Source organism: Hymenobacter sp. YIM 151858-1 (assembly GCF_025979705.1).
Classification (GTDB): domain Bacteria; phylum Bacteroidota; class Bacteroidia; order Cytophagales; family Hymenobacteraceae; genus Solirubrum.
Genome location: NZ_CP110136.1, coordinates 3,591,864 through 4,362,723, shown reverse-complemented (window position 1 = coordinate 4,362,723; position 770,860 = coordinate 3,591,864). Strand labels below are relative to the sequence as shown.

At 61.0% G+C, this 770,860-nt stretch carries 683 protein-coding genes, 7 tRNA genes, 2 pseudogenes and 3 riboswitches (1 of these 695 running past the window's edge); of the genes and pseudogenes, 309 read left to right on the top strand and 383 right to left on the bottom strand.

The features are described 5' to 3' along the window. Positions 1-131 precede the first annotated feature (131 nt). On the bottom strand, positions 132-1,067 hold the full coding sequence (locus OIS50_RS19375; RefSeq protein ID WP_264692288.1) for a bifunctional metallophosphatase/5'-nucleotidase: 936 nt from the start codon (positions 1,065-1,067) through the stop codon (positions 132-134). A gap of 113 nt (positions 1,068-1,180) precedes the next feature. Next, on the bottom strand, positions 1,181-1,942 hold the full coding sequence (locus OIS50_RS19370) for a 5'-nucleotidase C-terminal domain-containing protein (protein WP_264692287.1): 762 nt from the start codon (positions 1,940-1,942) through the stop codon (positions 1,181-1,183). Positions 1,943-2,143: 201 nt separating this feature from the next. On the opposite strand from OIS50_RS19370, the gene OIS50_RS19365 reads away from it, so the two are divergent. The 4 genes from OIS50_RS19365 (at position 2,144) to OIS50_RS19350 (ending at position 7,603) form a co-directional block, all read left to right on the top strand. Further along, entirely contained in the window at positions 2,144-3,958 is a 1,815-nt protein-coding gene (locus OIS50_RS19365) for a methylmalonyl-CoA mutase family protein (protein WP_264692286.1), read from the top strand. Positions 3,959-3,993: 35 nt separating this feature from the next. Next, the gene (locus OIS50_RS19360; protein ID WP_264692285.1) at positions 3,994-4,383 is read left to right on the top strand and encodes a four helix bundle protein; all 390 of its coding nucleotides are present in this window, start codon (positions 3,994-3,996) and stop codon (positions 4,381-4,383) included. 119 nt (positions 4,384-4,502) lie between these two features. Then, entirely contained in the window at positions 4,503-6,623 is a 2,121-nt protein-coding gene (scpA, locus tag OIS50_RS19355) for a methylmalonyl-CoA mutase (protein ID WP_264692284.1), read from the top strand. Positions 6,624-6,667: 44 nt separating this feature from the next. Then, complete coding sequence (locus OIS50_RS19350; protein WP_264692283.1) at positions 6,668-7,603, top strand: restriction endonuclease; 936 nt, start codon at positions 6,668-6,670, stop codon at positions 7,601-7,603. A gap of 117 nt (positions 7,604-7,720) precedes the next feature. On the opposite strand, the gene OIS50_RS19345 is transcribed toward OIS50_RS19350, so the two are convergent. Continuing rightward, a complete protein-coding gene (locus OIS50_RS19345; RefSeq protein ID WP_264692282.1) occupies positions 7,721-8,521 on the bottom strand; it encodes an MBL fold metallo-hydrolase in 801 nt (266 codons plus the stop codon). A gap of 141 nt (positions 8,522-8,662) precedes the next feature. On the opposite strand from OIS50_RS19345, the gene OIS50_RS19340 reads away from it, so the two are divergent. The 3 genes from OIS50_RS19340 to OIS50_RS19330 all read left to right on the top strand — a co-directional run bounded on the left by OIS50_RS19340 (position 8,663) and on the right by OIS50_RS19330 (position 10,200). Beyond that, positions 8,663-9,001, top strand: coding sequence for a winged helix-turn-helix transcriptional regulator (locus OIS50_RS19340; RefSeq protein WP_264692281.1), 339 nt, complete (start codon positions 8,663-8,665; stop codon positions 8,999-9,001). A gap of 79 nt (positions 9,002-9,080) precedes the next feature. After that, the gene (locus OIS50_RS19335; RefSeq protein WP_264692280.1) at positions 9,081-9,527 is read left to right on the top strand and encodes a hypothetical protein; all 447 of its coding nucleotides are present in this window, start codon (positions 9,081-9,083) and stop codon (positions 9,525-9,527) included. 277 nt (positions 9,528-9,804) lie between these two features. Beyond that, a complete protein-coding gene (locus OIS50_RS19330) occupies positions 9,805-10,200 on the top strand; it encodes a YybH family protein (RefSeq protein WP_264692279.1) in 396 nt (131 codons plus the stop codon). A gap of 4 nt (positions 10,201-10,204) precedes the next feature. Here the strand turns inward: OIS50_RS19330 and OIS50_RS19325 are convergent, their stop codons facing one another. The 7 genes from OIS50_RS19325 to OIS50_RS19295 form a co-directional block, all read right to left on the bottom strand. Then, on the bottom strand, positions 10,205-10,627 hold the full coding sequence (locus OIS50_RS19325) for a hypothetical protein (RefSeq protein ID WP_264692278.1): 423 nt from the start codon (positions 10,625-10,627) through the stop codon (positions 10,205-10,207). A 117-nt stretch (positions 10,628-10,744) separates the two neighbouring features. Continuing rightward, positions 10,745-11,335 carry a GDP-mannose pyrophosphatase NudK gene (gene nudK, locus OIS50_RS19320; protein ID WP_264692277.1) on the bottom strand — a complete coding sequence of 197 codons (591 nt, stop codon included), beginning with the start codon at positions 11,333-11,335 and terminating at the stop codon, positions 10,745-10,747. A 173-nt stretch (positions 11,336-11,508) separates the two neighbouring features. Beyond that, complete coding sequence (locus tag OIS50_RS19315; protein WP_264692276.1) at positions 11,509-12,036, bottom strand: hypothetical protein; 528 nt, start codon at positions 12,034-12,036, stop codon at positions 11,509-11,511. Continuing rightward, on the bottom strand, positions 12,033-12,560 hold the full coding sequence (locus OIS50_RS19310; protein ID WP_264692275.1) for a hypothetical protein: 528 nt from the start codon (positions 12,558-12,560) through the stop codon (positions 12,033-12,035). Before OIS50_RS19310 ends, OIS50_RS19315 begins: the two co-directional genes overlap by 4 nt. Positions 12,561-12,588: 28 nt before the next feature. Then, complete coding sequence (locus OIS50_RS19305; RefSeq protein ID WP_264692274.1) at positions 12,589-13,371, bottom strand: hypothetical protein; 783 nt, start codon at positions 13,369-13,371, stop codon at positions 12,589-12,591. A gap of 17 nt (positions 13,372-13,388) precedes the next feature. Next, positions 13,389-14,426, bottom strand: coding sequence for a prohibitin family protein (locus OIS50_RS19300; RefSeq protein WP_264692273.1), 1,038 nt, complete (start codon positions 14,424-14,426; stop codon positions 13,389-13,391). A gap of 717 nt (positions 14,427-15,143) precedes the next feature. Then, entirely contained in the window at positions 15,144-17,747 is a 2,604-nt protein-coding gene (locus OIS50_RS19295; protein WP_264692272.1) for a sensor histidine kinase, read from the bottom strand. Between the two features lie 579 nt (positions 17,748-18,326). Here OIS50_RS19295 and OIS50_RS19290 point away from each other — a divergent pair. Next, the gene (locus OIS50_RS19290; RefSeq protein WP_264692271.1) at positions 18,327-19,967 is read left to right on the top strand and encodes a T9SS type A sorting domain-containing protein; all 1,641 of its coding nucleotides are present in this window, start codon (positions 18,327-18,329) and stop codon (positions 19,965-19,967) included. 159 nt (positions 19,968-20,126) lie between these two features. Here OIS50_RS19290 and OIS50_RS19285 read toward each other — a convergent pair whose 3' ends face one another. From OIS50_RS19285 to OIS50_RS19270, 4 genes are all read right to left on the bottom strand, one after another. Further along, a complete protein-coding gene (locus OIS50_RS19285) occupies positions 20,127-20,612 on the bottom strand; it encodes an ankyrin repeat domain-containing protein (protein WP_264692270.1) in 486 nt (161 codons plus the stop codon). A gap of 215 nt (positions 20,613-20,827) precedes the next feature. Next, entirely contained in the window at positions 20,828-21,964 is a 1,137-nt protein-coding gene (locus tag OIS50_RS19280) for an SDR family oxidoreductase (protein WP_264692269.1), read from the bottom strand. Between the two features lie 143 nt (positions 21,965-22,107). Further along, the gene (locus OIS50_RS19275) at positions 22,108-23,079 is read right to left on the bottom strand and encodes an alpha/beta hydrolase (protein WP_264692268.1); all 972 of its coding nucleotides are present in this window, start codon (positions 23,077-23,079) and stop codon (positions 22,108-22,110) included. 9 nt (positions 23,080-23,088) lie between these two features. After that, on the bottom strand, positions 23,089-23,631 hold the full coding sequence (locus tag OIS50_RS19270) for a DUF4136 domain-containing protein (protein WP_264692267.1): 543 nt from the start codon (positions 23,629-23,631) through the stop codon (positions 23,089-23,091). A 198-nt stretch (positions 23,632-23,829) separates the two neighbouring features. Between OIS50_RS19270 and OIS50_RS19265 the strand changes: the two genes are divergently transcribed. Both OIS50_RS19265 and OIS50_RS19260 read left to right on the top strand, forming a co-directional pair. Further along, on the top strand, positions 23,830-24,150 hold the full coding sequence (locus OIS50_RS19265; RefSeq protein WP_264692266.1) for a hypothetical protein: 321 nt from the start codon (positions 23,830-23,832) through the stop codon (positions 24,148-24,150). A gap of 120 nt (positions 24,151-24,270) precedes the next feature. Next, positions 24,271-25,002 (top strand): L,D-transpeptidase family protein, encoded by a 732-nt coding sequence (locus OIS50_RS19260; RefSeq protein WP_264692265.1) that lies wholly within the window; start codon positions 24,271-24,273, stop codon positions 25,000-25,002. Positions 25,003-25,007: 5 nt separating this feature from the next. Here OIS50_RS19260 and OIS50_RS19255 read toward each other — a convergent pair whose 3' ends face one another. Next, a complete protein-coding gene (locus OIS50_RS19255) occupies positions 25,008-25,655 on the bottom strand; it encodes a CatB-related O-acetyltransferase (protein WP_264692264.1) in 648 nt (215 codons plus the stop codon). Between the two features lie 150 nt (positions 25,656-25,805). Between OIS50_RS19255 and OIS50_RS19250 the strand changes: the two genes are divergently transcribed. The 5 genes from OIS50_RS19250 (at position 25,806) to OIS50_RS19230 (ending at position 30,109) form a co-directional block, all read left to right on the top strand. Next, entirely contained in the window at positions 25,806-26,174 is a 369-nt protein-coding gene (locus tag OIS50_RS19250; RefSeq protein ID WP_264692263.1) for a cupin domain-containing protein, read from the top strand. A 36-nt stretch (positions 26,175-26,210) separates the two neighbouring features. Continuing rightward, complete coding sequence (locus OIS50_RS19245; protein WP_264692262.1) at positions 26,211-26,756, top strand: NUDIX hydrolase; 546 nt, start codon at positions 26,211-26,213, stop codon at positions 26,754-26,756. Between the two features lie 287 nt (positions 26,757-27,043). Next, a complete protein-coding gene (locus OIS50_RS19240) occupies positions 27,044-28,150 on the top strand; it encodes a WD40 repeat domain-containing protein (protein ID WP_264692261.1) in 1,107 nt (368 codons plus the stop codon). 159 nt (positions 28,151-28,309) lie between these two features. Continuing rightward, complete coding sequence (gene meaB / locus OIS50_RS19235; protein ID WP_264692260.1) at positions 28,310-29,287, top strand: methylmalonyl Co-A mutase-associated GTPase MeaB; 978 nt, start codon at positions 28,310-28,312, stop codon at positions 29,285-29,287. A gap of 66 nt (positions 29,288-29,353) precedes the next feature. Continuing rightward, on the top strand, positions 29,354-30,109 hold the full coding sequence (locus OIS50_RS19230; RefSeq protein ID WP_264692259.1) for a DUF6624 domain-containing protein: 756 nt from the start codon (positions 29,354-29,356) through the stop codon (positions 30,107-30,109). A 2-nt stretch (positions 30,110-30,111) separates the two neighbouring features. Here the strand turns inward: OIS50_RS19230 and OIS50_RS19225 are convergent, their stop codons facing one another. From OIS50_RS19225 to OIS50_RS19195, 7 genes are all read right to left on the bottom strand, one after another. Then, on the bottom strand, positions 30,112-30,516 hold the full coding sequence (locus OIS50_RS19225; protein WP_264692258.1) for a VOC family protein: 405 nt from the start codon (positions 30,514-30,516) through the stop codon (positions 30,112-30,114). Between the two features lie 15 nt (positions 30,517-30,531). Continuing rightward, positions 30,532-33,069 carry a DUF5916 domain-containing protein gene (locus tag OIS50_RS19220; RefSeq protein WP_264692257.1) on the bottom strand — a complete coding sequence of 846 codons (2,538 nt, stop codon included), beginning with the start codon at positions 33,067-33,069 and terminating at the stop codon, positions 30,532-30,534. 248 nt (positions 33,070-33,317) lie between these two features. Beyond that, positions 33,318-35,891, bottom strand: coding sequence for a M56 family metallopeptidase (locus OIS50_RS19215; RefSeq protein ID WP_264692256.1), 2,574 nt, complete (start codon positions 35,889-35,891; stop codon positions 33,318-33,320). Then, the gene (locus OIS50_RS19210; protein ID WP_264692255.1) at positions 35,878-36,291 is read right to left on the bottom strand and encodes a BlaI/MecI/CopY family transcriptional regulator; all 414 of its coding nucleotides are present in this window, start codon (positions 36,289-36,291) and stop codon (positions 35,878-35,880) included. Before OIS50_RS19210 ends, OIS50_RS19215 begins: the two co-directional genes overlap by 14 nt. 518 nt (positions 36,292-36,809) lie before the next feature. Further along, positions 36,810-37,181 carry a dihydroneopterin aldolase gene (gene folB, locus OIS50_RS19205; protein WP_059072414.1) on the bottom strand — a complete coding sequence of 124 codons (372 nt, stop codon included), beginning with the start codon at positions 37,179-37,181 and terminating at the stop codon, positions 36,810-36,812. Positions 37,182-37,395: 214 nt separating this feature from the next. Next, positions 37,396-38,397 (bottom strand): DivIVA domain-containing protein, encoded by a 1,002-nt coding sequence (locus OIS50_RS19200; RefSeq protein ID WP_264692254.1) that lies wholly within the window; start codon positions 38,395-38,397, stop codon positions 37,396-37,398. 95 nt (positions 38,398-38,492) lie between these two features. Continuing rightward, the gene (locus OIS50_RS19195; RefSeq protein WP_264692253.1) at positions 38,493-39,437 is read right to left on the bottom strand and encodes a WD40 repeat domain-containing protein; all 945 of its coding nucleotides are present in this window, start codon (positions 39,435-39,437) and stop codon (positions 38,493-38,495) included. Between the two features lie 122 nt (positions 39,438-39,559). Between OIS50_RS19195 and OIS50_RS19190 the strand changes: the two genes are divergently transcribed. Both OIS50_RS19190 and OIS50_RS19185 read left to right on the top strand, forming a co-directional pair. Then, positions 39,560-40,207 (top strand): 4'-phosphopantetheinyl transferase superfamily protein, encoded by a 648-nt coding sequence (locus tag OIS50_RS19190; RefSeq protein ID WP_264692252.1) that lies wholly within the window; start codon positions 39,560-39,562, stop codon positions 40,205-40,207. 26 nt (positions 40,208-40,233) lie between these two features. Then, entirely contained in the window at positions 40,234-40,842 is a 609-nt protein-coding gene (locus OIS50_RS19185; protein ID WP_264692251.1) for a redoxin domain-containing protein, read from the top strand. Positions 40,843-41,112: 270 nt separating this feature from the next. Here the strand turns inward: OIS50_RS19185 and OIS50_RS19180 are convergent, their stop codons facing one another. From OIS50_RS19180 to OIS50_RS19155, 6 genes are all read right to left on the bottom strand, one after another. Continuing rightward, a complete protein-coding gene (locus tag OIS50_RS19180; RefSeq protein ID WP_264692250.1) occupies positions 41,113-42,009 on the bottom strand; it encodes a transglutaminase-like domain-containing protein in 897 nt (298 codons plus the stop codon). A 239-nt stretch (positions 42,010-42,248) separates the two neighbouring features. Next, positions 42,249-43,538 carry an alpha/beta hydrolase-fold protein gene (locus OIS50_RS19175; RefSeq protein ID WP_264692249.1) on the bottom strand — a complete coding sequence of 430 codons (1,290 nt, stop codon included), beginning with the start codon at positions 43,536-43,538 and terminating at the stop codon, positions 42,249-42,251. 173 nt (positions 43,539-43,711) lie between these two features. Beyond that, complete coding sequence (locus tag OIS50_RS19170) at positions 43,712-44,113, bottom strand: FEKKY domain-containing protein (RefSeq protein WP_264692248.1); 402 nt, start codon at positions 44,111-44,113, stop codon at positions 43,712-43,714. 36 nt (positions 44,114-44,149) lie between these two features. After that, positions 44,150-45,778, bottom strand: a complete 1,629-nt coding sequence (locus OIS50_RS19165) for an acyl-CoA carboxylase subunit beta (RefSeq protein ID WP_264694426.1) — start codon at positions 45,776-45,778, stop codon at positions 44,150-44,152. A 178-nt stretch (positions 45,779-45,956) separates the two neighbouring features. Continuing rightward, positions 45,957-46,994 (bottom strand): MlaD family protein, encoded by a 1,038-nt coding sequence (locus tag OIS50_RS19160; RefSeq protein ID WP_264692247.1) that lies wholly within the window; start codon positions 46,992-46,994, stop codon positions 45,957-45,959. A gap of 75 nt (positions 46,995-47,069) precedes the next feature. Then, complete coding sequence (locus OIS50_RS19155; RefSeq protein ID WP_264694424.1) at positions 47,070-47,831, bottom strand: N-acetylmuramoyl-L-alanine amidase family protein; 762 nt, start codon at positions 47,829-47,831, stop codon at positions 47,070-47,072. Positions 47,832-48,061: 230 nt separating this feature from the next. Here OIS50_RS19155 and OIS50_RS19150 point away from each other — a divergent pair, with 230 nt between their 5' ends. The 8 genes from OIS50_RS19150 (at position 48,062) to rplS (ending at position 56,654) form a co-directional block, all read left to right on the top strand. Then, positions 48,062-50,761, top strand: a complete 2,700-nt coding sequence (locus OIS50_RS19150) for a putative LPS assembly protein LptD (RefSeq protein WP_264692246.1) — start codon at positions 48,062-48,064, stop codon at positions 50,759-50,761. A 138-nt stretch (positions 50,762-50,899) separates the two neighbouring features. Continuing rightward, positions 50,900-51,715, top strand: coding sequence for a 3-methyl-2-oxobutanoate hydroxymethyltransferase (gene panB / locus OIS50_RS19145; protein ID WP_264692245.1), 816 nt, complete (start codon positions 50,900-50,902; stop codon positions 51,713-51,715). Between the two features lie 268 nt (positions 51,716-51,983). Then, positions 51,984-52,697: an RluA family pseudouridine synthase gene (locus OIS50_RS19140; protein ID WP_264692244.1), complete on the top strand. Its 714-nt coding sequence runs from the start codon at positions 51,984-51,986 to the stop codon at positions 52,695-52,697. Between the two features lie 190 nt (positions 52,698-52,887). Beyond that, the gene (locus tag OIS50_RS19135; protein WP_264692243.1) at positions 52,888-53,649 is read left to right on the top strand and encodes an acyl-CoA desaturase; all 762 of its coding nucleotides are present in this window, start codon (positions 52,888-52,890) and stop codon (positions 53,647-53,649) included. A 488-nt stretch (positions 53,650-54,137) separates the two neighbouring features. Beyond that, positions 54,138-54,677 (top strand): 30S ribosomal protein S16, encoded by a 540-nt coding sequence (locus OIS50_RS19130; RefSeq protein ID WP_264692242.1) that lies wholly within the window; start codon positions 54,138-54,140, stop codon positions 54,675-54,677. 118 nt (positions 54,678-54,795) lie between these two features. After that, on the top strand, positions 54,796-55,377 hold the full coding sequence (gene rimM, locus OIS50_RS19125; RefSeq protein WP_264692241.1) for a ribosome maturation factor RimM: 582 nt from the start codon (positions 54,796-54,798) through the stop codon (positions 55,375-55,377). A 90-nt stretch (positions 55,378-55,467) separates the two neighbouring features. Then, on the top strand, positions 55,468-56,205 hold the full coding sequence (gene trmD, locus OIS50_RS19120; protein ID WP_264694422.1) for a tRNA (guanosine(37)-N1)-methyltransferase TrmD: 738 nt from the start codon (positions 55,468-55,470) through the stop codon (positions 56,203-56,205). 92 nt (positions 56,206-56,297) lie between these two features. Further along, positions 56,298-56,654: a 50S ribosomal protein L19 gene (gene rplS / locus OIS50_RS19115; protein WP_264692240.1), complete on the top strand. Its 357-nt coding sequence runs from the start codon at positions 56,298-56,300 to the stop codon at positions 56,652-56,654. Between the two features lie 77 nt (positions 56,655-56,731). On the opposite strand, the gene OIS50_RS19110 is transcribed toward rplS, so the two are convergent. Continuing rightward, positions 56,732-57,142, bottom strand: a complete 411-nt coding sequence (locus OIS50_RS19110) for a hypothetical protein (protein ID WP_264692239.1) — start codon at positions 57,140-57,142, stop codon at positions 56,732-56,734. A gap of 138 nt (positions 57,143-57,280) precedes the next feature. Between OIS50_RS19110 and OIS50_RS19105 the strand changes: the two genes are divergently transcribed. Together OIS50_RS19105 and OIS50_RS19100 are read left to right on the top strand one after the other, a co-directional pair. Further along, complete coding sequence (locus tag OIS50_RS19105; RefSeq protein WP_264692238.1) at positions 57,281-60,280, top strand: M1 family metallopeptidase; 3,000 nt, start codon at positions 57,281-57,283, stop codon at positions 60,278-60,280. 112 nt (positions 60,281-60,392) lie between these two features. Next, positions 60,393-60,884, top strand: coding sequence for an inorganic diphosphatase (locus OIS50_RS19100; protein WP_264692237.1), 492 nt, complete (start codon positions 60,393-60,395; stop codon positions 60,882-60,884). Between the two features lie 133 nt (positions 60,885-61,017). Here the strand turns inward: OIS50_RS19100 and OIS50_RS19095 are convergent, their stop codons facing one another. After that, entirely contained in the window at positions 61,018-61,722 is a 705-nt protein-coding gene (locus tag OIS50_RS19095) for a hypothetical protein (RefSeq protein WP_059072394.1), read from the bottom strand. A gap of 265 nt (positions 61,723-61,987) precedes the next feature. Between OIS50_RS19095 and OIS50_RS19090 the strand changes: the two genes are divergently transcribed. The 3 genes from OIS50_RS19090 to OIS50_RS19080 all read left to right on the top strand — a co-directional run bounded on the left by OIS50_RS19090 (position 61,988) and on the right by OIS50_RS19080 (position 64,118). Then, a complete protein-coding gene (locus OIS50_RS19090) occupies positions 61,988-62,395 on the top strand; it encodes a 6-pyruvoyl trahydropterin synthase family protein (RefSeq protein WP_264692236.1) in 408 nt (135 codons plus the stop codon). Further along, positions 62,388-63,053, top strand: coding sequence for a GTP cyclohydrolase I FolE (folE, locus tag OIS50_RS19085; RefSeq protein WP_264692235.1), 666 nt, complete (start codon positions 62,388-62,390; stop codon positions 63,051-63,053). Before OIS50_RS19090 ends, folE begins: the two co-directional genes overlap by 8 nt. A gap of 135 nt (positions 63,054-63,188) precedes the next feature. Then, positions 63,189-64,118, top strand: a complete 930-nt coding sequence (locus OIS50_RS19080; protein WP_264692234.1) for a TIGR01777 family oxidoreductase — start codon at positions 63,189-63,191, stop codon at positions 64,116-64,118. A gap of 131 nt (positions 64,119-64,249) precedes the next feature. On the opposite strand, the gene OIS50_RS19075 is transcribed toward OIS50_RS19080, so the two are convergent. The 4 genes from OIS50_RS19075 to OIS50_RS19060 all read right to left on the bottom strand — a co-directional run bounded on the left by OIS50_RS19075 (position 64,250) and on the right by OIS50_RS19060 (position 69,122). After that, on the bottom strand, positions 64,250-66,643 hold the full coding sequence (locus OIS50_RS19075) for a transglycosylase domain-containing protein (RefSeq protein ID WP_264692233.1): 2,394 nt from the start codon (positions 66,641-66,643) through the stop codon (positions 64,250-64,252). Positions 66,644-67,057: 414 nt separating this feature from the next. Further along, positions 67,058-67,825, bottom strand: a complete 768-nt coding sequence (locus OIS50_RS19070) for a ferritin-like domain-containing protein (protein ID WP_264692232.1) — start codon at positions 67,823-67,825, stop codon at positions 67,058-67,060. 254 nt (positions 67,826-68,079) lie between these two features. Next, positions 68,080-68,382, bottom strand: coding sequence for a winged helix-turn-helix domain-containing protein (locus tag OIS50_RS19065; protein WP_264692231.1), 303 nt, complete (start codon positions 68,380-68,382; stop codon positions 68,080-68,082). 89 nt (positions 68,383-68,471) lie between these two features. Beyond that, a complete protein-coding gene (locus OIS50_RS19060) occupies positions 68,472-69,122 on the bottom strand; it encodes a hypothetical protein (RefSeq protein ID WP_264692230.1) in 651 nt (216 codons plus the stop codon). A 169-nt stretch (positions 69,123-69,291) separates the two neighbouring features. On the opposite strand from OIS50_RS19060, the gene OIS50_RS19055 reads away from it, so the two are divergent. The 4 genes from OIS50_RS19055 to OIS50_RS19040 all read left to right on the top strand — a co-directional run bounded on the left by OIS50_RS19055 (position 69,292) and on the right by OIS50_RS19040 (position 72,297). Continuing rightward, positions 69,292-69,792, top strand: a complete 501-nt coding sequence (locus tag OIS50_RS19055) for a hypothetical protein (protein WP_264692229.1) — start codon at positions 69,292-69,294, stop codon at positions 69,790-69,792. After that, positions 69,789-70,607 (top strand): class I SAM-dependent methyltransferase, encoded by an 819-nt coding sequence (locus OIS50_RS19050; protein ID WP_264692228.1) that lies wholly within the window; start codon positions 69,789-69,791, stop codon positions 70,605-70,607. Before OIS50_RS19055 ends, OIS50_RS19050 begins: the two co-directional genes overlap by 4 nt. A gap of 123 nt (positions 70,608-70,730) precedes the next feature. After that, complete coding sequence (locus OIS50_RS19045; protein ID WP_264692227.1) at positions 70,731-71,618, top strand: UbiA family prenyltransferase; 888 nt, start codon at positions 70,731-70,733, stop codon at positions 71,616-71,618. A gap of 67 nt (positions 71,619-71,685) precedes the next feature. Further along, entirely contained in the window at positions 71,686-72,297 is a 612-nt protein-coding gene (locus OIS50_RS19040; protein ID WP_264692226.1) for a hypothetical protein, read from the top strand. 76 nt (positions 72,298-72,373) lie between these two features. On the opposite strand, the gene OIS50_RS19035 is transcribed toward OIS50_RS19040, so the two are convergent. Continuing rightward, entirely contained in the window at positions 72,374-73,036 is a 663-nt protein-coding gene (locus OIS50_RS19035) for a DsbA family protein (protein WP_264692225.1), read from the bottom strand. Between the two features lie 309 nt (positions 73,037-73,345). Between OIS50_RS19035 and OIS50_RS19030 the strand changes: the two genes are divergently transcribed. Continuing rightward, a complete protein-coding gene (locus OIS50_RS19030; RefSeq protein WP_264692224.1) occupies positions 73,346-74,569 on the top strand; it encodes a T9SS type A sorting domain-containing protein in 1,224 nt (407 codons plus the stop codon). A 77-nt stretch (positions 74,570-74,646) separates the two neighbouring features. Here the strand turns inward: OIS50_RS19030 and rho are convergent, their stop codons facing one another. Then, complete coding sequence (gene rho / locus OIS50_RS19025; RefSeq protein WP_264692223.1) at positions 74,647-76,779, bottom strand: transcription termination factor Rho; 2,133 nt, start codon at positions 76,777-76,779, stop codon at positions 74,647-74,649. A 427-nt stretch (positions 76,780-77,206) separates the two neighbouring features. Here rho and serS point away from each other — a divergent pair, with 427 nt between their 5' ends. Continuing rightward, positions 77,207-78,484, top strand: a complete 1,278-nt coding sequence (gene serS, locus OIS50_RS19020; protein WP_264692222.1) for a serine--tRNA ligase — start codon at positions 77,207-77,209, stop codon at positions 78,482-78,484. A gap of 84 nt (positions 78,485-78,568) precedes the next feature. Here serS and OIS50_RS19015 read toward each other — a convergent pair whose 3' ends face one another. The 5 genes and pseudogenes from OIS50_RS19015 to polX form a co-directional block, all read right to left on the bottom strand. After that, on the bottom strand, positions 78,569-79,093 hold the full coding sequence (locus OIS50_RS19015) for a GNAT family N-acetyltransferase (RefSeq protein WP_264692221.1): 525 nt from the start codon (positions 79,091-79,093) through the stop codon (positions 78,569-78,571). A 365-nt stretch (positions 79,094-79,458) separates the two neighbouring features. Continuing rightward, positions 79,459-80,239 (bottom strand): annotated as a pseudogene (locus tag OIS50_RS19010) (IS5 family transposase). 208 nt (positions 80,240-80,447) lie between these two features. Continuing rightward, on the bottom strand, positions 80,448-80,933 hold the full coding sequence (locus tag OIS50_RS19005; protein WP_264692219.1) for an OsmC family protein: 486 nt from the start codon (positions 80,931-80,933) through the stop codon (positions 80,448-80,450). Positions 80,934-81,072: 139 nt separating this feature from the next. Next, complete coding sequence (locus OIS50_RS19000) at positions 81,073-82,140, bottom strand: glycosyltransferase family 9 protein (protein ID WP_264692218.1); 1,068 nt, start codon at positions 82,138-82,140, stop codon at positions 81,073-81,075. A gap of 165 nt (positions 82,141-82,305) precedes the next feature. Then, positions 82,306-84,078: a DNA polymerase/3'-5' exonuclease PolX gene (gene polX / locus OIS50_RS18995; protein ID WP_264692217.1), complete on the bottom strand. Its 1,773-nt coding sequence runs from the start codon at positions 84,076-84,078 to the stop codon at positions 82,306-82,308. A 98-nt stretch (positions 84,079-84,176) separates the two neighbouring features. Here polX and OIS50_RS18990 point away from each other — a divergent pair, with 98 nt between their 5' ends. The 4 genes from OIS50_RS18990 to OIS50_RS18975 all read left to right on the top strand — a co-directional run bounded on the left by OIS50_RS18990 (position 84,177) and on the right by OIS50_RS18975 (position 87,325). Continuing rightward, a complete protein-coding gene (locus OIS50_RS18990; protein ID WP_264692216.1) occupies positions 84,177-84,572 on the top strand; it encodes a hypothetical protein in 396 nt (131 codons plus the stop codon). A 151-nt stretch (positions 84,573-84,723) separates the two neighbouring features. After that, entirely contained in the window at positions 84,724-85,131 is a 408-nt protein-coding gene (locus OIS50_RS18985; protein ID WP_264692215.1) for an EVE domain-containing protein, read from the top strand. Positions 85,132-85,213: 82 nt separating this feature from the next. Further along, positions 85,214-86,698, top strand: a complete 1,485-nt coding sequence (locus OIS50_RS18980; protein ID WP_264692214.1) for a hypothetical protein — start codon at positions 85,214-85,216, stop codon at positions 86,696-86,698. Between the two features lie 63 nt (positions 86,699-86,761). Then, complete coding sequence (locus OIS50_RS18975) at positions 86,762-87,325, top strand: DUF4252 domain-containing protein (protein ID WP_264692212.1); 564 nt, start codon at positions 86,762-86,764, stop codon at positions 87,323-87,325. Positions 87,326-87,825: 500 nt separating this feature from the next. Here OIS50_RS18975 and OIS50_RS20560 read toward each other — a convergent pair whose 3' ends face one another. After that, the gene (locus OIS50_RS20560; RefSeq protein ID WP_319805309.1) at positions 87,826-89,304 is read right to left on the bottom strand and encodes an OmpA family protein; all 1,479 of its coding nucleotides are present in this window, start codon (positions 89,302-89,304) and stop codon (positions 87,826-87,828) included. Between the two features lie 281 nt (positions 89,305-89,585). Continuing rightward, positions 89,586-90,878 (bottom strand): aminopeptidase P N-terminal domain-containing protein, encoded by a 1,293-nt coding sequence (locus OIS50_RS18955; protein WP_264694418.1) that lies wholly within the window; start codon positions 90,876-90,878, stop codon positions 89,586-89,588. 134 nt (positions 90,879-91,012) lie between these two features. On the opposite strand from OIS50_RS18955, the gene OIS50_RS18950 reads away from it, so the two are divergent. From OIS50_RS18950 to trxA, 10 genes are all read left to right on the top strand, one after another. After that, positions 91,013-91,483 (top strand): hypothetical protein, encoded by a 471-nt coding sequence (locus tag OIS50_RS18950; RefSeq protein ID WP_264692211.1) that lies wholly within the window; start codon positions 91,013-91,015, stop codon positions 91,481-91,483. A 152-nt stretch (positions 91,484-91,635) separates the two neighbouring features. After that, positions 91,636-92,682 (top strand): glycosyltransferase family 9 protein, encoded by a 1,047-nt coding sequence (locus tag OIS50_RS18945; RefSeq protein WP_264692209.1) that lies wholly within the window; start codon positions 91,636-91,638, stop codon positions 92,680-92,682. 163 nt (positions 92,683-92,845) lie between these two features. After that, on the top strand, positions 92,846-94,084 hold the full coding sequence (locus tag OIS50_RS18940) for a M16 family metallopeptidase (protein WP_264692208.1): 1,239 nt from the start codon (positions 92,846-92,848) through the stop codon (positions 94,082-94,084). Positions 94,085-94,231: 147 nt separating this feature from the next. Continuing rightward, positions 94,232-94,678 (top strand): YDG/SRA domain-containing protein, encoded by a 447-nt coding sequence (locus OIS50_RS18935; RefSeq protein ID WP_264692207.1) that lies wholly within the window; start codon positions 94,232-94,234, stop codon positions 94,676-94,678. A 186-nt stretch (positions 94,679-94,864) separates the two neighbouring features. Continuing rightward, positions 94,865-95,509 (top strand): O-methyltransferase, encoded by a 645-nt coding sequence (locus OIS50_RS18930; RefSeq protein ID WP_264692206.1) that lies wholly within the window; start codon positions 94,865-94,867, stop codon positions 95,507-95,509. 120 nt (positions 95,510-95,629) lie between these two features. After that, positions 95,630-98,623: a TonB-dependent receptor gene (locus tag OIS50_RS18925; protein WP_264692204.1), complete on the top strand. Its 2,994-nt coding sequence runs from the start codon at positions 95,630-95,632 to the stop codon at positions 98,621-98,623. A 203-nt stretch (positions 98,624-98,826) separates the two neighbouring features. Next, on the top strand, positions 98,827-101,121 hold the full coding sequence (locus OIS50_RS18920; RefSeq protein WP_264692203.1) for a LysM peptidoglycan-binding domain-containing protein: 2,295 nt from the start codon (positions 98,827-98,829) through the stop codon (positions 101,119-101,121). 130 nt (positions 101,122-101,251) lie between these two features. Then, on the top strand, positions 101,252-101,716 hold the full coding sequence (locus tag OIS50_RS18915; protein ID WP_264692202.1) for a hypothetical protein: 465 nt from the start codon (positions 101,252-101,254) through the stop codon (positions 101,714-101,716). 313 nt (positions 101,717-102,029) lie between these two features. Then, entirely contained in the window at positions 102,030-105,746 is a 3,717-nt protein-coding gene (dnaE, locus tag OIS50_RS18910; protein WP_264692201.1) for a DNA polymerase III subunit alpha, read from the top strand. Between the two features lie 131 nt (positions 105,747-105,877). After that, positions 105,878-106,207, top strand: coding sequence for a thioredoxin (gene trxA, locus OIS50_RS18905; protein WP_059072360.1), 330 nt, complete (start codon positions 105,878-105,880; stop codon positions 106,205-106,207). Between the two features lie 57 nt (positions 106,208-106,264). Here trxA and OIS50_RS18900 read toward each other — a convergent pair whose 3' ends face one another. From OIS50_RS18900 to OIS50_RS18885, 4 genes are all read right to left on the bottom strand, one after another. Next, on the bottom strand, positions 106,265-107,203 hold the full coding sequence (locus OIS50_RS18900) for an energy transducer TonB (protein ID WP_264692198.1): 939 nt from the start codon (positions 107,201-107,203) through the stop codon (positions 106,265-106,267). Between the two features lie 906 nt (positions 107,204-108,109). Next, the gene (locus tag OIS50_RS18895; RefSeq protein WP_264692197.1) at positions 108,110-108,574 is read right to left on the bottom strand and encodes an Lrp/AsnC ligand binding domain-containing protein; all 465 of its coding nucleotides are present in this window, start codon (positions 108,572-108,574) and stop codon (positions 108,110-108,112) included. A gap of 628 nt (positions 108,575-109,202) precedes the next feature. Beyond that, on the bottom strand, positions 109,203-110,354 hold the full coding sequence (locus OIS50_RS18890; RefSeq protein WP_264692196.1) for an isoaspartyl peptidase/L-asparaginase family protein: 1,152 nt from the start codon (positions 110,352-110,354) through the stop codon (positions 109,203-109,205). Positions 110,355-110,387: 33 nt separating this feature from the next. After that, positions 110,388-112,580 carry a protein-disulfide reductase DsbD family protein gene (locus tag OIS50_RS18885; protein WP_319805308.1) on the bottom strand — a complete coding sequence of 731 codons (2,193 nt, stop codon included), beginning with the start codon at positions 112,578-112,580 and terminating at the stop codon, positions 110,388-110,390. A gap of 209 nt (positions 112,581-112,789) precedes the next feature. Here OIS50_RS18885 and OIS50_RS18880 point away from each other — a divergent pair, with 209 nt between their 5' ends. Then, the gene (locus OIS50_RS18880) at positions 112,790-114,094 is read left to right on the top strand and encodes a hemolysin family protein (RefSeq protein WP_319805307.1); all 1,305 of its coding nucleotides are present in this window, start codon (positions 112,790-112,792) and stop codon (positions 114,092-114,094) included. Between the two features lie 69 nt (positions 114,095-114,163). On the opposite strand, the gene OIS50_RS18875 is transcribed toward OIS50_RS18880, so the two are convergent. Beyond that, positions 114,164-114,700 (bottom strand): gamma carbonic anhydrase family protein, encoded by a 537-nt coding sequence (locus OIS50_RS18875; RefSeq protein WP_264692193.1) that lies wholly within the window; start codon positions 114,698-114,700, stop codon positions 114,164-114,166. 85 nt (positions 114,701-114,785) lie between these two features. On the opposite strand from OIS50_RS18875, the gene OIS50_RS18870 reads away from it, so the two are divergent. After that, on the top strand, positions 114,786-115,283 hold the full coding sequence (locus OIS50_RS18870; RefSeq protein ID WP_264692192.1) for a hypothetical protein: 498 nt from the start codon (positions 114,786-114,788) through the stop codon (positions 115,281-115,283). On the opposite strand, the gene OIS50_RS18865 is transcribed toward OIS50_RS18870, so the two are convergent. The 8 genes from OIS50_RS18865 to OIS50_RS18830 form a co-directional block, all read right to left on the bottom strand. Next, positions 115,280-116,263, bottom strand: a complete 984-nt coding sequence (locus OIS50_RS18865) for a radical SAM protein (protein ID WP_264692191.1) — start codon at positions 116,261-116,263, stop codon at positions 115,280-115,282. The genes OIS50_RS18870 and OIS50_RS18865 overlap by 4 nt on opposite strands. A 198-nt stretch (positions 116,264-116,461) precedes the next feature. Then, positions 116,462-117,226 carry an endonuclease III domain-containing protein gene (locus tag OIS50_RS18860; RefSeq protein WP_264692189.1) on the bottom strand — a complete coding sequence of 255 codons (765 nt, stop codon included), beginning with the start codon at positions 117,224-117,226 and terminating at the stop codon, positions 116,462-116,464. A gap of 254 nt (positions 117,227-117,480) precedes the next feature. Beyond that, positions 117,481-118,938, bottom strand: coding sequence for an alkaline phosphatase D family protein (locus OIS50_RS18855; protein WP_264692188.1), 1,458 nt, complete (start codon positions 118,936-118,938; stop codon positions 117,481-117,483). 148 nt (positions 118,939-119,086) lie between these two features. Next, the gene (locus tag OIS50_RS18850) at positions 119,087-119,749 is read right to left on the bottom strand and encodes a YiaD family glycine zipper/OmpA-like lipoprotein (protein WP_264694416.1); all 663 of its coding nucleotides are present in this window, start codon (positions 119,747-119,749) and stop codon (positions 119,087-119,089) included. A 447-nt stretch (positions 119,750-120,196) separates the two neighbouring features. Then, positions 120,197-120,496 carry a glycine zipper domain-containing protein gene (locus OIS50_RS18845; RefSeq protein ID WP_264692187.1) on the bottom strand — a complete coding sequence of 100 codons (300 nt, stop codon included), beginning with the start codon at positions 120,494-120,496 and terminating at the stop codon, positions 120,197-120,199. A 195-nt stretch (positions 120,497-120,691) separates the two neighbouring features. After that, a complete protein-coding gene (locus OIS50_RS18840) occupies positions 120,692-121,414 on the bottom strand; it encodes a YiaD family glycine zipper/OmpA-like lipoprotein (protein WP_472850092.1) in 723 nt (240 codons plus the stop codon). 268 nt (positions 121,415-121,682) lie between these two features. Beyond that, the gene (gene accD, locus OIS50_RS18835) at positions 121,683-122,558 is read right to left on the bottom strand and encodes an acetyl-CoA carboxylase, carboxyltransferase subunit beta (RefSeq protein ID WP_264692185.1); all 876 of its coding nucleotides are present in this window, start codon (positions 122,556-122,558) and stop codon (positions 121,683-121,685) included. Positions 122,559-122,715: 157 nt separating this feature from the next. Then, positions 122,716-123,768 (bottom strand): class I fructose-bisphosphate aldolase, encoded by a 1,053-nt coding sequence (locus OIS50_RS18830; protein WP_264692184.1) that lies wholly within the window; start codon positions 123,766-123,768, stop codon positions 122,716-122,718. A 280-nt stretch (positions 123,769-124,048) separates the two neighbouring features. On the opposite strand from OIS50_RS18830, the gene OIS50_RS18825 reads away from it, so the two are divergent. Next, positions 124,049-125,059: an OmpA family protein gene (locus OIS50_RS18825; protein WP_264692183.1), complete on the top strand. Its 1,011-nt coding sequence runs from the start codon at positions 124,049-124,051 to the stop codon at positions 125,057-125,059. A gap of 335 nt (positions 125,060-125,394) precedes the next feature. Here OIS50_RS18825 and OIS50_RS18820 read toward each other — a convergent pair whose 3' ends face one another. The 3 genes from OIS50_RS18820 to OIS50_RS18810 all read right to left on the bottom strand — a co-directional run bounded on the left by OIS50_RS18820 (position 125,395) and on the right by OIS50_RS18810 (position 128,249). After that, the gene (locus OIS50_RS18820) at positions 125,395-125,562 is read right to left on the bottom strand and encodes a hypothetical protein (protein WP_264692182.1); all 168 of its coding nucleotides are present in this window, start codon (positions 125,560-125,562) and stop codon (positions 125,395-125,397) included. A gap of 35 nt (positions 125,563-125,597) precedes the next feature. Beyond that, positions 125,598-126,737: a cystathionine gamma-synthase gene (locus OIS50_RS18815; protein WP_264692180.1), complete on the bottom strand. Its 1,140-nt coding sequence runs from the start codon at positions 126,735-126,737 to the stop codon at positions 125,598-125,600. Between the two features lie 201 nt (positions 126,738-126,938). Beyond that, complete coding sequence (locus tag OIS50_RS18810) at positions 126,939-128,249, bottom strand: hypothetical protein (RefSeq protein ID WP_264692179.1); 1,311 nt, start codon at positions 128,247-128,249, stop codon at positions 126,939-126,941. 276 nt (positions 128,250-128,525) lie between these two features. On the opposite strand from OIS50_RS18810, the gene OIS50_RS18805 reads away from it, so the two are divergent. The 3 genes from OIS50_RS18805 to OIS50_RS18795 all read left to right on the top strand — a co-directional run bounded on the left by OIS50_RS18805 (position 128,526) and on the right by OIS50_RS18795 (position 130,969). After that, positions 128,526-129,239 (top strand): TVP38/TMEM64 family protein, encoded by a 714-nt coding sequence (locus tag OIS50_RS18805; protein ID WP_264692178.1) that lies wholly within the window; start codon positions 128,526-128,528, stop codon positions 129,237-129,239. 108 nt (positions 129,240-129,347) lie between these two features. Further along, positions 129,348-129,421, top strand: a tRNA-Arg gene (locus tag OIS50_RS18800). Between the two features lie 420 nt (positions 129,422-129,841). Next, positions 129,842-130,969, top strand: coding sequence for an acyltransferase family protein (locus OIS50_RS18795; protein ID WP_264692177.1), 1,128 nt, complete (start codon positions 129,842-129,844; stop codon positions 130,967-130,969). A 108-nt stretch (positions 130,970-131,077) separates the two neighbouring features. On the opposite strand, the gene OIS50_RS18790 is transcribed toward OIS50_RS18795, so the two are convergent. Then, positions 131,078-133,069 carry a tetratricopeptide repeat protein gene (locus OIS50_RS18790; protein WP_264692176.1) on the bottom strand — a complete coding sequence of 664 codons (1,992 nt, stop codon included), beginning with the start codon at positions 133,067-133,069 and terminating at the stop codon, positions 131,078-131,080. A gap of 275 nt (positions 133,070-133,344) precedes the next feature. Then, the gene (locus OIS50_RS18785; protein ID WP_264692175.1) at positions 133,345-133,542 is read right to left on the bottom strand and encodes a hypothetical protein; all 198 of its coding nucleotides are present in this window, start codon (positions 133,540-133,542) and stop codon (positions 133,345-133,347) included. A gap of 331 nt (positions 133,543-133,873) precedes the next feature. On the opposite strand from OIS50_RS18785, the gene OIS50_RS18780 reads away from it, so the two are divergent. From OIS50_RS18780 to OIS50_RS18765, 4 genes are all read left to right on the top strand, one after another. Beyond that, entirely contained in the window at positions 133,874-134,758 is an 885-nt protein-coding gene (locus OIS50_RS18780; RefSeq protein WP_264692174.1) for a hypothetical protein, read from the top strand. Positions 134,759-135,064: 306 nt separating this feature from the next. Continuing rightward, complete coding sequence (locus OIS50_RS18775; RefSeq protein WP_264692173.1) at positions 135,065-138,184, top strand: T9SS-dependent M36 family metallopeptidase; 3,120 nt, start codon at positions 135,065-135,067, stop codon at positions 138,182-138,184. 260 nt (positions 138,185-138,444) lie between these two features. Further along, positions 138,445-139,461, top strand: coding sequence for an NAD(P)/FAD-dependent oxidoreductase (locus tag OIS50_RS18770; RefSeq protein ID WP_264692172.1), 1,017 nt, complete (start codon positions 138,445-138,447; stop codon positions 139,459-139,461). A 162-nt stretch (positions 139,462-139,623) separates the two neighbouring features. Next, positions 139,624-139,962 (top strand): 2Fe-2S iron-sulfur cluster-binding protein, encoded by a 339-nt coding sequence (locus OIS50_RS18765; protein WP_264692171.1) that lies wholly within the window; start codon positions 139,624-139,626, stop codon positions 139,960-139,962. Between the two features lie 83 nt (positions 139,963-140,045). On the opposite strand, the gene OIS50_RS18760 is transcribed toward OIS50_RS18765, so the two are convergent. Both OIS50_RS18760 and OIS50_RS18755 read right to left on the bottom strand, forming a co-directional pair. Next, positions 140,046-140,597 carry a hypothetical protein gene (locus OIS50_RS18760; protein ID WP_264692170.1) on the bottom strand — a complete coding sequence of 184 codons (552 nt, stop codon included), beginning with the start codon at positions 140,595-140,597 and terminating at the stop codon, positions 140,046-140,048. A gap of 309 nt (positions 140,598-140,906) precedes the next feature. Further along, complete coding sequence (locus OIS50_RS18755) at positions 140,907-147,173, bottom strand: alpha-2-macroglobulin family protein (protein ID WP_264692169.1); 6,267 nt, start codon at positions 147,171-147,173, stop codon at positions 140,907-140,909. Positions 147,174-147,310: 137 nt separating this feature from the next. Here OIS50_RS18755 and OIS50_RS18750 point away from each other — a divergent pair, with 137 nt between their 5' ends. Continuing rightward, positions 147,311-148,114 carry an outer membrane beta-barrel protein gene (locus OIS50_RS18750; RefSeq protein ID WP_264692168.1) on the top strand — a complete coding sequence of 268 codons (804 nt, stop codon included), beginning with the start codon at positions 147,311-147,313 and terminating at the stop codon, positions 148,112-148,114. A 29-nt stretch (positions 148,115-148,143) separates the two neighbouring features. Here the strand turns inward: OIS50_RS18750 and OIS50_RS18745 are convergent, their stop codons facing one another. Then, on the bottom strand, positions 148,144-148,722 hold the full coding sequence (locus tag OIS50_RS18745; protein WP_264692167.1) for a DinB family protein: 579 nt from the start codon (positions 148,720-148,722) through the stop codon (positions 148,144-148,146). A gap of 369 nt (positions 148,723-149,091) precedes the next feature. Between OIS50_RS18745 and OIS50_RS18740 the strand changes: the two genes are divergently transcribed. After that, on the top strand, positions 149,092-149,460 hold the full coding sequence (locus OIS50_RS18740; protein ID WP_264692166.1) for a hypothetical protein: 369 nt from the start codon (positions 149,092-149,094) through the stop codon (positions 149,458-149,460). Here the strand turns inward: OIS50_RS18740 and OIS50_RS18735 are convergent. After that, positions 149,457-150,980, bottom strand: coding sequence for a hypothetical protein (locus OIS50_RS18735; RefSeq protein WP_264692165.1), 1,524 nt, complete (start codon positions 150,978-150,980; stop codon positions 149,457-149,459). The genes OIS50_RS18740 and OIS50_RS18735 overlap by 4 nt on opposite strands. 356 nt (positions 150,981-151,336) lie before the next feature. On the opposite strand from OIS50_RS18735, the gene OIS50_RS18730 reads away from it, so the two are divergent. The 4 genes from OIS50_RS18730 to OIS50_RS18715 all read left to right on the top strand — a co-directional run bounded on the left by OIS50_RS18730 (position 151,337) and on the right by OIS50_RS18715 (position 155,363). Next, a complete protein-coding gene (locus tag OIS50_RS18730; RefSeq protein WP_264692164.1) occupies positions 151,337-151,540 on the top strand; it encodes a hypothetical protein in 204 nt (67 codons plus the stop codon). 65 nt (positions 151,541-151,605) lie between these two features. Next, the gene (locus tag OIS50_RS18725; protein WP_264692163.1) at positions 151,606-153,351 is read left to right on the top strand and encodes an ABC transporter substrate-binding protein; all 1,746 of its coding nucleotides are present in this window, start codon (positions 151,606-151,608) and stop codon (positions 153,349-153,351) included. A 6-nt stretch (positions 153,352-153,357) separates the two neighbouring features. Next, the gene (locus tag OIS50_RS18720; RefSeq protein ID WP_264692162.1) at positions 153,358-154,380 is read left to right on the top strand and encodes an ABC transporter permease; all 1,023 of its coding nucleotides are present in this window, start codon (positions 153,358-153,360) and stop codon (positions 154,378-154,380) included. Next, complete coding sequence (locus OIS50_RS18715; protein ID WP_264692161.1) at positions 154,380-155,363, top strand: ABC transporter permease; 984 nt, start codon at positions 154,380-154,382, stop codon at positions 155,361-155,363. Before OIS50_RS18720 ends, OIS50_RS18715 begins: the two co-directional genes overlap by 1 nt. Before the next feature lie 577 nt (positions 155,364-155,940). On the opposite strand, the gene ftsH is transcribed toward OIS50_RS18715, so the two are convergent. Both ftsH and rsfS read right to left on the bottom strand, forming a co-directional pair. Next, the gene (gene ftsH, locus OIS50_RS18710) at positions 155,941-158,064 is read right to left on the bottom strand and encodes an ATP-dependent zinc metalloprotease FtsH (protein WP_264692160.1); all 2,124 of its coding nucleotides are present in this window, start codon (positions 158,062-158,064) and stop codon (positions 155,941-155,943) included. A 176-nt stretch (positions 158,065-158,240) separates the two neighbouring features. After that, positions 158,241-158,627 (bottom strand): ribosome silencing factor, encoded by a 387-nt coding sequence (rsfS, locus tag OIS50_RS18705; protein WP_264692159.1) that lies wholly within the window; start codon positions 158,625-158,627, stop codon positions 158,241-158,243. Between rsfS and OIS50_RS18700 the strand changes: the two genes are divergently transcribed. From OIS50_RS18700 to rlmB, 5 genes are all read left to right on the top strand, one after another. Continuing rightward, positions 158,628-159,458, top strand: coding sequence for a biotin--[acetyl-CoA-carboxylase] ligase (locus OIS50_RS18700; RefSeq protein ID WP_319805305.1), 831 nt, complete (start codon positions 158,628-158,630; stop codon positions 159,456-159,458). A 170-nt stretch (positions 159,459-159,628) separates the two neighbouring features. Next, on the top strand, positions 159,629-160,018 hold the full coding sequence (locus OIS50_RS18695; RefSeq protein ID WP_264692156.1) for a T9SS type A sorting domain-containing protein: 390 nt from the start codon (positions 159,629-159,631) through the stop codon (positions 160,016-160,018). A gap of 145 nt (positions 160,019-160,163) precedes the next feature. Next, positions 160,164-163,157 carry a protein O-mannosyl-transferase family gene (locus tag OIS50_RS18690; RefSeq protein ID WP_264692155.1) on the top strand — a complete coding sequence of 998 codons (2,994 nt, stop codon included), beginning with the start codon at positions 160,164-160,166 and terminating at the stop codon, positions 163,155-163,157. 121 nt (positions 163,158-163,278) lie between these two features. Then, the gene (locus tag OIS50_RS18685; protein WP_264692154.1) at positions 163,279-164,502 is read left to right on the top strand and encodes a GWxTD domain-containing protein; all 1,224 of its coding nucleotides are present in this window, start codon (positions 163,279-163,281) and stop codon (positions 164,500-164,502) included. Further along, a complete protein-coding gene (gene rlmB / locus OIS50_RS18680) occupies positions 164,499-165,299 on the top strand; it encodes a 23S rRNA (guanosine(2251)-2'-O)-methyltransferase RlmB (protein WP_264692153.1) in 801 nt (266 codons plus the stop codon). The genes OIS50_RS18685 and rlmB overlap by 4 nt, the downstream gene beginning before the upstream one ends. 94 nt (positions 165,300-165,393) lie before the next feature. Here rlmB and OIS50_RS18675 read toward each other — a convergent pair whose 3' ends face one another. Together OIS50_RS18675 and OIS50_RS18670 are read right to left on the bottom strand one after the other, a co-directional pair. Beyond that, entirely contained in the window at positions 165,394-166,488 is a 1,095-nt protein-coding gene (locus OIS50_RS18675; protein WP_264692152.1) for a mannose-1-phosphate guanylyltransferase, read from the bottom strand. A gap of 91 nt (positions 166,489-166,579) precedes the next feature. Continuing rightward, a complete protein-coding gene (locus tag OIS50_RS18670) occupies positions 166,580-167,560 on the bottom strand; it encodes a KpsF/GutQ family sugar-phosphate isomerase (protein ID WP_264692151.1) in 981 nt (326 codons plus the stop codon). A gap of 80 nt (positions 167,561-167,640) precedes the next feature. Here OIS50_RS18670 and recQ point away from each other — a divergent pair, with 80 nt between their 5' ends. Further along, a complete protein-coding gene (gene recQ, locus OIS50_RS18665; protein ID WP_413617015.1) occupies positions 167,641-169,872 on the top strand; it encodes a DNA helicase RecQ in 2,232 nt (743 codons plus the stop codon). 109 nt (positions 169,873-169,981) lie between these two features. Beyond that, on the top strand, positions 169,982-170,521 hold the full coding sequence (locus OIS50_RS18660; protein ID WP_264692149.1) for a dihydrofolate reductase family protein: 540 nt from the start codon (positions 169,982-169,984) through the stop codon (positions 170,519-170,521). A 59-nt stretch (positions 170,522-170,580) separates the two neighbouring features. Here the strand turns inward: OIS50_RS18660 and OIS50_RS18655 are convergent, their stop codons facing one another. Further along, entirely contained in the window at positions 170,581-170,997 is a 417-nt protein-coding gene (locus OIS50_RS18655) for a BrxA/BrxB family bacilliredoxin (protein ID WP_059072319.1), read from the bottom strand. A gap of 222 nt (positions 170,998-171,219) precedes the next feature. On the opposite strand from OIS50_RS18655, the gene OIS50_RS18650 reads away from it, so the two are divergent. The 3 genes from OIS50_RS18650 to OIS50_RS18640 all read left to right on the top strand — a co-directional run bounded on the left by OIS50_RS18650 (position 171,220) and on the right by OIS50_RS18640 (position 174,563). After that, positions 171,220-171,345 carry a hypothetical protein gene (locus tag OIS50_RS18650; RefSeq protein ID WP_264692148.1) on the top strand — a complete coding sequence of 42 codons (126 nt, stop codon included), beginning with the start codon at positions 171,220-171,222 and terminating at the stop codon, positions 171,343-171,345. Positions 171,346-171,419: 74 nt separating this feature from the next. Then, entirely contained in the window at positions 171,420-172,475 is a 1,056-nt protein-coding gene (locus tag OIS50_RS18645) for a tetratricopeptide repeat protein (protein ID WP_264692147.1), read from the top strand. Positions 172,476-172,499: 24 nt separating this feature from the next. Then, positions 172,500-174,563 (top strand): OmpA family protein, encoded by a 2,064-nt coding sequence (locus OIS50_RS18640; RefSeq protein WP_264692146.1) that lies wholly within the window; start codon positions 172,500-172,502, stop codon positions 174,561-174,563. A 69-nt stretch (positions 174,564-174,632) separates the two neighbouring features. Here OIS50_RS18640 and OIS50_RS18635 read toward each other — a convergent pair whose 3' ends face one another. Continuing rightward, positions 174,633-177,110 carry a beta strand repeat-containing protein gene (locus tag OIS50_RS18635; RefSeq protein WP_264692145.1) on the bottom strand — a complete coding sequence of 826 codons (2,478 nt, stop codon included), beginning with the start codon at positions 177,108-177,110 and terminating at the stop codon, positions 174,633-174,635. Between the two features lie 279 nt (positions 177,111-177,389). On the opposite strand from OIS50_RS18635, the gene OIS50_RS18630 reads away from it, so the two are divergent. The 4 genes from OIS50_RS18630 (at position 177,390) to OIS50_RS18615 (ending at position 180,748) form a co-directional block, all read left to right on the top strand. After that, positions 177,390-178,043 (top strand): LutC/YkgG family protein, encoded by a 654-nt coding sequence (locus OIS50_RS18630; RefSeq protein WP_264692144.1) that lies wholly within the window; start codon positions 177,390-177,392, stop codon positions 178,041-178,043. Beyond that, on the top strand, positions 178,024-178,809 hold the full coding sequence (locus tag OIS50_RS18625; protein ID WP_264692143.1) for a UDP-2,3-diacylglucosamine diphosphatase: 786 nt from the start codon (positions 178,024-178,026) through the stop codon (positions 178,807-178,809). The genes OIS50_RS18630 and OIS50_RS18625 overlap by 20 nt, the downstream gene beginning before the upstream one ends. Further along, the gene (locus OIS50_RS18620; protein WP_264692142.1) at positions 178,790-179,692 is read left to right on the top strand and encodes an NHL repeat-containing protein; all 903 of its coding nucleotides are present in this window, start codon (positions 178,790-178,792) and stop codon (positions 179,690-179,692) included. The genes OIS50_RS18625 and OIS50_RS18620 overlap by 20 nt, the downstream gene beginning before the upstream one ends. Before the next feature lie 87 nt (positions 179,693-179,779). Next, on the top strand, positions 179,780-180,748 hold the full coding sequence (locus OIS50_RS18615; RefSeq protein WP_264692141.1) for a ComEA family DNA-binding protein: 969 nt from the start codon (positions 179,780-179,782) through the stop codon (positions 180,746-180,748). An 8-nt stretch (positions 180,749-180,756) separates the two neighbouring features. On the opposite strand, the gene OIS50_RS18610 is transcribed toward OIS50_RS18615, so the two are convergent. Further along, positions 180,757-181,533 carry a phosphatase PAP2 family protein gene (locus tag OIS50_RS18610; RefSeq protein WP_264692140.1) on the bottom strand — a complete coding sequence of 259 codons (777 nt, stop codon included), beginning with the start codon at positions 181,531-181,533 and terminating at the stop codon, positions 180,757-180,759. Positions 181,534-181,691: 158 nt separating this feature from the next. Here OIS50_RS18610 and OIS50_RS18605 point away from each other — a divergent pair, with 158 nt between their 5' ends. Together OIS50_RS18605 and OIS50_RS18600 are read left to right on the top strand one after the other, a co-directional pair. Continuing rightward, entirely contained in the window at positions 181,692-182,561 is an 870-nt protein-coding gene (locus OIS50_RS18605) for a hypothetical protein (protein ID WP_264692139.1), read from the top strand. A 101-nt stretch (positions 182,562-182,662) separates the two neighbouring features. After that, positions 182,663-183,544 (top strand): SDR family oxidoreductase, encoded by an 882-nt coding sequence (locus OIS50_RS18600; protein WP_264692138.1) that lies wholly within the window; start codon positions 182,663-182,665, stop codon positions 183,542-183,544. 221 nt (positions 183,545-183,765) lie between these two features. Here OIS50_RS18600 and OIS50_RS18595 read toward each other — a convergent pair whose 3' ends face one another. The 3 genes from OIS50_RS18595 to OIS50_RS18585 all read right to left on the bottom strand — a co-directional run bounded on the left by OIS50_RS18595 (position 183,766) and on the right by OIS50_RS18585 (position 187,661). Continuing rightward, positions 183,766-185,493 carry a hypothetical protein gene (locus OIS50_RS18595; protein ID WP_264692137.1) on the bottom strand — a complete coding sequence of 576 codons (1,728 nt, stop codon included), beginning with the start codon at positions 185,491-185,493 and terminating at the stop codon, positions 183,766-183,768. A gap of 201 nt (positions 185,494-185,694) precedes the next feature. Next, positions 185,695-186,192, bottom strand: a complete 498-nt coding sequence (locus OIS50_RS18590) for a gliding motility lipoprotein GldH (RefSeq protein WP_264692136.1) — start codon at positions 186,190-186,192, stop codon at positions 185,695-185,697. A gap of 11 nt (positions 186,193-186,203) precedes the next feature. Next, positions 186,204-187,661, bottom strand: a complete 1,458-nt coding sequence (locus tag OIS50_RS18585; protein WP_264692135.1) for a PSP1 domain-containing protein — start codon at positions 187,659-187,661, stop codon at positions 186,204-186,206. Positions 187,662-188,241: 580 nt separating this feature from the next. On the opposite strand from OIS50_RS18585, the gene OIS50_RS18580 reads away from it, so the two are divergent. The 3 genes from OIS50_RS18580 (at position 188,242) to OIS50_RS18570 (ending at position 191,115) form a co-directional block, all read left to right on the top strand. Continuing rightward, entirely contained in the window at positions 188,242-189,048 is an 807-nt protein-coding gene (locus OIS50_RS18580; protein ID WP_264692134.1) for a M57 family metalloprotease, read from the top strand. Positions 189,049-189,302: 254 nt separating this feature from the next. Beyond that, positions 189,303-190,097, top strand: a complete 795-nt coding sequence (locus tag OIS50_RS18575) for a zinc-dependent metalloprotease (protein WP_264692133.1) — start codon at positions 189,303-189,305, stop codon at positions 190,095-190,097. 220 nt (positions 190,098-190,317) lie between these two features. Beyond that, positions 190,318-191,115: a zinc-dependent metalloprotease gene (locus OIS50_RS18570; protein ID WP_264692132.1), complete on the top strand. Its 798-nt coding sequence runs from the start codon at positions 190,318-190,320 to the stop codon at positions 191,113-191,115. A 75-nt stretch (positions 191,116-191,190) separates the two neighbouring features. Here OIS50_RS18570 and OIS50_RS18565 read toward each other — a convergent pair whose 3' ends face one another. The 10 genes from OIS50_RS18565 to OIS50_RS18520 form a co-directional block, all read right to left on the bottom strand. Beyond that, positions 191,191-193,746: a S8 family serine peptidase gene (locus tag OIS50_RS18565; protein WP_264692131.1), complete on the bottom strand. Its 2,556-nt coding sequence runs from the start codon at positions 193,744-193,746 to the stop codon at positions 191,191-191,193. A 508-nt stretch (positions 193,747-194,254) separates the two neighbouring features. Further along, positions 194,255-195,154, bottom strand: a complete 900-nt coding sequence (locus tag OIS50_RS18560; RefSeq protein ID WP_264692130.1) for an SDR family oxidoreductase — start codon at positions 195,152-195,154, stop codon at positions 194,255-194,257. A gap of 33 nt (positions 195,155-195,187) precedes the next feature. Further along, on the bottom strand, positions 195,188-195,871 hold the full coding sequence (locus tag OIS50_RS18555) for a peptidylprolyl isomerase (protein ID WP_264692129.1): 684 nt from the start codon (positions 195,869-195,871) through the stop codon (positions 195,188-195,190). A 37-nt stretch (positions 195,872-195,908) separates the two neighbouring features. Further along, positions 195,909-196,526 carry a GNAT family N-acetyltransferase gene (locus OIS50_RS18550; RefSeq protein WP_264692128.1) on the bottom strand — a complete coding sequence of 206 codons (618 nt, stop codon included), beginning with the start codon at positions 196,524-196,526 and terminating at the stop codon, positions 195,909-195,911. A gap of 123 nt (positions 196,527-196,649) precedes the next feature. Continuing rightward, a complete protein-coding gene (locus OIS50_RS18545) occupies positions 196,650-197,198 on the bottom strand; it encodes a hypothetical protein (protein WP_264692126.1) in 549 nt (182 codons plus the stop codon). Positions 197,199-197,218: 20 nt separating this feature from the next. Continuing rightward, positions 197,219-198,175: a hydroxymethylbilane synthase gene (gene hemC / locus OIS50_RS18540; RefSeq protein ID WP_264692125.1), complete on the bottom strand. Its 957-nt coding sequence runs from the start codon at positions 198,173-198,175 to the stop codon at positions 197,219-197,221. Positions 198,176-198,296: 121 nt separating this feature from the next. After that, entirely contained in the window at positions 198,297-199,439 is a 1,143-nt protein-coding gene (locus tag OIS50_RS18535; RefSeq protein WP_264692124.1) for a DNA polymerase III subunit, read from the bottom strand. A gap of 8 nt (positions 199,440-199,447) precedes the next feature. Further along, on the bottom strand, positions 199,448-199,738 hold the full coding sequence (locus OIS50_RS18530; protein ID WP_264692123.1) for a hypothetical protein: 291 nt from the start codon (positions 199,736-199,738) through the stop codon (positions 199,448-199,450). A 30-nt stretch (positions 199,739-199,768) separates the two neighbouring features. Further along, positions 199,769-201,019: a GlmU family protein gene (locus OIS50_RS18525; RefSeq protein WP_264692122.1), complete on the bottom strand. Its 1,251-nt coding sequence runs from the start codon at positions 201,017-201,019 to the stop codon at positions 199,769-199,771. 159 nt (positions 201,020-201,178) lie between these two features. Continuing rightward, a complete protein-coding gene (locus OIS50_RS18520; RefSeq protein ID WP_264692121.1) occupies positions 201,179-201,424 on the bottom strand; it encodes a type B 50S ribosomal protein L31 in 246 nt (81 codons plus the stop codon). Positions 201,425-201,629: 205 nt separating this feature from the next. On the opposite strand from OIS50_RS18520, the gene OIS50_RS18515 reads away from it, so the two are divergent. From OIS50_RS18515 to OIS50_RS18505, 3 genes are all read left to right on the top strand, one after another. Next, a complete protein-coding gene (locus OIS50_RS18515; RefSeq protein ID WP_264692120.1) occupies positions 201,630-201,950 on the top strand; it encodes a hypothetical protein in 321 nt (106 codons plus the stop codon). Between the two features lie 98 nt (positions 201,951-202,048). After that, positions 202,049-202,639, top strand: coding sequence for a non-canonical purine NTP diphosphatase (locus tag OIS50_RS18510; protein ID WP_264692119.1), 591 nt, complete (start codon positions 202,049-202,051; stop codon positions 202,637-202,639). Positions 202,640-202,750: 111 nt separating this feature from the next. Then, the gene (locus tag OIS50_RS18505; RefSeq protein ID WP_264692118.1) at positions 202,751-203,383 is read left to right on the top strand and encodes a uridine kinase family protein; all 633 of its coding nucleotides are present in this window, start codon (positions 202,751-202,753) and stop codon (positions 203,381-203,383) included. 80 nt (positions 203,384-203,463) lie between these two features. Here the strand turns inward: OIS50_RS18505 and OIS50_RS18500 are convergent, their stop codons facing one another. Continuing rightward, positions 203,464-205,041, bottom strand: a complete 1,578-nt coding sequence (locus tag OIS50_RS18500; RefSeq protein ID WP_264692117.1) for a BatD family protein — start codon at positions 205,039-205,041, stop codon at positions 203,464-203,466. Between the two features lie 260 nt (positions 205,042-205,301). Between OIS50_RS18500 and OIS50_RS18495 the strand changes: the two genes are divergently transcribed. From OIS50_RS18495 to OIS50_RS18465, 7 genes are all read left to right on the top strand, one after another. After that, positions 205,302-206,009, top strand: a complete 708-nt coding sequence (locus OIS50_RS18495; protein ID WP_264692116.1) for a ferritin-like domain-containing protein — start codon at positions 205,302-205,304, stop codon at positions 206,007-206,009. Between the two features lie 32 nt (positions 206,010-206,041). After that, positions 206,042-206,875 (top strand): ferritin-like domain-containing protein, encoded by an 834-nt coding sequence (locus tag OIS50_RS18490; protein ID WP_264692115.1) that lies wholly within the window; start codon positions 206,042-206,044, stop codon positions 206,873-206,875. 313 nt (positions 206,876-207,188) lie between these two features. Then, positions 207,189-207,953, top strand: a complete 765-nt coding sequence (locus OIS50_RS18485; protein ID WP_264692114.1) for a ferritin-like domain-containing protein — start codon at positions 207,189-207,191, stop codon at positions 207,951-207,953. A 41-nt stretch (positions 207,954-207,994) separates the two neighbouring features. Next, the gene (locus tag OIS50_RS18480) at positions 207,995-208,933 is read left to right on the top strand and encodes a ferritin-like domain-containing protein (RefSeq protein ID WP_264692113.1); all 939 of its coding nucleotides are present in this window, start codon (positions 207,995-207,997) and stop codon (positions 208,931-208,933) included. 201 nt (positions 208,934-209,134) lie between these two features. Further along, the gene (locus OIS50_RS18475; RefSeq protein WP_264692112.1) at positions 209,135-209,863 is read left to right on the top strand and encodes a ferritin-like domain-containing protein; all 729 of its coding nucleotides are present in this window, start codon (positions 209,135-209,137) and stop codon (positions 209,861-209,863) included. Between the two features lie 13 nt (positions 209,864-209,876). Then, entirely contained in the window at positions 209,877-210,764 is an 888-nt protein-coding gene (locus OIS50_RS18470; protein WP_264692111.1) for a ferritin-like domain-containing protein, read from the top strand. Between the two features lie 232 nt (positions 210,765-210,996). Further along, the gene (locus tag OIS50_RS18465) at positions 210,997-211,191 is read left to right on the top strand and encodes a hypothetical protein (RefSeq protein WP_119446095.1); all 195 of its coding nucleotides are present in this window, start codon (positions 210,997-210,999) and stop codon (positions 211,189-211,191) included. On the opposite strand, the gene queG is transcribed toward OIS50_RS18465, so the two are convergent. The 7 genes from queG to OIS50_RS18430 all read right to left on the bottom strand — a co-directional run bounded on the left by queG (position 211,183) and on the right by OIS50_RS18430 (position 216,475). Continuing rightward, positions 211,183-212,166, bottom strand: coding sequence for a tRNA epoxyqueuosine(34) reductase QueG (gene queG, locus OIS50_RS18460; RefSeq protein ID WP_264692110.1), 984 nt, complete (start codon positions 212,164-212,166; stop codon positions 211,183-211,185). The genes OIS50_RS18465 and queG overlap by 9 nt on opposite strands. 108 nt (positions 212,167-212,274) lie before the next feature. After that, a complete protein-coding gene (locus tag OIS50_RS18455; protein WP_264692109.1) occupies positions 212,275-212,475 on the bottom strand; it encodes a helix-turn-helix domain-containing protein in 201 nt (66 codons plus the stop codon). Positions 212,476-212,478: 3 nt separating this feature from the next. Next, complete coding sequence (locus tag OIS50_RS18450) at positions 212,479-213,006, bottom strand: DUF2975 domain-containing protein (protein ID WP_264692108.1); 528 nt, start codon at positions 213,004-213,006, stop codon at positions 212,479-212,481. 485 nt (positions 213,007-213,491) lie between these two features. Further along, positions 213,492-214,070 carry a DUF4256 domain-containing protein gene (locus tag OIS50_RS18445; protein ID WP_264692107.1) on the bottom strand — a complete coding sequence of 193 codons (579 nt, stop codon included), beginning with the start codon at positions 214,068-214,070 and terminating at the stop codon, positions 213,492-213,494. Positions 214,071-214,160: 90 nt separating this feature from the next. After that, positions 214,161-214,697 (bottom strand): YdeI/OmpD-associated family protein, encoded by a 537-nt coding sequence (locus OIS50_RS18440; RefSeq protein ID WP_264692106.1) that lies wholly within the window; start codon positions 214,695-214,697, stop codon positions 214,161-214,163. Positions 214,698-214,710: 13 nt separating this feature from the next. After that, positions 214,711-215,760, bottom strand: a complete 1,050-nt coding sequence (ruvB, locus tag OIS50_RS18435; RefSeq protein ID WP_264692104.1) for a Holliday junction branch migration DNA helicase RuvB — start codon at positions 215,758-215,760, stop codon at positions 214,711-214,713. Positions 215,761-216,043: 283 nt separating this feature from the next. Beyond that, positions 216,044-216,475, bottom strand: coding sequence for a hypothetical protein (locus OIS50_RS18430; protein ID WP_264692103.1), 432 nt, complete (start codon positions 216,473-216,475; stop codon positions 216,044-216,046). Positions 216,476-216,763: 288 nt separating this feature from the next. On the opposite strand from OIS50_RS18430, the gene OIS50_RS18425 reads away from it, so the two are divergent. After that, positions 216,764-217,915: an MFS transporter gene (locus tag OIS50_RS18425; protein WP_264692102.1), complete on the top strand. Its 1,152-nt coding sequence runs from the start codon at positions 216,764-216,766 to the stop codon at positions 217,913-217,915. Between the two features lie 79 nt (positions 217,916-217,994). Here the strand turns inward: OIS50_RS18425 and OIS50_RS18420 are convergent, their stop codons facing one another. Next, positions 217,995-218,336, bottom strand: coding sequence for an HIRAN domain-containing protein (locus OIS50_RS18420; RefSeq protein ID WP_264692101.1), 342 nt, complete (start codon positions 218,334-218,336; stop codon positions 217,995-217,997). Between the two features lie 140 nt (positions 218,337-218,476). Here OIS50_RS18420 and OIS50_RS18415 point away from each other — a divergent pair, with 140 nt between their 5' ends. Next, positions 218,477-218,938: a DUF4268 domain-containing protein gene (locus tag OIS50_RS18415; RefSeq protein ID WP_264692100.1), complete on the top strand. Its 462-nt coding sequence runs from the start codon at positions 218,477-218,479 to the stop codon at positions 218,936-218,938. A gap of 35 nt (positions 218,939-218,973) precedes the next feature. Here the strand turns inward: OIS50_RS18415 and OIS50_RS18410 are convergent, their stop codons facing one another. Further along, positions 218,974-219,642 carry a hypothetical protein gene (locus OIS50_RS18410; protein ID WP_264692099.1) on the bottom strand — a complete coding sequence of 223 codons (669 nt, stop codon included), beginning with the start codon at positions 219,640-219,642 and terminating at the stop codon, positions 218,974-218,976. A 65-nt stretch (positions 219,643-219,707) separates the two neighbouring features. After that, the gene (locus OIS50_RS18405; protein ID WP_264692098.1) at positions 219,708-220,940 is read right to left on the bottom strand and encodes an acyl-CoA dehydrogenase family protein; all 1,233 of its coding nucleotides are present in this window, start codon (positions 220,938-220,940) and stop codon (positions 219,708-219,710) included. A 229-nt stretch (positions 220,941-221,169) separates the two neighbouring features. On the opposite strand from OIS50_RS18405, the gene OIS50_RS18400 reads away from it, so the two are divergent. The 3 genes from OIS50_RS18400 (at position 221,170) to OIS50_RS18390 (ending at position 224,821) form a co-directional block, all read left to right on the top strand. Beyond that, the gene (locus OIS50_RS18400; RefSeq protein ID WP_264692096.1) at positions 221,170-222,906 is read left to right on the top strand and encodes an APC family permease; all 1,737 of its coding nucleotides are present in this window, start codon (positions 221,170-221,172) and stop codon (positions 222,904-222,906) included. A gap of 70 nt (positions 222,907-222,976) precedes the next feature. Then, positions 222,977-224,056: a chorismate synthase gene (gene aroC / locus OIS50_RS18395; RefSeq protein ID WP_264692095.1), complete on the top strand. Its 1,080-nt coding sequence runs from the start codon at positions 222,977-222,979 to the stop codon at positions 224,054-224,056. Between the two features lie 141 nt (positions 224,057-224,197). Beyond that, complete coding sequence (locus OIS50_RS18390; protein ID WP_264692094.1) at positions 224,198-224,821, top strand: NifU family protein; 624 nt, start codon at positions 224,198-224,200, stop codon at positions 224,819-224,821. A 560-nt stretch (positions 224,822-225,381) separates the two neighbouring features. Here the strand turns inward: OIS50_RS18390 and secDF are convergent. From secDF to OIS50_RS18375, 3 genes are all read right to left on the bottom strand, one after another. After that, positions 225,382-228,375, bottom strand: a complete 2,994-nt coding sequence (secDF, locus tag OIS50_RS18385; protein ID WP_264692093.1) for a protein translocase subunit SecDF — start codon at positions 228,373-228,375, stop codon at positions 225,382-225,384. A 189-nt stretch (positions 228,376-228,564) separates the two neighbouring features. Continuing rightward, the gene (locus OIS50_RS18380) at positions 228,565-228,909 is read right to left on the bottom strand and encodes a hypothetical protein (RefSeq protein ID WP_264692092.1); all 345 of its coding nucleotides are present in this window, start codon (positions 228,907-228,909) and stop codon (positions 228,565-228,567) included. 196 nt (positions 228,910-229,105) lie between these two features. Continuing rightward, positions 229,106-231,541 carry a TonB-dependent receptor gene (locus tag OIS50_RS18375; RefSeq protein ID WP_264692091.1) on the bottom strand — a complete coding sequence of 812 codons (2,436 nt, stop codon included), beginning with the start codon at positions 231,539-231,541 and terminating at the stop codon, positions 229,106-229,108. Between the two features lie 117 nt (positions 231,542-231,658). Next, a riboswitch (TPP riboswitch) is annotated at positions 231,659-231,760 on the bottom strand. Between the two features lie 336 nt (positions 231,761-232,096). On the opposite strand from OIS50_RS18375, the gene OIS50_RS18370 reads away from it, so the two are divergent. After that, the gene (locus OIS50_RS18370; protein ID WP_264692090.1) at positions 232,097-232,342 is read left to right on the top strand and encodes a hypothetical protein; all 246 of its coding nucleotides are present in this window, start codon (positions 232,097-232,099) and stop codon (positions 232,340-232,342) included. A gap of 5 nt (positions 232,343-232,347) precedes the next feature. On the opposite strand, the gene OIS50_RS18365 is transcribed toward OIS50_RS18370, so the two are convergent. From OIS50_RS18365 to pnuC, 4 genes are read right to left on the bottom strand one after another with little or no spacing between them, the layout of a single operon-like run. Continuing rightward, a complete protein-coding gene (locus OIS50_RS18365; protein ID WP_264692089.1) occupies positions 232,348-232,779 on the bottom strand; it encodes a GNAT family N-acetyltransferase in 432 nt (143 codons plus the stop codon). 1 nt (position 232,780) lies between these two features. Then, on the bottom strand, positions 232,781-233,662 hold the full coding sequence (locus OIS50_RS18360; RefSeq protein WP_264692088.1) for an aldose 1-epimerase family protein: 882 nt from the start codon (positions 233,660-233,662) through the stop codon (positions 232,781-232,783). Positions 233,663-233,672: 10 nt separating this feature from the next. Beyond that, positions 233,673-234,251, bottom strand: coding sequence for an ATP-binding protein (locus OIS50_RS18355; RefSeq protein ID WP_264692087.1), 579 nt, complete (start codon positions 234,249-234,251; stop codon positions 233,673-233,675). Next, complete coding sequence (gene pnuC, locus OIS50_RS18350; protein WP_264692086.1) at positions 234,251-234,886, bottom strand: nicotinamide riboside transporter PnuC; 636 nt, start codon at positions 234,884-234,886, stop codon at positions 234,251-234,253. Before pnuC ends, OIS50_RS18355 begins: the two co-directional genes overlap by 1 nt. Before the next feature lie 137 nt (positions 234,887-235,023). On the opposite strand from pnuC, the gene OIS50_RS18345 reads away from it, so the two are divergent. Together OIS50_RS18345 and hrpB are read left to right on the top strand one after the other, a co-directional pair. Further along, positions 235,024-235,350, top strand: coding sequence for a rhodanese-like domain-containing protein (locus tag OIS50_RS18345; protein WP_264692085.1), 327 nt, complete (start codon positions 235,024-235,026; stop codon positions 235,348-235,350). A 107-nt stretch (positions 235,351-235,457) separates the two neighbouring features. Next, positions 235,458-237,995, top strand: a complete 2,538-nt coding sequence (gene hrpB, locus OIS50_RS18340) for an ATP-dependent helicase HrpB (protein WP_264692084.1) — start codon at positions 235,458-235,460, stop codon at positions 237,993-237,995. Positions 237,996-238,010: 15 nt separating this feature from the next. Here hrpB and OIS50_RS18335 read toward each other — a convergent pair whose 3' ends face one another. Continuing rightward, positions 238,011-238,850, bottom strand: a complete 840-nt coding sequence (locus OIS50_RS18335; protein ID WP_264692083.1) for an FRG domain-containing protein — start codon at positions 238,848-238,850, stop codon at positions 238,011-238,013. Between the two features lie 230 nt (positions 238,851-239,080). Here OIS50_RS18335 and OIS50_RS18330 point away from each other — a divergent pair, with 230 nt between their 5' ends. The 9 genes from OIS50_RS18330 (at position 239,081) to OIS50_RS18290 (ending at position 250,307) form a co-directional block, all read left to right on the top strand. Beyond that, positions 239,081-239,896 (top strand): DUF2490 domain-containing protein, encoded by an 816-nt coding sequence (locus OIS50_RS18330; RefSeq protein ID WP_264692082.1) that lies wholly within the window; start codon positions 239,081-239,083, stop codon positions 239,894-239,896. Between the two features lie 95 nt (positions 239,897-239,991). Continuing rightward, a complete protein-coding gene (gene guaB / locus OIS50_RS18325; RefSeq protein WP_264692081.1) occupies positions 239,992-241,470 on the top strand; it encodes an IMP dehydrogenase in 1,479 nt (492 codons plus the stop codon). Between the two features lie 269 nt (positions 241,471-241,739). Next, on the top strand, positions 241,740-243,743 hold the full coding sequence (locus OIS50_RS18320) for a PP2C family protein-serine/threonine phosphatase (RefSeq protein ID WP_264692080.1): 2,004 nt from the start codon (positions 241,740-241,742) through the stop codon (positions 243,741-243,743). Between the two features lie 20 nt (positions 243,744-243,763). Beyond that, the gene (locus OIS50_RS18315; protein ID WP_264692079.1) at positions 243,764-244,093 is read left to right on the top strand and encodes an STAS domain-containing protein; all 330 of its coding nucleotides are present in this window, start codon (positions 243,764-243,766) and stop codon (positions 244,091-244,093) included. Positions 244,094-244,114: 21 nt separating this feature from the next. Beyond that, on the top strand, positions 244,115-244,525 hold the full coding sequence (locus OIS50_RS18310) for an ATP-binding protein (protein WP_264692078.1): 411 nt from the start codon (positions 244,115-244,117) through the stop codon (positions 244,523-244,525). Positions 244,526-244,635: 110 nt separating this feature from the next. Next, positions 244,636-247,002, top strand: coding sequence for a peptidylprolyl isomerase (locus tag OIS50_RS18305; protein WP_264692077.1), 2,367 nt, complete (start codon positions 244,636-244,638; stop codon positions 247,000-247,002). 260 nt (positions 247,003-247,262) lie between these two features. Further along, complete coding sequence (locus OIS50_RS18300; RefSeq protein ID WP_264692076.1) at positions 247,263-248,636, top strand: peptidylprolyl isomerase; 1,374 nt, start codon at positions 247,263-247,265, stop codon at positions 248,634-248,636. Between the two features lie 100 nt (positions 248,637-248,736). Further along, positions 248,737-249,702, top strand: a complete 966-nt coding sequence (locus OIS50_RS18295; protein WP_264692075.1) for an AAA family ATPase — start codon at positions 248,737-248,739, stop codon at positions 249,700-249,702. Between the two features lie 143 nt (positions 249,703-249,845). Next, positions 249,846-250,307 carry a hypothetical protein gene (locus OIS50_RS18290; protein ID WP_264692074.1) on the top strand — a complete coding sequence of 154 codons (462 nt, stop codon included), beginning with the start codon at positions 249,846-249,848 and terminating at the stop codon, positions 250,305-250,307. 275 nt (positions 250,308-250,582) lie between these two features. Here OIS50_RS18290 and OIS50_RS18285 read toward each other — a convergent pair whose 3' ends face one another. Then, positions 250,583-251,467, bottom strand: coding sequence for an SDR family NAD(P)-dependent oxidoreductase (locus OIS50_RS18285; RefSeq protein ID WP_319805304.1), 885 nt, complete (start codon positions 251,465-251,467; stop codon positions 250,583-250,585). A 186-nt stretch (positions 251,468-251,653) separates the two neighbouring features. Between OIS50_RS18285 and OIS50_RS18280 the strand changes: the two genes are divergently transcribed. After that, a complete protein-coding gene (locus tag OIS50_RS18280) occupies positions 251,654-252,220 on the top strand; it encodes a GNAT family N-acetyltransferase (RefSeq protein WP_264692073.1) in 567 nt (188 codons plus the stop codon). Between the two features lie 4 nt (positions 252,221-252,224). Here the strand turns inward: OIS50_RS18280 and OIS50_RS18275 are convergent, their stop codons facing one another. Beyond that, entirely contained in the window at positions 252,225-253,277 is a 1,053-nt protein-coding gene (locus OIS50_RS18275) for a hypothetical protein (protein ID WP_264692072.1), read from the bottom strand. Between the two features lie 370 nt (positions 253,278-253,647). On the opposite strand from OIS50_RS18275, the gene recA reads away from it, so the two are divergent. The 4 genes from recA to OIS50_RS18255 all read left to right on the top strand — a co-directional run bounded on the left by recA (position 253,648) and on the right by OIS50_RS18255 (position 257,996). Beyond that, on the top strand, positions 253,648-254,736 hold the full coding sequence (recA, locus tag OIS50_RS18270; RefSeq protein ID WP_264692071.1) for a recombinase RecA: 1,089 nt from the start codon (positions 253,648-253,650) through the stop codon (positions 254,734-254,736). A gap of 297 nt (positions 254,737-255,033) precedes the next feature. After that, positions 255,034-255,861, top strand: a complete 828-nt coding sequence (locus tag OIS50_RS18265) for a DUF3108 domain-containing protein (RefSeq protein ID WP_264692070.1) — start codon at positions 255,034-255,036, stop codon at positions 255,859-255,861. A 153-nt stretch (positions 255,862-256,014) separates the two neighbouring features. Then, positions 256,015-256,731, top strand: a complete 717-nt coding sequence (locus tag OIS50_RS18260; protein ID WP_264692069.1) for a response regulator transcription factor — start codon at positions 256,015-256,017, stop codon at positions 256,729-256,731. Positions 256,732-256,910: 179 nt separating this feature from the next. Further along, entirely contained in the window at positions 256,911-257,996 is a 1,086-nt protein-coding gene (locus tag OIS50_RS18255; protein ID WP_264692068.1) for a sensor histidine kinase, read from the top strand. A gap of 60 nt (positions 257,997-258,056) precedes the next feature. Here OIS50_RS18255 and OIS50_RS18250 read toward each other — a convergent pair whose 3' ends face one another. Beyond that, complete coding sequence (locus tag OIS50_RS18250) at positions 258,057-258,242, bottom strand: hypothetical protein (protein ID WP_264692067.1); 186 nt, start codon at positions 258,240-258,242, stop codon at positions 258,057-258,059. Between the two features lie 130 nt (positions 258,243-258,372). Here OIS50_RS18250 and OIS50_RS18245 point away from each other — a divergent pair, with 130 nt between their 5' ends. The 4 genes from OIS50_RS18245 to OIS50_RS18230 are packed head-to-tail and all read left to right on the top strand — an operon-like array spanning position 258,373 to position 261,728. Beyond that, positions 258,373-258,624 (top strand): hypothetical protein, encoded by a 252-nt coding sequence (locus tag OIS50_RS18245; protein ID WP_264692066.1) that lies wholly within the window; start codon positions 258,373-258,375, stop codon positions 258,622-258,624. A gap of 35 nt (positions 258,625-258,659) precedes the next feature. Beyond that, on the top strand, positions 258,660-259,403 hold the full coding sequence (locus OIS50_RS18240) for a hypothetical protein (RefSeq protein ID WP_264692065.1): 744 nt from the start codon (positions 258,660-258,662) through the stop codon (positions 259,401-259,403). A gap of 32 nt (positions 259,404-259,435) precedes the next feature. Further along, complete coding sequence (locus OIS50_RS18235) at positions 259,436-260,656, top strand: SHOCT domain-containing protein (RefSeq protein ID WP_264692064.1); 1,221 nt, start codon at positions 259,436-259,438, stop codon at positions 260,654-260,656. Between the two features lie 31 nt (positions 260,657-260,687). Beyond that, positions 260,688-261,728, top strand: a complete 1,041-nt coding sequence (locus OIS50_RS18230) for a DUF3089 domain-containing protein (protein WP_264692063.1) — start codon at positions 260,688-260,690, stop codon at positions 261,726-261,728. Between the two features lie 76 nt (positions 261,729-261,804). Here the strand turns inward: OIS50_RS18230 and tsf are convergent, their stop codons facing one another. The 7 genes from tsf to OIS50_RS18195 all read right to left on the bottom strand — a co-directional run bounded on the left by tsf (position 261,805) and on the right by OIS50_RS18195 (position 267,723). After that, the gene (tsf, locus tag OIS50_RS18225) at positions 261,805-262,641 is read right to left on the bottom strand and encodes a translation elongation factor Ts (RefSeq protein ID WP_264692061.1); all 837 of its coding nucleotides are present in this window, start codon (positions 262,639-262,641) and stop codon (positions 261,805-261,807) included. Positions 262,642-262,830: 189 nt separating this feature from the next. After that, the gene (gene rpsB / locus OIS50_RS18220; protein WP_059072241.1) at positions 262,831-263,595 is read right to left on the bottom strand and encodes a 30S ribosomal protein S2; all 765 of its coding nucleotides are present in this window, start codon (positions 263,593-263,595) and stop codon (positions 262,831-262,833) included. Between the two features lie 21 nt (positions 263,596-263,616). Continuing rightward, positions 263,617-264,003 (bottom strand): 30S ribosomal protein S9, encoded by a 387-nt coding sequence (gene rpsI / locus OIS50_RS18215; protein WP_059072240.1) that lies wholly within the window; start codon positions 264,001-264,003, stop codon positions 263,617-263,619. 59 nt (positions 264,004-264,062) lie between these two features. After that, the gene (gene rplM / locus OIS50_RS18210; RefSeq protein WP_264692060.1) at positions 264,063-264,515 is read right to left on the bottom strand and encodes a 50S ribosomal protein L13; all 453 of its coding nucleotides are present in this window, start codon (positions 264,513-264,515) and stop codon (positions 264,063-264,065) included. Positions 264,516-264,792: 277 nt separating this feature from the next. Then, entirely contained in the window at positions 264,793-265,506 is a 714-nt protein-coding gene (locus OIS50_RS18205) for an RluA family pseudouridine synthase (RefSeq protein ID WP_264694412.1), read from the bottom strand. A 188-nt stretch (positions 265,507-265,694) separates the two neighbouring features. After that, positions 265,695-266,726, bottom strand: coding sequence for a YeiH family protein (locus tag OIS50_RS18200; RefSeq protein ID WP_319805303.1), 1,032 nt, complete (start codon positions 266,724-266,726; stop codon positions 265,695-265,697). 79 nt (positions 266,727-266,805) lie between these two features. After that, positions 266,806-267,723, bottom strand: coding sequence for a LysR substrate-binding domain-containing protein (locus tag OIS50_RS18195; protein ID WP_264692059.1), 918 nt, complete (start codon positions 267,721-267,723; stop codon positions 266,806-266,808). Positions 267,724-267,960: 237 nt separating this feature from the next. On the opposite strand from OIS50_RS18195, the gene OIS50_RS18190 reads away from it, so the two are divergent. The 3 genes from OIS50_RS18190 (at position 267,961) to OIS50_RS18180 (ending at position 273,982) form a co-directional block, all read left to right on the top strand. Then, positions 267,961-270,453: a TonB-dependent receptor gene (locus tag OIS50_RS18190; RefSeq protein WP_264692058.1), complete on the top strand. Its 2,493-nt coding sequence runs from the start codon at positions 267,961-267,963 to the stop codon at positions 270,451-270,453. A 174-nt stretch (positions 270,454-270,627) separates the two neighbouring features. Continuing rightward, on the top strand, positions 270,628-272,682 hold the full coding sequence (locus tag OIS50_RS18185) for a S9 family peptidase (RefSeq protein ID WP_264692057.1): 2,055 nt from the start codon (positions 270,628-270,630) through the stop codon (positions 272,680-272,682). A 316-nt stretch (positions 272,683-272,998) separates the two neighbouring features. Continuing rightward, on the top strand, positions 272,999-273,982 hold the full coding sequence (locus tag OIS50_RS18180) for a hypothetical protein (RefSeq protein ID WP_264692056.1): 984 nt from the start codon (positions 272,999-273,001) through the stop codon (positions 273,980-273,982). A gap of 5 nt (positions 273,983-273,987) precedes the next feature. On the opposite strand, the gene OIS50_RS18175 is transcribed toward OIS50_RS18180, so the two are convergent. Next, positions 273,988-276,135, bottom strand: a complete 2,148-nt coding sequence (locus tag OIS50_RS18175) for an FUSC family membrane protein (protein WP_264692055.1) — start codon at positions 276,133-276,135, stop codon at positions 273,988-273,990. Between the two features lie 301 nt (positions 276,136-276,436). Between OIS50_RS18175 and OIS50_RS18170 the strand changes: the two genes are divergently transcribed. Both OIS50_RS18170 and OIS50_RS18165 read left to right on the top strand, forming a co-directional pair. Further along, a complete protein-coding gene (locus OIS50_RS18170) occupies positions 276,437-276,823 on the top strand; it encodes a DUF983 domain-containing protein (RefSeq protein WP_264692054.1) in 387 nt (128 codons plus the stop codon). 275 nt (positions 276,824-277,098) lie between these two features. Beyond that, positions 277,099-277,671, top strand: a complete 573-nt coding sequence (locus tag OIS50_RS18165) for a DUF3575 domain-containing protein (RefSeq protein WP_264692053.1) — start codon at positions 277,099-277,101, stop codon at positions 277,669-277,671. 80 nt (positions 277,672-277,751) lie between these two features. Here OIS50_RS18165 and OIS50_RS18160 read toward each other — a convergent pair whose 3' ends face one another. The 5 genes from OIS50_RS18160 to OIS50_RS18140 all read right to left on the bottom strand — a co-directional run bounded on the left by OIS50_RS18160 (position 277,752) and on the right by OIS50_RS18140 (position 284,308). After that, positions 277,752-278,120 carry an STAS domain-containing protein gene (locus OIS50_RS18160; protein ID WP_264692052.1) on the bottom strand — a complete coding sequence of 123 codons (369 nt, stop codon included), beginning with the start codon at positions 278,118-278,120 and terminating at the stop codon, positions 277,752-277,754. Positions 278,121-278,582: 462 nt separating this feature from the next. Continuing rightward, entirely contained in the window at positions 278,583-278,930 is a 348-nt protein-coding gene (locus OIS50_RS18155; protein ID WP_264692051.1) for a hypothetical protein, read from the bottom strand. Between the two features lie 64 nt (positions 278,931-278,994). Continuing rightward, positions 278,995-280,821 carry a MutS-related protein gene (locus OIS50_RS18150; protein ID WP_264692050.1) on the bottom strand — a complete coding sequence of 609 codons (1,827 nt, stop codon included), beginning with the start codon at positions 280,819-280,821 and terminating at the stop codon, positions 278,995-278,997. 379 nt (positions 280,822-281,200) lie between these two features. After that, positions 281,201-282,748, bottom strand: a complete 1,548-nt coding sequence (locus tag OIS50_RS18145) for an FAD-dependent oxidoreductase (protein ID WP_264692049.1) — start codon at positions 282,746-282,748, stop codon at positions 281,201-281,203. Between the two features lie 78 nt (positions 282,749-282,826). Beyond that, the gene (locus tag OIS50_RS18140) at positions 282,827-284,308 is read right to left on the bottom strand and encodes a response regulator (protein WP_264692047.1); all 1,482 of its coding nucleotides are present in this window, start codon (positions 284,306-284,308) and stop codon (positions 282,827-282,829) included. Positions 284,309-284,583: 275 nt separating this feature from the next. On the opposite strand from OIS50_RS18140, the gene OIS50_RS18135 reads away from it, so the two are divergent. Together OIS50_RS18135 and OIS50_RS18130 are read left to right on the top strand one after the other, a co-directional pair. Then, positions 284,584-284,934: a hypothetical protein gene (locus OIS50_RS18135; protein WP_264692046.1), complete on the top strand. Its 351-nt coding sequence runs from the start codon at positions 284,584-284,586 to the stop codon at positions 284,932-284,934. 184 nt (positions 284,935-285,118) lie between these two features. After that, positions 285,119-285,418, top strand: coding sequence for a KGG domain-containing protein (locus OIS50_RS18130; RefSeq protein ID WP_264692045.1), 300 nt, complete (start codon positions 285,119-285,121; stop codon positions 285,416-285,418). 92 nt (positions 285,419-285,510) lie between these two features. Here OIS50_RS18130 and OIS50_RS18125 read toward each other — a convergent pair whose 3' ends face one another. Then, positions 285,511-286,398, bottom strand: coding sequence for a cyanophycinase (locus tag OIS50_RS18125; protein ID WP_264692044.1), 888 nt, complete (start codon positions 286,396-286,398; stop codon positions 285,511-285,513). A gap of 494 nt (positions 286,399-286,892) precedes the next feature. Then, a complete protein-coding gene (locus OIS50_RS18120) occupies positions 286,893-287,333 on the bottom strand; it encodes a RidA family protein (protein ID WP_264692043.1) in 441 nt (146 codons plus the stop codon). Between the two features lie 103 nt (positions 287,334-287,436). Here OIS50_RS18120 and OIS50_RS18115 point away from each other — a divergent pair, with 103 nt between their 5' ends. Together OIS50_RS18115 and OIS50_RS18110 are read left to right on the top strand one after the other, a co-directional pair. After that, entirely contained in the window at positions 287,437-288,258 is an 822-nt protein-coding gene (locus tag OIS50_RS18115; RefSeq protein WP_264692042.1) for an energy transducer TonB, read from the top strand. 84 nt (positions 288,259-288,342) lie between these two features. Next, positions 288,343-289,884, top strand: a complete 1,542-nt coding sequence (locus OIS50_RS18110) for a DNA integrity scanning protein DisA nucleotide-binding domain protein (protein WP_264692040.1) — start codon at positions 288,343-288,345, stop codon at positions 289,882-289,884. Positions 289,885-290,078: 194 nt separating this feature from the next. Here OIS50_RS18110 and OIS50_RS18105 read toward each other — a convergent pair whose 3' ends face one another. Next, entirely contained in the window at positions 290,079-290,603 is a 525-nt protein-coding gene (locus OIS50_RS18105) for a DUF4442 domain-containing protein (protein ID WP_264692039.1), read from the bottom strand. Between the two features lie 153 nt (positions 290,604-290,756). On the opposite strand from OIS50_RS18105, the gene OIS50_RS18100 reads away from it, so the two are divergent. Further along, positions 290,757-291,407, top strand: a complete 651-nt coding sequence (locus OIS50_RS18100) for a hypothetical protein (protein ID WP_264692038.1) — start codon at positions 290,757-290,759, stop codon at positions 291,405-291,407. On the opposite strand, the gene OIS50_RS18095 is transcribed toward OIS50_RS18100, so the two are convergent. The 4 genes from OIS50_RS18095 to OIS50_RS18080 form a co-directional block, all read right to left on the bottom strand. Then, entirely contained in the window at positions 291,404-291,931 is a 528-nt protein-coding gene (locus OIS50_RS18095; protein WP_264692037.1) for a PPC domain-containing DNA-binding protein, read from the bottom strand. The two genes, OIS50_RS18100 and OIS50_RS18095, sit on opposite strands and share 4 nt — an antisense overlap. 120 nt (positions 291,932-292,051) lie before the next feature. Next, positions 292,052-293,293, bottom strand: a complete 1,242-nt coding sequence (locus OIS50_RS18090) for a DUF4097 family beta strand repeat-containing protein (protein WP_264692036.1) — start codon at positions 293,291-293,293, stop codon at positions 292,052-292,054. Between the two features lie 15 nt (positions 293,294-293,308). Then, positions 293,309-294,061, bottom strand: a complete 753-nt coding sequence (locus OIS50_RS18085; protein WP_264692035.1) for an anti-sigma factor — start codon at positions 294,059-294,061, stop codon at positions 293,309-293,311. Positions 294,062-294,153: 92 nt separating this feature from the next. Continuing rightward, positions 294,154-294,720 (bottom strand): RNA polymerase sigma factor, encoded by a 567-nt coding sequence (locus OIS50_RS18080; protein ID WP_264692034.1) that lies wholly within the window; start codon positions 294,718-294,720, stop codon positions 294,154-294,156. Between the two features lie 207 nt (positions 294,721-294,927). Between OIS50_RS18080 and OIS50_RS18075 the strand changes: the two genes are divergently transcribed. Both OIS50_RS18075 and OIS50_RS18070 read left to right on the top strand, forming a co-directional pair. After that, positions 294,928-295,476, top strand: coding sequence for a hypothetical protein (locus OIS50_RS18075; protein ID WP_264692033.1), 549 nt, complete (start codon positions 294,928-294,930; stop codon positions 295,474-295,476). 155 nt (positions 295,477-295,631) lie between these two features. Continuing rightward, entirely contained in the window at positions 295,632-296,192 is a 561-nt protein-coding gene (locus OIS50_RS18070; RefSeq protein WP_264692032.1) for a hypothetical protein, read from the top strand. Positions 296,193-296,303: 111 nt separating this feature from the next. Here the strand turns inward: OIS50_RS18070 and amaB are convergent, their stop codons facing one another. From amaB to OIS50_RS17985, 17 genes are all read right to left on the bottom strand, one after another. Then, entirely contained in the window at positions 296,304-297,902 is a 1,599-nt protein-coding gene (amaB, locus tag OIS50_RS18065) for an L-piperidine-6-carboxylate dehydrogenase (protein ID WP_264692031.1), read from the bottom strand. A 204-nt stretch (positions 297,903-298,106) separates the two neighbouring features. Next, positions 298,107-299,609 (bottom strand): Do family serine endopeptidase, encoded by a 1,503-nt coding sequence (locus OIS50_RS18060; protein ID WP_264692030.1) that lies wholly within the window; start codon positions 299,607-299,609, stop codon positions 298,107-298,109. A 202-nt stretch (positions 299,610-299,811) separates the two neighbouring features. Next, positions 299,812-300,246 (bottom strand): Hsp20/alpha crystallin family protein, encoded by a 435-nt coding sequence (locus tag OIS50_RS18055; RefSeq protein WP_264692029.1) that lies wholly within the window; start codon positions 300,244-300,246, stop codon positions 299,812-299,814. A 229-nt stretch (positions 300,247-300,475) separates the two neighbouring features. Further along, positions 300,476-301,258 (bottom strand): DUF2490 domain-containing protein, encoded by a 783-nt coding sequence (locus OIS50_RS18050; RefSeq protein WP_264692028.1) that lies wholly within the window; start codon positions 301,256-301,258, stop codon positions 300,476-300,478. Between the two features lie 36 nt (positions 301,259-301,294). Continuing rightward, positions 301,295-302,485 carry a M20 metallopeptidase family protein gene (locus OIS50_RS18045; RefSeq protein WP_264692027.1) on the bottom strand — a complete coding sequence of 397 codons (1,191 nt, stop codon included), beginning with the start codon at positions 302,483-302,485 and terminating at the stop codon, positions 301,295-301,297. A gap of 225 nt (positions 302,486-302,710) precedes the next feature. Then, on the bottom strand, positions 302,711-303,103 hold the full coding sequence (locus OIS50_RS18040; protein WP_264692025.1) for a hypothetical protein: 393 nt from the start codon (positions 303,101-303,103) through the stop codon (positions 302,711-302,713). Between the two features lie 2 nt (positions 303,104-303,105). Then, a complete protein-coding gene (locus OIS50_RS18035) occupies positions 303,106-303,678 on the bottom strand; it encodes a sporulation protein (RefSeq protein WP_264692024.1) in 573 nt (190 codons plus the stop codon). Continuing rightward, positions 303,659-304,360, bottom strand: a complete 702-nt coding sequence (gene deoC, locus OIS50_RS18030) for a deoxyribose-phosphate aldolase (protein WP_264692023.1) — start codon at positions 304,358-304,360, stop codon at positions 303,659-303,661. The genes OIS50_RS18035 and deoC overlap by 20 nt, the downstream gene beginning before the upstream one ends. 116 nt (positions 304,361-304,476) lie before the next feature. Next, positions 304,477-307,890: a preprotein translocase subunit SecA gene (gene secA / locus OIS50_RS18025; RefSeq protein ID WP_264692022.1), complete on the bottom strand. Its 3,414-nt coding sequence runs from the start codon at positions 307,888-307,890 to the stop codon at positions 304,477-304,479. Positions 307,891-308,086: 196 nt separating this feature from the next. Next, complete coding sequence (locus OIS50_RS18020; protein WP_264692021.1) at positions 308,087-309,028, bottom strand: SDR family oxidoreductase; 942 nt, start codon at positions 309,026-309,028, stop codon at positions 308,087-308,089. A 3-nt stretch (positions 309,029-309,031) separates the two neighbouring features. Beyond that, on the bottom strand, positions 309,032-310,324 hold the full coding sequence (locus tag OIS50_RS18015; RefSeq protein ID WP_264692020.1) for a family 1 glycosylhydrolase: 1,293 nt from the start codon (positions 310,322-310,324) through the stop codon (positions 309,032-309,034). A 75-nt stretch (positions 310,325-310,399) separates the two neighbouring features. Beyond that, the gene (gene glf, locus OIS50_RS18010; protein WP_264692019.1) at positions 310,400-311,596 is read right to left on the bottom strand and encodes a UDP-galactopyranose mutase; all 1,197 of its coding nucleotides are present in this window, start codon (positions 311,594-311,596) and stop codon (positions 310,400-310,402) included. A 79-nt stretch (positions 311,597-311,675) separates the two neighbouring features. Beyond that, on the bottom strand, positions 311,676-312,926 hold the full coding sequence (locus OIS50_RS18005; protein WP_264692018.1) for a glycosyltransferase family 1 protein: 1,251 nt from the start codon (positions 312,924-312,926) through the stop codon (positions 311,676-311,678). Between the two features lie 181 nt (positions 312,927-313,107). Then, the gene (locus tag OIS50_RS18000; RefSeq protein ID WP_264692017.1) at positions 313,108-313,632 is read right to left on the bottom strand and encodes a GNAT family N-acetyltransferase; all 525 of its coding nucleotides are present in this window, start codon (positions 313,630-313,632) and stop codon (positions 313,108-313,110) included. A 3-nt stretch (positions 313,633-313,635) separates the two neighbouring features. Further along, complete coding sequence (gene dapF, locus OIS50_RS17995; RefSeq protein ID WP_264692016.1) at positions 313,636-314,424, bottom strand: diaminopimelate epimerase; 789 nt, start codon at positions 314,422-314,424, stop codon at positions 313,636-313,638. Between the two features lie 18 nt (positions 314,425-314,442). Beyond that, on the bottom strand, positions 314,443-314,925 hold the full coding sequence (locus OIS50_RS17990) for a DinB family protein (protein ID WP_264692015.1): 483 nt from the start codon (positions 314,923-314,925) through the stop codon (positions 314,443-314,445). A gap of 45 nt (positions 314,926-314,970) precedes the next feature. Then, positions 314,971-315,342, bottom strand: a complete 372-nt coding sequence (locus OIS50_RS17985) for a hypothetical protein (RefSeq protein ID WP_264692014.1) — start codon at positions 315,340-315,342, stop codon at positions 314,971-314,973. Between the two features lie 119 nt (positions 315,343-315,461). On the opposite strand from OIS50_RS17985, the gene OIS50_RS17980 reads away from it, so the two are divergent. The 3 genes from OIS50_RS17980 to OIS50_RS17970 all read left to right on the top strand — a co-directional run bounded on the left by OIS50_RS17980 (position 315,462) and on the right by OIS50_RS17970 (position 318,579). Next, positions 315,462-316,355, top strand: a complete 894-nt coding sequence (locus OIS50_RS17980) for a class I SAM-dependent methyltransferase (protein WP_264692013.1) — start codon at positions 315,462-315,464, stop codon at positions 316,353-316,355. Positions 316,356-316,493: 138 nt separating this feature from the next. Then, positions 316,494-317,447 carry a Ppx/GppA phosphatase family protein gene (locus OIS50_RS17975; protein ID WP_264692012.1) on the top strand — a complete coding sequence of 318 codons (954 nt, stop codon included), beginning with the start codon at positions 316,494-316,496 and terminating at the stop codon, positions 317,445-317,447. Between the two features lie 70 nt (positions 317,448-317,517). Further along, positions 317,518-318,579 carry an Ldh family oxidoreductase gene (locus tag OIS50_RS17970; RefSeq protein ID WP_264692011.1) on the top strand — a complete coding sequence of 354 codons (1,062 nt, stop codon included), beginning with the start codon at positions 317,518-317,520 and terminating at the stop codon, positions 318,577-318,579. A gap of 114 nt (positions 318,580-318,693) precedes the next feature. Here OIS50_RS17970 and OIS50_RS17965 read toward each other — a convergent pair whose 3' ends face one another. Further along, entirely contained in the window at positions 318,694-319,533 is an 840-nt protein-coding gene (locus tag OIS50_RS17965) for a murein L,D-transpeptidase catalytic domain family protein (RefSeq protein WP_264692010.1), read from the bottom strand. Between the two features lie 266 nt (positions 319,534-319,799). Here OIS50_RS17965 and OIS50_RS17960 point away from each other — a divergent pair, with 266 nt between their 5' ends. From OIS50_RS17960 to OIS50_RS17950, 3 genes are all read left to right on the top strand, one after another. Next, complete coding sequence (locus tag OIS50_RS17960) at positions 319,800-322,166, top strand: alpha-amylase family glycosyl hydrolase (protein WP_264692009.1); 2,367 nt, start codon at positions 319,800-319,802, stop codon at positions 322,164-322,166. A gap of 314 nt (positions 322,167-322,480) precedes the next feature. Then, positions 322,481-324,319 carry a molecular chaperone DnaK gene (gene dnaK, locus OIS50_RS17955; RefSeq protein WP_264692008.1) on the top strand — a complete coding sequence of 613 codons (1,839 nt, stop codon included), beginning with the start codon at positions 322,481-322,483 and terminating at the stop codon, positions 324,317-324,319. Positions 324,320-324,403: 84 nt separating this feature from the next. Next, entirely contained in the window at positions 324,404-325,609 is a 1,206-nt protein-coding gene (locus tag OIS50_RS17950) for an anhydro-N-acetylmuramic acid kinase (protein ID WP_264692007.1), read from the top strand. Positions 325,610-325,634: 25 nt separating this feature from the next. Here the strand turns inward: OIS50_RS17950 and OIS50_RS17945 are convergent, their stop codons facing one another. The 53 genes and pseudogenes from OIS50_RS17945 to OIS50_RS17685 all read right to left on the bottom strand — a co-directional run bounded on the left by OIS50_RS17945 (position 325,635) and on the right by OIS50_RS17685 (position 367,645). Further along, on the bottom strand, positions 325,635-325,973 hold the full coding sequence (locus OIS50_RS17945) for a hypothetical protein (RefSeq protein ID WP_264692006.1): 339 nt from the start codon (positions 325,971-325,973) through the stop codon (positions 325,635-325,637). Positions 325,974-326,216: 243 nt separating this feature from the next. After that, positions 326,217-326,531 carry an FtsB family cell division protein gene (locus tag OIS50_RS17940; RefSeq protein ID WP_264692005.1) on the bottom strand — a complete coding sequence of 105 codons (315 nt, stop codon included), beginning with the start codon at positions 326,529-326,531 and terminating at the stop codon, positions 326,217-326,219. 162 nt (positions 326,532-326,693) lie between these two features. Next, positions 326,694-327,965: a phosphopyruvate hydratase gene (gene eno, locus OIS50_RS17935; RefSeq protein ID WP_264692004.1), complete on the bottom strand. Its 1,272-nt coding sequence runs from the start codon at positions 327,963-327,965 to the stop codon at positions 326,694-326,696. Positions 327,966-328,165: 200 nt separating this feature from the next. Next, positions 328,166-328,699 (bottom strand): 50S ribosomal protein L17, encoded by a 534-nt coding sequence (gene rplQ, locus OIS50_RS17930; protein ID WP_264692003.1) that lies wholly within the window; start codon positions 328,697-328,699, stop codon positions 328,166-328,168. Between the two features lie 103 nt (positions 328,700-328,802). After that, positions 328,803-329,792, bottom strand: coding sequence for a DNA-directed RNA polymerase subunit alpha (locus OIS50_RS17925; protein WP_264692002.1), 990 nt, complete (start codon positions 329,790-329,792; stop codon positions 328,803-328,805). A 99-nt stretch (positions 329,793-329,891) separates the two neighbouring features. Then, a complete protein-coding gene (gene rpsD / locus OIS50_RS17920; RefSeq protein ID WP_264692001.1) occupies positions 329,892-330,497 on the bottom strand; it encodes a 30S ribosomal protein S4 in 606 nt (201 codons plus the stop codon). 92 nt (positions 330,498-330,589) lie between these two features. Next, positions 330,590-330,982 (bottom strand): 30S ribosomal protein S11, encoded by a 393-nt coding sequence (rpsK, locus tag OIS50_RS17915; protein ID WP_119446002.1) that lies wholly within the window; start codon positions 330,980-330,982, stop codon positions 330,590-330,592. Between the two features lie 79 nt (positions 330,983-331,061). Then, complete coding sequence (gene rpsM, locus OIS50_RS17910; protein ID WP_264692000.1) at positions 331,062-331,439, bottom strand: 30S ribosomal protein S13; 378 nt, start codon at positions 331,437-331,439, stop codon at positions 331,062-331,064. A gap of 22 nt (positions 331,440-331,461) precedes the next feature. Beyond that, the gene (ykgO, locus tag OIS50_RS17905; protein ID WP_034256541.1) at positions 331,462-331,578 is read right to left on the bottom strand and encodes a type B 50S ribosomal protein L36; all 117 of its coding nucleotides are present in this window, start codon (positions 331,576-331,578) and stop codon (positions 331,462-331,464) included. A gap of 9 nt (positions 331,579-331,587) precedes the next feature. Then, complete coding sequence (infA, locus tag OIS50_RS17900; protein ID WP_059072189.1) at positions 331,588-331,806, bottom strand: translation initiation factor IF-1; 219 nt, start codon at positions 331,804-331,806, stop codon at positions 331,588-331,590. Beyond that, on the bottom strand, positions 331,784-332,590 hold the full coding sequence (gene map / locus OIS50_RS17895; protein WP_264691999.1) for a type I methionyl aminopeptidase: 807 nt from the start codon (positions 332,588-332,590) through the stop codon (positions 331,784-331,786). Before map ends, infA begins: the two co-directional genes overlap by 23 nt. Before the next feature lie 2 nt (positions 332,591-332,592). Beyond that, positions 332,593-333,909: a preprotein translocase subunit SecY gene (secY, locus tag OIS50_RS17890; RefSeq protein WP_264691998.1), complete on the bottom strand. Its 1,317-nt coding sequence runs from the start codon at positions 333,907-333,909 to the stop codon at positions 332,593-332,595. Positions 333,910-333,926: 17 nt separating this feature from the next. Beyond that, on the bottom strand, positions 333,927-334,373 hold the full coding sequence (gene rplO / locus OIS50_RS17885) for a 50S ribosomal protein L15 (protein WP_264691997.1): 447 nt from the start codon (positions 334,371-334,373) through the stop codon (positions 333,927-333,929). A 14-nt stretch (positions 334,374-334,387) separates the two neighbouring features. After that, a complete protein-coding gene (gene rpmD / locus OIS50_RS17880; RefSeq protein ID WP_119445997.1) occupies positions 334,388-334,567 on the bottom strand; it encodes a 50S ribosomal protein L30 in 180 nt (59 codons plus the stop codon). 6 nt (positions 334,568-334,573) lie between these two features. Continuing rightward, the gene (gene rpsE / locus OIS50_RS17875; RefSeq protein WP_264691996.1) at positions 334,574-335,092 is read right to left on the bottom strand and encodes a 30S ribosomal protein S5; all 519 of its coding nucleotides are present in this window, start codon (positions 335,090-335,092) and stop codon (positions 334,574-334,576) included. 6 nt (positions 335,093-335,098) lie between these two features. Continuing rightward, positions 335,099-335,446 carry a 50S ribosomal protein L18 gene (gene rplR / locus OIS50_RS17870; protein WP_119445995.1) on the bottom strand — a complete coding sequence of 116 codons (348 nt, stop codon included), beginning with the start codon at positions 335,444-335,446 and terminating at the stop codon, positions 335,099-335,101. A gap of 9 nt (positions 335,447-335,455) precedes the next feature. Beyond that, positions 335,456-336,010: a 50S ribosomal protein L6 gene (rplF, locus tag OIS50_RS17865; RefSeq protein ID WP_059072182.1), complete on the bottom strand. Its 555-nt coding sequence runs from the start codon at positions 336,008-336,010 to the stop codon at positions 335,456-335,458. A 29-nt stretch (positions 336,011-336,039) separates the two neighbouring features. Then, complete coding sequence (gene rpsH / locus OIS50_RS17860) at positions 336,040-336,438, bottom strand: 30S ribosomal protein S8 (RefSeq protein ID WP_264691994.1); 399 nt, start codon at positions 336,436-336,438, stop codon at positions 336,040-336,042. An 813-nt stretch (positions 336,439-337,251) separates the two neighbouring features. After that, on the bottom strand, positions 337,252-337,521 hold the full coding sequence (rpsN, locus tag OIS50_RS17855) for a 30S ribosomal protein S14 (protein WP_264691993.1): 270 nt from the start codon (positions 337,519-337,521) through the stop codon (positions 337,252-337,254). A gap of 8 nt (positions 337,522-337,529) precedes the next feature. Further along, positions 337,530-338,078, bottom strand: coding sequence for a 50S ribosomal protein L5 (gene rplE / locus OIS50_RS17850; RefSeq protein WP_264691992.1), 549 nt, complete (start codon positions 338,076-338,078; stop codon positions 337,530-337,532). A 32-nt stretch (positions 338,079-338,110) separates the two neighbouring features. Next, positions 338,111-338,359: pseudogene (rplX, locus tag OIS50_RS17845) on the bottom strand (50S ribosomal protein L24); the annotation flags it as partial. Positions 338,360-338,363: 4 nt separating this feature from the next. Then, a complete protein-coding gene (gene rplN / locus OIS50_RS17840) occupies positions 338,364-338,732 on the bottom strand; it encodes a 50S ribosomal protein L14 (RefSeq protein WP_264691990.1) in 369 nt (122 codons plus the stop codon). Between the two features lies 1 nt (position 338,733). Continuing rightward, positions 338,734-339,024 (bottom strand): 30S ribosomal protein S17, encoded by a 291-nt coding sequence (gene rpsQ / locus OIS50_RS17835; RefSeq protein WP_059072176.1) that lies wholly within the window; start codon positions 339,022-339,024, stop codon positions 338,734-338,736. A 16-nt stretch (positions 339,025-339,040) separates the two neighbouring features. Beyond that, a complete protein-coding gene (gene rpmC / locus OIS50_RS17830) occupies positions 339,041-339,241 on the bottom strand; it encodes a 50S ribosomal protein L29 (protein WP_059072175.1) in 201 nt (66 codons plus the stop codon). A 5-nt stretch (positions 339,242-339,246) separates the two neighbouring features. Next, complete coding sequence (gene rplP / locus OIS50_RS17825) at positions 339,247-339,669, bottom strand: 50S ribosomal protein L16 (RefSeq protein ID WP_059072174.1); 423 nt, start codon at positions 339,667-339,669, stop codon at positions 339,247-339,249. Positions 339,670-339,705: 36 nt separating this feature from the next. After that, positions 339,706-340,599, bottom strand: coding sequence for a 30S ribosomal protein S3 (gene rpsC / locus OIS50_RS17820; protein WP_264691989.1), 894 nt, complete (start codon positions 340,597-340,599; stop codon positions 339,706-339,708). Between the two features lie 5 nt (positions 340,600-340,604). Beyond that, entirely contained in the window at positions 340,605-341,102 is a 498-nt protein-coding gene (gene rplV, locus OIS50_RS17815; protein WP_264691988.1) for a 50S ribosomal protein L22, read from the bottom strand. Positions 341,103-341,105: 3 nt separating this feature from the next. After that, positions 341,106-341,384 (bottom strand): 30S ribosomal protein S19, encoded by a 279-nt coding sequence (gene rpsS, locus OIS50_RS17810; RefSeq protein ID WP_059072171.1) that lies wholly within the window; start codon positions 341,382-341,384, stop codon positions 341,106-341,108. After that, positions 341,384-342,211, bottom strand: coding sequence for a 50S ribosomal protein L2 (gene rplB / locus OIS50_RS17805; protein ID WP_264691986.1), 828 nt, complete (start codon positions 342,209-342,211; stop codon positions 341,384-341,386). The genes rpsS and rplB overlap by 1 nt, the downstream gene beginning before the upstream one ends. Before the next feature lie 51 nt (positions 342,212-342,262). Further along, a complete protein-coding gene (gene rplW / locus OIS50_RS17800) occupies positions 342,263-342,550 on the bottom strand; it encodes a 50S ribosomal protein L23 (protein WP_264691985.1) in 288 nt (95 codons plus the stop codon). Continuing rightward, a complete protein-coding gene (gene rplD / locus OIS50_RS17795) occupies positions 342,550-343,188 on the bottom strand; it encodes a 50S ribosomal protein L4 (protein ID WP_264691984.1) in 639 nt (212 codons plus the stop codon). The genes rplW and rplD overlap by 1 nt, the downstream gene beginning before the upstream one ends. 5 nt (positions 343,189-343,193) lie before the next feature. Beyond that, positions 343,194-343,814 (bottom strand): 50S ribosomal protein L3, encoded by a 621-nt coding sequence (gene rplC, locus OIS50_RS17790; RefSeq protein ID WP_264691983.1) that lies wholly within the window; start codon positions 343,812-343,814, stop codon positions 343,194-343,196. A 263-nt stretch (positions 343,815-344,077) separates the two neighbouring features. Next, complete coding sequence (locus tag OIS50_RS17785) at positions 344,078-345,382, bottom strand: O-antigen ligase family protein (RefSeq protein WP_264691982.1); 1,305 nt, start codon at positions 345,380-345,382, stop codon at positions 344,078-344,080. Positions 345,383-345,554: 172 nt separating this feature from the next. Continuing rightward, positions 345,555-345,860: a 30S ribosomal protein S10 gene (rpsJ, locus tag OIS50_RS17780; protein ID WP_059072165.1), complete on the bottom strand. Its 306-nt coding sequence runs from the start codon at positions 345,858-345,860 to the stop codon at positions 345,555-345,557. Positions 345,861-345,884: 24 nt separating this feature from the next. Beyond that, positions 345,885-348,020: an elongation factor G gene (fusA, locus tag OIS50_RS17775; protein WP_264691981.1), complete on the bottom strand. Its 2,136-nt coding sequence runs from the start codon at positions 348,018-348,020 to the stop codon at positions 345,885-345,887. Between the two features lie 98 nt (positions 348,021-348,118). Then, positions 348,119-348,586, bottom strand: coding sequence for a 30S ribosomal protein S7 (gene rpsG, locus OIS50_RS17770; protein ID WP_059072163.1), 468 nt, complete (start codon positions 348,584-348,586; stop codon positions 348,119-348,121). Between the two features lie 106 nt (positions 348,587-348,692). After that, positions 348,693-349,109: a 30S ribosomal protein S12 gene (rpsL, locus tag OIS50_RS17765; protein ID WP_059072162.1), complete on the bottom strand. Its 417-nt coding sequence runs from the start codon at positions 349,107-349,109 to the stop codon at positions 348,693-348,695. 561 nt (positions 349,110-349,670) lie between these two features. Then, complete coding sequence (locus OIS50_RS17760; protein WP_264691980.1) at positions 349,671-350,417, bottom strand: class I SAM-dependent methyltransferase; 747 nt, start codon at positions 350,415-350,417, stop codon at positions 349,671-349,673. Between the two features lie 71 nt (positions 350,418-350,488). Then, on the bottom strand, positions 350,489-350,818 hold the full coding sequence (locus OIS50_RS17755; protein WP_264691979.1) for a DUF3467 domain-containing protein: 330 nt from the start codon (positions 350,816-350,818) through the stop codon (positions 350,489-350,491). Positions 350,819-350,957: 139 nt separating this feature from the next. Continuing rightward, positions 350,958-355,301 (bottom strand): DNA-directed RNA polymerase subunit beta', encoded by a 4,344-nt coding sequence (gene rpoC, locus OIS50_RS17750; protein ID WP_264691978.1) that lies wholly within the window; start codon positions 355,299-355,301, stop codon positions 350,958-350,960. 395 nt (positions 355,302-355,696) lie between these two features. Next, on the bottom strand, positions 355,697-359,581 hold the full coding sequence (rpoB, locus tag OIS50_RS17745; protein WP_264691977.1) for a DNA-directed RNA polymerase subunit beta: 3,885 nt from the start codon (positions 359,579-359,581) through the stop codon (positions 355,697-355,699). Between the two features lie 345 nt (positions 359,582-359,926). Next, the gene (gene rplL, locus OIS50_RS17740; protein ID WP_264691975.1) at positions 359,927-360,307 is read right to left on the bottom strand and encodes a 50S ribosomal protein L7/L12; all 381 of its coding nucleotides are present in this window, start codon (positions 360,305-360,307) and stop codon (positions 359,927-359,929) included. A gap of 60 nt (positions 360,308-360,367) precedes the next feature. Further along, positions 360,368-360,922 carry a 50S ribosomal protein L10 gene (gene rplJ, locus OIS50_RS17735; RefSeq protein ID WP_264691974.1) on the bottom strand — a complete coding sequence of 185 codons (555 nt, stop codon included), beginning with the start codon at positions 360,920-360,922 and terminating at the stop codon, positions 360,368-360,370. 15 nt (positions 360,923-360,937) lie between these two features. Continuing rightward, a complete protein-coding gene (gene rplA / locus OIS50_RS17730) occupies positions 360,938-361,636 on the bottom strand; it encodes a 50S ribosomal protein L1 (RefSeq protein WP_264691973.1) in 699 nt (232 codons plus the stop codon). Between the two features lie 12 nt (positions 361,637-361,648). Then, positions 361,649-362,092, bottom strand: a complete 444-nt coding sequence (gene rplK, locus OIS50_RS17725) for a 50S ribosomal protein L11 (RefSeq protein WP_059072153.1) — start codon at positions 362,090-362,092, stop codon at positions 361,649-361,651. A gap of 114 nt (positions 362,093-362,206) precedes the next feature. Beyond that, positions 362,207-362,767 (bottom strand): transcription termination/antitermination protein NusG, encoded by a 561-nt coding sequence (gene nusG, locus OIS50_RS17720; protein WP_264691971.1) that lies wholly within the window; start codon positions 362,765-362,767, stop codon positions 362,207-362,209. A gap of 26 nt (positions 362,768-362,793) precedes the next feature. Then, positions 362,794-362,988 carry a preprotein translocase subunit SecE gene (secE, locus tag OIS50_RS17715; RefSeq protein ID WP_059072151.1) on the bottom strand — a complete coding sequence of 65 codons (195 nt, stop codon included), beginning with the start codon at positions 362,986-362,988 and terminating at the stop codon, positions 362,794-362,796. A 70-nt stretch (positions 362,989-363,058) separates the two neighbouring features. After that, positions 363,059-363,129, bottom strand: a tRNA-Trp gene (locus tag OIS50_RS17710). A 117-nt stretch (positions 363,130-363,246) separates the two neighbouring features. Beyond that, positions 363,247-364,434, bottom strand: a complete 1,188-nt coding sequence (gene tuf / locus OIS50_RS17705; protein WP_264691969.1) for an elongation factor Tu — start codon at positions 364,432-364,434, stop codon at positions 363,247-363,249. 163 nt (positions 364,435-364,597) lie between these two features. Continuing rightward, positions 364,598-364,669: transfer RNA gene (locus OIS50_RS17700), tRNA-Thr, on the bottom strand. Between the two features lie 35 nt (positions 364,670-364,704). After that, a tRNA-Gly gene (locus tag OIS50_RS17695) sits at positions 364,705-364,777 on the bottom strand. A 27-nt stretch (positions 364,778-364,804) separates the two neighbouring features. After that, positions 364,805-364,887, bottom strand: a tRNA-Tyr gene (locus OIS50_RS17690). Between the two features lie 178 nt (positions 364,888-365,065). Then, positions 365,066-367,645, bottom strand: coding sequence for a M1 family aminopeptidase (locus tag OIS50_RS17685; protein ID WP_264691968.1), 2,580 nt, complete (start codon positions 367,643-367,645; stop codon positions 365,066-365,068). A gap of 106 nt (positions 367,646-367,751) precedes the next feature. Between OIS50_RS17685 and OIS50_RS17680 the strand changes: the two genes are divergently transcribed. The 3 genes from OIS50_RS17680 (at position 367,752) to frr (ending at position 369,752) form a co-directional block, all read left to right on the top strand. Further along, entirely contained in the window at positions 367,752-368,252 is a 501-nt protein-coding gene (locus tag OIS50_RS17680; protein WP_264691967.1) for an acyl-CoA carboxylase biotin carboxyl carrier protein subunit, read from the top strand. A 69-nt stretch (positions 368,253-368,321) separates the two neighbouring features. Beyond that, positions 368,322-369,116, top strand: coding sequence for a UMP kinase (gene pyrH, locus OIS50_RS17675; RefSeq protein ID WP_264691966.1), 795 nt, complete (start codon positions 368,322-368,324; stop codon positions 369,114-369,116). A gap of 72 nt (positions 369,117-369,188) precedes the next feature. Beyond that, a complete protein-coding gene (gene frr, locus OIS50_RS17670; protein WP_264691965.1) occupies positions 369,189-369,752 on the top strand; it encodes a ribosome recycling factor in 564 nt (187 codons plus the stop codon). Between the two features lie 89 nt (positions 369,753-369,841). On the opposite strand, the gene nadD is transcribed toward frr, so the two are convergent. The 7 genes from nadD to OIS50_RS17635 all read right to left on the bottom strand — a co-directional run bounded on the left by nadD (position 369,842) and on the right by OIS50_RS17635 (position 375,171). After that, on the bottom strand, positions 369,842-370,423 hold the full coding sequence (gene nadD, locus OIS50_RS17665; protein WP_264691964.1) for a nicotinate (nicotinamide) nucleotide adenylyltransferase: 582 nt from the start codon (positions 370,421-370,423) through the stop codon (positions 369,842-369,844). Then, a complete protein-coding gene (gene gmk / locus OIS50_RS17660; RefSeq protein WP_119445967.1) occupies positions 370,423-371,007 on the bottom strand; it encodes a guanylate kinase in 585 nt (194 codons plus the stop codon). The genes nadD and gmk overlap by 1 nt, the downstream gene beginning before the upstream one ends. Before the next feature lie 9 nt (positions 371,008-371,016). Then, positions 371,017-371,307, bottom strand: a complete 291-nt coding sequence (locus OIS50_RS17655; protein WP_264691962.1) for a hypothetical protein — start codon at positions 371,305-371,307, stop codon at positions 371,017-371,019. A gap of 40 nt (positions 371,308-371,347) precedes the next feature. Next, positions 371,348-371,998: a sigma-70 family RNA polymerase sigma factor gene (locus OIS50_RS17650; RefSeq protein WP_264691960.1), complete on the bottom strand. Its 651-nt coding sequence runs from the start codon at positions 371,996-371,998 to the stop codon at positions 371,348-371,350. 65 nt (positions 371,999-372,063) lie between these two features. Continuing rightward, complete coding sequence (locus OIS50_RS17645) at positions 372,064-373,320, bottom strand: O-antigen ligase family protein (protein ID WP_264691958.1); 1,257 nt, start codon at positions 373,318-373,320, stop codon at positions 372,064-372,066. Positions 373,321-373,369: 49 nt separating this feature from the next. Further along, a complete protein-coding gene (locus OIS50_RS17640; protein WP_264691956.1) occupies positions 373,370-374,401 on the bottom strand; it encodes a glycosyltransferase family 9 protein in 1,032 nt (343 codons plus the stop codon). Continuing rightward, entirely contained in the window at positions 374,398-375,171 is a 774-nt protein-coding gene (locus OIS50_RS17635) for a glycosyltransferase family 2 protein (protein ID WP_264691955.1), read from the bottom strand. The genes OIS50_RS17640 and OIS50_RS17635 overlap by 4 nt, the downstream gene beginning before the upstream one ends. A 140-nt stretch (positions 375,172-375,311) precedes the next feature. Between OIS50_RS17635 and OIS50_RS17630 the strand changes: the two genes are divergently transcribed. Next, on the top strand, positions 375,312-376,523 hold the full coding sequence (locus OIS50_RS17630) for a hypothetical protein (protein WP_264691954.1): 1,212 nt from the start codon (positions 375,312-375,314) through the stop codon (positions 376,521-376,523). A gap of 53 nt (positions 376,524-376,576) precedes the next feature. On the opposite strand, the gene ahcY is transcribed toward OIS50_RS17630, so the two are convergent. Next, positions 376,577-377,887, bottom strand: a complete 1,311-nt coding sequence (ahcY, locus tag OIS50_RS17625; RefSeq protein ID WP_264691953.1) for an adenosylhomocysteinase — start codon at positions 377,885-377,887, stop codon at positions 376,577-376,579. Positions 377,888-378,194: 307 nt separating this feature from the next. On the opposite strand from ahcY, the gene OIS50_RS17620 reads away from it, so the two are divergent. Further along, positions 378,195-378,812, top strand: coding sequence for a hypothetical protein (locus tag OIS50_RS17620; protein WP_264691952.1), 618 nt, complete (start codon positions 378,195-378,197; stop codon positions 378,810-378,812). A 47-nt stretch (positions 378,813-378,859) separates the two neighbouring features. Then, entirely contained in the window at positions 378,860-380,062 is a 1,203-nt protein-coding gene (locus OIS50_RS17615) for a class I SAM-dependent methyltransferase (RefSeq protein ID WP_264691951.1), read from the top strand. 124 nt (positions 380,063-380,186) lie between these two features. Here OIS50_RS17615 and OIS50_RS17610 read toward each other — a convergent pair whose 3' ends face one another. After that, on the bottom strand, positions 380,187-380,786 hold the full coding sequence (locus OIS50_RS17610; protein WP_264691950.1) for a DNA-3-methyladenine glycosylase: 600 nt from the start codon (positions 380,784-380,786) through the stop codon (positions 380,187-380,189). Positions 380,787-380,891: 105 nt separating this feature from the next. Then, positions 380,892-381,112, top strand: a riboswitch (cobalamin riboswitch). 159 nt (positions 381,113-381,271) lie between these two features. Here OIS50_RS17610 and OIS50_RS17605 point away from each other — a divergent pair. After that, positions 381,272-383,230 (top strand): TonB-dependent receptor, encoded by a 1,959-nt coding sequence (locus tag OIS50_RS17605; protein ID WP_264691949.1) that lies wholly within the window; start codon positions 381,272-381,274, stop codon positions 383,228-383,230. A gap of 51 nt (positions 383,231-383,281) precedes the next feature. Beyond that, positions 383,282-384,361, top strand: a complete 1,080-nt coding sequence (locus tag OIS50_RS17600) for a YncE family protein (protein WP_264691948.1) — start codon at positions 383,282-383,284, stop codon at positions 384,359-384,361. A gap of 89 nt (positions 384,362-384,450) precedes the next feature. On the opposite strand, the gene OIS50_RS17595 is transcribed toward OIS50_RS17600, so the two are convergent. Next, a complete protein-coding gene (locus OIS50_RS17595) occupies positions 384,451-384,729 on the bottom strand; it encodes a hypothetical protein (RefSeq protein ID WP_264691947.1) in 279 nt (92 codons plus the stop codon). A gap of 207 nt (positions 384,730-384,936) precedes the next feature. Here OIS50_RS17595 and OIS50_RS17590 point away from each other — a divergent pair, with 207 nt between their 5' ends. From OIS50_RS17590 to OIS50_RS17580, 3 genes are all read left to right on the top strand, one after another. Continuing rightward, a complete protein-coding gene (locus OIS50_RS17590) occupies positions 384,937-385,296 on the top strand; it encodes a hypothetical protein (RefSeq protein ID WP_264691946.1) in 360 nt (119 codons plus the stop codon). After that, positions 385,293-385,856, top strand: coding sequence for a helix-turn-helix domain-containing protein (locus tag OIS50_RS17585; RefSeq protein ID WP_264691945.1), 564 nt, complete (start codon positions 385,293-385,295; stop codon positions 385,854-385,856). The genes OIS50_RS17590 and OIS50_RS17585 overlap by 4 nt, the downstream gene beginning before the upstream one ends. A 67-nt stretch (positions 385,857-385,923) precedes the next feature. Beyond that, on the top strand, positions 385,924-388,266 hold the full coding sequence (locus tag OIS50_RS17580; protein WP_264691944.1) for a B12-binding domain-containing radical SAM protein: 2,343 nt from the start codon (positions 385,924-385,926) through the stop codon (positions 388,264-388,266). 147 nt (positions 388,267-388,413) lie between these two features. Here OIS50_RS17580 and OIS50_RS17575 read toward each other — a convergent pair whose 3' ends face one another. The 3 genes from OIS50_RS17575 to OIS50_RS17565 form a co-directional block, all read right to left on the bottom strand. After that, the gene (locus OIS50_RS17575) at positions 388,414-389,802 is read right to left on the bottom strand and encodes an alpha/beta hydrolase (RefSeq protein WP_264691943.1); all 1,389 of its coding nucleotides are present in this window, start codon (positions 389,800-389,802) and stop codon (positions 388,414-388,416) included. Between the two features lie 101 nt (positions 389,803-389,903). Then, positions 389,904-390,440 carry a GNAT family N-acetyltransferase gene (locus OIS50_RS17570; protein WP_264691942.1) on the bottom strand — a complete coding sequence of 179 codons (537 nt, stop codon included), beginning with the start codon at positions 390,438-390,440 and terminating at the stop codon, positions 389,904-389,906. An 89-nt stretch (positions 390,441-390,529) separates the two neighbouring features. Then, on the bottom strand, positions 390,530-390,799 hold the full coding sequence (locus OIS50_RS17565) for a hypothetical protein (RefSeq protein ID WP_264691941.1): 270 nt from the start codon (positions 390,797-390,799) through the stop codon (positions 390,530-390,532). 88 nt (positions 390,800-390,887) lie between these two features. Between OIS50_RS17565 and OIS50_RS17560 the strand changes: the two genes are divergently transcribed. From OIS50_RS17560 to OIS50_RS17550, 3 genes are all read left to right on the top strand, one after another. Further along, positions 390,888-390,960: transfer RNA gene (locus OIS50_RS17560), tRNA-Gly, on the top strand. 234 nt (positions 390,961-391,194) lie between these two features. Continuing rightward, complete coding sequence (locus tag OIS50_RS17555; protein ID WP_264691940.1) at positions 391,195-391,968, top strand: PA2169 family four-helix-bundle protein; 774 nt, start codon at positions 391,195-391,197, stop codon at positions 391,966-391,968. A gap of 271 nt (positions 391,969-392,239) precedes the next feature. Beyond that, complete coding sequence (locus OIS50_RS17550) at positions 392,240-396,724, top strand: DUF7619 domain-containing protein (protein WP_264691939.1); 4,485 nt, start codon at positions 392,240-392,242, stop codon at positions 396,722-396,724. Positions 396,725-396,805: 81 nt separating this feature from the next. Here the strand turns inward: OIS50_RS17550 and OIS50_RS17545 are convergent, their stop codons facing one another. The 6 genes from OIS50_RS17545 to OIS50_RS17520 all read right to left on the bottom strand — a co-directional run bounded on the left by OIS50_RS17545 (position 396,806) and on the right by OIS50_RS17520 (position 402,809). Beyond that, on the bottom strand, positions 396,806-397,216 hold the full coding sequence (locus tag OIS50_RS17545; protein WP_264691938.1) for a hypothetical protein: 411 nt from the start codon (positions 397,214-397,216) through the stop codon (positions 396,806-396,808). A gap of 100 nt (positions 397,217-397,316) precedes the next feature. Continuing rightward, positions 397,317-397,829, bottom strand: a complete 513-nt coding sequence (locus tag OIS50_RS17540) for a hypothetical protein (RefSeq protein ID WP_264691937.1) — start codon at positions 397,827-397,829, stop codon at positions 397,317-397,319. Between the two features lie 69 nt (positions 397,830-397,898). Next, entirely contained in the window at positions 397,899-398,258 is a 360-nt protein-coding gene (locus OIS50_RS17535) for a hypothetical protein (protein WP_264691936.1), read from the bottom strand. 133 nt (positions 398,259-398,391) lie between these two features. Beyond that, positions 398,392-400,431: an excinuclease ABC subunit UvrB gene (gene uvrB, locus OIS50_RS17530; RefSeq protein WP_264691935.1), complete on the bottom strand. Its 2,040-nt coding sequence runs from the start codon at positions 400,429-400,431 to the stop codon at positions 398,392-398,394. A gap of 139 nt (positions 400,432-400,570) precedes the next feature. Next, positions 400,571-402,145 carry a hypothetical protein gene (locus OIS50_RS17525; protein WP_264691934.1) on the bottom strand — a complete coding sequence of 525 codons (1,575 nt, stop codon included), beginning with the start codon at positions 402,143-402,145 and terminating at the stop codon, positions 400,571-400,573. Then, complete coding sequence (locus OIS50_RS17520; RefSeq protein WP_264691933.1) at positions 402,126-402,809, bottom strand: RNA polymerase sigma factor; 684 nt, start codon at positions 402,807-402,809, stop codon at positions 402,126-402,128. Before OIS50_RS17520 ends, OIS50_RS17525 begins: the two co-directional genes overlap by 20 nt. Positions 402,810-403,133: 324 nt before the next feature. Here OIS50_RS17520 and wrbA point away from each other — a divergent pair, with 324 nt between their 5' ends. Continuing rightward, positions 403,134-403,748 (top strand): NAD(P)H:quinone oxidoreductase, encoded by a 615-nt coding sequence (gene wrbA, locus OIS50_RS17515; RefSeq protein WP_264691932.1) that lies wholly within the window; start codon positions 403,134-403,136, stop codon positions 403,746-403,748. Positions 403,749-403,837: 89 nt separating this feature from the next. Here the strand turns inward: wrbA and OIS50_RS17510 are convergent, their stop codons facing one another. Next, on the bottom strand, positions 403,838-404,611 hold the full coding sequence (locus tag OIS50_RS17510; protein WP_264691931.1) for a LytR/AlgR family response regulator transcription factor: 774 nt from the start codon (positions 404,609-404,611) through the stop codon (positions 403,838-403,840). Between the two features lie 43 nt (positions 404,612-404,654). After that, positions 404,655-405,809 carry a sensor histidine kinase gene (locus tag OIS50_RS17505; RefSeq protein ID WP_264691930.1) on the bottom strand — a complete coding sequence of 385 codons (1,155 nt, stop codon included), beginning with the start codon at positions 405,807-405,809 and terminating at the stop codon, positions 404,655-404,657. Positions 405,810-406,069: 260 nt separating this feature from the next. Here OIS50_RS17505 and OIS50_RS17500 point away from each other — a divergent pair, with 260 nt between their 5' ends. The 3 genes from OIS50_RS17500 to OIS50_RS17490 all read left to right on the top strand — a co-directional run bounded on the left by OIS50_RS17500 (position 406,070) and on the right by OIS50_RS17490 (position 410,797). Continuing rightward, positions 406,070-406,999: an ABC transporter ATP-binding protein gene (locus tag OIS50_RS17500; RefSeq protein ID WP_264691929.1), complete on the top strand. Its 930-nt coding sequence runs from the start codon at positions 406,070-406,072 to the stop codon at positions 406,997-406,999. Beyond that, the gene (locus tag OIS50_RS17495) at positions 406,996-407,826 is read left to right on the top strand and encodes an ABC transporter permease (protein ID WP_264691928.1); all 831 of its coding nucleotides are present in this window, start codon (positions 406,996-406,998) and stop codon (positions 407,824-407,826) included. Before OIS50_RS17500 ends, OIS50_RS17495 begins: the two co-directional genes overlap by 4 nt. Positions 407,827-408,166: 340 nt before the next feature. Further along, positions 408,167-410,797, top strand: coding sequence for a TonB-dependent receptor (locus OIS50_RS17490; protein WP_264691927.1), 2,631 nt, complete (start codon positions 408,167-408,169; stop codon positions 410,795-410,797). Between the two features lie 131 nt (positions 410,798-410,928). Here OIS50_RS17490 and OIS50_RS17485 read toward each other — a convergent pair whose 3' ends face one another. The 11 genes from OIS50_RS17485 to OIS50_RS17435 all read right to left on the bottom strand — a co-directional run bounded on the left by OIS50_RS17485 (position 410,929) and on the right by OIS50_RS17435 (position 423,448). Further along, complete coding sequence (locus tag OIS50_RS17485; protein WP_264691926.1) at positions 410,929-411,672, bottom strand: shikimate dehydrogenase family protein; 744 nt, start codon at positions 411,670-411,672, stop codon at positions 410,929-410,931. An 89-nt stretch (positions 411,673-411,761) separates the two neighbouring features. After that, the gene (locus OIS50_RS17480) at positions 411,762-412,412 is read right to left on the bottom strand and encodes a DedA family protein (protein WP_264691925.1); all 651 of its coding nucleotides are present in this window, start codon (positions 412,410-412,412) and stop codon (positions 411,762-411,764) included. Between the two features lie 82 nt (positions 412,413-412,494). Continuing rightward, on the bottom strand, positions 412,495-413,847 hold the full coding sequence (locus tag OIS50_RS17475) for a PQQ-dependent sugar dehydrogenase (RefSeq protein ID WP_264691924.1): 1,353 nt from the start codon (positions 413,845-413,847) through the stop codon (positions 412,495-412,497). Positions 413,848-413,925: 78 nt separating this feature from the next. Then, on the bottom strand, positions 413,926-414,849 hold the full coding sequence (locus tag OIS50_RS17470; RefSeq protein WP_264691923.1) for an alpha/beta hydrolase: 924 nt from the start codon (positions 414,847-414,849) through the stop codon (positions 413,926-413,928). A 67-nt stretch (positions 414,850-414,916) separates the two neighbouring features. Beyond that, entirely contained in the window at positions 414,917-415,471 is a 555-nt protein-coding gene (locus OIS50_RS17465) for a GNAT family N-acetyltransferase (protein WP_264691922.1), read from the bottom strand. 149 nt (positions 415,472-415,620) lie between these two features. Further along, positions 415,621-416,454, bottom strand: a complete 834-nt coding sequence (locus OIS50_RS17460) for a phosphosulfolactate synthase (protein WP_264691921.1) — start codon at positions 416,452-416,454, stop codon at positions 415,621-415,623. A gap of 133 nt (positions 416,455-416,587) precedes the next feature. Next, a complete protein-coding gene (locus OIS50_RS17455) occupies positions 416,588-417,985 on the bottom strand; it encodes a tetratricopeptide repeat protein (RefSeq protein ID WP_264691920.1) in 1,398 nt (465 codons plus the stop codon). An 87-nt stretch (positions 417,986-418,072) separates the two neighbouring features. Next, positions 418,073-419,086, bottom strand: a complete 1,014-nt coding sequence (locus OIS50_RS17450; RefSeq protein ID WP_264691919.1) for an NAD-dependent epimerase/dehydratase family protein — start codon at positions 419,084-419,086, stop codon at positions 418,073-418,075. Positions 419,087-419,123: 37 nt separating this feature from the next. Continuing rightward, on the bottom strand, positions 419,124-419,801 hold the full coding sequence (locus OIS50_RS17445; protein WP_264691918.1) for a tyrosine-protein phosphatase: 678 nt from the start codon (positions 419,799-419,801) through the stop codon (positions 419,124-419,126). A 95-nt stretch (positions 419,802-419,896) separates the two neighbouring features. After that, on the bottom strand, positions 419,897-422,335 hold the full coding sequence (locus OIS50_RS17440) for a polysaccharide biosynthesis tyrosine autokinase (RefSeq protein WP_264691916.1): 2,439 nt from the start codon (positions 422,333-422,335) through the stop codon (positions 419,897-419,899). 45 nt (positions 422,336-422,380) lie between these two features. Continuing rightward, positions 422,381-423,448: a polysaccharide biosynthesis/export family protein gene (locus OIS50_RS17435; protein ID WP_264691915.1), complete on the bottom strand. Its 1,068-nt coding sequence runs from the start codon at positions 423,446-423,448 to the stop codon at positions 422,381-422,383. A 98-nt stretch (positions 423,449-423,546) separates the two neighbouring features. On the opposite strand from OIS50_RS17435, the gene OIS50_RS17430 reads away from it, so the two are divergent. From OIS50_RS17430 to hpf, 4 genes are all read left to right on the top strand, one after another. After that, positions 423,547-424,686: an acyl-CoA dehydrogenase gene (locus OIS50_RS17430; protein ID WP_264691914.1), complete on the top strand. Its 1,140-nt coding sequence runs from the start codon at positions 423,547-423,549 to the stop codon at positions 424,684-424,686. An 86-nt stretch (positions 424,687-424,772) separates the two neighbouring features. Continuing rightward, on the top strand, positions 424,773-424,964 hold the full coding sequence (gene rpsU, locus OIS50_RS17425; protein ID WP_264691913.1) for a 30S ribosomal protein S21: 192 nt from the start codon (positions 424,773-424,775) through the stop codon (positions 424,962-424,964). A 162-nt stretch (positions 424,965-425,126) separates the two neighbouring features. Beyond that, on the top strand, positions 425,127-426,014 hold the full coding sequence (locus OIS50_RS17420) for a tyrosine-type recombinase/integrase (protein WP_264691912.1): 888 nt from the start codon (positions 425,127-425,129) through the stop codon (positions 426,012-426,014). Positions 426,015-426,048: 34 nt separating this feature from the next. Next, the gene (gene hpf, locus OIS50_RS17415; protein ID WP_264691911.1) at positions 426,049-426,348 is read left to right on the top strand and encodes a ribosome hibernation-promoting factor, HPF/YfiA family; all 300 of its coding nucleotides are present in this window, start codon (positions 426,049-426,051) and stop codon (positions 426,346-426,348) included. Between the two features lie 77 nt (positions 426,349-426,425). On the opposite strand, the gene metK is transcribed toward hpf, so the two are convergent. Next, positions 426,426-427,688: a methionine adenosyltransferase gene (metK, locus tag OIS50_RS17410; RefSeq protein WP_264691910.1), complete on the bottom strand. Its 1,263-nt coding sequence runs from the start codon at positions 427,686-427,688 to the stop codon at positions 426,426-426,428. Positions 427,689-427,927: 239 nt separating this feature from the next. On the opposite strand from metK, the gene OIS50_RS17405 reads away from it, so the two are divergent. Then, positions 427,928-428,758: a phosphatase PAP2 family protein gene (locus OIS50_RS17405; protein WP_264691909.1), complete on the top strand. Its 831-nt coding sequence runs from the start codon at positions 427,928-427,930 to the stop codon at positions 428,756-428,758. Positions 428,759-428,970: 212 nt separating this feature from the next. After that, positions 428,971-430,296: a hypothetical protein gene (locus tag OIS50_RS17400; RefSeq protein ID WP_264691908.1), complete on the top strand. Its 1,326-nt coding sequence runs from the start codon at positions 428,971-428,973 to the stop codon at positions 430,294-430,296. Positions 430,297-430,389: 93 nt separating this feature from the next. On the opposite strand, the gene OIS50_RS17395 is transcribed toward OIS50_RS17400, so the two are convergent. The 3 genes from OIS50_RS17395 to OIS50_RS17385 form a co-directional block, all read right to left on the bottom strand. Beyond that, positions 430,390-432,861, bottom strand: a complete 2,472-nt coding sequence (locus OIS50_RS17395) for a prolyl oligopeptidase family serine peptidase (protein ID WP_264691907.1) — start codon at positions 432,859-432,861, stop codon at positions 430,390-430,392. Between the two features lie 111 nt (positions 432,862-432,972). Beyond that, positions 432,973-433,656: an HD domain-containing protein gene (locus tag OIS50_RS17390; RefSeq protein ID WP_264691906.1), complete on the bottom strand. Its 684-nt coding sequence runs from the start codon at positions 433,654-433,656 to the stop codon at positions 432,973-432,975. A 6-nt stretch (positions 433,657-433,662) separates the two neighbouring features. Further along, the gene (locus OIS50_RS17385; protein WP_264691905.1) at positions 433,663-435,360 is read right to left on the bottom strand and encodes an amidase; all 1,698 of its coding nucleotides are present in this window, start codon (positions 435,358-435,360) and stop codon (positions 433,663-433,665) included. 126 nt (positions 435,361-435,486) lie between these two features. Here OIS50_RS17385 and OIS50_RS17380 point away from each other — a divergent pair, with 126 nt between their 5' ends. Both OIS50_RS17380 and OIS50_RS17375 read left to right on the top strand, forming a co-directional pair. Next, positions 435,487-436,905 carry a PQQ-dependent sugar dehydrogenase gene (locus OIS50_RS17380; RefSeq protein ID WP_264691904.1) on the top strand — a complete coding sequence of 473 codons (1,419 nt, stop codon included), beginning with the start codon at positions 435,487-435,489 and terminating at the stop codon, positions 436,903-436,905. 84 nt (positions 436,906-436,989) lie between these two features. Continuing rightward, a complete protein-coding gene (locus tag OIS50_RS17375) occupies positions 436,990-439,011 on the top strand; it encodes a gliding motility-associated C-terminal domain-containing protein (protein WP_264691903.1) in 2,022 nt (673 codons plus the stop codon). A gap of 57 nt (positions 439,012-439,068) precedes the next feature. Here the strand turns inward: OIS50_RS17375 and OIS50_RS17370 are convergent, their stop codons facing one another. Further along, positions 439,069-440,067, bottom strand: a complete 999-nt coding sequence (locus OIS50_RS17370) for a cation diffusion facilitator family transporter (RefSeq protein WP_264691902.1) — start codon at positions 440,065-440,067, stop codon at positions 439,069-439,071. A gap of 170 nt (positions 440,068-440,237) precedes the next feature. Between OIS50_RS17370 and OIS50_RS17365 the strand changes: the two genes are divergently transcribed. The 3 genes from OIS50_RS17365 to OIS50_RS17355 all read left to right on the top strand — a co-directional run bounded on the left by OIS50_RS17365 (position 440,238) and on the right by OIS50_RS17355 (position 445,046). After that, complete coding sequence (locus OIS50_RS17365) at positions 440,238-441,626, top strand: Nramp family divalent metal transporter (protein ID WP_264691901.1); 1,389 nt, start codon at positions 440,238-440,240, stop codon at positions 441,624-441,626. Between the two features lie 104 nt (positions 441,627-441,730). Beyond that, the gene (locus OIS50_RS17360) at positions 441,731-443,995 is read left to right on the top strand and encodes a TonB-dependent receptor (protein WP_264691900.1); all 2,265 of its coding nucleotides are present in this window, start codon (positions 441,731-441,733) and stop codon (positions 443,993-443,995) included. Between the two features lie 190 nt (positions 443,996-444,185). Further along, entirely contained in the window at positions 444,186-445,046 is an 861-nt protein-coding gene (locus OIS50_RS17355; protein ID WP_264691899.1) for a transporter, read from the top strand. An 88-nt stretch (positions 445,047-445,134) separates the two neighbouring features. Here the strand turns inward: OIS50_RS17355 and OIS50_RS17350 are convergent, their stop codons facing one another. Together OIS50_RS17350 and OIS50_RS17345 are read right to left on the bottom strand one after the other, a co-directional pair. Continuing rightward, complete coding sequence (locus OIS50_RS17350) at positions 445,135-445,539, bottom strand: SPW repeat domain-containing protein (RefSeq protein ID WP_264691898.1); 405 nt, start codon at positions 445,537-445,539, stop codon at positions 445,135-445,137. 527 nt (positions 445,540-446,066) lie between these two features. Continuing rightward, the gene (locus tag OIS50_RS17345) at positions 446,067-448,679 is read right to left on the bottom strand and encodes a lamin tail domain-containing protein (protein ID WP_264691897.1); all 2,613 of its coding nucleotides are present in this window, start codon (positions 448,677-448,679) and stop codon (positions 446,067-446,069) included. Between the two features lie 93 nt (positions 448,680-448,772). Between OIS50_RS17345 and OIS50_RS17340 the strand changes: the two genes are divergently transcribed. Both OIS50_RS17340 and OIS50_RS17335 read left to right on the top strand, forming a co-directional pair. Further along, complete coding sequence (locus OIS50_RS17340) at positions 448,773-449,768, top strand: aspartate-semialdehyde dehydrogenase (RefSeq protein WP_264691895.1); 996 nt, start codon at positions 448,773-448,775, stop codon at positions 449,766-449,768. Between the two features lie 67 nt (positions 449,769-449,835). Then, entirely contained in the window at positions 449,836-451,011 is a 1,176-nt protein-coding gene (locus OIS50_RS17335) for an energy transducer TonB (protein WP_264691894.1), read from the top strand. A gap of 318 nt (positions 451,012-451,329) precedes the next feature. On the opposite strand, the gene OIS50_RS17330 is transcribed toward OIS50_RS17335, so the two are convergent. The 3 genes from OIS50_RS17330 to OIS50_RS17320 all read right to left on the bottom strand — a co-directional run bounded on the left by OIS50_RS17330 (position 451,330) and on the right by OIS50_RS17320 (position 453,404). Then, a complete protein-coding gene (locus OIS50_RS17330) occupies positions 451,330-452,088 on the bottom strand; it encodes an alpha/beta fold hydrolase (protein ID WP_264691893.1) in 759 nt (252 codons plus the stop codon). Between the two features lie 255 nt (positions 452,089-452,343). After that, positions 452,344-452,640 carry a hypothetical protein gene (locus tag OIS50_RS17325; RefSeq protein ID WP_264691892.1) on the bottom strand — a complete coding sequence of 99 codons (297 nt, stop codon included), beginning with the start codon at positions 452,638-452,640 and terminating at the stop codon, positions 452,344-452,346. Beyond that, positions 452,640-453,404, bottom strand: coding sequence for an alpha/beta fold hydrolase (locus tag OIS50_RS17320; protein ID WP_264691891.1), 765 nt, complete (start codon positions 453,402-453,404; stop codon positions 452,640-452,642). The genes OIS50_RS17325 and OIS50_RS17320 overlap by 1 nt, the downstream gene beginning before the upstream one ends. A gap of 135 nt (positions 453,405-453,539) precedes the next feature. Here OIS50_RS17320 and OIS50_RS17315 point away from each other — a divergent pair, with 135 nt between their 5' ends. From OIS50_RS17315 to OIS50_RS17285, 7 genes are all read left to right on the top strand, one after another. Continuing rightward, positions 453,540-455,471, top strand: a complete 1,932-nt coding sequence (locus OIS50_RS17315) for a capsule assembly Wzi family protein (RefSeq protein WP_264691890.1) — start codon at positions 453,540-453,542, stop codon at positions 455,469-455,471. Between the two features lie 226 nt (positions 455,472-455,697). Beyond that, on the top strand, positions 455,698-457,545 hold the full coding sequence (locus OIS50_RS17310; RefSeq protein ID WP_264691889.1) for an ABC transporter ATP-binding protein: 1,848 nt from the start codon (positions 455,698-455,700) through the stop codon (positions 457,543-457,545). A gap of 424 nt (positions 457,546-457,969) precedes the next feature. After that, complete coding sequence (locus OIS50_RS17305; RefSeq protein WP_264691888.1) at positions 457,970-458,539, top strand: hypothetical protein; 570 nt, start codon at positions 457,970-457,972, stop codon at positions 458,537-458,539. A 9-nt stretch (positions 458,540-458,548) separates the two neighbouring features. Beyond that, entirely contained in the window at positions 458,549-459,154 is a 606-nt protein-coding gene (gene lpcA, locus OIS50_RS17300; RefSeq protein ID WP_264691887.1) for a D-sedoheptulose 7-phosphate isomerase, read from the top strand. Between the two features lie 75 nt (positions 459,155-459,229). Next, complete coding sequence (locus tag OIS50_RS17295) at positions 459,230-460,768, top strand: YifB family Mg chelatase-like AAA ATPase (RefSeq protein WP_264691886.1); 1,539 nt, start codon at positions 459,230-459,232, stop codon at positions 460,766-460,768. 130 nt (positions 460,769-460,898) lie between these two features. After that, positions 460,899-461,951, top strand: coding sequence for a quinone-dependent dihydroorotate dehydrogenase (locus tag OIS50_RS17290; RefSeq protein ID WP_264691885.1), 1,053 nt, complete (start codon positions 460,899-460,901; stop codon positions 461,949-461,951). A gap of 68 nt (positions 461,952-462,019) precedes the next feature. Then, a complete protein-coding gene (locus tag OIS50_RS17285; protein WP_264691884.1) occupies positions 462,020-462,142 on the top strand; it encodes a 30S ribosomal protein THX in 123 nt (40 codons plus the stop codon). A 75-nt stretch (positions 462,143-462,217) separates the two neighbouring features. Here the strand turns inward: OIS50_RS17285 and OIS50_RS17280 are convergent, their stop codons facing one another. Next, the gene (locus tag OIS50_RS17280; protein ID WP_264691883.1) at positions 462,218-463,324 is read right to left on the bottom strand and encodes an acyloxyacyl hydrolase; all 1,107 of its coding nucleotides are present in this window, start codon (positions 463,322-463,324) and stop codon (positions 462,218-462,220) included. Positions 463,325-463,573: 249 nt separating this feature from the next. On the opposite strand from OIS50_RS17280, the gene OIS50_RS17275 reads away from it, so the two are divergent. From OIS50_RS17275 to OIS50_RS17255, 5 genes are all read left to right on the top strand, one after another. Then, positions 463,574-464,323 carry a porin family protein gene (locus tag OIS50_RS17275; RefSeq protein ID WP_264691882.1) on the top strand — a complete coding sequence of 250 codons (750 nt, stop codon included), beginning with the start codon at positions 463,574-463,576 and terminating at the stop codon, positions 464,321-464,323. A 187-nt stretch (positions 464,324-464,510) separates the two neighbouring features. Beyond that, positions 464,511-465,218: a porin family protein gene (locus OIS50_RS17270; RefSeq protein WP_264691881.1), complete on the top strand. Its 708-nt coding sequence runs from the start codon at positions 464,511-464,513 to the stop codon at positions 465,216-465,218. A gap of 174 nt (positions 465,219-465,392) precedes the next feature. Continuing rightward, positions 465,393-466,052: a porin family protein gene (locus OIS50_RS17265; protein ID WP_264691880.1), complete on the top strand. Its 660-nt coding sequence runs from the start codon at positions 465,393-465,395 to the stop codon at positions 466,050-466,052. 98 nt (positions 466,053-466,150) lie between these two features. Next, complete coding sequence (locus OIS50_RS17260) at positions 466,151-466,810, top strand: porin family protein (protein WP_264691879.1); 660 nt, start codon at positions 466,151-466,153, stop codon at positions 466,808-466,810. Positions 466,811-466,932: 122 nt separating this feature from the next. Beyond that, complete coding sequence (locus OIS50_RS17255) at positions 466,933-467,667, top strand: porin family protein (protein WP_264691878.1); 735 nt, start codon at positions 466,933-466,935, stop codon at positions 467,665-467,667. A gap of 64 nt (positions 467,668-467,731) precedes the next feature. Here OIS50_RS17255 and OIS50_RS17250 read toward each other — a convergent pair whose 3' ends face one another. The 6 genes from OIS50_RS17250 to prmA all read right to left on the bottom strand — a co-directional run bounded on the left by OIS50_RS17250 (position 467,732) and on the right by prmA (position 479,437). Next, entirely contained in the window at positions 467,732-469,108 is a 1,377-nt protein-coding gene (locus OIS50_RS17250; protein ID WP_264691877.1) for a dipeptidase, read from the bottom strand. 175 nt (positions 469,109-469,283) lie between these two features. Continuing rightward, positions 469,284-470,081: a carbonic anhydrase gene (locus tag OIS50_RS17245; protein WP_264691876.1), complete on the bottom strand. Its 798-nt coding sequence runs from the start codon at positions 470,079-470,081 to the stop codon at positions 469,284-469,286. A gap of 155 nt (positions 470,082-470,236) precedes the next feature. Continuing rightward, positions 470,237-470,878, bottom strand: a complete 642-nt coding sequence (gene plsY / locus OIS50_RS17240; RefSeq protein ID WP_264691875.1) for a glycerol-3-phosphate 1-O-acyltransferase PlsY — start codon at positions 470,876-470,878, stop codon at positions 470,237-470,239. Between the two features lie 153 nt (positions 470,879-471,031). Then, the gene (locus OIS50_RS17235; protein WP_264691874.1) at positions 471,032-476,233 is read right to left on the bottom strand and encodes a hypothetical protein; all 5,202 of its coding nucleotides are present in this window, start codon (positions 476,231-476,233) and stop codon (positions 471,032-471,034) included. Positions 476,234-476,722: 489 nt separating this feature from the next. Continuing rightward, complete coding sequence (locus OIS50_RS17230; protein WP_264691873.1) at positions 476,723-478,312, bottom strand: SBBP repeat-containing protein; 1,590 nt, start codon at positions 478,310-478,312, stop codon at positions 476,723-476,725. Between the two features lie 282 nt (positions 478,313-478,594). After that, a complete protein-coding gene (prmA, locus tag OIS50_RS17225; RefSeq protein WP_264691872.1) occupies positions 478,595-479,437 on the bottom strand; it encodes a 50S ribosomal protein L11 methyltransferase in 843 nt (280 codons plus the stop codon). A gap of 181 nt (positions 479,438-479,618) precedes the next feature. Here prmA and OIS50_RS17220 point away from each other — a divergent pair, with 181 nt between their 5' ends. Continuing rightward, positions 479,619-480,323, top strand: a complete 705-nt coding sequence (locus OIS50_RS17220) for a hypothetical protein (protein ID WP_264691871.1) — start codon at positions 479,619-479,621, stop codon at positions 480,321-480,323. 26 nt (positions 480,324-480,349) lie between these two features. Further along, positions 480,350-480,664 carry an OmpA family protein gene (locus OIS50_RS17215; protein WP_264691870.1) on the top strand — a complete coding sequence of 105 codons (315 nt, stop codon included), beginning with the start codon at positions 480,350-480,352 and terminating at the stop codon, positions 480,662-480,664. Between the two features lie 83 nt (positions 480,665-480,747). Here OIS50_RS17215 and OIS50_RS17210 read toward each other — a convergent pair whose 3' ends face one another. From OIS50_RS17210 to uvrA (OIS50_RS17190), 5 genes are all read right to left on the bottom strand, one after another. Next, positions 480,748-481,128 (bottom strand): 7(1) septoil knot domain-containing protein, encoded by a 381-nt coding sequence (locus OIS50_RS17210; RefSeq protein WP_264691869.1) that lies wholly within the window; start codon positions 481,126-481,128, stop codon positions 480,748-480,750. A 191-nt stretch (positions 481,129-481,319) separates the two neighbouring features. Further along, positions 481,320-482,084: a triose-phosphate isomerase gene (gene tpiA / locus OIS50_RS17205; protein ID WP_264691868.1), complete on the bottom strand. Its 765-nt coding sequence runs from the start codon at positions 482,082-482,084 to the stop codon at positions 481,320-481,322. Positions 482,085-482,275: 191 nt separating this feature from the next. Continuing rightward, positions 482,276-483,088: a hypothetical protein gene (locus OIS50_RS17200; protein ID WP_264691867.1), complete on the bottom strand. Its 813-nt coding sequence runs from the start codon at positions 483,086-483,088 to the stop codon at positions 482,276-482,278. Between the two features lie 39 nt (positions 483,089-483,127). Then, positions 483,128-483,622 (bottom strand): hypothetical protein, encoded by a 495-nt coding sequence (locus OIS50_RS17195; protein WP_264691866.1) that lies wholly within the window; start codon positions 483,620-483,622, stop codon positions 483,128-483,130. 86 nt (positions 483,623-483,708) lie between these two features. Next, positions 483,709-486,588: an excinuclease ABC subunit UvrA gene (gene uvrA / locus OIS50_RS17190; RefSeq protein ID WP_264691865.1), complete on the bottom strand. Its 2,880-nt coding sequence runs from the start codon at positions 486,586-486,588 to the stop codon at positions 483,709-483,711. A gap of 198 nt (positions 486,589-486,786) precedes the next feature. On the opposite strand from uvrA (OIS50_RS17190), the gene OIS50_RS17185 reads away from it, so the two are divergent. From OIS50_RS17185 to OIS50_RS17175, 3 genes are all read left to right on the top strand, one after another. Continuing rightward, on the top strand, positions 486,787-487,242 hold the full coding sequence (locus OIS50_RS17185; protein ID WP_264691864.1) for a GNAT family N-acetyltransferase: 456 nt from the start codon (positions 486,787-486,789) through the stop codon (positions 487,240-487,242). Positions 487,243-487,419: 177 nt separating this feature from the next. Further along, positions 487,420-488,934, top strand: coding sequence for an alpha/beta hydrolase family protein (locus tag OIS50_RS17180; RefSeq protein WP_264691863.1), 1,515 nt, complete (start codon positions 487,420-487,422; stop codon positions 488,932-488,934). Between the two features lie 120 nt (positions 488,935-489,054). Continuing rightward, complete coding sequence (locus tag OIS50_RS17175) at positions 489,055-490,455, top strand: alpha/beta hydrolase family protein (protein ID WP_264691862.1); 1,401 nt, start codon at positions 489,055-489,057, stop codon at positions 490,453-490,455. Between the two features lie 12 nt (positions 490,456-490,467). On the opposite strand, the gene OIS50_RS17170 is transcribed toward OIS50_RS17175, so the two are convergent. The 7 genes from OIS50_RS17170 to OIS50_RS17140 all read right to left on the bottom strand — a co-directional run bounded on the left by OIS50_RS17170 (position 490,468) and on the right by OIS50_RS17140 (position 500,191). Beyond that, on the bottom strand, positions 490,468-492,405 hold the full coding sequence (locus OIS50_RS17170) for a FecR domain-containing protein (RefSeq protein ID WP_264691861.1): 1,938 nt from the start codon (positions 492,403-492,405) through the stop codon (positions 490,468-490,470). A 43-nt stretch (positions 492,406-492,448) separates the two neighbouring features. Then, positions 492,449-493,522, bottom strand: coding sequence for a FecR family protein (locus tag OIS50_RS17165; RefSeq protein WP_264691860.1), 1,074 nt, complete (start codon positions 493,520-493,522; stop codon positions 492,449-492,451). A gap of 191 nt (positions 493,523-493,713) precedes the next feature. Next, positions 493,714-494,544: a DUF4249 domain-containing protein gene (locus OIS50_RS17160; RefSeq protein ID WP_264691859.1), complete on the bottom strand. Its 831-nt coding sequence runs from the start codon at positions 494,542-494,544 to the stop codon at positions 493,714-493,716. A gap of 21 nt (positions 494,545-494,565) precedes the next feature. Further along, positions 494,566-496,956, bottom strand: coding sequence for a TonB-dependent receptor (locus OIS50_RS17155; protein ID WP_264691858.1), 2,391 nt, complete (start codon positions 496,954-496,956; stop codon positions 494,566-494,568). 189 nt (positions 496,957-497,145) lie between these two features. After that, positions 497,146-497,880 carry a head GIN domain-containing protein gene (locus OIS50_RS17150; RefSeq protein WP_264691857.1) on the bottom strand — a complete coding sequence of 245 codons (735 nt, stop codon included), beginning with the start codon at positions 497,878-497,880 and terminating at the stop codon, positions 497,146-497,148. A 97-nt stretch (positions 497,881-497,977) separates the two neighbouring features. Continuing rightward, positions 497,978-498,568 carry an RNA polymerase sigma-70 factor gene (locus OIS50_RS17145; RefSeq protein ID WP_264691856.1) on the bottom strand — a complete coding sequence of 197 codons (591 nt, stop codon included), beginning with the start codon at positions 498,566-498,568 and terminating at the stop codon, positions 497,978-497,980. A gap of 324 nt (positions 498,569-498,892) precedes the next feature. Next, a complete protein-coding gene (locus OIS50_RS17140; protein WP_264691855.1) occupies positions 498,893-500,191 on the bottom strand; it encodes an MFS transporter in 1,299 nt (432 codons plus the stop codon). Positions 500,192-500,526: 335 nt separating this feature from the next. On the opposite strand from OIS50_RS17140, the gene OIS50_RS17135 reads away from it, so the two are divergent. The 5 genes from OIS50_RS17135 to nth all read left to right on the top strand — a co-directional run bounded on the left by OIS50_RS17135 (position 500,527) and on the right by nth (position 503,302). Next, the gene (locus tag OIS50_RS17135) at positions 500,527-500,976 is read left to right on the top strand and encodes a hypothetical protein (protein WP_264691854.1); all 450 of its coding nucleotides are present in this window, start codon (positions 500,527-500,529) and stop codon (positions 500,974-500,976) included. Between the two features lie 58 nt (positions 500,977-501,034). Further along, a complete protein-coding gene (locus OIS50_RS17130) occupies positions 501,035-501,571 on the top strand; it encodes a DUF6799 domain-containing protein (protein ID WP_264691853.1) in 537 nt (178 codons plus the stop codon). A gap of 229 nt (positions 501,572-501,800) precedes the next feature. After that, positions 501,801-502,436, top strand: coding sequence for an RNA polymerase sigma factor (locus tag OIS50_RS17125; RefSeq protein ID WP_264691852.1), 636 nt, complete (start codon positions 501,801-501,803; stop codon positions 502,434-502,436). Continuing rightward, positions 502,375-502,605, top strand: a complete 231-nt coding sequence (locus OIS50_RS17120; RefSeq protein WP_264691851.1) for a hypothetical protein — start codon at positions 502,375-502,377, stop codon at positions 502,603-502,605. Before OIS50_RS17125 ends, OIS50_RS17120 begins: the two co-directional genes overlap by 62 nt. A 22-nt stretch (positions 502,606-502,627) precedes the next feature. Further along, positions 502,628-503,302 (top strand): endonuclease III, encoded by a 675-nt coding sequence (gene nth, locus OIS50_RS17115; RefSeq protein ID WP_264694408.1) that lies wholly within the window; start codon positions 502,628-502,630, stop codon positions 503,300-503,302. On the opposite strand, the gene OIS50_RS17110 is transcribed toward nth, so the two are convergent. Both OIS50_RS17110 and gldB read right to left on the bottom strand, forming a co-directional pair. Further along, on the bottom strand, positions 503,299-504,498 hold the full coding sequence (locus OIS50_RS17110; protein WP_264691850.1) for a glycosyltransferase family 4 protein: 1,200 nt from the start codon (positions 504,496-504,498) through the stop codon (positions 503,299-503,301). The two genes, nth and OIS50_RS17110, sit on opposite strands and share 4 nt — an antisense overlap. A gap of 110 nt (positions 504,499-504,608) precedes the next feature. Then, complete coding sequence (gene gldB, locus OIS50_RS17105) at positions 504,609-505,631, bottom strand: gliding motility lipoprotein GldB (protein ID WP_264691849.1); 1,023 nt, start codon at positions 505,629-505,631, stop codon at positions 504,609-504,611. Positions 505,632-505,743: 112 nt separating this feature from the next. Between gldB and OIS50_RS17100 the strand changes: the two genes are divergently transcribed. After that, positions 505,744-506,433, top strand: a complete 690-nt coding sequence (locus OIS50_RS17100) for a porin family protein (RefSeq protein ID WP_264691848.1) — start codon at positions 505,744-505,746, stop codon at positions 506,431-506,433. A 93-nt stretch (positions 506,434-506,526) separates the two neighbouring features. Here OIS50_RS17100 and OIS50_RS17095 read toward each other — a convergent pair whose 3' ends face one another. From OIS50_RS17095 to OIS50_RS17085, 3 genes are all read right to left on the bottom strand, one after another. Next, on the bottom strand, positions 506,527-508,134 hold the full coding sequence (locus OIS50_RS17095) for an Rne/Rng family ribonuclease (RefSeq protein WP_264691847.1): 1,608 nt from the start codon (positions 508,132-508,134) through the stop codon (positions 506,527-506,529). Between the two features lie 355 nt (positions 508,135-508,489). Further along, the gene (locus OIS50_RS17090; RefSeq protein WP_264691846.1) at positions 508,490-509,398 is read right to left on the bottom strand and encodes a tetratricopeptide repeat protein; all 909 of its coding nucleotides are present in this window, start codon (positions 509,396-509,398) and stop codon (positions 508,490-508,492) included. 96 nt (positions 509,399-509,494) lie between these two features. After that, a complete protein-coding gene (locus tag OIS50_RS17085) occupies positions 509,495-509,836 on the bottom strand; it encodes an HU family DNA-binding protein (RefSeq protein WP_262696974.1) in 342 nt (113 codons plus the stop codon). A gap of 146 nt (positions 509,837-509,982) precedes the next feature. Here OIS50_RS17085 and mutY point away from each other — a divergent pair, with 146 nt between their 5' ends. The 4 genes from mutY (at position 509,983) to recG (ending at position 514,570) form a co-directional block, all read left to right on the top strand. Beyond that, positions 509,983-511,083 carry an A/G-specific adenine glycosylase gene (gene mutY, locus OIS50_RS17080; RefSeq protein ID WP_264691845.1) on the top strand — a complete coding sequence of 367 codons (1,101 nt, stop codon included), beginning with the start codon at positions 509,983-509,985 and terminating at the stop codon, positions 511,081-511,083. Between the two features lie 89 nt (positions 511,084-511,172). After that, positions 511,173-511,616, top strand: a complete 444-nt coding sequence (locus OIS50_RS17075) for a single-stranded DNA-binding protein (RefSeq protein ID WP_264691844.1) — start codon at positions 511,173-511,175, stop codon at positions 511,614-511,616. A gap of 189 nt (positions 511,617-511,805) precedes the next feature. Then, positions 511,806-512,387 (top strand): gliding motility lipoprotein GldD, encoded by a 582-nt coding sequence (gene gldD / locus OIS50_RS17070; protein ID WP_264691843.1) that lies wholly within the window; start codon positions 511,806-511,808, stop codon positions 512,385-512,387. A gap of 86 nt (positions 512,388-512,473) precedes the next feature. After that, a complete protein-coding gene (gene recG / locus OIS50_RS17065) occupies positions 512,474-514,570 on the top strand; it encodes an ATP-dependent DNA helicase RecG (protein WP_264691842.1) in 2,097 nt (698 codons plus the stop codon). A 57-nt stretch (positions 514,571-514,627) separates the two neighbouring features. Here the strand turns inward: recG and OIS50_RS17060 are convergent, their stop codons facing one another. Beyond that, positions 514,628-514,840: a hypothetical protein gene (locus OIS50_RS17060; protein WP_264691841.1), complete on the bottom strand. Its 213-nt coding sequence runs from the start codon at positions 514,838-514,840 to the stop codon at positions 514,628-514,630. 356 nt (positions 514,841-515,196) lie between these two features. Between OIS50_RS17060 and OIS50_RS17055 the strand changes: the two genes are divergently transcribed. Together OIS50_RS17055 and OIS50_RS17050 are read left to right on the top strand one after the other, a co-directional pair. Further along, positions 515,197-516,648 (top strand): hypothetical protein, encoded by a 1,452-nt coding sequence (locus OIS50_RS17055; RefSeq protein WP_264691840.1) that lies wholly within the window; start codon positions 515,197-515,199, stop codon positions 516,646-516,648. Then, positions 516,649-516,984: a hypothetical protein gene (locus OIS50_RS17050; protein ID WP_264691839.1), complete on the top strand. Its 336-nt coding sequence runs from the start codon at positions 516,649-516,651 to the stop codon at positions 516,982-516,984. Between the two features lie 117 nt (positions 516,985-517,101). Here OIS50_RS17050 and OIS50_RS17045 read toward each other — a convergent pair whose 3' ends face one another. The 6 genes from OIS50_RS17045 to OIS50_RS17020 form a co-directional block, all read right to left on the bottom strand. Beyond that, complete coding sequence (locus OIS50_RS17045) at positions 517,102-518,889, bottom strand: acyl-CoA dehydrogenase family protein (RefSeq protein WP_264691838.1); 1,788 nt, start codon at positions 518,887-518,889, stop codon at positions 517,102-517,104. Between the two features lie 327 nt (positions 518,890-519,216). Next, the gene (locus OIS50_RS17040; RefSeq protein WP_264691837.1) at positions 519,217-520,395 is read right to left on the bottom strand and encodes a thiolase family protein; all 1,179 of its coding nucleotides are present in this window, start codon (positions 520,393-520,395) and stop codon (positions 519,217-519,219) included. Between the two features lie 182 nt (positions 520,396-520,577). Further along, positions 520,578-522,986, bottom strand: coding sequence for a 3-hydroxyacyl-CoA dehydrogenase/enoyl-CoA hydratase family protein (locus tag OIS50_RS17035; protein WP_264691836.1), 2,409 nt, complete (start codon positions 522,984-522,986; stop codon positions 520,578-520,580). A gap of 65 nt (positions 522,987-523,051) precedes the next feature. Next, positions 523,052-523,528, bottom strand: coding sequence for a MarR family winged helix-turn-helix transcriptional regulator (locus OIS50_RS17030; protein WP_264691835.1), 477 nt, complete (start codon positions 523,526-523,528; stop codon positions 523,052-523,054). A gap of 145 nt (positions 523,529-523,673) precedes the next feature. Next, the gene (locus tag OIS50_RS17025) at positions 523,674-524,510 is read right to left on the bottom strand and encodes a carboxypeptidase-like regulatory domain-containing protein (RefSeq protein ID WP_264691833.1); all 837 of its coding nucleotides are present in this window, start codon (positions 524,508-524,510) and stop codon (positions 523,674-523,676) included. A 122-nt stretch (positions 524,511-524,632) separates the two neighbouring features. Then, positions 524,633-526,414: an AMP-dependent synthetase/ligase gene (locus tag OIS50_RS17020; RefSeq protein WP_264691832.1), complete on the bottom strand. Its 1,782-nt coding sequence runs from the start codon at positions 526,412-526,414 to the stop codon at positions 524,633-524,635. A gap of 155 nt (positions 526,415-526,569) precedes the next feature. On the opposite strand from OIS50_RS17020, the gene OIS50_RS17015 reads away from it, so the two are divergent. The 4 genes from OIS50_RS17015 to OIS50_RS17000 all read left to right on the top strand — a co-directional run bounded on the left by OIS50_RS17015 (position 526,570) and on the right by OIS50_RS17000 (position 529,645). Further along, on the top strand, positions 526,570-527,712 hold the full coding sequence (locus OIS50_RS17015; protein ID WP_264691831.1) for a formimidoylglutamase: 1,143 nt from the start codon (positions 526,570-526,572) through the stop codon (positions 527,710-527,712). Between the two features lie 11 nt (positions 527,713-527,723). Continuing rightward, the gene (locus tag OIS50_RS17010; protein WP_264691830.1) at positions 527,724-528,020 is read left to right on the top strand and encodes a cytochrome b5 domain-containing protein; all 297 of its coding nucleotides are present in this window, start codon (positions 527,724-527,726) and stop codon (positions 528,018-528,020) included. Positions 528,021-528,107: 87 nt separating this feature from the next. After that, positions 528,108-528,914 (top strand): N-acetylmuramic acid 6-phosphate etherase, encoded by an 807-nt coding sequence (gene murQ, locus OIS50_RS17005; RefSeq protein WP_264691829.1) that lies wholly within the window; start codon positions 528,108-528,110, stop codon positions 528,912-528,914. Between the two features lie 161 nt (positions 528,915-529,075). Beyond that, positions 529,076-529,645: a hypothetical protein gene (locus tag OIS50_RS17000; protein WP_264691828.1), complete on the top strand. Its 570-nt coding sequence runs from the start codon at positions 529,076-529,078 to the stop codon at positions 529,643-529,645. A gap of 96 nt (positions 529,646-529,741) precedes the next feature. On the opposite strand, the gene OIS50_RS16995 is transcribed toward OIS50_RS17000, so the two are convergent. From OIS50_RS16995 to era, 3 genes are all read right to left on the bottom strand, one after another. Then, positions 529,742-529,999 carry a hypothetical protein gene (locus OIS50_RS16995; protein WP_264691827.1) on the bottom strand — a complete coding sequence of 86 codons (258 nt, stop codon included), beginning with the start codon at positions 529,997-529,999 and terminating at the stop codon, positions 529,742-529,744. 172 nt (positions 530,000-530,171) lie between these two features. Further along, entirely contained in the window at positions 530,172-531,494 is a 1,323-nt protein-coding gene (gene der, locus OIS50_RS16990; protein ID WP_264691826.1) for a ribosome biogenesis GTPase Der, read from the bottom strand. A 238-nt stretch (positions 531,495-531,732) separates the two neighbouring features. Then, positions 531,733-532,632, bottom strand: coding sequence for a GTPase Era (gene era / locus OIS50_RS16985; RefSeq protein ID WP_264691825.1), 900 nt, complete (start codon positions 532,630-532,632; stop codon positions 531,733-531,735). 552 nt (positions 532,633-533,184) lie between these two features. Here era and hemH point away from each other — a divergent pair. From hemH to OIS50_RS20555, 10 genes are all read left to right on the top strand, one after another. After that, positions 533,185-534,231, top strand: coding sequence for a ferrochelatase (gene hemH, locus OIS50_RS16980; protein ID WP_264691824.1), 1,047 nt, complete (start codon positions 533,185-533,187; stop codon positions 534,229-534,231). Positions 534,232-534,431: 200 nt separating this feature from the next. Beyond that, a riboswitch (SAM riboswitch) is annotated at positions 534,432-534,524 on the top strand. Between the two features lie 311 nt (positions 534,525-534,835). Continuing rightward, positions 534,836-535,615, top strand: a complete 780-nt coding sequence (locus tag OIS50_RS16975) for a phosphoadenylyl-sulfate reductase (RefSeq protein ID WP_264691823.1) — start codon at positions 534,836-534,838, stop codon at positions 535,613-535,615. Between the two features lie 193 nt (positions 535,616-535,808). Further along, a complete protein-coding gene (gene cysD, locus OIS50_RS16970; RefSeq protein ID WP_264691822.1) occupies positions 535,809-536,723 on the top strand; it encodes a sulfate adenylyltransferase subunit CysD in 915 nt (304 codons plus the stop codon). A gap of 101 nt (positions 536,724-536,824) precedes the next feature. Next, positions 536,825-538,063: a sulfate adenylyltransferase subunit 1 gene (locus OIS50_RS16965; RefSeq protein WP_264691821.1), complete on the top strand. Its 1,239-nt coding sequence runs from the start codon at positions 536,825-536,827 to the stop codon at positions 538,061-538,063. A gap of 190 nt (positions 538,064-538,253) precedes the next feature. Then, the gene (cobA, locus tag OIS50_RS16960; protein WP_264691820.1) at positions 538,254-539,042 is read left to right on the top strand and encodes a uroporphyrinogen-III C-methyltransferase; all 789 of its coding nucleotides are present in this window, start codon (positions 538,254-538,256) and stop codon (positions 539,040-539,042) included. Between the two features lie 165 nt (positions 539,043-539,207). After that, complete coding sequence (locus OIS50_RS16955) at positions 539,208-541,016, top strand: assimilatory sulfite reductase (NADPH) flavoprotein subunit (protein ID WP_264691819.1); 1,809 nt, start codon at positions 539,208-539,210, stop codon at positions 541,014-541,016. A gap of 93 nt (positions 541,017-541,109) precedes the next feature. Then, positions 541,110-543,977 (top strand): TonB-dependent receptor, encoded by a 2,868-nt coding sequence (locus OIS50_RS16950; RefSeq protein ID WP_264691818.1) that lies wholly within the window; start codon positions 541,110-541,112, stop codon positions 543,975-543,977. A gap of 181 nt (positions 543,978-544,158) precedes the next feature. Beyond that, complete coding sequence (locus OIS50_RS16945) at positions 544,159-544,971, top strand: DUF2490 domain-containing protein (protein WP_264691817.1); 813 nt, start codon at positions 544,159-544,161, stop codon at positions 544,969-544,971. A 4-nt stretch (positions 544,972-544,975) separates the two neighbouring features. After that, positions 544,976-546,679, top strand: coding sequence for an NADPH-dependent assimilatory sulfite reductase hemoprotein subunit (locus OIS50_RS16940; RefSeq protein ID WP_264691816.1), 1,704 nt, complete (start codon positions 544,976-544,978; stop codon positions 546,677-546,679). Between the two features lie 6 nt (positions 546,680-546,685). Continuing rightward, complete coding sequence (locus OIS50_RS20555) at positions 546,686-548,248, top strand: TSUP family transporter (protein ID WP_319805302.1); 1,563 nt, start codon at positions 546,686-546,688, stop codon at positions 548,246-548,248. A gap of 72 nt (positions 548,249-548,320) precedes the next feature. Here the strand turns inward: OIS50_RS20555 and OIS50_RS16925 are convergent, their stop codons facing one another. Beyond that, positions 548,321-548,860 carry a PRC-barrel domain-containing protein gene (locus tag OIS50_RS16925; RefSeq protein ID WP_264691815.1) on the bottom strand — a complete coding sequence of 180 codons (540 nt, stop codon included), beginning with the start codon at positions 548,858-548,860 and terminating at the stop codon, positions 548,321-548,323. Positions 548,861-548,904: 44 nt separating this feature from the next. Then, entirely contained in the window at positions 548,905-549,591 is a 687-nt protein-coding gene (locus OIS50_RS16920) for a hypothetical protein (protein WP_264691814.1), read from the bottom strand. A gap of 452 nt (positions 549,592-550,043) precedes the next feature. Here OIS50_RS16920 and OIS50_RS16915 point away from each other — a divergent pair, with 452 nt between their 5' ends. The 5 genes from OIS50_RS16915 to OIS50_RS16895 all read left to right on the top strand — a co-directional run bounded on the left by OIS50_RS16915 (position 550,044) and on the right by OIS50_RS16895 (position 555,043). Continuing rightward, a complete protein-coding gene (locus tag OIS50_RS16915) occupies positions 550,044-550,535 on the top strand; it encodes a helix-turn-helix transcriptional regulator (RefSeq protein WP_264691813.1) in 492 nt (163 codons plus the stop codon). A 340-nt stretch (positions 550,536-550,875) separates the two neighbouring features. Further along, entirely contained in the window at positions 550,876-551,082 is a 207-nt protein-coding gene (locus tag OIS50_RS16910) for a class IIb bacteriocin, lactobin A/cerein 7B family (RefSeq protein WP_264691812.1), read from the top strand. A 29-nt stretch (positions 551,083-551,111) separates the two neighbouring features. Continuing rightward, positions 551,112-551,306 carry a class IIb bacteriocin, lactobin A/cerein 7B family gene (locus OIS50_RS16905; protein ID WP_264691811.1) on the top strand — a complete coding sequence of 65 codons (195 nt, stop codon included), beginning with the start codon at positions 551,112-551,114 and terminating at the stop codon, positions 551,304-551,306. Positions 551,307-551,658: 352 nt separating this feature from the next. Then, positions 551,659-552,777, top strand: coding sequence for an HlyD family secretion protein (locus OIS50_RS16900; protein ID WP_264691810.1), 1,119 nt, complete (start codon positions 551,659-551,661; stop codon positions 552,775-552,777). Positions 552,778-552,859: 82 nt separating this feature from the next. After that, positions 552,860-555,043 carry a peptidase domain-containing ABC transporter gene (locus OIS50_RS16895; protein ID WP_264691809.1) on the top strand — a complete coding sequence of 728 codons (2,184 nt, stop codon included), beginning with the start codon at positions 552,860-552,862 and terminating at the stop codon, positions 555,041-555,043. Between the two features lie 94 nt (positions 555,044-555,137). On the opposite strand, the gene OIS50_RS16890 is transcribed toward OIS50_RS16895, so the two are convergent. Together OIS50_RS16890 and glmM are read right to left on the bottom strand one after the other, a co-directional pair. Beyond that, positions 555,138-556,301 (bottom strand): cysteine desulfurase family protein, encoded by a 1,164-nt coding sequence (locus OIS50_RS16890; RefSeq protein WP_264691808.1) that lies wholly within the window; start codon positions 556,299-556,301, stop codon positions 555,138-555,140. Between the two features lie 144 nt (positions 556,302-556,445). Beyond that, positions 556,446-557,840, bottom strand: coding sequence for a phosphoglucosamine mutase (gene glmM / locus OIS50_RS16885; protein ID WP_264691807.1), 1,395 nt, complete (start codon positions 557,838-557,840; stop codon positions 556,446-556,448). Positions 557,841-557,948: 108 nt separating this feature from the next. Here glmM and mazG point away from each other — a divergent pair, with 108 nt between their 5' ends. The 9 genes from mazG to OIS50_RS16840 all read left to right on the top strand — a co-directional run bounded on the left by mazG (position 557,949) and on the right by OIS50_RS16840 (position 566,092). Next, positions 557,949-558,782, top strand: coding sequence for a nucleoside triphosphate pyrophosphohydrolase (mazG, locus tag OIS50_RS16880; RefSeq protein ID WP_264691806.1), 834 nt, complete (start codon positions 557,949-557,951; stop codon positions 558,780-558,782). Positions 558,783-559,069: 287 nt separating this feature from the next. Then, entirely contained in the window at positions 559,070-559,936 is an 867-nt protein-coding gene (locus OIS50_RS16875; protein WP_413617045.1) for a MotA/TolQ/ExbB proton channel family protein, read from the top strand. Between the two features lie 56 nt (positions 559,937-559,992). Then, entirely contained in the window at positions 559,993-560,616 is a 624-nt protein-coding gene (locus OIS50_RS16870) for an ExbD/TolR family protein (RefSeq protein WP_264691804.1), read from the top strand. Between the two features lie 5 nt (positions 560,617-560,621). Beyond that, positions 560,622-561,149 (top strand): ExbD/TolR family protein, encoded by a 528-nt coding sequence (locus tag OIS50_RS16865; RefSeq protein ID WP_264691803.1) that lies wholly within the window; start codon positions 560,622-560,624, stop codon positions 561,147-561,149. After that, complete coding sequence (locus OIS50_RS16860; RefSeq protein WP_264691802.1) at positions 561,146-561,973, top strand: energy transducer TonB; 828 nt, start codon at positions 561,146-561,148, stop codon at positions 561,971-561,973. The genes OIS50_RS16865 and OIS50_RS16860 overlap by 4 nt, the downstream gene beginning before the upstream one ends. Before the next feature lie 223 nt (positions 561,974-562,196). Beyond that, positions 562,197-563,024: an energy transducer TonB gene (locus tag OIS50_RS16855; protein ID WP_264691801.1), complete on the top strand. Its 828-nt coding sequence runs from the start codon at positions 562,197-562,199 to the stop codon at positions 563,022-563,024. A 189-nt stretch (positions 563,025-563,213) separates the two neighbouring features. After that, entirely contained in the window at positions 563,214-563,471 is a 258-nt protein-coding gene (locus tag OIS50_RS16850) for a hypothetical protein (protein ID WP_264691800.1), read from the top strand. Next, positions 563,452-564,426 carry a PstS family phosphate ABC transporter substrate-binding protein gene (locus OIS50_RS16845; protein WP_264691799.1) on the top strand — a complete coding sequence of 325 codons (975 nt, stop codon included), beginning with the start codon at positions 563,452-563,454 and terminating at the stop codon, positions 564,424-564,426. The genes OIS50_RS16850 and OIS50_RS16845 overlap by 20 nt, the downstream gene beginning before the upstream one ends. Positions 564,427-564,481: 55 nt before the next feature. Beyond that, positions 564,482-566,092 carry a tetratricopeptide repeat protein gene (locus tag OIS50_RS16840; RefSeq protein WP_264691798.1) on the top strand — a complete coding sequence of 537 codons (1,611 nt, stop codon included), beginning with the start codon at positions 564,482-564,484 and terminating at the stop codon, positions 566,090-566,092. An 80-nt stretch (positions 566,093-566,172) separates the two neighbouring features. Here the strand turns inward: OIS50_RS16840 and OIS50_RS16835 are convergent, their stop codons facing one another. The 14 genes from OIS50_RS16835 to OIS50_RS16770 form a co-directional block, all read right to left on the bottom strand. Next, on the bottom strand, positions 566,173-567,237 hold the full coding sequence (locus tag OIS50_RS16835; RefSeq protein ID WP_264691797.1) for an RluA family pseudouridine synthase: 1,065 nt from the start codon (positions 567,235-567,237) through the stop codon (positions 566,173-566,175). An 84-nt stretch (positions 567,238-567,321) separates the two neighbouring features. Beyond that, positions 567,322-567,993 (bottom strand): OmpH/Skp family outer membrane protein, encoded by a 672-nt coding sequence (locus OIS50_RS16830; protein ID WP_264691796.1) that lies wholly within the window; start codon positions 567,991-567,993, stop codon positions 567,322-567,324. Positions 567,994-568,029: 36 nt separating this feature from the next. Then, positions 568,030-568,719, bottom strand: coding sequence for an OmpH/Skp family outer membrane protein (locus tag OIS50_RS16825; protein WP_264691795.1), 690 nt, complete (start codon positions 568,717-568,719; stop codon positions 568,030-568,032). A 36-nt stretch (positions 568,720-568,755) separates the two neighbouring features. After that, positions 568,756-571,293, bottom strand: a complete 2,538-nt coding sequence (bamA, locus tag OIS50_RS16820; protein ID WP_264691794.1) for an outer membrane protein assembly factor BamA — start codon at positions 571,291-571,293, stop codon at positions 568,756-568,758. A gap of 11 nt (positions 571,294-571,304) precedes the next feature. Then, on the bottom strand, positions 571,305-571,994 hold the full coding sequence (gene uppS / locus OIS50_RS16815) for a polyprenyl diphosphate synthase (RefSeq protein ID WP_413616977.1): 690 nt from the start codon (positions 571,992-571,994) through the stop codon (positions 571,305-571,307). A 130-nt stretch (positions 571,995-572,124) separates the two neighbouring features. Continuing rightward, entirely contained in the window at positions 572,125-572,862 is a 738-nt protein-coding gene (gene porG, locus OIS50_RS16810; protein ID WP_264691792.1) for a type IX secretion system protein PorG, read from the bottom strand. Positions 572,863-572,900: 38 nt separating this feature from the next. Next, positions 572,901-573,863 (bottom strand): DUF6089 family protein, encoded by a 963-nt coding sequence (locus OIS50_RS16805; protein WP_264691791.1) that lies wholly within the window; start codon positions 573,861-573,863, stop codon positions 572,901-572,903. Positions 573,864-573,922: 59 nt separating this feature from the next. Further along, a complete protein-coding gene (locus OIS50_RS16800; RefSeq protein ID WP_264691790.1) occupies positions 573,923-574,813 on the bottom strand; it encodes an NAD kinase in 891 nt (296 codons plus the stop codon). A gap of 27 nt (positions 574,814-574,840) precedes the next feature. Beyond that, positions 574,841-576,226 carry a POTRA domain-containing protein gene (locus tag OIS50_RS16795; RefSeq protein ID WP_264691789.1) on the bottom strand — a complete coding sequence of 462 codons (1,386 nt, stop codon included), beginning with the start codon at positions 576,224-576,226 and terminating at the stop codon, positions 574,841-574,843. 99 nt (positions 576,227-576,325) lie between these two features. Then, positions 576,326-577,006 carry a CBS domain-containing protein gene (locus tag OIS50_RS16790; RefSeq protein WP_264691788.1) on the bottom strand — a complete coding sequence of 227 codons (681 nt, stop codon included), beginning with the start codon at positions 577,004-577,006 and terminating at the stop codon, positions 576,326-576,328. A gap of 155 nt (positions 577,007-577,161) precedes the next feature. Beyond that, positions 577,162-577,944: an alpha/beta fold hydrolase gene (locus tag OIS50_RS16785; RefSeq protein ID WP_264691787.1), complete on the bottom strand. Its 783-nt coding sequence runs from the start codon at positions 577,942-577,944 to the stop codon at positions 577,162-577,164. Next, positions 577,928-578,569, bottom strand: a complete 642-nt coding sequence (locus OIS50_RS16780) for an anthranilate synthase component II (RefSeq protein WP_264691786.1) — start codon at positions 578,567-578,569, stop codon at positions 577,928-577,930. The genes OIS50_RS16785 and OIS50_RS16780 overlap by 17 nt, the downstream gene beginning before the upstream one ends. Positions 578,570-578,591: 22 nt before the next feature. Next, a complete protein-coding gene (locus tag OIS50_RS16775; protein ID WP_264691785.1) occupies positions 578,592-579,110 on the bottom strand; it encodes a CvpA family protein in 519 nt (172 codons plus the stop codon). A gap of 95 nt (positions 579,111-579,205) precedes the next feature. Then, entirely contained in the window at positions 579,206-579,667 is a 462-nt protein-coding gene (locus OIS50_RS16770; RefSeq protein WP_264691784.1) for a GatB/YqeY domain-containing protein, read from the bottom strand. Between the two features lie 245 nt (positions 579,668-579,912). Between OIS50_RS16770 and OIS50_RS16765 the strand changes: the two genes are divergently transcribed. The 7 genes from OIS50_RS16765 (at position 579,913) to OIS50_RS16735 (ending at position 587,039) form a co-directional block, all read left to right on the top strand. Then, positions 579,913-580,626: a pyridoxine 5'-phosphate synthase gene (locus OIS50_RS16765; RefSeq protein ID WP_264691783.1), complete on the top strand. Its 714-nt coding sequence runs from the start codon at positions 579,913-579,915 to the stop codon at positions 580,624-580,626. Positions 580,627-580,714: 88 nt separating this feature from the next. After that, complete coding sequence (gene mnmH / locus OIS50_RS16760; RefSeq protein ID WP_264691782.1) at positions 580,715-581,773, top strand: tRNA 2-selenouridine(34) synthase MnmH; 1,059 nt, start codon at positions 580,715-580,717, stop codon at positions 581,771-581,773. A gap of 47 nt (positions 581,774-581,820) precedes the next feature. Continuing rightward, positions 581,821-582,900 carry a selenide, water dikinase SelD gene (selD, locus tag OIS50_RS16755; RefSeq protein ID WP_264691781.1) on the top strand — a complete coding sequence of 360 codons (1,080 nt, stop codon included), beginning with the start codon at positions 581,821-581,823 and terminating at the stop codon, positions 582,898-582,900. After that, on the top strand, positions 582,900-583,484 hold the full coding sequence (locus tag OIS50_RS16750) for a PH domain-containing protein (protein ID WP_264691780.1): 585 nt from the start codon (positions 582,900-582,902) through the stop codon (positions 583,482-583,484). The genes selD and OIS50_RS16750 overlap by 1 nt, the downstream gene beginning before the upstream one ends. Before the next feature lie 192 nt (positions 583,485-583,676). Then, complete coding sequence (locus OIS50_RS16745) at positions 583,677-585,479, top strand: ATP-binding protein (protein WP_264691779.1); 1,803 nt, start codon at positions 583,677-583,679, stop codon at positions 585,477-585,479. 39 nt (positions 585,480-585,518) lie between these two features. Next, complete coding sequence (locus tag OIS50_RS16740) at positions 585,519-586,301, top strand: alpha/beta fold hydrolase (protein WP_264691778.1); 783 nt, start codon at positions 585,519-585,521, stop codon at positions 586,299-586,301. A 27-nt stretch (positions 586,302-586,328) separates the two neighbouring features. After that, entirely contained in the window at positions 586,329-587,039 is a 711-nt protein-coding gene (locus OIS50_RS16735) for an SAM-dependent methyltransferase (protein ID WP_264691777.1), read from the top strand. Positions 587,040-587,174: 135 nt separating this feature from the next. On the opposite strand, the gene feoB is transcribed toward OIS50_RS16735, so the two are convergent. Further along, entirely contained in the window at positions 587,175-589,355 is a 2,181-nt protein-coding gene (gene feoB, locus OIS50_RS16730) for a ferrous iron transport protein B (protein ID WP_264691776.1), read from the bottom strand. A gap of 11 nt (positions 589,356-589,366) precedes the next feature. Beyond that, positions 589,367-589,624 (bottom strand): FeoA family protein, encoded by a 258-nt coding sequence (locus tag OIS50_RS16725; protein ID WP_078063199.1) that lies wholly within the window; start codon positions 589,622-589,624, stop codon positions 589,367-589,369. 191 nt (positions 589,625-589,815) lie between these two features. Here OIS50_RS16725 and OIS50_RS16720 point away from each other — a divergent pair, with 191 nt between their 5' ends. Further along, a complete protein-coding gene (locus OIS50_RS16720; protein WP_264691775.1) occupies positions 589,816-590,715 on the top strand; it encodes a carboxypeptidase-like regulatory domain-containing protein in 900 nt (299 codons plus the stop codon). Positions 590,716-590,841: 126 nt separating this feature from the next. On the opposite strand, the gene OIS50_RS16715 is transcribed toward OIS50_RS16720, so the two are convergent. Together OIS50_RS16715 and OIS50_RS16710 are read right to left on the bottom strand one after the other, a co-directional pair. Then, positions 590,842-591,495, bottom strand: coding sequence for an OmpA family protein (locus OIS50_RS16715; protein WP_264691773.1), 654 nt, complete (start codon positions 591,493-591,495; stop codon positions 590,842-590,844). A 65-nt stretch (positions 591,496-591,560) separates the two neighbouring features. Next, entirely contained in the window at positions 591,561-594,059 is a 2,499-nt protein-coding gene (locus tag OIS50_RS16710; protein ID WP_264691772.1) for a bifunctional UDP-N-acetylmuramoyl-tripeptide:D-alanyl-D-alanine ligase/alanine racemase, read from the bottom strand. A gap of 159 nt (positions 594,060-594,218) precedes the next feature. Between OIS50_RS16710 and OIS50_RS16705 the strand changes: the two genes are divergently transcribed. Continuing rightward, entirely contained in the window at positions 594,219-595,157 is a 939-nt protein-coding gene (locus OIS50_RS16705) for an EamA family transporter (RefSeq protein WP_264691771.1), read from the top strand. Between the two features lie 10 nt (positions 595,158-595,167). Here OIS50_RS16705 and OIS50_RS16700 read toward each other — a convergent pair whose 3' ends face one another. Beyond that, positions 595,168-597,777 carry a DUF5686 and carboxypeptidase regulatory-like domain-containing protein gene (locus tag OIS50_RS16700; protein ID WP_264691770.1) on the bottom strand — a complete coding sequence of 870 codons (2,610 nt, stop codon included), beginning with the start codon at positions 597,775-597,777 and terminating at the stop codon, positions 595,168-595,170. Between the two features lie 135 nt (positions 597,778-597,912). After that, positions 597,913-598,788, bottom strand: coding sequence for a DMT family transporter (locus OIS50_RS16695; RefSeq protein WP_413616971.1), 876 nt, complete (start codon positions 598,786-598,788; stop codon positions 597,913-597,915). A gap of 369 nt (positions 598,789-599,157) precedes the next feature. On the opposite strand from OIS50_RS16695, the gene OIS50_RS16690 reads away from it, so the two are divergent. Beyond that, complete coding sequence (locus OIS50_RS16690; RefSeq protein ID WP_264691768.1) at positions 599,158-599,649, top strand: regulatory protein RecX; 492 nt, start codon at positions 599,158-599,160, stop codon at positions 599,647-599,649. Positions 599,650-599,770: 121 nt separating this feature from the next. Further along, on the top strand, positions 599,771-599,941 hold the full coding sequence (locus OIS50_RS16685; protein ID WP_264691767.1) for a hypothetical protein: 171 nt from the start codon (positions 599,771-599,773) through the stop codon (positions 599,939-599,941). Between the two features lie 92 nt (positions 599,942-600,033). Here OIS50_RS16685 and OIS50_RS16680 read toward each other — a convergent pair whose 3' ends face one another. The 7 genes from OIS50_RS16680 to OIS50_RS16650 form a co-directional block, all read right to left on the bottom strand. Next, entirely contained in the window at positions 600,034-600,564 is a 531-nt protein-coding gene (locus OIS50_RS16680; RefSeq protein WP_264691766.1) for a cupin domain-containing protein, read from the bottom strand. Positions 600,565-600,695: 131 nt separating this feature from the next. After that, positions 600,696-601,325 (bottom strand): DUF4230 domain-containing protein, encoded by a 630-nt coding sequence (locus tag OIS50_RS16675; RefSeq protein ID WP_264691765.1) that lies wholly within the window; start codon positions 601,323-601,325, stop codon positions 600,696-600,698. 32 nt (positions 601,326-601,357) lie between these two features. Continuing rightward, positions 601,358-602,290 (bottom strand): 1-aminocyclopropane-1-carboxylate deaminase/D-cysteine desulfhydrase, encoded by a 933-nt coding sequence (locus OIS50_RS16670; RefSeq protein WP_264691763.1) that lies wholly within the window; start codon positions 602,288-602,290, stop codon positions 601,358-601,360. 117 nt (positions 602,291-602,407) lie between these two features. Continuing rightward, positions 602,408-604,981: a YfhO family protein gene (locus OIS50_RS16665; protein WP_264691762.1), complete on the bottom strand. Its 2,574-nt coding sequence runs from the start codon at positions 604,979-604,981 to the stop codon at positions 602,408-602,410. A 139-nt stretch (positions 604,982-605,120) separates the two neighbouring features. Then, positions 605,121-605,414, bottom strand: a complete 294-nt coding sequence (locus OIS50_RS16660) for a DUF4834 family protein (RefSeq protein ID WP_264691761.1) — start codon at positions 605,412-605,414, stop codon at positions 605,121-605,123. Beyond that, a complete protein-coding gene (locus OIS50_RS16655) occupies positions 605,414-606,184 on the bottom strand; it encodes an FkbM family methyltransferase (RefSeq protein WP_264691760.1) in 771 nt (256 codons plus the stop codon). The genes OIS50_RS16660 and OIS50_RS16655 overlap by 1 nt, the downstream gene beginning before the upstream one ends. Before the next feature lie 93 nt (positions 606,185-606,277). Beyond that, on the bottom strand, positions 606,278-606,742 hold the full coding sequence (locus OIS50_RS16650; protein ID WP_264691759.1) for a hypothetical protein: 465 nt from the start codon (positions 606,740-606,742) through the stop codon (positions 606,278-606,280). Between the two features lie 168 nt (positions 606,743-606,910). On the opposite strand from OIS50_RS16650, the gene OIS50_RS16645 reads away from it, so the two are divergent. Beyond that, positions 606,911-606,986: transfer RNA gene (locus OIS50_RS16645), tRNA-Thr, on the top strand. Positions 606,987-607,057: 71 nt separating this feature from the next. Here OIS50_RS16645 and OIS50_RS16640 read toward each other — a convergent pair. Both OIS50_RS16640 and OIS50_RS16635 read right to left on the bottom strand, forming a co-directional pair. Then, complete coding sequence (locus tag OIS50_RS16640) at positions 607,058-607,327, bottom strand: hypothetical protein (protein ID WP_059071936.1); 270 nt, start codon at positions 607,325-607,327, stop codon at positions 607,058-607,060. A gap of 181 nt (positions 607,328-607,508) precedes the next feature. Beyond that, complete coding sequence (locus OIS50_RS16635; protein ID WP_264691758.1) at positions 607,509-607,916, bottom strand: hypothetical protein; 408 nt, start codon at positions 607,914-607,916, stop codon at positions 607,509-607,511. 299 nt (positions 607,917-608,215) lie between these two features. On the opposite strand from OIS50_RS16635, the gene OIS50_RS16630 reads away from it, so the two are divergent. Next, positions 608,216-608,815 carry a C40 family peptidase gene (locus OIS50_RS16630; RefSeq protein WP_264691757.1) on the top strand — a complete coding sequence of 200 codons (600 nt, stop codon included), beginning with the start codon at positions 608,216-608,218 and terminating at the stop codon, positions 608,813-608,815. 175 nt (positions 608,816-608,990) lie between these two features. Further along, entirely contained in the window at positions 608,991-609,773 is a 783-nt protein-coding gene (locus tag OIS50_RS16625; RefSeq protein ID WP_264691756.1) for a YkvA family protein, read from the top strand. Between the two features lie 93 nt (positions 609,774-609,866). Here the strand turns inward: OIS50_RS16625 and OIS50_RS16620 are convergent, their stop codons facing one another. From OIS50_RS16620 to OIS50_RS16595, 6 genes are all read right to left on the bottom strand, one after another. Continuing rightward, on the bottom strand, positions 609,867-610,139 hold the full coding sequence (locus OIS50_RS16620) for an acyl carrier protein (protein WP_264691755.1): 273 nt from the start codon (positions 610,137-610,139) through the stop codon (positions 609,867-609,869). A 121-nt stretch (positions 610,140-610,260) separates the two neighbouring features. Continuing rightward, a complete protein-coding gene (locus tag OIS50_RS16615) occupies positions 610,261-613,776 on the bottom strand; it encodes an efflux RND transporter permease subunit (RefSeq protein ID WP_264691754.1) in 3,516 nt (1,171 codons plus the stop codon). A 26-nt stretch (positions 613,777-613,802) separates the two neighbouring features. Further along, the gene (locus tag OIS50_RS16610) at positions 613,803-614,183 is read right to left on the bottom strand and encodes a four helix bundle protein (RefSeq protein WP_264691753.1); all 381 of its coding nucleotides are present in this window, start codon (positions 614,181-614,183) and stop codon (positions 613,803-613,805) included. Positions 614,184-614,217: 34 nt separating this feature from the next. Then, the gene (locus tag OIS50_RS16605) at positions 614,218-615,408 is read right to left on the bottom strand and encodes an efflux RND transporter periplasmic adaptor subunit (protein ID WP_264691752.1); all 1,191 of its coding nucleotides are present in this window, start codon (positions 615,406-615,408) and stop codon (positions 614,218-614,220) included. 51 nt (positions 615,409-615,459) lie between these two features. Further along, a complete protein-coding gene (locus OIS50_RS16600) occupies positions 615,460-616,980 on the bottom strand; it encodes a TolC family protein (protein ID WP_264691751.1) in 1,521 nt (506 codons plus the stop codon). A gap of 33 nt (positions 616,981-617,013) precedes the next feature. Next, the gene (locus OIS50_RS16595; RefSeq protein WP_264691750.1) at positions 617,014-617,649 is read right to left on the bottom strand and encodes a TetR/AcrR family transcriptional regulator; all 636 of its coding nucleotides are present in this window, start codon (positions 617,647-617,649) and stop codon (positions 617,014-617,016) included. Between the two features lie 226 nt (positions 617,650-617,875). Between OIS50_RS16595 and ispF the strand changes: the two genes are divergently transcribed. From ispF to OIS50_RS16570, 5 genes are all read left to right on the top strand, one after another. Beyond that, positions 617,876-618,355: a 2-C-methyl-D-erythritol 2,4-cyclodiphosphate synthase gene (gene ispF, locus OIS50_RS16590; RefSeq protein WP_264691749.1), complete on the top strand. Its 480-nt coding sequence runs from the start codon at positions 617,876-617,878 to the stop codon at positions 618,353-618,355. Positions 618,356-618,479: 124 nt separating this feature from the next. After that, a complete protein-coding gene (locus OIS50_RS16585) occupies positions 618,480-620,183 on the top strand; it encodes a M28 family peptidase (protein ID WP_264691748.1) in 1,704 nt (567 codons plus the stop codon). A gap of 209 nt (positions 620,184-620,392) precedes the next feature. Next, a complete protein-coding gene (locus tag OIS50_RS16580; protein WP_264691747.1) occupies positions 620,393-622,057 on the top strand; it encodes a M28 family peptidase in 1,665 nt (554 codons plus the stop codon). Between the two features lie 159 nt (positions 622,058-622,216). After that, positions 622,217-623,596: a LutB/LldF family L-lactate oxidation iron-sulfur protein gene (locus OIS50_RS16575; RefSeq protein ID WP_264691746.1), complete on the top strand. Its 1,380-nt coding sequence runs from the start codon at positions 622,217-622,219 to the stop codon at positions 623,594-623,596. 91 nt (positions 623,597-623,687) lie between these two features. Further along, positions 623,688-624,740 carry a hypothetical protein gene (locus tag OIS50_RS16570; protein ID WP_264691745.1) on the top strand — a complete coding sequence of 351 codons (1,053 nt, stop codon included), beginning with the start codon at positions 623,688-623,690 and terminating at the stop codon, positions 624,738-624,740. 320 nt (positions 624,741-625,060) lie between these two features. Here OIS50_RS16570 and sdaAA read toward each other — a convergent pair whose 3' ends face one another. Then, a complete protein-coding gene (gene sdaAA, locus OIS50_RS16565) occupies positions 625,061-625,966 on the bottom strand; it encodes an L-serine ammonia-lyase, iron-sulfur-dependent, subunit alpha (RefSeq protein WP_264691744.1) in 906 nt (301 codons plus the stop codon). 204 nt (positions 625,967-626,170) lie between these two features. On the opposite strand from sdaAA, the gene OIS50_RS16560 reads away from it, so the two are divergent. After that, on the top strand, positions 626,171-626,611 hold the full coding sequence (locus tag OIS50_RS16560) for a GNAT family N-acetyltransferase (protein ID WP_264691743.1): 441 nt from the start codon (positions 626,171-626,173) through the stop codon (positions 626,609-626,611). A 65-nt stretch (positions 626,612-626,676) separates the two neighbouring features. Here OIS50_RS16560 and msrB read toward each other — a convergent pair whose 3' ends face one another. Continuing rightward, a complete protein-coding gene (msrB, locus tag OIS50_RS16555) occupies positions 626,677-627,144 on the bottom strand; it encodes a peptide-methionine (R)-S-oxide reductase MsrB (RefSeq protein ID WP_264691742.1) in 468 nt (155 codons plus the stop codon). A gap of 124 nt (positions 627,145-627,268) precedes the next feature. Here msrB and OIS50_RS16550 point away from each other — a divergent pair, with 124 nt between their 5' ends. After that, positions 627,269-628,786 carry an NAD(P)H-hydrate dehydratase gene (locus tag OIS50_RS16550; protein WP_264691741.1) on the top strand — a complete coding sequence of 506 codons (1,518 nt, stop codon included), beginning with the start codon at positions 627,269-627,271 and terminating at the stop codon, positions 628,784-628,786. A 10-nt stretch (positions 628,787-628,796) separates the two neighbouring features. Here OIS50_RS16550 and OIS50_RS16545 read toward each other — a convergent pair whose 3' ends face one another. The 4 genes from OIS50_RS16545 to pafA all read right to left on the bottom strand — a co-directional run bounded on the left by OIS50_RS16545 (position 628,797) and on the right by pafA (position 633,023). After that, positions 628,797-629,717, bottom strand: coding sequence for a UbiA family prenyltransferase (locus OIS50_RS16545; protein WP_264691740.1), 921 nt, complete (start codon positions 629,715-629,717; stop codon positions 628,797-628,799). A 72-nt stretch (positions 629,718-629,789) separates the two neighbouring features. Further along, the gene (locus tag OIS50_RS16540; RefSeq protein ID WP_264691739.1) at positions 629,790-630,488 is read right to left on the bottom strand and encodes a DUF6766 family protein; all 699 of its coding nucleotides are present in this window, start codon (positions 630,486-630,488) and stop codon (positions 629,790-629,792) included. 134 nt (positions 630,489-630,622) lie between these two features. Next, positions 630,623-631,210 carry an inorganic diphosphatase gene (locus OIS50_RS16535; protein ID WP_264691738.1) on the bottom strand — a complete coding sequence of 196 codons (588 nt, stop codon included), beginning with the start codon at positions 631,208-631,210 and terminating at the stop codon, positions 630,623-630,625. 91 nt (positions 631,211-631,301) lie between these two features. Then, complete coding sequence (gene pafA / locus OIS50_RS16530) at positions 631,302-633,023, bottom strand: alkaline phosphatase PafA (RefSeq protein WP_264691737.1); 1,722 nt, start codon at positions 633,021-633,023, stop codon at positions 631,302-631,304. Between the two features lie 163 nt (positions 633,024-633,186). On the opposite strand from pafA, the gene OIS50_RS16525 reads away from it, so the two are divergent. Next, entirely contained in the window at positions 633,187-633,915 is a 729-nt protein-coding gene (locus OIS50_RS16525) for an HAD family hydrolase (protein ID WP_264691736.1), read from the top strand. Positions 633,916-634,011: 96 nt separating this feature from the next. On the opposite strand, the gene atpG is transcribed toward OIS50_RS16525, so the two are convergent. The 8 genes from atpG to OIS50_RS16485 form a co-directional block, all read right to left on the bottom strand. Further along, entirely contained in the window at positions 634,012-634,905 is an 894-nt protein-coding gene (atpG, locus tag OIS50_RS16520) for an ATP synthase F1 subunit gamma (protein ID WP_264691735.1), read from the bottom strand. 102 nt (positions 634,906-635,007) lie between these two features. Beyond that, positions 635,008-636,585, bottom strand: coding sequence for a F0F1 ATP synthase subunit alpha (gene atpA / locus OIS50_RS16515; RefSeq protein ID WP_059071917.1), 1,578 nt, complete (start codon positions 636,583-636,585; stop codon positions 635,008-635,010). Between the two features lie 9 nt (positions 636,586-636,594). Next, positions 636,595-637,152 carry an ATP synthase F1 subunit delta gene (atpH, locus tag OIS50_RS16510; protein WP_264691734.1) on the bottom strand — a complete coding sequence of 186 codons (558 nt, stop codon included), beginning with the start codon at positions 637,150-637,152 and terminating at the stop codon, positions 636,595-636,597. Between the two features lie 85 nt (positions 637,153-637,237). After that, entirely contained in the window at positions 637,238-637,732 is a 495-nt protein-coding gene (locus OIS50_RS16505) for a F0F1 ATP synthase subunit B (protein WP_264691733.1), read from the bottom strand. A gap of 154 nt (positions 637,733-637,886) precedes the next feature. After that, a complete protein-coding gene (gene atpE, locus OIS50_RS16500) occupies positions 637,887-638,147 on the bottom strand; it encodes an ATP synthase F0 subunit C (RefSeq protein WP_059071914.1) in 261 nt (86 codons plus the stop codon). Positions 638,148-638,210: 63 nt separating this feature from the next. Then, on the bottom strand, positions 638,211-639,287 hold the full coding sequence (gene atpB / locus OIS50_RS16495) for a F0F1 ATP synthase subunit A (RefSeq protein WP_264691732.1): 1,077 nt from the start codon (positions 639,285-639,287) through the stop codon (positions 638,211-638,213). Positions 639,288-639,316: 29 nt separating this feature from the next. Continuing rightward, positions 639,317-639,727: a hypothetical protein gene (locus OIS50_RS16490; RefSeq protein ID WP_264691731.1), complete on the bottom strand. Its 411-nt coding sequence runs from the start codon at positions 639,725-639,727 to the stop codon at positions 639,317-639,319. A gap of 57 nt (positions 639,728-639,784) precedes the next feature. After that, on the bottom strand, positions 639,785-640,024 hold the full coding sequence (locus OIS50_RS16485; protein ID WP_264691730.1) for an AtpZ/AtpI family protein: 240 nt from the start codon (positions 640,022-640,024) through the stop codon (positions 639,785-639,787). Between the two features lie 229 nt (positions 640,025-640,253). Here OIS50_RS16485 and porW point away from each other — a divergent pair, with 229 nt between their 5' ends. The 3 genes from porW (at position 640,254) to uvrC (ending at position 647,737) form a co-directional block, all read left to right on the top strand. Beyond that, positions 640,254-643,280 (top strand): type IX secretion system periplasmic lipoprotein PorW/SprE, encoded by a 3,027-nt coding sequence (gene porW, locus OIS50_RS16480; RefSeq protein WP_264691729.1) that lies wholly within the window; start codon positions 640,254-640,256, stop codon positions 643,278-643,280. A gap of 101 nt (positions 643,281-643,381) precedes the next feature. Continuing rightward, a complete protein-coding gene (locus tag OIS50_RS16475) occupies positions 643,382-645,721 on the top strand; it encodes a penicillin-binding protein 1A (protein WP_264691728.1) in 2,340 nt (779 codons plus the stop codon). Positions 645,722-645,913: 192 nt separating this feature from the next. Continuing rightward, entirely contained in the window at positions 645,914-647,737 is a 1,824-nt protein-coding gene (gene uvrC, locus OIS50_RS16470) for an excinuclease ABC subunit UvrC (protein ID WP_264691727.1), read from the top strand. Between the two features lie 110 nt (positions 647,738-647,847). Here the strand turns inward: uvrC and porN are convergent, their stop codons facing one another. The 10 genes from porN to lipB form a co-directional block, all read right to left on the bottom strand. After that, positions 647,848-648,831: a type IX secretion system ring subunit PorN/GldN gene (porN, locus tag OIS50_RS16465; RefSeq protein ID WP_264691726.1), complete on the bottom strand. Its 984-nt coding sequence runs from the start codon at positions 648,829-648,831 to the stop codon at positions 647,848-647,850. 46 nt (positions 648,832-648,877) lie between these two features. After that, positions 648,878-650,464 carry a type IX secretion system motor protein PorM/GldM gene (porM, locus tag OIS50_RS16460; protein ID WP_264691725.1) on the bottom strand — a complete coding sequence of 529 codons (1,587 nt, stop codon included), beginning with the start codon at positions 650,462-650,464 and terminating at the stop codon, positions 648,878-648,880. A gap of 66 nt (positions 650,465-650,530) precedes the next feature. Further along, entirely contained in the window at positions 650,531-651,301 is a 771-nt protein-coding gene (gene porL, locus OIS50_RS16455) for a type IX secretion system motor protein PorL/GldL (RefSeq protein ID WP_264691724.1), read from the bottom strand. Between the two features lie 89 nt (positions 651,302-651,390). Further along, positions 651,391-652,407 (bottom strand): T9SS ring complex lipoprotein PorK/GldK, encoded by a 1,017-nt coding sequence (gene porK, locus OIS50_RS16450; protein ID WP_264691723.1) that lies wholly within the window; start codon positions 652,405-652,407, stop codon positions 651,391-651,393. 234 nt (positions 652,408-652,641) lie between these two features. Beyond that, positions 652,642-653,652 (bottom strand): PorP/SprF family type IX secretion system membrane protein, encoded by a 1,011-nt coding sequence (locus OIS50_RS16445; protein WP_264691722.1) that lies wholly within the window; start codon positions 653,650-653,652, stop codon positions 652,642-652,644. Between the two features lie 164 nt (positions 653,653-653,816). After that, the gene (locus tag OIS50_RS16440; protein WP_264691721.1) at positions 653,817-654,647 is read right to left on the bottom strand and encodes a uroporphyrinogen-III synthase; all 831 of its coding nucleotides are present in this window, start codon (positions 654,645-654,647) and stop codon (positions 653,817-653,819) included. 70 nt (positions 654,648-654,717) lie between these two features. Continuing rightward, complete coding sequence (locus OIS50_RS16435; RefSeq protein ID WP_264691720.1) at positions 654,718-655,932, bottom strand: DUF4271 domain-containing protein; 1,215 nt, start codon at positions 655,930-655,932, stop codon at positions 654,718-654,720. Beyond that, entirely contained in the window at positions 655,886-656,953 is a 1,068-nt protein-coding gene (locus OIS50_RS16430; protein WP_264691719.1) for an MraY family glycosyltransferase, read from the bottom strand. Before OIS50_RS16430 ends, OIS50_RS16435 begins: the two co-directional genes overlap by 47 nt. Positions 656,954-657,001: 48 nt before the next feature. Further along, on the bottom strand, positions 657,002-657,418 hold the full coding sequence (locus OIS50_RS16425; RefSeq protein ID WP_264691718.1) for a hypothetical protein: 417 nt from the start codon (positions 657,416-657,418) through the stop codon (positions 657,002-657,004). After that, positions 657,415-658,224: a lipoyl(octanoyl) transferase LipB gene (gene lipB / locus OIS50_RS16420; protein WP_264691717.1), complete on the bottom strand. Its 810-nt coding sequence runs from the start codon at positions 658,222-658,224 to the stop codon at positions 657,415-657,417. Before lipB ends, OIS50_RS16425 begins: the two co-directional genes overlap by 4 nt. A 214-nt stretch (positions 658,225-658,438) precedes the next feature. On the opposite strand from lipB, the gene OIS50_RS16415 reads away from it, so the two are divergent. Then, a complete protein-coding gene (locus OIS50_RS16415; protein WP_264691716.1) occupies positions 658,439-658,792 on the top strand; it encodes a YraN family protein in 354 nt (117 codons plus the stop codon). Positions 658,793-658,809: 17 nt separating this feature from the next. On the opposite strand, the gene OIS50_RS16410 is transcribed toward OIS50_RS16415, so the two are convergent. The 3 genes from OIS50_RS16410 to OIS50_RS16400 form a co-directional block, all read right to left on the bottom strand. Then, the gene (locus tag OIS50_RS16410; RefSeq protein WP_264691715.1) at positions 658,810-659,802 is read right to left on the bottom strand and encodes a toxin-antitoxin system YwqK family antitoxin; all 993 of its coding nucleotides are present in this window, start codon (positions 659,800-659,802) and stop codon (positions 658,810-658,812) included. Between the two features lie 327 nt (positions 659,803-660,129). Then, positions 660,130-661,962 (bottom strand): molecular chaperone HtpG, encoded by a 1,833-nt coding sequence (gene htpG, locus OIS50_RS16405; protein WP_264691714.1) that lies wholly within the window; start codon positions 661,960-661,962, stop codon positions 660,130-660,132. A gap of 198 nt (positions 661,963-662,160) precedes the next feature. Further along, positions 662,161-662,613 carry a hypothetical protein gene (locus tag OIS50_RS16400; RefSeq protein WP_264691713.1) on the bottom strand — a complete coding sequence of 151 codons (453 nt, stop codon included), beginning with the start codon at positions 662,611-662,613 and terminating at the stop codon, positions 662,161-662,163. A gap of 408 nt (positions 662,614-663,021) precedes the next feature. Here OIS50_RS16400 and OIS50_RS16395 point away from each other — a divergent pair, with 408 nt between their 5' ends. The 11 genes from OIS50_RS16395 (at position 663,022) to OIS50_RS16345 (ending at position 675,492) form a co-directional block, all read left to right on the top strand. Then, on the top strand, positions 663,022-663,357 hold the full coding sequence (locus OIS50_RS16395; RefSeq protein WP_264691712.1) for a hypothetical protein: 336 nt from the start codon (positions 663,022-663,024) through the stop codon (positions 663,355-663,357). Positions 663,358-663,480: 123 nt separating this feature from the next. Then, a complete protein-coding gene (locus tag OIS50_RS16390; protein WP_264691711.1) occupies positions 663,481-665,883 on the top strand; it encodes a TonB-dependent receptor in 2,403 nt (800 codons plus the stop codon). A gap of 42 nt (positions 665,884-665,925) precedes the next feature. Then, entirely contained in the window at positions 665,926-666,480 is a 555-nt protein-coding gene (locus OIS50_RS16385) for a hypothetical protein (protein WP_264691710.1), read from the top strand. A gap of 370 nt (positions 666,481-666,850) precedes the next feature. Further along, on the top strand, positions 666,851-669,325 hold the full coding sequence (locus OIS50_RS16380; RefSeq protein ID WP_264691709.1) for a TonB-dependent receptor: 2,475 nt from the start codon (positions 666,851-666,853) through the stop codon (positions 669,323-669,325). Positions 669,326-669,391: 66 nt separating this feature from the next. Continuing rightward, positions 669,392-670,315 (top strand): cation diffusion facilitator family transporter, encoded by a 924-nt coding sequence (locus tag OIS50_RS16375; RefSeq protein ID WP_264691708.1) that lies wholly within the window; start codon positions 669,392-669,394, stop codon positions 670,313-670,315. A gap of 395 nt (positions 670,316-670,710) precedes the next feature. Further along, positions 670,711-671,988 (top strand): MFS transporter, encoded by a 1,278-nt coding sequence (locus OIS50_RS16370; RefSeq protein ID WP_264691707.1) that lies wholly within the window; start codon positions 670,711-670,713, stop codon positions 671,986-671,988. A 66-nt stretch (positions 671,989-672,054) separates the two neighbouring features. Continuing rightward, positions 672,055-672,336 carry a hypothetical protein gene (locus OIS50_RS16365; protein WP_264691706.1) on the top strand — a complete coding sequence of 94 codons (282 nt, stop codon included), beginning with the start codon at positions 672,055-672,057 and terminating at the stop codon, positions 672,334-672,336. A 33-nt stretch (positions 672,337-672,369) separates the two neighbouring features. After that, entirely contained in the window at positions 672,370-672,813 is a 444-nt protein-coding gene (locus OIS50_RS16360; protein WP_264691705.1) for a DUF6526 family protein, read from the top strand. 79 nt (positions 672,814-672,892) lie between these two features. Next, positions 672,893-673,195 (top strand): DUF4286 family protein, encoded by a 303-nt coding sequence (locus OIS50_RS16355; protein WP_264691704.1) that lies wholly within the window; start codon positions 672,893-672,895, stop codon positions 673,193-673,195. 157 nt (positions 673,196-673,352) lie between these two features. After that, a complete protein-coding gene (locus tag OIS50_RS16350; protein WP_264691703.1) occupies positions 673,353-674,606 on the top strand; it encodes a sterol desaturase family protein in 1,254 nt (417 codons plus the stop codon). A gap of 61 nt (positions 674,607-674,667) precedes the next feature. After that, entirely contained in the window at positions 674,668-675,492 is an 825-nt protein-coding gene (locus tag OIS50_RS16345; RefSeq protein ID WP_264691702.1) for a CPBP family intramembrane glutamic endopeptidase, read from the top strand. On the opposite strand, the gene OIS50_RS16340 is transcribed toward OIS50_RS16345, so the two are convergent. The 11 genes from OIS50_RS16340 to OIS50_RS16290 form a co-directional block, all read right to left on the bottom strand. Next, positions 675,447-675,968 carry a GNAT family N-acetyltransferase gene (locus tag OIS50_RS16340; protein WP_264691701.1) on the bottom strand — a complete coding sequence of 174 codons (522 nt, stop codon included), beginning with the start codon at positions 675,966-675,968 and terminating at the stop codon, positions 675,447-675,449. The two genes, OIS50_RS16345 and OIS50_RS16340, sit on opposite strands and share 46 nt — an antisense overlap. A gap of 94 nt (positions 675,969-676,062) precedes the next feature. After that, positions 676,063-676,290 (bottom strand): hypothetical protein, encoded by a 228-nt coding sequence (locus tag OIS50_RS16335; protein ID WP_264691700.1) that lies wholly within the window; start codon positions 676,288-676,290, stop codon positions 676,063-676,065. A gap of 260 nt (positions 676,291-676,550) precedes the next feature. Next, complete coding sequence (locus OIS50_RS16330; protein ID WP_264691699.1) at positions 676,551-678,770, bottom strand: prolyl oligopeptidase family serine peptidase; 2,220 nt, start codon at positions 678,768-678,770, stop codon at positions 676,551-676,553. Between the two features lie 192 nt (positions 678,771-678,962). Beyond that, complete coding sequence (locus OIS50_RS16325; protein ID WP_264691698.1) at positions 678,963-679,652, bottom strand: hypothetical protein; 690 nt, start codon at positions 679,650-679,652, stop codon at positions 678,963-678,965. Between the two features lie 223 nt (positions 679,653-679,875). Then, positions 679,876-681,333, bottom strand: coding sequence for a MotA/TolQ/ExbB proton channel family protein (locus OIS50_RS16320; RefSeq protein ID WP_264691697.1), 1,458 nt, complete (start codon positions 681,331-681,333; stop codon positions 679,876-679,878). Positions 681,334-681,518: 185 nt separating this feature from the next. Next, positions 681,519-683,054: a hypothetical protein gene (locus OIS50_RS16315; RefSeq protein WP_264691696.1), complete on the bottom strand. Its 1,536-nt coding sequence runs from the start codon at positions 683,052-683,054 to the stop codon at positions 681,519-681,521. A gap of 158 nt (positions 683,055-683,212) precedes the next feature. After that, positions 683,213-686,680 (bottom strand): acetate and sugar kinases/Hsc70/actin family protein, encoded by a 3,468-nt coding sequence (locus OIS50_RS16310; RefSeq protein WP_264691695.1) that lies wholly within the window; start codon positions 686,678-686,680, stop codon positions 683,213-683,215. 42 nt (positions 686,681-686,722) lie between these two features. Continuing rightward, on the bottom strand, positions 686,723-687,202 hold the full coding sequence (locus OIS50_RS16305) for a hypothetical protein (protein WP_264691694.1): 480 nt from the start codon (positions 687,200-687,202) through the stop codon (positions 686,723-686,725). Positions 687,203-687,313: 111 nt separating this feature from the next. Next, positions 687,314-688,753: an FtsZ/tubulin family protein gene (locus OIS50_RS16300; RefSeq protein ID WP_264691693.1), complete on the bottom strand. Its 1,440-nt coding sequence runs from the start codon at positions 688,751-688,753 to the stop codon at positions 687,314-687,316. Between the two features lie 93 nt (positions 688,754-688,846). Next, on the bottom strand, positions 688,847-689,239 hold the full coding sequence (locus OIS50_RS16295) for a hypothetical protein (protein WP_264691692.1): 393 nt from the start codon (positions 689,237-689,239) through the stop codon (positions 688,847-688,849). A 141-nt stretch (positions 689,240-689,380) separates the two neighbouring features. Then, a complete protein-coding gene (locus tag OIS50_RS16290) occupies positions 689,381-690,658 on the bottom strand; it encodes a hypothetical protein (protein ID WP_264691691.1) in 1,278 nt (425 codons plus the stop codon). Positions 690,659-691,015: 357 nt separating this feature from the next. Between OIS50_RS16290 and OIS50_RS16285 the strand changes: the two genes are divergently transcribed. Next, complete coding sequence (locus OIS50_RS16285) at positions 691,016-691,474, top strand: hypothetical protein (protein WP_264691690.1); 459 nt, start codon at positions 691,016-691,018, stop codon at positions 691,472-691,474. A gap of 20 nt (positions 691,475-691,494) precedes the next feature. On the opposite strand, the gene OIS50_RS16280 is transcribed toward OIS50_RS16285, so the two are convergent. Beyond that, entirely contained in the window at positions 691,495-692,508 is a 1,014-nt protein-coding gene (locus tag OIS50_RS16280; RefSeq protein WP_264691689.1) for a sugar phosphate nucleotidyltransferase, read from the bottom strand. 316 nt (positions 692,509-692,824) lie between these two features. On the opposite strand from OIS50_RS16280, the gene OIS50_RS16275 reads away from it, so the two are divergent. The 3 genes from OIS50_RS16275 to OIS50_RS16265 all read left to right on the top strand — a co-directional run bounded on the left by OIS50_RS16275 (position 692,825) and on the right by OIS50_RS16265 (position 694,767). Beyond that, on the top strand, positions 692,825-693,406 hold the full coding sequence (locus OIS50_RS16275) for a LemA family protein (RefSeq protein WP_264691688.1): 582 nt from the start codon (positions 692,825-692,827) through the stop codon (positions 693,404-693,406). A 90-nt stretch (positions 693,407-693,496) separates the two neighbouring features. After that, positions 693,497-693,955 (top strand): TPM domain-containing protein, encoded by a 459-nt coding sequence (locus OIS50_RS16270; RefSeq protein WP_264691687.1) that lies wholly within the window; start codon positions 693,497-693,499, stop codon positions 693,953-693,955. Beyond that, a complete protein-coding gene (locus OIS50_RS16265) occupies positions 693,952-694,767 on the top strand; it encodes a TPM domain-containing protein (protein WP_264691686.1) in 816 nt (271 codons plus the stop codon). The genes OIS50_RS16270 and OIS50_RS16265 overlap by 4 nt, the downstream gene beginning before the upstream one ends. Before the next feature lie 109 nt (positions 694,768-694,876). On the opposite strand, the gene OIS50_RS16260 is transcribed toward OIS50_RS16265, so the two are convergent. The 3 genes from OIS50_RS16260 to OIS50_RS16250 all read right to left on the bottom strand — a co-directional run bounded on the left by OIS50_RS16260 (position 694,877) and on the right by OIS50_RS16250 (position 698,825). Beyond that, positions 694,877-695,518, bottom strand: coding sequence for a DUF1684 domain-containing protein (locus tag OIS50_RS16260; RefSeq protein ID WP_264691685.1), 642 nt, complete (start codon positions 695,516-695,518; stop codon positions 694,877-694,879). A gap of 47 nt (positions 695,519-695,565) precedes the next feature. Next, positions 695,566-696,198, bottom strand: coding sequence for a 3'-5' exonuclease family protein (locus OIS50_RS16255; protein WP_264691684.1), 633 nt, complete (start codon positions 696,196-696,198; stop codon positions 695,566-695,568). A gap of 152 nt (positions 696,199-696,350) precedes the next feature. Beyond that, positions 696,351-698,825, bottom strand: a complete 2,475-nt coding sequence (locus OIS50_RS16250; RefSeq protein WP_264691683.1) for a T9SS type A sorting domain-containing protein — start codon at positions 698,823-698,825, stop codon at positions 696,351-696,353. Between the two features lie 99 nt (positions 698,826-698,924). On the opposite strand from OIS50_RS16250, the gene polA reads away from it, so the two are divergent. Then, positions 698,925-701,798, top strand: coding sequence for a DNA polymerase I (gene polA, locus OIS50_RS16245; protein WP_264691682.1), 2,874 nt, complete (start codon positions 698,925-698,927; stop codon positions 701,796-701,798). Positions 701,799-701,882: 84 nt separating this feature from the next. Here polA and OIS50_RS16240 read toward each other — a convergent pair whose 3' ends face one another. Further along, positions 701,883-702,344, bottom strand: a complete 462-nt coding sequence (locus OIS50_RS16240; protein ID WP_264691681.1) for a hypothetical protein — start codon at positions 702,342-702,344, stop codon at positions 701,883-701,885. Positions 702,345-702,501: 157 nt separating this feature from the next. Beyond that, complete coding sequence (locus OIS50_RS16235; protein WP_264691680.1) at positions 702,502-702,975, bottom strand: hypothetical protein; 474 nt, start codon at positions 702,973-702,975, stop codon at positions 702,502-702,504. Positions 702,976-703,139: 164 nt separating this feature from the next. On the opposite strand from OIS50_RS16235, the gene OIS50_RS16230 reads away from it, so the two are divergent. Continuing rightward, entirely contained in the window at positions 703,140-704,144 is a 1,005-nt protein-coding gene (locus tag OIS50_RS16230; RefSeq protein WP_264691679.1) for a YpdA family putative bacillithiol disulfide reductase, read from the top strand. Between the two features lie 73 nt (positions 704,145-704,217). Here the strand turns inward: OIS50_RS16230 and OIS50_RS16225 are convergent, their stop codons facing one another. From OIS50_RS16225 to OIS50_RS16210, 4 genes are all read right to left on the bottom strand, one after another. After that, entirely contained in the window at positions 704,218-704,706 is a 489-nt protein-coding gene (locus tag OIS50_RS16225; protein ID WP_264691678.1) for a lipocalin family protein, read from the bottom strand. A gap of 268 nt (positions 704,707-704,974) precedes the next feature. Then, a complete protein-coding gene (locus OIS50_RS16220; RefSeq protein ID WP_264691677.1) occupies positions 704,975-706,387 on the bottom strand; it encodes an SGNH/GDSL hydrolase family protein in 1,413 nt (470 codons plus the stop codon). Positions 706,388-706,411: 24 nt separating this feature from the next. Further along, positions 706,412-707,662 carry an OmpP1/FadL family transporter gene (locus tag OIS50_RS16215; protein ID WP_264691676.1) on the bottom strand — a complete coding sequence of 417 codons (1,251 nt, stop codon included), beginning with the start codon at positions 707,660-707,662 and terminating at the stop codon, positions 706,412-706,414. A 185-nt stretch (positions 707,663-707,847) separates the two neighbouring features. Beyond that, entirely contained in the window at positions 707,848-708,681 is an 834-nt protein-coding gene (locus OIS50_RS16210; protein ID WP_264691675.1) for a cyanophycinase, read from the bottom strand. 408 nt (positions 708,682-709,089) lie between these two features. Between OIS50_RS16210 and mgtE the strand changes: the two genes are divergently transcribed. Next, a complete protein-coding gene (gene mgtE / locus OIS50_RS16205; RefSeq protein ID WP_264691674.1) occupies positions 709,090-710,475 on the top strand; it encodes a magnesium transporter in 1,386 nt (461 codons plus the stop codon). Between the two features lie 8 nt (positions 710,476-710,483). Further along, the gene (locus tag OIS50_RS16200; RefSeq protein WP_264691673.1) at positions 710,484-711,206 is read left to right on the top strand and encodes a hypothetical protein; all 723 of its coding nucleotides are present in this window, start codon (positions 710,484-710,486) and stop codon (positions 711,204-711,206) included. Positions 711,207-711,212: 6 nt separating this feature from the next. On the opposite strand, the gene arfB is transcribed toward OIS50_RS16200, so the two are convergent. From arfB to OIS50_RS16185, 3 genes are all read right to left on the bottom strand, one after another. Further along, positions 711,213-711,593 carry an alternative ribosome rescue aminoacyl-tRNA hydrolase ArfB gene (arfB, locus tag OIS50_RS16195; RefSeq protein WP_413616962.1) on the bottom strand — a complete coding sequence of 127 codons (381 nt, stop codon included), beginning with the start codon at positions 711,591-711,593 and terminating at the stop codon, positions 711,213-711,215. Between the two features lie 182 nt (positions 711,594-711,775). Next, the gene (locus tag OIS50_RS16190; RefSeq protein ID WP_264691671.1) at positions 711,776-712,207 is read right to left on the bottom strand and encodes a hypothetical protein; all 432 of its coding nucleotides are present in this window, start codon (positions 712,205-712,207) and stop codon (positions 711,776-711,778) included. A 102-nt stretch (positions 712,208-712,309) separates the two neighbouring features. After that, positions 712,310-713,236, bottom strand: a complete 927-nt coding sequence (locus OIS50_RS16185) for an NmrA family NAD(P)-binding protein (RefSeq protein WP_264691670.1) — start codon at positions 713,234-713,236, stop codon at positions 712,310-712,312. Between the two features lie 170 nt (positions 713,237-713,406). On the opposite strand from OIS50_RS16185, the gene OIS50_RS16180 reads away from it, so the two are divergent. The 3 genes from OIS50_RS16180 (at position 713,407) to OIS50_RS16170 (ending at position 715,800) form a co-directional block, all read left to right on the top strand. Then, complete coding sequence (locus OIS50_RS16180; RefSeq protein WP_264691669.1) at positions 713,407-713,796, top strand: winged helix-turn-helix transcriptional regulator; 390 nt, start codon at positions 713,407-713,409, stop codon at positions 713,794-713,796. 150 nt (positions 713,797-713,946) lie between these two features. Continuing rightward, positions 713,947-714,654: a head GIN domain-containing protein gene (locus tag OIS50_RS16175; RefSeq protein ID WP_264691668.1), complete on the top strand. Its 708-nt coding sequence runs from the start codon at positions 713,947-713,949 to the stop codon at positions 714,652-714,654. Between the two features lie 123 nt (positions 714,655-714,777). Then, entirely contained in the window at positions 714,778-715,800 is a 1,023-nt protein-coding gene (locus tag OIS50_RS16170) for a DUF3667 domain-containing protein (protein ID WP_264691667.1), read from the top strand. Positions 715,801-715,812: 12 nt separating this feature from the next. Here OIS50_RS16170 and OIS50_RS16165 read toward each other — a convergent pair whose 3' ends face one another. The 3 genes from OIS50_RS16165 to OIS50_RS16155 form a co-directional block, all read right to left on the bottom strand. Next, complete coding sequence (locus OIS50_RS16165) at positions 715,813-716,397, bottom strand: hypothetical protein (protein WP_264691666.1); 585 nt, start codon at positions 716,395-716,397, stop codon at positions 715,813-715,815. 147 nt (positions 716,398-716,544) lie between these two features. Beyond that, complete coding sequence (locus OIS50_RS16160) at positions 716,545-716,994, bottom strand: hypothetical protein (RefSeq protein WP_264691665.1); 450 nt, start codon at positions 716,992-716,994, stop codon at positions 716,545-716,547. A gap of 69 nt (positions 716,995-717,063) precedes the next feature. Next, a complete protein-coding gene (locus tag OIS50_RS16155; protein ID WP_264691664.1) occupies positions 717,064-719,187 on the bottom strand; it encodes an IPT/TIG domain-containing protein in 2,124 nt (707 codons plus the stop codon). Positions 719,188-719,327: 140 nt separating this feature from the next. Here OIS50_RS16155 and OIS50_RS16150 point away from each other — a divergent pair, with 140 nt between their 5' ends. Further along, positions 719,328-719,966: a hypothetical protein gene (locus tag OIS50_RS16150; protein WP_264691663.1), complete on the top strand. Its 639-nt coding sequence runs from the start codon at positions 719,328-719,330 to the stop codon at positions 719,964-719,966. Positions 719,967-720,045: 79 nt separating this feature from the next. On the opposite strand, the gene OIS50_RS16145 is transcribed toward OIS50_RS16150, so the two are convergent. Then, positions 720,046-720,957 (bottom strand): DUF72 domain-containing protein, encoded by a 912-nt coding sequence (locus OIS50_RS16145; RefSeq protein ID WP_264691662.1) that lies wholly within the window; start codon positions 720,955-720,957, stop codon positions 720,046-720,048. A gap of 347 nt (positions 720,958-721,304) precedes the next feature. On the opposite strand from OIS50_RS16145, the gene OIS50_RS16140 reads away from it, so the two are divergent. The 4 genes from OIS50_RS16140 to OIS50_RS16125 all read left to right on the top strand — a co-directional run bounded on the left by OIS50_RS16140 (position 721,305) and on the right by OIS50_RS16125 (position 726,579). Beyond that, on the top strand, positions 721,305-722,057 hold the full coding sequence (locus OIS50_RS16140; RefSeq protein WP_264691661.1) for a septal ring lytic transglycosylase RlpA family protein: 753 nt from the start codon (positions 721,305-721,307) through the stop codon (positions 722,055-722,057). Between the two features lie 207 nt (positions 722,058-722,264). Further along, positions 722,265-724,706 (top strand): penicillin acylase family protein, encoded by a 2,442-nt coding sequence (locus OIS50_RS16135; RefSeq protein WP_264691660.1) that lies wholly within the window; start codon positions 722,265-722,267, stop codon positions 724,704-724,706. A gap of 19 nt (positions 724,707-724,725) precedes the next feature. Next, on the top strand, positions 724,726-725,100 hold the full coding sequence (locus tag OIS50_RS16130) for a hypothetical protein (RefSeq protein WP_264691659.1): 375 nt from the start codon (positions 724,726-724,728) through the stop codon (positions 725,098-725,100). Positions 725,101-725,349: 249 nt separating this feature from the next. Then, a complete protein-coding gene (locus OIS50_RS16125) occupies positions 725,350-726,579 on the top strand; it encodes a hypothetical protein (protein WP_264691658.1) in 1,230 nt (409 codons plus the stop codon). Positions 726,580-726,661: 82 nt separating this feature from the next. Here the strand turns inward: OIS50_RS16125 and OIS50_RS16120 are convergent, their stop codons facing one another. Continuing rightward, on the bottom strand, positions 726,662-726,802 hold the full coding sequence (locus tag OIS50_RS16120) for a hypothetical protein (RefSeq protein ID WP_264691657.1): 141 nt from the start codon (positions 726,800-726,802) through the stop codon (positions 726,662-726,664). Positions 726,803-726,817: 15 nt separating this feature from the next. On the opposite strand from OIS50_RS16120, the gene OIS50_RS16115 reads away from it, so the two are divergent. Further along, positions 726,818-727,435 carry a hypothetical protein gene (locus OIS50_RS16115; protein WP_264691656.1) on the top strand — a complete coding sequence of 206 codons (618 nt, stop codon included), beginning with the start codon at positions 726,818-726,820 and terminating at the stop codon, positions 727,433-727,435. A gap of 90 nt (positions 727,436-727,525) precedes the next feature. Here the strand turns inward: OIS50_RS16115 and OIS50_RS16110 are convergent, their stop codons facing one another. Next, positions 727,526-728,755 carry an alpha/beta hydrolase family protein gene (locus tag OIS50_RS16110; RefSeq protein WP_264691655.1) on the bottom strand — a complete coding sequence of 410 codons (1,230 nt, stop codon included), beginning with the start codon at positions 728,753-728,755 and terminating at the stop codon, positions 727,526-727,528. 237 nt (positions 728,756-728,992) lie between these two features. On the opposite strand from OIS50_RS16110, the gene OIS50_RS16105 reads away from it, so the two are divergent. From OIS50_RS16105 to OIS50_RS16095, 3 genes are all read left to right on the top strand, one after another. Next, positions 728,993-729,403: a BlaI/MecI/CopY family transcriptional regulator gene (locus tag OIS50_RS16105; RefSeq protein WP_264691654.1), complete on the top strand. Its 411-nt coding sequence runs from the start codon at positions 728,993-728,995 to the stop codon at positions 729,401-729,403. Beyond that, positions 729,384-730,703, top strand: a complete 1,320-nt coding sequence (locus tag OIS50_RS16100; RefSeq protein WP_264691653.1) for a M56 family metallopeptidase — start codon at positions 729,384-729,386, stop codon at positions 730,701-730,703. The genes OIS50_RS16105 and OIS50_RS16100 overlap by 20 nt, the downstream gene beginning before the upstream one ends. A gap of 187 nt (positions 730,704-730,890) precedes the next feature. Next, positions 730,891-731,886, top strand: a complete 996-nt coding sequence (locus OIS50_RS16095; RefSeq protein ID WP_264691652.1) for a hypothetical protein — start codon at positions 730,891-730,893, stop codon at positions 731,884-731,886. A gap of 106 nt (positions 731,887-731,992) precedes the next feature. Here the strand turns inward: OIS50_RS16095 and OIS50_RS16090 are convergent, their stop codons facing one another. From OIS50_RS16090 to OIS50_RS16080, 3 genes are all read right to left on the bottom strand, one after another. After that, positions 731,993-732,673: a carboxypeptidase-like regulatory domain-containing protein gene (locus tag OIS50_RS16090; protein WP_264691651.1), complete on the bottom strand. Its 681-nt coding sequence runs from the start codon at positions 732,671-732,673 to the stop codon at positions 731,993-731,995. 206 nt (positions 732,674-732,879) lie between these two features. Beyond that, the gene (locus tag OIS50_RS16085; RefSeq protein ID WP_264691650.1) at positions 732,880-733,260 is read right to left on the bottom strand and encodes a hypothetical protein; all 381 of its coding nucleotides are present in this window, start codon (positions 733,258-733,260) and stop codon (positions 732,880-732,882) included. A 32-nt stretch (positions 733,261-733,292) separates the two neighbouring features. After that, complete coding sequence (locus tag OIS50_RS16080) at positions 733,293-733,718, bottom strand: hypothetical protein (RefSeq protein WP_264691649.1); 426 nt, start codon at positions 733,716-733,718, stop codon at positions 733,293-733,295. A 188-nt stretch (positions 733,719-733,906) separates the two neighbouring features. Between OIS50_RS16080 and OIS50_RS16075 the strand changes: the two genes are divergently transcribed. The 8 genes from OIS50_RS16075 (at position 733,907) to OIS50_RS16040 (ending at position 744,111) form a co-directional block, all read left to right on the top strand. Continuing rightward, positions 733,907-734,590 carry a DUF3575 domain-containing protein gene (locus OIS50_RS16075; protein WP_264691648.1) on the top strand — a complete coding sequence of 228 codons (684 nt, stop codon included), beginning with the start codon at positions 733,907-733,909 and terminating at the stop codon, positions 734,588-734,590. A 163-nt stretch (positions 734,591-734,753) separates the two neighbouring features. Then, positions 734,754-734,939, top strand: a complete 186-nt coding sequence (locus OIS50_RS16070; RefSeq protein ID WP_264691647.1) for a hypothetical protein — start codon at positions 734,754-734,756, stop codon at positions 734,937-734,939. A 129-nt stretch (positions 734,940-735,068) separates the two neighbouring features. Next, a complete protein-coding gene (locus OIS50_RS16065; protein WP_264691646.1) occupies positions 735,069-736,409 on the top strand; it encodes an AAA family ATPase in 1,341 nt (446 codons plus the stop codon). A gap of 117 nt (positions 736,410-736,526) precedes the next feature. After that, positions 736,527-737,558 carry a 5-methylcytosine restriction system specificity protein McrC gene (locus OIS50_RS16060; RefSeq protein ID WP_264691645.1) on the top strand — a complete coding sequence of 344 codons (1,032 nt, stop codon included), beginning with the start codon at positions 736,527-736,529 and terminating at the stop codon, positions 737,556-737,558. A gap of 176 nt (positions 737,559-737,734) precedes the next feature. After that, the gene (locus OIS50_RS16055; RefSeq protein WP_264691644.1) at positions 737,735-739,381 is read left to right on the top strand and encodes a TldD/PmbA family protein; all 1,647 of its coding nucleotides are present in this window, start codon (positions 737,735-737,737) and stop codon (positions 739,379-739,381) included. A gap of 206 nt (positions 739,382-739,587) precedes the next feature. After that, on the top strand, positions 739,588-740,919 hold the full coding sequence (locus OIS50_RS16050) for a TldD/PmbA family protein (protein WP_264691643.1): 1,332 nt from the start codon (positions 739,588-739,590) through the stop codon (positions 740,917-740,919). A gap of 141 nt (positions 740,920-741,060) precedes the next feature. Then, on the top strand, positions 741,061-742,710 hold the full coding sequence (locus tag OIS50_RS16045; protein ID WP_264691642.1) for a TldD/PmbA family protein: 1,650 nt from the start codon (positions 741,061-741,063) through the stop codon (positions 742,708-742,710). A gap of 75 nt (positions 742,711-742,785) precedes the next feature. Continuing rightward, entirely contained in the window at positions 742,786-744,111 is a 1,326-nt protein-coding gene (locus OIS50_RS16040; protein ID WP_264691641.1) for a TldD/PmbA family protein, read from the top strand. Positions 744,112-744,177: 66 nt separating this feature from the next. On the opposite strand, the gene OIS50_RS16035 is transcribed toward OIS50_RS16040, so the two are convergent. Both OIS50_RS16035 and OIS50_RS16030 read right to left on the bottom strand, forming a co-directional pair. Beyond that, positions 744,178-744,810 carry a porin family protein gene (locus tag OIS50_RS16035; RefSeq protein ID WP_264691640.1) on the bottom strand — a complete coding sequence of 211 codons (633 nt, stop codon included), beginning with the start codon at positions 744,808-744,810 and terminating at the stop codon, positions 744,178-744,180. Positions 744,811-744,930: 120 nt separating this feature from the next. Next, positions 744,931-745,554 carry a porin family protein gene (locus OIS50_RS16030; RefSeq protein WP_264691639.1) on the bottom strand — a complete coding sequence of 208 codons (624 nt, stop codon included), beginning with the start codon at positions 745,552-745,554 and terminating at the stop codon, positions 744,931-744,933. 264 nt (positions 745,555-745,818) lie between these two features. Here OIS50_RS16030 and OIS50_RS16025 point away from each other — a divergent pair, with 264 nt between their 5' ends. After that, positions 745,819-746,442, top strand: coding sequence for a DUF4159 domain-containing protein (locus tag OIS50_RS16025; RefSeq protein WP_264691638.1), 624 nt, complete (start codon positions 745,819-745,821; stop codon positions 746,440-746,442). 24 nt (positions 746,443-746,466) lie between these two features. On the opposite strand, the gene OIS50_RS16020 is transcribed toward OIS50_RS16025, so the two are convergent. Further along, complete coding sequence (locus tag OIS50_RS16020) at positions 746,467-747,147, bottom strand: hypothetical protein (RefSeq protein ID WP_264691637.1); 681 nt, start codon at positions 747,145-747,147, stop codon at positions 746,467-746,469. Between the two features lie 150 nt (positions 747,148-747,297). Continuing rightward, positions 747,298-747,960: a hypothetical protein gene (locus OIS50_RS16015; RefSeq protein WP_264691636.1), complete on the bottom strand. Its 663-nt coding sequence runs from the start codon at positions 747,958-747,960 to the stop codon at positions 747,298-747,300. A gap of 188 nt (positions 747,961-748,148) precedes the next feature. On the opposite strand from OIS50_RS16015, the gene OIS50_RS16010 reads away from it, so the two are divergent. The 5 genes from OIS50_RS16010 to OIS50_RS15990 all read left to right on the top strand — a co-directional run bounded on the left by OIS50_RS16010 (position 748,149) and on the right by OIS50_RS15990 (position 755,657). After that, complete coding sequence (locus tag OIS50_RS16010) at positions 748,149-749,132, top strand: AAA family ATPase (protein ID WP_264691635.1); 984 nt, start codon at positions 748,149-748,151, stop codon at positions 749,130-749,132. A 16-nt stretch (positions 749,133-749,148) separates the two neighbouring features. Beyond that, on the top strand, positions 749,149-750,030 hold the full coding sequence (locus OIS50_RS16005; RefSeq protein WP_264691634.1) for a DUF58 domain-containing protein: 882 nt from the start codon (positions 749,149-749,151) through the stop codon (positions 750,028-750,030). A gap of 61 nt (positions 750,031-750,091) precedes the next feature. Beyond that, on the top strand, positions 750,092-751,642 hold the full coding sequence (locus OIS50_RS16000) for a BatA domain-containing protein (protein ID WP_264691633.1): 1,551 nt from the start codon (positions 750,092-750,094) through the stop codon (positions 751,640-751,642). Next, positions 751,639-753,861, top strand: coding sequence for a DUF4175 domain-containing protein (locus tag OIS50_RS15995; protein WP_264691632.1), 2,223 nt, complete (start codon positions 751,639-751,641; stop codon positions 753,859-753,861). Before OIS50_RS16000 ends, OIS50_RS15995 begins: the two co-directional genes overlap by 4 nt. A gap of 14 nt (positions 753,862-753,875) precedes the next feature. Further along, positions 753,876-755,657, top strand: coding sequence for a hypothetical protein (locus tag OIS50_RS15990; protein ID WP_264691631.1), 1,782 nt, complete (start codon positions 753,876-753,878; stop codon positions 755,655-755,657). Positions 755,658-755,673: 16 nt separating this feature from the next. On the opposite strand, the gene OIS50_RS15985 is transcribed toward OIS50_RS15990, so the two are convergent. Then, positions 755,674-755,880, bottom strand: coding sequence for a hypothetical protein (locus OIS50_RS15985; protein ID WP_264691630.1), 207 nt, complete (start codon positions 755,878-755,880; stop codon positions 755,674-755,676). Positions 755,881-756,048: 168 nt separating this feature from the next. Next, on the bottom strand, positions 756,049-756,327 hold the full coding sequence (locus OIS50_RS15980; RefSeq protein ID WP_264691629.1) for a hypothetical protein: 279 nt from the start codon (positions 756,325-756,327) through the stop codon (positions 756,049-756,051). Between the two features lie 139 nt (positions 756,328-756,466). Between OIS50_RS15980 and OIS50_RS15975 the strand changes: the two genes are divergently transcribed. The 4 genes from OIS50_RS15975 to OIS50_RS15960 all read left to right on the top strand — a co-directional run bounded on the left by OIS50_RS15975 (position 756,467) and on the right by OIS50_RS15960 (position 759,879). Next, a complete protein-coding gene (locus OIS50_RS15975) occupies positions 756,467-757,054 on the top strand; it encodes an RNA polymerase sigma factor (protein WP_264691628.1) in 588 nt (195 codons plus the stop codon). Between the two features lie 57 nt (positions 757,055-757,111). Continuing rightward, positions 757,112-758,257, top strand: a complete 1,146-nt coding sequence (locus OIS50_RS15970) for a S1 family peptidase (protein WP_264691627.1) — start codon at positions 757,112-757,114, stop codon at positions 758,255-758,257. Positions 758,258-758,413: 156 nt separating this feature from the next. After that, entirely contained in the window at positions 758,414-759,121 is a 708-nt protein-coding gene (locus OIS50_RS15965) for a TapB family protein (RefSeq protein ID WP_264691626.1), read from the top strand. 167 nt (positions 759,122-759,288) lie between these two features. Beyond that, complete coding sequence (locus OIS50_RS15960; RefSeq protein WP_264691625.1) at positions 759,289-759,879, top strand: hypothetical protein; 591 nt, start codon at positions 759,289-759,291, stop codon at positions 759,877-759,879. Positions 759,880-759,962: 83 nt separating this feature from the next. On the opposite strand, the gene OIS50_RS15955 is transcribed toward OIS50_RS15960, so the two are convergent. Then, complete coding sequence (locus OIS50_RS15955) at positions 759,963-760,808, bottom strand: hypothetical protein (RefSeq protein ID WP_264691624.1); 846 nt, start codon at positions 760,806-760,808, stop codon at positions 759,963-759,965. A gap of 195 nt (positions 760,809-761,003) precedes the next feature. Between OIS50_RS15955 and OIS50_RS15950 the strand changes: the two genes are divergently transcribed. Genes OIS50_RS15950 through OIS50_RS15940 form a run of 3 tightly spaced genes read left to right on the top strand, consistent with a single transcriptional unit; the run spans position 761,004 to position 762,613 of the window. Then, a complete protein-coding gene (locus OIS50_RS15950; RefSeq protein WP_264691623.1) occupies positions 761,004-761,576 on the top strand; it encodes a DUF4142 domain-containing protein in 573 nt (190 codons plus the stop codon). A 38-nt stretch (positions 761,577-761,614) separates the two neighbouring features. After that, a complete protein-coding gene (locus OIS50_RS15945; RefSeq protein ID WP_264691622.1) occupies positions 761,615-761,878 on the top strand; it encodes a hypothetical protein in 264 nt (87 codons plus the stop codon). A 39-nt stretch (positions 761,879-761,917) separates the two neighbouring features. Beyond that, entirely contained in the window at positions 761,918-762,613 is a 696-nt protein-coding gene (locus OIS50_RS15940; protein ID WP_264691621.1) for a DUF4142 domain-containing protein, read from the top strand. Between the two features lie 98 nt (positions 762,614-762,711). Here OIS50_RS15940 and OIS50_RS15935 read toward each other — a convergent pair whose 3' ends face one another. Together OIS50_RS15935 and uvrA (OIS50_RS15930) are read right to left on the bottom strand one after the other, a co-directional pair. Beyond that, the gene (locus OIS50_RS15935) at positions 762,712-763,146 is read right to left on the bottom strand and encodes a hypothetical protein (protein WP_264691620.1); all 435 of its coding nucleotides are present in this window, start codon (positions 763,144-763,146) and stop codon (positions 762,712-762,714) included. Between the two features lie 154 nt (positions 763,147-763,300). Beyond that, positions 763,301-766,315 (bottom strand): excinuclease ABC subunit UvrA, encoded by a 3,015-nt coding sequence (gene uvrA, locus OIS50_RS15930; protein WP_264691619.1) that lies wholly within the window; start codon positions 766,313-766,315, stop codon positions 763,301-763,303. 256 nt (positions 766,316-766,571) lie between these two features. On the opposite strand from uvrA (OIS50_RS15930), the gene OIS50_RS15925 reads away from it, so the two are divergent. From OIS50_RS15925 to OIS50_RS15915, 3 genes are all read left to right on the top strand, one after another. Continuing rightward, positions 766,572-767,102 (top strand): hypothetical protein, encoded by a 531-nt coding sequence (locus OIS50_RS15925; protein WP_264691618.1) that lies wholly within the window; start codon positions 766,572-766,574, stop codon positions 767,100-767,102. 103 nt (positions 767,103-767,205) lie between these two features. Then, positions 767,206-767,454 (top strand): hypothetical protein, encoded by a 249-nt coding sequence (locus tag OIS50_RS15920; RefSeq protein WP_264691617.1) that lies wholly within the window; start codon positions 767,206-767,208, stop codon positions 767,452-767,454. A 209-nt stretch (positions 767,455-767,663) separates the two neighbouring features. Then, entirely contained in the window at positions 767,664-767,966 is a 303-nt protein-coding gene (locus OIS50_RS15915) for a hypothetical protein (RefSeq protein WP_413616952.1), read from the top strand. Between the two features lie 55 nt (positions 767,967-768,021). On the opposite strand, the gene asnS is transcribed toward OIS50_RS15915, so the two are convergent. Continuing rightward, the gene (asnS, locus tag OIS50_RS15910) at positions 768,022-769,416 is read right to left on the bottom strand and encodes an asparagine--tRNA ligase (RefSeq protein WP_264694399.1); all 1,395 of its coding nucleotides are present in this window, start codon (positions 769,414-769,416) and stop codon (positions 768,022-768,024) included. Between the two features lie 280 nt (positions 769,417-769,696). Here asnS and rpoN point away from each other — a divergent pair, with 280 nt between their 5' ends. Then, on the top strand, positions 769,697-770,860 hold the 5' portion of the coding sequence (rpoN, locus tag OIS50_RS15905; protein ID WP_264691616.1) for an RNA polymerase factor sigma-54. The gene runs 414 nt beyond the window's last position; only the first 1,164 of its 1,578 coding nucleotides appear in the window; it begins with the start codon at positions 769,697-769,699; its stop codon lies beyond the right edge, outside the window.

Below are 770,860 nucleotides of genomic sequence, written 5' to 3'. Positions count from 1 at the left end.
CAGTTAGGCGGCGCAATCGTTGTGCGGAGAGGTGGAGACTAAGTAGACCGAGAACCGGGCGCGCAGGCCCGGTTTCGGCGAAAGGGAGACAAAATTGTGGAAAAATCGGGAGGCTGCCAAACGCTTTCGCGCTAACCAATAGCTGAAGCGTTGATACTCAGCGCTCCGGCCGCTGCCACGCCTGCTTTGCGCGTTTTGCGGTCGAACACGTAGTCGATGCGCCCGAGCTTGATGCCCGACCAGCCCACCTGGTTGATGAGCGTGCGGTGGCCTTGCCCGCCCTCCACCACGGTGGGGGTATCGAGGAAAGTATGCGTGTGGCCACCTAGGATCAGGTCGATGCCCGGCACGGCGGCGGCCAGCTTGTGGTCGTCGACTTTGGCGCTGTCGTACTTGTAGCCCAGGTGCGACAGGCAGATAATTAGGTCGCACTTTTCGGGGCCGCGCAGGTGCTGCACTTGCTCCCTGGCCACGGCAATCGGGTCGAGGTACTTGGTGTTGCCGATGTTTCGGTCGCCCACCAGCCCGGTCAGGTCAATGCCCACACCAAACACCCCGATGCGCACGCCCTGCTTCTCGAACACCTTGTAGGGCTGAAAGCGGCCCTTGAGGGGGGTTTGCGAAAAATCGTAGTTGGCGTTGATAAAGGGAAACTGCGCGTGGGGCAGTTGCTTCTCCAGGCCCTGCAAGCCGTTGTCGAAGTCGTGGTTACCTAGGGTAGCCGCGTCGTAGCCCATTTGGCTCATCAGCTTGTACTCCAGTTCGCCCCCGAAAAAGTTGAAATAAGGCGTGCCCTGCCAGATGTCGCCAGCATCGAGCAGCAGCACGTTGGGCTGCTCCTTGCGGATGTTGGCCACCAGCGCGGCGCGGCGGGCCATGCCGCCCTGGTCGGCCCACTGCGCGCTACCCACCGGAAACGGGTCGATGCGCGAGTGCATGTCGTTGGTGTGCAGCACGGTAAGGCGCACCTGGCCGCCGGCTTCGGCCGAGCTGATGAGGCCCGGGCCCAGCAGACCTAGGCCTGCCACGCCCCACGCCGAAGATTTGATAAAGTCGCGACGATTCATGTATTCAATGAGCAAGTATCAATGAGCAACCGGAGGAAGGCGTAGCCAATGAACAATGCTTCCTGAACGCCGAGCCGTGCCCCAGCGGGCCGCTCATTGTTCATTGATCATTGTTAATTGATGAGCTTCACCCGGCCTTCAACTTTGGCCTCTACGGGTTTGCCGGCTTTGGTGAGCTGGCGAATGTGGTCGTTGATGGCCGAGCGTACCAGCACGCCGGTGGTGCGGGGCTTAATCGGCTTGAAAAACGTAAGCTGGTCGCCGCCGCCGGCGAGGTAGTCGGAAATGGCAATGGTGTAGGTACGCGCGGCATCGAAGGGTTGGCCGCCGATGCGAATGTCGGTGGGCTTGCCATCGGCCGCCACGGCGTAGGTAGCGCCCGCCAGGGCCATTTTTACGCGGGCGGCGTAGTCGAACATCTGCTGCACCACGGGGCCGGGCGCATCCAGCACTACCAGCTCGTTTTCAAACGGCATCAGCTCGAACACCGAGCCCACGGTGATATTGCCGGCGGGCAGCTCGGCGCGCAGGCCGCCGTTGGTCATTACGCCTAGGTCGATGGGCTGGCCCAGAACCGTGGCAGCCCGCTCGCGCAGGATATCGGCCGTGAAGTTAGCCAGCGGCGACTCGCCGGGGTTCTTGCGGATGGCCGAGGGCGCGGTGCCAATTACCTCGTCCATCTGCTCTTTTACCTTTTGGCGGTACGGCGCCACCACGGCTTCTACCTTGGGGTCGGCGGGCTGGGCAGCCGTTACGGCAACGGCCGTGGTGCTCGGCAATTGGGCCTGGGGCTGATAAGCAGCGCGCTGGCAGGCCGGCAGGGCCACCACCGCGGCCAACAACAGCCCTAGGCTCCGATTCAGGAATGCAGTCATAACAGCAAAGGTACAATAAGCAAGCCACGGCTTGGGGCGCCACTCCAACGCCACGCTTCCGTATTAGGTGCGATGCCTGCGGCAGAAAGTGCAGGCACCGGGCGCTTACCCAATTGCCAGCCGCTTTTTTGCCACCAAACCCGGTATCTTTCCGCCGCTAAAGCTGGCCCGCGTTGCCCATTGCTAGTTTCCCCGCTTTTTATGTCCGATACGCCCCGTTCTGCGCCCGTTACATTCACTGAGTTCGATTCGCTTAGCACCGAAGCCTGGCAGGAGCGCATCCGGCGCGACCTGAAGGGCGCCGACCCGGCCAGCCTGCAGTGGCACACGCCCGAAGGCCTGGTTATCGAACCCTTTTACCACCGCGAGGCCCTGGCGGCCCTAGGTCAGCAGCTCACGCCGCAGGTGCGCCACACGCCCAACGCGGCGCCCAACGCCTGGCGCAACGTGCCTACCCTGCGCGTAGCGGCCACCGACGACGGCCACGCCGCCGTCGACTTTGCGGCCAAGGCCCTGCACAGCGGTGCCGACGGCATTCACTTCGACCTGGATGCGCCCGAGCGTTTCGACCTGGGGTACATGGCTGCCAACCTGCCGCTCAGCACCGCCTACCTAGGCTTTACGGTGTGCCGCCAGCCCGAGGAGTTTACCACGCGCCTGCTCGAGGCCACGGCCGGGGTGCAACTCCACGGCTTTTTGCGGTATGCGCCCGGGGCCTTGAGTCTGCCCGACGACTACGCCCTGCAAGTGCACGGCCTGCGCCGCTGCGTTCAGCTCACGCGGCACCTGCCCGACTTTTACACCCTGGCTCTCAACGGCAGCTTCTTCAACAACCGCGGCGCATCGGCCACGCAAGAGCTGGCTTGCATTTTGGGCCTGGCGGTGGCTTACCTCGAAAATTTCGTTGCGGCGGACCTCGACGTAGACGCGGCTACGGTGGCTTCGGCCATGCACGTGCACGTGAGCATCGGCCCGAGCTATTTTGTGGAAATAGCCAAGCTGCGCGCGCTACGCCGCCTGTGGGCCACACTGCTGCACGCCTACGGTTTGCCTACCGAGGTAGCCGCGGCCCTGCGCATTCATGCGGCTACGTCGTCGTGGACGCAGACCACCCTCGACCCCCACACCAACATGCTGCGCGTAACCACCGAGGCGATGAGCGCGGTGCTGGGCGGCGCCGACTCGGTTTCGGTAACGCCCTACGACAGCCTTTACGCCGCACCCAGCGAGTTTTCGGCGCGCATTGCCCGCAACGTGCCCATTATTCTGCGCGAAGAAGCCCACCTCGACCGCGTAGCCGACCCCGCAGCCGGCTCTTACTTTATCGAGACGCTTACCGACCAGCTGGCGCAGGAAGCGTGGGCCATGTTCCAGGAAACCGAAGCCAAGGGTGGGTTCCTGCAGAACCGGGGCCGCATTCTGGAGGATATCCGCAAGCTGGCCCTCGACAAATTCCACCGCATTGCCACCGGCGAGCAGGTGATTGTGGGCACCAACCGCTTCCAGAACCCCAACGAGCAGTTCGATTTCGACCCGAAAAAACTGCTCCGCAGCCGCCACTTCGATACCACCCGGGCAGCGTACCCCTCGGAGGTGCTGCGCCTGGCTACGGCCATGCACTTTGTGCGCAAAGAGCTGCAAAAGAAATCGGCCGCGGTGGTGCTGCTCGGGCCCGATACCATCCAGTTTGTGCACGATTTGTACACCAACCTGCTGCCGCCCGATGAGCGCCCCGCCTCCAACGATTTGCCGCCCATGGGCACGCTGTCGGTGCTGTTCTCCTCGCCCGATGCGGCTACGCTGATGTACGCCAACGAAGCGCAGTTCCGCGAGTTCGCGCAGTTCATCATGAAGCTCGACGAGGAAAACGCCCCCGAGCTGGAGCTGGAAGCGCCGCTGCTGCTTACCGCCGACCTGGCTACCATGCAGGACGCCGTGAAACACTTTGGCTTTAAGGAGTTTACCGTGCACGGCCACACCACCGAGGATGTGTTGGCGCGACTGCAAGGCAGATAGGTGACAAGTAACAGGTAACACGTGACAGGTGAGTTATGCGGCGTGATAAGCCCCATTATCGGCTAGAATGCTGGCGGCAGGCTTTTGACTTTGTGCCCGTAGCGTACGCGTTAGCCAACTCGTTTCCGACGGCTGAGAGGTATGAGCTGGCTTCGCAGCTCCGTCGTGCCGCCACTTCTGTTCCGCTGAACATCGCCGAAGGTGCTGGCCGCTATAGCTCGGCCGAGTTTAGCCGGTTTTTGCTTATCGCTCGCGGCTCGGTTACGGAACTGGACACCATTCTACTTCTGGCCGAACGCCTTGGCTACATCACGGCGCTCCAAGCCGACGATGCCATTGCCACGCTGGACCGCGTAACGGGGCTAATCAACGGGTTGCTGAAAACGTTGAAGCAAAAAGAACAAACGCAGCCGCCGACACCCTAGGATTGACCCCGCATCATTTGTGACCTGTTCCTCCTAACCTGCCAACCTCCCACCCAAAACCCGCCACGTGCCGCTTGCCACATGTTACCCGTGACTTGTCACGTGTTACCCAGAAACCCATGAAACCCGATTTCGCCCATATACCTTACAACGCAGCTCCGCTGCCTGCCAACCCGGCTTCCTCCAAAACCTCCGCTACCCCGGAAGGCATCGAGCTGAAGGCATTTTACACTGCCAACGACGTGGCCTCGCTCGACCACCTAGGGTTTGGCGCCGGCCAGGCGCCGTACCTGCGCGGGCCGTACAGCACCATGTACGTACAAAACCCCTGGACCATTCGGCAGTACGCGGGTTTCTCGACGGCCGAAGAATCCAACGCCTTTTACCGCCGCAACCTGGCCGGTGGGCAGAAGGGCCTTTCGGTGGCGTTTGACCTGGCTACGCACCGCGGCTACGACTCCGACCACCCGCGCGTGGTAGGCGACGTGGGCAAGGCTGGCGTGGCCATCGACTCGGTGGAGGACATGAAGGTGCTCTTCGACCAGATTCCCTTGGATCAGATGTCGGTGTCGATGACCATGAACGGGGCGGTGCTGCCGGTTATGGCCTTCTACATTGTAGCGGCCGAGGAGCAGGGCGTAGCGCCGGAGAAGCTGTCGGGCACCATTCAGAACGATATTCTGAAGGAGTTCATGGTGCGCAACACCTACATCTACCCGCCCGAGCCATCGATGCGCATCATTGCCGACATCTTCGCCTACACCTCGCAGAAGATGCCGCGCTTCAACTCGATCAGCATCTCGGGCTACCACATGCAGGAAGCCGGTGCCACCGCCGACCTGGAGCTGGCCTATACCCTGGCCGACGGCGTGGAATACGTGCGTGCGGGCTTGAAAGCGGGCATGACCATCGACCAGTTTGCGCCGCGCCTCTCCTTCTTCTGGGCTATCGGCATGAACCACTTCATGGAAATTGCCAAGATGCGCGCCGGTCGCTTGCTGTGGGCCAAGCTCATCAAGCAGTTTGGGGCCGAAAACCCGAAGTCGTTGGCCTTGCGCACGCACTGCCAAACCTCGGGCTACTCGCTCACCGAGCAGGACCCGTTCAACAACGTGACGCGCACTTGCGTGGAGGCCTTGGCCGCCGCCCTAGGTGGCACACAAAGCCTGCACACCAATGCCCTAGACGAGGCCATTGCCCTGCCCACCGATTTCTCGGCCCGCATTGCGCGCAACACCCAGCTGTACCTGCAGCACGAAACCGACATCACGAAGGTGGTTGACCCCTGGGGCGGTTCGTACTACGTAGAAACGCTCACGCACGAGCTGGCCGACAAAGCCTGGGCCCTCATTCAGGAGGTAGAAGCCCTAGGTGGCATGGCCAAGGCCATTGAAACGGGCCTGCCCAAGCTGCGCATCGAGGAGGCCGCCGCCCGCAAGCAGGCGCGCATCGACTCGGGCAAGGAGGTAATTGTGGGCGTGAACAAGTACCGCGTGGAGGAGAAAACCGATATCGAGATTCTCGACATCGACAACGCCGCCGTGCGCGACTCGCAGATTGCCCGCCTCAACCGCATCCGCACGGAACGCGATTCGCCCGCCGTGCAGCGCGCCCTCGAGGCCCTGACCGACGCCGCCCGCTCGGGCCAGCAAAACTTGCTGGAGTTGGCCGTGGAGGCCGCCCGCCTGCGCGCTACACTAGGTGAAATTTCCGACGCGCTGGAGAAGGTGTACGGCCGCCACCAAGCCACCATCCGCACCGTGTCGGGTGTGTACTCTGCCGAAATGGACTACGACCAGGAATTTGCCAAGGCCCGCCAGTTGGCCGACGAGTTCAGCCAGAAAGAAGGCCGCCGCCCCCGCATGATGGTGGCCAAAATGGGCCAGGACGGCCACGACCGTGGCGCCAAAGTCATTGCCACTTCCTTCGCCGACGTGGGCTTCGACGTGGACATTGCCCCCTTGTTCCAGACGCCCGATGAAGTAGCCCGCCAAGCCGCCGAAAACGACGTGCACGTGGTAGGTGTGTCGTCGTTGGCTGCTGGCCACAAAACCCTTATTCCGCAGCTCATCGCGGAGCTAGCCAAGCTCGGCCGCGAAGACATCCTTGTTATTGCCGGCGGGGTTATTCCCTCTCAGGACTACCAGTTCCTATATGATGCTGGCGTGACGGGCATTTATGGGCCTGGTACCGTCATTGCCGTGGCGGCACAGGAGATTTTAGGAAAGCTAGGGGAGTAGGTAAAAGCTTGGTTTTATTAACTAAACCTTCCATTAGAATTTAGATGCCTGTTCCGGATTTTCAATCGATTATGCTCCCTCTGATGAAATCTATTGCAGATGGTTCAGAGAAACCCATGAATACTATAAAAGAAGAATTAGCAACGATATTCAAATTAACAGAGCAGGACAGAAGTGAGTTACTACCTAGTGGTAAGCAGCCTGTATTTGACAATAGAATAGGTTGGTCAAAAACACATCTTAAAAAAGCGGGATTACTTGATGCTCCCAAGAAGGGATTCATCCGGATTACGCCTCTTGGCCTTAGTGCTCTGCAAAAAGCGAAGGATGTGATTAATATGAACTTTCTAAAGCAGTACCCAAGCTACATAGATTTTATCACAGGCAGCTCTACATCAACAGTAACAGGCAATAAGCACAAGAAAGTCAACGATGTAATTGACAATAATTCGGAATTAACCAAAACACCAGATGAAATATTAGAAGGCGCTTACCAGCAGCTGAGAAACTCACTTGTTCAAGATATTATCAGTAGGCTAAAAGCCGTTTCACCTTACTACTTCGAAAGAATTGTTGTTGATCTTTTGGTAAAAATGGGATATGGCGGTTCTTTCAAAGAGGCAGGAACAACGACAAAGAAGTCCGGTGATGATGGTATTGACGGAGTAATCAAAGAGGATAAATTAGGTCTAGATGTAATATATGTTCAAGCAAAACGCTGGAATAGTCCCGTAGGAAAACAAGAAATTCATGGCTTTGTAGGAGCTCTTGCAGGCCAGGGAGCAAAAAAAGGAGTATTTATAACTACAGATAAATTCACTAACGATGCCAAGAACTTTATACCTAAAAATGAAACAAAGATTGTACTGATCGACGGCGAACAACTAGCTCAATACATGATAGATTATAATGTAGGTGTATCAACAGTTAGCGTTTATGAGGTTAAGAAAGTTGACACTGATTTCTTTGAAGAAGATTAACAATGTCTATTGTGGGCTAGTAAATCCTTATTGATTTTAGGTGAAGCTGCGCCTCATTATAAAAACATATTCTTTACATGAAACCGGTCCGCTAATTCAGCGGGCCGGTTTTTTTTCTCACTTCAATAAATTAAGCTGTTCCTTCTGTTGATGAGAGGTTAGCGGCAGCCACTCGCCGTTCACCGGTACGTGAACCTGCGCGGTTAGGCCTTGTTGCTCTAGGTAAGCCTTGGTAGCGGCGCGGTCTTCGGTGCTGTGATTCACCGTTTCTAGGTGTACGGCGTACACGGTGGCTTGCGGGGCGTAGCGGGCTACTTGCGCCACTTCGGCAGCCGTCATCACGATTGGGTCGCCTTTTAGGAACTGGGCGCCGCCGGCGTTCAGCACGATGTAGTTGGGGTGGTACTGGTCGAGGGCCTGGGTTACTTCGTCGCACCAAATGGTGTCGCCGGCAATGTAGAGGCGCTGCTGCTCGGCCTCCAGCACAAAGCCCGATACGGTGCCCATCATCTGGCCTATTTCGCCGGTGCCGTGCTGGCCGCCCGTGCGGTAAATGCGGATGCCTTCCCAATCGAGCTGCGCCTCTACGGGCAATACTTGCGTGAAGCCTTGGCCGCGGAGGGTTTCGGTATCGGCGGGCTGGCACAGGATGGGCAGGTGCTTGGCGAGCAGCTGCTGGGCTACGCTGTCCCAATGGTCGCGGTGGGTGTGGGTGAGCAGCACGGCATCTACCGAGGCCAGCAGGTGGGGCAGCTCGTCGGCGGGGAATGGCAGATCGACCAGCGGAATGCGCACCTGGTTGGCCGACATGGGCACGGGCTCGTCGTGGCCGCGCGGGGCCAGCATCGGGTCGACGAGCAGGGTTTTGCCGGCTGCTTTTACCAGCAGCGTGGCGTGGCGAATGAGTTGAACTTGCATAAGGATGAGCAGGATGAGTACTACCTTGGCGGCGCGGCACTAGCGGCCAACACCCGACCTGGGCAAAGGTTGCGCCCCCTGCCCTACCGCCTCAAGAAGTTTACCTGCTGGTTACCCAGTTACCTTTTGGTTTCCCCGAGTATGCGCCATACCTACCGCGACGTTGAGCAGTGCGCCACCAAAGTGGCCCTCAACTTGATTTCGGGCAAATGGAAGCCGATTATCTTCTTCCACTTGTCGTCGGGGGCGATGCGCTTTACAGAGCTGTGGCGCGAGATTCCGCGGGTATCGAAGAAGGTGCTGCTGGAGCAGTTGCGCCAGCTCGAAAGCGCCGGGCTGGTGGAGCGCACCGTGCAGAATGGCTTTCCGCCGGAGGTTACTTATCAGCTTACGCACAAAGGCGCCGAGTTGGCTCCTATTCTGTATAAGCTCGATCAGTGGGCCATGCGGCACATCGAGGGCGTGGTGCAGATTTCCTGATGGCTGTGCTACCCGCAGTTAGTAGGGCATGCGGTAGCTTTGCAGCGCTTAGGCTCAGTAAGTACCCCATCCCCTCCCCATGCGCATCGACACCCTAGAACAGGAAGACTCCGACATCGATTGGTTTGCCGTGGATAGCGAGGGGCACGTGGTGCACGTGGCCTCGGGCGGCGGGGTGTTGCCCGAGTCGGTGGCGGCTTCGGAGGAAGATTTGCTGCAGCTGCACCAGTATTTTCTGACGCTGCCCGAAACCGAAGCCGCGGCTTCGGTGCAGCCCGAACCCAATGCCGCCCGGAGCGGGCGCAGCGCCGAGGGGTTTGTGCGCTACGCCCGCCGCGGCCTGTACTCCTTCGACAAAACCCAGCTGCACGAGCACCGCGACACCCGCTACCACCTGGTAGCGCGCCCGGCCCAGCCGCTGCGCCTCGCCGAGCTGCCCGGCCCCATAGCGGCCCTGCTGCTCCGCACCCAATTGCCCGTGGCGGTGCAGCAGCTTACGCGCCTCGATATTGCCGGAATAGCTTAGCCGGCTGCTTTTGGCAGCGGCCTCCATCAGCTGCCGGCTACTGCCCTGCCGCCGGGGCCGCCTGCTTCGCCATCGGCCCGATGTGCAAGTGGCTGATGCGCGGGTGCCACAAAAGCAGGCGAAGGCCCTAGGTGCCGGCCGCGCACAGAGCGCCGGCACCTAGCGTTTGGCGGGCCTTCATCAGAATGTATGCAGCGGGGTACGGAATATTGACGGAATACTATACCTTACTCCGAACAGGTAAGTATTTGTCGGTCATCACCTAACCTCATACCTTATGGATGCGCTGCCGGTAACGATTCTGGACGAAATACAACAGGCCAACCAGGCTTTTGAGCGCACCTTTGCGCGGGCCGATGCCGCTGGTTTGGCGCAGCTTTACTCGGAGGGCGGCACGGTGCTGCCCTCGGGCCACGAGCCGGTATCGGGCCACCAAAACATTGCCGCGTACTGGCAGGCCGCCATGCAAAGCGGTATTCGGGAGGCTACGCTGCACCCCGTGGAGGTAGAACAGCTCGACGACGAAACGGCCATCGAAATGGGCACCTACAAGTTGTTTGGCGAGGCGCACCAGCTCGTGGACCGCGGCAAGTACCTGGCCGTGTGGAAGCACGAAGGCAATGAGTGGAAGCTGCACCGCGACATCTGGAACAGCAGCCTGCCGGCGGCCTAGGCAATTACGCGAGCGGCCGCAGCCACTGGGCGGCCTCGGCCGCGTCGGCGCAGTAGCGGTAGGCCACAAATTTTTTCTGCGACTCCGACAGCACGTTTTGGCTTGATAAGCGGGCAAACACATCGAGCGGCAGAATAACGGCGGCGTAGCGGTACGGGCCTTCGCCCACGGCCCGGGGCAGCCAGTCGTGCATTACCCAGGCGGTTTCTTCGGGGGTAAAGGGCGTCATCAGCTGCTGATCGGCCAGCAGTTTGCTCCAGTTGCGCAGGCGCAGCAGGCGGTCGAGGTGGTTGAGAATGGCCTTGAAGTCCTCGAGCCGCCGGGGGCCTTTGTGCCAGGTAATCACGGCAAAACCCTCGGGGTGCTCGGTTACGCGTCCGGAAGCATTTTCGAAATAAACGCGCGAGGAAGCAAGGGTTTTAGGCATGCGGCAAGCGTAAGGTGAAGCGAGTGACCCGGCACTGCGGGTACCTCGGCAGTGCATCGCCTACGAAACCCGCCCGATAAAGTTGCCTCCCCTGCCGCTGGCTTAGGCCGGGCGCACCTAGGGCTGCACCAGCCCGTGCAGCTGGGCGTACTGCAGCAGCATTATCGTTTTGGCGTCTTTGATTTCGCCGATGCGCAGCAGGTGCAGGGCTTCGGCAAAGGGTAGCTCCAGCACCTCAATGTTTTCCTGCTCGTGCTGCACGCCGCCGCCGGCGTGCAGGCGGTGGTCGTCGGCGTACTCGGCCACGAAGAAGTACACGATTTCGGTAACCGAGCCCGGCGACATATACGCCTCGAACACCTTTTGCACGTGGTGCACGCGGTAGCCGGTTTCTTCCTCGGCCTCGCGGCGCACGCAGGCTTCGGGGTGGTCGTCGTCGAGCAGGCCGGCCGGGGCCTCAATGAGCATGCCGGTGGGGTTGCCGTTGAGGTAGGTAGGCAGCCTGAACTGCCGCGTAAGCACCACCGTGTGCCGCCCAGGGTGGTAGAGCAGGATTACGGCCCCGTTGCCGCGGTCGTACACCTCGCGGCTTTGGTGGCACCACGCGCCATCGGGCTGCTGCAGCGCAAAGGTGTACTTGTGCAGGGTGTACCAGTCGTCGGAGAGGAGCTCGGTTTGCTTGATGCGCACCTCGGGGTTGAATAGCATGGCTTGGGGCGTTGGTGGCGCAAAGCTACGGGAGGGCGCGCAAGCGAAGCGCCCGCAGCCCAAGGGGCCCTTCAGCAGCACCGCTTTAGCAACGGCTTTGGCCGGCAATGGCTGCCCCGGCCCGCGCCAGCCCCCCGGCCCTAGGTGCCGTGGGCTGGCCGGAGCGCGGGCACCTAGGGCCGGGGGCGGCGGCCGGCGGCGTACGGCGCAATGCTGTGCACCACCTCGGTAAGCAGGGCATCGTGGGTGGCGTAGGCCTCGGGGGTAGCGTAGATGTACACCAGCAGCACGTGGCCGCGGTGGTGGCCGGCCAGGGCATCGTAGCGCAGGTCGCGCCCGCCCATGCGCCCCGAGCCCGTGGTTTCGACGAACTCGATGCCGTTGTACTGGGTGCGGTAGCGCTTGTTGCCCTGCACCCCAAACTGGCGCAGCAGGCCATCGAGGGCTTCGTTGGGCGATTGGCGGCGGGCTCCGTCACGCAGTTTGGCCACCACCAGTAGTATCTGGCCCGAAGGGTCGACGTGGGTAACCACAGCGGCGCTGTCGTGGGCATCCATTTGCACGCGCCAGGAGTTGGGCACCTGATACTGCACGTGGTAATCGGGGTTGCGCACCCACTCCAGGGCCTCCGGAGTTGTTTGCGCAAAGGCCGCCGATACGCTCAGCAGCCAGCTCAGGCAGGTAATCAGCAGGGTGTTCATGGCAAAACGGGCATGGGTTGCGGCGACCACTCCGGCAGCAGCTGGCGCAACGGCGACTCGGACTGCGCCCAGGCGGTGGTGGCCAGGTATAAGTGCACAACGGCGGGCTCGGCGTTGGGCGGCTGGTACAGCATGCCCTCGTAGTGGGCGGTGCGGCCGCGGTAGCGCCCCCGTCCGCTCACGAGCGTGGTACCGGGCCCGGCAACCGACACCTGCGCCGCCCCCAGCGGCACCAGGCCGGCGTAGCGCAGCAGCCAGCGCACAGCGGGCTCGGGCTGGGGCCGCGGGCTAAGCCACTGGCCCGCTACCAGCAGCGCGGCTTGCTGCGGGTGGCGGTAGGCCACCAGCCGCGCCGTATCGGGCACCAGGTAGCACACCTCGGCCCACCCCATTGGCGCTTTAAACTTGAGCTGGTGGGCCCGCACGGGCACGGGGTCGGTGGTGGTGGTAGTGGCGTTGGCCGGCCGCGCCGCCGAGGCGGCGCTCAGAGCTGCCAGCAACAGCAGCAACAGTAAGGGTTTCATGGCACATGCGGCAAAAAGCGGTAAGGGGTTAATGGTCGTCGCCAAAAGGTTCGTCGTAGCCGAGCAGGTTCAGCTCGAACACGAAGCCGGGGCGGTTGCCGCTGCCGGGGTTGGGCAGCAGCGCGCCGCCACAAAGCTGCACGCGCCGGGTAGCCAAAAAATTGACACCCAGCACCGATACGGCCGCCGCGTGGCGGCCCGAAATGAAGTCGCCCATCAGGAGCAGGCGCCGGTGCACGGGCACCTCGAAGCCGGCCAGCACGCCCACGCGGTTGCCGGGGCCCACGCTGCCGCCGTCGGTGAGGTAGGGCCCGGCCACCAGTTTCCAGTGGCGGCGCGGCTCGTACACCCAGGTGTTGTAGCTGAAGTGCGTAAGCTGGCGCCGCGGCCGAAAGCGCACCGGGTTAAGGCCCACCTGCGTACCGAGGCTGGTTTTGAGGTGCTCGGTGAGAAAGAAAAACTTTTGCCCCGTAAGCTGCAGCAGGGGCTTGAGCGGGTAGCTCGGGTCGCGGCCGTCGCGCAGGGTTAGAGGCGCGCTACGCCGGGCCAGGTTAAACTTGATGTTCACCGCGTTCAGGCCGACCTCAAAACCGCCCCCCAGCCCGTACACAAAGTGATTTTTCGACTCGAAGGTGTGGAGGTCGTAGAGGTTGGTCTGGTGCTGAAAGAACACCTTGCCGCGCGGCGTCAGGTCGCCGGCCGGAATGTTGAACAGGTTTTGCTGGGCCTGCGCCCCCAGCACCGGGAGCAGCAGGCCCAACAGGCAGCCGATCAGCTTACGCACCAAGCTGCCCACCAAAACACGACGCATCGATACCCGCCCCACCACTACTGCACCAGCGTATTAACGATGGGCATTTCACCGCCCGAAATGATGGTTTTGGCATTCTGCGACTTCGATAGCTCCCGGAACGCCTCGATGCCTTTGTAGCGCAGCACCTCTTTTGTGAGGCCCTGGTTGATGAGCCGGTTGGTGGTGCGCACCGCCTCGGCCTCGATGCGCATGGCATCGGCCTGGCCCTGCGCCCGGATGATGGCGGCCTGCCGCTCGCCCTCGGCCCGCACAATGGCAATGCGCTGCTGGCCTTCGGCCTCAATCACCCGGCGCTCGGCGTCCTTGGTTTCGCGCTGCTTCAGAAACTCCATGCGTTGTGCATCCTGCTCGGCTTCCAGCTTGTCTTCGATGGCCTTGGCCAGGCCGCCGGGCAGCACAATGTTTTTCAGCAGCACGTTTTCAATCACAAAGCCGCGCTCCGTTAGCACCTGGCTCATTTGGTCGCGTATGGCCCGCTCGATGGTGGCTCGCTCGGCGCTGTGCATGTCCTTGGCAAAGTAGCGGGCGCACACATCGGCCGCCGCCGAGCGAAACACCGGCATAATCAGCACATCGGCGTACTGCAGGCCCACGTTTTCGAGCACCAGGGGCACCTGCTGGCCCTGCACGCGGTACAGAATGGAAATTTCGGAGCCCACCGTCAGGCCTTCCTTCGAGGGCAGGTTCGAGCGGATTTCGAGGTTCTGCGTGGTGGTGGGCACTTTAATGATGGTGCTGACGAAGGGGTTGAACACCTTGGGCCCGGCGTACACCACCTGCTGATCGATTTGGCCCAACCGGCGGCGTACCCCCACCTCGCCTTGCCGCACCACGGTGCAGCTGCTCAGCAGGGCCACCAGGGGCAACGCCAGCAACAAACGGCCCGCCAGAAAAGCCGGCCCGCCGGGCCGCCGCAGGCGCGTGCGCAGGCTCACGATGCGGCGTTTGAGCACGTGGTACCGGGTGGCTTGGGCGCTGCGGGGCAACAGCGGCTGCGCGGCTCCTAAACGTTGGCGCGTCAGCATCGAACGAAGCAACAACAGGAGTTTCATGGCTTTGGAAAAAGGTTGAAGTGAACGGATAAGCTGCGCGTACCGCCTCGCGCCGGGCGCCCGTTGGGTGCTTGCTGGGGTTGTGCCGTGGGTTACATCAGAGGGGTTAGGTTTATGGATGATAGCTTTACTATCATAAACGGTAGCAATACTACATTGTTTGCTCACGCTCAATAATTTTTTGCTTGCTGCTACCGCGCTTCTTCCCCTCCTGCCCGTGGGTGTTGCCCCTAGGTGCCGAGCACGGCCCGCCGTGCTACTGCACTGATATTCAACCCACAACAAATCCGCAACGAAAGCACATTCTTCCGCGCCTGTGCCAGGCGTGGGCTTGCGGCTCCTGCGCGGTTTTTGGGTTTACCCGACCTAGGAGTTGTGGGCAAGTGGTGGAATGGCTCGTGCCGCACTTGTTGATACGCAAGGCCGTGGTCGGTAGGCACCTTGCCTGGGCGCTGTTCCCTAGGTCGTAAACCTCAGGCCGAGCGTAGGCGACGCATCTGGCGTGCTGACGCCGGATACTAGCCGCTCCCCCTCTCCCTTTGGAGAGGGGGCCGGGGGGTGAGGTTCACCGACCAAGGCGCATCGTTCACACGTGAGAAGGTCCTTCGGCTGACGCCTCAGGATGACAGTTACTATCCGGCGAGATGTCTCGACAAGCTCGACATGACGTTGGGCACCAGCACCCGGGATGCCTCGACCATGGCTCAGAATAATGACCTAGGCCAGCGGAATGCGCACCTGGATGCGCGTGCCTTGCCGGGCCGAGGTGCTGATGTGGGTGATGCCGCCGAGCAAATCTACCCGGTCGCGGAGGGTTTTCAGGCCGATGCCGGTGGTGGGCTCGTCGGGCGCAAAGCCGCGGCCGTTGTCCTCAATCTGCATTACCACCCAGCCGGGGCGCGTGGCCACCTCCAGGGTGGCCTCGGTGGCGCCGGCGTGCTTTACGATGTTCTGGGCCAGCTCCTGCGCCAGGCGGTACAAGGCTACCTGCAGCGTCAGGGGCAGGTCGTCGTCGAGCAATACAAGGCATTGCATGTGCAGCAGGCCGGTGCTCAGGCTGCGGCAAATGTCCTGCAGGGCAGCCTCCAGGCCCAGCTCGGCCACGATGCGGGGCGTGAGCTCGTGCGAGATGCTGCGCGTAAGCCGGATGGCCTCGGCCAGCAGGCGGTCGGCCTCGCGGCGGGCGGCGGCTTGCCTGGGCGCATCGGCCAGGGCCTGCGGGCTGGGCAGCTGATCGAGCTGCAGCTTAGCGGCGTACAGCACCTGGCCCAGGCCGTTGTGCAGGCTTTCGGCAATGCGCTGGCGCTCTACCTCCTGCGCTTGCAGCACGGCCCCGCTGAGGTGCTGCAGGCGGGTGTTGGCCTGCTGTAGCGCCAGCTCAATTTCCTTGCGGCCGGTAATGTCGAGAAAGGTCATGATGAACCCGTCCCCGTTTTTCACGGCCGACACATCAAACCAACGGTTGCTGAAGTTTTCGCCCGTGTAGCAGCGCTCGGTGCGCAACGGCTCGCCGGTTTCCACCACGCGCACGTAGTCGTCGAAGAAAACCTGGCGCACGTTGGGGAAGAAATCGAGCAACCCGCGGTTGAGCAGCTCCGCCTCGGTGCGCTCGTTCAGCTTTTCGGCGGCCTGGTTTACGCCCCGGAAAATAAAATCGACGATGCGGCCCGTGGCGTCGCGGTGGGCTTCCATCAGGCAAATAGCCGCCGGCGAGCCATCGAGCATGCGCCGGATGGTGCTGCTGGCCCAGGTGAGCTGCCCGTGGGCCTGCTGCAGCGCCTGCTGAGCCAGCTTGGCCGCCGTAATGTTGCTGGTGAAGGAGATGATTTGCTGCGGCTGGCCCGAGGCACTGCGCCGGAACACCTTGCTGCGGATGCGCAACCACTGCCACTCGGTGTTGCCGAACTGGCTGCGCAGCTCCACCTCAATCATGTCGCCATCGGCCAGCAGGCGCCGCTGCTGCATGTACTCGTTGGCCTTGTCCTGGTCGGCCGGATGAATGAGCAGCCGCACGCGCTCGGCATCGGGCAGGGTGTGCAGCACCGGCAGGGCATGCTGCCCGTACCACGGCTCGGTATGGTTGACGTACACCACGCGGTTGGTGGCCGCGTCATGGATGGTAATCAGGTCGGGCGTCGATTTAGTTACCTCCTCGATAAAGGCTTTGCTTTCCTGCAATTCGCGCTCGGCCGCCCGCTGGGCGTCGATATCCTGCCCCGAGCCGATTACGTGGGTTACGCGGCCATCGGGGGCGCGCATGAAGGCCCGGTCGCGCAGCCGAAACCAGCGGTAGGCGCCATCGGCCACCCGAAAGCGCACGTCGATGATTTTCACTTCGTCGTCGGCCAGGTTGCGGCAGGCCTCAATGTGGGCCATGCGCCGGCCTAGGTCGTCGGGGTGCAGGGCATTGCGCAGCACCATGGCGCCGGCCGCCGTTACCTCCGATGGGTGGCTGCCCAACACAACCTCTACCCGCTCGTTGATGTAGGTAATGTGCGGCTCCGACAGCTCCAGCACATACAGCAGATCGGGGGTGCTGTTGGTGATTTTTTCGGTGAAGTAAACCTGCTCGCGCAGCTCGGTGATGTCGCGGGCAATGGCCAGCACGGTGTGCACGCGGCCGTTGCGCAGCTCGGGCACCATGCGCGTGAAGTAGTGCGCCACGCCCCCCTCGGGCGTGACAAACGAGTTGTAGTGCTCCTGCGGCACGCCCGTATCGAGCACGCGCTGCAATTTGGCTGCCCAGGGGCCGGCCACGGCCTCGGGCTGCCCCATTTCGTGGTTGGTTTTGTGGAGCAGCCAGGCCAGCGGGCGGCCGGTTTTTTGCTGATAAGCCCGGTTGCTGAACACCAGCCGCAGCTCTTCGTCCCAACGGGTAATGGCGTCGGGGGTGTTATCAACGAGGGCCTGGTATTGCTGCACCTGCTGCTGCTGCTCGGTTACATCCTGCCAGTACACCCACACGCCGCCGTTGGGTGCCGGCGCGCTGCTCATGCTGATGTAGCAATGCGTGGCCGGCAGCCAGAACACCGCGGGCTCGGGGGTGCCCGGCTGCCGCAGCGCCTGCTGCAAGGCTTGGTGCAGCGGCGCGGGCAAAGCCTCCGGAAAAGCCTGCCACGGCACGTTGCCCACCAGCACCTCGCGCGAGAGGCCCCAGAACGCTTCGGCCGCCCGGCTTACCAACACCAGCGTGCCATCGGCAGCCAGCTGCTGCACCCCCCACGGCATGGTGTCGAACATGGTATCGAACCCGGTAGCGACGTCCGCGCCGCGCTGCGCAGGCACGGGGTTGGTAGGGTGGGCAGAGGAAGCGGTAGGCATGGTACGATGGCGGCAAGGGCATACCCCCGAAGGCAGTGCTGGCAGCCACGGCCAAACACTCGGATACGCACTAGCTAAGGTAGGCCTACCGGCTGCCAAAACCTAGGACGCGTTTGTAGGCATGCCTACTAAGTTGGCTTGCCCAGCGCCGTGGGTTGTGGTTAATGGTTGACGCGGCCCAACGGGCTACAGCCGTCGGTAATTGGTGCACAAAAACCCGCTAGCAACAACCATTCAAACACCTCTATTTCAGTTGCTTAATTCCTATTTAGTGTAAATAAACCCCGCAACTATTACAGCTCCGGTATTATATATTTTCAATTTTAATTTGCATTAGACGCAACTGCCGTTAGCTTTAACATCTGAATTGTGTGACTAGCTGCGCTGTAAGCCTTGCTTCAGAAGTTAGTCGGCAGCGGGGCGCTAAAGGCCCGGGCTGTGTTGGTTGGCGTTGTGGTGTATTGAGTTGAAGATCGGGCAGCTGGTTTGGGCCCGTTTCCGTAAGCGTTTGGGGTGCGTAAGCCCCAGCAACACAGGCCCTGTGCGGCCATTCTCCTCACCCCCTATCCCTTTTTGTGTATGAAGCAGCTACTACTCGCTCTGTGCTTATTTCTGAGCATTTCGGCCCAGGCCCAACCCGGCGGCGCAACGTGGCAGTGGGCGCAGCCCGTTGCCGATATCAACGGCGTGATGGACGTAGCCACCGATGCCGCGGGCTTTGTGTATGTAACCGGCCGCGTGGCGGGCACGCTGCAGCTCGGCGGCACGCAGCTAACCTCGCCGGGCGGCGGCATAAGTGTGTACGTGGCCAAATGCCGGCCTTCGGGCGAGGTGGTGTGGGCTACGCAGCTGCCCAGCAGCGCCACTGCCCTAGGGTTCAGCGTGCAGGCCGATGTGCAGGGCAACACCTACGTGGCGGGCACCTTCAGTGGCACGCTGAGCTACGGCGGCAATCAGCAGATTACCTCGCAAACACCCGCAAGCGGGGAGGCGGGTTTTCTGTTGAAGTGCAACGCCGCGGGGCAAGTGCAATGGGTGCAGCAAATCAGTGCTTCGGGTACCGAGCTGTACGGCACTTGCTCGGCCTGGGCCGTGGCCCTCGACGTGATGGGCAACGCTTACCTCACGGGCCAGGCCAGCGGCAGCCAGGTGCACATCGGCGGCTTTGCGTTTGCCAACCGCGAGCGGCAAACCTACCTGGCCAGCTACACGCCCCAGGGCACTGTGCGCTGGGCGCAAATGTGGCAAAGCCTGCTAAGCTACGGCGGCAACCAGGGCCGCAGCCTGGCGGTAGATAATTATGGCAACTGCTACCTGAGCGGCAGCCAGTTTGGCGGCATGCAGCTAGCCGGGCAAAGCATTCCGGCCAACAGCAGCCACTCGTTGTTTCTGGCTAAGCTCGACGCCCGCCAGGGCCAGCTGCAATGGCTGCAGGCCCCGGCCGCCGATGGCGACGGCAAATCGTTGGCTACCGACCACCGCGGCAACGTGTACCTCGCCGGCTGGTTTTCGGGCTCGAGCACCTTTGGCAGCCATACCCTAACCAGCCGCGGCGCCACCGATGTGGCCGTGGTGCGCTACAACCGCGACGGCCGGGTGGCCTGGGCCACCGCCCTAGGTAGCGCCGCCGCCGACTACGACGGGGACCTGGCCGTGGACAAAATGACCGGCAAGGTGTTTTTGTCGGGCGTGATGAACCTTACCTCGCAGAGCACCAACCAGGCGTTTTTGGTGCAGCTGCAGCCCAACGGCGCCGCGCAGCCGCCCGTGCTGGTGGGCGGCCCGGGCACCAGCTCCAGCACGGCGCTTGCCCTCGACCGCGACAACACCGTGTTTACGGCGGGCGTGTTTACGGGCACGTGCCAGTTTGGCGGCAAGGCGCTCAGCAGCACCTTCACGAGCGGTTACCTGGCCAGCTACGGTACCCTCCGGGGCCGCAACCAGCTTGCCGAAACCAAAGCCACTCCCGCTGCCGAAACCAGCGTGTACCCCAACCCGGCGCGCGAGCAGTTTACGCTGCGCCTGCAGGGCTACGATGCCCAACCCGTGCGGGCGGTGCTGCTCAGCCAACTGGGCCGGCGCGTGGCCGAGCAAACGCTGCAGCCAGCCGGGCCCGTTGCCGAAACCACGTTCAGCACGGCCAACCTGCCCACGGGTGTGTACATCCTGCGCCTGGAGCATGGCCAGCGGGTAACCACGCGGGCGGTTACGGTGCAGTAAGGCCGCTGCCGGCTTTGGGCGCCGCAGGCCTGCCGGGCGCCTTGCCTACCCAACATACCTAGGGCAACCGCAAAGGGCCGCCAAACCACGGTTTGGCGGCCCTTTGCGCGCTATGGGCGCGGGTGCCGGCGGCTTGTGTACCGCCGGGCACCTAGGCGGTTACTCCTTCAGCAGCTGCAGGGCTTGCTCGTTGCCTTGCTGCACGGCCAGGTCGCGGGCCGAGAGGCCACGTACGTCGCGGATGCTGGTATCGGCGCCGGCCTCGAGCAGCACGGGCACGATGTTGTGCCGCCCGAACAAGGTGGCAAACATGAGGGCCGTGCCGCCGTTGCCGTTTTGCTGGTTCAGGTCGGCGCCGTGGGCAATCAGCAGACGGGCAATTTCGGGGTAGCCTTTAAAGGAAACGCCCATGAGGGCGGTATTGCCGCTTACGTCCTGCACGTTGGGGTTGGCGCCGGCCTCAAGCAAGGCTTGCGTGGCCTCGAGGTGGCCATCGTACGAGGCCACGATCAGCGGGGTAAAGCCCTTGCCGTTTTGCAGGTTGACATCGAGCCCGGTGGCCAGCAGCTCCCGAATCAGGGCTACGTCGCCCCGGCGGGCTGCGTCGATCAGGAGGTCTTCGGGTTGGGCAGAGGAAAAGGACATAGCGGCTGGTGTGGGTTAAACAAGATAGCAGCCCACCATACGGCACATACGCCAGAATGATGCCCGCCGACTGCATGCCCAGGGCAGCCGAGCTGAGGCAAGCCCGGCCGCCCTAGGCACCCCGCCACCGGCAGGGCCCGGCAGGCTGCCCGCAAGTATAAGGCAAACAACTTTTTACCACTGCGGTGCCGCCTCAGGCAAAAGCACTGGCCCGATCAGATGCCGGCGCCGGCCTGGTTGGTGGTGCCCACGGCACCCAGCCCCGGGCTTTGCGCCACCGGCACGGGCGGGCGGCTGGTGTAGTCGGGCGTTATGCCGGCATCGGGTGCAGCCGTGGTAGCAGCGCGCTTATTGCGCTTGCCGCCCAGCAGCGCCACCGCGGCGGCACTGGCCAGGGCCATCAGGGCGCCCGCGGCCCAGGGGTGCAGGGCGGCGCGGGTATACAGGCTGGTTTTCATGACGTAGCCGGGGTGGTCGCCGCGCACGGGGCCGCCGTGGCTGGCCTGGTGCAACGAGCCCTGCGGCTTGCGCGGCCGCTCGTTGCGCTGCTGCTGCTCCACCATCAGGGTTTCGCTGAGGCGGTCCATGGCGCGGGGCAGGTGCTTGTTGAGGGTGCTCATCAGCTTGCCGCCGCCGCCCACGTAAATGTCGCGCTCGGGGTGCGTGGCGGCGTGCAAAATGGCGGCGGCTACCTCCTCGGGCTCGTACACGGGCGGGGGCAGCTTGGGCTCCTTCTCCATGTAGTTGCGGGCGTGCTGCGGAAACGGCGTGTTGATGGCCGCGGGCTTAATCAGGGTAACCGAAACGGGGGCGCCCACTTCTTCCAGCTCCAGGCGCAAGGCGTCGGTAAACCCCTTGATGGCGTGCTTGCTGGCGCAGTACATGCCCTGCAGCGGAATGGCCACATCCGACGCCACGCTGCCCACGTTGATGAGCGCGCCGCCGTGCCGCCGCAGGTGCTTAATGGCCTCGAGCGAACCGTTGCTGACGCCCCAGAAATTGGTTTCGAAAAGGCGGCGGTGGTCGTAGTCGCTTACCTCGTCGAGGCGGCCCCAAATGGAGATGCCCGCGTCGTTTACCCACGTATCGAAGCCGCCGAAATGGTCGATGGCGCGGTCGGCGAGGCGGCGGATATCGGCGCGGCTGGCTACATCGGTTACCACCACCAGGGCCTGGCCGCCCTGGCTGGTAATTTCCTGCTCCACTTTGCGCAGCTCGTCTTCGCTGCGGGCGGCCAGCACTACGTTGGCGCCCTTGGCAGCGGCCTGCAAAGCCGTAACGCGGCCAATGCCCGAGCTGGCGCCGGTAATTACAATGGTTTGCTGATCGAGCGGTTTGAGCTTAACGGTCATCGGGAAGGATATTTTGACGTGGATACTCGCCCCACCGAGGTGGCCCGGCCCCGCCGGGCGGCGGGCACCTAGGGCCGCTGGGCCGATACCCTTCCCATACGCACCCTGCCCAATTGCGATGTAGCCGAGCTTGCCCGCGGCCCCTAGGCCGGCGGCAGCACCTGCTGCACCCACCCGAACATTTGGCGGTATACCTCGGCGCGCACGGCGGGCCGCGAAAGCACCAGATCGTGCATGCCGCCCTCGATGGCGCGCACCGTTACGCGCGGCCCCAGGCGCGGGGCCAGCGCCCCGATGTGCTGCACGTTCAGCACGCCATCGGCCCCGAAATACTCGTCGGAAAACGGGTGGTAGCGGCGCACCGTGCGGCCCGAGTGCAGCACCAGCACCGGCTGCTGCACGTGCAGGCCGCGGGCCACGCGCTTGTGCCCCTGCCGGATGGCGCGCAACCAGCCAAAATTGACGGGAAACACCTCAACGGGCTTCCAGCGGAGGTTGTAGTCCCACTCGCCGTGGTATTGCCGGTGCAGGCTTTGGCCATAGCCCCAGGGCAGCCGCGCCGGCAGGCCGAAGTTGGGCGCTACGGCCCCAAGCCGTGTAACCACGGGCAGGGCCACGCGGCGCAGCAACCAGGGCTGGTTCATTTCCAGAAACGGGCTGTTGAGCACCAGCGCCGCCACGGCCGTGCGCAGCGTACCGCCGTCGGCATACAAAGCCGCAATCAGCCCGCCGGTGGAGTGCGCGTTCAGCACAATGGTGCGGGCACCCTCGGCCTGCAGCCGACCTAGGGCGGCGTCGAGGTCGGCGAAGTACTCGCCCAGGTGGCGCACGTTGTTGGGGCGCTGGTGCGGCAGCAACGAGCGGCCGTACTTGCGCAAATCCAGGGCATAAAACCGAAAGCCGTGCTGCTGCCACTGCTCGGCCAGCTCGCGCTGAAAAAAGTAATCGGAGAAACCGTGCACGTAAAGCACGGCGCGCCCGGTGGCGGCCGGCGGCGGTGCCTGCGGCCGCACCAACGTGCAGCGCACCGGCCCCTCGTAGTCGGCGGGCTGCTCGATGGGCAGCTGCTCAAAGCCCTCAAGCACATCGGGCACGTAGGCGGAAGCGGTGGGCATGGCGGCTACCTAGGGCTGCTGGGGTTTCACGGGGTAGCGCTCGAACAGCTCGCCCATAGCGGCATCGATGCGCTTGCTGAGGGCTTCGGGGTTGTTGCTGAGCACGCCGGCCACGGCGCCCTCCCACACTTGCTCGTTGCGGGCGGCATCCACCAGCTCCACGGTGGCCGTGCCCTCGGTGTACTCGCGCACGGGCACCTCCTGGCTGCGCCACGCGTAGCGCCGCTGCCCCAGGTACACGGGCGCCTCCCGAACGGTGGTTTCGCGGGTTTGCACGCGCTGCCGGGTTACGATGCCAATGTTTACCCACACATCGGGCTGCTCGGCGCGCCGGTAGCCGCGGCGCTCCAGCTGCGCGGCAATGGCGCTTTTAAGCTCTTCTACACCGTTGAGCGGGCTTTGGAAAGCGGCCTCGTTGCGGGCCGATACATCCAGGAAATTGTAGGTGCGGTAGGCCGCAAAGTTGACGCCCGGCGCCTCGTTTACCGACTCGACGTTGGTGGCGGTGCAGGCAGTCAGGCTCAGCAACAAGGCAAACAACAGGGTTTTCATAGCGGGCAGGTAGTTGGGTGCGCACAAGCCCGCTTGGTGCTGCGCACACCGGGCAAGCCTAAGCCTCTACGCAGGCACGCCGCCCGCAGATGCCCGGCCCCTGCCGCCACCACCAAGCCAAGCTAGGTAACCTGGGCCCGTTTGGCCGCGCGGCAGTGGTTCTGCGTACAGCGCATTAGCCACCCGCTATCCACGTTTATGCAACACGACCAAGACTACCCAGCCGGCCCCGGCGGCACGTTCTCGACCAGCCCCACGGGCGTGTACACGCAAATCGAGCACGACGGCCAAACCATTACGGTGGTAAAGCTGCAGGATGCCGCCACGCCGCCCGAGCTGCACCAGGCGCTGGCGCAGGGCCTGGGGTTGGGCGCCAACGCCCCGTTGCTGGTGCTGCGTTCCGAAGGCCCCGCCGTGCTCGACCACGGCCAGGCCGAGGCGCTCTACAACCAGTACCTCTCTACCAAAACCGATGCGGTATCGGAGGTAACCTGGAAAACCCTGCCCGGCCTCAGGTAACCCCGCGCAAAAGCACGGCGGCAAGCAGCCAGGCATCAGGCTAGTTACATCCGGATATTTGAATACTAAGCGCAAGCGTGGTAACGTTGAGGTTCCGAATCTGCCTCTCCGCCCCTACCAATGCGCTTATTGCTGTGCCTGCTGCTCCTGCCGATACTCGGCTTAGGGCCTTCCGCCGTTCCTGCCTTTCGGGCCGAGCAAAACCGCTACCCGCGGGTGCGCACCGCCTACACCCACTGCTGGCCCCGGCTGCAGGCCGATTTGCAGCGCCGGCAGCTGCAACCCGAGCGGCTCGAGCTGTACCTGCGCGCCTTTAAGGTAGGCCGCCGCCTGGAGGTGTGGGCCCGCAACCAGGGCGAAGGCCGGTTTCAGCTGCTGCGGAGCTACTACCTGGCGGGCACCTCGGGCACCCTAGGCCCCAAGCGCCGCGCTGGCGATGGGCAGGTGCCCGAGGGCTTTTATTTGGTCGACCGTTTCAACCCCCAAAGCCTGTACCACCTCTCGCTGGGCCTCGATTACCCCAACCCCGCCGACCTCGCCCACGCGGCCCCCAACCCCGGCGGCGACATATTCATCCACGGCTCCGATGTTACCATCGGCTGCCTGCCCATAACGGATGCGCTGATGGAGGAGCTGTACGTGCTGGCCGTGGAGGCCCGGGCCGCCGGGCAAGCCGAGCTGCCGGTGCACATTTTCCCCTTCGAGCTTACCGACGAGGCTTTGCACACGCGTCGCGGCAGCCCGCACTACGCTTTTTGGCAAAGCCTGGCGCCGGCCTACCGCTACTTCGAGGCGCACCGCACGGTGCCCCAGGTAGCGGTAACCGAGCAGGGCAGCTACGTGCTGCGCTAGCCGGGCTACTCGGCGCGCTCCAGGGCAGCGAGGTCGCGCGAGCAAATGGCGGCCAGGTTGCGGGTTATTTTGGCGACGTCCCAGTTCCACCACGCTACTTGCTCCAAGCGGGCAATGGTGTCGGCATCGAAGCGCATGCGCACTACGGTGGCCGGGTTGCCCGCCACCACGGCGTAAGGCGGCACATCGCGCGCTACTACGGCCCGCGTGGCGATAATGGCCCCGTTGCCCACTTGCACGCCGGGCATCAGCAGGGCATCGTGGCCAATCCAAACGTCGTGGCCCACCACCAGGTCGCCTTTGCTCGGCCATTTATCGGGCCCGAATGCCTGCTCCCAGCCCTGCCCGAAAATCGGGAACGGATAGGCCGTGAACACATCGGTGCGGTGGTTGCCGCCGTTCATCACAAACTTCGCCCCGCTGGCTATCATGCAAAACCGGCCAATGCGCAGCTTGTCCTGGCTGAAGGGGAAGTGGTAAAGCACGTTTTCCAGGAAATGGTGCGGGTCCGCAAAGTCATCGTAGTACGTGTACTCGCCCACCTCAATGCGCGGGTCGTTGATGATATTTTTCAGAAACACCAGCCGCTGCTGGCCGGGCATCGGATAGATTGCGCCCGGATCGGGCCCGTGAGTTAACGAGGAAGCTTCCATGGCAGCAGGGCTGGGGGTAAGGCAAGCGGTTTGGGCCGTAAACTACAGCAAAACCTTACGCCCCGAAGCGTTGGTAGCCCTGCCCAACCCAAGTGCTCGGCGTGCCGGGCGTTGCTTACATCATCGTCGTACTCTACCGTTTGACACCGCATGACGCTGCAAAAAGTAAACCTGCAGGAGAAGTTTAACCTGTTTCAGGAGCAATGGCGCCCCAAAATCGTGGGCGAGCTGAATGGCCAACACGTGAAGCTGGCCAAGCTGCAGGGCCCCTTTGTGTGGCACCACCACGAGCACGAAGACGAGCTATTTCTGGTAGTGAAAGGCCGCTTGTGCATGGAGCTGCGCGGGCAAGAGCCCATTTGGCTGGAGCCGGGCGAGTTTTTGGTGGTGCCGCGCGGCGTGGAGCACCGCCCCGTAGCCGACGAGGAAGTGCACCTGCTGCTGTTTGAGCCCGCCGGCACCCTGAACACCGGCAACGTGCAGGGCGAGCGAACCGTCGAAAACCTGGAGCGTATTTAGCCCACGTGCCCTAGGTCGCTTAGCCACAAATACCGCATGAGCACCCCTGCCCCGTCGTCCGCTACCCTGCGCCCCGCCGCCGTACTCGTGCCCGTGTACCGCGACGCCAAAGGCGAGCTGCACCTGGTGCTGGTGCGCCGCAGCAACTACGGCGTACACGGCGGGCAGCTGGCTTTCCCCGGCGGCAAGCACGACCCCACCGACACGTCGCTGCTGCACACCGCCCTGCGCGAAACCGAGGAGGAAGTACACCTGCCCAGCTCGGCCATTCAGGTGCTTACCGAATTGCCCGTCATCAGCACCATCACCACGGGCTACCAGGTGGCGCCTTTTCTGGCCCGCATCACCCGCCCCGAGGTGTGGCGCTGGCTGGAGCGCGAGGTAGAAGAAGTGCTGGAAGTGCGCGTGACCGACCTTGCCGACCCCGCCAACCACGCCACCGAGCACTGGCAGCTGGAGGGTTGGCCCCGCCCCATGCCCATTTCGTTTATCCGCATCGGCGAGCATAAACTCTGGGGCCTGAGCTACCGCATCGTGCGGCCGCTGCTGCCCAGGTTGCTGGCGGGCGAGTGGGCGGTGTGAGGCCTCACCCCCCGGCCCCCTCTCCGGCGGAGAGGGAGAGCCAGACGTCAGCAACTATTGCGGGGCTGAGGGATTGTAGCGCTACAGTAGGGCGGCGGCGAAGGCGTGAGCCGCAGCCGCCGCAATCGTTGAACGGAATCGTTGCTGACGTCTGGGTCCCCCGCTCCGCGATGTCGCGCCTGGAGCAAGGCAGGGGCCGAGGGGGAGGCACCTGTTTGGCACGCTTTTGCGTTATTAGTCGGCCAAGCCCAACCGCTCACAATTCGGTTGGGCCGTGGCAAATGCACATGCGTTTTCGACTTTTCCCGCTCCTCCTGCTATTGCTCGGGCCCCTAGGTGCTCAGGCTCAGCAGCAATCCTCCATCTGGTACTTCGGCCAGGAGGCCGGCCTGGATTTCCGGCAGGGCGCGCCCACCCCCCTGCTCGATGGCAAATTGAGCACCTACGAGGGCTCGTCGGTGGCCACTACCTCGCGTGGGCAGCTGCTGTTCTACACCAACGGCGTCACCGTCTGGAACCGGCAGCACGAGCCCATGCTGAACGGCAAAAACCTGATGGGCAGCAAATCGAGCAGCCAAAGCGCGCTCATCGTGCCCGACCCCGGCAGCGGCAACGTGTTCTACATCTTCACTACCGGCGCCGAGGGCAGCTCCAACGGCATGCGCTACTCCGTGGTTGATATGACGGCCGAAGGCGGCCTCGGCGACGTGAAGCGCAGCAACATGCTGCTGATTTCGCCGGTGGCCGAAAAGCTGGCCGCCGTGCGCCACCGCAACGGCCGCGACATTTGGGTGGTGGGGCACCGCTGGAACTCCAATGCCTTTGTGAGCTACCTCGTCACGCCCGATGGCGTAGTTACCAAACCCAACCTCAGCAACGTAGGCGCCATGCACGCCGGCCCCGGCCGCAACGCCATTGGCTGCATGAAGTTCTCGCCCGATGGCCGCAAGCTGGCCGTAGCTATCTGGCGCGAGGCCAACCGCGTGGAGGTATTTGATTTCGACAACGCTACCGGCAAGGTGAGCAACCCCAAGTCGTACGGCCCCTTTGAGGAAGCTTACGGCGTGGAGTTTTCGCCGGATGGCAGCAAGCTTTACGCTACCAGCAATGGCAACGGTGGCGGCAACGCCCAGGTGTGGCAGGTAGATTTGGCCAGCGGCACCAAAACTGCTGTGGGTAACTCAGCCAACCGCAAAATTGGCTCGCTGCAGCTCGGCCCCGATGGCCGCATCTACGTGGCCCGCGAAGACAACCCGTACCTAGGGGTTGTCGAGAACCCCAACGCCATGGGCATGGCCAGCAAGTACGTCGACGATGGTATCAAGCTCGGCGGCCGCCGCGGTAAGCTGGGGCTGCCCAACTTCATCCAGATTTACTTTCAGCAGAAACCCTAACGCACCGGGCCGAGCGCACAACGCTCGGCCCGGTGCGTTTGTAGGCCCAACCTAGGCAGTACCTTGCCGTAGCCTACGAGTAAGTATTTTTAGCCGCCCAAAGCCGCTGCTCCGTGCCGCGGCTTTGGCTTTCCTGACCGCCTACTTAGCCCCTCCGCTTTGGCCCGACGCCTTACCGCCGAACAATACACCGAAGGCCTGCTTGCCGGCGACCGGCTCGTGCTCAGCCGCGCCATTACGCTCGTCGAAAGCACCCTGGCCTCCGACCACACGTTGGCGCAGCAGGTGCTTGGCGCCGTGCTGCCGCGCACGGGCCGCTCGGTGCGCATTGGCATTACGGGGGTGCCGGGCGTGGGCAAAAGCACCTTTATCGAGGCGCTGGGCATGTACGTGGTGGAGCAACTAGGCTTGCGCCTGGCCGTGCTGGCCATCGACCCCACCAGCCAACGCAGCGGCGGCAGCATTTTGGGCGATAAAACCCGCATGCAGCACCTTTCGGCGCACGCCAACGCCTACATCCGGCCTTCGCCGGCGGGCCGCTCCCTAGGTGGCGTGGCGCGGGCTACGCGCGAGGCCTTGCTACTGTGCGAAGCCGCCGGCTACGACGTCATCTTCGTCGAAACCGTGGGTGTGGGCCAAAGCGAAACGGCTGTGCACGGCATGGTCGATTTCTTTTTGCTGCTGATGCTGGCCGGTGCCGGCGACGAGCTGCAGGGCGTGAAGCGCGGCATCATGGAAATGGCCGATGCCGTGGTTATTACCAAAGCCGACTCGGGCAACGAGGTAGCTGCCAAGCGTGCCCGCCGCGAGTACCAGGGGGCGTTGCACCTCTTCCCGTTGGGTAGCTCGGGTTGGGCGCCGGTGGTGCGTACCTGCTCAGCGCTAACCGGCGAAGGCGTGCCCGGCGTGTGGGAAGAGCTGCAACGCTACCTCGAGCACGCGCGTGGCAACGGTTACTTTGAGCGCCGCCGGCAAGACCAAAACTTGCAGTGGCTGCACCACAGCATCCGCGAGGCCTTAGAAGAACGCTTTTATGCCCGCCCCTCCGTGCAGCAGCACCTAGGCGCAATTCGCGAGCAGGTAATGCGCGGCGAAAAATCGGCCTTTGCCGCTGCCGACGAGCTACTTGACTTGTAGCGTAAGTCTCCACGCTATGCCATCGTGCAAGGTTAGCTAAGTTTACTGCCCATCCCCCGCTAGCTTATGCCCCTCACGTATCGTTGCCTTGGCCTGCTCGGCTGCAGTTGGCTGCTGCTAAACACCGCCGCTGGCCAGAGCAAACTCAACCCTCAATTGAAACGCGAGCTGGATAGCCTAGCGGTAGCAGACCAACACTACCGCCGCATGCTGATGGGCGGCCCCAACGCCGAGCGCCAACTCGACTCGGTTGGCCGGGCAGCAGGTATTCCTCCGCAGGAAGTAGGTCCCTACATTGCCGGAAAGATGATTGCGCAAGATTCGGCCAACATTCGCCGCGTTGCCGAAATCATTGCCCGCTACGGCTACCCTGGCAAACGCTTGGTAGGCACCCCTACCAACGAAGTGGCCTTGCTCGTAATCCAACACTCATCGCGCCTGCCAAAGTACCTACCGTTGGTTAAACGCGCAGCCCAGAGAGGCGAGGTGCCGTTTTACCTATACGCCCGCATGCTCGACCGCTACCTGATGTGGCAGGGCCATGAGCAGCTCTACGGCACGCAAACCCTATCGGTGGGAGTAGTTGATGTCGATGGCAAACCGGCAACGGAGAGCTTCGTATGGCCTATACACGACGCGGCTAACGTGAATAAACGCCGTCGGCAAGCTGGTTTCAGCACCACCGTAGAAGCCAACGCGAAGAGCCTGGGCATCGAATACAAACCTGTACCGCTCGACAAAGCTCAGCGCTTATTGGAGCCTATGCTCGGCCGGCCAATCAACCCCACTAAACCGGCGGGCTCACGACCACCTAGGGGCTAAGGCTACTCGGCAGCGCGGGGCTCCAGCAAATCCCACTTGTGGCCGTAGTAGTCGCGGAATACGGCCACGATGCCGTAGGCTTCGGTGCGCGGCTCCTCCAAAAAGTGCACGCCCCGCTCGCGCATGGCGCGGTAGTCGCGCCAAAAGTCATCGGTGTACAAAAACAGGAATACGCGGCCGCCGCTCTGGTTGCCCACGGCCTGCTGCTGCTCGTCGCCTTCGGCTTTGGCCAGCAGCAGGCAGGTGCCCGGCTGGGCACCGGGCGGGGCCACCAGTACCCACCGCTTGCCGTTGCCTTGGTCGGTATCCTCAATCAGCTCGAAACCCAGGGCGCGGGTGTAAAACGCAATGGCTTCGTCGTAGTCGCGTACGAGCAAGGCAACGGCACCTAGGCGTTGGGCTTTCATCGGCAGGAGCAATAATTACCCGCGCTTGGGGCGCAGGGCCAGGTAATCGAGGAAGTACAACACCTTGATGGATATGGAGTTGTTGTGCGGGGTGTTGATGGTGTTGCTCAGGTTATCGAAGTACAGCGGAGTGGCTTGCTCGGCCTGCAGGAAAGTGCTGCCGGCGTTCTTCCACACCACGCTCACCTGCGAGCCGGGCGCAAACCACCACGAGTACACCGCATCGATGTTGAAGGCGTTGTAGGTGTTGTCGCGGTTGCGGCGGTAGTCCACCAGCTCCTCGTCGCCGCCGGGGCTCAGGCGCGCAAAGTCGCGGTAGCGCACGTTGCTGGTGTAGTGGCGCGTGCGCACCGTCAGCGACATGCGGTTGGTGAACGTGTAGGCCGTTTGCAGCACGTTCGACACCGTTACCACGTTGCGGCGGCCCAGGATTACCTGCCCCAGGAAGTCCTGATCGAGCGGTTCGCTGCTGCTCATCCCCCCGTTCACGTAGCCAATCTGGTTGTGGTTCAGGCTCCAGTTAACGCTGTAGCGGAAATTCAGCTGGTTGTTGACGCGGTAACGGGGCGAGAGGCCAAAACTAACATCCAACCGACGCGGGCGCGGCAGGCGGTCGTCTTCGGCATAGGGCACCAGGTTGGCGTTCAAATCCACCGCCAGCTTTTTGCGGTAGTCCGACGACACGTAGCCCCCCACCACTGCGTTGGCTGGCCGTCTCACGAAGTAGCGGCCCAGCGGGTACTGGCGCGGCTCGAAGTAGTCGCGCGTTACGGGGTACAGCTCGAAGTAAAAGCCCGTGCTGATGAAGTGCTTGGTGAAGGTGGTATTGGCGCCGCCATACACGTTTACGGCCTGGTAGCGGGTCGGCGAAAACAACAACCCGTAGTAGGTGCCCAGGTAAGTCGAGAGGTTATTAACCTTCCAGAAGGGCTTGAACTTGTTGTAGCGCAGCTGCAGCTCCTGCGAAATTTTGTTGTTGCCGAATAAAATGCCCAGGTCGTTGGGGTTGTAGCGGTCCGACTCGATGCCGTGGCTCAGATTCCAGGTGAACGCGCCGCTGATTTTGCCTACGCCCAGCGAGTATTTAAACCCGTCGCGGTCGTCGATTTGCTCGTCGGAGCCGAAGCGGTTGCCGCGGCGCCGCGAGTACACCACGCGGCCATCCACGGCGTACGAGTTGCTTTTGTTGGCGAAGCGGAACAGGCCGCCCGTCACGTTGGCGTCGTAGGTTTGGCCCCAACGCGTTACGTTGGTGTTGATGAGCGAGACGTAGGAGTTATTCTTCAGCGACTGATCCAGCACCGTAATGTTGTAGTTGCTGAAGGGCTGGGTTTTGACGGTGCGCTCCTGGCCGGTTTCCTCGTTGCGCACGGTGGCGTACACGTCGTTGCTCAGGGCGTTGAACACGCCGATGCCCAGGCCTTTGCGCGTGCGCCCCGACACCTTGGTGGCGTTGAGCAGGCGCGTCTCGGCCGGGTTGCGGATGATCTTTTCGTTCTCGCCCGCTTGTACCTGGTAGAAACCGATGGGCGTGGCGCCCACCCGGCGCGAGTAGAACAGGTTGCCCTTGTTAAACAGCTCGGTGCCCTCGGTGAAGAACTGCCGGTTTTCGGCGAACTGCACCTCAAAGGGCGAGAGGTTCAGCACCTGGTTGTCGCTCTGCACCTGCCCGAAGTCCGGCACCAAGGTGGCATCGAGCGTAAAGCTCTCGTTGATGCCCCACTTCACGTCGGCCCCGCCGTTGAAGGCCGTGGTGGTGCGCCGCTGCCCTTCCGCGTTCAGGGGGTTGTCATTCACGTAGCCCGACACGTAGGGCGTGAGCGAGAGGCGCAGGGGTGGCTTGATGTCGCGCAGGTCGTGCAGGGTGCCCCACTGGTTCACGAAGCCGTCTACTTCGGGCCGCAGCTCGTTCCAGAAAAACTTTTGGCGCGTTATCTGGCGCTGGCGCGCAAAGTTGAGGCCCCACACCGGCGCCACGCCGCCCGTGGCGGGCGCAAACCGAATGGCCGAGTACGGAATGCGCAGCTCGGCTACCCAATCGGTACCCCGGATGGCGGTGCGCGAGTCCCACACGGCGTTCCAGTTGCCGTCTTCGCCGTTGGCGGGCGAGTAGCGGGCATCGAGCTGCACCCCGCCCGAGGTTACGATAAAGCCGTAGCCGTTCTGCTTGTCGTGGTACGTGTCGAGAAACACCCCAAACCAGTCGGAGTTGTTGATGTCGTCGCGCTGGCTGAGCTCGCGCAAAATCGAGTCGGGCGAGATGTCGTGCATCACGGCCCCGATGTACAGGTGCTGGTTGTCGTAGAGCACGCGCACCTCGGTTTTGTGCTTTTCGGGGCGGCCGGGCGTGGGCTGGTTTTCCACGAAATCGGTGGCCACGGGGGCTTGCTGCCAGGCCGGTTCGTCGAGCTGGCCGTCGAGCTTCACGGGCTCGGCAATGCGCAGCGCCTGCAGCTGCTTGCCGGGCTTGGCTACGGGTGGCGCCGGTGCTTGCGCCCACGCCGAACGCATCCATAAGCCAAACAACAAAACCAGCAGCGTACGAGTGAGCATGGGCAACGAAGGCACAAAAATGAACGGTAAATGGCGGATTGGGCTAATAGATGCAGTTGCCCCCTACGCGGTTGCCTGTGGGGTATCACATATTTATGTGACAAAGGAAGCAGCCAATCTGCAGACCCGGGCCCCCCTAGGTGCGAACGGAAAAAATAAGCCGGCCGGGGCAGTTACCCCGGCCGGCTTTGGCTGCTTACCCGTGCCTGTGTGGCAGATAGTTGCGCAGCGGCTTGGGGCAGGGGCAATCAGTCTTCTTTCAGCACGATGTTGATATCGACTTTGCCGCCTTTGTCGCCGCCCAGCAGCTTGCGGTATTTGCTGGCCGTGGCGGCGGGTTGCTTTTTGCCGTTCACCACCATTTCGGTGTTGTTCAGGCGGAATTCATAGCTGCGGTCGGCGTCGCCGATGAGGCCATCCTTGCGCAGCTCTTCGCCCAGGTTCACGCCGTTTACCATGGCGCTGCGGCTTGGGCCGCGCGGGGCCCTAGGTGCCGCAGGCGGCAGCGGCGGCAGCGGATCCATCGAGCCAGCCCTGCCGCGGGGCGCCCTAGGTGCGCGCGGCGTGGGGGGCACGGGGGGCACCGGCGGCACCGGCGCGGCCGGAGGGGCCACCATGCCCTGGCCGGCATCACTGCCCGAAATCCAGATGTTGGAGTTGCCGCCGTTGCGGCTGATGGAAAGCGAGGTGGAGCCCGACATGGTGCGGCCGGTATGCTTGGCCCAGAGGTCCAGGAACTTGCGGCGCATGCTCTCGGGCTGCTCTTTGCCGTTTACCACCATGCGCGAGTTGTTCAGCAGCAGCTGGAAGGAGCTGGGGTCGCTGATGAGGCCTTCCTTGCTCAGCTCTTTAATGAACGCCTCCTCCCCTTCGCGGAACTTCCGCTCCCGTTCGCGGGCTTCGGCCTCACGCTCCCGGGCGCGGGCTTCCCGCTCGCGGGCGCGCTCCTCGTTTGCGCGGGCGCGTTCTTCGCTGTACCGCGCTCTTTCTTCGTTGTAGCGGGCGCGCTCCTCGTTATAGCGGCTGCGCACTTCGGCCTCGCGGGCGCGCTGCTCGGCATCACGCTCGCGCATTTCGTCGCGCTGCTCGCGGATGCGGTCCAGTTCCTCTTCAATCCGTTCGCGTTCTTCCTCGCTCAGCTCGCCGCTGGTGCGGGCCTTGGCCAGGGCGCGCTCGGCCGATACCAGCGCCTCGCGGGTAATCACGCGCACTTCGCCTTCGGAAGGCCCTGCCACCACGCCGGGGCCCACCTCCAGCCGGCGCAGCTGGCTGCGGAGCCGCTTCTCGTCGAGGCCGTTATCGAAGTGAAACTCGTAGGTGCCCGGCGTAAAGTGGCGCCCGGAGGCCGCAGCCGGCAGCTGAATTACGCGAACTTCCTCGTTGGGCTTCGCTGATTTTCCGCCGCGGCGGTCGGCCTCACCGGTTTCCACGCGTTGGCCGTTCACGTACAGCTCTTTCAGGCGGCCTTTCTTGTCTTTCTCGATAACCACGGTGCCGGGCTCGCCGCGGCGGCCGCGGGTAGCAAGGGTTCTATCCACCACCACTACGCGGGTGTCGCCGTTGCGCTTGTTTTTGCGCTTGCGCTTGTCGTCGTCATCGTCGGCGGCGGCAGCGCGGTTGGCAACCGGCACGGCAGCCAGCGCGGCGTCATCGGGGCACGCATCAACCGGGGGCAGCGCGGCCTCAACATCGGGGATAAAGGGCTTCAGAACGGTGGAGCGGAGCAGGCGCGGCGCTTCGGCAGCGAGGCGCGGGTTGGCCAAAGCGGCGGCAGCTGTAAACGACAGCAGCACCAAGCCGCCCATTACCACGCAGGCGGCCATAAATCCTTCGGAGAAAGTGGGCGCCGTGCGGCCTTGCACCAGGCGGCGCACCCGGCCCAGCAACGAGCCCTTGGGCCCCACGGCTGCCATCGTCAGGCGCGGGGCTACGGCACGTTCGAGGCCCAGCTCGGCCAGCGCAGCCAGGGCGCGGGCCAGCACCAGCGGGTTGCCGCAGAGCGAGGCGGCTACGTCGTCGCAGCAGTTTTCGCGCTCCGAGCGCAGCGTGGCCGTCAGGAACCACACCGCCGGGTGGTAGAACAACAGGATTTCGGCTACCGATTGCAACAGGTTTACGAGGTAGTCGCGCCGCACCACGTGGGCCAGCTCGTGGGCCAGAATGGCCTCGAGCTGCAGCGTCGATAAACCCGCCACGGCACCTAGGGGCAGCAGAATAACGGGGCGCAGGTGGCCAATAACCATGGGCACGCGCACCATCGACGACTCCATGAGGGCCACCGGGCGCTGCAGGCCGGCGCGCTCGGCCAGGTTGGCCAGGCGATTTTGCCAGGCCACACCCAGGGGCTGCGTGCCGTAGTGGCGCAGGCGCTGCACGTAGGCCAGGCCGCCGAGCATGCGCAGCGTCATCGTGAGCAGGCCCATAAACCACAGCGTTACCAGCAGCGGCAGGTGCTGCTCGGTGTAGCGCAGCACGGTTTTGAGGCTCAGGGGGCCATCGGGGGCCAGCAGCGCGGCGCCGTTGGCGTTGCTTTGGGCACCCACCGCATCCGATACCATCAGCACGGCCGTTACGGGGCCGTTGCTAGCGCCGGGCAGCGCCGTGAGGTAGTAGCGCACAAACGTAACGGCGGCCAGCAGCAGCACCAACCCCAGGGCGGCGGCCGTAGCGCCGTAGCGCACCTGCGGCGAGTGGCGGCGCAGCAGCAGCAGCAAGCCGGCCAGCGCAATGGCCACCACCGCCCCCTGCCACAACGAGTGCAGAATGGTGTAGCCTACCGCCCGCACCAACGCAGGCGTTAGCAAGTTCTCAAGCCAGTTCATCGGGGTCGGCGGTTGGGTTTTGGTTGTCGATGCTGTCGAGCAGGTTGCGGATCTGGTCGAGCTCCTCGCGGCTGGTTTGGCGGTTGCCCAGGGCCTGCTGCACCAGCTTCAGGGCCGAGCCCCCGAAGGCAGCATCCAGCAGGCGGTCGATGAGCATGCCTTGGGTTTCCTGCTCGCGCAGCGCGGCTCGGTACACGTGGGTGCGGCTCGAGTCGTCGCGGGTAACGATGCCTTTTTCGTGCATCAGCTGCAGCAGCTTCAGCGTGGTGGTGTAGCCCACGTCGCGGCGCTTGCTCAGCTCGTCGTTTACAAAGCGTACCGTGCTGGGGCCATGCTGCCACAGCACTTGCAAAATCTCCAGCTCCGATTCCGTCGGGCGCGGTATGTTCTTCTTGCTCATTGCTCAGGTGCGTCGTTACGAAACGTTTCGTAACAAACATATACGAAACACATCGTAGAAGTCAAGCAAATGCTACGAAATATTTCGTGCAGCCTGCTCACCGACACCAATTACCGCCGCTGGTTGCCTGGCTTGCAAGGCGTTGCCCAGGTATTTTCGGCAGAATGAAACGGCCTGCTTTCAGTGCAAAACGTGGTTGGTTGTAGGCTTGCTGAACACAACGGTGGCTGGCGCGGCGCCGAGTAGCGTGGGCTTGAGCCCGCGTTTGCGCGAACGATTGGTGCCGCACAGTTCTGCACTGACGATTTCGTTCTGGCAAACGCGGGCTGAAGCCCACGCTACACCGCGTTAGCTTTCTAGGTCCGAAAACAGAAATTACCATCCGTGGCCGCGGACTGCAACCGCAGGTCGGCGTAGCCAAAGTCCGCGCTACATGCTGCCCGCAAACGCACTTAAAGCAAAAAAGCCCGACTGGCCTAGGTGGTCAGTCGGGCAAAACGGATGCGGGCACCTAGGGCCTACAACGCCGGCGCGGGGCGCTTGCGCTTCAGCGTAACGCGGGCGCGCTGGCAGATGCCGCCCACCGGCGGGTTGAACTTGGAGACGCTCACCTCGACCCAGCGCACGTGGCCAAACTCGTGCAAAATGCGGTCGATGATGCGGTGCGCCAGGTGCTCGAGCAAGCGGGCCGGGGCCTGCATTTCTTCGGCCACCATACGGTAAAGCACTTCGTAGTTCACGGTTTCGGAAAGGTGGTCGGTGCTGCCGGCGCGGTACAGGTTGGTGCGCACGCGCAAATCCACGCCGTACTTGTTTCCGATCTTCTGTTCCTCGTCGTAGTAGCCGTGAAAGGCAAAAAACTCCAGTCCTTCGAGTGCAATATGGCCCATGGGTTCAGCTGTTTCAGTTAGTGAGTTGGCGAGTTAGTGAGTTAGTGCTCTTCCGGCTCCGAAGCGCCGCGGCACCTAGGGTTTGCGCATCGGCTGCAGCCAACCCGTGCGGCCCGTGTGCCGGCGCAAAGGAAACAAAAAAGCCTGCCCCCGGGGGCAGGCCAATCGTCCACAAAATCCGTGGAATCCGAAAAATCCGGTTGAATCCGTGGTCCTAGATTTCGTCGAAAAACGATTTCTCGCTTTCGGCTACGGCGGCTAAGCCCGGGTGCGTAGCCGGCGAGGGCTGCGTAATTTCGGGGCCGCCGGGGCCAATCGGCTGAATATCCGGAGCGGTGGGCTCGATGCGGGGGCCGTCGGGCGAGGGCACGCGCACCGGATCGGGCACGTGAATGCGCGACGGCTCGGAAATGCCGGGGTTTTCGCTCGGGCGCAACGGGTCGATTTCGGGCCCCGGTACCTGCGAAGGCTCGCCGGGCTGGTTTTGGCGGCCGGGCTGCGGGCCAATGGGCCGGCTGGTAGGTGCGCCGCCGTCGAAAGCGCTGCCACCCGTGGCGGGGGCAGCCGACGGAATGTAGGCGGCAGATGAAGCAGAAGAGGCGGACACGTACATGGCTGGTTCGGTTGTGGGCGAGGCGGGTTCCTCGCGCTTCACCTTTACGCTTGCCGCCTTCGAAAGGATGGCCGCCACCGCGCCGCGGGGCCGTTGCTTGGCCTCGTCTACTTTCTCCTGCACGTTGGTCGTCAGTTGCTGCAAGTCGCGCACCAGGGTGTCGTACACGCCTTCGAGGCGCTGGTGCTCCTGCCCTAGGTTGTTTACCTCGGCTTGCATGTCGGAGAGGGCGCGCTCGGCTTGCTTGTAGGCGTCTTCTACCACCGCGCGGGCTTTTTGCCGGGCCTCGGCCAGCACTTGCTCGGCCATGGTTTGGGCCTCGTAGAGCTTTTGGTCGGCCGATTTCTGGGCCTGCTCCACAATGTTGGTGCTGGTGTCTTCGGCGGTTTTAAGGGTACGGTAGAGCGAGGTTTCTACTTCGCGCATGCGCTGCACATCGTGCTGGGCTTGCTCCAGCTGGCGGCGCAGTTCGCGGTTTTCGTCGGTCATCCGCTCCCATTGCTGCGAAAGCGTGAGCAGGAAGCCTTCTACTTCGTCTTTATCAACACCCCGAAAGGCGCGCTCAAACGTTTTCTGGCGGATATCGAGAGCGGTTATTTTCATGCCAAGAAGCTAGGAGCCAGGAGGTAGAAGCTAGAATTTGCGGCGCCTGCTTTGCGCAAGGGCATCAGGATGACAAAGGCCCGGGCTCCTAACTCCTAGCTTCCATCTCCGAGCTCCTCTACCTGCCATACGGCCAGGCTGCGGTCGTCGCTACACGAAACTAACCGATTCTGCCGCCCCGACCAAAACAGCCGGTTTACCGAGGTGCCGTGCCCGGCGTGGCGCGCTTTGTCCACTACGCGCAGCAGGCGGCAGGTATCGGCATCCCACAGCTTAATGCTTTTATCCATGCTGCAGGTGGCCAGCATGCGGCCATCGGGGCTGAAGGTGAGGTGGTTGATGGCAAACAAATGCGCCACTACGGTGTGCACTTCGGCGTAGCCCTGGGTGGCATCGTACACGCGCAAATGCGCATCGCGGCCAGCCGCGTAGAGCCGGTTGTTGGTGGGGTGATAAGCCGCCGTAAACACCGAGTTGGTAGCCGCCTCCAGCGTGTGCTTCAGCTGCAGGGTATCGGCATCGAGGATGCGCAGGCGGTGGTCGGAGCTGCCTACGGCCAGTTCACCTAGGGTTTCGTGCAGGCTCAGGCAACGCAGGCTTTTGTCGGAGAGGCGCACGAGGCGCTCCACGCCGAAATCGGTGGTGCGCAGCACGGCCAGCGTGCCATCACCTAGGGCCACAAACAGCCGTTGCCGCTGGGCCGAGTAGGCAAAATCGAAGATGGGCGCGGGCGGCAGCGCCGTGGCGTGCAGCAGGGTTTTATCGGCCAGGCTGATTACCTGCACGCCCTGGTAATTGTGCCCTACCACCAGCAGCTGTCGGCTGGGCTCGTGGTGCAGCGCGTACACCGAGTTTTCCACCTTGGCCACGAGCTGGCCGTCGTGCTCGGGCTCGTCGATGCTCCAGCTGGCTACCATCCCATCGGCCCCCGACGAAAAGAACCGGGGCTCGGCGGCGTGCCCGGCCAGGGCGTACACGCAGTCGCGGTGGCCGGTAAGCTGGGCCAGTTTCTGCACTTGAGGACGCTGGGTGGTGTTCATGAGCAAGCGGGCTGCCACCTAGGGCAGCAATATTTGGCAGCGCGAAAGTACGGCCAAGCGCCCGCCTCCCCGTAATTGCTGCCGAATTCGCTTGCCTCGGTAAGCCCCTACTTCAACTGCTAGTGCCGCTTCATAGCCTCACCACCACCCCCGATGCTGCTTTGCTGGGCTTGTGGCGCCTTACGGAGCCCGCCGCAGACCTGCTCGCGCGCCTCCCCGGCGACTACGCCGCCTGGCTGCCCACCGGCCGCGACCCGGAGCGCCCGCGCCAGTGGCTGGCCGGCCGTGCCCTGGCCCACGAGCTGCTGCGCGAGCTTACCGACGCGCCCACTTTGGTGCGCACCGACGCCACCACCGGCCAGCCGCTGGTAACAGGCTTATCGGGCGCTGGCATATCGCTTTCGCATTCAGGCGAGTGGGTGGCGGCGCTGCTCGCGCCCCAGGGCCGAGTTGGCATAGATGTTGAACAAGTACGGCCCAAAGCCCGCCAGCTGGCTACCAAGTTTTTGAGCGAAGCCGAGCGCCTCGATGCCGGCCCCGACGAAACCAAGCACAGCCTGTACTGGAGCGCCAAAGAAACCCTTTACAAACTGCACAGCCGCCGCCGCCTTCTGTTCAAGGAGCACATACAGCTCGAGCCGTTTGCCTTGCAGGCGCAGGGCACCCTCACCGGGCACTTGCTCCCGCCGAACGAGGCACCCTCGCAACACTTGCTCCGCTACGAGCGCCTTACCGATGATTGCGTGCTGACGTGGTGCGTGGCTTTGTAATATCTTTCGACTTCTCCCCTCTTTGTATGTCGTTCCGACGCCTTTCCCTGCTTACCGCCGCCGTGCTGCTTACCGCGGCGGCTTTGGCTACCACGGCCCGCGCCCAAACAGCCCTGGTTACCGATTTTTCGCTCACAAAGGCCGACAATGCCACCGTTAGACTCAGCTCGTTGGCCAGCAGCAAAGCCGTGGTGGTGGTGTTCACCAACTCGGCTTGCCCGTTTTCGCGCCTGTACCAAAACCGCTTGGGGGCCCTGAGCAGCAGCTACGCCGGCCGGGGCGTGGAGTTCCTGTTCGTAACCGCCCCCATAAACATCGAGCAAACCGCCGAAACCCTCGACGCGGATAAGCTGAAGGTGAAAACCTCGGCCGGCGCCGATTTGCAGTACCTCACCGACGAAGGCCTGAAAACCGCGGCCCTGCTCGGCATCAGCAAAACGCCCGAGGCCGTGGTGCTGCAGCCCGCTACCGGCGGCTTTGTGGTGCGCTACCGCGGCGCCATCGACGATAATCCGCAGATGGAAGCCTACGTGAAGGACCGTTACCTCAAAAATGCCCTCGATGCCGTGCTGGCCGGCCAAAACGCCCCCATCGCCGAAAAGCGTGCTTCGGGCTGCCTGATCAAAAAGAACTAACCGGCACCTAGGGGGCGGCTGCTGGCAAGCAGTACATGAGGTATCCGGCCGCTTACTTAGCCCGTCATGCTTCATCTGGCGTCCGCTTGCCGAAGCATCTCTACCGTTTCGCCGAATAGTAGATTGCTATCAGTAGAGATGCTTCGGCGGGGCTCAGCATGACGTTTTCTACGCTTATTATCCACAGACCCCAGGGTTCCTAGGTCTGATTCACGAAAAAGCCCGCCCGGAGGTATCCGTGGCGGGCTTTTTCGTGCTGATACAAAGCATCTACTCCCCTTGCTCCGATTCGTCGTCGGCTTCTTCGCTGGGCGGGGCGGTGGGCGTGTCGTCGCCGGTGAGGATGGCGAGCAGCTTGTTTACCTCGTTGGCTTTGTGCGGCTCCTGCATCTTCTCGAAGCTCACGGCCAGGTTGCGCAGGGCGCGGCGCACAATATCGAGGTGCGAGCAAGGCTCGAAGAAGATTTCGTTGGGCGGCAGGTTGAGCTGCGCCACGTAGTGCTCGATATCGGTGCGCGTGAGGATCAGGCCGCGGTTGTAACAATTGATGTAGAAGGGCTGCTCGTCGTCTTGCTCGGGCCGGAACGTGAGAATGAATAGATTGGGCAGGTTTACGCCGTAGATGGGCAGCCCCAGGCGCTGCGCCACCAGCAGGTAAATCACGCAGAGCGTAAGCGGGTTGCCGCGGCGCGACTCCAGCACCAAATGCAGCATGGAGTTGGCCGGCGCATGAAAGTTTTGGGTGTTGGCCGCAAAGCGGTGCACCCGAAACAGCACGTGGTTGAGGGCCCGCGCCTGCTCAATGGCCGTCATTTCGGGCAGCAGCATCGTCCAGGTTTCGTAGCGCAGCTGCTCGATGGCGCGGTTCAGGGCCTGCAGGTCGGCATCGGGATACTGGTACGAGTTGATGAGCCACATGCCCTCCAGCAGGTTTTCGCCGCCCGAATCGCGCCACACGCGCAGGCGCTCCTGCAACCCCGAAAACTGCAAGTCGTGGATGAGCTCTTCGATGCGCGTTTGCTGCTGCGAATCGAGGCTTTCCTCCCAGGCTTCCTCCAGAAACGGTATCACGCTCTCCCCCAACTCGTGGATGCGCTCTTCGATCTGCGGCCGCAGTTCGGCATCGTCGAGCAACGAGATAAGGGCCTTAAGTTCTTTATTCGTCATCCAAATCGTGGCGCTAAACCGACCCTGGCCCGCCAAGCGCGGCGGTTTACGGTCGGTAAAGATAATGTAGAAATAGACGGCGAATCGGCCGAAAAGTTGGCTTAACCTGACAGTCAGCCACGCCTAGGTGGTTGCGGTTGGCTTATACCAAACACCGGCGTCGGCAACGGCGCCCCTCGCACCGGGTTAAGCGCATTGTGCCATAAAACACACTTGCGCACCTTGCAGCAGCCCTTTTGCTAACGCTTGCGCAGTTGGGCAACTTTTTGCCGCGTCTCAGGCTCATCGTAAATAGCCAAGGCCCGGCTGTAGTAATGCAGGGCTTTGCGCTTGTTTCCGCGCTCTTCATAAAAGGTGGCCAGCCCACTGTTGGCGTTAAAGCTTTGTGGGTAATGGGCGGCGTTGAACAAAAAGAAGGCTTCGGCCTTGGCCCAGAGTTGCTTCTGCTTGCAGGCCCAAGCGTACCAGTTGATGGTTTCTTCGGGCGGCAACACGGCGTATCCGTACTGCTCCGACACGCTAGCGTAGTGCCGCTGAATTGCCTCCAGGTTGAATTCAGCGGCTGCTACGTTGTTGGGCAGCGACAGGGGCGCGTGCCTAAAAAAGCCCCGCAGCGCGTCGTGCTCGGCCGATAGCACCACCGAGGCGTGCCCTTCCTCGGGGTAGTACTTCCATTGCCAGGCTACGGCCGAGGCAGGTTGGCGCCGCAGCAAATCCACTAGCTCTAGGTTGGCACGGGTGTGCAGCGTGGCACTGGCAGTATCGCGCCGTGCCTGCGCCGTGTCCATGCCCGCGGGCATGCCGTTGGCCACCGCCAAAAACAGTTTGCGGTTCTGTATCTGGTTCTGGCGCAGCGCGCTTTCCAGCCGCTTCAGCGCAAGTTTATCATCCCACCACAGGCTTGGCTCAATGGCCACGTAGGCATTAAACAGTGTGGGCTTGGTAGCCAGCGTATTCACCACCGTGAGCCCGCCGAGCGAGTGCCCGACGAATAAGCGGTATGGCTGCGTGAGGAAGTTGGCTTCCACATAGGGAAATACCTCCTTCTCTATGTAAGCCATAAACTTCTCACCCCCACCCGAGCCGGCCAAAGTCTTATCTAATTTACCATCCCAACGCTTGGTTGATTGGGTAGGCGTCAGGTCGCGGGTACGGGTGCGGAAAGAACTCGGAATGCCAACGATGATCATTTCCGGGCAAAGCGCCTGCGCATTGACGGAGCCCATAATGGTGCTCATGTAATGCACCATACCGCTGAGCGATTGAAAATTCCAATCCGCATCGAGCAGGTACAGCACCGGGTAGCGCTTGGGCGCGTAACCTTCTTCGGCCGCGGCGGGCGGGGTGTAAATCCATAGCTCGCGCTTTTCCTGTAGCATCTTGGATGAAAGCGTGTCTATTCGCCCAATTTCAATTTTGGCTTTTTGCTGACCTAGGGCTTGTTGGCCGAGCAGCAGGGCAAGCACCAAGGCAAACTGCCTTGCTACTGAAGCACAATTGTGGATTACGTCAGACAAGCTATTCGTCATAAATGGCTGTTAAAACGATTCGGCAATCGTAAATAGTGGTTTGGCTTTCGAGCAGCCAAGCCCCGGCAATCTAAGCTTTAGTTTGCGCCCATGCGGTAATCACAACGCGCCGCTCAGCAGTGCTGAGCGGCGCGTTGTAAATCTAGTAGCCAAGCCAGTGGCTACGAGCCATTTTACTCAGAACCCTTCCTCCAGTGCTTATAGCCAACCACGTCACGCCTAACAGTTCGCCGCCAAGCTTTCCCATACAAGCTGGTTAAATGGGCGAACATTCGGCTGTTGTATGCTTGCATGCAAGCATAGCTTGGTCCTGAACAGCCTTCATCCCAGTACGTGACGTGAAACTTCTTCTCAAATACGCTGTCGGTGGAGTAACTAACCGGTGCTATACCACTCTTAAGTATCAAGAATAAACGACCAGCCGCGATATCACGCTCAGCCAGCAAGGCAGCTTCTACTTCTTGGTTTTCTGAAAAGGCCAATAGCAGAGCCATATTACTTCCACCGCCAGGATAAACGATGCTGTCGGGTTGCTGCGGCAGTTGGCAAAAGCCAACCACCGGCAACAGCGTCAAACAGGCAACTATAAGTGACTTCCTAACGGTCATTGCTCACACCTGGATTACACCTACGTTATAGGGCTTTTCAATCGGCGCATGGTTGGCCATCCGGATACCCTCCGAAATAACCTTGCGGGTTTCCAGCGGGTCAATCACGGCATCAACCCACAGGCGGGCGGCGGCATAGTAGGGCGAAAGCTGCTCGTCGTAGCGAGCCTTAATCTTGTCAAACATCTCCTTCTTCACCTCGTCGGTTAGCTTTTCGCCTTTGGCTTCGGCGGCGGCTACTTGTATTTGCAGCAGCGTGTTGGCGGCCGCCGCGCCGCTCATTACGGCCAGCTGGGCCGAGGGCCAGGCCACAATCAGGCGCGGGTCGTAGGCTTTGCCGCACATGGCGTAGTTGCCGGCGCCGTAGCTGTTGCCCACAATCACCGAGAACTTGGGCACCACCGAGTTCGACATGGCATTTACCATTTTGGCGCCGTCCTTGATAATGCCGCCGTGCTCCGACTGCGAGCCCACCATGAAGCCCGACACATCGTGCAGGAACACCAGCGGAATGCGCTTCTGGTTGCAGTTCATGATGAAGCGCGCTGCCTTATCGGCCGAGTCGGAGTAGATAACGCCACCCATTTGCATGGCGCCCTTTTTCGTCTTCACGATTTTGCGCTGGTTGGCCACAATGCCCACGGCCCAGCCATCGATGCGCGCCAGCCCGCAAATGAGCGACTGGCCGTAGAGGTCCTTGTAGGGCTCGAACTCCGAGTTATCCACCAAACGCTTGATGATGTCCATCATGTCGTAGGGCTTCACGCGGTCCGACGGCAGCAGGCCGTAGATCTCCTTGGGGTTTCCGGCCGGGGCGGCGGGCGTTTTGCGGTCGAAGCCAGCCGAGGGCGTGGCCCCCATCTTGTCGAAGATGTTGCGGATGTGGTCGAGGCACTCTTGGTCGTTGGCGAACTTGTAGTCCGTCACGCCCGAAATCTCGGAGTGGGTGGTAGCGCCACCTAGGGTTTCGTTGTCGATGCTCTCGCCGATGGCCGATTTCACGAGGTACGAACCCGCCAGGAACACCGAGCCGGTGCCGTCCACAATCATGGCCTCGTCGGACATGATGGGCAGGTAGGCCCCGCCGGCCACGCACGGGCCCATGATGGCGGCAATCTGCACGATGCCCATCGACGACATCACGGCGTTGTTGCGGAAGATGCGGCCGAAGTGCTCCTTATCGGGGAAGATTTCGTCCTGCATGGGCAGGTACACACCGGCCGAGTCGACGAGGTAAATAATCGGCAGCTTGTTCTCGATGCTGATTTCCTGGGCGCGCAGGTTTTTCTTGGCCGTGATGGGGAACCACGCGCCGGCCTTCACGGTGGCATCGTTGGCCACAATCACGCACTGGCGGCCCTGCACGTAGCCAATTACCACCACCACGCCGCCCGAGGGGCAGCCGCCCTCCTCGGGGTACATGCCTTCGCCGGCAAAGGCACCAATCTCCACCGTAGCCGAGCCCTCGTCGATGAGGTATTGGATACGCTCGCGGGCCGTGAGCTTGCCTTTGGCTTTGTGGGCGGCAATGCGCTTTTCGCCGCCGCCTAGGTGCACCTTTTTCAGGCGCTGGCTCAGCTGAAACACGTGCTGCTTGTTGCTGTCCTCGTTCTTGTTGAACTCCAGGTTAATCTTCTGATCGGGCTGGGGTGAAGCGGGTTGGTTCACAGGAAGTAATGGGGAATGCAGATGGGAGCGAATGGCCCGCCTACGCGGGCCGCTTTCAAAGGTAGGAAAACAAAAAACCTAACGAGCGTTCGTAGCCCGTTAGGTTTTGCAAAGTTGTAGCACTGAGCGGGGCTGCAGCCACCTAGGGCTTCACGGCCGAATCAACCGGGGCGGCTTGCTGCGTCACGGTTTTGGTTTCGCGCTCCACGGTGCCGTCGGGCTTTTGCTCGGTTTCGGTTTTCTTCTTCGTCTTTTTCTCCTTGCTCCCCCCGCCAAACACCGAGAAGTGCACGTAGCGCTTGGGGTTGGCTTTCAGGTCGACGAGCAGGGCGTTGGAGCTGGCGGCCGTTTTGTTGAGGTTGGTGTAGAGCGAGTCGTCGTTCATCAGCTTACCCAGGGAGCCTTTGGTGCTGGTCAGCGACTGGTTCAGCTGCTTCATGGCGGCCTGCGCCTCCGTTACGGTGGTGTTCAGCTTGCGCACGGTGCCCGCCATGGGGGCCGACTTCAACGTGTCGGTAATCAGGGCCAGGTTGGTAGCCAGCCGGTCGAACTTGCGCTCCGTCACGTTCAGCGAGCGGGTGAGCTCGGCCATGTTGCTGGTAATCTGGTTGATGTTGCGCTGGTTCATCACCAGCAGGTTTTTCATGGCTTCCGTCGAGGCCTGCGTGTTTTGCAGGGTTTGCTGCAGGCTCAGGCGCGCCTCCTTGCTCAGAAACTGATTTACCTTGATGAGCGTGCTATCCACGGTGCCCAGCACGGGCAGCGCTTTGGCCTGAAAGGCATCGGTGAGGCTGGCCGCGTGGTACGAGCGCAGCTCCTGCCCGCCTTCGTACACTTTGGTGTTGCGGCCCTGCAGCAGCGTAATGGTTTTCGAACCTAGGAGCGAACCGGAGAGGCTGGCTACGGTGGAGTCGCCTACTTCTACCCGCTCCTGGATTTCGATGGCTACGCGTATCTGGTTGCCTTTTTCGGGCTGCAGCTCCAGGTTTTTTACCTGGCCCACCTGAATGCCGTTCAGCATCACGGGCGCCGAGAGGTTCAGCCCGTCGACGTTGTCGTAGGTGGCGTAGAACGTGCGGTCGTTAGAGAATACGTTGCTGCCTTTCAGAAAACGAAAGCCGATAAACAGTGCCACGAGGGCAACCACGGCCAATAGTGCAACTTTGGCTTCTTTGGACACGGAGATGGCGGGAAGGACGAGAGATAATGCGGACTACCGGCGTGCCGGCGGCGCAAGATGGCAAGTAGCGGCCATTTAATTGCCGGCGCTGCTCGCTTCGAGCTCTTGCTTGTACTTGCGGAACGCCCGGTAGATACCCGAGGCCATATACGTCTGATTGGCTTTATCGTTCAGATATCGTTCCTCAGCCGGGTTGGTGAGAAAGCCGGCCTCGATGAGTACCGACGGCATCGTGGATTTCCAGAGTACCAGAAAGCCCGCCTGCTTTACGCCCCGCGAAGGCCGCCCCACCGAGGTGCGAAATTCGTGGTCGACTTTGGCCGCGAAGCGCAGGCTATTATCGATGTGGGCGCTTTGGTAGAGCGAAAACAGGATGTGGCTTTGCGGCGAGCTGGGGTCGAAGCCGGCGTAGCGCTCCTTGTAGTTGTCTTCTTGCAGAATTACGGCGTTTTCGCGCTTGGCCGTGGCCAGGTTGGCTTCGGTTTTGTGCGCGCCCATCGTCCAGACCTCGGTGCCGCGCGCTACCGTGGGGCCGGCGTTGCAGTGCACCGAGATGAACAGGTCGGCGTTGTGCTTGTTGGCAATGCCGGCGCGGTCGGCCAGCTCCACAAACTCGTCGGTTTTGCGCGTGTAAATCACCCGCACCTCCGGCATGTTTTCTTCGATCTGCCGACCCAGCTCCAACACAATTTTCAGGGCTACATCGGCCTCGCGGGCCGATTGGCCGGCGCAGCCCCGGTCTTTGCCACCGTGGCCGGCATCGAGCACCACCGTACGCAGCCGAAAAACGTTAGCCGAACCTGGGGTTCGGGTCGTATCAGTTGGCTGGCCAGGCACCTGCTGTACGCTGGCCGCCGGACCGGCTAATAGCGCCAGGAGCGCCGTACCGAGAAGGACAATATTCCGCACAGAGTTCGTTAGATGGGGCGGCTACCCGCTACTTTTGCACACTTAAGCCACAAAATAAAGCAATTCTGCTCTACGTGACTCTTCCCGGGGCGCATATTCAAACGCTATGCCGCAACCAACGGGCGCAGCACTGCCTGCTCTTGTTTGGCTTGCTGTTTATGCTCTGTTCGGTGGGCTTACCGGCGGCGTGGGCGCAGCAACGCCCCGGCCGCACTACGCCCGCTGCCATCCGGCCCGACACCATCCGCCGCACCCTCGACACCGTGCGCGTAGTTACCCGCAAGGGCGATATCGAAACGACCGTAAAGTACCAGGCCAAAGACTCCATCCGCTTTAATGTGCAGGAGAAAAAGGCTACCCTTTACGACAAGGCCAACGTGGACTACGGCACCATGTCGCTGAAAGCCGGCGTTATCACCGTCGATTACAGCCAAAACCTGCTGACGGCCGAGGGGTTGAAAGACTCCACGGGCCGCGTGCGCGACAAGCCGGTATTCAAGGATGCTGCCGAAACCTACCAGGCCGGCCGCATTGCCTACAACTTCAAAACCCGCAAAGGCAAAATATCGGAGGCCATAACCCAGCAGGGCGAAGGCTACATCCATGCCGAGGTGGTGAAGAAAAACGAGCTGAACGAGATTTACGGCCTGCGCGGCCGCTACACCACGTGTAATCTAGAGCACCCACACTTCTTCATCAATGCCAGCAAAATGAAGGTGGTGCCGCGCAAGCAGGTGGTTACGGGCCCGTTCAACTTGGTCATCGGCGACATTCCTACGCCCTTGGGCTTCTTGTTTGGCTACTTCCCCAGCCCGGGCAAAAGCCGGGCTTCGGGTTTCATCATTCCTACTTTCGGGCAAGCCATCGACCGCGGCTTTTACCTCACCAACGGTGGCTACTACTGGGCCATCAATCAGTACCTAGGGCTGCGCGTAACGGGCAACGTGTACTCGGGTAGCGGCGTGGCGTTTGGGGGCTGGGGCGTAAATACCGACCTGACCTACCGCAAGCGCTACCGCTACGACGGCCGCCTCGATTTTAGCTACTCGCGCCGGCCAGCCGGGCAGCTGCTGCGCTCCGAGTCGGTAAACACCGACCCCAACATCCGGCGCAACTTCAAGCCGCGCACCTTCTGGCTCTCGTGGACGCACACGCCCACGCCGCGGCCGGGCGGGGGCCGCTTTTCGGCCAACGTGCGCACGGGCAGCCCCGAGTTCAACCAGCAAAACACGCTCGACGTGCGCAATTACCTCACGCCGGCGTTCAACTCTACCATTAGCTACCAGAAGCAGCTGCGCAACCTGCCCATTAACTACTCGGTGCAGGCCGCGCAGGACCTGAACACCATTACCGGCACCGTAAACCTCACGCTGCCCGATGTAACGCTGGGGGTGCAACGCCAGAACCTGTACCGCTTGTTTGGTTTGCCCACGCGCGGGGCCATTTACGAGCAGTTTGCGGTGGCCTACCAGATGACGGGGCAAAACCGCCTGACCAACGTGGAGCAGGCCCGCGTGCTCGAAGCCGGCATCCCGCTGCTGGGCGGCCAGGCGCAGTCGCGCAATATTCCGGTGCGTTTCGATAACCTGCGGCCTTTTCTGCGCAATGCCCAATCGGCGGTGCAGCACCGTTTCGACGTAACCCTAGGTCAGTTTACGGTGCTGAAGCACTTCTCCTTCACTCCTACCGTCAACTACGGCCAAACGTGGTTTAACAAGCGGCTCGAATACGAGTACGTGCCGCAGGCGCGGGCCGTGCGCATCGATACGGTGCGCGGCTTCAACGTGGTGCACAACCTGTCGTACGGAGCTTCGCTTTCTACCAACCTCTACGGCACCCTCAACTTCAAGCCGGGCGGTAAAATCCAGGCTATTCGGCACCGCCTGGCCCCCAGCGTCAACTTTACCGGCTCGCCCAACTACCAAGGCAGCCGACGCCTTGTCGACAACACTACCCTAGGGGACTTGCGCAACACCACGGGCGAGCTGTACGGGGTGCGCAACTTCTCGCGCTACGCGGGCTTTCCGTTTTCGGTGCCGTCGGGCGGGCGCGTAAGCCAGGTAAGCTTCGGCCTGCAGAACCAGGTAGAAATGAAGGTGCGCAACAAGCAGGATACCACCGGCAACCAGCCCTACAAAAAGGTAAGCCTGATCGACGGGTTTGACTTAAGCACCGGCTACAACTTTGCGGCCTCGGAATTCCAGTTGGCCCCTCTGTCGACCAGCTTCCGCACGCAGGTAGCCCAAAAGCTGAATCTGCTGCTGTCCTCGTCGTTTAACTTTTACCAGCGCGACTCTACGGGCCGCCTCATCGACCGGTACTTGTTTGAAAGCAAGCGCCTGGCCCGCCTCGACAATGCTTCGGCCCAGCTGACTTATCAGTTCGACAGCAACCGCCGCCCGGGGCAGCCCGGCAGCCGCCAGCAGCGCGTGGCCCCCACCAACGACCCGGTATTGGGCAACCCCAACCAGCCCGATTCCTACGTCGATTACCTCGACTTCAGCATTCCCTGGACGCTGAACGCCTCGCTGGGTGCCTTGTACCAGGACCCCGGCCCTAGGTTGGGGCGGGCCAACCAGCCGCGGCCACGTGCCTGGGCTACCGTGGCCATGACGGTAAGCGGCGAAATCAAGCTGACCGACAAAATGCGCCTGAGCTACAACTCGGGCTACGATTTCGTGTCGAACAAAATCACCCTCACGCAGCTCAACTTCTTCCGCGATTTGCACTGCTGGCAGATTACGGGCACCTGGACGCCCGTGGGCCAGATTCAGGGCTTCAGCGTGAGCATCGGGGCCAAATCGGCCCTGTTGCAGGATTTGAAGCTCAACCGCAACCGTACGTTCCCGAATCGGTAGGTGACAGGTGACAGGTTGGTAGTGGCCGGTTTGGCGGCTGGTTTCGCCGTAAAAAGTACTTTTGGGCCGCAGTGCTGACGTGTTACGTGTCGCGTGTCACCTGTCACCTAACAAGTCCCCCTCTCACCTACCAACCCAATGTCGCAGCACAAGGAAATCAAGCGCGTAACCACGCACCAACTGCTGGCCATGAAGCAGCGCGGCGAGCGAATTTCGATGCTCACCGCCTACGATTACTCGATGGCCAAAATCCTCGACGGCGCCGGCATCGATGTGCTGCTTGTGGGCGACTCGGCCTCCAACGTAATGGCCGGCCACGAAACCACGCTGCCCATTACCCTCGACCAGATGATTTACCACGCCGCTTCGGTGGTGCGCGCCGTAGGCCGGGCTTTTGTGGTGGTGGATATGCCGTTTGGCTCGTACCAGGGCAACTCGTCGGAGGCGTTGCGTTCGGCCATCCGCATCATGAAGGAATCGGGCGGGCACGGCGTAAAGCTGGAGGGCGGCGCCGAAATCAAAGACAGTATTATCCGCATCCTCACGGCGGGTATTCCGGTGATGGGGCACCTAGGGCTTACCCCCCAGAGCATCTACAAGTTTGGCACCTACACCGTGCGCGCCAAAGAAGAAGCCGAAGCCCAGAAATTGCTCGAAGACGCCAAGCTGCTCGAAGAGCTGGGCTGCTTTGCCCTGGTGCTCGAAAAGATTCCGTCGGCCCTGGCCAGGCAGGTAGCCGAGCAGCTTACCATCCCCGTTATCGGTATTGGGGCCGGCCCCGATGTTGACGGGCAGGTGCTGGTGGTGCACGATATGCTGGGCATCACGCAGGAGTTTAAGCCGCGCTTTTTGCGCCGTTACGCCGAGCTCGGCGACTTGATGCATCAGGCCGTAACGCAGTACATCGACGACGTGAAGAGCCGCGACTTCCCGAACGAAAAAGAAGCTTACTAAACCCGCTTGCCCAAGCGCTGCCGCGGCGCACCCAAGCCTTTGCCACCTAGGCACGGAGCTGGGTGCGCCGCGGCAGCGCTGGTTAATGCCCTAGGTGTTGGCGGGGTTTTAATTGATTAGAGCGCATCTGTTTCCGAACTCTGTCGTTTATTTGTGCTGATCGTTGGCAGGCGCGGCGGCCGGCTTCTGTTTTGCGGAGCGGTATTTGCAGCGTGTTGAATTATTCCGAGCCCGCCCCAACGCGTATTTACTTTTCCGGATTCCACTTGTGAATAGACCTGCCATTTGGTCGGAGCAGAAGGAAATTCTGTTCGAAGACAACCACCTGCTGGTGCTCAACAAAACCGCCGGCACCCTGGTGCAAGGCGATGAAACAGGCGACGAACCGCTCTCGTCGAAAGCAGCCGAATACCTGCGCCTGAAGTATAAAAAGCCCGGCAATGCGTTTGTGGGCGTGTGCCACCGCCTCGATCGGCCCGTTACGGGCGTGGTAGTGCTGGCCAAAACCAGCAAAGCCCTAAGCCGCCTGAACGAAATGTTCCGCGACAACCACATGCACAAAACCTATTGGGCATTGGTGGGCAAAGCGCCGCAGCAAAGCGAAGGCACCTTGGTGCACTGGCTGGTAAAAGACCCCATGCGCAACGTTACCAAGGCCTATCCGCAAAAGCACCAGCAGGGCCAGCGGGCCGAATTGCACTACAAAGTGCTGGCGCAAGTGGGCCACCGCTACCTGATCGAGGTGAACCCGATTACGGGCCGGCCCCACCAGATTCGGGTGCAGCTCGCCACCGGCCTCGGTACGCCCATCACCGGCGATGTAAAGTACGGGGCCATGGCCCCCCTGCCCGACCTCAGCATTGCGCTGCACGCCCGGCGCCTGCGCTTTAAGCACCCCGTTACGCAGCAGGAAATGGACGTTACCGCCCCGCTGCCCGACGCAGAAGTGTGGAACCCGGTGCGCGAGCTGGAGCTGGCCTAGGCCACTGGCCCAACCTAGATTTAAACACCTAGGCGCCGGGGCTGCGGCAGCACAGGGCTACACATTCCTGACAAAAGTCAGTTTTCGTTGGGCCCCAAAGCTGTCGTACGTTTGCGCACTGGCTTGAACCAAACGGCCTTGCACGTGTTTAGGCGTTCAAGGCTTTTCCACACCATTTCCAATATCATCCATGCCGATTCTGCTGTTTTTCGTCGGGCACTGGTACCTGTCGCTGTTCGTGCAGACGTTTTACCTGCACCGCTACGCAGCGCACAAAATGTACACCATGAACCGGTTCTGGGAGCGGTTCTTCTTTGGGCTAACTTATGCGGCGCAAGGGTCTTCGTTCCTCTCGCCGCGTGCTTACGCGCTGTTGCACCGCATGCACCATGCCTACTCCGACACCGAGAAGGACCCGCACTCGCCGCACTTTTCGTCGAATGCCTTCACGATGATGTGGAAAACGAAAAACATTTACAACTCGGTTCTGAACAACGACTACGAGCTGGCCAAGCGTTTCGAGGGGGACTACCCCGTGTGGAACGCCCTGGAGCGCCTCGGCGACAACTGGAAGTCGCGCGTGGGTTGGGGCACGGCTTATGTGCTGTTTTACGTGGCGTTTGCCACGGCCTGGTGGCAGTACCTATTGTTACCCATCCACTTTCTAATGGGCCCGATTCACGGCGCCATCGTCAACTGGAGCGGCCACAAGTACGGCTACCAGAATTTCGATAACAACGACAAGTCGCGCAACTCCTTGTTCTTCGACTTCCTCACCGGCGGCGAGCTGTTCCAAAACAACCACCACAAGCTGCCCATGCGCGTCAACTTCGGCGTGAAGTGGTGGGAAGTAGACCCCACCTACCCCGTCATCTGGACCTTGGATAAGTTGGGCATCATCAAACTCAAGCGCAAAGTAGCGGCCCAAGAGCCCGAGCGCCTGGCTGCCTAGCCTTATTCCCGTCAATTGCCAGCAAAGCCGCCCCGCAAAACCGGGGCGGCTTTTCTTTTGATCTTTTTCGCCACCTACTATGCTTCACCTATCATCCTGAGCCACGCGAAGGACCTTATCACGTCTGAACAGCATTCCCTAGGTCGTCATGCCGAACAAAGTCGAGGCATCTCGCGTGCTGGCGCCAGATACGAACCGCTTCCCTTGTGAAGAGGGGCTGGGTGTGGGTTCACCGACCTAGGCGCATCGTTCAGGCGTGAGAAGGACCTTCCTTCGTCAGGATGACAGTTGCGAACCAGTGTTTATAAAACACCAGCAAAGGAGGTGCCCCAGGCGGAGTCCGGCATGACAACCTAGGAGCGTCGTCTTGGCCAAGCCAGACAAATGATGCCGGCCTTGCGCGGGAAACAGGTATAAATTACTACCTTTGCGCCTCCAAATCATTTTTCATCCGACGGACGAGTTCCGTCACCTAACCGACACGGTTTATGGCAGTTAAAATCCGCCTCGCCCGTCGCGGCCGCAAGAAGGCCGCAATGTACGACATCGTAGTTGCTGACTCCCGCTCGCCCCGCGACGGCCGCTTCATCGAGAAGCTCGGCACCTACAACCCGCTCACCAACCCGGCTACCATCAACTTCGACGCCGACAAGGCTTTCGATTGGCTGATGAAAGGCGCTCAGCCGACCGATACGGTGCGTGCTATGCTGTCGTACCGCGGTGTGCTGTTCCGCAAGCACCTGCAACTCGGCGTTATCAAGGGCGCCATCTCGCAGGACGTAGCCGATCAGCGCTTCACTCAGTGGATTGAGGAGAAGAACGCCAAGATCGAAAGCAAGCGCACCAACGTGGGCACCGCCAAGGACGAAGCTCGCAAGCAGCAGCTTGCCGCCGAAACCAAAGTACGCGAAGCCCGTGCCGAAGCGCTGCGTCAGAAGCAGGCTGCTGCCACCGCAACCGAAGCTCCGGCTGCCGAAGGCGAAACTGCTGAGGCTCCGGCCGAAAATGCCGAAGAAGCCAACGCCTAATTTAGTTTAGGAGTCTTCTCTGTTTAGGAGTTTTTGGGTTTAGCAGTTTGGGAGCTCCTGCGGGAATTCTCGGGCAGCAAACCCAAAAGCTCCTAAACTTTTTAACCCGCCAACGCCCATGACCACCGACGAGTGCTACGAATTAGGCTTTGTGGTGAAAGCGCACGGCCTGAAAGGCCAGCTAGTAGCCGAGCTCGACGTCGACAACATCGAGGATTACCTCGGCGCGGAAGAAGTGTACGTAGAGCGCCCGGTAGGCTCGGGCAAGCTGTACCGCTTTGAGGTACAACGCTTATCAGTACAGGCGGGCACGCGCGTGCTGCTCAAGCTCAAAAATGTGGATCGGATCGAAGACGCCGAGCTGTTCCGCGGGCTTAAGCTCTACCGCCCCTTGTCCGATTTGCCGGAACTCGACGAGGACCAATTTTACTTTCACGACGTTGTCGGCTACACCGTGGTTGATGCCAACCTAGGCAAGCTAGGCATTGTGGAGAGCTTCTACGAGATGCCCGAGCAGGACTTGCTGGCCATGAATTACCAAGGCAAGGAAGTGCTGATTCCGGTGGTAGATGAGCTGGTGCAATACGCCGACGAGGAAGCCCGCGAGCTGCACGTAACGCTGCCCGAAGGCCTGCTCGATGTGTACCTCAACCCCACGTCGCGCGAGCGAGACGAACCCGACGAGTTCGACGAGCCCTAGGTCGGCCGGCGCGCTTTGCGCTTGCGGAGCTGCGTGCTCATTTACCCCTGCCGTTCAATGCCCCGGGTGCGTGCATCGCGCCCCTACCCCATGCGCTTCGATATCGTAACCTGCCAGCCCGAGCTGCTCACCAGCCCCTTTGCCCACTCTATTGTGCGGCGGGCGCAGGATAAAGGCTTGGCCGAGATTCACCTGCACGACCTGCGCCGGTTTGCCATCAACAAGCACGGCCAGATCGACGATTACGCCTTTGGCGGCGGCGCGGGCATGGTGTTGCGGCCCGAGCCCATTGCCGCTTGCCTCGATGCGTTGCTGGCCGAGCGCACGTACGACGCCATCATTTACCTTACCCCCGACGGGCCTACGTTTCGACAGGCGGCGGCCAACCGCCTTTCGCTGACGCAGAACATTATCCTGCTCTGCGGCCACTACAAAGGCATCGACGAGCGGATTCGGGAGGAGTACGTGACCGAGGAAATCAGCATTGGCGACTTTGTGCTGAGCGGCGGCGAGCTGGGTGCAGCTGTGGTAGTAGACGCCGTGGTGCGCCTGCTGCCGGGCGTCTTGGGCAACGAAGAATCGGCCCTGAGCGACTCCTTTCAGGATGGCTTGCTGGCTCCACCCGTGTACACCCGCCCGGCGGAGTGGCGCGGCCGCGAGGTTCCGAGCATTCTGATATCGGGCGATACGCCCAAAGTGGACGAGTGGCGCCAGGAAAAAGCCCTGGAGCGCACCCGCCAGCGACGCCCCGATTTGTTGGCCGATTTGCCTGCTGAGGCATTTGAAGTGCCCCAACCTAGGCGGCGTCGCAAAAAACCTAACGCTTAGTGTTGTAGCTAAGCATTACAACAGCTATATTTGCGCCTCCTTACCGAAACCACTTGGGCGGCGGCGCCGTCCTTTCAAGATTTTTTGCTGTCATGAGCCAACTTCTCGACCTCATCAACCAGGAAGCCAAAGAGCGCCGCGCCAGCTTCCCCGATTTTGCTCCCGGCGACACGATTAACGTTCACGTTAAGATTCGCGAGGGCAACAAGGAGCGCATCCAGCAGTTCCAAGGCGTGGTTATCCAGCGCCGGAACGCTAACACGAACGGCGAAACCTTCACCGTTCGTAAGGTGTCGAACCAGATCGGTACGGAGCGCATCTTCCCGATCATTTCGCCGAACCTCGACAAGATCGAACTGATCCGTCGCGGCAAAGTGCGTCGTGCCCGCCTGTTTTACCTGCGTGGCCTGTCGGGCAAAGCTGCTCGCATCAAGGAGAAGCGCGCCTAAGGCATCCTGCTCCCCGCTACAAACAGGGCCTCTACCGATGGTAGAGGCCCTGTCTTTTTTTCGGAGCAGTGCAATGCTTACTGCTGCTTGCGTTGGGCTGAATCCTGCCGCAAGTCTTCGTCGGGGCTGGTGCGGCCGCCGGCTACCTCACGGGCGGCCTCCAGCAATGCCTGGCTCAGGTTCTCAACGCGCGGCCTGACATTGCCCTCGGCCAGGTGCGCTACCTTAGCGGTATTCTCACCCAGGCGGTGCAGCAATTGCCCCACCAGCTTGCCATCGATGGCACCGCCGCCGAAGTGGGCTTTGAGTGCCTGCAGATCCACGATGAGTTCGTGAAAATCCTGGTGGCCGGCGTCTTTCAGGTCTTCAATCCAGCGTTGCAGGTTGTTGTCGAGGCCAGCGCGGTTTGCTTCTTCCTGCAAGTCGCCGCCGAGCAGCTTTGCGGCCGCATCGAGGTGCACTTCGTGCTGTACATACTTCTTTTCCATCGGGCTTAGGGTATGGTTGAGCAATGGCGCCGGGCGGCGCCGTGCCTTGGCTAACGGCCGTGGTAGCGCCTGGGTTATGCCAAGGCAACCGGCATACGTGCCGAACACGTACTTTCGCCACGCATTCGCCTTTACTCTATGCAAAAATTAGTAGCCAGCCTTATGCTGGCAGTGCTGCCGCTGGCGGCCTTTGCCCAATCCGAGCGCCCGTATTGGCAGCAGGAGGTTAATTACTCCATTGATGTAGCCCTCGACGATAAGCAGCACGTGCTTACGGGGCGCGAAGAAATGCAGTACGTCAACAACTCGCCCGACGCGCTGACCTTCATCTACATCCATTTATGGCCCAACGCCTACCGCGACAACTCCACCGCTTTTGCCCGCCAGCAGCGCCAGGTTGGCAAGCTTAAGTTTGAGTTTGCCAAGCCCGAAGCGCGCGGCTACATCGATCAGCTCGACTTTAAAGTTGACGGCCAGGCCGCCCGCCTGGAGTACGACGCGCAAAACCCCGACATTGCCAAGCTGGTGCTGCCGCAACCGCTGCAGCCCGGGCAGCGAGCAACCATCAGCACGCCCTTCCGCGTGAAGCTGCCCGACTCGTTTTCGCGCATGGGCCACGTGGGGCAGAGCTATCAGATTACGCAGTGGTACCCCAAGCCGGCCGTATACGACCGCACCGGCTGGCACCCCATGCCCTACCTCGACCAAGGCGAGTTCTACTCCGAGTTCGGCTCCTTCGATGTGCGCATCACGCTACCCGAAAACTACGTGGTGGGCGCAACGGGCGAGCTGCAAACAGCTGCCGAGCTGAAACGCCTCGATGAGCTTGCCGCGGCGGCAGCCAGCAAAACCAAGCCCGAGGAGTTTGGCACCGGCGAGGAGTTTCCGGCGTCGGCCCCGGCCACCAAAACGCTGCGCTACACCCAAGACCGCGTGCACGACTTTGCGTGGTTTGCCGACAAGCGCTTTAACGTGCTGAAGGATGTAGTGCAGTTGCCCAACTCGGGCCGAAGCGTGACGGCCTGGATGCTGTTTACTAACCGCAACGCCGCCGATTGGCTGAAGCACCGCAACGATATCCGGTACGCCCTGGAAGGCTACTCGCGCTGGGTTGGTGAGTATCCGTATTCGGCCGCTACGGCTGTTGATGGTGCCCTGAGCGCAGGCTCGGGCATGGAGTACCCCATGGTTACGGTAACCGACCCGTTTGCCATTGTGCACGAGGTAGGCCACAACTGGTTCTACGGGATTCTGGCTTCTAACGAGCGCGACCATCCGTGGCAGGACGAAGGCGTGAATACCTACATGGAAGCGCGCGTGATGGAGGCCTTCAAGCAAACGCCCTCCGACCCGCTGGCCAAAGCCGCCAGCAGCCCGGCGCTTGCCCAAAAGCTTGGCCTTGCGGGTGTGCCGCCTGCGGCAGTAGCGCAAGGCCAGTGGCAGGCAGCTGCCAGCCGCGGCTACGATCAGCCCAGCGCCGGCTTGGCCTCGGCCCAGTTTACCAGCTACAATTACGGCGCCATTGTGTACGTGAAAACCGCTGGCCTGCTCCGCTACCTGGCTGGTTACCTAGGGCAGGAGAAGTTCGACCAGGGCATGCGCCTGTACTACGACCGGTGGAAGTTCCGTCACCCGTCGCCGGCCGATATGCAGGCGGCGTTTGAGGAAGCCGCAGGCCAAAAGCTCGACTGGTTTTTTCAGCAGATGCTTGGCACCACCACGCGCTACAACGCCACGGTTTCGGACTTGCTGCTGGCCGGCGAGCAGGTGAAAGTGCTGGTTCGGAACGAATCGACGGCGCCGTGGTCGGTGCCGGTGGCTACGGTTGATGCGCAGGGTAAAATACTGGAGCTGAAGTGGACGCCCGTTTTCGGCGGCCGCGAAGCCGAAGACCGCACCACCGGCGACGAAGACACCGACGTATCGCAGCTCAACTTCCGCCGCACCCCGGAGGTAGCCGCGGTAGTCGTCGACCCCGAGTACCTTACGCCGCAGCTCAACCGCCGCGACGACCAACGCCTGCTCGACGGCACCTTCCCTACCCTGGAGCCGCTGCGCATCCGGCCCCTGGCCGGCCTGGAGCGCTGGGACCGTACCGACCTCTACTGGCTGCCAGTAGTGGGCGCCAACACCTACGACAAGTTTATGCTAGGTGCCGCCTTCTACAACAACCCCTTGGTGCTGAATAAGCTGAGCTATGTGGCCATGCCCATGTTCAGCTTCAACCGCCGCGACCTGAAGGGCCTTGGCCAAGTAAACCTCACGGCCTTGCCGAGCAGCCGCTACCTGCAGCGCGTAACCACTTCGTTCCACGTGTCGAGCTTTGAACGCTACACCAAGCTGGAGCCGAGCCTCACGCTGGAGCTGCGCCGCACGCAGTGGGGCAACCTGCGCCAGCAAGTGCAGCTGGCCTACACCATTGTGCGCACCGAGCAAGACCCGCTTTCCACGGGCAACATCATTCCTACCCTGCGTTATGAGCTCCTAGGTGGCGATGCTGCCCGCAGCTACGGGGCCGATGTGGAGCTGAACGCCTTCACGCCCCGCAGCGCCGGCACCACCTACGATTCGCCGCAGCTTTTGCGCGCAGCCCTGCGCTTCGAGCAGCGTTACGCCGAGAAGCGCGGCATTCGGGCACGTTGGTTTGGCGGCCGGTTTTTGTCGCAAGCAGCCGAGTCGCCCTTCGTGATAGGCTTGAGCGGCAGCCCGGATTATCGCCGGCAAACCGCCTTCCTGGATCGTCGGCAAATTTCCGACGCCCTCACGGCGCAAGTACACCAAACCGACGACCGCGACGGCGCTTTCAAAGCCTACCTGCCCGTGTTTGCCGATAAATGGCTAACCACCCTCAACCTGGAGGCCGATTTGCCCAAGACGCGGTTCGTCGTGTTTGCCGACCTAGGCGCAGCAAATCGTCGCTTTGTGCTGCCCGATGGCGGCCGCCAACGGCTATTTTACGATGCAGGCCTGGCGTTGCCTTTATGGAATGATGTATTCCGGCTTTATTTGCCAATAGCTGGCTCGCAGTACGACAACGGTTTGCCCAACAGCCGCAAGAACTTCACCGACAACATTCGCTTTGTTCTCAACCTGCAAAACGCCAACCCGCTGCGCCTCATCGATCAGGCGCTCCGGTAACGTAGGTTCTGCAGTTGCTGTATCTCTCACGCTCCTGGCGGCTGGCCTCACCAGCTGTCAGGAGCGTTTTGATAAGCTGCCTACCTATTCCGCCGAACGCCACCTGCTGCAAGTGGTGGTAGAAACCCCGGCCGGCTCAAACCGCGTGCTGCATTACGATGCTCGTAGCAACGATTTTCAGCCCGAACTGCGTGCCGGCACCGAGCGGCGGGTGGCCTTTTTGCCTTACCCCGCCAATGCAGGGTTTATCCCATCTACCCGGTTGCCGGCCTCCAAGCTACACCCCCTAGGTCGGCCGCAGCCCGCGCTTGTGCTGGCCGAAAGCCAGCCCGCGGGCACGGTGTTCGAAGTGCTGCCCCTGGCGCTTTTGCTGCTCGATAACGGTGGCGAAATGGAATCGGTGGTGCTAACGGTACCCGCTCGCCCAAGCCAACGCAATGTGCCCGTTACCTCGTGGCAGGAGCTGGTTACACGCTACCCTGCCGCCCGCGAAACGTTGCGCCTGTGGTACCAGCACACCGGCGAGCCAGGCGAGGTGCGGGTGGTAGGATGGCGCGGGCCCGAAGCGACCGAGCAGCAGATACGCGCTGCCCTAAAACCTTAGCTGCCACCTAGGTCTGCCCAGCGCGTTCGGGCTCTGTGCCCGGTCACGGCCCACACGTGCATCGGTATAAAAGCAAAAAGCCCCGCCAGCAAAGTGGCGGGGCTTTTTTGAATTAGAGAGCTACAGCGCAGAACTACTCAATCTTGTTCATGCGCTCCTTAACCGACTCCAGCTGCACACGCATGTTGACAATGTCGGCGCGAGCGGCTTCCTGCTCCTTCAGGTTCGAGTCAACCATGTTGTTGAGCTTCACCAGTTCGGCAGCGTTTTCGGCCAGCTGCTGCTGAATTTCAATTTTCTTCTGCTTGTTGCGCTCGATGTCTTTCTTGATGGCATCCTGCTTAGCAATAACAGCCATGTGGTTGTTTTGCGAGTTGATCAGAGCACGCTCAGCTTCCTGTACCTGCAGGGCAATGTCTTCGCGGTACAGCTGGCGGGCGAAATCCTTCAGGTAGTTTTCGGCCGACTTCCACTGTTGCGGGGTAGCGTCTTTGCTCAGGTAAGCGTTACCCAAGTCAATCGACCACCAAACCGTAGTACCGGTCGGTACGGCGTCTACTTTCGAGATGATGCGGATCGGAGTCTTCGAAATCGACTCTACGACAACACCATCCATCGAGTACACACCTTTATCGGCCTTTACTTTGCCGATTTTTTCGTTGATGAGCTTTACCCACGAGTCTTCTACCCGCTTGCTATCCAGCTGGATAGTTACGCGCTGACCTTTACGAGGGATGCCTTTTACTGCCATTTCCGTTTCGTCTACGGGCGAGCGTTGAGCAAAGCCTGCAGTCGTCAGGACGAACAGCAACAGAGAGAGGAGTACGCCTGATTTCATAGGGAGTGAAATAAGTGTGTGAAAACGAAGTGTGAGGTGCAGCCGCTCGCTATTTGCGGGTAACAACTCACCAAATTTAACTACCCCTGCATAAAGCGCCAGAGTAGGCCCTAGATTTTTTTTACTCGATATAACTTTTATTAGATATATCCTTCGAAATATTTGTTAAGTTCAAGATTAGAAAAATATATACTTGATAAAGTACTGTAATTGAGCAGGATGCAAATACCGAAACAAACCACCCAAACTTGGAGTTAAGCACCACATGAAAGTAACCGTAGGACGCACCGAGCACTTCAATGCCGCGCACCGCCTCTATAACCCTCAGTGGACTGACGAGGAAAACGACCGCGTGTTTGGCCTTTGCAACAACCCCAACTACCACGGCCACAACTATGTGCTTACGGTGCGCCTAACCGGCGAGCCCAACCCGGACACGGGTTACGTCTACGATTTGAAGCAACTGAGCGACCTCATCAAACGCGAGATTCTAAATACCTTTGACCACCGCAACCTGAATCTCGACACCGAAGATTTCCGCCAGTTCAACCCCACGGCCGAGAATATCGCCCGCGTGTGCTGGCAGCGGCTGCGGCCTCACTTAGCCAACGATCTGGCTTTATCGGTCACGCTCCACGAAACGGACCGCAACTTTGTAGAATACCATGGCTAAACAGCCCGACCCGGCCGCTATTCCTGGGGCCGACGACCACTTGGATGCCGAGCTGCGCACGCCCCTGCGCCCCGATGCTTTTGCGCTTAGCGAAGAAGATAAGATTGCCGGCATTACGGCGCACTTCCGCGAGATTATGCACCTGCTTGGCCTCGACCTGACGGACGACAGCCTGAACGGTACGCCCCGTCGGGTGGCCAAGATGTTTGTGAACGAGTGGTTCCGGGGCCTCGATCCGCAACACCGCCCCGAGGTGCGCCTATTCGAAAACCGCTACCAGTACAACCACATTCTCGTGGAGCGCGACATTACGCTCTTCTCCTGCTGCGAGCACCACTTTGTACCTATTATAGGCAAAGCGCACGTGGCTTACCTCCCCGGCGAGCATGTGGTGGGGCTTTCGAAGCTGAACCGCGTAGTGCAATACTATGCCCGCCGCCCCCAAGTGCAGGAGCGTCTCACCCGGCAAATTGCCGAGGAACTCAAGCAAAGCCTCCGCACCGACGACGTGGCCGTACTCATCGAAGCCGACCACTTATGCGTAATGAGCCGCGGCGTAAACGATACCAGCAGCTCAACCATTACTGCCGAATACGGGGGAGCCTTTGGCCGCGACGAGCAGCTCCGGCGCGAGTTTTTGCGGCTGATCGGCAAATAGCCTCGTTCGGCTTTGGCGCACCTATTCCGCGGCTCGGATGTTCGTTCGGGAAAGAAGGATGTGGCGCTACCGCCTTAACTTGCAGCCCTTTTTGAGCTTTTCGGCAGTTTACGAGCCCTTCGTGTTGCTTACACAATGAAACCATCGTTGCGCAAAGTGTTGATTTCGGGTGGCCGCGGCCTTATTGGCATGCGCCTATCGGAAATGCTGATTGACGCGGGCTACGAAGTGGCCCACCTGAGCCGGCAAACCGGCCGCGGGCGCTACTGCAGTTTCCGTTGGGACCCGGCTGCCGGCCAAATCGACGAAGCCGCTATCGGGTACGCCGATTTCATCGTTAACCTGGCCGGGGCCAGCGTTTCCGATGAAAAGTGGTCGGAGGAGCGCAAGCACGAAATCATGTCGAGCCGCGTGGGAGGCACCAACCTGCTGGCGCGCGAGCTGCGCGAGCGGCCCCACCACGTGAAGGCGTTTATCTCGGCCTCGGCAATTGGTATCTACGGCGACGCCGACGACCGCATGCTGACGGAAGACACTCCGCCGGCTCCTGCCGATGACTTTCTGGCCGATGTGGCTACTCAATGGGAACGGGCGGCGCAGCAGGTGCAAGCCCTAGGTATCCGTACGGTAATTACGCGTATCGGCATCGTGCTCAGCGACGAAGGCGGCGCGCTGCCCAGCATTGCCCGGCCCGTGAAGCTTATGGCTGGTGCAGCCCTAGGTAGCGGCCGGCAGTATATGTCGTGGGTGCACATCGACGACCTCTGCCGCTTGCTCATCCAGATGATGGAGGAGTCGGAATGGCAGGGCACTTACAATGCCGTTTCGCCGCAGCCGGTAACCAACAAAGAGTTTACCTCTACCCTGGCCGATGTGCTGCACCGCCCGTTGGTGCTGCCCAAAGTGCCGGAGTTTGGCCTGAAGCTGTTGATGGGCGAGATGAGCGAAATTGTGCTGGCCTCGCAGCGCGTAAGCGCCCAGAAGGTGCTGCAGCAGGGCTTCAAATTCGAACACCCGAACTTGCGCGAAGCATTGGAGTCCTTTTACCAGCGCGAGGAAGAGTAGCCTAGCTGATATTACCAAAACACCCGCCCCGCCACCACAGCACGTTAGCTGCGGTGGCGGAGCGGGTGTTTTAATGATCAGATGTACCAAAGGAGCGGAAACCCATTACGAGCTACAAGGCCGCCTAGGTGTTACTGCGCCTTCAGGCTATCCGGCACTTCAATGGTACCCTCGTTGATGCGGTCTAGGAGGTTGTCCACCACAATCGAGTCAACTTCTACCTTACGGCGGCGCGGGCGCGAATCTTCGGAGTAGCAGATGTACTTGCGGTTGATTTTGCCGGGGTACTTCGGGAACGGACCGGGGGTGATGCCCAGCTCTTTGTCCTTGTAAATGCGCTCCATGTACATGCCGAAGATGGGCAATGCCATGCGGCCGCCCTCGCCCTGCTCCGAGCGGAAAAAGTGAATGGAGCGGTCTTCGCCGCCTACCCACACGCCGGTTACAAGGTCTTTGGTGATGCCCATGTACCAGCCGTCGGAGTAGTTGGAGGTGGTGCCGGTTTTGCCGCCGATCTGGTTGTTTTTCTTGAAGAGGTCGTAGTCCCACAAGCCTTGCGAGGTACCGCCCGGCTCTTCCATGCCGCCGCGCAGCATGTACACCATCAGCCAGGCTGTTTCGGCCGGAATTACGCGTTTCTGCTGCGGATCAAACTGCTTAATGACGTTGCCGTTGCGGTCCTCGATACGCGTAACGATCAGTGGCTCGGGCCGGAAACCACCGTTCACGAAGGTGCTGTAGGCATTCACCATTTCGTACACGCTCACGTCGCCGGCCGAACCCAGGCCAATGCTCGGCACGCCTAGCAGCTTGCTCCGGATGCCTACTTTGTTGGCGTACTTGGCTACCTCGTTCCAGCCCACGCGCTCCGTTAGCTGGGCCGTAACGGAGTTCACCGAGCGGGCCATGGCATGGCGCAGCGTCATGTTGATGCCGGTGTACTCGCGCGTTACGTTGTCGGGCTTCCACTCCATGGGCTTGCCGTTCTCCACGTAGTTTATCGTCACGCGTTCGTCGCGTATCCGGTCGCAGGGCGCGTAACCCTTATCGATGGCGGTGAGGTACACGAACGGCTTGAACGTGGAGCCAGCCTGGCGCTTGCCCTGTTTCACGTGGTCGTACTGGAAAAAACGGTAGTTGAGCCCCCCCACCCAAGCCTTGATATGACCGGTGTACGGATCCATCGACATCATGCCGGCGTGCAGGAAGTGCTTGTAGTAGGCCAGCGAATCGAGCGGCGACATCAGCAAGGTGGTGTCGCCGTCGCCCTTCCAGGTAAATACCTTCATGGGGCGCTTGGTGTTCAGGGCCGAGTCGAGGCCGGCGGGGTTGCCCTTGTAGCGCGCAGCCAGCTCCTTGTACAGCTCCGTGCGCTTAATCTGCGTCTCGATGAAGTTCGGGATTTCGTTACCGTCCTCATCCACCCACGGGTTTTTGCCGCGGTTGCGCCAGAAGTTATCGAAGGTGCGCTGCAGGGTTTTCATGCGCTTCTGCACGGCATCCTCGGCGTGCTCCTGCATGCGCGAGTCGATGGTGGTGTAAATGCGCAGCCCGTCGCGGTACATATCGTAGCCGTTCTTCTCGCACCAGTCGTTTACGAACTGGCTGATGGCCGTGCGGAAGTAGTTTTCGGGGCCATCGACGTGCTTTTCAACCCGATAATTCAGCACGATGGGCTGGCTTTGCAGCAATTTCACCTGCTCGGCTGGCAACACCCCCGCCTGGCCCATGCGCTCCAGCACCAGGTTGCGGCGCCGGGTGGCGGCCTCCGGGTGAAAGCGGGCGTTGAACGCGGTAGGGTTGTTGAGGGCCCCCACCAGCACGGCGGCCTGCTCCGGACCCAGGCTGTCGGGCGTGGTGCTGAAGAAGGTTTTGGCCGCCACCTTAATGCCATACGACTGCGAGCCGTAGTCGACGGTATTCAGGTACATGCGCAGAATCTCATCCTTGGTGTAGCGGCGCTCCAGCTCCACGGCCGTCAGCCACTCCTTGAGCTTGGCCACAATGGTGCTCACCACGGGCACATGACCTAGGAGGCCCTGTTCGCCGCGGCGGGTTTTGTAGAGGTTTTTGGCCAGCTGTTGGGTAATGGTGGAGCCCCCGCGCTTTTGCCCGCGGGCGGCGGCCACCACCGAGCCCACCAACGCCTGCGGATCGATGCCGGAGTGCTCCTGGTAGCGGATGTCTTCGGTTGCCACCAGCGCCTTAACGAGCCACGGCGACATGCTGTCGAGCGGCACGGGGTAGCGGTTTTCGCGGTAGTAGCGGCCAAGCAATACGCCATCGGACGTAAATACCTCGGAGGGCTGCTCTACTTTGGGGTCTTCGAGTTCCTCCAAGCTCGGCGACTTGCCGAACAGGAACAAGAAGTTGGAAGCTACCAGAATGGGCAGCAGCAGAAAAAAACCAGCCGCAGCAGCAAAAGCCGCCCAGGCAATACGCGAAAGGCGGTTGGGCCAGGAGCGCTGCGGACGGGGTTTTTGGGGCGTAGCGGCGTTAATATGCTGAGCTTCAGTCGAGGGCATCGGGCAGAAAAAACCGGGGAGCTGGCACGTAAACGCTCCGGCTGAAATACAAATATACCAGTTGGCAGCCGGGTGCCGGCGCAGCAGCGGCTAATTGCCTCGCTGCCGGCCCACGCCAGGGCCACAACCATGAATATCAGTGCCAGTGCAGCTCCCGTAGCACCCACCGCTGCCATCAGCTTGGCCACAGCTGGCAGTACCGGCCCTGGCAACAACCCAGCGCACCGGGCGCCGATGCTAGCACGCTGCCCGCACCCGCCAGCAACAAGGTTTGGCAAGGTCGGTGGTATAGCGGGTGCATGAGGCAATATCTCATCCTGCACCAGCAAATCAGCGGGAGCAAACACAGCCGTAGACAAGCTACACCCCATGACTTGCGGGGCGACTTTTTGCATGGGATCAGCCAAACAATTGCTACCCCAGGGCCGAAAGGTTGGCAGTACCTAGGTGCGCAACCCCGCCTTGGGCACCGGGCAGCGCAGCAGCCGGAGCACGCAGCAGCTCCTGGGCCCGCTCCCACTCCCGGGCCACGCTGGCCGCAAAACCTACGGGGCCCATGCCGCCGGCCCACAGCGTGCGGTTGTAGCAGAGCCATACCACAACCGTGGCGCCAATCATTAGTCCACGGTGCAGCTGCTGGCTTAGCCACCAACCCAAGGCGCTGCGGCGCGGGCGCAAATGGCGCAGGGTGCTGCACTGAAAAGCAATGTGCTGCTGCTCGTCGCGCAGGATGCGCAGGCAAATTTGCTGCAGCAGCCCCGAGTACGTGGCGTAGTACAGCGCCCGGTAGTACACAGCAGCAATAATCTCGGCCGTGAGCAGCAGCCGAATGGTGTGCTCCCAGCCGCTGAGGCGCCGCAGCCCGCGAAATACGTTGTCGGTAAAGCAGCTGCGCAACCGTGGCAGGCCTTGCGCATCCAGAAAACGACCTAGCACCTGCGCATGCCCTTGCTCTTCGGCAATAAACAAGCGCATGGCCGCGAGGTAATCGGCATCGTGGCTGGCTTGGGCGTGGTGGTAAAGGTGGTGCCCCTCGGAGCTTTCGCCGCGCTGGAAGTGCTGCAGCGAGCGGCCCGCCGCGCGTCGTTCGCGGTCGGTAAGGCGGTAAGTGTCGTCCCAGCTCAGCTCGGCCAAGTGGCTTTGGTTGGCGCGGAAGTACGCAGCCCAGTCAGCAAACGTCATGGCGGTTGGTGCGCGCTCCGCGACGGAGGACGCCGGTTTTTTAGAGTGAATGAATAGGTTGCGCAGCCCTAGGTAGCGCGCAGGCCAGGCGGCACCCAGGCCCACGGGGGTGGCGGCACTTCGCCTGCGCATGGCTGGGTACCGGGTTGCCTTGCGCACCTGCAGCGTGGCGCTAAGCACCGCAATGGCCGAAAAGAAAAAGGAAACGCAGCATTTTAAAGTACTTTGCATTACAAAGTTTAAGCACAAAAAAATTAGCCGGCGCCTCCACGCAGCAGTTTTTCGAGCGTATCGAGGTGTTCCTGGAAAGCCTGGCGGCCCTCTTTGGTAGCGGTGAAGGTAGTGTTGGGCTTTTTGCCCACAAACTGCTTGTTTACCTGCACATAGCCGGCCTTTTCGAGGGCGGCGGCGTGGCTAGCCAGGTTACCGTCGGTAAGGTCGAGCGTTTCTTTCAGCTCATTGAAGCTAACCTCGTCGTTGGCCATGAGCACGGCCATAACGCCCAGCCGCACGCGGTGGTCGAAGGCTTTGTTGAGCTGATGGATGACGTGCTTCACGAATGAGTTGAAAAAGGCCGGCGCTGCTTGCGCCGCCGAAGGTTGAAGAACCTAGGGCCGAAGCCGCAGGCGAGGGCAGGAAGCGGCAATTACTTGGCTGGGGCCGCGTTGTCGGCGCGCTCGTAGCGGTTGTACATCAGCAGCCCGTAGCCGATGTGGCAGAGGCCAAACCCCGCCGCAAAGAACAGAAAGGCCCAGTTTACGGCCAAACTGGCCACCAAACCCAGCACTATCTGCGAGATACCCAGCAGCTTTATTTCGGGCAGGGTGTACTTGCTGGCGTTCAGCAGGGCCACGCCGTAGAAGATAAGCATACCCGGCACCACCAACCCAGCCGCCCCGCGCAGGTACAGCTGCAGGCAAAACAGCCCGCCGGCCACCAGCGGCAAGGCCATGCTCCAGAACAAGCGCCGCGCGGCGCCATCCCAGAGCGAGGCGCCGGTATGGCGCGTACGGCGACGGGTAAAGAAAACCGCCACGCCGCCCGCCAGCGCAATAATGCCCAGGCACAGAACCAACAGAAAAGGCAGCACCGCAAAGCGCACCGTGGGCGATTCTTCGAGCAGCGCAATCAACCCCGATGCACTGCCGAACGAACTGCCGTACTGGTCGGTGCCAAGCGAGCCGCCCAGCAGCCGGTGCAGGTACCAATGCCCCAGCCCCGCACCCGCCAGGGCCACCACCCCCGCTCCTATCCCCGACAACCCGCTCAGCGAGATAAACCGCGAGGAACGCTCCATTATTGAGCGAATCTCGGCTAATTGGGCTAGTGGATCGACGGCTGGCTTCATGTATTCAGAGCACTTTGTAAGGCAAAGCTACCAAGAGTTTCCGAAGTAGTATTCTTTGGCCCTGATTTTTTCTCTGTCGCGCATTCGTAATCCGCTTCGGTTCGTATTGAACTCAGCCATGCCCAACCCCTACTCCACCGCCGCTGCCCAAGCCGCGCGGCACGCCTACATTACCATTACCGCCGGGGCTTTGCTGGCACTCATCGCGCTTGTAATGCTAACGGCCGCCATCGGCCCGCGACCAGATACCTCGAATATGTCGGCGGCGCTCGTGACTACACTTCTTTGCACGGCGGTAGCCGCGCTGTTTGCGCTGCTACGCTACTCGCAGAGCCGCGCTCTTTTCGAGGAATACCACCTAGGGCAGCGCCCCCTGGGCCAGTTGCTGCTCGGGCAGGCCGATTGGTTTGTGCGTTACGCCACTCTGGCCTACGTGGCGTGTCTGCTAACAAGGGCGCTGCTCCGCATCCGCGCTTTTTCGGGAGGGCTATGGTTGCACGAGGCCGGGCTACTGCTGCCAGTTTTTGCGCTGGCTGCCCTTCCATGGCTTATCGGCCCCGCGGTGGCTACCCTTATTGTGGCCAAGCCCGCCACGGGCTCACAACCCGAATCTGCATGAAGCTTCGCCTGCAATTATTCGAATTCGAAGACCAGCCGTGGTTTCCGGCCGTGGTGCGGGCAGGCATGATGGACTACCTGCGCTTCATGATTACCCACCTGCACACCTACCGCCCCATTGCGCCGCTGCTGGCCGAGGGCCTGCGCCGCACCAACCAGCAGCACGTGCTGGAGCTGTGCGCCGGCGCCGGTGGCGGCACCGAGGACGTGCTGCAGGCATTGCGCGCCGAAAACCTGCCCGACGTGCGCATCACCCTCACCGACCTGTACCCGCAACCCGCCGCGTGGCAGCACATCGGCGAGCAAACCGGCGGGGCCATCGGCTACGAGCCCGCGCCAACCAACGCCCTACGGGTGCCGCCACAGCTAGCGGGCTTCCGGGCGGTATTTTCGGCCTTTCACCACTTCAGCCCCGCCATGGGTCAGGGCTTGCTGCGCGATGCCGTGCGGGCCCAAACCGGCATTGGGGTGTTTGAGGGCGCCGGCAAGCATTGGTGGGAAATTTTGCTGGCCCTTACCGTGCTGCCCGTAGCGCAGCTGCTCATCACTCCTTTCATTCGCCCGTTTAGCGCCAGCCGCTTGCTATTTACTTACCTGATACCGCTTATCCCGCTCTGCACCATCTGGGATGGGGTGGTTTCCATCCTGCGCATGTATACGCCCGAGCAACTGCTGGCCCTAGGTAAGCAAGCCGACCCCGAGGGCCGCTACCAGTGGCAAGCCGGCAAAGTGCGCCACGCCTGGGGCCCCGAAGTAACGTACCTCGTAGGCTGGCCCCAAGACAATGAGCAATGCGCAATTATCAATCAGCAATGAATCAAGATCAGCAGGCTACCGGCTGCCGCCGATTGCCGTTCTGACCACCTCCCCGCTTTTACCCAGGCTACACTTCTCCTAACCGCCGTACTTCGTTTTCCACCCCTAATTGTTCCTTGTTCATTGCGCATTGCCAATTACAAAAAAGCGCTGCCGCTCATGCGCATTCCGTTTTCGGTGTACCTGATGCCAGTGTACTGGTTTGGCCTGAGCACCTTGCGCGAGCCTTTTTCGGCGGCCCGTGCCCTAGGTGTATTTGTGGTGCTGCACTTGCTGGCCTACCCGGCCTCCAACGGCTACAACTCCTGGTTCGACCGCGACGAGGGCAGCATTGGCGGCCTGGAGCGCCCGCCGCAGGTAACGCCCGAGCTGTGGCATCTGGTGGTAGTTTTCGACGTGCTGGCCGTGCTGGGCGCGCTGCTGATTTCGCCGGTGTTTGCGCTGCTGCTCGCGGGCTATTTGCTGGTATCCAAAGCGTATAGCTACGACCGCATCCGCCTCAAAAAATACCCCATCATCAGTACCCTCGTGGTGGTGGTGTTTCAGGGCGCGTACACGTTTCTGATGACGCAAATTGGGGCGGGCGCTGCGCAGCACGAGGTTTTCGCGCCCGACAACCTCCTGATTGCTTTGGTGAGCAGCTTGTTTTTGTGCGGCTCTTACCCGCTTACCCAAGTGTACCAGCACCACGAAGACGCCCGCCGCGGCGACCGTACCCTCAGCTTGCTGCTGGGCGTACGGGGCACGTTTGCGTTTGCGGCCCTAGGTCTGCTGGCCGGTGCATTGGTGTTGGGGGCTGCGTACCTAGGGCGGCACGAGCCCCACTTTCTGGCGGTATTTGCCGTGGCTACATTGCCGGTGCTGGGGCTGTTTGGCCGCTGGGCCTGGCAGGTGTGGCGCAACCCCGCGGCCGCCGACTTCCGACGCACCATGCGCATGAATCAGGTATCGTCGGTGTGCCTGAGCGCGGCGTTTGTGCTGATGCTGGTGCTGCGCCACTGGCCGCGCTAGCGGCCCGCCCAACTTGCCCGCGGCAGCGTGCGTAGGCGCCAGTATGTTGACGCGTCCGTTATCCATTTTGCTCCTGGCTGCACTGCCACTAGCCTGCTCTGCCCCCGCCGACCGCAGCACTGCACCGCCCAACGCGGCCTCGGCCGACACCACCGATAGCCCCGCGCTGGAGCCCATGGACACCACGGCGGCCTCGGCAGCCAACGCTCAGTCCGACACCCTGAAGGCAGTGCGCGTGAGGCACCTGTTTTCGTCGCCCGCCGCGCCCGATCTGTTTCAGCTGGTGCTGCGCGGCGACTCGCTCCTGAGCAGCGAGGCCACCTTTACCATTACCGCGGCCGATGGCAACGTTATCTTCCGGGAGTCGCTGCGTTCCGCCGACCTCGAGGCCGCCATGGTGTACGAGATGAAAACGCTCGGCGCCACCCGCCAGGAGCGCGAAGTGTACCTGCGCCGCCGCATGGATGAGTTCTTCGCCGAGCGCAACTTCCGCCAGCCCGCCGTTGGCCCGAACGATACGTTTCAGCCCAACACCACCGACCGCGCTACCTGGAACGACCTGCGCCGGCGCCCCAATGCCATCGGCTTCGAATACAAAGTAGGCAAGGAAGACGGCCGTTGCATTGCCTGGTCGCCGCTTAAAAAACAGGTGGTACGCTACGCATCGTTTGGTGGTTAGGCCCCGCTTTTAGCTCCCGACCCCGCCGCGGGCCCTAGGTGCCTAGGGCCCGCGGCGGGGTCGGGAGTGATGCGGCCTATTGCTGCGTTAGCTCGCCTAGCAACTGCTCCAGGCCAGCTTTAAGATCCTCGTAGGGTTGGTAGCCGCGCGTGAGCACATAGCCTTGATGCCCGTGTACCAACACCAGCGTCGGGAAGCCTTGCACGCCCAACTGGCGCACCATATCAAACTCGTGCCGCGTGGCCTCGCGGGTGGCGTCGCTTTCCCACCACCGCCTGAACTCGGCTGCATCGAGGCTGTAGGCCCGGGCCAGTTGCTCGTAGGTTTCCGGGGCGTTCAGGTCGCGGCCCTCGGCAAAGTGGGCATGCTGGATGTCGTGAGCAAAGGCCACTTCGCGGTTCAAAGGATCGAGCTGTTTAAAGGCCATAAGGGCGCGGCTGGGCGGCTCCGAGTTGTTCATGTAGCTGCCTTCTGCGCCCAACTCGCGGAAAGCGTTGCCGAACTCTACACCCGTTACCCGCTCCACCTGCTCAAGAGCTTGGCTGATGTAGCTCCAACTTTTGCCGATGGGCTCCACATCCTCTCCCACCACCATACCCCCGCTTAGCGCCGTGAAAGGCACTCGTTCGGCGTACTCTTCGGCCAAGCGCTTCACCACGGGGCTCATGCCGTAGCACCAGCCGCAAAGCGGGTCGAAGATGTAAAGGAGTTGGGTATTGGGCAGTTGGTTCTGTTGCATGGTGCAAAGTTGAACGGCTAGAACAACTTACCCAAAATCAGCTTCCATAGCTGTAGACGTCGCCTTGGCGTTAATACCACTTAGGATTTCGACCTCTGTGAATCAAAATTTAGAAAGTACATACGCGTTTTTGTACAATATCACACAATATTTAAATAGATTCCATATAGTTGCATATCATCAAAATACAATTCTCGAACCTTATATATAAAAATAAAGTGCATGTTTTTTTGATTATTCAAATAACTTTAGATCTGAATGAACCCCTTACACCTTTTGCACATGTCTCATTTATACACATTCAAGGCTATGAAAGTTGCTACGAGTATACTCGGCATAGCTATACTTACAGGCTCGTCAGCTCTTGCACAAACCCAAGCCACGCAAGGATTTGAATCGAGCACTACTGAATTGCCATATACTTCAGTAGGGGTTACGATAGCAACTAACACGTCCACCCCGCAAAATGGCACTCCCCGCAACACTCCTTACCACCGCTCCGGCAGTAGCGCTTGGGCAGCTCTCAACACAAGCGGGCAACCGCTAACCCAACAACTTACTTTTCAAAATTTGCGTTACCGGGGCAATGCTACAGGTAACGCGTTTGAATTCCGTTTGGCTGCGCTGGCTACCCAACCTAACCAAGGCCTAGACCGTGGTGATTACGTTCTGGTTGAAATCAGTACCAACAACGGGAGTTCATTTGCCCCGGTATTGCAGGTGACAGGTGGCCTAGCACGAAATAACGGGCAGCCAGCCGAATCGGCCTGGAACTACGATGCCACCGGGATTGCAGCAACTACTTTCAACGTAACAGCCCCTCCTACTACCGCCACGGAATTTGTGGCGCCGCAAGACCAAACAACTACGGGCTTTGCTACAGTCCGAGTATCAATTACGGGTATTCCGGTCAACGGTTTTGCTGACGTAATTATTCGTATTACTACATTTAACAACGAAAACAACGAAATTTGGGCTATTGATGATTTTATTGCTACCAGCAGTTTGACTTTGCCAGTAGAGCTGACTTCATTTTCGGGTACTCGCCAAACCAATCGGGTGTTGCTCTCTTGGGCCACCGCACAAGAAAAAAACAACGACCGTTTCGAAGTTGAGCGCAGCGCCGATGGCAGCCAGTTCGCCCTGGTTGCAACGGTACGCGGCAAGGGCAACACTACCACTGCCTCTAGCTACACCGCTACCGATGCAAAGCCGCTAACCGGCACCAGCTACTACCGCCTGCGCCAGGTTGACTTCGACGGCACTGCTACCTACTCGCAAGTGGTGGTAGTTCGTAACAACACCCAGCAGGTGTACCTAACGCCGAACCCCGCCACCAGCCAACTCGGATTTGAGTATGCCGGCGGCGAGCTGCAGTGGCGCATCGTGAACTCGGTAGGCCAGCTGATGAAGAAAGGTTCGGCTCAGGCCAGCTCGTCGGTTGATGTTTCCTCGCTGCGCGCCGGCGTGTACTTCTTCGAAGTCAGCACCGGTGGTCAGCGTTCAGTGCAGAAGTTCTTCAAGCAGGACTAACCTGCCCTAGGTTAAGGCCCAACAAAAAAGCCCCGCCAGCACGGCGGGGCTTTTTTGTTGGGCTTGATGAACGATGTTTAGCCGTTCATCGACACCAAGAACTCCATGTTGTCGCGGGTGCCTTTCATGCGGTCCTTCAGGAACTCCATGGCCTCGGTCGAGGTCATGTCGGACATGAACTTGCGCAGAACCCACACGCGGCTGAGCTCTTCCTTGCCCATCAGCAGGTCTTCGCGGCGGGTGCCCGAAGCCGGCACGTCTATGGCCGGGAAGATGCGCTTGTTGGCCAGCTTGCGGTCGAGCTGGAGCTCCATGTTGCCGGTACCCTTGAACTCTTCGAAGATTACTTCATCCATCTTCGAGCCGGTGTCCGTCAGGGCCGTGGCAATGATGGTGAGCGAACCGCCGTTTTCCACGTTGCGAGCAGCACCAAAGAAGCGCTTGGGCTTCTGCAGAGCGCCAGCATCGATACCACCCGACAGGATGCGGCTCGACGAAGGCTGCACCGTGTTGTAGGCGCGGGCCAGGCGCGTAATCGAGTCGAGCAGGATTACGACATCGTGGCCGCACTCGACGAGGCGCTTGGCCTTGTCGAGAGCCATGCCGGCGATTTTCACGTGGCGGTCGGCTGTTTCGTCGAAGGTCGAGCTGAGCACTTCGGCTTTCACCGTGCGCTGCATCTCGGTTACTTCCTCGGGGCGTTCGTCGATGAGCAAAATCATCAGGTACACCTCGGGGTGGTTCTCGGCAATAGAGTTGGCAATTTCCTGCAGCAGTACGGTTTTACCCACTTTGGGCTGCGCCACAATCAGGCCGCGTTGGCCTTTGCCGATGGGGGCAAACAAATCCAAAATACGGGTGCTGTACTGCGAAGGCGAAGTGCTCAGCTTGAGGCGTTCCTCGGCAAACAGCGGCGTAAGGTGCGAGAAGGAAATCCGGTCGCGCACGTCTTCCACCGAGCGGCCGTTTACGCTTTCCACCGTTACCAGTGCATAGTACTTTTCGCCTTCTTTGGGCGGGCGCACGGTGCACTTCACAGTGTCGCCTGCTTTCAGCGAGTACTGCTTCACCTGCTGCGGCGACACGTAAATGTCGTCGGGCGAGGCCAGGTAATTGTAGTACGGCGAACGAAGGAAGCCATAGCCACCGTCGGGCATCATCTCCAGAGCACCTTCGCTCGGAATGGTAATATCCAACGATTCGACGCGGGGCAGCTGCGGCTGGCGCTGCTGGGGCTGCTCGCCAGCAGGGCGCTGGCCTTGCTGCGGTTGGCGGCCTTCGCGGCCTTCGCGGTTAAAGCGGTCTTCGCGGCGCTGGTCACGGTCGCGCGGTTCGCGCCCCTCGCGGCCATCACGCATTTCGCGGGGCTCCCGCGGTTCGCGCACGTCGCGTTCGTCGCGCGGCGGCTGGGCCTGCCCGTTGAGCGGACGCGGCTGCTCACCTAGGGGGCGCGGTGCTTGCGGTGCCTGCTCGGGCGTGCCCTGCGGTGCGGGGCGCGGCTCGCGGGGGTCGTTGCGGTTGGGGCGCGGCGCATCGCGGCGGTAATCGGCCGGGCGAATTTCGCGCGGCTCGCGGCCGGGTTGCGGCACCACAAAGCGCACGGGGCGCTGCTCGCGGGGCTGCTCCTCGGCGGGGCGCGGGGCGGGCGCCTCGGCAGGCTGCTGAATTTCGGGAATCGGCTGGGTGATTACCGGCTCGTTAATGGCCGGCGCCTCTACCGGCGGCAGCGGAGCGGCCGGAGCGTTGCCCTCTTCGTCGGGGGCGGCAGCAGCTACCGGCTGGTCGTTGCGGCGGCCGCGGCCACCGCGCTGGTTGCCGCGTGCGGCGCGGCCGTTGCCCACCGATACCTCAACAGCCGGGGCCTCAGCAACGGGTGCTTCGGCCCCGGCAGCCTCGGCTACGGGCGCTTCGGCCACCACCGGGGCAGGGGCCGGAGCGGCGTTGCGGCCACCACGGCGCTCGGGGCGGCCCGCAGGGGCGGCTACGGCAGGCGCAACAGCGCCATTCGCGGCTGGAGCGGCCTCAACGGTTTCGGCCAACGGAGCCCGTTTAGTGGGCATTTTATCGGGCGGCGTTATAGCTTGCTGATCCAGAATCTTGTAGATAAGGTCCTGCTTGCTCAGGCGGCGGAAATTGCCCACGTTAAGGGATTCGGCTATTTCCTTCAGCTCGGACAACAACCGGTCCTTGAGCTCGTCAATAGTGTACATAAATGGGTACGGGAGGGAGAGAAATCGGGGTGGAGATGCCCGGCAAATGCCGCCGCGGCCCTTTGGCGAGCTGCCACGGCACAAACCCTACAGATAAGCAGCGCAAAAGCGCGGGCAGGATGTCAGAAAAGCTGGAGACTCTGGGCGCTGGAACCAATCGGGCCGGAAACCACCTAGGGCTGGGCCCGGCATCACACGCCGGCTTGCTTTCGCAATGTTACGCAATACGGCCAAAAGGGCCAATAGGATGCATCGATTTTATAAACCGTGCTCGAGAATTTAACTTTTCGCAGATTGGCTTAGTTCCGGACGGGCTGCGATTGGCTCTTCCTTAGGTGCCGGCGCTCAGCAGCCCAACAAAAGAGCTGCCGGCAGCGGCCGAAAACCGCTACTTTTGCCGCGTTTCCACGCGTATTGTCGCCGAAGTATGCTGCAAGTTTCCGTCCTGAAAGAACAAACCGACCGGGTATTGGCCGGGCTCACCAAAAGGAATTTCCCCAACGCCGAGGCCGAGTTGCAGCGCGTGCTGGAGCTGGATCAGCGCCGCCGCCAGCTGCAAACCGAGCACGACGCCGCGCAGGCCGAAGCCAACAAGCTGGCCCAGCAAATCGGCGCGCTGATGAAGGGCGGCGACAAAGCCGGGGCCGAGGAGCTGAAAAGCCGCACCGCTGCCCTGAAGCAACAAACCAAATCGGCCGCCGAGGAGCTAACCGGCGTGGAGAAGGAGCTGCAGGACGCGCTGTACCGCATTCCGAACGTGCCGCACGCGAGCGTGCCGGCCGGCCGCTCGGCCGACGACAACGAGGTGGTGCGCGAAGTAGGCAACAAACCCGAGCTGCCCGGCACCGCCCTCCCCCACTGGGATTTGATCAAGAAGCTCGACATCATCGATTTTGAGCTGGGCAATAAGATTACGGGCGCCGGTTTCCCGGTGTACAAAGGCCAGGGCGCCCGCCTGCAGCGTGCACTCATCAACTTCTTCCTGGATGAAGCCATGGCCGCAGGCTACACTGAAATGCAGCCGCCCATCCTCATCAACGAGGCTTCGGGCTACGGCACGGGCCAACTGCCCGACAAGGAGGGCCAGATGTACCACGCCACCGCCGACGACCTGTACCTGATTCCGACGGCGGAGGTGCCCATCACCAACCTCTACCGCGACGAAATCATCGCGGCGGAGCGCCTGCCGATCCGCAACGCCGGCTACACGCCCTGCTTCCGCCGCGAGGCGGGCTCGTGGGGCGCGCACGTGCGCGGCCTCAACCGCCTGCACCAGTTCGATAAGGTTGAGATTGTGGAAATCGACCTGCCGGAGCGCTCTTACCAAACGCTGGAGCGCATGCTGGGTCACATCGAGCAGCTGCTGCAGAAGCTGGAGCTGCCCTACCGCGTGCTGCGCCTGTGCGGCGGTGACATGGGCTTCACTTCGGCCCTTACCTACGACCTGGAGGTGTGGTCGGCGGCACAGCAGCGCTGGCTGGAGGTATCGTCGTGCTCGAACTTCGAAACCTACCAGGCCAACCGCCTGAAGCTGCGTTACCGCGACGAAAACAACAAAACGCAGCTGCTGCACACGCTCAACGGCTCGGCCTTGGCCCTGCCGCGCATCGTGGCCGCGTTGCTCGAGAACAACCAGCAAGCCGACGGCACCATTCGCCTGCCCGAGGTGCTGCACCGCTACTGCGGCTTCGGGCAGTTGGGCTAAACCAGCACCCGTCCTAGGTCAACAAAAAGCCCGGCTGCCAGTGGCAGCCGGGCTTTTTTGTTGACGGGTGGTTATGCCTGCCAACTACCAGGGCAAACCGCCTAGGTCGATTTCGGCGGGATTCACTTGCAGGGCACTGGGGCTGCGCAGCATCACGTTCGACTCGAAGCGGTGGCGCTGCCCATCGGGCTGGCTGAAGTACAGAGCGGCCTCAACTGAGTACCAGCCCAGCTTGCGGTAATACGGCAGCATGTGATCGGCGCACACCAGCAGACCGTGTTGAGCGCCCAGCGGCTCCCACCACTGCGGCTCGGTGGCCAGCAGCAGTTGCTTGGCAAAGCCACGGCCGCGAAAAGCGGGCGGCGTAATTACGTTGTTGAGGCCCGCTAACCGCACGGGGTGCCCATCGAAGGTGGCGGTGCGCAGCACCAGGTTGTAGAAGGCCAGCAGCTGGCCTTGGTCGTCGTGCAACAGCATCGACCAATCGGGCGTGGCCCACTGGTACTGTTGCACAATAGGCACGTGCCCGAACTCGGCGTGTGCCAGTTGCCCTAGGGTGGTTTGCATAGCGGCGGGCAGCTCCGCGAAAGCAATGGAGGTAATCGGCATAAATGTGTTGCCCACAATGGGCCTGCGAAAATGCGCCGCAAAGGTGCCGTAAAAACCCCGCTCTACAAGCCCTAGAAGGCGTTTCGCTTAGCATTGTTGCTGTTGCAGCGCTGCTTACTTTGGGTACGGCTAACAGCAACACGGCCGCTGCTTAGTTGATGCTTTGCTTAGCCAGCAACGCGTTGGTTTGCGTTACATCCTGAAACTCCACGGTGTGGCCGCACTGCTGGCTGCGGCGCAGTAAGCACGAGTAAATTTCACCTTGAAAACCAACGCCACCTTTCTGCTCTATATCGCGGTGTTGTCGGCGCTTATGTACTTTGCCTCGTTGGGGCGTAGCTGCATGGTTGCGCTAGGCCGTGTTCTCATTTAAGCCACATCAACATGGCTCTGGCGTAGACAAAGGCGAGGTAGCTGTCGGCGCGTTTGTCGTAGCGGGTGGCGATGCGGCGGTGCTGCTTAAGGCGGTTGACAAGGCGCTCGATTTGGTTTCGGTCGCGGTAGGCGGCGCGGTCCAGCGGCGGGGGCTGACGGCGGTTGGGCGTGGGCGGAATCACGGCTACGGCGCCGGAAGTGCTGATTTGGGCGCGCAGCGCGTCGGCGTCGTAGGCCGCGTCGGCCAGCACGAGGCGGCCCGGCGCCAGGTGCGGGGCCAGCAGGGCGGCGGCTTGCGGCGCGTCGCCGGCCTGGCCGGCCGTCAGGACGAAGCCCAGCGGGTAGCCGCCGGCGTCGCCGGCCAAATGCAGCTTGGTGGAGAAGCCGCCGCGGCTACGCCCCAGCGCCTGCGGGCCGTTTTTTGCGCGCTCCGGCCGCGTGCTGGTGCGCCCGCACCGTGGTCGAGTCCACTTGCACCTGCCGGCTGCGCGGGCTGGCCACGGCGCGGCCCCGGGCTTGCAAGGTGGCCAAGACCCGCGCCCACACGCCGCCCTGCCGCCAGCGCGCGAAGCGCACGAACACCCGGTGCCACTGGCCCAGGTGCGGCGGCAAATCGCGCCAGGGCAGCCCGGTGCGGCCTACCCAAAGCACGGCCTCCACGAAGCGCCGGTTGTCCGCGGCTGTCACCCCGCGCGTGCCCACCCGGCCCGGCAGCAACGGGGCCAACAGGGCCCACTCGGCATCACTCAACAAGGTGCGGTCTGCGTTCATAGCCTCAAATTAACCTGCTACGGCATCCTTGCCCGCTGGTTAATTGAGAACACCGCCTAGCCGACAGAATGGCTACCGTTTTGTGCTTAGGTGCATAGGCGCGGAAATTTCCAAGGGCGCTCGTATAAGCGCGGCTTAAGCAGGAAACTGCTGCCCCGATAATTCAATAGCTGCTCCTCTGCGGCTTTGTCCGGCAGCTTACCTAGGGCTACACCCAAGCGTCGGCCGGCACCAGGGTGGTTTCGATGCGCATGCTTTTGCCGAGGGTTTTCTGCACGGGGCACTTGGCCGAAATTGCCTCCAGTCGCTGGCGTTGCTCGGCGGTTAAAGGGCCCAGCAGGCGCAACTCCTTGCGTACCACCTCCAGCATTCCGCCGGCCTCCTGTTCGCATTGTTCGCAATCGAGCTTGTGCACGCGCCCGTGCGAAAGGCGCACCTCTACGGCTTCGAGCGGCCACTGCTTTTGGTTGGCATACAGGCGCAGCGTAATGGCAGTGCAGGCGCCCAGGGCCGAAAGCAGCATATCGTAGGGCGTGGGGCCGCGGTCGTGGCCGCCAATGGCTACGGGCTCGTCGATGATGAAGGTATGGCGACCGGCTTGTACATCGGCAAGCAGCGCATCGGCGCCTACGCGCACCAGCACGGTGTGGTCGGTGGGCTGCGGTTGGTTGGTAGCGGGTGTGGTTTCAGTCATTATGCGGCAACGGGTTGGGCAACACGTTTGGGCGAGGCGTTGCTTGCCTAACTACGTTGCCAGCGACAAACCTGCTGCCACCCGGCACAAAAAAGCCCACCCAGGCTACCTGGGTGGGCTTTGACTCTGCGGCTAAAGCTTAACGGGCGTCGCGCGCGGGTGGCAGGTCCAAATCGAACCGGATGTCGCGCATGCAGCGAAAATGGCCTTGCGGGCACTTTTCGTACCCGATTTTGGAGCACGGCCGGCAAGCCAGCCCTTCCACTTCCAGCACCTTAAACTCGGTGCGGTAGGGGTACATGCCAAACTCGGGCACGGTATTGCCCCACACGCTGAAAATCTCCTTCCGGAAAGCGGCGGCAATGTGCATCAGGCCGGTATCGTGGCTGATTACGAGCTGCGCCTGCTTCAGCAACGAAGCCGACTGGTGCAGCGAAAACCGGCCGCAGGCATTGTAAATGCTGGTGCGCGAAGGCGGCAAGGCGGTTTTATCGAAGTAGTAAGGCGACGCCGGAATGCTGCGCGGCAGTGCCTGGGCCTGCTCCCCGGGCGGGTGCTGCTCGAAGTGCAGCTCTACCACGTGCCCGGTGCTTTCGTCTTCGGGGCCACCCAGGAGCACCACGGGGCGGCGCAGTTGGCCGCACAGCTCAATGATGCGCTCCACGGGCAGGCGCTTGGTGGCGTGCTGGGCACCAATAGCAAACGCTACGTAACCGTTGTGGAAATCGGCGGGCAGGGTTTGCTCCACATCAACGCGCTGATCGGCCGGAATGAAATAGTCGAGGCCGCAGCCATCGTCGTGCACGCCCAAGGGCGCGGCGGCCCCTAGGTAGCGCTGCACAATGTGCACGCGCGGCAGCACATCCCACTTCAGGTTCACGCGCAGCCACTTCCGGAAGTTGAGCTTGTTGAAGCTGGCGCTCGGCCGGCCCAGCTGCAGCTTAATCAGGAAGGTGCGCAGGTTGTTGTGCAGATCGACGATGAAATCGAACTGCTCCTGCTGCAGCTCGCGCACCAGCTCCCGGAGCGAGCCGGTAAGGCAATGCACTTTATCCACGTAGGGGTTGGCCTCGAGCATGCCCCGGTACGCGGGTTTGGTGCAGTAATGCACCTGCGCCCCGGGCACTTGCTGCTTCAGGCAGCGCACCACGGGCGTGGTCAGCACAATGTCGCCGATGGAGGAAAAGCGCAGGACTAAAATCTTCACTGCCGGATAATTAATGGAGTTGGTAAGTAGCCGCCCGCGCGTAGCGCTGAGTGCTACTCGGCGCGGGCGGCAAAGCCGACCATGCGGGGCTGCGCAATTCAAGCCACACGGCGCGGCCCCAAATTGGCGCCCGCAGCGCCAGCGCCGAGTGCTACTCGGCGCTACTTAGCCGAACAGCGGGCCGAAGTCGGCAGGTTTCCGGGCGGCGGGTTTGGGGCTTGAAAACTTAACGGCCTGCGCGCGGCGCTGCTCGAAATAGGCGGCCAGCTCGTCTACCGTCAGGGCATTCAGCGTCATGGCCGCCGTGAGGCCGCCCTTGCGGCCCTGCTGCACGCCGTATTGCATGTCGGCGTAGCCATCGGTGTGGTGGGCATCGGGGTTGATGCTCAGGCGCACACCTTTACCTAGGGCGTAGCGCACCCAGTGCCAGTCGAGGTCGAGGCGCCAGGGGTTGGAGTTGATTTCGATGGCCACGTTGTGCTCGGCGCAGGCGTCGATGATGGCTTCGTAATCGAGCGGGTAGCCTTCGCGGCGCAGCAGCAGGCGGCCCGTGGGGTGGCCCAGCATGGTGCAGTACGGGTTGGCAATGGCGCGCAGCAGGCGCTCGGTGGCGCGCTCCTTGTCCATCTTCAGCCCCGAGTGCACCGAGGCCACCACAAAGTCGAAGGAAGCCAGCACGTCGTCGGGGTAATCGAGCGAGCCATCGGACAGGATGTCCGACTCGATGCCTTTAAAGATGCGGAAGGGCGCCAGCTCGCGGTTGAGGCGCTCAATCTCCTGGTGCTGCTGCTCCACCCGCTCGATGCTGAGGCCGTTGGCGTAGTGCGCGGCGCGCGAATGGTCGCAGATGCCGAGGTACTGGTAGCCGTTGTCGCGCAGGAACTCGGCCATCTGGCGCAAGGAGTGGGCGCCGTCGGAGTAGGTGCTGTGGTTGTGCAAAGAGCCGCGCAAATCGGCCTCGGTGAGCAGCGTGGGCAGCTTGTGCGCGGCGGCCTCTTCAATCTCGCCGGCGCCTTCGCGCATTTCGGGCTCGATGTACTGCAGGCCAGCCTTTTCGTAAATGGCCGCTTCGCTAAAAAACTTGGTTTGGCGCACCAGCTGGCGCAGCGTGGCCGCCGGTGCTTTGGCACCTAGGGGCGCCGTGAGGTGAGCATCGGAGCCAGTTTGCAGAAACAGGCAGTTGGTGTAATTCTCGGGGGTAGCAATCTGCACCTCCACCTTCACGCCCGACTCCTGCGCCGTGCCGCGCCACACAAACGGGCCCGAGTTGGCCTCATCGGCCGCTAAGCCCTCCACGGCACCTAGGGCCTCGTGCACGGCCCAGGCCTGGTTGGTGCCCACCACTACCCGCACGGTTTCAACCACCGGCAGGGCGCGGCGCACCTCGCCGGCCACGGCTACTTGCTCGGTGCGCACGGCCTCCTGCAGCAGCGCCACCAGCTGGGCACCTAGGGCCTGGCCCTGGCTGATGAGCAGCTTGCCCTGGCTTTGGGCCGTAAACTCCAACGCCTGCAAAATGGCATCCTGGGTTTTGGCCCCAAAGCCTTTGAGCGCAGCCACGCGGTTTTGCTCGGCGGCTTCGCGCAGGGCATCAATGGTTTCGACGCCCAGCTCGCGCCACAGCACCCGGATTTTTTTCGGCCCGAAGCCTTTGATGCTCAGCATGCTGATAACGCCGGGCGGTGTGGCGGCCTGCAGGCGCGCCAGCTCGGGGAAGGTGCCGGTGCGCAACAGCTCCTGCGCCGCCACAGCGGCACCTTTACCCAGGCCCGCCACGGTGGTAAACTCGCTTGGGTCGAGCGAGGCCAGGGGCTGCTCGAGGCGCTCCAGGGCAGCGGCGGCGCTTTCGTAGGCGCGCACCTTAAAGGGGTTTTCGTCGTGCAGCTCCAGCAGCTGGGCCATCAGCCGAAAGGCGCGAATGAGGGCGCGGTTTTCCAAGGCAAGTATCGTTTGAAGCAGTAAAGCTATACGCAAAACCGCTGGCCCGCGTAGGTAGCTTACGGCAAAAGCCACCCAGGTTACGTATGTTAGCCGCTATGCGACTCTCTGCCCTGCTTCTTTCCCTGTGCGTGCTGCTACTCTCCAGCACCTGCCGCAACGACTCGGCCGGCGCCGCCGAGCTTAAGCTGAAAATGCTCTACCGCACCTGGCTGCATGCCCACGAAGAAGACCAAGGCGACGTACGCGTGTACCGCCCCAACACCTACAACTTTCCGCCGTCGCGCGGCCGCACGGGCTTTGCCTTCGAGCAAAACGGCCTGTTTACGCAGTACGACATTGCCCCTACCGACGGCATTGAGGGCCGCAAAGGCACCTGGACGCCCGTAAACGACAACACGCTGCGCATCAGCCTCGAAGACAAAAAAGACCCCGACTACGAGCTCGAAATCGTGTCGCTCGAAAACGAGGTGCTGAAAGTGAGGAGGAAATAAGGTGACAGGTGACAGGTGACAGGTGACAGGTGACAGGTGACAGGGCGAAACTGATTTTGCTAGGCCGGGTTGCCCGGCTCGTGCTACTTTTGACTGGCACGCTCTGGTTTCCTGCAGCGTGTTACTTGTCACCTTTTTCCTTTCACCTGCTTTGAACTACTGGCTTGTTAAATCCGAACCCTCGGCGTATAGCTTTTCCGACCTGGAGCGCGACGGCCAAACCGACTGGACCGGCGTGCGCAACCACCAGGCCCGCAACTTTTTAACCCAAATGCAGCCCGGCGACCTGGTGCTCGTGTACCACAGCGTTACCGACAAAGAAGTAGTGGGCGTGGCCGAAGTAGCCCGCGCCGCCTACCCCGACCGCACCGCCGAGCCCAACACGCCGTGGGTAGCCGTGGATCTGCGCCCGCACCAACGCCTGCCCCGCACCGTATCCTTAGCCGCCATCAAGGCCGATGCGCGCCTGCAGCAAATCAGCCTGCTCCGCCAATCGCGTTTATCCGTAATGCCCTTGCAACCTGCCGAGTTCGACGTACTGCTGGAGTTGGGGCACTAACCCACCTAGGGGTATGTGTTTTGGCCAGGCTTTGTTGTATTTTTAAGGAAGCCGCCCCAGTCCTACTCCTACTCCTCCGCTTATGCCTCGCGCTTTGATGTTGTTGCTGCTGTGGCTGCCGCTGCGCCTGTGGGCCCAGCCCGCACCTACGCAGCCCAAACGGCTGGAGCTCAAGCTTGAGCCCAGCTACAGCGACGTGCAGGTGGTGCCCTTGCCCGACAGCACGGTGGTGCTCTTCGTCGAAAACGAGCCCAGCAGCTCGTTCAAAGTCGATTACCGCTTCCTGTACTTCAACCGCGACTTGCAGCTGACGCGGGAGGCGAAGGTAGACGTGCCCAACGAGTTCGACCTGCGGTTTGCCTGCGCCGAGGCGCCCTATGCCTACGCGCTGTTTCAGTCGGGCTACCTAGGGGCGCGGTTTCAGGTGTTTCGGCTCGATTTGCGCACCGGCGAAACCCAGGGCTTTGCCTTCGACACCAAAATCGTAAACGACCTCTACGACCTGGAGGTGCTCAACGGCAAGCTGTTCGCTACGGTGCAGGTGGCGCAGCACCTCACCGTGATGCACGTGGATATGGACCACGAGGAGTTTCGGCTGCTGCCCTCGGTGTACGAGCCGCTGCCCACGCAGCTCACCTTTCTGGCCGACTCGGCTACCGAGCGCGTGGGCTACGTGCTCACCCAAACCAACGGCCGCCTCTCGCGCCTGCAGGTAAAGCAGCTTTCGGCGCGCGGGCAGCTGCTGGCCTCGCAGTTTATTCAGGCCGAAAGCGGCCGCGGGCTGGTTACGGCCGAGCTCAGCCCCGGCGACAGCACCCGCCGCCTGCTCACGGGCACCTACACCCTCCGCGACCCCAGGTACTCGCAGGGCCTGTTTGCTACCGACTTATCGGGCGGGCCCACGGCTCGGCCGCCGCTGCGCTTCTACGATTTCACGGTGCTTAAGCACTTTTTCGATTTCATGAAGCCGCGCCGGGCCGAGCGCCTGCGCGCCCGCAGCGCCGAGCGCCGCGCCGCCGGCCGCGACCTGCGCCTGCGCTACCGCATCCTTACGCACCGCATGCTGCCCTTCGGCGATGGGTACGTGCTGATAGCCGAGGCCTATTACCCCCGCTACCGCTACGATTCGTACGGCTTCGTGCTGTTTGCGCCCAACCGCAGCTTTGATGGCTACCGCTCGTCGCACGCCATCGTGTGCGGCTTCGACCGCAACGGCACCCTGCTCTGGGACAACACCTTCGTGCTGAGAAACGCCGAGCGGCCTACCCTCACCGAAACCGTGCGGGCCCGCCCCCTCCCCGATGGCCGCCGCCTGGCCCTGGCGTACGTGGATGAGGAGAAGATTCGGTACAAGATTGTGGACCGCACCACGCCCTCGCCCAACGACCTGCACGTGCCGCTGGCCACCAACACCCAAGGCTTGCGCGAAAAATCGGTTTCTACCAACCGCACCGGCATTTTGCCCTGGTACGGCAGCCGCTTTCTGGCCTACGGCTACCAGCGTGTGCGCCCCGAGCACGGCAGCAGCCGCGAGGTGTTTTTCCTGAACGTGGTGGCTTTCGAGTAAATCTTGTGCCCATTTGGGTGCGTACAGGCGTGCATATCTGCGCAAACGCCTTACTTAGCCCCCATGAGACAATCCCTGCTTCGCCTTTGGCCCCTGCTGGTGCTGCTGTGGCTCGGCGCCTGCCGCGCCGCCGGCCCCGAAACCCCGGCCCGTACCGTGGCCGAGTTCTTCAACAAATACGAAAACCGCTCCGGCTTCCGGGCCACCACCTACGAGCCCAATTTCCTGACGCGCATCGTGCTGGGCCGCGTAAGCCGCATGTCCGACGCCGATGCCGTGCAGGCCCTAACGGCCGTGCGCAGCATCCGGGCGCTTACCTTCACGCCTACCTCGGCCCGCGCCCGCAACCTCACCGAGCGCGGCTTGCTGGATGAGGTTGACGGCCTGCTCCGCAACGAACGCTACGAGCCCCTGAACGCCCCGTCCGCCGAGGGCGCGGCCGGCAACACCTACCGCTACTCCGTGCGCCGCACCGGCGACCGGGTGCGCGAGGTAGTGGCCACCAGCCGCGTGCAGGACGTACCGGACTCGTTTATTCTGCTCGCCATCAGCGGCGACTTCACGCAAGCGCAGCTCGATCAGCTGACCAAAATTTTGCCGGGCATGACGGGCGAAATCACCAAGTAGCCTAGGTAGCCACAAACCCAAGGGCCGGGGCAGCACTGCTGCTCCGGCCCTTTTTTGTTGCGGCATCTCAAAGCCTTTACTGCGCCGTTTGTCATCCTGAGCAAAATGCAGAACCTGCTCACACCCGCACGACTTTCCCTAGGTCGTTGTCATGTCGAGCTTGCCGAGACATCTCGCGTGCTGACGTTGGATAGTAACTGTCATCCTGATGAAGGAAGGACCTTCTCAAGTTGGACCTCACCCACCAGCCCCTTTCCCATAGAGAGGGGAGCAGTTAGTATCGAACGTCAGCACGCGAGATGTGTCGGCAAGCTCGACATGACGGCCTTCCCCTAGGTCGCCCGGCTCCCTCTCTCTATGGGAGAGGGGGCCGGGGGGTGAGGTTCTCACGAGACAAGGCCTTTCGCTGGGCTCAGGCTGACAAACGGCGTGGATGAGCACAAAAAAAGCGGCGCCTCATTGCTGGGGCGCCGCTTTTTTAGCGAATCATCACCTAGGGATTAGGGCTGCGGGGCAGCTTCCTGACCGGGGATGAAGAACTCGAAGCGGAACTCTACGCGACGGTTCTGCGACATGTTTTTGGCCGAGGTGTTGGGCGCGGCCGGTGCGCTTTCGCCCATGCCCAGCGTCGGGATGCGGCTCGGGTCTACCCCTTTCTGGGTGAAGTAGTTTTTGGCCGAAATAGCCCGGCGCTCCGAGAGGCCCTGGTTGTACTCATCGGTACCGCGCGAGTCGGCGTGGCCTACGATGCGGATGCTGTACTCGGGGTGCTCCTGCAGGGCACGCACCATCTTGTCGAGCGTTGGGTACGACGAGGGCAGGATTTGCGTGCTGTTGGTGCGGAAGCGGATGGGCTGCTCCAGCTTGCGGATGTCCTGCGGAATTTCGGGGCAGCCGTTGGCATCTACCTTGGCACCGGCCGGGGTGTTGGGGCAGCGGTCGGCGCTGTCGGGCACACCGTCGCCGTCGGCGTCAATCGGGCAGCCGTTGGCATCTACCTGCACACCCTTCGGCGTGTCGGGGCACTTGTCGTTCTTATCGGCTACGCCGTCGCCATCGGCATCGGGGCAGCCGCGCAGGGCAGCCGTACCAGCCTGGTCGGGGCAGTCGTCGTCTTTGTCGCGTACGCCGTCGTTGTCCTTATCGGGGCAGCCCTGCAGCTCGGGCTTGCCGGCTTCGGTGGGGCACTGGTCCTGGTAATCGGCCACGCCGTCCTTGTCGCCGTCGAGCGGGCAGCCGTTTTCGTCAACCTGCACACCGGCGGGCGTGTCGGGGCACTTGTCTTTTTTGTCGCGTACGCCGTCGCCGTCGGTATCCTTGGCTTTGCCCAGGCCGATGTTCAGGCCCACGGTGTGCTGCAGGTACCGGTCGTCGATGCTGTTGTCGTCGCGGTTGGGTTGGTTATCGAGGTTGGCACCCAGGGGGAAGTGCTGGCCCGTTTGCACGAACAGCCCCACGGCATCGCCCAGGCGGAAGTTGATACCCGCCGCGCCGTGCACGTCGAAGTAAGTCTTGCTCTCGTCGAAGGTTTGGGTGCGGTTGTCGCGGTTGAGGGTGCCACCGGCGCTGGCAAAAGCCAGGCCCGGCGAAACCAGCAGGTAGGGCTGCACGCGGGCGTCCTCTTTCAGGGCCCAGCCGTTGTTCAGCTTCAGCTTAAAGCCCAGGTTGGCGTTTACCACGTTGGTTTCGAAGCTCGACCCGAAGTAGGGGTTGCCCTGCGCCGTGGTGTGCTTCAGCTCCACGTAGCTCAGGTGCAGGCCCATGTCGAGGCCCGGCGAAATGTAGCGGTTGATGCTGAGGCCGGGGCCGAACTCAGCCTGATCGAGCTTCCAGTACTCCGAGCCGAAGTTGCCTTTGTACTGAAACGCGCTTACGTTGAGGCCGATGCCCCAGCGCCGGTCGGCGTTTTGAGCGTGTCCGCGCGGGGCCGCCGCCAGCAGCGCCAGACCCAGGACTGATGTGGTTATAAGATGTTTCATGTGCGAAACGCTTAAGTGAGGAAAAGCAGTTTGGGGCGCGAAATACGCAATTGCATCCCATACATTAACGCAACACTATACTTTTCAAAGCCTCACTTAGTTGTGTTTTCGGGCACATTCTTGTTTGTCGGCAGTGGCCCTAGGTGATACTATTGCCTCATTACCAACAACTGACGGCAACATTGGGCCGGCCGCACCCCTCGTTTACCTGCGCCGATAAAAAAACAAAACGCTGCCCCCGCAAGGGGCAGCGTTTTGCAGTATTTCAAGACACAGTGTTGTTAGCGTTGTGCCATCAACCGCTCAATGTCATCGGCCTCCAGCGGAATGTCGGCCATCAGGTCTTCGCACTGCGAGCGGGTTATTACCACGTCGTTTTCAAGGCGGATGCCCAGGCCCTCCTCGCGGATGTAAATGCCCGGCTCCACGGTGTACACCATGCCCGGCTCGAAGGTGCGGTACTTGGCGCCTACGTCGTGCACATCGAGGCCCAGGTAGTGCGAGGTGCCGTGCATGAAGTACTTCTTGTACAGCGGCGCGGCGGGGTCCTGGTTGTTCACGTCGCCCTGGCTTAGCAGCCCCAGGCCAATGAGCTCCTGCTCCATGGTGCGGCCCACGGCGGCGTGGTAATCCTCGATGTTGTTGCCGGCCACGAGCTGCGATTTGGCGAACTTCATCACGCGCAGCACGGCCTCGTACACCTCGCGCTGGCGCTCGGTAAACTTGCCGTTCACGGGGATGGAGCGCGAGAGGTCGGCGGCGTAGTTGGCGTACTCGGCGCCGAAATCGAGCAGCAGCACGTCGCCGTCGCGGCATTCGCGGTCGTTGCTTACGTAGTGCAGAATGCAGGCATTGGCGCCCGAGGCGATAATGCTGCCGTAGGCCGGGCCGCGCGAGCCGCTCTTCAGGAACTCGTGGAAGATTTCGGCCTCGATTTCGTACTCCATCACGCCTGGCTTCACAAAGTGCAGCAAGCGGCGGAAAGCGCTGCCCGTGATTTCGCAGGCGCGGCGCATCAGCCGGATTTCTTCCTGGCTCTTGATGGCGCGCAAATGGTGCATAAGGGGCGCGGCGCGCTTGTAGTTGTGCAGCGGGTACTGCTCCCGGATTTCCCGGATGAAGCGGGCGTCGCGGGTTTGCACCTCCACCACCGAGCGGATGTGCTCGTTGGTGTTCAGGTACACGTGCTCGGCCTCGTTCATGAGGGCGTGCAGCACCTGCTTAAAGGAATCGAGCCACAGAATGGTTTTGATGCCCGACTGCTCGCGCGCCTGCTCTTTGGTGAGCTTGTAGCCCTCCCACACGAGGATATGCTCGCTGGTTTCCTTCAGAAACAGAATCTCGCGGTACTGCGGCAGCTTGGCATCGGGGAAGATGAGCAGGATGCTTTCCTCCTGATCGACGCCCGAGAGGTAAAACAGGTCGTTGTTTTGCCGGAACGCCATGGTACCATCGGCGTTGGTAGGCATGATGTCGTTGGAGTGGAATATGGCCAACGAGCCGGGCAGCAGCTGCCGCTCGAAGTTGCGGCGGTTGTGGATGAAGAGTTCGGGGGAGATGGAGCCGTAGCGCATGGAGTGGGTATTGGCGTGCGGGATAACGGCCGCCTGGGCGGCCGGCTGCAAGTTAGACGGAATGGCCGGATGCTCGTTCGGGGCCCATAACCTACCTTGCCGCCGGTGGCCGCCGCGCCGGCCCCGCTGCGCCCATGCATGATTTAGCCACTCCCGATTTGGTGCCTGCCACCCCACCTGCCCTGCCTGCCCGCCCACTACCTAGGGCCGGCGCAGCGGCGGGCTTGCTGGCAGCGCTGGCCGTGGCGCTGTGGTGCCTGCACTGGCTGGCCCAGGCGCAACTGTGGGCCACCGAGGCCGGCCAACCGGCCCAGGCAGGCAAGTACCTTTGGGCCATGGGCTTGCTGCTGCCGGCCCTCGGTGGCGTGTGTTTTTTCCTGAACCGGTTGTGGGGCGGGCCGTGGCTGCGCTGGCTGGCCGCCGTGCTGCTCTGCGCCGAAGGCGCAGGCTTGGCCGCAGCCCTGGCTATTGCCTACGCGCTGCACGCCGCCAGGCCCGCGCTCGGTGCCTTGTTGGCCCTAGGTGCCGCGGCCTGTTGGGGGGCCGCGTACTACTTGCTGCGGCCGGGCGGTGCCCGTGCCAGCCGGGCGCCGTTGCCCACCTAGGGCCGCGGCCCGCAACCGGGAGCTAATTGTGCCGGCTTGCTTGTTATACTGCCGGAGCGCGCAGGGCCGCCCCAGGCGTGCGTGCACCAATTTGTACAATAACGGTTGTAGCAAGGCAGCCCGCAGGTATATTTGTATCCTTGCTTTATCCTATGCAAAGCCCCGCTGCCAACCGAGCCATTCTGCTGATCCAAACCGCCTTCATCGGCGACGTGATTTTGGCTACAGCCCTGCTCGAGCGCCTGCGCGAAACCGAGCCCGACACGCCCGTGGACGTGCTGGTGCGCCGCGGCAACGAAGGCTTGCTGAAAGGCCACCCGCACGTGCGCCAAGTGCTGGTATGGGACAAGAAAAAGGAGAAATACGGCGGCTTGTGGCGCCTGCTCGGGCAAGTGCGTGCCACCCGCTACGAGCGGGTTATCAACTTGCAGCGGTTTGCCTCCACGGGGTTTCTTACGGCTTTTTCGGGGGCTGAGCAGCGCATCGGCTTCGACAAAAACCCCCTGAGCTTTTTGTTTACGCACCGCCTGCCCCACGGCTTTGCGCCGGGCGTGCACGAGGTAAGCCGCAACCTGAGCCTGCTCGAGCCCGGCATACCGGCCCCGCTTACCCGCCCCCGCCTCTACCCCACCCCCGCCGACGATGCTGCCGCCGCGCCCTACGCCGAGGCGGGCCCGTACATCTGCATTGCGCCCACCTCGGTGTGGTATACCAAGCAATTTCCGCAGGAGCAATGGGCTAAGCTGCTGCGGGCCTTGCCGGCGCACTACACCGTGTACCTGCTAGGCGGCCCGCCCGATGCGGCCGAGTGCCAGGAGCTACTCGAAAAAGCTGGGCGGCCGCGCGTAGTAAACCTGGCGGGCAAGCTGTCGTTGCTGGCTTCGGCGGCGCTTATGCGCGGGGCCGTACTCAACTACGTCAACGATTCGGCCCCGCAACACCTGGCCTCGGCCGTGGATGCGCCTACCTGCGCGGTGTTCTGCTCCACGGTGCCCTACTTCGGGTTCGGGCCGCTGAGTACGTTTGCCCGCGTGGTCGAAATTGCCCAGGAGCTGGAGTGCAAGCCCTGCGGCCTGCACGGCTACCGCAAGTGCCCGCTCGGCCATTTCCGCTGCGCCCACGGCATCGAAACCCAGCAGCTCCTAGGTGTACTGGCCGAAGCCGAGGCCTGGGCAGCACCGGTGGCAGCGGCCCACTAGCCTGCTCTGCGCACTATTACCCGGCCAGGTAACAGTAGCGCCCTTTGCTGTTGTACCTTTGCTGCCCTTTGCCTTGGCTTGCTAGCCCAGGCCAACCAAATTGTCTTTCTCTGGTTTTTAGCGCTTTGGGAGCTGTTTAGCCCCGCTCCGCATTCCCATATCCATGCTCGAATACGATTTTTACGAGTTACCCAACGGCATTCGGGTGCTGCACAAGCAAGTGCCGCACACCAAAGTAGCCCACTGCGGTTTCCTACTCGATATTGGCTCGCGCGACGAACGTCCCGAGCAGTACGGCCTTGCGCACTTTTGGGAGCACATGGCTTTCAAAGGCACCGAAAAGCGCCGCTCCATTCACATCCTCAACCGCCTGGAGGCCGTGGGCGGCGAGCTGAACGCCTACACGACCAAGGAGAAAATCTGCTTTTACGCCTCGTTGCTGAGCACGCACTTCGAGCGCGCGTTTGAGCTGCTGACGGATTTGACCTTTAACTCGGTGTTTCCGGTAAAGGAAATCGAGAAGGAGCGCGGCGTAATTCTGGAGGAAATGTCGATGTACGTCGACACGCCCGAAGACGCCATCATCGACGATTTCGACGGCGTGGTGTACGGCCAGCATGCCCTAGGTCACAACATCCTCGGCACGCGCGAGAGCGTGTCGGGCTTTCAGCAGCAAGACTTTTTCCGGTTTCTGCAGGAGAACATGCGCACCGATCAGCTGGTGTTCAGCTCCGTTAGCAACCTGCCCTTTAAGCAAGTAAAACGCCTGGCCGATAAGTACCTCGCACCGCTGCCCGCCAAGTTGGGTGCCCGCCCGCGCCAGCCCTTTGCCGAGTACAAGCCCAACCACCAAACCGAGCACAAGCCCATCACGCAGGCCCACTCGCTTATTGGCTGCCCGGCCTATGCGCTGCCCGATGCGCGCCGCCTGCCCTTCTTCATGCTCACCAACATTTTGGGTGGGCCGGGCATGAACTCGCGCCTGAACCTGGCCGTGCGCGAGAAGTACGGCTTCGTGTACAGCATCGATGCCAACTACGCGCCCTACACCGATACGGGCCTGTTCGGCATTTACTTCGCCACCGAAAAAGCCCGCCTGGAGCGCACCACCCAGTTGGTAATGAGGGAGTTGCGCCTGCTGCGCGAAAAGCCCCTGACCACCGCGCAGCTGCACATGGCCAAAGAGCAGCTGATGGGCCAACTAGCCATGGCCGAAGAAAGCAACGGCGGCATGATGCAGCTGCTGGGCAAGAGCACCCTCGACCTAGGCCGCGTCGAGTCGCTCAACGAAATCTTCGACCGCATTCGGCAGGTAACCTCCCCAGAGCTGCAAGACCTCGCCAACGACGTGCTGCGCGAAGACCAGCTCAGCGTGTTGCAGTACGTGCCCGAGGGCCGCTAACCCCCACGCGTGGCGCGGAGTGGCACTCCGCGGGCGGCCAACAGCCGCCATCCGGCACCGCGCCGAATACGTTATTGAGGATTGCGCCTGGCGTTCATTGCCGCCTTCGGCGCCACGCGGAGTACCACTCCGCGCCACGTTGTTTCCATGCCCCAGTTCGGCCACATCGGTACTTACCTCCCCGGCGACACGTTCCGTTCGCGGCTGGAGCTGCGCCTATCGGGCATGCACCGGCCGGTGCGGGCGGGCATTGCGGGCTCGCAGCACACCGGCGCCGAAAGCATTGTGATGTCGCAGGTGTACGAGGATGACGTGTTCACCGACGACGAAATCATTTACACCGGCCAGGGCGGCCGCGACCCGAAATCGGGGCACCAAGTGTCGGATCAGGTGCTGAACGACCGCAACCTGGCCTTGGTGAAGAGTGCCGAAACCGGCCTGCCCGTGCGCGTTTTCCGCAAGGTGCTCGATGAGCTCAGCAGTGAGCTGGTGTTTCGCTACGAGGGCCTGTATCGCGTCGCCGGCCATGCTTTCGAAACTGGGAAGTCTGGGAAAGGCGTGTGGCGGTTTCGGCTGGTGCCGTTTCAAGCTTGAGTCGTCGTTCGCCCTCGGTGCGGCGTTGCGTACCCTGCTCGCCGTTTGTCATCCTGAGCACAGCGAAGGACCTTACCACGTCGGATAGTAACTGCCTAACCCTAGGTCGTTCTTGCGTGAGAAGGTCCTTCGGCTAGCGCCTCAGGATGACAACCGGCAAAAAATCACCCTGACTTTACTCTGCCCATGTACCCCGCCGACGAACTTCAGCAATACGCCGACGACCACACCTCGCCCGAACCAGCCCTGCTCGGCCGCCTGGTGCGCGAAACGCACCTGCAAACCCTGATGCCGCGCATGCTCTCGGGCCACTACCAGGGCCGGCTGCTAAGCATGCTTAGCCACATGGTGCAACCCAGGCGCGTGCTGGAGCTGGGTACGTTTACGGGCTACTCGGCCCTGTGCCTGGGCGAGGGCTTGGCGCCCGATGGCAAGCTGCACACCGTGGAGCAGAACCCCGAGCTGCGCAGCCGCGTGGCGCGCTACGTGGAGCAGGCCGGCCTGGGTGGCCGCGTGCACCTGCACATCGGCGATGCGGAGCAGGTGATTCCGAGCTTGGCCGAAACCTGGGATATGGTGTTCATCGATGCCGATAAGATTCGCAACCGCGTGTACTACGAGCTGGTGCTGCCGCAAGTGCGGGCGGGCGGGTTCATCCTGATTGATAACGTACTGTGGAGCGGTAAGGCCCTGCCCTCCTATCAGCTGAAGGCAGCCGACAAAGACGCCCACGCCGTGCGCGAGTTCAACGACTTTGTGCAGCAGGATGCGCGCGTGGAAAACGTGTTTTTACCCCTGCGCGACGGATTATTTTTGGTGCGCAAACGGTAGCACTTCAGCCGCTTAGCTGTAATTACCTGATGGCGGCGCTTTGCGTATACGCCCCGACGATTAAACGCTGACGCCCGCGGGCTGTCTAAGCCACTTCGTCGGGCTACGCTTTGCTGTCACATGAAACACTCCTACCTAGGGCTACTCGCACCACTTATTGTAGCGGCGGCCGCGCCGGCGCAGGCGCAAACCTACCCGGTGAGCGGCCGTGTGCTCGATGCCAAAGACCAGGCCCCGCTAATTGGCGCCAACGTGTTGCTTACCCGCCTGCAGGCCGACTCGGTGCGGGTGGGCGCGGCCGTAAACCCCGATGGCAGCTTTACTATTCCGGGCGCCGAAGCGGGCAATTACCGCCTCACGGTTTCGTTCCTGGGGTACCAAACGCTTAAGCGGGCGGTTACCGTCGGCGGCGCTCCGCTGAACCTAGGCACGCTCGCGCTGCAGGGCTCGGGCGTTACGCTGCGCGGCGTGGAGGTAACGGGCCGCGCCCCGGCGGCCGTGCAAAAGGGCGATACGGCGCAGTTCGACAGCCGCGCCTTCAAGACCAACCCCGATGCCAATGCGCAGGACCTGATTACCAAAATGCCCGGCGTAACCGTGGGCACCGATGGCCGCGTGCAGGCCCAGGGCGAGCAGGTGCAGCGCATTTTGGTGGACGGAAAGGAGTTTTTCGGCAACGACCCCGATGCCGTGCTGCGCAACATCCCGGCTGAGGTTATCGACAAGATTCAGGTGTACGACCGCGCCTCCGACCAGTCGCAGTTTACCGGGTTCGACGACGGCAACCAGCAGAAAACCATCAACATCGTTACGCGGCCGCAATTCCGGAACGGGCAGTTTGGCCGGGTGCTGGCCGGCGCCGGCCAGGGCACCGACGGCGAAACGCGCTACCGGGCCAGCGGCAACATCAACTCGTTTAAGGGCAAGCAGCGCCTGTCGGTAATTGCCCAGAGCAACAACGTAAACGAGCAAAACTTCGGCACCGAGGATTTGCTTGGGGTGGTGGGCAACTCGCGCCAGGGTAGCGGCGGAGGAGGCGATGGGCCGCGCGGCGGCGGGGGCCGGCCCGGCGGTGGCGGCCCGGGCGGCAACTTCGGCGGCGGCCAGGGCGGGCCCGGCGGCGGCAACAACGCCAGCAACTTTCTGGTGAACCAGAGCGGCGGCATTTCGCGCACGCACGCCCTAGGTCTGAACTACTCCGACAGCTGGGGCCAGAAGACGGACGTGCAGGGCAGCTACTTTTTCAACCTGAGCGACAATACTCTGAGTAGTACCACGGCCCGCGCCTTCAACGTGGATTTGTTGCGCTACCACGAAGACTCCCGCACCACCAGCCGCAACATCAACAACCGCGCTTCGCTGCGCATCGAGCATAAGTTCGACTCGCTGAACTCGCTGCTGTGGCAGCCGCGCCTCTCGGTACAGCGCAACACCAGCAACAACGCCCTCGACGGGCGCATTTTCCGGGATGCTTTTGCCGACGTGCCCGATAGCACCCAGAGCACCAACCGCAGCGACTACCGCTCGGCCAACACAGGCATTACGCTGGGCAACCAACTGCTGTACCGCCACCGCTTTCTGAAGCGCGGGCGCACGTTTTCCCTAGGTCTGAACACCACCTACAACGACCGCAACGGCAGCAACTACCTGTTTTCGGAGAACCTCGACTTCACGAGCACGCCCGAGTCGCGGCGCCTTACCGACCAGTACGCCCGCCTCGACCAGGTGGGCTGGAACTGGAACGCCACGGTGCTGTACACCGAGCCCATCAGCCCCAAGAGCCAGTTGCAGCTCAACTACACCCTGGGCTACACGCCCAACGACTCGGACCGCAAAACCTACAACTTTGAGCCGAGCACCGGCCGCTACACCGCCCTCAGCACGCCGCTGAGCAACGTGTTCCGGAGCAGCTACACCACCAACGCCGCCGGCCTGAGCTACCGCTACAACGACCGTCAGCTGCAGTGGATGGTGGGCGCCGCGGTGCAGCAAGCCGTGCTGCGCAACACGCAGGAGTTTCCGCAGGCTGCCCTTACGCGCCGCACTTTCCTGAACGTGCTGCCCAACGCCATGCTGCGCTACAACTTTTCGCGGCAGCAAAACCTACGCTTCAACTACCGCATGCGCACCCAGGAGCCCAGCATCGGGCAGCTGCAGGAGGTGGTGAACAACGCCAACCCGCTGCAGATTACCACCGGCAACCCTTTGCTGCAGCAGGAGTTTACGCACAACCTGTTTGTGCGCTACTCGGCCGCCAAGCCCGAAAAGTCGACCTCGTTTTTTGCGCTCATCGGCGGCTCGTACACCGATAACTTCATCACCAACAGCACGCGCATCGTGGAGCGGCCCACGGCCATCGGCGGCGTGGTGGTGCCGGCCGGCGGCCAGATTACGCGCCCCGTAAACCTGAACCGGCAGTACACGCTGCGCTCGTTTGCCAACTACACCGTGCCGCTCAAGCTCATCAAATCGAACCTGAATTTGAACGCGGGCGCCAGCTACAGCCAAACCCCTGGCCTCGTGAACGAGCAGCTCAACTACAACCGCACGCCGGCTTTCACCTTGGGCGCGGTGCTCAGCAGCAACATCAGCCCCGAGCTCGACTTCACGCTATCGTCGAATTCCTCGCAGACGTACGTGCGCAACTCGCTGCAAACCCAGAGCAACAGCCGGTTTTTCCGCCAGAACACCACGCTGCGCTTTAGCTGGATCATCACGAAGGGCATCACGCTGCAGTCCGACGTAAACCACGTGGCGTTTTCGGGGCTTACGGCGGGCTTCAACCAGAACTTTGTGCTCTGGAACGCCAGCCTAGGTAAAAAAATACTGCCGAAGCAGCAGGGCGAGCTTCGCCTGTACGCCTTCGATTTGCTGGGCCAGAACAACAGCATTCAGCGCAACATTGCGCCGGCCTACACCGAGGACGTGCGCACCAACATTCTGCAGCGCTACCTGATGCTGATGTTCACCTACAACATCCGCAACTTCGGCGGCGCGGGCGGGCCGGCTCCTGATCAGCCCGGCACCCCCGGTAGCTTTGGGCCCGGCGGCCGGCCGGGCGGCTTTCCGGGTGGTGGTTCTCAGGGCGGCCCTCCGTCCGGTGGCCCCATGTAGTACGCCTTGCCGAAAAGCGGAGCCGGTAAAATGTACCAGCTCCGCTTTTCGTTTATAGAGCCGCTGCGCCCTAGGTGGCCGCACATAAAAACAACATTGGCAGGCCCTAGCAGGCCGTGCCGACGCAATTTTTCGCCTACTTTGTAAGCTGAGGAGCCGCCGAATTAGCCGCGCAGTGTCGGTTCCGTCTGCTCCGCCTGCTTATGAAAAGACTGTTGTTCTTGCTGCTTTGCTTGCTGCCGTTGCTGGTAGCGGCCCAGAGCGTACCTGTTCCTTCGGAAATCCAGTTTGCTGGCCTGCGCCTGCGCCTTACCGATGGTGGGCGGGCGGCCGTGCAGCAAAAAGTAGATGCCCTGCGGCGGCACCCCACGTCGTTTCAGGCGCGGGTAGCCTTGGCCGATGCAGCCTTCCCGATCATCGATCGGGTGCTGCAGCAGGAGGGCGTACCGCTCGATTTCCGTTACCTCTGCTTGCAGGAAAGCGGCCTGCAGGGCGATGCGCAAAGCATTCACGACGCTGTAGGCTACTGGCAGTTTAAGCGCGAGGCTGCTTCTGATTTTGGCTTGCTGGTGAACGATGAGGTAGACGAACGCAAGCACCTGGTGGCGGCTACCCACGGCGCGGCCAAGTACCTGCTTCGCTCGCAGCAGATGTACCGCAACTGGCTGAATACCCTGCTCAGCTACAACCTAGGGCCCGGCGGCGTGAAGCCTTACACCCTGCCCACCGATGCCACCGCCACCGAAATGGAGGTATCGGAAAAAACGCACCCTTACGTGCTGACTTTCCTGGCCCATAAAATAGCCTACGAGCCTGCCATCGGGGCCAATCCGCGCCCGGCCATGATGCTGCGCGAGTACCCCGCCCTAGGTGGTCAATCGTTGGATATGCTGGCGCAGGCCATCCAGACGCCGGCGGCCGAGCTGAGCAAGCACAACCGCTGGCTGCTGGCTGCCGCGGTGCCCACCGATAAGTCGTACACGGCGCTGGTGCCCGTAACCGACTCGCTGCAGCTGCTGGCCATGGCCGTGCAGCAGCGCCAGGCAGCCTCCAAGCTGGTAACCAAGCCCGAAACCGACCCCACCAACGCCGCTTTTGTAACGGTGAACGGCCTGCGCGCCGTGGTGGCGCTGCCCGGCGAGAGCAAAGAAGACCTGGCTCAGCGCACCGGTATTAAGCTGCGCAAACTCTTGCAGTACAACGACCTGAAGCCCTTCGATCAGATTGTCGTAGGTCAGCCTTACTTCGTGCAGAAGAAGCGCGACAAGGCCGCCGTGGAGTACCACGTGGCCCAACCCGGCGAAAGCGTGGCCTCGGTGTCGCAGAAGTACGGGATGCGCAGCAAGGCTATCCGGAGCAAAAACCGCATGGCCGCCAACGAGCAGCTGCAAACCGGCCGCGTGCTCTGGATGCAGCACACCCGCCCGCGCGAGGTGGCCGTGGAGTACGTAAAGGATACCAACGGCGCCGTAGCGGCAGCGCTGGAGCGCCCAACCGGCAGCGCTGCTCCGGCCGAGCCCGTAACCGCGGCAGCAGCTTCTGCGCCGAAACCGGCCGCACCCAAGCCTGCCCCGGCCGCGCCGGCTGCCACCGCCAACAAGCCTGCGCAGCCCATTCAGGATGAGCCCGCGCTGGCCGATGCCGGTACCGAAGCCGCCGACTCGAATCTGGAGAACATCAACGATGTGGCCGCCCCCGATCCGGCGCCGGTGGCAGCAACCCCGGCCCCTTTGCCTGCCCAGCAACCCGAGTACGGCAGCACCAGCCCGGCCCCCAGCAAAAGCTTACCGCCCTCGACCCCGGTAGCCGATGAGCCCGCCGCCGATGCAGTGGCGGATGAACCCGAACCCGTTGCGGCGCCCACAAAGCCCGTCGGCTCCGCTCCTGCCATTCTGCCTGACAGCAAACCTGCCCCGGCCAATCCTGTCCCCGCTGCTACCAAGCCTGCGGCCCCTGCTCCCGCCACCACGCCCGATAAGCCGGTTGCGGCAGTGCCGGCCCCCAAGCCGGCCGCCCCGGTGGCTACACCAGCCCCCGCGCCCACGGTTGTTGAGCCCGTTCCGGCCTCGGGCATGCACACGGTTCAGCCCAAAGAAAACGTGTACTCCATTGCCCGCCGCTTTGGCATTCGGCCCGCCGATATCATTGCCTGGAACAACCTGCCACCTAGCCCCGCCTTGTTGATCGGGCAGATAATTCGGGTAGCGCCGCCGGCTCCGGGTACTGCGGCCTCGACGGCTGGGGCCACCACCCCGGCCCCGGCCAAACCTGCCGCTACTCCTGCCCCTGCCGCCAAGCCGGCCACGGTGGCCGCTGCGGCACCTGCTCCGGGCCCAGCGGCTTCGGGCACCATCAGGCACACGGTAGCGCCGGGCGAGTCGATGTACGGCATTTCGCGCAAGTACGGCGTCACCATCAAAGACATTATGGAGTGGAACGGCAAGCCCGATTTCAACGTGCGCCCCGGCGAGGTACTCGTTGTAAAACCCACCAAGTAGCCACATCCACGCTTCCCTCCTGTGCCTACGGCTGGCCGCTCCTACCTAGGGCGGCCAGCTGCTTTTTCGGCGACTCCCTAAATGGGCCGGACTGCCTCCGGCTTAGCGAAAGTTTGCGCTACTTACGCCCATGAAAAGACTGCTCCTTTTGTGCCTGCTGGGTGCCAGCCCCGGTTTGCCCCTGGCAGCCCAAGCACAAACCCCAGCTAACCAAACCTACCCCGACGAAAAACTGCTGCAGCGCCTAAGCGCCTACGGGCAGGTACTTGTGGCCGAAACCCAAAAGCTCACTGCCGAGCCCGACGATGCCCGCGCCCTGCTGCTGATGCAAACCATGCTGCGCGACCTGGCCCCCGGTTTCCGGCAGGTGGGCGCCGAGGTAACGGCCTTGCCCACGGCCCGCCACGAGGCACTTCGCCGGCGCGTAGAGGCCGAAAGCTGGTTTCCGGAGATGATGGCGCAAATGAAAGAGCTAACTACCGGCCCTTTTGCGCAGCGCGCAAAAGCCAACCCCCAACTAGCCCCCGCCCATGCCCAGCTGGTGGCTGCCCTGTTTGAGCGCCGCACGCATATAGGACAGCCCATAACCCACTAAGCAATGCGCTGCTTTGGGGTGCTAATCAGCGAGTAAGGTCTAAACACCTAGGAAGGCGCCCGGCGTACCCATAGGTTAATAAAGAATCAATAGCGCTAATCATCAGCGTTTTAAGCACAGCAGGCGGCTCTAAAAGCCGCCTGCTTTTGTTAGCATCAATACGCAAAAACTACGGCCGCCGCAACGTTTCCTTTCCCCTGCCCCGGCGGTAACTTTACCCTGCTCAATTCTGAATTATGAATTCTGAATGCTGAATTTTCAGCCCCTTCCCAATTCATAATTCAGCATTCAGAATTCATAATTCCTCCGAAGGATGCCCACGTTCTCGCACCTCCACTGCCACACCCAATACTCCCTGCTCGACGGCCAAGCCAGCATTTCGGCGCTGATGAAAAAGGCGCAGAAGGACGGTATGCCCGCCGTGGCCCTCACCGACCACGGCAACATGTTTGGGGCGTTCAACTTTGTGGCCGAGGCCAACAAGTACAACGTGAAACCCATCGTGGGCTGCGAGTTTTACTTGGTGGAGGATCGGCACAAAAAGTCTTTCAGCCGCGAAAAGGGCGAGCGGGACAACCGCTTTCACCAGCTGCTGCTGGCCAAAGACCAGGCCGGCTACCAGAACCTGGCCAAGCTTTGCTCCATGAGCTACATCGAGGGCGTGTACTCCAAGTACCCGCGCATCGATAAGGAGCTGCTGCTGCAGTATCACGAGGGCCTGATTGCTACCTCGTGCTGCATCGGGGCCGAAATTCCGCAGGCGCTGCTGTGGAAATCGGAAGCAGAAGCGGAGCAAATCCTGAAATGGTGGCTCGACGTGTTCGGCGAGGACTACTACATCGAGATTCAGCGCCACGGGCTGATGAACATCGATAACACGGGCAAAAGCCAGGAAGACCTGAACCAAACCCTGTTGAAGTGGGCCAAGAAGTACAACGTTAAGGTCATCTGCACCAACGACTCGCACTACGTCGATCAGCAGGACTTTGCCCCGCACGATTTGCTGCTGTGCGTGAACACCGGCGAGGAATACAGCATCCCCGTGGGCGACTTCCAGACGAAGTACTTCCGCCTGATTTCGGGCGAGAAGGAAGTGCTGTACGACCACCTCGACAACCTGCGCCCGCGCGCCGCCAAAGACGACGAGGTGCGCCGGCAGCTCATGCGCATCGACGAGGAAATGCAGATGCCCAAGCCCCGCTCGCGCTTTGGCTTCCCCAACGACCAGTTCTACTTCAAGTCGCAGGAAGAGATGAACGCGCTTTTCGCAGACGTGCCGGAAAGCGTGGACAACACGAACGAAATCGTTGATAAAATCACGCCGCCCAAGCTGGCGCGCGATATCCTGTTGCCCAACTTCCCGCTGCCGGCTGGCTTTGCCAATGCCGACGAATTCCTGCGCGAACTGACCTACGTGGGCGCGTTCGGGCCGGGGGCGGGCAAGGGCATCGTGACGATGACCAAGCCGCCGCGCTACTCCGAGCGCACGCCCGAAATCGAGGAACGGCTGGAATACGAGCTGCGCATCATCCAGACGATGGGCTTTGCGGGCTACTTCCTCATCGTGCAGGACTTCATCAACAAGGGCCGCGACATGGGCGTGGCCGTGGGCCCGGGCCGTGGCTCGGCGGCCGGCTCGGCGGTGGCCTACTGCGTAGGCATCACCAACATCGACCCGATTAAGTACTCCTTGCTGTTCGAGCGTTTCCTGAACCCCGAGCGCGTGTCGATGCCCGATATCGATATCGACTTCGACGACGTGAACCGCCAGCGCGTGATTGACTACGTGGTAGACAAGTACGGCAAAACGCAGGTGGCCCAGATTATCACCTTCGGTACCATGGCCGCCAAGTCGAGCATCAAGGACGTAGCGCGGGCCATGGAGCTGCCCCTGCCCGCCACCAACGAGCTGGCCAAGATGGTGCCCGAAAAGCCCGGCACCACGCTGGCCGGGGCTTTTGCCGAAAACCAGGAGCTGGACATGATCCGCCGCGACGACGCGCCGGACAACTTGCGCGGCCAGATTCTGCGCCTTGCCGAAAAGCTCGAAGGCTCGGTGCGCAATACGGGCATCCACGCGGCCGGCGTCATCATCGCCCCCGACGACATCACGAAGTACATTCCGGTGTCGACCTCCAAGGACTCGGACCTCTTGGTGACGCAGTTCGACGGCAAGGTGATTGAGTCGGCGGGGATGCTGAAGATGGACTTCCTGGGGCTGAAGACGCTCACGATTATCGTGGACGCCCTCACGCTGATCAAGAAGAACCACGGCGTCGACATCAACATCGACGACATTCCGCTCGACGACCCCAAGACCTACGAACTGTACCAGCGCGGCGACACCATCGGCACGTTCCAGTTCGAATCGGAGGGCATGCGCATGTACCTCAAGGACCTCAAGCCCACCAACATCGAGGACCTGATTGCCATGAACGCCCTGTACCGCCCCGGCCCGATGCAGTTCATTCCGAACTTCATCAACCGCAAGCACGGGCGCGAGCCGATTGAGTACCCACACGAGCTGCTGGAGCCCATCCTGAACTACTCCCAGGGCATCATGGTGTACCAGGAGCAGATCATGCAAACGGCCCAGATCCTGGCCGGCTACTCCCTAGGTGGCGCCGACCTGCTGCGCCGCGCCATGGGTAAGAAGGACATGAAGAAGATGGCGCAGGAGCGGGAGAAATTCTGCAAGGGCGCTTTGGAGCTGCACGGCATCAAGGAGAAGAAAGCCAACGAGGTGTTCGACGTGATGGAGAAGTTTGCGGCCTACGGCTTCAACCGCTCCCACTCGGCCGCCTACTCGGTGGTGGCTTATCAGACGGGTTATCTGAAGGCCAACTACCCGGCCGAATACATGGCGGCGGTGCTGACGAACAACATGTCGGACATCAAGAAGGTGACCTTCTTTATCGAGGAGGCGCGCCGCCAGGGTGTGCAGGTACTCGGCCCCGACGTGAACGAATCGGTGCTGAAGTTCAACGTGAACGAGAAGGGTCAGATTCGTTTCGGCATGGCCGCCGTGAAGGGTGCCGGCGAAGCCGCCATCGAGAACATTGTGGCCGAACGCGAAAAGAAAGGCCCGTACTCCGACATTTTCGACTTTGCCAAGCGCGTGAACCTGCGCGCCGTGAACAAGAAAACGTTCGAAAGCCTGGCTTTGGCTGGAGCCTTCGACTCGTTTGAGCGCTACCACCGCCGCCAGTTTGTGGAGGCCCCGGCCGGCGACCAGCACCTCATCGACAAGGCGGTGCGCCTAGGTCAGCAGCACCAGGCCGACCAGGACTCGGCCCAGCAGAGCTTGTTTGGGGGCGGCGCTTTCGGGGCGGTGGCCATGCCGCTGCCCAAGGTGGCCGACATGGAGCCCTGGCCCGCTACCGAGCAGCTGCGCCGCGAAAAGGAAGTGGTGGGCTTTTACCTCTCGGGCCACCCGCTCGACGACTTCAAGCTGGAAATAGACAGCTACTGCACCTGCGGCCTCGACAAGATTGAGACGTACAAGAACCGCGACATTACGGTGGCGGGGCTGATTTCGAACGTGATGTTCAAGACGACCAAGACGGGCCAGCCGTTCGTGTCGTTCAACGTGGAAGACTACGAATCGAGCATCAACCTGGCCTTGTTCCGCGACGACTACACCAAGTTTTCGAGCATCATCAACCCACGCAACTACGACAAGGAGCAGATTCCGCCGATGTTCATCCGGGGCAAGTACGCCCAGCGGTTCCGCGACTCCGATCAGTACGAGTTCAAGATCATGACCATGGAGCCGCTGTTCAACGTGGCCGAGAAGCTGGCCAACGGCGTGCGCGTGCAGCTCGATCTGCGCACGATTACGGAGCCCTTCATGGACCGCTTTATGTCGGCCGTGGAGGAGTGCGCGGGCTCCAAAAAGCTCGAAATCAAGTTTGCCGAGCCGCACGAGCACCTCACGGTGGATACCTACTCGCGCCGCTACCGCATCGAGCCCAAGTCGTTTATCTTCCGGATGCGCGAAATGGAAATTGACGCCTGCCAGCTCATCTAATTTGTGCTGCTAGCGTACTCGAACTTTTCCGTAGGCTCCATGTTTGCCATCCAATCTGCTACCTTGCGCGCCCAACTCGCGTAAGCAGGTTAATTAACAAAGGCACTCACTTTCTTAACCCGAATAAGACAATGGGACACAAAGCCATTGAAATCACCGACGCCAACTTCGACGAAATCATCAACTCCGATAAGCCTGTACTGGTAGACTTTTGGGCCGAATGGTGCGGCCCGTGCCGCATGGTAGGCCCGGTAGTGGAGGAACTGGCCGGTGAGTACGAAGGCCGCGCCGTTATCGGCAAAGTTGACGTAGACGCCAACCCGCAAACCTCGATGAAGTTCGGCATCCGCAGCATCCCTACGCTGCTGGTGTTCAAGAACGGCCAGGTGGTTGACAAGCAAGTGGGCGCCGTGCCCAAGCACGTGCTGGCCCAGAAGCTGGATGCGCAGGTAACGGCCTAATTGCCCCCTGCCTAAGCAAAGCGGCCCCGCCACCTAGGTGGCGGGGCCGCTTTGCGTTTACTCCCAGTTGGCGCGGGCCTCTACCGGCGGCGTGGGCGGGGGCTTGGGCCCGCCAAACAAATTGAACTGTGGGGCGAAGTAAATAGGCACCGTGTAGGTGAAACTGGTGGGCACGTTGTACTCGCGGCCCGGCCGGAACCTAGGCAGGCTTTCCACCACGCGCTTGGCCTCCAGGTCGGTATCGGGCGAGAGGCCGCGCAGCACGCGCACCTGCCCTACCCGGCCGTCTTCGCCCACGGTGTAGCTCACGTACACTTTACCGGTAATGCCCTTGCGGCGGGCATCTTTGGGGTAGTTAGTGTGCTGAATCAGGTACTCGACCAAGGCTTGCTCGCCGCCCGGGAACTCGGGCGCCTGCCGCCGCCGCACCATGCCCTCGTAGCGGCTGCCGTCTTCGTTGAAGAGCTTTACGCTGGCTTCCTGGCCTATTTGCTCTACCGCTGCGGGCTGGCCTGAGCTGTAATAATAGCGCCACTCGCCGGTGGGCTGGTTTTCGTGGTACAGGCCGGTGGAGCGGCGCTGCCCGTTGCGGTGTACGCTTAGCCAGCGGCCGGTACGCTCGCCGTTGTGGTACTCGCCCCGCTCCTGCACCTTGCCGTCTTCGTACCAGGCTACGTACAACCCGTTGGGCTGGTCGTTCTGAAAGTGTACCTGGCTGGCCTTGGCGCCGCTGGGATAGTAGGTAGTGAACAAGCCGCTGCGTCTGGGCGGCGTTATGCTATCGAGGTAGCCCCGCAACAGCAGGGTGCCGTTCAGGGCGTACTCGCGTATAGGGTACAGGCCGTTCTCGGGTTGTTGCTCCACCACCCGGTAGTGCGTGGCGCTGTCGGGTACGGCCTCCTGATTTAGCTCGTTCAGGTACACAGCCGGTAGGCTCTGGGCCTCGGCTACGGAGGCGCCGCCGAAAAGCAGCAAGGCAGCAAGCAAAGCTTTCATGGGCAGGGCAACAGTTCCGAAATATACGCCGGCGGCTACAAAGAAATAGACAGCCACCACGGTTATTTACAAAAAATAACGTCGGCCGTGGCGCCACCCACGGCCGACGCCGGACGTTTACTTAGGAATAAACGCCCTCGCACACCGCTCAACTTCGTCTCCACCTGCACGAAGTTGAGGCTGTAGTGCAATGTCGTTGGGAGGCGCAATACGGGCTTGCACCACCTCAGGCATATCTTCTAGCCAAACCTTGCCGCGGCTGCCCCATGGGCAAGCCAGGCATTGGTGTTAGCACTGGCAATCAGGCAGTTTTTACCCGGGCTACCGCTCACAACCTTACTCCCCACTTGCACCGCAGCAGCTTGGCACCTAGGCAAGCCTAGGTGTTCAGGGCACACGCTATACAACTTGCTTTCGGCTGGTTGCCAGCCCGAAGTCGCGCTGTGGGTAAGCCCACCGTGTGCTATCAAAGCGCAGGACCAGCTTCCCGAGGCCGGTATACTCATGAGGGCGCTGTTGTTGCAATAATCCAACAACGGTTTTTCACCTAGCCTAACTGAAAGCGCATTTAGTTTTTGTCCCTCCCTAGGTAGCTGCGCAAGCTCGGCCCGGCTCAGGCACCGCTTTGGTGGCTGGCTAGTTCGATGAGCAGAGCTAGTGCAAGCAGAAATCATAGGGCTCGACGGTAGGGCAAAGCCACCTGCTGCCAGCCCTTTGTAGGGTGGTGCCGATGTTTACTTGTTCAATTTTTTGTAATAATAATACTATATATGATACGACATTAACCTTGTTAATTTTTTTACAGCTAATTTTTTTAGATGTGCAAAAGCCCTGCGCTCAGTGCAATAAAATGCAAAGCGGGCCCGAGGTTACCATACCCGGGGCCCGCTGTCTGGCGTTGGCGACTTAAAGCAATTGTATGGGCCGGTTCAGCGTTTCTTCCAGCGAAATAAGGGTTTCGGTGCGTTCGATGCCCTCGATCAGCTGAATCTTGTCGTGAAGCACATCGCGCAGGTGTTGCGTATCGCGGCATACCAGGCGGGCAAACACCCCGTAGGCGCCGGTAGTAAAGTGGATGCTTACCACCTCCGGAATATCGCGCAGCTGCTCGGCCACGCTGTTGTACACCGAGCTTTTGAGCAAGTAGATGCCCAAAAAGGCGTTTACGCCGTAGCCCAGCTTGGCATAATCAATTTTAAGCGTAGCACCGCGTACAATACCCAGCTCTTCGAGGCGGCCCATTCGCACGTGCACCGTGCCTCCCGATACGTGTACCCGACGCGCAATTTCGGTGTAAGGCATTTTGGCGTCTTCGAGTAACAGCGCCAGTATTTTACGGTCGGTGTCGTCAAGTTCGTAATTACGAGACATCTTATCGGGTTTAACTTGCGAGATTTTCAAGAGAACGAACTAAAAGTGAAGAAGTATGTAAATGTTCGTCATATATGATGTTAATATTTTACCTATTACGCGCCAGCTTTACATTTGTGATAACAAAACGCAGCCGGCGTTAAGAACTTTGTAGAGCAGCGCACATCACGCAGGCAAATTGCTGCCGTGGTGCCAAGTCAGCTGGGCGGCCTGGCCGCAACGCGTGCTTGCGAAGGTGCAACTCCTTCGGCTACAACCAGGGTGGAACTTGTGAAGAGGGAACTTGCGGAACGTATCTGGGTGGGTACGTTCTGTTCTAGAGGCGGCATCTGGGTGGGTGCCGCCTTTTTTTTGCCCAGAGGGCAGCCGGCTACGGCTCGGCAATAAGGCACTGAAGAAACTAATCCAGGCAACATGGATAACGCGCGGACAAACGCGCTGAGGGCAGGTAATGCAAGCTTTTGCGCTACAAAACTCCAAATGTTTCCGGCTTTGCCAAACATTAGTCGTGGCGCGGGCTCATAATAAGCCGCTTTGCCCATGGCACCTAGGGCAATAGAAAAGCCGCCGCTCTGGCAAACATGCTCAGGAACGGCGGCTTTTAACTGGTGCATTGCGTTGGGGCGGCTTACTTGTAAATGAGCACTTCGCTTTGCCCATTGGCCTTGATGTAGCCGCGGTACATGCCTTCAGAATTAAAAGGCATGGTAATGTTGCCTTGCCTATCGAGGCCGATGAGGCCGCCGTCGCCGCCCAACTGGGCTACCTTATCGATGGTGGCCTGGGCGGCCTGCTGCAGCGGCTGCTTGCCATACTCCATGCGGGCGGCAATGTCGCGGGCTACCGTGGCCCGGATAAAGTACTCGCCCCAGCCCGTGCACGAAATAGCGCACGACTGGTTATCGGCGTAGGTGCCGGCCCCGATGATGGGTGCATCGCCGACGCGGCCGTAGCGTTTGTTGGTCATGCCGCCGGTGCTGGTGGCGGCGGCCAGGTTGCCGTATTGGTCGAGGGCCACGGCGCCTACCGTGCCGTACTTGCGCCCCTCCGTGAAGATGGGCGGCTCCTGGTAGCCCTGGGGCATGCTGCCGGCCTTCTGTTTTACCTTAATCTTCTTCGACTCGGTAGCCGGCGCTGCGGGCGCCGCAGCTTTGGTAGGCGTGTTCAGCTGATCGGTAACGGCGCCCTGCTCCTTGGCAATGGCTTTTTGCAGCTGGTTGTAACGCGCCTCGGTGTAGAAGTAGCTGGGCTCAACGATCTGCAGGCCTTTCTCTTTGGCAAACAACTCGGCGCCGGGCCCTACCATCATCACGTGCTCCGACTTTTCCATCACGGTGCGGGCAGCCGTAATGGGGTTGCGCACAACGGTTACGCCGGCCACCGAGCCAGCCTTAAGCGTTTTGCCGTCCATAATAGAAGCATCGAGCTCGTTGCGGCCCTCGTGGGTGAAAACGGCTCCTTTGCCAGCGTTGAACAGCGGCGAATCCTCCATGATGCGCACCGTGGCCTCCACGGCATCGAGCGAGGTGCCGCCCTTCTGCAGCACGCCGTAGCCCACCTGCAGCGCCTGGTTGAGCACCTCGCGGTAGGCCTTCTCCTGGTCGGGCGTCATGTTGGCGCGGGTAATGGTACCGGCTCCGCCATGAACAACCAGGGTAATACGGCTGGGGTCGGCAGTTGAGGTAGCCGATGCGGGCTTGGCGGGTGCCGGGGTTTGGGCCTGCGCGCCTACCCCTAGGTGAAGCAGCGCCAGAGGCAGCAGGTACAGGAGCTTTTTCATAAAGGGCAAGTAACGAAGGCGGCCGATACTTTACTAACGAGTTGCCACGGGCGCAGCCGCGCGGTGGCGTGCCAGGCCAGCGTCGAGGAACTCCACGAAGCGCGTGGCATCCGATTCGTAGGCTTTGGGCTCAACCAGCTGTTGGCCGTCGGGCGAGAGCAACACGTAGTACGGCTGGGCATTGGCCCCGAAACGGCTGATTTCGAAATCGAGGTTTTGCTCGCCGATCGACTTTTTCTGGCGGCCGTCGCGCTGCGAGGTAAACCACTCCGCCTCGGGCAGCTCGGTTTTATCATCTACGTACAGCGCTACCACTACGTAATCGTTGCGCAGGCGCTGCAGCACGCGTGGGTCGGCCCATACCGAGGCTTCCATCAGGCGGCAGTTGCCGCAGTTGTGGCCCGTAAAGTCGACAAATACGGGCTTGTTCTGCTGCTTGGCGCAGGCCAGGGCCTGCTTCAGATCAAAATAGCCCTGCAGGTTGTGCGGCAGCTCCAGAAAATCGGCGTGGCGTGGGGTTTCGCAGAGGGTGTTGGCGGCGGTGCTTACCGGCATGGCGGCAGCGCCGGCTGTAGGCGCGGCCAGCGAAAAATCGTGGCGGCTGGGCGGCGGCACCAGCGCCGACAGCGCCGGCAGCGGCGCCCCGAACAAGCCGGGCAGCAGGTACAGCATAAACGTGAGCGAAACGCCGGCCAGCAGCAGGCGCGGCACGCTTACGCGGGTGCTTTCGTCGTCGTGCGGCAGGCGGATGAAGCCCAGCAGGTACAAACCCAGCAGCAGGGCCAGCACCGCCCAAATGGCAATAAACACACCGCGCGGCAGCAGGCCCCAGTGGTACGATAGGTCGGCCGAGCTCAGGAATTTAAAAGCCAGGGCCAGCTCCACGAAGCCCATGGTCACCTTCAGGGTATTCAGCCAGCCACCCGACCTAGGCATGCTCTTGAGCCACGAGGGGAACAAGGCAAACAGCACAAAGGGCAGGGCAAACGCCAGGGCAAAGCTCATCATGCCCAGCGTAGGCCGCAGCAACTCGCCGCCGGCCGAGGCAATGGCCACCGAGCCCACAAACGGCACCGTGCACGAAAACGACACCAGTACCAGCGTGGCAGCCATGAAAAACAGGCCCGACCAGCCGCCCTTGTCGGCCTGCCGATCGACCGAGTTGACCAGCCCCGAGGGCGCCTGAATCTCGAACAGACCTAGGAAGGAAAGCCCGAACAGCACGAAAATGACAAACGAAATAACGTTGGGCAGCCAGTGCGAGCTGATAACATTGGCCGCATCGGCCCCGAGCAGCACGCTTAGCAGCACGCCCGCGGTGGTGTAAATGGCAATAATGGAGAGGCCGTACACCAATGCTTTGGCAATGCCCTGGGCCCGCGAGCCGCTGCTGTTGGTGAAGTACGACACCGTCATGGGCAGCATGGGGTACACGCAGGGCATCAGCACAGCCAGCAGGCCGGCGCCAAACGCCAGCAGCAGGTACTCGAGCAGCCCTAGGGTGGCCTGCGGGCTGGCAGCCGGGGCAGCGGCTGTTGCCACCGCCGCCGCTGGCGCCGCTACGGGCGCTTCGGCCGAAACCCCTGCCGGAGCATCGGGCGCGGTGGCAGCGGCCGGCGCTGCGGCTAGGGCTACCGAAGCAGTATCGGGGGTGGCGGTTGCGGGGGCGGTGGCTACGCTGGCCGGAGCGGCGGTAGCGGGTGCGGCCGCGGCCGTTGCCGGGGCCTTGCTAGCGGGTGCAACAGGCGCGGCGGTAGGTGCTGCGGCGGTACCCGTTACCTCGATGGGCCCGAAGGTGAGCGAGTTGTTGCCCGGAATGCAGCGGCCGTCGGTTTCGGTGCAGCTTTGGTACTCGGCCTCGGCTTTGATGCTGATGCTGCCGGGCTGCAGCAGCCGGATGCGCTGCCGAATCTGGCCGGTGGTTTCGAAGTAGGTTACGTCGCCCTTAAATACCGTGTCGAATTTCTTTTTGGGCGACACCGATTTGGGGGCGCCTACCACCTCGTAGGCCGGCGACTTGGCCCAGCTGAACGTGAACACCGTGGGCCCTAGGTCGGGGTCGAAGTCGGTGGCGTAGAGGTGCCACGTGGGGTCGATGCGGGCATTGACGATGAGCTCCAGCTCGTCGCCTACTTTGGCCGTGGGCTTGCTCACGGCGGTGCTCAGCTTGGTGGGCTCGAGCACCTGGGCCGTGGTGACCGTGCTCCAGAGGAGCAGCAAAGCCAAACTTAGCCAGGAGGTTATTCGCAAAAACATAAGGCAGTCGGAATTTCCGAAGAAGAAACAAAGTTACGCCAAGCGTTGCATCCTACCCGTGCGGGCACGTCGCCCGAACCGCTTAGACGGATTCTCGTACTTTTGTTGCATACAGAGACCCGCCGCGGGTGCCGGTCGGCTCTGGATTTATGGGCTTAAACATCTTTTGGACGCTTCTGTTGGTTCTCGCAAACGGCTTTTTTGTAGCCGCCGAGTTTGCCATAGTTAAGGTCCGTCTATCACAGATAGAGTTACGCGCGCAGGATGGCAACCGGTTTGCCAAACTTACACTGCGCCTCGTTCAGAACCTCGACGCCTACCTGTCGGCCACGCAGTTGGGCATTACGCTGGCTTCGCTGGCCCTGGGTTGGGTGGGCGAAGACGTAGTAGCCGAAATGGTGGTGGCTACCATGCACAGCCTCGGCTACGACCTGACGCCCGCCGCTGCCCACAGCATTGCCTTGCCTATTTCGTTTGGCCTGATAACGCTGCTGCACATTGTGCTCGGCGAGCTGGTGCCCAAATCGTTGGCCATTCAGCGCTCCGAAACGGTAAGCTTGGTAGTAGCCGGGCCGCTGCAGGCGTTTTATTACGCCACGTTCCCGCTGATCTGGACCATGAACAAGATCAGCAACGCCATTCTGCGCTTGTTCGGCATTCAGCCCGCCGGCGAGCATGAGGTGCACACGGCCGAGGAGCTGCGCTTGCTGATCGACCAAAGCAAGCAAAGCGGCGAAATCCAGGAGTCGCAGCACGAGCTGATCGAGAACGTGTTTCAGTTCAACGACCGGATGGTAAAGCAAATCATGGTGCCGCGCACCCGGATTTCGGCCATCGATGTGAGCTGCTCGCAGGAGGAAATCGTGGAGGCCGCCTTCAACGAAGGCTACTCGCGCATTCCGGTGTACGAGGACAACATCGACAACATCGTGGGCATCCTGTACGTGAAGGATATGTTTGCCCTGATCCGGCGCGGCGAAGACATCGACCTGGCCAAGATCATGCGCCCGGCCTTTTTCGTGCCCGAAACCAAGAAGATCAACCGCCTGCTGCGCCAGTTTCAGCGCAAGCACCTGCACATGGCCATCGTGTCGGATGAGTTCGGCGGCGTGTCGGGCATCGTTACCATCGAGGACATCATGGAGGAGTTGGTGGGCGAAATTCAGGACGAGTACGACAACGAAGTACCCGTGGTGGAAAAGGTTTCGGAGCTGGAGTACCGCGTAAACGCCGCCACGGCCATCAGCGACGCCAACGAGTTTCTGCCCTTTGCCCTGCCCGAAGGCGACGACTACGAAACCGTGGGCGGCCTGGTGAACGTGATTTACGGCACCATCCCGGAACTGGGCGACGTGGCCGTGTTCGAGAACTACGAGTTCCGCATCCTCAACCGCTCGCGCCGCGCCGTGGAGCTGGTGCAGCTGCGCGTGCTGGAGCCCGCCGAACGCGAAGCCGCCGGCGAAATGCCCGATATGGAGGAGTAATGCCCTAGGTGGCACGCGAAGCAAAAAGGCCCGGCAACTATAGTTGCCGGGCCTTTTTGCTTCGCGTGTTTAGCTGGTAGGCTGCCCGGCTTCATCGTCGAACCAGCTGGCGTACATCACGTAGTTGTCGGCGGTGCGGCTCATGTTCTGGGTTTGCTGCTCCGTAACGGGCTTGATTTTTTTGGCGGGCACACCGGCGTACAGGTAGCCCGGCTCGCACTGGGTGTTTTCGAGCACGATGGCGCCGGCCGCGATGATGCAGCCGCGGCCTACCACGGCGTTGTCCATCACGATAGAGCCCATGCCGATGAGCACGTCGTCCTCCACGGTACAGCCGTGCACAATGGCGTTGTGGCCGATGCTCACGCGCGAGCCGATGGTGGTAGCGGCGCGCTGGTAGGTGCAGTGGATTATGGCGCCGTCCTGGATGTTCGTTTTCTCCCCGATGCGGATGCTGTTCACGTCGCCGCGCACCACGGCATTGAACCACACGGTGCAGTTGGGCCCCAGGTGCACGTCGCCTACGATGGTGGCGTTGTCGGCCACAAAGCAGTTGGGGCCGAGTTGCGGGTGTTTGCCCTGTACGGGCCGGATAATAGCGGGCATAAGCAGAATGCGGTTCGGGCGCGGATGGTTAGCTTGCAGCGCGGCCCGAAAGTTAAAAGACGGCGCAGCGTTTCCATTATTCGGCATGAACTCCACGGTCGTTTACCTCGAAAACCAACGCTTTCTTCGGCACTGGTGGCCCCTGCTGCTGCTGCCCGCCGTAATTGCGCTGCTACCGGCGGCACTGCAGCTTACCGGCCTGCGGCACAACGCCGAGTACGTTTCGTGGGTTGGCGGAGCCACGGCCCTGCTGGTGGCCTTTCTGCTGCTGACGCTGCGCCTGGAAACCCGCCTCGATGCCGCCGGGGTGCACTACCGCATGGCCCCGTTGCACCGCACTTGGCGGCACCGCGCCTGGAGCCAGATCAGCCGCGCCTACGTGCGCTCCTACAGCCCCCTAGGTGAATACGGCGGCTGGGGCCTGCGGGGGCTGGGCAGCAACCGCGCCCTCAACATTGCCGGCTTCGATGGCCTGCAGCTGGAGTTGCACGACGGCAGCCGCCTGCTGCTGGGCACGCAGCGCCCAGCCAAGTTGCAGCAAGCCCTCGATGCCCTGAGCCGCACGCCCACGCCCACGCCCTAGCGGCGCAGCATGCGCTTCCAGGTGCCTTTGTACCAGTTGTACCGCAGGGTGCTAGGCAGCGCCTGCCAAAAGTATTTGCTGGTTTCCACGGCAAAGCTCGGCTGCATGTAGCAGTTGATGGTGCAGCCCTCGCACTGGGGCAAGCGGCCCTCCAGGGCGGCCAGGGTTTGTACTTCGTCGGAGCAGTACAGCTCGTGCAGCTTGCCTTCGATCGGGAAAACCTTGGTGCCCAGGTGGTAGCAGGGCAGCACCAACTCGTTGGCGGGCGAAATCACCAGCGTGGTGCTGGCGGCGCGGCACACGGGCGCGGCTACGTGGTTGCCGCCGTCGCGCCGCAGCTGAATAAAGGCCTCGTTGAGGTACACGCCGGGGCGCTTGCCGAAGGCCGATAGGTACTGCATCTCCTCCTCCGTTAGCCGCTCGCCGGTTTCCACGGCGTTGTACTCGAAGGCTGGGTTGATGATGAGCACCAGGCCGTTGGTCTGGGTAATGTTGCGGTACACGGCCTCGAGCTGCCCTAGGTTTTCGCGGAAAACCGTGAAGAGCACATCGGGCCGCTCGCCCAGGCTTTTGGCCACCCGAATGCTTTCGAGCACAAAATCGAAGCAGGCCACGCCGCGGCCGCGGTCGTGTTGCTCTTTCTCGCTGCTATCGAGCGAGAAATGCAGCATATCCACCTTGCCGCGCAGGCGCTCGGCGTACTTGGGGTAAAGCAGGCCGTTGGTGGTAACGGTGGTGATGAAGCCCAGGCGGTGGGCCAGCTCCAGGAACTCGGGCAGCTGGCGGTGCAGCAGCGGCTCGCCGCCGGTAAAATCGATTACCCGCACGCCCAGCCGTTTCAGGTCGCGCAGGTTCTGCTCCACATCGGCCAGCTGAATGTAGGGCGAGGGTTTTTCCCAGATGTCGCAAAACGAGCACTTCGCATTGCACCGGTAGGTAACGTAGTAGTTGCACAGAACCGGATGACGGACGAGGCGCATGGATGCGTTTTTCGTGGTTGGTTGTTCGTTTTTCGGCGCTGCGCGCGGCTTTCCGACAGCGCAAGTTACTTTCTTTAGCCGAGCGGCGTTTGTCGGGCGCGTCGTGGGCACGCCAGGTGGCGTTAATGGTCTGAGCCCATCAGCCAGCGCTAACGCGAAATCCCGAACAACAAACAACCGAAAACAAATAACGCCCGCCTAGTGTAGCTTCTCCCCTTCCCAGCTGCGGGGCACCTCGGCCAGGGCGGCCTCGTCGGCGGGGCCGTAGTGCTCGACGTAATAGTTGCACACGCCTTTCAGCGGGCACACGGGGCAGTTGGGCTTGGCGAAAAAGCAAATGTGCTGGCCCAGCCAATAGTTGTGCTTATGAAAGTTGAGCAGCGCCACGGCATCGGCGGGCAGTTGGGCCAGCAGCACCTGGTGCGCCTTTTCCACCGATGTTTTCGGCCCGATCAGCCCCACGCGCTGCGCTACGCGGTGCACGTGCGTATCCACGGGCAGCACCGGCTTCTGGAAGTTGAACAGCAGCACCAACGAGGCCGTTTTCAGGCCGATGCCGGGCATATCGGTAAGCCAGGCCAAGCCCTTTTCGGTGGGCCAGTCGGCGAGGGCATCGAGCGAATAAGTACCGAATTCGGTGCGGATGCGGCGCAGAATTTCCTGAATGCGCGGCGCCTGCGTATCGGGCCAGCGCGTGGTCCGGATGGCGTGGGCCAGCTCGGCCGTGGGCGCTTGCTCCACGCCGGCCCAGTCGCCGAAGGTTTCGAGCATGCGGTCGTAGGCCAGCTCTTCGTCGCGGTGGGTGGTGCGGTGCGATAGTACCGTGCTAATCAGCTCGCGCATGGGCGAGCGGCGCGGCGCAGTAGGCAGCGGGCCGTAAAAATCGTTGAGCACGTGGTGCACCAGCAGCGTTTTATCGGGCGCAGGCAGGTGGTAGGCAACAGGAAGCGCGGCAATAGGCATGCTGGGTTGTACCGTTGCGCTACCCTCGGGGTTACAGCTACAACGGGCGCGGCCTAGGTGCTTGGCAGCTTCATCATCACCAACAGCTAGCCGCGGCTCCTTGTCATCTCAGAAAAGCCCTTTGCCTCAGGCCGTATGTGCCTGGCAGCATTGGCCTCGCCTGCACTTTTAGGAGCGCTAACAAAATTAAGCCCCTGCGCTGCTTGCGGTTGCGGCGCAGGGGCTGGTTCAGCAATCCTGACCTAGGGACGTGCCTAGCGTAAATCTTTAGCGGCCAGGCTTTGCTCCCACAGCAGCTTGCCTTTGGCATCGTGGATGCGGATTTGCAGGCGCCGATCGAAGTGCGGCCCCGACACATCGAGGATGGCGAAGTTGCGCTGCATCACGAGGGTGCCGTCTACCCGGCTGGTGTTGGCTTCGTCGCGGGCACCTAGGGCGGGTGCACTCGTCAGCGGCGACACCGTCAGGTCGTAGAGTGGGTAGCCAGTGGGGCGCTCCAGGCGCGTTAGCTCGGTGTGGTGCCGGTCGCCGCTCAGGAAAATAACGCCGGGTATGCGGGCCGCGGCAATGGCATTAAGCAGGCGGCTGCGCTCCTGCTCGTAGTTGCTGTAGTTTTCGAACACCTTGGCTGGGTTGAGCACCTGCCCGCCCACGGCCACAAACTTAAACGTAGCGGTGCTGCTGGCCAGGGCATCAACAAGCCACTGCAACTGGGTTTCGCCGAGGTAGCTGGCGTTGGCGGTGGGCAGCTTATTGGCCGAACGCAGCCACCGGTCGTCCATCAGGAAGAACTGCACATCGTTCCACTGAAACGTGCCCGTGATGCCGCCCCCGCCCTGCTCGTAGTTGGGGTTGGCCCAGAATTGCTTAAAGGCTTCGAGCGTGAGTTGCTTATGCGCAAAGGAATAGCCCGAGTCGTTGGGGCCGTAATCGTGGTCGTCCCAGAGGGCGTAGTTGTGGGTGCGCCCCAGCAGCGGCTGCATTTCGGGCAGGGCGCGGGTGTGGGCGTTGCGGTGCCAAATGCCGGTGCGGGTGTTCCAGTCGGCCTCGCGCAGGTACACGTTGTCGCCCAGCCACAGCATCAGGTCGGGCTTCTGCTGATCGATGGCCGTGAAGATGCCGTAATCGGAGGCGTAGGGCGCGCCGGGCCGGTCGTAGGCGGCCTCGTTCACGTAGGTGCAGCTGCCCATGGCCATCCGGAAGTTCGCGGGGTCTTTGCGCCACTGCCACAGCTCCTGGCTTTGGAACTCCAGCGGATACGGCCGGGCCACGGGCCGGCGGTTGAGGTACAGCGCGTACTCGTAGCGGTGGCCCGGCTGCACCTTATCGGCCAGCAGGTGCGCGGTCAGGCCGCTGGTTTCGTTGGTTTCTACTTCGGCGGTTTGGTAACGCTCGTCGGGTTTGCCTTTCTCCCAATACTCGATGTGCGCGGTGGCCGGGCTGGTGGTTTGCACCCACAGCATTACCTCGCGCATTTCGGAATAGCCCACCATGGGGCCGGAGCGCAGCAGGGTGGCGGCCCCACGTACAGGTTTGGTTTTGGTTGGTTTGGTGGTAGAGCGGGCGGCGGTTTGCGTGAGGGTGACTACTGCCGGAACAACAGCCGACTGCGCCGAGGCGGTACCTGCCAAAGTTGCCAGCAGCAGGCAGCCCGTGCCCCAGGTGCTCGCACGCAGGGCTACGCGGTGCCAAAAAAAACGGGTATGCGACATGCGAGTAAAGATAGAAGCACGGCTGCCGCTCTTGCCGTATTATCTTATTGTTAAGCCGAGCTTGGGTGGGCACAAAAAAATCCGGCGGCTTCCCACTGAGGGGAAACCGCCGGACGAGCAACGGGACTGCGGCTATGGCCGGCCCGGCTTAGATCTGGCCTTTTTCGGCAGCTTTCTTCAGCTTTTCGTTGGCGTAGATGGCAACTTCCACGCGGCGGTTCTGGCGGCGGCCTTCTTCGGTGGTGTTGTCAGCAATCGGCTGCTTCGAGCCGTAGCCTTTCACTTCGAAGCGCGACGACTCCACGCCCTGGTTCATGGCGTAGTTGGCAACGGCTTGGGCGCGGCGTACCGACAGCGGGTCGTTGATGGCGTTGGAACCGGTGTTGTCGGTGTGGCCTTCGATCAGTACGTTGGTGTCGCCGTACTTCTTCAGGGTTTCGGCCAGCGTCTGGATGTTGTTCTGGGCGGTCGAGGTCAGGGTCGACGAGTTCTTGGCGAACAGGATACCCGAGTCGAAGGTAATCTTGATGCCTTCGCCTACGCGCTCAACTTTGGCACCGGCCATGTCGCGGCGCAGCTCCTCGGCTTGCTTGTCCATGCGGCGGCCAATCAGGGCGCCGGCACCGCCACCTACAGCAGCACCAATTACAGCGCCAGCAGCCGTGCCTTTTTTACCGCCAATTACGCGGCCCAGTACCGCACCACCGGCAGCACCACCCAAGCCACCAATAATGGCGCCTTTGGCCGTTTTGCTCATCGGCTTCTTGGCAGTGGGAGTAGTAGTTTGAGCCTGCGAGAGCGTAGAGGTCATCAGCAGCACGAGTGCCAGCAAAAAGGCAAACGTCGAACGGAGCTTGTTCATGGGTATGGAATTGGGTTGTTGAGTTTCGGAATGTGGGCCAGCGTGCAAACTTAACGCAGAGTGGGCGTTTGGGCCTTGCCTGCTGGCTTGTTTGGTTTAAGGCAACCTCCTTGCCAAAAACAGGCTACCGGCACAATATTCACCTGCAAGCCCTGAATTTCAGGCATTTATTTTTGTAGCTCAGCGCAGGCTCTATTTTGCGGCGCTTTGGTTTTCCCTAGGTACCCGGCTTGCCGATGGCCGTTGGGCCCCGGGCTTGCGTACGGCAGCCACCATCGAGCCGAGCCCTTGAACGCGCCCATAAGCCAAAAGTTGCCGCTAAGCTCCAGCAAAAAGGCCACCCCGCAAGCGGAGTGGCCTTTTTGCTGAAAAGCACCTAGGACAAGGTGCCGCAGCTTAGTCCTTGCGCGTGTACTGCTCGTAGCGCTGCGGGTCTTTCTTTTTATCCTTTTTGCGGCCGATAAGCGCACCGCCTACCGCACCGGCAGCGCCCCCGATGAGGGCCCCTTTGCCCCGGTCGCCTTTACCGGCAATTACGGCACCCGTTACGGCGCCGGCACCGGCGCCAACAGCAGCGCCTTTGCCTTTCTTGCTCCAGGTTTTGGGTTTGGTAACCTGCGCCTCGGCAGTTACCGTAGCGCCGCCCAACAGCGTAACCGAAAGAACGGCGGCAACAATAGCTTTATGAAGTTTCATGGGAGTTCTGGTTTAAATGGATACTAAGTCAATGACATTGACCAATCCAGGTTTTATAGGACTTTAAACGCAGACTCATACGCCCTAGGTTACACAACGGCGCAGGTATGTGCTACAGCCTGAACGGCATACAAAAAAGAAGGCCGCACCCAGGTGCGGCCTTCTTTGCGATAAAGTGCTCTGGCAGCGGCTGGCTTACAGTTCGCCGCGCTCGGCTGCCTTCTTCATCTTTTCGTTGGCGAAGATGGCAATTTCAACGCGGCGGTTAGCCTGGCGGCCTTCAGCCGTGGTGTTGTCGGCCACCGGCTGCGACGAACCGTAGCCCTTGGTGGTGATGCGGCCCGTTTCTACGCCTTTGGCAATTGCCTCGTTGGCAACGGCCTGGGCGCGGCGCTCCGACAGCGGCTGGTTGATGGCATCCGAACCGGTGTTGTCGGTGTGGCCTTCCACGATAACGTTCGTGTCGGGGTACTTTTTCAGCACCTCAGCCATCTTGTCGATTTCCTGTACCGAAGCCGCACGCAAGTCCGACTTGTTGGTATCGAACAGGATACCGGCATCGAAGGTAATCTTGATGCCTTCGCCTACGCGCTCAACGCGGGCATTCTTCATGTCGCGCTGCAGCTCTTCGGCTTGCTTATCCATTTTGCGGCCGATGATGGCGCCCGAAGCACCACCCACGGTAGCACCAATAATGGCGCCCGCAGCCGTACCGTTTTTGCCGCCGATTACGCGGCCCAGCACACCACCCGCCACGGCACCGGCGCCGGCGCCGATAATGCCGCCTTTGGCCGTTTTGCTCATGCCGGTTTTACGCTCGCCCGAGCCATTGCCGGAGGGCAGGTCGTTGCCGGTGCTGGTGCTGCCGGTGCTGCCACCAGCGGCCGGACGCGAAGATTGACACGCGCTGAACAGCATGGTAAACACCATCAGTAGCGCCAGAAGGGATTTGAAAGATTTCATGAACGTATGTTTGGAATGAGTTGAGAGACTTAGCCAGATTGTCTTTTCCCGGTACTTACTGCATTCAGCCCGAAAATGTTCGGATGAATATAGAGTAGGGTTAATAAAGGCTGCCTTTCCGCAAGGTGTTCGTCTGGCCGAACAACGGGTTGAAAGCAGCAAACCCCGTTTGGCTCTCGCACAGAGCCAAACGGGGTTTACCAACAAGCGTGCCGAACTCGACCTAGGCGCGGGCCGGGTCGGCGGGCACCTCGGCCGGGCGCAGCATCGTGAGCAGGTCGCTGAGCTTTTGCTTCAGCTGCTTCCGATCCACAATGAAATCGAGGAAGCCGTGCTCCAGCACGAACTCGGCGCTCTGGAAACCCTTGGGCAAGTCCTTGCCGATGGTTTCCTTGATAACCCTAGGTCCGGCAAAGCCAATCAGCGCGCCGGGCTCCGAGATGTTGAAGTCGCCGAGCATGGCGTACGAGGCCGTAACGCCGCCGGTGGTAGGGTCGGTGAGCAAGGAGATGTAAGGCACGCCGGCTTCGGCCAGCAAGGCCAGCTTGGCCGAGGTTTTGGCCATTTGCATCAGCGAGTAGCCGGCCTCCATCATGCGCGCCCCACCCGATTTGCTGATCATCAGGAACGGAATGCGGTTTTTGCGGGCATAGTCAATAGCGCGGGCAATCTTCTCGCCCACTACCGAGCCCATCGAGCCACCGATGAATTTAAAATCCATGCAGGCCACTACCAGGTCGAGGCCGTTGATCTGGCCGTGTGCGGTGCGCACGGCGTCCTTCAGGCCCGTGGCGCACTGCGTTGAGCTGATGCGCTGCGGGTACGGCTTGGTATCGACGAAGTGGAGCGGGTCGCCCGACGATAAATCGGCGTCGAGCTCCTCGAAGCGGTTGTTGTCAAACAGCACCTCAAAGTACTCGGCCGAGTCGATGCGGTCGTGGTAGTTGCACTTGGCGCACGTATACAGGAGCCGACGATGTTCGCCCATGTCGCTCACGGTGCCGCACTCCGGGCACTTGTACCAGAGGCCGTCGGGGGTCTCCTTTTTCTGCTCCGTGGGGGTGATGATGCCTTTCTCCTGACGCTTAAACCAAGCCATTGTGTCGTAAGCTATTAGCTATCAGCTGCTGGCTGCTAGCTTATTGAAACTGCTCTTTTAAGTTGCGCAAACAAAGAAAACTGCTGGCTGCCAGCGTCGCTTTCTTTCTGCAAAGAAAGCTAACAGCTAACAGCCAGCAGCTATCGGCCCAAAAAACTTACGCCAGCGTGATGCGCTCGTCGAGGTACACGTCCTGAATGGCGTTCAGCAGGTCTACGCCTTCGGCAAAGGGGCGCTGGAAGGCTTTGCGGCCCGAAATCAGGCCCTGGCCCCCGGCCCGCTTGTTGATGATGGCCGTGCGGATGGCCTCTTCGCGGTCGGTAGCGCCTTTGCTCTCGCCGCCCGAGTTGATGAGACCGATGCGGCCCATGTAGCAGTTGGCCACCTGGTAGCGCGCTAGGTCGATGGGGTTTTCCGACGACAAGGTTTCGTACATGGCCTTGTGCGTTTTGCCGAACTTCAAGGTCGAGAAACCGCCGTTGTTTTCGGGCAGCTTCTGCTTGATGATGTCGGCCCCGATGGTTACGCCCAGGTGGTTGGCCTGGCCGGTGAGGTCGGCCGACACGTGGAAGTCTTTGTCGCCGTTTTTGAAGGCGTTGTTGCGGGTGTAGCACCACAGCACCGTGGCCATGCCCAGCTCGTGGGCGCGCTCGAAGGCGGCGGCCACTTCCTGAATCTGGCGGCCCGACTCCTCGGAACCGAAGTAAATGGTAGCCCCCACGGCCGTAGCGCCCAGGTTCCAGGCTTCTTCCACCGAGCCGAACATGATCTGGTCGAACTTGTTGGGGTAGGTCAGCAGCTCGTTGTGGTTGATTTTAACCAGGAACGGGATTTTGTGGGCGTACTTGCGGGCCACCGTACCAAACGTGCCGAAGGTGGTAGCCACCGCGTTGCAGCCTCCTTCAACAGCCAGCTTGATGATGTTTTCGGGGTCGAAGTACATCGGGTTCGGGCCGAACGAGGCGCCGGCCGTGTGCTCGATGCCTTGGTCGACGGGCAGAATGCTCATGTAGCCGGTGCCGGCCAACCGGCCCGAGTTGTAGAGCTGGCCCAGGCTGCGCAGCACCTGCGGCGAGCGGTTCGACTGCAGAAAGCAACGGTCGATAAAGTCGGGACCCGGCTGGTGAATCTGGTCCTTGGTGATGGTCTGACACTCGTGCTGGAGCAGCGCGTCAACTTCGGCGCTTACCTGGAGGGTGCTCGTTTCCATTGAAAATGGGGTGAAAGGGTGGGAATGGGAAATAGAACGATGCCGCAAATATATAGGCCGAATCCGTTCTGGCGGGCCGGAAACGAACGAGTGTTTAGCTGGCAATGGCCACCGCAAACCATTATGCCGGCTGGCCCTAGGTGAACAGGCCCGCCCACAGCCAGGCACCGTCCGGGCGCATATTCCGCGGCCTCTTTGGGGCTTGCTGCCGCTAAAAAAGCTACCTTGCCAAGGCCGTATGTTCGGCCTGGCGGCCGACGTGTTTTGCCCAATTTTGTCTGTGAAGAAGTCAACCTCTCCCCTGCTGCTGGCCGCTTTAATCCTGGCTGGCACGGCACTGCCCAGCTGCGTTGCCTCCAAAAAGTTTGACGACCTGAAGGCCCGCCACGAGGCCACCGAACAAGCCCGCGAATCGGCCGAGCGCCAGGCCCGCGACGCGGTGGCCGAGCTGAAGAAAGCCAACGAGGAGCTGAGTGCGCTGCGCCTCGAAAACAAGCGCCTCGTAAACGACTCGGCCCAAACCGGCACCATTTTGCGCCGCACCCAAGGCTTGTACCGCGAGCTGAGCGACACCTACGACAAGCTGCTGAAGAACAACGAAAAGGTGCTGGCCAACAAGAATGCCGACTACCAAAAGGTAGCGCAAGACCTGGCCCGCCGCGAGGCCGAGCTGGGCGACCTGGCCAACAACCTCAACAAAAGCCGCAACGAAATCGACAAGCTGGCTTCCGACGTGAAGTCGCGCGAGGCGAAGCTGGCCGAGCTCGAAAAGGCCCTGGCCGAGAAAGACGCTGCCGTAAACGCCCTCAAAGCCAAGGTAAGCAATGCCCTGCTCTCGTTTAAGGCCAGCGACTTGCAGGTGCAGGTAAAGGACGGCAAGGTGTACGTGTCGCTGTCGGAGCAGCTGCTGTTCAAGTCGGGCTCCACCAAAGTCGACCCGAAAGGCCAGGAGGCGCTTACCAAACTGGCCGGCGTGCTGAAAGACCAGCGCGACGTGAACGTGGTGGTAGAAGGCCACACCGATAACGTGCCCATCCTGAAAGGCACCGCCGGCATGGCCGACAACTGGGACCTCTCGGCCCTGCGTGCTACCGAAATTGCGCGCCTGCTAACCGTAGGTGGCGTGCAGCCCGAGCGCGTTACGGCATCGGGCCGCTCGCAGTACGTGCCCGTCGCCAAAAACGACTCGCCCCAGAACAAGGCCCTGAACCGCCGCACCGAGATTATCCTCACGCCTAAGCTTGACGAGCTGTTCCAGATGCTGGAGTCGAACTCGACACCGGCGAAGTAGCTTATTTTTCCAGCTGAACTCTAACAAAAGCCCCGACAGATTTGCTCTGCCGGGGCTTTTGGCTGAAACTGGAAATGCTACTTGCGTCGGCTGTACTTAACGGTGCCGCGGCCAACAAGGCGAGCTGTTTTCTCGACTTGCCTGAAACTGCTTTTGGCCGGCGACCATTCGAATCCTAAAAATTCGGCAGCAAACTCGGGCCGACCGGCTAATTCTTCCATGCGGTATGTTCCCGTGAGCACCACGCCGCCAGCCATGCGCTCCGCCCGAATGACTAGCGGCCAGCCTTGGCTGCCGGTTTCTATGCCGGGTACTGTCACCAGATGATGATCATCCTATTCAGCAGTTTCGAAGCCGCGGCGACGGAGGTTTTCGGCCATCGCATGTAATACCGAATCAGGCGCCGCATTTGTGTATAGCAGCACAGCATTGGCTTTACGAAACGGCTCCGCGCTTTCGGCAGACTGCTGGGCGTGGATCGGGCTCCACATTCCCAGCAGCATACCTAAGAGCAACACATAATGGCGCAACATGAAGCTTACCCCAGGGCCTGAGCCAGGTCTTCGATCAGGTCTTCGGCATCCTCAATACCCACCGACAAACGAATGAGCGAGTCGGACAGGCCGGCTTTGCGGCGCTCTTCGGCCGGAATGCTGGCGTGCGTCATCGTGGCCGGGTGGCCGCTCAGACTCTCGACGCCACCTAGGCTTTCGGCCAGCGAAAACAGCTGGAATTTCTCGAGCACCTGCACGGCATCTTCTACTTTGTCGCCTTTCAGCACAAAGGAAATCATGCCGCCGAAGTCGCGCATTTGCTGGCGGGCCACCTGGTGGTTGGGGTGCGACTCCAGCCCGGGCCAGTACACCTGGGCCACGCGCGGATGCTGGCGCAGAAACTCGGCCACGGCACGGCCGTTTTCGCAGTGGCGCTGCATGCGCACGTGCAGGGTTTTCAGGCCGCGCAAAATCAGGAAGCAGTCCTGGGGCCCGGGCGTGCCGCCCGAGGCGTTCTGAATGAAGGCGATGCGCTGGTGCAGCTCGTCGTCTTTCACGATGAGGGCGCCCATTACCACATCGGAGTGGCCGCCCATGTACTTGGTGAGCGAGTGCATCACCACGTCGGCGCCTAGGTCGAGGGGGGTTTGCAGGTACGGGGTAGCAAAGGTATTATCCACCACCAGCAGCGCCCCGAACTCGTGCGCCACTTCGGCCATGGCCTTAATGTCGATGATGTGCAGCAGCGGGTTGGTGGGGGTTTCGGCCCACACCAGCTTGGTGCGCTCCGTCATGGCGGCGCGCACGGCCTGCACGTCGTGCATCGGCACGAACTTGAACACGATGCCGTACTTGGCGAAAACCTTGGTGAAGATGCGGTACGAGCCGCCGTACAAGTCGTTGGTGGCCACTACTTCGTCGCCGGGCTCCAGCAGCTTCACCATCGCATCGATAGCGGCCATACCCGTGGCGAAGCACAGGCCGTGCTTGCCGTTTTCGAGCGCGGCCAGGGCGTCTTGCAACTGCGTGCGGGTGGGGTTGTGGGTACGGGAGTACTCGAAGCCTTTGTGGTCGCCGGGCGAGCGTTGCACGTAGGTCGAGGTTTGATAAATCGGCGTCATGATGGCCCCCGTGGTCGGGTCGGGGTGCACGCCGGCGTGGATAGCTTTCGTTCCGAATTTCATGCGCTAGTGCTGCAGGTACAGGGCCGCGGGTGTGCGGCCGGCCAAAGTTAAACGAGACAACCTTAACCCAACGGTTGGCAGCCGCTGCCAACCCCTAGGTGATTAGGGCCAGTTGCTTGAACGGCAGGTGCGGGGCCTAGGGTCGATACCACTGGCCGGGGTAACCGGCGCGCTGCCACGATTCGTTCCGGGTGCGCGGCCCTAGGTGCCCGAGAGCGAAGGGGCCGCTTGCACCGGGGCCTCGGAGGGCGCCTCATCGGCAGCAGGCGGGCCGGCCGCGCGCAAGGTGCGCAGGGCTTGCCAGTACAGCTCAACCATGGCGCCCACCACCAGCAGCGTAAACAAGCCGGCAATGAAATACTTATCGAACAGCAACACCGAGTACTTGCGCAGCTGCAGGTATTGCAAAATGGCTTCGAGCTGCAGAAAGTAAGCCGCCGAAAGCAGCACGTACAGCCAGTAGCGGCGCGTCAGGAAACCGTAAGCAGCCATAAACAATACGGCAGGATGCCAGTACCGCTCGTGCATTTGGGTGTTGAAATAAGTGGCCAGCAGCGGGATAATGCCGAAGCTGAGCAGCACCAAAGCCAGCTCGGAGCGCGCCGGAAGCCGGTTGGCCCGCCAGTTTTGCCAGGCCAGGGCCAGCAGCGGCAGCAGCGCCACCGCCGAAGCGCCCATAAACATCAGCATGCCCCACTGGCGGTAGGTAAGCCCGTGCGCCACGGCCAGGTCGGTCCAGTGTTCCACCACTTTCAGCGGGCTGTCGGGCGCAATAATCGTCCAGAGGTTGCAGGCGCCCATGTAGAGGTGCGGGTACATGTCGGCGGCGTGCAAATTGATGTAAGCGATGCGCGGGCCGTAGTTCTGCGTCCCAAACCAAATGAACGGCGTAAGAATCAGCAGCTGCAGTACCGCCGCAATACCCAACGCCGGCAGCACTTGCCGGCGCGCGCTCCGCAGCCACTGTGGCAACCACAGCAACAGCAACGGCGGCAGAAAGATGATGGCCTGGGCCTTGGTGTTGAGCGCCAGCAACAGGCAAAGCACGCTGCCGACGGTGTTGCCCCGGAGGGCCAGCAGCACGGCCATAAACCCGAAAAAGGTGTAGATGGCATCGATCTGCTCCCAGGCCAGGGTATTGTACATATACCCCACGTTGAACAGCAGCAACAGCGCCAGCATAAACCGGCGCTCCTGCCCCTTCAGCAACGATACGGCCGCGAAAGCGCCGGCAAAGTCGAACAGCAGCGTAAAGGATTTCAGCGCGTGCGGGTAGTGCATGATCTTCTCATGCGTGCCCATCAGCTTGGTATAAACCCACAGCACGTACGGGTACAGGGGGTTGTAGTTGACATCGGGGTACTGATACAGGTTGGGCAACCCCTCGTTCAGGATATTATCCGACCAGCGCGCCCAGCAGTCCACATCGCCCTTAAAGCCAGCATGCGGCACCACCAGTAGCAGCAAAGTGAAAAAAAGCAGAAATAGCGCTTTCTGTTGGGTACTGAACATGACAACAAGGGCTGATGAGCGGGCGCAGGGCAACGCGCCGGCCGACAAAGATAACAGACCTGAAAAACGCCCCGCCGGCACCCAAAGCCCCGCGGCCTAACTACCAAGCGTATTCGTCCCTTTCCCTACTTTCGCTCCGCCAATGCCCGCACGGAGGCAGTTGCCGCTGCGCGCCACATAGCCCATCGGGCGCCCACGCCTCGACCTTTTTTATTGGATTTCGTTTTGTTCAGCACGGACCGGCCCCAAACCGGTCCGTGCTTTCATTATTAGCCTATGCGCATCTTCCGCGAACTGCTTCGCACCAACTTTTCCACCCTGTTTTCGATGGGGCTGCTGGTGGCTTTGCCGGTGGTGGGCAGTTCTTCGCTTAGCTGGGTGCTCTACCAAAACCAGCAACTGCTGCAGCACCTCACGGCCTGGCAAATACTGCTCTACTTCGCCATTATTGCTTTTACCATGGCGTTTGCCCTCACGCCAACCACCTTCGTGGCGCTGGTAACGGGGTTTTACTTGGGGTGGTGGGGCTTTCCGGGCATGGTGCTGAGCTACATGCTGGCGGCCATGGTTGGCTACGCCGTAGCCGCCAGCCTCGACCACGGCAAGATGATGCGCTTTCTGCACCACTTCCCGAAGGCCGAAGCCGTGATGCAGGAGCTCAAAAACGAAAGCTGGCAGCTGATTTTGCTCACGCGCATTTCGCCGGTGCTGCCGTTTGCGCTCATGACGTTTGTGCTCACGGTGATGCGCGTGGATAAGAAGCGGTTTTTGTCGGCCTCGGTGCTGGGCATGTTGCCGCGCAGCATGTTTTTTTACTGGCTGGGCACCAAAGCGCAGGACGTGTTTGCCCTAATCCGCGACCCCGACAGCGGCACGGCCGGCAAGTTGCTCGTGGCCGGGCTGATTGCCATTTCGGTGTTTGGCCTGTACTGGCTTTTCGACCGGGCCCTGAAGCGCGCCCTGAAAAAAACGCAAAAAAATTCCGCCTGACTTTCAGCTTCTTGCCGCCGCAGCCAACGCCCGCAGCCGGAAATATTCGCGTAACACTTGCAGAAGCCAAAACGGACCGCCTATCTTTGCAGCACCAAAACGGAAAACGGTCACGTAGCTCAACTGGATAGAGCACCTGGCTACGAACCAGGAGGTTTGGGGTTCGACTCCCTACGTGACCACTACTTCGTACTGAAACCCTCTTTGCAGCCCGCAGAGAGGGTTTCTTATTTCTAGCGCAGGAAGCGCCAAAACCTCTCTTCCTCTCAGTCCCAAGTTATAACTGAGTGGGGTCGGCACTTTTACTCTATCAATGGCCGGCGCGTTGAAAAGCCACTTTCATTCCACGTTGTTTAAGGTATAGATGCCAGCAACGAAGATCGTATCTACGGTATATTACCGGCCACGGTATTAGGTTGCATTTTATTCAAAGCATAGTGAGAAGGGCTACGCAGTGAATGCTCTTTGTAACGTCAGCAAATACTGACCTAGTTTGATACGAAAAGCTAACTTTCTATGGAAACGAATTGCAGGTGGGCTGGATTTTCCTGATCCCTTCAACACAATTTATTCCTTTGCCTTTTTTCTCATAAACCTATACTGTGTCTACCAGCCCAAAACCATACTACCCAGCTTTAACAGGCATTCGAGCCATTGCTGCATACCTGGTTTACTTTTATCACTTCGTGCCTTTCCCACTAGATACTTGGCTTGGTCGCATTATGCATGAGGGCCATGTGGGTGTTGCTATATTTTTTGTACTAAGCGGCTTTTTGATTACCATTCGCTATATGGACCACATCCAGGGCACAATGGCATGGGCGACTCGGTACGTATGGGGGCGTTTCTCCCGCATTTATCCGATGTATTTCCTGTTAACGGCTGTCACATTTTTCGCCATTTGGCGAGAACCAGCTTTGGATATAACCGGGCAATGGCCTAGCTATGTTACGAGCGACAAAATCTTAATACCGCTTCTGAATTTTACTTTCCTTCGCGGCTTTTCTGAGCGGTTCGTATTCACAGGAGTTGCACAGGGATGGACCCTGACTGTCGAAGAAACATTTTATTTAACTGCTCCATTCTTACTCTTTGCGGCCAAAAAAAGGTTTTGGCCGTTGCTTGTGTATGCATTTTTGTTCCTAAGCATAGGTATTGGCCTAGCTTTGGTGTTTTCAAAAATTCAATTCTTTGGTTTTTTTGGGTCACTTACTTTTGTTCTCGACCAAACATTTTTTGGCTGCAGCGTTTCTTTTCTGTTTGGCATGGCTCTCGCCTTTTGGGTCAAACGCTATAGCATTCAACAAACCAGCAACTCGTTAATGACTTGGCTAGGTTGCCTCGGGATTATCGTTTGCATGTGCGTGTATGCGTATTTTGAGTCGCCAGATGAGGGCAATATACTTACACGGCATCCCCTGAATTCAACCACCGGAGGCCTATTGTTGCCCCTATCCGTAGTGTTTTTGTTATACGGCTTGATGTATGAGTTTACTTTCTTTCGAAGAGTATTATCTAGCCGAGTTAGCCAACAACTTGGGAAGAGCTCCTATAGCTTTTACCTGATTCATATGGGCGTACTTCAGGTATGGCTTTCGCGCTACGTTAGTGGTAATGTATGGGTGCTATTTGGGCTGCTGGTATTGTTATCACTTATTTTGCACTACATCATCGAAGAACCATTACATAAACGACTTATTCGCATAGTACGTAGGACACCGAACCCATAGGCAACGCCTTCGCTAAATCATGTGATGCAAAGCGCTATCATTTAATTTAAGTAGTTACATAATTATATTATTCAGCGAGGCAGCATTACCTCATTTACTATTCCCTGGCTACGCATGCACCAGCCCTAATTGGGCGGGCTTGTGCATATGCAAAGGCAGGGTAATGAGGTACTCGGTGTAATGCCCGGCCTCGCTGTTGATGGACAAAGTGCCGTTGTGTCCCTGCACAATTAAGTCATGGCTGAGCGAGAGGCCCAGGTTGGCGTGCTCGGTGGCGGCAGCGGGCGTCAGAAACCGCTCGAACGCAGTGGCCTGCGCGGCTTTTGACAGGCCAAGGCCGTTGTCGCGGATGCGGATTTCGACGTGCTCGGCGGTGCGGTGCGTGCTTACCATCACCTGCGGCACGTAGTCCTCCTCGGCAAGCGGCAGGCGTTGCTGCACGGCGTTGAAGGCATGGGCAAACAAGGAAATCAGCACGCGCCCTAGGTCGTGGCGCACCACGCTGAGGCTGCCGGCATTTGCATCGAGGCGGGGCAGCAGCGCCGCATGGAAGTTTTTGTTTTTGACGCGCACATCGTGGTAGGTAAGGCGCAGGTAGTCCTCCACAAAGGCGTTTATGTCGGTTAGTTGGCGCGGCGCGGGGCTGCTGCTCGCGTATTCCAGCATGCCGCGCACAATCGAATCGGCCCGTTGGCTGGCCTGCTCGATCTTGGCCTGGTTGAGCCCCAGCGAAGTCAGCGGGTCGTTCAGGTGTTCCAGCTCGTCGTAGGCCAAAGGCAGGCGGGCAAGCTCGGCTTTCAGCTCGGCCACCAATTGCTGATTTACGCCCGTGAGGTTCCTGATGTGCTTCATGGGCACCTGCACCTCGTAGGCCACACCAGCCATCAGCTCGCCCAGCGAAGCCATTTTTTCGCGCATCACCAATTGGCTTTGGGTGGCTTTCAGCTCGTGCAGCATGGCGCTCAGCCGGTCGCGCTGGTTGGTAAGCTCCTCTTTTTGCTGAGTTACCTGGCGGTTGAGGGCGCTCAGGCGGGCGTTGGCACCCCGCTGCCGCCGGTTGTTGCGCCACTGCAGCAACGCCAGCGCACCTAGGGCGCCCACGCCCGCCAGCAACGCATAGGTGCGCTCCTGCTCGCGGTGGTGGCGCTGGCCCTGCTCCAGAACGCGCAGCCGCTGCTGCTCGGCAAAGCCGATGGCATCGAGTTGCTTGATGCGCTGCGGGTTGTACAGACTGTCTTCGGCTTGCTGCTTGATGCGCAGGTATTTGAGGGTGCTGTCGCGCTGGCCGCGGGCCTCAAAGGCACCGGCCAGCAACGAGCTGGTGCGCACCACGCCCACCACAAACGGCAACGATTGCCCCACGGCCAGGGCTTTGCGCGCGTAGTAAATGCTGGAGTCGGTTTGCTGGCGCTGCTCGTACAGCTCGGCCAGGTACTGATACGTGCGGCAGCGGCTGCGCCGGTCGTTTTCGGGCAGGGCGGCGCGGGCACTGCGGTTGTAGTACCCTAGGGCAGCCGCCTCGTTACCGAGGGCAACCTGCAGCAAGCCCAGCTCGCGCAATACGTAAGGCATGGGGTTGCCCCAGCAGCTGGTGTGCACATTGCGCGACTGACGCGCGCGGGTGTAGGCCAGGTTGAGGTAATACGCAGCCGAGTCGAGCATTTGGAGGCCCTCGTAGCTGGCTCCCAGGTTGGTGAACACGCTCACCAGCTGCGAGTCGTCGGTTACGCCGGCTTGCTCATAAATGCGCTTGGCCCGCAGGTAATACGCAATAGAAGGACGAAAATCGTCGAGGGCGAAGTACAGCAAGCCGGTTTGGTTGAGCGTGCGCGCGGTGCCTTCCAGGTCGTGGCTTTCTTCGTTGAGCTGCAGCGCCTGCAAATCGGTGCGCAGGGCTTGCGGCAGGTTGCCCCGCTCCCCCATCAGAATACCGATGCGCGATAAGCAGCGCCCTGCTCCTTTGGTGTAGCCGATGCGCCGCGCTAGTTGCAGCCCTTGCTTGGCGTAGTACTCCACCGAATCGAAGTCGGAATACCGATAGGAGGCACTCAAATCGGCCAGCAGCAACACCCGGGCGGTATCCGTGGTTGCCGTAGCCAAAGACCGGCGCAGCATGGCCGTTTGAGGACTTTGAGCGCGCGCTGCCTGCGCACCCAACAAAGCCAGAACGACTAGTAGCAACCAATTGGGTATAGCTTGCTTCATACCTAATAATATAGAATGCAAGCAATATAGTAATCGAAGCAAGAATTAATTGCATTTCATGCTTCGTCTGTGCGAACCCATCTGCTACCCGTGCTGCAAGGCTGGCCGCAACCGCTGCGCCAAAGTTGGCAGTTGGGGGCGCCTAGGTGGCTAGGCATAATTATGGGGCATCAGTCGGAAGGCAGGTGCGACCGTTCGCGTGCCTGGTGCTCCGCGGCGGTAAGGGTGCCCAGGCCAATGGCATCGGCCACGTTGCGCACGCAGGAACGCATGCTGATGAGAACCAGCAAAACGAGCGCGGCAAGCAATAGCTTATCAAGCATACCCTGGATGCGCGGCGGCAACTCGGACAGGCGCTTGAGTCTCATGCAAGCAAAAGTAGGTAACATTATCGTAACATTGCCGGCTGCCGGGTAGCCAATTGGGCGGCCCTGGGCCACGCGGGTTTGGGCTGCTGAGGCGGGCGCCGGAGGGCGGCCGCGGCGCCCTGCGAGCAGGGCTCCGGCTGATGCCTGAACCCCAAAAAACAATGCCGGGGCTGGCCCGTCTGATAACTCCACCCGGCCTGCCAAAGCGTTTGCCCGCCAATTCGTTATCAGCTAACAAGCTGAACAATAGCCCACTTATCCCCTACCTCGACCAGTAACCTTTCGGTTTGGGGGGTGGTACAACAAGGCCAAACCAAAACCCTTTTGTACCATGGCAAATCACAATCAGCACCGCCCCGACGACGACCGATACGAACAGCGCAACCGCAACCAGCACTCGGGTGGCAACCACGACTACCAAGACCGCAGCAGCTATGGCCGGGGTTCGGATTACGGCGATTCGCGCGGCGGCATGTACGCGGGGCAGGGCGGCTCGGGGCGTAACCAGGGCGGCTACGGCACGGGCCCGGATTATAACGACTACCGCAGCGGCCGCGACACGCAAGGCGGCATGGGCAACACGCAAGGCTACGGCCGCCGCTCCGACTTTGGAATGGGCGACATGACGGGCCGCATGGACGATGACTCGCGCGGCTACGGCATGCAAGGCCGCGGCGGCTATTCGGGCGGCATGGGTTCCTTCTCGTCGTCGTCGATGTACGGCAACGACGACTACGGCCGCAGCCGCAACACGGGCGGCTATGGCGGCAGCAACCGCGGCGATATGAGCAGCCGAGGCCGCGGCGGCGACAACTTCGACTACGATGGCTACGGCAGCAGCAACTACGGCTCGTCGGGCCGCAGCAGCATGGGCATGAGCGGCCGCGACCAATCATTCAGCCGCGACATGGACCGCCACCTAGGCAACTCCGATAACAGGAACAGCCGCAACAGCTACGACAACACCGATAACTACCGCGGCGGCAGCCACCGCGGCGCCGGCATGAGCGGCGCGGACAGCGCCGGCGACATGGGCCGCAACAACCTGAACTATGGCTCGAACTACGGTTCGTACGATACCTCGATGTACGGCTCGTCGTTCGGCAACGAGTTTTCGGGTGGCCTCGACGACGACTACGGCCGCAGCGGCAGCTACGGCAACCGACGCGGGCGCGACCTAGACGACGATTTTGACCGGTACGGCCGGGGCCGCTAACCCCTGCGCCAAACGCTGACTGGCCCAACAGCCGGTGCGGGCCCTCCCTGCACCGGCTGTTGTGTGTGTTGGGCGCTGGCCTAGGTCGCGCGGCGTGCTGCGCCTTGGGCCACCTGCTTAAAAACCAGCGCTGCGGCGGCGTGGTGGCGCTTATCGCGCTGCGCCCCTAGGTGCTGGGCATGGTAAAAGCAGTGGCACTGGCACTTAGCACAATTCAGAGAACATATGATTATAAATAACATTATATGACATATTATATAAATACAAATATATTACCTCATCAATACTCACTTTACCTACTATTCTATGCCAAACCATGTACTTACCCTAGGGCGGCCGCTGCTATTTTCGGCACTGCTGCTGGCTGGCGCTGCCGGTTTTGCGCAAACCCGACCCGAGGCCCGCACCCACGACGTGCCCGCGCGCGTGGCCCAGCAACTTCGGCAGCAGCAAAAATCGTTGCAGCTAGCCGACGACGACCTCAGCAGCCTGGTGCTGAGCAGCGAAACCGTGAGCAAGCACAACGGCATGCGCCACTTGTACGTGCAGCAGCGGTACCGCGGCGTCGAGATTCACAACGCCATTAGCACGGTAAACACCAACCGTACCGACGAGGTGGTGCACGTGGCCAACCGCTTCTACAACAACCTCGGCCGCCGCGCCAAGGTGAGCAAGGCCACGCTCACGGCCGATGCCGCCGTGGCGGCGGCCGCCCGGCACCTAGGGCTTAGCCCCAAAGGGCCGGTAGCGGCGCGCAGCCGCAGCACCGAGCCCGACCGCAGCACCGTGTTTGGCACCGGTGGCATTTCGCTCGAGCCCATTACGGCCAAGCTGGTGTACCAACCCCTCGCCGATGGCAGCCTGCGCCTGGCCTGGGAGGTATCGATTTACGAGCTGAATGCCCTGAACTGGTGGGAAATCAGGCTGGATGCCAGCACCGGCGAGGTGCTCGATAAAAACAACCTGGTAACCCACTGCGAGTTTGATAACCACGGCCCGGGCGGCGTGGCGCTGGGCGATGCGCACCCGCTGCTGGCCCCCTTTGCCCAGCAGGCCGCCGTGGCACCAGCGCCCTACGCGGCACCGGCCAGCAACGCCTACAACGTGTATGCCCTGCCCGCCGAAAGCCCCAGCCACGGCCCGCGCGAGTACGTGAGCGGCACCACTGCCGATGCCGTGGCCTCGCCCTTCGGCTGGCACGACACCAACGGCGCAGCCGGGCCCGAGTTTACCACTACGCGGGGCAACAACGTGCACGCCTACGAGGACCCCACCAACAACAACAACGGCGCCATCAACTACAGCCCCGATGGCGGCGCTGCGCTCTTGTTCGACTTCCCCGTTGACTTAACCAAGCAGCCCGTAACCTACCGCGACGCGGCCATCACCAACTTGTTCTACCTGAGCAACATGATGCACGACGTGTGGCAGCGCTACGGGTTCGACGAGGCCAGCGGCAACTTCCAGGTGACGAACTATACCGGCGCACCCGGCGCCAACGACGACGTGCGCGCCGAGGCCCAGGATAGCCGCAACATTGCTACCACCCGCAACAACGCCAACTTCGCCACGCCCATCGATGGGTTCCGGCCGCGCATGCAGATGTACCTGTGGAGCGGCATCCCCGACCGGGAGATGTTCCGGATAACGGCCCCGGCCCGCGCCGCGGCTACGTACCCGGCCGTGGAGGCCGCCTTCAGCAAGCCCCTTACGGCCACGCCGCTCGAGGGCAAGGCAGTGCTGGTGGCCACCGCCAGCGGCACCAGCGAGCAAGGCTGCACCGCCCTGAGCAACGCCGGCGCCATAGCCGGCAACTTTGCGGTGGTGTACCGCGGCTCCTGCGACTTTGCCACCAAGGTGCTGAACGCACAGCAAGCCGGTGCCACGGCCGTAATCGTGATTAACAACGCCCCGGGCGCGCCCATCGTGATGGGCGGCTCGCCGGTGGCGCCGGTAACGGTGCCGGCCGTAATGATCAGCCAGGAAGACGGCGCCGCGTTGCGCGCCTTGCTCGACCTGGGCGCCGAAACCCGCATTGCGCTGAAAAACGCCGGCTCGGGCCCCGAAATCGACGGCGACTTCGACAACGGCATTATCGCCCACGAGTACGGCCACGGCATTTCGACGCGCCTGACGGGCGGCCGCCTTACCTCGAGCTGCCTCAACAACGCCGAGCAGGCCGGCGAGGGCTGGAGCGACTGGTTTGGCCTGATGCTGACCATGAAGCCCGGCGACAAAGGCAGCAAGGTGCGCGGCATTGGCACCTACGCCCAAGGCCAGCCCACCACGGGCCGCGGCATCCGGCCGGCCCCGTACAGCACCGATTTCGCCATCAACAACTACACCTACGCCGCCACCAACAACCCGGCCCTCTCGCAGCCGCACGGCGTGGGCTTTGTGTGGGCAACCATGATCTGGGACATGACCTGGGCCCTGGTGGATAAGTACGGCTACGACCCCAACCTGCACACCGGCACCGGCGGCAACAACATGGCCATGTACCTGGTGATTGACGGCCTGAAGCTGCAACCGTGCAGCCCGGGCTTCGTGGATGCCCGCGACGCCATCCTGAAAGCCGACCAGCTGCGCTACGGCGGCAAAAACCAGAAGCTGATCTGGCAGGTGTTTGCCCGCCGCGGCCTGGGCTTCAGCGCCAAGCAGGGCCTGAGCACCAGCCGCCTCGATCAGGTGGAGGCTTTTGATCTGCCGCCCATGTACGCCTGCGTGGCGCCCACGCTCGACGTGATTCCGGCCTACTCGGCCGAGCGTACCGGCCTGCCCGCCACCACCATTGTGCTGGGCTACGGCCCGCAGAGCGTAACGCTGCTTGCCCGCAGCACCGCCTACGAGCAGTACCGCTGGGCGCCGGCTACGGGCCTGAGCACTCCCAACGAGGCCCAAACGGTGTTTACGCCCACGCAGGCCGGCACCTACACCTTTACGGTAACGGCCACCGACAAAAACCAGTGCGTGGAAACCGCCGAGGTAACCATTACGGTGCTGGATATGCGCTGCGGCAACAAGAACAACAAAGTGCAGGTGTGCCACAACGGCCGCACCCTGTGCGTGGATGCCCTAGGTGCCACCGACCACCTGGCCCACGGCGACAAGCTGGGCACGTGCGGCACCGAGCTGGCCCAGGCCCCGGCAGCCGCCCCCACCAGCGCCGCCATGCTGAGCGCTGCCCCCAACCCCGCCGACAGCCGCACCACGCTGTGGTTTGAGGTGCCCCAAAACGGGCCGTTCCGGTTGGAGGTGATTGACATGCAGGGCCGCGTGGTGCGCGTGCTGGCCGAAGGCGAAGCCCGCGTGGGCCAGCAGTACCGCCACGAGTTTGTGCGCGAGAAGCTGCGCGGCGGCCTTTACATTGTGCGCCTCGTAGCGGGCACGCAAAGCAAGGTTATCCGGATGGAGCTGCGCGACTAACGCGCCGCCTCCGGCTGCCACCCCAACCCACGGGCGGGCGCACCTAGGTGCGCCCGCCCGTGGTGCGTTTGGGCCCCGCCCAACGGCAACCGGGTGCCGCGACTTTATGCTTGCGGCGCTATGTTTTGCCCGAAGCCCCGTACCTTTGCGCACCGTTTTCGCATGAGCGGCAACCTCTTGCCCTTGGCATTGGTTATCTACCCGATACAAACGAGCAGCCACCGGCCGCGGTGGCAATTGCTGATTGTTTTACCTCCGTAATGCACGCTACCATTTCCACTGACATCTGCATCATCGGTGCCGGCCCCGTGGGGCTGTTTGCCGTCTTCGAAGCCGGTTTGCTTAAGCTCCGCTGCCACGTAGTCGACGCCCTGCCGCAAGTAGGCGGCCAGCTGTCGGAAATCTACCCGAAGAAACCCATTTACGACATTCCCGGCTACCCCGAGGTACTGGCCGGCGACCTGGTGCAGAACCTGATGCGCCAGATCGAGCCCTTCCACCCCACCTTCACGCTGGGCGAGCGGGTCGAGTCGTTCGAGAAGCTGGAAGACGGCTCCTTTATGCTCACCACCACCGACGGCACCGAAATCCGCTGCAAAGCCATTGCCATTGCCGGCGGCCTGGGTTCGTTTGAGCCCCGCAAGCCGGCCATCGAGGAGCTCGAGAAGTACGAAGGCGGCAAAGGCGTGTACTACATGGTGCGCGACCCCGAAACCTTCCGCGACCAGCGCATCGTAATTGCCGGCGGCGGCGACTCGGCCCTCGACTGGACCATTTTCCTGGCCAACGTAGCCAAAGAGGTTACTTTGGTGCACCGCGGTACCACTTTCCGCGGCGCCGCCGACTCGGCCGAGAAAGTGAAGGCCCTGCACGAGGCCGGCAAAGTAAACCTGGTGCTGAGCAGCAACGTGACGCACGTGCACGGCCAGGAGGCGCTGGAGGCCGTTACCATCACGGCTAACGACGGCAGCACCAACACCATCACCGTCGACAGCTTTATTCCGCTGTTCGGCCTCACGCCCAAGCTCGGCCCGATTGGCGAGTGGGGCCTGGAGCTCGAAGACGACGCCGTGAAGGTGAACACCCTCGACTACTCTACCTCGGTGCCCGGCGTGTACGCCATCGGCGACATCAATACCTACCCCGGCAAGCTGAAGCTCATTTTGTGCGGCTTCCACGAGGCGGCCCTGATGGCGCAAGGAGCGTACAAATACATGTTCCCCGACAAGAAATACGTGCTGAAGTACACCACCGTAAACGGGGTACCCACGCTGTAAATCCGTTGCCAGTTATTGGCTATTAGTTGTCAGTCCGGTGGGCTGATGCGCAAGAACCGGGAGCCGATGCAGGTTGGCTCCCGGTTTTTGCGTTTTTTCGCACCGCCGTTGGGCCAATTGCTGCGCCCGACAACTCGCCACCGACAACTAAGACCTCCTGCTATGAGCTTGGAAGATATTACGGAAGTACGCGTATACGTTGAGGACGCCCCCGGCCAGCGCACCGAGCTGGTTGCCCCTACCGATATGGGCCTGAGCCTGATGGAGGTGATGAAAGCCTCGGGCTACGACATACAAGCCACCTGCGGCGGCATGGCGCTGTGCGGCACCTGCCACGTGGAGGTGCTGGCCGGCCCCGAGCTGCCCGAGCCCGGCGACGACGAAATGGCCATGCTCGAATCGTTGCCCATCATGTCAAACGGCAGCCGCTTGTCGTGCCAGATTCGCATTACGCCGCGCCTCGATGGCCTGGTGGTGCGCCTGATGCCGCAGAACGTATAGCCCTAGGTGCCGCCCGCCGGGCACTTGCCACCAACAAAAAAGCACCTCCGAGTGGGGGTGCTTTTTTGTTGAGGTATGCTTGGTTAGCGCCGACGGCGCGACGAGGATTTCTTTTTGGCGGCCGATGATTTGCTGGTGCTCTTCCGGGCCGTGCTCTTCTTTTTGCTGGAGGTGCTGCGCCTAGCCGACGAGCTTTTTTTGCTGCTGCTCCGGCTGCGCGAGCTGCTGCGGTGCGCAGTGCTGCTGCGGCGGCCCGAAGTGCGGCGGGCCGTGCGCGCGGCCGTGGTTTTGGCGGCTTCGGCTTTGCTGGTGGCTTCCTCGGCGGCTTCTTCGGCGGTGGGCGGGCCAATGGCTACCGCGTCGGTGCTGGTGGGGTCGAGCTGGGGGCGCGGCGCGGCGGCCGGGCGTGCTACTGAGGGCATTTTCTTACGCACCGGCATGATGAACGTGCGCTCGGCGCGCTCCTGGGCCGAAAGCGTTTCTTCGCCGGGCAACGCGGGGCCTACGGGCACGGCTACTTTGCCGGCGGTGTCGGGCTGCTTGGCGTGCGACACGGCCGCACGGCGCCCGTGTTGGCCGTGGGTAGTCAGAGCAAAAGCGGCCAGAGCAGCCGTAAGTAAAGCGGTTCGTATCATCAGCAATCCTCTCAATCCAAAAATCAACCGGGGCGCAAAAATACCAATCATCTTGGAAAGAGGCAAAACCCGGCCCGAATAGCATTCTGGCGGCCTGTTTATTCCCGGAAAGATGACAAACGCTAAAGCTCGTTGAATAGTATTGACGAGCTGCCTTGCCGTGCCCGGCGGCGGCAGCCAAAGGGCTTTTCCTTGCGTCGGGCCGCAGTTTGGAACCTGGGGCAGACAGGCTGCGCAGACGTGCACGCCGAATACCTCAACCAGATTCCAAACTCCGGTCCGGAGCAACGAAAAGCCCTAGGTGCTCAACTACTGCGGCCCGATGCGCAGCCGCTGCCCGGCCGAGTGGCTGGTGAACTCGGGCGCGTAGAGGCACTGCACCTGGCTGATGCCCGACGAAAAGTCGCCGGCCTGGGCCGCGCGCAGGCGGTACTCGAACACGTGCGTGCCGCGGGGCAGTACATCCATGAAGAAGTTGGTAGCGGCGTCGCGCGGGCTTTCGTAGTAACCGAGGCCCTGCTGATAGCGGTAGCCCGAGGTTTGGCTTATCAGCTCGAGGCCGGCGGCGCGCGTGTCTTTCAGGTGCACAAACTCCAGCTCGCGGTCGGTTTTCAGCACCAGGCGCACCACCAGCACCTCGCCCACCCGCAGCGGCGCAGCAGCTTGCAGGGGCGTAAGCACGGGGCCGTTGTTGCTAGGATTTTCGCGGAAGAGCTGGCGCGTGAGCGTGATGGGCGCTTTGTCGGCCTGCGTAATCTTATCGAGCTGCTCGAAGTACTGCCAGTACAGCGCGCCCCAAGCCACGCCCGCATCGGTTTTGTGCACGCGCACTTTGCCCATGGTCGGCTTTACCTCGGCAGCTGGGTAGCTGCGCTTGAGGTAGCCGGTGCCGGCCTCGGCCCCTTGGCTGGTGTTGATGGCCTGGGCACCTAGGGAAACCTGCAACGGTTGCGCGGGCTCGAGCCAGTTGCGCCCGCCTTGCAGCAACAAAGCGTAGCAGGCATCGGCGGTGGCGCGGGTGCTTTCCCAGTTGTGGGTGCGCTTGTGCGCCAGCAGCCAGAGCTTCATTTCCTCTACCGACTGCTGATCCGCCGGGGCTACTTCGCTGAAGGCCTCGATTAGCTGCGCCTGGGTTTCGGTGGGCGCCTGCTGCCAGTAGAAGCCCGGCTGCACGTCCTTCCAATACATGCCGAGTTCGTCGGAGCGGAGGGCGTTTTGGCGCAGCGCCTCCAGCACTTCGCGGGCGGGTTTGGCCTGGCCGTTGCGGTGCAGCACCACGGCGGCAAAGCCTTGCAGGTAGCGGTTGCGCTTGGGCCAGTACTTGGCGGTTTGCTCGCGGTAGTAGTCGTAAGCTGGTTTGGCCTCGGCGGGCACGGGCAGCTCAGTGGCCCAAAACGAGCGGGCGTAGAGCGCGTGCAGCGTGGCGTCGCCTAAGTGGTCGTCGGTGAGCTTGAGGCCTTTTTGGCGGCGCAGCTGGGCGTAATCGGCGGCCAGCTGGCGGTCGAGGTAAGCCACGGCGCGGAGGAGCACATCGGCGGTTTGGGCATCTTGCTGGGCATCAAAAGCGCCCAGGCGGCGCAGGCGGCCGAAGCCCGCCACTACCACCTGCGTGATGTAGCGGTTGTCGGGCATTTGCTTAAACCACGGGAAGGCACCGCTGGGGCTTTGCAGCTCCTGCAGCTTTTGGGCAGCGCGCTGGGTTTCGGCCTGCAGGCGGGCCTCGTCGAACAGCTCGGCCAGGCGACGCATGCGCTCCGTGTCCGACTGCCCTTCGCGCACCCACGGGGTTTCCTGCAGCAGCAAGGCCTTCAGCTCCTGGTTTTGCTCGAGTTTGGAGCGCAACGCGTTCTTGTCGCCGCTGGCGGCAGCGCGCTTCCACTCTTCCAGCACGGGCCGGATGCGCGGGTTTTGCTGCACAATGCGCGCCGCAAGCGTGTTGGCATAGAGGCGCGAGAATACCTGCTCGGAGCACTCGTAGGGGTACTCCATCAGGTAGGGCAAGCTTTGCACGGCGTACCAGGCGGGGTTGCTCGTCAGCTCCAGCGTGAGGCTTTGATTCTGGCGCGTGGCCGAGGTGGTGCTCGTCAGCTTGCGCAGCTCAAACGCGCGCACCGAATTGCCGCGCACGGTAAGGGGCAGCGCCTCGGTAACGAGCAGGCGGTTGGGCAGCACGGGCAGGGTGTTTTCCTCGCCATCGGAGTAGTTTTTGGCTTGCGCTACCACGCGGTAGGTTACGGCCTCAAGCCCGGCCGGAATGCTCAGCTCCCACCCTACCGTGGTGCTTTGGTTGGCCGCTACCTTAAATTTCTCCTGGGCTTTGCCGCGCAGCAGTTGCTTGTCGATGGGCTGGTTGGTGCGAGCATCCAGCAGCAGCAGCTGGGCCGTGCCACCTAGGGCTTTGCCGGTGAGGTTGCTGATTTTGGCGGTGAGGCGCAGCTGGTCGCCTTCGCGGAAGAACCGCGGCGCGTTGGGCGTTACCATCAGCTGCTTTTGCGTGACGAGCTGCCGCGCCAGCATGCCGGTTTGCAAATCGGGCGTGTGCGCCAGCGTGAGCAGCTGCCAGCGCGTCACGGCTTCAGGCATCTGAAACTCCAGCACTACTTCGCCTTTGTCGTTGGTGCGCACGGCGGGCGCCCACAGGGCCGTTTCGCGGAAGTCGGAACGTACGGGTACGGTGGAGAGGTCACGCGGAGTTCTTTTGACTTCGGACACGGCACCCTTGGCTTTGTGTTCCACAACTTCCTCGACCATTACCATTGCATCGCTGCTTTGGGCGCTGGCCGCCATTGGGGCAGCCTGCATGGTGCTGGCACCCCGGATGCGCACGTTGCGGCCACCGCCGTAGCCGGTTACCACTACTTCCGATAACTGCCGGTCGGCCATGCTTCTGGGCCGCAAAATTTCCCCGGGTTTCCCAACGCGCTGCCATTGCCACAGCGTGGTTCGCAAATCGGGGTACAGGTATTGCTGCCGGCCCGTGGCTTCGCCAGCAAACCGGGCAATCAGCAACGGCCAATTATCCGCCCAAAACCCTGCCCCGCTCCACGCAAAACGCTGCCCGAAATAAGGCTGCGGCAACACGGGCTTTGCAAAGGCGTGCGGGCGGAAGTAATCGAGCGACTGATCGTAGAGCGAGGCCAGCAGCTCGGCCGCGGCTGGCTGGTTTTGGCTGTTGCGAATGGTGACGCGCCAGGTTTCCTTCTGGCCCGGTTGCAGCTTGTCGCGAAAGGTGCTGATGGCAAGCTGCAACGGCCGCTCGGGCTCGGCTACTTGCACGGTGGCTTCCTGCTGATAGAAGCGTCCGGCGTGCACAAACATCAGCCGCACGTGCATGGGCCCGGCGTTGGCGGCCGTGGTGGGCAAAGCAATGAGGCGCTGCTCGCGGCGCAGCGTCAGCCACTCGGCGCGCACCAGCTGGCCCTGGCTTTCCACCTCCAAGCGCGCTTGCACCGCCTCAAAGCCCGAGCCAATGAGCACCTGCGCGGCCTGGCCCGGCGCCACGGTATCGCGCAAGGCGGTAAGCCACTGCGGCACGGGCAACGGCAACTGCTGCGCGGTGGGGTTATACAGCGTGAAGCCCAGGCGGGTGCGGGCGGTGTCGGAGCCGGTAGTGGTGTTGGCCTCGAGCAGGTACGCACCCGGCGTTTGAGGACCTAGGGCTTTGGCAACCTCCGGCAGCCCGGTGCGCTGGCCGGTATCGAAGCGCCACTCGCCTACCGCGGTGCGCGGCCACTTGTCGGGGTCGTCTTCGCTGAGCCAGGCATCGAGCGGGAACAGCTGCTGGTGCTGTTCGCGGCTGAGGCCAGGCTGATCGGGGCGTTGCCACAAGCGCGGGCGCAGCACGCGCGCCGGCGGCGTGAGGCGGTAGAGGCGCAGAGTGCCGGTAGCGGGCACGGCCTCGCCGGTGGCGTTCTGACTGCGCAGCACAAACGCATCACCAATCTGCTGCTGATTTACCTGACGTGGGCCGCTCAGGGCAAGATTGAGCGGCTGCCCACCTAGGGTAACGCCGCGCTCGGCGGAGCGCGTTTCGCCGTTGGGGTCGGTTACATCGGCCGTTACCTCGAACACGTAGCTGGGGCGCCACGGGCCGGGCGGGCGGTAGTCGTCTTGGTCCTCGTCGTCGGGCGTGTCGTCGTTGGCGGCATCGTCGGGCGGGGTAGCCGTGAAGCTTACCCGGAAGCGGCCCTGCGCATCGGTGGTGACGGTACCTGTGGCAATTTGCTGCTCGCCTCCGCGGTTCGGGAAGTATGGGCGCTCGATGCCCGGACCGCCAAAGCCGAAATCCAGCTCAGCCCACGCAAACATGGGCCACACCGTACGGCGTACCACGCGGTATTGCACCGTGGCGCCATCCACGGCCGGGCCGGCGTAGGCTGTGGCCGTGCCCCGCACCGAGAGCGTATCGCCGAGCTTGGGCGTGCCTTTTACCGGATCGAGCGCGACGAAGAACGTGGGGCGCTTGTAATCCTCCACCGAAATAAACGCCTGCCCTAGGTCCTGCGCTTCGCTGAAGAATTTGCTACGTACCTGCAGCTGCATTTGCCCGTTGAGCAAGCCGGTGGGCAGCACCGCGGAGCCGTGAAAGCTGCCGTAGTCGGAGGTGGTAAAGCTGAACTCCTGCACCGGCTGGCCGTTCACATCGAGCAGGCGCACTTGCACTTGGGTGTTTTGCAGCACCTGGCTGCGGCCGTTTTGTTTTTGGGCTACGATGCCTTTGAAGTAAAGCGTTTGGCCGGGGCGGTAAATGGCGCGGTCGGTGTAAAGGAACGCCTGCGGGCGCTGCTCCTGGGCGGGGTTGCGGTTGGGGAAGGCGCGGTTGTTGCCTAGGTTGGTTTGCACCACCAGCGAGTCGGCACCGCGGCGCAGCAGCAGGGCTTGCTGATAAGCACGGCGTTCGTTGTCGGGCGGCACGTTCAAAAAGCCCTCGGCGCTGCTTTGCAGCACGGGGCCGGCGCGGTGCCGCTCTTTGCCGTTGGTATACTCCTGGTACCACAGCTGCACGCCCACACCCGCCAGCGGCTGGCCGGTGCGGCGGTCGAGCGTCCAGAGGTCGGTGCCGCTGGCGGGGGCAGCGCGGTGCACTTCGCCCAGCTCACTTACCGACACGAACGCATAGGCGGTGGCTACGTTTTCGCGCTCCTGGGCAGGCCGTTCGTTGGCGGTGCTCAACAACACCAGGTAGTGCCCGGCCGGTAGTTTTGGCCCGGCTACCTCGGCGCGGTGCGCGCGGTAATCGGCGGGGCCGGGCAGGGCCATCGTCCAGGTGGCGGCGGGCTTGGCTCCCAGGCGCCTGGCGTAGGCTTTCGGAATTTCGGCATCGCGCTGGCCCAGCTGCTCGCGCAGCAGGGCCGCGGCGGGCAGCTTCCAGGCAAAGCCGTACACCTGCCGCAGGTTGCGGTAGCGCACGCTCAGCAGCATGGCCTGGTTGGGCAGCGCTACCTCGGCGGTACGTACCTGCAGCTCGGGCCGCTCCAGCTCGTTGATGATGCCCTGGGCCCGCGCCGCACCTACCGATTTGGGGTAGCGCCGCACGGCCGCCCGCGCCAGCTCCAGGGCTTCGGGGAGGCGCTTTTGGCGCTGGGCCTGTTCCGCAAGCTCGGCCTGAAAATCGGCCCAGGCGGGCAAGGCATCGTAGCGATGCTGGGCGCGGCGCAGGGCGGCGGTGTAGGCCGCGGTTTTGTTGGCGAAGGCGGCTTTCTCATGCACGAAGGCCAGGCGTAGGCGCTCCGCATCGGCCAGGGCAGCCGGGTTTTGGGCATCGCGCAGCCGAAAAGCCGTGAGCTGTTGCCACAGGCGCAGGGCGTGCAGGGGCCCATTGAGCGAGTCGGCGGCCGGGGCACCTAGGGGCAGCTGGGCAAACGCCTCGGCCGGGGCCAGCAGGCGAGCATCGGTAAAGCGAAACTGCTCGGCGGGCCGGGTGAGGTACAGCTCGTCGTCGCGGAGGGCCTCGATGGCGCGGTGGGCCAGCAAGTCGTAGAGCGTGGGGCGCAGCTGCTGGCCCGGGGCATCGGCGGGCGTGGCCAGCGGGCCTAGGTCGCGCAGGGTGGTTTGCTGAAGGCGGGCGGCCTCGGTTTCGGCGGAAGCACGGTAGTGGCGCACCACTTGCGCGGCCAGGCGGGCGGCATCCCAGGTGGCGAGGTCGGCGGCACCCAGGGAGTCGGCGGCGGCCAGCTGGGTGCGCTCGTAGAGGCGGTAGCGGTTTTGGCGCAGGTACTGGTGGTACTGCTCGGCCAGCAGGCTGTGCACGATGGGCCGGGCCGGAAACGCGGCCGTGCCCAGGTCGGCTTCGAGCAGCCGAATGCTTTGGGCGTCGGCGTCTTCTTCGCGCTGCCGCAGCAGGTGCAGGCGGTACACCAGGGCGCGCACGTAATCGGCGGTGTGGCGGGCGGCGCGGGCTTTTTCGTAGATGCCGAGCACCAGCTTTTGGGCGGCTTCGGTTTGGTCTTTCTGCAGCAGCACGTCGATTTTTTTCCAGTGCGCGGCGTAGGGCCCGCCCGCCGGCGGGGCCGAGGCATTGGAGGGAACAACCATCAGCAACAGCCAGGCGGCCAGAATCAGCAGGAAGAAACGCATGGGCAAAGCACGGTAAGCGGTGGGAGCTTCTGCCAACTGGATGCGGCTTCGGCCCCGATTCCACATCCGAAGTAGCAATATTTTGCGCCGGGCCCGCGTACCTTGGCTGCATTCCCTACCAATTATCCCGAAGTGCTATGCCTGTTTGTACGATTAACTATCAACCAAGCAGCTGGTTGCGGCTGGCTGCCGCGGGCTGCGGCCTGCTGCTGGCCCACGCCAGCGCCGCCCAAATGCGCTGGGGGCTGCAGGCCGGGCCGGTGCTCTCGCAGGTGCGCGTAGCGGGCGAAAAAGACGAGGACACCTCGCCGCTGCTGGGCTGGCAGCTGGGGCTGCTGGCCGAACGGCAACTCGCGCACCGGTGGAGCGCGCAAGCCAGCCTGGGCAATATCAACAAAGGCTATCAGTACCGCAGCGAGCAACTGTTGTACGCCGGCACCCGCGACGAGGTCTTCATCCGCGAGCAAGGCCGCGTCAGCCTGAGCTACCTGCAAGCTGCGGCGCGGGTGGTGCTGGTGCTGGGCAAGCGGGCCCCTGCCGGCTGGCACCTCTACGCCGGTGGCTTGGCGGGCGTGGGCACCTCGGCCCACAATCGTTACGACGAAGAACGCCACTACGCCAGCGGCCCGCTGGCGGGCACGCAGCGCTACCGTGGCGTCGAGGCTCTCACGTACGGCTACCTGGGCAGCTCGGGCGGCGGCTACGGCTTTAACTTCGGCCGCAGGCGCAGCGCCGATATCCGCCCGCTCTACCTAGGGGCTGAGGCGGGCGTGGGCTACCGGCGCGGCCGCGTGCTGGGGCAGCTGGGCGTGGCGCCGGTGTTTTCGCAATTGCTGCCGGCGCACCTCGAGCGGTACCGCCGCCACCAGTATTACCTGAGCAGCGTGCAGCTTACGGTAGCCTATTTATACAGCGCTGCCAGTCAGGCACGGCAGCCCTAGGTGGCTGGCGGCCGCGGGGGCCGCGGCAGCTAGCGCGGCTGCGAGTCGAGCACGCGCTCGGCCTGGGCTACGTGGCGCTGCAAGTGGGCAATGAGGAAAGCGAACTGATCGGTGAGGCGCAGGCGCACCAGCGGAATGAGCGCGTTGGGGATGCGCACGGCGTTGGCGTTTACCTCGCGGGCCAGGTGCAGCACGTTCAGCAGCTCGTCGAGCTGGCGGATGAACACCTCCACCACCGTGCGCGGCAGGCGCGAGCCGCTGGGGGCAAACTGCTGCGGCGCTTTCATCGGTTTTTCGCGGGCCGGCGTCAGCATGGCTTCGGTCAGGCGCCGCCCGATAAAGCCGTTTTTCACGTACTCGGCCGGGCGGGTACCCCGCTCCTGGGCCTTGCGCACGCGCTGGCTCATCACGGGCAAGTACAACCCGCCGATAATGTTGAGGTGCTCGAGGCACTGGCCCACGCTCCACTTGCTGGGCGAAGGCCGGCGGTTCAGCTGGTCTTCGTTGAGGGGCCGAAACCGCTCCTGCGCGGTGGTACGCGCTTCTTCCACGGCACGGGTCATCTGATCGAGGAAAGCGTCGGTACGTAGGGCGGCGGAGGCAGGCATCGGCTTAAGTGAGCAGGTACGTGTCTGGGAGAAGGGAAAACGGGGCGGGCGCGTGCAACCGCGGCAAGGTACAGCAGCCGCCTGGCTTTGCCAACCACTTGCTGCAAACCCGCACCTGCTATGGCAGGCCCGTTATACCAAAGCCGCCTAGGTGGCGTTGGGCAGGCAAACCGAAAGAGCTCAGGCACTTCAGGGGGCGGCGGCATAAGGCTGCCGCCGCGCTGTTGCTGGTACTGCTGAGCTCAGCGGAAAGCCAAAAACAGGAATATTGTGCAAATAATTACCGCGATTGTTCAGATTAATATAGAATATTCGCTTTATTTGCTACGTAAATCCTATCGAATATACTCTTAATACCAACACACCGCCATGAAAAAGCTATTCGTAACCGCTGTTCTTGCCTGCTGCTTCACGGGTGCATTTGCCCAGGGCGGCGGTACGCTCAGCCAAAAAGCCGCCGAAGCCACCCGCGCCCTCACGCCGCAGCTGGGCCTCGACGACGCCCGTATTCTGAAAGTTAAAAGCCTTACTTACCAGCGCCTGCAGCAAGAGCAGGAAGTGGAGCGCATGTACGCCGGCGACCAGGACGTGCGCAAAACCAAGCTGCAAGCCGTGGCCGACGACTACCACGCGCAGCTGAAAACCGTTCTGACGCCTGCTCAGCTTCAGCGCTACGAGCAATTGGTGGCCAACGCGGCCGCCGTGCCCGCCCAGGCCGTGGCGGCCCAGCGGCCCTAGGTGTTCAGCTTTTCCTGCTGCGCGTGCAGCTCGCGGAGCAAACCCAGGGTTTGCGCCCACAGGTTTTCGTAGGGTATAATCTCGATTTCGGCAAATGCCTCGCCGGGCGGCGGCGTCTCGCGCAAACGCGTCAGCAGCGCCTGGCCTTTTTTCTCGCTGGCTTCGGGGTCGAAGTTTTCTTTAACCGTGAGCTGCAGCAACCGGAACATCAGCCGGCTCCGGAGCGTGGTAGCTTCGCGCAGGTGCGCTTTTTCGTATTTGCGCAGGCTTTCGAGGCGGGCCAGCAGGGCCTCCTGGTTGCCCTCGCGCAGGTAGTGCAAAAACTGCAGTATCAGAATGGCCACGTTGTAGCCCTGCTTGTCGCGGCTGTGGTCGGGGATGCGCTGCACCAGCTGCGCAAAGTGCAGGGGGCGCAGGCGGGCTTCCTCGGGGCGCACAAAAAACAAGTAGGCCTGCATCAGCTCCCACCGCTGCTGCGCCGGCAGCGGTATTTTCGTCATAAAGGGGTTTTGCTGCATGCGGCGGAGCAGCTCGCCGGCCCGCACGTAGTCGCCGTCGTGCATGGCCAGCAGGTAATACAGCTCCAGAAAAGCAAACCAGTTGTTGTTGGAGCGGTGAAAAGCCTCCAGGTAGCCCTCGGCCAGCGCCAGCCCCTCCGTGATGCGCCGCGCCCGTAAGTGCGCGTACATGCTGTAAAACTTGGTAAAGCGGCTATCGAAACGCTTGGGGTTCAGCTTGCCCTCGGCAAACAGCTGTTCGGCAGCCGTGGTGATGCTGATTATCTCCTCGAAGTTGCCGCTCAGCTCCTGCTGCATCAGGCGCATTTTCAGCAGCGGGTCGTACACGTTGTAAGTGGGCACCTGCTGGTACATGCGCTCCAGCTTGCCGATGATGTCGGGCAGCTCCTGCAGCAGCCGGCGCCGGGCCGATACCGAGCGCACCAATTTCATTTTGGCATCCCAGTTGAGCCGTTGGGCTTCGCGCTCCACGCTCAGGGTTTCGTAGAGGGTGGCGAGCTGCTTTACGCTGTGCTGGTATTGGGTGTAGTCGTTCGACTCGGCATACAGCGTGCGCAGCATTTCCCAGGCGCTGATTTCCTGCTGCGTAAACTCGCCGCTGGCCGCCAGGCGCACCACCTTGCGCAGCACCTGCGGCAGCAACACCCGCTCGCTTTCGCGCCACAGCATGGTTGCCTGGTACAGCAAGTCGAGGCACTGTTGCTCGTACCGGCGAAACGCCGGGTGCCGCGGATCGGTATGATCCAGAAAGAACAAGTGGTTGAGCAGTTTCTCCTGCAGGCGCTGCTTGAGCTTGCGCAGCGCCGCCTGGCTGCTGGCGGAGCTGCTGTTGTAAATGCGCTTGGCTACCTGCATGTTGGTAAGGCTCTCGCCCGATACCAGCAACTCCAGCAACTGCTCTTCTCTCGATTTCGAATTGTAGCTATCGGCAAAGTCAACCAACGGCAGCGTAGGCAGCCGCCGGTTTGTCACAATCTTGGCCAAATTTATCAGCTCGTGCATCGGAAATCCTTCGAATAACGCGCGTCAGCCAACTTCGGCGGTCGTTGGGCGCAATATGTCCCGCGTCACAGACAACGCACTTTCTTCCTTTTTAGGACGGGGCAACCACCTCACTTTTGTATTGTGCAAGATGAGAATTTTGGGCAGCACTATGTCACAAATGCCTCCTATTTTTCAGGTATGAGGTCTGCACTATTGAATCAAACAGGATTTTACAACGTGCTCGGCTAGCTAATTTTACAATTTACCTTTCTTATATCCAGTCACATACACATGGGTTTCTTCCTTTACTTAGGCCGGCCTTGCTGGTATGTTTGTTGTGTTCTAGGTTCTAGTCCACCCCAAATCTCACCACAATGTTGGAGCTGCTACTCATCGCTTTACTGAAGCTAAGCACCTTGCTGGGTGCTGGTACCACTACTCAAAGCGCTACTACGAATAGCGCCACCGGTGCGGCCCAATCTCAGGCGGCACAAACTTCTGGCACTACTACCACCCCGCCGCCCCCGCCCACCAACACCCCCAACATTGGTGGCAACGGCTGGGGCGAAACGCACTAATTGGCTTCTTCAGCGCGGCATTCGGTAACTTGGGCCGGTCCTACCACCCCGGACGCGCCAGGTTCATGTTACAAATCTCACTACCTAGGCTGCTTGTTGCCCTCAGCCTTTGCGTTTGCTGCGCTTGTTCCTCGTCGCCCTCCAAGCAAGCCGCTGTACCCACGGCGGTACGGGTATGCTGGCCCCGCGACCCTGAGTCGCTGAACCCGGTAACCCTGCCCAATGCCTATGCCATTCAGCTCAACAACCTGCTTTACCAAAGCTTGTTGACGGTGGATGGCGCCAAGCGCCGGTTTGTGCCTTGGCTGGCCACCGATATGCCGTCCGTTCGGCGTACCGACTCCCTGACCTACATCAGCTACCAACTACACCCCGAAGCCACCTGGGACAACGGCCGCCCAGTGTTGGCTTCGGATGTGGTGTTTAGCCTGAAGGTTATTGCCTGCCCGGGCTTGCCCAACGAAAGCCTGCGCAACACGCTCGGCTTTGTGCAGGATGTGCAGCTCGACGCCCAGAACCCGCGCCGCTTTACGCTGGTGTGCCGCGGCTACGCGCCCGAATACCGCACCACCAGCGGCGACTTTCCGGTGTTGCCCGAGTATTTGCTCGACCCCGACTCCCTGCTGCGGGCGCTGCCCGTGCGCCGGCTGCTCAGCGGCGACTCGACCCTGAACCAAGTAGCGGCGGTGCAAGCGTTTCAGCAGCGATTCGGGCGGGGCGAGCAGTGGCGCGACCCGCGCGTGGTGCGCGGCAGCGGTGCCTACCAGCTGGTGAGCTGGCAAGCCGGCCAGCGCGTAGTGTTGGAGCGCAAAAGCAAGTGGTGGGGCGATGCCCTTAAAAACGCAGCCTCGCCGCTGGTGGCCAATCCGCGCCGCCTCGAGTTTCATGTGGTGCCCAACGCCGCTACCGCCCTGCTGGCCATGCGCCGCGGCGAGCTGGATGTGTACCCGAACATGCCGGGCCCCGACTTTGAGCAGCTGCGCAAAACCGACTCGGCAGGATTTCAGCTGTACTCGCCAGCCTCTTACCGGGTGGTGGTTATGGAAATCAACACCCAACAGCCCAGCTTAAGCGAATCGCGTACGCGCCAGGCCCTGGCCCTGCTGGTTGATGCGCAGCGCCTGATGCAGGCCACGCAGTTCGGGCTGGGCCAGCGCAGCACCAGCCTGATCAGCCCACGCGAGCAGTGGGTGTACCACGACAGCCTTCCGCTGCGGCCTTACTCGCCGCAGCAGGCGGTGGCCTTGTTGCAGCAAGCGGGTTGGCAACGTGGCAGCAACGGCTGGCGGCGCGCCGGCAACAACGCGCAGGCGCTGGCGCCGCGCTTGTTTTACGCCGCCGGCGACCGTACCTACGAAACCATTGGCTTGCTGCTGCAGCAGGCAGCCCGCCAGATTGGCCTGCCCATCAGCCTGCACCCCACCGAAGCCGGGCAGCTTTCGGCGCTGCGCCGCGAAGGCAACTTTGATTTGTGCCTGCGCACCTTGTACGGCAACCCGTTTTCGTACGACTTGCGCCCGTTGCTGCACACGGGCAGCATTGGCGAAGGCGGGGTAAACCGCACGCGCTTCGGCAACGCCGCCTCCGACCGCCTGCTCGATGGCATCGTGAACACCGAAGACTCGGCCCGGAAAGTGCAGCTGCTGCACAAGCTGCAAACGGTGCTGTACCAGCAAATGCCCATGGTGCCGTTGTTTTTCGAGCCCAACCGGCTGGCTGTGGCCCGGCGCTTCGGCAACGTGCGCCCCAGCGGCCTGGAGCCCGGCTACGACTTGCCGGCTTTTACCCTTACCCCCGGCAGCCGCCCCTAGGTAAGCATGGCCAAACTGCTGGCAAAGCGCATTGGCATGGCCCTGGGCACGGCGTGGCTGGTGGCCTCGGTGGTATTTTTGCTGAGCCGCGCGGTAGCGGCCAACTCGCCGCAGCTGTTTGTGGCCGAGCAGCTTGCCCCCACGGCCAGCGCGGCCACACGCGCAGCCACGGAGCAGCAATACCGCCAGCGCCTGGGCCTGCAGCAGCCGCTTTTTTATTGCAGCCTGCTGCCCTGGCGCTGGCATGGCGGGCACAACCAATATCACACCTGGCTCGGGCACCTGAGCCGTGGGCACCTAGGCACCTCCTACCGCGATGGTACCGCGGTAGAAGAACACCTGGGTGCGGCGTTGGCCGTTACGCTCCCGCTTACGGGCACCGCGCTGCTGCTCACGGCGCTGTTGGCCCTAGGTGCTGCGGTGGCCGCAGCGCGCCGGGCACCCATGCACCGCTTGCTGGTGCCGGTGGCTTACCTATTCGATAGCCTGCCGTTGTTCGTGGTAGCGCTGCTGCTGCTAGTATTGCTGGCCAGCCCCGATTTTTGGCCGCTTTTTCCTTCGTATGGCCTAGAGTCCGGCGCCGAGCCGTTGCTGGGCAGTTTTGTACTCGATCGGGCCTACCACTTGGCGCTACCCATGCTTAGCTTGGTACTGGCGGGCTTTCCGGCTGTTTTTTTACCAACTGCGGCCGCCTTGCGCCAGCAATGCCAGCAGCCGTACGTAACCACGGCCTTGGCCAAAGGCACGCCGGTGGCGCGGGTGTGGTGGCGCCATGTGTTGCCCAATGCTTTGCCGGTGTTCGTGAGCCGGGTTACCGAGTTGCTGCCCGAAGTAGTAGCCGGCGCGGTAGTGATAGAGCTGGTATTTGCCTTGCCCGGTATGGGCCGCCTGTTGGCTGAGGCCGCCGCCAGTCGCGATTTGCCCGTGCTCATCGGCGGTGTGCTGCTGGTAGCGGCGGCGCGCGTGATGGCCTGGGTACTGGCCGATGCCATGCAGATGCTTCTTGACCCTCGCACCCGTACCAGCTGATGCGCAGGATATCGGTAATTCGGGCGGGGCGCTGGCTGGCCGGGTCGTGGCTGCTGATGCTAGGCGTGGCCGCGGGGCTTACCGTGTGCTGGCCCGAGCGGTGGCTGATTGTACCGGTGGATGTGCTGCAAATAAACCTGCCCCCATCGGCGCAGCACTGGCTTGGCACCGACCCATTCGGCCGCGACGTGCTTACGGATGTCGTGGCCGGCACCCATTCGTTACTGACCCTGAGCTTGCCCGCAGCGGTTCTGACGTCGCTGCTGGGCATTCTGCTGGGCGCCGCTGCGGGCTCCTGGGGCAACGCCGGCATTCGGGTACCTAGGCTTGCCCTAGGTGCTTTGGGGGCAGGGTTGTTGGTGGCCCTGCTGATGCCGGCCAGCCAGTTGCCTTGGTGGGTAGCCGGCGCGGCGCTGGTCGCCACAGCGGCCAGCTTTCTGCCCCAGCGCACCACAGGCCTGCCCGTCGATCAGTTGGTGCAGCTGAGCACTACGTTTTTAGGCTCGTTGCCGCGTTTGCTGCTGGTGTTGCTGCTCGCGGCCGTGCATACCCCGTCTACGCCCTGGCTAATCGGGTTGCTAACGCTTACGTGCTGGACTGCCACCGCCCGCCTGGTTCGCACCCAAGTTGTTCAGCTAAAGCACCAGGGCTACATCGAGGCGGCCTATGCAGCCGGGTTTCCGGCAAGCCGGGTACTGTTGCGCCACGTACTACCCAACGCCTGGGGCACCCTGCGGGCTGCTTTGCCGCTCAACCTCGCCACGTGCATTGCCTTGCAAACCACGCTGGCCTTTCTGGGGGTAGGCTTGCCGCCCGACCGCTCCGATTGGGGCCGCACCCTAGCAACAGCCCGCCTCGAACCGGCCGCCTGGTGGCTGGTTGCGGGTGCCGCTCTGCCGCTGGCAGCCACCGTTATGGCGCTGCATGTGCTGCTAGCAGGGCCGCAAATGCGCGATTCGGCGCAAAAAAGCCGAAAATTTTAGGGCCTGTTTTGTCACAGACAGGCCCTTTTTTACGCGTTTCGATTGGCCAAACCATGCACTCTTGCAGGCCGAAGTGGCTCTAAATCCGGCCTAAACACCGCTCCGCGGGCCTTCCCGTCTTCGGATTGAGCACAATAAGCACCAAGTAATCCTTGTCACACAGAAGGCGTTTTCTTCCTTTACTTAACCCCTGGCTTGCCCTAACATTGTATCAGAAAGGCAGCCGAAACCCCGCTACCAACGGTTCAGCTAGCCATTCGAATACCGACGGCGCCTATCAGGCGGCCGTCAGCAACCAGAAAAAGTAAGATCCGGAGCCGCCGGACGAACATCAATATAAAAGCTCGGCGCTGATTTGCAACGCGGTGCCAGCTCAGATACCATACTCCGGAGGATTAACCACTTAGTGGCTGTCCTTCTGTATAGGTTGTTGCAATAGGTGTGTTGAAAAAACCGCGGCCCTTGGCTGCGGTTTTTTTCTTTAAAGTGAAGAGACAACCGAAAAAAAGGAGCCGCTGCCAGACGGGCAACGGCTCCTTTTTTTATTGCTAACAGCCTTACTAACCGGGCCTTACACCTAGGCAACAGTACTGCCGGTGGGTACCGTAGGCTCCGTGGTCGATTGGCCATCGGACGAGCCGTTGCTGTGGCCGGGCAGGTTTAGCTCGGGCAAGTCGTTGCTCAGGGGCAACGGGTGCTCCTGCTTACGCTCGCTCAGGGTTTCGGAGCGGTCGGTGCCGGCGGTATGGGCCTGGTAGGTGGTTTGCGCATCAAACGGGCGCTTGCCTACGAGGCGCTCCAGGTCGTCCTGCAGCAGGATTTCCTTTTCGAGCAGTTCGCGGGCAACTATCTCCAGCTCCTGCCGACGGAAGGTGAGCAAGTCCTTCGTGCGGTTGTAAGCATCCTCGATGATCTTTCGCACTTCTTCGTCGATCATCTGGGCCGTGGCTTCTGAATAAGGCTTGGTGAAGCCGTACTCGCCCGAGCCCTTCGAGTCGTAGAAGGAGATGTTGCCCAGCTTGGGGTTCATGCCGTACATCGTGACGATGCTGTAGGCCATCTTGGTGATGCGCTCCAGATCGGACAAGGCACCGGTCGAAATCTTGCCGAACACCAGCTCCTCGGCGGCACGACCACCTAGGGCCATGCACATCTCGTCGGTGAGCTGCTCGGTGTTGTACAGGAACTGCTCCTTGGGCAGGTACTGCGCGTAACCTAGGGCGGCTACACCGCGCGGCACAATGCTCACCTTCACCAACGGATCGGCGTGCTCCAGGAACCAGCCCGCAATAGCGTGGCCGGCTTCGTGGTAAGCCACAATCTTCTTCTCCTCGGGCGAGATAAGCTTGTTCTTCTTCTCGAGGCCACCAATCACGCGGTCGATAGCATCCTGGAAGTCCTGCATCGTCACCATCTTCTTGTCGCGGCGGGCGGCAATAAGGGCGGCTTCGTTGCAGACGTTGGCAATTTCGGCGCCGGCAAAACCGGGCGTCTGGGCAGCCAGCTTTTTGGCGTCTACGTCGGGCGACAAAGCCAGTGGCTTCAGGTGCACCCCGAAAATCTGGGTACGGCCAATGATGTCGGGCTTGTCCACCGAAATCTGGCGGTCGAAACGGCCGGGGCGCAGCAACGCGGAGTCGAGGGTATCGGGGCGGTTGGTAGCCGCCAGGATGATAACCCCCGAATCGGTGCCGAAGCCGTCCATTTCTACCAGCAGCGAGTTCAGCGTGTTCTCGCGTTCGTCGTTGCCGCCGGGCACGTTGCCGCGCGAGCGGCTGCGGCCAATGGCGTCAATTTCGTCGATGAAGATGATGCAGGGCGCCTTGGCTTTGGCTTGCTTAAACAAGTCGCGCACGCGGGCCGCACCTACGCCTACGAACATCTCCACAAAGTCGGAACCCGACAGCGAGAAGAACGGCACATCGGCCTCGCCGGCTACGGCTTTGGCCAGCAGGGTTTTGCCCGTGCCGGGAGGGCCTACCAGCAAAGCGCCTTTCGGGATTTTGCCACCCAATACGGTGAACTTCGACGGGTTCTTCAGGAACTCCACGATTTCCTGCACTTCCTCTTTGGCTTCCTCCAGGCCGGCCACGTCTTTAAAGGTGATTTTCACCTTGTCGCCACCCTCGAACAGGGCCGCGCGCGATTTGCCGATGCTGAAGATCTGGCCACCGGGCCCGGCAGCACCGCTCATGCGGCGCATCAGGAACCAGAAGCCCACCAATAGGATAATAAAGAAAGCCCAGTTGGTGAATATCTCACCGAAGCCGGTGCGGGTATCAACCCCCAGGCCCACGCGCTGCTCGGCCGGGATGGTGGCCTGCAGCTTGTCGTAGTCTTCCTTAAAGGTCTTTCCGTCGATTACGCGGAAGTTGTAGTGCGGCCCCTGGTCCGATACGAGCGGGCCGCGGGTACGCAGTTTTTGGTTGTATTTGGCATTCTGCAGGGCTTCGCGCTTCAGCGTCACCTCCACCAAGCGGTCGTTCACGAGGGTTACGTCGCGTACGTCGCCGGCCTGCAGCATCTGCTCGAACTCTTGCTGCTTAATCTCGATGGCCGAGCTGCCCTTGCTCAGGTAGTAAAACCCGAACACGAGCACCGTCAGCCCGAGCAGCACCCACAGCTGCACACCGGGGCGCGGGGCACCGGGCGTAGGCAGCATGGGCTTTTTCTTTTTCGGAGAAGGGGTGTTATCTGGCATGTATAAGAAGAGTCTTCAACAAAAGAAGCACAGTAAGGAGAACACCCCGCGCCAGCGGTTTGTTCGGGCCTGCTGCGGTATGTACGGGGCAGCAGGTGTTGGCAGGGCAGACGCGGCACCACCGGTTTTACTTTACCTAGGGGCAACAAAAAACCGGTAGGGCTGCGCGAAGCTGCTTACTTAACCGCGGTTTCTTCCTCGATGTAGGAAATTTCGGCATCGCCCCAAAGCTCCTCGAGCGCGTAGAACGAGCGACGGTCGCGCAGGAACACGTGCACTACCACGTCCACGTAATCGAGCAGCACCCACTCGCGGTTCTGGCGGCCTTCGCTCTGCCACGGGTTTTGGCCGGTGGTTTTCTCTACTTCTTCTTCCACCGAGCGGGCAATGGCGTCGAGCTGGGTATCGGAAGTGGCCGAGCAGATGACGAAGTAATCGGCAACAGCGTTTTTGAGATTTTTAAGATTGAGCACCACGATGTCGGACGCCTTTTTGTCCTGCATACCGCGTACGATGGTGTCTGCCAAGTTGTCCGAATCCTGCCGAACCGGGGTAATTTTCATGTGAGAGAAGTAGGTTTGTCAACACAAAGTAGGAAAAATCAGGTGGAGCAAATCAGCCCTCAAACCCTGTTCACGGGCCAACAGGTAATATGGTTGCCCGAATGCGGCTCCACAAACACCGAAGCACGCGAGTTGCTAGGCCAAAACCGCGCCACCGAGGGCTGCACCGTCATAACCGACAGCCAAACGGCCGGCCGCGGCCAGCGCGGCAACCAGTGGGAAGCCGCCCCGGGCGAAAACCTGACGCTTTCGGTGGTGTGGCGCCCGGCGTTTCTGCCGGCAGCGGCGCAGTTTCAGCTAAACCTTGCCGTGGCCTTAGGTGTGCACGATTGGGCCGCCGGCCTGCTCGGCCCCGACCCTGCCCTGCGGTTGAAATGGCCCAACGATTTGTTTTACCAGGATCAGAAGTTGGGCGGCATCCTGATCGAGAACACACTTAGCGGCGCACAAATTCAATTTAGTATAGTCGGAATCGGATTGAACATTAACCAGACCGGCTTCGGCGTGCCCACGGCCACTTCGCTCGGCCTGCTCACGGGCCGCGCCTATGCCCTAGGTCCGTTGGCTACGCGGCTGCTCGAGCACCTGGAGCGGCGCTACCTGCAGCTGCGCGCCGGCCACTACCAAACCTTGCGCGCCGACTACCTAGGCGCACTTTACCGCCACGACGGCGACTGGTACCCGTTCGAGGTAGCGGGCCAACTGGTGCAGGGCCGCGTAACCGACGTTGATGAGGCCGGCCAGCTGGTACTGGAGCTGAGCACCGGGCAAACGCGGCATTTCGGCCTGCAGGAAATAAAGCATGTGCTGCCCAACTCGCTTAAACTTTAGGCCGGCTGGCTTGTCTGAAAAGAAAGCAGCGCACCCAGGCCAAATTTTCGCGGCACGGAGCTTGCCATAGTGAAATAGCGCGGTTGAGCTGAGCAACCTTGCAGGGCCACTAACCGTCTATATTTCAACGCACTGCCACGCCTGACAGCAACCCGTTTTTCGCTACCTCAATGAAAATTTTTACATACATCCTGGTATTCACCGCGTTGCTGCTGACGCAGTTGGCCGCCACGGCCATGCACCTGCGCCTAGGTGCCCGCGGCAAGGCGCAAGGCCCACCCGAAGGCGTAACCGTAAACGCCCCGCTGACGGTGTACCCCAACCCCGTGCGCGGCGGCCAGGCCACCGTGGCCTTCACCGAAACCAAGCCGGGCAAAGCTTACCGCCTGCGCATCAGCAACATTATCGGCCGCGAGGTGCGCTCGGTGCAGCTGCGCTCCGAAACCGCCGTGCAGGGCCAACTCATCGATTTATCGGCTTTGCCGGGCGGCATTTATTTCTGCTCGCTGCTGATGGATGAGCAAGTAGTAGCTACCAAGCGCCTGACGCTGCAGAATTAACCGCTTGCCCAACACAAGCTCCGTTTAGGGCCGCCGTTCTTAACCAGAGAGCGGCGGCTTTCTTTGTGCCTAGGTGCTGCTGAGCGAGGGCGCCTGGGCACGTGCCGCTTTTATCCCTACTTTTGACCTTCCTGAACAACCCTTTATGCAGCGTTACTCGCGTTTGAATAACCTGGTGGGCTGGCTGGTTTTTGCCATTGCCACCGTTACCTATCTGCTCACGCTCGAGCCCACAGCTAGTTTCTGGGACTGCGGCGAGTTTATTGCCTGCTCCTACAAGCTGTTGGTGCCGCACCCGCCCGGGGCGCCTACCTTCCTGCTCCTGGGGCGCCTGTTCTCGCTCCTGTCGTTCGGCGACGTAACCAAGGTGGCCGTGCTGGTCAATGCGTTGTCGGCGCTTAGCTCGTCGTTCACGGTGCTGTTCCTGTTCTGGAGCATTACCATGCTGGCCAAAAAGCTGGTGATGCACCGCCCCGGCATGCACGACGACCGCACCCTGGAGCCGACAAAAGGCCAAACCCTGCTCATTTTGGGCAGCGGCATAGTAGGTGCCCTGGCCCTCACCTTTTCCGATTCGTTCTGGTTCAACGCCGTGGAGGCCGAGGTGTACGCCATGTCGTCGTTGTGCACGGCGGTGGTGGTGTGGCTGATGCTGAAGTGGGAAAACCGCGCCGACGAAGCTGACTCCGATAAGTGGCTGATTCTGATAGCCTACGCAATGGGCCTCAGCATTGGCGTGCACTTGCTCAACCTGCTGGCCATTCCGGCCTTGGGTCTGATTTACTACTTCCGCCGTACGGCCCAGCCTACCTGGGTGGGCGGCCTGATTACCCTGGTTATCAGCAGCATTATCGTGGGGCTGATTCTGGTGGGCATCATCCCCGGCCTGCCTTCCATTGCGGGCAGCATCGAGGTGTTCTTCGTCAACTCCATCGGCCTGCCCTTCAACTCGGGCGTCATCTTCTTCCTCATTCTGTTCGTCGGGCTGCTGTGGTTTGGCTTCCGCTACTCGTTCCGGAGCGGCAACCGCCTGCTGAACACGGCCCTGCTCAGCCTGGTGTTTATCCTGATCGGCTACACCTCGTACCTGATCATCCCGATTCGCTCGTCGTTCCTGCCCACCATCAACGAGAACACGCCCAACGACGTGCTTTCGTTTGTGAGCTACCTGAAGCGCGAGCAGTACGGCGACCGGCCCCTGCTCTACGGCCCGCAGTTCAACGCCCAGCCCATCGACCAGAAAGAGGGCGCGCCGCGCTACGTGCGGCAAGGCGATAAGTACGTGGTAGCCGAGCACCGCCTGGAAACCATCTACGACGACGCCGACAAGATGCTGCTGCCGCGCCTGTACTCGCCCGACCCCGGCCACATTCAGCAGTACCAGAAGTGGGTTGATATTCAGCCCGACAGCAAGCCCACCATGGGCCAGAACCTAGGCTTTCTGTTCCGCTACCAGATGGGCCACATGTACTGGCGCTACTTCCTGTGGAACTTCGTGGGCCGCGACTCCGACGTGCAGCAAGCCGGCGTGATGTGGCCCACCGAGGCCGGCAAAAGCGGCTTGCCCGAACGCATTGCCGACAGCAAAGCCCGCAACAACTTCTTTGCTATTCCGCTCCTGCTGGGCGTACTGGGCCTGATCTTCCACGTGCGCCGCGACGGCCGCAACGCCCTCGTGGTGGGTCTGCTGTTCCTGTTCACGGGCCTGGCCATTGTGGTGTACCTCAACCAGCCGCCCATCGAGCCGCGCGAGCGTGACTACACCTTTACGGGTGCCACCTACGCCTTTGCCATCTGGATTGGCCTGGGCGTGCTCGGCCTTGCCGACTTGCTGAGGGCCGTACTGAAAGCCGATAGCCTGCGCGGCGGCGCGGCCGTAGCCCTAGGTCTGCTGGCGCCCGTGGTAATGGCGGCCCAGGGTTGGGACGACCACGACCGCTCCGACCGCTACAACTCCGTTGATTCGGCCAAAAACCTGCTGAACTCGCTGCAGCCCAACGCCATCCTGTTCACCAACGGCGACAACGACACCTTCCCGCTGTGGTACGCGCAGGAGGTGGAAGGCGTGCGCACCGACGTGCGCGTGGCCGTGCTCAGCTACCTGAACACCGACTGGTACATCGATCAGATGAAGCGCCGCAGCTACAAGTCGCAGCCACTGCCCATCTCGATGGAAAACGCCACCTACCGCCAGGGCACCAACGACTACCTGCCGTTTGTGGAGAACCCCTCGGTGGCCTCGGTAAACCTCAGCGAGTTTCTGCAGCTCGTGAAGCAGAACTCGCCGCTGCTGCAGGTGCAAACCCAAAGCGGCCGTCCGTTGCTCTCGTTCCCCACGCGCAAGTTTTACCTGCCCATCGATACCACGGCCGTTGAAAAGCTGGGCATTATCCCGGCCGAGCGCCGCGGCCAATTGGTGTCGCGCATGGAGTGGGACATGGGCCGCGGGGCCATCGAGAAGAAAAACCTGGTGATTCTGGACATGCTGGCCACCAACAACTGGCAGCGCCCGATCTACTTCTCCTCTACCGTGAACTCGCAGGACTTTATGAGCCTGCAGCCGTACTTCCAACTCGAGGGCCTGGCCTACCGCGTGTTGCCGCTGAAGGACCCCAACTACGATCCGCGCGGCCTCAACGAAGGCTACGTGGTGAATGATCAGATGTACGACATCCTGATGAAGCGCTTTGCCTACCGCAACCTCGACCGCGCCGACATCTTCTACGACGAAAACAACCTGCGCTTCCCGGCCAACTACCGCGACAAGTTCTACCGCCTGGCGCAGAGCTACGTGGATGCCGGCAACCTGCCCAAAGCCAAGGAGGTAATGGACTACTGCTTCAAGGTGATGCCCGACAAGAGCATTCCGTACGACTACTACGTGCCGCAGTTTGTGGTGCCGCTGGTGAAAGTAGGCGAAACGCAGAAGGCCAACGAAATCATGGACACCATGACGAGCCGCGCCCAGCAGAGCCTGGCCTATTACAGCGCCTCACCCGAAGCGGGCCTGTTCGACATGGAAATGCAGCTGAGCCTGCTCACGCTGCAGAGCGTGTACCGCGCCGCCGAGCAAATCGGCGACCGTACGCGCGCCACCCGCGCCCTGCAGCTGCTGCAGCAGTACTACCCGCAGGGCTAGTTTCCACCTCGGCCCTAGGTACCACGCGGCCCCGCCCCCCGGCGGGGCCGCGTTGCTTTTGGGTAGATAACGGGGGAGGCCACTTGCAGCTTTTCAGCCGGTTTGTGTTACTTACCAAACCATGCGTGTGCTACTCGTTTTGCTTTTGCTGTTTGGGGGCGCCGCCGCAAACGGGCAACGCTTGCCTGCGCCTGCTCGCCTGAACCTGGCCGGCCTTTACCAAACGCAGCAACACGCCGTAGCCGAGGCCCGGCGCGAGGGCGACAGTTTGCGCCTGTATGTGCGGTTTCCTAGGTCGGGCGGGGTGCTGCAACCCAGGCAGGGCTTGCGGGTAGTGGCCTGGGCCGGCTACGATGCCCGGCAGCCCCTGTGGCAGGACACCGTGCGGCTGCGTTCCTTTGTTGCCGCCGATGCGGAACAGCCTCCTGTGCTTGACTTCTGCGTACCGGTGGCGGCGCTGCAATCGGCCAAAATGCTGGCGGTGTGGCCCGGCAACGCCATGCCCGACCACCCCGGTACCGCGGCGTGGCTGGCGCTTACGCCCGAGGTACTGAGCCGGCCATTTGTGCTTACCGACTCCAGCAACCAGCCGCTGCTGCGCCGCTACCTGCTGGCCAATGAAGTGGTGCAGATTGATTGCTACGGTCCCGACCGACCTGCCACGCTGCGCCGCTACCCCGCCGACTTCGCCCCTGCCCTGCCGCCCCACACCAACCCCGCCATTCAGGGGGCCAGCAGCCGTACCCTCACGGCGCAAGCCGTAACCAAATTGCGCCCCGGCCAGTGGCTACGCATTACCGAACCGGGGCTTTACACGCTGCAAGTAGCCGATGCTACGCCCCTGGGTTTGCTGGCGCAGCCGCCTGGGTACCCGCTGGTACGAACAGCCCCGGAGCTGATAGAGCCGCTGCGCTACCTCAGTACCTCGGCCGAACGCGAACGGCTATTGCGGGCCGAGTCGCCGAAGCGCGCCGTCGATCAGTTTTGGCTGCGCGCGGCCGCCGATCAGCAACCCATAGCGCGGCAGCTAATTCGCACATTTTACGGGCGGGTCGAAGATGCCAACCGCCTGTTTTCGGCCCACAAGCCCGGTTGGATGACCGATCGGGGCCTGCTGTACGTGGTACTTGGCCCGCCCGAACGCGTACTGCGCACCAGCACCGAAGAACGCTGGGAGTACAACGACCCCGTGCAGGGCGGCCCTTACGTGTTCCGCCCCAAACCCAGTACCTTTGCAGCTGAATACTACGAATTGGTGCGCCGGCCCGAGCACGAATGGCTCTGGTTTCGTGCCGTGGAGCAATGGAGAAAAGGTTTGACCGTCCCGCAGGGGGCCGCCCGATGAACGAAGGCCGCCCCTCCTTTAAAAAATATCCGCCCCGCCAGCAGTCGGCCGAGCGCTCGGCCGATATGATTTTCGGCCTGCGCCCCATCCTGGAAGCGTTGCATGCGGGCAAAACCTTCGAGAAGGTTTTCCTGCTGAAGGGCCAGAAGCACAGCCTGGTGGCCGAAATCAGCGAGTTGGCCCGCGCCGCCGATACGCCGGTTTCGCTGGTGCCCATCGAGAAGCTCAACGCCCTTACCCGCAAAAACCACCAGGGCGCGGTGGCCTTTTTGTCGCCCATCGACTACGCTCCGCTCGACAACCTGCTGGCCGGCTTGTATGAACAGGGCAAGAACCCGCTGGTGCTCGTGCTCGACCGCATTACCGATGTGCGCAACTTTGGCGCCATTGCCCGCTCGGCCGAGTGCCTGGGCGTAGATGCCATTGTGGTACCTAGCCGTGGTGCCGCCCAGCTCAACGGCGACGCGCTCAAGACCTCGGCCGGTGCCCTTACGCGCGTGCCGGTATGCCGCGAGCCCAACCTGCACTCCACCATCCGCCGCCTCAAAGACTCGGGCCTGCAAGTAGTGGCCTGTACCGAAAAAGGCAACGAAACCCTCGAAAAAGCCACCATCGACATGACCGGCCCGCTGCTGGTAGTGATGGGCAGCGAGGAAGACGGCATCAGCCCCGACCTGCTCGAGCTGGCCGACGCCCGCCTGCGCATCCCGATGATCGGCCAGATTGGCTCGCTGAATGTGTCGGTAGCCAGCGGCATTTTGCTCTACGAAGTACTGCGCCAGCGGCTGATCAATTAAAAATGAAGAATTGAGAATTAAAACTGGCCGTTCAAAGTCCCATTAGGAATCATTGAACGGCCAATTTTTTAATTCTCAATTCTTCATTTTTAATTCAATTATACCCTTGTCCTTTCTTGCTCTTTACGTCGGCCACAAAGTCCTTCACGCGTTGCTCCTCGGTACGTTTGCAAATGAGCAGCACGTTGTCGTACTCGGCCACGATGTAGCCCTCTAGGCCTTGCACTACGACCAAGCGCTCGGAAGGTGTTTTGATTACGCATTCGCGCGTGTCGTACAGCAGGGCGTCGCCGTCGACCACGTTGCCATCGGCATCGTGGTGGCCCATACGGTGCAGCGAATCCCAGGTGCCTAGGTCGCTCCAGCCAAAATCGGCGGGCAGCACATACACATTGTCGGCCTTTTCCATCACCCCGTAATCGATGCTGATGTTGCGGCAGCGCGAGTAGGCTTGCTGGATAAAGCCCCGTTCGGCCGGGGTACCCAGGAGCATGCGGCCCTCGTCGAACACCTCGGCAATGTCGGAGAGGTAGTGGTGGAAGGCCCGGAGTATGGAATCGGCCCGCCAAATGAACAGGCCCGAATTCCACAGAAAATCACCGCTTTCCACAAACATGCGGGCCAACTCGGAGTTGGGCTTCTCGGTAAAGGTTTTCACCTTCTTCAGGCCGCCACCCAGCTGCTGCGCCTCGTCGTCGTGGAACTGAATGTACCCGTAGCCCGTGTCGGGGCGCGAGGGCTGAATCCCTAGGGTAATCAGCACATCCTGCGTGCGGGCGGCATCAATTGCGGTCCGGATTACCCCCTGAAACTCGTCTTCCTTCAGCACGGCGTGGTCGGCGGGCGTTACCACTATCACGCCCTGCGGGTCGCGCTGGGCAATGCGGTAGCTGGCGTAGGCAATGCAAGGGGCAGTATTGCGGCCAATGGGCTCGGCCAGAATCTGGTCGGGCGCAATTTCGGGCAGGTGCTGCTGCACCAGGTCTACGTAGTCGCGGTTGGTAACCACGTACACGTTTTCGGGCGGGCAAATGCCCTGAAACCGATCAACCGTAATGCGCAGCATCGATTTACCGACGCCGAGTACATCGTGGAATTGCTTGGGATGGTGAGTACGGCTGAATGGCCAGAAACGGCTGCCAATGCCGCCGGCCATAACCACCAAATAAGGAGCACCGGGAGAAGCCATTGTGCGGTTTGGTTGTGGAGAGAAAGAAGAAAAACCGAGCGGCACCTAGGCGCCTAATATCCGATTTTTCTTCAGCCGAAGAACACCCGGGCTATACCAGCCCTTCGCGCAGCAAATCGTGCAGGTGAATGAACCCCTGGAACTGCCCCGCTTCGGTAACGACCAGTTGGGTAATGTTGCGGGCTTGCATGCGGGCCAGGGCCTCGGCAGCAAACTCCTCGATATCGATGGTTACAGGGTTGGGGGTCATGATGGCGCGGGCCTGCACCTCACCTAGGCGCTCGGGCTCGAAGTTGGTAAGCATGCGGCGCAGGTCGCCATCGGTGATGATGCCTTGCAAGGAGCCGGCGGCGTCTAGTACGGCCGTTGCGCCCAAACGTTTGCCCGAAATCTCCAGAATTATTTCGCGCAGGCCGGCGTTATCGAATACCTGCGGCGCCTGGTTCTGGCGGCTTACGTCGCCCACCTTCAGGTACAGTTTTTTACCTAGGGTGCCGCCAGGATGCAGGTGGGCAAAATCGCGCGAGGTAAACCCGCGGGCCTCCAGCAGCGCCACGGCCAGCGCATCGCCCAGGGCCAGGGCGGCGGTGGTGCTGGTAGTAGGCGCCAGGTTGTGGGGGCAGGCCTCGCGCTCAACCGGGGCGTGCAAGATGAAATCGGCCTGCTTGGCCAGGTACGAGTCGCGGTTGCTCACCAGGGCGGCCATGGGCACCTGCTTGCGGCGCAGCAGCGGCACCAGCACTTTTATCTCGGGCGTATCGCCCGATTTGCTGATGCAGATGACGAAGTCGCCGGCCTGAATCATGCCCAGGTCGCCGTGGATGGCATCGGCGGCGTGCATGAACAAGGCAGGCGTGCCGGTGGAGTTGAGCGTGGCTACCATCTTGCCGGCAATGTGGGCGCTTTTGCCAATGCCGGTAACCACAACCCGGCCTTTGATACCGAGAATACTAGCAACACATTCTTGGAAATCTCCGGTTTGGCTAATAGCCTCGGCTACACCCCGAATGGCCTCTGCTTCTTGCAGAAGCACATTTTTTCCTATGGTATTGACGTCAGTCAACGGTTTCAATCTAAATTTGTCTAGATTGAGCAGTAAAGCCCGAACGTAGTTTTCGCCCGGTTTACCCCTTTGCTCAGCGAGGAAGAACGATGTCAGAAGCAGCAAACACAGCAGAACTTACGGCTCCCGTTAAAAAGGCTGCCAAACCCCTAGGGGCTGATTTGAAGGCCAAGTTAAAGGAAGTTTTTGGCTACGGTCAGTTCCGAGGTACGCAGGAAGCCATCATCCAAAACGTCATCGAAGGCCACAACACCTTCGTGATTATGCCCACGGGGGCGGGTAAGTCGCTGTGCTACCAACTGCCGGCGCTGGTGCTGCCGGGCACGGCCATCGTGATTTCGCCGCTTATCGCCCTGATGAAAAACCAGGTCGATCAGCTCAACGCTTTCGGGGTGAATGCGCAGGTGATGAACTCGACGCTCACCAAAACCGAGGCCAACAAAGTAAAGCGCGACGTGATTAACGGCGACGTGAAGCTGCTGTACGTGGCGCCTGAGTCGCTAACCAAGGACGAAACGCTCGATTTCCTCCAGAAGGCCACCATCTCGTTTGTGGCCATCGACGAGGCACACTGCATTTCGGAGTGGGGCCACGATTTCCGGCCGGAGTACCGCCGCATCCGGGGCATCATCGATAACATTGGCATGAACGTGCCGATTATCGCCCTTACGGCAACGGCCACGCCCAAAGTGCAGCTCGATATCCAGAAGAACCTGCAGATGGACGACGCTTCGGTGTTTAAGTCGTCGTTCAACCGCACCAACCTGTACTACGAGGTACGCCCCAAGCACCAGACCAAAAAGGCGCTGATTCAGTTTGTGAAGGGCATGAAGGGCCAGGCCGGCATTGTGTACTGCCTGAGCCGCAAAAAGGTGGAGGAAATTGCCGAGCTGCTGCGCGTAAACGACGTGCGCGCCCTGCCCTACCACGCCGGCCTCGACCCGCAAACCCGCATGCACAACCAGGATGCGTTCCTGAACGAGGAGTGCGACGTGATTGTGGCTACCATCGCCTTTGGCATGGGCATCGACAAGCCCGATGTGCGTTTCGTGATTCACTACGACACGCCGAAGAGCATCGAGGGCTACTACCAGGAAACCGGCCGCGCCGGCCGCGACGGGCTCGACGGCCACTGCCTGATGTTCTACAGCTACGACGACATCGTGAAGCTGGAGAAATTCAACAAGGACAAGCCCGTAACCGAGCGCGACAACAGCAAGCTGCTGCTGCAGGAAATGGCCAACTACGCCGATTCGGCCGTATGCCGCCGCAAGCAGCTGCTGCACTACTTCGGCGAGGTGTACGAAAAGGATTGCGGCTTCTGCGACAACTGCAAGCACCCCCGCGAGAAGTTTGAAGCTAAAGAATTTGTGAAGCTGGCGCTGCAGGCCGTGCAGCAAACCGAGGAGCGGTTTGGGATCGAACACCTGACTACGGTGCTCACGGGCCTGAAGAACCCGCACGTGGAAAGCTACGGCCACGACCGCCTGCCCGTGTACGGCAAAGGCGCCGAGCACGACATGCCCTTCTGGCACTCGGTTATCCGGCAGTGCATGATTGCCAGCTTCCTGGAAAAGGACATCGAGAACTTTGGCGTGGTGAAAATGGCCGAGAAAGGCGAGGCTTTTTTGCTGGAGCCGTACTCCATCAAGTTCTCGAAGGACCACGACTACGAGAAAGAAGTACAGCAGGAAGAGCAGAAGGAAGAGGTGCAGCAATCGGCCGGCCACGACGCCGCGCTGTTCGACATGCTGAAGGCCCTGCGCAAGAAGCTGGCTGCCCAAAAAGGTCTGCCGCCCTACGTGCTGTTCCAGGACCCTTCGCTGAAGGAAATGGCTACCACCTTCCCGGTGAAGATGGAAGATTTGGCGCACGTGTCGGGCGTGGGCCAGGGCAAAGCGCAGAAGTTTGGCGCCCCGTTCCTGGAGCTGATCAAGAAGTACGTAGAGGAAAACGACATTGTAACGGCTGCCGACGTGGTAGTGAAATCGGCCGTTAACAAGTCGAAAATCAAGATCTACATCATTCAGCAGATCGATAAGAAGATGGACCTGGAGGAAATTGCTTCCGCCAAGGGCATCGACATGCGCGAGCTGATGGAGGAGATTGAGCACATCTGCTACTCGGGCACCAAGCTCAACCTGAACTACTACATCGACTCGGTGCTCGACCAGGACCGCCAGGACGAGATTTACGACTACTTTATGAGCGCCACCACCGACAACATTGCGGTGGCCCTGAAGGAGCTCGGCACCGACGATTACACCGAGGAGGACCTGCGCCTGATGCGCATCAAGTTCCTGAGCGAAGTGGCCAACTAAACGCTCCTTTCTCGTTTAGGCTACTCGGCTGATTTGAACACGAACGCCCGCAGCTCCGGCTGTGGGCGTTCGTGCTTTTCCACCTAGGGCGTAGTTGCTATCTTCAGCTATGCCTGAAGTTGTACTGTACATCGCCGCCAGCCTCGACGGCTACATCGCCGCCGAAGACGGCAGCGTGGATTTCCTGAAGCCCTACGAACAGGCCGGGCAGGATTACGGCTACGCCGAGTTTGTGAAGTCGCTGAAGGCGGTGGTGATGGGCTCGCGCACCTACGAGCAGGTGCTGGGCTTCAACCTACCCGAGTGGCCCTACCAAAACCTCGATACGTACGTGTGCACCAAACGCACGCTGCCTACCTCCGCCGACCCGCGCATCTGGCTCTGGCCCGATTCGGTGTCGCAGCTGGCGCAGCAATTACCCAACGAAGGCCGCACGTGGCTGGTAGGCGGCGGCGCGCTCATCGACTCTTTTAATGCCGCCGGGCTGATCGACCGCCTGCTGCTGGCTGTGATTCCGGTTTTCCTAGGTAAAGGCGTCAAGTTATTGCATCAGCCACCGCCGCAAACCCTGTTGCTGGAGAACGTAACGCGCTACGACAACGGCGTGCTGATGCTGGACTACCGCTTGCAGGCGCAGGCCCCTGGGTAAGCAAAAAGCCCCGCGGCAGGTGCCGCGGGGCTTTTTTGATGCATGAAAACTTTTACTTGTTAGCAGTATTCGGCGAAAGCGCCCTGAAGGTTATCCACAATGCGCATCAGGTCGTTGCCCTCGATGTGGTAGCGCTCGATCATGTGCACCAGCTCGCCGTCTTTGAACAGGGCAATGCTGGGGCTGCTGGGCGGGTACGGCAGCATGTGCTCGCGCACTTTGGCTACGGCTTCGGTTTCCATGCCGGCGAATACCGTTACCAGCTTCGCGGGCTTTTTGTCGGAGCTCGAAAGCGCCATTTTGAGAGCCGGGCGAGCTTTGGCCGCGGCGCAACCGCACACCGAGTTCACGGCTACCAGTACGGTGCCGGTTTGGGTGCTGAGGGCGGAGTCTACTTCTTCGGGCGTCATGAGTTGCTCAAAGCCAGCCTCTACGAGGTCTTGGCGAATGGGAGCAACCATGTATTCGGGGTACATTGCCATGGTTGACAAGGGCTTGGGGGTACGAAAAGGATATGCGCCGGCAACTTAGCCGCTGCACCGCGCAAAATTACGCAAACTGCAGCTGGCACGGCCGCGTGTATAACCACTGCTGCCTACCCAGAAGTTTTCACGAGCTGTTAACTCGGTGTTCTTAGCCCATCGCTATGCAGGAGTTTGAAGGCCCCTAGGTGCCGCGCAGCCACCCGTTGCCCCACTATGCTGCGGGCTTTGCAGCAGAAACACAAGGGCTACCGGAACGGCGCCCACGGCATTGCCCAACGCGACGAAGCCGAAGAATGGCAAGCCCTGGCGCAGGCGGCCCCGGGCAAAGAAATGGCCTGATTCTGCGGCTGCTACGGGAAAATGCAATAACTTTCGACGAGCCCTAGCCCATTCACCAAGGAGCTTACTCGCCGATGAAACAATTTTTATTCTTAATTGGAGGGCTTGCCGCTGGGTTTACAGCCCAAGCTCAAACCGATACCGTACGGGCCTCCACGTTACCGCCCGCTCAGCTCGCCGAGAAATATTACAATAGTGGCGTCGCGAAATTCAATAACAAGAGCTACCAGGCCGCTCTGCAGGACTTCGACAAGGCCCTGTCGGTGAAGAAGGATTTCGCGCCGGCGTACTACAACCGCGCCGCCACCCGCTACGAGCTGAAGCAATACGCCCCGGCCGTGCAGGACTACAACGAAGCCATCCGCCTCGACCCCAGCAGCTTTACGGCGTGGTACGGCCGCGCCCAGGCCGAGCAGGCTCAGGGCCAGGCCGCCGAGGCCGAAAAGGACTACGGCAAAGTAACCGAGTTGAAGCCCGATTACGCCGTAGCCTGGTACGACCGCGGCGCCTTGCGCTTCGAGAAAGGCGACTATCAGGCCGCCCTAGGTGACTTTACGCAGGCCACCAAAGTCGACCCGAAGTATGCCTACGCCTGGCACGACCGCGCCAGCACCCAGCGCCAGTTGGGCAACATGGCTGCGGCCATCAGCGACTACACCGAAGCCCTGCGCCACAACCCCGATTTGCACGTGGCCCTGCTAAACCGCGCCGCCGCCAAGCGCCGCAACAAGGATTTGCAAGGCGCCCTGGCCGACTACAACGATTACCTGCGCCGGCGCTCCGACGACCCCGTGGGCTACCTGGGCCGTGGCACCGCCCGCTATGAGGCCAAGGACTACAAAGGCGCCATCGAGGACCTCTCGCAGGCCCTTAAGCTGAAGCCCGATTACGCTCTGGCACTAAACAACCGCGCGGCTGCTTACCTGAAGCAGGAGAATTACAAAGCTGCCGCCGACGATGCTTCGGCAGCCCTGAAGATTAACCCGCAGTACGCCGAGGCCTACCTGAACCGCGGCCACGCGCGCGAAATGCTGCGCGACGCCGGCGGCGCCTGCCAGGATTGGCGCCGCGCCGCCGAACTCGGCCTTGAATCCGGAACCAGCTACGCCGCTGCCTCGGGCTGCGAATAACGACGCCCTCTACCCTACCTAGCAATGCATAAGCTTCGTTATACCCTCGGCCTGGCGGCCGGCCTGATGCTGGCGTTTTCGGCATCGGCACAAAGCGTAGAGTTTACCAAGGATCAGTTTTCGGACAACAAAGACGGCCTGAAAACTGCGCTGAAAGCACTGAAGCAAGGCGACGAGTGGTACCAGTCGGATCCGCCGCGCTTCGAGCAGGCCTTGCCCCATTACCTGGCGGCGCAGGAGCTCAACCCCAACAACGCGCTGCTCAACTTCAAGATCGGGCACTGCTACCTCAACTCGCCGTACAAATCGAAAGCGCTGCCCTACCTGCAGAAAGCCTACAAGCTCGACGCGGTGGTTGATGCCCGGATTCGGTACATGATTGGCCGCGGCCTGCATCTGAATGCCCGTTGGCAGGAAGCCATTGCCGAATACAAGGCTGCTATGCCCGCCGCCGGCACCAAAAACAGCACGGCCCTGCAGAACGACATCCAGAAGAAGATTCGGGAATGCGAATCGGGCTTGATGCTGCAGAAAAATGCCACCCGCGCCTTTATCGATAACGTTGGAGATGCCGTTAACTCGCCGTTTGCCGATTACGGCCCGGTAATCACGGCCGACGAATCGGTGCTGCTGTTTACCTCGCGGCGCGAAGGCGGCGTGGGCGACGAAAAAGACCCCGATTCGGGCGGCTATTTCGAGGATATTTGGCAATCGGTGAAAGGCGCCGATGGCAAGTGGCAGCCCGCCCGCAACCTAGGCGAAACCGTGAATACCAAAGGGCACGATGCCGTGGTGGCCCTGGCGCCCGACGGCCAGCGCCTGATTACTTATGTAGAGGACAGCGGCGGTGATATTCACCAAGCCGAGCTGCAGGGCACTACCTGGCGCAAGCCGCAAACCCTAGGTCGGCGCGTGAATGGCGGCCAGTCGCACGAGCCGTCGGCCGCGTACGCACCCAACGGCCGCATGCTGTACTTCGTGAGCAACGGCGGTGGCGAGGGCAACCGCGGCGGCCACGACATCTGGCGCATCGACATTGAGGGCAAAGGCAAGGCCGAGAACCTAGGGTCGGTTATCAACACGCCCTACGACGAGGACGGCATTTTTGTGCACCCCGACGGCAAAACGATTTACTTCTCGTCGCAGGGCCACAACTCCATGGGCGGCTTCGACATTTTTAAGTCGGTATGGCAAAACGGGCAGTGGAGCAAGCCCGAGAACCTGGGCTGGCCCATCAACACCCCCGACGACGACGTGTTCTTCGTGTTGTCGGCCTCGGGCCGCCACGGCTACTACGCCTCCTCGCGCGACGACTCGCAGGGCTCGCGCGACATCTACATGATTACCTTCCTGGGCCCCGAAAAGCCTCCGGTGCTATCGGCCGAAGAACCGCTGCTGGCCTCGCGCGCGGCCCCGGTACGCCAAACGCTGCTGGCCCCGGCCGTGCCCATTGCTACGGCCCAGGTAACCATTCTGAAGGGCACCGTGACGGACGCCGACACGAAGAAGCCCATCGATGCCACCATCGAGCTGGTCGACAACACGCTGAACCAGAACATTGCCACTTTTGGCTCGAATGCCAGCACGGGCCGCTACCTGGTGTCGCTGCCTTCGGGCGTGAACTACGGCATTGTGGTGCGGAAGGAAGGCTACCTGTTCCACTCCGAAAACTTCGACTTGCCCGCGGGCGCGGCTTTCTCGGAGGTAGTGAAAGACATTCCGCTGAAGAAGCTGGATGTGGGCGCCAAGGTGGTGCTCAACAACATCTTCTTCGACTTTGACAAAGCCACCCTGCGCAAGGAAAGCACTGCCGAGCTGGAACGCATCGTGCAGCTGATGACCACGGAATACCCCTCGTTGCGCATCGAAATTTCGGGCCACACCGACAACGTGGGCAAGGCGGTTTACAACCAGGATTTGTCGCAGCGCCGCGCCAAAGCCGTGGTTGATTACCTCACCAGCAAAGGCGTGCCGGCTTCGCGCCTCACCTCGGCCGGCTACGGCGATACGCAGCCCGTGGCGCCGAATACCACCAAGCAAGGCCAAGCGCTCAACCGCCGCACCGAGTTTAAAGTGTTGGGTAAGTAAGCCTCGCATCAAGGACAAGCAAAAAGCCCCGCCAGCAATGGCGGGGCTTTTTGCTTGAATCACCTCTTGTTACTCAACCAGCAACTGGCCGGCAGCGTCGCCGCAGCGCACTTGGTAGAGGCCAGCAGGTAGTCCGTGTAGATTAAGCGGTAGCTCGGAGGCGCGGGGTGGCAGCGCAAACCGCCGCACTTCCCGACCTAGGGCATCGGTTAGCAGCACTTGGCGGCTGACAGCGGCCGGCGCTACCGATAGCGTAGCAGCAGTTTTTGCTGGGTTGGGGTACAACCCTAGGTTGGCGGCCACTTTACGAGTGCCGGTGATAACCGCAGCATCGGCAGCGTACACAGCCATGTATGCCGATAGCTTGCTGCCGTCGCCGAGTTCGGTGAAGTCGCCGCCAGCTACCAGCTGGTTGGCGGGGCGCATAGCCAGAGCACGCACAATGCCGTTGAGGCCAGTGCCCAGGTTGCTCCAGGCAGTGCCGTTCCAGCGGGCAATGCGCGAGGCTGCGGCGCCACCCGCTTGCGAAAAAATGCCGCCTGCGTACACATCGGCACCGTTGGTTGCAATGGTAGTTACCGTGCCGTTCACGCCGCTGCCGAGGGCACTCCACGTGTTGCCATCCCAACGGGCAATGTTGCTGGCCGCCACCGAACCTGCCGTATTGAAGAAGCCGCCCGCGTAGAGCGTGTTGCCGACAAAAGCCAAAGCATTTACGTTGCCGTCGAGGCCGGCACCTAGGGCGCTCCAAGCAGTGCCGTTCCACTTGGCTATGCGGTTGGCGGGCGTAGTACCGGCTTGGGTAAAGGAGCCTACCGCGTACACCTCGCCGCGGTTTAGCGCGAGGGCCCGCACGGTGTTGTTCAGACCACCGACCACGCTGCTCCAAGCGCTGCCGTTCCACTTGGCGAGGTTGGGTGCGGCAACACCACCCGCTTGCGCAAAGCTGCCGCCCACGTACAAATCGGAGCCGCTGGCGAGCAACGCGTTTACGGTACCACCAACTCCGCTGCCTAATGCGCTCCAAGTGGTACCGTCCCAGCGGGCTATGTTTTCTGCTGGCACAGAGCCTGCTTGCGTGAAGCTACCAGCTACGTACACATCAGTACCGATAACCGCAATGGCTTGCACATCGCCGTTTAGGCCAGTGCCCAGGGCGCTCCAGCCCGTGCCGTTCCAGCGGGCAATGCGGTTGGCAGCTACGCCCCCGGCCGCGTTGAAGGTGCCGCCTACGTATACATCGGTACCACTTACCACCACGGCATTGATACTGCCATTCAGCCCTGAGCCGAGGCGGCCCCACTTGCCGCCGCTGTACTTGGCTACGCTGTTGGCCATCGGGAATTGCCCGGCAGCATACACCTCAGTGCCTACCAGTGCCAACGCGCGCAACTCCCCGGGCTCGAGGCCGGTGCCTACGGTGCTCCAGGCGTTGTTGCTCCATTTAGCGAGGCCAGGCGCAGCAGCGCCACCGGCTTGCGTAAACATACCGGCTACGTATACCTCGGTGCCGCTCACCACCAGGGCATAGGCGTTTTGGTTGAGGCCGGCACCTAGGGCGTTCCAGGCGGCGCCATCCCACTTGGCTACGCGGTTGGCGGCGCTGCCTCCGGCCTGCGTAAATGCACCTGCCACGTACACCTCGGAGCCCGACACACCTAGGGCATAGGCGGTGTTGTTCAGGCCGCTGCCCAAACTGCTCCATAAGGTGCCATTCCAGCGGGCCACGTAATTGGCAGCCGATCCGCCGGCCTGAGTAAAGCGGCCGGCCACGTACACGTCGGAGCCACTGATGGCCAGCGCGTTCACATCGGCGTTGAGGCCGGTACCCAGGCTGCTCCAGGCCGAGCCGTTCCAGCGGGCTACGTAGCTGGCCGGGTTGCCGCCGGCTTCGCTGAACTGCCCGCCCGCGTACACATCCGAACCACTCACCACGAGGGCATTTACCGGGTTATTCATCCCGGCACCCAGGGCGGCCCAGGCGGTGCCATTCCAGCGGGCAATGCGGTTGGCGGGCGTGCTGCCGGCCTGCGTAAAGGCGCCGCCTACGTACAGGGTAGTGCCGCTCAGGGCCAGCGCGTTCACGGCGCCATTCAGGCCCTGCCCTACCGGGTTCCAGGTTTTGCCGTCCCAGCGGGCCAAGTTGTTGGCATCGACACCGCCAATGTTGCCGAACTGGCCACCCACGTACACATCGGTGCCGCTTACGGCCACCGCGTGAATGAAACCACTGGCATTGGCGCGCCCGAAACCATCGGCCCAACGCTCGTCGCCGGTGCCGGTTACGTCCAGCAGTTTGAATACAGGCCGGCCGTCAGCAGCAAGCTGCAAGCCGTAGCCAGCCGGGTTAAAGGCGCCCGATGCGCCCGCGCGCAGCGAGCCATCGGGGTTAAGCGCGTGCCCCAGCGAAGTTGCGGCGTTGCCCGTTGCCTGAGCATCGGGTACGCCACCGGCGTGTGCGTTGGCACTTACCACCATCAGCAACGCAAGCGCGCCAAAGCGTAGCAGCTGGCTAAACCGGAAAGAGAAACGAGTAAAAATGTGCATGCAGTAAGTGTTGAGAGAAAAAGAAAATGCGGACGATAAATATGCTGCGCGGCCCAGCCGCTTCAAACATTTGCCAAGCATATTTTTAATATTTCCGGCATAGCAGGATTCTGCCAAGCCAGCCCTTGGTGTTGCGCCCGATGGGTTGCTGCTCCGGTGCCCCTACCCGTTTCCAACCAGCCCGTTGCATGCCATCGATGAGCCGCTGTGCCTTGCCCGCGCAACCGGCGTCTTGGCCCTTGTCAGTGATTCGCAGAAGCTAATCCTTAGCTTTGTGGTATGCCCGAATCCTCCCGCGACATCATTTTGCGGCGGGTGCGCGAAGCCTTGCAGCAGCCCAGCCCGCACCAGCCCGCCGCGCCCGACTTCTCGGCCCGGCTGTTTGCCGCCGCGCCCGATGATCTGGTGGTGGCCTTTGCCGAAAGCTTTGTGCGCGTAGGCGGCACGTTTTACTACTGCGCCACCGAAGACCATTTCTTCGATTTGCTGTACACCCACAAAAAGGAGCGCAACATTGAGCACCTGTTTGTGTGGGAGCCCGAGCTGAAAAAGCTGCTGCACACGGCCGGCATTGTGCACACCGCCGACGAAACGGAGTTTCTGGCCCACGCCGACGCGGGCCTGACTTCGTGCGAGGCCCTGGTGGCCCGCACCGGCTCGGTGGTGCTGGGCGCCGCCACGGCTAGCGGCCGGCGCCTGAGCATTTACCCCGATCAGCAGCTGGTGTTTGCCCGCGCCTCGCAGGTAGTGGCCGATATCGGCGATGCCCTGCAGCTGCTGCAAACCAAATACGGCGCCGATAAGCTGCCTTCCATGATTTCGCTCGCTACGGGCCCGAGCCGCACCGCCGACATCGAGAAGACGTTGGTGCTGGGTGCGCACGGCCCGCGCAGCATTACCTTGTTTTTGCTGGATGACCTCGCCTCTGCCTGAGCTGGCCCCCGTGCTGTTGGAGCCCGGCCGCCGGGTATACTTCGCTTCCGATTTTCACCTAGGGGCCCCCAGCCGCGAAAGCTCGCAGGAGCGGGAGCGGCGCATTGTGCGCTGGCTTGATTGCGCCGCGCAGGATGCCGCCGCCATTTACCTCGTCGGCGACATTTTCGATTTCTGGTTTGAGTACCGCCACGCCATTCCGCGCGGCTTTATCCGGTTGCAGGGCAAGCTCGCCGAGCTGGTTGATGGGGGCATTCCGGTTACCTTCTTCACCGGCAACCACGATATGTGGATGTTCGGCTACTTCACGCAGGAGCTGGGCATTCCGGTGCTGCGCCACCCCGTTAGCCTCACCATCGGGCAGCACCGCTTTCACATGGGCCACGGCGACGGGCTCGGGCCGAAAGACTACACCTACAAGGTGCTGAAGCGCATTTTCGCCTCGCCGGTGGCGCAGTGGCTGTTTGCCCGCATTCACCCGAACGTAGGCATCGGCATTGCCAACGCCTGGAGCCAGCGCAGCCGCATCAGCAACTCGGCCAAAGACGACGTGTACCTCGGCGACGACGAGTGGCTGCTGGTGTACTGCCGCGAGCTGGAAAAGCAATTCCACCACGACTACTACGTGTTCGGGCACCGCCACCTGCCGCTCGATGTAGCCGTTGGGCCCCACAGCCGCTACGTGAACCTAGGCGAATGGGTCAATTATTGCACCTACGGCGTTTACGATGGCCACAACCTTTCGCTTGAGCATTTTAAAGGCTGATGCCCGCCGCTGGGCCCTGGGTGCGCTGCTGCTGCTGGGCTACGGCAGCCAGGCCCAAACGGCCACCACGCCGCCCTCGGCGCCGGCGGCCGTGCGCCCACCCGCGCAGCCCGCCGCCAAACTGCCCACCGCTCCCGCAGCGGGCCTGGCGCTGGTGCGCACCATTGCGCTGCCCAAGCCCGGCCCGGCCTCGCTCGACCGCAAAGGCAACCTGTACGTAGCCGACGCGCAAAACAACCTGCGCCAGTTTGCGCCCGATGGCCAGCCGCTGGCCGTGTATTCGCCGCCGCTGCCCGGCCACACGGCGTCGGTTGAGGCCTGGAACACCACCAAAATCCTCGTTTTCTACGACGACCGGCAGGAGCTGCAGCTGCTCGATCGGTTTATGGCGCCCATTGCCACCGCCCGCCTCAGCGAGCTGACCGACAACGGCATGGTGCGCGCCGTAACCCTGGCGCCCGACGACAACATTTGGCTACTGAACGAGAGCAACCTCACGCTTAACCAGCTCGGCCGCGGGCAACAGCAGCGCTTCACCATCAGCACGCCGCTCGATTTGTTGCTGGGCCGCACCAAGCCCGATTTCCGCTTTCTGCGCGAGTACCAGAACAACCTCTACCTCGTCGATGGCACCTCCGGCATTTGGGTGTTCGACAACCTAGGGAACTACCGCAAGCGCCTGCCCTACCCCGGCCTGAGCTGGGTGGGCTTCCGCGGCAACGAGCTGTACTACGTGCAAGGCGGCCAGGTGCATTTCGTGGATTTGTATACCGCCAAAGAACGCCTGCTGCCCCTGCCCGTACCCGAGGCCACGCAGGTGCTCGTGGGGGAGCAATTTCTCTACACGCTCTCGCCCGCCGGCGTGGGCGTGTACCGCTTGTAGCACGCTTTTTTGCTTCTGCAGCCAACACTTGCTCGGCGGTTCTGCGTATGGCCGTTGAGTTAGTGTTTGAGTTAGCTGTTGATGCCCGTGCTCCATTCGCTCCGCCGCTTTGTGCGCCGCCATTTTGGGTTTTCGCGGGCCGAAACCAACGGTTTTGCGCTGCTGCTCCTGCTGATGCTCGCCTTGCTGGCCGCCCCGGCGCTACTCCGGCCGGCCCTCCCCCGCTACAACCCCGCCGCCGACCGCCGGCAGCTCGACCAACTAGCCGCGGAGCTGGCCGCCGCCCGGCCGGCCAATGCACCTAGGCGCCGCTACCCCGCGCGGCCCGGCTACGCCCGCGTGCCCCGCATTGCGCTGGCGCCCTTCGACCCCAACACCATCGACGAAACCGGCTGGCAGGCCCGCGGGCTGCCGCGCTTTTTGGCCGAACGCCTGGTGAAGTACCGCAACGCCATTGGCGGCTTCAAGGCCAAGGAGCAACTTCGCCGCGCCTACGGCCTGCACGACAGCACCTACCAACGCCTGGCGCCCTACCTGCTGCTGCCCGAGCAACTGCCGCCCCGCGAGCAGCGGGCTTTTGCCAGCCGCTACCCCGAGCGCCCGTTTACCGACCCCAAAGTCGCTGGGTTTCCGCGCAAGCCGCGCAACCTGCAGCCCTTCGACCTGAACACGGCCGATACCACGCAGCTGATGCAAATCCGGGGCATCGGGCGCAAGCTTTCGGCGCGTGTGGTGGAATACCGTGAGCGGCTGGGTGGCTTCATCAGCCCTGGGCAAGCAGCCGAAATCTACAGCCTGCGCGATGCGCCCGATTTGGTCGACAGCCTGCGCAAATACACTTACGTGGCGCCCAGCTACCAGCCCGCACCCATCGACATCAACAACGGCTCGTTCGAGGAAATCAGCCAGCACCCGTATCTGGGCAAGCGGCTGGCTCGCATAATTGTGGCCTACCGCAACCAGCACGGCCCCTTCCGCTCGCCCGACGACCTGCGCAAAATCCGCATCCTCGACGAGGCCACCTACCAAAAGCTGCTGCCCTACGTGCGCCTGTAGCCCGGCACCTAGGGGCGCAGCGCAATGGCCACGCCGCCCATGCGCGGTCCGGCCACGGGCATCAGCATGAGCCTGCGGGCAAACGGGGCCGAAATGCGCTGCCGCAGCCACGGGTACACGCGCCACGCCACCTCCGCCGACAGCACCCCCAGCCCCGCACCGGCCGCTACATCCGAGAGCCAGTGCTTGTCGTTGAGCATGCGCATGGCCCCGGTGGCCGTAGCTACGGCATAGCCGCCGATGCCGATCCAGGGGCTTTGGCCGCGGTATTGCTCGTGCAGCAGCGTAGCCGTCAGGAAAGCCTGGCTGGTGTGCGCCGACGGGAAAGAGCTGTGGTCGGCAGCATTGCCGGGGCGGCATTCGCCTACCAGGCGCTTGGCTTGGCTGGTGAGCGTGGTGTTAAGCAAATAGGCTCCGGCGTACAGCAGGGTAAAATCGACGGCGTTGTAACGGCCTTTCAGGCCTGCCAGCGGCAGCGCATAGGCTGCCACCAGCGGCGCATGGCGCGAGTAATCATCGAGGCGGGTGCGAAAGCGCGGAAACTGCTCGTTAAGCTCGTCGCGCAGGTGGTAGTTCGGGGCGCTGGCGTTGGCGTGCTTGTTTACGGTAAGGGCCCCGTAGCCCAGCAGAGCGGCCGGCACAACCAGTTTTGAAATAAACCTAGAACGCGCGGGTGCAGCAGCCGCAGGTGCCATAACCGTTTCGGCGGGCCTTACGTGGGCAGAATCGGGCAGGCGGGCACTATCGGGGGTGGCCACAAGCAGGGCAAACGAGAGCAGAAGCACGCAAGACGGGTTGAAGTTATTCTCGTAAGCTACTTACTCTCAGCTGAACAATGCATGAAGCGCCGCCAGAAAATGATCCTTTGCGGGTGCTTTTCGTAAGGCTGCGGAAGGCGGCCCGTAGAGGCCGGCCGTTGATCCTCGCTTCTTACAACCCCATTATGCTTTTTGTACTACGCGACAAGCTGGTGCCTTTTCTGATCTTTTTTCACTCGGTGCTGTGCGGCTGCAACAAACAGGATGCGCGCGGCGGCTTCGACAGCATCAGAAAAGACTACACCGTGCAGCAGGTGGGCCGGCTGCGCTCCGACGAAGTAGTGGAAAGCTCGGGGCTGGCCGTGGCCTCGCCCGAGGGCGACCTGTGGACGCACGGCGACGGGGGCAATACCACCTGGCTCTACCTCGTAACGCCGCAGGGCGACCTGATCCGCACCCACCCCGTGCGCGGCGCCTACAACGTGGACTGGGAGGACCTGGCCCAGGACCGCCAGCGCGGCCAGCTCTACATCGGCGACTTCGGCAACAACACCAACAAGCGCCGCGATTTGCGCATTTACCAGCTTGGCGGGCCGCAATTTTCGCAGCTCGATACCATTCAGTTCCGCTACCCCGATCAGCGGGCCTTTCCGCCCAAAAAGCCCCTGCGCAACTTCGATTGCGAGGCGTTCTTTTACCACAACGACAGCCTCTACCTCTTCACCAAAAACCGCGGCAAGGGCAACTGGGTGAAGGAGTACCACCTGCCGGCCAAGCCGGGCACCCATGTGGCCCGCCTTGCCGACAGCATTCAGGTAAACACCTGGATTACCTCGGCCGACATCAGCCCCGATGGCCGCACGGTGGCCCTGCTGGGCTACGGCCACGTGTACCTGATTAACACGCAGCCCGGCGGCAAGCTCTTCGACGGCGAAAAAACCTGTTTGCCGATGCCATCGAGCGGGCAGGCCGAGGCGCTGGCGTTCATCAACAACACCGACTTCGTCATCAGCAACGAAAAGGGCAAGCTGTTTAAGGTAACGCGGCGGCCCTAGGTGGCGCGGCCCCTTGGCCCTGGCCCAAACAAAGCCCAACCCCAGGCAGTAGTTTCCCGCGGAGCGGGCCTGCTTCGCTCCTCTTCCTCACGCTAATTGTTATGGCTGAAACCATTCTTGTAACGGGCGCCACCGGCACCGTTGGCTCCGAGCTTGTTCGGGCCCTGATCACCCGCGGCGCCCATACCCGGGCGGCGGTGCACTCCATCATCAAAGGCGACCGGCTGCGCCACTTCAACCCCGAAATACAACTGGTGGAGGTGGATTACCACCGGCCGGCTACCCTGCCCGTGGCCTTTACCGGCGTAGACCGGGTGTTTCTGCTCACGCCGTTTTCCGATGATCAGCTGGCCATCAACGAGCAGCTGGTGGAGGCCGCCAAGGCCGCCGGCGTGAAGCAGGTGGTGCGCCTCTCGGCCGCCGGGGCCGACGCGGAACCGGGCATTCAGCTGGGGCGCTGGCACCGCCAGATGGAGCAGTACCTCGCGCAAAGCGGCCTTTCGTACACGGTGCTGCGGCCCACCAGCTTCATGCAAAACTTCGTGAACTACCAGGGCCAGAGCATTCGGGAGCAAGGCGCCATCTACCTGCCCTTGGGCGAGGGCCGCATGAGCTACATCGATGCCTTCGACATTGCCGAAGTGGCTGCCACCATCCTCACCGACCCCGACGTGGCCCGGCACCACGGCCAGGCCTACACCCTTACCGGGCCCCAAGCCCTAGGTCATGCCGAAATAGCGAGCATCATCGGGCAAGCCACGGGCCGCCCGGTGCAGTACGTTGATGTGCCCGAACACGCCGCCCGCCAAGCCATGCAAGGCGCCCCGCAATGGATGGTTGACAGCATGATGGAGCTGAACGCCCTAGGTAAGGCGGGCCACCTGGCTGGCACTACCTCCGCCGTGGAGCAGCTCACGGGTCGCCCGCCGCGCACCTTTCAGGAGTTTGCGCAGGAGCACCGACACGCGTTTGTGGCTGAATGAAGAAGGAACAATGAGGATGGACGGACGATGAAGTGAGCCGACAATCAGTAAGCTGTTCATTGTTCATTGTTCATTGTTCATTGTTCATTGTTCATTGTTCATTGTTCATTGTTCATTGTTCATTGTTCATTGTTCATTGTTCATTGTTCATTGTTCATTGAGCACAAAAAAAGACCTAGGGCCACGGCCCTAGGTCTTTTTTTGTGGTTCGGTTGCTGGGGTTAGTAACGGTCGTCGTTGTCGCGGCCGCGGTTGCGACCGGGCGTCGAGCCGTAATCCGAATCGTCGTTGTCCTGGTTGCGGAAGTTGCCGCGGTTTTGCTGGCCGTAGTTGCGGTTACGGTCGTTCGAGTCATACTCGCCGCCTCCGCGCGACGACGAGCCCATCTGCGAGCTGCTGCCCGAGGGGTACTGGTCGTTGTAGGAGCCACCGCGCGAGCCGTAGCCCTGGCCCGAGTTGCCCATGTAACCGCCACGGCCTTCGTTGTAGCCGCTGCGCGAGCCGTACGACGAGCCCGAGCGGCCCGAGCCGTAACGGTCGTCGTTGTAGCCGCCGCCGTAGCCGGCGCCCATGCTGCCGCCGCCCATGTTGCTGCGGCCGTAGTCGCCCTGGCCACCGCCGTAGCCACCGCCACCGTAGCCCTGGTTGTCGTAGCCGCCCCGCGAGGACTGACGGTCCTGGTCTTCGCGCTGGTTGCGGCTGCCGTACTGGCCGTAGTCATCCTGGCCGCGGCCGCTCATGCCACCTTGCTGGCCGTAGCCGCCGCCCATCGACGAGCGGCCGTAGTCGTTGCTGTAGCCCTGGCCACGGCCGTAGCGCGAGCCGTTGTCGTTGGGGCTGCGGTAATCATCCTGCTGGCCGTAGCTTCCTTGGCCACCGTAGTTACGGCCGCTGTAGTCGCCGCCCTGCGAGCCGTAGTTGCCCTGCATGCCGCCGCCCATGTTGCTGCCGCCCTGCTGGCCGTAGCCGCGCTCCTGGTAGCCGTACGAGTCGCGCTGGCCATATTGGCTGTCCATGTGGCCGGAGCGCTGCTGTCCAAAGTTGCTGCCGCCTTGTTGGCCGTAGCCACCCTGCATACCCGAGCCGCCGCGGTTGCTCATGCCACCGCCGTAGTTGCTCTGCTGGCCGTAGTTGCCGCTGTAGCCGCCCTGGCCGCCGTAGTTGCTACCACCATAACCACCGCCGCCCTGAAACTCGTCTCGGCCGCCGTACTGGCCGTACGAGTTGCCCTGGCCGCCGCGGTTGTAGCCATCCTGGCCGTATTCGCCACCGCGCGAGCGGGTGTCAAAGTCACGGTTTTGGTTGCCGTAGCCGCCTTGCGTATTGCCCATGCCGTGCGAGCCGTACTCGCCGCGGCTGGCTCCGCTGTACATGTTCTCGTCTCGGTCGCGGTCGTTGTGGCTGCCCTCCATCGAGTTGCCAAAGTTGCCGCCGTAGTTGCTGCCGCCCATGCTGGTGTTGCTACCCTGCTGGCCCGACGACTGGTTGTTCTGATCCTGGTTTTTGCTTTTGCCCGACGACGAACCGCCCTTGCTCGAAGAAGCCTTGGTAGTGCTGCCCGATTTTTTGGCCGATGCCGAAGATGAAGAGCCATCGCCAGTAGCCGATTTGCTGCCCGATTTGCCCGCCGACGAAGAGCCGCCCGACTTGCCCGAGCTGCTGCCGCCGGTGCTGCCACCTAGGCCGCCCTGGCCCATGCTGGTAGAGGCCGAGGCCAGATCCTGGCTGGAAGTAGTTGAGCCTGACGAACGGCCGCTGTTGTCGTTGCTGCCGCTGGTCAGGCCCGAAGTGGAGGAACCCATTTGGTTGCCGGTGCTGCCTTGCATGCCACCCGAAGCGGTGGAGCCCATGCCGGTAGTTCCGGTGCCAGAAGTGCTGCCCTGAGCACCCTGCAAAGAGCCGGAATTCTGGTTCTTGCCGTCGTTCTGGTTTTTGGTGTTATCTGCCATAATGCGGTGTAATTGGTTGGGTGAGAACTGGTAAGCAAAGTGGTAAGTCTATACGCCCGCTTTTGGCGCGTAGTTGTGCCAGCGCCCACTTTTGTGGGGGCGGCGCAGGCTGGCTTTGCACCGCTTTCTGCCGGTTGCGCACTAAAAAAGCCACCCCGGTTTGGGGCGGCTTTTTTGTTCATTACCAGGCACCTAGGGCTACTAATCGGGGCTGCTGGCGGTAGCTTTTTCAACGCGCACGCCCACGGCCATAATGCCCGGCAGCACGTCTTGCCGCATATACTGCTCCAGCACCAACCGGTAAGAGCCGGGGCGCGCAAAGCGCTGCTGGGGCAAGGCCAGAAACTGGTGGTCGAAGATGTCGCCGGTGCCGTTGCCACGGGGCTCACCGGTTTTGGGGTCCATCAAAATCATCTGGTGCAACAGCGGCTTGCCCACCGGGCCCCCCGGCCCGGTAAGCGTGTGCTTCACGTACAGGTTGTAGTAGCCGTACATGGAGGCGTTGCGGATGTTGAAGTACACGTTGTAGCGCTGCGTAGTGTCCTGAATATCGAACTGAAACGCGGGCTTATTCTGCACCGACCACGCGTAGTCGGGCAGGTCCACGTTGGTTTCGTACACGCGGTTGCCGTCGCAGGCAGCCAGTGCCGGCAACAGCAACGCACCTAGGGCAACACGCAGCAGAGAGCGGTGGAGCATGCAGCGCATAGTTAAGAGGCAGCAGGTGGGTTATTGGAAGCGGCACTATCGCCCGATCCGCCCCCGCCGTGCCGGCGTCCGCCGCGGCGCGAACGGCCGTTGCGGCCCGAGCGGCCTTCGCCACCGCCCGCCGAGTCGGGGCTACTGGCGCTGCCAGCGGCAGGCCCGTCGCCGGGAGCCGGCGCCTGCCGGAAACGCGGATCGAAGCGCGGCGTGGGCCGGTCGGCCCGCGGGGCATCGGTGCTCATGTTGCGGCCGCGGCGGCCCGAGCGGTTGTGGCGGCCGGGGCCGCCCTCGCCTTCAACGGGCGCCGAAATGGTGCCGCCCGGCTCACCCGAGCCAGGGCCGGGCTTCGGCTCGTTGCGGGGGCGCAAGGCATCCTTGGGCACGGTGGCCGTAGGCTTGGGCTGCACCACCGAGGCCGGTGCCGGGCCCGTTTTCTCCTTTTTCTTTTTGCGCTTGTTTCGCTTGCCCGACTTCATCTTGTCGTCGAGGCGGTCGAGCGAGCCTTCTACGTGCTCCTGCACGCTCAGCACGGGCGCGGGCTCCACTATCGGCGGCTGTAGGGTATCGGGCTTTTCGCCGGCCTTGTTCAGGAGCTGAATTTCCTTTACGCGGTCGGTTGAGAGCATTACCCAGTTGTTGTCGCCCCGAAAGGCAAACCACATGCGCTTCTTGAAGATGTCGGTCTTCTGCAGAAAGGCGTCGCCCTGCTGCGTTTGCAGGGGCTTCGATACCTGCGGAATGTCGCGTAGCGCGTCGAGGTAAGTATCCAGCTCGTAGTTCAGGCAGCACTTCAGGCGGCCGCACTGCCCCGAGAGCTTAGCCGGATTCAGGCTAAGATTCTGGTAGCGCGCGGCCGTGGTGCTCACGCTCTTGAACTCGGTAAGCCAGGTAGAGCAGCACAGCTCGCGCCCGCACGAGCCGATGCCGCCCAGGCGGCCCGCCTCGTGGCGCAACGAAATCTGGCGCATTTCCACGCGCACCCGAAACTCTTCGGCCAGGCGCTTAATCAGGTCGCGGAAATCGACGCGGTCTTCGGCCGAGTAGTAAAAGGTGGCGCGGGTACGGTCGGCTTGGTACTCCACGTCGGAGAGCTTCATCTTCAGCTGCAGCTCATCAACCACCGAGCGGGCCTTAAACATGGTGCCCAGCTCCAGATTGCAGGCCGCTTCGTAGCGCTCCACATCTTGCTCGGTGGCCACGCGCAGGATGTTTCGCAGGTCCTTGTTATCGGGCTCTACTTTCTTCTTGCGCATTTGCAGGCGCACCAGCTCCCCTTTCAGCGACACGTAGCCTAGGTGCCAGCCATTGCCGCCGGCCTCCACCACCACAGCGTCGCCGGTTACCAGGGGCAGGCGGCTTGCGTTGCGGAAAAACTCTTTGCGTCCGCCTTTAAAGCGGATTTCAACTATATCAAACTCTTTGAAGTCGACGGGCAGGTCTAGGTCCTGCAACCAGTCGAACACGTTGAGGCGCGTGCACCCGCCGGTTTTGCAGCCCCCTTTCGAGCCACAACCAGCCGTAGCGCATCCGCCGCCTCCGCTGGAACATGAAGTGCAAGCCACAGGGAAGTATCTATGATCAAGCAGAACCCAGCAATAGGGCCTGCAGAAAAATTGAGGGTTTCAAACAAAGATAAGGATTTCGGAGGGTGCCTCCGGGTGCAGCCCAAACGAGGGCTGCCTAGGCTGCGTTCCGCCCGCGCTACTGCTTGGCTGCGCGCGCACTCCGGAAGCCCGGCAGCAAGGAACAAAAAATTGTAAGCATCGAAGGCTCAACTACCGGATAACGCAAGCGTTTAACAAGCCCGACATTATATGTATCTACATCAATAAATATTTGTATCGTTATAAAAACCACGCAACTAACACCGGCAACCAAACTTACTTTCTGCCTCCGAAATGGGGTAATTATTAAGGAACGAGCGTGTGCACACTCCCGCGTACTGTTGCTATGTACAAAAAGTTACAGCAATATTTTTTTGATTTTGTCAAAAATTAGCCTCACCTTTTGAGCATCGTTCAACCAAACCCAACCAAACCACTTATGAAGTTTACTAAAGTACTTTCGACCGTAGCCGTATGCGCCTTCTCGGCCCTGGCCTTGTCCAGCTGCTCCAAGGAGGAAAATGTTCAAGTTAAGGACAAGGTTTCCGAAGAAGCCATGGGCCAAATCCGCGCCCTGGGCTTTACGGCTACCGGTGCCCAGAAAGTGGACGGCGGCTACTTGGTTGAAGGCGACATTTTGCTGACCGAGGCTGACCTGAACAGCACGCCCGACCACCAAATCCTGCGTGTGGCCGATGTGGAGCAGTACCGCACCAACAACCTGGTGAGCGTAGGCTCGGGCCGTACCATCAACGTGGCTATTTCCAGCTCGCTGCCTTCGTCGTACGTTACCGCTCTCGACGAGGCCATCCGTCGTTACAACGCCGAAAACCTGCTGATCCGCTTCCGTCGCGTGTCGTCGAGCTACAACATCCTGCTAACCCCGGCTCCGAGCGGTTCGAGCTACCTGGCTTCAGCCGGCTTCCCTTCGGGTGGCAACCCCTTCAACAGCATCAAGGTGAACTCCGCTTACCTGGGCTCTAACCCCGGTACCAACTACCTGGCTACCATTCTGGCGCACGAAATCGGCCACTGCATCGGTTTCCGCCACACCGACTACATGGACCGCTCCTACAGCTGCGGCGGTGCCTACACCAACGAAGGCGCCAGCACCGTGGGCGCTGTGCACATCCCCGGCACGCCCACCACGGCCGAGCCGAATTCGTGGATGCTCGCTTGCGTTGGCTCGGGTGTTAACCGTCCGTTCGACGCTTACGACCGCACGGCCCTCAACTACCTGTACTAGTCGTCGGCTAGTCGTTTAGCCTTCGGGTTGCAAGCCCGGTTCCGAAAGGAGCCGGGCTTGTTTTTTTGGGCTTTAGATAATGCAATAAGCCGAACCAGAATATTAGAAATTACATATTTTACTTTCTGGCATAAAACAGGCGCGTACGAGAGAATTTTTTAAAAGTTTCTGCGATTTTGGCTTGCTAATACGTTATTTTCTGTTCAGATTGTAAACCCAAGTTTCCTCCACCTAACCCAACCAACCTTTTTAAAATGAAAAAGCTGTTTACCCCGCTCGTAGTAGCTGCTGTTGCGCTTGCCTCTTTCTCGAGCTGCTCTAAGGACGACGTAAAAGTGAAAGACCAGGTATCGGAAGAAACCCTGGCTCAGATTAAGGCCATGGGCTTTACGGCCGCCGGCGCCCAGAAAGTAGAAGGTGGTTACTTGGTGGAAGGCGACATTTTGCTGACCGAGGCTGAGTTGCAAAACCCGCGCACCCCGCAGTTGCTGCGCACCGGCAACGCCGAGCAGTACCGCACCACCAACCTGGTAAACGTTGGGTCGGGCCGGGTAATTACGGTAAGCATTTCGAGCCAGCTGCCCGCCTCGTACGTGGCCGGCCTCGACGAAGCCATTGCCCGCTACAACGCACAAAACCTGCTGATTTCGTTCCAGCGCGTATCGGCCAATGCTGACATTGCTCTGGTGCGCGGCAACGGCTCGTACCTGGCCTCGGCGGGCTTCCCCACCGCGGCCGGCGACCCGCACAACCAGGTGAAGGTGAACTCGACGGCCATCGGCAAAACGCCGAATACCAACTACCTGGCTACCATTCTGGCGCACGAAATCGGCCACTGCATTGGTTTCCGCCACACCGACTACATGGACCGCTCCTACAGCTGCGGTGGCTCGTACACCAACGAGGGCGCCAGCACCGTGGGCGCTATCCTTATCCCCGGCACGCCCACCACGGCCGACCCCGGCTCGTTCATGCTCGCCTGCATCGGCTCGGGCCAGAATCGTTACTTCAACAACAACGACATCACGGCGCTTAACTACCTGTACTAAGCGCACAGTCAGCACACAGTTAGTGCACAAGCCCGGCTCCTTCTGGAGCCGGGCTTTTTTGTTGCCTAGGTGGCCAGGTAGCCGTTGGGCAACGGGGCTGCGGGCCGCGCTCATACGCGCTCAGCGGGGCGCGGGTTTCATATAGAATCTATTGATTATTAAGTTCTTTCTGCTCAGCTTATCGGCATGTTCAAACCCTAACCAACCAAACCAAAACCCTATGAAAATGACGAAATGGTTTACCCCCGTGGCCGTAGCGGCCATAGCCCTAAGCACGTTGGCCGGCTGCTCGAAGGACGAAGTGAAGGTGAAAGACCAGGTATCGGAAGAAACCCTAGGTCAGATTCGGGCCATGGGCCTCACGGCTACCGGTGCCCAGAAAGTAGACGGCGGCTACCTGGTGGAGGGCGACATTTTCCTGACCGACGCCGACCTGCAGAACCCCACCGCGCCGCAGCTGCTGCGCGTGGGCAACGCCGAGCAGTACCGCACCACCAACCTCGTGAAAGGCCTGCCGCGCACGATTACGGTGAGCATTTCGGGCCAGCTGCCCAGCACGTACGTAGCGGGCCTCGACGAAGCCATTCGCCGCTACAACGCCGAAAACCTGCAGCTAACCTTCGCCCGCGTATCGGGCGGTGCCGACATTGCCATTGTGCGTGGCACGGGCTCGTACCTGGCCTCGGCGGGCTTCCCTACCTCGGCCGGCGACCCGCACAACCAGGTGAAGGTGAACTCGCGCGCCATTGGCACCAACCCGGCTGTTGGGTACCTGGCCACGATTCTGGCGCACGAAATCGGCCACTGCATCGGTCTCCGCCACACCGACTATATGGACCGCTCCTACAGCTGCGGCGGCTCCACGGCTAACGAAGGCGCCAGCACCGTGGGCGCTATCCACATTCCGGGCACGCCCACCACAGCCGACCCCGGCTCGTTCATGCTCGCCTGCATCGGCTCGGGCCAGAACCGCAACTTCAACAACAACGACAAAACCGCCCTTAACTACCTGTACTAAACTGGCGCCCTAGGTGCCAAAAAGCCGCCCGGCCTGCATGCAGGCCGGGCGGCTTTTTGTTTCGGCTGCTCGGGGCTAGCGCACCACCACTAGGCGGCGCACAATGGTAGCGCCGCCGGTAGGCGTAATGCGCACAATGTAGGTACCCGCCCGCAGGCTGTTCGTATCAAACTGGCCCACAGAAGCTTCGGGCGCTTCGCCCTCGCGCACGAGGCGCCCTAGGTGGTCGAACAGCTGCCAGCGCATGGCAAGGCCGTTGGCTTCGATGAGCGTAGCCGCTTTGCCAGCCACCACGGGGTTGGGGAACAGCAGCACGTCGCCGGAGCGGGCGTAGTAGATGTTTTCTACCTGCGAGTACACGGTAAGGCCGCCAACGGTTTCGAGGCGGGCGCGGTAGCGGTACAGGCCGGGCTCGGGCAGCTGATCGCGCAGCACCAGGCTTGGTTGCGTACCCGGCGCCAGGGTTTCCACCGTTTGGAAGCCCGTGGGCGTTTCGCGCTCCAGGTGCACGGCCCGCAGGCGGAAGGTGCTGCCCAGCACCAGATCGAAAGCCACCTGATCGGTAACCAGCTGGCGGGGCAAGAAGGAGCGCACGTAGCAGCGGGTGTTCGAGCCGAGTAAGTTGATGCTACGGGCCCGCACCCCCTGGCTGCCATCGGCCAACACGGGCACTACGCTGTAGTACAGCACTGCCGACGACTCGGCGCCCACGTTGAGCAGCAAGGCCGTGTCGGGGGTGGTGGCCAGGGGCTCGAGCGTGGTAGCCCCGAGCCGCAACACCTGGTAGCTGCCGGCACCGGGCACGGGCTCCCAGGTCAGCAAGGATTCTTTGTCGCACACGTAGCCTACCTGCACCAGCGGCGCCTGGCTCACGGCAAAGTTGGCCGAGGCGTACGTGGCGTTGCCTACCTCCAGGCGCACCTGGGCCACGGTGGCATCGGCGGGGGCCGTCCAGGCGTACAGCCCCACGCCTAGGTTTACGTTGTTGCCGATGGTTGTCCAGGTAGTGCTGCCGGCAGCGCGGTAGCTGAGCGTGCCGGTGGCAGCGGGCCCTTGCCATTGCCAGCGCAGGCGCTGCTGCTGCCCGGCACGCAGGGCGGTGCCCGCTACGGGGTTGCTCCAGGTAAGGCCAGCGGTTTCGAACTCGTAGGCTACGGCAAACTCCTGCTCGGGCCCTACGGTTACCGCGGTGCCGTGTACCTGCACCTCGTAGGTGCCGGCGGCTGGGGCGGCCAGCGTTATCTGCTCCACGTTGTTCAGCCGATCCACCCCGCGACGGGCCGGTAGCTTCAGCGAGTCGAGGTGCGGAAACGGGCTCAGTACCCACGGGCGCAGCCGCGCACCGCCGGCACTTACCAGCTCCACGTCGAGGTCGTTCACGAGGGCTTTGCTGGCGTTGGCGGCGGCCTCGGGGTCGGCCCACACGAGGGTAAGCTTCAGCTGATGCACACCGGCGGGCACCGTAATGGCAAACTTGCTGGTGGCGCCGGCCGCCACGCGCCCCTGCACAAACCGTTTGGCGAGCATCGTTTGCACGGCACCCAGGGCATCGGCTTGGCCGAAACCAGCCTCAAAATCGGGGCCGGGGCGCCCTAGGTCGTCGGCGCTATTCAGCAGCACGGCTTTGCTGAGGGCCGCTGGCGGCAGCTGGCCGTTGTGCTGCTCGCGGTAGGCCTGCTGCACCAACGCGCTGATGCCCGATACCACGGCCGCGGCATCGGAGGTGCCGCCTTCGCCCAAGGCCACCATTTCGGGCTTCAGGCGGCCGTCGTGGGCGGGCCCGCGCGAGCTAAGCGCGGCCACGCGGCCCAGCACATCGGTGGCGCCCACGCACAGCGTGTTTTTGGAGGTTTTGAACTGCCCGGTGATGTTGGCGACGCCGGCCAGCGTGGCGTACGTGCCCGAGCCCGGCGTGCGGTTGCCCACGTTGCCCGACGAAAACACGTGCAGCAGCGCGGGCAGCTGGCGGGTTTGCTGATCGTAGGCCCGCGCCTCCAGGCCGTAGTAGTTTTCGATGGTGGCTACGCCATACGAGTGGTTTTGCACCGATACGCGGTTGGCCGTAAGCTGAGCGGCATCGTCGGGCATGAGCTGGGCGTAGCTGGAGGCCGCCAGCTGCACCCCCGAGGCCGCACCGCGCCCGGTAGGCGCCGAGTTGCCGGCCCCGCCAATCAGCGTGGCCATTACCGTGGCGTGGTCGGAAGCCGTGGTGCCGAACATGGTGCTGCTGACCACGCGGCCCTTAAAGTCGATGTCGTTGCGGTCGAAGGCGTCTTCTTTTACCGAAACCGTGAGGCCCTGCCCCGTGAGGTTGGGGTAGAGCTGGTGCACAGGCCAAATGCGGTTGGCCCCTAGGTCAACTCCGTCGATTTCTTTCTCGGGAGTGACCGGGCGGTCGGCTACGTCCACAAACGTTACCCACGGGCATGCGGCCAGCTTCGCGAGTTGCCCTGGCGCATGCACCGTGAACACGCGCGCATCGGCCGGATAGGGCTGCAGCCGGGCACCGCGCAGGTGTTTCTGGGCCCACTCCCGAAAGGCCGCCGCATCCTGCACTTGCACGCGGTACGCGCTGTTACGAGCAGCCGTGGTTTGCTCGCCCTGCAGCGTGGGCGCTAAGCGGCTTTGCACGGCCGCGCGCGTAGGTTGCGCCGTTGCCTCGGGGCCCAGCAAACCCGTTGCTACGGCCACCAGACTGCCCCACAACCGCCACTTGTTCCAAGCGCCTCGCCCGTATTGTTGCCTCATAAAAGAAACCAAGCGTCAAGTAAATACAACCCCACTACGCGGGACCGGGGCGCATGGGTCGCTTGCCGTAGCCGCGCCCCGAGTGGCCGATGCCAAGCCGCGGCAATACCCGGCAGACCTGGCAGCACCTCTGCCCATCTGAAAGATAAGCAAACAGCCCGACCATACCGCGGCCGCGGGGGCGTGGCAAGGGCTGGGTAGCGCGAAAAGCTGAAATACAAACAGGCCCCAAGCGTATGGCTTGGGGCCTGTTTGGGTGTAGCGCAGGCTTTAGCCCGCGTTGGCGTGTACGGCTGGTGCTGCGCGGTTTTGCCTCAACGATTTCGTGCTGGCAAACGCGGACTGCAACCCACAGGTCGGCTTAGCCAAACTGCGCGCTAGATGGCGCTACTTAGGCCTGGGCGGCTACGATGTCGATGCCTTCGGTGAACGAGTGCGGGCGGTAGCCTAGCTCCTTTTCGGCTTTCTCGATGATGAAGCCGGTGCGCGGCGGGCGCTTGGCGGGCTGCGTAAAGGTGCTGCCGTCGGCTTCGATGATAAGCGACTTATCGAGGCTGAAGTGGTCGGCTACGCGCAGGGCAATGTCGTAGGGCGTGAGCAGCTCGCGGCCCGAAATGTTATAGATACCTAGGGCACTTTGCTTGGCAATCAGCCAGCAGCCCTGGGCCAGGTCTTCGGCCAGCGTGGGCGTGCGCCACTGGTCGTTTACCACCTTAATCTGCTTGCCTTCGCGCAGCGAGTTGCGCACCCACAGCACAATGTTGGTGCGGCCGCCGCCGTGCAGCACGCCGTACACCAGCACGGTGCGGGCTATGGCCCAGCGCAGGTTGGGCGTGTTTTGCACGGCCTGCTCGGCAGCCAGTTTGCTTTGGCCGTAGTAGCTGATGGGGTTGGGCGTAGCGTCCTCCGTCAGGGGGCCGTGCGAGCCGTCGAAGATAAAATCGGTGCTCAGGTGCGTGAGGTGCACATCGAGCGCGGCGCAGGTGCGGGCCAGGTTTTCGGTGGCCGTTACGTTTTGCAGCCAGCAGGCTTCGTGGTTTAGTTCGCACTCGTCCACATTCGTCATGGCGGCGGTGTGGATAACGTGCGTGGGCTTCAGCTCGCCGATTACCTGCGCTACCTGCTCGGCATTGGTTACGTCGAGGGCGGCAAAGGGCACGTTGGGGAATACCTCGCCCAAGCGGTTCGAGCCGCGCGAGGTGGCAATCAGCTCCACGCCGGGCTCCTGGTGCAGCAAGCCGATTAGTTTCTGGCCCAACAAGCCGTTGGCTCCGGTAATGAGAAGACGCATGGACTTCAATTATTAATTACTAATTATGAATTATTAATTACCGTAGGTGTAGCCGTACAGCTCGGTAATCTTCTTCTTCTTGAGCTTGTCCACCTCCACGGTCATTTTCACGTCCTGGTCGGGGCGGTCTATTTCGTTGCGGGGCACCTGGGCAATTTTATCCACTACCTCCTGCCCCTGAATTACCTGCCCGAACACGGTATAGGCGCCGTCGAGGTGGGGTGTGCCGTTGAGGTTTTGCACGATGTAAAACTGCGCGTGGCTGCTGGGCGTGCCGGCCGGCCCGCCGCCGCGGGCGGCGGCCACGGCCCCGCGCTTGTGGCGCAGCTCGGGCCGGATTTCGGCCGGAATGCGCGGGTCGTTGGGCTGGCCCATGCCGTCGTTGGTGGGGTCGTTGTCCTTGGAGTTCGGGTCGCCGCCCTGCACCATGAAACCGGGGATGACGCGGTGAAACGTGGTGCCGTCGTAGAGTTTGCCTTCGGCGCGCTTCAGGAAGTTGGCTTTGTGCAGCGGGGTCTGCTCGAACAACACCAGCCGGATATCACCTAGGGCCGCGCCGTTTTGGGTTACGTGCAGCGTTACCACCTCGTCCTTTTTGCGGGGCTTGGCGGCTTTTTGCTTGGTTTTGGTTTCTGTTTTTTGGGCGTGTGCAGCCGGGGCGGCACCCAAAAACAGCAAGGCGGCCACAGCAACGGTTAAGCGGGGGAAGCTCTTCATAGCAATGAGGTGAGGCAACGGAAATCAGAAGGCGAAGCTAAGCGGTTTCGGCCGAGCGGGCGTGCCACTCGGCGCGCAATAAGTCGTAGTAGTCGATGTCGTGCAGGGTGCCGTCGTCGCCGCAGCGGAACTCGCGCCGCAGCACGCCGCTGTGCCGAAACCCCAGGTGCAGCAGCAACTGGCTGCTGCGCACGTTTTCGGGCAGCACGCGGGCGAATAGCTTTTCAAGCCCCACTGCCCCGAACACCGCCTGCAGCACCGCGGGCAAAGCTTCGCGCATCAGGCCCTGGCCTTCGTGGGTGGCGGCCAGCCAATAGCCTAGCTCGGCCTTCGGCACGTCAAAGGGTGTCCAGTGCATATCGCGCAGGCTAATGTAGCCCACGCATTGCGGGCTGCGCCCGGCGCCACCCGGCAGCCACAAGCCGTACTGGAACGCCGTGCGCAGGTGCCAGTCGGTTTCGCGCAGGGTGATGTACACGCCGGCCGTGGCTTCGTCCTGAATAGCGCCTGCCGTGCGCGGAAAGTTGCGCCGCAACCTAGGGCGCTCGGTGGCTATCAGTTCGGCTAAAGCCGGGGCATCGGCAATGGTAAACGGGCGCAGCACCAGGCGCGCGGTGCGCAGCTGCGCGGGCGGGTATGGGCCAGATGCGGGCATAACAACCGTGCATAACGGCAAGCACGAATGTAACGTTGGCCTCGCAAGGCAAACAGCTCGTCAAAACAGCGGCGGGGCGCTAATACATTAAGTACTAACGCCCCGCCGCCTGAATGGCCTAGGTCAGTTATTATGTATCAGCACCCGGTACATACCGCTGCCCGTAAAATCAAAGCCGCTGCCAATACCCGGAGAGAAGATTAAACCTGCAGTATGAGTAGCGAAGTCGCTGATTACCTGCTGCCAATAGCGCCGGCCAAATTCCTGATCTGTTTCGTCAGAAAGCGGTTCAATCAAATCATCGTACGAGAAGCGTTGCCTGATTAGAGCCGGGACGTTCGTTTCTGCAAGCACTACTACAACTGCCGAATCCGTGGAAAAATACGATTCTGCCTCCGTCTCAAAAGCAGCGTCTTTCTCGTCGCCGTGCACAACATCCGTTAAACTGAACTTGTATGGTTCGGAGCCTGCAGGAACCGTGATGCGGGCAAATGGAGCGTAGCAATCGGGAAATAAGTCCCTTACCTGCATTGCTACTTCATTCGAATGTTCTTCTACGCCTCCTTCTGCTGCTTCCGCTAAGTACAACGCATCTATGATCCAGTAGACCTGTCCCGGCGCTAGCAGGATACTTTCACCGGATAGCGAAACGTTGTCGAGTTCTGCACTCATATCCATCGTCCCAAACGAACTTAAAACGTCGTCGACTCCGACTCGCGGTGCTGGCGGATGTCGTGCAGAATGGCTTTGCCGCCACGGCCCAGCACGTTCTCGGCTACGGCCACACCTAGGGCAGCGGCCGCGTCGGGGTCGGTGGTGCTTTGGATTTCCTCCACGTACTGCTGGCCGTCGAGGCTGATGAGGCCGCCGTGCAGCTGCAGGGTGCCTTCGTCGGTGAAGGTGGCCAGCGCGAACGACGGAATGCTGCAGCCGCCTTCCATGGTGCGCAGATAAGCGCGCTCGGCAGCGAGGCATGTGTGCGTATCGGGGTGGTCGAGGAGCTGGCGCAGGGTTGCTTTGCGGTCGGCGTCGAGGCTTTTGGCGCACTCAATGGCTACCGAGCCCTGGCCGGCAGCCGGGATAAACTGCGTTTCGGGCAGTACCTGCACAATCAGGTTGTCGTACTGCATGCGGTGCACGCCGGCAAAGGCCAGTACCAAGGCATCGTACTGGCCTTCTTCGAGCTTGCGCAGGCGGGTTTGCAGGTTGCCGCGGGCCTCGGCCGTAATGGCGTGGGGGTAGTGGCGCTTGAGCAGGGCGCGGCGCCGCGTGCTGCTGGTGCCGAGCACGATGTTGGGCCGGTCGAGCGAAAACGACGGGTCGAAGCTGACCACCACGTCGTTTACCCGTTCACGCGTCATGAAAGCCAGCAGCTCCAAGTCGTCGGGAATGTGGCTTTGCACATCTTTGGCGCTGTGCACGGCAATATCAATGTGGCCGGTGCGCAGGCTTTCCTCCAGCTCTTCGGTAAACACGCCTTTGGCGCCAATCTTATCGAGCGAGCGGTCGAGCACTACGTCGCCCTTGGTCGTGATGATGACGATTTCGGTTTCGAGGCCGGCGGTATTCAGGGTATCGGCCACGTGGTTGGCCTGCCACAGGGCAAGCTTGCTGCCGCGGGTACCAATGCGAATGGGACGTTGGGACATGAAGTAATGGCGCGTTGCCCGCGCCCGTCGGTTAGCGGTTGTCGATAAGGAAATGCGGCAGGCGGCGCAGTGTATACGGCCTGCCGGGCGGCCACGACGGCCTGACGCGTGCGACGCGCCCCTACGCCGGTACGCGCAGCAAGTCGGCCACCTGCAGCGACGTATCCACGAACACAATTCGCGGGTGGGCGTTCCGCTCTACGTGAAAATGTGCGTCGTTGAGTACCTGGGCCAGGCCCTCGGCGTTGCGGCGGTGCACAAACGGGCTGAATTTGCCGATAAACGTTTGCTCCGAAGCCGGCAGGTGCGGCACCAGCGCGGGGTCGAGGCCATAGAGCAGCACTTTGCGCACCAGCCCCAGGGCGTACTGCAGGAATTCTTTCTGGTTTTCGCGGCCCATTTTCTGGAAGCCGTCGGCGGCGGCTACCATGTCTTCGAGCTTGCCCTGGCTGGCTTTAAAGCAGGCCTGCATCCACTTCTGAAACGTAGCGAAGTGGTCGTTGTCGGGCGAGTCGCGCATGGCCAGGGCGGCGCCTAGGTTGCCTTCGCTCACCAGGGCCAGCTGGCGCGCTTTCACCTCGGGCAGGTGGTACTGCTGCACCAGGTAGCCGGTAATTTCGGGCTCCTGAAAACGGCGCACCGGCACCACCTGCACGCGGCTCACGATGGTGGGCAATAGCTTATCGGGCTGCTGGCTCACGAGCAGAAACACCGTGGCGGGCGGCGGCTCCTCCAGCAGCTTCAGCACGGCGTTGGCCGCGGCCGGGTGCATCAGTTCGGGCAGCCAGATGACGACCACCTTAAACTGCGCCTCAAAGGCCTTCAGCGACACGAGCTTGAGCAGTTGCACGGCTTCGTCTTTGCTGATGCTGCCCTGCTTGTTGTCGGCCCCGATGTGCTGCATCCAGTCGTTCAGCCCTAGGTAGGCGCCGCCATCGGCCAGCACGAAGGCCCGCCACTCGGCCGCAAATCGGTGGCTCAGCGCGTCTTTGCTGACGGCCTTGGTGGTGGTAACGGGCAGGATGAAGTTCAGATCGGGGTGCACGAGCTTATCCACCTTGCGGCAGCTCGGGCACTCGCCGCAGGAGTCGGCGGCACGGCGGTTTTCGCAGTTCAGAAACGCCGCGTAGGCCAAGGCCAGCGCCAGCGCACCGGTGCCCTCGGCCCCGCGAAACAGCTGCGCGTGCGCCACGTGCTGGCGCTCCACCGATTGGCGCAGCACCTGCTTTACCTCCTCCAGCCCGGGTATATCAGCAAAACGCATGGCAATAGTTATAAGCCCGTCAGCAGCAGCTGTTTCAGCAGCACGCGCACCCCCAGCACCACCGCCACGATGACCACCGCACCCACAAAGCGCTGCACCTGCGGCCGCCCCGAGCGCAGCCACCGAAACAGCAGCCAAAGCCCCACGCCGGTAACCAGCAGCGAGGCCGCGCCCAGCCGCACCGAGGTAACGGTATCGAGCACGGCGCCGGTGCCCATAAACATGGTGGCAAACATGGCTACCGCAAAATCGGCGCCCTGCAGGCCCGAGGCGGGTTCTTCGTCGTCGGTCGGCTTCACGTGGTCAGCGGCTAATGGGCCCTAGGTGGTTTACAGCTCGATGGTGGCGTTGTTGTCGTCGGCGGTGGGCAGGTTGGTGGCGCGCTCCCACACGCGGTCTTTGGTCGTCAGCTCGAACACTTTGGTCATGATGCCGCGCTCTACCTCGTCGTAGGGCAGGCTGCGGCGGGCCATTACGCGCTCGGCCACTTCGGCCACCTTGTTAAGGCGGAAAGTTTCGAAGCCCGAAGCGCCGCCCCAGCTAAACGACGGAATGAACGTGCGCGGAAAACCCGCCCCGAAGATGTTGGCCGCCACGCCCACCACCGTGCCGGTGTTGAACATGGTGTTGATGCCGCACTTGCTGTGGTCGCCCATCATGAGCCCGCAAAACTGCTGGCCCGTGTTCACGAAGCGGTTGGCCGCGTGGCTCCAGATTTTCACCGGGGCGTAGTTGTTCTTCAGGTTCGAGGTGTTGGTATCGGCCCCTAGGTTGCACCACTCCCCGATTACGGAGTTGCCCACGTAGCCGTCGTGGCCTTTGTTGCTGAAGCCCATGAAGATGGAGTTGCCTACCTCGCCGCCCACCTTGCAGTGCGGGCCCACGGTGTTGTCGCCGCGCATTTTGGCCCCGGCGTTGATGTGCGCGCCCTCGCCCAGGGCCAGCGGCCCCTTGATGATGGCGCCCTCGTGCACCTGCGCGTTTTTCCCTAGGTAGATGGGGCCGTCTTCGGCGTTGAGGATAGCGGCCCGGATCTTCACGCCTTCCTCGATAAAGATGTTTTCGGGTGCGTACACGATGGTGTGCGCATCGCCCACGGGCTGCGACTGTCGGCCGGCAGTCAGCAGGGCAAAATCCTGCCGGATTTCGGCGCCGTTGCGCAAAAACAGGTGCCACGGGTGCTTAATCACCTCCACGGGCTCGGCTACGTTGTGCGTTTTGCCAAAACCTTCCTGAATGAGCTCGGCCACTTGGCTGGCCTCGGCCAGGTGCGCGGCTACCAGCAGCTCGTCGTCGTAAAGGGCCTCGCCGGGCTGCAGGGCCTGCACTTGCTGCACCAGCAGCGCATCGGGGCACACGGCGCCGTTGATTACCAGGGCCGGGCCCGCGGTGTCGCCGGCCGGGTACTTGGCTTGCAGGTAGGCCTCGGTGAGGTAGCCTACGGTTTCCTGCCCCAGGCGGCGCTGCCACTTCTCGGCAATGGTAAGGATGCCGCAGCGCAGAGCGGCCACGGGGCGGGTGAAGGTAAACGGCAGCAGGTTAGGCCGGATGGCGGGGTCGTCGAAGAGCAGAACAGTCATGTGGCGAAGGCCGGAAACGGCGGGTAGCAAGTGGGCGGCGCCCAAGGGCGCGGAGGTTGTGGCTGCAAAGTTGGCAAACAAAAAACTCCTTCCGGACGAACCGAAAGGAGTTTCAAGCAAAAAGCTAGCGCATGGTGGCCACAAGACCACGCAGCCTTACTATTTCTTCTGGTAGCGGTTGCGGAACTTCTCTACGCGGCCAGCGGTGTCGAGCAGTACGTTCTTACCCGTGTAGAAGGGGTGCGACTTGCTGCTAACTTCCACCTTGATGACGGGGTAAGTTTTGCCGTCCTCCATCGTGATGGTCTCGTTCGAGTTCATCGTCGAACGGGTGATGAATTTGAAGTCGCTCGAGGTGTCCTGAAATACAACCTCGCGGTACTCGGGGTGGATGTCCTTTTTCATGGCGCTTAATGCGGTTACTTCCTTGTAGCCCTGCCGATTTTGCGGAAGGGACGGCAAAGGTACAACCTTGACACTTAAAAGAAAAGAGCCAGAAGGTTTTCGGGGGCCGCAGCAATATAACCCGATTAAAATATCGGTATTACCTACTTTTGGGCCAGCCTATCCTCGTTAGCACCCCGTTCGTTTCTTTCCTTTGTGCCGATTTATGACGCGTAAATATCTTGTTAGCCTGTCGTTGCTGGCGTTGGTGATTACGGCCGCGGCGCTGCAGCCCATCGTGGCACGCTACCGCGCCGCGCAGCACCTGGCCCGGCTTGCAGCCGCTCCGCCGATGCGCAACCTGCTGTCGTTGCCGGGCAGCAAGGCCCTTGCCTACGGCGGCAAGTTTTCGGCCCGGCCTTTCGCTACCCGCCGCAACGCCGCCTACGGCCTGGCGGCGCGCGCCAACGACGGGGTTTCGGCCCCAAACAGCCGCCCCGGCATGCTCAGCCGCTCGTGGGGCAGCATCAAGCGCATGTTTTTGTAGGCCGATTGTGGCTCTTGAACTTTCGAAAACCGGACCTGTTCCGGTTTTTTTGTACCCGCCCGGCCTTCAGCCGGTCAGCACCTCAACCCCACTTGCCCATGCGCCTCTGCTTTGCCTCCAACAACGCCCACAAGCTCGATGAGATACGGCCGCTGCTACCTGCCCACATCGAGCTGCTCAGCCTCGCCGACATCGGTTGCCAGGAGGAGCTGCCCGAAACCCAGGCCACACTCGAAGGCAACGCCCTGCAAAAAGCACAGTACGTGTGGGAGCACTACGGCGTGCCCTGCTTTGCCGACGACACCGGCCTGGAGGTAGCGGCCCTAGGTGGCGAGCCAGGCGTGTACTCGGCCCGGTACGCGGGGCCGCAGCGCTCCGCCGCCGACAACGTGCGCAAGCTGCTGCACGAGCTCGAAGGCAAGCCCGACCGCTCGGCCCGTTTCCGGACGGTGGTGGCCCTGGTGCTGTCCGATGCCGCGCAGCACACCTTCGAGGGCACCGTGGAGGGCCGCATTACGGCCGTGCCGCGCGGCGCCGGCGGCTTCGGCTACGACCCCGTGTTTGAGCCCGCCGATTACGCCTACACCTTTGCCGAAATGCCCCTGAGCGAAAAAAATAAACTCAGCCACCGGGCCCGTGCGGTTGCCAAACTAGTCGGGTTTCTGCATCAGCAGGCGCCCTCGGCCTAGGTGCCCGGGCCGGGTTTTGCGGGCCGGCCCCAACATTTTGGCTTCGCGTACGGCCGCAACTCGCTATTTTTGCAAGGTTGGCCCTGCTGGTCGGGCCGCAGTAAGTACCCCATGCAACAACCTTTCATCGTTGGTATCACCGGCGGCAGCGCTTCCGGCAAAACCACCTTTCTGCGCCGCCTGCTCGCCTCGTTTTCAGCCGACGAAATCTGCCTGATTTCGCAGGACAACTACTACCACCCCCGCGAGGTACAGCAAGTCGACTCGCAGGGGGTTACCAATTTCGACCTCCCCTCTTCCATCGATTCGGCGGCGTATGCGGCCGACGTGCTGCGCATCAGCCAGGGCCTGGAGGTGCGCCGCAAGGAGTACACCTTCAACAACCCCAACGCCCCCGCCACGGAGTTGGTGTTTAAGCCTGCCCCCATTGTGGTGGTGGAGGGCATCTTCGTGTTTTACTTCGAGGAAGTGGCCAAGCTGCTCGATCTGAAGGTATACATCGATGCGCGGGAACACGTGAAAGTGCTGCGCCGCATTGTGCGCGACCGTGACGAGCGCGGCTACGACCTGGAGGACGTGCTGTACCGCTACACCCACCACGTAGCGCCGACGTACGAGAAGTACATCAAGCCCTTTAAGCACGACGCAGACATCATCATCCCCAACAACCGCCACTTCGACCGCGGCCTGGAGGTGCTGGTGGCCTACCTGCGCTCCAAGGTAAACGCCTCGCAGGTGTCCTAGGTCAGGCGTTGGCCGATTACACAGCAAGGGCCGCCCGGTACTACCGGGCGGCCCTTGCTGTTACTTAACGGGCTTGTTACCTAGGGCCGGTCGCGGGCCGTCCACCAGCCGAACACGGCAACCGTCAGCAACACCGCCAGCACAAAGTTGGCGTAGCGACGCACCTGCCGGGGCGTATCGAGGTCTTGCAGGGTACTGCTGGCCTTGGCGAGTTGCTGCTGATAAAACGCATCGGTGCGCACGAAAGCAGTTACCTCCTGCGGGGGCGCTACGGCCGGGCCGCTTACCTGCAGCGTAAGGTCGGAGCGCAGGGTGCGGTAGCGGCCAGTCGCGAAGTCGAAGGTGGGTACCGCCAGTATGTCGCCTAGGTTCAGGAGGCCGGGCCGGCTGGGTACCAGGCGGTAGCGCATGATTTTGCGCCCGGTTACGCGGCCGTTGGCGCGGGTTACCTCCTGGCGGGTTTCGGGGCCGTACACCTCCACGCCCACCGGAGCGCGGGCCACGGGCGGCGTCAGGGCCGTAAGGTTGCCTTCGCCCTCCACCACCAGCGTGTAGCCTATGGTTTGGCCGGTTTGGTAGCTGGTCCGGTCGATGCCTTCACGCAGGGTGTATCGGCCTACGGCCGCAGCACCCAGGCCGGCAGGCGGCGCGGGCAACGCTTTTACCTGCACCGTGCGGGGCCGCGAGTAGTACGTTTTGTAGCCGATTACGCGGCTATCGGAGCCGGGCAAGGGGCGCTTGGCCAGCCGATACTTTATCATTTGCAGCCCCACCACCGGAAAGCTGAGCGGCCGGGTGCTTAGCGGGTAATACACCGCTTCGTGCAGCCGGTAGCGCAAAAACGGCTTACCGCCCACCCGCACCGAATCGGGCCGGATGTTGGTTTCGTCGAAGGTTTCTTCCCAGGCGCCGGGTTGGCGCAGCTGGCGCAGCAAGGTGGGCAGTTGCTCGGCAAAGCGGTGAAAATCGAGCAGGCCCTGATCGGTAGGCGCCAGGTACAGGTACAGGCCTACGTGCACCGGCTCGCCCACCCACGCGGTGTTTTTGTTGGGCTCGACGGATAGAAACGCTTGGTCGGGCTGCTCGATGTACTCCTGTGGCTTGGGCTTGCCCAGCAGCTGATCGAGCAAGCCAATGCCTTGCAGCGGCTGCTTGCCGGCGGGCGGAGCGCCTGCCGAAGGTGCCTGTGCGCCTGGGGTAGCGGCCGCAGGCGGTGTAGCGGCGGGCTGCGGCACCACGTGCAATACCGCCCCGGCCGAGCGCAGCACCTGCCCGTTTACGTTCAGGCTGAAAGGTTTAAGCGTGAAGTCGCCCTCGACAAAGGCGGCATAGCGCTGCGTGAGCACCAGCTCCACGGTGCTGCGCCCTTGCGTGGTGCGCGTGGTGGTGGTAGAGGTTTTGCCGCTCTTTTTGAAGCCTTCGATATCCGGAAAGGCGGAGTACTTCTCGAGCGGGGCGCCGCTGAGCCGAATGGCAATGGTGAAGTACTCGTTGATGGGAAACGTAGTGCGCCCCAGCTCCAGGGCCGCCTGCTGGCCCGTGGGCGGCGCGCTGGCAGCGGCCGGGGGCTGAGCCGGAGCCTGCGCCCATGCCGCCGGCGCGGCGAGGCCCATCAGCCAAAGCCACCCCCAGAAAGAAAAAATCAGTCGCCAAGGCATGTAGTCAAAACTACGCAAAAAACGTGGTGGGCGGGCACCAGGGCACCTTTTGCCGGCTGCCTGCTGGGGCCTGATGTGAGGATACCTAGGCCGAAATGCAAAAAAATAACAAGGCTGCTAAATCCGACCGGGCGGGCAGCGGCGTAGGTCCCGGCAACTCCACCTGCTGCTGGCAGGCGCAGCCACCTAGGGCAAAGCGGCCCGGCGGGCACTGCGCGCGTGGCGCTTACTTATCCGTTCACCAACCATTTCACTTTCACATGGCCACCCAACAACACCACACCGGCCCCGAGGAGACAAGCGTGGGCAACCGGCTGGTTCAGCCCATCGACCGGCGCTTGTTTTTGCGCTACACCGGCCTTACCGCCTGCGCTACGGGCCTGCTGCTCGCCGGCTGCGACGATGACGACGACGAAAACATGGCCACCGACGCCGTAAAGCTCGGCTCGGGCGACATCGGGGTGCTGAACTACGCCTACGCGCTGGAGCAGCTGGAGGCCGCGTTCTACGCCCAGGTGGTGGCTACGCCTTACAGCGGCATCACGGCCGAGGAGCGCACCATTATGCAAGGCATTGCCAAGCACGAGGCCGTGCACCGCGACTTCTTTAAAGCCGCGCTGGCCAACAACGCCATCAAAGGCCTCACGCCCGATTTCTCGAAGGTGAACTTCAACGACCGCACCAGCGTGCTGAACACGGCCCGCACGTTTGAGGACCTAGGGGTGGCCGCCTACAACGGGGCCGGCCCGCTGCTTCAGAGCACGGCTTTCCTGACGCTGGCCGGCAAAATTGTGTCGGTTGAAGCGCGCCACGCGGCCATGATTCGCGACCTGATCAGCAACGGCAGCTTTGCCAACGACGTGGTAAACGCCCAGGGCCTCGACCAGGCTTTGTCGGTAGCCGATGTGCTCACGGCCGCGCAGCCCTTCATCAAAGACAAAATCGACGGTAGCCAGGTCGGCCGCTAGTCCATTCCTCAACCCTGCTAGTTTTTCTTGCAATGAACCTGTTCAAGATTCTTTCCGACCTGGAACAAGTTGACCCGGAGGTAATGGGCCGACTGAACTCCCGTCGCGATGCATTTGCGTCGCTGGGCAACATGGCCAAAAAGTTTGCTTTGGCTTCGGCGCCCATCGCCATTGGCTCGGTATTCAACAAAGCCCTGGCCCAATCGGGCAGCAGCGTAACCGATGTGCTGAACTACGCTCTGCTGCTGGAGCGCCTCGAAGAAGCGTTTTACGTGCAGGCCCTGGCCGCCCCCACGCTGGCCGTAAACCTGAGCTCGGGCAGCGCGGCGCGCGCCGCCATCCAGAAAATCAAAGACAACGAAACCGCCCACGTGCAGCTGCTGGCCTCGGCCCTGGGCAGCGCCGCGGCTCCGGCTCCGCGCGGCTTCGATTTCGGCAACGCCTTTGCCACCTACAACTCGTTCCTGACGTTTGCGCAGGCTTTCGAAGACCTAGGCGTGCGCGCTTACAAAGGCCAGGCCGGTGCCCTGAAGGGCGCCCCCAACAACGTGCTGCAAACGGCGCTGCAAATTCACTCGGTGGAGGCGCGCCACGCGGCCCACATCCGGATGATGCGCCGCGCCGCGGCGGGCGGCGGTGTTCAGCAGTTCGGCTGGATTACCAACAAGGAAGCCAACGGCGCGCCCGAGCCCATTTACGGTGGCGGCAACCCCGTAGCCGACCACCCGGCCGAGGACAACCTGATGCAGGCCGGCGTAAACCTTACCTCGCTCGGCTACACCGCTGCCGAAGTAAGCGAAGCCTTCGACGAGCCGCTCGACCGCGGCACCGTAACCACGCTGGCTACGCCCTACGTGCGCGCTTAAGCCAACGCGTTAAGCTCTTTTTTGCCGCAAAGCCGGCCTTCTTCGGAAGGTCGGCTTTGTGCGTTTACGGGGGTAAAAACAAGCCCGAATACGCTGGCACGACGGTTGCCAAGCACATCCATAAATATATTAATCCAATATTATATAATAAAAAACAAAGCTCGACTACAACCCTGCGCGCCAGGGAAAGCGTAAAGGGTTGCAATTCCTCCCCCTTGTTCATTTCGGTGTTCTCTTCTCCGGAGCCGTGCCACGGCCCCGGTCAGGTGCCTATTGCTTTTGCCATTCACCAACCAAACCCTAAATCCATTCTATGGCCACGACCAAACACTCTCCAGAGCAGGAGGAGGCAACGCAGGGCGGAGCGCTCTTGCAACCCATCCAGCGGCGCTCGTTTTTGCGCTATGCTGGTTTCTCGGCCTGTGCCACCGGCCTGCTGCTCGCCGGCTGCGGCGACGACGATGACGACGATGTGCAAAACGCCGTCGACGTAGGCTCGGGCGACAACGGGGTGCTGAACTACGCCTACGCGCTGGAGCAGCTGGAGGCCGCGTTCTACGCCCAGATAAAAACTGGCACCTACTACACAGGCCTGGCCGCGAGCAGCGCCGAGCGCATGATCCTCGACGACCTGGCCATTCATGAGAAAGCCCACGCCGATTTCTTTAAAACGGCCTTGGGCAGCGCCGCCATCAAGCAGCTGGAGCCCGATTTCTCGTCCGTTAATTTCAACGACCGCAGCAGCGTGCTCAACGCCGCCAAAGCGTTCGAAGACCTAGGGGTGGCCGCCTACAACGGCGCCGGCCGCTTTATTCAAACGCCGGCCTACCTGGTGCTGGCGGGCAAAATTGTATCGGTAGAGGCACGCCACGCGGCGCTTATCCGCGACCTGCTGGCGTACAACTCGTTTGTCGACAACGATGTGGTGGATCTGTTCTCGCCCACTTCGGCTACCTCGGGCCCGGGCGTAGGCAACGGCACCGGCCTGGAGCGCTCCAAGCGCCCGGCCGAAGTACTGACCACGGCCAACCAGTTTCTGAAGCCGGGCTCGAAGGTAAGCGCCAACAGCCTGCGCTAACCGCCGCCGAATCACCTCATCAACCTCAGCCTCTTCCGATCATGGATCTGTTTAAACTGATTACCGAAATAGAGAAAGTAGACCCCGAAGTGTACGACCGGTTCGACTCGCGCCGGCGCGTGTTCAAGCACTTCGGCACCATGGGCAAAGCCGTAACGGCCGCTACCCTGCCGGCGCTGTTCAGCGGCCTGTTTACGCGCGCCTACGGCCAAACCGGCACCCTGCCCGCCGAAATTGCCGCCGTGCTCAACCTGGCCCTGCAGCTCGAGTACCTGGAGTTCTACTTCTATGACACGGGCCTGAAATCGGCCAACCTGATTCCGGCCGCCGAGCGCCCCGGCATCGAGAAAATCCGCAACGACGAGTCGGGCCACATCAAGGTGCTGCGCGGCGCCCTGGGCTCGCAGGCCTTCAGCCAAACCGACCCGCCCGTTACCGCCTTCGACTACACCGGCGGCGGCCGTTTCCCGGATGTGTTCACCAACCAGGCCACGTACTTCGGGGTGGCCCAGGGCTTCGTGGATACCGGCGTGCGCGCCTACAAAGGCGGCGCCCCCGTGCTGATGCCCAACAAGGATTTGCTGGAAGCTGCCCTGAACATTCACTCGGTGGAGGCGCGGCACTCGTCGCACATCCGCAGCATCCGGCGCGGCGGCCCCGGCGCCATGCCCGACCTGAACAACCTCAACCAGAAGCCCAAGAGCTGGATTTCGGGTACCGACAACGGCGGCTCGGCACCGCCCACCACCGCCCCGATTTACGGCCCCGGCACCCCGGCCACCGGCGGCGCCACGGATATCTTCTTCCCGGCCGAAAGCAACATCACCCAGGCCGGCGTGAACATCCAGACCAATACCACCGGTATTGCCATTACGGTGGCGGGCGCCTCCGAGTCGTTCGACGAGCCCCTCGACGCCAACACCGTGAAGAGCATTGCGCGCTTGTTCCGGGCACCGGGCAACACCGTGCTGTTTGCCTAACCGCAGGCCTGCGGCCCCACAACGCCCACGCAAAAAGGCGGCCCCTCCGGCGAGGGGCCGCCTTTTTGCTGCCGGCCCTAGGTGCCATGCAACGCTTGGGCGGCGGGGTGGCTCGGTACCGAAAAGCCTGCTTCATTTCGCCCCGAACGGACTACCTTTGCTGTTCAGGCCTTTGCAGGCCGCTACGTATTTTCCCTCCGCATGTCCGACGCACAGTCTGCCCTCCGTCCGCAACCGGAAGTACCGCCCCGCCGCACGTTTTTGCGCCAGGCCGGTGCCCTTACCGCCGCTTCGCTGCTGCTGGCGGCCTGCGGCGACGACGACCCCGAACCCCAGCCCACGGCCACCACGTTTGAGCTGCCCACCGGCGACGCGGGCCTGGTATCGTACCTGTTTTTGCTGGAGCGCTTTTCGGCCGATTTCTACCAGCGCCTACTCGCCAGCCCCGCCCCCGACCTCTCGGCCGCCGACCTGGCCGTGCTGCGCGATGTGTACCGCCACGAGCTGATGCACCGCGACTTGCTGGCCAGCGTGATGAAAGAAAACGCGCTTGTGAGCGACATTGGCGTGAGCAGCCTGGTGGCGCTGGAGTTCAACTACGGCGCCTTTACGCTTACCACCCGCCAGGGCGTGCTCGCGGCGGCCCGCACCATCGAGGACCTAGGGACGGCCGCGCTGTGCGGGGCGGTGCGCTTGTTTTCCTCGGCGGTTTACGTGCAGCTGGCCGTGCGGCTAACGGCCGTTGAGAGCCGCCACTCTGCGGCCGTGCGCGATTTGCTGCAGCCCGGCTCGTTTGCCGCGGCCGAGGTGGTAGCCAACACCGGGGCCGATGCCGGCTTCAACCTGGCGCTGGCGCCGGCGGCCGTGCTCACCGAGCTCAGCAAGTACACCGCCGTGCCCGTTACCGGCAACGGCTTACCCACCACCTAAGGCCGGCTTTTCCATGAATCTGCTTTCGCTTCTTAATCAACTGGCCGCTGCCGATGCTTCGGAGCAGCCCACGGCCCGCCGCGGGGCGCTTTCGCAGCTGGCCCGCACGGCTGCCGCCACCTTGCCGCTGGCCCTAGGTGCCGTGGCGCAACCGGCCGTAGCCCAGCGCGCTGGCACCCAGCTCGATGCCTTGCTGCTGCTGCTGCAGGTGGAGTGGCTCCAGGATGAGTTTTACAGCCGCGTGCTGGGCACCACGCCTGTTTCGCCGCCCGTGTCGGCCGCGTTGGTACCGGCTGCCATTCAGCCCGACCTTACCCTGATTCGCGCCCAGCAGCGCCAGCACATTGTGCAGTTCGAGGCTCTGGTGGCCAGCTCGGGCGGCGTGCTGCCGGCCCGCCCCCGCTACGACTTTACGGGCAGCCGGGGCGGTGCGCAAGCCGCTGCCTTTGCCGATGTGTTTTCGAACACCGACACCATGCTGGCCGTGGCCCAAACCCTCGAGGACCTGGCCGTGCGCGCCTACCTAGGGCAAATGGTGCTGCTTCAGAGCAATGATGCCCTCCTGACGCTGGCCACCCGCGGCCTGGCTACCGAAGGCCGCCACGCCGCGCACCTGCGCCAGCTGCGCCGCCAGCGCGGCGCCAGCGTAAAGCACTGGGTTAGCGGCACCGACAATGGCGGCCCCGTGCCCCCAACCACCGCACCCGTGTACGCCGGCGAAGACCGTACGCGCCAGCTCGTAACCGTTACCCGCGAGGTCGACCTGAGCACCCTGACGCCCCTGTTGCCCATTACGCCGGCCCTCACCGATGCCGAAAAACGCGCCGCAGCCACCGAGGCCATCGACGAGCCGCTTACGGCCTCGGCCGTACAGGCGGTGGTGGCGCTGTTCACTGCCTAGGGCCCTGCCAGCCTGCAAGTTAATCCCCCGTTAAGCCGAGCTTAACGGGGGATTATTTTTTGCTGTCGACTGAACAATACTCTTGCATTTTGAATTCTAAATATTGTACCTTTCTCCGTAGCGAAACGGCAGCTACAAAGTTCATTCAGCTTTTTTCGTTGTTGAACGTATAGAGAGCCGCCGCTACACAGATGGCGTTTTTACCCCACCCAAAACACTATCACCTACTACAATGCTGGAATATGTAAAAACCATCCTCCAAAAAGTCAGCTTCGACCGAATGCTGTTTGAGAAGGAACTTCGGAAAGCCCTGCGCACGCTCGTGCCCGACGAAGTAAGCCAACTAAAGGCGTGGTGCTACCAGCAGTTCTCCAAACTTTACCGTCGCGTGCTGAACCGGGTTTTCCGGCAGGTGCGCCTAGCTTAAGCCGGGTTCGGTTTCGGGCGCGCTCAGCAAAGGCTCGCCCGAAACAAACCGGATGTTGCGCGTGAGGCCCTGGAAGCCGGTGCGCTTCACGGCCGAGTGCCGAAACAATGCCTGAAATACTTCCTGCGTGATTTCCCGCCAGTCTGCCTCGCGCATCTCCTTCAGGTGCGGGTGCGGCCGAAACTGCTCCTCCTCGGTAGCCCGCGAAAAGCGGTTCCAGGGACACACATCCTGGCAGATATCACACCCAAATATCCAATTGCCCAGCCGACCCTGTACGTCGGCGGGCAATTGCTCTTTTAGCTCGATGGTGAAGTAGCTGATGCACTTGCTGCCATCTACCACGTAGGGCTCGGTTATGGCCTGGGTGGGGCAGGCATCGAGGCAGCGCGTGCAGGAGCCGCAGTAGTCGCGAATGGGGCCGTCGTAGCTGAGCTCCACGTCCACGATCAGCTCGGCAATGAAATAGAACGAGCCCGCGCCCGGCGTAATCAGGTTGGAGTTCTTGCCCACCCAGCCCAAGCCGCTCTTTTTGGCCCAAGCCTTGTCGAGCACCGGCGCCGAATCGACGAACGCCCGCCCGCCAACCTCGCCGATGTGCGCCTGCATGTCCTGCAGCAGGGTTTTCAGCTTGTCTTTGATGACGTGGTGGTAGTCGCGGCCGTAGGCGTATTTGCTGACTTTGAGCGTGTCGTCGGGTTGCTGGTCTTCGGCGGCGGGGTAGTAGTTCAGCAGCAGCGAAATCACCGACTTGGCGCCATCCACGAGCAAGCGGGGGTCGAGGCGCTTATCGAAGTGGTTTTCCATCCAGCGCATCTGGCCCTGCATGCCGCGCGCCAGCCATTGCTCCAGCCTAGGCGCTTCCTCCTCCAGAAACTCGGCCTTAGAGATGCCGCACGCCATAAAGCCCAGCTCCGCCGCCCGCCGTTTAATAAAGGCGGTGTGTTCGAGGCGGATGAGGTCGGAGGCAAGCATGAGGGCAAAGGTCGGAAGAAGTAACGCAGCGTATAGCCGGGCAAAAGCACAACGGCAGCTGCAGATCCGGCAACACCGCGCACCGGCTGCCAGTTTCGGCTGGCGCCGTCAGCGGCACTCCAGAATGTCACCCGGCTGGCAATCCAACGCTTTGCACAGGGCTTCGAGGGTGCTGAAACGAACAGCTTTGGCTTTGCCGGTCTTTAAAATCGACAGATTGGCCAGCGTTAGATCAACTTTTTCCGAAAGCTCGCTCAGGGTCATTTTCCGCCGGGCCATCATCACGTCGAGGTTCACAACTATGGGCATCGCCTAAACCGTCAGGGCGTTTTCGGCCTGCAGGTCAGTGCCTTTCTGAAACACCTGCGCAATAACGAAGATGATGCCGGCCAGGAACAGAAACTCGCCGTACGACCACGTGGGCACCTCCGCAACCACTCTTTTGGCCAGCCATTTGGTGTAGTTGCTGGTCGCCAGGGCTACTATGCCCGCACTCAGCGCAACGCGACTGATTTTGGTGATGAGGGCAGCCACCGGCAGGCTGAACGGCGCGGCAAAATCGATTTTTTGAAAGATACGGATGACCAGGTAAGCCAGGTACGCCTTGGTGGCCAGAAAGTAAACCTCGAGCGACACCACCGCTCCGTAGTGCACTTCGCTAACGCTTCTCAATGCCGACAGATCAAGGCCCTGGTACAAGTCGCGCGCCGCGGCCGGGCTGATGAACTCACTCACGAAGAATGAAACCAATACGGCGCCGGTTTCAATGCACAAGCCGATGAACAGCACCCAGAACACGCCGTGCATGATTTTCAGTACAAGTGTGGGGTTGGTTTCCATGATGGGTACAGTGTTGTAAATGACCTACGCCTGGCCTGCTTTGCTTTGGGCAAAGGGCTTTTTACACCGCAAATATCAATAAATTTTTATCGATAATCAATAAAAACACCAAATATTTTATCACCTAGAACCGCGTCATGGTTTGCCGGATACGACAGACACCAAGCAGCAGCTTGTGGGTTGTTGCCCTTGGGATGCCGTTTGGCGCTACTACCCTGGTTACTTCTCCGTGCTGACGTCGTCGGCTAGGTTGCCGCGCGGGTGCTGCAGAATTGGGTGGCCAACGAGTGTGCCTGCTCCATGCCTTTATTTGGCGTTGGGCACCTAGGGAGCCTAGGCTGTGTCTGTAAACTCCAGAACGGTCATGCTGAGCCTGTCGAAGCATCTCTACCGCTTCGGTGAACGAGCCCAGACGAAGCGGTAGAGATGCTTCGACAGGCTCAGCATGACGACTAGGAGGCTTGAAGCAACTTTTCAGACACAGCCTAAACCCTAAGCAAGCCACGAAACCCTCTGGAGGAGTAGTAAGACTGCGCCGTGTTGTGGTACACGAAAACCCGGCCGTACCGGAAATCGGCAAACAGCGCCCCGCCGAGCTTGCGCACGGAGGCAGGGGTTTGCAACCAGCTTGAGGTTTTGGCATCGAACCGGCCGAGTTGCTGCAAGCTTCGGTATTGTTCTTCCGTCAGCAGCTCAATGCCCATAGCGGCGGCCATGTCGAGGGCGTTGTGTGCGGGCTTATGCTCCTTTCGCGCCTCCAAACCCTCACGGTCGTAACACACACTCCGCCGACCTAGGGGCGTTTCGGCCGAGCAGTCGCAGAACAGGTATTCGCCAGTTGCTGCATCGAATCCAATTGCGTCGGGTTCTCCGCCGGTTCGTTCCATTTCCGAGAGCGACCAAAGCTTTGCTGAATTTGCCTCCAAGCGGGCTTGCACGTCGGTCCACACGCACTCCTCGTGGCGCTGCATGTGCTGGGCAAACCGCGTCTTCAGGATAATCAGCAATTCTTGTTGCTGAGAAACTGATAATTGTTGGGCTTGCGGGTGTACGCCGGTATCCATACCTATCTATTTCGGTTGCGTTAGTGCGTTTGTTGCCTATAGCGAGCCAAGCGCAGGGGGCCAAAAAGTTAAGGCAAAAGCAAGCCGGCGTTAGGGTTGCTCTCGGCCAACAAAACGGTTTTTACCCAGCAGGAACCCGATGGCACGTTCGACATTGCGCCCCAAGCTTTCTTCGTTTTTGAGGCGGCACAGGTAACGAATCAATTCCTTTTGCCTCGAGGGCGAAAGCCCGTTGTAGACTTGTTGAGCTTCGGGCACCTTGGCCAACGCTTGCTCAAACGCAGGGCAGCTTGGCACCTCCGGAGCTTCTGAATTGTATTCGATGGTTATGGACAGCACCTCTCCAATGCGGCGGGGCGAGTTAGCCAACATCGTCAGATTGATGTACAAGCGCCATTCGCCGGCGTAGCGCACCAACGTCTGCTGATAAGGCTTTTCGTTAACTGTGCCGTGCACGCGTATAGGGCCTTTGCTGCGTCCTGCTTTAGAGAATATATCAGCCAGTACATCCTCAGGCACGTGCACAAAGGGGTTCACTCCTATCAGCTCAAGGGTAGCGGCAAAAGCGTGCATGCGCAGCCAATTTAACGCAAAAACGCACCGCCAAATGGCGGTGCGTTTTTGCATGATGAATCAAGGGTTACTCCTGCGTGAACAAGTCGCCGGCTAAGTTGCCGCGCATGTGCTGCGGCAGCGGGCGCCCTAGGTGCGTGTAGGCCTGCTCGGTGGCCTCGCGGCCGCGCGAGGTGCGCTTGATGTAGCCTTCCTGAATCAGGAACGGTTCGTACACTTCCTCGATGGTTTCGGCTTCTTCGCCGCAAGCCGTGGCAATGGTGGTGATGCCCACCGGGCCGCCCTTGAACTTATCAATGATGGTGCTGAGGATGCGCTTGTCCATGTCGTCGAGGCCTTGCGAGTCCACGTCGAGGGCGCCGAGGGCAAACTGGGCAATATCGCGGGTAATGGTGCCGGTGCCCTTAATCTGGGCGAAGTCGCGGGTGCGGCGCAGCAGGTTGTTGGAGATGCGGGGCGTACCGCGCGAGCGGCGGGCAATTTCGAAGGCGGCGTCCTCGTGGATGGGCGTACCCAGGATTTCGGCCGAGCGCTGCACAATATCGGTGAGCAGTTTGGCATCGTAGTACTCGAGGCGCGACGAGATGCCGAAGCGGGCCCGCAGCGGCGCCGTGAGCATGCCCGAGCGCGTGGTGGCCCCGATGAGCGTGAACGGCGACAGCGAAATCTGCACGGAGCGGGCGTTGGGGCCCGAGTCGAGCATGATGTCGATGCGGTAATCCTCCATGGCCGAGTACAGGTACTCCTCCACCACGGGGTTGAGGCGGTGAATCTCGTCGATGAAGAGGACGTCGTGCGGATCGAGGTTGGTGAGCAGACCCGCCAGGTCGGAGGGCTTGTCGAGCACCGGGCCCGAGGTCATCTTGATGCCCGAGCCCAGCTCGTTGGCGATGATGTGCGACAACGTGGTTTTGCCGAGGCCGGGAGGCCCGTGCAGCAGTACGTGGTCGAGGGCATCGCCGCGCTGCTTGGCAGCGGCCACAAATACTTTCAGGTTTTCCACCACCTTGGCCTGACCGGTAAAATCGTCGAAGCTGAGGGGGCGCAGGGCCTTGTCTATTTCTTTATCGGTGGCGTCCATGTGGGAGTTGCCACCTGTCAGGTACGATTCGCGCATACGAAACGAAGGTAGTTCGGCGGTCGAAGTTTCAGAGCTAAGGTAACAGCGGGGGGCCCGAAAATGTCCCGCACGCACAACGTTTTTAGCAAATAAATAGCCGAACTCATATCGTCTGCTAACAAAGTTAGCTTTCAACTCATGGCTAGGTTACCGGAAAGCGAAAGCCCGGCTCTGGTTTTCCAAAGCCGGGCTTCTGGCTGCCTTGCAACAAGCCTTGGCCCTGCAGGAGAGCAGTAGGCTAATGCTATCGAATGAGGTGGCAGTTGAATATGCGCCCAGGCTACACTTGGTTGCCGCTACGCGAGCCTTTTTGGGCGCTTTGGCCGCCATCGTGCGAGTTGCCCTGCGAGCGGTGCGTGCCCTGGGCGCTGGGCGTGCGCAGGTGGCTTTGGTCGTCGCGCTTCGAGCCGCCGCCTTGCGTGCCGCCCTGGTCGGCGTCGCGGCTGCGGGTGTTGGTGTCTTGCACCAGGCCTCCCGAGCCTAGGTTGTTGGCACCCGAGCCGGCCGAGGTTTTGGCAATGCCATCGGAGGTGCCGTCGTCGGCAATGGTGTTGAAATCCTGCGTGGCGTCGCCGTCGTCGTTGGGGTTGCGGTCGTGATGGCGCGGCGGGTTGTTGCGGTCGGGCTGGTAGCGGCTTTCGGGCGCGTTGCGGTAGTTTTCCTTATCCTCTTCGCGGCGCTGCTGGCGGCGCTCATCTGCGTTCTGAGACATAGCGGTTGGGTGCTTGGTTGAGATACGCTATACGGCCGCCAGCCCCGCTAAGGTACTGACGAGCTGACTATTATACCATGCCGGGGCGGGCATTGCGCAGATAACCAGCCCGTGGCATAAAGGCGTTACAGGAGCTTATTGCCGCGTTGGGCCAGGCCTTGGTGCAGCCCTAGGTGGCTGGCCGGCGTAGTGCGCAAGGCAGCCAGGATTTGCGTTATTTCCGCCTGTCTTTCGTGGCCGAAGGCTTCCCTCGCCCAATACCATCCTCCCGCATTCCCCCCCTCCCACATGCGCCGCGTATTGCCGGTAATTGTACTGGCTCAGTTTTGCTGTACCTCGCTTTGGTTTGCCGGCAACGCCGTAGCCCCCGACATAGCGCGGCAGTTTGGGCTGGCCGATCATTTCGTGGCCAACCTTACCAGTGCCGTGCAGCTGGGTTTTATCAGCGGCACACTGGTATTTGCAGCGTTGGCCATTGCCGACCGCTTTTCGCCCTCGCGGGTGTTTTTGGTGAGTGCCCTGTTGGCGGCCTTGTGCAACCTGGGCGTGCTGGGGGCCAATGAGGCAGCACACCTGCTGATGCTGCGCTTTCTGACGGGCTTTTTTCTGGCGGGCATCTACCCCGTGGGCATGAAAATCGCCTCCGACTACTACCAGGCGGGCCTAGGTAAATCGTTGGGCTTTTTGGTGGGGGCGCTGGTGCTGGGCACCGCTTTTCCGCACTTGCTCCGGAGTGCCACTACCCTGCTGCCCTGGCATTACGTACTGGTAGCAACCTCGGCGCTGGCTACGCTGGGCGGCGCGGCCATGGTGCTACTGGTACCCGATGGGCCTTACCGCCGGGTGGGCCAACGGCTGCGCCTTACGGCTATGTTAGAGGGTTTTCGGGTGCCGCGTTTCCGGGCGGCAGCGTTTGGGTACTTCGGCCACATGTGGGAGTTATACACGTTTTGGGCGTTTGTGCCCGCTATGCTCAGCACTTACAACCGCTTGCACCTAGGGGCCGAGTTGCCCGTGCCCTTGCTTTCGTTTCTGATTATTGGCGGGGGTGCGCTGGCCTGCACGGGCGGCGGCTTGCTTTCGCAGGTGGTACCGGGCCGCAAGGTGGCCCTAGGTGCGCTGGCCTTGTCGGGCTTGTGCTGCGTGGCCTCGCCGCTGCTCTTGCGCGTGGGTTACCCTCCGTTGCTGCTCGCCTTTTTGGTTTGCTGGGGGCTGGTGGTGGTGGCCGATTCGCCGCTGTTCTCGACGCTGGTGGCGCAAAGCGCGCCGGAAGCCACGCGCGGTACGGCGCTTACCATCGTCAACTGCCTGGGCTTTGCCATTACGGTGGTCAGCATTCAGGCCACCAGCTGGCTTGCCGGCTACCTAGGCCCGCACGACGTGTACCTGGTGCTGGCCCTAGGTCCGGCGGCGGGGCTGCTGGCGCAGAAGAGTTGTTAGCTGCTGGCTGTTGGCTATCAGCTGTTAGCGGCATCCCTACTTGCTGATAGCTAACAGCTAACAACTGACAGCTAATAGCTTATTCATGCAGCAGCACCTCGATGTTGAGGTACAGCCAATCTTCTTCCCACGATTTGAAGGTGAGCTGCGCCGTGATGCAGCGGCCGGCGTCGAGCAAGCGGGCTACGGTTTCGTTGCGGCCCTCGGGCAGATAGCCCAGCCACACGTCGCCGGCTTCGGGGCGGGTACGCACCTGCACGGCCCAATCGTCGTAGGGGCTGTCGGCCTCGCGGCGGAGCACCAGCGGCTGGCCTTCGTGGAGTTGCGGCTCGTATTGGGCCAGGTTTTCGCGGTGCGAAGTGCCGGCAACCAGGCATTCCAGAATAACCAGCGGCGCGGCAGAAGAAGTATCGGTGGGCATGTGGCGGAAGGCTAGCGAGTTGCAAAGTAACGCGGCGCGGCGGTTCATCATACCGCTGCGTAGCCCTCGGCATACGTATGTTTCTTTGCGCCGCTGCCGGGCTTACTCGTTTCCCTAGGTGCCCGGCGCACCCTCAGCCTATGTACAGCAAAACCGAAGCCGCTCAACTCCGCCAAGCGTTCTGGACCGCCCTGGGCCAATACATGCGCCCAATCCTGTCGTCGGAAGGCTTGCCCGTGACCTGGATCAACTACAAAACCGGCCTCAAAAACGTGTACTTCCGCATGCACGCCGACACGCGCCGGGCCAGCATCGGCATCGAAATAACCCACGCCGACGCTGGGTTGCGCGAGCTGTTCTTCGAGCAGTTTAAAGAGCTGCGCCCGATGCTGGAGGAAACCCTAGGTGAACCGTGGGTGTGGGAGCTGGAGGCCACCGACGAGTACGGACAGCCGCTCAGCCGCATTTATCAAGAGCTTACCGGCGTGAACATGTACAACCGCGAGCATTGGCCCGAGCTGATTTCATTTTTCAAGCCTAGGCTGGTGGCGCTGGATGCGTTCTGGAGCACGGCGCAGTATGCGTTTGATGAGCTGCGGTGAGGCGGTCTGCGGCTCGGCATCTACTGCTTCCTGCCTTAATCGTGCATTACTACTTGTAGCTCTTGCTTTTTGCACCAACGGTTGCCAACCTTCTTGAAAACGTACGTTTGCTCAGGGCCACCGCTCGATTGGATGGTGACCAGCGCACTACGATGGTTTCTTGCAAAGACTAAGCGCGAAATGACGTACTGCCATTGTGTACGGTATCGTTCAGCTACTCTGCTCTGCAACTGATTTCGCTCCCAGGGGTTAAGCCGCTTGTACATGGCGTGTAGGGTACCAGATGGCAGCACCCTGATCCACGGCTGTTGAAATTGTTGTTGGGTGTAGAAGATAATCGGCTTGGTTACCAGTTGTTGCTGCATGTAGGCCAAGTCCGCCGGGCTAAAATACTTCAGCAATACCGCTTGCACCTCCGCCTTCTCTTCTGCCGAATAAGCCGCCAATAATCCCGCGTCTGTTCTGTTGGCCACATAATTTACCAACAAAAGGACTACGCTTGAATCCGGCTTTGCGTGCTCCTTCTCGAACGTGCGGCTCTCCTCCCAGCCCAACTCCCACGGCGCTTTGGGAATGGCGGAATAGTACAAATGCATCATCACCCCTTCGGTCAACTCGTGTACCAGCCTCCCAGGTACACCCTGCGCCAGGATTTTGACGAATGGCACAAGCATAAAGCAAAGTAGGCTGAGCAGCTGTTTCATCAGATTAAAAACACAAACGGCCACCCCATGCTTGAGGCGGCCGTTTTGCTTAGCTATTCATTAATCTACTTGAACGCCTGAATGCCCGTAATATCAGCACCCGTAATCAGCAGGTGAATATCGTGGGTGCCTTCGTAGGTAATGACCGACTCCAGGTTCATCATGTGGCGCATGATGGGGTACTCGCCGGTAATGCCCATGCCGCCGTGGATTTGGCGGGCCTCGCGGGCAATGTGCAGGGCCATGTCAACGGAGTTGCGCTTGGCCATCGAAATCTGGGCCGAGGTGGCTTTGCCCTCGTTCTTCAGCACACCTAGGCGCCAGGCCATCAGCTGGGCTTTGGTGATTTCGGTAATCATTTCGGCCAGCTTTTTCTGCTGCAGCTGGTAGGCGGCAATCGGCTTGCCGAACTGCTCGCGCTGCAGCGAGTACTTCAGGGCCGACTCGTAGCAGTCGATGGCGGCACCAATGGCGCCCCAGGCAATACCAAAGCGGGCCGAGTCGAGGCACGAGAGCGGGCCGCGCAGGCCATCGACGTTGGGCAGCAGATTTTCTTTGGGCACGCGCACGTTGTCGAACACCAGCTCGCCGGTGCACGAAGCGCGCAGGCTCCACTTGTTGTGGATTTCGGGCGTAGTGAAGCCTTCCATGCCGCGCTCCACAATGAGGCCCTTGATGCGGCCCTCTTCGTTTTTGGCCCACACCACGGCTACCTGGCACTCGGGCGAGTTGCTGATCCACAGCTTGGTGCCGTTGAGCAGGTAGTAGTCGCCCATGTCCTTGATGTTGGTAACCATGCCGCCGGGGTTCGAGCCGTGGTCGGGCTCCGTCAGGCCAAAGCAGCCCAGCCACTCGCCCGAGGCCAGCTTGGGCAGGTACTTGCGGCGCTGCTCCTCGGAGCCGTACTGGTAAATGGGGAACATCACCAGCGAGCCTTGCACCGAGGCGGTGGAGCGCATGCCGGAGTCGCCGCGCTCAATTTCCTGCATAATCAGGCCGTAGCTGATGTAGTCGAGGCCGCCGCCGCCGTACTCCGTAGGGATGGTGGGGCCGAACGCGCCTACCTCGCCAAACTTGCGCACGATTTCGGAGGGGAAGTGCCCTTCCTGCGCCCACCGTTCGATGTTAGGCGAAATCTCGCGCTTCACGAAGTCGCGGATGGTTTGGCGAATGAGCTTGTGCTCGTCGGTGAGCAGCCCGTCGATGTCGTAGTAATCGGTGAAACCGGCGGCGTTCAGGGAGCCTTTGTTTTGCTGCACCTGCGCTTTCGGGGAGAGTACGTCGGCTTGGGAGGACATATGCGGAAACTTGTTGGGTGGGAAGCTCAAAGATAAAAATTTCGGGGCGTGCCCAACGGCCCGCCTTACCCGGCCCGTTGCATACGTACAACACGCTGCCGGCAATGCGGTTCCGCAGCGGGCACCTAGGGTTTTGCTCATCCCAACGGGGCGGTTCTGCGTAGGGCTGTTAGCCGCACCGCAGCCTGCTTGTAAGCACTATGCTTAGGCTGCTTCAACCCCACCCGCCATGAGCACCCACAAGAAACTCAACGAACTGGAAGCCACTGCCATCTGCGGCAACGACATCTCCTCGTCGTGCCTGTACGTGTCTGGTTTGGCCATTACTTATGCTGGCCAATACGCCTGGCTGGCGCTGCTTATGGTGGGGGCGGTGTTGTTCCTGTTCCGCAAAATTTACGGCGAGGTGGTGGGCGCCTTGCCCCTGAACGGCGGCGCTTACAACGTGCTGCTCAACACCACCAGCAAGAGCAACGCGGCACTGGCCGCAGCCCTTACCATTTTATCGTACATGGCCACGGCCGTGATATCGGCCTCCGAGGCCATGCACTACCTGCACACGCTCTGGCACAGCCTACCCGTGCTGCCGGCTACCGTGGGCCTGCTGGGCTTGTTTTTGGTGCTCACGCTGCTGGGCATGTCCGAGTCGGCCAAAGTGGCCGTCATTATTTTCCTGGTGCACCTGGCCTCGCTTACCCTGCTGTGCGGGGCGGCCGTGTGGTACGTGGCTACCCACGGCACCGAAACCCTTTCGCTTAACTTTCAGGCGCCAGTAAAAGGCAGCATCGTCTCGGCGCTGTTCTTCGGATTCAGTGCGGCCATGCTGGGCATTTCGGGCTTCGAAAGCTCGGCCAACTTCGTGGAAGAGCAAGCCCGGGGCGTGTTCCAGAAAACCTTGCGCAACATGTGGGTGGTGGTTTCCTTCTTCAACCCGCTGCTGGCTTTTTTGCTGATTGCCGTGCTGCCGCTGGTGCAAGTGGGCGAGCACTCGGCCACCATACTGGCGCACCTGGGCGAGGTGGCCGGGGGCCGCTGGCTGGCCGCACTCATTTCCATCGACGCGGTAGCTGTGCTCAGCGGCGCGGTGCTTACGTCGTTCGTAGGCGTGAGTGGCCTGATGAAACGCATGGCGCTTGACCGCATCTGGCCGCCGAGCTTTCTGAAGGAAAACCGCCGCGGCAGCAACTACATCATCCTGATTGCCTTTTTCCTGCTGTGCTTGAGCATTTTGCTGATTACGCGCGGCGAATTAGGCCCTCTGGCCGGGGTTTACACCATTTCCTTCCTGGCCGTAATGGCGTTTTTCGCCATTGGCAACTTCCTGCTGAAGAACAAGCGTGCGCGCTTGCCGCGCCCCGTATACGCCTCGGTGCTTACCGTTACGCTTGCCCTGCTGGGGGTGCTTTTGGGCTTGTACGGCAACATCAAGCTGCACCCCGAGTACCTGGTGGTGTTTCTGCAATACTTCGTGCCCACCATGCTGCTGGTGATAGTGATGCTCGAGCGCGTGGCGATTTTGAAACTAGTGCTGCACGCCGTGCGCAACTACTCCAAAAAGCACGGCTCCTTTTTCGGCCTCACGCAGCAGCGCATCCGCAGCATGCTGCACGCGCTCAACCAGCAGGAGTTCGTGTTTTTCACGAAAGGCGACAACGTTTCGAACCTCAACAAAGTCATGATTTACGTGGTGGAAAACGAATTCACCAACCGCCTCAAAATCGTGACGCTTGTAAATGGCAACGAGCAAGTACCTCAGCAGCTGCTGAACGATGTGCGTGTGCTCGACCGTGCCTACACCGAAATCGTGGTTGACTTTGTGGTTCGGCCAGGTCACTTTGGCCCGCAGCTCATCGACGACCTCTCAAAGGAATGGGGCATACCGAAGAACTTCATGTTCATCGGCTCGCCCGGCGACCGTTTTCCTTACCAGATTTCGGAGCTGGGCGGTGTGCGCCTGATTATATGAGGCGCTGCCCCTAGGTGCTACCCGAGCCCCCGGTACCGCGGAGCAAGGGCCCTGCACTACCTTTGCCGGCATGAGCAACTCTTTCGGCACCCTGTTCCGCATCAGCACCTTCGGCGAATCGCACGGCCCCGGCATCGGGGTGGTTATCGATGGCTGCCCGGCGGGGTTGGCGGTAAACGTAGCCGACATTCAGGCTGCCCTGGACCGGCGGCGGCCCGGCCAATCGGAGCTTACCACGCCGCGCTCCGAAGCCGATCAGGTGGAAGTGCTGTCGGGCTTGTTTGAGGGGCGAACTACGGGCACGCCCATCGGCTTGTTTATCCGCAACGCCGACCAGCGCAGCCACGATTACTCGCACATCCAGAATGCCTACCGGCCCTCGCACGCCGATTACACCTACGATCAGAAGTACGGGCACCGCGACTACCGCGGCGGCGGCCGCTCGTCGGCGCGCGAAACGGCAGCCCGCGTGGCGGCCGGCGCCGTGGCCATGCAGCTGCTGCAGCACCACGGCATTCGGGTGTGCAGCTACGTATCGCAGGTAGGTGCCGTGGCTGTGCCGGTTGGCTACGAGCAGCTCGACCTAGGGCTGATCGACTCGAATATGGTGCGCTGCCCCCACCCCGAAACCGCCGAGCGCATGGCCGGGCTCATCCGGCAAACCCGCGACCGGCACGACACCGTGGGCGGTATCGTTACGGGCGTGGCCACCGGGGTGCCGGCGGGCCTGGGCGAGCCGGTGTTCGATAAGCTGCACGCCGAGCTGGGCAAAGCCATGCTGAGCATCAACGCCGTAAAGGCCTTCGAGTACGGTTCGGGCTTCGCGGGCACGCTGTTGTTCGGCTCGGAGCACAACGATGCGTTTTACACCGACGAGGCCGGCCAGGTACGCACGCGCACCAATCACTCGGGCGGAATCCAGGGCGGCATCAGCAACGGCCAGGATATTTACTTCCGGGTGGCGTTTAAGCCGGTGGCCACCATTCTGCAGTCCCAGCAAACCATCAACAACCAAGGCGAGGCCGTTGAGCTGGCCGGCCGCGGCCGCCACGACCCCTGCGTGCTGCCCCGCGCCGTGCCCATCGTGGATGCCATGACGGCCCTGGTGCTGGCCGATATGCTGCTGCGCGCCCGCGCCAGCCGCGTGTAGTGCCTAGGTTTCGGGCAGGTTACCGGGCATCGGCAACTGCCGGCAAACCTCTACTTTTGCAACCGTAGGCGGCCCGTTGCGGTTATACACCATAAGCGCAACCGCGCGCCTTCCCCTCGTACTAAGAAGCACTGTATCACCATGAATAGTACTGCCCCCGCCGGCTCGGTTTCGATTTACGCCGAAGCCTCGCCCAACCCCGAGTCGATGAAGTTTGTGCTCAACTCGCAGCTTGTGCGCGAGGGTGTGAGCGTGGATTACCCCGATGCCGAAGCCGCCGCCCACTCGCCGCTGGCCCAGGAGCTGTTTAAGTTCGATTACGTGGGCCGCGTGTTCATCGCCGCCAACTTCGTAACCGTTACCAAAACCACCGAGCACACCTGGACGCAGCTGATCCCGGAGCTGCGCACCTTCCTGAAGTCGTACGTGGAGGCCGGCGGCCCCATCTTCACCGTTGACCCGGCCGAGGAGCAGCGCGCTGCCCAGGTTGCGGCCGGCGCCGAAGGCTCGGCCGAAGACCAGGCTACGTCGCAAAAAATCATCGACCTGCTCGATAACTACGTGCGCCCCGCCGTTGAGCAGGACGGCGGCAACATCACCTTCAAGAGCTACAACGACGGCATCGTGACGGTGAACCTGCAGGGCTCGTGCTCGGGTTGCCCCTCGGCAACCGTTACGCTGAAATCGGGCATCGAGAACCTGCTGAAGCGCATGGTACCCGAGGTGAAAGAAGTAGTAGCCGAAGGCGTGAACGGCGGATTCTAAGGACCACGGATTCGAGCGGATTCATCGGATTCCGCGGATTTTGTGAACAACACAAACGGCCCGGGCTTGCGCCCGGGCCGTTTTGGTTTTCGGCTCGGTTGGTGACCATAATGCGGCTTGCTGATGCTCTTTACGAACTGTCATCCTGAGGCGCTAGCCGAAGGACCTTATCACGCGTGAACCTCACCCCCCGGCCATCTCTCCACAAGAGAGGGGGAGCCTGGCGACCTAGGAAAAGGCCGTCATGTCGAGCTTGTCGAGCCATCTCGCGTGCTGACGCCAGGTAGCAACCGCTCCCCTCTCTTTTGGAGAGGGGCTGGGGGTGAGGTCAATCGTCAGCGTGCGTGATAAGGTCCTTCCTTCGTCAGGATGACAGTTACTACAGAATCTCTATTCAGCCAGTAGCTATCCGGTGTCAGCACGCGAGATGTCTCGCTTACGCTCGACATGACATACGACTTAGTCAACAAAGCTGGTAAGTCAACGAAGCCCCCGCCCACAAAAAACAAGGCCCGACCTAAGCAGGTCGGGCCTTGTTGCATGAAGCTTATGCTTTGGGATTACTGCACAGCCGTCGAGAGCTTCGGAGCACCGGCTTCCGAGCCTTCGTTCAGGCGGTCTTTCTCCTTACGGCCGTACGTGTCGAGGATCAGCGGTGCGGCGATGAACAGCGACGAGTACGTACCGATGATCATACCGATGATCATGGCAAACGAGAACGAACGCAGCGTTTCGCCACCGAAGATGTACAGCACCACTACTACCAGCAGTACGGTGGTGGCCGTAATCATCGTGCGCGAGAAGGTGCTGTTCAGAGCGGGGTTCACCACCTGGGCAAACGTCAGCTTGGGGTTCTCGCGCAGGTACTCGCGGATACGGTCGTAAATAACCACGGTATCGTTCATGGAGTAACCCAGCACCGTCAGCACGGCCGCCACGAATACCTGGTCCATCTCGTAGTTCAGGCCCAGGGCGCGGGCAATGGGGTACGTCGCAATTACGAACAAGGCGTCGTGGAACAGCGCTACTACCGCGGCCATTGAGTACTGCCACTTCTCGAAGCGGAACAGTACGTACACGAAGATGGCCAGCAGCGTGAGGCCGAGGCTCAGCACCGAGGTTTTCTTGATGTCGTCGGCAATGGTAGCGCCCACTTTCGAGGTGCTGCGGATTTGCGGGTTATCGGCCCCGAATTGCTTCAGGCCCTGCAACAGCGTGGCCTGCACCTTCGCGTCGGCTTCAACCGATTCGTCCTCGGCCAGGTAGCCGGTGGTGATGCGCAGGCGGTTCGGTGCGCCATAGGTCTTCACCTCGGTGCCAGCACCCTGAAAGTCGTCGAGCAGGGCGGTGCGCACCTTGTCGGCAGGCTCTACTTTGTCGAAATCGACGATGTAAGCACGGCCACCTCGGAAGTCAACCCCTAGGTTGGGGCCGCCTTGCACGGCCATCAGGACAAAGCCGATGATGATGAAGATCGTGGAGGCAACGTAGGCGATTTTGCGCTTGCCCACGATGTCGAAGTTCACGCCCTGGAACAGCTTGCGCGAGAGGAACGTGGAGAACGTAATGGCCGAGGTTTCTTTACCCTTCGTGAGCCACTCAATGATGAGGCGCGACACGAACACGGCCGACAGGAACGAGGTGAACACACCGATACCCAGCGTTACGGCGAAGTTCTGTACCGGACCCGTGCCGAAGAAGCCCAGGATGATGGCAATGATCAGCGTGGTAACGTTCGAGTCGAAAATGGCCGAGAAAGCACGTGAGTAGCCTTTGTTGATGGCGTCCTTCACTTGCAGGCCGTGGTTCAATTCTTCGCGGATGCGTTCGAAGATCAGTACGTTGGCGTCAACCGAGGTACCGATTACAAGCACCATACCGGCAATACCCGGCAGCGTGAGGGCGGTGCTGAACTGAGCCAGTACGCCCAGAATCAGGAACATGTTGAAGAGCAGGGCAGCATCGGCTACCAAACCGGCACGGCCGTAGTACACGGCCATGAAGATCATGATAACCACGAGGCCGGCCAGCGACGAGTACAAGCCTTGGTTGATGGCCTCTTGGCCCAGCGACGGACCAACTACCGCTTCTTCCACGATGCGCGTGGGGGCGGGCAGCTTACCGGCCTTCAGTACGTTGGCCAAGTCTTGGGCTTCTTCGATGGTGAAGTTGCCCGAGATGCTCGAGTTACCACCGGCAATTTCCGACTGCACCACAGGCGCCGAGTACACGTAGTCGTCGAGCACGATGGCTACCTGGCGGCCAATGTTCGCACCGGTCAGCTTTTCCCACTTGCGGGCACCGTTGGGGTTCATCTGCATCGATACCTCGGGGCGGCCGCCCTGGTCGTAGTCCTGTCGGGCATCCGATACCACCTCGCCACCTAGGGGGGCGGTAGCCTCAGCCGATTTGCGGATGGCGTTCAGCTGCAGGTACTCCTGGCCTTCGATGGTAGTAGGCTTCACATCCCACAGGAACGTGAGGTTAGGGGGCATTACGGCGCGCACTTCGGGCGAGCGGAGCACAGCGTTTACCCGGGCGGTGTCGCGGATGTTGGCGCCCAAGGCACCGGGCATCGTGAAGAGCTTAGCCAGACCGGAGCCGGCTTGCTGAGCCGTTTGGGCCGAATCGGCGGTTGCGCCGGCGGGCTTTTTCTTGGCCAGCTGGCTAGCCAGCGAGGTAGTGTCGGCGGGGGTAGCAGCTGTGTCGTTGGCGGCTGGGGCGGCGGCGGCAGCCGTAGTGGCAGCTTTGCCACCTAGGGCTTCCTTGGCTTTCAGCACTTCGTCGAGTTGCTGCAGGTACGGGAAGAACTCGTCCTGGCGCCATACTTCCCAGAACTCGAGCTTAGCCTGGCCCTGGAGCAGTTTGCGTACGCGGTCGGGGTTATCCACACCGGGCAGCTCAATCTGGATGCGGCCGGTGCCCTTCACGCGCTGGATGTTGGGCTGGTTTACGCCGAACTTGTCGACGCGGGTACGCAGAATGCGGAAGGCGCGCTCAATGGCTTCTTCCACTTCGGTGTCGATTTCGCGCAGCACCTTTTCGTCCGTCGAGCTGGCATCGATGCCACGGCTGCGGTTGGTAGTGTTGGCGAAAATGCGGGCCAGCCGGTCGCCGGGCGCCACTTCGCGGAACGACTGCGCGAACAGGGCCGTGAACGAGGTGCTCGGGTTCTGCTTCTGAAGCTCCTGGGCGCGGCGCAGGGCCTCGTTAAACTTGGCATCCTTGGAGTTGCCCGCCATGGCGCGCACAATCTCCACCGGCGAAACTTCCAGGGTTACGTGCATGCCGCCTTTCAGGTCGAGGCCGAGGCCCAGCTCCGAGTTGCGCACGTCGCGGTAGGTGTATTCGGCACCCAGTACGTTGGTAACCGGGGCGCGCCACACCGAGTCGAGGTAGCGCTGCCGCTTGGCCTGATCGACCACACCGTTGCGCGTGGCGTAGCGAACGGCATCGTCCTGCACGCGCCTCGACACGAACGTGAAGTAGAGGAAGTAGACGCACAACGCCGACACGATTAGCGTCAGCGTAATGACTAAACCTTTATTACGCATTGAAAAAGGAAAAAATGAATTGCTGTTGAGGGGCTACCGTAGCACTGCCCTAGGTGCGGGCCAGTGCGGTAAAGTCGCGGACCTAGGGCCGCCGTGTGGGTTGCGCAAGCCCTGCAGCGGGCTTGCCTCCGGTGGGCTCGGCCAATAGCGGCAGCCGCAGCTGCCAGCCACCGCCGGCACGCAACCCACCTAGGGCGCGTGCGGCGACAACGCCGCTACCAGCAGGCGCGTGCGAAACCAATCGGGCACGGCGCAGGGCCGTACGGCGGGCGCCGCCGCTTGCTGACTTACAACCCGGGCTTGCTGAGCCGGAAAAACAGGCTCCCAGGCTTCGGCTACGGGCAGCAGCCAAGGGCCGAGCTGGGCCGTGGCCTCCAGCGTTACCTTCTGCTTTACCACCGTGCCTTTGGGCGCACCAGCCACGCGGGTAGTCGCGGCTTTCACCGGCACCCTAAAGGTGGCCACGGCCTGGTTGTTCAGCCCTACAACCAGCAGCAAGGTGGCCGCTATCAGGCTAAAACGAAGGCGAGGCAATATGGCGGTGAAAAACAGCACGATAGAAAGTGGGAGCTACAAATATAGTTAATCCCTATGCGTTGGGAAAGGCCGCCTTCATTCAGCAGGGCCAAACAGGGCTTGGTAGGCGGCGCGTTCCGGGGCGGGCGCAAAAAACCCGGCGCAGCCAGAGGCCGCGCCGGGTTGTGGGCTTTCGTAGCTCAGGAAGACGGAATCAGAACTTCACCCCCACCGACGCTAGGAAGTTACGCGTGGCCTGCGGGAAGTACCAGTTGAAGGTTTCGGGGCGGCCACTGGCGCCCACGTAGCTGTAGGTGTAGCCGTTGCTTTCGTAGCGGTGGTTGAGCAGGTTGCTGACCAGCAGGCCCAGCTCCATTTCCTTCACGAACGCGGGCCGAATGCTGTAGCGCACCCGCAAATCCATTACCTGGTACGGATCGAGGCTGCGGCGGCGGTTCTCGGAGTTGTCGAGGTATTGGCGGCTTATGGTTTTGTAGAGCACGGCCACGCGCAGGCCCGGCAGCGGCTGCCCCTCGAGGGTGTGGGCCGATACGGCCGCCGGCGAGTACGAAATGGTGGAGGTGCGCCGCTCCCCTACCACGCGGTTAAAATCGGCATCGTAGCTCACTTCCTGGAAGTTGCGGATGCGGTTGCGGCTCAGGGTAAGGGTGCTGCTCAGGCTTACTTTGTTGTTGGCCGAGGCGAAGCCCGTCAGCTCCACGCCGGTGCGGTAGCTGCTGGCCACGTTGGTGCGCAGAGCGGTTCCTACATCGTTCAGCTGGCCGGTGGCTACCAACTGGTTGCGGTAGTTCATGAAGAAGTAGTTGGCCTCGAAGCGCACGGCCGTGTTGCGGCCCAGCCAATCGGTATTCGGCAACGACAAGCGGTAGCCGCCCTCGAAATCGTTGAGGCGCTCGGGCTTGGCGCTGGTGTCGCCGGCGGGGCGGTCGGTAAAGTCGGAGCGCACGGGCTCACGCTGGCCCACGGCGTAGCTGGCGTACAGCTGCTGGCCTTCGCCTAGGGCAAAAGTGGCCCCGGCCTTGGGGTTGAAGAACGTGTAATTGGCGCGGGTAGTCACGTCGTTCTGGTCGTCCTCCACGCCCTTAATGCGGTAATCGATGTGCCGCACCTGCACATCGCCGTACACCCCGAGGCGCGGCAGCACCTGCCAGGTAGCGCGGGCGTAGGTGTTGTAGTCGGTTTTATCGGCCGTGTTGAAGTAGTACCGGTGCCGCATGTTGCCCGTGGAGGCAAACTGCGCCCAAATCACCTCGCCGTAGTGGTCGTTATCGAAGTGGTTCCAGCCGCCGCCCACCGTGGCCTGCAGGCGGTCGTTGGTGGCGGGCTGGTAGTTGAGCGCGAAGGTGCCGCCGTAGAAGTAGTTATCCAGCCACTTCCGGTCAATCAGGTTGGTGCGCTTGATGGTGGTATCGCCGAGCACCACGTTGGGCAGGTTGTAGGCCGAGAGGCGCCGGTTGGCGCGGTAGCTTTCGTAGTACCCAAAGCCGCGCGTAAGGTGCAGGGCGGCCCCTAGGTTCCAGCTCGGGCCCAGGCCCTGCGAGAGGTGCAGCTGGTAGTGGTTCTGCTGGTAGTTGTCGGTTTGGTTGTCGTAGGTGTAGTAGCTGTAGCGGCGGCCCTCCTGCAGCACGCGCGCCGCATCGGCCGTCGATAGCTCGCCGTTGTCGATGTACGTCTGCAGCAAAGCCCGGTCGCCGGTAAGGGCGGGCTCGGGCACGCCGTTCCAGGCCTGGTAGGTTTTCTCGCGGCCCGAAAAGGTAATGAACTTCAGCAGGGTATTTTTCTGCTGATAGCCCGCCGCGAAATAGTACGATTTCAGGTCGGAGGAGGCGCGGTTCATGTAGCCGTCGGTGGCGATGCGCGAGAGGCGCCCGTCGAACGTGAACTTGCCCGCAATCAGCCCCGTGCCGAACTGCACGTTGTTTTTCCAGGTGTTGAAGGAGCCGTACGAGTTCTGCGTTTCGGCGTAGGCTTCGCGGCGGTTGTCGAGGGTGCTGATGTTGATGCTGGCCCCAAACGCGGCGCTACCATTTTGGCTGGTGCCCACCCCGCGCTGCACCTGCAGCGAGCTGATAGACGAGGCCAAATCGGGCAGATTTACCAGGAACGAGCCGTGCGACTCCGGGTCGTTCAGCGGCACGCCGTTAATGGTCATGTTGATGCCCGTGTTGCTCGTGCCCCGGATGCGGATGTCGGTGTAGCCCACGCCAGCGCCGGCGTCGGAGGTGGCTACTACCGAGGGGGTTTGATCGAGCAGGTAAGGAATATCCTGCCCAAAGTTGCGCTGCTGCAGCTCCTCGCGGCTTACGTTGGTGTAGGCCGTAGCGGTGCGCTCGTTGGCGCGGGTGGCCGTTACCACGGCTTCGCCGGTTAGTACATCGGCGGGTTGCAGGGAGGCGCTGAGCTGCTGCGCGGTAGGCTGGCCGGCAATGCGGCGCACCAGCGGCTGATAGCCCACAAACGTGAAGCGCAGCTCGTGCACGCCGGCCGCAACGGCCGGCAGGCTAAAATTGCCGCTGGCATCGGTGGTGCCTACGGCGGTGCCATCGAGGGCGATGGTGGCACCGGGCAGCGGTTGCCCGCTGCGGGCATCGGTGAGGGTACCCGACACGGGCGCCTGCGCCCATGCCATGCCAACGGGCAGCCACGCTAGCAGCGCTGCCCCCGGCAAAATCCGAGACTTAAACAAGGTAAGTGGTAGGAAAAAGTGGAACGAGACCAAGCCCCAGGGGTCGGAGCCATGGTGTTACCGTTCGCGGACCGTTTGTTCCCTTCGCCGGTATTAGCCGGATCAGGTTCAATGGGTATCATCTCAGCCAGGCCCCAAAGCCTAGCACCCCTAAACGCGAGGCAAATGTAAAACGCTTGCGGTTAGCGAAGCAATGCCGCGGCCAAACAAGTGCCCCGGCATTGCTTCGCCCCGGGTGCGCAACCGCCGTTTTCGGCCTCCGGGCAACCGGTTTTCAGCCGATGCCAGCCAACACTTTTCCGGCAGGCAATAGCCGAAGCCGGGGCACTACCCAACAAACCCAAACACCGCTTAACCCCCTATTGTTAAGTATATTACTACAGGAGCTACGCGAGCGAAAAAAGGCGCGCCCGAGCAAAACCACGCCGGGGCTTGTACCGTTACCTTCTTCTGCAGCAGGCCTGCATCGGCCAGCCCACAACCAGCCCGAATACCGCCATGATCAGCCTCGTATACACGCTCGTGGTCCTCACGCTTCTGGCCTATTTTATGGTGATGCCGCGCCGCACCGCCACGCGCCCGCCCTCGGCCGACAACGACGACGACGGTGGCGAACCGCTCGACGACGGCCTGCCCGACCTCGACTTGCCGCCGGGCATTTCGCGCCCCATCAACGACTGGGAGCCCGATTATAACCGGCGCCCGCACCGCCCCGTGCGGCCCCACAAACCGGTACTGCTGTAGGGCACCTAGGCGGCGGGTTGCGGCAAGGCGCAGCGCATGCGCACGTACGGGATTGTGCCCTTGTAAAACGTGGCGCCTTCGCCCGCAAACCCAAACTTCTGGTAGAAACCGGCGGCCTCCTGCCGGGCATCGCACCACAGCTCCCGGGCACCTAGGCGTGCGGCCTCGGCCATAAGGTGCCGCAGCAACGCCGAGCCTATGCCCTGCCCCTGCCGATCGGGGCGGGTGGCAAACTTGCGGAAGCGTGCCTCGCGGCCCCGCACAAACAACGATACCACGCTTACCAGCTCATTGCCGTCGTATGCGCCGAAATGGTGGCCCTCGGCATCATCGGGCACGTGCACGTACGCCAGGGGCTTATCGGGCCACAGCACCTGGTGCCGCAGCGGGTACGTGTCGGCCGCGCTGATTTGGCGGATTTCGACGGCGGCCGGCATGCTACTGCGCCTCGATGGTGTAACCGGCCCGGAACACGGCGCCCGGCGCGAGCGTCAGAATGCCTTCTTTATCGCGCAACTCGGTGGGTGCGCCTACCGAGCTGGCTATGCCGTGCCACGGCTCGATGCACACGAACGGCGCGCCGGGGCCTTTCGTCCAGAGCCCTAGGTACGGAAAGCCATTGAACTGCATCTGCACGGCCCGCTCGGAGCGGCGGCTCGCCAGGGCTATGCGCGTGAAATCGTAGTGCTTAAGCACCAGCGCATCCTGGCTGAACAGCTCGTAGCTGAGCGGCAGCTCGGTGGCGTGGCGGAGCACGGTTTCGGTTTGGCCGTTCAGCAGGCCGCCTTCAAGCAAATGCCTCTCGAGCTGCACCGGGTGGTCGAAGCGGAAAACGTAGTCATCAAACGCCTCGTCGGGCAGCAGCGGGCACCGAAACGCCGGGTGCGCGCCCATGCTGAACAGCAGCTCCTCGCTGGCGGCGGGGTTGCGCACCTCCCAGCTTACGTGCAGGGTGGTTTCGTGGAGGCGGTAGCCAATAGTCAGCTCGAACGCAAAGGGATACTGCTGCCGGCTCTGATCGTCGTCGGTGAGGCGCAGGCGCAGGGCCGTGCTCGACTGCTCCACGAGCGCAAAGCCCCGGTCGCGGGCAAAGCCGTGCTGCGGCAGCTGGTAGGCTTGCCCTAGGTGGTAATACGTGTCCTGGGGCAGGCGGCCCACAATCGGAAACAGCACCGGCGCGTGGCGGGCCCATACGGCGGCATCGGCCTGCCACACGTACTCCAGCCCGCCTAGGTCGTGGCGCACCAAGCTGCTGAGCTCGGCGCCGTGCTCGTTGATGCGCACGCGGCAGCGGTTGTTTTCGAGGGAGTAAGTGTTCATAGCGGGCAGGTTAGGGTTGGGTATCGGCGGCGGCTTGCGCGGCGGGCACGTAGCCGTGGCTCCGCAGCAGCTCGTCAATCAGAAAACACGACTGATCGAGGCGGCGCTCAAAGGTGCCGCCAATTTCGGCGAAGTTGGAGAGGCGCTCCGTCAGCTCGCTGCGGTACAGGTCGTAGAAATACTGGCGCAGGTGCGGGTGCTCGCGCAAGGGGTCCGGCTGCCAGGGCAAATCGATGCCCAGCAGCAGAATGAGGTCGTAGCGGCGGCGCTCAATTTCCTGCAGTATCCACTCCGGGCACTGGCCGAAAGCGTGTTCGGCCCACACTTTTATCACGAGCAGCTCCGTATCGCAAAACACCACGGGGCGGCGGCAGCGCTCGGCCGCGGCCACGGCGGCATCTTCGGTGGCCAGCTGGCCGCGGGCAATGTCCTCGAGGTCGGCCAGGGTATAGCTCAGGCCCAGCTGCCGCGTTTCGAGGTACTCGCGGGCGTACTCGGGCACCCACGCGGTGTGGTAGTGCTCGGCTAGCTTTTGGCTGAGGGTAGTTTTGCCCGTCGATTCGGGTCCGGTTAGCGCGACGCGAAGCATTAGCGGGCGGCAGAGTTAGCGGGTTGTAATTCGGCAAGCGAGGCCTGGCGCATCAGGCGGCGCCACTCCCAGTAGCCGTAAGCGGCCAGCCCTAGGTACAGCACGTACAGGCCACTGGTGGCGTGCAGGCTTTTGGCCCAGTACATCGGCACGTAAAGCAGATCGACGCCAATCCAAAGCAGCCAGTTTTCGAGGCGCTTGCGGGTAAGCAGGTACTGCGCCACCAGGCTGATGGCGGTGGTGAAGCTGTCGAGGTACGGAAACGAGGCGTCGGTGTGCTGATGCAGGTAGTAGCCAAAGCCGCCGGTGTAGGCTGCCGCGGCCAGGGCCAGCAGCGGCCACTCGCGCTGCGGCGTGCGGGTAACCACAAGGGCCGAGTGGTTTTTGCCGCCGCGCAGCCACTCGTACCAGCCGTACAGGCTCATGGCAATGAACACGAACTGCAGGTTGCGGTCGGAGTACAGCTGCGCCCGATGAAACACCACTACGTAAAACGCGCAGCTGACAATAGCTACCGGGAAGTTCCAGATGGTGCCAATTGCTGCCAGCGCCACGCAGGCCAGGCCCGTAGCAAAGGCCACCCACTCAATGGGGTTGGTGCCAGCTACGGCCGTCCAGAGTTCAAACCACGACAAAACCTAGGAGCAATAAACCGAGCAGATGAAACGGAATGGCGGGTGCCCATACGCGGGCGGAGGCCAAAACTACGTAGCGTAGGCTACTTTTGTACAAGCAGCCAAGGGTTTCAGTGCCAACCGCTGCAATTTTTACCATGTCGTTACCCGAACTAACGCCCGAACAGCTGCGCGACCGACTGGCCGCCGGCGAAACCCTGCACCTCGTGGATGTGCGCCAACCCGAGGAGTACGCCTACTGCCGCATCGAGGGCAGCACGCTGATTCCGCTGGGCGACCTGGCCCGCCGTGCCGATGAGATTGAGGCCGACGAGCCGGTGGTGCTCATCTGCCACCACGGCGTGCGCTCGATGCAGGCGCTGGCCTACCTGCAGCACCGCCACGGCCTCACCAATTTGCTGAACCTGCGCGGCGGCATCCACGCCTGGTCGGTTAAGGTCGATCCGTCGGTACCGGTGTATTAAGATGAGTGGATGGGTAGATGAGCGGGTGAGCAGATGAATTGAAGCTTTGCTCTGAACTTATCCCCTCATCCACCCGTCCACCCATCTACTCATCTATTCATTTACCCTTGACCTCCCTTCCCATTCAGTCTGCCTTGCCCGAGCTTACGGCCGCGCTGCAAGCCCACAACCGCGTGGTGCTGCAAGCCCCGCCCGGCGCCGGCAAAACCACTTTGGTACCGCTGGCGCTGCTTGGGGCTGAGTGGCGGCAGGAGGGCAAGATTCTGATGCTGGAGCCTCGGCGCCTGGCCGCCCGGGCAGCCGCAACGCGCATGGCGCAGCTGCTGGGCGAGCCGGTGGGCCAAACCGTGGGCTACCGCGTGCGCCTCGAAAACAAAGTATCGGCCCACACGCGCATTGAGGTAGTCACCGAGGGCATCCTGACGCGGCTGGTGCAAGACGACCCGGCGCTGGAAGGCATTGCCGCCGTGCTCTTCGACGAATTTCATGAGCGCAGCCTGCAAGCCGACCTAGGGCTGGCGCTTACGCTCGATGCACAAAGCGTGCTGCGGCCCGATTTACGCCTGCTCGTGATGTCGGCCACGCTCGATGCGGCCCGGCTGGGCACCTGGTTGCAGGCGCCCGTGGTTACCAGCGAAGGCCGCATGCACCCCGTGGCCACGCACTACCTGAGCCCGCGCCGCGCCGCTGGCCTGCCCAACCGCCCCGCCGAGCGCATGGCCGAGCTAACGCCCGCCACCGTACGCCAGGCCTTAACCGAGCACGACGGCGACGTGCTGGTATTCCTGCCGGGCCTCGCCGACCAGCGCCGCGTAAGCGAACGGCTCGAGCCAGCCTTACCCGCCGAGGTGGATTTGCACGTGCTGCACGGCGAGCTGCCGCTCGATAAGCAGGATGCCGCCCTGCGCCCGGCACCCGCGGGCCGCCGCAAAGTGGTGCTGGCCACCAGCATTGCCGAAACCAGCCTTACCATCGAGGGCGTGCGGGTGGTGGTTGATGCCGGCTACGCCCGCGTGCCCCGCTTTATTCCGCGCACCGGCCTTACCACCCTCGAAACCGTACCCGTTAGCCAAGCCGCCGCCGACCAGCGCCGGGGCCGCGCCGGCCGCCTGGGCCCTGGCACCTGCTACCGCCTCTGGACGGAAACCGACCACGACCAGCTGCCCGCACACCTGGCTCCCGAAATCCTGACGGCCGACCTCAGCAGCCTTACCCTGGAGCTGGCCCTGTGGGGCGCCACCGATGCCGCCGCGTTGCAGTGGCTTGATGTGCCGCCCGCCCCCGCCTTGGCGCAAGCCCGCGAGCTGCTGGTGCGCCTAGGTGCTGTTACCCCCACCGGGCAGCCCACGGCTCATGGGCGCGAGCTAGCCCGCCTGGGTTTGCCGCCGCGCCTGGGCCACTTGGTGGTGCGCGGCCGCGAGCTGGGCCACGGCCCCACGGCCTGCGCCCTGGCCGCCCTGTTGGCCGAGCGCGACGTGCTGCGCGCCACCGACGGCCAGCCCGCCCCGCCCGACTTACGCCTCCGCCTTGAAGCACTGCAAACCGGCCGCGCTCCGCTGCCCGGCCTGGTGGCCGATGCCGGCGGTGTGCGCCGCGTACGAGAGGCTGCGCAAGCCTTGCGCAACCGAGCTGGTGTAAAAGCCGCCGACCTCGAACCCGATACCGCTGGCCTGCTAGCTGCCCTCGCCTACCCCGACCGCCTAGGTCAGCGGGAAGGCGGCGAGCGGCTGCGACTAGTCACGGGCCAGCGCGTGGCCTTGCCCAGCGAGTTTTTTGCCGCCGACGATATGTTTTTTGCTGCAGCTTACCTCGATGGCACTGCCGCTGCGCCACGTGCGGCCATGGCCGCGCCGCTCAGCCGCGCCGAAGTGGAGGAGCTATTTGCCGAGCAAATTGAGGAGCAAAGCGAAGTACGCTTTGATGCGGCTACCGGCCGCGTATTGGCCCGCCGCCTGCGCCGCCTAGGTGCCTTGGTGCTCAGCGAAACCAATCAGCCCAACCCCGACCCGGAAATTATTGCCGGCGCCCTGCTCGAAGCGCTGAAAGCAGTCAACCTACGCACCCTCAGCTGGACAGAAAACGCCCAGCACCTGCGCGAGCAGCTGGCCTTTTTGCACCATCATTTCCCCGCCGATTGGCCCGCTGTTTCCGATGAAGCCTTGCTGGCCGATGCCGACGAGTGGCTGGCCCCGCACCTTGCGGGCCTGCGTAGCCTAGGTGAAGTAGCCCGCCTCGAGGTTGGGGAGCTGCTGCTGATGCGCCTGCCCAACGGCTGGGCCCAGCGCCAGGAGCTCGACCGCTTGGCCCCCGCGCACCTCGAGGTGCCCAGCGGCTCGCACGTACGCATCGACTACAGCGAGCCGGCGGCGCCCGTGCTGGCCGTGAAGCTGCAAGAGGTGTTTGGCTTGCTCGATACGCCGCGCGTGGCCAACGGCCGCGTGCCGCTTACCCTGCACCTGCTTTCGCCGGCGCAGCGCCCCGTGCAGGTTACCCGCGATTTGCGCAGCTTCTGGCAGTCGGGGTACTTTGAAGTTCGCAAAGACCTGCGCGGCCGCTACCCCAAACACCCCTGGCCCGACGACCCGCTGACGGCCGTGCCCACCAAGCTCACCAAAAAGCGCTTCGAGCAAAGCAACGGCCAGTAGCGCACCTTGCATAGGTTAGTCGCCGGGCAGCTTCTGGGTGCGCGGGTCGTGGCTTACGGCGGGGCTGTAGTGCCGGTGCAGCCAACGGCTCAGCCCACCTAGGCCCGGAAACAGTACCCGCTCGGTGATGTTGGCCTGGTCGAGTTTGTCGCGGGTTTCCCACTTCAGCCGGGCCGGCAGAATAATCTTGAAGCACAGCTCGGGGTGGTGCTGCAGCCAATCGTCGAGGCAGGCCTGCGCCGTCGACATCAGGGCGAACAAAGCGTACTGGTGCACAATGCGCGCATCGAGCGAAGGTGGCTCCAGAAACAGCAGGAACGGTTCCTCGGGCTGCATGTCGGCCAGCTCGCGCAGGTTGCGGCACACGGGCTCCAGCAAATCGGGCGTAAACACGTTCGAGCCCTCGGCCCAGAGCGCTTCGCGTAGGCGAGCGGGCATGTATTCGGCCGCTTTCACGTAGTTCAGCCCCCATATCACGCCGTCTTCGTGGTACGAGCCTAGGTCGTCGGTGGCGAAGTGCAGGGCCACGTAGGGCGAGTACGTCCAGTCGAGCAGGCGCGTGGGCAGGCCGTGGTGCTGCGCTACGGCCAGCCAGTCCCACACCGAGGCCTTGTCGGGGATGGTGGTATCGTGGGCGTACTTGCGGAAGTTGCGCAGTAGGTGGTGCTCCAGCTCGTGGTAGTTGCCACCTAGGCGCTGCAGGCTGGTACTGAGGTTGTAATCCATGGAGCGCACCCCGCGGTACACAAACGGCGAGCGAAACCGGCCGATGCGGCCGTCCCAGGTGTCGCGGAACAGGGTGTGCTGCAGCTCTTCCCACGAGCTAACCACGATTATGTTTTCTGAGTTTTCCACGGAGGCGCAAGCTAGCAGAAGTGAAGTGGCTCCTAGCATACGCACAAACGCTACGCCCCGCTGTTGGGCAGCCGGTAATGCGCACAGCATTAAGGCAAGTGGTACCGCAGAAGGGCTCAGGGCAAGCTGACTGAAAACTTAATCAACCTCGGCGTAACATTCCGGTAACATTAGACGATATTTGATAACCTTGTCTTAACAACCGGATTTACAACCTCAGCTCTTCTGCCGTGCGCAAGCGCCTGTTTTCTGCTTTTTTGCTTATTGGCCTGCTGGGTAGCTTCCTGAGCGTGCGCCCGGCCTACGCGCAGCTGCCCGAAGAGCGGGTGGCCGACGTAAACCGCCACTTGTGGCTGGTACACAACGGCAACGTGCGCTTTTCGGAGCGCTGGAGTGTTTCGACCGAGGCCCAGGTGCGCCGGACGAGCTTTGGGCGTGAGCCGCAGCAAAACTTGGTACGGGGCGCCCTGGATTACCACGTATCAAAAAACCTGATCCTGAGCGCGGGCTACGCCTTCCAGAAATCCTTTCCGTACGGCGACTTTCCGGCTGCGGGGCGCTCCATCGAGAACCGCCTGCAGCAGCAAGTGGTGCTGCGCGACCTCGACGGCCGCGTGCAAGTGCAGCACCGCTACCGCCTGGAGCAGCGCTGGGTGCGGCGGGAGCCCGAAACCGACTTTCAGTTTACCAACCGCATGCGCTACCAAGTGCGGCTGGCCCTGCCCCTGCTCGGGCCCCGCATCAAGCCGGGCATGCCCTACCTAGCCGCCTCCAACGAGGTGATGATCAACTTCGGCAGCAACGTGCGCCGCAATATCTTCGATCAGAACCGCCTGTTTGCGGGCGTAGGTTACCAGGCCAGCAAGCTTCTGACGCTGGAGGGCGGCTACCTCAACCAACTGGTGCAACACGGCAGCGGCCGCGTACTAGAGCACAACCACACGCTGCAGCTTAGCCTGAACCTGAACCTGGATCTACGGGCCGAAGCGCCGGCCCCGGCCCCGCTACCCACCCCGGCCCCGGTAGTAGAGGGAGCTTCGGAGTAGCTTTCGGGTAAGCCGGCTGCCATCAGCTGATTAATCCGGAATTCGCCGTAGCTTTGCTTGGCAAAAGGAGTCAACCACGCTAAAGCCTTTTGCCTATGGCCGCCGAACCTGCCGCCAAGATTGCCTTTGAGGCGCTGACCTACGACGACGTACTGCTGCTGCCTGCCTACTCGGAGGTATTGCCCCGCGACGCCGACACCCGTACCCGCCTCACCCGCCGCATCGAGCTGAACATTCCGTTTATCTCGGCCGCCATGGATACCGTAACCGAGGCTGAGCTGGCCATTGCTATGGCTCAGGAAGGGGGCATCGGCATCGTCCACAAAAACATGAGCATACGGGCGCAAGCCGAGCTGGTGCGCCGCGTAAAGCGCTCCGAAAGCGGCATGGTGCTCGATCCGCTCACGCTCAGTGAGCAGGCCACCCTGGCCGATGCGCAAAAGCTGATGCGCGACAACAAAATCGGGGGTATTCCGATTGTGGACGGCGACCGGCGCCTGCGCGGCATCCTTACCTCGCGCGACATGCGCTTCGAGAAGGACTTTACGCGTTCGGTAACCGCCGTAATGACGCCGGCCGAGCGGCTCATTACCACCCCCGTGGGCACCGACCTGACGCAGGCCGAAACCATTTTGCAGAACAACCGCGTGGAAAAGCTGCCCGTGGTTGACGCCGAAGGCCGCCTGCAGGGCCTCATCACCTACCGCGACATCCGGAAGCGTCGCTCGCGCCCCCGCTCCTGCAAAGACGAGTTCGGCCGCCTGCGCGTGGGAGCCGCCGTGGGCGTAACGCCCGATACGCTGGAGCGCGTGAAAGCCCTGGTGGATGCCGGCGTCGACGTTATCAGCATCGATACGGCCCACGGCCACTCCAAGGGCGTGCTCGATATGGTGCGCCGCGTGAAGGAGCAGTTCCCCAACCTCGAGCTGATTGCCGGCAACGTGGCCACCGCCGCCGGGGCCCGCGCCCTGGCCGATGCCGGGGCCGATGCCGTGAAGGTGGGTGTGGGCCCGGGCTCCATTTGCACCACCCGCATTATTGCCGGCATTGGCGTACCGCAGCTTTCGGCCGTGATGGAAGCCGTGCGCGGCCTGGAGGGCACCGGCGTACCCGTTATTGCCGACGGCGGCATTAAATTTTCGGGCGACGCGGTGAAGGCCCTGGCGGGCGGCGCATCATCTATCATGATCGGCTCGATGCTGGCCGGCACCGAAGAGGCCCCCGGCGAGGTTATCATTTACGAAGGCCGCAAGTTCAAGACGTACCGCGGCATGGGCTCGGTAGAGGCCATGGAAGAAGGCTCGAAGGACCGCTACTTTCAGGATGCCGAAGACGACGTGAAAAAACTGGTACCCGAGGGCATTGTGGGCCGCGTGCCTTTTAAGGGCGGCGTAGCCGAAGTGCTGTACCAGCTGGTGGGTGGCCTGCGCGCCGGCATGGGCTACGTAGGCGCCGCCGATGTGCCCACGTTGCAGCAAGCCCAACTGGTGCGCATTACCGGTGCCGGCCTGCGCGAGTCGCACCCCCACGACGTGCAGATTACGCGGGAAGCCCCCAACTACAGCTCGCGCTAATAACCTCCCGAACCCTTTCCCGGTTAATACACAAGGCCAGCCGCCGCCCACCTAGGGCGGCGGCTGTGTTTTGCAACGCGCGGCCACCGTACTACTGTCCGGGTTTTGCGAGGTGTTCGTATCTTGGGCGTCCGTTTGGCCGGCTTTCTTCGGCCAGCCGGCGGTTTGTTTTTTCTCCTCTCCTCACTTGCATGGTTGCTTTCCGCGAAAAGCTTCTTCCAGCCGCATTGCCCCTCGCGGTTCTGAGCTGGTTGGCTTTGCTGGTTTGCATGTTGCTGCGGGCCTATTCGCCAGCCGCGGCGCAGTGGGGCACCCCTCCCGATTGGCTTATCTTGCTTACGCAAGCGGCATTTGCCGCCGGTGTGTTCGTGCACGAACGCTCCCGCCCCGATCGGCTGCGCGGGGCCGAGTTCGTGCCCCTGCTTCGGCAACTGCTGCTGGGGCCGGGGTTGCTGGCGGTGGCTGCCGCCGCCCTGCACCTGCTCGAGCGGTTGTTGTTGCCTCAGAGCTCGGGGGCCAATCCGCTGCTGCTCAACACGCTCTACACAATCAACCTAGGGTTGTTTGTGTATTTCCTGGCCCGCACCTGCTACACGTGGCGCTCCTTGGTGTTCTTTCGGGCGCAGCCTGCCACCCGGCGCGAGTGGGAATGGTTTGAGCTACTCCTAGGTGCTACCCTGCTGTTCAGGCTGGTGCAAGGCCCCAACCTGCACTGGACGATTTTCCCGATTATAGCCATACTGGCCGGCTTGGGCGTGTACCTGAGTGCCCATCAGCAATGGGTGGCCTACCTCAACCGCCGCCAGAAATGGGAAGTGGTTTTTCTGCAGGCCGCCATTTTGGGCGTTATGGCTACGTACCTGGTGTACTTCCTGCACCTGCAGCGCGCTCCTGAGCTGGCCGGCCCGCTGGGTCAGCACGCGTTCTTGCTCCTAACGGGTTTCTTCGCCGGCTTTTACGCCGTAATGGGCTTGCTCGTCACCCTGTTCAATCTGCCCACGGCGGGCGTGTTCGAGCAGAAGCGCGAAGAAATCCTGAGCATGCAGCGCCTCGCGCAGCTCATCCAGAAAGGCCAGACCGAGAACGAGGTGTACAACCTGCTTTTCGACTCGGCAGTGCAAACCGTGGAAGCCGACGCTGCCTGGCTCGACCTGGCAGGCGAAGGCCCCAATCCGTTTCTGGAGCACCAGGGCAATGCCGCCACCCGCCAGGGCATTTGCCAGCTACTGGCCGATTACAACATCGGCCACATCGAGTACCTCAACAACGACCTGCCCCACAGTGCCGGCTTCCGGGCCCTGGGTCTGCCCTACGGTTCGCTTATCGTGATGCCCTTGCGTTCGAGCAAGCACCACTACGGCACACTCTACCTGCTTAAGCGCTTCCGCCAGGGCTTCGACCGCGAAAACCTGAGCTTGCTCCAGATCTTCACCAGCCAAACGGTGCTCAGCATCGAAAACCTGCGGCTGCTCGAACATTCGCTGCAGAACGAGCGCGTTAAAGAAGAGCTCAAGATTGCCAGCCTGGTGCAGGAAGGCCTGATTCCGAAAACCTTACCGGCCGACAGCTGGTTTGAGATTCGGTGGCACAGCCTGCCGGCCCGCGAGGTGGGCGGCGACTTTTATGACTTTTTGCAGCTAAGCTCGTCGCGTATTGCCATCATCATCGGCGACGTTTCGGGCAAGGGCACCACGGCGGCGTTCCACGTAGCCCAGATGAAGGGCATCTTCCACTCGCTGATGCTGCTCGACCGGCCCGAAAAAGGCCAGCCGCTGCAGCCCAGCAAGTTTATGGCCATGGCCAACCAAGCCCTCAGCCATTGCCTCGAGCGCAGCTCGTTCATCACCGCGTCGTTCTACATTATCGATTACAAAGAGCGGGGCTTTGCCTTTGCCCGGGCGGGCCACTGCCATACGCTCTACTACAACGCCATCACCGAGGAGACTTTCTACTTCCAGACGGAGGGCTTGGGCTTGGGTATTATTCGCGACGCCTCTTACGAGAAGCGTATCAAGAATATGTACTACGACTACAACCCCGGCGACGTAATGGTGATGTACACCGACGGGATTGTGGAAGCCCGCAACGCCGAGGACGAAGAGTACGGCGAAGTGCGCCTGCGCCAGCTGCTGGCCCGCTCGCATTACCTGGAGGCCGAGGAGCTCAAGCAGGCCATAATCACCGATCTGGAGCAGTTCAGCCGGGGCCTGCCGCCCTTCGACGACCAAACGCTCCTTGTTATCAAGTTCAAGAACGCTCAACCCATGGCCTAGGTGCCGCGTAGACGTATCTTATGAAAATTGTACAGAACGCAGCCAACGATACCTTGACGCTTGCCCTCGACGGCGAGCTTGACGCCAGCTCCTCCGTGTTGCTCGACAACGAGCTTACGAAGCCCGAAATCCTGAACTTCCGCAAGGTGATGATCGACTGCCAGCGGCTGAACTACATTTCGTCGGCTGGGTTGGGCGTGTTTATCTCGCACCTGCAGCGTTTTCAGGATGCGGGCGTGAAGCTGGTGTTCTTTAACATGCAGGAGAAGGTGCACAACGTGTTCGAAATCCTAGGTCTGGATTCGCTCATGACGATTGTGCCTTCGGAGCAGGAAGCCACTGCCATTTAGTTCCTTAGCGCCATCAAGCCCATGACGCACGCCATCCGCATCAGTTGCAGCCGCCGTAACCTGAAGACGGTGCGTGACTTCGTGGCTGGCGTACTTGCTGCGCACCAACTGTCGGATATTCTGCAGAACCAGATTATCCTGGCCGTCGATGAGATTGTGGCTAACCTCATCATCCACTCCAACCACGAGGACGACTCGAAGAACCTCGACATCCGGGTGGCCGTCGACGACAACGAGTTTCGGTTTGAAGCCGAGGACGATGGCCAGTCGTTTTCGCCCGCTGCCTACCAGGACCCCGACATTGCCGAGCACATCCGGATGGGCAAGAAGGGCGGCGTGGGCATTGCCCTCGTCAACAGGATTATGGACCAGGTTGAATTCACGACCATCGACAACCGGAATTTCTGCCGGTTGCGGAAGCGGCTAGCCTGATCTTCAGCTACTCGGCGGCATCCGAAAATTGCTTAACATTGCAACAAGCAGCCGTCCGCAACTCTGGCGCGACCAGGAGGCGGACGGCTTTTTTGTGTCACTTATTCTGTATGCGTAACAACCGCATTCTGCTTTCCGGCGCCGCGCTAGCGGCTACGCTTTTGGCCGCTTGCCAAAGCACCAAACCCACTACTTCTGCCAAACAGCCGGTGCTCATGTCGCTCGGCAACCAGGAGGTGCCCGCTTCGGAATTTGCGTACGTGTACCGCAAAAACAACGGCTCCGCCCCCGATGCCGGCTCGCGCGAAAGCGTGCAGGAGTACCTCGATCTGTACACCAACTTCAAGCTGAAGGTGCTGGAGGCCGAGCAACGCGGCCTCGATACCACGCAGGCCTTTAAGCGCGAGCTGGAGGGGTACAAGCAGCAACTGGCCCAGCCCTACCTCACGGAGAAGAGCGTAACCGACCAACTGGTGCGCGAGGCCTACGAGCACATGCAGAAGGAGGTAAACGCCTCGCACATTCTGGTGCGCATTACGCCCGAAGCCGACCCCAAGGACACCCTGGCCGCATACCAGCGCATTACGGCCCTGCGCCAGCGCGTAACCGGCGGCGAAAACTTCGAGAAAGTAGCCCGCGAGGCTTCCGAAGACCCCTCGGCCCGCGACAACGGCGGCCGCCTAGGGTACTTCACGGCCCTGCAGATGGTGTACCCCTTTGAGGCCGCGGCTTACAAAACCCCGGTGGGCCAGGTGTCGCAGCCGGTGCGTACGCGCTTCGGCTACCACATCATTAAGGTAAACGACGTGCGCCCGGCGCAGGGCGAAATAAAAGTGGCGCACCTGATGATCCGGGCCACGCCAGGCATGCCCAAGGCCGACTCGGTTACGGCCAAGAAGAAGGTAGACGAGCTGTACAGCCGCCTGCGCAAGGGCGAAAACTGGGAGAAAATGGTAGCCCAGTTCTCGGAAGACGTTGGCTCGGCTTCGGGCGGCGGCGAGCTTCCGCCCTTCGGCACTGGCCGCATGATTCCGTCGTTTGAAGAAGCGGCTTTCCGGCTGCAGAAGCCCGGCGACCTGTCGGCTCCGGTGCAAACGCCCTACGGCTGGCACATTATCCGCCTGATCGAGAAGCAAACGGTTCCGTCGTTCGAGCAGATGGAAGCCAGCCTGAAGCAGAAGGTTGCCCGCGACTCGCGCTCCGAGCTGAACCGCACGGCTTTTCTGAAGCGCATTCGCACGGAAAACCGCTTTACTGAGGTGCCCGCCATGCGCGACGCGCTGCTGGCCCAGGCCGATACCTCGCTTACAAAAGGCACCTTTAAGGCCGAGGCCTTCCTGAGCAAAGCAGCCGCTGCGCAGCCCGCCAAAGGCAAAAAAGGCAATGCCCTGATGCCCACGGCCCCGCTGTTTACCATCGGCGCCAAGCCCTACACCATTAAAGAGTTTCTGACGTTTGCCGAGCAGCGCCAGCAGCCCCGCGCCGGCGCTACGCCGCAGCATGCCATGCAGCTGCTCTACGATCAGTACGTCGATCAGAGCCTGCAGGACTACGAGCGCGCCAACCTCGAAAGCAAGTACGAAGACTACCGCATGCTCGTGAAAGAGTACCGCGACGGCATTCTGCTGTTCCAGCTGATGGACGAGAAGGTGTGGTCGAAAGCCATTGAGGATACCGTGGGCCTGAAGCAGTACTTCGCGGCCAACCAGGCCAAGTATCAGTGGGAGCCGCGCGTGCAGGCCACCCTCATCAGCGCCGCTACGCCGCAGCTGCGCAGCCAGGCCGCTGCCTTCTTCACCAAGTCTACTGGTAAAAACATAGCCGAGGCATCGATGCCCACCGACCAGGGCATCCCGGCTACGGTGGCCTTCAACGCCAAATCGGCTACCCTCACGGCGGCTGGCCAGTCGGCTCTCGAAAGCCTGGCCAACCAAATGCTGGCCGATACTACCCTGGGCGTCTCGGCCACGGCTTACGCCAAAACCAACGCGGCCATTCCGCTGGCGGCCCAACGCGCTACGCAGGTGCGTACCTATCTTACCAGCAAAGGCGTTCCGGCCAAGCGCGTGTTGGCAGGGCAGCAGCTGGGCGGCAAGGAAGCCAGCACCGCTGCCGGCGCCACGAGCGTATTCCTGCGCGGCTACACCCGCAACCCGGCCATTATCGAGCAGCGCCTGAACCGCAGCAACCCATTGGCGGTGCAGATTCAGCAGCGCGCTTTCCCGAAGGGCGACAACAAAGTGGTTGACGGCGTACCGCAGCAGCCCGGCACTTACAACGTGGAGCAAGATGGCCGCTACTACGCCGTTATCATCGACAAAGTGCTGCCGGCCGGCCCCAAGAGCCTGAACGAAGCCCGCGGCCAGGCCACCTCCGATTACCAGAACTACCTGGAGCAGGAGTGGATTAAGGAGCTGCGCACCAAGTACCCGGTGAAGGTGAACGAAGCCGAGGTAAACAAACTCGTTACCAAGTAGCGGCTGCCTGCCCTACTACCCGAAACCCTGACCTAGGCCGGCCTAGGTCAGGGTTTTTGCTTGCCCCGCGGCATGCAACCCAGCGGCGCCCTAGGTGCCTCTTGCTGTTGGCAGGCCGCTAATTCGGGGCCTTTTTGCCCACTCGGCTATTTATGCTGAAATTTACCGGCCGCGTTTGGCGTTTGCTTCGCGGAGCGGTGGGTGCGCACCTAGGCCGTAGGGCCCGGCAAGCCTGCTCCGTAGCTGCTTTTTAATCCGACATGACTCACTTATTTCGATTGGCGGCCGTAGTGCTGCTGGCTCTTACTACCCTAGGTGCCCAGGCGCAGGCGCTGGCCGGCCTGTCGCGCAACACGGGCAAGCCCGTGGCCGATGGCATCCTGGTGAAGGTGGACAACCAGATTGTGCTGCGCTCCGATTTGGAGAACATTTACCTGCAGCAGCAACAGCAAGCCGAAGGCAAGCCGTTGCCGCCCGATTTGCGGTGCCGCATTCTGCAGTCGCTCACGCTCAACAAGCTGCTGTTGGCCAAAGCCGAAACCGACTCGGTAACCGTAACCGACGACCAGGTGAACGGCGAGCTAAACCGCCGCATGAACTACTTCATCCAGCAGATTGGCTCGGAGAAGAAGCTCGAGGAGTACTACAACAAATCCATCCGGCAGCTGAAAGAAGAACTGCGCGTGCAGGTGCGCGAGCAGCTCATTCAGCAGAAAATGCAGGATCAGATTTCGGGCAAGGTGACCGTGACGCCGCGCGAGGTGCGCCAGTTTTTTGCCCGTATCCCTAAGGACTCGCTGCCCTACTACTCCACCGAAGTGGAGGTGGGCCAGATTGTGAAGCTGGCCAAGCCCGACCAGAAGGCCGAGCAGGCTACCCTGGCCAAAATGAACGACTTGCGGGCACGCATTCTGGCCGGCGAAGACTTTGCCACGCTGGCCAAGCAGTTTTCCGAAGACCCCATTTCGGCCAAGGACGGCGGTAACCTAGGCTTCTTCAAGCGCAAGGAGCTGGTGCCCGAGTACGAAGCCGCGGCCTTGCGCCTGCAGCCCGGCGGCCTTTCGCCCATCGTAAAATCGCAGTTTGGCTACCACCTTATTCAGCTCATCGAGCGCAAAGGCGACAGCTACAACTCGCGCCACATCCTGATGAAGCCTACCTCTGGCTCGGCCGATGTGGATGCCTCGACGGCTGACCTGAACAAGCTGCGCGCCCGCATTCTGCAGGACAGCATCACGTTTGCCAAGGCGGCCAAGGATTTCTCCGAAGACAAAGAATCGGCGGGCAACGGCGGCTTGCTGCAAAACCGCCGCGACGGCAGCTCCTATCTGCCGCTGGATCAGCTCGATCCGGCCATCTTCTTCACCATCGATACCATGAAGGTGGGCAGCATCAGCAAGCCCCTGCCCTACCGTACCGACGATGGCAAGGACGCCGTGCGGATTATCTGGCTGAAATCGAACACGCCGCCGCACCAGGCCAACCTGAAAGACGACTACCAGAAGATTGCCACCGCCGCGCTCAACCAGAAAAAGAACAAAGCCCTGGATGAGTGGTTTTTGCGTAACCGCGGTACCGTATTCATCGAGGTTGACCCGGAATACGCCGGCTGCAAAGTGCTGGATGCGGAGTAACCGCGCAAGCAACGTTTAACGGGTGCGGGGAGGTTGAGGCGGCTGGGCCGTACAACCTCCCCGCACTTATTTCGTCTTCTGTCTTACTATACAAGCAAGCATGCGCACATACTCATCGGATAAGGAAGCAGCCGACGCGCTGGCCCAATCGTACCGCACGCTGCGGCAGGAAATCGGAAAAGTTATTGTAGGACAGGACGAGGTAGTGCGTTTGCTGCTCACGGCCGTGTTTGCGCAGGGCCACGCCTTGCTGGTGGGCGTACCGGGCCTGGCCAAAACGCTGCTGGTGCAAACCATCAGCAACGCCTTGGATCTGTCGTTCAACCGCATCCAGTTTACGCCCGACCTGATGCCCTCCGACATTGTAGGCTCGGAGACGCTGAACCAGCAGCGCGAGTTTCAGTTCGTGAAGGGGCCGATCTTCGCCAACATCATCCTGGCCGACGAAATCAACCGCACGCCGCCCAAAACGCAGGCCGCGCTGCTCGAGGCCATGCAGGAGTACGCCGTTACGGTGGCGGGCCGGCGCTACCCGCTGCAGCGCCCGTTCTTCGTGCTGGCCACGCAAAACCCCATCGAGCAGGAAGGCACGTACCCCCTGCCCGAGGCGCAGCTCGACCGTTTCATGTTCAACATCACGCTCGACTACCCCAGCTACGAGGCCGAGCTGCAGATCGTGAAGAACACCACGGCCGATATTAAGCCCACGGTGCAGAAGATTTTGCACGCCGATGAGATTGAGGCCTTCCAGCACTTGGTGCGCCGCGTGCCCGTAACCGACAACGTGATTGAGTACGCCGTGAGCCTGGTGCACAAAACGCGCCCGAATACCGAGCGGGCGGCCCAGCGGGCCTCCCAGCTGCTGGAGTGGGGCGCCGGACCTAGGGCCTCGCAGCACCTCATCCTGGGGGCCAAGTGCAACGCGCTGCTCAACGGCAAGTACTCGCCCGATATCGAGGATGTGCGCGCCGTGGCGCCGGCCATTTTGCGCCACCGCGTGGTGCGCAACTTCAAAGCCGAAGCCGAAGGCATCACCGTAGACCAGATTGTAAAAGAACTGCTGTAAGCAGGTAATTCAGTTCAAAACGCAGTGCCGCGTGTGGCCGCAGCATCTGGCATGTGTAACTAGGTAGTACCTTTGCTACTTGAAGTCGGCACGCGAGCGGCCTAGGTGGCACTCGGCACGCCGCGCTATTTTGCCCTACCCCCATGGAAGTTCAAGGCTATTACGAAAGCTTTCCCCGCAACCTGCACATGGTAGACGACGCCCTGCGCGCCGGCCTCGACCTACGCACCACGGCGCTCGAAACCTCGCTGCCGCTGGAGGTGTACGTGCTCAGCGAGATCCTTAACCAAGGCGGCGCCTCCTTCAAGCTCACCACCGATGGGCTGCAGCGCGTAGCCGAGTTCAAGCAGCAGTACGAAGCCAACTTCGATCAGGCCAACGCCATCATGCAGCGTTTCCTCGACGACTGGAAATCGTACATGCGCACGCCCGAAGGCCGCGTGCTCACCAAAGAAATGCTGATCCGCCGCTTGGAGTTCTTCAACGAAGCCGCTCGCCAGGTAAACGTGATGCGCACGCAACAATCCCTAGGTAGCCCGGCCCAGTACAAGCACCCGCACCTGCCCGAGGCCGCACTTATCTCGACGCTGCCCGCGCAGCGGTAGTAAGGCATCAAATAAGCTGTCATTGCGAGGACGAAGGCCGAAGCAACCCTTCCTCTCGCGGCACAACCCCTCAGCTGGCAGCAACCGAGAAACCATACGTACAGAACAACCGCACCGCCCGACTCCTGCTGCCAGGATTCGGGCGGTGCGGTTTTTAGCCTGCTAATTTTTGGCTTAGTGCTGGGTGAACAGTGGTGCCCTGCTCAGGACCGATTGACGCCGCTCCATGCGCGGAATGTCCTTCGTCCTCGCAATGACAGCGGGCCGAACGCTCCCTACCCCAGGTGTTTCCACTGATCCTGTTTCCGGATTTCGGCGTGGCCGTCCATGTCGTGGCGCAGGTCCAGCTCGCCGGCGGGCTCCTGCTTAAGCTTGCTGGGCACCTCGGCGCCGTGCGGGCCTTTGGAGTTGGTTACGCCGCCGTCGACGAAGTACAGCGCGCCGGTAACAAAGCTGGCCTCGTCGGATGCCAGGAACAGGTACACGTTGGCCACTTCCTCGGGGGTGCCGCGGCGGCCCAGGGGCGTGCCCTCCACGGTTTGCTTTTCCATTTTGGCCGACATCGGCCCGGTTTCCTTGTGCGTCCAGGCGGTGTCCACGGGGCCGGGGCACACGCAGTTGGCGCGCACGCCTTCCTTGGCCTGCTCGGTGGCCACGCCCTTCATGAAAGCATGAATAAAGGCCTTGGTGCCGCCGTAGGGCGTGTTTTCGGCAATGCCCATCCAGCCCGCCTCCGAACCCGCCGACACGATGTTGCCGCGGGTTTTCTGGAGCTGCGGAATGGCGGCCCGCGTCATCATGAAGCAGGAGTAGATGTTGTTCTTCACCATGTACTGAAACGCCTCCACGGGGTATTCATCGATGGTAGCGGTGGCCGGAAACACGCCGGCGTTGTTAATCAGAATGTCGAGCTGGCCGAACTCCTTCACGGCCCGCTTTACACAGGCCTCGGCTTCCTCCTGCTTCGAAACATCACCGGCGAAGGCCACGGCGCGGCCGCCGGCTTTTACGATTTCCTGGGCCACTTCCTGCACCGGGTCTTCCGGAAATCCGCAGACCACCACGGCGGCGCCTTCCTTGGCAAACTTCTTACAAATGGCCTCGCCGATACCGGCCCCGCCGCCCGTAACAATGGCAACCTTGCCTTGCAGTCGGTTCATAATGTGGGTGTTTTGGGTGTGGTTGATGTAGCAGAGCGCCGGCCCTAGGTGCTCGGGCGAGCTTGCCCGGCCGGGGCTTCAGGCTAACGGACCAATACCAACGGGGTTGCCCTAGGTGCACAGGCCCGCGCTAAGCAACGCAACCGTTTTGGCGCGGCTTGCGTGTGGCAAAGGGTTCTGCTGCCTATGAGTCTGTTGCCCACGCTTACGCCGGCATCGTTGCGCACGGAGCGGCTCTTGCTCCGCCCCTATTTGCTTTCCGACGCCCCGACGTTTTTTGCTTTGCTCGATGCCGAGCGTCACCGCTTGCAGCCCGCTTTTCCGCGCCGGGTTACGGCAGTTCGCACTTTGGCCGATGCCGAGCACACCCTACGCACCTTCGCCGACAACTGGCGCCAACGCCGCCTGCTGGTGTGGGGTATCTGGAACAGCACGGCCACTTGCTACCTAGGCGACATCAGCCTGCAGCCCGATTCGCCGCGCATCCGTTCGGGCGAAATTGGCTACTACCTGGCCGCCGCCGCCGAGGGCTTCGGCTACGCCCGCGAGGCCCTACGTGCCGTAGTCGACTACGCCTTTGAGCAACTTGAGGCGCGCCAGCTCACGCTACGCTGCCGCCCGGCCAACGTGCGCAGCCAGGCCACGGCCGAGGCCATCGGCTTCCGCCGCACCGCCGACGTTGATGCCAGCATCTGGCACTACACCCTTAGCCGCGCCCGCTACCTAGGGCACGCGGCTATTGGGCAGCTGTAACTTGCTACCGAACCCAGCGTACGCGGTTGCCCACGTTGCCCAGCAACCACTCCTGCCGGAAGTTAAGGTACACCCCGGCCGAAAACTCAGTGCTCTTGGCCCGGAAGTCGTACACCGGCTCCAGGCGTACGGTGATGGCTGCTGCATGACCGAGGGAGAAGTCGCGCATCAGGCGCACGAACAGCAGTTGCCGGGTATCCTCGGTGTAGCTGGGCGTATTTACCGTGCGCGAAACCGATTGGTACAAATCGCCACCTAGAGGCGCCACAAACTTGTGGCCGTGCCAATAGCTCACCAGCGCATCAAGCCAACGTGTGTCGGCGCCGGCGTTTAAGTAAAGCGCCGAGCCGCGTCGGAAAGGCAATTGGTAAGTGAAGGACCGATCTTGGTAGCCAAGAACGTAGGCCTGCAGGTGCAAACGCTGCACCGAACTATGCGGATTGCGTTTCAAGAAGCCCAATCCTGCCGCGCCGTTAAATAGCGTTTGCAGGGGTTTATCAAGCGTATCGATCTGACCACCGGTGTGGGTCGCCGTAAATTGCAATGGCACAAACACTGCAACCGGACTTTTTGCGCCGGTAAGCCGAAGCTCGCTGCTGAAGCCGCCGGCAATCTGCTCCTGGTAGTTACTGGAGCGGTACTGTTGCCGCAGCCAGTCTACCCAAGCATCAACAAAAAAGCGGTTGCCTAGGTAGCGGTATTGCAGCCCTTCCTCAACGCGCTTCAGAATGACGCGCTCAAAGTTGAACAGCGGCTCGATATAGCCGTGGTGCAGGTGCCCGCGAATGTTGCCCAGCACTATTTCGTGTGGGCCGCTGCGGTAACGGGCAGTAAAGGTTGGCTGCGCTTGGCGCAGCTTGGCGTTGCCGAAATCCTGCCACAAAAATACGCCGGCTTCCAGGCGCAGCTTCTCCGTAGGGTAATACACCAGCTTCGGGTGCACTTGGGAACCGAAAAGCGTGTAGCCTTCGATGATGTTGTTGAAGTACTCATTATCCTTAAAGAAGGTGAAGGCATCAAGGTGAATCCTTAGGTCTCCCCTATTTTCGGATGCCACACGCAGTAAACTGTCCCGGAAAAATTCGTTGCGTTTTCTGATGGAATCAGTTTGCGCTTGGGTAGATACGGCAGCATCGCCGATGATTATGAGGCGCGGGAGCCCAGGTCGCTCGCTGGTAAACGCTCGGTTATCGAGCTGCGCCCATGCTAACGAGCTTATAAAACACAGAACCCCAGTGGCTAATAGTTTTAGCAAAGATTTTCTCATATATTTATTGCCAAGTCGGCACAAAACGGGGTTCGGCTGTGTTAGAAAAAGCTGCCTGCAACGGACGCTGGCGGGGTTTTCCCGATCTTGGTAACCAAAGCGGCGGCATCGCCCAACAGCGACTTCAAACCTACATCATATCTCCACAAAGCACGCACAAATGGCTGCAACCACTGACAAGACGGTGAACCAGAACGCCGAGAAACTCAAGGCGCTTCAGCTCACGATGGACAAGCTCGACAAGGCCTACGGCAAGGGCACCGTTATGAAGCTGAGCGACAACAAGGTGGGCGACATTCCCGCCATCAGCACCGGTTCGCTTGGTCTCGACATTGCGCTGGGTATTGGCGGTTTGCCCAAAGGCCGTATCGTTGAGATTTACGGCCCCGAATCGTCGGGTAAAACCACGCTCACGATGCACGCCATTGCCGAAGCCCAGAAAAAGGGTGGCATTGCGGCCTTCATCGACGCCGAGCACGCCTTCGACCCCATCTACGCGCAGAAGCTGGGCATCGACACCGAAAACCTCATCATCTCGCAGCCCGACAACGGTGAGCAAGCCCTCGAAATCGCCGATCAACTGATTTCGTCGGGTGCCATCGACATCTGCGTAATCGACTCCGTGGCCGCGCTGGTGCCGAAAGGCGAACTGGAAGGCGACATGGGCGACTCGAAAGTGGGCCTGCACGCCCGCCTCATGTCGCAGGCGTTGCGTAAGCTCACCGGTACCATCAACAAAACCGGCTGCTTGTGCATCTTCATCAACCAGCTGCGCGAAAAGATTGGCGTGATGTTCGGCTCGCCCGAAACCACCACCGGTGGTAACGCCCTGAAGTTCTACGCTTCGGTACGCCTCGATATCCGCCGCATTGGCCAGATCAAGGAAGACAAAGACAACGTAACCGGCAACCGCACCAAGGTGAAGGTGGTGAAGAACAAAGTAGCGCCGCCCTTCAAGGTGGTGGAGTTCGACATCATCTACGGCGAGGGCATCTCGAAAGTGGGCGAAATCCTCGACCTCGCCACCGACATGGGCATCATCGCCAAATCGGGCTCGTGGTTCTCGTACAACGGCAACCGCCTGGGCCAGGGCCGCGAGGGCGTGAAAACCATTCTGCACGACAACCCCGAACTGGCCGACGAAATCGAAGCCAAAGTGCGGGCCATGGCCAAGGGCGAACCCGAGGCTTTGGAAGCCGTGATTCCGGTTGACATGAGCGGCCCCGAAGACGGCGAAGACACGCTCTAAGCCGCCTGCGCACTGCGCTTGTAGTTTGCAAAAGCCCGCTGCCCTGGCAGCGGGCTTTTTTTGTGGCCCTAGGTGGCGCAGGCGGTTGGCACCTAGGCAGAGTAAGTTGCACTTAATCAGCGATTTCGCCCTCACGCGAACGATAACCTTGGTGCTTGCCGTTACGCTACATACTTTCTGGGGCGGTAAGCGTATTAGGCTCTTTTCTTAGCTTAAAGTGCTTGGTATATTTGCTTGGCACCCACTTTGCGTAGAAGCCTTTTAGCACTCCCTCATTTGATTTCAGCTTTACCCTACATGAAACGTCGCCGCTGGCTTTTGCTCTCCTTGCCCGTTCTGCTGAGCGCGGGGCTTACGGCTTTTGCGCCCACCGAGGCGCCGCGTACCGTGCGCAACGAAAGCTTCGGGCGCGGCGAGGTGGTGCAGTACAAAGTGCATTACGGCCTCATCAACGCAGCCGAGGCTACCATCGAGGTATCCGACGATATCCACCGCGTAAACGACCGGCCCTGCTACCGCGCCACCGTTACGGGCCGCACCAACGGCTCGTTTGATATGTTCCTGAAGGTGCGCGACACCTGGCGCTCCTACATCGATACGGCCAGCATATTGCCGCAGCGCTTTTACCGCAACATCGAGGAAAACAGCTACCGCAAGCGCGAAACCATCGATTTCGACCATTACCGCGACCTGGCCGCGGTGGAGTCGCACAAGAAGAACAAGAACGACGTGAAGCGCGGCAACTACAAAGTGCCCGACAACGTGCAGGACCTGGTAAGCGGCTTTTACTTTCTGCGCACCATCGACTTCAGCAACCGCCGCGTGGGCGAGCAGATAAAAGTGCAGGGCTTCTTCGACGATGAGGTATTTGACATGACGGTGACCTACAAAGGCCGCCAGAACGTGGAAACGAAGGCCGGTACCATTCGGACCATTCGGTTAACGCCCAAAATGCCCAAGAACAAGCTCTTCCGCGGCGACGATGCCATTTCGGTGTACTTCTCCGACGACCGCAACAAGATTCCGGTGCTCTTCGAGGCCGAAATGTTTGTGGGCTCGGTAAAGATTGATATGTACAAGTACAGCGGCCTGAAACACCGCCTGGCCATGGTTGCCAAAAACTAACGCAGCGCCGCCCACCTAGGGCGGCGTTGTTGTTTTGGGGCGGCTGTTACCCAGGGCATTGGCGCTTCACAAAAAGGTAATACGCCGCCTGTGCCGGCAAACGGTACTTTTGCAGCGTACTGCGTTTGGTATCCACTTAGCATTTGAACTCCTGTGCAACAGCCCGCCGCCTCTGCTGCCACTACGGCCTACAAAATTCTGGTAGTGGACGACGACCCCGACATCGTGGAGTTGCTCGAGTACAACCTGCGCAAGGAGGGCTACGACGTAGCCACCGCCCCCGACGGCCGCAAGGCCCTGGAGGTGGCGCAGCAGTTTTCGCCCGATATCGTGCTGCTCGACGTGATGATGCCCCACCTCGACGGCATTGCCGCCTGCCGCGAGCTGCGCGCCATGCCCAAGTTTAAGGACACATACATTTTGTTTCTGACAGCCCGCTCCGAGGAGTTCTCGGAAGTGGCCGCCTTCGATGCCGGCGCCGACGACTACCTCAGCAAGCCCATTAAACCCAGGGCCCTGATGAGCCGCCTGGCCGCCGTGGTGCGCCGCGACCTGGAGCCTACCGGCGCCCCTGCCTCCGACGTAATCGACATCAACGGTTTGCGCATCGACCGCACGGGCTTTGCCGTGTACCAGGACGGCCGCAAAATCAGCCTGCCCAAAAAAGAGTTCGAGCTGCTGGCTTTCCTGGCCGCCTCGCCCCACAAAGTATTTGGCCGCGACGAGCTGCTGCAGAACATCTGGGGCAACGATGTATTTGTGCTGGCCCGCACCGTGGATGTGCACGTGCGCAAAGTGCGCGAAAAGGTGGGCGAACACCACATCCAGACCATCAAGGGGGTGGGCTACAAGTTCAACCTCGATAATTAAGCCCGTAGCAGCGGCCACTCCCTAGGTGCCCATGCTGCTATACTCTTAGCCAACCAATCGGAATTGCCATCTTAGCGGTGAAAAACAACCACCGAGCTGCGCCAGCTGCAGTTGCCGGCTCCGCTGAACCCCAGCGCAAGGGCGCGTTGTTTTCGGCCCGGGAATCAGCGCTTCCGTTTGTGTTCAACCTCAACCTTTCCTCCCGCACCATTGCCGTCATCATTGCCTTGCTGGCGGCGGGGGTGCTCACTACGTTTGCTTTTCTGGCGCCTACCCTGCCGTTTCAGCAGGCGGTGCTGGCAGGCGGCGTAACCGTAGCGGCGTGCTTTCTGCTGCTGTATTTGTCGTTTGAGGCGCTGCTGTTCCGCGAAATCAACAACATTTACGCCGGGCTCGAGCTGGTTAAGCGCAAGGAGTTCCGGAAGCTTTCCAGCCGTTTTCTGTTTCGGCCCGAGCCGCTGAAACGCATCCGCGAGGAAATCCTCGACATGGCCGTGCGGCGCCAAAAGGAGCTCGACGACCTGAAACGCCTGCAGCAGCTACGCTCGGAGTTTCTGGCCGATGTATCGCACGAGCTGAAAACGCCCATTTTCGCGGCCCAGGGCTTTGTGTACACCGTGCTCGACGCGGGCGAAGACGAGGAGTTTATCCGCGAGAAGTTTTTGCTGAAAGCCGCCTCGGCCCTCGATGCGCTGGATGCGCTGGTGCAGGACCTCGTCACGATTTCGCAGCTCGAGAAAGGCGTGGTGCGCATGCGCAAACAGCGCTTCGATCTGGTGCTGCTGGTGCACGAAATCTTCGACCAGCTGGAGCTGAAAGCCGGCAAGCGCCAGATGACCTTGCACCTGCAGCCCACCGACTTGCCCCTGGAGGGCGTGCAGGTGCTGGCCGACCGCAACCGCATCCGGCAGGTGCTCATCAACCTCATCGACAACGCCATTAAGTACGGCCGCGAGCAGGGCAACATCACGGTGCGCCTGCGGGCCTCGGCCAAGGCCGTGCGCATTGCTGTGCACGACGACGGCGAGGGCATACCCGAGGAGCACCAGCGCCGCATCTTCGAACGCTTTTACCGCATCGATAAAAGCCGGGCGCGCGGCGCGGCCGATGCCGGTGGCTCGGGCCTGGGTTTGGCCATCAGCAAGCACATTGTGGAGGCGCACAAATCAACCATTAAAGTGCGCAGCGCCGTGGGCGAGGGCACCACGCTCGAGTTTAAGCTGCCCCGCCCCAAAGGCACGGCCGCCGAGCACGAGCCGGCGTAAAAGCAAGCGGCCACCCACAATGTGGGTGGCCGCTGCGGTATGCGCTTTTGGCACCTAGGGCTATGGGTGGGTTTTGCGGCCCGAGCCGCCCGGCTTTTTACCGCCGCCGTCTTGCTTGTTTACGGTGGCCCAGGCCCGGCGCTCAGCTTCGTCTTCCGAAAGACCCCGCTTTTCGTAGCTTTCCTCGATGTGCTCGGCCTGGCGCTTCTGCTTATCGGTGTATTTCGATTTATCTCCTTGTGGCATAACTGACAAATGTTGGAAGTGAAACAGGTATGCGGCTTTGCTTTTCTACGCCGTTGGTGCCTGCCAAGTTGTTGCGGCACCTAGGGCAACTCAGCGGCGGGGTGGTATCTTCGCCGCATAATAGCTAGCTATGCGCCACGTTGCCGACATTCCGCACCCCGACATGAAACTCACGCTGCTGGCGTGGAATGGCAAGTACCTGCTGAAGTGCGAGCAGGGCTCGTTGGAGCAGACGTACAAGGTGAGCGAAATGGACCTGCTGGGCTCCGATGCTGACTTGCCCAGGCTGCTCGACGAGCCGTTTTTGGCGGCCGTGCTGCGCCGCTTTGCCGAGATGCGCGCCGATTTTGCCGCCGCGCTCGAGCGTCAGGATTTGGTATAGCCGCCGCATTTGTTTTTTACCTACCTGCTTTTGTTATGCTACCTCTGATTACCCGTTGGTTGCTGCTGTGCCTGGCAGCCGTGGTGCTGCCCCTAGGTGCCGCCCATGCCCAGCTCTACGATGTGCGCACCAGCACCATCAACATCGATAAGCGCGAGCGGCCCGCCCTGAAAGTGCAGGTAGAAGGCAGCGCCAAGGAAGCCCGCGAGTTCTGGCAGCAATACCTGAAAGACAGCTACAATATCCGCATTAAGTCGGGTGGCGTGCTGGGCATCGGCGGCAACAAGGAGGTGCTGCTGGCCAAGCAAACGCCGGTGTCGAGCATTTCGGGCAAGCTGCTCGATTTGTACACCAACGTGGTGGCGCCCACCGACAGCACCGCCGAGGTACAGGTGTTTGCCGCTTTCGACAACGGCACCACCTGGCTCGACCCCGACAAAACCGCCTCCGAGTTCTCGGCCTTGCGCACCATGGTACAAGGCTATGCCAAGGCCTACCGCCCGCGCTACGCCCGCATGGCCATTGAGCAAGCCGAAAAGCAGCTGCAGGAGGCCGAAAAGGAGAAGTCGCGCCTCGAAAAGGAAATCAAAACCCTGGCTGCCGACACCGTGAGCAACCTGGCCCGCATCAAGCAGCTGCAGGAGCAAAACGTGCAACACGCGGCCAGCATCAAAACCAACCAGCAAAAGCTGGTGCAAAACGCCACCGAAACCGAGCGCCGCAAAGTAATACTGCAGCGCCGCCGCGACCGGCTTTCGGCTCTTGATCGTAGTAAGTAGCACTGATCCGCAGGCTACTCCTCTGCCCTACCATGGATAACAACGACGCTTCTCCGCTCGATACCCTTCGCCAGCTCAAAGAGTGGCTCGATGCGGGCACCATTACCCCGCAGGAATTCGAGACGCTCAAACGCAAGCTGCTCTTCAGCGAAAACCCGCCGGCGGCACCTAGCACGCCCGAGGCAACCCCGGCACTAACGCCCGCCGTGCCCGTGGCTCCGCCGGTAGTGCCGCCAAGCCCAGCCTTCAATCCGACACCTTCCGCGCCGGTGCCGCCGCCCACGGCCAACGTACCGCCCCCGGTCGAGCGCCACGTTACGCCGCCACCGGTTGATGACCCGTTGCTCCCGCCGGTAATAACCAACGAACCCGCCGCCCGCGTGGAGCCCGTGGTGCTGAAGGAAGATTACTTCCGCCGCGAGCCAGTTGCCGTTCCGCCCAGCGCTGCCGTACCACCTACCGACGACACCCTGGACGAGCCTTCCGACGAACCCCGCCGCCAACCGCTTGCCACCGTGTTAATCATCGTTGGCGTGGTGGCTTTGCTCGGCATTATCGGCTACCTGCTGCTGGGCAACCGCGAGTCGGAGCGCCTTACCAGCAACTCCATCACGGCCGCCGATACCACCTCGGTACAAATAGAAGAAGGCCCGCAAGCCGAGCAGCTCGACTTGCCGCCGGCCGCCGCTCCCGAGACCATTCGGGTGCAGCCCAACATTCCGGTAGCCGCGCAAACGGCCGACTCGGCTGCTACGGGCACCGGCGCGGCCCCGGCTGGCACTGCTCCCGCCGACCCGGCCGTTTCCGAGGCCACCATCCGCAGCCGCGTGCAGCGGGCCCTTACGGCTTTGTACAACGACATGGAAGCGGCCCCTTTCAATGCCAGCCAGCATTTTGCGCCGCAGGTGGAGCGCTTCTACACCCTGCAGAACACCACGCCCGGAGCTATTGAAGCCGAGCTTAACCGCAGCCACTTTCCGGAGTTTACCGAAAGCCAAATCAGCTTCGATCCGTCGTCGCTCCAAATCAGCCCGGTAACCGACGACGGCTCTGTTACGGTAACCTACAACGAGCGTGGCCGCTCGCTGCGGAAATCGCGCAACCAGTACCAGCAAACGCTGGCGCAGGTGCGTGCCCGCATCGACCGCACCGGCAAGCTCACCTACTTCCGCCAGGAGCGCCTGCTCGAAAATACTTTTACCGATGCGGCACCCGCTTCTGCCCCCATCGAACCTACTCCGCCCCAGGAGTAACCGCGTGGGTAGCACTGTGCACTTCCTAGGTATGCTGCTGTTGGTACTGGCCGCCGGCCTAGGTGGCTGCATCAAGGCCATCAAGCCGCCGGGCGAATACACCCGGCGTGCCCCGGCTCCCCCACCCGACTATAGCCTGCCAGCCAACTGGGCCGCTTTGCCCACCCGCCTCGATTCGGCCGATGCCGTGCCGTGCAACTCGGGACTACGCGATGGGCAAGCCACGGCGCCGGCGGATGTGTTCTTCGTGCACCTGACCACGCTGGTGCAGCCCAAAGCCTGGAACGGCGACCTAGGCGACGCCCAACTCAACCGCTTCACCGATCAGTTCAGCATTCGCAAGCAGGCCTCGGTGTTCAATGCCGCCGGGCGGATATATGCCCCGCGCTACCGCCAGGCCGCTCTGTACGCCTTCTTCGATAGCACTGCCAACGGCAAACAGGCCCTAGCCCTGGCCTACACCGATGTAAAGGCCGCTTTCGAGTATTACCTCAAGCATTACAACCAGGGCCGCCCCATTATTCTGGCCGGGCACAGCCAGGGCACCTACCACGCCCAGCGCCTGCTGCGCGAGTTTTTCGACCAAGACCCGGAGCTTCGCAAACGCCTTGTGGCCGCTTATTTGGTGGGTCTGAAGGTGGTGCCTGGTTCGTACCAGGTTATTCGCCCGTGCCAGGATTCGCTGCAAACCGGCTGTTACGTGAGCTGGAACGCTGCCGAATCGGGTATCGACTACCCGCCGTACGCTGGTGCAACGGCCGTTAACCCCCTAACCTGGACCACCGACACCGCCCGCGCCCCCGCCACCCTCAACCGCGGCAGCGTGCCCTACGGCTTTGATCGGGTGGACGCGCAAGTGGCCGATGCCAAGGTGCACAACGGCATTTTGTGGGTGCACCCGCCCAAGCCGCAAGGCTACGTGCGCTTTTACCTGCCCGGCCGCGCCGAGCTGCGCCATTCCTTCCACGTCGTCGATTATGGGCTGTACTACCTGAGCGTGCGGCGCAACGCCGTAGCGCGGGTGCAAGCCTGGCAGCGCCAGCAGCCACATCAGGAGGCGCTGCGGCCCTAGGTGGCTAGCAAACCATAAAACAAAAAGGCCCGCTGGCAATTTGCCAGCGGGCCTTTTTCATGCACGTCGGGGCTAATTAAGCACCGATAGCAACACGCTTGAAGTCGGTTACCGTCATGCCTTTCGACGTTTTGTCGAGCAGCTGAGCGATGGTTACCGAGCTGTCCTTCACGAACTCCTGGTTCAGCAGGGTGTTCTCCTTGTAGAACTTGTTCAGCTTGCCCTGAGCGATTTTCTCCAGCATAGCCTCCGGCTTGCCTTCGGCGCGAGCCTGCTCTTTACCGATTTCGATTTCGCGCTCCACGGTAGCCGAGTCAACACCGTCTTTGTCAACGGCTACGGGCTTCATGGCTACGATTTGCATCGCCACGTCGCGGCCTACGCCGGCTACGTCAACGCCGCCGGTGTTCTTCAGGGCTACCAGTACACCCTTCTTGTTGTCGCTGTGGATGTACGAAGCTACTTTCTCAGCCGTCAGCGACTCGTAAGCAACTACGTCGATTTTCTCGCCGATTTTGCCCATCAGGTCGGTGATGTGATCCTGCAGCGAACGACCGTCCTCTTGTTTAGCAGCCAGCAGGTCTTCTTTCGAAGCAGCGTTGCTCTTCACAGCCGATTCGATGGCCAGCTGGGCCAGAGCTTTGAAGTCAGCAACTTTTGCAACAGGCTCGGTTTCGCAAGCCAGCGCTACCAGTTTGCCGTTGGTGCCATCTTCGCTAACGGTTGCCAGCACCAGGCCTTCAGCCGTTGCATTCTCCGAACGCTTGTCGGCAATTTTCTGGCCCTGCTTGCGCAGAATGTCTTTTGCCTGCTCGAAGTCACCGTTGGCTTCGGTCAGAGCCTTTTTGCAGTCCATCATGCCGGCGCCGGTCATGGCGCGCAGCTTGTTCACGTCTTGGGCGGTAATTGCCATTGCTGTGAAATTAGGGAGGTTGATGAGGTTTCTCGGTAGTATTCAGCTGGCAGCTGTTGGTTGGCCGCAACCGGCGGGGCACCTAGGCCTTGGTTGCTGACAACTCACACCTGGCAACTAAAGAAGAAGGGAACACCGGAGCCCTAGTGCTTCGAATGTTCCCTCCTCTCAAATCAGGGCAGTGCGGGACTATTCGTCGGCGTTCTGCTTTTCCTGGATGCCTTCTTCTTCGGCTTGCTTGCGGTCGGCGTCTTCCTTGTCAACCTTGCGCTCCGACAGGCCTTCTTCGATAGCCTTGCCGATCGTGTTGATGATCAGCTGCACCGACTTCGAGGCGTCGTCGTTAGCGGGGATCGGGAAGTCTACCAGCTCGGGGTTCGAGTTCGTATCGCAGATAGCAAATACCGGGATGCCCAGTTTCTGAGCTTCTTTCACGGCGATGTGCTCGCGCTTCACGTCAACGATGAATAGAGCAGCGGGCAGGCGGCTCAGGTCGGCGATGCCGCCCAGTACGCGCTCCAGCTTCTCACGCTCACGCGACAGCATCAGACGCTCGCGCTTTGCAATAGCAGCGTAAGCCGTGTTCTCTTTTACCATCTTGTCGATGGTGCTCATCTTCTTCAGCGACTTACGAACGGTCGCGAAGTTGGTGAGCATGCCACCCAACCAACGGTCGGTTACGTAAGGCATTTTCAGGCGCTTCGCTTCGTCCGAAACGATTTCCTGAGCCTGCTTCTTCGTGGCTACGAACATGATTTTGCGGCCCGACTTGGCGATGTTGCGGATGGCCGAAGAGGCCTGGTCCAGCGAAGCCAGCGTCTTGTTCAGGTCGATGATGTGGATGCCGTTCTTCTCCATGAAGATGTACGGCGCCATTTTGGGGTCCCACTTGCGGGTGAGGTGACCAAAGTGGGCACCAGCATCCAGCAGATCTTTATAGGTAGGCAATGCCATAACTTGAGCTCTTCTGGTAGATTAACGTTTCGAGAACTGGAACGAACGACGCGCCTTGCGCTTGCCGTACTTCTTGCGCTCCACCATGCGGGGGTCGCGCGTCAGGAAGCCTTCTTTCTTGAGGGCAGGACGAACTTCGGCGTTTTCGGCAACCAAAGCCTTCGAAATAGCCAGGCGAATTGCTTCGGCCTGGGCGCTGATACCTCCGCCGCGCACGTTTACGCGCACGTCGTACTTACCCACGGCATCAAGCGTGGTGAAGGGCTGGTTAACGATAGCCTCGAGCAGCTCGTTGCTGAAGTAAGACTTCGCATCCCGGTCGTTGATAGTGATATTCCCTTGCCCGGCTTGCACATACACGCGAGCCACCGAGGTTTTTCTTCTACCAGAAGTGTTGGTGATTTCCATGAGTTGAACAATCAATCGATGAAAACGCGGCCCTTATGGAGGAAGGGCAACGTCGTTTCTTACAGGTTGGTGAGCTTGTACTCGGTGGGCTGCTGCGCCTCGTGCGGGTGCTCGGCACCGGCGTACACAAACAGGTTGCGGAACTGCTCACGGCCCAGGCGGTTGCCTTGCAGCATGCCTTTTACCGCGTGCTCGATAACCGAAGCCGAGTTCTTCGCCATTTTGTCGCGCAGGTTGATGCTGCGCTGACCACCGGGGTAGCCGGTGTGGCGGAGGTAGATTTTGTCGGTCATCTTACGGCCAGTAACGCGCAGTTTGTCGGCGTTGATGACGATGACGTTGTCGCCGCAGTCGGCGTTCGGCGTGAACGAGGGCTTGTGTTTGCCGCGCAGAATGTTAGCAATCTGGCTGGCTACTCGCCCGAGCGTGCCGGCGCTAGCGTCAACAATAACCCAGGCCTTATCGGCCGAGGCTTTGTTCACCGAGCGCGTTTTAAAGCTCAGATGATCCATGGATCAGTTTCTTGTGGGTTGGGTAAGTATTTGCAAGTCAGTCCCGAATCAGCCGCTGAAAGCATCTGGCTCGGGAAAAACGGACACAAAATTAGTGCTTTTTGCTTGATATGCAATGCGGTGGCTAAAAGGAATGCAGCAACGAGTGCATAATACCCCGGCGCGCACATCCTCCCCTGCCTGCTGGGCCGCAATGAGCGAGCAGCCGGAGAGCCGCCGTTGCCAACCTTGAAATACAGGCCGTAGGCCGCGCCATATCGGTTACTACAGCTCAGCGCTAGCTGTATTGCCGCAGGTTATCCACCAGCACGCGGAAATCTTTGGGGTATTCGGCTTCCACGCTAATGGTTTCGCCTTCCAGGCCGGCAAAGGTGAGCTGGCGGGCGTGCAGGGCAAAGCGCTTAATGAAGGGCTGCTCCTCTTCGCCCTGCTTCATGTTGAATTTGCGCTTAAGCGAAGAGAGGTAGAAATCGTCGCCGCCGTACATTTTGTCGCCCACGATGGGCGCATCGAGGTACATGAGGTGCAGGCGAATCTGGTGCATACGGCCGGTTACGGGCAAACACTCGAATAGCGTGTGCTTGGCGTACGTCTCGAGGGTGCGCACCAGGGTTTCGGCCGGCTTGCCGCTCACGGCTAAGCGCGCTTTGCCTTTGGTGGTGGTTTCGATGTTGCGCTCCACGCGCAGCCCTTCGTAGTTGTGCACGCCCCAGCTGACGGCGTGGTACACCTTCTTCACCTCGCGGTTTTCGAACTGCATGGCCAGGTTGCGGTAGGCAGCGGGGTTCTTGGCCAGGGCCAGCGCACCGGAGGTTTCCTTATCGAGGCGGTGGCAGGCCTGCACATCGTCGTACTGCTCGCGGGCGAGGCGCAGGATGTTGGGTGCCGTACCAAGGCGCTCATCGAGCGTGGCGAGGAACGGCGGTTTATTAATGACGATGTAATTATCGTCTTCGTAGATGATGAGGTCTTTGAATGCGGGCAGCTTCATGAATAGCTGAGTCAGACGGGCTTCGTTGGCCGAGCCGGGCAAAGCGGCGCGCAACGAATAAAGAAAGGCCGACGAAGGTACGGCTTCGGGGCTGAACCCAAGCCCGGCGGCCATTAGCTACCAACAGCTGGCAGGCAATAAAAAGTCCGCAGCTGCCGCGGTGAAATTGCTACCGGGCACCTAGGGCGTTAGCGCACAGTTTGCAGAATCACCCACAGCGAGGCGGCCGAAATAGCCAGCCACAGCACCACGCCTTGCATAAACGGCTTCGGCCCTACTGCTTTCAGCACTTGCCTCGACAGGCCGGCTCCGATCAGGAACAGGGTCAGCGTGAGGCCCACCTTCGCAAGCTTTACCGCTACCGCTGCAAAGGGCTGCAGGGCGGGCACGTACGTGGCCAGCAGCATGGCGCCCACAAACCCCAGAATGAAATAAGGCAGCTTAACCTTGGCCCCCGGCGTGCGGAACAGCGCCGCGGTACCTAGGGCCACCGGAATAATCCAGAGGGCGCGGGCCAGCTTTACGGTGGTAGCTACTTGCAGGGCCTCGTCGCCGTACTGGCTGGCCGCCCCCACCACCGAGCTGGTATCGTGAATGGCAATAGCGGCCCACAGGCCAAACTGGTGTTGCGTGAGGCTGAGGGCCTGGCCAATTAGGGGAAAAGCAAACAAGGCAATGGCGTTGAGCACGAACACCGTGCCCAGGGCTACCGACATTTCTTCGTCGGAGGCTTTTACCACCGGGCCCACCGCCGCTATGGCACTGCCGCCGCAAATGGCCGTGCCGCTGGCAATAAGGTGCGAGGTGTTGCGGGCAATGCCCAGCCAGCGCCCCACCAAGTAGCCGAGCACCAGCGTGCTCAGAATAGAAGCCACCGTGAACAGCAGCCCCTCCTGCCCTGCTTGCCAGGCTGCGTGGGCGTTCATGCCAAAACCAAGGCCCACCACCGACCATTGCAGCAGCTTGCTGGTGTAGCGCTTGCTGAAGGCCGGAAAGGGGTTGCCCGCAAGCAGAGCCACTGCCAGACCTAGGGCCAACGCCAGCGGGGCCGAGCCCCACGGACTTAAACAAAGCAGCAGGGCCAGGCCGAAAACCAACTGCTGCGGCGTGATAAACCACTGGCGCAGGCGCAGCGGGCGGTGCCAAAAGCTGAGGTGGCTACTACAGTCTTCGTCGGCCGGGGCCGCGGGCAGGTGTGCCGAGGATGGGGAGAGTTTCACGGGTGGGTAGGAAAGGGAGCGTGCTTACAAAATTACGCCACTCCACCGCCGCGGGGTTATCAATAATTATTATCAGTAATTACTTAAGGTTATCAGTAGGCGTACCGAGCTCATGGTGGGCATAGCTCAGAAACCGCTGAGCTGCTTTGATTAACGGTTGCCCCTGCACCCAAACCGCCTCGAAGTGGCGCGAAAGGTGTAGCCCCGCTACGGGCACCACCTCAAGCTGCCCCGCGGCTACCTCTTTGCTGATGGCCCGCACCGACACAAACCCGATGCACTCGGGCGCGGCCCCTAGGTAGGATTTAATGCCCTCGGTGTTGTCGAGGTAAATAGAGGCGCGGCATTGCGCCAGCCGGATACCCTGCGCCCGCAGCGCAAATTCCAGTACCTCGAGCGTGCCCGAGCCCCGCTCGCGCAGCACCAACGGATGCTGCAGCACCTCGGCCAGCGTGAGCGGCGCAACAGGCGCTTCGCTGGAGGACGCGCGCCGCACGGCCACCAGCTCGTCGTGCAGGAGCAGCTCGTAGTGCAGGTCGCGGTTTTTCACCTGGCCTTCCACAAACCCCAGGTCGATTTGGCCGCGCAGCAGGGCATCGGCAATCTGCTCGGAGTTGCCGATGTGCATCGTCAGCTCCACGCGCGGGTAGCGGGCCTGAAACCCGGGCAGCACCGGCGGAATAACGTATTGCGCCAGCGTGGAGCTGGCCCCCAGGCGCAAGCGCCCGGCCGTGGTGTCGTGCAGGGTATGCAGCTGCTCGGCCAATTGGTGATGCAGCTCGCTTACCTGCGTGGCGTAGCGCAGCAGCAGCTGGCCCGCCTCGGTAAGGCTGACGCGGTTGCCGCGCCGCTCGAACAGGCGTTGGTCGTAGCTCCGCTCCAGCTCCCGGATGTGCTTGGTAACAGCCGGCTGCGTGATGAAGAGCTCCTGCGCGGCCTTGGTAAAGCTGAGGTGGCGGGCCACGGCCTCAAACACCTGAAGGCGGAAATCGGACATGGGCGCAAGGTATACGGCTGCGGGCCTTGTGCTGCCACCTGCGCACGGCGGCAAAACCACCTAGGCCTATCGTCGGGCCTGGCAGGCAAAGCTTCAATGCACTCGATTTCAATTGGTAGCCCAACCAAACGCGGCTTACTATTTAGATTAATTCTATTCAATGAAGGTATTTAGAATCGTTCCAATTAGCTTTGCAGCCGAAAATGAACTTACGCGGGTATGCCGCTTCCGCTTTTTATGCCTAAAAATCCCTTACTGCTCTCTTGCCTGCTGGCAGCCACCACGCCGGCGCTGGCCGCTCCGGCCGCGATCAATAGCCTGTCCGAATCCCCCAAGAACGAACCCGAGCGCGGCGCCTCCCTTACCGGCACCGTGCTCGACCGCAGCGGCCAACCCGTAGAAGGCGTGTTGGTTAGCGTGCAAGAACGCTCCACCGTAACGGATGCGCGCGGCGGTTTCCGCCTCTATGGTTTGAACGCCGGCGAAGTCACGGTTACCGTAACCGGCCTGAGCATCAAACCCGTAACGCAAACCCTGACGCTGGAAAACGGCAAAGCGCATACGCTGCAGCTCACCATCGAGGAAAGCGTGCGCGAGCTGGCCGGCGTTACGGTTACGGCCAAGGCTACGTCGTTTGCTCCGGAGGTAGACGGCACCACGGTAACGGCCGGCAAGAAAAACGAGGTTATTCAGCTCGACAAGCTGGATGCTAACCTGGTGATGAACAGCTCGCGCCAGGTGTTTGCCAAGGTGCCCGGCGTAACGGTATGGGAAAGCGACGGTTCGGGCCAGCAGATCAACGTGGCTACGCGCGGCCTCTCGCCGAACCGCTCCTGGGAGTTTAACACCCGCCAGAACGGCATGGACATCAGCTCCGACCCGTTTGGCTACCCCGAGGCGTACTACAACCCGCCCCTGGAGGCCGTAGAGCGTATTCAGATCATTCGGGGCGGCGGCTCGCTGCAGTATGGCCCGCAGTTTGGCGGCCTGCTGAACTACGAGCTGAAGCGCGGCCCGCGCGACAAGAAGATTGCGTTTGAAACCAGCAACACCGTAGGCAACAACGGCCTGTTCAGCTCCTTCAACTCGCTGGGCGGTACCGTGGGCAAGGTAAACTACTACGGCTACTTCCAGCAGCGCCTGGGCGGCGCGTGGCGCGACAACTCCGAGTTCAACGTGCGCAACGCCCACGCCAACGTGCAGTTTCAGGCCACCAGCAAGCTGCGCCTCGGGGCCGAAATCAGCCACCTGAGCTACGTGATTCAGCAGCCGGGCGGCCTTACCGACGAGCAGTTTAACCGCGGCGACCTGCGCAGCAGCAGCCGCAGCCGCAACTGGTTTAGCACGCCCTGGACCATTCCGGCCTTCACGGCCGATTACCAGTTCTCCGACCGCACCCGCCTGAGCCTGAAAACCTTTGGCCTGCTGGGCGAGCGTAACTCAATTGGCTTTACCGGCGCCGTAAACGTGCCCGATGCTGTGAACCCCGCCACCGGTCTGCGCGCCAACCGCCAGATCGACCGCGACCGGTACCGCAACCTGGGCTCGGAGCTGCGCCTGCTCACCGATTACGGCCTGCTGGGCCAGCAGCACACGCTGGCTGTTGGGGTGCGCGCGGCAGCCGCCAACCTGCGCCGCCAGCAGCAAGGCCGCGGCGACACCAACTCCGATTTTAACCTCGACCTGCAGGCCCCGCGCTTCGGCCGCGAGCTGCACTTCCGCACCCGCAACTACGCCGCCTTTGCCGAGAACATTTTCCGCCTGGGTTCGCGCCTCACCTTCACGCCGGGCCTGCGCCTGGAGGTTATCGACAACGAAGGCCGCGGCTACCTCAGCCTGAACGCCGACGGCTCCGAAAACCGCCTCAACCAGAACTCGCGCCGCCAGGTGCTGCTCTACGGCGCCGGCACGGAGTACCGCGTAACCGAGCAAAGCAGCCTGTACGCCAACTACTCGCGCGCTTTCCGCCCCGTAACCTTTGGCGACCTGACCCCGCCGGCTACCTCGGACGTTATCGACCCCAACCTGCGCGACTCGAACGGCTTCAACGCCGAGGTGGGCTACCGCGGCTCGTGGGCCAACGTGCTGACCTTCGACGTGGACGCCTTCTGGCTGCACTACGACGACCGCATCGGCACGCTGCGCCGGGCGGTGCCGGGCGGCACGGCAGGCCAAACCCAGCAGTTCCGGACCAACATCGGCACGAGCGTGCACAAAGGCATCGAGGCCTACGTGGAGCTGGATTTGATTCATGCCCTGACCGGCGACTTGTCTCGTCCGCACTTCGATGTGTTTGCCTCGACGGCGCTGGTTGATGCACGCTACACCCAGCTGCGCACCGCTACCCTGGCCAACGGCGGCATTCAGGAAGGCGACCTGAAAAACAACCGCGTGGAGTACGCACCCAAGTACACGCACCGTTTCGGGGGCACGTTTGCCCACCGCGGTTTGTCGGCCACGGCCCAGCTCACGCGCGTTTCGGCCGTGTACGCCGATGCCAACAACACCGTGGCGCCCAACGCCGCCGCTACCACCGGCCGCGTGCCGGGCTACTCCGTAACGGATGTATCGGCCACGTACCGCTTTGCCAAGCGCTTTACCGTGCGCGGCGGCGTGAATAACGTGTTCGGCAAAGAATACTTTACCCGCCGTGCCGGTGGCTACCCCGGCCCCGGCCTGCTGCCGGCCGATGGCCGCACGTGGTTTGCCTCGGTTGGCCTGAAGCTGTAACCCATTGCGCCCCACCACGGGCAAGCCCCGCTGCCTGGCTTTTTCGGAAGCTGCGCAGCGGGGCTTTTTTATGCCCCCTGAAAAAGCGCTGCCCGTTGCCCGGGGCGCGCTGCGCACCTAGGAGCTAGCTACATGCCTACCTTGCCGTTGTCAACCTGGCCTCTCCCACTACCGATGAAAAAACCACTGCTGCTGACCCTGTTGGTCGGCGTTTCTTTGGCTGCCACGGCGCAGCAAACGCTTACGCCCGAGCTGCTTTGGCGCCTGGGGCGCCTAGGTGAAATGCAGGTGTCGCCGAACGGCAAGACGGTGGCCTTTACCGTAACGCGCTACGACCTGATGGCCAACCGCGGCAACGCCGACATTTACACCGTGCCGGTAGCCGGCGGCGTCGTGCGGCAGCTTACCAACACGCCCGCCAGCGAAAACACCCTGAACTGGCGCCCCGACGGCAAACTCACGTTTCTGTCGGATGAAGGTGGCAGCACCCAGCTGTACGCCATGAACCCCGACGGCTCGGGCAAGCAACAGCTCAGCGAGTTCGGCGACGAAAGCCTGGGCAACCTGAAGTACGCGCCCACGGGCAAGTTTATCCTGTACACCCAGGACGTGAAGGTGCGCCCCAGCCTGCAGGACCTCTACCCCGACCTGCCCAAAGCCGACGCCAGGCTCTACGACGACCTGTTTTACCGGCACTGGACCTCTTGGGAAGACGACAAAGCCTCGCACGTGTTCTTTCAGCCCCTAGGCGACGACGGCCGGCCCACCGGCTACGGCAAGGATGTGCTGGAGAAGGAGCCCTACGATGCGCCCGTGCGCCCCTTGGCCGGCTCCGAGCAGCTGGCGTTTTCGCCCGATGGCTACCTGCTGGCGTACACCTCGCGCAAGCTCACGGGCAAGGCCGAAGCCCAAAGCACCAACTCGGATATTTACCTGTACTCGCTACGCGACAACTCTACCAAAAACCTTTCGGAAGGCTTGGCAGGGTACGACATTGAGCCGGTGTTTTCGCCCGATGGCACGCGCGTGGCGTGGCTGAGCATGGCTACGCCGGGCTTCGAATCGGACCGCAACGCCATTGTGGTGCACGATTTGAAAACCGGCCGGCACGAAGACATCACCAAAGGCTCGGAGCTGAGCGCCGGGAATGTGCGCTGGTCGGCCGATGGCAAAACGATTTACTTCTTGGCGGTGGTGGAGGGCACCGAGCAGCTGTTTTCGGTGCCGAGCAAGGGCGGCAAAATTCGGCAAATCACCAAGGGCCTCCAGAACTACAACGCCTTTGAGCTGGCCGGGCCCGATGTAGCCATTTGCAACCGCACCACCATGCAAAGTCCCGCCGAGGTGGTGCGCGTAAGCCTGAAGAACGGCAAGGAAACCCCACTGACGCAGCTCAACCAGGACATTATGGGTGCCGTGAAGCTGGGCAAAGTAGAAAACCGCCGCGTGGCCACCACCGATGGCAAGCAGATGCAGGTGTACGTCATTTACCCGCCCGATTTCGACCCGAGCAAAAAGTACCCTACGCTGCTGTACTGCCAGGGCGGCCCGCAAAGCCCCATCACGCAGAGCTTCTCGTACCGCTGGAACTTCCCGCTGATGGCCGCGCAGGGCTACATTGTGGTGGCACCCAACCGCCGCGGCTTGCCGGGCTTCGGCCGCGCGTGGAACGATGCCATCAGCGGCGACTGGGGCGGCCAGCCCATCCGCGACTATCTCTCCGCCATCGACAAAATCAGCGAAGAGCCCTACGTGGATAAGGACCGCCGCGGCTGCGTGGGCGCCTCCTACGGCGGCTACTCGGTGTACTACCTGGCCGGGCATCACCAGGGCCGCTTTAAAACGTTTATCTCGCACGCCGGCCTCTACGATTTGGCCAGCTGGTACTCCACCACCGAGGAAACCTTCTTCGCGCAGTACGAAATGAAAGGCGCGCCGTGGGACAAGCAGCTGGCCCGCAGCTACCAGGAGTTCGACCCCGCGCGGTTTGTGGGTCAGTGGGATACGCCCATGCTGGTTATTCACGGCGGCAAGGACTTTAGGGTGCCCGAAAACCAGGGCATGGAGGCGTTCGGGGCGGCGCAGTTGCGCGGTATTCCGAGCCGCTTCCTGTACTTCCCCAACGAAGGCCACTGGATTCAGAAACCGCAAAACTCGGTGCTCTGGAACCGCGTGTTTTTCGATTGGCTGGGGCGCTATCTGAAGCCCAACGGGCAGGTCTCGAAATAGCGCTATTTGATGAGCTCTTGTTAAGCCACACAGCCGCAAGCACCTAGGTGTTTGCGGCTGTGTCTTTTTGGAGCATCTGCCCTTTACGGTAAGTTTATCATATATAGCGTGGCTTAGATTTTGCTGACTTGTTTAGCTGGCCGATGCAACGGTTGCTTTTTATATTCACAACTACCTTAATCGATCAAGTATGCGTTCAGCTTTAATCATTTGTGTGCTTGCTGGGGCAACTATCCTGGGTGCCCACAAGGCTGCGGCTCAGTATATCTCGAATCGGCGCGGCCCAATCCCTTGGTACAGCAGTGAAGTTTCGGCAATGGGTCTGCGAACCACCTCAGCCTACATCAGAACGGTGCGGCCGGCCTTGCCCGTACCCGATTCGGCTTACCAACGCTTGCTGGCGAGCAAGCAGGTGAAGCGAATTGCGAAGGTGAGCATCGACGACGAGGGGCAACTCGGCGACACCGTGGCTTACCAAGAGTTCGATCAGCAGGGCCATTTGCTACGGGCCTGGACGGACAGCGAGCTGAACTCGCGCGCACTGGCTGGTTTGGCAGGAATTTATAGCGTGCCCGTGGGCGCGTATCAGGTTGTGCGAACTTCGGCCGTGAGTGGCAGTATTGCCCAGCCTACCACGGCGGCCCCCACCGCCTCGTCGGCGGCCCCGGCCCCTGCGGCGCCGCCCGAAAACACCCTGCTTACCTACGAGCAGGTGCCCATGCGCAGCGCCCGGGGCGGCAACGGTTTCTACCACCGCTTCACCTACACGCCCAACCCCGATACGGTGCTGTACCTGCAATACAGCTCGGTGGACACCTCCAGCAAGCTCAGTTTTTCGTCGGCGCGGTACCGGGTGCTGCGCCAGGGGCGCCCCGCCGAGCAGGGCCGCATTGCTGCCCGCGCTGCCCTGAAACCCGCCCGCCGCCTGGCCACCAACCCCGCCCAGAGCATGGCCGTGGCTTTTGAGCCGTTGCTGGGCGCCGTGCGCCGCGGGCAAAACCTGGACGTACTGCACCGCTGGCGCTACGACGCGCAGCAACGCCTGCTGCACGAGCAAACCAACACCCGCATTGGCAACGGCGCCGAACCGCAGATTCTGCACACCGAAATCCTGTACACCTACAACAGCCTGGGCCAGCTGATTGGGCGACGGGAAACGGTTTCGTCGGTGCGCATACCGCCGCGCACGAGCTACACCGTGTACGCCTACCTGCCCGAGGGCCTGATTAAGGGCGAAACCACCACCGGGCTTACCGGGGCGCCCAGGCTGTTCCGCTACCAGTACGAGTATTACCGCTAGCGCACCTAGGGCGCTACCGCATCGGTTACTTTCCGGATATCGGCGCTTACTTTCTGCACGAAATCCAGCTGCTCCAGCAACAGCTTTTCCTCGGCCGTGGGCGCCGGTTTGGCTTCGGCACCTAGGGCGCCGGGCAGCGGCGGCAGCTCGGGCAGGGCGGTATCGGGGCTTACTTTGCGCAGGCTTTCGGAGAGCAAAGCCAACGATTGCCGCAGGGGCTTTACCCCCTCGGGCGGCACAGCCGGCAAGGCATTGGCACGGGCCGCCGAAGCCAAGGTGGCAATGTTCGACGACAAGATGAGATTCAGCACCACAAACTGGTGCACCTCGGCCTCGTGGCGCTGCTTGTGCTTGGGCTCGGAAAGCATACGCTGGAAGGCGGCGGCCAGGTTGGAGGAGCTGACGTACACCTCTTTGCGGGCCAGCTTGTAGTCCATGGCGCTGAGGTTGCCGCCGGCCAGGTAATCGGCCAGGCGGTGCAGGTAGTTGCGGTTGGCACGCAGAACATCGCGCATGTAGGTGCCCAGCTGCTCCGATTCCCAGCGGGGCAGCAGCAGATAGCTGGTGGTAAGCGCAATGGCGCAGCCGATGAGGGTATCGAGCACCCGCTCGCCCGCGGCGCTAACGTACTGAATGCCCAGGAAGTGGAACAGGATGAGCACGTAGGGCGTCAGGAACAGCACCATTACCATGTAGCTGCGCCGCTGAAAGCTGTAGGCCACAATCATGAACACCAGCAAAAAGCCGAATTGCAGCACCTCGCTCGGCACCAGGTACAGAACCGCCACGCCGAGCACTCCACCCAGCAAGGTGCCCGACACGCGCTGCAGGTTGCGCTCTTTGGTGAGGCTGAAACCGGGCTTGAGCATGTACACGGCCGTGAGCATAATCCAGTAGCCGTGGTGGCCGTAGTTCAGGAGCTTAGCCACCCCAAAGCTGACGATTGCGGCCACCGTTACGCGCAGCGCGTGCCGAAACGTAGCGGAGCTAATGGTGAGGTTGTCGCGAAGCAAGGCCGGGCTCAGCGACTGCCGCGATACAAACCGTGAGTAGTCCGACTCGCCGGCCCTAGGTGCCAGCGGGGCGCGGTACTCGGGGTCGGCGTAGCGGGTGATGTCGGCGAGGCGCTGGTGCAGGTTGCGCAGGTTCACGAGCAACTTGCGCAGCACCAGGTTGCTGCCGGGCTCCTGCTCGCCAATGCGGTCGATGCGGGCCTTTAGCTGCTCCAGCTCGGCGGTGCGGTCGGAGTGGTGCGCGTAGGGGCGGTTGCTTTGGATGGCCAGCCCCAGGTGGTCGAGCTCGGTGGCCATGCGCCGGATCAGGCGGGCCACATCGGCCAGCACGCCGGTGTGATTGAAGCGCTGGCGCAGCGAGGCGTAATCGTAATATGCGGCTACAACCTGCTCGTACAGGTCCATCGCATCGACGAACGTGAGCACCAAACGCCGGCCGGAGCCGGTGGTATCCTGCACAATCTGGCGGGTTTTGAACAGCATTTCGCGGGCGGCGTCCTGCTTTTCGGTAACCACCACCTGCTGCTTCAGCAAGGCGCGGTAATCCTGCTCGAGGCTGGTTTCGGGGTCGTAGAACTCGGCCTTCAGCCGGAAATACTCGGCAATGGCATGAATGCACTCGCCCAGGGCCCGTTGCGCCGGGCGGTAGGGCTGCACGTGGTAGGCCAGCAGCGCCACCAGCGTGTACCACAGCCCGCCGGCCAGCACCAGCAGGCCGTACGGCAGCAGCTGCGCGGGCCCTAGGTCGCGGTCCATGGTCAGGATGAGGATGAGCAGCCCGGCCGAGCCGATGGCCCCCGCCCGCACCCCGTACACCGATACCAGCGTGAAGAGGAAGCTGAGCGCCACGATTTCGGCCCCCAGGGCCAGCACGTGCATACGGGCCACGCCCGTGAGCAGGGCCACCGCAAATACCAGCAGGTTGCACACCAGCAGGCCGTTACGCTTATGGGCAATGGGGCCGGGCAAATCGGGCAGGCTGGCGCACACCGCCCCGAGCGACACGGTAAGCCCTAGGTCGAAGTGCCCGAGTTGGGCCAGCGTGAGGCCGGGCAGCAGAATACTGAGCGCAACGCGCAGGCCGTCGGCGAAGTCTTGCCCGAAGAAAAAGTATTGGAGCGTGCGTTCGTGTTTGCGCATGGTGGAAATCGGCGGCGGGCCTGGCGCAGCATGCGCGCCAGCCGGCCCCGGCCGTTTGGCCTTGCCAACGTAGCCATACGCAAGCAAAAAAACGCCGTTGGGCCGCGGGCGTAACTGAGTACGGCCTGGGCAGCTCGTTTTGCTTGTCGTGCGGCAAGCGCCCTAGGCGCGGCAATACCTAGGGCAGGCCAGGGTGCCGTTGCCCGGGCTTTTGCAGATTTGCCGGGCCACTACCCCGAACTGGCCCGCGGTATCCGTATAAGCCTTCGGTACCTTTGCCACGCTTACTACCTGCTTTGCTATGGCTAATTCTGCATCGTCGGCTACCTGGGCTTTGCTACGGCTACGCTGCCCGCGCTGCCACGAGGGGCCGCTGTTTTCGCGTTCGGCGTTCAACCTTTCCAAATTCGCCGATATGCCCGAGGCTTGCCCGGTGTGTGGGCAGGCCTACGAGCCCGAGCCGGGCTTTTACTGGGGTGCCATGTACTTCAGCTACGGTTTCACGGTGGCCATCTTCGTGCTGTCGGGGGTGTTGCTGTATTACCTCGCCAACGATCCGCCCCTGTGGGTGTACATCACGGTAGTGGGCGTGGCGGCGCTGCTTTCTACGCCGCTCGTATTCCGCTACTCGCGGGCCCTGATGCTGTACCTGTTTGGCGGTGTGGAGTCGCGGCCGCCGGTGGCGTAGCTTCCTAGGTTCTTTCGTCAACTGCCAAGCCCGGCACCGCGCGCCCAAACGCCGCGGTGCCGGGCTTGTGGCTTTATCGGCAACCCGGTATGCCTTGCCCTAGGTTCGCTTACTGCCCCGCATTTGCGCTGTGGGCACCGAAGGCAAAAAGGGCGGAAAAGTCAATCACATCATTTGTCTACAATTGTTCTTAGATATAGACAAATCTATTTGTAACGTTGCTGCTGCGAAAAGGTTTTCGCGCCTGCCTTCCCCTCTCAACAACCTATACCGTTATGAAAAAGGCTCTATTCAGCCTTGCCGTACTGGCTGCCAGCGCAACTGCGGCCTCGGCCCAAAGCAGCAACGCACTCAAAGCCAACATCTTTAGTCCGCTTGTGAAAACCGGCTCGTTCTTCTACGAGCGCAAAGTATCCGAAACCAGCTCGGCCCAGCTCGGCTTTGCCTTCACCAGCTGGACGCCCGGCGACACCAAGCTTTCCGGCGTCATCTTCACCCCGGAGTACCGCTTCTACCTCTCAGGTACGTCAATGAATGGCTTCTACGTAGGTCCGTACCTGCGCTTCCAGAGCATGTCGCTGTCGACTAAATACGAAGACTACGACTACGTTACCGACACCACTGTGGAGCGCGAAGCCAAAGGCAAGCTCACCACGTTTGGCGCCGGCGTAGCCGTAGGCCGTCAGTGGATGTTCAAAGACCGCATCACAATCGACCCGTACCTGGGCCTGGGCTACAACGGTGGCTCGGCCAAGGCCGACGATGGCTCGAACGAGGACGAGCTCGATACCGGTATGTTCAACGGCTTCGGGCTGCGCCCCGGCTTCACGATTGGTATTGCCTTCTAAGCCTCCTCTGCTCACCAAACGCAACAAAGCCCGGCCGCTTGGCCGGGCTTTGTTGTTGAAAACGACTTTCGCACCGTCGGCTAAGCCGATAGCCGGCGGTTCTGCAATTCCTGGTGGCAGTATTTCTCGGCATCGAGCAGGGTATCGACTACCGGCAGCGGGGTAGCGCTCAACAACTCCAGCTCGGCACGCACTTCAGCGTTCAGGTGGCACAGCACCAGGCTCATGCCGTGGCGGGCCAGCCGCTGGTAGTAGTAGCCCAGCAGCTCGGCGGTATCGGGGGGCAGGTGGTGCAAATGGCTGCAATCAACCCACACGCTCGATTTTCCGCTGCGGCTGGCGCGGCGCAGGGCGCGGTCCAAGGCATCCTCGTCATCCACGGTGGTAGGTATATCGTCGGCGAGGATGAGCAAGTAGCTTTCGGGCAGAATTTCGCGGTATACCTCCATGAGACGAAAGAATTGGCTAGGTGCAGGTGACGGGAGTGTGGCGGAGTTGAAGCAGCGCGGCAACCAGGGCCCGGATGTATACGAATCTGGCGCGTTGATGGGCGACAAAGTTCTGGACCTTGCGCTACGCGGCGTGCTTAACGCACCGTATACCAGCCAGGCTTTACTGCACTGTGGTTTTCCAATACATACTTTGAAGTTAGGAGGATAGTTCCGGAGTTATATAAGCTTAGCTGTTCGATTTTGCAGATTACGTATTTGCCCCGATACCGCAGTGGACTAACTACTTACAAGCAAATAAGCGGCAGCCAGCGCCTTACGTATGTTTCTACATACAAGCCAAGCTGCACGAAGGCTGCACGCTACGCCAACTATCGTTTAAAAGGCCAGCGTGCCCGCTGCCTGGCCCACTGAAGCCGGGCAAACCGCCCTAGGTGAACCGGGCTTTCGGCAGCACCTGGGTTACTGGCGCTCGAAGCCCAGTGCCTGCAAGGCAGGCACATCCTGCTCGCGCGCCTTTGCGCGCAAAATCACGCCCGATTTGCACGAACAGGCGTTGCAGGGCTCGGCGGGGCGCTCAGCGGCGGCCCGCGCATCGGTTAAGCCGATGCCGCGCTGCTGCAGGTACGAGGTGGCCGTGGCCACCAGCTCGTCGGGGGTAACGGCGCCGCCCCACCGATCGAGGCAATAGGTTTGGGCGTAGGATACGGCCACGCTGGCTTTGGCGTCGTCGTCTTTCTCGCAGGCACCCAGGGGGGCAAGTAATAGCAGGCTCGCGAGCAGGCGGCCCAGCACAGCAGCGGTTTGCATAGCGGCAAGGGGGTTGGTGGTTTATAGTTAGAGCCGCCCGCCCCTGCCGGCGTTGCACGCGCGGCTATTTTGTGCCGATGCCCATCAGCTCCATCAGCTTGCTGGCGTTAAACTCGCGGCACAGGCCCGGCGTGAGACGGTAGTCGAACCGGATGTCGTCGCCGATGATTTCGCTGTTGAAGCTGTAGTTGGTTACGAAGCCCGGCAGCTCCTGCTCCAGGTCGCCGAGCTCCAGGTCGTGGGTGCTCACGAAACCGCTGGCCGGGCGGCGGTGCAGCTGCCGGATGAGGCCGCGGGCGCCGTCGTGCCGGTCGCGCGAGTTCGTGCCTTTCAGGATTTCATCGAGCAGGAAGAACACCGGCTGTCCTTGCTCGGTGAGGTCGAGCAGCTGGCGCAGGCGTTTCAGCTCGGCGTAGAACGAAGAGGTGCTTTCGGCCAGGTTATCCTGCGTGCGCATGGCCGTGAAGAGCTGCGCCGGCCCGCAGCGCAGGCGGCGGGCGCACACCGGCCCACCGGCCAGGGCCAGCACCAGGTTTACGCCCACGGTGCGCAGAAACGTGGTTTTGCCCGACATATTTGAGCCCGTAATGAGGGCGGTGCGGCCGGCGCCTGCGGTGGCAAAATTGTTGGCTACGCGCTCGGGGCTGAGGATGAGCGGGTGCGCCAGGGCTTCGCTCTCGAACGTGAGCGGCGACGCCACCAGCTCGGGCACGGCCCACTCGGGGTTGGCGTATTGGGTGGCCGCCAGGCTGGCCAGGGCTTCTACTTCGGCTACTACCTCCAGCCAGGGCTCCAGGGCGCCGCCCAGCTGGCGCTTCCAGCGCTCCAGCCGCCACATCCAGAAGAAGTCCCACATGAGCAGGTTGTTGGCGAAGAAACCCGCCAGGGTGCTCCAGCGCAGCGAAAAGTTTTGGGCGATGCGCGCCAGCCGCGCTACGTAGCCCGAGGCCGGTGCGCCGCGCTCGAGCAGGCGGTTGCGCAGGCTAGCCAGGTAAGGCGTGGTGCACGGGCGGCCTTCGAGGTGCAGCAGCTGGTCGCGGTAGGCGCGCAACACGTCGTACATATCCATGCTGCGCTCGAACACGGCGTCGCGCTCCTGCCGAAAGCGGTAGTTGAGCGCGTACATAGCCAGAAACGGCCCGCCCGCCAGCCACCCCGACCACCCCATCAGCCACAGCGCCGAGCCAATGATTGCCAGCGGCGGCAGCACGAAAAGCAAAGCCAGCAGCCAGCCGCGCCGGGCGTAGAAATCGGGGGCGTGCATCCACTGCAAAAAAGGCCGTGGGTCGTCGGACTGTTTCGGGAAGTGCCGGGCCCGCGCCTGCCAGTGCTGCCGCCACACCACATCGGGCGCCAGCTCGGCTACGGCCTGCTGGCGCAGCCACAGCTGCTCGGGCGGCGCGGGCGCTTGCAGCCACCCGGCCAGCGCATCCTGGCCCAGGCGCGAGGTGGTGCGGCTTACCAGCTGAAACAACGAGTGCGGCCCGAACACGTCGAGGTCGGCGGTGTAGGGGTGCGCGGCATCGGCGTAGCGCAGGCCCTCGTCGAAGCCGGCGAGCTTGCCACCCAGGCGGTCGAGCTCCTCCTGGTTGATGAGGCGCAGCAGCTGGCGCTGGCGCAGCTGGTAGCCAATGCGGCCGTGCCAGCGCATCACCAGCAAAAACAGCACGTACGCTACCACCAGCCAACCAACGGCCAGGCCGTTCTGCCCCTGCTCGAACAGCCACCACGCGCCGCCGGCCCCCGCTACAAATAGGAACACCCGCAGCCAGCCCACCGCGCGGTGCCGCGTGGCAAAGTGCTGCTCCTCGGCGGCGTAGCTGATCAGGTTATCGGCAAAAACCTCGGCTGGCGAAACGTGCAGCGGGCGGATGGCAGAAGATACAGGCACAGAAAAAACGTGGAGTGCAAACCCGAAAATACGCGCCTAGGTTGGGATGCCGCATCTCGTCATGTCGAGCACCCCTGCCACGTCGAGCCCTCCCCCTGCCATGTCGAGCAAAGCGAGACATCTGGTCCAGAAATGAATGCGCGTCGTTTCGGTGGGCGTTGCCCTAGGTGTCGGCCCCGCAAATGGCGCCGGCACCTAGGGCAACGGGGCGGCTTTCGGGGGTTGCATCCGCCCAAATGATTGAGGCTCACCGGATGGCGTTGTACTCCTACCCCAGATGTCTCGCTCACGCTCGACATGACAAGCTGCCCTAGGTGCCGAAAAGCAACGCCACCTACCGGCAGGCAGGTGGCGCTGGCAAAGCGAAGCGGCGGGGCTTCTACCCTTCTACTTTCGGCAAATCGGTGGCGGCGGGGCCGTTGAGCAGCACGCCGTAGGGGTCGAAGCGCGAGCCGTGGCAGGGGCAGTCCCAGCTTTTTTCGGTGCCGTTCCAGTGCACCACGCAGTGCAGGTGCGGGCAAATGGCCGAGCACTCGTGGGTTTTGCCTTTTTCGTCGCGGTACACGGCTACTTTCAGCGGGCCGCGGCCAATTACGGCACCCGAGCCGGGCTGTATTTCCGCTTCCTTCGATACGTCGCCGCCGGTAAGCAAATCGGTGTACTCGGCCGCTACGTTCACGTTTTCCTTCACGTATTCCTTCAACGTGTCGAGGCTGAGGGTTACGCGGCCGGGGTCGTAGAGCTTGGCCCACGGGTTTTCGCGCTCCTGAATCAGGTCCGTCACGATCATGGCACCTAGGGTGCTGTGCGTCATGCCGTGGCCCGAGTCGCCGGTGATGATGAACACGTTGTCGTTGTCGACGGGGTTGCGGCCGGCGTAGCCCAGGCTATCGACGGGCTCCATCACCTGGCCCGACCAGCGGTACGCCACTTCCTGCACGCTCGGGTAATGCTCGCGCGTCCAGTCCTCCAGGCAGCGGAAGCGTTCTTCGTAGTCGTCGGCCTGGCCGGTTTTGTGGTCTTCGCCGCCTACCACCAGCAGCTCGTGCGTGTCGGAGTCGGCGAGTTCCTGCAGGCGGATATAGTGGTACGGATCGGCGGTATCCCAGTACAGGGCCTTGGTAATGCTGCCTTTCGGTACCCGGAAGGTAACCACGTAGGTGCGGTACGGGTGCTGCTTGGTGTGCATCACCACGCGGTCGTTGAACGGGGTGTTGGTGGCTACCACAATGTGCTTGGCGCGCACCTCTTTGCCATCGGCCGTTACCACGCGGGCATCGTCGCCGCCGTGCACCTCCAGCACCCGGGTACGGGTAAAAATGCGGCTGCCGCGCTGGGTAATGGCCTTGGCCAGCCCGTTGACATATTGCACGATATGAAACTGTCCCTGGTTGGGGAAGCGCAGACACTCGCCGGTTTTAAAGCCTTTCACGCGGGCATCTTTCAGGCGGGTTACGCCCATGAGGCCGGCGCGGTGAGCAGCTTCCAGTTCATCATCAAGCTCCTTTACGGTGCCGTTGGCCGGCAGAAAAAGGTAGCCATCGAGGCGCGCAAAGTCGCAGTCGATTTTTTCCTCGCGCACGATGCTCTCGATGCGGTCGATGGCCGAGCCGTGGCTGTCGGCGGCTAGGCGGGCGCCTTCCTCACCAAACAAGCTTTCGAGGTGGTAGTACCGGTCGTCGAGGGCGTTGGAGAGGTGGGCCGTGGTGCGGCCGGTTTCGCCCGAGGCAATTTCGCCGTCGTCGAGTACCACCACCGTTTTGCCTTCGCGGGCCAGCAGGTAGGCGCTGGTAAGGCCCGCAATGCCGGCTCCTACCACCACCACGTCGGCGGTTTCGTTGCGCTTCAGCGGTTCGAACGTGGGGCGGTTGGCCGTGGCCAGCCACGAGGTGGTATTGGCGCCGGAGGTTTGGTCGGGTGTCAGCATAGTGCGGCTCAGGTGTTAGCGTACAACGGATGTTGTTCGCTTACGCCCGGCCGCACTGCCGGGTTCGTGGGGCTGCGGTTAGGGCTTGCTGTTTTTGCGCTTCTTCACCTCCTCACCTAGGGGCAGCTCCACCGTGATGGTGGTGCCCAGCCCCTGCCGCGAACGAATGGTAAGCTCGCCGCCGAGCAGCCCCACCCGGTTGCGGATGCCCGCCAGGCCAATGCCCCCGCGCTTCTCGCGTGCTTTCTCCACATCAAAGCCGCAGCCGTCGTCTTCCACGCTCAGGTGCAGCTTTTTGCCCTGCGGCTCCACGTACACAAATGCCTCGCGGGCATGGGCGTGCTTGATTACGTTGTTGAGCAGCTCCTGCGCAATGCGGTAGGTAGCCGTTTCGACGAGGCGCGGCATGGCGGGTGGCAGCTCACCCACGCTCAGGTGCACGTGCAGGTTTTGCTTAGGAATGCGCTTGCACAGCTCTTCCAGGGCCGATTTCAGGCCGAAATCCTCGAGCACGTTGGGCGTTAGCTCAAACGAAATGGTGCGCGTGGCCTTAATGGCCTCGTTCAGCAAGCCCACGGCAGCGGTGCGGCGCGTTTCATCCACGGGCGTCGAGTCGAGGTGCAGCTTGCTGGCGTATAGCAGCTGCCCCACGCCGTTGTGCAAGGCCTCGGCTATACGCTTGCGCTCGTCTTCCTGGGTGTGCATAATGGCGCTCAGCACCTCCTTTTCGCGCTGCAGGCGCATTTTGGCCGTTTGCTCCATCAGGCGGTTGCGCTCGGTTACGTCGCGCACCACGCCCAGTACGTTGGCTACGCGGCCCTGCGCATCGGTAAGCGGCACAAAGGTGGCATCGTAAGCTCCGGCCCGGCGCTTAAACGGAATGTTGTACTCGGTTACGGTTTCGCCGGCCAGCACGCGCTCGGCAATGCGCCGGAACTCCAGTCGGTCGAAGGCCGGAATGTCGCTGAAAATGCGCTTGCCCAGCACGTCTTCGCTGGGCACCTGCGTTAGCTCGGCGGCCCGCTGGTTCCACTCGGTGATGTAGAAGTTGCGGTCGAACACCATAAGGGCGTCGCCGCTGTGGTCGAGCAGGCTTTTCACAAAGTCGCGCTCCGATTGTAGCTGCACGTTGGCCCGCTCGGTATCGGTTACGTCGATGGCAAACAGCACCCCAAAATTTTGCTCCTGATCGAAGAAGCCGTAATTCTGGAAGTATATCGCGTACACAATCTCGTCTTTGCCGGCGTTTTTCAGCACGTACCCCATGGCCCCGGCCTCCAGCACCTGGTGCACGTACTTCTCGTGGTCGAGCATGGAGAGGACGAGTACGCGCACCTCCGGAAACCGCTCGCGCAGCAAAGGCAAGGCATCGAAGCCGCTCATCACGGGCATGTTCAAATCCATGAGCACCACGTCGGCGGGGGTGTCGGCCAGGCGGTCGAGCAGTTCCTGGCCGTTGTTCACCAGTCCTACCACCTCAAACTCGGGTACATCGGCTAGCAGGGCTTTGATACCGTCGCGGATAACGGCATGGTCGTCGGCAAGAATAAGACGTGTCATGGCAGGCAAAGGAAATAAGCGTTGGGCGGGGCAGGGAGGACACAACATTAACGCCAACCACCAAAAAAATGCTGCCTCGCCGTGCAGATTCAGCAGTACTACGGACGGCCCTGCGGTAAACGCGACAAGTAAATTGGTTATTTACACGTAGTTATCTTGCACGTAAACCAGATAATTTTGATCTTACTCTTGAACTAGCGCCCTTTCCTCCGCCGGGGTGCGTGTCGGTCCTTTCTTCTCTCCGCCGCTCATGTATCACCCTAGCTCAGCAAAGTATGCTTGGTTTCCCCTCTCAGCGCTTACCCCACGTCCGCATTCTTTCGGTTGATTTAAACGCGGTTGATCCGGTGCAGCTGGCCCGCTCGCTGGCCCACGACCGCGACATTCCGAGCATTCCGCTTTGCCTTGAGGTTGATTGCCAAAGCCTGCGCTGCCTGCGCACGCACGGCGTGGGCCATTTCGTAACGGGGCTGCTGCACTTGCGGCGCGCCGGCGTGGCCGTGCGGCTGCACAACGTAAGCCAGCACCTGCACCAGCTGCTGCGGCTGCTTAAGCTGCACACAATCATCGACATGGAGCGGCACGTGCCCGTGCTGCGGGTGCCCGAGCTGCAGCCGGCCGCCTAGGCTTCGGGGCATTTTTGCGGCCAGGCTCATGGGTGTTTTTACGGAGGCAAACTGCGTAAAAACCGGTAAAATCCCAGTCAAAAAAATTTTAATCCCATCTAGGCTCGGCCTTAAGCGGTGAAGCGCCGTTTAAGGACTCTAGATTTCCCTGACCTATTACCCAACCCTCAAAACTGCCCAAGCTATGGCAACGAACAACCAAAACATGCGCGGCGGCTCGTCGGAGCAGCACTCGAAAGCTGGTAAAATGGGTGGCGAAGCCCGCAGCACGCAGAGCAGCACCCAAAGCAGCACCCAGAAGTCGGGCAGCAGCAATCGTGGTTTCGCCTCCATGGACCCCGAACAACAACGACGCATTGCCTCCGAAGGCGGCAAAGCATCGCACGCCAGCGGGCGTGGGCACGAATGGACCTCTGAGGAAGCCCGAGCGGCCGGCCGTAAAGGCGGGCAGGCAAGCGGCTCGAATCGCACCAAGCAACAGTAATTACCGCTAGTCTATCTGAGCTATGAATGCCAAGCGGCCCCCGGAGGTTTCTGGGGGCCGCTTTGTTGTGGGTGCCCTAGGTGCGGTGGGCGCTAGCGGTGCAGGTGCGCCTCAATGGGCAGGGTGTACCGCTCGCCGCGGGCCAGCAGGTGCACGTGCAGGTCGCGCACCGAAAACACCTCGCCCGGCTTTACCAGATGAATGGTGTTGCCGTTGCACTGGCGGCCATCCACCACCACGATAATGCCGTTGCCGATTACCTCCAGCTCGCTGCCGTCGGTTACCACCACGGCGGTGTCTTCTTCGAGGCCAAGGCCCACGCAGCCGGGGTTGGTGGCAATTACCTGGGCCATGCGCACAATGCGGCCGCGGGCCACAAAGTGGGTATCGATGGCGACATCGTGCAGAAATTGCAGGCCGGTGGTTACGTGAATCTCGTCTTTGAGGTAGCCGGCGTCGTTGCGGCCCTGGTACAGCATGGGCGTCGACATGGCGGCGGCGCCGGCGCTGGTGCCCGCAATTACGAAGTGGCTGCTGGTGTAGCGCTCCTTGATGCGCTTAAGCAAATCGGTGCCGCCGTAAATGGCCGTGAGGCGCAGCTGGTCGCCGCCCGTAAACATGATGCCCGCGGCCTCGTCGATGAGGCGCATGTTTTCCTCGGTGTCCACCTCGTCGCGCGAGCGGATATCGAGCACCTCCACGCGCTTTACGCCCAGCTCGGTAAACACCTTCACGTAGTCCTGGCCCGACTCCACGGGCTCCTCGGAGGCCGTCGGAACCACCACCACCGGGCCGTCGCCGCGCAGCTCGTCCACAAAGCGCTGCAAAATGCTGTCAGAGGCGAATTCTTCCTGCTCGTCGGGGCTGCCATCGTTGCCGCCTTTTTGCTCGCGCCCGCCAATGGCAATCAGGATACCCTTGGGCGGGGGGCAACTCAGGCCCGAGTTGTGGTTAACCGTCTTTTTTTTGCTGTTCGGCATAGTCTTGTTCCATAGCGTTGGTGCGGCGCTGTTTCTTACGCCCAAGCCACGGCCAAAGGTTTACCAAACGCTGCGCTTTCACTTAACCCAGATGCCTCCCGGGCCCGGCTTACCCCACCAGCACCTAGGGCGCTGGGGCTTTAAGTAGCACAGCGAAAGGCTTTTTGGGCTTGCAGCAACACCCCAACGGGTAGCATAACAGAACTATTCAATAGAAATATTACGTGTTTAATCGGGCCGAATCCCCGTATTAATCACTGCACGCGCCGGGCCGTTCTGCTCGTTTAATAAAACGAGCTTGCGGCCCAGCGTTCAGCGCGCGACGGGGTACATGGTACCGGCTACGGGTACGCGGCTATACGCTGGCTGGGCATTCGGCCCGGCTGGTTTTCCGTCGCAGTGCATCGGGGGCCGCCTTTGGCAGCGCCGGATGCGCAACAGGGCCCCTGGATGCATTCCGGTGGCCCTGTTTTGTGTGGCGGCCCTAGGTGCGGCTACCGCTCGCCCACCCAGGCAATGCACTTCAGCTCGATGGCAATGGGCGTGGGCAGCCGGTTTATCTCCACGGTGGTGCGGCAGGGCTGGCTGGTGCCGAAATACTGCGCGTAGAGGCGGTTGTAGGTATGAAAGTCGTCGCGCATGTTCGTCAGAAACACGGTCACGTCCACGATGTCCTCCCACCGCGCGCCGGCTTCCTCCACGATGTAGCGCACGTTCTGGAACACGGCGTGGCACTGGCTCTCGAAATCGTACTGGAGGATGTTGCCGTCCTCGTCGAGCTCCACGCCGGGCACGTGCTTTTGCCCGCGCTGCCGCGGCCCCACCCCCGACAGAAACAGCAAATTGCCCACCCGGCGGGCATGCGGGTACAGCCCCACCGGCTCGGGGGCGCGCGAAGAGTTGTGGGCTGATGAATCGGGGGCGAGTAGGCTCATGGCTCCAAAATAATGGCTTTTTGCTAGCTTCCGCTGAACCCGCCGGGGGGCTGGCACCGTTGTTGAGCCCAGCCGCCTGGCCCCATACCCTACTCCCCCTGCTATGATCCGAACGCTCCGCCTTGCCTTGCTGCTTGTTTGCCTGGGTGCCGCACCCGCCACCACGGCCCTGGCCCAGCAAAAGCTGAAATACCCCAAAGCCTCGCCCACCGACATCTACGACGCCGCCGAAAAGCCCGCCGAGCCCCTGGGCGGCGCCGAGGCCTACGGCCGCTACCTGGGCGATAAGCTCACCTACCCCACCGCCGCGCTGCAAGCGGGCGTGCAAGGCACCACCGAGGTTACGTTTGTGGTCGAGAAAACCGGCTACACCTCGGGCTGGCAGGTTACCAAAAGCCTCTCGCCCGAGTGCGATGCCGAGGCCCTGCGCCTGATTAAGGCCGGCCCTAGGTGGAAACCCGCCCAGCACCGCGGCGGGGTGGTGCGGCAGCGCGTTACGGTACCCATCACGTTCCAGATTCCGGGCGGCGCGGGCACCACGGCCCAAGCGGGCGGGGCGGCGCAGCCGCAGGCCACGCAAGCCGCCGATGCCGCCGCGCCGGCCAACGCCGGCCCCGAAACCATTTCGCCCGACGAGCCCGCGCGCCCCGTGGGCGGCACCGATGCGTTTTTCGAGTGGGTGCAGCAAAACCTGAAGTACCCCGCCCAGGCCCGCCAGCGCAAGGTAGAGGGCCGCGTAACCATGGAGTTTACCGTGGAGAAAGACGGCACGCTCAGCAACATCCGGCCCGTGAAGCGCCTGGGCTCGGGCTGCGACGAAGAAGCCATCCGGCTCATCAAAACGGCGCCCAAGTGGCAACCGGCCAAGTACAAAGGCCAGCCCATCCGGCAAAAGATGGTGCTGCCGATTGTGTTTCAGCTGTAGCCCGCTGCCGGTGCCGCTACCCCGCCCAAACAATTGCTAGCTTGGCGGGTACTATAGTTCTATCTCTTCCCTTCTCTGGCGCTCATGTTTAGTCCGCTTACCGTGGTTTCGCCGCCGGCCATTATTGTGCCGGCTGCTTTAGAATTTACCATCTGGCCCTACCAGCACCGCTTTCAGCAGGCGGCGCAGGTAATGGCCGATGGTATCTTCGACGACCTCGACCAGGACCTGCGCCCCGAAGTAATGCTGCTGGGCATCCCCAACGACGGCGGCCCGGCCGTGTGCCTGGAGCCCGAGCAATGCGGCCTGCCTTCCGAAGCCTTTGCCGAGGTAATGACGCGCGGCCAATACCTGCGCCGCGCCAAGGAGGCCACCATGCCGCTGGTAGAAGGCTACACCACCGAAATGATGACGCGGCGCTTCGAGGGCATGGGCCTGCGCCTGGCCGTGCAGGAGGTGCTCGATGAGCTCGAAAAGAAAAGCTCGGCGCTGCGCTCGTTTGCCGGCTGGCCCGTGCTGATCGGGGAGTTTTTCGTCGTTACGATTCTGCGCGTGCGGCGCAAGTTTTTGAAGGCGCACCCGGCGTTGCAGCCCAACCGCTTTTACACCGACGGGCGCCCCTTGGCTTCGTCGCTGATTGAGGCGGCCGTGCGGCGTTTCCACGAAGAATGCATTAAGTCGCTGACGGAGCCCGACCCCGGCTCTGGCCTGCTGCTGCGCCCCCGCGACACCGACGAGGTGGTACGCTCGGCCGGCAAATTGCTGATGGATACGCCCGCCCAGGCCCTGGGCATGGACCCCGCCGCGGCCAAGCTCTTCAACACCCTGAACACGGTATCGTCGTTGCGCTACGAGGGCACGGCGGGCGTGGGCCAGGTGCTGCTGGCGCGCCGCGGCCACCCCAACGTGCAGGAGATTTTTGCCCTCACCTGCCCCACGCCCCTCTCCGACTACCGGGCCGTGCGCAAGCTGCTGCAGATGACGAGCAACGACGTGAGCCTGCTCTCCGACGGCGAAAACGTGTACGCCCTAGGTCGGCAGGTAGGCAACTACGACAGCAGCCGCGAAGACCTGTTCGTTATCAGCTTTCTGCACCATTACGTGTGGGAGTTCCGGCACGGCGGGCAGGTAATTATGCGCTCCTCGTACGGCCAGCCGAGCTTGCCGCAAACCCGCCTCAGCCGCTCGGAGTTTCGGCAGGGCCTGCGCCAGACTTTCGGCCTTACCGACCCCGCCAAAGTGGAGCGCCTGTGGGACGTGCTGGTTGAAGCCAGCCGGCAGCAATCGGGCACGCTGGTCGTAATTACCACCGAGGCCTTAGCCGAGGCCGACCGCCTGAAGCTGCAGTGCACGCTCATCGAGCCGGTGCCGCTCACGCCGCTTATCACGCGCCTGGTAACGGCCATCGACGGGGCCGTGCTCATCGACCCCGAAGCGTACTGCTACTCCATCGGCGTTATCCTCGACGGCAAGGCTTCGGGGCGCGGCTCCAGCACGCGGGGCGCCCGCTACAACTCGGCCCTGCGCTACGTGGAGAGCAGCCCTTACCCCTGCATGGCCATAGTGGTAAGCGAAGACGGCCTGGTGGATATACTCACCCAGGACAACCTGCCCGAACGGCATTGATTTAACTTTCTGAATATTAACTAAAAAGCCCTTTACCGCTGCGGTAAGGGGCTTTTTTGATGCCAGAAACGCTCAAAGCTCAACCATAAGATTAGCAACATCGAATACTGTTTTATACCAATAATAAACTTGGTTGTACCTATGCGCAGAAATCTGGATTTCAGCTATTATTTCAGGCAACAGTTTACAAAGGATCAGCGCTTTTTGGCCCGAAACGACCACGTAATCCGGAAAACGGCCACCACGTCGCCGGCGGCATCGCGGCCGGTGCTGGTGGCCACCACGGTGCGGCCTTCGCCGGTGGCGCGGCTTTCGGCCACGGCCTGGGCAATGGCCGCCCCATCCGCCGACTCGAACACGATGCGCGTGGTGGCTTTTTTGTGGAACTCGGCCTCCATGCCCACCACCAGCATCGACACGGGCGTGCCGCTGGTGGTGTGCATCATGGCCAGCACGCCCGAGGCCATTTCGGCGGCCATGCTCAGGCAAGCGAAATAAACGCTCCGGAAGGGGTTTTTGGTGAAGTAGGTAAACGGCACCGACACCGCCGCCGACTCCAGCGTAATGCGCTCGACGCGCACGCCCGCAAAGCCCGCCGCGGGCAGCTGCGAGAGCATAAACAAGCGCTGCTTAACGGGGCTGAGCAGCCGGCGCCGGAATGCAGCCAGCTGAGGCGTATCGGTAAGCGGGGCAGGCGCGGCAGGTACGGATGAGCTCATGAGCGTTGTGGTTGATTGCCTAAGGTAAGCGGCAATTGCCAACCCTAGGTGGGTATTGGTTTGCGAAGCACCAAGAGCGGCTTTGCAACTTTGGCGCGGCTGCGAGTATCATTGAGTTACTATTCGTTTTAACGCACTTATTCCCTGCTCCTCATGCTGCCATTTTTTCGTTGCTTATCTGCCGTTACTGCGGGCCGCACTTCGGTACGGCTATTGGCGCTGGGCCTGCTAGCCCTAGGTGCCCTGGCCTGCAACAAAGACCGGGACCCTGAGCCCGTAGAGCAAATTATGCCCTTGGCCGTGGGCAACGAGTGGGTGTACAAAGTATCGTACTACGACGGCAACGGCGACGTGTACCGCGAGGCTCGCTACGTGCGCTCGGTGGTGAAGGACACGACCATCAACAAAAGCCAATGGTTTATACTCAGCGACCGATCCATCGTGCAAAACCACGCCAACGGCTACGTGTACTTCAACCGCGCCAACAACGACGGCGTGATTATCTACCCCAACGCCCGGCATAGCGGCATTGGCATCGGCTACCAGTACCCCAGCTACAAGCTGTGGGTGTTTACCACGCGCGCCGAAGCGCTACAACCGGTAGCCTGCAACGGCACCACGTACCAAGCGCGCCAGTACAGCATGAAATACCAGTACGAGTACCCCGGCAACGCCACTCCCCAAATCATTAAGCGCGAGGAGTACGTGGAGCCTAACATCGGGATGGTGCGCACCGATATTTACCAGCGCGACTCGAACATGCTCGACCGTAAGCTGGAGCTGGAGCGCTACACGCTGAACTAAGGCCTGCGCTTGCTTGCCTTGCGTGGGGCTTTAGGATGCACCGTCAGCTCCTTGTAGCCGAAGGTGGGGTCTTCTTCGCGCCGAAACTCTACCTCATCGAGCACACCTACTACAATCTCGGCGGTGGTGTAGATGAGGTTGCCATCGAGCAGGTGGCCGCCGATGGTGCGCCCCGTGGAGTCGGCCACCGACAGGTGCAGGTGGCTACCGCTTTCGGCCAGCGTACCCACCAGCGAAACAATCTCGAAGTGGCCGCGGTATTCCGTAGGCCCCTCTTGGTTTGCCAGGCGCAGCGTAACCTGCGTTAGGCTCCCGACGCACGTAATCATTGCTCCGGCCTTGATGCCTTCGGCCTTCACTAAAGCCATAAGTTGCTGCCTGAGGTCCTGTCCCGGGCGCAGCCGCAGCGTGAGCGTGTGCATGCGCGATTTGGCGACGGTTGGGTTAGGCATGGCGGCAGTGGTTTGGGCGTGCCCGGCCAGGTTGGCCAGCAACAGGCACAGCAACAACAGAAGTAAGCGCATGCCGCAAATGTATTGCGGAAGCGCATCGCCCTTGGCCAAACCGGCGAGGTTATAAAAACCAAAAGCCGGCGGTTGCCGGCTCTTGGTTCGGTTGCCACGCAGCCCACCTAGGGCACAGGCTTAGCGGTTGAAGCTGACGTTGCTGTAACGGGTGCGGATGTTGACGCTGCTGGCCGGGCGCGTGGGGCGGGCTTGCACCACGCCGTATTGGCCCTGCACCTCCGTAAGCGACGAGCTGTTTTCCTCGGTTCTCACCTTCACGAAGCGCTTATCCATCTGCACTTTGCCGTTTTCGGAGTTTACATCGAACACGAAGCCGGCGTTGTCGGGGAAGTTCAGCAGAATCGTGCTGTAGCCCCCATCAACGTTGATGCGGCGGAAGTTGGGGCCGGTGGTGCGCACCTCGAACGCGGGGCAGTACTGCACCTTCATATCGAGCTGCTCCGACACTTTGTACACGCTAAAGCGCGAGTAGCCGGTGGTGCCCTGCAACGAGCGTACGGTGCCTAGGTTCACGTCGCCGTACTTGCTGTGCACGGCCAGGTTCTCCACCGTTCCGATGTCGATGTCGGAGCCGTTGTTGCGCAGGTCAACCTGCTGGCCTTCTTCGAGGCGCAGGCGCGAGTGGTTGGCCTCCAGGGTGGCCTGGCGCGCGTACTGCACCGCGGCTGCGCCGTTGTTGATGCGCACGCTGTTGCGCGGGCCATCGAGGCGGGCGGTGCGCAGGCTGCCGTAGCACACGCTCAGGTCGGCAGGGCCGGTCAGGTCGCCGGTCAGGCTTACATCGCCGAAGCTGTTGCGCACCTTCAGGGGCGTGTTCTTCGGCATCCAAACCGTGTAGTTGATTTCGTAGAGGCGCTGGCGGCTGTAGCACTCGCGCGGCATTTCGCCCAGGCGGGTTTGCACCACCAGGCCGCCCTCGGGGCCGGGTTGCTCCTGCATCAGCACCTGAATCATATCGAGCAGCTGCTGCGCTTTGGCTTCCTCGTCGGCGCGGGCGGTAATGTCTACCTCGGTCTTAATCTCGTTGCGGCTCCAGGTGTTCACCTGCACGCGGCCGTAGCGGGTGTCGAGCGTAAACTGGCGGCCCGGCACGGCCTTAAACGTGCGGCTGATTTTGCGGCTCTTCTCGAAGGCCGGCAGCGGAGCCGCCGCCGGATCGGGCTGGGCACCGTTTTGCTGCACCTGCTGAAAAGGCGCCTCGGGCGTGGGCTGATCCCAGTACCGGACCTCGGGGCAAGGCTGCACAAAGCCGCCTACCAAAGCCGCCCGTACCTGTGCTGCTGCCGGCGCGGCAACAGTTGCCAGGGCCGCCAGCAGGGGCAGCATCAGGCGCGAAGAAGGTCGGAGCAGAAAACGCATGGTGGGTAAGCGGGATTATTTGGACGCCTCGGCGTACGATTCGTCGTGGTACTGGCGGATTTGCTCGCGGGTGCGCAGCTGCTGGTTCAGGATATCCAGCCGGATTTGCAGGTTGCGGTTCATGGCCTCCAGCACCGCATCGGGGTCGGGGTTGCGGTACAACTCGGTGCGCAGCTGGCGGTAAGTCGAGTCGAGGGCGGTCAGCTCGTGCTTCCAGTCGGCGGCCTGGGGCATGGTGCCCGGGGTGGCGCTTTCGTCGAGCTGGCGCAGCTCGTGCTGCTTTTCCAAAATCTGCGAAGCATAATAAGCCTCCATGCGGCGTACCGACGAAGCCAGGCGCTGCTCGGCCGGTTGGCCCGCCGAAACGGCCATGGGCTCGGGGGCGCCTACTACCTCGGCTACCGCATTGGGCTGCTGCTCCATGGCTGGCAGTTCGTAGTCGGCGCTGGCAACGGCTCCTGCCAACGAGTTCAGCTCATCGGCGCGGCGCAGGCCGTAGCCGCCGGCCAGCAGCATAATGGCAACCGCCGCGGCGGCTACGTAGCGCTGCCACGCAAACGAAGGCGTAGTGGCGGCAGGAGTATCGGTGTGGTGGGTGGGCGCAACAGTCGGGTTGAGGGGCAAAACGTGGGTGGGCGTTTCGTCCTCGTCGGCCGGCTCATCCAGGCGGGCTTCGATGGCGTCCCACAAGTCGGCACGCGGCTCGAAGCTGTCGAGGTCGGCGCGGTGCCGCTCCACAAAGCCTTCTAGTCCGGAGTTAGGTTTCATGACAGTCATGGTCTTTCGCACGTGGCTCCCCGCGGCTGGGGCGCTGGTTGAGGTTGGGTGGGCGCCCTACTAGCCGCTGTTCAGTGAAACAATTAAGACAAGCCGTGTTGGCGCGCCAGCTCTAGGAGCTTTTTACGGGCGCGGCTGTATTGCGACTTGGATGTGGACTCGGTTATGTCGAGAATGGTGGCGATTTCGCCGTGGTCGTAGCCTTCGAGCAGGTACAGCGTCAGCACCAGGCGGTAGCCATCGGGCAGCTCCTGAATGCAGCGGCGCAGCACATCGGCCCGCCACTGTACGTCGTCGGCCTCGCCCGGCGTTACAAACTCCTCGGAGCCGGCGCCGTCGTGCTGCTCGGCCAGCGGCACCAGTTGCAGGCGCCGGTTGCGCAGGCAGTTGATGCTTTTGTTGATAACGATGCGCTTGAGCCACGAGCCGAACGACGAGTCGCCTTTGTAGGTGTGCAGCTCCCGGAACGCACTCAGAAACGACTCCTGCAGCACGTCTTCAGCCTCGGCGTAGTCGCCCGTGATGCGCAACGAGGCGTTGAACATGGCTTTGGCGTAGCGCTTGTAAATCTCGGCCTGGGCGCGCCGGTCGCCGAGGCGGCAGCGCTCCACCAGCGGAGCGTTAATATCAACGTAGGCAACAGCTTCCATAGGCGCAGCGGGTGGTTGCGGAGGTTCGCTAACGAGGGAGGGTGGATGATAAAGGTCGGACATCGTCGGGATATTTTCCACTCTCCTGATCATCAGCATTCCAAAGACCCGGCACCGCTTATGAGGTTGCACGCGGCCTGAAAGTTCCCTAGGTGGCGGTAGCTATATTTGGGGTGCGGAACACCCCGCCTCAGTGAGTATCATTTTGTGAATAAGATTTTACGCGTTTTCGTGGGCTGGCTGGCCGCCGGGGCCCTGCTGGCCGGCTGCAACCGCGTCGATTTCGGGCCTAAGGAGGGCTACACCGAGAAGGATGTGCAGAACTACCCCACGGGCCAGGTTGATAAAACCGACTGGACCACCGATGGCACTTGGGAAAAGCAGGAGCGCGACTTGTTTAAGGACAGCGGCGTAGACCTGAACGCAGCCGGGCGCGGCACCTTCAACAGCATCGGCCTGTACCCCAACCCCTGCGCCGAAGAGGTTATCTTTTACCTAGGCAACCGGCCGACGCGCGACATCCCTTCTCCTGCTGCCGAGCCACTGCAGATGCGCGCCGTGGTGGTCGATAAAAAATACCGCCCGGTGCACCGCTTTGCCGGCCCGGCCAACGTCGGCTCCGAACAAGTGTTCAAAGTGCAATTCCCGGCCGATAAATTCGAAGACGGTAAGCTTTACCGGATGTACTACGTGGTGTACGACGCCAACAACCAGCTGTACCTGAAAGGCCACGGCGACATCAAGATTGAGCGCTGATTGCCCTTGGCCGGCCTCGGCCCTAGCGGGCCCGCCACCTAGGGATTAGGTGTTGTGCCGCCCGCATTTGCACGTTGCAGCACTTCGGTTAAGTTGCGGTTGCGTTGGCCGCCAATCGGGCCCGCGGCTTGTTTCACCAGTTACCGCTCCAACCCATGCGCACCCGCATTTCCGGTTACCTGCTGCTGCTCTGCCTGCTGCTGGGCGCCTGCGAAAAAATCGATTTCGGCGACGACGACGGCATTACGCGCACCGATGCCCAAGGCCGCACCACGGGCCCCACCAACGGTAGCGAATGGACCACCGACCTAGTCTGGAGCAAGCAGGAGCGCGAACTGTTCAAGGATTTGCCTTTCGCCATCGACGGCCCCAACAGCCAGTTGCTCAGCAACGCGCGGTTTTTGTTCTACCCCAACCCCGCGCCGAGGTTCGCCAATTTCGCCGCCGATTTTCAGCCCCTAGGTCGTTCGCGGCCGCGCATCCGCTACGTGCTCGTCGATAAGCGCTACCGCGTAATGCAAACCGGCACGCTGCGCTCCGAAAGCTCCGTAGCGGGTGCCACCAACATGCTGCTCGATTTTGCCCTGGTGCTCGACGGGCCCAAGCTCGAAAAAGGCAAAACCTACCGCCTGTACTACGTGATGTACAACGAGCTGGACACCGGCGCGCTGGGTTACCTCTGCAAAGGCCACGGCGACGTGCAGCTGGCCAAGTAAGCTGCCGCAACGCCCAGCGCCTAGGTGCGGCGCCGCTGCTCAAAAACGAAGGGCTGCCCCGTGTTGGGGCAGCCCTTTGTTTTTGAGCGCATCTTCGGAGTTGCGGGCAGCTTAGATATCAAACTTTATACCCTGCGCCAGCGGTAGCTGCGTGCTGTAGTTGATGGTGTTGGTTTGGCGGCGCATGTAAATCTTCCAGGCGTCGGAGCCCGATTCGCGGCCGCCGCCGGTTTCCTTTTCGCCCCCGAAGGCCCCGCCGATTTCGGCGCCGGAGGTACCGATGTTCACGTTGGCAATGCCGCAGTCGGAGCCGGTAGCCGCCAGGAAAGCCTCGGTTTCGCGCATGTTCAGCGAGAAGATTGACGATGACAAGCCTTGGCGCACGCCGTTCTGCAACTCAATGGCGTTCTGTACGTCGCCGGAGTAGCGGATGAGGTACAGAATGGGCGCAAAGGTTTCTTCCTGCACGGTGTGGTAGTGGTTTTCGGCCTCCACCAAGGCGGGCTGCACGTACGTACCGGTTTCGTAGCCGGCGCCGCTCAGCACCTCGCCGCCCGTCAGCACTTTGCCGCCCTCCTGCTGCACCCTACCTAGGGCCTCCGAGAAGCCGCGCACGGCGTCCTGGTCGATGAGCGGGCCTACGAGGTTGCCCTCCTGCAGCGGGTGGCCAACCGGCAGCTTGGGGTAAGCGGCCAGCAGGCGCTGCTTCACGTCGTCGTAAATCGAGTCGTGGATGATGAGGCGGCGCGTGGTGGTGCAGCGCTGGCCGGCCGTGCCCACGGCGCCAAACAGCACCGCCCGAATGGCAATGTCGAGGTCGGCGTTGGCGGTGAGGATGATGGCGTTGTTGCCGCCCAACTCGAGCAAGGCCTTACCCAGGCGGGCGCCTACTACGGCACCAACCTTTTTGCCCATGCGCGTGGAGCCCGTAGCCGATACCAGCGGCACGCGCTCGTCAGCAGCCATCAGGGCGCCGATTTCGGCGTCGCCTACAATCAGGTTGAAAATACCCTCGGGCAGCTCGTTTTCCTGCAGCACATCTTTGATGATGTGCTGCACGGCCACGGCTACCAGCGGCGTTTTCTCGGAGGGTTTCCAGATGCACACGTCGCCGCACACGGCCGCGAGCATGGCGTTCCAGCTCCACACCGCTACCGGGAAGTTGAAGGCCGAAATGATGCCTACCACACCTAGGGGGTGGTACTGCTCGTACATGCGGTGGGCAGGGCGCTCCGAATGCATGGTGAGGCCGTGCAGCTGGCGCGAGAGGCCCACGGCAAAGTCGCAGATGTCAATCATTTCCTGCACTTCGCCCAAGCCTTCCTGCAAGATCTTGCCCATTTCGTAGCTCACCAGCTTACCCAGCGGCTCTTTGTACTGGCGCAGCTTGTTGCCGATTTGACGCACTACTTCGCCGCGCTTCGGGGCCGGCACTTCACGCCAGGTTTTAAATGCTTGCTGGGCCTGCTGCACCACCTGCTCGTAGTCCTGGGCAGTGGCCATGCGCACCTTGCCGATGAGCTTGCCATCGGTAGGCGAGCTGATGCTGCGTACTTGCTCGTTGCCCTCGCCGCCCCACTGCAGGCCGGTGCTGTAGGCAGCGTTGGTGTCCTGAATACCTAGTTCGCGCAGCACCTGACGGATGCCGTGGTGGTCGTGGTTTTGCACGTCGGTGCCAGTGGCGGTGGCTTCTTCGATGGCGAGTTTCATGGGGTGGGAAAGTGATGGTTCGGCAATTGGGCTGCCCTGAGCGGTGGTGGATCCTCCTGCGGGGTGGCAGGCACCCCACCTAGGAACAAACGGGTGGAAAGCCGCCTACCCGGCGCAGCCCAATGCGGGTTTTGGTGTCGAAACAAAGCTAACAAAAAAGCCCCCGCCTAGGTGGCGGGGGCTTCTAGCAGGGTAGGCAGCCTATTATTCTACCTGCCCAATGGGGTAGTAAGCTTTGCGGCCATCGGGATATACGCCCTCCACCAGCGCGCCTTGGTTGTCCTTGGCGGCTTCGAGGTAGCGCTTCACGTCCTGCGGCTTGCTCACCTTGTTCTTGTCGATGCGGGTGATGATGAACCCGTCGCCGATGCCGGTTTCGCGGAAGTTGGAGCCGCGCACGCCGCTGATTTTGGCACCGCCTTCTAGGTCGAGGCGGCTCATTTCCTGCCGGCTCAGCGGCGAGAACTTGGCGCCTTCGTACTCCACGGTGGCAGCGGTTTCCTCGCGCACGATGTCGGTGGTACCGGCCGAGTTGCGCAGCGTAGCGTTGGTGGTTTTGCGGTCATCGCCGCGCACGTAGGTTACCTTAATCTTGTCGCCGGGGCGGAAACGGGCTACCTGCTCTTGCAACTGCGACGAGGTGTTCACCTTCACGCCGTTGATTTCGGTGATGATGTCGCCTTCGCGCAAGCCGGCATCAGCAGCGGCGCTGCCTTTGCTCAGGCCCACCACGTACACGCCGTCGAGCGACTTCAGCTTTTTCTCCGAAGCTAGGGTGGCGTCTACCTCCCGAATGTTCACGCCCAGCAGCGCGCGCTGCACCACTTTGTACTTCAGCAGGTCATCAACCACCTTGCTCACGATAGAGCTGGGCACCGCAAACGAGTAGCCCTCGAACGAGCCAGTGCGCGAAGCAATGGCCGAGTTGATGCCGATAAGGTCGCCGTTCAGGTTCACGAGCGCGCCACCCGAGTTACCGGGGTTTACCACGGCATCGGTTTGCAGGAACGACTCAATACCCATGCGGTCCTCACGGCTCAGGATGTTGATGTTACGCCCCTTGGCCGAGATGATGCCCGCCGTAACGGTCGAGTTCAGGTTGAAGGGGTTGCCCACCGCCAGTACCCACTCGCCTACCTTCACCTGGTCGGAGTTGGCGTAGCGTACAAAGGGCAGGTTGTCGGCATTTACTTTCAGCAAAGCCAAGTCGGTGGTGGGGTCGGTGCCTACAAGCGTGGCGCTGAACTTGCGCTTGTCGTCGAGCACTACCTCAATCTTGTCGGCTTTGTCGATTACGTGGTTGTTGGTAACGATGTAGCCGTTGGCCGCGATGATAACGCCCGAACCCGAGCCTACCTGCGGGCCGCGCTGCGGCGAGTGGTAGCCGTTGAAATCGTCGCCGAAGAACTGGCGCAGAAACGGGTCCATCCGGATGGCGTCGTTCTGGGCCACTTTCGGGGCGTACTCGGTCATTACGTGCACTACGGCCGGGGTAACGGCCGAAGCAGCAGCCACGAAGTTCAGGCCCTCGGGCACGTTGTAAGTTGAGTTCCGCAGGGCGCTGGTATAGCGCACGTTGGGGTCAGAGGCTACCGTTTGGGGCTCCGCCGAGCGGTCGGGCTCCAGCAGCTTGTACCCTCCCACGGCCACGCTCCCACCGAGTACGGCGGAGGCCATGAGGCCGAGCATCATTTGTTTGGCTTGCATGGGTAAGATAGGTATTGGGTAAGTTGAGAGTCTGAAGTTAAAGTACGAAAGCTTTCGTGAACTTCAAAAGCTTGCCTGAAGCTCTAACGTAAGATACCGCGGCCTTCGTACAGGGTTGCATCTGCAATGCTATACTAACAACACTCGAACCAACAAAAAAGGCACCGACGAGCAGTGCCTTTTTTGCAGACGAGCCTGACAGTTAGCGCACCTCAATCTGGCGCTTGGTGGTTTTGGCCGTGTCGAAGGGTAACACGAGGCGCAGTACGCCGTCGGTGAGTTCGGCCTCAATAGCCTCGGCATTCACCGTGTCGGGCAGGCGGAACTTGCGGGTAAAGCTGCCATAGCTCGACTCGATGCGGCGCACTTTGGGGGCTTTTTCGCCTTCGGTAGCCGGGGCCTTCCGCTCGCCGCTAACGGTGAGGGTGCCTTCGAGTACCTCGATCTGCAGGGCGTCTTTGGGTACGCCGGGCAGGGTAAGCAGCAGCTCGAAGCCGTTGGCGGTTTCGAGTACGTCGGCTGCCGGCATAAAACCCGCGCTGGTGGTAGTGAAGCCGGGCAGCGTGTCGTTCAACAACTGGTTTACCATCGAGTCGAAGCTGCGAGCATTGCGGAGCGCCGGAAGCGAATTGAACATGGTTGCCATGGTAGTATGCGAGTTGTTTGGTTTCGGGTGAGATGGTGCCCGGCATCGCGCCGGACGTCTCCCCTATTGTAAATTCCGTACCACTCGTTTTTCTCAGACAAAATGTCTTAAACAGCCAACTTTTAACTTATAGGTTATTTATTACCGACAAACAAAACACCATCAACCACCCATTAAACGCGCTTTTCAGCCATAATCAATGCACGACAAAACGGCAGCATCAGTGCTGCGTGGGCAGTTGAATGCGCTCGAAAGGCTGCTTGCCCTGGAACAAGGTGAGGCGCACATCAAGCCCCACGATGGGCGAAACGATGTTGGTGCGGCCGCCGGAAGTGATGTTACCATTGCCGTCGAACTGAAACTCGGTGATGGTAAAATCGGTCTGTCGCGCGAAGTAGGGCGTCAGGTCGAAGTGGTCGGACAAGCGGATGCCTACTTCGGCGCGCAGCCGGCTTTGGTCGAGCGTCCGTTCTTCGGGCTGGTCGTCGGGTGGCTGCAGGCGCAGGTTCAGGCCGCCTTCCCAAGCCACGCGGGGGCGCAGCGCAATATTGCCCACGGGTAGCAGGCGCTCGGCATCGAGGCGCAGGCGCGTGGCCCCTAGGTTGCGGGCCGCTCCGCCTTGCAGGGCATACTCCAGGCTGAGGCGCTGACCCAGGGTAAGCCCCAGCAAGCGGCTGCGGTGGCGCAGCAGCACCTCGGGCGTAAAGCTGTCATCGGCCGCGGTGGCGGCGTAGCGGCCCGTGAGGCCCCAGCTCCAATGTTCGTTCCAGAAACGTTCGTAGCCGGCACGCAGCAGCACGTAGTCGAAGGTGCCGTTGTTGTAGCGGCCTTCGGCGGCGCGCTGGTTTTGGGCACTCAGCCAGAGGTAGGCGTTGCTTGGCAGGGCCAGCTCGCCTTGCAGCTCGGGCCACAGCTGCGTGGGGTTGTTGATGCGCCGCTGACCTAGGGCCAAGCCCGGCAGCACCAACAACCCCACCATGCAGAGTACTTTCTTTAGGCTCATTGGTTAGCTCTTCGTAGCAACTACGCCTTGCGGCACCTAGGCTTGCAGCTCGTTCAAGGCAAGCCAGGCCATTAGGCCGGGCCCAACCGTGAGGGCATGGGCTTCAATGTCGAAGACAGGCGTGTGTACGGAAGAGGCGTACCGACCGTCGAGGGCGCGGGTACCGAGGCGGTAAAAGCACGACGGCGCGGCCTGCGAGAAGAAGGCAAAGTCTTCGGATGCCATCCATTGGTCAATGTCGACCACGTTTTCCTCGCCGAGGTACTCGACCATGGCGGCGCGCACCCGTTGGGTCACGGTCACGTCGTTGTCGAGGCAGGGGTAGCCGCGGCGGATTTCCAGCTCGCAGCTTGCCCCCATCGAAGCAGCCAACCCTTCGCAAAGCTGGCGCAGGTGCACGTGGGCTTGCTCGCGCCACTGCTCATCCATGGTGCGGAAGGTGCCTTCGATATATACCTCGTTCGGGATGACGTTGGTGGCGCCCTGGGCAATGACTTTGCCGAACGACAGCACCGACGGAATTTTGGGATTAGCGCGGCGGCTTACCAGCTGCTGAGCCGCCACAATCAGGTTGGCCGCCACCAGCACGGTGTCGATATTCAGATCGGGCATGGCGCCGTGGCCGCCCTTGCCCCGAATGGTCAGGTACAGTTCGTCGGCCGAGGCCATGTAGCGCCCCGCATGTATGCCCACTTTGCCGGCCGGCAGCTGCGGAAACACGTGCTGCCCGAGCACCGTTTGCGGCGCGGGGTTGTCGAGCACGCCTTCCTTAATCATGATGGAGGCCCCGCCGGGTACCACCTCTTCGCCAGGCTGAAACATTAGCTTCACGGTGCCCTCGAACTCGTCGCGCAGCTGCACCAGAATGCGGGCCACCCCCAGCAGGGAGGAAGTGTGCACGTCGTGGCCGCAGGCGTGCATTACGCCGGGGTTCTGCGAGCGGTAGGGCACGTCGTTTTGCTCCTGAATGGGCAGCGCGTCCATGTCGGCGCGCAGGGCTACGGTGCGGCGGCCGGGGTTGCGGCCTTCGATGAGGGCCACTAAGCCGGTATTGGCAATGGGCTGCGGATCGAGGCCGAGCTTGCGCAGCTCGTCGGCCACGAACGCCGCCGTTTGGTATTCTTGAAACGAAAGCTCCGGATGAGCGTGCAAATGGTGGCGCAGCCCTACCACGTCGGTGGCCTGGGCAGCGGCTAGTTCCTGGATGCGGGAAAGCAAATGCTGCATAACCCGCAAGGTACAACCATGTGGCGCGGAGTGGTACTCCGCGGGCAGCCCAAGCTGCCATCCGGCACCAGGCATCCGAAGCACCCAGGGATTAACTGCCAACCGCCGGCACGAGCTGCCGGCGTGCGCAATACCCCGGCCGCCAGGCTTAGCCCGCCGGGCGCGACTCGTGCTGCGCATGGGCGGGGATCCCCAGGCTCCTGCCGCAAGAACAGCACCTAGGGCTTACTCAAAAAAGATGCTGATGTGCGGCCGCACCGCCACCAGCATGGAGCGGCCCGTCACGTTCGGGCTGAAAGCGGCTTCGTCGTCGCCCACGCCCAGGCGGCTTACCAGCACGCAATCCGGAAACTCGAGGTACTCGCCGCGCTTGTCGTTGTTGTAGCGGATGGTGCCGCGCACGGCCACGCGCAAATCGAGCAGAATGGCATCGGTAGCCGGGTGCGTTAGGGTAACATCAACTACGCCGGTAGCCGGCCACAACGAGAGCAGCAGCACCAAACCCTGCTTCTCGACGCGGTATTGCACGCCGGCGCCGTCGTCGTACTCCGTGGGAATTACCTCCAACCCCTGCAAGAGGTCGAGCTCATCCCATTGTAACTGACGAATAAGCGGCACGGCTAGAAGCGCGTTTTGTTGATGAGCACTTGCGTAGGCTGCAGCTCGGCCTTAGGTGCCAGTGGGCGGATGCGCAGCATGGCCCGCTCGGCATCGAGGCGGGTGGTGTAGTCGCCGATAAACAGCCGGTAAATGGGCTGCTTGAACGTAACGTAGTCCGTTTCGTCGGGGTAGCGGCTGATGACCGAGCGGCGAATAGCCATGGCCTGGTCGCGCTCGAGCCCCACGTAAGCCAGGATGCGCCAGCCGCTGGTATACTTCACGTTCTGGTTGGTGTAGGCCTGGTCGCGTAGGCGCTGGTCTATCTGCGCGTTTACGTGGTTGGTAGGCGCTACGTACGCTTTGGCACCTAGGGCTTTGGGCGCGGGCGGCGGCGTAAACCTGGGGCGGTACTTGCTCAGGTCGTCGGCGGGTGCTGCCTTGCCCTTGCCTTTGGCGGCGTTGCCCGCCGCCGTAGTCGATGCGGTGCGCGAGGAGTCGGGAGCGGAAGAGGTAGCGGCCGGGCCCGAAGCGGCACAGCTAACCAGCGCAACAAAAGCGGTAATCGACAACACGTTAGTAAGCAGACGTTTCATGGGCGGAGTCGTCGTCCTGGGGAGGAGAAGTGAGCAAGGCCACGCCGGCGGAGGCACCTAGGCGGTCGGCACCGGCCAGCACCAGCGCCACGGCTTGCGCATGCGTGCGGATGCCGCCGGCAGCCTTAATACGGATGTTGCTCGGCAGTTGGTCGCGCATCAGGCGTACATCCTCCACCGAGGCTCCGCGGCTGGCAAAGCCCGTCGAGGTTTTCACAAAATCCGCACCAGCCGTTGCGCACAAGTCGCAGGCGCGCCGGATTTCTTCCGTCGACAACACCGCCGTTTCAATAATCACCTTCAGGATAGCCTGGTGGCTGTGGCACAGCTCGGCCAGCGCCCGAATATCATGCTGCACGGCTGCTTCCTCGCCCGATTTCAGCGCCGCCACGTTCATCACCATATCCAGCTCAATTGCCCCCATGACCAAAGCCTCGGTAGCCTCGGCTAGCTTGATGGCAGTGGTGCTGTAGCCCAGCGGAAACCCGATAACCGTGCACACGGCCACGCTGGAGCCCAACAGCGCCTCGGCCGCTACCGGCACAAAATATGGCGGCACGCACACGCTGGCGAAGCCGTGCTCACGGGCTTCGGCGCACAGCTTCTGAATCTGCTCGTGCGTGCAGTCCTGCTTCAGCAAGGTATGGTCGATGCGGGCGGCTAATTGATCGGGGTTCAGCATGGCGCAAAGGTAACGAAGCTGGCAGAGTAGGCTCCTGGGCCTTGCTGCCTGCCTCAAACAAAACCGCCCCGACCTAGGGCCGGGGCGGTTGTACGTGGCTTGGGTAAGCCGGCGTGTTAGTCGATGATGACGGCGCGGTTGTTCAGCACGTCTTCTTCCACGCTCTTGAACTTCACGTCGCGCACGATGCGGCCGTCCATGTACTGCACGCTCACTTTATCGTTGCGGTTGGCAACTTTCTGCGAGCGTACGGGCTGCTGCTTCTCGAGCGGCTCCAGCCCTAGGTCGTGGGCTTGCTCCAGGTCCTCGGGGCCGGCACCCAACGACGACGTCGAAACCTCCTTCTCGGCTTTCAGGCGGGGCTGCGGCGCACGCGGTGCGGCCACGGCTTCCTCAAACATGATTTCCGGCTCGGCCGTGGCGCTTGCCTGCGTAGCCGGAATGTCGGCGTGGAACAGGAAGGTCACGGTGTCTTCGTTCACCTTGCTGATCATGCGCTTGAACAGCTCGAACGATTCGAACTTGTACACCAGCAGCGGGTCTTTCTGCTCGTACACAGCGTTCTGCACCACCTGCTTCAGGTCGTCCATCTGGCGCAGGTGCTGCGTCCAAGCGTCGTCAATCAGCGAGAGCACCACCACTTTCTCCATGGCGCGCATCAGCTCCTGGCCTTTGCTGGCCTGGGCGCGGCGCAGGTTGGCCACGGCTGTTACCTGCTTGCGCTGATCGGAGAACGGTACGGCAATGTTCTCGAACGGCGCATTCTGCTCGATCAGGTCGTTGATGAGCGGCAGCGCCGACTCGCCAATCACCTCGTTTTTCGAGTGGTAGTAACCCAGGGCTTCGTCGTAGAGGCGCTGGGTAAGCTGCGCCGGCTGCTGGGCAGCAAACTCGGCAGCGGTAATGTGCGTGTCGTAGCCGAATACGCGGATAATGGCCAGCTGGAAGTCGGCGTAGTCGCCCGAAATCTTGTGGCCCGCCACGATGTCTTCCGACACGTCGTAGATCATGTTCCACACGTCGAGTTCCAGACGCTCACCGAACAAGGCGTTGCGGCGGCGGCGGTACACCACCTCGCGCTGGGCGTTCATCACGTCGTCGTACTCGAGCAGGCGCTTCCGGATGCCGAAGTTGTTTTCCTCCACCTTCTTCTGCGCACGCTCGATGCTCGAAGTAATCATCGAGTGCTGAATCACCTCGCCCTCTTCCAGACCCATACGGTCCATCAGGCGGGCAATGCGGTCCGAGCCAAACAAACGCATCAGGTTGTCCTCAAGCGAAACGAAGAACTGCGAGGTACCCGGGTCGCCCTGGCGGCCGGCACGGCCGCGCAACTGGCGGTCGACGCGGCGGCTTTCGTGGCGCTCCGTACCGATAATGGCCAGACCACCCGATTCCTTCGAGGTTTCTTTCAGCTTGATGTCGGTACCACGGCCGGCCATGTTGGTGGCAATGGTAACCGTACCGGGGTAGCCGGCGCCGGCCACAATCTCGGCTTCGCGCTGGTTCTGCTTCGCGTTCAGCACCTGGTGCGGAATCTTACGCAGCTTCAGCAGGCGGCTGATGATTTCGGAGTTTTCAACCGAGGTAGTACCCACCAGCACCGGGCGGCCGGCTTTCACCAGCTCCTGAATTTCCTCGGCCACGGCGTTGTACTTCTCGCGCGTGGTTTTGTAAACCTTGTCGTGCTGGTCTTTGCGCTGAATGCCGCGGTTCGTGGGGATTACCACCACGTCGAGCTTGTAGATCTGCCAGAATTCGCCGGCTTCGGTTTCGGCCGTACCCGTCATGCCACCCAACTTGTGGTACATGCGGAAGTAGTTCTGCAGCGTTACGGTGGCGTAGGTTTGGGTGGCATCTTCGATGCGCACGTTTTCCTTGGCCTCAATAGCCTGGTGCAAGCCGTCGGAGTAGCGGCGGCCTTCCATTACGCGGCCGGTCTGCTCGTCCACAATTTTCACCTTGTGGTCTTCGGTCACGATGTACTGGTCATCGCGCTCGAACAAGGTGTAGGCCTTCAGCAGCTGGTTTACCGTGTGAATGCGCTCCGACTTTTCCTGATAGTCCTGCATCAGGCGCTCCTTGGTGTGGAGCTTGTCGTCGGCCGAAATGGTTTTGTTGTTCTCGATGGCGGCCAGCTCGGTGCCGATATCGGGCATGATAAAGAAGCTCGGGTCTTCGCCCTGACCGGTAATCAGGTCGATGCCGCGCTCCGTCAGCTCAATCTGGTTGTTCTTCTCGTCGATGGTGAAGAACAGCGGCTTGTCGGCCTGCGGCATCTGGCGCGAGTTGTCCTGCAGGTAGTAGTTCTCCACCTTCTGCAGAATGGCGCGGTTGCCCGTTTCCGACAAGAACTTGATGAGCGGCTTGCTTTTGGGCAGACCACGGAAAGCGCGGAACAGCGCCAGGCCGCCCTCGCCCTCTTTGGCGCCGTCGTTGCCTTCTTTAATGAGGCGCTTGGCATCCAGCAGGTACTGCTGCACCAGCTTGCGCTGCTCATCCACGAGGCGCTGAATGCGCGGCTTCAGTATCAAAAACTCGTGCACATCGCCTTTGGGCACCGGGCCCGAGATGATAAGCGGCGTACGGGCGTCGTCGATCAGTACGGAGTCAACTTCGTCGACGATGGCAAAGTGGTGCTTGCGCTGCACCAGCTCCTCCGGGTCGCGCGCCATGTTGTCGCGCAGGTAGTCGAAGCCGAATTCGTTGTTGGTGCCGTAGGTAATATCGGCAGCGTAGGCGCGGCGGCGGGCATCGGTGTTGGGCTGGTGCTTGTCGATGCAGTCCACCGTAATGCCGTGGAACTCAAACAGCGGCGCATTCCACTCCGAGTCGCGCTTGGCGAGGTAATCGTTTACGGTTACCAGGTGCACCCCGCGCTTCGACAGCGCGTTCAGGAACGCCGGCAAAGTCGAAACCAGGGTTTTGCCTTCGCCGGTGGCCATTTCGGCAATCTTGCCCTGGTGCAGTACCACGCCGCCAATCAGCTGCACGTCGTAGTGCACCATGTCCCACACCACCTCGGCACCGGCCGCCATCCAGCGGTTGGCCCACACGGCTTTGCCATCGGCAGTAATGGTTACGTTGGGCGCGCGGCGGGCGTACTCGCGGTCCTGGTCGTTGGCGGTTACCACCAGCTGGCCGTTCTCCTTGTAGCGGCGCGCCGTTTCTTTTACGATGGCAAAAGCCTGCGGCAACACCTCCAGCAACACCTCCTCCAGCTGCACGTTGCGCTGCTTCTCCAACGCATCGATTTGCTCGAATACGGTTTCTTTTTGCTGAATATCGAGGTTGGGCTCGTCGGCAATGCGCTGGTGCAAAGCCGCAATCTGACCGTCGATATTCTTCAAATATTCGCTGATACGGGCCCGTACCTGGTCTGTCTGGCCGCGAAGCTCATCGTCCGATAGCCCTGCCAGTTTGGCGTATTCGGCGTTGATGGTCGCCACGTAAGGGATGATGCCTTTCAAGTCCCGTTCCGACTTGGTGCCGAAGACTTTGGTGACGGCCTTCCCGATAAAATCGAACATGCTGTGTAGGAGAATTTGCTGAAAACGCTGGGGGCGCACCTCAAAAATACGTGGTTTGGCGGAAAAGCCCCAGACGCCTTATCGGTTGCCCTAGAAATGACAAACCCTGCCCTCTCAAAAAGAGTGCAGGGTTTGCCCAGAACGTTAAGTTGTCAGGATGCAGCCGGTGCAGGCGGCGCTTGCGTCAGGCGCTGCGCTAGCCCGGCACTTTGGTGCCCTTGCTGGAGCACCCGGCCGATAGCAGGCCCAGGTCGTGGCTGGGCGAGTGGCCGATATCGAGCAGGTACTGGCGCAACGACGCCTCCAGGGGCGGCAACATCACGCCTTGTTCGCTGCTCAGCACGCTTTGCAACGGCCGGGCCGCTTGCAGGTTAAACGAGCCCATGGGCCGGCCCACCACAAAATCGGAGCTGAAACCGGCTTGCTCGGCCGCCATGCGGGCCAACTCGGCCCAGCTGCACGAGCCCTGGTTGGCCAGGTGCCAGATGCCGCGCTCGTCGTCGATCAGCAAATCGAGGGCGGTATTCGCCAAGCACGGCACATAGGTGGGCGCAATCTGCACATCATCGGCCGCCTCGAAGGCAGTACCCTCGCGGGCGGAGCGCAGCACAAAATGCACGAAGTTGTATTCATCCCACGGCCCGAAAAACGCACTGGTACGCACTACCAAGGCTCCTTTCATGCGCTTGAGCACCTCGCGCTCGGCGCGCTGCTTGCTTTGCCCGTACACGTTCAGCGGCCGGGCTTTGTCGCTTTCCACGTAGGGGTCGGTCTTGTAGCCATCGAACACCAGATCGGAGGAAAACGTGAGCAGCTGCACGCCGTGGGCGGCGCATACGGTAGCCAGCATGGCCGGACCGGTGCTGTTTTCGCGGAAGCAACGCTCGGCATCCGTTTCGGCATCGTCGACGCGTACGTAACCGGCCGTATTGATTACCGCCCAGGGGTTGTACCGCTCCAATGCCCGCTCAATGCTGCCTAGGTCGGCTATGTCCATATCCTGCCTGGTGAGGGCCACGGCCTCGATGCCCCGAATCTGGCAGACACGGGCAAATGCTTTGCCTAGGGTACCGTTGGCGCCGGTAATGAGCAAGGGCTGGCGCGGCTGCGAAGCCGGATTGAATAGCTGACGACTCATAGCTCAAAGGATCGGTGAAGTGCGGTAAACAAAACGGTCGGCGCGCTGCCACCAACCCGGGTTGGCCAGCAACGGGTGCGTGTAGCGGCCCGAGCGGGCCAGGCTTTGCACCATCTTAAACAACGCAGTGGGCCGGGGCTGGCCGCTGCGCACATCAAACACGCCGCTTTCGTAGCTGCCGCCGCGCTGCGTCAGGAGGCTGTCCCAGTCGAAAGCACCTAGGAGCGACCACACCGTAACGGCGCGAATGTTGGCTCCCTCCTGCCGCAGGGCGTTGGCCTCGTTCCAGGATTGCAGCAGCCAGCGCAGCTGCTCCTCGCGGGTACAGCCCAAATGCGATTCGGTAATGGCAATGGGCAGCTGGTACCGCTCCCAGGCTTCGCGCAGCAAATGCTTGATGCCGGCCATCTGCAGGGGCAGCACGCGCACGGCTTCTATGTCGGCGTACTCGTCGTGGTGGTTGCGGCTGTAGCAGCGGGCGGGGTAGTGGTGCCGTTCGTTGTCGAGAAACCGCTCGCTCGTGACGTAGTAATTGATGCCCAGAATATCGGGCGGCAGTGGGTTGGCTACCAGATCGAGCAGTTCGGCTTCGGGGGCGCCGTTGTCGCGCAGAAAGCGCCACATATAATGGCCGGCGTCCACGCGGCCGCACAGCAAATCGAAGGTAAGCCAGCGGCGGTGGTTTTCGAACTCGGCTTGGTAGGCCAGCCGCTCGGTGCTGTGCACTTTCCCTAGGTCTTCGGTTTGCACCAGCTTGGCCCTGGGGTTTACCTCCCGAATGGCCAGCATCGCAGCGCGCGTGCCCAGCACCTCGTTCAGCAGCATGCGCACAAACACGCGGTCGTCGGTGCTGTGGGGGTACCACAGCCCGTACAGGCCGCTGAAGCGGGCTGTAGTAAGCGGTTCGTTTACGGGGGTGTAGTGGTTTACCCAGGGGTAGCGCTCGGCTACCATGCGGGCGTAGCGGGCCAGGCCGGCCACAAAGTTATCGGCGTGCAGGGCCGTGTAGCGGGGGCCGCTGCCGTGGTGCACCAGCCCCACAATCGGGTCGATGCCTAGGTCGCGCAGGCGGGGCAGGCGTTCATCGGCCCACTGCCAATCGGGCGTATCGAGGCCGTTGGGAGCCACCGATTCCCAGAGCACGGGGTAGCGCAGCTTACGTATCCCTAGTTCGGCGAACAAATCCAGATCGGAGAGGCGGGCGCGGTGCCCGCTCATCTCCAACTGGTCGAAGTACTCGTCGCCGACGCGGTTGACGGTGCATTCCACACCGCCCCACAGTTCAACAGTTGCCATGCAGTAGGGGTAAAAAGCGCGACGTGTAGCAGCACGGCAACTGAAGCTACACGTCGGCGCAAATGGGTGAGTAGGTTAGGCTTTTTTCTTGTCCGGGTCGCGGGGCAAGAGCTTCTCCATCAGCGAAACCGAGCCGGTAATGGCAGGTTTGGCGGGCATTGCCGTGCCTTTTTCTTCTTTTTCTTTTTCGGTGAGTTTCTTGTAAACCGTCAGGGCCTGGGCTACTACCTGGTCCATGTTGTAGTACTTGTAGGTAGCCAGGCGGCCTACGAAATGCACGTTGGGCGTTTCGTCGGCGAGCTTCTTGTACTTGTTGTACAGCTCGGCGTTTTCGGGCTTCGGAATCGGGTAGTACGGGTCGCCTTCGGCACGCGGAAACTCGTACACAATGCTGGTTTTGGGGTGCTGCTGGCCCGTAAGCGCCTTGAACTCGGTGATGCGCGTGTAGAGGTGCTCGTTGGGGTAATTTACCACCGGAGCCTCCAGGTGCTGCTCCTTGTTCAGGGTTTCGTGCTTGAACTCGAGCGAGCGGTACGGCAGCTTGCCGAACTTGTAATCGAAGTACTCGTCTACCGGACCCGTGAAGATCATTTCCTTGAAAGGAATGACGTTGATGATGTCGTGGTAGTCGGTGTTCAGCATGATCTTGATGTTCGGGTGATCGAGCATCTTCTCGAACATCTTGGTGTAGCCGTGCAGCGGCATGGCCTGGTACGTATCGGTAAAGTAGCGACGGTCGCGGTTGGTGCGGGTAGGCACGCGCGAGGTCACCGACTTATCCAGCTCCGAGGGGTCGAGGCCCCACTGCTTGCGGGTGTAGTTGCGGAAAAACTTCTCGTACAACTCGCGGCCTACTTTGCTCACCACCACATCTTCGGAGGTGCGGATAACGGGCACTTCTTCGGCCTGCGACTCGAAAAACGCATCCACCTCAAAGCTGGTCATGTTGGTACCGTACAGCTTGTTGATGGTATCGAGGTTAATCGGAATCGGCACGTGTTGGCCGTCGACCGAAGCCAGCACCCAGTGCTCGTAAGGGCGCCAATCGGTGAAGTTGGAGAGGTACTCGAATACCTCCTTGGAGTTGGTGTGGAAGATGTGCGGGCCGTACTTGTGTACCAGCACGCCGTCTTCGTTGTAGTGGTCGTAGGCGTTGCCACCGATGTGGTTACGCTTATCGATGATCAGGATTTTCTTATTGGACCGGGTAGCGAGGCGCTCGGCCAGCACGCTGCCGGCGAAACCGGCTCCTACGATCAGATAATCAAACATAGCTCAGAAGGTGCAGGTGGTGAATTGGTTATGAAGTAGGATGAATGAACCGTTCGCGTGAACCGTGTACGGGAAAATGTTAGCGGGCGGCTACGCGCCGTAGTTCGGCTTGCATCAGGTTCACCATCTGCTGCCAGGTTTGGTCCCACGAAATGGTGGCCAGGTAATCGTCTACGCGCTGCAGCCAAGCAGCGTCGTCTACTTCGTCCAAAGCCATTTCGATGGCCTTGCCGAATTTGGGGGCATCGGCGGCGATGTGCACCAGGCCTAGTTCGCCGTAGGGGCGCACCACGTCGCGGATCGGAGTGCTCACCACGGGCTTGCCCGCAGCGAGGTATTCGGGAGTTTTAGTAGGCGAAATGAACTTGGTGCTCTCGTTGTCGGCGAAGAGCAGGGTGGCTACGTCCCAGCCTTTCAGGTAGCTGGGCAGCTCTTTGTAGTCTTTGCTGCCTAGGTAGTGGATGTTGGCGCCCTGCGGCAGCACGCTCGCATCGATCTTCACTACCGGCCCGATGACGATAAACTGCCACTCGGGGTGCGCCGCGGCCAGCTCGCGCAACAGCTCAATATCGAGGCGCTCATCAACCACCCCAAAGAAACCTACCCGCGGGTGCGCAATGCCGGCCTGGTCGGCGGGTTCGGCTAGGTCGGCGTTGCGGGCCTGGCCGAAGTGGGCTTTGTCGATGCTGCTCGGGAAAGCGTGCGCGCTGTGGTGCTGCTTCGTCTTGGCCTCGTACAGGCTTTGGCCGCCGGTAAATACCAGCTGCGCTTTCTTAAACAGCTCCTGCTCGCGGCTGCGCAGCTCGGGGTGGGCCCCTTTGAAGTTCGCCAGCTCATCCATGCAATCATAAATGGTGAGGGCGGGCTTCAGCTGGCGCGATTTGGCCAGGAACATGGGCGAGTAGTACCAGGCAATAAAATCGGTGATATTTTCCTTCTCGAAGTACTCCGTCAGGATACGGGCCTGCACTTCGTCGGCGGCGGCATCTACGCAGTTGCCGGGCAGGTGCACCACCACAATCTTCAAGCGGCCTTCTTCGCGGTCCTTGATTTCGAGCCACGGCTCCATCTGGTGGTCTTCCCAGTGGGTGCAGGGCTCCTCCACGTAAAACACCCGCGTGTGCTTAGCAAAACGCGAAAGCAGGTGTTGGGGCCGTTGCCAAACAAAATCCCAGTGTAAGTGGGCAAAACACACCAAGTCGGGTAGTTGGTTGGTATCGGCGCTCTGGGAGGTAGTAGTAGCTATGTCGTTCGATTGGGCAGCGTTGGTAGTAACAGCAGGTTCGGTAGCAGAAGACGACGCGAGGGTCGTGGCATCGAGTAAGGACATGCGAAAGAGCGTCAAAAAGTGTTTTGGCGATACGGCGTGGTGGGAAATCGGGTGGCCCGGTGAGAACTCAACCCACTCACCAAGCGCGGCAAAGGGGCTTACGTAAACTTCCGGAAAAAGGATACTACCCAGAGCAGGTTGCACTCTGCTGCAGCAGGGCAGCCAAAAAAAAGCGGGCTTATCAGCCCGCTAATAATCGTTGCATTTCAACGGCATCCTGCCACCCTTCCGTGTCGGCAAGCCATTGATAACGAACGCCAACCCGCCGAAATGCAGCTGCCTTAAACAAGCGCAAGCTGGCTGCGTTATTGGCCGCCACCGTGCAATACACTTGGTGCAGTTGCAGGGTGTTGCGTGCGTAATTCAGTAGTAATTGCAGGGCTTCGGCGGCGTAGCCGCGGCGGCGGTGAGTATTTGCCACCATTATACCCACTGCCGCGCGCCGGTGGTGCGGGTCGAAGTTGAATAAATCGACGGTACCAACGGCTTGGTTATCGGCATTTGTGCAAATAACCAGGCGCATTTGGCGCACAGCGTAAAAATCGGCCGCTGCATTGTCCAAATACTGGCGCAGGCTGTGCCGCGATATCGGGGTAAGCGTATCGCTGGCCAGGCCCCACACGCTGGGGTCGTTTTCTATTTCGTAGAGAAATCCTAGGTCGTTGGCTTCGAGGGCCCGCAGGTAGACCGTATCGGAGCGCAGCATAAGTTAAAGTGCAATATCTCCTTCGAATACAAACTCTGCCGGCCCATTGAGGTACACGTTGGTAAAGGTACCATCGGGGTGCAGCGCGAAGGATACCGATAAATCGCCGCCAATGGTGCGCAGCGGTACGGGGCTTGCGGCGCCGCGGCGGGCCGCCGCCAGGGCCACAGCCGTTACGCCGGTGCCGCAGGAGTACGTTTCGTCCTCAACGCCGCGCTCGTAGGTGCGCACTTGCCAGGGCTGGCCCTCAATCACTGGTGCCTCTACGAAGTTGACGTTGGTGCCGCCTCGCTCCCGAAATGCCTCGCCGAAGCGCACGGCGCGGCCTTCGGCGTACACGTTGTACTCGGCCAGCGTGCTGGTGGGCAGAAAGCGTACGATGTGGGGCGAACCGGTATTCAGGAACACGCCATCGGGGGTGTCCTGCTGGCCGGCTACATCAATCATGCGCAGGCGCACAATGCCGTTGCCATCAATGCTGGCTTCGTGCGGGCCATCGGCCGCGAGGAAATGGGCTTTGTCCTGGATGACACCCAGGCGGTGCGCAAATGCCACGGTGCACCGGCCGCCGTTGCCGCACATCGAGCCCACGTAGCCATCGGCGTTGTAGTACACCATCTCGAAGTCGTAGTTGGGCAGGGTGCGCAGCAGGATGAGGCCATCGGCCCCGATGCCGCGGCGCCGGTCGCAGAGGCGACGTACCAAGGCGTTGTCGGCGGCCGGAAAAATGCGCTGCCGGTCGTCGATCATCACGAAGTCGTTGCCGGTGCCTTGGTATTTGTGAAAACGCATGTTGAAAGCAGAAGTAAATCAGAGAAGCTTGCGGAGCAAGGCAATTTGGCCCGCGTGGTACAAGTAGTGCTGCGCGGTGCCGTGCAACAATACGTAAATCGAAACACCCGAACCATCGGCCCGGTCGCGCGCCGTGCCCAGCACTTGCCCTAGGTCGGCGTCGCGGAGGGTTTGGGCTTGGGCCACCAACCGCTCGTGCGCTTGGCAAAGTTCGCGGTTTGCTTGTTGCCAAGCGGCCTCGGTGGGTGTAGCTGGCGCAGCGGGCCAATCGGCTGCTACGGGCGGCACATTATGGCGGTGTTCGATGCGCTGACGTACCGTATCGGCCCACGTGGTGAGGTGCAGCACCAACTCCCAAATGCTGTGCGCTTGCGGCAACGGATGCATGGCCGCTTTGGCAGCCGAAACACCTAGCAAAGTGGCCTGTAGCGAGGGGCCCGACCACGCGTCGCCGTCGAAGGCGCGTTGTAGTTGGTCGATGATGCGCGTTAGTTCAGGCATAAGTTCCTAAACGAAAATCGAGAGGATTACCCCTCAACAACTCACCTACGGATTGTAGACTACCGCAACCACAGAATCCTGCTGCAAATAGACCCGTAGATCGTCTGGCGCCATAAAACCCATATGGTATTGCATAACAAGAGTCGAATCATTCGCAGGGCTCCAGCGGTACTGGAGTTCCGGTTTAGCTAACATCCGATAAGGCGGCCACTTAGATGCTGACCTAGGTTCGGGATATTCAACATACAACAAATCGGGAGTTGCCAGAATGCGCATCACCTCTTGCTGAGTCATACCCTCCTTTACCTGAGGCATGCGCTCGTACAGCTCATTCGAGCTGGAAAAAAAAGTCTTACGAATGGTGTAAGCTGAAATTAAGCAGGCTGCTGCCAGCACTACGTAAAGCACTTTTTTCATTTCGCAAGAATTGGCAGGATAATAAAGCTACGGTAGCGTGCACTGACCAATACTGCCCGGCATCGACTACACCATCGTACCTTTGCCGGCCCGCTTGCGGGGTATATCAAAGGTAGCGCATGTACTCATTCCTGACCACCAGTCCCTGGCCCGATTACGAGCTGATTGACAGCGGCAACTTTCAAAAGCTGGAGCGCTTTGGGCGCTACGTGCTGAGCCGCCCCGAGCCCCAGGCCGTGTGGGACCCGCACCTGCCCGCCAGCGAATGGCAGCGTGCCCACGCCACCTTTACCCGCGAGAAAGGCGCCAATGCCGCTACCGAGCGCGGCTCTTGGAAGCTAAAGCCCGGCATGGCCGAGCAATGGGTAATCAGCTACGAGCGGCCCGATGGCCTGAAGCTGCGTTTCCGCCTAGGGCTGTCGTCGTTTAAGCACGTGGGCCTGTTTCCGGAGCAAGACCCGAACTGGCAGTTCATTTACGAGCAAACGCAAAAGCGCCGCGCCGCCAAGCCGCGGGTGCTGAATATGTTTGCCTACACCGGCGCGGCTACCCTGGCCGCCCGCGCCGCCGGCGCCGATGTAACGCACCTCGACTCGGTGAAGCAGGTAAACTTTTGGGCCCGCGACAACATGGAGGCCTCTAACCTCGATGGTGTGCGGTGGCTGGTCGAAGATGCCTTTAAGTACGTGCAGCGCGAGGTGAAGCGCGGCAACAAATACCAAGGCCTGATCCTCGACCCGCCCGCCTACGGCCGTGGCCCAAACGGCGAAAAGTGGCAGCTTGAGGACCAGCTGAACGAGATGCTGAAGCTGTGCCGCGAGCTGCTCGACCCCGAAGACCACTTCTACGTCATCAACCTTTACTCCATCGGTTTTTCGGCGCTGATCCTGGACAACCTGATGGACACGATCTATTCGCCCTTTGGCAAGCAGCGCGAAATCGGCGAGATATACTTGCAGGACCAAGGCCTGCGTAAACTGCCCCTAGGTACTTTCTGCCGTTTTGCTACCTAGGGTGATGAGGTAACAGGTGACACGTAACAGGTGGCAAACAAACCTGTCACATATTGGCTGTCACCTGCAGCCCACCCGCCGGTTCCGCTTTGTTTCACCCGACACGTGCCTTCCAGCGTGTCACCTGCTACCTGTCACGTGTCACACAAAAACCGCCTGGCCCTGATTGACATGGGCACGAACACGTTTCACTTGCTGATTGTAGAGCTGCCGCAGCACCCTGCCGCGGGCGAGCCAACCGTGCTGCTGCGCACCAAAGTGGGCGTAAAACTGGGCGAAGGCGGCATCAGCCAGGGCGAGATTGCGCCGGCGGCCTACCAACGGGCGCTGCACACGCTGCAGGCGTTTCAGGAGGAAATTGAGCTGCACCAGGTAACGGATGTGCGTGCCACCGCCACCAGCGCCGTGCGGGTAGCACGCAACGGCCCCGAGCTGGTGCAGGATATTTTCGAGCAAACCGGCATCCGGGTGGAGGTGATACCCGGCGCCCGCGAAGCCGAGCTGATTTGCCAGGGCATTCGGCAGGCCGTGCGCCTAGGTGCCGAGCCGCACCTGATGATGGACATTGGCGGCGGCTCGGTGGAGTTTATCATTGCCAACGCCGACACCATTTTCTGGAAGCACAGCTTCGAGATTGGGGCGCAGCGGCTGCTCGATCAGTTTTTCCGCCACGACCCCATGCAGCCGGCCGATGTGCAGGCCGAGCACCAGTTTTTGCGCGGCGCGCTGGCGCCTATGCTGGCCGCGGCCGAGCACTTCCGGCCGGTTAGCCTCATCGGTGCTTCGGGCACTTTCGATACCCTAGGTGATATGCAGGCGGCCCGCAGCGGGGAGGACTACACGCACCAGCCCGCCGCCCGCGCCATCTCGCTCGATAGCTTTTACCACAGCTACGACCAGCTGCTCTTGCTCACGCACGCCGAACGCCTGCAGCTACCGGGTATGACGCCCCTGCGCGCCGACATGATTGTGGTGGCCTGCGTGCTCATCGACTTTGTGCTGAAGAACTGCCGCCTGCCGCACATCACGGCCTCGGCGTATGCGCTGAAAGAAGGCCTGCTGTACGAGATGCTGCACGCTCCGCGCGCCTAACGCAACGCGCACCACCCAGGGCTGCTGCACAAAGCGGCCACATTCCTCACCCCACTCTTCCGCTTCCCGCGTGACTTTCGAGTACACCCGCCTGTTTCACTTTGCCGAGGGCGTGTTCCGCGCCATGGGCTGCTCGGCCGACGATGCCCGCCAGGCCACCGAAACCCTCCTTTCTGCCGATTTGCGCGGCGTTGATTCGCACGGCGTGGCGCGCCTGAGCGGCTACGTGCGCCTCTGGGAAGCCAAGCGCATTAATGCCACGCCGCGCATTGGCGTAGTGCACGAAACGCCGAGCACCGCCGTGATTGATGGTGATGCTGGCTTAGGCCTGGTGGTAGCACCTAGGGCCATGCGCCTGGCCATCGAAAAGGCCCAAGTAGCCGGTACGGGCTGGGTAGCCGTGCGCAACTCCAACCACTTCGGCATTGCCGGCTACCACGCCATGCTGGCCTTGCCGCACGATATGATTGGCATTGCCCTCACCAACGCCTCGCCGCTGGTGGCGCCCACGTACTCGCTCGAGCGCCTGCTGGGCACCAACCCCATTTCTGTAGCCATTCCGGCCGGCGAGCAGCCGCCGTTTGTGCTCGATATGGCAACCACCACGGCTGCGCAAGGCAAAATGGAAATACTGGAGCGCAAAGGCCTGCCCGCCCCCGCCGGCTGGATACAAGACCGCGACGGCAACGCCTCTACCAACCCCACCGAAACCCGCTCGGGCGGCGCGCTCATCCCGCTGGGTGGCGAAACCGGCTCTCACAAAGGCTACGGCCTAGGTGCCACGGTCGATATTCTGTCGGCGGTGCTCTCGGGAGCTAACTACGGGCCGTGGGTGCCGCCGTTTGTGGCGTTTCTGCAGCCGCCCGCCGACCCGGTGGGCCAGGGCATTGGGCACTTCTTTGGGGTGATGCGCGTGGATGCGTTCCGGCCCGCCGCCGAGTTCAAAGCGCACATGGATAACTGGATCGAAACGTTCCGCAAGGCCAAGGCCGTGCCCAATCAGCAGGTGCTAATCCCCGGCGACCCGGAGCGCCGCACGACGGAGCAACGCCTGACCGAGGGCATTCCGCTGCTGCAAAAGGTAGTCGACGACCTCACCGGCTTGGGCGAAAAGTTTGGGGTGCAGCTTTAAGCAACCCCTAGGTCCGAAATCGAAAAGGCGCATGCGGCAGTGGCCGCATGCGCCTTTTCTTTCCCCTCTAACTCACAGTTCTCCTGTATGGGTAACTAGTAACCTAGCAAGCCATTATACGGATTCCCCTAGGTCGGTGGATACAAATTCGCTGGCGGCGAGGTCGGTATTCAGGTACTGCGATTGGTAGTCGGGCGAGTTGCCGTTCAGGAACAAGCAAGTGCCCCCGCCTACCGCATCAATAATCTGGGCGTATTGGTCCATGGGCAGGGCCGGGCAGCCGAGGCTGCGGCCCAGCCGGCCAAACTGCCGGATAAAATCTTCGCTCACGTACTCGGCCCCGTGCATTACCACGGCCCGGTCGCGGGCGTTGTCGTTGTAGCCTAGGTCAACGCCATCGAGCTTAAGCGAACGGCCGTGCTTGCCGTAGTACTCGGTATCGGTAACGTAGAAGCCGAGGCTGCTCATGTTCGACTCGTTCTGGTTCGAGAAGTTGGTAGCCATGTTTTCGCCGGAGTTGTGCCCGTGGGCCACCAGCGTGTTAAACACCACGGTCTTCTGCTCCAGATCGAGCACCCACAACCGCTTTTCGGTGGATGGCAGGTTGAAGTCGACAACCGTTAGCAACTGCCGCTCGTCGTTGAGCTTGCCTTGGGCGCGCAAATTCAGGTAGCCGGTGTACGCTTTTTCAAAAACATCAAAGTTCAGCCCTTGCTCACTGAGCTTAAGCTCGTTGTAGAGCTGCCGCGTGCCCTGCGCAAACATAACCGACGCGAGTACCCGCTTAACCGGCGCAGTGGCCGACATACTCTGCGTGCGCGCTGCCGTAGAGCTTACGGGCGCGGCCAGCGGCGTTGCCAGAAACAGCGAAGCCACGAAGGGCAAGGCCCGGCGCACAGCACGGCGGGCTTTCACTTTCAGGCGCAAACGATGAACAACACTTTGCTTTTCCATAGGAGGTATTGCTGCGGCGGAGCTGGCCTGTGCTGGCCTTCTATTGAATATACGCATCCTATTCGACATAGGCTACGACGAATATTGCAACAAGCAAGTGTTGGTAATAATTCCTAGGCGTTGCCCGGCCTGGTTCTGCAAACGGTTGCTGAAAGCGTCCGCAATCGTTTGCTTAAGCTAAAAGTATTACGCAACTTTCGCCCCGCCTCATCCGCGTTTTGTCCATTTCCACCTTCCCTTCACCATTCCCAAACACCTCTACTCGCATGCTGAAAATGTGGCGCGCAGCCTCCCGCCTGGGGGCGCTGCTTACGGTTGGCTTTGCCTTGTTGGCAGGCCAGCCGGCTCAAGCTCAAAAAGTTGTCCTGCAAGGTTTCTGGTGGGATTACTGGAACTCCAACTACCCCAACGGCTGGGCTAACTACCTAGCCGAGCTGGCACCCCGCCTGAAGGCCATGGGCGTTGACGCCGTCTGGATTCCGCCCACGATTAAGAATGGCAACCAAGGCAATGGTTACTCGCCCTTCGACCATTACGACCTGGGCGACAAATACCAAAAGGGCTTTGTGGCCACGCGCATGGGCACCAAAGACGAGCTGCTGCGCATGGTGGCCGTGCTGCACGCCAACGGCATTGAGGTAGTGCAGGATGTGGTGCTTAACCACGTCGACGGCGCTGGCTCGAGCACCGGCGCCGGTGGCCAGGACCCCGCTGCCTGGGAAGACTACACCACCAGCAAGTACAAGAACTTCCGCTACGTTTCGTATAACTCGCCGGCCACGGCCGAGGATGCCGCCAACTACCTGGCCCGCTCGGGCCGCTGGCCTAAGAACTGGCAGAACTTCAACCCCAACCCCGGCAACAACTCTACCTCCGGCGACCTGAACGCCGTGTACTTCGGGCCCGACGTGAGCTTCTACAACGGCTCGTACGGGCAAAGCTCCAACGCCACCTTCAACCCGGCCCAAAGCGCCGATTACATGCGCACCCAGGCGCGGAATTGGATGATTTGGTACAAGAAGCAGGTGGGCTTTGATGGCGTACGTTTGGATGCAGTGAAGCACTTCCCGGCTTTCGCTACCGAGGATTTCCTGTACAACCTGCAAGCCAACGCTGGTTGGGCCAACGGCGGGGCCGCCATGTTTGCCGTAGGCGAATGGGTAGGCGGCTCGGCCCAGCTCGATCAGTGGTGTACTGACGTGCAAGACCGCGCCGGCACCTTCGATTTCTCGCTGCGCAACGGCCTCTACAACATCGTGAGCGGCGGCGGCAACTTCGATATCGGTTCGTTGCCGGGCTACCAGCAAGGCCGCCGCGTGGTGTATCAGGGCGGCCAGTACGTGCACCGCACGGTGCCCTTCGTGAACAACCACGACACGTTCCGGCCGCAGGTAGGCTCGACGGGCAACTACACCGGCTGGAACACCGGCTCGGAGCTGGCCCCGCACATCGATCCGTTCGACCCGCGCCTCTCAGCCACGTACGCCGCGGCTTTGGCGCTCGACGGCTCGCCGCAAATCTTCTTTGAAGACTTGTTTAACGTGGGCAGCACGGGCAAACGCTACTCGCACCGCCCCACCAGCACCGCCGACCTGCCCACCCGCTCCGACCTCGAGAACCTGATCTGGTGCCACCAGAACCTGCGCTTCAAGGACGGTGCTTACAAGGTGCGCTGGCAGGCCGCCGACCACTTGGTGATTGAGCGCAGCACCAAAGCCATCATCGGCATCAACGACAACTTCTCGGCCTGGCAAAACAACACCGTGTCGTGCGACTTTGCCCCCGGCACGGTGCTGAAAGACTACTCCGGTGCCAATGGCACGGCAACGGTTACGGTAAGCGCTTCGCAAACGGTAGCCATTAACACGCCGCCCTGTAACGGCACGGCTGCCGGTGGCCGCCGCGGCTACTCGGTATGGGCGCCCGTAAACGCCAGCACCAACTACTCGCGCCCGGCGCTGGCCACTACCCAGGAGTGGGAACTGGCCGACGACCTAGGCGACCGTGACACCCGCTCGTTGGGCCAAGGCGGCCAATTGCCCGCGGGCTCCACGGCATGGCGTACGGCCGGCCGCATTTACGTGGGCGCCAACAAAACCGTGACGTACACGCTGTACCCCGCCAACGGCGCTTACTCGCTGGTAGCGGGCATTTACAACTCGGCCGGCACGCTGGTAAGCAGCCGCTCGGGCACGGGCACCCTCACAGGCACCTACACGCCCACGGCCGATGGTTGGCTGACTATTCGGGCCCGCCAGAACGCCACCACCAACCCCGCGCAGAAGGCGTTCATCAAGGTAACGTACACGGCGCCGGCCACCATCAACACGGCTACGGCCGCCCGCGGCACCGCTGGCAGCACCGAGGCAACCCCGGCGTTGGCTAATAACCTCGAGATTTACCCCAACCCCGCTGCCGCCGACCACATCGAGGTGACGATGACCACCGGCACCGAGCAAGACGTGAACCTGCGCGTGCTCGACGTAACGGGCCGCCTGGTGCACCAGCAGGGCATGAAGCTCTACCCCGGCTCCAACACCACCCGCGTGCTGCCCGCCAAGCAGCTGCCCGGCGGCTTGTATACTATCACGGTGCCCGAGCTGAACCTCACGCGTAAGTTGGTAGTGAAGTAACTGCTGCCTTAAGCTAAGCAAAAGCCCCAACCAGCGTGGTTGGGGCTTTTTTGTGTGCTTCTATCATCAGCTGGCCCACTGCTGCAGCCCGGCCATAGCCCTAGGTGCGCGGGTGCCGTAACAGGCAAAGCACCTAGGCGGGTTGCAACCACGGTGCAGCTCGGCTTGTTGTACCCCGAATATCCTTGCAGCCGCGCGGTGGTGCAGCCCTGCCCCGCGGGCTTTTCCGTTGTACTTTTGCGCCCCCGGCGCTTCAGCTCCTTTAGCTGAGCTGCGTTCTGAGCACTCCTATGGCCAAAGTTTCCATCAACCTAATGACTGGCTCTCTTCAGCAGGAAGAGATTATCGTCGGCATCGATCTAGGTACTACCAATAGCCTTGTTGCGTACATCCACCCCGAGTCGCGGCAACCCAATGCCATCAACGACCAGGGCCGCGGCACCATCGTGCCGTCGGTGGTGCATTTCCCGGCCGATGGCTCGGCGCCCGTGGTAGGCAACGATGCCAAAGGCTACCTCGAAACCGACCCCGAGCGCACTATCTACTCGGTGAAGCGCCTGCTCGGCAAATCGTACCGCGACCTGGGCAACCACGCCGGCGAGCTGGGCTACAAGGTTATCGACGACGACACCGAAGGCCTGGTGAAGATTCGGGTGCAAGACCGCTTCTACTCCCCTATCGAGCTGTCGGCCGAAATCCTGAAAGAGCTGCGGGCCCGCGCCGAGCACTCGCTCAAAACGCCCGTCAACAAAGCCGTAATTACCGTACCGGCTTACTTCAACGACTCGCAGCGCCAAGCCACGCGCGATGCCGGCCGCCTCGCGGGCCTGGAGGTGCTGCGCATCGTAAACGAGCCCACGGCGGCCGCGCTGGCTTACGGCATCGGCCTCTCGCCCGAGGAGGAGAAAACCGTGGCCGTGTACGACCTAGGCGGCGGTACCTTCGACATCAGCATCCTGAGCCTGCACCAGGGCATTTTTGAGGTGCTGAGCACCAACGGCGACACCTACCTAGGCGGCGACGACTTCGACCGCGTGGTGGTAAACCACTGGGTGCACCGCCACGAGCTGCAGGGCGCCGTGCAGCAGGACTCGCTCCTGAAACAGCGCCTGCGCCTGATGGCCGAGCAAGCCAAGCGCCACCTCAGCCAGGAAGAGGTGTTTGGCGCCGCGCTGAACGCCGACGTAAACCTTACGCTCACCCGTGCCGAGTTCAACCAACTCATTCAGCCGCTCGTAGCGCGTACCATCGATTCGTGCCGCCAGGCCCTGGCCGATGCCAAGCTTACGGCCGATAAGCTCGACGCCGTGCTGCTGGTAGGCGGCTCTACGCGCGTGCCGCTGGTGTTCGACTCGGTATCGGAGTTCTTCGGTCAGCAAGCCAACAACTCGCTTAACCCCGACGAGGTGGTGGCCCTAGGTGCCGCCATTCAGGCCGACATCCTGGCCGGCAACCGCCGCGACATTCTGCTGCTCGACGTTACGCCGCTGACCCTAGGTATCGAAACCATGGGCGGGCTGATGGACCCCATCATTCCGCGCAACTCCAAGATTCCGACCAAAGCCGGCCGCCAGTACACCACCTCCGTGGATGGGCAGGTGAACATGAAGATTTCGGTGTTCCAGGGCGAGCGGGATTTGGTGCGCGAAAACCGCAAGCTGGCCGAGTTCGACCTGCGCGGCATCCCGGCCATGCCCGCCGGCCTGCCCAAAATCGACGTAAACTTCATTCTGAACGCCGACGGCATTCTGAAAGTAGAAGCCATTGAGCTGCGTTCGGGCATCAAGCAAAGCATTGAGGTAAAGCCCCAGTACGGCCTCACCGACGACCAAGTAGAGCAGATGCTGATGGACTCGCTGACCCACGCCAAAGACGACGTAGCGGCGCGGATGGTAATCGAAGCCCGCACCGCTGCCGAGCAAATGCTGTATCAGGTTGATCGGTTTGTGCACAACAACGGCCAGCACCTCACCGAAGCGGAAATCAGCCAAACGCGCCAGAAAGCCGATGCCCTACGCTCGGTGCTTGGCTCGGGGGACAAAGACGCCATTTACCGCGCCGTGGATGAGCTCGAAGAGCTTACCCGCCCCTTCGCCGAACGCGTGATGCAGATCAGCATCAAGCAGGCTATGTCGGGCAAGAAAATTATCTAGGCACAGGCACGCCTCGAAAGCGCCGGAGGCGCCGCGGCGGTTGCTGCGGCGCCTCCGGTGTTTCTGCAGCCTTATTTTAGCTCCATGAACCCGCACCTCGCCCGCCTCTGCCAAGTCGCCCAGCAACCTGGCCGCCGCATTATCGGCCTGATGTCGGGCACCTCGCTCGATGGCCTCGACGTGGCGCTGTGCCACCTCGTAGGCAGCGGACCGGCCACGCGCCTCACGTTGGAGCAGTTTGCCACCGTGCCCTACCCCGATGACGTCCGCACGCGCATCCGGCGGGTATTTGCGCGGGCCGAGGTGTCGTTGGAAGAGCTGACGCTGCTGAATGCCTGGCTAGGCACCTTGCACGGCCAGCTGGTGCTCGAATGCCTGCACAGTTGGGGCATCAGCCCTGCCGAAGTCGATGCCGTAGCCAGCCACGGCCAAACCGTGTACCACGCGCCCGAGCACCAGCACCGCCGGCCCGAGTACCCGCACAACGCCACCCTGCAGCTCGCCGACGGCGACCATGTGGCCGTGCGCACGGGCATCATTACGCTCAGCGACTTCCGGCAGAAACACGTGGCGGCCGGCGGCGAAGGGGCGCCGTTGGCCGTGTACGGCGATTATCTGCTTTTCTCCAGCTCTTCCGAAGATCGGCTGCTGCTGAACCTAGGCGGCATTGCCAACTTTACCTACCTGCCTGCCTCGCTCGATGCCGCGGCCGTATTCAGCACCGATGTCGGCCCGGGCAATACGCTGCTCGATGCATTCGTGCGCGAGCTGTACCCCGAGCACAGCTACGACCCCGATGGCCGCTTTGCCGGCGCGGGCACCTCCAACCCGGAGTTGCTCCGGGCTTTGCTCGATCATCCCTTTTTCGCGGCTGAGTTGCCCAAAACCACGGGCCCCGAGCTGTTCAACCCAACTTATGTGCGGGCTGCCCAGCAACGCAGCGGCACCGCGTCCCTCTCCCCTACCGATCTGCTGGCAACGCTTACCGAGTTCAGTGCCGAAGGCGTTGCCCGGGCCACCCAGCAAGCTTTTGGGCCCAAGCCAGCGGCGGCCGTGTACGCCAGCGGTGGGGGCATGCACAACCCCACTCTGATGGCCGCTATCAGGCAGCGGCTGCCCCTTTGCCGCTTTGCCGACACGCAGCACCTAGGCGTAGCCCCCGATGCCAAAGAAGCCGTGCTATTCGCTGTGTTGGCCAACGAAACCCTGGCGGGTTCCGGAGTAGCCATGGGCTCGGGGCGCCAACGCGTGCCGGCGGTGCACATGGGCAAAATCTCGTTGCCGGGCTAGCTGCCCAACGCTCGGCGGGCCGCTGCTACCTAGGGCGGGCCGAGGGGCCGTCGGCGGCTGCAGGCACCATCCTGAACTCCAGCACGCCGGTAGCAGCCGAGTCGCGGAAGGTTACGTCGAGCTGCTGTGGGACTTTCACCAGCGAGTCGCTCTTGAAGCTAAACGCATAAAACCAGCGCACTTGGTCATCATCCCCAATGCGCAGCCCCAGGCGGTACAAATCGATGCGCGCGCCCCGCTGCTGCCCCTGCCGGTAAATGGGTTCAGCCGCAGTCCGAAAGCGTGCCGGGCTTACGCCGGCCTGTACTTCCGGAGCCAGCAGCCGGTAGGCCTCATCGTACTTACCGCTGAGTACTGCCAGCAAAAACTGCCGCGCTATCTGCAATTGCGACGGGCCGGCCCACGCTGCTGTACTCGACAGCAGCATTAGAGCTACTACCGCCACCCAGCGCCGCCGGCGCGGCTTTGTGTTTGTGTACTGCCTCATGGAGTATGCCAACGCAATAGCTATGCCTGATAACGCCCGGTACCTGCCATAAATGCTTATTAAACAGAAAAGCACGGCTTGGTACCGTGCTTTACCCCTTGGGCGTGGTGGCCTTTAGGCTTATTCCTCTTCCTGCGGCACCAGCACGAACACGTCCTCGCCGGGGCGCTTCATCACGTACTTTTCGCGGGCAAACTTTTCGAGCATTTCGGGGCTGCTGAGCAACTCGGCGCGGTCTTTCTTTACCTCGGCAATTTTCCCGGTGTAGTACTCCTTTTGCACCTGCAGCTCCCGCCACTTGTCGTACATCTCGTACTGTTTCAGCAGGTCGTTGCCGTCAAAAAGCGTCATCCACACCAGAAAGGTCATCCCGGTCAGAAAGTAAAAGCTGCGCAGGAAACGCGGTACACGGTCAAGTACGTCGGGGAGAGCCATAACTCAAAGATAAATACTGTTACGGGCTGCCTTGGCCGCCGCACCGGATTATTTAACCCCTTGCGCTGCCAGGGCACAAATCACCTAGGCCGGCAAACAACGAGGCCGCAGCTCCCGAAGGATCTGCGGCCTCGCGCTAGCCTCGGCAGGCTACCCGGCAAATTACATGTTGCGGCCAGGGAAGTAAGCCACTTCGCCAAGCTCCTGCTCGATGCGCAGCAGCTGGTTGTACTTAGCCATGCGGTCGGAGCGCGACATCGAACCCGTCTTGATCTGGCCCGTGTTCAGCGCCACGGCCAGGTCGGCAATGGTGTTGTCCTCGGTTTCGCCCGAACGGTGCGACATGATGCTCTTGTACTGATGACGGCGGCCCAGGTTGATGGCGTCGATGGTTTCGGTGAGCGAACCAATCTGGTTTACCTTGATCAGGATAGCGTTGGCCACACCCTTCTCAATGCCTTCCTGAATGCGCTTCACGTTCGTTACGAACAGGTCGTCGCCCACCAGCTGCACGTTTTGGCCAACCTCATCGGTTAGCTGCTTCCAACCAGCCCAGTCGTCCTCATCAAGGCCATCCTCAATGCTGATGATCGGGTAGCGGCGCGTCCAATCGGCCCAGTACGAAGCCATTTCCGACGACGTCAGCTTGTCGCCCGTGCTCTTCTTGAAGTGGTAATGACCATCGGAGTAGAATTCCGAAGCAGCGGCATCCAGCGCAATCATCACGTCGTCGCCAGGCTTGTAGCCGGCGGCCTCAATGGCCTGCAGTACTACCTCAATAGCCGCCTCGTTCGACTTGATGTTCGGTGCGAACCCGCCTTCGTCGCCCACGTTGGTGCTCAGGCCCTGCTTCTTCAGCACGTTCTTCAAGTGGTGGAAAATTTCCGAACCCCAGCGCAGCGCCTCCGTGAACGACTCGGCGCCCACCGGCATAACCATGAACTCCTGGAAGTCGATCGAGTTGTCGGCGTGCGAACCGCCGTTCAGGATATTCATCATGGGCACCGGCAGCGTCGAGGCGTTTACGCCGCCCACGTAGCGGTACAGCGGCATACCGGCCTCCTGGGCTGCGGCCCGGGCAATAGCCAGCGACACGCCCAAAATGGCATTGGCACCTAGGGTTGCCTTGTTCGGCGTGCCATCGAGCTCCAGCATGATCTTGTCGAGCAGGCTTTGCTCGTACACCGAGAAGCCCACCAGCTCTTCGGCAATCTTGCTGTTGACGTTCTCAACCGCCTTCAGCACGCCCTTACCCATGTATTTCGACTTATCGTCGTCGCGCAGCTCCACAGCTTCGTGCTTACCGGTAGAAGCGCCCGATGGCACCGCAGCACGGCCTACCACGCCGTTGTCGGTGGTCACGTCTACCTCCACAGTCGGGTTACCACGCGAGTCGAAGATTTGCCGGGCGTTGATGGCGGCGATAATGCTCATATGCAGGAAAGGTGAAAGGTGAAAAGGTGTTTGATCAGTCCCTTGTAAGCAAGTGCGCTTGCGGCATGCTTGCCTACCGGGCGGCAAGGTACTCAATTCACCTTTTGCTGGCTGCCCCTACGCGGGTTTAGCTTGGCACCTAGGGCAAAAGAAAAGGGGCACCCAATGCTGGGTGCCCCTTTTCCGATAACTGGCTTTGCTTACGAAGCAGCTTCTTCAGTCGAAGCAGCATCAGCAGCCGGAGCTTCCGTAGCAGGAGTAGCTTCGGTGGTAGCAGCAGGCGTTGCAGCACCTTCGGCTTTCTTGCCACCGCGGCGCGAACGACGGGTCGTTGCTTTAGCGGCGCCAGCGTTCTTGGCTTCCAGCAGAGCTTCGTTGTAGTCAACCAGCTCGATGATGCACATGTCGGCGTTGTCACCAGCACGGCCGGCGCTCAGCTTGATGATGCGGGTGTAGCCACCGGGACGGTTGGCAATTTTGCCAGCCACTTCACCAAACAGCTCCTTAATCGACTCTTTGTTCTGCAGCTCGGCGAATACCATGCGGCGCGAGTGCGTCGTGTCTTCTTTCGAGCGGGTCAGCAGCGGCTCAACGTACTTGCGTAGTTCTTTCGCCTTGGCAGTAGTCGTCGTGATGCGCTTGTGCAGGATCAGCGACGAAGCCATGTTCGACAGCATTGCACCGCGGTGAGCGGTGGTACGGCCGAGGTGATTGTCTTTTTTACCGTGTCTCATCGGACAATTAAGAAATAAAGGTGATGTGCTTGCGGGCGGCGACCACGGCGGGCCGAAACCACATTTGAACCGCCGCCCCTAGGGCACACTAAAAAATGGAAGGCTATTCTTCGTCGAGGCGGAACCGCGACACGTCCATACCAAAGTGGAGGCCTTTTTCCTCAACGAGGTTCTCCAGTTCGGTCAGCGACTTCTTACCGAAGTTGCGGAACTTCATCATGTCGGCCAGGTCCAGCTGCACCAGGTCGCCGAGGGTCTTGATATCGGCGGCCTTCAAGCAGTTGTAAGCACGTACCGACAGGTCCATGTCCTGCAGCGGGGTCTTGAGAACCTTCCGCATGTGCAGCGTCTCTTCGTCCACGCTGGTCTCCTCCTCGGCCTTGGCCGTCTCAAAGGTCATCGTGTTGTCCGAGAACAACATGAAGTGTTGGATCAGGATGTTGGCAGCACCTTTCAGCGCGTCCTCCGGATGAATCGAGCCGTCCGTATGAATTTCGAGCAGCAGTTTCTCGTAGTCGGTCTTCTGCTCCACACGGGTATTTTCGATGCTGTACTTCACGTTTTTGATCGGCGTGAAGATGGCATCGATAGAAATCTGACCAAATACTTGGTCAGCCGGCTTGTTCTCCTCAGCAGGTACGTAGCCACGGCCCTTCTGAACCGTAAACTCGAACTCCAGCGAGGTGCTGGGGTCAATATTGCAAATCACCAGGTCCGGGTTCAGCACCTGGAAACCGTTGGTGAACTTGTTAATATCGCCGGCAGCAAAGGATTCCTGGCCGCTGATGCGAACCGTGATTTTGTCTTCGATTACATCGTTAATCTTCTTGAACCGAACTTGCTTCAGGTTCAGAATAATTTCCGACATGTCTTCGATGACCCCCTCAATGGTCTGAAACTCGTGCAGCACGTTGCTCGTGCGTACCGAGGTAATCGCGTACCCCTCGAGCGACGACAGCAGAATGCGACGTAGCGCGTTGCCGATCGTCACGCCGTAACCCTTCTCCAGCGGTTTGAACTCAAACGTTCCGTAGAAGTCGTCGGATTTCTCCATCACGACTTTCTCCGGCATTTGAAAAGCGAGAATTGACATAGATGCGGATGTAAGGGATTTGGAAGGAAAGAAGAAACCATAGAGGAGCCGGCTGCTGCCCAAGATAGTTCTCGGGCAGCAGCCGGCTCGCAGTCAGGATTACTTCGAATACAGCTCGACGATCAGCTGCTCCTCGATTTTCTCGGGGATCTGGTCGCGCTGGGGAGTCGAGATTACCTTACCGGCAAACTCTTTCGCATCCCACTCCAGCCAGCCGAACTGACGGGCATTGCGAACAGACAGGCTGTTCACGATAGCCTCCAGCGACTTCGACTTTTCGCGTACAGCCACAATCGAACCCGGCTTAACGTGGTACGAAGGGATGTTTACCACCTCACCATCAACGATGATGTGCTTGTGCGAAACGAGCTGACGAGCAGCGCGGCGCGTCGGGGCAATGCCCAAACGGTATACCACGTTGTCCAGACGCTGCTCGAGGTAAGCCAGCAGGTTTTCACCGGTGATACCCGGCTTACCAGCAGCTTTGTCGAACAGGTTGGCGAACTGCTTTTCCAGTACCCCGTAGAGGTACTTTACTTTTTGCTTCTCCATCAGCTGCACGGCGTATTCCGACTGCTTCTTGCGGCGGCCGCGGCCGTGCTGGCCCGGAGGATATGCTTTCTTGGTGAGTGCCTTGCTCGGGCCGAAAATGGCTTCCCCGAAGCGACGGGCAACCTTGGTTTTAGGGCCGGTATAACGTGCCATTCTAAAGAGGTGATTTTTCTGAAGAGAAAAGAAAACTGCCTGGTTTCGCTGGCTCCCTCACGGGGCGGCAGAAACCACGCGTCTGCCGTTACTCAGACGCGGCGACGTTTGGGCGGACGGCAGCCGTTGTGCGGCAGCGGAGTCACGTCGCGGATGGTCGTCACCTCAATGCCCAGGTTCTGGAAGGCACGGATAGCCGACTCACGGCCAGCACCCGGACCTTTCACGAATACCTCGCACTTGCGCATGCCTAGGTCGTAGGCTACTTTACCGCAGTCCTGAGCAGCGGTTTGGGCAGCATAGGGAGTGTTCTTTTTAGAACCGCGGAAACCCATTTTGCCGGCCGAAGCCCACGAAATCACCTGGCCGTTGTTGTTCGTAACCGAGATGATGATGTTGTTGAACGAAGCCTTGATGTGCACCTGACCGGTTGCTTCAACCTGGACGATGCGCTTCTTGGCTTTGTCTTTTCTTTTTTGTGCCATTTGGTTATCGCAAAAAAGAGCGGAAGGTGTTGGCAGCAGTGGATTAATGAGAAGGCCCGCTGCCGATTTCCGCTAAAATTTATTTGGTAGCCTTCTTCTTGCCGGCAACGGTCTTCCGTTTGCCTTTGCGGGTGCGCGAATTGTTCTTCGTACGCTGACCCCGAACCGGCAGCCCTTTGCGGTGACGGAGGCCACGGTAGCAACCGATATCCATCAGACGCTTGATGTTGAGCTGTACTTCCGAGCGCAGCACACCTTCGGTCTTGTACTCCGCAGCAATGATGCTACGAATCTCACCCGACTCAGCTTCCGTCCACTCGCTTACCTTCTTGTTCAGGTCAATACCTGCTTTCGTAAGGATAGCGGCAGCCGACGAACGACCGATGCCAAAGATGTAGGTAAGGGCGATTTCGCCGCGCTTTTTGTCCGGGATATCTACCCCTGCAATACGTGCCATGTTCTTCTATTGCTTGTGTTGCTTAACCCTGACGCTGCTTGTAGCGGGGGTTCTTCTTGTTGATCACGTAAAGCTTCCCTTTACGGCGGATCACTTTGCAGTCGGCGCTGCGCTTTTTAACCGATGCTTTGACTTTCATGTCCGGGGTTTATTTGTAACGGTAAACTATTCGGCCCTTCGACAAATCGTAGGGCGACATTTCGAGCTTCACCTTATCGCCAGGCAGAATCTTGATGTAGTGCATGCGCATTTTACCGGAAATGTGCGCAATTACCTGGTGCCCGTTTTCCAGTTCCACACGAAACATGGCGTTTGACAAAGCTTCCAGGATGGTACCGTCCTGCTCAATCGATGATTGTTTGGCCATAAGGCTGCGAGGTCTGCTGTAACGCTTTTTCTATGTATGCGAAAGAGGTTAAAATCTCCGCTTTGTTTTGGCGAACCACCACGGTATGCTCGAAGTGCGCCGAGGGTTGCCGGTCTTTGGTCCGGATTGTCCAGCCGTCCTTTTCCTGCACCACAAACTTGGTTCCTAGATTCACCATTGGTTCAATCGCGATAACCAGGCCGCTCTGCAGTTTCAGGCCAGCCCCACGTTTGCCGTAGTTAGGGACTTCCGGACGCTCGTGCAGGCTCTTACCAATGCCGTGTCCTACAAGTTCCCTTACCACCGAAAAGCCGCGCTTTTCAACGTAGTTCTGGATAGCGTAGCCAACATCACCCATTCGGTTGCCAGCTACTGCCTGCTCTATGCCCTCATACAATGATTGCTTGGTGGCTTCGAGCAGAGCCGTTACTTCCGGTTTAACCTCCCCTACCGGGTAGGTGTAAGCGCTGTCACTATGATAACCGTTAAGCTTTACGCCACAGTCTACCGAGATAACATCGCCACTTTTGAGCACATGGTCGCCAGGAAAGCCGTGCACCACCACCGAGTTCGGCGAGATGCACAAGCTAAACGGGAAGTCATTGTACCCCTTAAATGAAGGTAGCGCGCCATGGTCCCGAATGAACTCTTCGGCGCGACGGTCAAGTTCGCGCGTAGTAATTCCTTCGCGGATCATGCCCGCAATTTCTCCATGAGTTCGAGCCAGCACATCAGCGCTGGCTCGAATCATTTCAATTTCCTCTTCGGTCTTGTAGAGTATCATGCTTAGGAAGCCAACGCAATGTTTTGCGTGCGACCTTTCAGCTTGCCAGTCTTCATCATACCATCATAGTGACGCATGAGCAAATAGCTTTCTATCTGATTCATGGTATCAAGCACAACACCTACCATGATGATAAGAGAAGTGCCACCGTAAAAAGCAGAGAAGGGGCGAGTAACTCCAAACAGCAATGCAATAGCCGGAAAGATTGCTATCAGAGCCAATGCCAGCGCACCAGGAAGAGTAATGTGCGTTAACACCTCGTCGATGTATTCAGAGGTAGCGTCGCCTGGCTTCACACCCGGGACAAAACCGCCACTACGCTTCAAATCGTCGGCTATTTGTTTCGGATTTACGCTGATGGCAGTATAGAAATAAGTGAACAGAACTATTAGAATTCCGAACACCAGATTGTACTGCCAGGAGGTATAGTCCGAAAACTTTTGACCGATGTACGTCGCTGTTTCGCTGTCCTGTTGCCAAGCTGAAGCAACGATAGCAGGAATGAACATCAATGATTGAGCAAAGATGATCGGCATTACCCCCGCTGCATTCACCTTGAGAGGAATGAACTGGCGTTGAGCATTGAGCTGGCTAACACCGCCTACTTGCTTGGCATATTGAACAGGTATGCGCCGAACTGCCTGCGTTAGGATGATAACACCCATCACAACAAAGAACAGGACAGCAAGCTCAATCAGGAAAATCAATGAGCCGCGCATGCCCTTGGCTGCAGCCTCACCCAGAATGGCGCCAGGAAAACGGGAAACGATACCGATCATAATGATCATGGAAATACCGTTGCCAATTCCTTTATCAGTGATTTTTTCACCGAGCCACATACAAAAGAGTGTGCCAGCGGTGAGAATTATCATCGTCGAAACCGTGAAGAACATTCCCGGATTGACGAGCGCATCCTGATTGATGGTGGCGATAAAGCCAATAGACTGTGCCATCACAATAGGAATTGTGAGCAAGCGCGTGTATTGGTTGATCTTTTTGCGTCCAGACTCTCCCTCCTTCTGCAATTTCTGAAAGTAAGGCACTGCAATTGTTAGCAGTTGCAATACGATCGAAGCAGAGATATAAGGCATGATCCCCAAAGCGAAGATCGATGCGTGACTGAACGCACCACCAAGCAGGGTATCGAGTATGCCGAAAATCCCGCCCGACTTATTGTCGAGACGGGACGGATCAACGCCCGGCAGCACAACGTAAGAACCCAGCCGGTAAATGGCGATGAAAAAAAGCGTATTGAGAATCCGCGTACGCAGATCCTCAATCGCAAAAATGTTCTTAATCGTCGTGATAAACTTGTTCATCGCCGGCGTGCTTGAACTTACAGGGTCACAGCTTTGCCACCTGCCTTCTCAATGGCTTCAATAGCCGATTGGGAGAAAGCATGAGCGTGTACTTCTACAGCAGCGGTCAATTCGCCACGGCCGAGAACTTTGATCTTGGCGTTTTTCGACACCAGACCGTGTTGAACGAAGTAAGCAACATCCATCGTAGCTGCCGACGATTTCTCGTTCAGTGCCTGGAGTACATCAAGGTTGATGCCCTTATACTCTACGCGGTTGATGTTCTTGAAGCCAAACTTCGGTACACGGCGCTGCAGGGGCATTTGGCCGCCTTCGAAGCCGATCTTCTTAGAGAAGCCCGAACGCGACTTGGCGCCCTTGTGGCCACGCGTCGAAGTACCGCCACGGGTCGAGCCTTCACCACGGCCCAGACGCTTGTTATTGCGTACCGAGCCTTCAGCGGGCTTAAGATTGCTGAGATTCATGATGTAGGTAAGGTCTACAGTTCGGTTACTTCAATCAGGTGGCCAACTTTGGCTACCATGCCGGCAATAGCAGGGGTATTTTCAACCTCACGTACTGCGCCGATCTTGTTCAGGCCAAGGGCCTGCATGGTGCGCTTCTGACGCTCAGGGCGGTCAATAATGCTGCGCACTTGCTTGATTTGGATCCGTGCCATCGTCGCTTAGCCGTTGAATACTTTGGCGAGAGAGATGCCGCGCTGCTGTGCAATCTGCATCGGGTCGCGCATCTTGTTTAGGGCATCGAAAGTAGCCTTAACCACGTTGTGGGGGTTTGACGAACCTTTCGATTTAGCTAATACGTCTTTAATGCCGGCGCTTTCGAACACGGCACGCATAGCACCACCGGCAATTACGCCCGTACCAGCAGCAGCTGGCTGAACCAGCACGTAGCCACCAGAGTACTTGCCTTCCATCACGTGAGGAACAGTGTGCTTGTACAGCGGCACCTTCACCAGGTTCTTCTTGGCATCGTCAATGGCTTTAGCAATGGCGTCCGTAACTTCGTTGGCTTTGCCTAGGCCGTAGCCTACCGTACCAGCGCCGTCACCTACTACTACGATGGCCGAGAAGCTAAAGCGACGACCACCTTTTACCACCTTCGCTACGCGGTTGATGGCAACTACTTTTTCCTTTAGGTCCGACTCCGTGGTCTTCGCCGTGGGTTTATTTTGCTCGCGCATAGCTGCTTAGAAATTCAGGCCGCCTTCGCGGGCACCTTCTGCCAATGATTTAACACGACCGTGGTAGAGGTAACCCGAGCGGTCGAATACTACCGACGTGATGCCGGCAGCCGTGGCCCGCGTGGCCAGCTCTTTGCCTACGGCAGCAGCCGTAGCTACCGGCGAGTCGCCAGCCGTCACGTTCTTCGACGAAGCAGCTACCAGCGTACGGCCAGCCGTGTCGTCGATAATCTGGGCATAGATGCCCTTGTTGCTGCGGAACACCGACAGGCGGGGGCGCTCAGCGGTACCCGACACTTTCGTGCGGATATGGCGCTTGATCCGGAGTCTTCTCTCAGTTTTATTAAAAGCCATGATGCTCGGTTATTTCGAGGCAGTCTTACCAGCCTTACGACGAATCTGCTCACCAACGAAGCGCACACCTTTGCCTTTGTAGGGCTCAACCTTGCGCAGCGAACGGATCTTAGCGGCTACTTGGCCGATGAGTTCCTTGTCGATGCTGGTCAGGGTGATGATCGGGTTCTTACCTTTTTCGGTAACGGCCGTGGCGGTTACTTCTTTCGGCAGCGCCAGGAAGATGTTGTGCGAGTATCCCAGGGCCAACTCCAGCGTCGAGCCGGTAGCGGTAGCCTTGAAACCTACGCCCACCAGTTCCAGCTGGTGCGTGTAGCCGGTGCTCACACCGGTTACCATGTTGTTGAGCAGGGCGCGGTAGAGGCCGTGCATGGCCTTGTGACGCTTTTGCTCGGTAGGACGTTCTACGACTACGGTGTTATCTTCGGAGCGTACCGTGATGTCGCGGTCGACAGCGGTTTTCAGTTCCCCTTTGGGGCCCTTAACCGTGATGGTGTTGTCGTTATCAACCGATACCTGCACGCCCGAGGGCAGGCTGATCGGGAGTTTACCAATGCGGGACATATTGTCGGGAGTTTACTGCTGCGTTGAGCTTAGTACACGTAGCACAGCACCTCGCCGCCTACGTTCTGGGTGCGAGCTTCCTTCTCCGTCATTACCCCTTTCGAGGTCGACAGGATGGCAATGCCCAGACCGCTCAGCACGCGCGGCAGGTTTTCAACGTGGGCGTACGTGCGCAGGCCCGGGGTGCTAATCCGCTCCAGCTTCTGGATGGCGGGCTTCTTCGTCACGGGGTGGTACTTCAGCGCGATTTTGATCGTGCCCTGTACTGCCGAGTCATCAAAACGGTAGCTCTGAATGTACCCTTTCTCGTAGAGTACTTTCGTGATTTCCTTTTTGATTTTGTTGGCCGGAATCTCAACTACCCGGTGGTTGGCCTTGATGGCGTTGCGTACCCGGGTCAGGTAGTCGGCAATCGGATCTGTGTTCATTTGGATGTTTAGAAGGGCACCCCGTGGTTAAGGGAGCCGCAAAGGTAGGAAAATTTCGCAGCCATAGTATAGTCTACCTATGACGGCGAAATCCTCGGTTAAGACTACTTGGCATCCACAGCATTCCTGCCGCAGCCAATGGTTTCTTGTGGCAACCTGCCAAATGTGTGGAGCGTCCTCCACTGCCCTAGAGCGTTAGGGCTGCAAAGATACACTTATGCTCAATACAAAAGCAATAGACGTAAGTGCTTAATTGGTACAAAGTTCTAGTGAAATCAAGCAAGGCAACTTCTAATCAAACTAATTACCAGCCTAGGTCTCTTCTTCATAGGAAGAGTTGCCAACACGACTTCCCCAAAAACTATGTCCGCCTAAAGCTCTGTGTAGCCTTTGGGCCTTTGTAAAATGAAAGTTATTTGTTGTTACAATATCGATAGTACTTACAACCCAACGACCAAGCCGAAAGCTGACAAGGCAAACTTAACTGGAGCACGCTTATGCTCGACATTATTAAGTATTCCTAAACAAGCTAGGTGCGGAAACTCGGATCCTCCAGATATAGTTCAGAAACTGCTCAGCCTGACTTTCAAATTCATACATTCATTATATGTGATGCGCCTTGAATGTTTGCCTTAACGAGGTACAAAGCTTTCTTATAAATCAACCCATACGACACGTAGGAGACGCAGTTAAAGGATGTACGCAACATAAGTGCCGACTTACCGCAAGCAACGCTAAGCAAAACTGCTCAGCCAAAACTCCCGAGAGAGTTCCAGCTGAGCAGTTTTGCTTAGCGTTGCTTGCGGTAGTGAACTACCAGCTGGCTTTTGTTACGCCGGGAATTTTGCCGGCCGAAGCCATTTCCCGGAACGTTACGCGGCTGATGCCAAACTTGCGCATGTAGCCACGCGGACGACCGGTTAGTTTGCAGCGGTTGTGCAGACGTACGGGCGAAGCGTTGCGGGGTAGTTTGTCCAGCGCTTCGTAGTCGCCAGCAGCCTTCAGAGCTTTACGCTTTTCAGCGAAACGAGCTACCAGGGCTTCGCGCTTCCGCTCTCTTGCTTTGATGGATTCTTTAGCCATGAGTCAGCTTATTTCTTGGCGTTGGCGAACGGCATACCGAAGGCGCGGAGCAATTCGTAGCTCTGCTCGTCGTTCTCAGCCGTCGTCACGAAGGTGATATCCATACCGGAGATTTCCTTAATCTTATCGATCGAAATTTCCGGGAAGATGATTTGCTCTTTGATGCCCAGCGTGTAATTACCACGCCCATCAAAGCCTTTATCGCTGATGCCCTTGAAGTCGCGTACGCGGGGCAGAGCTATCGTCAGCAGACGGTCGAGGAACTCGTACATCTGCTCACCGCGCAAAGTAACGCGGGCACCGATCGGCATACCTTCGCGCAGCTTAAAGTTCGATACCGAACGCTTAGCGATGGTCGGAACAGCTTTCTGACCAGTTATAGTCGTCAGCTCTTCTACGCCGTTGTCAACGAGCTTTTTATCAGCTACCGCTTTACCAATACCGCGGTTGATGCAGATCTTAGTAATGCGCGGCACCTGCATGGTGCTCTTAAACTGGAATTTCTCCTGCAGTTGCTGGCGAATCTCCTTATTATAAATCTCTTTTAGTCGAGCCATTGTCGTGGACTTGATTAGGCGTTAGCCGTGCTAACAAGTTTGACATTGCTGACGTGAATCGGTGCTTCGATCTTCGAGATACCTCCCTGAGGATTCTTAGCGCTCGGCTTCGAGTGCTTGGTCACCAGGTTCAGGCCTTCGATGATGATGCGCTGAGTCTGGCGGTTCACCGATTTGATGACGCCAGTCTTGCCGCGCTCGTCGCCGGCGATTACCAGAACGGTATCACCAGTTTTCACGTGCAGCTTCGCGGGCTTTGCTTCTTTGGTTTTCAGTGCCATTAGCTTAGAGAACTTCAGGAGCCAGCGAAACGATCTTCATAAACTGCTTTTCGCGCAGTTCGCGGGCCACAGGACCGAAGATACGCGTGCCGCGAGGCTCGTCGTTGTTATTTAGCAAAACGGCGGCGTTATCGTCGAAGCGAATGTACGAACCGTCTTTGCGACGAATTTCTTTCTTCGTGCGAACTACCACGGCTTTCGACACGGCACCCTTCTTAGCATTACCTGAAGGAATGGCCGATTTGATAGCCACGACGATCTTGTCACCTACCGTAGCATACTTTTTACCTGTGCCGCCAAGGACACGGATGCAAAGTACTTCCTTGGCGCCGCTGTTGTCGGCTACCGTCAGACGGGATTCTTGCTGGATCATCTTACTTGGCTCGCTCTACGATTTCTACCAAACGCCACCGCTTGCGCTTGCTCAGCGGGCGGGTTTCCATGATGCGCACCGTATCTCCTTCGCCACACTCGTTATTTTCGTCGTGGGCGACGAATTTGGTCGATTTCGACACGAATTTGCCGTAAATCGGGTGCTTCATTTTGCTTTCGACCACAACAGTGATGGTTTTATCCATCTTGTTGCTTACCACGCGGCCGATACGCTCTTTGCGCAGGTTACGCTCTACCGTAGCGGCGCCCTGCTGTTCTGCGTTGTTTGCCATTGTTTATCAGCGGGGACTACGAGTTTTGCTCCTGCTCGCGGCGCTTCAGCTCAGTGAGCAAGCGTGCGATGTTCCGACGGCCATGCTTGATGCGGGTCGGGTTTTCGAGCGGTGAAATAGCGTGTGCGAAACGCAAAGTTTGTGCGTTCGACTGCTCCTTGTTGATTTGCTCTTTCAGATCCTCGATCGAAAGGGCGCGGATTTCAGCGTTTTTCATTTTGCTTATGCCTCAACGTAGTCGCGACGAACAACAAACTTGGTTCGAACTGGCAACTTCTGAGCCGCCAAACGCAGCGACTCCTGTGCAAGTTCCAGCGAAACGCCGTCCGACTCAAACAGAATCGTACCAGGCTTCACAATGGCTACCCAATACTCGGGCGAGCCTTTACCCTTACCCATACGTACCTCGGCAGGCTTCTTCGTAATGGGCTTGTCTGGGAAGATGCGGATCCACACCTGACCCTCACGCTTCATAGCGCGAGTCATGGCGATACGAGCAGCTTCGATTTGACGCGCGGTAATCCAAGCGGCTTCCAGCGACTTAATGCCAAACGAACCGAAGTCGAGCGAGCTGCCGCGGTAGGCGAGGCCGTTCACGCGGCCCTTCTGCATCTTCCGATACTTGGTTCTTTTCGGTTGTAACATGTTCTAGTTCTCGAAAAAGAATGGAAGGAAGAAGGACTAGCGACGTGGGCCACGGTTTGCACCGCCGCCTTGACCGCCACGATTGCCGCCGCCTTGGCCACCACGGTTGTTACCGCCGCCAAAGCCGCCACGGTTGTCACCGCCACCACGTGGGCCACGGTCACCACCACGACCACCACGGTCACCACCTCGGCCGCCCCGATCACCACGGTCGCCGCGCTCACCGCGAGGACCACGATCGTTACGGTCATTTCCGGCGGCACCTTGTTGCTGGCTCAGCAACTGGTTAGGCGAAAGATCGGGCTTGCCGAATACTTCACCGCGCATGATCCATACCTTAATACCAATCTTGCCATACACCGTCTGAGCTTCAGACAAAGCGTAGTCGATATCAGCACGGAGGGTATGCAGCGGAGTGCGGCCTTCCTTATACTGTTCTGAACGGGCAATTTCAGCACCGCCGAGGCGGCCGCCGCACTGCACCTTGATACCTTCAGCACCCACACGGAGTGCACCCTGAATGGCTTGCTTCATCGCACGACGGAACGAAATACGAGCCTGCAGCTGCTGAGCGATGCTCTCGCCTACCAGCTTGGCGTCTAGTTCCGGACGCTTAATCTCGAAGATGTTGATCTGAACGTCTTTGTTAGTGAGACGCTTCAGTTCATCCTTAATCTTGTCTACTTCCTGGCCACCTTTACCGATTACAACGCCCGGACGAGCAGTGTTGATGGTGATAGTAATGCGCTTAAGGGTACGCTCGATGATGATCTTCGAGATGCCGCCCTTAGGAATGCGTGCCAGAATGTACTTGCGGATCTTTTCGTCCTCTACCAGCTTGTCGGCGAAGTCTTTGCCGCCGTACCAGTTAGAGTCCCAGCCTTTAACGATACCCAGGCGGAGGCCAACCGGATTAACTTTCTGTCCCATGGTAATTATTCGGTGGCGTCAGCCGCGTTTTGGGTGTCAGCTTTCTTGGTCGAACGACGCGTCTTCTTCGGTGCTTCTTCAGCAGACGGAGTAGCGGCGGCCGGAGCAGTTTCCAGCTTAGCAGCGGCATCTTTCAGACCTTGGCGGCTGCCAATGGCTTCCACCTTCGAGTCGATGATAATCGTCACGTGGTTGCTGCGCTTGCGGATGCGGTGACCGCGACCCTGAGGGGCGGGGCGCAGGCGCTTCAGCTGGCGACCTTCATCAACGAAAATCTCTTTGATATAGAGGTTGGCGTCTTCGATGCGCTCGTCTTCGTTCTTCTGCTGCCAGTTGGCCAGAGCCGACAGAAGCAGTTTCTCGATTTTCTCGGCACCTGAGTTTGCCTCGAACTTCAACAAGCCCAAGGCACGGGTAACGCTCTTACCGCGTACTAGGCCGGCCACGAGGCGCATCTTGCGCGGCGAGGTCGGTACGTTACGGAGTTTGGCTACTGCTTCCATGTCTTAGCGCTTGCCTTTGTCTTTCTTGGCGATGTGACCACGGAAGTTGCGCGTCGGGGCGAATTCGCCCAGCTTGTGCCCTACCATGTTTTCGGTTACATACACCGGGATGAACTTATTGCCGTTGTGCACGGCGAAGGTGTGCCCTACGAAGTCCGGCGAAATCATCGAGCGGCGCGACCAAGTCTTCACCACCGATTTCTTGCCGCTTTCCTCCATCACCTGCACCTTCCGCTCCAGACGGAAGTCGATGTACGGGCCTTTTTTAAGCGAACGTGCCATTACTTCTTGCCTTTACGCGAAACGATGAGGTTTTCAGAGTACTTGTTCTTGTTGCGAGTCTTGGCACCTTTCGCGAGCAGGCCTTTGCGGCTGCGCGGGTGACCACCGCTCGAGCGGCCCTCGCCACCACCCATCGGGTGATCAACGGGGTTCATAGCAACACCACGTACGCGCGGACGGTAACCCAACCAACGGTGACGACCGGCTTTGCCGAGACGTACGTTCATGTGGTCAGCGTTCGACACGGTGCCTACTGTGGCCATGCAGGTAACAAGTACCATTCGCATTTCACCGGAGGGCAACTTTAGGGTTGCGTACTTGTCTTCGCGGGCAACAAGCTGTGCGTAAGTACCAGCCGAACGGGCAAGAACAGCACCACCACCAGGCATCAGTTCAATGTTATGAACAATGGTACCTAGGGGCATATCGCGCAGCGGAAGGGCGTTGCCCAACTCGGGTGCTACGCCAGGCCCTGCTACTACGGTAGCGCCTACTTGCAGGCCAGCAGGTGCAATGATGTACGCCTTTTCGCCATCAGCGTAGCTGATCAAAGCGATGCGAGCCGTACGGTTCGGATCGTATTCAATCTCCTTAACAGTGGCAGGCACGCTATGCTTGCTGCGCTTGAAGTCGATAATACGATACTGCTGTTTGTGACCACCACCGATGTAACGGTTGGTCATTTTTCCGGAATCATTCCGGCCACCGGATTTTTTCTTGGGTGCCAACAGCGACTTCTCCGGCGTCGACGTCGTAATCTCGTCGAAAGCCGGGGCGATGCGGAAGCGCTGACCCGGTGATGTTGGTCTTAGTTTTTTGAGTGCCATTTTATAGCGAAAATGCTCTAGAGAGGGGCCTCGTTCGAAAATTCAGCTGCGTTAGATGCCGCTGTAGAAGTCGATTACGTCGCCTTCCTTTACCGTTACGATTGCCTTCTTCCCGTTGGGGCGACGGCCTGTAACAGCACCGGTTTTGGTAAACCGCGACTTGAGCTTGCCTTGGGTACGGATGGTGCTAATGCCCACCACAGTCACCCCGTAGAGCTTCTCGATTTCTTTTTTGATTTCAACCTTGTTAGCGGTGCGCTCAACTTCAAAGGCGTACTGGCCTTTCTCGTTCAGCGACGTTGCTTTCTCGGTCACGATGGGCTTCTTGATGATGCTCATTACTCAGCGGCCGTATAAAGTTGGGTGAGCGACTCCAGGCCAGCCTCCGACAGCAGCAGCGTGTCGGTGTTCAGCAAGTCGTGGGTGTTCAGGGCCGTGGGAACAGCCACCTTCACCTTTTGGATGTTGCGGGCCGACAGTACCACGTTTTTGTCAACCGAACCGGTTACCAGCAAAGTCTTCTTGCCGTTGTTCAGGTTCAGGCCGCTCAGGATGTTCAGGAAGTCTTTCGTCTTGGGGCCTTCCAGAGAGAAGTTCTCCACCAGGGCCAGACGGTTTTCGCGAGCAAGAACCGACAGGGCCGACAGGCGGGCCAACTGCTTGGTCTTCTTGTTCACTTTGAAGCCGTAGTCACGCGGCTTAGGACCGAAAACGCGGCCACCGCCGATGAATACCGGCGACTTCATCGAACCAGCACGGGCACCACCGGTGCCTTTCTGCTTCTTCAGTTTTTTGGTCGTGCGGGCAATTTCAGCGCGCTCCTTCGACTTGTGCGTGCCTTGGCGTTGGTTAGCCAAGTACAGCTTCACGTCGAGGTACATGGCGTGCTCGTTCGGCTCCAGCCCGAAGATTGCGTCGGACAGCGTCACCTTGCGGCCGGTGTCCTCGCCTTTGATCGTCAATACAGAGAGTTCCATCGCGCCTATTTCTCCAGAATCACGTAACCGTTTTTAGCACCGGGTACCGAGCCGCTAACCAGGATCAGGTTTTGCTCGTTCATCACGCGCAGCACCTTCAGGTTTTGGATCTTTACACGGTCACCGCCCATGCGGCCAGCCATACGCATGCCCTTGAACACGCGCGAAGGCCAGGAGCAGGCACCGATCGAGCCAGGGTGACGGCCGCGGTTGTGCTGACCGTGAGTCTGGCCGCCAACACCGGCGAAGTTGTGGCGCTTTACAACGCCTTGGAAGCCCTTGCCCTTCGAGGTACCAACTACGTCTACGAAGTCACCTTCGGCGAAGTAATCAGCTTTAACCTCAGCGCCGAGCGTGTACGAAGCCACGTCCTCGGTGCGGAACTCAACGAGCTTTTTACGGGGGGTAACTCCCGCCTTAGCGAAGTGGCCAGCCAACGGCTTGTTGGTGTTCTTGGCCTTCTTTTCGCCGTACCCGAGCTGAACGGCAGTGTAGCCGTCGGTCTCGAGCGTTTTCACCTGCGTCACTACGCACGGACCAGCTTGGATGAGCGTGCAAGGCACGTTCCGACCGTCCGCAGTGAAGAGGCTTGTCATACCGATTTTTTTACCGATAATGCCAGGCATTCGAATTGGGGTTTATGAAAAGACACAGTGAAAACGCCCGAATAGCGTTTTCGGAAAGGGAGTGCAAAGCTACAATATTGCTTAGACAATTTTGCAACTGGGTTTGAAATAATTTCAAACCTGCGTATTGCCCCTTGCTTCTCTAACTCAAGCACTTCCCTTAAGCCTTTGGCTAAACCGCTCTTCCTTCACCTAGGGCTTATGGTGGAAATGGTCAGTAATTTGCTAGAGCGTTTGCCTAGGTTTTTCACCCGATAATATGCTCAGGCAGGTCTCCATTCGAGGCCTTTTTTTATGACCTCTTCCCTACCATCATTGGTTACACTGCTCAAAGGCAGCAGCAGGAAGAAAAGGGCGAACGTCAGCCCCGTTTGGGTTTCTAGGGTTGGCTCTACCAAGAAGGAGAGCGTTACGATGATGTATTGGGAGATAAGCAAAGGAGCATGCCGATGCCGCGACCACCACAGCGGGAAGTAGAACGCCAGTGCAAAGACCAGCACTCCCAACCCTCCAAATGACACCAGATAAAACAAAAACTGGTTATGCGGCTGGATGTGGTGCTCATCATCTATTTGCGGGAAATGTCTACGGTAGTAGTGCGACATTTCATCTTGTAAGTCTGCCTTTCCCACCCCAAAGACTGGGTTGTCGCGCCACACACTTATCGCCGTTTGATAGGAGTATACCCTTCCTACCAATGAGTAGCTGTTAGCAGAATGAGTCTGGTCAACCCTGCTGGCGTCATCGCGCGTGTTATGGTACTTATTGTAAAACGTAGGCAGCAAGAAATAGCTTGCTATGGGCAATACCACGAGGGTAACAGCTAGCACTAACGCTTTGCGCCATGCTCTTCGCCACAGCAGATACCCAATCGCAACTACCCCCAGTACATAAAGCGCTAACAAACCACTTCTCACTGCCAATAAGTGCAGATACCCCGCCAGAAACACGGTTATTCCCAGGACAACTCCCCGACGCCAGCCCCGCAATGCTTCGCGGTTGAGGAGTACCGCGCCTACCGCGATTGATAGCGCAACAAGCAAGCTAAACCGGATATGATCGGGTACTGTCGGCATTACTTTGGATCGGGTGTATAACTCGTTTATCGCCTCGCTATGCTGAAGGTAGTAGAAGGTGCTTCCCACAGCTGAGAGTGTGGTCAGCCCTAACAACAATTTGTACAATCGACTGAGGTACTTCACGGGCAGCGGGGGAAGTACCCAGAATGCGAGGGGCAACACCAGAAAAGGCAGCTGCAGCACAAGGTCGCGCCAGTATTCTTTGCTATTGCCCGAGTTAGTGATAAGTCCTGCACCAAAGTGCATAAGGTAGATAATTACAAACCCTAGGTACACGTGCCACTTCTGCCGTTGCCCAACCTGCCTGTGGGTCAGCAAATACATAATAGCTGATAAGGCCAGACAGATTTGACCGATGCTGGCCAGCACCCTGAAGAAAGGTATCGTGTAAAGACCCGCTATGACCATGCTACAACTTACTGCAGTGGCCAGTTGGATGCGGTCCTTTGATATCCAAACGGATGTATTTGAAGCGACAGAAATATTCACAGACGTTGAAAGCTGGCCCGTGGCTGCACGCCAGAACATACGCAAGTTACTTATTTCGAACCACCCCTGATAAACATACCCAACGATGATAGGTGTGTTACCCTTGGAAAGTGCCAAAACAAAAAGCCCCACCAACAGCTGTTGGTGGGGCTTTTATACTGAGTGGGTTTACTCAGACTTTGATTTCTACGTCAACGCCGCTCGGCAATTCGAGCTTCATCAGAGCGTCTACCGTCTTCGATGAAGTCGAGTAGATGTCAACGAGACGCTTATAGGTGCAGAGCTGGAATTGCTCACGCGACTTCTTGTTCACGTGGGGCGAACGGAGAACGGTGAACTTTTCTTTTTCCGTCGGCAAAGGAATCGGGCCGCTTACGATGGCACCCGTTGCTTTCACCGCCTTTACGATCTTCTCCGACGACTTGTCGACGAGATTATGATCGTAAGACTTCAGTTTGATGCGAATTTTCTGGTTCATGATGTCAGCTTGTGAAAGCAAGTATTACTTACCGCCTTTTACTTTGGCGATGATGCCCTCGGCGAGGTTCTGCGGTACCTGCTCGTAGTGCGAGAAGGTCAGCGAAGCCGAAGCGCGACCCGAAGAAATGGTACGCAGGTCGGTTACGTAGCCGAACAGTTCCGACAGCGGAACGTCAGCCTTGATAACCTGAGCGCCAGCCTTCGTGTCCATGCCTTTCATGATGCCACGACGGCGGTTCAGGTCACCCGTTACCGGGCCCGTGTACTCATCCGGCGAAACTACCTCAACGGCCATGATGGGCTCGAGCAGCTTCGGAGCGCAGCGGGGAGCTGCTTCCTTGTAGCCGAGGCGAGCAGCCATTTCGAACGACAGAGCGTCCGAGTCCACATCGTGGTACGAACCGTGGTAGATCTTAACGCGCATGGAGTCCAGCGGGAAGCCGGCGAGTACGCCACTCTTCATAGCTTCTTCGAAGCCTTTCTGGATCGGAGCAATGAATTCCTTCGGAATAACACCACCGGTGATGCCGTTTACGAATTCCAGACCGGGTTTCTCCGGCTCGGTTTCTTTCGGGCCCAGCTCAAACTCGATGTGAGCGAATTTACCACGACCACCCGTTTGCTTCTTGTAGACTTCGCGGTGCTCGATTTTCTTGGTAATCATCTCCTTGTAAGCTACCTGCGGAGCACCTTGGTTGATTTCAACCTTGAACTCGCGACGCATACGGTCGATGATGATTTCCAAGTGAAGCTCACCCATGCCGCGCAGTACAGTCTGGCCCGTTTCGGGGTCCGTAAATACCGTCAGCGTGGGGTCTTCTTCAACGAGCTTGGCAATAGCCATACCCATTTTGTCTACGTCGGCCTGGGTCTTAGGCTCGATAGCGTAGCCGATTACAGGCTCGGGGAACGACATCGACTCGAGAACGAGGCGGTCTTTCTCTTCCGTCAGCGTGTCACCGGTTTTGATGTCTTTGAAACCAACGCCGGCAGCAATGTCACCAGCTTGGATCTTGTCGATCGGGTTCTGCTTGTTGGAGTGCATCTGCATCAAACGCGAGATGCGCTCTTTCTTGCCCGTACGGTTGTTGAACACGTACGAACCCGACTCCAGCTGACCCGAGTAGCAGCGGAAGAAGCACAGACGACCTACGAAGGGGTCGGTAGCGATTTTGAACGCCAGAGCAGTGAAGGGCTCCTCGTTGTCGGGGTGACGCTCAACTTCCTCGCCGGTGTCGGGGTTGGTACCGATGATGGCGGGCATGTCGAGCGGCGAGGGCAGGTAGGCCATAACGGCATCCAGCATAGCCTGAACGCCCTTATTTTTGAAGGCCGAGCCGCACATTACCGGCGAGAACTTCATGTCGATAACTGCTTTGCGGATCACGTCCATCATCTCCTCGCGGGTGATGCTGTCCGGATCTTCAAAGAACTTCTCCATGAGTGTGTCGTCGTATTCAGCAACGCTTTCTACGAGCTTCTCACGCCACTCCTGCACGGTGTCCACGAGGTCTTCGGGAACCGGAACTTCCTTGTAGGTCTTACCCTGAGTGGCATCGTCCCACACGATGGCTTTGCCAGTCAGCAGGTCAACCACACCCTTGAAGGTGTCTTCAGCACCGATCGGAATCTGCAGCGGCACGGGGTTAGCGCCCAGCTTATCTTTGATTTCCGTTACAGCCTTGAAGAAGTCAGCACCAGCGCGGTCCATCTTATTGACGAAGCAGATGCGCGGTACTTTGTATTTGTCGGCCTGACGCCATACGGTTTCCGACTGCGGCTCTACGCCCGATACGGCGCAAAACAGAGCGACGGCACCGTCGAGCACACGCAGCGAACGTTCAACTTCTACGGTGAAGTCAACGTGGCCAGGGGTGTCGATCAGGTTGATTTTGTACTGCTTGGTCTCAGGCGTCGATTCGCCTTGCACCGTGGGGTAGTTCCAGAAGGTAGTAGTAGCAGCCGAGGTGATGGTGATACCACGCTCCTGCTCCTGCTCCATCCAGTCCATCGTGGCAGCACCTTCGTGCACTTCCCCGATTTTGTGAGTTTTACCCGTGTAGTAGAGAATGCGCTCCGACGTCGTGGTCTTACCGGCGTCGATGTGCGCCATAATCCCAATGTTACGGAGGTACTTCAGGTTTTCGTTGACGGCCATGTCAGTGTTGGGTCTTAGGAACTTGGGGACTTAGGGACTTGGTATTCTGACTGAACAAAAAACCAAGCTCCAAAGTCCCCAAGACCCCAAATTCCTATTTAGAATCGGAAGTGCGAGAAGGCCTTGTTGGCTTCAGCCATCCGGTGGGTGTCGTCTTTTTTCTTAACGGCAGCACCTTCACCTTTAGCAGCAGCAATGATTTCGCCGGCCAACTTGTCTTTCATCGTTTTCTCGCCTCGACGACGCGAGAACTGAATCAGCCACTTCGAGCCAACGGCGATGCGACGGTCGGGGCGAACTTCCGTGGGAACCTGGAAGGTAGCACCACCTACGCGGCGGCTCTTTACTTCCACAGTCGGCATCACGTTGTTCAGGGCTTTGCGCCACTGCTCCAGGCCGTTCTCCTTGGTGCGAGCTTCTACCTGCTCCAGGGCATCGTAAAAGATGTTGTACGCCAGGCTCTTCTTGCCGTCGTACATCAGGTAGTTTACGAAACGGGTTACCAGCGTCTCGCCGAACTTGGGGTCCGGCAGGAGGATACGCTTTTTCGGTTTTGCTTTTCTCATGGTATATGAGGAGTCTCGTGGGCTGAAATGTCTTACGGCCTAGCTTCACACGCTTCAAAGCGTATTACTCAGACCCGTGGCCGTTATTCAGCCCCTTACTACCTAATTACTTTTTCTTACCGCCTTTGCCAGCTGCTGCGGCCGGTTGACCCGGCTTCGGACGCTTGGCACCATACTTCGAACGGCGCTGCAGACGACCGTTAACGCCAGCGGTATCCAGGGCACCGCGGATGATGTGGTAACGCACACCGGGAAGGTCTTTCACACGACCACCGCGGATTAGCACGATGCTGTGCTCCTGCAGGTTGTGGCCTTCGCCAGGGATGTAAGCGTTAACTTCTTTGCCGTTGGTCAGGCGTACGCGAGCTACTTTACGCATAGCCGAGTTCGGCTTCTTGGGCGTGGTGGTGTACACACGGGTGCACACACCACGGCGCTGCGGGCAGGAATCGAGTGCCGGCGACTTCGATTTAGTCGTCAACTTCTCGCGGCCTTTGCGCACTAGTTGGTTGATGGTTGGCATCTATTGAGCGTTTTGTCCGGGAGGGTCTTCTCCCAAAAAATTAGGCTGGCAAAGGTAGATAGTCTGATTTACAATAGCAAACGGGTGTTATAACTTAACCTGGGCATGGGCATAAGCTCATTATCAATGGCTTTGCACTCCGCAAAGTTGAACATCCCGAAGATAGGTCCTAGCCTGCAGGGCTTTCGGTCCGTGCTGAGTATGGCGCATCACCTCAGTTTGCTACGTGCAAGGCAACGGGCCCTAGGTCGGCACAGCGGCTGAGCACGTAGCCCAGCACTTCCAAACTCGTTCGGCTACGGGTGTAACCGCAGAAGTAAAGGCCGTACTCGGCACGTTGTGCTTCTGCATCAGGCATACTAGTCAGGCTACAAGAATTGCGGTACTCGTAGCGCCCTAGCTCGTCGCAAATGTCAAAATGCGGTGCGCTGGTAAGGATGCTTTTGGTCTGCTCGGTAGTCAACGTGCAAACGATGCGATATTCATAGCCCATTTGCAGTAGGCACATTGGTACGTTTGGTAAGCTAGTTTACTAGTAAGATAATTCAGTAGCGTTGTTTACTACTTATCAATTCTGCCGGTTCGTAGAAATATCGGGAAGCAAACCTCTCTCTGTCTTGCTCCCCATAGTTCCTTCAGAGGTTGTTCTATGTGCCGCAGCGGCCCCTCTCTTACTGTCTGTTGGTAGCGCTGCACGCTGCTCCACGTATTTAGGTAACCCATAAACCGTTCGGCGTCCCAGTTCTGCCGCTCCTCGAAGCGCCGGTGCTCAACCGCGGCAAAGGGGAACGGAATACGCGCAAACTCGTCGTCGATATGTCGGCGGTTTTCGTCCCAAAACGGCCCAACAATATCGGAATAGAAATGCCGAATCAGCGCGTCAATCGGCTGCTGGTTCACCCTGACCAGACCGTAACCCCATTCGGCAATAACTCCTCCTCGTTTCGCAACCCTTCTGCCCTCACGATGAAAAGCCGCCGCATCGAACCAGTGCAGGGCTTGGGCGGTCGTAATCAGATCAAAAGTGCTATCAGCAAAAGGTGTATGCTCAGCCGGGCTGATACTGTACCTAATGTTGGGCACATGAGAGGCTTGCGCCAGTTGCTTCTGGCTGATATCGGTTGCCTCTACCCTGCTGAAATGAGCAGCTACATCGACGGCAACCTGCCCGTTGCCGGTGCCTGAGTCCCAAGCTGCGTCCCGACCTAGGGTTCTGGAAAGCAAGTAATCATATAACGCGGCAGGATAGGTAATACGGAATTGCGCGTACTGTTCGGCATGCTTGGAGAAACGATCAATCGGAGGCATACCCTTAAATTAAAAGAGCCGCGTGTTATACCGCGGCTCCTAGGTAATTGCTTTCGTGCGGCTGACCAATACTACGCCTCGCCCATTGTGCCGCCAAAGTTCATCGGGAAGTTCGGCATGTCTTCCTGGGTTTTGATCGTGCCAAAACTGCGCTCATACCGCTCGATATTGTCGGACAAAGCCGACAAAAGCCGCTTGGCGTGCTCGGGGGTGATTACAATGCGTGCTTTCACCTTGGCTTTGGGCAAACCAGGCATCAGGCGAATAAAGTCGATTACAAACTCGCTACTCGAATGGGCAATCATCGCTAGGTTGGCGTATTCGCCTTCGGCGATGTCCTCCGATAGCTCAATGTTAATTTGTTGGTCTTCGGGTGCCGGAACAGGTGGTTGTTGAGCCATGTACATAGCGCAGAAAAACCGCGCATTTCAGTGGTGTAATGCAGATGCAGCATGCTCGCTGCTCCTTTGAGCTAAGGTAGCCAAAAAAGAAAAGTCCGCCGGAATTGCTTCCGGCGGACTTCCTTATGCAATCAGCTAATTACTCAGCCGATACTTCGCGCTTGCTGCGGCTAGCGCGGGGCTTCGCTTCGCTGGCGGCCGGAGCAGCGGGTGCCACTTCCGGCTCATCCGTCGAGCCAACCTGAATGCGCGTGTACTCGCGCAAGCCGGTACCGGCCGGAATGAGGTGACCAACGATTACGTTCTCCTTCAGACCTAGGAGTTCGTCGGCCTTGCCACGGATGGCAGCTTCCGACAGCACCTTGGTCGTTTCCTGGAACGAAGCAGCCGAGATGAACGACTGCGTGCCCAGCGAGGCCTGCGTGATACCCTGCAGCGTAGGGCGCGATACGGCCGGCGAAGCGTCGCGCACTTCTACCAGCTTCAGGTCGCGGCGACGCAGCGAGGAGTTCTCGTCGCGCAGCTTACGAGCCGTCACGATCTGACCACGCTTCAGGATCGTCGAGTCACCTTCGTCCGTTACCACCTTCATGTCGATGATGGCATCGTTCTCTTCCATGAACGTGATCTTGTCCACGGTCTGGTGCTCGAGGAACGACGTATCGCCCGGGTCCATGATAACCACCTTCTGCATCATCTGGCGTACTACCACCTCGATGTGCTTATCGTTGATTTTCACACCCTGCAAGCGGTACACTTCCTGAATCTCGTTCACGAGGTACTCCTGCACGGCACCGGGGCCCTGAATGTTCAGGATGTCGGTCGGCGTAATGGCACCATCCGACAGCGGCGCACCGGCACGGATGAAGTCGTTGTCCTGCACGAGAATGTGCTTCGACAGCGGCACCATGTACTTCTTGCGTACGCCGTCTTTCGACTCGACGAAGATTTCGCGGTTACCACGCTTCACCGTACCGTAGGTTACCACACCGTCGATTTCCGACACAACCGCTGGGTTCGACGGGTTACGGGCTTCGAACAGCTCGGTAACGCGGGGCAGACCACCGGTAATGTCGCGGGTCTTGCCAACGGCGCGCGGGATCTTAGCCAGAATGTGACCGGCCTTGATCTTCTCACCGTTCTCCACGTTGATGTGCGAGCCTACGGGGATGTTGTACGCCTTCTGGGTTTCGTCGCCACCTTTCTTGCCGGCCTTGATAACCAGCGCCGGAGCCAGGGTCTTGTCTTTCGACTCGATAACCACTTTCTCACGGTAGCCGGTCTGTTCGTCCGACTCCTCGCGGTAGGTTACGCCTTCTTTGATGCCCTCGTAGTTGACGGTACCATCGAATTCGGCCAGAATTACGGCGTTGTAGGGGTCCCAGTTGTTGAGCTCCTGGCCCTTTTCAACTTCCTGACCTTCCTCTACTAGCAGGAACGAGCCATACGGAACGTGGTTCGAGATAAACACCTTGCCGGTGCCTTTCTCCACGATACGTACTTCACCCGAGCGGCCCATTACCACTTTCACCGGTTCGCCTTCCGCATTCACCGAATCAACGGTACGCACGTCTTCGAACTCGACTACGCCGGCAAATTTGGCGCGGATGCTGGCTTCTACGGCAATGTTCGATGCAGTACCACCCACGTGGAAGGTACGCAGCGTCAGCTGGGTGCCAGGCTCACCGATCGACTGAGCGGCGATTACACCCACAGCCTCACCTTTCTGTACCATGCGGCCAGTGGAGAGGTTGCGGCCGTAGCAACGGGCGCAGATACCACGCTTGGCTTCGCAGGTCAGTACCGAACGGATTTCCACCGATTCAATGCTGGTCTGGTCGATACGACGGGTCACCTCTTCGGTGATTTCGTCGCCGGCAGGCAGAATAACTTCGTCGGTCAGCGGGTCCACGATGTCGTGAACAGCCACGCGACCTAGGATACGCTCGGCCAGCGGCTCCACGATGTCCTCGTTATCCTTCAGGGCAAAGGTCTCGATGCCACGCAGCGTACCGCAGTCAACGTCATTCACGATAACGTCTTGCGACACGTCTACCAGACGGCGGGTCAGGTAGCCAGCGTCAGCCGTTTTCAGAGCGGTATCGGCCAGACCCTTACGGGCACCGTGCGTCGAGATGAAGTACTCGATAACGTCCAGACCTTCTTTGAAGTTAGACAGGATCGGGTTTTCGATAATCTCGCCAACCGAACCTTGCAGCGACTTCTGCGGCTTGGCCATCAGACCACGCATACCGCCGAGCTGACGGATCTGCTCGCGCGAACCACGAGCACCGGAGTGCATCATCATGTAGATGGAGTTGAAGCCTTGCTTCTCCTTCTCCAAACGCGACATGAGCGTCTCGGTAATCTGGTTGTTGATACGCGTCCAGATGTCGATAACCTGGTTGTAACGCTCGTTGTCGGTAATCAGACCCATCTGGTAGTTCTGGGTTACCGCCTTCACGTCGTTCTGGGCCTGGGCAATCAGCTGGTCTTTTTCAACCGGAATCTGGATGTCACCTAGGCCCATCGACAGACCACCTTTGTAAGCCGACTGGAAACCCAGCGTCTTGATGTCGTCGAGGAACTGTGCCGTGCGGGCCATGCCCGTACGCTTGAACACCATCGAGATGATCTGCTGCAGCTTCTTCTTGGTCAGCAGCTCATCCACGAAACCTACTTCCTCGGGTACGTGCAGGTTGAACAGCACACGCCCAGCAACCGTCTCGATAACCTTGGTTACGAGATTGTCTTCTTCGTCGCGCACTTTCGTACGCACCTTGATGTAGGCGTGCTTCGAGAGCTGGCCTTCGTTGATAGCAATAACTACCTCCTCAGCCGAGTAGAAGGTGCGGCCTTCGCCTACAACTACTTCTTCTTCGGTGGTGCGCTTGCCTTTCGTTACGTAGTACAAGCCCAGAACCATGTCCTGCGACGGTACCGCAATCGGAGCGCCGTTGGCCGGGTTCAGGATGTTGTGCGACGCCAGCATGAGCATCGAGGCTTCCAGTACAGCGGCCGGACCTAGGGGTACGTGCACAGCCATCTGGTCACCGTCAAAGTCAGCGTTGAAGGCGGTACACACCAACGGGTGCAACTGAATAGCCTTACCCTCGATGAGACGCGGCTGGAACGCCTGGATACCGAGGCGGTGAAGCGTAGGAGCACGGTTCAGCAGTACCGGGTGACCCTTGAGTACGTTCTCGAGGATATCCCACACCACGGCGTCCTTACGGTCTACGATCTTCTTAGCCGACTTCACCGTCTTCACGATGCCGCGCTCGATGAGCTTGCGGATGATGAACGGCTTGAACAGCTCGGCTGCCATGTTCTTGGGCAGACCGCACTCGTGCAGCTTCAGCTCCGGACCTACCACGATAACCGAACGGCCCGAGTAGTCGACGCGCTTACCGAGCAGGTTCTGACGGAAGCGGCCCTGCTTGCCTTTCAGCATATCGGACAGCGACTTTAGGGCGCGGTTGCCTTCGGCGCGCACGGCATTCACCTTACGCGAGTTGTCGAAGAGCGAGTCTACGGCTTCCTGCAGCATGCGCTTCTCGTTACGCAGAATCACCTCCGGAGCCTTGATTTCGATCAGGCGCTTGAGGCGGTTATTGCGAATGATAACGCGACGGTACAGGTCGTTCAAGTCAGAGGTAGCGAAACGGCCACCATCCAACGGCACGAGCGGACGCAGTTCCGGCGGAATCACTGGCACCATGCGAATCACCATCCACTCGGGGCGGTTTTCGATGCGGCCGTTAGCTTCGCGGAAAGCCTCTACTACACGCAGACGCTTCAAAGCTTCAGCCTTACGCTGCTGCGAAGTTTCGTGGGCGGCCGAGTCACGCAGCGAGTAGCTCAGTTCGTCTAGGTTCAGGCGCTCGAGCAGCATGTACAACGCGTCGGCGCCCATCTTGGCGATGAACTTCTGCGGGTCCTCGTTGGGCAGCATCTGGTTCTCGCGCGGGAGCTTGTCGATGATGTCCAGGTATTCGTCTTCCGTCAGGAAGTCGAGTTGCTGTACGCCTTCCGCTTCCAGCAAGCCCGGCTGCACCACTACGTAACGCTCGTAGTAGATGATCTGATCGAGCTTCTTGGTGGGCAGGCCCAGCAGGTAACCAATTTTGTTGGGCAGCGACTTGAAGTACCAGATGTGCGCGACGGGCACCACCAGTTCGATGTGGCCCATCCGCTCGCGGCGCACCTTCTTCTCGGTCACCTCCACGCCGCAACGGTCGCAGATGATGCCTTTGTAGCGAATGCGCTTGTATTTGCCGCAGTGGCACTCCCAGTCTTTTACCGGTCCGAAGATCCGCTCGCAGAACAAGCCGCCCATCTCGGGCTTGTACGTGCGGTAGTTGATCGTCTCGGGCTTCACCACTTCCCCGTTCGAGCGCTCCAGAATAGCTTCCGGAGAGGCGAGCGAGATGGTGACTTTCGAGAAGTCCTGAACCAGCTTTTTCGTTTTTGCAAACGCCATGTTGCTTGTGTTTAAGCTTTAGCTTGTTGCTGTTTACTGCTCTGACTCTTGCATCTGACCTAGGGAGGCCTCACCGCAGAAATTCCTAACAGCTCGACTCACGTAAAAGTGCTCTGCGGGTCGGATAGGTACGCCGCGCAGTAGATTTTATCGGGTCTGGGTCGAAGCCTCGTCGGCTCCACTCGACCAGCTTGTTGATGACCTTTCTGCCGGTTAATGTTGTCCTGACCATATCTCGGAACAACGGCCGAAAAGCATGTCGCAAAGCCGCTCGTACTATGCTGTTTGCTTGCCTGGCCCCTACCCTGTTTAACCGACGAGTCGACCTAGGGCAGGATGCGCAAAATGGTTGCCGGTACCGAGGCACCGACAACCATTCTGTTAGCAGCTTTTAACTAGTCCAGCGTAATCTCCAGGGCCAGACCGCGCAACTCGTGAATGAGTACGTTGAATGACTCGGGGATATTCGGCTTGGGCAGTACGTCGCCTTTTACAATGGCTTCGTAAGCTTTGGCACGGCCAATCACGTCGTCCGATTTCACCGTCAGGATTTCCTGCAGGATGTTCGAAGCACCGAAGGCCTCCAGAGCCCACACTTCCATTTCGCCGAAGCGCTGACCACCGAACTGCGCCTTACCACCCAGCGGCTGCTGCGTGATGAGCGAGTACGGACCGATGGAACGGGCGTGCATCTTGTCGTCAACCAAGTGACCGAGCTTGAGCATGTAAATCACGCCCACGGTTACCGGCTGGTCGAAACGGTCACCCGTCAGGCCATCGTGCAGGTAAGCACGCCCCCAATCGGGCAAGCCAGCCTCGGTCAGCTCGCGCGCTACTTCATCTTCCGTAGCACCGTCGAAGATCGGCGTAGAGTACTTGCGGCCCAGCTTCAGGCCAGCCCACCCAAGCACGGTCTCGTAGATCTGACCGATGTTCATACGGCTCGGTACACCTAGGGGGTTGAGCACGATGTCCATCGGCGTGCCGTCGGGCAAGAAGGGCATGTCCTCGTCGCGCACGATGCGGGCTACCACCCCTTTGTTACCGTGACGACCGGCCATCTTGTCACCTACCTTCAGCTTGCGCTTCTTGGCGATGTACACTTTAGCCAGCTGCACGATACCCGCCGGAAGCTCATCGCCTACCTCCAGGGTAAACCGGTCGCGCTTGAAGCGGGCCGTTACGATGTTGCGGCGTTTGGTGTAGTTCTTCACCAGCTCCGCTACCATCGCGTTGGTACGCTCGTCGGCAGTCCAGTTCTCCAGGATGAGGTCCTTGAACAGGTTGACCTCTTCCGGCACGGCGTAGTTGCTTTCGTCCTTGTAGGGGTTCTTTTCGGGGAAGAGCGCATCGGTGATGTTCTTCTTGCCGAATTTGGCCCCTTTAGCTAGCAGCTCGTCGCCAAACTTGTGCTTAATGCCCTGCGACGTTTTGCCGTCGAGCAGTTGCACCAGCTTGTCGATCATCACTGCCTTCACACCGCGTAGCTCAGCAGCGTAGCGGTCCTTCAGCTCTTCTACTTCGCGCTTCGATTTGGCACGCAGGTTCTTGTCCTTCTTCGGACGCGAGAACAGCTTGGTCTCGATAACCACACCGTTCAGTGAGGGCGGCGCCTTAAGCGAGGCATCCTTCACATCGCCGGCCTTGTCGCCGAAGATGGCACGCAGCAGCTTCTCTTCCGGGGTCGGGTCGGTTTCGCCCTTCGGCGTGATCTTACCGATCAGGATGTCGCCTTCGCGCACTTCAGCACCGATGCGAATGATGCCGTTCTCGTCGAGGTTGCGTACGGCTTCTTCGCTTACGTTCGGGATTTCCGACGTCAGCTCTTCTTCGCCGCGCTTGGTCTCGCGTACTTCCAGCTCAAACTCCTCGATGTGAATCGAAGTGAAGATATCGTCGCGGACTACCTTCTCCGAAATCACGATGGCGTCCTCGAAGTTGTAACCCTGCCAGGGCATGAACGCCACCTGCATGTTCCGACCTAGGGCCAGTTCACCAGCTTCGGTAGCGTAGCCTTCGCACAGCGGCTGGCCTTTCACTACCCGCTCGCCCTTCTTCACGATGGGCGTCAGATTCAAGCAGGTATCCTGGTTCGTGCGCCGGAACTTGATCAGCTCGTAGGTTACACGCTCAGCATCGAAGCTTACCAGAATGTCTTCCTGAGTCAGATCATACTTAACGATGATCTTGTTGGCGTCAACGTAATCGATAACACCGTCGCCTTCGGCTACCACCAGGGCACGCGAGTCGATAGCTACGCGGCCTTCAAGGCCGGTACCTACGATCGGAGCCTGCGGCTTCAGCAGCGGCACAGCCTGGCGTTGCATGTTCGAGCCCATCAGCGCACGGTTGGCGTCATCGTGCTCCAGGAACGGAATCATCGAAGCAGCTACCGATACAATCTGGTTCGGCGCAACGTCCATGTAGGTGTACTCGGCCGGCTCTACTACCGGGAAGTCACCCTCAAATCGACCCTTCACGCGCTCCGACAGGAAGTTACCGGCCTCATCGATACGGGCGTTAGCCTGGGCAATGTGGTGCGTATCTTCCTCTTCAGCGGTCAGGTATTTCACCGTCTCGCTTACGTCTACCTTACCGTTCTCAACAGTGCGGTAGGGCGTCTCGATGAAGCCCATTGAGTTCACGCGAGCGTGCACGCAAAGCGACGAAATCAGACCGATGTTCGGTCCTTCCGGCGTTTCGATGGTGCAAAGGCGGCCGTAGTGGGTGTAGTGAACGTCACGTACTTCGAAACCTGCCCGCTCACGCGACAGACCGCCCGGCCCGAGCGCCGATACGCGACGCTTGTGCGTCACCTCGGCCAGCGGGTTGGTCTGGTCCATGAACTGCGACAACTGGTTCGTACCGAAGAACGAGTTGATAACCGACGACAGCGTACGGGCGTTGATCAGGTCAACGGGCTTGAAGTCCTCGTTGTCGCGCACGTTCATGCGCTCCTTGATCGTACGGGCCATACGAGCCAGGCCTACGCCGAACTGGGCGTACAGCTGCTCGCCCACGGTGCGCACGCGGCGGTTCGACAAGTGGTCGATGTCGTCGACGATAGCCTTCGAGTTGATCAGGCCGATCAGGTACTTCACGATGAGCACGATGTCCTCGTTCGTGAGTACGCGAGCGTCCCAACCCGTGTCGATGCCCAGCTTCTTGTTGATACGGTAGCGGCCAACGTCACCCAGGTCGTAACGCTTATCCGAGAAGAACAGCTTCTGGATAATGTCACGGGCCGTTTCTTCGTCCGGCGCTTCCGTGTTGCGCAGCTGGCGGTAAATCTGTTCTACAGCTTCCTTCTCCGAGTTGGAGTTATCCTTCTGGAGGGTGTTGTAGATAATGGCGAAATCAGCGATGTTGACGTTTTCGCGGTGCAGGATGATGGACTTCACGCCCGAATCCACGATGGTGTCGATGTCCTCGTCCTCAACGGTCGAGTCACGCTCCAGCAGCACCTCGTTGCGGTCAATCGAAACTACCTCACCGGTGTCTTCGTCCACGAAGTCTTCCGTCCAGGTGCGCAGCACGCGGGCGGCCAGCTTGCGGCCAACAACTTTCTTAAGGGTTTTCTTGTCGGCTTTCACCTCTTCCGACAGCCCGAACAGGTCCAGAATGTCTTTGTCGGTGCCGTAGCCGATGGCGCGAAGCAGCGTCGTAACCGGGAATTTCTTCTTCCGGTCAATGTACGCGTACATCACGTTGTTCACGTCCGTGGCAAATTCAATCCACGAACCCTTGAACGGAATAATACGGGCCGAGTACAGCTTCGTACCGTTGGTGTGCTTGCTCTGAGCGAAGAACACGCCCGGCGAGCGGTGCAGCTGCGACACGATAACGCGCTCGGCGCCGTTGATAACGAAGGAACCCTTCTCCGTCATGTAGGGAATGTTCCCCAGGAACACTTCCTGCTCGATGGTTTCGAAATCCTCGTTGTCCTCGTCGTTGCAGAGCAAACGCAGCTTGGCCTTCAGCGGAACCGAGTAGGTCAGGCCGCGGTCAATGCATTCGTCTACGGAGTACTTCGGCGGATCAACGTGGTAATCGATAAACTCCAGCACGAAGTTTTCCCGCGAGTCCGAAATCGGAAAGTTCTCGGCAAATACCTTGAACAGGCCTTCGTTCGAACGATTCTCGGCAGCCGTCTCCAGCTGGAAGAAGTCCCGGAACGACTGCAACTGCACGTCCAGGAAGTCCGGGTACTCGATTACCTTCTTAATCTTGGCGAAATTGATCCGCTCCTCGGCCGTAGCCTTTGCTTGGGGTGTAGCCAACGTGTTAAGAATTAAAATGACACTGGGAGGATGGAATCTTCAAACCATGCCAGTAGCGCGAGCCAACCACTCACGCATCGAAGAACAACCCTAGGGGCAAGAAAAACGTTCTTCAATAACATGCAGCTGTGGTGGGTTCGCGCTACCGTTTCGCCGAAAAACGCTCCCAGAGCGTAGAAACGGCCAATAGCAAAGTTTGCAGGCTACAAACAGGAAAAGACCTGACTTAGTTGCCAGGTCTAATCCATGCTTGTCGGACTTGGAAACAGGTGCGGCAAATGGAATAGACCGTATCCTGTTTCTTTCTAATCAGTCCGGTTAAAGCAGGTAGGTGAGAGAGGTTAATTACTTAACCTCTACTTCAGCACCAGCTTCTTCCAGTTGCTTCTTCAGGCCTTCAGCCTCATCCTTAGCAACACCTTCTTTCAGGGGCTTCGGAGCGCCGTCAACCAGTTCTTTGGCTTCTTTCAGGCCCAGGCCGGTCAGGTCTTTCACCAGCTTAACAACAGCCAGTTTCTGAGCACCACCCGACTTCAGGATCACGTCGAACGAAGTCTTCTCTTCGGGAGCGTCAGCAGCAGCGCCAGCGCCACCACCAGCCATCATTACCGGAGCAGCAGCTGCCGGCTCGATGCCGTACTCGTCCTTCAGAATCGTGGCCAGTTCGTTAACTTCTTTAACGGTCAGGCTAACAAGCTGCTCTGCAAATGCTTTCAGATCTGCCATTTTGCAAAAAATTTGGGGTGTTGTTGTAAACGATGAATTGAGAGAGAAAGAGAGCAGCGGTTAGCCTGCGGCCTCTTCTTTTTCCGAAAGGGTTTTGAGGATGCCAGCCAGCTTGTTGCCACCGCTCGACAGAGCGCTGATAACGTTTTTGGCGGGCGACTGGAGCAGACCGATGATGTCACCGATGAGTTCCTGCTTGCCTTTAATCGTGCTGAGCGTGTCGAGCTGGTTAGCACCAACGTACACATCGCTGTCCAGGTAAGCACCTTTGAACACCGGCTTGGGCTCAACGCCGCGGCCGTAGTTCTGCGACTTGTAAAAGTCTTTCAGCAGCTTAGCCGGAGCCGAACCGGACTCCTGCGAGAACAGGATGCCCGACTGGCCTTTCAGGGCAGCATCCATTGCCGAGGTATCCCCCGACAAACGATCCAGCGCCTTACGGATCAGCGTGTTTTTGTAGACCTTGTACTCCATGCCCCGGTTGTAGCAGAGGCGGCGGAATTCGTTGATCTTAGCCACGGTCATGCCCGAAGCATCCGTGATGTAGAAGAAGCTGTATTCGCCGAACTTACCGGCCAACTCATCTACGAGGGCGTATTTTTCTTCCTTCGTCATGATTAGGCGTATTGCTTATTTGGCGGAAGTAACAGCAGTGTCTACCGGTACGCCAGGGCTCATCGTGCTCGAGAGCGTGATGCTCTTGATGTAAGTCCCTTTAGCCGACGAAGGCTTCAGACGCTGCAGAGTCTGGATCAGTTCGAAAGCGTTTTCAGCAAGTTTCTCTTCGCTGAAAGACACCTTGCCAACCGAGGTGTGAATGATACCGGTCTTATCGACTTTGAAGTCAATTTTACCAGCTTTCACTTCCTGTACAGCTTTAGCTACGTCCGTAGTTACAGTACCCGACTTGGGGTTCGGCATCAGGCCACGGGGACCCAGTACACGACCTAGGCGGCCCACTTTGGCCATAACAGCCGGCATGGTGATGATCACGTCGATATCGGTCCAGCCTTTTTCGATCTTGGAGATGTAATCATCAAGACCTACGTAATCGGCGCCAGCAGCCGTAGCTTCGGCTTCTTTGTCCGGGGTTACGAGTGCCAGTACACGAACCGTCTTACCTGTGCCGTGGGGCAGCGTAGCTACGCCGCGTACCATTTGGTCAGCTTTGCGGGGGTCAACACCCAGGCGTACGTCGATATCTACCGAAGCGTCAAACTTGGTGTAGGTAATTTCCTTCACCACTTTGGCAGCGTCCTGCAGCGACCGTACTTCCGTCAGATCGAATTTGGCAAGGGCGTCCTTGCGCTTTTTGCTCACTTTTGCCATGGTCTCTCCTAATTACTTGGTGAGGGGGTTTTCACCCGTGATGGTGAGGCCCATGCTGCGAGCGGTGCCAGCTACGAGCTTCATGGCCGACTCAATCTTGAAAGCGTTCAAGTCGGGCATTTTCGTTTCGGCGATTTGGCGGACTTGGTCCCAGGTCACCGAGCCAACCTTGTTACGGTTCGGCTCTTTCGACCCGCTCTGAATCTTAGCTGCTTCCATGAGCAGAATCGGCGCAGGCGGCGTCTTCACCACAAAGTCAAACGACTTATCGGTGTACATGGTGATGAGAACAGGTAACACTTGGCCGGCTTTATCCTGGGTGCGAGCGTTGAACTGCTTGCAAAACTCCATGATGTTCAAGCCCTTCGAACCAAGCGCAGGTCCAATCGGCGGGGCTGGGTTAGCCGCACCTCCCTTTACCTGAAGCTTCAGGTAACCTTTGATTTCCTTGGCCATTCGGTTTGTTGAACTTCGGCATCAGGTGGCTCCTAATGCCGTTGTGAAAAATGCTCCTATTGGAAGCGACCACCAGTCCGGAGCGGACGACCGGTAGCCCAACTGTAACAGTTCTTATTGTTCCTTTTCGACCTGCGTGTAGCTCAGCTCTACTGGCTGAGCACGGCCGAAAATCTTGACGATTACGTTCAGCTTCTTGCGCTCTTCGAATACTTCGTTTACAGTGCCCGAGAAGCCGTTGAACGGACCATCTATTACCTTCACGGTTTCGTTAACCACGAAAGGTACTTCCAGCGCTGCCGGCTGCTCCTCCGTTTCGTCAACGATGCCAAGGATGCGGTTTACTTCGCTCATGCGCAGCGGTACTGGCTTGGCATTGGCTGCCTTGCCTTCCTTATCACTCAAGAAGCCCAGCACGCCGGGAGTAGTGGTGATAATGTGGTCTACCTCGCCGTGCGACAGATCTGCGTGAATCAGGATGTACCCGGGGAAAAAGCTGCGCTCACGCACTCGCTTCTTACCATTCCGCATCTCGTACACTTTTTCAGCCGGAATCAGCACTTGAGGCACAAGCTCATCAAGGCCGTGGCGGTGAATTTCGGTTTCGAGGTACTGTTTTGCTTTTTTCTCTTGGCCGCTCACCGAACGAACCACGTACCACTTCAATTCTCCCATTTTAGCTACTAGAAAACAGGTGAGACTTAGCGGAACGAGTTGTAGAATGCCTTCAGCAGTGACTCGAACGTCACGTCCATCAGGCCAACCACAATGGCAAACACGATGGAGCCGATGAGCACCAGGCCGGCGCTCTTCTGCAGCTCGTCAAAAGAAGGCCACGTTACCTTATAACGCATCTCCTCGACGGTATCGCGGAAGTATTTCGACAACTTATCCATGTAGGGTGGCCGGTTGGCGGTAAGGCAAAGCCGGCCGCTTCTGCAGCGGCCGGCTTCTGGTTTTAATCAGCACGGGCGGAGAGATTCGAACTCCCATCAAAGGTTTTGGAGACCTCTATTCTACCCTTGAACTACGCCCGTGTATTGCCCGATCAGCGCCGGATGCTCTGAATGGGAGTGCAAATGTAGTGAAGGTTCCAGACAAAACAAATCCGCCCGCGAAAATTTCGCGGGCGGATTGCATTGATCTTTCGACGGTTAGTCGAGGATTTCGGTTACCTGACCGGCACCTACCGTACGGCCACCTTCGCGGATAGCGAAACGGAGACCTTTTTCCATAGCTACCGAGTTGATCAGCTCAACCGTGATAGTTACGTTGTCGCCAGGCATTACCATTTCTACGCCTTCAGCCAGCGAGATGATGCCCGTAACGTCGGTGGTACGGAAGTAGAACTGCGGACGGTAGTTGTTGAAGAACGGCGTGTGACGGCCACCTTCTTCCTTCGACAGTACGTAAACCTCAGCCTTGAACTTTTTGTGGGGAGTTACCGAGCCGGGTTTGCAGATAACCATACCGCGACGGATGGCTTCTTTTTCAATACCGCGGAGCAGCAGACCTACGTTGTCACCAGCTTCGCCACGGTCAAGGATCTTGCGGAACATCTCAACACCGGTTACTACCGACTTGAGGTTCTCAGCACCCATACCGAGGATTTCTACCGGCTCACCCGAGTTGATTACGCCGCGCTCGATACGACCCGTAGCTACAGTGCCACGACCGGTAATCGAGAACACGTCTTCTACCGGCATCAGGAAGGGCTGGTCGGTCAGACGGGGAGGAATCGGAATGAAGTTATCAACAGCATCCATCAGAGCCTCGATGGTGCCTACCCACTTGGCATCGCCGTTCAGACCACCTAGGGCCGAACCTTGGATAACCGGGATGTTGTCACCGTCGAAGTCGTAGAACGACAGCAGCTCGCGGATTTCCATCTCAACGAGTTCGAGCAGCTCGGGGTCGTCAACCATGTCCACTTTGTTCATGAACACAACCAGCTGCGGTACACCTACCTGGCGAGCAAGCAGGATGTGTTCGCGGGTCTGGGGCATCGGGCCGTCGGTAGCAGCTACCACGAGGATAGCGCCGTCCATCTGAGCAGCACCGGTTACCATGTTCTTCACATAGTCAGCGTGACCAGGGCAGTCAACGTGAGCGTAGTGACGGTTGGCGGTAGCGTACTCTACGTGAGCGGTGTTGATGGTGATACCGCGCTCTTTTTCCTCAGGAGCGTTGTCGATCGAGGAGAAGTCACGCTTAGCAGCCAGACCTTTGTTTGCCAACACGGTAGTGATGGCGGCGGTCAGGGTCGTTTTGCCGTGGTCCACGTGACCGATCGTGCCGATGTTTACGTGCGGCTTGGACCGGTCAAAACTTTCTTTAGCCATTGTAAGGAGATTGGGAAGAAATTTTGAGGAAAAAGAGGATGCGAAACGCGCTGCGTGTATACTGCAAGAAAGCGAAACGCAGACTTCTCCCTAGGAAAAACTGCACGTCGCTTGCTGCAGGCCATACGGCGGCAGGCGCGCTGCCCCGTTGGTATCACTCTTGAGCCGTTGCGGGGATTTGAACCCCGGACCTCTTCCTTACCAAGGAAGTGCTCTACCCCTGAGCTACAACGGCTGGTATTTTATGTCATTGCTCAGTTTAAGCAGATGAGCGGGAGACGAGGTTCGAACCCGCGACCTGCAGCTTGGAAGGCTGCCGCTCTACCAACTGAGCTACTCCCGCGTAAGGGCAATGGCATAAAAAAGGGTGTGGGGGGAGAAGGATTCGAACCTTCGAAGTCGTAAGACAACGGATTTACAGTCCGTCCCATTTGGCCGCTCTGGAATCCCCCCTTTTTTGCTTTGGTGCTGGCCGTTTGCCTACACCATCTCCCGTTCAAGAACCGGCGTGTGCAGCTCGATTGCTGAATGGAGACGCAAAATTAGATGCTTTCGGATGCAAGTCAAGCAGTCGGTCAAAAAAAGCGAATCATTTTTTTTGATGTCCAACTCCCATTTTGGATAAAGTGCGCTATTGCAGCAGGTTATAGATACCGATCAACCGCTCATCTTTTTCCTTGCTGCGTATGTCAGCCAGCGTAGTTTTTAGTGTGGGCATGTTTCCGGCAAGAGTGCTCAGCCCTTTATATGCTCCCAACCGAACTTCATACCTAGGGTTGGTGCGGGCCATTATTTCCATTTTCCGAACGGCCTTGTCGCGTTCTACAGCCGGAATCCGAAGCATGAAGCTGCCTAGGTCTTGCAGCATCTGGTACAACGTGGCAGCATCGGCATCATCCATCTGTGCTAGGTACCACTGGTAATGATCGAGGGTACCGTTCAGAGCGAAGTAGTTTGATAATGCTGCAACTATCACGGGGTTTTTCTCGCTCCGCAGTGCTTCGATGGATTGCTGAGCAGTTGCGGCCGGCGATTTAGCCAGTGCGCTAATAGCGGCACCCAACACTGCGTAGGAACTGTCTTTTAGCGACCTAGCGTACAAGGCACCAAAGTCTTCGTTCTGGAAGGAGGCCAGCGCTCCTATCCCCGTTGCACGTACCCGGCTGTCCTTATCCGTGGTAGCTACCCGCTCCAGCTCTTTCCGAATGGCGCCGCCCTCTGGCCCACGGTAGCGCCGCAGTGCCTCTGCCGCCGTTGCCCGAACGCCCCAAAAGGGGTCAGCCAAGGCATGCCGCATCATTCCGCTCACAGCTAAGTCGCCTACTTTAGGCCGGAGTGCCTCAATGGCTTGGGTTTTCGACAGGAAATTGCGCGCGTGGTAATATTGATACAGCAGCTCCTCCTGGCTTTTCTCTTCGGTCAGCTCAGCCAGCAGCACTTTGTCAGAATCAAAATGAACCAGGCTGGGGCGCTGATTTACGGCCAGCTGAAAGGTTTGCCTGGCTTTGCTGACAACGATTCGGTGGTCCGTCGGCTGGTTGTTAACCCAGGTAGTTACGGTAACCGGCAATCGGTACACCGGCTGATAAGTGGTATCCTGCTTTTGCACCACTTGCAGCGTCACCTTGCCGTCGGCATAAGTGTGCGATACATTGATGGTGGGATGGCCGCGTTGCATAAACCACTGATCGAAGAACCACATCAGGTCTTCGCCCGTCACGTCTTCAAACGCCATACGCAGCTCGGCCACCTCTACGGCTGAGAGCTTATTCGTAGTCAGGTATTTGTTGAGGGCTGCAAAAAAGGCCTCGTCGCCGATGTAGTTGCGCAACATGTGCAGCACCCTGCCACCCTTTTCGTAGGAGTGGCGGTCAAACATGTCTTCTTTGTCGGCGTAGCGGTAGCGAATCAGGGGCTCGCGCTTCGATTGGGCTTCCTCCAGGTACAAGTTGGCCTGACGATGACCTAGGAGGTCGGCCGCTTCTTTGCCGTACTTATACTCCGTCCAGAGGTATTCCGAGTAATCCGCGAAGGATTCGTTCAGCGGTAGATTCGACCACGACTCGGTGGTTACGTAATCGCCGAACCACTGGTGAAATAGTTCGTGGGCAATAACGCCTTCATCGTTGCCGTCGATAAGCTGCCGACGGGTTTTCTGCACGAAGTCGCCGTGCACCGTGGCCGTGGTGTTCTCCATTGCGCCCGAAACGTAATCGCGCACCACTACCTGGGCATATTTTTCCCAAGGGAAATCAACACCCAGCTTCTTCGAAAAGAACTCCATCATTTCGGGCGTCTTCCCGAAAATAGCCTTGGCGTGAGCGGCGTACTGCGGCTCCACGTAATAATCGACAGCTTTGCCTCGCCAGGTGTCGCTAACCACTGCATAATCGCCCACGGCCATCATGGCCAGGTAAGGGGCGTGCGGGATGCTCTGCTTCCAGGTATCGGTGCGGGTGCCGTCGTTGTTTTTCTTGGAGGCAATCAGCAGGCCGTTCGACAGCGTTTTGAATTGCTGCTCCACCGTCATGCTGATTTCCTGCGTCATGCGCTGGTTCGGCCGGTCGATAGTCGGAAACCAGCAGGAGCTGGCCTCCGTTTCGCCTTGCGTCCAGATCTGCTTCGGCTTGTTCTTCTCGGCACCTAGGGGATTGATGAAATACAATCCTTTGTCCGAAGAAATGGCGGCGCTACCCCCTGCCGCTAATTCGTTGGGCTTGGCAATGTATTGAATGCGAACCTGGTAAGGCTCGGTACGCGTGTAGGCTTTGTCGAGCGTAATGGCCAGCCGCTTTTTATCGTACTGGTAGTTCAGGCTTTTTTCCTTGCCGCCCGAAATCAGTTTTACGCTCTTGACTTCGAAGCCCTTAGCATCGAGCACGAGCTGCGTTTGGGGGTAAAAGTGCGGGCGTACCGTTACGGTAGCCACTCCCAGCAACCACTGCTTAGCCCAGTCGAAACGAACGTCAAGTTTGGTATCGACTAGGTCGTGCAACAGGGTGGCTGCTGGCTGAATGGGATTGATCGGTGGCAGCCAGTTGGGAACGATCAGGATGGACTGCGACGAGGATTGCGGCTGGCCGGGTGTTTCGGTAGACGCGGGCTTGTTCGCGGCGTTCTTCTTGGCCGTTCCGGGCTTACTGGTTTGCCCCAGTGCACTGAAGGGCAACGCAATAGCCAAAACAAGAGCACCGAGTGCCGGGTATTTCATTGCGCGGAATTTGGGGTAATCTGGGGGTTGAAGTTCCGAAATAATTTCAGATTACGCCTATCTTTAAGCCCTTTTCCGCTGCTTTCCACCCCACATTTTCACCCGCATGCTACAGGTCCGTACCGGCTCCCAACAGTCTTGGAATATCGATTTCAAACCAAACGAAATCAGCGTTGATGGCGAGCCGTTCGGCTGGGACTTGGTAAGCCTAGGTGCGGGCCGCTACCACTTGCTGTGGGAGGGGCGCTCCTACTCTGCCGAGCTCCTGGAAATGGATGCGGCGAGCAAGCAGGTTAGCTTGAAACTGAACGGGCAACGCTTTGACCTGCAAGTCAAAGACCGCTTCGATCTGTTGCTCGAAAAGCTAGGCATGAGCGAGGCTGCCAGCAACAAAATCAACGAGGTGAAAGCCCCCATGCCTGGCCTGATTGTCGACATCCGGGTGACGCCTGGCCAAGCCGTGCAAAAAGGCGACGCTTTGCTGGTACTGGAAGCCATGAAGATGGAAAACATCCTGAAGTCGCCCGGCGATGGGGTGGTAAGCGCCGTAAAAGTGAGCCTGCGCGACAACGTAACCAAAGGCCAGGTGCTGGTGCTGTTTGCCTAACCGGCTGCCCGCTATTACTACCTAGGCCCGTGTCGCTTAGCAAAAGTTAAACAACCTAATCTGAGAACGTTGAAGTACAACCGAATTCTGCTAAAGCTGAGCGGCGAGGCCCTCATGGGCCGGCAACAATACGGCATCGATGCCGAGCGCCTGATGCAGTACGCCGAGGAAATCCGGGCTGTGGCGCAGCTGGGCGTGCAAGTAGCTGTGGTTATCGGCGGCGGCAATATCTTCCGGGGCGTACAGGCCGAAGCTTTCGGCCTCGACCGGGTGCAGGGCGACTACATGGGTATGCTGGCCACGGTTATCAACTCCATGGCCCTGCAAAGTGCTCTGGAGAAGCTGGGCATCCCTACGCGCCTGCTTTCGGGCGTTACCATCCAGCGCGTGTGCGAGCCTTACATTCGGCGGCGGGCTTTGCGCCACCTCGAGAAAGGCCGCGTGGTAATTTTTGGCGCGGGCATCGGCTCGCCCTACTTCACCACCGATTCGGCTGCTTCGTTGCGGGCCATTGAGGTAGAAGCCGATGTGGTACTGAAAGGCACCCGCGTTGACGGCATTTACACCGCCGACCCCGAGAAAGACCCTTCGGCCACCCGCTATCCGCAGATTACCTTCGACGAGGTGATGGAGAAGAACCTGAACGTGATGGACATGACGGCCTTTACGCTCTGCAAGGAGAATAATTTGCCCATTATTGTGTTCGACATGAACAAAGGGGGCAATTTGCTCAAGCTGGCCCAAGGCGAAACCGTAGGCACGTTGGTTACGATGAACGGCAACCAAGCGGCCGGCGCTCAGCCCGGCACCAGCCTGGCTTCGGACCTGAAGCGCGCTTCGACGCAGCAAGCTGAACAAGCCTAGGTGCCGGCCACAACAAAGCCTTAAGCAGCTGCGGCACGCAGCTCTCAACTTTTAACATTTAATTTTTCAGAAGTGGACGAAGAAATTCAGCTGTACCTGAGCGACGCCGAGGAGTCGATGAGCAAAGCACTGCAGCACACCAGTACCGAGCTGTCGCGCATTCGGGCCGGTAAGGCCACCCCTACCATGCTCGATTCGTTGCGTGTGGACTACTACGGCACGCCTACCCCCGTGGCGCAGGTGGCCAACGTATCGGCCCCCGATGCCCGCTCGCTGGTAATCCGGCCGTGGGAGAAAAACATGCTGGGCGAGATTTCGAAAGCCATTAAGAACAGCGACCTGGGCCTGAACCCGGTGATGGACGCTGATTCGGTGCGCCTGAATTTGCCCCCCATGACCGAGGAGCGCCGCCGCGACCTAGTGAAGCAGGTGAAGAACGAAGCTGAAAACGGCAAAATCCGTATCCGCGGCATCCGCAAGGATGTAAACGACTCGTTGCGCAAGCTGCTGAAAGACGGCGCTGCGGAGGATTCGGTGAAGGACGCGGAAGCCAAAGTGCAGAAATACACCGACAGCTACATCGTAAAAATCGATGAGCTGATGAGCAAGAAGGAAGCCGAGATCATGACGATCTAAGCACTTCGTTGCTGCAAAAAACACGAAGGCCCGGTTGCTGTCGCAGCCGGGCCTTCGTGTTATTAGGAGTTGTTAATACTGGTTTACACTTATGCCCAGTGCCGGGCCTCCCGGATGCGTTGCAGCACGGCATCGGGCACCAGGTAACGAATCGATTTGCCTGCCCGCACGGTAGCGCGGATGAACGTAGCGGAAATATCGAGCAACGGGGCCGGTACCAGGCGCACGTTGGCAGGCAACTCGGCCGGTAAATCTGCTCCGGGCCGGGGGTACACGTAAATGTCGACCTCCGAGAGCAGCCGCTCGGCCGCTTTCCACCTAGGAAGGCCGGGCAGGTTGTCGCCACCCATCAAAAGCACAAACTGCGTGCCCGGATGGCGGGCACGCAGTTCGTCGAGAGTATCAATGGTGTAGCTTGGGCGGGGCATGCCGAACTCCACATCGGAGGCTTGCAGCTGCGGATTGCCGGCAATGGCGAGGTTTACCAAAGCCAAACGCTCCTGCTCGGGCAGTAGCTCCTCCCCTACTTTAAACGGGCTCTGCGGCGACACCACCAGCCAAACCGCATCGAGGTCGGTTTGGGTAGCCATGTAATTAGCCAGGATCAGGTGCCCGATATGGATGGGGTTGAACGACCCAAAAAGCAAGCCTACGCGCCGCGGAGTGCTCATCACACAATAGCCAGCTCAGCCGTAATGAAGTCGCGCACCAGCTTTTCGGCTTGCGCGGTGGCTTGGTCCAGGTCGTCGTTCACGATGACGGCATCAAACCGGTCTTCAAACGTCAGCTCGAAATTAGCTTTGTAGAGGCGGGCCGAAATGCTTGAAGCCGAATCGGTGGCGCGCGCTTTCAGGCGCTGCTCCAGCACCTCCAACGACGGGGGCTTTACGAAGATGCACAGCGCGCGGTCTTTGTAAAACTCCTTTACGCTTAAGCCTCCTTTTACATCGATATCGAGGATGGCGTGCTTGCCGCCGCCCCAGATGCGCTCGATTTCGGACTTCAGGGTTCCGTAGTAGGAGCCTTCGTAGACTTCCTCCCACTCCACGAACTCATCGTGGCGGATTTTCTCCTGAAACTCCTGAACCGTAATGAAGTAGTAGTCCTTGCCGTTCTGCTCGGTGCGGCCGCGCCGGTCGCGCGTGCACGCCGAGATGGAAAAGCTCAGCTCCGGAATTCGCTCCATGAGCCGATGGACGATGGTGGTTTTACCAGCGCCTGACGGCGCCGAAAAGGCGATAATCTTCCCCTGCATGGGGCAAAATTAGACCTTTTCGGACTGCACTCGCGCTAGAATGTTTGCAGAAAGACCAGCGGGCACTCCTTTGCGGCCTACGTACTGGTTCAGGAAGTCGACGAAAACACGCTGCTTGTCAATGCTATCGAAGCACGGCGAGCAATCTTCTGCATGGTTAACGAAGTATTCCTCGTCTTCCACGTTGGGCTCCTGGCCCACGATGATTTGATCGAGAATAGTATTCACACGCTCACAGTCGGCGCCGGTGGCAGTAGCGGCAGCAGCGCCTAGTTGGTTGGGTGTAGACTTCGTGGCCATAACAGAGGAGTAATGTGGTGGAGGAGAGGGTTAAATGTACTTAGTCTTCATCTTCGTCGTACGCTTCGGCAACATCGACTTCGCCGGAATCGTTGCCGTAGCCCATTTTTTTTGCGTAGCGTTCGAGCTTGTCCTTGAGGAAATTACGGGCACGGTGCAAACGCGAGCGAACCGTTCCAATCGGAATGTCCAGCACTTTAGCCATCTCCTCGTAGGTAAAACCTTCCAGGTCGCAGAGAATGATAACGGTGCGAAAATCCACCGGCAGCGAATTCAAGGCACTGGCTACTTCGTCGCCGATCAGGTCGCGGGTGGCCTGCTGGCGCAAGTCGGGCGAGGTAGAACCCGTGTCGCCTTCGGCATCAACTTCCTCGGTGTTGTAGTAGCCCTCAATCTCGCTGTAGTCGACCTTGGCGGGTTGCTTACTCTTCTTCCGGAAGTCGTTGATGAACGAGTTTTTCAGGATGCGAAACAGCCACGCTTTGGCGTTGGTTCCCGGCTCAAAGTACTCGAAGAAGCGGTAGGCCTTCAGATAAGTCTCCTGCACGAGGTCGTTGGCATCGTCCTCGTCGAGGGTGAGACGGTAGGCAAAGTTGTACAGCGAATCCAGCACGGGCAGTAGCTCGGCCTGGAATCGGCGGTCTTTCTCCTCCTTGCTCAGTTTGGGTACCCGTTCGGGAGTGTCGCTCATAAAAGGGAGTATTCGGGCAAGCGCACGGCGGTAGTGCCGCGGATAAATGTAACGAAAGGAAGGGCTCAGAGGGTTGCGTCAGGGTGTTGGGCCCGGCGCTCCGCCGCCACTACCAGAAAGCCGTAGAGGAAGACGAACAAATTGAACCCGATTTGCAGCTCCAGCAGCGAATCGGCCAGGGCCGCCGCGCCAAAAGTCAGCAGGAAATACCTCACGTACGGATTGCGGCGCAAAGAGGGTTGCACCAGCGGCGTAATAAGCACCCACAGCCACACGGCCAAGCCAACTACGCCCCCACCTACCAGGTAGTGCAAGTATTGGTTGTGCACCATCACGCGGTTTTCGGGCGCGAGGCCGTAGGTGCGCACGGCAAATTGCTCCATCAGGGCGTGGCGCACATCGGCCGGGGCCACGCCAAGCCACGGGTGCCGGGCCACAATGTCGAGGGCATTGTGCCAGGCAGCCAGCCGCCGCGACAGCGAAAAGTGGTTGATGTCGTGCCCCAGCTGGTACTGCTCCAGATCGTAGAGGGTGCTGGCTACACGCTCCTGCACCGATGCCAGGCCGTAATAGGCCCCCAGGGCCAGCGCGGCACCTAGGGCCACCATGCCCAATGCCAGCAGGGGCCGGCGCCGCAACAACAGTAGCACCACAGCCACAAGGGCCAGGTAAAAAGCCATCAGGCCGGTACGATAGGCGAGTATGTGCAGGCTGCTTACGGCTGTGGCTCCGGCGGCCAGCAGCAACCACCTAGGGCCTTTGCGCAGCTCGGGCAAGCGGCTCAGCGGTACCGCCAGGAAAGCAGCCAGCGCCAGCAGAATACCGAAGTGGATGTGGAAGATGCCCGAAACGGAAGGCACATTCTGCCCTACCCGGATCAGGTCTTGCGCCGCTTGCTGATTGAGCAGGTAGCGCCCGACGGTGGCAGCTCCTAGCAGGGCCGTGGTCAGCACAAAAAACACGCCGATGCCCACGCGCTGCCGCCGGCTTAGTGGCACTGCCAGGCAAAAGGCCAGCGGTACGCCAATAAGCGGCAGCTGGCGGTACACTTCGTGGCGCCATACCGGCCAATCCTGCGTGTACCACCACGAAAGCGGCATCAATGCATACAAAACGGCCAAGCGCAAGGCAGCGCGGTTGCGCAGCCACCTAGGTACTTCGCGGCGAATGTTGGGGTTGAGGCCAGCAGCCACCACGGCCGCCACGGGTGCCAAGGCCACAAAGGCCCGCGCCGTAAACAGCAAGCCCACAACGCCGCCCACGCAGGCAACCAGCAGCAGATACTGCGACAGGTAGCCGTTGCGGTACCAACGGGCAAGCACAGAGGCAATGGATGGTGAGCGCAGCTCCGAAAACAACATCAGCCCAAAGCTACTGCGCGGCGAGCGGCTGCCAAGCCTCAATACGTGCTGCCACCGCTGCGGGCGCTATGGTTCTGATACAACTGCACACCGAGGCATCGTGCCGGCAGGTATTGCAATCGGGTTTATCGAGCACGAGGTATTCGGCCCGCGGGCCGAGCGGTGCCCAACGGCCGGGGTGCATGGGGCGCATCGGCACAAACAACCCTAGGGCATGCCTCCCAAGCGCAGCAGCCAGGTGCACTGGCCCGGTACTGGCTGCCACCAAACCATCGGCCCAAGCAATGAACCCGATAAGCTGACCTAGGGAAAGCCGGCCAGTAAGGTTGATGCAATAGGCAGCGTGCTCCTGCAGCCAGGACTGCAGCTGCTGGCCCTCGGCAGCGGTGCCGGTAATAAATACCCGATGGCCCTGGGCATGCAGCAAGCGCGCGAGCTGGCCGTAGAATTCGAGCGGCCAATCGCGGCCGCTGCCGCGCGAGCCGGGGTGCAGCACCACGTTGCGTTGCTGGCTGCTGCCGCGCTCGAGTAGGGCGGCAATGTCGGCTGGCACTGGCTCATCGGGCCTTAGCTTACCTAGGGGCTGCAGGTCGGCTAACTCAGGCGTGTGGTTCAGCCCAAGCGGGCGCAGCAGCTGGCAGTTGAGCTGCGCCTCGTGCAGCGGCGAGTGTCGGCGGCTGAGTGCCACCAACCGGTTGCACGTAAGCCAATGAAACCAGCGGCTACGCGTGCCGATGCGGTGGCTGATGCCGGCCTTACGCGCCAAGGAAGCCAGGCGACGGTTCGGAAACACGTGTACTATGGCATCGGCCTGCACTTGTTGCAACGCGGCAACCTGCTCGGCTTCGGGTAATTGGCGCAGCTCGTCGTCGTTCAAAAACGCATCAACCGCCGGGCAGGCAGCGGCTACCGCCTGCGTGTAGCTGCGGCCTAACAGAACCACGCGGCAGCCGGGGTATTGCTGCTTCAGCCAGCCACACAAGGGCAGTGTCAGCACCACGTCGCCAATGGCATCGGTGCGGCTGATGATAAACGTTTTCATGGGCGGGCAGCAGCTTGCTGATTGATAACGCGCAGCTTGGCATACTTCACGAACACGCTGCAAGCCGAGAGGTACGCGATGCTCAGGCCCGCAAAGCCATCGAGCATACCTAGGCGCAAAAAGTACATGTGCACAAACTTCCAGGCGGGCTTCAGCCACAGCTGCCACGTGGCCGTGCGCTTGCCCTTGGCCGCCAACTCCTGGGCCCCAATGGTGCTGAAGCGGTTGAACTGCGCCAGGTGCTGCTCGATGGAGCCGTAGGAGTAATGCAGTAAATCGTGGCGCAAGGCGTGCACCGACTGGCCGGCCGCTACTTCGTACCGCTCGTGCAGCAGGTGGCCCTGCCAGCTCCCTAGGCGCCGGTCGTAGAGGCGCAGCTTGCGGTCGGGGTACCAACCGCCGTAGCGCACCCAGTGGCCGCAGTAGTTGGTAAGGCGTGGCAAGGTGTAGCCGGCCGCCTGCCAGTTTGCTTTGATCTGCTGGATTTCTGCTCGTAGCTCGTCGGTCAGCACTTCGTCGGCGTCGAGCTGCAGCACGTGGTCGTAGCGGGCCTGCGCGGTGGCGAAGTTCTTTTGCTGCACGTAGCCCGCAAAGGGATGATGCACCACGCAGGCACCGTGCTCCTGGCAGATAGCCACGGTGCGGTCCGTCGAGCCCGAGTCGACCACCACTACGTCGTCGGCCACATCACCTAGGGCCGCCAGGCAACGGCCGATGTTGGCTTCTTCATTGAACGTGATGATGACGACGGAAAGCGGGACGGTGGGCATAGCGGCGGCAAATATCCGCAATTGCCTGCGGCAAATTGGCTTGGTGCGCTCCAGGCGGTAATTTAGCCCTGCCTTGGTGCGCCTCACTTCCAACTACCCAGGCTGCTACTCTTTTTGCATTCCTCTCTACCCTATCCGCTATGCCTACAGCGCTGCACCAGGAAGCCCCCAGCAAAGAATACCGCTACGCAAAAGGTTGGCGCATCTTCTCCTACATACTTGCAGCACCTATGATTGCAGCATTTCTGTGTTCTCCGGCGCTTATTTGGCTGGAGAATGACGAAGAGAAACTGCCGTTAGCGTTTGTGCTCGTTGTGTCGGCGGTGTGTCTGGGTTTGGCAGCTTTCTTTAGCTATTGCGTGTTCGAAGCTGCTCGTTGGCGTCTCATCGTTACCGAGGACAAGCTGATTAGCGTGGGCACGCTCAAAACCAAAGCGCTGGCGTTTGCCGATATCCGTGGCTTTCGTATCGAGCACAACCACTACGTTCTTGTGGTGCCGCGGCAGGCAGGTCAGCCCAAGATCAAGATTGGCACCTCTACCGAGTCGTTTGCCGAGTTGCTGCATTGGCTGGCGGAGCGGTTTCCCAACCTGGATATGCTGGAGCAACAAGAAGCCCTAGGTATTCTGCTCGACGATGCTGGCTTAGGCTCGAACGAGACAGAACGAGCAAACCAGCTGCTCTCAGCCAGAAAAGCGAGCGTGACGCTCAACATTTTAGGCTTCGTTTGCATGATCTGGCTCAGCTTCCGACCTGTTCCTTACCAATGGGCAATTGCAGTTGGCCTAGCAGTGCCTGTGCTTTGCCTGATTGCGCTGTGGGTATATCCCAAAACCCTAAGCATCCTCGAGAACAAAAACAGCGGCTGCCCGGTAGCATGGCCTGCACTGCTTCAGCCGTCGTTGGGTTTAATGGCGCGGTCTGCTTTCGATCATGCACTGCTCGACTATACTTCCGTGTGGCCGGCTTTTATTACGGTATCGGTGGGGTTGCTGCTGTTACTGATGATTGGTAACCGGCACTTTTTGTTGCGTGGCACTGCCCGCCTCACAACCGCAGTAAGCATCGTGCTGTTCGCAGCTCTTTACGGCTACAGCGCCACCACTGCCTACAATTTTGCCTTTGATACAGCACAGCCGACGACGTATGATGTGCAAGTGGTAAGCAAACACATAGGCGGCGGAAACAAACCGACCTACCACCTTACGCTCGAAGCCTGGGGACCTAGGGCCGAGTCGCACAACGTAACCGTATCAGCCGATTATTACGAGCAAGTGGAGCCCGGCCAACGTATCAGGATGATGCTGTGGCCGGGCAAACTGAACATACCCTGGTACACGATAGCCGAATAAAAAAAGCCCCGCCTGACGATTCAGGCGGGGCTTTTTGCTGATGTAAGCTGCTCTTAGTAGCGGTACAGGTCCGACTTGAACGGGCCTTCCACGGCTACGCCGATGTACTTGGCCTGCTTCTCGTTCAGCTCGTCGAGCTCCACGCCGATTTTGGCCAGGTGCAGACGGGCTACCATCTCGTCGAGGTGCTTGGGCAGAGTGTACACCTTGTTTTCGTAGCTGTCGTGGTTCTGCCACAGCTCCAGCTGCGCCAGCGTCTGATTCGTGAATGAGTTCGACATTACGAACGAGGGGTGGCCGGTGGCGCAGCCCAGGTTCACCAAGCGACCTTCGGCCAAAACGATTACCTCTTTGCCGTCGATGGTGTAGAGGTCAACCTGGGGCTTAATGGTGTCTTTCGTGTGGCCGTAGTTCTTGTTCAACCAGGCCATGTCAATTTCGTCGTCGAAGTGGCCGATGTTGCAGACGATGGCCTTGTCCTTCAAGGCCCGGAAGTGCTCCTCCGTTACGATGTCGCAGTTGCCGGTGGTGGTGATGACGATGTCGGCTTCCTTGATGGCGTTGCTCATCTTCTTCACCGCGAAGCCGTCCATGGCAGCCTGCAGGGCGCAAATCGGGTCGATTTCCGTCACGATTACGCGGGCACCAGCACCTTGCAGCGAGGCTGCAGTGCCTTTTCCAACGTCGCCGTAACCGGCTACCACAGCCACTTTGCCGGCCATCATGATGTCGGTAGCGCGGCGGATAGCATCCACGGCCGACTCTTTGCAGCCGTACTTGTTATCGAACTTCGACTTGGTAACCGAGTCGTTGATGTTGATAGCGGGCAGGGGCAGTTTGCCAGCCTTCATGCGCTCCACGAGGCGCAGCACGCCGGTGGTGGTTTCTTCCGAAATACCACGGATGCCGGGCACCAGCTCGGGGTAGCGGTCGAGTACCATGTTGGTGAGGTCGCCGCCGTCGTCGAGGATCATGTTCAGGGGCTGGCGCTCTTCGCCGAAGAACAGCGTTTGCTCGATGCACCAGTTGAACTCCTCTTCGTTCATGCCCTTCCAGGCGTACACAGGCGTACCGGCAGCAGCAATAGCGGCAGCGGCGTGGTCCTGCGTCGAGAAGATATTGCACGACGACCAGGTTACATCAGCACCTAGGGCCTGCAGCGTCTCGATGAGCACGGCCGTCTGGATCGTCATGTGCAGGCAGCCGGCGATGCGGGCGCCCTGCAGCGGCTTGCTGGCGCCGTACTGCGCGCGCAAGGCCATCAGACCCGGCATTTCGGCCTCGGCCAAACGGATTTCCTTGCGGCCCCATTCGGCCAGCGAAATGTCTTTTACCTTGTAGGGTAGGTAGGTCGTCTCAACCATAATATTGGAATTTTCGCAATCCAACCACAAAGGTAGCCAATTTGTTGGCCTTTTCCAGTAAACAACAGGCAGGCATCCAGAGCAGCTCAGCTGTAACAGGGCGGCAATAAAGCGTGTGTCAGCTGCGTTAATAATGCGTTGGTTCGTTGGCAGGTGGCACGTAGCGGTGCGGGGCAGCCAGGCCCGGCAGCTGCAATTACCCTAGGTAAACTTCGGAGTTGCCGAACGTATCGGGGCGGGCTGGTGTTGAGCGGATTATATCCGGAGATATGATTATTTCTGGGTAATTGCCACCTACCTTTGTACCATGCTCCTCTCCCTTTCGCTGGCTTTCGCACCTAAAAGCCGCTGTTTTGCTTTGTCGTTGCCGCTGGCATTGGGCCTGGCGGGTGTTGCACATGCGCAAGTGCCCAAAAAGCCGGTGCAGTACATCAAGCTAAGCCCCGAAGACCAGGACCGCGGGCTGAACGGCCGCCAGAAAAACTTCTGGTTTGCAACGGGCAACACCGAGGATTACCAGAACGCGGGCTTCTTTGGCCAGCGTCTGCGCCCCTACGTAGCGCACGATGCCGAAGCGTTGGCCAGCCTCAACCGCTACCGCCGCCAGAAGTGGATGCTGCTGGGCGAGCGGGCCGTGTTTGCAGGCGCGGTGGGCGTGTACGCCCAGCAGGTACTGAGCGGCGACGAGCAACAATATTTCAACAACACCCAAAAGGTAGCCATTGGCGTAGCCCTGGGCAGCCTGCTCAGCAACGCGCTAATTACCCACCGCACCAACGAGCATTTTATTCGGGCGGTAGAGGCACACAACGCCACCTTACCCACGGCGCGCCGTATGGGCTTTATGCAGGCCAAGCCCGATGTGCTGGGCGTGACGGCTCCGACGGGCCGCCCGCAGCTGCTCGTTGGCTGGACGCTGCGCTAACCCAGGCTCCTTTACCTTAGCGCCGTACAAGCGCATTTTCGATTGTGATGGATGTAACGCTGTCGGCAGCGGCTCGGCAGTACGTAGCCGAGCATCTGCACGATGACCCCGCTACGCTGGCTTTGCAGGCCCGGCGCTACCCCGATCTGCCCGTACGTGAGTTGGTGCAGCAGATTCAGGCCCGCCAGAAAGCCAAAGCCAAACTGCCCGCCTGGGCCGCCAACCCCGATTTGGTATTTCCGCCGGCGTTGTCGGTAGAGCAGGCTTCGTCGGCGCGAACGGCCGCATTTAAGGCCGAGCTGGTATCGGGCGCCCGCATTGCCGACCTTACCGGTGGCTTTGGGGTGGATGCCAGCCATTTTGCCCAGCACGTGGCCGAGGTGCACTACGTGGAGCGCAACGCGCAGCTGGCCGAAGTGGTGCGCCACAACCTGGGCACCCTAGGTATCGGCAACGTGCAGGTGCACACGGGCGACGCCGCCGCGTGGCTGCGCGAGCAGCCCGACGGCTATTTCGATTGGATTTACCTCGACCCGGCCCGCCGCGACACCGCCGACAAGAAGATCTTTCGGCTGGCCGACTGCGAGCCCGACGTGCTGCGCCTGCTGCCCTTGCTGCTGCGCAAGGCCGAGCGCGTGCTGCTGAAAACTTCGCCCATGCTCGATGTGGAGCAGGCCCTGCAGGAGCTGGGCCGCGTGCGCCGGCTGTGGGTAGTAGCCGTGGACAACGAGTGCAAAGAGGTGCTCTACGAGCTGGGCCAGGAAGCGGCCATCGACCCGGAGCGACTTACCGTGAACCTGCTGCGCGACGGGCGCGAGCAAACCTTCCGGACCAACCGCACCCGCGAAGCTAAGGCCACGCCGCGCTACGCCGAGCCCCAGACGTACATTTACGAGCCAAACGTGGCCGTGCTCAAGGCCGGCGGCTTCAAGAGCATCGGCACCAGCTACAACCTGCTGAAACTGCACCAGCACAGCCACCTCTACACCTCGCACACCCTACGCGAGGATTTCCCCGGCCGCGTATTCCAGTGCCGGGCCGTGTGCAAGTACGATAAGAAAGAGCTGCTGGCCCACCTCGAAGCCGACCAGCGCGCCCACGTAACCGTGCGTAACTTCCCCGACTCGGTGGCCGATTTCCGCTACCGCACGGGCATTCGGGAGGGCGGCACCACGTACCTGCTGGCCACCACCGATTTGCGCAACCGCCTCATCGTACTGGTTTGTGATAGGCTGAACCACACGAGCTAGGGTGAAGGAAGAAGGAGGAATGAGGAAGGACGAATTGGCAATCTGGTTCGTCCTTCCTCATTCCTCCTTCTTCCTTCATCTGAAACCTAGGCGCATCGTCCTTCTTCATTCTTCCTTCCTCCTTCTACTTGGCCGGGCTCGTCCATTTATTGCCCCTGATGCGGAAGCGCCACGGCAGCGCGGCATCGTCACCCGCGTAATCGATGCCGACGCGCGGGCTGGCTAGCACTTGCTCGTCGGGCACCGTCTCCCCTAGGTCTTCGAGCCAGATGAGGTTGCCCGTGAGGTCGGTGCCGTAGTGCCTGGTGCTGATGCCCAGGGCCTGCGTGAGCAAGCCAGGGCCGGCCGTGAGCTTGGGCGTAACGGCGGCGAGGCCGCGGCGCAGCTGCATTTCAGCCACGCCCTCAGTGGGTTCGAGGCCCCGAATCAGCACGGCATCGGCTTTGCCGGCTTCGTTGGTGATGATGTTGAACAAGGCGTAGCGGCCGTAAATCAGGTACACGTAGGCCACGCCGCCGGCCTCGTACATCACGCTGGTGCGCTTGGTAAACCGCCCTAGGTGCGAGTGGCAGGCCTGGTCGCCCACGTGGGCGTAGGCCTCGGTTTCGACGATGCGGCCGCCCGTGAGCACCCCATCGATGCAAGTGAACAGGTATTTGCCGAGCAGGTCGCGGGCCAGGGCCACCACATCGGGTTGGCGGTAGTAGTCGTGCAGGAGCTTCATGCGGGGCTATACGCGCAGCCCGGGCCGGGCGGCGGCCACCGGCACCTCGGCAATACCGCAGGGGTGCAAGAAAACCGCGTAATCAAGCAAATCCGAAACGCTGCGTATCTTTGCCGGTGCATGGGTGGCCAAACCCCGATTGGGGGGCGCGGCTGAAAAGGGAATGCCGTGAAATTCGGCGACTGTCCCCGCAACTGTGAGCTTCACCGTACCCGCGCCGAGCCTCTTCGCCACTGTTCCTACGACGGCCACTTAGGGCCCGAGGAATGGGAAGGCCGCCCGGCGCCGAAGCAAGTCAGGAGACCTGCCCGCGCAACTCTTAGTGTTCGGCGCCTGCGGAGGACGGGCGGAGAATGAATCGATTTCGGCCCCGCGTTGCCGCAACGGGCTCTTTTTCCTGATTCTGACTCGGCTTTGCGCGGGGCCTTACCGGCGGCGCGCAGGGTTCTGAACCGAATTTTTCGACCCCGAAAATTTTGGTTCGGATGTACGCTTTTACCCTTTTCCGGCGGCTGGGCGGCGGCTGGGCTACGGTGGCCTTGTGGCTCGGCGCCTCGGCTGCGGCGCAGGCGCAGCGGCCCGCCCCTGCTGCCCCGCCCGATACCGCCCGGCACGTGCTGCCCGCAGTGCAGGTGCAGGCCCAGCGCCCCACGCGCTACGCCGCCGGCAGCCGCTTTACCGTGCTCGATTCGGCCGCGCTGGTGCCGTTTAAGTCGGCCTCGGTGGCCGATGCCCTGTCGGCCCGCACGCCGCTGTACCTGCGCACCTACGGGCCGGGGCAGTTGGCTACTTTATCTATTCGGGGCACTTCGGGTCGGCATACCGCGGTGCTCTGGAACGGCTTCAGCGTAAACTTCCCGACCCTCGGCGAGGCCGATATGGCGCTGTTGCCGGTGGCCTCGGTGGGCCAGGTGAGCGTGCAGCACGGGCCCGCCGCCGCGCTGTACGGCACTGGTGCTATGGGCGGGGCCGTGGTGCTGGGCCCGGCCGCGCCCCGGCTGGGCCAGCAGGTAAGCGCCACCTTGGAGGCCGGCAGCTTCGGCTACGGCGCAGTTAGCTTCGAGGGCAGCCACCGCGACGCGCACGTGGCCGTGCAAACCAGCTTGCTGGTGCGCTCGGCCGAAAACAACTTCCCGTACACGGCCCTCGATTTCGGGGGGCCGGTGCGGCACCGGCAAGCCAGCGCGGCCTTGCAGCAGAGCAGCTTCACGCAGCAGCTGAATGTGCAGCTCAGCCCAACGTCGGAGCTGACGGCCTCGGCCTGGTTTACGCGCTCCGACCGCCAGATTCAGCCCGCCATCGGCTCGGCCGATGCGCACGCCCGGCAGCAAGACGAAAGCGGCCGCCTGGTACTGGGGTACCGCCGGCGCGGCGCCCGCAGCGAAACCGCCGTGCGCGCCGCCCGCTTCGCCGACAACATTCGCTACTACAACGACCAGGTGCAGCCCAGCAACTCGGCTACGGCGGTGTGGCAGGCCCAGGCCGAGCACACCCTGCAGTGGCGGCCCAACGCCAGCCTGCGCCTGGGGGCCGAGGCCCAGCACTTTGTGGCCGATGTGGATGGCTACCGGCGGCACATTACCGAGCAGCGCTACGCCGGCATCGCCCTGCTGCGCTACGACCCCACGGCCCGCCTGCGCCTTACCCTGAATGCCCGCCAGGCCGTGCTGCCCGGCCGGCGCGCCCCTTTGGCCCCTACCCTAGGTACCGAATACCAGTTGTGGCGTACGCAGCATCAGCAGCTGTGGCTGAAGGCCAATGCGGCCCGCAGCTACCGCGCCCCCACCCTGAACGAACGGTACTGGGGCGGCGTAGCGCGCCCCGATTTGCGGCCCGAAACCGGCGTGGGCTACGAAAGCGGCTTGCACTACGAAGGCCAGCTGGGCACCCGGCTGCCCGTGGCTGTGCAAGCCGACCTTACGGCCTACCACTTACTGGTTGATAACTGGGTAGAGTGGATTCCGGCGGGCGGCGTGCTGGCCCCGCGCAACGTGCGGCGGGTGCGGAGCCGCGGCATCGAGGCCAGCACGCAGGCCCAGCTGCGCCTGGGGGCTTACCGGCTGAGTGCTACGGCGGCCTACGCCTACACGCAAGCCCGCAAGGTGAGCGGCTACGCGGCCGACCTCGACCCCGTGGGCAACCAGCTACGCTACGTGCCGCTGCACTCGGCCGCGGTGGGTACGCAGCACGGGTGGCGCAACTGGCAGCTGGCCCTCAACGGCGTGTTTACGGGGTACCGCTACACCACGGCCTCGGCCGACGACTACCTGCCGGGCTATGCCTTGCTGCATGCCAGCGCCGGCCGCACCGTGCACCTAGGGCGCTACACCCTCACAGGCCTGGTGCAAGGCTACAACCTCACCAACCAAAGCTACCAGAACTACGCCGGCCGGGCCATGCCGGGCCGCTCGGGCATGGTAAGCCTGCGCCTGGGCTGGCACTAGGTACTTTCTGCCGAAATCCTTCTTCTCATTCATTACCCTTACTCTGCTATTATGCAACTTCTGATGCGCCGCCCGTGGCTACCCGCCCTGGCCGTAACGGCCCTTGTGCTGGGGGCCTGCAACCCCTCCGAAAAAGAAGACGAGCAACCCGCCCCGCAGGTAACCAAAGCGGTGTACGTGGCCAACCAAGGCAACTTTGGCACGCCCAGCGGCTCGGTTACGGCCTACGACAAGCCCAGTAAGCAAGCCGACAAAGACCCCTTCCGGCGCGCCAACGGCCGCGCCGCCGGCGACGTGGTGCAGTCCGTAACGGCTATCGGCGACAAGCTCTACATCGTGGCCAACAACAGCGGCAAGGTGGAGATTGTGAATGCGGCCGACTTCCGCTCGGTAGCGCAAATCAGCAACCTCTCGCAGCCGCGCTACGTGGTGGCCGGCCCCGCCAACAAGGCCTACCTCACCGAGTGGCAAGGCAGCTACCCCAACTACACCGCCGGGCGCGTGTCGGTTATCGACCTGACGACCAACCAGGTAACCAAAACCATTACCGTAGGCCGCAACCCCGAGCAGCCACTGCTGGCCAACGGCAAGCTGTACGTGCCCAACTCCGATGAGAACACCGTAACCGTCATCAACACCGCTACCGACGCCGCCGAGGCCACCCTTGTTTTTTCCGATGGCCCCCAGAACCTGGTGAAGGATGTAGACGGCAACCTTTGGGTGCTGTGCGGTGGCATTACCCGCTACGGCGGCGCGCCCAACTACCCGGTGCTTTCCAAAACGCCGGCCGCGCTGCACCGCTTTGCACCCGCTACGCCGGCCTTGCACCGTAGCTTCACCTTCGCCTCGAGCGGCGCCGCCGACCTGAGCACCTCGCCCAACGGCGCGCAGCTGTACTACCGCTACGGCGGCGCCGTGTACCGCCTGCCCAGCACGGCCACGGCCCTGCCCACGGCACCGTTTGTCCGCCGCAGCTTTATGGCCATCAACGTCGATCCGACCGACGGCGAGCTGTACGGCACGGTGGGCTCGTACACGGCCGATGGCCGGGCCATCCGCTACAACAGCTCCGGCACGGCCATCGACTCGTTTAGCGTAGGCCTGATTCCGGGCGACATTTCGTTCCGCTAAGCCTCGCGGCACATCCGCCTGCACGCAACAAGGCCCCGCTCCCTAGGTGGTAGCGGGGCCTTGTTGTGCTTGGCAGCAAGGGCGGCGGGTTAGTCGGCGCGGCCGTCGTTGTTGCGGTCTTTGGCTTGGCGGGCCTGCTGGTATTGCCGCTCGCGCAGGCTGGTGGCGGTGTCGCGTTGCAGGCGGGCGCTATCCACGCCACCCGAGGGGTGGCCGGCGCCGGGGTCGAGGGCTTCTTTTTCGTGGCCGCGCTCCACGTTCGTGTCGCCCGATTCGGTGCCGGTGCTGCAGGCTGCAAGGCCTGCGGCCAGCAGCAGCGCCGCGCCCAGGTACCGGAAGGGGCGCAGCAGGTTGGAGGAGGTGTTCATGGCAGTGAGGGAGTAGATAAATAGTGTCGGGGCAATATACGCAACCGCTAAGCCCAGCGGTAACGCCATGCCAGCGGTAACGCCATGCTAGCACAAACGTCCTTTCGGTGGATTGGTTATGTAGCTGGTTTTGCAGTCCTTGGCTACCTACGCCGCCTGGTTGCTGGGCCCTAGGTGCGCGCGGCTGCCAGCTAATATCTTTGCGTCATGGCTGCTCCCCGTCGTCGTTCGTCGCCTGCTGCGTTTGCGTACCGCCCCTTGCTCCGGCGGGCTGGCTTGCTGCTGGGCATTAGTGTGGTACTATCGTTTGCCCTGGTTGCGTATTTGTTTGGGCTCGACAGCAGTTTCTTCGGCCGCTTGGCCGGGGCCACCTTCGTGTGGTTCATTCTGCTGAGTGTCACTTTTTTGGCGGTGGTACCGTTTGTGAACTGGGCCGCCGACAACTGGTTTGGCCGCACCTGGGCCGAGGCGCCCACGCCGCAACCCAAGCGCCATAGCCGCCCGGCGGCCCCTAGGTCGGCCGAGCCCGCCGCAGCCCGCCCGCCCCGCAACAACCCCACCGCGTGAGTACCGAACTACACATCAAAAACATGGTTTGCCCGCGCTGCATCAGCACGGTGAAAGCGGTGTTGGAGCAAGCAGGCCTGCACCCGCTGGCGGTAACCCTGGGCCATGTGGTGCTCGACGACAATACCCCCGCCGACCACGCGCAACTGCAGCCGCTGCTGCAAGCCGAGGGTTTCGAGCTGCTCAAGAGCAAAGACGAGCAGGTGGTGGAGCAGGTGAAAACCGCCCTGGCCGAGTACCTGGAGCACCTGCGCACGGCCCGCGTGCCGCTTACCACCTCGGCTTTCCTGGCCGAGCGGTTCGAGGCCTCGTACGCGCACCTGAGCAAGCTGTTTTCGCGGGTAGTGGGCATTACGCTCGAGAAATACCTCATCCGCCTGAAAATTGAGCGCGTGAAGGAGCTCCTCAGCTACGGCGAGAAAACCCTGGCCGAAATAGCCGACGAGCTGCGCTACAGCAGCTCGCAGCACCTGAGCACGCAGTTCCGGCAGGTTACAGGCCAAACCGTAACGGAGTACAAAGCCAACCCCCAGCGCACTTCGCTCGATCGGATAGCGTAGCCTAACGCACTAATGGCCGCGCCGTACCTTTGCGGCACCTTTGCCGCCGTTTGGCGGTTGTTGCCCCGTGCCGACGAATTCTACGCCCCGCATCCTCCTCATTACGCCGCCGCTCACGCAGCTCAATACCCCCTACCCTGCCACGGCCTACATTACCGGCTTTCTGCGGGGTCAAGGCTTTCAGGTAGCGCAAGCCGACCTAGGCATTGAGCTGGTGCTGAAGCTGTTTTCGGCGGCGGGGCTGCGGCGCGTGTTCGATGCCGTGGAGCAGGGCGCGTTCGAGCTGAGCGACAACGCCCGCCGCATGCTGCGCCTGCGCCGGCGCTACGAAATGACCATCGAGCCGGTCATTCGCTTTCTGCAGAACAAAGACCTGACGCTGGCTTCGCGCATCTGCCACGGCCGCTACCTGCCCGAGGCCGCGCGCTTCGACCAGGTGGCCGACCTCGAAACCGCCTTTGGCACCATGGGCCTCACCGATCAGGCCCGGCACCTGGCCACGCTGTACCTCGAAGACCTCAACGACCTCATCAAGGAAACCGTGGGGCCGCAGTTTGGCCTGAGCCGCTACGCCGAGCACCTGGGGCTTACGGCTACTTCATTTGAGCCCCTGCACACGGCCCTGCAACAGGCCCCGAACCTGGTTGATGAAATGCTGCTGGAGTTGGGCACGGCGGTGCTGGAGCGCGAGCAGCCCGATGTAGTGGGCTTTACGGTGCCCTTTCCCGGCAACCTCTACGGCGCTTTGCGGCTGGCCAAGCACTTCAAGCAACTGCGGCCCGAAGTAAAAACCCTGATGGGCGGCGGCTACCCCAACACCGAGCTGCGCCAGATACAGGAGCCCCGGTTCTTCGACTACATCGATTACCTCACCCTCGACGACGGCGAAGGCCCGTGGCTGAAACTGTTGGAGTTTTTCAGGTGCCAGTTGCCGCTTGAGAGTTGTCAGTTGTCAGTTGCGAGTTGTCAGGAGAACGTTGCGTACCAAACCGCCGAAGCCGCCACCGTCGACAACCCCACTGGCAACGCGCAACTGACAACTGACAACTCACCCCTGGCAACCCAATTCCAGCGCACTTTCCACCGCAATGCCCTAGGTCAGGTGGAGTACCTCAACGGCTGCCAGGATGCCAACATCCCGCACACCGAGGTAGGCACCCCCGATTACGACGGCTTGCCCCTGACGGAGTACCTTTCGGTAATTGAGGTGCTGAACCCCATGCACCGCCTCTGGAGCGACGGCCGCTGGAACAAGCTGACGGTGGCGCACGGCTGCTACTGGAAGCGTTGCTCCTTCTGCGACGTAACGCTCGATTACATCAGCCGCTACGAAACCGCGCCGGCTACCTTGCTCGTCGACCGCATCGAGCAGATTGTGCGGCAAACCGGCCAAACCGGCTTTCACTTCGTGGATGAAGCCGCGCCGCCGCTGGCCCTGCGCGATTTGGCCATTGAGCTGCTGAAGCGCCGCGTGAGCATCACGTGGTGGGGCAACATCCGCTTCGAGAAAACCTTTTCGCCCGACCTCTGCCGCCTGCTCGCGGCCTCGGGCTGCATTGCCGTATCGGGTGGCCTGGAGGTTGCCTCCGACCGCCTATTGGCGCTCATGGAGAAAGGCGTGAGCATTGCCCAGGTAGCCCGCGTGACGGACGGCTTCACGCAAGCCGGCATTATGGTGCACGCCTACCTAATGTACGGCTTCCCCACCGAAACCGCCCAGGAAACCATTGACTCGCTGGAGGTGGTGCGGCAACTGCTGGCGGCGGGCGTGGTGCAATCGGGTTTCTGGCACCGCTTTGCCATGACGGCCCACTCGCCCGTGGGCAAAAACCCCGCGAAGTACCAGGTGCGGCAAATCGGCCCCGCGTTCGAGGGCTTTGCCTGGAACGACCTGTGGCACGACGACCCCACCGGCGCCGACCACGAGCAGTTTGGGCCGGGCCTCGCCAAGGCGCTGTACAACTACATGCACGGCGTAGCCCTCGACGAGCCGCTGCAGTTCTGGTTTGATTTCCGGGTGCCGCGTACCACGGTACCCCGCAACCTGATCGAGTCGGCCCTTACGGAGCCCGGCAAGCCTGATTCGGCCAAGCAAAACATGCGCGTGTTTTGGCTGGGCAACGCGCCGGAAATCCGCTTCGAAACGCGCCAGAAGAAAGGTCGCCAAATTGAGCAGGCCGTCCTGACTTTCTACGAACAAGCCGAGGATTTTGAGCTGAAGACCACGCCCGTAATCGGCCGGTGGCTGCACCAACTCCTAGGTGAGCTCAGTTTCGATTACGATACCAAGCGCCTGCTAAAGGAAGTAGCCGCTACCTACCCCGCCGCCGAGGCCGGCCTGAGCTTCGAGGCGTTTATGATTTCGCCGCAGTGGCTGCTGTTGCGCGAAAAGGGCTTGTTGCTGGTGTAGCTACCTAGGAAAGAATGCGGTAGCGCGGCTGTAGCGCGGACTTTGTAGTCCGCGTCCCCGGATAGTAACCTTAACCTTCAGGCCCTAGGTCAACGATTGATGATGCTATCTGGGGACGCGGACTACAAAGTCCGCGCTACAGCCGCGCTACTTGCTGATACGCGCCTGCAGCCACTCGAGCTGCTCTTCGAGGTAACCGGGCACGGGGCGGGGCCACTGCCACTGCTGGCCGGCTTCGCCTTCAGCCACGGTGGTGGCGGGCAGGATCAGCTCGTGGTTGGCGCCGGCGTACACGCGCACCAGCGAGCTGCCGCGCCGGCCGGCCGCCAAGCGCAGCCGCTCGGCACTGGCGCGGGCATCGAGGCGCTCATCGTGGGTGCCGTATTGCAGCAGTACCGGCACGCGCACATCCTGCCAGGCATCGCGCGGGTCGTAGTTCAGCGTGCGCCAGTAAAAGTTGGTCCGGATGGCGGCCGTATCGGGCAGCTGTTGGGGCAAGGTGGTAAAGCGCGCCCACGGTTGCTGCAAGGCATTGCTCAGCAGCTCGGTGGCTTTGGCGGTTTCGGTTTTGCTGGTGGGCCGGCGCACGTAGCGTTCCAGCGCCTCAAAGGTGCGCCACGCCTGCGCCTGCTCGGCTTTGGTGGCGCCTTGCTTTGCCAGGGCTTCTTCGTTTTGGTACTGCACCACATCGGCCAACGACATGCCCGGCGCCGATACGCCCACCACAAAAGCAGCGGGCCGGCTTGGTTGCCCGGCTACCAGGGCGGCAACCGTAGCGCCTTGGCTGATGCCCCACAAGCCTACGCGCGTCGAATCGATTTCGGGATTTTGCTTGAGCTTGCGCAGAGCAGCGGCGGCATCGGCAGCCAAATCCTGCAAACCATACTGCTGCGGCTGGTTTTTGGCTGCGCGGGCATCGCGCCGGTCGAACACCAACGTGGCAATGCCGTGGCGGGCCAGCCAGGTAGCGTAGGGGCTTAGCTCGTGCCGGTGCGGCGTGGTGCTGCCGTGTAACAGTACCACGGCGGGGTGTTGCAGCACGGTATCGTTGGGCACCAGCAAGGTACCTGCAGCGGGGCCAGCGGCCGTTTGCCAGCGCAGGGCTACTTCGCGGTACGGCTTGGCAGGTGCCTGGTCGCGCCGAATCAGCAGCACCTCGGCCTGCACCGAATCGGTTTTGAATGCGCCTTGCAGGAAGTTGCCCTCGTGCCGCAGGCTGAATTGTATGGCGCGGCCCTCGGGCTGGCGGTGCACAAATAGCAGCTGCGGGTGCTCGTAGCGCAATTGCTCGGCCGGAAAGCCCAGCAGTTGCCATTCCGGGAAGTACACCTCGGCCTGCAGCGCCTGCGTGGTGTCCTGCCGCACATCGAGCACCACGCGCAAGGGCGTACCGTTGGCGGTAAGGGTGCCCTCGTAGTGGCCGGTGGGGGGTGCCACCTCGGTTTGCTGATCCTTCGACGAACACCCACCTAGGGAAATCAGGGCCCAGCAGCCGGTAAGCATCAGCAGCGCCCGCAGGCGTTGGCAGAAAAGCATAAGCGCGCGTTCAGTGTTCCTGTATGCAGCTACTACCTCCTAGGTGCAGTAGCTGCTGCCAAATGTAGGCACCTGCTGCCAACGAAGCCCGGCCCGCGGTATTACAGCCCCTTGCGCAGAATCAGGTCGTGCTGCACGTCCTGGCCCAGCTTAAAGTCGATGCCGCCAATGTGTTTGAAGCCAAAACGGCGGTAGAACTCTATGGCGCGCTCGTTTTTCTCCCACACGCCCAGCACCACCGAGCGGCAGCCCCGCTCCCGCGCTTCCTCAATGCAGCGCCGCATCAGGGCTGCGCCCAGGCCGGTGCCAATCCAGTCTTCCAGCACGTACAGGCGCTGAATTTCGGCCCGGGTGCTTACGTCGGTGCCCGGCTCGGCACCTAGGGCCGACGGAATGATGAGCTTGGCGTACCCCACCACCTCCTGTTGCATCATCGCCAGAAAGAAGAAAGAATTGGGCGCCTGCAACTCGGCCAGCTGTTTATCGGGGCTGAAAGTTTGCTCGAGGTACTCGGCCATGTCCTCGGGCTTGTTTTGGGCAGCAAAGGCCTCGTGAAACGTACGACGGCCCAAAATGGCCAGCTGCGCAGCAGTGGCAGCATTGCGTTTGGCAGTAGTGATGCGGAGAGGTGACGACATAGCACGGCAAGTTAGGCAGCCCTGGCCGGTAGCAGCGCAAAACCGGCACCCATTAGTGGCATGGCAGCTCCAAATCGAAGCAAAATTCCCTAGGTGATGGCACCATCGCCGGGCTCATCCGATACGTGCCCATCGCGCCGCATGCGCCAGCCAAAGCGAATCAGCAACACCGCTACCACCAGCATCAGCACCGACATGATGAGGTACGTCGTGTTCACGCCTGCCCAGCCCGCCCCGTTCCACTCGCTGGCCACCACCCCAAACCGGAGCACTTGCGCAATTACCAGCAACCCGCCGGCTACAATCAACAACAAGCCGACGAGGCGGCGAGAACCAGGCTTTAAGCGCGAAGTAGGCATGCAGCAAAACAACTAGTTTGCTGCTTATACGCGCCACCTCGCAGTTGCGAATCTGATTTAACCCCGTATTTTTGTTTTACCATCATCAGCGGGAGTAGCTCAGTTGGTAGAGCATCAGCTTCCCAAGCTGAGGGTCGCGAGTTCGAGCCTCGTTTCCCGCTCACTTAGAATCAGCCACTTAGTAGCAATACTGAGTGGCTGATTTGCTTTTGGGTTATTAATTTATGCTTGTTGCTTATCCCGCAGCGGAGCAGCTGGCTACGTGGGTTACGAAGTAGGGCGCGGCGATAAATACCCGGGTTGAATCAGTTACAGCCAAGTGGCCACCCCGTAACCTTTGCACCACCTCCTGCGATTTAGAAAGCTCCATTCGACAGCTTCCTAAACCGTGCACCATGAACCAGCCTACCGATAACCGTTTGCCAGACGACGCTACCAGCCAGCCAGTTGCTAACCAAGGAGCCTCTTCCCTAGGTGCTCCGCAAAGCAGCTCAGGACAGGAGGCAAATGCTGCCGGGCAGCCATGGCTAGACAAAGCAGCTAACCTGCTGAAAAGTGGCAACGCCCAAGACCTAATTCGTCAGGCCACGAAGTCGTCCGTAGATACCTGGCGGCAGCTGACCACCCCGCAAAAACTACTTGCTGGTGGCGCCCTAGCCCTAGGTGGCTGGCTGCTGCTGCGCGGGGGCGGCAAGGCCAAAGCCGCCAAGCGCGTGCAGAAACGCAGCCGCAAGCAGGCCAAAGCCCTACACGAGTTGCTGTTGTTTGTGAACGACCGCGTGGATGGCTACCGCCGCGCCCACCACGAAAGCCGCGACGCCGAACTGCGCGGCTACTACCACGAGCTGGCGGGCAAAAGCCACGAGTTTGCCACACGCCTAAATACTTACCTGCGCGATAAAGCCGCCGAGTACGAGCACGGCACCACCCGCAAAGGCAAGCTGTACCGCGGCTGGATGCAGGCCAAAGCCGCCCTTACCGGCCACGGCGAAAAGGCCATTCTGGCCGACAACATTTACGGCGAAGAGTGGGCCCTGAAAGCCTACGAAAAAGCCCTGCGCGAGCCTGCGCTCCTAGGTGCCTTGGGTGCCGAAATTGAGCGGCAGTACGCCCACGCCCGCCAAACCCACGCCCGGCTGCAGCAGCTGCACGCCCAACACCCGGCGTAGCCACCGCGGCCGCGCGCTGCCCAAAGTGCCTCTCACCGCTCACCGCCAAACAGCCACCTAGCCCCCGGGCCGGGTGGCTGTTTGGCTACGTACCCAACCCGCGCGCCCTAGGTGGCCTGAGCCGGAGCCGGGCATGGGAGCTGGCAGCGAGGCCCCGGGAAGCAAATCAGCTTCAAAAAGTCCTATCACGTTGGCGTTTTCGTGCGGGTGGGGCCGTACTTTCAGGCTTTGATTGGGCTAAATGCCTGTTAGCTATCCTCGTTGCCTGCCGATGCAAAAACTATTACTCGCACTAGCCTTGCTGCTGGGCGCCTTGCCGGGCCTGGCCCAGTTTGGGCCCGCGTACCGCTTCGAAAAATTGATGGGCACGCCCATCGACGGGCCGTTCGACGTAGCCACCGACGGCCGCGGCTACGTGTACGTGCTTAACCGGGGCGACGTGGAAAAGCTCGACTCGACGGGGCGCCACCTGGCCACCATTGCGCTGCGCACCAGCACCGGCCAGGCGGTGTACGGCAGCTGCCTGGGCGCCGATGCCGCCGGCAACCTCTACGTGGGCTCGTACCGCTCCACGGGCACCATCATCCGGAAGTACGACCCGGCCGGGCAGCTGGTGCTGGAGTTTGGCGGGCCGGGCAGCGGCCCGGGGCAGTTCGAGCAAATCGAGTCGTTGTGCGTTGATGCCGTCGGCAACGTGTACGCCATCGACAGCTACACGCAGCGGGTGCAAAGCTTCGACCCGAACGGTCGCCTGCGCTTCGCATACAAAGCCGCCAACCTGCCCTACAACGGCGGCCTGACCGATGTAGACGTGGACGCCAGCGGCGCGCTGTACGTGCTGCGGCAGGATTTTGCCATCATCAAGCTGTCGGCCGCTACGGGCCAGCTGCTCAGCGAGTTTCCGCTGGGCGCGCCGAGCGGCAGCCCGTGGGTGAGCTACTACCGCACCAGCCACTTGCTGGTAACGGCCCGGGGCGAGCTGGTGGTAAGCGGCTCGCAGATGCAGGCCATGCGCTTCAGCGCCACGGGCCAGTACCTCACGGCGCTGGCCGGGCCCTACGATTTCACGAGCAGCACGCGCACGGCGCTGGCGCGCGGCCGGGGCGGCCGCATGTACGCCACCGTGTTTACCCACCAGGTGCTCTCCGACCACCTTTACCAGCTGGAGGCCGACGGCCGCGTGGTGCGGCGCTGGGGCAACCTCGCGCGCTACTCGCACGTGCGGCAAGACGAAAGCGGCAACGTGTACATCGTAGAGGAATTCGGGGGCAAAGTGCGCAAGTACAACGCCGCCGGCGAGCTGGTGCTGGAGTTCGGCAGCCAAGGCACCGGCGACGGGCAGTTCAGCCAATACATCGGCGGCTTTGCCGTAGATGCGCTCGGCAACATCTACGTGCTCGAAACCTCCGATTCGCAATCCAGGCTGCAGAAGTTCGACGCCCGGGGCCGCTTTGTCTCCAAAATCACTTCGTTTGGGCCGGGCGGGGGCTATGTACGCTTTTCGGGCCTGGCCGTCGACGCTGCCGGTAACCTGTACATTGCCGACTACTACGGCGGCACGGTGCGCAAGCTCAGCGCCCAGGGCCTGCCCCTGGGCACCATTGCCACGCGGGGCACCGGCAACGGGCAGGTGCTGGCGCCCAAGGCGGTAGCGGTTGATTTGCGCGGCAACGTGTACGTAGCCGACTACGACGGCCGCCGGGTGCAGAAGTTCGACCCCGCGGGGCGGTTGCTGAAGCAGTACGGTCCCTCGTACCCCTGGCCCGGCAACCCCACCGTAACCGTGTGCGAGGCCGACCTCGACGTGGACGGCCGCGGCAACGTGTACCTCGTCAGCTCGGTGCACGGGGGCATTATTTATGCCGCCGACGGCAGCGCCGAGCGGCCCATGCCCGCGTACGGCAGCCGCGTATCGGTATCGCGCGACGGTAGCCGCCTGCTCTCCATGATCTACGCCAACGACGTGGTGCGCTTTTACGCGGCGGGCCAGCGCCCGCCGCACAACCTGCTCTCGGGCCAATTGTACTACGACGCCAACAACAATTGCGTGTTCGACGCCGGCGAGGAGCCCTTGCCGGGCATTGCCGTGGTGGCCGAGCCCGGCGACTACTACGGCCTCACCGACGAAAGCGGCCACTATTTTATGGCCGTGGATACGGGCCGCTACACCGTGCGCCCGCTGCTGCCCGTGGGCGAGGTGGGCCGCACCATTACGCCCCTGCCCTGCGCCCCGCAGACGCCCGTGGTGTTCCGCAGCTACGGCAACGCCACGAGCGGTATCAACTTTGCGCACCACGTGAGCACGGCGCCTTACTTGCGCGTGGAGGTAGCCTCCGACCGGCGCCGGCGCTGCTTCCGCAACACCACCACCGTAAGCTACGCCAACAGCGGCTTTGCCGCCGCGCCCAACGCGGCCGTAACGGTGGCGCTGCCGCCCGAGGTAGTGCTGGTACGGGCCAGCGCGCCCTACACCCGCGACGCAGCCGGCCGCTACGTGTTTGCCCTAGGTACGCTGCCCGCCAACGCGGGCGGCAGCATCGTTATCCAAGACTCGGTGGCTTGCAACAACCCCGAGGTGCGCGGCCGCACGGTGTGCACCCGCGCCTGGATTACGCCAGCCAACACCTACCCGGCCCCGCCCAATTGGGTTAAAGCCTCGGTAGCCATTACGGGGCAGGTGCAAGCCGGCAACACGGCGCGCTTTGTGCTGCGCAACGCCGGCCCGGGCGCTATGCCCGATAGCCTAAGCTTCCGGGTGTTTCAGAACGGGGCGCTGGCTTTGCAGCACCGCTACCGCCTAGGTGCCCGCGACTCGCTGGTGCTGCGGGTGCCGGCCAGCCGGCCGGTGGTGCGCCTGGAAGCCGATCAGCCCGCCGGGCACCCTACGCAGCGCGTGGCCAGCGCCACCGTGGAGCTGCGCGGCCTGAGCACCCCGGGCCAGCCCAACGAGGCCATGCACAGCCTGCCGCCCAACGACCCCGGCCCCGAGGTGGCCGAAAGCTGCCTGCCCATTCTCGACTCCTTCGACCCCAACGACAAGCTGGTATTCCCGACGGGGGTAACGGCCCAGCACTACACGCCCACCAACACGCCGCTGCGTTACCGCGTGCGCTTTCAGAACACCGGCACCGACGACGCTTACCGCGTGGAGGTGGTAGATACCCTAGGTGCCGACCTCGACCTGAGCACCCTGCGCGTAACCGGAGCCTCGCACCCTTACCGCTGGCGCCTGAGCGGCCACGGCCGGCCGGTGCTCACGTTTACGCTGGCCAACCTAAGCCTGCCGCCCGCCCAGCGCGACGAGCCCGGCAGCAACGGTTTTGTGGAGTTTGAGGTGCAGCCCCGCGCCGGCCTCGCCCCCAAAACCCTGGTGGAGAACTTCGCCGACATTTACTTCGACTACAACCCGCCGGTGCGCACCAACACCACCACCAACCGCATTTTTGACGTGCCGCTGGTGCCGGAGCCCGCGGTAGCGCTGGCCTACCCGGCCGTGGTGGCCGCGCCGGCGGTGCTGGCCGTGACGCCGGCGCAGGGCAAAGCCGGCACGGTGGTAACGCTGGCGGGCGAGCGTTTTGCCCCCACGCCGGCCGCCAACCAGGTGCACTTTGGCAGCACGCCCGCCGTGGTGCTGAGCGCCAGCGCCACCAGCCTTACGGTGCGCGTGCCGGCCGGCGCCCAAACGGCGCCCGTGGCCGTAACCACCCCCGATGGCCAGGGCCTCAGCGCCCAAAGCTTTGTGGTGTATCAGCCGCCCACCATTACGAGCGTGGCACCGCCCGAGGGCCAGCCCGGCGCGCTGGTAACCCTTGCGGGCGCGCACTTTGCCCCCCTTGCCGCCCTCGATACGGTGTGGTTTGGGGGCGTGCCAGCCATGGTGCAGCAGGCCTCGGCCACCGAGCTGCGGGTGGTGGTGCCCGCCGGCGCCCCGCACCAAAGCGTGGTACGCCTGGGCACGCTGGGTGGCACCGCCAGCAGCGCGCAGCCCTTTGCGGTATGGTACCCGCCCACCATTGACGCCGTGGGGCCAGGCAAGGGCAGAGCCGGCGACGTACTCACGCTTAGCGGCAGCAACTTTGCCCCGGCCGGCCGCACGCGGGTGTACGTGGGCGGGGCCGCGGCCAGCGTGCTGCAAGCCAGCCCCGCCAGCCTGCAGGTGCGCGTGCCTGGCGGGGCGCAATCGGGCCCGGTGCGGGTTGAAACGCCGGGTGGTACGGCCACTTCGGCGGCCAGCTTCGTATTTGTGCCGGCCCCGCTCATTACTGATGTGCAGCCCCGCCAGGGCACCGTGGGCGAGCGGGTTACGCTAACGGCCCGGCACCTGCGCGCCGATGCCCAACCCGACACTGTGTGGCTGGGCCAATTGGCGGCGCCGGTGGTAGCCAGCACGCCCGGTACGCTGGTAGTACAGGTGCCGCGAGGGGCCCGCACGGGGGCGTTTGTGGTGGGCGGCAGCGGCGGGCGCAGCAACGCCAGCCCCGCCTTCGAGGTGCGGGCCCTCAGCCCCGACGAAGCCATTGCCCTGTACCCCAACCCCACGCACGGCACCGCCACCCTCGACTGGCACCGCGCCGATTTCGACCTGGGCGAGCTGCGCGTGTACAACGCCGTGGGGGCGCTGGTGCTCAGCCGGCAACTCGGCCACGAAACCACGCCGGCGCTGGAGCTAAACCTGGCCGCCCAGCGCCCGGGCCTGTATCTGCTGGTGCTGCAAACAGCGCGCGGCCGCGTGCTCAAGCGCCTCACGCGTTACTAAGCTTCGGCTGCCTCCCCCAAACGCCAACGCCCTAGGTAAGCACCTAGGGCGTTGGCGTTTGGGGGCAAAATCAACCGGCGGTTACTTCGCTTTGCGGAAGGTGTAGCGCGTCAGGAAAATACCCTGACCGGTGGAGCCGGCGTTTTGCAGGGTTTGCGTGAGCGGCGTTACCTGAAACAGCTCCCAGCCATCGGCGGTGGCTTCGCTGAGGTAGCGCAGGATGGTTTCTTCGTTCGTGCGCACGTTGGCAATGTTGATGCCCGTGAGGCTAAACAGGTTTTCCATCTGGGCTTCTTTGGTGCCTTTGAACTCGGGCGTGAACAGCACCCGCGAACGGCCCAGCCCACCGGCCACGATGGACTCGATGGTGGTCATTTGCATGTACTGGTACCCGCCGGCGGGCTTGCTTTGGGCCACGGCGCGCTGCGGCAGCAAGGGCAGCATCAGCAAAAGCAGCAGGGGCAGCAGGAGGCGTAAGCGTAGGTTGCGCATGGTAATGGTGGCTGTGTGGTTGAGAGTGGTCAAAGCTACGGCGCCCCCGGCGCTTGCCCAAAGCCTGCGGGCCGGCCGCCACCTAGGGCGCCGCCGGGGATTAGCGCGGCTTGCGAAGCAGGTACACCAGGTTGCCATCGGGCCCGCCGGCCACCTGGCACACCTCCCAACCGGCGGCCGCGGCTTTGTTTACGGCCGCCGTCAGGGCGTCGCGCATCAGCTCCTCACGCTGCTTCATGGCATCCAGCATGCGCTGGTTGTTTTGCCGTTCTTCCTGCCGGGCCTGCTGGTGCGTCAGCCGGCGGGTGGTGCCGTCGGGTTCGGTAATGGTTATGCCTTCCGGGCTCGTTTCGGTGGTGGTGCCGGCGCCCGGGGTGGGGTTCAGCAGCTGCGCGTAGTACTTGGCCAGCAGCTCGGGCTCTTTGATGCGCAGGGTTTTCTCCCCGTTCAGCTCGGGCGAAAAAACCACCGCGGGCGTGTTCGGCATTGCTTTTTGGCCGCCGTAGTAAAAAATGTGCATGTACTGGTAGCGGGCCTGCGCACAGGCTGGCAAGGCCACCGTAAGGCCCGTAGCCAGCAGCACGGCCAGCAAACAACGAGTGATAAGGTGCATGGGGTACGTTGATAAGTGAATAACCGCCCGCAACATATCACGCCTCGGGCTTATTTGCTGCGGCGGCACCTAGCGCGGTTTGCGGAGCAGGTAAATAGCGCCGACCGTGTCGCCGTCCTCTTTGTCGGGCAGCACGCTCACCAGCTCCCACTGCTCAGCCGAAAGATTGTTTAGCAGGCGGCTCATGGCTTCCCAGCCCAGTTGCTTGCGGTCGATTATCTGAAAGCGTTGATCGAGGTAATCCGTTACCCGCATCCACTCCTTGCCCTGGTAAGCCGGCGAGAAGAAAAGGGAATTGCCGCGGTAGCGCACGTGCATAAACTGGTAGGCGGGCGCGGCAGCAGGTGCTTCGGCCGGGGCAGGCACTTGCGCCTCAGCCGAAAAAGCCGAAAACAGGCCGCCAAGCATCAACGGTAGCAGGAAACGCATAAGGGCAGTATGGGGGTGCGGCGCGGGCTGAGCCCGCCATTTGTATAGCACGCACAATATATATACCAAAACAAACGCCAGCCCGGTAGCTCCGGGCTGGCGTTTTAGGCAATGGCACCTAGGGCAGGTGCGGCTAGTCGCGCTTCGTCTTCAGCAGTTGGCGCAGCGAGGCCAGCTCGTCGCGGAACTTGGCAGCCTGCAAAAAGTCGAGCTCCTTGGCGGCGGCTTCCATTTGCTTTTCGGTTTGCTTGATGAGCTTCTCCAGGTCCACTTTGCTCATCATGGCTACCACGGGCTCGGCGGCAATGGCCAGGCCGCCGCCATCTTCGTCGGGGCCGGCGTAGGCTTGCGGCTCGGGCACACGGTAGTCCGAGAGCGAGGTTTGCTCCATAATGGCCTCGCGCGACTTGCGCACCGTTTTGGGCACAATGCCGTGCTCCAGGTTGTAGGCCATTTGGGTGGCGCGGCGGCGGTTGGTTTCGTCCATGGCGCGCTGCATCGAGCCGGTAATGCGGTCGGCGTACATAATCACCTTGCCGCGGTCGTTACGGGCGGCGCGGCCCATGGTCTGGATGAGGCTGCGCTGGTCGCGCAGGAAGCCTTCCTTGTCGGCATCGAGAATGGCCACTAACGACACCTCGGGCAAGTCGAGGCCCTCGCGCAGCAGGTTCACGCCGATGAGCACGTCGATTTCACCTAGGCGCAGCTGGCGCAGGATTTCCACGCGGTCGAGGGTTTTCACGTCGGAGTGCACGTAGCTAACCTTGATGTTCAGGCGCTCCATGTACTTGGTGAGTTCCTCGGCCATGCGTTTGGTGAGCGTGGTTACCAGCACCCGGTCGCCCTGCTTCACGCGGTTGTCTACCTCGTCGAGCAGGTCGTCGATTTGGTTGATGCTCGGGCGCACTTCAATTTCGGGGTCGAGCAGGCCGGTGGGCCGGATAATCTGCTCCACCACCACGCCGCCGGAGCGCTCCAGCTCGTAATCGGCCGGCGTGGCCGACACGAAAATGGCCTGCTGGTACATGCTCTCGAACTCGTTGAAGGTGAGCGGGCGGTTGTCCATGGCCGAGGGCAACCGGAAGCCGTACTCCACCAAGGCGGTTTTGCGGCTTCGGTCGCCGCCCCACATAGCCCGGATCTGGGGCATGGTTACGTGGCTTTCGTCGACGATGAGCAGGTAATCCTTCGGGAAGTAGTCGAGCAAACAGAACGGCCGGGCGCCGGGCGTGCGGCGGTCGAAGTAGCGCGAGTAGTTCTCGATGCCCGAGCAGTAGCCCAGCTCCCGAATCATTTCTAGGTCAAACTCGGTGCGCTCCACAATGCGCTTGGCTTCGGCATCGCGCCCCTCCTTCTCGAAGTAGGCGTGCTGCTGCACCATGTCGTGCTGAATTTCCTTGATGGCCTGGTGCAGGGTGTCCTTGCCCGTTACGAACAGGTTGGCCGGGAACAGCGCAATGTCCTTTTCCTCGCCCAGCTTTTTGCCGCTGGCCGGGTCGATGCGGTGAATGGCCTCGATTTCGTCGCCGAAAAAGTACACACGGTAGGCGTAGTCGAGGTAAGCCGGGAAGATGTCGACGGTATCGCCCTTCACGCGGAAGGTGCCGCGCGTAAACTCTTGCTCGGTGCGCGAGTACAAAATCTGCACAAACTGGTAGAGCAGGTTGTTGCGCGAGTGGCGCATGCCGGGCTTCAGAAACAACACGTTTTTGCCGAACTCCTCGGGGTTGCCGATGCCGTAGATGCACGACACCGAGGCCACCACAATCACGTCGCGGCGGCCGCTCAGCAGCGACGACGTGGCGTGCAGGCGCAGCTTCTCGATTTCCTGGTTGATGGCCAAGTCTTTCTCGATGAACACATCGGTGCTGGCGATGTAGGCCTCGGGCTGGTAGTAGTCGTAGTAGCTGATGTAGTACTCGACGGCGTTGTTCGGAAAGAACTGCTTGAACTCGCCGTAGAGCTGCGCAGCCAGCGTTTTGTTGTGGGCCAGAATAAGCGCCGGCCGGCCGGTTTGGGCAATTACGTTGGCCACGGTAAAGGTTTTGCCGGTGCCGGTGGCACCCAGCAACACCTGCGACGGCTCGCCCGACTCGACGCCGCTCACGAGCTGCGCAATGGCTTTGGGCTGGTCGCCGGTGGGCTTGAATTCGGAGGTCAGTTGATACTCCATGCGGAGGGGTTTCGGAGAGCGGGAAAGATAACCCTTCTTAACTGCAGCGCGCCTCTTGAGGTTTCCGAAGAGGCAAAAGAAAACCCCACAACCGGCAACCGGCTGCGGGGTTTTGCTTGGGTGAGTGAATGGTAGGGAACTAGGGTTGTAAAGCTACTTTGCCGCCGCCAAACTCCACGCTGGCCGACAAGCCAACCGCATAAGGCCGCGTACGCTCGCCCCACTGGCCGGCCGGGTTGCTGTTGAGGGTGCTCAGGCCGGCTTCGGCTTCCGGCCCCAGGAACACCTGCCAGTTGCCACCGGCGGGGGCGTAGCGCAGGCCGGCGCTGCCGCGGGCCGCGGTAAGCAACCGGCGGTAGGCGCCGTCGTTGCTGGCGGCCTGGTCGCCTACGGTGGTGCGGGTGCGCAGCAGCACGTTTACGGCCGCACCCACCGCCGCATACACCGATACGCCGGGCTTGCGGCCCTCGTAGCGCAGCTGCACGGGCACGCCGGCGGTGGTCATGCGGTAGCGGCCTTCTTGCTGCGTTTGGCTGGCCGGGCCGGTACCGGGGTAGTACGACTGGTACTGCCGCGGCGTCTCGCGCATGGTTTCACCCGAAATGCTGGTCAGCTCCACGCCGGTAAGCAGCGTCCAGCGCTTTTTACCCAGGCTGATGGCGCCGCCTAGGTGGCCGCGCTGGGCCAGGCCCGGCTGCAGCTTGGTGGGCGCGGGCGGCGGGGCCATAAAGTTGGTGGTGGGGTCGGCGGCGCGCAGGGCCAGGCCTTCGCCGGTGGGGCTACTTACGTTGGGTACGAAGCGCTCGGCCGCGTAGCCGCCGCGCCACCGCCAGCGGTTGGGGCGGCTGGTTTCTTTCTCGTTTTCCTCGCGGGCAGGGCGCGTGGCGGTTTGGGCTACGGCCTGCTGCAGCGGCGCGCTCAGCAAAGCGCGTTTCACTGAATCGGGGTTCAGCAGGTTGCCGGCAAAGCTGGCGGGGCGCAGTTGGGCGGCTACGGGCTGCACTTCGCTGGCTGCGTAGTGGCCGCCGTTGCCGCCAGCCGGTGCCTGGGCTTGGGCAATAGCCGTGCGGCTACCGGTAACCGGGTTGGCACCGCGCGGCCGGAACATGCCGGGCCGCTGCAGTCTGCCCGCTGCCGAGCCGCCAAAGGTTTGCTTAATGGCTGCCAACGCACGGCCTGCAGCACTGCGGCTGCCAGAGCCATCGGCCAGCAAGGCCGTGGCCCCGTGCGTTGCCGGGGCCGGCTGAGAGGCAATGCTACCGCCTGGGTTGCTGCCTGCTGCCGGAGTGTTGGCAGCCGTAGCGGCACCTAGGGCGCGGCGCGGGTTGCCGGCGCTGGCTTCGGCTGCCTGCCCGGCGGCGCCTAGGTGGTTATCGGGGCTGGCAACAGAGGCACTGGCCAGGCCTTGGCGGCCATCGGGCGTGAATACCGTGGCGGTGGCGTTGCTCGATGAGGTATTGAACTGAATGCCTTGCTGGGTAAACCAGCCGCCCAGGCCCAATGCGGCCAGCACGGCGGCCGCCGCGGCGGCGCGCCGGTAGCCCAGCAGGCGCTTGCGGTAGCCTTGGTTTTCGCGCACCAGCAAATCGTGGTCGAGCTGCTCCCACACGGCGGCGCGGGGCGTTAGCTCGGCCTCGGCAAACCGCTGGCGGAACAAGTCCTCCAGGCTGCCGGTCGGCTGTTGGTGGTCGTTATTATTGGAAACGGGTGTCATTGCAACGTTGGTCGAGACGTTCGAGCTTGGCTTTGAGAATAGCACGGGCGCGGGAGTACTGCGATTTGCTGGTACCCTCCGATATGCCGAGCATATCGCCAATTTCTTTGTGGCCGTAGCCTTCGATGGCAAACAGGTTGAACACCATGCGGTAGCGCGGGGCCAGTTCCTGAATCATCTTGAGTAATTCGTCGAAGGAATAGTTCGACAGGATGAGCTCCTCGTCGGCTATGGCTTCGGGGTATTCGCTTTCGGTTACGGCCAGCATGGGCGCGTTGCGGCGGTGCTGCCGCAGCGCAGCGTTAATCATGATGCGCCGCACCCAGAACTCGAGCGGACACTCGCGCCGGAAGTGGCGCAGGTTGCTGAACACGGTTACAAACCCCTCCTGCAGCACGTCTTCGGCCTCGAAGGTAGTTTGGGAGTAGCGGGCACACACGGCCAGCATGCGGCTGGCGTAGCGGGTGTACAGCTCCTTTTGGGCCACGCGGCTGCCGTCGAGGCAGGCATCGATGAGTTCGGCCTCGCTCCAGCGCCCCGAGGGCTGCAGCGGGCGGGCGGGCGCGGGCTTCACCTCGGGCTCAGCGGTTGCTGCTGGCGCCGAAACACTAGCCACCAGCCGCCCCAGGTTGGTGCCACCAAAGGCAGCGGCCAGGGCGCTCATGCGTAGTTCCGGGAGGGGCGGCCGGTTCCGCGGCTAACCGGAGCGGCGGCGGCGCCGCACTCCTGCATTTGTAACGTGTTCATCATACGCTGATGGTCCACCTAATGTCGAAAGCTACCGGCGGTGTGGGCCGGCAATGGTAAGAGTCGGGAGTATAGCGGGCGGTTGCATGGGCCGAAAATATTTTCGGCGAAAGCAGGGCTTGCACCCACAAACCCGTAGCTGGGCGTAACCATCGTGCTTGCATCCATGTAGATACACGACTTGCCGCCCCGCAACTGCCCGGGCAACCGCCCCACCGTTTCACCTAAATATAGGATCTGCATGAGAACCCTCGTTTTGTTTTACTCCACCTATGGCCACGTCTGGACGCTGGCCGAGGCTATTGCCCAAGGCGCCCGCGAAGTTGAAGGCAACCAGGTTGACGTGATGCGCGTGCCCGAAACGCTGCCGCAGGAATTGTTGGAGCAAATTGGCGCGGCCCAGGCGCAGCAGGCGTTTGCCCATATTCCGGTAGCCAAGGCCGAAGACCTGGTGAATTACGACGCCATCATCTTCGGCACGCCCACGCGCTACGGCAACGTGGCCAGCCAGATGCAGGCTTTCCTCGACGGTACGGGGGGCTTGTGGGCCAAAGGTGCGTTGGTTGGCAAAGTGGGCGGCGCTTTTGTGAGCACGGCCACCGCGCACGGCGGCCAGGAAACCACCATCCGCTCGTTGCACACCGAGCTGTTTCACCACGGCATGGTGCTGGTGGGCTTGCCCTACGCGTGGCAGGGCCAAACCCGCATCGATGAGGTAACCGGCGGCACGCCCTACGGCGCCAGCACCATTGCCGGCGGCCGCGGCGAGCGGATGCCCAGCGAAAACGAGCTGGAAGGTGCCCGCCACCAGGGCAAGTTCACGGCCGAAATTGCCAGCAAGCTCGCCCGCCCCTAACCTCACCCAGGGCCAACCACAAAACGAAAGCGGGCCGGATGCACTATGTAGCGCATCCGGCCCGCTTTCGTTTTGTGGTTGGCCCGGCTTTAGAGCAAGTTGTAGGCCCGGATGGTAGCCGCGAAAGAGTCGCGGTAGGTGTCGCCGATGGGCAGCAGGCGGCCGGCTACCTGTACTTTGCTGCGCTCCACGTGCTCGATGTGGTTGAGCGCCACGATGTACGACTTGTGAATGCGCGCGAACCGATCGGGCGGCAGCACCTCCTCTACCCTTTTGAAGGATTGCAGCGTGAGGATTTTGCTGCCCAGGGTGTAAATCATGAGATACTCCTTCATGCCCTCGATGTAGAGGATATCGTTGAAGGCGACGCGCTGCAGCCGGTGCTCGTTTTTCACGAACATGGCATCGGGCGCTACGGGTACCGGTGCGGCTTCGATTGGCGCCGGTGTTGGCGGGGCCGGCGCAGCCACAGCCGAAACCGAGGCCGGCACGTGCCGCACTTTGTTTACGGCCTGCACAAACCGCTCAAAGGCAATGGGTTTCAGCAGGTAATCGGCTGCGCTCAGCTCGTAGCTCTGCACGGCGTACTGATCGTAGGCCGTGGTGAAGATGACCCTAGGTGCGGGGCTGGGCAGCAGCTGCACCAGCTGCAGGCCGGTGATGCGCGGCATGTGGATGTCGACAAACACCACGTCGACGGGGTTGTCCTGCACAAAGGCCAGGCCCACCAGTGCGTCGTGAAACTGGCCTTTCAGCTCGAGGTACGGCACTTGGGCGCAGTACCCGGCCAGCAGGTCGAGGGCCAGGGGCTCGTCGTCGATGATGACGCAGGTAAGCTTGCGGCCGGGCGTAGCGTTGTCCATAGGCACTAAGATATTGGTATAGGCTTGCTGACCTAGGTGGCCGTTAGGCCGGCAGCAAGGTAAGCTCGACGCGGTGCTGCCCGGGTTGCTCGCTGATGTGCAGGTGGTGCCGCTCGGGGTAAAGCAGCTCGAGGCGGCGGCGCAGGTTTACGAGGCCTACGCCACCGGGCTGCTCCAGAGCCGGGCCGGGCGCGGCAGGCGCGGTGGCGTTTTGCACCGCAAAGTGCAACACACCCTGCGCATCGAGCCCCAACTCAATCACCACCGCGGGTCGGGCCGTGAGGTCGCCGTGCTTGAAGGCGTTTTCCACTAAGGGCTGCAGCAGCATGGGTGCAATGGGGTAAGCTACATCGGCGCTGATACCGGCGGTGCTGAACACGATGGCATCGGCGCCGTTGGCGGGCAGGCGCAGGCGCTGCAAATCCAGGAAACTACGCAGGTGGTTGAGCTCTTTGCTGAGCGGTACGGCATCGGCCGAGCTTTCGTAGAGCATGTAGCGCATGATTTCGGAGAGGCGCAGCACGGCCTCGGGCGCCCGGTCCGACTTTTGGCTGGCCAGCGAGTAGATGTTGTTGAGCGTGTTGAACAGGAAGTGCGGGTTCACCTGCATTTTCAGCAACGACAACTCCGTAAGCAATTGCTGGCGCTCCAGCTCGCGGCGGTTGCGCTGGGCCAGCAGGTAGTCGCCGGTAACCTTCAGGCCCGAGCTGAAGAAGATGGTCATCAGCCCGAATACTACGTACGAAATCAGCAGCGCAACCCAATACTGTCCTAGGTCGCGGGCTTCAGACAAGGTTTTCATCAGCCAGCCGGCGCCGAAACGTAGCGGCACGAAAAGCAGCAGCAAACCCAACACGCCCAACACGTAAGAACCTAGGCGGTTACGCGCTAAAGTGCGGGGTATCAGGGTTGCCCAGTTCAAGTAGAATATCAGGGAGGCTAACGCGTCGTAGAGCAAGGCGCGTAGCACGAGCATGTCTAACGGGGGTGGGTTTTTGTTGGTAAGCGCCGTGTAGCCGTGCATCACATCGGTAAGCACGAGCAGCAACACCCACAGCACGTGCACCCATGCCGGCACGCTTGCCAGGCCGGGCGCATTGGGCCACCATTGCAGCTTTGAGATAAAGCGCAGGCGGCCAGAGGAGCCTTGCGTAGTAGCCGATGCCGGCAGGGCCGCCGAAGTAGCAGAGTATTCCACGCTTGGAAGATAGGGCGGCCGCCCCGTTGCGCCTAGGTGTTTTCAACCAACGGGGCGTTTGGCACCCCCAACCACCTAGGGCCGGCCACCAACACTACTGGTGGTAAGCGGAACCTGGTTGCGGAGCCGGGCGCAGCGGTTGGAGGGTCGAAATCAGGCGTTTCGGCTGGCAATACGGGGCTTGGTCGAAAAAGCCAGCAAGCGCAAAATCGACCGCCTAGGTTTGGGACAGTTCTTCGCTCAACCACTCCTCCGTTGCCATGCCTGCAGCCGAACTACTCGCCGAAACCCGGCACCTCTCCTTTCGCTTTGGCCAGCGCCAGGTACTCCACGATGTAAACCTGCAGGTGCCGCAGGGCAGCATCTACGGCTTTCTGGGGCCGAACGGCGCCGGCAAAAGCACCACGCTGCGCATACTGCTGGGGCTGCTGCCCAGCCCGGCCGGCTCGGTGCAGCTGTTCGGCCACGACCTAGGCCGCCACCGCTTGCAGGTGCTTAGCCGCGTGGGTGCCCTCATCGAAATGCCCTCGCTCTACGACCACCTCTCGGGCCTGCAAAACCTGGAGGCCACCCGCCGCCTGCGCGGCCTTGCCAAAGGCCGCTCCGAGGAGGTGCTGGCAGTGGTAGGCCTGGCCGCCGATGGGCACCGGGCGGCGGGCGAGTACTCCCTGGGTATGCGCCAACGCCTGGGCCTGGCCCTGGCCCTGCTGCCCAACCCGGAGCTGCTCATCCTCGACGAGCCCACCAACGGCCTCGACCCCACGGGCATTATTGAGGTGCGCGAGTTGCTGCGCCGCTTGCAGCAGGAGCATGGCAAAACCATTCTGCTCTCCAGCCACCTCATCAGCGAGATTGAGCGCGTGGCTACCCACGTGGGCGTCATTCAGCAGGGCCGGTTGGTATTTCAGGGCAGCCTGGCGGCTTTGCAGCACCGGCAGCACGGCCACACGCAGCTCATCATCGAAACCGACGACGCGGCCACCTGCCGCAACCTGCTGCCCCTCGACCTAGGCGCCGCTACCGTGGTAGGCCCAGGCACCTTGGCCCTGCCCTACCACTCGCAGGAGCAAGCTGCCTACCTGGCCCAGCAGCTGGTAGCCGCCGGCCAACCGCTGTACGGCCTGCGCTGCCAGCAGCAAACCCTCGAGCAAACCTTTCTGCACCTCACCGAAACCACTACCGCCCAATGAGCCTCGCCTTGTCGCCTTCCGTTGCTGCTCCTTCGTTTGCCCAGCAGCTCGCCCGCAGCCTCTCGGCCGATGCGCTTAAGCTGCGCCGCACGGCTGCCCTGTGGCTGGCCCTGGGTAGCGGTGCGCTGCCGGTGCTGCTGTCGTTCTGCATCTACTACTTCAAAGGGCACGAAATTCTGAAGCCGGGCCAGCCACCGTGGGCCTCGTACGTGATGCAGAACTGGCAAACGGCTACCGGCCTGCTGCTGCCGCTGTTTGTGGTACTGCTCACCAGCCTGGTGCTACACATCGAAAACAAAGCCAATGCCTGGAAGCACCTGTACGCGCAGCCTGCCAGCCGCCTGGCCCTGTTTGCGAGCAAGTTGCTGCTGTTGCTGGGCCTGAACTTGCTGGCGCAGGTGCTGTATGCAGGGCTGCTGCTGCTCTCGGGTTACCTGCTGGGTGTGTTGCGGCCCGAGCTGCACTTTCAGGACTTTGCTGCGCCTGCTACCAAGGTTGGGCTGCTGCTGCTGCACACTTACCTGGCCACGCTTGGTATACTGGCCCTGCAGTACCTGGCCGCCCAGTGGTGGCGCTCGTTTGTGGCGCCGGTAGCCATTGGCATGGGCTGCGTAGTGGCCGCAATGGCGCTGCTCCGTTGGGAGCACATCGAGTGGGTGCCCTATGCCTCGCCGCTGTTGTCGTTGGGCAACCTGCGGGCGCCGCAGCATGACTTGCTGCAGCCGCTAAAACTGCCTTTCAACGAGCTTACCTCGCTGGGCTGCTTTGCCGGAACGCTGCTGATTGGCTACGTAGCGCTGGGTTTCCGGCACGAGCGCGTGAAGTAGCACTTGCAGGAATTTCAGAATAGATGCAACCTTTTCTATATAGCCCCGATCCTTGGACACCAAACGTCGAGCAGGCATCACATCATTAGGTGATTGATTCTCAAACTCGGCCGCCGGTTCTTTGTGCGCGCATCAGACCCGATATATAATAATACAAGCTACCTTGTTTTGCAAAGTACACCTTAGTACTTTTGCCGCCGCAAACCACACCCAACCCTGATTACGCCTGCTCAACCCAGCGGGCAACCTCCCCACCCACATTGCCTCGCTTAGGCTTGGCCAGCTACAGCTATGCCCTGTGGCTACCTTCTTCTCTCTTCAGCCGCCATCGTTCCGCACTATGAAAAACGCCGTACTGCTTTTGCTCGCCTCGTCGGGCCTGCTTACTGGCAACGCCCTTGCCCAAAACCCTGCTACCAGGCCTGCTGGTCCGCCGGCTGGTGCCCCCACGGGCGCGCCGGGTGGCGCCAGCCCTAAGTCGCCGCTGCTGGCGGCGCCGGCCCCGCGCGGCAACGGCCGCATCAGCGGCAAGGTGGTTGATGCCGCTACCAAGCAGCCGGTAGAGTTTGCGACGGTAGCCCTGCTGCCGGCCCAAGGCGAGCAGCCGCTCGATGGCGCCGTGGCCGACGACAAAGGCAACTTCAGCATCAAGGGCCTGGCCGAAGGCTCGTACCGCTTGTCGGTAAGCTTTATCGGCTACGGCAGCCTGGTGCAACCCATTACCCTGGCCGATGGCAAGATGAACCTCGACCTAGGCGCCATTGCGCTGCAGTCGCAGGCAAAGCAGCTGAACGAGGTAACGGTAACCGGCGAACGGCCCGTGGTAGAAAGCAAGCCCGACCGCCTGGTTTACAACGCCACGCAAGACGCCACCAACCGCGGCGGCACCGCCGCCGACGTGCTGCGCAAGGCCCCAATGGTAAGCGTGGACCCCGACGGCAACCTGCAGCTGCGCGGCTCCGGCAACGTGCGCGTGCTCATCAACGGCAAACCCTCGGCCGTGGTGGCCGGCGACATAGCCCAGGCCCTGAAGCAATTGCCCGGCGACCAGATCAAGAACGTGGAGGTGATTACCAACCCCTCGGCCAAGTACGACTCCGAAGGCACGGCGGGCATCATCAACATTGTACTGAAGGAAAACAACCTGCAGGGCGTAAACGGCAACGTGGGCGTGGCTGTGGGCACCCGCAACTCCAACGCCAACCTAGGCCTGAATGCCCGCCGCGGCAAAGTGGGCCTTACGGCCGCGCTCAACGGCTTTGGCTTTTACGCGCCGGGTATTCAGGGCGTCGACCGGGTAGACCGCCAGGTAATTGCCGTGGAGCGCGACGCCAACGGCGTGGAGCGGCGCATCATCACGGAAGGCTTCCTGACGCAGCGCAACGACGGCTTTGGCGGCGGTGGCGGCGGCAACGGCCGCATCGGCCTCGACTGGGAGCCGGCGCCCAACCACGCTTTCAACGTTACCTGGAACGCCAACAGCTTCCGCAACCGCTTCGATGTGGATGTGCTGAGCCAGTACCGCGTGGCCGAAGGCGAGCCGCTGAGCCCGCGCAACAACTTCGAGCGCGACCTGGCGCAGCAGTTCCGCACGCAGAGCTACGACCTCACGGGCTCGTACACGCGCAGCTTCGGCCAGCAAAGCCGCCGCGAGTGGACGGTGCTGGCCCAACACTCGCGCAACCGCAACCGCCGCTTTTACACCCTCGATGAGTTTGCCCTGGGTGGCTCCGAGGCCGACGCGTACTACCGCGAGGAAAGCCCCAACCTGGCGCGCAACCTCGAAACCACCATCCAAACCGACTACGTGCACCCGCTGTCGGACAAGCAAACGGTGGAAATCGGCGGCAAAACCATCATGCGCAACGTGAGCAGCGACTTCCGCCTGAGCAACGGCTTCGGCAACGGCCCATTGCTGGAAGACGCCGCGCGCACCAACGTGTACGACTACAACCAGGACGTGCAGGCCGTGTACGCCACCTACGGCACGGCCCTAGGTAAGAAGTACAACGTGCGCCTCGGGGGCCGCCTGGAGCGCACCGAGCTGGGCGGCAACTTCCAGGGCGAGGCCGACCGCTTCAGCACCGATTACACCAACCTGCTGCCCAACGTGTCGCTCACGCGCAACCTCAAGCAGCAGGGCTCCACGGTGCGCCTCAGCTACTCGCGCCGCATTCAGCGCCCCAGCATCTTCTTCCTGAACCCCTACCGCAACCAGATCGACCCGTACAACGTGCAGTTTGGCAACCCCAAGCTAGATGCCGAATTCTCGGACAACTACGAGGTGAACTGGAACACCTTCGTGAAGGGCTCGGTCATCAACATCACGGCTTACTCGCGCATCACCAACAACGCCATCGAGGCCAAGCGCGAAACCACCACGGGTCTTGATCCGCAGGGCCGCGAAATCAGCATCGTCGAAACCACCTACGGCAACATTGCCCGCAACCAAACCTTCGGCCTGAACTTGTTTGGCTCGGTGAAGCCCTTGCCGAAGTGGGATATCAGCGGCAACGTGAGCGTGTACTACGTGTACCTGAAAAGCGGCGCGCTGAACACCTCGAACAGCGGCCTGGTGTACTCCACCAACATCAACTCGGGCTACAAATTCGACAAGGGCTACAGCCTGCAGTTCTTCGGCATGCTGAACTCGCCGCGCATCCAGCTGCAAGGCAAATCGTCGCCCTGGCAGATGTACTCGTTCGGTCTGCGTAAGAACATCCTGAAGGACAAGGGCGACCTGACGCTGAACGCCGACAACCCTTTCACGAAGTACGTGCGCCTGACCAACGACTTCCGCACGGCCTTCTCCGATCAAACCAACACCACCAAGGTGTATAACCGCGGCGTGCGCCTGGCCTTCAGCTACCGCTTTGGCAAGCTCGAGAACAAGCCGCAGCGCCCGAAACGCAGCATCCGCAACGACGACCAGAAAGCCGGCGACGGCGGCGGCGGCCAGGGCGGTAACTAATTAGCCTGCACAGCGGCGGCTCGGCCGCTCACGAAGTGACAACCAACAGGCTATTAGCAACGGGCCGGCTCTCGCAGGAGAGCCGGCCCGTTGTGTTGGTGCACGTCTGGGTGCTGCTGCCACCTAGGGCCCTACCGATTCCAGATGGCCCAGGCAGCCTCGGCTTGCAGGCACAGCATCTCGAAGCCGTTTTGCGCTTGGGCGCCCTGGGCCCGGCCGCGGCGCATAAACTCGGTTTCGGAGGGGTTGTACACCAGGTCGAAGAGGTAGTGCTGGGGCGTAAGGGCTTCGTACGGTATGGCCGGGCACTCCTCGATGCGGGGGTAAGTACCCAGGGGCGTGGTGTTGATGATGAGCGTGTGGGCGGCCATGAGCTCGGGCGTCAGCTCGGCGTAGGTAAGGCCGGCGGTAAGCCGGTCGCGCGACACGAGCCAGTAATGGATATCCAGCTCGCGCAGGGCTACCTCCACGGCTTTGGAGGCGCCGCCGGTACCCAGCACCAGGGCCGTGGCTTTGTCGCCGCGCAAGGGGTAAAAGCGCCGGAGCGAATCACGAAAGCCCACGTAATCGGTGTTGTGGCCAATCAGGCGGCGGTCGGCGTCGAACTGAATGACATTGACGGCCCCGATGCGCGCCGCCGACGAATCGAGGGCGTCGAGGTAGGGCAATATCTGCTCTTTGTATGGGATGGTAACGTTGAGGCCCTGCAGGTTGGGGTGGCCGGCTACCAGCGCCGGCAAATCGCGCACGTGCTCCAGCTCGAAGGCTTCGTAGGTGCATTCGCGCAGGCCTAGGTGCTGAAACTTCTGAAAGAAGTAGGTAGGCGAAAACGAGTGCACCAACGATTTGCCAATCAGGCCAAATTCACGAGCCATACAACAGCGGATTTTACCCCGAAAAAACAAAAAAAACCGCCCCGGCCAAAGTTAGCCGGGGCGGTTTTGCGCTTTGGAATGTGCAAATACTAGCGAGCTGGCGAGGCAAAGCGCTGTTTCAGAAACTCTATCACCACGGGCAGCACCGATACGGCGATGATCAACAGCGTGAACAGGCCGAAGTTTTTCTGGATAAACGGAATGCCGCCCAGGAAATACCCGGCCATGGTAAGCGACACCACCCAGATAACGCCGCCCACCAAATTGTACGACAAGAACTTGCCGTAGCTCATGGTGCCCACACCGGCGATAAACGGCGCGAACGTGCGCACGATGGGCACGAAGCGGGCAATGATGATGGTTTTGGCGCCGTGCTTTTCGTAGAACTGCTGGGTGCGCAGCAGGTGCTCCCGCTTCAGGAAACGGTAATCGCGCCGGAACACGCGCGGGCCGATGTAGTCGCCGATGTGGTAGTTGAGCGTATCGCCGAGTACGGCCGCCACAATGAGCAGCACAATGAGCAGCACCACGTTGAGGGGGCTGTTGGGCAGCGCCGCCAGCGAGCCGGCCGCAAACAGCAGCGAGTCGCCGGGCAGGAAAGGCAGCACCACCACGCCGGTTTCGACGAAGATGATCAGGAACAGAATGGCATAGGTCCAGACGTCGTACTGCTGAATCAGCTCGGCCAGGTGCTTATCGAGGTGCAGGACAATGTCGACGAAGTCCTTAAGTATTTCCATAAGAGCAGGGTTATCCTGCAAAGTAAACGCCTAGCGCGCAAAGGCCCACTGCCCCGGCCTGCTTGCCGGCCCTAGGTTGCGGCTACTTAAGGCTGCCCGATGGGGCCACGCGCCAAATGCGGTTGCCGGCATCGTCGGCTACCAGCAGGGCGCCATCGGGTGCCACGGCTACGCCTACGGGCCGCCCGTACACCTCGCGTGTTTGCTCGTTGGCAATAAAGCCCGTCAGAAAATCCTCGGGCTTACCGGTGGGCTTGCCGTTGCCAAAGGGCACATACACCACTTTGTAGCCCGAAAACGCGGAGCGGTTCCAGGAGCCATGCTGCCCGATAAAAGCACCGCCGCGGTAGCGCTGCGGAAAAGCCTCGGCATCGTAGAAGGCCAGGCCCAGCGAGGCGGTGTGCGGCCCTAGGTCAACCTCGGGTGCTATTGACTTTTGCACCAGATCGGGCCGCTCGCCTTTGCGGCGCGGGTCTTCCTTCTGGCCAAAATAGGCGTAGGGCCAGCCGTAAAAGCCGCCTTCGCGCACGCTGGTGAGGTAATCGGGCACCAGGTCGTCGCCGAGTTCGTCGCGCTCGTTCACGGCCGTCCAGAGTACTTGCGTGCTGGGGGCCCAATCCATGCCCACCGGGTTGCGCAAGCCCGAGGCAAACACGCGCTGGCCCGAGCCATCGGGGTTGATTTCGAGGATGAGGGCGCGGCCGCGGTCGTTTTCTTCGCCGTGCTCCATCACGTTCGAGGCCGACCCAATGGAGACGTAGATTTTGGAGCCATCGGCCGAGGCCAAGAGGTTGCGCGTCCAGTGGTTGTTGTAGCCGCCTACGGGCAGGTCAAGAATCTTCTCTCCTTTGCCCGTGGGTTTGGTTTGGCCCGGCTGGTACGGAAAGCGCAGCACGGCATCGGTATTGCCCACGTAGAAGTAGTTGCCCACGATGGTCATGCCGAACGGCTGGTTCAAACCCGTCAGGAACGTTTCGCGCAGTTCGGGCTTGCCGTCCTTGTTGGCATCGCGCAGCAGCGTAATGCGGTTGGCGCTGGTTTCGCGCATCGAGCGCGACTCTTTCAGGCCCTCCTTCTTCTCGCCCTTGGCCGTGGAGGTACGAGGTACCGTGTTCGACTCGGCCACGAAGATGTCGCCGTTGGCGGCCACGTAAATCCAGCGCGGGTTTTGCAGGTCGCGGGCGTATTCGCTTACGCTGAAGCCCGCTGGTGCAGCGGGCGTTTTGCCGGCCGGCCAGCCAATAACTTTGCTGAACTTCTGGCTCGAAGGCGTGGCGTAGGGCTCGGGCAGGTTGGCGCCCGAGGCAGGCTGCTGCGCGGCGGTGTCGGCGGCGGCGGTACTGGTGGCAGCGGTGGTTTCGGATTGTTGTTGCTGGGAGCAGCTGGCCATGGCGGCGCAGGCTACAACCATCAACAGGTGCGGCAACTGTTTCATGGTAGGCTCAGTGGTTTAACCTCCCGTATTACTGCCTTTTGGGTGCAGGGTTGCCTAGGTGCTGTGCCGCTGCTTGCGCTAGCGGGGTTGCGTGCCCAACAGAAAACGCGCCGGCGTGGCAAAGCGCTTTTTCCAGGAGCCCTCGTTGTGGGCAGCGCCTTCAAACTTCAGCGTTTGCCACCGTTGCGCATTGTAGCCTTTGGCACGCAGCAGGCTGTCGATGCGCAGCTGGTGCGCCTCGTAGCGGGCATCGAGCGTGGCGGTGCCGTAATCGAAATACAACCTAGGGCCACGCTTGCCGCGCGGGAGCTTACCAGCGAGGTAGCGCAGCATGGCGTTGGTGAAATCGGGCGTGTTGTCCTGCAGTCTCAGGGGCCAGTGGGTTGATACGCACGCTGCTCCGCCGAATACCTTCGGGTACTCCATGGCCGCGTACAGCGAAATCAGCCCGCCCATGCTCGAGCCGCCGACGAACGTGGCGCTGCGGCGCTTGTCGGTGCGGTAATGCCCGTCGATGTACGGCTTCAGCTCTTCCACCACAAAGCGCAGGTAAGCATCGGAAAGGGGCTGACCGGGCCGTTCGCGCGCTAGCTGCTCGCGGCGGGCCGCCGACATCAGCTGGTAAGGCTTAGCCGGAGCGTACTCAGCAAAGCGCAGATCGGTGTTCCAGATGCCCACCACAATTACATCGCGCACTTGCCCACCTAGGGCCGCGAGCGTGCTATCGACCTCCCACGCCACGCCGCCGTACGCCGTGGCCGGGTGGTAGAGGTTCTGGCCATCGTGCATGTAGAGCACGGCGTACTTGCGGCCGGGCTGTGGGTAGCCCTCGGGCAGCCACACATCCACGTTCCGAGGCTTCACGTGCTTCGATTTGAAATCGGCGAGGTGCTCTACCCGGCCGGGGTCGCGCGGGTTATAGGTCCGGAAAGCAGCCAGCAGCAGGCACATGGCCATCAACTGCAGGGCGCGGTAGTACCAATGGGTATGGCTAAGGGGCATAAGGCTGGGCGAAGTGTCTACCACCTAGGGCTGGTTCCTATTATTAACGATTTGCACACAGCAGTAGCTAGCGCGGAGCCAAGCGCGAGTAGATGACGGAATCGTGGAACTGCCCGTTGTGGTAGAAGTTCTCGCGGAAGTAGGCCTCCTGCACAAAGCCGTGCTTTTCGAGCAGCCGCCGCGAGGCCGCATTGTTGGGGTTTACGTTGGCCTCGAGGCTGTGCAGCCCTAGGTCTTCGAAGGCGTAGCGGCACACCTCGTCCAGGGCTTCGCCCATCAGCCCTTGGCCCCACAAATCGGGGTGCAACAGGTAACCTAGCTCGGCGCGGTAGTGCTCGGCCGTAATGTTCCAGGGGCCAATGGTGCCTACTATCTCGCTTTCGTCGGGCGGCAGGCAAATGCCCCACATCACGCCTTGGTTTTTGGCAATGCTCTCATCAATGCTTCTGATCAGCTCCAACGCCTGCTCCTCGGTGCTCATCGGCTCGCGGTCGAAGTACCGCATCACGCGTTCGTCGGAGCGGAGCCGCAACAAAGCAGCTGCATCGGTGGGCAGCATGCGGCGCAGGCACAAGCGTTTGGTCCGCAGCTCGGCAACGGGCGAAAGGTTAATCGTGAGCATAAACAAACCTAGCGGGTTTCTGCTAAGCCACAACTCACCACCGAGCCTTACCCGCGGCTAAGTGCTGGCGGCAAGGCGCCCGGCTGGCCTGCAAACAAAAAGCGCTGCGCACCTAGGGGTGTGCAGCGCTGATGTGTACGCAAGTAAGCTTAGCCGCGCGGCATCGAGGTACCGGGCTTGGTACCAGGCTTTTCCGAGGGCTTGAACATGGGGTCGACGGCGTCCATGTCGAGGAAGTGCGAGAACGTGTCGCCGCGCAAGCCCAAACGGATGGTTTCGAGGCTAACTACCTCCGAAGGCGCAATGTTGCCGAGGTTTACGTTGGCGCCGAGCAGCTTCACAAACCAAACCTGCTGGGCCTTTTGCGGGGCTTCCCACAAAATGCGCTCCGACGGAATTTTGGTCAGAATTTCTTCTACCAGACCCGAGCGTACTTCGCCGGTGCTGCGAAACAGGCCCACGTTGCCACCCTCGCGGGCTTCGCCAATAACCTTGAGCGCGCCGGCTTCCAGCTCGGTTTGCATCTGGCTGATCCACTTGTAGGGCGGGATGATCTTCTCGGCGTCTTTGGAGCCTACCTCCGACAGTACCTTCACCTGGCCCGACAACTGCCGAATGAACTCGCACTTCTGGTCGTGGTCGAGCTCAATCGAGCCGTCCGAAACCTCCGCGTATTCCATGCCGAACTGGTCGAGCAGGCGGCGGTAATCGTCGAACTGTCCGCGGATGATGAAAGCCTCGAACAGAGTACCCCCGAAGTACACCGGAATGCCGGCGGCCTTGTAGGCCTCCAGTTTTGGGCGCAGGTTGGGCGTCACGAACGACGTGGCCCAGCCTAGTTTCACAATGTCGGTATACGCCGCCCCTACTTCCAGAAAGTCTTCTACTTCGCGTACGCTCAGGCCTTTATCCATAACCATGGTAAAGCCTTGCTCGCGGGGTTTCTCGGTGCGTTCGGGGATTTGGGTAAGATCGTAGTTCATGCGTTGGTGTGGGGTAACGAGGCTTGGGCGCACCCGCCTAAGTAAGCAGACAAAAGGCTTGAAAAAGGTGCTACACCTCTTTCAAGCCTCTGTTATCTACGTACTCAGTACTTGGTACCCAATACTCAAAAATCTACTTGCGGTATTGCTCGATCAGCCGCGTTAGGGCGCGTTGCTGCTCCAGCTCCGGAAAGAACTCGAACAGCAGCTTGTGCTTGTCGAAGTCCAAAAGTAGGGCATTTTCGAGTACATCGTATGCCTGGCGGTAGCGGCCACCGGCCAACAAGTAGGCGCACAAACGGTACATCAGGTCGGCTTCGGTAGGCAACAACTCGCTGGCTGCCTTCATCAAATCGATGGCGGCGTCGAAGTTGCCTTGCTCGTACAAAATGGCGCTCCAGTTGATCCAACCTTCGGGCATTTCGGGTGCTACCTGCGTGGCTTTGTCGTAGGCCTCGAGGGCGCTGACCACGTTGCCCACCTGGTACTCGGCGTTGGCCAGGGCCAGCCAATACTCGCCGCTTTCCTCGTACAGGCTCACGGCTTTGCGGTAAAAGTGCAGCGCCTCAAACCAGTGTTCCTGCGCATCGAGCACCACCCCAATGCCAAACCACGCCTCGTCCATCTCGGGGTCGATGTCGAGGGCCTGGCGGTAGTAGCGCCGGGCGGCGTCCCACTGGCGCAGCTTTTCGTGGCACTCGCCGATGTTGCACAGGGCTTCGGCCGTGGGCTTGCCTTCCTCAAAGCTCAGCTGAAACTCCTCGATGGCCCGCTGGTACTCCTCCATGCTCACGAAAGCACTGGCCAGGTAGGCGTGAGCTTCGTAAAACTTCGGGTCGATGACGATGGCGTAGTCGAAAGCCTGCGCGGCGTTGCCGAACTGGCCCGCCTTGTAGTAGGCCTGCCCTAGGTTGTACCAGGCAATAGCCGAGTAAGGGTCCTCGTCGGTGAAGCGCCGGAAGAACTCCAGGTTCTGCTCCAGCCGCCCCGATACCTCCAGGCAGTACAGCAGTTCCTGCACGGCCGCGTCGTTATCGGAGTTGATGCGCAGGCTTTGCTTGTAGTTGCGGGCCGCGCTCTTGAACTTCTGCCACTGCTGGTACGCCAGCCCTAGGTTAAAGTAGATGTCGTCGCGGTCGGGGGCACGCTCAATGCCTTGCTGAAAGTACCCTACGGCCGCCGCAAAGTCGCCCTGCTGCGTGGCAATGATGCCGCGCGTTACGGGCACATCGGCGCTGTCGGGCTCGCGCCCGGCTACTTCGTCTATTTGTTGTAAGGCCTGCTGGTATTCGCCGCGCATTGCCAGCACCTGCGCCCGGTCGATGAGCAGCTCCGTGGAAAACGGGTACTGGGCAACCGCCGCTTCGCAGGCCTGCAAAGCTTTGTCGAACTGGGCCGTGGAGGTATAATGGTCGATGATGTTCTCGAAATCCGCCAGATCAAAGAACACCGGTTCGCCTTCGGCAATCATGCGCTCAAAGCGGCGCACGGTTGCCAGTACTTCGTCCTGTTCCTCAGAGTGTTCGTTCATTCTCATGTTATCAGCAAACGAATGCCGCAGCCGTGTAGCTGCCGGCACCCCTCTTCTGTACGGCTTGCCAATAGTTGCGGACAGGCCCTAGGGTTGTACAACCCCGCTGGCGGGCGTGGAGTTCGGAGCGGCCATCAATCCGGCGCAGGCCCACTGTATTGTTTCCGGCAGCGGCCGGAAACGCATGCCCGTGGCCTGCTGCACCTTCGCGGCGTTGTACACCACCGGCCGGCGGCCCGCACGGGCCGTGTCCTTAGTGATGAGCGGCCGCGAGCCGGTGAGCACGCCCCGTACGTGCTCGAACCGCCAGATGATTTCGGCGGCCCAATCGGGTACCTGCACCGTCGGGGGCTTTTTGCCGAAGCAGGCCGCGGCCTGGCGGAAAAACTCGATGAGCGGCAGCGCGCCGGCACTTAAAATGTACCGTTCGCCCGTCACGTCAAGCTCCAAAGTCAGGCGCAGCATGGCTTCCACCACGTCGCGTACATCTACAAAATTAACGCTTCCGGGGGTGTAAAACGAATGCTCTTTGTAAGCATACCGAAATAGCTGCGTGCTGCTCCGCTCCCAGTTGGTGGCACCCAGGATAACCGAGGGGTTTAGGATGACAGCCGACAGGCCTTCGGCCACGCCCCGCCACACTTCCGTTTCGCCTAGGTACTTTGAGGTGGCATACGCGGGGTGCGCGGCCCCTAGGTCCCATTTAGCCTTTTCATCAAGCTCGGGGCTGGTGGCGGTAGCCGGCAAACCGCCCAGCGCCGCTACCGACGATACATGACACAACCGAACACCGGGCCGGGCCAGGCAGGCATCTACCACGGCGGCGGTGCCCTCCACGTTTACCTGCCGGAGCAGTTCTTCGTCCTGCGGCGCATACGAAACCAGCCCGGCGCAGTGAAACACGTGCGTTACTCCGGCCGTGGCTGCGCGCAGCACGCCCGAGTCGCGCAAATCGCCCTCTATCCATTCTACGCGCTCGGCACCGGGCACGTGCGCGGGCACTTTCTCGCGGTACAACGCCCGAACAGCAAAGCCCCGGGCCAGCAGCGCCGGAATCAAGTAAGAGCCGATTAAGCCGCTGCTGCCAGTTACAAAAATCATCGGGTAGAAAAGAGCCGGTGGGTGCGCAGCCTCCCTGCTACAACTCGCGGTTGAGCAACGGCAAGCGCAGCAGTTTGCCTAGGTACTCGCTTTGCAACACCCGCTGCAGCGAGTTGGTGTGCTTGAGATTATGCGCATCGGTACCCGCAAAGTCAACCATGCCGGCATCGATGAGTTTTTCCGCTACTCGTTTGGCCCCCGAAGAGTAGTAACCCACCAGCGAATTCAGGTTGAGTTGTAGCAACACCCCGCTTTCCCGGATTTTCTCCAGCTCGGCAAAACGGCCGTAGAGGTAGGTATACCGCTCCGGGTGCGCCAGCACGGGCTGATAACCAGCGGCTTTTAACTCAAAAACCGCCTCCTGCAGGTTGAAGGGCTCGTTGATGTACGATGTTTCGAACAGCAGGTAGCGCTTCTCATCGCCGAAGCTCAGCAATTGCTCTCCGGCCGCAAGCTTGCGCGTCAACGATTCATCGAGGTAGTATTCGGCCGCGCAGGCTAGCTCCAAACCACAGCCAGCTTTGGCGGCAGCTACTTTCAGTTTGCCCAGCGCAGCATGCACCTCCTCGGGTGTATTGCGGTAAAAATCGCCCATGATGTGGGGCGTCATCACCAGCTTACGGTAGCCCAACGCTTCCATAGCCCGCAACAGCTCCACCGATTCTTCCACCGACTCCGCGCCATCGTCGAGGCCAGGCAGTAAGTGCGAATGCATATCGGCTCCCAGCTCAGCCAGCGCGAATTCAGTTACGCTTGTCCGCCGTCCAAAGAGCTTTTGAAGTAGTGAGGCCATAGAAGTGTAGCCGCAACTTACGAAAAGCGGCGGCGCAACCGCGCCAACACTCCTGTTGGCGCCTTTTCGTCCTCGTAATAGCCGTAGCCACTGCCATAACCATAGCCGTAACCGTAGCCGTAAGCACCACCAGCCTGAGCATCGTTCAAAATGGTCGTCAGCTTCGTAAAGCCACTGCCGCGCACCAATTTGTTGATGTTTTTGAGGAAAGCTTTTTTCGAATACCCAGCCCGCACAATGTATATTGGAATATCCACCTTCCGCATAATCAATATGCCATCAGTCACCAGTCCTACCGGAGGCGTGTCGATGATTACGACATCGTATTGATGCTTCAATTCTTCGAGCATCTGATCAAACTGAGAATGCAGAATCAACTCAGAAGGATTGGGTGGTGTTGGTCCCGCCGAGATAAAGTCGAGCGTAGGAATGCTCGTACGTTGAATACACTCTTGGACCGTATGCCGTTCAATCAGGATTGTGCTTACCCCTTTTGTGTTCTCTGCTTCAAAAGCCAGATTAACCTTGGGTTTACGCATATCCAAATCAATAATGATTACGCGCTGATCTGATAAAGCGATAATACCTCCTAGGTTTACCGCAACAAATGTCTTACCCTCTCCCGATACAGTTGATGTAATTGATATTAACCTTTTGTGTTTGGAGGACGCCAGGAATTCTAGGTTTGTTCTGATAGAACGAATAGCCTCCGATATAGCCGATTTCGGATTTCGATCCACAATCAACTTAGAAACCGTGAGCTTCTCTTTATCATAAGATGGTACTACGCCTAATACTGGGCTAACCGTGCTAGATTCTAATTCGCGCACTGTGGTAACGGTATTGTGCAGCAAAAAGCGAACTGCCACCAATGCTAGGCCAAGTGCTACTCCCGAGGCTAAGCCAATTGCATACACCATGCTCCGTATAGGATATATTGGTGCTGTAGGCAAAGTTGCAGGGGATAAGATCTGAAAATCAGGAGTTGTACCTGCTTTCTGAATACTGAACTCCACCTTTTTGTCCATTAGCATTAAGTACGTCTTCTCGTACAATTCAAATGGACGGCGAAGGCGCACTAACTCCGTTTCTTTTTCGGGAAGCAGTTGCAAACGCCCCTCCAACTCGCCTTGCAGTTGGTTTAGCTTGTTCACCTCTGAACGCACTAACTGGCCGGCCTGTTGTAAGAGCCGGCGGATAGATCGGCGTGTAAAATCTAGTTGTTCACGCCGAATTTGTACGGCTGAAGTGGTAGGCTTGTAAGACTCGAGCAACCGATTCATATCGGCCTGTTGATCGTTAAGAATACCGATTTGCTGGGTCAGCTGCGCATCTTCTAATATAGCTAGAGCCGGTATGCTCTGCTCAATATCCGCCCCCTCTTGCACCATTATCTGGTTTTGCTCAACCAGCTGGGCTATTTCGCCAATTGCGCCCGCCTTGCGTAACAATTGTTCTTTTTCCTCTTCAATGGCCTCCATTTTTTCAGTTATGGTGGCCAAATCGGATTTCACGTCGTACGTCTTATTCCGCTTTACAAATTCTTGCAAAGCCTCTTCTGCACCCTGCAAACGCTGGCTATTCTGATCCAGTTGCCCCTCCAAAAAGGCTAACGCCTGTTGAGTCGCCTGTGTATTCTTAGCTAATTTTTCTTGTAGATACAACGTATCTATTTTATTAACTATATCACGCGCCTTCTCAGGACTATGATCTTTAAATGAAATACCAATTGTATTTGCTTCAGGATTTATAACCTCGACTGTGAGACCTTGATCGATATATGCCCAAACAGCGGAGTTATCGTGAATAATAAAGTAATAATTAATCCCCAACTGCACATCTTGTTCTGTTTTTTTTAACGTCAGTATCGAGCTTCCTATCTTGAAAGGCTGATTGAATACACCTTCAGCTTTAACCTCTACACCAGCTAAATTTACAGAAATAGAGAAGTGCTGATTATCACCAAATATTATATCGAATTTTCGATTGTATATCGACTGATCGGTAGGATCGTAATCTACTCGAAAAGGCGTTGCATTATATAATTCACTCGCCAAGACAGTACCTTCCACGAAATAGCTTACGTTGAGGTTTAGTGAGTCCTGCAACTTACGATATATCAGGTTGGAGCGAATTAGCTCTACTTCACCAGCAAGGTTCTTAGCGTTTTGTTGGGCTTCGGCTGCGCCACCTGCGGCACCTAATCCTAAAACAGCCGTTTGTGTTTTCTGATCAATTTTGAGAGTAGAGGCCGACTGATACACCGGTTGGGTATAACGCAGGTACAGCCATGCGGCTGTTAAACCCAGGGCAATGAGGAGCACCATCCAAGGCAGGCTACGCCGCGTTACCATCAGCAACGTAGCCACATCGAAGCTGCTTTCGGCAACGTCGTCGGTTTCTTCGCCGCTTGCGCGAATTAATTCTTCCAGTTCTGCTTCCTTATTTACTGCCATGCGGAAAAGCGGGTTTGGCCAAAAACACGGCTACCCTTGCAAAAATTAGAGACGATCTATAACGAAGACCGAAGTTGAGACGAGGGCTGTTATGGTGCCGAGCAATCCGATAAGCGGAGCGGCATCTTGTAAGCCCTGAATAAAGGCCGAACGACGGGCAGGTTCGATGTATATAACATCATTCGGCTGCACCCTCAGGTTGGCTTCCCGCATACCAGCAATTGTAGTCAGGTCGATTACCTGTACTTGAGCCTTCTTAAAACTACCGTTGGCCTCGGGCCGGATCAGGCGGATATTATTGAGCTTTCCTCCTATGGCTGAGGCAACTCCACCTGCGTTATTAGGCCCGCCTACAGCTGCAAGCACTTCAATCACACTCATGTTCTCATTGGTTAAGGGCACAATTTGCCCCCCAGGAGTGCCAAGCACAACTACCCGATGGTTGGTAACTCGGGTTTGCACAAACACCCCTCGGTAGAACTTATCGTACAGAGTTTGCAGCAGACTATCTGCTTGCCGTACGGTTAGGCCTGCAACCCGCACTGGTTCAACAACAGGCAATACAACTCTTCCGTCGGGGCCCACTAAGTAGTCGGTAGGTGCGGGAGCAGCACCGCCACCTGCACCTCGAGTAGTTAAAACCCGCTGTTGCCGGTTAGCACTACCAACACCCCCTGACTGGGCTCCCGGGGTACCGAAACCAAGCTCTCCGTTTGGGTCAATAAGCCGTTCGCCTTCGTTGGTAAAAACGCGAACTTCTAGGTAATCATTTGGCTTAATCCGATATGTTCCTTGCACCTGTGACAAAGCACCCCGAATCATCAGCGTATCGGCAAGATCTTGCTTTGTGGGGCGAAACATAATGCTCTGCTGATAACGGCGCGAGGATGCGCACGAACCAAGCACTGCTAGTAAAGACAAGAATAGCAGAATACGTGAGGGGCGGAATGATTTGATTAGATGCATGAAAACCGCCCTTAAGGCGAGCTGGCTTTGGTGGGTTGGCAATTTTGGCACTAACGCTAGACGCTGACGAATTTGTGCCAATAAACCATCAAAGAAATTGAATAAAGAGCCCCTATCAAAATAGCAACTCTGCGGAAGGTGTTTCATAACGTCCTCAGCTACGCAAAATTCGTACCTTCGCTTTAACCAAACGAGCGTTTGTTTTACCCCACTGCCTCCCCATCATTCCCACAACATTTTTTTCCATGGAACTGGTAGCTACCGAAAACCAGACAATGATTGCCCAGATGGTGCGCGACTTCGGCGCTACCCACATCAAGCCTTTCATGCGCGAGTGGGACGATACGCAGGAGTTTCCGGCTGAGGTCTTCCACAAGCTAGGTGAACTGGGCCTTATGGGCGTACTGGTGCCGCAGGAGTATGGTGGGGCCGGTTTTGGCTACACCGAGTACGTAACGGCTATTGCCGAGTTGTCGAAGATTGACCCGAGCATTGGCTTATCGATGGCGGCCCACAACTCGCTCTGCACCGGCCACATTTTGCAGCACGCATCGGAGGAGCAGAAGCGCAAGTACCTGCCCAAGCTTGCCTCGGGCGAGTGGATTGGCGCTTGGGGCCTAACGGAACCCAACACCGGTTCGGATGCCGGCAACATGCGCACCACGGCCGTGCTCGACGGCGACCATTACGTGCTAAATGGCGCCAAAAATTTTATTACGCACGGCAAAAGTGGCCACGTAGCGGTTGTAATTGCCCGCACCGGCGAGGTAGGCGACTCGCACGGCATGACGGCATTTATCATCGAGCGGGGTACGCCGGGCTTTGCGGCCGGGCGCAAGGAAGACAAGCTGGGCATGCGCGCTTCGGAAACCACCGAGCTTATTTTCACCGACTGCCGCATTCCGAAGGAGAACGTGATTGGTAACGTTGGCGACGGTTTTGTGCAGGCGCTGAAAGTGCTCGACGGGGGCCGTATCAGCATTGCAGCTCTTTCCCTAGGTATTGCGCAAGGCGCTTACGAGGCCGCCCTGCAATACTCCAAGGAGCGTCAGCAGTTCAACCAGCCGATCAGCAACTTCCAAGGTATCAGCTTTAAACTGGCCGATATGGCGACGGAAATCGAGGCGGCTTCGTTGCTGACCTACCGGGCGGCTGATATGAAAGACCAAGGTCTGAACGTGAACCGCGAGTCGGCCATGGCCAAGCTGTACGCTTCGGAGGTGTGCGTGCGCGTAGCGAACGAAGGGGTGCAGATTTTCGGGGGCTACGGCTACACGAAGGACTACCCGGCCGAAAAGTTCTACCGCGACTCGAAGCTGTGCACCATCGGCGAGGGCACTTCTGAAATCCAGAAGCTCGTAATTGCCCGTACTATTCTGAAATAGAGGAACCTCGTGGGGGCTTGCATCGTAACGACTTGGCTGTTACCTTTGCAACCCTCAAACTCTGAAACTCCACGCTTTCTTTTTTTATGCTCATCGTCCAAATCAAGGAAAACGAGTCGGTTGACCGCGCGCTGAAGCGTTTCAAGAAAAAATTCGAGCGCACGGGTGTGCTGAAAGAACTGCGTCGCCGCACGTTTTTCCAGAAGCCGTCGGTGACCAAGCGCAAGCAGCGCGACAAGGCTGCTTACAAACTGGCCACGTACGGCTCGCAAGACTAGTTTTTGCGCCGTACCGCCTAGCAGCGGCATAGTTATTTGCTGCGCTTAAGCTCACAGCGGGCCTGCCCTACCTAGGGCAGGCCCGCTGTTTTTTTGTGTTTTGATTATCGTTGAGGTTTTCTACATTGGGTTTCTGCCGTTGCCGCCGTTGCGGCTTCCCCTATGGAAGCATTTTTTGATTATCTGCGCTTCGAGCGCCGCTACTCGCCGCACACTGTGCTGTCGTACCAAACGGATTTGCGGCAGTTTCAGGACTACCTGCTGCACACGTACGAACTGCAGGACGCAACTGCGGCCGACCATACGCTGATTCGCTCCTGGATTGTGACGCTCATGGAGCAGCAGCGCGACCCGCGCACCGTAAATCGGAAGATTGCCTGCCTACGCTCCTACTACAAGTTTTTGCTGCGCACGGGGCACATCGGCCGCAACCCGATGCTGCGCATTACGCCGCCCAAAACCAGCAAGAAGCTCCCCGACTTTGTGCCGGAGCAGTCGCTGAACCAGCTGCTCGATTCGTTCGAGTTCGAGGACTCGTTTGCGGGCATCCGCGACCAGCTGATGCTGGAAATGCTCTACGGCACGGGCATCCGCCTCTCGGAGCTTATCGGCATTGCGCACGCCGATGTAAGCCTGCCCGCGCGCACGGTGCGCGTTACGGGCAAGGGCAACAAGCAGCGGGTAGTGCCGCTCAACCCGTCGCTCATCGGCGTCATCGAAAATTATATCGCGCGCAAAACCAGCGAGTTTGGCCCGGCAGACAACGCCACCGCTCCCCTACTCGTTACGGATAAAGGCAAGCCGCTCTACCCGCAGCTGGTTTATCGTACCGTAAAGCACTACCTAGGGCAAATTACTTCGGCGCCCGGGCAACAGCACCCCCACGTGCTGCGCCACTCCTTTGCCACGCATTTGCTGGGCAAAGGCGCCGACCTGAACGCCATTAAGGAGTTGCTTGGGCACGCCAACCTGGCCGCTACGCAGGTGTATACGCACCTGAGCATCGACAAATTGAAAGCTGTATTTGAAAAGGCCCATCCAAAGGCCTGATTTTCCTTTGTCTTACCCCAAAACCCCACGACCGATGAAAGTACAGATGCAATCGGTGCACTTCACCGCCGATCAAAAGTTGCTCGACTTCATCCAGAAGCGCCTCGATAAACTCGAAACCTTTTACGACCGCGTTACGGAAGGCGAGGTTATCATGCGCCTGAACAACAACGACGGCGTAGATAATAAAACTGTCGAAATCAAGCTATTCGTGCCCGGCACTACCCTGTTTAGCCAAGAGAATGCGGCCAGCTTCGAAGCAGCCGCCGACTCGGCCGCTGAGCAGCTCAAAAAGCAGCTGATCCGCCACAAAGAGAAGCAGACAGCCCACTAAAAACCCTAGGTGCCCCACAACAAAGCGGCCCGCCTCAGCTGAGGCGGGCCGCTTTGTTGTGGGGCACCTAGGGTTGCTTACAGATTAAAAGCCTGCTTGATCTGGTCGACGTAGTCGAGCTTTTCCCACGTGAAAGTTTCTACCTGGCGGGTTTCGCCGTTGGGCAGGGTTACCTGCTTGGTCTGCGACTCGCGGCCCATGTGGCCGTAGGCAGCGGTTTCGCCGAAGATGGGGTTTTGCAAGCCAAAACGCTGCACGATGGCGTACGGGCGCATATCGAACAGCTGCTGCACCTTTTCGCCAATCTGGCCGTCGGTGAGTTGCTGGCCGTTGCTGCCCACGGCTTTGGTGGTGCCGTAGGTCGTCACGTACAGGCCCACGGGCTTGGCTACGCCAATGGCGTAGGCCACCTGCACCAGCACCTGATCGGCCACACCGGCGGCTACCAGGTTTTTGGCGATGTGGCGCGCGGCGTAAGCGGCCGAGCGGTCAACTTTCGAGGAGTCTTTGCCCGAGAAAGCACCGCCGCCGTGGGCACCTTTGCCACCGTAGGTATCCACGATGATCTTGCGGCCGGTGAGGCCGGAGTCGCCGTGCGGGCCGCCGATGACGAACTTGCCCGTGGGGTTGATGTGGTAAGTGATGTCGTCGGTGAAGAGCTGCTGCACCTCCTGGCTGAGCTGGGCCTTCACGCGCGGAATCAGAATGCCTTTTACGTCGTCGGAAATGCGGCGGAGCATGGTTTCCTCGGAGGTATCGAAGTCGTCGTGCTGCGTCGAAACCACGATGGTATCGATGGCCTCGGGGGTGTTATCGTCGGCGTAGCGGATGGTTACCTGCGACTTCGCATCGGGGCGCAGGTACGTCATCTGGCGGCCTTCTTTGCGAATGGCCGACAGCTCGCGCAGCAAACGGTGCGAGAGGTCGAGAGCCAGGGGCATGTAGTTGTCGGTTTCGCGCGTGGCGTAGCCGAACATCATGCCCTGGTCGCCGGCGCCCTGGTCTTCGGGGTTTTGGCGCTCTACGCCCTGGTTGATATCGGGCGACTGTTCGTGCAGGGCCGACAAAATGCCGCACGACTCAGCCTCGAACTTGTACTCGGCCTTGGTGTAGCCGATGCGGCGGATAACCTCGCGGGCCACGCCTTGCACATCAACGTAGGCTTTCGATTTTACTTCGCCGGCTACGACTACCAGGCCCGTGGTAACGAGCGTTTCGCAGGCAACTTTGGAGGAGGGGTCCTGTCGCAGAAATTCGTCCAGAATGGCATCGGAAATCTGGTCGGCTACTTTGTCGGGGTGGCCCTCCGAAACGGATTCAGAGGTAAACAGATATGGCATTGCGCTGATGTAGTGCCGGCTTCGGTGAAACCTAAACCCGCGGAGAAGCCCCGGCAGAGCAACCCACAGGTGGGGCGCAAAGCTACCGAAAATCAGGAAAGCACATCAGTTTGTGGGCAGGAAAGCGCGCCCTAGGTGCTGAACCCGGCAGGGGCCGCCTGGCACCTTGGGCGCGGCCCGCCACCAACCCAACGGCCGAGCTTGCGTTTGAGGCAGCAACCGCTTTCTGCTTTTCTCTGATGAAGACCTTATTGATACGCGCGGCCCTGCTGCTGAGCGCCGTGCTGCCCACCTTGGCTTCGGCCCAAAGCCGCTCGCCCTACCAAACCCGCCTCGCCGTCGATGGCCCCGTTATCGGGGCGCTGCTCGTGACCACGGGCGTGGCTTTTAACCAAGGCCGCCAAGACGAGGGCCTGACCGACGAAGAAGTGGCCGCCCTGCGCCGCGACGACGTGAACCGCTTCGACCGGTTTGCGGCCGGCAACTACGACCCCACGGCCAAACGCATCAGCGACTACCCGTTCTACGCCTCGTTTGCGGCGCCGCTGGTGCTGGCCCTGGCCGACGGCGACGTGCGCTCCAAGGCCGGGCAGGTGGGCGTGCTGTACCTCGAAACGCTTTCGGTAACGGGGGCGCTGTTTACGGTGGCTACGGCCGCGGTGCCGCGCAGCCGCCCGCTGGCTTACAGCACCAACCCCGAGCTGACCATCAGCCAGCGCGGCAACAACAACTCCACCAACTCGTTTTTTGCGGGCCACACCGCGGCCACTGCCACCAACACGTTTTTCGTGGCCAAGGTATTCCACGACTTCCACCCGGAGTCGGCGGCGCGGCCCTACGTGTGGGCGGCGGCAGCGGCCGTGCCCGCCGCCGTGGGCTACCTGCGCTTGAAAGCGGGCAAGCACTTTTTGTCGGACAACTTGGTGGGCTACGCCGTGGGCGCGGCCTCGGGCATTTTGGTGCCGCAGCTGCACAAAAAGAACCGCAACGGCTTTTCGGTGGTGCCGATGCAGGGCCTGAACGCCAACGGCTATTCGTACGGCGGACTGCTGCTCACGAAGCGGCTGTAGAGCCGGGTGCCCCTAGGTCGGTTCGGCCCGCGGTTGCTTTGGCTGCCGCGGGCCGAAGTCGTTTAGGCCCAGCCGGCGCGGGTATTTTTGGCACTGGGTGGGCGCGGACGGCGGCAACCGTCGGGCTTGGGGCTTAGCTTTACCCGATTATGAACCCGCTACGTTTTGGCATGCGAATTTTTACTTGTTCGATTGCATTGTTATCCGGTTTAATGCTCAGTGCCCGGTCGGCATCGGCCCAGGTGTTTGAGCCCGGTTACCTTATTCTAACGGCTGGCGACACGCTCCGCGGCGAGGTAGAAAACAACTACTGGTCGGCGCCGCCCAAGGAAATTCGCTTTCGGCCCCACGCCCAAACGCCGCCTGCCCCCTACCTGGCGCGGCAGCTGCGCGGCGTGCACCTAGGGAGCGGGCGTCTGCTGCGGCGCGAGGTGCTGCCCATCGACTACACCGTGACGTCGGACCTGAAGCGCATGCCCGAGCAGCTCCGCATTGAGCAACGGCCCGATACGGTGCTGGCCGACGTGCTGGTAACCGGCGCGGCCTCGCTGCTGCTGATTGAGGACGGCAACGTGAAGCACTACTTTGTAAAGCGCGAGCAGCAACCTTACCTCGAGCTGGCCCCGCGCAAGTACCGCCAAAACCTAGGCGGCGTGGTGAAGGTGGTGGACGCCAACAACTACCGCGGCCAGCTGGAGGTGTATTTCCTCGACTGCCCCGCCGTGGTGGCCGCCCTGCCCAAAACGGCCTTCACCGAAACAGCGCTGGCCAACCTTGTGCAACGGTATAACCGCGAGTGCTCGGCCGCGCGCCAGCCGGGCAGCAGCAACGTGGTTGCCAAACCGCGCAACCGCGTGAAGCTGCAGGTAGGACCAGCCATTGGCGTGCGCTACAATTCGCAGCGCCTGCGCCTTGCCGACAGCCCCGGCCTGGAACAACCTACCCTCGATGGGCTGCAGACCGACGGACGTTTGCACGCGCAGTACGGGGTGTTCTTCGATGTTGTATTTCCCGGCCGCCATTTGGCCCTGCATACTGCCGTTAACCGATCGGGCTTTGGGCGTACCGCACGCGTATCCTCGCCGGCAGGCTCGGCTAACTACCAGGGCACGCTCGATTGGCGCGGTTCCTTTACTTCCATCGAGCTGGGCCTGCGCTACCTGCGCCCCCTGGGTAGCCGGCTGCAACTGGTAGCCGGAACAGGCTTGCACGTGTATCCGGCCCACGCTTTTCAGCGCTTCGAGGCCAATGAGCTGCACTACACCACCACGCCGCGGCTGGGCGCCGTCAGCAGCTCCTACGGGCTCGATGGTTTTGAGAGCACGCGCCTGCCGTACCTGGAGGTGGGCCTGCGGCACGACCGCGTTACGCTGATGCTCTATGCCCGCCGCTACGGCCTCAGCAACTACTACGACCCGTTTGTGGTGCGCTACTTCGATACGCCTTATTACCGCGGCTACGATTACAAGGCACGCACCCTCAGCTTAGCTGTAAGCCTCGCGTTCCAGATCAACGGCAACTCCGACGCCAAGGAGTAATCATTTACTTACACAGGAATTTTGCCTTAAGCAAAGCGGCCGCGCCCAACCTAGGGCGCGGCCGCTTTGCTTTGTCGGGCTTATCCCTAGGTGCTACTTACCGCCCGTGCTGCCGGCAGCGGAGCCTGCCCCCGCAGTGCCCGGCTGGTTGCGTAGCGTGGTTTCGAACAGCTTCAGGATGCGCTTGTACTCATCGGTCCACGACGAAGGCTCCACGAAGCCGTGGTCCTCCACGGGGTACACGGCCAGTTCCCAGTTGTCTTTGCCAAGCTCGATAAGGCGTTGCGTGAGGCGCACGATGTCCTGGAAGTGCACGTTGGTATCGACCATGCCGTGGCACATCAGCAGGTTGCCCTTCAGGCCCTCGGCGTAGTTGATGGGCGACGAGCGGGCGTAGGCCACGGAGTCGTTGTAGGGCTCGTTGAGGATGTTGTCGGTGTAGCCGTGGTTGTAGTGGGCCCAGTCGGTAACGGAGCGCAGGGCAGCACCCGACTTGAATACCTCGGGCTGCGTGAACATGGCCATGAGGGTAATGAAGCCACCGTAGGAGCCGCCGTAGATGCCGATGCGCTGCGGATCGACGTTGTACTTCTCCACCAGCAGCTTGGCGCCATCGACGTGGTCGGAGAGGTCTTTGCCGCCCATGTAGCGGTAGATGCCGGTGCGCCAGTCGCGGCCGTAGCCGGCCGAGCCGCGGTAATCCACATCGAGCACGGTATAGCCGCGGTCGGCGAGCAGGTTATGGAACATGTACTCGCGGAAGTACTGGCTCCACCACTTATGCGCGTTCTGCAGGTAGCCGGCCCCGTGCACGAAGATGACGGCCGGCCGGGTGGGGTCCTGCTGCGCGGGGCGGTAGAGGCGGGCGTGCACCAGGGCGCCGTCCTGGGCTTTGTAGGTTATTACCTCGGGCTCGCGCCACTTGTAGCTCTCGAACTCCTTGGTGGTGGAGCGCGTGAGCTGACGCATTTTGGCGCCGGGCTTGTTGTCCATCACGTACAGCTCCCAGGGCTTGTTGGCGTAGCTGTAGCGCACGGCCAGGGTTTTCTCGTCGGGCGAAAGAACTACCTCGTGGGCACCGCTTTGGGTAGTGATTTGCGTGAGCTGACCGCCTTCGGCTGGCATGCGGTAGAAGTGCTGCTCGCCGGGGTGCGACTTGTTGGCCGTGAGGTACCAGGTCTTCTTGTCGCGGCTGAGCTTGGCTTGCTGCACTTCGAAGTTGCCGCTGGTTAAGGCTTTTTTCTGTCCCGAAACCGCATCCACGGTGTAGAGGTGCGAGTACCCGGTTTCTTCGCTCTGGAAGTACATGCGGCGGCCATCGGGCATCCAGCCTACGTTGCCGGCTTCGTAGCCAATGCCGGGGCCGTTAATCCAGGCTTCGTCGCGCTGGCGGTCGAGCAGAGCTATTTTCTGGGTGGCGGGGTCGAGCGACACAATCCACCGGTCTTTGTTGTCGGTGGAGCGCATCACCAGAAAAGCGCGCTGGCCGGAGTCGTTCCAGTACGGCCCGTGGGGTATTACGCGGCGCAGCTCGGTGGCGGGCTTGTCTTTGCCGTTGGCTTTGTCGCCTTCGGCGGGCACGGGAGCTTTGGCCTTCAGGGCGTACTCTTTGCGGTAGGCGGGCTGCTCGTCGAGGCCCTTCAGCTCTTTATAGCCGAGCACAAAGGTAGTGTCGCGGCCGATGTCGTAAATGCCCAGCTCGTAGGCCGTTTGCGGAGCGCCTACTTTGTTGCGGGTGTTGATGTCTTCGGTAAAACCCGAAGCCGTGACGAAGGCCGGCACAATAGCTACCTTATCGTTGGTGGGGGCCTGCACCAGCGAGTAGGTTACGTAGCGGCCATCGGGCGAGAGGCGCAGGTTCTCGACGGTTTGGTTGCCTAGGTAAATGGGCTTGGGCCGCAGCTTGGCCAGGGCCTTTTGCAGCCGCTCGCGGGCCTCGCGGTCTTGCTCGCGCTGTTTAATCACCTGAAAAAGGGCCAGCTGCTGCGCCCGCAGGTACTTCTCCGATTTATCCGTAGATGGGCCGGGCGGCCGCTGCCCCCGCCGGAAATCCGTGCGCTGGGTCGTCTCGCCGGTGGCGGGGTCCCAGGTAAACAGGTTGCCGTTGCGGGTGTAGCTTACCGCTTTGCCTTGCAGGGCAAATTCAGGCTCCATCTCGCGCTCGGCGGTGTTGGTGATGCGCCGCGTTTTGCCCGATTTCAGCTCGAGCAAGTAAATGTCGCCGTCCTTCTCGTACACCTTGAGGGTGTGGGCGGCATCGTAGTCGCCGCGGGCGGAGGGCAGCTGGCGCTGCTCGGCCAGGCTTACTTTGCGCGGCGCCTTACCATCGGGCGTGGTGTAGTAGAGCGAGTCGCGGCGGGCGCGCTCGGGGTTCCACTGAAAGTAAATGCGCTTGCCGTCTTCGCTCCAGTACTGGGCCGAGGGCAGACCGCCGAGCCATTGGGCCGGCTCGCGCATGATTTTCTCGACGGTAAGCGGCGCCAGCGGCGAACCAGCCTGCGGAGTTTGGGCAACGGCTGCTACCGGCCACAAAGCCAGCAGCCGCAGCGCACTAGAAAAACGCATAAAGGTGGTATTCGGGGGAGAGAAAGGACGAAGCGCAACTTACGCATCGCGAAAGACAAGCCCTAGGTGCCGCCGTTGCAACCAGCTCCGGGCACCTAGGGGCAGTTTAGGTCATACGCCTAGGTCGTCGAGGCCGCGGCCGGCTTCCCAGGCTTGCAGCTCGGCGGCGAGGTTGCGCCGGGCGGCCGCGTCGCGGTGTTGCTGTGCGTAGCTGGTGCGGTAGAGTTGCGGGGCCTCAAGCAAATGGCGCAGCACTTTGGCCCGGCCGGGGCGGTACAGCAGCTTGGGCACCAGGTGGTACTCCTGCCGCACTTGCCGGGCGTAGGCGGCGTATTGCGCAGGCTCGGCACCCAGGATCCACAAATCAGCATCGAGCAGCAAAGCCGTATCGGGGCCGTCGTTGGGCTCGGTGCGGGCGTGGTGCTGCGTGCGCCGGATGAGGTAATCGAGGCGGGCGAGCTGCTCGGCCGTGAGGCGACTGCCTTGCAGGTGCTGCCGGGCGGCCTCGGCGCTGCGGGCTTCGTTGTCGTGGCGCAAGGGGTCGTACACGGCATCGTGAAACCACACGGCCAGCTCCAGCACCGCCGCATCGGGTGCTTTCTCGGGGTGGGCATCAAGCACTGCAAACATGGTGACCAGGTGCGGCAAGGCGTGGTAATGCCGGTCGGAACCTGCGTAAGCACCTAGCACGTAACACCAGGCAGCCTCGCCGGCTGCGGCCGGCAACAGCGGGGCTACCGTTTGTTGCCAGCGCGCGGCCAACGAGGCTGCAAGGGGTTGGTCGGGAGTTGTCACCTAGGGTTAGAAGTTGAGCGGCGGGTGCTTTTCGTCGAACTCGGTGGCGTCCTGGTAAGCCTTGGCCAGGGCCAGCAGCTTGGCCTCCTGGTACAGCTGCCCCGTGAAGGTGATGGTGCTGGGCAGCCCGCCGGGCCGGAAGCCGTTGGGCACTACCACGGCCGGGTGGCCGGTGAGGTTGGTAATCACGAGGTTGCTGCTGAACGAAGGCGCCACGTACCCGTCGAGGTCTTTGATGCGGGCATCCAGTTCTTCAATCAGCAAGCGGCGGGCACGCTGGGCCTGGATGTACTCCACGGCCGGCACAAAGCGCGAAGCCCGGAACAGGTTGGGCCAGGCATTGCGGTCTTGCTTTACCATGCTGGCATCGCGGCCCGAGCGGGTGAGGTCGTCGAAGGCGGCGGCGCCCTCGGCCGTGAGCAGGAAGGTCATGTCGCCGGCCGGCAGCTTGGGCAGTTCCAGCTCAACGAGCTGCACGCCCAGCTTGCGCAGGGTTTCCAGCACGGCCTGGTCGTTGGCTTTGGTGGGGTACGTGCGGTCGAAATCGGCTTTTACGTAGCCGATGCGCAGCTTTTTCAGGTCAACGTTGAAAGCATACTGAAACTGTGTGCCGTAGCGCGGAATCAACAGCGTGGCCGGATCACGCGGGTCTTCGCCCTCCAAAGCATTAAACACCAGAGCACAGTCTTCGACCGAGCGCGTAATAGGCCCGATCTTGTCCATCGACCAGCTCAGAGCCATGGCGCCGTGGCGGCTTACGCGGCCAAAAGTCGGGCGCAGGCCAGTTGTGCCGCACGCTGTGCTGGGGCTTACAATCGAACCTAGGGTTTCGGTACCGATGGCGTAGGGCACCAAACCGGCAGCTACCGCCGATGCCGAGCCAGCCGACGAGCCGCTGCTGCCCTTGCTGATATCCCAGGGGCTGCGCGTCATGCCGCCGTACCACACGTCGCCCATGGCAAGCTCGCCTAGGGTAAACTTGGCCACCAGCACCCCGCCGGCATCGCGCAGGCGCGTTACCACGGCGGCGTCTTCTTCGAGAACCTGATCTTTATAAGGCACCGAGCCCCAGGTGGTTTTGTAGCCCTTGGTGCTGAACAAGTCTTTCACGCCAAAGGGCACGCCGTGCAGGGGCCCGCGGTATTTGCCGCGGCGAATCTCTTTGTCGGCTTCGCGAGCTTGTTGCAAGGCCAGCTCTTCAGTAAGAGAGGTTACGCATAACAGCTTGGGGTCGTATTTTTTTAACCGCACAAGGAAGAACTTCGTCAGCTCTTCGGAGCTGATTTGCTTGGTGCGCAGCAGCTCGCCCAGTTGGCGCACGGTGTAAAAGGCGAGGTCGTCGCGGTTGGCGGGCAGTGTTACCTTACCCATTTTGGGCAGCTTGTCATCGCCCATGCCAAACAGAGCCACCTTCTTGCCCGGAAACTGGCGCAGGCGCAACGGCACAGGATCGAAGATCATGGTGGGCGCCACGCCGTTGCCGATAGGCAGCTTGCGCAAGGCCTCATAGCTGCTGCGCGAATCAGTCACTTCGCGGCGGGCCGAATCGAGCTGGGCATCCGTAAAGTGCAGACCGATGAGCTCCTGCGCGGCGCGCAGCATGGGCACCGTAATGGCGCTAGGTGCATCGGTGGCGCGCATGGTAAGGGCACCGCCCACAAAGCACACGGCACCGCCGAGCAGCGCGGGGAAAAGTTTTTTCATGGAGGGGAAAGGAAACGGGTAGAACGGCGGCACTGCCGGAAATATCCGCAATCCGAACCGCACCTAAAACCGTTATGCTTGTAAGCTTGCTCTTTCCGGCTGTTGTTCACCCATAAGCTTCTGCGTATGAAACGTTTCGCCGCATGTTTTCTGCTGATCGTATTGGGCGCCAATTGTACTCCCAGGAGTGCCGATGCCCAGCCCAGCAGCTACCAGGTGGGCAACACCACCGTGAGCATCTCCACGCTTACCACCGGCCTCGACACGCCTTGGGAGCTGCTGTGGGGCCCCGACAACTTTCTGTGGATGACGGAGCGCGGCGGCCGCGTGAGCCGCATCGACCCCGCTACCGGCACCGTAACGCCGCTGCTCACCATTGCCGACGTAACCGAAACCGGCGAAAGCGGCCTGCTGGGCATGGCCGTGGTACCAACCCAGGGCAGCAACCAATACGGCGTATTTGTGGTGTACAACTACACCGACGGCGGCCAGCTGAAGGAAAAGCTGGTGCGCTACCAGTACGCCGTCGGCACCAATACGCTCAGCAACCCGCAGGTGCTGCTGGCGGGCATTCCGGCCCAAACCACGCACAGCGGCTCGCGCCTGTTGCTGCTGCCCGACAATACCTTGCTGATGACCATCGGCGACGCGCAGGATTTGCCCTCGGCCCAAAACCGCAGCAGCCTCACGGGCAAAATCCTGCGCCTGAACCTCGACGGCACTGCCCCGGCCAACAACCCCGTGCCCGGCTCGCTGGTGTATACCCTAGGTCATCGGAACCCGCAGGGGCTGGTGCGGGCCCCGGGCACCGGCAAGCTCTACAGCTCGGAGCACGGCCCCAGCAACGACGACGAGCTGAACCTGATCGAGGCGAACCGCAATTACGGCTGGCCCAACGTGGAGGGCTTCTGCAACCTGCCCGCCGAGCAGGCGTTCTGCCAGGCCAACAACGTGCGCGAGCCGCTGATGGCCTGGACGCCCACCCTAGGTGTTTCGGGCCTCGCCTACTACGACCACCCCACCATCCCCGAGTGGCGCAACAACCTGCTGCTGCTGAGCCTGAAGGCCGGTACCTTTTCGGCCTTGCCGCTATCGAGCAACGGCGAGCAGGTGCTGCGCGAAAACAACCTGTGGGCGGGCACCTACGGCCGCCTGCGCGCCATTTGCGTGTCGCCGCAGGGGCGCGTGTACGTGGGCACCTCCAACCGCGACGGCCGCGCCAACCCCGGCCCCTCCGACGACCGAATATTGGTGCTTGAGAATCGCGCCTTCACTCCCACCTCGACTAACCGGCCGACTGCTTTGCGTCTGACACTCTACCCCAACCCCGCGCCGGCCGCCACGGCTGCTACGCTGCAATTGCCGGCGCTGCGCAGCGGCGCCACGGCACTGCTTACCGATGCCCGGGGGCGGCAAGTGTGGCAGGGCGAGCTAGCTGCGGGTGCTACCCGGCTTACGTTGCCGCCGGCCGCGCCGGGCCTGTACCTGCTCCGGGTGCGCACGCCCGATGGCACCGAGCTGCGCAGCCGTCTGCTGCGCCCCTGATTTTAAGCCGAGGCAGCCCCAAAATGTGCGTAACTTTCGGTTGCGCTGCTTGTCAGCGGCTACTCCTCTGCTTGCCTATTGCTCATGAAGCAACGATTACCCGTTTATCTTTTCTGGCTTACTGCGTGGTGTTTGGTGCTGCTGAGCGCACCTGGGGCGAGGGCCTCGCACGCGCAAGGCGGCGAACTTACTTATGAAGCCATCGGCCCGCCCGGCTCCAACCGTTACCGCGTAACGTGCCGGTTTTTCCGCGATTGTTCGGGCAACGAGGCCAACGCCGAGCTTACCCTGAACTGCCGCGTGGGCAGCCCCGCCACCTCCTGCAACACCATTGATGTGCGTAACTTTTCGGCTACGCTGGTGCGTGGGCCGCTCCGGGCGGGTAGCCCCTGGTGCCCCAGCATACCCGGCGGGCCTACGCAGTGCCTGGTAAACGGCCTCACCAACTACGAAACCGCTCGCTACACCGCCGAAATCACGCTGCCGCCCGCGCCCGAGTGGACGCTGAGCGTGGAAATAAGCAACCGCCCCGCGCTGGCGAACATCCCCGGCAACACCGACCTGCGCTACGAAGCCACGCTCAACAACCAGCTGCCGCTGCCCGGCGGGCCTTTGGCCGTTAGCAACACCTCGCCGCAGTACCAGGATCAGGACATTCCGGTGCCGTTTGTGTGCGTGGGGCAGCGTACCCAGATTACTTTCTCCACTACCGAGCCCGACGGCGACTCGCTGGTGTACTCGCTGGAGCGGCCGCTGCTGGGCTGCAATCAGTTTACCACTTACGAATCGTACTCGCCGCTGGGCGGGCTGATCCTCGACCCCAGCAACTCGCCCACCAACCCTTGCGTGGTAACCATCCCGGGCGGCACGGCGGCGTATTCGCCGGTGTTCCCTATTGGCTCCTACACGTTTGGGGGCAGCTGCCCGGTGCGCACGGCCACGCCGTTTTTTTCCTTCAACGCGCAGGCCGGCAACTTCACCTTCACGCCCGCCTTCTACTTCCCAGGGCCCAGCTCCGATGGCCGCAACAAGTACGCCGTGGTGGGCAAGGTTACGGAGTACCGCCGGGTGGGCGGCCGCTACTACAAAGTGGGCTCGGTGCGGCGCGATATGCTGGTGGTGGTAATCGACTGCGGCGGCAACCAGGTGCCCAATGCACCTAGGGCTGTGCCGCTGGTGCAAGAGGCCAACCAGCTGGTTACCAATACCGACTCGACCATTGTAGTAGCCCAAACCTGCGAGTACACCGAGCTCGACATCAACTTCCGCGACCCGAACCCCGCCGACCTGCTGACGGTAACCTTCGCCGAGCCCACCGAACCGGCCTACGCTTCCCTGTTCCGCGACCCTGGCAACGCCGCCGCCCGACCCTTTGCGCTGCTGGGCAACGGCACCAACGCCCCGGTGGGCAAGCTGCGCCTGCGCCCCGATATCAGCCTGGCGGGCCGCACCTTCCGCATTCCGGTGCGCATCGAAGACAACGCCTGCCCCGTGCGAGCCGTGCAGAACCGCATCATCGTGGTGCAGGTGGCGCGCCGCAGCTTTGCCGATGTGGTAGTAGCTGGCACCAACCCGCCCAAAGGCACCCGCTTTCGGCGCGATACGCTCGTTACCCGCCGCGACGAAATTGCCCTTACTGCCCGCCCCAACCGGCCGCTCGCGGTAAACAACGTGCCCGTGGGCTACGCCTACAGCTGGCGAGCCAGCACCCCGGCGGGCACCAGCGGCCTAGGTGCCGGGGCCGCAAACAGCGCCACCATCCGGGTTCGGCCCCAGGCTACTACGCGCTATTTTGTAACCGTTGCGCCCACCGAGCTGGGCCCGGGCTGCGCCGACACGGCTTCGTTTGTGGTGCGGGTAGTGGCGCCGGTGCCCAACATGTTCACGCCCAACGGCGACGGCGTTAATGATGTGTTCGTCATTAAAGACCCCGCCTTGCCCGCCCAACGCCTCGAAATCTTTAACCGCTGGGGCCGCAAGGTGGCCGAGTGGGCCGATTACCAAAACAACTGGGACGGCGCCGGCCAGGCTGCGGGCGTGTACTACTACCAGATTACCTTCGGCAACGGCACCCGCCGCAAAGGCTGGGTCGAGCTGATTCGGTAGGCGCGGCGCCTAGGTACTTAACGCAACGGGGGCTGCCAAGTGGCAGCCCCCGTTGCGTTAGGCGGTAGTAGGTTCGTCGAGCTGGTGCCGCTCGTTTTTCACCACGTTGTCGAGCGTCCAGGGCACGAGGCGGGTAAAGGCGTGCTGGCGCACCGGGCAATCGGGCATGGAGCAGTGCGGGCAGGCGCTGAAGGTGCAGGGGTCGGCGTGCACAAACATTTCCACCTCTACCTCGAATCGGCTCCGGATCAGCTCCTCGATGCGCGACACCTCGGTGTGCGCTTCTTCGAGGCTGAAGTAGTACGGAATGGTGATGTGGCAGTCGATGTGCAGGTTGGCACCGTAGCGCACGATGCGCAGATTGTGCACATCAATCCACGGCGGTTGGCGGTGCTGCTGCAGCTCGGCAATCACGCGCTCCACGGTGCTCACGTCCGATTCATCCATCAGCCCCGATACCGAGCGGCGCAGCATGCGGTAGCCGTTCACCACGATTACCACACCCAGGATCAGCGCCGCTACCGTATCGAAGATAACCAGCCCGGTGAAGTACACCAGCCCCAGGGCCGCGCACGATACGAGCGTACTCACGGCATCGAGGTACAGGTGCTGCCCATCGCCCACCAGGGCTGGCGAGTGCAGTTTATGCCCTTGGCGCACCAGCACGAAGCCCGTGAGCAGGTTGGCCACGGCCGTACCGCCCAGCAGCAGCACACCCCAATCGAGCTGCTGCACCGTGTGCGGGTGCAGCAGGGCCTGGATGGCGCTGGAAAAAATATACACCCCGGCACCCAGGATCAGGGCCCCTTCGAAACCCACCGACAGGTACTCCACTTTGCCGTGGCCGTAGGGATGGTTTTGGTCTTTGGGCAGGCCCGAGAGGTAGATGCTGTAGAGCGCAAAACCGCTCGTGAACACGTTAATGATGGATTCGAGCGCGTCGGTGAGGGCGGCCTGCGAGTGCGTAAGGGCCCAGGCGTAAAACTTGGTGAACACCAGCACCACGCTTACCACCAAGGAAAGCAGGCCGAAGCGGTTGCGTTTGAGGGCAAGCATGCGGAGCAACTGTAGGGGGCAATGAAAGCGTAAACATCCGACCTAAACGGATGCGTGCCCCGATACGGCGAAACTTTTTGGCGCGAAGCCGGTATTTAAGTGGGCTTAAAAAATATTTTAGGCAAGCCTAAAAATTAACGTCCTTTGCGCTGAAATCTCCTCTTGATTTGATGCTTACCGTAAATACCCCTACCCCACCCGTTACTCCGCCTGCCGTGCCAGCGGCCACCGAAGGCGCCGACCCGGGTTGGCGCCGACCCCGGCACGCGCCTTCGCTGGGCGAGGTGTACGCCTCCATTCGTGTGCCGGGCCGCAATGCCTCGTTCTGGCGCAAGCTGATGGCGTTTTGGGGCCCGGGCCTGATGGTAGCCGTGGGCTACATGGACCCCGGCAACTGGGCTACCGATATTGCGGGCGGCTCGCGCTACGGCTACACGCTGCTGTCGGTAATCCTGATTTCGAACCTGTTTGCCATGCTGCTGCAGCACCTGGCGGCCAAGCTCGGCATCGTAACCGGCCGCGACCTGGCCCAGGCCTGCCGCGACCATTACTCCAAGCCGGTAGCCATGGCCCTGTGGCTGCTCTGCGAAATTGCCATTGCCGCCTGCGACCTGGCCGAGGTCATCGGTTCGGCCATTGCCCTCAACCTGCTGTTCGGCATTCCGCTCACGCTGGGTGTGCTCATCACCATTCTGGATGTGCTGGTGGTGCTGTACTTTCAAAACCGGGGCTTCCGGATTCTGGAAGTGCTGGTAGCGGGGCTCATCTTCATCATTTTCGGCTGCTTCGCCTACGAAGTGTTCATTTCGCGGCCCGATTGGGCGGCTCTGGCGGCCGGCCTGGTGCCCAAAACCGAAATCGTGACCAACCCGGCCATGCTCTACGTGGCCATCGGCATACTGGGGGCTACCGTAATGCCCCATAACCTGTACCTGCACTCCAGCATTGTGCAAACGCGCGCCTTCGAGCGCGACGAAGAAGGCAAACGCTCGGCCATCAAGTTTGCCACCATCGATTCGTCGGTGGCTTTGTTTATGGCCTTCTTCGTGAACGCGGCCATCCTGGTGGTGGCCGCTGCGGCCTTCCACCGCAACGGGCTGTTTCAGGTGGCCGACATCCACGACGCGCACAAGCTGCTGGCCCCGGTACTCGGCGCGGGTGCGGCCAGCGTGGTATTCGCGGTAGCACTTCTGGCTTCGGGCCAAAACTCCACCCTTACGGGCACGCTCGCCGGCCAGATTGTGATGGAAGGCTTCCTCAACCTGAAGCTTAAGCCGTGGCTGCGCCGCCTGATTACGCGGCTGATTGCCGTGGTGCCGGCCTTTGTAGTTACGCTGCTGTACGGCGAAAAAGGCACCGGCGAGCTGCTGGTCCTCAGCCAGGTAATTCTGTCGTTGCAGCTGAGCTTTGCCGTGGTGCCGCTGGTGCTGTTTACCGGCGACAAGCAGAAAATGGGCCCCTTTGCCAACAAGCCCTGGGTGAAGCTGGTGGCCTGGTCGGTATCGGCCATCATCATCGCCCTGAACGCCTACCTGCTCTACGAAACCTTCTTCGGTTAACCCTAAAAAGCGGAGCCGGCCCACCGAGGCAGCTCCGTTTTTTTGCGCCCAATTCGAGTTTTAGACTCGCCTAAATACCAAACGCCGCCGCACCTAAATACGCTATGAAACAGCTGCTACTTGTTCTGTTACTACTAAGCTGCGCCCTAGGTCGGGTGTGGGCCCAAACGGCCACGCTGCGCGGGCAGGTGCGCGCGGGCGGGCAGCCGGTGCCCTTTGCTACCGTGGCCCTGAAAGGCACCGCCCTAGGTACCACCGCCTCCGAAACCGGTACCTATACCCTGAAGCAAGTACCGCCCGGCACCTACCAGCTGGTGGCTACGGCCGTGGGCTACAAACCCGCCGAGCGCACCGTTACGGTGCAAGCCGGCGCCACGGCCGAGCACAACCTGCTGCTGGCCAGCACAGCCAACGAGCTGCAGGACGTGGTAATCAGCGGCACGCTGGGCGAGGTAGTGAAAAGCGAATCGCCGGTACCGGTGGAGATTTACACGCCCAAGTTCTTCCAGAAAAACCCCGCGCCCAGCCTGTTCGAGAACCTGACGCTGGTAAACGGCGTGCGCCCGCAGCTGAACTGCAACGTGTGCAACACCGGCGACATTCATATTCACGGCCTGGAGGGGCCCTACACCATGGTGCTCATCGACGGCATGCCCATCGTATCGGCCCTGAGCACGGTGTACGGGCTGAGCGGCATCCCCAACAGCATGGTGGAGCGCATCGAGGTGGTGAAGGGTCCGGCCTCTACGCTCTACGGCTCAGAGGCCCTAGGTGGGCTGATCAACGTAATTACCAAGGACCCCCAAAAGGCCCCGCGCCTCTCGGCGGATGGCTTTGCCACCTCGCACGGCGAAACCAACCTCGACCTGGGCACCACCCTGCGCGCCGGCAAGGCTACCTCGCTGCTCACCGGCAACGTGTTTCACTTCAACCAGCGCCGCGACGTGAACCGCGACGGGTTTACGGACCTGCCGACGCAGAAGCGCGCCTCGGTGTTTAACAAGTGGAGCTTGGCGCGGCCCGAAAACCAGGTGGCTACGCTGGCCGGCCGCTATTACTACGAAGACCGGTTTGGCGGCCAACTGCCGTGGCGCAACGAGTTTCGGGGCACCGACAGCATTTACGGCGAAAGCATTTACACCAGCCGCTACGAGCTGCTGGGCCAATACCAGCTGCCCATTCGGGGCCAGAAGGTGATGCTGAGCGGCTCGTACAACCGCCACCGCCAGAACTCGGTGTACGGCACCACGCTTTACAACGCCACCCAGCACGTAGGCTTTGGCCAGCTGACGTGGACGCGCGCCCTCAGCATTCGGCACAATTTGCTGCTGGGCTCGGCGTACCGCTACACCTGGTACGACGACAACACCCCCGCCACCGAGCAAGCCACCACCGACCTGGTGCGCAACCAGCCCGATGTGGTGCAGCTGCCCGGCGTGTTTGCCCAAGACGAATGGCGCCTTACCGAACACGCCACCCTGCTCACGGGCCTGCGCCTCGATTACAACTCGCGGCACGGGGCCATTCTGTCGCCGCGGGCCAACTACAAGTGGGGCACCGACGACGGCAGCCGCGTGCTGCGCCTGGGCGTGGGCAACGGCTTTCGGGTGGTGAATTTGTTTACCGAAGACCACGCCGCCCTTACCGGCGCGCGCACCGTGGTGGTAGAAGAGCAGCTGCGCCCCGAACGCTCCTGGAACGCCACCCTCAACTACGTGCACCAGCTGCGCACGGCCACCGGCTCGCTCACCTTCGATGGCAGCTTGTTCTGGACGTACTTCACCAACAAAATCACGCCCGATTACGACACCGACCCCAACCTGATTGTGTACCGCAACCTGCGCGGCTTTGCCGTATCGCGCGGGGCCACGCTCAACGCCGACCTGGCCCTAGGTACGCAGGTAAAAATCATGGCCGGCATCACGGCGCTGGATGTGTACCGCCGCGAGCAGCGCACGCCCGATGGGCCCACCGAGCAAATCAGGCAGCTGCACACGCCGGCGTTTTCGGGCACGTACGCGGCCTCGTACACGGCCGAGCGGTGGGGCCTCACCCTCGACTACACCGGGCAGGTAAACGGCCCCATGCTGCTGCCCGTGCAGCCCAACGACTACCGCCCCAGCCGCTCGCCGTGGTATTCGCTGCAAAACCTGCAGGCTACCAAGCGCCTCGGCAAAGGCCTGGAGGTGTACGGCGGCGTGAAAAACCTGCTGAACTTCTTGCCGCGCCACGTGCTCATCCGCGCGTTCGACCCGTTTGACAAGTACATCGAGCAGGACAACCCCAACGGCTACACCTTCGATACCGAGTACAACTACGCGCCGGTGCAGGGCCGCCGCGGTTTTCTGGGAGTGCGGTACACGCTGTAGGGGCGCGTGCAACGCGCCCGCCGGGGCTACCGGATTCGCCTAGGTGCCAACCCAACAAAAGCCCGGACCCCATGCAGGTTCGGGCTTTTTGCTGGGTTGGCACCGAATGGTTCCGGCGAGCGGACACCACGCACCCAAGCTGGCCCAGGCCGCGTATGCGGGGGCACAACCCCTTACTTCTTCCCCAACCATGTACCGGATACTTTGTCTGCTGGCCGCTTGGGCTTGGTGTGCCTCGGCGCACGCTCAAGCTGGCGGCCCGGCCAAGTCGTCGCCGTACGATTCGGCCCGATTTCACCTATTTAAACCCGTGCCGCGCAACCAGCTGCGCGAGCTGCGCCCCGACCGCCCCGGCGTTACCGAAAGCCCGTTTACCGTTGATGCCGGCCACCTGCAGATTGAAACCGACGCGTTGCGCCTCATCAACCGCCGCGACGACGACAAGCGCGAGCGGGAGTGGCACGCGGCTTACGTAACGGCCAAGCTGGGCCTGTGGCGGCGCACCGATGTGCAAGTAGAAACCCCACTGTACAGCGTGCAGAAAGAGCGCATGGCCGACGAGCCCACCTGGCAAACGCACCGGGGCTTTGGCGACGTGGCCGTGCGCCTGAAGCACAACTTTATTGGCGACGACCAGGAGGGCCCCGTGGCCGTGGCCGCGGTGGGCTACGTGCGCCTGCCCACCGGCGGCCAGGCCGGCGAAGGCGGCGTAGAGGGCGGCCTTATTTTGCCCCTCGACTGGCACATCGGCGAGAAATGGAACCTGGAAACCCAACTCGAAACCGACCTGAACTACGACCGCGAGGATGCCGAACATTTTGTGCGGGTGATGCCCTCGGTGGCCGTCGATTACGAGGTAAACCAGAAGCTGTCGGTTCTGCTCGAAGGCGTAACCAAATGGGACGCCAAGCACACGGGCTGGCGCAGCTCCGTAAACGTGGCGCCCATCATCAACCTTACCGATAACGTGCAGTTCGATTTCGGCGGGCACTTTGCGCTGAACCGCGACATGGACCGCGAATTTTTTGTGGGATTCACGGTGCGCCGGTAACCCCCGGCCCCAGGTGCCTACACACCACAGCGGCCGGACCACCTAGGGGTGATCCGGCCGCTGTGGTTGGGGCTGCAAGCAGGCTTGCTTAGTGGCGCATTTCGCCGGCATCGGTGAGCAGGGTGCCGGTGCGGCTGTGGCCGTGCGAGGCTTTCCAGTCGGTAATCAGCCACGACATCACGAACATAATGCCCGAGCCGATGAACAGGTTGCGGGCCGTGGGCTCGGAGTCGGAGAAACCAAAGATGAAGGGCAATGCAATGAATGCCAGGCCGCTAACCAGCTCCATGGCGCCGTGCATCGGGAAGGGGATTACGCGCATCCAGCCGAGCGGGTAATCGGTGAGCAGCGCAATGAGCAGGTAGCCGGCCCCCAGCGTGTAGAACGCCGTGGAGTACGGGTGCTGCAGATCGAACAGCAGCGGAGCCATGAGGAAAAAGATGGAAACGATGTAGTCGAGTACGCCGTGGGCGGAAGGTGACAGAATTTTCATGGTAAGTCGGATATCATTAATGGTTGGACATTGGAGTCTGCCCATTATTACGCCCTGACAACCAGATGGATATTGCCCAGCTTGCTTTTTCAGTATTTATACCAGGTGGTTTTGGTGGCCGCCGGCCACGGCAAGCCGCGGTTGAGTGCCGCTGCCCTAGGTCGCGTTGTATGGCGCGCCGTTGTGATCCTGACGAGGGGCCTCACGTTGGACCTCACCCCCCGGCCCCCTCTCCAGAAGAGAGGGGGAGCCTGGTGACCTTGGGCCCGGCTGTCATGCCGAGCAAAGCGAGACATCTGGCGGGCGGACGTTGGGCGGTATCGTCATGCTGAGCTTGTCGAGGCATCTCGCGTGCTGACGTCGGATAGCATCCGCTCCCCCTCTCTTTTGGAGAGGGGGCCGGGGGGTGAGGTCCCGATCAGCTCCTTCGCTTGGTTCAGGATGACAGGCTAAACAACGTCAGCCCCCAGATGTCTCGCTTTGCTCGCCATGACAGCCGGGCCCAAGCCCTAGGTGCCGCGTAGCCGCTACAGCCGCGCACCCAGCACCACGGTTTTCTTGTATTCGCGCCGAATGCCGGTATTGGGCTGAAAGAGCTCGATGTGCAGCACGTAGTAGCCCACGGCGGCTTTGCGGTTGGCATCGGTGAGGCCGTCCCAGCGGAAAAAGCCGGTGGTAGCCAGCGTTTCGTTGCGCACCAGGCGGCGCGTGAGGCGGCCCAGGGCATCGTACACCGTGATGCTGGCCAGGTAACCGGCGCCATCGAGGCGGTAGCTGAGGGTGGCAAAATCCTGCTGGCCATCGTCGTCGGGTGTGAAGACCTCGGGCTCCAAGGCAAACTGTTTGTCGCCGCCGGGCTCGGTTTGGTACTGCGAGTTGCGCCGCCCGGGCGTGGCGTAGCCCGTGCTGCCGGCCGCCGAATGAAAGTTGGCGGCGGTGCTGGGCCCGTCGGGCCGGATGCGCTCCAACGACACCCCGTCGCGGGTATCGAGCAGCGGCAGGTGCATGGTTTCGGCGTAGGCCAGCCTATCGATGGTGCGGTTTTGCGCATCGAGCAGGACAATTACGCCGGCATCGTCGGGCAATGAGGGCAGGCTTACGGGCGGCAGAAACGCCGCGGCCTCGTGGCTGTTGGGGTATTGCGCCTGCACAATTTCGGGCCGCTCGCTGAGCACCACCAGCTGGCCGGGCGCCAGCGCCAGCGGCTCGGGGCTGATGTTGTGGGCATCGAGCGAGCCATCGGGCAACTCGCGGGCCAGGCGCCAGCCCTGCAGGCTCAGGTAACTGCCCGAGCGGTTGAGCAGCTCCACAAAGTCGTAGCCGCCCGAACGCGGGTTGAACAGCACTTCGTTGATAACCACGTTGCCGGGCGCGGCGGGCACGGGCAGCGCAATGGTGGCTGAGGTAATTGGGCCGGTGCCGTTGCCTACGCAATCGGTAGCACGCTGCACCTGCACGGTGTAGGGCTGGTTGGGCGCGAGCGGCGCACCTAGGGTCAGCTCCACCGTCCGGAAGTCGAACGGCACCGGGGCGGCGCTTTGCACCGCCGGGCCGTTGGGCAACACGCGGTACAGCGCGGGGTTGCTGGCGAGGGTGCTATCGAGCTTTTCGGCGAAGGTGAGGCGCAGGCGCGTAGCCGTTACGGCCACGGCGGCCAGCAGCTGCGGCGGGGTACGGTCGGGATTGGCGGCTTGCACCGAGTTGGCGCGGCCGGGCGTGCCGCCGCTGGCATCGAGGCTGGCCTGCCAGTTGTCGGCGCCGGCGCAAGGGTTGCCCAGGTCAATCAGCTCCAGGGCCCAGCCGCCCTCCTTTTTGCGGTTGTCGCGGTACCAGGTGTCGGCGTAGCGTACCTCAAACAGGGTGCGGCCGTCGCGGGCGCGCAGCAGCAGTTGGTCGGCGGTGTTGGTAAGGCTCGGAAAGTTGGTGAGGCCGAACACTTTGCCAAAGCCGGTAAACTGCGCCGTGCGGGTGCTGGCGCACACCACCGCGTACTCGCCGGGCAGCAGCACGGCGCCCGCCGGAAACACCGCCGCCGCGTTGCTGCCCGGCTTCAGCAGGCGCACACCGCCCAGGTCGAGCTGGTTGGTGGCCGAAGGGTTATGTATTTCGAGGTACTCCGATGCCGGCAAACCCACCTGCGGCGTTTCGTCGGCCAGGATTTCGGTGATGAGCACCTGATTGACGCCCGGCGCCACCAGCACTCCGCTAAACCGGAACGTGGTGGTAAGCGGCCCCGCGGCCGCGTTGCCGAACAAGTCGGCCACGTTGCGCACCTCCAGGGTATTCTGACCTAGGGGCAGGTTGCCGCCGAAGGCGAGGTGCACCAGGCTGGCATCGGCCGCATCGGGCTGCGCGGCGGTGGCAACGGCGCCGTTGCCCAGCCGAAACGAGCTGGCCGCTACCGAGGTAGCCACCGGCTCCGCGAACTGCACATCAACCTGCGTTGCCGATACGGCCGTGGCGCTTACCAGCTGCGGCGGCGTGGCATCGACGACCCGAAAGTCGTCGAAATAGAAGTTGCGGTTGTTGGCGGCCGAGTACGTGAGCAGCACGCCTAGGTACTGGCTGCGCTGGTAGGTGGCATCGGTGGCGGTGCCCTCGCTGGCAAAGGTGCGGCCGCCCGTGAGGTCGCGCTCCAACGTCCAGACGTTGGCGGGGCTGCGCGTAACGCGCACGCGCACCAGGTTGTTGGTGGTCGAATTCAGGGTACCGTCCTGGCCGTTGATAACGTACACCGGGCTGGCCGTGGCATCTTTCCTAAACAGAGCAACCTCGTCGGGCGTGCCGCCCAGGCGCACAAAGTAGCCGCGGTTGCCGGCAGCTTTCAGGTCGGCTTGCTCCGATATCAGCCACACATCGGCCAGGTTGCCGCCCGAGGTGGCCAGGCGCAGGTTGGCCCAAAACTCCCAGGTAGTGCCGGTGGCCGCCTGTTGCGGGGTGGCCAGCTGCGTTTGGGAGCCCGTAACGGCCGGCCCGTTGCTTTGTAGCTGCTGCTGCGCGTTTACCTGAAAAGCGGCCGCGTCGCCCACCCAAGTGGGGTTCTGGCTGAAGTCGCCGTCGGCGAAGGTTTCGGCTAGTTGCGCCGCGGCCGGCAAGGCCAAAAGCATCAGCCCAAACAAGTAAAGCAGGCGTGGCAGCATCGAGGATAGCAATAGATATTCTCCAAAAATACTTCCGTTTTACCGACTTTTGCGAGCTGCTTTGCCCAAAGCAGCTTTCCGCTGATACTGAATATGAAAGTAGCCGTAGTAGGCGCCACCGGCCTTGTGGGTGGCGAAATGCTTAAAGTGCTCGAAGAGCGCAATTTTCCGGTAACCGAGTTGCTGCCCGTGGCTTCCGAGAAATCGGTGGGCCAAATCATTCATTTTAAAGGCCAGCCTTTTAAGGTGGTGAGCATGGACGACGCCATTGCCGCCCGCCCGGCCGTGGCCATTTTCTCGGCCGGCGGCTCGGTAAGCAAGGAGCTGGCCCCGCGCTTTGCCGAGGTAGGCACCGTGGTAATCGACAACTCCTCGGCCTGGCGCATGGACCCCACCAAAAAGCTGGTGGTGCCCGAGGTAAACGCCCACGTGCTCACCCCGGAAGATAAGATCATTGCCAACCCCAACTGCTCCACCATTCAGATGGTGGTGGCCCTGAGCAAGCTGCACGAGGCTTACAAGGTGGAGCGCGTGGTGGTGAGCACCTACCAAAGCGTTACGGGCACCGGCAAAAAGGCCGTGGATCAGCTGATGCAGGAGCGCGCCGGCCAGCCGGCCAGCAACCCCGCCTACCCCCACCCCATCGACCTGAACGTGCTGCCGCACATCGACGTGTTCGAGGACAACGGCTACACCAAGGAGGAAATGAAGATGGTGAAGGAAACCAAGAAGATTATGGGCGACGACACCATTCGCGTAACCGCCACCACGGTGCGCATCCCCGTAATGGGCGGCCACTCCGAGTCGGTGAACGTGGAGTTTGCCCGCGACTTCGACCTGGGCGAAGTGCGCCGCCTGCTCGAGGCTACCGAAGGCGTGGAGGTGGTTGATGACCCGGCCAACAACCGCTACCCCATGCCCAAAGACGCCCACGGCCGCGACGCCGTGCTGGTAGGCCGCCTGCGCCGCGACGAATCGCAGCCCCGCACCCTGAATATGTGGGTGGTGGCCGACAACCTGCGCAAAGGTGCCGCCACCAACGCCGTGCAAATTGCCGAGTACATGCTGCGGCAAGGGCTGATTAAGTAAGCTCGAGTGAAAATTATTGAGCCCGGATGTGCCCGAAAGCTGACGCATCCGGGCTTTTTTTGTGGCTATGCTATTACGTTCTCTATTCTGCGGTGCCGGGTTGTTCGTGACTTCTGCCGCCCTAGGTCAAGTGGCGGGTGCTGGCGCAGCGGCACCGGCTACGTACACGTTTGTGGAGCAAATGCCCCGGTTTCGGGGTGGCAGTGCAGATTCGGTGTACGCTTACCTCAACCGCCACCGGCAATACCCCGCCGAGGCCGCCGCGCAGCGCCTCGAAGGCCGGGTGTTCGTGAGTTTCGTGGTGAGCCCCGCGGGCACCACCGAGCAGGTCAAAATCGTCAAAAGCAGCAACCCGCTGTTTGAGGCCGAGGCCCTGCGCCTGATTCAGACGATGCCTGCCTGGGAGCCGGGCCGGCAGGCCGGGCGCGCCGTGCCGGTGGCCCAAACGCTGCAAATCAACTTCCGGCTGCCGCCGGTGCAGCCGCTGCTGAGCGGCCCCCGGCCCGCCGCCGAGCTGTACCCACCCAGGCCCGTGGGTGGGCAGGAGGCGCTGGCGGCTCACCTGAAAAGCGCAACCTACCCCGAGGCCGCCCGCCAGACCCAAACCTCGGCGCTGGTGTTCGTGAGCGTGCAGGTCGATTCGCTGGGCCAGGTAAGCGGCGTGCGGCCGCTTTCGCTGATGGGCGACAAAGCCACCCGCAACCCCAAAGCCGGTGTGCAAGCGCCCGACGCCACGCTGGTGGAGGCTGCCGTGGCGGCGCTGGGCAGCAGCGGCCTACGCTGGCAGGCGGCCGTGCGCAACGGCCAGCCCAGCAGCAGCGCGGCCCTGGTGCCGGTGTTGTTTGACGGGGCTACGGGCACGGTGGGCCTGCTGCCGGGGCTGCGCCTGTTCCCGACGGAGCCGCCCGTTATCGAGGGCGGCGGCAAGGCGCTGTACGAGTTTTTGGGCCGCAACATCAAGTACCCGCCTGCGGCGTTGCGGGCCGGCCTCCAAGGCAAGGTAACGGTGCTGTTTGAAGTAAGCGAAGAAGGCCGCGTGCAAAACCCATTGGTGGTTGGCGCGGCCCACCCCGAGCTCGACGCGGAAGCGGTACGCGTGGTGTCGCAGCTGCCGCCCCTGTTTCCGGCCCTCGAGCAGGGCCAGCCCGTGCGCAGCTTCTACCTCGTGCCGATTACATTTACCGTGGTGCGAAGCGGGCGGCCCGGCCCCGCCCCCGCCGGCCCGCGCATGCGTACGTTCTAGGTCAGTTTCGTTGGCACGCCGCCAGCCTCCGGTTTGGGCAATTGCCCGGGCCGGAGGCTGGCGTTGGCAGGCCCCGCGCCCTGGGTGCCGGGCGCGATCCGGCACCCAGGGCGCGGGGCCAGTTGATAGGTTTAAGAAGCTGTTTGAGTTGATTTCAGAACGTCATGCTGAGCCCCGCCGAAGCATCTCTACGGATAGCATTCTACTACCTGACGAAGCGGTAGAGATGCTTCGGCGGGGCTCAGCATGATGCTAAACCTCGCTTGGTTAGCTAACTTAAACAGCTTCTAAAAGCTGAGCCCACAGTTGCGCCGGGGCTTACGCCGCGGGCTCGGGCAGCACCAGCTCGGCCAGGTTCTCGATGGCTTTGCGCGTGGGCTCGGGGCGCTCCAGAAACCCTAGGTGCCCCACGTTGGCCAGCCACAGCACCAGGCAATGGTCGGGCAGCAGGCTTTCTTCGTGGGTTTTTTCGGGCGACACGGCGCGGTCGTCTTTGCCGGCGATGAGCAGCACCGGAAAGGTGGCTTTTTCGAGCACGGCGCGGCGGTCGGGGCGCGCGGCCATGGCCTGCAGGCTGCCCAGGGCGGTTTCGGCTGGCACGGCGGCGGCAATGCGTTGCAACTGCTGCACGTGGTGCGCCATCGACTCGCGGTGGGCGGCGGCCAGCTGGGGCTTCAGAAACTCCTCGGCAAACGCGGCCACGCCGTGCTCCTCCAGAAACTGGCGGTTGCGGGTGCGCTGCTCCCGGTCGTCGTCGGTGTCGGGCAACGATGAGGAGTGGAACAAGCACAGGCCTGCCACCAGACCGGGGTATTTTTCGGCGAAGGCCAGGGCCACGTAGCCGCCCATGCTGTGGCCCACCAGCAGCACCTGCCCCACCCCGGCGCGGCTCAGTTCGTCGCGCAGGAAATCGGCCGCGGCCTCCAGCGAGTAGTCGGGGGCGGGTTGGGCGTTGGGGCCGTAACCCGGCAAATCGGGGCACAGCACCTGGTAGCGGGCACGCAGCGGCGCCGCGAACTCGTCCCACACGGCACCGCTTTCGAGGTAGCCGTGGATAAACAACAGGGTGGGCTTCATGGGGCTGGGGCGTTGGTGAGCGGTGGTAAACGCGGAAACCGGACGCTTGGGTTGCTGGGGCAGTAGGGGGCCTCACCCCCGGCCCCTCTCCCGCAGAGAGGGGGAGCCACGGCGGCGAGGCCGTCAGCAACGATTTCGTGCAACGATTGCGGCGGCTGCGGCTCACGCCTTCGCCGCCGCGCCTGCAAGCCGGCATCGAATCGCCCCCGTTGCCCATAGGCTGGGCAAGCACCTAGGGCACGGGCCTTCAAAGCCTCAGAGCGGTTTCCGGGCCCAGAAGTAGCCCAACGCGCCACCGGCCAACGGCAGCGCTACCATTCCGAGGGCCATGAAAAAAGTACCGCCCATTGGCAGAAACTTCGGCCCGATTATGTTCAGGAGCACTGCCCCGAACAGGCTGGGCCAGGGGTTGGCGCGGTACGGCGGGTACTGCCTTTTCAGCAGCCAATAAGCCAGCCCGCCCAGCAGCATGGGCCCCGCTACCGCCAGCAGCAACAGCCTGAGCGCCATGCCCCAAAACTCCCAGGTTTGAATATTGAGCAGCGCTGGCATCAGGCTTTGCCGTATACCCGGCCCGCAAAATCGAGCACGGCGCGGCGGGTTTCGTCGGGGCGCTCGAAGTACCCTAGGTGGCCCACGTCGGAGAGCAGCAGGGAGTAGCTTTCGGCGGGCAGGGCCAGCTGCGGCAGCACGCTTTCCACGGTTACGGCCACGTCTTCTTTGCCCACGATAAACTGCACCGGGTAGCGCGCATCGCGCAGCACGTGGGTGCGGTCGGGGCGCTCTTTCATGGCGCGCAGGGCCCCGATGACGGTTTCCTTGGGCGTGGCTTTGCCGATTTCCTCCAGAAACTCGCGCTCCTGCACCAGCCGCTCGCGGTTGGCCGGCGCAAACAGCGGCCTGATAAACGACTCCATGAACTTATCGACGCCGTGGCGCTGCACAAAGTCGATGTTTTTGTCGCGGTTGGCCTTTTTCTCGTCCGAGTCGGGCATAGCCGTGGAGTGAAACAGGCTCAGGCCCGCTACCATGTTGGGGTAGCGCTCGGCAAAGGCCAGGGCCGCGTAGCCGCCCATGCTGTGGCCCACCAGCAGCACCCGCTCGCAGCCGCGCTGGCGCAGGTAGTCGGCCAGGTAGCGGGCCTGGGCCTCCATAGAGTAGTCGCGGATATCGTGGATGTTGGTGCCGAAGCCCAGCAGATTGGGCGTGAGCAGGCGGTATTCGTCGTCGGGAAACTCGCGGGTGAACTCAGTCCAGATTTCGCGGCTTTCGCCAAAGCCGTGCAGCAACACAATGGCGGGTAAGGCAGTCGTCATAGGCGCAGTATACGTGGTGCGGAGGCAACAAATCTACGGATGGCCCGGCGCCCTAGGTAAAGCTGGGCGGTTTTCGGCGGCCGAGTTGTAGCTTCGCCGAAGCGGTTTGCGTATGCAGCCCGCTTACTTTCTTCTATGAACAACCGCCTCCTCTGGATTTTACTGGGTCTGGCACCGGCTACCGCCAGCTTTGCGCAGCAGGTTCCAACGCCCGTTCAGCCCCAGCCCGTCGATACCGTGCAGGTGCCACCCGCCTCGGCACCGGTGCCAGCGCCTACGCCTGTAACGGTTACGCCCCCTTCTGCGCAGCAGCCTACGCCCGAGCGCATTGAGGCTACCGATGCCAAGCCGCTGCTGCAGGCGCCCGTGTACGTACCGCTTGACCTGGACGTGTACCGCCTCATCGACCGCTACGCCATTAAGTACGGCCCCGATTCGGTCGGCGACATCCATACCACCATCCGCCCCTACAACCGGGCTGCGGTGGCCCGCTTGGCCGAGCGGATTTATCCTAGAGAGGGAATAGTCACTCCCACAGACGCCCCTCCCAATGACGTTCGAGTCTTAGAATTTGGCGCAAGAGGAGAAAGAAGGAATTCGATTGAGCGCTTCAACATCCTATACCTGCTGCGCGACAACTGGCAATACGTCACCGATCCTTCCCTCCGCGCCGAAAACGTCAGTAAAAAGCCTTTCCTTAAGCATTTCTACCGCAACCCGGCCGATCTGTACAGCGTGCAAACGCCGGACTTCACGTTGCGCGTCAACCCGGTGCTGCACTTTCAGGTGGGCACTGATACCGACTCCGACGGGCTGCGCTTCGTGAACACGCGCGGCGCCGTTATCGAGGGCACCATCGATAAGCGCCTGGGTTTCTTTACTTACTTCGTCGATAACCAAACCTCGGTGCCGCTGTACGTGCAGCAACGCGTAGAGCGCGACAACGCCGTGCCGCACGAGGGTTACTGGAAGCTGTTCAAGGACAAGCGCGGCCAATACGACTTCCTGACGGCGCGCGGCTACGTAACGTACGCCGCCACCAAGCACATCAACGTGCAGCTCGGCCACGACCGCAACTTTGTGGGCAACGGCTACCGCTCACTAATCCTGAGCGACTTTTCGGCGCCGTACTTCTTCCTGAAGCTGAACACGCGCGTTTGGAAGTTTAACTACCAGAACATCTTCGCGGAGCTGACAGCGGAGCGGACGCCCGACCGCGACACCATCTTCCAGAAGAAATACATGGCGTTTCACCACCTCAGCCTCGACATTACGCCGTCGCTGAACGTGGGCGTGTTCGAGTCGGTGATGTTTGGGCGGGGCAAGGGCCGCTTCGAGCTGCAGTACCTCAACCCCCTCATCTTCTACCGCAGCATCGAGCAGCACGTCGGCTCGAACGACAACGCCATTCTAGGCGCCGATTTCAAGTGGAACATCCTGAAACGCGGGCAGATCTATGGGCAAGTGGTACTCGATGAGCTGATTGTAAGCCAGGTGCGGGCCGGCAACGGCTGGTGGGGCAACAAGCAATCGGTGCAGCTGGGCGCCAAGTACCTCGATGTGCTGGGCCTGCGCAACCTCGATCTGCAGGCCGAGTTCAACTACATCCGGCCCTACACCTACCAGCACGCCGATTTGTACCGTGCCTACGAGCACTACGGCCAGCCGCTGGCCCACCCCATGGGCGCCAACCTGCGCGAGGTGCTGGGCGTGCTCACCTACCAGCCCCTGCCCCGCCTCACGCTGGTGGGCAAGGCCTTTTACGTGCAGCAGGGCATCGATTTCGACGACCGCGCCGAAGGTACCAACCTTGGCTCCAACGTGCTGCGCTCGTACAACACTCGCCCGCGCGATGCCGCCGGCAACCTCATCGACTTTGGCTACCGCACCGCCGACGGCCGGCGCCACAACCTGCTGCACACCGATCTGACGGCCACCTGGCAAGCCCGCCACAACCTCTGGTTCGATGCCAAGCTGATTGCCCGCAACAGCAACCTGTTCGGCAACGCCATCATTCCGTCGGTGTCGCTGCGCTGGAACGCCGCCCAGCGCCTGCTCGAATTCTAGACCACGGATTCGGGCGGATTCATCGGATTCCGCGGATTTTGTGAACAACGCCAACGGCCCGGGGCACCTGCTCCGGGCCGTTGGCGTTGGGCCGGCTGGCCGGCACCTAGGGCGCGGCCTGGCCAGGCCGCGCCCTAGGTGCCGGCCCGCTACGCGCGCGGCCGCCCACGAAATCCGCGGAATCCGATGAATCCGCTTGAATCCGTGGTCTACCTTTGCACCTCCGATGAAGACTTACCTCCGCATTCTGCGTTTTGCCCGGCCCTACGCCGATTTTCTGCCCCAGTACATCCTGTTCACGGTGCTGGGCATCTTCTTTGGCATTGCCAACTTCGGCATGCTCATTCCGCTGCTCAATATCCTGTTCGACACCACCGGCAAAATGCTGGCCGAAGCGCCCGGCGCCCCGCCGGCGTTCAGCCTGTCGCTGTCGTTTATCACCGATACGTTCAAGTACCACTTCCGCGAGGTAATCGAAACGCAGGGCAAGCTCGGGGCGCTGGCGTGGGTGTGCATGCTGCTGATTGGCTCGGTATTTCTGAGCAACGTGTTCCGGTACCTAGGGCTGCGGCTGCTGGCCAAGGTGCGCGCCCGCGTTATCCGCAACCTGCGCGCCGCCCTGTACCAGCGCGTAACGCAGCTGCAACTGGGCTACTTCACGGCGGCCCAAAAAGGCGACCTGATGTCGCGCTTTACCAACGACGTGCAGGAGGTGGAAACCTCGGTGGTGAACTCGCTCACGGCCGTTATCCGGGAGCCGCTGGCCATCGTGGGCTATTTCGCGGTGCTGTTTTTTATGTCCGTCAAGCTAACGTTGTTCACGCTGATTCTGCTGCCGATTTCGGGTGGGCTGATTGCGGGCATTTCGAAGCGTTTGCGCCGCCAGGCCCAGCAAAGCCAGCAAACCCTGGGCTCGATGCTCTCGGTGATTGACGAAACCCTAGGTGGCGTGCGCGTCATTAAGGCCTTCAACGCCGAGCCGTACATCCTGAGCAAGTTTCACGCGCAGAACGAGCAGTACGCCCGCACCCAGCGCAGCATCGACAACACCCGCGACCTGGCCTCGCCGTTCTCGGAGTTTGCCGGCGTATCGGTGGTGGCGGCGCTGCTGTACTTCGGCGGCACCCTGGTGCTGGGCGGCGAATCGGACCTGACCGCGGCCAACTTTATTACCTACATCGTGCTGTTTTCGCAAGTGCTGGTGCCGGCCAAGGCCTTGTCGTCGGCGTTCAGCAACATTCAGCGCGGCCTGGTGGCCGGCGAGCGGGTGCTGTCGGTAATCGACACTGAGCCTACAATCAAGGACAAGCCGAATGCGCAGGTGCTGCCTGCGTTTGCGCACGAAGTGGAGTTCCGCAACGTGGCCTTCAGCTACGGCGAGCGTACGGTGCTGGAAGACATTAACCTGGTAGTACCCAAGGGCAAAACCGTGGCGCTGGTGGGCCCCTCGGGCGGCGGCAAAAGCACCCTGGCCGATTTGGTACCGCGCTTTTACGACCCCACCGCCGGCCAGATCCTCATCGATGGCCACGACCTGCGCGACTGCACCCTGCACTCGGTGCGGGCGCAAATGGGCATCGTAACGCAGGAGAGCATCCTGTTCAACGACACCGTTTTCAACAACATCCGCTTCAACAAACAGGACGCCACGGAGCAGGAGGTAATGGAGGCCGCCAAAATTGCCAACGCCCACGAGTTCATCATGGCCTCGCCCGAGGGATACAACACTATCATCGGCGACCGGGGCACGCGCCTTTCGGGTGGGCAGCGGCAGCGCCTGAGCATTGCCCGCGCCATTTTGCGCAATCCGCCCATTCTCATTCTCGACGAAGCCACCTCGGCCCTCGACACCGAAAGCGAAAAGCTGGTGCAGGAAGCCTTAACGCGCCTCATGACCAACCGCACTTCGCTGGTAATTGCCCACCGCCTCAGCACCGTGCAACACGCCGATGAGATTGTGGTGCTGCAGCACGGCCGCATTGCCGAGCGCGGCACCCACGACGAGCTGCTGAGCCGCCCCGATGGCCTGTATGCCCGCCTGAGTCGGATGCAAGGAAACCCGGCGTTGGCGTAGCACGAGGCACCTAGGGATAGAGTGACGCATCGAACAGGCAACCCGGCGCGAGCAACGCACAATAAACTGGCGCGCGTCTTAGCGCGTGAGCGCGCGACTCGTGCCTAGGTATGGAGGGGAGTCTCCGACTCCCGTACCGTGAACGACCCGGCCTAGGTGCCGCTGGGGCACGCAAGCCAAGGAGCTTAAGTCAGCAAGCCGTTCTCTAAGTGCCGTGCAACGCCCGGAAGTCTGGAGATTCCCACCCATGCTGCGGCACGAGTCGCGCGCTCCGCGCTAAGACTCGCGCCAGCATATCCAGGTTGCCGTTTGTTCGCGCCAGTGCATCCTCACGCCACTTGTTCGAGCAACCATACGTAAAGAGGTATATTTCCGCGGCGCGGCCTGGCAGCTGCGCGGCTCTCCTCCACAAACCTCTTTCCGTATGATAGCCCTCCGTCGAATAGTTACCGTGCTGGTGATGGTGTACCTGCTGATGGCCTTGCTGCTGGCCGTAACGGCCGGTGCCCGCGATGCCATGATCAGCATGTTTGGCACCAGCCGCGCCGATTTCTGGTTCAACATGATGCTGATTGGCGCCGCCCTGCTGCTGTTGCTGCTGCTCGTCGAGAATGCCCACACCGTGGCGCTGCGCCGCAACGTGACGCATTATGAAGCCAAAATCAACGAACTGAAAGCCAAGCTCTACGACCACCAACTGGAGCAACGCGACCAATCGTGGCGCTCGGGTGGCACCAGCACGCCCCGCCCGGCCGAGCCCGTGGTAGCCCAGCCTACCGTAACGCCGCAGCCGCAAGCCGCCCCCGGCAGCATTGCCCGCACCACCATGCCGCCCGTACGCCCCCTCGACGAAGGCTACGACCAGGATTTGCCGCGCACCGCTGTGCCGCCGCCCTCCGCCGCCGACCTGCCGCCCAGCGCCGTGCCGCCCACTACCATTCATCCGCACCCCACCAACACGCCGCCCTACCCGAACGACCGCCCCGCTGTGTAACTTCGCGGCGTGGCAGATACCCTCACCGACCTTATCCGGGCTGAACTAACGGAAGCCCGCACCGTGCTCGAGCGTTTTTTGGCCGAGCCCACCAACCTGGCCCGCATCGAGCAAGCCGCGCAGCTAATGGCTACCAGCCTGCTGGGTGGCGGCAAGCTCCTGAGCTGCGGCAACGGCGGCTCGCTGTGCGATGCGCAGCACTTCGCCGAAGAGCTTTCGGGCCGCTACCGCCAGGATAGGCCCGCCCTGGCCGCCATTGCGCTTACCGAGGCCTCGCACATGAGCTGCGTGGCCAACGACTACGGCTACGAGTACGTGTTCAGCCGCTACGTGCAGGCCCTGGGTCGCGGGGGCGATGTGCTGCTGGCCATTAGCACCAGCGGCCACTCGCCCAACGTGCTGCGCGCCGCCGAGGCCGCCAAGGCTGCCGGCATGCAGGTGGTGGCCCTTACCGGCAAAGACGGCGGCCCCCTCGCCGCGCTGGCCGATGTAGAAATACGCGCGCCGCACGCCGGCTACGCCGACCGCATTCAGGAGATACACATCAAAGTAATTCACATCCTGATTTTGCTAATCGAGCGACTCGTAGCAGCCAAGCAGCCAGATGCTTTGTAAATTTGCCCTAGGTAAAGCCCGCCCCTCCAAAAGGCGGGCTTCCTTTTGCCTGTTTAGCTGATTGCTTTCGCTCGAATGATTACTAAAACCTACGGTTCGGCCGTTCAGGGTGTCAACGCTTACACCATTACCATTGAGGTTGCCGTATCGCAGGGCACCAACTTTTTTGTGGTGGGCCTGCCCGATAATGCCATTAAGGAAAGCCAGCAGCGCATTGAGGCGGCCATGCGCGTGCGGGGCTACCACATGCCGCGCACCAAAGTGGTGGTGAACATGGCCCCGGCCGACATCCGCAAGGAAGGCTCGGCCTACGATTTGCCCATTGCCCTAGGTATTCTGCACGCGTCGCAGCAAATCAGCACCGATAAGCTGGGCCAGTACATTATTATGGGCGAGCTGGCCCTCGATGGCGAGCTGCGCCCCATCAAAGGCGTGCTGCCTATTGCCATTCAGGCCCGTAAAGAGGGCTTCAAGGGTTTTGTGCTGCCGAAGCAAAACGCCCAGGAAGCTGCCATCGTCAACAACCTCGACATTATCCCCGTCGAGAGCATGCAGCAGGCCATCGACTTTTTCGAAGGCCGCGAGGAGATTGAGCCGCTGAAGATTGACACGCGCGACGTGTTTCAGCACTCGGCCAACCAGTACGCCGCCGACTTTGCCGACGTGCAAGGCCAGGAGAACATCAAGCGGGCCATGGAAATTGCGGCGGCTGGCGGGCACAACGTCATCATGATCGGCCCACCCGGCGCGGGCAAAACCATGCTGGCCAAGCGCCTGCCCAGCATTTTGCCGCCGCTGAGCATGCACGAGGCTCTCGAAACCACCAAAATTCACTCCGTAGCCGGCAAGCTGGGCGCAAATTCGTCGCTGCTGAACACGCGGCCGTTCCGCTCGCCGCACCACACCATTTCCGACGTGGCCCTGGTGGGCGGGGGCGGCAACCCGCAGCCCGGCGAAATCTCGCTGGCGCACAACGGCGTACTTTTCCTCGACGAGCTACCCGAGTTTAAGCGCACGGTGCTGGAGGTAATGCGCCAGCCCCTGGAGGAGCGCCGCGTTACGATTTCGCGCGCCAAGGTGAGTATTGATTACCCGGCCAACTTCATGCTGATTGCCAGCATGAACCCGTGCCCCTGCGGCTACTACAACCACCCCGATAAGGAGTGCGTGTGCGGCCCCGGCGTGGTGCAGCGCTACCTGAACAAAGTATCGGGCCCGTTGCTCGACCGCATCGACCTGCACGTGGAGGTAACCCCCGTTACCTTCGACCAGATGACCGAAACGCGCCGGGCCGAGAGCAGCGCCAGCATTCAGGAGCGCGTCGATAAGGCGCGGCAGGTGCAGGCCGAGCGCTTCAAGGACTTCCCCGACATCCACTCCAACGCCATGATGCCCTCGCAGATGGTGAAGGACATTTGCCAGATAAACCAGGCCGGGCGCACGCTGCTGAAAACCGCCATGGAGCGCCTGGGTCTGTCGGCCCGCGCCTACGACCGCATCCTGAAAGTATCGCGCACCATCGCCGACCTGGCCGGCTCCGACGAAATCCGCATCGAACACCTGGCCGAAGCCATCCAGTACCGCTCGCTCGACCGGGAAGGTTGGGCTGGCTGAGGGGCCAATTAAAATTTCAGAATTAAAGATTAAAGATGGCCCCTCACACCCCGCTGGCAGATGCATCCACCCAAGCGCCCTTCCAGGTCAATTCATAATTTTTAATTCTGAATTTTTCATTGCTTTCGCCGTGCTTTACCAGAACCTCCTGCGCCCCCTGCTGTTCCGCCTCAGCCCCGAGCAGGCACACCATTTTACCTTCGAGGCCCTGGGTGCAGCGGGCAAGCTGCCCTTCGCGCACGCGGTGCTGCGCAACCAGTTCGGCTACGAGCACCCCAATCTGGAGCGCGAGGTATTCGGGCTGAAGTTCAAGAATCCCATCGGACTCGCTGCCGGCTTCGATAAGAATGCGGTGCTGGTTGATGAGCTGGCGGCCTTGGGTTTTGGGCACGTGGAAGTGGGCACCGTGACGCCCCGGCCGCAACCCGGCAACCCAACCCCTAGGTTGTTCCGGCTGCCAACCGATCAGGCACTCATCAACCGCATGGGCTTCAACAATGGTGGGGCAGCCGCGGCGACCGAGCGCCTGCGCAAGCGCAGCGCGAGCATCATCATCGGCGGCAACATTGGCAAGAACAAGGACACGCCTAACGAGCAAGCTGCCGACGATTACGTGGCCTGCGTGCAGGCCCTGCACGACACCGTCGACTACTTTGTGGTGAACGTGTCGTCGCCGAACACGCCGGGACTGCGGCAGCTGCAGGAGCGCGAGCCGCTGCTGGCCTTGCTGCGCGAGGTGCAACGCGCCAACCACGCCCAGCGCACCGCCCGCCCGCTGCTGCTCAAAATCGCGCCCGACCTCAGCAACGAGCAGCTCGACGACATTGTGACCATTGTGCAGGAGGCCGGCTTAAGCGGCGTAGTGGCAACCAACACCACCATCGGGCGCGGCGGCCTGCGCACCCCAGCCAGCGAAATAGAGCACATAGGCGCGGGTGGCCTGAGCGGTGCCCCGCTGCGGGCGCGCAGCACCGAAGTAATCCGGTACTTGCACCAACGCTCGGGCGGCACGCTGCCGATTATTGGCGTAGGCGGCATTTTTTCGCCGGCCGATGCGCAGGAGAAACTGGCGGCCGGTGCCTCGTTGGTGCAGCTCTACACGGGTTTTATTTACGAAGGGCCCGCCGTGGTGCAGCGCATGTGCCGCGAACTAGCCCGGCTGCCGCTCGTAGAACGGGGTTGAACCGAACCTGCCCGGGTGCTATTTTAGCCTAGGCATTTTCTCAATCACCTTTTACACCAGTACACATTATGGGCAAAGGAGACAAGAAATCGAAACGCGGCAAGCTCACGAAAGGCTCGTTTGGCAAAAAGCGGCCGCGCAAAACCCGAAACAAAATTGCCTCGGCACCCAAGCCTGCCGAAACCAAGTAACCTACTTCCTACTCCTCAGGAACCGAACGGCCCCGCAACTGCAAGCAGCTGCGGGGCCGTGCCGATTGTGGCAGCCTACAACCGCACGCCCACGCGGCACTCAATTACGTCGGCGGCGCCGCGGTGTACTTTCAGATCGAGGGCCCCGAAAAGGTGCTGGGTGAGGTGGTATTTCAGGCTGAGCCGCTCGTAGTAGAAGTTGTTGGATTTGTAGGGGTTGTAGAAATAAAACCCCAGGTGGGTACCAAAGGCCAGCCGGCCCAGCAGCAGCTCGTGGCCCAGCAGCACGCCGGCTTTTTTTACATCCTGCAGCTTATCGGCGTTGCGGGCGGTATCGCGCTGCTCGGCCAGCAGGGAGCGGTCGTAAAAGCCCTCGAGCCCCACCAGCAGGTTGCTTTTGCGGTTGATGCGCCGGCCGCCGGCTACCGTTACGGAGTTTACCCAGTAGCGCTGCCGGTCCGATTCGTTGCGCTGCTTGAAACCCACGCTGGTGCTCACGTTGAAAAAGTTGCGCCCTAGGTCGGTGGGCTCGTTGGCGGGCGTGGCAGGCAGGGGCACAAACTGGCGCTGCCGGTGGTAGTTGAGGCCCAGCACCACCGTCGGAATATTCACGCCTAGGTTGGGCTTGGCGGTGGCGCCGTTGGAGTAGTGGTTCAGCGCCAGGCCCACCAGCAAACCCAGCTTGGGCGTAAGGGCTACGTCGTACTCGGCGCGGGCTTGCAAAGTGGCATTCAGCCGCGAGCTGACGAACAGGTTTTTGTGGTTGGTTTCGCGGTCGAAGGCCTTCGGAAAATACCCGATGCCCGTACCCAGCCGGAAGCTCAGCTCCTGCCGCGGGGTACGCCACGCCGTTTTGCTGAGGTACACCGAGCCGGCGTACGACTTGCCCATGGCCGGGTTGTGGTAATCGTAGTACACCAGGGCCACGCCCACTTTGGGGTAGCGGTACCACGCGTGCCAGGGCTGGGTGCCGGTTAGCTGGCGTTGCAAATTCAGCTCCAGCCCCGTGGGGTGGGCCGTTACGAGGTGCTTAACGCGGGGCGAGTGGGCAATGATAAAACCGCCTTGCGCGTACAGCCCTACCACCACCGGTTGGGTTGCCCTAGGTGCCTGCGCCCACAGCGGCGCCCCCCCCGGCCACAGCAACAACAATACAACAAGGCGCCGAACAGCAGCGGGCATAAGCAAAGGAATCAGACCAGCTACAAAAATAGATAGCCGCCGTTTAGCCCTTGTACCTGAGCCCGGTGCACCCGCCGCTTGAGCTTGGATATAGCTTATTGAAAATTAATAATACAACTGATCCGCAACATTGTGCAAGCGCTATTGCGTAAGAGGCGCTGTAACGAGTTGGCAGCACCCCGCTCCGGATAGCAGATACTGTGCAGCGGCCGCCCTCAAATTCCAAACAAGCAACAAAATCCACTGACTATGAAAAAGTTTTTTGCTCTCGCACTCGCCCTGGCTGGTACCACCGCCGCTTTTGCGCAAGGCCAAACCAGCCTTGGCATCGGGGTTAAAGTAGGTGCCACCTACTCCAACGTATCGGGCGACAACGTACAGCAGCTGACCGGCCCCGGCTACAGCTCCGACCTAGGCGACTCCAAACTGGGCTACAACGCGGGCTTGTCGTTTAACCTGCCCGTGAGCAGCGACGGGTTCTTCTCCATCGCCCCGGAAATTTTGTACAACCGCAAGGGCTACGAAATCCAATCGGAGCAGACCACGGGCCTGCCCAGCGGCGTTTCGAAAATGGAAATGGAGCAGCAGCGCGTGCTGCACTACATCGATGTGCCGGTGCTGGCGCGCATCAACGCCGGCGGCCTGTTCTTCGAAGTAGGCCCGCAGGTAAGCTACCTGTTCGGCTCGAAAGCCAAGACGCAAACCACCACCAAGTACAGCAACGGCACCAAGGATAAGGTGGAGGACAACAGCGGTTTCCGCGACTACACCGGCATTTCGCGCGACGAGGCGTACAAGTCTGACCTGGCCCAGTTCGACATCAGCGGTGTGGCCGGCGTAGGCTACATGATTCCGGATGCCGGCATTAGCCTGAACCTGCGCTACGCCCGCGGCTTCAACTCGCTCATCGACTCCAAAGACGCAGACAACGAGCCCAAAGCCTTCAACAACGCCTTTACCCTGCAGCTGGGCTACCTGCTGCCCACGGGCGGCCGCTAAGCCCCACTACCCCGCACCATTGCAACGGAGCCGCCCACCTAGGGCGGCTCTTTTTTTGTAACACGTTTTCTGCGAGTTACCGCCAGCACGGAACTTTTTGCCCGGCGCCAAAGCCGGATTGGCACGCTTATGGCCCCTGGGCTGCCAAACGCAGTCCTATTTCTCCACCTAAAACTGCCTTTTCACCATGAAAAAAGCTGTTTTTGCTTTCTCCGCTCTCGCTATTGCTGCCCTGGCTGCTCCGGCCGCTCACGCCCAAGGCGTACGCCTGGGTTTCCGGGCCGGGGCCAACTACTCCAACCTCGCGGGCGAGGTGCAGAACGAGAGCATCTACAATAACAAAATCGGGTTCATGGGCGGCGTAATCCTGAACGCCGACCTCACCGGCGACGGATTCTTCTCGGTGCAGCCCGAAATCCTGTACTCGCAAAAAGGCTTCGAAAACAAGCCCACCACCTACACCAGCACGCTCTTTGGCGCGGGCTACGAGGTAAAGCGCGAAGGCAAGGTAAACTACAATTACCTCGACGTGCCGGTACTGGCTAAGTTCAACGCCGATGGCTTCGTGTTTGAGGCCGGCCCGCAGTATTCGTACCTGCTCAGCTCGAGCAACGAAAGCAAACTTTCGCGCCGCACGCTGCCCAACGGCACCTTCCAGGAAGTGCGCGAGACGGAAGACCAGAACGATGTAAGCGGCCTGAAGCGCAGCGAGCTGGGCTACGTGGCCGGCGTGGGCTACCAAACCGAAAGCGGCCTGGGCTTTGGCCTGCGCTACACGGGCGCCTTCAGCGACTTCGTGAAGCCGGAGAACGGCACCTACTTCCAGGGCGACCTGAAGAACGCCCGCCACTCGGCCTTCCAGCTTTCGGTAAACTACCTCTTCGCGGGTAAGTAACCCCTCGGCTGTCTCCTGCTCTGAGCTATGAAACGCGCCCGGCTTCCGTTAGGAGGCCGGGCGTTTTAGTTACTGATTTATAAGCGCTTCAGTTAAACATATGATTTGCCGAATGGTTGTATCCGTTGTTGGCGCTAGCCATTCCTGCTCTTCATTCCTAACCCTTTTACCGCTATGAAACACTTCGTCTTTATTCTGACATTCTGCACCCTGGCTGCGCTAAGCGCTCAGGCGCAAGGCATCCGCTTTGGGGTGAAAGCCGGCGCCAACTACTCCAACCTGGCCGGCGACGTGGTAGACGAGGACCGCTACGAAAGCAAGTTTGGCGTGCACGGCGGCTTGATGCTGAACGTGGGGCTGATCGACGACGGCTTTTTGTCGCTGCAGCCCGAGCTACTCTTCTCGCAAAAGGGCTTTAAGTACGCCGACCGCGACGTAACCATCGGCAACGACCGGTTCCGCTTCACCGGCAAGCTCACCTACAACTACCTCGATGTGCCGGTGCTGCTGAAAATCAACGCCGGCGGCTTGTTCTTCGAGGCCGGGCCGCAGTTTGGCTACCTGCTCAGCGCCAGCGACGACATTGAGATAACCCGCAACGGCCAGACGCAAACGTCGTCGCAGAACTACTCCAACCTCGACGACGTGAAGCGCACCGAGGTGGGCTACGCCGCCGGGCTGGGCTACCAAGCCAAAAGCGGCCCCATGATCGGGCTGCGCTACAACGGCTCCCTCACCGATTTTGCCGACGACGGCTACCAGGGCGACGAGTTCCGGAACGCCCGCAACTCGGTGTTTCTCTTATCGGTAGGCTTTATGTTTGGCGGCGAGTAAGCAGCCTAGGTGCCCGTGGCTACGTATAGGGCCTGCAGGCCGCCGGGGCCAAAGCGACGCCGGCTGCCTACTTTCGCGCCGTACTTTTACCAGTAGCCATGAAAAAACTACTTCTGCTGACGCTGTTGGGCCTAGGTGCTGCCTCCGCTGCCCAGGCGCAGGACATCCGCCTCGGCCTGAAGGCCGGCGCCAACTACTCCAACCTGGCCGGCGACCTTACCGACGAAAACCGCTACGACAGCAAGGTTGGCCCGCACGCCGGCCTGATGGTGAACATCGGCCTCACCGACGACAACTTTCTGTCGGTACAGCCCGAGCTGCTGTTCTCGCAAAAAGGCTTTAAGTACGCCGACAACTCGTACACCGACGTGTTCGGCAACCGCATCAAAGAAACGGGCAAGGTAAACTACAACTACCTCGATGTGCCGATTCTGCTCAAGATCAACGCCGATGGCATCTTCTTCGAGGCCGGCCCGCAGGTAGGTTACCTGCTGAGCGTGAGCAACAACGTGCGGCGCGAGGTAAACGGCAACGTTACCAACAACTCGAGCAACTACGACAACCTCGACAACGTGCAGCGCACCGAGCTCGGCTACGCCGCCGGCGTGGGCTACGAGTCGGATATGGGCCTGCTGATTGGGCTGCGCTACAACGGCGGCCTCAGCAAATACGGCAAGAAAGACGCCGCCCAAAACGAGTTCAGCAACGCCCGCAACTCCACGTTTATGCTGTCGTTGGGGTACTTCTTCGGCAAGTAATTTTCGGCTGGCATAGCTGCCACCACAAACCGGCCGGCTCCGTTACCTAGGGAGCCGGCCGGTTCCTTTTTATAGTTTTGGCGGCGGGCTGGGTTGCCCAAGCGTTGTTTACCGGTATTTCGTTGCGTTGCTTATCCGTTTTCGGCTCCTGCCCGGCCGCCATCCGTTCGGGCTTACTATCTTTTCGGACTTCCGTAGCGGCCCTGCTGCTGATCCTGGCCATAGAGCCCGGTACCGGCTGGGCGCAGGTATCGTTTAAAGCGGGCCTGCGCGGGGGCGCCAACTTCGCCAACGCCGCCGGCCCCGATGCTGCCCGGCGCAAGGTGTGCTTGGCGTACCACGGCGGCCTCGTTACGCAGCTTCAGCTGGGCAGGTACTGGTCGGTGGGGCCCGAGGTGCTATACTCAGCCAAAGGCGACAATACCCTGCAGTACGGCCCCAGTATCGGGGCCAAGCTGGATTACCTGGAGGTGCCGCTACTGGCCCGATACACCCGCGACGACGCCTTTGTAGAATTGGGCCCCTACGCCGCCCGCCTGCTGCGCACCCGCTACCACGATGCCGCCCTGCGCCCCTTCGCCCTCGATACCTACCGCCCGCTCGATTACGGCCTCGCGGTAGGCTTGGGCTACCAGGACCCCAACGGGCTGAGCCTAAGCTGGCGCTACTCCGCTGGCCTGCCCAACGTGTACCGCCCCGTGCGCTACGATGCCGCCACCACCACGCAAGTGCGCCTGCGCCACAGCGTGGTGCAGTTTTCGCTGGGCTACCGCTTCAATAGTTTTGCGGGGCTGAAGAAAATCCGGCTAAACCCATTTCGGCGCAAAGCCGGCTCCGCCCCCGCCAAAGGCGCCTGAACAGCACAACGCCCGGCCTCCTCGCAGAAGCCGGGCGTTGTGGCACCTAGGGCGGTTGGCAAACCTAGGCTTGCTGCTCTTTCATCAGGCGCGCGTAGTGCTGGTAAAACAGCGGAATCGTCTCAATGCCTTTCATGAAGTTGAACACGCCGTACTTCTCGTTGGGCGAGTGAATGGCGTCGCTATCGAGGCCGAAACCAAGCAGTACCGAATCAACGCCCAACTCGCCCTTGAACATAGCCACAATCGGGATGGAGCCGCCGCCGCGCGTAGGGATAGGCTTTTTGCCGAAGGTGTCTTCCATGGCCGCCGAGGCCGCGCGGTAGGCCACCGAGTCGGTAGGCGTAACTACCGGCTCGCCGCCGTGGTGGGGCTTCACTACCACCGTCACGCCCTCGGGCGCAATGCTCTGGAAGTGCTGCTGAAACTTCTGGCTGATTTCCTCGGAGGTTTGGTTGGGCACCAGGCGCATCGAGATTTTGGCGTAGGCCTTGGAGGCAATAACCGTTTTGGCGCCCTCGCCGGTGTAGCCGCCCCAAATGCCGTTCACGTCGAGCGTGGGCCGGATGCTGGTGCGCTCCAGGGTGGTGTAGCCTTTCTCGCCATAGGTGGCAGGCAGGCCGATGCTCTCTTTGTACTCCTGCTCGTCGTACGGAGCCTTGTTCAGCTCGGCGCGCTCTTCCTCCGTCAGCACCTGCACGTTGTCGTAGAAGCCGGGAATGGTGATGTGGCCGTTCTCGTCGTGCAACGAGGCAATCATCTTGCACAAGGCGTTGATGGGGTTGTGTACGGCGCCGCCGTACAGGCCCGAGTGCAGGTCGCGGTTGGGGCCGGTTACCTCTACCTCGTGGTAGCTCAGGCCGCGCAGGCCCACCTCAATGCTGGGGGTTTCGTTGTTGATGATGCCCGTATCGGAGAGCAGCACCACGTCGGCGCGCAGCTTCTCTTTGTTCGAGCGCACGAAGATGCCCAGGTTCTCCGAGCCTACTTCCTCCTCGCCCTCAATCATCACCTTCACGTTGCAGGGCACGCCGCCATTCTGGTTCAGCACCTCAAAGGCTTTTACGTGCATGTACACCTGGCCTTTGTCGTCGCAGGCGCCGCGGGCGTAGATGTTGCCGTCTTTTATAACCGGATCGAACGGACCCGAGGTCCAGAGCTCGTACGGATCGGCGGGCTGCACGTCGTAGTGGCCGTACACCAGCACGGTGGGCAGGGCGGGGTCGATCAGCTTTTCGCCGTATACGATGGGGTAGCCAGCCGTGGGGCACAGCTCCACGTTGTCGAGGCCCACTTCTTCGAGGCGCGTCTTAAGGTACTCGGCGGCACGCAGCACGTCGCCGCTAAACTTAGGATCGGCCGAAACCGACGGAATGCGAAGCCAATCGAGCAGCTCGCTCAGGAAACGATCTTGGTTTTCGGTGAGGTAGGTCGAGGTCATCAGCAGATGGGGAAATAACAGGAATGCAGTGGGCTATAAAGGTAATAGCAGTTGCCGACGCGTATATATGCCCGTGCCTCATTTGCGCACCCAGGGCCCGCGCCTGCTGGTTGCACCTAAGTCCTGGCTACGCCCCGGCTTCTGCGGGGCCGGGGCGTAACAAGCAACGGCCACCTTACTTGGCGGCGGCAGTTGCCGGGCGGAAAGCGGGCAGGTTTTGCAGCGTTTCGGGCAAAAACTCCACCTTACCCGTGTGCAAATTGTACACGGCGCCCACGATCAGGATTTCGCCGTTGCGGTACTTTTTGGCCAGTACCGGCTCCAGGTCGCGCAGCTCTTGCACCTGATCGAGCACATTCTGGCGGATGGTGTTGTCGAGCCGGTCGCCGGCCATGTTTTTGGTTTTCTCAGCGGCGGGCTTGATGCCGTTCACCAGCGTAATAATGTGGCCGGGCACGTCGGGGCGCCGAACGGCGGCATCCACGGCGCCACAACTTTGGTGGCCGAGCACCACGATGAGTTTAGAGCCCAGCGCTACCGATGCAAACTCGATGCTGCCGTACGAGGCCTCGGCCATTACCTGCCCGGCCGTGCGAATGATAAACAAGTCGCCCACGCCCTGGTCGAAGATGATTTCGTTGGGCACGCGGCTATCGGAGCAGCCCACGATGGTGGCAAAGGGCTTCTGGCCTTTTTCGGTGTTGGTGAGGGCGGCCTGGTCTTGGCGGGGCTTAATGCTTTTGTGCTCCACGAAGCGGCGGTTGCCGCCCATCAGCTTGCGCAGGGCTACGTAGGGGTTGGCGTAGGCCGAGTCGCGGTCGACGACGTAATGCTCTTTAAGCCATTGCGGCGAGTTTTCGGCGGCCGGGTTTTGTTTTTCGGCAACTGCTGTGCGGCGCTTGGTTTGCGCTTCGGTGGTTTCGGCAAGCAGGCCCAGGCCCAACACCAGCAAAAAAGACTTCAGTACAGTCATGAATAAAACGTGTGGTTGTGTCCGCAAAACAACCACTGTTATCCATGATAGTTAAACTATCATATTCAAAAGTTTCGTTATTGAATTGTTATAAATGCTCCTGCTATCAGTAAGTAGCTAACCCTCAATAGCCTGCAGAAATATTTGTCCGCATGTTATTTGCGCCCAAACAGCGGTACGCGGCTCTCGGTACCGGCCCGCAGGCGGCCGATGTTGGCGCGGTGCGTGTACACCAGCAGCGCGGCCAGCACAAACCCAACGTACACCAAGAACGGCTGCGGCGGCCGAAACGCGGGCAGCAGCTGCAGCAGCGCGAAAGCCACGCCGGCCGTCATGCTGCTGAGCGACACATAGCGCGTAAGCAGCAGCATGGTAATAAAAATGAGGATGCACACGCTTACGGTAACGGGCGCCACGCCCAGCATCATGCCCAGCACCGTGGCCACGCCCTTGCCGCCCCGAAACTGCGCAAACACCGGATAGATGTGCCCTACAATAGCCAGCACGCCGCAACCCAGGCGGTAGTACACCTCGTGCTCGGGCGCAATGGCCCCTAGGTCTACCATGAGCATGGGCAGGAAGTAGGCCGCTACAAAGCCTTTCAGGGCATCAACAAACAGCACAAACGAACCCGGCTTTTTGCCCAGCACCCGGAAGGTGTTGGTAGCGCCGGCGTTGCCCGAGCCGTGTTCCCGCACATCGATGCCGTAGAAGCGGCGGCCGACCCACAGGGCCGTTGGGATGGAGCCGAGCAGGTAAGCCAGCACAAGCAAGGGTAGCACTACAGCCAAATTCATAGCGGGGAAAGATGGAAACAGTCAAATATAGCTAGCTAACGCAGCCTCGACCGAGCCGGGTGGCGGTTTTCGGTAAATCCACCCCTACGGCCCCAAAAGCAAAACAGCCACGCCCTAGGTGGGCGTGGCTGTTGCGCGGTCGGGCAGTTCGGATCAGGTGTCGCCGAAGGGGTCGTCCTCGGCCTTCTTCTTCGACTTCTTCTCCTTTTTCGGGGCCTCTTCCTGCTTCGGCTCTTCCGTCGGGGCGGCCTCTTCTTTCTTTTTCTTGTCCTTTTTGCTGGGTTCGGCTACCGGTTCGTCGGCTGCGGCCGGGGCTTCGTCCTTTTTCTTTTTGTCCTTTTTGGCAGGCTCTTCGGCCGGCGCGGCGTTGGTGTCGCCGAAGCCATCGGCCGCTGCAGCTTCGTCTTTCTTCTTTTTCTTCTTCGGGGCGGGCTCCGAGTAGTCAATCGGGCCTTCCTCCACGGCTGGCGCTTCCTCTTCCTTCTTCTTTTTCTTCTTGCCCGGCTCCTCCATGAAATCGAAGTTGCCCGAGCTCTGCGGACGGCTTACCTGCTTTTGCGGCTTGGTTTCGCCTAGGTAGTCTTTGCGGAAGTGGTTTACGAAGAGCACTTTTTCCTGCTCATCGCCCAGGAAGAAGCCGAAGTTGGTGGCCGTGTTGTAGTCGCCCTTCGCCGCCCGACCTAGGATTTCGTCGAACTCGCCGTGCTGGGCTTTGGCCAGCAGCTTGTTCTCGGAGTACTTAAAGTAGTACCAGGTTTCGGGGTCGGCCTCGAGGTACAGCTCCACGGCGTCGCCGGCGCTGCCCTTCTTGATTTCAACGTAGCCATCCACCAAGGCGTTGATGTCCTTCTTGCCGATGCTGACGAGGCCGATTTTGCCCACCGAGTACCAGGCGTTGTGCTTGTTCGACCACTTCAGGTTCACGCGGTTCAGCATCACGTCGTGCAGAAACTTGGCCGACACTTTTTGCAGCGGCACGTAGCTGCCGCCCTTGCGGTTGGCATAGTCGCCGATGGCTTTGGAGCCGGCAAACTCGCCCAGCTTGTAGTATTCGTCCTGGGTGCTGGTCAGCGCTTCGGGCAAGCCCTTCGAGTACTTGGCCATATCGGCGGCCATGGCCTCGAAAGCTTTGTCGGGGAAGTTCATGTCAAAGCCCATCATCGCATCGATGTTGTAGCGACTCGAATCGGTGTTGGCCTTGCCGATGCCCGACGCCACGATGCTGTAGTCCTTGTTCGAGTTGATGAGGTTCAGCTTGCCGCGGAAGCCTAGGTGGCCCGTGGTGTCGTTGAGCGTCAGCACCGAGCCCTCGTAGATTTCGGTGTTCAGCGCATCGTGCTGGCTGATGGTGTACACGCGCTTCTTGGGGTCGTAGGTGAGCGTGCCGCCCACCTCAAAGAAGTTGCCGTCGGTAACGTTGGGCTTGGCGGCCACAAACAGCGGGTACGGCTTGCCGGTGCCCTCGTTGGCAAACAAGCCCGTGAGCATGGGCGTGCCGTCCTCGGCCTTGGTTTCCTTCAGGTGAATCTTCACGAACTGCGGGTCGATGCTGTCCTGCACCGGGAACCAGCCGGCCTGCGCCTGCTGCTTGCTGAACTCGAGGCGGGCCTGCCCGTCGAAGGCAAAGCCTTTGCGCTGCGAGTTCATCGTCATGGCGCCGCGGTACTGAATGCGGGGCGCAATCCGGAACTTGTCGGCGGCCTTGATATCGGCCTGCGCCAGGGTGGGCAGGCGCTCGGGGCCGTTGTCGTTGCCGCGGCTTAGCAAGCCGCCGCGCTTTTTGCCTTCGCCCTTCACGCCGGCAATGCTGGTCGAGTCGGTGCGGAAGTTGCTGAACTTAATGGCGAACGAGTCGGTAGGCGTTTTGTAGCGGTACAGCGCGTTGCCCGTAAAGGCCAGGCGCGACAACACCTTGATTTCGCCCCGGTACAGCTGGTGGTGCTTCTGCAGGGTGTCCATCGTGATGCCCGCATTCTGGAAGGAGCGCATCTCGGCATTGGGCAGCACATATACCTTGTTCGAGTCGGGCTGAATCCAGGCATCGGCGGCGGCAATGTAGGGCACGCCGTTGGCCACCAGGCGGTACTTGTTCAGGTCGTACATGCCGGTAGCAGCCCGAAAGCGCAGGCCCTGTTGCTCGGGCTTCACCGAGTAGAAATAGGCCGTGGTAGAGTCCTGCCCCGGCGCTACGCGCAGCTGCACCGATTTCTTCTTGAAATCCCAGCGGCCGCCGCTCAGCGAAGTGCGGTACTGCGAGTACGGCAGCTCGATGGTGGTTTTGGCGTTCTGCTCGCGCGTAAAGTCGGCGTACCCGCGCTTGATGTCGTAGGTAAACGCTACGTCGGGCGCAGTAAGCGCGGGCTTGTTCGGCTCCGACGACTTAACGCTCACCACCGAGTTGTTGCCCTTGTACTGCGTAGGCAGGAAGGTGAACGAAGGCGAACGGATAACCGACTGCTGGCTTTCCATACGGCCCGTGCCGTACAGGCCTTTGGGCGTGAGCGTGGCTACCCCTTTGTACTGATAGGTACCGTCGTAGAAGCGCATCGACTCGCCGCCGGGCGGCGTGGAGAGGTACATCGAGTCGGCCTTCACCACCCATTTCATTTGGTAACCGGGCAGCAAGGCCACTTTCGGGTACTCGGCGCCGTTCAGGGTTCCTTCCTTGATCTGGGCTGTTTTGCCCACCGTTACCACCGAGTCCTTGTAAAAGATGAACTGGTCGCTCTGCAGAGTGCTGGCGAGGTACGTCATTTCGCCCACGCCCTGGATACCCCGGTTGCTCATGCGCACCTGGTTGAAGAGGCGGCCTTTGCCCCCGTACACCGGAAAGCCCTCCTTCGGTACGGCGTAATTGAAACCTAGGGAGCCGTCGTCCTGCATCGAGAGCTTGGTCTTGATATCAGGCAGAATGCCGCCCGACACGAACGTGCCCTTAAAGCCCACCGCCGTGCGGTTGGCGTTGTTCAGCGAGTCGAGCTTAAAGGGCGGAATGTCGAAGTAGATGGTGGTGTCGTAGGCGCCGCCCAGTACTTCGGGCTTGTTGAAGAACACGTAGGCGCCGGTGGTGGCATCGAAGGTGGGGTAAGCGCCCAGCTTCTTGCGGCCCGATTTGTTGTTGGGCGCGTTGATGTACAAGCGGCCGGCCGAGTGGCGGTCTTTGTTGGTGAGGGTAAAGTCGGTTTCCTTACGCGCCCGCATCACCGAGCCTTTCGAGTTCTTCCCCTTCACGATGATGGAGTCGATCTTGAACATGTCGATGTAAAAGCCGTCGTAATCAAACTTAAACTCCTTGCCTTTGAACACGAAGGCCGAGGCCACCACCGTACCGTTGAACTCGATGTTGCGGTTTTTCTGCACGCGCACAATGGCCGAGTCGGGCTTCACGAACACGGCAATGGAGTCGTCGGAGAAGTTGAACTTGTCGACGCCGCGCACCGTGAGCACGTTGCTGTTCAGGTTGAGCGAGGCATTGCGGCCGTTGGGCGCCAACGATTTGATGGCAATGTGGTCGTAGTCCTTTTTGCCGCGCGAGGAGTTCACGTAGTGCATGGCCTTGGGCAGCAGAGTAATGTCGCTGCTTACGGGGCTGATGCTCACGTACCCGTCGCGGGCCAGGCCGGCTACGGCCGAGCGCACGTTGGCCTCTTTCAGGTTCAGCGACTTGGCCAAATCCTGCACCGCAAATCGTTTGGCGTTGCCGTGCGATTGGCTGTAGCCCACCACCATTTGCAGCGGGTGCATCTTGTTGATGCCCTTGATCTGCTGGTAGCGGGTGTTGGTGTAAAACTCCTTCGACTCGAAATCGGCCGTAACCTGGTTTTTGGCCGTGAGGGTCTGGAAATCGATGTTGGGCGTGGCGAGGTTCCATTTGGCCTGCTCCGCCGCTATTTCCATCTGGTGGTAAGAGTCGTAGTAGGGCGTGGTTTTGTACAGGCCTTCTTCGCGGGCCATTACCAGCACGCGGCGGGGCTTCGAGTACTTCAGCTTCACGCCGGGGTGCGTGAGCGAGTCAACCTTGTCCTGGAAGATGGTAATAGCGGCGCGGTCGGCGGTGATAAGCGTATCGCCGAGCATGTAGCTGCGCGAAGCGGCCCGGAAGCGCGGCTTGCCATCGAGCTCCACGGTAATGCGCGACAGCGAGCCGTCGAGCGTGGAGCTGTACATCTGCTTGCCGTTCAGCGAAAAGCCACCCTGGTACTTGATGTTCTCGCCGATGTTCTTGATGCGGGCATCGTTGGTGAGCGACACGAACCTAGGGAAGCCCGTGTCGGCGCCGTTTTTCTTTTGCACGCTCTTGTAAGCCATGGCGCCTTTTACGGGCGCTTCCAGCACGGCCGGGTAGGTAAGCGTTACGGGCTCGGCCTTAAACTGGGGCTTGTTCACGTCCATATCAAACGGCCCCAGCTCCGCCGTGAGCGGGTTGCCGTTGAGCTGCCAACCAAAGGTGCCGCCCTGCCCCACGTACTTACCCGTGGTGGTTACAAGCGAGCCACTGGTTTTCTGGATCAGCACCGAGTCGTAAGCGGTGGCGAGCAGTAGGTCGGCATCCTTCAGCACCAACACGGGGCCTTTGGTGCTGGGCGGTGCGTAATAGCTGCTGTAGGCCGGGGCTTGCGGTTCGGGCTCCGGCTCGGGCTCTTTTGCTGCGGCTGCGGGCTGCGTGGCGGTTTTGGCCGGCGTGGCGGCGGTCGTTTTTTTGGCTGGCGCGGGAGCCTTCTTTTTCACGGGCGCACCCCAACCGTCATCGGAGCCCCAGCCACCGCCGGTATCCCAGCCTGCGCCCGAGTCCCAGTCGTCCCAGCCGCTGCTTTTCTTTTTAGCTGCGGGCTTGGCGGCCGGTTTGGCAGCGGGTTTAGCTTTGGCTGGGGTTTTGGCCGATGTGGCCGCGGGCTTCAGCGGTTCGGGCGTCAGCGGGGCCGGCGCGTCGGAGGGCTTGGGCGCGGGCGGCATGGGGTAGTCGGTCTCGTTGTAGGCAAACGACACCAGCGTGTTGCTGCTTAGCTTGAGCCGGTTGTAGCGCGAGGTATACAGCTCGCGGGTTTTCAGGAACTGCGTGGTCGAGTTCACGAACTTCTCGAGCTCGCGCAGGTCTTGCTGGGCCAGTGCTTTGCCCGTTACCTCCAGCAGCTGATCGGTTTGCAGGTCGTTGAGGGCCAGTTGCCCCTGCTTGGCCGCCACCACCAAGCCCACGAGGGCCTCCAGGTGGGGGCGTGGCTTCAGGCGACGCGCCTGCATCTGGCGGGCCAGCTCAATCACCTTGCCTTGCTGGGTGGTGGTGAGCTTGTTGCTGGCCCATAGCTGCCTAAGCTGCTCGGTAAGGGCAATGGCCGGGGCGTTTTTGGTGGTAGCCATTAAGGCTACTACCTCCCCGATAAACTGCTCGGCATCGGTACTAAAAGGGGTGGTGCTGTAGCGTACTACAGGCGAGATAGATGGAGTAGGATTTGTGGCTGGCTGTTGTGGCTTAGTAGTTTGGGCCCAGCTGGTAACAGCCGAACCCCACGCCATCAACGCGCAAAGCCCCCATGTGGCGAAGTGCTTCATACAAATGCCCTCAAGGCAAAATGAGTCGCCTACAATTTCGGTAAAATTTGGCGCATTCATTGGAACAGAGTAGTCAACCAATTGAAAATCCACATTTTACATTGAATGCATCCAAGTAATGAATGTGGAATATTCAAAGAACCACAACGTTTGCGAAGGCATTTTATTAGCGACCCGCCCCAGGTATTTTGCCGCCCCTGCGGGCCGGGCAACGCCATGGCACCTAGGCCAAAAGCACACGCCCGGCCGGCAGCTGAGCGCTGCCGGCCGGGCGTGGCAAGAAAGCGGAATACCAGATCAGCGAATTTGCACCAGGCGGCTGTAGGTTTCGCCGCCCGCGGTGAGGCGCAGCGAGTACAAGCCGCCGGGCAGCTCGCGCACATCAAACGTGGCGGTTTGAGACTGGCGGCTGGCAGGCAGGCGCACCTCGCGCACCACGCGGCCATTGAGGTTGAGCAGCTGGATGTGCACGGCCGGCAGGGGCGGCACTTCCACCGAGAGCTGCACCGCAGCCGGGTTCGGGAACACGCTCAGCTCGCCCCAGTTGAAGCGCAAGGGGTTGGCCCGCGGCGCCAGGGCAGCCAGGTAATCGGTGGCGCGGTTGCTGCTGAGCGCGTTGTCGCCGAACTGCACCTGCCCCGCGAGCGTGCCGCCCAGGTAAATGCGCAGCCCGGGGGCCACGGCCACGTCGCGGATGTTGCTCTGGCCGCCGCTGGCTTGCTCCTGCCAAATGATGGTACCATTGGAGCGCAGGGCCAGCACCGTGGCCGCGTTGGAGGGCCGCGTAAGCCCTACTACCACCCGCACGGCACCGCTGGGCGCGGGCGGCGCGGCTACCTCCACCGGCAGGAGCGGGGCTACAGGGCCCACCGAGCGCAGCCAGCTAGTGTTGCCGTTTTGGCTCACTTCAATCACGTAACCCTCAGGCTCCGCGCCCAAGGTCAGGTTAGCGCCGCCGAAGTTGATGTTGCCATTCGCGTAGCCACCGATGTAAAGGTTGCCCTGGGCATCAGCAGCCAGCGAGCTTCGTTCGCCAACCCTGCCCGTCCGGACCCACAGGGGCACGCCGGTGGCCGGGTTAAGCCTGGCCAGAAAAGTACTGAACTCGCTCGGCAGATCAAATCCTCCGAATCTGGCCGGGCCAAAGTGTCGGCCCACCAAGTACACGTTGCCTTGCGCGTTGGTGGCCAAATCATCGCCCCGGGCACCTAGGGTACTTTGCGCGCCCACGATCCAGCGGGTTTGGCCAGCCGGGTTCAGCGACAACACAAACAGGCTGCGGCTACCGGTGCCGAAGGTGCTGCCGTTGCTCAGGTTGAAGCCGCCGTTGGTGCTGCCCGTTACGTAGGCGTTGCCCAGCAAATCGGTGGCAATGGCGTTGCCTAAGGTGGCCGGGCTAAAGCTGCCCGCCCGCACTACCCACTGAATGCGGCCGCTGTCGGCAAGTTTGAGCACCACCACGCGGGTGATGCCCGGGTCGCCGGGCTCGGCGCCTGGTACCCCAATCAGGTTGCCACTGTAGCTGCCCACCACGTAGGCTTCGCCCGTTTGTAGGTTCACGCTGATGTCGGTACCGCTGGCCGCGCTGCTGGCGCCGTTAATAAAAGGCGCAGCACCTAGGGAGTTGGCCCAGTCCACCTTGCCCTCGGGGCTGAAGCGGGCCACCAGCAAATCGGTGCCGGTGCTTTGGGCCGTGAGCTGCTGCTCGCCCAGCGTGATGCTGCCGCTGAAGCTGCCGGTAACGTACACGCGGCCCACGGCATCGGTGGCTACGGCATTTACTTTAAAGGGCTGGGTTTTGGCCCACTCCCATTCTACTTGAGCCAGCGCCGGTAAGGCTACCAGCAGATACAAAAAGGCGAGTAATAAAAGTCGTACTTGTTTCATTGCATACGTGCTGTAGATAAAGCGTTTCTATCGTCAGCCACGGGAGCCCCGGTTGGGCGCCACGCAAAGCCCCGCCTAATGATCAGCTTTGCCCCGGATACGTCACTAGCTAGCGGCACAAAAGACGGACAAAAAATGTACTTAAACAAATATTAATTATAAACTATTTAACTCAACTATTGCATTTCCTGCCCGTTACCAAGCGTATCGGAGTAGTACAAAAGCCAAGCGCCCGCAGCTTGGGCAGGGCTGCGGGCGCTTGCTGAAATAAGAGCAACGGGCTTACTCGGGCTTCGTGAAGATGGCCGAAACCCAGTCGTTGCGGGTGCGCATCGACTGGTAGCGGAAGCCTTCCTTTTCGGCGGCCTCGCGGATGAGGTGCATATCTTCTTCGTAGAAGCCCGAAAACAAAATGGGGCCGCCGGGCCGCAGGTAGCGGTAGTAAGCGCCCATATCCTCGAGCAGCACGTTGCGGTTGATGTTGGCCAGGATGATGTCGAACGGCTCCTCGCCTTCCAGCGCCGAAATATCACCTAGGCTAGCCTCGACTTTGTCCTGCACGTGGTTCTCCTGGGCGTTGTCGGCGGCGTTTTCAGCCGTCCAGGGCTCCACGTCCACGGCCAGCACGTAGTTGGCGCCCAGGTGCACCGCCATAATGGCCAGGATGCCGGTGCCGCAGCCCATATCGAGCACGCGCTTGCCCTGGTGGTCCACGGTCAGCTGGTTTTCAATCATCAGGGCCGTGGTGTTGTGGTGGCCGGTACCAAACGACATGCGCGGCATAATCACGATGTCGTAGGGCAAATCGGGCCGCTCCGGGTGGAAGGGCGCCCGCACCGATACCTGCTCGCCAATTACCAGCGGCTCAAAGTTCTTTTCCCACTCGGTGTTCCAGTTCTGGCGCGTAATCACGCGGCTGTCGGCGGTGGGGTGGCCGCTGGGCCAGGCGGCGTACTTGGCCAGCACCTCCGACACGGCTTCCTGGTTGAAGCCATCTTCGGTGGTGTAGGCGCAAAAGCCTTCGTCGTTGTCTTCGAAGGTGTCGAAGCCTACTTCGCCCAGCTCGGCAACGAGGATATCGGTGAGGTCGGCCGGGGCCGTTACGCGCAGTTCAATAAAATCCATGAGCAACTTAGCAGTGTGCAGCGCCGGCGTACGAGGCGGGCGCCCCGCAAAGGTCGGATAAAAAACCACCCGATGCAGGGCACTCCGGCGGCGCAGTTCCGGCACATTTACATAGAAGTATCAAAATATTTATTGCTTTGCAGCTCAACCGCAATCATTCTATCCTACCGTTCATCCTTTTATGAAACAAACCCTGCGTTTAGCTGCCAGCTTTACCCTACTGACGCTAGCGGCCTCTTGCGGCTCGAAAGAAGCCAAAGAGGCGGCTGCCGAAACCACCACTCCCGAAACGGCTGCCGCTGCTGCGGCTCCGGCTACCGAAACCCCGGCCACCGCGGCGCCGGCGGCCACCACGCCCCAGGCCGCTGCTACCTTCGACATGAGCAGCGTACCCGTTTCATCGGCCAACCTGGGCAAGTTTCCGTACGTGGGCGCCATGAAGGGCTACCAGGTGCCTTACGACAGCGACAGCGTAGACTACGAATTCGACCGCTCCTACTTCTACGACGGCAAAAACCTGGTAGCCGTGGAGGGCCACGTGCTGCGCCGCCGCTTCAGCCCCGTCGACGAAAAGAAGCAGGCCTCGGACCTGATGGTGCGCCGCAACTACGAAAACTTCATCAACAGCGTAGGCGGCGTGAAGGTGTTTTCGGGCGCCATTCCCGACGAAGCCGTGGAAAAAGTAGGCGGCAGCCAGGCTGCCAAAAAAGGTGGCATATCGGGCTTTTCGGCTGAGCACGACGTGTACGTGATTCGGCAGAAGGACAAGGAAATATGGCTGGACATGCAGAAGCTTGACCGCGACTACTACCTGAACGTAGCCGAGAAAGCCGCCATGCCCCAGCAGATTTCGGTGGTGCAGGCCGCTGAGCTAAAAAAAAACTAGATGCTGAAGGGCACGCTACCCTGTACGTGAACTTCGACACGGACCAGACCACCATCCGGCCCGAATCGGAGCCGACGGTGGCCGAGGTAGTAACCCTGCTGCGCCAGCACCCGCAGCTGCGCCTAGGTGTGGAGGGCCATACCGACAACACCGGCAGCCCGGCCCACAACCGGCAACTCTCGCAGGGACGGGCGCAGGCCGTGGTAACGAAGCTCACGCAAGCAGGCATTGCGGCCGACCGGTTGCGGGCCGCTGGCTTTGGCTCCGATAAGCCGCTGGTGGCCAACGACACCGAACCGCATAAAGCCCAAAACCGGCGCGTGGAGCTCGTGAAGCTGTAGCCGCAAGCCCCCCCAAAGCAAAGGCCCGGCCGCAACGTGGTACCGTTGCGGCCGGGCCTTGTGGTTAGCAGCCAATGGCGTTTCTAGTTCTGCCGGCAGCCCGCAAACGAGCGCACTTTGGTGTAGAAGATGCCGAAATCGGCGAAGGCGCGGTTGTCGGTTACGAGCACGGTGTAGTCGGCAAAGTCGCGGGCATCCGTTACGTACCACGTGCCCGGCTTATCGGCAAACAGCTTGTTGGCTTCCTGGTACACCACGAGGCTGGCAAAGGCATCCTGCTGCTCCACGAAAACGGTGGCCGAGCAGTACGCCCGGCGGCGCGGGTCGCGCTCCAGGTAAATGCTGCCGTAAATTTTGCACGGATCGACGTAGCCGCCGCGCTGCTGCTGCGCCGCAAAAGGCACTTTGGGCGTGGTGGCGGGCGGCAGCCAGAGCAAAGCCGATACGAGCGTGGCCAGAAGCATAGCGGACAAGGAAGGTTCTGCGGGTACCGACAAGTACCGCGCCACTTTGGTTCGGGCCTAGGTCGGGTGGTGCAACTAGCGTGCGGGCAGGCTATAAACGTATCGTAAGCGAGTTTACCAGACCAATTTTATTAGCCAGTAAACTCGCTTACAATTTGTTTCAGCAGCTACTATCAGCTGATTTACAGAACCTAGAACGACTTAATGATTTCGGTAAAGTCGCGCGACTTCAGCGAAGCGCCGCCGATCAGGCCGCCGTCCACATCGGGCTGCGAAAACAGCTCGCGGGCGTTTTGGGCGTTGGCCGAGCCGCCGTACAGGATGGTGGTGTTCAGGGCGGCTTCGGCGTCGTAGGCACGGGCAATTTGCTCGCGGATAAATGCGTGCACCTCCTGCGCCTGCTGGCTGGTGGCCGTTTTGCCGGTGCCAATGGCCCAAATGGGCTCGTAGGCAATTACCACGCGCTCGAACTCCTCGTTGCTGAGGTGAAACAGGCCGTTTTTCAGCTGGCTGGCAATGAACGCGAAGGTTTCTTCCCGCTCGCGGGTTTCGAGCGACTCGCCCACGCAGAAGATGGGGCGCAGGCCGGCAGCCAGGGCAGCCTTCAGCTTTTGGCTTAGCAGCTCGTCGTCTTCGCCGAAGTACTGGCGGCGCTCCGAGTGGCCCAGGATAACGTACCCCGTGCCTACCGAAGCCAGCAGCTTGGCCGATACCTCGCCGGTGAACGCGCCGCTCTCCTTCTGGTGGCAGTTTTGAGCCCCTAGGTGAATGCGGCCACCCTCGGGCAGCATGCGGCCGATAACGGGCAGCAGCGGGAAGGGCGGCGCAATAACCACCTCCACCCCGGAGCCGGTTACTTCGTCCTGCACCATGTTCACGATTTCCGAAACGAGAGCCTGGCCGTCCTGAAGAGTCATGTTCATCTTCCAGTTGCCGGCAACGATGTTCTTACGCATAGAGTGGGAGGGAAATATCTGACGAGGTACAAAGAAAAGCATTTGGCCTGCACCCATCGGTGCCGCGGCCCTAGGTGGCCGAAAAAGAGCAACCCCGCTGGTGGGCGGGGTTGCAGCTATTAAGGCAAACAAAATTGGTTGATGGAGGTCGGGGCGGGTATTGGGGCACATAGCCTGGGCTTAGCCCTCCCCTACTCACCGGCGCGGCTGGTGCTGCGCCGGCGGTTGGCCAGCAGCACGCCCAGCAGGCCCACCACTACGGCACCGGCTAGAGCTACCCAGGCCAGCTCTACTACGTCGGTGCGGCGGGCAGCCCAAATTCCTATCAGGCCCCAAGCCAGCACCAGCGCGTACACGGCATCGCGGAACGAGCTGCTGATGATGAGGCCCAATGCCACTACCACCGCCAGCAGCGCCACGCACAGCACCACCGTTACGTTCAGGGGCGTTTCCAGGCCAAAATCGCGCAGCGCCAGCGTGAGGTTTACCACGGTAGCCACGGATATCCAGCCCATAAACAACGACACGGGCCAGCTCGAGAGCTTGGCCGTGTCGCCGGCCAATACCAGCCGCCTTGCCCGGCCATAAGCCAGCACCAAGGCACCTAGGGTTAGCAGCATCAGGGCGGTGCACAGGGCAATCAGCTGGTAGCTGAAGCACACCACCCAGGCCGCGGCGGCCAGGTTGGCCACGGTAAGCGGCCGCGCTACGGCATTGGGCAAGGGGTTGGCGCGCTGGGCAGGCAGCAGCTGCCACACGGCGTAAATGGCTTCGGCCAGAAAAATCAGCCCCCAGATGCTAAATGCCCAACCAGCGGGCGTAAGCGGCGTGGGGTACTGCGCCGATACCTGCCCCATGTTTTGGCCGTTGGGCGGGTTGGCGTTCCACCAGTAGTTCAGCAAAATGCAGCCGAAGATGGCCAGGGCGGCCAGCCAGCGCCAGGCGTAGCCGGGCGGGGCAGCGGCCGGCGCCGGTGTGGTGGTAGGGGGTGCTACGGTTTCCATACCGGCACAACAACTGGTGCCGCCTTTGTTCCCGCTGGTTTAGCTTCCGGCCGGCAGGCTTTCGGGCCGGTTGGCAGCCCCGTGCTGGGTTTGGTCCACCGTCAAGGCCCATTCCTGGCGCAGCTGCGCGCCGTTAAGGTTGCCTTCGCTAATCCAGCTGAAGGCCGATTCGTCGTCGGCAAAAAAATGCAGCTCGAACGACATAACGGCGGGCCTATCAAACACGGGCGCGGTGGCCACCAGCTGGTTGTGCAGGCCGGCGGGTAGCACCAGGGCCAGGTGCTCCACGGGCGTGGTGGCCATCAGCGGAAACCACGTATCAAAAATCCAGGCCTGCTCCTGCTGCCCAAGCGGGGGCAGCTGGTCGATGTTCATGAGCCAGTGGCGTATGCCGCGCTGCCGGCTGAACTCGACCAATTGCAACAAAACGGGCACAAACCGGGCCAGCGGGCAATGCGCGCGCCACGCCGCGCGCAGCAGGGCCGTGGCGGGGTCGTGCTGCAGCACTATTTCCGGGACGTCGTGCAGTATCATAGGCTCCAAACCCCGGCAAAGAACCTTAAAATTTGCCACTTGGCCCGCCGCGGCGCTGTGCGTGCAGCGGCGGGCCGGTAGCTCGGCTACAGCTTTTCGGCCAGGAAACGCGCCGTGTGATTTTCGTCTTTCAGCTTGGCAAACGCCTCGGGCGTGCCCTCGAACAGCAGGTGCCCGCCGCCGGTGCCGCCCTCGGGCCCTAGGTCAATCACCCAGTCGGCAGCCTTCACGATGTCCATGTTGTGCTCGATGATGAGCACCGAGTTGCCCTGCTCCACCAGCGCGTTCAGGGCCGTGAGCAGCTTGTTGATGTCGTGGAAGTGCAGGCCGGTGCTTGGCTCGTCGAACACGAACAGGATCTTATCGGATTGCAACGTGGCGCCTTTGGTAAGGAACGACGCCAGCTTAACGCGCTGCGCCTCGCCGCCCGACAAGGTATTGGCCGACTGACCTAGGCGGATGTAGCCCAGGCCCACATCGAACAGCGGCCGCAGGCGCTCCGCCACCTTGGGCTGATCGGCGAAGAAGTCGAGCGAATCTTCCACGGTCAGCTCCAGCACCTCGTCGATGCTCTTGTCCTTGTACTTCACCTCCAGGATGTCCTGCTTGAACTTGCGGCCACCGCAGGCTTCGCAGGTCAGGTAGATGTCGGCCATGAACTGCATCTCGATTTTCACCTGGCCTTCGCCCTGGCACACCTCGCAGCGGCCGCCCTCGATGTTGAAGCTGAAGTGCGAGGGTTTGAACCCGCGGGCCTTGGCCAGCTGCTGATCGGCAAACAACGTCCGGATGGCGTCGTAGGCCTTCACGTAGGTTACCGGGTTCGAGCGGCTGCTCTTGCCGATGGGGTTCTGATCGACGAACTCCACGTGCGACACTGCGCCTAGGTCGCCGCCGAGCTTATCGAACTTGCCGATGCTCTCGGAGGCCGTGCCGCCTAGGTGCCGCGCCAGCGCCGGGTACAAAATGCGTTTGATGAGCGTGGATTTGCCCGAGCCCGATACGCCCGTTACCACCGTCATCACGCCCAACGGAAACTTCACCGTGAGGTTCTTCAGGTTGTTTTCGCGGGCGCCTACTACCTCCAGGGCGTTGCGCCACGGGCGACGCACCTTGGGCACCGGCACCTCCATTTTGCCGCTGAGGTACTGGCCGGTGTAAGTCTTTTCGTCCTGCAGAATTTCGGAGTACGTGCCCTGAAACACCAGATTACCGCCACCCGAGCCCGCTTCGGGTCCGATGTCGATGATTTGGTCGGCCACCTCCATCATCTTCTCCTCGTGCTCCACCACCACCACGGTGTTGCCTAGCTGTTGCAACGAGCGCAGCACGCCAATCAGCTGCTCGGCATCCTTGGGGTGCAGGCCGATGCTGGGCTCATCGAGCACGTACATCGAGCCCACCAACGCCGAGCCCAGCGAAGTAGCCAGCTGAATGCGCTGCGACTCGCCGCCCGACAAGGTGTTTGACAAGCGGTTGAGCGTGAGGTAGCCCAGGCCTACGCGCACCAGGTAGCTCAGGCGGTTGTGTACCTCCGTTACCAAGCGGTCCGATACGGCCTTTTCGTGCTCCGTGAGCGAGAGGTTCTCGAAGAAACCTAGGGCGTCGCGGATGGGCAGCAGCACCAGGTCGGCAATGTTCTTGCCGGCCACTTTCACGTACTGGGCGTCTTTGCGCAGGCGGGTACCGCGGCAATCGGGGCACACGGTGCGGCCGCGGTAGCGGCTCAGCAACACGCGGTACTGAATCTTGTGCGTCTGCGTCTGAACCCAATCAAAGTAGTCGTGCAGGCCCTGAAAGTGCTTGTTGCCTTCCCAAAGCAGGCGCTGCTCGGCTTCGGTTAGCTCGTTGTAGGGGCGGTGAATGGGGAAGTCGAAGCGAATGCCGTTTTTCAGCAGCGGTTTCAGCCACTCGCTCTGCTTCTCGGTGCGCCACGGGGCAATGGCGCCTTCGTACACCGTCAGGGTTTTGTCGGGTATCACCAGATCGGGGTCGATGCCCAGCACCGAGCCGAACCCCTCGCAGCGCGGGCACGCGCCGTAGGGGTTGTTGAAGGTGAAGAAGTTGACGTTGGGCTCCTCGAACGCAATGCCGTCGAGTTCGAAACGGTCGGAGAAAGTCCTTGTCTCAGTTGTCGGTTGGGGCTGGCCTTCCTCACTGGCAACCGGCAACTGGCCACTGACAACTACTACGCACGTGCCGTGGCCCTCGAAGAAGGCGGTTTGCACCGAGTCGGAAAGGCGGAACTGCAGGTCTTCGTCGCCGGGCTGCACCACGGCGCGGTCAATCATGATCTGCACCTTCCCTGTGGGCTCGGGCTGCCCCTCGGCCAACAGGTCTTCGATAAAGGCCATTTCGCCGTTTATCACCACGCGGGCGTAGCCCTTCTGCAGCAGCAAATCGAGCTCCTTGCGCAGCGGGCGGCCGTCTTCGGAGGGTACCAGCGGCGCCAGCACCATCACGCGGGTGCCTTCGGGCAAGGTAAACAAGTAATCGACCACGTCGGATACCTGGTCCTTACGCACCTCGCGGCCCGAAACAGGCGAATAGGTGCGGCCTACGCGGGCAAAAAACAGCTTGAGGTAGTCGTAAATCTCGGTGCTGGTGCCTACCGTCGAGCGGTTGTTGCGCACCGTTACCTTCTGCTCGATGGCAATGGCCGGCGAAATCCCGCGGATATAGTCGACATCGGGCTTGTCCATACGGCCCAAAAACTGCCGCGCGTAGGAGCTCAGGCTTTCCACGTACATGCGCTGGCCCTCGGCATACAGCGTATCGAACGCCAACGACGACTTGCCCGAGCCCGACAGGCCCGTGACCACGATAAACTTGTTGCGCGGGAAAGCCACGCTCAGGTTTTTGAGGTTGTGAACGCGCGCGTTCTTAATAATGATGAACTCGCGCGGGTCGAGCTGATCAATCGGATCGGCAGCCGGTGCGGCTACCTGCAGGTTGTCCTGGGCCATAGATTCCTCTAACACCCAATCCTACCTCTTAGGTTTCGGCTAACCCGGTTAGTGGATTGGGGCAGCGAAGGTACAACGGGGCTGAATGCGTTTGGTGCGAAGCTGATAGATTGACCCTTGTTACCGAAATCAACCGACGAGAAGGCCCAATCCCGGTGACATCAAAACCGGCCCGTCAATCCCTTTAATCGCCAGCCAGTGTCTACCGTACTCATCAGAGAGGCCCGAACCGCCGACATCAAGCAAATGCAGCTGGTGCGAAATTCGGTGAAGGAAAACGTGCTGTCGGACCCTAGCCGTGTTACCGACCAGGACTGCGAGCAATACATTAATCGCCGCGGCAAAGGCTGGGTTTGCCTGGTTGATGAGCAAGTAGTGGGGTTTGCCATTGCCGATTTACAGGACCAAAATATCTGGGCCTTGTTTGTGCACCCGGCGTTTGAGGGCCGTGGCATCGGCAAACGGCTGCACGACTGCATGCTCGACTGGTACTTTGCGCAAAACCAAAATACCGTGTGGTTGGGCACTGGGGCCAATACCCGCGCCGCGGGTTTCTACAGAAAAAACGGCTGGCGCGAGGTAGGCCAGCACGGCAAAGGCGAAATAAAGTTTGAGATGCGCCGCGAGGATTGGCTCGGCTCAAGCAATACCTAGTCTGAAAACCTGCGCGCTAGGCTGGCACGGCTGCTTTATAGCCACAACTTTCTTCAGAGTTCAACCAACCTCGGCAGTATTCTTGCGTATGCGGCTTCGCCAAGAATGCTTAATTTTGGTATTCTCCCAGAATAAAGCGTGCTTAACTCCGCTCTGCCAGCCTCTTTATTGAACTTTATGAGGAATTTTTTACGCCTTCAGCCGATCTTGTGGTTTCTGCTGCTGTTTCCGCTGCTGTGTACAGCTGTTGCATACAACCCTGCCGATTCGCCCCTAGGTGGTCAATGGCGCGGCGAGCTAAAAGTATCGGGCGGCACCTCGGAGCTGGTCATTACCATCATTCCGCTGAGCAACGGCACGCTCTACGCCACCCTCGACGTGCCGAAGCAGAAGGTTACCCGCATGCCCGTAAAGGTGACCCTGAAAGGCTCCGAGGTAACCATGCGCATCGAGGAGGCCGGCAGCCGCTTTACGGGCCGCCTCTCCGCCGACAACAAGAGCATGAAGGGCATGTGGTCGCAGCCGGGGCTTACCTCGGCCCTGGTGCTCGAGCGCTCGGCCGGCTCGGTGCTGAACGCCGCTACCTTTAAGCCCGCAGCCCCCTACCGCGAAGAAGAAGTAGTAGTGCCCAACAAAGTAGACAAGCTCCGCCTGACGGGTACGCTCACCATGCCGCAGGGCCGGGGGCCATTTCCGGGCGTGGTGCTGATTTCGGATTCGGGCCCGCAAGACCGCAACGCGGCCGTGGATAACTACCGCATGTTCAACATCCTGGCCGATTACCTCACGCGCCGGGGCGTGGCCGTGCTGCGCTACGACGACCGCGGCGTGGGGAAATCGACGGGCAGCTACCAGCAGGCCAACACCGCCGATCTGGTATCGGACGCGCAGGCAGCCATGGGCTTTTTGCGCGCCCACTACAAAGTAAACAAAACGCAGGTGGGCATGCTCGGCCACGGCGAGGGCGCCAACATTGCCTTGCTGGCTGCCGCCCAACCCATTGGGGCACCCAACTTCGTGATTTCGCTGGCGGGTAGCGGGCAATCGGGCTCGGAACTGCTGCGTCGTCAGCAAACCGAAATCATGCGCCTGATTGGCTCGACGCCGGCCCAGGTTAGCGCCGCGCTGCAGCTGCACGAGCGGATGCTCAACATTATCCGCGAAACGCCCAACAACGACCTCGCCCGCGCCAAAGTGGCCGCCATGCTGCGCATGAGCAACGCCGACATCGACTTTACCATGGTGCAGGCCCGCGCCACGCAGCTAACCTCGCCCTGGTACCGTTTCTTCATCGATTTCGACCCCAAAACCCGTTTTTCGGGCGTGAAATGCCCGGTGTTGGCCCTCAACGGCACCGCCGACCTAATGGTATCGGCCAACCGCAACCTGCCGCTGCTGCAAAAAGGCCTGCGTGCCAAGGGCAACAAAAAAGTGGAGGTGTACAAGCTAACCGGCGTAAACCACTGGTTTCAATCGGACCGCTCGCAGTGGCCGCTCGTGAACGGCGAAATTCAGCCCACCTTCTCGCCCCGCGCGCTGGTGCTCATCCACGGCTGGATTGCCAAGCACAGCGCCAAGCCCGTCCCGAAGCCGGCCGCGCCGCAATCCCAGGTAGCCAAAACAAAGTTGAGCCTGAGGAGCAAAGCGAAAGCCGCTCAGGCCAGCACCGCAACGCAAAGAGCCGCCAATTAGGCGGCTCTTTTTTTGTGCTAGGTTATTTAGGGGTGGGCCTGCAACTTGCTGGCCCGGATGTTTATCACCTGTTTGCTTACCAGCCTGTTTGGGCCACCCAGGCGTTCCACCTTCTGCTTTATGCTACGGTTTCTCTGTTATCTGCGCGGCGCCGTGTGGCTGCTCGTGTTGCTTTGTTTTTCGGCTACGGCTTGGGCGCAGGGCAACGCGCCGTTACGTGCCGGTATTTGGCGGGGCAAAATGCAGGCCGGCGCCACCGAGTTGCCGCTCATCTTCCATATAGCCGAAGCGGCTAACGGTGCCCGCACCGCTACCTTGGATAGCCCCAATCAGAATGCCTACGGCCTGCCGGTGGAGAAAGTAACCCAGCGCGCCGACAGCGTAATACTGCAGCTAACCCGCCCCGCCGCCCGCTTTGCCGGGCGCGTAGTTGGCGGCGGCAAACAGCTTGAAGGAGCGTGGCTGCAAGCGGGCCGCTCGTTTCCGCTCACGCTAGCTCACCAGGCTGGCGCTACTGCCAATCGGCCGCAGGAGCCCAAGGCGCCGTTTCCGTACCACAGCGAAGAAGTTACGTTTAGCAATGCCAAGACCAACATCAAGCTAGCAGGCACTGTTACCACGCCGGCCGGCAAAGGGCCTTTTCCGGCGGTGGTGCTGGTTACCGGCTCGGGGCCGCAAGACCGCGACGAGACCGTGTTCGGCCACAAGCCGTTTTGGGTGCTGGCCGATTACCTAACCCGCCGCGGCTACGTGGTGCTGCGCTACGACGACCGCGGCGTGGGCAAATCGGGCGGCACTACTACCTCCTACACCACTGCCGATGGCGTAACCGATGCCCAAGCCGCCTTGGCTTACCTACGCACCCGCCCCGAGGTGCAAGCCAGGCAAGCCGGCCTGCTGGGCCACAGCGAAGGCGCCATGATTGGGCTAATTGCGGCTACCGAGCCCAACCCGCCGGCTTTCCTGATTGCACTGGCCGGGCCCGCCGTCCGTGGCCTGGAGTTTATGCTGCGCCAGGCCGAAGACCTGGGCCGCGCCTCCGGCATGTCGCCCGACCAAGTTGCCAGCGCCCGCGCCCTCAACCAACAGGTGTACATGACGGTGCTGCAAACACCCGACAAAGCGCAGGCCAACGAACGCGTAATTGCCCTGATGAAGCAAGCCGGCCTGAGCGCCGCCCAAGCCCAGCAGCAAGCAGCCGTGCTTACCACCGCTTGGTACCGCCAGCTGCTCGCCTTCGATCCGCAGCCGCTGCTGCCCAAGGTGAAGTGCCCGGTGCTGGCCCTCAACGGCGGCAAAGACCTGCAAGTAGCGGCCAGCGTAAACCTGCCCGCTTGGGAGCAGGGCGTACGTGCGGGTGGCAACCAGGATGTAACGGTGCAGGAGTTAACGGGGCTCAACCACTTGTTCCAAACCGCCAATACGGGCCTCAGCCAGGAGTACGGCCAAATTGAGGAAACCTTCTCGCCCACAGCGCTGCAGGCAATCGGCGATTGGCTGGCGCGGCACACCAAACGCTAGCACCCTAGGTGCTCAGAAGCGGATACCGGCCGTGTAGCCCACCCAACCGAGCACGCGGGTGGCGGAGTTGCCCTCGTCGAGCCACAGCTTGCGGCCTTCGGCCAGGTTGGAATACACCTGCTGCTCGGTGGTATCGTAGCGCTGCGTTACGAGCACGCTAACCGTGGGCCCGAACACAATCCGCAGGTGCCCGTCTTTTTTAAAGGGCGCTACACCTAGGAGCAGGCGCAATTGGCTGTCGAGGTTCAGGTCGCGCGTCCAGCCGCGTTGCTCCTCGTTTACGTGCATGGCTACGGCATCGAGGGCCAGGCTCAGGCGGCGCCGCGCCCATACCTCGGAGCCCAAGCCGTAACCTAGGGCCCACCGCCGGGGCTTGTTGCCGAAGCCCGCGTAGGCGCCCGTGAAGAAGGTGTAGAACGCCGCCGAGCCGCCTAGCTTCAGGCTGGCGCTTACGGGCCACACCTCGGAGTTCGTTACCTCGAAGCGGTGGTAGCCGTGCCGCACAAAGTTGATGGGCGCAATGCTCACACCGTCTACTGAATCAGCTACGTTCAGCAGGCCGGCCAGCTGCACGCCGTGCACGGTACCGGCCACGTTCAGCAGCCCTGCCGCTTGTCCGCCCCGCACCTCACCTAGGGCCACGTTGAACAAGCCTGCTGCCTGCACCGTGGGTTTCCGGGTTGGCACGGCCTCGGCGGCTGGCGCTGCATCGGCTACCACGGGCAGCTTCTTGGTAGGGCCCACATAGTTGAACAATCCCGCCGTTTGGGCGCCGGCAATGGGCCGCGCGGCCACGTTCAGCAAGCCTGCGGCCTGCCAGCCACGGCCGCCACCGCCCAGCACGTTCATCAGGCCTGCGCCTTGCACGCCATCCAGGTGTTTACCCACGATGTTGGCCAGGCCGGCTACCTGCGCGCCATCTACGGTGTCGCGGTCGATGTTGAACAGGCCGGCCGCCTCGAAGCCTTCTACGCCGGCGGCGTAGCCGCCCAGCACGTTGATGGATAGGTTATTCACCGTTTGCCCACTGCGCAGCCCATTGGAGCCCAACGGACCTAGGAAGGAAATCTGCGCCGGCTCCTTGTAGGTAGGGCGTGCGGGTTCTTCGCTCTCGGTAGCTGCAGGCGGCGCGGCAGCTACGGCAGTCGAGTCCTGCTTGGCTATGGGCTTAGCCTCAGTTGTGATGGGCGGCGTAGCGGCGGCTGGTGTAGTAGCGGCCGGTGCGCTGATTGTTGCAGTGGCAACTGGCGCTATTTCCGGGTTGGTACCTCCTGCGCCAGTAGCAGCAGCGCCTTGGCCGTTGGGTTTGGCAACGGTAGCGGCTTGCGCGGGCGTTGCACTTTTGCTTGGAACCGCTGCCTTGGTTGGGGCTTTACCGCCTCCCGTGTTGCTAGCCTTAGAGGTAGCCGACTGGCTCTTTGTCGCCTTGGCTGGCTCCTTCTTCGTGGGGGCGGCTTTAGCTGGTGTTCCCGGCTTGGCAGCCGGTGCGGCGCTGGGTTTATCGGCCGCTTTGCTCGGCTCCGACCTAGGCGCCTCGTCGGGTGCTCGGTCGATTACGGCTTTGTTGACGGTAGTAGTAGTAGCCGTGGGTGCCGCAGCCGGGGCAGGCTTGGTCGCTGCTTTCGGCGCTGATGGGTGCAGCACCACTTGGTCGCCCACCAGCTCGTAGCCGATGTTCTTATCGCGCAGCACCTCGCCGAGCACCGTACGCAGCGGCTGGTTGTTGGCCGAAACCGTTACGGGCTGCTTCAGATCAAGCGCTGTGTTGCTGTAGGAGATGCGCACGCCGTACTGCCGGCGCAAGGTGCGCAGCACCGACTCGAGCGGCGCCTCGTTGAACGTAACCGTGACTTTGCGCTCGAGCACCGAGCCACTCCGAACTTGGCCCACAACGGGCTCGGTAGCCAGGGCGCACAGCATGGCAGCCGCCAGGCATATGCGGTTTCGCATAGCAGACATGGATCAGGAAGTCTGTTGGAGGGTGAAGATAGGGCTATTGGCAGCCCGGTCCGTCAAGGGTATAGCCGTCGGCGGATTGCGAAACCGACAGATTAGCCGACAGGCTGACGACGCGCAGCACTTGCGGCAGTTGGGCCTGTTTGAAGGTGCCCGTAAAGCGGCAGTTCGCCAGCTCGGGTCGGCTTAGCTCCACGGGCGTGCCGTAGAAGCGCGTAAGGGCTTGGGCCACCTGGCCGAGGCTCTGGTTGTCGAACACCAGCTCATCCTGCTGCCACGCCCGGAAGTTGGGGTCGATGATGGGCTTTTGCACGGCCACCGCCGGTGCCGAGCGCCGGATTACGCCGCGCAGCCCCGGCGTAAGCACCACCGAGTCCTGCACCGTCACCTTCTGCCGATCAGGGCTGAACGCCACGCGTCCCGTCACCACCGATACCTCCACCGAATCTTCGGCCGAGTAGGCGCGCACGTTGAAGGAGGTGCCCAGCACCCGCGTGCGGGTGTCGTTGGCCAGCACCGTAAAGGGTCGGCCGTTGTCCTTTTTTACTTCGAAGAACGCCTCGCCTTTCAGCTGCACCACGCGGCTATTCTCGTTGAAATCGGCGGCGTAGCTGAGCGTGGAGTTGCGGTTTACCCACACGCGGCTGCCATCGGGCAAGGTGCTTAGCTTGCGCTCGGGGCCGGCGGCTACCGTTACCGTTTCGGCCGCGTTGCGGCTGAGCAAGAAGGTGCGGGCCACGGCCCAGGCACCTACCAGCAGCAACACGGCCGCGGCTACGCGCATCCAGGTTTGGCTGCTGCCCCACATCGAAACTACCCGAGCTTCTTCGGCCGGTGCAGGTGGTGCTACCGTGCTGCCGCCGGTGGTTTTTATGCCGGCCGCGGCGCTAAAGCGCCGCCAGGCTTTATCCACATCAGCTTCGGTGAAAACCTCGGCCGTGGTGCCGCCTCGCTCCCACGCCCGGGTGGCATCGGTAAGCACGCGCAGGCGGCTCGGGCGCGCCATTAGCCAGCGGTGCAGCTCCTCCTGTTCCGACACAGAGGCTTCGCCCGCCAAATGTTTGGCGAGTAGCTCCCAGGGGGCTTCCGTATCGGGGTAGAGGTCGGGCATGGTGGCGGAGAATCGGGTATTAAGTTGGTGATTTTCGACCAAACTGCATGTAGCGTAGGCTTGGCTACGCCTTCCTTCGGTTCAGCCCGCGTCCTTCGGATAGTACTATCAATCGTTCAACTGATTAGAAGTTACTATCCTAGGACGCGGACTACAACCGAAGGAAGGCGTAGCCAAAGTCCGCGCTACTGCTATGGCGTGATGGTGAGGCTAGCCGAGCGCACGGCGGTGCCGGCAAAGTAGCCTACGGCTTTCGGGCCTTTCGGATCGACGTTGATGATGTTGGTGCGCACGTTGGCGGGCGGCGACGAGAACATGCCCACGTTGTTGATCTGCGTGAACATCTCGTTCAGGAAGAAGAAATAATCCTTCGGCAGCGACAGGATTTCCACCCGCACCCGGTCGCCGATGCGGAAAGGCCGGTCGGTGAGCTCCACGTCGCCGATGTACTTGCCATCTACCAAGGCATCGTCGCGCACAATCAGCTCGTCGGGGTTGTTGCGCAGCGTGTCGTTCTGGTACAGCTTAAAGCGGTAGTAGTCGCCCACGCCAGGCAGCTCGGGGCCGTTGTAGAGCACGTAGTATCCGTCGCGCCAGCCGGGCTCGTTTACTTTGTGCTGCTGCTCAAACCGGTCGATTTCGGGCACGCGCTTGATTTCGGTAGCGGCGCGGTACTCCTGCCCATCGGCCTTAATGGTGAGCGTGTACTGGTTGCCGATGCGCCCGCGCAAGGTGCTGGTTTGGTACACGCCGGGTTCGGTTTCGCGCAGGGTTTCGGTAGTGCCCTGGCTATCCGAAATGGTGAGTTCGGCGCCACGTACGGCCAGTGGGGTTTTGTCGTCGAAGTAAGCGCCGGTGCGCGTCAGGCGAATTTCGTAGGGACCGGGTTGGTCGGTGATGTTGCCTTCCACGGCCAACTGCGACTCCGGCTCGGGCAAATCTATCGGCACCACATCGGTGCAGCTGGCCAGCGTACCTAGGGTTAGGGCTAAGGCAGCAAAAGAGATGAAACGGGCAAGCATATAGCTAGGCGGCCGCAGCCGTTAGAAGTTGAAGTTGTAAGACACTGAAGGCAGCATCGAGCCGAACACCGACAGGCGCACGGCCTCAGTTTTGCGCGGATTGTCTTCGTTCTGGCGGAAGTAGATGCCGTAGGCGTTGCGGCGGCTGTACACGTTGTACACCGAGAACACCCACTCGCTCTGCCAGCGGCGGCCTTCCACCGTGCGGTTCTTGAGCGTGGCGCCTAGGTCGAGGCGGTGGTAGGCGGGCACGCGGTAGTTGTTGCGGGCATCGCCGCTTACCACCGGCACCACCAGCCCCTCATAGCTGAAGCGGGCGTTGGGGAAGGTGGTAGCCACGCCGGTGCTGTAGGCAAAGTTGCCCGACACCGTGAGGCGCTTGCCCACTTGGTACATGCTCACCACCGAGAGGTTGTGCGTTTTGTCGTACTTGTTGGCGTACCACTCGCCGCGGTTAATGCCGTCGATCTGCCGCTCCGAGCGCGACAAGGTGTAGCTCACCCAACCGGTAAGCGGGCCTTGGTTTTTCTTCACGAAGAACTCCGCCCCGTAGGCGCGGCCCTGGCCGTAGAGCAGCTCGCCTTCCAGATTCTTGTTGAGCAGGGTGTTGGCCCCGTTCACGTAGTCGATCTGGTTGTCCATGGTTTTGCCGAACACCTCCACCGAGGCCTCGTAGCCGTTGTCGAGGAAGTTGCGGAAGTAACCTAGGGCCACTTGGTCGGCGCGCTCCGGCCGGATGTTGTTGGTGCTGGGGCTCCACACATCCAAGGGCGAGGCGGCCGTGGTGTTCGAAATCAGGTGGATGTACTGCGCCGTGCGGTTGTAGCTGGCTTTCAGCGAGCTGTTCTCACTCAGGGTGAAGCGCAGCGAGGCGCGGGGCTCGAGGTTGGCGTAGCGCTTCACCACCTCGCCGTTTTTGGGCGTGCGCGGGTTCAGCGGGTCTTTGCGCTGCCCGGTTTCGCCCTGGTAGTCGTAAATGGTTTTGCCGGTACCTAGGAAATCGAACACCGACAGGCGCAGGCCATACTGCAGCTGCAGGCGCGGCGACAGGGTTTGCTCGTTGTCGAGGTAAGCCGCGTACTCGCCCGCCTTTTGCTCGTCCACCTTCAGCTCCACGAATATCGACTCGGCGCTCAGCGGCTTTACCGTAGCGGGGTTAAACTGGTAACGGGTACCGCTCACACCGCCGCTAATGGTGTTGTTCGCATTCAGCAGGAAGCTCAAATTGGCTTTGCCGGTGTAGTTGCGCACGCTCGAGGTCCACTCAAAGGCCTGCGTGCCGTTGGGCACACCTAGGGCGTAATCGTACTGCGCGGCCACGCCGGTAAAGTTCCCGAACAAGCGGGGCGAGAACTGGTGCGTCCAGCGGGCGGTGCCGCCGGTATTGCCCCAGTTGTTTTTAAACACGTTGCTGAAGTTGAACACGTCGCGGCCGCGGTAGCCGGTTAGCTGCAGCTGGTCGCGCGAGCTAAACTTGTGGTTCACCTTCACGCTCAGGTCGTAGAAGTACGCCTGATTGTCTTTCTGATCGGGCACCAGCTTCAGGAACAAGTCGCCGTAGGAGCGGCGGCCGGCCAGCACCACCGAGGTGCGGTCCTTGATCAGCGGCGCCTCCACGGCCAGCCGGCTCGAAATCAGGCCAATGCCGCCGTTTACGCTGGCGCGCTCGGCCGTGTGCCCATCACGCAGGCGCACATCGAGCAGCGACGACAACCGCCCGCCGTACTGAGCCGGAATGCCGCCCTTGTACAGCTTCATGTCCTGCACGGCATCGGGGTTGAAGGCCGAGAACAAGCCAAACAAGTGCGACACGTTGTACACGGGCATCTCGTCCATCAAAATCAGGTTCTGATCGACGCCGCCGCCGCGCACGTTGAAGCCCGAAGCCCCCTCGCCTACCGTCGTCACGCCGGGCAGCAGCTGAATGCTGCGCACCACATCCACCTCACCCAGGAGCGCGGGCATGAGCTTCACGGTGTTCATATCGAGCTTGTTCACGCTCATTTCGGGCTTGCGCACGTTGTCTTCGGCGCGCTGGCCTTGCACCACCACTTCCTGCGTTTGCATGCGCACGGCCGCGAGCTTCACCGAGCGCGTGGCATCGGCCCCTAGGTCGAGGCGCACCTCCTGCGGCTCGTAGCCCATAATCAGGTAAGTAACGGTGTGCGTGCCTTTGGGCAGCTGCAGTTGGTAGTAGCCGTTTTCGTCGGTGTTGGCACCTAGGCCCAGCGCTTTCACGAATACGCTGGCACCTACCAAGGCTTCGCCGGTGGCGCCGTCGCGCAGGTAGCCGCTTAGGGTAGCCTGCCCGGCGGGCGCCTGCCTGGTGGCCGCGGGCGCGTTCTGGCTCCAGGTGGGACTGGCCGTCAGTAGCAGCCCCGCGGCCAGCCCCCATTGGATAGGTAGTTTCATGTTTGTTTTCAGAGATGCAGCTTCCCTAGGTGGCTAGCAGACGCCAGCCAGAGCAGTTGCGGTTGTTGAGAGAAGGGAGAGTTTGGGAATTGATGAGTTAGGGAGTTAAGGAGTGAGCGAGTTTTGCTGGCGCGGTTTGGAGGCCGAACGCAGAGCCAATTCCTAAACTCAGGAACTCCCCAACTGAGATTAGTTGCCCGACAGCACTTTGCCCGAGCCCGAGATGCGCGTGGTAACAGTGGGGTTGCCGCGGTAGTAAACCGTGCCGCTGCCGCTGATTTCGGCGTTGAGCGTGCGGGCGGCGTGCACGTAGGCTTTGCCCGAGCCGCTGATGGAGGCGTAAGTATCCTGCGTGGCCAGCTCGTAGGCGCTTACCTTGCCCGAGCCGCTGATGTTGACGGTGTGGCTGGTGGCCTCGCCACCTAGGCGGGCCTCGCCCGAACCCGAAATGCGGGTGCGAAGGCTTTGTACCCGGGCTAGGTCGAGGGTGGCTTCGCCGGAGCCCGATACCTCTACCTGAAAGGAGTTGGCCGACCACGGCGAGGTGCTGCGCACTTTGCCCGAGCCCGATACTTGCACCTCCGACAGCGAAGGCACCGTGATGTACACTTTAATAGGATCGTGGCTGCGTACCTGCACGTGGCCGTACTCAATCTGCAGCTCGTCGCCGTTGATTTCGGTTTCGAGCACATCGAGGATGTTGCGTTGGCCTTCGAGGCGTACTTCCTGCCGGCTGCCCTGCGTGAGAATTACCTCCGCATCAATCTTGAGCTCCACACGGCTGAAGCTGTTGAGCGAGCGGGTTTCCGTAACGGTGGGGCCAGTGCCCCGCACCCGCGGGCCGAAAGCGTCGCCTTCGTGCGAGCAGCCGGCAGAGAGTAGCAGTACCGAGACAAGTGGAGCGATGAGCCAGTTGGTTTTCATAGCGGTTGAGAGAGGTTGGTTGATCAGGGTTTTCAGTAGTAAGAGCCGCAACCCGGGCCCTACCCCTACGCCACCCCTGAAAAAATTTTCAACCTCGCTATAACAGCCACGAATTCAGGCCCGAAAAAAAGCCACTGAGCTTTTCGCGCATGATGCGCAGGGCCTTGCCCATTTGGTTTTCTACGGTTTTGGGCGCCACTTCCAGCGCTTCGGCAATCTGCTGATAGCTCATGCCCTCTTGCCGGCTCATCAGAAACACGGCGCGGCACTGCGGCGGCAGGGCTTCGAGGGCGCTGGCCACCAGCTGCTCGGCCTCCTGGCCCTCCAGGTGCTCGGCGGTGGTGTCGCGGCCGGGTTCGGCGAGGTTGGCGTCGTCCCAGCTTACCTGGCGTTTTTGCTGCGCTACGTGGCGCAGGGCCGCGTTCAGGGCGGCGCGGTAGAGGTAGGCTTTGTAGGTGCTGCTGATAACGAGCGTATCGCGGTTGTTCCAGATGCGCAAAAACACGTCCTGCAGCAGGTCTTCGGCCACGGCGCGGTCGTGCACTACCCGGAACACGACGCTACCTAGGGGACGGTAAAAGGCCCGAAACAGCTCTTGCATGAAAGCCTCCCCGTTGGTGCGCTGCAGCTCGGCCAGGCGGGCTTCCAGGGCATCTACTGTTTCAACTTCGGGTATACTGGCAGCCATATCCTCGCGGGTAGCACGCGGGCCTTGCGGCTGACGCGGCGCAAAACTACGGAAGATATGCTTTGCGCTATGCTTTATCGAAGGCTCAATTGCATGCTCAGCCCAGGCAGCCACACGGCGTACCACAGGCGAAACCGAAATCGGGGCAAGCAAAGCGTAACTGTCCATAATCGTACAAGGCCCAGGTGAATGCCCGTACGAAATACCAAATCAATGCCACACCAGTAAACACATGATAATGTGGTTGCTGCGGGCAAACAGCGGCCAAATGATGTCGAAATTATGTCCGGTTTCGGACACGGCTGTCCGCTGGCTGGCCGTGCCCTAGGTAGCGGCCACCGGGGCGGCCTCCTTCACGTTTTGCAGTCGGCGCAGGCGCGGAGCCAGCAGGGCCGTAAAGCCCACCACCACCAGCGTCATCAGGCCGCCAAACACCACCGAGGGCACCACGCCCATCAGCCGGGCTACCGTGCCCGACTCGAAGGCGCCGATTTCGTTGGACGAGCCGATGAAGATGTTGTTCACGGCAGCCACGCGGCCCTTCATGTACTCGGGCGTGAAGGTGTGGATAAGCGTGGAGCGCACGATAACCGAAACCGAATCGAACACGCCGGTGAGAAACAGCAGGAACAACGACAACCAGAAGTTGGTGGACAACGCAAAGCCCACGGTGGCCAACCCAAAACCCGCCACGGCCCACAACAGCTTACGCCCCATGTGGCGGTGCAACGGAAAGTAGGTAAGCGTAACGGCCATGAGCACCGAGCCCACGGCCGGCGCGGCGCGCAGGTAACCCAGGCCGTCGGCGCCGGTTTTCAGGATTTCGTCGGCGAAGATAGGCAGCAAGGCCACGGCCCCGCCAAACAGCACCGCAAACAAATCGAGCGACAGGGCCGCCAGCACAATCTGATTCTGGAAGATGAAGCGCACGCCCGACAAAATGCTTTCCTGCAGGCTCAGTTGCTCGCCCTCGCGCGGCGGCAGCGGCCGCCCGGCTATGCTGCTAAACAGCAGCAGGGCCATAATCGTCAAAATCAAATCGATGCCGTAAGCCGCCGATATCCCTAGGTGCGCGTAGAGCAAACCGCCGATGGCAGGCCCCATTACGGCCGAAAACTGCCACGTGGAGCTGTTCCAGGTAATGGCATTGGGCAGCAGCTGGCGGTTGGGCAGCAGCTGCGGCATAAACGAAAACAAGGCCGGCCCCAAAAAGCCCCGCGCAATGCCGCTCACGAAGATGACCGCGTAAATGGGCAGGGTTTTGTAGTGCTCAATCACCCACGCGCCCGTAGGCCTGGTGAACAGGTACAAGGCCAACGAGCACAGCATAAACACCGTTACGGCCGACACGATGATGTTTTTGCGCCGCACCGAATCGGCCACGTGCCCCGCGTACAGCGACACCGTGATGCTGGGTATGGCCTCGGCCAGGCCAATCAGCCCGAGGGCCAGCGGGTCTTTGGTCAGCTGGTACATCTGCCAGCCCACTACCACGGCCTGCATTTGCGTGGCCAGCACCAAACACACCCGCGCCGAAATCAGGCGACGAAACTCCGGAATGCGCAGCGCGGCGTAGGGGTCGTGGAGGGGCCGCTGGGGCGCGGCCGAATCGGCAGTACTCATAGGAAGCCTCTAACGGGAAAAGCGCGCAAAGGTAGGCTGCCCGTTGTTGCTCCGACGATTTGCTTTAGGCGCCCAATTTTAGTATTGTTGTGTATAACGCCAGGTGCTGCACCCACCCGCCGGCAGCCTGGTTTTCCGGCGCCTCCATCTGCTGCGCCGCCCGCACCTACTGTTGCTTTGCTTGCCAGCTCCGCCCCGGGGGCTGAATTTGGCGAGGTGCCGATTTTTGCTTGCTTTCCGGCCCTTTTGCCTGAGCAGATACGTCCGCCGGGCTGTGCTTCCGCTGCTGTGTTGCGCCTCTTTGCCGCGCTTTGGTTTCTTTTTTTCTGCTGATAATGAGCGCTGCCCTTCAGGATATTGTCGACGTGTCGTTCCGCGACGACCTAGGCCTACTCTTCAGCCGCTGGCTGCGCGGGGTAGATGACGCCGAGGTGCGCCAAGGCTACGAGGCTTCCCTGGCGCTGGCCGCACCCCGCCGGGCGCGCTACTGGCTGCTCGATATGCGCCGCCGCGGCATGGTAAGCACCACCGCCACGCGCTGGGTAATGGAAGCTTTTTTGCCCCGGCTGGTAGCTACCCTGGGTGGGCAGGTGTATCTGGCTTACCTGATTTCGCCGGCGCACCAGAGCGAAATTCCCGCCATCATCAGCAATGCCCGACCCGCCGACGACCGTTGCCGCGTGCAGGTGTTTACCGACGAGCACTCGGCTACGGAGTGGCTCAGGCAAAGCCGCCAGCTGAACATTGCGCACGCCCAACCGCTGCCTACAACAACGGGCACCTAGGCCGCGTAGAGCAGCGTGCGCACCGGCATCCACTTTTCGCGGCGCGCCCGATAGCCCCATGAGACGCCTACTCCTGTTGTTTTTCCTGTGCTGCGCTACCCTGGTTTCGGTGGCACAGTCGGCCCCTGCTCTGAAAGACGGCGCCTACCGCCGCAACGGCGTGGTTATGCGCCTGAAAGCCGGAAAAGCCACGCGCCTGCAAGCTCCGTTAACCCTCGCCGACGGCTCCGTTATCAACCCCTCGGGCATGCTCGTGCGCAAAGACGGCACCCGCCAGCAGCTGCCCGAAGGCCAGGCCGTGAACATGCAGGGCGTGGTTGTCAACTTCCGCGACGATATGCGCACGCCGCAGGCCATCGAAAAGCAAAGCGTGCAGGTAACCGGCAGCACCGGCGAAACCCGCGTAATGGTGCCCGGCACACCCGTACCGGCCAACACCGCCCGGCAGCTCCGGCAGCTGGAAGAGCGCGTGGCCCTGCTGCAGCAAGCCACCGATAAGCTGGCCGAGCGCACGGCCCTAGGTGCCGCCGCCGTGCCCAACGGCACCCGCTACGACCAGCAGCTCCGCACCCTCGATGCCCAGCTGAAACAGTAACTGCACGGTTTTTGCGCCTTGGAAAGCCTGCTGCTCCAGCGGGCTTTTTTTATTGTTGAGCTTCGGAACCAAAAAATAATTTCGGTGCCGGCCACAATACGCGTTGTTTCGGAGCCCCCAGAACTCTACATTTGATCAACACGCTTTCTTCACGGGCTCTTCATCTAACTTTTCACGGCAACCTGCACAATATGGCCTAAAGCTCTACGTTCCCCTAACCGTAGCCTTTATGGAAACTATGCAGCCGAGCGATTCCGCGTTGATTTCGCTCTACATTGCCGGCAAGGAAGAAGCCTTCGCCCTGCTCTTGGACAGGCACAAGCGCCGTGTCTTCACCACGATCATGCTGATCGTGAAAGACCCCGTGATTGCCGAAGACCTGATGCAGGACGCGTTCATCAAAGCGGTGCACACGATGAAGAGCGGCCGGTACAATGAGGAGGGGAAATTTTCGTCGTGGATCTGCCGCATTGCCCACAACCTGGCCATCGACTTTTTCCGCCGCCAGAAGCGCAACCCGCAGCTTAACCTCGATGCCACCGGCCACGCGTTCAACTCGTTGTCGTTGGCCGAAGAAGGTGTAGACGCCTCCATGACCCGTGAGGAAACCTATAGCCATCTTCGGGAGTTAATACAAGAGCTGCCGGCCGCGCAGAAGGAAGTGCTCATCATGCGCCACTACGGCGACATGAGCTTCCAGGAAATTGCCGATGCAACGGGGGTGAGCATCAATACGGCGCTGGGCCGTATGCGCTACGCGCTCATCAACTTGCGGAAGAAAATGGCCGCGCAACCCGTCTTCTATGATCAAAACCTTTACCCACGAGACCCTGCTCCGGTATGTGTACAACGAGTTGCCGGTTAAGGAGACCCAAAGTATAGAGCAAGCCCTGCTGCACGACGCCGACCTGGCCGCTCGTTGCGCCGATTTGCTCCAGGCCCAGCGTTACCTCGATGCCCTGCAAGACGGGCCGTCGGACCGCGCCGTCGAGAACATTTTGCAGTATTCGCGCACCTTCATGCGCTCGAGCTAAACCGCCTGTGCCCAGAGCTTCTATGCCCCGGGCCGAGCGGTTTCGCCGCTTTCTGGCCTATTTCACCAACCACTTTCCGGAGCCCGAAACCGAGCTGCACTACCGCAACCCCTACGAGTTGCTGGTGGCAGTGGTACTCAGTGCGCAGTGCACCGACAAGCGCGTGAACCTGGTTACGCCCCCGCTGTTCGAGCAATTCCCCACGCCGCAGCACCTGGCGGCCGCCTCGGCCGAGGAGGTGTTTCCGTTTATCCGCAGCGTTTCGTACCCCAACAACAAAGCCAAGCACCTGGCCGGCCTGGGCAAGATGCTGGTAGAGAAGTTTGGCGGCGAAGTACCCGACCGACTTGAAGACCTGCAGCAGCTGCCGGGCGTTGGGCGCAAAACGGCCAACGTAATCGTGTCGGTTATATACAACCAGCCGGCCATGGCCGTCGATACGCACGTGTTTCGGGTGGCACACCGCCTAGGTTTGGTACCGCGCACAGCTACTACGCCCTTAGCTGTAGAGAAAGGCTTGGTGAAGCACACGCCCGAGGAGCTTATTCCGAAAGCTCACCACTGGCTGATTCTGCACGGCCGCTACATCTGCGTGGCGCGCAACCCCAAGTGCCTGCAGTGCCCGCTTACCGATTTCTGCAAGTACTACAACGACAAGGTGCAGCCCACGCTGGAGCCCATTGTGGCGCCGGTTTAGCCGGCCGCCCGCTCCAATATCAGCTGTACTTCGGCGGCCAGCCGCTGGCGGTCGAACAACTGCTGCGCTACTTGCTGCCCCCGTTGCCCGGCCGCGCTCAGTTCAGCCCTGTCACCTAGGGCCCGGTGTAAGTTGTCGGCCAAAGCCCTGGGTTGCTCGGCTGGCACATACCAGCCGCAGCCGTGTTGTTCCACAAACTGCTTCGTCCAGCCTGGGTTCGTAACAACCACCGGTGTGCCCACGGCAAGGCTATCGTAGAACTTGGCGGGCGAGTTGGTATCGAGCACCGGCAGGTTGATGAAGGAAACCACCGATACATCGGCAACCGCCAGCCACGCAAATACCTGGTGCCTGGGTTGCGGTGACACCAGCCGGATGGCTGCGCAACGCGAAGCCGCCTCCCGGATAAGCGGCTCATAATAGCCGTGGCCCATAAACAACCACACCACCTCGGGTTGCAGCCGGTGCAGCGCTTCGGCAGCTTGCACCAGCGTGGGTATGTCGTTGGCGCGACCGAAGGTGCCGGCGTACAGCACCACCGGGCGGCCTGCTAAGTTGTGCTGCCGGCGCAGGGTTGCAACGGCTTCGGGCGTAGCTTGGCTGGCCTGGTCGAGGTCGGTGCCGTTGAGGATGGTGCTCAGCTTCTCCTCTCCTATCCCTAGGTGGCGCACGTACTGCGTCATGCCCGGCGAGAGAGTGACGATGTGGCGGGCCTGCTCGTAGAGGCGCCGCTCAGCGGCATATAGCTGACGCTGAGCAAGTGGGTTGCGTACCGCGCCCATTTCAATGGGAAAGGTGGGCCACAAATCCTGCACCTCAAACACCCACGGCACGCGCCGCTGCTGGGCCACTTTGCCCGCCACCCAGGCAGCCGACAACGGCGTGGAGATACCCCAAATCACATCGGGCTTAGGTATGCGTTGGCCTTGGCGCCACGCATAGGCCATGTACTGCACAAAGGCCCAACCCCGCGCCGCCACGCCCATGCGGTTGTGGTACGGTATGTCGGCGGCCAGCATGTCTACGCCGTCGGGAAGCCACGGGTAGTTATGCGTCAGACGCTGCCGCTCCCAGGTGTTGGTCGTAATCAGCGTAACCCGGTGGTGCCGGGCAATGTGCGCCAGCAACGAGTAATGCCGGCTGGTGGCCGGGCAGTCGGGGTTGGTGTGGTACTGGCTGAAAACGGCGATGTGCACTTGGCGAAAATGCTGAATTATGAATTCTGAATGCTGAATTATTCGCGTTGGAAGGCGCTATGTGCAGGTACCGTCATCCCAATTCAGAATTCATAATTCAGCATTCAGAATTAACCTTTCGGTTTGGGCCGGTAGCGCGATTCCGTGAGGATGCGCTGCGAATCCTTCATGGCCATTAGCTGCGCCAGGGTTACGTTGGGGTGCTCGGCCATGTACTTGCGCACAATTTGCCAGCCCAGCCACAGGCCAATGCGGCCGGGGCAGTTTTTGTCGATTTCGGGTACGCTGGGCCGCTCGCCTACGTACTTCTGAATCTGGAAGGGCGAGGTGTTGTAGAGCAAGTTCTTCTCCAGGAAGTGCCCCCAGATTTTGGCCTCGTTGTAGTGCACATTTTGCAGCTCCTTGCCCGGAAAGCCAACCAGCAACGAATCATCGGTGCAGGGCAGCACTTTTTCGGCGAAATAGAGCGCCTTACCGCCCTGTATCATCTCGCCGAGCATGGTGTTGCTGGTCAGCTCCTTCTTGTTGTACTTGGTTGAAATAGCCAGGGCCGTGGTGGGCAGCACGTACTCGGGGCGGTAGCGGCGCAGGATGTAGTTGGGCACGTTGGGCCGATACGCGGCCTTCGGCCCCACAAAAAAATCGGTGCTGATAACCAACAAGCTGTCGTTGGCGAAAACGTCCTGGCTTAGGCCGCTCACAAAGGTTTTGGCCTGTGGCACCTTAAAATCGGGGAAGTAGTAGCGCACGTGCTGGAACATGCGCTGCAAGTCGCCCTGCCACCGCTCGGTGTCCCGGAAAGTGGTATCGGCTTGTTGCCCTAGCTTTTGCAGCCCGGGGTTGGTGGCCAACCGCACCAACGCCTGCTGCAGAATGGCATCCGAGGGGTATTGCCCCCGCTGCAAAAAGTGGCGCGCAAAAACCGGGTTGCGGTCCATAAACAGCTTGGCGTCGGCCGGCGTCCGGATCTGGAAGAACTGCTTTTCCAGCCGGTCGAGCTGCACCGGGGCGGCCACGCGGGCTACTTCCGGCGACATCTCGCACTTTTCATCCCGGTTACAACCAACCGAAAACAGCAGCGTGGCGGCCAACACCGGGGCACTCAGCCAAAGGCGCAAACGCGGAAAGGGCATGATGGGTAGCAGGGGGACTTTATATTTAGGGCGAAATTAGACAAAACGCCGGGCCAACGCGCCCGGTTGGCTGTAGCAACGCGCTACGGCTGCTAAGCGTGCATCTCCTCCTATGAAAAAAACGATGTTGGCGCTGGCCCTGCTTGTGGGCGGCGTAGCTACCAAAGCCTCGGCCCAGGTTGAAATCGGCCTGAAAGTATCGCCTTCGGTTACCAGCCTGCGCGTTAGCTCGCCTACGGAGCGCAACTTCCAGAGCGACGGCAGCCGTGCCGGTATCGGTGGCGGAGTAGTAATTGATTACTTCTTTGGCGAGAACTACGCCTTCAGCACCGGTCTGAACCTGACGTTTAAGGGCGGCAACGTACGCTACCTCACCGAAAACTCGCCTACCGATAACGGCCTCTCGACGCAGAAGCAAAAGATCGGTTTGCAGTACCTCGAAATTCCGGTTACGTTGAAGCTGTTCACCAACGAAATTGCTACCGATACCAAGCTTTACTTTCAGGTGGGCGGCACGGCCAACGCTCGCGTAGCTTCGCGCATCAACGGCAACAAATTCTACACCGACCCCTCTACCGGCAACGAGACCAAGGCCTCCAGCCACTTTATTGTGCCCGATGCGGCTTTGCTAGGTGGCCTAGGGGTTGAGTACCAGGTGGGCCAAAGCACCAAGGTATTCGCTGGCGTGTCGTACCACCGCGGCTTGTTCAACATCGAGCGTTACTTCGACAATACCCGCAAGCTCAAGGACATCACGTTCAAGAACAACGAAGTAGCCCTCGACCTGGGTCTCAAGTTCTAATCGGTAGCTACCAGAGAAAACACCAACGCCCGCCGTTCTGCACTCAAGAACGGCGGGCGTTGGTGTTTTACGCCTAGAGCAAGAACCTAGGCGTTAATCATCCGTTTCGTCGTCGCGGTCTTGCAGGCTGTTCAGCTCGGCGGCGCGGCTGTGCAGCTCAATGTCCTCGCCGCGCTCGTCCTGAATGCGGTAGTCCGTCAGGCCCAGGCTCGTGTCCTTCACCACCTTCACCCATTTGTAGTACTTCAGATACCACTTCATCTGCTTGCTTACCAACCCTTTGGTGTAATAAGCGTGCAAGAAGGGGTGCACGTACAAGGTGAGGCCCGCGTGGTTCTGGTTCACTAGCAGCTCGTCGATGCTGAGGTCGATTTCGTCGGTAACCAGAATGGAGGCGGTAATTTTACCGGTGCCGCCGCAGGTGGGGCACACCTCGGTGGTAATGATGTTCTGCTCAGGGCGCACGCGTTGCCGCGTAATCTGCAGCAGACCAAACTTGGTGATGGGCAGAATGGTGAATTTGGCTCGGTCGCGCGCCATAATCTGCTGCACCGTGTCCTCCACCTTTTTGCGGCTCTCGCCCGAGCGCATGTCGATAAAGTCGACTACCACGATGCCGCCCATATCGCGCAGGCGCAGCTGGCGGGCCACTTCCTTGGCGGCAGCCAGGTTCACCATCAGCGCGGTGGCTTCCTGGTCGCTTTGCTGGTTGCTCTTGTTGCCCGAGTTTACGTCGATAACGTGCAACGCCTCGGTGTGCTCGATAACCAAGTAACCACCGCCGGGCACCGTAACGGTTTTGCCGAAGAGAGTTTTGAGCTGCTTTTCGATGTCGAATTGCTCAAAAATCTTCGTTTTGCCTGAGTAAAGCTTCAGCAAATCCACCTTGTCGGGGGCAATCTGCTGCAAGTAGCTGCGCAGCTCGTCAAACAGCTCCTGCGAATCGACGTGGATAGCGTCGAACGAGTCACTGAGCATGTCGCGCAGCATCGACGACGTACGGCCCAGCTCGCCGAGCACCTTATCGTTGGGCTTGGCGTTGCGCAGGTTTTGGTAGAGCTGCTCCCACATGGCCACCATGTTGGTCATGTCGCGGTCGAGCTCAGCCACGTCGCGGCCTTCGGCAACGGTGCGGATAATCACGCCGAAGCCATCGGGCTTAATGGAAGCAATCAGGCGCTTAAGCCGTTCGCGCTCGGCCCGGCTCACGATCTTCTTCGATACCGAAATGGTGTCGGAGAAGGGCATGAGCACGAGGTAGCGCCCGGCCATGGATAAGTCGGAAGAAAGGCGCGGACCCTTCGTCGAAATCGGCTCCTTCACAATCTGAACCAGCATTTGCTGGCCCTTCTTGACGATGTCGGCCATCTTGCCGACTTTCTCGAGGGCAGCATCGCGCGGGAAGCCCTTGAGGTGCGCTACCGGTGCTTTGCCGGAGTGCACCAGGCGCGTCCACTTGGCCAGGGTCTGGAATTGCTCGCCTAGGTCGCCGTAATGCAGAAAGGCGTCCTTCTGGTACCCGATATCAATAAACGCGGCGTTCAGGCCGGGCATTACTTTCTTGACGGTGCCCAGAAAGATGTCGCCCACCGCGTAGTTGGTGTCGTTGCGGTCGAAGTGATACTCGATCAGCCGCTTGTCCTGAAGCAGGGCAATCCGCTCGCCTTCCTGAGTCGAATTAATGATTAACTCGTTACTCAATGGAGTTCGGGGTTAGCCGGCTGTCCGGGAAGGCTTGTAAAACGTTGCACCGTGCATAAGCCAAGAAGGGAAGCCAGCGCACAAGCACCAGCTTCCCCCTTATCTAGTTCCACGGGGAGAACGTAACCACAAAGCCACGCCCGGGAGTCGGCGGGGTGAAACATAGGGCGCGGCGCCACCTTACGGCCACGCAGGCGCCCAGCAAACCCCCGCGGGCTTACTTCTTCTTATGACGGTTCTTGCGCAGGCGCTTCTTCCGCTTGTGGGTGGCAATCTTGTGACGCTTTCTCTTTTTACCGCAGGGCATGAGATTTATGGTTTAAGGTTAAGTGGTTGATTTCGAAAGTAGTTTACACTACAATTTCTGAAGTTCTTCGTTCACCGAGGTTAGCAGGCCGGGGTCATTGCTGAGGCTTTTCACCTTCAGGAATGTTTGCCGGGCATCTTCCTTCTTGCCGGATTGAGCCAAGGATACGCCCAAGTAGAACATTCCGTTCACATTCTTGGGGTTTACCTTCACCAACTCCTGGAACCGCTCTACGGCCTTGTCGGGCTGGTTGCTTTGCAGCGCCAGGATGCCCAGGTTGTAGAGTGCCTTTTCATTCTTCGGGTCGGCGGCCAGCACCTCGCGCAGCATCATGATGCCTTGCACGGGGTTTTCGCTAGCCATCAGCGCCATCCCTAGGTTCGTTTTGGCGTCCAGGTTTTGGGGGTTCTGCTTCAGCACCTTCTCGTACAGCTCGCGGGCTTTGCCACCCAGCATTTTGGCGCGCTCTTCGGTAGCCGCAAAGCTGTACGCTTCGAAGTACTGATCGGCGGCCCGTTTCCAGGCTTGCTCGCCGGGCTTAGCCTGGGCTACCTGCTCGTAGTAGTAACCGGCACTATCGAAGCGCTGTACCGATTGGTACTGCTTGGCTAGGTCGGTGGCTACGGTGAGCTTGGCAGCACCCTGCGCGCTCCGGTAACGAGCCACGAGCGTGTTCAGGCCCTTGCGCTGCTCGGCCGATGCCATGGTGTGCGGCTGCTGAGCCGTAACGCCTTGGCTGGCTGGCACCGGGCCCGAGGAAGCCTCGGTTTTGGAGCCGTTGGTGTTGGGGCCACCGCCGTTGGGCGAGCTGGTAGCAGCGGCGTCGCGGGCGGCTTCGCCTTTGCCCTCCTTGGGTTTCACCACACCTTTGGGCAACAAAAACAACCCAACTACCACCGCGGCAGCCAGGATGAGAATGAGCAGTTGGGGCGAAAAAGAAGAGCGGCCGTTAGCCATAAGCAGAAGAAAAAGGCGGCCGCCGGGCTGCTGCTTTCGGGGCAGACCAGCTCGGCGGCGCCGGCAAGTTTACGAAGAACCGAGCGGTTTTAAGCCTTAGGCCTGTACCGGCTGCTCTTTTACCTTCTTGCTGTTTTTGATTTTGCTGATGAAGGTCTTCGAGGGCTTGAAGCTCGGGATGAAGTGCTCGTCGATGATGATCGAAGTATTTTTCGAAATGTTACGGGCCACTTTCCGGGCCCGCTTCTTGTTTACGAAGCTACCGAAGCCACGCACGTAGATGTTGTTGCCGTTGGCCATCGAATCCTTCACCACTTTGAAGAAAGCCTCAACGGTTGCAGACACGTCGGTTTTCTCAATGCCGGTCTTCTCGGCAATCTCGGCAATTACTTCTGCTTTGGTCACTGTATTAGGAACCTGAAAAGTGAAAAAAAGAATAGGCAAAAAGCTGTTAAAAACCCGTAAGCCCTTGCCCGGTAGGCATTTCGGGCCACAAAGGTAGTCCCGTTTTTTGGTTTTACAAATGCAATTGCCAAATACCGTGAATCCGGGCAATTGATGGCAATATATTAATAATCAACACGTTGATCAACACTTCGCCGCCTCAAGCCCATCCGTTTTTTGCCGAGGCATTATTGGACTGGTACCCGCGCCACCGCCGCGACCTGCCGTGGCGCCGCACCCAGGATCCATACGCTATCTGGCTGTCGGAGATAATCTTACAGCAAACACGCGTGCAGCAAGGACTGCCTTATTACGAGCGTTTTCTGGCTGCTTACCCCACCGTGCACGACCTCGCCGCCGCGCCCGAGCAGGAGGTGCTGCGCCTGTGGCAAGGCCTGGGTTATTACTCCCGGGCCCGCAACATGCGCATTACCGCGCAGCAGGTGGTAAATGAGTACGGCGGGCAGTTTCCGGCGCGCTACGCTGAGTTGGTGAAGCTGCGGGGCATCGGGCCGTACACGGCGGCCGCTATTGCGTCGTTTGCGTTTGGCGAGCGGGTGGCCGTGCTCGATGGCAACGTGTACCGCGTGCTGGCGCGGGTGTTTGGGCTGACCACCGACATTGCCCAGCCCTCGGCCCGCAAGGAGTTCCAGTACCTGGCCGATCAGCTGATTTCGGTTGAAAACCCGGCCGACTACAACCAGGCCATTATGGAGTTTGGCGCCATTCAGTGCACGCCCGCCAACCCCGATTGCCTGTTTTGCCCCGTGCGCGAGCCGTGCTTTGCGTTTCAGCACGGCATGGTGCAGCAACTGCCCGTCAAGAGCAAAGCCAAAGCGGGCCGCACGCGCTACTTCCACTACCTAGTGTTGCGCCACGGCGAGCGGGTGTATCTGCGCAAGCGCACCGGCAAGGATATCTGGCACAGCCTCTACGACTTTTACCTTACCGAAACGCCCGAGGCCGCCTTGCCACCCCAGGCCCTGCTCGCCGAGCTAGAGGCCCTAGGTGCCCAAGTAGCCACCGACCGGGTGAGCGAACCGGCAGCGGCTTTGCGGCACGCGCTGAGCCATCAAAAGGTAGAAGCCCGCTTTCATGAGTTGTGGTTGGATGCTCCGCTTACCGACCGGGTACTGAAACAGACGGGGTTAGAGGCTTATCTGGCCGAGCAAATGGATGAGCTGCCCAAACCGGTTATCATCAGCAATTACCTGAGTCAAAAAGGCATTTTAAGCAACTAAAAGCGTTTGCTTTTTAGCTAAAAAATTTAGATATTGTAATGCAATTAGCACCGGCTAGTTGTTCCTTTCAACAAGACACACAGAAGATTATGTCGAGCGTAAACAAAGTTATCCTGATCGGCCACTTAGGTACCGACCCCGAAGTGCGCCACCTCGAAGGCGGCAGCACGGTAGCGCAGTTCCGCTTGGCTACCAACGAGTTCTATAAAGACAAGCAAGGCAACCGCGTAGAGCGCACCGAGTGGCACAATGTGGTAGCGTGGCGCGGCCTGGCCGAAACGGTGGAGAAATACATCAAGAAGGGTCAGCAGGTGTACGTGGAGGGTAAAATTCGCACCCGCCAGTACCAGGACAAAGACCAGCAGACGCGTTACGTAACCGAAATCGTGGCCGACGAAATCACGATGCTAGGTGGTGGCGGGCGTAGCCACGGCGAGCAGCAAGGCAACCAGGCTGCCAGCCAAGCCAGCAACGCGGCGGCCGAGCCCAATACTTTCCGCCAGGAGCCGGAGCTAAACGAACTGCCGTTTTAGGCCGGTTGTTTAGTGGCATAAGCCGCCCCAGTCATGCGTTGGCTGGGGCGGTTTGCGTTTGTGCTGCGTGCAACTAATGCGCTGCTCCAGGTGCTTCGGCTGCTGCTTGCTGCCGAGCGGCCGGGCACCTAGGGCGTACTCCGGCTTGCTTCGCGTAATTTTGGTTTGTCACCTTCTCTCCCGCTGCCTGTGCTCCGCTCCTACTGCGCGCTGCTGATTGCCGGTTTGCTGCTTTCGGGCTGCAACACCGCCTCCGATTACACGCCCAAGCCCAAAGGCTACAACCGCATCGATTTGCCGCCGCACGCTTACCAGCAACTGCCGGCCGGCCACCCGTACCGGTTCGAGTACTCGAAGCACGCCCGCATCCTGCGCGATTCGTCGTATCTGGCTCAGCCGCACTGGATCAACGTGAACTACCCCGCGCTGCACGCCAACGTGCAGATTACCTACACCGACATCCAGAACAACCCCAAACTGTTCGCCAAGATGCTGGAGGACGCGCGCAAGCTCACGGGCAAGCACCAGATCAAGGCGTCGGCCATTGAGGAAAACATGCTGAAAACGCCCGACGGAAAGCAGGTAACCGTGTTCGAGCTGAGCGGCGAGGTGCCGAGCCAGTTTCAGTTCTACACTACCGATTCCACGAAGCATTTCTTCCGCGGGGCGCTGTATTTCCGCACGGCCGTAGCCAACGACTCGCTGGCGCCGGTTATCGACTACGTGAAGGAGGACATCGTACACCTCGTCAATACGCTGAAGTACCAGTAAGCCTGGCCTCCCATCAGCTAACCACTGTTATCCACCTAGGGCCCTGCCCATAGCCACTCGCCTGCTGCTGGCAGCTGAATGACTGCATGAGCAACTTCTTCAACACCAAAATTGCCCTGCTCCGCGGTATGGATACGCGGCGGGCCGACGTGCTGGCCAAAGAGCTGAACCTGTTCACCTACGGCGACTTGGTGCAGTTTTACCCCTTCCGCTACCTCGACCGCACGCAGTTCTACCACGTGTGCGACTTGCACGACGACCTGCCCATGGTACAGGTGAAGGCTACCGTGCGCACCAAGGAGCTGCTGGGCGAGGGCCGCAAGCAGCGCCTCGTGGCCAAGGCGCAGGATGCCAGCGGCGAGGTGGAGCTGGTGTGGTTTAAGGGCGTGAAGTGGTTTGAGAAGTGGCTGAAAAACCACCAGGAGTACATAGTTTTCGGCAAGCCGACGCTGTTCAATGGCAAGCCGCAGATAGCCCACCCCGAGCTGGAAGAAGTATCGGAGGTGAAGCCCGGCGCTTCGTTTCTGCAGCCGGTGTACTCCAGCACCGACAAGCTGCGCAACTTCAACCTCGACACCAAGGGCATCGGCAAGCTGATGGCGCAGGTGCTGAAGCTGGCGGCACCACACTTCCACGAAACGCTTTCGGCCGACCTGATTCAGCGCTACGCCCTGATGCCCAAGGCCGAGGCCATGCAGCAGATTCACTTCCCGCAAAGCGCCGATTTGCTGCAGGCCGCCCGCTTAAGGCTAAAGTTTGAGGAGCTGTTTTACATTCAGCTGAAGCTGCTGCGCCAAAAAACCGAGCGTAAGGTGGAGCTGGCCGGGCAGATTTTCGACAAAGTGCCCACGCTCACGCACTTCTATAAAAATGTGCTGCCCTTCGATCTGACGATGGCGCAGAAGCGGGTAATCCACGACATTTACAAGGATTTTACGGCCGGCAAGCAGATGAACCGCCTGCTGCAAGGCGACGTAGGCTCGGGCAAAACCATTGTGGCGTTTATCTCGATGCTGATTGCCGCCGACAACGGTGCCCAATCGTGCATGATGGCCCCTACCGAAATCCTGGCCGACCAGCACTACGAGGGCCTGAAGAAGTTTGCCGACATGCTCGGCATCAAGATTGGCAAGCTTACGGGCAGCACCCGCACCTCGGAGCGCCGTGTATTGCACGAACAGCTGCGCTCGGGCGAATTGCACATGCTGGTGGGCACCCACGCCCTGCTCGAAGACGTGGTGCAGTTCCGGAACCTAGGGCTCACCATTATGGACGAGCAGCACCGCTTCGGTGTGGCGCAGCGTTCGAAACTGTGGCAAAAGAACCCGCACGTAATTCCGCACGTGCTGGTGATGACGGCCACGCCCATACCCCGCACGCTGGCCATGACGCTTTACGGCGACCTGGACGTGTCGGTAATCGACGAGCTGCCCGCCGGCCGCAAGCCCATCGTAACCGTGCACCGCTTCGACTCGAACCGCCTGAAGGTATTTGAGTTCATGCGCCAGCAAATACGCCTAGGTCGGCAGTGCTACGTGGTGTACCCGCTGATTGAGGAAAGCGAAAGTATGGCCGAGTACAAGGACCTGACCGACGGCTACGAGAGCATTACGCGCGCTTTTCCGGAGTACAAGGTGAGCATTGTGCACGGCCGCATGAGCGCCGCCGACAAGGACTACGAGATGCAGCGTTTCCTGCGCAACGAAACCCAGATAATGGTGGCCACTACCGTGATTGAGGTAGGCGTGAACGTGCCCAATGCTTCGGTGATGGTGATTGAATCGGCCGAGCGGTTTGGCCTTTCGCAGTTGCACCAGCTGCGCGGCCGCGTGGGCCGGGGCGCCGATCAGAGCTATTGCATCCTGATGTCGGGCTACAAGCTCAGCAAAGATTCGCGCACCCGCCTCGAAACCATGGTGCGCACGAACAATGGCTTTGAAATTGCCGACATCGACCTGAAGCTGCGCGGGCCGGGCGACCTGATGGGCACGCAGCAAAGCGGGGTGCTCGATCTGCTGGTGGCCGACTTAGCCAAAGACGGCAAGATTTTGACGGAGTCGCGGGCGGCGGCGCAGGAGCTGCTCAACGATGACCCCAACCTGGCGAAAACCGAAAACCAGAACATCCGCCGCCACATTGAGTCGTTGCCGCCTACGGCCGTGAACTGGAGCCGCATCAGCTAACAACTGCCCGCTGCGGTATGGGCATAAAAAAACGGCTCTGGGAGCCGTTTTACAGTGCTAGTTCATCGAGACGGTTGTCGCTCGAACCGGAGCGTTGCTGCCTTGCGCTTCGGAGTAACTTACCGGGCGGGCAAAAAACGCGTGCAGCGAGTTTACGGGTTGGTAGATCGGTTGGGGCGTAACAGCAACTGAAGTACTGGCGCGCTCTTTAACGAGCTTGCCCAAAACAACCAGGGTTAGCAGAACAACGAATTGTAAAAAGGATTTCATGTGAGCAATCGACAGGTGGAGGGAGCAGGCCTCTGCAAAAGTTGGGCCTAAACGTTGGCCAAGCCCGGCTGGCTTGACTGGCGGAACCCTAGAAATAGATTTAATGCGCGCTGATCGGTGTGGCAGACCGACTTTGCGTTACCGCGGCGCAAATTTAAGCCTTCATTCCGGGTAATCCTAGGTGGCTCAAACGATTAGATGAGCAAGAGGTGACAAAAAACGGGTTAAGAAAACGTGAACAACTGATTTTGAGCGTTAGGCAGCGGGGCGTGTACGGGAGCGGCCCGCAGAATGATACCTTTGAGTAGGAACTTTTTTTAGCGTTGCTTACAAGCCCCTTTAAACCAATTCATTCCGTGCGCTTTTCTTTTTTTCACCTCTCGGCCGCTTTTTTGGTAGCTGGCCTGTGCCTGAACGCGCCCGTTGCCGAAGCGCAACGCGTGCGCTCTACCCCGTTCGCCTACGTACCCGAGCATACCGAGGACCCTTACAACCAGCGCGTTCACGTGAAAACGCTGCCCATTGCCGGCAGTAAGGATTTTATTATCCTGAGTCACCGATCGGCCTCTGAATACGCCGTAGAGCGCTACGATGCCGACCTGAAAAAAGTGTGGTCGGCAGCTGTGCCGGTTGCTGCCGGCGAAAGCCTGGAAGCGTTTTCGCGCAACGATCAGCAGGCCTTGGTGGTGGTGCACCACAAAGACGAAACGGGTCAGCATTTGCTCGTGCAACCCATCGACTTAAAAACCGGCCAGAAAGCTGCGGCCAAGAAAGTGGCGGCAGGCGGCCCGCGCGAGCGGCGCCCGGGCATCAGTATTTCGCCCGATGGCACGCAGCTGGTCGCGTTCCGCTACGTAACGCGCGAGGAGCAGATCAAAGCCCTGAACGCGGTGCACTACGATCGGCAGCTGAATAAGCTGAAAGACCGCAGCTACGACTTCGCGGCCCTAGGTTCGTTCTTCTCCCCTACCGTGTATGTGGCCAACGACGGCACGCAGTACGTGGCCCTCATCAGCGACAACAACCAGAAGCTGACGGTGCGCCGCTACGCCGATGCCGAGACGGAAGTGAAGGTGATGTCGGTAGCGGTGGGCGGCACGTTTGGCGGCAAAAAGGTGACCGTGCGCGACACGCAGTGGCGCATGCTCGATGGCAAAACCCTGTTTGGCGCTGCCCTCTGCGCCGATTTCAACTCGGGCGAGTACTACAGCCTGAAGCTGGTGAAATTCGACTTCGCCAACACCGACATGAAGTTTGCGCCGGAGTTCAAGTTTACGCCGGAGTACCTGGCCGAGGTAAACAAAGCCACCGGCGGAGCGGCCAAGCGCCTCGACGACGTGTACCTCTCCGACGTACTGCGCACCGACGACCAGAACGTAGTGGTAATTGCCGAGAAAAAAGCCGAAGAAGGCGAGAATGCCCCCGTGCACGCCCGCGAGCTGCACCTGTTCGGCTACAACGAGTTTCAGTCGCCCACGTGGCAGAAGGTAGTGGCCAAGCACCAGATTGCGCCGGCCGCTGAGAGCTTCACGGGCATCGGCTACCGCGCCGCCACCATCGGCAACGATGTGAGCATCGTGACGATGGAGAAGCTGCAGAACAAGTCGGATCTGTTCGGCCGTAAAGTGACAGCAGCTACCGGCGCGGTAACGGCCCCGAAGGCCCTAGGTCTGAACGTTGCCAACGACCAGCAGCTGGCCTACGTGAAGGACTTTACCGCCTGGCTCGACGACAAGACGATGGTAGTGGTAACGCGCCCCAACAAGAAATCGGCTGCCCTTCAGCTCAACAAAATCGTGCTGAAGTAGATGCTCGATTTTTACCTGTTGGATGATGCCGCACCTAGGCCCACCCCCGCCCGGTTAGCCGAGTTGCCCAAGGCCGGTCAACTGTCGGCCGACGACTTTACCGACCTACAGGAGCAGCGCATCATTGAAAAACGCTTAGACTATTGGCAGGACTTCCGCTGGAGCAACGGCATCGTGAACATGAAGCTGCAATTGCTGCTGCACCGGCACCCGCAGCTTTCGCCCACCTTGCCGCAGGCCGATAGCCCTGCCCAACGCTTCTTTTTGCTATTGCTCAATGCCTCAGCAGCAAACACCGGCTTGCTGGCCATTGGGCACGATGACCACGCCACCTAGGGCAACCGAACAGCCACAACAAAAAACGCCGCTCCAAGCCGGAGCGGCGTTTTTCAGTTTTCCCCCATCGGGAAATAGCCCTGCCGTTTCCCCGCGGCAGGGATGCTTGCGTGTCGCTTAGTACACGTAATCGTTGGCCTCGATCAGCGGCGCCGCAATGCGACGACGCGCGTCCTTGGTGTTGAACAGCTCGGCCTTGGTGAAGCGCTTCAGGCCCAGGGCCAGCAGGCGCTGCTCGTCGCCTTCGGTCATGGAGGCAATGGCGTCTTTGCCCGACTTGTTCACCAGGTCAACGGTGTCGGCCAGGTACACGCGGGCAATGTCGATCTGCGGACCCAGGGCGTCTTCGCCCTTCAGGCTCACTTCTTTCTCCACGCGCAGCAACGTGCTTTCGGCGGTGTACACCTTAATGGCCATGTCGGCGATGTTCATCAGCACTTCCTGCTCTTTGGCGAGCGAGTTCATGTACTTCTGAACGGCCGTGCCGGCTACCATCAGGATGGCCTTCTTCAGGTTCTTGATGGTCTTGTATTCCTTGCTGAACAGGCCGGTTTCTTCCTCACCGCCGAAGTCCGGAATGGCCATCAGCTCCTGCTGCACGGCCGTAGCGGCGCTCATCAGGTCCAGCTCGCCCTTCAGACCCTTCTTCAGGATCATATCAACGGCCAGCATGCGGTTGATTTCGTTAGTGCCCTCAAACAGGCGGTTGATACGCGAGTCGCGGTAAGCGCGGTCCATGGGGTAGTCGGCCGAGAAGCCGTAGCCACCGTAGATCTGCACACCTTCGTCCACCACGTAGTCGAGCACTTCCGAGCCTTCTACCTTCAGGATGGCGCACTCCACGGCAAACTCGCGGGCAGCACCCAGCAGCGCTTCGTTGTGGCCCTGGCCCTGCGACTGCAGCTCCTGCTCCTTGCGGTAGATGTCCATGCCCGCGCGGTAGATAGCCGACTCTACGGCGTAGATGCGGATAGCCTGCTGGGCAATCTTCTGGCGGATGGCGCCGAACTTGGCAATCGGCAGCTTGAACTGCTGACGCTCGTTGGCATACTTCACGCTCAGGCCAGCCACGCGCTTGGCTGCACCCAGGCAGGCAGCAGCCAGCTTGATGCGGCCGATGTTCAGGATGTTGAAGGCGATGAGGTGGCCTTTGCCTACTTCGCCCAGTACGTTCTCCTTCGGTACTACGCAGTCAGAAAGGAATACCTGGCGCGTGGAGGAGCCTTTGATGCCCATTTTGTGCTCTTCGTTGCCGAAGGTGAGGCCGGGCGTGCCGCGCTCCACAATGAAGCCGGTGAACTTGTCGCCATCAACCTGCGCGAAAACGATGAACACGTCGGCAAAGCCGGCGTTGGTAATCCACATCTTCTGGCCGTTCAGCACGTAGCTGTTGCCATCCTCCGTCAGCACGGCCTTGGTTTTGGCACCTAGGGCGTCGGAGCCCGAGCCGGGCTCGGTGAGGCAGTAGGCGGCAAACTTAGCACCGCTGGTCAGGTCCGGAATGTACTTGGCCTTCTGCTCCTCGGTACCGAAGTACAGGATGGGCAGCATACCGATGCCCGTGTGGGCCGCGAAAGCAACCGGGAACGAGTGGCCACCGCCTACGCCCTCGGTTACGAGCAGCGAGGTGTTGAAGTCCATGTCGTAGCCGCCGTACTCAGCGGGGATGCTCACACCAAACAGGCCCAGCTCACCAGCCTTGCGCATCAAGTCAGCCATGAGGCCTTCCTCGTGGTTGTCGAGGCGGTCGAGCAGCGGGTGCACTTCGTTCACCACGAAGTCGAGGCAGGTTTGATACATCATGCGCTGCTCCTCCGAGAAGTCAGCAGGCGTGAATACGTTTTGGGCTTCGGTTTCCTTGATGATGAACTCGCCGCCCTTGGTGGTTTGCTGGGTTACTTCCATGGCCGTGGGAATGTTGAGATGTCGTAGAAAGTGTTAGGCTTGCCGACTATTTGGGGCCGGCAAGGGCCGGCTGCACTGTGTACCGAAAGGTAATAAAAAATGTTATGCGTGCCGACTACTTTGGGTAAAGAAAACCCGGAAATACCGGGTTTTCTGTTTGTTACCTATATCAAAACCAGCAGATCAGGGCTTCGGTTCTGAAAGTCAGCGGGTTTTTGCGCTTGTTCTTGAACGTCATGCTGAGCGCAGCCGAAGCATCTCTCCTGATCGTATGCTCAACGAAGCGGGAGATGTCTCGACTGCGCTCGACATAACGTTCTTTTTTTGCTACTTCAGCAGCTCGTAGATGCCGGCTACGCCTTGGCCGCCGCCTACGCAGGCGGTTACCATGCCGTACTTTTTGCCGGTGCGGCGCAGCTCGTCGAATAGCTGAATCGAGAGCTTAGCGCCTGAGCAGCCCAGCGGGTGACCTAGGGCAATGGCGCCGCCGTTCACGTTCAGCTTGTCGGGGTTGATGCCCAACTCACGCACTACCGCGATGGACTGCGAAGCGAAAGCCTCGTTTAGCTCGAAGAGGTCGATGTCGTCGAGCTTCATGCCAGCTTGCTTCAGCGCCTTCGGCACCGCCTTAATCGGGCCCATGCCCATGATGCGCGGATCAACGCCTTCGGCAGCGTAGTTGATCAGGCGGGCTACCGGCTCCAGGTTCAGCTCCTTCACCATCCGCTCCGACATTACGATAACGAAAGCCGCACCGTCGGAAGTCTGCGAGGAGTTGCCGGCCGTTACGGTGCCGTTCTGGGCAAACACTGGGCGCAGACGGCCCAGGGCTTCTACCGAAGTATCGGCGCGGGGACCTTCGTCGGTGTCTACCACGTAAGTGCGCTTCTTCTTTTTGCCCGAGGCTTGGTCGAGGTAGGTTTCCTCTACCGTAATCGGCACAATTTGGTCTTTGAAGCGGCCTTCCTTAATGGCACGAATGGCTTTCTGGTGCGAGTTGTAGCTGAACTCGTCCTGCTCTTCGCGCGTGATTTTGTAGTCCTGCGCTACGGCTTCGGCCGTGAGGCCCATGCCGAGGTAGTAATCCGGGTGCTTCTGGGCGAGGTTGTAGTTCGGCACGGTCTTCCAGCCCACGGTGGGCACCAGGCTCATGCTTTCGGTACCGCCCGCAATGATGCAGTCGGCCATACCGGCCTTGATTTTGCCCACGGCCATGGCAATGGTTTCCACGCCCGAGCCGCAGTAGCGGTTCACGATGAGGCCTGGAACGTTGATAGGTAAGGCCAGCAGCGAAATCAGGCGGCCCATCTGCAGGCCTTGCTCGGCTTCGGGCACGGCGTTGCCCACCAGCACGTCATCGACGCGGGCAGGGTCGAGGGCCGGCACCGAGGCCATCAGGTGCTTGATTACCTCGGCGGCCAGGTCGTCGGGGCGGGTGAAGCGGAAACCACCGCGGGGGGCTTTGCCCACGGCCGTGCGGTAACCAGCTACGATATATGCTTCCATGTTGATTGTGTCTTGAAAGAAGTAGAGGTTAGACCAATGCTAGTTCTAGTTCCCCTCCTCAAATGAGGAGGGGTTAGGGGTGGTTGACCTCTGATTAAAGAACAACTAGAGCTAGTTTTTAGATCTAATTCTTCAACCACCCCTAGCCCCTCCTCATTTGAGGAGGGGAACTAGTCTTAGCCCTAGTTGCGCAGCGGCTTGCCCGTCGTGAGAATCGACTGAATTCTTTCCAGCGTCTTCCGCTCGCCTGTCAGGCTCAGGAAGGCTTCGCGCTCCAGGTCCAGCAGGTACTGCTCGCTTACCTCGGTGTGGGCGCTCAGGTCGCCGCCGCACATTACGTAAGCCAGCTTCTCGGCAATTTTCTGGTCGTGGGCCGAGATGTAGCGGCCTTCCTTCATGGCGTACACGCCGGTCAGGAACATGCCCAGGGCGTTTTTGCCGTGCACCTTGATGTTGGTCTTGGGCGTGGGCATGGTGTAGCCCGCATCGGCCAGATCGATAACGGCCTGCTTGGCCGCCATGATGGCGCGGTTGCTGTTCACTACCACTTCGTCGCCGCGGCGCATGAAGCCCAGGTCGAACGCCTCCTGGGCCGACGTGGACACCTTGGCCATGGAGATGGTCACGAAGGTGTTGCGCAGTAGGTTCAGCTCCGGCTCGCCTTCCTCGTACTTGGCCGCCGTGCGCAGCACCATTTCCTTGGTGCCACCGCCGGCCGGAATCAGGCCTACGCCAAATTCCACCAGGCCCATGTACGTTTCGGCCGCGGCTACCACCTTGTCGGCATGCAGGTTCAGCTCGCAGCCGCCGCCCAGCGTGAGGCCGTGCGGGACGCCCACTACGGGAATGCTGCTGTAGCGCATTCGCATCATGGCCTGCTGAAACTGGGCAATCATCATGTTAATCTCGTCGTAGTCCTGCTCCAGGGCGTACATGTACACCAGCCCTAGGTTGGCACCCGCCGAGAAGTTGGGCGCATCGTTGCCTACTACCAGACCACGGAAGTCCTTTTCGGCCAACTCCACGCCCTTCAGTAACCCCTGAATTACATCAGTGCCCAGAGTGTTCATCTTGGAGTGGAACTCCACGTTCAGGATGCCATCGCCGAGGTCGATAACCGACGCACCGGAGTTTTTCCACAGCACCTTGCCGCTGGCGCGCAGGTTGTCGAGGATGATGAAGTTCTCGACGCCCGGAATAGCCTTGTAGCTCTTCGATTCGGCATCGTAGTACTGCTTTACGCCCGCCGCGTCTACCTTATAGAAAGTAGTGTTGCCGGCGGCCAGCATCTCCTCTACCCACGGGGCCAGCTGCTTACCGTTGGCCTTTACCAGCTCCACACCGGCTTGCACACCTAGGGCATCCCAGGTCTCGAACGGCCCCATTTCCCAGCCGAAGCCGGCACGCAGCGCGTCGTCGATTTTGTACAGCGCGTCGGTGATTTCCGGAATGCGGTTCGACACGTAGGCGAACAGCCCGGCAAACGACTGGCGGTAGAACTCGCCCGCTTTGTCCTTGCCCGCAGCCAGCACCTTGAAGCGGTCGGCCAGCTTATCAATAGCCTTGGTGGTTTCCAGCGTGGCAAACTTCACCTTGGCGCTGGGCTTGTACTCCAGCGTAGCGAGGTCGAGTGCCTGAATTTCCGACTTGCCGCCTTCGCCGCGTACTTTCTTGTAGAAGCCCTGACCGGTTTTGTCACCCAGCCACTTGTTCTCGCCCATTTTCCGCAGGAAGTCGGGCAGCTGGAACGCGTCTTTGGCTTCGTCGTTGGGCAGGTTTTGCGCCAGGCCGTTGGCTACGTTGATGAGCGTATCCAAGCCTACCACATCAGAAGTGCGGAAGGTAGCCGACTTGGCGTGGCCGATAACCGGCCCCGTCAGCTTATCCACCTCCTCTACCGTCAGGCCGAGCTTCTGCATTACCTGCAGCACGTCCATGATGGCGAATACGCCCACGCGGTTGGCGATGAACGCCGGGGTGTCTTTGGCCAGTACGGTCGTTTTGCCTAGGTACAGGTCGCCGTAGTGCATCAGGAAATCCACCACCGACTGGTCCGTATCGGGCGTCGGGATGATTTCCAGCAGCTTCAGGTAGCGCGGCGGGTTGAAGAAGTGCGTACCGCAGAAGTGGCGCTTGAAATCGTCGGAGCGGCCTTCCGTCATCAAATGAATCGGAATGCCCGAGGTGTTCGAGGTGATGAGCGTGCCGGGCTTGCGGAACTGCTCTACGCGGTCGAACAGGCTCTTCTTGATGTCGAGGCGCTCTACTACTACCTCAATGGTCCAGTCGCAGGTGGCAATTTCCTTGAGGTTGTCGTCGAAGTTGCCGGTTTTGATGCGGCTCACATCCTGCTTGCGGTACAGCGGCGAGGGGTTGGCCTTCACGGCGGCTTCCAGCGAGCTGTTCACGATGCGGTTGCGCACCAGCGGCGAGTCGAGCGTGAGGCCTTTCTTCTCCTCGTCGGGCGTCAGCTCGCGGGGCACGATGTCGAGCAGCAGCACTTGCACGCCAATGTTGGCGAAGTGAGCCGCAATGCGCGAACCCATTACGCCGGAGCCCAGCACGGCTACTTTCTTGATGGTACGATTCATTCTTTCAGGGAATGCGTGAATGAGTGAATGGTTGAGCACGATCCGCTGCTACCTAGGCGCCGCGGTTAAGCTTTTTTATCCGTTTTGAGCGGCTTCACCTTGAAGCCCTCGAAAATGCTTTTGCTGTCGATCAGGCCGTTGATCTGGCCTACCACGCGGAAGAACACCTCCAGCTGGTCGGTTGGTACTTTCTCGCGGATCTTCTGGTTGAACTGCCGCACCGTTTGGCGCGACACCTCTTTCTTGCGCAGGCCTTCTTCGGTGAGGAAAATGCGCACCGAGCGTTTGTCCTGCTGGTCGGCCTGCTTATAGATAAGGCCCTTCTCCTCCATGGAGCGCAGAATGCGTGTGAGCGAGCGGGTTTCGAGGCCCAGCAGCGGGGCAATCTTGGTGGCCGGCGTGCCCTGCTCCTGATCAATGTTCAGGAGCACGAAGCCGATGCTCGTGGTGATGTCGTGTTTGGCCGCCTGCACATTATACATGCGCGAAATGGCGTGCCACGCCACCTTGATATTGTAGTCTACGGTTTCCTCGGGTTTCATGTAAGCGGAGCCCGGCAAGCACCTGAGCCTGGGTAAACGTACAAATAATTTTGTTATGCAAGCATACTAGTTTGCCATAAAAAAGTTGGGCAGGCCGCTTCGGGTAACGAAGCCGGCCTGCCCCGAGTTGTGGCTGCCGCGCCACCTAGGGCAGCACAAAATCGACGCGCCCGGGATTGGGGTTTAGGTTGGCCTCCACGCGCTGAATACGGCCCGTAACCGGGTCGAGCGAGTACGGCACGAAGTATGTAGCCTCGCGCCCGATGCCGCCCCACTGCACGTCCTTCGGGGATCCATACACGGCCACGTACACCCGGTCGCCTTTGGCAAAGCCCAGCTGGCGCAGCTCGTTGTCGTAGAAAGCGAGGCGGAAGCGGCCCGTGCCCGGGGTAGCCGGCGAAGTCACGTCGGCCAACTGGCTGTATTGGGTGGCTTGCAGGTAGCTGGTGTTGCTCACGTCGGCCGTTTTGCCCACGTATAGCCGGATGGCGTACTTCTTGGGCGCGGGGTACAGCTGGGCGTTGTAGGCCACGGTGCACTCGTAAGCGGCCACCTCGCTGGCCAGCGAATACGGGGTTTTGCCCACGCTCTTCAGGTCGGTAACGCGCGTGGAGCTTTGCTCGCTCAGCAGCACCGGCGGCATGGTGCGCGGCACCAGGTCGGTAATGTTGGCTTCGTAGCGCATGGTGCCCAGGCCAGGGCGGCTCAGGTTCAGCACGTGCCGGCCTAGGGGTACGTTGTCCAGCAGGTAGGCGCCGTTGGCATCGGTAGTGGCCCGGATGGCAGTGCCCTCCAGGGTTACCAACACGCCGGCCTTGCTCAGGGGCTGCAGTTGCTCGTCTTCGGTTTGCACCACGCCCGCAATGCTGGTAGTGGTAGCGGCCACCGGGGGCGTGGGGTCTTGGCGTTTGCTGCCGCAGCCCGCGGCAAGCAGGCCAACACCCAGCAGCCAAACGGCCGGATATCTGTAGAAAGGATTCATTTTAAACGGAATTGGCGTGTGTAATATTACTGACGGCGGCAGCAAGCCTGTGCCTGGGTGCGCCACGGCCCGGCTGCCACCTAGGGCAACCGGGCCGCGGTACTGCCAGCCAGGGCGCGGGCTTAGCGCACGGCTTCCACCTGATACAAGCTGTCGATGATATCCTTATAGTTGTTGCTGATGATCTTGCGCTTCACCTTCATAGTGGGCGTCAGCTCGCCGCTTTCCACCGTCCATTGGGCGGGCAGCAGCACCTCCTTCTTCACCTGCTCCCACTGCGCAAAGCCTTGGTTGTACTTGCCCACCAGCTCGTGGTACATGGCGCGTACTTTCTCGTTGCGGATCATGTCCTCGTTCGAGCCGCTGCAATCTACACTGTGGCGCTGGCACCACTTCTTCAGCTCGTCGAACGAGGGTACCAGCAGCACGGCCGGGAACTTCTGCCCGTCGCCCACGACCATGGCCTGCTCGATGAGCGGGGACTCCTTGAGCTTGTTTTCGATGACCTGCGGGGCCACGTACTTGCCGCCCGAGGTCTTGAACATCTCCTTCTTGCGGTCGGTGATTTTGAGGAAGCGCCCGTTGACGAACTCGCCGATGTCGCCCGTGTGGAACCAGCCCTCCTGGTCAATCACCTCCGCCGTCAGGTCGGGCCGGTTGTAGTAGCCCTTCATCACCGACGGCGACTTGGTCAGAATCTCCCCGTCGGGCGCAATCCGTACTTCGGTGTTGTCGATGAGCGGGCCCACGCAGCCAATCTTGTTGTTTTCGGGCTCGAAACCGTTCACGGCAATTACCGGCGAGGTTTCCGTCAGGCCGTAGCCCTCCATCACCCGAATGCCAGCGGCCCAGAACACCCGCGCCAAGCGCGGTTGCAGCGCGCCACCCCCCGATACGATGCAGCGGATGTTGCCACCTAGGGCCTCCTGCCACTTCGAGAAGATAAGCTTGCGCGCCAGCTTCAGCTGCGAGTTGTAGAAGAAGCCTTTGTCCTCCTGCGTATCGAACTCCAGGCCTAGGTTGAGGGCCCAGAAGAACAGGTTTTTCTTCACGCCCGACAGCTCGTAGCCCTTGGCCACGATCTTGTCGTACACTTTTTCGAGCAGGCGCGGCACCGTGGTAAAGATGTTGGGCTTTACCTCGCGCAGGTTGTCGGCAATGGTTTCCATGCTCTCGGCGTAGTAAATGCTCACGCCGTTGATCATGTAGAGGTAAGTAACCATGCGCTCGAAAATGTGGCAGAGCGGCAGGAAGCTCAGGGCTTTATCGTCCTTCGTAACCGGCACCGAAGCCTGCGAGTTGCGGCAGTTGCTCAGGATGTTGTCGTGCGAGAGCATTACGCCCTTGGGCTTGCCCGTGGTGCCCGAGGTGTAAATGAGCGTCAGCAGGTCGTCGGGCTGCACGGCGGCTTTCATGCGCTCCAGCTCGGCCTTGTCGCCGCCCTTACCTAGGGCCAACAGGTCGTCGAAGTGGCGGGCACCGGGCACGCGGTCGTAGGTAAAGATGCAGTCGTCGGAAATATCGAGCCCCGCGGTAGCCTGCTTCACCTTATCGTAGAGCTCCTGGTTGGATACCACCACGGCCTTCACGCCGGCATCGGCAAAAATGTAGGCGTAATCCTCCACCGTAATGGTGGGGTACATGGGCACCGTAACGGCGCCGAGCTGCGAAATGCCGAAGTCGGTCATCAGCCACTCGGGGCGGTTCATCGAGATGATGGCGACTTTGTCGTCTTTCCCGATGCCGAGTTTCCGCAGGCCAAAGCTCACCAGCTCGGCGTTGTCGAAAACCTGTTGCGTGCTGAACGGCTGCCAGTTGCCGCTTTGCTTGGCGGCGAGGCAATCAGCTTTCGGAAAGTTTTTCAGCTGATGCGGCAGAATATCGAAGGTGCGGCGAACGTCCATAAGGAGTAAAGGTCGGGAGGGAATTCTTCCTGAAATAAATACATTTTTTGGCTCAAACGCTATTAACGGCCGTTAATCCGGGTGTTTGCGGCAGGGTTTTTCAGTAGCTTTGACACCAGCGGCCTTGGGCGCGCTGGCGCGGCTGCACTGTTGTTATGAATCTGGCCCTGTTTTTCGACCCGCTCGCCGACGAAGCCTCCGCATGGGGCAGCACCACGCTGGGCGCGCACGCGGCCCGCTTCGTTGATACCTTCCCCGACTGGCGCTCCGCCGACCTTGCTCTGATTGGCCTAAACGAGTGGCGCGGCAGCGCGGCCGGCCAACCCGCCGCCGCCGCGCCCGATGCCGTGCGCCAGCGCTTTTACCAGCTGCAGCGCGGCACCGGCCCCTGCCGCCTCGTCGACCTAGGGAACCTGCGCAACGGCCTCACCCTCGAAGACACGTACCTGCGCCTGCGCGAGATTGTGGCGGCCCTGCTCGAACACAACACCGTGCCCATTTTGCTCGGCGGCTCGCACGACCTCGACATCGGCCAGTTTCTGGCCTACGAAACCCTCGACCGCCCCGTGAGCCTCTCCTGCGTGGATGCCCGCGTGGACATGGTGGAGGAAGCCGGCGCCCACGCCGAAGACACGCACCTGCGCCGCATCCTCATGCACGAGCCCAACTTTCTGTTCAACTTCGGGCAGTTGGGGCATCAGCAGTATTTGGTGCCTACCTCGGTACTGGCCGCCCTCGAGAAGCTGCACTTCGAAACCCTGCGCCTAGGTGAAATCAGGGCCGATGTGCGCCAGGCCGAGCCGCTGCTGCGCCAGGCCGATATGGTAAGCTTCGACCTCACGGCCCTGCGCTGGCCGGAGTTTCCGGGGTACCTGCCGGCTTCGCCGTTTGGCCTCACGGCCGAGGAGGCAGCGCAGCTGTGCTGGTACGCCGGCCACAACGACCAGCTCACCAGCATCGGGCTTTACGGCTACCGCCCCGACCACGACCTGCTGGGCCTGGGTGCTGCCACCGCCGCCACCATGCTGTGGTACTTTGTGGAAGGCTATTACCACCGCCGCAACGAAACCGACTTCACCAGCCGCCGCTTTATTCGCTACGCCGTGGGCCTGCCCGGCAACCCGGCCAAACTGGTGTTCTACAAGGCCAAACGCACCGAAAAGTGGTGGATGGAGGTAGAAAGCCTCGCCGATAGCACGGTGCGGCGTATTGTGCCCTGCAGCTACCAGGACTACCTGCGCGCTGCCCAGGGCGACCTGCCCAACCGCTGGATTCTGACCCAAGCCCTGCTGGGATAATTATCAATTAATTGAACACGCACATCCCCGCTACGGCCGATGGCACCCCTGTTTCGGAGCTGCCCGAGTACTCGGTGCATCAGCTGGCCCTGCGCAACGGGCAAGACCGCGACGAAATCTGGTTTGCCTACCACGGGCTGATTTACGACGTAACCCGCTCGCGCCTCTGGAGCCGCGGGCACCACTACGAGCACTGGGCCGGGCAAGATTTAACTGCCGAGCTTGACCAAGATGCGCCGCACACCGTAAATGTGCTCGACAAGTTTTACGTAGTAGGACGGCTGAAGCCTGCCCCGCCCAAATCCTAGGTAGGCACCCGACCTGGCCGCGTGCTAGCGGCTGATGCTTGTGTTCCTTTGCACCCGTTTCCTACCCCATTTTACCCCTCCCCACCCGTGAGTACTACCGAAAGCGCCTCGCAGTTCGATAACCTCGAAACGCAGCCTACCGCCCAGCTGCTGGCCAACATCAACCAGCTCGACCACACGGTACCGCAAGCGGTTGAAAAGGCTTTGCCGCAGATTGAGCAACTCGTGGAGGCTACCGTGCGCAGCCTGCAAGCGGGTGGGCGGTTGTTTTATATCGGGGCCGGCACGAGCGGCCGCCTAGGTATTCTCGATGCCTCGGAGTGCCCGCCCACGTTCGGGGTGCCGCACGGCCTGGTAGTAGGCCTTATTGCCGGCGGCGACACCGCCATTCGCAAAGCCGTGGAAAACGCCGAAGACGACTTTGAGCAAGCCTGGCGCGATTTGCAGGAGCACAACATCACCAGCAACGACATTGTGGTGGGCATTGCGGCTTCGGGCCGCACGCCCTACGTAATTGGCGGTTTGGAGCGCGCTCGGCAACATGGGCTTGCCACGGGCTGCGTGGTGTGCAACGCGGGTTCGCGCGTGGCCGCGGTAGCCGACTTTCCGGTGGAGGTTGTCACCGGCCCCGAGTTCGTAACGGGCAGCACCCGCATGAAAGCCGGTACCGCCCAGAAGCTGGTGCTCAACATGCTCACCACCGCCACCATGATTCGCCTAGGTCGGGTGAAGGGCAATAAGATGGTAGACATGCAGCTAACCAACGCCAAGCTCGTGGACCGCGGCGAACGAATGCTGATGGACGAGCTCGGCATCGACCAAAGCCACGCGGCCGAGCTGCTGCAGCTGCACGGCTCGGTGCGGGCAGCGCTAGCGGCGCACAGCGGACACTAAGCATCTCTTGGACCTTATCTATTGCTGAGCACGCTCTATTGGGCGTGCTCAGTTGTTTTAGGGGCTTTTCGGGGTTGAGAGGGGAACACTAAACCGGTCCGGACGTTTCTACCCTAACAACCGGTTTGCCGCTGCCCCTTACCCTCCGCAACCTCTGCCTTATGCATACCATCGAACCCCATTACGCCTGGATGGAGCAATACTCGGCCTCGGAAGATCCTAGGTCGCCGCTGTTCGGGGCCGAAAACAGCCTCGATAACTACGTTAATACCATTTACGGCTACTTCATTCATCCGCAGTGGGACGACATGGAGTCTGACACGCTGTTTCTGAAGATTCTGTTCGTGGATTACGAGCAGGGCGTGGCCATTATCGAGTTTATTGGCGAATGGAACGACGCCATTGAGAACGATATCATGCAGCTCAAGCGCCAGATCATCGACCCGATGGTGCACGAGGGCATCCACCGCTACATCCTCATCGGCGAAAACGTGTTCAACTTCCACGGCTCCGACGACTCCTACTACGAAGAGTGGTTTGAGGACGTGGAAGACGGCTGGATTGCCGCCATCAACTTTCAGGAACACGTGGCGCGCGAGATGCGCCAGTACAACATCGACTCCTACATCAACTTCGGCGGCCAGCTCGACGAGTTGGCCTGGCGCACCTACGCGCCCAAAAAGCTGATGAGCGTGGTAGAGAACCTGCTGCAGCGCCGCCTGGGCGCCTAGCCCTAGGTGCTGCAACTGCCCACAAACAACAAGAGCGCCCCGTTGCCGGAGCGCTCTTGTTGTTTGTGCCTGCCCGCAGGCAGCGCACGGCAGTAATTACTGCTGGGTGGTGGTAGCACCAGCGGCCGGAGCCGTGGTAGCACCTTCAGCAGCAGGAGCCTCTTCGATAGCTTCAGCCTGAGCCTCGCCAGCTTCGCGGGTCGAGTCAGCAGCTTCTTCCATTTTGTCGGCAGTAGCTTCAGCACCAGCCTCTACGTTTTCGGCGGTTTGCTCAGCAGCTTGCTCGGTTTTGCTTTCGCACGAAGCGAAGGTGAACGAAGCAGCAGCCAGAGCGAGGAACAGAACCTTTTTCATGGTAATTGTTAGGTGAAAAGTGGTGGAGTTGAAAATCTTGACTAGCGAAGCCACCAAGTAGCGTTGGTAGCTTCTGCCCCTTTATACATCACCCTTCCGGAGGTAACCTCTGCCTCCTCAAAAAAAATCGGGCGGACCTAGGAAAAGGCCCGCCCGACGCTGCTAAAGCAAATTATTTTTTGCGGTACACGATGCCGATGGGCACCCCCGTGAAGTCGAAATGCTCGCGCAGGCGGTTCTCGAGGTAACGCGTGTACGACTCTTTCACGTACTGCGGCAGGTTGCAGAAGAACGCAAACACCGGGTTGTGCGTGGGCAGCTGCGTTACGTACTTGATGCGCACCATTTTACCCTTGGTGGTGGGCGGCGGGTACGCTTCGATTTCGCGCAGCATCACCTCGTTCAGCTCCGAGGTGGGCACCTTCTTGCGCTTGTTGGCATACACCTCCATCGCGGTTTCGATGGCCTTGTGCACGCGCTGCTTGGTAACGGCCGAGGTGAAGACGATGGGCGGGTAGCTGATGGGCTTGATGCGCTCGTAAATCTGGTCTTCGAACTCCTTGGCCGTGTTGGTTTCCTTGTTCTCGATCAGGTCCCACTTGTTCACCAGAATCACGATGCCCTTGCGGTTTCGGTCGGCCAGGCCGATGATGTTCACGTCCTGGGCTTCAATGCCGCGGGTAGCGTCGAGCATCACAATCACCACGTCCGACTCTTCCATCGCGCGCAGCGAACGGAGGTTGGAGTAGAACTCGATGTCTTCGTCAACGCGGGCTTTGCGGCGCAAACCGGCCGTGTCAATCACGATAAACTCGTTGCCGAAGGCGTTGTAGCGCGTGTGAATGGCGTCGCGGGTGGTGCCGGCAATGTCCGTCACGATGCTGCGCTCCTCACCCAGAAGCACGTTCACGAACGACGATTTGCCCACGTTGGGGCGGCCCATCACCGAAATGCGCGGAATACCTTCGTCGGGGTTTTCCACACCTTCTTCCTCGAAGTGGCTAACCACGGCATCGAGCAGCTCCCCCGTACCGCCGCCCGATTGCGAGCTGATGGGGAAGATGTCGCCGGTGCCGATACCCAGGGCGTAAAACTCGCCGGCGGCCTGAAAGCGGGCCGTGGTATCGGCCTTATTGGCCACCAGGTAAATGGGTTTTTTGCCATCGTAGCGGCGCAGCACGTTGGCAAACTCCTCGTCGAGGGGGTGCAGGCCAGCGTCTACGTCCACCATGAACAGGACCACGTCGGCCTCGTCGATGGCCAGCTTCACCTGCTTGCGGATGCCTTCCTCAAACACGTCGTCGGAGCCCACTACGTAGCCCCCGGTGTCGATAACGGTGAAGTACTTGCCGGTCCACTCGCCGTTGCCGTAATGCCGGTCGCGCGTTACGCCCGACTGGTTGTCCATGATGGCCTTACGTTCACCGACCAGGCGGTTGAACAGCGTGGACTTGCCCACGTTCGGGCGGCCCACAATTGCAATGGTATTTCTCATTGTGCTGACCCCAGCCGTCGGTCCGACCAATTCCGCCAGTGCCCGGGGTAGTTAAGTTGATGTGAGGTCGGGATACTTTTACGACTAGAGCTAAGATTAGAATTAGCTCCCCTCCTCAGATGAGGAGGGGTTGGGGGTGGTTGACCTGTCGTTAAACGGTTACTAGATCTAGCTTCTAGTTCTTCAACCACCCCCAACCCCTCCTCATCTGAGGAGGGGAGCTAGCTCTAGTTTCGTTCTACTCCGGCTTGTACCCGAAGCGGTTGAGCATCTTCGGGTCGGTGCGCCAGTTTTCGTTGACTTTGACGTGCAGCTCGAGGAACACTTTTTTCTGGAAAAACTTCTCCATTTCCTCGCGGGCCCAGGTGCCTACTTTCTTCAGCGCCGCGCCGCCCTGCCCAATGATGATGCCTTTTTGGGAAGCACGCTCGGTGAAGATGATACCGCGGACGCGAATGATGGCGTCGTCTTCCTTAAACTCCTCAATCATGACTTCCGTGCTGTAAGGCACTTCTTTCTTGTAGAGCTTGAAGATTTTCTCGCGAATCATTTCCGAAGCAAAAAAGCGCTCCGGCTTGTCGGTCAGCTCGTCTTTGGGGTAGAAAGCCTCATGCTCGGGCAGGCGGTCGAGGATGTGGTTAAAGACCTGCTCGGTGTTGAAGGCGTTGAGGGCCGAAATGGGGATGATTTCGGCGGCGTTGGGCATTTGCTCGCGCCAGTACGCCATTTTGGCCTCTACTTCTTCCTGCGTCGCCTGGTCGATTTTGTTGATCAGCAGCAGCACCGGCACTTCCGAGCGGCGCAGGCGCTCCACCACGGGCTCCTCGTCGTGCTTCTCGTAGATGTCCGTCACGAACAGGATCACGTCGGCGTCTTCCAACGACGAGTACACGAACGACATCATGGCCGATTGGAGCTCGTACTTCGGCTGAATGATGCCGGGCGTATCGGAGTATACCAGCTGAAAGTCAGGGCCGTTCAGGATGCCCAGAATGCGGTGGCGCGTGGTTTGGGCCTTGCTGGTAATAATGCTGAGCCGCTCGCCCACCAGCACATTCATCAACGTCGACTTGCCCACGTTGGGCTTGCCGATGATGCTCACGAAGCCGGCTCGGTGCGGTTTGGGTTCAGTAGTCACGATGGTGGTAATGCGTTAAGGGGCACAAAGGTACGGCTTTATGCGCGCTCAAGCTGCATAGCCTGAATAATAGGCGCTTACGGTTAAAAGTACCTTTTGGGCAATGCCGCGCCCGAATGTTAATGCCACGGTATGCTGGCTCCTGTTACCGCTTGCCCAAGCCAGCACCTAGGCTCGCCTGCCTTCACTACACCACGCCGGTTACCATCGCCCTTTTCCGACCTCGCTGCCACGTGCTTCGGCCCTGCCGCTACGCCCCCGGCCATTGGTACCGCCTGGCTCGCGCACAACCGCGCCGCTGTTCCGCCCGACAATTGTTACCAGCGCTACACCAAAACGTTGCTGGCAAGGCCCTAGGTGCTGACGAACCGTTACCTCTGTCATCACCTGGCGTATGGTCTTTCAGCGGATGCCGGCTATTTCGTGGATATAAATCAGGGCGTACTGAGCCGGTGCCGCAGCTGCGGCGCAAACTTTGGGGCCCGTACCTTTGTATGGCATCTGTCGGCACCGCTTTCCTTTGTTACCGGCGGTGTGCGCTACCTCTCTTTTATGCCCTCTACCCCTGCCTCTACCCAAGGCCGCATCGGTGTCCTGCTCGTGAACCTGGGCACCCCCGATTCGCCCCGCACGCCGGATGTACGCCGTTACCTCAACGAGTTCCTGACCGATGCTCGCGTTATCGACATGCCCGCGGCTGTGCGCTACCCGCTGTTTCAGGGCTTGGTGGTGCCGCTGCGCGCGCCCAAGTCGGCCAAAATTTACCAGCAGCTCTGGGATGAGCGCGGCTCCCCGCTGCTCTACCACGGCCTCGATCTGAAAAAGCTGGTGCAGGAAAAGCTCGGCAAAGACTACCTCGTGGCCTTCGGCATGCGCTACCAGAATCCCAGCATCGAATCGGCGCTGGAGGAGCTGCGCGAAGCAGCCGTGGAGCGCATCATCGTGCTGCCGCTGTTTCCGCAGTACGCCGCGGCTAGCACGGGCTCGGTGCAGGAAAAGGTGATGGACATCGTAAGCAAATGGTGGGTGGTGCCCAGCATCAGCTTCATCAGCACCTTCGCCGACGACCCCGGCTTCATTGCCACCTTCGGGGCCCTGGGCAAGGCCGAGATGGAAAAGCACGACTACGACCACGTGGTGTTCAGCTACCACGGCATTCCGGAGCGCCACGTGCTTAAGGGCAGCCACAAAGGCTATTGCAAGCTGGGCACCTGCTGCAACCACTACAATAAAAATAACCGCTACTGCTACCGCGCGCAGTGCTTTGCCACCTCGCGCCTGCTGGCCGAGGCCCTGGGTTTGCGCGACGACCAGTACACCGTGTGCTTCCAGAGCCGCCTGCAAAGCCGCCTGCGCGACCCGTGGCTGCAGCCCTACGCCGACGAGGTCCTGAAGGAGATGCCGGCCAAGGGCTACAAGAACGTGCTGGCCTTCAGCCCCGCCTTCGTGGCCGACTGCCTCGAAACCACCATCGAGGTAGGCGAAGAGTTTAAGGAAATGTTTGAGGAAGCCGGCGGCAACCACTGGCAATTGGTGCCGAGCTGCAATACCCACCCCATTTGGGTTGATGCCGTGGTGGATATGGTGCGCCGGAATTAATCAGCGCCTGCTATTTGAATTGCGCATTAGGGCCGTGCTTGAATTAATTGTTCAAGCACGGCCCTAAGCTTTTTAATACAAACTGGGTTTAGGCGAATTGGTATTGTCAAGACACAAAGCTTTGGGGCCAGCTCAAGAAAAAATTTGCAATTCCAAAATTTGTGTTGCTACCTTTGCTCCATCAATTCTTCCCAGGATTGTTTTTATACAGAGGCGTGGAGAGACAGGCTCCGTGAAGCGCCGGCAACCCTCCGGATCATCCGGAACGGTGCCAATTCCTGACCATATAAAAACAACGTACGCCGTGAACCTCATCATCACACCCCGCGCTACCTCCGCTGCTCTGCAGCCGGGCCTTTTCGGCTCCAACAGCCTGTGCTGTTGTTGCCTGGCTATGCGCCGCGCGTGTTGTTGAGGCTTTTACATCCTCCCCTGCCCGCTTGCCGGAACGCCAACGCCTAGGCTCCTACCGCAGGAGCACGCCCTAGGTCCGTTTGGTTTGGCCGCTTGAGCTCAACTCGCCGCCTACCCCTCCGGCTCCCTTTCTTTTTGTCTTATCAGACCTGGTTTTTCTTCGGAGAAACCGGTCGTAGCCCTGCTGCGCATGTCGACTTTAATCGATGCACAGGTGGCGCAAATTCGTCAGCAATTAATTGGGGCTGATGCGTTGGATACCCTGCGCCTAATTGCCACTGAATTTACCGGTAAAGCCGCTTTTTCTACCTCTTTTGGATTGGAAGATCAGGTAATCGCGCACCTGATTTTTGCCCACGATTTACCCATTGAGGTATTTACCCTCGACACAGGTCGTAATTTTCAGGAAACGTATGCTACCTGGAGCAAAACCGTGCTCAAATACGGCAAAACCATCCGGACCTACTACCCCAACCACGAGCAGGTAGCCGCCCTGGTAGAGCGCCAGGGCCCGAATGGTTTCTACGAAAGCGTGGATGCCCGCAAGGCCTGCTGCAACGTGCGCAAAGTGGAGCCGCTGAGCCGTGCGCTGGCCGGCAAAGAAGCCTGGGTTACGGGCATTCGGGCCGAGCAATCGGCCACCCGCACCGGCATGCAGATAGCCGAGTTCGATGCTACCTACCAGCTGCTGAAGGTGAATCCGCTGCTCGACTGGACCTGGGAGCAGACCTGGGCCTTTATCCGCGAGTACAGCATTCCGCATAACCCCCTGCACCTGCAAGGCTTCGTGAGCATTGGCTGCGCGCCGTGCACCCGGGCCGTGAAGCCCGGCGAAGACTTCCGGGCCGGCCGCTGGTGGTGGGAAGATCAGTCGGCGAAGGAGTGCGGCCTGCACGCCTCACCCCCCGGCCCCCTCTCCGGGGGAGAGGGGGAGCCAATTGGCAGCAACGTCGCTGTGCTTACTACTTAATTGCTGGCGGCATACATCTGTGCCAGTAATGCGCTACCCTGCTCTTTCTACTTCATGCTCCGGATAATGCCTGCTGACATCAGGCTCCCCCTCTCCCCCGGAGAGGGGGCCGGGGGGTGAGGCCCTGCATTCCCCGCACTTCCTATTCCCTAAAAATTCGGCCCTACAGGCCGAACAGGCACCCCCTTGCCTTATGCCAACGCTCCCTCGTTTAGACTACCTCGATCGGCTCGAAGCCGAAGCCATCCACATCCTGCGCGAAGTGGCCGGGCAGTTTCAGCGCCCCGCGCTGCTGTTCTCGGGCGGCAAAGACTCCATCGCGCTGGTGCGCCTTGCCCAAAAGGCCTTCCGGCCTGGCAAGTTTCCGTTCCCGCTCGTGCACATCGACACGGGCCACAACTTCCCGGAAGTACTGGAGTTTCGCGACTCACTGGCTGCCGAACTAGGCGAGCAGCTGATTGTGCGCCGCGTGGAGGACACCATTCAGCAGCGCGGCCTGCGCGAGCCGGGCGGCAAGTTTCCGAGCCGCAACGCCCTGCAGACTTACACGCTACTGGATACCATCGAGGAGTTTGGCTTTGATGCCTGCATCGGCGGCGCCCGCCGCGACGAGGAAAAGGCCCGCGCCAAGGAGCGTATCTTCTCGGTGCGCGACGAGTTCGGCCAGTGGGACCCGCGCCGCCAGCGCCCCGAGCTCTGGAATATCTACAACGGCCAGATTCAGCCCGGCGAAAACGTGCGCGTGTTTCCCATTTCGAACTGGACCGAGCTGGACGTGTGGAACTACATCCAGCGCGAGAACATCCAGCTGCCTAGCATCTACTTCGCCCACGAGCGCCGCTGCGTGGTGCTGCCCTCGGGCCAGCTGCTGGCCGTAACGGAGCACCTCTCACTCGATGCCTCCGACGAGCTGACTACCCGCCAGGTACGCTTCCGCACCGTGGGCGATGCTACCTGCACCGCCGCCGTGGAAAGCGACGCCAGCACCCTTGCGGCCATTATCGAAGACATTCTGCAGGCCAAAGTGAGCGAGCGGGGCGCTACCCGCCTCGACGACCGGATTTCGGAAACCGGCATGGAGGACCGCAAGCGCAACGGCTATTTCTAATCAGGGGTGATGAGGTGACAAGCAACACGTGACCCGGCGAGCAAAGCCGGATTCGTCACCTACCTGTCACCTGTTACCTGTCACTTGTCACCTAGGACACCATGGACTTACTTCGATTCATCACCTGCGGCAGCGTCGACGACGGCAAAAGCACCCTGATTGGCCGCTTGCTCTACGACAGCGACGCCGTGTCGCTCGATGTGCTGGCTGCGCTGGAGGAGCAAAACCGCACTTCCGCCGCCGGTACTGTTGACCTGGCCCTGCTCACCGATGGCCTGCGCGCCGAGCGCGAACAAGGCATTACCATCGACGTGGCGCACAAGTACTTCACCACGCCGCGCCGCAAGTTTATCATCACCGATACGCCCGGCCACGTGCAGTACACCCGCAACATGGTGACGGGCGCTTCGAACGCCGATTTGGCCATTGTGCTGGTGGATGCCCGCCAGGGCGTGGTGGAACAAACGCGCCGCCACACCATTGTATCGGCCCTGCTTGGTATCAAGCGCTTCGTGCTGGCCGTGAACAAGATCGACCTGGTGGGCTACTCCGAGGCCGTGTTCCGCGACATCGTGGCCGATTACGCCGCCGTGGCGGCGCAGCTGGGCATCAAGCACGTTGTGAACATCCCCATCAGCGCCCTGCACGGCGACAACGTGGTGCGCGCGTCGGCCAACCTAGGCTGGTACAAAGGCCCGAACCTGCTGGAGTACCTAGAGACGGTTGCGGTAGCGCCTGATACCACGCACGAAGCCGCTCGCTTTCAGGTGCAGTACGTCATCCGGCCGCAGAGCGCGGAGCTGCCCGACTACCGCGGCTATGCCGGCCGCATCCAGAGCGGGGTGTACCGCCGCGGCCAACAAGTGGTGGTGCTGCCCGCCGGCATCGAGACGACGCTCGAAGCCATTGAAATAAATCAGCAAGAGGTAGAGGTAGCCGTGGCGCCGCAAGGTGTGGTGCTGCGCCTCGCCGACGACGTGGACGTAAGCCGCGGCGACGCCATTGTGCCCGCCGACCAAGCGCCCGAGCCTACTCGCGAACTGGAAGCTACGCTGTGCTGGATGGAAGACCGCCCGCTACGCGCCGGCCGCAAGCTGCTGGTGCAGCACCACGCTGCCAAAACCAAAGCCGTGGTACAAGCCATCCTGGGCAAAACCAACATCCAAAGCTTCGCCCAGGAAGACACCGAGGAAGCCAAGCTGAACGACATCGTGCGCGTCCGGCTGAAAACGGCCGCGCCGCTGGCTGCCGATGCTTACGGCCAGAACCGCACCACTGGCGCCTTCATCCTGCTCGACGAGCAAACCGGCGCCACCCTGGCCGCGGGCCTCATTGAGTAACAGCCTCACCCCCCCGCCCCCTCTCCAAAGGGAGAGGGGGAGCCTCACGTCAGCAACGACTTCGAGAATTCCTGCATCGAACCCGACTCGGGCTTCTACTGCACTCAACTCATTGACCCCATAAACGCCCACGCCACCTAGGCTCCCCCTCTCCCTCGGAGAGGGGGCCGGGGGTGAGGCCCCTCTCACCATGCCCGCTTTCGTTGTTCCACGCCTGACCGTGGTAGGTGCCGGTCCCGGCGACCCAGAGCTGATTACGCTCAAGGGTGCCCGGGTTTTGGCTGAGGCCGATGTCGTGCTCTACGATGCCCTCAGCAATGCCAAGCTGCTCTCCCACGCCCGCCCCGATGCCAAGAAGGTGTACGTGGGCAAGCGCAAAGGCCTGCGCGGCTACCTGCAGCAGGAGATAAACGACCTGATTGTGCTCTACGCCCGGGTGCACGGCCACGTGGTGCGGCTAAAGGGCGGCGACCCGTTCGTGTTTGGCCGCGGCCGCGAGGAAATGCTGTATGCCCAGCGCCACGGTCTGCAGACCGATTACGTGCCGGGCATCAGCAGCGCGGTAGCGGCGGCGGGTAGCGTAGGCATTCCGGTAACGCATCGGGGGCTGAGCGAGTCGTTTCGGGTGATTACGGCCACGACGGCCAGGGGCGAGTTGTCGGAGGAAATCTACGAGGCGGCGCGGGCGCCGCGCACCACGGCCGTCATCCTGATGGGCCTGGGTCAGGTGCAAGCCATTGCCGATGTGTTCTGCCGCTTCGGCGGGGCGCACCGTCCGGCTGCGGTCATCCAAGACGGCACGCTGCCCACGGCCCGCATGATTAGCACCACGGTGGCGGAGCTGCCGGCCCGCGTGGCGGCGGCTGGCATTGGCGCGCCGGCCGTCATCGTCATCGGCAACGTGGTAAATCTGGCTTCGGTGCCGCAAGCGGCCGACTTGGTGCCCGAACTGGCCCCGCTTTACGCGGCCGTGGCCTGATCCGACCACGTGGCGCGGAGTGGTACTCCGCGTGGCGCCGCCGGCGCCAAGTAACGTAGGCTGCCGGCCGCGGCCATTGCCGAATGGCGGCTGTGGGCCGCCCGCGGAGTGCCACTCCGCGCCACATCCCCTGATTTATTCATCACCGCCTCAACCCCACTGGCTATGCCAACGCCCAGCACCGATCCGCGTTTGCCCATCGGCTTCGATGATACTACGCTTCAGCAACTTGCCGGCAACCTCACGGAGCGGCAGCTGCTGTGGCTGAGCGGCTACTTCTACGGCCGCTACGCCGCAGCCAACGGTGGCTCGCAGCTTGCTCCGGCACCCGCTACCGCTCCGGCCGAAGCCGCGCCCGAAGCGGGGCCGCGCATCACGGTGCTCTTCGGCTCGCAGACCGGCAACAGCAAGAAGGTAGCGTTGCAAGCCGTAGAAGCCGCCAAGCAGCGCGGCCTCAATGCCACCGCCCGCGACATGAACGACTACCAGCCGCGCGAGCTGAAAGGCGAGCAGGTGGTGCTGGTAGTGGTGAGCACCCAAGGCGAAGGCGAGCCGCCCGTTGCCGCCGAGGAGTTGCACCAGTTTTTGGCCAGCGCCCGCGCCGCCAAGCTGCCCGAGCTGCGCTACGCTGTGCTGGCCCTAGGCGACCGAAGCTACCTGCAGTTTTGCCAAACGGGCAAGGAGTTCGACGATCGGCTGGCTGCCCTAGGTGCCCAGCGCATTGTGCCGCGGGTAGACTGCGACGTGGAGTACCACGCCGAGGCCGAGCAGTGGATTGCCAGCGTGCTACCTGCCCTAGGTGGCGCCACGGCTCCGGCCGCTGCCAGCGTGAAGGCCGAAGCGCCGGCTGCGGCCGCGGTGGAGTACTCGCGGCAGAACCCGCTCACGGCTTCGGTGCTGGAGAAGATTCAGCTAAACGGCCGCGGCTCGGCGAAGGAGACCTACCACCTGGAGCTGTCGTTGGCCGACTCAGGCCTGCAGTACGCGCCCGGCGATGCGCTATCGGTAGTGCCCACGAACTCGGCGGCGCTGGTGGAGGAAGTGTTGCGCGCTACCCAGCTCGAAGCCGATGCGCCGGTGCAGCTGAAAGGCGAAACGCTGCCGTTGGCCACAGCCCTTACCGAACGGCTGGAGCTGGCTACCCTCTCGCGCGATGTGCTGGAGCGCTACGCCCAGCATCAGCCCCAAGCGGCCTTGCACGAGCTGACTACCGCCACCGACCGCCTGCAAACCTACCTCTACGGCCGCGACGCCGCGGATTTGCTGGTCGACTACCCGGTGGAGCTATCGGCCCAGCAGTTGGTAGACACGCTGCGCCCGCTGCCGGCCCGCGCCTACTCCATTTCTTCCAGCCTGCTGGCCCACCCCGACGAGGTGCACCTCACGGTGGGCGCCGTGCGCTACGAGGCCCACGGCCGCCAAAAGCAAGGCGCCTGCTCCTGCTACCTGGCCGACCGCATCAGCATCGGCGACGACGTGCGGGTGTTTGTGGAGCGCAACGAGTACTTCAAACTGCCCCAAAACCCAAGCACCGATATCATCATGGTAGGCGCGGGCACGGGCGTGGCGCCGTTCCGGGCTTTCGTGGAGGAGCGCGCCGAGCTAGGGGCCGACGGCCGCAATTGGCTGGTGTTCGGCAACCCGCATTTCACTACCGATTTCCTGTACCAAACGGAGTGGCAGCAGCACCTCAAGCGCGGTACCCTGTCCAAGCTCAACGTCGCGTTTTCGCGCGACCAAAAAGAAAAGATCTACGTGCACAACCGACTCCTGGAATACGCCCGCGACGTCTACGACTGGCTTGAAAACGGTGCCCACTTCTACGTGTGCGGCGATAAGCAGCGCCTGGCCGCTACCGTGCACAAAGCGCTGGTGAGCGTGGTGCAAATGGAGGGCGGCGCTACCCTCGAAGAAGCCGAGGCTTACGTGCGCAACCTCAAAAAGCAGCGCCGCTACCTCGAGGACGTGTACTAACCCACCCTTCACGCTTTTGCCCTAGGTGCCGTCGGCCAACCGCGCCGCTGGCATCTAGGGCCTACCTCTCTCCGCAGCCAAAATCCACACCCTATGAAGAAGACTTACGCGTCATCCTGGTTACCCGTGGCCGTACTGCTGGCTACCGCCACCACGGCCACGGCGCAGGACGAAATTATTGCCATCAAAGGCTCGGTGCTCGAAACCAGCATGCAGCAGCCGCTGCCGGGCGTGAGTGTCAGCATCAAAGGCGGCACCACGGGCACGCTTACCGATGCCAACGGGCAGTTTGCGCTCAAGGCCAAGCTGAAGTTTCCGTTCACCCTCGTATTCAACATGCTGGGCTACGAGGCCAAGGAGGTTGAAATTGTGAATGCGGCCACGCCTATTTCGATTGGACTGGAGTCGAAGGCGCTGCTCACCAATGAAGTGGTGGTATCGGCCTCGCGGGTGGAGGAAAGCCGGCTGAAGTCGCCGGTAGCTATTGAGAAGCTCGACATCCGGGCCATCAAGGAAACGCCAGCGCCGAGCTTCTACGACGCCCTGGAGAACGTGAAGGGCGTGCAGATGACCACTTCGAGCCTCACGTTCAAGGTGCCGAACACGCGCGGCTTCAACATCCCGAACAACTTCCGCTTTATGCAGCTGGTGGACGGGGTAGATATGCAGGCCGCCACCCTGGGCGTGCCCCTAGGTAACGCCATCGGCCCGACGGAGCTGGACGTGGCCTCGGTGGAAATTACGCCCGGCGCGGCCTCGGCGCTGTACGGCATGAATGCCATCAACGGCATGGCCAACCTCACCACCAAAAGTCCCTTCACCTACCAGGGCCTGAGCGTGTACCAGAAGTTGGGCGTGAACCACGTGGACGGCCGCGACTACTCCCCTAGCCTGCTCACCGAATCGGCGGTGCGCTGGGCGCAGGTGCTCGGCCCCAACCAACGCTGGGCCTACAAGGTGAACGGCTCCTACATGCAGGGCACCGACTGGCTGTCGGATACTCAAATCGACCAGAATCCGCAAAATCTGAATTCGGCCAACCCGCGCTTTCCGGAGCTTTCGGGCCCGAACAACCCCGCCGCCGACCTCTGGAACCGCTACGGCGACGACCGCAGCGGCAACGTATCGGTGCCGATTACGCTGAACGGCCGCACCGAAACATTCAACGTGCGCCGCACCGGCTACTACGAGCGCGACCTCATCAACCCCACGGTGCGCAACCTGAAGGTAGACGGCAGCCTGCACTACAAGCTCACCGACAAGCTAGAAGCCAGCTACGGCTACCGTTTCGGGCTGATGGACGGCATTTTTCAGCGCGGCAACAAGATTCAGCTGAAGAACGTGACCGTGCAGAACCACAAGCTGGAGCTGCGCAGCCCTTCCTTCTACGCCCGGGCTTACACGCTCATTGAGAACACCGGCGACTCGTATAACCTGAACCCGCTGGCCACCAACCTCGACCTGAACAACGGCTCGAATGCGGTGTGGGGCACACGCTTCCGCAACGAGCTGCAAACCCAGGTAAACAACGGTACCGACCTGGCTACCGCCATGCAGCGCGCCCGCGCCGTAGCCGATGCCGGCCGCGCCGAGCCGGGCACTACCGCCTTCGAGCAGCTGAAAAACACCATCACGGGCATCAACAAATGGGACATTGCCGTGAACGTGCCGGGCGCCCCGGCCACCGGCGGTGCGGCCCTGTGGCAGCGCAGCCGCACCTACCACGCCGATGCGCAGTGGAACGTAGGCCAGCGCGTGCAGTGGGTAGACCTGGTGCTGGGCGGCGACGCCCGCGTGTACGAGGTAATCCCCGACGGCAACAACTTCGTCGATTTCTCGAAACCGCTGCAGGAGCGCTCCACGCCGGGCGGCAATAACCAGTACTACCGCAAGTACGGCGCCTTTGGGCAGGCCACGAAGCTGTTGTTCAATGACCGCCTGAAGCTGGTGGGCTCTTTGCGTATCGACTACAACCCCGAGTTCAGCCCCAAGCTCAACCCGCGGGCCGCGGCTGTGTATACCCTGGGTGAGCACCACAACGTGCGCGCCTCTTACCAGAATGGCTGGCGCTTCCCGGCCTTATTTGAGGCGTTTTCGTTTGTCAACAACGGCAACGTGCGCCGCGTGGGTGGCTTGCCCCGCGTGAACCAAGGACTCGGCTACCTCGAAAACTCCTACACCCTCACCTCGCTCGACAACTTTACGGCCGCCGTGAACAGCGACGTGGCCGCGGGCATGAGCCGCAACGCCGCCGCCCTAAAAAACCGCGACGTGCTGCAGGTAGCCAACCTGCCCACCATGCAGCCCGAGCACATCGATGCCGTTGAGGTAGGCTACAAAAGCGTGCTGCTCGACAACAAACTGGCCCTCGACCTCGACGCGTACTACAACGTGTACAAGGGTTTCTTAGGTCAGGTAGAGGTAGCGGTGCCAAAATCGGGCCCGGTGACGACAGATGCAGCGGTGCTGGACATGCTCACCCGCGCCAACCAAGACCGCTACCGCGTGTACACCAACGCCCGCAACCGCTACCGCAGCTACGGCTCGGCGCTGGGCCTCACCTACAACTTCTTCCAGAAGTACACGCTCTCAGCCAACGCCAACTACAACGCCATTCGGGCCAACACCGCGAAGGACATCTTCATCACGGGCTTCAACACGCCCAAGTGGGTAACCAACCTCACGTTCGGCAACCGCGAGGTGGTGCGCAATGTGGGCTTCAACGTGGTGTGGCGCTGGCAGGACTCCTTCTACTGGGAAAGCCAGCTGGCCAACGGCCAGATACCCGCTTACCACACCGTGGATGCGCAGGTGAATGCCCGCATTCCGAACCTCAAGGCTACCGTGAAGCTCGGCGGCACCAACATGCTGAACAACCGCTATATCCAATACGCCGCAGGCCCTACCATCGGGGCGCTGTACTACGTGTCGCTGACGTTCGACGCCACCGTAATCCGCTAATTACAGCTAGATCTACGACTAGCTCCCCTCCTCAGATGAGGAGGGGTTGGGGGTGGTTGACCTTGACGCCTGAACAGCCGCTAGAACTAGTTCTAGCTTTTCAACCACCCCTAGCCCCTCCTCATCTGAGGAGGGGAACTAGCCCTAAACTTAGCTCTAATACAGCCCTTCCGCACTCCGGATGAAACGACCACTACTCACCTCCCTTACGTTGCTGCTGCTCGCAGCACCTAGGCTGCAGGCCCAGAAGCAGTTTGTGCGCGAGCAGCAAACCTGGCTGGGCGTGTTCAACCAAACCCGCTTTTCGCAACGCTGGGGCTCCTGGACCGACCTGCAGTTACGCCTGCACGACCACTTCGTGCAAGCGAAGTTTCAGACGGTAGCGCGCCTAGGTCTGACGTACTACCTAACCGACGACGTGCGCCTGACCGCCGGCTACGCCTACGTGCACCACTTCCCCGACGGCGCCCGCACCGTGGGCCAGCCCGAGCACCGGCCCTGGCAGCAGGTGCAGTGGTTTACTAAGTTTCCGAAGGCGCGCCTGATGCAGTGGGTGCGGCTGGAGGAGCGCTACCGCCGCCAGCTGCAAAGCAGCTCCGAGCTTGGCCCCGACTACGATTTCAACTTCCGGACGCGCTACAACGCGGCGCTTTTTCTGCCGCTTACCCGGCGCGGCTTCGAGCCCGGCGGCCTGCAACTGCTGCTCAACAACGAGCTGATGGTGAACTTCGGCAAGCAGGTGCGCTACAACTACTTCGACCAAAACCGGGCTTTTGCCGGCGTGGTGTACCAGCTCAACAAGCACGCCCAGCTGCACGCTGGCTACATGCACCTGTTTCAGCAGCTACCCGCGGGCAGCACCTACCGCGACCAGCACACCATCCGGGTTTTTTACTTCCACAACTTCGACTTGCGCCCCCACGCGGCGCACGCCCCAGCCCCCGCGGCGCCGGCGCCCGATGCGCCATCTAGCCCGGCTCAACCACCGCAATAACCCCATGGCCGATACCCAGCAGCTTTCCGAAGTAGAGCACGTAAAGGATGCCAGCAACTACCTGCGCGGCACCCTGCGCGAGAGCGTGCAGAATCCCATTACGGGCGCGCTCTACCCCGACGACACCCACCTCATCAAGTTCCACGGCTCGTACCAGCAAACCGACCGCGACCTGGACAGTGAGCGGAAACGCCAGAAGCTAGAGCCGCTGTACTCGTTTATGATTCGGGTGCGGGTGCCGGGTGGCGTGGCTACCCCAGCGCAGTGGCTGCGCATGGATGCGCTGGCCGATACCTACGCCAACGGCACCCTGAAGCTGACTACGCGCCAGACCTTTCAGCTGCACGGCGTGCTGAAGCGCAACCTGCCCGAAACCATCCGGGGCTTCAACGAGGTGCTGCTGGACAGCATTGCCGGCTGCGGCGACGTGAACCGCAACGTGATGTGTGGCGTGAACCCGGCCGAGTCGCGGCTGCACGCGCAGGTGTACGAGGTGAGCCGGCAGATCAGCGCCCACCTTACGCCGCGCACCACCGCCTACTGGGAGCTGTGGCTGAACGGCGAGCCGCACCTGAACACCGAGCCCGCGCAGGACGAGGAGCCCATCTACGGCAAAACCTACCTGCCGCGCAAGTTCAAGATTGCCCTGGCGCTGCCGCCCTACAACGACACCGACATCTTCGCCAACGACATTGGCCTGATTGGCATTGAGGAAAATGGCGAGCTAGTGGGCTTCAACGTGGCCGTGGGCGGCGGCATGGGCATGACGTTCGGCATGCCCGACACCTACCCGCGCCTCGCCGACCTCATCGGCTTCGTGCCCACCGATAAGGTGGTGGACGTGTGCGAGAAGGTAGTCACCATTCAGCGCGACTGGGGCAACCGCCAGAACCGCAAGTTCTCGCGCCTGAAATACACCATCGACAAGGCAGGCCTGGAGGCTTTCCGGGCCGAGCTGCACCAGCGCCTGGGTTACGAGCTGGCCGAGGCCCGCCCTTACCGCTTCGAAACTTCTAGCGACGCGTTCGGCTGGGCCCAAAGTGCCGATGGCCGCTACCACCTCACGCTGTTTGTGGAAGGCGGCCGGGTGAAGAACACCGAGGCTGTGCAGCTGAAAACGGCCATGCGCGAAATAGCCGCGTTCCACACCGGCGAGTTTCGGCTGACCGGCAACCAGAACGTGGTTATTGCCAACATTGCGCCCGAGCACCGCGCTCCGGTAGAGGCTGTGCTGGCGCAGTACGGCGTGCTGGGCCAAACCCAACAACGAACTGCTTTGCGCCTGGGTGCGTTGGCATGCGTGGCACTTAACACATGCTCGCTAGCATTTGCCGAAGCTGAGCGCTATATTCCGCAGCTCCTCGACCGACTAGACGCTGTTATTCAGGCCAATGGCCTGGCCAACGCAGGTATTCTCATCCGCATGACGGGCTGCCCCAACGGCTGCGCCCGCCCCTACCTAGGCGAAATAGGCTTGGTTGGCAAAGCCGTGGGGCGCTACAATTTGTACCTCGGGGCAAGCCACTCGGGCGAGCGACTCAACAAGCTGTATAAAGAAATGCTGGACGAAAACGGCATCGTGCAGGAGCTTACGCCGCTGCTCGAAGCTTACGCCCAGCACCGCCTGCCCTCCGAACGCTTCGGCGACTTTGTAATCCGCCAGGGCTACGTAGCCGCCACTACCCACGGCCAAAACTTCCACGCCTGAGCTCGTATGAACTCATCCGCTCTTTCCGCCAGCCTGCACCTCGCCGATTCCGGCCCGCCTGCCGAAGCCGCGCCCTCAACCACCAACAACCTGTTTCCGGTATTCCTGAAGCTGGAGCAGCTGCGCGTGCTGCTGGTGGGCGGCGGCGCCGTGGGCCTCGAAAAGCTGACGGCCATGCTGCGCAACAGCCCGGCCACGGCCGTTACGGTGGTGGGCGAAACCCTGCTGCCCGAAATCCGCCATTTGGCCGCCCAGCACCCCAAGGTGCAGCTGCACGAGCGCGCCTACCAGCTCACCGACCTTATCGGCCACGACTTGGTGCTCATCGCTACCAACGACCGCGCCCTCAACAGCCAGATCAAACAAGAAGCCGCCGGCCACGGCCTGCTCGCCAATGTGGCCGACACGCCCGAGGAGTGCGATTTTTACCTAGGGAGCATCGTGCAGAAGGGCGACCTGAAAATTGCCATCAGCACCAACGGCAAGTCGCCCACGGTAGCCAAGCGCCTGCGCGAGGTGCTCACCGAGGTACTGCCCGACGAGCTGCACGACGTGCTGCAGCGCATGGGCCTGATCCGCAGCCGCCTCGCGGGCGACTTTGCCGAGAAGGTGAAGTCCTTGAACGCGGTAACGGCCGAGCTGACCGGTGACCCAGCGTACGAAACGCCTGCTGCCCGGCGTTGGCGGCACATCGCCACGGCTTCGCTGGTGGCGTTTGGGCTGCTGCTTACGGTCAATATTCTGTCGTTGTACTACACCTGGCCGCAGGTTTGGGGCGTGGTCAGCAGCGCCGAAACGTTTTACACCTTCGTGGCCATTGGCTTTGCGGCGCAATTGGTCGATGGCCTCCTGGGCATGGGCTACGGCGTGGTTACGGCTATCAGCCTGATGTCGATCGGCCTGAACCCGGCGGCCGTGAGTGCCAGCATTCACACGGCCGAAATGTTTGCCAGCGGGGCCTCGGGCTACCACCATTACCGTTTTGGCAATGTCAACCGACGTCTGTTTAAGGCGCTGCTCATTCCGGGTATTATCGGTGCCGTAAGCGGCGCTTTGCTGCTTTCGTACTTCGGCGAGCAGTACGGCCCCTGGGTTAAGCCCTTGCTGGCTACCTACCTGCTGCTGTTGGGTTTGCGCATCATCAGCCGCGCCTTCCGCAAGCCCGATGGCAAAAAGAAACGCGTGCGGCACGTGGGCTGGCTGGCCGGCGCCGGCGGTTTCCTCGATTCGTTTGGCGGCGGCGGCTGGGGCCCGTTGGTAACCAGCACGCTCATCGCGCAGGGCCGCACGCCGCAGTACGTTATCGGCTCGGTCAGCATCACCGAGTTCTTCGTCACGTTCGCCAGCGCGGTTACGTTTTTCGCTACCATTGGCATTTCGCACTGGCAAGTGGTGCTGGGGCTGGTTGTGGGCGGCGTGGCCGCCTCGCCGTTTGCCGCCCGCCTGGCAGGCCGGGTTTCAACCCGCTTTATGTTCCTGGGCGTGGGGCTGATGGTTATCGTCTGGAGCTTGTGGGCGCTGCGCAAAGTGCTGCCCGAGCTTTGGCTGATGATTACGGCCTCGTTCTAAAGCCCCGCGCCCCGGCCCGTGCCACCTGGTGGCACGGGCCGGGGCGCGGGGCTTTAGAACCCGACCTAGGGCTTACACGATGGGACCCGGGCCCGGGTCGGCCTCGCGGCGCCTAAACGAGCTCGACAGCTCGGCCGGGCGCCGCTGGCGGTAAAAATAATCCTCGCTGTAGGTGGGCTGGTCGTAAAAGGGCGAGGCCGTGTCGCGGGTGGGCACGGGCAGCTGCAAGGCCCGCAGCATGGCTTCCTCGTAGTCGCGGCTGATGCTGATTTCGACGTAGGGCGGGTAGTTAAGCACCGATTCGGCGGTAAGCGCGGGCACAAACACGTTGTCGCCGTCGTCGTCGAGGGCAGCCGCGCCAATCGGCAGCAGTATGTGGCGCTCGTGCTTGTTGATGTTCAGGGCAGCATCCAGCTCGATGTCGAGGTAGCGCACTTTCATGGCGTCGGGCTCCACAATCAGCTCGTACACGTCGCCAAACTTTTTGCCGTCGGCGCCGCGTACGGCCCAGCCCCGCACATCGGGGCTACCGTCGGCCACTTCAAAATCGCGCAAATCGCGCAGGCGCACCAGGTGCATGCCATCGGCGCTGGGTATGGGCGAGGTTTCCATAATCTATCAAAGGAGGAGAAGGTGTTTGGGTGAATTAGGAGGCCCTAGGTCTGGGCGGGTTTTTCCAGCACCCGCAGCACATTGGCGGCCTGCTGAAAAAAAGCCTGGGTGGCCTGCTGCTCGGCCGGCGTGGCCGTGCGGCCGCTTAGCTGGTTGGCCTGCTCCACCAGGGCGTTGGCCTCGCGCTCCACGGTGGTGTAGCCCCGCCGCTGCATTTCCTGCATCAGCTCGGCGGCGGCCACAAAGCCCGGCCGCAACGAGCCGCCGCTGCTCAGGCGGCTGGTGGCGCTGGTCAGGTCGTTGCGCTTTTCGGCCACGGCCGGGTCGCGCAGGTCGTTGCGGTCGGCCATGCTCACCAACACGCCGCTGAGCAGCGCGAGGCCCCGCCGGGCGTACTCGCTTGAGGCAGGGTCATCAGCCACGAAAGCGTAAAAGTCAGCCGCCTCGGCGGTACCATCTGCTTCAGGCTCGGCTTCGGATTCACTGGCCAAAGCCCCCACCGACGGGTCGCCGGTAGGAGCCGCAGCACTGGCCGCGGCCGAATCGTGAGTGGGCGCCCCGGGCGTTACGGTGCTTTCGGGTGCCGGGGCCGTGGGCGGGGCAGGTTGCTCGGGGCCGGGGTCGCGGCTTACGAGGTACCAGATACCCAGGCCCACCAGCAGCAAGACCAGCAGGACGAGTAGCCACGGGCTAGCGGCTTTCTTTTTGCGTTGGATATTGATTTCAGCCATTGGTGCTGCGGTTGTAAGAGTGTCTGTGGGCTAGCCATACGTTTGGCGCCGGAAAATAGGTACTTCGCTATGCTCCCTCGAAGGCCGCAGGCATCCGGCCCAATGGCTTTACGGCTGCTGCCCTGGCAGGGTGCCACCGATGCTCTGGCCATGCACCAAGTGCTGGGTTACTGCAATGGGCTTGCAGCTCAGCATGTTCCTGCATTTTCGGTCTTTCAAATGGCGGTTCGCCTGCAACAGGTTTTTGTTCAAGTTCAGGGGCACCGATGTTGCGCTATTAATAGAAAACATTGACTAAAGCCAGTAGCCCGGCTTACTGCCCGAGAGTATTCCTTGGCAATTATAGCGGCCAGCATATTTGATCGAACCGATAAAAGTTTGTCTAATTTGCCGACACAACGCCGCCCTACACCACACCTATTGCATATGCGCTTTCACCACACATATGCTCCATGTCCGCCGCTTTTCAGCCACCCTCGCCCGAAACAGCCAGCCTACACCGCCTCCTCGAAGCTTGCCACGCGCTTAGCCAGCACACCGACCAGCACCTGCTTGGCCTGCTAAGCAAACACGCCTCCGCCGACACCCAAACCGCCCTCCGCGAACAGTTGCCCACGCTGCGCCACCTCGTGCGCAGTGGCGCGCACCTGCGCGAGCAGTTGCAGCAAGGCCAACAAGCTTGGGCCCAAGCCCCCAGCAAACCCCAACCCGGGGCCGAACTACCCACGCAGCCCGAGCCCCTGAGCGCGCGTGAGGGCGAAGTATTGCGCTTGTTAGCCAAAGGCTATACCCAACAACAAATTGCCGATGCGCTTTTTATTAGCCCCACCACGGTTAATAATCACTACGCCCGCATCAGGCAAAAGCTGGGCCTCAAAGGGCGTAATTCACTGATATCTTTTGCCGTAACGCATTTTCTTAATAACCACTCAATGGATTTGTAATTCTAGTTTATGAATGCTATTCTATAAACAAATCAAACATCTAATGAATTATCATAGCACAAAATATCACACCCACATGATGCAAGCATGAAATATAATTAGTTGCTTAGTTATTTACACATGACCCTATAATCAGTGTACATACACCAGCGTTAACATTAAATAAATTAATTTACAAAATCCCAAAATTGATACAAACCTACTATTGCTGATGGCCTAAAAAGGGATGGTTATTTGCGACAGGACAACCGCTTCGGGTCGCGACCAATGTGTTCGTTCTGCTCACCACGCCTCGCCTTTTGGGCGGGGTCTCCACAAACCCTTTTGAACTTTCATTGAGATGAACAAGACTCTCGACCTGAACAACTGCAACGTAGCCGAAATGAGCATCCAGGAGCTCGAAATGGTTGACGGCGGCCTGTTTCCGCTCGTAATCGGCGGCTATGTAATTACCGCTAAGGCTGCTGGCTGGGCTGCTGCTGGCCTTGCTGCCACGGGCATCTTCGCGGCTGGCGTGTACAGCGGCTACCAGGATGCCGCTAAATAATTCAGGTCACTTTCAAGCTGATACATCAGATGAGCCTGCAACTACTCACCGCTTCCGATTTCAGCACGGTTGAGCTGTCGGATGAAGAAATCCTGGAAACCGAAGGTGGTGTCTTTCTGGCCCCCTTCCTGGCTATTGGGGCCGCCGCTGCGGCGGGCGTAGCCATCTACGAAGCTGGCAAAGCCGCCGGTGAATTCATCTACTACGCCACGCATAAAAAGTAATAGGCTATGGCTCTCAAAGAAGCAATCTGTGAGTTCGCAGAAACGGCATTGCACGACAAACGTTTTCAACCGCTGTTGTTTCTGATAGCCGCCTATTTCATTTATCGTTTTGGCAAATCGGTAGGCGAGACTATTTATTACCTCACGCATTAATAAATAGCCGCCAACTTAAATGATTGTTGCAAGTATGCGGCGTGTAATCATGCGCAATTAATTGCCCGACGTCACACGCTAGCTTACTACTGCAACACGCTTAATTATGCTTCCGCGATGGTTTCCGTTGCGGAAGCATAATCTTTTTCAGCAATAGCGACTTAGCATGAGCAATTCGGAACACAGGTCGGATTTTGCTATGGAGTACCTGCACCAATTCAGCCGCACCAACCGGGCCATTTACTTGTGCTCGTTGGCGGCGCTGCTGGGTGCGGCAGTGGCCTTGCCACTGGTCAGCTTTAATGTATCGACGCAGGCCAGCGGCACCCTGCGCCCCTTGGCCGAGAAAACCGAGATACGCCCGTTGGTAGCTGGCACGATTACGCGCCAGTACGTGCGCGAAAACCAGGCCGTGCGCAAGGGCGATACGCTGCTGGTGCTGCAATCGGCGGCCATGCAGGCCCAACTCGACCTGAATCAGCGCCAACAAACCGAAAAGGAAGCTTTTGTAAAGGATTTGGAAGTGCTGGTGCGCGGCATGGCTGCGCCCGCCGGCGGGCTGCGCACGCAGCTCTACGGGCAGCAAGCGGCCCAATTCAGCTACCAACAGCAGCTGCTGCGCAATCAGTTAAGCAAAAGTGCCCGCGAGCTGGCCACCAGCCGCCGTTTGTATGCAGAGCGGGTAATTGCCCGCATCGAGCTCGAGGAAAAAGCTTTTGCCTACCGCAAGTTGCTCGACGAAATACGCGTGCAGGCGGCCACGCAACGCAGCCAGTGGCAAGCCGACCTGAACACGCACCGCGCCCAGCTGGCCGAGCTGCGCGGCCAACGCCAAAAGCTGCAGCAAGAGCAGCGCCTGTTTGCCCTGACGGCGCCGGTAAACGGCACCGTGCAGCAAATGGCCGGCAAATACGCGGGCAGCTACGTGCAGGCCGGCGAGCTGCTGGGCCAGATTTCGCCCGATGGAGCGCTGCTGGCCGAGTGCTACGTGTCGCCGAAGGACATAGGCTACCTGCGCGTGGGCATGCCGGTGCGCTTTCAGGTGGATGCGTTCGACTACAACCAGTGGGGCCTGGTGGAAGGCCAGGTAACCGACGTGGCCCGCGACTTTGTGCTCGTGAACGAGCAGCAGCCGGTATTTAAGGTGCGCTGCCGCCTGCAGCGCTCCTACCTGGAGCTGAAGAACGGCTACCGCGGCTCGTTGCGCAAAGGCATGACGGTACGCGGGCGCTTTTTGCTGGCCCGCCGCACGCTGTGGCAGTTGCTCTTCGACAAAGCCGACAACTGGTTTAACCCCACCCAAAACGGCGCGGCCTAGGTACTGCACCTGCCGTTGTCCATCCATCACCTAGTAATTAAGCTTCCGGAGGGTTGCTGCAGGCGGCTTCCGGCTTCTCTTTATGCGGAAGGCTGTTAAAATTCGGCAGCGCGACATTACGGATTGCGGGGCGGCTTGCCTGGCCTCCGTGGCCGCGCACTACAAGCTGCTGCTGCCGGTAGCGCGAATCCGGCAATACGCCACCACCGACCAGCGCGGCACCAACCTGGTGGGCATGATTAAGGCCGCCAACCACCTAGGGTTTCAGGCCAAAGGCGTGAAGGGCACCCTCGAAAGCCTCAGCAAAATACCGCTGCCGGCCGTGGCGCACGTGGTGCTGGCCAACCAGCTGCACCACTACGTGGTGGTGTACCGCGTTACGAAAAAGCACGTGCAGTACATGGACCCCGCCGACGGGCAGCTGCACCGCGTGGCACTGGCCCAGTTTAAGGAGCAGTGGACGGGCGTGCTGCTGCTGCTGGCGCCCGATACCTCCTTTCAGCCCGGCGACCATAAGGTGTCCGTCCTAGGTCGGTTTTGGCAGCTGATTCGGCCGCACCGCTCCGTGATGACGCAGGCCCTGTTTGGGGCGGCCATGTACACGGTGCTGGGCCTGGCCATGTCGGTGTACGTGCAGAAAATCGTCGACCATGTGCTGGTAGATGGCAACCGCAACCTGCTGAACCTGCTGAGCGTGGGCATGTTGCTCCTGCTGCTGTTCCAGACGTTTATCGGCGGCATGAAAAGCCTGCTGGCCCTGCAAACCGGCCAGCAGATTGATGCCCGGCTGATTCTGGGGTACTACAACCACCTGCTGAAGCTGCCGCAAACCTTCTTCGATACGATGCGGGTGGGCGAAATCATTTCGCGCGTGAACGACGCGGTGAAGATCCGGGCCTTCGTGAACGATACGGCCCTAGGTCTGCTGGTGAACCTCTTTACCGTGGTGTTCTCGTTCGGGCTGATGTTCACCTACGACTGGAAGCTGGCCGTGCTGATGCTGGGCATATTGCCGCTGTACGGCGCGATTTATTGGCTGCAAAACCGCCTGAACCGCCGCTACCAGCGCCGGCTGATGGAGCAAAGCGCCGAGCTGGAGTCGCAGCTCGTGGAGTCGATTACGGCCATGGGCACTATCAAGCGCTTCGGTATGGAAAGCTTTGCCGGCGAGCGAACCGAGAACCGCTTTATTGCCTTGCTGCGCACGGTGTATTTTTCGGGCAAGCACGGCATTGCGGGCGGCGCGGCCGCCGAGTTCGTGTCGCAGCTGTTCCGCATCGGGCTGCTGTGGGTGGGCTCGTACTACGTGCTCGACCACGAGCTGACGCCCGGTGAGCTGCTGTCGTTTTACGCCGTAATCGGGTACTTCACGGGGCCGGCCACCAGCCTCATCGGGGCCAACCGCACCGTGCAGGATGCCCTGATTGCTGCCGACCGCCTGTTCGAAATTATCGACCTAGAGCGCGAATCGCACGAGAACAAAGCCGAGCTGACACCCGAACTCACCGGCGACATTCAGCTGCGCGACGTGGCTTTTGCCTACAACACGCGCGGCACCGTGTTCCGCAGCCTGTCGTTGCACATCCCCAAGGGCGCCATCACGGGTATCGTGGGCGAAAGCGGCTCGGGCAAAACCACGCTGCTGTCGTTGCTACAGGGTTTGTATCCGCTCAACGGCGGCAGCATTACCATCGGCGGGCTCGATATCCGACACTTGCAGCCCGAAAGCCTGCGCCGGGTGGTGAGCGTGGTGCCGCAGCAAATTGATTTGTTTAGCGGCAGCATCGTCGAGAACATTGCCGTGGGCGACACCGAGCCCGACCTGCACCGCATCATTGCCATTTGCCGGCAGTTGGGCATTCTGGAGTTCATCGAGAAGCTGCCCTACGGCTTTGGCACCATGCTGGGCGAGCGGGGCGCCGGTCTTTCGGGCGGCCAGAAGCAGCGCCTGGCTATTGCCCGCGCCTTGTACCGCAACCCCGAAATCCTGATTCTGGACGAAGCCACCTCGGCCCTCGACACTATTTCGGAGCAGTACGTGCAGCGCACGCTGCAGCAGTTCCGCGACGCGGGCAAAACCGTGCTGCTGATTGCTCACCGCCTCAGCACCGTAATGCACGCCGACAAAATTGTGGTGCTCGGCGCCGGGGAGCTGCTGGAAGAAGGCACCCACGACGAGCTGCTGAGTGCCGGCGGAGCTTATTACGCGCTTTGGCAACAGCTCATGCCGCTGCCGGTACAATCGGTACCGGCTTCGGCCCGGTAAGCCCTTGGCCAAACGAGCGGCGCCCTAGGTCTTGGTGGTGCATTATGCTCACCGGACCTAGGGCGCCGCTCTTCTTATGGGCATGCTTGCCGCGTTACGCCGGTATGCGGCGGTACATTTTGGCGAGTTGCTCTACGGCGTAATCTACCTCGTCGGCAGTGTTGTACTTGCTCATCGAGAAGCGCACGGCCCCGCGGGCCGGATCGCAGCCGAGGGCCGTGAGCACGTGCGAGCCGATGTTGGAGCCGCTGGTACAAGCCGAGCCACCCGACGCCGATACGTGGTTGATATCGAGGTTGAAGAGCAGCATCTCGTTCAGGTCGGATGGCGGCAGGCTCACGCTGAGCACCGTGTAGAGGCTCTGGTCGGCCTCGGCCGACAGGCCGTTGAACTGCACATCCTCGATTTCGGCGCGCAGCTTGGCAATAAAGCGGTCCTTCAGTGCCTGAACGTGGCGGTGGTGCGCCTCCATGTCGCGGTAGGCAATTTCCAAGGCCTTGGCCAGGCCCACTACGCCGTACACGTTTTCGGTGCCGGCGCGCTGGTTGCGCTCCTGCGAGCCGCCGTGGATGAGCGGCTGCACCTGCACCTCGGAGTTGGTGTAGAGGAAACCCGCGCCCTTCGGCCCGTGAAACTTGTGCGCCGAGCCCACCAGAAAGTGCACCCCCAGCTGGCGCACGTCGTGGCGGTAGTGGCCCATCGTCTGCACCGTATCGGTATGGAAGATGGCGCCGTGCTGCTGGCACAGCGCGCCAATGGCCTGAATGTCGTTGAGGTTGCCGATTTCGTTGTTGCCGTGCATCAGGCTCACAAACGAGCGGGTGTGCGTGCCCAGCAGCTCCTCCAGGTGCCCTAGGTCGAGGCGGCCGCGCTCGTCGAAGCGCACGTAGCTCAGCTCAATTTCGCCCGATTTCTCCAGCGCCTGCAGCGTGTGCAGCACGGCGTGGTGCTCCAGCTTGGAGGTAATGGCGTGCTTCAGCCCAAACGTGCGGATGGAGCCGAACGCCGCGCAGTTATCGGCCTCGGTGCCGCCCGAGGTAAAGCTGATTTCGGCCGGCGCGGCGTTGATCAGGTGCGCAATGGTTTTGCGGGCATTCTCCAAAGCGGCGCGCACCTTGCGCCCGTGCCCGTGAATGGAGCTGGGGTTGCCGAAATGCTCCCGCATAAAGGGCAGCATGGCATCGAGCACCTCGGGGTCGAGCGGGGTGGTAGCGGCGTTGTCGAAATAAACCGAAGGCTGGGTGTGGATCGGCGTCATGCGCTAGCGCGTTGGAGGGGGTGGAGTGCAAAAATAACGGTTTACGAATGGCCGAACGCAGCGGCTCCCGTTTCGCGCCGCCGGCCCTAGGTTGCCTAGGTGCCAAGCACGCAAAACGGGAGCCGCAGGTGGCGCTAGCCAGCCTTAGCCTTTCGCCGAGATAATCTCCTTGATGTCGCCGATGATTTTGTTGGCCAGATGGTCGGCCGTAGCGTTCGATTCCGACTCGGCGTAGATGCGGATGATTGGCTCGGTGTTCGATTTGCGCAGGTGCACCCACTCCTTGTCGAACTCGATCTTCACGCCATCGATGGTGTTGATGGGCTGCTTGGCATAGCGTTCCTGCATCTGCACCAGCACTTGGTCGGTGTTGATTTCGGGCGTCAGTTCGATCTTGTTTTTCGAGATGAAGTAGTTCGGGTACGAGGCGCGCAGGGCCGTCATGGTTTTGCCCGATTTCGCGAGGTGCGTCAGGAACAAGGCAATGCCCACCAGCGCATCGCGGCCGTAGTGCAGCTCGGGGTAAATGATGCCGCCGTTGCCTTCGCCGCCAATCACAGCGTTGGTCTGCTTCATCATGGTTACCACGTTCACCTCGCCTACCGCGGCAGCGGCGTAAGCGCCGCCGTGCTTCTCGGTTACGTCGCGCAGGGCGCGGGTGCTGCTTAGGTTGCTTACGGTGTTGCCGCCGCCCTGCTGCTGCAGCACGTAATCGGCTACGGCTACCAGGGTGTATTCCTCGCCGAACATCGAGCCGTCTTCGCTTACGAGGGCCAGGCGGTCAACGTCGGGGTCAACCACAATGCCCAGGTCGAAGTTGCCCTTCTCCATCACCCGCGAAATGTCGCGCAGGTTTTCGGGCAGCGGCTCGGGGTTGTGAGCGAAGTCGCCGGTTGGCTCGCAGAAGAGCTTCTCGATCTTTTGTACACCCAGGGCCTCCAGCAGCATCGGCACGGCAAAGCCGCCCGACGAGTTGACGGCATCAACCGCCACCCGGAAATTCTTGGCCCGAACAGCCTCTACATCCACCAAGGGCAAAGCCAGAATGGCTTCGATGTGCTTCTGCAGCGCTTCGGTATCAGTAGTTACCTGGCCTAGGTCGTTTACCTGGGCAAAGTCGAAGGCCTCCTGCTCGGCTATTTCGAGCACCAGCTTGCCGTCGGCATCCGAGATAAACTCGCCTTTGTCGTTCAGCAGCTTCAGCGCGTTCCACTGCTTGGGGTTGTGCGAGGCCGTCAGGATAATGCCACCGCCGGCTTGGCGAGCAGGCACGGCCATTTCTACGGTGGGCGTCGTCGAAAGCCCTAGGTCGATGACGTTGATGCCAAGACCCTGCAGGGTTCCGATGACCAGCTTATTAACCATGTCGCCGGAGATGCGCGCGTCGCGCCCTACTACGATGGTGCGGTTTTGGGTTTGGTTGAGCACCCACGTGCCGAAAGCGGCCGTGAATTTTACCACGTCGATGGGGGTGAGTGCCTCTCCCGCCGCGCCGCCAATGGTGCCCCGAATGCCCGAGATGGATTTGATTAGTGCCACAAGCAATGTAATTTTTTCAGCGGGCAAAAGTAACGAATACCGCCCGGCCCGCCTACAACCGCCCTAGGTCTTCGCCCGTTCGCCACGGGCCGCGTATATTTGACAATCATGGATTATAATACCCCTGCCCGCCGACCCGAGCAGCTGGCGGCTTTTGGACGTTTGCTGGATGTGCTGGACCGCTTACGCGCCGAGTGCCCCTGGGACCGGAAGCAAACCATGCAAACGCTCCGCCACCTCACCATCGAGGAAACCTACGAGCTGGCCGACGCCATTTTGCGCGACGATTTGCCGGATGTGCAGAAGGAGTTGGGCGACGTGATGCTGCACCTGATTTTCTACGCCAAGATTGCCAGCGAACAGGGCCGTTTCGACATTGCCGACGTGCTCAATGCCCAGTGCGAAAAGCTTATTCACCGCCATCCGCACATCTACGGCGAGGTGCAGGCCGATACCGAAGAGGAGGTGAAGCGCAATTGGGAGCAGCTGAAACTCAAGGAGAAAGGGAACAATTCTGTACTCGGCGGCGTACCTGTATCACTCCCGGCGCTGGTAAAAGCCATGCGCATTCAGGAGAAAGCCCGTGGTGCTGGTTTCGACTGGGAGCACAAGGAGCAAGTGTGGGCCAAAGTGCAGGAGGAGCTGGCTGAATTTGGTGCGGAGTTCCGCGACGGGGAAGTGCAGGATCAGGCCCGGGCCACCGCGGAGTTCGGCGATTTATTGTTTTCTCTCGTAAACTTCGCTCGGTTCGCTGGTATCAACCCCGAAGAAGCTCTGGAACAAACGAATCGCAAGTTCATCCACCGATTTCAATACCTTGAAACCGCAGTAGCACGCACTGGTCGTCCGCTTTCGGAGCTGACGTTGGCCGAGATGGATCGTTACTGGGAGGAAGCCAAGCACTTGCCTTCTGATGACGCTCAGTCAGCAACCGAGAAATAGCCTTTTTTTGAGTTAAACACCGGTTTAAACGCGTTAGACCCATTTTTAATTTGGCGACGCAAAGCCTTTTGTTTAGGTTTGCCAAGGATAGACCTAATACGGACGAAGGCCCCGCGCACGAGCAGACCCACGTTTTTGGCTTCTTTTTCTAAGAAGCAAATCGTGCGGGTGAGCGGGGCTCCGCTGTCTTAGGTCATTCAGTAGTTATCTACTTTCCAAGCACAGTTCAACCTTTTTCACCAACCAACTTTCCCTAATTCTCCGGAACAATGGAACAAAAGAATGCCATGAACAAGCCTGCGGCTCCGGCTCGTCCCGCTGCACCTGCGCCGAAGACAGGCGAAGCGAAAGGCGGCTCTGTATTCGCTGCCATCGTAATTCCGCTGGCACTGGCAGTGGCTATTGCAATTTATAAGTTCGTACTGGGCAACCCTGCCAACTTCCAGGGCGGCAACCCGGCCAACCACCCCCTACCCGGCAACTACCTGGGCATTGTGTACAAAGGTGGTTTCATCGTACCGGTGCTGATGTCGATGTTGATCATCGTGGTTACCTTCTCGATCGAGCGTTTCCTCACCATCAGCAAAGCCAAAGGCACTAAAGGCGTTGAAGGCTTCGTGCGTTCGATTCGTCAGAAGCTGAACGTGAACGACATCACCGGCGCCATCGCCGTTTGCGACCAGCAGAAAGGCTCGGTAGCCAACGTAGTTAAAGCTGGCCTGCTGAAGTACCAGGAGATGTCGCGCGAGCGTGGCATGGACAAAGACCAGAAGATCCTGGCTATCCAGAAGGAAATCGAAGAAACCACCGCTCTGGAGCTGCCCATGCTCGAGAAGAACCTGGTAATCATCTCGACCCTTGCTTCGGTTGCTACGCTGGTTGGTCTGCTCGGTACCGTATTCGGTATGATCAACGCATTCGCCGCTCTGGCTAACGCCGGTGCTCCGGATGCAGTAGGTCTGGCTAACGGTATTTCGGAAGCTCTTATCAACACCGCCCTGGGTATCTTGACGTCGGCCATTGCTATCGTGATGTACAACTTCTTCACGAGCAAGATCGACGAACTGACCTACAGCATCGACGAAGCTGGTTTCAGCATCATCCAAACCTTTGCTTCGCAGCACGGTGAGGAACGCGTACACGGCGCTGCGTAAACTAAACGCACAGCCTTGCACGTTACGGTTTCTGAAACCCTCTTAACTAGCTAGAAATGCCTAAAGTAAAACCACACAGAACGTCGCCGTCGCTGGACATGACCCCGATGGTGGACTTGGCCTTCTTGCTGGTAACTTTCTTCATGCTTACCGCTACGCCGTCGGAAGACGTAGCCGTGGTGGTAGACACCCCTTCGTCCACATCGGAAAAGCAGTTGCCCGAGAAGAACGTTGTTCAGCTTACCATCGATAAGGATAAGCGCGTGTTCTTTTCCATGTCGGGTCAGCCCATCAAAATCAAGACGCTGGATCAGATTGCTGGTAAGTACAACCTTACCTTCACCCCAGCCCAAAAGCAGCGTTTCGCCGCTTTGCCCGATTTTGGTGTACCCGTACAGCAACTTCCCGCTTACCTCAGCCTGAGCACGGAAGACCGCAAAGCCTACAAGCAGCCCGGCATCCCGTACGACTCGCTCAACAATCAGATGATTGAATGGGTGATGGCTGCTCGCACGGTAAGCGTAGGTCAATTCCAGCAAGCGCCCTACATCGCCATCAAAGGCGACGGCCAGGCGGATGTGCCGACGGTGAAGGATGTTATCGAATCGCTGCAGGAAAAGAAGTTGAACCGTTTCTACCTCATCACCGACCTGGAAATGCAGCCGGTGGCTAGCAAATAAGCTCAATGGCAGAAATACAACAACAAGCCGACTCCGGCGGAAAAGGCGGGAAGAAGCGGGCCAAGAAAATGTCGACCAAAATCGACATGACCCCGATGGTGGACTTGGCCTTCCTGCTGCTGACCTTCTTCATGCTGACCACCACGTTTGCTAAACCAAACGTGATGCAGATTACGATGCCGGTACCGCCGGAGCCGAACGACCCCGAGCCGCTCGCTCTGAAAGCTTCTGAAGCTTTCACGGTACTGCTAGGCGAGAAAAACAAGGTTTACTACTACGAGGGCCTGGTTGATGCAACCAGCAAGCCCGAGTTGCAGGTTACCGACTTTTCGAGCAACGGCATCCGTAAGACCCTGTTGGAGCGTCGGAGCCGCGTACCGAATACCACGGTGCTCATCAAGCCGGCTGATAACTCGAACTACAAAAACATGGTCGATATCCTCGACGAAATGAACATCACCCAGCAGAAGAAATACGCTCTGGTTGACATTTCGAAAGACGACACCGACCTGATCAAATCTTCTGGCCTATGATGGATAACGCCCAACTTGCCCGGGCTTCCTTCGAAGACATCGTCTTTGAAGGCCGTAATAAAGCCTACGGAGCGTACGTACTGCGCAAGCTGTACAACAAGCACGTAACGCGGGCTTTCCTGGTGGCCACAATCCTCTTCGCGTTGTTCGTGTGTGCGCCGCTCATCGCGCGCCTGCTCACGCCCAAAGAAGAAGTGATTGAGAAGCCCAAGAAGGAAACGGAAATCGTGCTCGAGGCTCCGCCCCTGGACCAACAGGCACCTCCCCCCCCTCCTCCGCCCCCAACGGCACCGCCCCCCCCTCCGCCCAAGCTCTCTACTATCAAATTCACTCCGCCCGTTGTTAAGCGCGACGAGGAAGTGAAGAAGGTTGAAGAGATTCCGGATCAGGAAGAACTGGAAGACAAAGTGGTGGCTACGGCAACCGTAAAAGGTAACACCGATAACCCCCTCGACCTAAGCGGCCTCGGCGACGAAGGCAACAAGGTTGTAGAAGAAGTAGTGGAGCAGAAGGTCTACACCTACGTAGAACAGATGCCCACCCCTCCCGGCGGCATGGAAGGCCTGATGCAATACCTCGGTAAAAACATCAAGTATCCGCCCCTGGCACTTCGCAACCAGGTTGAAGGCAAGGTGTTCGTGAACTTCGTAGTAGGCCAAAACGGCGAAATTTCCAACGTAACGGTGACGAAAGGCATCGGCGCTGGCTGCGACGAAGAAGCCGTACGCGTAATCAAAGGGATGCCTGCATGGACTCCTGGTAAGCAGAACGGCCGCGCCGTAAGCGTGTCCTACACCGTTCCGGTTACCTTCACCATCAAGTAACCCCACTGGCCCGACAAGGCCACGGTAAAAAGCCCGGTACAAGCATTCGCTTGTACCGGGCTTTTGCTTTTACACAAGCTGTATTTTTTTAAGCTAGCTGCATACTGCGGCAGAGCAGCCGTGCGTTTTGGAAAGTGAAGGCGCTACCTAGGGATTGTGCAGTAGGAAAGGAGTTGGGCAGGCCAGTGAGCTGTACCACCATTCACCTAACCAATAACCTATTATGACTCCGCTTCAGCTACGCCCGCCCACCCTCGACGAGATTGTGTTCGAAGGACGCAATAAGGCTTATGGGGCCTTTGAACTGCGCCAGATGTACCCGCAGCACCTGCGCCGCGCTTTGGCAATTGCCATTGCACTGTTTGCGTTGCTGGTTGTGGCTCCGTTGGTAGCCAGCCGCCTGTGGCCCAACGCCGCGTTACCCGCGCCAGTGCTGAAGAATGAGCCAGACGTAACGCTGACTACCATCATTATGCCTAAGGCAGCTGAGCCAGTAGTTACGCCTCCGCCTGCTGCGGCGAAAGCCCCGCAGCTCAAGGAAGTGGCCACCCGCGTAGTAAAAGATGCACTGGTACCGCCCCGCCCCGAACAAACTACTGTTGTAGACGATGCCCTACTCACGACCGTAGCCGCTCCAAAAGGTGATACCGGCGCGACCACCGGAGTAATTACTGACGGCGCCACGGGCGGAGCCAGCGTGCCAACTGCCGGTGATGCCACCGCCCCCAAAGAAGAAGTATTTGTGCACGCCGAGGTGATGCCTGAGTTTGAAGGTGGTCAAGCAGCCTTGTTTAAGTACCTGCAACGCAACCTTCGTTACCCTTCGCAGGCCCTAGGTTCGCAGGTAGAGGGTAAGGTATTTGTAGCCTTCACGGTAAACACCCTTGGCGAAATCATGGATGTGGAGGTGATTAAAGGCTTGGGCTACGGCACCGACGAAGAAGCTGCCCGCGTGATCCGAGCGATGCCGCGCTGGCAGGCCGGCAAGCAAAACGGGCGCTCGGTTTCGGTGCGCTACACCCTCCCGATTACGTTCAAAATAGCGCATTAAGACAGCGCTATACCGCTTGCACAAGAAGTTGTGTTTTTACGCCGCAAAAGCCTGCCCGAGCAACATTATCGGGCAGGCTTTTGGCTTTGTCTTGGCAACATTCGCAATACTATATCTTCTTTGCGAGAACAAACGTTCTACTTTTACGCGTTAGGATGGGCAAATAGCTTTCCCGACAACATTCCGCATATGTTAGATACCAATGCCGATGACCGCGTAAACCGGGGCCAGAGCCAACGCGTGGCAATGCGTTATTTCGTGCTCCTGATGGCCGCGGTGTACGTAGGTTTGGGCGCTTTCCTGTTGGTAGCACCGGCCCATATGTTTGCGCTGCCTCCTACTACCCGCCGTATCGTGGGTGGCTTGTTTGTTCTTTACGGCCTGATCCGCTTTTTCCGCACCTTTCGTCAGCACTTCCGCAACCGCCATGACTCTATTCAGCGCTAACAGCCGTACGGCCTGGGCGGTAATAGCCCTAGGTGCTTCCTTGCTCAGCAGCTGCAACCGCACCAACCCCGACGGCTCCGTGGCCGTCGACGATACGCCTACCACGGGTAAGGTCCGCGTCAGCATCGACAATACCTTCGAGCCTATTCTGAAGTCGCACGTCGATACCTTTCAGAAGCTCTACCAGTACGCGCGCATCGATGCCAGCTACAAGCCCGAGCAAGAAGCTATGCGTGATTTGCTTGACGACAAGGTACGGGCAGTGGTGGTGGCTAGGCCACTGAACACCGATGAGCAAGCGGTGTTCGACCAGTTGAAGATCGTGCCTCGCACCACGCCCATTGCTACCGATGGCGTGGCTATTATTGTGCACCCTTCGAACCCCGATTCGCTGCTGACCATGGTGCAGCTGCGCGACATTTTTGCGGGTACGGCCACCAAGTGGAGCCAGGTAGGCAGCAAAGGCAGCAAACTCGGCGACATCAACGTGGTATTCGACCAGAACCGCTCCAGCACGGCCCGCTACGTGCAGGACTCTATTACGCGCGGAGCCGCATTGTCGAAAAAGGTGTTTGCCAGCGAATCGAACCCCAAGCTGATCGATTACGTTGCTACGCATCCGAACGCCATCGGCGTAATCGGTGTTAACTGGATCAGCGACCAGGATGACTCGCAGGCCCAGGGCTTTTTGCACAAGGTGCGCGTAGCCGCTATCAGCAAGGCCTCGCAGCCCACCCGCACCAGCGACTACGTGAAGCCGTATCAGGCGTACCTGGCAACGGGCGAGTATCCGCTGCGCCGCAAGCTTTACATCATCAGTCGCGAGGCCCGCGCTGGTCTTGGCACTGGGTTTGCATCCTTTGTTGCCGGAAACAAAGGACAACTCATTTTTCTTAAATCGGGTTTAATGCCTGCAACCGGTCAGGTGCGGCTTGTACAAGCCAACCGCGAGTAGCTTGCACCTCACCCGCCGAAACCGTCTCACTCTCTTTTTCACTCACCCTCACCTCATGAACAATAAGCCCTGGAAGCTCACGCTCCTCGCTGCTTTCTCGCTGGCCGGCACTGCGGCATTTGCCCAGAACGTGCAAAGCGCCCAGAAGGCTATTCAGCTTGAGCGCTACAGCGAAGCTAAGCGTACGCTGTTGCCGCAAGCCAACACGAACTTTGAAGCTGCATTTGAGCTTGGCCGCCTGTACCAGAAGCAGGAGAAAACCGACTCGGCTGCTTACTTCTTCAACTTAGCTTCGAACGATCCGAAGTCGCCGATGGCCAGAGTAGCCGCTGGCCGGGCTTACCTTGCCCAAGGCAAGAAGGGCGATGCGGAAGCGCAATTTGACGCCGCTGCCAAAATGACCAAAAACAAGGATGCCAAAGTACTGGCAGCCATTGGGCAGGCATACGCTGAGTCGGACACCAAGGACAACCAGAAGGGCATTGACTACCTGAACCAGGCCCTGAAGCTGAACAAGAAGGACGACCCGGCTATGCTGGTGGCCCTAGGTGACATTTACGAAAAGCGCGAAAACGGCGGCGGCGAAGCCATGACGGCCTACGACCGTGCGTTGAGCGCCGACCCCAACTACCTGCCCGCCTACTACCGCAAAGGCCGCCTGAACGTGCGTGCCCGCAACGGCAAGGACGCGCTGGCCAACTTCCAGAAGGTTTCCAGCATCGACCCGAACTTTGCGCCGGTATACCGCGAAATGGCCGACATGTATTACTACGCCGGCCAGTACGACCAAGCGGCGCAAACCATGAAGAAGTACACGGATATGTCGGAGAAGTCGCCGAACACGCAAGCGACTTATGCGGCCTTCCTGTACCTGAACAAAAAGTATCCCGAGGCCCTGACGCAGATTCAGGAAGTGTTGGCGAAAGACCCGACCAACGTTACCATGAACCGCCTGCTGGCTTACTCGCTGTTCGACTCTGGGCAGAACGACCAAGCCTTGGTTGCCATGGATAAGTACATGAAGATGGTACCGCAGGACAAAATCCTGACGGAAGACTACGTGTACCAGGGCAAGATCCTGACGAAAGCCGGCCGCTCCGACGAGGGCATTGCCATCATCGAGCGGGCTATCAAGGCCGACCCCAGCAAAGCTTCGGAACTGCAAAACGACCTGGCTTCGGCCTACCTGCTGAAGAAGGACTACCCGAAGGCTATTGGCGTGTATAAAGCCAAAATGGCTGGCGGCGCGCAGCTGACCGACCAAGTGCGCCTGGCCCAGGTTTACTCGCTGAACAAGCAGTACACGCAAGCCGACAGCCTGCTGAACATCGTGGTAACGGCACGCCCCACTTACGCCCCCGGCTACCTGTTGCGTGCGCAAGCCAACGCCAACCTCGACCCCGACTCCAAGCAAGGCCTGGCTAAGCCGCACTACGAGAAATACATTGAGGTAGCCAAAGCCGACCAAGAGAAGAACAAGACAGGCCTGGCCGAAGCTTACCGCTACCTGGGCTACTACCACTACCAAAAAGGCGACAAGCAGGCTTCGCTCCCGTTCTGGCAGCAAGCCCTGGCCCTGAACCCCGGCGATGCGCAAGCCACAGCTGCCATCAATGACATTACCGGCAAGGGCAAAACCACCAAAGCCCCGGCTAAGAAGAAATAACCGCCAGGGTAACCCCTTAGGTATGCAAATGCCCGCTACGTTTTCGTAGCGGGCTTTTTTGTGGCCTTTCTGGGCTTATGTTAGGCGGGTTGGGTGGCGTACTTCTCCCAACGATCCAAAGCCGCCCGAAAATCGGCCGGCAGCTCTACTTCAAATTGCAGCTGCTCGCCGGTGGTAGGGTGCACAAAACCTAGGGACTTGGCGTGCAAAGCCTGCCGCGGCAGCACCTCGAAGGTATTCTCGACGAAGGTTTTGTAAGTGCCCGTGCGCTGCCCGTACAGGATACGGTCGCCGCCGTAAGCAGCATCGGCAAACAAGGGGTGGCCAATGTGTTTCATGTGCGCCCGAATCTGGTGGGTGCGGCCGGTTTCGAGGTTGCACTGCAGCAGGCTCACGTTTCCGAAGCTTTGCAGCACGCGGTAATGCGTTACGGCGTGTTTGCCAACGTCGCTGCCTTCGGGAAATACCGCCATTAGCTTCCGGTCCTTGGGATGTCGCCCGATGTTACCCCTAACGGTGCCCTGCGCTTCCTTGGGCACGCCCCAAACCAGCGCCAGGTAGGTGCGCTCGATGGTATGGTAGAAGAACTGGTTCGAGAGGTGCGTCATGGCCAGCTCGGTTTTGCCGATTACCAGCAGGCCGGAGGTGTCCTTGTCGATGCGGTGAATAAGGCCCGGCCGAATGGCGCCGTTGCGCCCCGTGGGCAGGTTTTGCAAGTGCCAGGCCAGCCCGTTTACCAGTGTGCCATTCCAGTTGCCGTAGGCGGGGTGCACGACCATGCCAGCGGGCTTATTTACCAGCAGCAGCTGGTCGTCCTCGTAGCGGATGTCCAGGTCCATCGGCTCCGGCACAACTTTATCCTCCCTAGGTGGCTCGGGCAGCGTAACGGTAATCACGTCGCCGGGCTTCACCTTGTAGCTGGGCTTGGCGGGCTTGCCATTCACCTGCACGGCCTCCGCCTCGATGCCGGCCTGCACCTTGGTGCGCGACACATTGGGCAACCGGTTCAGCAGAAACTTATCGAGCCGCATGGGCTCCTGTCGCCCATCGGCCTGAATGCGGTGGTGTTCGTAAAGCTCGTCTTCTTCGGCCTCCGCACCTAGGGCGGGGTCATCGGGCAGCAGGTCGGGGTTTAACTCGTGCATAGCAGCAATACGCGCAAAGGAATACAAACATAAAAGCCGGGGCCTGGCAACAGGCCCCGGCTTTCGGGCAAAGCATCGGAAGGATTACTTCTTCTTGACCTTGGTTTTGCTATTGCCAGCAGGCTGAGCGGCCGGCGTAGCAGGCGTGGTGCTGGCAGGCTTAGCCGAGGCAGCAGCTTGGTTGTTTTGGCCGGGCGTCACACCCATTTCCTTCAGCACCAAATCCGAGATGTCGCCATCTTTCGGGCCGTGCAGCAGAATGGGCGTAGTGCCAAAGCCGGCATCGGAGTTGAACACGTAGGTGTAGCCGTTCTTGTCGGCTACTACGTCAATGGTCTTCTGCAGCTTGTCGTACACGGGCTTCAGCAGTTGCTGTTGCTTTTGCTGCACCGACGTCTCGGCGTTGCGCTGAAACTCCTGGATGGACTGCTGCAGGTTAGTCAGCTCCTTTTCTTTATCGGCACGCACCGGGTCCGACATCGTAGCGGCACCTTTCTGGTAGGCTTCGGCCTTCGTCTGGTAGTCCTGGTACTTGGTCTTCAGCTGGTTTTCCAACTGGGTGCTGTAGTCCTTCAGCTGCGATTCGATCTGACGGCTCTCGGGCATCTGGCTCAACACGTAATCAACGTTGGTGTAGCCGATTTTAAGCGAAGCCGACGCAGTGGCCGGAGCAGTCTGAGCCAGGGTGGCAGGAGCGGCAGCCAGCGTAAGGGCTGCGGCGGCCAACACGAGGCGAAACTTGCGGGTCAGGGTCATTGAGAGGAAAAAGTCAGGAGGGTTAGATTCACAAAGTTAATTATTCCGGGCACCCGAGCGGACGGACTGCTTGCCCTTGGCCGGCTGGGCGGGTTTGGCGGCCGGGCGCTGGTCCTCAAACTCGGCATCGTCGGCTGCACCGCCGGGGGTAGCCGGTTTTTCCACGGTGCGTACCGGGCCTTTGGCCGCGGGCTGGTTACGCTCCTCAGACGCTAAACCCAATTCTTCGAGCACAAATTCCGTGTAGTCGTGCGCGGGGTTGGTGTAAAGCATGGTCAGGTCGCCCGACTTGTCGAAAATAATGGCCAGTTGCTTTTTCTTGGCCACTTTCTCCACCGCTTCGAACACTTGATCCTGAACCGGCTTGGTCAGCTCCTGCCGCTTTTTAAACAGCTGGCCTTCGTAACCAAACACTTTATTCTGGTACGCCTTGATGTCTTGCTCCTTTTTCAGGATTTCATCCTGGCGCTTCTTCTTCATCGGCTCGGTTAGCAACACCTCCTCGGCCTGGTAGGTGCGGTACAACCGGTCGAGGTCCTTTTTCTGGGCCTCGATGTCCTTCTGCCAGTTCTGCGACATGGTGTTGAGCTCTTGCTGTGCCTGCGCGTAGGCGGGCATCTTGCTCATGATGAACTCCGAGTCGATGTAACCGAACTTTTGAGCCCGGGCCAGGCCGGGCATCAGCGCCAGCCACAACAGGGGCAGCGCAAGCAATAGTCGTTTCATATGCTACAGAACGCCGGCCCTAGGTGGTTTGGTGCCTTAGCGGATTTGCTGACCAATGATGAAGTGGAATTTGCCCCGGTCCTGCTTGTTAGGCGTAACCGAGTACGGCGTCACGGTGTCGAAGCCGTAGCCGTAGTCGAAACCTAGCAAACCAAATGCCGACATGAAAATACGAGCACCAACACCAGCCGAGCGGTACAGCTTGTAGGGGTTGTAGGTGGAGTAATTCTCGAAGGCATTACCGGCCTCAGCAAAGCCCAGCACGTACACCGTAGCGGCCGGGTTCAGCGACACGGGGTAACGCAGCTCCATTACGTACTTGTTGTAGGCCACACCACCCGCCGAGTTCGGCGCCTGAATGGCAAACGCGTCGTTGGGGTCGTCGTAGCCGCGCAGGCCCACAAACTCGGTACCCACCAGGAAATTGGCCGCACCGCCAAAGCCCAGGCCAGCACCGCCTAGCTTAAACCGCTCGAACGGACCAATTGCCCGGTTTTGGTTGTAGCGCCCGATAAAGCCAAAGTGGGCCCGGGTGTTCAGCACGAACTTGCCACCTAGGGGCGTAAACCACGAGGCATCGAACATCCACTTGTGGAACTCCACCCACTCGTTTACGTTGGGGTGCGCCCCCGGAAACACCGAGTAAGGCGGCGTCAGGTTCAGCGACAGCGACAGTGCCGAACCCCGGCGCGTGAAGGTGGGGTTGTCGGTGCTGTTGCGAGCCAGCGTGGTGTTGAAGGTGAAGTTGTTCGCGTTGCCCGTGCTGAACCCGCTGAAGTACGGGTAGTCTTTGAGCTTGTACTGGCTAAACGACAAGCTGTTGCTGAGCGTGAAGTAGTCGTCGGGCCAGCGCAGACGCCGACCTAGGCTAACCGAGGCGCTGTTTACCTTGATGAAGCTACCGGCGCGCACATCGAAGTTGCTGCCCGTAGAGAAGCGCTGAATGCTCTTGTTCAGGGTGAAGGACAGTGCATTGGGTTTACGACCACCCAGCCACGGCTCCGTGAACGAGAAAGAATACGACTGAAACTGCAAGCCGTTGGCCTGCACGTTCAGCGCCAGGCGCTGCCCGTCGCCACCGGGCACGGGGCGCCAGTTGCGCAAATCCGAAGCCTTGCGCAGCGAAAAGTTGTTGAACACCAGGCCCACCGTACCGATAAAACCTGCGTAGCCGCCCCAACCACCCGATAGGGTAATCTGGTCGGAGGGTTTTTCCGCCACCGTGTAGTTAATGTCCACGGTGCCGTCGGCCGGGTTGGGCACGGGGTTCATGCCTACCTTCTCCGGGTCGAAGTAACCTAGGGAGGCTAGTTCGCGCTGCGAACGAATGAGCAGCTCGCGGTTGAACTTGTCGCCGGGCAGCGTGCGCAACTCGCGCCGAATCACGTGGTCCGACGTTTTGGTATTGCCTGCGATGTTGATGTCTTTCACACGGGCCTGCACGCCTTCGGTAAGGCGCATCTCAATATCAATTGAGTCGCCTTCGACACGTGTTTCCACCGGATCGATCTGGAAGAACAGGTAGCCGTCGTTCATGTAGATCGACGTCACGTCCTGCCCGGTAGGGTTGTAGTTCAGGCGTTTATCCAGCGACTCTTTGCTGTACGTGTCACCCTTCTTAATTCCCAGGATCGAAGCCAGCGTTTTATCGTCGTAGAGGTAGTTACCGTTCCAGGTAATGTTCCGGAAGTAGTACTTAGGGCCTTCCTCTACGTAAATGCGCAGCTGCAGCTTTTCGGCCTCGCCCTTTTTATCCTTTACCGTAACCAGCGAGTCGGCCGTGATGATAGCATCGCGGAAGCCTTGCGAGTTGTAAAACTCAATAACCTTCTCCTTATCAGCGTCGAATTCGGCTTTCTGAAACTTACCGGAGTTCAAAAACTTATAAGGTTTCTTCTCCTTGGTCTTCTTCATCTTGCCCTTCAGCTTGCCGTCCGGAATGGCCTCGTTACCGATGAAGGCAATATCCGAGATGCGCACCTTGTCGCCTTTGTCAACATCGATTACCAGCTCCACGCTGTTGGGCAGCGTTGAATCGGCTTCCTGCGCAATGTTCACTTTCACGTTCATGAAGCCCTTATCGGTATAAAACTTCCGAACGGCTTGGCGCGTATTGCTGAGCAGAGCATCCGTAACCACTTTGCCGCGCACAATTTTGATCTTGTTGCGCAGGTCGTCGGCCTGGGTTTTGCTGATGCCGGTAAAGAAAATCTTGGACAGGCGCGGGCGTTCCTTCAGCTGAAAGTCGAGAAAAACGCGGTTGCCCTCTACACGGTCAACCACTACCTGCACATCCCCTAGGATGCCTTGGTCCCACAGCTTCCGAATAGCACGGCCCAACTCTTCGCCCGGTATCGAAACCGGGTCGCCGACTTTTAAGCCTGTGAGGCCTATCAGGGTATTGGCATCAAGAAAACGTGCTCCGCTAACGCTGATACCGCCAATTTCGTAGCGCTGCGGCTCTTGGCTGGTAGCTCGGCCGGCCGGCTGCGTTTGTGCGCTTAGCGGCTTGGCCAACCCTAGCAACAGCCCGGCGAGCATCACACTGCTCAGCCGCAAAAAGAAAGGACTCATCGAAGGAAAACTTACGAAACGGTCAGTTGCTCACTGGTCTTTCCAAAGCGCCGTTCACGGCTCTGGTAGGCCAGAACAGCTTCGTAGAAATGCTCGCGGCGGAAATCGGGCCACAATAGCTCGGTAATATACAACTCGGTGTAGGCCAACTGCCACAGCAAAAAATTGCTGATGCGCTGCTCCCCGCTGGTTCGGATCAGCAACTCCGGATCGGGCATGCCTGCCGTAGCCAGGTAGCTGGCCAGCCGGTCCTCGGTCACGGCATCGGGCGCTACCTTACCAGCCGCCACATCAGCCGACAGCTTGCGGGCAGCCTGAGCAAGATCCCAACGGCCGCTGTAGCTGAGGGCCAACACCAGCGTGGTGCGTGTTCCGGCAGCGGTCAGCTCCATGGCTTCGGCCAATTCGCGCTGGCATGCGTCTGGCAACTGAGTAGTGTCGCCAATAGCTTGCAGCTTAATGCTGTTTTTAAGCAACGTGGGCGTCTCCTGCCGGATGGTGTGTACCAACAGCTGCATCAGCGCCATCACCTCGTGCTTCGGACGCCCCCAGTTCTCGGTTGAGAAAGCATAAAGCGTCAGAAACGATATCCCAAGCTCGGCAGCAGCCTCCACCGTTTCGCGAACAGCGGTAATGGCACTTTGGTGCCCGAAGATGCGTAGTCCTCCGCGCTTCTTCGCCCAACGCCCGTTGCCGTCCATAATTACGGCTACGTGCGAGGGGATACGTGTGGGGTCTATAGCTATTGGGGCCGACATGCGTAGTGTTTGCGTAAAAGAGGCCGCAAGTTACGCAAATGGTTGCACACGCCCGGATTTGAGAGGCTTAGCTCTACAAGCGTGGCTTCTCGCCGTACGAGTCGGGGCAATTGATTTTGTAGAACGTGAACGACACGCTTACCCCTGAATAGTAATACCAATCCTTATCGAAACGGTTGGCCACGGCCGGGCTTTGGTCCTTCACATGGTCGAGCAAGTCGGTAAGTGCCCGCCGAGCTCCAGTTTCCAGCCCTAGGTTCCAACGCCGCGAAAGAGCCAGTTTGATGCCCACGCCAGCCGGAATGGCCAAACCTAGGGTATTGCTTTTCTCATCGAACCCAGGCAACGGACCCGATAAGCGGGTGAAGCCCATAAAACCTGCAATGCCGGTGTACACATAAGGCGTAAAGTGCACCTTGTCGCGGCGATTATGAAAGTCAAAGAAGTTGTATTCAAGCGTAGCTGCCACATCGAGCAACGAGCCTTTTAGATTCGCCTGCCGGTAAGCTGGCAGTGGCAGTGGGTTTCCGCTCTCACCAGTCAAATTGGCGTCGTTGGCACGGATTAGCCCGTACGTTACGGTGCCCCGCAACGTAACCGGTGCCGATACATCTTTCCGATAGAAGGCAGAGACGGCCGGACGATTGTTGAGGAAGCGGTACTCGGGGGCCAGTTCGCCCTTGTAGTTTAAGGCACCCAGGCCTAAACCTACTTCACTGGTATTCTGAGCGGCGGCGCTTTGGGCAAAAAAAACACTCCCTGCTTGCACGGAGCAAACAAGGAGTGCTTTGAAGAGAGCTTGCTTTGTCATCAGGGGGAGGCTGCGTTGGCAGAGCAGCCAACGACTGATTAACGGAACTTGGGGCTCTTAACGCGAGGAGCGAGGATGTAGTTTAGCGAAAAACCAGTAACGATGTACCAGTCGTCTTCATTGCTCTTGCCACGCATTTGGCCAGGTTCGTCAAAGCGAGCAAATTCGCCGGCACGGCTGCGGGTAATGCCGCGTCCAAAATATTTGGCTTGGTCGGTCAACAACTGGTTGTCGGGAGCGTAGTTACCGCTTACGTCGTCGAGGTAATCGGTGAAGGTTTTACGCCAGCCGATTTCGAAGCCCAGGTCGAAGCTTTTGTTCAGTTTGTAACGCACACCACCGCCAAACGGGATAGAGATTTGCCACAAGCCGTAAGTGCCTTCGCCGTTGGCGCGCTGGCCTTCGGTGCCGAGGGGTTGCAGCGCTACAAAGTTGCCGCTAGCATCTTGTGCTTTGGGGTTGTGGTGAAACACCGACACACCAGCAAATACATACGGCACGAAGTCCGGACGCTTCAGGTAGTTGTTGCGGTTCTCGATCAGGTCGAAAATACCTACACCCGACAATTCCACAATGTCATTGCGGAAGTTCATGTTGCGGTTATAGCGGTACTTGGCGTCCGGATCGGTGTCGTCAGCAGCTTTAGCGTCGTCGCCGGTGATGCGGCCGTAGGCCAAGGTGCCACGAGCCGAAATGCGGGGCGCAAAACGGTGGGTAAAGCTGAGGCCGATGTTGGGGCGAGTGGCAGCAAAACGCAGGCTGGTAATGCTGGGCTTGGGTACGATGTCACCAAAATAGTTCATCGCATTCAGGCTCACGCCCACCGAGTTATACTGCTTCCGCTTGCTGAACTGCTGGGCACTCGCCTGGTTGGCAACCAGCACCAGCGCCAGTACCAGCGTCAGGGTGAGAGTCAAGAGTTTCTTCATACTACGTGGAGCGAGGTTAAAAATATCGAGGTTAAGAAAGCGGAGCATCCCTACGGACACGGTTGCAGTCAAGAACAAAAGTAGTAGGCACTCTGGGTTTTAAAAACAATTCATAGAAAAAATCCGATGCTTTACATGGATAGTCCAGCCGGGTTACGCCGGTCGAGCCCCCAATTGAGCTTGCTGCGCAAGGTACTGAGGAAGTTCACATGATTCAGCTTCACCAATGTTGCGTCGAATTTTTCGCGTCGAACTGCTATTTGCACCCCGGCATCAACGGTTACCGAACGGGAATCGAGCGACAACAGGAAGTTGTTGCTGCGGCCCTCGATTTCGAACGAAATGATGCTATGATCGGGTACAATGAGTGGTCGTACGTTCAGGTTGTGGGGGCATACGGGAGCAATGATAAAATTGTTGGTTTGCGGCAACATCACCGGCCCGCCGCAGCTCAGCGAATACCCCGTGGAACCCGTTGGGGTTGAAACCACTAGCCCATCGGCCCAATAGGAATTTAGATATTCGCCATCGATGTAGGTATGCACCACAATCATGGACGACGAATCGCGCTTGAGGATGGAAAACTCGTTTAGGCCAAAATCGAGCCCTCCGAATACATCGGGGTCGGTATCGGAATGGATGAGGCTGCGGCGGTCGAGGGTGAAGTGCCCCCGAAACAAGGCATCGATGGCTTGCGGAATACGATCGGGCGGCACGGTTGATAAAAAGCCGAGCCGCCCGGTGTTGATACCCAAAATGGGAATTTCGTGCTTGCCCACGTAGGTAACGGTATCGAGCAGGGTACCGTCGCCGCCGATGCTGAGCACAAAATCGGTTCCGCGCAGCGAGTCGCCCCGCCGGAACGTGGTGATGCCTTCGGGCAAGCGCAGGTGCTGCAGGTACTCGCGGAAGGTTTCGGCAACGGCAATAACAGCCTGGCGAGCGGCCAGGTCGTCGAAGAGCTGCTGCAGGTGCGGTGCCATGTCGGCCTCGAATGGTTTTCCCTGAATGGCTATGCGCATAGGAAGAGCCCCGGATGAAAGAGCTGCTTAAATGGGAAATTCGGTACGGAAAAAGAAACCGCCAAAGCCGTTGAGCGTTCGGGCATATTCCAAAGTGAACACGCGGTCGTAGTAAGTAACCAGGTGTAACCCCAGGCCCAGGCTCGCGAGCAACTGGTTGGGCAGCTTGTTGGTGGCTGGCACCGAGCGCTCGGCTACGTAGCCCGCGTCGGCAAATGTATTCAAATAGAGCACCAGCGGCACGCGGTTGAGGCGGGGGTCGTTGAGCATGGGCAGATCGAGCCGGCCGGCATCGAAGATGCGGTACGAAAAGCCTTGCCGCACCACGCCGTAATGCCGCCCATCAACCACAAAGGCATCGTAGCCGCGCACCAACGCCTGCCGGAAACCTAGGGCCCGACTATCGGCATAGGCCAGGCGCTGAGACATGCGGAGCCGGGCTTCGCTGCTGGCACTGTAATAAAAGCCCTTCCCTAGGTCGAAATAGCGGGCGTAGCGGCCGGCAAGGGTGGTAATGGGCGGGCTGGCCGACGACACAAAAAACCGCTGCGTGAGGCTTAATTGCAGAAAGGAGCCGCTAAGCGGGTAGGCAAACGAGTTGCGCTGGTTGAGCGTGCGGCTCAGCACCACATCCATGAAAGCGCGCTGCCTAGCCCCCAGGAAATAGTTGGGGTTGCGGCGCTGCACCGAGTCGGATATGCGCTCGTGGTAATAATAACCCTCGAGAGTAGTGAGGCGCTGCACCGTGCGGCGCCAGCGCAACCCACCGGTTACGTACCAGCGCTGTACCGGAAAAGTATTGTCGGTGCGCAGGGCGAGTAATTGGTCGTTGCGGGTGTCGTAGTCGAGGGCGCGGCTTTGGAGCAGCGAGGCCCCTGCCGATATGCCCATGCGACGAAAACGACCTAGGGAAGGCGTGAGGTAGAACAGCTCGTACTTGCGGTTGAACCCGAACTGTAGGTTGCCCAGTAGTTGCTCGTTGCGGCCCCTGAAGTTGTAGCGCGTAAGATGGAGGCCGTAATCAAAGCGGCGCCAACGGTCGGGCCTATCAAGCCAGGAGCGGATGTTGCGGTCGGCGAAGGAGAATATGGGCACCGGAAAGGTGTACCAGCGCTCCTGCACCCCAAACAGCACAATCAGCTCGCCGTCGCGGCAGGTTGCCTGGGCGGCTACTTGGTTGAACAGCTGCAGGTTGTAGAGCCGCGCCCGGTTGCGCTCCAGGCGCTCCGCCAACTCGGCCACCTGCAGCGTGTCGCCTTCGCGGAAATCCAGCTCGGCGCGCAGGATGTGCTCCTTGGTTACTTCGTTGCCCAGAAACAGCACCTGCCCCACGCGCACAGCCGCATAGCCGGGGCACTGCGCGGCAAGCAGGCTATCGACGGCAAAACGACGCACCGAATCGGGCGGAGCCATGCCCGTGGCGGACACGGGAAACCTATCCGCGCCGATGGCGAAGGCTGCACTCCAGAACGCAATCCACAGGAAAGCGGCAACTATTGCAATTCGCACCGACTACAAACTCAGGTAGCGCATCAGCGAATCGAGGCGTTCCTGATCGGCCTCCGTGATTTCGCCGGCTCCGCTGAACTGCGCCGTAATAACGTACCCAAACCGCTCCAGCGTGGCCACAATACGGCCCATGTTGCTGGTATTCAGCTTAAGTGTGAGGCGAATGCGGCGCGTAGCGGATTCGTCTTCGGCCACGTGCGAGCTGAGCACTTTGGCGTTGTTTTCCTCGATGTAACGGCTGATCTGGCTCAGGGAGTAGTCGCGCTCCTCCATCGAAAGCACCAGAATGCCGCTTTCGCCGGCGTTGCCCGGAATCTGCCCGAACGCCGCCAGGGTGTCGCCTACGGTTACTACGCCTAGGTACTCGCGTTGGTCGTCGAGCACGGGCACCAGCTGCACCTTGTTCCGGATGGCCATTTCCATCACGGAGTAAAAGTGCTGGTCGTGCTGCACGTGTACTTCGGCAAAGCCAAACGGCACGCTGCCGAGCAATTGCTCGGGGTTGGTAGCCACGTCGATTAGGTCGGCCTCGGTAATCATGCCCCGGTACTGGCGGTTTTGCACCACCGGCAACTGGTCGACGTGAAATTCTTCGAGCCAACGCGCTGCCTTGCCAGCCGAGTCGGATACCTTCAGCGGCGGAATCATTTGGTTCAGCAGGTCTTCGGCGAGCATCGAGTGCATGGTAGCTCGGGGTAAGCGGTGGAAAACTAGTCGCAGGTGTATAAGCGACAAACGGTGCGCCGGGTTGCGCGTGCCGCACCCCACGGGTACGGCAACAGCAGGCTAGCCCCAAACTACGAGTCGGGCGGCAATTTTGCTACGTAGCAACGGCCAAACTAGGCGCCAATCGTGGGCTGGGGCACCTGCTGCTGCAAAAAATGGTGCAGCAAGCGGTTGAAAGCCTGCGGGCGCTCCATCATGGGGGCGTGGCCGCAGTGGTCGAGGAAGTGCAGCTCGGAGTTGGGCAGCAAGCGGTGAAACTCGTGCGCTACCACGGGCGGCGTGATGGTGTCGTTCAGCCCCCAGATGAGCAGCACCGGCACCTGAATGCGCCCTAGGTCTTTGGTGAGGTTGTGGCGCTGTGCCGACCGCGCAATGGTGATGATGCGCAGGCATTTGGCGTTGGAGTTGGTGACATCGAACACCTCGTCGACCAGCTCTTTGGTAGCTACTTTGGGGTCGTAGAAGGTGTAGGCCACGCGCTCCTGCACGTAGGCATAGTCGCCGCGGCGCGGGAAGGAGCCACCCATCGAGTCCTCGAACAAGCCGCTGCTGCCCGTGAGCATCAGGCGCTGCACCCGCGCGGGGTTGCGCAGGGTGTACACCAGCGCCACGTGCCCGCCCAGGGAGTTGCCGAGCACAGTGGCCGGCTCGTTCAGGCCCATGGTTTTCACGAAGCCTTCCACAAACTCTACCAGGCCCGTAATGCCGGCCCGCGTGAGGGGCATGTCGTACACGGGCAGCATGGGTATGATCACGCGATAATCGCGGGCAAACTCGTCGATAACGCCTTGCCAGTTGCTGAGAGCCCCGAACAAGCCGTGCAGCAGCAGCAATACCTCGCCGCTACCCTCATCCACATATTTGAATCCGCTGTGCTGCTTAATCTGCAATTCCATCGTTCTCAATAAGCGCCTTGGGCGAGGCCAACTGCGTGGCCACACCTGTGCAATGATACGCAATCCGCACCCAATTACGCAGAATGGCCAGTCCGTGGGTGGTTAGCAATGCCTCTGGGTGAAACTGCACGCCGTAGAGTGGCAGTTCGCGGTGGCGCAATGCCATCAGTTCGTGGTCGGCATCGGCGGTGTAGGCCAGTGGCACCAACTCGGCCGGCAAGTTGCGGAGCACCAACGAGTGGTAGCGGGTAATAGGCATGCGCTGGGGCAGGCCGGCAAATAACTCCTCCCCTGCCGCTGCCTCCATCTCCGAAATCTTGCCGTGCATGGGCCGCGACGCCCGCACCAACTCAGCACCGAAAAACTCGCCCAGCGCCTGATGGCCCAAGCAAACACCCAATACCGGCACGCGCTGGTACACCTGCTCAAGCAACGCTAGGGTGCTGCCCGCGTTACGGGGCGTACCTGGGCCCGGCGACAGCACAACCGCATCGAAGGGCAGCGCCAGCAGCTCGGGCAAGGGTACGTCGTTGCGGCGCACGATTACCTCGGTGCCTAGTTGGCAGAAGTAATCGAGCAGGTTGTAAGTAAAGGAGTCGAAGTTATCGAGCAGCAGCAGGCGCATCGGACAGCAAACGCCCTAGGTACTAAAACACGTTCCGCAACGTGCCAAGCAGCTCGGTGGCAAACGGCAGCACCACGCCCACTACCTGCAGGGCCAGCGGAGTAGCCTCGGCCACTACGGGCAGCAGCACCGAATCCTGGGTAAGAGGTTGGGCAATGGGCAAGCCGGCCAGGCCAGTGCCGTAAAGCAGCAGGCTCAGCCCAAGTATCCACTTCAGCGCGCCAGCAGCCCCGCCCACCAGGTTGTCGAGCACACCTAAGGGTGTAAGGTGTACCACGCTTTTCAGCAGGCCGCCGGCCATGTGCACACCCCAGGCGATGATGGCAAACACCAGCAGAAACGACACCAACGGCAGCATGCCAAACGCTTCGCCCACGTAGTGCCGCACCAGCGGAATGGCTGCTCCCAGTAGCTTTAGTCCACCAAGCACGCCGAGCACAAAGGCTACCAACGAGGCTACCTCCAGCACAATACCACGCCGGAAACCCTTAACCGCACCCACGGCCAACGGCACAAGCAACAGAAGGTCGAAGCCAGACATGTACTGGAAATCGGGACGTTGACTACAGGGCTTAGCAAGTTAGGAGAGCTGGTCGGTTCACCCGCTAATGCCTAACTCGCTAAGCCTTTAGCCCTTTAGAAATTGGTGTTGTTCAGCAAGCGGTTTACCTCTTGCGAAATGGCGCGGCCATCGGCCTGGCCAGCCAGCTCACGCGCGGCTACGCCCATTACTTTGCCTAGGTCGGAAGGCCCCGTGGCACCTACACGCGAAATGATTTCAACGAGGCGCTCGGTGAGGTCGGCATCGGAAAGCTGCGCGGGCAGGTACTCCTCAATGATGGCCAACTCGGCCAACTCTACTTCTTCGAGGTCGGAGCGAAACTGCTTCTGGTACATCTCGGCGGCTTCGCGGCGCTGCTTGGCGGCTTTGTTCAGCAGCTTCAGCTCGGCGTCAGCATTCAGGCTTCCCTGAAAGCCCTCGGCGGTTTCGGCCAGCATGATTTGCGACTTGATGCTGCGCAGCGCAGTAAGGCGAACTTTGTCTTTGGCCAGCATGGCCTTCTTGATATCGGCGTCGATGCGTTCTTTCAGCGTCATAACAGAAGCGGCAGAAAAATGAGGTGCAAGATTAGTCCTTTTGGCAACACAATGGGCATGCCCGGTGCTACTACGTACGATACCGGCGGGCTAACTATTATCTAACCTAGGTGATTCTGAAACCTGGCAGCAAGCCAGAGCGGTAGTGTAGCCTGCCTCAGGCAAGAACAGAAATTGTACGCCACCGGGGCCAGAACTATATCTTTGGCAGCCGCCGGGCGTATTGCTTCGGGCACGTAAAGGATATGACAAAGCTTAGCGTAAACATAAATAAAATAGCCACCCTGCGGAACGCCCGCGGCCACAATCGCCCCGATGTGTTGCAAGCCGCCCGCGACTGTGAGCGGTTTGGCGCCGAGGGCATTACGGTGCATCCCCGCCCCGATGAGCGCCACATTCGCTACCAAGATGTGCGCGACCTGAAGCGCGTTGTAACCACTGAGCTGAACGTAGAAGGCAACCCCACGCCCGATTTCCTCGATTTGGTGCGCGAAGTGCGCCCCGAGCAGGTAACGCTGGTGCCCGATGCGCCCGATGCCATTACCTCCAATGCTGGCTGGGACACCATTCGCCACCAGGAGTACCTGCAAGGCATTGTAGCCGAGCTGAAATCGTTGGGGTGCCGCGTGAGCATTTTCCTCGACCCTGACCTAGAGATGGTGAAAGCCGCTGTAGGCACCGGCACCGACCGCATCGAGCTGTACACCGAGGCCTACGCCACGCAGTACCACCACAACCGCGAAGCCGCCGTGGCACCTTACCGCGCCGCCGCCGAGCTGGCGCAGCAGCTCGGCCTAGGGGTAAATGCCGGCCACGACCTCGACCTCGATAACCTGGCTTTCCTGAAGCAGGAGCTGCCGGGCCTGCTGGAGGTAAGCATCGGCCACGCGCTCATTTGCGACGCCTTGTACCTAGGGCTCGAAAACACCGTTCAGCTGTACCGCCGGCAGCTTGTTTAATTAAGAATGAGGAAGGAAGAAGGACGAACTGACTGCTTCCTTTCCCTGGCTTTTCTTTCCTCATCATTCATCCTTCCTCCTTCCCACCTTGCCCCGTCTTCCCCTCCCCGATTTCCTGGCTGGCCCCGCCGATGCACCCATCTTTGATGCACGTGCGCCGCTGGAGTACGCGCAGGGGCACATTCCGGGGGCCGTGAGCTTCCCGATTTTCTCCGACGAGGAGCGGGCGCGCATCGGCACCACCTACAAGCGCATAAGCCAAGACAAAGCCGTGCTCCTAGGTCTGGATTTCTTCGGGCCGAAGATGAGCCAGATGGTGCGCGAAGCCCAAAGGCTGGCTCCCGGCAAAGAGGTGCGCCTGCACTGCTGGCGCGGTGGCATGCGCTCGGGGGCTATGCAGTGGCTGCTCGAGCTGGCCGGGTTTCGCGTGCACCTGCTCGACAAAGGCTACAAAGACTACCGCCGCTGGGCGCTGGCCGAATTTGCCCGCCCTCGCCCGCTCCTGACCCTAGGCGGGCTTACCGGCTCGGGCAAAACCGATGTGCTGCACGTGCTGGCCGGCCGCCACCACGAGCCCACCATCGACCTGGAAGGGCTGGCCCACCACAAGGGCTCCGCGTTTGGGGCCATCGGGCTGCCGCCGCAACCCACCACCGAGCAGTTTGAGAACGAGCTGGCCTGGCAGCTCAGCCAGTTGGCCCAGGCACCTAGGCTGTGGGCCGAAGATGAAAGCCGCACGATTGGCACCGTGGCCCTGCCGGGCATCTTCTACGAACAGCTGCGCCAGGCTCCGCTGGTAATACTCGACATACCCAGGCCGGTGCGCACTCGCAAGCTGGCCGACGAGTACGGCCGCCACGAGCCCGAGCTGCTGCGCCAGGCCATCGGGCGCATCCAGAAAAAGCTCGGTGGGCTGATGACCAAGGAAGCCCTGGCGGCCATTGATGCCGGCGACATGGAGAAGATGGTGGACATTGCCTTAGGTTATTACGACAAAACCTACAGCCACGGCCTCGACGACCGCCTGGGCAAAGTACCGATGGTGCGGGTGCCTTCGGATACCTGCGACCCGGCGGTGAATGCCGAGCTGGTACTGGCTGCCGCTAATCAACTTTCAGCGGGTGCTCCCAAAGCCGCTGGTTATTAAGCTGCGAGGCCTCGTGCACCTGCCGCTGCTGTATTTTCCGACTTGATATGAACTCCGACTTGCTTGCCTCTGCCGCTCCCGAAGCCGTTCGCCTCACGCAATACAGCCACGGCGCTGGTTGCGGCTGCAAAATCGCGCCGAAGGTGCTCGACCAGATTTTGCACACCACCGTGCCGCAGCCCCACGACGAACGCCTGCTCGTGGGCAACTCCTCGCGCGACGACGCGGCCGTGTACGACCTGGGCACGGGCCAGGCCCTCATCAGCACCACCGATTTCTTCATGCCCATCGTCGACGATGCGTACGACTTTGGGCGCATTGCCTCGGCCAATGCCATTTCGGATGTGTACGCCATGGGCGGCCGCCCCGTGCTGGCCATTGCCGTGCTGGGCTGGCCCATCGATAAGCTCCCGCCCGAAGTGGCCCGCCGCGTAATCGAGGGCAGCCGCAGCATTTGCGCCGAAGCCGGCATTGCCCTGGCCGGTGGCCACAGCATCGATTCGCCGGAGCCCATCTTCGGCTTGGCCGTGAATGGATTGGTCGACATCCCGAACCTGAAGCGCAACGACACCGCCACCGAGGGCTGCCTGCTCTACCTCACCAAGCCCCTGGGGGTGGGCATGCTTACCACGGCCCAAAAGAAAGGCTTGCTTACGGAAGCCGACGCGCAACTGGCCCCGCGCCAAATGATGCAGCTCAACAAATTGGGTGAACCCCTAGGTAAGCTGCCCCAAGTAAAGGCCATGACCGACGTAACCGGTTTCGGCCTCCTGGGTCATTTGGCCGAAGTAGCCGAGGGCAGCCAGCTCACGGCCGAAATCGACTTTGCGCAGGTACCGCGCATTGCCGCCGCCGAAGCCTACCGCCAACAGAAAGCTATACCCGGCGGCACGCACCGCAACTGGGATTCGTACGGCCATAAAGTGTCGGGCTTTGGCGGCGACATCAGCGAAGAGCAGCGCCACTGGCTTTGCGACCCGCAAACCTCGGGCGGCCTGCTGGTGTGCGTAGCGCCCGAGGGCCGTGCCGCCGTGGAGCAGCTGCTTCGCGACGCGGGTGTGCCGGCCGAGCCCTTTGGCCAGCTGCGCGCGCGCCGGGCCCCCGAACCGTACATCGTGGTGCGCTGATGCGGAAAGTGCTGGGCCCGCTGCTGGAGCTGGCGGTAAGCATTGGGCTGCTTGTCTTGGTGGTGCAGTGGGCATTGAGGCTGTTCGGGCGCAAACGCACTGTTTTTCAGGCTCACTACTGGCGGGGGGTGTATTTGCTCACCTGGCCCATGGCTACCCTGGCCGTGGGTTTGCCGCCCATTGCGCAGTCGCTGGCCCGGCCCATAGGCAGCTGGGAGGCCGTGCTAATAGCGGTGCTAGCGGCGGCCGTGCTCGGTTTTTCGTTACCGAGCTTTGCGCTGCACTGGCAGTACTACCGACACAACCGCCACACCACGCTGCTGTTCGAACCCAAGCGCAACGTGCTGGAGGTGTACCAGGGCCCGTATCTGATGCCCTTCGAGCGGCGCGACATAACCCAGGTGGAGTACGCCGTGTGCCGCACGCGCCGGGTGTTCTGGAGCAAGTACGAGTACCTGCGCCTGCACCTGCACGATGGCCGCATCATCACGCTTACCTCGCTGCTCACCAACCTAGGGCCCGTGGCGGAGTTCTTGCGCCATACCCATTTGCAGCGCCGCGAACGGTGGTTTTGTTGGTTGTAACTGGCTATTGCAAAACTGCATATAAGTGTTGTTATATTAGCCAGGCAATCCTCCCTACCACCTCCGCGTAAATTCGTCGTCAGCATGGGGCGGTTTCTGCCTGGGTTTTTGTGCTTTTGGCTGTGGGCAAGCCTGGCGGCCCATGCCCAGGATTCGCTCGGCGTGGCTCGGCTGCGGCAGAGCTTACCGGCTTTGCCCCCCGACACCGGCCGGGTGCGCGTACTCAGCCAGTTGTGCTACGCTCTGCACGATCATACGCCCACCCAGGCCGTGCGCTACGGCGAAGAAGCGGTGCGCCTGGCCCGCCGCCTCGAGGACAAGCCCGGCCTGATGCGGGCCTTGCTGCACCTAGGCAGCTGCTACGCCAACCTGTCCGATGGCCCCCACGCCCTTAAACTGCAGCAAGAGGCCCTGCTGCTGGCGCAAGAGCTTCAGAATACCGATGGCATCGTGCGCGGCTACACCGCCATGGGCAGCATCCACCACGAGCGCGGCGATACCATAAATGCCTGGGCCAACTACCGGCAAGCCCTCACGCGGGTGCGCACCCCCGGCGTTAGCGTCCGCACGCAGCTTATGCTGTACGGCAACCTAGGGGGGCTTTTCTTTTACGAGGGCCAATACCCCAAAGGCATGCAGTACACCCGGTACGCCACGCAACTGGCCCGCCGCTCCGGCGACCGTGCCGGCGAGGCCATGTACCTGGGGCACCTAGGCACGCACTACCTGCAAATCGGCAACTACGGCATCGCCGAAGGCCTGCTGCGCAAAGCCCTTGAGCTCAGCGAAGCGGCCAACAACCCGCGCTTCGTAACCAGCCAGCAAGAGCTGCTGGCTACGGTATTGCTACTCACCAACAAGCTCGACGAAGCCGAGGAGCTAACCCGCAAAGCGCTGGCCCAGGGCCGCCGCATTGGTTTTTTGGAACGCGTGCTCGATGGCTACGACCTGATGGCCAACATTCAGGCCGCGCGCCAGCAGTACCGCCAGGCCTACGAGTGGCGGCAGCGCTACGAGGCCCTCAACGATACGCTTAACAGCCGCGCCCGCCTCGGTACCCTGTCGGCGCTGCAGTCGCGCTACGAAACCGCCGAAAAAGAAAACCAGATTCGGCTGCTTACCCAGCGCACCGAGCTGCAGCAGCTGCGCAACCGCGAGCTGCGCATTGCCGTGGGCGCTTTGGTGCTGGGCCTGGTGGGCGCGGGCGGGCTTACGTGGCAGTTGCGGCGCAGCAAGCGGGCCCTCGCGGCCAACCACGCGGCGCTGGAGCGGGCCAATGCCCAAACCCAGCAGCTGGCCTCGAGCAAAGACCGGCTTTACTCCATCGTAGCGCACGATTTGCGCGGCCCCGTTACCTCGTTTGTGGGCGTAACGGAGCTTATCGATTTTTACCTGCGCACCGGCGACGAGCAAGGCCTGCGCCGCTTGCCCGAGCAAGTGCGGCAATCGGCGCAGCACCTCAACAGCCTGCTCGACAACCTGCTGAACTGGGCCGTTACGCAAACCGGCGAGCTGGCCTTTCAGCCCCAACAGCTGCAGCTGGGCGAGCTGCTGCGCGACGTGGAAGCCCTTCACCGCCCCGCCGCCCAGGCCCGGCAAATTGGCCTCAGCGTAGCTGCGGCCGAAGGCCTCACGGCTTGGGCCGATGCCAACATGACGCGCACCATTTTGCGCAACCTCGTGAGCAACGCCCTGAAATGCACCCCCGTGGGTGGCTCCATTCGCCTAGGCGCCGTGCTCACGCCCGACGACCGCATGGTGGCAATAAGCGTTTGGGACACCGGCTTTGGCATGCCCGAGGAGCAGGTTCAGGCTTTGCTCGATCCCGGCCGCACGCCGCCCCGCCCGGCTGTGGGCCGCGCGCGCTCGGGCACCGGCCTGGGGTTGCCGCTGTGCCTGGCGTTTGTGCGGCGGCAAGGCGGCGAGCTGCACATCAAAAGCACCCCGGGCCAGGGCACCACCGTACAGTTCACGCTGCCCCGCACGCACGTGTAGCCGCATATGTGCGCCGGGCTTCCGACCTTTACGCCCGCTATGCAACTACATTACCGCGAACAAGGCCAGGGCCACCCGCTCGTTATTCTGCACGGACTGTTTGGCACGCTTGATAACTGGCAAAGCCTGGCGCGCCGCTGGGCCGAGCACTTCCGCGTTATTGCCGTCGATTTGCGCAACCACGGCCGCTCGCCCCACGCCCCCGAGCACAGCTACGAGCTGATGGCCCAGGATGTGCTGGAGCTGTTCGACCACCTAGGGCTCGACGGCAGCCAGCTTACCCTGCTGGGCCACAGCATGGGCGGCAAAGTAGCCATGCGCCTGGCCCTCAGCCACCCCGAGCGGCTGGCCCGGCTGGTGGTGCTCGATATTGCCCCGCGCTTCAGCGACATGCGCCACCAGGACGATATTCTGGCCGGCCTGCACGCCGTGGACCTAGGCAAACTCGAAAACCGCCAGCAAGCCGACGAGGCGTTATCGCAGCACATCCGCTGGCCCGATGTGCGCCAGTTTCTGCTCAAGAACCTCTACCGCCGCGACGACAACTCCTTTGCCTGGCGCCCCAACCTGGCCGCCCTCACAGCCGAGATGGAAGCCATCGGCGCCGAAATCACGGCCGAAACGCCTTTCCTGAAGCCCACGCTGTTTATCCGCGGCGGCAAATCCGACTACATCAGCACCGAGGACAAGCTTTACCACATTCCGCAGCTGTTTCCCAACTCCGTCGTCGAAACCGTGGTGGATGCCGGCCACTGGGTGCACGCCGAAGCCCACGACAAAGTATTTGAGCTGGTAACCGCTTTTGCCTCGGTCAATTATTAATTCATAATTATTAATTAATAATTACGCTTGAAAGGAACGCTCTACCTCATTCCGACGGTGCTGGCCGACGATACGGCCGCCCGGGTACTGCCCCCTCAAATTGCTGAGCGCGTGGCCGACCTAGGGTATTTCTTGGTCGAGAATGCCCGCACGGCCCGCCGTTTCATCAAGCAAGTAGCCCCGGCGCAGGTAATTGAAGAGCTGCGCATTTCGGTTATCGACAAAGACTCGACCGACGCGCAGGTGCGTGCCGCCTTGGAGCCCCTGCTGAAGCAAGGCATCAGCGCCGGCGTCATCAGCGAGGCCGGCTGCCCCGGCATTGCCGACCCCGGCGCCGCGCTGGCAGGCGAAGCCCACCGCCTGGGTATCCGGGTGGTGCCGCTGGTGGGGCCGTCGTCGCTTTTGCTGGCCCTGATGGGTTCGGGTTTCAACGGGCAAAGCTTTGCTTTTCATGGCTACCTGCCCATCGAGCGGCCGAAGCGCTCCGCTGCCGTGAAGCAACTGGAGCGCCAGGCCTTGGCCCAGCACCAAACGCAGCTGTTCATCGAAACGCCGTACCGCAACATGCAGCTGCTGGAAGATTTGCTCGCGCAACTCCAGCCCAGTACCCGCCTGTGTGTGGCCGCCAACCTTACGGCGCCCAACGAGTACCTGCGCACCGACACCGTGGCCGGCTGGAAGAAGGCCCCGCTGCCCGATCTGCACAAGCAACCCGCCGTGTTCCTGATCGGCACGTAGGAGCGCGTTGCACGCGCCCGCTTTTTGCGCGGATTTGTGCAAACGAAAAGCCCGAGCCATTAGCTGGCTCGGGCTTTTCGTTTGAATTACACCTAGGGAAACCGGTAGCCCGGCGGGTGCGTGCTACGTGCGCCCCTACTTGAGCACCTGGTACACCAGCAGCGACATTACGTAGGCCAGGCCCGACATATACCCCAGCTGCAGCAGCGGCCACTTCCAGCCTTTGGTTTCGCGGTAAGTGGTGGCCAGGGTGCTCACGCATTGCATGGCAAACACGTAAAACACCAGCAGCGAAGCCGCCCGGGCCGGCGTGAAGAACGGCTGACCGAACTCGTCTTTTTCGGCGCGCAGTTTTTCCTGTACCGTGCTCATGTCGGCATCCTGCCCCACGCTGTAAATCGTCGACATGGTGCCCACGAACACCTCGCGCGCGGCAAACGAGGTAAGCAGGGCTATGCTCACTTTCCAGTCGAAACCCAGGGGGCGCACCGCCGGCTCGATGGTACGGCCAAACACCCCGGCATACGAGCTTTCGAGCTTGTGCGAAGCAATTAGGTTATCGGTTTGCTCGGGCGTGAGTTGCTGCCGCGCGGCCTCGGCACGGGCCTGCTGCTCGGCCCGACCTAGGGAGTCGCCGGGGCCGTAGGAGGCCAGCACCCACACCAGCACCGAAATGGCCACGATGATTTTACCTGCCTGAAACACGAATGCCTTCACTTTCTCCACGATGGTCAGGCCCACGTTTTTCCAGCGCGGCCAGCGGTACACCGGAAACTCCATGATGAAGAAGCTGCGTTCCTTGGCCCGCAGCAGCGTTTTTAAGGCCCAAGCCGAAAGCACTGCCGACACAAATCCCAAGAGGTAAAGCCCCATCAGGGCCACGCCCTGCAGGTTGAAGATACCTAGGACGGTACGCTCGGGCACCACCAGCGCCACCAGCACCGTGTACACCGGAATGCGCGCCGAGCACGACATCAGCGGCACTACAAAAATGGTGATGATGCGGTCTTTCCAGTTCTCGATGGTGCGTGCGCTCATGATGGCCGGCACGGCGCAAGCCATACCCGAAATCAGGGGCACCACGCTTTTGCCGTTCAGCCCAAACTTGCGCATGATCTTGTCCATCATGAACGTGACGCGCGCCATGTAGCCCGACTCTTCGAGCACGGCAATGAACGCGAAGAGCAGCGCAATCTGCGGGATAAACATCAGCACCCCGCCCAAGCCGGCAATAATACCGTCGGAAAGCAGGTCGACGAGTGGGCCCTCGCCCAAGGTTTTTACCTGCCCACCCAGCCAGGCTACGCCCTGGTCGATGAGGTCCATGGGCAGCTCGGCCCAGGCGAAAATGGCCTGGAAGAGCAGGAACAGGATGCTAAGGAAAATCAGGTAGCCCCACACTTTGTGCGTGAGCACCCGGTCTATCTTGTTGCTGTACGACTCGTTTTTCTCGGCCCGCGTTACGCGTACCACATCAAGCAGCAGCTCCGAAATGCGGGCGTACCGGTCGATGGTTTCCTGGGCTTGCAAGGCCACCGAGTCGAAGCCGTATTGCTGCCGCAGCTCGTGGATGTACGCCTTATCATCGGCCGACAAAAACTTCAGTCGCTCGTACTGGTGCGCGTAGTGCAGCGCCAGGTAATCGTTGTGCAGGTTGAAGTAGTAGCGAATCTGCCGGATCATCGGCAGCAGCTCGTCGGTGGCTTCGAAGAACGTTTGGCTGGGCGGGCCCAGCTCCTGCGCCATCACGATTTTGAGCGCCGTTACGCCCACGCCTTTGCGGGCATTCATCGGGATGACGGGCACCCCCAGTTGCTGCTGCAGCTCGGCCACGTCGATCTGAACACCGTGCTGCTCGGCCGTGTCCATCATGTTCAGGGCCAGCACCATGGGCAGTTGCAGATCGGCCAGCTGCGTAAACAGCAACAGGTTGCGCTTCAGGTTGGAAGCGTCGGCCGTAACCACCACAAAGTCGGGGTACTCGCTGGAGGCGCGGTCGTAGAGCAAGTCGGTGATGACTTTCTCGTCAAGGCTCTTCGGGTAGAGCGAATACGTACCGGGCAGGTCGATGATTTCGGCCCGGTGGTGGGCCGTAAGCTGCGCCACGCCGGTTTTGCGGTCGACGGTTACGCCCGGAAAGTTGCCCACCTTCTGGTTAAGCCCCGTCAGCTGATTAAACAGCGACGACTTGCCCGAGTTGGGGTTGCCAATCAGGGCGATGCGCGTATGGCGCTCCGCTACTGACCGGGTGGCAGCTACTGCTGCGCCTGGCTGGCCCTGCTTCGGGTCAGGAGTTAATACTGCCGCACTCGCCATCCGCCGAAGCGTTAATCCTTTAGCATGATTGTAGCCGCTTCGCTTACTCGCAACGACAGCGTATATTCGCCGTCGACGTGCAAGGTAATGGGGCAACCCAGCGGCGCCCGGCCGCTAAGCGTTACCTGCGTACCCGGTATGCATCCCATCTCCAGGAGCTTAAGTGCCATTTCAGGATCCTTAAGGCAACAGATGGTACCCGTCTCGCCCAAGCGCAGATCTTTAACGCTGCGGGACGTGGTGGCGGAAGCAACAGACAGGGTGGGCACAGGCGGTACGTTTATTTAGACAAGCTATAAACAAAGGTACGCCCCGCAAAGGTTTCCGCCAAAATCAAAGCTTCGTAGCACCAGCTGGTTAGCACTTACCTGGGCCCAAATTGCACTTTTATAAATATTCGAAGGAAGATTGCAGTAACCGTCTAAACTGCTTGTATTTTTGGTTTTATAATCCACCGCTTATGCTCAAACGCCTACTCTTTTTCGTTGCGCTAGGTTGGTTGCTCCCGCAGTTGGTTAGTGCGCAGGATAATCGCATTACAGGCCGCGTGGTTGACGCCAAAACCAAAGAGCCCATCCCCTTTGCCTCTATTGGCCTGAAAGAAGAACAAACCGGTGCGTTGACAAACGAATACGGTTTCTTTCAGATGGCACAGCCGGAGAAAGCCGCCCAAGACTCCCTTATCATCCAGGCCCTGGGCTACATCCGCAAGGCCGTAGCCGTGAAGCGCGGTGCCAAGCTCGAAGACCTCATCGTGGAGGTTACCAAGCGCAACATTGTGCTGGCCGAGGTAAAAGTGGAAGCCGGCAAGGTGAAAAACGCCGACATGGGTGCCCGCAACAACACGCCCGGCGAGGGCATGATTCAGGGCATGCCCGGCAGCCAATACGCTTTCTTCGTGAAGAACGAGAAGGGCAAAAAGCTCGGCATGATCCGCACGGTATCGTTCTACATCGGTGAGCACGGCTTCCCGAAAGAGCCTTTCCGGGTGCGTATCTACAAGAACGACGGCGACTACAACGCCCCCAACACCGACCTGCTCACGGAGAACGTGGTGGTATCGGCGCCGGGCGGTGGCGCTTGGTTCACCATCGACATGACGCCCTACAACATCATGGCGCCCGACGAAGGATTCTTCGTGGCAATGGAGTGGATTGTGTCGGGCGACAAGTTCTACACCACCAACTTCATGGATAACTACACGCCTTACGGCCAGATCATGAAGCCCACCTTCGAGTTCAAGGAAAGCCGCACCTGGACGTACTCCATGGGCAAAGGCTGGAGCCTGATTACCATGTCGAACGGCACGGGTCTGCGCTACAACGCCATGATCAAGGCCGAGGTCGACGTTTACAAGTAATAGCTGCTGCCAGCCGGCGTTTTACCTCGCCCGTTGCTCGTCAGCCAATCAACAGAAAGGCCGGTTTCCTGCAGGAAACCGGCCTTTCTGTTGGGCACCTGTACCTGGGGCAACCACAGGCCCGGCTTAGCTGTTGCGCACCGCAATTTCGACGCGGCGGTTTTGCTGACGGCCTGTAGCCGTGGCGTTCGAGGCGGCCGGTGCCGCTTCGCCCATTGGCTCCAGGCTCACGCGGCTGGCATCCACCTTGCCGTTTTTCACCAGCCAGTTTTTCACGGCTTCGGCGCGCTGGGCACTCAGCTCTTTGTTGTAGTTTTTGTCGCCGCGCGAGTCCGTAAAACCCATGATGCGGACATCTTTGCCACCGAAGCGCTTGCCGATGGAGGCCGAAATTTGCTCCAGAGCATTTTTGGCCGAAGGCTTGAGCTCGGCTTTGTCGGTATCGAAGAACACCTTCTCGTCAACCGAGTACACGCTGTACCGGTCGTTGCCGCGCACTTCAACATCGGGCAGCGTTACTTCCTCGTAGCGCACGTTGGGCAGGTCTACGTCGAGGTCCCAGTTATCGGGGTCTACGGCAGCACCGGCCTGGTCGGCAGCGTTTTCGACGGAGGCAGCAGCACCGGCGGCGGCATCGGCGGCGGTTTTGCCGTCGCGGTACACCACGGCGGTGTCCTGGGTGGCTTCCTGCGGTTCGTCTTTGGCTTGGGGCTTATTGAGGTCGTTGCAGGCCGTGAACAAGGCCATACCGGCCATCAGGGAAAGGATCTGTTTTTTCATGGGTGTGGTTGGGAGTGTGGGCTGCATACGCACACACCACAACCTGTGTTGGTCAGCCCTTAGCCCTACTCCGAAACAAACACCCGTTTTACCCTTTCGCTGACGTTGGTGAGCAGCTCGTACGGAATGGTGCCGATGCAGGCTGCCAGCTCGGTGAGGGGCAGCTCTTCGCCGAATACCACGGCCGTATCGCCCTCCTGCACCCCGGGTATGTTCGTCACGTCGGCCATGCACATATCCATGCATACGTTGCCGACAATTGGTGCCCGTTGGCCACGGATAACCACAGCCCCTGCCCCGCGCGAAAAGCGCCGGTCGTAGCCATCGGCGTAGCCAATGGCCAAAGTGGCAATGCGCCGGTTGTGGTCGGCGGCCTCGCCGCGGCGGCCGTAGCCTACGGTTTCGCCGGCGGGCACGGTTTTCAGCTGCGACACGGTGGTGCGCAGCGTGCTTACCGGGCGAAGCGCCGTTGGGTTGAGCCCGGCAGCCTCTACCCCGTACAAGCCAATGCCCAGGCGCACCATATCGAACTGGGCTTCCGGGAAGCGCATGATGCCCGGTGAGTTCAACGCGTGCTTGATAACGGTGTAACCCAGGGCCGTTTCGAGGCGGGCGGCCATGCGCTGGAAGGCCGCCAGCTGCCGGTGCGAAAAGCTGTTGTGCTGCTCTTCGTCGGCGCCGGCCAGGTGGGTGAGGGCGCTGGCCACGCGCAGCGTGCCAGCGTGCTGCTGCAGCAAAGGCAGCAGCTCACCTAGGTCGGCTTCGTCGAAGCCCAGGCGCCGCATGCCGGTATCGAGCTTGAGGTGAACCGGCGGCAACGGACCATCCTGCGCGGCCAGCAGGTACTCGCGCAAGCGGGCAAACGAATAGATTTCGGGCTCGAGGTGGTACTGCCGAAGCAAGGCAAACGAATCGGGCGAGGGATTCATCACCATAATCGGCAACGAAATGCCGTGCTCGCGCAGCTGCACGCCTTCGTCGGTATAGGCCACGGCGAGGTAATCGACGCGGTGAAACTCCAGCAGGTTGGCTACTTCGTACGAACCGCTGCCGTAGGCAAACGCCTTTACCATTACCATGAGGCGGGTACCGGGCTGCAGGCGGGCGCGGTAGTAGTTGAGGTTGTGCACCAAAGCATCGAGGTTTACCTCCAGCACCGTGCCGTGGATCTTGCGTTGGAAAGCTGCTACCACCCGCTCGAAGCCGAAGCGGCGGGCGCCTTTTACCAGAATGGTTTCGTGGCGGAAATGGTCGGGGTGAAACCAGGCGAGCAGCGCGTCGGTGTCGGCAAAGAACTGCGCCTCGGGCACGGCCGCTTGCAGCAGGGTTTGGTGCTGGCCGATTTCGGGCCCCACGGCCAGCACGCGCTGCACGCGGTGCTGCTGCGCCAGCTGCGCCACTTGCCGGTACAGCTCGGCGGCGGGCAGGCCCGATTCGAGCAAATCGGACAGGATGAGGGTGCGGCGGCCGCGGCGCGGCTGCCGACCTAGGGCATCGAGGGCGAGGTCGAGGCCGGCCAGGTCGTTGTTGTAGGTGTCGTCGAGGATGTAGCAGTCGTGAATGGCCTGCTTCATTTCGAGGCGCATGGCCACGGGCTGCAGGCGCAACAGGCGGCGTTGCAGCTCGGCGGCCGGCAAGCCGCGCCACAACAGCACGGCCACGCAATGCATGGCGTTTTCGACGGAAGGCTCGTCGGCGAAGGGCAACGTAAATGCGTGCGTGTGCCCTAGGTACTGCACGTGCGCCAGCGGCTGCTGGGGGTCGGCACCCGGTTCGAGCTGCACGTGCACCTGGGCTCCGGGCGCCCCGCGGCGCGACCAGCTAAAGCGCAGCACGTGCGCGGGCAACTGCGCTGCGGCAGCGTGCACCTCGGCGTGGTCGCGGCAGTAAAACAGGGTGTCGACGCCCGCAAACAGCTGCGCCTTTTCGGCCGCTTTTTCGGCGTGCGAGGCAAAGCCGGCGTCGTGCGCCGATCCCAGGTTGGTAAACACACCTAGGGTTGGCTGAATGACCTGCGCGAGGCGTGCCATTTCGCCGCGCTCCGAAATGCCCGCTTCAAAAATGCCCAGCGTGTGGGCCGGCCGCAGCTCCCACACGCTCAGCGGCACGCCTACTTGGGAGTTGTAGCTGCGCGGCGAGCGGCAGATAAGCTCGTCGGGGCTGAGCAGTTGGGCCAGCCACTCCTTCACGATGGTTTTGCCGTTGGAGCCCGTGATGCCTACCACCGGGATGCTGAACTGCGCGCGGTGCTCTGCCGCCATGCGCTGCAACGCGGCCAGGCTATCGGGCACCAACACAAAGCCCGCTTCGGGGTAATCGGCCAGCGTTCCGGGCAGCAGCTCGGCTTTGTCGATCAGGAACAGGCGCACCCCACGCTGGTACAGCTCGGGCAGGTACTGATGGCCATCGTGGTGGGGGCCGCGCAGCGCCACAAACAAGGTGCCGGCGGCCTGGGCCATGCGGCGGCTATCGAGCAACAAGTGAAGCACCGGGGCGGCAACCTCAAAAGGCGCCTGAAGCAGCGTACCGCCCGTAAGTGCCGGCAGATGGGAGAAGGTGAGCATAGCAGCGCAAAGGTAGAGCCCGCACGCGGCCATTTCACCCAGGCACCCGCGCCGGCGCTTCGCCGGGTTTAGTTTACACGCATTCAGAATATTGCCTCCGCAACCGGTTATCTTTGCGGTCTTTTTCGGCGCGCCACCTAGGCGCATACGCTTACCGGCTTGAAACCATCCCGCTTTCATACGGCCGCACTGGCCGCTTACCTTATCTGGGGCTTCTTCCCGATTCCGCTGCGCCTGCTTGCGGGCTACGCCAGCGGCCAGATTCTCTATTTCCGAGTAGTGCTGGCCTTGCTGTTGCTGGCGGCCATTTTGCTGATTGGCCGGCGCAATGCCTTGCAGCAAACCTGGCAGCAATACCGCACGGCGGTGCCGGCCGAGCGGCGCCGCATGCTTGGCCTGACGGCCCTAGGTGGTATGCTGCTCACCATCAACTGGCTGCTGTTCATCTACGTGGTCAACCACGTAAGCGTGCAGGCCGGCTCGTTTGCCTACCTGCTTTGCCCCATTCTGACGGCCTTGCTGGGTTGGGCCGTGCTGGGCGAGCGGCTGCGGCCGGTGCAGGGCGCAGCCATTGCCATCAGCCTGGTCAGCTGCGGCCTGCTGGCTACGGGCGACCTGCAAACCGTGGGCATGAGCTTGCTTGTGGCCCTGAGCTACGCCAGCTACCTGATTACCCAACGCGTGCTGCGCCACTACGATAAGCTGGTGCTGTTGGGCTTGCAGCTGCTGCTGGCCACCGCGGTGCTCGTGCCGCTGGCCGGGCCCCTGGGTGCCGCCCCCGCCGCGGGCTTCGCCGATACGCGCCTGCTACTGATTGTGGGCCTGCTGAGCGCAGGTTTTACAGTGCTGCCCCTGTTCCTGAACTTGTTTGCCCTAGGTGGTTTGTCGTCGGGCACGGTAGGCATCCTGATGTACCTGAACCCGCTGGTGTCGTTTCTGCTGGCGTTTCTGTACTTCGGCGAGTCGGCAGCGGCCAACCAGGTAATTGCCTACGGGCTGATTGTGGTATCGGTGCTGCTGTACAACTGGCCGGCCAGGCGCCAGCCCCTGGCAACCGAAGCAGCGCCCGAGCCCGAGCAAGCTACGCGCGTGGCCTAGGGCTGATGGCTTAAAAACCGAAGCCCAGGCGCAAGCCCTGCTCAAGCTTCCGGCCCGACTGCAGCGCCGTGAAGTAATCGATGCGCCCGAACTTGAAGAAGTGCTCGATGCCTACGCCCAGCTCCACGTAGTGACCGGCGGCGGCCGTGCGCAGGTAGTTTACGGTGCCCACTTCCTGCCACTTCAGGCGCTTCAGCAAGGGTATTTTGTTCAGGAAGAAACCGTTGAAGTGGTGGTCGTAGTGGGCCTCCACAAACGTGCGGCGCGTGCTGTAGCGGTAGTAGTCGAGCAACTGAAAGCGCGAGAAATCGGCGGCAAAGCGCGTGAGGTTGCCCGAGAAATGGCGGTAATCCATGAAGGCCAGCTGGGGGGCGCCCAAAAAGCCGCCCACGTTGGCGTAGTAGTTACTGGTGCCCAGCAGGCCTAAGTTCAGGCTTTGCCGCACGCCCGCCTCCAGCATAGTGTAGCGCACGTCGCTGAAGTTCCCGATGCCCCACCCCTGGCGCCAGGTAGCCCGAAACACGGGGTAGCGCGAACCCAGGTTGATGCGGCCGTCGGGCCGGCTGATGTAGCGCTGCCCCGGCTGGTAGCTCAGCCACACCTCCGAACCTAGGGCGCGGCTGCGCCCAAAACCGGCGCCCTGCGGCAGCTCGGCCGCCACGGGCTGGTTGGGCGTGAAAGCCCGGCCCGGAATGTCGTTGAGCAAATCGATGGTGGCGTTCTGCAGCTCGCGGCGGTCGAAGTAGCTGATGGCGCCGCGCACCGTTAGGCCGTTGAGCACCTCGCGCAGGTAGCCCACTTCGGCTCCGCGGCGCTGGTAGTACTTGGCAAAATTGCGGTTGCGCAGCAGCGTGTACGAGGTGTTGATGGCCGGCGTGAGCTGCGAGTTCGGGTCGAAGTTCTCGACGGTGCGGCCCACCACCACCTGCAGGCGGGCGGTGCGCGCGGGGTCGTGCTGCCAGTTCAGCTCCACGGAAGGACTGAAAAGCCGGGCCTCGGTGCCGTAGCGCAACGAGGGCGTGAGCCAGAAGCGGCGGCGGTCGTCGGTGGAGCGGGTGTAGGTGAACTGCGGGTTCACGATGGTGCCCTCTACGGTGCTGTATTGCAGAATGTTGAACAGCGGCGCTACGTAGAACTGCTCCTTGCGGTGCGAGCGGCTGTAGGTGTAGCCCGTCAGCATAAAGCTCTTGGCATCGAACTTATTGCGGATGCGGTCGAGCGAATCCTGGTAGGGCTTGGAGTTGCGCACCACTTCGGTGCTGTCCTTCACGCGGTAGTCGCGCTTTTCTTCGTCGGTGAGCGGCACGGGCCGCACCTGGGCCCAGTAGCTGCTGTCGCGCTCGTTCACGCCTTTTTCAACCCGCAGCACTTCGTGCTTGCCCATTTTCTCCACCTCCAGCGCGCCTGCTTGCCGCGCCAGCGAATCGACGGCGGCCGCGCCCGTGCGCTTGCTCTGGCGCTTTACCTGCCGCGTAAGCGCGCGCACCGTGGCGCGCTGCTGCTTGGCCTCGGCTACGGTTTCGGCGTGGGCGGGCTCGTTGGTAGCGGGTGCCGGGGCCTGGGCAGGCACCGGCCGGTTGGCGTAGGTAGGCGTAACGCGGTAGCTCGAGTACACGGCCGTGAGGTAGGCATTGCCCTTGAACCCAAACGCCGAGTACGTGGCCGTAAGCTTCTGCGACTGCATCACCCACACATGCGGAACACCGGGCGCAGGTGCATAAATCTGGTCGATGCGCACGTCGTCGACGTAGTCCAGCTGGGCATCCTTGTTCAGCGTGAGCGACACCGAGTGCAAGCGCCACGTGCCCTCGATAACGTAGATATGGCCGGCAAATACCGGGTCGGTGCGGCGGCGCGGCGTTACCCTGATTTTGTGCACCATTTGGCCGTTTTGCTGCGTGGTGCCCTCGAGGGTGTACTGGTAGAACAGAAACGCGTTGGGCGCAATGGGCGACACAAACCCGCGCTCCGAAAACAGCTTCAGCACGGGGTTGTAAAAGCTCAGGCCGCGGCCCGCACCGGCGCGGTTCAGGCTGAAGGCTTTGGCGTCGCCGCTGACCCGGGAGGATAGCATCCGCTCGCGCACCACGTTGGGTTGCTGAAACGCCACTTCCGATACCGACTCCGACAGATAGATGATGCCCGGCTTCAGATCGGGGCCGGTTTTGAACAGACCCAGGATGCGGCTAGGCGCTTCGTTGAGGCGGGCCAGGGCTTTGACGTAGGTACGCGCCGTAAAAGCAGCTACCTCGCGCCGGTGGTAGCTGCGCCAATCGATGGCGTGCTGCACGATGGCGTAGGCGGGGTCTTTGTCTTTGGCCCGCACCACCACCTCGCGCAGCTGGTAGTTTTCGGGCGTGAGGGTTACGTTGAGCGTGGTTACGGTGTCGCCGCCGGCTACGCGCACGGCTTCCACGTGAGGCTTAAAGCCGACGTACTGAAACACCAGCTCGTAGCGGCCGGCGGCCAGCGGCAATTGGTAATTGCCCTGCTCGTTGGAGGCTGTGCTGGTGCTGGTGCCCTTCACGGCCACATTGGCAAACGCCAGCACCTCGCCTTTGGGGTCGGTAATGCGCCCCCGGATAACGCCGGCCCGCAGCCCCAGCGGCGCCAGCAACACACACCACAAACAAAAGCAACAAACCAGGTACTGACGACGCATAGCAGGCAACATAATGCTCTTCTCTTCGGCGGGGAAGATACAGCTAAGAGTGCCGCGGCAGTAGCGGCGTTGCCTGGGTCAGCAAATTTTGGCCTACCCGCGCACGGCTTCGCCCTCCACGGCATCGGGCTCGGGCGTGGGCGCCTGCGTGCGCCGGGCGTGCCGGGCCAGGTACCACGAGTTCAGCAGCACGCCGGCCAGCACCAACGCCATGCCCACGTAGGCGCCCGGCGGAAAGGCCTCGCCGAAGAACACGTAGCCGAGACCTAGGGCGTACAGAATACCGATGTAGTTGAGGTTGGCTACGCTGGCGAGGCGCTCGGCCTGGTAGGCTTTCGTCATGTACACCTGCGCGCCTTGGGTAAGCACCCCGGTCAGTAGCAGCCACAGCCAATCGAGCCCTTGCGGCGTTTGCCAGTTGAACAGGCAAAAGGCAGCCGAGATGGGCAACGCCACCATCGGAAAGTAAAACACTATTACCAGCGGGTGCTCTTTGCCCTTGAGCCGGCGGATGGAGTTGTAGCTGAACCCCGAAAACACCGCCGACAGCACGCCCAACCCTAACCACATGGGCTCCACGCGGGTATCCACGCCTTCGGCCCAGATAACGCCCGCAAACGAGAGCAGGAAAAACGCCCACTGCCAGGGCAGCACCCGCTCCTTTACTACGAAGATGCCGATGATGGCCGTGAAGATGGGCGCCAGGTATTGCACCGTTACGGCGGTGGCCAAGGGCATGCGCTGCAACGTGAAAAAGTACAGCATCAGGGCCATGGCGCCGGTGGTGCCGCGGGCTATCAGGAAGAAGTGGTTGGAGCCCCACGGCCGGATGCGCAGGGCCCGCAGCGTTAGGTAGCTCAGCAACACCGACATAGCCGACCGAAACAGGATAATTTCCATAGCCGGCAAGTGCTTCAGCAGCTTCACGCACACGTTCATCAGCGCAAAGCAAAGCGTGGAAACAAGCATGTACCGGGCCCCGCGACTTAATAGCATAGCGCCAAGAAAAAAGAGAAAGGCCGCAAAGGTCTGTGCAAATCGGCGGAGTACGAAATAGGCACTATTCGGGTATTTTAATTGCTTAATATTGTGCGTAATGTGGGCAAAACGTGCTATCTTGCCCCAGCTGAATCGAAGAACCTTTGCCTTCCTTTTTGGTTTCAGTTTTTGGATTCAACTTGTTTATGTGAGCGAACAGCCGCCGCCTCCTGGGCGGCGGCTGTTTTTTTGCCCGGCTTGGCCAAAAGCCTACCGCGCACCTAGGGTTGCAGCCTGCCCCGGGCATTGTACGTAAGCGCACCTAGGGCAAGGCACCTGCCTGCTTATTTTGCTTGAGTAATGGAAGACGCTTCGCGCAAACGCAAAACCTACACGCCCGGCGAGGCCCTGCAGAAAATAGCCGCGTACTGCGCCTATCAGGAGCGCAGCCACCGCGAGGTAGAGGACAAGCTGCGCAGCTACGGCCTCGACGAAGAGGAGGCCGGCGAAATCATCATCCGGTTGGTACGCGAAAAGCTGCTCGACGAGGAGCGCTTTGCCCGCTCGTTTGTGCGCGGCAAGTACCGCCTCAAGAAATGGGGCCGCCGCCGCATTCGGCTCGAGCTGAAGCAGCGCCACATTTCGGAGTTCTGCATCAAAGCCGGCATGAGCGAAATCGACGGCGACGAGTACTACCAGAACCTGCGCGAGCTGCTCGAGAAGAAGAACGCGCTCGAAAAGGAAAGCCACCCGCTGAAGCGCCGGCAAAAGCTGATGGCTTACGCTACCCAGAAAGGCTACGAGTCCGACCTGATTCAGGACGCCCTAGGTGAAGTACTGGCCGACGACTAGCGGCACCAGTGCAGCGCATCAGCCAAAGCACCAGCCCGGCCGTATACCCCGGTAAAGCCGCTGCTACCTAGCTCTCCTAGGTTACGGCAGTGGCTTGCTGTACCTCTACCCCGCTGCTCCTATGGCTAAGCTCCGCAAAAAAGCGCTAAAAGTGCTGCGCAAAGAAGTGCGCCGCCTGCTCCGCAAAGAAGGCCCCGAAGTAATTGTGGGCGTGGTTACCGGCGTGCTCTCGAATCTGTTTACGGAACTCGCCGGCAAGAGAAAAAAACGCAAGAAGGTAGCAGCCGGCTAGCTGCCCTAGGTTGCTAACACGCGCGAGCCGCGCCGGCGCACACGTGTGCGCCGGCGCGGCTCGCGGGCGTTGATACCAATGCTATGCTGCGCCTAAAACTGCTGCACGCCAAACTTGCTGGCTGCGGCTTGCAGCGTGGCGCGGTCGGGGGTGGCCCGAAGGCCGGGCGCAATCATGCCGCGCTCGGGCTTGGATAGCTCGCGGTAGTACTGCTCGCCGCCACCGGGCGTAATCAGCAGCAGCGCCCGCGCCTGGCCCGATACTACGTGGCAGGCGTGGCGCAAGCCGCGCGGCAGGTGCACGGCGTCGCCGGGGCCGGCCTCAATCACCTCGTTGCCTACTTCGAAGCGCATGGCGCCTTCGAGCAGGTAAAACGTTTCCGATTCGTTGTGGTGCAGGTGCGGGGGCAAATCCATACAGCGCTGCATAGTTACATCGAGCAGGGCAAACTCGCCGTGGGTTTCGCGCGAGGTAGCCAAGGGCTTTGCGCAGATGCCGGCAAACTCCCAGGTTTCGGCGGTGGCAGTGCGGCCCACAAACGGCACCCCGGTGGGCATGAGTGGCGTTTGCCAGTCCGTGTCGGTGGAGAAGAGTTGCGCAACGGTGGGGGCTTTGGTTTCCATAGCTGATAAGAGGTTAGGCGGGTGACTACCTAAAGCTACAGCGCCCAATTGCCCGATGCCACTTTTCAGGCTCGCATAATAATGTGATACAGCTAGTTAGCTTATCAATCACAAACCAATAAGCGGTTGAGCTACTGCAGCCGCCCACGTTGCGGCGGTGCGGTTTGCTGGGTTAGCACCACGCGGCGGCCGGTGAGGGTTTCGAGCATGGGCCGCAAAATCTGCTCGGCGTTTTGCTGGGTTTGCGCCAAAATGCCCGACTGCAACGCGGCGCGGCGCACGTTCTGCTCGGCGTACTTGTAGCCCTCGTCAACCAGCGCGGCATCTTGCAGCAGAGCATTTTCGGTATCGTACACGCGGCTTTGGGAGTGGTCGATGCGCCAGGTGCACAGCTCGGGCGCAGGCAAGGCCACGCGCACCACCGAGTCGCCTTCGAACACCACATCCAACGCGCCTACCTTACGCAGATCAACGCAGCCGATGGCCTCGCCGGCCACAATAAGGGCCACTTTGGCATCGGGCAGAAAACGGTAGGTGCTTTTGCGGTACTCCACCACATCCTTAAAGCGGTAGCGCACCAGCTCCAGCTTACCCAAGCCCTCGATCTTCTCGAGCACGGTGTTGTGCGTTACGGTTACGCGCGGCGCGGGCTCCACCAATGGGTTCAGGTCGCGCAGGCTCGGGGCTACTTTCTTCCACAGAAACCAACCCAGCGCAACCAAAAACAGCAAAGGCACCAAGCGCCGCAGCAAAAGCATCATGAGCGTTGAGGAACGAGGTCGACAATACCAGGCTATACGGAACCCGGCGCCCGCACGCCGAAGCGCTGCTGAAACCCGGCCCAACCCTGCAGGCCGCCGGTATGCACGGCTACCACGGTACTGCCCGCGGCAAAGTAGCCTTCCTCAATCAGTTGCAACACGCCGTAAAGCAGCTTGCCTGTATACACCGGGTCGAGCACTACGTGGTGGCGTTGGTAGAAGCTATGGATAAAGGCCAGCAGCGGCTCGGAATACTTGGCGTAGCCTCCGAAGTGCGCCGTCGTATGCAGATGCCAGTTGCTGAACTCTTCCCCCACTGCCACCTGGGTAAGGTTGTTGACATCGTCGCGCAGGAAATCGGCGCCCTTTAGGGCTGCCACGCCTAGGGCCTTCCGCTGCCCGCCCAGGCCCACGAGCAAGCCGGCCAGCGTACCGCCGGTGCCGCAGGCCAGGGCCAAGGTGTCGAAAGCTTCTTGGGCAGCATCGAGCTCCGTTACCAGCTCGGCGCAACCGCGTAAGGCCAACGTGTTGGTGCCGCCTTCGGGCACTACGTAGGCTGGCCCTAGGTGCGCCACTAGCTCGGCAACCCAGGCAGCATCGTGCCGCTGCCGGTACGCCTCGCGGCTGATGAAGTGCAGCCGCATGCCATCGGCCTGGCACTGCTGCAGCGTGGGGCTAAGCTCGGGGGCGGCCTCGCCGCGAACCACGCCAATGGTACCGAAGCCTTGCAGCCGACCGGCCGCGGCCACTGCGGCCAGGTGGTTGGAGTACGCGCCGCCAAACGTAAGCAGCGTGCTATGCCCTAGGTGCCGCGCCTCGAGCAGGTTGTACTTGAGCTTGCGCCACTTGTTGCCCGGCAGCTCCGGGTGCAGCAGATCGTCGCGCAGCAGGCGCAGGCGCACGCCGCGCCGCTCGGCAACGGCCTCGGGCAAATCGAGCAGAATGGGCGGTGCTGGCTGGGGCATAGCTCCTGCAAAGGAAACACAAGCCGCCGACCTAGGGCCGCCACGTGCTGGCTGAAAACAACACTGCCACTGCTCCGGGCCGGAACAGTGGCAGTTCGCTGTATGCGCTGGCGTTACCTATGCGGCAATTAGCTCGTCGCGCGCAGCTTCGGGCTCGGGCGTGGGCTTGCGGCGCACGGCGTACACCACGGCCCCAATCAGCACCCCAAACAACAGCAGCGACGACACCAGCGACACCGTGTTGCCAATGGCGTACTCCTTCGGCTCGAACTTAAACTCGAGGGTGTGTTGGCCGGCGGGCACTTGCATGGCGCGCAGCACGTAGTTGGCCCGCACGTGCGGCACGGGCTTGCCGTCGAGGTAGGCGTTCCAACCTTCGGGGTAGTAGATTTCGGAGAACACCACGAAGCCTTCTTGCGCGGCATTCACGCTGTACTTCAGCTCGTTGGGCGAGTAGTTGGTAAGCGTGATGCTGGAGCCCGCGGCGTTGTAGCTGGTTTTGTTCTGCGGAAACTTGCTTACATCAACAATGGCCGTGTTCACGGGGTCGAAGTTGCTGAGCGCGGCCATTTCCTGGTCGGCGTTCTGCACCGGCTGAATGGTGCTTACAAACCACGCGTTGCCGAGGGCACCGGGGTTGCGCTGGGCCACGGGCTGCCCCTGCTGATCCTGCGTGATGACGTAGCGCGCGTTGAGCATGCTCAGGATGCGCGGGTTGTTCTGCGAAATCTGCCGCTCGATCAGGTCCTGGTACCGGCGCAGCTTGGCGCCGTGGTAGCCCCCGATGCTCTTGTGGAAGTACGAAGTTTGGGCCTCGTTGAAGGGGTTGCTGAGGTTGAGCACGCGGTAGTGCAGCGTGGGGTCGGCAAGGATTTGCGAATCGGCGCGCGAGGGCACAAACTGCTGCGCTACGGTTTCGTTCTGGAAGCTGCTTTCGCCCAGGTAACGCTTATCCACGGCCCACAGGTCGATGAGCGTGAGCAGGGCTACAATGCCAGCGGCTACCGTCATGGTCAGCTTGCGGTTCAGGTAGAACCACAGCACCCCGGCCGTAGCCACGATGAAGAACAGCGAGCGGAGCACATCGGCGCGCATGAGGGCAGCGCGGTCTTGGCGCAAGGCATCAATCGGAAAACCCTGCTGCTGCAGCTGGCTGTCGATGGGCGAAGCAAAGTCGGCACCTAGGCCGAAGATGAACGCCAGCACGCAAATGCCGGCCGTAATGCCCGTGGCCAGCAGCAGCTTGCGGCGCAGCTCGGCGGTTTCGGGGCTATCGGCAGCGGCCATGGTGGGCAGCTTGGGGTGGGCGGCCGGCGCCGCCGCAGCCGGGCGGTTGCGTAGCACGCGGGCCAGAGCCAGCACGGCCAGCAGCGGCATGGCCAACTGCGCAATTACCAACGCCATCGACACCGACCGGAACTTGTTGTAGCCCGGGAAGTAGTCGAACATCAAGTCGTTGAAGGTGGCGAAGTTCTTGCCCCAGGCCAGCAGAATCGACAGGATGGTGCCCACCAGCAGCCAAACGCGCGTGCGGCGGTCGGCCACAAACAAGCCCAGCACAAACAGCAAGCACACCACCGCGCCCATGTACACGGGGCCGCTGGTAATGGGCTGGTCGCCCCAGTAGGTAGGCATGCCCGCGAGGTACTGCTCGAGCTGCACGGGCGGCACACCTAGGCCCGTCAGGGCCTTGCCGGTGTTCGAGTCGTCGTCGAGTGTGCCTTGCGAGGCGCCGCCGTAGTAGTTGGGGATCAGCAGCGTAATGGTTTCGCCCACGCCGTAGCTCCAGTTGAAGGCGTAGTCGCGGTCGAGGCCGCCGCCTTCGCCATCGGCTGCGGGAGCGGCAGCTTGCTCGCCCGGAGCGGCAGGTGCGGGCGTCGTCAGCTCCGATTTACCCCGGATGCTGTACTTGGTGTAGGTAGCCGTGGTGTAGAGGCGGCCGAAGCTTACGCCCACGGCCAGCAGGGCACCCACCGCCAGCAGAGCCGTACGCTGGAAGAAATCGGGCAGGCGCTTTTCGCGCGCCGCAAAAATCAGCTCCACCACCCCAAACACCAGCACCAGCAGCAGCAGGTAGTAAGTAATCTGCAGGTGGTTGGCCCGGATGTTCATCGTCAGACCTAGGGCAAACAAGGCCGCGCCAAGCAGCCGCTGCCGGCGGAACGTAACCAGCAAGCCGGCCAGCACCAGCGGCGCATACGCCAGGGCGTACGACTTGGAGTTGTGCCCCGCGGCCAGAATAATGAGGTTGTAGCTCGTGAAACCCAGCGCAATGGCGCCCACCAGCGCTACCAACGGCCGCATGCCCAAAAAGGCAAACAGCAGGTAGCCGCAAAACAGGGCGGCAAACAGGTTGGCCGCCACCGCCGGCAGCCCCACCGTGAACACGTAGTTCAGGTACACCGATAAGTCGCCGGGAAAGCGGGTACTGATCAGGTACGTGGGCATGCCCGAGAACATGGAATTCGTCCAGAGGGCTTCCTGGCCAGTTTGCTGCCGGTAGGTAAGCGCCTCGCGGGCACTGCCATTGAACTGCACGATGTCGTGCTGGGCCAGGGTTTTGCCCCCGAACACAATGGGCGAGAAATACAGAACGGCCAGCACGAGCAGGAAGGCTACGGCTAGCAGGTGCGGCAGCAAACGGCGGCCCCACGAGGGTGCTGTTGGCGCGGGCGATTCGACAGCGGGCATGTACGGTAGCTGGTAGTAAGTAGGCGGTAAGGCAGGGGGCAGGCCACAGCACCCAGGGCGCGCGGCACACCACCCCCACAAGCATAAAAAAGCCCGGCCGGCAGGCGCCAGCCGGGCTTGAAGCCCGAAGGTAGTCCGATTATTTCACTTCCTCGAAATCGACGTACTCGCCGCCGCGGAAATTCGTATCGGGCTGCCGCTTGCCCGTTGGCGGCACGTAATCGACGCGCACCTGGCCGTTGGGCGTGTTGTGGCCGGGCCCGCCCGAAGGCGAGGGCGGCGCAAACGGATTGCCACCCGGCCCGAACACCACGCCGCCTTTGCGCATCTGCCGCTTCACGAAAGCACCAAGTGCCCAGCGCAGCAGCGTAGGCATCACCAGCCGCAGCACCATCGACACAATAAAGGTTATGAGCAGGAATTTGATGAACATCAGCGGGAAGCGGGGTAGTCGGGTTGAAAGTAAAAGTCGCGGTCGGCGGGTGCCGTCAGCACCTCGTCGGGGCAAGGTACTAACTGCGGCGCGGCGCCCATGGTTTCCAGCACGTAGGGCCGGTAGCCCAATTCGGCCAGCAGGCTAGCCACGCGCTGGCGGTTTTCGAGGCCGTTCAGCTCGGTTTGAATAACGGGCCGGTGCCGCCGTAGCGTATCCTGCATGTGCCGAAATACTTCGTACTCGAAGCCTTCTACGTCGCACTTAATAAAGTCGAGCCGGTCGAAATCAGCCAGTAGCTCGTCGGGCACGCGCATTTCCACGTCGTAGTACTGGCCGTACTGCTCGCCGGGGTTGCTGTCGGTTACTTTGGTCATGCCGTGGTGCAGCAGGCCGTTGCGGGCAGGCGTGCCCATCTTCACCATCGCGTTCTGGCCACCTAGGGCGTAGGGCAGCAGCAGCAGGTTGTCGTAGCCACTCAGCCGTACGTTGTCTTGCCAAATCTGCTGAAACAGCGGCACGGGCTCCACGGCCAGCACCTTGCCTTTTGGCCCTACCAACCGCGACAACGCCACGGAGTAGTATCCCAGGTTCGCGCCGATATCGAGGCACACGTAGCCGGGCTTTACCAGCTTCTCCAGAAAAAACAGCTCGGGGTACTTCGCACGCCCCCACCCCAGTGCCACCAGCCGCAAATACACGTGGCTGGCCAGCCGGATGTAGCGCTCAAAGCCCAACGTGCCAACCAGTAGTTTGCGCAGTGCTTTCATTGCCGGGCAAAGGTAGAGAGGCGGGGTGGTGAAATCGTGAAATGTGTATGCGCTTCGACTTTCACCAAAACCTCACCTCACCATTGCGCGATTTTACCGCTTGCCCAGCCGGCTCCACAGCCGCGACATACCAGCCGCCGCCAAACCACCCAGGGTATACCACGCTACCGTCATCAGCTGGGTTTGCGGGGTGCGGTTGCTAGGCCCATCACCCAAGCCCATGGGGCCCGGCAGCAGCACGCCTCCTACCCCGGCGGCTACACCTAGGGCGGCGCCGCGTATCCAGGCGTCGCGGCCGCTGCCCACCAGGCTGTAGTAGAGGCCGTTCACGAGTAAGTCGCCGGCCATGGTAGTGTTGTACAGGGTTTTGTGGTCGGGCTGGGGTGCATCGGCCGCGGCCAGCAGCTTACGCAGGCCACGCATGCCCAGCACATCCATGCGGGGGGCATCGGGGGTTAGCTCGCGCGCCGTCTGGTGCACCAGTGTTAATGTTATCGAACCTACAAAGCCGCTTACCAGCGCCTGCAGCACATCGTCGGACTGATCGGGAGTAGCCATAGAAACAAAGTTTTGCGGAGCTGAGCAGCCCAGCCGTTGCCTTGCCAAACGCAACGGCCGCGCGGGGGTTATGCAGCCAAGATTTTTTTTCGGGCGAATTGGATGGAGTTAAACCGGCTGTTTATATTTGCAGCCCCGAACGACAGCTACGGCTTGCGCCGGGTAAATGCCTGCTTAGCTCAGTTGGTAGAGCAGCTCATTCGTAATGAGCAGGTCGTTGGTTCGAGTCCAATAGCAGGCTCCACGCACAAAGCGGCCCGTTTCCTTCCGGAAACGGGCCGCTTTGTGTTTTTCAGACCCAGGCGTTGGCCTGGCTTAAGCGTTGCGCTTGTTCATGGCCTTGCTCAGCCAGCTGATGCCGGCCGCCAGGGCCAGGCCACCCACTACTTTTTGGGTAGTGCTCAGCTTGTTTAGCTGACCGGCGGCCGAGTCGCCGAAGTTTTTCAGGGTATTGTTCAGGCCGCCCATCATGTTGCCTTTCTGCGAAGCGGCGGGATTGGCGCTGTTTTCTTGCTGGCCGGGGCGCGAAGAGCTGTTAGCAGTGCCCAGGAAGTCGGTGTTATTGGAGGTGTTTTGCGTAGCCATGTTTTAGGAGTTTGGTATAGTTAAACCATCAGCTGGCGTTACCAGCCTCAGTTACACGCCACTATTCGTAAAATTGGCTCTCGGGGTTTCAAGCGGCGAGCGGCTTTTTGCCTTAGCGTTCAGCTTAAAGCGCGCTGCGCACTGCTGCCCGCCAACTGGTTCTGGTCAGCACCTAGGCCGCTCACACCACCACATCGGGCCGCGCACCCGTTGCCGATGCCGGCTCCGAACCGCCGCGGCCGGGGCCCTTCGGCGGGGCAAGGCCCAGCCATGCGGCTACTTGCGCAGCATCGCGGCGGCCGGCCTCGCGGGCTTCGGCCTCAAAGCGGTTGGCGTAGTACCCCACCCGCGCCGACTCCACCAGGTATTTCCACAGAAAGCCCAGCAGACCATGCTCCTGCACCTGCCGGATGTGGCAAAGCTCGTGCGCTACCCAGGAGGCATCGCGCAGAAAATCGGCGCGCGATACGCCGCTCAAATGAATGGTGCGGCCAAGTACCATAGCCACATTGGCTTGCCTCAGCTTCCAGCGGGCAACGCGGGCCAGCGGCGAGTTTTCGACTATGCGCGGGAGCTTGGGGGTATCCATTGGAAAAAGGGTGCTTATTACGAGCTAATTGACTAAAGGTTAGGCAGCTACGTCGAGCTTTGGCAGCCACCCGAATAGCACATTACGAGGAAAATACGCCATTTTTAGCTCAAAAGCTTGTACGTCTTCTGGTTGGCGGTTAGTTTTACGGTATCGGGGGAGATATAACTTATCCGAACCGGAGTTCAACGAACTGATTTCATCACCTTCTCAAACAGCTGTCTTAGAGAAGAAAAGTACGCCACCCGGCCCGTTAGGGTCGCCGCTCGGGAGCGGAACCAAATCCCACACGACGGACAATGAAGAATACCCTTTTGTGTTGCCTCGCCGCTGTTTCACTGGCTCTTTCTTTTTTCTTTGATTACGTGCCGGATGGCAAAGCCGCTCCGGCGGCGGGCGCTGCGGCTCCCATTGCCGAGGCTTCGTTTCTTTCGTTTCTCGAAGGTGATAACCCCGCCAGCTTCCGCGACTCGCTGAACGTTGGCTACTACTCGCAGGCCTTGGGTATTAAGGCCAGCTACAACGACAACGCCAGCCTGCTGCGCACCATTACCGAGTGGCTAGGCACCCCCTACCGCTTCGGCAGCAACAGCAAAAGCGGCACCGATTGCTCGGGCTTCGTAACCCGCGTGTTTAAGGAGGTATACGGCATCAACCTGGTGCACAGCTCGCGCTCCATGTTCAACAACGTGAAGCGCGTAGGCAAAGACGAGATGCAAACCGGCGACCTGGTATTCTTCCGTCGCGGCCCCGGCCAGCCTATCTACCACGTAGGCATCTACCTGAAAGACGGCAAGTTTGCCCACTCGGCTACGAACGGCGGCGTAATGGTAAGCTCGCTGCAGCAGCCGTACTACCAGCGCAATTTCTACGCGGCCGGCCGCGTCAACGTAAACTAAACCGGGCTTCGCCCAACCAATACGAGAGCCCCTGCCCCACCGGCGGGGGCTTTTTGTTTAGCTGCCTTAATGCTGCCCAATAACTATTTTGCCGCGTAGTAGTATTAGAACGGCAACCAGCACCGGCTTTGGCCGCGTTGCAGTGCCATTATTCTCTCTTCACCTGCCTAGCTGTATGGCTACCAACCAACCCAACGGCGAGCAAGTTGCCTCGTCGCCTCTGTTTAAAGGTTTCTTACGCAAAGCCGAGGGCTATTTGCGCCAGCCGTTGCGCATCAAACAGCTGCTTAGCGACGCCTACCACAAAGCCAGCGAGAAAAAGGAGCTGGGCCACCTTGCCCAGGAGGCTTGGGAAAGCCTGCAAACCCTCTTCCGACTGGTGCGCTCTGCCGCTTCGGGCGAGTACCACGGCGTGCCCACGCCTACGGTGCTGGGTGCCGTGGCGGTGCTTATTTACTTCATGAGCCCCATCGACCTGGTGCCCGACTTCATTCCGGTTGTCGGCTTGCTTGATGACGTAGCCTTGTTGGCATGGTTTACCAGCACCCTGAAAAACGAAATGGACAAGTTTGAAGAATGGGAGCGTACGCGCGCCCAGCCCTTGGCAGCCGGCAGCAACCTAGGCGCCGAAAAAGCCGCCACCGACCAGCCTTTGTCGGGCACGGCCGCAGCGGCCCAGCGCCTCGAACAAGCCGAGCACAGCGTGAGCAGCGGCTCGTTTGTCGAAAGCCCCGAATCGGCGAAGCGTGCCGGCCGCGCCGACCTGCCCGGCGGCTCGCAACCCGACCCCGCCAACCAGGTAAGCGATGCGCACCCGGAGGGCAGCGTTGCCGATACCCACCACCCCGACCTCGACGTGAAGCCCAACCCCAACGTGGAGGGAGCCAGCACGGCCGGCAGCCGCGACCCCAAAAGCAGCGGCCTGCGCGGCGGCGACACCGGCGGCAACGTGCGGTAGCCCTGCGCCCAACCCGCCTGCAATAGCAAAAGGCCCGCATACCTGGCTCAGGTATGCGGGCCTTTTGCTATTGGCCCTAGGTGCCGGAAACGACTACTGCGCCTTGGAGCCCCCCAGGTGCGCAGCCACGTAGCGCACAAAGTCGCGTACGGTATTCAGCGGCACCTCGTCGGGAATGGTGATGTGGAAGCGGCGTTCGAGTTCCAGAATGATATCAACCACATCAACCGTATCGAACCCAAGTTCGCGGCTGAGGTTGCTTGATACACGCAGGCGGTTGGGCTTGATGGCTTTACGCTTGCTGATGATGCGCAGCACCTGTTGTTCGATGCTGGCGGGGGCGGCGGTAGTCGTTCGGGTTAACATGGCGTGAAACGACAATTAGAACGGAAAGAGGTAAGGAAGATTGTCCGTCTTGGCTCCGGCTTAAGGCAGGGGTGCCATAAGCCGGAGCCATTTCAGGCGCAAAAGGTTGCAAGCCCGGGGCTTAGTACTCGGCAAGAATCGGTGGCGTGGCGGCCGACACTTCTTCTTCGTCGACCTCCTGCCGCACGTTGGCATCGGGGTCTTTGCCCGATACCTTGCCTTTCAGCGTTTCGCTCAGCAGGTACATTACCGGTACCACCACCAGCGTGATAACCGTAGCGAAAACCAGACCGAAGATGATCGTCCAGGCCAGCGGGCCCCAGAACGTTACCGACTCGCCGCCGATGTAGAACATCGGATCGAAGGCAGCAAACATCTCGTAGAAGTCGACGTTCAGGCCGATGGCCAGCGGAATCAGACCTAGGGTAGCGGCCGTAGCCGTCAGGATTACCGGGTTCAGGCGGGTGCGGCCGGCCAGCACAATGGCTTCGCGCAGCGGCATGCCCTGAGCGCGCAGAATGTCGGTGAACTCGACCAGCAGAATGCCGTTTTTCACCACAATACCGGCCAAGGCGATGATGCCCACACCCGTCATCACGATGCTGATGTTCATGCCCGTGATGGCCAGGCCCCAAAATACGCCGGCAATAGAGAACAGCACTTCGGACAAGATGATAACCGGCTTGCTGAACGAGTTGAACTGCACCACCAGAATCAGGAAGATCAGGGCCAGGGCGCCCAGGCCGGCAATGGGCAGGAAGTCGGAAGTCTCCTTTTGATCTTCCTGCGCGCCGCCCATCTTGATGGTGTAGCCGGGAGGCGTGGGGTATGCTTTCAGCGCCGTCTCGATGTTGCGAACCACGTCGGGGCCGGTGAAGCCGCTCAGCACGTTCGAGGAGATGGTGATAACGCGCTTCACGTCTTTGCGCTTAATGCCGCCGTAGGTGGTGCCATATTTCACGTCGGCTACCGATGAGATGGGCACTTGGCGCATCTGGCCGGTGAAGTCGCGGAAGGTGAGCGGGGCATTGAGGATGGCGTTTACGTCTTCGCGGTAGGGCTTGGCGTAGCGCACCTGAATGGGGTACTCATCGTCGGGCGTCTTGAATTTGCTGGCTTCCGAGCCGTAGATGGAGGTACGCACCTCCATGCCGATCTGCGCCGTGCTGATGCCTTCGCGGTTGGCGCGCACACGGTCGATGTTCACGGCAATTTCCGGGTTGCGGTCCTCCAGGTTCGAGCGGAGCTGCTCGATGCCGCCGATGTTCTTCGAATTCACGTACCGAATCACATCCTTCGAGAGTGCAGCCAGCGTGGGGTAATCGTCGCCGGCCACCTCAATGGCAATTTCTTTACCCGTGGGCGGGCCGCTCGATTCCTGGTCAACCGAAATTTCGGTGCCGGGAATACCCTTCACCACCTCCCGGATTTTATCCATGTAGGTGCGGGTGCTGGGGCCCGTCCGCTCGCTCAGTTCCTTGAACGCCACGGCTACCTTGGCCAGATGCGACTGCGACACGCCCGTAGCCGAAGCCTCGCCCGGGTCGTTGGCGCCGATGGCAACGTTGGTAATCACCGATTCCACGTCGGGGTTGCTCTGGCCGATAACGCCATAGATGCGCTTTTCCAGGATGCGGGCCACCGAGTCGGTTACCTCCACGCGGGTACCCACGGGCATGCGGAGGTAGGTGTACACGAATTTCGGGTCGCCCTTGGGGAAGAAGTCAACCTTGGGGCTGCGGATACCTACAGCTACAAACGAGCCGATGAACAGCACCACCACACCAATCATTACCAGGGCCGGATGGCTGATAGCCCAACGCACCAGGTTAGCGTAGCCGTTCTGGAAGCGCGGCAGGGCCTTGGTCTGGAACCAGGCAATGCCCTTGTTGAACACGAACATGTTCAGCCAGATAAAGGCAGCAACGAACAGCGACAGGTTGCCGATGAAGTGGCCGTGCTCCTTGAAAAAGCTAGGCGACTCGGCGCCGGCCGCTACGGCAGCAGCGCCTTCGGCTCCGGCTTCGGAGTGGCCTCCGATACCCACCAGGTTAAACAGGATGCCAAAGCCTACCAGCACCGCCGTCCAGATCAGTAGGCTACGCGTCACTTTGGGCTTGCTGTCCTCGTGGTGGTGGTCTTCGCGCTCCATGAACGACACGGCAAACACCGGGTTCATGATGAAGGCCACGATCAGCGACGACATCAGCGTCAGAATGAGCGTAACGGGCAGGTAGAACATGAAACTACCCACAATGCCCGGCCAGAACATCAGCGGCACAAACGGAGCCACGGTGGTGAGGGTACCAGCCAGTACGGGCACGAACACTTCGCCGGCCGCAAACTTGGCGGCCTGTGCGGTGCTCAGGTTCGGGTGCTCGTGCAGGATGCGGTGGGTGTTTTCGATTACCACGATGGCGTCGTCCACCACAATACCTAGGGCCAGCAGGAAAGCGAAGAGCACAATCATGTTCAGGGCGAAGCCGAACATGGGCAGCACCACGAAAGCCAGGAACATGGACAGCGGCACCGACAAACCCACGAACAAGGCGTTGGTGGTACCCATGAAGAACATCAGAATCACCGTAACGAGGATGAAGCCGATGATGATGGTGTTGATCAGGTCGTGCAGCGTTACGCGGGTGTCGTTGGAGGTGTCACCCGTAATGGTTACGCGCAGGTCGCTCGACAAATCTTTCTTCGAGTCTTCTACCAGTTGCTTGATCTTGTCGGAGGCATCGATGAGGTTTTCGCCTTGGCGCTTAATTACGTTCAGCGTAATCGAGGGCTTGCCATCGAGGCGCGCGTAGGATTCGCGGTCTTTAAAGGCATCCTCCACGTTGGCAATGTCGCCGAGGCGCACGGCTGCGCCGCTCAGGTTTTTCACCTGAATGTTGGCAATGTCGGCGGCGTTGGCGTACTGGCCAGCCACGCGCACGGCGCGTTTCTGGTTGCCTACGTCAATAGAGCCACCCGAAATGGTGATGTTCTCGCGGGCAATGGCCGCCTGGATGTCGGTGAAGCTCAGGCGGGCAGCACGCAGCTTGTACATGTCCACGTCTACGTTTACCTGCTGCTCCAGCGCACCGATGATGTCGACGCGGGTGATTTCGGGCAGGGCCTCAATCTTGTCCTGGAAGTCGTCGGCCAGCTTCTTGAGCTGCGAGGCGGGCAGGTTGCCGGCCAAGTTGATCTGCATGATCGGCAGCTCCGACAGGTTTACTTCCTGCACGGTAGGCGGCGAGGGCAGGTCGTTGGGCAGCTCGGTAGAAGCCTTGTCCACGGCGTCCTTGATGAGCTGCTTGGCGTACTGCACGTCCACACCGGAGTTAAACTCCACGTCCACGATGCAGTAGTCCTGGTTTGAGGTCGAGTTGATCTTCTTAACCCCGTTCACGGACTTGATTTCCTTCTCGAGCTGGCGCGTCACCAGGTTCTCGATGTCGGTTGGCGAAGTACCGGGGTAAATCGTGGCCACGATGATGCGCGGAATCACGATGTCCGGAAACTTCTCCTTGCCCAGCTTGATGTAGGCAAACACACCGGCCACGCACAGCAAGAGCGTGATGATGTAGATACTCGTCTTGTTATTGATGGACCAACTGGTGGGCCCAAACTCTTTTTCGATGTCCTGCATTGCGATGAGGAGCTAGGAGTTAGAAGCTAGGAGTTAGAAGCGGCTGCCGCGCTGGCACGCATGGTTTTGCCGTACGCGTGCAGCAACCGCCCTACTTCGTTCGCTTGCTCGGTCAGTGCCCGGGTACTGGCGTACCCTAGGTCTTGCGCCAGAATAAAGTAATACTGCACCTCCTCCAGGGAGCCTTCGGCAGTATTGAAGAACCGGATCTTGTCTTTCAGGCCCCGCTTGCGGAAGCCCTCGGCAATGTTGGCCGGCACCGATACGGCGGCCCGGCGGAGCTGAGCCGTTAGGGCAAAGAGCTCGTGCTTCGGAAAAGATTCGGACACGCGGTACACAGCCAGCACTAGCTGGTGGGCTTTTTGCCACACCACCAGTTCCTGAAAGCTTTTGGCGCCTCGTTCCATTTCCTGCAGCATTCTAGCTCCTTGCTCCTAGCTTCTAGCTCCTAGCTTCTGCCAACGCCACCGTTTGGCCCTCGTTGAGGTTCTGGTAACCAGCCGAAATCACTTGGTCGTTGGGCTTCAGGCCGCCGGTGATTTCCATTTTGCCGTTGTAGGTGGCGCCGGTCTGCACCACGCGCTTGGCGGCAATTTTCTTACCGCCTTGGTCTTCAACCACAAAAACGTAGCTATTTTCTTCGTCGCGCTGTACCAGGTCAACCGGCAGTACCGTAGCCTGGGCTTTGTTGTAGTTCTGGATGCGCACCGTGGCCACCATGTTGGGGCGCAGCTGCTGGGCTTGCGAGCCGTTGAGGCGCAGCTCTACGGCAAAAGTGCGGCTGGCCGGGTTGATGGTGCGGCTCACCGTACGAACAGTGGAGGGAATATCCGTGGCGCCTAGGTCGGGGATGCTCACCAAGGCCTTGTCGCCGGCCTTGATGTTAGCCGCGTAGTTTTCCGATACGTCGGCCACAATTTTGTTGCCGGCACCGCTTACCAGGCGCACCACCGGCATACCGGGGTTGCCCATTTCGCCCACTTTGGCGGGCACATCGTCAACCACGCCGCTAAACGGGGCCACCACGTTGTACATAGCGCGTTGGCGCTGCTGCGTAGCGAGGCTGCGCTGCAGAGCTTCGTAGTTGTTTTTGGCTTGCAGGTACTGAATTTCGGTACCGATCTGCTGCTTCCAGAGGCGGTCCTGCTTTTCGAACACGGTGCGGGCCAGCTCGAGGCGGGTACGCAGCTCGGCAATGCCCGATTCGAGCACCGCGGCATCCTGCGTAGCCAGCACTTGGCCGCGGCTCACCCGGTCGCCGCGCTGCACGCGGATGTCGGTAATTACGGCCGGCACGCGCGGCGACACGTTGGCGTTTTCGTCGAAGTCGGCCCGGCCCTGCACCTCCAGGTAGCTGGTAAAGCTTTCGGGCTGCACGCTGATAACCGAAACAGGCGTAGCGGCTACGGCAGCGGTTTTGGCGCCGCCTTTGGCTTCCAGCTCGGCAATTTTGGCTTGCGTGGCGGCTTGCTCTTGCTTAAGCTTGGCCAGCTCAGCTTGCGGGTCTTTCTCGCCACCGCAGGAGGCCAAAAAGGCCAGCGCCAGCACCGCGGCCGAGGTGGTCGATTTCATGGTACGAGTAGCCAAAAACAGCGTGCGGTTAGCGAAAGCCTGCTGAAAAGAACGTTTCATGGTTGAAGTGTTCGCGGGGAGCGTTTGCATGGGGTATCAGGCGCTAACCGCCTATTTGCTCGGCGTCGAGAGAGAGCCCGACGCTTTGTTGAAGTCTACTTTGGCTACCAGCACATCATACAAGGCTGCGTAGTAGTTGGTTTGGGCCTGGCGCAAATCGGTTTCGGCCGTAATCACCTCCAGGTTCGAGCCTACGCCCTCCTGAAACTTGATCTTGGCCACGCGCGCCACGTTGGTGGCCAGGTCGAGGTTGGCTTTTTGGTTGGCCAGCACATCGAGCGAGTTTTGCAGGGTGGTTTGGGTTTGGGCGCGCTGCAAATCGATGCTCTGCTGCAGCGTGGTAAAGCCTTTGTTTACCTGCTCCAGGGCCAGCTTGCCCTGCTCGATGCTGTACTTCTTGCGGAAGCCATCGAACACCGGGACAGAAAGCTGCAGGCCGACGTTGCCGAAGCCAAACCAGTTTTGGTTGCGGAAGCCCTGCTCGTTGAATGAATTGGTACCGCGGAATTCCATCAGGCCACCTAGGGTACGATCGGAGCCGTTGACGCCATAGCCGGCCACCAGGTTAAGCGAAGGCAGGTAGCCCGCGCGGCGGTTGCGTACGTCGAGCACGGCCAGGTCGCGCTGGGTTTCCAGCACCGAGTACTCCACGCGGTTGCTGTAGTTGAAATCGGTGCTGAGGCCCGCGTTGAGGCGCTGGCGCTCGGCTTCGGCATCTACCACGGCCCCGTCGAGGTTATCGGTGAGGGTAACGGGCTGCCGCTGATCAAGGCCCATCTGAAACTTCAGCAAGGCCACGCTCAGATCGACAAGGCGTTGGGCATTTTGCTGCTCAATCTTCAGGTTGTTTACCTGCACCTGCAGGCGGTCCACGTCGAGCTTTTCAACAAAGCCTTCCTTGTAGGTTTGCTTGGTTTGGTACAGCAGAGTGTCGAGGCGCTCCACGTTGCGCGCCAGCAGCTGCAGCCGCTCGCGGGCCACCAGGGTGCTGTAGTAGGCTTTCGACACCTGCTCCATCACCTCGATTTCGCTTTGCTGCGTCTGCTTCACCGACAGGGCCTCGTACACTTTGGCTGCTTTCAGACCTAGGAGGTACGAGCCGTTGAACAACAGCTGCGAAGCCTGCACGCCGGCGGTGCCCTGCCACTGCAGGCCAAACGCGAACGGCTGCGGCGGAATGGCCGGGCCCTGGCGGCTCGTGAGCACCGCCTCCTGCCCGCCCTGGGCCTGGTTGATTTGCTCGCGCGTGAGCACGGTTTGCTGGTTGGGGAAGCTTACCAGTGCCTTCTGCAGCTTAAAGTTGTCGGTGACGGTAACGGCGCCGTTGATCTGTGGCAAGCCCGTAGCGCGGATTTCGCCCACGCGCGCCTGCGCCACTTTCTCGTTGATGCGCGTAGCCTGCAGCGTAGACTTGTTCTGCAACGCGTAGTTGATGGCCTGCTGCAAGCTGAAAGCCATGGGGGTGCTGGTGGCCACCGGCTGCCCCGTGGAGGGGGTTTGCGCCGATAGCGTGGGCAGCCCCAAAAGGCCCGGTGCAGCTACCAGCAGCAGCAGGCGAAACGCTTTTTTCATTGCGAGATGGTATAGGAGTTGAGAGCGGGAGACTTACTTGATTTCTTCTTCGACTTCTTCCGTAACCTGGCGGTACTGGTTGATGAGCCGGTGGCCCTTGACGGTGCAAATGCCATAGAGGTAGTGCTCGACGGTGGCCATGTGCAGGCGCTGCAGCTCAAACTGCCGCGGCGGAAACACGCGCCCGTCGAACATCAGCTCAATCTCGGCCAGGCGCAGCCGGGCTATTATTTCCACATCGAGGTCGGCCCGGAACAGGCCTTCGTCGATGCCCCGGCGCAGGTTCTCGGTGATCTTGCTGAGGATGAACGTGTTCTTGTGCTCCTCGAACAAGGCCCAGGCTTCGGGGTAGTATTTCTGCAACTCATGGAAGATGCTCGGGTGCACCGTCGAGAGCATTTGCTTGTGCCAGTGCATCAGGCTGAACATTTCCTCCAATGCGTTGCCGCCGGCGGCAAACACCAGCTCGCAGCTCGATTCTTCGCGGCCCAGGTGCTGCTGCATGGTAGCCAGCACAATCTGGTCTTTGTTATCGAACCACTTGTAGAGCGTCTTTTTCGACATGCCGAGTTGGGCGGCGATGTCATCCATTGAAACACTGCGGATGCCGTTGCGCATAAACAGCTCAACTGCCGCCTGCAGAATCCGATCCTTTATTTCCGTACTCACGGCACAAAGGTACAACGGAAACTATAAGTGGACCCAAAGTTTCCATTATTTTTTCGCTATTATTCTGGATTGTTCGGTCGGCTTTTGGGGCCGACGCAGGCGCAGTGGTTTTACCTTACCCTGCCCCCTACTTTTTTAAAACGCACTGCCCCCAAGCTGCCAACTCGGCCGTACGGCCCCGGCTCCGTACCTTGGAGTCGTATTTTTACCCCAATTGCCTGCTCACATGAGAATTCGCACCGGCTTCGGCTACGATGTGCACCAGCTGCGCGAGGGCCTGCCTTTCTGGCTCGGCGGCATTCAGATCGAACACACCCACGGCGCCCTAGGTCATTCCGACGCCGATGTGCTCATCCACGTTATCTGCGACGCGCTGCTGGGCGCGGCCAACCTGCGCGACATCGGTTTCCACTTCCCCGACACCGACCCGCAGTACAAAGGCATCGACTCGAAACGCCTGCTGCGCGAGGTGATGCGCCTGCTGCGCGAGCGGGGCTACGAGGTGAGCAACATCGACTCGACGATTTGCCTGGAGCGGCCCAAAGTGAACCCGCACATTGCCGAGATGCAGCGCGTGCTGGCCGAGGTGATGGGCATTCCCGAAGGCGACATCTCCATCAAGGCCACCACCACCGAAAAGCTGGGCTTTGTGGGCCGGCAGGAGGGCGTGGCGGCCTACGCCACGGTGCTCATTGTGCAAGCTTAGCCAAACCACCTAGGGCCGGGCGGCAACCTTGCCATTTGTCGAGTGTCTTTGCCTGGCAAACCCCCGCTCTACTTCTTATTCACTCACCCTTTCCCCTACTCGCAGCGCGGTGCGCTGTCTGCCTATGTCACACAAGTCTTTTTACGCGCTGCTGCTGGCTGCCTCGGTAGTTGCCGGGCCGGCTGCGGCGCAAGATGCACCTAGCGGCAAGCGCAAGGTGAAGGTAAAGCACAAGTCGGAGGCCCCGAAGGGCGCCGCAGCGCCCGCTGCCGCGGCTGCCCCGGCCGCGGCTGCCGCCGCAGCCCCCGCCGCCGACCTGGCCACCACCTACGCCGCCACCATCACGCAGGACGACCTGCGCAAGCACCTGACGGTGCTGGCCTCGGACGCTTACGAAGGCCGAGAAACCGGCGAAAAGGGCCAGAAGATGGCTGCCGAGTACCTGGCCAAGCGCTTTCAGGAGCTGGGCCTGGTGGGCCCCGTGAAAGACTCCGACAACCCCTACATGCAGCACTTCACGATGGAGCGCAGCACGTGGGCGGGCGGCGCTACCCTGAAAGTGGGCGGCCAAACGTTTAAGTGGATGGAGGATTTCTACGCTTACGGCGGCTCGCCGTTTGAGCAGGAAACCACTGTGCAGCCGGTGTTTGTGGGCTACGGCATCGAGCAGGATGGCTACTCCGATTACGCCGGCCTCGATGTAAAAGGCAAGGACCTCATCATCCTGATGGGCGAGCCGACCAAGGACGGCAAAGCCCTGCTGGGCAAAGACGGCGCCGCCAGCAAATGGGGCAACGACTACCGCGCCAAGGCGGCCATGGCCACGCAAAAGGGCGCCCGCTCGGTGTTCTTCGTGAGCTTCAACCCCAACGACAACTTCGGCAAAACGGCGGCCCGCATGGCGCCTTACCTGAGCCGCCCCAGCATTGGCTTTGCCGATGCCAAGAAGGAACCCCGCGCGGCCACGTTCTTCGTGTCGCCGGCCCTAGGTGCCAAGCTGCTGGGCACCACCGATGCCAACGTGCGCAAGTACGAAACCGGCGTAGGCGCCAGCGGTAAACCCACCAAGGCCACCTTTAAGCCCGCGAAGTTTGCCATCAGCGCCCCCAAGAAGCGCGAGAAGTTCACGACCGAAAACGTGCTGGGCTACCTCGAGGGCACCGACAAAAAGGACGAACTGATTGTGGTATCGGCGCACTACGACCACATCGGCATCATTAACGGCGAGGTGCACAACGGCGCCGACGACGACGGCTCGGGCACGGTATCGGTGCTCGAAATGGCCGAGGCGTTCGTGAAAGCTAAAGCCGAGGGCCACGGCCCGCGCCGCAGCATCCTGTTCCTGACGGTAACGGGCGAAGAAAAGGGCCTGCTGGGCTCGGAGTACTACTCCGACCACCCCGTGTTCCCGCTGGCCCAAACCGTAGCCGACCTGAACATCGACATGGTGGGCCGTACCGATAAGGAGCACGAAGGCAAAGGCGACTACGTATACGTGATTGGCTCGGACAAGCTCTCCTCGGAGCTGCACAAGATTGTGCTGGCCGCCAACGAGAAGAACGGCGCCATGGATCTGGACTTCCGCTACAACGACCCGAACGATCCGAACCGCTTCTACTACCGCTCCGACCACTACAACTTCGCGAAGCACGGCATTCCGGTGGCGTTTTTCTTCAACGGCGTGCACGACGATTACCACGGCGCCAAAGACGAAGTCGACAAAATTGAATTCCCGAAAATGGAGAAGCGCGCCCGCGTGGTGTTCCATGCGGCCTGGGAGCTGGTGAACCGCGACAACCGCATCGTGGTCGACTCGAACAAACCCTAGGTGACTTTGAGTAGCCGGTAGCGGGCACTGCGGGCAAGGAGAGCTTTGGGAGCATGCCACTGCCTGCCGAGCACCTTAGCCCCCGCTGGCTATCGGCTACTTACCCCCAACGGCCCGGCAGGTATCCATCTGCCGGGCCGTTGCATTTAGCAGCGCCCCCGGGCGGGCTTAAGCCCAGCAATATCTCCGACAGCCAATAATTTTGCCTTATGCACAAACCTCAACTTTACGCCCTGGCCGCGGCTTTGGGTTGGGCGGCCCTAGGTGGCGCCCAGCCCGCGCTGGCCCAGAGCAAAACCAAGGTCAAGACGAAGACCAAAACGGAACAAGCGGCGGCGGCACCGGCTGCCACCGACTGGGCCGTGAACTACGCCGCTACCATCACGCAGGACGACTTGCGCAAGCACCTGACGGTGCTGGCCTCGGACGCCTACGAAGGCCGCGAAACCGGCGAGAAGGGCCAGAAAATGGCTGCCGAGTACCTGGCCAAACAATTTGCCGCCCTGGGCCTGGCGGGGCCGGTGCAAAACTCCGATAGCCCCTACATCCAGCACTTTACGTTGGAGCGCAACAAGTGGGCCGCCGAGCAAATGAAGCTGCAGATTGGCAAGCAGCAGTACAAGGCGCTGGAGGATTACTTTGTAAGCGGCGACTCGCCGTTTGCGCAGGAAACCACCCTGCAGCCGGTGTTTGTGGGCTACGGCATCGAGCACAACGGCTACGACGACTACGCCGGGCTCGATGTAACAGGCAAGGATTTGGTGATGCTGGTAGGCGAGCCGACCAAAGACGGCAAGCCGCTGCTGAGCACCGATGGCAAGCCCAGCAAATGGGGCGCCGATACCCGCGCCAAATCGGCGCTGGCCACGCAAAAAGGGGCCCGCTCGGTGTTCTTCATCAACCCCGATGCCGAGAAGTTTGCCCAAACGCTGGCGCGGTTTAAGCCCTACCTCAGCCAGCCGCGCATGGGCTTCCCGGGCAAAGCGCAGGCGCAGCCACCTAGGGCCGCTACGTATTTCATCTCGACGGCGGCCGGCTACGAGCTGCTGGGCAGCAATGCCGAGGGCGTGGCCAAGTACCAGGCTGCCGTGGCCGCAGCTGGCAAGCCCACGAAAGCTTCGTTTAAACCTGCGAAGGTGGTGGTACGCTCGCCGCGCAAAACGGAAACCTTCGCCACCGAAAACGTGATGGGCTACCTCGAGGGCACCGACAAGAAAGACGAGGTGCTGGTGCTTTCGGCCCACTACGACCACCTAGGCGTGCGCGACGGCAAGGTGTACAACGGCGCCGACGACGACGGCTCGGGCACGGTATCGGTGCTGGAGCTGGCCGAGGCATTCAGCAAAGCCAAAGCCGAAGGGCACGGCCCGCGCCGCAGCATCCTGTTTCTGGCCGTTACGGGCGAGGAAGAAGGCCTGTTCGGCTCGGAGTTTTATACCAGCAACCCGGTGTTTCCGCTGGCGCAAACCATTGCCGACCTGAACATGGACATGGTGGGCCGCACCGACGACCACCACAAGCCCGGCGACCAATACGTGTGCCTGGTGGGCTCGGATAAGCTCTCGTCGGAGCTGCACGCCATCAGCGAGGCCATGAACCAGAAGTACACGCAGCTGGCCCTCGACTACCGCTACAACGACCCCAAAGACCCCGAGCGCGTGTACTACCGCTCCGACCACTACAACTTTGCCAAGCACAAGGTGCCGGTTATCTTCTACACCACCGGCGACCACGCCGACTACCACCAAACCACCGACGACGTGGAGAAGATTGAATTTCCGCTGATGGAAAAGCGCGGCCGTTTGGTGTTTCATACGGCCTGGGAGCTGGTAAACCGCGACTCCCGCCCCGTGGTCGATTCGAACAAGCCCTAGGTTTCGCTCGGGCAAGTGGCCGTTGGCAGCAAGTTGCTGCGTTGGTGCGGCCTAATTACCGTGCGTTTTTGCCCGGAAGTCTGCCGAGAACTGAACTCTCGGCAGACTTCCGCATTTTTATAGTCACAATTGCTGCCGATTGCCCCGATTTGTGCTGCCATGACTGCTAAAGCTTCTCAATTCCTGGTTGACTCCGATTCGAAAGCCTTCGACCTGGAGCACCGCCGCAAAATCCGGTTCAACATTGGCAAGTACAACGCGGCCGTGCAGCAAGGCCTCGAGTGGTACCGCAACCACGAGCTGGCCCGCTCGCGCGCCGCTTACCGCAAGGCCCAGGTGGTGAACAACCTCGATCAGTACCTGCTGCAGTGGGAGGAAAACTTTACCCGGCGCGGCGGCAAGGTAATTTGGGCGCAGGATGCCAAGGAGGCCCTCGTTGAAATCGGCAAAATTGTGCAACGCCGCCGGGCCCGCACCGTGGTGAAGGCCAAGAGCATGACCACGGAGGAAATCCATCTGAACGACTACCTCGAGAAGAACGGCGTCGAATCGGTGGAGACGGACCTGGGCGAGTACATCGTGCAGCTGAACGGCGAGCGGCCCTACCACATCGTAACGCCGGCCATGCACCTGAGCAAGAAGGACATTGCCGACATCTTCGTAAAGCACCTGAAGATTGCGCCCACCGACGACGCCCAGCAGCTGGTGTACACCGCGCGCAAGCTGCTGCGCAACAAGTACACCGCGGCCGAAATCGGCATTACGGGCGGCAATTTTCTGGTGGCCGACGTGGGCGGTGTGGCCGTGACGGAAAACGAGGGCAACGCCCGCCTCTCGGCCGCATTTCCGCGCACGCACATTGCCGTGGTGGGCATCGAAAAGCTGATTCCGACGCTGCAGGACCTCGATTTGTTCTGGCCCCTGCTCAGCACCAGCGGCACCGGCCAGCAGCTAACCGTGTACAACACCGTGTACCTGGGGCCGCGCCAGCCCCTGGAGAAGGACGGCCCCGACGAGATGTACGTGGTGCTGCTCGATAACGGCCGCACCAACCTGCTGGCCCAGCCCGATAAGCGCGAGGCGCTGCAGTGCATCCGGTGCGGAGCGTGCCTAAACGTGTGCCCCGTGTACAAAAACATCGGCGGGCATACCTACGAGGCCACGTACTCCGGCCCCATTGGCTCGGTTATTACGCCACACCTCGCCGGTTTCGAAGACAACAAGCACCTGAGTTACGCTTCGTCGTTGTGCGGGGCCTGCTCGTCGGTTTGCCCGGTGCGCATCCCTATCCACAACATTTTGCTACTCAACCGCCAGCAAAGCGTGCGCGAGCACCACAACGACGCTGACGAGGCACGCGGCATTAAGCTGTGGCTCTACGGCATGAAGCACCGCTGGCTGTGGGGCATGGCACCCATTGCGGCCAAGCGCTGGGTGCTGAACCGCCTGCTGGGCCAAACCGGCTGGAACAAGCGCCGAGAGGCCGTGCAACTGGCGCCCAAATCGTTCCGCCAGCTCTGGCAGGAGCGGCGCCCCTAGGTAGCCGGCGGCAGCCCCAACCCAGGAACCCGGCCAAACCGCCCACCGCCCGGCCCGTACAACCTCGACGGTACGTACCTAACGGGGTTTTATGCTGATTGATTGGGCCATACGCGGCGCGGTGCTGCTGGCGGGCATGGCGGTGGTGCTCTACACGCTGGCGGCCGCCATTCGGGCGTTTGTGCTGCCGCGCAACGAGTCGGTGCTGCTGAGCACCGTCGTGTTTCGGAGCGTGCGGCTGGTGTTTCACTTGATAGCGGCTACCGGCCGCACCTTCGCCCGCCGCGACCGGGTGCTGGCCCTGTACGCCCCGGTGGCCCTGGTGGCGCTGCCCATCGCTTGGCTGGGCCTCATCGCCCTCGGGTACACGGGCATGCTTTGGGCCGTGGGCGAAGGCTCCTGGACGTTTTGCTACCGCCTCAGCAGCAACAGCCTACTCACGCTCGGCTCCGATAAAGCCAACACCCTGGCCGGGGCTTTTCTGTCGTACTCCGAGGCCACCTGGGGCTTACTGTTGATGACGCTGCTCATCTCGTACCTGCCCACCATTTACCAGGCTTTTTCGCGGCGCGAGCTGGTGGTGGCCCAACTCGAGCTGCGCGCCGGCGCCCCCAGCACGGCTACCAACTTGCTTGTGTGGCTGAACCGCAGCGGCACCCTGCTCGACGACGACACTGATTGGCGCGCCTGGGAAGAATGGTTTGTGGAGATTGACGAAACGCATACCTCGCTGCCGGTGCTGTCGTTTTTTCGCTCGCCGCAGCCGGGTCGCTCCTGGATTGCCACCGCCGGCATTCTGCTCGATGCAGCCGCCCTCATCATCAGCGCCGTCGAGCAGCCCCGCAGCAACCAAGTGGAGCTCACCTTCAAGGCCGGCTGCCTGGCCGTGAACCGCGTGTACCGCTTTTTCGACCGCCACGCCCGCAGCAAACCCACCGAGCTGCTGGAGCCCAACGACGCCCTCGAGGAGCCCAGCCGCCAGGAGTTCTTCGAAGCCTACAAGTGCCTGCAGGAGCACAACCTGAAACTGCACCCCGACCCGGAGGCCGCGTGGCGGCACTACCACACCCTGCGCGGCCGCTACAACGAGCCCGTTACGTTTCTGGCCAAGCTCCTCACCGCCCCCGATGTAAAAACCGTGTAGCGGCACCTAGGGCAGGCATTTCGCGCGCTGACGTTGGATAACTCCCGTCATCCTGAGCCAAGCGAAGGACCTTCTCACGCCGAACATGCCCCTAGGTCGTTGTCATGCCGAGCGAAGCCGAGGCAGCTCGCGCTGACGCCAGATAGCATCCGCTCCCCTCTCTTTTGGAGAGGGGCTGGGGGTGAGGTCCCAACGTGAGAAGGTCCTTCGCTTTGCTCAGGATGACAGTTACTACCGTGTTGCTATTCACCGTCAGTGCACGAAAACGCCCCGCCGGCACCTAGCCAGCGGGGCGTTGCGGTGGGCCGAAATCAGCAACCCTAAGCCTCCGGCTGATCGGGCAAAATCTGGATGTCCTGCACCAGCACTTTCTGCTCGATCTGGCGGGCGCGCGGCGTGTTGGCCAAGCCGCCCAGGGCCGTTTCCTTGTAGCGCGTTTCCATGCTTTCGCCCACTTCGCCCAGGGCCGCCACGCATTGGTCGACGGGAATAACCGGATCGACACCGGCAATGGCAATTTGAGCCGACGAAAAAGCAATGGCCGCGGCCGAGGCGTTGCGCACCACGCAGGGTACCTCCACGAGGCCCGCCACCGGGTCGCACACCAGGCCCAGCATGCACTGAATGGTAATGGCCACGGCGGCAAAAGCCTGCTCCACGGAGCCGCCCAGGCAGTACACAATGGCACCGGCGCCCATCGCGGCGGCGCTGCCGGTTTCGGCCTGGCAGCCGCCCACGGCACCCGCCAAGGAGGCATTTTGCTCGATGATGAGCGCCACGCCCGCGGCCACAAGCAAACCTTCCAGTATGCTTCGGTCGTCGAGCTTATGCAGCTCCTGCGTGGTCGTGAGGATGCCGGGCAAAATGCCCGAGGCGCCAGCTGTGGGCGCGGCTACCACGCGGCCCATGCACGAGTTTACCTCCTTGGCACCTAGGGCGCGGGTTACCAGCATCTTAAACTCGGGCGAAAGCACCGTTACGGGCGAGGCGGCCACCTTCTTGGCACCGTTCTTAATCATACCCGAGCGCGAGGTCATGTCTTCGCTCAGGCCAGTACGCACGGCGTCGCGCATCACGTCGTAGGCGCGCTGCAGGCCGTCCCAGATTTCTTCTTCGGAGCGGCCTTTCTGCTCCATTTCGTAGGCCAGCACCGGCTGCCAGAGCGCCTCGCCGGTTTGGGCGCAATGCGCTTGCCAGCTGGCAAAATCATTAAAAAGCAACGACATGGGAATGCGGGGAAAGCAGGTGGTAAGTGAGCGGATGGGGCAATAGCTGCTAAACGCGGTTGCGCACCCAGGGGTGCCGGCAAGCCTGCATTTTCGCAGCCGATGCTCGCAGGCAGCTATTTCTAGCTGGCCGCACAGCTTCCAAAGATACCGCTTACTTTCCGCCCGAAATAGGCCTCTGCTGGCCTTTGCCCTTCTCTGCGCATGTCGTCATCTGCCTTTACCGTTTCTACCGACAGCCGCCGCCTCGATGTCGGCCTCATCCACGATTTCCTCAGCAACCGCTCGTACTGGGCGCCCGGCATCAGCCGCGAGCTGGTGGAGCGCTCCATCCGCAACTCGCTGTGCTTTGGCGTGTACGCGGCGCAGGGCCAGCAAGTGGGCTTTGCCCGCATCATCTCCGACCGCGCCACCTTCGCCTACCTCTGCGACGTGTTCGTGCTGGAGGAGTACCGCGGCCAGGGCCTGAGCAAGCTGCTGATGACGTACATCGCTGCGCACCCCGAGCTGCAGGGCCTGCGCCGCTGGATGCTCGGCACCCGCGACGCCCACTCGCTGTACGCCGGGTTCGGCTTTACGCCCCTGGCCAGCCCCGAGCGCTTCATGGAAAACGCCAAGCTCGACCCATACCGGGCTCAGCCATAACCAGAACGCCTAGGTACCCATGCGCATTTAACGGCCTGGGTACCTAGGCGCTACTCGTAGCTTAATTACTGTGCGTCGGCGGTTTGCGACTCCGTTACCAGCTTCACGGCGGCCGAGTTGATGCAGTAGCGCAAGCCCGTGGGCGCCGGCCCATCGGGGAACACGTGGCCCTGGTGGGCGTCGCACACGTTGCAGAGCACCTCCACGCGCACCATGCCGTAGCTCGTGTCCTTCTTGTATTTCAACACGTTGTCGCGCACGGGCTCGGTAAAGCTCGGCCAGCCCGTACCCGATTCGAACTTCGTGCGCGAGTCGTAGCAGGGCGTGCCGCAGCACACGCAGGCGTACAGGCCGGGGTCGTGGGCCTCGCAGTACTCGCCCGTGAAGGCGCGCTCGGTGCCGTGCTGGCGGGTAACGCGGTATTGCTCGGGCGTGAGTTGCTCGCGCCACTCGGCATCGGTTTTCTCCACGCGGCGGTCGGGGGCGGGCACCCCGTTATTGGAAAGGCGGATTACGTCGGCCCAGGTTGTCATGGCAAGTAAGTTAGCGTCGGTTGAAAAGCGGAATAGGTAGCAACGGGTTTACCCTGCCTGCGGTTTAGCGCCGCGGGCGCACCTAGGGTTGGGCCATCCGCCAAAATCTGCGTAAGCTACCGGCATGAAGCTACTCACCGCCGCCCAAACCCGCGAAGCCGATGCGGCCACCATCCGAGAAGAAGGCATTGCATCGGCCGAGCTGATGGAGCGCGCAGCCGCGGCTTTCGTCGGCTGGCTGCACGCCCGCCTCTCCCCTGCTGCCGACACCCAGGTGCTGGTGCTGTGCGGCCCCGGCAACAACGGCGGCGACGGGCTGGCCGCCGCCCGCCTGCTGCACCAGCAAGGTTACCAAGTGCAGGTTGGGTTGTTGCCTGCCGAACAGCACTCGGCCGATTGGGAGCTGAACCGGGGCCGCTTGCCTGTTGAGCTACACGTAGCCGAGTGGCAGCCGGAGCAGTTTCCGACCATCAGCCCCCATACCGTGGTGGTTGATGCGCTGTTCGGCACCGGCCTCAGCCGCCCGTTGGCGGGCGCGGCGGGCGCGTTGGTGCAGCACCTCAACAGCGCCGGGGCCCGCGTGGTAAGCATCGATTTGCCCTCGGGCCTGTTGGCCGATGCGTCCCAGCCCGCCGGCAGCCCGGTGGTGCGCGCCCGGCACACCGTCAGCTTCGAGCTGCCGAAGCTGGCCCTGCTGTTGCCGCAGAACGCCGAGTTTGTGGGGCAGTGGCACGCGGTACCCATCGGCCTCAGCCCTAGGTACCTGGCCGAAGTGCAGGCCGATATGCATTTGGTAGATGCTGCGCTGCTGGCCGGCTGCCTGCCCGCCCGGCCTACCTTCGCTCACAAAGGCACTTTCGGCCATGCGCTGCTGCTGGCCGGCAGCCGCGGCAAAGTGGGTGCGGCAGTGCTGGCTGCGCAGGCTTGCCTGCGCGGCGGCGTGGGGCTGCTGACGGTAGCCGCCCCGGCCGCCGGTTACGCTGTGCTGCAAAGCACCGTGCCTGAGGCCATGTGCCTGACCGATGACTGCAAAACGCACCTCACCAATTTGCCCGAGTTAAAACCTTACGCCGCCGTGGGCATGGGCCCCGGCATCGACCAGGCAGATGATACCCGCGCCGTGCTGGAGGAGTTGCTGTGCACCGCCAAAGTTCCGCTGGTGCTCGATGCCGATGCGCTCAACCTCCTAGGGGCCAACCGCAGCTTGCTCGATCTGCTGCCTCCTGGTACCATTCTCACGCCGCACCCCAAGGAATTTGAGCGCCTTACCGAACCCGCCCACAACGATTACCACCGCCTGGAGTTGCTGCGCACCTTTGCCCGGCAATACCGCTGCTACGTGCTGCTGAAGGGTGCCTACTCTTGCTTGGCTACGCCCGAAGGCCACCTGTACTTCAACACCACCGGCAACCCGGGCATGGCCACTGGCGGCAGCGGCGACGTGCTCACGGGCTTGCTCACCGCCCTGCGCGCCGATAAGCGCCTGAGTGCCCTGGATGCTGCGCTGCTGGGCGTGTATGCCCACGGCCGCGCCGCCGACCTGGCCGTTGCCGATACCGGCCAGGCGGGCCTGATTGCCGGCGACTTGCCGCGCTACATTGGCCGGGCGCTGCAAGCGCTTACTACGTCCGATGCTCTTTGAGGCAGCAGCCCTAGGTGCCCGCCCAGGTAGCAGCCAGCAACAACGCCGCGGCCTGCACCAGCAGCAAGCCGTCGGCCAACAGGGCGAAGTAGTAGTCGGAGCGAGCCTCTTCGGCAAACCACACCACGAGTGCGGTGAGCAATGTAGGAACGGCCAGCACCAGTTGCCCGGCCAGCGGCAGCCCCGGCAGCGCCAAAGCAGCCGAGGTCATTACGCAACCTAGGGCCACGTAGCGGCCGCGCTCATAGCCCAGCAGCACCGGCAACGTGGCCGTGCCCGCGCGCCGGTCGCGGCTTACGTCGCGCAGGTCGAATACCAGTGCAATGGCCAGGATGAAAAAAAAGCGGCGCACGAACAGCAGCCAAACAGGCAGGGTACCCACGGGCTGACCCAGGCACAGCGCCGGCAACCACACCGTAACCGCACTCCACACGTAGCCGATGAGCAGCGTTTTCAGGCCGGGTATATCGCGCAGGCCCCGCCGGCGGCCGCCGTTGCGCCCGGGCAGCACCGGCCACGAGTATGCCAACGACAACAAGGCCAGATGCGCCAAAAACCACGTAAGCCGCTCGGTAAACGGGCTGAATAGGTACAGCGCCAGCACGGCTGCCGCCGAGCCCAGCACCACCCCCAGCAGCAACGGGCGATGCTGCACAATCCAGCGGCGCTGGGCGGGCACGTTGGGCGGCAAGCGCGGGTTGTGCCGCCGGGCCCCGTTGAGGTTGTACACGAACAGCGTAGCCGCAAACACCAACGCCGGCACCGAGGGCGGCAACGGCCGCTGCCAGTACCGCGCCGACGCCACCACCAGCGCCGCCGCCGCCGCCGCCAGCAAGCCGTTGCCGTACAGCACCGCATCGGCCAGGGCCCAAAGCCGGGGCCGCCGGTGCCCCAGGGCTGACGACGAGGATGAAGTGGCGGGTTGGGGCATTGCGGCAGGCGGCTGAGCGTTGGGCGCGCAAAATACGCCGGCCGCCGCTGCCTGCCGCCTGCGCCCTAGGTGCTATTTACCGGTTTCGTTGTGGGCAGCGTCCACGGGCTTCGACTCAGGCGAGCCATGCTGGCGCAGCCATATCGACAGCACCACGATGGCCACGATGCTCATAAACTCGCTTTGCCAGTTCTGCAGCGACTCGAACCAGAAGCGCCCGGTGGCCATGTAGCCCCACACGCTCACGGTTTGCTTGCCGTGGGCCTGCTGCTCGATGTTGTATACCTCGGCGCCACCTAGGGCGTGCAAAAACATCGAAGCCAGAAACAACACCAAAAACGCAATGCTTAGCGAGCGGCGGTACAAGGCCAGCCACCAGCCGCCGCGCTTCACGGGCCAGGGCGCATCGGATTTGTTAGGGTCGGGCTCCCGGTCTACTTCCTCTTCCTCGTCAATCTTTTTCGATTCGGCCGAGCCTTTCTGACGCAGGTTTACGGTGAGCACCACGTACAGGGCCATCTGCAAAAACTCACTTTCCCAGTTCTCAAACGTGGCCTCCAGCCAGTGGCCCGAGGTAATGTACTGCCCCAGCGGAAGGGCGTTCAGGCGCAGGTCTTTCAGCTCTTCGTTGTACTCGTGCCAGCCGGTCAGCGTCTGGCCAATCAAAGTCAGTACAATCAGTACCGTGATGGTGAGGGAAAGACTATTCTCGTACAGAAACCGCTTCAGCGACGGGGCCGGTGGCGGCGAGGCTACTATTTGGGGTGTCATGGGGTACAATGGGAGAAGGGTGTAGCCGTTTGTACGCCTCAGCTGCCCAAAATGTGCTGCCCCAAGCCAACACCCAACAAAAAGCCTCTGCCCGGTTAGGGCAGAGGCTTTTTGTTGACAAAGGCACCTAGGGCCTACAGCATCGAGAGCTGATGCTGGTGGTTTTTGTGGCGGAAGGTTTCGTCGTAGAGGCGCAGGCTGTCCTGCACAATCTTGTAGGCTTCTTCGCGGCCCATGAACTTCTCTACCACCACCTGCTTGTTTTCGAGGGCCTTGTAGTCCTCAAAAAAGCGGCGCATTTCGAGCAGCGTGTGCGGGGGCAGCTCCGAAATGTCGTTGTAGTGGTTCATCGACACGTCGTTGGCCGCTACGGCAATGATTTTGTCGTCCTCCTCGTTGTTGTCGATCATCTGCATCACGCCAATCACCTTGGCCTCGATCAGGCACATCGGCACCACGTCAACTGAGCACAGCACCAGCACGTCGAGCGGGTCTTTGTCGTCGCAGTAGGTTTGCGGAATAAAGCCGTAAGCAGCCGGGTAATGCACCGCCGAGAACAGCACGCGGTCGAGCTTCAGCAGGCCGCTGTCTTTGTCGAGCTCGTACTTACCCTTCGAACCCTTCGGAATTTCGATGATGGCGTTTACCGTTTGCGGAGCCTTGGAGCCGTAGTTAACGTCGTGCCAGGGGTTGAAATGCGTAGTGGAATGAGCGTGAGCCATTGCAGATGATGAGAGTGGGGCGGGCCAGGAAAGGCGGCCTCCGCCGGGTAAAGGATGAGTTTGTACGAGAGTAGCAGCCGAAAGGCTGGGCTTATTTCTTCTTGCTGAGCACCTCTTGCAAAGGCTGGCCGGTGCAGCCGCTCGGCTCCTGTATGTGCAGGAAGCGCGCCACGGTGGGTGCAATATCGGTAATACGCGCCGGGTGGGCCGATTCGCCGTGCGGTACGCGCCACCCCCAGAACAGCAAAGGTACGTGCGTATCGTATGCGCCCGACGAGCCGTGCGTGGTGCCTTTCATTACGGGGTAGCCGTAGGCCTCGAGCCAGCCCGGCGCCAGCACCACCATCACGTCGCCGCTGCGCTTCGGGGAATAGCCGTTTTCGAGGTACATCAGCATGCCGCTTTCCCAGTGCGATTTTTCCAGATCGGTGGCGGCAATGGCCCGCGTAACGCCGGCAAACTGCGTCATGATGCCGGCCACTTCCTGCTGCATCTGGTACAGGTCCAGCTTCTTCTGGGCCAGCAGCGGGCGGTTGAGGTACACCTGCTGATTTTCGTAGCTCAGCACCCACTGGCCCGGGCCGAAGCGGCGCACCAGCTCGCGCTGCAGCGAGTCGCGCATCAGGCCCACGCCCACGCCGTTGCCGGGCAGGCGCTGGCTACGCAAAAACTCCGTGGAGTGCGCGGCGCCGTGGTCGGCCGACAGAAACACCAACGATTGGCCTTTGCCCACGTTTTTGTCGAGGTACGCGAGCAGGCGCGCAATGTCGCGGTCGAGGCGCAGGTACGTGTCCTCGGTTTCGATGGCGTTGGCCCCGAAATGGTGGCCCACGTAGTCGGTCGAGGAAAAGCTTAGGGCCAGGAAGTCGGTTTGCCCGCGCTGGCCCAGCTGCTCAGCCCGCATGGCCTCCAGCGCAAAGTCGAGCGTGAGGGTATTGCCAAACGGTGTCGTCCGAATCAGATCGAGGTTGGTGCTGGGTACTTTTTCGCCGGCTGCCAGCATGGTTTTGCGTACGTCGGCCGGGGCCACGCCGCTTAGAGTAGGCAGGTTATGCGGAAACACGGGCTTCTCTTCGCCCCGGAACGTGTTTTCCCACGGCACATCGTCGGCGGTGCTTTCGGTGTATTCGCCAATGGGCAGCAGCGTTTCCCAGGGCTTGCTCAGGTACTGCTCCGCCAGCTTGCGCTGGTTGAACTGCTGCACCCATTCGGGCAGCTGCTGGGCATAAAAAGTACTGGTGATGAAGGCGCCGTTGCTGTTATCGAACCAATAGGCCGCGCTGGCGGCGTGCCCGGCCGGCAGCACTGAGCCGCGGTCCTTGATGCACACGCCGATTACCTTGCTCTGAAAGTTGCTGGCCAGGCGCAGCTCGTCAGTAATGGTGGTGGTCAGCATGTTGCGCGGCGACTGTTGCCCTGCCGCCGACGTGCTGCCCACCGACTGCACGCTCTTATCGTCGGTCACGTACGTGCCTTTGCCGGCCTCGCGCACAAACCAGTTGTTGCCAACAATGCCGTGCACCGAGGGCGTGGTGCCAGTGTAAATGCTGGCGTGGCCGGGCCCGGTGTAGGTGGGCACGTAGTTGTAGTGGGTGTTCTCGTAGCTGAAGCCCTCGCCCAGTAGGCGCTTAAAGCCGTCGTTGCCGTACTTGCTCCAGTAGCGGTACAGGTAGTCGTAGCGCATCTGGTCTACCACAATACCCACCACCAGCTTGGGCCTGGGCAGGGCTTTGGTTTTTTGCGCACTGGCCTGGGCAGCGCCACCCAGCAGGGCGGCCGTGGCCAACAATCCGGTTAAGAGGGTATTTCGCATAAAAAAGCGCCGGCCGGCAGCTTTGTATAGCTCCGGCCAAGTTTGCGGCCGCAAAGGTAGCAGGCAAATGCGCAAGCCCGGCTATGGCAGCCTCGGAGGGCTGCTTCCCGTACATGCACACGGCCGCGCTCCGCTTACCTCACTCCTTCTGCTACTTAGCCCTATGCCCCTCCGTGCCTCCGAATACGCCCTTATCTTCGATATGGATGGCGTGCTCATCGACAATACCCGCTATCAGGCCAAGGCCTTTCAGCTGCTTTTCCGGGAGCTGGGCCTGCAAACCAACGCCCTTGCACTGCTGAAGCGCCTGAACGGCATGCCCGCTACCAACATCCTCAAAACCGTGTACCGCAACCCGGTGCCCGAAAAGGAGCTCAAGACCTACGCCGACCGCCGCGAGTTTTTGTACCGCGTGCTGTATTGGGAAAAGCGCCAGGAAATCAAGGGCCTCACGGAGTTTCTGCAGGCAGCAAAAGCGGCCGGATTTAAAATCGCCCTAGGTACCGGCTCGGCCCCCGAAACCATCGGCTACATCATCGACCACCTCAACCTGCGCCGCTTCTTCGATGTGGTGGTGGGCAAGGCCGATGTGGAGCGCGGCAAGCCCCACGCCGATACCTTCAGCGAGTGTGCCCGGCAACTGGGAATTGCACCCGAGCGCTGCGTGGTGTTCGAAGATGCCGTCCTGGGTGAGCAGGCCGCATACAAAGCCAAGATGCGCTGCATCTGCGTGAGCAGCGCCCTGCGGCCCGAGCAGTTTCAGGCCCCAATGCACGTCATGAAAGACTTTACGCAGCTTACCCCCGAACGTGTGCTGGAACTACTCGAGCAAAACCCCGCTACCCCAAAGCCCAGTAAAACCGTGTCCCAGCGCGACTACGCCAAACTTTGACCTAGGCCCCTCCGGCCCAGCCCTAGGTGCCATTTGCTCACAAAAAAGCCTGCTCCGGTTGGGAGCAGGCTTTTTTGCTGTGCGAAGCAGTTATGCTTAGCGGCTGGCGGCCAAGGCTTCGGCACCACCCACGATTTCGAGAATCTCGTTCGTGATGGCAGCCTGGCGGCCCCGGTTGTACGTCAGTTTCAGCGACTTCAGCAGTTCACCGGCGTTTTCGGTGGCTTTGTCCATCGCCGTCATGCGGGCGCCGTGCTCCGAAGCGTTGCTTTCCAGCACCGCTTTGTACAGCTGAATTTTCAGCGACGTCGGAATCAGCGTCAGCACGATTTCCTCTTTGCTGGGCTCAAAAATGTAGTCCAGGTTGGAGGTTGCAGCAGCGGTGGCCGGTGCTTCGGGCGGCAGAATGGGCAGCAGCTGCTCCGTACGGATGATCTGCGTAGCCACGTTCTTAAACTCGTTGTACACCAGCAATACCTGGTCGTACTGCCCGGCGCGGAAGGCTTCCATGGCTTCCTCAGCAGCCACGCGCACCGTGTCGAACGAGAGGTTCGTGAACACGTTGGTGTGGTTGCCCACCAGCAGGCCGCGGCGACCAAAGTAATCGTGGGCTTTGCGGCCAATGGCCATAACGCGCACATTGCCGGCAGCGGCCAGGTCGGCGTAGCGCTCCTGAATCAGGGCATTCGTAGCCTTGAAGATGTTGCTGTTGAAAGCACCAGCCAAGCCACGATCCGAGGTAACAGCGATGATGAGCACGCGGCGCACGTCGCGCACTGCGCCGTATTCACCGGTCACATTGTCCTCCGCATTGCCTTGCGACAGATTGGCCAGGATGCTGTTCAGGCGTTGCGCGTAGGGGCGCATGCGCATGATGTTGTCCTGCGCGCGGCGCAGCTTTGCTGCCGCCACCATTTTCATGGCTTTGGTGATTTGCTGCGTCGAGCTTACCGACTGAATGCGGCCACGGACTTCTTTTAAGCTTGCCATATGAAAAGAGTTGTCAGTTGCCCGTTATCAGTTGTCAGTGTGTGCAGGGCAGCCGAACCGCCCCACACTGACAACCAACAACTGACAACTGACAACTAATTACTACTTGTAAGAAGCCGACAGGTCTTTGATAACCTGACGGATGGTGCCCGTGATGTTGTCGTCGAGCTTACCGGCCTTCAGGCCAGCCAGCACGTCGGCATGACGGGTGTTCATCACTTGCGTGAACTCCTTCTCAAACTCGCGCACGCGGTTTACCGGGATGGCGTCGAGCAGGCCGTTGGTAGCAGCATAAATGATGGCTACCTGGTCTTCAACTTTCACCGGCGAGAATTGCGGCTGCTTCAGGATTTCGAGGTTACGACGGCCACGCTCAATGGTAAGCTTGGTCGAAGCGTCGAGGTCCGAACCGAACTTGGCGAAAGCCTCCAGCTCGCGGAACTGGGCTTGGTCGAGCTTCAGCGTACCAGCCACTTTCTTCATCGATTTGATCTGAGCCGAGCCACCCACGCGCGATACCGAGATACCTACGTTGATAGCCGGACGGATACCCGAGTTGAAGAGGTTGGTTTCGAGGAAGATCTGACCGTCGGTAATCGAAATTACGTTCGTCGGGATGTAAGCCGATACGTCGCCAGCTTGCGTCTCGATGATGGGCAGCGCCGTCAGTGAACCACCGCCCTTAACAAGACCACGCAGGCTGTCGGGCAGGTCGTTCATGTTGCGGGCGATGTCATCCGAAGCGTTGATCTTCGCGGCACGCTCGAGCAGGCGGCTGTGCAGGTAGAATACGTCGCCGGGGTAAGCCTCGCGGCCGGGCGGGCGGCGCAGCAGCAGCGATACCTCGCGGTAAGCCACCGCTTGCTTCGACAAGTCGTCGTACACAACCAGCGCCGGGCGGCCCGTGTCGCGGAAGAATTCGCCGATAGCGGCACCCGTGAACGGAGCAAAAAACTGCATCGGCGCGGGGTCAGCAGCTGATGCCGAAACCACCACCGTGTAGTCCATGGCACCACCGCGCTGCAGCGAGTTCACGATCTGGGCTACCGTCGAGGCCTTCTGGCCGATGGCAACGTAGATACAGAAAACCGGTTCGCCGCGCTCGAAGAACTCGCGCTGGTTCAGGATGGCATCAAGCGCAACCGTCGACTTACCCGTCTGACGGTCGCCGATGATCAACTCGCGCTGGCCACGGCCAATCGGGATCATGGCGTCGATAGCCTTGATACCGGTTTGCAGGGGCTCGTTTACCGGCTGACGGAAAATTACGCCCGGAGCCTTGCGCTCCAGCGGCATGTCGTACAGCTCGCCAGCAATGGGGCCACGGCCGTCGATGGGTTGGCCCAGCGTGTTTACCACGCGGCCCACGATGCCTTCGCCTACTTTGATCGAAGCAATTTTATTGGTGCGGCGCACGGTAGCACCCTCGCGTACTTCGCTGTAGTCGCCGAGCATTACGGCACCTACGTTGTCTTCCTCGAGGTTCAGAACCAGTGCCTGCAGGCCGTTCTCGAACTCAACCAGTTCGCCTGACTGAGCCTTCGAGAGGCCGTAAATGCGGGCTACCCCGTCGCCAACCTGCAGCACCGTACCGACTTCTTCGAGTTCGGCTTCGGACTTGAAATTGGACAACTGCTCCCGCAGAATGGCGGATACTTCATCCGGACGTACTTCTGCCATGATGCTGACTTATAGTTGGGCTTGGTAGGGGTTCTCTTTGAAAGTGGTGCGCAGGCGGTTGAGGCGCGTGCGTACCGAATCGTCGATCTGTCGGTCGCCGATGCGCAGAACAAACCCACCGATTAATGATGGATCTACTTGCTCCTGCAGCATAACCTGGCCTCCCGTCTGACCGACCACCAAACGCTCCACTTGCGCGCGGAGTTCAGGCGTGAGCGGCGTAGCCGTCGTCACCGTAGCCGTTTGGATACCACGAAGCGCGTTGTACTGGTTCAGGAACTCCGGCCCAATAAACTCCAGCGCGTTTTCGCGGTTTTTCTGCGTGATAATGGTGAAGAACCGCATCGTGAGGTCCGACACCTTGCCGTCAAACAGCCGCCGCAGGATGGCCAGCTTCTTGTCGTGCTGCACAATAGGATTGCGCAGCAGCAGGCGCAGGTCGCGGCTGCCCTCCAACGTGTTGGCGAACAGCTCGATGTCCTGCTTTACCGTATCCAGCGTACCCTGCTCTTGCGCCAAATCCAGCAAAGACTTGGCGTAGCGGGCGGCGACTCGTAGTTCAGACATGTTTTAAGAAAGCTATTAGCTGCTGGCTGTTAGCTGTTGGCTATGTTAGCGCGGAGCTAACAGCCAGCAGCTAATAGCTAACAACTTAGTTCAGTTTTACCTCTTGCAGGTAATCGGTTACCAGTTGCTTTTGCGCAGTGGAATCCGTCAGCTCGCGGCGTAGGATGCGCTCGGCGATGTCGATAGAAAGCTGAGCAGCCGTGTTTTTCACTTCGGCCAGAGCAGCTTGCTTTTCGTTCTGGATAGCTTCGCGGGCCTGCATAATCATGCGGGCGCCTTCGTCGGTCGCTTTCTGCTTGGCTTGCTCAATCAGTTGTTCGCTGATGGTGGCAGCCTCTTTCAGAATACGGTCGCGCTCCTGACGAGCTTCGGCCAGCAACTTTTCATTGCCAGCTTTCAGCTGCTGCATTTCCAGCTTGGCCTGATCGGCTTGACGCAGGGCGTTTTCGATGGATTCTTCCCGCTCGCGGAGACCAGCCAGAATGGGCTTCCACGCAAACTTCGCCAGCAAGAATACCAGCAGCAGGAAAACGACAAACTGCCAGAACAGCAGACCCAAATCGGGGGTAATCAGATTCATGGCGTTAGGGGCAATGCGTGTGGGAAATGGGCGACTGTGGCTAGCAGGACAAGCCCGCTGTAGAACAAAGCCGCTCCGTAGGCACAGTTACACCAACGCGGCCGCCTGCTGCCCTGCCAAAGCAAGGCTACAGGCGGCCGCTTATGGGTGACTGTTATTGCAGACGCAGAGCTACCAGCAGGCAGACTACGACGGCGAACAGGGTGGCGCCCTCGATAAGAGCAGCCGCGATGATCATCGCCGTTTGGATACGGCCCGAAGCTTCCGGCTGACGGCCGATGGCTTCCATGGCGCTGCCGCCGATGCGACCAATGCCGAGACCAGCACCGAGGATAGCCAGACCAGCACCCAGGCCGGCACCCATAACGGCCAGACCAACAGCATTAACGACCTGCAGCAACAGAGTGAGCAGCATAACAGAAAGAGTTAGGAGAGTGAGAAAAAAGTCAGGAAAAACAAAAAAGAGGGAATGTCAGGCTTAGTGATGTGCAGCCGGCTTGCTCATGTCTTCGCCGCCGATCTGCAGATCTGCATCGTGGTGGTGCTCCTCTACCGCACCGCCGATATACATGGCCGAGAGCAGGGTAAACAGGTAGGCCTGCAGAATGGCCACCAGCATTTCCAGCACGTTGATGAACAAGGCAAAGCCAACACCTAGGGGCGAAACAGCTACGCTCTTGAAGATGAAGATGAGCGAGATAAAGCTCAGCACGATGATGTGACCTGCCGTGATGTTGGCGAACAAACGCACCATCAGCGAGAACGGCTTGGTAATGATACCAATCAGTTCTACCGGAATCATGATGGGCAGCAGCCAAGTAGGCACGCCGGGAGTGGCAAAAATGTGACCCCAGTAGTTCTTATTGCCGCTAAATACAGTGATTAGCAGGGTCAGCAGAGCAAGCAGGAAGGTGATGCTAATGTTGCCGGTGAGGTTGGCAGCGCCGGGCATCAGACCCATCAGGTTGTTGAACCAGATAAAGAAGAACAGCGTGAGCAGGTACGGCAGGTAACGCTCGTACTTGGGGCCAATGTTGGTTTTGGCAATATCATCGCGGATGAAGGCGATAATAGGCTCGAAGAACGATTGAATACCACGCGGGGCACGGCCGTGGTTCTTCTTATAGCCACCGGCTACCGAGAAGAAAACAACGATCAGCAGCAGGGCGCTCAACAGCAGCGAGGCCACGTTTTTGGTGATCGAGAAGTCGTAGACCTTGCTACCGTCTTCGGCCACAAGGTGCTCGTGCTCAAGCTTCAGGCCATTGTACGTTTCGCCGTGAGCTAGTTTGCTGGAGGAGAATACCGACAGGCCTTTACCGGGTTGAAAAGCAATTATTGGCAGCGGCAGGGTAACATGCGTGTGGCCAATCGTGGCGAAGTGCCATTCGTGCGCATCAGCAATGTGATGCAGAATCATCTCACCCGGCTTAAACTCGCCTTCTTCGGTGGCTTCCACCTGCGTGGCCGAGGTGGATGGCACATCGCCGTGATGCTCCTGCGCAAAAACCGGCAACGTCAGAATCCAGAAGAAAAGGAGCAGAAACCGCTTCATTCAGTGAGATTTAAGGCCTACTTAGTGCACTATTGCACACTTTCGGAGCCCGGTTTTGAAAACGGGCGCAAGTTAGTCACGACGTTCCAGACTTCAAACCCAGTGTAGAGAAAATACAGTAGGAAGAACAAGCCCAAAAAAGTCCAAGTGTTGTTGCCATCCTTGGCGCCACCGCTTACTAAATAGCCTACAACTATTACCATGGCGAGTACCAAACGCAAGGCAGTAGTGGCAAACCAGGCGGTCATCATGCTATCGGGTTTGCGCTTTACGGCCCGGTACGTAAGCCAGAAAGTAAAGGCCGTAAGTCCTACGTAAAACAGCAGCAGGTAATCGGCGTGGGGGTGCACTACAGCTGCGCCGTACTGCTGCCGCAAAAAGTACAGCAAGGCGGCCAACGGCACCGAAAAGAAGAGCAGATTGCGGAGGAAGCGGTTCACAGGCGGGGGTAATACAAACCTGACTAGGGCAGTAAGGGGCTGGGTTTTGCGGGCAGCTTATTTCTCGGAAACGGCCCGAATGACCTGGTACATAGCAATGAAGACGCCGAGCAGGGTGAGGATGATAGTGCCCCAAGGCTCCCAGCCCATCTTCTTGTCGAGCGTAACGCCACCCCAGGCGCTGAGCCCGATTACCACCAGCATTTGCATGCCTACCCCAGAGAACTTGCCGATTTGACGGCCGCGTTCCGCATCGGATTCGGGCTTTTTAGAAGATGGTGAGTCGGGTGTGGCCATGCGCGTTTGGAGCAAGCGGGTTGCAAAGGTACTGTACGCCGAGTTAATGCTTGGCTATCAGTTAAACCCGGGCACCTAGGCTGGCTGCGCGAACCCGAGGCTGGCACAATTTTCCCGTACTTTTACTTGCATTGTAGCGTTCTAGGAGGATTACGACGCTGCCGAACAAATTAACGGTCGGTCGGCGTTTTGCTCACACTGCCTTTCACCCGCCTGCTTTCTGCTGCTCGTGTCGAATTCTTTGCGCATCATTTGGGTACCCGTTGCTGGATTGGCTTTTGCCGCCGCCGCTTTTTTGGCCGGCTGCTCGGCCGAACGTCACAACGTAGTGGCCCGCACTTACCAGAACATTACGGCCCGCGACAACGGCTACTTTTTGGCGCGCGAAAAGATGCGGAGCGTGGAAGTGGCCCTCAATAAGGAGCGGCCGAACGACTATAACCGTACGCTGCCGCTGCTGCCGGTAGTCGATTCGGTAAAGGCCGTCCAGCTTACGGGCGACATGGACGACGTGGTGAAGAAGGCTTCGTTGCCTATCCAGCGCCACGGCACCAGCGACTACACCGACGACGCCTACATCCTTATCGGCAAGGCGCGCTTTTACAAACGTGAGTTTGAGGAGGCCCTGAAGACGTTTAAGTATGTGAACACCACCAGCAAGGACGCCAATGCCCGGCACGAGGCCCTTATCTGGCTGATGCGCACCTACATGGCCACCAACGAGTGGGAAAATGCCGCCGCTGTATCGGATTTGCTCGACAAAGAGCAAGGCATCCCCGAAAACGCCCGTGAGCTGTTCCTGACGCGGGCGCAGTACTTCATCAGGCAGGGCGACGAGCGGCGGGCTATTGAGAACCTGAGCAAGGCCATTCCTTATATAGAGAAGAAGGACGAACGCTCGCGCACGCGCTACGTGCTGGCGCAGCTGTACCAGAACACCGGCCAGGACAAAGAGGCGTACGCGCAGCTGAACAGCATACTGCGGCGCAACCCGCCCTACGAGCTCGATTTTTTTGCCAAACTGATGCTCGGGCAGGTATCGGACCTGAACCAGCAGGACCGCACGCGCCTGAACAAGTACTTCGCCAAGCTGCTGAAAGACCCGAACAACCGCGAGTACCGCGATAAGGTGTATTACGAAATGGCTCGGCTGGAATACCGCCAGCAGCGCTACGACGAAGCCTTGAAACTGCTCAACCAATCGGTGCGCGTGAATAGCACCAACCGGGCCCAGCGCGGCTACGCTTACCTGTTGACGGGGCGCATCTATTACGACAACCTACAGAAATACCGCCCGGCGGCGGCTTATTACGACAGTACCACCCAAAGCCTACCCAGGGAAACGCCGGAGTTTGCCGCCATCGTAGAACGGCGCAACATCCTGCGCGACTTTGCGCAGCAGCTCACTACCGTTGAGACGCAGGATAGCTTGCTTGCGCTGGCCCGCCTGGACACGGCTACCCTGCGCACGCGCCTCGTGGCTTATGCCGACGCGGAGTTGCTGCGCCGCAAACAAGCCGCCGAGCGGCAAGCCGCGTTGGCTGCCCGTGGCGTCAACCAAACGGCCCTAGGTCAGGACCCCAACCGGGCCGGCAACCCCGATGTGGACCCGTTGGCCTTCGCCAGCGCCTCTACCGGCCGCATGTGGTACTTTGATAACCCGACGGCCCTGAGCACGGCCCGCTCCGATTTTGAGCGGCGCTGGGGCAGCCGCCCCCTCACCGACAATTGGCGCCTGAGCAGCCTGGCCACCACGGGTGCGCCCGTGGCCGGTACCAATGCTCCGTTATCGGTACGGGGCGCCGATGGCAGCCTAGTGAACCCTGCGGACGGAGCATCGGGCCAGCAGGCTACGCCTACCGACGAGCGCGCTGCTTTGTTGGTGCAGTATCAACAAAGCATACCGGTTACGGCCGAGCAGCAAAAGGAAGCTGAAGCCAAGGTGCTGGAAGCTATGTTTGCCCTAGGTGCCATTTACAACCAGCAGCTAAAAGAGCCCGCCAAGGCGGTGCAAACCTACGAGCAATTGCTGCAGCGCTTCCCGCGCAGCCCGCATACGGCCGAGGTGTACTACAGCCTCTACCTGCTTTACAAAGACCTAGGCGACGCGAAAGCCGGAACCTACGCCCAACGGCTGCGGCAGGAGTTTGCCAACTCCTCGTTTGCCCGCTTGGTAGCCGACCCCGAGTACCTGCGCCGCACCTCGGTGGCCAACGAACACATGGCTGTGCGGCTCGACTCGGCCTTTGCGCTCTACAAAAAGCAGGAGTTCAAAAAAGCCAATGCCGCATTGGCCCGGGCGCGCAAGCAGTACCCCGAAACCGACCTGAACGACCGCGCCGAGTACATGCAATTACTCCTGACGCTGCGTACCCAACCACCAGCCAAGCACAAGGCCGAAGTAGCAGCGTTTGTAAAAAAATACCCCGAAAGTACGCTGGCACCTAGGGCACAGGAGCTGCTGGGCACCTATGGGCGCTACGAAAGCGGCCAATTGGCTGGCGCACTGGCCTCTACCGAGAAGCCCTCGGTCTCGTTCTTCCGCCCGGGCGAGGTGGACAACCGCGTGCGCATTCTGTACAAGGAAAACGAGACGCCCGCTGTAGCCCTTAAGCCGGAAACGAAGGCGGAACCCAAAGCAGCCCCTGCACAATCTATTGCCTCCTCTCCTGCTCCGAAAGAGGCAACTGCTACTGCTTCGCCCAAAGCCTCGCCGGCCGCAACCGCTGCTAAAGCAGAACCAACCCCTGGCACTACGCCAAGCCTGCCTGTGCCGGCTACCAACTCGCCCGCACCCACGCAGCCGGCCCCCGCTGGTAGCCCTGCTGCTAATACAGCCACCACGCCGCCTGCACCAACCACGCCGGCCCCCGAGCCTTCGCCGTACCGCGCCGACGTGAATGCCGCCCATGCAGTGGTGATAGCATATCCGAAAGACGCAGCGGCTTTTGCTGAGCTTCAGAACCAGCTTACGGCGTACAACGGCCGCTTCTTCAAAGCCAATAACTTGCAAGTGCAGGCGCAGCCCCTAGGTGCCGATCAGCAATTACTGATTGTGCAGGCCATGCCCAACGCCAAGGTGGCGTTGAATTATGCCCTGAAGCTACGCGGGCCGCAAGGCCCGCTGATGAAGTTCCGCAACGCGGGTTACCAATCTTTCCTTATCGGTATTGATAATCTGCCGGTGCTGCTCTCGCGCGGCAACCTGGAGGAGTACTTGCGCTTCGCCCAGCCTGTTTATTCAATTAAAAATTGAGAATGAAAAATTAAAAATTGACCGTTTAGGGTGCACTCGGCGCGTGTAATTACCTGAACATCAATTTATAATTCTCAGTTTTTAATTTTCAATTCAACTCAATGCCTACCGTTACACGGCCTAAACCTGCTCATCGCCCCAAGCCCAACCGCCCCGAGCGGTTTGGCGCCATTACCCGCACGCTCTGGCTGTTGTTTGGCGCCGGCGTGCTGGCCGCCATCTTGTTTGTGCTGGCCGTCAGCATCAACTTCCTGAACCTGTTCGGAAGCATGCCCAACCTGCGCACGCTCGAAAACCCCAAGAGCGAGCTGGCCTCGGAGGTGTACTCGGCCGATGGCGTGCTGATGGGAAAGTATTTCCGCGAAAACCGCACGCCCGTGGAATACGAGGACCTGAGCCAGCACACGGTTGATGCTTTGGTTGCTACCGAAGACGCGCGTTTCGAGGAGCACTCGGGCATCGATGCCAAAGCCATGATGCGCGTGGCCTCGGGGTTGGTGCTGGGCGGCAAAAGCGGCGGCGGCTCTACGCTTAGCCAGCAGCTGGCCAAAATGCTGTTCCGCACGCGCGAAGACCTGAACGACGGCAAGCTGAACGACGTGCCGGGCTTGCGCATGCTCATCACCAAAACCAAGGAATGGATTTTGGCGGTGCGCCTCGAACGCAACTACACCAAGCGCGAGATTCTGCGCATGTACCTCAACCAGGCTGAGTACGGCTCCAACGCCTATGGCATTTTCACGGCGGCCAAAACCTTCTTCAACAAGAAGCCCAAGGACCTAACGCTGGAGCAATCGGCGCTGCTGGTGGGCCTGGTAAACGGCCCGACGGTGTTTAACCCGGTGCGCAACCCGGAGCGCAGCAAAAAGCGCCGCGACTGGGTACTGAGCCAAATGCGCAAGTACGAGTACCTCGACGAGGGCACATACGCCGCTGCGGTAGCCAAGCCCATTAAGCTCGACTACAAAGTTGAAAACCAGAACGAGGGCATTGCGCCGTACTTCCGGGTGGAGGTAAGCAAGATGCTGCGCTCGTGGGCCAAAGAAACCGGCTACGACCTGTACGCCGATGGCCTGAAGATTTACACCACCATCGACTCGCGCATGCAGCGCTACGCCGAAACCGCCGTAGCCGACCACATGAAGCTGCAGCAACGCTGGTTTGATGCGCACTGGAAAGGCCAGCAGCCGTGGCGCGACGAGAACGGCAAGCTCATCCCGAACTTCCTGAGCACCTCCATTCAGCGCACCGAGCGGTACAAATCGCTCTACCAGCGCTTCGATGGCAACAAGGACTCCATCAAGTACCACCTGAACAAGAAGTACCGGATGAAGGTGTTCACGTGGAACGGCGGCGAGAAAGAGGTAACCATGTCGCCGATGGACTCCTTGGCCTATTACAAGCGCCTGCTGCACGCCGGCTTTATGGCCATGAACCCGCTCAACGGCCACATCAAGGCCTGGGTGGGCGGCATCAACTTCAAGTACATCAAATACGACCACGTAAAGCAGGGCAAGCGCCAGCCGGGCTCTACCTTCAAGCCGTTCGTGTACGTGGCCGCCATCGACCAAGGCTACTCGCCCTGCTACCAGCGCCCCGATGTGGCCACCACCTTCCCGGCCGTGGCTGGCCGCGCAGCTTACACGCCCAAAAATTTCGAGGGCGGTTTCTCGGGCCGCACCTTTACGCTGCGGCAGGCGCTGGCCCGCTCGATGAACTCCATTACCGCCTGGTTGGTACAGAAACTGGGCCCCGAAACCATTGTGGCGTACGCCAAGCGCCTAGGTATCACGTCGCCCATCGAGGCGGTGCCGGCCGTGGGCTTTGGCTCGTCCGACGTGAGTATTTACGAGCTTTCCGGCGCGTACAGCACCTTCGTGAACAAAGGCGTCTGGACGGCCCCGATGATGGTTACCCGCATCGAGGACAAAAACGGCAACGTGCTGCGCGAGTTTGTGGCCCAAACTAAGGAGGCCCTGAACGAAGAAACCGCGTATCTGATGACGTACATGATGCGCGGCGCCGTGGAAGAGCAAGGCGGCACCTCCATCATCCTGCGCAACGGTTTCAAGTTCCCGTACCAGATGGCGGGCAAAACCGGCACCACCTCCAACTACTCCGATGCCTGGTTTATGGGCCTCACGCCCGACCTGGTATGCGGCACGTGGGTAGGCGGCGAAGACCGCTCGATCCACTTCCGCACCGGCGCTTACGGCCAGGGCTCACGCCTGGCGCTGCCCATCTACGGCCTGTTCATGCGGCAGGTATACAAGAACAACAAGGACATCGGCATCAGCACCGGTGAGTTCCCGAAACCGCAAAAGCCGCTCGACATCGAAATCGACTGCTCGCGCTACTATGGCGCCCAACGCGACACCATTCCGTACGAGCAGAAGCTGAACCAGGTGGATATTCAGGACCTCGAAGACCAAGATATTTAATCTGCTTACTCAGGTTATTAAAAGAGCCTTGCCTGCCTTGCAGGCAAGGCTCTTTTGTTGCTGCCAACCACCTAGGAGCTGATTATTTGGCTCCCGTCGCCGGACACTTGCAATTCCACCTAGGTGAATTCTGTCAACCTCCTTGTTGTTTTGGTAGTTTAAAACCCTGCTTACCTCCGCTACTCCTTTCGTATGGCTGCCCAAGCCCACTTGCAAGAGCAAATCCGACACCTGCCGCACCGGCCGGGTGTTTACAAATATTTCGATGCCGAAGGGCGCATCATCTACGTTGGCAAGGCCGTGGACCTGCGCAAACGGGTGAGCAGCTATTTCACCAAGCAGGATCACAACAAGAAAACCCAGCAGCTGGTCAAGAACATTGAGCGCATCGAATTCACCATTGTCGACTCGGAGTCGGATGCCTTTCTGCTCGAAAATAACCTCATCAAGCAGCACCAGCCCAAGTACAATATCCTGCTGAAGGACGGCAAAACGTACCCGTACCTGTGCATCACCAACGAGCGGTTCCCGCGGGTGCTGCCCACTCGCAACAAAATCAACGACGGTTCGCGCTACTACGGCCCCTACGCCAGCGTAACGGGCATGAACCTTATTCTGGAGCTTATCAGGGCCTTATATCCGCTGCGCACGTGCACCTACAACCTCTCGCCCGAGAACGTGGCCGCCGGTAAATACAAGGTGTGCCTGGAGTACCACCTAGGCAACTGCAAAGGGCCCTGCCAGGACCTCATCGACGAGGGCTCCTACAACCAACACATTCAGCAAATCCGGAACATTCTGTCGGGCAACCTGTCGGTGGCCAAAGGCTACTTCAAGGAGCGCATGATGGAAGCCGCCACCGATCAGCAATACGAGTTGGCGCACCAGTACAAGCTGAAGCTCGATAAGCTCGAGGACTTCCAGACGAAGTCGATGGTCGTGAACCCGTCGTTGTCGAACATCGACGTGTTCAGCATTGCCTCCAACGAGAAGTCGGCTTTTATCAACTACCTGAAGGTGATGAACGGCTCCATCATCCAAACCCAAAGCCTGGAGGTGCAGAAGAAGCTCGACGAAACCGACGCCGAAATCCTGGCCCCGATGGTGATGCAGTTGCGGCAGGAGTTTGAAAGCGAATCGAAGGAAATTCTGGTGAACGTGGAGCTGCCCACCCTGCCCCTACCCGGCGTTAAAGTGGCCGTGCCCGAAATCGGCGACAAGCGCAAGCTGCTGAACCTATCGATCAAGAACGTGCTCTACCTCCGCAAGGAGAAAGAGTCGATGAACGAGAAGTCGAAAGACGTGAACGAGGTGCGCATCATGGAACAGGCCAAGAAAGACCTGCGCCTGAAGGACCTCCCCCGCCACATCGAATGTTTCGATAACTCCAACTTTCAGGGCGACAACCCGGTGGCGGCCATGGTGTGCTTCCGCAACGCCAAGCCCAGCAAAAAGGATTACCGCCACTTTCACATCAAAACCGTGGTGGGCCCCAACGACTTCGACTCGATGTACGAAATCGTGACGCGGCGCTACCGTCGTTTGCTTGATGAAGGGGCCAGCCTGCCGCAGCTCATCGTAGTAGATGGCGGAAAAGGCCAGCTTGGCATGGGCGTTAAAGCCTTGAAGGACCTAGGGCTGTGGGGACAGATTCCGATTATCGGCATCGCCAAGCGCCTGGAGGAAATCTATGTCCCGAATGACCCGTTGCCACTCTACATCGACAAGAAAAGCGAGACGCTGCGCCTCATTCAGCGCATGCGCGACGAGGCGCACCGATTCGGCATCACGTTCCACCGTTCTAGGCGCGATGCAGCCACGCTCAAGACCGAACTAACCGACGTGAAGGGTCTAGGTCCGGTAACGGCCGATAAGCTCCTGAACAAGTTTAAATCGGTCAAAAAGATCAAGGAGCTTAGCGAAGCCGAGTTGATCAGTGAAATCGGCAAAGCCAAAACCAAAGTCTTGCTCGACTACTTCGCTCAGCAGGATCAGCCCGCGCCGTCGGCCGAGTAACTACGGCCCTTCATATCTCCTTGCCAACTTCAGCCATCCGACTACCTAGGCGACAAACAAAAAAGCCCCTGCAGCAAGCAGGGGCTTTTTTGTTTGTCGCCTAGGTGAGCTTAGAAGCTCCACAGGCTGTACTCGTACTCGATCAGGTCGGCAGCGGCTTGCGAAGCCGCCAGGATGCCCTGTTGCTGACCGCCGTAGATTTCGTCGAGGCGCGAGTCGCTCGGGTTCGAAACCTTTACGATGTAGGAGTTGAACAGCCAGAGCTCGAAAGCGTCAGCCAGGTTCTTGTGCTGCGCGTCGTTCTGCGGGTTGAACCAAATGGCCTTGTCGGGGTTGGCGCGGAATACGCGAACCAGATCTGCGTACTTGAAGGTACCAATCGGCCGTTCAATGCCCGACGTGTTGGAACTCAGCGTAGCCGGCACCAGCAGCGTAATGGACTTAATGTCGTGGTACATTCTCGACCGCTTCTTGTCGAAGATCATGTCCTCCTTCAATTCCATCTGATAGATGTCCTTGTAGCGGTATTCGTAGCTAGGCGGGCCAGCAGGCTTAGCAGGAGCTGCAGACGCAACGGGGACCTTCTCCATGATGGTCTTACCGTTTTTGTCCTTCATGATCTTGCCATTCTTGTCGCGCTTCGGTTGCGTTTTGGTAGCAGCCGACGACTTTTTAGTAGGCGCCCCCCAAGCATCATCGCTACTACCAAAGCCAGTGTCTTCCTGCGTGAAGCCAGCTGCTTTTTCTTCGGCGCTCAGCTCGTTGGTAGCTTCGGCATAAGAAAAGTTGGTGGTAACCTCAGTGGGCGTGAAGGTCGAAGTCAGCGAATCGTTACGGTAAGCCTGTAGCTCACCACGCTTTACTGCTTCCAGAATCACGCGGCTGATTTCTTTGCCCTCGGAGAACATGGGCTTGTTCTGCTTTTCCCGCAGGTCGATAGCACGCCACACGGTTTTGCGGAACATGATGTCCGAGTTAGGAATAGGCCGGTACGAGCCGTTGCTGCTGGCCGTAGTGGCTTGCTCTTGCGCCGACGCCGAAACCGACAGCGACAGGCTGGCCGCCAGTGCGGCGAAGGATAAGAACTTATTCATGTGAGGGAAAGGCAAAAAGCCAGGCAGTTGGTTCAACCAGTGATTACTAGATCAGCGGGATGTTGAAGGCTTTGCCGCGCATCGGTACTTCCTCCTGCTCGCCGCGGAAGTTCATACGACGTACTTCTTGCACTTCGATGTACAAACGGTCGCCTTCGCGAGCCGAGTTTACTACGCTGCTGAGGTCAACATCCGGGCCGTTAACTTGGATGGTAGGCATAGCCGGGCGCTTGCCACGTACCAGTGTTACCGAGTAGCGCGTTACGCGGTAGCGGGCGTCTTCGGGCAGGAACGAGGCAAAGCCTTGATCCGGAATAGCACGCAGGCTCATGTTACGCACAGCCGTAATCGGAGTACCCTGCTTTTCGTTAGCCTCGCGGCCGCCTACTACGCATTTGATGTCGGGCTTAGGAATCGGGCGAACCTTGAATGTTTGCGAACCGATGGCGTTGCCACCGCTGCTCACGTTCAGGGTTACCTCGGCCGAGTTCGGCACCAGCGTAACATCACCTACTTTATCGCCCTGGATAACCTGAGCGCCCGAAGCAGAGAAGCCAGGCTTGTACTGCGGACCTAGGGCCGGCACTTGCACGCTCAGCTTGTTGCCGCACTTGAAGTACAGCGCCTGCACCGATGCCGACTGAATCTGCATTACAGGTTTGGTAACGGTGTAAGGTACCGTCACCTTAAACGTGGTGTCGCGGCCGTTATTGCGGATGCGGATGGTACCCGTCCAGTTTTTCTTGGCGTTGCCCGAAGCGTCGAACGCGCCAGGAGTAGCCGTAAACTCGATTTTGCCTTTACCATCAGGACCAACCTGCAGCGGCGAACCGTTCAAGGTCATCGAAGGGCGCATACCCGAAGCAGAGGCCGTCAGGAACAGCTCGGCTTTGTATTTGGTACCAGCTGCTACGGTATTCGACTCAGCGCTAGCAAAAGCACCAATTTTGTCGAAAACAATCGTCTCAGCACCTACGCGCTTAGCCAATTCGCTCAGAGCATCCGATTCGTACTTCAGCACTTCGGCTTCTTTCTGGGAAAGAACAGCCAAGGCTGCTACCAAGGGAGTATTCTCAAAGTTGAGCTCAGCGAAGTTTTTGTTCTTCTGCTCAGGATCGACAACACCCGGGTCCTCTTTAGCGTCCATTGCCAGCGGCGAAACGCCGGGCACGAACTGCTTAATATACGACGAGTACTTGTTCAGCTCGTCTTTCATTTTGTATGCCTCGCCGTTGCGGGCACCGCCGAGCATGGTGATGGCCACCTTGTCTTCGGCACTCATGTTCTTGTACTCCGACTTGCCCTTGGTGTTTTCGGTAGCCGTGATCAGCTTATCGCGCACCTCACGCAGGTACGTAATCGCCTGCTTGGTACGCTCCCGAATTTCCTGGCTTTGCTTCAGGACAACTAAGTCTTTGGCCTGGTTGCGGTTCTTCTCAACTTGTGCCTGGATGCCTTTCACAGCAAAGTCATTTGACTTCGACACTTTTTCGTTGATGTTCGAAAGGCTGTCGTCGAGGAACTTGAACTTGAGCAGAATTGCGGAGTTTACTTGCAGCGCAAGAAGGGCAGTCAGTACCAAGTACATCATGCCAATCATCTTTTGCCGCGGTGTTTCTTTACCTCCCGCCATTGTTATTGATTTCTAATAAAGAAGTCGTAGGTGTAATGAGAACCTGCGTCAGCTACGATCTAACAATTAGTTAGTAGCGCGCATTGCGTTCAACATATTGCCGTACACACGGTTGAGCGAGTTCAGGTTTACCGTCAGCTTGGCAACTTCATCTTTGAACTGCTCGGTGTCTTTGCCAGCGCTTACCAGGTTTTCCATGGCTTGGCTCAAAGTACCGTAGAACTTGTTCATCGACTTCAGGTGCGTGTTGGCATCCTGCAGCTCCATTTCGTACACAGCATTCAGCGCGCCCAGATTTTTGGTAACGTTCTGAACTTGCAGGTGGTACTCCTTGGCATCGGTGGTTGCATTCGACATAGCCGACATAGCTTCGGCCGTTTGCTTGTATGCAACGTTGATGTTGTCGAGCGACTGAGCAGCAGCGCGCACACGCTGGGTGTACTCGTCGGTAGCGTTAGTAGCGTCGCCGAGGGTCGAGAGCTGCGAAGTAGTGGTGCTCAGACGGTTCAAACCTTCGCCCAGCGACTTAATAGCGTCCGGGGTCACGTTGGCGTCTTTCAGCATATCGTCAAGCTTGCGCGTCAGACCGGTGCCGCCGTTGTTAGCAGCCAAGAAAGACTGTTCGCCAGTGCTGGGGTCGTATCCTTCCGACAATTGGGGGTACACCAGCGACCAATCGGGGTCTTTGTGCTGGGGCTGGAAAGCACTCAATAGGAAGATCAACGCCTCAACACCCAAACCCACGATCAGCATGACGTCGGCACCTTTCCAGTGCTGAATCTTGAACAGTGCACCGACGATAACCACCGCCGCACCGATGCCATACACTTTCGGCATGACCGTGTCATACAGAAAATTTCCCTTTTGTGCCATTGTTAATTGAAAGTAAAGAAGTTGGTGTGAGCGAGAAAAAAGCTAATCGTAGGTTAAAGGCTATTGTTTGTGCCCATACCAATTTGAATCAGTGCGCAACGGAAGCCGATGTACGAACGAGCCGAATCCTGATATTCGAAGCTACGCGTGCCGGTTTCGAGGAAGTAAGCAATGTCTTTCCAGGAGCCACCGCGTACTACTTTGCGGGGTTCGTTGTCGTCGGGGTTGGTGGGGTTCATGTCCCAAACCACCGGCATCGAAGCTTCCATATAAGCGTCGTCGCACCACTCAGACACGTTACCGGCCATGTCGTACAGGCCGAAGTCGTTGGGGAAGTAGGCACCTACGGGCGAGGTGTAGGCGAAACCGTCGGAAGCGTAGTCACCACGACCGGGCTTAAAGTTTGCCAGCATGCAGCCGCGCGAATTGCGCAAGTAAGGCCCGCCCCACGGGAAGGTAGCGAGTTCGCGGCCACCACGAGCAGCGTACTCCCACTCAGCCTCCGAAGGCAAACGGAAACCAGGAACGCCGGCCAAGCCTTCTTCGGCAGCAGCGGCATTCTTGTGCTTGGTGCGCCAGTTGCAGAAGTACTTGGCCGCAAACCAGTCGACGCCTACTACCGGGTAGTCGTCGAACGCGGGGTGGCTGTAGTAGTACTCCATCAGCGGGTCGCCCATGTGGTAGGTGAAGTCACGCACCCACACGGTGGTATCCGGATAAAGCTCCGTCATGATGTACTGCTCACCCAACACATCGATTGAGTCTTGCATTACAGCATTCATGAACTGACGGTACTCATTGTTAGTGATTTCCGTCTCGTCCATGTAAAAGCCGGCAATCGTTACCTGCTTGTTCATATTCACCATCGAGGCAGCAATGTCCTCGTCGGTCTGACCCATGTGGAAAGTACCGCCGGGGCAGGGTACCATGCCAAACGGCACTTCCTGCGGATTAAATTCCGGACGGTCTTCAGCGCCCACCAGGTCGCCGGTGGGGCCTTTGCCGAAGCTGCAAGCCCCCAGCATCAAGGCCACGCAGGCAATGAGGGGCAAACCAAGAAACTTGTTCATGTGAGGGTGAAAGTGACTGTTCAGGCGGCGATACCCAAAGATTACAATTTTGCGCTTGGCAAATTTAGCGACAAAGCTTTTCGCAAACAAGCGTTTAACCAAAGGCCATCGGTTTGTTTTAGAACCGATTAGGCAGCTGGTTAAACGTCTGAGAGCCTTGTCTTATTACACTAAGGTTAAAATACCTCTGCAAAGGTACTTAACTAACCAATAGTTCCATCAACCGGGGTGTGATTAGAAGCTATACCGCGGTGTGCGGATGGCGGGTCGTATGGCTAAGCCGGGCTTAGGCAAACGGTAAGAAATCATTATTTCGTGCGAGCTGAATGCACGCGCATCCTGGTTAAATGCAATTAAATCAAACGCATAACCAATCCTCAGCGCGTTGTCTTTCAGGATAGATCCACCGAGCATGCCTATAAATGATTCACCGTAACGATAGCCGAAACCACCCCAGTACTTATCGTTGTAGGTTGCTCTGACGTTCGCCTCGAACGAGTTGTTGTCGAGCGAAAACTTTTTGCTGTCGCCGAACCTGCCCGGCAAAACGAGCTTGCCTATGGCCGATGGCGTAATGGTAATCTCGTCGTTGAGCTCAAAGTTATAGCCCACGCTTAAGTAAGCATGGTTTTCGGCGGTTGCCCTGGCTTGTTTACCCTGGCTGTTACCTAGGCTATCGGGCACGCTCTGAAAACGATATTGGGAACGCAGCAGGTTGTTTACGCTGAACCCAGCATACCACCGCGGCGATTCGTACCAAACACCTGCTCCTGCGTCAAATTTATTATCGGAGCTATTGTCCGGGATACTCGGATCAAATTCGTCGACGGCACGGTACCCTCCCCGGCGCCAGTTGTTGTATATCCCTTGTAGCCCAACACCTAGGAGGCCTTCCTCGCCTACTTTGAAGTGCTTCGAATAGGATAAGGAGAAGGATGTAATGTCGGACTGAGCAATTTCATCCCGGTAGGCGTTGAAGCCAATGCCGCCACCTAGGGCCCTTACGGGCAGAGAGCCAGACAACATGAATGTTTTTGGCTCCCCACCTTCATCCAAGGTGGCTTTGTAGTTGAAGTACTGGTAACGATAGATCGAGATAAACTCCCCTTGCCCCTTGATGCCCGCGTAGGCCGGGTTAAGGTACATCCCATTAAAAGGGTAGTGGCTAAACTGCGGCTGCTGCTGAGCGGCAACAGAACCAGCCACAGCCGACAGCAAGAGCGTAGCAAGTAGATTTCTCTTCATAAAGAATGCTGCTGTAAGGATGCGTGGCTACGGCAGATGGCTGAACTATGGAACGTACTTTCAAATGTATTGAAAATACAACCTCACCCAAACGCCCCGAAAAAACGAGCGGGGAGCACACTTATTATGTTATGCTCCCCGCTCGTCCTTAGCCGTTAAACGCGCTACGCTTTTTGTTTGTTATTGCGTGCTTGCTCCTTTGCTATTTCAGCACCGTGGTGATACCGGATATACGCCTCGATAGCACCCGTCATTGACGGGGCATTGGGCAGAGGGGCTTCGATATCAAGTTCCAGCCCTGCATCCCGAACGGCTTTGGCAGTAGTGGGACCAAAGGCGGCTATGCGCGTACCATCCTGCACAAAATCAGGGAAGTTAACGAATAGCGAGCTAATGCCGGACGGGCTGAAGAAGGCAATGCAGTCGTACTTCACGTCCGAGAGGTCGGACAAGTCACTCGCTACGGTGCGGTAAATCACGGCTTCGGAAAACTTGAAGCCGTTGGCCCGCATAAACTCGGGGATGTCGTCCTTGCGGATGTCAGAGCAAGGATACAAGAACTTCTCGCTCTTGTGCTTCTTGATAACGTCGAACAGGTCGGCCGCCGTACGTTGCCCCACGAACAGCTTGCGCTTGCGCAGCACAATGTACTTCTGCAGGTAATTGGCGGTTTGCTCCGAAATGCAGAAGTACTTCATTTCGGCGGGCATTTCCTGCTTGGCCTCCTGGCAGATGCGGAAGAAATGATCGACAGCGTTGCGGCTAGTGAAAATGATAGCCGTATGATCGAGGATGTTGACCTTTTCCTTGCGGAAGTCCTTGTAGGAAACCGGATCGACTTGGATGAACTCGCGAAAATCTACTTTGATGCCGTATTTCTCGGCAATGGCAAAGTACGGCGACACATCGTTGGCTGGCTTAGGTTGCGTAACCAAGATGCTGCGAATGCGCTTGGCGTGCCGACCGGTACCCGGCTTGTCTGTGCTCTCAGCCATGTGAGGTAAAGAAAGTAAAGCTAAGCAATACGAAATGGAGCTGTGGACGAAAGAACAAGCAGCCGTTCACTTAGTAAGTGATAACCAACAACTTGAGCAACACAGTCAAGGGGATGATTTCGGTGGCGCAAAGGTATGAAAACAAATGCAGATTTAGCAGCGATACGCGACGGTTGAGTGTGCGGGCAACCCGAAAAACGGTGGCCAGCAACATCATAGAAACCACGCCATTAGATACCCAAAGCACACCCTCGGGCCAAGACTGATTCAGTACCAGGTATAGCAACATGACGATGGGAAGAAACAATCCCATGAACAACAGGCTACGAACAAACTCTCTATACTGAACCAAGACTAAAGATGATAAATCAAATATATAACCCATTAGTGCTATATAAATAACCTTAGCGAATACGAAAACAGAAATGAGTAAGGCGTAAAGCAATACGCGCATTACCAAGCCCGATTCGGAAACAGAGAAAAGCTGTTTTAGAATAACGATGTTTTGAACATTGGTATGGATTGCGACAATTAGCAGACCAAACGAAAGAGAAAATATTAATATCAGTAAAACATTCAACCAGGTAATTGTGGGCCGCGTCAGAAAGTTTTGCTCGCCCGGAGCATTGCTCCAGAGCTCATAGATGCGCGCAAAACCGGGCCGGTATACTGTGCGAATGCCGCCGTACATTAAGCCGATAACGAGCAGAAAGCAGAGAAATACGTTTTCGCCCTGATGGAAGGCAGCGCGAAGTTGTGGTTTCCACCAACTCGCCGTTTTAAAGGCGCTGGATTTCGCCTCTTGCGGTAAAACGTTGGCAAACGACGTGTAGTCAGGCGCGGCCGTTGGGTGCCACACACATAGCAAGTGCTGCCCGTAGCTGATTGGTTTGGGCAGCAGGTCGGCTATATCGAGGTTGTAATTACCCGATGATTTGGCCCGGAATACCAGCTGGTTATCAACAAATAAGGCCAGATCCTGCCGCGCGGCAAAGCTGATGCGAAAGGGCTGGTTGGGCCGCACTACAATCCATTGGTAATAGGCACGCGCCGGCGGGTGATACCCGGGCAGGTACAGCACCAGCTTGTTGCCCGAGGCATCGTGAATAAGCCAATCGTTGCTGAGGCCTACGGGCGGTGTGGGCGGCAAGGGCCGATACTCTACGGCATGCAGAAGCCTCGGACCAGCGCTTAGGGCCAGCACCAGCAACCAAACCCGCCAAGCACTTAGCAAGCGCTTACGAAGCGACTCGCTGCTGCGCGCTGCGGCTGCGGTATGTTCCAAGGAAAACACTCAACAACAACGAAAAAGCAACCAAGCCGACGATGAGCAGCGTGTTGCCTAGGTAGCCAAAGTTTATGACAAACAGTATGACCACCAGGTTGAGCAGGGCCAGCAGCAGCACCGTACTGATCTGCTGAAAACCCATAGCCAGAATCCGGTGGTGAATGTGGTTTTTATCGGGCGTGAAGGGCGAGGTGCCGTTGAGTACCCGCACGGTAAACACCCGCAGCGTATCGAATAGCGGCACAAACAAAATACCGGCTGCTACGGCAGGATTAGCTGCATCGAAGGGCTGACTGGTATGCAGCCCCATTTGAATGAACTGAATGGTGAGCACCGAAACGATAAACCCGCACAGCAAAGAGCCGGTATCGCCCATAAAAATGGTGGCCTTGTGGAAGTTATACCGCAAGAAGCCCAGCATGCCGCCGATTACGCACACCGAGACGAACACGTAGTTGCCAAAAGCCGAGCCGCCGTACTGGTAGAAGTAATAGCCGAACGTGCTGACGATAATGATAACAATGGAGCCTGCCAGGCCATCGAGGCCATCGATGAGGTTGATGGCATTGGTAATGCCCGCAATAGCCAAAAAAGTAAAGGCATAGCTAACCCCATCGGGTAGCTCATGAATACCAAAAATACCTTGGAAGCTGGTGATGCGGATATCGGCCATGAACATGACGATACCCGTGGCTAACAATTGGCCGACAAGCTTTTTGGCGGGCGAAATAGACACCAGGTCATCCTTCAGCCCCACGAAAAACAGCACGATACAACCCGCCAGCAATTGCTGAATGCCATTGCCGAGGTCGGCGAAAATGGTGAGGGCCGACATGAACCCGGCGAAGATGGCAACGCCACCTAGGCGCGGCGTAAGCAAAGCATGCACGGTTCGCTTGTTGGGCAAATCGAGCATGTTTTTAAGATGGGCAATGTAAATCACCGAAGGCACGGCGAATAACGCCACCAAAAAGGCCCACAAAAAGGCCAGCCCCAGCGTTACGCCGTTTGGAGTCATATGTCGGGAGTGAGACGAGTAAAGTTACGCAACAGCCGCCGAAGGTTGCTAGCTGTGGAGCACACCTTCGCGGCCGAGTAGGGCAATGGGGATAAGGTTATCGGCCACGATGGAATCGGGCACGAAGATGAACTTCTTATCAAAAATCTGGCCGCCGATGTAGTAGCTCACCCAATACTGGTTGTTCAGGTGAAACAAGGCCGGATCGATGGGCTCGATGGGTACCGCGGAGTATTCTTCTATTTCCGGGAAGTGGTGGCGGAGCGTAGAGGTGCGCACGTTGTGGCCTTCGGCATCGACGCCGTAGCCGTTGGAGCTGACGATGACGTTCTGGAGCGGAACCCGGTTGTGGTTAAGCAGATACACCAGCCAACCGGGCTTGCCCACTTCTACGGAGGCGGCATCGTCGGGCACGATGGCAACGGCCACCCCCTCTACCGGATCGAACTTGATATCTTCTTTCATGCGGCGTGTTCAACGATTTCAGCCCCCAATAGTTCGGCCAAATGGGGCAGCAAACGGTCTTCTACTTCGCGCAGCGGCACTTCGTGGCCGAGTTCCTGCTGCAGCGAGGTAACGGCTTTGTCGGTAATGCCACAGGGCACGATATAGCCGAAATACGAGAGGTCGGTATTGACATTGAGGGCAAAGCCGTGGATGGTAACCCAGCGGCTGCACTTTACGCCCATCGCGCAAATTTTGCGCGGATTGGGGGCGCCCTCTTCAAAGTCGAGCCATACGCCGGTGAGGCCCGGAATACGCCCGGCTTGCAGGCCGTATTCGGCCAACAGGCGAATTACGGCCTCCTCCAGGGTGCGGAGGTAGAAATGAATATCGGGCTTGAAGTTCTCGAGGTCGAGAATGGGGTAGCCTACCAGCTGCCCAGGCCCGTGGTAGGTAATGTCGCCGCCGCGGTTGATGTGGTGGTAGGTGGCGCCGTGGGCAGCCAGGCCGGCTTCGTCGAGCAGCAGGTGCTCGGGCTTGCCGCTTTTGCCGAGGGTATACACCGGCGGATGTTCGCAGAACAGCAGCACGTTGGGCGTGCTTTCGGGCTGGGCACCGGTGTTTTCGGCGTGGCGGTTGCGCGTTTTGATAGCCAGCGCGTTGGCCAACAGCTCCTCCTGATACTGCCAGGTGGGAGCATACGCTACGCGACCTAGGCGCTGCAGCGCAACGCGGGTGTTGGCACCCGGGGCAGCGCCAGCCGGCTCCGGCTGCGGAGCAGCTGCGGCTACCGGCTGTACACAAGCCGAATACAGTTCAGATTCCATAGCTCAGCGAATTTGCAGCGCCTTTTGCCCCGCCCGAGTGGGTTGGGCAACGGCGTTGTTACTTACAAAAGTAACGCCTTATTGGCGGTTGCCGACCAGCCGGTGCCGCATAAGGGCCGTATACTCGGCCATTCCGAAGGCTCAGAAACACTTGCCGCGCCGCTGGAGTAAGCTTTCGGCAACTATTGCGGCCAAGTTCAGCCCACACCTAATTATGCTTTCAGCTTCCCTCCTAGGTGCCACCGGCGAAGAGGCCGCCGCCAACTACTACCTCGAGCGCGGTTACGCCGTGGTGGCACGCAACTACCGCTACCGCCGCAGCGAGGTAGATCTGATTGTGCAAGAGGGCACGCGCCGGCTGGTGTTTGTGGAGGTGAAGGTGCGCACCGACTTGCGCTACGGCTACCCCGAAGCCTTCGTAACGCCGGCGCAGCAGCAGCGCATCCGGCGCGCGGCCGAGCAGTACCTCATCAGCCACAACTGGCACGCCGATATCCGCTTCGATATTGTGGCCCTTACGCCCAACTCGGCTGGCTTTCGGGTGGAGGCGTTCGAGGACGCCTTCTGAAGCGCGGCCCTAGGTGGCTAGTTGCGCCGGGGCGCCAGGGAGTTGCGCGAGTCTTCGGCGCGCTTGTCGAGCTTATCCTTTTCGTAGATGAGCACACCGTTGCGGTTGTACTCTTTCACGAGTACCGGCTCCTGCTCGGGGTCGAAGCCGGAGTCGCCGTACTGGTACTCGTAGTGGCGGCGGTTGCGGAAGCCCCAGTACTTTGTCCAGATGCCCACTTTGCGGCCGTTTTCGAACTCGCCCGACCAGTCGAGCTGCCCGTTGGGCTTAAAGCTCACGTACTCGCCCTCCAGCTTGCCGTCGACGTACGGAATCACCTCCTTTACCATGGTGTTGCCGCCGTCGTAGTAGCTGATGTGGGCATCGCGCGGAAAACCCTGCTCGTAGTGCACTTTGCTCAGCAGGATGTTTTCCTTGTTGTACCGCTCCCAGCGCAGGTGCCGGGTGCCCACGTAGTAAAAGCCGGTTTCGACGACCTTGCCGCCCTGCGTTTTTTTGTAGGGCCCGTGCAGCACTTTGTACTTGCCGGGGTCGGCCTCGGCGGCCGAGGCCGTTTTTTCGAGGCGGCGCTTGGCTACGTTGAAGTACCACTTGGTGGGGGCGTAGGCATTGGGTTGCTTGGGCACCTTCAGGTAATAAAATATCTCGATTACCTGGTTGCGGCCCTTCGGCCCCGATTTGGTGAAGCCCTTCTTGATCGGCTCGCCCAGAAACACATTTTTCTTGCGCTTGCTCAGGGCCTTGCGCTGGGCCTCTTTCTGCTTGTCCTCGGCTTTGCGCTGCTCATCTTTGCTGAGCTTTTTGGCTGTGCTCAGCGAAGGCGCCTCTTTGCCGCCGCTTCCGGCTGCCGCGAGGGTATCGGCGCGCGTGCCACCTAGGCTATCGGGCGCGAGCAGGGCCACGGCCCCCGCATCGGGTTTGCTGTTGAAGGAAACCGTTTTTTTGGCGCAGGCCCCAAGCAGCATCAGCGGCAGCAGCAACAGCGTAGTCGGCAGACGAAACGGACGCATGAAGTAGGCAGGAAGGTGTTTGGGTAGCGAAACGTAAAGATAGGGTTTGATAGTGCCCTATGGCGAGATGGTGAGGTGAGTGGATGAGTGGATGAGTGGATGGCAGCAACCGATGTTCGGCTTAACCCGGCCCTGGGGCATTGCCCTAGGTGGTTGCGGCGCTCGGACGCCCGCGCACCCCTTCGCCCCCTACACTCCGGCGGCGGGCCCTATGTGAGCAGCGCGTTGATGAACTCTGGCACTTCACTCATTCGCCGCTGACGAAAGAAGCCGGCCCCGCAACCGCAGCAGTTGCAAGACCGGCTTCGCTCCGGAACTAAAAATCAATTACTCGGCCGCCAGCAGCTCGGCGCTCCGCTTCACAAACTGGGTCAGCGCTTCGCCTTTTAGCAAACCTTGGGCCAGCAATGCCAGGTCGAAGGCTTGCTTGGCGAGCTTGGTAGCGGCTTCCTCGTCGGCGCGCAGCACGCGCTGGGCCACGGGGTTGTTGGCGTTGACGCTTACGGTGTAGCTATCGGGCAGCGAGCCGAACATAGCCATGCCACCGCCGCCACCTACGCGCTGCATGTCCTTCATGCGGCGCATAAACTCGGGCAGCGTAATGATAACCGGGGCATCCTGCGGGGCCAGGGCCTCTACCTGCACGTGCATGTGCTCGTTGCTGATGGCCTTGGTGAACAGCTCCTGCAGTTTGGTCTTCTCGTCGTCGGAAAGCACGCTTTCGGCGGTTTCTTCCTTCTCGATGAGCTTACCCACGGTGTCGGCGTCCACGCGTTTGAAGGTGGTTTTCTCCAGCTTCTGCTCGAGCAGGCCGATGAAGTGCGGATCGAGCGGGCCGTTGAAGTTGAGCACATCATAGCCGCGCTCCTGGGCCGCCAGCACGTAGGCGTGCTGGGCCTGCTCGTCGGTGGTGTAGAGCAGCACCGTCTGGCCGTTCTTGTCCACCTGGTTAGCCTGCACCAGCTCCTTGTACTCGTTGAAAGTGTAGAACTTACCAGCGACGCTTTGCAGCAGCGCGAAGTCCTTGGCGCGGTCGTAGAACTTGTCGTCCGACAGCATGCCGTACTTCACGAACAGGTTGATGTCGGCCCACTTCTCCTCGAACGAGCTGCGCTCCTTCCGGAAGATTTCGGCCAGCTTATCGGCTACCTTCTTCGTGATGTATTGGTTGATCTTGCGCACGTTGGCGTCGGCCTGCAGGAACGAGCGCGACACGTTCAGCGGGATATCGGGCGAATCGAGCACGCCGTGCAGCAGCATCAGGAACTCGGGCACTACGTCCTTCACCTCGTCGGTGATGAACACCTGGCGCGAGTACAGCTGAATTTTGTTGCGCTGCAGCTGCAGCTCGTCCTTCACCTTCGGGAAGTACAGAATACCCGTCAGGTTGAAGGGGTAATCCACGTTCAGGTGAATCCAGAACAGCGGCTTTTCGGAGAAGGGGTACAGCTCCTGGTAGAACTTGGTGTAGTCCTCGTCGGTGAGGTCGGCGGGCTGCTTGGTCCAGAGCGGCTGCGTTTGGTTGATAACCTTGCCTTCAAACTCAATCTCGACGGGCAGGAAGCGGCAGTACTTCTCCAGAATGCCGCGCAGGCGGGCTTCTTCCAGAAACTCGTCGCTGTCTTCGGCTACGTGCAGCACCACATCGGTACCGCGCTCGGCCTTTTCGGTGGTCTCGAGGGTAAACTCGGTGCTGCCGTCGCACACCCAGCGGGCGGCTTCGGTGCCTTCCTTAAAGCTCTTCGAGAAGATTTCGACTTCCTTGGCCACCATGAAAGCCGAGTAAAAACCCAGGCCGAACTGACCGATAATCTGGTCTTTGGCCGCGGCGTCCTTGTCTTTGTACTTCTCAACGAACTCGGTAGCGCCCGAGAAGGCAATCTGGTTGATGTACTTCTTAATCTCCTCGGCCGTCATGCCGATGCCGCGGTCCGACACGGTGATGGTGCGCTTTTCCTTGTCGACGCTTACCGTGACTTTCAGCTCGCCGGCTTCGCCCTGGTATTCGCCCAGCTGCGCGAGGCTCTTCAGCTTCTGGGTGGCATCAACGGCGTTCGAGACCAACTCACGGAGGAAAATCTCGTGGTCGGAGTACAGGAACTTCTTGATGATGGGAAAGATATTCTCGGTGTGAATCGAGATGCTACCGGTTTCCTGCATGGCGGTTAGGTAAGAGGTAGAAGAGTTTGACGGGTACAAAAGCAGCCAACAACGAGCGGCTGCCGCTGTCGGCCCCGGAATCAAACCTCATTCCACTTCGCCCGGCCCGCCGCAAAGCTGCCAGCTTGACAGTTTTGGGCTAGCCGCGTACCGCTTAATCGGCCAGAAAGCGGTTGGTGCAACCGTTAGCCTGCGTAGTTAGGCCACCAGCCCGGCTGCCATCGATGGCGCGGCGGTTGCGGGTGCGTCGGTGGGGTTAATCAGCCAATCGAAGGCCGAAGCGGCATCGGAGAAGTACTGCACATCGAAGCGCAGGTGCTCGTTGCCTAGGTGCAGAATGCTCTCGACGGCTAACTGGTTGTAGACGTTGGAGCTGAGCACGAGTGCCAGCTGGCGCAGGTGCGGCATGCGCGCCACTTGCGGCAGCACCTGCTCGCTTATCAAAAACTGATCTTCGAGCCCTAGGTTGGGCAGGCCGTTGAGGTCAGCAATCCAGTACTCGATGCGAAGCTGCCCGAGCAACTGCTGCACATGCTGCACGGCCGGCTGAAACAGATGGCTGTTGTAGGTACCGCGCCACCGGTGGTACAGCAAGCGTAGCGCAGGGTCGTGGAAGAGCGTTAGGCTATCGAAGTAGAGTGCATCCATCACAGTGAATCAGGCGTTTGACAGGGCCAAAGAAAATGCCGTGCCAAACGCCCGAAGCTGCTACTTGCCGGATGGGGCAAAAGCCTGTGCGAACAAGAACTCCGGCGAGCCGGATACTCAGGGAGGCAGCCTTGGGGCTACACAAACAACGGATCGGGGGTGCCAACGGAGCTGGCCTGAACGTGGCCGCGCAGGTAGCGGGCCAGCAGCTGCAAGGAGCGCTGTACAAGTTGTTTCATGGTGTGGGAGTGCGTGCGGAACGATGAGCGTGTTGTGTAACTAATTACGTATGAGGCCAGTAATGCGTTGTGCAGCAACCCAACTTCTGCAGGCCGGTCCTTAAAAGGATTGGGGCTGTATTTTAAAGTTTATCCTTACTTTAGCCGCCCAAGCATCTGCTTCGTCTCCGCTATGCGTGCATTCCGTTCACAGTTGGCCATTCTGCTGCTGCTCTGCTTCGTGCGGGTGCTGCTGCCGGAGTCGGCTATACTGGCGCTGCACCGCCACCAGCACACCGAGAAAGAAGCCGCCCACACGGGCCGGGGCTACAAAGCCCTGCTTACGGCCAAGCACCAGCACTGCCCCGTCGACCACCTGTTCGATGTGCCGTTCCAGCCCACGCCGGAGCTGGTGCTGCAACCGGTAGTGCACCGCTATGCCCCGCTGAAAGCCGAGCCGTACCAATCGGTGTGGCAAAGCACCACGCCCGCTGCGGCGTACCTCCGAGGCCCACCGGCCCGCGCCTGATGTACGAGTGCCCAGGCTGCCGAGCAGCCGGGCAAGGGTGGGCTGTGCCCCTAGGTTACCTGCTTGGTAGCTGCCATTCGGCACCGCCCCCGTTTTAGTATTCGGGTTTCTTTTTTCTTTTTCATGCTTTTCCGCCTTGCGGCGGTCCTGCTGTGGGCGGGGCTGTGCTGGGGTGTAGCCTGCGTGGCTGCCGCCCAAAGCACGTGCACCCTGCCGTTGGCCGGCCGCGTAACGGACCATGAATCGGGCGAAGGGCTGGCCGGCGCTACGGTAGTGTTGCTACCCACGCAGGAGGCCGCCCAAGCCGATTCGGAAGGCCACTTTCATTTTCATGTATGCGCCGGTACGTACCGGGTGCAGGTTCGCTTCGTGGGTTACGAAACCGAGGAAGCCGAGCTGCGCGTGGGCGCCGCCGCGGTGCGCAACTTTGCCCTGCACCCGAGTGCTATTCGGCTGCGGAGCGCGGTGGTGCGCGGCGAGCGGGTAGCCGAGCCGCAAACCCAGGCGGCCAGTACGCTTTCGGGGCAAGCCTTGCAAGCCACGCGGGGGCAAGCCCTAGGTGAGGCGCTGCAAAAGATTGCCGGGGTGTCGGCCATCCAAACGGGGCCGAGCGTGTTCAAGCCCATCATCCACGGCTTGCACTCCAACCGCGTGGCCATCATGAACAACGGCGTGCGGCAAGAGGGCCAGCAGTGGGGCCAGGAGCACGGCCCCGAAATCGACCCGTTTGTGGCCTCGGAGCTGACGGTGGTGAAAGGCGCCGCCGGCGTGCGCTACGGCTCCGATGCCGTGGGCGGCGTGGTGCTGGTGCAGCCCAAGCCCCTGCGCGACTCGGCCGGCGTGGGCGCCGAGCTAAACCTAGTGGGCGCCAGCAACAACGGCCTGGGTGCCGTGGCCGCAACGGTTGATGGCAACGCGCGCCGCCTGCCCGCCCTGAGCTGGCGCGTGCAGGGCACCCTAAAGCAAGCCGGCAACACACGCACGCCCGATTACTGGCTCGAGAACACCGCCTACCGCGAGCGAAACTTTGCCGCTGCCCTAGGTTGGCGTAAGGATAGCTACGGCCTGGAGGCGTTTTACAGCCAGTTCAACGCGCGCACGGGTATTTTGCAGGCGGCCATTGTGGGCAACCTCGCCGATTTGCAAACCGCCACCGAGCGCGGCCGGCCCGTGGGGCTGGGCTCGTTCGGCTACACCATAGCTAGGCCGTACCAGCAGGTGCGCCACGATTTGGCCAAGCTCTCGGGCTTTGTAAAAACCGGGCACGGCGGCAAGCTCACGGCCACGGTGGCGCATCAGCAGGACTACCGCGACGAGTACGATGTGGTGCGCAGCGGCAGCGCGGCCGGCCGGCGCAACCTGCCCCAGCTCAGCTACCTCAACTACACCACCACGGCCGATGTGGCCTGGGAGCATCCGCACCTAGGCAACTTCAGCGGCACGGTGGGCCTGAGCGGCACGTACCAGCACAACCGCTACGCGCCGGGCAGCCGGCAGTTCATTCCGTTCTACAACAACTGGGTGGGCGGGGCTTTTGCCATTGAGCGGTGGCAGCACGAGCAGCTGACCCTGGAAGCCGGCTTGCGCCTCGACCGCCGCGACCTCACGACCCGGCGCCTCACGCGGGGTTTTGCCACCGATTCGAGCCTGTTTTTTGGGGTGGAGCGGCGCCGTTTTCAGTTCTGGACGCCCTCGGCCTCGCTGGGCGCGGTGTACGAGGTATCGCCGCACTTTACGCTGCGGGCCGATGCCGCGCTGGTGCGCCGGGCGCCTGCGCCCAACGAGCGGTATGCGCAAGGCGTGCACAACGGCCTGTACGAAGAAGGCTACGACGTAACGCGCCCAGCCGGGGCACCCCAGCTGCAACCCGAAACGGCCCACAACCTAAACCTGACGGCTACGCTGCACGCCAACCCGCGCCTGAACGGCGAGCTGACGGTGTACCAGAACCGCATCAATGGGTACATCTACCAGGTAATCGGGGAGCCGATTACCACCATTCAGGGCGTGTTCAGGCCGTGGCGCTACCAGCAAACCGATGCCGTGTTCCGCGGCCTCGATGCCACCCTGGGCTACACGCCGGCTGCGGGCTGGCTTATCAGCGGCAAAGCGGCGCTGGTGCGGGCCCGCAACCTGCAGCTCGATGATTACCTGGTATACGCGCCGGCCGACCGCTTTGAGCTGGCCGCCCGGCGCGAGTGGGCCGGCCGCCCCGGCAACCGCCTCAGCCAACGCTTTGCGCAGCTAACCCTAGGTGCTACCCGCCGCCAAACCCGCGTGCCCAGTGCCCTCTACGACCCCCTCCCCGCCCCCGATGGCTACGGCCTGCTGAGCGCCGAAGTGGGGGCTACCGTGCGCCTAGGCGGCGTGCCGGTGCAGCTAAGCCTGGCGGGCACCAACCTGCTGAACGAACGGTACCGCGAGTACCTGAACCGCTTCCGCTACTTCGCCGACGACATGGGCCGAAACGTTACGCTGCGGCTGCAAGCGCCGATCAACTTCGGCCGCCGCGCTTCGGCCAAGTAACCTTCCCATAGCCTTTTCAACCCTTTTTCATTTTTCACCACCATGAAGACCACACTCTTCCGCCCCTACCTCGCCGCTGTTCTGTTGGCCACTCCCCTGCTGCTCGCCAGCTGCGGCGACGACAAAGACCCCGAGCCCGACGACGAGAACGAGCTGATTACTACCGTGCGCTACACCCTTACGCCCAGCACAGGCGGCCAGGCCGTTACGGTGGAGTGGAAAGACCTCGACGGTGCCGGCGGCAACGCGCCCACCATCGGCTCGCTGCGCCTCGCGCCCAACACCACCTACACCGGCGCGGTAACCTTCCTCGACGAATCGAAGAACCCTGCCAGCAACATTACCACCGAAGTGCAGGCCGAGAACGACGAGCACCTGGTGGTGTACACCGCCGCTCCGGCCAACCTGCTTACCGTGACCCGCACCGACCGCGACAAGAACAACCTGGAAGTAGGCCTGGCTACGCGCGTGCAAACCACCGCGGCGGCTACCGGCACGCTCAAAATTGTGCTGCGCCACCAGCCTGGCAACAAAAACGGCCAGGCCGACCTAGGCTCGACCGACGCCGAGGTGACCTTCCCGGTAACGGTGCAATAACCGGTTAGCTATTAGCTATTGGCTGCTAGCTGCTAGTCGGCCACTACTCTATTCCTGACTAGGAAATCAGCGGCCGGCAGCCAATAACCAATAGCCGACCTTGGTAATAAGCCGCGCATTGCGTTATTGCCACTTCCAAAAAGAAAAAACTGCCTCCTGGCAACTGCCGCGGCCCGCTGCGGCTCTTCGTTCAGGAGCATTAGCTCTGGCGGGTTTTCAGGAACTCGTCTGTTTCTCTCCATTTGGTTTGGTTATGGAGAAATAGGGGAGAAAACACCGGCTTTTGGCCGGTGTTTTCTTTTTTGCGGAGTGCATCCTCGTGGCCGGATCTTCGTTCATTCGCCACCTCCCCGTTTGTTTAGCTTTCCGTATGTCTCGTTTACTGCTGGCCGCAACGCTGCTCCTTGCGGCCGCGGCTCAGGCCCAAACGCCCACCGCCCGCCGGCCCGGCACCGCCGCCCCGGCCACGGCCGCCGTGGTGGGCCGCGTGCTCGATGCCGCCACCCAACAGCCGCTGCCCGGCGCCGTGGTGGTGTTTCCCGACCTCAAGCAAAGCACCGTGGCCGATGCCGATGGGCGTTTCAGCTTCGGCAACCTGCCGCGGGGGCGCTTTCTGGTGCAGGTACGCTCCCTAGGTTACGGCACGCTGGTGCGCACCGTGGATACCGGCAACGGCCAACCGCTGGAGCTGGCCCTGAGCCCGGCCGTAACCGAAATCGGGCAGGTGGTAATCACGGGCGTATCGGCCTCTACCGAGCTGCGCCGCTCGCCGGTGCCCACTACCGTGCTCGACCGCACGGAGCTCGATCAGCACGCCAGCACCAATATCATCGATGCCATTGCGCGCACGCCCGGCGTCAACCAGATAACCACCGGCGCGGCCATCAGCAAGCCCGTAATCCGGGGCCTGAGCGCCAACCGCGTCATCACGCTCAACAACGGCGCCAAGCAGGAGGGGCAGCAGTGGGGCGATGAGCACGGCATCGAGTTGGATGAGTACTCGATTGATCGGGCCGAAATCATCAAAGGCCCGGGCTCGTTGCTCTACGGCTCCGATGGCATGGCCGGCGTGGTAAACTTTGTAGCCCCCGATCCGGTGGAGGAAGGCCGCGTCATCGGCTCGCTGATGGCCAACTACCAAACCAACAACCGCCAACAGGGTTACTCCCTGATGACGGCCGGTAACCGCAACGGCCTGAACTGGATGGTGCGCGGCACCAGCAAGCGCGCCGCCCCCTACCGCAACCGCTACGACGGCCCGGTGTACAACTCGGCCTTCCGCGAAATCGACGGCAGCGGCTACGTGGGCCTAAACAAAAGCTGGGGCTACTCGCACCTCACGTTCACGTCCTTCAACCAGGTGCTGGGGCTGATTGAGGGCGAGCGGGACGAGGAAACGGGCGAGTTTCTGAAGCTGGTACCCAGCACGCTTTCCGCCTCCGGCATCGATGAGGTGCCCGTAACGGCCAGCGACCTGCGCGGCTACAACGTGTACGTGCCGGGCCAGCGCGTAAACCACCTGCGCCTCGGCACCGATAACAACTTCATCCTAGGTCAGTCGCGGCTTACCCTAAACGTGGGCTGGCAGCAAAACCTGCGCCGCGAGTTTGGCGAGGTGCTGGCGCCCAACGAGCCTTCGCTGTACTTTCAGCTGCGCACCCTCGACTACGCCGCCCGCTACTTTTTGCCCGAGCTAGCCGGCTGGAATACCACCGTGGGCGTAAGCGGCATGCGCCAGGAAAACCAGAACCTGGGCGAGGAGTTTTTGATACCGGCCTATCGCCTGTTCGACGGCGGGGTGTTTGGCGTAACCAAGCGCACCCTAGGTAAGCTCGACCTGAGCGGCGGCCTGCGCTACGACGAGCGGCACATCACCGGCGACGCCTTGTGGCTCAACGCCTTCGGACAGCCCACCACGCCCGATGCGCCCAATGCCGAAGCTAAGTTTCAGGCTTTTGACAACACCTACCGCAACTGGTCGGGCAGCGTGGGCGGGGCGTTTAGCGCCACCGAGCAATTGGTACTGAAAGCCAATCTTTCGCGCGGCTTTCGGGCGCCCAACATTGCCGAGCTGGCCTCCAACGGCGTGCACGAGGGCACCACCCGCTACGAAATCGGCGACCCGAACCTGAAGGCCGAAACCAGCCGGCAGCTCGACCTAGGCTTCAGCCTGAACACCGACCACGTTACGCTGAGCGTCGATGCGTTCGACAACCGCATCCGCAACTTCATCTTCCCGCGCCGCATCGGCAACGCCGCCGGCCAGGACTCGTTGCTGACCGAGGACGGCAAGGAGTTCCGGGTGTTTGTGTACGGGCAAGGCAAAGCCAACCTCTACGGCGGCGAAGTCAGCATCGACCTGCACCCGCACCCGCTCGATTGGCTGCACTTTGAAAACTCCTTCTCGATGGTGCGCGCCCGCCGCCTGGGCCAAGCCGAGGGCGAGCGGTGGCTGCCCTTTACGCCCGCCGATAGGCTGCAGTCGGAGCTGCGCGTGAACTTCCGCAAAGTGGGCGCCATCAGCCGCGTGGCCAACGTGTACGCCCGCGCCGGCGTGGAGCACAACTTTGCCCAAAACCGCATCTTCTCGGCTTTCGAAACCGAAACGCCTACTCCCAGCTACACCTTGGTTAACCTAGGGGCCGGCACCGATGTAACCAACGGCAAGGGCCGCACCGTGGCTACGCTGATGGTGGGCGTGAATAACCTCTTCGACGTGGCGTACCAGCACCACCTCAGCCGCCTGAAGTACACGGCCGTAAACAACGCCACCGGCCGCACGGGCGTGTTCAACATGGGCCGCAACGTAAGTTTCAGGCTCGTGGTACCACTGCAATTCAACTAATTCCGCACGGTTGCGGTTGAAATTTCGTACGGCCGGCCTGGTAGCGCCGGCCGTACTTTTACGGCCATGGTACACCACCACCATTCGCACGGCCCCGCCGACCACCACGGGCACCACCATCATCACGCGCCGGCCAACTTCGGCAAGGCGTTTGGCTGGGGCATTGGGCTGAATTTGCTGTTTGTGGCCGCCGAAGCTGCCGGTGGCTGGTGGGCCAACTCCTCGGCGCTGCTTTCCGATGCCGGCCACAATCTTTCCGACGTGCTCAGCTTGGCCCTGGCCTGGGGTGCCACCCGCCTGGGTAAGCAGCCCACCACCAAGCGCTATACCTACGGCCTGAAGAGTGCTTCCATCCAGGCAGCCTTGCTGAATGCGGCGTTGCTGTACGTGGCCCTAGGTGCTATTTTGTGGGATACCATCGACCACCTGCGCCACCCCGAGCCCGTGAATGCGCCCGTGGTGATGCTGCTGGCCGGCTTGGGCATTATCATCAACGGCTTTACGGCGTGGCTGTTCAGCCGCGGGCACCAGGGCGATGCCAACATCCGGGGCGCTTACCTGCACATGCTCACCGATGCACTGGTGTCGATGGGCGTGGTAGTGGGCGGCGCGCTGGTGTACTACACGGGCTGGCTGTGGCTCGATCCGGCTATCAGCTTCATCATCCTGGGGGTAGTGGCCGTGGGCTCGTGGGGCTTGCTGCGCGAAACCGTGCAACTAAGCCTGCAGGCCGTACCGCACGGCATCGACCCGGTAGCGGTGCGGCAGTTTTTGCTGGCCCAGCCCGGCGTAACCGATGTGCACGACCTGCACATCTGGCCCCTCAGCACCAGCGACACCGCCCTTACCGCCCACCTCGTGCGCCCCAGCGGCACCGACAGCCAGTTCCTGCACCACCTGCAGCATCAGTTGCAAGACGAGTTCAACATCGGCCACATTACGGTGCAAATCGAGCCTGGCGCCTGCACGCACGCCAGCTGCGACGCCTAGGTGGTTTTTAATTACTGGCGCGAGTCTTAGCGCGCAGGGCGCGACTCGTGCCGCAACATGGAGGGGAGTCTCTGACTCCCGTGCCGCGAACGACGCGGCCTAGGTGCCGCTGGGGCACGCAAGCCCAGGAGCTTAAGTCAGCAAGCCGTTCCCTAGGTGCCGCGCAACGCCCGGGAGTCTGGAGATTCCCACCCATGCTGCGGCACGAGTCGCGCCCTGCGGGCTAAGACTCGCGCCAGCAGTGGCCTCGCGCCGGCAATGCGCCAACGACCCAGGGCCGCCCCTGCCTGCGCAGTACCGCATTGGCGGCTGCGCCGCCAGCGCCGAGCACCGCGTAGCGCTGCTTCGGTCAATCGCGCAAATCTTCGTAATCTGCAGTTCCACTCAGTTTACGTATGGCTCGCATCTCTACCCCACCAACTTCTACCCCCAAAACAACCGGACTACTCAGCGCGGCCGTGGTGGTGGCCGCCCTCGGCTACTTCGTCGATATCTACGACCTGATTTTGTTCAGCATCGTGCGCGTGCCTAGCCTGAAAGACCTGGGCATTACGGCCGCGGCCGATGTAACCAACCTGGGCACCCACCTCATTTCGATGCAGATGGGCGGCATGCTGCTCGGCGGCATTTTGTGGGGCGTGCTGGGCGATAAGCGCGGCCGCCTGTCGGTACTGTTCGGCTCCATTTTGCTTTACTCGCTGGCCAACATTGCCAACGGCTTCGTGCAAACCATCGACCAATACGCCTGGCTGCGCCTGATTGCCGGCATTGGCTTGGCCGGCGAGCTGGGCGCGGGCATCACGCTGGTAGCCGAAACCCTGCCCAAGGAAAAGCGCGGCTACGGCACCATGATTGTGGCCACCGTGGGCGTATCGGGCGCTATGCTGGCTTATTGGGTGGGCGAAGTGCTGGGCTGGCGCAATGCTTACTTTGTGGGCGGCGGCTTGGGTTTGGCCTTGCTGGTGCTGCGCGTGAGCGTGTTCGAGTCGGGCATGTTCGAGCAGGCCAAGCAGCAGGAGGTTGCCCGCGGCGACTTCTTCAGCCTGTTCACCAACGGCCCGCGCCTGCTCAAGTACGTTAAGTGCCTGCTGATTGGCGTACCGCTGTGGTTTGTGGTGGGCATCCTCATTACGCTGGCGCCCGAGTTTGGCCGTGCCCTAGGTATTCAGGGCGAGGTAACGGCCGGCCTGGCGGTGTTCTGGTGCTACTTCGGGCTGGTGTTCGGCGATTTTGCCAGCGGCACCCTCAGCCAGCTGCTGCGCAGCCGCAACCGGGCGCTGCAGTTGTTCCTGGTGTTGTGCGGCGTGCTGATTGCGGTGTACCTGTTCGGCATCCGGGGTGCTTCGCCTACGGTGTTCTACGCCGTGTGCTTTGTGCTGGGCATTTCGGTGGGCTTCTGGGCCTTGTTTGTAACAGTGGCGGCCGAGCAGTTCGGCACCAACCTGCGCGCCACGGTAGCCACCACGGCGCCCAACTTTGCGCGCGGCTCGGTGGTGGGCCTGGTACCGCTGTTCAATGGCATTGCGGCAGCTTTGGCAGGCCCAAGCGGTTCGCCCAACCTCATCGGTAGCGGCGCTGTGGTGGGCGTGCTTTCGCTGCTGGTGGCGTTTTGGGCCGTGAGCACCTTGCCCGAGAGCTATGGCAAAGACCTCGATTACCTGGAGGTAAGCTAGCCGACCCAGTCGGAACTGCCAGGGCTCCACAATCGTACTGAGGGCGTACTTACCTCCCCCACTGCCATGAAAATCATAACCGGTGCGCTTACCCTAGGTGGCTTGTTGCTGGCTTTTGCCGCTTCGGCCCAAGTGGTTCCGCCTACCTCCGATACCCGCCCTGCTGCTACGCCCACGGCTGCTGCTGCATCCGTTGCTACCGCCACGCCTTCGGCAGTACCGCAAGTAAACTCGCCCACGGCCAAGCCCGGCAGCAAGGAGCGCGACAAAGCCAAAGAAAACCTCGAGCGCGAACGGGAGCGTGCCGCCCGCGACGAGGAAAAAGCCCAGCGCCGCGCTAATCCGTAATACCTTACTCCTCCTCTAACTCCGCCGCACTGCATGGCCGAAGCCCGCTTTACTCGTCGCTATTACTGGCTGCACCATTTTGTGCTGCTGCCCGCTGCCTTGGTAATGGCCTTTTACACCGGCCGGCGCTACGGCGACGTAGCTGGTTCCGACTCGCAGGAGTCGCGGCTGTGGTTTAGCGTAGCGGCGGTAGCCATTATCCTGCTGCTGACGCTGGTAATGCTGCGCCAGCACTACGCCCTTAAGCTGCAAGACCGCATTGCCCGCCTCGAGGTGCGCCAGCGCTATTTCGAGCTCACCCAACAAAGCTTCGGCCCGCTGGAGCAACAGCTCAGCCTAGGTCAGATTTTGTCGTTGCGCTTTGCTTCCGATGCCGAGCTGCCCACGCTGGCCGATGCTGCTGCCCGGCAAAAACTCGCACCCAGTGCCATTCGCGAGCAGATACAGCAGTTCCGGCCCGATCACATGCGGGTGTAACTTTGCCCCGAGCGGCTGGCCAACATAGGTACTGCCCTTTTCGGGGAACCTCCCACCCTGCTCGTTCATTTTCTTGCTTATGATCCTGTACAACGTCACCAGCAGCGTCGACCCGGAGGTTGCCGAAGAGTGGGTAACCTTTATGCGCGATGTGCACATGCCCGATGTAATGGCCACGGGTTTTTTCGTGAAAAGCCAGCTCCTGCGCTTGCTCAACGAAGAAGAAGATGGCTTTACGTACGCCGCCCAGTACTACTGCACCAATATGGCGCAGCTCGACGAGTACCAGCGCGTTTCGGCCCCTGGCCTGCGCGCCGACCTGGAAACGCGCTTTCCGGGCCAGTACGTATCCTTCCGTACGGTACTCGAGGTTATCGACTAAGTCCTGCGGCGGGCATCAGCCTGCACACTTACTACACAAGGCCGCCGCACCTAGCTACTGCTGGGTGCGGCGGCCTTTTTGCATGGGCTTAGCACGGGGTACCAAGGCGTTGTCTTTCTGTGTAAATTCCTCACCGCTACACCACCCCGCCCGCGCCATGAACCTGAACCCCATCGTGCTGTCCATTCCCATTTACTTCGCCCTAATTGGCGCGGAGCTACTGGTAGAAAGGCTGCAGCATCAGGAGAAATACCGCTTTCACGACGCCGTCACCAATATTAGCTGCGGCATCACGTCGCAGATTTCGGGTGTGTTCCTGAAAGTGGTAGTGGTGGGCGTGTACGAGCTGCTCTACGAACACTTTCGGCTGTTCGACATTCCGCGGACCTGGGCAACGGGCATCTTGCTGTTCGTGCTGGCTGATTTGTGCTACTACTTTGCCCACCGCTACTCGCACGAGATTAACTTCTTCTGGGGCGGCCACGTGGTGCACCACCAAAGCGAAGACTACAACCTCTCGGTAGCGTTGCGGCAAAGCTCGTTGCAGGGCATGTTCACGTTCATGTTCTACCTGCCGCTGGCCGTCATCGGCTTCGAGACGAGCTTTTTCGTGTACGTCTCGGCCCTGGTCACCCTTTACCAGTTCTGGATTCATACCGAGCTCATCGGCAAGCTGGGCCCCTTGGAGTGGGTGCTGAACACGCCCTCGCACCACCGCGTGCACCACGGCCGCAACCCCAAGTACATCGACAAGAACTACGCGGGCACCTTCATCATCTGGGACCGGCTGTTCGGCACTTTTCAGGCAGAGGAAGAAACGCCCGTGTACGGCATCACCACGCCCGTGCGCTCCTGGAACCCCGTATGGGTGAACTTCGGCCACTATTTTCAGATGGCTGAGCAGCTGCGCCAGACGCCGGGACTGGGCAATAAACTGCGCGTGGTGTTTGGCCGACCGGGTTGGCGCCCGGCTGCCCTAGGTGGTCCTTACCAAGTGCCCGAGGTGGAAGTAGCCACGTACCAGAAGTACTGCACCACCGCGCCGGCTACCGTCAACTGGTATGTGTTCGGGCAGTACGTGGTGCTGCTGGGCGTAGCGGCAGCTTTTCTATTCACGCAGAAGGACATGGCGCCCGCCCTGCGCTGGCTGGTAGCGGGTTGGTGCACCTGGGCGGCGCTGGCCTGCGGCGCCTTGTTCGAGGCCAAACGCTGGGGCTACTGGCTCGAGCCGTTGCGGCTGGCCGCTTCGGTGGGCTTGCTGCTGCTGGCGCTGCAACATCAGCCTTGGCTAGGTGCCGCGCTGATAGCCGGTGGGGTGTACCTAGGCGGCTCGCTGCTGTGGTTATACTCGTTCCGCAGGGTATTTGCGCCCGCCACCAAAGTGGCCGAAGCCGCCTACGTGCAGGCGTAAAAGCCAGTAGCAAAGCATATAGCTAAAGCTATATTTGCCAAAGCTCTTTCCCTTTTCAGCCATGAACTCGCCCCTGAAAATTGCCGTCGGCTTTTTGGTGCTCTTTGCGCTCTACCAACTGCCCGAAGGCTCGCAGTTCTGGCTCCGCAACGACTACCTGTTTTTGGGGTTGATGTTGCTGATGCTGCTCGGTTCGCACCTGGTGGCTAAGTGGCAGGGTTACTCCGGCCTAGGTGCGTTTGGGCTGCGCTGGCACCGGGGCTTCGGCCGCAACCTGCTGCTCGGCCTCGTTCCCGGTTTGCTGCTGCCTGCACTGGCTTTTTGGGTGTGCGTAGAGTTAGGCATTACGCGCGTAGTAGCCGTGCCCCCGCTGCCGGCTTTCCTGACGGGTGCTGCCCTGTTTACCCTAGGTACGCTGGCGCCCTCCATGGCCGAAGACGTACTTACCCGCGGCTACGTGCAGCGCCACGCGGGGCATCTGCTCACGGGCGCGCAGTTCATCGGCTTTACTTCGGTGCTCTACGTGCTCAACCACATCTACCGCCTGGCCGCTGGGCCTACCACCTGGGTTTTCCTGCTGGTAGTGGGCGTAAGCCTGGCGTTGCCGGTGGTGCTTACGCGCTCGTTGTGGTACACCGTGGGCATGCACTGGGGCATGAACATCGTGTACCAGCTCACCAACAACGTGGTGCAAACCGAGGCCGTGCCCGGCCACCCTAACGCCATGTGGGTGCTCACGGGCTTTATTGCGCTGAGCATACCGGTGCACCTAGGGCTGTGCCGCCGCTTGGCCACTACCGACCCCGACCCTATCCTGCGCTGGACAGATGCCGAGTTAGCTCAGCCCAGCGTTACGGCTGCCTCTACGGCGGGGTCGCAGCGGTAGGCGCGCAGTTCCTCCACGGTAAGGGTGCCGTTGTGCCACTCGGGGTCGAGGTTGGCGCCGATTTTCTTGTAGAAACCGATGGCCGGCTCGTTCCACTCGAGCACCTGCCAGCGCAGGCGGTTGGCGCTGGTACGGCGCGCTTCGGCCACTACGGCATCGAACAGCTTGCGCCCAATGCCGGTACCGCGAGCCGGCTCGGTTACAATCAGGTCTTCGAGGTAAAGCATGCGGCCCTTCCAGGTAGAGTAGCCGGTGTAGAACAGCGCAATGCCCAGGATGCCCTGCTCGTCGGTTTCGGCCACGAAAAAGCCGAAGATGGGGTTGGGCCCGAACCCGTCGCGGCGCATGTCGGCGAGGGTATTGGTTACTTCGTCGGGGGCGCGCTCGTACACGGCCAGCTCCACAATGAGCTCGTGCACGCGGGGCAAATCGGCTTCGGTACCGCGACGAATGCGCAGGTTGGCGGGGGCAGGCATGGCAATGGTCTAGGTAAGGCTACAAAGGAAGCGCCCGCTCTCCTTTTGGGAAAGCGGGCGCCTGGGTAAACTCATCGGCGGCCGGGGCCGAAGCTTACATCACGGGCTGTTGCTTCTTGATGGCTTCGGTGGCGTTCTGGGCCGAAATTTCCTGCTTGGCTTGCTCAGCGGCTACCGTAGCCGAGTCTTTGCCAGCGGCAGCCGGGGGCAGTGCGGGCAGCTCGGTTGCCGAGATGTTGTTGGTTTCGTAATCGGGGTTGCTGCAGGCCGATACCGACAGCATAGCGCCGGCCACGAGGCCGAGCATCAGCAGTTTTTTCATATTCGGAGCGGAAAAAATCAAGGCTAGGCGGTTTTCGCGGCGCAAGATACACAGCCTGCGGCAGGTAGCCTACGCCGGGGTATAGGTTGGGGTAGCTATTTGGTACTCCAACGCCTGCACCTTACGAGAATCACAGCTTGTAAGATTTTGTGCAATAACACGCGGGGCCGACAAACCAAGGTTTGTCGGCCCCGTCTGGGTCTTATTCACCCTAGGGCACTGGTCACGCAAACGCGAGCCGAAGCCCTCGCTCTGGCACTCTACTTCAGGTTCTGATACGGGTTCAGGCCCATGTTGTAATAGGCAAACGACCACACATCGGCCCACTCGTCAATTTGCAGCTTGGTGCTTTTGCCAGCGCCGTGGCCCGCGTTTACATCGATGCGGATAAGCTGCGGCCAGGGACCGTTGTTGGCCTCTTGCAGGGTGGCGGCAAACTTAAACGAGTGCGCCGGCACCACGCGGTCGTCGTGGTCGGCGGTGGTAATCATGGTGGCGGGGTAGCTGGTGCCCGGCTTCAGATTATGCAGCGGCGAAAACTTATAGAGGTTCTGGAACTGCTGGTAGTTGTCGGAGGTGCCGTACTCGGGCGCCCAGTTCCAGCCGATGGTAAACTTCTGATAGCGCAGCATGTCCATTACGCCCACAGCCGGGAAGGCCACGCGCACCAGGTCGGGCTTTTGCGTCATCACCGCGCCTACCAGCAGGCCCCCGTTGGAGCCACCGGCCATGGCCAGCTTTTCGGTGGAGGTGTAGCCCTGCACTTTCAGGTACTCAGCGGCGGCAATAAAGTCGTCGAACACGTTCTGCTTGTTCGGCGTCATGCCGGCTTTGTGCCAGGCCTCGCCGTACTCGCCGCCGCCGCGCAGGTTCGGAATGGCCAAAATGCCGCCGTTTTCGAGCCACAACATGCGCGCCACCGAGAAGCCCGGCGTGAGCGACACGTTAAATCCGCCGTAGGCGTACAGGTACGTGGGGTTCTGGCCGTTCAGCTTCACCCCTTTCTTGTGGGTGATGAACATGGGCACCTTCGTACCGTCCTTGCTCTGGTAGAATACCTGCGTGGTCACGTAGTCCTGCGGGTTCACATCTACCTTCGGCGCCCGGAACACGGTGCTTTGGTTGGTGCCTAGGTCGTACTTGTAGATGGTGGTTGGGTAGGTGAACGACGTGAAGGCGTAGTACACCGTCTTCGACTCCTTGCGGCCGCCGAAGCCCGAGGCCGTACCTAGGGCGGGCAGTTGCACATCGTGCAGGAACTTGCCCTGCTCGTCGTACACCTTAATCAGCGACGAGGCGTCCTTTAGGTAGGTAGCCACCAGCTTGCCGCCCACTTGGTCAATACCCTCGAGCTTGTTCTCGGTTTCGGGCAGCACGTCCTTCCAGCTGGCTTCCTGGGGTTGTTTCGGGTCGACGGCCACCACGCGGTAGCGCGGGGCTTTGTGGTTGGTGTAGAGCAGCAGCTTGCCGCCTACGTTGCCGGCCAGGTTGATGTCCGACTCGTAATCCGAACCTAGGGTAACCCACTTGCCGGCCTGCTTGGCATCGGTGAGGTCGCGCACGGCCAGCTTGTTGCCGTCCGATTTGCCGTCGGTGAGGTACACTACCAGAAACCGCTCGTCCTCGGTAACGGAGGCAATGCGGAAACCTAGTGGCATCTGCTTGTTTTCGTACACCAGCTTATCGGCCGATTGCGGCGTGCCGATCTTGTGGAAGTACACCTTGTGGTACTCGTTTTTGCCGGCCAGCTTGTTTTCGCCGGCTTTGGGTGCATCGTAGCCACTGTAGTAGAAGCCATCCTTCACCCAAGCCACGCCCGATACCTTCACCCAGTTCAGCTCGTCCTTCAGCGGCTGGCGGGTTTTCAGATCGAGCACGTGAATGGTTTGCCAGTCGGAGCCGCCACCCGAGGTGGTGTAGGCCATGTAGCGGTGGTCGTTGGAGAAGTAAGTGCCGCTCAGGGCCGTGGTGCCGTCGGCCGAAAACTTGTTCGGGTCGAGCAGTACCTCGCCCTCGCCGGTTTGGCCTTTGCGCTGCACGTACAGCACAGCCTGGTTTTGCAGACCGTCGTTTTTCTGGTAGTAGAGGTAGTCGCCCTCTTCCTGTGGCACGCCGTACCGCTCGTAGTTCCACATCTGCGTCAGCCGCTCCCGAATCCGGTCGCGGTACGGAATCTGGGCCAGGTAGCCGAAGGTCACTTTGTTTTCGGCTTCTACCCATTGCTTGGTTTCGGGCGAATCGGGGTCTTCGAGCCAGCGGTACGGGTCGGCTACGCTGGTGCCGTGGTAGTCGTCTTTGTGGTCGACTTTCCGGGCTTTCGGATAATCAAGTTTGGCCATTGATTTGGCCGGAGCTGCGTTTTCGGTCACGGGTTTTTCGGTAAGCGGCGCCGTGGCAGTGGGCTGATTCAGCTGCTTGGCGGGCCCGCAGGCCGCCAGCACCGCCAGCGTGGCGCTCAGTATGGGTCGGGTTGCTTTCATAGGAACGGATAACAACGGAGGAGGTATGCAAAATAGTGGTTTCTGCAACGGCTGTGGTTAGCGGTTGCAACGCGGCGTAAGAGGTGTAGCGCGGACTTTGTAGTCCGCGTTCCAGGATAGTATTCTCAATCGTTCAACTGATTAGAAGTTACTATCCGGGGACGCGGACTACAAAGTCCGCGCTACACCGTGCTACTTGGCATTTACCGTGGCTCCCTCAATGCGCCCAACTTTGGGAATGACCTGGATAAGGAAGCGCTTGTTGTCGCCCTCGCGGCGCCCGATATAGCGCCCAGTGCCATAGAAACCGCTGCCGCCAATGATGAGCTCGACGGAGCGGTCTTGGGTGAAGTTCACGCCGTTCTGCTTCCAAAAGTTCAGCAGGTTGAGCGCGCGGCGGTAGCTCAGCTGGTAGGTGGTTTGCTCCTCAAGGCGGTTGCGCGGGTCGCCCTGCGGGTAGCGCGCGGCCATGCCTTCTACAATTACCAGGTAGCGCACCGGCAGCTCGGTACGGATAGCGCGCAGGCGCTGGCGCAGCAACCCACCGGCCTTCAGCAAAGCCGGCTTGTACTGTTCCTGAATTTCGTCGCGGCCGGCCTTAAACTGCACGTCCACGCGCAGCTCGTACCGTTCGTTGCTGGGGTCGTAGCGGAAGTAGTTGCCTTCGAGCCGCCGGAGCGATTCGCGAATGCGCTGAATTTGTTCGAGCTCTTTGGCCTTCACCTTCAGCTCGCCCAAGAGGCGGCGCTGCTCCTGCTCCCGGTCGCGGAATAGCTTGAAGCTGTACACAAACAGCACCAGCATCACGATGAACAAGGAGGTCATCAGGTCCACGTAGCTGGGCCAGAAAAAGTCGGAGCGTTGTGGGTCGGCGCTGGGCATTGGTTATGATACTAAAACTCGGCTGTCATCCTGAGCAAAGCGAAGGACCTTCTCACGCAAGGCCGTCATGTCGAGCTTGTCGAGACATCTCGCTTGCTGATGTGAGATAGAAGTTGCTATCAGGCGAGATGTCTCGACAAGCTCGACATGACGTACTAAGTGACTGTTGTTACGTGACAAGGTCCTTCGCTTTGCTCAGGATGACAGGTTAAACAACATCAGCTTACTCCTTCACCCCGCCAAAGAGCTTATCCATACCGCGCTGAAGACGATTTTTAGCGGTGGCTTTCCGCAAAATTTCGTTCATCACCGTCAGCTCGGCCAGCAGTTTGGCATCAACCTGCGCATCCAGCTCTACCTTCCGCAGCAGCTCGCGTTGCGTGGCCGAAACGTCGCGCGTTAAGGCCTCTTGGTTGGCTTTCACGTCGCGCAGCGGGTCGAGTTGGCGCATGATGCGCTCGAAAGCATTGTCTTGGTTGATACGCTGGAAGTACTCGCCCCATTTCTCGTAGGCCAGTTGGGCGTCGCGCTCGTGGTGCTCGAGGCGGCGGCGCATCAAGTCGGTAAGGTGCAGCGAGGCTTCGTCGAAGTACTGCTCGGTGCGGGCCGCAAGGTTGCCCATCTCCGTCTGGTGGCGCTGGAAGAAGTCGAGCTGCCGTTGCACCAAGTTGTCGTGCTGGCCGATGTACTGCCCTAGGTTGTTGATGCCGCGCTCGAAGCCGGTGAGGCGGTCGAGGATGCTCGTGACCATAATGCCGGTTTCGGTGCCTTTGTCGAGCATCTGGTTGAGGCGCTCCTGGTAGGCCGTAAACTGCCCAAACAGCTCCGCCGACTCGCGCACTTTCTCGAACACCGCCAGGTTGGCCTGCGCCATTCGGTCGAAGCCAATTTCCTCGAGCTTCACCAAGAAGTCGCGCTGCACCCGGATGTTCTCGGTGATGGTGTTCAGGATGGGCTCGAACAGCGACACGCGGCCTACAAAATCCTGGTTAAACGCATCGAGCACGCCCTTCAGGGTCGAAAGGCTGGCCGACATATCGTTGTGCAGAATGGGCAGCAGCCGCGCCTGCAGAAAGGTGAAGTACTGGTTCTGGCGCTGGTCGCGCTCGGCCCGGGCGTGGCGCAGCACGCTGTTGCCAAACAACGTCAGCATGAGGCCCATGAAAGAGCCCGTCATGGCGATGAGTACGCCGGTAAGGAAGGGCGTGAGGGCGTCGTCGTCGGTGATGCCCTGGCGGGCAATGCTTACCAGACCTAGGATAACCCCCAGAAACGTGCCGAGCAGCCCTAGGTACAGCGGCGTGGCCACGTTGGCCTGGGCACTCGACTCGGGCGCCTGCGCCTGCCGAATGGCAATGTCTTTCAGGATGCCAAAATCGGCCGCCGCGCCTTTGTTGTGGCGCAGGTACTCGTTGGTATCGTTGATGATTTCCTTGAAATCAGCCGAAACGTTATCGGCCCGAATGATATCAACCGGGTAGGCATCAGCGGGTGCATCGGCAGCATACTCGGCCATGTCGCGGCCGTCGGGCGTTACGAGGCGGTGCTCCACGCGCAGATCGGTGCGGGGCGGGTACAAGGCTGCCAGCCGCCGGGCCTGCGTGCGCGTCCGGATAAACGCCCGGATTTGCAGCGCCACGATAACGCCTATTACAACCAGTTCAAGTATGATTTCAAGCATGCGACGAAGCTAATCAGTATCAAATTAAGGCCGAAGCCTACAAGCTAGTTCCCCTCCTCAGCTGAGGAGGGGCTAGGGGTGGTTGACTTGTCGTTGAACAGTTACTAGATCTAGCCTCTAGTTCTTCAACCACCCCTAACCCCTCCTCATCTGAGGAGGGGAACTAGTATTTAGCCCTAGACGGGCTACTCGAAGTGAATAGCTGCCTTCTGCTCGATTTGCCAGGTGGCGCCTACTTTCCGCAGGTAGCCCGGCTCATCGGTGATGATGCGCGACACCGGGCCAGCAGGCGGCTGGTAGCGGCAAGCCTCGCGCAAGGAGTACTGCGCGTTCTGGATGGCGTAGGCGTGTACCTGCGAGTTGGGGTTGATGCGGAACGTAGCCGCATCGGGCCGCTGCGGATCGGGCGTGATTTCGTAGATGCTGTCGTGCTGGGCTACCGAGTGAAGGTCGTAATCGGAGAAGCCCCCGTTTACAGGCACTTTCACATAGAAGTGGCCCACCGGAGCCGGGTCGGGCGTGGGTGCAGGTGGCGGGGCAATCGGTGCGGCGGGCGTTGGACTGGGCAACTGCACGGGCGGCACCAGGCTATCGAACTCGTCGCGCGGTGCTACGGCCGGCGAGCCAGCCGGAATGGGTGCTACGGGGGCCGGTACTTCCTCCCTAGGTGGCGGGGCTACTGCCACCGGGCGCGCAGGTGCCGCCGGAGCCGGTGGCGCTTGGCGTACGCGCTCGGGCGCTGGCGCAGCGGCTGGTTTGTTTCGTGGCGCGTTCTGCGCTGGTGCTGCGGCTACGGTAGGCATAGCCGGCTCGGGCGCTGCCGTGGGGCGGCCGTGCGGCTGCAAATCGGCTAGGCGCTGCTGCACCATGCGCTCCACCAGTTCTTCAATTTGCTTGCGCTGGCTGAACGTCAGCTCGGCGGGTGCTTCGCTGGCAGCGGCGTTTCGGCTACCTAGGCCGGAGGTGGTGCGAATGGAGTCGAGCTCGTTGCGGTGGCGCGAGGCCCGGTCGCGCAGCTCGCTGATGTGATTGCGCAGTACCCGCCGCTCCAAAAACCACAGCACCAGGCTCAGCAACGACAAAATCAGCGCAATCGGGCCGAAGAGGCGCGTCATGGGGCTTTCGGCCGATGCGGCTCGGGCCGAAGCCACGCTTTCGGTATCGGCCTCGGCCTGCCCTAGGTCGGGTTGCTCAGCCATACCGTTGGCAGCCATGGTAGCGGTGCTGTCGAAGGTGGCTTCCGAAGCAGTGGCATTCAGCAGGCCGATATCGTCGGGGATGGGCGTGCCCTGCGTAAGGTAGGCGTTGAAGGCGCCTTCGAGCCGCTGCACTTGCGCCAGGCGCTCGGGCGTGTTGCGCCGCGCCGGCGACGAGCCCAGTTGCCGCACAATCTCGTTGGTGAGTTTTTGCAGCCTCGAGCCATCCGAGCCCAGGCCTTTGTACATCACGCCTTTGCCTTCGAGCGGCTGGTACAGGCGCGAGTACACGCGCTGGCTATCGGCCTTGATGCTGTTCTCGAACTCGCGCAGCGTAGCATCGCAACGCAGGTTGCTTTTCAGATTCGGCCGGCCGGTGTCGTTGAACACGAACCGGGCCGTAGCGCACCATATCTGTACTTTTTTCTCCTCGAGCGTGGGCTGGCCAGGAGCGGTTTGGGCCTGCACGGCAGCCGAAGCGGTAAGCAGCAAGCCGGTAAGCAAGGAGGTAATCCGGATATGCATTCGAAGGAGGCGAAAGACTTAAGCGGAATATAGATAGGCGCAGGGCTGCACGGCTGTAGCGCGGACTTTGTAGTCCGCGTCCCCGGATAGTATTCTCAATCGTTCAACTGATCAGAAGTTACTATCTGTGGACGCGGACTACAAAGTCCGCGCTACTATTACCCTTGCAGCAAGTCGCGGCCTAGGTTGAACAACGACTGCTTGAGCGGCAGGAAGAACAACGTTTCGGGTAGGGTTTCCTCCGAGCCTAGGTTACGCTCCATCTGGTGCAGGCCTAGGTTCAGGCTGTCCTCCACTTCGCGCAGCATGAAGTCGAGTACGCGGCCACGGTCGATGTCGACGCCTACTTCGCGCATCAGCGGAGCCACGTCGTCGTTGGTGAGTACCAGCTCTAGGAAGCGGCGCATGTTGTCGAGCACGGCTTGGCGCATATCGGCATCCACGCCGCGGGCTTTCAGGCGCAGACTGCCAATTTCAGGACCGTCCTGCGCGCCTACCAAGCGAATGTTCTTGATGCTGTCCACATCCGGGGCCGATTGGCTTTCCTCGAACAGCACACCGCCGTTGGTGGTGGCCTCCTTGGGGTTATCGGCCAGAATCACGCGGAAGTTGTGCGGCGGCTCCTGCCCCGAGGCGGCTTTCAGCACGGCTTTCGAGATACGCTCGATGGCGCCCATGCTGGTGCCGCCCGCGAGCAGACGCAGGTACAGGCTGCCTTTGCCCGAGAAGCACAGGTAGCGCGGCAGCTTGAGGCCCAGGTGCTGCGTGAGCTGGCCAACGTGGTAGATGATGCTGGTGTAGTGCAGGTAGAACAGCACGCGCAGCTGGCGACCCTTGCCTAGGGCAAGGCTTTGCGAGAAACGCAGGGCATCGTCGTAGAGGAACAGCAGCGAGGTAACGTCGGCTGAGCCGAAGTCGTTGTTGCTGAGGGCGGCGCGCAGATAGCCTTTGAACTCCTGGTTTTGCTCCGAGTCGGGCAGGCTCTCTACGTGGCCCACACCTAGGCGCAGCAGGCCGTTTTGCTTGGGCGCACCCTGCACGCGGGCGTAGCCGTCGCCCCACAAATCGTTGCCGGCAAAACGGAACGAGGTGCTAAAGGCCGGGCGCGAATCGGCAAACAGCAGCAAGTCGGTAGTACCGCCGCCGATGTCGATGTTCACCACGTTCTCGTCGCGCGAGGGCACTACCTGGTTGGTGGCCGTGAGGTAGTAGTACGGCGCCACCGACTCAGTGAGCGTGAGCGTGTCGCGGCGGGTGCGGAACACCTGCTGGAAGGCCTGGTCCCACTTGTCCTTGAACTGGTTGCGCAGGAAGGCATCGAAGCTCAACGGGGCGAACCACACCACGCGGGTGTCTTCCATGATGCCGCCGTTGAGGGCAGCTTTGTGCTTGAGCAGCAGCATTACCTCGCGGAAGAACGCCTCGATGCGCGTTACGCCGCTCGGGTCGAGCTCAGCCGACCATTTCAGGTTCGTAACGAAACGGTTCTGGGGCAGTTCGGCCGAAGTTTCGGTGTTGATGCTGAAGCCGATGTTGATGTTGCCGAGCACACGGGCCGGCTCGTTCGGGAAGGTGCTGGTTTCGCACACGGCCGTACGCACCGGGAAGGCGTAAGAGGCCCCACCCTCGCCGATAAACGACGGAATGAACTCGCGGTTTTGCAGGGCGGCAATGTCGGCCTGCAGCTGCTGAGCACCCTGCCGGAAGCGCTGCGCACCCGAAAGCCCTAGGTCGGGCAACGGCGCGTGCAGCCAGGTAACCTGCTGGTCTACCTCGCCGATGGTGAGCGGGCGCGGGTGGCTGCTGGGGCCGTCGGAGTAAGCAATGTGGGTGTTGGTGGTACCAAAGTCGACGGCGAAGGTGAAGCGGCGCGTGCCGCGGTCCAGCTCCTTCCAGCGCGGTACCATCAGGCCACGGGCAGGCGGCAAGCCGGGGCCGGCAGGGCACACCAACTCGGCCACATCGAAGTGCGTGCCCGTGACCTCGTAGTAACTGCTACCGGCGGTGTTGATGCTCTTGCGGGTGCGCTCGTAGCGGGTAGCACGGCGGGCTGCGCCTTGGTCGGTTAGCCGCTCGCCACCCACATAAAACTCCACGTTGTACTGCTTCTGCAGCTGGGCCGGGCCGTTGTCGGCATCTACCAGCATCACCTTGTACAGGTCGTTGTACTCGGGCTGCTGCCGGAACTTGTAGAACGGGAACACACCTAGGCCCACGTTGGCGCGCACGATGCGGCCCTTCTCCGGAATCTCGCGCCCCATTTCATCTTTGGGGTTCTGCGGATTGGTGTAGTAGCTGCGCTCCAAGGTGATGAAGCGCCCTTGCTGCACCGGCACCCGCAGCGAAACGCGCACGTGGTTCAGATCAATGGTGAAGTGCAGCAGCTCGGCTAGGTCGTGCTCGGTGAAGTACTCGAAGAAGGCTGGCTGCAGCGGCAGCAGGTACGGGAAGCGCGAACGGCCTTGGGCATCGGCGCCGTACTGGAAGGTAACGCGACCGGTGTGGTAGCGCTCGGCGTTCAGCTCGTAGGGCAGCTCTACCAGGGAGTCGGCCAGGAAGTCGCCCACTGTGAGGTAGGGATATTTAAAGCCTTTGCCTGGCAGCACGCGGCTGCTCATGGGCTGCTCGTCCACGTAGGGCACGGGCGTGCGGTCGTCCCAGGGTTGGCCGTTCAGGTAGTTTACGCCGCCCATGGCCAGGTTGGGGCGCAGTACCAGCGGGCGTACCTGGCCGGGGCCTAGGTCGCGGGTGGGCTGAATGAACAGGTCCGACGACATCACGGCCGTCTGGTCGGCGCGGCCAGGCATCGGGATGTTGCGCACGTAGGCCGGATTGCCCTGCACATCGGTAAGGGCTGGGTAGCGCGAGCCGAAGAGCTGCGCGTTCCGGTCGCCCTGCAGCTGCATCTGGCTGATGCGGTTGCGGTCGAGGGTGGCGAATACGCGGTGGGCAAAGTTGCGGTCCTGCAGGCGCGGGAACGTCAGGAACAGCTCGTACACGAAGTCCTGAAACGCGGGGTCGCGCTGCTCCAGGCCTACATACTGGTGGTCGAAGTAGCGGCCACCGGCGCGGGGGCGCTCCACATCGAGCACCGGCACGGCGGGCGCCGTGAACAGCAACGTCAGCGGCGAAGTACCGCCCAGCAGGCGTGGCCCGCCCGCCAAGCCCGGCGACTCGTAGAAAATCAGGTACAGATCGGGCGTTTCGCGGAACCGCTCGTCTTGCCAAAACAACCGCAGCGTTTCACCTAGGGGGCGCGTGTTCGGGTCGGCCTGCATGCGGTTCAGCTCCGTCTCGGCGTTCCAGCGGCGCAGCGTAATGCGGCGGCCGGCTTGGCTGTAGAGGTGGTAGTTGTAGAGCAGCTCCAGCAAATCCCAATAATGCGACACCAGCTCGTGGTACACCGAGTTAGGGTTGCGGCTGCCCTCGCGCGCCACAAAGTCGAAGGCGGTTTCGAAGAGGTGCATCCGCGCGAAAGGCGTCGGGATGGATACCGCCAGGTTGCGCGTGCGGCCGCCCGTGGGGTCGGTAATGGTATTGATTTCGGTGCTCGTGAGCGGACCGGTCTGTTGCCAGCCCTGGATTTGCTGCGAGCCGCTGTTATGCAGGCGGAGGACTTTGGCCATGCTTGGGGTGAGGTCGGTTTAGAGAGAGGTTTGAAGTAATGCTTACTTATAATTCACGATGAGACTATCTAAATCGTTTTGCGGACTGTCGACGAAATAATCTTCGTAGCCACCCGCAGCTTGTTTCTCTTTCGTGGGTATAAAAACAATGTTCATGTCGTCGCTATGGTGCACTGTTGAAGGTATTGTTGCGCCATTTTTCATTTGAAAAATCAACTTCACTTGCCAGTTCCCCGGTAGATTACCCCGGCAAGAACGGCATCTTCCCATGCTCTTATACCGATTTATAAATGCTTCTATAGCAGCCGTATCCCGAATTATCACTGTATCCTGAACCAGTGACTGATATCCTTGCAGAGGAGCCAATAGAATTGACTGCACACTAGCCATATTCAGTTGCCCAAGCTGGCTTTTTACCTGTTTGACGTGCTCATTGCTACTCATTGTCTGCGAAATCATGAGCCAAGCATACAGCACAATCAAACCAGCAATCAGTATACCCCTGAGTATTGCCCAGTTCATGATGCCTTGCAAATTCGGCCGAAAGTCGTTCAACGAGGTCAACCACCCCAGCGTCAGCTAAAGCTGCCGCGTCCCCTCCTCATCTGAGGAGGGGAGCTTGGTCGTGCTGGCTTACACCACTTTCACTTTGTCCCGGAAGGCCTCATCCGTGACGTCGTACATCAGCGTGATGAGCTTGCGGAAATTGTCGGCGTCCTGCACCTTCTTCTCGCGGCTGTTCAGCGCATCGAGCAGGTAGTTGCGGCTAATGCCCTTGCTGAAAAAGCCCGTTTCCACTGGCTTACCGTTGATCATCAGGTTGAAGTCGTCGGTATTCAGGTTGAAGGGGCGGAACGCGCGTCGGTTCTGGCTCAGCTCGGTCAGCCAGGCATCAACGCCAAAGTCGGAGCTGTGCAGGAAGGCATCGAGCTGGCGGAAGATGGGCTCGTTTTTCTGCGCGTACTGCAGGTTGAGGTTCTTCGCGTAGGGCGCCTCGTCGGAGCCCATGTGCTGGCGGTGGTACTTGGTGAAGTACAGCAGCTGCGTGAGGTGCTGGGCCACTTGCTCCTTGGTTTCGTCGGGCAGGTGCTGGAACTGTACCTCGGCCGTATCGGCCCCCAGGCCGTACTCGTGGTGCAGCGGGCCGTTCGAGCGCAGCTCGTCGGGCGTGTAGTGCATGAAGTCCACGATGCTCAGCGCCGCCAGCAGCTCGATGATGTGCGCTTTGTTGCGCTGGCCCTGGCCGCCGGGCTGGTTGTCGTAGGGCGTGTCGGGCGTATCGGCCAAGTAGTACAGGGCGTCGAGGCCCTGCAAGTGGTTTTCGTAGTAACCTAGGGCCGCCTTGGTTTTCGTCAGGAAGTTGTTCGAGTCGATGACTTGGTTGTCCTCGCTCTGCAGCGCGAAATAGGGCATCACCGTTACGGCGCCGGTAAGGGCATCGCGCAGGTAGCGGGCGTTGCTCAGGCGTGTGTTCGGGTCTTTCAGGTTCTTGAGCAGCAGCGGGAAGCCCGAAGCGCCGGTGCCGCCAAAAATCGACGAGATGAAGAACACCCGGTCGTCCTGCTGGAAGTTATCGGCGAAAAAGCGCAGCTCCGGCGACTCTACAATACGGTTGAGCACCACCGAGCCTACGTTGGGCGAGCCGCGGAAACCAATGGTCAGCGGGCTTTCGAGGTTGTCCTGCGTGAACAGGGCCTCCACCAACGCCTTCGACTCCACGGGCAAAGCGTTGTACCCTAGGTAGTCGCGGAACGAGCGGTTGATGCCCCCGAAGTCGAACACGAACGTGTCCTTCACCGAGCCGTTCACATCCTGGCTGATCGACGACAAGGTGCTGATGTCGGTCTTGAAGAACCCTTCGTCGCGCGGACCGAGGCGCTTGTAGATCTGCTGGTAGGTTTGCAGCATCTGCACCGTGCGGTTCATGTCCGCATTCTGCGCATCCGGGTCGATGATGATGGGTACTACCTGCTGGCAGTTGGGCAGCTGAATGCCCGAGGCCAACAACATCGTGAGCGAGCGGACCACGCGCGAGCCGGTACCGCCGATGCCGAAAAGAAAGAGTTTAGCCATTGGTGAGGGCTTAGGGACTTAGGTGTTAGGGCTTAGTAATTGATTCGGGAGCAAGGGCTAACAACTAAGCCCTAAGTCCCTACTCACTAAACCCTAAAAAGGAGTCGTGCTGGCGTTTACCGACAGCTTGCGGAAAACGAGCGAGAACAGGAAGAAGAACAGCGCCGCGTAAATGGCATTCAGCAGCGCCAGCCAATACATATAGGAGTGCTCTACCACGTTCTGGCCTTTTACCTGCGCTATAACGATGATGAAAGCAATAACCGCATTCAGCACCAGCAAAATCGACCAATGGCTGGGCCGGCTAAAGGTGGCCACGCGCATCCAGCGGTTGATAACCAGGTAAAACAGCACCAGCAGCGCCAGCGTGATGCCCAGGTTCAGCAGGCCGATGTTGGGGAAGATAACGTCGCGGTAAACCGGGGTTTCCGAAGGGGGTTGCGGCAGGCCGATAACTTCGTAGAGGGCGCGGAAAAAACCTTTCATGGGAAGGGCTAAGGGACTTAGGTATTAGGGCTTAGGTACTGGCCGAAAACCCATTGAGAGAAACAAAGCAAAAGCGGCCACCGCCGCAAAAAGGCATTGGCCGGACCTAGGCACTAACTCCTAAGCCCTAACCCCTACCCGCTAATCCGGCTGCACAGCCAAAGGCACGCGCATAACCTCGGCAGCATTCGTGCCAGTATTGCGGCCCGATAGCAGGCGCTGCAGGCCATCGAGCTGGCGGCTGAGGGCAAACGTCTGAGAGCCAGGGCGCGAATCATCCGCGGTAGTCCATTTTTCTACCCACGCAGGGCGCGTAGCCGGCAGGGCCAGCACCAAATCCTGCTTCTGGCGGGGCTTGGCGGTTACGCGTACCGTCACAAAATGGGTATAGTCGGCCTCGGGGCCACCGCTGCGGCGGGTAGCCTCGCTAGCGCCTTCTACCTTCACCACTTTCGCCTCGGGCATGTTGCCGCGCAGCACCAGGTTCTTCTGCAGGTACGCGGGGGCCTGAAACAGCTCGGGCAATTGGTTTAGGTTGAGGCCGACCACAAACTCGGCGGGCTCCTGCGCTGTGGCTTCTTCAATGGCCACCACGCGGCCCGAGGCACCGGCCTGCTTGCCGGCATCGGCCACAAACCACACGCCCTTGCGGCCGTAGCGGCTCAGCACCGCGCTGGGCACCTCGGCGGCGGGCAGGCCAAAGTGCGCCTGCTCGGCCTCGAGGTTCTTCATCAGCGAGGCATCGAACTCGGCTACCAGCTTGCTCGGGCCCAGCACCCACATGTAGTACGGCACTGGCTCGGGGCAGCAATTGGGCACCTTGGCCGCCTTGCCCTTAATGGCCGGGTAGTACGTGCCGCGGAAATCGGACGTGAAACCGTACACCGACACGGCCAGATCGGGGCGGCTGCGGGCCAGCGCATCGGCAATATCCGTGCTGATGTAGGGCACATCGCCGGCGCGCTCGGGCGAATAAATAAAGTCGGAGATGATGACGCTTACGCTCCCATCGGAGAGGTAGCGGTTGGCCACGGTATCGAGAATGGCCGGAATGCTGGTGCTTTTGGCGGGCTCCCGAATGCCGCGGCGCACGGTTTCGCTCAGGGCGCGGTACGAGTCGGCCACGGGGCGGTCGGCAATGCGGTAGTAGCGGCGCTGCCCTAGGTTGGGGCTGCGCTCGAGGGCCGAGAGCCACTCCGATACCTGCTGCTGAAACTGCGTGGTGCGGGCATCGGCGCCGGCCGTGGGCATAAAGCCCTGCATGGAACCCGAAACTTCCAGAAATACGTTTACCCGCTCCAAAGGCGAAGTAGCTGCTGCCGCGGCGCTGGGCCTAGCAGCCGGCTGGGCTGCTGGCGCTTTGGGGCGCGTGGCAGCCGCATCGGCGGGGGCAGCGGGTTGCCCGCTCTCGGGGTTCATATCGGAACGCGAGTAGCAGCCAGCCAGCAATAGCCCGACTACGGGCAGGGTGTGTCGAACAAAAAAAGGGATACGCATCGGCCCGAACATACGCACCTCCGAGTGGTAGTGCAAAGCCACGTACTGCTACAAGGCTCCGGAGGTTGTGCAGGCCAACGTTGCGGGCCTGATAAAATTTTATCGGGGGCGGCCGGTGGTTTGCCCTGCCGCCCTTCAGAAGCCGTTACGGGCACCTAGGACAACTTCCCTCCCTTGGAATTGTTACATAAACACCTTCTATCAAACAATACCCAGATGCACCGGTCTGCGTACAAGTCTCCTTAAATGCCCAAGCTGCCTACCCGCCCCACCGCCTCTATGATGTACACCGTTAGTGATTTTGTGTGCGTGCAACACGATTGGTCCATTGGCCTGTTGCGCCACCGCTGGAACGGTGTGGAGCGTTTCGCGGGCCTGAGCCTTTTTCAGAGCGTGCACGAATCACTGCTTGATCTGGCCGTCAGCCACGAAGCCTCGTCGTGGCTGATTGAGCTGAGCGCTGCCCCCCTAAACGTGGAGGACCAGATGTGGCTCGAAGGCACCTGGCTACCCGCTTTGGCCGATACCAAAGTGCGCCGCATTGCCATTGTGGCCGACGACGCCTACAACCTGATGGTGGTGGAAGAGCTGCTGCCCATCAACAAGCGCCTGGTGGGCCGCTCGGTGCAGTTTTTTGCCGATGCGCACACGGCGCTGGAGTGGCTCACGGGCTCGGCCGATGCGGCCTCCGGCTTGCAGCAGGAGTGGGACGATGCCTTGCAGCCCAACGCCGCCTGACCTAGGGCAACCCGCGCAACTTAGTCGCCGGTGGCGGTGTAGTCGATTTCGGTGTTGTCGCCGATGTTCAGGCTGTGGTTCAGCCCCCTGAACGAAGCATCGGAGCCCACGATGCAGTTGTGCATCACGGCGGTGCGCAGCTCGCTGTACGCCCCGATAATGCTGTTGCGCAGAATGGTGTCCTGGATAATCGTCCGCTCGCCGATGGCCACGTTCGGCCCGATGATGCTGTTGCTGATGTGGCAGTCGCGGGCGATGCTCACGGGCGGGATGATGACCGTGTTCGGGAACTCATGCTCCTGCGAGGCCTGCAAAAACGCGGGCCGGTTAAGCAGCCGGGCATTGGCCTCGAGCAGGGTATCCTTGCGGCCGCAATCAAACCAGCTTTCTACGCTCCAGGTCGTCATTTCGGCGCCTTGCTCAATCATGAGCATCAGCGCATCGGTGAGGTAAAACTCGTTGTGGGTGCGGCGGTCTTCCTCGATGATGCGCTCCAGGGCCGAGGCCAGCCAGGCCGGGTTCTCGATGCGGTAGAGGCCCACCAGCGCGAAGTTGGATTTGGGAATGCGCGGCTTTTCCACGGCCTTGGTTACGCGGCCGTTCACGCCAATTTCTACCACCCCAAACGACGAGGGCGTTTTCACCTCCTTCACGGCCAGCACCGTGCCGGGCCCTTCGATGATCTTCTGCAGGTCCACGTCCACGATGGTGTCGCCCAGCTGAATCAGGATGGGCTCCTGCTCGTGCCGGAAGGTTTCGCGGGCCAGCCACAAGGCGTGCCCGATGCCCTCGCGCGGCTCCTGCACCACAAACTCGGCGCGCAGCTGGGGGTAGCAGCGGCGCACGTAGCGCTCCACCTTTTCGCCTAGGTAGCCCACCACAAACACGAAGTCCTGGATGCCCACGGCCACCAGCCGATCGATAATGTGCCCCAGTATGGGCGTGCCCGCTACCGGCACCAGCGACTTGGGCTGGGTGTGGGTGTGCGGCCGCAGGCGCGACCCAATGCCCGCAACGGGAATGATGGCTTTCATGAGTAGATGAGCAGATGAAGTGGATGGAGAGATGAGTGGATGAGTAAATGAGTAGATGGGCGGGTGAGCAGATGAGTAACTGATTTTGGCCGGTGGCCAGTCATCTACTCATCCACTCATTTGCTCATTTAATCATCTCCCTCATCCGCTCATCGCAAAACCTGCGTTGCAAAATACGGATTCGTGGTGGTTGCGGGCATTATATAACCGCTCTGCTATGAATACGTACTTTGCAACGCCAGCTCGGCCATACAACCGCGGCCGTGCGGCTTCGTTCGACGAAATATTTCTTCACTCTCTCTCCTACACACTCACAATGAAACGCCTTCTCCTTTACTTCGCCGGCCTGGTGGTGCTGCTCTCGCAATCGTCGTGCGGCTACAACACCATGGTCGAGCTCGATCAGAAAGTGCAGGCCCAGTGGGCCAACGTGCAAAACAGCTACCAGCGCCGCTCCGACCTGATTCCGAACCTGGTAAACACCGTGAAAGGCGCCGCCAAGTTTGAGCAGCAAACCCTTACGCAAGTAGTGGAGGCCCGCGCCAAAGCCACCAGCGTGCAGCTGCGCGCCGATCAGCTCACGCCCGAAAACCTCAAGCAGTTTCAGGAAGCCCAGGGGCAGCTGAGCGCCGGCCTGGGCCGCCTGCTGGCCGTGGCCGAAAACTACCCCGACCTGAAGGCCAACGCCAACTTCCAGGAGTTGCAGGCCCAGATCGAGGGCACCGAAAACCGCATCAACGTGGAGCGCCAGAAGTTTAACGACGCCACCAACCAGTACAACACGTACATCCGCTCCTTCCCCAACAACCTGTTTGCGGGCGTGTTCGGCTTCCAGGCCAAGCCCTACTTCGAGGCCGATGCTGCCGCGCAAAAAGCCCCGACGGTCAATTTTGAATAACATTCAGTGAGGAATGACGAAGGAAGAATGAGCAACAACCCACGCGGCGCGGCTCCTCCTTCGTCCTTCTTCATTCTTCCTTTACCTGCTATGTATTCCCCCATCACGCCCCAGCAAGAGGCAGCACTCGTGGAGGCCATTCGCAAGGCCGAACTGGCTACGTCGGGCGAAATCCGGGTGCACCTCGAAGAAGAATGCCCCACGCCCGAGCCCATGGACCGCGCCGCGCATGTATTTGGGCAGTTGGGCATGCACCGCACGGCCCAGCGCAACGGCGTGCTGTTTTACGTGGCGTGGGCCTCGCGGCAGTTTGCCGTTATCGGCGACGCCGGCATCAACGCGGCCGTGCCCGACGACTTCTGGGAGCGTACCAAGGAAGTAGTGCTAAGCTATTTCCGGCGGCAGCAGTACGTGCAGGGGCTGGAGCAGGGCATTCAGCTGGCCGGCGAGCAGCTGCGCCACTACTTTCCGCACAACGCGGCCACCGACCAAAACGAGCTGGACAACTCCATTTCGTTCGGCGGCCCGCCGAAACCACCGCGCTCATGACCACCCGTGTGCTTACCCAGGTTTGGCTGCGTACCTACGGGCTGCTGCTGTGCCTACTGCTGGCTACGGCAGCCCTGGGGCAAAACATACCGCAGCGGCCCACGCCGCCCAGGCTCGTAAACGACCTGGCCGGCCTGCTCTCGCCCGCCGAAGAACAGGCCTTGGAGCAAAAGCTCCTCAACTACAACGACACCACCTCCTCGCAGTTTGCCATTGTAACGGTACCTAGCCTGGAGGGCGCCGAAATTGCCGATTACGGCCAGAAGCTGTTCGAAAGCTGGGGCATTGGGCAGGCCCAGAAAAACAACGGCCTGCTGATTTTGGTGGCGCAGCAAGAGCGCAAAGTCACCATTCGCACAGGCTACGGCCTCGAGGGCGCCATTCCCGATGCCCTGGCCAAGCGCATCATCAGCAACGTAATTGTGCCTGCCTTTAAGGCCGAGCGCTACTACGATGGCCTCGACGGCGCCGTAGACCGCCTTATTGCCCTGGCCGCCGGCGAGTACCAGGCCGAGCCCCGCCCCACCGCCGACTACTCCGATAGCAGCGGCAGCGGCTGGCTGTTTTGGGTGGTTATCGGCGTGCTGGTGCTCATCTTCCTGATGCGCAGCCGCGGAGGCGGCGGTGGCGGAGGTGGTTACCGGCGCAGCCGCGGCTGGGGTGGTGGCTTCTTCCCGCCCGTCATCATTGGCGGCGGTGGCGGATTTGGCGGCGGCTTCGGTGGCGGTGGTTTTGGTGGCGGCGGAGGCGGCGGTTTCGGCGGCTTCGGCGGCGGCTCTTCGGGCGGCGGCGGCGCCTCCGGCGACTGGTAACCACGCCGTCCGAACACTGGCTACCCTACACAAAAAGAGCCCGGCAGCACGTGCTGCCGGGCTCTTTTTTGCGCCTAGGTTTTTTATCACCTAGGGCCCGATGCGGGGTTTAATGGTCGCTCTGCACGCCGGCTTTCACGGCAACTGGCAAGTGGTTTTCGCGCGGCGGCACGGGGCACGAGTAATCGGGGCTGTAGGCGCAATACGGGTTATAAGCCCGGTTGAAATCGAGCCACACGGTGTTGCCCCTAGGTATGCGCAGATCGAGGTAGCGGCCGCCACCGTACGAGCCGTGGCCGTTGGTGAGGTCGGTGAAGGGCACGAACAGGTAATCCTCGTAGCCGGGCTGCTTCAGCAGGTCGAGGCTTTGGTACACGTTCAGGCGCATGGCTTTGCCCTGCAGCGTAAAGTGCAGCTCGCCAAACTTGCGGTACATAGGCCGCCGCATGGTGCTGGTGGGCATGGCAAACGGCGCCGAGGTTGAGTCGCGCACCAGCCGGGCTTCCACGTAGTAGTTGTGGCTGATGGGGTAAAACGGCAGGCCTTTAAACGCACGGCGCTGGGGCGCCGGCAACGGCGAGCGGGTAGAGTCGCGGTACTCGGCATTGAGCTCCTGCTGATACGCCGCTACGGCTTGCGCATGCGCTGCGGCCGTGAGCTTGCCGCTAGCTGTTGGGTGCTGCTGGGCCAGGCCGGGCAAAGCACCTAGGGCCACCCACAATAAGGCCACACAAAAAACAAGGGTCTTCATGCTGCAAGGTAGCTCCTCGCGCGGGCGCGCCTTCGCATCACCTAGGGCTACTCTTCGGCGGCGCGGGGCGCTTCGGCGGGCTCCTCGCCTACTTGCTTGTACACGGGCAGCTCGTAAAACGGCCGCAGCAGCTGAATCACGTCGAGGGCATCGGCCACGGCTTCGTGGGCCACGGTGTGGTCGTCGAACCGGGCGCGGGCCTTGCAGATGCTCATGGTGGGCAGGCGGGTATCCTTGCGCCAGTTCAGGTAAAAGGCGGCCGGGTCGAGGGTGGCGGGCTCGGCGCGCACCAGCTGGCCCCAACCGGGCAGTTGCTTCAGGAAGGGCAAATCGAAGGAGGCCACGTTTTTGCCGGCCAGCGTAACCACCACGCGGCCGCTTTCTTCGGGCCGAAAGCCGTGCTCCAGCAGAAAGCTCTGCAGCTGCGAAACCAGTTCGTCGGGGGTGCACACTTCGGCATTGGGCCCCTTGCGTGCCAGCTCTTCCAACAACCTGGCATTCAGTGCCAGCGCGCCGGCCGTGCCTACATACTCGGGGTGGCGCACCGCCCGCCTGAAGGTGGGCAGCTCCGGCAGCGGCCGCAGGCGCTTGGTGTCTTCGATAACCGCGGCCAATTCCAGAATCTGGTGCCGTTGCGGGTCGCCGCCGGTGGTTTCGAGGTCGAGAGAAACGTAGCGCATAAGGCTTTAGCTTACGTGGCTGGCCAGTTGCGCGTTGATGTTTAACTGCTGCCCCGGTCTGGTAAACCGGGTTACCACCTAGGCGAATTACGGTTTTGGTAAACTCTCTTACTGCCAGCCCTTAGGGCATTAGGAGTGAGCGCCGGACCAAGTTACTGCACTTCTACACGGCGCGTCAGCACGGCATCGACCAGTTCCAGGCGCAGCAAATAGAGGCCGGGGCGAAGCTGATGCACAGCTAGGCTGGTGCTGGTGCCGCCGCCGGGCCGCAGCGTGGCTACTTGCCGCCCGGCCATATCGAGCAGCTGCACCTGTTGGGGCCGGAGGGCACTGGGCCACCGAACCGTTAGTGTTTGCCGGGCCGGGTTGGGGTACACGTGGAGGCCGTCCTCAACTGGCTGCTTTCCCGAGGTCACGGTAACCGGCCCGTCCACCCGAACTAGGCTTTGCTGTAGCAAGGGCGCCGTTAAAAAATTACCCCCTAGGTACAGGTGGCCTTCGGGCCGCAGCAGCATCTTCAGCACCGCGCCGCTGCCTTCGGGTAGCTCAAAGTCGCTGTCGTACTGCCCATCGGCGGCTAGCGGGTATAGCCCCAGGTAGGCGCCCCCGAGGCCGCTGTTGTTGCCCCAGTAGCCGCCCAGCAACAGTTTTTGATTGGGCAACGGCAGCACGGTGCGCGCGTCGAAGTGGTCGGCGCGGGAGCGTTCGGTCAGGGTGTAGTCGTGGGCGCCGGAGGGAAGCAGGCGCACCAGGTTGCCGCGCTGATTGAACCCGTCGGGCACCTGCCCGCAAATCAGGATGCGGCCATCGGGCTGCACCACCATATCGCGCGCCAGCAGGGCCGGGTACGCATCCAGCGTGGGCGTACTAAAGCCGACGTCGAGCTGCCCGGTGGGCAGCAGGCGCAACAACCGTCGGCCGGCCGCCAGCAGTTTGCCGTCGGGCTGCAGGCACAGCCGCGTGGTGGAGCCCAGCCAGTCGCTGGCCGTGGCCGAAATCGCGAACGTGTTGTCCCAGGAGCCGTCGGGCCACAGCCGCGCCACCTCGCGCCCTGCGTACAGGCGCGCGGCCTGGCCCGCTATCAGCAGTTTGCCATCGGGCTGCGCGGCCAGCGAGTGCAGCATGGCCAGATTGAGCCCGGCCCGGAAGGCCAAATCCAGGCTACCATCGGGCTGCAGCGCCACGATGCCGTAGCGCGTGGGCGGGTTCCAGGTTTGCAGCAGCCCCCCCACCACCAGGCGCCCCCCGGGCTGCACGGCCAGCTGATCGGGGCTGCCACTCAAGGGCGGCAAGCGCCGGGCAAAAGCGGTGTCGAGCAGGCCAGTAGCCAGCAGCCGCGCCACGCCGGCGGCCCGTTGGTTTTGCACCTTATCGAAGCTGCCCACCAGCACTACCCCGCCGTTGTGGGGCTGCAGGTTGAGCACGGTACCCGGCTCGCAAAGCTGCGGATGAAAATCCGAGTCGAGTCTGCCATCGGGGCGCATGCGCAGCAGGGTACCCTGCGGCCCGGCGCTGTGACGGTAGGTGCCAACGAGCAGCGCATGGCCGTTGGCATCGAGCGCCGCGCTGGCCACGCGCAGGGGCCAGCGCGCATCGGCTGCAAAGCCTGGCGCAGGCTGCCCGTTGGCGAGCAGGCGCTGCGCCGGCACGGTGGCGTGATTGTACGGAAACACCAGCAGCTCGTCCGCGGGCAGTTGCAGCACGAGCCGGCCAATGCCGTTGGTTACAAAATCGTAGCCCGCAGGGGCCTGAAACGCGGGGTCGGGCTTGCCATCGGGCGCAAGGCGATGCAGGCCGCGCATCTGCCCGTGCAGCGTGGTGGTGCCGGGGCCCGCCACCAACAGCTGGCCGGCGGGCGTCAGTTGAATTTCCTGGATATTAGCCGTTTTGGTGGCGGCCGCGTCGAAGGCAGGGTCGGTGGCGCCGGAAGGCAACAGCCGCACCAGCCCACTAGCCGGCGTTAGAAAGCTGCCACCGGCCACAATCTTGCCGTCGGGCTGCACGGCCAGGGTGGTTACCACATCCACCATTATCCGGTTGGCGCGCAGCGCCGTCTGGAAACCGGCATCCAGGGCGCCGTTGGGCAGCAGACGCTGCACCATGGGCAGCCCCAGCGCCGAACGGCCGCCCACCACCAGTTTGCCATCGGGCTGCAGGGCCATGGCCTGCACGCTCAGCTCGAGGTTGGGCGCCGCAAACGACGAGTCGACGCGCCCGTTAGCCAACAGCCGGATCAGCCAGCCGGTGCGCGTGCCGCGCGGGCCGGTAATCTGCGTCGGCCCGTCGGAGTTGGCCAGCAACAGCCGGCCATCGGGGTAAGCCAGCACCGATGCCCCGAGGCTGTAAACGTTCCCTAGGTCGACGACGCCCAGGCGGCGCTGAAATTCGGTATCGAGGCTGCCATCGGCCCGAAAGCGGGCCAAGTGGCCCGTAAACTCCGCGCCCACGGCCAGCTGCCGGCCCACCACCACGTAGCCGCCGTCGGGCTGCACGACTACGGTGTGCAGCACGGCGTATTTTTCCACATCGGCCCGAAAGCCGGCCCCACCCGGTTGCGCCCGGCTCGGCAGCACCGGCAGCGCCGCAAGCATCCATAGTATAGCTAAGCTGCGTAGTAGTTGTTTCATCGTACCAGCGGATAAGGCGTGCGTATTGGCCGGGCAATTTAGCCCCGTACGCCAGCCCGCCGGCACGGCGGATTGATTTTGCGCCCTACTTTCGCCCCTATGACCGACGCCGCTCCCAAGAAACTCTTCCTGCTCGACGCCTTTGCGCTCATTTACCGCTCGCACTTCGCGTTCAGCAAAAACCCGCGCATCAACTCCAAGGGCCTGAACACCGGCGCCATCCTGGGTTTTACCAACACGCTGGTGGAGGTGCTGCAGAAGGAGAAGCCCACCCACATCGGCGTGGCCTTCGATGCGGCCAAGAAAACCTTCCGCCACGAGTCGTTTGCCGACTACAAGGCCCACCGCCAGGCCATGCCCGAAGACATTGGCGTGGCCATTCCCTACATCAAGCAAATCATTCAGGCCTTCCGCATTCCCATCCTCATCATGGATGGCTACGAGGCCGACGACGTGATTGGTACCCTGGCCCAGCAGGCTGAAAAGCAGGGCTTTGAGGTGTTTATGATGACGCCCGACAAAGACTACTGCCAGCTCGTTACGGAGCACATCAAGCAGTACCGCCCCGCCTTTATGGGCAACGCGGCCGAGGTGTACGACATAGCCCGCGTGCAGGAGAAGTTCGGCGTGGAGCGTGTGGAGCAGGTTATCGACATCCTGGGTTTGATGGGTGACGCCTCGGATAACATCCCCGGCATTCCGGGCATCGGCGAGAAAACGGCGCGTGCCCTGGTGCAGCAGTTTGGCTCGGTCGAAAACCTGATTGCCAACACCGACAAGCTGAAAGGCAAGCAGCGCGAAAACGTGGAGACCTACGCGCAGCAGGGCCTCATGTCGAAAGAGCTGGCCACCATTCACACCTCCGTGCCCATCGACTTCGACCCCGACGCGTTGGTGGTGGAGCGCCCCGACGAGCAGGCCTTGTCGTCGTTGTTTGATGAGCTGGAATTCCGCCAGTTGGCCGCCCGTATTCTCAGCAACGCCGGCTCGGGCGCGGGCGGCGTAACCACCGGTGGCACCCGCGGCGCCCGCCGACCTAGGGTAGCAGCCGCCCCCGGCTTGTTCGACGGCCCCAGCGACGAGGTGCTGAAGCGCGTGGCCGAAGGCGCCGACATCGACGAAATAGAGCTCGACGAGCCCGTACACTCCGGCGCCCGCCGCTCCATCGACGACGTGGCCCACTCCTACCACCTCGTCGATACGCCCGGCGCCCGCCGCAGCCTGCTGCAGTTTCTGCTGAAGCAGAAGGAAGTCAGCTTTGACACCGAAACCACCGGCCTCGACACCATGACGGCCCGGTTGGTGGGCTTGTCGTTTTGCTGGCGCGAGGGCGAAGCCTACTACGTGCCCGTGCCGCCCGATGACCACGACGCGGCGCAGCAGATCGTGGACGAGTTCCGCCCCTTCTTCGAGGCCGAAAGCATCACCAAGATCGGCCAGAACATCAAGTATGATCTGCTCATCCTCAAGCACTACCACGCCGAGGTGAAAGGGCCGCTGTTCGACACCATGCTGGCCCACTACCTGCTGGAGCCCGACATGCGCCACGGCATGGATGTGCTGGCCGAAACCTACCTGCACTACGCGCCCATCAGCATTCTGGAGCTTATCGGCCCGAAGGGCAAAAACCAGAAAACCATGGCCGATGTGCCGCCGGCTCAGGTAAAGGATTACGCCTGCGAAGACGCCGACGTGACCCTGCAGCTTAAGCACGTGTTCGAGCCCAAGCTGCGCGAGCAAGGCCTGCTGCCCCTGCTCACCGACGTGGAGAACCCGCTGGCGCGCGTGCTGGCCGCGGTGGAGTACGAAGGCGTTCGAATCGACTCATCGGCGCTGGCCGACTACTCGGTGCAGCTGCAAGGCTACGTGAAAGAGGTAGAGGACCAAATCTTCAAGGTGGCCGGCGAACCGTTCAACATAGGCTCGCCCAAGCAGCTGGGCGAGGTGCTGTTCGATAAGCTGCAGATCGGCGGCAAACCCAAGAAAACCAAAACGGGCCAATACGCCACCGGCGAGGAAATTTTGAGCGTGCTGGCCGCCGACCACCCCATTGCGGCGCTTATTCTGGAGCACCGCCAGCTTACCAAGCTCAAGAGCACCTACGTGGATGCGCTGCCGCAGCTGGTGTGCGAAATGGACGGCCGCATTCATACCTCGTTCAACCAGGCCGTAACGGCTACGGGGCGCCTAAGCAGCACCAACCCCAACCTGCAGAACATCCCGATTCGGACGGAGAAAGGCCGCGAAATCCGCCGGGCTTTCGTGCCGCGCGACGCCGACCACCTGCTGGTAGCGGCCGATTACTCGCAGATTGAGCTGCGCATCATGGCTTCGTTCTCGCAAGATCCGACCATGATCGAGTCGTTCCGCCAGGGCATCGACATCCACACCAGCACCGCGAGCAAAATCTTCAAGGTTTCGCTTGATCAGGTTGACTCGGATATGCGCCGCAAGGCCAAAACGGCCAACTTCGGCATCATCTACGGCATTTCGGCCTTTGGTTTGGCGCAGCGCCTGAGCATTCCGCGCAAGGAGGCACAAGACCTCATTGAAGCCTACTTCGAGGAGTTTCCGGCCGTGAAGCAGTACATGGATGCCAGCATTCAGAAGGCCCGCGACCTGGAGTACGCCGAAACGCTCCTAGGTCGGCGCCGCTACCTGCGCGACATCAACTCGCGCAACGCCACGCTGCGCGGATACACCGAGCGCAATGCCATCAACGCGCCGATTCAGGGCACCGCGGCCGACATCATTAAGGTGGCCATGATCCACATACACGACTGGATTCAGCAGGAAAAGCTGGCCACGCGCATGATTCTGCAGGTGCACGACGAATTGGTGTTCGACGCGCCCAAGGAGGAAGTAGAGTTCATTCAGCCCCACATCAAGCGCCTGATGGTGGATGCCTTGCCCATGCAAGTACCCCTGGAGGTAGAAATCGGCACCGGCACCAACTGGCTGCAGGCGCATTAGCAGCGCCCTAGGTGCTTGGCGCAACGCAAACCGCCCCGCCTGGCTTGGCCAGGCGGGGCGGTTTAGTTAGGCGGCCACCGCAAGCTAGAAAGCAGCAAACGTTACCTCCTGCGTGCTGGTAGTGCCTTGCGAAGTGTTGGTGACCTTTAGCTTCATGGCAGAAGCGTTAAGCTCTACGATATCGTAGGTTACCGAAAAGCCCGACGAAGCCGACAGAATCAGCTTGGTTTCGTCGGCAGTGAAATCCCAATTGTTGGTTTGGCTTTGCGCTTCGGTGGCCGAGCACTTTGTGGTGCCTTTGTTAAACTCCACCTGCTTGTTGGTATTGTACTTCACAAAGTCGTCCTTCATGCACTCCTGGTACGAGGCGTAAGCATCGGTCGTGGTCGATTGCGTGCTGGTGGCGGTGGTGCGTTTGTCTTCCGTGATACGCCAGTTCTTCGCCGTCAGCAACTCGGTTTTCGACTTGGGTTTCTCGTCGTCTTTTTTGCAGGCGCCAAGTGTCAGTGCTATTGCCAAAGCGCCAAACAGGGGTGAATTCTTCATCGGGAATAAGTGTTCTAGGTGGTTGGATTGGCTTAAAGTCAGCTCAACATTAATGCCAAGTGCACACAACGCTGGTTGGCTTACCCCGATTACCCGTGCATAAACAGCAAGCCCGGGCCACCTAGGTGGCCCGGGCTTGCTGGCAGTTCAGGAGCGTTTACTGCCTGGCGTACGTATAGGTAAACGTGTAGTCGACGCCGTTGCTGCGCTCGGTGGTTTTCAGCCGCATGGATGAGCTGGTTAGCTCATCTACTGAATAATCGTCGGTCGTGGATTTGCCTTGGCGCACGAGGTACAGCTGTTTTTGGTCGCTGCTGAACGACCACGTGCCGGTTTTGCTCGCCACGTCGCCGGTGCACATCGAGGGGCCGCTCAGCTCCTTTAGCGTACTGGGCGTTTCGAAGCGCAGCAGGTCGTCCTGGCGGCACGAGGGGTAGCGGGCGTACACGTCGCGGATGGTGCCGCCGTTGCCATCGGGGATGCCGGGCGCTACCGAAGCGGCCGTCATTTTCCAGTCTTTGCCGGTCAGCAGGTCGGTTTTGTTGGGCAGTTCCGCATCGTCTTCGCAGGCCGTAAAGGTGCAGCCGGCAACCAACAAGGTAGAGTAATAAAGGAGTCGAGCTTTTTTCATATGCAACAGGTGAGGCCAGGGAAATACCTACAAGTATAAGCGTTATTGAGCCCTGTTAAAGCACTGTTAGCTCAACTATTGCGCCCGAAAGGGCTGGCCTGGGGCTGGCGAAAACGGCGCTTCCAGCGAACATCTTTGCCCGCGCCGCTGTATCCAATTCGCTTATGGAAAATACTGTTGCTGATAGCCTTTTCGACGTGGTGGTAGTGGGCGCCGGCCCGGTAGGCCTGGCCTGCGCCATCGAAACCCAGCGCCTGGGGCTGCGCACCTGCGTGGTGGATAAAGGCGCCCTCGTGAACTCGGTAGTGGGCTACCCTACCAACATGGAGTTCTTCTCGACGCCCGAGCTGCTCGAAATCGGCGGCTACCCCTTCGTGACGGGCAACTACAAACCCCTGCGCGAAGAAGCCCTCGACTACTACCGCCGCGTGGCCGAAGCCGAGCGCCTTACCCTGCGCCTCTACGAGCGCGTGCTGCGCCTCGCGGGCGAAGCCGGCAACTTTACCCTGCACACCGGGCGCGGGCAGCTGCAGGCCGGCCGCGTAATTGTGGCCACGGGCTTTTTCGACGTACCCAACCGCCTGAGCGTGCCGGGGGCCGATTTGCCGCACGTAAGCTATTACTACAAAGAGCCCTACGCCCACGCGGGCCAGCGCGTAGTGGTGGTGGGGGCTAAAAACTCGGCAGCCAAGGCCGCGTTGGCGCTCAACCGTTCGGGCGCCCAGGCCACTTTGGTGGTGCGCGGCGCCGAAATATCGCAGTCGGTGAAGTACTGGCTGCGGCCCGATTTGCTTAACCGCATTGCCGAAGGCCGCATCGGCTGTTACTACCACACCACGGTGCGGGCCATCCGGCCCGGCGAGGTGGATGTGCTTACGCCCGAAGGCCCCCGCACCCTGCCCGCCGACTTCGTGTACGCCCTCACCGGCTACCGCCCCGATTACGCCCTGCTCGCGGCCCTAGGTATCAGCACCCAAAACGACGGCGCCTGCACCCCCACTTACCACGACGAAACCTTCGAGACGAACCGCGCCGGGGTGTACCTGGCCGGCACCGTGTGCGGCGGCCTCAATACCAGCCGCTGGTTTATCGAGAACGGCCGGCACCACGCGCAGGTGATTGCCCGCCACCTGGCCGCGCAGCTGCAGTCCGTTACGCCCATGCCCTAGGTGCCGCAGTCTGCCCAAAGCTGCAACGGCCGCTGCCCCACCTAGGGCAGCGGCCGTTGCCGTTGCTGCGTGTTTAGCGCTTGCTGAACGTGTAGGTGATGGTGTACGAGGTGCCGCCCGAAGTGCCGCTTTCGGTGAGGCGCATGGTGTTGTCGCTGATTTCCTGCACGGTGTAGGTGTTCGGGTCCTGGTTGCCCAGTTTCAGCGTAAGGGTGCTTTCGTTGCTGCCAAACGACCACGTGCCGGGGTAAGACTGCGGGCCGCTGGGGTTGCACTTGGTGGCGCCTTCGTTCAGGGTGTAGGCGTCGGGTTTGGCAAACTGCAGCAGGTCGTCCTGGTCGCAGGGGTCCATTTCGGCGTACAAATCCGTGATGACGCGCCCCGTGTTGGTGCGCATGGCCGGGCTCACCGTCTGGGCCGTCATCATCCAGTTTTTGTCGGTCAGCAGCTCGGTTTTGGTTTTGGGCTTCGGCTCGTCTTTGTCCTTGTCCTTTTTGCAGGCGGCGGTAAGCAGGGTGGCGGCACCTAGGGCCAGGTACAGGGGGAAGCGCAGGGTTTTCATAGCGGTTGTATTGAGTGGTCGTGAATGATGATGCAATTCTACACCCGCCAAGCACCGCAAACAGAATTTTACCCCGACACGATTGTGCTATATCCCCATTGACCTGGGGCCGCCCGTAAGAAATTACCCGCTCGATGCATCACATCTTCATGCCAAAAACGAGCTTATATCAGCTGCAAAAACCAAGGGCAACACCAGGAAGCACAAACGCAAAACGGCCAGCAGGAAGGGTTCCTGCTGGCCGCTTTAGGTACGGTATTAAGCGCGATTACGGGAAAACCACGCCGCGGTATTCGTTCGGGTTCGTGAACGGGATGCTCGTGCCGTAGTACGTGTTGATGGTCCGGATGAACTCGTTGGCAACCACCGCGTAGCCGCGCGGCGTGGGGTGCACGCCATCGAGCGAGAACAGGTTGCCCGACAAGAAGCTGGCCGAGTTAACGGTGCCGTTGATGGCAAAGCCGCTCAGGGCTACCGAGCCGAAGAACGTGTTCATGTCGGCCAGGGCCACCTTGTACTGGCGGGCCGTTTTGGCGATAATACCGTTCAGCTGGGTGGTGCGGGTTTGCACGCTGGCCGCCTCCGTGTTATCGAGCACGAAGCGGTTGGGCAGCGGGTTGGCCGCCGTGGCCGACAAACCGGCACCCACCGGGAACGGGTTGCCCGTGGTGGCCGTGCCGATAACGGCCAGCGAGGGCAGCGTCAGCAGGTCGTTGTCGGTGGCTTCGCGCACTACCGTGGTGCCGCCCGTGCCCGTCGTCTGGATGTACAGGCTCAGGTTGGGGTTGGCGGCCCGGAAGCGGGCTTTGATATCGGCCACGCGCACCGTGGTGAAGTACGGCACGTTGGTTACGTTGGGGATGTTGGCCACCACGCCGGCTACCGTACCGTTTTTGGAGATGGTGCGCACGATGTTGCGGTAGCCCCGGCCAAAGCTGGTGGTGTCGGTGAGGTTGCTGAAGGGGTTGCCCGCATCCACCACGCCGCCGTTGGTGGCGTAGGTCAGCACGTCGTTGTTGCCCATCCAGCAGGTGAAGAACGTGGCGCTCTTACGGCCGATAAACGACACGTAGTCGGTGGTGCCGCGGTCGGCGGCGGGCAAAATGCGCTGGTAGTAGTTGTTCAGGTTGCCGTAGGCCTGGGCCGCGCCGGCCACCAGCGGGTTGGCGGAGGCCGTGCGGTCGGCGCTCAGCACCGAAATGCCGGGCACGCCCAGGTTATCGGGCTGGTTGCCGGTAAAGGCCTGCAGCTCGGGGGCGCCCGAGCCCAGCGGCGGCGCGGGCAGGGTGCGGCCCGTGTAGGCTACCTTCTGGCCCAGGAAGTTGTTGGCCTGGCTGGGTTGCTGAATAACCGGCGTGCCGTTGGCGAAGCTGGCCAGCTTGGCGTAGCCCGAGCCGTCGGAGAAGTTGTCGGCAAACAGCGGCTGCACGAAGTTGGCGGGGCCGCGGCCGGTTTTGCCGAACTGCTCGGCCAGCAGCGCCGGGTACGAGCTGCGGATGCCTTCGTTGTACAAGCCGCCGTCCTGGAAACCGGCCGTCAGGGAGTTGCCAATGGCAACGTAGCTGGTGAAATCCAACGAGCCGGCATCAGCCTTGGGCTCTTCCAGCTCGGGCTGGCAGCTGCCGAGCGCCAAGCCTAGCAAAGCCAGCGCCGGAGCTCCTTTTTTCAGAAACGTATACATGGTGAGGGGTGGCAATGCAAGTGATTAGAAGTTGTAGTTCAGGCCAAAGCCCGGTACTACGGCAACGGTTTTGTAGGTACCGGCCACGCGGTCGGTAGCCACGCCGTTGTTCTGCAGCTGTTCTTGGGTTTGGGTGCGCTTGGCGATGTTCACGTACTGCGCCGAAACGTCAATCCCGAACCGCTCGCCAAACTTGTAGCTCACGCCGGCGGTAGCCGTCAGGCGGTCGTTGTCGGGGGTCTCGGGCGTTACAAAGCCGTCTTTCACCGGCGTTTCGTCGTAGGCACCGCCCAGGCGTACGGTCAGGGCATCGGTAACCTGGTACTGGCCGCCGAGGCGGAACGTGAGGGCATCCTGGTACTCGCGGCGCGAGCGCGACACCGTCTGGCCGTTGATGGGCGCATCAAAGTTGAACACCAGCTCCTGGTAGCGGCTCCAGGTGGCGTAGTTCACGTCGAAGCCCAGGGTGAGCTTTTCGGTGGGCATCACGCCCAAACCAATAGTGGTGGTAGCCGGCAGGGGCAGCGTTACGTCGAACTTGCGGGCGGCAAAGCGGTCGGCCAGCGAGGCGTTCACGCCCGAAATAATCACGTCGCCACCCGACACCACGGCATCCATTTTGGAGCGGTGGCTGATGCCGAGGCTGAATTTATCCGAAGGCTTGAAGTACACGCCCGCGTTCCACCCGAACTTGGTGTCGGCTTTGCCGTCGAGCTCGATGCTGCCTTGGGCGGGGTCCTGAATGTCGCGTTGCAGGTTTACCGAACCGGCCGCAAACACCACCAGGCCGGCACCCACGCTCAGTTGGTCGGTGAGGGCGTAGCTTACGGTGGGCTGCACAAAAATCGATTTCAGATCGATGCTGGTGAGGGCGGTGCGGCCTTCCCAGTTGTCGGCGTAATCGAGGCGCGAGCCAAAGGGCGTGTACACGCCGATGCCCGCTTTCCATTTGCCTTCGGCCGGCCCAAAACCAGCGTAGAAGTTGAAGGGCGTGCTCACGGTGTTGTCGAGCTGCCGCTCGGCTCCGCCGTACTGCGCCCGAAATGCCTGCCGTGCCAGCGTAGCATTTACGCCGATTTGCACGCCCCGCTCACGCACCATAGCCAGCGCGCCGGGGTTGTAGAACATGGCGGCCTGATCGAGGGCCAGGCCCGTACCTACGCCACCCATGCCGTTGTTTTTCTGCCCGGCCAGCGTGAGCTGGAAGCCACCCGCCTGCGCGGCCGTGGCGCCCAGCAGGGCTCCGCCGGCAAATAGTAGATGTTTTAGGTTCATACCCAAAGGAAAAGGGAAAAAGGGTTGTGGGAGCTAAATGTATGGGGTTGCAGGCATCCTACAATGCGGCATGCCTACTATTTGAGACGTCATTCAAGATGCCATCCGAAGCCAATATTAGAAGGATTATTCAACTAGTGAATAGGCCCGTGCCGTGCTGCCTTGTTATTTGGCGCGGCCGGCACCTAGGAAGCCTCCCCTTCGGCAGGGGCAAGCTCCAGTATGCGGCGCGTGCGCAGGTCGAGGCGTTGGCCGGCTACCAGCAGGTGCACGCGCAGGTTTTGCCCGCCAACGGCCTCGCCGCGCCCCACGCGCCCTAGGTTGTCGTGGCGCATTTCGTTGCCGTCGACGATGGTTACCACGCCGTCGCCGAACACCTCCATTTCGCGGCCGTGCCGGATGATGATGCCCGTTTGCTCGGCCAGGCCAATGCCCAGGGTGGTGGGGTGTTTGAGCACGGCGTGCGAGAGGCGGTTGAAGCGCCCGCGCTCCACGAAGTGCTGATCGATGTACACGTACGAAATCAGCCCCAGCCCGCGGGCCATTTCGATGCCGCCTTTGGTAAGCGAGCGGTAGCCGTAGCCCGATACGATCATGTGCGCGGGCATTACGGAGGCGCCGGCGCTGGTGCCCGACACGATGAAGTTCGGGTCGTGGTGGTACCGCTCGCAGAGCAGCTCCACGGCCGGGGTATCAAGCCAGTAGTCGGTGATGTTCTCCTGGTCGCCGCCGGTAAAGAACACGGCCCCGGCCTGCTCGAGGCGGCGCAGCGTAGCCGGGTTGGAGGCGGGGTGTTTGGCATCGATGCGCAAGTGGCGCACGTTGGTGCAGCCCATTTCGTTGAGCGCCTGCACGTAGGCTTTGCCGGTTTTTACGGGGTAGCGCGGCACGGCCGTGGTTATTACCTCCACGGGCGTATCGGGCGTGGGCACCAGCTGGCTGACAAGGTCCAGGAGCGGGTCGTCGTTGCCACCACCTAGGGCGATAAGCGTACCGCGCGGAATCGTAGGATTGGGCATAACGGATGCGTAAAAAGGCACTGATGGATACGGGCACCAGGCTTCTGCTACGTGGCCCCGCCGAAAAAGCTACGAAATGCGCTGCCAACCGCCGCTATTGCCGCCGCCGGGTGGCTTGGCTGCCTGCACCGCGTACGCCGGCAGGCACCTGGGCAGCGGGGCGGCGTACGCGGTGCAGGCGCCGGCCGGGCACGGGCCACGCGCCAGCAGTAACCAGCTGATTGCTAGCCCCAAACAGCCCGCTCCGGCTGCCCGCCACCGGGCCGCCAGCGGCGGACCTAGGGCCGAGAAATTTTCTTGCAAGCAGAACCGTTCTCAGGGAAGGATTTCTGCGCCCCTTCGGGTACTTTTGCGCGCCCTTTCACCTAACCCCGTTTTGCCTAGCGAAACAACTCTTTTTGCCGCCTCATGACTACCGAACAGCAACTGGCCCTCGAACAAATTCCGGACCTGCTCGAACAGCGGGAGTTTCTACGGCTTAAGAAGTTGCTCCGAAGTCTGGACACCCCGGAGCTGGTAGACCTGATTGAGGCGCAGGACGAGCGCGAACAACTCATCATCTTCCGGCTGCTGCCCCTCAAGCACGCCACCGAAGTATTTGAGTTTCTGGACCTAGAGGTGCAGCGCCACTTCCTCGAAAGCCTCTCGCAGGAGAAAATTGCCGACATCCTGAACGAGATGTCGCCCGACGACCGCACCGCCCTGCTCGAGTTTCTGCCCGACGACCTGGTGCGCGAGCTGATTCAGACGCTGTCGGAAAAAGAGCGCCGCGTAACGCTGGAGTTGCTCGGCTACCCCGAGTACTCGGTGGGCCGCCTGATGACGCCCGACTACATTGCCGTGCGCGAAGACTGGACGGTGGAACACGTATTCGAGTACATCCGCCAGCACGGCCGCGGCTCCGAAACCGTGAGCGTGGTGTTTGTGGTCGACGAGCGCGGCGTGCTCATCGACGACATTCGCATCCGGGAGTTTTTGTTTGCGCAACCCGCGCAGCACGTAAGCGAGCTGATGGACCGCCGCTTTGTGCGCCTGCAGGCCATGCAAGACCAGGAAGAGGCCATTGAGGTGTTCCGCAAAAACGACCGCACCGCCCTGCCCGTGGTAAACGAAGAGGGGGTGCTGTTCGGCATCGTTACCATCGACGACATCCTGGCCATTCGGGAAGAAGAAGACACCGAGGACATCCAGAAGCTGGGCGGCTCCGAAGCCCTCGACGAGCCGTACCTGGCTACCTCGGTGGGGCAAATGGTGAAAAAGCGCGCCGGCTGGCTGGTGCTGCTGCTGCTGGGCGAAATGCTCACGGCTTCGGCCATGCACCAGTTCGAGGACGAAATCCAGCGCGCCGTGGTGCTGGCCTCGTTCGTGCCGCTGATTATCAGCTCGGGCGGCAACTCCGGTTCGCAGGCCGTAACGCTGGTTATCCGCGCCCTGTCGCTGGGCGAAATCTCCCTTTCCGACTGGTGGCTGATTATGCGCCGCGAGCTGCTTTCGGGCCTGATTCTGGGCGCCATTCTAGGGCTGGTTGGTTTCCTGCGCATCGCCGTGTGGGCCACCGTGTTTCAGGAGTACGGGCCTTACTGGAAGCTGGTAGGCACCACCGTGGCCTTCTCGCTGATGGGGATTGTGCTGTGGGGCACCCTGGCCGGCTCCATGCTGCCGCTGCTGCTCAAGCGCCTCGGCCTCGACCCGGCCACCTCGTCGGCGCCGTTTGTAGCTACCCTGGTCGATGTCACGGGGCTCATCATCTACTTCTCGCTGGCCTCGGCCATCCTGAGCGGTACGCTCCTCTAACCGCGCCCGTGGCCATGGTACCTAGGCAAGCAGCTTGGCGCAAGAGCCTTGGCAACCGGGCCCTGGCCGCCTGGGCCGTGGCCGGACTGGCCGGCTGCACTGTGGTGGGCAAAGTAGAAACGCTACCCGACGGCCGCTACCGCGTGCTGCGCAGCACGGTACCCGCCCTGCATGCCCGCCGCTTGCAATCGGCCTACCTGCACCAGGCCACCGATACGCTGCTGCTTGCCCCCACCGACGAGGCCCCGCCCGCGCAGGCTGTGGCGCTGCCGCCCGGGCAGCACACCACCGTGCTGGCGCGCCGCTTCGATGTGGATGTCTTCACGCTGCCCTTCAAAATCAGGCCGGCGCGGGCGCCGCTGCCCTTGCAGCTGAACACGCAATTTAACGCGGCACTGTACCTGGGCCGGCGCCTCGATTTTTATCACCTCAGCTCGCCCGGCCGCCGCCCCGGCCGCCCGCCTGCCGTGCGCGACCTAGGCTTTGGCTACGGCTTGTTTGCCGGGCTGGGCGCCGCCGTCATCAACCCCGACGTAACCAACCAGCGCGCCGCCGTGGCCGAGTACGAGGGCATGGTGGCCCACGCCGGCGCGGCTTTTATTTACGATGCGCGCGTGTTCAACATTGGCCTGGCCCTAGGTGCCGACCACCTGTTCGGCCCCGATGGACGCCACTGGATTTACCAGCACAAGCCCTGGGTTGGCGTGCTGTTCGGCCTGGATCTTAACTAAACCCCGCTAGTAGTCGCCGCGGCGGTTGGCTTTCTTTTCGGATTGGCGCCGCTTGCCTTCGAGGCGCTTGCGCACGGCGCCCGCGCCGGGCTTGGTAGCCTTGCGGGCCTTCGGCCGATGCAGGCTGCGCTGCAGCAGCTCGTAAAACTTTTGCACGGCCAGCTCCTTGTTGCGCTGCTGGCTCCGCGACTCCTGCGCCGTAACGATGAGCACGCCCTCGGCCGTGAGGCGCGAGGCCAGCTTTTCGAGCAGCCGCTGCTTTTGCTCCTCCGTGAGCACGGCTGAGGCCCCGGGTTGAAAGCGCAGCTCCACCTTGGTTTCAACCTTGTTCACGTTTTGCCCGCCCGGCCCGCTGCTGCGAGCAGTCTGGAATTGGAGCTCAGGCAAAAAAGCATCGGGCGGAGGCAGCATTTCTGTTAATTCTGAATTATGAATTAATAATTATGAATTGGGCGTGGGCATGTTATGCCCTTGCTAGCCCCGCGGGGCCGGGCTTGGTTTCGGCACCTAGGGGGCTGGCTTTAAGACTAAGCTCTGAAGGCTAAGCTCTCAGTTCTGACCCCTAAAACCTAAGTCCTAACCAACACCCAGCCCAGCAGGCCCAGGCGGGCGCTCCAGGCCAGGGTGCGGAGCCAGTTGGTGCGCACCAGGGCGTATACGGCCAGTTGGGTTTCGGGGCCGTGGGTGGTAGCCAGGCGGTTGTGCAGCGGCACCGACACAAAGAACGTAACGGCCCACACAAATGCCACCAGGCCCAGGCTCCACCAGCTGGCGGCCGAGCGCGCCGCCCAGGCCCACCACGCGGCCGCCAGCAGTTCGGCTACCATGGGCGCCATCACCACCCAGCCCATGCGCCCTAGGTGCGCCTGGTGGTAGGCCCGAAAGGCCTCGGCCGACACCAGGGCAAAGCCGGGGTAGTGCACGAGCTGCACCGTCCAGATAACGCCGGTTAGGTAGGCGGCCAGGGCAAAATTCAGCAGAAGCAGCAGCTTATCGGGCATGGCGGGGCAAGGGTTGCGAATGCATACGCAAGCCTTAACAAAAAGCCCCTGCCGGCGGATTGCCGGCGGGGGCTGTGCAACACGGCTGTAGGTGGGGCAAAACTAGGCCACCGGCTGCGCGGCACCCGCAGCGGCCCGGTACGCGGGCGCAAACACCTGCTGGGCAAAATGCTCCAAGGTGGTAGGCGTGGTATTGTCGGGGGTGCGCACCTCGTGCACCATGGCTTTTTCGGCGTTCAGGGTTTGCGTCATTTCGATGTACAAATCAGCCATCGACTCCGACAAGCCGGCGCCTATCATCCCTTGTTTGGCCTGCTCGTACGGAAACTGCACATAGGGCAGCTCGGGGCGGCCAATGGCGGCGCCCAGCACGGCGGTAGCCTCCTGCATGGAGTAGTTGCGCGGCCCCAGCAGCAGCTGCGCCGAGTGGCCCGCGGGCAAAACCGATTCGGCGAGCAGCGCGGCGGCGCGGGCGGCAATGTCCTGGGTGGCAATCATCGGGAAGGCCAGCTCGGGGCGCGTGGCCGAGCCGTTGATGCCCATGCCCAGTATCAGGCCGATGTTGGGCAGGAAGTTTTCCATGAAGTAGGCCGGGCGCAGGTGCACCACGCTCAACCCTTCGATGGCGTTGAGGCGCTGCTCCTGCCGGTGCACGCCCACAATGGGCCCGGTACCGGCAGGCAAATCGGCGGCAATGCTGCTCAGGTTCACGGCCTGCTTCAGCCCCGAAGCGCGCACCGCCCCGGCAATGGCCTGCCCTAGGTCGTCCTGGTAAGCCAGGTTGTCGGGGGCGGTTACGTGGGGCGGCAGCATCAGAAAAGCGGCATCGGCTCCGCGCAACACGTCGGTCAGGAAGGCTACGTCGCTGAGTTGGCCGGGCCGTACTTCGGCCCCGGCCTGGCGCAGGGCATCGAGGCGCTCGGCGGAGCGGGCAACGGCTGTTACACGGTGCCCGAGGCGCAATAGCTCGTGGGCAAGGCGGCCGCCGATGTTGCCGGTGGCGCCCGTAACTACAATGTGCTTCGACATAACAATGGGTACGTGAGGGTTGAACTTGCGGAAAACCACGCTGGCCACCTGGGCCGCGTTGGCTGTTCAAAGGACGCTGCTTACCTTCGTTTCGGGCAAGTACCAACCAAAAAGTAGGCTACTTACCTTTTGGGTAGTTTTGTTGATAATCAGGCACTTTATTTTTTTCCATGGTAAAGCTAACCAAGCAGCAGCAAGCCGAAACCGAATGGAAAACCTGCGGCGAGGCCCCGCCGCCCAACGCCTTTTGCCCGGTGCGCACCACCCTCAACGTGCTGGGCGGCAAATGGAAGCTGCTCATCCTTTCCTACTTGCTGGCGGGCCCGCGCCGCTACGGCGAGCTAAAGCGCCTGATGCCCGAAATCACCGAAAAGATGCTGATTCAGGAGTTACGGGAGCTGGAGCTCGATGCCGTGGTGCAGCGCACGGTGTACCAGCAGGTGCCGCCCAAAGTGGAGTACCACCTTACCGAGCACGGCCGCCGCGTGCAGCCGTTGTTTGATGCGCTGATCGGCTGGGGCCAGAGCTACCTGCAGCGCGAGCCGGCGCTTGCCACCTAGGGCCGCCTGGGGTTATCAGGGACTGATTGCGTGCATTTTCCGGTGGCGAGGCAACGGTACGGGGTTTCAGTACATCTGCTATCTTGAATACTCCAACCGCTAACAGCCCAGGCCATGAAAACGCCCCTCCTCCCCCTGCTTGCATTACCCATGGCGCTGCTCGCCGCCCAGCCGGTGTCCCGGCCCGACGCGGCACCGGCCGCCCGCACCATCGGCCGCCCCCAGCAAACCCGCGAGGTACGCCAGGTGCCGGCCTTCACGCGTTTGTCGTTGGCTACTGCGGCCGAGGTAGTACTGGTGCAAGGCGCTACGCAAAAGGTGGAGCTGGCAGGCAACCCCGACGACCTGCGCACCCTGCAAACCACTGTGAAAGACGGCCGCCTGCGCATCGGCCTACCCGAAGGCACCTGGAAAAGCTGGCGCGGGTTTAAGTCGCCCGTGAAGGTGTACGTAACCATGCCGCAGGTGGAGGCCCTGGGCGTGAGCGGCTCGGGCAGCATACAGGCCGAGCAGCCGCTGCGCGCCGCCGCGCTCGATTTGTCGGTAAGCGGCTCGGGGGCCTTGCGCGTGCCGGTAGCGGCCGAGCGCCTCAAAGCCAGCATATCGGGCTCGGGCAGCATGCGCCTGAGCGGCACCAGCCCCACGGCCGAGGTGCACATCAGCGGCTCGGGGCGCATCGAGGCCGCCGGGCTGCAAACCAACAGCTGCTCGGCGCACATCAGCGGCTCGGGCAATTGCCGCATTGGGGTGGCCCAAACGCTCGATGCCCGCATCAGCGGCTCGGGCAGCGTGTACTACACCGGCTCGCCGCGCGTTACCTCGCGCATTTCGGGCAGTGGCCGCGTCAGCAAGGCCTAGCCCCTAGGCGCCCGGGCCGGGCCGGGCACCTAGGGGCTAGGCCCGTGCGCAAAAAAGCACAACCGTAGCCACGGAAATGCTTACTTGCGGCCGCGGCCGGCGAGCCGCTGACCCCAAGCTCCTATGGCGCACACCCCGCACCGGTTGCCTGCTTGTGCCAACTGCGGCTACGATTTTGTGGCTGCCGGCGGCCCCAACAGCTTTTGCCCCAATTGCGGCCAGGAAAACCACGATCTGAACCTCTCGTTCGGGCACCTGGTAGAGGAAACCCTCGAAGGCCTGTTTCACTTCGACAGCAAGTTCTTCCGCACGCTGGGCCTGCTGCTGTTTCGGCCCGGGCGGCTTACGCGCCTGTTCAACCTAGGGCACCGCGTGGCCTACGTGCCGCCCATCCGGCTGTACGTATTCATCAGCTTTGTTTTCTTTTTGCTGGTGGGCCTGCTAATGGGCCACGACGAGCGCCGCCTCGCCGATACCACCGCCCAAGCTCAGCAAGCCGCCAGCGCCGCCCTCGACAGCACCCGCGCCGCGGTAGCCCAGGCCCGCCCCGACCTCGAGGCCAACATTCTGGCGCAGGTGCCCAGCCGCGTCGATTCGATTGAGGTGGGGCGCGTGCGCTTTGGCACGGCCGAGCTGGAGCGCTACGCCCGCAACCCCAGCCCCGCACGCACCGATTCGCTGATTCGCAGCAAGGGCGTGGCGCCCACCTTCCTCAACCGCCTGGCCCTGCGCCAGTGGGCGCGCGTGCGCGAGTCGACGGTGGACCAGATCCGGCAGCGCCTCACCAAAAACGCGTCCATCTCGATGTTCGTGCTGATGCCGCTGTTTGCCCTGCTGCTCAAGGGCTTGTACGTGCGACGAAAGCGGCTCTACATCAACCACCTGGTGTTTTCGCTGCACCTGCACTGCTTTTTGTTTGTGCTGGTGCTGGCGGGCATGCTCTGGACGAAGTTCCTGAAGAACGACTGGTTTGATTGGGTGCTTACACTGGCCCCGCCTATGTACCTGGTGGTGGCCTTGCACCACGTGTACGAGCAGGGCTGGCCCAAAACCATTGCCAAAGCCCTGCTGGTATCGGTGGCTTACCTGCTCATTATTGGCTTTGTGCTGGTATCGGTGCTACTGCTCAGCCTGGCGCTGCTGTAGGGCACCTAGGGCTTAGTTGCCAAACAACCCGTCGAAGAAGCCGCCCGAATCGTTTTTGCGCTTCGTTTTGGTTTTCGACTTGCGCTTGCCGTCCCCGTCATCGTTGCCGCCGCCAAACAGGCCGCCCATAAAGGGCTTTTCTTTTTCCTTCACCAGCACGTAGCGCACCGATACGGCCGTCGGAAAGCGGAACCAGTCGTCGTTGTTGATTTCGTAGGTCGGCTTCAGGTCGAACGACACCAGCAGCGGGGTAATGGGCAGCTTCCACTCCACGCCCACAATGCCATCGAAGCCGCCGATGGTGCCGTTGTCTTTGTGCCGACCAATGTGCGCCCCGGCCCCCAGGTAGTAGTTGAGGCTGCGGCCCAGCAGCGGAAAGTGCTGCTCGGCCAGAATGGTACCGGTTACCTCGCGCGGGTTCAGCAGGCCCAGGCCTTCCAGGGTGGTTTTCTCGAAGATGCGCTGCTGCACCGTGAGGCCGTAGTTGCCGGCCCCAATGCGCGCGCCGGCGGCGGTGCGGTACTTCTGGGCTGCCGCGGGCAGCGCTACAACTCCTAGGGCAACAGGCAAAACGAGGCGCAGAAAAGCAAAACGCATGTACAACGGGGGCTAGGCGGAGGCTCTTAAACGCAGAGCGGGCGGCAAAAGTACGGCCCGGCCGCAGCTTTGCGGCAAAAAGCCGAGCCCGTTTCCGGCGCTCGGCCTTGCCTTGCGGGCGCAGGGCACCAGCGGCGGGCCCGCGTGCTACCTGGCTTGGCCGACGAACACGAACGAGCCGAACGGGCTGTCGGTAACGCACTCCATTTTCACTTTTTGCCCCTGCCACAACGTGGAGTTGGGCTTGTTGCCCGGCGTGCCGGGCCCGTAGGCGGCCGTCAGGGCTTTCAGCACCGGGGCGGCGTGGCTGGCGCCGTCGATGGTCAGAATCACCTCCCGCAGCTGCCCGTTGTAAAAGCCGTACACGATGCCTTTCAGCTTACCGCCCCCGTACGAAAGCTCGTCGGTGGGGCGCGTATACAACTGGTATTCCGACTTCTGCTTGCTGATGCAAACCATTCCCGGATAAGCGATGATGCTCGTGCCGAATACATCGTTGCCAAAGCCGTTTTTGGCATCCAGCTCGGCTACCGATTGCGCTTTCAGCTTGAAAGCGGCGAATACGAGCAGCAGCGTAACCATCAGGTATTTCCTCATGGGCCGAAAATAAGGAATGTGCGCCGCCGCCCGACGGCGTTGTCGCGCTGCGGCACCGTGGCGCAATGGCTATTCCACCTGAATAAACGGCACCGTGCCCTTCTGGCTGCCGGCCTCCCACCGAATCAGGTACCAACCGGCGCGCAGCACGGGCAGCTCCACCTGAATCTGGGGGTTGAAGCCGGCCTGCGGCACGGGGTAGGCCGTGCCGCCGTAGTAGCGCCCCACGGCATCGTACAGCCGGATGATGAGGTTATCGGTAGAGGCCGCGTTCAGGGCCACATACACCTCGGAGCCGCGCCGCGGGTTGGGATACAGCGCAAACTCGGGCCCGGGTATGGTGCGCACCGAAACGGGTGCTACCGTGAGGCTGAGCCCGTTGCTGAGCTGCACCAGCACGCGGTAGTGCACCAGCTCGGCGCCGGGGTTGTTGTCGGTGAAGGTGTACGAAGCAGCGCCCGTGGGCGAAACCTGCCCGGCGCGCGCCCAGGTTTGCTGGTTATCGGTGCTGCGCTCTACCACGTAGTTTCGCACGTTGCATTCGTCGCGCACGGGCCAGGTAAGCAGCACGCGCGGGCCGGCCGTTTGAGCCGAGAGCGTGCCCGTAAGCGGCGCGGGTATCATGGGCGCGGCGCCGCACTTATCGGGCGCGAAGCTGCGCTGCAGCACGATATAGCCGCCCTGAATGTCGCGGTCGAAATCGAGCGTACGGTTCAGCTGCCCCCGCCCGATGGCGTAGTGCATTACGGCGCCCGGTCGGCCGGCGGCGGCCGGCGCAATTATGTGCGAGAGTTGGTGGCCGTGGCCCAGCTCGTGCACCGCCACCGATTCAAAATCGATTTGCAGCGCGGTGGGCAGCGAGGGCCCGAATTGCCAGGGCGTGCCGTCGTCGTAGAGCATGTCAATCTCCTTCACCCAAAACCGAATCTGGCCGTTGGCATCGCGGCAGCCCAGAAAATAGCTGGTGGTGCGGCCCAGCACTTGCGCGGGCAGCTCGCTGCCTTGGTCGAACTCCAGGGCATTCACGTCGTCGGAAGCAATGCCGCGGCTGGTGCGCGTGGCACCCAGCTCCCAGTTGATGGCCGTTTGGCAACGCCAGCTGGCCAGGGCGCGGCCGAAGGCCTGCATGGCCGCCGCGTTTTGCGCAAACCCCGCATCGGGCTGAAACGAGTAGCCCCCGCGCCGGTTTTGGTTGAAGTGCTCCGTCGGGAACAAGGCCAGGCTGGTAGTTTCCTGCACGTTGGAAACGGCATACACCACCGTAATGCTGAGGGCGCTGATGGTGCTTTGGTTGTCGGCCGTATTCACGCGGATGTTGCCCGTGCCGGCCGGGCGCCCCTGCTCCGTGAACGAGGGCACCCGCACTTGAATGCGCGTATCCGACCACGACACGATTTCGGAGCTGGGTGTGCGCGTAAACGAAGCGCCGCCGTCGTCGGCGTTGCGGAAATCGACGCTGCCGGGGGTAGCGCCGAAACCGCTGCCGCTAATGGTAAGTACCGTGCCGGTACCCGCCGTTACGCTAAGCGGCGCGAGCGTGGTAATTACGGGCGCCGTTACCCGCTGCGCCGTGGCGGGGCGCAGGCGCCTGGCTACGGCTGCCGTAAGCGCGGGGTTGGCGTCGAGCAGGCGCAACTCCTGCCCCGTGAAAGTCAGCTGCTGCCGGTAAAAATCCTCGTCGAGCAGCGGGTAGCGCCGAAAAGGCTCGGCGGCCGTGGCCGCGGCTACATCGTAGCGAATAAACCCTTGCAGGCTGCCGTAGGGCATGAAAGCCTGCGGCTCGCTGACGCCCCGAAAGCCCGCCGGCTGCAGAAACAGCAGGCCCTGCTCGCCCACCTTCAGGGCAAGGGTATTGGTGATGCTTTCGCGCGCCAGCTCCACGGTGCCGCCCTCGGTTATTACCGTCAGGGGTTGCCCGGCTGCCCACTGGCCTTTCAGCAGCTTGTACACGCGCAAGGTGTTGGCGGTGTAAATATGGCGGTGCTCCCGGTCCCAGAAGCTGCGTTGGGCCACCACTTCGGCCTCTACCACCAGCGTGGCCCGTTGGGCGCGCTCGGCGGGGTCGAGGGGCAGCAGCAGGCACGAGGTAGCGGGTGCTGCGGCCAGGGGTTGCTGCGCCGCCGCGGGGCCGGCCAGGGCCGCCGCCACAGCTATTGCCAAGGCCGCGCGCCGCAGAGTAAACAGTGTATGCATAGCCGGAAACGTGGTCGGGTTGAGGGGTAAGACAACAACATACGAACAAAAAGGCCTGGTTGGCTTGCCGGCCCGCATGCAACCCAGGCGGCTGGTGCCGGCCTCCTGGGTTTAACCTACAACCCTCAACCCCATTGTTTGTGCCCAAGCTATTTGCACCCGCCGCTAGTCTGCTGCTGGCCCTGCCGCTATCCGTCAGCCAGGCCCTAGGTCAGGCCCCCGCCCTCCCCGACTCGGCAGCGGCCGCCCTGGCGCCGGCCCCGGCCCAAACCATTTTTAAGCTGGGGCTCGATGCCGCCGATGCCTGGGGCAGTTGGTTTGGCTTTCAGGTGCCGGTGTACGCGGGCGTAGAGCGCCAACTGGGCCGCAACTTTGCGCTCAGCGGCGACGTGCGCCAGGGTTTTGGCGTTTCGCAGGGCCGGCTGCAGCTCGCCGAAATTCGCGCCTCGCTCGGGGTGCGGTACTACTACGGCCAAGCGCGGCGCCAACGGTTGGGCAAGCCAATTGCGCCGTTCAATGGCACCTATCTGCAGCTGCAAATCAGTAACAACCTCACCCGCGCGGGCTCCCCGTATTGGTCCGACAGGCCCGTGTGCTTCAACTACCAGCCCAGCGCCGAGCTGATGTGGGGCTGGCAGCGCACTTTCGGCAAGTACGGCTTCTTCGATGCGGGTGCTGGCCTGCGCTTGCAGCGCCAGAGCTACTACACCCTGCCGGGCTGGTCGCGTAACCTACAGCTCGAGCCTTACATCCGCCTGCGTACCGGCGTGCGTTTCTGAGGCTGCAGGCAAGCCTCCGTTGCCCGGGCACCTAGGGCGCGGCCATGGCCGCGCCCTAGGTGCCCGAACTGCTTTGGCGCTAAAACAGCTTGCCCTGCACGGGCTGCACCACCAGCTTGGGAGCGGGCAGCTCGCGGCCGGTAAGCTTGCCCAGGCGCTGCAAAAAGTACTGTGCCCACACGGGGGCGTCGTTCACTTCGCGCTGATGGATAAAGAAATACACCTGCTGCAGGCCGCTTTGCAGCCACGCAGCGAGGCGCTCGGCCCAGGCATCGGCGCGGAGGTAATCGGAGCGGTGCAGGGCGTGGCCGTTGAAGCGGATAAACGCTGCGGGCGTGGTGAGGCGCTGGTGCAGCACGTCGCGGCGGCCGGCCACGTCGCTGATAACCCAGGTTTTACCTAGGGCTTCGAGCAGGGCCGCGGTTTCGGCCAGCAGCGCTTTGTCGTGGTACCAGGCGGGGTGGCGCAGCTCCACGGCCAAGGGCAGGTGCTGGGGCCAGTCGAGCAGGTATCGCTCGAGGCGCGGCAGCTGCTGGGGCGCAAAGTGGGGCGGCAGCTGCAAAAAGGCCATGCCCAGCTGCTCGCCCAACCCTTCGAGGGCGCGGCAAAACGAGTTGGTCAGGTCTTCGGCCCGAAACAGCTCCCGGTCGTGGCTGATGCTTTGCGGCACTTTGGGGCAAAAGCGGAAGTGCTCGGGCACGGCCTGGCGCCAGCGCCGCACCATGTCGGCATCGGGAATGCGGTAGTGCGTTACGTTCACCTCCAAGGAGTTGAACTGCCGGCCGTACCACATCAGCTGATCGGCCTCGCGCAGGCCCAAGGGGTACCATTGGCCTAGCCACGAGCGGTTTGTCCAGGTGGGGCAGCCCACCCAGATACCGGCCGGCTCGGCAAGCGGGGCGGTGCGGGCCAGCAGCGTGGCGGTGTCGGGGTGGTCGGGCGGCAGGGTAAAGTCGAGCCCGCGCACATCGGGTAAGCGGCCAAAATCCATGTTCAAACCTACGCAATGCCCACCGCAGCAGGCGATACTCCCTTACACAAAATTTTGGTAATTACCAAACGGCTTTTGAACAAAACCCGGAGGCTCGACCGTAACTTTTTTCAGCGGCAGATAATCTTATTTCTTGCCGAGGTGGCCAATTATCCACACAGAATCCTAAATCGCCCTCAAGGAAACACAATCAGCCATTTTTCAGCCGATCAGAAATAATCTTAAATGCAAATTTTCCGGATATAGCACAATTTTCAACTATTCTGCTTAGGTTACGCCGCTGGGGTATTTGGATTGTATTCCGGCGAGGCCAATAGTTTTGGCCTGTTCACCAAAGCAGAGAATCAATGAAGTTGACCCAACGACAGAACCTCTCGGGCTTGCTGATGACTTGGCTGGTAGCCCTGCTGCTACTGGCCGGCTCATTCCCAACTCTGGCCGACGATACCCCCACCGCTACCGCCTCGAAAAGCGCTGTGCTGCGCGGCCGGGCCTCGTGGTACGGACGCGAGCACCAAGGCAAACGCACCAGCAACGGCGAGCGTTTCGACCGCAACCAATACACCTGCGCGCACAAAACCCTGCCCTTCGGCACCCGCCTGCGCGTAACCAACCCCCAGAACGGCAAAGCCGTGGTGGTGCGCGTAACCGACCGCGGCCCCTACCGCCACCAGCGCATCCTGGATTTGTCGGAAGTAGCGGCCCGCCCGCTGGGCATCGTGCAGCTGGGCTCGGCTGGCGTGGTGGCCCAAATCGTACCCGCCGACACCCCCCTGGGCCCGGTACAGGGCGTGGCCAGCGTGCCCGCCGAACAGGAAACCGACATTGTGGTGACGGAAACCTCGCCCGAGCCCGCCGAAACCTACGTGGTGCAGGCCGGCACCTTCGGCGAGCTGCGCAACGCCGAGGCCCTGGCCGCCCAAATCAAAGCCCTCGACGCGCAGCTGCCCGTGGCCGTGCGCCAGGACAACGTGAACGGCCGCCCGCTCAACCGCGTGATTGTGGGCGAGCGGCTGCCCCGCCCCCAGGCCGACGAGCTGTGGCAGCGCCTGCAGAGCCGCGGTATTAGTGGGCTCGTGCGTCAGGCCGAAAATCTGTAGCACTCCTACTCAGCAAGCCCAACGGCCCCGGTTGCACTGCGCAGCCGGGGTTTTTCTTTCTCGCTGAGGTTCGCGGAGGTCGGCGCCGAGGTACGCAGAGGCCGTTGAACGACTCAGCGAACCTCGGCGAACCTCTGCGAGAAACACCTCTAGGTTTGCGCGGCGCGTTTTTTTGTCGGATGTTGAGGGCAGCTATTGCTCGCTCTTATGCTGCGCTACATCCGGGCCGGTTTGGCTCTTCTGACTACGGGTACCCTGGTGTGGGCCCTCAACACCAACCACGGCGAGGTGCCGGCCTTCGGCAAGTTCCTGAGCCCGTACGAGGGCTTTTGGCGCAACGGCGAAGCCCCCAGCGACTTTGCCGCCGAGCAAACCCTAGAGCTGCCCGGCCTGCAGCAGCCCGTAACGGTGCGCTTCGACGACCAGCGCGTGCCGCACATCTTCGCCCAGAACGACCACGACCTTTACTTCGCCCAGGGCTACTTTACGGCCCGCGACCGGCTCTGGCAGATGGAGTTTCAGACGCACGTAGCGGCCGGACGCATTTCGGAGATTGTCGGACCTAGGGCCTTGGAGTACGACCGGTTTCAGCGCCGCATGGGCTTGCCCTACGGGGCCGAAAAGTCGCTCGAGGTGATGCTAGCCAACCCCACCACGCGCACGGTGCTGGAGGCCTACACGGCCGGGGTAAATGCCCACATCAACAGCCTAGCGCCGCGCGACTACCCGCTCGAGTACAAACTGCTGAACTACGCCCCCGAAGCTTGGACGCCGCTCAAGTGCGCCCTGCTGCTGAAGCTGATGGCCTGGGACCTAAGCGGCCGCTCCGACGATTTGCGCCTCTCCAACGCCCTGCACAAGTACGGCCCCGCGGTGGTGCGCGACTTGTTCCCGGACTATCCCACGCGCGAAGACCCGATTGTGCCCGTAGGCACGCCGCTCGATTACACGCCCGTGAAAACGCCGCCGGTGCCGGAGGTGTTTGCCGCCGCGGCTTCCGATAAGGTACCTGCCCTGGAGCCCGACGCCGACCTAGGCTCGAACAACTTTGCCGTGAGCGGCGCGCGCTCAGCTTCGGGCTTGCCCATTCTGGCCAACGACCCCCACCTGCAGCTCAACCTGCCCAGCATTTGGTACCAGATGCAGCTGGTGGCGCCCGGCGTAAACGTGTACGGCGTTACCATTCCGGGGGCGCCCACCATCATCATCGGCTTCAACCAGGAGGTAGCCTGGGGCGTGACGAACGTGGGCGCCGACGTGCTCGACTGGTACCAGCTGAAGTTCAAAGACAAGACCAAGCGCGAGTACTGGCACGACGGGCAGTGGAAACCCATCCGGCGCGTGGTGGAGCGCATTAAAGTGCGCGGCCTGCCCGAGCGGCTCGATACGGTGCTCTACACCCACCACGGCCCCATCACCTACGACCGCGCCGAGAAGGTTTTCAACGAGCAAACGCCCATTCGGCACGCCCTGCGCTGGACGGCCCACGAGGGCGGCAACGAGGTGCTCACGTTCTACGGCCTCAACCGCGCCCGCAACTACCAGGACTACGCCGCGGCCCTGGGCACCTACGCCTCGCCGGCCCAAAACTTCATCTTTGCCAGCCAGCAGAACGACGTGGCCATTTGGCCCAACGGCAAGTTTCCGTTGAAGTGGAAAAACCAGGGCAAGTTTGTGCTCGATGGCGCCAACCCGCAGCACGATTGGCAGGGCTGGATTCCACAGGCACAGAACCCGCACGTGAAGAACCCGGCGCGCGGCTTTGTGTCGTCGGCCAACCAGTTTCCGGCCGGGCCCGATTACCCCTATTACCTAGGCTGGAGCTTTGCCAGCTACGAGCGCGGCCACCGCATCAACGAGCAGCTGGCGCGCATGCGCAAAGCCACGCCCGACTCGCTGCGCGTGCTACAGAACGACAACCTGAACCTGCACGCCCAACTGATACTGCCGCGCATGCTGGCCTTGGTGCAGCCCGAGCAGCTAACCGCCGCCCAGCGCCGCGCCTACAACGAGCTCAGCCGCTGGAACTACCTGCACGATGCGCAGCTTATTGCCCCAAGTATTTTTGAAATGTGGTACCCCGAGTTGGCCAAGCGCATCTGGGACGACGACTTCGGCCTGAAAGCCACCGGCCTGGAAATGCGCTACCCAACCCGCGACCGGACGGTTAACCTCATCATGCGCGAAGACACCTCGCGCTGGATCGACGACCGCCGCACGCCGCAGCGCGAAACCCTGCCGCAACTGGCCTTGCAGTCGTTCCAGCTTGCCACCGATTCGCTTACCCGCAAGTACGGCGACTTAGGGCCCAAGTGGCGCTGGGCCAACCACAAGAGTACCGACATCCTGCACCTGGCCCGCCTGCCCGGTTTCGGCCGCCTGGATCTGGATTGCGGCGGCGGCGCGGCCATCGTAAACGCCACCACCGAGCGCAACGGCCCCTCGTGGCGTATGGTGGTAGCCCTAGGTGCCGAGCCGAAAGCCTACGGCGTGTTCCCCGGCGGGCAAAGCGGCAACCCCGGCTCCCGCTACTACGACAACATGATCGAAACCTGGCGCACGGGCCAGCTCAACGAGCTGATTTACCTGACCTCGCCCACCCAACAACACCCGCGCGTGCACGCCGCCTGGACGCTGCAACGCCGCTAACCACCTAGCCTTTTCTGGTATGAAACTCTTCCTGGCAATACTGGTGCTGGCGGCCGTACCCCAACTCTTTTTGCCCTGGTGGGCGCAGGCCGCGGTAGCCTTGCTCCTAGGTGCCTTGCTGGCCCGTCGCGGCGGCCAGGCTTTTGGTGCCGGCTTTGGCGGAGCGGCCCTGGGTTGGCTGCTGCCCGCGGCTTACTTATACGTACGCAACGGCGGCCACCTAGCCAACCGTGTAGCCGAGCTGTTGCCCCTAGGTGGGCAGGGCTGGGCGGTGGTGCTGGTAGCGGCGGTACTTGCCGGTTTGGTGGGCGGCCTGGCTGCACTAACGGGCTGCTGGCTGCGGCAGGCCATCAGTCCCGCGCCAGCTCATCAACTTAACGAATTGAGGCAGTGATATCTAGGCCTCCTTTTAGCTTGCTCTCCAAGCAACATCCTAATTACTCAAAATTAAAATTAATCCATTCAACTTCTTAATTATCAAAACAACAAGATACCATCACTCCAATCAATGCACGATCTTATAATGTATATACATATTTAAGGAAAAATATTTATACTCGCCTATTTGTTTTAAGTAAACGTTCCTGATATTTGCCGCAGTGATTATTTGTTCATATTAACAGTAAATCACTGCACCTATTACTTGCAAGTAATTATTACGGCTTTAGTATTCATCCTGATCAGTAGAAACGAGCCGATCTTTAATCCACTCACATTTTTATTGTGTCTACGTTTACCCCCCCCCTCTTTTGCCTTTCTGGGCAAAGCTTCTGCAGTTATAAGCCTGGGCTTGCTGCTATCTACAACTGCTTGCCAACACGAAGAAACCTTGCCCTCGGGAGTTAAGGCTTCGGCTGCGCAAACCGATGCCAAGCTTGCCAAAGAACCAAAACCGGTTCGTAATGGCAAGTTCCTGAAATTTGATACGCGCAAGGACTTCGAGCGAACGATTCACCAAATCGGTAACGTACCGGTAGGCATGTCGTTGGAAGCGCACCTGGAAAAGTGGGAAAAAGACCACAACTTTTTCTCGTTGCGCGCAGCCAAAGCCAAGCAAAAAAAGAACATAGCGGCCAGTGGCTCCGAATCAGCGGCTAACCCCGCTCAAAACATTGTGGATCAACCCACTCTGGAAGGCGACTACACGCCTATTGTGTATAATACGCCCGTTGACGAACAAAACTACATCGAGGACGAATACCTCGCCACCATCTTATCGCCTGACATGACGATCCAAATTGGTGACGACATTTACCGCCTCGATCCCGCCACCAACCACTTGTATTACACTGCGGTGGACAATGGCGAAATCTACGACGAGCTAATCAGCGAGCAACCCAATTCGCCGGAGATTTTTTGGTATCCTACTACCCAAAATGTTTTTGAGCTTCAAGACGCAGGCGTAGAAGGCGCACCGTCGAGCAGCAGTAGCTTCACCATCGGCGCCGGATCAGGCATCGGTTGCGGCAGCAATGCCCCTGCAAATAAGGACGAGAAGGGGATACAATATAGCCGTAGTCAACGACTGGATTGCAAGCTTGTATATCAAAGCGTAGGTATTTATTTTTCAATTGTTGCCAAAGGAGAAAGCCAAGTCAAATCATTCGGAATATGGTGGGCACAGAATCCAGCGGTTACTTTGACACCACAGCCGACGGTAAAATGGTTGCCAATGTGCGAAACAAGCTGGAGCGCTGACGCTACGACCTATTATAATTTCAAAATCCCAACTCCTAACGAGTCCAATAGGAGCAAGGTAACCAAACGTTATTACGAATCAAGCCGCGGGTTAAAGAGCTATGATTGCAAAGTACAATTTTCAGATTTGGATGGCAGGATTGTAGGACCAGCACTGCAAATAACTCATTTGTAATACAAATTACCTGGCAACTCTTACCCAGAGTTGCCAGGCTTTTTTGCCTATTATGCGCTTTCATTTAATTATCTTTTGCTGCCTATTTTTTCTTGGCATAGTCGCCCACGCCCAGCGCAAGCTTTATCTTGATTTGCAAGGCGGGCCGCACTACAGCTACGCTGAAGGGGCGCATTTCGGCCTGGGCAATGGCCCGCTCACGGGGCATCAGTTCCGGCTTCATTGGCTGGTTTCGCCTATGTTGCGCTTGCAGCTGAACCAAAAAACGGCCGTATCGGTGGGGTACTCGTCGGGCATGATGGGTCGGGGCCACCGCATTTTTATGCCGCAAGCGTACAGCAACAACACGTACGGCACCGTATACAGCTTTTCGACCTCGGGCGACGAAGTGCACCGGCTACCCGTGCTGCTGCACCACGAGGTCAAACGGTTCAATTTCACGCCCATCAACCCCGAACAAACCCTCTACAATTACAGCGTGGGACTGTCGGTGTACGGTGGCGGCGGACTGAACTACAGGCGGCAAATCAACGACGGAACGGCTGTATCATCCATCAGCTTTATGGCCGATACGATTACGGAAGTGCAACGTGCCCGGCTGGTAAACAAGGTGGGCGCATTCGTAACAGGCGGCGTTACGGCGCGCTTTTACCGCCTGGGCAAGGAAAAGCTGAACCTGACGCTCTTCCTGAACCAAGGCCTGACGGACATGCTTAAAGTAGACCTTGATTACCGCTACAACCGCGGCCACGGCACCGAGCAGTTCCGGGTGCGCGGCTCAAGCGTGGGGCTGATGCTGGGCGTGCCCATCCGGCTGAAAACCTTCGAGCCTACCCCGCCGCCCGGCACGCGGTAGTAGCATGCATACTGCCCAAAAAACGCGGCCCCGGCTCCTGCAAACAGCAGGAGCCGGGGCCGCGTTTTTGATCCGGAAGCTGCCTAGGTGCTAGTAATACTGCGAAATGAAGCCAAACGCCTCCAACGTATAGGCTCCTGCCGCGCTGAAGTGGTTGCCGCCCTGAATGGGCCGCAGCTGCACCTGCGTGGCTCCTTTGGCGCGCATGGCATCGTAAGCATCCTGCGAGTTGAAGAACGGCACGTAGTCGTCGGCGGTGCCGTGGAAGAGGGCCAGCGGGGCTTTGGGCTTCCAGTCGTACACGTCGTTGTTGCGGAAGGCGGTGCTCATCGGCGCGTCGTTGTTGTTGAGCACGCTCGTCCGGAAGCTCTCGGTAAAGAGCTGCTGCACCTGTTTCGGCACCGCAGTAAAGGGGTTGCTCTGCAGCTGCGTGGCGTAGGGCTGGTTGTAGTAGTGCGTAAGCGGCCGCCGGATATCGTACACGCGGTTGTAGGTGTTCAGCACCCACACGTAGGAGTTCAGGAAATTGAGCGGCTGCGTGGAGTTGAGGATATACTTGGCAAAGGCCGTTTTGTGGTAAGCCCCGGCGCCCGGCGCGCTGGCCGTAACGGTAAACTCGTTGCTGGCCTGCTCCTCAATCAGCTTGTGCAGGGCCATGGTAGCAAAGCCGCCTTCGGAGTAGCCCAGCAGGAAGTTCTTCTTGTTGAGCTGTACCTGCTGCTTTTGGCAGAACTCGCGCGCCGCCCGCAGCATATCCAGCGAAGCCGACGCCAGCGACGGCGCGTGCTCGTAGGGGTGCGGCAGGGCCTTGGAGGCACCGTAGCCGATGTAATCGGGAGCCGATACGATGTAGCCCGTGGAAGCCAGCACCGATACCGCCGACCATACCTCGCTGCTCGAGCTGTAGTAAGATGGCGCCATGCTTTCGGATGATGGCGAGATGGTGCCGTGCTGGTAGCTTAGCAGCGGCAAAGCCTTGGTGGTAACCGGCACCAGCAGCGCCCCCGAGGCGGTAATATCCTGCCCATCGGTGTTGCGCGTGCTGTAGGTCAGCTTGTACACCTTAATGGGATGTTGGGCCAGGGCACCTACCAGCGGCACCGAGGCCACGCGGCCCGCCAGCGTGCGTTGGTCGTACTCGCCGATAAGCGTGCTGCTGATAAGCCGGCCGCCGGTGGGCTCAGGGGCTTGCGGCGTTGTGGGCGGTGCCGGCTTAGCGGCCGATTCTTTCTGGCAACTGGGCGTAGGCACCAGCAGCAGGGCCGTGGAGAGCAGCCAGGCGTAGCGCGCAAACCGCTGAAAAAGCTTGTTCTGTATCACGGAGGAGTTAGTTCTGATTGGTCTTCCCTCAACACCTCAGCAGGCAAAAGATTTCGCGGCGCAGCCAAAAAGAGCCGTATCGCGCGGCGGGGCGGTGCCACGCACCGTTAGGCCGCACCCACCCAGGGATTTAAAAGGTGCCATTGTTGGCTGAAATCGGGCGACACACCCATACAACTACAAGATTAGTTTCATAACTAAATAATTAGTTGTACGTTTAGCTCACTGATGTCGCCCATGGAAAAACTACCCGAACTAACCCGCGCCGAAGAGCAGGTAATGCAGGTGCTCTGGCGCCTGGGTCCGGCCTTCGTGAAGGAGGTGCTGGCCGAAATGCCCAGCCCGCAACCCGCCTACAACACAGTATCCACCATCATCCGCATTCTGGAGCAAAAGGGCTACGTGGGCCACGAGGCCTTCGGGCGCACCTACCGCTACCACGCCCTGGTAGTGCAGGATGATTACCGCCGCCACTCCTTGCGCAAGCTGTTGGGCGGGTACTTCGGCAACTCCTTCGGCCGCCTAGTTTCCTTTTTCGCGAAGGAAGAAAACCTGACCGCGCAAGAGCTCGACGAGCTGCTGCGCCACGCCCAGCACGACCTCAACCAACCACCCCACCCCGCCGACGATGATGCCAAGCCTGCTTAACTGGATGTGGCAAAGCACCCTGTGCCTGGGTGCTTGCTGGCTGCTGTACTGGGCGGTGCTCCGGCGCGAGGCATGCTTCGGCTACAACCGCGCCTACCTGCTGCTCACGCCCTTGCTTGCTGCCCTGGCCCCGCTGCTACCCTGGGAGCAATGGTGGCCCGTAGCGGCGGCCGTGCGCAAACTGGGCATGCCCACGGTGGTGCTGCCGGTGCTGCACGTAGGCGCCGGCCCGCAAGCCATTGCCCGCACAACTGATTGGCTATTGGTGCTTTACATAAGCGGCGCGGCAGCAAGCCTGCTGCTGCTGGGCCTGCGCCTAGGTAGGCTGTGGCTGCTCACCCGCCGCCTGCCTGCTATAGCCCGGCCCGGCTACACGCTGCGCCTCACGGGTGGGCAGCTGCCGGTAAGCTCGTTTGGCCGCACCGTGTATTGGGATGACACCGCCCCGCTTTCCGCCGCTGAGGCCGAGCAGGTGCTGATGCACGAGCTGGCCCACGTGCGCCAAGGCCACAGCGCCGACCGCCTGTGGCTGGAGCTCTGCCGCGCGGCCTTGTGGTTCAGCCCGCTTATGTACTGCTACCCGCGCGCCCTGGCGCTTACCCACGAATACCTCGCCGATGCCGCTGCCCTAGGTGAGCCGGGCGCTAAAGAGCCGGGCAGCTACGCCCGTTTGCTCGCCCAACAGGCCACCGCTGCCTGGCAATCGGCGCCTGCACTTGCCCACACGTTTGCCACTTCCAACACCCTCAACCGCATTCGTATGTTACACCACCTCCAAAGCACCGCGGCCTGGCGCAAATGGGCCGTGCTGCCCATGGCCGCCACCGTGCTGATGCTGGTGGCCTGCGAGAAGATGAACTCGCTTGGCACGCCCCCGCCCCCGCCGCCCGCAGCACCCGAGGCACCGGTGGCCCCGCCTCCGCCACCTGCCCCGCCGATGTACCGGGGCACCGAGCAGGTACACAGCCGCGTCGATAAGATGCCGGAATACCAGGGCGGCATGTCGCACCTGATGCACGACCTAGGCACTACCGTGAAGTACCCCGCCGAGGCGGCCGCGGCAAAGCTTGCGGGCAAGGTGTTTGTGCATTTTGTGGTTGAGCCCGATGGCCGGATCAGCGGCGCCGAAGTGCTCAAAGGCATCGAGGTAGCCGACAAGGCCCAGCAGCCCCTGGCCGACGCCCTGAACCAGGCTGCGGTGCGCGCGGTGCAGCAGTTGCCAGGCCGCTGGATACCCGGCGAGCAAAACGGGAGGCCGGTGCGGGTTGCCTACACCATCCCCATTTCGTTTGCCTTGTAGTCCTGATGGCACCAGCAGGCCCGCTCCCTCGCCGGGGCGGGCCTGCTTTTTTAACACCGATTTAACTACGCCTAAGCGCTTTCGGGCTAAGGGTTCCTGAAAAAGGCCCTAACTTTGAGACAGTCTTCTGCCCATCAACCGCTTGCTAGTGACTGATTTCGCTTACGCTTCCCGCTTAAAGGCCGTCGTGCTTCCCGCACTGGGCCTGTTTCTTACCACCCTGCTCCCCGGCTGCGGCACCCGCACCGATGCCGAGGGCAACGCTGCCACCACCGCCGAGGCCGCTGCGGCCAAACCCGTCGTTATCGACTCGGTGCAGCTGAAGCGCGAGGCCATGCGCCGCGACTCGCTTAAGGCCGACTCCATTGTGCGCGCCAGCGGGCAGTTGCCGGGCTCCATTCTGCCGGGCAAGCGCATTATTGCTTTCTATGGCAACATCCGCTCGAAGGGCATGGGCATTTTGGGCCGCGAGCCCAAAGAGCAGATGCTGGCCAAGTTCCGGAAGGTGCAGAAGGAGTGGCAGGAAGCCGACCCGAGCATCCCGGTTCAGCCCGCTTTGCACAACGTAACCATCACGGCCCAGGGCAGCCCGGGCAAGGACGGCAAGTACCGCCTGATGAACTCCAAGGCTACCATCGAGGAGGTTATCAAGTGGGCCCGCGAAAACAACTGCATCCTGTTTCTGGACGTGCAGGTGGGCTGGAGCGACCTGGAAAGCGAGCTGCCCAAGCTGGAGCAGTACCTGAAGTCGCCCGACATTCACCTGGGCATCGACCCGGAGTTTGCCCTGAAAACCAAGAAGGTTAAGCCCAACCGCAAAATCGGTACCTACGACGCGAAGGACGTTAACTACGCCATCAACTTCCTGGCCCGCATCGTTTCGGAAAACAAGCTGCCCCCGAAGGTGCTCATCGTGCACCGCTTCACGCAGGGCATGATTACCAACTACAAAAACATCAAGCTCGACCCGCGCGTGCAGGTGGTAATGCACATGGACGGCTGGGGCAACCCCATCCTGAAGAAGGACTCGTACCGCGACTACATCGTGAAGGAGCCCGTGCAGTTCACCGGCTTCAAGCTGTTTTACGAGTACGACCCGCGCCCGGCGCCTCACCACATGATGACGCCCAAGGAGGTGCTGGCCGAGCTCGACCCCAAGCCCTTGTACATTCAGTACCAATAAGTGTTTAGGCCCCAGGCCAACAAAAAACCCGCAGCACCTAGGGCGCTGCGGGTTTTTTGTTGGCTGGCCACGCTCCGTGCAGGAGCAAGCGGCGAGTTTGCGGGTGTTAGAAAATCCACCAGCGGCGGGCTTTGCGCCCGGGTGTTTCTTCGCGGGGTAGCAGGGTTACGGTGCGGGTAAAGCGGGCATCAAGGGGCAGTTCCTCTTCGGTGTAGCCGGCGTAGCCAAACTGCAACCGGGCCGCCTCGCCGGCGGGCAGGCGCAGGGCGTAGTTGCCCTGAGCATCGGTGCCGGCCCCCAAGCCAGTGGCTTTGTCGAGCACGGTGGCGCCTACCAGGGGCTGGCCGTTTTCGCCCAAAATGCGGCCCTTCACCGTTACGTAGCGCATGGCGGCGCTGCTACCTGCGGCCGCGGCCGGTAAGGTAGCTTCGGTGGCGTCGGGTACGGGCAGGTTGCGGTTCGGCAGGTTGGCGTTGGCCATTACGGCCCCGCCGGCCAGCGCTGCCCCGGTTACCAGCACGGCGGCGCGGCGGCGCAGGCGCTCGGGCTCGGTGCGAATAAGCTCGAGCTGCCGCTGCACCCAGCCCCGGGGCCGTACGGCCTCGCCCTGCTGGCGCAAATCGTAGAACCGACCTAGGGTTTCGTCGGCCAGGGCACGGTTGGCTTTCAGGTAAGCATCAACGGCGGCGGTGTGCTGGCGCGATAAATCGCCGCGCAGGTAGGCGTCGCGGTACACCGGCAGCAGCGCGCCGGTGTGTGGGTGGAAGGGGGAAGCTGTTAGTTTCATCAGCTGTACTGAAAAAGTGGTGGATGAATAAACCCCGGCGGGACACCTGGGCGCCCCGCCCGGAAAAGCACAGACAAACGACCGCCTTATTGCGAAGCGAAGAATTCGCGAACAGCTGAGAGAAAGGCAATAGGGCAGCTGGCCCGAGCCGCCGCAACGCGCCCGGGCACCTAGGAAACGGGGCCGCGGCCCCAAACAAGCAGGGGTTACTTCAGCAGCTCGCTTTGCTGGCGCAGCACGTCGCGGGCAATGGCCAGGTTGGTATCGCGGGCGTTTACGGCCAGGTAAATGAACTTCTTGCCGCCGTCGACGAGGTTGATGAGGTGCAGCTGGTTGGTCAGCGAAATGAGGATGTCGTCGATGGTTTCGCCCTGCAGCTTCAGCGCCGCCATGGCTTTCTGCTTTTGCTTTACCACCTCGGTATTGTAGGCGGCGGCGGTTTCGGGGTTGAGCGAGGGCGAGTTGCTGTGCGAAGCCAGCGTCATGCCCGATTGGGTATCGACAACGGCAACAGCTATCAGCTGGGGCAACTCGTTGATGATATTTTCGATGGCCTTGCCGGCCGGGTTAGTAGAAGAGTACGCCATACGTTAAAGGAAAAGGGGGTTGAAAAAACGGGTTATCCGGCCACGTGGTGCAGCACGCTGCGGGCCACGGCCAGGTTGGTATCGTGGGTGCTCACGGCCAGGTACAGCAGGCGCTGCCCGCCGGGCAGCAGCCGCAGCAGGTGCAGTTGCTCGCGGGTGCTGATGAGTATATCGGCAATTTGTTCGCCCTCGAGGCGCAGCGCCGCCACGGCTTGCTGCTTTTGCCGCACCACGGCCGCGTGGTGCTGGGCGGCACGTGCCAGATCGGGGCCGCGGTGCGCGGCGTGGCTGGCCAACAAGCGGCCGGTTTGCAGCTCTACCACGGCCGCGGCCAGCAGTTCGGGCAACGCGTCGCGCAGGTTGCTCACCGCTGCTTCGGCCGCTGCATCGGCTACGGGGGCGGGGGCAGTACCCGGCAAACCTAGACGAACGATACGGTTGAGTAGCGGTATTTTCATGTTGAACTGGTGCCGGTGGCGGGTCGTATACTGAGGAGCTTTCAATTTTGTTTAACGTTTATAGGTATAAAATTAAACAATACAGTATTTTATCGATAGCATCCAATTCCGGCCCCACTCAACCCAACCCGCTGCTTTGTGGATGTCGCCGCCAGCATCTAACTTTAGCTATATTTATTGTACTAAGAATGTCTGTGCTTCTTTGGGCCGCCACGTTGGGCGGCGGGTTACTGTGGCCCAATCCCACGGAATCGGGCCCGGCGCCAACCGCACCCCGCAACATTATCAAGATTGCCCCCTTGGGCTGGATACACGGGCAGGAGCCGTTTTCGGTGGAAACCCGCCTGGGCTACGAACGCGTGATAAGCCCGCACGGCAGCGTAATGGGCAGCTACTCTTATTTGGGCACCAACTATCCGTTTACGTTCATCGGCGAGGCAGCCCTGAGCGCCACCATCATGACGGCGTTTGCGGCCGCCGGGCACGCGCGCGTCGTCTGGACGGATGTGAAAACGCGTACCACGGGCCACCGCTACCAGCTGCAGTACAAGTACTACCTGGGGCAGCGGCGGCAGGCGCCGGAGGGCTTTTACGTGTCGCCGCACTTCTCCTACACCAAAGCGCACTACACCTTCGAGGCGCCCGATTTTGCCTACAAAGTGGGCAGCCGCACCGTCAACCGCAACTACAACGTGCTGTTTGGCTACCAGGCCGTACTGGGCCGCCACCTGGCAGTGGAGCTGTTTACCGGCCTCGGCTACCGCGACAAAACCGAGAAAACCTACGACCAGAACGACAACTACACCGGCACGCGCGAGCGGGAAACCCCGCTGAAAGTGTCGTCGGGGCTGAACGTGGGCTGGGCTTTTTAGGCCCTAGGTGGCAGGCAGCGGTAGCAGCTGCCGGAGCACGGGCAGCCACGGGGCGCAGCTATCACAGCTCGTCGGTACTGATGGTCAATTTGTTGCGAAGCCAAACACCCTACTCCGAGCCGCGTACACCTAGGCATGGTTTCACCCAAAACCACCCACAGCCATGACTAAGAACCGAACCAACGTGCCCGCTACGCCCTCGCACGACGACCCCAACCGCAAAAAGCAGGAGGACCAGCGGCCCGACACGATGAAAACCAGCAACCGGCACCCCACGCCCGACAAAGCCCACGACCCGGAGCGCCACGCCGATCCGGGCCTGAAGAGCAACCAGCGCAACAAGCGCTAAGCCTTTAATACCCAACTAGCGCGCCCCGCGCCGGCCACTGGGGCCGGCGCGGGGCGCGGCTTTTGCGGGCACCCGGGTTTCCGAACTACTACCGCCCAGTTGGCGTTTTGCCTGTACCTTCCCGTTTGCATGGCCGCTACTCCTACCGCCCCTTCCGAACTGTCGTTGCTTACCCGCGAGCACGTGCTGCGTGCCCTGCGCCAGATCGACCGCGAAGGCACGGAGCTGACGCCCAGCACGGTGTACGATTTGGTGTTTCGGGGTCGGCGCTACCCGCCGCGCCCGGTGGCGCAGCTGGCCTACCGCCTGGCTACCGGCCACACCGATGCCGAGTGGCCGCTGCCCGCCGGCGCGCCCACCAACCAAGTGCTCGAAGGCCTGAGCTTTACCGTAACCACCAAGCGCCCGACGCTGGCCAACTCGCCGCTTGATGGCGACGTGGCCGCGCAGGAGGCCTTGCAGCAGCTTTACACCGGCCTGGCCGCCGACGAAGTGCCGCAGCCCACCAGCAAAAAGGCCCCGGCGCCCGCCGCTCTGCCCGCTGCCGCTCCGCAAGCGCAAGAGCCCCCAACAGCTTACGGCGCCGCCCCGGCCGAAGCCTACGACCGCAGCATGGCTTTGCAGGAGCTGTTTGTTTCGGCCGAAAAGCTGGATGATGCCTTGGCGGGCCTAGGTCGGAAGAAGAACCTGATTTTGCAGGGGCCACCCGGCACAGGCAAAACCTTTCTGGCCCGGCGGCTGGCCTGGCTGCTGCTCGGTACTACCGACGAGTCGCGCATCGAGCTGGTGCAGTTTCATCCGAGCTACAGCTACGAGGATTTCGTGCAGGGCTTCCGGCCCGATGGGCAGGGCGGTTTTCGGCTGGCCGATGGCGTGCTGCCCGACGTATGCCGCCGCGCCGCCCAGGAGCCGCAACGCCCTTTTGTGCTGCTGATTGATGAAATAAACCGCGGGCACCTGAACCGCATTTTCGGCGAGCTGCTGGTGTTGCTCGAGGCCGATAAGCGCGGGCCGCGCCACGCCGTGCGGCTGCCCTACGCGCCGGCCGATGCCCCTAGGTTTTTCGTGCCCGACAACCTGTACCTGATCGGCACCATGAACACCGCCGACCGCTCGTTGGCCCCGCTCGATTACGCCCTGCGCCGCCGCTTTGCCTTCGTGCCAATGCAGCCCGAGTTTGGCGAGCCGCTGCGCCAGCTGCTCTCGCGCCGCGGGGTGCCGGCCCTGGTAACCGAGCGCCTGCTGCTGCGCCTCAACGAGCTCAACCAAGCCATTGCCGACGACCCCGAGCTCGGCCCCGATTTCCAGCTCGGCCACAGCTACTTCTGCCAACCGCCCGCCGATGCTGCGGCTGCCGCCAACTGGCTCACGCTGGTACTGGAGCAGGAAATAGCGCCCTTGCTCGATGATTACTGGTTCGACCAACCGGCCCAGGCCGCCGCGCACAAGCAGCGGTTGTTGTCGGCCTGAATCAGACGCTGACGACTTAGCCCGCAGAGGGCGCGGAGGCTTGCGCAGAAGCCGCAGAGGCCGGCCTGATGGCGCCGTTCACAAAATCCGCTAAATCCGAAAAATCCGTCTTAATCCGTGGTCCCGATACAAAACCTGCACTACCTGCTCTGCTACGCCTGGAACCGGCTGCCCGGCCAGGGCGAGTGGCAGCACCTGGAGGCCAGCACGTTTCATCGGCCGCTGGAGCTGCTCACGCACATGCTGCTGGCCGGCACGCGGCGGCTGTTGCAGCAGGGCTTGCCCCTGGGCTACGCCGAGCGCGAGGAAGAGCTAACCGAGCTGCGCGGCCGCGTACTGCTCGCGCCTACCCTGTCGCGCGACCTGCTGCGGCAGGGCCGCGCCGTTTGTGCCTACGACGACCTAGGGCCGAACACCCCGTTCAACCGCCTGCTGGCCGGCACCTTGGAGGTGCTCGGCCGCACCCGGCATTTGCCGGCCGCGCTGCGCCAGGAGGTGCGCCGCCTGCGGGCGCGCTTTCCGGAAGAGCTGGAGGCCGCCCCGTTTACCCGCCATGAGCTGCGCGCGGTGCGCCGCCTGCGCCTGCCGGGGCAAGAGGGCTTTTTGCTGAACATCTGCGACCTGATTTACCGCACCGCCCTGCCCGATACCGATGCCGAAGGCCGCACCCGTTTCCACGATTTTCGCCGCGACGAAGCATTGATGGCCGGCATCTTTGAGCGGTTTGTGCGCAACTTCTACCGGCTCGAGCAGCGCCGCTACCGCGTGCTATCGGAAACCATTGGCTGGCAGGCCGAAGCCGAGCGCCCCGAGGACCTGGGGCTGCTACCCAATATGATTACCGACACCAGCCTGGAGTCGGCGGAGCGGAAGATCATCCTCGATACCAAGTACTACGCCGCGGCCCTAAAACCCCATTACGACCGGCAACGCCTCATTGCGCCGCACCTCTACCAGCTCTTCGCCTATTTGCAAAACCAGGTACCTAGGGCCGGGCAGCAGCTCGAAGGCGTGCTGCTGTACCCAGCCGCCACCCACGAGGCCGACCTGCGCTATACCCTAGGTGGTTTTCCGGTGCGCGTCGTCACCATCGACCTGAACCAGCCGTGGCCCGGCATAGCCGCCGATTTGCTCGGCTTGGTAGCTTAGCCTGTTACGCTTGCTGCAACCGACAGCCCCTCTGCCGCCGCGGAGGGGCTGTTGGGTTTTCTGCGGGCATCTGCTGAAAATCATGCAGCCTTGGCAAAGTCATTTCGTCCTTCTTTTTGCAACTCCGGGCTTTTCCCGCTAAACTTCCCTCACCGTATTCACTAACCAGTACCCACTTGAAACGACGTGATTTTGTCGGGCTTACCGGCCTAGGGGTCGGCGCCCTGTTCTTGCCGAGCTTTCCGGGCTTTGGCGGCACGCCCGTTGATGCGGCGCGCCTGCTCGAGCCCTTCGATGCGGCGATGAACAAACGCCTGGCCGACTCGGCGCTGAACGCGGCTAAATCGGCCGGCGCTACCTACGCCGACGTGCGTATTGGCCGCTACCTCAACCAAAGCGTTTTCACCCGCGAAAAGCAGGTGCAGAACATTGCCAACGGCGAAAGCCTGGGTGCGGGCGTGCGGGTACTGGCCAACGGTACGTGGGGTTTTGCCGCCACCAACCAGCTGAACGAGCAGGGCCTTGCCAAAGCCGCGCAGCTGGCCGTGCAAATTGCCAAAGCCAACTCCAAGGTGCAGAAGGAGCCGGTGAAATTGGCTCCGCAAAAGGGTTTCGGCGAGGTTACCTGGAAGACCCCCATTCAGCAAAACGCGTTTGAGGTACCCGTAGCCCAGAAAGTAGAGCTGCTGCTGGCCGCCAACGCCAAAGCCCTCGACAACGGCGCCAACTTCGTGAACTCGGCCCTGTTCCAGGTGAACGAGCAGAAGTACTTCGCCAGCACCGACGGCTCGTACATCAACCAGGATATTCACCGCATCTGGCCGAACTTCAGCGTAACGGCCGTCGACCGCGGCACAGGCAAGTTTAAAACCCGCGAAGCCCTGAGCGCGCCCATGGGCCTGGGCTACGAGTACCTGGTGCCGAAGGCGCAGGACAAGATTGCCGGCCCCGCCGACACCGGCCTGATTGGCTACAAAAATTCGTACGACATTCTGGAAGACGCCGCTTTGGCCGCTAAGCAAGCCAAAGGCAAGCTGACGGCCCCGTCGGTTACGCCGGGTAAGTACGACCTCGTGCTCGACCCCAACCACCTAGGTCTCACCATCCACGAATCGGTGGGCCACCCCCTCGAGCTCGACCGCGTGCTGGGCTACGAGGCCAACTACGCCGGCACCTCGTTCGCTACGCTCGATTGGCGCAAGCAGGGCAAACCCTACGGCTCGAAGCTCGTCAACATCGTGGCCGATAAGCTGCAGCCCGGCTCCCTAGGTGCCGTGGGCTACGACGACGAGGGCGTAAAAACCAAGGAGTGGGATTTGATCAAGGACGGCAAGCTGGTGGACTACCAGAAGATCCGCGACCAGGCGCACATCGTGGGCCAGAACGAATCGGATGGTTGCTGCTACGCCGACTCCTGGGACTCGGTACAGTTCCAGCGCATGCCCAACGTGAGCCTGCGCCCCGGCACCCAGAAAATGAGCGTCGACGACATGGTGCGGAACGTGGACAAGGGCATTTACATCGCCGGCCGCGGTTCGTACTCCATCGACCAGCAGCGCTACAACTTCCAGTTTGGCGGCACGGTGTACTACGCCATCGAAAAGGGCAAAATCACCGGCCAGATTGAAGACGTGGCCTACCAGGCCAACACGCTGGAATTCTGGAATTCCTGCGCCGCCATCTGCGACCAGTCGGACTACCGCCTGTTCGGCTCGTTCTTCGACGGCAAGGGCCAGCCCTCACAGGTATCGGCCGTGAGCCACGGCTCGGCCACCACGCGCTTCAACGGCGTCAACGTCATCAACACGGCCCGCAAGGTGTAAGCCCCAAACTCCCCTCCTCAGATGAGGAGGGGACGCGGCGAGTTTACTCGCCGCTGGCGTGGTTGAACGTCGTTGCTGACGATGTTTTTCTAGGTAGTTACTACCTAACGCCCGTCAACCACCCCAGCGTCCACTGCGTGGCCGCATCCCCTCCTCATCTGAGGAGGGGAGCTTTCCTCCTCTCTCCTCAAGATCTTTCCTTTACAATGGCTATTCTTTCCCGTGACGAAGCCCAGAGCATCCTGAAAAAGGTGCTGAGCTTCACCACCGCCGACGAGTGCGAAGCCACGCTCAACGGCACCAACGGCGGCAACATTCGCACGGCCCGCAACACGGTGAGCACCGCCGGTGCCGTCGACAACATTTCGCTGGCCGTAGAGGCCCGCTTTGGCAAACGCTCGGGTGTGGCCACCTGCAACCAGTTCGACGATGCTACCCTGCGCCGCTGCGTGCAGCGCGCCGAAGAGGTGGCCCGCCTGGCGCCCGAAAGCCCCGAGTACGTGCCCCTGCTGGGTGCGCAGCAGTACCTCACGGCCAACTCGTTTGCGCAAAGCACGGCCGGCATCACGCCCGATTACCGCGCCTCGCAAGCCCTGGCCGGCATTAAGCTGTGCGACCAGAAGAAGCTCAGCTCGGCTAGCTTCCTCGAAGACGAATCGGGCTTTATTGCCAAGCGCAACAACAAAGGCCTCGAGGCTTACCAGCAGTTCACCAACCTCGATTTCTCGGTAACGGTGCGCACGCCCGACGGCCTCGGCTCGGGCTACGCCGCCGGCGACTTCACCGACATCAGCAAGTTCGACGCGGGCCGCATGACGCAGATTGCGGCCGACAAAGCCGCTGCTTCGGTGGGCGCCAAGGCCATTGAGCCGGGCAAGTACACCGTAATTCTGGAGCCCGCCGCCTTGGTATCGAACACCGATGCCTCGCTGCTGGGCGCGCTGATGAGCGCCTTCGATGCCCGCTCGGCCGACGAGGGCCGCTCGTTCCTGAGCAAGAAAGGTGGCGGCAACAAGAAGGGCGAAAAGCTGTTCGACGAGCGCGTTACCATTTACTCCGACCCCACGTCGGCCGACATTCCGGGCCTGGTGTTTGCCGGCGACGGCCGCCCGCGCCAGAAGACGACCTGGATTGAGAAGGGCGTGGTGAAGAACCTGTACTCGTCGCGCTTCTGGGCCCAAAAAGCTGGTATTCCGGACATTCCCGGCCCCAGCGGTTTCATCATGGCGGGCGGCACCGCCTCCACCGCCGACCTGATCAAGAGCACCCAAAAGGGCATCCTGGTAACGCGCCTGTGGTACATCCGCCCGGTTGACCCGCAAACGCTGCTGTACACGGGCCTCACCCGCGACGGTACGTTCTACATCGAGAACGGCAAAATCAAGCACCCGGTGAAGAACTTTCGCTTCAACGAGTCGCCCATCATCATGCTCAACAACCTAGAGGCCATTGGTCGCCCGGTGCGCCTGGGCGGCAACTTCGTGCCCCCGCTGAAGATCCGCGACTTTACCTTCACCTCGCTTTCCGACGCTGTTTAAGCCCGCAGCGCTGCCGCGTGCAGCGGACCCCGTTCGGCCCGGCCGGGCGGGGTCTTTTTGCACTGTGCCCTAGGTGCCTGCCCGGCACTTGGGGTCAGGCACCTGGTTCTCTCCTCCTCTCACTGCCTTACCCTTAATACCTTGAAACGTCGCGACTTTGTGGGCCTTACCAGCCTGGCTGCCGGTGCCCTGTTCCTGCCTTCGTTCCCGAGCCTGGCCGGCGAGCCGGTAGAGCTGGCCCGCCTGCTCGATCCGGTAATGGATGCCGCCATCAACAAACGCTTAGCCGATGCAGCCCTGAACGCGGCCAAATCGGCGGGCGCTACCTATGCTGATGTGCGCATCGGCCGCTACCTCAACCAGGCGCTGTTTACCCGCGAAAAGCAGGTGCAGAACATTGCCAACACCGAAAGCTACGGCGCCGGGGTGCGCGTAATTGTCAACGGTACCTGGGGCTTTGCGGCTACCAACAACGTATCGGAAGCGGGCTTGGCCAAAGCCGCCCAGCTGGCTGTGCAAATTGCCAAAGCCAACGCCAAAGCCCAGAAAGAGCCCGTGAAGCTGGCCCCGCAGAAAGGCTACGGCGAGGTGTCGTGGAAAGCACCCATTCAGCAAAACGCGTTTGAGGTGCCGATTGCCCAAAAGGTTGACTTGCTGCTGGCCGCCAACGCCAAGGCTATGGAGAACGGCGCGTCGTTCGTGAATTCGGCCCTGTTTCAGGTGAACGAGCAGAAGTACTTCGCCTCTACCGACGGCTCGTACATCGATCAGGACATTCACCGCATCTGGCCCACGTTCGGCATTACCGTGGTCGACCGCAGCACGGGCAAGTTCCGGACGCGGCAGGCCCTGAGTGCCTCCATGGGCCTGGGCTACGAGTACCTCACGCCTAAAGCCCAGGACAAGATTGCCGGCCCGGCTGGCTCCGATGTTATCGGCTACCGGAACTCGTACGACATTCTGGAGGACGCCGCTTTGGCCGCCAAGCAAACCAAGCAAAAGCTCACGGCAAAATCGGTTACGCCGGGCAAGTACGACCTCGTGCTCGATCCGCATCACCTAGGTCTGACCATCCACGAATCGGTGGGCCACCCCCTCGAGCTCGACCGCGTGCTGGGCTACGAAGCCAACTTTGCGGGCACCTCGTTCGCCACGTTGGACTGGAAAAAACAAGGCAAGCCCTACGGCTCGAAGCTCGTCAACATTGTGGCCGACAAACGCCAGCCCGGCTCCCTAGGTGCCGTGGGCTACGACGACGAAGGGGTGCAAACCAAGGAGTGGGACCTGATTAAGGAGGGCAAATTAGTGGACTACCAGAAGATCCGCGACCAGGCGCACATCGTGGGCCAAAACGAGTCGGACGGCTGCTGCTACGCGCAATCGTGGCAGGATGTGCAGTTCCAGCGCATGCCCAACGTGAGCCTGCAGCCGAGCAAAACCAAGCTCTCGGTTGATGACATGGTGAAGAACGTGGAGAAAGGCATCTACATCGCCGGCAATGGCTCCTTCTCCATCGACCAGCAGCGCTACAACTTCCAGTTTGGTGGGCAGGTATTCTACGCCATCGAGAACGGCAAAATCACGGGTATGCTGGAGGACGTGGCCTACCAGGCCAACACGCTGGAATTCTGGAACTCCTGCGCCGCCACCTGCGACCAGTCGGACTACCGCCTCGTGGGCTTTTTCAACGACGGCAAAGGCCAGCCCTCGCAGAGCTCGGCCGTGAGCCACGGCTCGGCCACCACGCGCTTCAACGGCGTGAACGTGATTAACACCGCCCGGAAAATCTAGCGCAGCACAAAAGCGCCCCTCCTCAGCTGAGGAGGGGCGCTTTTGGGTTCTTCTCTCCTCTCTCAACAGCAACCAATGCCTATCCTATCAAAAGATGATGCCCAGGCCATTCTGAAGAAGGTCATGAGCTTCACGAAAGCCGACGAGTGCGAGGCGAACCTAAACGGGCGCACCTCGGGCAACGTGCGCTACGCCCGCAACACGGTAACCACGGCCGGCGCGGCCGATAACGTGTCGTTGGTGGTGCAGTGCTGGTTTGGGCGCCGCTCGGGCGTGGCCACCTGCAACCAGTTCGACGACGAGACGCTGCGCCGCTGCGTGCAGCGCGCCGAGGAAATTGCCCGCCTCGCGCCCGAAGACCCCGACTACATGCCGCGCCTCAGTCCGCAGCAGTACCTCACGGCCAACTCGTTTGCCCAAAGCACCGCCAGCATCACGCCCGATTTTCGGGCCCAGGCCGCCGGCGACAGCATTGCCCTCTGCGAAGCGCGCAAGCTTACGGCCGCTGGCTACCTCGAGGACGGCGCCAGCTTTGCGGCCATCCGGAACAGCAAAGGCCTGGAGGCTTACCAGCAGTTTACCAACCTCGACTTTTCGGTGACGGTGCGCACCCCCGACGGCCTCGGCTCGGGCTACGCCGTGGCCGACTATACCGATGCCGCCAAGCTCGATGCCAAAGCCCTGACCAAGGTAGCCGCCGATAAGGCCTCGGCTTCCGTCAGCGCCAAGGCCATTGAACCGGGCAAGTACACCGTAATTCTGGAACCCGCCGCGCTGGTATCCGACGAAGGCCTGATTAACCGCTTGGTGTATGCATTCGACGCGCGTGAGGCCGACGAGGGACGCTCGTTCCTGAGCAAGAAAGGCGGCGGCACGCGCAAAGGCGAAAAGCTGTTCGACTCGCGCGTGAGCATCAGCATTGACCCAACCAACCCGCTGGCACCCAGCGGCGTGTTCGACAACGAAGGCCTGCCGGTGCAAAAGCTGCCCATCATCGAGAAGGGCGTGGTGAAGAACCTGTACTACTCGCGCTACTGGGCCGAGAAGAACAAGGTGGCGCCCACCGGCTTCGCGGGCAACTTCATCATGGAAGGCGGCACCGCCTCCACGGCCGACCTCATCAAGAGCACCCAAAAAGGCATCCTGGTAACGCGCCTGTGGTACATCCGCGACGTGGACCCGCAGACGTTGCTGGTAACGGGCCTGACGCGCGACGGGACGTTCTACATCGAGAACGGCAAAATCAAGCACCCGATCAAGAACATGCGCTTCAACGAGTCGCCGGTGATTATGCTGAACAACATTGAGGCCGTGGGCCGGGCGCAGCGCCTAGGTGGCAACCTGGTGCCCCCGCTCAAGATCCGCGACTTCACCTTCACCTCGCTCTCCGACGCGGTGTAGGCTTCCATCAACGCCAACAAAAAAGCCCGGCCTAGGTGGCCGGGCTTTTTTGTGGAGTTGGCAGCACTACTTGTTGCTCATCCGGATGGCGAGGTAGCCCTGGAACACGCGGTTTTTCAGGCGCGGGTCGTTGGCGCTGCGGATGTCGTCGAAGTCCTCGATGTTGCTCAGGCCCGAGTTGAAGCGGCCACCTAGGGAGAGGTTCTTGGTCACTTCCAGCTCGAGGCCGGCGCACAGGCTGTAGTCCTGCTTCTTGTACTGGTCGGTTACTTGCCCGCTCACGTTGCTGTACTGCGGCTGGCCCGAGGCGGAGTAGCCCGTCAGGAGCACGCCGGTTTCTTTGGCCGTGAGCAGCACCCCGAACTGCGGGCCGCCCTGCAGGTGCACAGGCCCGATTTTTACATCGAGCAGCAGGGGCAGGTTGAGGTAGTGCAGCTTGGTTTCGTAGTCCTCTTGCCCGCCCTTAAACTCGCCGCCTTGCAGCGAGTACAGCAGCTCGGGCCGGAGGGAGAGCGGACCAATGATGTTGTAGTTGTAGAAGATGCCGGCGTGGTAGGTGATTTTGTAATCCGACTTGGCCGATATCCGTTCGCCGTCGAGCACGGCGGCGTTGGCCCCGCCCTTCACGCCGAAATACTGAGCTTGGGCGGCGGCACCCGTAAACACGCTCAGCAGCAACAACAGCAGGAGTTTTTTCATGGCGAAAACGACGCGAGAGGTAAAAAAGCTGCGCAAGTTCCGGCGCTGCCGCCGCCTTTCCAATAGCATATTTGGGTGGTACCGGGCAGCTGCCCCAGGTGCTCACCTATTGCCCGGTACCTAGGGCAGCTGAAAGGCCACGAAGCCCTGCACCACGCGGTTGCGCAGCCGCTCGTCGTTGAGGCCCGTGATGCTCTTCACATCGTTTACATCGCTCAGGCCGGCCACAAACCGCGCGCCTACCGACAGCCCCCCGATCAGCTTAAAGCCTGCCCCTACGCACAGGCTCATGTCGGTTTTCTCGTAGCGGCTCCAGGCGTCGCGGGCGCGCGAGGCCACCACGGCGGCGCCGTTTTCGTCCTGGCCCACCATCACTTCGCCTTCTTCGCGGGCCTTCAGCAAAAAGCCGAATTGCGGGCCGGCCTCTACGTAGGCCCGGGCAATGCGCACTTTGGCCACCAGCGGCGCGTAGAGGTAGTGCAGCTTGGTATCGAAGTTGGTAGCGGCCGATTTGAAGCTGCCGCCCTGCAGCGAGTACTGCAGCTCGGGCTGAATGTAAATCGGACCTAGGATTTTGGCTTCGTAGAAAACGCCTACGTGGTGCGTGGTTTTAAATTCGGATCGGGCCGAAATGTTGTCGCCATCGAGCAGGGCGGCATTCAGGCCCGCTTTCACGCCGAGTTGGGCGTGGGCCGAGCCGGCCGCAAGCAGGCCGCCCAGGAGTAACAAAGCAGTTGGTTTCATAGCGTTAGGCGTAAGCAGAGCGGAGAAAAGTCCGTGTACTTACGCAACGCCGCCGCAAGCGGCTGAACAGTAGCACCAAACGTAGCTGGTTGAAGTATGCCGCAGGGGACGCAGCGCCGCGGCGGCAAATTTGTTCTCGGGCCCGAAACCCGATGGCTACTTTGGAAGGCCCACGCTAAATTTCGGAATGTTGGGCCTGGGCGTACGTCCTGCCTGGGCCAGCTTGTGTCTCTGTTGGCAATACCCGCCGAGTTCCTCCTTCCCGTGCCCACTCCTTTCACCTTCGTGCGTCTCAGCTACCGCTCCGGCGACTGGGATGCCGTAGACGAACGCATGCCCGCCAACCTGCTGCACTCGCTGATTGAGTACACCACCGTGAAGGTGAACCTCAAGGAGAAGGTGGTGGCCCTCGATTCGCCGGAGCTGTTCAACTACCCGTTTTGCTACCTCTCGGGCCACCGGTTGGTGCAGTTCACGGCGGCCGAGAAAAAGAACTTCACGCAGTACGTGCGCAACGGCGGCTTCGTGTTCGTCGACGACTGCAACCACGACATCGACGGGCTGTTTGCGCGCTCGTTTGAGGAGCAAATGCGCAGCTGCTTCGGGGCGGGCGCGCTGAAGAAGCTGCCCAACTCGCACCCCATCTACTCGCAGTTTTTCAAGTTTAAGGATGGCCCGCCGGCCACCACCTTCGAGCTGAACGGCTGGGGCGACGACCTGATCCACGACTACCTGAAGGCCGTAGAAATCAAGGGCCGCATCGGGGTGCTGTATTCCAACAAGGATTACGGCTGCGAGTGGGATTACGACTTCCGCAACAAGCGCTTTCTGGCCGAAGACAACACCAAGTTTGGGGTGAATATTTTGCTGTATGCCCTCACGGCGTAGGGGCGCGTTGCACGCGCAGTCGGGCTAAAATTGCAAACCTATTCCGCCGCGCAGGCTGAGACTTGGTCCGGTGCTCATAAAGCCGCTTGAATGATCAAGCTCTACAGGTTGTCCCGACGAAGAGGTCGGTTCGCCCAGCGGCAGCCACAGCCCCAAGCCTAGTGCATTGTCGCTTACGTAGCGCACCCGCCCTTTGCCGAAGCAAATTTGCCAGCCAAGCCTCAGCGTAGCGCCTGCACGATAAGCCGTAATCCAGTCGCTATCCGCTGATAACCAATATTCCTGCCCGCGCAGCTTGCGGTAGTTCAGGCCGGTTTCTGCGTACATGCCCGACATAAACCTATCGGCCCGCTCTGAGGGCATGATATAATATCGCCAGCCGACCGAGCCGCCGCTGCGGTGTTGTTTCCCACTCCAAGCGTCGAACAGTAACTCGGCACTTAGGCTTGCACGCTCGGTCACCGCACGCTCGTAGGTTATGAGGTGAGGCCAAGCAAACCTTGCTGACGTTGCAAAAGCTTGGTTGTGTGCATTCAGCGCTGCCCAGCCAAGCCAATCCGTGCGCACCACATTGCGCAACGGTCTGCGCTTGGCCGTGCTGTCGGACTGCGCCTGCATTGCCAAGGCATCTGATGCGGTAACAAGGCTGATGGCAACTCCTGCTGAGACTATGTTGAGCTGGAAACGAAGTACAGTTGGGTTCATGCTTCTTGCTTAATTAATAAACGAAAGCCGATTGAGCTGTTGTTTAGCGCTTTCGGATAAAGAATAATAACGCTTCACCCCGACGGGTTCGAGACGCAATGATAGTGGCAATGCGCCAGTTGTTGCGCGGGACGCCTCGCTGCGGGCCCATCAGAACCAGAAACCCAGGCCCAGCCGGGCGTCGGCTGCGCGTCCGTTTATTTCATATTGGGTTTCCTCGCTGTACTGGCGCCACGGGTCGAAATAAGGTTGTTCGTTTATCCGTGTGTAGGCACACACCTCCACGGAGGCATCCACGAACAAGCGGGGCAGGCGCTTGCAAACAGGCGCCTGAATGCCTGCCACCATGCCACCGCCCAAAAAGCGGCGCAGCGGGTCGGGCTCGGTGCCCGGAAAGCTGCCCTCGATGCGCAGGGCCTGGTAGCGGATGGTGGGGCCCGCGTACAGCCCCCTAAGCAGCGAAGCGGGCCGCTTCCACGGCCAGTAAAAGCGCCCCTGCAGGGTTGCGCCCGACGCCCGCGCCGGGAGGTACACGCCGCCGGCCAACCCTTCGACCAGCAAGCTTGCCCGCCGCCCCAAATGCCTTTCGTAACCGATTCGCAGGGGCCACATTGGCATAAAAGGGCCCATAATGCTGCTGGCGGCAGTAGCATAAATGGGCTGCGCGAAATCGAGGCGCAGGCTGTTACGCCAGGGTTTGGGCGCGGTGGCCGAGTCGGGCGAAGCCGCAGTTGGGGCAGCGGCGGCAGCGTACGGCAGCAAACCGGCCAGCAGCAGCCAGCAGCGCACACGCCATGCATTGGGGAACACCATCGATATATTTTATGGAATAGGGTAAGCCAAAGTAGAGGCGCCTGCTTAGCTTCACAAGCCAAGTGTGCGCCTGATCAGACTTTGGGATTCGCGGGTAAATCAGCAAATCTGCCCGCGCTAAGCAGCTTTGGGCAAGTATTGCTGACTTTATCCCCGAACCTTTACGCCACCCTCACCCCGACCCCCACTTGACCGAACAAGAACTCCACCGCCTGCTTGATAAACTGCCCCTCCTGCGCCAGGAAATCGGCAAGGTAATCGTGGGCCAGCACGAGGTGCTCGACGAAGTGCTGGTAGCCCTGCTGGCCGGCGGCCATGCCCTGCTCGAAGGCGTACCGGGCCTGGCCAAAACCCTGCTGGTGCGCACGTTGGCCGCCGCCACCGATTTGTCGTTCCGCCGCATTCAGTTCACGCCCGACCTGATGCCCACCGACATTCTGGGCACCGAGATTCTGGAAGAAGACCACGCCACCGGGCACCGCTCGTTTCAGTTTATGCGCGGGCCGGTGTTTGCCAACCTGGTGCTGGCCGACGAAATCAACCGCACGCCGCCCAAAACGCAGGCCGCGCTGCTCGAGGTAATGCAGGAGTTTGAGGTAACATACGCGGGCCAAACGCACCCGCTGCCCGACCCGTTCTTTCTGCTGGCCACGCAAAACCCTATTGAGCAGGCCGGCACCTACCCCTTGCCCGAGGCGCAGCTCGACCGCTTTTTGCTGTACATCCGCATCGGTTACCCTTCGGAGCAAGAGGAGCTGGCCATTTTGCAGGGCACCACGGGCACCTCGGTGGGGCACCCCGAGCCGGTAATTGGCGCCGTTGAGCTGCGGCAGCTGCGGCAGCTGGTGCGCGAGGTAAGCATCAGCCCCGAGCTGCTGCTGTACGTAACGCGCCTGGTGCGGGCCACGCGCCCGGCTGGCTCGCCCGTAAAGTTTATTCAGGAGTACGGCCGCTGGGGCGCGGGGCCGCGCGCCGGCCAGGCCCTGGTGCTGTGCGCCAAAGCCCGCGCCCTGCTCCACGGCCGCTTTGCGGCTACCGCCGAGGATATCCGCCAGCTGGCCGCGCCGGTGCTGCGCCACCGCTTGCTGCTGAACTTTCAGGCCGAAGCCGACCGCCTGACGCCCGACGACGCCGTGGCCGCGATGCTGAAAGAATTATCAATTAATAATTAATAATTATCAATTAAAAATGCTGAGTGCGGCCGATTTGCTTGCCCTGCGCAACCTGCCCCTGGTGGCCCGCCTGATTGCCGAGGGCGGGCAGGCCGGCCTGCACCCCAGCCGCCGGCGCGGCGCGGGCATGGAGTTCAGCCAGTACCGCCCCTACCAACCCGGCGACGACCTGCGCCGCCTCGACTGGCGCCTGGCCGCCCGCTCCGACCGCTACTACATCCGCGAGTCGGATGTGGATACGCGCCTGACCGTGCGGCTGGTACTCGATGCCAGCGCCTCCATGAACCACCCCGACAGCGCCGGCGTGCGCAAGCTCGATTACGCGCGCCTGCTGCTGGCCGGCCTGGCCTACGTGGCGCAGCAACAAGGCGATGCCGTGGGCTTGTACGCGGTGCAGGCCACTGGTTTGCAAACCGTGCCGCCCCGCTCCGATGCCGGCCAGCTGCAGCGTTTGTACCACGCCCTAGGTGCCGTGCAGGCCGCGGGCTCGTTGCCGGGAGTGCCCACCCTTGCGCCGCTGTTTGGGCGGCAAGGCGCTACGGTAACCGTGGTGCTGAGCGACTTATACGACCTGGAGGAAGGCTCCCAGCTCGAGCAAATACTCACGCACCTGCGCGCCGCCGGCGGCGAGGTGATGGTGCTGCACCTGCTCGCGCCCAACGAGCTGACCCTGGATTACCCCGCCGCCGCTACCCTCGAAGACCTCGAAACCGGCCAGCGCCTGCAGCTCGACCCCGCGCAGCGCCCCGAGTACCAGCGGCAGCTCGAGGATTGGCTGCGCCGCACTGAGCAATCGGTGCGCGGCCACGGCCTCGATTACTACCGCCTGCTTACCGACGAGCCGCCCGCTCAGGCCCTACGCCAGGTGCTGCGCCGCCGCCAGGGTGCCCCTGCTTAACCCCGCGGCACGCATCCTTACCTAGGGCCCTCGCGTCTGTTACCTGCTTATTCCGCCAGCTTTGCTCACCTTCGCCCATCCTGCTGCCTTGCTTGCCCTTGCCGGGTTGCTGGTGCCGCTGGCCATCCACCTCTGGAACCGCCGCCCCGGCCGGGTGGTGCCGGTTGGGGCATTGCGCTGGCTGACACCGGGCGCCAACCGCCGCATGCGGCAGCTGCACCTTACGCAGTGGCCTTTGCTGCTGCTACGCCTGGCTTTGCTCGGGCTGCTGCCGTTGGCCGTGGCCGGCCCTAGGTGGAGCCAACCCGCCCCGCCGCTCCGCCCGCAAGTACTGCTAAGCCCAAGCGTGCTGGCCTCGCCGGCGTGGCCCGTGCTGCTGCCCACGCTCGACTCGCTCCGCCGCAGCGGCGCCGAGCTGCGCTACCTGGGCGCTGGGTTCCGGCTACTGCCCGATTCGTTGCCTCAGGCCGCAACAGCTGTCACTGATCAGCAACCCTCTTCCGAATGGTACTGGGCACGCGCTGCCCAAGCGGCCAATAGCTTTCCGAACCGCCCGCTACGCATCTACACCACCGCCGAAACCCGGCACTTTCGGGGCACTCGCCCGCTGCTGCCCGCGCGGGTGCGCTGGCAAACCGTGCCCGCTGCTGCCGATAGCGGCGAGTGGCTGCAAGCAGCCGTGCGGCCTACGCCCGATTCGCTCCGGCTGGTAATTGGCTACGGCAGCGGCGCGCGCACCACCTACCGCAACTACCGCCAGGCTTGGCCCGCGCAGCTGCCGCACACGCTTACGGTGCCCGAACTGCCTGCCTTGCAGTTGGTGAAGCAGGGCAAGCAGCTTGTTGTGAAGCCGGAACAAGCAGATTCGACCAAACCAAGCTCTCAGCCTAATGTATTGGTACAGCAGCCGCTTCGGGTAGCTGTTTACTTCGATGCTAAAACTCATGCCGAAGACGCCCGCTACGTACGCGCGGCGTTGCGTGCAGCCGCCTCGGCTTTCCCGGCGGGCTTGCAGCTGCAGGTAAGCTCTACACCTCCAACCGATTCGCTCGATTGGCTGATTTGGCTGAGCAACTCGCCGGCCCCGGCCGCCGTGCGCGAGCAGGTAAAACACGGCCTGAACTTGTTGAAAACGGCCGGCCCACAGGCACAAGCAGTAACTACCAGCTTCAGCCCGAGTCCTTACGCTACCGCCGCTCAGCTCTTCCGCCGCGCGGCTACTACTTCCCTAGGTGCCCAAAGCCAGGTGCTGTGGCAGGATGCCGCGGGGCAGCCGTTACTCGTGCGTCAGCCAATAGGCCGCGGGGCGGAGTATAGCCTACGCACGCGCGTGCACCCGCAGTGGAGCAGCCTGCCTACCGATGGCCAACTGCCCGAAGTGCTGCTCAACCTCCTGGCCCCGGATACTCACCTAGGCGCTGCTACCGATTACCGCCAGCTCGATGCCGCGCAGGTACTGGCCTCCGCCCCGGCCGATACGCCCGCGAAAAGCCTGCGGCCTACCACCCGCCACGCCGATTTGCAGCCGTGGGTAGCCCTGGCCGCCGGCCTGCTGTTTGGCCTGGAGCGGCTGGTGGCTCGTCGTCGAACTTCAACCGCCACCGCCACATGAGCCACGTTCAGGAGCACCATTCGCACGTAGCGGAGGCACAAGCCCATTTGGCCCGCGTGCGGCGCCAGCACCTAGGGCGTGTGGCCCTCTCGATTGGCCTGATTGGCGCGGGCGCATTGCTGGCTTTGCTAGGCGCGGCGCACCATTGGCCGCAAAGCCGGGCGCTGTGGCTGGGCGTGGGCGTGGCGGCACTGGGCCTGCTGGTGGTGGCGCTGTGGCATTTGCGAGGCTTTGGCACCGAGCACCTCGCGCAACGCCTCGATCGGCACTTTCCGGAGCTGGAAGACAGCACCGGTCTGCTGCTATCCGAACCCGATGGCTTTTTGGCCAAGCTGCAACAGGAGCGCGTTGCCGAGCGCCTGCTGCATTTGCCGCTCTCCACGGCGCTGCGGGTGCCGTGGGCACCTAGGTCCGGCGTGGCCATTGGCTTGGCTGCCCTAGGTGTAGCGCTGTGGTTGTGGCCCGCAGCCCAAGTGCAACCAACAGCGCCTAGGTTGCAGCTGCAGTTTCCGGCCACTACGGCCCAGGCAGCGCAAGCGCCGGCCGCGCCGCGCCTGCTCGCCACCACCGTGCAGGTGCTGCCGCCGGCTTACACGCGCCAGGCCGCTTTTGCTCCCGAAGCGCTGTCGTTCCGCTGCCCCGAGGGCTCTACCATTCGCTGGACGCTGCGCACCGATAAGCCGGCTAAGGCTTCGGAGCTGCTGATTGCCGGGCAGCGTCCGCTGGCGTTTCGGGCGGCGGCTAATCAGCCCAACCAGTACGTGGCCGAGTACCGCGTCAGCAAATCAACGATTTACCGCGTGCGTTTTGCAGGGCAGGAGTCGGAGGACTACGTCATTGAGGTGATGCCCGACCGCGCCCCTACCCTCAAAATGACTTCGCCCAAGCCGTACACTTTGGTGGAATATGGCCGCCGCCCCGAAGTGGCGGTGCGCGTGGCCCTGCAGGATGACTACGGCCTGGCGCGGGCCCGGTTGGTGGTTACTACTGCGCAAGGCTCGGGCGAGGGCGTGAAGTTCGCGGAGCACATCCGCGACTTGAGCGCGGCCCTAGGGAGCAAGCCCCGGCAGCACACGGGCAGCGTTACGCTGCGCCTGCCCGCTTTGGGCCTCACCTACGGCGACGAGCTGTACGTGTACGCCGAGGCCTGGGACAACGCCGGCCACCGCGCCCGCACCGATGCCGCCCTGGTGCAGTGGGAAGACACAAGCGCCACCAGCGGTCCGGCTGCCATTTCGCTGGGCGTCAACCAGATGCCCGCGTACTTCCGCAGCCAGCGCCAGATCATCATCGATACCGAAAAGCTGATTGCCCTGCGCCGCAAGCTGCCCGCTGCCGAGCTGCAAAGCCGCGCCAACAATCTAGGCGACGACCAGAAGATGCTGCGCCTGCGCTACGGCAAGTTTTTGGGCGAAGAATCGGAGAAAGGCATTACCGAAACCTCCACGCGCCCGCCCATTGCCGAAGAAGGCGAAGCCGCTGAGGAAGAAAAGCACAGCGACGACGACGGCCACGACCACGGCCACGAGCACCTGCCCATTGCCGGCGAAGGCGCCCCCAGCACCGAGGCCCTGACGCAGCCCTACATGCACCTGCACGAGGACGAAGAAACCGCCGATTTCTTGGAGCCACAGGTAAAAAGCAAGCTGCGCGCCGTGCTCAACCAAATGTGGGAGGCCGAGCTACGCCTGCGCTTGGCTAAGCTGAACGAAGCGCTGCCGTTTGAGTACCGCGCTTTGCGCTTGCTGAAGGAAGTGCAGCAGCAAACCCGCCTGTACGTGCGCAAATCCGGCGTCGATCTGCCGCCGTTGCCCGAGGCCGAAAAGCGCCTTTCGGGCGACGTAAGCGCGGTGCAGGTGCCCACGCGCCAGGCCCAACGCACGCCGCCGGCTACGCAACCCGCCGTGCGCGCGGCACTGGCGCAAATAGCCGCTTACCGCGCCGGCCAGCGCCCCGCCCCCACCGACCTGGGCCGCTTGCAACCAGCGGGTACGCTCCTGAGCCAGGCAGCGCTTAACCAACCCGGCGCCTCGCTGGCAACGCTGCGCGCCTGGCGCCAGGTGCTGCAGCAAGTGCGGGCGGGCCAGCAGCCCGGCGCCGCCGATTTGGCAACGGTAGAGCGCGCCCTCACGAACTTACTTCCCGTGCCCACCGCGCCGCCGGTGCGGCCGGCTGCGGGCTCTATGTCGCGCCGTTACTTTCAAGAGCTTAGCCGCTAGCCAGCTTTACCCGCATGATGTCGACGCCTCTCTCGTACGCGCACCTTTTGCTTTGCCTGTTGCTGGCGGGCTTGCTGGTATGGCAGGCGTTGCGCTACTCAGGGTGGCGCCGCATTGCCCGGTTGGCAGCGGGTTTGGTTGCCGCGGCAGCACTGTGGTTTAGCGCATTTCCGCCGCAGCGCGCCGTAACGGTAGCCGCCCCCGATGCGGCCATTGTACTTACCGAGCGCTACCAGCCCGATAGCCTGCAACGCCTGCTGCGCGCCCTAGGTCCGGTGCCCGTGTTGCGCTACGGCACCGGTAGCCCCGCTGCCGATACCGCAAGCTTATCGTCGTTGGCGGCGTTGCCCGAGGCTTACCCGCAGGTACGGCAGCTGCACGTGCTGGGCGTAGGGCTGCCCGCAGCCGATTTGCCGGCATTGCCGGCATCGGTAACACTGCTACCGCATGCTTACCGCGCTTCAGGTTTCAAAACCGGCAATTGGCCACACAAGCTCGTGCTGGGCACGCCGTTGCGCGTCGAGGGCAGCTTCAGCCACCTGGGCAGTGGGCCTGTTTGGGTACGCCTGGAGGCCGCGGGCGCCGTGCGCGACTCCGTGCAGTTGAAGGCGGGCAGCGGGGCTTTTGCGCTTAGCTACACCCCGCGGGGCACCGGCCGGCTCCTCGCCCGGCTTTCGGCCCGGCAGGGAGGCAGCATGCTGGCCGCCGAGCCGGTACCCACGCAGGTAGAAGCCGCCCGCCCGCTGCGCGTGCTGCTGCTCGCCGGCTCGCCTTCGTTTGAGTTCAACCTGCTGAAAACCCGCCTGGGCGAGCAAGGCCACCGGGTTGCCATGCGCGTAAATGTTGGCCGCGGGCTGCAGCAAACCGGTTATATCAACCATGCCCAGGTAGCCTTAGGCCAGCTAACCGGCCCGCTGCTCGCCGCGCACGATGTGCTGGTAGCCGATGCCGATGCACTCAATGCGTTGTCGGGGGCCGAGGCGCGCGCCCTAGGTGCGGCGGCTGGCAATGGCCTGGGGGTTGTGCTGCTGGCCCCGGCAGAGTTGCCGCGTAGCCTGCCGGGCCGGGCGCAGTTTGCTTTGCAAAGCCGCCCGGCCGCCGTGGCCGAGCGGCCTCAGCAGCTGTATTGGCCCATGGGCAGCGGCCAAACCCTGCTGCCCGCGTTGCTGCGCCCTTCGGCTCGCCTGCAGGCGTTGGTTACAGCCGCCCGCCCCACCGAGGTAGTAGCGGCGGCCCAGCGCGTGGGTTGGGGCACCGTGGTAGTAAGCACCGCCTCCAACACCTACCGCTGGCAGCTCGCCGGCACCCCTGCCACCTACGATGGGTACTGGAGTCGCCTGCTAACGGCCGCTGCCCGCCCCACCGAAATGTCGGCTGAATGGGCGGCAGCGCCCTGGCCGCAACCGCACCACCCTGCCGAGCTTCAGCTAACTACTTACGCAGCCCCTCGCCCCGCCCGCACGCGCGTGCTCGATGCCGAGGGCAAGGCAGTGCAGCTGGCCCTAGGCCAGCACCCCGGCCGGCCCGGCGTGTGGCAGGGCAGCTACTGGCCCAGCGGCACGGGCTGGCATACCGTGGAGGCACAGGGGCAGGCCGCCGGTGCATTTTTTGTGTACAATTCGCACGATTGGCTTGCGCCGCAAGCCGCCGACCGCTACGCGGCAGCGCAACAATGGCGCGCCGGTGCAGCGTCTTCTTCTCTCCCACTCGAGCGCCACGAGTCTTGGCCCGCGGGCTGGTTCTTCGGTTTGTTTCTGGTAGCCGCAGCTTTTCTGTGGCTCGATGAAAAACGCTAGGGGTACCGCAGCGGTATTAGTACTTAATGTAAGGGTGCCCGCCCAGTTTGGGGTCGTGGGCCTCGCCTACCAGGTAGCTGCCTATTTGCAGCACGTTGGCGGTGGCCAGCACTTGTGGCTCTTCGGCGTGCTCCGGGGCATCGGCCAAAATGGGGCAGCAGGTGTGGTGTGGGTTGGCCAGCGCATTGCTCGGCTCTGTTGGTACTCTAACCAGATCAGACATAAATAATCGTTGCAGTGTGCTCGGCGGCAAGATACACAACAACTTGAGATATGCTAAGCTCGACCATTGAGGCTGAGCACTTTCACTAAAAAAGCGGCCCGAGTTTCTTTGCGAAGAAACTCGGGCCGCCCGAAAGCCACAAGGCCAGCGCCAGGCTGGCCGGCCTCACTACTGCTGGGTAGTGGTGGTGGTAGCTTCGGTGGTAGTGGTGGTAGCACCAGCAGCACCAGCAGCACCAGCTTCGGTCGTGGCAGCAGCGCCAGCCTCGGTGGTAGCAGCAGCCGAATCAGCCGGAGCAGCCGTAGCGTCAGCAGCCGGAGCCGTGGTCTCAGCCGTGGTGGTTTCGGTGGTGGTGGTAGCTTCGGTGGTCTCAGCAGCCTTCTCGCCACCGCACGAAGCGAGGCTTACTACAGCGAACAGAGCGGCAACTTTGAGCAGATTTTTCATCTGTGTGGTAAGTTTGAAAATGTTGGGTCTGAAAAACGCCCTTCATACCGTAGATCAAGAGAGGTAACCCGTCGGTAGAAAAAATTTATTTGTTGGGTTACCGCAGCGGAGGCAAAGTATTAAGAACGAGTAACTGCGCATGGGCAAGGCACAGCCTTCTATTACCGACGAGGAGCTGGTGGCGGGTATCCGCCGCGGCGACGACCGGGCACTGGCACACCTGTACCGCCTCTACCTGCCGATGGTCATTCACCTGGTGATGCAAAACAGCGGAACCGAGGACGAGGCCAAGGACATTTACCAGGAGGGCGTGATGGTGTTTTACGAGAAAGTACGCGAGGGCACGCTCGAGCTGAGCTGCCAGATCAAGACGTACCTCTACGCCGTGTGCCGCCGGTTGTGGCTGAAGCGGTTGGCCGAGAAGGGTCGCTACGGCGGCCGCCTCGACGACCACGAGCCGTACCTCGAAACGGGGGCCGAGGCCGATTTGGCCGAAGCCGAACAGCGCGATCAGCAATTCGCCGTGATGAGCGAAGCGCTGCTGCGCCTAGGTGAGCCGTGCCGCTCGTTGCTGGAGGGCTTTTACCTCCTCGACAAGTCCATGCAGGAACTCACGGCAGAACACGGCTACACCAACGCCGACAACGCCAAGAATCAGAAGTACAAATGCCTCGTGCGTTTGAAGAAGTTGTTTTTTCAGCAGTACAAAGAAGAACCGCTCTCCTAAGCAAACGCACCTCCTCTTTCTCTCCCTCCTGGCGGGAGCAACGCCCGCCCTACCGTTATGAAGACCGAAGCAGATTATTACGCCCTGTTCGAGAGCTACCTCAGCAATGAGCTCCCGGCCCCGGCGCGTGCCGAGCTGGAGCAGCGCCTTGCGGCCGACCCAGTGCTGGCAGGCCGCCTGGCCGAGTTCCGGCAGCTTACGGGCACGCTGCAGGCCTACGGGCAGCGGCTGCACCTAAGCGAGCGGCTGCGCGGGCTGCAGGCCGAAATCGACGCCGAGCAGGAAACCACCCTGGATATGGGCAAGCCCGAAATGCCCGTGCTGCACATTTCGCGCACCGAGCAGTGGCTGCGCGATTTTTGGCACGGCCACCGCGCTACCATGGCTGTAGCGGCGGCCGTGGCGGTGCTGGCCGTGTTCAGCACGCTCCTAGGTTTGGAATGGTGGAAAGCCCGCCAGCAGCCCTCGGTGTACGGTTACGCTACCTTGCGCCGCGAGGTAGACCGCATCAAGAAAAACCAGCGCACCATGAACCAGGCTATTACCCAAATTGGCGCCCGCTCCGGCTCGGAGCAGCCCAACCTGGGTAAGTTCAGCGGTACGGGCTTCGCCCTTACCTCGGATGGCTACCTCGTGACGAGCTACCACGTGATTCAGGGGGCCGACTCGCTGCTGATCGAAAGCCGCGACCGGCAGCGCTACCGCGCCCAGCCCGTGTTTACCGATGTGGCCCACGACCTGGCCATCCTGCGCATCACCGATGCACGCTTCACGGGCTTTGGCCGCCTGCCCTATGCCTTTAAGCGCCGCCAGGCCGACCTAGGCGAGCGGGTATACACCCTGGGCTACCCGCGCGAAGACGTGGTGTACGGCGAAGGTTCGCTGAGCGCCCGCAGCGGCTTCGAGGGCGACTCGGGCTTTTACCAGATCAGTATTCCGGTGAACCCCGGCAACTCGGGCGGCCCCGTGCTCGATGACCGCGGCAACCTAATCGGCGTAATTAGCGGGCGGCAGATGGACGTGCAAAGCGCCGCGTTTGCCACCAAGTCGTCGTACCTCATGCGCCTGGTCGACTCGCTTTCGGCCGCGGGCGCTGCGCCGGGCTACAACGTGCCGCGCCAAAACCAGCTGGCCGGCCAATCGCGCCCGCAACAGCTGCGCAAGCTGCAGGACTTCGTGTTCGTGGTGAAGGTGTTCGAATAAGCCTTGCCCGTTTCACACTGCCGAGTATAAACGGCCCCGCCCACCTAGGGCGGGGCCGTTTTTTGTTGCCGGGTTTTGCCGATGTGTACATGGGCAGTAGCATTCCGCGGGCGTCAAGGTTATCTTGATACATCGTTCATCATCAGCCACTTTTCTATGAAAACAACCCTACTCGCGCTGGGCCTGCTGGCCAGCCTCGGCCTACCTGCCGCCGCCCAGGACTGCGGCCTGTACCGCGACCTGCGCAAAACCGGTGTTTACGAGCTGAGCACCTACGATGCCAAGCAGCAGCTCACCGGCCGCGTGCGCCAGCAAGTGCGCAACGTGAAAACCAGCGGCGGCCGCACACAAGCCTCGGTGCACCAGCAAGTGCTCGATAAGCAAAATCAACCCGTAAGCGAAAGCGAATTTGGCGTTGAATGCCAAGCCGGCTTGGTACGCATTGATATGCGCTCGATGCTGAACCCCGAGCAGATGCAGGGCTACAAAGACATGGAGCTAACCGCCACCGGCGACTTTCTGGAGCTGCCCGCCGCGCCCAAAGCCGGCAGCACCCTACCCGATGGCACCCTGAACCTGCAGATGAGCGACAAGAAAAGCGGCACGCGCCTCGGCAACATGCGCATGTTGGTAAGCAACCGCAAGGTGGAGGCGGTTGATGCCCCGGTTACCACGCCCGCCGGCTCCTTTCGTTGCGTAAAGGTGTCGCAGGATTTGCGCATGGAAACTGGCATTGGCGGCATGAGCATTCCGGTAACTATGCGCTCCGTGGAGTGGTACGCACCCGGCGTGGGCGCGGTACGCTCCGAAACCTACCGCAAAGACAAACTGATGGGCTCCACGGTGCTCACCGCCAAGCCCTAGGTAAGCCCGGCTGGCGAAACCTCGACAGCAGCAATATTAAGGCCAAGCTGAACTATACATTCATAGGCGCTTCGCTCTCCAGATAATTAATTAACAACCACTTACTACAATTAAAATTTGAGATATATTTACCTGCCAACATCCATCACCACATATCTCTCCACCAGATGACGTTCTCTACTTTGCTTGGCCAGGGCAGCCTGCTGCTTGGTCTGATACTATCCGCTGCGTGCAGCAAGGACGAATCGGTACGCCCTACCGCTGAGGCACTGAGCGCCAGCGCCAGCGGGGTACAAAATGTTACCATTGGCGCTTACGATGTTGCTTTTCAGGGCGTAAGCTACGGCAACAATACCACCACCTACACTTACTCTATCCGCCGTACCGGCCCGGCCAAAGCCAACGGACTCAGCCACTGGATTGTGTCCCTCCCGAACGGGTGCACACAGGCCGTTACCTTCCGGAGCGTAGTGGGCGCCACCCTCGATGGCAAAGCCTACACCAACCTGGCTGGCAGCGAAGGCCGCGGCGCAGGCTGCACCAACGCTGTGGGGGCTAACATTCTGAAATTCGACAATCTGCCCTCGGGCGTGTCGGATGGCGCGGCCCACACTTTCACGTTTACCCTGAACGGCACTTACTACGTGGGCACGGCTCCCTCGTGGGTGAAGTTTGGCAACAACTGCCAGGAAGGCCAAGTGCAAGGCCCCAGCTGCCAGAATCCCGGGTCGGGAACCGTGCCTAGCAACGATCAGTAACAAAACCTACACAGTAGCACCTCAAAACGACGCAGGCCCCGGTAACTACCGGGGCCTGCGTCGTTTTGAGGATGCAGATGCCATTAGCGCAACTGAATAGTGCGCGTGCGGCCGTTAATGGTAACGGAGGCAATGTTGTCGCAGGCGGCGGTGCCGGCGGGGTCGTAGTTGAGCAGCAGGGTCTGCTCTTTGCTCGTCTTGATTTCGACTGTACCCGCCGTGAAGAACCGGGCGCAACCGCGCTGGAATACCTTTTTCAGCGGTTGCTGAATGGTGGCCACAAACGATACGCCTTTGCGGTTGGTACCGCTTACCCCGCCCGTAACACTAAACTCGTCGTCGAGGAGGCTACGGGTGGCCAGGCCGGCGGTTTGGGTGTAGGTGCGCTCCGAGTTCCAGCTGGCAGTGCCGGTGGGGGTGGTGATGCTGGCATCCTGCACCTTAAGCGTGTAGGTACCGTTGCCGGCGTAGGTAATGGTGCGGGTGCCTTTGTGCGGGTTGCCGTTTACGGAGTAGTTCACGAGGGTAACCACTACCGATGAGCCGGCCTGCCGGTGCTGCCCGCTGAACACGGCCACAATTTGGCCGCGGCGCACGCGTCCGTCGCGGCCCACGCAGCCGTTGGCATCGAACGTGAGCGTGAGGGTGCGGGTGGCGGCATCGTAGGTGCGCGTAACGCAGGTGCCGCACACCGAGCGCAAGTCGTCGGCGGAGGCATAGGTGCCGGCAGCGGCTTGGTTTACGTCGGCCGGCGCGTTGGCGTCGATGTACTCCAGGGTAGCGGCATCGGAGCCTTCGGCGTCGGCCTGATCTTCGGCCGAGGTGGTGGTGGCCACGCCCAGGTCGTCCTTGGAGCAGCTGGCGAGGCTCGTCATCAGGCCGGCGCTCAGGAGCACGGCGAGGGCGGCGCGGTAGGTGTTACGTTTCATGGCGGAGTTGTGGAGAGGGGTGTAAAATACCAGCAGTTGAGTGGATTAGCAACGGCTTAGAAGGTACTATACCACCGGGGTTTAACGGCTTAGCGAAAAAATTTATCGAACGTGGAACTAATCGCGCCGAACCGCTTTGGCAGGGGTTCGTATAGCCCAGATGCCGGACGTGGGCCGGCGTCAATACACCAAATCATGCCCCTGCTGAAACGATACCTGCCGTTGTGCCTCCTGGGTAGTCTGTTAGCCTGCAACTCCGGCAACCGCGACCCGGTGGCCGATGCTAAGTTTCAGAACGAGCAACGCATCGGCAACGAGGACATAACCAAGCGCCAGGAGCAGGACGCCGAGTTTCTGGTGGAAGCTGCTACCAATGGCTTACTGGAAGTGGAGCTCAGCAAGCTGGCGCAGTCGAAGGCCACCCGCCCCGAGGTTCGCAACCTGGCCCAACAGCTCATGCGCGGCCATACGGGCATCAACGCCTCCTTGCGCAGCCTAGCCGGCCAGAAGAACCTTGCCGTGCCCGATGCCCTAGGTGGTGATCAGCAGGATGTGTACAAGGAGTTGGCAGGGCTGACGGGCGCCGAATTCGACCGCCAATACGTAGAGGAAATTGTGGATGCGCACAACAACGCCGAGGACGCCTTTGAAGACATGGCCGACGAGGCGTACGATGGCGACATCCGCGCGTTTGCCGCCAAATACGCGCCCGTGCTCGAAGAGCACCGCAAGCAGGCCGAGCAGGTAGAAGACCTGCTGAAGCCCTAGGTGGCCCCTGGCTTTCTTTCACTTACACTTCGTACCTCATGAAACGCTCAACCCTGTGGCTGGCCTTGTTGGCTGGCTCGCTTACCCTAGGTACCGCCTGCTCCGGCAACGACAACCAACGTACCGATGGCACTGCCGGCGAGGCGGTTTCCGACATGGACAAAGCCGCCGATGAAGGCGGAGTGCAGTCCGACGCGGTGGTGATTGATAACAACGCCGGCCCTACCGTTTCGGCCGATGCCGATAGCGCGGCACAAGCCGGCGCGGCCGGCGACACCTCCGGGGCTGCCAACAACCAGTAATCGTTTTTCCCTACCCAACCACAACACCCATACCCAGCCATGAAAAAGCTATTTCTGCCGGCGCTGCTCAGCGCAGCGCTGCTGGCCAGCACCGCCGCCTGTACCGACAACAAAGGCGGCCAGGCCGACGAAACCGCCACGGCCAACAACAACGCCGACGATAACTACATGGGCAACGGCACCGATGGCACGGCCAACGCCTCGAACGATGGCGACACCACCGGCCAGGGCGCGGGCATGTCGGCCGACAGCCGCACGGCCCCCATGGGTATGAACGCCAACAACTCGGGCGAAACCATGCCGCACAAAGACGACGCGGATTTCATGAAATCGGCGGCGCACAGCGACCAGAACGAAATTCAGTTGAGCCGCCTGGTGCTGGAAAAAGGCGTGACGGGCATGGCCAAGGACCACGCCAACATGATGATTACCGACCACACCAAGTCGACAACGGAACTGAAGGCCATTGCCAAGAAAAAGGGCGTAACCTTGCCCACCGACATGGACGCCGAGCACAAAGCCATTGCCGACGAGATGCGCAAGCTGGGCGGCGAACAGCTGGCCCAACGCTTTATGCAGCAGATGGTAACCGACCACCAGAAAACCCTGAACACCATGCAGGCCCACCTGCAGATGACGCAGGATGCGGATATTAAGGGCTTCATCACCAAAACCACGCCCGTGATTCAGAAGCACCTCGACACCTCGAAGGAGCACAGCAACATGAAAATGTAAGCTGCCCTAGGTGGCAAACATGCACCTCATGCAACGCAGAAGCCCGGCTACCATTACGGTTAGCCGGGCTTCCTGCTTATGAGTGGCAGGCAATGCGCCTACTTAGCCACGCCCACCGGGGCAGCCGCCCATTGCAGCTTGTAGGTGTCGCAGCCCAAGTTGTTGATGTTCATGCGGAAGGTGCCTTTGGCCGCGGCTTTGCCGCTGAACTCGCCCTGCACCTCGAAGCGCCAGGCGGTGCTGCCGCCGCTGGGCGGATCGACGGCTACGCCGGCTACTTTGCCGCCTACGATGTTAAAGGCCGAATCGGGGCCCACGGTAGTTTGCTCGAGCTTGCCGCTGCAGCGCCAGTAGCCCGAAAAAGTAAGCTCGGAAAGCTTCTTGCCGTCGGGCGACACCACGAAGCTGATTTTGTCGCCCTTCATGCCGTTGCTAATGGTGCCTTCCCATTTCGTGCCTTTGGGCGGCGCCTCCTTGGCAGGGGCATTCAGGATGGCAATGGCCAGCAGCAAGGGGAAAAGTAGATGTTTCACAATAGGCAAACGGTGGGTGGGTGAGAATGGAAGTGTCCAAAATAAGATTACTCGAATATTCAGGCAACACAAAAAAGCCGCCCCGCCCAAAATTTAACATTGGGCGGGGCGGCAAGTGCCTGGGAGCATTGGGCACCTAGGAGCTAAACAGCAGTTAGGCAGCTTCTTCGGCTTTTCCGGGCTTCTCTTCGGCGTACTTGCTGACCTTGAGCTCCTCGGCCAGAAAACGCGCCGTATGGCTCTTCTTCACCTTGGCTACCTGCTCGGGCGTGCCTTGCGCCACAATCGTGCCGCCGCCAGCGCCGCCTTCGGGCCCTAGGTCGATGATGTGGTCGGCTACCTTAATCAGGTCGAGGTTGTGCTCGATGATGAGCACCGTGTTGCCCTTGTCGGCCAGCTTCTGCAACACATCCGATAGGTGACGAATGTCCTCGAAGTGCAAACCGGTGGTAGGCTCGTCGAGGATGTAGAAGGTCTTGCCAGTGTCCTTTTTGCTCAGCTCGGTGGCCAGCTTCACGCGCTGCGCCTCGCCCCCGCTCAGCGTGGTAGCCTGCTGACCTAGGGTGATGTAGCCCAGGCCCACGTCAGCCAGGGTCTTGATTTTGCGCAGAATGCGGGGCTGGTTTTCGAAGAACTCCACCGCCTTCTCAATGGTCATGTCGAGCACGTCGGTGATGCTCTTGCCCTTGAAGCGCACCTCCAAGGTTTCGCGGTTGTAGCGGCGGCCCTTGCAGGTTTCGCACTGCACGTGCACGTCGGGCAAGAAGTTCATCTCGATGGTGCGCAGGCCCGCGCCCTCGCATGTTTCGCAGCGGCCGCCCTTTACGTTGAACGAGAAACGCCCCGGGCCGTAGCCGCGAATTTTGGCTTCGGGCAGGTTGGAGAACAGCTGGCGGATTTCGGTGAACACGCCCGTGTACGTAGCCGGGTTGGAGCGCGGCGTGCGCCCAATCGGCGACTGATCCACCTCAATTACCTTGTCGATGTGCTCGAGGCCTTCAATGGTTTGGAAGGCAAGCGGCTCGCGCTTGGCGTTGAAGAAGTGGCGGTTGAGGATAGGGTACAAAGTGTCGTGGATGAGCGACGACTTGCCCGAGCCCGATACGCCCGTAACGGCTACCAGCTTACCCAGGGGCACCTTCAGGGTTACGTTCTTCAGGTTGTGGCCTTTGGCGCCTTTCAGCACCAGCTCGTTGCCCTCGCCCACGCGCTTTTTCTTGCGCAGCTCAATGTGCTTTTCGCCGCTGAGGTACTGCGCCGTAAGCGAGCCGCTGCGCAGGAAAGCGTCGGGCTCGCCTTCGGCTACCACGTGCCCGCCGTGAATGCCGGCGCCGGGGCCGATGTCCAGCACGTGGTCGGCGTGCAGAATCATGTCCTTGTCGTGCTCCACCACAATGATGGAGTTGCCTAGGTCGCGCAGGTGCTTGAGGGCGTTGATGAGGCGTTCGTTGTCGCGCTGGTGCAGGCCGATGCTGGGCTCGTCCATGATGTAGAGCACGCCCACCAGCTGGGTACCGATTTGGGTAGCCAAACGAATGCGCTGCGACTCGCCGCCCGAGAGCGTGCGCACCGAGCGGTGCAGGTTCAGGTACTCCAAGCCCACTTCGAGCAGGAAGCCGATGCGCTTGCGAATCTCCTTCAGCAGCTCGCGGGCAATCAGGTTCTGGCGCTCCGACAGGCGCTCTTCCAGCCCTTCAAACCAGCGGCTCAGCTCGCCAATGTCCATCACCGACAGCTCGCCAATGTGCTTCTGGTCGATTTTGAAGTGCAGCGACTCCTTTTTCAGGCGGAAGCCCTGGCACTCGGGGCACTCAATGGCCTGGGTGTACTGCTGAATCCACTCGCGGATGTTCTCCGATTCGGAATCCATCTGCCGCTGCAGAAACGGGATGATGCCTTCGAACGGCTCGGTGTAGGTGCCCTTTTTCTTATCGTCCTCCTCTTCGGGCATGCCGTTCAGCAGGCGCTCCACCAGCTCGCGCGGCAGCTTCTCGATGGGCGTGGTCAGTGAGGCCTTGTTCTTCTTCAGAATCAGGTTCAGCTGCTGAAAAATCCAGATGTCGCGGTACTCACCTAGGGGCGCAATGCCGCCGCGGCTGATGCTCAGCTTGGGGTCGGGCATCACGGTCTCCTCCGTAATCTGCTGAATCTCACCTAGGCCGTTGCAAGTGGGGCAGGCACCGTAGGGCGAGTTGAAGGAGAAGGTGTTGGGCGCCGGGTCGTCGTAAGCAATGCCGGTAGCCGGGTCCATCAGAAAGCGCGAGAAGAACTGCGTTTTGTTGGCGTCGGTGTCGAGCACTAAGGCGGTGCCTTTGCCGTGCGTCAGGGCGTTCTGCATCGAACCCGACAGGCGGAACCGGTCGTCTTCCTTCACCACCAGCCGGTCAATCACGATTTCGATGTCGTGAATTTTGTAGCGGTCGAGCTGCATCTTGGGCGTGATGTCGAGCAGCTCGCCATCAACCCGCACCTTCGTAAAGCCCAGCTTGGCCACTTGCTGAAACAGCTCGCGGTAGTGGCCTTTGCGGCCCTTTACCACCGGCGCCAGCACCACCAGCTTTTTGCCGTCGAAGTGCTTGAGGATGTAGTTGATGATCTGGTCGTCCGACTGCCGGATCATCTTCTTGCCCGTCACGTAGCTGAAAGCCTCGGCCGTGCGGGCGTAGAACAGGCGCAGAAAGTCGTAAATCTCGGTGATGGTGCCCACCGTGGAGCGCGGGTTGCGCGAGGTCGTCTTCTGCTCGATGCTGATAACCGGCGACAGGCCTTCGATCTTGTCGACATCGGGCCGCTCCAGCCCGCCCATAAACGAGCGGGCGTAGGCCGAAAACGTCTCCATGTAGCGGCGCTGGCCTTCGGCGTAAATGGTATCGAACGCCAACGACGACTTGCCCGAGCCCGAAATACCCGTGAACACCACCAGCTTGCCGCGCGGAATCTGAATGGATACGTTCTTGAGGTTGTGCTCGCGCGCGCCGTACACCTCGATAAAAGGCGCCTCGATGGTAGCCGCCGACGAGTGGTAAGCCGAAACCGAGCCGTTGGAGCCCACGGGCTGTACGTCAACCGTTACAACAGAAGCATCAGCAGCGGCCGAAGCCGTGGCAGACGTGGGGGCCGAAGCCGGAGCAACCGCAGCAGCCGCAGCCGCCGTTTTTTTCTTAGCCATGCAGTGCGTAGCAAATAAGCCCGCAAAAATACGTGAAATGCCCGCCCACCGGCTACTCCGAATAGCTTATTTGCCAGCGGCTTTAGCCACAGTAGGCACGCGCAATAGTACTAAACCGTGCACCCAGGCTTTTCGTTCGGGCCCTAGGTGCCTACGGTTCTATCTTCCTGATTAGCCTACGCACAATCGGGCGGGCAGTTTGGCCTCGTTCTTGCCTTGCTAAGGCTCCTCCCCTTCACCACCAGACTTTCGCGTTATGCAGCGCCTTTCCAAAACCTTGTTCGCCGCCCTGCTTCTGCTGAGCTCGGCCGGCGCTTTCACCGAAGCCAACGCCCAGGTCAATATCAACATTAATCCGCCAAGCTGGGGCCCCGCCGTGCCCGCCGGCCGCCAGTACTACTACGTGCCCGAGTACGGCGGCTATTACGACGTGCGCGACCGGCAATACATTGTGCAGCGCAGCGGCAAATGGACGCGCCTGCGCGAGCTGAACGGCTACAACCCGGGCAACTTCCACCCGGTAGTAATTGACTACGTGGGCGCTACCCCCTGGACGCAGTACTCGCAGCACCGCACCCGCTACGGCCACCCGCACGGCATGCCGCCCGGCCAGGCCAAAAAAATGCGCGGCAACTACAACGGCGGCGACCCGCGCCGCGGCGGCGTTATCATTAACGTGCCCGGTGGGGGCCGCTACGACGACGATTACAACGAAGGCCGCGGCCACGGCAACGGCAAGCACGGCGGCGGCCACCCCGGCAAAGGGCACGGCAAAGGCAAGCACTAAGCTGCTCCCTCCCCTCTTTTTCCTGTCAAGCCCCGCCCCACCTAGGCGGGGCTTGTTTGGTTTACGTACCTAAGCCTACGTACACTAACCATTACCACCCGCCATGGCACCCGAATACCGCCCCATCAGCTGCTCGTTCTACGATGAGCTGGAAGCCCGCGCCACCACTGGCCAGCGCTGCACACTCACGTACCGCACCGAGCCCGACACGCCGCCCAGCACCTACGAGGGCGTCATAAAGGAGCTGTACATCCGCGACAAAGTGGAGTACCTGCGCCTGGATGACGGCTTTGAGGTGCGGCTGGATAACCTAGTGGCCGTGGACGACAAGGAGCTGCGGAATTATTGCTGAGCCCTTGGGGAACGTTGCTAGCCGGCGCGAAGGCTTATCTTCCGCCGCACAAATTCCCTAGGTCATTCATCATCATGCGCATAAGCAATGGGCTGTTGGTAGCGACGCTGCTGGCGGCAACACCGGTTCCCAGTTTGGCCTGCTCCTGCGTGGAGGTTGGTGTTCGCAAAAGTTATCGGCAAGCCGATGTAGTTTTTGCCGGCACGCTTGTGGGCAAAACGCAAGTGGGCGGGCTGGTGCGGTATACTTTTCGGGTGAAGCACCTCTACAAAGGCTCCGCCCAAACGGATACGCTTTCGGTGCGCAGCAGCGGTAGTTCGGCCACTTGCGGGAGCAGCTTTGACTTGAACACCGATTACCTGATTTACAGCTGGTTTCGCGACACAAAATCCGAAAGCACCTCTGAGTTGGAGCCCAAAGCTAGCCCCATCTTGTACACCGGCCTTTGCACGCGCAACAAACCCGAGCGCTTCTCAACCTTGTTCGAAAAGGCCTTTTTGGCCTTCCTGTAAACGAAAAAGCCAGCACGCTGCCGTGCTGGCTTTTTCATGTAAAGCCGATTGCGGCTTAAAACTCCGCGTTCTTCGGGAAGCGCGGGAAGGGAATCACGTCGCGGATATTCGCCATACCCGTCACGAACAGCACCAGGCGCTCGAAGCCCAGGCCAAAACCAGCGTGCGGGGCCGAGCCGAAGCGGCGCAGGTCGAGGTACCACCACAGGTCTTCTTCGGGCACGTGCATTTCCTGCATGCGCTGCTGCAGTTTCCCTAGGTCTTCCTCGCGCTGCGAGCCGCCAATGATTTCGCCGATGCCGGGGAACAGCACGTCCATGGCGCGCACGGTGCGGCCGTCCTCGTCGAGCTTCATGTAGAAGGCCTTGATGTCCTTCGGATAGTTCGTCAGGATTACCGGCTTCTTGAAATGCTTCTCTACCAGGTAACGCTCGTGCTCCGACTGCAGGTCGGTGCCCCAGTCCACGGGGAACTCGAACTTCTGCTTGGCCGATTTCAGGATTTCCACGGCCTCGGTGTAGGTGAGGCGCTGGAAGTCGTTGTCAATTACGAACTGCAAACGACCTAAGAGCTCCTTGTCGTATTGGTCGTTGAGGAACTGCAGGTCGGCGGGGCACTTCTCGAGGGCGTAGCGCACGAGGTACTTCAGGAAGTCCTCGGCCAGGTCCATGTTGTCTTCGAGCTCGTAGAAGGCCATTTCCGGCTCAATCATCCAGAACTCGGCCAGGTGGCGGGCCGTGTTGCTGTTTTCGGCGCGGAACGTGGGGCCGAAGGTGTACACCTTGCCCAGGGCCATGGCGGCTACTTCGCCCTCCAGCTGGCCCGAAACCGTGAGGTTGGTAGCCTTGCCGAAGAAGTCTTCTTTATAGTCTACCTGGCCCTGCTCGTTGAGGGGCGGGTTTTGCTCGGGCAGCGTGGTTACGCGGAACATCTGGCCGGCACCCTCGGCATCGGAGCCGGTGATGATGGGCGTGTGCACGTAGAAGAAGCCGCGGTCGTTGAAGTACTGATGCACGGCAAAGGCCAGCGCGTGGCGCAGGCGCAGCACCGCGCCAAAGGTGTTGGTGCGGGGGCGCAGGTGCGCAATTTCGCGCAGGAACTCCAGCGAGTGGCCTTTCTTCTGCAGCGGGTAGGTTTCGGGGTCGGCTTTGCCCAGCACTTCAATCTCCGAAGCCTGAATTTCAACCGACTGGCCCTTGCCCTGCGAGGCTACCAGGGTGCCGCGCACGGCCACGCAGGCGCCGGTGGCCACGTCCTTCAGCGTCTCCTCCGGAAACTTCTCAGCGTCGGCTACTACCTGCAGGTTATTAATCGTGGAGCCGTCGTTCACGGCGATAAACTGCACGTATTTGTTGCCGCGGCGGGTGCGTACCCAGCCTTTCACGAGCACTTCGCGGTCCAGCTCCTGGCTAGCGAGCAGTGCTTCTACGCTTGATCTTCTGACGGACATGGTGTTGGCAATAAGATGAGCCGGCAAAAATAGCGGTAAGTGGCATAAGCTTGGCATGTCGCCCTAGGGTTAGTTAGCCCGCAGAAGGCGCAGAAGCCTTCGCGGAGGACGCAGAGCGCAGCGCCTTCTGCGAAAGCCTCGGCGCCCTCTGCGGGCTGAATCCAACCGCGCGGAAACCGGCCGCGCCCACCAACCTTTGCCGCACTACTCAAGTACACAAAAAGCTATCTTTGGCAGAAGCCGCGCCCTCCCACGGCAGCGGACGCACGCGTACCGAGTTATGCAACGACTAGACATGAAACAGCTTCTCTCGCAGAAGCTGTCGCCCCAACAAATACAGTTTATCAAGCTGCTGCAGATACCCACTGCCGAGCTTGAAATGCGCATTAAAGAAGAGCTGGAAGCCAACCCCGCGCTGGAAGAAGGCGACGCGGAGGAGGCCGACATGGCCGATGAAGAAGCCGACGACGATTTCGGCGACGACCAGGACGACGCCGACGAAGCCCCGGCTGAAGGCGAAGAGTACGACAACGACGAGAACACCCTCGACGAAGACTTCGACGAAACACCCGAGCCCGAGCTGGAACTGCCCCGCGACGAGGACACGAGCGAAACCAAGGACTCGGACGACCTGGACCTGGAAGACTACCTCAACGACGACGAAATTGCCGGCTACAAAATGCAGGGCGACAACGGCGGCGACGAGGAGGAACGCGACATGCCCCTGGCCGATACCAGCAGCACGCTCACCGACTCGCTGTTCGAGCAGCTGCGCTTTATGGACCTCGACGAAAAGCACGAGGCCATTGGCCGGCAGCTGATTGGCTCGATCGACGCCGACGGCTATATCCGGCGCGACTTAGGCGCCATTGCCAACGACCTGGCCTTCTCGCAGAACATCGAAGCCACCGAGGCCGAGATTGAGCAGGCCTTGCGCCTGATCCAGACGTTCGACCCGCCCGGCATCGGTGCCCGCGACCTGCGCGAGTGCCTGCTGCTGCAGCTCGATCGGCGCCCCCACGACGACGTGGTGGAGCACGCGCAGCGCATTCTGGAGGAAACCTTCGACGAGTTCACAAAAAAACACTACCCCAAAATTCAGCAGCGGCTTGACCTCTCGGACGAGGAAATCAAGGAGGCCATCGGACTGATACTGAAGCTCAACCCCAAGCCCGGCGGCTCCGACCCCACGGGCGGCGGCCGGGTGCAGTACATCATTCCCGACTTCATCCTGACCAACGACAACGGCGAGCTGCACCTAACCCTGAACGCGCGCAACGCGCCCGACCTGCGCGTAAGCCGCGACTATCAGGAGATGTTCCAGGCCTACGACAAGGGGGCCAAGAAGGACAAGAAGCTGAAAGAGGCCGTAACCTTCGTGAAGCAGAAGCTCGACGCGGCCAAGTGGTTTATCGACGCCATTAAGCAGCGCCAGCAAACTCTG

Excerpts from the sequence above, each read along its gene's own strand:
- OIS50_RS19375 (WP_264692288.1), bottom strand. The coding sequence starts at position 1,067 with ATGAATCGTCGCGACTTTATCAAATCTTCGGCGTGGGGCGTGGCAGGC.
- OIS50_RS19370 (WP_264692287.1), bottom strand. The coding sequence starts at position 1,942 with ATGACTGCATTCCTGAATCGGAGCCTAGGGCTGTTGTTGGCCGCGGTG.
- OIS50_RS19365 (WP_264692286.1), top strand. The coding sequence starts at position 2,144 with ATGTCCGATACGCCCCGTTCTGCGCCCGTTACATTCACTGAGTTCGAT.
- OIS50_RS19360 (WP_264692285.1), top strand. The coding sequence starts at position 3,994 with ATGCGGCGTGATAAGCCCCATTATCGGCTAGAATGCTGGCGGCAGGCT.
- scpA (WP_264692284.1), top strand. The coding sequence starts at position 4,503 with ATGAAACCCGATTTCGCCCATATACCTTACAACGCAGCTCCGCTGCCT.
- OIS50_RS19350 (WP_264692283.1), top strand. The coding sequence starts at position 6,668 with ATGCCTGTTCCGGATTTTCAATCGATTATGCTCCCTCTGATGAAATCT.
- OIS50_RS19345 (WP_264692282.1), bottom strand. The coding sequence starts at position 8,521 with ATGCAAGTTCAACTCATTCGCCACGCCACGCTGCTGGTAAAAGCAGCC.
- OIS50_RS19340 (WP_264692281.1), top strand. The coding sequence starts at position 8,663 with ATGCGCCATACCTACCGCGACGTTGAGCAGTGCGCCACCAAAGTGGCC.
- OIS50_RS19335 (WP_264692280.1), top strand. The coding sequence starts at position 9,081 with ATGCGCATCGACACCCTAGAACAGGAAGACTCCGACATCGATTGGTTT.
- OIS50_RS19330 (WP_264692279.1), top strand. The coding sequence starts at position 9,805 with ATGGATGCGCTGCCGGTAACGATTCTGGACGAAATACAACAGGCCAAC.
- OIS50_RS19325 (WP_264692278.1), bottom strand. The coding sequence starts at position 10,627 with ATGCCTAAAACCCTTGCTTCCTCGCGCGTTTATTTCGAAAATGCTTCC.
- nudK (WP_264692277.1), bottom strand. The coding sequence starts at position 11,335 with ATGCTATTCAACCCCGAGGTGCGCATCAAGCAAACCGAGCTCCTCTCC.
- OIS50_RS19315 (WP_264692276.1), bottom strand. The coding sequence starts at position 12,036 with ATGAACACCCTGCTGATTACCTGCCTGAGCTGGCTGCTGAGCGTATCG.
- OIS50_RS19310 (WP_264692275.1), bottom strand. The coding sequence starts at position 12,560 with ATGAAACCCTTACTGTTGCTGCTGTTGCTGGCAGCTCTGAGCGCCGCC.
- OIS50_RS19305 (WP_264692274.1), bottom strand. The coding sequence starts at position 13,371 with ATGCGTCGTGTTTTGGTGGGCAGCTTGGTGCGTAAGCTGATCGGCTGC.
- OIS50_RS19300 (WP_264692273.1), bottom strand. The coding sequence starts at position 14,426 with ATGAAACTCCTGTTGTTGCTTCGTTCGATGCTGACGCGCCAACGTTTA.
- OIS50_RS19295 (WP_264692272.1), bottom strand. The coding sequence starts at position 17,747 with ATGCCTACCGCTTCCTCTGCCCACCCTACCAACCCCGTGCCTGCGCAG.
- OIS50_RS19290 (WP_264692271.1), top strand. The coding sequence starts at position 18,327 with ATGAAGCAGCTACTACTCGCTCTGTGCTTATTTCTGAGCATTTCGGCC.
- OIS50_RS19285 (WP_264692270.1), bottom strand. The coding sequence starts at position 20,612 with ATGTCCTTTTCCTCTGCCCAACCCGAAGACCTCCTGATCGACGCAGCC.
- OIS50_RS19280 (WP_264692269.1), bottom strand. The coding sequence starts at position 21,964 with ATGACCGTTAAGCTCAAACCGCTCGATCAGCAAACCATTGTAATTACC.
- OIS50_RS19275 (WP_264692268.1), bottom strand. The coding sequence starts at position 23,079 with ATGCCCACCGCTTCCGCCTACGTGCCCGATGTGCTTGAGGGCTTTGAG.
- OIS50_RS19270 (WP_264692267.1), bottom strand. The coding sequence starts at position 23,631 with ATGAAAACCCTGTTGTTTGCCTTGTTGCTGAGCCTGACTGCCTGCACC.
- OIS50_RS19265 (WP_264692266.1), top strand. The coding sequence starts at position 23,830 with ATGCAACACGACCAAGACTACCCAGCCGGCCCCGGCGGCACGTTCTCG.
- OIS50_RS19260 (WP_264692265.1), top strand. The coding sequence starts at position 24,271 with ATGCGCTTATTGCTGTGCCTGCTGCTCCTGCCGATACTCGGCTTAGGG.
- OIS50_RS19255 (WP_264692264.1), bottom strand. The coding sequence starts at position 25,655 with ATGGAAGCTTCCTCGTTAACTCACGGGCCCGATCCGGGCGCAATCTAT.
- OIS50_RS19250 (WP_264692263.1), top strand. The coding sequence starts at position 25,806 with ATGACGCTGCAAAAAGTAAACCTGCAGGAGAAGTTTAACCTGTTTCAG.
- OIS50_RS19245 (WP_264692262.1), top strand. The coding sequence starts at position 26,211 with ATGAGCACCCCTGCCCCGTCGTCCGCTACCCTGCGCCCCGCCGCCGTA.
- OIS50_RS19240 (WP_264692261.1), top strand. The coding sequence starts at position 27,044 with ATGCGTTTTCGACTTTTCCCGCTCCTCCTGCTATTGCTCGGGCCCCTA.
- OIS50_RS19230 (WP_264692259.1), top strand. The coding sequence starts at position 29,354 with ATGCCCCTCACGTATCGTTGCCTTGGCCTGCTCGGCTGCAGTTGGCTG.
- OIS50_RS19225 (WP_264692258.1), bottom strand. The coding sequence starts at position 30,516 with ATGAAAGCCCAACGCCTAGGTGCCGTTGCCTTGCTCGTACGCGACTAC.
- OIS50_RS19220 (WP_264692257.1), bottom strand. The coding sequence starts at position 33,069 with ATGCTCACTCGTACGCTGCTGGTTTTGTTGTTTGGCTTATGGATGCGT.
- OIS50_RS19215 (WP_264692256.1), bottom strand. The coding sequence starts at position 35,891 with ATGAACTGGCTTGAGAACTTGCTAACGCCTGCGTTGGTGCGGGCGGTA.
- OIS50_RS19210 (WP_264692255.1), bottom strand. The coding sequence starts at position 36,291 with ATGAGCAAGAAGAACATACCGCGCCCGACGGAATCGGAGCTGGAGATT.
- folB (WP_059072414.1), bottom strand. The coding sequence starts at position 37,181 with ATGGGCCATATTGCACTCGAAGGACTGGAGTTTTTTGCCTTTCACGGC.
- OIS50_RS19200 (WP_264692254.1), bottom strand. The coding sequence starts at position 38,397 with ATGAAAATAACCGCTCTCGATATCCGCCAGAAAACGTTTGAGCGCGCC.
- OIS50_RS19195 (WP_264692253.1), bottom strand. The coding sequence starts at position 39,437 with ATGAACACCACCCAGCGTCCTCAAGTGCAGAAACTGGCCCAGCTTACC.
- OIS50_RS19185 (WP_264692251.1), top strand. The coding sequence starts at position 40,234 with ATGTCGTTCCGACGCCTTTCCCTGCTTACCGCCGCCGTGCTGCTTACC.
- OIS50_RS19180 (WP_264692250.1), bottom strand. The coding sequence starts at position 42,009 with ATGACGAATAAAGAACTTAAGGCCCTTATCTCGTTGCTCGACGATGCC.
- OIS50_RS19175 (WP_264692249.1), bottom strand. The coding sequence starts at position 43,538 with ATGACGAATAGCTTGTCTGACGTAATCCACAATTGTGCTTCAGTAGCA.
- OIS50_RS19150 (WP_264692246.1), top strand. The coding sequence starts at position 48,062 with ATGCTCTGTTCGGTGGGCTTACCGGCGGCGTGGGCGCAGCAACGCCCC.
- panB (WP_264692245.1), top strand. The coding sequence starts at position 50,900 with ATGTCGCAGCACAAGGAAATCAAGCGCGTAACCACGCACCAACTGCTG.
- OIS50_RS19135 (WP_264692243.1), top strand. The coding sequence starts at position 52,888 with ATGCCGATTCTGCTGTTTTTCGTCGGGCACTGGTACCTGTCGCTGTTC.
- OIS50_RS19130 (WP_264692242.1), top strand. The coding sequence starts at position 54,138 with ATGGCAGTTAAAATCCGCCTCGCCCGTCGCGGCCGCAAGAAGGCCGCA.
- rimM (WP_264692241.1), top strand. The coding sequence starts at position 54,796 with ATGACCACCGACGAGTGCTACGAATTAGGCTTTGTGGTGAAAGCGCAC.
- trmD (WP_264694422.1), top strand. The coding sequence starts at position 55,468 with ATGCGCTTCGATATCGTAACCTGCCAGCCCGAGCTGCTCACCAGCCCC.
- rplS (WP_264692240.1), top strand. The coding sequence starts at position 56,298 with ATGAGCCAACTTCTCGACCTCATCAACCAGGAAGCCAAAGAGCGCCGC.
- OIS50_RS19110 (WP_264692239.1), bottom strand. The coding sequence starts at position 57,142 with ATGGAAAAGAAGTATGTACAGCACGAAGTGCACCTCGATGCGGCCGCA.
- OIS50_RS19105 (WP_264692238.1), top strand. The coding sequence starts at position 57,281 with ATGCAAAAATTAGTAGCCAGCCTTATGCTGGCAGTGCTGCCGCTGGCG.
- OIS50_RS19095 (WP_059072394.1), bottom strand. The coding sequence starts at position 61,722 with ATGAAATCAGGCGTACTCCTCTCTCTGTTGCTGTTCGTCCTGACGACT.
- OIS50_RS19090 (WP_264692236.1), top strand. The coding sequence starts at position 61,988 with ATGAAAGTAACCGTAGGACGCACCGAGCACTTCAATGCCGCGCACCGC.
- folE (WP_264692235.1), top strand. The coding sequence starts at position 62,388 with ATGGCTAAACAGCCCGACCCGGCCGCTATTCCTGGGGCCGACGACCAC.
- OIS50_RS19080 (WP_264692234.1), top strand. The coding sequence starts at position 63,189 with ATGAAACCATCGTTGCGCAAAGTGTTGATTTCGGGTGGCCGCGGCCTT.
- OIS50_RS19075 (WP_264692233.1), bottom strand. The coding sequence starts at position 66,643 with ATGCCCTCGACTGAAGCTCAGCATATTAACGCCGCTACGCCCCAAAAA.
- OIS50_RS19070 (WP_264692232.1), bottom strand. The coding sequence starts at position 67,825 with ATGACGTTTGCTGACTGGGCTGCGTACTTCCGCGCCAACCAAAGCCAC.
- OIS50_RS19060 (WP_264692230.1), bottom strand. The coding sequence starts at position 69,122 with ATGGAGCGTTCCTCGCGGTTTATCTCGCTGAGCGGGTTGTCGGGGATA.
- OIS50_RS19055 (WP_264692229.1), top strand. The coding sequence starts at position 69,292 with ATGCCCAACCCCTACTCCACCGCCGCTGCCCAAGCCGCGCGGCACGCC.
- OIS50_RS19050 (WP_264692228.1), top strand. The coding sequence starts at position 69,789 with ATGAAGCTTCGCCTGCAATTATTCGAATTCGAAGACCAGCCGTGGTTT.
- OIS50_RS19035 (WP_264692225.1), bottom strand. The coding sequence starts at position 73,036 with ATGCAACAGAACCAACTGCCCAATACCCAACTCCTTTACATCTTCGAC.
- OIS50_RS19030 (WP_264692224.1), top strand. The coding sequence starts at position 73,346 with ATGAAAGTTGCTACGAGTATACTCGGCATAGCTATACTTACAGGCTCG.
- rho (WP_264692223.1), bottom strand. The coding sequence starts at position 76,779 with ATGTACACTATTGACGAGCTCAAGGACCGGTTGTTGTCCGAGCTGAAG.
- serS (WP_264692222.1), top strand. The coding sequence starts at position 77,207 with ATGCTGCAAGTTTCCGTCCTGAAAGAACAAACCGACCGGGTATTGGCC.
- OIS50_RS19015 (WP_264692221.1), bottom strand. The coding sequence starts at position 79,093 with ATGCCGATTACCTCCATTGCTTTCGCGGAGCTGCCCGCCGCTATGCAA.
- OIS50_RS19005 (WP_264692219.1), bottom strand. The coding sequence starts at position 80,933 with ATGACTGAAACCACACCCGCTACCAACCAACCGCAGCCCACCGACCAC.
- OIS50_RS18990 (WP_264692216.1), top strand. The coding sequence starts at position 84,177 with ATGCGACTCTCTGCCCTGCTTCTTTCCCTGTGCGTGCTGCTACTCTCC.
- OIS50_RS18980 (WP_264692214.1), top strand. The coding sequence starts at position 85,214 with ATGCCTCGCGCTTTGATGTTGTTGCTGCTGTGGCTGCCGCTGCGCCTG.
- OIS50_RS18975 (WP_264692212.1), top strand. The coding sequence starts at position 86,762 with ATGAGACAATCCCTGCTTCGCCTTTGGCCCCTGCTGGTGCTGCTGTGG.
- OIS50_RS20560 (WP_319805309.1), bottom strand. The coding sequence starts at position 89,304 with ATGAAACATCTTATAACCACATCAGTCCTGGGTCTGGCGCTGCTGGCG.
- OIS50_RS18955 (WP_264694418.1), bottom strand. The coding sequence starts at position 90,878 with ATGCGCTACGGCTCCATCTCCCCCGAACTCTTCATCCACAACCGCCGC.
- OIS50_RS18950 (WP_264692211.1), top strand. The coding sequence starts at position 91,013 with ATGCATGATTTAGCCACTCCCGATTTGGTGCCTGCCACCCCACCTGCC.
- OIS50_RS18945 (WP_264692209.1), top strand. The coding sequence starts at position 91,636 with ATGCAAAGCCCCGCTGCCAACCGAGCCATTCTGCTGATCCAAACCGCC.
- OIS50_RS18940 (WP_264692208.1), top strand. The coding sequence starts at position 92,846 with ATGCTCGAATACGATTTTTACGAGTTACCCAACGGCATTCGGGTGCTG.
- OIS50_RS18935 (WP_264692207.1), top strand. The coding sequence starts at position 94,232 with ATGCCCCAGTTCGGCCACATCGGTACTTACCTCCCCGGCGACACGTTC.
- OIS50_RS18930 (WP_264692206.1), top strand. The coding sequence starts at position 94,865 with ATGTACCCCGCCGACGAACTTCAGCAATACGCCGACGACCACACCTCG.
- OIS50_RS18925 (WP_264692204.1), top strand. The coding sequence starts at position 95,630 with ATGAAACACTCCTACCTAGGGCTACTCGCACCACTTATTGTAGCGGCG.
- OIS50_RS18920 (WP_264692203.1), top strand. The coding sequence starts at position 98,827 with ATGAAAAGACTGTTGTTCTTGCTGCTTTGCTTGCTGCCGTTGCTGGTA.
- OIS50_RS18915 (WP_264692202.1), top strand. The coding sequence starts at position 101,252 with ATGAAAAGACTGCTCCTTTTGTGCCTGCTGGGTGCCAGCCCCGGTTTG.
- dnaE (WP_264692201.1), top strand. The coding sequence starts at position 102,030 with ATGCCCACGTTCTCGCACCTCCACTGCCACACCCAATACTCCCTGCTC.
- trxA (WP_059072360.1), top strand. The coding sequence starts at position 105,878 with ATGGGACACAAAGCCATTGAAATCACCGACGCCAACTTCGACGAAATC.
- OIS50_RS18900 (WP_264692198.1), bottom strand. The coding sequence starts at position 107,203 with ATGAAAGCTTTGCTTGCTGCCTTGCTGCTTTTCGGCGGCGCCTCCGTA.
- OIS50_RS18895 (WP_264692197.1), bottom strand. The coding sequence starts at position 108,574 with ATGTCTCGTAATTACGAACTTGACGACACCGACCGTAAAATACTGGCG.
- OIS50_RS18890 (WP_264692196.1), bottom strand. The coding sequence starts at position 110,354 with ATGAAAAAGCTCCTGTACCTGCTGCCTCTGGCGCTGCTTCACCTAGGG.
- OIS50_RS18875 (WP_264692193.1), bottom strand. The coding sequence starts at position 114,700 with ATGCCCGCTATTATCCGGCCCGTACAGGGCAAACACCCGCAACTCGGC.
- OIS50_RS18870 (WP_264692192.1), top strand. The coding sequence starts at position 114,786 with ATGAACTCCACGGTCGTTTACCTCGAAAACCAACGCTTTCTTCGGCAC.
- OIS50_RS18865 (WP_264692191.1), bottom strand. The coding sequence starts at position 116,263 with ATGCGCCTCGTCCGTCATCCGGTTCTGTGCAACTACTACGTTACCTAC.
- OIS50_RS18860 (WP_264692189.1), bottom strand. The coding sequence starts at position 117,226 with ATGCCTATTGCCGCGCTTCCTGTTGCCTACCACCTGCCTGCGCCCGAT.
- OIS50_RS18855 (WP_264692188.1), bottom strand. The coding sequence starts at position 118,938 with ATGTCGCATACCCGTTTTTTTTGGCACCGCGTAGCCCTGCGTGCGAGC.
- OIS50_RS18850 (WP_264694416.1), bottom strand. The coding sequence starts at position 119,749 with ATGACCTCTACGCTCTCGCAGGCTCAAACTACTACTCCCACTGCCAAG.
- OIS50_RS18845 (WP_264692187.1), bottom strand. The coding sequence starts at position 120,496 with ATGAAACTTCATAAAGCTATTGTTGCCGCCGTTCTTTCGGTTACGCTG.
- OIS50_RS18840 (WP_472850092.1), bottom strand. The coding sequence starts at position 121,414 with ATGCTGTTCAGCGCGTGTCAATCTTCGCGTCCGGCCGCTGGTGGCAGC.
- accD (WP_264692185.1), bottom strand. The coding sequence starts at position 122,558 with ATGGCTTGGTTTAAGCGTCAGGAGAAAGGCATCATCACCCCCACGGAG.
- OIS50_RS18830 (WP_264692184.1), bottom strand. The coding sequence starts at position 123,768 with ATGGAAACGAGCACCCTCCAGGTAAGCGCCGAAGTTGACGCGCTGCTC.
- OIS50_RS18820 (WP_264692182.1), bottom strand. The coding sequence starts at position 125,562 with ATGCTGCTGGGAATGTGGAGCCCGATCCACGCCCAGCAGTCTGCCGAA.
- OIS50_RS18815 (WP_264692180.1), bottom strand. The coding sequence starts at position 126,737 with ATGAAATTCGGAACGAAAGCTATCCACGCCGGCGTGCACCCCGACCCG.
- OIS50_RS18810 (WP_264692179.1), bottom strand. The coding sequence starts at position 128,249 with ATGTTCAGTACCCAACAGAAAGCGCTATTTCTGCTTTTTTTCACTTTG.
- OIS50_RS18805 (WP_264692178.1), top strand. The coding sequence starts at position 128,526 with ATGCGCATCTTCCGCGAACTGCTTCGCACCAACTTTTCCACCCTGTTT.
- OIS50_RS18785 (WP_264692175.1), bottom strand. The coding sequence starts at position 133,542 with ATGAGACTCAAGCGCCTGTCCGAGTTGCCGCCGCGCATCCAGGGTATG.
- OIS50_RS18780 (WP_264692174.1), top strand. The coding sequence starts at position 133,874 with ATGGCAAATCACAATCAGCACCGCCCCGACGACGACCGATACGAACAG.
- OIS50_RS18775 (WP_264692173.1), top strand. The coding sequence starts at position 135,065 with ATGCCAAACCATGTACTTACCCTAGGGCGGCCGCTGCTATTTTCGGCA.
- OIS50_RS18770 (WP_264692172.1), top strand. The coding sequence starts at position 138,445 with ATGCACGCTACCATTTCCACTGACATCTGCATCATCGGTGCCGGCCCC.
- OIS50_RS18765 (WP_264692171.1), top strand. The coding sequence starts at position 139,624 with ATGAGCTTGGAAGATATTACGGAAGTACGCGTATACGTTGAGGACGCC.
- OIS50_RS18760 (WP_264692170.1), bottom strand. The coding sequence starts at position 140,597 with ATGATACGAACCGCTTTACTTACGGCTGCTCTGGCCGCTTTTGCTCTG.
- OIS50_RS18755 (WP_264692169.1), bottom strand. The coding sequence starts at position 147,173 with ATGCGTTTCTTCCTGCTGATTCTGGCCGCCTGGCTGTTGCTGATGGTT.
- OIS50_RS18750 (WP_264692168.1), top strand. The coding sequence starts at position 147,311 with ATGCCTGTTTGTACGATTAACTATCAACCAAGCAGCTGGTTGCGGCTG.
- OIS50_RS18745 (WP_264692167.1), bottom strand. The coding sequence starts at position 148,722 with ATGCCTGCCTCCGCCGCCCTACGTACCGACGCTTTCCTCGATCAGATG.
- OIS50_RS18740 (WP_264692166.1), top strand. The coding sequence starts at position 149,092 with ATGAAAAAGCTATTCGTAACCGCTGTTCTTGCCTGCTGCTTCACGGGT.
- OIS50_RS18735 (WP_264692165.1), bottom strand. The coding sequence starts at position 150,980 with ATGCACGAGCTGATAAATTTGGCCAAGATTGTGACAAACCGGCGGCTG.
- OIS50_RS18730 (WP_264692164.1), top strand. The coding sequence starts at position 151,337 with ATGTTGGAGCTGCTACTCATCGCTTTACTGAAGCTAAGCACCTTGCTG.
- OIS50_RS18725 (WP_264692163.1), top strand. The coding sequence starts at position 151,606 with ATGTTACAAATCTCACTACCTAGGCTGCTTGTTGCCCTCAGCCTTTGC.
- OIS50_RS18720 (WP_264692162.1), top strand. The coding sequence starts at position 153,358 with ATGGCCAAACTGCTGGCAAAGCGCATTGGCATGGCCCTGGGCACGGCG.
- OIS50_RS18715 (WP_264692161.1), top strand. The coding sequence starts at position 154,380 with ATGCGCAGGATATCGGTAATTCGGGCGGGGCGCTGGCTGGCCGGGTCG.
- ftsH (WP_264692160.1), bottom strand. The coding sequence starts at position 158,064 with ATGCCAGATAACACCCCTTCTCCGAAAAAGAAAAAGCCCATGCTGCCT.
- rsfS (WP_264692159.1), bottom strand. The coding sequence starts at position 158,627 with ATGAAAATTACCCCGGTTCGGCAGGATTCGGACAACTTGGCAGACACC.
- OIS50_RS18695 (WP_264692156.1), top strand. The coding sequence starts at position 159,629 with ATGAAAATTTTTACATACATCCTGGTATTCACCGCGTTGCTGCTGACG.
- OIS50_RS18690 (WP_264692155.1), top strand. The coding sequence starts at position 160,164 with ATGCAGCGTTACTCGCGTTTGAATAACCTGGTGGGCTGGCTGGTTTTT.
- OIS50_RS18685 (WP_264692154.1), top strand. The coding sequence starts at position 163,279 with ATGCGTGTGCTACTCGTTTTGCTTTTGCTGTTTGGGGGCGCCGCCGCA.
- rlmB (WP_264692153.1), top strand. The coding sequence starts at position 164,499 with ATGAACGAAGGCCGCCCCTCCTTTAAAAAATATCCGCCCCGCCAGCAG.
- OIS50_RS18675 (WP_264692152.1), bottom strand. The coding sequence starts at position 166,488 with ATGGCTTCTCCCGGTGCTCCTTATTTGGTGGTTATGGCCGGCGGCATT.
- recQ (WP_413617015.1), top strand. The coding sequence starts at position 167,641 with ATGTCAGAAGCAGCAAACACAGCAGAACTTACGGCTCCCGTTAAAAAG.
- OIS50_RS18660 (WP_264692149.1), top strand. The coding sequence starts at position 169,982 with ATGCCTGAAGTTGTACTGTACATCGCCGCCAGCCTCGACGGCTACATC.
- OIS50_RS18655 (WP_059072319.1), bottom strand. The coding sequence starts at position 170,997 with ATGTACCCCGAATACATGGTTGCTCCCATTCGCCAAGACCTCGTAGAG.
- OIS50_RS18650 (WP_264692148.1), top strand. The coding sequence starts at position 171,220 with ATGCTGCGGGCTTTGCAGCAGAAACACAAGGGCTACCGGAACGGCGCC.
- OIS50_RS18645 (WP_264692147.1), top strand. The coding sequence starts at position 171,420 with ATGAAACAATTTTTATTCTTAATTGGAGGGCTTGCCGCTGGGTTTACA.
- OIS50_RS18640 (WP_264692146.1), top strand. The coding sequence starts at position 172,500 with ATGCATAAGCTTCGTTATACCCTCGGCCTGGCGGCCGGCCTGATGCTG.
- OIS50_RS18635 (WP_264692145.1), bottom strand. The coding sequence starts at position 177,110 with ATGCACATTTTTACTCGTTTCTCTTTCCGGTTTAGCCAGCTGCTACGC.
- OIS50_RS18630 (WP_264692144.1), top strand. The coding sequence starts at position 177,390 with ATGCCCGAATCCTCCCGCGACATCATTTTGCGGCGGGTGCGCGAAGCC.
- OIS50_RS18625 (WP_264692143.1), top strand. The coding sequence starts at position 178,024 with ATGACCTCGCCTCTGCCTGAGCTGGCCCCCGTGCTGTTGGAGCCCGGC.
- OIS50_RS18605 (WP_264692139.1), top strand. The coding sequence starts at position 181,692 with ATGCTTTTTGTACTACGCGACAAGCTGGTGCCTTTTCTGATCTTTTTT.
- OIS50_RS18600 (WP_264692138.1), top strand. The coding sequence starts at position 182,663 with ATGGCTGAAACCATTCTTGTAACGGGCGCCACCGGCACCGTTGGCTCC.
- OIS50_RS18595 (WP_264692137.1), bottom strand. The coding sequence starts at position 185,493 with ATGGCAGATAACACCAAAAACCAGAACGACGGCAAGAACCAGAATTCC.
- OIS50_RS18590 (WP_264692136.1), bottom strand. The coding sequence starts at position 186,192 with ATGCTCCACCGCTCTCTGCTGCGTGTTGCCCTAGGTGCGTTGCTGTTG.
- OIS50_RS18580 (WP_264692134.1), top strand. The coding sequence starts at position 188,242 with ATGAAGTTTACTAAAGTACTTTCGACCGTAGCCGTATGCGCCTTCTCG.
- OIS50_RS18575 (WP_264692133.1), top strand. The coding sequence starts at position 189,303 with ATGAAAAAGCTGTTTACCCCGCTCGTAGTAGCTGCTGTTGCGCTTGCC.
- OIS50_RS18570 (WP_264692132.1), top strand. The coding sequence starts at position 190,318 with ATGAAAATGACGAAATGGTTTACCCCCGTGGCCGTAGCGGCCATAGCC.
- OIS50_RS18560 (WP_264692130.1), bottom strand. The coding sequence starts at position 195,154 with ATGCGTCTTCTCATTACCGGAGCCAACGGCTTGTTGGGCCAGAAACTA.
- OIS50_RS18555 (WP_264692129.1), bottom strand. The coding sequence starts at position 195,871 with ATGAAGAGCTTCCCCCGCTTAACCGTTGCTGTGGCCGCCTTGCTGTTT.
- OIS50_RS18550 (WP_264692128.1), bottom strand. The coding sequence starts at position 196,526 with ATGCCCGCATCTGGCCCATACCCGCCCGCGCAGCTGCGCACCGCGCGC.
- OIS50_RS18545 (WP_264692126.1), bottom strand. The coding sequence starts at position 197,198 with ATGAGTGCAGAACTCGACAACGTTTCGCTATCCGGTGAAAGTATCCTG.
- hemC (WP_264692125.1), bottom strand. The coding sequence starts at position 198,175 with ATGTCCCAACGTCCCATTCGCATTGGTACCCGCGGCAGCAAGCTTGCC.
- OIS50_RS18535 (WP_264692124.1), bottom strand. The coding sequence starts at position 199,439 with ATGCGTTTTGCTGATATACCCGGGCTGGAGGAGGTAAAGCAGGTGCTG.
- OIS50_RS18525 (WP_264692122.1), bottom strand. The coding sequence starts at position 201,019 with ATGACTGTTCTGCTCTTCGACGACCCCGCCATCCGGCCTAACCTGCTG.
- OIS50_RS18520 (WP_264692121.1), bottom strand. The coding sequence starts at position 201,424 with ATGAAAAAGGACATCCACCCCGAGTACCGCGAGGTTGTATTTCAGGAC.
- OIS50_RS18515 (WP_264692120.1), top strand. The coding sequence starts at position 201,630 with ATGACGCGTAAATATCTTGTTAGCCTGTCGTTGCTGGCGTTGGTGATT.
- OIS50_RS18510 (WP_264692119.1), top strand. The coding sequence starts at position 202,049 with ATGCGCCTCTGCTTTGCCTCCAACAACGCCCACAAGCTCGATGAGATA.
- OIS50_RS18505 (WP_264692118.1), top strand. The coding sequence starts at position 202,751 with ATGCAACAACCTTTCATCGTTGGTATCACCGGCGGCAGCGCTTCCGGC.
- OIS50_RS18500 (WP_264692117.1), bottom strand. The coding sequence starts at position 205,041 with ATGCCTTGGCGACTGATTTTTTCTTTCTGGGGGTGGCTTTGGCTGATG.
- OIS50_RS18495 (WP_264692116.1), top strand. The coding sequence starts at position 205,302 with ATGGCCACCCAACAACACCACACCGGCCCCGAGGAGACAAGCGTGGGC.
- OIS50_RS18490 (WP_264692115.1), top strand. The coding sequence starts at position 206,042 with ATGAACCTGTTCAAGATTCTTTCCGACCTGGAACAAGTTGACCCGGAG.
- OIS50_RS18485 (WP_264692114.1), top strand. The coding sequence starts at position 207,189 with ATGGCCACGACCAAACACTCTCCAGAGCAGGAGGAGGCAACGCAGGGC.
- OIS50_RS18480 (WP_264692113.1), top strand. The coding sequence starts at position 207,995 with ATGGATCTGTTTAAACTGATTACCGAAATAGAGAAAGTAGACCCCGAA.
- OIS50_RS18475 (WP_264692112.1), top strand. The coding sequence starts at position 209,135 with ATGTCCGACGCACAGTCTGCCCTCCGTCCGCAACCGGAAGTACCGCCC.
- OIS50_RS18470 (WP_264692111.1), top strand. The coding sequence starts at position 209,877 with ATGAATCTGCTTTCGCTTCTTAATCAACTGGCCGCTGCCGATGCTTCG.
- OIS50_RS18465 (WP_119446095.1), top strand. The coding sequence starts at position 210,997 with ATGCTGGAATATGTAAAAACCATCCTCCAAAAAGTCAGCTTCGACCGA.
- queG (WP_264692110.1), bottom strand. The coding sequence starts at position 212,166 with ATGCTTGCCTCCGACCTCATCCGCCTCGAACACACCGCCTTTATTAAA.
- OIS50_RS18455 (WP_264692109.1), bottom strand. The coding sequence starts at position 212,475 with ATGCCCATAGTTGTGAACCTCGACGTGATGATGGCCCGGCGGAAAATG.
- OIS50_RS18450 (WP_264692108.1), bottom strand. The coding sequence starts at position 213,006 with ATGGAAACCAACCCCACACTTGTACTGAAAATCATGCACGGCGTGTTC.
- OIS50_RS18445 (WP_264692107.1), bottom strand. The coding sequence starts at position 214,070 with ATGGATACCGGCGTACACCCGCAAGCCCAACAATTATCAGTTTCTCAG.
- OIS50_RS18440 (WP_264692106.1), bottom strand. The coding sequence starts at position 214,697 with ATGCAAAAACGCACCGCCATTTGGCGGTGCGTTTTTGCGTTAAATTGG.
- ruvB (WP_264692104.1), bottom strand. The coding sequence starts at position 215,760 with ATGCGCGAATCGTACCTGACAGGTGGCAACTCCCACATGGACGCCACC.
- OIS50_RS18430 (WP_264692103.1), bottom strand. The coding sequence starts at position 216,475 with ATGTCTCAGAACGCAGATGAGCGCCGCCAGCAGCGCCGCGAAGAGGAT.
- OIS50_RS18425 (WP_264692102.1), top strand. The coding sequence starts at position 216,764 with ATGCGCCGCGTATTGCCGGTAATTGTACTGGCTCAGTTTTGCTGTACC.
- OIS50_RS18420 (WP_264692101.1), bottom strand. The coding sequence starts at position 218,336 with ATGCCCACCGATACTTCTTCTGCCGCGCCGCTGGTTATTCTGGAATGC.
- OIS50_RS18415 (WP_264692100.1), top strand. The coding sequence starts at position 218,477 with ATGTACAGCAAAACCGAAGCCGCTCAACTCCGCCAAGCGTTCTGGACC.
- OIS50_RS18410 (WP_264692099.1), bottom strand. The coding sequence starts at position 219,642 with ATGAAACAGCTGCTCAGCCTACTTTGCTTTATGCTTGTGCCATTCGTC.
- OIS50_RS18405 (WP_264692098.1), bottom strand. The coding sequence starts at position 220,940 with ATGTCCTCCCAAGCCGACGTACTCTCCCCGAAAGCGCAGGTGCAGCAA.
- OIS50_RS18400 (WP_264692096.1), top strand. The coding sequence starts at position 221,170 with ATGAGCACCCACAAGAAACTCAACGAACTGGAAGCCACTGCCATCTGC.
- aroC (WP_264692095.1), top strand. The coding sequence starts at position 222,977 with ATGAGCAACTCTTTCGGCACCCTGTTCCGCATCAGCACCTTCGGCGAA.
- OIS50_RS18390 (WP_264692094.1), top strand. The coding sequence starts at position 224,198 with ATGAATAGTACTGCCCCCGCCGGCTCGGTTTCGATTTACGCCGAAGCC.
- secDF (WP_264692093.1), bottom strand. The coding sequence starts at position 228,375 with ATGCGTAATAAAGGTTTAGTCATTACGCTGACGCTAATCGTGTCGGCG.
- OIS50_RS18375 (WP_264692091.1), bottom strand. The coding sequence starts at position 231,541 with ATGGCATGGGCGCAGGCGCCCGTGTCGGGTACCCTCACCGATGCCCGC.
- OIS50_RS18370 (WP_264692090.1), top strand. The coding sequence starts at position 232,097 with ATGATCAGCCTCGTATACACGCTCGTGGTCCTCACGCTTCTGGCCTAT.
- OIS50_RS18365 (WP_264692089.1), bottom strand. The coding sequence starts at position 232,779 with ATGCCGGCCGCCGTCGAAATCCGCCAAATCAGCGCGGCCGACACGTAC.
- OIS50_RS18360 (WP_264692088.1), bottom strand. The coding sequence starts at position 233,662 with ATGAACACTTACTCCCTCGAAAACAACCGCTGCCGCGTGCGCATCAAC.
- OIS50_RS18355 (WP_264692087.1), bottom strand. The coding sequence starts at position 234,251 with ATGCTTCGCGTCGCGCTAACCGGACCCGAATCGACGGGCAAAACTACC.
- OIS50_RS18345 (WP_264692085.1), top strand. The coding sequence starts at position 235,024 with ATGTCGTTACCCGAACTAACGCCCGAACAGCTGCGCGACCGACTGGCC.
- guaB (WP_264692081.1), top strand. The coding sequence starts at position 239,992 with ATGGCCGCCGAACCTGCCGCCAAGATTGCCTTTGAGGCGCTGACCTAC.
- OIS50_RS18320 (WP_264692080.1), top strand. The coding sequence starts at position 241,740 with ATGTTGCTGCGGGCCTATTCGCCAGCCGCGGCGCAGTGGGGCACCCCT.
- OIS50_RS18315 (WP_264692079.1), top strand. The coding sequence starts at position 243,764 with ATGAAAATTGTACAGAACGCAGCCAACGATACCTTGACGCTTGCCCTC.
- OIS50_RS18310 (WP_264692078.1), top strand. The coding sequence starts at position 244,115 with ATGACGCACGCCATCCGCATCAGTTGCAGCCGCCGTAACCTGAAGACG.
- OIS50_RS18305 (WP_264692077.1), top strand. The coding sequence starts at position 244,636 with ATGCGTAACAACCGCATTCTGCTTTCCGGCGCCGCGCTAGCGGCTACG.
- OIS50_RS18300 (WP_264692076.1), top strand. The coding sequence starts at position 247,263 with ATGACTCACTTATTTCGATTGGCGGCCGTAGTGCTGCTGGCTCTTACT.
- OIS50_RS18295 (WP_264692075.1), top strand. The coding sequence starts at position 248,737 with ATGCGCACATACTCATCGGATAAGGAAGCAGCCGACGCGCTGGCCCAA.
- OIS50_RS18290 (WP_264692074.1), top strand. The coding sequence starts at position 249,846 with ATGGAAGTTCAAGGCTATTACGAAAGCTTTCCCCGCAACCTGCACATG.
- OIS50_RS18285 (WP_319805304.1), bottom strand. The coding sequence starts at position 251,467 with ATGAACCGACTGCAAGGCAAGGTTGCCATTGTTACGGGCGGCGGGGCC.
- OIS50_RS18280 (WP_264692073.1), top strand. The coding sequence starts at position 251,654 with ATGAGTCTGTTGCCCACGCTTACGCCGGCATCGTTGCGCACGGAGCGG.
- recA (WP_264692071.1), top strand. The coding sequence starts at position 253,648 with ATGGCTGCAACCACTGACAAGACGGTGAACCAGAACGCCGAGAAACTC.
- OIS50_RS18265 (WP_264692070.1), top strand. The coding sequence starts at position 255,034 with ATGAAACGTCGCCGCTGGCTTTTGCTCTCCTTGCCCGTTCTGCTGAGC.
- OIS50_RS18250 (WP_264692067.1), bottom strand. The coding sequence starts at position 258,242 with ATGCCACAAGGAGATAAATCGAAATACACCGATAAGCAGAAGCGCCAG.
- OIS50_RS18245 (WP_264692066.1), top strand. The coding sequence starts at position 258,373 with ATGCGCCACGTTGCCGACATTCCGCACCCCGACATGAAACTCACGCTG.
- OIS50_RS18240 (WP_264692065.1), top strand. The coding sequence starts at position 258,660 with ATGCTACCTCTGATTACCCGTTGGTTGCTGCTGTGCCTGGCAGCCGTG.
- OIS50_RS18235 (WP_264692064.1), top strand. The coding sequence starts at position 259,436 with ATGGATAACAACGACGCTTCTCCGCTCGATACCCTTCGCCAGCTCAAA.
- OIS50_RS18230 (WP_264692063.1), top strand. The coding sequence starts at position 260,688 with ATGCTGCTGTTGGTACTGGCCGCCGGCCTAGGTGGCTGCATCAAGGCC.
- tsf (WP_264692061.1), bottom strand. The coding sequence starts at position 262,641 with ATGGCAATTACCGCCCAAGACGTGAACAAGCTGCGCGCCATGACCGGC.
- rpsB (WP_059072241.1), bottom strand. The coding sequence starts at position 263,595 with ATGGCATTGCCTACCTATAAAGATCTGCTGGATGCTGGTGCCCACTTT.
- rpsI (WP_059072240.1), bottom strand. The coding sequence starts at position 264,003 with ATGGAAATCACCAACACTTCTGGTAGAAGAAAAACCTCGGTGGCTCGC.
- rplM (WP_264692060.1), bottom strand. The coding sequence starts at position 264,515 with ATGGATCATCTGAGCTTTAAAACGCGCTCGGTGAACAAAGCCTCGGCC.
- OIS50_RS18205 (WP_264694412.1), bottom strand. The coding sequence starts at position 265,506 with ATGAAGCTGCCCGCATTCAAAGACCTCATCATCTACGAAGACGATAAT.
- OIS50_RS18195 (WP_264692059.1), bottom strand. The coding sequence starts at position 267,723 with ATGTCCGATTTCCGCCTTCAGGTGTTTGAGGCCGTGGCCCGCCACCTC.
- OIS50_RS18190 (WP_264692058.1), top strand. The coding sequence starts at position 267,961 with ATGCCTAAAAATCCCTTACTGCTCTCTTGCCTGCTGGCAGCCACCACG.
- OIS50_RS18185 (WP_264692057.1), top strand. The coding sequence starts at position 270,628 with ATGAAAAAACCACTGCTGCTGACCCTGTTGGTCGGCGTTTCTTTGGCT.
- OIS50_RS18180 (WP_264692056.1), top strand. The coding sequence starts at position 272,999 with ATGGGTCTGCGAACCACCTCAGCCTACATCAGAACGGTGCGGCCGGCC.
- OIS50_RS18175 (WP_264692055.1), bottom strand. The coding sequence starts at position 276,135 with ATGCGCAAACACGAACGCACGCTCCAATACTTTTTCTTCGGGCAAGAC.
- OIS50_RS18170 (WP_264692054.1), top strand. The coding sequence starts at position 276,437 with ATGGCTAATTCTGCATCGTCGGCTACCTGGGCTTTGCTACGGCTACGC.
- OIS50_RS18165 (WP_264692053.1), top strand. The coding sequence starts at position 277,099 with ATGAAAAAGGCTCTATTCAGCCTTGCCGTACTGGCTGCCAGCGCAACT.
- OIS50_RS18160 (WP_264692052.1), bottom strand. The coding sequence starts at position 278,120 with ATGGAGGTATACCGCGAAATTCTGCCCGAAAGCTACTTGCTCATCCTC.
- OIS50_RS18155 (WP_264692051.1), bottom strand. The coding sequence starts at position 278,930 with ATGCAAACCGCTGCTGTGCTGGGCCGCCTGCTCGCGAGCCTGCTATTA.
- OIS50_RS18145 (WP_264692049.1), bottom strand. The coding sequence starts at position 282,748 with ATGCTGACACCCGACCAAACCTCCGGCGCCAATACCACCTCGTGGCTG.
- OIS50_RS18140 (WP_264692047.1), bottom strand. The coding sequence starts at position 284,308 with ATGACACGTCTTATTCTTGCCGACGACCATGCCGTTATCCGCGACGGT.
- OIS50_RS18135 (WP_264692046.1), top strand. The coding sequence starts at position 284,584 with ATGCTTGGTTTCCCCTCTCAGCGCTTACCCCACGTCCGCATTCTTTCG.
- OIS50_RS18130 (WP_264692045.1), top strand. The coding sequence starts at position 285,119 with ATGGCAACGAACAACCAAAACATGCGCGGCGGCTCGTCGGAGCAGCAC.
- OIS50_RS18125 (WP_264692044.1), bottom strand. The coding sequence starts at position 286,398 with ATGCCGAACAGCAAAAAAAAGACGGTTAACCACAACTCGGGCCTGAGT.
- OIS50_RS18120 (WP_264692043.1), bottom strand. The coding sequence starts at position 287,333 with ATGAGCCTACTCGCCCCCGATTCATCAGCCCACAACTCTTCGCGCGCC.
- OIS50_RS18115 (WP_264692042.1), top strand. The coding sequence starts at position 287,437 with ATGATCCGAACGCTCCGCCTTGCCTTGCTGCTTGTTTGCCTGGGTGCC.
- OIS50_RS18110 (WP_264692040.1), top strand. The coding sequence starts at position 288,343 with ATGTTTAGTCCGCTTACCGTGGTTTCGCCGCCGGCCATTATTGTGCCG.
- OIS50_RS18105 (WP_264692039.1), bottom strand. The coding sequence starts at position 290,603 with ATGAGCTCATCCGTACCTGCCGCGCCTGCCCCGCTTACCGATACGCCT.
- OIS50_RS18100 (WP_264692038.1), top strand. The coding sequence starts at position 290,757 with ATGCTGCCATTTTTTCGTTGCTTATCTGCCGTTACTGCGGGCCGCACT.
- OIS50_RS18095 (WP_264692037.1), bottom strand. The coding sequence starts at position 291,931 with ATGCGCTTACTTCTGTTGTTGCTGTGCCTGTTGCTGGCCAACCTGGCC.
- OIS50_RS18090 (WP_264692036.1), bottom strand. The coding sequence starts at position 293,293 with ATGCGTTTTCTGCTCCGACCTTCTTCGCGCCTGATGCTGCCCCTGCTG.
- OIS50_RS18085 (WP_264692035.1), bottom strand. The coding sequence starts at position 294,061 with ATGAAACCTAACTCCGGACTAGAAGGCTTTGTGGAGCGGCACCGCGCC.
- OIS50_RS18080 (WP_264692034.1), bottom strand. The coding sequence starts at position 294,720 with ATGGAAGCTGTTGCCTACGTTGATATTAACGCTCCGCTGGTGGAGCGC.
- OIS50_RS18070 (WP_264692032.1), top strand. The coding sequence starts at position 295,632 with ATGCGCACCCGCATTTCCGGTTACCTGCTGCTGCTCTGCCTGCTGCTG.
- amaB (WP_264692031.1), bottom strand. The coding sequence starts at position 297,902 with ATGAAACTCGCCATCGAAGAAGCCACCGCCACTGGCACCGACGTGCAA.
- OIS50_RS18060 (WP_264692030.1), bottom strand. The coding sequence starts at position 299,609 with ATGCAAGCCAAACAAATGATGCTCGGCCTCATGGCCTCCGCCGTACTC.
- OIS50_RS18055 (WP_264692029.1), bottom strand. The coding sequence starts at position 300,246 with ATGTTCAATTCGCTTCCGGCGCTCCGCAATGCTCGCAGCTTCGACTCG.
- OIS50_RS18050 (WP_264692028.1), bottom strand. The coding sequence starts at position 301,258 with ATGAGCCTAAAGAAAGTACTCTGCATGGTGGGGTTGTTGGTGCTGCCG.
- OIS50_RS18045 (WP_264692027.1), bottom strand. The coding sequence starts at position 302,485 with ATGCAGCATTTGCTTTCCCGCATCCAGGAACTAGCCGCTGCCCAGGCC.
- OIS50_RS18035 (WP_264692024.1), bottom strand. The coding sequence starts at position 303,678 with ATGAAACGTCTGCTTACTAACGTGTTGTCGATTACCGCTTTTGTTGCG.
- deoC (WP_264692023.1), bottom strand. The coding sequence starts at position 304,360 with ATGCTGAACCCCGATCAATTAGCCGCCCGCATCGACCATACCTTGCTG.
- secA (WP_264692022.1), bottom strand. The coding sequence starts at position 307,890 with ATGTTCGATTTTATCGGGAAGGCCGTCACCAAAGTCTTCGGCACCAAG.
- OIS50_RS18020 (WP_264692021.1), bottom strand. The coding sequence starts at position 309,028 with ATGAGTCGTCAGCTATTCAATCCGGCTTCGCAGCCGCGCCAGCCCTTG.
- OIS50_RS18015 (WP_264692020.1), bottom strand. The coding sequence starts at position 310,324 with ATGGCAACTGTTGAACTGTGGGGCGGTGTGGAATGCACCGTCAACCGC.
- glf (WP_264692019.1), bottom strand. The coding sequence starts at position 311,596 with ATGTTTGATTATCTGATCGTAGGAGCCGGTTTCGCCGGCAGCGTGCTG.
- OIS50_RS18005 (WP_264692018.1), bottom strand. The coding sequence starts at position 312,926 with ATGTCCTTACTCGATGCCACGACCCTCGCGTCGTCTTCTGCTACCGAA.
- OIS50_RS18000 (WP_264692017.1), bottom strand. The coding sequence starts at position 313,632 with ATGCTGCGCTCCGATACGGTCTACCTGCGGGCCCTCGAAGCCAACGAC.
- dapF (WP_264692016.1), bottom strand. The coding sequence starts at position 314,424 with ATGCGTTTTCACAAATACCAAGGCACCGGCAACGACTTCGTGATGATC.
- OIS50_RS17990 (WP_264692015.1), bottom strand. The coding sequence starts at position 314,925 with ATGCCTGAACTAACGCGCATCATCGACCAACTACAACGCGCCTTCGAC.
- OIS50_RS17985 (WP_264692014.1), bottom strand. The coding sequence starts at position 315,342 with ATGAAAAAAGTGCTTTACGTAGTGCTGGCAGCAGCCTGCTTAATTTCA.
- OIS50_RS17980 (WP_264692013.1), top strand. The coding sequence starts at position 315,462 with ATGTACTCATTCCTGACCACCAGTCCCTGGCCCGATTACGAGCTGATT.
- OIS50_RS17965 (WP_264692010.1), bottom strand. The coding sequence starts at position 319,533 with ATGGAAAAGCAAAGTGTTGTTCATCGTTTGCGCCTGAAAGTGAAAGCC.
- OIS50_RS17960 (WP_264692009.1), top strand. The coding sequence starts at position 319,800 with ATGCTGAAAATGTGGCGCGCAGCCTCCCGCCTGGGGGCGCTGCTTACG.
- dnaK (WP_264692008.1), top strand. The coding sequence starts at position 322,481 with ATGACTGGCTCTCTTCAGCAGGAAGAGATTATCGTCGGCATCGATCTA.
- OIS50_RS17950 (WP_264692007.1), top strand. The coding sequence starts at position 324,404 with ATGAACCCGCACCTCGCCCGCCTCTGCCAAGTCGCCCAGCAACCTGGC.
- OIS50_RS17940 (WP_264692005.1), bottom strand. The coding sequence starts at position 326,531 with ATGGCTCTCCCCGACGTACTTGACCGTGTACCGCGTTTCCTGCGCAGC.
- eno (WP_264692004.1), bottom strand. The coding sequence starts at position 327,965 with ATGAGCATTATCGCCGCCATCAACGCCCGGCAAATCTTCGACTCGCGT.
- rplQ (WP_264692003.1), bottom strand. The coding sequence starts at position 328,699 with ATGAGACACGGTAAAAAAGACAATCACCTCGGCCGTACCACCGCTCAC.
- OIS50_RS17925 (WP_264692002.1), bottom strand. The coding sequence starts at position 329,792 with ATGTCAATTCTCGCTTTTCAAATGCCGGAGAAAGTCGTGATGGAGAAA.
- rpsD (WP_264692001.1), bottom strand. The coding sequence starts at position 330,497 with ATGGCACGTTATACCGGCCCTAAAACCAAGGTTGCCCGTCGCTTCGGG.
- rpsK (WP_119446002.1), bottom strand. The coding sequence starts at position 330,982 with ATGGCACAAAAAAGAAAAGACAAAGCCAAGAAGCGCATCGTCCAGGTT.
- rpsM (WP_264692000.1), bottom strand. The coding sequence starts at position 331,439 with ATGGCACGTATTGCAGGGGTAGATATCCCGGACAAAAAGCGCGGCGAA.
- ykgO (WP_034256541.1), bottom strand. The coding sequence starts at position 331,578 with ATGAAAGTCAAAGCATCGGTTAAAAAGCGCAGCGCCGACTGCAAAGTG.
- infA (WP_059072189.1), bottom strand. The coding sequence starts at position 331,806 with ATGGCCAAACAATCATCGATTGAGCAGGACGGTACCATCCTGGAAGCT.
- map (WP_264691999.1), bottom strand. The coding sequence starts at position 332,590 with ATGATACTCTACAAGACCGAAGAGGAAATTGAAATGATTCGAGCCAGC.
- secY (WP_264691998.1), bottom strand. The coding sequence starts at position 333,909 with ATGAACAAGTTTATCACGACGATTAAGAACATTTTTGCGATTGAGGAT.
- rplO (WP_264691997.1), bottom strand. The coding sequence starts at position 334,373 with ATGAATCTCAGCAATCTTAAGCCCGCTGAAGGCTCGGTACGCAATAAC.
- rpmD (WP_119445997.1), bottom strand. The coding sequence starts at position 334,567 with ATGGCACGGATCCAAATCAAGCAAGTGCGCAGCATTATTGACCGCCCT.
- rpsE (WP_264691996.1), bottom strand. The coding sequence starts at position 335,092 with ATGCGCGAGCAAAATAAACCCACGGCGAAGACCACGGAGTCGGACCTA.
- rplR (WP_119445995.1), bottom strand. The coding sequence starts at position 335,446 with ATGGCTTTTAATAAAACTGAGAGAAGACTCCGGATCAAGCGCCATATC.
- rplF (WP_059072182.1), bottom strand. The coding sequence starts at position 336,010 with ATGTCCCGCATTGGTAAACTCCCGATCAGCCTGCCCTCGGGCGTGCAG.
- rpsH (WP_264691994.1), bottom strand. The coding sequence starts at position 336,438 with ATGAACACAGATCCGATTGCCGACTACCTGACCCGGGTACGCAACGCC.
- rpsN (WP_264691993.1), bottom strand. The coding sequence starts at position 337,521 with ATGGCTAAAGAATCCATCAAAGCAAGAGAGCGGAAGCGCGAAGCCCTG.
- rplE (WP_264691992.1), bottom strand. The coding sequence starts at position 338,078 with ATGGCTCGACTAAAAGAGATTTATAATAAGGAGATTCGCCAGCAACTG.
- rplN (WP_264691990.1), bottom strand. The coding sequence starts at position 338,732 with ATGATCCAGCAAGAATCCCGTCTGACGGTAGCCGACAACAGCGGCGCC.
- rpsQ (WP_059072176.1), bottom strand. The coding sequence starts at position 339,024 with ATGGCAAACAACGCAGAACAGCAGGGCGCCGCTACGGTAGAGCGTAAC.
- rpmC (WP_059072175.1), bottom strand. The coding sequence starts at position 339,241 with ATGAAAAACGCTGAAATCCGCGCCCTTTCGATCGAGGATCTGAAAGAG.
- rplP (WP_059072174.1), bottom strand. The coding sequence starts at position 339,669 with ATGTTACAACCGAAAAGAACCAAGTATCGGAAGATGCAGAAGGGCCGC.
- rpsC (WP_264691989.1), bottom strand. The coding sequence starts at position 340,599 with ATGGGACAGAAAGTTAATCCGGTTGGCCTCCGCCTGGGTATCGTTAAA.
- rplV (WP_264691988.1), bottom strand. The coding sequence starts at position 341,102 with ATGGAAGCAGTAGCCAAACTCCGTAACGTACCGACCTCGCCGCGCAAG.
- rpsS (WP_059072171.1), bottom strand. The coding sequence starts at position 341,384 with ATGGCACGTTCGCTTAAAAAAGGCCCGTACATCGACTTCCGTCTGGAG.
- rplB (WP_264691986.1), bottom strand. The coding sequence starts at position 342,211 with ATGGCACTCAAAAAACTAAGACCAACATCACCGGGTCAGCGCTTCCGC.
- rplW (WP_264691985.1), bottom strand. The coding sequence starts at position 342,550 with ATGAGCATCATCAAGAAGCCCATCGTGACCGAGAAAGCAACGTCGCTG.
- rplD (WP_264691984.1), bottom strand. The coding sequence starts at position 343,188 with ATGGAACTCTCTGTATTGACGATCAAAGGCGAGGACACCGGCCGCAAG.
- rplC (WP_264691983.1), bottom strand. The coding sequence starts at position 343,814 with ATGCCTGGCATTATCGGTAAAAAAATCGGTATGACAAGCCTCTTCACT.
- rpsJ (WP_059072165.1), bottom strand. The coding sequence starts at position 345,860 with ATGAACCAGAAAATTCGCATCAAACTGAAGTCTTACGATCATAATCTC.
- fusA (WP_264691981.1), bottom strand. The coding sequence starts at position 348,020 with ATGGCCGTCAACGAAAACCTGAAGTACCTCCGTAACATTGGGATTATG.
- rpsG (WP_059072163.1), bottom strand. The coding sequence starts at position 348,586 with ATGAGAAAAGCAAAACCGAAAAAGCGTATCCTCCTGCCGGACCCCAAG.
- rpsL (WP_059072162.1), bottom strand. The coding sequence starts at position 349,109 with ATGCCAACCATCAACCAACTAGTGCGCAAAGGCCGCGAGAAGTTGACG.
- OIS50_RS17760 (WP_264691980.1), bottom strand. The coding sequence starts at position 350,417 with ATGCCTCCGATTGATCGTTTCTCCAAGCATGCCGAACAGTACGCGCAA.
- OIS50_RS17755 (WP_264691979.1), bottom strand. The coding sequence starts at position 350,818 with ATGGCTCAACAACCACCTGTTCCGGCACCCGAAGACCAACAAATTAAC.
- rpoC (WP_264691978.1), bottom strand. The coding sequence starts at position 355,301 with ATGGCGTTTGCAAAAACGAAAAAGCTGGTTCAGGACTTCTCGAAAGTC.
- rplL (WP_264691975.1), bottom strand. The coding sequence starts at position 360,307 with ATGGCAGATCTGAAAGCATTTGCAGAGCAGCTTGTTAGCCTGACCGTT.
- rplJ (WP_264691974.1), bottom strand. The coding sequence starts at position 360,922 with ATGACGAAGGAAGAAAAATACGCCCTCGTAGATGAGTTGGCCGGTAAG.
- rplA (WP_264691973.1), bottom strand. The coding sequence starts at position 361,636 with ATGGCAAAAGTGAGCAAAAAGCGCAAGGACGCCCTTGCCAAATTCGAT.
- rplK (WP_059072153.1), bottom strand. The coding sequence starts at position 362,092 with ATGGCCAAGGAAATCAAAGGTTACCTGAAGCTTCAGGTAAAGGGAGGT.
- nusG (WP_264691971.1), bottom strand. The coding sequence starts at position 362,767 with ATGGGAGAATTGAAGTGGTACGTGGTTCGTTCGGTGAGCGGCCAAGAG.
- secE (WP_059072151.1), bottom strand. The coding sequence starts at position 362,988 with ATGGATAAGTTGTCGAAATACTTCCGCGATACCGTCGAGGAGATGCGT.
- tuf (WP_264691969.1), bottom strand. The coding sequence starts at position 364,434 with ATGGCTAAAGAAAGTTTTGACCGGTCCAAGCCGCACGTAAACATCGGC.
- OIS50_RS17685 (WP_264691968.1), bottom strand. The coding sequence starts at position 367,645 with ATGAAATACCCGGCACTCGGTGCTCTTGTTTTGGCTATTGCGTTGCCC.
- OIS50_RS17680 (WP_264691967.1), top strand. The coding sequence starts at position 367,752 with ATGCTACAGGTCCGTACCGGCTCCCAACAGTCTTGGAATATCGATTTC.
- nadD (WP_264691964.1), bottom strand. The coding sequence starts at position 370,423 with ATGAGCACTCCGCGGCGCGTAGGCTTGCTTTTTGGGTCGTTCAACCCC.
- gmk (WP_119445967.1), bottom strand. The coding sequence starts at position 371,007 with ATGCAGGGGAAGATTATCGCCTTTTCGGCGCCGTCAGGCGCTGGTAAA.
- OIS50_RS17655 (WP_264691962.1), bottom strand. The coding sequence starts at position 371,307 with ATGGCCACGAAGTCTACACCCAACCAACTAGGCGCTGCTGCCGCTACT.
- OIS50_RS17650 (WP_264691960.1), bottom strand. The coding sequence starts at position 371,998 with ATGAGCGACACTCCCGAACGGGTACCCAAACTGAGCAAGGAGGAGAAA.
- OIS50_RS17640 (WP_264691956.1), bottom strand. The coding sequence starts at position 374,401 with ATGAAAACGTTTATCATCAGCCGCACCGATGCCATTGGCGACGTGGTG.
- OIS50_RS17635 (WP_264691955.1), bottom strand. The coding sequence starts at position 375,171 with ATGCCCACCGTCCCGCTTTCCGTCGTCATCATCACGTTCAATGAAGAA.
- OIS50_RS17630 (WP_264691954.1), top strand. The coding sequence starts at position 375,312 with ATGCCTACAGCGCTGCACCAGGAAGCCCCCAGCAAAGAATACCGCTAC.
- ahcY (WP_264691953.1), bottom strand. The coding sequence starts at position 377,887 with ATGGTTGAGACGACCTACCTACCCTACAAGGTAAAAGACATTTCGCTG.
- OIS50_RS17620 (WP_264691952.1), top strand. The coding sequence starts at position 378,195 with ATGCTCCTCTCCCTTTCGCTGGCTTTCGCACCTAAAAGCCGCTGTTTT.
- OIS50_RS17615 (WP_264691951.1), top strand. The coding sequence starts at position 378,860 with ATGGATGTAACGCTGTCGGCAGCGGCTCGGCAGTACGTAGCCGAGCAT.
- OIS50_RS17610 (WP_264691950.1), bottom strand. The coding sequence starts at position 380,786 with ATGAAGCTCCTGCACGACTACTACCGCCAACCCGATGTGGTGGCCCTG.
- OIS50_RS17605 (WP_264691949.1), top strand. The coding sequence starts at position 381,272 with ATGTACGCTTTTACCCTTTTCCGGCGGCTGGGCGGCGGCTGGGCTACG.
- OIS50_RS17600 (WP_264691948.1), top strand. The coding sequence starts at position 383,282 with ATGCAACTTCTGATGCGCCGCCCGTGGCTACCCGCCCTGGCCGTAACG.
- OIS50_RS17595 (WP_264691947.1), bottom strand. The coding sequence starts at position 384,729 with ATGAACACCTCCTCCAACCTGCTGCGCCCCTTCCGGTACCTGGGCGCG.
- OIS50_RS17590 (WP_264691946.1), top strand. The coding sequence starts at position 384,937 with ATGGCTGCTCCCCGTCGTCGTTCGTCGCCTGCTGCGTTTGCGTACCGC.
- OIS50_RS17575 (WP_264691943.1), bottom strand. The coding sequence starts at position 389,802 with ATGCTTTTCTGCCAACGCCTGCGGGCGCTGCTGATGCTTACCGGCTGC.
- OIS50_RS17570 (WP_264691942.1), bottom strand. The coding sequence starts at position 390,440 with ATGTCGTCACCTCTCCGCATCACTACTGCCAAACGCAATGCTGCCACT.
- OIS50_RS17565 (WP_264691941.1), bottom strand. The coding sequence starts at position 390,799 with ATGCCTACTTCGCGCTTAAAGCCTGGTTCTCGCCGCCTCGTCGGCTTG.
- OIS50_RS17555 (WP_264691940.1), top strand. The coding sequence starts at position 391,195 with ATGAACCAGCCTACCGATAACCGTTTGCCAGACGACGCTACCAGCCAG.
- OIS50_RS17550 (WP_264691939.1), top strand. The coding sequence starts at position 392,240 with ATGCAAAAACTATTACTCGCACTAGCCTTGCTGCTGGGCGCCTTGCCG.
- OIS50_RS17545 (WP_264691938.1), bottom strand. The coding sequence starts at position 397,216 with ATGCGCAACCTACGCTTACGCCTCCTGCTGCCCCTGCTGCTTTTGCTG.
- OIS50_RS17540 (WP_264691937.1), bottom strand. The coding sequence starts at position 397,829 with ATGCACCTTATCACTCGTTGTTTGCTGGCCGTGCTGCTGGCTACGGGC.
- OIS50_RS17535 (WP_264691936.1), bottom strand. The coding sequence starts at position 398,258 with ATGCGTTTCCTGCTACCGTTGATGCTTGGCGGCCTGTTTTCGGCTTTT.
- uvrB (WP_264691935.1), bottom strand. The coding sequence starts at position 400,431 with ATGGAGTATCAACTGACCTCCGAATTCAAGCCCACCGGCGACCAGCCC.
- OIS50_RS17525 (WP_264691934.1), bottom strand. The coding sequence starts at position 402,145 with ATGACACCCGTTTCCAATAATAACGACCACCAACAGCCGACCGGCAGC.
- OIS50_RS17520 (WP_264691933.1), bottom strand. The coding sequence starts at position 402,809 with ATGAGCGCCCTGGCCGCTGCCTTTGGTGGCACCAACCTGGGGCGGCTG.
- wrbA (WP_264691932.1), top strand. The coding sequence starts at position 403,134 with ATGAGAACCCTCGTTTTGTTTTACTCCACCTATGGCCACGTCTGGACG.
- OIS50_RS17510 (WP_264691931.1), bottom strand. The coding sequence starts at position 404,611 with ATGGACAACGCTACGCCCGGCCGCAAGCTTACCTGCGTCATCATCGAC.
- OIS50_RS17500 (WP_264691929.1), top strand. The coding sequence starts at position 406,070 with ATGCCTGCAGCCGAACTACTCGCCGAAACCCGGCACCTCTCCTTTCGC.
- OIS50_RS17495 (WP_264691928.1), top strand. The coding sequence starts at position 406,996 with ATGAGCCTCGCCTTGTCGCCTTCCGTTGCTGCTCCTTCGTTTGCCCAG.
- OIS50_RS17490 (WP_264691927.1), top strand. The coding sequence starts at position 408,167 with ATGAAAAACGCCGTACTGCTTTTGCTCGCCTCGTCGGGCCTGCTTACT.
- OIS50_RS17485 (WP_264691926.1), bottom strand. The coding sequence starts at position 411,672 with ATGGCTCGTGAATTTGGCCTGATTGGCAAATCGTTGGTGCACTCGTTT.
- OIS50_RS17480 (WP_264691925.1), bottom strand. The coding sequence starts at position 412,412 with ATGGAAATACTTAAGGACTTCGTCGACATTGTCCTGCACCTCGATAAG.
- OIS50_RS17475 (WP_264691924.1), bottom strand. The coding sequence starts at position 413,847 with ATGAAACAGTTGCCGCACCTGTTGATGGTTGTAGCCTGCGCCGCCATG.
- OIS50_RS17470 (WP_264691923.1), bottom strand. The coding sequence starts at position 414,849 with ATGCCCCTTAGCCATACCCATTGGTACTACCGCGCCCTGCAGTTGATG.
- OIS50_RS17465 (WP_264691922.1), bottom strand. The coding sequence starts at position 415,471 with ATGCTCACGATTAACCTTTCGCCCGTTGCCGAGCTGCGGACCAAACGC.
- OIS50_RS17460 (WP_264691921.1), bottom strand. The coding sequence starts at position 416,454 with ATGAACTACGATCTTACCCAAATCCCCGAACGCACCGAGAAACCCCGC.
- OIS50_RS17455 (WP_264691920.1), bottom strand. The coding sequence starts at position 417,985 with ATGAACGAACACTCTGAGGAACAGGACGAAGTACTGGCAACCGTGCGC.
- OIS50_RS17450 (WP_264691919.1), bottom strand. The coding sequence starts at position 419,086 with ATGATTTTTGTAACTGGCAGCAGCGGCTTAATCGGCTCTTACTTGATT.
- OIS50_RS17445 (WP_264691918.1), bottom strand. The coding sequence starts at position 419,801 with ATGCATTCGCACTTACTGCCTGGCCTCGACGATGGCGCGGAGTCGGTG.
- OIS50_RS17440 (WP_264691916.1), bottom strand. The coding sequence starts at position 422,335 with ATGGCAGTAAATAAGGAAGCAGAACTGGAAGAATTAATTCGCGCAAGC.
- OIS50_RS17435 (WP_264691915.1), bottom strand. The coding sequence starts at position 423,448 with ATGAAACACCTTCCGCAGAGTTGCTATTTTGATAGGGGCTCTTTATTC.
- OIS50_RS17430 (WP_264691914.1), top strand. The coding sequence starts at position 423,547 with ATGGAACTGGTAGCTACCGAAAACCAGACAATGATTGCCCAGATGGTG.
- rpsU (WP_264691913.1), top strand. The coding sequence starts at position 424,773 with ATGCTCATCGTCCAAATCAAGGAAAACGAGTCGGTTGACCGCGCGCTG.
- OIS50_RS17420 (WP_264691912.1), top strand. The coding sequence starts at position 425,127 with ATGGAAGCATTTTTTGATTATCTGCGCTTCGAGCGCCGCTACTCGCCG.
- hpf (WP_264691911.1), top strand. The coding sequence starts at position 426,049 with ATGAAAGTACAGATGCAATCGGTGCACTTCACCGCCGATCAAAAGTTG.
- metK (WP_264691910.1), bottom strand. The coding sequence starts at position 427,688 with ATGCCATATCTGTTTACCTCTGAATCCGTTTCGGAGGGCCACCCCGAC.
- OIS50_RS17405 (WP_264691909.1), top strand. The coding sequence starts at position 427,928 with ATGAAGACCTTATTGATACGCGCGGCCCTGCTGCTGAGCGCCGTGCTG.
- OIS50_RS17400 (WP_264691908.1), top strand. The coding sequence starts at position 428,971 with ATGCTCAGTGCCCGGTCGGCATCGGCCCAGGTGTTTGAGCCCGGTTAC.
- OIS50_RS17395 (WP_264691907.1), bottom strand. The coding sequence starts at position 432,861 with ATGCGTTTTTCTAGTGCGCTGCGGCTGCTGGCTTTGTGGCCGGTAGCA.
- OIS50_RS17385 (WP_264691905.1), bottom strand. The coding sequence starts at position 435,360 with ATGAAAAAACTTTTCCCCGCGCTGCTCGGCGGTGCCGTGTGCTTTGTG.
- OIS50_RS17380 (WP_264691904.1), top strand. The coding sequence starts at position 435,487 with ATGAAACGTTTCGCCGCATGTTTTCTGCTGATCGTATTGGGCGCCAAT.
- OIS50_RS17375 (WP_264691903.1), top strand. The coding sequence starts at position 436,990 with ATGAAGCAACGATTACCCGTTTATCTTTTCTGGCTTACTGCGTGGTGT.
- OIS50_RS17370 (WP_264691902.1), bottom strand. The coding sequence starts at position 440,067 with ATGCTTGCCCTCAAACGCAACCGCTTCGGCCTGCTTTCCTTGGTGGTA.
- OIS50_RS17365 (WP_264691901.1), top strand. The coding sequence starts at position 440,238 with ATGCTTACCGTAAATACCCCTACCCCACCCGTTACTCCGCCTGCCGTG.
- OIS50_RS17360 (WP_264691900.1), top strand. The coding sequence starts at position 441,731 with ATGAAACAGCTGCTACTTGTTCTGTTACTACTAAGCTGCGCCCTAGGT.
- OIS50_RS17355 (WP_264691899.1), top strand. The coding sequence starts at position 444,186 with ATGTACCGGATACTTTGTCTGCTGGCCGCTTGGGCTTGGTGTGCCTCG.
- OIS50_RS17350 (WP_264691898.1), bottom strand. The coding sequence starts at position 445,539 with ATGAAAATTCTGTCACCTTCCGCCCACGGCGTACTCGACTACATCGTT.
- OIS50_RS17345 (WP_264691897.1), bottom strand. The coding sequence starts at position 448,679 with ATGCTGCCACGCCTGCTTTACTTGTTTGGGCTGATGCTTTTGGCCTTG.
- OIS50_RS17340 (WP_264691895.1), top strand. The coding sequence starts at position 448,773 with ATGAAAGTAGCCGTAGTAGGCGCCACCGGCCTTGTGGGTGGCGAAATG.
- OIS50_RS17335 (WP_264691894.1), top strand. The coding sequence starts at position 449,836 with ATGCTATTACGTTCTCTATTCTGCGGTGCCGGGTTGTTCGTGACTTCT.
- OIS50_RS17330 (WP_264691893.1), bottom strand. The coding sequence starts at position 452,088 with ATGAAGCCCACCCTGTTGTTTATCCACGGCTACCTCGAAAGCGGTGCC.
- OIS50_RS17325 (WP_264691892.1), bottom strand. The coding sequence starts at position 452,640 with ATGCCAGCGCTGCTCAATATTCAAACCTGGGAGTTTTGGGGCATGGCG.
- OIS50_RS17320 (WP_264691891.1), bottom strand. The coding sequence starts at position 453,404 with ATGACGACTGCCTTACCCGCCATTGTGTTGCTGCACGGCTTTGGCGAA.
- OIS50_RS17315 (WP_264691890.1), top strand. The coding sequence starts at position 453,540 with ATGAACAACCGCCTCCTCTGGATTTTACTGGGTCTGGCACCGGCTACC.
- OIS50_RS17310 (WP_264691889.1), top strand. The coding sequence starts at position 455,698 with ATGAAGACTTACCTCCGCATTCTGCGTTTTGCCCGGCCCTACGCCGAT.
- OIS50_RS17305 (WP_264691888.1), top strand. The coding sequence starts at position 457,970 with ATGATAGCCCTCCGTCGAATAGTTACCGTGCTGGTGATGGTGTACCTG.
- OIS50_RS17295 (WP_264691886.1), top strand. The coding sequence starts at position 459,230 with ATGATTACTAAAACCTACGGTTCGGCCGTTCAGGGTGTCAACGCTTAC.
- OIS50_RS17285 (WP_264691884.1), top strand. The coding sequence starts at position 462,020 with ATGGGCAAAGGAGACAAGAAATCGAAACGCGGCAAGCTCACGAAAGGC.
- OIS50_RS17280 (WP_264691883.1), bottom strand. The coding sequence starts at position 463,324 with ATGCCCGCTGCTGTTCGGCGCCTTGTTGTATTGTTGTTGCTGTGGCCG.
- OIS50_RS17275 (WP_264691882.1), top strand. The coding sequence starts at position 463,574 with ATGAAAAAGTTTTTTGCTCTCGCACTCGCCCTGGCTGGTACCACCGCC.
- OIS50_RS17270 (WP_264691881.1), top strand. The coding sequence starts at position 464,511 with ATGAAAAAAGCTGTTTTTGCTTTCTCCGCTCTCGCTATTGCTGCCCTG.
- OIS50_RS17265 (WP_264691880.1), top strand. The coding sequence starts at position 465,393 with ATGAAACACTTCGTCTTTATTCTGACATTCTGCACCCTGGCTGCGCTA.
- OIS50_RS17260 (WP_264691879.1), top strand. The coding sequence starts at position 466,151 with ATGAAAAAACTACTTCTGCTGACGCTGTTGGGCCTAGGTGCTGCCTCC.
- OIS50_RS17250 (WP_264691877.1), bottom strand. The coding sequence starts at position 469,108 with ATGACCTCGACCTACCTCACCGAAAACCAAGATCGTTTCCTGAGCGAG.
- OIS50_RS17245 (WP_264691876.1), bottom strand. The coding sequence starts at position 470,081 with ATGACTGTACTGAAGTCTTTTTTGCTGGTGTTGGGCCTGGGCCTGCTT.
- plsY (WP_264691875.1), bottom strand. The coding sequence starts at position 470,878 with ATGAATTTGGCTGTAGTGCTACCCTTGCTTGTGCTGGCTTACCTGCTC.
- OIS50_RS17235 (WP_264691874.1), bottom strand. The coding sequence starts at position 476,233 with ATGGCTACCACCAAAAACGCCCCGGCCATTGCCCTTACCGAGCAGCTT.
- OIS50_RS17230 (WP_264691873.1), bottom strand. The coding sequence starts at position 478,312 with ATGAAACAAGTACGACTTTTATTACTCGCCTTTTTGTATCTGCTGGTA.
- prmA (WP_264691872.1), bottom strand. The coding sequence starts at position 479,437 with ATGGATTTTATTGAACTGCGCGTAACGGCCCCGGCCGACCTCACCGAT.
- OIS50_RS17220 (WP_264691871.1), top strand. The coding sequence starts at position 479,619 with ATGAAACAAACCCTGCGTTTAGCTGCCAGCTTTACCCTACTGACGCTA.
- OIS50_RS17210 (WP_264691869.1), bottom strand. The coding sequence starts at position 481,128 with ATGCTTCTGGCCACGCTCGTATCGGCTTTGCTCTGGCTGCCGCCCGCC.
- tpiA (WP_264691868.1), bottom strand. The coding sequence starts at position 482,084 with ATGCGTAAGAACATCGTTGCCGGCAACTGGAAGATGAACATGACTCTT.
- OIS50_RS17200 (WP_264691867.1), bottom strand. The coding sequence starts at position 483,088 with ATGGAAACCGTAGCACCCCCTACCACCACACCGGCGCCGGCCGCTGCC.
- OIS50_RS17195 (WP_264691866.1), bottom strand. The coding sequence starts at position 483,622 with ATGATACTGCACGACGTCCCGGAAATAGTGCTGCAGCACGACCCCGCC.
- uvrA (WP_264691865.1), bottom strand. The coding sequence starts at position 486,588 with ATGGCCCAGGACAACCTGCAGGTAGCCGCACCGGCTGCCGATCCGATT.
- OIS50_RS17180 (WP_264691863.1), top strand. The coding sequence starts at position 487,420 with ATGAGGAATTTTTTACGCCTTCAGCCGATCTTGTGGTTTCTGCTGCTG.
- OIS50_RS17175 (WP_264691862.1), top strand. The coding sequence starts at position 489,055 with ATGCTACGGTTTCTCTGTTATCTGCGCGGCGCCGTGTGGCTGCTCGTG.
- OIS50_RS17170 (WP_264691861.1), bottom strand. The coding sequence starts at position 492,405 with ATGCGAAACCGCATATGCCTGGCGGCTGCCATGCTGTGCGCCCTGGCT.
- OIS50_RS17165 (WP_264691860.1), bottom strand. The coding sequence starts at position 493,522 with ATGCCCGACCTCTACCCCGATACGGAAGCCCCCTGGGAGCTACTCGCC.
- OIS50_RS17160 (WP_264691859.1), bottom strand. The coding sequence starts at position 494,544 with ATGCTTGCCCGTTTCATCTCTTTTGCTGCCTTAGCCCTAACCCTAGGT.
- OIS50_RS17155 (WP_264691858.1), bottom strand. The coding sequence starts at position 496,956 with ATGAAACTACCTATCCAATGGGGGCTGGCCGCGGGGCTGCTACTGACG.
- OIS50_RS17150 (WP_264691857.1), bottom strand. The coding sequence starts at position 497,880 with ATGAAAACCAACTGGCTCATCGCTCCACTTGTCTCGGTACTGCTACTC.
- OIS50_RS17145 (WP_264691856.1), bottom strand. The coding sequence starts at position 498,568 with ATGGCTGCCAGTATACCCGAAGTTGAAACAGTAGATGCCCTGGAAGCC.
- OIS50_RS17140 (WP_264691855.1), bottom strand. The coding sequence starts at position 500,191 with ATGAGTACTGCCGATTCGGCCGCGCCCCAGCGGCCCCTCCACGACCCC.
- OIS50_RS17135 (WP_264691854.1), top strand. The coding sequence starts at position 500,527 with ATGAGCGCTGCCCTTCAGGATATTGTCGACGTGTCGTTCCGCGACGAC.
- OIS50_RS17130 (WP_264691853.1), top strand. The coding sequence starts at position 501,035 with ATGAGACGCCTACTCCTGTTGTTTTTCCTGTGCTGCGCTACCCTGGTT.
- OIS50_RS17125 (WP_264691852.1), top strand. The coding sequence starts at position 501,801 with ATGGAAACTATGCAGCCGAGCGATTCCGCGTTGATTTCGCTCTACATT.
- OIS50_RS17120 (WP_264691851.1), top strand. The coding sequence starts at position 502,375 with ATGATCAAAACCTTTACCCACGAGACCCTGCTCCGGTATGTGTACAAC.
- nth (WP_264694408.1), top strand. The coding sequence starts at position 502,628 with ATGCCCCGGGCCGAGCGGTTTCGCCGCTTTCTGGCCTATTTCACCAAC.
- gldB (WP_264691849.1), bottom strand. The coding sequence starts at position 505,631 with ATGCCCTTTCCGCGTTTGCGCCTTTGGCTGAGTGCCCCGGTGTTGGCC.
- OIS50_RS17100 (WP_264691848.1), top strand. The coding sequence starts at position 505,744 with ATGAAAAAAACGATGTTGGCGCTGGCCCTGCTTGTGGGCGGCGTAGCT.
- OIS50_RS17090 (WP_264691846.1), bottom strand. The coding sequence starts at position 509,398 with ATGGCTAACGGCCGCTCTTCTTTTTCGCCCCAACTGCTCATTCTCATC.
- OIS50_RS17075 (WP_264691844.1), top strand. The coding sequence starts at position 511,173 with ATGTCGAGCGTAAACAAAGTTATCCTGATCGGCCACTTAGGTACCGAC.
- recG (WP_264691842.1), top strand. The coding sequence starts at position 512,474 with ATGAGCAACTTCTTCAACACCAAAATTGCCCTGCTCCGCGGTATGGAT.
- OIS50_RS17060 (WP_264691841.1), bottom strand. The coding sequence starts at position 514,840 with ATGAAATCCTTTTTACAATTCGTTGTTCTGCTAACCCTGGTTGTTTTG.
- OIS50_RS17050 (WP_264691839.1), top strand. The coding sequence starts at position 516,649 with ATGCTCGATTTTTACCTGTTGGATGATGCCGCACCTAGGCCCACCCCC.
- OIS50_RS17045 (WP_264691838.1), bottom strand. The coding sequence starts at position 518,889 with ATGGAAGTAACCCAGCAAACCACCAAGGGCGGCGAGTTCATCATCAAG.
- OIS50_RS17040 (WP_264691837.1), bottom strand. The coding sequence starts at position 520,395 with ATGGAAGCATATATCGTAGCTGGTTACCGCACGGCCGTGGGCAAAGCC.
- OIS50_RS17035 (WP_264691836.1), bottom strand. The coding sequence starts at position 522,986 with ATGAATCGTACCATCAAGAAAGTAGCCGTGCTGGGCTCCGGCGTAATG.
- OIS50_RS17030 (WP_264691835.1), bottom strand. The coding sequence starts at position 523,528 with ATGAAACCCGAGGAAACCGTAGACTACAATATCAAGGTGGCGTGGCAC.
- OIS50_RS17025 (WP_264691833.1), bottom strand. The coding sequence starts at position 524,510 with ATGAATCCTTTCTACAGATATCCGGCCGTTTGGCTGCTGGGTGTTGGC.
- OIS50_RS17020 (WP_264691832.1), bottom strand. The coding sequence starts at position 526,414 with ATGGACGTTCGCCGCACCTTCGATATTCTGCCGCATCAGCTGAAAAAC.
- OIS50_RS17015 (WP_264691831.1), top strand. The coding sequence starts at position 526,570 with ATGAATCTGGCCCTGTTTTTCGACCCGCTCGCCGACGAAGCCTCCGCA.
- OIS50_RS17000 (WP_264691828.1), top strand. The coding sequence starts at position 529,076 with ATGCATACCATCGAACCCCATTACGCCTGGATGGAGCAATACTCGGCC.
- OIS50_RS16995 (WP_264691827.1), bottom strand. The coding sequence starts at position 529,999 with ATGAAAAAGGTTCTGTTCCTCGCTCTGGCTGCTGCTTCGTTCACCTTC.
- der (WP_264691826.1), bottom strand. The coding sequence starts at position 531,494 with ATGAGAAATACCATTGCAATTGTGGGCCGCCCGAACGTGGGCAAGTCC.
- hemH (WP_264691824.1), top strand. The coding sequence starts at position 533,185 with ATGCCCTCTACCCCTGCCTCTACCCAAGGCCGCATCGGTGTCCTGCTC.
- OIS50_RS16975 (WP_264691823.1), top strand. The coding sequence starts at position 534,836 with ATGTCGACTTTAATCGATGCACAGGTGGCGCAAATTCGTCAGCAATTA.
- cysD (WP_264691822.1), top strand. The coding sequence starts at position 535,809 with ATGCCAACGCTCCCTCGTTTAGACTACCTCGATCGGCTCGAAGCCGAA.
- OIS50_RS16965 (WP_264691821.1), top strand. The coding sequence starts at position 536,825 with ATGGACTTACTTCGATTCATCACCTGCGGCAGCGTCGACGACGGCAAA.
- cobA (WP_264691820.1), top strand. The coding sequence starts at position 538,254 with ATGCCCGCTTTCGTTGTTCCACGCCTGACCGTGGTAGGTGCCGGTCCC.
- OIS50_RS16955 (WP_264691819.1), top strand. The coding sequence starts at position 539,208 with ATGCCAACGCCCAGCACCGATCCGCGTTTGCCCATCGGCTTCGATGAT.
- OIS50_RS16950 (WP_264691818.1), top strand. The coding sequence starts at position 541,110 with ATGAAGAAGACTTACGCGTCATCCTGGTTACCCGTGGCCGTACTGCTG.
- OIS50_RS16945 (WP_264691817.1), top strand. The coding sequence starts at position 544,159 with ATGAAACGACCACTACTCACCTCCCTTACGTTGCTGCTGCTCGCAGCA.
- OIS50_RS16940 (WP_264691816.1), top strand. The coding sequence starts at position 544,976 with ATGGCCGATACCCAGCAGCTTTCCGAAGTAGAGCACGTAAAGGATGCC.
- OIS50_RS20555 (WP_319805302.1), top strand. The coding sequence starts at position 546,686 with ATGAACTCATCCGCTCTTTCCGCCAGCCTGCACCTCGCCGATTCCGGC.
- OIS50_RS16925 (WP_264691815.1), bottom strand. The coding sequence starts at position 548,860 with ATGGAAACCTCGCCCATACCCAGCGCCGATGGCATGCACCTGGTGCGC.
- OIS50_RS16920 (WP_264691814.1), bottom strand. The coding sequence starts at position 549,591 with ATGGCTGAAATCAATATCCAACGCAAAAAGAAAGCCGCTAGCCCGTGG.
- OIS50_RS16915 (WP_264691813.1), top strand. The coding sequence starts at position 550,044 with ATGTCCGCCGCTTTTCAGCCACCCTCGCCCGAAACAGCCAGCCTACAC.
- OIS50_RS16910 (WP_264691812.1), top strand. The coding sequence starts at position 550,876 with ATGAACAAGACTCTCGACCTGAACAACTGCAACGTAGCCGAAATGAGC.
- OIS50_RS16905 (WP_264691811.1), top strand. The coding sequence starts at position 551,112 with ATGAGCCTGCAACTACTCACCGCTTCCGATTTCAGCACGGTTGAGCTG.
- OIS50_RS16900 (WP_264691810.1), top strand. The coding sequence starts at position 551,659 with ATGGAGTACCTGCACCAATTCAGCCGCACCAACCGGGCCATTTACTTG.
- OIS50_RS16895 (WP_264691809.1), top strand. The coding sequence starts at position 552,860 with ATGCGGAAGGCTGTTAAAATTCGGCAGCGCGACATTACGGATTGCGGG.
- OIS50_RS16890 (WP_264691808.1), bottom strand. The coding sequence starts at position 556,301 with ATGACGCCGATCCACACCCAGCCTTCGGTTTATTTCGACAACGCCGCT.
- mazG (WP_264691806.1), top strand. The coding sequence starts at position 557,949 with ATGGATTATAATACCCCTGCCCGCCGACCCGAGCAGCTGGCGGCTTTT.
- OIS50_RS16875 (WP_413617045.1), top strand. The coding sequence starts at position 559,070 with ATGAACAAGCCTGCGGCTCCGGCTCGTCCCGCTGCACCTGCGCCGAAG.
- OIS50_RS16870 (WP_264691804.1), top strand. The coding sequence starts at position 559,993 with ATGCCTAAAGTAAAACCACACAGAACGTCGCCGTCGCTGGACATGACC.
- OIS50_RS16865 (WP_264691803.1), top strand. The coding sequence starts at position 560,622 with ATGGCAGAAATACAACAACAAGCCGACTCCGGCGGAAAAGGCGGGAAG.
- OIS50_RS16860 (WP_264691802.1), top strand. The coding sequence starts at position 561,146 with ATGATGGATAACGCCCAACTTGCCCGGGCTTCCTTCGAAGACATCGTC.
- OIS50_RS16855 (WP_264691801.1), top strand. The coding sequence starts at position 562,197 with ATGACTCCGCTTCAGCTACGCCCGCCCACCCTCGACGAGATTGTGTTC.
- OIS50_RS16850 (WP_264691800.1), top strand. The coding sequence starts at position 563,214 with ATGTTAGATACCAATGCCGATGACCGCGTAAACCGGGGCCAGAGCCAA.
- OIS50_RS16845 (WP_264691799.1), top strand. The coding sequence starts at position 563,452 with ATGACTCTATTCAGCGCTAACAGCCGTACGGCCTGGGCGGTAATAGCC.
- OIS50_RS16840 (WP_264691798.1), top strand. The coding sequence starts at position 564,482 with ATGAACAATAAGCCCTGGAAGCTCACGCTCCTCGCTGCTTTCTCGCTG.
- OIS50_RS16835 (WP_264691797.1), bottom strand. The coding sequence starts at position 567,237 with ATGCACGAGTTAAACCCCGACCTGCTGCCCGATGACCCCGCCCTAGGT.
- OIS50_RS16830 (WP_264691796.1), bottom strand. The coding sequence starts at position 567,993 with ATGACCCTGACCCGCAAGTTTCGCCTCGTGTTGGCCGCCGCAGCCCTT.
- OIS50_RS16825 (WP_264691795.1), bottom strand. The coding sequence starts at position 568,719 with ATGAAACGACTATTGCTTGCGCTGCCCCTGTTGTGGCTGGCGCTGATG.
- bamA (WP_264691794.1), bottom strand. The coding sequence starts at position 571,293 with ATGAGTCCTTTCTTTTTGCGGCTGAGCAGTGTGATGCTCGCCGGGCTG.
- uppS (WP_413616977.1), bottom strand. The coding sequence starts at position 571,994 with ATGGACGGCAACGGGCGTTGGGCGAAGAAGCGCGGAGGACTACGCATC.
- porG (WP_264691792.1), bottom strand. The coding sequence starts at position 572,862 with ATGACAAAGCAAGCTCTCTTCAAAGCACTCCTTGTTTGCTCCGTGCAA.
- OIS50_RS16800 (WP_264691790.1), bottom strand. The coding sequence starts at position 574,813 with ATGCGCATAGCCATTCAGGGAAAACCATTCGAGGCCGACATGGCACCG.
- OIS50_RS16795 (WP_264691789.1), bottom strand. The coding sequence starts at position 576,226 with ATGGCTCCGCCCGATTCGGTGCGTCGTTTTGCCGTCGATAGCCTGCTT.
- OIS50_RS16790 (WP_264691788.1), bottom strand. The coding sequence starts at position 577,006 with ATGCACTCGATGCTCGCCGAAGACCTGCTGAACCAAATGATTCCGCCG.
- OIS50_RS16785 (WP_264691787.1), bottom strand. The coding sequence starts at position 577,944 with ATGGAATTGCAGATTAAGCAGCACAGCGGATTCAAATATGTGGATGAG.
- OIS50_RS16780 (WP_264691786.1), bottom strand. The coding sequence starts at position 578,569 with ATGCGCCTGCTGCTGCTCGATAACTTCGACTCCTTTACTTACAACCTG.
- OIS50_RS16775 (WP_264691785.1), bottom strand. The coding sequence starts at position 579,110 with ATGTCTGGCTTCGACCTTCTGTTGCTTGTGCCGTTGGCCGTGGGTGCG.
- OIS50_RS16770 (WP_264691784.1), bottom strand. The coding sequence starts at position 579,667 with ATGACGCTGAAAGAACGCATCGACGCCGATATCAAGAAGGCCATGCTG.
- OIS50_RS16765 (WP_264691783.1), top strand. The coding sequence starts at position 579,913 with ATGACAAAGCTTAGCGTAAACATAAATAAAATAGCCACCCTGCGGAAC.
- selD (WP_264691781.1), top strand. The coding sequence starts at position 581,821 with ATGAACTCCGACTTGCTTGCCTCTGCCGCTCCCGAAGCCGTTCGCCTC.
- OIS50_RS16750 (WP_264691780.1), top strand. The coding sequence starts at position 582,900 with ATGCGGAAAGTGCTGGGCCCGCTGCTGGAGCTGGCGGTAAGCATTGGG.
- OIS50_RS16740 (WP_264691778.1), top strand. The coding sequence starts at position 585,519 with ATGCAACTACATTACCGCGAACAAGGCCAGGGCCACCCGCTCGTTATT.
- feoB (WP_264691776.1), bottom strand. The coding sequence starts at position 589,355 with ATGGCGAGTGCGGCAGTATTAACTCCTGACCCGAAGCAGGGCCAGCCA.
- OIS50_RS16720 (WP_264691775.1), top strand. The coding sequence starts at position 589,816 with ATGCTCAAACGCCTACTCTTTTTCGTTGCGCTAGGTTGGTTGCTCCCG.
- OIS50_RS16715 (WP_264691773.1), bottom strand. The coding sequence starts at position 591,495 with ATGAAAAAACAGATCCTTTCCCTGATGGCCGGTATGGCCTTGTTCACG.
- OIS50_RS16710 (WP_264691772.1), bottom strand. The coding sequence starts at position 594,059 with ATGCTCACCTTCTCCCATCTGCCGGCACTTACGGGCGGTACGCTGCTT.
- OIS50_RS16695 (WP_413616971.1), bottom strand. The coding sequence starts at position 598,788 with ATGCTTGTTTCCACGCTTTGCTTTGCGCTGATGAACGTGTGCGTGAAG.
- OIS50_RS16690 (WP_264691768.1), top strand. The coding sequence starts at position 599,158 with ATGGAAGACGCTTCGCGCAAACGCAAAACCTACACGCCCGGCGAGGCC.
- OIS50_RS16685 (WP_264691767.1), top strand. The coding sequence starts at position 599,771 with ATGGCTAAGCTCCGCAAAAAAGCGCTAAAAGTGCTGCGCAAAGAAGTG.
- OIS50_RS16680 (WP_264691766.1), bottom strand. The coding sequence starts at position 600,564 with ATGGAAACCAAAGCCCCCACCGTTGCGCAACTCTTCTCCACCGACACG.
- OIS50_RS16675 (WP_264691765.1), bottom strand. The coding sequence starts at position 601,325 with ATGATGCTTTTGCTGCGGCGCTTGGTGCCTTTGCTGTTTTTGGTTGCG.
- OIS50_RS16670 (WP_264691763.1), bottom strand. The coding sequence starts at position 602,290 with ATGCCCCAGCCAGCACCGCCCATTCTGCTCGATTTGCCCGAGGCCGTT.
- OIS50_RS16665 (WP_264691762.1), bottom strand. The coding sequence starts at position 604,981 with ATGCCCGCTGTCGAATCGCCCGCGCCAACAGCACCCTCGTGGGGCCGC.
- OIS50_RS16660 (WP_264691761.1), bottom strand. The coding sequence starts at position 605,414 with ATGTTCATCAAATTCCTGCTCATAACCTTTATTGTGTCGATGGTGCTG.
- OIS50_RS16655 (WP_264691760.1), bottom strand. The coding sequence starts at position 606,184 with ATGAAAGCACTGCGCAAACTACTGGTTGGCACGTTGGGCTTTGAGCGC.
- OIS50_RS16650 (WP_264691759.1), bottom strand. The coding sequence starts at position 606,742 with ATGGCTACTCCCGATCAGTCCGACGATGTGCTGCAGGCGCTGGTAAGC.
- OIS50_RS16640 (WP_059071936.1), bottom strand. The coding sequence starts at position 607,327 with ATGGCTACGCAAAACACCTCCAATAACACCGACTTCCTGGGCACTGCT.
- OIS50_RS16635 (WP_264691758.1), bottom strand. The coding sequence starts at position 607,916 with ATGGATACCCCCAAGCTCCCGCGCATAGTCGAAAACTCGCCGCTGGCC.
- OIS50_RS16630 (WP_264691757.1), top strand. The coding sequence starts at position 608,216 with ATGAAGAATACCCTTTTGTGTTGCCTCGCCGCTGTTTCACTGGCTCTT.
- OIS50_RS16625 (WP_264691756.1), top strand. The coding sequence starts at position 608,991 with ATGGCTACCAACCAACCCAACGGCGAGCAAGTTGCCTCGTCGCCTCTG.
- OIS50_RS16620 (WP_264691755.1), bottom strand. The coding sequence starts at position 610,139 with ATGTTAACCCGAACGACTACCGCCGCCCCCGCCAGCATCGAACAACAG.
- OIS50_RS16615 (WP_264691754.1), bottom strand. The coding sequence starts at position 613,776 with ATGCAGGACATCGAAAAAGAGTTTGGGCCCACCAGTTGGTCCATCAAT.
- OIS50_RS16610 (WP_264691753.1), bottom strand. The coding sequence starts at position 614,183 with ATGGAACGAGGCGCCAAAAGCTTTCAGGAACTGGTGGTGTGGCAAAAA.
- OIS50_RS16605 (WP_264691752.1), bottom strand. The coding sequence starts at position 615,408 with ATGAAACGTTCTTTTCAGCAGGCTTTCGCTAACCGCACGCTGTTTTTG.
- OIS50_RS16600 (WP_264691751.1), bottom strand. The coding sequence starts at position 616,980 with ATGAAAAAAGCGTTTCGCCTGCTGCTGCTGGTAGCTGCACCGGGCCTT.
- ispF (WP_264691749.1), top strand. The coding sequence starts at position 617,876 with ATGAGAATTCGCACCGGCTTCGGCTACGATGTGCACCAGCTGCGCGAG.
- OIS50_RS16585 (WP_264691748.1), top strand. The coding sequence starts at position 618,480 with ATGTCACACAAGTCTTTTTACGCGCTGCTGCTGGCTGCCTCGGTAGTT.
- OIS50_RS16580 (WP_264691747.1), top strand. The coding sequence starts at position 620,393 with ATGCACAAACCTCAACTTTACGCCCTGGCCGCGGCTTTGGGTTGGGCG.
- OIS50_RS16575 (WP_264691746.1), top strand. The coding sequence starts at position 622,217 with ATGACTGCTAAAGCTTCTCAATTCCTGGTTGACTCCGATTCGAAAGCC.
- OIS50_RS16570 (WP_264691745.1), top strand. The coding sequence starts at position 623,688 with ATGCTGATTGATTGGGCCATACGCGGCGCGGTGCTGCTGGCGGGCATG.
- sdaAA (WP_264691744.1), bottom strand. The coding sequence starts at position 625,966 with ATGTCGTTGCTTTTTAATGATTTTGCCAGCTGGCAAGCGCATTGCGCC.
- OIS50_RS16560 (WP_264691743.1), top strand. The coding sequence starts at position 626,171 with ATGTCGTCATCTGCCTTTACCGTTTCTACCGACAGCCGCCGCCTCGAT.
- msrB (WP_264691742.1), bottom strand. The coding sequence starts at position 627,144 with ATGACAACCTGGGCCGACGTAATCCGCCTTTCCAATAACGGGGTGCCC.
- OIS50_RS16550 (WP_264691741.1), top strand. The coding sequence starts at position 627,269 with ATGAAGCTACTCACCGCCGCCCAAACCCGCGAAGCCGATGCGGCCACC.
- OIS50_RS16545 (WP_264691740.1), bottom strand. The coding sequence starts at position 629,717 with ATGCCCCAACCCGCCACTTCATCCTCGTCGTCAGCCCTGGGGCACCGG.
- OIS50_RS16540 (WP_264691739.1), bottom strand. The coding sequence starts at position 630,488 with ATGACACCCCAAATAGTAGCCTCGCCGCCACCGGCCCCGTCGCTGAAG.
- OIS50_RS16535 (WP_264691738.1), bottom strand. The coding sequence starts at position 631,210 with ATGGCTCACGCTCATTCCACTACGCATTTCAACCCCTGGCACGACGTT.
- pafA (WP_264691737.1), bottom strand. The coding sequence starts at position 633,023 with ATGCGAAATACCCTCTTAACCGGATTGTTGGCCACGGCCGCCCTGCTG.
- OIS50_RS16525 (WP_264691736.1), top strand. The coding sequence starts at position 633,187 with ATGCCCCTCCGTGCCTCCGAATACGCCCTTATCTTCGATATGGATGGC.
- atpG (WP_264691735.1), bottom strand. The coding sequence starts at position 634,905 with ATGGCAAGCTTAAAAGAAGTCCGTGGCCGCATTCAGTCGGTAAGCTCG.
- atpA (WP_059071917.1), bottom strand. The coding sequence starts at position 636,585 with ATGGCAGAAGTACGTCCGGATGAAGTATCCGCCATTCTGCGGGAGCAG.
- atpH (WP_264691734.1), bottom strand. The coding sequence starts at position 637,152 with ATGTCTGAACTACGAGTCGCCGCCCGCTACGCCAAGTCTTTGCTGGAT.
- OIS50_RS16505 (WP_264691733.1), bottom strand. The coding sequence starts at position 637,732 with ATGAATCTGATTACCCCCGATTTGGGTCTGCTGTTCTGGCAGTTTGTC.
- atpE (WP_059071914.1), bottom strand. The coding sequence starts at position 638,147 with ATGCTGCTCACTCTGTTGCTGCAGGTCGTTAATGCTGTTGGTCTGGCC.
- atpB (WP_264691732.1), bottom strand. The coding sequence starts at position 639,287 with ATGAAGCGGTTTCTGCTCCTTTTCTTCTGGATTCTGACGTTGCCGGTT.
- OIS50_RS16485 (WP_264691730.1), bottom strand. The coding sequence starts at position 640,024 with ATGGCCACACCCGACTCACCATCTTCTAAAAAGCCCGAATCCGATGCG.
- OIS50_RS16475 (WP_264691728.1), top strand. The coding sequence starts at position 643,382 with ATGCCTACCGTTACACGGCCTAAACCTGCTCATCGCCCCAAGCCCAAC.
- uvrC (WP_264691727.1), top strand. The coding sequence starts at position 645,914 with ATGGCTGCCCAAGCCCACTTGCAAGAGCAAATCCGACACCTGCCGCAC.
- porN (WP_264691726.1), bottom strand. The coding sequence starts at position 648,831 with ATGAATAAGTTCTTATCCTTCGCCGCACTGGCGGCCAGCCTGTCGCTG.
- porM (WP_264691725.1), bottom strand. The coding sequence starts at position 650,464 with ATGGCGGGAGGTAAAGAAACACCGCGGCAAAAGATGATTGGCATGATG.
- porL (WP_264691724.1), bottom strand. The coding sequence starts at position 651,301 with ATGCCGAAAGTGTATGGCATCGGTGCGGCGGTGGTTATCGTCGGTGCA.
- porK (WP_264691723.1), bottom strand. The coding sequence starts at position 652,407 with ATGAACAAGTTTCTTGGTTTGCCCCTCATTGCCTGCGTGGCCTTGATG.
- OIS50_RS16445 (WP_264691722.1), bottom strand. The coding sequence starts at position 653,652 with ATGAAGAGAAATCTACTTGCTACGCTCTTGCTGTCGGCTGTGGCTGGT.
- OIS50_RS16440 (WP_264691721.1), bottom strand. The coding sequence starts at position 654,647 with ATGGCTGAGAGCACAGACAAGCCGGGTACCGGTCGGCACGCCAAGCGC.
- OIS50_RS16430 (WP_264691719.1), bottom strand. The coding sequence starts at position 656,953 with ATGACTCCAAACGGCGTAACGCTGGGGCTGGCCTTTTTGTGGGCCTTT.
- OIS50_RS16425 (WP_264691718.1), bottom strand. The coding sequence starts at position 657,418 with ATGAAAGAAGATATCAAGTTCGATCCGGTAGAGGGGGTGGCCGTTGCC.
- lipB (WP_264691717.1), bottom strand. The coding sequence starts at position 658,224 with ATGGAATCTGAACTGTATTCGGCTTGTGTACAGCCGGTAGCCGCAGCT.
- OIS50_RS16415 (WP_264691716.1), top strand. The coding sequence starts at position 658,439 with ATGCTTTCAGCTTCCCTCCTAGGTGCCACCGGCGAAGAGGCCGCCGCC.
- OIS50_RS16410 (WP_264691715.1), bottom strand. The coding sequence starts at position 659,802 with ATGCGTCCGTTTCGTCTGCCGACTACGCTGTTGCTGCTGCCGCTGATG.
- htpG (WP_264691714.1), bottom strand. The coding sequence starts at position 661,962 with ATGCAGGAAACCGGTAGCATCTCGATTCACACCGAGAATATCTTTCCC.
- OIS50_RS16395 (WP_264691712.1), top strand. The coding sequence starts at position 663,022 with ATGCGTGCATTCCGTTCACAGTTGGCCATTCTGCTGCTGCTCTGCTTC.
- OIS50_RS16390 (WP_264691711.1), top strand. The coding sequence starts at position 663,481 with ATGCTTTTCCGCCTTGCGGCGGTCCTGCTGTGGGCGGGGCTGTGCTGG.
- OIS50_RS16385 (WP_264691710.1), top strand. The coding sequence starts at position 665,926 with ATGAAGACCACACTCTTCCGCCCCTACCTCGCCGCTGTTCTGTTGGCC.
- OIS50_RS16380 (WP_264691709.1), top strand. The coding sequence starts at position 666,851 with ATGTCTCGTTTACTGCTGGCCGCAACGCTGCTCCTTGCGGCCGCGGCT.
- OIS50_RS16375 (WP_264691708.1), top strand. The coding sequence starts at position 669,392 with ATGGTACACCACCACCATTCGCACGGCCCCGCCGACCACCACGGGCAC.
- OIS50_RS16370 (WP_264691707.1), top strand. The coding sequence starts at position 670,711 with ATGGCTCGCATCTCTACCCCACCAACTTCTACCCCCAAAACAACCGGA.
- OIS50_RS16365 (WP_264691706.1), top strand. The coding sequence starts at position 672,055 with ATGAAAATCATAACCGGTGCGCTTACCCTAGGTGGCTTGTTGCTGGCT.
- OIS50_RS16360 (WP_264691705.1), top strand. The coding sequence starts at position 672,370 with ATGGCCGAAGCCCGCTTTACTCGTCGCTATTACTGGCTGCACCATTTT.
- OIS50_RS16355 (WP_264691704.1), top strand. The coding sequence starts at position 672,893 with ATGATCCTGTACAACGTCACCAGCAGCGTCGACCCGGAGGTTGCCGAA.
- OIS50_RS16350 (WP_264691703.1), top strand. The coding sequence starts at position 673,353 with ATGAACCTGAACCCCATCGTGCTGTCCATTCCCATTTACTTCGCCCTA.
- OIS50_RS16345 (WP_264691702.1), top strand. The coding sequence starts at position 674,668 with ATGAACTCGCCCCTGAAAATTGCCGTCGGCTTTTTGGTGCTCTTTGCG.
- OIS50_RS16340 (WP_264691701.1), bottom strand. The coding sequence starts at position 675,968 with ATGCCTGCCCCCGCCAACCTGCGCATTCGTCGCGGTACCGAAGCCGAT.
- OIS50_RS16335 (WP_264691700.1), bottom strand. The coding sequence starts at position 676,290 with ATGAAAAAACTGCTGATGCTCGGCCTCGTGGCCGGCGCTATGCTGTCG.
- OIS50_RS16330 (WP_264691699.1), bottom strand. The coding sequence starts at position 678,770 with ATGAAAGCAACCCGACCCATACTGAGCGCCACGCTGGCGGTGCTGGCG.
- OIS50_RS16325 (WP_264691698.1), bottom strand. The coding sequence starts at position 679,652 with ATGCCCAGCGCCGACCCACAACGCTCCGACTTTTTCTGGCCCAGCTAC.
- OIS50_RS16320 (WP_264691697.1), bottom strand. The coding sequence starts at position 681,333 with ATGCTTGAAATCATACTTGAACTGGTTGTAATAGGCGTTATCGTGGCG.
- OIS50_RS16315 (WP_264691696.1), bottom strand. The coding sequence starts at position 683,054 with ATGCATATCCGGATTACCTCCTTGCTTACCGGCTTGCTGCTTACCGCT.
- OIS50_RS16310 (WP_264691695.1), bottom strand. The coding sequence starts at position 686,680 with ATGGCCAAAGTCCTCCGCCTGCATAACAGCGGCTCGCAGCAAATCCAG.
- OIS50_RS16305 (WP_264691694.1), bottom strand. The coding sequence starts at position 687,202 with ATGAACTGGGCAATACTCAGGGGTATACTGATTGCTGGTTTGATTGTG.
- OIS50_RS16300 (WP_264691693.1), bottom strand. The coding sequence starts at position 688,753 with ATGGCTAAACTCTTTCTTTTCGGCATCGGCGGTACCGGCTCGCGCGTG.
- OIS50_RS16295 (WP_264691692.1), bottom strand. The coding sequence starts at position 689,239 with ATGAAAGGTTTTTTCCGCGCCCTCTACGAAGTTATCGGCCTGCCGCAA.
- OIS50_RS16290 (WP_264691691.1), bottom strand. The coding sequence starts at position 690,658 with ATGAACCCCGAGAGCGGGCAACCCGCTGCCCCCGCCGATGCGGCTGCC.
- OIS50_RS16285 (WP_264691690.1), top strand. The coding sequence starts at position 691,016 with ATGATGTACACCGTTAGTGATTTTGTGTGCGTGCAACACGATTGGTCC.
- OIS50_RS16280 (WP_264691689.1), bottom strand. The coding sequence starts at position 692,508 with ATGAAAGCCATCATTCCCGTTGCGGGCATTGGGTCGCGCCTGCGGCCG.
- OIS50_RS16275 (WP_264691688.1), top strand. The coding sequence starts at position 692,825 with ATGAAACGCCTTCTCCTTTACTTCGCCGGCCTGGTGGTGCTGCTCTCG.
- OIS50_RS16270 (WP_264691687.1), top strand. The coding sequence starts at position 693,497 with ATGTATTCCCCCATCACGCCCCAGCAAGAGGCAGCACTCGTGGAGGCC.
- OIS50_RS16265 (WP_264691686.1), top strand. The coding sequence starts at position 693,952 with ATGACCACCCGTGTGCTTACCCAGGTTTGGCTGCGTACCTACGGGCTG.
- OIS50_RS16260 (WP_264691685.1), bottom strand. The coding sequence starts at position 695,518 with ATGAAGACCCTTGTTTTTTGTGTGGCCTTATTGTGGGTGGCCCTAGGT.
- OIS50_RS16255 (WP_264691684.1), bottom strand. The coding sequence starts at position 696,198 with ATGCGCTACGTTTCTCTCGACCTCGAAACCACCGGCGGCGACCCGCAA.
- OIS50_RS16250 (WP_264691683.1), bottom strand. The coding sequence starts at position 698,825 with ATGAAACAACTACTACGCAGCTTAGCTATACTATGGATGCTTGCGGCG.
- polA (WP_264691682.1), top strand. The coding sequence starts at position 698,925 with ATGACCGACGCCGCTCCCAAGAAACTCTTCCTGCTCGACGCCTTTGCG.
- OIS50_RS16240 (WP_264691681.1), bottom strand. The coding sequence starts at position 702,344 with ATGAAGAATTCACCCCTGTTTGGCGCTTTGGCAATAGCACTGACACTT.
- OIS50_RS16235 (WP_264691680.1), bottom strand. The coding sequence starts at position 702,975 with ATGAAAAAAGCTCGACTCCTTTATTACTCTACCTTGTTGGTTGCCGGC.
- OIS50_RS16230 (WP_264691679.1), top strand. The coding sequence starts at position 703,140 with ATGGAAAATACTGTTGCTGATAGCCTTTTCGACGTGGTGGTAGTGGGC.
- OIS50_RS16225 (WP_264691678.1), bottom strand. The coding sequence starts at position 704,706 with ATGAAAACCCTGCGCTTCCCCCTGTACCTGGCCCTAGGTGCCGCCACC.
- OIS50_RS16220 (WP_264691677.1), bottom strand. The coding sequence starts at position 706,387 with ATGTATACGTTTCTGAAAAAAGGAGCTCCGGCGCTGGCTTTGCTAGGC.
- OIS50_RS16215 (WP_264691676.1), bottom strand. The coding sequence starts at position 707,662 with ATGAACCTAAAACATCTACTATTTGCCGGCGGAGCCCTGCTGGGCGCC.
- OIS50_RS16210 (WP_264691675.1), bottom strand. The coding sequence starts at position 708,681 with ATGCCCAATCCTACGATTCCGCGCGGTACGCTTATCGCCCTAGGTGGT.
- mgtE (WP_264691674.1), top strand. The coding sequence starts at position 709,090 with ATGACTACCGAACAGCAACTGGCCCTCGAACAAATTCCGGACCTGCTC.
- OIS50_RS16190 (WP_264691671.1), bottom strand. The coding sequence starts at position 712,207 with ATGCCCGATAAGCTGCTGCTTCTGCTGAATTTTGCCCTGGCCGCCTAC.
- OIS50_RS16185 (WP_264691670.1), bottom strand. The coding sequence starts at position 713,236 with ATGTCGAAGCACATTGTAGTTACGGGCGCCACCGGCAACATCGGCGGC.
- OIS50_RS16180 (WP_264691669.1), top strand. The coding sequence starts at position 713,407 with ATGGTAAAGCTAACCAAGCAGCAGCAAGCCGAAACCGAATGGAAAACC.
- OIS50_RS16175 (WP_264691668.1), top strand. The coding sequence starts at position 713,947 with ATGGCGCTGCTCGCCGCCCAGCCGGTGTCCCGGCCCGACGCGGCACCG.
- OIS50_RS16170 (WP_264691667.1), top strand. The coding sequence starts at position 714,778 with ATGGCGCACACCCCGCACCGGTTGCCTGCTTGTGCCAACTGCGGCTAC.
- OIS50_RS16165 (WP_264691666.1), bottom strand. The coding sequence starts at position 716,397 with ATGCGTTTTGCTTTTCTGCGCCTCGTTTTGCCTGTTGCCCTAGGAGTT.
- OIS50_RS16160 (WP_264691665.1), bottom strand. The coding sequence starts at position 716,994 with ATGAGGAAATACCTGATGGTTACGCTGCTGCTCGTATTCGCCGCTTTC.
- OIS50_RS16155 (WP_264691664.1), bottom strand. The coding sequence starts at position 719,187 with ATGCATACACTGTTTACTCTGCGGCGCGCGGCCTTGGCAATAGCTGTG.
- OIS50_RS16145 (WP_264691662.1), bottom strand. The coding sequence starts at position 720,957 with ATGGATTTTGGCCGCTTACCCGATGTGCGCGGGCTCGACTTTACCCTG.
- OIS50_RS16140 (WP_264691661.1), top strand. The coding sequence starts at position 721,305 with ATGAAGTTGACCCAACGACAGAACCTCTCGGGCTTGCTGATGACTTGG.
- OIS50_RS16135 (WP_264691660.1), top strand. The coding sequence starts at position 722,265 with ATGCTGCGCTACATCCGGGCCGGTTTGGCTCTTCTGACTACGGGTACC.
- OIS50_RS16130 (WP_264691659.1), top strand. The coding sequence starts at position 724,726 with ATGAAACTCTTCCTGGCAATACTGGTGCTGGCGGCCGTACCCCAACTC.
- OIS50_RS16120 (WP_264691657.1), bottom strand. The coding sequence starts at position 726,802 with ATGAAGCCGGAACTGATGCCCCGTGAGCGGGCCATTGCCCAGGCCGAA.
- OIS50_RS16115 (WP_264691656.1), top strand. The coding sequence starts at position 726,818 with ATGTTGCGCTTGCAGCTGAACCAAAAAACGGCCGTATCGGTGGGGTAC.
- OIS50_RS16105 (WP_264691654.1), top strand. The coding sequence starts at position 728,993 with ATGGAAAAACTACCCGAACTAACCCGCGCCGAAGAGCAGGTAATGCAG.
- OIS50_RS16100 (WP_264691653.1), top strand. The coding sequence starts at position 729,384 with ATGATGCCAAGCCTGCTTAACTGGATGTGGCAAAGCACCCTGTGCCTG.
- OIS50_RS16090 (WP_264691651.1), bottom strand. The coding sequence starts at position 732,673 with ATGAAACTAACAGCTTCCCCCTTCCACCCACACACCGGCGCGCTGCTG.
- OIS50_RS16085 (WP_264691650.1), bottom strand. The coding sequence starts at position 733,260 with ATGGCGTACTCTTCTACTAACCCGGCCGGCAAGGCCATCGAAAATATC.
- OIS50_RS16080 (WP_264691649.1), bottom strand. The coding sequence starts at position 733,718 with ATGAAAATACCGCTACTCAACCGTATCGTTCGTCTAGGTTTGCCGGGT.
- OIS50_RS16075 (WP_264691648.1), top strand. The coding sequence starts at position 733,907 with ATGTCTGTGCTTCTTTGGGCCGCCACGTTGGGCGGCGGGTTACTGTGG.
- OIS50_RS16070 (WP_264691647.1), top strand. The coding sequence starts at position 734,754 with ATGACTAAGAACCGAACCAACGTGCCCGCTACGCCCTCGCACGACGAC.
- OIS50_RS16065 (WP_264691646.1), top strand. The coding sequence starts at position 735,069 with ATGGCCGCTACTCCTACCGCCCCTTCCGAACTGTCGTTGCTTACCCGC.
- OIS50_RS16050 (WP_264691643.1), top strand. The coding sequence starts at position 739,588 with ATGGCTATTCTTTCCCGTGACGAAGCCCAGAGCATCCTGAAAAAGGTG.
- OIS50_RS16040 (WP_264691641.1), top strand. The coding sequence starts at position 742,786 with ATGCCTATCCTATCAAAAGATGATGCCCAGGCCATTCTGAAGAAGGTC.
- OIS50_RS16035 (WP_264691640.1), bottom strand. The coding sequence starts at position 744,810 with ATGAAAAAACTCCTGCTGTTGTTGCTGCTGAGCGTGTTTACGGGTGCC.
- OIS50_RS16030 (WP_264691639.1), bottom strand. The coding sequence starts at position 745,554 with ATGAAACCAACTGCTTTGTTACTCCTGGGCGGCCTGCTTGCGGCCGGC.
- OIS50_RS16020 (WP_264691637.1), bottom strand. The coding sequence starts at position 747,147 with ATGAACCCAACTGTACTTCGTTTCCAGCTCAACATAGTCTCAGCAGGA.
- OIS50_RS16015 (WP_264691636.1), bottom strand. The coding sequence starts at position 747,960 with ATGGTGTTCCCCAATGCATGGCGTGTGCGCTGCTGGCTGCTGCTGGCC.
- OIS50_RS16005 (WP_264691634.1), top strand. The coding sequence starts at position 749,149 with ATGCTGAGTGCGGCCGATTTGCTTGCCCTGCGCAACCTGCCCCTGGTG.
- OIS50_RS15995 (WP_264691632.1), top strand. The coding sequence starts at position 751,639 with ATGAGCCACGTTCAGGAGCACCATTCGCACGTAGCGGAGGCACAAGCC.
- OIS50_RS15990 (WP_264691631.1), top strand. The coding sequence starts at position 753,876 with ATGATGTCGACGCCTCTCTCGTACGCGCACCTTTTGCTTTGCCTGTTG.
- OIS50_RS15985 (WP_264691630.1), bottom strand. The coding sequence starts at position 755,880 with ATGTCTGATCTGGTTAGAGTACCAACAGAGCCGAGCAATGCGCTGGCC.
- OIS50_RS15980 (WP_264691629.1), bottom strand. The coding sequence starts at position 756,327 with ATGAAAAATCTGCTCAAAGTTGCCGCTCTGTTCGCTGTAGTAAGCCTC.
- OIS50_RS15975 (WP_264691628.1), top strand. The coding sequence starts at position 756,467 with ATGGGCAAGGCACAGCCTTCTATTACCGACGAGGAGCTGGTGGCGGGT.
- OIS50_RS15970 (WP_264691627.1), top strand. The coding sequence starts at position 757,112 with ATGAAGACCGAAGCAGATTATTACGCCCTGTTCGAGAGCTACCTCAGC.
- OIS50_RS15965 (WP_264691626.1), top strand. The coding sequence starts at position 758,414 with ATGAAAACAACCCTACTCGCGCTGGGCCTGCTGGCCAGCCTCGGCCTA.
- OIS50_RS15960 (WP_264691625.1), top strand. The coding sequence starts at position 759,289 with ATGACGTTCTCTACTTTGCTTGGCCAGGGCAGCCTGCTGCTTGGTCTG.
- OIS50_RS15955 (WP_264691624.1), bottom strand. The coding sequence starts at position 760,808 with ATGAAACGTAACACCTACCGCGCCGCCCTCGCCGTGCTCCTGAGCGCC.
- OIS50_RS15950 (WP_264691623.1), top strand. The coding sequence starts at position 761,004 with ATGCCCCTGCTGAAACGATACCTGCCGTTGTGCCTCCTGGGTAGTCTG.
- OIS50_RS15945 (WP_264691622.1), top strand. The coding sequence starts at position 761,615 with ATGAAACGCTCAACCCTGTGGCTGGCCTTGTTGGCTGGCTCGCTTACC.
- OIS50_RS15940 (WP_264691621.1), top strand. The coding sequence starts at position 761,918 with ATGAAAAAGCTATTTCTGCCGGCGCTGCTCAGCGCAGCGCTGCTGGCC.
- uvrA (WP_264691619.1), bottom strand. The coding sequence starts at position 766,315 with ATGGCTAAGAAAAAAACGGCGGCTGCGGCTGCTGCGGTTGCTCCGGCT.
- OIS50_RS15925 (WP_264691618.1), top strand. The coding sequence starts at position 766,572 with ATGCAGCGCCTTTCCAAAACCTTGTTCGCCGCCCTGCTTCTGCTGAGC.
- OIS50_RS15920 (WP_264691617.1), top strand. The coding sequence starts at position 767,206 with ATGGCACCCGAATACCGCCCCATCAGCTGCTCGTTCTACGATGAGCTG.
- asnS (WP_264694399.1), bottom strand. The coding sequence starts at position 769,416 with ATGTCCGTCAGAAGATCAAGCGTAGAAGCACTGCTCGCTAGCCAGGAG.